Here is a 713189-nt window from a genome sequence, read left to right as displayed (position 1 = left end):
CACAGAGGTACGCGACGGGGTATCAACATATCTGGCGTTGACTTTTGGCACGCTGTTGAGTTCTCAAGGAACGGAAGCTTCCTTCGAGACCGTTTTACCGGCCCCTCCGGGCTTTCCCTTCGTTGTGTTCCGACTCTATCAGAAGATTTCCGGTCGGAATTACCACCCGTTTTCCAAGCACACACGTTTCCGTGGGCCTCGTTCGGAGCGGTTGTGCCAACGTACTGGAGCGGGCCGCCGGATGCAAATCCGGCGGCCCGCTCGTGGTGGGGATGTTGACGGTCGGTCAGACCTCGACGACCACCGGGAGGATCATCGGACGGCGTCGGTAGGTGTCCGACACCCACTTGCCGACGGACCGTCTGATGAGCTGCTGGATCTGGCGGGTCTCCATCACGCCGTCCGAGGCGGAACGCGACAGGCCCTCCTCGATCTTCGGGATGACGGCGGCGAAGGCCTCGTCCTCGATACCGGAGCCCCGGGCGTGGATGTTCGGGCCGCCGACGATCTTGCCGGTGGTGCTGTCGACCACGACGAAGACCGAGACGATGCCCTCCTCGCCGAGAATCCTGCGGTCCTTGAGCGAGGACTCGGTGATGTCCCCGACCGAGAGCCCGTCGACGTACACGTACCCCGCTTGGACCTTGCCGGCGATTTTCGCCTCGCCTCCGACGAGGTCGACAGCGACCCCGTCCTCCGCGATGACCGTCCGGTTCTTGGGGATGCCGGTCAGCTGGCCCAGTTCGGCGTTGGCCCGCAGGTGGCGCCATTCGCCGTGGATCGGCATCAGATTGCGCGGCTTGCAGATGTTGTAGAAGTACAGCAGCTCGCCGGCCGACGCGTGGCCCGAGACGTGCACCTTGGCGTTGCCCTTGTGCACGACGTTGGCTCCCCATCGGGTGAGGCCGTTGATGACGCGGTACACCGCGTTCTCGTTGCCCGGGATGAGGGAGGAGGCGAGGACGACGGTGTCGCCCTCGACGATGCGGATCTGGTGGTCCCGGTTGGCCATCCGGGAGAGCGCGGCCATCGGCTCGCCCTGGGAGCCGGTGCAGACGAGGACCACCTTTTCGTCCGGCAGGTCGTCGAGCACCTTGACGTCGACGATGAGGCCGCCGGGGACCTTGAGGTAGCCGAGGTCACGGGCGATGCCCATGTTCCTGACCATGGAGCGGCCGACGAAGGCGACCTTGCGGCCGCGTTCGTGCGCCGCGTCGAGCACCTGCTGGATGCGGTGCACGTGGCTGGCGAAGCTGGCCACGATGATGCGCTTCTCGGCCTTGGCGAAGGTCTGGCGCAGCACCTGCGAGATGTCGCGCTCGGGCGGCACGAAGCCGGGGACCTCGGCGTTGGTGGAGTCGGCGAGCAGCAGGTCGATGCCCTCCTCGCCGAGCCTCGCGAAGGTGGGCAGGTCGGTGAGGCGGCCGTCCAGCGGGAGCTGGTCCATCTTGAAGTCGCCGGTGACGACGACCATGCCCGCAGGGGTGCGGATGGCGACGGCGAGGGCGTCCGGGATGGAGTGGTTGACGGCGACGAATTCGCAGTCGAAGGGGCCGATGCGCTCCCGGTCGCCTTCCTTCACCTCGAGGGCGTAGGGGCGGATGCGGTGCTCCTGGAGCTTGGCCTCGATCAGGGCGAGGGTGAGCTTGGAGCCGATGAGCGGGATGTCGTCCTTCTCCCTGAGCAGGAAGGGGACGGCACCGATGTGGTCCTCGTGGCCGTGGGTGAGGATCACGCCGACGACGTCGTCGAGGCGGTCCCTGATGGAGCTGAAGTCGGGAAGGATGAGGTCGACGCCCGGCTGCTCCTCTTCGGGGAAGAGGACGCCGCAGTCGACGATCAGCAGCTTGCCGCCGAATTCGAGGACGGTCATGTTGCGACCGATCTCACCGAGACCGCCGAGCGGCGTGATGCGCAGGCCGCCTTCGGCCAGCGGCCGCGGCGGGCCGAGTTCTGGATGCGGATGGCTCAAAGGTTTTCTCCCTGTCGCGCACGCCGAAAGGGCCTTCCTGGGCCGTGGCGTGCGGCACTGTGTGTGATCGTCATGCGTCCGACGCGCGGTGTACCGCTGTTCGGGTTCTGTCCCGGACGGTGCGGCCGCGGTCGGTTCCTGCGTATTCAGTTGTGAAGTCTGTGTTCAGAGGTGTACCCCGCCGGCGGCGAGATCCTTCCTGAGGCGTTCCGTGGCGTCCGGGTCCAGTTCGGTGAGCGGGAGCCGGAGCGGGCCTGCGGGCAGTCCGCGCAGCGCGAGGGCGGCCTTGGTGGTCATGACGCCCTGGGCGCGGAACATGCCGGTGAAGACGGGCAGCAGCCGCTGGTGGATCTCGGCGGCCTTGGCGACGTCGCCGTCGGTGTACGCGTCCAGCATCGCACGCAGCTCGGGCGTGACGAGGTGGCCGACGACCGAGACGAAGCCCACGGCGCCGATGGAGAGCAGCGGCAGGTTGAGCATGTCGTCGCCGGAGTACCAGGCGAGGCCGCTGCGGCTGAGGGCCCAGCCGGCGGCTCCGAGGTCGCCCTTGGCGTCCTTGTTGGCGACGATCCTGGGGTGCTCCGCCAGCCGGACGATCGTCTCGGTGTCCAGCGGGACGCCGCTGCGGCCGGGGATGTCGTAGAGCATCACGGGCAGGCCGGTGGCGTCGGCGATCGCGGTGAAGTGCCGGCGGAGGCCTTCCTGCGGGGGCTTGCTGTAGTACGGAGTGACGGTGAGCAGGCCGTGTGCGCCGGCCTGCTCGGCCTGGCGGGCCAGCTCGGTGCTGTGCCGGGTGTCGTTGGTGCCCACTCCGGCGACGACGGTGGCTCGGTCGCCGACGGCCTCCAGGACGGCCCGTACGAGCTGGGCTTTCTCCGTGTCGCTCGTGGTGGGCGACTCCCCGGTGGTGCCGTTGACGACGATGCCGTCGTTGCCCGCGTCCACCAGGTGGGTGGCGAGCTGCTGGGCGCCGGCGAGGTCGAGGTCGCCGTCCGCGGTGAACGGCGTGACCATTGCGGTCAGTACCCGCCCGAAGGGGGCCTTGGGGGTGGAGGTCGGAGCCATGGGTCCCACGCTACTCGGTGTGTACGGGAGCACGCAGCCACGGGACCTGCGCAAAGGACTCCGGCGGTGTCTGCTCGGGGGTTCAGGCACCGCCGGGGTCCGTTTCTGCAGCCTAGATGAACCTCACGAATGCCTGCAATCCGAACGCTTCGGACATTTGGCTACGGCGGTCGGGGCGACCCGGAGACTACGGGGCGACACGCCCGTTGGCGTTGAACGCCGCATGGGTGAGCGGCATGAGCCCGGCCCACGCCGCTTCCATCCGCTCCCCGACCATCTCGATCTCGCGCTGCGGGAAGGACGGCACCTTGGCCATCTCGTGCTGCGTACGCAGGCCGAGGAAGTGCATCAGCGACCGCGCGTTGCACGTGGCGTACATCGACGAGAACAGGCCGACCGGCAGGGTGGCGCGGGCCACCTCGCGGGCGATCCCGTCGGCGAGCATCGCCTGGTAGGCCGCGTAGGACTGCGCGTAGGACTCCTCCATGGCCGCCACCGTCTGCTTGTGCTGCTCAGGGGTGCCGTGGACGAACTCGTACTTGCCGGGACGGCCCTGCTGCACCAGCTTGCGGTCGGGTCCCGGTACGTAGAAGACGGGCTGCAGCTCGCGGTAGCGGCCGGACTCCTCGTTGTAGGACCAGCCGACGCGGTGCCGCATGAACTCGCGGAAGACGAAGATCGGGGCGCTGACGAAGAACGTCATCGAGTTGTGCTCGAAGGGGCTGCCGTGGCGATCCCGCATCAGGTAGTTGATCAGGCCCTTGGAGCGCTCGGGGTCCTTGCTCAGCTCGTCGAGGGACTGCTCGCCCGCGGTGGAGACCCGGGCCGCCCACAGGACGTCGGAGTCCGACGCGCTGTGCTTGATCAGTTCGACGGTCACGTCGTCCCGGAACTCGACGGGGGTTGCCGGAGCGCTGGTGGGGGCCCCGTCGGGGAGATCGGTCGGCACCGGTGGTGTCCTTCCTGTGGGCGGCATTGCGGCGACCAGCCTAGGTGGTGGGTACGACAGCCGACCGCCGCCGGTCGGCCCACCCGAAGTGGCCGAGTCAGCTTTCGGCGGCTAGCCTCACCCGTCAGAGTGCACCCGCCCGTCCCACCGGAACCCGAAGAGGATCCTCCGCGTGTCCCTGCCCTACACCTCCGCGACCGCCGAAGCCGACGACCTCGGGGCGGGCCGCCCGCTGCCGCATCTCGACCAGGACCGCTGGATGCGCCCCTACGGCCCCGGCCCCTGGCGGGTCGGGACGGCGGCGCTGGCCCTGATGCTCGCGGCCTACCTGCTCTTCGCCGCGCTGATCATGGTGGCCGCGCAGAACACCCGGGGCGGTGCGCTGTGCCTGGCCGTGGCCCTGCTCGTGATCATGGCGGCGCTGCGGATGCTGCGGGTCGGCCTGTGGGTCAGCGGCCGGGGGCTGCGCCAGACGAGCTTCTTCAGCACCGTGACCGTGCCCTGGCGCAAGATCGCCGCGGTGCGCACGGCCCAGCAGCCGGTGAAGGTGCTGGGGCTGCCGCGTACCGTCCAGGGGCAGGCGCTGATCATCACCCGCAAGAGCGGCGACCCGCTGCGCCCGCAGCTCACCGACCACAACGCGGACTTCCTCGGTCGGGTCGAGGCCTTCGACCTGGCCGCCGACGCGATCGAGGGCTGGGCCGCGGAACTGCTCTGACGCCCCTGTGGGCGGGGCGTGCGGCCCCGCCACGGGTCAGCGTGGCGGCTTGCCGTCGTGCAGGGCGATGGCCCGCTGCATGGCCTTACGCGCCCTCGGCGTGTCGCGGGCGTCGAAGTAGGCGACGGCCAGCCGGAACCATGTGCGCCAGTCGTCCGGCGCCGCCTCCGTCTCGGCCTGCCGGCGTGCGAAGACCGCGTCGGCGGCGTCACGGTCGATCCGGCCGCTGGGCGTACGGGCCAGGTCGTCGACCGGCAGGCCGCCCTCGGCCTCCAGTTCGCGGCCGAGCCGCCCGGCGTTGCGGGCGAACTGCGTCGTCTGCCACAGGAACCAGGCGCCGATCAGCGGCAGCACCAGCACGGCGAGGCCGAAGGCGACCGTGACCGGGCGGCCGTCGGCGATGAGCAGCACCCCGCGGTCGCCGACCAGTACGAAGTAGAAGACCAGCGCGAGAGCCGAGACGGTGTAGCTGAGTCGGGCGCGCATGCCTCAGGCTCCCCGGCCGTCCGGCTCGGTGCCGTCCAGGAAGTGCTCCAGGCCGTACGTCAGGCCGGGTACGCCGGGGACGGTGCGGGCGGCGAGCAGGATGCCCGGCATGAAGCTGCTGTGGTGCAGCGAGTCGTGCCGGATGGTCAGCGTCTCGCCGGTGCCGCCGAACAGCACCTCCTGGTGGGCGAGCAGGCCGCGCAGCCGTACCGAGTGCACGGGCACGCCGTCGACCGCGGCGCCGCGAGCGCCCTCCAGGCCGTGGGTGGTCGGGTCGTGCTGCGGGGCGAGCCCGGCCTCGGTGCGGGCGGCGCCGATCAGCTGGGCGGTGCGGGTCGCGGTGCCGCTGGGGGCGTCGGCCTTGTTGTCGTGGTGCAGCTCGATGACCTCGGCGGAGTCGAACCAGCGGGCGGCCTGCCGGGCGAACTGCATGGTCAGAACGGCGCCGATGGAGAAGTTCGGTGCGACGAGGGCGCCCGTGCCAGGCGCGGCGGCCAGCCACTCGCGCAGCCGGTCCAGGCGCTCCTCGGTCCAGCCGGTGGTGCCGACGACGGCGTGGATGCCGTGCCCGACGCAGAATTCCAGGTTGCCCATGACCGAGTCGGGATGGGTCAGTTCCACGACGACCTGCGCGCCGGCCTCGGTCAGCGCCTCCAGCGGGTCGTCGCGGTCGATCGCGGCGACCAGGTCGAGGTCGTCGGCGCCCTCGACGGCGGCGGCCGCAGCCGAGCCGATACGGCCCTTGGCGCCGATGACGGCCACACGGAGCTTGCTCATCGTTCTGGGGTCCTCCAGGTCTGCGTACGGCGGCGCGTACGGGGCGAGCGGGGTCGGGTGCGGGGGCGCGCGGCGGCACCGGGCCGACCGCGCGCCGGCGGTCAGGCGACGGCTTCGTGCAGGCGGGCGGCCTGCTTCTGCTTGAGCGGGCCGATGACGGCGAGCGACGGGCGCTGCCCGAGGACGTCACGGGCGACCGCGCGCACCTCGTCGGGGGTGACGGCGGCGATCCGCGCCAGCAGGTCGTCGACCGAGAGCTGGTCGCCCCAGCACAGCTCGCTCTTGCCGATGCGGTTCATGAGCGCGCCGGTGTCCTCCAGGCCGAGCACGGTGGAGCCCGCGAGCTGGCCGATGGCGCGGCGCAGCTCCTCGTCGGTCAACCCGTGCTCGGCGACCTGGTGGAGCTCGTCCCGGCAGATCTTGAGCACCTCGGGCACGCGGGACGGCTGGCAGCCCGCGTACACCCCGAACAGACCGCAGTCGGCAAAGGAGGAGGTGTAGGAGTAGACCGAGTAGGCGAGCCCGCGCTTCTCCCTGACCTCCTGGAAGAGCCGCGAGCTCATGCCGCCGCCGAGGGCGGTGTTGAGCACGCTGAGCGCCCAGCGCCGGTCGTCGGTGCGGGACAGGCCCGGCATGCCGAGCACGACATGGGCCTGCTCGGTGCGCCGGTCGAGGACTTCCACGGCGCCTGCGGTGCGCAGCGTACGGCTGCCGCCGCGCGGGGCCTGCGGCACCGCGTCCGGGTCGCGCAGCGCGCCGGCCCGTTCGAAGGCGCGGCGGACCTGGCGTACGACGCTCGCGTGGTCGATGTTGCCGGCGGCTGCCACCACGAGGCGGGTGGGGTCGTAGTGCCGGCGGTAGAAGCGGGCGACCTGGTCACGGGTGAGGGCGTTGATCGTCTCGACGGTGCCCAGCACGGGGCGGCCGAGCGGGGTGTCGCCGAGCATCGCACCGCAGAACAGGTCGTGCACCTGGTCGCCAGGGTCGTCCTCGGTCATCGCGATCTCCTCGAGGACCACACCGCGCTCGGCGTCGATGTCCTCCTGGCGGATCAGCGAGCCCGTGAGCATGTCGCACACCACGTCGACGGCCAGCGGCAGGTCGGTGTCGAGCACCCTGGCGTAGTAGCAGGTGTACTCCTTGGCGGTGAACGCGTTCATCTCGCCGCCGACCGCGTCGACGGCGGCGGAGATGTCCAGCGCGCTGCGCCGTTCGGTGCCCTTGAAGAGCAGGTGCTCCAGGTAGTGCGTGGCACCGCTCAGCGCCGGGGTCTCGTCGCGGGAGCCGACGGCCGCCCAGATGCCGAAGGTGGCGGAGCGGACGGTGGGCAGCGTCTCGGTGACGACCCGCAGGCCGCCCGGCAGCACGCTGCGGCGTACGGTGCCGACGCCGTCGGTGCCGGGCAGCAGGGTCCGCGTGCGGACGGCCCGCCCCTTGGTGGAGGGGCGGGCCGTCACGGCGGTGGAGCGGGTCGTCACTGGGCCGACTCGTCCTTCGCGTCCTGGCTGTCGCCGTCCTCGCCCTCGATCACGGGGACGAGCGAGAGCTTGCCGCGCTGGTCGATCTCGGCGATCTCGACCTGCACCTTGGTGCCGACGCCGAGGACGTCCTCGACGTTCTCCACGCGCTTTCCGCCGGCGAGCTTGCGGATCTGCGAGATGTGCAGCAGACCGTCCTTGCCGGGCATGAGCGACACGAAGGCGCCGAAGGTGGTGGTCTTCACGACCGTGCCCAGGTAGCGCTCGCCGACCTCGGGCATGGTCGGGTTGGCGATCTGGTTGATCATCGTGCGGGCGGCCTCGGCCTGCGAGCCCTCCGTCGCACCGATCAGGACCGTGCCGTCGTCCTCGATGGAGATGTCGGCGCCGGTGTCCTCCTGGATCTGGTTGATCATCTTGCCCTTGGGGCCGATGACCTCGCCGATCTTGTCCACCGGGATCTTGATGCTGATGATCCGCGGCGCGTTCGGGGACATCTCGTCCGGGGAGTCGATGGCCTCCATCATCACGTCGAGGATGTGCAGCCGGGCGTCGCGGGCCTGCTTGAGGGCCGCGGCCAGGACGGACGCCGGGATGCCGTCGAGCTTGGTGTCCAGCTGGAGGGCGGTCACGAAGTCCTTGGTGCCGGCGACCTTGAAGTCCATGTCGCCGAAGGCGTCCTCGGCACCGAGGATGTCGGTCAGCGCCACGTAGTGCGTCTCGCCCTCGATCTCCTGCGAGATCAGGCCCATGGCGATACCGGCGACCGGGGCCTTGAGCGGCACACCGGCGTTCAGCAGCGACATGGTGGAGGCGCACACCGAGCCCATGGACGTCGAGCCGTTGGAGCCCAGCGCCTCGGAGACCTGCCGGATCGCGTAGGGGAATTCCTCACGCGTCGGCAGCACCGGCAGCAGGGCGCGCTCGGCGAGCGCGCCGTGGCCGATCTCGCGGCGCTTCGGCGAGCCGACGCGGCCGGTCTCGCCGACGGAGTACGGCGGGAAGTTGTAGTTGTGCATGTACCGCTTGCGCGTCTCGGGCGCGAGCGTGTCCAGCTGCTGCTCCATGCGCAGCATGTTCAGCGTGGTGACGCCCAGGATCTGGGTCTCGCCGCGCTCGAACAGGGCCGAGCCGTGCACCCGCGGGATCGCCTCGACCTCGGCGGCCAGGGTGCGGATGTCGGTGACGCCGCGGCCGTCGATGCGGACCTTGTCGCGGATGACGCGCTGGCGGACCAGCTTCTTGGTCAGCGAGCGGTAGGCCGCGGAGATCTCCTTCTCGCGGCCCTCGAACTGCGGCAGCAGCTTCTCGGCGGCCAGGCCCTTGACACGGTCCAGCTCGGCCTCGCGGGCCTGCTTGCCGGCAATGGTCAGCGCCTGCGCCAGCTCGTCGGTGACGGCGGCCTCGAGGGCGCTGAAGACGTCCTCCTCGTACTCGAGGAAGACCGGGAACTCACCGGTCGGCTTGGCGGCCTTGGCGGCCAGCTCGGACTGCGCCTTGCACAGCACCTTGATGAACGGCTTGGAGGCGTCCAGGCCGGCCGCGACGACCTCCTCGGTCGGCGCCTCCGCGCCGCCCTCCACGAGCTTGATGGTGCGCTCGGTGGCCTCGGCCTCGACCATCATGATCGCGACGTCGCCGTCGTCGAGCACCCGGCCGGCGACGACCATGTCGAAGACGGCCTCCTCCAGCTCGCTGTGCGTCGGGAAAGCCACCCACTGGCCGCGGATCAGCGCGACGCGGACGCCGCCGATCGGGCCGGAGAAGGGCAGGCCGGCCAGCTGCGTGGAGCAGGAGGCGGCGTTGATCGCGACCACGTCGTAGAGGTGGTCGGGGTTGAGCGCCATGACGGTGGCGACGATCTGGATCTCGTTGCGCAGGCCCTTGACGAAGGACGGGCGCAGCGGGCGGTCGATCAGCCGGCAGGTCAGGATGGCGTCCTCGGAGGGGCGGCCCTCGCGGCGGAAGAACGAGCCGGGGATGCGGCCGGCCGCGTACATGCGCTCCTCGACGTCCACCGTGAGGGGGAAGAAGTCGAAGTGCTCCTTGGGCTGCTTGGAGGCGCTGGTGGCCGACAGCACCATGGTGTCGTCGTCCAGATAGGCCACGGCGGAGCCGGCGGCCTGACGGGCCAGCCGGCCCGTCTCGAAGCGGATGGTGCGGGTGCCGAAGGATCCGTTGTCGATAACGGCTTCGGCGTAGTGGGTCTCGTTCTCCACTATGGGGATTCTCCTCGTCCTCGCCCGCAGGGCGTCTCCCGGCGGGCCATCGGTGGAGGGGCGTCCTGCCGGGGCCGGTCTTCGATCGAAGCCGCCGGGGGTGCAACCACCCGGAGGCCACTACCGAGGACCGGCAGCTGCGGCGGATAGGAGGACGCTCCTCCTCATACGTTGTCAACAGCAGTCAACAGCACCATTGCATCAGACGACGCACGTATCGCGCACGTCCTGTGGGCGATACGTGGCCGACCTCGTGCAAGACGGTTGCGTGACCGGTGCACCGTGCCGGTGCATATGGCAAAGGGAGCGGCCCCGTCCGACGGGAACCGCTCCCCTGCACGCGTCCTAGCGAACGCCCGCCGCACCGGCACGGATGCCGAGGCGCTCGCGGAGCTCACGGAAGCGCGTGATGTCCTTCTTGGCCAGGTACTGCAGCAGGCGGCGGCGCTGGCCGACCAGGATGAGCAGACCGCGGCGCGAGTGGTGGTCGTGCTTGTGGGTCTTGAGGTGCTCGGTCAGGTCCGAGATGCGCCGCGAGAGCAGCGCGACCTGGACCTCGGGGGAGCCGGTGTCGCCTTCCTTGGTGCCGAACTCGGCGATGATCTGCTTCTTCGTTTCGACGTCGAGCGCCATACGGACTCCTCCAGGGTTTGTCTGCCGGCGAGCGCCCCGGTCTTCTTCGCGGGGAATTCTCACGTGACTCGCACGGCTCTTGGTCACCCGGTGTCAGCACACAGGTGACCGTCACCTAGAGTACCAGCCGGTCGCCGCGCGTTTTACCGCGGGTCACCCGGTCGAACGGTGGCACAGGGTGCCCGGTCGTACATCGGTCCGTACGACGGTACGACCGGCCTGGGCGCGCAACCGTACCGGGCCTCCCCGCTCAGCCGCCACCCAGCCCGCGCACCGCGCCGTACGTCCCGAGCACCGCCAGGCACAGCGGGACCAGCGTCAGGAGCACGGCGCCCTCGACGATCTCCAGGCACCGGCCCCAGAACGGGGACACTCCCCGGGCCGGCACCGTCAGGCCGACCGTGATCAGCGCCCCGGCGCCGGCCGCAACGGCGCCGGGCAGCCACAGGACGCGCAGGCCGGGCGCGCCGCCGGCCGGTGCGGACCCGGCGACGGTCAGTGCCAGCGCTGCGACGCCGGCCGCGAGCAGCGACGCGACCTGCGCGGTGCGGCGGAAGAGCCGGGCGCGCAGCAGGGCGGCGAGCCCGGCGGCCGCGGCGAGCAGCTGGGCGGGGACGGCCCCGGAGCGGCCGAGGACGGCGGCCGCACCAACCAGGGCGGCCGCGCAGCCGCCGACCAGGCCCAGGAGGAGTTCGTGGCCGCGGCGTGCCCGGGCGGCGAGCGCCTCGTAGTCGACGGTCGGCTCGGGGTCGCGCCGGTCGGCGCGGTGCTCGGCGTCCCGGTCCGTGGAGGGTGCTGGGGCGTCGAAGCCGATCGGCAGCCGGGCCAGGCGCGCGGACCAGCCGGGCAGGAAGCCGACCAGCCCGATCGCGGCGACGGCCACGACCGAGGCTCCCTGCCTCGGAGCCGCGTCCGTGACGACGGCTCCGTACGCGGCCACGGTCCCGGCGGCGGCCAGGACGGCGGACGCGACGAACGGCGCGTCCCCGGCCGGCAGGACCGCGACGAGGACCGCCGAGGCCAGCAGTACGGTCACGCAGCCCGCCAGGAGCTGCAGCCGCCCCGCTCCGTGCCCGGCGGTCGGCGCGACGATGCCGGACCCGGCGACCAGCAGGTGCGGCAGCGCGGCGAGGCCCAGCGCCACGGCTGCGGTGCGGTCGCTGTAGATCCGGGCCCGTACGGCGGCGAATGCGGCCAGTGCGGTTCCCATCACCGCGGCCACGATGCCCGGAAGGCCGTGCATGTCGTGCCGCACCGGGTCGGCCTGCCACAGCACCCAGCAGACCGCCGCCATGAGCACGGCCCCGCCGGTCAGCCCGGCGGGGCGCATCATGCCGCCGGTCCAGCAGCGGCGGTCGTGCGCCACGGCGGTGGACAGCGCGTCGGCGACGTCGTCGTGGACGGCGGGCGGCAACGACGTGGCCATGGCGCGCACAAGGATGAATTCACCGTCCAGGACGCGCTGGGCGGACAGCGACAGGGCGGGATCGAGCGGCGCGCCGTCGCGGCGGACGAGGTGGTAGCCGGGCGGTTCCGCGGCGTCCTGCGACTGGCCGGACAGCCGCAGGATGTCGGGGCGCAGGTCCGCGACAGGCAGGTCGTCGGGAAGGGCCACGTCGGTCCTGCGGTCCGGCGCCACGATCGTGACGCGGCAGAATCCCGCGGACCGCGACTCGGGGGCGGTGGCCGGCGGGGCGTCCTCGCGTGCGCGGCTCTGCGCGGGAATGTCCGGCGCCTGCCGCATGGCAGTCGAGTGACGAAGAGTGTCCATATGATTGCCCTCCGTAGCGTCAGCGGCGGCAATGTACCAGCCGCGACGACGACTCCCTGGGGGCGGGCACATCCGTGAGTTCGGTCATCGTCAAACGCCCGGTGCGTGTGCGGCCGCCCGACGTGCCCTCCGGGGAGGTCCGCCTCGCGCCGCCGCCGGAACTCCGGCGCGGCCAGGAGCAGGGCCTGGTGGTCGTGCTGCTGCCGCTCCTGGCGATGGGCGGCTCGGCGGCGTATTTCTTCATGCCGGGATCGCAGCCGGTGATGAAGGTGATGGGCGGTCTGATGCTCGCGTCGGCGGTCGCCCTGGGTGCCGCCCAGCTCGTGCGGGCCCGGCAGGGCGCGAGCGGGCACATGGCCGACAGCCGCCGCGACTATCTCGCCTATCTGGCCCGGCAGCGCCATACCGTCCGCCGCACCGCAGACCGGCAGCGCAGCGGCAGGCTCCACACGCATCCCGATCCGGACCAGCTGTGGGCACTGGTGGCCGAAGGCCGGCGGGTGTGGGAGCGCCGGCCCGGCGACGACGACTTCGGGCAGGTGCGGATCGGGCTCGCGCCGCAGCAGCTGGCGACCCCGCTGGTCGTGCCGGACACCGCGCCGGTGGACCGGCTGGAGCCGCTGACCGCGCAGGCCCTGCGGAGTTTCTTCGCCGTGTACGGGACGGTCGAGGATCTGCCGCTCGCGGTGTCGCTGCGGGCCTTCTCCCACGTGGTGCTGACCGGCAACACGGGCGCAGTCCGCGGGCTGGCCCGGGCGGCGGTGGCGCAGTTGGCCGCGCTGCACTCGCCCGCCGACCTGGTGCTGGGTGTCACCGCGTCCTCTGCGGCGCTGCCCGCGTGGGAGTGGGTCAAGTGGCTGCCGCACGCGCAGTCGCAGGCCGCGGTGGACGGCGCCGGAGCCCGGCGCCTGGTGGCGGGCGAGGCCGGGGAGCTGGCGGAGTTGCTGCGCCCTGCGCTTGAGGACCGCCCGCGCTTCCAGCGGGACGCGGCGCCGCTGCTCGACCGGCCGCACGTGGTTGTCCTCCTCGACGGCGGCGCCGTCCCCCCGGCCGCCGCCGAGGGGCTGCTGGGCGTGACGCTCGTGGAGCTGGCGCCGGGCGGGAGCGACGAGCCGCGCGGTGATCTGTGGGTGCGCTGCACGGCCGGGGAGATGCTGCTGCGCTCGTCCGCGGGCCATGTCTACCGGGGCACACCGGACGCGCTGCGTGAGGCGGAGGCCGAGGCGCTGGCCCGCGGGCTCGCCCCGCTGCGGCCCGCGGACGGGGGCGACGGCGAACCGCTGCTGTCCGATCCGGCCTTCACCGACCTGACGGGCATCGGCGACGCGGGCTCCTTCGACGCGGCCCGCGGGTGGGCGCCGCGCGGCCGGCCGGAACGGCTGCGGGTGCCGGTCGGCGTGGGCGAGGACGGCGAGCCCGTGCACCTGGATCTGAAGGAGGCCGCTCAGGAGGGCATGGGCCCGCACGGCCTGTGCGTGGGGGCCACCGGCTCGGGCAAGTCGGAACTGCTGCGCACCCTGGTGCTGGGCCTGGCCGTCACCCACTCCCCCGAGACGTTGAACTTCGTCCTCGCCGATTTCAAGGGCGGAGCGACGTTCGCGGGTATGAGCGCGCTTCCGCACGTGTCGGCCGTCATCACCAACCTGGCGGACGACCTGGCCATGGTCGACCGCATGCGGGACGCGATCACCGGGGAATTGCAGCGTCGGCAGGAGCTGCTGAAAACCGCCGGCAATTACCCGGGCGTCCACGACTACGAGCGCGCCCGGGTCGCGGGCGCCGCCCTGCGGCCGCTGGCGAGCCTGGTGCTGGTCATCGACGAATTCAGCGAGCTTCTGGCGGCCAGGCCGGAGTTCATCGACATGTTCCTCCAGATCGGCCGCATCGGCCGGTCGCTCGGAGTGCATCTGCTGCTCGCCTCGCAGCGGCTGGAGGAGGGCCGGCTGCGCGGCCTGGACACGTACCTGTCCTACCGGATCGCGCTGCGGACGTTCTCCGTGTCGGAATCGCGCGCGGCCCTCGGTGTGCCGGACGCGTACCACCTGCCGCCGGTGCCGGGCTCGGCCTGTCTGAAGACCGGCACCGGCGACATCATCCGCTTCAAGGCCGCGTACGTGTCGGGCCCTTACCGCGGCGGCCTGCCCGCCGCCGGTTCGGCAGGGGGGCGCCGGGCCGCGCTGTTCACCGCCGCGCACGTGCCCGTGAGCGGGCCTGTCGCGCCGCCGGAAGGACAGCCGGCCGGGGCCTTGGCGGACACCGTGCTGGACGTCCTCGTCCGCCGTCTCACCGGACGCGGACCCGCGGCGCACCGGGTGTGGCTGCCGCCGCTGGGCGCGGCGCCGAGCCTGGACGGGCTGGTGCCGCTCAGCGGGTCCGAGCGGGGGGCGCTGGGCGGCGGCGGGGCGCTGCGGGCGCCGGTGGGTGTCGTGGACAAGCCGTTCGAGCAGCGGCGGGACCCGCTGGTACTGGACTTCGCCGGCGCGGCGGGCCACGGCCTGGTCGTCGGTGGTCCGCGCAGCGGAAAATCGACGCTGCTGCGGACCCTGGTGGCGTCCTTGGCGCTGACGCACACCCCGCAGGAAGTGCAGTTCTACTGCCTGGACTTCGGCGGCGGCACGCTGCGCTCCGTGGCCGGACTCGCACATGTCGGCGGTGTCGCGGGGCGGCTGGAGACGGACCATGTGCGGCGCACGGTCGCCGAGGCCGCCGGTGTGCTAGCCCGCCGGGAAGAGCTCTTCCGCAGCCGCGGCATCGACACCATGGCGTCGTACCGCGCGCTGCGGGCGGCCGGCGAGCTGCCGGGTGAGCGCTGGGGCGATGTCTTCCTGCTGGTCGACGGCTGGGGCGCCTTCCGGCAGGAGCACGAGCACCTGGAGCCGGTCGTCGCGGACATCGCCGCCCGCGGTCTCGGCTTCGGCGTGCACCTGGTGCTCACCGCGTCACGCCATCTGGAAGTCCGCGCGGCGCTGAAGGACCAGCTGCTCAACCGCCTGGAGTTCCGGCTCGGCGACGCCATGGACTCCGAGATGGACCGCAAGGCGGCTGCGAACGTCCCGCCCGGTGCGCCCGGCCGCGGCATCATCCCTGGCGGGCTGCATTTCCTGGCCGGCCTGCCGCGTATCGACGGCCGCCAGGACACGTCGGACCTCGCCGAAGGCACAGCGGCCCTCGTCACGGCGGTGAACGACGCGTGGAAGGGCGAGCCCGCCCCGGCCGTCCGGATGCTGCCGCGCCTGTTGCCCGCGGCGCAATTGCCGGGCGGTGCCGCGCTCCCCGGGCACGGGGTGGCGATCGGCGTGGACGAGACGGCGCTGGCGCCGGTCCTCGTCGACTTCGACTCCGACCCGCTCCTGGTCGTGATCGGCGACGGCGAATCCGGCAAGACGGCCGTGCTGCGGCACATCGCCCGGCAATTGAGCCGCCGCTACTCGCCGCAGGAGGCCAGGCTGGTCGTCACCGATTACCGGCGCACCCTGCTCGGTGCGCTGCCCGAGAGCCACCTGGTGGAGTACATCACCGGGCCTGCCGCCCTGGAGACGCACATGGCCGCCGTCGCCACGCTCGTCCAGCGGCGCATGCCCGGCCCTGATGTGACGCCGCGGCAATTGCGCGACCGCAACTGGTGGACCGGCCCGCGGCTCTTCGTGCTGATCGACGACTACGAACTGGTCGCCTCGGGCGGGAGCCCGCTGGCAGGCCTCGTGGACGTGCTGCCGTTCGCGCGCGACGTGGGCCTGCGCTTCGTCCTGGCCCGCGCCGCGGGCGGGGCCGGACGCGCGATGTACGAGCCGTTCGTGCAGCGGGCCAAGGAGCTGGGAGCGCAGGCGCTCGTCCTGTCCGGCGACCCCGACGAGGGTGAACTGCTGGGCGGCATCCGGCCGCGCCGGATGCCGCCCGGGCGGGCGCTCTTCGCCGGGCGGCGGGGTGGCACGCGGCTGGTCCAGCTGGCGTGGGATCCGGAGTGAGCGGCCGGCCTGTGGACAACCGGATTCGACGAATGGCGACTTACTGCTACCATTTGATTACTGAGAGTGGTTGATCGGTTCGGGCTCAGGACTCCTGCTCGGAACCGCGGTGTCGACGGGGGACGGTCATGAAGTCGGAATGGGAGTGGGCGTTCGGATCCAGCGGTGACGCGGAGCCGTGCTCCGGCAGGGTTACCGGTACGCGGTCCGGTGCGCGCGGCACTTCGGCGGCGGTGGCGGAGCGGGCGGGCCCGGACGAACAGGGATCGCGGCTGGCGGATCTGGTGGCCGCCGCCGCGCGGAGTGCCCCGGCCTGCGGGACGCCGCAGGACCCCGTGGGGAAGAGCGCGAATGGCGCGCTGGCCGCTGAACTGACTGCGCTGCACGGGGGACACGGCGATCCGGACGCGCTCGTCGATGCCTTCCGGGAGAGCGTCGTGCTGATCCCGACCGTCGAGGGCGGGTTGCGCGCGGCGACCTCGGGCGGTGTGCGCTGGCTGTTCGCGTTCTCCGGCGGGGCGGAGCTGGCGCGATTCGCCGCCGCCGCCGGAAGTGCGCGCGGCTCGGCGGGCGGAGGCGCGGCCATAGCCGCGGGCGGGGGCCGGAAAGAGGACGTGGATGTGGATGTGGACTACGTGACCGTGCACGGGTGGCGGCTGCTCGACGAGGTCGTGCCCGCGGTCGGCGCCCCGGCCGGCGTGGCGCTCGACGTGGCGGGGCGGCTGCCGATGCTCTTCCCGCCCGCCACGGGTGTGGTCCCCGACTCGGCGGCGGTGGACGCCGAGGTCCTCAGCGGGGAGATCCCGTGACCGGGGGCGGCGGCTACGAGGTCAGGGAGACGGCGCTGACACAGACTGCCTCGGGGCTCGGCGGCGTCATCCACGAACTCCAGTCGATGGGCCAGGAGGCGGCCGCCGACGTCGGCCGCGGCTTCACGCACCTGAAACTGACGGGCATGCAGGTCGGACACGACGAGCTCACATCCGCCCTGGCCGGATTCTGCGACCGATGGGAATGGGGAGTGCGCGCCCTCGTCCAGGACGCCGATCAGATCGCGGAGCGGTTGGGCCTGGCGGCCGGCACGTACTACGAGATGGACCGTTACGCGGAAAAGACCCTGAAGGTGGTCGTGGCCTCCGCCGTCGGCAATCCCGGCCTGACGGAGGAGCAGGAGGAAGCCTCGTCGTGGAGCCGGATCGGTGCGGACAATCCCGTCGAGGACCTCCTCCACCCTGACTTCAGCGCCGCGTCCGCCCGGCAGGGCCTCTCCGACATGGGGCAGACCTGGCAGGACACCGCCCGCGACATGGTCCGAAATCCCGTGTCGGAGGCCGCGGCCACACTGACGGGGACGGACGAGCGCTACAACCGTTGGCTCGCCGGAGCTCCTGAGGGCGCTCATGGCGGGGGCGACCAGCCCCAGGGCGGCGGCTGATGGGTATCGGATCGCTCATCGACGGGGCCGGCGATATCGGTGGGCGGCTGTTGAACTCCGCCGAGCGCAAGACCGGCGCCCTCATCGACGACAACGCCCGCCTGGTCGTCGGCGGACTCGACGCCCTCGGCCTGAACCGCGCCGCGGACTGGACCGGCAAGACGGGCGACCACATCGCCGACGAACTCGGCGCGCACGTAACCGAACTGGACTTGGGCAGCAGCGACGACCCCGGTGAGCTGCTGCACGGCGACCCCGCACACATCCGTGCCACGGCCGCGCACCTGCGCCGACTCCACACCGCCTTCGACACCGGCCACCGCGGCATCTCGCGACTCGGCGCCGAGGAGTGGCACGGCCGAGGAGGGGACGCCTTCCGTGCGGTCTTCACACCCCAGCCTGCCGCATGGGGCCGCGCCGCGGGCGCATGCCGGGACGCCGCCGACACCCTGGAGCGCTACGCGTGCACAGTGGACTGGGCAAAGAGGCGGGCCGCGGAAGCGGTACGGCTGTGGGAGAGCGGTGTCCAGGCCCGCAAGAAGGCCGCCGCCGCCTACGACGAGCAGATGGCGCAGTACGAGGCGGCTCGCGCGGCGGGAGGCGAGGCCCCCGCACCGGCCCCTTTCACCGACCCCGGGACGGACGCCCGGGAAGCCGCGCGCAACATGCTGGCCGCCGCCCGCGAGCAGCGCGACACCATGGCCCGGTCCACGGCGGCAGCGCTGCACTCGGCGGCCGACCTCGCTCCGAAAATGCCGAGCTTCACGCAGCGGCTGTCCGCCCGCACGGAGGACCTGCTGAGCACCCTGCCGATCCGGCTGGAGCACGTCGCCGGCGGCATGGTCCGCACGGCATGCGACGCCGTCCGTTTCACCCGCGGCCTCGACCCCTACGACCCGTACAACCTGACCCACCCGGCGCAGTACCTGACACAACTGAACGCCACGGCCGCCGGACTGCTGGACCTCGCCGTACACCCCGAGAGGCTGCCGCCCGCCGTCCTCGGCACCGGCTGGGGCCGCGACGGCGACGAGGCGGCGGGCCGACTGCTCGCCAACCTGCTCTACGCCGTGGGCACGGACGGTGCGGCGGCCGCACGCGCAAGAGCCCCGGGCTGGCGCAGGGCGGTGCCGACGCACGGCACCACACTCAAGGACATCCGCGCGAGCCTGCGCGGCGGCCCCGACGGGCTGCAACCCGTCGACCCCGCCGACCAGCGCGCCCTGGAGGCCGCGGTGCCACGCAACCGCAACGGCAGCTTCCAGCGCTACCCGGACCCGCGGGGCCCCTGGACGGCGCGGCTCAACGCCGGAGGGATGAGCGTGCCGGGACGCTCCAACAACTGTGCGGATGCGGTGCGTTCTGCGTTGGAGACGTGGTACGGCAACCCGCAGGTGGCTGCGGCTCGGACCCTAACCCGCGATGAGAACGGTGAGTTCGACCTGCAAACCTCCGAGCGGAGCGGAGTGGAAAACGGCAACGCTTGGGGTGGTACGACCATGCGCTACACCGGCCCCGGGGTAGGAGCGTACGAGAAGGTAGCGGCCGAGCTACGCGGCTCAGGACACGGATCGAGTGCGTTGGTGCACATCGAATGGCCAATGCGCGAAGACGGCGAAATTACCTCACACGTCTTCACAGCGCTCAACCACGGCGGGTTGATCTATTGGTTCGACCCGCAATCCAGCACTGTGAGCACCGAGCCGATCTACTCCAACGCGGCACACATGTACCACTATTCCCTGGACCCGCAACGCAGACCAGCTACGTTGAGTGCCCATGCTGAAGTCAATGCAAGACCATAAGAGCCTTCGGTCGGAAAGGACAACAAATTGGATGCTGCGGAGGCTCAGCGTATTGTGGCGAGTCGCTACAGATGTCGACGCCAAGATGGCAGTGTGGCACCAATGTTCGCCACGGAGTTCGACGAGGGCTTCATCGTGATGCCATCGTCCCCACCCTCGGCACCGTTGCCACCGCCCCAACTGGGCGACCCACCACGGGTGTCCTCCCCAGGTACGGCGGCCATCATCGTCGACAAGCAGACCGGCGAAATGACCGTGCTGCCCTACCACGGGGAGGAGGGAACGGCCGAGGCCTATCGGCGGCTGCGCGCCCAGCCACCGCCCCCACCGGCGCTTCCCGCGCCTCGCCCGCGCAGCCGTCCGCACCGTCGCTGGGGATTTCGTAAGTCGGGCGACTCGGATACGTCCGGCACGGCGTGATACACGACCCGCGGCAGCGTCAGCGCAAGCTTTCGCGGTCGCGGAGGGCGATCGCCGTCCCGGCGATCAGCAGCAGGCCGGCGGCCGAAACAGCAAAAAGGTACGCGGCGGTGCGCTTCTCCCGTTGCCGGGCGGGGTCGGTCAGGGTGAGGGCTGCCGGGATCGCGGCGGCGCGGCCCTGGCGTACAGCCCGAGCTGGGGTCGGTGCCTCGATCGGGTGGGCGTCGTCGGTCAGGGCGCGGGCGGGGTCCACCACACCCCAGCCGACGAGCGCGTTGTGGCCTGGGGAGGTGCGCAGCGCCGTCTGCTCGATCTGGGCGACCACTTCCTGCGCGGTCCAGGTGGGGTGCTCGGCGCGGATCAGGGCGGCGACCCCGGACACGTAAGGGGCGGCGAAACTTGTTCCGTTGTCGACGCACTGGCCGCCGCCGGGCACCGTGGAGAGCATGTCCACGCCGGGAGCGGCGACTCCGACGAATTCCCCCGCCTGGGAGAACGGAGCGCGCTCGTTGTTGCGGTCCGAGGCCCCGACCGCCAGCACACCCGGATACCCGCCGGGATACGTGGTGCGGAACGCGCCGTCTGATCCGCCGTTCCCCGCAGAGGCGACGATCACGGCGTCCGCGCGTACGGCAGCCTCGACAGCGGCCTCCAGAGCGGGGGTACCGCGCGGGGTGTCCTGTGAGATGTTGACGACCCTTGCGCCGGCGGCAACGGCCTTTCGCAGGGCGTCGGCGAGGCCGTCCACGGTGCCGGTGCCGTTCGCGCCCGTTTGCCGGACCGAAATGAGGGTCGCCTGCGGTGCGAGTCCTACGAAGCCGGTCGCCGGGGAGGGACGGGCCGCGATGATGCCTGCCACCTCCGTGCCGTGACCGACCGGGTCGGTGGTGCCACGGCCCCTCGGGTCGGTCAGGTCCACGCTGCGCGGGACATCGACGGCGGTCGCAAGCTGCGGGTTCCGGGTGTCGATCCCGGAGTCGATCACCGCCACGGTGACACCCTTGCCCTGCGTGCTCTGCCACAGTCGGCCGAGCAGCAGTCGTTGCAAGAACCACGGCGTCTGCGCGACATCGGACGCCGGGAATGTGCATCCGCCGTCGCCGTCAAGGGCCGATGCGGTGCGGGGCGCAAGTGCACCGCCGGGCGCGGCCCCGGGACAGACCGGTACGACGGTCACCAGCGTCCCCAGTGCTCCCAGCGCCGCCGCGGCCGCCCGCGCGGTGGCCCGCCGCGCCTGACAGCGCCTCTCCGCTCCCCGTCCAGGCATGGCCGTCAGCCGAAGTAGGACGCGGCCTTCCTGTCCGCGGCGTTGTAATGCCCGCCGGCCATCTGCACTTTGCCCGCGATCGATTCCAGCACGCCGTGCATGTGATGGGTACGGTGCGCCCATTCGTGCGCGACGGCGTGGAAGGCGTGCTGCGCGTCGCCCTCCCAGTACCCGGCGACCGCACGCACACGTGTCAGCAGGTTGTCCAGGTCGCTCTGCAGTTGCGTCGCCTGATGCCTGATCACGCCGGCGGCCTCGTCGAGGGAGGCGTACGTGACCTTGAGCTGGCCGGGATCGAACATGAAATTCCCCATGGAGGTGGTGCGGCGACGCGCGAGATCAGCGGCAGCGCGGTGTATATGTCACAGACCGGCGATGCCGCTGCCCGGAGCGCCGCCGTTGATGTCGATGCTCTTCATGTCCTGGAGGACACCTTCGTCGGTCGTACCGGCCGTCACGTTCGTGTCGCGCACCGCCTGCTTGATTTTTCCGAGCAGCGTCGCCAGCACGCGATGGTCGTCGTTGATGAGAGCTTGCTGGGCGTTGAAAGCATTGGCGCCGATACCGCGCCAGTGGCCTTCGAGGTTGTCGATCACGGCCTGGAGCGCCCTGACCTGGCGGTCCATCGAGCCCACCATGACGTCGAGGTCGCTCTCGAGCCTGTTCAGCGAGGCGGTCGTGACTTTCATACCGGCCGTCATGGCGCAGCCCCTCCCCCGCATACAAAATGCATGCACACGGGCACGAATAGTTACCTTGCGTGCTCACTCTACCGACGCTCCGCCGACGGCTTTCAACACGACACTCTGCGGCTTGAGTTGCAACAAAGCCGGGAAGGGTTCGGACGCGTTCAGCGGATGACCGGTGGCACGGCATCGTCCCGACCGGGCCCCCAGTCCCACTCACCGGCGAACTCGGCCGGATATCGGGGGCGGTCGGAGTCCTCGCCCTTCCCGCTCGCGGAACCCGAGATACGTGGTGCGAATTCAGCTACCGGAGTGCGGCCCACCATACCGACGGCGGGCGGCCGGAGAGCCGACCCGGGCTCTCCGACGACGCCGGACGCAGCCGGAGGCTGCCCGGGGATGCCGGACGTCGGCGGTTCACCGGCGGGGCTGCCGCCGACAATGCCGTGGTTGCGGCCTCCAGGGGCGGGAAGCGGCCGCGACCCCGGCTCGTACGAGACCTTCGGCAGCACCTGCCGGGCGACATTCCTCGGCAATTGCGCAGGCTTCCCGGGCGCCCCGGCGTCGCGGGAATGGTCGCGCGCAAGAGCACCGCTCATGAACGGAAGGGAAGCGTTCCCGGGATGGGGGACACCGACGAAGGCCCCGCCACCGTTGCCGTTCGGCTGCGGACCGGACTGCGCCTGCACCACGAGCGCCGGTGCTCCGGCCGACTGCGTACGGGTGAGGGGCATCCCTGCGCTGTCCGGCACCGCCGCCGGTGGGGAGCCGGAAGCCGCCGCAATGTCCCGCATGGCCTCTCCCCCGGTTCCTGTCTCCGGCGAACTGCGTACGGGTGCGGGCACGGCCGGGCTCGTGACCGCGTCGCCGCGAAGGACGTCGGTCCGGCGCGTCTGCGACGGGGGCACGAACGGCGACGGCATCGGCGGAAACTCCGGCGGCTCGGCCGTCCCGATGACCGTTGCCGAGAGGGAGTAGGACTGTGCCAGCTTGCGCATCTGGTCGGCCGCCTCGATGCGGGCGGTCTCCAGCTCGGTGTGGGCGCGGGCCATCTGCGTCTGGGCGTCCGGGTCGTGGCGGATGGTGGGGTCGTCCCGGAGGGTGGCGTAGGCCACCCGGGCGGCGGCAGGGACGGGTGGCATGTCGCGTTTGACCGCCCGCAGGGTGTCCGCCGCGTGGGTGAGGGCGTTGGCGGTGGCGTGCGCGTAGTCGCTCAGCCCCAGCGTGGCTCTGGCGACGTGCCTGCCCCATTCTCGGAAGGCGGCGCCGGAGGTGCCCTCCCAGTCGACGAGGGCGATGTGCCGGTCGAGGTCCGCGCCGATCCGGGCGATCACCTCGACGGCCAGGCCGAGGTGATCGCCGACGGACGCGATCGCCTCGGGGTCGGCGTGACGGATCATGGCCAGCAGTTGCTCGTGAGTGGAAGTCTCGAAGTCCGCCCGGCCGGGGGCTGTCGCGGGGGCATTCGCGGAGAAGTCCTGACGTGCGGTCATCCTGGGCCTCCCGCGCCCGCCTCGGCCCGGGCGCCGCGGGCGGAGCGGTCCGGTTCCCGGCCGTAGCCGCGGAGGATCCGGTCGTTCAGGTCCAGGAGCCTGCGCTGCGTGCCGAGGTCGACGTCCGTGAACGTCGCATGCCCGATCCGCAGCGCCAGGCTCATGGCCCCGATCTGGTCGGCCAGGGTCCGCGAGAGTCCTTCGAGGTGGTCGTGCACATGCGCGTACGCCGTCGCCAGGTCGTCGGCCTCGCCGAACCCGGTACCGAACCGAGCGGGAGCGACGCGGTGCTCGCCGATGCGCTGCGGGGCGGCTTCGGAGGCGTCCAGGTCGGCGAGCAGGCCGTCCACGCGTTTCCTGAAACCACGGAGGTTTTCCAGCGCGACGTACAGGCCGCCGCCGCTGTCGCGCGGTGCGCTCATCGGATGGTCGTTCCTCCCCTTGAGTACGGGTGGGGCCACTTGATCAACGGGGGCACCTTAGGCACGTTCGCCTGCGGCCACGTCACGACCCCTGTGGCCGCGCCGCGCTCGCGGTGTCCAACATCGGGCCTGACGGGATGAGCGCGGACCACCCGATCGGGATCGGCAGGGGGTTGACGTCCGCGTAGCCCAGCCGGGCCGCGGCCTGACCGGTCGGCTGCCGCGCGTCGGCGGCCCTGCCGGCCGCGGCGCTGTCGTTGGTGCGGGGAACGGCGTAGCGCAGGCCCGTGTCGGTGACGAGGTAGCACGTGCCGCCGCTGACGTCGCGGCCACTGACTTCCCGGTAGAGCAGGCCGCTTCCGGGTGTGACGTACGCGGAGGCGGTGCCTTCGACGATCGGCTCGGGGTATTGCCGGCCGGCCCACATCCTCAGGCGCGGCGCGGACGGCGCGGCATATCCGCCGCGAAGGACGACACACACCACCTCGCGGGGTGAATCCCCTGTCGCGGTGTTGACCTGCTGCGGGTCGCCCCGGGGCCAGTCGGAAGGCAGAAAGGCGTGCTGCGGGCCGGTGGGGAGGCTGGTCCTGACGGGATCCGTCTGTGCGTTGGCCTGGAGGAGCAGGAGCGCCGCAAAACGGGTGACCGGGGCGGCGCCGTGCATTGTGACGACGTAGTACTCCTCGCCGGCTGCCGAGGTGGCTTGCAGGACGGTGCCGACGGCGGCGTGGCCGGTGGGCGCTGCGCCGTTCCGCGCCGGGGTCCCGCGGCCCTCGACGACCGGGAAGTCGATCGGAGTTCCGGAGGGCAGCGTGGCGAGCCAGGTGTCCGTCACGGTCTGCGGCTTCGGATCCTCGCCGAAGAGGGTGCGCACGAGCAGGCTCGCGTCACCGCCGCCTGCGCCGCGTGTGGCCTTGCCCGCCTTCCCGAGCCGGAATTTGGTGCCGCCGGCATCGACGAGGTACGGCCTCCCCTGCTCGTCCTGGACGTAGAGCACCTGGTCGCCGGTCAGCTCGGAAGGGCCGCTCACGGCTGCCCTCTCGTCGCGGCCCAGGACGAAGGCGGCCTGCCGCACGCTCCGGCCGGTGCCGCCGTCAGAACGGTCGCAGACCGCCCAGACCTTCGCCTCGGCGGCTTCCGCGGGGCTGGGCAGGCGGTCCGGCGCGTAGGGGATGCCCAGCGCCGCACCGCGTTCGAGCCCGCTGTGGTCGAGCACCGACTCCCTGACCTTGATGACGTCGTAGCCGCGGGGATCGAGGAGCAGCCGTGCCGAGGCCATGTTGAGCACCGGGTGCAGGGCGGGCTTACGGGTGCCGACGTCGTTCAGCACGACGTAGCGCGTGGTGGACTCGTCGGCGACGATCACATGCTTGCCCGGCGCGTCCCAACCCGTCGGTGCCGAGGGGCTGACGAGGCCCCAGGCGCCGAAGCCCGCGAGCAGGACGGCCCCGAGGACGAGACCCGGCAGCAGGGCGTGCAGCGGCCGTGGGGCGCCTTCGTCGGAGCCCGTGGGGCCGGGTCGCAGGAAGGCCGCCACCACACGCCTGCGGGCGAACGAGTAGGCGTTGAGCTGTTCCTTGCGTGAGGCCATGGCTCGGCGCTTCCCCCGGAGGTGGTGTCCGCAGCGGCCGGATCCGCCGCGCGGGCCGCCCAGCGGGCGGGATCCCCCCCACTATGCCGGATGCGCTGATTGTCAGAGGTTGCCGCTACCGTGAGGGAAAGTCATGGTGTGCCCGGAGATGGGGTGTTGGGGAATGCGCACGAACACGACATCACGCCGGGGCGGCGAGGCAAGCGCCGCGTCTCCCGTGCGTCCGGCACCGCGCGTCCGGCGGGCCGGAGGGCCATGGCTGCGGCATCTCGTGCTGCTGGAGGTGGCGGCGGCCCTGCTGTTGTCCGGCGCGGTCGCCGGACCGGCCGCGCTGGTGCCCCTCGGTCTGACGGCGGCGATCCTGGTGGCGGCCGCGACCGTGCGGCACCAGGGTCTGCCGCTACCGGAGCGGTCGGCCGTCGCGCTGGCGATACGGCGCAGGCAACGGCGGGCGGCGAGCGCCCCGGTGGGTCTGCTCGACCCGCTGCCGGCGCCGCTCGCCGAGTGCGATCCCGCGCTGCGCGCCTACGCTTTCGCCGGTCGTGGCGGGCGAAGCGCAGGGATGGTGGGCGACGGCACGTTCCTGACGACCGTGCTGGTGGTGCGGGCGGAGGACAAGCTCTTGCGCTCCTCCCGGCCGTTGCCGCTGGGTCCGCTCTGCGACGCGCTGGAGGTGGAGGACATCAGGCTGGCGTCGGTGCAGGTCGTCCAGCATGTACGTCCGACGACCGCCGCGCACGTACCCCCTCGGCCGACATCGTCGGACACCTCTCGGCCGCCCCCGCTACACACAGCCCGCGTCACCTGGGTGGCGCTGAGGCTGGACCCGGACATGTGCCCTGCGGCGGTTCTGGCCCGCGGTGGCGGGATGGTTGGCGCCCAGCGGGCGGTACTGCGGGCGGCGGACCAGCTGGCGAGCCGCCTTGCAGGTGCGGGCTTCGACGCCGCGGTGCTGGACCGGGAGGGGCTGATCGCAGCACTCGCGGCCTCGGCATGTCTTGCGCCAGTGGACACCGCCCCCGCCGACGCGGGGCAGCGCCGGACGGTGGAGCACAGCCACGCGTGGCGTTGCGACGGCCGCCTGCACACCACGTACGGGCTGGGCGATGTGTCCGCCGCCACCCGCGCGGTCGCCGCTCTCACAGGGGTACCAGCGACGGCGTGCAATTTCGCGCTGGTGCTGGCTCGCGGCCCAGGAGGTACGCCGGTGGCAGAGGGGTATCTGCGGGTCACAGCCGATGACGAGCGCGCGCTGGCGGCGGCGTGCGGCGAGTTGGAGGCGGTGGCGCGCCGGCAAGGGGTGGAGCCGGCGCGGCTGTTCCACGAGCAGTTGCCGGGCCTGCTGGCCACGTTGCCGCTGGGAGGCACCTGTTGACGCCCGCACGGCGGGTGGGCCGGACGGTGTGGAGGCGCCGACCGGCCGGTGGGACGGGGGCGGCACTCTCCGAGGCGTGGCCGGGTTTCGGCCTGCGCGGTCCGCGGCGCACTGCTCTCGCCTCGTCCCGGTCCCTGTGGGGGACGCTGTCGCTGCCGCTCGGTGACGACGGTGTGGTGGCCGGGAGGGACGAGGCGGGCGATCCTGTGGTCCTCGGGCTTTTCCGGACCGCCCAGTTGGACGCCGTGGTGATCGGCAGCGCGTGGACGGCGCAGGTGCTGGCGCTGCGTGCGATCGACGCCGGGGCGGAGGTGGTCGTCGAGTCGGCGCGCCCGCCGGTGTGGGCGCCTCTTACCGCGCACGCCGCAGCCGGAGGGCGGTGCGCAGCGATCCACGGCGTGGGGGAAATCCCTGATCGGGAGCCGGAGTTGTCGGGGCCGGTCCTCGTCGTCCGGGATTGCGGGGCGCAGCCACCGCGGAAAGGGCCTGCGCGGGCGCCGTGGCAGGCGGTGCTAACGCTGCTGCCGTTCCTCGGACCGCACACGGCGGGGCTGCTGGCGGAGGCAGATCTCGTCGGCGTCCAGCGGGTCTCGCCTCAGGAAGCGGAAGTGCTGGCCCGCACGCTGCGGTTGGCCCCCGAGCAGGCGGCTGCGCTGCCCGGGCTCGACGACGGCGCGATGCTGTGGTGCACCGCGCGGCACCGGGTCTTCGTGCGGTGGGAGCCGACGGCCGCCGAGACAGGGCTGCTCGGCGAGGCCCGGCGTATCGACTGAACGACCGCTCCTCTCCGGCCGGAGCGGGCCAGAACGCGGAACCGTACTTCTCGCGGAACGGTCTCCTACGGTGACGGCGGACCGGCCGCCCGTAGGCGCGGCAATGTACCGCGGCGCGGGTATATACCGAGCGTGGGGAAGAGCGCGGCACAGGGCGCCGGTGAATCCTCGCAGCGTCCAACCCCGGCCGCCGGGTCGCCTGCCGGAATGAGCGAAGCCGGAACAAGACGGCCTGACGACGGACGTACCCCGGCGATTAGGCTGTCCGTCGAGAGCGGCAGGAAGCGGCGGAGGGCCTCGCCCTGCGGCGTACGGGGCGGGGAGACGCTACGGGGCAACTCCCCGACGCAGACCGGGAGGCACAGTGAACAGCGATCGGGACGACAACCGCGCGGGCGGGGCCGCCCCTGTCGACGCACCGGCCGAAGGCGACGTGACGGGCGAATACCGCTTCGATTTCACCCCGCCGGCCTGGTACATGCAGAACGGCAGCGGGAGCGCCGGCACGGAGGAGGAAGAGCCCGAAGAGGCCGAGCCTGTGGCGCCCGCTGCCCCGGTGACGCCCGGATCGCACGGCGCGACGCCGGAGTCCGGCACATCCGCGGCACAAGAGGCCCCGCAGGCGCCGGTGTGGGAACCGCTGCCGCCGCGCAGTGCGCAGCAACCTGCGTCAGACTCCACTCCGTTGGCGGGTGCGGGCTCCTGGTCGGCCACCGCCGTGCCGCTGCCGCCCGTGGTCACCGGCCCGGCGGCCGAGCGGCCGGTCTGGTCCGGCATCCCGGTCACGTCGGCCGCAGCTACTCCCGCGGCAGCGCCCTTCCCTGCGGAAGCGGAACCCGAGACGGAGCCCGAGGCGGAAGCGGAAGCAGAGGCAGCGCCCGAGCCGGTCGCGGCACAGGGGGAGGAAGCAGAGCCGGAGGAGCCGGGAGGCCGCGCGACCGTGCGGTTCTCCGCGGCGGCTCTGCGACAGGAGATCGAGGAGCGTGCAGGGGTGCGGATCGAGGACGTGGGGCAGGCGGGTCCGCTCGGACCGCCGCCTCCGATGGCAGAGCCGGAGGACGCGATGCCCGAACCGCTCGCACCCGCCCCCGCCCCCGAGCCCGAGGACGCTCGGGTGGAGGCGCCCGCGCCGTTCGCCGTTGCCGCAGCGGAGCCGGAGGACGCGCGGCCGGCCGAGCACGTGCCCGTCTGGACTCCGCTTCCCCAGCCGCCCGTGACGGATCCCGCGCCCTGGGCACCGCCCGGTCCGCAGAGTGCGATGCCGCCGTTGCCGCCGCACTTCGAGCGGGCGGAGCCGCAGCAGCCGACGCCGGAGTCCTCGCAGGCCTTCCCGGAACCCGCCGGCCCGCCGGTCTCGCCGAGCGCTCCGCCGCAGGGGCCCGCTGCCGTATATCCCCCGCCGCAGGGACCGGCCGCCGGCTACCCGCCGCCGCAGGGACCCGCCGTCTACCCTGCCCCGGGGCCCGCGGCCCCTGTCCCGTACCCGGGTCCGACCTACCCCGCCCCCGCGGCGCCCGTGCCGGCACAGCCCGAGGCGCAGAGCGGTTACGGCTTCCCCCAGCCTGCGCAGAACCTGCCCGCACCTGCACCCGCACCCGCACCCGTTCCCCAGCCCGAGCCGACCCCGGCCCCCGCCCCGGCGCCTGCTCCGGTCGAGCCGGCTCCGCAGAGTGGCTACGGTTTCCCGCAGCAGGCCGCACAGTTGCCCGCTCCTGCTCAGCCCAACCCTCAGGGCAGCTACGGATTCCCGCCCGCCTCTCAGGGCCAGGGCGTGGTGCCGACCGGGCTGCCGCAGCAGGCCACCCCTGTGGACGCGCGGGGGGCGGTACCGCCGCAGGGCGGTTACGGCTTCCCGCCGGCCCAGTACCCGGGGCAGCCGCAGGGCGCGGCGGCAGAGCCGGAAGCAGCGGGCCCGCTGCCTCCGCTGCCCGCACAGGGGGGCTACGGATTCCCGCAGCAGCCTCCCGCCCAGAATCTCCCGGCTCCTTATCCCGCGCAGCAGGGCCCCACCGCGATTCCGGGACAGATGCCCGGGCAGATTCCGGCGCAAGGACCGGTGCCGCCGCAGGGCCAGATTCCCGGTCAGCTTCCGGAGCCTGGTCCCGTAGCTGCTCCCGGGCCGGATCCGAGGCTGCAGGACCCGGCAGCAGCGCAGGCTCACGCGCCGGCGCAGTCCCAGGCGCAGCCGCCGGCTCCCGCCCCGGCCGGCCCCGTCGACCCGCGGTCCGGCGGCTGGCCGACGGTGACGCCGGATCAGCGGCAGCGCACCGCGCAGGGCGGGGCTCCGCTGGGCTACACCGCGGCCGTCGAACTGTCCTCGGACCGCCTGCTGCGCAACCAGCCCAAGCCCAGGAAGCCCGGAGCCAACGCGCAGCCGAGCCGTTTCAAGATCGGCGGCAAGAAGGAGGAGGCGGAACGGCAGCGCAAGCTGGAGCTGATCCGCACTCCGGTGCTGTCGTGCTACCGGATCGCGGTGATCAGTCTCAAGGGCGGCGTCGGGAAGACGACGACCACGACCGCGCTCGGGGCGACACTCGCCAGCGAGCGGCAGGACAAGATTCTCGCGATCGACGCGAACCCGGACGCGGGCACGCTCGGCCGCCGGGTGCGCCGGGAGACGGGCGCGACGATCCGCGACCTGGTGCAGGCGATCCCGTACCTCAACAGCTACATGGATATCCGACGGTTCACCTCGCAGGCGCCGTCCGGGCTGGAGATCATCGCCAACGACGTGGACCCGGCGGTGTCGACGGCCTTCAGCGACGAGGACTACCGGCGGGCGATCGACGTGCTGGGCCGGCAGTATCCGGTGATCCTCACCGACTCGGGCACCGGTCTGCTCTACAGCGCGATGCGCGGGGTGCTGGACCTGGCCGACCAGCTGATCATCGTGTCGACGCCGTCCGTCGACGGTGCGTCGAGCGCCAGCACGACACTGGACTGGCTCTCGGCGCACGGCTACGCCGACCTGGTGGCGCGCAGCATCACGGTGATCTCCGGGGTGCGCGAGACGGGCAAGATGATCAAGGTCGAGGACATCGTCGCGCACTTCCGGACACGCTGCCGCGGTGTGCAGGTGGTGCCGTTCGACGAGCACCTGGCGGCCGGCGCCGAAGTGGACCTCGACATGATGCGGCCCAAGACCCGGGAGGCGTACTTCCACCTCTCGGCGATGGTCGCCGAGGACTTCTCGCGGGCGCAGCAGGCGCAGGGGCTGTGGACGGCTGACGGCCAGAGCCAGCCGCCGCAGCTGGCTCCGCCGATGCCCGGGCAGTACGGGGCTGCGCCCTACCCCGGAGCCCCGGCCGGCTACCCGGCACCGGGTCAGCCGGGACAGGCAGGCCAGCCCGCGCAGCCGGGGCAGCCCGTCCCGCCGGCGCAGCCGCAGCAGCCGTACGGCCAGCCCCCGATGCCGCCCGGCCAGTTCCCGCCGGCGCAGTACGGGGCTCCGCCGCAGGCTCCGCAGGCGTACCCGCCGGCCGGACCCGCGGGACAGCCGCCCGCCGCGCCGTTCCAGCCGCAGTCGCCGCAGCCCCAGGCGCCCCAGCCGCAGCAGGGCTGGCCGGCACCGCAGCCGGGCGCCGAGCAGGGGTACGGCTACCCGCCGCCGCCTCCGCCCCAGCAGTAGTAGCAGCGGTCGCCGGCCGCCCCGCGGGAGCGGGCCGGGCGGCTCCGCGCCGGTCACGCCAAGGGCCGCTGCCGTGGGTCTCCACGGCGGCGGCCCTTGGCGTGTATGGGTTGTCCGGGTCGGGATACCTCAGCGGTCGTACACGGGGTCCCCCCGGGGATGCAGTCGTGGACGGGAAGAATCCGCCCGTGGTCCGTCGCGGACGGGGTCGGCGAGAACGGACGATAGGGACATCCTGATCGTCCGCAACGCGCACCTCACGAGGACCAGCCATGATCGAGGCCCACGCACTGACCAAACGCTACGGTGAGCGCACCGCCGTGTCCGACCTCAGCTTCACCGTCCGCCCGGGCGCCGTGACCGGTTTCCTCGGGCCGAACGGAGCGGGCAAATCGACCACGATGCGTATGATCCTGGGACTCGACGCCCCGACCTCGGGATGGGCGACGGTCAACGGCAAGCGGTACGCCGAGCACCGCGCGCCGCTGCACGAGGTCGGCGCGATGCTGGAGGCACGCGCGGTCCACACCGGGCGCACCGCCTACAACCACCTGCTGGCGCTGGCCGCGACCACCGGGATCACCCGCCGCAGGGTGGACGAGGTGGTCGACATCGTCGGTCTGCGCGACGTCGCTCGGAAGCGGGCGGGCGGATTCTCCCTGGGCATGGGCCAGCGGCTCGGCATCGCGAGCGCCCTGCTGGGCGATCCGGCGACGCTGGTCCTGGACGAGCCGGTGAACGGGCTGGATCCCGAGGGGATCCTGTGGATCCGCAATCTGCTCAAGGGCCTGGCCGCGGAGGGCCGGACGGTCCTGCTCTCCTCGCATCTGATGTCGGAGATGGCGCTGACTGCGGAGTATCTGATCGTCATCGGCCGGGGCCGGCTGATGGCCGATGTGTCGGTGGCGGAGTTCGTCACGGCAGCGGGCGGCACTGTGCGGGTGCGGACGGACGAGGCGGCGCGGCTGCGGACGCTGCTCGCGGGGCCGGACGTGTCGGTGAGTTCCACCGAGCGGGACGTCCTGGATGTCACCGGTCTGAGCAGCGACCGGATCGGCCGCATAGCGGCGGAAGCCGGGATCGCCCTGGCCGAGCTGACTCCTCGGCAGGCGTCCTTGGAGGACGCGTTCATGGAGATGACGCGGGAGGCGGTCGAATACCAGGCCGTCCCGGCACACGAGCGGGAAGGACAGCCGGCATGACGATGACGACGGGCACGGCCGTGGCGGGCGGCTTCCCGTCCCCGGCCTCGACGGCCGGCGGGCGTGGCGAGGTGACCCAGCTTCGGGTGCTGCACTCGGAGTGGATCAAGATGCGCACTCTCCGGTCCACGTTCTTCACCCTGATAGCTGCCGTGGTGGCGCTCGTCGGGCTGGGAGCGTTGTTCGCGGCGTTCACCGCGGGCCACTGGGATCACATGAGCGCGCGGGAGCGGGCGAGCTTCGAGCCCGGTCTCACCAGCCTGCGTGGGTATTTCCTGGCGCAGCTCGCGGTGGGTGTGCTGGGTGTGCTGGTGGTCAGCGGTGAGTACGCGACGGGGATGATCCGGGCGTCGCTCACGGCGGTGCCCCGCAGGCTGCCCGTCCTGTGGGCGAAGGCCGCGCTCTATGCGGCGGTCACCTGGGCGCTGATGACGGCGGGCGCGTTCGTCGCCTTCCTGGTCGGCCAGGCCCTGCTGGCCTCCCACCATGTGGGGACGTCGCTGGGCGCCCCGGGCGAGCTGCGCCAGGTGATGGGTGTCGGCCTGTATCTGACTGTCGTGGGATTGCTGGGCGTGGCGATAGGCGCGCTCATCAGGAACACGGCGGGCGGGATAGCCACGGTGTTCGGGCTGCTGCTGGTGGTGCCGGTCCTCGCCGAGGCGCTGCCCACGTCGTGGGGAGACCACATCGACCAGTGGCTGCCGAGCAACGCGGGCCAGTCCGTCCTCACCCTGCACCAGGAGGCGCATACGCTGGCGCCGTGGACGGGATTCGCGGTGTTCTGCCTGTACGCGGTGGCAGCGCTCGCAGCTGCCGCGGTGCTGCTGCGGCGGCGCGACGTATGAGGGCGGCGCCATGACGGCCGTCCCGCCCGCGTCCGGCGGCGCCGGCCCATGGAAGGCGGAGGGGCCGGACGGTGGGTCCCTCCGGGCCGTGGGGCGGCAGCGGTGGCGGCCCGAGGGGGTCGTGGAGCGCGCGAGGTCGGGGGCGGAGCGGCTGGCCCGGAAGGGGTATGCGTGGGTCGGGTCGTGGCTGCGGCTGTCGCCGGCGGCGGTGGACGCGGTGCTGGCGACGGGGCTGTTCATGGCCACGGTGGCGGCGCTGCGCCGGCCCATCGGCGACGAGCCGGCGCTGCTCGTGCCGCTGCACGCTGCGCTGGTGCTGCCGCTGGTGTGGCGGCGGCGGGCGCCGATGACGGTGTTCTGCTGCATCGCGGGGGCCGCCTTCGTCCAGTGGGCGTGCGATGTGCGGATCCCGACCGACGTCACGCTGCTGCTGGCGCTGTACGCGGTGGCCGCCTACAGCACCCGGCGCCGGACCCTGCTGGCCTTCGGCGTGCTGGAGTTCGGCGTCCTGCTGGCCACGCTGCGGTGGTCGGTGCACGACCGGGGCACGGGGACGTTCGTGTCGCTGTCGGCGATGGCGACCGCGGCGATGGTGCTCGGGCTGAACATGCGCAGTCGGCGGGACAGGTTGGCGGCGCTGGAGGACCGGGCGGTGCGGTTGGAAAGGGAGCGGGACCAGCAGGCGCAGTTGGCGGTGGCCGGGGAGCGGGCAAGGATCGCCCGGGAAATGCACGACATCGTGACGCACAACCTGTCGGTGATGGTGGCGCTCGCGGACGGTGCGTCCTTCGCGCAGCGTCAGTCGCCGGAGCGGGCGGCGGTCGCGATGCGGCAGGTGTCGGCGACCGGACGGCAGGCCATCACGGACATGCGGCGCTTTCTCGGGGTGCTGCGGGCCGACGAGCCCGACGCGCTGCGGCACCCGATGCCGGGCATCGGCCGGCTCCCGGCGCTGGTCGAGCAGGTGCGGGCGGCGGGGCTGCCGACCCGGCTGAGCGTGACGGGTGACCCGGCGCCGGTTCCGGCGGCGGCGCAGCTGACGGTCTACCGGCTCGTGCAGGAGGCCCTGACCAATACGCTCAAGCACGCGCCGGCGAAGGCCCGGGCCGATGTGCGGATCGGCTGTGCGCCGGAGGAGGTGACCGTGACGGTGACCGACGACGGCGCGGGTGCGGGACCCGTGCCCGACCTGGGGCGGCCCGCGGGGCACGGACTGCACGGGATGCGGGAACGTGCCGCGGTGTACGGCGGGCGGCTGACGGCCGGGCCGCTGCCCGGCGGTGGCTGGCAGGTGGCCGCCGTGCTCACCTTGACGACCCCGGAGGAGTTGTGACCACTGAATCAGCACCGCCGGCCGCGCGGCAGGCGGCCGATTCCCCGGCGGCCCGGCGGGCAGACCCGGCGATCCGGGTGCTGCTGGTGGACGACGAGCCGTTGCTGCGGATGGCCTTCACCATGGTGCTCGACGCGCAGGCCGACATGGCGGCGGTGGGCGAGGCGGGTGACGGGGCGCAGGCGGTGCGGCTGGCGCGGCAGTTGCGTCCGGACGTGGTGCTCATGGATGTCCGGATGCCCGGGACCGACGGTATCGAGGCGACGGCGCGGATCGTCGAGAGCTGCCCGGAGTCGAGGGTGCTGATCCTGACGACCTTCGATCTGGATGAGTACGCGTTTGCCGGGCTGCGCGCCGGGGCGTCCGGTTTCCTGCTGAAGAACGCGCTGCCCGAGGAGTTGCTCACCGCGATCCGCTCGGTGGCCGCGGGTGACGCGGTGGTGGCGCCGCGGATCACCCGGCGGCTGCTGGAGCACTTCGCGCATCAGCTCCCCGCGCCGGGCGGGGCGGAGGGACAGGAGAGCGCCGAGCGGCTGGCGCGGCTCACGGCCCGGGAGCGCGAGGTGCTGGTGGAGGTCGGCCGGGGCTTGTCCAACACCGAGATCGCGGCCTCGCTGCATCTGGCGGAGGCCACGGTGAAGACCCACTTCAGCCGGATCCTGGTCAAGCTGGAGCTGCGGGACCGCGTGCAGGCGGTGGTCTTCGCCTACGAGTCACGGCTGGTCCACCCGGCCTGAGCCGCCCGCCGGACGCGGTCAGGCGGGAAGCGGTCCTTCGTCGGCGGGGTCCTTGGCCTGTTCGGCGGCGGTGACGAGGTCGCGGGCCCGCTTCACGTCGTCGGCCATCCGCTCCAGCAGCGCATCGATGGTGTCGAACTTCTCCATGCCCCGCAGGTAGGCCAGGAAGTCGACGGCGACGTGCAGGCCGTAGAGGTCCAGGTCGACGCGGTCGATGGCGTAGGCCTCGACGGTCCGGGCGGTGCCGTTGAAGGTCGGGTTGGTGCCGACCGAGATCGCGGCGGGCATGGCCTCGTCGCCGACCCGCAGCCAGCCGGCGTAGACGCCGTCGGCGGGGATGGCGGTGTGCGGCAGCGTCTCGACGTTGGCCGTCGGATAGCCGAGGTCGCGGCCGCGCTGCGCGCCGCGTACGACAACGCCCTCGACACGGTGCGGCCGGCCCAGCACCTCGGCGGCGCCCTCGACATCGCCCGCGCCGATCAGCCGCCGGGTCAGGGAGGAGGAGAAGGGCTCGCCGCCGCCCGCCTCGCCGCGGACGAAGAGGTCGACGACCTCCAGGTCGTAGTCGTACTTCAGGCCGAGCGCGGAGAGGAACTCCACGTCGCCGGCCGCCTTGTGGCCGAAGCGGAAGTTGGGGCCCTCCACGACGTGGCGGGCGTGCAGGCCGTCCACCAGGACGGTGCGGATGAAGTCGCTCGGCGACAGCTGGGAGAATTCGCTGGTGAAGGGGAGGATCAGCAGGGCGTCCACACCGAGGGCGGCGATCAGCTCGGCGCGGTGGTGGTGGGCGGAGAGCAGCGGCGGGTGGCTGCCCGGCCGGACGACCTCGCTCGGGTGCGGGTCGAAGGTCACGACCACCGACGGAATCCGCAGCTCGCGCGCCCGCTGCACAGCGCGGCCCATGATCAGCTGATGGCCGCGGTGGACTCCGTCGTAGGAACCGATGGTGACGACGCAGCGCCCCCAGTCACCGGGAACGTCGTCCAATCCCCGCCAGCGCTGCACCTTGACGCTCCGCTTCCTCGCTGAATCACTGAGTCTCACTTTTCTGCAAGGCCAAGACTGCCATGCCGGTGCCCGCAGGCGCGCGTCCCCCCTGGGCAGGGGCCCGCGATTCGGCACACACCCGCCGGGCGGCCCGGCGCTGCGCGGCGGCGTACGGCCCGGCGGGTCACGGGGTGCGGGCGAGGCGGCGGCGGGCGCTGGGGCCGAGGAGCGGGTCCCAGATCGCCGTGTCGGTGAGCCAGGTCAGCAGGAGCCGCGCGAAGTCGGGCGTGGTGAGGGCCAGTTCGACGACGCGGCGGTCGAAGCGCGCGGCCCCCTCCGGAGTGCGCCCGAGCAGCAGGGCGACCCGGCGGACCAGGTCGTGGGTGAGGGGCGGCGGCCGGCGGCCCGCACCGGCGGCCGCCGCGGTGAGGAGCGCGTCGAGTACGTCGGGGTCGCGCTCGGTCTCCAGCGCGACGTCCAGCAGCTCCTGCCGCAGCGGCCGCGACAGATGGCTTCCCGGCGCGGCCAGGACGGCGACGAGGGCGCCGCGTACGGGGGCGGGGTGCTCGCGCAGCAGCGCCGTGGTGAACGGCAGCACGACGGACCGGACGCCGGGGCCCTGTTCGAGCCGCACGTCCAGGAAGCGGGCGGCCCCCGCCGCACCGGCCGGGCGGTACCGCAGGTGGTCCTGGACCATCGCCGCCGTCCTGCGCGCGAGCGCCGGCTCGGTCACGGCGGCCAGCTCCGCCAGGAGGTCCGCTTCCTCGCAGTCGGGCAGCGCGGACCGCAGCCGGGTCCGGAAGGCGGCGAGCACGGGCTCGGGATGGGTGGGCAGGGCCGCGGCGAGGGCGGCGGCGGGCAATCGCGGGTCGGCTGCGGCGAAGTGGTCGAGCGCGGCGGGCAGGTGGCGGCCGCGGGTGGCCGGGTCCCGGACGAGGATGCCGAGCGCCGCGCCGTGCAGCGAGGCGTCGCCGGGGCGGGACAGGATCGCGAGGGCGGCGTAGCGGAGCAGCTCCCGGTCGGCGCCGGAGCGGACGGCGAGCGCCGTACGCGGCCCGTACGCGGCGGCCGCGGCGTGGCGCACGGGGCGCGGGTCGTGCGCCCAGCGGTCCACGGCGCGGCAGACCGCCGACGGCTCGTCCTCGGCGAGCGCGGCGAGCAGCTCGTCGGCGCGGGGGTGGGCGGCGGCGACCAGGGCCTCGGTCAGGTCGTCCACGGCGAGCCCGCGGTGGGTGTGCAGCAGGGCCTGCGCCGCGGAGGCCACGGTCAGCCGCGGTCCCGGCATGCCCGGCGGCGCCTGGAGCGGGCGGTCGTCGTCGAACCAGCCGCACACGGCGGGCAGCACCGCGGCGGGCGTCCCGCACAGCAGGTCGGCCACGGCGGTCAGGAAGCGGTCGGTACGCTCCGGGCCGCCGGCGGCGCCACGGGTCCGGCCGCCGGACGGGCTACCCGGCGGCCCGTCGGCGGGGAGCAGCAGCCGCAGCAGGTCGAGGCGCTCGGCGAGCGGCAGCCGGACGCGGCGCCAGAACCATGGCCCGAAGTCGCCGAGGCCGCCCATGCCTTCCGGGGTGAAGCCGCCGCGCTCGACGGCGCGTACCGCGACGCGCGCGGCCAGGTCACGCAGTACGTCGAGGCAGACCTCGGCGTCCGGCAGCCGCAGCAGCACCTCGCGCAGCAGATGCGCCGCCCACCACAGGGCGTCCCCCTGCCGCTCGGCGGGCCCCGACACGGCCACCCGCCCCGCGGGTGCCACCTCCGCGGGCCACCCGCCGGGCGCGCCGTCCTGCCGCAGCGCCGCGGGGGGACCGGCGTACGGCTCGGCGCCGGGATGTCCGCGGCCCGCGGGCGCGCACGCCGCCGTACCGAGCCCGGCGCGGGTCGCGCGGTCGCCGGTCGGGTCGGCCGTGCCGTCGGGTGCGGCCGCGACAGGACCGCCGTGCGGCGGCCCCCATGCCCCTTCTGCCGGGCGGACTCCGGACGCCGCCGTGCCCCAGCCGGCCCAGGGCGGCGGCTCCTGCGTCCGGCTGCCGCCCCGTGCGGGGCGGGCCGGCGGGCCGCTCTCGATGTTCCGGGCCAGCCATGCGGGCACCCCGGGCGGGGCGACGTGAGGACCGGCGGGGCGGGGGGAGCGGGGGTTGGGGACGGTGTCCGCGTCGAGGTCGAGTCCGGGGGCGGGCGCGGGCGGCAGTGCGGGCTTGCGCGGCGTGCAGCGGGTGGGCGGCGGGGTGCGCCGGTCCAGCGCCTGGAGCAGGCCCGCCAGATGCCGGCCGAGCGCCTCCGGCGGCGCCGCCAGTAGCGCCTGCACCACCGGGCCGGCGCGGTGCCGCGGCACCGGCAGGGAGCGGGGCGCCGACGGCGGCGCGACCGGCGGGGCGGGCGGCACCGGCGGCAGCTGCCCGGCCCGGGCCGCGGGGCGGGACGGCAGCCGGACCGGCGCCTCGGCGGCGCCCGCGGCCGGCAGCGCGAACCAGCGGTGCACCAGGGCGTGCAGGGCCGCGTCGAGGTCCAGGTGCAGGGCCTGGAGCCAGTCGGCGGCCTCCTCGTGGGCGAAGCGGTAGCCCGCGCCCGCGGGCACGAGCAGGCCCTCGGTCAGTACGGCCGAGGCCCAGCCCGTACGCCACGGGAAGAGCTCCTCGAAGGCCTCCCGGTCCAGTTCGCCCTGGCCGGGGCCGAGGCAGCGCCGGGCCGCCTCGTGGACCTGTCCGGCGACCCGCGCGGCCAGCCGCCGCACCCCGGCGCCCCGCACCGGGGGCTCGGCCGTGGCCGCGAGCCGTACGGCGATGCGCAGGCACACCAGATCCAGGTGCGCGGCGAAGACCTCGGCGCGGGAGGGGCTGCCGCCGGCGTCCTCCGGCAGGGCTGCCCGCACCTCGGACAGCAGGCGCAGCGCCAGCGGGTGCGCGGCGTCCGCCGCGCCCAGCGCGCCCTCGGGCACGCCGTAGCGCACGCGGGCGGCCGCGGCCTGCGGGCCGTCCAGGTCGCCGAGCCGCAGGCACGGCGGCAGCGCGGGCGCGCCCGGCTCGCAGGGGGCGCCCGCCGGCCCGTACAGCAGCGCGGGCGGGAGCAGCCGGCCGGCGCGGTCCCAGAATTCCGGGCGGCAGGCGACGACCAGCCGGGCGTTCCCCGCGCGCAGCCAGCCCGCGGTGCCCGCCGCCCAGTCGGCCAGCGCGTGCGCCAGGACCGGCGGCATCTCCTCCGGCGCGTCCAGCAGGATGAGCAGCGGGCGGCCCGCCGCCCGGGCCAGCCCGGCGACGGCGTCGGGCGAGGCGTACGGCGGCTCGCCGGACGCCGCGGAGCCGACGATACGGGCGGCGGTGCGCAGCGAGCGCTCCACCGCGTCCCGCACCCCGCCGTCCGCGGGCCGCAGCTCCGCGCCGCGCAGCCACACGGTCGGGGCGGGCAGCGGGCCGCGGGCCCTGCGGGCGGCGAGCAGGGCCAGCTCCGTGCTGCGGCCGCTGCCCGGCTCGCCGACCAGGCCCAGCACCAGCGGGGCGTCGTCGCCGGGGGCGAGGAAATCCCGGAGGGCGCCGGTCACGTCGGGCCGCGCGACGGGCTCGCGCCACTCCCCCGGGCCGGTCGCCGTGCCGACCGAGGTCGCGGTGAGCTGCAGGGCGCCGGCGAGGTTGAGGTGCGGCCCGTAGCCGGGCACGGTCGCGGCGTTGCGGTCCAGCAGGTCGGCGAGGGCGGGCGGGGCGCCCGCGGGGCGCAGCGGCAGCGCGAAACCCGCCGCCCGGTGGCCTGCGTGCAGCGCCGTCGCGACGACGCCCAGCACCGCGCCGGTCGCCGCGTCGATCACCGGCGCGCCCGAGGCCTGCGGTGCGACCCGGCTCATGTCGGCGCCGTCCAGGGCGAGTTCGTAGACGTCCTCGATGAGGTGGAAGCGGTCGGTCGCGGTGTAGGTCACCGCGGCCGTGCCGATGACCGCGCCGTCCGTGCGGTGCGGCAGCCGTACCCGTATCCGCCGCTCCGGGTGGGCCGGGCCGCCCGTCGCGACCGGGAGCGGCGGCACGCCCAGGCCCTCGGTGGCCACCAGCGCGAGGCCCTGCTCGGGCAATGGGGTGATCGCGGCGGACTCCGCCAGGCAGAGGCGGCCGCCGGGGGCGTGCAGGACGAGGCGGGCGAGGCCGTCGACCGCCTCGTGGCTGGTCACCATGGTGCCGGCGCCGTCCGCGAGGAAGCCGGTGCCGCGGGGGCGCCCCGCGAGGTCGCACACCCGGATCAGCGCGGAGTCCGGTCCGCCGCCGTGTGCTGCCGCCGCTGCTGTCGCCATCCGGGCGTCACCTCCCCCGTACCCCGCGCCCAATTCGTCCCGCTTCGACGGTACGGGCCGCGGTGTCGCCGGGCGGCGATCGTGGGGGGCAACGCCACCTGTGCGCCGCGGTTTCACACCGCGCGCTCGGCCATTCGGGGGAGGGTGCGGCCTCCCCGGTCCGCCGCTGGGGGTTGCGGGGTGCCGCTTGGGGCCGCGCCGCGGCCGTCCGCCGGTGGGGGTTGCGCGCGCAGTTCCCCGCGCCCCCTTCGCACCGGGGCGCCTCGCAAGGTGTCCCCGCGCGCCTCCACCGGTGGGTGGCTTGCCGCGCAGTTCCCCGCGCCCCAGGGTGGGCATCGCCCTGCGTAGGGGCAGCGCTCCTCAGGGGCGCGGGGAGCTGCGCGCGCAACCGGCCGTCGGCGGGAGGTCGCGGCGGCGCCGCGAGGTCCGCCCCAGGGGTGATTCCCGGCCCGCCCCCGGAGGGTCAGGCGGGGAAGCCCGCGAGGATGCGGGCCTGGCCCTCGTGGGGTTCGACGAGGGCCAGCAGGCGGCCGTCGGGGGCGAACGCGGCGGTCGGGCCGGGGGGCAGTTCGGGGACGGCGATGCGGACCCCGTGGGAGAGGAGCTGCGCCTGGGCGGGGTCGACGTCCCAGCGGGGGAAGGCGGCGGCCGCGGCGTCCTCCAGCGGGAGGACGGCGAAGGATTCGGCCAGCTCGTCGAGGGTGCGCGCGCCGCTCAGGTCGTAGGGGCCGACGCGCGTGCGGCGCAGCGCCGTGAGGTGGCCGCCAACGCCGAGGCCGGCTCCCAGGTCGCGGGCCAGCGCGCGGATGTACGTACCGGACGAGCAGACCACCGTGACGTCCAGGTCGAGGACGCCCTCGTCCGGCGCGCCGGGTCGTACGTCCTGGACGGTGAACGAGTGCACGGTCACCGGCCGGGCCGCGAGTTCAAACTCCTCGCCCTCCCGCACCCGGGTGTAGGACCGCACGCCGTTGACCTTGATCGCGCTGACCTTCGACGGCACCTGCTGGATCGGCCCGGTCAGCGCGGCGACACCCGCGTCGAGGGCCTCCCGGGTGACCGCCGCGACGGCCGCGGGCGGCGCGGTCTCGGTGACCTCGCCCTCCGCGTCGTCGGTGACCGTGGCCTGGCCGAGCCGGATGGTGGCGGCGTACTCCTTCTCGGTCAGCGCGAGGTGGCCGAGCAGCCGGGTGGCCTTCTCCACGCCGACGACGAGCACGCCGGTCGCCATGGGGTCGAGCGTGCCGGCGTGGCCGACCCGGCGGGTGCCGGCGAAACGGCGCAGCCGGGAGACCACGCCGTGCGAGGTGAGCCCGCCGGGCTTGTCGACGACGACGAGCCCGGACGGGGCGGCGGGACGCGTCATGCCTGCGACGTACCGCCCTTGGAACCCTCGGAGCCCTCGGCTGAACCCTCGGAGCCCTCGGAGCCCTCGGAACCCTCGGCGCCCTCAGATCCCTCCGGCTCCTCCGGCCCGTCGGGCTCGTCCTCGTCGTCGAGATCCGCGTCGTCGAGATCCGCCTCCGCGGGCTTGCGGTACGGGTCCGCGTCCCCCGCGTACTGCGCGTCCGTGGCGGTCTTGCGGACCTCCGCGTCGGCCGCCCGCGCCTTGGCGAGCAGATCGTCGATGGTGCGCGCGTTGTCCGGCAGGGCGTCGGCCACGAAGGCCAGGGTGGGCGTGAAGCGCACCCCGGTCTGCCGTCCGACCTCGGATCGCAGCACACCCTTGGCGCTCTCCAGGGCAGCGGCGGAGGCCGCCCGCTCCTCGTCGTCGCCGTAGACCGTGTAGAAGACCGTCGCCTCCCGCAGGTCGCCGGTGACCCGGGTGTCGGTGATCGTCACATAGCCCAGCCGCGGATCCTTGATCCGCCGCTGCAGGGTCTCGGCGACCACGACCCGGATGCGGTCGGCCAGCTTGCGCGCCCGCGCGGTGTCGGTCATCGTCTTCTTCTCTCTCTGTCCTGGTTCGTCGTGCTCGGCGGCGGGGCGGCGGCACGGGAGCCGCCGCCCGGCCGTCACCGGCCGGCCGGTGTGCTCCCGGCCGCTCAGTCGTCGTCGCCGTGGATCCGCTGCCGTGCCGACAGCAGGTCCACCTCGGGACGGTCGAACATCCAGCGCTCGCACCGGTCGAGTACGTCCGTGACGTGCCCGAGGTCGCCGGACACCACCGCGAGTCCTATCTCTGCCCTGCGGTAGAGGTCCTGCTCCCCGGTCTCGGCCACGCTCACACCGAACTTCCGGTGCAGCTCGGCGACGATCGGACGGACCACCGACCGCTTCTCCTTCAGGGACCGTACGTCACCCAGGAGCAGGTCGAAACGCAACGTGCCTGCATACATGGGTACGACGGTACAGGCGACGGCCGGGGCCCATCGACGGGATTTCTCCCGCCGACCGGCCCCGGCCCCTTGACGCGTGTCAGCCGCGCGGCTTCTCGCGCATCTCGTACGTCGCGATGACGTCGTCGATCTTGATGTCGTTGTAGTTGCCGAGGTTGATACCGCCCTCGTAACCCTCACGAATCTCGGTGACGTCGTCCTTGAAGCGGCGCAGACCCTCGATGTTGAGGTTCTCCGCGATGACCTTGCCGTCGCGGAGCAGGCGGGCCTTGGTGTTGCGCCGGACCTCGCCGGAGCGGACCAGCACACCGGCGATGTTGCCGAGCTTGGAGGAGCGGAAGACCTCGCGGATCTCCGCAGTGCCGAGCTCGACCTCCTCGTACTCCGGCTTGAGCATGCCCTTGAGCGCCGCTTCGATCTCCTCGATGGCCTGGTAGATCACCGAGTAGTAGCGGACGTCGACGCCCTCGCGCTCGGCCATCTGCGCGGCACGGCCGGCCGCGCGGACGTTGAAGCCGATGACGATCGCGTCGGAGCCGGTCGCCAGGTCGATGTCCGACTCGGTGACCGCACCCACACCGCGGTGCAGCACGCGGATCTCGACCTCTTCGCCGACGTCGAGCTGGAGCAGCGAGGACTCGAGGGCCTCGACCGAACCGGACGCGTCGCCCTTGATGATGAGGTTGAGTTCCTGCACCAGACCGGCCTTGAGGGCCTCGTCCAGGTTCTCCAGGGAGAACCGCACGCCCTTGCGGGCGAAGCGGACGTTGCGCTCGCGGGCCGCACGCTTCTCGGCGATCTGCCGGGCGGTGCGGTCCTCGTCGACGACCAGGAAGTTGTCGCCGGCGCCGGGCACGTTGGTCAGACCGAGGACGAGGACCGGGGTCGACGGAGTCGCCTCGTCCACGTTCTCGCCCTTGTCGTCGAGCATGGCGCGCACCCGGCCGTAGGCGTCGCCGACGACCATCGTGTCGCCGACCCGCAGCGTGCCGCGCTGGACGAGGACGGTCGCGACAGCGCCGCGGCCCTTGTCCAGGTGGGCCTCGATCGCGATGCCCTGCGCGTCCTGCTCCGGGTTGGCCCGCAGGTCGAGCGAGGCGTCCGCGGTGAGGATCACGGCCTCCAGCAGGCTGTCGATGTTCAGACCCTGCTTGGCGGAGATGTCGACGAACATGGTGTCGCCGCCGTACTCCTCGGCCACCAGACCGAACTCGGTGAGCTGGCCGCGCACCTTGGTCGGGTCGGCGCCCTCGACGTCGATCTTGTTGACCGCGACCACGATCGGCACGTCGGCCGCCTTGGCGTGGTTCAGCGCCTCGATCGTCTGCGGCATCACACCGTCGTTGGCCGCGACCACCAGGATCGCGATGTCGGTGGACTTCGCACCACGGGCACGCATGGCGGTGAACGCCTCGTGACCCGGGGTGTCGATGAAGGTGATCGCGCGCTCTTCGCCGTTGACGTCGGTGGCCACCTGGTAGGCACCGATGTGCTGGGTGATGCCGCCGGCCTCGCCCGCGACCACGTTGGTCTTGCGGATCGCGTCGAGCAGGCGGGTCTTGCCGTGGTCGACGTGACCCATGACAGTGACCACCGGCGGGCGGGAGACGAGCATCTCCTCGCCGCCCTCGTCCTCACCGAACTCGATGGAGAACGACTCGAGCAGCTCGCGGTCCTCCTCCTCCGGGCTGACGATCTCCAGCACGTAGTTCATCTCGCCGGCCAGCAGCTCCAGGGTGGAGTCCGAGACCGACTGGGTGGCCGTGACCATCTCACCGAGGTTGAGCATCACCTGGACGAGCGACGCCGGGTTGGCGTTGATCTTCTCGGCGAAGTCGGTGAGCGAGGCACCGCGCGACAGGCGCACGGTCTGGCCGTTGCCGCGGGGCAGCAGCACGCCGCCCACGGACGGGGCCTGCATGGCCTCGTACTCCTGGCGCCGCTGGCGCTTGCTCTTACGGCCGCGCGCCGGACGTCCGCCCGGGCCGCGCCCGAACGCACCCTGTGTGCCGCCACGACCGCCGGGGCCGCCGGGACGCCCGCCGAAACCGCCGGGACGGGGACCGAAGCCACCACCGCCACCACCGGCGCCGCCGCCGGGACGGGGGCCGCCGAAGCCGCCACCGCCACCGCCGGGACGGCTGCCGGGACCGGCCGGACGGCCGGCGAACCCGCCGCCACCGCCACCGCCGGGACGACCGCCCGGACCACCGGGACGACCGCCCGGACCGCCGGGACGGCCACCGGGACCACCAGGACGGCCACCGGGGGACGGGGCCGGACGCTGCGGCATCATGCCCGGGTTCGGGCGCGGGCCGGAGCCCTGCGGGCGGGGCATGCCGCCCGGGCTCGGGCGGGCACCGCCGGCGCCCGGAGCACCCTGGCCCGGAGCCGGACGCGGAGCGCCGCCGGGACGCGGGGCGCCGCCGCCGGGCCCTGCCGGGCGCGGGGCACCGCCCTGGCCGCCGCCGGGACGCGGCGCGCCACCGGGGCGCGGCATGCCGGTGGAGCCGGACGTGAACGGGTTGTTGCCAGGACGCGGGCCCGCGGGACGCGGCGCGCCGGGACGCGGGGCACCGCCCTGGCCGGGCGCGGGGCGCCCGCCGGGACGGGCGCCGGAGTCGCGGCCCTCACGGCTGTCGCGCTGGCCGCCGTCACGCTGGCCGCCGCCCTGCGCGGGACGCGCCGGGCGCGGACCGGGGGTGGGGCCGGAACGGCTCTGCTGGGTCTGGCCCTGGTTCTGATTCTGGTTCGCCGGGGGCGCGGCGGGCGGCGCCTGGAACTCAGCGGCCGGCACGGGGGCGGCGGGACTGGGCTTCGGCGCGGCAGGGCCGGGCTTGGGCGCACCGGGGCCGGGCCGCGGGCCGGAGGACGGCGCGGAGCCGCTTCCCGGCGCGGCGGGGGCCGCGGGGGTGGAGCTGCCGGCCGGCTTGGGCGCCGGGGCAGCAGGACGGGCCGGCGCACCCGGGGTGGGGGCAGCCGGCTTGGCGGGCGCGCTCTTGCGCGGCGCCGAGGGCTTCGCAGCGGACTTGCCGGCGTTGCCGCCGCCCGGTCCCTGGAAAGCGTCGGTCAGTTTACGGACGACCGGTGCCTCGATGGTCGAGGACGCCGAACGGACGAACTCGCCGAGTTCCTGGAGCTTGGCCATGACGACCTTGCTCTCGACTCCCATCTCCTTGGCGAGTTCGTAGACCCGGACCTTAGCCACTTCGCTCCTTTTAGGTCCGGGGTGTCCACCGGACCGTCGCTACTTCATGGGCGTACTCATCGCGTACTCATCGAGTGCTCATCGCAATCTCGACCTACTTCCATCTCGCGAGGTACCTGATCGCACGGGAGGACCCGTGCCGTACTTCTTCACTGCCTTCTTACGGGGCTGCCTGCTGCTCGACAAACCGGCGCACTTCCGCGGTGTCGGGCGCGACCGGGCTTTTGAAGGCCCGGCCGAACGCCCGGCGGCGTACCGCCAGGTCAAGGCAGGCAAGGGCGGGATGCACATACGCACCCCGACCGGGCAGCGTACCGCGACGATCGGGAACGCACGCGTCCCCGATCCTCACCACACGCAGCAGTTCGCTCTTGGCCGCTCGCTGACGGCACCCGACGCACGTACGCTCCGGGCATGCTGGCGACAGCGTCCGACCAGACACTCTTTAGTCTACCTCCCCGCACGGACGTCACTCCTTCGAGTACGCCCACGTACGGCTGTTCGTTTCTGGTTCGCCCCGCGAAGCACGTGATCCGGCCGCGCAGGGGCGGGGTTTCAGCCTTCCGGACGCGCCTGCACCGGTGACTGGCCGCCGGACGGCGGCTGCTCGGTGCCCTCGGTGTCGGGGCGGATGTCGATCCGCCACCCGGTGAGCCGGGCGGCGAGCCGGGCGTTCTGGCCCTCCTTGCCGATGGCCAGTGACAGCTGGTAGTCGGGCACCGTCACCCGGGCGGAGCGGGCGCCCGCGTCCACCACCTCGACCCGGGACACCCGGGCGGGTGACAGCGCGTTCGCCACCATGTCGGCCGGGTCGTCCGACCAGTCGACGATGTCGATCTTCTCGCCGTTCAGCTCGGCCATCACCGCGCGCACCCGGGCGCCCATCGGGCCGATGCACGCGCCCTTGGCGTTGAGCCCGGAGCGCCCCGAGCGGACCGCGATCTTGGTACGGTGGCCGGCCTCGCGCGCGATGGCCTCGATGGTCACCGAACCGTCGGCGATCTCCGGCACCTCCAGCGCGAAGAGCTTCTTCACCAGGTTGGGGTGCGTGCGCGACAGCGTGACCTGCGGGCCGCGAACGCCCTTGGCCACCCGCACGACGTACGTCCGCAGCCGGGTGCCGTGCTTGTACTCCTCGCCGGGCACCTGCTCCTGCACCGGCAGCAGGGCCTCCAGCTTGCCGATGTCGACCAGGACGTTCTTGGGGTCCTTGCCCTGCTGGACGACACCGGTGACGATGTCGCCCTCCCGGCCGGCGTACTCGCCGAACGTCACGTCGTCCTCGGCGTCGCGCAGCCGCTGCAGGATCACCTGCTTGGCGGTCGACGCGGCGATCCGGCCGAAGCCCGAGGGCGTGTCGTCGAACTCGCGGGGCTCGGCGCCCTCGGCGACCTCGTCCGGCTCCTCGGTGGCCCACACCGTCACATGTCCGCTGGTGCGGTCCAGCTCCACCCGGGCGCGCCGGTGGCTGCCGGGTTCGCGGTGGTAGGCGATCAGCAGCGCCGACTCGATGGCCTCGACCAGCAGGTCGAAAGAGATCTGCCGCTCCTGCACCAGACCCCGCAGGGCCTTCATGTCGATGTCCACGGCTACGCCTCCTCGGTCGTCTCGTCGATGTCGCTGTCGGTGTCACTGCTGCTGTCGCTGCCGAAATCCGCGTCGCCGTCGTCGGCGGCGTCCTCGGGGGCGCCGTCGCGGCGGGTGAACTCGACTTCGACCCGGGCCTTCGCGATCTCGGCGAAATCCGCACGGGCGGGCTTGGGCTTGCGGCCCTTCACGCCCGGCACCTCCAGGTCGAGACCCGTCTCGTCCACCGCCATGATCCGTGCGATCAGCTCGCCGCGCTCCTTGAGCGCCAGCTTCACCAGCCGTCCGGTGTTGCGGCGGAAGTGCCGGGGTTCGGTCAGCGGCCGGTCGGTGCCCGGAGAGGTGACCTCCAGGACGTACTCCGCCTCGCCCATCACGTCCGAGGCGTCCAGCGCCTGCGACAGCGAGCGGCTGATCTCGGCCACGGCGTCGAGCTGGACGCCTTCCTCGGAATCCACCACGACCAGCAGTTGGCGACGGCGGCCGGAGGCACTCAGCGTGACCTCTTCGAGTTCGAGACCCGCTTTGTCGACAAGGGGCTCGAACAGCGCGCGCAGCCTCTCGCTCTGGGTGGTGCTCATCCGGGTGACTCCTCGGCCGCGTGTGCTGTTGTGATGGAAGGTCGCGTGTAAAGGCAAGGCTACCCGAGCCGGGGCGGCGCACCGTGCCACTTCGGCACCCGTACACTCCCCCCATGATCCCGGAGGCGGCGGCTCGGCTGAGCAGGCGGAGCGTGATGGCGGCGGCGGTCGCGGCGGTCGGCACCGGGTGCTCGGCGGACGCGACCGGCGCCGACAGCAAGGGCGGCGCGGACGCGCGGCAGCAGGCCGCGGTGCCGCCCGGCACCGCGGAGCAGGCCCGCGCGGCGCGCGACAGCGCGGATCTGCTCGGGCGGTACGACGCCGCCGCCGCGGCGCACCCCTCGCTCGCCGCCCGCCTGGCCCCGCTGCGGGCCGAGGTCGCCCGGCACGTCGAGGCCTTCGGCGGCACCCTGCCCGCCGCCGGGGCCCGGCCCTCCGCCGCCGGCGCGGCGACCACGGCCGAGGAGGCGCTCGCCACGCTGGCCGCCGCCGAGCGCACGCTGGCCGACAGCCGGGCGGCCACGGTACTGACCGTGCCGGGCGGGCTGGCCCGGCTGCTCGCGTCCGTCGCCGCCTGCGGCGCGGGCCACGCGGCGCTGCTGGGCGGCAAGCCGGGCAAGGCCGGCAAAGGCAGCGAGGACGGCAAGGGCGGCACCGGCGGGGACGGGACCGCGGGCGCCGACGGGCACGAGGGCTGAGGCGGTGGATCGGTGAACGCGGTCATCGACGCGGTGCAGGCGGCGCTGGCCGCCGAATACGCCGCGGTGTACGGCTACGGCGTCGTCGGCGGCCATCTGACCGGCTCCCGGCAGGCCGACGCGCGGCAGGGCTACGACGCCCACCGCGCCCGCCGCGACGCCCTGGTCCGCACGGTCGCCGACCTCGGCGCCTCCCCGGCGGCCGAGCCGGTCGGCTACACGCTGCCCTTCTCGGTGACCGGGCCGGAATCCGCCGCCAGGCTCGCGGCGTACGTCGAGGAGCACGTGGCGGGCGCCTACGGCGACGTGGTGCGCACCGCGCTGGGGGGCCTGCGGCAGGACGCGGCATCCGCGATGCGTGACGCGGCGGTGCGTGCCGTACGGTGGCGCGGCGGCAGCGTAGCCTTCCCGGGTCTGGCGGAACGCGGCTGACCGCGCCCGCCGGGCGGGCGACAGGCCGCACGGAGGGCAGGGCACAGCGAATGGGTTCAGCAGCGCACCAGGGGCAGGCGCCGGCGGACGGCCCGCAGCCGCCGGAGCGGCTGGTGCGTACGGTCACCGCATGGGAGGGCGAGGCGGGCCGGGCATGGCTCGCGCAGCTGCCCGGCCGGGTGGCCCGGCTGCTGGAGCGCTGGGAGCTGACCGTGGAGCGGGTCGTCGCGGCCGGCGGCCAGATCAGCATGATCGTGCTGGTGCGCACCGCGGAGGGCGACCCGGCGGTGCTCAAGGTCGGCATGGTCAACCGGGAGACCGAGCACGAGCACGCCGCGCTCGCGCACTGGGACGGGCGCGGCGCCGTACGGCTGCTGCGGGCCGACCCGGACGAGGGCGCGATGCTGCTGGAGCGGCTGCAGGCCGATGTGTCGCTGCGCTCGCTGGCCGAGGCCAAGGCGCTGCTGGAGGCCGAGGGGGTGCTCCAGCGGCTGTGGGTGCCGCCCGCCGCGGACCATCCGTTCCGCGCCGTGGCCGACATGACCGGCGAGCTGGCGGAGCTGCTGCGGACCCGGCGCGGCGAGCCCTACGCGGCCGACGCGGCGCCGCTGATCGACGAGGCGCTGGCGGCGCAGGCCGAACTCGCGGGCTCCGCCGCCGAGGTGGAGACGGTGCTGCTGCACGGCGACTACCACCAGGGCAATGTGCTGGCCGGCGAGCGGGTGCCGTGGCTGGCGATCGACCCCAAGCCGCTGGTCGGTGAGCGGGCCTTCGACCTGGCGTGGCTGGCCAGGGACCGGCTGCCGACGCTCGCCGCGCAGCCGGGTTCGCGGAGCACCGCGCGGCGCCGGATCGCGAAGCTGGCGGACGCGCTGGAGGTGGACGCGGAGCGGCTGCGCGGCTGGTCCGTCTTCCGCGCCGTCGAGGCGGGCGTGTGGTATCTGTCCGTCGGCGGGCGCGAGGACGGCGAGCTGCTGCTGGAGTTCGCGAGCTGGCTGTAGCCGTACCCGGCGGGCGGGACCTCGGGTACCGATCAGCGCAGCAGCGGCAGCGGGGCGCCCATCACGGAGTACGGACGGGCGGCGCTGGGAAAGTGCACCGGGCGGGCCAGGTCGCGGTAGCCGAGCGCGTGGTAGAGGTGCCGGGCGGGGGTGTCGGCGTCGATGGCGGACAGGATGCTGCGCGGCTCGCTCGCGGCGTCGGTGAGCGCGGTGATCAGGGCGCGGCCCAGTCCGCGGCCCTGGAAGTCCGGCAGCACGTGCAGCTCGGTGATCACGAAGGAATCGTCCAGCCAGCCGTCGTTGCCCTCGCGGCGCAGGTACGGCTGCACCACGCTGGACCACCAGTGGCCGCGGTCGTTGGGCAGCCCGTACACGAAGCCGACGATGCGCCCGCCGGGGGTGTGCGCGGTGAGGGCCCGCGCGCCCGGGTCGGCCAGGTGCCGCAGCACGATCTGCCGCCGGATGGCGACCTCTTCGGGCCCGAGCCCGAAGGCGACGGCCTGGACGGCGAGGGCCTCGTCGACATGCGCGGCGAGATCGGCCGGCTCGACCACCACGTTCTCCATGGGCCCGGAGACTACCCCGCCGCCTTCCCCGGCCCATGATCGCGCAGGCCAGCGCGCCCGGCGGCTGGACCTGGTCGCTAGAAGAGCACCGACATGAAGGAGCCGACCTCGGTGAAGCCCACCCGCTCGTAGGCGGCGCGGGCCGGGGTGTTGAAGTCGTTGACGTAGAGGCTGACGACGGGCGCCACATCGCGCAGCGCGTAGCTCAGGACGGCGGCCATGCCCGTCTCGGACAGCCGTCGGCCGCGGTGGGCCGGGGCCACCCAGACGCCCTGGATCTGGCACGTCTGGCGGGTGACGGCGCCGATCTCCGCCTTGAAGACCACCTCGCCGTCCTCGATCCGCGCGAACGCCCGCCCGTTGGAGACCAGTTCGGCGACGCGCGCCTGGTAGAGCAGCCCGCCGTCGCCGGCCAGCGGGGAGACGCCGACCTCCTCGGTGAACATCGCCACGCAGGCCGGCATGATCACGTCCATCTCGTGCTTGCCCACCCGGCGCACCAGCGGGTCCGGCGCGATGTCCGCGGGCAGCGAGCGGGTCGTCATGAGCGGCTGGTGGCGGCGCACCTCACGGGCCGGGCCCCAGTACGGCTCCAGACGGGCCCACAGGTCGGCGGTGGGTCCGGCCGGGCCGACGAGGGAGGAGCAGCGGCGGCCGGACCTGCGGGCGCGTTCGGCGAAGGCGGCGACCGCCTCGGGGGTGGCGCAGATCGGTACGAGGTTGGCGCCCGCGTAGCACAGCGAGACGAGCCGCCCGGCTTCGTACCAGCCCCACATCTCGCCGCCGAGCCGCCACGGGTCGAGCCCGGCGATGTTGACCCGGGAGGTGACGAACGCGTTGGCGACCGGGTCGCGGTGCAGCACCGCGAGGGCGGCGTCGAGATCACCCGGTTCCAGGACGCGGGCTGTCGAGTGGGTCAGCACGTGGGGGCCTCACCGTCTTCGGTCCGTGGGCCGCTGCCGCAGGTGTGGAGTGGAGTGCGCACTTTACCCGGCCCGGGTGTGCCCCGCCCCGCGCGGGCGGGAAGCGGGCGCGGGGCGGGGGCCGGGCTGCGGGCGGGCCGTGCGGCCCGGTGCTGGAGGGAGCCGGTCAGGACACGCTCACCTGGGGCTCGCCGGAGGCCACGCCGGCGTCCTTCATCTGGTCGGCGAGCTTCATGGCCTCGTCGATCAGGGTCTCCACGATCTTCGACTCGGGCACGGTCTTGATGACCTCGCCCTTGACGAAGATCTGGCCCTTGCCGTTGCCGGAGGCGACCCCGAGGTCGGCCTCGCGGGCCTCGCCGGGGCCGTTGACGACGCAGCCCATGACGGCGACGCGCAGCGGCACCTCCATGCCCTCCAGGCCGGCGGTGACCTCCTCGGCGAGCTTGTAGACGTCGACCTGGGCGCGGCCGCAGGACGGGCAGGAGACGATCTCCAGCCGGCGCTGGCGCAGGCCGAGCGACTCCAGGATCTGGATGCCGACCTTGACCTCCTCGGCGGGAGGCGCGGACAGCGAGACGCGGATGGTGTCGCCGATGCCCTCCGACAGCAGCGCGCCGAAGGCGACCGCCGACTTGATGGTGCCCTGGAAGGCCGGGCCCGCCTCGGTGACGCCGAGGTGCAGGGGGTAGTCGCACTTCTCGGCCAGCAGCCGGTAGGCGTTGACCATGACGACCGGGTCGTTGTGCTTCACGGAGATCTTGATGTCGCGGAAGCCGTGCTCCTCGAAGAGCGACGCCTCCCACAGCGCGGACTCGCACAGCGCCTCGGGGGTGGCCTTGCCGTACTTCTCCAGCAGGCGCCTGTCGAGGGAGCCGGCGTTGACACCGATGCGGATCGGCACCCCGGCGCCGCCGGCGGCCTTGGCGATCTCCCGCACCTTGTCGTCGAACTGCTTGATGTTGCCGGGGTTCACGCGGACCGCGGCGCAGCCGGCGTCGATCGCGGCGAAGACGTACTTCGGCTGGAAGTGGATGTCGGCGATCACCGGGATCTGCGACTTGCGGGCGATCGTGGACAGGGCGTCCGCGTCGTCCTGGGTCGGGCAGGCCACCCGGACGATCTGGCAGCCGGAGGCGGTCAGCTCGGCGATCTGCTGCAGCGTGGCGCCGATGTCGGAGGTCCGGGTGGTGGTCATGGACTGCACGGAGACCGGAGCGTCACCGCCCACGGCGACGCTGCCGACCTGGATCTGACGGCTCTTGCGGCGGTCGGCGAGCTTGATCGGAACATCCGGCATACCGAGCGAAATCGCTGTCATCTGCGTGGCATCCCCATGGTGTGGCACAAGTCCCGGCGTGGGCGGGCTCCGGGGTCGAGATTACGTCACCCGGTCCCCGGGGCTCACCCGGCTCGGGACATCAGGAACTGAGTTTGACGGGGTTCACCACGTCGGCGATGAGAACCAGCAGCGTGAAGCACACGAAGATGCCCGCGACGACGTAGGCGACCGGCATGAGCTTCGCCACATCGAACGGCCCCGGGTCGGGCTTGCGGAAGACCCGGGCGGTGTGCCGCCGCAGCGACTCCCACAGTGCCCCCGCCACGTGGCCGCCGTCCAGCGGCAGCAGCGGGAGCATGTTGAACAGGAACAACGACAGGTTGAAGCCCGCGACGAGGATCACCATGGTGGCGATGCGGTCGACGGCCGGTTCGTGCAGCGAGAAGACCTCGCCGCCGACGCGGGCCGCGCCCACCACGCCCATCGGCGAGTCGGCCTTGCGCGGGGCGCCCTCGAAGGTGGCGCGCCACAGGTCGGGGATGCGCTGCGGGAGCCGCAGCAGCGAGTCGACGCCCTGGTGGGCCATGTCGCCCATGTAGCTCACCGAGCCGGTGAAGCTCAGTGGCGTGATCTGGCCGGCCGGGCTGAAGCCGAGGAAGCCCGCGGTGACCGTGCCGTCCACCGGCCGGCCGTCGCTGTCGGTCTTGGCGACCACGTTGGTGGTGATCACCGGGTGCAGCGTGACGCGCTTGCCGTCGCGCTCGACCACGATGGTGGCCTTGCCCACGCCGGTGCGGATGTCCTGCGAGAGATCCGCCCAGTTCTTGACCGGCCGCCCGTTGAACTCCAGGAAGCGGTCACCGGGCTTGAGCCCGGCGAGCTTGGCGGGGGCGGTCGGGTCGGTGGATTTGCACGGGTTGTCCGGGTCGCGCTTGGCCGCGTCGGTCTGCGCGACCACGCAGTCGCTGACGGAGGAGACGACGGTGGTGTCCTTGGCCACGCCGATGCCCATGAAGACCGCCAGCGCGAGGCCGAAGGCCAGGATCAGGTTCATGAACGGCCCGGCGAACATCACGATGACGCGCTTCCACGGCTTGCGCGTGTAGAACAGCCGCGTCTCGTCGCCCGGCTGCAGCTCCTCGAAGGCCGCCGAGCGGGCGTCCTCGATCATGCTGCGCCACGGCGAGGTGGAGCGGGCGGTGATCCGCCCGTCCTCGCCGGGCGGGAACATCCCGATCATGCGGATGTAGCCGCCCAGCGGGACGGCCTTGAAGCCGTACTCCGTCTCGCCCTTCTTCCGCGACCACACGGTCGGTCCGAAGCCGACCATGTACTGCGTCACGCGGATCTTGAAGAGCTTGGCCGTGGACAGGTGCCCCAGCTCGTGCCAGGCGATGGAGACCATCAGACCGACAGCGAAGACCACTATGCCGAGGACCGTCATGAGACCGGTCATACGCGTGCTGCCTCCGTTGCCTGGGCCAGTTCCACCGCCCGGGCGCGCGCCCAGGCCTCCGCTTCGAGGACGTCCTCCACCGTCAGGGAAGTTCCCGTCCCGGGTGTGCCGTGTTCCTCCACGACCTTCGCGACGGTGTCGACGATGCCGGTGAACGGCAGCCGGCCGGCGAGGAAGGCGTCCACGCACTCCTCGTTGGCCGCGTTGAACACCGCGGGCGCGGTGCCCCCGAGACTACCCACATGGCGGGCCAGCGCGACCGACGGAAACGCCTCGTCGTCGAGGGGGAAGAACTCCCACGACATGGCCTGGGACCAGTCGAAGGCGGGTGCGGCGTCCGGCACCCGGTCAGGCCAGCCCAGGCCCAGCGAGATCGGCACCGTCATGTCCGGCGGCCCGGCCTGCGCGATCGTGGAGCCGTCGACGAACTCGACCATGGAGTGGATGTACGACTGCGGGTGCACGACGACCTCGATGCGGTCGAACGGCACGTCGTACAGCAGATGGGCCTCGATCACCTCAAGGCCCTTGTTGACGAGTGTCGCGGAGTTGACGGTGATGACCGGGCCCATGGCCCATGTGGGGTGGGCGAGCGCGTCGGCCGGGGTGACATGGGCCAGCTCCGCGCGGCTGCGGCCGCGGAAGGGGCCGCCGGAGGCGGTCACCAGCAGCTTGCGCACCTCCTCGCGGCGGCCGGCCGCCATCGCCTGGAAGAGCGCGGAGTGCTCGGAGTCGATCGGCACGATCTGGCCGGGCTTGGCCAGCGCCTTCACCAGCGGGCCGCCGACGATCAGCGACTCCTTGTTGGCCAGCACCAGCACCCGCCCGGCCTCCAGCGCGGCCAGCGTCGGGCGCAGGCCGATCGAGCCGGTGATGCCGTTGAGCACGGAGTGGCACTCCAGGCTCGCGGCCTGCGTGGCGGCCTCCGGCCCGGCGAGGATCTCCGGCAGTACGGCCCCCGCGCCGTACCGCTCGGCCAGCGCCTCGCGCAGCGGCCCGACGGCGGCCTCGTCGGCGACGGCGACGGTGCGCACGCCGAGCCGGTGCGCCTGCTCGGCGAGCAGCGCGACCCGGCTTCCGGCGGCGGAGAGCGCCGTCACACGGAAGCGGTCCGGGTTGCGCAGCACCAGGTCGATCGCCTGGGTGCCGACGGATCCGGTGGAGCCGAGGATCACGATGTCGCGGGGGCCGTCCGCCGGGTCGCCGGTGACGTGCGGGCGGTAGTGCGGGTCTGCGAGAGCGTCCGTCATGGGGCCATTGTGTCGTGCGCGGAGCACCCCGCGTCCAGCACCCCGCACTGCCTGTGGACAACTCGCGGCACCCGCAGCTCAGCGCACCGGGCGGTGGACGTCGGCGGTCTGCGACGGGCCCGGCGCCGCGTCGGCGATCCACGGCCCCTCGCGGCTGGGGTCGACGATGCCGGCCTCCAGCCAGGTGGCGGTGCCGTCGAGCACCGCGCGGGTCAGGGCGCGGTCGGGTCCGTCGGTGTTGGTCCACAGCCGGGCGAACAGCTCGTCGGTGCGGATCCGTGCCTGCCGGCAGAAGGTGTCGGCCAGCAGCCGGGCCTGCGGCCCGTGGTCGCTGCTCGCGGCCAGGTGCTGGGCGCGCACGCACGCGGCGCTGATCGCGAACAGCTCGGCGCCGATGTCGACGATCCGGGCCAGGAAGTTCTGCTTGGTCTCCATCCGGCCCTGCCACCGCGACATGGCGTAGAAGGTGCAGCGGGCCAGCTTGCGGCAGCCGCGCTCGGCGTACCGCAGATGCGTGGCCAGGCCGTCGAACTCGGCGTACGCGTTGGGCAGCTGCCCGGGTCCGGCGACGAGCTTGGGCAGCCACTTCGCGTAGAAGCCGCCCGCCTTGGCGCCGGCGCGCGCCTTGTCGCCGAGCGAGGTGTCCGGGTCGATGAGGTCGCCCGCCACCGACAGGTGGGCGTCGACGGCCTCCCGGGCGATCAGCAGGTGCATGATCTCGGTGGAGCCCTCGAAGATCCGGTTGATCCGCAGGTCGCGCAGCAGCTGCTCGGCGGGCACCGCGCGCTCCCCGCGCGCCGCGAGCGAGTCGGCGGTCTCGAAGCCGCGCCCGCCGCGGATCTGCACCAGCTCGTCGGCGATCCGGCAGGCGGCCTCCGAGCCGTAGAGCTTGGCGAGGGCGGCCTCGATCCGGATGTCGTTGCGGTCCTCGTCGGCCATCTGCGAGGACAGGTCGAGCACCGCCTCCAGCGCGAAGGTGGTCGCGGCGATGTACGCGATCTTGGAGCCGACCGCCTCGTGCCGTCCGATCGGCCTGCCCCACTGCTCGCGGGCGCCGGACCACTCCCGGGCGATCTTCAGGCACCACTTCGCGGCGCCGACGCAGCCCGCAGGCAGCGACAGCCGACCGGTGTTCAGGGTGGTCAGGGCGATCTTCAGCCCGGCGCCCTCGGGGCCGATCCGGTTCGCGGCGGGCACCCGCACCTGGTGGAAGCGCGTGACGCCGTTCTCGATACCGCGCAGCCCCATGAAGGCGTTGCGGTGCTCGACGGTGATGCCGGGCGAGTCCGCCTCCACGACGAAGGCCGAGATGCCGCCCCTGTGCCCCTCGGACGCCGGGACCCTGGCCATGACGACCAGCAGGTCGGCGACGACACCGTTGGTCGTCCACAGCTTCACGCCGTCCAGCACGTAGTCGTCCCCGTCGGGCACCGCGGCGGTGGCGAGCCTCGCGGGGTCCGAGCCGACGTCCGGCTCGGTGAGCAGGAAGGCGCTGATGTCGCTGCGGGCGCAGCGGGGCAGGAAGGCCTGCTTCTGCTCCTCGGTGCCGAACATCTTCACCGGCTGCGGTACGCCGATCGACTGGTGGGCCGACAGCAGCGCGCCCACCGCGGGGCTCGCCGAGCCCACCAGGGCCAGCGCCTTGTTGTAGTACACCTGGCCGAGGCCGAGGCCGCCGTACGCGGGGTCGATCTTCATCCCGAGGGCGCCCAGCTCCTTCAGGCCGCGGATCGTGTCGTCCGGGATGCGCGCCTCGCGGTCGATCAGGGCCCCGTCGATCGAGGTCTCGCAGAACTCCCGCAGCCGGGCCAGGAACTCCTCGCCCCTGGCCGCGGCTTCGGGCGCGGGCTGCGGATACGGATGGATCAGGTCGAGGCGGAAGCGGCCGAGGAAGAGCTCCTTGGCGAAGCTGGGCTTGTGCCAGTCCTGCTCGCGGGCGGCCTCCGCGACCTGGCGGGCCTCACGCTCGGTCACCTTGGGTGCTGTGGCGGGTGCGGACACGGGTGCGTCACCTCCGGGTAGCCGGTTACCAACCGGTGCTACCTGTCCGTACTACCCGAATTCCGGCAACCTCACCAGACGAGCCGTCAGCCCGCGCCGCCGCCGCTGCCCCAGGAAGGCGTCACAGATCCAGGCCCGTGAGCACCAGGACCCGCTCGTAGGTGTAGTCCTCCATGGCGAAGCGCACGCCCTCGCGCCCGCTGCCGGAGTCCTTCACCCCGCCGTACGGCATCTGGTCGGCGCGGTAGGAGGGCGCGTCGCCGATGACCACACCGCCGACCTCCAGCTCGCGGTGGGCGCGGAAGGCCAGCCGCAGGTCGTGCGTGAAGACCCCGGCCTGGAGGCCGAAACGGGAGTCGTTGACGGCGGCGAATGCCTCGTCGGCGCCGTTCACCCGGTGCAGTGACAGCACGGGCCCGAAGACCTCCTCGGTGGCGAGCACCGCGTCCGGCGGCAGGTCGGCCAGCACGGTGGGGGCGTAGCTCGCACCCTCCCGGGTGCCGCCGGCCAGCAGCGTCGCGCCCTTGGCCACGGCGTCGTCCACCCACTGCGCGACCCGTACGGCGGCGGCCTCGCTGACCAGCGGGCCGACGTCGGTCGCGGCGTCGGACGGGTCGCCGGTTGCCTGGGCCCGGACCCGCGCCACGACGCGCTCGGCCAGCGCGTCGTAGACGGCGGCGTCGGCGACGACCCGCTGCACCGAGATGCAGGACTGCCCGCCCTGGTAGTTCGCGAAGGTCGCGATACGGTCCGCCGCCCATTCCAGGTCGGCGTCCGAGGACCAGTCGGCAAGCACCACGGCCGCCGCGTTTCCGCCCAGCTCCAGCGTGACGTGCTTGCGCGGCACCGAGTCGGCGATGGCGTGGCCCACCGTGTCGGAGCCGGTGAAGGAGATCACCGGCAGCCTCGGGTCCTGCACCAGCGCGGGCATCCGGTCGTTGGGCACCGGCAGCACGCTCCACGCGCCCGCCGGCAGCCCGTCGGTCTCCGCGAGGATCTCGCCGAGCAGCAGCGCCGACAGCGGGGTCGCGGGCGCGGGCTTGACGATGATCGGGACGCCCGCCGCGAGCGCCGGGGCGACCTTGTGCGCCACCAGGTTCAGCGGAAAGTTGAACGGCGCGATGCCGAGCACCGGCCCGTGCCCGAAGCGCCGGGTCAGGGCGAGCCGCCCTACCCCGCCCGGGTCGGTGTCGAGCCGCTGCGCCTCGCCCGCGTTGAAGCGGCGGGCCTCCTCGGCCGCCCAGCGGAAGACCGACACCGCGCGGCCGACCTCGCCGCGGGCCCACTTCAGCGGCTTGCCGTTCTCCGCGGTGATCAGCCGGGCGGCCTCTTCGGCCCGCTCGGCCAGCCGCCGCGAGACGTGGTCCAGCGCCGCGGCCCGCACATGCGCCGGGGTCGCCTCGAAGGTGCGGTGGGCCGCTGCCGCCGCCGCGACCGCCGCCTCCACCTGCGCCTCGTCCGGCACGCTCACCCGGCCGACGCACGAGCCGTCCCACGGGCTCGTCACGTCGAAGGACTCCCGGCCGGTGGCCCGGCCGCCGGCCAGCCAGAACGCGTACGGTTCCGCCGTCGCCACGCTCGTCACGGTGGGTTCCGCCTTCCTGTCGGGGGTGTCGCTCGCCGGGCCCCACCGTAGACACCGGGGCCCACCCCGCATGTTGTCCACCGCGGAGTGCCCGGACGCCGCCACGTGACGCTCTGGCCAGCGCCTGCGCGTCCAGTACGGGACCGGCCCGGCCTCCTGCGGCGGCGAACCCCGCGGAAGCGGCCCCCGTGGGCCCGGCGCCGCGCCTATCCTGGCCGCCCGGGCTGCGGAGGGGGCGGGCACATGGCGGAGACGGTCACGATCGCGCTGGGCGACGGCACGGAGGTACGGGCGGAGGTCGTCGGCCAGGTGCCCTTCCAGAACGCCGACGAATCCGGCGCCTTCAGCGACGTCGGCATCCGGTCGCGCGCCGCGGCCGCGGGCTCCGCCGTCACGCTCACCCTCGACGGCGTGCGGGACACCGTGCGGGCGGTCGGCCGGTGGGCCGCGGAGACCGTCACCGAGGGCGGCGCGGCGGGCGACCCGGACTCCTTCGAAGTCGAGTTCGGCCTCAAGCTGGCGGTGAAGTCGGGCCAGCTGCTGGGCGTCATCGCCGAAGCCGGCGCGGAGGCGGGGCTGACGGTGAAGCTGTCCTGGGACCTGGCGGCGCGGCGGGCGGCGGCAGCGGGGAGCACTTCCGCGCCGTAGCACTGCGTGGGCGGTTCAGCCGTCCGCCTCGGCCTCGGTCTTGAGGGCGAGCCACAGCTCCATCCGCACGTCCGGGTCGTCGAGCGAGCAGCCGAGGATCTCCTCCACCCGCCGCATCCGGTAGCGCAGGGTGTGCCGGTGGACGCCCAGGTCGGCGGCGGCCGCGTCCCACTGCCCGTGGTGCGACAGCCACGCGTGCAGCGAGGCCACCAGGTCGCCGCGCGACGTCGCGTCGTGCTCCCGCAGCGGGCGCAGCAGCCCCTCGGCGAAGGCGCGTACGGCGTCGGCAGCGAGCAGCGGCACCACCGAGCCCGCCCCGACCTCGCCGTGCTCGACCAGGTTGCGGCCGCGGCGCACCGCCACGGCCAGCGCCCGCTCCGCCTGCCGGTGCGCCTCCGGGACCTCCTCGGGCGGCACTGCCGCCGACAGCCCCGCCGACAGCGCGTCCTCCGCCTCGGCGAGATCCGCCGCCGCGGCCAGCACGGTGGCGTCCTCGGCGGCGAGCAGCAGCAGCCGGGCGCCTTCGTGGCAGGTCAGCAGCGGCTCGCCCGAGCGGGCCGCGGTCGCGTCCGCCTGCTCGGCGAGCCGGGCCAGCGCCTCGATCCCGAGCCGGTCGTCCGCGGGCTCGGCGACCAGCACCCGCACCGGATGGTCGAGCAGGGCGCCGTAGAGGTCGCCCGCGGTGCTCCTGGCGTGCCCGGTCTCGCCCGCGACCAGCATCCGCAGCACCGCCGCCGCCAGCCGGGTGTGCGCCTCCTGGAGGGTGCGGGACTGCTCCAGGGACAGCGTCAGCAGCGCGACCGCGGCGTTGACCACGTAGCGCGCGGAGGTGTCGAGACGGCTCTCGGTGCCGACGGCGAGATAGCCGCGGGGGCGGCGCCCGGTGCCCAGCGACTGGATCTCCACCCGGTCCTCGCACCCCGCGGGCCCCGGCACCGCGGCGCCCGCCGGTCCCTGGATCTCCCGCATCCGCTCCACCTCGGCGCCCAGCCGGGCGGCCCGCTTCCCCGCCCACTCCGGGGCCGCGGCCAGCACCGCGCCCGACGCGTCGTAGAGCGCGGCCCAGCCGTCGAGGTGGCCGGCCAGCCGGGTGAGCAGCGCGGCGGGGCCGTCCGGGGCGAGGGCGGCGCGGGTCAGGTCCCGCTGGGCCTCGAAGCCCGCGGTCACCGCCTTGTAGCGGTCGGCGGCCAGGGCGGCCGAGACGGTCTTGCTGATCGCGATGAAGGGCGTCCTGCGCGGCACTTCCAGGAGCGGCAGGCCCGCCTGCTCCGCCGCCTCCACCAGCGCGGCCGGCACCTCGTCGTACCCGACCCCGACCCCGAAGCCGAGCCCCACGACGCGGGCGCCCGTGAGCCGCCGCACATAGCCGCGCAGCGACTCCGGATCACCGACGTCGAGCGCGAGCCCCGTCGTGAGCAGCAGCTCGCCGCCCTCCAGATACGGGCCCGGGTCGTCCAGCTCGCTGGTGTGCACCCAGCGCACCTCGGAATCCAGCCGGTCCCTGCCGGCGAGAACGGTGAGCTTCAGCGCCGAGTGCTGCGCAAGGGACGCGAGGGTGAGGGGCATACGGACCAGATACCGGCATTCGCTGGACGTTCGGCCGACCGGGAATGGCCGCCCCCCGCAATTGTGCCGCACGGCCGGGCCCGGCCCGCCACCGTCACGCCCGAAGATCCACCAGCACCGGTGGCGCGCTCTCCCCCGCCGTCGTGGTGAACGACACCACGGCGTGCCCGGCGGGCACGCTGTTCGCCAGGTCCGAGGCCGACCACCGCTCCCGCTCCACCTCCCTGACGGTCACCGACTCGGTGGTGACCGCCTCCCCGGTGAAGACCTTGCGCACGCCGCGGCTGAAGCGCCGCGCGAAGCCCCCCGACTGGTCGGGGGTCCGGGTCACGTCCCTGGTCTGGACCCAGGCCGTCCCCCACGCCTCGGCGAAGTGCTTGCCGTCCCAGGTGGTGACCCCGGACATGACCATCCGGCAGCCCATCGCCGCGACCAGTGCCGTCCGCAGGTCGTCCGGCACCTCGTCCAGCGTCCGCAGCGCCAGGACGACCCCGGCGTTCGCCGAGCGCAGCCGGGCGAAGCCGCGTACGGACCCGGCGCCGACCGCGTGGGCCGCGTCGTCGAGGACGAGGCAGGCGAAGAGCGAGCGGTCGCGCCGCGCGCCCATGGCGGCGGTGAACTGCGCCAGGACGAGCCGCACCAGGACGCGCGCGGCCTCGGTGTGCCCGTGCGCCGGCAGGTCGATACGGACCCGCACCGGGTGCTCCAGCGCCCGCATGGTGAAGGGGCGGGACCGGCCCGTCACGTCGAAGAACCCGGCGAAGGCCGGCCGGTCGAGGAGGGCGATCCGGTCGGCGAGCTGCGGCGCGATGTCGCCGCGCTGCCCTGTCTGGCGCTCCCGCGCGTCCAGTTCCCTGATCAGCCCGGGGGCGCCGGCGGCGTCCAGGGCCTGGCGCAGCGCGGCGAAGGCGTGCGGGGTGCCGTCGAGGAGTTCACGCAGCTCCGGAACGGCGGGGAAGCGGCCGAAGGCGGCGTGGAAGGGCCCGATGACCTGGCTGAGCGCGGTCGCCGCCCGCCGCACGTCCTGCTGCCTGGCGCCGGGCCCGTCCACGAGCGCCTCGGCGAGAGTGCCCGCGGCGACGTCCGGGTCGTCGCTGCCGTAGAGATCCAGGTCGTAGCGGGAGGAGGGATCGGCCAGCGCGATGACGACGTCGTACGCGTCGGCCGAGCCGAGCTCGGCCCCCGACGTACCGACCGTCACCACCGCGGCCTGGCCGGTCAGTGCCTGCAGGCACAGCGACTCGGCGACCGGCCGCACCACCAGGCGGGTCTTGCCCGCCCCCGAGGGGCCGACCACCAGGAGCCCGGTGCCCAGCAGCGCCGGGTCGAGGGCGATACCGGAGCCGCGGTGCTGGTACGGATTCCGCTCGGCGTCGGTGCCGCGGCCGATGCGCACCTGACGGGCCAGCAGGTCGTGCGGCGCGGCGCGGCGCGGCAGATCCCGCTCGCCCGAGGGGTGCGTGAACGCCTCGGCGCCCTCGCCCAGCACCGCCTCGCCGAACGCGGCCACTCCCCCAGCCCCCGCCCGCGCGACCGACCAGGCGCGGCTGATCCGGACGTAGTCCACGTCGTTCATCCGCCCGACCCGCACCTCACCGGCGAGGCGGTCGGCGAGCCCGTGCTGATGCGCGGCCCGCAGCTCGGGCCACGCCGCCGGGTCCTCGCGCGGGTCGTCCGGCGCGGCGCCCGGTTCCGGGGTGTCGATCAGTCTCCCGAGCGTCGGCTTCAGGAAGCGCCGCCACACCTCGGTCCACTGCCCCTTGCGCCCGAGCATGAGGCCCAGGAGGAAGAGCACGACGGCGTACCCCGAATACCCGAAGACCGTGTAGAAGAACGTCGTGTGGGTCCAGCTGTCGGGCAGGAAGATCCGCAGGATGCCGACCACCAGCTGGTAGGCGAGATCGCCGCCGTTGACGAAGAGCGACCAGAGGAAGGCCGCCGTGAGTGCGGTGAGGGTGGCAAGCCCGAGGAGATGGCGCGTCGACAGGCGGTTGGGATCCGGCTTCGGACGCGGTGTGTGCCCGAAGCCGTAGATACCGGGAGCGTCCACGGCGCGCGGTGTCCGCAGCCAGCGTTCCAGGGCGGAGGACGGGGGTGGCTGGGCGGGGAGAGGCGGGGGCGCGCTGGGCCGGGGGACGGGGGAAGTCGTGGGGCGCGGCGGGGCGGCGGGGCGGGGCGGCCCGTCACCGGGCCGTTCGCCGCCGCGGCGCTGCCTGCCCTCGTAATCCATGGCTTCCATGGCGCGCCTGCCCCTCGTCGCCGCCCGATGCGCACAATGTAGTCGCACCGCTACGCCGGACGAAAGGATCTTGGCCGGATGCCACCCGCCCCGCGGAGCGCGGGGCACTGGCCGTTGCGGCGAAGACTCGCCGGGGAGTGTGACCGTTCGGCGTATGCGGCGGTGGAAAGGGGGAGCCTAGCCTCGCGGGGAGGGTCCGGATGGGTCGCTGGTGAGGGAATCGAGGAGAGTGGGCGTCATGGGCGGATTGCCGCAGGAGCGCAGGCTGGTCACCGAGGTGCCGGGGCCGCGGTCGCGGGAGTTGCTGGGGCGGAAGACGGCGGCGGTCGCGGACGGGGTGGGCGTGACGCTGCCGGTGTTCGTGGCGCGGGCGGGCGGCGGTGTCGTCGAGGACGTGGACGGCAACCGCCTGATCGACTTCGGCTCCGGCATCGCCGTGACGTCGGTGGGCAACAGCGCGCCCGAGGTGGTGCGGCGGGCGTCGGAGCAGCTCGCGGACTTCACCCACACCTGCTTCATGATCACGCCCTACGAGGGCTACGTCGAGGTCGCCGAGCAGCTCAACGCGCTGACGCCGGGCGACCACGCCAAGAAGTCCGCGCTGTTCAACTCCGGTGCCGAGGCGGTGGAGAACGCGGTGAAGATCGCCCGCGCCTACACCAAGCGGCCCGCGGTCGTGGTCTTCGACCACGGCTACCACGGGCGCACCAACCTCACGATGGCGCTGACGGCGAAGAACATGCCGTACAAGGAGGGCTTCGGGCCCTTCGCGCCCGAGGTCTACCGGGTGCCGCTGGCGTACGGCTACCGCTGGCTGACCGGGCCGGAGCACGCCGCCGAGGAGGCGGCCGCGCAGGCGATCGACGTCATCACCAAGCAGATCGGCGCGGAGCACGTGGCGGCGATCGTGATCGAGCCGATCGCGGGCGAGGGCGGCTTCATCGTGCCGGCGCGCGGCTTCCTTCCGCGGATGGCGCAGTTCGCGAAGGACAACGGGATCGTCTTCGTGGCGGACGAGATCCAGACCGGCTTCTGCCGGACGGGCCAGTGGTTCGCGTGCGAGGACGAGGGCGTGGTGCCGGACCTCGTCACGACCGCGAAGGGCATCGCGGGCGGGCTGCCGCTGGCCGCGGTGACCGGGCGCGCGGAGATCATGGACGCGGCGCACTCGGGCGGCCTGGGCGGCACCTACGGCGGCAACCCGGTGGCGTGCGCGGCGGCGCTGGGCGCGATCGCGACGATGAAGGAGCTGGACCTGCCGGCGAAGGCGCGGCGGATCGGCGAGGTGATGACGCCGCGGCTGCGCGCGCTGCAGGAGAAATACCCGGCGATCGGCGAGGTGCGCGGCCGCGGTGCGATGATCGCCGTGGAGCTGGTGCGGCCGGGCACGAAGGAGCCGGACGCGGCCCTGACGGCGGCCGTGGCCAAGGCCTGCCATGCGGCCGGCCTGGTGGTGCTCACCTGCGGGACGTACGGGAACGTGCTGCGTTTCCTGCCGCCGCTGGTCATCGGGGAGGATCTGCTGGAGGAGGGCCTCGGCATCATCGAGGAGGCCTTCGCCGGAACGGTGTGAGCCGGAGTCGGAACGGTGTGAGCCGGGGTCGGAGCGGCGCGGGATCAGGGTCGGAACGGGCCGCGACCGGGGTCGGAGCAGGCCGGGGCCGACGGCCGGAACGGGACGTGAGCGGGGACGCGGGCCGGGTGCGACGCCGCCGGGTCGGCGGATCCTGGCGGGAGGGCGCAGGTCGTGAAGAAGGTGTGCGGGCCTGATGGCGGACGGGTGATCGGGCTGTCCGGCCCCTTCGGGGTGCCCTACCGTTTCTTGCGAACACCCCGCTCGAAACCGGCTCCGGTGGATCCGGCGAAAGGCGGCAACGGGTCGGCGATTCCCCATCGCCGGCACGGCAGTGCCCTCGCGCACGAAACTGCCGGGTCCGCGGACGGGCCCGGCGCACCTCGCCGATCGGTCGGCCGTTCGTCCCACACCCCCCGGGACGGGCGGCTCGGCGATCGCCCTGGCCGCCCCGGAGCTCTCCCCCCTGTTCCGGGGCGGCATTCTGCTGCCGGGAGTACCCGGAGCCCCCTGAGCACCGGGCCCGTCCGGACCGCCGCCCGCGGTCTCTACGCCCTCGCCGCGGTCTTCTGCGCCGGTGCCGCCCTCTTCGCCGTCCTTACCGCGCAAGTGTCCGGCGGCGGCCGGCTGGTGGCGCGGGATTGGGCGGTGCTCGGCTGGTTCCAGCGCGCGGCGGCGGCGCATCCGGCGCTGAACGGTCCCGCGCAGGTGCTCTCGGACGTCGGCAACGTGCAGGTGGCGGTGCCGCTGCTGCTCGCGGCCGTGGTGGTCGCGGGGGTGCGGGGGCGGCGGTCCGGGTTGCTGCTGTGGTGGCTGCCCCCGCTGGCCGCGGTGCTGGCGATGGCCCTGGTGCCGCTGGTGGTCGGGCTGGTGAAGTCGGCGGTGGCACGGCCCGCGCCGGGCAAGCTGCGGCTGGGGCCGAACGGCTACGCGGGTTTCTTCCCCTCCGGCCACACCGCGACCTCCTCGGTGGCGGTGGGCGCCGCGGCGCTGCTGGTGCTGCCGGCGGTCGGGCGGGCGGCGCTGCGCCGGGCTCTGTACGCCGCGGCGCTGCTGCCGGCGGCGGGGGTGGGTGCGGGGCTGGTGTGGCACGGCTACCACTGGCCGCTGGACGTGCTGGCGAGCTGGTGCCTGGCGGCGTCGCTGCTGTCGGCGGTGGCCGCGGCCGGGGTGGTGGCCCGGGCGGTGGCCGCGGGGGGCCGGGAGTCAGGTGTGGGTGGGGAATCCGAGGTTGATCCCGCCGTGTGAGGGGTCGGGCCAGCGCTGGGTGACGGCCTTGGCGCGGGTGAAGAAGCGCACGCCGTCCTCGCCGTAGGCGTGCGTGTCGCCGAAGAGCGAGGCTTTCCAGCCGCCGAAGGAGTAGTAGGCGACGGGCACCGGGATGGGCACGTTGATGCCGACCATGCCGACCTCGACCTCGTGCTGGAAGCGCCGGGCCGCGCCGCCGTCGCGGGTGAAGAGCGCGGTGCCGTTGCCGTACGGGTTGGCGTTGACCAGGGCGAGTCCCTCGTCGTACGAGGCGACGCGGACGACGCTGAGGACGGGGCCGAAGATCTCGTCGTCGTAGACCGGCATGCCGGGGCGGACGCGGTCGAAGAGGGTCGGGCCGAGCCAGAAGCCGCCCTCCGCGGCGTCGCGGGACAGCGGGTGCTTGCGGCCGTCGACGGCGAGTTCGGCGCCCGCGGCGACCCCGGCGTCCAGGTAGGAGGTGACGCGGTCGCGGTGGGCGCCGGTGACGAGCGGGCCCATGTGCGACCCGGGCGCGGAGCCGGGGCCGACGGTGAGGCCGGCGATGCGCTGCTTGACCCGCTCGACCAGTCCGTCGCCGACCGGGTCGACGGCGACCAGCACGGAGACGGCCATGCAGCGCTCCCCCGCGGAGCCGTACCCGGCGTTGACGGCGGCGTCCGCGGCGAGGTCGAGGTCGGCGTCGGGGAGGACGAGCATGTGGTTCTTGGCGCCGCCGAGCGCCTGGACGCGCTTGCCGTGCCGGGTGGCGGTCTCGTGGACGTGCCGGGCGACCGGGGTGGAGCCGACGAAGGAGACCGCCTTGACGTCCGGGTGCTCCAGCAGCCGGTCGACGGCCTCGCGGTCGCCGTGCACGACGTTGAGGACGCCGTCCGGCAGCCCGGCCTCGCGCCACAGTTCCGCCAGCAGGTTCGCCGCCGAGGGATCCTTCTCCGAGGGTTTGACGACGACGGTGTTGCCCGCGGCGATCGCGAGCGGGAAGAACCACAGCGGGACCATCGCGGGGAAGTTGAACGGCGAGACGACGGCGACCGGACCGAGCGGCTGGCGCAGCGAGTAGACGTCGATCCCGGTGGAGGCCTGCTCGGTGTAGCCGCCCTTGAGCAGGTGCGGGATGCCGCACGCGTATTCCACGACCTCCAGGCCGCGGGCGATCTCGCCGAGCGCGTCGGTGTGGATCTTGCCGTGCTCGGCGACGACGACGGCGGCCAGCTCCTCGCGGCGGGCGTGGAGCAGCTCGCGGAAGGCGAAGAGCACCGCGCTGCGGCGGGCGACGGAGGCGTGCCGCCAGTCGGCGAAGGCGTCGAGCGCGGCGGCCACGGCCTCGTCGACGACGTCCGCCGAGGCGAGGTCGACCCGCCCGGTGACAGCGCCGGTCGCCGGGTCGTGGACGTCGCCGTGGCGGGCGGCGGTGCCGGTCCAGGGGCGGCCGGCGATCCGGTGGGTGATGCGCTGCGGCTGTGTCACGGGCAGGCCCCTCTTGCGTCGCCGTCGTCCTCCCGCCAGTCTCGCCGCGCCGGGGGCCGCGCCTCAAGCACCACGCTGCGGGCGCGGCCGTACGGGTACGGGCCCCGGTCCGCTCAGCCGCCCGCGAGCCGCGCGGCCGCCTCGTGCATCGCGGCCTCCAGCACCTCGGGGTCGGTGAGGTGGCCGGTGCCGTCCGGCGGGACGAGCCAGCGCACCCCGCCGGTGGGGCGGCCGGGGTAGGGGACGACGATCCAGGCGCCGCTGCCGAGCCCGCGTACCCCGCCGGCCAGCCAGCGGTCGGTGGTGCCCGCGGGGACGAAGAAGCCGAGCCGCGAGTCGCCGAAGTCGGCGAGCACCGGTCCCGGCCGGCCTGCGAGGCCGGTCAGGACGTCCAGGGTGGGGTGGCCCAGCTCGCCGCGCACGATCAGTACGTCCCACAGCCGCCCGGCGGGCAGCAGGACGACCCCCAGCGGGTTGCTCTCCCATTCCCGGCGGACGGCCGCCGGGTCGTGTGCCGCCGACACCAGCCACTCGACCGCGCTCCTCGCTCCGGCGCTGCACATGCCGCTCCTCCTTCTGCCGCGTGGCGCACATCCGTCACCGGAGGAGAGCGGGCGGGGCGGCAGCTCTTACGCGGGTTCGCCTACCGACTGGTAGTGACGCGGCTCACATCCCGCCCGGACGCCCGGCGGCCGCTGGCCCTGCGCGCAGGAGGACCGCACGCGGCGCGGGAGCGGCGTTCTACGATGAGGCGGCACCGCAGCCGGTGCCCGCCACCCGCTCCCAGGAGGATCCGCATGCCCGACAGCGCCGCCGCAGGCGGGCTCGACGCCTTCATCGCCGGGCTGCCGAAGGCCGAACTGCACGTCCACCACGTGGGGTCCGCTTCCCCGCGGATCGTGGCGGAGCTGGCCGCGCGGCACCGGGACTCGGCGGTGCCGACCGATCCCGAGGCGCTCGCCGACTACTTCAGCTTCCGGGATTTCGCGCACTTCATCCAGGTCTACCTGTCGGTCGTCGACCTCATCAGGGACGCCGAGGACGTGCGGCTGCTCACCTTCGAGGTGGCGCGGGACATGGCGCGGCAGAACGTGCGCTACGCCGAGCTGACCGTGACCCCGTACAGCTCGACCCGGCGCGGCATCCCGGACCGGGAGTTCATGGCGGCGATCGAGGACGCGCGCAAGGCGGCGGAGGCGGAGCTGGGGGTGACGCTGCGCTGGTGCTTCGACATCCCGGGCGAGGCGGGGCTGGTCTCCGCCGAGGAGACCGCGCGGATGGCCGTGGACCTGCGGCCCGACGGCCTGGTGTCCTTCGGCCTCGGCGGGCCCGAGATAGGGGTGCCGCGCCCGCAGTTCAAGCCGTACTTCGACCGCGCGCGGGCCGCCGGGCTGCACAGCGTGCCGCACGCCGGGGAGACCACCGGGCCGGAGACGGTGTGGGACGCGCTGCGCGAGCTGGGCGCCGAGCGGATCGGCCACGGCACGAGCGCGGCGGGCGACCCGCGGCTGCTGGAGCACCTGGCCGAGCACCGGATCCCGCTGGAGGTCTGCCCGACCTCCAACATCGCCACCCGCGCGGTCGCCACCCTCGACGAGCACCCGATACGGCAGATGATCGAGGCGGGCGTCCTGGTCACCGTCAACAGCGACGACCCGCCCATGTTCGGCACCGACCTCAACACGGAGTACGCGGTGGCCGCCCGGCTGCTGGAGCTGGACCACCGCGGGGTGGCGGCGCTGGCGAAGAACGCCGTGGAGGCGTCCTTCCTGGAGACGCCCGGCAAGGCGCGGATCGCCGCCGAGATCGACGCGTACACCGCGGCATGGTGACGGTCGTCGCCCACCGCGGCGATCCGTACGAGCACCGCGAGAACACCCTGCCGTCGGTGCGCTCGGCGCTGCTCAAGGGCGCGGACGCGGTGGAGGTCGACGTGCGGCTGACGCGCGACGGGGTGCCGGTGCTGCTGCACGACCGGTCGCTGGACCGGCTGTGGGGCCGTCCCCGGGAGGTCGACGCGCTGACCCTCGGCCAGGTCGCGGACGCCACCGGGGGCGGCGTGCCGACGCTCGCGGCCGCGCTGGCCGAGCTGGACCGGCACGCGCGCGGCCGGATGCTGCTCGACCTGACCGGGGCGGCGCAGGTGGCGCCCACGCTGGCGGCGGTCGCGGCGGCGGGCGCGGCCGAGCGCGTCTACTACTGCGGCGAGCTCGGCGCGATGCGCGCGGTACGGGCCGCGGACCCGGCCGCCGAGATCGCGCTGACCTGGAAGACCTCGGCCCTGCCCGCGGACGCGCTGCTCGCGGAGGTGGCGCCGCGCTGGCTGAATTTGCGCTTCGGGCTGGTGAACGCCGCGACGGTGGGCTTCGCGCGCGAGCACGGCCTGCTGGTGGCGGCATGGACGGCGGACTGGCCGCCGTCGATGCGCCGGCTGCTGGCGTTCGGGGCCGACTCGATCACCACCAACCGGCTCGCGTCGCTGCAGCGGCTCGTCGCCCGCCGCGCCCGCTCCTGAGGGGGATCAGTCCAGGGACGTCATCACGTGCTTGACGCGCGTGTAGTCCTCGAAGCCGTACGCCGACAGGTCCTTGCCGTAGCCGGACTTCTTGAAGCCGCCGTGCGGCATCTCGGCGACCAGCGGGATGTGGGTGTTGATCCACACGCAGCCGAAGTCCAGCCGCCGCGACATCCGCATGGCGCGCGCGTGGTCCCGGGTCCACACCGAGGAGGCGAGCGCGTAGTCCACGCCGTTGGCCCACTCGACGGCCTGGTCCTCGTCGGCGAAGGACTGCACGGTGATGACCGGGCCGAAGACCTCGTGCTGGACGATCTCGTCGTCCTGCCGCAGGCCCGAGACGACGGTGGGCGCGAAGTAGTAGCCGACCTCGCCGACCCGGAAGCCGCCCGTCTCGACCTTGGCGTGCGCGGGCAGCCGGTCGATGAAGCCGCTGACCCGCTCCAGCTGGCCGGCGTTGTTGAGCGGCCCGTACAGGACGTCCTCGTCCGTCGGCAGGCCCGTCTTCGTCTCGGCGGCGGCCTTGGCGAGCGCGGCGGTGAACTCCTCGTGCACCGACTCGTGCACCAGTACGCGGGTGGCGGCGGTGCAGTCCTGGCCGGCGTTGAAGTAGCCGGCCACCGCGATGTCCTGGACGGCGCGCGGGATGTCGACGTCCTCGAAGACCACCACCGGTGCCTTGCCGCCCAGTTCGAGGTGGACGCGCTTGAGGTCGCGGGCGGCGGAGCCGGCCACCTCCATGCCGGCGCGGATCGAGCCGGTGATGGACGCCATCGCCGGGACGCGGTGCTCGACCATGAGCCGGCCGGTGTCGCGGTCGCCGCAGACGACGTTGAAGACGCCCTTCGGCAGGAACTCCGCCATGATCTCCGCGAGCAGCACGGTGGAGGCGGGCGTGGTGTCGGAGGGCTTGAGCACCACGGTGTTGCCCGCGGCGATGGCCGGGGCGAACTTCCACACCGCCATCATCATCGGGTAGTTCCACGGCGCGACCTGCGCGCACACCCCGATCGGCTCGCGCCGCACGAAGGACGTCATCCCCTCCATGTACTCGCCCGCGGAGCGGCCCTCCAGCATGCGGGCGGCGCCCGCGAAGAAGCGGATCTGGTCGACCATGGGCGGGATCTCCTCGCTCATGGTCAGCCCGATCGGCTTGCCGGTGTTCTCGCTCTCGGCCCCGACCAGCTCGGCGGCGCGGGCCTCGACCGCGTCGGCGATCCGCAGCAGCGCCTTCTGCCGGTCGGAGGGCGTGGTGTCGCGCCAGCCGGGGAAGGCCGCGGCCGCCGCCGCCATGGCCGCGTCGACGTCGGCGGCCCGCGACAGCGGCGCGGTGGCGTAGACGTCGCCGGTCGCCGGGTTGACCACCTGCGTGGTGCGGCCGTCCGCGGCGGCGCGGAATTCTCCGTCGATGTGGTTGCGCAGAGTGCGGAGTTCGGTCACGGCGTTTGCTCCCTGGTCGTCCGGATCGTGCTGCTGTGTCGGGTGTCCACAGGCTGAGACAGTACCCAGCCTAGCCCGAGGGCTGCGGGATCCGACATACCCGGCTCCCGGCAACGACCGAATCAGTGAATCCATGACCTCCACACTGCGTATTTCATCGGTTTCGGCTTGCCGGACCGCCGAAGTCTCCTGCACAGTGGGCCGGGTGGCCACACGTGACATGAACGGCGCGCGACCCTCCGTCGACGCGGTGTCGAAGGCGATCATCGAGCAGTTGCAGGAGGACGGCCGCCGCCCCTACGCGGCGATCGGCAAGGCCGTGGGCCTCTCCGAGGCGGCGGTCCGCCAGCGCGTGCAGAAGCTGCTGGACCAGGGCGTGATGCAGATCGTGGCGGTGACCGACCCGCTCACCATCGGCTTCCGGCGGCAGGCGATGGTCGGCATAACCGTGGACGGCGACGTGGAACCGGTCGCCGCCGCCCTGGCCGGGCTGGACGAGGTGGAGTACGTGGTGGTGACCGCGGGCTCCTTCGACCTGCTCGCCGAGATCGTCGCCGAGGACGACGACCATCTGCTGGAGCTGATCAACAAGCGGATCCGTGCGCTGCCCGGTGTGCGGTCCACCGAGAGCTTCGTCTACCTGGGGCTCCGGAAGCAGACCTACTCCTGGGGAACGCGATAGCCATGAGCGCACGCACGTCGGCCGCGGCCTACGACCACCTGTGGATGCACTTCACCCGGATGGGGGACTACGCGGACACGCCCGTTCCGGTCATCGTGCGCGGCGAGGGCGCGTACATCCACGACGACCGCGGCAGGCGCTACATCGACGGGCTCAGCGGCCTGTTCGTGGTCAACGCCGGCCACGGGCGGCGCGAGCTGGCCGAGACCGCCGCCCGGCAGGCGGCGGAGCTGGCGTACTTCCCCGTCTGGGGCTACGCGCACCCGCGGGCGGTGGAGCTCGCCGAGCGGCTGGCGCACCTCGCGCCCGGCGACCTGGACAAGGTCTTCTTCACCACCGGCGGCGGCGAGGCCGTCGAGACGGCGTGGAAGCTGGCGAAGCAGTACCACCGGCTCACCGGCAACCCGGGGAAGTACAAGGTGGTCTCGCGCGCCGTCGCCTACCACGGCACCCCGCACGGCGCGCTGTCCATCACCGGCCTGCCCGAGCTCAAGGCGCCGTTCGAACCGCTGGTGCCGGGCGCGTTCAGGGTGCCGAACACCAACATCTACCGGGCGCCCGTGCACGGCGACGACCCCGAGGCCTTCGGCCGCTGGGCCGCCGACCGGATCGAGGAGCAGATCCTCTTCGAGGGCCCCGACACGGTGGCCGCGGTCTTCCTGGAGCCGGTGCAGAACGCGGGCGGCTGCTTCCCGCCGCCGCCCGGCTACTTCGCGCGGGTGCGGGAGATCTGCGACCGCCACGGTGTGCTGCTCGTCTCCGACGAGGTGATCTGCGCCTTCGGGCGGCTCGGCACGACCTTCGGCTGCGAGCGGTACGGCTACGTGCCGGACATGATCACCTGCGCCAAGGGCATGACGTCCGGCTACTCGCCGATCGGCGCCTGCATCGTCTCCGACCGGGTGGCCGAGCCCTTCCACCGCGGCGGCGAGGCCTTCCTGCACGGCTACACGTTCGGCGGCCACCCGGTCTCCGCCGCCGTCGCCCTCGCCAACCTCGACCTGCTCGACCGCGAGGGCCTGAACCAGCGCGTACGGGACCACGAAGCCGACTTCCACGCCACCCTCGACCGGCTGCGCGACCTGCCCATCGTCGGCGACGTCCGCGGCAGCGGCTACTTCCACGGCATCGAGCTGGTCAAGGACAAGGCCACCAAGGAGACCTTCACGCCGGAGGAGACCGAGCGCGTGCTCTACGGCTTCCTGTCCCGCGAGCTGTTCGCGAACGGCCTCTACTGCCGCGCCGACGACCGCGGCGACCCGGTGATCCAGCTCGCCCCGCCGCTCATCGCCGGGCAGCGGCTCTTCGACGAGATCGAGGCGATCCTGCGGGACGTCCTGACGCGGGCCTGGGCCAAGCTCTGACGCCGGCCGCGGGCGGCCCCGGCTCTCCCGTGGGCCCGGCCCCCCGACCGGCCCCGGCTCTCCCGTGGGCCCGGCCCCCCGACCGGCCCCGGCGGCGCTCACCCGAACGGACGGATCGGCGACCTGCGCCGCCGCGCCTGCGGTCCGACCGGCCACCGGCTGCCTACGGTGCCGGGGAGTGACCGCCCACCCCGGCGCCCGCGCGGCGCACCGGCGCCGTCCGCCGCCGGGGGACGACGACCCGCGGAGGAACGGCATGGTGGCCCCGCCCGACAACGACATGCTCTTCGCCCGCTCGCTGCGCCACTCCCTCCGGGGCTCGCCGGCCCTGCTCGGCGTCACGGTCGGCGTCCGCCAGGGGGAGATCCTCGGTGTGGTCGGGCCGCGCGGCTCCGGCAAGACGACGCTGCTGCGCTGCCTGTCCGGCCAGATCGCGCCGGACGAGGGTGAGGTGTGGTTCGACGGCGGGCGCGTGCACACGCTCCCCGAGGCGGCGCGCGACCTGCTGCGCCGCGAGCGCTTCGGCTGGGTCGGCAGCGAACCCGCGCTGCTACCGGAGCTGACCGCGTGGGAGAACGCGGCGCTGCCGCTGCTGATGCGCGGCGTACGGCCGCGGGCGGCGCGCGCCGAGGCGCAGGAGTGGCTGGACCGGCTGGACATCGGCGGCGCCGCCCGCCGCCACCCCGGGGTGCTGCTCCTGCCCGAGCAGCAGCGGGTCGCGGTGGCCCGGGCGCTGGTCGGTACGCCCGCGGTGGTCTTCGCCGACGACCCGGCCGCGCCGCTGCACCACTCCGACCGCGCCCAGGTGCTGCGCACCCTGGCCAGCGCGGCCCGGTCGCACGGGATGACGGTCGTCCTGGCGGGATCCGACCCGGCTACCGCGGGCTACACCGACCGCACCGTCACACTGCGCGACGGCCGCACGGACTCCCCCGTCCACGCCCCGGACCACGGCACCCCCGACCCGGCCCCGGCGAACGCATGACCGCCGCCGGCGCGCACGGAGCGGTGTCGACCCTGCGGACCGTACGGGAGGTGGCGGCGTGCTGAGCTGGCGGGTGGTGCGGGGGGCGCGGATCGGGGCGCTCGGGCGGTGGCTGACGGTGGTGGCCGCGGCGGGCGGCACGGGACTGCTGCTGCTGTCGGCGCTCGGCTGGGCGCTGGGGCACCAGCAGCCCGGCGCGAGTGCCGGGGTGCGGCTGGTGTGGTGCGTGCTGCCCGCCGCGGCGGCCGTGCAGCTCGCGGCCGTCGCGGGGCTCGCGCAGCCGCTGCGCTGGCCCGGTACGGGGCTCGCCGGGGTGGGGCTGGGCCGGCGGGCGACGGTGCTGGTCGGCGCCGGGAGCGCCGCGCTGGCCTGCACGGCCGGCAGCGGACTCTCCCTGCTGGGCTTCCTCTACCTGCGCGGTGACCTGGGCGGCGTGCCGTACTCCGGTTCGGTCTCGCAGGTGCTGGGCGCGGGGCACCGGCTGCCCGCCGCGGGCGTGGTGACGCTGCTGGCGGTGGTGCCGCTGGGCGCCGCGGCGGCCGTCGCCGTCCGGCTGTGGCAGCCGCCGGCGCCGAAGCCGGGCGCCGGGCCCGCGGGGCTGCCGTGGGGTGTGGCGCTGACCGCGGTGGGGCTCGCGGTGCAGGTGAGCGCGCCGCGCGGGGACGCGCTGCCGCTGCCCAGCGGGCTGGGCGCGGTGTCGGCGGCGACGGTGGCGGGCTGGGTCGTCGCCTCGGCCGGGATGGTGCTGGCGGGCCCGGGTCTGGTGCACCTGTGCGGGCGGCTGCTGGCGCTGCACCGGCCGGGCGCGCTGCGGCTGCTGGCGGGGCGCGCCCTCCAGCAGGAATCCCGCCGGACCGGCCGGCCGCTGGGCCTGGTATGCGCGACGGCGACGGCGGCGCTCGCGGTGCACGACCTGCAGCACGGCTCGGGTCACCGGCTGGGCCCGCTGACGACCTTCGCGGCGGCCCTCATCGGGGTGTGCGTGCTGGCGGTCGCCGGCACCGCCCTCGCGCAGGCGGCGGGCGCGCGCGCCCGGTCGACGACGGCGCTGCGCGAGATCGGCGCGCCGCCGGCGCTGCTGCGCGGTGCGGCGGCGCTGCGCACGGGCGTGGTGCTGGCCGTCGCGGTGCCGCTGACGGCCGTGGTCGCGGCCTTCGCGACCGTTCCGGCGACGCGGTGACGGCGTGAGGGGCCCGGCGGGCTATCGTGCCGCCATGTCCGCCGAGACCGCTCCCCCGCCCGCCCGTGAGATCGAGACCCTCGAGGAGTTCGACCGGGTCGCGCTGACCGGCTCGTTCGCCGGATACCGCGTCCAGGCCGTCGATCTGACGGACCGTACCTTCGCCCTGCTGGTCGCCGACACCACGCAGGCGGTCTTCCTCGGCTGCCTGATGGAGCCGCAGGCGCTCGCGCACGTACGGGCCGGCGGGGCGCTGGTCTTCCCGCCGGTCCCGCACCTGCCCTTCGACCCCTACCGGGCCACCCTCTACAGCCCCGTCGAGCTGTACGCCGACCTGGCGGCCGCGGGCTACGAGCACACGCCGGACGCCCGCGCGTACGACTGGTACCGGCAGAGCGCGGCGGGCGGCGACATACTGGCGTCGATGCTGCGCTCGATCCACGACGACGCGGTGACCGACGCCCTCGACGAGCACCTGGCCGGGGCCCGGGTGGTGGGCGTCATGGGCGGCCACGCGATGAAGCGCGGCACGGACGCCTACGCGGGGGCCGCCCGGCTCGGCCGCGACCTGGCCCGCGCGGGCCTGACCGTGGCGACCGGCGGCGGGCCCGGCGCGATGGAGGCGGCGAACCTCGGCGCGTACGCCGCCCCGCAGGAGGACGTGATGCTCGGCAAGGCGCTGTCGGTGCTCGGCAGCGCCCCGTCCTTCCGGCCGTCGGTCGGCGAGTGGGCCGCGACCGCCTTCGAGGTGCGCGAGCGCTGGCCGGAGGGCGGCAGTTCGCTGGGCGTGCCGACGTGGTTCTACGGGCACGAGCCGCCGAACGCCTTCGCCTCGCACATTGCGAAGTTCTTCGCCAACTCCGTCCGCGAGGACACCCTGCTCGCCCGCTGCAACTCCGGCGTGGTCTTCCTGCCGGGCGCGGCGGGCACCGTGCAGGAGATCTTCGACGCGGCCACCCCCAACTACTACTCCGCGCGCGGCGAGCCGACGCCCATGGTGCTGGTCGACCGGGCGCACTGGACCACCGAGCTGCCCGCGTGGCCGCTGCTCAGCGCGCTGGCCCGCGACCACGCGATGGCCTGGCGCATCGCGCTGGTCGACTCGGTGACCGAGGTGCCGGACGCGCTGACGCGGCTCGCGGAGAAGTGAGCCGGGGCGGGGGCGGCGCGCCGCTCAGACCGCGTCGGCGGCGGCCTCCAGCTCCGAGACCACCAGCTTCTTCATGCCGAGCATGGCCTTCACGGCGGCCTGCGACCTGTTCTGATCCGGGTCGTTGATCAGCTCGTTGAGCCGGGTGGGCACGATCTGCCAGGACACTCCGTAGGGGTCCTTGAGCCAGCCGCAGGGCCCCTCCTCGCCGCCGTTCGCGGTCAGCGCGGACCACAGCCGGTCGACCTCCTCCTGCGAGTCGCAGTCGACGCTGAGCGACATCGCCTCGTTGAAGGTGAATTCCGGCCCGCCGTTGAGCGCGAGGAAGCGCTGCCCACCCAGTTCGAACTCCACGATCATCACGCTGCCCGGTGTCCCGGGGCCGGCCTCGCCGTAGTGCTGCACCTTGACCACGCGGGAGTCGTCGAAGAGCGAGGTGTAGAGCGCCACGGCCTCCTCGGCCTGGTCGTCGTACCAGAGGAACGTCGTGATCTTCTGCTGCATGGCGGGCTCCGTTCTCGTCCGGGTCCTTCGGTCCGCGGGGGGGCGCTCGTGCGCCTCCAGCAGATAGGACGGTCCGGGCCGGCGAAACTCATCGGTGCCCGTTCGGGTGCTTCTTCCGCTCCCGGGGAGGACGGGCGCGGGCAGGACGGGCGCGGGCAGGACGGGCGCGGGCCGCTCAGCCGGGCAGGACGACGACGTCCTCCGGGTCGAACACCACGCCGACGGCCGCGCCCTCGGCCGGAGCGGCGCGCAGCGCGCACTCCGCCTCCAGCTCGGGGCCGCGCTCGGGCCGCAGCGTCACGGCCACGTGCCCGCCGCGGAAGGTGCGGGCGGCCACGGTGCAGCGCAGCGCGCCCGCCGCGTCCGGGGCGACCAGGCGCACCCCGGTGGGCCGGACCAGCAGCCGGCAGGGGCCGTCCGGGGTGCCGGGCGGTACGGGCAGCCCGCCCCAGCCGGTGGCGGCCGTGCCGCCGGTCACGACGGCGCCGGTGACGGCGTCGAAGCCCAGGAAGCGGGCGACGAACTCGTCCGCCGGGTGCTGCCAGACCTCCAGCGGGGTGCCCGTCTGGGCGATCCGGCCGTCGCGCATGACGACCACGCGGTCGGCGAGCGCGAAGGCCTCGCCCTGGTCGTGGGTGACGGCCAGCACGGTGGTGCCCAGCCGTCCGAAGAGCTGCCGCAGCTCCACGACCAGCCGTTCGCGCAGCGAGCGGTCGAGCTGGCCGAGCGGCTCGTCCAGCATGAGCAGCCGCGGTTCGGGCGCCAGCGCGCGGGCGAGGGCGACCCGCTGCTGCTCGCCGCCGGACAGCTCCGCGACGCCGCGGGACTGCGCACCGGGCAGGCCGACCAGGTCGAGCAGCTCGGCGACCCGCTGCTCGCGCCGCTCGCGCGGCGCCTTGTGCATGCGCGGCCCGAAGCCGACGTTCCCGCCGACGTCCCGCTGCGGGAAGAGCTGGTGGTCCTGGAACATCAGCCCGACGCCGCGCCGGTGCGGCGGCACCCCGCGCTGGTCGGCGCCGTCCAGCAGCACCTGTCCCGAGGCCAGGTCCTGCAGCCCGGCCACGACCCGCAGCAGCGTGGACTTACCGCTGCCGCTGGGCCCCAGCACACAGACGATCTCGTGCTCGGCAACGGCCAGGTCGACCGCGTCCAGCGCGGTCCGCTGCCCGAAGCGCACGGTCGCGGCGTCCAGCCGCAGCAGGGCGCCGTCCCCCGGCGAGGGGCCTGCGGCCGACCCGGCGATGTGCCGCGGCTCGGCAGTATGCCCCGGCTCGGCAATGTGCGAGGCACCGGCGGGATGTACGGGGCCGGGGGTACGCGTCGGATCGGCGTTCTTCACAGCGGGTCACAGCTCCCCGGCGCTCGTGGGGCGGAAACGTTCCAGCACCAGCAGGCTGGCGGCGCAGACCACCATCAGCACGGTGCTCAGGGCCATCGCCTGGCCGTAGTTCATGGGCCCGGCGCGGCCCAGCAGGCGGGCGACGGCGACCGGCAGGGTGGGGTTGTCGGGACGGGCGATGAAGACGGTGGCGCCGAACTCGCCGAGCGAGACGGCGAAGGCGAAACCCGCGGCAATGGCCACGGCCCGGGAGACCAGCGGCAGTTCCACCTCGCGCCACACCCGCCAGGGCGAGGCGCCCAGCACCGCCGCGGCCTCCCGCAGCCGGGTGTCGACGGCCCGCAGCACCGGCAGCATCACCCGCACGACGAAGGGCGCGCCCACCAGCGCCTGTGCGAGCGGCACCAGCAGCCAGGAGTCCCGCAGGTCCAGCGGCGGCTTGTCCAGGGCGATGAGGAATCCGAAGCCGATGGTGACGGCGGAGGTGCCGAGCGGCAGCATCAGCAGCGCGTCGAAGCCGCGCATCAGCCGCCCCGGCCTGCGCACCAGCGCGGCCGCCGCGAGCCCGCCGATCACCAGGGCGATGATGGTGGCCAGCGCCGCGAAGCGCAGCGAATTGCCGACGGTCTGCCAGGGGGCGACGCTGAAGGTGCCGCCGTCGTCCGACCCGAGGGCGCGGTAGAAGGCCAGGCCGTAGCCGCCGGGGGTGTCGAAGGAGCGGGCGGCGAGCACGCCGAGCGGCAGCAGGATGACCACGGCGACGACCGCGAGGACGGCGCCGAGCAGGGTGCGCTCTGCCGCGCCGCTCGGCCGGTGCGCGGTACGCGCGGGGTCCACCAGCTTCAGCGCCGACTCGCGCCGCCGTACCGTCCAGCCGTGCAGGGCGAGGATGGCCAGCACCGCGGCGAATTGCAGCAGGGTCAGCACGGCCGCCGTCGGCAGGTCGAAGATCTCGGCGGTCTGCCGGTAGATCTCGACCTCCAGGGTGGAGTAGAGCGGTCCGCCGAGGATCTGGATGACGCCGAAGGAGGTGAAGGTGAAGAGGTAGACCATGAGCGCGGCAGCGGCCACCGACGGGCCGAGCGCGGGCAGCGTCACGCTGCGCCAGGCGGCGAAGCGGCCCGCGCCGAGCATCCGGGCGGCCTCCTCCTGCGCCGGGTCCAGCTGCGCCCACAGCCCGCCGACGGTGCGGACCACGACGGCGAAGTTGAAGAAGACGTGCGCGACGAGGATCGCCCACACGCCGGTGTCGAGCCGCACCCCGAGCAGCGAGTCGGTGAAGCCGCCGCGGCCGAGCAGCGCCAGGAAGGCCGAGCCCGCGACGACGGTCGGCAGCACGAAGGGCACCGTCACGACCGCGCGCAGCAGCCGCCGCCCGGGGAAGTCCAGCCGCGCGAAGACGTACGCGGCGGGCAGCCCCACCAGCAGCGTCAGCCCGGTCGAGGCGGCGGCCTGCCAGCAGGTGAACCACAGCACGTGCCGGATCCCGGGGTCGCCCAGCACGTCGCCGATCCGGCTCAGGTGCCAGGCGCCGCCCTGGTGCAGCCCGCGGCCGACGATCGCCGCCACCGGGTAGCCGAAGAAGGCCGCGAAGAAGAGCAGCGGCAGCGCCGTCAGCGCGGCGCGCACCGCCAGGGCGCGGCGCCGCGAGCCGCGGGCCCCGTCCCGCCGCGCGCCGCGCGGAGGCGCGGTCCGCAGCGTGCTCACGTCACGCTCACTTCAGGACGATCCCGTTCCACGCCTGGACCCATTCGTCGCGCTTGGCGGCGATGGTGTCGGGCGCGAGCGTGGTGGGGTGCTCGACCTTGGCGCCGTACTTGACGAAGACCGGCGGCTCGACGGCGTCGCCGCGCACCGGGTCGACGTACATCTGGAGCGGCATGTCCTGCTGGAAGGTCTTGCCGAGCATGAAGTCGATGAGGGCCTTGCCGCCCGCGGGGTTCTTCGCGCCGTGCAGCAGGCCGGCGAACTCGATCTGCCGGAAGCACGTGCCGGTCGCCACGCCGACGGGCGACTGCGCGGGCGCGGGGCTGACGCCGAGGACCTCGGCGGGCGGGCTGGAGGCGTAGGAGACCGCCAGCGGCCGGTCGCCCTTGGCCTGCTTGCCCGCGGACGAGCCGGAGAACCGGTCGTTGTACGCCTGCTCCCAGCTGTCGACGACCTCGACGCCGTTGGCCTTGAGCTGCTTCCAGTAGTCCTGCCACCCCGAATCGCCGTAGGTGGCCGCGCTGCCCAGCAGGAAGGCCAGGCCGGGCGAGGACGTCGAGACGTTCTCGGTGACCAGCAGGTTCTTGTAGGCGGGCTTGACCAGGTCGGCGAAGGTCTGCGGCGGGGCCAGGTGGTGGGACGTGAAGTAGGCCCGGTCGTAGTTGACGCAGACGTCGCCGGAGTCGATCGGCGTGACGCGGTGCTGCGCGGCGTCCAGTTGCAGGTCGGCGGCGACCTGCCCGAGGTCCTTGGCGGCGTAGGGCGTGAACAGGCCGTTGTCGAGCGCGCGGGACAGCAGGGTGTTGTCGACGCCGAAGAAGACGTCGCCGCGCGGGTGGTCCTTGGTGAGGATGGCCTGGTTGACGGCCGCGCCCGCGTCCCCGCCGCGCAGCACCTTGACGGTGTAGCCGGTCTCCTTGGTGAATTCCGCGAGGACGGACTTCGAGGCCGCGAACGAGTCGTGGCTGACGAGCGTGACGGTCTTGGAGCCGGAGCCCGCCGCCTTGTCGCCGTCGCCCGAGTCGCTGCCGCACGCGGCCAGGACGGACGCCGCCGTGCCGGCGGCGACGAGCGCGCCCACGGCACGCCGAGCAGTGGTCTTCATCTGTGCTGACTCCCTACGCCGGTATGACCCGGATCAGGTGGGAGGGTCTGCGGCCTGGGATCCTTCGCCGGATCCCTCGCCGCACTCTCAGCGCCGTCGCAGGCGCTCCCCTGTCGGAATGTTCTGTTGTACGACCGCCAACGGCCGCCGACGACCGCGTGTACGGCCGCGAGCTGCGGTGACCGCGGGCCGACGCGAGCGCCGACCGTACGATAGCAGCAGGTCAGCGCTCCGCCGCCGCCAGCTGCCCGCAGGCGCCGTCGATCTCCTGGCCACGGGTGTCGCGTACGGTCACGGGCACGCCGTGCGCCTCAAGACCGGCCACGAAGGCCCGCTCGTCCTCCGGGCGGGAGGCCGTCCACTTGGACCCGGGCGTGGGGTTGAGCGGGATCAGGTTGACGTGCACCCGGTGGTTCTTCAGCAGCTTGCCCAGCCGGTCGGCACGCCATGCCTGGTCGTTGACGTCGCGGATCAGCGCGTACTCGATCGAGATCCGGCGCCCGGAGACCTCGGCGTAGTGCCAGGCCGCGTCCAGCACCTCGCGCACCTTCCAGCGGGTGTTGACCGGCACCAGGGTGTCGCGCAGCTCGTCGTCCGGGGCGTGCAGGGAGACCGCGAGGCGGCACTTGAAGCCCTCGTCCGCGAAGCGGTGCATGGCCGGCACCAGGCCCACCGTGGAGACGGTGATACCGCGCTGCGACAGCCCCAGGCCGTCCGGCTCGGGGTCGGTCAGCCGGCGGATCGCACCGACCACGCGGTTGTAGTTGGCGAGCGGCTCGCCCATCCCCATGAAGACGACGTTCGACAGCCGGGCCGGTCCGCCCGGCACCTCCCCGTCGCGCAGCGACTTCATGCCGGCCACGATCTGGTGCACGATCTCCGCGGTCGACAGGTTGCGGTCCAGACCGGCCTGGCCGGTGGCGCAGAAGGGGCAGTTCATGCCGCAGCCGGCCTGTGACGAGATGCACATGGTGACGCGGTCCGGGTAGCGCATCAGCACCGACTCGACGAGCGTCCCGTCGAAGAGCCGCCACAGCGTCTTGCGGGTGTCGCCGTCGTCGCACGAGGCGTGCCGGACGACGGTCATGAGCTCCGGCAGCAGATCCCCGGCGAGCTTGCCGCGGGCCGCGGCCGGGATGTCCGTCCAGGCGGCGGGGTCGTCGGCGTACCGCGCGAAGTAGTGCTGCGACAGCTGCTTGGCCCGGAAGGGCTTCTCCCCGAGCGCGGCCACCGCCTCCCGTCGTTCGGCGGGCGAGAGGTCGGCGAGATGCCGCGGGGGCTTCTTGGCCCCGCGCGGCACGGCGAAAGTCAGTTCTCCGGGTGCAGGCATGATTCCTCCAGTGTCCCAGATCGCGGAGGAAGCCCGCGCCGCGCGGGCGGCGGCCCTGTGGAGAACCCTGCCGGGGACGCGGGCGGGGTCAGCCCTGGCCGACGAAGGCGACCAGCAGGAGCCAGACGATCGGGGCGGTCGGCAGCAGGCTGTCGAGGCGGTCCATGATGCCGCCGTGGCCCGGCAGCAGGGTGCCCATGTCCTTGATGTCGAGATCCCGCTTGATCATCGACTCGCCGAGGTCGCCGAGGGTGGCGCTGACCGCGGCGGCCAGGCCCAGGACCAGGCCCTGCCACCAGTGGCCGCCGTCGATGGAGAACTCCATCAGCAGCGCGCCCGCCACCATGGCGAAGCCGATCGCGCCCGCGAGCCCCGCGCGGGTCTTGCCGGGGCTGATCCGCGGGGCGAGCTTGGTGCGGCCGAAGCGCCAGCCGACCGCGTAGGCGCCCGTGTCGCTGACCACGGTGAGCACGAGGAAGGCCAGCACCCGGCGGGGGCCGTCGTCCGCGGCGAGCATCATCACCACGAAGGTGGCGAGGAAGGGCACGTAGAAGGCCACGAAGACGGCCGCCGTGACGTCCCTGAGGTAGTCGTGCGGGGGCTGGGCCATACGCCAGACCAGGATCGCCAGCGCGGTCAGCGCCATCGCGATCCAGGCCCCGTCGGCGCCCTTCAGATACCCGACGACCACCATGGCCGCGCCGCCCACCACGAGCGGCACCAGCGGCGCGTGGATGCCCTTGCGCTCGGCGAGCCGCGAGGTCAGCTCCCACACGCCGACCGCGACGGCCGCCACCACGACGCCGACGAAGACCTGCTTGACGAGGAAGAGCGAGGCCAGCACCACCACGCCGAGCCCGACGCCCACGCCTATCGCCGCCTGGAGGTTCCGCCCTGCGGACTTCTTCGCGGGGGCGGGCTGCGGGGGCGTCGGTTCGGACGCCGGCGGCGAGGGCGGCATAGCTGGAGTCTTCCTCCCGGTGCGGCTTTCCGCCGCGGAATACGCCGCCGGGGCGGTGACCACGGCCTCGGCGACGTCGGTGGCCGCGGCTGCGGTGTTCTCCGTTGCTCCCCGGTGACCGGCGCGCGGCGAAGCGCCCCAGGAAGAGTCGTTCACTGAGCTTCGCCTCGCGTCGTCGTCGGGGTGTGCGGAGGAGCGGGTGCGGGCCGGCGGGCCCTCGGGCCGCGGCCGGGCCCGGAACGGGCCGCAGGAGGCCCGTGAAGGGCCCCCGCGGGGCCCGGGGAGGGTCGTGGACGGCACAGGGGGCCGTCAGACCTCCAGCAGCTCCGCTTCCTTGTGCTTGAGCAGCTCGTCGACCTGGGCGACGTACTTCGACGTCGTGTCGTCGAGCTCCTTCTCCGCGCGGCGCACCTCGTCCTCGCCGGACTCGCCGTCCTTGACCAGCTTGTCCAGCGTCTCCTTCGCCTTGCGGCGGACGCTGCGGATGGAGATCTTGGCGTCCTCGCCCTTGCCCTTGGCGACCTTGATGAACTCGCGCCGCCGCTCCTCGGTGAGCTGCGGGAAGACCACCCGGATGATGCGGCCGTCGTTGCTCGGGTTGACGCCGAGGTCGGAGTTGCGGATCGCCTCCTCGATGTTGCGCAGGCTGCTGCTGTCGAAGGGGGTGATCACCGCCATCCGCGGCTCGGGCACCGAGAAGGACGCCAGCTGGTTGATCGGGGTGATCGCGCCGTAGTACTCGGCCACGATCTTGTTGAACATCGCCGGGTGCGCGCGGCCGGTACGGATCGCCGCGAAGTCGTCCTTGGCGACCTCGACGGCCTTCTCCATCTTCTCCTCGGCCTCGAGGAGGGTTTCTTCAATCACCATGTGCTCCTGGTTTTCAGAAGGCGGGGCCCTGCGGGCGCGGCCCCTGCGCGCGTCTGTCCTGCACGGTGTCCGACCGGCAGCGTGTTGTCCATCCCCTGATGCCCCGTGGCGGCCTGCGGCTAGCCCCTGGTGCCCTGGGTGTTGACCAGTGTGCCGATCTTCTCACCCTTGACCGCGCGGGCGATGTTGCCCTCGGCGAGCAGTTCGAAGACCAGGATCGGCAGCTTGTTGTCCTGGCACAGGGTGATGGCGGTGAGGTCGGCGACGCGCAGGTCGCGCGTGATGACCTCGCCGTATTCCAGGGCGTCGAACATGGTCGCGTCCGGGTTGAGCTTGGGGTCGGAGTCGTAGACCCCGTCGACCCCGTTCTTGCCCATGAGCAGGGCGGCCGCGTCGATCTCCAGCGCGCGCTGCGCGGCGGTGGTGTCGGTGGAGAAGTACGGCATGCCCATACCGGCGCCGAAGATCACCACACGGCCCTTTTCCAGGTGCCGCACCGCGCGCAGCGGGATGTAGGGCTCGGCGACCTGGCCCATGGTGATGGCGGTCTGCACCCGGGTCTCGACGCCTTCCTTCTCCAGGAAGTCCTGGAGCGCCAGGCAGTTCATGACCGTGCCGAGCATGCCCATGTAGTCGGAGCGCGCCCGGTCCATGCCGCGCTGCTGGAGCTCGGCGCCGCGGAAGAAGTTGCCGCCGCCGATGACGAGGGCGATCTCGTAGCCGTCCGCGACGACCGCGGCGACCTCGCGGGCGATGGCGTGCACGACGTCGGGGTCGACACCGAGCCCGCCGCCCCCGGCGAAGGCCTCGCCGGACAGCTTGAGCAGGAAACGGCGGCCCGCGCCGGGGGCGCCGGTCGGGGCCTGTGCGGGGGCTTGGTTCATGGAGATCTCCTCGTGCACGTACAAAGGAGGCCACTGCCGCGGGTCCTTGTGGGTTCCCGTGACGGCAATGGCCTCCTTGTCACCTCTGCGGCCGGCCGGCGGGCGGCCGGTCGCGTACGACCCTAGCGGGCTCCCGGGTCAGACGCCCACGCGGAAGCGCGCGAAGGCCTGCAGCGTCACGCCGGCCTCGTCGAGCACCTTCTGCACGGTCTTCTTGGCGTCCTTGGCGAAGGACTGCTCAAGGACGACGTTCTCCTTGAAGAAGCCGTTGACGCGGCCCTCGACGATACGCGGCAGGGCGGCCTCGGGCTTGCCCTCCTCGCGCGCGGTGGCCTCGGCGACACGGCGCTCGTTCTCCACCGTCTCGGCGTCGATCTCGTCACGGGTCAGGTACTTCGGCGCGAAGGCGGCGATGTGCTGGGCGACGTCCTTGGCGGTCTGCGCGTCGGCCTTGTCCAGCTCGACCAGGACGCCGACCTGCGGGGGCAGGTCCGGGCTGGTGCGGTGCAGGTAGGAGGCGACGTAGGTGCCGGTGAACTGCGCGAAGCGGTCCAGCACGATCTTCTCGCCGAGGGTCGCGTTGGCCTCGTCGACGAACGCCTGCACGGTCTGGCCGGGCTTGATCTCGGAGGCGAGCAGCGCGGTGATGTCGGCCGGCTTGGTCGCGGCGACGTGGGCGGCGATGGCGTCGGCGACGGCGACGAACTTGTCTCCCTTGGCGACGAAGTCCGTCTCGCACTTCAGCTCGACGAGGACGCCCTCGGAGTTGTCGGCGGAGATCAGGGACACCACGGCGCCGTTGGAGGCCGAGCGGCCCTCGCGCTTGGTGACACCCTTCTGGCCCTTGACGCGGAGGATCTCGACGGCCTTGTCCAGGTCGCCTTCGGCCTCGGTGAGGGCGTTCTTGCAGTCCATCATGCCCGCGGCGGTCAGCTCGCGGAGCTTCTTGACGTCAGCGGCGGTGAAGTTCGCCATGGGTCTGTGTCTCTTCCCGAATGGTCGGTGGATCTACGGGTGGACGGCGGGGGCACAGGGCCCCCGCCGTCGTCACGCGTGGGGCCGGCGGCCGTCGTCGGCCGGCCGGCCTCAGGTCAGGCCTGCTCGGCGTCGCCCTCGGCGGCCGGCGCGTCCGCGGCAGGGGCCTCGGCGGCCGGAGCCTCGGTGGCCTCGGCGGCGGGCGCCTCGGTGGCGGGCGCCTCGGTGGCGGGGGCCTCGGCCGCGTCGTCGGCCTTCTTCTCGCCCTCCAGCAGGTCGCGCTCCCACTCGGCCAGCGGCTCGGAGCCGCCCTCGGCCTTCTTGTCGCCCAGCGCGGCGCCGGAGCGGGCGATCAGGCCCTCGGCGACGGCGTCGGCGATCACGCGGGTGAGCAGCGTGACGGAGCGGATCGCGTCGTCGTTGCCCGGGATCTTGTAGTCGACCTCGTCGGGGTCGCAGTTGGTGTCGAGGATCGCGACGACCGGGATGCGGAGCTTGCGCGCCTCACCGACGGCGATGTGCTCCTTCTTGGTGTCGACGATCCAGACGGCGCTCGGCACCTTCTGCATCTCGCGGATGCCGCCGAGGGTCTTCTCCAGCTTGTCCTTCTCGCGGGAGAGGACCAGGAGCTCCTTCTTGGTCAGGCCGGACGCGGCCACGTCCTCGAAGTCGATCTCCTCGAGCTCCTTGAGGCGCTGCAGGCGCTTGTAGACGGTCGAGAAGTTGGTGAGCATGCCGCCCAGCCAGCGCTGGTTGACGTAGGGCATGCCGACGCGCGAGGCCTGCTCGGCGATGGCCTCCTGCGCCTGCTTCTTCGTACCGACGAACATGATGGAGCCGCCGTGCGCGACGGTCTCCTTGACGAACTCGTAGGCGCGGTCGATGTACGACAGCGACTGGAGCAGGTCGATGATGTAGATGCCGTTGCGCTCGGTGAAGATGAAGCGCTTCATCTTCGGGTTCCAGCGGCGGGTCTGGTGCCCGAAGTGGACGCCGCTCTCCAGCAGCTCCCGCATCGTGACGACGGCCATGGCCGTACTCCTTGAGGTGCTCGGTTACCGCGACAGCCGGACGGCCGTCGCGCCTGACGCCCCGGCGCGCCGTGCCACGAGGGACCGAGGGGCGCGGCCACCGCCCCTGAGACGGGGGATGGTGGCGGGGCGTGCGAAGTCGACCCGGTGACCCGGATCGCCAGAGAAAGTGTACGGGACCCGCGGAGCCCCAGGCGACACCCAGGTTATCCACAGGCCGCGACCATGATCATCTTTCGGCGGCCGGATGCGGGATCGTCGTGTCATGGCGTTCACGACGGTGTGGTTGACGATGGTGGCGGCGCTGCTCGCGGCTGCGGGCGGGCAACCCGAAGGGCCGTCCCCCGCGGTGCCGGGCGGCGGTCGCAGCTGGCCGGTGGCCGGGCAGGGGCCGCGCGGGCGGCCGGTGGTGCTGCGGGCGTTCGAGGCGCCCGCGACACCGTGGGGAGCCGGGCACCGCGGGGTCGACCTGCCGGCCGGGCCGGGTGCGCGGGTGCGGGCGGCGGCGCCGGGCGAGGTGGTCTTCGCCGGGCGGGTGGGGGGCCGGGGCGTGCTGGTGCTGCGGATCGGGCCGGAGCTGCGGATCACGTACGAGCCGGTGCGCGCGGCGGTCCCGGTCGGCGCGCGGGTGGCGGCGGGGCAGCCGGTGGGCACGCTGGAAGGAGCGGCCGCGCACTGCCCGGGGGCCTGCCTGCACTGGGGGCTGCTGCGGTCGGGGCCGGGCGGTGACGTCTATCTGGACCCGCTGTCGCTGCTGCCCCGCTGGATACGGCGCGGCGGGCCGTCGCGGCTGCTGCCGGTCGCCGGGATCCCGGCGCCTTCCTGAGGGGGCCGGGCGCCGTCAGCCGGTGACGCCGCGCAGGGCCATCGCGACGGCGGCGCGGGTGATCACCTCGGGGTCCTCCGCGGCGCCGATCTCGATACGGCGCACCGCCGCGTCGACGACGCCCTGGAGCAGCATCGCGGTGAGCCGGGGCTCCGCGTGGCCGAGATCGGAGAGGGCGGCGACGACCATGGCGACCAGGCCGCCGTGGGCGGCGCGGATCTTCTCCCGGGCGCCGGCGTCCAGTTCGCCCGCGGAGATCGCCACCACGGCGCGGTGCCGGCGGTCGCCGACCAGGGCGAGCTGGCTGCGGACGTACGCCTCGATACGTCCCTCGGCGGTGCCGGCGGCCTCCATCGCGGCCTCGACCTCGGCGGCCCAGACCGGGAAGTCGACGGCGCACAGCTCCTCGACCACGGCGGCGCGGGAGCGGAAGTACTCGTAGACGGACGAGCGGGCGAGTCCGGTGCGCTCGGCGAGCGCCGGGAAGGTCAGCGCCTCCGTGCCGCCCTCGGAGAGCAGGGCGCGGGCGGCGTCCAGCAGGGCCCGGCGCTGCATCGTGCGGTGTTCGGCCACCGAGGCCGCTCGAATCCTGGGCATTCCTCCACTGTAGACAGTGCGGAGGTGCCCTCAGCGGCCGACGTCGGCGAGCTTTGCCCGCAGTTGAAGCACGGACTTGGTGTGGATCTGGCTGACCCGGCTCTCGGTGACGCCCAGCACCTGGCCGATCTCGGCGAGCGTGAGGCCCTCGTAGTAGTAGAGGGTGACGACGGTCTTCTCCCGCTCGGGGAGGGTGTTGACGGCGCGGGCGAGCAGCCGGCGCAGCTCGCGGTCCTCGGCGACCTCGACCGGGTTGTCGGCCCCGGTGTCCTCCAGGGTGTCGACGAGGCTGAGCCGGTCGCCGCTCTCCGCCCCGACGTGCAGCAGCTCTTCCAGCGCCACCACGTTGGCCAGCGAGAGCGCGCTGAAGACACCGTGCAGCTCCTCCAGCCCGACGCCCATCTCCGCGGCGACCTCCGGTTCGCTGGGGGTGCGGCGGAGCTTGGCCTCCAAGGTGGCGTAGGCGCGCTCGACGGCCCGTGCCTTCTGGCGCACCGAGCGCGGGATCCAGTCCAGGGCGCGCAGCTCGTCGATCATGGCGCCGCGGATCCGGGTGATGGCGTAGGTCTCGAACTTGATCGCCCGGTCCGGGTCGAACTTCTCGATCGCGTCGATCAGCCCGAAGACCCCCGAGGACACGAAGTCGGCCTGCTCCACGTTGGCCGGCAGCCCGACGCTGACCCGGCCGGCGACGTATTTCACCAGCGGCGAGTAGTGCAGGATCAGCTGCTCGCGCAGCCGCGCGTCCCCCGTGGACTTGTAGGTCCGCCACAGCTCGTCGAGCGACGTGGGGGCGGGGGGCCGAGCGGTGGCGGGGGCAGTGGTCGCGGCCGTCGCCCGTTCGGACCCGGGGGTGTGCTGGGGCATGCGTCGTTGTGAGCCGTTCTGCCGTGACGTGGACGGGGAATCGAGCCTCCGAGAGCGTAGCGTGACCATAGTGTCGCTCATTGCTACATCATCCGTTTGGGACATGCGCAGATACGTTCCTCTGTGGCCGCACGGGCGCCGGGCCGGCTGCGGAACCCGGCACGGTTGCTCCGGAAGACCCGCACGGGCCATGATGGGCCGCCGCCGTGGCCCGAGTGCCGCTCCCTGCGATCACCCCAGGTCACAGACCCGCACTGTCACCTGATGGTGTGCCGTCGGCGTCAACCGGCGTGCCGCGTGGGGCTGTCGCCTGCGGTACGGACCAACTGCCACCTCCCGTCCAGCCGTTCGACGAAGCCGAGCGCCTGCAATTCGACGAGCCTGCTCAGCGTGTCGTCGCAGGAGGCCCCGGCCGCCTCGGCGATCTCCCGCTCGTCCGCGGCTCCCCGGCCCGGCACGGCCTCCAGCACCCGGGCCGCCGCGGCGCCGAGCAGATCGCGCGGCAGCACAGGGCCGCGCCGCGGCGGGGCGAGGTCGGCGCCGATCTCGCCGACCAGCTCGACGACGTCCGCGGCGTCCGTCACCACCGCCGCACCGTCCCGCAGCAGCTCGTGCACCCCCTCGGACATGCCGCTCGTGCACGGCCCCGGCACCCCCATGGTGATCCGCCCCATGGCCGCGGCCCGGCGCGCGGTGATGAGCGAGCCGCTGCGGTAGCGGGCCTCGACCACCACCGTCCCGCGGGTCAGGGCGGCGATCACCCGGTTGCGCAGCACGAAGCGGCTCCTGGTCGGATGGTCGCCGGGTGGCAGCTCGCCCACCAGCAGGCCCCGCTCGGCCATCCGCTCGATCAGCGAGGCGTTGCGCGGCGGATACGCCACGTCCACCCCGCAGGCCAGCACCCCGACCGTGGCACCGCCCGCGCCGAGTACCGCGCGGTGCACGGCCCCGTCCACCCCGTGGGCGGCGCCCGACACCACGACCCAGCCCGCCTCCGCAAGGCCCGCGCCGAGCCGGGCCGCCATGTGCGCCCCGTAGTCGGTGCAGGCGCGGGCGCCGACGACCGCGACCGACCGCAGCGCCCACAGCCGCAGCGACGGCCGGCCCCGCACCCACAGCCCGAAGGGCCGCTGCGGCCCCAGGTCGTCCAGCTGCCCCGGCCAGTCGCCGTCCGAGGGGCAGACGAAGCGCGCCCCCACCCGGTGGGCCGTTGCCAGGTCCGCCACCGGGTCGGCGCCCGCGGCGCGGCGGGCGTAGCGAGCCGTGCGGTCCGGGCTCGCCCCCGGCAGCGCCTGCCCGGCGCGTGCGGCACGCAGCGCCGCCTCGGCCCCTCGGTCCAGGAGCGCCCGCCCCATCACCTCGTCCCCCGGGTCGGCGATCCTGGTCAGCGCGGCCCGCGCCAGCCGCTCCCCCCATCCGGCCCCGACCCCGGCAGCGTCCGGAGCAGCTCCCGCGCCCGCGTCACCTCCCGCGTCCGGACCGGCCCGGACCCCCGCCGCGAGCCGGGCCCGCGAGGCGCCCGCGGCACCCCACGCGCCCGCCCCCTCCTCGTACGCCGCCCGCAGCGCCGCCTCGTCCGGCGTCCGGGGCGGCGGGGCCGCGGTCATCAGGGGCTCCCGACGGGCGCCAGGCCGTGACTGACGCCCGTCCGCAGATGCAGGGCCGCCCGGATGTCCTCGGCGTCGGGGCGGGCGTGGCCCGCGAGGTCGGCCAGCGTCCACGCGACCCGCAGCACCCGGTCCAGGCCCCGGGCGGTGAGCAGGCCGCGTTCCATGTCCCGCTCCGCGGCGTGCAGTGCGCCGGGCGCGACCGGCCAGCGGGTGCGCAGCTCGTGGCCCGGCACGTCGCCGTTGGCCCGCCAGGGGGTGCCGGCGAAGCGGACGGCGGCCCGCTCCCTGGCCTCCCGCACCCGGGCGGCGACCACGGCCGTGCTCTCTCCGGGCCCGCGCGCGATGAGGTCGGAGCGGCCGACCGCCTCGACGTCCACCCGCAGATCCACCCGGTCCAGCAGCGGCCCGGAGAGCCTGCCCTGGTAGCGGCGCACCGCGGTGGGCGAGCACTCGCACCCGGCGCCCAGCATCGAATACCGCCCGCACGGGCACGGATTCGCCGCCAGCACCAGCGTGAAGCGGGCCGGTAGCCGCATCACCCCGGCGGACCGGGCGACCACCACATGTCCGGACTCCAGCGGCTGCCGCAGCGCTTCGAGTGATTTCACGGTGAATTCCGGCGCTTCGTCCAGAAAGAGCACTCCCCGGTGCGCCAGCGAGACCGCTCCGGGCCGCGGAAGCCCGCTGCCCCCGCCGACCAGGGACGGCATCGTCGCGGAGTGGTGCGGCGCGCAGAACGGCGGGGTGTCCACCAGCGGGCGGCCCGCCGGGAGGATGCCGGCCACCGAGTGGACGGCCGTGACCTCCAGCGACTCCTGCCGGGTCAGCGGCGGCAGGATGCCCGGCAGCCGCTCGGCCAGCATCGTCTTGCCGGCGCCCGGCGGGCCCTTCAGATAGAGGTGGTGAGCTCCCGCCGCGGCCACCTCCAGCGCGAGCCGGGCGGCGCTCTGCCCCGCCACGTCGGCGAGGTCCAGCCCCGCCGACACGCCGCCCTCCGCCCCCGCGCGGTCGCCCCCGCCGAGGCTGGTAGCCAGCCCGGAGCCGACCCCGCCGCCCGGCACGGTCAGCCCCGCGAGCATCGGGTCGGGCCGCCCCTCGCCGGGCAGCGCACCTTCCTCCTCCTCCGGGACCGGCTCGTCGTTGAGCACCGCCACCAGCTGCCGCAGGCTGCGCACCCCCAGCACCGCGACACCCGGCACCAGCGACGCCTCCGCCACCGTCCGCTCGGGCACCACCACCTGCCGATACCCCGCGTCGGCCGCGGCGAGCACGGCGGGCAGCACCCCCCGCACCGGGCGCACCCGGCCGTCGAGTCCCAGCTCGCCGATCATCATCAGGTCGGCGATGGCGGACGGCGCGATCCGCTCGTTGGCCGCGAGCAGGGCGCAGGCCACCGCCAGATCGAAGCCGGAGCCGCCCTTGGGTACGGACGCCGGGCTCAGGCCCACGGTGAGCTTCTTCTGCGGCCAGACCTCGCCGCTGTTCACGATCGCGGCGCGTACCCGGTCCCGGCTCTCGACCAGGCTCTTGTCGGGCAGGCCGACCAGCGTGAAGGCCGCAAGACCCGGTTCGAGATCGGCCTGGACCTCGACGACCACTCCCTCGACACCGACCAGCGCGACCGAGCACGTACGGGCGAAGCCCATCACGCCACCCCCCGCACATGGTCGACCTCGGGTGCCCCGCGGTCGGGAAGGACCACGCCCACCAGATCGATCCGGACCCCGCCCGGCGGAGCCCCGCCGTGCTCGGCGGTCCAGCGCTCGGCCAGCGACCGCAGCCGGGTCAGCTTGGCGGCGGACACCGCCTCCCGCGGGTGCTGGAAGGGTCCGGCCCGCCGGGTCTTGACCTCGCAGACCACCAGGGCGTCGCCCTCGGCCGCGAGGATGTCGATCTCACCGCTGCGGCCGTGCCGCCAATTCCGCCCGATCACTCTCAGGCCCGCGGCCTCCAGCGCCCGGACCGCGACGTCCTCGCCGTACCGCCCCAGCGCACCTCGTGCGTTCATGAGTACCACCTCCGTCACCGACTGTGACAGAGGGAGGGTCCCTGGAGATGATCTTGATCTCCGGCCTGTGGATAACTCCGCCGGCGCTCCGCTCAGCTACCGAAGCCCGAGTCGTCCGACGGCAGATCCAGATCCGCCTTGTTCAGTTCCTCGATGTTCACGTCCTTGAACGTAAGCACCCGCACCTGCTTGACGAACCGGGCCGGGCGGTACATGTCCCAGACCCACGCGTCGGCCATCGAGACCTCGAAGAACACCTCACCCTGCACCGAGTGCACCTGCATCTCGTAGTCGTTGGTGAGGTAGAAGCGCCGCTCGGTCTCGATCACGTACTTGAACAGACCGACGACGTCGCGGTACTCCCTGTAGAGCTTCAGCTCCATCTCGGTCTCGTACTTTTCGAGGTCCTCGGCGCTCATCGCATGTTCCCCTTCAGCCGTACGTGCACCCCATTGTGCGTCACACGCTCCCACGACACCGCGGGACTTTCCCGCGGGGCCGAGGCGAACACCGGGGAGGTCATCTGCGCCTCAGCAGTTTGGCCAGCGGGTCGTAGGCCGCGCCGCCCAGGATGAGGACCACCCCGACGATCGCCGCGACCACCAGCATGCCCAGCGGTCCCTGCCCGGGGGAAGACCCGCCCGGGACGGAGTGGAAGGCGGAGGTGCGCGGCAGCAGGCCCATCCGTGAGGAGGGCCAGGCGATCCCGTCCACCCGGGCCTTCACATCGCTCGCCGGGACCGAGCCGCCCTCGGCGTCGGCCAGGTGCAGCCGGGAGTCCTCGGACACCGAGCGGTTGTCGCCCAGCAGGAAGAGCTGCCCGGCCGGCACCCGGGTGCGGAAGGAGTCGATCGAGGCGCGGCTCGCGCCGTCCTTGCCCGAGGGCGCGCCGCCCTGGAGGTAGGTCTCGTCGACCGGCGTGCCGTTCACCAGCAGCCGCCCCTGCGCGTCGCAGCACTGCACGGTGTCGCCGCCGATCCCGACGACCCGCTTGACCAGCGGCTGGTTGCCCCACAGCTTGTCCTGGAAGACCACCACGTCACCGCGGCGCACATCCGAGCCGGAGATCTTCTGGGCCACGACCTTGTCGCCCGGCTGGACCGTCGGCGCCATCGAGCTGGTCGGCACCGTGTAGGGGCGGTAGACCAGCCCGCCCCAGACGCAGGAGCCGATGAAGAGCACGCTGCCGACGGCTATGACGATGCCGGACACCCGGTGCCCGATCCCGCCACCGCCGCCGGACGTGCTCCGCCGTGCGGTTCCGCTTCGTGTGGTGCTGGTCACCGCACCGCTGCTGCTGCTCATGGAGCCGAACCCTACCCGGGGGTACGCCCGGCGGTCAGCAGTCTTCCCGGTCGCGGTCGGGACCGCCCGGCCCGTCCGTACCACCGTCGCCGTCGCCGGCCACCGGCCCGCCCGCGGCCGACAGCAGCCGGCGCCGGCGCCACATCACCAGCGGCAGCGCTCCCGCCACACCCGCGGCGGCGGGAGCGGCGGAACCGGCCGCCGAGATGCCCGGCTGCGAGAAGGTCGAGGGGATGGACAGCCAGTCCCAGCGGTTCACCGGCCAGGCCACCACGATCGCGCGGCCGACCACGAACTTGTCGTCGACGAAGCCGTGGCTCGGCTGGTCCATGTGGAAGCGCGAGTCCAACGAGTCCTGCCGGTGGTCGCCCATGACCCAGATGTGGTTCTTGGGCACCGTCACCTTGAAGGGCTTGTCGGGGCTGCACGGGGTGTTGCCGGGGAAGACGTACGGCTCGTCCAGTGCCTTGCCGTTGACCACCACCGGGCCGGTGCCGGTGCAGGACACGGTGTCGCCGCCGACCCCGATCACCCGCTTGATCAGGTCCTTCTCGTCGGCCGACGGCATCAGGCCGATGAAGCTCAGGCCCTTCTGCAGACCGCGCACCACCGGGTTGTGGCTGGGCTCGGGATTCTCCGGCAGCCATTGGCCCGGGTCGTGGAAGACGACGACCTGGCCGCGGCTCGGCTCCGAGCCGAACCACGGGGTGAGCTTGTCGACGAGCACCCGGTCGCCCTGCAGCAGGGTGTTGTTCATCGAGTCGGACGGGATGGAGAAGGCCTGCACCAGGAACGTCTTGATCAGCAACGCCAGTACCAGCGCGATGCCGATGAGCAGCGGCAGTTCCTTCCAGAACGACCGCGGCCTGCCCTGCGCCGCGTGCCCGGGCCTTCCGGCCTCGCCGTCGCCGCCGCCGCTGCGGCCGTCGTCGCCGTCACCGCCGTCGCCGTCCGCCGGGTCCGGGTCGGCGGGCCCCACCGGGCCGACCGGCTCGCCGGCCATCGCCGGGAAGCCCGTGCCCGCGGGCATGGCCCCGGGTACGGTTCCGGACGCGCCGCCGGGCACGTCAGCGCCCGGCGTCAGGTCCGGCCCGCCTGCCGGAGCGGACGTCGCGCCCGAGCCGTCGGCGTACGGCGGACCCGCCGCCGGAGCGGACGGGATGCCCGCGCCATCGGCGTACGAAGGCCCATCGGGGTACGTCGCGCCGTCGGCGTACGACAGCCCGTCGGCGTACGACGGCCCGGCCGCGGAGCGTCCAGGGACCGCGGCATCCGCTGCCGACGCGTCGGCCGGGGGCCCCGCGGCATCCCGCTTCTCGGGCTCGCCGGGTCCAGATCGCGCGCCGACCACCAGGTCCCCCACATCCACTCCTCACTCTGGAACGCCACCCGCCGCGCCTCCGGCGCAGCCCTGCCACACCCATAACGAGTGACAGTCCCACGGGGGTCGCGAGCTGGTCCGTTCTTGGACCGTTCTTGGCCGAGCCCACACTAGTGGTCGCGGCTGTGTCCGCCGTCGTCGCCGAACCGGGGTCCGCGACGCCCGCGAACGTCCCCGGCTCCTTGAGCCGCTGCCAGTGGCCGACGGGCCAGCCGATCACGAAAGCCCGTCCGACCACCAGACTCTCCGGGATCGTGCCGCCGCCGGGCTGGTCGGTGTGAAAACGCGAGTCGGCGGAATCCGAGCGGTGGTCGCCCATGACCCACAGCCGTCCCTCGGGCACGTGGTCGGTGAATTTCATCAATGAGGGTGGATTACCCGGGTACAGATAGGGCTCGTCGATGGGCGTGCCGTTGACGAGCAGCCGCCCCTGCGCGTCGCAGCACTGCACGGTGTCGCCGCCGACGCCGATCACCCGCTTGATCAGGTCCTGCTCGCCGCTCGCCGGCAGCAGCCCGATGAAGGTGAAGACCTGCTTGACCTGCTTGACGACCACCGGGTCGGCCTTGGGCTTCGGCTCGCCGTTGAGCCAGCCGCCCGGGTCCTTGAAGACGACCACGTCGCCGCGGTGCGGCTCGGCGCCGAACCACGGGGTGAGCTTGTCGACCAGCACCCGGTCGCCGATCTGGATGGTCTGCTCCATCGACCCCGAGGGGATGACGAACGCCTGCACCAGGAAGGTCTTCAGCACCAGCGCGATCACCAGCGCCACCAGGATCAGCAGCGGCACCTCCCGCACCAGCGAGCTGCGCCGCCTGCGGGCCACCTTGCGGGCCAGCCGCCGCCGCTCGACCCGGCTGCTGCCGGTCAGCCGCGGCCCGTCCCCGGACCCGGTGTGCTCGGCGCCCCCGGCGCCCTCGCCGGAGGCCGGCTCGGTGTCCACCACACCGCCGAAGAGCGTCCGGCGGCCCTTGCCGCGGCTACCCATGCGCGCCGGCCGGGGCGGGCACGCCGGAGAAGGCCGCGGGACGGCGCAGCCGGGTCCAGTGGCCGACCGGCCAGACGATCCAGTCGACGCGGCCGATCACCCGGCCGACCGGGACGGTACCGCCGCCGGGGTCGCCCAGGTGGTCACGCGAGTCTCGGGAGTCGTCGCGGTGGTCACCCATCACCCACAGCTTTCCGTCCGGCACCACGATGTCGAACCGTACCTGGGAGGGCGTGTTACCGGGATAAAGGTAGGTCTCGTCCAGCGGGTGGCCGTTCACCAGGAGCCGGCCCCTGGCGTCGCAGCAGGTGACCCGGTCGCCGCCGACGCCGATCACCCGCTTGACGAAGTCCGTGCCGGGCTTCTGGGTGAAGGAGCCGTCACCGTCGAACACGATCACGTCCCCCCTCCGCGGTGTGCCGCCGAAGCGGTACGCCAGCTTGTCGACCAGCACCCGGTCGCCGATCCGCAAGGTGCCCTCCATCGAGCCGCTCGGCACCTGGTAGGGCCGCGCCACGAAGGTGGTGACCAGCAGCATCGCGCCCACGCCCGCCGCCGCGAGGAGGATCGTACGCCGCCACTCCGCCCACAGGGCAAGCAGTGCGCGCGACCGGCGGCCGCCGGACACAGCGGAACGCGACCGCTCCTCCGCTTCCGCCTCGTCGGCGGCGGGGGAACGGTCGCGTTCCGGTGGTGATACGTCGGTGTCCATCGGGGCCAGAGCTTATCCGGCCGCCGCGGACGGCCCGCGACGTGCTCAGTTGTCGCGCTTCTCCTTGATCTTCGCGGCCTTGCCGCGCAGCTCGCGCAGGTAGTAGAGCTTGGCGCGGCGGACGTCACCGCGGGTCACGACCTCGATCTTCTCCACGATCGGGGTGTGCACGGGGAAGGTGCGCTCGACGCCGACCGAGAAGCTGACCTTGCGGACGGTGAAGGTCTCGCTGATGCCCGCGCCCTGGCGGCGGATGACGACGCCCTTGAACTGCTGCACACGGGAGCGGTTGCCCTCGATGACGCGCACGTGGACGTTGACGGTGTCGCCGGGGCGGAAGGCGGGGATGTCGCTGCGCAGCGACGCGCTGTTGACGTCCGCGATCAGGTTGGTCATGTCGGTGTCTGCTTCCTCGCCGATGCCACAGGTCATCGGCGGAACATAAAGTCGGATGAGGTGGTGCGCGGCCGGTGGTGGCGGGCGTCGTTCCCCCTGTGGCAGGGGCGCGCGCCGGACCGGCAGCAGCCGCTCATTCTTCCATGACGTGCGGGCTCGGCCCAAATCGCCCGTCCGGGCCCTGCTGCCAGCCCAGGATGCTCAGCATCTCCCGGTCCTTGCGGTCGAAGGCGGCGGGGTCGCAGCGCTCGATCAGGTCGGGGCGGTGGGTGACGGTGCGGCGCAGCGCCTCGTCGCGCCGCCAGCGGGCGATCCTGCCGTGGTGGCCGCTGAGCAGGACGTCGGGGATGCCGCGGCCGCGCCATTGCGGGGGCTTGGTGTAGACGGGGCCCTCCAGCAGGTCGGCCATGGCGCCGGGCGCGAAGGAGTCGTCCCTGTGCGACTGGGCGTTGCCGAGCACGCCGGGCAGCAGCCGGGCCACCGCCTCGGTCACGACGAGCACCGCGGCCTCGCCGCCTGCCAGCACGTAGTCGCCGATGGAGACCTCGTACACCGGCATCCGGGTGCGGTACTCGTCGGTGACGCGGGTGTCGATGCCCTCGTAGCGCGCGGGCGCGAAGATCAGCCAGGGGCGTGCGGAGAGTTCGCCGGCGAGCTGCTGGGTGAAGGGGCGCCCGCTCGGGGTGGGGACGACGAGGGCGGGGCGGCCGGCGCCCGCCTCGTATCCGGCGGCGAGGGTGGAGTCGAGCGCCTCGCCCCACGGCCCGGTCATCATGACCATGCCGGGGCCGCCGCCGTACGGGGTGTCGTCGACGGTGTTGTGCCGGTCGTACGCCCAGTCGCGCAGGTCGTGCACGCGCACGTCCAGCCGCCCGGCGGCGCGGGCCTTGCCGACCAGCGAGACGTTCAGCGGCTCCAGGTAGTCGGGGAAGATCGTGACGACGTCGATCCGCATGTCAGCCCTCGTCCCCCGCGGCCGGCTCGTCCGGCTGGTGCGGCTCGTCGTCGAGCAGGCCGGGCGGCGGGTCGATGACCGCGCGCTGCTCCTCCAGGTCGATCTCCGGCACGATCTCGGCGACGAAGGGCACCAGCACCTCGCTGCCGTCCGGCCGGGCCACGACCAGCAGGTCCTGGTAGGGCAGATGGCTGATCTCGCTGATCCGGCCGATCTCGCGGCCGTCGGTCGTGACGACGTCCAGGTCGATCAGCTGGTGGTCGTAGAACTCCTCCGGGTCCTCCGGCGTCTCCTCCGGGTCGACCTCGGCGATCAGCAGCGTGTTGCGCAGCGCCTCGGCGCCGCTGCGGTCGCTGACGCCCTCGAAGCGCAGCATCAGGCGGCCGCTGTGCACCCGTCCGGTGGCGATGGTCAGCGGCCCCGTGGCGGCCGGGTCGGTGGCGAGGACGGCGCCGGGCGCGAGCCTCAGCTCGGGCTCGTCCGTGCGCACCTCCACGCTCACCTCGCCCTTGATGCCGTGGGCGCGGCCGATCCTGCCGACTACCAGCTGCATGGAGCGCTTCACCTCTCGTGCGTGGGCTCAGGGGGGCGTACCCGCTCCCCCGGCGGCCGGGGCGGGTACGTCAGACGGCTCGGGCCGGGGGCGGCAGCGCCACCCCCGGCCCGAGCCGGTGTTTCGTGCGGTACGGCGGGGCGGTCAGCGCACCTGGTCGACGTCGACCAGGTCGACGCGGATGCCGCGCCCGCCGAGCGCGCCCACGACCGTGCGCAGCGCGCGGGCGGTACGGCCGTTGCGGCCGATCACCTTGCCGAGGTCGTCGGGGTGCACCCGGACCTCCAGCACATTGCCGCGGCGCAGGGTGCGCATGTCCACCTGCACATCGTCGGGGTTGTCGACGATGCCCTTCACGAGGTGCTCAAGAGCCTCCTCAAGCACGCTCAGGCCTCGGTGGACTCAGCCGCGGCCGGGGCCTCGGCGGTGTCGTCGGCCTTCTTGTCGGCCTTCTTGGCCTTCGGCGTGATCGCCTCGCCCTTGGGCTCGTCGGCGGAGTCCTTGGCCGCGGCCTCGAACAGGGCGCGCTTGTCGGCCTTGGGCTCCGCGACCAGCAGCGGCGCGGGGGCCTCGAGGCCCTTGTACTTCTGCCAGTCGCCGGTGAGCTTCAGGATGGCGAGCACCGGCTCGGTCGGCTGGGCGCCGACGGAGAGCCAGTACTGGGCGCGGTCCGAGTCGACCTCGATACGCGAGGGGTTCTGCACCGGGTGGTACAGGCCGATCTCCTCGATCGCCCGGCCGTCACGGCGGGTACGGGAGTCGGCGACGACGATGCGGTAGTGAGGCGAACGGATCTTGCCCAGACGCTTCAGCTTGATCTTGACTGCCACGGGAGTGGATTCTCCTGGTTTTTGACGTGTTTGGGCACGACGAGCTTCCACGTGGGGTTGTGGGAGTCGCGCGCCCGGCGGACGCGTCAGCCGAAGGAGAGAGGGTTCCTGCACGGCTGTCGAGTTCTCAGCTGGCCATTCTGCCACACTCAGGCGGCACCCACGACCTCGGGGATCCGGAAGGGCTGCCCGCACGCACCGCACATGATGGGGGCCTGGGCCAGTACGGACGGCACCACCCGGACGTTGCGCCCGCAGTCGCAGACGGCCTTGACCCGGACGCCGCCGCCCGACGAGCCGTGCCGCGCGGCCGGGCCGCGGAAGGAGCGCGCGGTGTCCGCGGTCGTCGCCACGGTGTGCGCCTTGAGGGCGCGCTGCAGCCGCTCGATGGTCGGCCGATATCGCTTGCGCGTCTCCGGGCGCATCACCACGAGGGAGAAGCCGCTACTGGGGTGCGGCTCGTCGGCGTGGTCGAGGCCCATCTCGTCGGCGATGGCCAGGAAACGGCGGTTGTGATAGCGGCCGGCACGCGAGGTGTCACGGATGCCGCGGGCCGCGGCGATGCCGTGCACGGCCTCGTGCAGCAGCCTCTCGAAGGAGAGTTCGGTTCCGCACGCGGACGACGACTCTCCGATCAGGGATTCGGGGGCGGCCAGATCGGGCAGCTCGGGGTGGTGCCGTTGAATGTCGGCCCAGGCGACTGCCAGCTCGGCGGCAAGGACAGGTGGTGTCGTGCTCACGCCGTGACAACGAGCCGGGTGCTCCCGGTGTTCCTATTCCGGGCCAGCCCAATTAATTTGCACTGATCGGTCAGTTCCGGTTGATGTGCGGATGATGACGGATGATGCGCATGGGATGGGCATGACGAGGGGCGGGTGCGGAGGACGGTGAGGAACCTGCGCACCCGCCCCACGGACGGACGAACCACGTATTACGTACGTGCGTTTTCGGTCAGCGGACGCTAGTAGGCGCGCGCCACGACCGCGAGGGCGCCCGGCGCGTCGTCCGCGTCCGGCACCCCGCCGTCCGCGCCGACCAGGCAGCGGACGGAAACGCCCTGCTCGGCGAGCTTGGCCTCGCCCTCGGGGCCGAGATCGGCCCACGGGATCCGGGCCCAGCCGGTCGCCGCGGCCTCGGCCGCCTCGTCGATGCCGGTGACGTCCACAGTGCGGGATTCCCGGCGCTCGCGGGATTCGCGCAGCAGCTGTGCCTGGTCCTCCTCCAGCAGCCCGGGCAGCAGCGCGGCGAGCGCGTCCAGCGCCACCGGCTCCTTGCCGCCGGGGATGCGGCGGGCGAGCATCGCGGTGCCGGCCTCCAGGTCGCGCGGGCCGATCTCGACCCGGGCGGGCACGCCCTTGAGCTCCCAGTCGACCGCGCGGCGCCCGAACGGGGTGTCGGTGCGGTCGTCCACCACGACCCGCAGCCCGGCGGCCGTCAGCTTGTCGCCGACCTCGCGCACCTTGGCCACGACCGCGTCGTCGCCCTTGATCGCCAGCACCACGACCTGCACCGGCGCCAGCCGCGGCGGCACCCGCAGCCCGTTGTCGTCGCCGTGCATCATGATCAGCCCGCCGACCATGCGGGTGCTGCTGCCCCACGAGGTCTGCCAGACGTGCTCCTGCGCGCCGTCCGCGGACAGGTACTGGGTGTGGAAGGCCTTCGCGAAGTTCTGGCCCAGCTCGTGGCTGGTGCCCATCTGCAGGGCCTTGCCGTCGCCCATCATGCCTTCGAGCGTGAGGGTGTTGATGGCGCCCGCGAAGCGCTCCTTGGCCGTCTTGCGGCCCAGGACCACGTCCATCGCCAGCACCTCGGTCATGAAGTCCGCGTAGACCTCGCGGTGGATCTTCGCGGCGTAGTCGCGCGCGTCCTCGTACGTGGCGTGCGCGGTGTGGCCCTCCTGCCAGAGGAATTCGCTCGTGCGCAGGAAGAGCCGCGGCCGCATCTCCCACCGCACCACGTTCGCCCACTGGTTGATCAGCAGCGGCAGGTCGCGGTAGCTCTGCACCCACTTGGAGAAGTACTCGTTGATGATCGTCTCGGACGTGGGGCGCACCACGACCGGCTCTTCCAGGTCCTTGCCGCCGCCGTGCGTGACGACGGCCAGCTCCGGCGCGAAGCCCTCGACGTGCTCGGCCTCGCGGGCCAGGTAGGACTGCGGGATGAAGAGCGGGAAGTAGGCGTTCTGCGCACCCGCCTGCTTGATGCGCGCGTCCATGTCCTGCTGCATCCGCTCCCACAGGCCGTAGCCGTACGGTCGAATGACCATGGTGCCGCGGACCGGGCCGTTGTCGGCCAGTTCTGCCTTGTTGATCAGGTCCTGGTACCAGCGCGGGAAGTCGTCCGCCTGGGGGGTGAGAACGGGAGCCTTTGCCATGCAGGCGATGGTACGGGGCGAGGCCGCCGGACTCCGAATCGGTTACGCCCGCGTTACGGGGCGCGAAACGGGTCGAAAACCCCTCCCCCGGCCCCTGGACGGCGCCCGCAAAGAGCAGTTCCCTGGCTCTCGGGGACGAGAACGGCACACATTCCCACGGGGGTTCATGGCGGAGCGCGGCTGATTGGGGCTTCGATGGCACCTACCCTCTATCGCGGATCCAGGCCTGCGAAGGCGCACACCGACCGGGCACGCGACTGGGCCGAGATCCAGGAGCGCATGCTCGTACCGCTCTACGACGCCGTGCACGAGCGGCTCGGCGTCGGCCCCGGCACCCGGCTGCTGGCGCTGGGCTGCGGCTCGGGGCTCGCCCTGCTGCTCGCGGCGCACCGGGGCGCCGCGGTCACCGGATACGACACCGACCCCGCGCGGCTGCGGCTGGCCCGCGAACGGCTCGGCACATTGCGGGCGCACGCGCCCACCGCCGGGCCGCCGCATACTGCCGGGCCGGCATACACCGCCGGGCCGTCGCACGTTGCCGGGCCGTCGCGTATTGCCGAGCCTCCGCACATTGCCGAGCCGTTCCGGCTGCGCCCCGGCGCCCCGGACGCCACCGCCCTGCGCGGCGCCGGGTACGGCGTGGTCACCGCCCTCGACCCGGCGGTGCCCGCGGGCGCGCTGCGGCCCGCGCTCACCGCCGTCGCCGCCACCGCACGCAAGGGCAGCGCCGTGGTGCTCGCCGGGTGGGGGCCGCCCGAGCGCTGCGCTGCCGCCGCGGTGCTCCGGGTCGCCGCCCGGCTCGCCGAACCGCGCGGCGGCAGCGGCCCGGACGGCACGGACACGGAGGCGGGCACCGAATCGGACACCGGCGCGGACACCGGTCCCCTCGGCTCCTTACCGCGGCTCAGCGGCCGGGACGACCTGGAGGACCTGGCCGCGCAGGCGGGGCTGCGCCCGGACGGCTCGGGGCGGGTGGCCTGCCCGTTCGGCTACCCGGACCAGGCCGCGGCGGTGCGCGGGCTGCTGTCGACGGGGCTGTTCGACGCGGCAGTGGCCGCGACCGACCCGCAGCAGGTGGAGAAGGAGCTGGCCGAGGCCCTGCACCCGTACCGGCGTCCGGACGGCGCCGTCGTCATGAGGAACGTCTTCCGCTATCTCGTCGCCCGTGTCTGAGGCCCGGTAATCCGGTGGCCGCCGGGCGCGGCGTCCGCGAGGGTGAGGGCATGTCCACCACCGTGCCCGACTCCCCCGCGCCGCTGCAGCCCGGCGCCCCCGTCACCGTCCGCCTGGTCAAGGCCGGCCGCGAGAAGGTCCGCTACCCCGCGACCGTCACCGCCGACGACGGTGTCCGGGTGACCGTCACCGCGCCCTGGTCGCTGCCGCACACCCGCGACTTCGGCTTCGTCGCCTTCGCGCCCGGCGACGTCTTCACCGAGCACTACTGGCGCGACCGCTGGTTCGCCGTCAAGGAGGTGCGCGGCCCGCAGGGCGGCCTCAAGGGCTGGTACTGCGACATCACCCGCCCGGTGGCCGTCGCGGGCGGCGAGCTGACCTCGGAGGACCTGGACCTCGACCTGTGGGTGTCGGCCGACGGCGGCACCGTACTGCGGCTGGACGAGGACGAGTTCGCCGCGAGCGGCCTCGCCGGCCGCGACCCGGACGCGGCGGCGCGGGCCGTCCGCGCGCTGGACGAGCTGGAGGCACTGGCCCGCCGCGAGGGCGGGCTCGCACCGCTGCTGCGCTGAGGCGCCGCGGTCCGGGACTACAGCCCCGGCCACTCCTCGACCGTCAGGGCGAAGCGCTCGTGGTCGCGCCAGGCGTCGTTGATGTAGAGCATCCGCGGCGAGCAGCCCTCGTGCCGGAAGCCGAGCCGCTTGGCCATGGCGATGGAGCGGACGTTGTCCGGCTGGACGCTGATCTCCAGCCGGTGCAGCCCGAGGCCGCCCGCCGCCTCCGCCGTGAAGCAGCGGTCGACGACCTGGAGCAGGCCCTCGGTCATCCGCCCGGTGCCGTTGTAGGGCACGTAGCTGTCGTAGCCGAGGGCCCCGTTGCGGAAGCGCGCCAGCACGATGTTGGCGACGTTGCACTTGCCGACGACGCCTCCGTCCTCGTCGTCGAGGACCAGGAACGTGCGCAGCCCGGGGCCCTGCCGCCGCAGCAGGTCCGGCAGGCCGTCCGGCTCCACCGGATTCCACGGGCTGAGGTGCTCCACCGAGCGCAGCACCGCCGCTCGGTGGGCCTCGACGTCACTGGGCCTGGGCTCTCTGATCGATACGCGCATACGTCCATCATCCCCGGCCCCGCGCCGGGCCGCCGCCGGCCCGGGAACTTCCCGGCTCAGCCCATGAACTTCTTGAACTCGTCGGGCAGTTCGAAGTCCTGGCCGCCGCCGGGCAGGCCGAACGGGCTGCCGTCCTGGCCCGCGCCCTGGTTCTGCTGCTCCTCGCGGCGGCTCGCCGCGGCGGCCTCCTCGGCCTTGCGCTTCATCGGGTTGCCGGACTGCCGGCGTCCCTTGGCCTGCTTCTGCTGCTTCTTCTGCCGCCCGGGCCCGCCGCCCATGCCGGGGATCCCGGGCATGCCCGGCATGCCGCCGCCCTGCGCCATCCGCGACATCATCTTGCGGGCCTCGAAGAAGCGCTCGACCAGGCTCTTGACCGCGCTGACCTCGACACCGGAGCCCTTGGCGATACGGGCCCGGCGCGAGCCGTTGATGATGTGCGGGTCGGCGCGCTCGCCCGGCGTCATCGACTTGATGATCGCGGCCGTGCGGTCCACGTCCTTCTCGTCGAGGTTGTTGATCTGGTCCTTGATCTGGCCCATGCCCGGCAGCATGCCGAGCAGCTTGGAGATCGAGCCCATCTTGCGTACCTGCTCCATCTGGGACAGGAAGTCGTCGAGCGTGAACTCCTTGGGGCCCTTGGCCAGCTTGGCGGCCATCTTCTCGGCCTCGGCCTGGCTGAAGGTCTGCTCGGCCTTCTCGATCAGCGACAGCACGTCGCCCATGCCCAGGATCCGGGACGCCATCCGGTCCGGGTGGAAGGCGTCGAAGTCGTCCAGCTTCTCGCCGTTCGACGCGAACATGATCTGCTTGCCGGTGACGTGCACGATCGACAGGGCCGCACCGCCGCGCGCGTCGCCGTCGAGCTTGGAGAGCACCACGCCGTCGAAGCCGACGCCGTCGCGGAAGGCCTCGGCGGTGTTGACCGCGTCCTGGCCGATCATCGCGTCGACGACGAAGAGGATCTCGTCGGGGCGGACCGCGTCGCGGATGTCCGCGGCCTGCTGCATCAGCTCCTGGTCGACGCCGAGGCGGCCGGCGGTGTCGACGATCACGATGTCGTACTGCTGCGTCTTCGCGTACGCGATGGAGTCCTGCGCGACCTTGACCGGGTCGCCGACGCCGTTGCCCGGCTCGGGTGCGAAGACCGCGACGCCCGCGCGCTCGGCGACGACGCTGAGCTGGTTCACCGCGTTCGGCCGCTGGAGGTCGCACGCGACCAGCAGCGGGGTGTGGCCCTGGCCCTTGAGCCAGCGGCCGAGCTTGCCCGCCAGGGTGGTCTTGCCCGCGCCCTGGAGGCCCGCGAGCATGATCACCGTCGGGGGCTGCTTGGCGAAGCGCAGCCGCCGGGTCTCGCCGCCGAGGATGGCGACGAGCTCCTCGTTGACGACCTTGATGACCTGCTGGGCGGGATTGAGCGCCTGGGAGACCTCGGCGCCGGTCGCGCGCTGCTTGACGCTCGCGACGAAGGCCCGCACCACGGGCAGCGCGACGTCGGCTTCCAGCAGCGCGATGCGGATCTCGCGCATCGTGGCGTCGATGTCCGCCTCGGACAGCCGGCCCTTGCCCCGGAGGTTCTTGAACGTCGCTGCGAGGCGGTCGGAGAGCGTATCGAACACGGTGGCTGCAGATCCTCGGGTCAGGGGGCGGGAGACGATCGCCTTCCAGGGTATCCGGCCCGGACGGCATCGGGCCCTCGCCCACCGGATTACGGCGGGCGAGGGCGACGCCCCGCGTGCGCGGCGGCCGCGTCAGCGCAGTGCCGCCTCCAGCTGGCGGGCGGTCTCGGCGGCGCGGTGCGGGGACAGCGCCTTGCCGTCCTTGCCGACGACGTAGAAGGCGTCCACGGCGTTCGCGCCCAGCGTGGAGATACGGGCGGAGCGCACGGTGACCCCCGTCGCGGTCAGGGCGAGCCCGATGCGGTGCAGCAGGCCGGGGGCGTCGTGGGCGCGTACCTCGATCACGGTGGCGGTCTGCGAGGTGTGGCCTGGCGCCACCGTCACCCGGGGCGGCGGCGGGGTGATGCCGCGCCGCCGCGGGTAGGCGGCCTCGCGCTCGGCGAGCCGGGCCTCGATGTCGAGGGTGCCGTCGAAGGCGCGGGCCAGGTCCGCGCGCAGCCGGGCGGCCTCCGGCAGGGCGCCGTACTCCGCCGACACCCGCCAGTTCAGCAGCGCGACCTGCCCCTCCCCCACCGGGTCGACGGCCCGCAGGTCCGCCGCCCGTACGCCGAGCCGGTGCAGCGCCAGCACGCCGGCGGCCAGGGCCAGCAGCGCGGGGCGGTCCGGCACCGCGAGCAGCAGCTCCACGCCCAGCGCCTCGTGCGGGGCCTCGCCCTCGGCCTCCGCCTCGGCGTGCGCGCGCAGCGCCAGCACGGGGCCGCCGGTGCGCGCGGCCTCGATCGCGAGCCGCTCCTCCTCGGCGGTGGACTCGCGCTCGGCGGCCTCCGGCACCGCCCCGGTGTCCAGCGCGCCCGCGACCTTGCCGACCAGTTCGGCGAGCAGCGAGGCCCGCCAGGTGCTCCAGGCCGCGGGCCCGGTGGCGAGCGCGTCGGCCTCGGTGAGCGCCGCGAGCAGCTCCAGGGTGGAGGTGTCGCGGACGGTCGCGGCGACCGCGCGGACGGTCTCCGGGTCGTCCAGGTCGCGGCGGGTCGCGGTGTCGATGAGCAGCAGATGGTGGCGGACCAGCAGCGCGAGCGTCTCGGCGTCGGCGGCGGAGAAGCCGATACGGACCGCCACGTCGCGCGCGATGACCTCGCCGGCCTCGCTGTGGTCGCCGGGCCAGCCCTTGCCGATGTCGTGCAGCAGCGCCGCGGTCAGCAGCAGGTCCGGGCGGCCGACCCGGCGGGTGAGCCCGGCGGCCTGCACCGCGGTCTCGACCAGGTGCCGGTCGACGGTGAAGCGGTGCACGGCGTTGCGCTGCGGGCGGCAGTGCACCCGCTCCCAGTCCGGCAGCAGCCGGGTGACCAGGCCCTCGGCCTCCAGCGCCTCCCACACCTGCACGGTGGACTCCCCGGCCCCCAGCAGCGTCAGCAGCTGCTCGCGGGCCTCGGCGGGCCACGGTACGGGCAGCGGGCGCGCGGAGGCGGCGAGCCGGCGTACCGCGTGCGGCGACAGCGGCAGGCCCGCCTGCGCGGCGGCCGCGGCGGCCCGCAGCGGCAGGACCGGGTCGCGGTCGGGCTTGGCGGCGAGCGCGAGCACCGCCTCGCCCTCCTGCTCCACGACGCCCTCGGCCAGCGGCACGCGCTCGGGCACGCCGGCTGCGGGGGTGGTCCGGCCGCGGCCGAGCAGCCGGCGGCGGGGGCGGGACTCCCGGGCCTTGAGCACCCGGGCGACCTCGCGCCAGGTGACGTCGGCGGCGTAGGAGATGCGCCGGGCGGCCTCGTAGACCTGGCGCAGCAGCGCGTCGGCGTCCAGCAGCCCGAGGGCGGCGGCGACCTGGTCCTGCTCCTGGAGGGCGAGCCGGTCGGTGGCGCGGCCGGTGACGAGATGGAGGGCGTCGCGGGTGTCGAGCAGCCGGGTGCGGGCCTGCTCCAGGCCGTCGCGGGGGGCGTCGGCGAGCCAGGAGGCGGCGACGGCGCGCAGGGCGGTGGCGTCCCGCAGGCCGCCGCGGGCCTCCTTGAGGTCGGGTTCCAGCAGGTAGGACAGCTCGCCCTGGCGCTCGGCGCGCTCCTGGCACAGCTCGCGCAGGGCGGGCAGGCGTTTGGGGGCCTGGTTGCGCCAGTCGGCGAGCACGGTGCTGCGCAGCGCGGAGCCGAGGGCGGGGTCGCCGGCCAGGTGGCGGGCGTCGAGCAGGCCGAGCTGCACCTTGAGGTCGTCGGCGGCGGCCTTGCGGGCCTCGTCGGGGGTGCGTACGGAATGGTCGAGGGCGAGGCCGAGGTCCCACACCGGATACCAGAGCCGGTCGGCGAAGGCGCCGACGGAGCGCTCGGAGTCGTGCAGCAGCACCAGGTCCAGGTCGCTGCGCGGGGAGAGCTCGCCGCGGCCGTAGCCGCCGACGGCGAGCAGCGCCCAGCCGGTGGCGCCGGTGGCCTCGGCGGCGGCGCCGGCGAGGCCGGCGAGCCAGCGGTCGGTGAGGGCCGCGAGCTCGGCACGGCGCGGCGGCCCGGACCGCGCCTCCTGGGTGAGGAGGCGCAGCCGGGCCGCCGCGTAACTGTCGTCCTGCGCTTCGACGCTGTCGGTCACTCGTTCTCCAGCGCTGGTTCGGGGGTCAGAGCGCGTCGGGGCCGCGCTCGCCTGTGCGTACCCGCACGGCCGTGTCGACCGGGAGGCACCACACCTTGCCGTCTCCGATTTTGCCTGTTCTGGCGGCTTTCACCACGACCTCGATGAGCTGGTCGGCGTCGGCGTCCTCCACCAGGACCTCTATGCGGATCTTCGGCACCAGGTCGACGGTGTACTCCGCGCCACGGTAGACCTCGGTGTGGCCGCGCTGCCGGCCGTAGCCGCTGGCCTCGGTGACGGTCAGGCCCTGGACGCCGAAGGCCTGGAGGGCTTCCTTGATCTCGTCGAGCCGGTGCGGCTTGACGACGGCGGTGATGAGCTTCACGCGTCCACCTTCTTGCTCGCCGCGGGCGCACCCACCGGTGACGCCGCGTGTCCTGTGCTGCCGATGCCGCTGAAGTCGTACGCGGTCTCCGCGTGCTCGGCCTGGTCGATGCCGCTGATCTCGATCTCCTCCGGCACCCGGAAGCCCATCGCGAGGTCGATGGCCTTCGCGAGGATCGCGGAGACGACCAGGGAGTAGCCGAGGACGGAGAAGACACCGATGGCCTGGACGCCGAACTGGTGCCAGCCGCCGCCGTAGAAGACGCCCTTGACGTCCTGGCCGACGCCGCCGGTGGCCAGCAGGCCGATGAGCAGCGAGCCGACGATGCCGCCGACCATGTGGACGCCGACGACGTCGAGGGAGTCGTCGTAGTTGAACTTGTACTTCAGGCCGACCGCCGCGGCGCAGACCACACCGGCGATGACGCCGACCGCGATGGCGCCGAGCGGGCTCACCGAGGCGCAGGAGGGGGTGATGGCGACCAGGCCGGCCACCGCTCCGGACGCGGCGCCCAGGGTGGTGAAGGAGCCGTGCCGCAGACGCTCGTAGATCAGCCAGCCGATCATGGCGGCGGCGGTGGCGATCTGGGTGTTGATGAAGACGGTGGACGCGACGCCGTCGGAGGTGATCTCGGAGCCCGCGTTGAAGCCGAACCAGCCGAACCAGAGCAGACCGGCACCGAGCATGACCCACGGCATGCTGTGCGGGCGCATCGGGTCACGCTTGAAGCCGACCCGCTTGCCGATCACCAGGATGACACCGAGGGCCGCCGCACCGGCGTTGATGTGGACCGCCGTACCACCGGCGAAGTCGATGACGCCCTTGGTGCCGAGCCAGCCGCCGCCCCATACCCAGTGGGCCACGGGGAAATACACCACGGTCGCCCACAGGGCGATGAAGATCGACCATGCGGTGAACTTGACGCGGTCCGCGAGCGCGCCGCTGATCAGCGCGGGGGTAATGATCGCGAACATCAGCTGGAAGGCGGCGAACGCGAATATCGGGGTCCCGGTGGCCCCCCACAGGTCATCGGGTGCGATGTCGCGCAGTCCCAGCCAGTTGGTGCCGCCGATGAAACCGCCGTGGTCGCCGTCGAAGGCGAAACTGAATCCGTAGCCGGTCCACAGCAAGGTGATGATGCCCAGGCTGATGAAGCTCATCATCAGCATGTTCAGGGCACTTTTCACTCGGACCATGCCGCCGTAGAAGAACGCCAGCCCAGGTGTCATCAGCATCACCAGCGCGGCGCTCAGCAGCAGGAACGCGGTGTTGCCGGAGTCGAGCTTGGGCGCATCTGCGGCCAGTGTGAAGATGGCTGGTGCCATCGGCGTCTCCTCGTCGTCCGAACGGCCCGAACGGGCTGTGCAGGGTGGGCCGGTTTTCGCCATGAGATTGGCTGAGCCGGGTTTCCGCCGATGCCGTACGGTGTTTCGCCGCGGTGACGAAGAAGTCGGGTGTGTTACGCCGGGGTGAACCGTCCCCCGGTTCGGTGAATTGTGTATACGGGTGGGAACTCGGGGGAGTCAGAGATCGCCGGGGAAGGCGCTCGGGCCGCACACCGGGAAGGCGTGCGGCCCGTGGGACGGCCGGCCGGCGGGCCGGTCAGGCGGTTTCGGCGACCTCGGGGAGTTCCACCGAGAGCCGGTCCGCGAGGGCGACGACCGCGGGCAGCTCGCCGAAGTCGCGCACCGCGGTGCGGGTGGTCTTGCGGATACGCGTGTTGACGCGTTCCGACCGCAGCCGCTTGGCGACGTCCATCGCCTGGTCGGTGCAGAGCGCGGCCTCCTCCGGCTGCCGCTGCAGCAGATGGACGCTCGCCAGGCCGACCAGGTTGAGCGCGTACGCCCGCTGGTGCACGCTGTCGTCGCGGAAGCCCGCCACGGCCTTCTCCATCACCGGGTGCGCGAGCGAGGCGTACGCGGGGCTGCGGCCCGCGACATAGGCCAGGTCGCGGTAGGAGTGGGCGTTCTCGGCGTGCAGCTCGGCCTCGTTGAAGAAGCTGATCCAGCTGGGGTCCTCGCCGGGGCGGGCCTCGGTGAAGGTGTCCTCCGCGGCGCGTACGGCCCGGTGGCACTTGCTGACCTGGCCCATGTTGGCGTACGCGCGGGCCTCCAGTGCGTAGAGCATCGCCTGGGTGGTGGCGGTCGCGGTGTCGCGGCTGCCGTACTGCGCGAGGTGGATCAGCTCCAGCGCGTCGTCCGGGCGGTCCAGATGGATCATCTGGCGGCTCATCGAGGACAGGATGAAGGCGCCCAGCGGCCGGTCACCGGCCTCCTTGGCCGCGTGCAGCGCCAGCACCAGGTACTTCTGGGCGGTGGGCTGCAGGCCCACGTCGTAGCTCATCCACCCGGCCAGCGCGGCGAGGTCGGCGGTGACCCGGTAGAGACGGCGGGCGACCACCTCCGGGTGCGACTCCTGGAGCAGGTCGGTGACCTCGTGCAGCTGGCCGACGACCGCCTTGCGGCGCAGCCCGCCGCCGCACTGGTTGTCCCACTCGCGGAACATGACGGTGGTCGACTCCAGCAGCTGGAGTTCCTGCTCCGACAGCCGCGACGGCCTGCTCGCGGCCGACCGTGCCGCGGCCTCGGGCGCGCCGAACCCGGCGAGCGAGGTCGGCACCAGCCAGCGCTGCATGGGCTCGACCAGCGCGGGCCCGGCCGACAGCGCGAGCGAGGCGCCGAGGAAGCCGCGGCGGCCCAGCATCAGGTCGCTGCGGGAGAACTCGCTGATCATCTCGACGGTCTGCGGGCCCGCCCACGGCAGGTCCACGTCGCCGCCGGCGGGCGGCTGGTGCGCCGGGCGCAGGCCCAGGTCCTCGACCGGGACGACACACCCGAAGCGCTCGGAGAACAGCTCCGACAGGATGCGCGGTATCGGCTCGCGCGGCTGCTCGCCGTCGAGCCAGCGGCGCACCCGGGAGGTGTCCGTACTGACATGGTGCGCGCCCAGCTCGCGCGCTCTGCGGTTCACCTGACGCGCCAGCTCGCCCTTGGACCAGCCGCTGCGTACGAACCATGAACTCAGCTGCGCGTTGGGCTGCTTGTCTGCTGCGCCGCCCACGGTCAAGCCCCCATCCTGGTCTTGCCCGACCCCGACACCCAGTGATTACCAGGGTCTGCCGAGTCCTGTCCTCCGGTTGCCGAAAGTGCCGGGGCCGGTGGCGCGGCCTCGGACCGCCCGGAATTGCCCGCGGCATAGGCACAAGGCACACGCGGACGCGTGCGGTGCAGCCGCCGGGGACTGGCCAACCGAAAGTAGTCCTACGATCACGCACCCGGGGAGCCCCCGTGGCGAAACGCCACCTTTCGCCACCCCAACGAATGAACTCCTCAGCCGCAACAGGCGATTCACTTGACACAGCGCTGGTCAGCGCGGGCCGGAACGAGCGGGCGGGCGCGTAACCATCGGCGGCGGCGATCCGTTGGAGGTGCATGGTGTTCACGATCAGCGGGATGCGGGAGTCGCGCGAATCGCGGCAGCAGCGGACCGGCGTCCGGGATCTTCCCCGGCCGCGCCCCCCGGTGCGCCCCGGCGTACGCCGTCGGTTGCACGCCGGGGTCTGCACCACAGTTGGTGACTACACGGGTCGCTGCGGATGGGCCGTCGTACCCGGCGCCCGGGTCGCCCGCGGCGGCGGGCCGTGCTCCTGCGGCGACACCGGCTGCCCCGCGCCGGGCGCGCATCCGCTGCCCTTCGCCGACGAGATCCCGGCCGGCGCGCCGGCCGCGTGCGCCGCGGAGGCGTGGGCGCGGGTGCCGGGCGCGGCGGTGCTGCTGCCGACCGGGCGGTCCTTCGACGTGATCGAGGTGGCCGCGGAGCCGGGGCGGCGGGCGCTGGTGCGGCTGGAGCGGATGGGGCTGCGGCTGGGTCCGGTGCTGGCGACCCCCGCCGGGCGGGCGCAGTTCTTCGTGGCGGCGGGCGCGGCGGCCGAACTGCCGCACCTGCTCTACCGGATGGGCTGGGACGACGCGGATCTCGACCTGCGCTGCCTGGGGCCCGGCGAGCACGTCACCGCTCCCCCGTCGGACCACGGCGGACAGGGCCCGGTGCGCTGGCTGCGCGAACCGCCCCCGGAAGGGGCGCCGCACGCGCCCGAGGCCCGGCTGCTGCTGGGCACCCTGGCGTACGTCTGCCACCGCGACCGCTCCCCGGTCTGAGCGGGGCGGTCCGGCCCGGGTACGTACCCCGGCCGGGCGCACATAGCGGAACGCGTAAGGGGCACCCGCCATAGCAGGGTGCCCCTTACGGTCGGCGTCTCGCGGCGCTCCGCGCTACTCGCCGATGAGCGCGTCCACGAAGGCCTCGGGCTCGAACGGCGCCAGGTCGTCGGCGCCCTCGCCGAGGCCGATCAGCTTGACCGGCACGCCCAGCTCGCGCTGGACCGCGATCACGATGCCGCCCTTGGCGGTGCCGTCCAGCTTGGTCAGCACGATGCCGGTGATGTCCACGACCTCGGCGAAGACCCGGGCCTGCACCAGCCCGTTCTGGCCGGTGGTGGCGTCGAGCACCAGCAGCACCTCGTCGACCGGGCCGTGCTTCTCGACCACCCGCTTGACCTTGCCCAGCTCGTCCATCAGGCCGGTCTTGGTGTGCAGCCGGCCCGCGGTGTCGATCAGGACGGTGTCGGCGCCCTCGGCGATGCCCTCCTTGACCGCGTCGAAGGCGATCGACGCCGGGTCGCCGCCCTCGGGACCGCGTACCGTACGGGCGCCGACGCGCTCGCCCCAGGTCTGGAGCTGGTCGGCGGCCGCGGCCCGGAAGGTGTCGGCGGCGCCGAGCACGACGCTGCGGCCGTCGGCGACCAGCACCCGGGCGAGCTTGCCGGTGGTGGTGGTCTTGCCGGTGCCGTTGACCCCGACGACCATCAGGACGGCCGGGGACTCCTCGTGGCTCTCGGTCTTCAGCACCCGGTCCAGGCTCGGGTCGACGAGCGTGAGCAGCTCGGTGCGCAGCAGGCCGCGCAGCTCCTCCGGCGTCCTGGTGCCGAGCACCCGCACCTGGGTGCGCAGCCGCTCGACCAGTTCCTGGGTCGGGGCGACGCCGACGTCCGCGGTGATGAGGGTGTCCTCGACCTCCTCCCAGGTGTCCTCGTCGAGGCGCTCCCGGGACAGCAGGGTCAGCAGGCCCTTGCCCAGGGTGTTCTGCGAGCGGGACAGCCGCGACCGCAGCCGGACCAGCCGCCCGGCGGTCGGTTCGGGCTGCTCCAGGGGCGGCGCCGGTTCGAGCTCGATCTCCTCGACGGTCTCCGGCGCGACGGTGGCCCCGGGCAGCGGGACCTCTTCGATGGTCCGCCGGGATTCCTCCTGCGGCGGCGCGCTCTCCTCCCCGATCTGCGGTTCCGCGGGCGGGGAGGGAGCCGTCGGCGTGCTCGGCGGCTCGCCGGGCGGCAGCTGCTGCTTCCTGCGGCGGCTGCCCACCACCAGAGCGCCGGCCCCGAGGATCACGACCAGGGCGATGACTACGACAAGGATGACGATTTCCATAACCCGACCAGTATCCACGGTCGGGATATCCCGTGGTGGCGCTCGTGGCGGCCCGGTGCGGGTGTCGGAACGGGCTCAGCCCATTTCTTCGAGGGATTTGCCCTTCGTCTCCTTCACGAAGAAGACCACGAAGGGGATGGAGAGGATCGCGAAGCACGTGTAGATCACGTAGGTGGCCGACAGGTTCCAGTCCGCCAGGGTCGGGAAGCTCGCGGTGATCGCCCAGTTGGCGATCCACTGCGCGGAGGCGGCGACACCGAGGGCCGCGGCGCGGATCTTGTTCGGGAACATCTCGCCGAGGAAGACCCACACCACCACGCCCCAGGACAGGGCGAAGAAGAGCACGAAGACGTGGGCGGAGGCCAGCGCGACCGCGCCCTGGGCGGTGGGGAGCTTGTCGCCGTGCTTGTAGGAGAAGGCCCAGGCCTCCAGGGCCAGCGCCACGGCCATGCCGGCGGAGCCGATGAGGGCCAGCGGGCGGCGGCCGACGCGGTCCACGAAGACCATCGCGATGGCCGTACCGATGATGTTCACGATCGAGGTGGTGAAGGAGTAGAAGAACGAGCCGGAGGGGTTGATGCCGACCGACTGCCACAGCGTCGAGGAGTAGTAGAAGGCGACGTTGATGCCGACCAGCTGCTGGAACATCGACAGGCCGATGCCGATCCAGACGATCGGCAGGAAGCCGAAGCGCGAGCCGAGCAGGTCGGAGAAGGTGGACTTGTGCTCGCGGCGCATCGCGGTGCGGATCTCGTCGACGCGTGAATCCAGGTCGGTCTCCTCGCCCTCGACCTCGGCGAGCACCTTGCGCGCCTGGGCGTCCTTGCCGACGGTGAGCAGGTAGCGCGGGGACTCGGGGATGGCGAAGGACAGCAGCCCGTAGACCACTGCCGGGATGACCATCACACCGAGCATGACCTGCCAGGCCTCCAGGCCGATGATCTTGCCCCGCTGGTCGCCGTCCGCGCCCTGCAGGATGGCGTAGTTGACCAGCTGCGACACCGCGATGCCGAGCACGATCGCGGCCTGCTGGAAGGACGCGAGCCGCCCGCGGATGGCGGGCGGCGAGACCTCGGCGATGTAGGCGGGGCCGATGACGGAGGCCATGCCGATCGCGAAGCCGCCGATGATCCGCCAGAAGGCCAGGTCCCACAGGGCGAAGGGCAGCGCGGAGCCGACGGCGCTGATGGTGAAGAGGACCGAGGCGATCTGCATGCAGCGGATCCGGCCGATCCGGTCGGCGATCCGGCCCGCGGTGGCGGCGCCGATGGCGCAGCCGATCAGGGCGATCGCGATGACCTGCGCCAGCGTGCCGGAGCCGATGTCGTACTTGTCGCGGATGGCCTCGACGGCGCCGTTGATGACGGAGCTGTCGTAGCCGAAGAGAAAGCCGCCCATCGCCGCGGCGGCGGTGATGAAGATGACGTGGCCCAGATGCTCCGGCGGCATGCTGCCGCCCGTTCCGGAGGCTCGCTCCGCGCTGGTGGTCACAGGATCTCCTCGCCTTCGGCGTCCGGCCCCCGGAACCGGGGACCGGAGCTTCAAGTGTTGGCGGAGCCCCCTGCGGCCACCACTGGGAGTAGGCCGTCAGGCGGTCTTCCGCTGCCCGTCTCGCAGCCGCTGGCTGATCACCTTGGACACGCCGTCGCCCTGCATGGACACGCCGTAGAGCGCGTCGGCGACCTCCATCGTCCGCTTCTGGTGCGTGATGACGATGAGCTGGGAGCTTTCCTGTAGCTCCCGCATGATCCGGATCAACCGCTGCAAGTTCGTGTCGTCCAGGGCGGCCTCGACCTCGTCCATCACGTAGAACGGGCTGGGGCGCGCCTTGAAGATCGACACCAGCATCGCCACCGCGGTCAGTGAGCGCTCACCACCCGACAGGAGCGACAGCCGCTTGACCTTCTTCCCGGGCGGTCTGGCCTCAACCTCGACACCTGTGGTGAGCATGTTGTCCGGGTCTGTCAGCAGCAGCCGGCCCTCGCCGCCGGGGAAGAGCCGGGAGAAGACGCCCTCGAACTCCCGGGCGGTGTCGTGGAAGGCGGCGGTGAAGACCTGCTCGACGCGCTCGTCGACGTCCTTGACCACCTGCAGCAGGTCGGCCCGGGTCTTGCGCAGGTCCTCCAGCTGCTCGGTGAGGAACTTGTGCCGCTCCTCCAGCGCGGCGAACTCCTCCAGCGCCAGCGGGTTGACCTTGCCCAGCTGGGTGTAGGCCTTCTCGGCGATCCGCAGCCGCTTCTCCTGCTCGGTGCGCACGTACGGGCGGGGCTGGTTGCGCGGGTCGGCCGGATCCTCCGGCAGCACCTCCCCCTCGGCGGGCGGCGAGGGCGGTACGGGCTGGTCCGGGCCGTACTCGGCGACCAGCCCGGCGGGCTCCATGCCGTGCTCCTCCAGCGCCTTGGCCTCCAGCTGCTCGATCCGCAGCCGCTTCTCCGCGCCCAGCACCTCGCCCTTGTGGACGTCGCCGGTCAGCTTGTCCAGCTCGCTCTTCAGCTCCCGCCCGCGGCGCCGCTCCTGCCCCAGTTCCGCCTCCCGCTCGGCCCTGGCCTGCTCGGCGGCGGCGCGTTCGGCCTCCGCCCTGGCCAGCGAGACCTGGACGGACTCCAGCAGGCCGCGCGCCCCGTCCCGTACGGCGGCGGCCACCGACGCCTCGTAGGCCAGCCGGCGGCGGCGCTGCTCGGCGCGGGCGCGGGTCTCGCGCTCGGCGCGGGCGGCGCGGTCCAGGCCGTCGGCGCGGCCGGCCAGTCCCTTGACCCGCTCCTCGTGGGTGCGCAGCTGGAGGCGGGCCTCCATCTCGGTCTGCCGGGCGTTGGCGCCGTCGGCGGCGAGCCGGTCGCGCCCCGAGGTGTCCGGCTCCTCCTCGCCGGGCTCCTGCTGCGCCTCGCCGAGCCGGTAGGACAGCTCCTCGAACTCCTCGCGGGCCGCCGCCAGCGACTCGCGGCTGCGGCCGACCGCGACAGCGGCCCGGTCGGCCTCCCCCGCCGCGGCCCTGGCCTGCCCGCCGAGCCGGCCCAGCTGCTGGGCGACGGAGGACTTCGCCTTCTCCGCCTCCCGGCGCCGCCGGCCCAGCTCGTCGACGGTACGGGACGCCACCGCGCGCCGGTCCTTGGCCTCGGCCTGACGCTCGGCCAGCTCGGCGCACTCCTCCGCGAGCCGCTCCAGCTCCGCGGCGGCCTCGTCCACCTGCGCCTGCACCTCCAGCAGGCTGGGGGCCTTGGCGCTGCCGCCGACCGCGGTGTGCGCCGACAGCAGGTCGCCCTCCGCGGTGACCGCGGTCAGCTCCGGGTGGGCGGTGACGACGGCCTCGGCCTCCTCCAGCGAGCCGACGACCACGACCTCCCGCAGCAGGGTGCGCACCGCGCCCGCCAGTTCGTCGCCCGCGGTCACCAGCTCCGCGGCGCGGCGGGCGCCGCCCGGCAGTTCCGCGGCGGCGGGCGGCGCGGGCTCCGGGGTGCCCGCGAGCAGCAGCGCGGCCCGTCCGGCGTCCTCCTTGCGCAGCAGCCGCAGCGCCTCCGCGGCGGCGCCGACCCCCGTGACGGCGACCGCGTCGGCGGCGGCGCCCAGGGCCGCGGCGACCGGGACCTCGTAGCCCGGCGCGACCCGCAGCAGCCCGGCGGCCGGGCCCAGCACCCCCGACAGGACGCCGCCGAGCAGCGCACCGCTGCCGTCCTTGCGGCGCAGCGCCGGCTCCAGCGCGTCCCGCCGGGCGGCGACCGCGGCGCGGCGGCGCTCGGCGGCGGTGGCGGCCTCGCGGGCGGCGGTGAAGTCCTCGTCGGCGGCGGCCTGCTCGGCGCGCGCGGCCTCGAAGCGCTCCTCCAGCTCGCTGTCGTCCGCCTCCAGGCCCTCGACCTGGGCGGCCAGCTCCTCGTACTCGGCCTGCGCGGACTCGGCGCGCTCGCGGGCCTCCTCCTGGGCCGCCGTCAGCCGCTCTATCTCCGCCTCGGCCGACACGGTGCGCGAGCGGGCGGCGTTGACCTGGCCGCCGAGCCGCGCCAGGCCCTCGCGCCGGTCCGCGATGGCCCGGGCGGCGGTACGCAGCCGGGCCTCCTCCTCGGCGAGCCGGCGCTCCAGCTCGGCGCGGTGCCCGACGGTGTCGTCGAGGGCGCGCTGGGCTGCGTCCAGCGCCTCGGTCAGCTCGGCCTCCTGCTCGCGGATGCGGGCGGCCTCGCGCTCCATGTCCTCCGGGTCGCGGCCGCGCCGCTCCTCGGCGGGCTGGCCGGTGGCGTGCCGGTGGCGCTGCTCGGCCAGGCCCACGGTGCCCCTTACCCGCTCGGTGAGCTGGGACAGCTCGTACCAGGTGGCCTGCGCCTCGTTGACGCGCGGGGTGAGGGCGCGCACCTGCTCCTCCAGCCGGGCCTCGCGCCGGGTGGCGGCGGCGAGCTCGGCCTCGACGGTGTCCCGGCGTTCCTTGAGGGCGGCCTCGTCGGCGACCTCGGCGCGCAGCGCCTGCCGCAGGGTGACCAGGTCGTCGGCGAGCAGGCGCAGCCGGGCGTCGCGCAGGTCGGCCTGGATGACGGCGGCCCGGCGGGCGACCTGGGCCTGCCGGCCGAGTGGTTTGAGCTGGCGGCGCAGTTCGCCGGTGAGGTCGGTGACGCGGGCCAGGTTGGCCTGCATGGCGTCCAGCTTGCGGAGCGCCTTCTCCTTGCGCTTGCGGTGCTTCAGGACGCCGGCGGCCTCCTCGATGAAGGCCCGGCGGCCCATCGGGTCGGCGTGCAGCACGGAGTCCAGCTGGCCCTGGCCGACGATGACGTGCATCTCGCGGCCGATGCCGGAGTCCGACAGCAGCTCCTGGATGTCCAGCAGCCGGCAGGTGTCCCCGTTGATCTGGTACTCGCTGCCGCCGTTGCGGAACATGATCCGGGTGATCGTCACCTCGGCGTACTCGATGGGGAGCACGCCGTCGGTGTTGTCGATGGTCAGCGACACCTCGGCGCGGCCGAGCGGGGGGCGCCCGGTGGTGCCGGCGAAGATGACGTCCTCCATCTTGCCGCCGCGCAGCGACTTGGCCCCCTGCTCGCCCATGACCCACGACAGCGCGTCGACCACATTGGACTTGCCCGATCCGTTGGGGCCGACCACACAGGTGATTCCGGGTTCGAAGCGCAGCGTCGTCGCCGAGGCGAAGGACTTGAAGCCGCGCAGCGTGAGGCTCTTGAGATGCACGCCCGCCGACTCTACTAGCCGCCTGCGGTTTCACCAGGGAATGTGCAGGGCACATCAGACGGTAAGAGACGGTGACCACGCGGTGACAGAGGGGGGAATGCCACGACGAAGGGACGCCGAAGCGTCCCTTAGCGATGCTGCAATGGTGCGCATACTGCTGATGCCGTAATGCTCTTGCTGCGCGGTGCGCGACGTGACAACGGCGAAGACTGACGTCGGCTCAGGCGAGGACGGGCTCCCCGTGAGTGACGTCGATGCTGAGCAGCGACTCTTCGTGCGACGCGACAGTCAGAGCGTCATTCCGGGCCTGCATCCTGACCAGCTCGGCTTCCAGGTCCTGAACGCGCTGCTGCAGCCTTCGCATCTCGGCGAGGAGTCGCGGGTCGGGGCCGCCGACGTAACCGAGAAGCGCTTTTGCCATGATGAGAGGTCCTCCACGCTGAGTGACCGACCGAGAGCGGTTTGGGTCGTGGGTGAGGGGTGAAGCCCACGCGCAGGGTGTAGGTCGTGGCTCGTCGTGAGCATTCCATGGAGCCACGTTGCGCTGGGCTTCCAGCGTCTCACCAAATAAGTGGACGGTCAACACGATCACAGCCCAGCCGCGGGGTCCGCCTCGGAAAACACGGCGCAGACACGCCGGGGGCCACCCGCCTGGAGTCGAGATCATTCTCGATGGGGGCAGCCTGACACGACATCCGGGATATGGCAACCGGTCATCCACATGGCTTCGCAAAACATCGGCCGTCCGGGTACCGCCCGTATCCGCCGGCCCGAACGCTCAGCGGATCTCGAACCCGGCGTACCCGCCGCGCGGCTGCGACCAGATCTCGGTCACCCCGTCGACCCTTCCGGGCGTGTCGCCCTCCCCCAGCCAGTCGAGCAGGCGTTGGCACTGGTCACGGGCGCCCTCGGCGACGACCTGGACCCGCCCGTCGGCGAGATTGCTCGCGTAGCCGGACAGGCCGCCGATCTCCAGTGCGGTGGCGCGTGTCCACCAGCGGAAGCCGACGCCCTGCACCCGGCCGCGCACCCAGGCGGTGAGCCGGACATTTTCGCTCATGCCCGCACGTTATCCGGTCCGCGTCCGGTCGGCGGACCACCGTTTGCGACCGCATCACGGCATCGGCGGGCGCGATTCGCTACAGTCGCCCCGCAGCAGGACTTCACTCGAACGGGTGAGGCACCGTGGAGCATGAGGAGCGCAATCGTGGGCCGACACAGCCGCCACGCGCAGCCTGCCGCGCCGCAGCAGCCCGCCGCCCCGCGCAGTCACCGCGGGCGGCGCAAGCACCACCCGCTGCGCACCGGGATGCTGACCACGTCCGCCGCCCTGGCGGTCGGCGCGGTCGTCAGCTCGTCCGGGCTGCTGTCCCAGGCCGCCGACCGGCTCGGCTACGACGACGGCGCGGGCACCGCCCAGGCCGACGCCCCCGACCGCCCCGCGCAGGACGGCAGCGACTCGCCCTCCCCGCTGAGCGCCACCGGCTCGCCGCTGCCGGGCACCACCACCCCGGCCGCCTCCGGCACGCCCTCGCCCAGCGCGACCGGCACCCGGGCCACACCCACGGCGACGCCGACCACCCGGGCGACCACCGCGAAGCCCACCCCGACCCGCACCAGCGCGGCCCCCACCACCCCGGTGCGCACGGCGCCCGCGACCACCTCGCCGGACGCGTCGCCGAGCACGGACAAGCTCGACGCGACCCGGGCCGCGATCCTGTCGCTGGTCAACCAGGAGCGCTCCACCGCCGGCTGCAAGCCGCTCACCGCCAGCGGCTCGCTGGACGGCCTCGCGCAGGCCTTCAGCGACGACATGGCCGCACGCGGCTTCTTCGACCACACCGACCCGGACGGCGACGACCCCTGGGACCGCGCCAAATCCCGCGGCATCACCAACCTGGGCGGCGAGAACATAGCCAAGGGCCAGGCCACCGCCGAGGCCGTGATGACCGCCTGGATGAACAGCCCCGGCCACCGTGCGAACATCCTGAACTGCGACTACACGACGCTCGGCGTCGGCGTCCACTTCGGCTCCGGCGGCCCCTGGTGGACCCAGGACTTCGGCTTCTGAGCGCCCCGCGGGCCCGGTGTCACGCCGCGCGCGGCGGGCGCTGGCAGTGCGGGCAGAAGTAGCTCGACCGGTTCATCCACGGGCGGCGCCGGATCGGCGTGCCGCAGCGGCGGCAGGGCCGGTCCTCCTGGCCGTAGGCGTCCAGCGAGCGGTCGAACCAGCCGGACTCGCCGTTCACGTTGACGTACATGCTGTCGAAGCTCGTGCCGCCGGCGGCCAGCGCGTCGCCCATCACCTCGCGGATGTGCTGCACCAGCTCGGCCGTACGGGGGCGGGTCAGCGTCGCGGTCGGCCGCTCGTAGTGCAGCCGGGTGCGCCAGAGGGCCTCGTCCGCGTAGATGTTGCCGACCCCGCTGATCAGGCTCTGGTCGAGCAGCGCGCGCTTGACCGTGGTGCGCTTGCGGCGCAGCGCCGCGTGGAAGGCGTCCTCGTCGAAGGCGTCGTCCAGCGGGTCGCGCGCGATGTGCGCGAGGGGCTGCGGCAGGCTCTCCGGGTCGCCGGGCACGGCCGGCTGCACCGACAGGCCGCCGAACGTGCGCTGGTCGACGAACCGCAGCTCCGTGCCGAGGTCGTCGGCGAAGGTGAAGCGGACCCGCAGATGCGTCTCGGGCGGGGCGCCCGCGGGCTTGACCAGGAACTGCCCGCTCATGCCCAGGTGGGCGAGCATGGCCGTGCCCGGCCGGAGGGGGATCCACAGGTACTTGCCCCTGCGGTGGGGCTCGCCGAGCACCGCGCCGCGCAGCCCCGCTGCGAAGTCCGCGGGCCCCGCCGCGTGCCGCCGCACGGCCCGCGGATGCAGGACGCTCACCGTCTCGACGGTTCGCCCCGCCGCCCAGCGCGCGAGCCCGCGCCGCACGACCTCGACCTCCGGCAGCTCCGGCATGAGCGTCCCTTCTGCGAAGAGCTCGGATCGGTGGGTGCGGATGCGCCGCCGGGCGAGCGTTTTGCGCTGCCGCGCCGGGCGAGCGTTTTGCGCTGCCGCGCCGGGCGAGCGTTTTGCGCTGCCGCGCCGGGCGAGCGTTTGGGGGCGCGAGGAACTGCGCGAGCAACCACCCACCGTCCGGTGGTCCGGTACGGACCGAACTGCCCCTTCGGGTCGGTGACGACCCGCGCCCCGGTGGGGGCTGAGCGCGCAGTTCCCCGCGCCCCTAAAAACGCTCGCCCTGCGCAGCAGGAGGCCCCTACGCGGTAGGGACGCCCCCCGCGGCGGGCGCGGAGGTCTTGCGGATGGAGCGCCAGGCGGCCTCGGCCGCCTGCTGCTCCGCTTCCTTCTTGCTGCGGCCGGTGCCGGTGCCGTACTCGACACCACCGACGCGGGCGGCAGCCGTGAAGGTCTTCTCGTGGTCGGGACCGGACTCGGAGACGACGTACTCGGGCACGCCGAGGCTCTCGCTCGCGGTCAGCTCCTGGAGGGAGGTCTTCCAGTCCAGGCCGGCACCGAGGTTGGAGGACTCCTCGATCAGCGGGTCGAAGAGCCGGTGGACCAGCTCGGAGGCGGCGTCGAGGCCGCGGTCGAGGTAGACGGCGCCGATGACCGCTTCCAGGGTGTCCGCGAGGATCGAGGCCTTGTCCCGCCCGCCGGTTCCCTCTTCGCCACGACCCAGGCGGATGAACGCGCCGAGGTCGAGCCCGCGGCTGACGCCCGCGAGCGCCCGCGAGTTGACCACCGCGGCCCGCAGTTTGGCCAGCTGGCCTTCCGGCAGGTCGGGGTGGGTGCGGTAGAGGGTGTCCGTGACCACCAGGCCGAGCACGGAGTCCCCGAGGAACTCCAGCCGCTCGTTGGTGGGCAGCCCGCCGTTCTCGTACGCGTACGAGCGGTGGGTGAGCGCACGCACCAGAAGGGCGGGCTCGAGTCGGTACCCGAGCCGCCCTTCCAGAAGCGTGTGGGACGAGGCTGTTTCCGTCGCGGCGTCCTTCGCGGCCTGCTGGGGCGCTGAGGCGTCTGACATAAAGCCTGTCACCTGCCGATCAGACGTCGAGAACCTGACGGCGGTTGTAGGTGCCGCAGTTGGGGCACGCGATGTGCTGCAGCTTCGGCTCGTGGCAGCGCTCGCACGCCACCAGGCTCACGGGCGCAGCCTTCCACTGCGAACGGCGGTGACGCGTGTTGCTGCGCGACATCTTCCGCTTCGGAACAGCCACGGCTACTTCTCCTGGTCGTCATCGGAGCCGTTTCCGGCACCGTTTTGCTGGATTGTCGGATCCGACGGGTCGAGCGTCAGATCCTGCAAGGCCGCCCACCGGATGTCGGTGGCCTCGTGGTGGTGGTCGGGGTCGTCCGCGAGGCGTGCTCCACAGGTGGCGCACAGCCCCGGGCAGTCGTCCCGGCACACCGGCTGCATCGGCAGTGCGAGCACCACCGCGTCGCGCAGCACCGGTTCGAGGTCGAAGAGCTCGTCCTCCAGCACCGGCATTCCGTCGTCCTCGTCGGCCTCGGCGTCGGCACCGGCTTCGCTCCTGCGAGCGGTCCTGGTGTCGGCGTCGGGGTAGGAGAACATCTCCTGGATGTCCGCGTCCAGCTCGCGCCGGACGGGCTCCAGACACCTTACGCACTCCCCCTCGGCGGTCGCGTGGGCGGTGCCGCTGACGAGCACGCCCTCCATGACCGACTCCAGGCGGAGGTCCAGTTCGATGGTCGCGCCCTCGGGCACGGCGATGACGTCGCGGATCCCGAGGTCGGCGGGGGCCGGTACCGAGCGGGCGACCTTCTTCATCGCGCCCGGACGCCTGCCCAGCTCGTGTGTGTCGAACACGAGGGGCTTGCGGTGGTCAAGGCGGGTGTTCAGGGCTCCTGCTTTCCTCGGTCACGCCTGCCCGGTCGCTGGATGCGGGTGGGCAGGCAGAAGCGCCGGCGATTCACACGGCTGGAAGTGACAGGATACTGGAACCGCCGCTCCCGCCCAAACGGGGCAGTACTCCGCCTTCCACCAGCCCTCCGTCAGCGCCCCTGCTCCAGCTCGCGCAGCCGGTCGAGATCGATCATGCCGGTGTCGAAGAAGCTGGTCTCGTCGAGCGCGGCGGGCTGCGCCTGCGGGTATCCCTGCTGCCCCTGCTGCTGGTAGGGGATCTGCGGCGGGTACTGCTGCCCGTTGCCGTAGTCGGGCTGCTGCCCGTAGTCGTAGCCCTGCTGCTGCTCCTGGCCGTAGCCCTGCTGCGGGGCGTACGGGTCGGCGTAGCCGGCCTGCTGGGCGTATTCCTGCGGGTAGCCGTCGGCCTCCTGCGGATAGCCCTGCTGGTAGGTCTCCTGCGGGTAGCCGCCGTAGCCGGGGTCCTGCGGGGCCTGGGCGGCCGGCTCCATCGGCTCCTGGGGGCGGTAGCCGTACTGGGTCAGGTCGGCCTGCTCGGCGGCGGGGGCGGCCAGGCCCGCGAGGTAGTCGGCGTCGGACTGGCGGTGCGGGCCGTCCTCCCCGCTCTCCCGGTCGGCCGCGGCGATCTGGGCGGCCAGGTCGTCGATGGGGTTGTGCCCGGTGAGCTTGAGCCGGCCGCGGCCGACGGCCTCCAGGGTCTTGCTGAGCACCGCCTCGAAGGCGCCGAGCTTGGCGTCGACGTAGTCGTCCGCGCGGCGGCGCAGCGTCTCGGGGTCGCTGCTGCGCTCGGGGGCCTCCGGGTCGTCCTCGGCGTACTCCTGCTCGTAGCCCTCGTCGTAGCCGGGCCGGCGGCCGAGCAGCTTCTCGCGGCCGCGGTCGACGGAGCCGATGGTCTTGGTGAGGACCACCTCGAAGTTGGCGAGCTTGCTGTCGACGTAGTCGTCCGCCTCGGCGCGGATCTCCTCGGCCTCGCGGCGGGCCTCGGCGAGGATGCGCTCCGCCTCGTCCCTGGACTGCCGTACGACGGCGGTCTCGGCGGTCAGCGAGCCCCGCTCGGCGTGCGCCTGCTCGATGATCCGCTGGGCCTCGCCCCTGGCCTGCTCCACCATCTGCTCGCGGTCGCCGAGCAGGTCCTGGGCCTGGGCCAGGGAGTCGGGCAGCGCTGCGGCGAGCTCGTCGAGCATGGCCAGCAGCTCGGCCCGGTTCAGCACGCAGGAGGCAGACATCGGCATCGACCGGGCGTTCGCCACGGTGGCCGCGATCTCATCGAGCTTCTTCTGGACGTCCACGTCTCGACTCTAGCGCTGCCGCAGCCGGGAGTTCAGTGCCTCCAGGACCGGACCTGGCACCAAGTGCGAGATGTCCCCGCCCCATTGGGCCACTTCCTTCACAAGAGACGACGAGAGGAAGCTGTAGGCCGGGTTGGTGGGGACGAAGAGGGTCTCGACGCCCGACAGGCCGATGTTCATCTGGGCCATCTGCAGCTCGTAGTCGAAGTCGCTGACCGCCCGCAGGCCCTTGACGATGGCCGGGATGTCGCGCTGCTTGCAGAAGTCCACCAGCAGGCCGTGGAAGGACTCCACCACCACGTTGTCGAGATCGGCGGTGACCTCCTCGATGAGCGCGATGCGCTCGTCGACCTCGAAGAGGCCCTGCTTGGACTTGTTGATCATCACGGCGATGTGCACGACGTCGTACAGCCGCGAGGCGCGGGCGATGATGTCGAGGTGGCCGTTGGTGACGGGGTCGAAGGACCCGGGACAGACTGCGCGGCGCATGGCAGGCTCCTCGCTCTGCTGACGGGCGTTACCTGTGGGTAACCGGGGCGGCGCGACCGTACCAAAGAGTGGCCTCGCCGTACCGCCGGGAGCGGAGCCCCTCGAAGCCGGCCGGCCAGCCGAATTCGCCGCCCCTGGTCCTGCGTTCCACGGTGACCAGTGTGTCGGCGGCGAGCCAGCCGCCGGAGTCGAGTGTGAGCAGGATCTCCCGCAGCTCGTCGTCCGGCACGTCGTACGGCGGGTCCAGGAAGACCACGTCGTACGGCTCGGCGGGCGGTGGTCCCGCGGCCACCTTCTCGGCGCGCCCGGCGCGCACCTCGGCGCCCGGCAGGCCGACGGTTGCGGCGTTCTCCCGGATCGCGCGCAGCGCCTGCGGGTCGGACTCGGCGAGCAGGACGTGCGCGGCGCCGCGGGAGAGCGCTTCGAGGCCGACCGCGCCCGAGCCGCCGTACAGGTCCATCACGCGGGCACCGCCGAGGGTGCCGCGCAGCGACTCCAGGGTCGAGAAGAGGGCTTCCTTGGCGCGGTCCGAGGTCGGCCGGGTGCCGGTGCCCGGCGGTACGGCCAGCCGCCGGCCGCCGGCCGCTCCGGCGATCACGCGGGTCATGAGCTGCTCACCCTCCGCACCCTATCCGGCGCCGCGGGACCGCGCGGCTCAGCCCTTGTCCAGGTAGCGCTCGCGGTCGGCGTCCAGCAGGCTGTCCAGGGCGCTGCGCAGGTCGGGGTGGCGGGCCAGCCCGGGGTCGGCGGCGACGACCGCGACGGCCTCCTGCCGGGCCTCCTCGATGATCTCCCGGTCGCCGATCACCGTGAGCATCCGCAGCGAGGAGCGGCTGCCGGACTGCGCCTGGCCCAGCACATCGCCCTCGCGGCGCTGCTGGAGGTCGATCTCGGACAGCTCGAAGCCGTCCAGCGTGGCGGCCACCGCGTCCAACCGGCCGCGCGCCGGGCTCGCCTCGTGCGCCTCCGAGACCAGCAGGCACAGCCCCGCGGCGCTGCCGCGGCCGACCCGGCCGCGCAGCTGGTGCAGCTGCGAGACGCCGAAGCGGTCGGCGTCCATGATCACCATCGCGGTCGCGTTCGGCACGTTGACACCCACCTCGATGACGGTCGTGGCCACCAGGACGTCCAGCTCGGCGGCGGCGAAGCGGCGCATCACGTCGTCCTTGACGTCCGGCGCCAGCCTGCCGTGCAGCACCCCGACGCGCAGGCCGCTCAGCGGGCCGGCCGCGAGCTGCTCCGCGACGTCCAGGACGGCCAGCGGCGGGCGCCGGTCGGCGTCGTCGGCGTCCTTGTCGGGCTTGGCGGTCTTGGCGGGCTTCTTCGCGCCCTTGCCCTTCCCCGCGGCGCCCGGCGGCTCCTCGTCGTCGCCGATCCGCGGGCACACCACGTACGCCTGGTGGCCGCCCTCGACCTCCTCGCGCACCCGCTCCCACGCCCGGCTGAGGAAGTGCGGCTTCTCCGCCGCGGGTACGACATGGGTGGCGATCGGCGAGCGGCCGGCCGGGAGCTGGTCGAGGACGGAGGTCTCCAGGTCGCCGAAGACCGTCATCGCGACCGTGCGCGGGATCGGGGTCGCCGTCATCACCAGCAAGTGCGGCGGCTCGGGGGCCTTCGCGCGCAGCGCGTCGCGCTGCTCCACGCCGAAGCGGTGCTGCTCGTCCACCACGACGAGGCCCAGGTCGTGGAATTTGACCTTGTCCTCGATCAGCGCGTGCGTGCCGACGACGAGGCCCGCCTCGCCCGTCACCAGGTCCAGCAGTGCCTGGCGGCGGGCGGCGGTACCCATCGACCCGGTCAGCAGCACCACCTTGGTGCCCAGGTCGCTGCCGCCGAGCATGCCCGCGGATTCGGCCAGCTCGCCCATCATCTCGGTGATCGACCGGTGGTGCTGCTGGGCCAGCACCTCGGTCGGCGCGAGCATGGCGGCCTGGCCGCCGGTGTCGACGACGCCGAGCATCGCGCGCAGTGCCACCAGGGTCTTGCCCGAGCCCACCTCGCCCTGGAGCAGCCGGTGCATGGGGTGGTCGGTGGCGAGGTCGGCGAAGATCTCGGCGGACACCGCCCGCTGGCCCTCGGTGAGGGTGAAGGGCAGCTTGGCGTCGAAGGCCGCGAGCAGCCCGTCGGCGCCCGGCCGGCGCGGCACCGCGGGCAGCGCGGACTCGGCGGCCCGGCGCCGGGCCAGCGCGACCTGGAGCACGAAGGCCTCGTCCCAGCGCAGCCGCTGCTTCGCGGTCTCCTCGTCGGCCTTCGTGCGCGGCCGGTGCACCTTCAGCAGCGCCTCCGGCAGGGCCACCAGGCCGCGGTCGGCGCGCAGCTGCTCGGGCAGCGGGTCGCCGACGCCCGCCCAGCCGGTGGCCTCCAGTGAGTTCAGCGCCGTCTCGACGGCCTGGGCGATCTTCCACGAGGTGATCTGCTTGCAGGCCGGGTAGAGCGGGATACGGCGGCCCGCGAAGGCGTCGGCGGCCTGCTTGCCGTCCTCGTCGGCGTCCAGCAGCTGGTAGTCGGGGTGCGCGAGCTGCCGGACGCGGTTGAAGACCGACACCTTGCCGGAGAACATCCCGCGGCGGCCGGGGATCAGGCGGTGCGCGTGGGCGTGGGCGGCCTTGCTGAAGAAGACCAGCGTGAGGGAGCCGCTGCCGTCGGTGACGACGACCTCCAGGCGCACACCGGAACCGCCGCCGTACGTCCGCTTGTCGGCCTTGGCGATTTGCGCGACCACCGTCACGTACTCGTCCACCGGCAGGTCGGCGAGCCGCGTCAGCTCACCGCGCTCGGCGTACCGCCGCGGGTAGTGGTGCAGCAGGTCACCGGTGGTGTGCAGGTCGAGGTGCTCGCCGAGCACCTTGGCGGTGCGGTCCCCGACGAGCTTGTGCAGCGGTTCGTCCAACGGATTTCCGGTCATCGCCCCCATCCTCGCGCACCCCACCGACAACCGGGGCCCCGCCGCCCGCGTACGGGCGCGGCGCTACTCCACGCCGATCAGCAGGGGGCAGGACGGCTGGCCGCCCTCGTACGTGACGGTGTCCACCGCGAGGTGGGTGTCGCGGACGTGGGCCTCCAGCCGGGGCGCGAGGCCCGCGGGGGCGGTCGCGCCGAGTACGAGGGTGACCATCTCGCCGCCGGCCGCGAGCATCCGGTCCAGTACGCGCGCGGCCGTCTCGGCGACGTCCGCACCGATCACCGCCACGTCGCCGTCGATCAGGCCCAGGACGTCGCCGGCCTGGCAGACGCCGGCCATCGTCCACGACTCGTGCTCGGCGACGGCCAGTTCTGCGTAGCGGGTGGCGCCCGCGGCGGACGTCATCGCCACCACGTCCTCGTCGAAGCGGCGGGACGGCTCGTGGACGGCGAGCGCCGCGATGCCCTGCACCGCGGAGCGGGTCGGGATGAGGGCGACGCGCACGCCGTCCGCGCGGGCCTGCGCGGCGGCCGCGCCGGCCGCGGGGCGCAGCTCGGCGCCGTTGGGCAGCAGGATGACCTCGCGGGCGCCCGTACGCCGGACCGCCGCGGAGATCTCGCCGCTGGCCGGCGCCTCCCCCGGGCCCAGCGCGACCACGACCGCGCCCGCCTGCTCGCACAGCGCCGCCATGCCCTCGCCGCGCACCAGCGCGACCACCGCGCGCTCGCGCTCGCGGTCGCCGGGTGTGCGGCGCGTCTGGGCGCCGAAGTGGGTGACGCGGATGCGGTGCGGGCGGCCCGCCTCGATACCGGCCTCGATGGCCGCGCCCACGTCGTCGACGTGCACATGGACGTTCCACAGCCCGTCGCCGCCGACGACGACGAGGGAGTCCCCGAGCCCGTCCAGCCGGGCCCGCAGCGGCGGGACCGCGGCGGCCGGCGCCTCCAGGAGGTAGATCACCTCGAAGGCCGGCCCGCCCGGCGCCGCGTCCCCCTCGGAGCAGGAGTGCACCACGGCGGGCCGGGCGGCGCCGCCCGCGGCCTCGTGGCGCCGCGGCGCCTCCCCGGTCACGGCGTCGGCCAGCGCCCCCAGCACGGCGACGAGCCCGAGCCCGCCCGCGTCCACGACCCCGGCCTCGCGCAGCACCCCGAGCTGCCCGGTCGTCGCGGCGAGCGCCTCCCGGGCCCCGCGCTGCGCGGCCCGTACGACCACGCCGAGATCGCCGGCGGCGACCCCGCCCTGCGCAAGGGCCCCGCCGGGAACGGCGGCCCCGGGGCGCGGGGCGCCGGTCGCGGACGCGGTACGGGGCTCGTCCGAACCCGGTGCGGACGCGGTACGGGGCTCATCCGGATCCTGCGCGGACGCGGTACGGGGCTCGTCCACGGCCCCCCGCACCAACCCAGTACGGGGCTCATCCCGACCCTGCGCGGACGCGGCACGGGGCTCATCCCGACCCAGCGCGGACGCAGCACCCGGCTCATCCGGACCCTGTGCGGACGCGGTACGCGGCTCGCCCACGGCCCCCCGCGCCGACCCGGCACCCGGCTCCCCGGCCGGGCGTGCGTCGGTGGGCGTCGCCGCGGCCAGCGCGGTCTGCGCCGCCGTCGCCGCGGCCGCGGCGACGGTGAGCATCGTGCCCTCCGCCGGGTGGGCCACCGCCTCGTACGCGGAGTCCGCGGCCGTCCGCAGGGCCCGGCACAGGGCGGCGGCGTCCGGCTGCGGCGCCGGGTCCGCGGCGAGCGACTCGTTCATGCCGCGCAGCAGCTGCGCCAGGATCGTGCCGGAATTGCCGCGGGCGCCGATGAGGGCGCCGTGCGACATCGCGCGGAAGGCCTCCGTCAGGGACGGACCGGCGGCCGGGCCCGTGGCGGCGTGGGCGTCGCACACGGCGTCCACGGCCTGGGCGGCGGATTCCACGGTGAGGTAGAGGTTCGTGCCGGTGTCGCCGTCGGCGACGGGGTAGACGTTGATCGCGTCGATCTCCTCGCGGGCGCGGCCCAGGGCCGCGAGGGCGAGCCGGCACCAAGTGCGCACCGTGGGTGCGTCGAGCGAGGGCGGCACGGATCCTCCTGCGAGCGCGACAAGTGCGCCCGAGCCTATCCGCCCCCCGGGCGACGGGGTCCGGCGGCGGGCCGCGCCCCCGCGCGGGCGCGCGCTCCTGAGCATCCGCACCCTGCCCCGTCACGCCCGCAGCCGCGCCCCCGCGCGGGCGCGCGCTGCGCCTGGTGACCGACGGCGACCTGACCGTCAAGCACCGCGCCCCCGCGCGAGCGCGAGCTCCCGAAAGGCGATCAATCGAGCGGCAGGCGTCTGGCCCGCACCCCCGCGCGGGCGTGCACTCCCGAGGGCGAGGGGGCGGGAAGGCACGAGGGCCGCGCCCCCGCGCGGGCACGCGCTCCCACAGGCAGGGGTGCCGACCCTCCCGCGGCGCCGGAAAGCCGGCCCACCCCCGCCGCGGACCCGGCGGCGCTGCTCGCGGCGCGCGCCTTCCCGCGGTGCGGGAGGGGTACGTGCGGAGGCCCCGCGAGCCCTCCCCCGTGGGGCGGGCGGGCAGCTCACCGCCCGGGGCATGGTAATTTCGTAGGAGCCGCGCAGGCGTTGTATGCTGCTCCGGTTGCCTGGGGTTCTCCCGGGTTTTTCCTCGTAAATGCATCTGAAGTCTTTGGAGTGTCCCGTGGCTGCCAACTGCGACGTCTGCGGCAAGGGGCCGGGCTTCGGCAACAGCATTTCCCACTCGCACCGCCGTACCCCGCGTCGTTGGAACCCCAACATCCAGCGGGTGCGCGCGGTTGTGGGGAAGACGCCGAAGCGGCTCAATGTCTGCACCTCGTGCATCAAGGCCGGCAAGGTCTCGCGCTAGCGAGTGGCCCGTTGCCGCGTGTCATACGCGGCAGTCGTACCGCAGCGGCGTGGCCTTCCGGCTTCGCGAAGCCGGCTCACCTCGTGTGAGCCGGCTTTTTGCGTGCCCTACCCTCCTCCGCCCCGCGTCCGGAACGCCGGGTTCACCGGCCCCGTGCCCGTGCCCAGCGGGTAGCCCGCGGCGATGGCGGCGGTCACGAAGGCCTTGGCCAGCGCGGCGGCCTCGGGGACGGGGCGGCCGAGGGCGAGATGGGTGGCCAGGGCGGTGGCGAGGGTGCAGCCGGTGCCGTGGGTGTGCGCGCCGGGGTGGCGCGGGGCGCGGAACCAGTGGTCGGTGCGGCCGTCGGAGAGCAGGTCGGGGGCGTCGGCGGCGGGCAGGTGGCCGCCCTTGACGAGCACCCAGCGCGGGCCGAGGGCGAGGACGGCGCGGGCGGCGGCGCGCATGCCGTCCTCGTCCGTGACGACGACGCCGGTGAGCCGCTCGACCTCGTCGAGGTTGGGCGTGACGACGGTCGCGAGCGGCAGCAGCCGGTCGCGTACGACAGCGGTCGCGTCCTCGTGCAGCAGCGCCTCGCCGTGGCTGGAGACGCCGACCGGGTCGACGACGACCGGCACCGCGACGTCCCGGAGCAGGTCGGCGACGGTGCCGGCCATCTCCGCGGAGCCGAGCATGCCGGTCTTGACGGCCTGCGCCCCGATGTCGTCCACGACCGCGCGGAATTGCGCGCGCACCGCGTCCGGCGGCAGCTCCCAGGTGCCGTGCACACCGTGCGAGTTCTGCGCGGTCACCGCGGTGACGACGGTCATGGCGTGCGCGCCGAGCGCGGTCGCGGTCCTGAGGTCGGCCTGGACGCCGGCCCCGCCGCCGGAGTCGGATCCGGCGACGGAGAGCACCCGTACGGGCGCGGGCGCGTCCACCCCCGTCACGCGTCCGGGCCGAAGTGGTCCCAGCCGCCCGCCTTCTCCCAGGGCGCGCCGTCCACGGTGACCTGCGGGGCGCGTCCGGAGGGGGCGCTGACCGAGCCGATGACGCGCCAGCGGGCGGGGAGCTTCACGTCGGGCGGGAAGGTCGCGACGATGGCGTGGTCCTCGCCGCCGGTGAGGACCCAGTGCAGCGGGTCGACGCCGACGGCCTGCCCGATGTCGGTCATCTGCGCCGGGACGTCGACGGCGGCGGAGCGCAGGTCGATGTCGGCGCCGCTGGCGACGGCGATGTGGCCGAGGTCGGCGACCAGGCCGTCGCTGACGTCGGTCATGGCGGTGGCGCCCAGCTCGGCGGCCGCCGGTCCCGCGTGGTACGGCGGCTCGGGCCGGCGGTGGGCCTCGACGAAGGCGCGGGGGGAGCGGAAGCCGCGGGAGAGGACGGCGAGTCCGGCCGCGGACCAGCCGAGCCACCCGGTGACGGCGACGACGTCGCCGGGACGGGCCCCCGAACGGGTGACGGCGGCGCGGTTGCGCAGGTCACCCAGCGCGGTGACGGCGACCGTGATGGTGTCGCCGCGGACGACGTCCCCGCCGACGACGGCGGCGCCGGCCACCTGGCACTCGTCACGGATGCCGTCCATCAGCTCCACCGGCCAGGTCGCGGGCAGTTCGACGGGCACGACGAGGCCGAGCAGCACCGCCGTCGGGACGGCGCCCATGGCGGCGATGTCCGCGAGGTTCTGCGCGGCGGCCTTGCGGCCCACGTCGTAGGCGGTGGACCAGTCGCGGCGGAAGTGCCGGCCCTCGATGAGCAGGTCGGTGGTGGCCACCACTCGGCGGTCGGGTGCGGCGACCACGGCGGCGTCGTCGCCCGGGCCGATCTTCACGGCCGGGGTCGAGGTGAGGCGTGAGGTCAGCTCCCTGATGAGCCCGAACTCCCCCAGCTCCCCCACAGTGCCCTTCATCTTTCCGTCCCCTCTGGTTCTTCCGGTCGCGTGACACGGCACGCATCGGCGTCAATCGGCGTTCTCGGCGTCAATACGGGGGTCAGGTACCGCGCGGGTCTCCCCGCCGTGCGCGACGACGCGATAACGTGGCGTCCCCCTTCCCACATGATCCTCGTAGCCGCCCTGGAGGTTCCGTGGTACAGGCCTACATCCTGATCCAGACCGAGGTCGGAAAGGCCTCGGCAGTAGCGGAGGTGATCTCCAAGATCGACGGCGTCATCCAGGCCGAAGACGTCACCGGACCCTATGACGTGATCGTCCGGGCCCAGGCGGACACGGTCGACGAGCTGGGCCGCATGGTGGTGGCCAGAGTCCAGCAAGTGGACGGCATCACCCGCACCCTCACCTGCCCCGTGGTCCATATCTAGCCCCCGATATGCTCGCCCGGTGACGCTGTTCCACCGGGTCGTCCTCATCAACGTCGCCGCCCTCGCATGCCTGTCCGCGGCGGCGGCGTACGGTTTCGCCGTCTCCGGTAACGGTGACGGTACGGTCGCCGTGCCGGTTCCTGACGCAGTCACGTCGAGCTACTGCCGCGCGCTGCACGACGTTCTGCCCCAGCGTGTCGGCGGGCTCTCCCGGCATGATCTCAAGCCGCAGTCCGATCTGACCGCCGGGTGGGGTGATCCGGCGATCGTGCTGCGCTGCGGGGTGCCGCGGCCCGCCGTGGACGACGATCCGTCGGCCGACGGCGTCGACGTGGACCAGGTGGGGTGGTCGGTCGAGCATGTCGCGGACGGCGCGCTGCGCCTGACCACGACGTACCGCAAGGCGTACGTCGAGGTGACGCTGCCGAAGGAGTACGCGGCGGACGTCGGCCCGCTCACCGACCTCGCCGGTGCGGTGAAGCGGGCCGTCCCCTCTGCGCTGTGACGTCCCCGCGGGACGGCCGCCGGTGCGGCGGCGGTTCCGCAGGGACGTTTCCGCGGTTCCGCAGGCTCAGCGCAGGCCGGTGGAGCGGCGCAGCGCGGCCTCGATGAGCCGGTCGACCAGCTCGGGGTATTCCACACCGCTCTCCTGCCACATCCGCGGATACATCGAGATGGGCGTGAAGCCCGGCATGGTGTTGATCTCGTTGATCACGAACTCGCCGTCCTCCGCCAGGAAGAAGTCGGCGCGCACCAGGCCCTCGCACGACGCGGCCTCGAACGCCGCGACCGCCAGCCGCTGCACCTGCGCGGTCTGCTCGGGGGTGAGCGGCGCGGGCACGATCCCCTCGGCGGAGTCGATGTACTTCGCCTCGAAGTCGTAGAAGGCGTGCTCGGTGACCGGCGGGATCTCGGCGGGCACCGACGCGCGCGGCCCGTCCTCGAACTCCAGCACCCCGCACTCGATCTCGCGGCCGCGCACCAGCGCCTCCACGACGACCTTCGGGTCGTGCCGGCGGGCCTCGGCGATGGCGGCGTCCAGCCCCTCGGGTCCTTCGACCTTGCTGATGCCGAAGGAGGAGCCGCCGCGGGCGGGCTTCACGAAGAGCGGCCAGCCGTGCTCGGCGGCGAAGGCCAGGACGCGGTCGCGCGCGGCGCCCCGGTCCCGCTCCCAGTCGCGCGGGCGGATCACCGTGTACGGGCCGACGGCCAGCCCGAACGAGGTGAAGATCCGCTTCATGTACTCCTTGTCCATGCCGATGGCCGAGGACAGGACGCCGGCGCCGACGTACGGCACACCGGACAGTTCCAGCAGGCCCTGGAGCGTGCCGTCCTCGCCGTACGGGCCGTGCAGCAGCGGGAAGACGACGTCGACCTCGCCGAGCGCCTTGGGCACCGCGCCCGCCTCGGTGTAGACGACCTCGCGGTTGGCCGGGTCGACGGGCAGCACGACGGCGCCCTCGTGGTCGGTGACCTGCTCCACGGTGGGCATGGTGCGGTCGGCGATGGCCATCCGGTCCGGCTCGTCGGCGGTGAGGGCCCAGCGGCCCTCACCGGTGATGCCGATCGGCAGGACGTCGTACTTGCCGCGGTCGATGGCGCGCAGCAGGCTCGCCGCGGTCACCACCGAGACGCCGTGCTCGGAGCTGCGGCCCCCGAAGACGACGGCGACACGGGGCTTGCGGGTGTATCCGCCCGAGGACGGGGCCGCGGGGGCGGCGGCGTCCGGGCTCTGGCTGTGGGGTGAAGGCAGGTTGGTCATGTCGCGTCGACCTTACCTTTCGGACTTCGCGGACCGTGACATCAATTCCCGCACGGCCACGACCGGCGGCTTTCCGTTGTGCACGATATCGACCACGGTCTCCGTGATCGGCATGTCCACGCCGTGGCGGCGCGCGAGTTCGGCCACCGACTCGCAGGATTTGACGCCCTCCGCGGTCTGCGGGGTGACCGCGATGGTCTCGGCGAGGCTCATGCCGCGGCCGAGGTTGGTGCCGAAGGTGTGGTTGCGCGACAGCGGCGAGGAGCAGGTGGCCACCAGGTCGCCCATGCCGGCGAGCCCGGCGAAGGTGAGGGCGTCGGCGCCCATCGCCAGGCCCAGCCGGGTGGTCTCGGCAAGGCCCCGGGTGATGAGCGAGGCCTTGGTGTTGTCGCCCAGCCCCATGCCGTCGGCGATGCCGACCGCGAGCCCGATGACGTTCTTGACCGCGCCGCCCAGCTCGCAGCCGACCACGTCGGTGTTGGTGTAGGGCCGGAAGTAGCCGGTGAGGCAGGTGGCCTGGATCCGCCGGGCCACGGCGTCGTCCGCGCAGGCGACGACGGACGCGGCGGGCTGCCGCTGGACGATCTCCGGCGCGAGGTTGGGGCCGGAGAGCACCGCGACGCGCTCCGGGCCCGCCTTGGCGACCTCCTCGATGACCTCGCTCATCCGCTTGGCGGTGCCGAGTTCGATGCCCTTCATCAGGCTGACCAGCACCGCGTCGGGGCGCAGCAGCGGCGCCCACTCGGCCAGGTTGCCGCGCAGCGTCTGCGAGGGCACGGTGAGGAAGACCATGTCCGCGTCCCGCGCGGCCTCGGCGGCGTCCGCGGTGGCCGTGACGGCGGCGGGCAGTTCGAGCCCGGGGTGGTAGTCGGGGTTGTGCCGCGTGGTGTTGATGGTGTCGGCGACGGACGCCCTGCGGCCCCACAGCGACACCTCGCACCCGGCGTCGGCCAGCACCATGGCGAAGGCCGTGCCCCACGAGCCGGTGCCGAAGACCGCGCAGCGTGCCGTCACTTGCCCTCCCGTGCCGCGCGCGGGTCGAACAGCCCCGCGGGGGCGGGCTCGCCGCGCACCTCGGCGAGGAGTTCGGTCACTGCGCGCATGATGACCGCGGTGACCTCGCGCAGCACCTCGGCGGTGGGCTCCTGGGAGTAGTACGCCGAGAGGTCGACGGGCGGTCCGGCGAGCACCCGCAGCGTCTTGCGCGGGAAGAGCCGGATCTTCTTGTCCTTGGCGTACGGCGGCATGGCCTCGTTGGCGCCCCACTGGGCGACCGGGACGACCGGGGCCTTGGTGATGAGCGCGACGCGGGCGATGCCGGTCTTGGCGATCATCGGCCACTGGTCGGGGTCGCGGGTGAGGGTGCCCTCGGGGTAGAAGGCGACGCATTCGCCCTTCTCGATCGCCGCGACGGCGGCCCGGAAGGCGTTGGCGGCGTCCGAGCTGTCCCGGAACACCGGGATCTGCCCGGTGCCGCGCAGCACCGACCCGACGAACTTCGGCTTGAACAGCGCGGCCTTGGCCAGGAAGCGCGGTACCCGCCCGGTGTTGTACTGGTAATGCGCGTACGACAGCGGGTCGAGATACGAGTTGTGGTTGACGGCCGTGATGAATCCGCCGTCGGCCGGAATGTGCTCCATTCCGCGCCAATCCCGCTTGAACAGCGCAATGAGCGGCGGTTTCACGATGACGGCCGCCAGGCGGTACCAGAAACCGATTCTGCGGCCAGACACCCGGACTCCTCTACGTTGCGGTGGCGCTGCCGCTCAGCATCGCGGCTACCAGAGACTAACGCCAGGGCCGCGGCGGACGCGGGGCGCCTCTGGCACTCGGTGACAATGGTGCGGTGGATGGTCCGGTGGATGTGACGCGGCGGTGGTCGCTGGTCGTGCCGCTCAAACCGCTCGCGGCGGCCAAGAGCCGGCTCGCGGGCGCTCCGGGGCCCGGGCGCCCGGTGCTCGCGCTGGCCTTCGTCCTCGACACGGTCGCGGCGGCGCTGGCCTGCCCGCGCGTGGCGGACGTCACGGTGGTCACCGACGACCCGCTGGCGGGTACGGAGGCGGCCACGCTGGGCGCGTACGTCCTGCCCGACCTCCCGGCGGCGGGGCTCAACGCGGCGCTGCGCCACGGCGCCGAGCGGGTGCGCGACCGGGTGCCCGGCGCGGCGGTCGGCGCGCTCAACGGCGATCTCCCGGCCTTGCGGCCCGCGGAGCTGGCCGATGTGCTGGCGGAGGCCGCGGGGCGGCCTGGGCGGGCTTTCCTGGCCGATGCGGCGGGTGTGGGGACAACCTTGCTGACCGCGTCGCCGGGTGTGCCGCTCTCCCCCGGCTTCGGCGGCGCCTCCCGGGCCCGCCACCTGGCGTCGGGCGCGCGGGAGATCACGCTGCCCGCGGTGCCGTCGGTACGGCAGGACGTCGACACCGGCGCCGACCTGGAGGCGGCCCGCGCGCTCGGCCTGGGGCCGCGCACCGCCGCGCTCTTCCCGGCCCGCACGGCATGAGCGGGGCCCGGCGCACCCCGTAGGCTTGCGGCCATGCAAGCCACCGCGTTCACCTTTGACCCCGGCACCCGCGAGGGCAGCGTGCTGCTGGACGACGGGACGCCGGTGCCCTTCGACGCGGCGGCCTTCGACGCGGGCGGCCTGCGGCTGCTGCGCGCGGGCCAGCGGGTGCGGATCCGCACCGAGGGCGAGGGCGCGGCGCGGCGGGTGGTCTTCGTGACGCTGCAGACGTATCCGGACCCGGGCGCGTAGTCCGGCGCGGAACGCGGGCACCGGCCGGGCGGGCCGGGAAGGGCGCCGTGGGCCGGCGCGGGACGCGGGCACCGGCCGGTATGGGCGCGTGGGCTCGGGTACGGCGCGGGCCGGGTCACCCTGGGGGTGCCCGGCCCGGTGCGGTTCTGGCGGATCCCGGGGTCGTGCGGTGCCGGCCGTGGCGGCCGCGCGGCCCGGACGGCTCCCGGGTGGCGGTGGGGGGAGCGGCCTACCTGGCGGCGGCGCGCTTGGCGGTGGTCTTGCGGGCCGCGGTCTTCTTGCCCGGGGTCTTCTTGGCGGTCGCCTTCTTCGCCGGCGCCTTCTTGGCCGCGGTCTTCTTGGCCGCCGTGGTCTTCTTGGCGGCGGTCTTCTTCGCTGCCGTGGCCTTCTTCGCCGTGGCCTTCTTCGCCGCGGTGGTCTTCTTGGCGGCGGTCTTCTTCGCCGCCGTGGCCTTCTTCGCGGCGGCCTTCTTGGTGGTGGTCCGCGCGGTGGTGGAGGCGCCGCCGGACAGGCTGCCCTTGGGGGCCTTCTTGACCGAGACCTCACCGCTGCGCGGGAGCTTCTTCGTACCGCTGACCAGGTCCTTGAAGCCCTGGCCCGCGCGGAAGCGCGGCACCGAGGTCTTCTTGACCCGGACCCGCTCCCCGGTCTGGGGATTGCGGGCGTAGCGGGCGGGTCGTTCCACCTTCTCGAACGAACCGAAGCCGGTGACCGACACCCGGTCGCCGGCCACCACCGCGCGGACGACCGCGTCGAGAACCGCGTCAACCGCGTCCGCGGCGGCCTGCCGGCCGCCCACCTTGTCGGCAATCGCCTCTACGAGCTGCGCCTTGTTCACGTCTTCCCCTTCGGAAACTTGCCCGGCGAATGAGTGCGGGCCTTTTCGCACGCTAGGGGGATATATACCGCAAATCAAATACGAAACGGGCGAATCACCCTTGTGCCGCAACACACTCAGGGGTTACGCGATCACCGATCGGGGATTCCGAGGGCGTCCAACTCCGCGGTCAGCACGTCGAGACGCCGGGCGGCGTCGGCGAGGTCGTGCTTGGCCGCGGCGGTCACCCCGAGGAGCCTGCGGGTCAACTCCCGCCTGGTCTCATCAGGGACTTCGGGATTGGCGACCCGGGTGTGCGCCTGCTTCAGCCGCGCGGCGAGAACCCCGTAGAGCTGGAGTTGGCCGTCGGGTTCCATGCGTCGATTGTGCCATCTGCGGCGAGTTGTCAGGCGTGACAGGGCCAACCGGGTGCTCCGGCGCCCGCGGACCGGTCTTTTGGACGAGCGCGCGCACCGCTGCGGGGGCGCGCGAGCACGGCAAAGCGCCCCCCGCGGGAACGCGGAGGGCGCTTGGGTGGTGCGGTGTGCCGGTGGTTCCGGCGGTGGTGCCAGTCGCTCAGACCCGGACGGTGCTGGGCTTGAAGGACGGCCGGCCCGCCTCGAAGGCGGCGATGTCCGCCTCGTTGGCCAGCGTCAGGCTGATGTCGTCCAGCCCTTCCAGCAGCCGCCAGCGCGCGTTGTCGTCCAGCTCGAACGACGCGGTCACGCCCTCGGCGCGGACCTCGCGGGCGACCAGGTCGACGGTGATCTCCGCCGTCGGGTCGGCCTCGGTCAGCTCCCACAGCGCGTCGACGGTCTCCTGCGGCAGCACGACCGTGAGCAGGCCGTTCTTGAGCGAGTTGCCGCGGAAGATGTCGGCGAAGCGGGAGGAGATCACGGTCTTGAAACCATAGTTCTGCAGCGCCCACACGGCGTGCTCGCGGGACGAGCCGGTGCCGAAGTCGGGGCCGGCCACCAGCACGGTGGCACCCTGCCGCTCGGGGCGGTTCAGGACGAACTCCGGGTCCTTGCGCCAGGCCTCGAACAGCCCGTCCTCGAAGCCGTTGCGCGTGACCTTCTTCAGCCAGTGCGCGGGAATGATCTGGTCGGTGTCGACATTGCCGCGGCGCAGCGGCACGGCCCGGCCGGTGTGGGTGGTGAAGGCTTCCATCGGGCTCAGACCTCCGTCAGTACGGGCGCGTCGGACAGGTCGGCGGGCGAGGCGAGGTGGCCCAGCACCGCCGTCGCGGCCGCGACCTGCGGGGAGACCAGGTGGGTGCGGCCGCCCTTGCCCTGCCGCCCCTCGAAGTTGCGGTTGGACGTGGACGCGCTGCGCTCGCCGGGCGCCAGTTGGTCGGGGTTCATGCCCAGGCACATCGAGCAGCCCGCGTGCCGCCACTCGGCGCCGGCCGCGGTGAAGACCTTGTCCAGGCCCTCCTCGACGGCCTGCAGCGCGACCCGTACCGAACCCGGCACGACCAGCATGCGGACGCCGTCGGCGACCTTGCGGCCCTGCACCACGGAGGCCGCGGCCCGCAGGTCCTCGATCCGGCCGTTGGTGCACGAGCCGACGAAGACGGTGTCCACGGCGACCTCGCGCAGCGGCTGCCCGGCGTTCAGGCCCATGTACTCCAGCGCCTTCTCCGCCGACAGCCGGTCGCCGGGGTCGGCGAACGAGGCCGGGTCGGGCACCGACGCGCTCAGCGGCGCGCCCTGGCCGGGGTTGGTGCCCCAGGTGACGAACGGCGAGAGGGTCGCCGCGTCGATCCGCACCTCGTGGTCGAAGACCGCGTCGTCGTCGGTGCGCAGCGTCTCCCAGTACGCGACCGCGGCGTCCCAGTCCTCGCCCTGGGGCGCGTGGACGCGGCCCTTCAGGTAGTCGAAGGTGGTCCGGTCGGGGGCGATCATGCCCGCGCGGGCGCCCGCCTCGATCGACATGTTGCAGACGGTCATCCGGGATTCCATCGACAGCTTCTCGATGGCCGAGCCGCGGTACTCGATGACGTAGCCCTGGCCGCCGCCGGTGCCGATCTGCGTGATCACGGCGAGGATCAGGTCCTTGGCCGTGACGCCCTCGGGCAGCTCGCCGTCGACGGTGACGGCCATGGTCCGGAACGGCGCCAGCGGCAGCGTCTGGGTCGCGAGCACGTGCTCGACCTGCGAGGTGCCGATGCCGAACGCCAGCGCGCCGAACGCGCCGTGCGTGGAGGTGTGGCTGTCACCGCACACCACCGTCGTGCCCGGCTGGGTCAGGCCCAGCTGCGGGCCGACCACGTGCACCACACCCTGCTCGACGTCGCCCAGCGGGTGCAGCCGCACGCCGAACTCGGCGCAGTTCTTGCGCAGCGTCTCCAGCTGCGTGCGGGAGACCGGGTCGGCGATCGGCTTGTCGATGTCGAGGGTCGGGGTGTTGTGGTCCTCGGTGGCGATGGTGAGGTCGGTGCGGCGCACCTGCCTGCCGTTCATCCGCAGCCCGTCGAACGCCTGCGGGCTGGTCACCTCGTGGAGCAGGTGGAGATCGATGAAGAGCAGATCGGGCTCGCCTTCGGCGCGGCGGACGACATGGTCGTCCCAGACTTTTTCCGCGAGTGTCCTACCCATCGCTGTCCCTCCGGCCTGGGGCGTCGTCGACCCCGGCCAACTCGGTGTGTTGTTTCTGCGCTGTCCTCCCAGCCTGACGGGTTCCGGGAGAAATTGAACTTGCGTTTCAGAGTGTGAGACGCGAGTATCGTTGCATGGACAACTCTAGCGGCGTCGGCGTTCTCGACAAGGCCGCTCTGGTGCTCAGCGCACTGGAGTCAGGACCGGCCACCCTGGCCGGCCTTGTCGGCGCCACGGGTCTCGCCCGCCCCACCGCGCACCGGCTGGCGGTCGCGCTCGAACACCATCGCATGGTGGCCCGCGACATGCAGGGCCGCTTCATCCTCGGCCCGCGGCTCTCCGAACTGGCCGCCGCGGCCGGCGAGGACCGGCTGCTCGCCACGGCGGGCCCCGTCCTCACGCACCTGCGGGACGTGACCGGCGAGAGCGCCCAGCTCTACCGGCGGCAGGGCGACATGCGCATCTGCGTCGCCGCCGCCGAGCGGCTGTCCGGACTGCGGGACACGGTGCCGGTCGGCTCCACACTGCCGATGAAGGCCGGCTCGGCCGCGCAGGTCCTGATGGCCTGGGAGGAGCCCGAGCGGCTGCACCGCGGACTGCAGGGGGCGCGCTTCACGGCCACCGCGCTGTCCGGCGTGCGGCGCAGGGGCTGGGCGCAGTCGATCGGCGAGCGGGAGCCGGGTGTGGCGTCCGTCTCGGCCCCGGTGCGCGGGCCCTCGAACCGGGTGGTGGCCGCGGTGTCGGTCTCCGGCCCGATCGAGCGGCTGACCCGGCACCCGGGCCGGATGCACGCCCAGGCCGTCGTGGACGCCGCCGCACGGCTCTCCGAGGCCCTGCGCCGCACCGGCTGACCTCTCCCCCGCCCTTCCGCCCGCCCGGTCCGCGCCGATGACGCCGTGGACCGGGGGGACGCGTGACACGGGACACATCCGTGCCCGGCCCCGGAAAACACCGGAGCCCGCCGCGACTGGCGCGACGGGCTCGGTTTCGCATGTGCTGCGGATGCGTACCCCCGACCGGATTCGAACCGGCGCTACTGCCTTGAGAGGGCAGCGTGCTAGGCCGCTACACAACGGGGGCAGGCCTGGCGATCCTGTCATCGTCCGGACCGGGAGCGACCCGATGAGAACGGAGTGAAGGATCTGTACCCCCGACCGGATTCGAACCGGCGCTACTGCCTTGAGAGGGCAGCGTGCTAGGCCGCTACACAACGGGGGCTCGCACGAAACGCGCTGGGGTACCAGGACTCGAACCTAGAACAACTGAACCAGAATCAGCCGTGTTGCCAATTACACCATACCCCACCAAAACGCAACCCCTGCGGGTCTTGTTCGGCTTGCGCTTCCGGTCCGGGCCTTTCGGCCTCTCCGGCGGCGCAGGAAGAACATTACCCGATCAGGGACACCGCACCAAAACGAGTATCGGGACGGAGCATCGCGGCCAGCTCGCCGAGCCCGGTGATGCGGGTCAGATCGGGCCGCCCGCCGCTGCCGCCGCGGTCCAGCCAGATGCCCAGCAGCCCCGCGTCCATGGCACCGCGCGCGTCGATGTCCGGCTCGTTGCCGACGTACGCGACCTCCCGCGGCGCCAGCCCCAGGGCCTCGCAGGCGGCGTGGAAGGCGGCCGCGTCCGGCTTGTGGACGCCCAGCTCGGCGGCGCACAGCAGCACCTCGAAGCGGTCGCGTACGCCCAGCGCCCGCAGCTTGCGGTCCTGGTGCTCGAAGGCGGAGTTGGACAGCACCGCGTGCCGGTAGCCGGCCGCCAGGCCGTCCAGCGCGGGCAGCGCGTCCGGGAAGAGCGCCCAGGCGGCCTCGTAGTGCCCCCGGTGCCGCTCGAACCACTCCTCCGCCTCGGCGTCGGGCAGCGGCGCGCCCAGGAAGTCCCGTACCCGGTCCCAGCGCTGCCCGTCGAAGCCGACCTCGCCGGCGGCGAACCGCTCCCAGTGCCGCACGGTCAGGTCCCGCCAACGGTCGAGGGCCTGCTCGACGTCGTCGTAACCGTCGGGCAGGCCCTCGTGTGCCAGGTGGTGCCGCATACCGGTGCGCTCGGCACCGCCGTAGTCGAAAAGCGTGTCGTCGATGTCCCACAGCACCGCGCGGATCGCCATACCGGCCAATCTAGCCGGGCCGGGCGGCGCCCGCGGGGGCTGCGCCGGTCATGCGCCGGTGGCGTGCCCCCGGATCGGCGGGGCACGCCCCCGGTCAGCCCGCGAGGCGGGCCAGGGCGCGGTCGATCCTGGTCAGCGACCGCTCGCGGCCGAGCACCTGGAGCGACTCGAAGAGCGGCAGCCCGACCGTGCGGCCGGTCACCGCGACCCGCACCGGGGCCTGGGCCTTGCCGAGCTTGAGGCCGTGCGCCTCGCCGGCGGCCAGCACGGCCTCCTTGAGCGCCTCGGGGCTCGTCCAGTCGGCGCCGGCGAGCTTCTCCCGGGCGGTGCGCAGCAGGGCGTCGGAGCCCTCCTTCATCGCCTTGGCCCAGGACGCCTCGTCGTCCGCGGGCTCGGGCAGGAAGAGGAAGTCGACGTTGGCGGTGATGTCGGACAGCACCGTCAGCCGGGTCTGCGCGTGGGGCGCGATGGCCTGCCAGGCGGCCTCGTCGAAGTCCTCCGGCGCCCAGGGCGCGTACGGGGCCCGCAGCCACGGCCGGCAGGCCTCGGCGAAGGCGGCGGGGTCCAGCAGCCGGATGTGGTCGGCGTTGATCGCCTCGGCCTTCTTCAGGTCGAAGCGGGCCGGGTTGGCGTTGACGTCCCCGATGTCGAACGCCGCGACCATCTCGTCCTTGGAGAAGACGTCGCGGTCGGCGGAGAGGGACCAGCCGAGCAGGGAGAGGTAGTTCAGCAGCCCCTCGGGCAGGAAGCCGCGCTCGCGGTAGAGGTTGAGCGAGGACTCCGGGTCGCGCTTGGACAGCTTCTTGTTGCCCTCGCCCATGACGTACGGCAGGTGCCCGAAGCTCGGGGTGTACTTCGCCAGCCCCAGCTCGGTGAGCGCCTCGTACAGCGCGATCTGCCGCGGGGTGGACGACAGCAGGTCCTCGCCGCGCAGCACGTGGGTGATGCCCATGGCGGCGTCGTCGACCGGGTTGACCAGGGTGTAGAGCGGGGCGCCGTTCGCCCGCACGATCCCGTAGTCCGGGACGTTCTCCGGGCTGAAGGACAGCTCGCCGCGCACCAGGTCGGTGAAGGTGATCACCTTGTCCGGCATCCGGAAGCGCACGACGGCCTTGCGGCCCTCGGCGGTGTAGGCGGCCACCTGCTCGGCGGTCAGCTCGCGGCAGTGCCCGTCGTAGCCGGAGGGGCGGCCGGCGGCGCGGGCGGCGTCGCGGCGGGCGTCCAGCTCCTCGGTGGAGCAGTAGCAGTCGTACGCGTGGCCGGCCTCCTTCAGCCGCCGCACGACGTCGGCGTAGAGGTCCATGCGCTGGGACTGCCGGTAGGGCGGGTGCGGGCCGCCGACCTCGGGGCCCTCGTCCCAGTCGAGGCCGAGCCAGCGCAGCGAGTCCAGCAGCGCGTTGTAGGACTCCTCGGAGTCGCGCGCGGCGTCGGTGTCCTCGATGCGCAGCACCAGGGTGCCCTGGTGGTGGCGGGCGAAGGCCCAGTTGAACAGGGCCGTGCGGACCAGCCCGACATGCGGGTTGCCGGTCGGCGAGGGGCAGAAGCGGACCCGGATGCCGGAGTCCGCGGGAGGGGGGGTGGGGGCGCTAGCCACGCGAGATCACCTTGTTGGTGAGAGTGCCGATGCCTTCGATGGTGACGGCGACCTCGTCGCCGGGGGTCAGCGGGCCGACCCCGGCGGGAGTGCCGGTGAGGATGACGTCGCCGGGCAGCAGGGTCATCGCCTCGCTGACGTTGACGACCAGGTCCTCGATGGAGTGGATCATCTGCCCGGTGCGGCCGGCCTGCCGCAGTTCGCCGTTGACCGTCGCGGTGATCGCCAGGTCGGCGGCGCCCGCGAGGTCGATGCCGGTCTCGATCCACGGGCCGAGCGGGCAGGAGGAGTCGAAGCCCTTGGCCCGCGCCCACTGCTTCTCGGTCCGCTGGGTGTCCCGCGCCGTGACGTCGTTGGCGCAGGTGTAGCCGAGGATGACGTCCTTGACCCGCTCGCGCGGCACTTCGCGGCACAGCCGGCCGATGACGACCGCCAGCTCCGCCTCGTGGTGCACCTCGTGCGAGAAGGACGGGTAGACGATGCTGTCGCCGGGCCCGATCACGGAGGTGGAGGGCTTGAAGAAGGCCCAGGGCGCGTCCGGCACCTCGTTCCCCAGCTCGGCCGCGTGGGCGGCGTAGTTGCGGCCGATCGCGACGACCTTGCTGGGGAGCACGGGCGGCAGCAGCCGTACGGAGTCGGACTGGCCCAGCGGCACCTTGGTGCCGGACAGCTCGAAGTCCGCGAAGGGGACGCCTTTGATGATGTCGACGACGAGGCCGTCCAGGCTGCCGGGACCGCCCGGGCCGGACGTCGGGTCGCCTTCGACAGCGCCGAAGGCGACATTGCCGTCGATGGAGAACCTGGCGATGCGCATGAGCGCAAGCCTATCGTCCGCGGCCGTCCCGCCGGACGGAGCGTCGCCGCAGGTCAGCCGTGGGGTGCGGGGTTCAGGCGGCGGGCGGCTTGGGCATCTCGGTGAGAACCGTGCGCCGCGGGTTGGCCGTCGTGGCCGGCAGCGCACGCTCCGCCGCGGCTGCCTCGGGAGCGACGGAGGTCACAGCGGCGGTGAGTTCCGAGGCGTCCTTCAGGTGCGCGAGAGTGGTGCGCCGCGGGTTGGCGATGCGGCGGACAATCATGGTGGTCTTCATCGGCGCTCGGGACCTCGCGGACTCGGGGACCCGCCTGGCGGGCCGCGGTTGACAGAAGTACGACTCGTGTAAACCACAACGTTAGCCGCGCCCATTCCCCGCACCCGAGGGGCCAGTCACCTGACGGGCTGTGATTTTGCTCACCAAGTGCGTACGTTTTCCGGCATCACGGACACTCCGGTCGGGTACCGGAATCCGACAAGCGGCGCCAATGACCGGAAACCGCCCGCACATCCGGCTCACAGGGGGTCACGTACCTCCTGGGTGATCTTGTCCGGGATGCCGGTAATGGCCGGAATCCACAAGATCATCGGTATACGCACGGTGGGAGCGCTGCCACGGTCGGTCACGGATTCCAACAGGTCGGCTACGGCCCTTGTTGGGGGATCCGGCACTGTGCTGGAATCTCCCGGACCGCCGCATCACATCGAGCCGGCGCGCGCAGGGGGCGTGCACGAGTGCCGAGCGGCGGTGAAGGGCCTGCACGGCCTCCTCGACAGTCAGAGCGGGGTGGCCAGGGCCCCCATGACTCGACACCGTCCCTTTCGCCTCACCGCGGGGGACGCCTGGTCCAGAGGTTGCGACGCTAGTGCAGGGACGTTTCAAGAGGGACAGCGGCGCGGCGGGCGACCCGGAGCAGCAGCCCGGCGGGACCGGCAACGGTCCTGCCCAGGCCGCGGGCGACTCCGGGACGGCCACGCCGGGCACGGCTGCGGCCGGCGGACGGACGAGCACGCCCAGCGGGATCGAGGCGGGCCGGATCACCGGCCTGAACGGCAAACCCGGCGCCCGAATAGCCATGCGCAACTGGCGCATCAGCACCCGTCTGGTGTCGCTGCTGGCCCTGCCGGTGGTCACCGCCGGCGCGCTCGGCGGCCTGCGCGTCAACACCACGCTGCAGAACATCGACCAGCTGCAGCGCCTGGACTCGCTGACCGAGATCGCCGAGAAGGCGACCGTGCTGGCCGACGCCCTGGCCGAGGAGCGCGACAGCTCCGCGGGGCCGCTCTCCACCGGCCGCACGACGGACGCGGTGACGCAGTCCCGTACCGCCACCGACCGCGCGGAGAAGGCGTACCGCACGGCGAGCGACGAGCTCGACTCGTCCGACGACCTCTACAGCGGCGTCCGCTCCAGCCTCATCGCGATCGACGCGCAGCTGGCGGGCCTGGCGTCACTGCGCGACAGCGCCTACAACTCCGAGAACTCCTCGATCGCCCAGACCGTCACCACGTACGACAGCTTCATCCAGTCCCTGCTGGGTCTGTCGGTCGACATGGCGCAGGCGACCCAGAACTCCGAGATGGTGACCAGCACCCGTGCCCTGGCGGCCTTCTCCTCCGCCAAGGAGTACGAGTCGATCCAGCGCGCGGTGGTCAGCGCGGCGCTCGCCCAGACCAAGACCGGCGACAAGCCGAGCCTGCTCCCGGGCGACTACCAGGAGATGAAGCTGGCGTCCTCGCAGGAGGACCTCAACCTCTCGCGGTTCACCACCATCTACGGCACGCCCAGCGCCCAGCTGCTCAGCCCGATCCAGGGCGACAACGAGACCATCAACAAGCACGACGCCGACGCCGTGCGCGTGGCCCGCTCCCCCGACGGCATCGCGGGTCTGACGGAGTCGTACCTGGACTGGGACGACGCCGCCAAGGCGAAGATCGACGCGATGAACCGCATCGAGCAGTCGCTGCTGGAGGAGATGCGGCAGAAGTCCCTGGAGCTCCAGGACTCCGCCAAGCAGGACGCGCTGATCTCCGGCGCGCTCATCCTGCTGGTCCTCGGCATCGCCGTGGTCGGCGCCTTCGTCGTCGCCCGCTCCATGATCCGCTCGCTGCGCCGGCTGCAGCAGACCGCCCAGGAAGTCGCCCAGAAGCGGCTGCCGGAGCTGGTCAAGCAGCTGTCCGACAGCGACCCGCAGGACGTCGACACCTCGGTCGCCTCGATCGGCATCAACAGCCGTGACGAGATCGGCCAGGTGGCCCGCGCCTTCGACGAGGTCCACAGCGAGGCCGTGCGGCTCGCCGCCGAGCAGGCCCTGCTGCGGGGCAACGTCAACGCGATGTTCACCAACCTCTCGCGCCGCAGCCAGGGCCTCATCCAGCGCCAGCTGTCGCTCATCTCCGAGCTGGAGTCGCGCGAGGCCGACCCGGACCAGCTGTCGTCGCTGTTCAAGCTGGACCACCTCGCGACCCGTATGCGCCGCAACGGTGAGAACCTGCTGGTCCTCGCCGGTGAGGAGCCGGGCCGCCGGTGGACCCGGCCGGTCCCGCTGGTCGACGTGCTGCGCGCCGCGGCCTCCGAGGTGGAGCAGTACGAGCGCATCGAGCTGACGTCGGTGCCGTCGGCCGAGGTCACCGGCCGCGTCGTCAACGACCTCGTGCACCTGCTCGCCGAGCTGCTGGAGAACGCCACGTCGTTCTCCTCGCCGCAGACCAAGGTGCGGGTCACCGGTCACGCGCTGCCCGACGGGCGGGTGCTGATCGAGATCCACGACACCGGCATCGGCCTGTCCCCGGAGGACCTGGCCGACATCAACGAGCGGCTGGCCAACCCGCCGACGGTGGACGTCTCCGTCTCCCGCCGCATGGGCCTGTTCGTGGTCGGCCGGCTGTCGCTGCGGCACGGCATCCGCATCCAGCTCCGGCCGTCCGACTCGGGCGGTACGACGGCGCTGGTCATGCTGCCGGTCGACGTCACGCAGGGCGCGGCCAAGGCGAACGCCGCGGCCGGCGGCGGGCAGCGGCCCGGCGCCGCGGCCCCGGCGGCGGGCGGCCCGGCCGCCGCGGCCGGCGCCGTGCCCTCGGGCGCCGGCGGCCCCGGCCTCACCAGCGCGTTCGGCAACTCGCCCCAGGTCGGCCGGCCCCAGCAGCGCGGGCAGGTCGCGGGCGGCGGGCAGCGCCCGGCGCTCGGCGCGGGCAACGCGCCGGCCGCCCCCGCGGGCGGCGCACCCGGCCGCGCCGGCGGCCCGCAGCAGCCCCCGGCGCCCCGCTGGGCGGCGCAGGACGGGCCGCAGGGCCAGGGCTTCGGCGACAGCCGCGGCCTGCCGGACGCGCCGCGCGGCCACGAGGACGTCGAGCCGGCGCCCGGTACCGGGGCCCGCGCGGACTTCCGGCAGGGCGGCGCGGACGACCCGTTCGGCGCCCGCCAGGACGGCGGCACCGGGCAGTTCCCGGCCCCGCAGCCGCAGGACACCGGGCCGAGCGGCTTCCGCTCCGACGTCTTCGGCGGACGCTCCGGCCCGCGCCAGGGCCCCGCGGCCACCCCGGACGACCGGCCCGGCCAGGGCCAGGGTCAGGGGCAGGGCGGTCGCCCCGGCCAGGGCGGACCGGGCGACACCGCGCAATTCCCGGCGGTCCGCGCCGAGGACGACTTCGCACCCGAGGGCTTCGGCCGCGACGGCTTCGGCCAGGACGCGCCGCGGCGCGAGGACACCGGGAACTTCCCGGTCCGGCAGCAGGGCGGCAACGACCGCGACGACCGGGACTTCCCCCGCGGCCGCACGCCGCAGGAGACGTACGGCACCGGGCAGTTCCCCGCGCAGGGCCGCCCCGGCGACACGGGCCAGTTCCCGGCGCCCGGCCGTCCGGGCGACACCGGGCAGTTCCCCGCCACCGGCCGCCCCGGCGACACCGGGCAGTTCCCCGCGCAGGGCCGCCCTGGCGACACCGGGCAGTTCCCCGCCCCGAACCGCCCCGGTCACGAGCAGGCCGACGGCACCGGGCAGTACCGGCTTCCCGGTGGGCCCGGCGCCCCCGCGGACACCGGCAGCTTCCGGGCCCCGAGCGGTCCGGGCGACACCGCGCAGTTCCCGCCCGTCCCCGCGCCGCCGCGGCCCGTGCAGTCGGGTCAGGGCAACCGCCCCGGCCAGGGCGGACCGGGCGACACCGCGCAATTCCCCGCGGTCCGCGCCGAGGACGGTTTCGTCGGCGGCACCGGGCAGTTCCCGGCCCCGCAGCCGCAGGGCCTGCCGGGCGGGCACGCGCTGCCCGCGCAGCAGCCGTACGAGGTGCCGGGCCCCGAGGGCCTCGACGGCACCGGGTCGCACCGCGGCCTGTTCCAGCCGCACCCGGGCCAGCCGCGCCAGGAGCCGCAGCCCGCGGAGCCGATGGCGCTGCCGCCGGCCCCGACGCGCGGGGACGAGCCGACGCCGATCTTCTCGGCGATCGAGTCCGACTGGTTCCGCACGGGCCAGGCCGAGCGGATGCAGCAGATCCACGTCGAGCAGAGCGCCCAGGGCCGGCAGGCCCCCGCGCCGCGCCCGGTGGGCCGCACCGCGCCGCCGCAGCGGCCCCGTACCGCCGAACGCCCGGGGGCCCCGGCCGCGTCGGGCCCGCAGGCGCGGCCCGCCACCTCGCAGCAGGCGCAGCCCGCGCCCGCGGGGCCGTCGGCGCAGCCGCTGCCGCGGGAGACGCCGAACTGGCGGACCTCGCCCAACGACGCGCTGCGCCAGCGCGCGGAGTCGGTGCGCGAGCCGTCCGCCGGCGGGGTCACCCCGTCGGGACTGCCGCGCCGGGTGCCGCGGGCCAACCTCGTGGCCGGCGGCGCCACCCAGGCGACGCCGCAGCAGGGCGGCCCGCAGGTCTCCCGCGCCCCGGACGACGTCCGCGGCCGGCTGACCAACCTCCGGCGGGGTATCCAGCAGGGCCGGCAGGCCGGTGGCGGGACCACCGACGGCCGTGGTTTCGGTACGAATCATCAGGAGCGTTAGTTGAGTGCGATGAGCCAGGCGGCACAGAACCTGAACTGGTTGATCACCAACTTCGTGGACAACACCCCCGGGGTGTCCCACACCGTGGTGGTCTCCGCCGACGGCCTGCTGCTCGCGATGTCCGACGGATTCCCGCGGGACCGCGCCGACCAGCTCGCCGCCGTCGCCTCAGGACTGACCTCGCTGACCGCCGGAGCCTCCCGCATCTTCGAGGGCGGCACCGTCAACCAGACCGTCGTCGAGATGGAACGCGGCTTCCTCTTCATCATGTCCGTCTCCGACGGCTCCTCCCTCGCCGTACTCGCCCACCCCGAGTGCGACATCGGCCTCGTCGGCTACGAAATGGCCCTGCTCGTCGACCGCGCAGGCACCGTACTCACCCCCGACCTCAGGGCAGAACTGCAAGGCAGCCTGATGCACTAGCCCGCTGCCGGCGCGGGCGCGCGGACCTCTTCTCCGCCGCCCGCGCCACCGTCCTACATCCGCCCGCACGTTCCCGTTTTTCCGCACCGCGACACGCACTGCCCGGACACGGAGGACCCTCATGACCCCGCCACCCGCCTCACCGGGCCAAGGCCCGTACGGCGCGTCACACCACGCGCCGTACGGAGTGGAAGGCGACCAGCCGCTGGTGCGGCCGTACGCCATGACCGGTGGCCGCACCAGGCCCCGCTACCAGCTGGCGATAGAGGCGCTGGTCAGCACCACCGCCGACCCGGCCCAGTACGGGGGGCTGCTGCCCGAGCACCAGCGGATCTGCCACCTGACGCGTGAGATCAAGTCGGTGGCCGAGATCTCCGCGCTGCTCGCCATTCCGCTGGGCGTGGCCCGCATCCTCGTGGCCGACCTCGCCGAGGCCGGCATGGTGGCCATCCACCAGCCGGGCAGCGGCGAAGCCGGCGGTCAGCCAGATGTGACACTGCTTGAGAGGGTGCTCAGTGGACTTCGGAAGCTCTAGAGCACAGCCGCAGCCGTCGTACGGCACGCAGCCGGCGCGGTCGACGACCTCCGCGAAGATCGTGGTGGCGGGCGGCTTCGGCGTGGGCAAGACCACGTTCGTCGGCGCCGTCTCCGAGATCAACCCGCTGCGCACCGAGGCCGTCATGACCTCCGCGTCGGCCGGCATCGACGACCTCAGCCACGTCCAGGACAAGACCACCACCACGGTCGCCATGGACTTCGGCCGCATCACGCTCGACGACGACCTGATCCTCTACCTGTTCGGCACCCCCGGACAGGACCGCTTCTGGTTCATGTGGGACGACCTCGTGCGGGGCGCGATCGGCGCCGTCGTCCTCGTCGACACCCGGCGGCTCGCCGACTGCTTCCCCGCCGTCGACTACTTCGAGAACAGCGGCCTGCCCTTCGTCATCGCCCTCAACGGCTTCGACGGACACCAGCCGTACCGTCCCGAGGAAGTCCGCGAGGCACTCCAGATCGGCCCCGAGGCACCCATCATCACCACCGACGCCCGGCACCGCGCCGAGGCCAAGAGCGCCCTGATCACGCTCGTCGAGCACGCGCTGCTGGCACGCCTCAAGTAGCACATGCCATCGGCACCTTGCCCCTGAGGGGGCCTGGCGGGCCGTCCGTGTCGTGCGACACGGACGGCCCGCCTTCATAACATTTCGAGAGACTTTCCGCCCGCGGCGACCACGGGACGCGCTCGGCCGGTGCCGCAGCGCGTACACACTTGCCGACATATGTCCGATTTTGCGGCGATCGTCGGCTCTTCCCGTACCCCTCACCCCTTCCCCGCGCTCCCGCCACACGTTTGGCTAGTGCCCCCACGACGTGCTGGAATTCGCAGAACCCGAGAGTAGGAACGGCCGTCGTTGCGCCGTCGCCGAGAGGTTGTTGGTCCAGTGAGGAACACCAGGCGAGCCGAGACGGGGACCGAGCACGGCCCGCGGGGGAATTTCACGCCGCCCCAGCGCTCCGGGAGCACTCCCGCCGACGGCGGGCCGGACGTCCCCGCGCCCCCCGACCCCGGCGGCCGCTTCAGCGTGCGCAACTGGCGGGTGGCCACCCGGCTGAACGCGATCCTCCTGATACCCGTGCTCGTCGCCCTCGTCCTCGGCGGCTTCCGCGTCAACAGCGCCGTCAGCACCTGGCACCAGGCCGACGACGCGGTGCGCACCGCCGAACTGGTCCGCGCCGCGGCGACGTACAGCGACGCACTGATGAACGAGCGGGACAACACGGTGGTTCCGCTGCTCGCCGGGAAGACCTCCGACCCGGCCGTGAAGACCGCGCGGGCCGCCACCGACACCGCCGCGCAGGCCTTCAACGACGCGGCGGGCCGGATGCCGCACGAGGCCGGGCTGGTGCGCCGGATGGCCACCTTCCGCTCGGTCGAGCCGCAGCTCGCCTCGCTGCGCAAGGCCGCGTACACCAAGAAGCTCACCGGTGTGCAGACCGAGGAGTGGTACGTCAGGATCCAGCACCCGCTGATGGAGCTGGCCAACGAGCTGGGCTACGGCACCAGCAACATCACCGCCTACGGCCGCACCCTGTACGCCGACTCGCTGTCGAAGGCGGCGGAGTCGCTGACCCGCTCGATCGGCATGCACATCCTGGTCGAGCAGGGCCCCTCCCCCGACGAGCTGGCGCTGATGAAGACGGCGCTCGGCTCGTACCAGTACCTGGAGGGCATCGCCCTGGAGGAGTACAACAGCGGCGGCACCGCGCAGGACGTGCAGCGGCTCAAGGACGCGCAGAACGCCGCGCTCCAGAAGGGCCGGGAGGCCACCGCGCGGGCCAAGGACCAGGCGGCCGCCGCCGGGCAGCCGTTCGTGGTGCCGCCGGCGCTGACCAAGATGGTCACCGAGATCGCCACCCCGGGCCGCACCACCGCGCAGCTCGCCGCCGAGGGCATCACGCCCGAGACCTACTTCGCGGCCTCCACGCTGTCCTTCGACGCCTACCGCACGGTCGAGGTGTCGCTCGCCGACCAGGCGGCCTCGGACGCGTCGACGATCGCCTCCGACGCCAAGCGGGACGCCATCGTCAACGCGGTGGCCGTGGTGCTCGCGCTGATCGCCGCCTTCGTGGTGGCCGGTCTGGTGGCGCGCACCATGAGCCGCAGCATGCGGCGGCTGCGCGGCGCGGCCTTCGAGATCGCCGAGACCCGGCTGCCGGGCATGGTCGACCAGCTGTCGCGCACCGATCCCGGCCGGGTGGACACCTCGGTCGCGCCCATCCCGATCGCCACCCGCGACGAGATCGGCGAGGTCGCCCGCGCCTTCGACCAGGTGCACCGCGAGGCCGTCCGGCTGGCCTCGGAGCAGGCGCTGCTGCGCGGCAACGTCAACGCGATCTTCACCAACCTCAGCCTGCGCAACCAGAGCCTCATCCAGCGCCAGCTGGAGCTGATCACCGACCTGGAGAACAACGAGGCGGATCCGGACCAGCTGGAGAGCCTGTTCCGGATGGACCACCTCGCGACCCGTATGCGGCGCAACGGCGAGAACCTGCTGGTCCTCGCGGGCGAGGAGCCGGCCCGGCAGTGGAACCAGGCGGTGCCGCTCGTCGACGTGCTGCGCGCGGCCGCCTCCGAGGTGGAGGCGTACGACCGCATCGAGCTGGTCGGCATCCCGGACACCGACATCCACGGCAGCGCGGTCAGCGACCTGGTGCACCTGCTCGCCGAGCTGCTGGAGAACGCGACCACGTTCTCCTCGCCGCAGACCAAGGTGCGGGTGACCGCGACCCGGCTGCCGGACGGCCGGGTGATGGTCGAGATCCACGACAAGGGCATCGGCCTGACCGCCGAGGACTTCGCGGACATCAACCACAAGCTGGCCGACCCGCCCACCGTGGACGTCGAGGTCGCCAAGCGCATGGGCCTGTTCGTGGTCGGCCGGCTGTCCGACCGGCACGGCATCCGGGTCCAGCTGCGGCCGTCCGGCGAGCAGGCGGGCACCACCTCGCTGGTGATGCTGCCCGAGCCGATCACCCACGGCGGTGGCGGCGAGGAGGAACTCGGCGGCAGCGAGAGCGACTTCACCGTGTCGCGGATCGTGCCGGAGACCTTCGGGACGGCGGGGCCGAGCGCCCGCACCGCGGCCGAACTGGGCTTCGACGACTCACGTTACGAGCCGGGCGCCCCCGGCCTCGACCCGGTGGGCCGCTCGCTGCGGCACGGCGACCGCCGGGCGCAGCTGGAGGCGGCGGTCTCCGCCGACCGCCCGGGGGACGGCGCCGAGCCGCCGGCCCCGCCGGAGCAGCGCCGGGCGGCCGCGCACGCCGCGCAGGCCCCCGAAGCACCGCAGCCGGGCCCGGAGGCCCCGTACGAGCCGCAGGGCGGCTACGCGGCCGCCCAGGGCTATCCGCAGGGCTACGACGCCGGTTACGCCCCGCAGGGCTACGAGCAGCCCCTCCAGGGCGGCTACGACGCGCAGGGCTACCCGGCGCAGCAGGAACCGGACAGCTACGGCGCGGGCGGCGGTTACGCGCCGGGTTACGGCCAGGGCTACGAGCAGCCCTACCCGCAGGGCTACGAGCAGCCGCCGGGGCAGCCGCAAGAGCAGAACGGATTCTTCGCGCAGGCGTACGACCAGCAGGGCGCGGGCGCCCCGGCGTCCTACGGTGCGGGCGACGACGGCGGCTACGGCGCGGGCGGCTACCCGCCGGCGGCGGCCGGGAACGGGCAGCAGGCCGACCCTGCAGATTACCGGCCTGCTCAGAGCGAGTGGCCGGGATCTGACGGGGGTGTAACCGAATCCGTTCCGCCGCTCCCCGAGCAGCCGTCCGACAGCGTAGGCTCCCCCTCGCTGACGGACGCCGGACTGCCGCGCCGGGACCGGAAGCCCCGTACGTCACCGCAGGACCAGCCCGCTCAGGAGCCGCCCCAGCCCCAGAACCAGCCCCGGTCGGAAGCCTCCGACTGGCGGTCGAACAACGACGAGAACTGGCAGCGGGCCGAGACGGTCCGCGAGCCGAAGGCAGGCGGGGTCACCCCCTCCGGCCTGCCACGGCGGGTACCCAAGGCCAACCTGGTCCCGGGTGCCGCAACGCAGACCCCGCAGGGCGGCCCACAGGTCTCCCGCGCACCCGAAGACGTCCGCGGCCGGTTGAGTAACCTGCGGCGTGGCGTCCAGCAAGGGCGCACTGCTGGAACTGACACGAACGGACAGGCCTCCGACCCCCACTTCGGCGGCCCACAGAACCAGGAGCGCTAAGTTGAGTCCGATGAGCCAGGCGGCACAGAACCTGAACTGGTTGATCACCAACTTCGTGGACAACACCCCCGGGGTGTCCCACACCGTGGTGGTCTCCGCCGACGGCCTGCTGCTCGCGATGTCCGACGGATTCCCGCGGGACCGCGCCGACCAGCTCGCCGCCGTCGCCTCAGGACTGACCTCGCTGACCGCCGGAGCCTCCCGCATCTTCGAGGGCGGCACCGTCAACCAGACCGTCGTCGAGATGGAACGCGGCTTCCTCTTCATCATGTCCGTCTCCGACGGCTCCTCCCTCGCCGTACTCGCCCACCCCGAGTGCGACATCGGCCTCGTCGGCTACGAAATGGCCCTGCTCGTCGACCGCGCAGGCACCGTACTCACCCCCGACCTCAGGGCAGAACTGCAAGGCAGCCTGCTCGACTGAGCGACCCACCAGCGAACGGGCGTGCGGGCCCGCGACCGTCCCGGAGGTCCGGGGCAGGCAGCGGGCGCCGCGGCCGCAAGGAGGAGGACTCGTGAGCACGTCACCCGGCGCGCAGCCGTACGGCAGCTCGCACCAGCCGCCTGCGAACCCGTACCACCCGCAGGCCCCAGCCGCGGGGCGGCGCCCGCAGACGCCGAGCGGATTCGTACGCCCGTACGCCATGACCGGCGGCCGCACCAGGCCGCGTTACCAGCTCGCCATCGAGGCGCTGGTCAGCACCACCGCCGACCCCGAGCGGCTGCGCGGGCAGCTGCCGGAACACCAGCGGATCTGCCTGCTGTGCCGTGAGGTCAAGTCGATCGCGGAGATCTCCGCGCTGCTGACCATACCGCTCGGCGTGGTCAGGATCCTGGTGGCCGACCTGGCCGAGGCCGGCCTGGTCACGATTCACCAGCCGGGCGGCGACGAGGCCGCCGGCGGACAGCCAGATGTGACACTGCTTGAGAGGGTGCTCAGTGGACTTCGGAAGCTCTAGCGGCCCGGCGCGCGCCACTACTTCCGCGAAAATCGTCGTGGCGGGCGGCTTCGGCGTGGGCAAGACCACGTTCGTCGGCGCCGTCTCCGAGATCAACCCGCTGCGCACCGAGGCCGTCATGACCTCCGCGTCGGCCGGCATCGACGACCTCAGCCACGTCCAGGACAAGACCACCACCACGGTCGCCATGGACTTCGGCCGCATCACGCTGGACCAGGACCTGATCCTCTACCTGTTCGGCACCCCCGGACAGGACCGCTTCTGGTTCATGTGGGACGACCTGGTACGCGGCGCGATCGGCGCCGTCGTCCTCGTCGACACCCGGCGCCTGGCCGACTGCTTCCCCGCCGTCGACTACTTCGAGAACAGCGGCCTGCCCTTCGTCATCGCCCTCAACGGCTTCGACGGACACCAGCCGTACAACCCCGAAGAGGTCCGCGAGGCACTGCAGATCGGCCCCGAGGCACCCATCATCACCACCGACGCCCGGCACCGCGCCGAAGCCAAGAGCGCCCTGATCACCCTTGTCGAGCACGCCCTGCTGGCACGCCTGCGCTGAAGCGCGGCCCCGGCACGCGAGAGGGCCCCGCAACCGTTCGGTTGCGGGGCCCTCTCGTGCGTCGCGACGCGGGGCGCGCTCAGCCCTGCCAGGAGTGCGGGGCGCGGAAGCCCGGGGTGCGCTCCAGCCGGCGCCAGCCGGCGGTGGAGCGGGCGGGGCGGACGGGGACGGCGTCGCCGCCGGCCGCGGCCCGGGCGAGCAGGATCGCGGTGATCGCGGCCAGCTCCTCGGGGGCGACATGGCCCTTCTCGACGCGCACGAGGGAATCGGCGGGAGTGCTCACAGTGGTCTCCATGGGTACTGGCTACCGGGGTGGTTGCGGTTGCCGGGTGGCAGGTTCGCGGGTGTGCGGCTGCGGTGCGGGCTACTGCGGCGGGTTGCCGTGCTTGCGCGAGGGTAGGTCCGCGTGCTTGGTGCGGAGCATGGCCAGCGAGCTGATCAGCACCTCGCGGGTCTCCGTCGGGTCGATGACGTCGTCCACCAGGCCGCGTTCGGCGGCGTAGTAGGGATGCATCAGCTCGGCCTTGTACTCCTTGACCATCGCGGCGCGCATGGCCTCGGGGTCGTCGGCACCGGCGATCTGCCGGCGGAAGATGACGTTGGCCGCGCCCTCGGCGCCCATCACCGCGATCTCGTTGGTCGGCCACGCGTAGGTCAGGTCGGCGCCGATGGACTGGCTGTCCATCACGATGTACGCGCCGCCGTAGGCCTTGCGCAGGATCAGCGAGATCCTCGGCACGGTGGCGTTGCAGTAGGCGTACAGCAGCTTGGCACCGTGCCTGATGATCCCACCGTGCTCCTGGGCGACGCCCGGCAGGAAGCCGGGGACGTCCAACAGGGTGATGATGGGGATGTTGAAGGCGTCGCACATCTGCACGAAGCGGGCCGACTTCTCGGACGCCTCGATGTCCAGCACCCCGGCGAGCGAGGCGGGCTGGTTGGCGACGATGCCGACCACCTGGCCGTCGAGCCGGGCCAGGGCGCAGATGATGTTGGTGGCCCAGCGCTCGTGGACCTCCAGGAAGTCGCCGTCGTCGACGATCTCCTCGATGACCTTGTGCATGTCGTACGAGCGGTTCGCGTCGGCGGGCACCAGATCGAGCAGCGCCTCGCTGCGCCGGTCGGCGGGGTCCTGGCTCTCGACGGCCGGCGGGTTCTCCCGGTTGTTCTGCGGGAGCAGCGAGAGCAGGTAGCGCACCTCCTCCAGGCAGGTCTGCTCGTCGTCGTACGCGAAGTGCGCGACGCCGGAGACCGCGGAGTGGACGTCGGCGCCGCCCAGGCCGTTCTGGGTGATCTGCTCACCGGTGACGGCCTGGACCACGTCCGGTCCGGTGATGAACATCTGCGAGGTCTCGCGGACCATGAACACGAAGTCGGTGAGCGCCGGGGAGTACGCGGCGCCGCCCGCGCACGGGCCGAGCATCACGCTGATCTGCGGGATGACGCCGGAGGCGCGGGTGTTGCGCTGGAAGATGCCGCCGTAGCCGGCGAGCGCGGAGACGCCCTCCTGGATACGGGCGCCGGCGCCGTCGTTGAGCGAGATGAGCGGGGCGCCGGCCGCGATGGCCATGTCCATGATCTTGTGGATCTTGGTGGCGTGCGCCTCGCCGAGCGCGCCGCCGAAGATCCGGAAGTCGTGCGCGTAGACGAAGACCGTCCGGCCGTGGACCGTACCCCAGCCGGTGATCACACCGTCGGTGTAGGGGCGCTTCTCCTCCAGCCCGAAGCCCGTCGCGCGGTGCCGCCGCAGCGGCTCCACCTCGCGGAAGGTGCCCTCGTCCAGCAGCAGGTCGATCCGCTCGCGGGCGGTGAGCTTGCCCTTGGCGCGCTGTGCCTCGGTCGCCTTCTCGCTCGGTCCGGCGACGACCTGGGCGCGGATGGCGAGGAGCTCGGCCACCCGTCCCCGGGTGTCGGTCACCTCTGCGGGCACCTCTTCCGATGTGGTCATGCAACGACAGTACGAGCCGACGGCCGCGAAACGGGCCATCGACTTCGTACAGTGTCCGTCGCCGCTTCATGGCGGAATCCCACAGACAGGGCTCGACGGGGGCATTCCGCCGGGAGCCGCGGGGCCCGCGGATCACGCGGGCCCCGCTCGGGCCTACCGGCCCGTACGGGTCAGCGGCCCTCGACGGCGGCGGCCAGCGCGAGCAGCCGGCGGGCCTGGTCGACATGCAGGTTCTCGATCATCCTGCCGTCCACGGTGACCACCCCGCGGCCCTGTGACGTGGCCTGATCGAAGGCCTCGACGATACGCCGGGCCCTTTCCACGTCCTCGTCGGCGGGCGCGAAGATCCGGTTGCAGGGCTCGATCTGCTTCGGGTGGATGAGGGTCTTGCCGTCGAAGCCGAACTGGCGGGCTTGGAGGGTTTCCGCTTCGAATCCGGGCAGATCCGTGACGTCGTTGTAGACACCGTCCAAGATGGCCTTGCCCTCGGCGCGGGCCGCGAGCAGCGCGAGGGAGAGTGCCCCGAGCAGCGGGGCGCGGCCCGGGACGTGCTCGGCGCGCAGCTCCTTGGCCAGGTCGTTGGTGCCCATGACCAGCACGGTCAGCCGCTCGGAGGCGGCGGCGACCGCGCGGGCGGCGAACATCGCCACCGGGGTCTCGACCATCGCCCACACCGCGGTGCGGTCCGGGGCGCCGGCCGCCTCCAGCGCGGCGGCCACGGCGCGTACGGTGCCGGGGTCGTCGACCTTGGGCACCACGACGGCGTCCGGCCCGGCCTCGGCGGCGGCCCGCAGGTCGTCGGCGTGCCACGGGGTGCCGGGCGCGTTGACCCGTACGGTGACCTCGCGGTGGCCGAAGCCGCCGGCCGCGACGGCGGCGGCGACCCGCTCGCGGGCGGCGGGCTTGGCGTCGGGGGCGACGGAGTCCTCCAGGTCGAGGATCAGCGCGTCGGCGGGCAGGGTGCGGGCCTTGTCCAGGGCGCGCTCGTTGGCGCCAGGCATGTACAGGACGGAGCGGCGGGGGCGCGGGGCCGCGGCGGGGACGGGTGCTGTCATCACAGACCGGCTTTCTCGGCGGCCGCGTAGGACGCGGCCAGCTCGGGGTCGCGCGCGGCGAGCGCGTCGGCGAGTTCGGCGACGACGCGGCACTGCTTGTAGGTGGCGTCGTCCTGCATCTTGCCGTCGATCATGACGGCGCCGGTGCCGTCGCCCATCGCGTCGATCACCCGCCGGGCCCAGGCGACGTCGGCCGGGGCGGGTGAGAAGACCCGCTTGGCGACGTCGATCTGCACCGGGTGCAGCGTCCAGGCGCCGACGCAGCCGAGCAGGAAGGCGTTGCGGAACTGGTCCTCGCACGCGGTGAGGTCCTGGATGTCGCCGAAGGGGCCGTAGTAGGGCAGGATGCCGTGCGCGGCGCAGGCGTCCACCATGCGGGCGATGGTGTAGTGCCACAGGTCCTGCTGGTAGGTGACGCGGGGGGCGTCCCCTTGCGGATCCTCGCGGACGAGGTAGCCGGGGTGGCCGCCGCCGACCCGGGTGGTCTTCATCCGGCGGCTCGCGGCCAGGTCGGCGGGGCCGAGCGAGATGCCCTGCATACGGGGGCTCGCGCCGGCGATCTCCTCGACGTTGGCGACGCCGGCGGCGGTCTCCAGGATCGCGTGCACCAGCAGCGGCCGGTCCAGGCCCGCGCGCGCCTCCAGCTGGGCGAGCAGCCGGTCCACGTAGTGGATGTCCTGGGCGCCCTCCACCTTGGGCACCATCACCACGTCGAGCCGGTCGCCGATCTCGGTGACCAGGGTGACCAGGTCGTCCAGCGCCCAGGGCGAGTCCAGGCTGTTGACGCGGGTCCACAGCTGGGTGCCGCCGAGGTCGGCCTGCCGGGCGACGGAGACCAGCCCCGCACGGGCGGCCTCCTTGCGGTCGGCGGGGACGGCGTCCTCCAGATTGCCGAGCAGGACGTCCGCCCGCGCGGCGAGGGCGGGCACCTTGGCCGCCATCTTCTCGTTGCCGGGGTCGAAGAAGTGGATCATCCGCGAGGGCCGCAGCGGCACCTCGCGCAGCGGGGCCGGCGCCCCCACGGCCAGCGGGCGGAAGAAGTCCTTCGCCGAGCGCATGCGTTCTCCCGGTGGGTCGGGTCGAGGGTTCGCCGCTCACCCTATGGCCGCCGGGCCGCGGAGGTTACCCGTCAGTATGTGTGCTGTTGGTCACCGGACGTCAGGTCCGCCGACCCCCATGGTGCGCGCTCACCCCGTCCCCACCGGGCACTGACGCGCGCGGGGCGGGCCGCCGGGCGGTGCACCCGGCGGCCCGCCCCGCCGCCGTCAGCAGCCGCAGCTGTAGTACAGGGCGTCCCAGTGGGTGCCCTCGTCGGCGTAGATGTTGCCGGAGGCGGCCTGCCACTGCGGGTAGCCGTCGCCGCGCAGGCCGATGTAGCTGAAGGCGTTGTGCACGTAGTTGGTCAGGCAGGTGTTCTTGCCGTAGTCGAGCTTGTAGCCGTTCCAGTGCGAGTAGGTGCCGCTGGCGTGGCCGGTCTCGGTGCCGCCGGTGATGTTGATGGCGCAGCCGCTCGCGTGCTTGAGGGTGACGGCGCCCTGGGCGGTGGCCTGGTTGAGCTGGTCGAAGGAGGTGCAGGTCGACACGTTGCGGTTGGAGCAGCCGCCGGACGAGGACCAGGTGATGCCGGCGGCCGAGAACATGGCCGTGGCCTGGGCGTGGGTGAGCTTGGTGGCCGCGAAGGCGTCGGTGGACGCGGCCACGCCGACGCCGGGGGCGAAGAGCGCGGTGGCGACGAGGGTGAGGGTGCTCAGCGCGGTACGGGCACGCAGTCGCATACGTTCCTCCTGCTGGTTCGGCTGGGATGGAAGTGCGTCGAAGTGGTGCGGGTGGCGCAGGAGGAGTGTGCCCGAGGTCTACGCGCGTCGCCAGACCTTTGAAGTGAACATGTCGTTACTGGGTGCCCGCCGTCGTCACCGGATGCCCGGCGGGGGATTCCCGCCGGGCACCGGGCTGCCGTACGCGGTGGTCACTCCTGCGGTTCGAGGCCCGCCCGCAGCAGCCCGTAGGCGTAGGCGTCGTCCAGCGCCTGCCAGCTCGCGGCGATGACGTTGTCCGCGACACCGACCGAGGACCACTCGGACTCGCCGTCGGTGGTGGTGATCAGCACCCGGGTCGTGGAGTCGGTGCCGCGGGTGCCTTCCAGGATGCGGACCTTGTAGTCGACGAGCGAGAAGTCGGCGAGCTTGGGGTAGATCCGCTCCAGCGCGTTCAGCAGCGCCCGGTCCAGCGCGTTGACCGGGCCGTTGCCCTCGGCGGTCGCGACGATCCGCTCCCCCTTGGCCCACAGCTTGACCGTCGCCTCGTTGGCGTGCACGCCGTCGGGGCGGTCCTCGGTGATGACCCGCCAGGACTCGGTACGGAAGAAGCGCCGCGGGCCGCCGTCGGTGTCGCGGTCCAGCTCGCCGCGCAGCAGCAGCGCGAAGGACGCGTCCGCCGCCTCGTACGTGTAGCCCTGCAGCTCGCGCTCCTTGACGCGGGCCACCACCCGGCCGACCAGCTCGCGGTCCTCGCCGAGGTCGATGCCCAGCTCGCGGCCCTTGAGCTCGATCGAGGCGCGGCCGGCCATGTCGGACACCAGCATCCGCATGGTGTTGCCGACCAGCTCGGGGTCGATGTGCTGGTAGAGGTCCGGGTCCACCTTGATCGCCGAGGCGTGCAGGCCCGCCTTGTGCGCGAAGGCCGACACCCCGACGTAGGGCTGGTGCGTGGACGGCGGCAGGTTGACGGTCTCGGCGACGGCGTGCGAGATGCTCGTCATCTTCGCGAGCGCGCCCTCGGGCAGCACCCGGCGGCCGTGCTTGAGCTCCAGCGCGGCGACGACCGGGAAGAGGTTGGCGTTGCCGACCCGCTCGCCGTAGCCGTTGACGGTGCACTGCACGTGCGAGGCGCCGGCGTCGACCGCGGCCAGCGTGTTGGCGACCGCGCAGCCGCTGTCGTCCTGCGCGTGGATGCCGAGCCGCGCGCCGGTGTCGGCGAGCACCAGGCCCGTCACGGCCTGCACCTGCGCGGGCAGCATCCCGCCGTTGGTGTCGCACAGCACCACCACGGCGGCGCCCGCCTCGTGCGCGGCCCGTACGACCGCGGTGGCGTACTCGGCGTTGGCGCGGTAGCCGTCGAAGAAGTGCTCGCAGTCCACGAACACCCGCCGGCCCTGGGCCACCAGGTACGAGACGGTGTCGGCGACCATCGCCAGGTTCTCGTCCAGCGTGGTGCGCAGCGCCAGTTCGACGTGCCGGTCGTGCGACTTGGCGACCAGTGTGATCACCGGCGCCCCCGAGTCGAGCAGCGCCTTGACCTGCGGGTCGTCCGCGGCCTTGCCGCCCGCCCTGCGGGTCGCGCCGAACGCCACGAGGGTGGCGTGTTTGAGGTCCAGTTCCTGGGCGGCGCGTGCGAAGAACTCGGTGTCCCGTGGGTTCGCCCCGGGCCAGCCGCCCTCGATGAACCCCACCCCGAAGTCGTCCAGGTGCCGGGCGATCGTCAGCTTGTCGGCGACGGTGAGGTTGATCCCCTCACGCTGGGCTCCGTCGCGCAGCGTGGTGTCGAACACGTGGAAGCTGTCGTGCGGTGCGGCAGTCATGGCTTGAGTAACTCCTGTCGGGTGGTGAGTGGGTTACCGCCCGAGGCTCCGGCCTCGGGCGGATCCAGCTCCACTTGCCCCCATCATCCCCCGTGCGTTTCCGCCTCCGGCGCGGGTGGTCCGGAAACGAAAAAACCTCTCGCGGATGCGAGAGGTCTGCACGCGGGTCTGGGACACGGTGGCGTTCCACTGGGGTCAGGGCAACGTCACTGCGGACCGGCGTGCTTGCTGCCAATAATGACGGCGAGATGCACGCGGTCAGTGTTGCACACTTCGCCGCTCCCGCCGCAGGGGTCTCACGATACGAGCGGAGCCCTACAGGGGCGCGGGGAACTGCGCGAGCAACCACCCACCGGCCGGTGGTCCGGTACGAACCGAACTGCCCCTTCGGGCCGGTGACGACGTGACGGCACGTCGTGGCTGGCCGCGCAGTTCCCCGCGCCCCTAAAAACGCTCGCCCTGCGCAGCAGGGGGCACCGTCAAGCGCTCACGCGCCGAGCGGGTGCATCCAGGCGTGGGGGTCCGGCGCCTGGCCGGTCTGGATGTCGAGGAGCGCGGCACGCAGCCGCATCGTGACCTCGCCCGGGGTGCCGTCGGCGACCAGCCAGTTCGCCCGGGTGGACTTCACGGAGCCGACCGGGGTGATGACCGCGGCCGTGCCGCAGGCGAAGACCTCCGTGAGGGTGCCGTCCTCCGTGTGGGCGCGCCAGTCGTCGACGCTGATGCGGCCCTCGGCCACCTCGTAGCCGAGGTCCGCGGCGATGCGCAGCAGCGAGTCGCGGGTGATGCCGGGGAGCAGGGAGCCGCTCAGCTCGGGGGTGACGATGCGGTTGCCGTACACGAAGTACAGGTTCATGCCGCCCATCTCCTCGATCCAGCGGCGCTCGATCGCGTCGAGCCACACGACCTGGTCGCAGCCGTGCTCGATGGCCTGGGCCTGGGCGACGAGGGAGGCCGCGTAGTTGCCGCCGGTCTTGGCGGCGCCGGTGCCGCCGGGGGCGGCGCGGACGTACTCCTCGGAGAGCCACACGGAGACGGGCTGGACACCGCCGGAGAAGTACGCGCCGGCCGGGGAGGCGATGACGACGAAGAGGTACTCGTCGGCCGGCCGCACCCCGAGGCCGACCTCGGTGGCGAACATGAAGGGCCGCAGGTAGAGCGAGGCCTCACCGGCGCTGGGGACCCAGCCGCGGTCCTGCCGGACGAGCACGTCGCAGGCCTCGATGAAGGTCTCGACCGGCAGCTCGGGCATCGCGAGGCGGCGGGCCGAGGCCTGGAAGCGCTCCGCGTTGGCCTCGGGGCGGAAGGTGGCGACGGACCCGTCGGGCTGCCGGTAGGCCTTGAGGCCCTCGAAGATGGTCTGCGCGTAGTGCAGCGTCATGTTCGCGGGCTCGATCGACAGCGGCGCGTACGGCACGAGCTGCGCGTCGTGCCAGCCGCGGCCCGCGGTCCACTTGATGGTGACCATGTGGTCGGTGAAGTGGCGTCCGAAACCGGGGTCGGCCAGGATCGCGTCGCGCTGGGCGACGGGCAGCGGGTGGGCGGACGGCTTCAGCTCGATCGTGGGCGTCGTCATGGTGTGTGTCCTTCAGGTGCGTCGTGTTCTGCTGCCGTGTCCCGCTGCCACCTGTGGCGCCCCGAGTGCTAGGACGTCCAAGTTTTAGGCCGTAACGCGGCCCCGCCTCCGATTATCGCAGTGGCGGGGCCGGGTACCTACCTCTGGTGCGCGGTCAGCCGGAAACCCGGGCGGCCAGCGCGTCGCCGATCTCGACGGTGGACCGGGCGGGCCCGCCGGTGCGCTCGGCGAGGTCGGCCTGGACCGCGGTGTCGATGCGGTCGGCCTCCGCGTCGTAGCCGAGGTGGCGCAGCAGCAGCGCCACGGACAGCACGGTCGCGGTCGGGTCGGCCTTGGACTGGCCGGCGATGTCCGGGGCCGAGCCGTGGACCGGCTCGAACATCGACGGGAATTCGCGGCCGGGGTTGATGTTGCCGCTCGCGGCGACGCCGATGCCGCCGGAGACGGCCGCGGCGAGGTCGGTGATGATGTCGCCGAAGAGGTTGTCGGTGACGATGACGTCGAACCGCTCGGGCTGGGTGACCAGGAAGATGGTCGCGGCGTCGACATGCAGGTAGTCGGTGCTGACCTCGGGGAATTCGCGGCCGACCTGCTCGAAGATCCGGGTCCACAGGTGGCCGGCGTGCACCAGCACGTTGTTCTTGTGCACCAGCGTGAGCTTCTTGCGCGGGCGGGCCTGCGCGCGGGCGTACGCGTCGCGCACCACGCGCTCGATGCCGAAGGCGGTGTTGAGGCTGACCTCGGTGGCGACCTCCTGCGGGGTGCCGACCCGGATCGCCCCGCCGTTGCCGGTGTAGGGGCCCTCGGTGCCCTCGCGGACGACGACGAAGTCGATCTGCGGGCTGCCCGCGAGGGGGGTGCCGACGCCCGGGTAGAGCTTGCTCGGGCGCAGGTTCACATGGTGGTCGAAGGCGAAGCGCAGCTTGAGCAGGAAGCCGCGCTCCAGCACGCCCGAGGGCACGGACGGGTCGCCGATGGCGCCCAGCAGGATCGCGTCGTGCTGCTTGAGCTGCTCCAGGTCCTCGTCGGTGAGGGTCTGCCCGGTGGCGTGGTAGCGCTTGGCGCCGAAGTCGAACTCCTTCGTCTCCAGCTTGGTGCCGGAGGGAAGGACGGCGGAGAGGACCTTGAGGCCCTCGGCGACCACTTCCTGGCCGATTCCGTCACCGGGGATCACTGCGAGGCTGAGGCTTCGAGACATGTCCGGCACCGTACTCCCCATCCCAGCCGGTGACATCCGATGTCCGCATGCCGGACATCGGCCGCCGACGGCCCGGTCAGGGGCGCGAGGTCGTGGCAGGGGGCGTGGGAGCGGGCGGGCTCAGTGGCTCTCGTGGCCGGTGCTGCCGCCGTTGTCACGGCGGTCCAGGCTGCGCTGGAGGGCGCGCAGGGCGTTCTGGCGGGCGGTGTCGTCCATGAGGGATCAACTCCTGGAGGAAAGCGGGGCAAGCCGGGAGAACGGGCGGAGGTACCGCGGGGACTGCCGTGGAGGGAGCAGAACGGGGCGGGGGTCCGGCCGCGGGGGTGACCCGCTCGGGAGGCCTGCTGGACGCGCGTCCGCCGCTCGCCGGATGGGCGAGACGTTCGACTTCTACAAAGCTAGGGCAGCCCGCTCGTCCTGTCGCCACAATTACTCGGACTTCCTACTATCTGAGACGGACGATCACCCGTTCGCGGACACCTGCGGTCGCGAACGGGTGATCGTCCCTCCGGGCGCCCCTGCGGCGCCGCAGGTCAGCCCATGTGCGGGTAGCGGTAGTCGGTGGGCGGCACCAGGGTCTCCTTGATGGCCCGGGTGGACGTCCAGCGCATCAGGTTCTGCGCGGCGCCCGCCTTGTCGTTGGTGCCCGACGCCCGGCCGCCGCCGAAGGGCTGCTGGCCGACGACCGCACCGGTCGACTTGTCGTTGACGTAGAAGTTGCCCGCCGCGTCCCGCAGCCGCTCCATCGTGTACGTCACCGCGGCCCGGTCCCGTGCGACGACCGACCCGGTCAGCGCGTAGTCCGCGACCGACTCCATCTGGTCCAGCATCGCCTCGTACGCGTCGTCCTCGTAGACGTGGACGCCCAGCACCGGACCGAAGTACTCCTGGGTGAAGACCTCGTTGTCCGGGTCGGTGCAGGCGAGCACGGTCGGGCGGACGAACCAGCCCACCGAGTCGTCGTACGTGCCGCCCGCGACGACCTCGACCGTCGGGTCGGCCTTGGCGCGGTCGATGGCGGCCTTGTTCTTGGCGAAGGCCCGCTCGTCGATGAGGGCGCCGACGAAGTTGGACAGGTCGGTCACGTCGCCCATCGTGATGCCGTCGACCTCGGCCGCGAAGTCCTCCTTGAAGCCGGACTCCCAGATCGAGCGCGGGATGTAGGCGCGCGAGGTCGCCGAGCACTTCTGGCCCTGGTATTCGAAGGCGCCGCGGGTCAGCGCGGTCTTGAGCACCGCCGGGTCGGCCGAGGGGTGGGCGACCAGGAAGTCCTTGCCGCCGGTCTCGCCGACGATCCGCGGGTAGGAGCGGTAGCGCCCGATGTTCTCGCCGACCGTGCGCCACAGGTGCTGGAAGGTCGGGGTGGAGCCGGTGAAGTGGATGCCGGCCAGCATCGGGTGCGGCAGCGCGGCCTCGGAGACGGCCAGGCCGTCGCCGGTCACCAGGTTGATGACGCCGTCGGGCAGGCCCGCCTCCCGCAGCACCCGCATGACCTGCACGGCCGAGTGGGTCTGGGTGGGCGAGGGCTTCCACACCACGACGTTGCCCATGAGGGCGGGCGCGGTGGGCAGGTTGCCGGCGATGGCGGTGAAGTTGAAGGGCGTGATCGCGTAGACGAAGCCCTCCAGCGGGCGGTGGTCCAGGCGGTTCCACACGCCGGGCGCGTTGGCGACCGGCTGCTCGGCGAGGATCTGCCGGGCGTAGTGGACGTTGAAGCGCCAGAAGTCGACCAGCTCGCAGGGGCTGTCGATCTCGGCCTGCTGCACGGTCTTGGACTGGCCGAGCATGGTGGAGGCCACCAGCGTCTCGCGCCACGGCCCGGACATCAGCTCGGCGGCGCGCAGGAAGACCGCGGCGCGCTCGTCGAAGGGCAGCGCCCGCCAGGCCGGGGCGGCGGCCAGCGCGGCGTCGATCGCGTCGCGCGCGTCGGCCTCGGTGGCGTTGGCGTAGGTGCCCAGCACCTGGCCGTGGTTGTGCGGCTGGACGACGTCGAAGCGCTCGCCGCCGCCCATCCGCTCGGCGCCGCCGATGGTCATCGGCAGCTCGACGGGGTGCGCGGCCAGCTCCTTGAGCTTGGCCTCCAGCCGGGCCCGCTCGGGGCTGCCGGGGGCGTAGGTGTGCACCGGCTCGTTGACCGGGGCGGGGACCTGGGTCACGGCGTCCATGGGGGATGTCTCCTCGGGGGGTCGGGCCGTCAGCGGCCGGCGGCGGGGGCGAAGGAGCGCAGGAAGAAGGCCAGGTTGGCGGGGCGCTCGGCGAGGCGGCGCATGAAGTAGCCGTACCAGTCTGCGCCGTACGGCACGTAGATCCGCATACGCTCGCCTTCGTCCGCGAGCCGCCGCTGCTCGGCGGTGCGGATGCCGTAGAGCATCTGGAATTCGTACGTTCCGGCGGTGCGGCCGTAGCGGGCGGCGAACTCCTGGGCGATGGCGATCATGCGCGGGTCGTGCGAGCCGACCATCGGGTAGCCGTCGCCGGCGAAGAGCGTGCGCAGCGCGCGCACGTAGGCCTTGTCGACGTCCCGCTTGCTCTGGAAGGCGACGTGGGCGGGCTCCTTGTAGGCGCCCTTGACGAGCCGCACCCGGGAGCCGGCGACGGCGAGCGCGCGGGCGTCCTCCTCGGTGCGGAAGAGGTACGACTGGAGGACCGCGCCGGTGCCGGGGTGCTCCTTGCGCAGCTCGGCGAGGATGGCGAGCGTGGAGTCCACGGTGGTGTGGTCCTCCATGTCGAGCGTCACCGTGGTGCCGGACTCGGAGGCCAGCTCGGCGACCGCCCGGACGTTCTCCAGCGCGATGTCGTGCCCGCCGCCGGGGAGCGCTTGGCCGAAGGCGGAGAGCTTGACCGACACCTCGGCGCGGTCGCCGAGCCGCTCGTCGCGCAGCGTCTCCAGCAGCCGCAGGTAGGCGTCGCGGGTCGCGGTGGCGGTGGCCTTGTCGGTGACGTCCTCACCGAGGTGGTCGAGGGTGACCTCGAGGCCGCTCGCGGTGAGGGCGCGGACGGTGTCGAGGGCGGGGTGCAGGGCGTCACCGGCGACGAACCGGTTCACCACCGGGCGGGTGACGGGCGCGGCGGCGACGACGCGGCGCATACGGTCGCTGCGCGAGGCGGCGAGCAACACGGGACCGAACACGAGGTCTCCTCCAGAACACGGCCGAAACGGCGGAATCGTCGGCGGACAGGCTCCGACACCGTGAATCTAGGCTTCTCCCCCGGACCGGACCATCGACACCTGTCACGCATCGCCCCGCCGTCCCTCATACAGATGTATGAGGGACAATGGCCGGGTGCGAGCTGAGTACGGGGACCACAGCGATCTCCAGGACCTGGTCGACGAGGTGTCGGCGCTGCTCGGCGCCCCCGCCACGCTGGAGGACCGGGATTTCCGGCTGATCGCCTTCGGGGTGCACGACAGCGAGGACGCCGCGGCGCTCGACCCGGTCCGCACCCGCTCCATCCTCACCCGGCACTCCACCGCGGAGGTCCGCGCCTGGTTCGAGCGGTACGGCATCGCGCGCGCCTCGGGACCGGTCCGGATCCCCGCCGCCCCCGACGCGGGCGTGGTGCGCGGGCGGCTGTGCCTGCCGGTGCGGCACTCCGGCTTCGTCTACGGCTACGTGTGGCTGCTGGACGAGGCCGAGCACTCCCCCGCGCAGCTGTCGGCCGCGATGGCGGTGGCCGGCCGGATCGGCGAGCGGCTCGCCGCGATGTCGCTGGCCGGGGCGGAGACCGGGCGGGCGCTGCGCGGGCTGCTGACCGCCGCCGGCCGCGCCGAGCGGGACACCGCCGAGGACGCGCTGCGGCTGGCCCTGGACCGCGACGCGGACGAGCCGCACGCGCTGGTGTGCGTACGCGCGCCCGCCGGGGAGTCGCCGGGTCCGCTGCCGGGGCTGCGGACCGTCCCCGCGGGCGCGGCGCTGGCCCGGGTGCCGGAGCGGGGGCGCGGCGAGCTGGTCGCGCTGCTGGTGCGGCTGCGCTCCCGGCAGGTGCTGGGCCCGGCCCGTACGGCCGCGGCCCGGCTGCTGGACGCGGTGGGCTCGCCGGGCGCAGTCGCCGGGATCGGGGCGGCGCGCGGCACCCTCGGCGAGCTGCCCGCGGCCTGGCGCGAGGCCACGTCGGCGGCGCGGGCCGCGCACGCGCAGGCCGAGCTGGGGCCGATCGCGAAGTGGTCGACACTGGGCCCCTACCGGCTGCTGACCGCGCTGCCCTCCGGGGCGCCGCCGGACCCCGCGGTCGCGCCGCTGCTCACCGACGACCACCACGAGCTGGCGTACACCGCCGAGGTCTTCCTCGACCACGCGGGCCAGGCCGGGCGCACGGCCACGGCGCTGGCCATCCACCGGCAGACGCTGTACTACCGGCTCTCCCGGATCGAGCAGCTCACCGGTCTCGACCTCGCCGACGGCGAGGCCCGGCTGCTGCTGCACATGGCCCTCAAGGCCGCCCGGCTCTGACGCCGGGAAACGCGCCGGCGCCGCCCCCTCGGCGGGAGGGGGCGGCGCCGGTGTCGCGTCGGGGGCTCAGTCGGTCAGGTTGACCGCGCGGGCCGAGGTGGCGCCGATCTCGCTCGCGATGTCGGTGAGCACGCCCGCCGGGATCGTCGAGTCGACGGTGAGGGCCACCAGCGCGTCGCCGCCGGCCGTCGAGCGGGCGACCTGCATGCCGGCGATGTTGACGCCGACCTCGCCGAGGATGCGGCCGATGGTGCCGACGACGCCGGGGCGGTCGGTGTAGCGCAGGAAGGCCATGTGGTCGGCGAGCGCGAGGTCCACGTCGTTGTCGTCGACCGCGACGATCTTCTGCAGGTGCTTGGGACCGGCCAGCGTGCCGGACACCGCGACCGCGGTGCCGTCGGCGAGCGTGCCGCGCACCGTCACCACGTTGCGGTGGTTGGGCGACTCCGAGCTGGTGGTCAGCCGCACCTCGACGCCGCGCTCCTGCGCGAACAGCGGCGCGTTGACGTAGCTCACGGTCTCGGCGACGACGTCCTCGAAGACGCCCTTGAGCGCGCTCAGTTCGAGGATCTTCACGTCGTGCTGGGTGACCTCGCCGTAGACCTCGACGTCGAGCCGGGCGGCGACCTCGCCGGCCAGCGCGGTGAAGATCCGGCCGAGCTTCTCGGCCAGCGGCAGCGCGGGCTTGACGTCCTCGGCGATGACACCGCCCTGGACGTTGACCGCGTCCGGGACCAGCTCGCCGGCGAGCGCCAGGCGCACCGACTTCGCGACGGCGATACCGGCCTTCTCCTGCGCCTCGTCGGTGGACGCGCCCAGGTGCGGGGTGGCCACGACGTTGTCGAACTGGAAGAGCGGCGAGTCGGTGCACGGCTCCTTGGCGAAGACGTCCAGGCCCGCGCCCGCGACCCGGCCCTCCTTGAGCGCCGAGGCCAGCGCCTCCTCGTCGACGATGCCGCCGCGGGCGGCGTTGACGATCCGCACCGAGGGCTTGACCTTGTGCAGCGCCTCGTCGCCGATGAGGCCCAGGGTCTCCGGCGTCTTGGGCAGGTGCACGGTGATGAAGTCGGACTGCTCCAGCAGCTCGTCCAGCGTCAGCAGCTTGACACCCATCTGGGCGGCGCGCGCGGGCTGCACGTAGGGGTCGTACGCGACGACGTTCATCCCGAAGGCCGACATGCGCTGGGCCACCAGGACGCCGATGCGGCCGAGGCCGACCACGCCGAGGGTCTTCTCGCTCAGCTCGACGCCGGTGTACTTGTTGCGCTTCCACTCGCCGTTCTTCAGCGCGGCGTTGGCCGGCGCGATGTTGCGGGCGGTGGCGACCAGCAGGCCGCAGGCCAGCTCGGCGGCGGTCACGATGTTGGAGGTCGGCGCGTTGACGACCATCACGCCGGCTTTGGTGGCGGCGGCGACGTCGACGTTGTCCAGACCGACGCCGGCCCGGGCGACGACCCGGAGTTTGCGGGCGGCGGCGATGGCCTCGGCGTCCACCTTGGTGGCGCTGCGGATCAGGATCGCGTCCACGTCGGCGATGGCGGGAAGCAGTTCGGCTCGGTCGGCACCGTTGCAGTGCCGGATCTCGAAGTCCGGCCCGAGCGCGTCCACCGTGGCCGGCGACAGCTCTTCTGCGATGAGTACGACAGGCTTCTGGCTCACGTGGTCCTCACTTGTCCTTCGTGGGCGGCCGAGTCCCGTACGACCGCTACCAGGGAGGTTTCGGGGGGCTTGCCGCGTGGAAGACGCACGACGCTGTGAGCCTGAACGCGCTTGTCAGAGCAGTGTATCGGCGGGGCGAATCCGCGCCTTCGCCGAAATGGAAGGATCACCCGGAGGGGTTGCGTCGCTTCGTACAAAGTGCGTACCAGATGGCGGTCAGCCACCGGTGCACGGTGCACACGGCACCGTGCGGACGCCACAAAGCGACGCAACCCGGGTGCGCGGCGCGGGGGCCGCGCGGGAGGCCTTACGCCTCGTCGTCCACCCAGCTCATGAGCTTGCGCAGCTTGCGGCCGGTGGTCTCCAGCAGGTGGTCACCGTCGGCCTTCTTGTACTCGTTGTACTTCGGCAGGCCGGCGTTGTACTCGGCGATCCAGTTGTTGGCGAAGGTGCCGTCCTGGATCTCGCCGAGGATCTTCTTCATCTCCGCCTTGGTGGCGTCGGTGATGATGCGCGGGCCGGTGACGTAGTCGCCCCACTCGGCGGTCTCGGAGACCGACCAGCGCATCTTCTCCAGGCCGCCCTCGTACATCAGGTCCACGATGAGCTTGAGCTCGTGCAGGCACTCGAAGTACGCGATCTCCGGCTGGTAGCCGGCCTCGACCAGGGTCTCGAAGCCCGCCTTGACCAGCGCGGAGGTGCCGCCGCACAGCACCGCCTGCTCGCCGAAGAGGTCGGTCTCGGTCTCCTCGGTGAAGGTGGTCTTGATGACGCCGGCGCGGGTGCCGCCGATGCCCTTGGCGTACGACAGCGCGAGCGCGAAGCCCTTGCCGGTCGCGTCCTGCTCGACGGCCGCGATGCACGGGACGCCGCGGCCCTCCTCGTACTGGCGGCGCACCAGGTGGCCCGGGCCCTTGGGGGCGACCATGCACACGTCGACACCGGCCGGCGGCTTGATGAAGCCGTAGCGGATGTTGAGGCCGTGGCCGAAGAAGAGGGCGTCGCCGTCCTTGAGGTTGTCCTTGATGGACTCCTCGTAGACCTTGGCCTGGATCGGGTCCGGCACCAGGATCATGATGACGTCGGCCTCGGCGGCGGCCTCGGCGACCGGCAGCACCTTCAGGCCCTGCTCCTCGGCAACCGTCTTCGACTTGGAGCCCTCGTGCAGGCCGACGCGCACGTCCACACCCGAGTCGCGCAGCGACAGCGCGTGGGCGTGGCCCTGGCTGCCGTAGCCGATGACCGCGACCTTGCGGCCCTGGATGATGGACAGGTCGGCGTCGTCGTCGTAGAACAGCTCGGCCACTTGGGGTTCTCCTTGTTTCGGGTTGTGCGGCCCACCGTACGTCGGGCGGGCGGATACGGGTTTTCGGGTCTCGCCATGCGGATCGGCGAGCGCGGGCGGGACCTACGGCGTCATGCCGAGCGGTCCAGCGCGCGGAGCGAGCGGTCGGTGATGGACCGGGCCCCGCGCCCGATGGCGATGGTGCCGGACTGGACCAGCTCCTTGATGCCGAACGGCTCCAGCATCTTGAGCATGGCCTCCAGCTTGTCGGCGGATCCGGTGGCCTCGACGGTGACCGCCTCGGGCGAGACGTCCACGGTCTTGGCGCGGAAGAGCTGGACGATCTCGACGACCTGGGAGCGCGTCTCGTTGTCGGCGCGCACCTTCACCAGGACGAGTTCGCGTGCGACCGCCGCGGCCGGGTCCAGCTCGACGATCTTCAGCACGTTGACCAGCTTGTTGAGCTGCTTGGTGACCTGCTCCAGCGGCAGTTCGTCGATGACGTTGACGACGATGGTGATCCGGGAGATGTCCGGGTGCTCGGTGGTGCCGACGGCGAGGGAGTCGATGTTGAAGCCGCGGCGGGAGAACAGCGCGGTGATCCTGGCCAGGACGCCCGGCTTGTTCTCCACCAGGACGGAGAGCGTGTGCTTGGACATATCTTCGTGCTTCCTTCTCTCGCTCTTCCGCGCGGTCAGTCGTCGAGGTCGTCGCTGAAGTCCGGGCGGACGTCCCGGGCGGCCATGATCTCGTCGTTGGAGGTGCCGGCCGCGACCATGGGCCAGACCATGGCGTCCTCGTGGACGATGAAGTCGACGACGACGGGCCGGTCGTTGATGGCGTTGGCCTCGGCGATGACCTTGTCGAGGTCGTCGGCGGACTCGCAGCGCAGGCCCACGCAGCCCATCGCGTCGGCCAGCTTCACGAAGTCCGGGACGCGGGTGCCGCGGTTGGTGATGGAGCCGACGCCCTGGGTGGAGCCGGGGACGTTCTCCGCGCCGGAGTGCAGCACGGTGTTGGAGAACCGCTCGCCGTAGAAGAGGTTCTGCCATTGGCGGACCATGCCCAGCGCGCCGTTGTTGATGACGGCGACCTTGATCGGGATGCCGTTGAGCGCGCAGGTGACCAGTTCCTGGTTGGTCATCTGGAAGCAGCCGTCGCCGTCGATCGCCCACACCGTGGCGTCCGGCCGGCCGGCCTTGGCACCCATCGCGGCGGGCACGGCGTAGCCCATGGTGCCGGCGCCGCCGGAGTTGAACCAGGTGCCCGGCTGCTCGTACTTGATGAACTGCGCGGCCCACATCTGGTGCTGGCCGACACCCGCGGCGAAGAGGGTGCCCTCCGGGGCGAGCTGCCCGATCCGCTCGATGACCTGCTGCGGGGCGAGGCTGCCGTCCGCGGGGACGTCGTAGCCGAGCGGGTAGGTGTTGCGCCAGAAGTTCAGGTGGTTCCACCACTCCGAGTAGTCGCCCTTGTGGCCGGACTCGTGCTCGGCCTGGACGGCCACGATCAGGTCGGCCAGCACCTCGCGGGCGTCGCCGACGATCGGCACGTCGGCGGTCCGGTTCTTGGAGATCTCGGCCGGGTCGATGTCGGCGTGCACGACCTTGGCGTTGGGCGCGAAGGTGTCCAGCCGGCCGGTGACGCGGTCGTCGAAGCGGGCGCCGAGCGCGACGATCAGGTCCGACTTCTGCAGCGCGGTGACCGCCGAGACGTCGCCGTGCATACCGGGCATGCCGACGTGCTGCGGGTGGCTGTCGGGGAAGGCGCCGAGCGCCATCAGGGTCGTGGTGACCGGGGCGCCGGTCAGCTCGGCGAGGATCTTCAGCTCCGCGGTCGCGTGCGCCTTGATCACGCCGCCGCCGACGTAGAGGACCGGGCGGCGGGACTCGTTGATCAGCCGGGCGGCCTCGCGGATCTGCTTGGCGTGCGGCTTGGTCACCGGGCGGTAGCCGGGCAGGTCCTGCTGCGGCGGCCAGGAGAAGGTCGTCTGGTTCTGCAGCGCGTCCTTGGCGATGTCGACCAGGACCGGGCCGGGGCGGCCGGTGGAGGCGATGTGGAAGGCCTCGGCGATGGTGTGCGGGATGTCGGCGGGGTCGGTCACCAGGAAGTTGTGCTTGGTGACCGGCATGGTGATGCCGCAGATGTCCGCTTCCTGGAAGGCGTCGGTGCCGATGGACTTCGACGCGACCTGGCCGGTGATGGCGACGATCGGCACCGAGTCCATGTGCGCGTCGGCGATCGGCGTGACCAGGTTGGTCGCGCCCGGTCCGGAGGTCGCCATGCACACCCCGACCCGGCCGGTGGCCTGCGCGTAACCGGTGGCCGCGTGCCCCGCGCCCTGCTCGTGCCGGACCAGGACGTGGCGGACCTTGGAGGAGTCCATCAGCGGGTCGTACGCCGGCAGGATCGCGCCGCCCGGGATGCCGAACACCGTGTCGACGCCTACGGCCTCGAGGGAGCGGATGAGCGCCTGCGCACCCGTCATGCGCTCGGCGGTGGCGGCGGCGGGAACCGCGGTGCGGGTCCGCGGCTGCGGATGGTGGGACCCGGTGGCCTGCTCGGTCATCTGCGTTCTCTTCTCTCGAAGATGAGGGTGGTGAAGTGGGGGCGGTGGGCTCGTCGGCCGGTCGCCGGACAACAAAAAACCCCTCGTGCCGTGAGGCAAGCGAGGGGAGCGCGCCGGTGCGAGTGCGAGGCGTAGATGCCTCGGTCAGCCGACGCGCTTTCCAAGTACGAGAATTCGGGTGCGCATGGCTTCGACCTTCCTCCGGCCCCCCGGGGGGTGTCAAGCGGGTGGGACACGCGTCTCACTATGTGATCGGCAGGAGGGGAGCTGGACGGTGCGCTGGGCGACCTGCTCACGTGCGGATTCCTGGGGTACGGGGCGGCCGCCGTCGGGGCCGCCGCGGCGGTCCGGATCACCCGGCAGAGGGTATCCGCCGCGGGTCAGCGAGCCGCGCAGCCGGTGCTCGTCCAGCAGCCCGGAGAAGGCCATGCCCTGGCCCTGGCCGCAGCCCATCTCGCGCAGCGCGTGCACCTGCTCCGGGCGGTCCACCCCGTCGGCGACGGTGCGCAGCCCCAGGTCGGCGGCCATCCGCAGCAGCCCGCGGGTGATCGTGCGCAGCCGCGGGGAGTCGGCCATGCCCTCGACGAAGAGCCGGTCGAGCTTGACGGCGTCCACCGGGAGGGTGCGCAGCGCGCCGAGGGCGGCGTGGCCGGTCCCGAAGCCGCCGAGCGCGACGCGTACGCCGGTGCGCCGCAGCTGCCGCAGCCGCCGCTCCAGCTCGTCCAGCGCCACGCCGGGGGCGCCGCCGGTCAGCTCCACGACCAGGGCGCCGGGCGGCAGCCCGTACCGCTCCAGCAGGCCCTCGACGGCGCCGGGCGGCAGGTCGCGGTGCAGCAGCCGCAGCGCGGACAGCTTGACGGTGACGGGCACCCGGTGGCCCGCGCCGTGCCGCAGCGCGGCCTGCGCGACGGCCTGCTCCAGCTGCCAGCGGCCCAGCTCCGCGGTGCGGTCGGTGTCCTCGGCGGCCTGCAGGAATTCCGCGGGGGTGAAGAGGATGCCCTGCGAGGACCGCCAGCGCGCCTGCGCCTCGACGCCCGCGATGCGGCCGCCGGACAGCTCCACGACCGGCTGGTGCAGCAGGGTGAACTCGCCGTCGTGCAGCGACCGGTGCAGCCGGGTGGCCATCTCCGTGCGGCGTACGGCGGCGGCCCGCAACTGCGGGGCGTACACCTCGACGCGGCCCTTGCCGGCCTGCTTGGCGCGGTACATCGCCAGGTCGGCGTCGCGCATCAGCTCGCCCGCGGAGCCGCCGGGCTCGCCGAAGGCGATGCCGATGCTGGCGCCGACCCGTACCTCGCCGCCGTCCACCCGGTAGGGCTCGCACAGCGCGGCGCGCAGCCGCTCGGCGATCTCGGCGGTCTGCTCCTCGTCGGCGCCGCACACCAGGACGGCGAACTCGTCGCCGCCGAGCCGGGCGGCGGTGTCGCCGGCCCGCAGGGCGCCCTGGAGGCGGCGCGCGGCCTGGGTGAGCAGGTGGTCGCCGGCCTGGTGGCCGATCGAGTCGTTGACGCCCTTGAAGCCGTCGAGGTCGACGTAGAGGACCGCGGACCGGTCGTCCCCCGGGCGGCGGCCGGCCAGCGCCTTGCCGACCCGGTCCAGGAACAGGGCGCGGTTGGGCAGGTCGGTGAGCGGGTCGTGGGAGGCGTTGTGCTGCAGCTGGGCCTGCAGGCGGACGCGCTCGGTGACGTCCCGGCTGTTGAAGATGAGGCCGCCCTGGTAGCGGGTGACGCTGGACTCCACGTTGAGCCAGCCGTCCTCGCCGCCGCCCGGGCCGCCGCGCCTTCCGGACCGGATGCGGCACTCGATGCGGGTGGCGGACTCCTCGCCCGGCGGGGCGGCGAGGAAGCGGCGCACCTCGTGCACGACCCTGCCGAGGTCGTCGGGGTGGATGTGGGCGGACAGCTCGGTGCCGACCATCTCCTCCGGATCGCGCCCGTAGACACCCGCGGAGGCGGGGCTGACGTAGCGCAGCACGCCGGTGGGCGCGGCGATCATGATGACGTCGCTCGACCCCTGGACCAGGGAGCGGAAGTGGTTCTCCTTCTGGGCCAGCTCCTGGGTGAGCGCGATGTTGTCCAGCAGCATGATGGCCTGCCGGACCACCAGGGCGAGGACCACGGTGCTGCCGGTGAGCAGCACGACCTTGTCGCACTTCTCGCCGGTGATCATGTCGTAGAGGATGCCGAGGGTGCAGACCGCCGCCGCGAGATACGGGGTGAGCGCGGCGAGCGAGCCCGTCACCCGGCGGGTGGTGACGCTCGGGCGCAGCAGCGGCAGCTCGTGGCGGCCGACCCAGGGCGCGTACGCCATGAGCATGCTGCCGGCGAACCAGCCGGCGTCCAGGATCTGGCCCGAGTGGTAGTGCTCGCGCAGCAGCGGCGAGGTGAACAGCGCGTCGCACAGCACCGTGAGGGCGAGCGCGGCCAGCGCGGTGTTGACGGCCGCGCGGTTGGCGGCGGAGCGGCGGAAGTGCAGGGCCAGGACCATGCTCACGAGCACGATGTCCAGCAGCGGGTAGGCCAGCGACAGGGCGACCTTGGCGGTGCTCGGGCCGTCGTAGGTGGCCGCGCGGGCGAGCGCCAGGCTCCAGGACAGCGTGAGCAGCGAGCCGCCGATGAGCCAGGTGTCCAGGGCCAGGCAGATCCAGCCGGCCTTCGTCACCGGCCGCTTGGCGAGCACCAGCAGGCCGATCACGGCGGGCGGCGCGAAGAGCAGGAAGCAGAAGTCGGCGGGCGACGTCTGCGGGACGGGGCGGCCGAGCACCACCTCGTACCACCCCCACACGGCATTGCCGAGGGCGGCCATCAGCGAGGACACCGCGAAGAGCACCCATGCGGCCCGGTGGCCGGGGGCGCATCTGCGGGCGTGCAGCAGCATCGAGACGGCGGCGGCCGCGGCGGCGGCCGACAGCCCGAAGTCGCCCATGAAGGCGGCCACCTGCCCGGTGCCCCAGCCGAGCACCGCGCCCGTGGTGTAGCCCGCGCACGCCAGGCCGAGCAGGAGCTGCGGCAGCAGGCCGCCGCCGGCGCGCGACGGGGATCCGGCGAGCACCGCGCCGGTGGTGGTCACCTCGCGGTCCCGTACGCCGGGGCCGGCGGGCGCGCGGGGCGCCGCCGGTGCCCGGGGCACAGCGGACGTCCGGCGCGCGGCCGGCCGGGTCGTGCGGTGCGCTGGGTGTGCCCGCCGGGGAACCGCCTCGGTCCGTCCATCGCCCGTCGCCCCCTCACTCGCTCGTCGTTCCCTCGCCGCGGTCGTCTGCTCCGCACGCGGCGCCCCGCTTCGGGACGATACACCAGAATCGTCACTCAGCGATAGGGCCTCTCTACTGAGCGTAACCACATGGGGGTGGCCGCACACCCGCCGCAGTCGGCCGGTGCCGCAGCGCGGTGGGCGGTCCGCTCAGCCGGTCACCTGGACGACGTTCGCGAGGTCCTCCCCGCTTGCGAACCTGGCCAGTTGGGCGCGGATCAAACGCTGGGCGCGGGGCAGGAACGCCGACGTGCTGCCGCCGACGTGCGGGCTGATCAGAACGCCCGGCGCGTGCCACAGCGGGTGCCCGGCGGGCAGCGGCTCGGGGTCGGTGACGTCCAGGGCCGCCGTCAGCCGCCCCGTCGCGGTCTCGGCCAGCAGCGCCCCGGTGTCGACGACCGCGCCGCGCGCGACGTTCACCAGCAGCGCGCCGTCCTTCATCGCGGCGAGGAAGTCGCGGCCCGCCAGGCCCCTGGTCTGCTCGGTCAGCGGCGTGGTGAGGACCACGACGTCGGCCTGCGGCAGCAGCGCCGGCAGGTCGGCCAGCGCGTGCACGGGCCCGCGCGCGGAGCCGCGGGCGCTGCGCGCGACCCGGGTGACCTCGACCTCGAAGGGCACCAGCCGGTCCTCGACCGCGGCTCCTATGGCGCCGTAGCCGACGATCAGCACCCGGCGGTCGGCCAGCGCCGGGTAGAAGCCGCCGTACCACTTCTCGTCGTCCTGGCCGCGGACGAAGCGCGGGATGCCGCGCAGCGAGGCCAGGACGAGCGCGAGGGTCAGCTCCGCGGTGCTCGCCTCGTGCACCCCGCGCGCGTTGCACAGGCGCACGCCCGGCGCGAAGTGGTGCAGGTGCGGCGTGATGTGGTCCACACCGGCGCTCAGGGTCTGGATGACGCGCACCGAGGTCATGTGCGGCAGCGGCAGCGCGCCGGCGTCCGCCCCCTTCATGTACGGCACGACGTAGAAGGCGGCCTCCGCGGGATCGGCGGGGAAGTCCCCGGTGCCGTCCCAGTGGACGTAGTCGAAGGTGTCGGGCAGTCCGTCGATCTCCTCGGGCGGCAGGGACAGCCACACCTGCGGCCGGGGTCCTGCCGCGGGGTCCTGGGTGATGTCGTTCATGGCCAGGAGGCTATGGCACACCCCCCGGCGGCCGGGAGCCCCGGCCGGTGGCGGCGTTCTGCGGGCGGCGCGGGCGGCCGTGTGCTTGGCTGGGGGCGGACGGGGAGAACATGATCGCGGCGGACGATGGGCGAGGGCAGACGGTGAGCACAGGGCGTCGGGGCCGGGCGCACAGGGTCGTGCGCGGGGCGGCGGTGGCAGCGGCGGCCGCGCTGCTGGCCGCGGGGTGCTCGGGAGGCGGGACACCGCCGGGCCTGCAGACGCCGTCGGCGTCGCATTCCAAAGGCGCGCCGACCGCGTCCACCGCCGCGACCACCGGCGCCTCGCCGAGCCCCTCGGCCACCCCGACCACGCCCGCCGCGGCCGCCACCGGCAGCGCGAAGGCCGAGGCGACGGTCGCCACGAAGCTCGCCGCGCCCTGGGGCGTGGCCCAGCTCGCCGACGGCACGCTGCTCGTGGGCTCGCGCGACACCGGGAAGGTCACCCTCGTCGACCCGGAGAAGGGCACGACCGCGCTGGCCGGCACCGTCCCCGGCGTCACCCACACGCAGGGCGGCGAGAACGGCCTGCTCGGACTCGCCCTCTCCCCCGACTTCGGCACCGACCACCTGGTCTACGCGTACTTCAGCACCGACTCCGACAACCGCATCGCGCGGATGCTGTACGACCCCGCGCGGTCGGCGGGCGACCAGCTCGGCGCCCCCGACACGATCCTGCGCGGCATCCCCACCGGCTCGCTCCACAACGGCGGGCGCATCGCCTTCGGCCCCGACGGCATGCTCTACGCCGGGACGGGCGAGACCGGGGACCGCGGGCTCGCCCAGGACATGTCGTCGCTGGGCGGCAAGATCCTGCGGATGACGCCCGACGGGCAGCCCGCGCCGGACAACCCCGTCTCCGGCTCCCTCGTCTACTCCCCCGGCCACCGCAACGTCCAGGGCCTCGCCTGGGATCCCGAAGGCCACCTGTGGGCCTCGGAGTTCGGCCAGGACACCTGGGACGAGCTCAACCTCATCGAGCCCGGCAAGAACTACGGGTGGCCCGTGGTCGAGGGCATCGCGCACCGCGCGGGGTACGTGGACCCCGTCGCCCAGTGGCACACGGACGAGGCCTCGCCCAGCGGCATCGCCTACGCGGCGGGCTGCATCTGGATGGCCTCGCTCAAGGGCGAGCGGCTGTGGCGCATCCCCCTCGACGGCACGAAGGCGGCTGCCGCGCCGCAGGCGTTCTTCGTCAAGACGTACGGCCGGCTGCGGACGGTGGTGGCCGTCGACGACCACACCCTGCTCGTGACGACGAGCAACACGGACGGGCGCGGGACGCCCAAGCCGGGCGACGACCGCATCCTCCGCGTCTCCGTGAGCTGAACGTTTCGCTTCGGGCTGCCACTTGCGGTGACCCGCGCGACCTTCCCCCGGCGGGTGGTTGCGCGCGCAGTTCCCCGCGCCCCTGGTTTGTCCCCTGCGCGGCATAGGCGAGCCCCTTCGGGCGCTTCCCCCGCGGGGGCTGGTCTTTCAGGGGCGCGGGGAACTGCGCGCTCAGCCCCCACCGGGGGAAAGACACCGTGCCACGCCACGTGGCAATCACCCAGGGGCGCGGGGAGCTGCGCGACCAGCCCACCGCCGGGGAAAGGTCGCGCGGGTCACCGCAAGTGGCACCCCGTAGCGGAAAACGCTCAGCCCGCGGCAGCGAAGAGGTGGAGGCGGTGGGCGAGGGCGGCGGCCTCGCCGCGGGTGGCGACGGCGAGTTTGGCCAGGATGTTCGACACGTGCACGCTCGCCGTCTTCGGCGAGATGAAGAGCTCCTCGGCGATCTGCCGGTTCGTGCGCCCGTCGGCGACGAGCCGCAGCACATCGCGCTCCCGGGCCGTCAGGCCCAGCGCTCCGGCCGGGTCGGCGGGCTCGGCCGGAGCCGCCGGGGCGGCGGGGGCGTCGAGGAGGAGCCTGGCCCGCGCGGCGAGCGCGGCCACTTCCGCGGCCAGCGGCTTCGCGCCGAGCGCGGTGGCGGCGTCGTGCGCGAGGGCCAGCAGGAGACCTGCGGCCTCGCGGGTGTCGGGCCCGCGGCCGAGCAGCGCCTCCGCGTGCCGGTAGCGCACCGCGGCAAGCTCCACGGGCCGTTCCTCCGCCGCGAACGCGGCCTCCGCGGCGGCCCACAGCTCGGGCTCGTGGCGCCCCTCCGCACGGGCCAGCTCCGCCTCGACGCGCAGCGCGTACGCCTTGTGGACGGGCGCGGGCCGCGCGGTCTCGCGGGCGGCGGCGCGGATCCGCTCCAGGACGTGCCCGCGCGCCGGGTCGCCGGTGAGCGGCCACGGCCCGTCCGCCTCGGCGGCGGCGCCGTCGGCGAGCAGCGGCCAGGCGTAGCGGGCGGTCCCGTTGGGGAATCCGGTGTCGATCGCGGCGAGCAGCCGCTGCCGCGCCTCCTCGTACCGCCCCTGGGCGGCGGCGAGTCGCAGGCCCAGGCCGCGCAGCGGGATCTGGTGCTGCGGCTGGGTGTCGTAGCGCAGTCCCTCGGTGGCGAAGGCGAGGTGTTGCTCGGCCCTGTCGGTGTCGCCGACGGCGAGCGCGAGGAAGCCCTGGAACGTCTCCACGCCCGCGCACATCACGCTGCCCTCGACGGTCTGGGCCCGGCGGGCGGCCGCGAGCTTGACCGCGGCCTCGTCGAAGCAGCCCTGCATGAGCAGGGATTCGCCCTCGTTGGCGAGCAGCCAGGAATGCGTGGCGTTGGCCACGTGGCCCGCGACGCGTTCCTGCCCCTCGCGGCTGATCCGGACCGCCTGCGAGGAGCGGCCGGCGCCCTCCAGGGCGGAGGACAGATTGCCGTAGGTGCGCGATATCAGCCGCGGCGCGCCCCAGTCGGTGATCTGCCGGCGCACCTCCTCGACGACCGCGATGCCGCCGTCGACGTCCCCGGCGTCGGACTGGAGCAGGCCGAGGGTGACGCGGGCGTGCAGTTCGGTGTCCCGAGCCCCGCTGGTCTTCGCCAGCTCGGCGGCCTGGCCGGCGATGGCGGTGCCTTCGGCGCCGGACTTGTGGACCATGATCCAGCCGGCGATCCGCACCAGCACCTCGGCGTGCGTCGCCGACGGCGGCAGCCCGCGGACGAGTTCGCGGGCCCTGGCCAGTTCCTCCCAGCCGTCGCTGCGGCCCAGACTCTCCGCGGCGTAGGCACGCTGCGCCCAGAACCACGCGGCCCGCAGCGGATCGGGGCTGCCGATGCGCTCCATCAGCCGCAGCGCCCGCTTGGCCATCGTGTACGAGCGCTCCTGCTCACCGCTGAGCCGGGCGGCCACGGTGATCTCGGCGAGCAGGTCGACGAGGTCCAGCGGCTGGTCGGTGGGGCAGTCGCAGGGGGGATACGCCTCGGTGTAGTCGGTGGGGCGCAGCTCGGCGCGTACGTCCGCGGGCGCGTCGTCCCACAGTTCGAGCGCGCGCTCCAGCAGCCGGAACTGCTCGGCGTAGGCATGCCGGTGCCGCGCCTCGACGGCGGCGCTGAGCGCCGCGGGCAGCGCGCGGCCGGTGTCGTGGGCGGCGTACCAGTAGTTGGCCAGCCGCGCGGCCCGCTCGTCGGCGGGCACCAGCGCCGGGTCGGCCTCGACGGCCTCGGCGTACCGCCGGTTGATACGGCTGCGCTCGCCGGGCAGCAGGTCGTCGCCGACCGCCTCGCGTACCAGGGAGTGGCGGAAGCGGTAGCCCTCGCCGCTGTCGGTGGGCAGCAGGATGTTCGCACCCACCGCGGCGCGCAGCACGTCCAGCAGGTCGTCCTCGCACAGCCCGGTCACGGCCGCGAGCAGCCGGTATTCGACGGTGCTGCCGCCCTCGGCGACGAACTTCGCCACCCGCTGGGCGTCCTCCGGCAGCGCCTCCACCCGGACGAGCAGCAGGTCGCGCAGCGAGTCGCTCAGGCCCGTCGCGCAGCCGAGGCCCAGGCTGCACGCCAATTCCTCGACGAAGAAGGGGTTGCCGTCCGAGCGCTCGAAGACCCGGTCGACGACCGTCTCGTCCGGCGCGTCCGGCAGGATCGCGATCAGCTGGCTGCGGACCTCCGCGCGGGTGAAGCGCGACAGCTCCAGACGCTCGACCCGGCGCAGCCGGTCGGTCTCGGCGAGGAAGGGGCGCAGCGGGTGCCGGCGGTGGATGTCGTCCGCCCGGTACGTCGCCGCGATCAGCACCCGGGAGCGCTGCAGCGAGCGGAAGAGGTACGCGAGCAGCTCGCGGGTGGAGCGGTCGGCCCAGTGCAGGTCCTCGACGACCACGACGACCGTACGGTCCTCGCCGAGGCGCTCCAGCAGGCGGACGGTGAGCTCGAACAGCCGGGCGCGGCCGTCCTCGTCGTAGGCCTCGCGCAGGGCGCCGTCCGGGCTCGCCAGCTCCGGGAGCAGCCGCGCCAGTTCGGCCTGCTGGCCGGCCGCGGCGGCGGTCAGCTCGGGCCCGAGCTGGCGGTAGAGGTCGCGCAGCGCGCCGGAAACCGGGGCGAAGGGCAGGCCCTCCGCGCCGATCTCCACGCAGGCGCCCAGCGCGGTGACCGCCCCGGCGCTGCGGGCGGCGGCCAGGAACTCCTCCGTCAGCCGCGTCTTGCCGACGCCGGCCTCGCCACCGATCAGCACGGCCTGCGACTCGCCCGTGTGCGCCACCGCCAGCGCCGAGGCGAGCCGCGTCAGCTCGGCGTCCCGGCCGATGAAAACGGGGCTGAACGACTGCGTCTGCACGCCCCCGAGCATGTCACGCCCGGGGGCGGTGCCGACACCCAATACTTTGCGCGCTTCGTCCGCCGTATCCGTTCCGGCGGACGAAGCGGAGGCCCCGGCCCCCGGCGGGGCCTCCGCGGGCGCGACCGTCATGACGCGCTGTGCGGGCGCAGGGGACGGCGGGGGGTGGGACTCTCCGCGGCCTCCCGGTCGGTTCGTACCGCCGGTCTGGCGGCGGAGCGGCGGGCCGCCGCGCGGCGCTCGGCGCGGGTCGCCCTGGCCTGCTGGGCCAGGCGCCACTGGTCGGCCTGCTGCGTGAGGTCGGCCCTGCGGGCCTGGTGCAGCTCGTACGCGAACATCATCGTCTTCTCCCTGAGAGCGGGCTTCTTCTGATGCACCAAGCCTCGTCCCTGAGGTGCCCCCCTCACATCGGGCACCTGCCCGAACCCCGACCCCGCCGGGGCCTTAGCCCACCTCCTCACCTCCTTAGGCCCGCGCCTTGTGCCGGGCCCGCGGCGTAAGGCGCCCGAGGCGTCTAAGGCACTGCGGCGGAAGACGCGTTGGTGGGTAAGGATCCGGCCGCGGCCGGATCCGCGGGCCGCCTGAAGAGCCCGCCCGGGGCGCGCGCCCGGCGGTAGGTTGAGCGGCGTGGACACCGCCTCGTACATAGGGCCGGACGACGCGCCGGACAGATACCGCCTGCGGCGGTCGATCGGCCGCGGCGGCGAAGCCGTGCTCTACCTCGCCGAGTTGGAGCTGGGCGGCGCGACGGAGCCGGTCGTCGTCAAGATGCTCGACGACCGGCAGGCCCTCGCCCCGGAGCTGTTCGCGCGGGTCAGCGCGAAGTGGCGCGAGCAGGCCGAGCTGCTGCGCTTCGTGCACCGGCCCGGCGTGGTCGGGATCCGGGAGCATTTCGAGGGGCCGTCCGCGCACCCGGCGGGCTCCCTGCCGGAGGCGGGCGGCCGGGCCCTCTACCTCGTGATGAACCATGTGCAGGGCCTCGACCTGCGCGACTGGCGCGCCGAGCGCACCTTGGAGTCCGCCGACGAGCGCCGCGCGGCGGTGCGCTGCCTGGAGCAGCTCGCCGAGGTGCTGGACTGGCTGCACAGCGGCGCGGCGACCCCGTCCGGCCGCCGGGTCGTGCACGGCGACCTCTCCCCCGGCAATGTGATGATCGACGCGCACGGCCAGGCGACCCTGGTGGACTTCGGCCTGAGCAAGCTCGCCGCCGAGCACCAGACCGCCGAAGTGTGGTTCACCCCGGGCTTCGCCGCGCCCGAGGTCTTCGACGGCATCCGCAGCCCCGCCACGGACCGCTACGCCTTCGGCGCCATCGCCTACTTCCTGCTGAGCGGCGAATCCCCGGCGACCGTGCCGGAGACGCTGCGCGCGGCGCTGCTCGCGCTCCCCGCACTGGCCGGGCTGGGCCCGGAGAAGGCCGCCCGGGTCGCGGCGATCTTCGCGGCCGACCCGGAGTCGCGGCCCGCGTCGCTCACCTCGTGGGTGCGGGAGATGCGCTCCCTGGTCGTCTCGGCCACCCGCCCCGAGCAGCCGCCCGTACCGGCGGCCGCGCCCGTACCGCCGCATCCGCCCGTACCGCTGCCGCTGTCCGGGCCGCCCGCCGCGCCGGTCCTGCCGCCGCAGCCGGCGCACGCGCCGCAGCCGGTCTTCCGCTCGCCCGTGCCCGTCCTCCCGCCCACCGTCCCGGAGCCGCCTGCCAGGCGGCGGGGGCCGCGGATCGCGCTCGCCGCGGTCCTCGCGGCGGCGCTCGTCGGGGGCGGGGCCGTACTCGGCGTCGTCCTGTCCGGCGGGGACAAGGGCGACGGCGCCACGCACTCCCCGACCACGCCCGCCGCGACCGGCGGCGGCACCGGCGGGACCACCTCGCACCAGCCGGCCGCGGGCGACGGCGGCACCGGCAAGGACACCCCGACGGACTCCCCCACCGACGCCGACGACGGCAGCGGCTCCGACGACGGCAGCGGCCCCGGCGATGGCGCCGACACCGTCTCGCTCGCCGACCTCACCCCCACCGACGCGAGCATCTTCTCCCTGGAGCGCAACGCCGCGGCCGTCGACGGCGTGCAGTACCAGGACTCGCTCACGTCGGCGTACTGCTACCGCGACGCCTCCGGCCTCGACGGCTTCGGCGAGTACAACCTCGGCAAGAAGTACACGACGCTCGACGTCGTCCTCGGCCTGGACGACAACAGCCCGAACACCGGCGACACCTTCACCGTCATCGCCGACGGCAAGCGGATCTTCCGCGACCGGGCGACGGTCGGGAAGCCGTTTCACAAGAAGTTCGACGTCTCCGGGGTGCTGCGGCTGCGCGTGGAGTGGGTCTCGGACGAGGAGGGGAACTGCCCGACCACCGTGCTGGGCGACCCGACGCTGATCCCCTGAGACACCAGCGCCGGAACGGTCTGCGGCACGGCGGGGGCGGGCGCCGGGGCGGGGCCGTCGATGCTGATGCGCGGCAGCCTGCGGTCCAGCCAGCCGGGCAGCCACCAGTTGGCGTCACCGAGGACGTGCATCAGCGCGGGCACCAGCAGCGTGCGCAGCACGAACGCGTCGAGCGCGACGGCGGAGGCCAGCCCGATGCCGAACATCGCGATCACCCGGTCGCCGCTGAGCACGAAGGCCAGGAAGACCGCGATCATGATCACCGCGGCCGAGGTGATCACCCGGCTGGTCTCGGCGAGCCCGACGCGTACCGCCCGGCAGTTGTCGCCCGTCTCGCGCCACTCCTCGTACATCCGGCTGACCAGGAAGACCTGGTAGTCCATGGACAGCCCGAACAGCACCGAGACCATGATCACCGGCAGGAAGGGCTCGATCGGGCCCGCCCTGCCCAGGCCCAGCCACTCGTCGCCCCATCCCCACTGGAAGACCGCGGTGACGACCCCGAAGGACGAGGCGACCGCGGCGACGTTCATCACCGCGGCCTTGACGGGGATGCCGACCGAGCGGAAGGCGACCAACAGCAGGACGCAGCCGAGGCCGACGACACTGCCGACGAACAGCGGGAGCTTGCCGACCACGACGTCCGCGAAGTCGTCGTAGCTCGCGGTCGGGCCGCCGACGTAGACGCGCAGCCCGCTGCCCTGCTCGGCGGCGGGCAGCACGTCGTGCCGCAGCCGGTCGACGAGCTGCGAGGTGGCGCCGTCCTGCGGGGCGCTGTCGGGGGTGACGGTGATGACGCCGGTGCCGCCGGACAGCTCGACGGGGCTGACCGCGGCGACCCCGGGGGTGCCGCGCAGCGTCTCGGGCAGGTGGTCCAGCGCTATCCGCGCCTGCGCGCCGTCCGTGGTGGCGACCAGGGTGAGCGGGCCGTTGCTGCCCGGGCCGAAACCCTCCGCGAGCAGGTCGTAGGCCTGCCGGGTGGTGGCCTTGGCCGGGCCGTTGCCCTGGTCGGAGGTCCCGAGGTGGAGGGTGAGCGCGGGCAGTGCCAGGACGGCCATGAGCACCGCGGCCGCCACGCCCAGCAGTCTCGGGTGCCGCTCGACGAAGGCCGACCAGCGCGCGGCGAAGCCCGCGGGCGACTCGGGGCGCGGGCCGTGCTCGGCGAGCGCGCGGCGCTCGCGGCGGCTGAGGGCGCGTTCCCCTATGTAGCCGAGCAGCGCGGGCAGCAGCGTGATCGACGCGGCGACGGTGAGCAGCACGGTGAGCGCGGCGGCCACCGCGACCCCGTTGAGGAAGCTCAGCCGCAGCACCAGCATGCCGAGCAGCGCGACGCACACCGTGCCGCCCGCGAAGACCACCGCGCGTCCCGTCGTGGCGACGGCCTGCTGTGCGGCCTCGGCGACGTCCAGGCCGCGTTTGAGGCCTCTGCGGTGCCTGCTGACGATGAAGAGGGCGTAGTCGATGCCGACGCCGAGCCCGATGAGCATGCCCAGCATGGGCGCGAAGTCGGCGACGGTCATGGCGTGGCCGAGCAGCACGATCGCCATGTAGGCGGTGCCGCAGCCGACCAGCGCGGTCGCGATCGGCAGCAGCATCGCGGCGAAGGAGCCGAAGGCGATCAGCAGCACCACGGCGGCGACGCCGACGCCGACGATCTCGCTGAGGTGCGCGCTCGCGCCCTCGGTGCTGCCGACGGCCTGGCCGCCCAGCTCCACCTGGAGATCGCCGTGCCGGGCGGCGGTGGTGGTGTCCACCAGGGCCTCGGCCTGGGAGCGCGGTACGGCGTCGGCGTCCGCGGCGAAGCCGACGACGGCGTAGGCGGTGCGCCCGTCGGCGCTGATCTGCGTGCCGCCGTCGGCGGCGTACGGGCTGTCGACGGAGGCGACACCGGGCAGGTGGCGGGCCTTGTCCAGCACCGCGGTCATGGTCTGCCGGACGCCGGCGTCGGTCACGGCGCCGTGGCCGGTGTGCCAGACGACGGTGTCGGTGTCGCCCGCCTGGCCGGGGAAGGCCTCCCGCAGCAGGGCGGAGGCGTGCCCGGACTCGGTGCCGGCGGCTTCGTACTCCCGGGAGTACGCCGAGCCCGCGACGCCCGCGGCGGCGGTGAGGCCGACGAGGACCGCGAGCCACAGCAGCACGGCGGTGAGGCGGCGGCGCAGACACCACCGTGCGAGTGCGGCCATGAACCAGCTGCTCCTGTGTGCTCGGACGTCGCCCCACTCTGGCAGGAGGAAATGATCCTTTGGGACTTTCGTGCCCTTCCTCACAAGCCGTAAAATCCGGATAAGGAACCGTCCCGCAAATGCCGAAGGACGGCACCCGGATGGGGTGCCGTCCTTCGTACCGTCAGATCGTCGGACCGCGAGCCGTGAGCCCTCCGTCAGCCCTGGACGCCCAGCTTCTCCAGGACCAGCTCGCGGACCCGCTTGGCGTCCGCCTGGCCCCGGGTGGCCTTCATGACCGCGCCGATGAGCGCGCCGGCCGCCGCGAGGTTGCCGCCGCGGATCTTGTCGGCGATGGCTGCGTTCGCCGCGATCGCGTCGTCCACCGCCTTGCCGAGCGCGCCCTCGTCCGAGACGACCTTCAGGCCGCGCTTGTCGACGACCTCGTCCGGACCGCCCTCGCCCGCGAGCACGCCCTCGATGACCTGGCGGGCCAGCTTGTCGTTGAGGTCGCCCGCGGCGACGAGCGCCGCGACCCGGGCCACCTGCGTCGGGGTGATCGGCACCGCGGCCAGCTCGGTGCCCGACTCGTTGGCGTGCCGCGCCAGCTCGCCCATCCACCACTTGCGGGCGGCCGCGGAGTCCGCGCCCTCCGCGATCGTGGCGAGGATCAGGTCGAGCGCCCCGGCGTTGAGCACCGACTGCATCTCGTGGTCGGCGATGCCCCACTCCTCCTGGAGCCGCTTGCGGCGCAGCCGCGGCAGCTCCGGAAGCCCGGCGCGCAGCTCCTCGACCCACTCGCGGGACGGGGCGACCGGCACCAGGTCGGGCTCGGGGAAGTAGCGGTAGTCCTCCGCCTCCTCCTTGATGCGCCCGGAGGTCGTCGAGCCGTCCTCCTCGTGGAAATGCCGGGTCTCCTGCACGATCGTGCCGCCGGAGGTGAGGACCGCGGCGTGCCGCTGGATCTCGAAGCGGGCGGCGCGCTCGACGCTGCGCAGGGAGTTGACGTTCTTGGTCTCGCTGCGGGTGCCGAACTTCTGCACGCCGCGCGGGCGCAGCGACAGGTTGACGTCGCAGCGCATCTGGCCCATCTCCATCCGGGCCTCGCTCACCCCGAGCGCCTTGATCAGCTCGCGCAGCTCGGCGACGTACGCGCGGGCCACCTCGGGGGCGCGGTCGCCCGCGCCCTCGATCGGCTTGGTGACGATCTCGATGAGCGGGATGCCGGCCCGGTTGTAGTCCAGCAGCGAGTGCGAGGCGCCGTGGATACGCCCGGTCGCACCGCCGACGTGGGTGGACTTGCCGGTGTCCTCCTCCATGTGGGCGCGTTCGATCTGCACCCGGAAGACCTCGCCGTCCTCCAGCTGGACGTCCAGGTAGCCGTCGTACGCGATGGGCTCGTCGTACTGCGACGTCTGGAAGTTCTTCGGCATGTCCGGGTAGAAGTAGTTCTTCCGGGCGAAGCGGCACCACTCGGCGATGGAGCAGTTCAGCGCGAGGCCGATCTTGATCGCCGACTCGACGCCGGTCTCGTTGACCACCGGCAGCGAGCCGGGCAGGCCCAGGCAGGTCGGGCAGACCTGCGAGTTGGGCTCGGCGCCCAGCGCGGTGGAGCAGCCGCAGAACATCTTCGTCCTGGTGCCCAGCTCGACATGGACCTCCAGGCCCATCACCGGGTCGTAGGCCGCGAGCGCGTCCTCGTAGGACAGCAGTTCCGTGACGGTCACGTGGTTTCTTCCTCCTGGCCTGTCAGTCCGTCAGCACGTCGTCGTCCGGCTGGCGCAGATCCCGGACCAGCAGGGCCACACCGGTGGCCACGGCGGCCACCCGGATCAGGCCGTCGATGAGCTGGAGGGTGTCGTTCTCGCCACGCGCGGCGCGGACCTTCTTGACGTTGCTGAAAGCAGCGAAGAGCGTGCTGCCGATGGCCAGGTACGTACCGGCCTTGCCCTTTTTCTTGGTGCCCTTGGTGCTCATAGCTGCGGTGCCTCCTCAAGCAGCGGGTGGCCCCACTTCGTCACGAAGGCGGCCTCGACAGCGGCGCCGACCCGGTAGAGCCGGTCGTCCTTGAGCGCGGGAGCGATGATCTGCAGGCCCACCGGTAGACCGTCCTCCGGCGCGAGGCCGCAGGGCAGCGACATCGCCGCGTTGCCGGCGAGGTTGACCGGGATGGTGCACAGGTCGACCAGGTACATCGCGAGCGGGTCGTCGACGCGCTCGCCCAACGGGAACGCGGTGGTCGGCGTGGTCGGCGACACCAGCACGTCGACCTGCTCGAAGGCCTTCGCGAAATCCCGCGTGATCAGCGTGCGGACCTTCTGGGCCGAGCCGTAGTACGCGTCGTAGTAGCCGGAGCTGAGCGCGTACGTGCCCAGGATGACGCGGCGCTTGACCTCGGGGCCGAAACCGGCCTCGCGGGTCAGCGCGGTGACCTCCTCGGCGGACTTCGTGCCGTCGTCGCCGACCCGCAGGCCGTAGCGCATGGCGTCGAAGCGGGCCAGGTTGCTGGAGCACTCCGACGGCGCGATCAGGTAGTACGCGGCGAGCGCGTACACGAACGACGGGCAGGAGATCTCCACGACCTCCGCGCCCAGCTCGCGCAGCACCTCGACGGACTCCTGGAAGCGCTGCACCACTCCGGGCTGGTAGCCCTCGCCGCCCAGCTCCTTGACGACGCCGACGCGCATCCCGCGCACGTCGCCGCTGCGGGCCGCCTCGACGACCGGCGGCACGGGCGCGTCGATCGACGTCGAGTCCAGCGGGTCGTGGCCACCGATCACCTCGTGCAGCAGCGCGGCGTCCAGCACGGTGCGGGCGCACGGGCCGCCCTGGTCGAGCGAGGACGAGAAGGCCACCATGCCGTAGCGGGACACCCCGCCGTAGGTGGGCTTGACGCCGACCGTGCCCGTCACGGACGCGGGCTGCCGGATGGAGCCGCCGGTGTCCGTGCCGAGCGCGAGCGGGGCCTCGTACGCCGCGAGCGCCGCGGCGCTGCCGCCGCCGGAACCGCCCGGGACACGGGTCAGGTCCCACGGGTTGCCGGTCGGGCCGTACGCGCTGTTCTCGGTGGAGGAGCCCATCGCGAACTCGTCCATGTTGGTCTTGCCCAGGATCACCACGTCGGCGGCCTTGAGCTTCCTGGTGACCGTCGAGTCGTACGGCGGGATCCAGCCCTCCAGGATCTTCGAGCCGACCGTGGTGGGCACGCCCTCGGTGGTGAAGATGTCCTTCATCGCCAGCGGCACACCGGCCAGCGGGCCCAGCGGCTCACCCGCGGCGCGCTTGGCGTCGACCGCGCGGGCCTGCGCGAGGGCGCCCTCCCGGTCGATGTGCAGGAAGGCGTGCACCTTCTCGTCCACGGCCTCGATCCGGGCCAGGTGGGCCTCGGTGACCTCGACCGCGGTCAGCTCGCCGGACGCGATCTTCGCCGCCGTCTGCGCGGCGGTCAGCCTGATGATGTCCGTCATCGTGTCAGTCCTCCCCCAGGATCTGCGGCACCTTGAAGCGCTGCTGCTCCTGCGCCGGGGCGCCCGACAGCGCCTGCTGCGGGGTGAGCGACGGCCGGACGGTGTCCGGGCGCATCACGTTCGTCAGCGGCAGCGGGTGCGAGGTCGGCGGGACGTCCTCGCCGGCCACCTCGGAGACGCGGGCGACCGCGCCGATGATGTCGTCAAGCTGTCCGGCGAAGTGGTCCAGCTCGTCGGCGGACAGCTCCATCCGTGCCAGCCGGCCGAGGTGGGCCACCTCCTCGCGCGTGATGCTCATTCGGTCCTCTGCGGGTGAGACAACGGTGTGGGCCCCAATCCTATGGGGCGCCGCCCCGCGCCCGCGAAGCCGTTCCCCCGCGGGGGGCCCGGGGGGCTCGGGCCTTCACCCCTGGGGGTGCGCCTGCCGCGCGGGACAGGCGTTTTCAGGGGCGCCCGGTGGCGCAGGCTACAGCTGCTCGACCGGCGCGACGGCCGGGACCGTCGAATGTGTGCCCGGCGCGGGCGGAAGGGCGCGGCGGGCGGCGAAGGCGGCGGGGAGAGCGCCCCGCTCGCCCCGGGCGAGGAGCCACTTCGTGGCCTCCTCGGGCGGCATCGCGGCGGCGACCAGCCACCCCTGCACGGCGTCGCACCGCAGGTCCCGCAGCCGCTCCCACGTCTCGTCGTCCTCGACGCCCTCCGCGACGACCATGAGGCCCAGCGAGTGGGCCAGGTCGACCGTGCAGCGCACGATCTCCGCGTCCTCGGCGTCGACGACCAGCCGGGCCACGAACGAGCGGTCGATCTTCAGCTCGCTGACGGGCAGCCGGCGCAGGTGGACGAGCGAGGAGTAGCCCGTGCCGAAGTCGTCGAGGGACATCTTGACGCCGTGTCCGGTGAGCCCGAGGAGGGTGTCCGCGGCGCGCTGCGGATCCTCCAGCAGGACGTGCTCGGTGATCTCCAGCTGGAGGCAGTGGGGCGGCACCTGATGCCGGGCCAGCCGGGCGGCGACCGTGCCGGCGAAGCCGGGGCTGTGGACGTCGCGCGGCGAGACGTTGACGGCGACCGGTACGTCGAGGCCCAGCTCGCGCCAGCGGGCGACCTGGGCGAGCGCGGTGTCGAGCACGTACTCGGTGAGCAGCGGCATCAGGCCGGACGTCTCGGCCATGGTGATGAACTCGTCCGGGCTGACCCGGCCGCGCTCCGGGTGCTCCCAGCGGACCAGGGCCTCCAGACCGGCGACCCGGCCGTCGAAGCGCACCTTGGGCTGGTAGTGGAGCTCGACGTCGCCGGCGTCCAGCGCCCGGCGCAGATCGCCGAGCAGGCCGAGCCGGTCGGGGGTGTTGCCGTCGCGCGTGGCCTCGTAGACCTCGACGCCGCTGCGGTCGCGTTTGGCCTGGTACATCGCCACGTCGGCGCGGCGCAGCAGCCCTTCGGCGTCGAGCGCGTGGTCCGGGAAGACGGCGACGCCCGCGCTGGCCTCCAGCACCAGGGACAGGCCGTCGAGGCTGAGCGGCGTGGCGAGGGCGGCGACCAGGGTGCGGGCGACGCGCTGGGCGCGGGTGGTGGAGTCGCAGCCCGGCAGCAGGACGGCAAACTCGTCACCGCCGAGCCTGGCCGCCTCGGCGCCGCGCGGCAGGGCGGTACGCAGCCGGTCGGCGACCTGGAGCAGCAGCCGGTCGCCGGCGCGGTGGCCGAGGGTGTCGTTGACGGAGCGGAATTTGTCCAGGTCGATGAGGATCAGCCCGACGCGGCCGCAACCGTCCGGCGGGTGCGTGCCCGTGCCGCCGGAGGCGGCAAGGAAGCCGGGCTCGGCGCGCTCGCAGTCCTCCTGCGCGTCGTCCAGCGCGCTCCAGGCGCGCTCCAGCAGCCACTGGCGGTTGGGCAGCCCGGTGAGCGGGTCGCGCAACTGCTCCTCGGCGCGGGCGTGGGCGATCCACAAGGTGGAGTCCAGCGCGATGAGCGGCACCGAGAAGAGCGGCAGCAGCGCCGGCTTGTCGCACGCGACGACCAGGATGAGCGGGGAGATGCCGAGCAGCGCGCAGCCGAGCATGCCCTGCCGCATGAGGGCGGAGCGGGCGACGGTCGGCAGTCCGTCGCCGCGCGCGGCGAAGGCGCACCACAGCAGGGCGCGGGTGGCGGCCAGATACGCCAGCGCGGCGAGCGCGACGATCGGCACGGCGGTCATCGACCAGACCTCGGGGGCCCAGGGGTGCTCGACCGAGGGGTGGGCGCCGCACAGGCTGAGCACGGCGGCTCCGGCGCCGATGCCGAGGATGTCGATGGAGCCGTACAGCGCGGCCTGGCGCCAGCGGTGCCGGCGGGCCGCGCCCACCAGGGTGACCACGGCGAGGCTGACCAGCAGGGCGGACACCCAGCCGTGCACCAGCAGCATGGCGAGCGTGAGGGCGGCGCCGGATCCGGTGCCGCCCCACCAGCGGTCGCGGCCGATGGCCACCAGATGGCCGACGATGATGCCGGTCAGGATCGCGAAGCCCCAGCCTCCGGTGCCGGCGGGGAAGAGCGCGTGGCCGTGCTTGAGCACCCGGCAGATGCCGACGGCCAGGCAGATCGCGGCGGCGGGCGGCGCCGCGGTGCGTACCAGCGAGCGGGAGAGGGACGGGGCGAGGGAGGGCAGCGCGGCGACGGGCGCACGCGGGGGCAGCGGCGCCGCTGCGGCACTCTCCGTCGGATGCATGCCCGTCCCTCTTCCAGCCCGGTGAAGCAAGCAGGTCCCACCGCCCCCTGGCCGCGGAGGAGTTCCGTTACGGCCGGCGGAACGTATCGCCGCGGCGGGGACGCGTCTCAACATTAGGCCGCCGGGCGCCGTCCCGGGCACCGATCGAACGGGGTTGCCCGAATGCGACCAGGCACATCGACGTATTCTGATATAGACCGATCGAGTGACATCTCCGGGCCATTCAGTCGGATTCGGCGGCCTCTCCGGCTGTTCCGGAACCCTCCGCGGCGCCCTCCGCCTCCCCGGTGTCCGTGCTCTCCGCGGGCTCGACGGGATTGACCGCCAGCGTGCGGGCGGCCTCGGGACCGTCCGTGAGCAGCGCGGTGAAGCCCGCCTCGTCCAGGACCGGCACTTTGAGCTGCACGGCTTTGTCGAACTTGGATCCGGGATTGTCACCGGCGACCACGAAGTCCGTTTTCTTGGACACCGAACCGGTGACTTTTGCACCTCGGCTGCCCAGGGCCTCTTTTGCGCCATCCCGGGTATATGCCGAGAGCGTTCCGGTCACGACGACGGTCACCCCTTCGAGTGGCCTCGGCCCTTCGTCCGAGCCCTCCTCGGCGAAGGTGACACCGGCCTCCCGCCACTTGCGGAGGATCTCCTGGTGCCACTCCTCGGCGAACCACTGCTTGACGGACGCGGCGATCGTGGGGCCGACCCCGTCGACCGCGGCCAGCTCCTCCTCGGCCGCGGTCATGATCCGGTCGAGGTCGCGGAACTCACGGGCCAGCGCGGCGGCGGCGACCGGACCCACGTGGCGGATGGACAGCCCGGTGATGACCCGGGCGAGCGGGCGCTCGCGGGCCGCCCGGATGTTGTCCAGCATCGCCAGGGCGTTCTTCTTCGGCTCGCCCTTCTGGTTGGCGAAGAAGGTGACGATCTTGGGCTCGCCCGTCTCCGGATCCCGCTTGGGCAGGCCGCTGTCCATGTCCAGGACGTAGGAGCGGATCGGCAGCAGGCTCTCGATGTCCAGCGAGAACAGGTCGCCCTCGTCCTTGAGCGGCGGCTCGGCGTCCAGCGGCTGGGTCAGCGCGGTCGCCGCGACGTAGCCGAGCGCCTCGATGTCCAGGCTGCGGCGGCCGGCCAGGTAGTAGACGCGCTCGCGCAACTGGGCGGGGCAGTAGCGGGCGTTGGGGCAGCGCAGGTCGATGTCGCCCTCCTTCATCGGCTGCAGCGGGGTGCCGCAGTCGGGGCACTCGGCGGGCATCACGAACTCCCGCTCCGTCCCGTCCCGCAGGTCGACCACCGGGCCGAGGATCTCGGGGATGACGTCGCCGGCCTTGCGCAGCACCACGGTGTCGCCGATCAGGACGCCTTTCTTCTTGACCACGTCCTGGTTGTGCAGCGTCGCGAACTCCACCTCGGAGCCGGCCACCGTCACCGGTTCGACGACCGCGAAGGGCGTGACCCGGCCCGTACGGCCCACCCCGACGCGGATCTCCACCAGCCTGGTGTTGACCTCCTGCGGCGGGTACTTCCAGGCGATGGCCCAGCGCGGCGCGCGCGAGGTCGAGCCGAGCCGGCCCTGCAGCGGGATCTCGTCGACCTTGACGACCACGCCGTCGATCTCGTGCTCCACGTCGAGCCGGTGGTCGCCGTAGTGGGCGATGAAGGCGCGCACCTCGTCGAGGGTGCCGACGACCTTGTTGTGCCGCGCGGTCGGCAGGCCCCATTCGCGCAGCAGCTCGTAGGCGTGCGACTGGCAGTCGATGGTGAAGCCCTCGCGGGCGCCGATGCCGTGCACGACCATCTGCAGCGGGCGGGAGGCGGTGATCCGCGGGTCCTTCTGGCGCAGCGAACCGGCCGCGGCGTTGCGCGGGTTGGCGAACGGCTTGTCACCGGCCTCGACCAGCCGTGCGTTGAGCTCCTCGAACTTCTCGCCGGGGAAGTAGACCTCGCCGCGGACCTCGACCAGCTCCGGGACGCGGTCGCCCGCGAGCCGCTCGGGGATGCCGGCGATCGTCCGGACGTTCGGCGTGATGTCCTCGCCGCTGCGGCCGTCGCCGCGGGTGGCGCCGCGGGTCAGCCGGCCGTTCTCGTACGTCAGGTTGACGGCGAGGCCGTCGACCTTGAGCTCGCACAGGAAGTGGTAGGGGCTGCGGTCGTTGTCCGGCGGGCCCAGCTCGGCGGCGACCCGGTCGGCCCAGGTCGTCAGCTCCTCGTCGGTGAACGCGTTGTCCAGCGACAGCAGCCGCTCGCGGTGCTCGACGGAGGTGAACTCCGTCTCGTACGCACCGGCGACCTTCTGCGTCGGTGAATCCGGGGTGCGCAGCGCGGGGTGCGCGTCCTCGACCGCCTCCAGCCGGCGCAGCAGCCGGTCGAACTCGGCGTCGCTGACGACGGGCGCGTCCCTGACGTAGTAGCGGAAGCGGTGCTCTTCGACCTGCTCGGCGAGGCGCGCGTGCTCCTCGCGGGCCTCCGCCGGAATCTCCGTGTCCTCCACGACCCCGTCCTTCCTCACTACTCAGGGTTGTCGACGAGCGAGCGTGCCGCCTTCGCGCAGTGCACGAGAGCGGCACGGGCGTAGGCCGGTGAGGCCCCCGCCAGACCGCAGGACGGGGTCACGGCGACGGAGGACCCCAACGCCCCCGGTGCCAGCCCCAACCTGCGCCACAACGCCCGAACACCCCTCACGCTACCGGCAGGGTCCGACAATGGGGTGTCAGTGCCCGGCACGACACCGGCCAGCAGCGCGGTGCCCGCCTCGGCGGCCTCGCCCACGGCGTCCCAGTCACGTTCGGTGAGCAGCGCGAAGTCGAAGGACACACCGGCCGCCCCGGCCGCGCGCAGCAGCCCGAAGGGGACGTCCGGGGCGCAGGAGTGGACGACCACCGGGACCCCGGCCGCCGCGACCAGCTCGCGCAGCGTCTGCTCCACGACCGCGCGGTCCACCGTGCGGTAGGTGCGGTAGCCGCTGGCGGTGCGGACCCCGCCGGCCAGCACCGCGGACAGCGAGGGCTCGTCCAGCTGCAGCACCGGCTGCGCGCCCGGCACCCGGCGGCGGACGTCCGCGAGGTGGACCGCCAGGCCCTCCGCGAGCGAGCCGGCCAGGTCGCGGCAGGCGCCCGGATCGCCCAGCGCGGCCTCGCCGTGCCGGGTCTGCACGGACGCCGCGAGCGTCCACGGGCCGACCGCCTGGAGCTTGAGCGGGCCCTCGTGGCCTTGCGTGAACTCCTCCAGGGCGTCCAGGTCCTCCCCGAGCCAGGAGCGGGCCCGCCGGGTGTCCCGGCCCGGGTGGTCGCCGAAGCGCCAGCCGCTGGGCTCCAGGCGGGCGTACAGCTCCGCGAGCAGGCCGACGCTGCGGCCGATCATGTCCGCGCCGGGGCCGCGCGCGGGCAGCTCGGGCAGGAACGGGAGGCCCTGCGGGGCCTCGGTGGCGACGCGGGCCGCCTCGCGGGCGTCGGTGCCGGGCATCGAGCCGACGCCGGTGGCGGTGGCCGGGGGGAGGTGCAGGTCGTGCGTGTCGCTGATCACGCCCGAAGGGTAGCCCGCGGGCCGCGCCTCACCGGCCCGGACGGACGGTGAGGTCGGTCAGCTCGGCGTCCCGCGGGAGGTCGAGGGCGGTCAGGACGGTGGTGGCCACCGACTCCGGGTCGATCCAGCGGGAGGGGTCGTAGGGCTTGCCCTCCTGCTGGTGGACCTTCTGCTGCATGGGTGTCGCGGTGCGGCTCGGGTAGACCGACGTGACGCGGACGCCCGCCGCGTGCTCCTCGGCGCGCAGCGCGTCGGCCAGCGCGCGCAGCCCGAACTTGCTCGCGCCGTACGCGCTCCACTCGCCGCTCACGCTCAGGCCCGAGGTGGAGTTGACGAACACGACGCTGCCGTGGGACAGCCGCAGCTGGGGCAGCAGCAGCCGGGTCAGCTCGGCGGGGCCCATGAGGTTGACGGCGAGCGTCTCCTGCCAGATCTTCGGCGTGAGGTCGCCGACGAGGCCCAGCTCGACCGTGCCGGCGATGTGCAGCAGCGAGTCGAGCCGGTCCGGCGGCGACTGGTGGCCGATCGCCCAGGAGAGCCGGGCCGGCTCGGCCAGATCCCCGACGAGGGTGCGGGCGCCCTCGTGCATCCCGGCGAGCTGCCGGGCCCTGGCGGCGTCCCTGGCCAGCAGCCAGACCTCGTCGCCGCGCTCCAGCAGCCGCCGCGCGACGGCACTGCCGATCCCGGACCCGGCCCCGGTGACCAGATGCACTCGGCTCACAGCTGCTCCTCGATGTAGGCCAGCGCGTCCGCGCCGTCCTGCGCGAAGTGGACGAGCTGGGACAGCGGCAGGGGCAGGAAGCCCTCGGCGTCCATCCTGCGCAGCTGGAGCTCCAGGCCGTCGTAGAAACCGGCGCTGTTGAGGAGGACCACCGGTTTGGCGTGCAGCCCGTGCTTCTTGAGCTCCAGGATCTCGGTCGCCTCGTCGAGCGTGCCCATGCCGCCGACCATCACGACGACCGCGTCGCTGCGGCGCAGCAGCTCGGCCTTGCGCGCGGCGAGATCCGCGGTGACGACCATCTCGTCGGCGTCCTTGCGCGCCTTGTGCTGGAGGAATTCCACCGAGACGCCCACGAGCCGCCCGCCCGCCTCCTGGACGCTGTCGGCGACGACCTTCATCAGGCCGGCCTCGGAGCCGCCCCACACCAGGGTGTGGCCGCCGGCGCCGATCAGCTTGCCGAACTCGCGGGCCGGCTCGGTGTACTGCTCGCCGAGGTCGGCGGCGGACAGGAAGACTCCGATGTTCATGCGCTCACCGCGGGCTTCTCCTCGTGGTACTCGTGATCTTCGTGACGGGCCGCGGCGCGGTCCGTCGTCGCGCGGTCCGTCGTCGCGATGGTGGCCGAGCCCACGACGCGCGTGCCGTCGTAGAGGACCACTGCCTGACCGGGTGCGACACCGCGGACCGGGGCGGCGAAGCGGACGTGCAGCTCGCCCCCGCGGGACTCCGCGGTCACCGCGACGTCCTCGCCGTGGGCGCGCAGCTGCGCGGTGTACGCCGCCGGGCCGGCCGGCGGGGTGCCGCACCAGCGCGGGCGGATCGCCGTGAGCGACATCACGTCGAGCGCCTCGGCGGGCCCGACCGTCACGGTGTTGTCGACCGGTGAGATGTCCAGCACGTAGCGCGGCTTGCCGTCGTCGGCGGGGACGCCGAGCCGCAGGCCCTTGCGCTGGCCGATGGTGAAGCCGTACGCGCCCTGGTGGGTGCCGACCCGCTCGCCGTCCTGGTCGACGATCGCGCCCTCGGCGCTGCCGAGCCGCCGGGCGAGGAAGCCCTGGGTGTCGCCGTCGGCGATGAAGCAGATGTCGTGGCTGTCGGGCTTGCGCGCGACGGCCAGGCCGCGCCGCTCGGCCTCGGCGCGGATCTCGTCCTTGGTGGTCAGGGTGTCGCCGAGCGGGAACATCGCGTGGGCGAGCTGCCGCTCGTCGAGCACACCGAGCACGTACGACTGGTCCTTGGCCGCGTCGCTCGCGCGGTGCAGCTCGCGCGTGCCGTCCGCGCGGGTGACGACCGTGGCGTAGTGGCCGGTGCAGACCGCGTCGAAGCCCAGCGCGAGCGCCTTGTCGAGCAGCGCGGCGAACTTGATCTTCTCGTTGCACCGCAGACACGGGTTCGGGGTGCGGCCGGCGGCGTACTCGCTGACGAAGTCCGCCACCACGTCCTCACGGAAGCGCTCGGCGAGATCCCAGACGTAGAAGGGGATGCCGATGACGTCGGCCGCGCGGCGCGCGTCCCGCGAATCCTCCACCGTGCAGCAGCCGCGGGCGCCCGTGCGGAAGCTCTGCGGATTCGCCGACAGGGCCAGGTGGACACCGGTCACGTCGTGCCCGGCCTCGGCGGCGCGGGCGGCGGCCACCGCGGAGTCGACACCGCCGCTCATGGCGGCGAGCACGCGCAGCCGGCGGGGCTCGGGCTGGGGGAAGTCGTTCACCTGTCCAGGGTAACGGCCCGCTCCCGGCGGGCCTCCTCGTTATCCACAGGCCTGCCGCGGCCCTGGTGCGACCCGTTCCGGATCCGGGCCGCGGAGGCGGAAGAGGCGCGCGGGTCCCGGGCGTTGCACCTCCGGAAGACCCCCGGCAGCCTGTGCGGGACCGCCCGGCGGGGCGGTGGCGCGGCGGACCGCCCCGGGGGGCTGGACAACCGGCGACTACCGATGGGTAACATCGATTCATGGCAGATGCACCGGCCCGCGCGGCCATCGGGGACAGCGAGTTCGACCGCGACACGGCAGTGGTCGCGCGGCCGGACGAGCCGGGCACGTACGACGCCGGGCTCTCCGCGGGCTGGACGATCATCAGGGCCGTCAACGGCGGCTACCTGCTGGCCGTCGTCGCCCGCGCGCTGCGCGCCGCGCTGCCGCACCCCGACCCGCTGACGATCACCGCGCACTACCTGACGGCCTCCGAGCCCGGACCCGCGGTGGTCAGGACGCAGACCGTACGGGCCGGGCGGAGCATGTCCACCGGCCAGGCCTCGCTGTACCAGCGCGACGCCGAGGGCCGCGAGGTCGAGCGGATCCGGGTGATCGCCGGCTACGGCGACCTCGCGGCGCTCCCCGACGACGTCCGCACCTCGGCCAAGCCGCCGCTGATGCCGGCGTACGGCGACTGCGTCGGCTCGCAGGACGCGCCGCCCGGCGCCGGTCCGGTCACCGGCTCCACCGCGATCCTCGACCGGCTCGACCTGCGCCTCGACCCCGCGACCGCGGGCTGGGCGCTCGGGGCGCCCTCCGGCGCCGGCGAGATGCGCGGCTGGCTGGGCCTGGCGGACGGGCGCGACCACGACGCCCTGTCGCTGCTGCTCGCCGTCGACGCCCTGCCGCCGACCGCCTTCGACCTGGGCCTGGCCGGCTGGGTGCCGACGGTCGAGCTGACCGTCCACCTGCGGGCCGTCCCGGCGCCGGGGCCGGTACGCGTGGCCATCTCCACCCGCAACCTGGCGGGCGGGCTGCTGGAGGAGGACGCCGAGGTGTGGGACTCCCAGGACCGGCTGGTGGCGCAGTCCCGCCAGCTGGCACGCGCCCTGCGCGCCTGACCGCGGCACATTGCCGGCCGGCGCGGCCCGTGTGAGATGGCACGCGCACTGTGCCCCTGACCGCGGCACATTGCCGGTCGGTACGGCCCTCGCGGGCTGGTGCGCGTCCCGCGCGCGCCTGACCCCGGCATATTGCCGTCCGGTACGGCCCTCGTGCCCGGCTCCGCGGGGCGTGCGGAGAGTGCCGGGAGGCGGGCGGCGCGCGGACCGTAGAATCGACGGACCATGGCCTACTTCGATCACGCCGCCACGACGCCCATGCTGCCGGAGGCGGTCGAGGCGCTGACCGCGCACCTCACGGTGACCGGGAACGCCTCGGCACTCCACGCCGCCGGCCGCCGGGCCCGGCGCACGGTCGAGGAATCCCGCGAGGCCCTGGCCGAGGCGCTGGGCGCCCGGCCGAGCGAGGTCGTCTTCACCGGCGGCGGCACCGAGTCGGACAACCTGGCCGTCAAGGGCCTGTTCTGGGCGCGCCGGGCGGCCGATCCGCGCCGGGTCAGGGTGCTGGCGAGCCCGGTGGAGCACCACGCCGTGCTGGACGCGGTGCACTGGCTGGCCGACCACGAGGGCGCGGTCGTGGAGTGGCTGCCGGTCGACTCCTACGGCAGGGTGCACCCGGAGGCGCTGCGTACGGCGCTGGCGGCGCACCCGGACGAGACGGCGCTGGTCACCGTCATGTGGGCGAACAACGAGGTCGGCACGATCCTCCCGGCCGCGGAGCTGGCCGCGGTGTGCGCGGAGTTCGGGGTGCCGATGCATTCCGACGCGGTGCAGGCCTTCGGGCAGGCCGACGTGGACTTCGCGGCCTCCGGCCTGGACGCCATGACCGTGACCGGGCACAAGGTGGGCGGCCCTTACGGGGTCGGCGCGCTGCTGCTGCGCCGCGACGACACCCCCGTGCCGCTGCTGCACGGCGGCGAGCAGGAGCGCAGCCGCTCGGGCACCCTCGACGTACCGGCCATCGCGGCCTTCGCGGCGGCGGGCACGCTCGCGGCGCGGCACCGCACGGAATTCACCGCGCAGGTCGGCGCGCTGCGCGACGAACTGGTGCGCGGGGTGCGGGCAGCGGTGCCGGACGCGGTGCTCAACGGCGACCCGGCCGAGGGGGGCCGGCTCGCCTCGATCGCACATTTCACCTTCCCCGGCTGCGAGGGCGACGCCCTCCTGCTGCTGCTGGACGCGCAGGGCATCGCCTGCTCCACCGGCTCGGCCTGCACCGCGGGCGTCGCCCAGCCCAGCCATGTGCTGCTCGCCATGGGCCGCCCCGCCCCGGACGCCCGCGCGACGCTGCGCTTCTCGCTCGGCCACACCACGACCGCCGGGGAGGTCGCCGAGCTGGTACGGGCGATCGGCCCGGCCGTCGAGCGCGCCAGGACCGCCGGCCAGACCTGACGGAGCCGTCCGCGGGCGGACACACCGTCCCGCCCCGACTCGCCCGACCCGCGGGCAGACGGGCGGCGCGCGCAACGCTACGGTCGGAGCATGGATGATCGGCTCCGCGCGGTCTGCGACCTGATGATGCCCACCGTCCGGGAGATGGCCGGGCTGCACGAGTACGACGGCCGCGTGCAGGACCTCTCCCCCGACGGAATACGCCGCGCCCTTTCCGCGGTCGACACGGCCCGGCGCAATACGCCACGCCTCCCCGACCCGCACGACGAGGCGCACCTGAGCGTCTTCGAGGAGGCCGTACGCGTCCAGTACGGCGAACTGGAGATACACCGGCGCGACCCCTACCCCCATCTGTCCAACCTCGAACTCGCCTGCTACGACCGGGAATACGCCCCCCGCAAGGAGCGCGCCGCGGCGCGCCGCAGGCACCTCGCGCAGTGGCCGGACGCGGTGGACGCCGCCCTGGCCTCGCTCGACCGGGTGAGCGCGCCCGTCGCCTCCGCGCTGCTCGGCTCGGCCCGCGGGCTCGCCTTCGGCCTCGACCCGGACGAGGGTGTGGAGGCCGACGCGCTGGACGCGCACGCCCGGCTGACCGCCCACCTCGAACACGCCGCCGAGCACGGCGACCCCGACCCGCGGCTCGGCGGGCCCGGTCTGGCCGCGCTGATGGGCTCCCAGGAGGGCGTGCGGGTGGACCTGGCGGCCCTGGCCGAGTCGGCGGACCGGGAGCGCGTACGGCTCGGCCAGCTGCTCGCCGACTCCTGCCGCGCGCTCGACCCGCGCCGGTCGGTCGACGACCTGATCCCCGAGCTGCTCGCCGACCACCCGGGCGCCGACGGCGTCATCCCGGCCGCCACCCGGCTCACCGAGGAGGTCATCGCCTTCACCCGCGAGCGGCAGCTCGCCCCCTACCTCGACGGCGAGTGCCTGGTGGGGCCCGCGCCGCCCTCGCGCCGCTGGGCGATGGCCATGATGACGTGGGCGGGCCCCGGCGAGCCCGAGACGCCGTCCTGGTACCACGTGACCCCGCCGGAGCCGGACTGGCCAGCGCAGGAGCGCGAGGAGTGGCTGACGGTCTTCAGCCGCACCAGTCTGCCGTCGATCACCGTGCACGAGGTCGCGCCCGGCCACTTCGCGCACGGCCGCGCCCTGCGCCGGGCGGCGGGCCCGGTCCGCCGGGTGCTGCACAGCCTGGCCTTCTGCGAGGGCTGGGCACATTACGTCGAGGAGGTCTGCCTCGACGAGGGTTTCCGGGCGCGCGACCCGCGCTTCGCGATCGGCGTCGCCCTGGAGGCACTGGTCCGGGTGACCCGGCTGACGTGCGCGATCGGGCTGCACACCGGGGCGATGGACGTGGCAGAGGCCACGCATCTGTTCGTGCGCGACGCGCATCTGGCCCCCGCGGGGGCCGCCTCGGAGGCGCGCCGCGGGACCTTCGACGCCGGATACGGGCGGTACACGTGGGGGAAGCTGGAGATCATGCGGGCCCGCGAGCGCGCGGAGCGCTCGCCGGGCTTCTCGGTGCCCGGCTTCCACGCCCAGCTGCTCGCGCTCGGCGCGCCGCCGCTGGGCCTGCTGGACGCCGGAGCGCGGGCGTAGGGGGCCTCGCGGCCCCGGCGCTCAGTAGCGCGGCGGCGGGCCCCAGGCGGGCGGGCTGCTGAAGGCGTCGCGGTCGAAGACGGGCTGGGCGTTGGCGCGCAGCCACATCGCCACCGGGTCGTGCGGGTCGGACATGGCGACCGTCGAGACCGGCAGGCCCTCCGGGACGCCGGGCACGGCCTGCTGCATCATCAGCCGTACGGCCTCCACCGCCTGCGGCGAGGAGTCGTAGACCTCGACGCCGATCGCGAGGTACGCCTCGCCGAGCGCGGGCTGCACCCACGCCTGCCGCAGCGCGCGTACCGCGGGCGTACGCTGCGCCGCCGTGGCCAGCAGCGCGTAGAACTGCGGCATCTGCACCGTCGGCTCGCCGATCCGCAGCGGGCCCGCGGGCAGCAGGTCCAGGCCCGCGGCGATCCGGCGCAGGTCGGGCCAGGGGATGCCGACGCCGCCGCCGGGGGCGTGCGGGTTGAGCCACAGGCCGCAGTGGTCCGGGAAGAGGGCGAGCGCGATGTCCCGGCCCGCGGCGACCTCGTGCTCGCGGTTCCAGCCGCTGGCGGCCAGCTCGCGCGGGGAGGTGCAGCACGGGGCGTAGCGGTGGCCGGAGACCTCCATCGCCGCGTACTGGGCGTCGGGGGTGCCGGGCGCGCCCTGCCACAGCAGCATCCAGACCTGGCCGTCGGCCAGCGACGCGAGCAGGTTCTCGTATGCGTCGTAGCGGCCCGGCGCCACCTGGAGCAGCATCTGCTCCACATGGCCGGCCGCCGCGCCGCCGTGCGCGCCCGCGATCACGTCGGACCGCCCCTTTCCCGTCTGTTCGTCTTACGCCGTCATTACGCCATCAAATCAGGTCGGCTCTGGCCGGTGGAACGCTGACCGACTCAAGCGGCACGGACTAAATGGCTCGTATACGGCTCGTATACGCCCGCACCGGGCATCTGCCGGAGTCAGTCCCGGGCGTAGAAGGGCCGGACGGTCTCCAGCATCCAGTCGGCCACCGGGTCCTGGGCCACGTCGAGCAGGATCAGATGGACCGGCCAGGGCAGCGGCGCGGCGCCCAGCGCCCGGCCGAGCGCGTCCATGGCGGCGGCGCGGTCGCTCTCCTGCCAGCCGTCCAGCTCGACGCCGACGAAGAGCGCGGGGGGCTCCTCCTCGACCGCGGCCATGGCGCGGCGGGCGCTCAGCACCACGGGGGTGACGGCGTACTCGGCGGCGGCGATGGCCAGGAAGTCGACCGGCTCCTCGTCCGGCGCGGGCTCCCACAGCCGCACCCGGGCCCCGCCGGGGACCTGCTCCCCGAACGCCCCGGGCGGCCGGGACCCGCGGCACAGCTCGGCGACCGCGGCGGGCGGCAGCGGCACCCCCACGGCCCCGCCGGGGTTGACGGCGATACCGACCATCGGGGGCAGGCCGCGGGCGAAGTCGCGGACCGGCGCGACCGTGCAGGACATGCCCTCGGCGGCGAGCCGGTACTGCTGCTCCGAGCTGAAGACGGGCACATAGGGCGCGCCGCCCAGCTCCACGGTGGGCAGGTCGAGGTCGGTGGACGCGGCCGATCCGCCGTTGGGCAGCGGCACCCACACGTGGGAGCGGCCGAGTACCTCCAGCAGCCGGGGGGTCGCGGCGGGATTGCCGAGGCTGGCCGCGAGCACCTCCTCCAGCTCGTTCGCCGGCCATATGTACGGTGCCGGATTGTCCATGTCCATCCTCGTCCGCGCTGTGTGCCGCCGTCGGCGGCACCCGTTGCCTGCCCGGAAACCCTATCGGCTGGCCGCCACGCCCGCCCGGGCATGCGATGATGGCGGCGCGTACCGTCGGCGGGAAGGGCGTGACCTGCGCCGACGGCACGAGCAGCACCCACAATTCGCATAGCGGCCGTTTGGAGGCCGCGCGGGAGAGTTCCGCCCCACCGGACGACGGCGGGGGCCGGGCGCCGAAGGAGCAAGTCCTCCCTTGAATCTCTCAGGCACAGATACCGCGCGGACGAGGCAGATCTGAAAAGCGGGCGGGCCGCGTTCACCGGTCCCGCCCCACCCAAGGTGCAAGCCGGGGCCCGCAGGGTCACGGTGAACCTCTCAGGTTCCGATGACAGATGGGGAGGCCGGGGTCAGCCCCGGCCGGCAGTCCACGACCCGTCCGCCGCTTTTGGGAGCACCTTCGATGAGCGCAGCACCGAGCCCTTCCCCCGCCGCACCGCGCCGCACCGCGCTCGACGCGGTCCACCGCGCGCTGGGCGCCACCATGACCGACTTCGCCGGCTGGGACATGCCGCTGCGGTACGGCAGCGAGCGCGAGGAGCACCAGGCGGTGCGCACCGCCGCCGGGCTCTTCGACCTCTCCCACATGGGCGAGATCACCGTGACCGGCCCGCAGGCCGGGCAGGCGCTGGACCACGCCCTGGTGGGCCACCTGTCGGCCCTCGCGGTCGGCCGGGCCCGCTACACGATGGTGTGTGCCCCGGACGGCGGCATCCTGGACGACCTGATCGTCTACCGGCTCGGCGAGGAGCGCTACCTCGTCGTGGCCAACGCCTCCAACGCCCAGACGGTGCTGGACACCCTCGCGCTGCGGGCGGCGGACTTCGACGCGACCGTGGCCGACGACCGGGAGGCGTACGCGCTGCTCGCCGTGCAGGGCCCCGAGGCGCCCGGCATCGTCGGGTCGCTGACCGACGCGGATCTGCCGGGCCTGCGCTACTACGCGGGGCTGCCGGGCACGGTCGCGGAGGTGCCGGCGCTGATCGCGCGCACCGGCTACACCGGCGAGGACGGCTTCGAGCTCTTCGTGGCGCCCGCGGACGCCGAGAAGCTGTGGGCGGCGCTGCTGGCGGCCGGGGCGGAGGCCGGGCTCGTGCCGTGCGGCCTGTCCTGCCGCGACACGCTGCGCCTGGAAGCCGGTATGCCGCTGTACGGGCACGAGCTGACGGCGAACGTGACGCCTTTCGACGCCGGGCTCGGGCGCGTCGTGAAGTTCGACAAGCCGGGCGACTTCGTCGGCCGCGAGGCGCTGCTCGCCGCGGCGGCACGCGCCGCCGAGCAGCCGCCGCGCACGCTCGTCGGGCTGGTCGCCGAGGGCCGCCGGGTGCCGCGCGCGGGCTACACCGTCACCGGCCCGGACGGCGCGGTCGTCGGCGAGGTGACCTCGGGAGCCCCGTCGCCGACGCTCGGGGCGCCCATCGCGATGGCGTACGTCGACGAGTCCGCCGCCGCGCCCGGCACGCCGGACATCGCCGTCGACATCCGGGGCAGCCGGGAGCCGTACCGGGTCGTGGCACTGCCCTTCTACCGCCGCGAGCGCTGAGCCGGCGGGTGACGAGAGTTATCCACAGGCTGCCGCGCCGCCTCCACCAGCAACCCTTCGTATCCGGGAGAATTCCGTCATGAGCATCAATCCTGAGCACCTGCGCTACAGCAAGGAGCACGAGTGGGTCTCGCCCGCCGAGGGCGGGGTGTCCACCGTGGGCATCACCTCGCACGCCGCCGACGCGCTCGGTGACGTCGTCTTCGTCCAGCTGCCCGAGGCGGGGGCGACGGTCACCGCGGGCGAGACCTGCGGTGAACTGGAGTCCACCAAGTCCGTGAGCGAGCTGTACGCCCCGGTGTCCGGCGAGGTCACCGAGGTCAACCAGGACGTGGCCGACGATCCCTCGCTGGTCAACTCCGCGCCCTTCGAGGGCGGCTGGCTGTTCAAGGTGCGGGTCGCCGACGAGGACGCGGAGCTGCTCACCGCTGCCGAGTACGACGACTTCACCGCGGCCTGAGCCGTCGCCCCCACCCCGTACCCGAGGGAAGATCCCATGTCGCTCCTGAACCAGTCACTGCACGATTTCGACCCCGAGGTCGCCGCCGAGGTCGACGCCGAGCTGCGCCGCCAGCAGTCCACCCTGGAAATGATCGCGTCGGAGAATTTCGCGCCCGTCGCGGTCCTCGAAGCCCAGGGCTCGGTGCTGACCAACAAGTACGCCGAGGGCTATCCCGGGCGCCGCTACTACGGCGGCTGCGAGCACGTCGACGTCATCGAGCAGCTGGCGATCGACCGGATCAAGGCGCTCTTCGGCGCCGAGGCCGCGAACGTCCAGCCGCACTCGGGTGCCCAGGCGAACGCCGCCGCGATGTTCGCCCTGCTCAAGCCGGGCGACACGATCCTCGGCCTGGATCTGGCGCACGGCGGGCACCTGACCCACGGCATGAAGATCAACTTCTCCGGCAAGCTCTACAAGGTCGCCGCCTACCACGTCGACGCCGAGACCGGCCGGGTCGACATGGACGAGGTGGAGCGGCTGGCCAAGGAGCACCGGCCGCAGCTGATCATCGCCGGCTGGTCGGCGTATCCGCGGCAGCTGGACTTCGCGGCCTTCCGGCGGATCGCGGACGGGGTCGGCGCGTACCTCATGGTCGACATGGCGCATTTCGCCGGGCTGGTCGCGGCGGGGCTGCACCCCTCGCCCGTCCCGCACGCGCACGTCGTGACGACCACGACGCACAAGACGCTCGGCGGTCCGCGCGGCGGCGTGATCCTGTCCACCGCCGACCTGGCCAAGAAGATCAACTCCGCGGTCTTCCCCGGCCAGCAGGGCGGCCCGCTGGAGCATGTGATCGCCGCCAAGGCGGTGGCCTTCAAGGCCGCGGCGACCGAGGAGTTCCGCGGCCGCCAGGCACGTACGCTGGAGGGTGCGGTCATCCTCGCCGAGCGGCTGGGCCGGGAGGATCTCGCGGCGGTCGGCGTCAAGGTGCTGTCCGGCGGCACGGACGTCCACCTGGTGCTGGTCGACCTGCGCGACTCCGCCCTCGACGGGCAGCAGGCCGAGGACCGGCTGCACGACGTCGGCATCACGGTCAACCGCAACGCGATCCCGAACGACCCGCGCCCGCCGATGGTCACCTCGGGGCTGCGGATCGGCACCCCGGCGCTGGCCACCCGCGGCTTCGACGCCGACGCCTTCCGGGAGGTGGCCGACATCATCGCGGCCGCCCTCCAGCCGGTCTTCGACGCCGACAGCCTGCGGGGCAGGGTGAGCGCGCTCGCCGAGCGCTTCCCGCTCTACCCCGGGCTCGGCGCCTGACCGCCCGCGGCCGCGGGGCCCACCCGCCCCGCGGCCGCGGACCCGTACCACCCGGCAGCAGCCCGCGGACAACGGCGTCCGCGGTGACCAGGGAGCACACGAATGGCCATCTCCGTATTCGACCTCTTCTCCATCGGCATAGGCCCCTCCAGTTCGCACACGGTGGGCCCGATGCGCGCTGCCCGGATGTTCGCGCAGCGGCTGAAGAACGAGGACCTGCTCACCGCGACCGCCGGCGTCCGGGCGGAGCTGTTCGGGTCGCTCGGTGCGACCGGCCACGGGCACGGCACCCCCAAGGCGGTGCTGCTGGGCCTGGCCGGCCACTCCCCGCGCACGGTCGACGTCGAGACCGCCGACGACGAGGTGGCCGCCGTGCACACCACCCGGCGGCTCGCGCTGCTCGGCGCGCACGAAGTGCCCTTCGACCCGGCGGCCGACCTGGTGCTGCACCGCCGCCGCTCGCTGCCCTACCACGCCAACGGCATGACGCTCACCGCCCGCGGGCACAGCGGTGAGGTGCTGCTCGCCAAGACGTACTACAGCGTCGGCGGCGGCTTCGTCGTCGACGAGGACGCGGTCGGCGCCGACCGCATCAAGCTCGACGACACGGTGCTGCGCCACCCCTTCCGCACCGGCGACGAACTGCTGCAGCGCTCCCGCGAGACCGGCCTGTCGATCTCCGCGCTGATGCTGGAGAACGAGAAGGCCTGGCGCACAGAGGCCGAGATCCGCACCGGCCTGCTGGAGATCTGGCACGTCATGCAGAGCTGCGTGGACCGGGGCCTGTCCCGCGAGGGCATACTCCCCGGCGGCCTGAAGGTGCGCCGCCGCGCGGCGGTCTCGGCCCGCCAGCTGCGCGCGGAGGGCGACCCGGCCGCGCACGCCACCGAGTGGCTGACCCTCTACGCGATGGCGGTCAACGAGGAGAACGCCGCGGGCGGCCGCGTCGTCACCGCCCCCACCAACGGCGCCGCCGGCATCATCCCGGCCGTCCTGCACTACTACCAGCGCTTCGTCCCCGGCGCCGACGACGACGGCATCGTCCGCTTCCTCCTCGCGGCGGGCGCCATCGGCATGCTCTTCAAGGAGAACGCCTCGATCTCCGGCGCCGAGGTCGGCTGCCAGGGCGAGGTGGGCTCCGCCTGCTCCATGGCCGCGGGCGGCCTCGCCGAGATCCTCGGCGGCACCCCGGAACAGGTCGAGAACGCCGCGGAGATCGGCATGGAGCACAACCTCGGCCTGACCTGCGACCCGATCGGCGGCCTCGTCCAGATCCCCTGCATCGAGCGCAACGGCATGGCGGCGGTCAAGGCCGTGACGGCGGCGAAGATGGCGATGCGCGGCGACGGCCGCCACCATGTGTCCCTCGACAAGGTCATCCGCACGATGAAGCAGACCGGCGCCGACATGAAAGTCAAATATAAGGAGACCGCCCGCGGCGGCCTCGCCGTCAACGTCATCGAGTGCTGAGCGCACACCGCCGTACATGACGACCGAGCACGAGTCCCGTGGCTGATCCGGCCGCGTCGGACGAGCAGCTGGCCGAGGTCTCCGGACAGACCGTCTCCGCCATCACCGACCAGGTGATGGAGGGCGTGGCCGAATGGCAGGACCGGCCGCTCGAGCGCCATCGTGCAAACGTGCACCGTCCACCTCCTGCACAGCAGTTTCCGCTACGCGGCCCGCCAGGACTGGGACAGGATCGCCAAGGCGCTCGAGCCCGTCTGCACCGCACCGAACGAGGGCGCGGCAGCCGAATGCTTCGGAGAGTTCCAGGGCTGCCGCCCCCGGCACGCAGGCCCAGCACGCCGTCGTCACCGACAGGACCACCGCGCTCGTCACCCTGGGCGTGCCCCGGGCGGACGCGCCGTCAGTCCGCCGTTTCCGCGAGGAGCCGGACCGCCTCCTCCTCGGACAGTGCGTCCAGCTCCGCCAGCAGCCGGTCCTCCAGGGCCCGCGCCACGCCCGCCACCGTGCCTTGGTCGAAGAGGGTGCGGATGGGCAGCTCGACCTCGGTCGCGGTACGGATCCGGGCGACCACCCCGACCGCGAGCAGCGAGTGGCCGCCCAGCGCGAAGAAGTCGTCCAGCGCGCCCACCGCCGGGAGGCCCAGCACCTCCGCGTAGATCCCGGCCACCAGCCGCTCGGTGTCGGTGCGCGGCGCGACGTCCTGCCCGGAGCGGACCGGCGCGGGCAGTGCCGCGCGGTCCAGTTTGCCGTTCGGCGTGAGCGGCAGCGCCGCCAACTCCACCCAGATGTCGGGCACCAGATGCGGCGGCAGGACCGCGCGCAGTTCGTCCGGCAGGGTGCCGGCGGGGCCGACGGTGTAGCCGGCCAGGGTCTCGCCGTGCACCGCGACGGCGCCGCGACCGCCGAGCCTGGCCTCGATCTCGCCCGGCTCGATACGGAAGCCGCGCAGCTTGACCTGCTCGTCGAACCGGCCGAGGAACTCCAGGTCGCCGTCCGGGCGCAGCCGGGCCCGGTCGCCGGTGCGGTACAGCCGCTCGCCGTCGACCCGCACGAACCGCTCCGCGGTCAGCTCGGGCCGCCCCAGGTAGCCGTCGGCCAGGCCCGCCCCGCCGACGCACAGCTCACCCGGTGTGCCGGGCGGCACCGGCTCGCCGTGCGGGCCGCGCAGCAGCACCCGGGTGCCGCTGAGGGGCCGTCCGATCGGCGGCGGGCCCGGCGCGGTGGGCTCGCCGGTGAGGTCGGCGGCGGTGCAGACGACGGTCGCCTCGGTCGGGCCGTACGTGTTGACAAGCCGCACCCGGTCGCCGAACCGTTCGCGCCAGCGGGCGACCGCGGCCTCGTGCACCTGCTCGCCGCCGAGGATGACCAGCCGCAGGGTGTCGGGCCACGGGACGTCGTCGATGCTCTCGACGAGGTGGTGCCAGTACGCGGTCGGCAGGTCGAGGACCGTGACACCGTCGAGGTGCTCGGGCAGCGTGACCGCGCCGTCGGGGAGCAGCTCCAGCCGGGCGCCGGAGGCGAGCGTCGGGAAGATCTCCTCGGCGTGGGTGTCGAAGCTCAGCGCCGCGAACTGCACGACCCGGTCGGTGGGCCGCAGCTCGTACGCCTCGCGCATCCAGGCGACGCGGGCCGCCAGCGCGCCGTGGCCGACCAGCACGCCCTTGGGCACGCCGGTGGAGCCCGAGGTGTAGATGACGTACGCGGCGCCGGCGGGGACCGCCGTGCCGCCGGGTACGGGGCGCGGGCCCTCGGGGGTGAGGACGGTGCGGGCGCCGCTGTCCCGCACCATGTGCGCGAGGCGCTGCTCGGGGTAGTCGGGGTCGAGCGGCAGGTAGGCACAGCCCGCACGCCAGACGGCGAGCAGCGCGGCGATCGCGTCCGGGCAGCGGCCGAACCGGACGCCGACCACCGCCCCGCCCGCCGGCAGTCCCTCCGCCAGCTCGGCCACCCGCGCGTCCAGCTCGGCGTACGTCAGCTGCTCCGCCCCGCAGCCGACGGCCACCCGGTCGGGGAACTCGCGCACCGCGCGGGCGAACAGCTCGGGAACGGCCGGCGTGGCGGCGAGCGGCGGGCCCTCCAGGGACGACGCGTCGTCGGGGCTGCCCGCGTCGAGGATCGGCAGCGCGGAGACCGGGCTGCCGGTGCTGCCGGGGAAGGCGCGCAGCAGGCGGGCGAACCGTTCGGTCAGCAGCTCCATCCGCCGCGCGCCGAACACCTCGGCGTCGTACACCAGCGACAGCCGCATCCCGGGCCCGTCGTGCCACGCCTCCAGCATCAGGTCGAACTTGGCCTGCTCGAAGCCCCCGTCGAGGTCGGTGGTGCGCAGCCCGGCGAAGTCGCCCTCGCCGTGCTCCTCGCCCTCGGTGTGCAGGATCGCCATGGTCTGGAACAGCGGGTTGCGTGCCGGGTCGCGGACCACGCGCAGCCGGGTTGCCAGCTCCTCGAAGGGGATGCCCTGGTGGGTGAAGGCATCCAGCACGTCGTCCCGGGTCCGGTCGAGGAGCTCGGCGACGGTGGGGTCGGCGGACAGGTCGCCGCGCAGCACCAGCACCTCCGTGAGGTAGCCGATGGCGGGCTCCAGCTCCAGCCGGTCCCGGCCGGCCGTCACGGTGCCGACGAGGACGTCCGTGTCGCCGGTGTGCCGGGACAGCAGCGCCTCGAACGCGGCGAGCAGCACCATGAACATCGTGGCCCGGTGCTCGCGGCCCAGCCGGGTGAGGGCGGCGGTCTCCGCCGCGTCCAGCCGGAAGGCGGTCAGGGCGCCGCGGCGCCGGGGGACCGCGCCGCGCGGGCGGTCCTGCGGGAGGGCCAGCGGGGTGGGGTCGGCCAGCCGGCGGAGCCAGTGGTCGAGCGCGCCGCCGGTGTCCTGCTGCCGCAGCCACAGCGCGATGTCGCCGAACTGCACAGGCAGCGGCGGCAGTTCGCGCCCCGAGTAGAGGGCGGCGAGTTCCCGGTGCAGCAGTTCCAGCGACCAGCCGTCGCCGAGAATGTGGTGCATCACCACGCACAGCACGTGCTCCTGCCCGCCCGTACCGACCCGGATCAGCGCGGCGTGCCACGGGGGCGCCGCGCCGAGGTCGAACGGCGTGTTGGTACGCGCCCCGACCGCGGCGAGCGCGGCCTGCTCGTCGGCGGCGGCCAGCAGCTCGACCGGCACCGGCGCCGGTGGTACCACGACCGCGGCCGCCGCCCCGTCGACCTCCGGGAAGCTGGTGCGCAGGATCTCGTGCCGCGCGGCCACCCCGTCGAGCGCGCGGTGCAGCGCGGCCTCGTCCAGCGGGCCGCGGAACCGCTTGACCATCCACATGTTGTACGAGGCGTCGTCCGGGTCCAGCCGGTGCATGAACCACAGCCGCTCCTGCGCAGGGGACAGCGGCGCACGGGTGCCGGCGGGGCGCGGCACGGGGGCGGCGGTGGCGCCGGGCGCGGCCGACTCCACCAGCCGGGCCAGCTGTTCGACGGTCGGGTTGCGGAAGATGTCGGCGACCGGCACGCGCACACCGATCCGCGCCGAGAGCCGGGCGGTGAGCATGGCGGCGCGCAGCGAGTGGCCGCCGAGGGCGAAGAAGTCGTCGTCGGCGTGCACCGCGCCGACCTCCAGGACCTCGCCGAGGAGTTCGGCGACCAGGCGCTCTGCGGGGGTGCCCGGCGGCCGGCCGCCGCCGGCCGGCTCGTCGCCGGCGGACGGCAGCGCCTTGCGGTCCACCTTGCCGTTGGGCGTGAGCGGCAGGGCGTCCAGCAGGACGTAGCGGGCGGGCACCAGGTAGCCGGGGAGCAGCCCGGCGAGGTGCGCGCGCAACCGCTCGCCCGAGGTCCCGGCGCCCGGATCCGAGCCGGCGACCCAGTACGCCACCAGGCTCTCGTCCCGCACCACGACCGCGGCCTGCCGCACCCCCGGGTACGACTCCAGGGCGGCGGCGACCTCGCCCGGCTCGATGCGGTGGCCGAGCAGCTTGACCTGGTCGTCGGAGCGCCCGAAGAACTCCAGGGTGCCGTCGGCGAGCCGGCGTACGACGTCGCCGGTGCGGTAGACGCGCTCGCCCTCCCGCTCGACGAAGCGCTCGGCGGTCAGGTCGGGGCGGCCGTGGTAGCCGTCGGCCACCCCGGCGCCGCCGATGAGGAGTTCGCCGGGGACGCCGACGGGCGCGGTGGCGCCGAGCGGATCGACGACGTGCACGGTGGTGTTGGCGAGGGGGGAGCCGATGGTGACCCGCACGGGGTTCTCCGGCACCTCCCACACGGTGGACCAGACGGTGGTCTCGGTGGGCCCGTAGACGTTCAGCAGCCGCCGGGCGCGCGCCCGCAGCTCCTGGGCCAGCTTCAGCGGCAGCGGCTCCCCGCCGGACAGCGCGGTCACCGGGGGAAGGTCACCGGTGAGCAGCACCCGCCAGCCGGACGGCGTGGCCTGGACGTGGGTGACGCCCGCGGCGCGCACCAGGGCCGCCAGCGCGTGCCCGTCCCGGGAGGCCGCGGCGTCCGCGACGACCACCCGGCCGCCGGTGACGAGCGGCAGGAACAGCTCCAGGGCGGAGATGTCGAACGACAGCGAGGTCAGCGCCAGCCACCGGTCCTCCGCCGTGGACCCCAGCACCTCCCGCATGGCGAACAGCAGGTTGGCGAGCGCCCGGTGCGGGACCACCACGCCCTTGGGGTTCCCCGTGGACCCGGAGGTGTACAGGACGTAGGCGGCGTCGTCGGGCCCCGGGCGGTGTACCGGCGACAGTGCCGCGTCGTCGTCCGGCGCGCCCGCGCCGCCCGCGCCGCCCGTGTCATCCGCGCCGTCGAGCAGCCGGTCGACGTCGGCGTCGGTCAGCGCGGGCGCCGCCCCGCTGTCCCGCACGACGTGGGCCACCCGCGCCTCGGGGTACTCCGGGTCGATCGGCACGTAGGCCGCGCCGGTCATCGCCACGCCGAGCAGCGCGACGACCGTGCGGGCGCGGCGGGAGCCGAGGACGGCGACCCGTGAGCCGCGGCCCACCCCGTCCCGCCGCAGCGCGGAGGCGAGGCGGGCCGCGCCGGCGACGAGGCCGCGGTACGTCAGCACGTCCGTGCCGCACACCACGGCGACCGCGCCGGGAGCGGCCGCGGCGCGGGCCAGCACCAGGTCGACGAGGGTCCCGGGCGGCGGCTCCGCGGCGGGGCCGTTCCAGGACCGCAGCAGGGCGCGTTCGGCGGGCGGCAGCAGGTCGAGGCGGCCGACCCGCTGCCCGGGGTCGGCCACGATCGACGTCAGCAGCTGCCGGTAGCGGTGGGCGATGCGCTCGGCGGTCCCGGCGTCGAACAGGTCGGTGCTGCGGATGAACATCGCCTGGAGCGAGCCGTCCGGCTGCTCGTACAGGTCGAGGGACAGGTCGCACCGGGCCGAGTGCCAGCCCAGCGGGTAAGGCTCGCTGGCGACCCCGGGCAGCGGGTCAGCGACGTGGTTCTGGCTGTGCAGCGAGAACAGCGCCTGGAACAGCGGCGTCCTGCTGAGGTCGCGCTCCACGTCGAGGGCCTGGACCAGGCGCTCGAACGGCACATCCGGGTGCGAGAGGGCGCCCAGCACCTCACGCCGGGTGGCGCGCAGCAGGTCGGTGAAGGCGGGGTCGGCGGACAGGTCGCAGCGGGTCACCAGCGTGGTCGTCAGGAAGCCGACGACGCGGGCGAGTTCCGGCCTGGCGCGGGTCGCGGCGGGGGTGCCCACGCAGAACTCCGGCTGCCCGGAGTGCCGGGAGAGCAGCACGTGGTAGGCGGCGAGCAGCACCATGAAGGGCGTGCAGCGGGCTCGGCGGGCCAGCTCGTGCACGCCGGCCACCAGCTCGGCCGGCAGCTCGATCCACACGTCGGCGCCGGCGGAGGTGCGCTCGGCGGGGCGCGGCCGGTCCGTCGGCAGTTCCAGGTCGGGGACGCCCGCGAGCCGTTCGACCCACCAGCCGAGGTCGGCGGGCTCCTCGTCGGCGGCGGCCAGCTCGCTGAACTGGAGCGGCGGGGGCGGCAGCGGGCGGCCCGCGTAGTGGTCGGCCACCTCGTCCCAGATGATGTTCAACGACAGGCCGTCGCCGTTGATGTGATGCATGACCAGGCACAGCACGAGGTCGTCCGGCGCCGTCCGCACCAGCGTCACCCGGAACGGCGGTTCCGCGAGGAGGTCGAACCGCCGGTCGGCGCACGCGGTGAGGATCCGGACGGCGTCCTCGGGGGTGGCCGGGTCGATCAGCTCCACGGTGACCGGGGCCGGGGCCTCGACGATCGCCCGCGGCTGCCCGTCCGACTCGGCGTACCGGGTGCGCAGCGCGTCATGACGTGCCACGACGGCGCTGAACGCCGCCTCCAGTGCGGGCAGATCGGGCTCGCTGCGCAGCCGGTAGGCGTAGACGATGTTGTTGACCGGATCGTCCGGGTCGAACTGGTGGAGGAACCACAGGCGTTGCTGGCCGACCGAGAGCGGTCCGCTCCGCACCGGCTCCGACGTGCGCTCCTGCATGGCCTCTTCCCCCGTTGCCGTGCACCAGCCGCGGGCGGCCGTCCACCTGTCCGGGCGCTCATACCAGCAGCCGCCGGTCCCCGCGGTCAAGGGCGTCAAGGCCCATTGACACCCCGATCGGACGGCTGGAAAACTGACGCCCGCTTACCGTCCCGATTGGTACATACCACTCGTCTCCGCCGTTACCGCCATGCACCCGCCGTTCCCGGACGGCATGGCGCCCCCACCGAGAGAGCGAGCACCTCCGTGACCGACGACGTGGCTGCCGGGGACCGTCCGGCGCGCCGTCGCACGCTCGCGTTCGGGCCCGCCGTCCCGCGCGACACCGCGACCGGCGCGGCGCCCCGCTCGGCCGGCATCTCCGCGACCGGCCCGCTGACCTGGGGCCAGGAGTACATGCGCACCCTCATGGAGGAGATGAGCCCGCAGAACGACCCGTTGAACGAGCGGTTCTCGCTGACGCTGCGGGCCGGCCTCACCGAGGACGAGGTCCTCGACGCGCTGGCCGACCTGCTGGACAGCTACGAGGCGCTGCGCACCACCTACACGGTCACCCCCGAAGGACCCGCGCAGCAGGTGTGGGAGAGCGGCCGGCTGGACGTCGAGGTACTCGACGCCACCGCCACCACCGCCGCCGAGACCACCTCGCGGGCCATGGACGCGCTCGGCGGCCGGGAGTTCGACATCGCCGGGGAGTGGCCGCTGCGCCTCGCGCTCGTCACGGTCGACGGCGCGCCCCGGCACATCGCCTTCGTCCTGTGCCACCTCGCCGCGGACTTCGCGGGCATCGTGTCGATCTTGTACCACCTGCAGGTGCTGGCCTCCCGGCCGCCGGACCCGGGCCACGTCCCGCCGAGCCGGTACCGGATGCTGGACGAGGCGGCCTGGGAGCGCTCGCCGGCGGGCGTCCGCGCGGGCACGCGCGCCGTCGCGCACCACGAGCGGACGTACTCCGCCATGCCGCGGACCATGCTGTTCCGCCCGGTCGCCGACGTGGAGCGGCCCCGCTACCGCTACCTCACCTTCAACTCGTGGGCCCTGGCCATGGCCCTGCCCGCGCTCGCCGCCCGGTACCGCACGAGCCCGGCCACCGTGCTGTGGGCGGGCTTCGCCGCGGTCACCGGGTTCGTCGCGGACCTGCCGCACGCCTTCCTCGCACTGACCGTCGGCAACCGCACGAAGCCCCGGCTGAGCGGCGCCGTCGGCATGTTCAACCAGGACGCCCCGGCCTGGGTCGACCTCACGGACGCCTCGATCGGCGACGTCGTCCGCCGCGCCACCCCGGTGGTCTTCCAGGCCGGCCGCTTCGGGGCCTACCCGCCGGCCGACCTGGTGGCGGCCAGGCAGCGGGTCGAGCACCGGCGCGGCATCGTGCTCGACCTGTCCTGCTCGCTCAACTTCCGGGAGACAGCCGCGCCGCTCGGCCCCGTCCACGAGATGCCCACCGCCGCCGAGCTGGCCCGGGCCGAGGCGCGCACCCGGTGGGGGTGGGTCGACGGCACCGACAACAGCACCAGCTCGTACTTCGTCTTCGCCGACAGCCGGCCCAAGCGGCTCACCCTGTCCATGACGATCGACTCCGCGCTGCTGCCCCCGGACGAGGCGGTCGGCCGGCTGCGCGCGATGGAGCGCGTGCTGTGCGCCTCCGTCACGGAGGACTTCGGCGTCGCCGACATCGGCGCGCGCACCGGCCTGGCGCCGGACGCGCGGGACGCCGACTGGTGCCTGACCGAGAGCGGCTGGGCCCACGTCCCGGGCGTGGCGGACCTGGTGCGCCGGGCCGCGGGCACCCCGCAGGCGGCCGTGCTCCCCGTCCCCTCCGCGGCGGGCACGCGGCTCGTCGCCCACCTCGACGGCGCCCGCGGCGGCCTCGACCCGTCCCGGCTGCACGAGGCGTGCCTGGCCGCACTCCCCGCCCTGCCGCAGGTACGGACGGTCCTCGCCCCTGCCGAGTACGTGGTCCACGCGGGCGCGCCGGCCCGCCTCACCGACCCGGCGGCGTGGCAGGCACTCCCCGTGCTCGGGCGGGGCACCGGCCGCACGGACGCCGCACAGCGCCCTCAGGCGGCGGTCTCCCGGGCCTCGTGACGCCGCCCCGCCGGGGTCGCGGCCGCCCGCCGTCCGTACCGGCGCTGCGGCAGAAAGCCGGTCGAACCCACGTATCGCCCCCAGGAAGCGTCGCGAGTACGGATGCCCTCACCGGCGCCGAGATGCGGGCGAGCTTCGTCAACTGCTCCAAGGGCGAGGCCGGGCGCGTCGACCTCCCCCGGGACCTGGCCCGGCCACCGCCCTTGCGACGGTCCTCCAGCTCGTCGAATCCGCCCAGGCCCGCCGGCGAGCGGTCACCGCACCGCACCTCGCCGTCCTCGTCCGGGCCGGCGCCCACTTCGAGAACGGCGTCCCCACCGAGCGGAATCGGACCACGGCGGCTCGACCGCCCCTTTCACCTGTCGCGCGCCAGGAGAGAAGGTCCAGCACATGCCCGAACCCACCGCCCCGCTCACACCGCGGCCGCGAAGGCATCGGTCGACGCCGCGCCGAAGTGGTGCGGGTGGTTCAGCAGGAGTGTGCCCGAGGTCTACGCGCGTCACCAGATCCCGGCCATCGCCCGCAACTCCGGGGCGGGGTCACCGCGCGTCAGAGTTTGGCCACAGCGCTCCGCTGGGTAGTGGTCCGTCCGGACATTCGGCTCCCCCGGCCCGCACTTCAGCATCAGCACGAGGGACCCTGTCGCCCAAGGCCAGGCACCTGCCATTACGACGGCAAGAACGACAGAGGAAATGCGCATCAGGAAGGAAAGAATTGAGCACATCTGGCAGATTGCCTGTATCGGTTCTCACCGTCACCCGACGGACAACAACCCTCCCGCGGTGCCTGTCCTCCGTCGCGAGGCAGGACTACAGCGGTCCCTTCGAGCACCTCATCGTCATCGACGACCGACCCGAGGTGCAGGAACTGCTGCGACGCACCGAGCAGCGACCGGGCACGGAGGTCGTCTACGCATCCCGGGGGCCGTCGGACGTCGACGGACCCGACCGGCTGGCGCGGCTCCGCAACCTGGCGGTGGCACGCGCACACAACCCGTTCGTCATCTTCCTGGACGACGACAATGCCTGGGAACCCGATCATTTGAGCTCCCTGAGCACGGCCATGGCCCGGCCGGGTGTCGACATCGCACACACAGAACGCATGATGTTCGTCGACGACGGCGCTCCCTACACCGTTCCCGAGTTCCCCTGGTCCCGCGACCCCCAGCAGCGCCGGGAGATCTATCAGACATACGCCGAGCTGGGCATCGTGACGCCCGGGAGCAATGTCTTCCGCGACCGGCTGCAGATGCCGTATTCCTGCGTCGATCTCGGCGAGTGGCTGCTGCCCCGGGAATTCCTGAAGGCGCACCCGTTCGAGCGGGTCTACTCACCCGAGGACTGGCAGACGATCGTGGTGGAGGACGCAAAGCTCGCCGGGGAGATCAAGGACTCAGGACTCGCGGTGGAGTCCACACACCGCCCGACGCTCCACTACTACCTCGGCGGGTACTCCAACAACTTCTCGGAAGGCGCGCCGATCTACTGGCAGCGCCCCGACGAGACCGTGTGACCGCCATCCCCGGGGAGGGACATGCCGACGCGCCGCGCCGTGACGGCCGGGCGGGCACCTGGCTCTTGGAGCGGCCCGCGTACCGGTGCACGTAGATCTCGACGACGTCGACCGCGGTGAACGTTCTCCCTGCCGTCCGGTGCGTCCGTCGGCCTCGCGGCTCGCAGGTCGAGGGACCGCGGTCAAGGTCCTTCGGCAGGACAGCACGGTGTGGGCGGACGTCCGCCACAGCCTGCCCGACACCTCCCGCGACCTCGTGCACAGCACCTTGCGGCAGCGGGGCTTCAACCTCGTCAGCCCCGACGCGCTCCCGCCGGGCCGGCGCACAAGGCCGACCTCGCCGGAGCCGAGCGACTGGCCGGGCACTTCGTCGCCGTGTCCGTGGACGAGTCACCCGGCTACGCACCACCCGTTCAGAGGTCGGAGTCGTCGTCCCCCCACTGGTCGAGGAGGGTCTCGTAGTCCTGTGCCGCGGGGGCGGGAGTCGCCGTGGACAGGGACTGCTCGGTCCAGATGATCTTTCCGCGGTTGAGATAGCGCGTACCCCAGCGGTTGGCGAACTGCGCCACCAGGAACAGGCCCCGCCCGCCTTCGTCGCTGTGCTTGGCCCGTCGCAGGTGCGGTGCGGTGCTGTTGCCGTCGGTGACTTCGCAGATCAGGGCGGCATGGCCGTAGATCAGGCGAAGCCGGGCGGGCGGGGAGCCGTAGCGGATGGCGTTGGTGACGAGCTCGCTGATGATCAGCCCCGCGGTGTAGGACAGGTTGTCCAGTCCCCAGAGTTCCAGCCGGTGAAGGGCCTCGGCGCGGATGCCGGAGACGGCGGCGGGGTCGGACGGCACGTCCCACTCGGCGATCCGCTCCGGGTCCATCAAATGGGTTCGTGTGACGAGAAGGGTGACGTCGTCGCTCGGTTGCGAGGCCGGTACCGTCTCCATGACCGCCCGGCAGATGTCCTCGGGGCTGCGGCCGGGTACGGCGAGTGCTCGGCGCAGCGTCTCCAGGCCGGTGCCGATGTCGCGGTGGCGGTCCTCGACCAGACCGTCGGTGAACAGGACGAGCCGGCTGCCCGCGGGCAGCTGGAGCTCGGTGGTCTCGAAGGGCAGGTTGCCGCCGAGGCCGAGGGGCGGCGACCCGGGGACGTCGGGGAAGGTGGCCGTGCCGTCCGGGCTTACCACGGCGGGCCCCGGGTGACCGGCACGCGCGAACGAGCACATCCCGTCGACCTGGTCGTAGACGGCGTAGAGGCAGGTGGCACCGGTGACGGCGGGCTCCGCGGGGTCGCTGCTCCCGGCCGCCTCCTCCTCGGTGTCCATCCGGGTGACGAGTTCGTCGAGGTGGGCGAGGAGTTCGTCGGGGGCGAGGTCGAGGGCGGAGAAGTTGTGCACGGCGGTGCGGAGCCTGCCCATCGTCACCGCGGCGTGCACCCCGTGCCCCACCACGTCGCCCACCACCAGTGCGCATCGGGCGCCGGAGAGCGGGATGACGTCGAACCAGTCCCCTCCTACTCCTGCCTTGGCGGGCAGGTACCGGTGGGCCACCTCCATGCCGGAGTGCTGCGGCAGCGATCGGGGCAGCAGGCTGCGCTGGAGCGTGACGGCCATGGTGTGCTCACGGGTGTAGCGCCGCGCGTTGTCCACGGCGACCGCCGCACGGGCGGCGAGTTCCTCGGCGAAGGCCAGGTCGTCGGTGTCGAAAGGCGGCTGGCCGGCCCGCCAGAAGTCGACGGTGCCGAGCACTCTGCCCCGGGCCTGGAGCGGCGCGGAGACCATCGAGCGGATGCCGAACTCCAGCACCCGGCGGGCACGCTCGGGGTCCAGAGCACGCCATTCCGCGGAGTCGGCGAGGTCGGCCAGGAGTTGCGCGCGCCCGGCGCGAATGCCGTCCGCCACCGGGCCGCCGGGCAGGAGACCGCTGACCTCTCCGGTGGGCAGCAGGGAGTGGTCGTCCCGTACGCCGGCGGTCGCGACCCGCGTCATCCCGGTGTCGGCCGGCGTCGGTTCGCCGCCCCGCAGAACGGGGTCGAGCAGCTCCACGGTGGCGAAGTCGGCGAACCGTGGCACAGCCACCTCCGCGAGTTCCTCGGCGGTGCGCACCACGCCGAGGGTGGTGCCGATCTGCACGCCGGCGTCGTAGAGGAGCTGGAGCCGGCCGTGGACGAGGTCGACCCGGGTGGACAGGTCACGGAGTTCGGTCGTGTCGCGCAGCGTCGCGACGCTGCCGGCCCGGCCTCCCGCGTCCGTGACGGGCCGCTGGCTGACGGACACCAGGCGGTCCCCGACCAGTTGCACCTCGTCGTTCGCCGGCCGGCCCGAGCCCAGCAGCTCGGCGATCCGCGGCGCCATGCCGACCTCGTGCACGAGGCGGTTGGCGACGTCCTCGTCCGCCAGGCCGAGGAGCCGCCGCGCCTCGTCGTTGACCAGCAGCAGCCGGCCGCCCTCTCCGACGATGACGACACCCTCCCGCACCGCGTGCAGAACCGCGTCGTGGTGCTCGTACATGCGCGTCATCCCGAGCGGCCCGAGACCGTGTGTCTGCGCGAGCAGCCGCCGGCTCACGAGAGCGGTGCCGCCGGCCGCGAGCGCGAGGGCCAGGGCCACCAGGCCCAGCAGGAAGGGCAACTGCCGTACAGCCATCTCGTTGACGTTGTGCAGCCTGATCCCCACGGAGACGAGCCCCACGACCCTGTGCCGCTCGTCGAACACCGCGACAGTGGTGTCGACGGCTTCCCCGAATCTCGTGCTGTCGAAGGTCTCCTGGAACGGCTTGCCGGACAGGGCCGGGGCGAACCTTCCCGACACGTGACCGCCGATCAGGGAGGGGTCGGGGTGGGACCAGCGGATGCCGTGCGGATCGAAGGCGACGATGTAGGTGACGTGGGCCTGCTTGCGTGCGGCCTCCGCACTCGGCTGGAGGAGCGCGCTGGGATCGCGGGACCGCATGGCCGCCCGGGTGCCCGGCGCGTTCGCGAACGTCTCGGAAACAGCCAGGGAGCGGTCGTAGGCCTCCCGCTTCGCCCGCTCGTGGGCGGTGTAGAGGAACGCGGCTGCCACCAGCACGGCCAGGACAGCCACCACCAGCAACTGCAGCACGAAGACCTGGCCGGCCAGGCTACGGGGACGCAGACGCGGTACCGCCCGCATTCGGCCAGGGACACGAGTCACACGCATGGACAAGTCTTAACCTGCACGATGTCGGCCATCAGCGAGTCAGGACCGGGCGTTCGGGTTGTCCTTGCGCCCCGCCTCCGTCCCGCAGCCGCGGGGCCCGCCCGGGGTTCCCGCCGGTGGGGATGACGGCCGGGGGCGTGCCGTGGCCGTCGGTGACCAGGTGGTGTTGCGCGCCGCGGGCGGGGCGCGGTCCGGCGGACCGGGTCGGAGCCCCGGGTCAGGTGGCCGGCAGGGACAGCGCCTTCCATCCCGCGTCGTCGGCCGCCAGCAGGCCGGCCAGTACGCCGGGTGCGGGCAGCGGGCCGTGGTCGGCGGCGACCCGCAGCGCCGCGCCCGCGGTGAGGTGCCCGAGCCGCAGCGCCCGTACGGCTCCCTCGCCGCGGTGCAGGGCGGCGAGGAAGCCCGCGGCGAAGGCGTCGCCCGCGCCGACCGGCTCCACGACGTCCACCGCGGGCGCGGGCACCGTGCAGGCGGTGTCCCCGTCGTAGGCGGTGGCGGCCCGCGGGCCGTCCTTGACCACCAGTGTCCGGGGCCCCGGCAGCAGCGCGCGGACGGCGGCGGGATCCGTCAGTTGCTCGCCCCACAGCGCCTGCGCCTCGTCGAGCCCGACGAAGACCACGTCGGCCCGGCCGGCGAGGTCCCGCAGCACGCCGGCGGCCTCCTGCCGGCCGCCGGGCCACAGCGCGGGCCGGTAGTTGACGTCGAAGCCGACCCGCAGCGGGCCGTCCAGCGCCTGTTCGACCAGCGCCCGGCAGGACGGGGACAGCGCCGCGGTGACGCCGGTCAGGTGCAGCAGCCACGCGCCGTCGACCGCCGGCCCCGCCAGCACCTCGGGGCCGAGCGCCGAGGCCGCGGAGCCCGCCCGGTAGTAGCGGACCGAGGTGCCCCCGGCACCGGGGTCCTTCACCAGCAGGCCCGTCGGGCGCGTCGGGTCGGTCCGCACCCCGCTGACGTCCACCCCGCAGCCGCCGACCTCGGCGAGCACCCGGGCGCCGAACGGGTCGTCACCGAGCGCCGACACCCAGCGCACCGGCACCCCGTGGTCGGCGAGGAACATCGCGGTGTTGGACTCCGCCCCCGCCACCGCGACGGCGAGCGCGCCGGCCGCGGCGAGCGGCCCCACGGGCTCGGGCACCAGCGCGACCATGGTCTCGCCGACGCACACGATCGGCCCGGCAGCGGTCATCGCCGCTCCTCCCCCGCGGTCACGGCGCCCACCGCGCCCAGGAACGCGCTGGCCCGGCCGCGCAGCGCGTCCAGGTCGCCGCCCGAGGGCGCGTCGCCCAGCAGCGGGCTGCCGACGCCGACCGCGACGGCTCCCGCCGCCAGGTACTCGCGGGCCGCCGGCGCGTCCACCCCGCCGACGGGCACGAACGGCACGTCGGGGAAAGGGGCGCGCAGCGCCCGCAGATAGCCGGGGCCGCCGGCCTGGGCGGCGGGGAAGATCTTGCAGCCCGCGGCGCCCATCCGTACCGCGGCGATCACGTCGGTCGGCGTCATCACCCCGGCGAGCACGGGCATGCCGAGCGCGACGGACGCGGTCACGCCCTCGGACAGGCCGGGGGTGACCGCGAAGGAGGCGCCGGCGCGCCGCGCGTCCCTGGCGTCCCGCTCGGTCAGTACGGTGCCGGCGCCGAGCAGCGCGTCGGGGCCGAGTTCCCTGCGGGCGGCGGCGATGGCGTCCAGCGCGCCGGCGCCGCTGAGGGAGATCTCGACGAGGACGACGCCCTCCTCCGCGAGGACGGCGACCGACCTCGCGGCGGCCTCGGGGTCGTCGCCCCTGACGATCGCGACGAGCCGGTGTGCGCGCAGGGCGGCGAGCAGGTCCACGTTCGGGCTTCCTTTCCGTGCGATGTGCGGAGTACGCGAAATTGCGTGGGTCACTTGGGGATCGGCGGCACGGGGGATACGCCCCGGCTCACCACTCGGCGAACGAGCCGTCGGCGCGCCGCCACACCGGGTTGCGCCAGGCGTGGCCCGCGCGGTCGGCCTCGCGCACCGCCCGCTCGTCGATGTCGACGCCGAGGCCGGGCAGCGCCGTGCGCACCGCGTGGCCGTCGACGAAGCGGAAGGGCTCGGTGTCCAGCAGGTACGACAGCAGGTCGGCGTCCTTGTTGTAGTGGATGCCCCTGCTCTGCTCCTGGATCAGGAAATTCGGTGTGCAGAAGGCCACTTGCAGGCTCGCGGCGAGCGCGATCGGGCCGAGCGGGCAGTGCGGGGCGAGCTGCGCGCCGAAGGTCTCGGCCAGCGCGGCGATCCTGGTCACCTCGGTGATGCCGCCCGCGTGCGAGAGGTCGGGCTGGGCGACGGCCACCCCCGCCTGGAGCGCGGGCAGGAAGTCCGCCCGCCCGTAGAGCCGTTCGCCCGTCGCGATCGGCACCGGGGTGGCGGCGGCGAGCGGGGCCAGCAGGTGGCTCTGGTCCGGCAGCACCGGCTCCTCGGCGAAGAGCGGGTGCAGCGGGGCGATCTCGTGCAGCACCCGGCGGGCGCCCGCCGGGGTGAAGCGGCCGTGGAAGTCGACGGCGACGTCGCGCTCCGGGCCGAGCGCCTCGCGGGCGGCGGCGACCCGGCGGACCACCTCGTCGGTGCCCGCGGCGCTGGGCAGCGGGTCGGTGCGGCCCGAGGCGTTCATCTTCACCGCGGTGAAGCCCGCCTCGACCTGGGCGGCGACCTGCTCGCCGATCTGCGCGGGCTCGTCGCCGCCGACCCAGGCGTAGACCCGCACCCTGTCCCGCACCGGGCCGCCGAGCAGGGCGTGCACGGGCGCGCCGTACGCCTTGCCCGCGATGTCCCACAGCGCCTGGTCGAGACCGGCCACGGCGCTGGAGAGCACCGGGCCGCCGCGGTAGAAGCCGCCCTTGGTGAGCACCTGCCAGTGGTCCTGTATCCGCAGCGGGTCCTGCCCCACCAGGTGTTCGGCCAGCACCGCGACGGCCGCGCGGACGACCTCGGCGCGGCCCTCGACGACGGGTTCGCCCCAGCCGACGAGGCCCTCGTCGGTCTCGACCCGGCAGAACAGCCAGCGCGGCGGCACCATGAACGTCTCGACGCGGGTGATCCTCACCCGGCGTCCTTCGCCGGGGAAGCGGCGGGCCCCGAGTCGGCGGGCCCGGCGCGGTGGGCCTGCTCCAGGTCGTGGCCCGCGGCTTCCAGCAGGGTGTGCACGGCGGCGCTCGCGGCCTCCCCGTCACCGGCGCGCACGGCGTCGAGGACGGCGCGGTGGCCCGGCACGGGGTCCCTGCGCAGCGACGAGTGCACGATCCGGTCGCGGTGGGCCAGGCCCGGTTCGATCAGCGCCACCATGCCCGCGATCAGCTCGTTGTGCGCGGCGGCGAGCAGGGCGCGGTGGAAGGCGAGGTCCGCCCGTACGGCCGCGGCCGGATCGCTGCCCGCCTCCCCCATCGCGGTGAGCGCGGCGTCCAGTGCGGCGAGGTCGGCGTCGTCGCGGCGCCGCGCGGCGAGCCCCGCGGCGGCGGGCTCGACGATGCCGCGCATCTCGCCGAGGTCGTGCAGCAGCGCGGTGTCCGCCCGCTGCCCGGCGGCCGCGGCGAAGCGCCAGCCCAGCACGTCGGGGTCGAGCAGATTCCACTCCGCCCTGGGCCGCACGAAGGTGCCGCGCTTCTGCCGGGCGTCCACCATGCCCTTGGCCGCGAGCACCTTCAGCGCCTCGCGCAGCACCGTCAGGCTGACGTCGAACTCCGCCTGCAGCGCGGGCAGATCGAGGGTCGCGCCCTCGGCGATCCGCCCGCCGAGCACCAGGCGCGCCAACGACTCCACCGTCTGGCCGTGCACTCCGCGGCGCGCGTACGGCGTCATGCGGGCCTGCCTCCCGGTTCGTTCGTGCGACAGACCCAGCCTGACGGCGCCTCCCGACAGCGTCAAGATTTTTTCGTAATTTATTAACTAACCCGGTCTCAGGGCGGCTTCAGCCCTTCACGGCGCCGGTGAGGCCGCCGACGATGCGCTTCTCGAAGATCGCGAAGAAGACCAGCGCGGGGAGCATCGCGAGGGAGGTGAAGGCGAGGACCTTCGCGGTGTCCGTGGAGTATTGCGAGGAGAAGGCCTGGACGCCGAGCGGGAGGGTGAAGTTGGCCTGCGAGTTGAGGATGTAGAGCGGCAGGACGTAGTTGTTCCAGCTGCCGATGAAGGCGAGGATGCCGACCGTCACCACGCCGGGCAGGGACAGCGGGATCACCATGCGGGCGAAGAAGCCGAGGCGGCTGGTGCCGTCGATCGCGGCGGCCTCCTCGATCTCGTCCGGGATGGCCCGCAGGAACGGCACCAGGATGATGACGGTGGTCGGCAGGCCGAAGGCGATCTGCGGGACGATCACGCCGAGCAGGTTGTCGACCAGGCCCAGGTCCTTGATGACGATGTACAGCGGGGTGATCGCGATGACCATGGGGAACATCAGCCCGGCCGCGAACAGCGAATACATCGCGCCCTTGAGCCTGAAGTCGTAGCGGGCGATCACGAAGCTCACCATCAGGCCGAGGACGACGATGCCGACCGTGCTGGCGAGCGCCACAACGACGGAGTTGGCGAATTCGCCCCAGAAGCGGTGGGACTTCAGGACGTCGAGGTAGTTGCGGGTGACCCAGGGGTGGGGCAGTCCGGCCGGGCTGGTGGTGATCTGGGAGTTGGTGCGGAAGCCGCCGACGACGATGTAGAGGACGGGTGCGACGCAGACGGCGATGAAGAGCAGGGCGATGAAGTAGGTGACGGGGTTGCCCCACCTCTCCGGCCGGTCCCGGTTGTCGCGGCGGCCGCCGGACGCGTCGGGGCCCGCGGGGAACCAGGACCTGGCGGTCGTCGCGCTCATCCGACGGCTCCTTCCGTGACGGCTCCGCGCAGGTCGCGGCGCAGGACGAAGCGCTGGTAGATCAGCGCCACGACCAGCGAGATCAGGAACATCACGACGGCGATGGCGCTGCCGTAGCCGTAGTTGCCCGCGTTGCGGCCCTGGGCGAGCATGTAGATCGCCATGGTCGAGGTGCCCGCGGTGCCCGACACGTACTGGCCCCAGATGATGTAGACGAGGTCGAACAGCTGCAGCGAGCCGATGATCGACAGGAAGGCCCAGATGCGGATCGTCGGGCCCAGCAGCGGCAGGGTGATGCGGCGCTGGATCTGCCAGTAGGAGGCGCCGTCGATCGCGGCGGCCTCGAAGAGCTCCTCGGGGATCGACTGGAGGCCGGCGAGCATGAGGATGACGGCGAAGCCGATGTACTTCCAGGTGATGATGGCCATCAGCGTCCAGATGGCGAGCTTCGGGTCCGACAGCCAGTCGGCCTGCAGCGCGCCGAGCCCGATGTGGGCCAGCAGGTCGTTGATCGCGCCGTCGCTCTGGGCCATCAGGCTCCAGCCGGTGCCGACGATGACCTCGGAGATGATGTAGGGGACGAAGATCAGCACCCGGATGACGGACCGGCCGCGGATCTTCTGGTTGAGCAGCAGGGCGAGGCCGATCGCCAGCGGGCCCTGGATGACGAGCGAGAGCCCCATGATCATGAAGCTGTGCTTGAGGACCTGCTGGAAGGCCGGATCGGTGAGGATCAGCCGGTAGTTGTTCAGGCCCACCCAGTCGGTGGGGGCGCCGTAGCCGTGCCAGCGGTAGAAGCCGTAGTACGCGGCGAGCGCGACCGGGAAGATCACGAACGCCAGGAACACCAGGATCGCCGGTGCGGACAGCACCGCGATCTCCAAGCGCATCTTGGCACGGCCGCGGCGGCGCGAGGCCGCCCGCGGCGGAGCCGGGGGCGCGGAAGGGCCCCCGGCTCCGGACGTGCCCTGCGACCGGCGGCCGTACGCCGCGTCAGTACCCAGGGTGTCGCTCATGGGCTGCTCGTTCAGCCCCTCTCGGCGGCGGTGTTGGTGTCCTTGACGATGTCGGCGGGGCTGCCCTTGCCCGCGAGCAGGTTGACGACGGCGGTGTTCATGGCGTTGCCGACGTTCTGGCCGTACTCGGTGTCGAGGAACTGCATGGTGTAGGCGGCCTTGTTGAAGGCCTGGAGCGCGGAGATGCTGTAGGAGTCGGTGACGACGCCCTGGGCCTGCTGGTTCACCGGGATCGCGACGAAGGCCTTGGCGTAGGCCTCCTGCTGGTCCTTGGTCACCAGGAACTGCAGGAATTCGAAGGCGGCCTTCGGCGCGTTCTTCGACAGCGAGTACACCCCGGCGCTGCCCATGATCGCGCTCGGGTCGCCCTGGCCGCCGGCCACCGCGGGGAAGGGGAACCAGCCGAGGTCGGGAAGCGGCTTCTGGTCCGGCGTCAGGCTCGCGATCACCCCGGGGTCCCAGTTGCCCATCAGCTCCATGGCCGCCTTGTGGTTGGCCAGCATGCCCGCCGACGAGCCGGCGCCCTGCTGCGCGGAGGCCGTCAGGAAGCCCTTCTGGAAGGGGTCGGCCTTCAGGAACGACGACAGGTCGTCACCGGCCTTGGTCCAGCACGGGTCGTCGAACTTCAGCGACTTCGCGGTCGAGGTCATCGTGTCCTGGCTGCACTCGCGCAGCGCGAAGTTGTAGTACCAGTGGGCCGCGGGCCAGGCGTCCTTGGCGCCGACCGCGATCGGCGCGACCTTGATCGCCTTGAGCTTCGCGACGTCCGCCTGGAGCTCTTCCATCGTCGTCGGCGGCGCGGCGATCCCGGCCTGCTGGAAGAGGTCCTTGCTGTAGTAGATGCCCTCGGGGGCGGTGTCGACCGGCATCGCGTAGAGCTTGCCGTCGACCGTCCCGGCCGCGAGCGCCGCCGCCCCGGTGTTCGCCTTGTCGGCGTCGGTGAGGGTCAGCTCCTGGAGCTGGCCCGCCTCGACCATGGCCTGCATCTTGCCGCCGCCGCGCTGCAGGAAGACGTCCGGCGCGGAGTTCGAGTTGAGGGCGGTCTGCAGCTTGCCGTCGAAGTCCTCGTTCTGGACGTACTGGATCTTGATCGTGACGTTCGGGTGCAGCGTGTGGAACGCGGCCGCGGCGCTCTTCCAGTATTCCGCGCCGGGCCCGGGAGAGGCGTTCTCCCACAGCGTCACCGTGGTCTTGGCGTCGGACGAGCCGCCGCCGTCGCTGCCGCCGCCGTCGTCACTGCCGCCCGCGCAGCCGGTCATCGCGAGCGCGAGACCCAGGCCGATCGCGACGGCCGTCGCGCCGCGCGTTTTCCTCATCATCACGGAACTCCCTGATCTTTTCGTTGCTGAAGCAAGCGGAGCGAGGGGTTACACGCGGTTGTTCCTCCCCGTGACTCGTGATCAGGGGCGAAAACTTTCGGGTTCCTTGCGATCGTTTCGCGCACAGTAGGTCAGCCATAGGGGCACGTCAATACATCGCACACAAAGAAAGAACGGCCCCCCGTGGAGGCCGCTCCGACCGGTCGGAGCGGCCTCCACGGGGGGCCGTATGACGATGTGTACGAAAACTTTCGGGTGCGAAGACTTATGTTTCGGCCGCCGTTGGACCGGGGGCGGGGCTCAGGGGACGAGCTGGGCGAGCGAGGTGGGGAGCTGGGTGCGGCGGCGGATGCCGAGCTTGCGGTAGGCGCGGGTGAGGTGCTGCTCGACGGTGCTGACGGTGATGAAGAGCTTGCGGGCGATCTGCTCGTTCGTGGAGCCCCGGGCGGCGAGGGCCGCCACGCGCCACTCCGCCGAGCTGAGGCGGCGGGCGGCGGGGCCGGAGCCGTCGGCGGGGCGGGGCTCCGTTTTCTCCCGGGCCGCGGCGGCGGCCGCCGCGGCGGCCGGGGGTTCCGGCAGCGGGGCCGCCGCGCACCGCTCGACGAGGGCGCGGGCCTTGTGGGCGTGCCGGCAGGCCTGCACCGACTGGCCCATGGACTCGTAGGCGCGGCCCAGGTCGGCGAGGGTGTAGGCAAGGTTGAGCGAGTCGCCGCAGCGGTCGAGGATGTTCGCCGCCTTCAGCAGCACCGGGGGCCGCTCGTCGGGCCGCAGGGTGGCCGCCACGGTGCGGTAGGTCAGGCTGCGGGCCCGCGCGTGGCCCAGCGGGAAGAGCGACATGCGCTCGGTGAGCAGCTCCCTGGCCTGGGCGACCCGGCCCATGTGCAGATACGCGCGGGCGGCGTTGGTGCGCCACGGCACGGCCGAGGGGCAGTCGGCCTCCCACAGCTTCATCAGGTGGCCGGCCGCCAGGAAGTCCTGGAGGGCGGCGTCGTAGCGGCCGCGCGCGAGGTGGAAGTTGCCGCGCGCGTCGAGGTAGACGACGCCGCCGAGGGTGCCGAAGGCCGCGCTGGGGACGGGGATGTCGAGGTAGCTCTCGGCCTCCGCGAGGTTGCCCATGGCCGTGGTGGTCAGGATGAGCTGGGACAGCGGGATGACGATGGCCGCGCCCCAACTCTCCCGCGGCATGAGGGTGAGCGCGGCCCGCGCCTGCCGGTTGGCGTTGGCGAGGTCGCCGAGGCGGTAGTGGATCTCGGCCCGCGCGGAGGTGAACAGCGCGTTCCAGACCAGCCCGTACGTCCCCCGCAGCGAGGCGCGCAGCGCGTCGCACCACACCGACGCCTTGTCGAGGTTGTCGGAGTAGATGAGGACCATGAGCGCGGCCAGCGACGACGCCGGGCTGACCGCCCCGGCCAGGGCCTCGCGCAGCACCAGCTCCGCGGCCGGTACAGCGCCCTCCTCCCCGGCGCTGCGCAGCACCGCGCCGAACGCGGCGGCGGCCCGGTGCTCGGCGGTGCCGGCGGGGCGGGCGGTGGGCCTGGCCTTCTCGCCGCCGGTCGCGGTGGGCGCGATGCCGGGGTAGGTGAGCGGCAGCCAGCGGCGGATCAGCTCGGCGTAGGGCAGCGCGTCCTTGCCCGCCGACGGGCAGGTGCCGTCGCCGAAGCGGGCCATGACGCGCGTAGCCTGCTCGACCTGACCGTTCCACAGCAGGCTGCGGACGACCGGCACCGCCTGCCGTACCGACAGCTCGCCCTCCTCGGCGGCGGCCACCAGCTCGGGCAGGTAGCTCTTGACGGCCGCGGGGTCGTAGCGCCACAGCAGGTCGGTGAGCCGGGCGGCGGTGTCGATGCGCTCGCGGGCGTCCACGCACTCGCGGTGGGCGCGCTCCAGGTAGCCGATGGCCTGCTCGTGCCCGCCGGCGGCGAGTGCCTGCTCGGCGGCGTCGCACAGCACCTGCCGTGCCCACGGGACCGCGTCGTCGATACGCATCAGGTGCTCGGCCGTCACCAGGGCGGGGGCGCCCTCCTGGTAGAGCAGCCGTGCGGCGCGGCCGCGCAGTTCGTGCCGCTCCTTGGGCGGCAGGCTGCCGAGCACCACCTCCCGGATGCAGGGCTGTCCGAGCAGGTCGTGGTCCAGCAGCCCGCCGACCCCCGGGGAGGCGACGACGCATTCGACGGAGCCGAGGTCCATGCCGCACAGCCGCGCGACGGCGGAGGCGGAGCGGAATTCCCCGAGCGCGGCGATGGCCTGGGCGATCTGCAGCACGACGGGTTCGGCGCGGTACAGGCAGCTCAGCACGGCGCGCCCGAAGGCGCCGCCGGCCGCGGGCTGCGGGGTGTCCGGGCCGGCGGCGCGGGCGGCGCAGTCCTCGGCGAGCGCGTGCACCAGCAGCGGGCGGCCGCCGCACAGCGCCGCGGTGTCGGCCGCGACGCGGCCCGCCGTCTCCAGGTCGCAGTATTCCTCCAGCACCGCGGCGACGCCGGTGACCGACAGCGGTTCCAGGTCCAGCTGGGTGCAGTTGGGCATCCGCAGCACCTCGGCCTGGAGGATGCGCTGGACGGTGTCGCGGCCCATGCCGGGGCAGTAGGCGAGGGCGACGGTCAGCGGCGCGCCGCCCATCCGGCGCATGAGCGCCAGCAGGTACTGGAGCGACTCGACGTCCATGAAATGCGCGTCGTCGATGCACACCACGAGGGGCGAGCTGTCGGTCAGGTACTGGAAGGCGCCGTGCAGCAGGGCCAGGATCGGCGGGGAGATCTCCTGGTGGCGGTGCGCCCCGGCCTGGCCGACGCTCTCCACCAGGGCGCGCACCTCCAGGTCGGCGCCGCTCAGGTGCGGCCGGTAGCCGCGCAGGAGCTGGTCGATGACGCCGAGCGGCTGGTAGCGCTCGAAGCTGGACGCGGTGGCCTTCAGGACGGTGGCGCCCGCGGTGTCGGCGTCACGTGCGAAGGAGTCCAGCAGTGCGGTCTTTCCCTGCGCGAGCGGGCCGCCGATGGCGACCATCTGACATCGGCCCGCCGAGCATTCGCTGTAGATCTGGGCGAGGGCCTTCTCTTCCTCGTCCCGTTCGACCAGGTTCTCCATGACAACTCACCATCTCGCATTCAGGGGGAGCGCAGATTCAGCGCGGACGAACGGTCGAGTACGGGCTCTCGGGAGCATTTCCGCTCCCCGCGGACGCTGCCGCGGACGGGGGCGCCGCGGCCGGGAGGCGACGCTCGATCACGGTGAGGAGCGGCGCGGTCATGAAGGTCGTGATCAGGGCCATGAGGACGAGGACGGTGAACAGCCGGGTGTCGATGATCCCGGCGTTCAGACCCACGTTGAGGGCGATCAGCTCGGTCAGGCCTCTGGTGTTGACGAGCGCGCCGATCATGGCGGACTGCCGGGTGTCGAGACCGCCGAGCCGCGCCATCGCGTAGCCCGCGCCGACCTTGCCGCCGATCCCGCACACCAGCATCACCGCGAGCAGGGCCAGACCGCCGCCGCCCAGGGCGCCGATGTTCATGGTCAGGCCGGTGACGACGAAGAAGAGCGGCAGGAGCAGCCCGCCGGTCTGCTCCATCGCGCGCAGCAGGCCCTTGTCCGGCGCGCCCTGCGGTTTGGGCATGATCATCCCGGCGACGAAGGCGCCGAAGATGGGGTGCAGCCCGAGGGAGGCGGTGACCCAGGCGCCCGCGGCGGCGAGTACGAGCGCGACCGGGGCCTTGTCCGACAGGGCCGAACCCGGGCGCAGCAGTGTCCAGTTGAGCAGGGGGCGGACCACCGCCACCGCCGCCGCGACGAAGCCGGCGAGCAGCAGGACGGTCCGGGGTAACGACCGGTCGCCGGCCACGTCGGTGCCGACGACGGCGGCGGCGAGAACCAGCCAGGCGACCACGTCCATGAAGCCGGCGGCCGAGGTCGCGATGTCGCCCACGGTGGTGCCGGCGATGCCGCGCTCCCGGACGATCGCCGCGAGCACCGGGAGCGCGGTGATCGAGGTCGCCACGCCGAAGAAGAGGACGAAGGAGCGGCCCTCGGTGTGCGCTCCGTGCAGGGTGCCGATCCGGTCCATGGTCAGGGCGATCGTGGTGCCGATGGCCAGCGGGACGGCGATCGCGCCGACCGCGATGAAGGTGACGGGCCTTCGGTGCCGACGCACCGACCGCAGATCGATCTCGTAGCCGACGCCGAACATGAAGATCACCACGGCGATCTGGGCGATGAGGGAGATGAAGGGCACGGCGGCATGCGTGAAGAGACGTTCTGTCAGGTTGCCCGGGAGCCGGCCGAGGACGCTCGGTCCGAGGATGACACCCGCGGTGATCTGGCCGACGACGGTGGGTTGTCCGATCCTGCGCGCGAGGGCGCCGAGCAGGCTGGACGTCCCGAGGACGAGGGCGATGTCGCCGAGGACGTCGGCGGTCAGCGCATCCGAGTTCATTACCATCCCTTGCTCGGCGGAACGACATGGGGGTGCGGGACTTTCAGATCCAGCGCGCGTCCTTGGCGATTCGCAGGGCGTCGATGCGGTTGCGTGCGTCGAGTTTCGTCACGAGTGACGAGAGGTAATTGCGCACGGTGCCCTCGGAGAGATGGAGCCGTGAGGCTATTTCCACGGTCGTGTCGCCCTGGGAGAGGCGTTCCAGGACGGAAAGCTGGCGGGAGGTGAGCGGGCAGCCCTCGTTGGCGAGTGCGGCAACTGTCAAATCCGCGTCAAAAACGCGTTCGCCCTGGTGAATCCGGTGCAGGGCCTCGAAGAACCAGCTGGGCGGTACGCGCCGCTGGAGCATGCCGTCGACCCCGCTGGAGAAGGCCTGGCGGACGATGGACCGGGTAAAGCTCTCGGCGAGCAGCAGGGTCCGGCATTCCGGCAGCGACCCTATTTTCTCGGCGACTCTTATCACGCTGCCGTCGGCGCCGTCGAATCCTATGATGGCAACGTCGGGGCGGTGCGTCTCGGCAAATTCCACCGCTTCCGAGTCACCGCCGACCGCTCCGGCGACGACAATGTCGGCACGCTTCTCCAGTAATGCGCCGAGCGCACTCCGGGACAGCAGTAATTCATCTGACAACATCACTCTGATGCTCATCGATGCTCCCCTGGAATGAGAAACGACTCGCCGGTTGTCAAGAACAGGTCCAGCCGAATTTCGGTCCGTACTTCAGTCCGGGAGCAGCCCGTCCGGCACCGTGCCGATCCGGGCGAGCCTTGAGCCGAGAGCACCCGTACCAGCGGTCCCGAAGGCTCCGGCACCCGTGACACCGGGCTCAGAGCGGGGGACCCGCCGAGGGTCTGTACCGCCTGTGCGGCCGGCGGGTCCGAAAAGGACCGCACCGGCTCCGCGGTGGCGGAGACGTACCGTACGACAGACGTCGTGGGCGATCAAGAAACGCACCGTGCTCCCCCGTTTTGAGCGACGTGTGACATTCATGGAAGATAGTCAGTCGCACAGATCCAAGTCAACAGGTTTCGGCCAAAGGTTCGGTGCACCATTGAACAATCTGGGGCCGTGCCGCGTACATGTGGCAGACATGCCCCGGACGCAGGTTCGGTTATTAACCGAAATTCCGGTATTGGCCGTTGCTGTAAATGCGACAAGAATTGCTTCTGCGGAATTTAGCGTACCCTGGCGGCGCCTGACGAGTGGGGCGCCGGGTGTCACGGACCGGCAGGTCCGCGCATCGTAGCGCTCCGCACCACCGGTGGACACAAAAAGAGCGGGCCGGGACACGTTTCCGTGTCCCGGCCCGCTTCTCGGGCAGAATCCTGTTGCCTTGCCCGCGGGTTACGGGCGGGTGCTCACCGGCTTGCCGTCCAGCGGCGCCCCGGCGTCCTTCTTTTCGGCCGGCACGTTGCCCGGCAGTGCGAGGGCGGCGAGAGCGGAGAGGAAAATACATCCGGAGATCACGAGAAATGCGACGCGATAGCCCTGGACGAGCGCGTGTGCGTGGCCGCCGCTCGCGTGCGAGGTGACGCTGGAGGCGATCGTCACGAGGATCGCGAGGCCGAGCGCGCCGCCGATCTGGCGCGAGGTGTTGAGCAGTCCGGAGGCGGCACCGGCGTTGTGCGGATCCACACCGCTGGTCCCGCTGACGGTCACCGCCAGCAGCATGATGCTGACGCCGAATCCGCCGACCATGTTGGGGAGGAGTACGTGCGAGACGTAGGCGGCGTGCGTCGGGATGGTGGCGAGCCACGCGGTACCGACGGTGGCCAGCAGGCCGCCGGCCAGCAGCATCGTGCGCGGGCCCAGCACCGGGGTGAACTGCCGGGAGACCAGCCCTCCGACGATGAAGACGACGGTGATCGGCAGCATCGCCATGCCCGTCCGCAGCGCGCTGTAGCCGATGACCTGCTGGAGGTAGAGCGACAGGAAGAACATCAGCGCGGTCAGCGTCACACCCACCGAGAACATCAGCACGTTCGCGATCCGCAGGGTACGCAGCCGGATGAGTTCCAGTGGGATGAGCGGGCGTTCGCTCCTGACCTCGATGGCGAGGAAGGCCGCCAGGAGGGCCGCCGCGGCGACGAGCGGCACCACCACCTCCACCGAGCCCCAGCCCTTGCCGGAGGCCTCGGAGAGGCCGTAGGAGAGCGCTCCGATGCCGAGTGTCACGAGCAGGGCGCCCGGCAGGTCGAGCCGGGTCTCACCGGAGCCCGCGGCGGGCAGCAGGAACATCACGCCCGCGACCGTCAGCGCGACACCGGGCGGGACGTTGACGAACAGCACCCAGCGCCAGCTGATCTCGGCGGTGAGCACGCCGCCGAGGACCACGCCGAACAGCCCCGCTACGCCGCCCATCATGCTCCACAGAGCGAGCGCCTTCTCGCGCTCGTGCTCGTCGGTGTGGCTGGCGGTGATCAGGCTCAGGCTCGCGGGGGTCAGCGCGGCGGCGCCGGTGCCCTGGGCGACGCGGGCCGCGATCAGCACGCCGCCGTCGCCGGCGAGGCCGCCGACCAGGCTGGCGACGGTGAAGACCACCGCGCCGAACAGGAACACCCGCTTGTGCCCGTAGAGGTCACCGGCCCGCGCGGCGAGGAGCAGGAAGCCGCCCAGCGTGATCAGATAACCGCTGACGATCCACTGCTGCTGACTGTTGGACAGGTCCAGTGCGGACTTCATGTCGGGCAGCGCGACGGTGACGATGGTGGAGTCGAGCACCACCATGAACAGCGCCAGGCAAGACATGGCCACGACAACACCGAGAGGAAGGTTCGGCCTGAGAACCGCGGGTGCCGTGGGTGTTACTCGGGTCTCGGGCATGAGGTCTCCTCAACGCAACCACGAGCGAACGACCGTTCACGTGAACAGCGTTTACGTGAACGATGTTCACGCTACGATACCTGCCTGGGGATGTCAATCAGAGGGAGTACTGATGCCACTGCGCAAAGCCGACGTGGTCGACGAGGCCCTGCGCTTCATCGACTCCGAGGGCCTTGACCAGCTCACGATGCGCAAACTCGGCGCAGCGCTGAACGTGCAAGGTGGCGCCCTCTACCGGCACTTCCCGAACAAGGAGGCGCTGCTCGACGCGATGGCGGACAAGATCGTCGAGGGCATCGGGGACCCGCTGCCCGACACCGCCTGGTTCGATCAGGTGCGGATCCTGGGCAACCGGCTGCGCACGGCCCTGCTCAGCCGCCGGGACGGCGCCCGGGTGATGGCCGGCACCTTCTCGCCCGGTGCGAACACCGTCATCGGCACCGACAAGGCCGTCCAGGTCCTTTCCCGGGCCGGTCTGCCGCCCGCCCAGGCGGGCTGGGTGAGCTTCGCGCTGTTCTACTACGTCCTCGGCCACGCCATAGAGGAGCAGGCCCAGCTGGGGCTGCCGCCCGACCACGACTGGCGGGAGCGCACCGGCCGGCTCGCCGTCGAGGTGTCGCCGCAGTACGCCGCGGCCCTCGACTCGCTCTCGGGCACCGACCCGGCCGAGCGGTTCGACTACGGGCTGAACGTCTTCGTCGAGGGGCTGCGCCGCCTCCAGGAGAAGGAGCGGGCCGCGCAGGAGCACGCCGCCCGCTGACCCTCCGTACGGGCCCCGCTCACCCCTCGGCGGCGGCCAGCAGCGTGCCGAGCGCGCCGATCACGTGCCCGGCCCGGACGGCGGCCGCGGGCACGGCGCCCTGCATCAGGAAGTACCCGTGCACGAGCCCCTCCCCCGGCAGGTGGGTCACGTCCACCCCGGCGGCGCTCATCCGGGCGACGAGCTCCACGGCCTCGTCCCGCAGCGGGTCGTACTCGGCGGTCGCGACCAGCGTGGGCGCCAGGCCCCGGAAGTCGGCCTCCAGCAGGTTGACGGCGGGGTCGGCGCGCAGCCGCGGGTCCTGGACGTACTGGTCGTAGTTCCAGGCCATGTCGTCGACGCCGAGCAGGTAGCCCTTGGCGCACTCACTCGCCGAGGCGTAGGTCAGGCTGGGGTCCACCGGCGGGTAGACGAGCAGGTGGGCGGCGTACGGCAGGTCGCGCTCGCGCAGGGCGACGCCGAGCGCCAGGCTCGCGCCCGCGCTGTCGCCCGCGAGGACGTGCGCCCGCCCGGGGAAGGCCGCCGCCGTCCAGCGGACGGCGGCGACGGCGTCGTGCAGCTGGGCGGGGAAGGGGAATTCCGGCGCGAGCCGGTAGTCGGCCGCGACCACCACGGCGTCCAGCGACGCGGCGAGGCCCCGGCAGACGTGGTCGTGGCTGTCGAGATCGCCCAGCACCCAGCCGCCGCCGTGCAGGTACGTGAGCACCCGCCGCCGGCCGCCGGAGGCCGGGGTGTAGACGCGCAGGGGAACCGCCGTGCCGTCCGGGCCGCCGGCCTGCCCGGCGGCCGCGGTCACGTCCTGGCCGGCGTCCTGGTCCTGGCGAGTGCGGACGGCGTTCGCCAGATACCGCTCGCGGGCCGCGGCGACGGGCAGGTCGCGATCCGGGACCGGGGGCCCGTCGAGGCTCTGCCAGGCGATCAGGTGCCGGAGCAGGCGGTCCAGGGGCATCGGGGCTCTCCTCGGTGGGCGGCGCGGCCGCCGCCGTCGGTCGGGTGTACGGGCCCCGGTCCGCGGGGGACGCACCGGGGCCCGCGTGCCGGGGCGCGGGCACGGGCCCGCGCCCCGGGGTTCGGGTCGCCCCTCAGGCCTGCGGCGCGGAGGCGAAGCGGCGGAAGCCGCGGGCGACCAGCCGGTCGAAGAAGGCGTCGTCCAGCGGCGCCGGCTCCGGCCACGAGGCCCGCAGCGTCGCGTAGGTGCGGTCGCTGCGGACCGGCGGCATCGGGTAGTCGGGTTCGAGGCCCAGCATCCGGCGGCCGATCTGGCCCATGTGCATCAGCGGGGCCACCTCGCGGTCGTCCCGGCGCTGCTGGGCCAGCTCCCACCACTTGTCGGGCGCGACCTCGTCCAGCCGGTAGCCGGCCCGCCGCAGGGCGTCGAAGGCGCCCATGAGCGAGACGAGTTCCGGCTTGATCATGTGGTAGGCGTCGCCCCCGGTCCGGCCCGGGGAGAGCCGGACGATGTGCCGGGCGACGAGGTCGACCGCCTCACCGGGCACCGCCTCGGCCCGGTCGGGCGCGTAGCCGATCGCCACGACCGCCCGCAGCACGGGCATGAGCAGGTCCGACGCCGAGGTGTCGCCGGTCACCGAGTCGCCGGTGACCAGCCCCGGGCGGTAGACGGTGCCGGCCACGCCGCGGTCGGCGGCGCGGGCCACCGCGCGCTCGGCGGCGACCTTGGAGCGCGGGTAGCCCAGCTCCCCCGCGGTCTGCATGGTCGGCGGCGTGGACTCGTCGGCCACCGGGATCCCGGCGCGGGCCGCGTCGAGGAAGACCGCGAGCGTCGAGACGTAGTGGAAGCCGACCTCGGTGCCGGAGCGCCCGGCGATCGCGGTGGCCAGTTCCAGCAGCTCCCGGGTGCCGCCGACGTTGGCGGGCGCGAGCTGCTGGTAGGGCGCGGTGAGGTGGACGGAGGCGGCGCAGTGGAAGATCTGGCCGACCTGCTCGGTCATGTCGTTCCAGACCTGCGGCAGCATGCCGAGCCGGGGCGACTCCAGGTTCGCCGGCACCGCGACGAGCCGCGCCGGGTCGTCCGTGCCGATCTCGGCCATCCGCGCACGCAGCCGCCGGTCCGCCACCGCCGCGTCGGAGGCCCGCACCAGGCAGTGGACGACGGGGTGGGGCTGTTCGAGCAGCGCCGCCGCCAGGTGACCGCCGAGCGACCCGGTGGCACCGGTCAGGATGATCGCCTTCATACCGTCCCCTGGGTGCCGATGAGGTCGGCCAGGTGCTGGGCCAGCGCCTGGGCCGAGTGGTTCTCGGCCACCGCCTTGGGGGCGATGCGTATGCCGAGGTTGGTCTCGATCCGGGTGCGCAGTTCCAGGTTGCCGAGCGAGTCCAGGCCGTAGTCGTTGAAGGGCCGGCTCGGGTCGACCGTGCCGCGCACGATGGCGGCGGCCTCCCCCGCCACGAAGCGGCGCAGCCAGCCGACCCGGTCCTCGGCGGGCAGCGCGTCGAACTCCTGGCGCACCTCCGAGGACGCCTGCTGGTCGCCCCTGTCGTCCTGGAAGGACTCGGCGAAGACGCTGCGGCCCGCGAGCGAGGTGAGCCACGGCGCTCGGGCCAGCGGGAGGTAGCCGGTGTAGGGGCGGGTGTGGCGCAGCAGGGCGTCGAAGGCGTGGACGCCCTCGTCGGGGGTGATCATGGTGGTGTCGCCCGCGTCGGCCAGGACCGCGCCGCGGCCGATCTCGCCCCACGCGCCCCAGGCGACCGTGGTCACCGGCAGCCCCTTGCCGCGCCGCCAGGCCGTGAAGCCGTCCAGCCAGCTGTTGGCGGCGGCGTACGCGCCCTGGCCCGGTGAGCCGAGCAGCGCGGCGGCCGAGGAGAAGGTGCAGAACCAGTCGAGGTCGTCCCCCGCGGTCGCCTCGTGCAGGTACCAGGCGCCGTAGGTCTTGGGCGCCCAGTCCCGGTCGAGGAGTTCGCGGGTGATGCTGGGGATCGTCGCGTCCTCCACCACGGCCGCGGCGTGCAGCACGCCGCGCAGCTCCAGCCCGGTGGCCCGGGCCGCCGCGGCCAGCCGCTCCGCGGTGCCGGGGGACGCGATGTCGCCGCGCTCGACGTGCACCTCGGTGCCCGCCTCACGCATAGCCCGGATCTCGCGCTCGGCGTCCTCGCCGGGCGCGGAGCGGGAGTTGAGCACGATCCGCCCGCAGCCGCCGGCCGACAGGTGCCGGGCCAGCCGCAGTCCGAGACCGCCGAGGCCGCCGGTGATGATGTACGCGCCGTCGCGGCGGAAGACCGGGACGTGCTCGGGGGCGAGCACGGCCGGGGCGTCCGCGGCCACGTCGGTGGTGAGGACGAGCTTGCCCAGGTGCTGGGCGGAGGCCATCTGCCGGATCGCCGTCGCGGCCTCGGCCAGCGGGAAGGCGGTCGTGGTGGGCGCGGCGAGCCTGCCGTCGGCCAGGTGCTCGGAGACCTCGCGCAGCAGGCGGCCCAGGCGGCCCGGGTCGGCGGCCGCCATGAGTTCCAGGTCGACGCTGAAGAAGGCGAGGTTGCGGCGGAAGGGCGCGAGGCCCAGCTTGGCGTCGCGGTAGATGTCCCGCTTGCCGATCTCGACGAAGCGGCCGCCGAAGGCCAGCAGGTCGAGGCTGACGCGCTGGGCGGCGCCGGTCAGGGAGTTGAGGACGACGTCCACGCCCGCGCCGCCGGTGTCCTCGCGGATGCGGTCGGCGAATTCCAGGCTGCGGGAGTCGTAGACGTGCTCGATGCCCTGGTCGCGCAGCCACGCGCGGCGCGACTCGCTGCCGGCCGTCGCGTAGATCTCCGCCCCGGCGAGCCGGGCCACCGCGATCGCCGCCTGGCCCGTGCCGCCGGTGGCCGAGTGGATGAGGATCCGCTCGCCCTCGCGCAGCCGCGCCTGGTCCCGCAGGCCGTACCAGACGGTCGCGTAGACCGCGGGGACGGCCGCGGCCTGGTCGAGGGTCAGGCTGCCGGGCACCGGGGCGGCCAGCGCCGCGTCGATCGTGGCGTGGGTGCCCCAGGCGCCTTCGACGGCGGCGCTGGTCATGACCCGGTCGCCGACCGCGAAGTCGGTGACGCCCGCGCCGACTCGTACGACGGTGCCCGCGCAGTCCACGCCGAGCGCGGGCTCCACGCCCTCGAAAGCGTGGTAGTTGCCGTGCGCGAACAGGACGTCGTGGAAGTTGACGCTCGCGGCACCGATCCCGATCTCGATCTGTCCCTCGCCCGGCGCGCGGCGCGGGACGACGGTCAGCTCCAGGGTGTCCAGGTCGCCGGGCTGGCGGATCTCCATCCGCACGCCGTCCGCCTGCGGGTTCGCGCCCGCGGTGGCCGGGTGGCGCTCGGCGGCGGCGAGCGGCGTGTGCCGCAGCCGCGCGGTGTACCAGCGGTCGGCGCGCCACGCGGTCTCGTCGTCCGCGGCGCCCGAGGTCAGTTCCGCCGCAAGGTTCTTCGCGGCCGGGCCGTCCTCCGGGTCGGCGTGGAGGTCGATCTGGGTGGCTTTCAGGTCGGGGAACTCCGCGCCGATCACCCGGAGCAGGCCTCGGATGCCGGCGTGCTCCAGGTTGACCTGGTCCCCGGGTACGACGTGCTGCGCGCTCTGGGTGATCGCGTACAGCCGGGGCGGGGTGCCGTCGGCGCCCGCGAGCTCCTGCGCGACGCCGACGACCGACTCGACCAGGTCCAGGCCACGCGCGAGGGCGTCCGGGCCCTCCTGGCCCGAGGGCCGCGGGCACAGCATGACGACGCCGTGCCAGGCCGTGCCGGCGACCGGGACCTTCCCGCCGGGCACCGGCCAGGTCCTGATCTCGCACCGGCCGCCCTGCTCGCCGAGGGCCTCGGCCAGTTCTTCGGGGGCGGGCACGGAGTCCGGCGAGGCCAGGATCAGCCAGGGCTCGGCGGCGGGTGCCCCGACGGGCTGCGGGGCATCCTGCTGCTGCCATTCGACGGTCAGCAGCCGGTCGGCCAGCACCTGGTCGGCGTTGTCCTCGTCGCCGGTCCTGGTGCCCATGACCAGGCCGTCGACGCTCAGCAGCACCGCACCATAGGTGTCGGTGAGCTGGAGGTCGGCGACCACCCGGTTGCCGTCGCTGCTGCGCAGCCGCACATGGCAGAACTTGGCTGCGGCCGTGGACCACAGCCGCAGCCGCCCGACCTCCAGCGGGAGCAGCAGGCCTCCCTCGCCGTCGCCGGACACCGCGGGCAGGGCCGCGACGGTCTGGAAGCAGGCGTCCAGCAGGGCGGGGTGGACGAGGAAGCCGTCGTTGCCGCTGCGCAGCGGTGACGGGAGGTTCACCTCGGCCAGGACCGTCTGGAAGCCGTCGTCGTCGATGCCCTGGCGGGCCGTCAGCGCTCCCTGGAAGGCGGGCCCGTACTGGATGCCGCGCTCGGCGAGGGTGCCCCGCAGTTCGTCCCCGGTCAGCTCCGCGGTGTGCTCGTCGAGGAGCAGGTCGATGTCCAGCGGTACGGGCTCGGTCCTTTCCGCCGCCGCGGGGGCCAGGGTGGCGGACGCGAGCCGGGAGCGCTCGCCGTTCTCGGAGGTGGACGCCTCCCAGCGGAACTGCCCCGGTGCCTCGGACACGGCCGAGGTGGACAGCTGTGTGGCGCCGCTGAGCAGCAGCATGCGCTCGAAGCGCAGGCCCCGCACCTCGGCGCCGGGCCCGAAGACCTCGGCGGCGGCGTTGAGCGCGGACTCGCAGTGCGCCGCGCCGGGGTAGGCCGCGACGTCGCGCACCCGGTGGTCGGCGAGCCAGGGCAGCACCCCGGTGCCGACGTCCGACTGCCAGGCGTGCCGCTCCTCGTCCTCGTCGAGGCGGACGTGGACACCCAGCAGCGGGTGGATCTTCACCGTGTGGGCGGGCCGCGACTGGCCGGTCTTGACCAGCAGGTGCTGCCGGCTCCAGGTCGGGAGCGGCGCGTCGACGAGGGCGCCGGCCGGGTGGAGGGCCGTGAAGTCGACGCCGCCGCCCGCCGCGTACACCTCGACGAGGGTGCCCAGCAGGCCGTGCGGGATGTCCTGGCCGCGGCGCATGCTCGCGACGGCGGTGGCGGGCAGGCTCGCGGAGCGGGCGCACTGGTCGACCGCCCGGGTCAGCAGCGGGTGCGGGGACAGCTCGAGGAAGACGCGGTGGCCGTCGTCCAGCGCGGCCGTCACGGCGGTGCTGAAGCGGACCGGCTGGCGGAGGTTGCCGACCCAGTAGGCGGCGTCGAAGGCCGGCCGGTCGTGCGGGTCGCCCAGCGCCGTCCCGTAGAACGGCACCGTGCCGGTGAGCGGCCGCAGGTCGGCGAGCACCTCGGCCAGTTCGGTGAGGATCGGGTCGACCTGCGGGGAGTGCGAGGCGACGTCCACGGCCACCTCGCGGGCCAGCACACCGCGCCGCTCCCACTCGGCGACCAGGTCGCGGACCTTCTTGGTGGCGCCGCCGATCACGGTGGACTCCGGCGAGGCGATGACCGACACGACGACGTCGTCCAGGCCGGCCAGTTCCTGCTCGATACGGGCCGCGGGAAGCTCGATCGAGGCCATGGCACCCGAGCCGGCCAGGCGCGCGCACAGCCGGGAGCGGCGGCAGATGACCTTGACACCGTCATCGAGGGTCAGCGCCCCGGCCACGACGGCGGCCGCGACCTCGCCGAGGGAGTGCCCGATGACCGCGCCGGGCTCGACGCCGGCCGCCCGCCAGGCGGCGGCGAGGCCGACCTGCATGGCGAAGAGCGTCGGCTGCACGTGGTCGATGCCGGTGACCGTCTCGGGGTGCGTCATCGCCCCGGTCACCGAGAAGCCCGACTCGCGCTGCACCAGCGGCTCGATCTCGGCGACCTGCGCGGCGAAGGCGGGCTCGGTCTCCAGCAGTTGCGAGCCCATGCCCGCCCACTGCGAGCCCTGGCCGGAGAACAGCCACACCGGCCCGCGCGTGTCGTCGCCGGCGACAGCCGCAGGGGGCCGCTCGGCGACCTGGCCGCCGACGCCGCGCAGGCCGGCGATCAGCTCGTCCCGGTCGCGGGCGATGACGGCCGTGCGGAAGTCGCGGTGCTCGCGACCGCGGGCGAGGGTGTGGCCGAGGTCGGTCGGCGTGACCTCGGGGTGCGCCTCCAGCCAGTCCGCAATGCGCGTAGCGGTCGGCGCGAGTTCGTCCGCGGAGGTGGCCGACAGGGGGAAGAGCAGCCGCTCCGCGCCGGGCCCGGCGGGCGTCACGGGGGCGGGGGCCGGGGCCTCCTCCAGGACGGCGTGCACGTTGGTGCCGCTCATCCCGAAGGCGGAGACCGCGGCGCGCCGGGGCCGCCGCTCGTCCGGCCACTCCTGCATCTCGCCGGGCACGAACAGCTGCGTGCTGACCTCGCTGATCTCCTTGTTGAGCTCGTTGAGGTGCAGCGTGCGCGGCACGGCGCCGTGCTGGAGCGCCAGGACCGCGGTGATGAGGCCGGCGGTGCCGGCGGCCGACTCGGTGTGGCCGATGTTGGACTTGACCGAGGTGACGGCGCAGGCGCTGTCGCGGCCGTAGACCTCGGCGAGCGCGCGGAATTCGATCGGGTCGCCGACCGGGGTGCCGGTGCCGTGCGCCTGCACCATCCCGATCGTGTCGGGGTCGACGCCCGAGTCGGCGAGGGCGGCGCGGTGCACCGCGATCTGGGCGGACTCCGAGGGCATTGTGACGGTCTCGGTGCGGCCGTCCTGGTTGGAGGCGACGCCCTTGATGACGGCGAGGATGCGGTCGCCGTCGGCCACCGCGTCCGAGGCGCGCTTGAGCAGCACCACGCCGCAGCCCTCGGAGCGGACGAATCCGTCCGCGCCCTGGTCGAAGGGCCGGCAGCGGCCGGTGGGCGAGAGCATGCCGAGACCGGACGACGAGATGGTCGCGTCCGGGATCATCATGACCATGCAGCCGCCGGCCAGCGCCATGTCGCTCTCGCCGCTGCGGATGCTCTGGACCGCCAGGTGCACCGACGCCAGGCCCGAGGAGCAGGCCGTGTCGATACTCAGGGACGGCCCGGTGAGGCCCAGCGAGAAGGAGATCCGGCCCGAACCCATGCTCGGGGCGCCGCCGGTGAAGCCGTAGGGGTGGATCTTCTCCTGCTCCTGCGCCCCGGCGGTGGCGATGGCGTAGTCGAAGTGCGCCATACCGACGAAGACGCCGGTCCGCGTGCCCGCGAGCGCGGACGGGCGGATGCCGGCGTGCTCGACCGCCTCGTAGGAGGTCTCCAGCAGGAGGCGGTGCTGCGGGTCGACCGACAGCGCCTCACGCTCACTGAGCTTGAAGAACCTCGCGTCGAAGCCCGCGATGTCGGAGAGGAAGCCGCCCCACCGCGAGACGGTCCGGCCGGGTACCCCCTTCTCCTGGTCGTAGATCTCTTCGGCGTTCCACCGGTCTGCGGGGATGTCTGTGATCGCGTCGCCACCGCGCTCGATCAGATCCCACAGTGCCTCCGGGGAATCAATTCCACCGGGGAATCGGCACCCGATACCGATAACCGCGATGTCCCTAGGATCCGACACAACGACTCCTCCTCACGGAAAGGGCCGGGTTTTGCGACCCCGCAGGATCATGTTACCCGCTTCAGGCTATTCCGGTAAACATGCAGAATTCACGTCTTCGAGTGCGATGTATAACGTCACCAATAACAGCCGTCAGCTATGCGTTCGAATAGCGACGGCCAATGTGAGTTCCGCCTCCGAGCGAACCCAGACCGGGATTCGCACGCCACGGTAGGACGCCTCCAGGGAATTTCCGGAAACGCTGAGTCCCACGCGCCAGAACAAGAGGTGTTCCCTGGTCTCCGGGCCGTACAGCACCTTGAAGGCCGCTTCCTTGGCGGCGAACAGTTCACGCGGTGTGAAATCCCCCGCGGGCGGGAGCAGCGCGGCGCGCTCCGCCGTCCGCAGCACGAACCGGGCGACCCGCGGGCCGATGACGGCGTCCTCGATGTCGACCCCGGCCCCGGCCGCACCCGGTGCCACCAGCGCGACGGCCAGCCGCCCGGTGTGCGAGATGGAGCCCGGGAAACCCGCCGGGAACCGCGGCCGGCCGTCCGTGTCGCGCGGCACGGCCGTCACCGCGGCGCCGGCCGCGGCCAGCGCCGCCGACGCCGCGCGGCGGCCGGCCGCCGACTCCTGCGCGGGGCCGTACGGCGGGCGCACCGGGCTCCAGGCGATCCGCACCCGCGCCGCCGCCCCGGGGGGAAGCGGCAGGCCGACGGGCTCCACGCACCCTCAGGACCCGACGGCCAGCACGTGGCCCGCGAGCGAGTCGATCGACCGCAGCACCTCGGGCCGGACGTCGTCGTCCCACTCGAAGCCGAAGTCGTCCTCCATTGCCACCAGCAGGCTGACCAGGGCGTTCGACGACACCCCCGCCTGGCGGAGCGACGCCGAGTCGGGGACGGCGCTCAGGAACTGCGCGTCGGTGAAGAGCCCGACGAGCAGTTTCCTGATGCGCTGCCGCACCTCCTCCGCCTGGTCAGGCATGCGCTTCCACGTCCTTGATGAACGTGTCCACCATGGCCTGGAAGGTCTCGGCGTCGTCCACGTAGGGCACGTGGCCGCAGCGCGGCATGATCTCGGCGCGGCCGTTCGGGAACTGGGCGGCGAGCTCCTTCGCGGCCGTCGGGCCGATCAGGAAGTCGTCGTCGCCGACGACGACCAGGGCCGGCACCTGGATACCGGCCAGCATCTCCGGCTTGTGCTCGTCCTTCATGGCCTGGGAGAGGCCGTTGACCAGGTCCTCCACGGTGGACAGCGCCGAGAAGGCCTCCCGGAAGGCCAGGTAGCCCGGGGAGCCGAGGAACTCGTTCATCTCGGCGCTGAAGACCTCGGGGTACATGTGCTCGTAGAGCCCGGCGACACCGCGGGTCTCCAGGGTGTGCAGCCACGCCCGCTGCACCTGCCGCTGCCGCCGCATGCCCTTGGGCCCGAAGACGGGGCCGGTCAGCACGATGCCCCGGATGCGGTCGGGGTGCTTGATCGCCATCTCGCGGGCCAGCACGGTGGAGGTGGAGACCCCGATGAGGTAGGTGGACTCGACCTCCAGCGCGTCGAGCAGGCCGACCAGGTCCTCCATGTGCTCTTCCCAGGTGGGCTCGGCGCCCCCGTGCGAGGAGGCCCCGTGGTTGGCCAGGTCGTAGCTCAGCAGGCGGTAGTCCTTCTCCAGCTCCTCGCTGAAAACCCGCCAGGACGGGCTGGTCAGGAAGAACGGGTTGACCATCGTGATCGGAATTCCCTCGCCGCGGGACTCGTAGTAGAGCTCGACCCCTTCGCGCGTGGATATCCGCGGGGTGTCCTCACGGTAGGTGAGGTCCATACGGGACAGGTTCTCGTATCCTGGCATCGGTTTATCCTTTCCCTGCTTCGAGGGCCTCGGCGCCCGGGAAGATACGGGCGAATCCGGCGACGATGTCGGCCGCCGGGAGTTCGCCGGAAATGGCGCCGCAGGAAAGTCCGCAGTACATCGCCATCTCCTCGATACGACCGCTCGTGGCGGTCGTGGGCACCGCGGCACTGAACCGCGGCACGACATAGGGCTTGCCCTCGACCACGGTGCGGCCGATGAATTTCTTCGGCTGGTCGGGATCGCGGGTGACATCGGTCGCCAGGACCCGGTGGCGGCGGCCCGGCCAGCCGATCTCGTACACGTCGGAGATGACGGTGTCGGCCTTGCCCGAGGCGATGACCGCGCTCTTGAAGACCGGGTGGGCCATCGACTCGCGGGCCACCACGAAGGCGGTGCCCAGCAGTACGCCGTCGGCGCCCGAGGCCGCCGCACGGGCGGCCTCGTCGGCCGAGCCGATACCGCCGGCCGACACCAGGCAGGCGTCGGGCAGCAGCGCCCGCAGCTCGCCGACCAGGTCGTCGCGCAGCGCGGTGCCGAGCAGGTGGCCGCCCGCCTCGGTGCCCTGCACGACGACGATCGCGCCGTGCCCGGCCGCGCGCACACCGTCCTCGACGGTGCCGACCTGGACGACGAGGGCGCGCCCGGCGGCGGTGACGCGCTCGAACACGGCGTCGTCGGGCATCCCGAACAGCGACACGTAGACGCTCCGCGGCGTCTCCTCCAGCACCTGGGCGAGCTGCAGGTCGAGGTCCTCGGGCCCGACGACCTCCGGGATGAGGTTCACGCCGACAGGGCGGTCGGTGCCCGCCACCAGCCGCTTGAGCGCGGCCGACAGCGCCTCGCCGGCCAGCTTGTAGCCGCCCAGGCAGCCCGCCCCGCCCGCCTCCGACACCGCGCAGGCGAGCTCCGGGCCCGCGACGCCGCCCATCCCGGACTGGAGCAGGCCCACCCGGATCCCGAGCGCCTCTGCCAACGTCGCGCGCATCAGTCCAGCGCCTCCACCGCGGCCAGCGCGGCGGCGGTGTCGCCGAAGGCCCGCGTCAGGGTGTGCACCCAGCGCTCCAGGCCGAAGGCCAGGCAGCTGGTGTGCGCGGTGTCCTCGCCGGCCGAGATGGTGCAGCGCTCGCCGAAGAAGTTCCGGTGGTAGTTGACCGAGCCGATCGACAGGCCATTGACGATGAACTCCTCCTTGACGGGGAAGAGCCGCTGCATCTTGGCCTTGCTGCCGTTCTTGTCGAAGAACGGGTCGGTGGCGACCTCCACGCTGACGTCCAGACCGAGCTTCGCGCACAGCGCCAGCACGGTCTCCTTGGCGCGCACCAGGTGCTCCTTGGCGCCGTCCTCGGGGCCGATGAAGACGATCTCGCGCATGGAGAAGCCCAGCAGCCGCTGGAGGCCCGCGTAGTGGTCCTCGTTGCGGAAGCAGGTGGCGACCGTGGTGCGCATGAGCCCGTCGGCCGGCAGCGTGCTGCCGGCCAGGTCGACGTAGATCGCGTAGCAGGCCGCGGACGGCAGCGCGAAGGCCGTCGGCTCCATGACCTCGGGCGGGACGCGGTCGACCGGGCGCTCGGCGTCGGCGAGGTGCTTGGCCAGCCGCTGCGGGTCCAGCCGGGTGGCGGCCAGGCCCAGGTGCGGGAAGTTGTCGAAGTAGTCGAACCTGTCCAGGTGCTCGGTCCCGATCAGGAACGGGAAGCGGAACTCCGGGGCCTGCCAGCCCTCGGCGAAGCGCTGGAAGACCCCGTCGATCGCGCGCAGCAGACGCAGCTGGCCGCCGTCGAGGACGCCGAGGCCGTTGTCGGTTGCTGTGGTCATCACGCCGCCTTCTGCTTGAAGAATCGCGCTTCTATCGCGTCGAGGGTCCGGAAGTCGTCGAGGTCGATGTCCTCGGGGTCGATCGCGTCGCCGGTCAGCTCCTCCAGCAGGAAGATGAACTCGACGAAGGCGAGCGAGTTGATGGCCCGGCTGTCGATCAGGTCGAAGTCGCCGGCCAGGTGGTCGAGCTTGGGATTGCGCCCCAGGATGAACTCCTGGACGGCCGCCATGGGTTCGCTCATGACTGGGCAGGCTCCCCGACGGTCGCGCCGGCCTTCACCAGGAAGCGCCGGGTGCGCTTGAGGATCTGCTCGTGCGCCTCCTTGCGGGCCGGGTGCTCCAGCGCGCGCCGCCGCAGCTTCAGCGCGTCCGGGATACCCGCGTCGCGGTAGGCGGCGGGGTTGTAGAGGGTGGCGATGCTGTACTGGAGGTAGCTCTCCAGGTACTCCGCGATCACCGGGACCTCTTCGGGGTCGCGCTTCTTGACCTGCTCCAGCAGGTTGGTGAAGATCATCCGGCCGAACGCGACATGCCGGCTCTCGTCCTGGTGGTGCACCCGGTTGATCTCCCGGGCGATGAACGGCAGCGACTCGTCGGTCGCCATGTGCGCGTTGTAGTAGTCGACGATCTCCTCGAAGATCAGCACGCGCGCGAAGACGATGAGCTCGCGGGCCAGCGGGGAGAGGTGCTCGACCGAGTCGGCCTGCAGGTTCGGCTGCGCGGGGTAGAGCTTGCCGCCGTAGCGCAGGCAGAACTGGGCGAAGAACCACATGTGCTCGTTCTCTTCGCCGATGAAGTGGTGCATGAACTCCGAGACGCCCGCGTAGGTGCGCTCGTGGATGCGCATGACGACTTCGCTCATCAGCTCACGGATGCCGTGGATGTTGAGGCTGAAGAAGTTGATCGTCTCGTAGCGGGTCAGCGCGACCTGCTGCTCGCGGGTCAGCTCGTCCCACATCTCGGTGCCGGCCAGCGTGGTCAGGCTCTCGCTCATCCACGGTTTGTCCGGCTCGATGGTCTCCGGCCAGTCGAAGTACGTGTACGGGTTGTAGTAGCCGGACGAGGCCAGTTGCTCCAGGCGGTCCAGGTCCAGTTCGACCGGCTCGATGTCGCGTACAGCCATGGTTCAGTCGTCTCCTCAACGCACCGATCGGATATCCGCGCGCACGTGGACCGGCGTCTTCGAGCCGCACTCGTGGTAGCCCAGGGCGGCGTTGCCGGACGCGGTGGACGGAATGACTTTGTTGTAGATGGAGCCAAGGCACAGCTCCTGGAAGTCGCCGGTGCTCGCGGACAGCCGCGCGGCCAGCTGCGACTTGGCGATGTCGATGGTCTTGAGCGTCCCGTCGTCGTCCTCGACCTCGACGCACGCGTGCGGCAGGTCCAGGGCGCCGCCGAGCACCCCGCAGAACCAGCCGCGCTTGGCCTCGGCGCGGTAGCCGGCGTCCCGGAAGCGCTCGGTGAGCAGCAGGCTCGCGGCGATGCAGCTGGTCGCGCCCAGCTCGTGCACCAGCCCGTAGTCGGACTGCATCGGCACCGGGATCATCTGCCAGCGGTAGCCGGCCGCGAGGTACTCCTGCGTCAGCTCGCGCAGCACCGGGGAGATCACCGGGGTACGCGCGCCGGTCGTGGTGACGGTCGCGGTGTACGCCGCCGAGCCCTCGCCCGGGTCCGGCTCCGTCACCTCGGCGAGCCGGCCGCCGAACCGGTCGATGTCCGGCGCCTCCAGGCGCCACGGCGCCTCGCCCGCGCAGTCCGGGCACTCCAGCGTGACCTGGAAATCCCAGGTCTTCGGCCGCAGCAGGTCGTCGACCGGCCGGCCGGCGAACCGGAAGAGCATCCGGAAGGCCAGTTCGGGCTGGGTCTTCGAGGTGTTCGAGTACATCCCGAGGTTGTAGAGGTCGCTGGTGTCGAAGTGCCGGACGCCGTCGCGCTCCTCGCACGGCAGGCCCGCGGCGACGAGCCGGTCGATCTCCGCCGGCCCGCAGCGCAGCATCTCCTGCGCCACCGATTCCGGCTGGTCCCGCACCGAGTATTCGGCGGGAATGAACTCGATCGAGTCCGCGACCCTTTCCCAGGGCGTATCCACTGCTACTGACTGGCCCGACACGGTACGTCTCCCCCGCAGAATCGGCGCGGCACGGTTGTGACCTGGCGTCCCAGATTAACCGTAATAAAAGCGTGGCGGTATATGAGAAACGCACTATCGAAGGTGCATATGGCACGCCGGACGGAGACTCAGCAGGCCACCGGCCTGCACTAGCCCACTCCGGATGCCCCATCAACCCCTATCGCACCCCTGGCCGACCCTGTAAGACTTATGCGTAGGGGTAGGGGTGGGGTATGAGGAGAGAGCATCGCACAGTAGGGTCGACCGGGACTCACTGAATCCTAAATCATTTGCTTTCGGCAGCAGCGAATTTCTTGAGAATCGGGAGCCGGCGGGCCAATGGCTGATGAAGAAAAGCTGCGTCAGTACCTCAAGAAGGCAACCGGCGACCTGCGGGTCGCGGCCCGCAAGCTGCAGGAGGCCGAGCTCAAGGACGCGGAGCCGATCGCGATCGTCGGCATGGGCTGCCGTTTCCCGCCGGGGCTGCGCTCGCCGGAAGGGCTGTGGGAATTCGTCGCGGACGAGGGGGACGGCATCTCGCCCTTCCCCGGCGACCGCGGATGGGGGCTGGGCGCAGGCCCGTCCGGAGGCCCGGACGGGGGTCCGTCCGGGGGCTCAACCGGAGGCGCGTCCGGAGACCCGTCCGGCGCCGGGCCGGGGCGCCGGGGCGGCTTCCTCGGCGGCCCGGCCGGGGCCGACCGCTTCGACGCGGGCTTCTTCGGGATCACCCCGCACGAGGCGCTGGTGACGGACCCCCAGCAGCGCCTGCTGCTGGAGACCGCGTGGGACGCCGTCGACCACGCAGGGATGGACCCCGCGGGCCTGCGCGGCACGCGCACGGGCGTCTACGCCGGGGTCTCCTACTGCCACTACGGCGCCGGCCCGCAGACGGAGCTCCCCGAGGGCGCCGCGGACCAGCAGATCATCGGCGGCGCCCCGAGCACCACGTCCGGCCGCGTCGCCTACGCCCTCGGGCTGCACGGACCGGCCCTCAGCATCGACACCGCCTGCTCGTCCTCGCTGGTCGCGATCCACCTGGCCTGCCAGGCGCTGCGCCGCGGCGACTGCGAACTCGCGCTGGCCGGCGGGGTCACCGTCATGGCGACGCCGAACGTCATCCTGGAGTTCGGCCGCCGCGGCGCGCTCGCCGCGGACGGCCGCTGCAAGCCCTTCGCCGCGGGCGCCGACGGCATGGGCTTCGGCGAGGGCGCCGGGCTGCTCGTCCTGGAGCGGCTGTCGGCGGCGCGGGCCGCCGGCCACAGCGTCCTCGCGGTGATCCGCGGCTCCGCCGTCAACCAGGACGGCGCCACCAACGGCCTGACCTCGCCCAGCCGTTCCGCCCAGGAGGCGGTCATCCGGCAGGCCCTCGACAGCGCCGGACTCGCCCCCGACCAGATCGACGCGGTGGAGGGCCACGGTACGGGCACGGCGCTGGGCGACGCGATCGAGGCGGAGGCCGTCATCGCGACGTACGGCGAGAACCGCCCGCAGGGGCGGCCGCTGCGGCTGGGCTCGGTGAAATCCAACATCGGCCACACGCAGACCGCCTCCGGCGTGGCGAGCGTCATCAAGATCGTCATGTCCATGCGCGCGGGCGTCCACGCCCGCACCCTCAACATCGACGCCCCCTCGACCTACGTCGACTGGTCCGCCGGCTCCGTCACCCTCACCACCGAGTCCTCCCCCTGGCCCGCGACCACCCGCCCGCGCCGCGCGGGCGTGTCATCCTTCGGCATCAGCGGCACGAACGCCCACCTGATCGTGGAGCAGCCGAGCGCGGCGGGGGCCGCGGGGGTGACGGCGCCGGGCGCGGCGGGCACCGCGAGCGGTACGGCTGCCGCAGGCGCTGCGAGCGGCGCCGCTGCCGCGGGCGGTACGGGCGGTACGGCGGGCGTTATCGCGCCGGGCGCGGCGGGCACCGCGAGCGGTACGGCTGCCGCAGGCACTGCGAGCGGCGCCGCTGCCGCAGGCGGCGCGGGCGGTACGGGCGGTACGGGCGGTACGGCTGCCGCCTTCGGTACGGCGGGCGTTACCAGGCCTGGTGCGGCGGGCACCGCGAGCAGTACGGCTGCCGCAGGCACTGCGAGCGGCGCCGCTGCCGCGCGCGGTACGGGCGGTACGGCGGGCGCCTTCGGTACGGCGGGCGCCGCAAGCAGTACGGCTACCGCAGGCACTGCGAGCGGTGCGGCTGCCGCGGGCAGCGCGGACGGGGCGGCGGGCGCCGTCGGTGCGGGTGCCGCAGGGCGTGCGGCGGCTGGCGAGGTGGGTGACGCGGGAGCCGCGAACGGCGCGGGCGGCGCGCGCAGCCAAAACGGTGCGGGTGCTGCAGGGCGTACGGACGACGGTGGCGCGGAGGCCGCGAACGGCGCGGGCGGTGTCGAGGACGTCTGCGTGCCCTGGGTGTTGTCGGCCAAGGACGCGGGGGCGTTGCGGGACATGGCCGGGGAGCTGGCCGGGTTTGTCGGGGGGCGGTCCGCGGGTGGGGACGTGGGGGTCGGGCGGGTGCTGGCGCGGACGCGGGCGGGGTTCGCGCACCGGGCCGTCGTCATCGGCGACGGCGCCGAGCGCCGGGCCGCGCTCGGGGCGCTGGCCCGCGGGGCGGAGGCGGCCGGGCTCGTCACCGGGACGGCCGCGGGCACGGGCGGCGCGGCGACCGCGCTCGTCCTCACCGGCGATGTGCCGGGGGCCGCACGCTCGGCCCGCGAACTCGGCGAGCGCTTCCCCGTCTTCGCCGCCGCGCACGCGGACGCGCTCGCGCAGGTGGAGCGGCACCTCGGCGCGCCGCCCGCCGCCTACCGGCAGGCTGCCGTGTTCGCCTTCCAGACGGCGCTCGTCGCACTCGTCCGCTCCTTCGGCGTGGAGCCGGAGGTCGTCGCGGGCGCGGGCGTCGGCGAGATCGCCGCGGCCTGCGCCGCCGGGGTCCTGTCCCCCGCCGACGCGGCAGCGCTCGCCGCCGCCGCGGCCCGGGCCGACGCCGACGGGGACGCGCTGCGCGGGGACGGCGACCTCTCGCCGACCGACGCGGCCGCGCTCGCCGCCGCCGCGGCACGCGCCGACGAGGACGCGGGCGCGCTGCGGACCGCGGCGGAGGGCGTCGCCTACGGCACGCCCGACCGCACGCTCGTCCTCGCGGCGGGCGGCGCGCCGGGCGACCCCGAACGCTGGGCCACCGGCGCCTTCCTGGGCGCGGGCGGCGACCTCGCGGCCCGCGCGCGGGAGCAGGGCGCGGCGGTCTGCCTGGAGCTGGACCCCGGCGCCGTCACCACCGCGGGCGAGCTGCTGGCCCGCCTCGCGGCGGCGTACACCGCCGGGGCGGCGGTGCGCTGGGAGGCGGCCTTCGACGGCGCCGCCGCATCCGGCGAGCAGGTCCGCCTGCCCGGCTACCCCTTCCGGCGCAGCCGCTACTGGCTCGCCTCGCCCGCCCTGGGCGGCCACGGCCCGGTCGAGCCCGAAGCCGAGCCCCTGCACCCGCTGCTGGGCGCCGAGGTCGACCTCGCCGACCCCGCGGAGCGGCGCTTCGCCCGTACCCTGACGGCCCGTGAGCCCTGGTACGCCGGGGAGCAGTACCGGCTGCGCGGCACCCCCGCCCTGCCGCCCGCCGCCGTCGCCGATTGGGCTCTGGCCGCCGCCCGCCACGGCGCCGGTGACGGCGTCGACCCCGCGGACGTCCGCACGATCGAGGACCTCGTCTTCGGCCCCCCGGCCCTGCTCACGGACGCCCGCCCGCTGCGCCTCCAGACGGCGGCGGAGACACACGGCGCGACCCGCCGCGTCCGCGGCTTCACCGCGGAGCGGCCGACCGGGGCGAACTCCGGCGGCGCCGGCCCTGCCCCCGGCCCGGCAGCCCCGGGCACCGCGGCCCCCGGCGACGTGCGATCCGACGCCGCCTCGCCCTCCGCGGGCTTCACCGGCACCCCGAACACCCCCGCCCCCCGACGCCCGCGCTGGACGCACCGGTTCACCGCCTGCGCCGCCGAGAAGAATCCGCCCGCCCCCTCCCGGGTCGACCCCGAAGGGCTGCGGGGGCGGATGGCGGCGCGGGATGCGGAGGAGCTGTTCGGGTGGCTGGACGGCGCCGGGATCGCGTGCGGGCCGGCGTACCGGGAGGCCGTACGGGGGTGGTGGCGGGCGGACGACGAGGCGTTGGCGCTCGTGGAGACCGGCGCGGGGGACGGGTACGTCCTGCATCCCGTCGTGTTCGAGGTCGGCCTGCTGACGGCGGCGGCGCTCGTCCCGGCCCCCGAGGGCGGACCGCTGCTGCCGGCGGGGCTGGCCCGGCTGACCTGCCACCGCGAACTGCCCGGCCGGGTGTGGTGCCACGCGCGCCGCGCCGCGGACGGCACGGTCGGCGTCGAGCTGTACGACGACGCGGGCGAGCCCCTGGTCAGCGCCGCCGGGCTGGTGTTGGCTCCCGCCGAGCTGCCCGAAAAGCCCGCGCAGGACGGCGACGAGCCGTGGGACACCGAAGGGCTCGTGCGGCTCGCCGTCGAGGACCCGCAGGGCGCCCGGCAGGCCCTCACCGACGCCCTGTTCGCCCGGGTCGGCGCGATGGTCGGCACCTTCGCCGACGACCCGGCGAGCGTACGCACCCGCTTCCCCGCCTCCCGGCTGGGCGACCTCGGCCTGGACTCGCTGCGCGCGATGCGGCTGCGCGAGCAGTTCCGCAGCGGCCTGCACGTGGACGTACCGCCCCAGAAGCTGCTCGGCGAGACCACCGTGGCGGACGTCGTGGACCTGGTCTGCCGCTCCCTCGCGGCGCGCAGCCTCGTGGTGACCGCCGACGAGGTGCCGGCGTCGGGCGAGCCGCTCGAAGAACTCATCCTCTAATCCGCCAGAAGGGCAGCCACCATGACCACGGACCTCTTCGCCGAGCTGTACCGCCGCGGGGTCAGACTGCGGCTGGCCGACGGCCGGCTGCATGTGACGGCCCCGCCCGGTGCGCTGACGGCCGAGCTGCGCGAGGAGATGAAGCTGCGGCGGGACGAGCTGGTCGAGAGCGTCGCGCGCTCCGCCGCGGCGGCGGACGGCGCGGAGGCGCTGGTGCCCCGGCCCGCGGAGCGGCACGAGCCCTTCCCGCTGACCGACATCCAGCAGGCCTACTGGGTGGGCCGGACGCCCGCGGTGGAGCTGGGCGGCAACTCGACGCACTGCTACCTGGAGTTCGACGCCGCCGATCTCGACGTGCCCAGGCTCGGGCGCAGTCTGGACCGGCTCGTGCAGCGGCACGACATGCTCCGCGCGGTCATCTCCCCGGACGGGCGGCAGCGGGTGCTGCCGGAGGTGCCGGCGTACGAGGTGCGGGCGCTGGACCTGTCGGGGCTGGACGAGGCCGCGCAGGAGGCGGGGATCGAGGAGATCCGCCAGGAGCTGGCGCACCAGGTGCTGCCCGCCGACCGGTGGCCGCTGTTCGAGGTGCGGGCCACGAAGCTGGACGAGCGCCGCTGGCGGCTGCATCTGAGCCTGGACATGCTGATCATGGACGGCTTCAGCTTCGGGATCTTCCAGCGCGACTGGTTCCGCTTCTACAGCTGTCCGGACGAGCCGCCCGCACCACTGGAGGTGACCTTCCGCGACTGCGTCCTCGCCGAGCAGCGGGCGCAGACCGAACGGCGCTTCGAGGACGACCGCGCCTACTGGCTGGACCGGCTCGACACCCTGGCGCCCGCGCCGGAGCTGCCGCTCGCGGTCCAGCCCGGGCAGCTGAGCCGCCCGCGCTTCGCCCGGCAGCACGCGCGGCTGCCGCGCGAGCGGTGGGCCGCGGTGAAGGAGACGGCCCGCGCCCGCGGCCTGACCCCGTCCGCGGTGCTCATGACCGCGTACGCCGATGTGCTGCGCCGCTGGTCGAAGCGGCCCGAACTGACCATGAACCTCACGCTGTTCAACCGCCCGCCGCTGCACCCGCAGGTGGGCGAGGTGATCGGCGACTTCACCTCGCTGGTGCTGCTGGAGACCCGGCCCGACGCCGGGGACTCCTTCGCCGGGCGGGCCAAGCGGCTGCACCTCCAGCTCATGGAGGACCTGGGCCACGCGACCTTCTCCGGTGTGCGGGTGCTGCGCGAGCGGGCCCGGCGGCTGGGCGGGCGGCCCGGGGCGGCGATGCCGGTGGTCTTCACCAGCATGGTGGGCTTCGACTCCGGGTCCGGTCCGAGCGAGACGGCCCAGGTGTTCGGCGACGTCGTGTACGGCGTGAGCCAGACGCCCCAGGTGTGGCTGGACTACCAGGTGCTGGAGGACCGCGGGGAGCTGCTGGTCAACTGGGACTACGTCGAGGGCCTCTTCCCCGACGGCATGCTGGAGGAGATGTTCGAGGCGCACCGGGCGGGCCTGGAGCGGCTGGCGGGCGGCGAGGCGGCGTGGGACGAGCGGGAGATCGTCGTCCTGCCGCGGGAGCAGGCCGAGGAGCGCCGCCGGGCCAACGACACGCAGGTCGCCATCCCGGACCGTACGCTGTGCGGCCTGGTCGAGGAGCAGGCCGCGCGGACCCCCGACGCGGTCGCGGTGATCGCGGCGGACGGCGCGCACGCGTACGCCGCACTCGTCGCGGACTCCCACCGGCTGGCGCACGTCCTCCAGGCGGCGGGTGCCGCCCGGGACACGCTGGTCGGCGTCATCGCCGAGAAGGGCTACGAGCAGGTGGCGGCGGCCCTGGGCGTCACCCGGTCGGGGGCGGCGTACCTGCCGGTCGAGCCGCGCTGGCCGGCCGCCCGGCGGGCGAAGCTGCTCGAACAGGGCGGGGTGCGGGTCGTGGTGACGACCGAGCGGCTGCGCGCGGAGCTGGAGTGGCCCGCGGGCGTCCGGCTGGTGACGCTCGCCGACGACGAGGTGCGGTCCGCGCCCGCGACGCCCCCGGCCGCCGGCCCCGACCCGGCGGACCTGGCGTACGTCATCTTCACCTCCGGCTCGACGGGCACCCCCAAGGGCGTCATGATCGACCACCGGGCGGCCGCCAACACCATCCAGGACCTGACGGAGCGCTACGCGGTCACGGCCGCCGACCGCGCGCTGGCGCTGTCCGCGCTGAGCTTCGACCTGTCGGTCTACGACATCTTCGGCATGCTCGCGGCGGGCGGCGCGGTGGTGATGCCGGAGCCGGACCGGGCGCAGGAGCCGCAGCACTGGTCGGAGCTGACGGAGCGGCACGCGGTGACGGTCTGGAACAGCGTCCCGGCCCTGATGCAGGTGTGGATCGACGCGCACGACAGCGCCGCTCCCCCGCCCGCGCACGCCCTGCGGCTGGTCATGATGAGCGGCGACTGGATCCCGGTCGCCCTCCCGGACCGTATCCGCGCCTACTACCCGGACGCGGTGCTGATGAGCCAGGGCGGCGCCACGGAGGCGTCGATCTGGTCGATCCACCACCCGATCGGCGAGGTGCCCGCGCACTGGTCGCGCATCCCGTACGGCAAGGCGCTCGGCAACCAGACGATGCACGTCTACGACCAGTGGCTGGAGCCCAGCCCGGTGTGGGCGACGGGCGAGATCCACATCGGCGGCAGCGGCGTGGCCCGCGGCTACTGGGGCGATCCGGAGCGGACGGCGGAGCGCTTCTTCACCCACCCGCGCACCGGCGAGCGGCTCTACCGCACCGGTGACCTGGGCCGCTTCCTGCCCGGCGGGGACATCGACTTCCTGGGCCGCGAGGACTCGCAGATCAAGCTCAACGGCTACCGCATCGAGCTGGGCGAGATAGCCGCGCCGCTGCGCCGCCACCCCGGGGTGCGGGACGCGCTGGTCGCGGTGGACACCAACCCCCGCACCGGCAGCCGGCAGCTCGTGGCGTATCTGGTGCCGGACGGCGGCGAGGTCGTACCGGGGCGTACGCACCCGGACGCAGGCCTGCTGCGGGCGCAACTGGCGGAGCTGCTGCCCGACTACATGGTGCCGCGGCACTACCTCGTCATCCCGCGGGTGCCGCTGAGCGCGAACGGCAAGGTGGACGCCTCGGCGCTGCCCGCCCCGCGCGAGCAGCAGCCCGCGGGCACCCACTCGGCGCCGCAGGACGACGTGGAGCGTGCGCTGCTGGGCTTCTGGCAGGAGGTCCTGGAGCGCGACGACTTCGGGACGGACGAGAACTTCTTCGAGCTCGGCGGCGACTCGCTGCACGCGATCGGCATCCTGGAGCGGGTCGCGCGGGAGTTCGGCACCACCGTGAGCCAGGACGAAGGGCTGCGCACCCTCTTCGACAACCCGACGGTCGCCCGCCTCGCGTCGGTGCTGCGCCCCGCGACCGACTGAGCCCCCGCACGCCGGAGCCGGGCCGCCCCCACGGACGGCCCGGCTCCGGCGTGCGTACGGTCAGCTCTCTCCCTGTTCGGTCGATCTTCCTGCTCACTCGCTCCGCGGACGGCCTCGTACCTCGGCCGGCCACTGCGCGAGCTCGGGCGTCAGCTCTCCTTGTTGTACAGGTGCAGGCAGATCGGCGCGCACACCGCGGTGATGACGGCGCTCGCGACGAGTGTCCAGACGACCGCGCCGGTGGTGCCGGAGCCGCCGTTCATCAGGTCGCGGGCGGCGGTGGCGACATGGCTGAGCGGGTTGACCTTGACGAAGGCCTGGAGCCAGCCGGGCATGGTGCTGGGCTTGACGAAGACGTTGCTGGCGAAGGACAGCGGCATCAGCACGGCGTTGGCGATGCTGATGACGACGGCCGGGTCGCGCAACGCGAGGGCGAGCGCGGCCCACACCAGGGACAGCGCGAGGCCGAAGACGATGACCAGGGCGACCGCGCCGAGGACGCCGAGGAAGCCGTTGTCGGGGCGGTAGCCCATCGCGACGCCCAGCACGATGACGATGACGGACGCGAAGACGTACCGCGCCCCGTCGCTGAGCAGGCCGCCGAGCACGAACGCGCCGCGCCAGATGGGCAGTCCGCGGAAGCGGTCGAAGGCGCCGCTGCGGACGTCCTGGGCGAGCCGGCCGCCGCCGTACATCGTGACGATGGCGATGCTCATGCTGAGCACGCCGGGCAGCAGGACCTTGAGGTATTCGGACGTGGAGCCGCTGATCGCACCGCCGAAGAGGTAGGTGAAGAGCACCGTGAACAGGATCGGGATGGCGGTGGAGTCCACGAGCTGCTTGGGGTCGTGCTTGAGCTTGAGCATGGCGCGGCTGCCGAAGGCGGCGGAGGCCGCGACGGGGCCGGCCCGGTGGCGGGTGCGGCCGGCGGCGAGCAGGGCGTCGACGGGGTCGGCCGCCGCTGCGGCGGGGCGCGTGGGGGCGGTGGAGCTGCTCATGCGGTCTGGTCCTCGTGGTCGGGGGTGGCCGGGGCGGTCCGGTGCCCGGTGAGGGCGAGGAACGCCTCGTCGAGGCTGGGCTGGCCGAGCGAGAGGTCGGCGACGCCCACGCCCGCGTCGGCGAGCCGGTTCATGGTGCGGCCGAGCAGGCGGCTCACGTCCTTGTCGCCCTTGCCGCCCTGCCCGGTGGCGAGCAGCACGGACAGCGCGAACGGGTCGGCGCCCAGCTCCACCGTGCCGTCGAGGGATTCGCCGAGGATCTGCCGGGCCCGGTCGCGCTGCTCCTCGTCGAGCAGCCGCAGGTGCAGGGTGCCGGAGCCGACGCGGGATTTGAGCTGGGAGCTGGTGCCCTCGGCGACGATCCGGCCGTTGTCGATGACGGCGATCTGCTCGGCGAGCTGGTCGGCCTCGTCCAGGTACTGCGTGGTGAGCAGCACGGTGGTGCCGGCCGCCGCGACCCGGCGGACCAGCTCCCAGACCTGGTTGCGGCTGCGCGGGTCGAGCCCGGTCGTCGGCTCGTCCAGGAACAGCAGGTCGGGGGTGACGATGAGGCTGGCCGCGATGTCCAGCCGGCGGCGCATACCGCCGGAGTAGCCGCTCACCGGGCGGCCGGCCGCGTCGGTCAGGTCGAAGGCGGCGAGCAGCGCGTCGGCCCGGTCCCGGCAGGCGGGGCGGGGCAGGCCCTGGAGGCGGCCCAGGAAGATCAGGTTCTCGTACCCCGTCAGGTCCTCGTCGAGCGAGGCGTACTGGCCGGTGAGGGAGACCTTGGCGCGGATCGCGTCGGCCTCGGTCAGCACGTCGTGGCCGAGCACCTTGGCGGTGCCGCCGGTCGGTTTGATCAGCGTGGCAAGGATCCGGATGGTGGTGGTCTTGCCCGCACCGTTCGGGCCCAGGAACCCGAACACCTGGCCGCGCGGGATCGTCAGGTCGATCCCGTCCAGCGCCCGCTTCTCCCCGTAGGCCTTGGCCATGCCGCGTGCCTCGACCGCCGGTTGATCCTCGCCCACGCTATTCTTTGACATGCCGTAAGAGTTGACTATCTCTCACAGCTTGTCAAGGTTATGGCGGAACGCATACCGTCAGGGAATGGTCGACTCGCAGGAAACCGCCCCGCCGCCGCGCCGCCGCCGCGCCGACGCGCAGCGCAGCATCGACGCCATCCTCAACGCGAGCCGGGTCGTGCTCGGCCAGCGCCCGGACGCGAGCATGGACGACATCGCCTCCGCGGCGGGCGTCACGCGGCAGACCGTCTACGCGCACTTCCCCTCACGGGACGCGCTGGTCACCGCCCTCCTGGAGGCGGCGGCGGCCGAATACCTCGCCGCGCTCGACGCCGCCGGGCTCGACAGCACCCCGCCCGCGGAGGCGCTGGCGCAGTTCCTGGACGCCGGCTGGCGCTTCCTGCGCCGCCACCCGATGCTGCTCAACCCCACCGCGCCGCGCACCCCGGAGCCCAACCACAACGCGCTGTCCGACGTGGTGCCGCCGCGGCTCGAACGGCTCGTCACCCGCGGCATGGAGACCGGCGCCTTCGACGTGTCGCTGCCCGCGTCCTGGCTCGCGGCCGCGATCGTCGGCCTCCAGCACGCCGCCGCCGCCGAGGTCGCCGCCGACCGCCTGCTCCCGCACGACGCGGAGGCGCTGTGCCTGGAGAGCGCGCTGCGGCTGTGCGGGAGCAAGTAGGCCGCCCGGCGGAGGGGCGTCCTCCGCCGGGGACCCGCTCCCGCGTCAGTCCCGCAGCTCCGGGAGGTCGCCGTCCGTGAGGCCGCCGTCGAGCAGGGCGAACAGCTCTTCGTCGGTGGCCGTGTCCAGGGCCAGTTCCGTATCCTCCCCCGCCGCGCCCGGCGCGGCCGCGGTGTCGTCCCAGCGGCTCAGCAGCGCCCGCAGCCGCCGGGTGATCGCGCCGCGCTGCTCCTCGTCCGGCGCGGACCGCAGCAGGGACCGCTCCAGGCTCTCGATCTCGTCGAGTACGGGCTCGGGCCCCGGCCCGGCCTGCGCGCCCTCTGCCGGGGTGAGCCGCGTCCGCAGGTGGCGGGCCAGCTCGGCCGGGGTCGGATGGTCGAAGACCAGCGTCGCCGGGAAGGTGCAACCCGTCGCCGCGGCCAGCCGGTTGCGCAGGTCGACCGCGGTGAGCGAGTCGAACCCGGCGTCCCGGAAGGCGCTGTCGGGGTCCATCGCCTCCGCGTCGCCGCCGCCCAGCGCGACGACCGCGTGCGCGCGGACGAGCTGGAGCAGGAAGGCGTGCCGCTCGGCCTCGTTCAGCGGCGCGAGCTGCCGCGCGATGTCCGTGCCGGGGTCGGCCGCCGCGGCCTTCGGCTGCACCGGCGTGCTGACCAGGCCGCGCCACAGCGCCGGAAGGGCGCCCTCGCGGGCGAGGTCCCGCAGCCTGCCGGTACGGATGCCGGTCGCGAGCAGCAGCGGCTCCGCCGAGCCGCGGGCGGCGTCGAACAGGCCCAGCGCCTGCGGGGTGGGCAGGGCCGTGTAGTAGCCGGACATCTTGGCCCGGCTGGCGGCGGTGAGGGTGGCCGTCAGGGCGCTGGTCTGCGCCCACAGGCCCCACGCGACCGACGTCGCGGGCAGGCCGAGCGAGCGCCGGTGCTGGGCGAGCGCGTCCAGGACGGTGTTCGCGGCCGCGTAGTTGCCCTGCGCGGGGGCGCCGGTGAGGCCCGCGCCGGAGGAGAAGAGGACGAAGTCGGCGAGGTCCGCGCCCGCGGTCAGCTCGTGCAGATGCAGCGCCGCGTCGGCCTTGGGCCGCAGGACGGTGCCGATCCGCTCCGGGGTGAGCGAGCCGAGGATCCCGTCGTCCAGGACGCCCGCGGTGTGCACCACCGAGGTCAGCGGGTGCGCGGGCGGTACGGCGGCGAGCGCCCGCGCCAGGTCCGCGCGGTCGCCGACGTCGCAGGCCACGATGTCGGCGGCGGCGCCGAGTCCGGCGAGGGCCGTACGCAACTCGTCGGCGCCGTGCGCGGCGGGCCCGCTGCGGCTGAGCAGCAGGAAGTGCCGGGCGCCGCGGGCGGCGAGGTGGCGGGCGACGAGGCCACCGAGGGTGCCCGTGCCGCCGGTGACCAGCACCGTGCCGTCCGGGTCGGGCTGCCGCGGCACCGTCAGCACGTTCTTGCCGACGTGCCGGGCCTGGCTCATGTGGCGGAAGGCCCCGACCGCCTGCCGCACGTCCCATGTCGTCAGCGGGGGCAGGTGCAGCGCGCCCGCCCGGAAGAGGTCCATGACCTCGGCGAGCATCGCGCCGATACGGTCCACTCCCGCGTCGTCCAGCACGAACGCCCGGTAGCCGACGCCGGGGTGGGCGGCGGCGACCTCGGCGGCGTCCCGGACGTCGGTCCTGCCCATCTCGACGAAGCGCCCGCCGGGCCGCAGCAGCCGCAGCGAGGCGTCGACGAATTCGCCGGCCAGCGAGTCCAGGACGACGTCGATGCCGCGCTCCCCCGCCTCGGCGGCGAAGCGCTCCTCGAAGTCGAGGGTGCGGCTGGAGGCGAGGTGCGCGTCGTCCAGCCCCGCGGCCCGCAGCACCGGCCACTTGGCCGGGCTCGCCGTCGCGAACACCCGCGCGCCGCGGTGCCGGGCGAGCTGCACGGCGGCCATGCCGACGCCGCCCGCCGCCGCGTGCACCAGCACCGATTCGCCGGCTTGCAGCCCGGCCAGGTCGGACAGCGCGTAGTGCGCGGTCACGAAGGCCACCGGTACGGAGGCGGCCTGCTCGAAGGACCAGTCCGCCGGGATCGGCGCGAGCAGCCGCTCGTCGGTCACCGCGACCGGCCCGAACGCGTGCGTGAGCAGCCCGAGGACGCGGTCGCCGGGCCGCAGGCCCGTCACGGCGGAGCCGACGGCGGTCACGGTGCCCGCGCCCTCGCCGCCGAGGTCGGCCTCGTCCGGGAGGAGCCCGAGCGCCACGACGACGTCGTGGAAGTTGAGCCCCGCGGCCCGTACCGCCACGCGCACCTCGCGCGGGCCCAACTCGGCGCCCGGCGGCGGGCATTCGGCGAGGGTCAGCCCCTCCAGGGTGCGGGTGCCGGTGCACTCCAGCCGCCACGCGGCCGCCCCGGCGGGCGGCACCAGGCCCTCCCCCGACGCGGCCCGCGCCAGCCGCGGCGCCAGCAAGGCGCCCGCCCGGACGGCGAGTTGCGGCTCCCCGGACGCGACGGCCGCCGCCCACAGCTCGCCGGACGCGGCCTGCTCGGTGTCGTCGTCGACCAGGACGAAGCTCTGCGGATGCTCACTCTGCGCCGACCGCACGAGCCCCCACACGGCGGCGGCCCCGAGATCCGCGACCCCGCCCCCCGCCTCCGCGCCGACGGCCCCCCGCGTCCTGACCACCAGCCGCGCCCCTCCGAGGACGTCGTCGGCGGCCATGCCCTGGAGCACCCCGAGCGCGGCGGCGCTGACCTCGCGCATGCGGTCGGCGATGCGCGCACCGGCGTCCGGGGCCACGTCGGCGCCCGCCGTAAGGCCGGGCGCGCCGGGCGTAGCGGACCATCCATCGCCCGGAAGCCCACCGCTCCTTGCGGGGAGGCCAGACGCACCGGCCGCCCCGACGCCGGGCGCGACGGGCGTCGCCGCCTCCCCGGAGCCGGGGACCGCGTCGCCGACGCCGGGCAGGGATCCGGGCGCACCGGTCGCGGCAAGCTCCCCAGCGCCCGAAGCGGCCTCGGCCCCTGCCGGGAAGCGGGACCCTGCTGCCGTACCAACCTCCCCCGCGCCCGGGACCGCGTCGCCGACGCCGGACGGGAATCCGGCCGCACCGGCCGCGGTGGCCCGCCCGGCGCCCGAAGCGGCCTCGGCCCCTACCGGGAAGCGGGACCCTGCTGCCGTACCAACCTCCCCCGCGCCCGGGACCGCGTCGCCGACGCCGGACGGGAATCCGGCCGCACCAGCCGCGGTGGCCCGCCCGGCGACCGGAGCGGCCTCGGCCCCTGCCGGGAAGCGGGACCCTGTTGCCGCAGCAACCTCCCCCGTACCCGGGACCGCGTCCCCGACGCCGGGCGGGGATCCGGGCGCGCGGGCCGCGGCAAGCTCCCCGGCGCCCGGAAGCCCGGACGTCGGGAGGTCCGGGACGCACCACACCACCGTCGCCGGGGCGGGGCCGCCCTCGGCCAGCGCCGTGCGGAGGGCGGCGAGGTCGGGGTAGGTCTCGGCCTCCTGGCCGGCGGACGTGAGGCGGCGGGTGAGGGTGGCGGCCTCGGTGTCCGGGCCGAGGACGGCCCAGCGCTGCCGGGCGGGCGGGGCGGCGGGCGCGGGGACGGGGGTCCAGTCGACGCGGAAGAGCGCGTCGCGCAGCGACCCGGTGTCGGACGCGCGCAACTGCTCGGCGGTCACGGCCCGTACGACCAGCTCGCCCACCGAGACGACGGGGCGGCCGTCGAGGTCGGCCGCGGACAGCGCGATGCGCTCCGGGCCCAGGCGGCGGACGCGGACGCGCAGGTCGGTCAGGCCCGGGGCGGCGAGGGCGACCTCGCCGAAGAGGAAGGGGAGCCACAGCCGCGCGGGCCCGCCCTCCTCGGCCATGAGGATGCCCGCCGCCTGCATCGCGGCGTCCAGCAGCGCGGGGTGGACGCCGTAGCGCCCCGCCTCGCCGCGCTGGGCGGCGCCGAGCCCGACCTCGGCGAAGACCTCGTCACCGCGCCGCCAGGCCCGCCGGATGCCGCGGAAGGCCTCCCCGTACGCGTAGCCGCGCGCCGCGTAGTCCTCGTACAGCCCCTCCGTGGGCAGCGGTTCGGCCCCCGCGGGCGGCCAGACGGCGAGGCCCGCGGCGTCCGCGGCGAGCGGCGGGCCGCTCAGCTCGCCCGCGGCGTGCGACGTCCACGCGCCGTCGAGGGAGGCGTCCTCGGGCCGCGAGTAGACGGCCACCCGGCGGCTGCCCGCGTCGTCCGCGGCCGCGGCGACGACCTGGACCTGCACCGCACCCTCCGGCGGGATCGCCATCGGGGCCTCGAGCGTCAGCTCGGTGACGCCGGAGCAGCCGGTCTCGGCGGCGGCACGCAGGGCGAGTTCGACGAAGGCCGTGCCGGGCAGCAGCACCTGGTCCTCGACGGCGTGGTCGGCGAGCCAGCCGTGGGTCTGCGGCGACAGCCGCCCGGAGAGCACGACGGCGCCGTTGTCGGCGGCGTCAATCGCGGCGCCGAGCATCGGGTGCTCGCCCGCGCGCAGCCCGGCCTTGCCGAGCGCGTCGCCCGAGGGCTGCTCCTGGTCCTGCCAGTAGCGCTGCCGCTGGAAGGCGTACGGCGGCAGGGTGACGCGGGCGGCGGCGCCGCGGTCGTGGCCGAGCAGCCGCTCCCACGCGACGGGCACGCCGCCGGTGTGGGCCTGCGCGACCGAGCCGAGGAAGTCGTCCGGGCCGCCGCGGTCGCGGTGCAGGGTGCCGAGGACGAGCGCGGCGGCGTCCGCGGCCGCGATCGTCTCCTCCAGGCCCATCGTCAGCACGGGGTGCGGGCTGGCCTCGACGAACAGCTCGTACCCGCGCTCGGTCAGGGTGCGGGTGACCTCGTCGAAGCGCACCGGCTGGCGCAGGTTGCGGTACCAGTAGTCCGCGTCGAGCCCGGTGGTGTCGAGCTGGCCGCCGGTCACCGCGGAGTAGAAGGGGATGCGCGAGGGGACGGGGGTGACGCCCGCGAGCTGCGTCAGAAGCTCGTCGCGGATGCGCTCGACGTGCGGGGAGTGCGAGGCGTAGTCGACGGGCAGCCGCCGTACGCGGACGTCGGAATCCTGGTAGGTGTCGACGAGTTCGGCGATCGCGTCGGTGTCGCCGGAGACGACGACGGAGCCCGGCCCGTTGACGACGCCGATGGCGAGGCGGCCCGCCCAGCGGGTCAGCGCGGCCTCGGCGTCGGCGCGGCCGAGGCCGAGCGAGGCCATCGCGCCCTGCCCGGACAGCGCCACGATGGCGCGGCTGCGCAGGGCGACGATCCGGGCCGCGTCCTCCAGCGACAGCGCGCCCGCGACGCAGGCGGCCGCGATCTCGCCCTGCGAGTGGCCGACGACGGCCGCGGGCGCGATCCCGGCGTGCTCCCACAGCGCGGCCAGCGACACCATGACGGCGAACAGGACCGGCTGGACGACGTCCACCCGCTCCAGGTCCGGGGCGCCGGGCGCGCCGCGCAGCACGTCGCGCACCGACCAGCCGGTGAAGGGCGCGAGCGCCGCCTCGCACGCGGCGAGCCGGTCGCGGAAGACCGGTTCGGCGTCGAGCAGCCCGAGCGCCATGCCCGCCCACTGCGAACCCTGCCCGGGAAAGACGAGCACCGCCTCGGCGGAACGGCTCCGCGCCACACCCTGCACCACCCCGGCCGCGGGCCGCCCCTCGGCGAGCGCGCCCACCCCGGCGAGTAGCGCCGCCCGGTCCGGGCCCAGCACCACGGCCCGGTGCGTGAGGGCGGCCCGCCGCACCAGCGCGGCACCTACGTCCCGCACGTCCGCCTCCGGTTGCCCGGCGACGTGGGCGGCGAGCTGGGCGGCCTGCCCGCGCAGCCCGCGCTCCCCGCGCCCGGACAGCAGCCACGCGACGACGCCCGGTTCGGCGCCCGCGCTGCCGCCGGGCTCCTCGGCGCCAGCGGCCCGGGAACGGCCCCCGCCCGTAACGGCCGCGGCTCCTCCCGCCGTCGTGGGGGCGGCAGGTGGACGGGCAACCTCGGCACCACCAGGGGCGGCGGCCCCGGAACGGGCAGAACCGGAACCGGCGTCGGCGAGACGGGCGGAATCCGCACCCGCCGACGGAGCGGCCTCACCACCAGCACCGGCGGCAGCCCCGGAACGGGCAGAACCGGCGGCACCGGCACCGGCAAGGCCGACGGACCCGGCACCGGGAAGGGCAGCGGGTCCGGCACCGGGAGGACCGGCGGGTCCGGCGCCGGGAGAGGCGGCGGATCCGGGCCGGGCGGAATCCGCACCCGCCGACCGAGCGGCCTCACCACCAGCACCGGCGGCAGCCCCGGAACGGGCAGAACCGGCGGCACCGGCATCGGCAAGGCCGACGGACCCGGCGCCGGGAAGGGCAGCGGGTCCGGCACCGGCAAGACCGGCGGTACCGGCACCGGCAAGACCGGCGGTACCGGCACCGGGAGGACCGGCGGGTCCAGCACCGGCAAGACCGGCGGGTCCAGCACCGGGAGAAGCGGCGGATCCAGGCCGGGCGGAATCCGCACCCGCCGACCGAGCGGCCTCACCACCAGCACCGGCGGCAGCCCCGGAACGGGCAAGGCCGGCGGATCCGGCACCGGGAAGGGCAGCGGGTCCGGCACCGGGAGGACCGGCGGGTCCGGCACCGGCAAGGCCGGCGGGTCCGGCGCCGGCAGGACCGGCGGCACCGGGTCCGACGCCGGGAGGGACACCGGCCCCCGCCGCGGCCGCGGCACCCGCGTCCGCCGGGCGGCCCGCGCCGGCGTCCCCTCCCCCTCCCGCGGCAGCGGGAGTCGGCTCCGGGGCCTCTTCGAGGACGAGGTGGGCGTTCGTGCCGCTCACGCCGAAGGACGAGACGCCCGCGCGGCGCGGGTGCCCGGCGTCGGGCCACGGCTGCGCCGCGACGGCCAGTTCGACGGCGCCCGCCTGCCAGTCGACGTGGCGGCTGGGCTCGTCGACGTGCAGGGTCGCGGGCACCGTGCCGTGGCGCATCGCGAGGACCATCTTCATCACGCCCGCCGCGCCCGCGGTCGCCTGCGTATGGCCGATGTTGGACTTCACCGAGCCCAGCAGCAGCGGCCTGCCGTCCGGCCGGTCCTGGCCGTACGTCGCGAGCAGCGCCTGCGCCTCGATCGGGTCGCCCAGCGTGGTGCCGGTGCCGTGCGCCTCGACGACATCGACGTCCCGCAGGGAGAGCCCCGCGGCGGCGACCGCCTGCCGGATGACCCGCTCCTGGGAGGGGCCGTTGGGCGCGGTCAGGCCGCTGGAGGCGCCGTCCTGGTTGACGGCCGAGCCGCGGATGACCGCGAGCACCTCGTGGCCCAGGCGCCGGGCCCGCGACAGGGGTTCGAGCAGCAGCAGGCCCAGGCCCTCGGCGAAGCCGAAGCCGTCCGCGGCCTCGGCGAAGGCCTTGCACCGCCCGTCCGCGGACAGCGCGCGCTGCCGGCTGAACTCGACGATGACGCGCGGGCTGGACATGACGGTCACACCGCCGGCCACGGCCGTCGTGCATTCGCCCGCGCGCAGCGCCTGGCAGGCCAGGTGCAGCGTGACCAGCGACGACGAGCACGCCGTGTCGACCGTCACCGCCGGGCCCTCCAGCCCGAAGACGTAGCTCACCCGGCCGGACAGGATGCTCGGCGTGGTGCCGGCGACGGCGTAGCCCTCCATGCCGTGCGGGTAGTCCGAGGGCCCGGCGCCGACGAAGACGCCGGTACGGCTGCCGCGCAGGGTCTGCGGATCGATCCCGGCGGCCTCGAACAGCTCCCAGGTGCCCTCCAGCAGCAGCCGCTGCCGCGGGTCCATGGCAAGGGCCTCGCGCGGCGAGATCCCGAAGAACTCCGCGTCGAATCCCGCCACTTCGGACAGGAAGCCGCCCTCGCGGACGTACGACGTGCCCAGGTGGTCCGGGTCCGGGTCGTACAGCCCGCCGAGATCCCAGCCGCGGTCGGCGGGGAAGCCGGTCACGGCGTCGCGGCCGTCGTCCAGCAGCCGCCACAGCTCGTCGGGCGAGGTGACGCCGCCGGGCAGCCGGCAGGACATGGCGACGATGGCGATCGGCTCGTGGCGTGCCGCCTCCAGCTCGTCGTTGCGCGCCCGCAGCCGCCGGGTCTCCTTGACCGATGCGCGCAGCGCCTTGGTGATCTCTTCGATGGACGCACTCATCGGGACCTCACTCTCCGGAGTTCGCGGCGCGGATCAGCTCGTCCACGTCCATGTCGTCGACCAGGTCGTCGTCGATCGGGCCGTCGTCAGCCGGGCCGTCGTCGTCCGCGGCCTCTTCCGGCAGGTCGCCGGGAGGATCGGCCGGTGCCTCGTCGGCCGGGGCGAGCATGTCGTTCAGCCGCCGGGCGAGGTCCGTGGGCGTCGGGCAGTCGAAGATGACGGTCGCGGGCAGCCGCAGGCCGGTCGCCCCGGCGAGCCGGTTGCGCAGCTCGACGGCGGTGAGCGAGTCGAAGCCCATCTCGACGAAGCCGCGGTCGACGTCCAGCGCGGACGCCGAGCCGTGGCCCAGCACCGCGGCGGACTGCTTCCTGACCAGCACCACGAGCGCCTGCCGCCGCTCGCCCGCCGTCATCCCGGCGAACTGCTCGGCGCCGCCCGGTGCGGCGGCCGGACCCGAGGCCGCGGTGCGCGCGGGCCCGGTGCGGCGCGGCGCGAGCAGCCGCATCACCGGCGGCAGCGTGCCCGCGGCGTCCTGGGCGCGCAGCGCCTCGCGGTCGATGTGCGCGGTCACCACCAGCGGCTCGGCGGCGCGGGCGCCCTGGTCGAAGAGGGCCAGGCCCTCGGCGGCGGACATGGCCCGCGCACCCGAGCGGGAGAGCCGGTCCCGGTCCTGGGCGTTCATCTGCCCGGTCAGCGCGCTGTCGTTGGCCCACAGGCCCCAGGCGAGCGAGCTGCCCGCCTGGCCGCGCGAGCGGCGGACGGCGGCGAGGGTGTCCAGGAAGACGTTCGCGGCGCCGTAGTTGGCCTGCCCGGGGTTGCCGAGGAGCCCCGCGGCGGAGGAGTACATGACGAACATGCCGAGGTCGAGGTCGGCGGTCAGCTCGTCGAGGTGGACGGCGGCGTCGACCTTGGGCCGCAGCACGGGCGCGAGCCGGTCGGGGGTGAGCGAGCCGAGGACCGTGTCGTCCAGGACGCCCGCGGTGTGCACGACGGCGGTGAGCGGGTGCCCGGCGGGCAGCCCGCCGAGCAGCGCGGCGAGCGCGTCCCGGTCGGCGATGTCGCACGCGGCCACCCGCGCCTCGGCGCCCAACGCGGCCAGCTCCGCGACCAGTTCGGCCGCGCCCGGCGCGTCCGGGCCCTGCCGGCTGGCGAGCACCAGGTGGCGCATGCCCCACGGCCCGGCGAGGTGCTTGGCGACCAGGGCGCCGAGCGTTCCGGTGCCGCCGGTGACCAGGACGGTGCCCTCGGGATCGGGCGCGGGCGGGACGGTCAGGACGAGCTTGCCGGTGTGCTTGGCCTGCGCCATGTGGCGGAAGGCGGCGGACGCGTCGCGTACGTCCCAGGTGCGGACGGGCAGCGGCGCGAGCGCGCCGTCCCGCAGCAGGGCGACGACCTCGGCGAGCGTGTCCCGTACGGTCTGCGGGCTCATGTCCGGCACGAGGTCGACCGGTGTGTAGACGACGCCGGGGAATTCCGCGGCGACCTGCGCGGGGTCGCGCCGGTCGGTCTTGCCCAGTTCGACGAAATGCCCGCCGTTCGGCAGCACCCGCATCCCCGCGCCGACGAGGTCGCCGGTCAGCGAGTTGAGGACGGTGTCCACGCCCGCGCCGCCGGTGGCGGCGAGGATCCGGTCGGCGAAGTCGGAATCCCGCGAGGAGGCGAGGTGCGCGTCGTCCAGGCCCATGAGCCGCAGCGTGTCGTGCTTGCCGGGGCTCGCGGTGGCGAAGACCTCGGCGCCCAGGTGCCGGGCGATCCGGACGGCCGCGGTGCCGACGCCGCCGGCCGCCGCGTGGATCAGGACGCGCTGCCCGGCGCGCAGCCGCGCCACCGCGGTGAGCGCGAACCAGGCGGTGAGGTAGGCGGACGGGACCGCGGCCGCCTGCTCGAAGGTCCAGCCCGCGGGCATCGGCACGACCCAGCGGTGGTCGGTGACGGCCTCGGTGGCGAAGGCGCGCGGCATCAGGCCGAGGACCCGGTCGCCCGGCTTCAGGCCGGTCACACCGGAGCCGACCGCGGCGACCGTGCCCGCGCCCTCGCCGCCGATGAACAGGCCGTCGTCCGGCGGCAGTCCGAGCGCGACGAGCAGATCGTGGAAGGCGATGCCGGCGGCGCGGACCCGTACGCGCACCTGGTCGGGCGCGAGCGCTTCCGCGGTGTCCGGGCAGGGCACGGCGGTGATGGCGTCCAGGACGCCGGCCGGGTCGGGTTCCAGCCGCCAGCGCCCGCCGAGCGGCGGGGTCAGCCGGCCCTGCGGGGTGCCCGTCGCCGCGAGCCGCGGGACGAGCGGCGCGCCGCCGCGGATCGCGAGCTGCGGCTCGTCACCGGCGAGGGCGTGCACGAGGGCGGTGGCCCATTCGTCCTCGTCGAGGTCGACGAGGACGATCCGCCCGGGGTTCTCGGCCTGCGCGGAGCGGACCAGGCCCCAGACCGGGGAGGCGGCCAGGTCGTAGATCGCGTCGTCCTCGCCCGCCGGGAGGGCCCGGCGGGTGATGACGACGAGCCGGGTGTCGGCCGTCCGCTCGCTGTCCAGCCAGGCCTGGAGGTCGCCGAGGACGGAGGCGGTGAGGTCGAGCGCCGCGCCGGGCAGCGCCGCCCCGGGTGCCTTGGCGCAGCAGAGCACCGCGATGCGGGGGGCGGCCGCGCCGCCGTCGAGGGCGCCCAGCAGGGCGGCCAGGTCCGGGTGGGCGGTGAGGTCCACCCCGGCGCCCGGCAGCGCGCCGGTCAGGCCGAAGGCGTCCTCGCCGACGAGCGCCCAGTCGCCCGCGGCGCTTTCCGCGGGGGTCGGCAGCGGCACCCAGTCGAGCCGGAAGAGCGAGCGGCCCGCGGGGTTCGCGGCGGTCGCCAGCGCCTCGGCGGACACCGGCCGGGTGACGAGGCGTTCGACGGCGAGGACGGGCTCGCCGGTCTCGTCGGCGGCGGTCAGCGCGACCGCGCCCGTACCGGCCGGGGAGATGCGGACGCGCAGGGTGCGGGCGCCGGACGCGAGGAGCCGGACGCCCGCGAGGCTGAACGGCAGCCGTACGGTGCGGCCCTGCCCGTCGCCCTGGTCGGCGTGGGGCGCCAGGACCATGGCGTGCAGGGCGGCGTCGAGCAGGGCCGGGTGCATGCCGTAGCGGCCTGCCTCGTCCTGCACGCCCGCGGGCGGCGTCACCTCGGCGTAGACCTCGTCGCCGCGCAGCCAGGCGCGGGCCAGGCCCTGGAAGGACGGGCCGTAGGTGTAGCCGGCCTCGGCCCCGGCGGCGTAGAAGGACTCCTGGTCCATCGCGACCGGTTCGGCGCCGGGCGGCGGCCAGGCCGCGAGCGGCGCCGGGTCGGGGCCTTCGGCCGCGGTGAGCAGCGCGGAGGCGTGCCGCGTCCACTCGCCGTCCTGGCCCTCGGGCCGGGAGTAGACGGCGAGCGGCCGCTGCCCGGTGCCGTCGGGGGCGCCCACCATGAGCTGGAGGCGGACGGCTTCGGTGCCGCGCAGCAGCAGCGGGGCCTCCAGGGTCAGTTCCTCGACGCGCGGGCAGCCCGCCTCGGCCCCCGCGCGCAGGGCGAGTTCGGCGAAGCCGGTGCCGGGCAGCAGGGCCACGCCGTTGACGGCGTGGTCGGCGAGCCAGGGGCGGGTGGCGGTGGAGAGCCGTCCGGTGAGGACCAGGCCGCCGCTGTCGGCGAGTTCGACGGCGGCGCCCAGCAGCGGGTGGTCCGGGGTGCCCACGCCGAGGCCGGCGGGGTCGACGGCGGCGCGCTCCTCCTCCAGCCAGAACCGCTGCCGGTCGAAGGCGTAGGTCGGCAGCGGGACGGACCGGCCGCCGGGGAGCAGCCTGCCCCAGTCCAGCTCGGCGCCGTTGGCCCAGGCCTCGGCGAGGGAGGCGGTGAAGCGGGCCATGCCGCCCTCGTCGCGGCGCAGCGAGCCGACGGTGACGGGCTCGGCGGGGTCGTCCGCGGACACCGCGGTGTCCATGACGGCGGCGGTGAGCACGGGGTGCGGGGTGACCTCGACGAACATGCTGAAGCCGTTGTCCAGCAGCGCCCTGGTGGCGCGGGCGAAGAGCACCGGCTCGCGCAGGTTGCGGAACCAGTACCCGGCGTCCAGCTCGGTGGTGTCGAGCGGTTCGCCGGTCACCGCGCTGTAGAAGGGGATGCGGGCGCGCTGCGGGGCGATGCCCCTGAGCTTGGCCAGCAGGTCCTCGCGCATCGGCTCGACCTGCGGCGAGTGGGAGGCGTAGGTGACCTCGATGCGGCGGATGCGGATGCCGCGCCGCTCGCACTCCTCGGTCAGCTCGTCGAGGTCGGCGGTCTCGCCCGCGACGACGACCTGCGAGGGGCTGTTGACGGTCGCGATGGTGAGGCGTCCCCCGGCGGGGGCGAGGAGTTCGGCCGCCAGCCGCTCGTCCGCCTGGAGCGAGGCCATGCCGGACGAGCCGGTCAGCCGGGTGATCGCCAGCGAGCGCACGGCGACGATCCGCGCGGCGTCCTCCAGCGACAGCGCCCCGGCCACGTGGGCGGCGGCGATCTCGCCCTGGGAGTGGCCGACGACGGCCGCCGGGTTCACCCCGTAGTGCTGCCACAGCCGGGCGAGAGAGACCATCACGGCGAAGAGCGCGGGCTGGACGACGTCGACCCGCTCCAGGCCCGGCGCCCCCGCGGCCTGCCGGAGCACGCCGGTGAGCGACCAGTCGGTGTAGGGGGCGAGGGCCTGCTCGCACTCGCGGATGCTGCTCGCGAACTCCGGTGAGGTGTCCAGGAGTTCGGCGGCCATACCGGCCCACTGGGAGCCCTGCCCGGGGAAGACGAACACGACACGCGGCTTGCGGCGCGCGATGCCGTGCACGAGCCCGGGGTCGGGCTCGCCGTCGGCCAGCCGGGCGAGCCCGGCGATCCGGTCGGCGGGGCCCCCTGCCGCGCCGCCCAGCACCACCGCGCGGTGCGGCAGCGCGGCGCGGCTCGCGGCCAGGCTCCAGCCGACGTCGCGGGGCAGCGGTCCGGCGGCGCCGGGCCCGGCCGCGAGGGCCTCGGCCAGCTTGCCCGCCTGCTGCCGCAGCCCGGCCGCGGAGGCCGCCGAGACGGGCCACAGCACGGGCGGGGCGGCGGGCGCGGCGACGTCCGTCCCGGATTCCGGTGCGGCGGGCGCCTGTTCGAGGATGAGGTGGACGTTGGTGCCGCTCACACCGAAGGAGGAGACGCCCGCGCGCCGCGGGTGGTCGTCGGCGGGCCACGGCTGCGCCTTGACGGTCAGCTCGACCGCGCCCGCCGTCCAGTCGACCTTGGTGCTGGGCTCGTCGACGTGCAGCGTCGCCGGGATGGTGCCGTGCCGCATGGACAGCACCATCTTCAGCACGCCGACCGCGCCGGCCGCGGCCTGCGTGTGGCCGATGTTGGACTTGCCCGAGCCGAGCAGCAGCGGCTTCCCGGCCGGGCGGTCCTGGCCGTACGTCGCGAGCAGCGCCTGCGCCTCGATCGGGTCGCCCAGCGTGGTGCCCGTGCCGTGCGCCTCGACGACGTCCACGTCCCGCAGCGTCAGACCCGCGTTGGCGACGGCCTGCCGGATGACCCGCTGCTGGGAGGGGCCGTTGGGCGCGGTCAGGCCGTTGGAGGCGCCGTCCTGGTTCATCGCGGAGCCGCGGATCACCGCGAGCACCTCGTGGCCCTGGCTGCGGGCCAGCGACAGCGGCATGACCAGCAGCAGGCCGAGGCCCTCGGAGAAGCCGGTGCCGTCGGCGGCCTCCGCGAAGGCCTTGCAGCGCCCGTCCGGGGACAGCGCGCGCTGCCGGCTGAACTCGACGAAGACCTTCGGGCTGGAGATCACCGAGACACCGCCCGCGACCGCCATCGTGCACTCGCCCGCGCGCAGCGCCTGGCAGGCCATGTGCAGCGACACCAGCGCCGACGAGCACGCGGTGTCGATGGTCACCGCCGGGCCCTCCAGCCCGAAGAAGTACGACACCCGGCCCGAGATGACGGCCGGTGTGCTGCCCGTGACGGCGTACCCCTCGGCGCTGGCGGGTGCCAGCGGCGCGCCGGTCGCGTAGTCGGTGGGCCCGGCGCCGACGAAGACGCCGGTACGGCTGCCGCGCACGCTCTGCGGGTCGATCCCGGCGTTCTCGAACAGCTCCCAGGCGCCCTCCAGCAGCAGCCGCTGCCGCGGGTCCATCGTGACGGCCTCGCGCGGCGAGATCCCGAAGAACTCCGCGTCGAAGTCGGCGGCGTCGTCCAGGAAGGCGCTCTCGCTGACGTACGAGGTGCCGAGCCGGTCCGGGTCGGCGTCGAACAGCCCGTCCAGCTCCCAGCCGCGGTCCGTGGGGAAGCCGGACACCGCGTCGCGGCCCTCGGCCAGCAGCCGCCAGTATTCGTCCGGCGTGGTCACCCCGCCCGGCAGCCGGCAGGACATGCCCACGATCGCCATCGGCTCGTCCGCCCCGAAGATGTTCTCCGACGCGACGGCCGCCTCCTGCGCGGCGGCCGCGCCGGGCGCCATCTCCAGCAGGCAGCCCGCGACGGCCGCGGCGGTCGGGTAGTCGAAGGCGACGGACGCGGGCAGCGTCAGCCCGGTCGCGGTGTTCAGCCGGGTGCGGAACTCCACCGCGGTGACGGAGTCCGAGCCCATCTCGGTGAAGGGCCGGTCGGGGTCGACGTCGGCCGCCTTGGCGAAGCCGAGCACGGCCGCGGCCTCGGTACGGACCAGGTCCAGCACCGCCCACTCGCGCTCCGACTCCGGTGTGCCGGCGAGCAGCCGGGCCAGCGCGCTGTCGCCCGCCTCCGCCGCGGCCTGCGGCGCGGCGCCCCGGACCTCCGGGAGCGCGTCGAGGAAGGGCCGGGGGCGGGCGGCGGTGTAGAGCGGGGCGAAGCGGTCCCAGTCGACGTCGGCGACGGCCACGGACGGCTCGTCCCGGTCGAGCACCTGCCGCAGCGCCGCGAGCGCCTGCGCCGGGTCCAGCAGCGGCAGGCCCTGGCGCTCGGACTGGCTGGTGAACATCTCCTGCACCTCGGAATCCCCGGCGTCGTCGCCGAAGGCGTTCCAGAAGCTCCAGGCGACCGCCGTACCGGCCTGGCCGCGGGCGCGGCGGCGGGTGGCGAGGGCGTCGAGGTAGCCGTCGGCGGCGGCGAAGGCGCCGTTCTCCGCGGCGCCCCACACGCCCGCGACGGAGGAGAACAGCACGAAGGCGTCCACCTCGGCCGCGTGCTCGCCGTCCAGCAGTTCGTCGAGCACGCGCGCGCCGGTCGCCTTGGCCCGCAGGGTGCCCGCGAGCCGCGCGAGCGACGTACCGGCGAGCGGGCCGGGCTCGGGGACGACGGCCGCGTGCAGCACGGTGCGCACCGGGCGCCCGGCGGCGCGGGCCTCCGCCAGCAGGGCGGCCGTCGCGGCCGGGTCGGCCACGTCGGCGGCGGTGAGCGTCACCGCGGCTCCGGCGCGGACGAGTTCGGCCTCCAGTTCGGCCGCGCCCGGGGCGTCGGGGCCGCGCAGGCTCGCCAGGATCACGTGCTCGGCGCCGGACGCCGCGAGCCAGCGGGCCAGCCGGCGGCCGAGCCGCCCGGTGCCGCCGGTGACGAGCACGCTGCCGCCGGGCCGCCAGGTGCGCGGGGCGGGGCGCTCGGCCACCGGGTCGCGCACCAGCCGGCGGACGAGCACGCCGCTGTCCCGTACGGCCACGTGGTCCTCGGCGCCCAGGCCGCCGCCCAGCACCGCGCACAGCGTGGCGAGGTGCTCCGCGCCGGGCGCGGCGGGCAGGTCGACCAGGCCGCCCCAGCGCTGCGGGGCCTCCAGGCCCGCGACCCGGGCCATGCCCCAGACCTGGGCCTGCTCGGGCGCGGTCAGGTCGCCGTCCCCGGCGCCCACCGCGCCCGCGGTCACGCACCACACGGGCACGTCGGCCGCGGCGTCGCCGAGCGCCTGCACGAGGGCCAGCGTCGCCGCCGTCCCGGCGGGCACGTCGGCGAAGTCGCCGTGCGGGCGGCCGTCCAGCGCGAGCAGCGACAGCACGCCCGCGGCCTGCGCGGCGTCCGCGCCGCGCAGCAGACCGGCGAACTGCTCGCGGCCGTCGCGCGCCGCGTCCAGGGCGAGCGGTACGACCTCGGCGCCGCCCGCTGCCAGGGCCGCGCCCGCGGCCTGCGCGAGCGCCTGCCCCTCCCCCTCGGCGGAGGCCAGGACCAGCCAGCGGCCGGTGGGCGGGGCGTCGGCGGGGGCCGCGGCGGGCTGCCACTCGACGCGGTAGCGCCAGGCGTCGAGTTCGCGCGCGGCGAGGTCCGGGATGTCCGTCGGCTCCGGCTCGCGCCCGGCGAAGGCGGGCCGCCAGTCGACGGGGGCGCCCAGCGCGTACGCGTCGGCGAGGGCGGCGTGGAAGCGGGCGGTGCCGCCGTCGTCGCGGCGCAGGGTGCCCAGGGCGCGCGCGCCGCCGCCCGCACGCTCGGCGGTCTCCTCGACGGCGGGGGTCAGCACCGGGTGCGGGCTGGCCTCGACGAGCAGGGTGTGCCCGTCGGCGAGCAGCGCGCCGACCGCCTCCTCGAAGCGGACGCGCTCGCGAAGGCTGTAGTACCAGTAGTCCGCGCCGAGTTCGGCGGTGTCGAGCAGCCCGCCGGTCGCGGAGGAGTAGAACGGCACGCGCGCCGGGCGGGGCGTGATGCCCGCGAGGACCACGGCGAGCCGTTCGCGGATCTGCTCCACGTGCGGCGAGTGCGAGGCGTAGTCGACGTCGACCCGGCGGAAGCGGATGCCGCCGCGTTCGCACACGTCGGCCATCTCGTCGAGCGCGTCCACGTCGCCCGCGACCACGGTGCTGGCCGGGCCGTTGACCGCGGCGACCGACAGCCGCCCGGCGAAGCGCTCCAGGATCGCGGTGACGGCGTCCTCGCCGAGCGCGACCGAGGCCATGCCGCCCTGGCCCTCCATCCGGGCCAGCTCGGCGCTGCGCAGCGCCACCACCCGCGCGGCGTCCCGCAGCGACAGCGCCCCCGCGACGTACGCGGCGGCGATCTCCCCCTGCGAGTGCCCGACGACGGCGGCGGGTTCGACCCCGTACGCCCGCCACAGCGCGGCGAGCGAGACCATCACGGCGAAGAGGGTGGGCTGCACGACGTCGACCCGGTCGAGCCCGGCGGCACCGGGCGCGTCCGCGACGACATCGGCGAGCGACCAGTCCGTGAACTCCGCAAGCGCGTCATGGCATGCGCGCATCTGCGCGGCGAACGCGGGCTCCGCGCCCATGAGTTCCCGCGCCATCCCGGCCCACTGGGCCCCCTGCCCGGGAAACACCAGCGCGACCTTCGCGGCCCCGCCCGCCCCTTGGTACAGGTGCGCACCGGCCCGCCCCTCGACGAGCGCGGCGAGCGCGTCACCGAACCCCTTGCCGTCCCCGGCCATGACGACCGCGCGGTACGCGCCGAACGCGCTGTCCGCGCCTGCGAGTTCGACACCGGCGCCGGGCACGTCGGCGTCGGCCGACGCACGGCGCCCCGGTACGGCAACACCCGGCGTCGCGCCGGGCTCGGGCGCCGCGCCGAACGCGCCGGACGCGCCCGCGAGTTCCGCACCGGCGCCGGGCACGGCAGCCTCCGCCGCAGCACCAGCGCCGGGCACGGCGGCGTCCGCCGACGCACGGGTCTCGGGCACGGCAGGGTTCGCCGCACCGGCGCCGGGCTGGTCCGTGTCCGCCGACGTACGGGCTTCGGGCTCGGTGGCGTCCGCCGGTGCACGGGTCCCGGGCACGGTGGCATGCGCCGCACCCGCCCCGGGCCGGGCGACGTCCGCCGCAGCACCGGCGCCGGACACGTCGGCGTCGGCCGATGTACGGCGCCCCGGCACGGCAACACCCGGCGTCGCGCCGGGCTCGGAAGCCGCGCCGAACGCACCGGACGCGCCCGCGAGTTCCGCACCGGCGCCGGGCACGGCGGCCTCCGGGGCCACGGCGAGGTGCGCCGCCTGTGCCAGGGCCGCGCCCACCGCTGCCGGGTCGGTTCCGGGGGTTGCCGCGGTCGCGGCGAGGGCGGCGGCGCGGGCGCGGAGGCCGGTGGCGCTGGCTGCGGACAGGACCCAGGGGATGCGGGCGGCGCCGGGGAGTTCGGCTGCGTCGCGGTACCAGTGGCGCTGGTGCTGCCAGGGGTACGCGGGGAGGCTCACCGGGGGGCGGGTGGGCTTCGCCGGTGGGGGGACGGCTCCGGCCGCGAGGAGGGACGCGGCCGTTGCCGCGAGGCGGTCCAGGGGGTCGGCGGCGTCCTCGGTCGGCGCGGCGAGGGCGGCCAGGGCCGCCGGGAGGTCGCGGGGCAGTACGTCGACGAGGACGTCCACGCCCTCCGCCGCCAGGTCCGCCGCGAGTGTCGCGGACAGCTCCGCGGGCGCGCCGCGGCGGGCGCGGGCGGCGAGGTCGCCGGGCTTGGCGGCGGGCGCCGCGCCGTCCGCGGGGATCTCGGGGACGGCGGCGGGGCGCAGCGCGGCACTCGACTCCTGCCCGGCGGCGAGCCGCAGCGCGTCGTCGAGGTCGAGCCGCCCCGCGGCCCAGGCGGCGCCGAGTTCGCCCGCGCCCTGGCCGGTCACGGCGTCCGGCGCGAGGCCGACGGAGGTCCACAGCCGGGCGGCGGCCACGTGGTGGCACAGCAGGTAGGCAGCCGCGAGCGCGGCGGGCGGCTCGCCGAACGGGTCGACCCGCGCGCCGGTCAGCGCGGCCAGCCGCTCCGCGCAGGCGCGCAGCGCGTCGGCGTACTCCGGTACGGCGGCGAGCTGTTCGCGCAGGGCCGGGGACGGCGGCTCGGCCCCGTAGAGGAAGCCGGTGGCGCGCTCCACGCCGTCCGGGACCTGGCCGCTCCGGGTGGCGGGCGTGCTGCCGCCGCGGGCGGCGACCTCCAGGGCCGCGGCCAGCGACTCGGCGTCGCGGCCGGTGACGGCGAGCCGGTGGCCCAGCCAGGAGCGGCGGTAGGCGGCGGTGAGGACGATGTCGTCCACCTCCGCCGGAGCGGCGCGCAGCCGCGCGGCGAGCCGCCCGGCCGCCTGCCGCAGCGCGGGTTCGGCCGCCGCGGTGACCATCAGGACGTACGGGGCGCGGCGCGGCGGCAGCGCGGGCGGCGCCGGGGCCGCGGGTGGCTGCTCGACGACGACGTGCGCGTTGCTGCCGGTGAAGCCGAAGGCGCTGACGCCCGCGCGCCGCGGGTGGCCGCGCTCGGGCCAGGCGCGGCGCGAGGTCACGACGGAGACCGGGAGGGTGTCCCAGTCGATGTGCGAGGAGGGCCGGTTGAGCGGCTGCGGCGGCAACTCGCCGCGGTGCACGGCGAGGACGACCTTGAGCAGGCCGGTGACGCCGGCGGCGGCCTCCAGGTGGCCGACGCTCGCCTTCGCCGCGCCGATCAGCAGGTCCTCGTCCGCGCCGCGCCCGGAGCCGAGCGCCTCGGCGAGCGCGCGCACCTCGATCGGGTCGCCCAGCGGGGTGCCGGTTCCGTGCGCCTCGACGTAGTCGACGTCGCGCGGGGCCCAGCCCGCGGCCCGCACGGCGCGCCGGATGACGGCGACCTGCGCGGAGGCGTTGGGTACGGTCATGCCGCCGCTGGCACCGTCCTGGTTGACGGCCGAGCCGCGGATCACGGCGTAGACGCGGTCGCCGTCCCGCCGGGCGGCGGACAGCGGCTTGAGGACGAGGGCGGCCGCGCCCTCGCCGCGGCCGTAGCCGTCCGCGGCCTCGTCGAAGGTCTTGCAGCGCCCGTCCGGGGCGAGCGCGCCCGCGCCCGCCATGGACACGGACACGGTGGGCGCGGCGATGACGTTGGCGCCGCCGACGACGGCGACCTCGCAGTCCCCCTCGCGCAGGCCCTGGCAGGCCAGGTGCACGGCCGTCAGCGAGGACGAGCACGCGGTGTCCACGGCGATGCTCGGGCCGTTCAGCCCGAGGAAGTACGACAGCCGGCCCACGGCGGCGGCGAAGGTCGTGCCGGTGCCGTAGAAGTGGTCGACGTCGGCCATGTCGCGGGTCAGCAGCTGCTGGTAGTCGGCGGTGTTGAGGCCGAAGTAGACGCCGACGTCCTTGCCCGCCTGCGCGGCGGGCGGGGTGCCCGCGTCCTCCATCGCCTCCCAGGAGACCTCCAGCAGCAGCCGGTGCTGCGGGTCGAGCGCCTTCGCCTCGCGCGGCGAGACGCGGAAGAACGGCGCGTCGAAGCCGGTGACGTCGTCGAGGAAGCCGCCGCGCAGCGGTACGCCGGGCGCGGCCTCGGCCCACATCGGGTCGGCGCGGCGCGCGGCGGGCAGGTCGCGTACGGCGTCGCGGCCCTCGGTGAGCATCGCCCAGAACTGCTCGGGCGAATTCGCGCCGGGCAGCCGGCACGCCATGCCGACGACGGCGACGGCGTCGTCCTCCGCCTCCGGGGCGTCGGCGGGAGCCGCCGCGCCCCGCGCGGGGCCGTCCTGCGGTGCGGCCTCGGCGAGGTACGCCGCGAGCGCCTCGACGGTCGGCTGCTCGAAGACGATCGTGGTGGGCAGCTCCACGCCGAAGTCGGCGGCGAGGCGGTCGCGCAGCTCGACGGCGGTGAGCGAGTCCAGTCCCTGGTCGAACAGCCCGCGGCGGCGCGCGGGCCGCTCCCCCTCGCCGAACCCGAGCACGGCGACGACATGCTCCTCGACCCGCCGCAGCACCCCGCCGTTCCCCCGCACCCGCCCGCCACCGGTGGCAGGGGCGTGGGCCGGGGAGACGCCGGCGGCGCCGTGGCCGTCGAGCGGGCCGCCGTTGACGGCGCCCGAACCCGCCGCGTAGGCACCGCCGTTGACAGCGCCCGAACCCCCGGCGTGACCCGCGCGGTTGGCGGCGCCCGAACCTGCAGCGTCACCGGCCCCGTTGGCGGCTCGCGAGCCGTTCGCCAGCATCCCGCCGCTCGCGGGGCCGGCGCCGTTCGCGGCACCCGAACCGCCCGCAGGACCTGAGCCGTTGGCGACGCCGGTGTCGTTCGCGTGACCGCCGCCGTTCGCGGCACCCGAACCAGCGGTGTAGCCCGCGCCGTTGGCTGCGCCCGAGCCGTCCGCCAGGACGCCACCGTGCGCGCGGCCGGCGCCGTCGGCAACGCCCGTACCGTTCGCGGCACCCGAACCACCCGCGTATCCCGCGGCGTCAGCCGCGCCCGCGGCCCCCGCCGGATGCGCCAGCATCTCGCCGATGACGCGCCCCGCGTCGTCCAGCAGGCTCAGCCGCACCTGCGCCGGGGCCGCCGCGGCCGCGGCCGCGAGGCCCTGGTCGCCGGGCTCGACGCCCGGGAGCCAGTGGTGGGCGCCGCCCCAGGACGGGGTGGGGAGGGAGCGGTAGCGGGCGGGGGTGCCCGTGAGTCGGGTCCAGTCGACCTCGACGCCGCCCACGTGGAGCCCCGCGGCGGTGCGGTGCAGGGCGAGGAGGCCGTCCTCGCCGCGGCGCAGGGTCGCGGTGACCGGGGCGCGGCGGCCGCGGTGCCGTACGGCGTCGGTGAGCTGCCGGGTCAGGGTGGGGTGCGGGCCGATCTCGACGAGGGCCCGCTCGCCCTCGGCGAGCAGCGCGTCGACCGCAGGCCACAGCAGCACGGGGTCGGTGAGGTTGCGCTCCCAGTAGGCGGCGTCGAAGGTGACGCCCGCCTCGCCGGGCAGGACGCTGGAGAGCAGCCGCACCGCGGGCGCCGCGGGGGCCAGACCGGCGAGCGCCTCCCGCAGCAGGGGGCCGCAGTCGGCGACCACCGGGCTGTGGAAGGCGTAGTCGCCGGCCAGCTTCTTACATCGGATGCCGCGTGCCTCGGCGATCGCCGCCGCCCGGTCGACCGCGTCGGCGGGCCCGCTGAGGACGACCGCCCCGGGCCCGTTGACGGCGGCGACCACGACGCCGGGCCCGGCGTCGGCGAGCAGCGCCTCGGCCGTCTCGCGGTCGGTGCGGACGGCGAGCATCGCGCCGCGGCCCGCCGTCTCCTGGAGGATCTGCCCGCGCCGGACGGCGAGCGTGACGGCCTCGCCGCGGGTGAGCGCGCCCGCGGCGTGCGCGGCGGCGATCTCCCCGACGCTGTGGCCGACCACGGCGGCGGGCCGGATCCCGGCCGAGGCGAGCCATTCCGTCACGGCCGACTGGACGGCGAGCAGCGCGGGTTGCGCGTAGTCGGTGCGGTCGAGGCGGCTGCCCTCGGTGCGCCGCAGCTCCTCGACGAGCGACCAGGGCAGGTCCTGCCGGATCAGCGCGTCGTATTCGTCGAGGACGTCGCGGACGACGGGCGAGGCCTCGTACAGGTCGGCGGCCATGCCCGCCCACTGGGCGCCCTGGCCGGAGTAGACGAAGACCGGTTCGGGGGTGTTCTCGGGGTCGGCGGTCCCGGTACGGGCGCCTTCGGCGTCGTCGTCGGCGAGGGCCGCGGCCAGTTCCGCCGGGCTCGCGGCCACCGCGGCGAAGCGGTGCCGCTCGTGGGTGCGCCGGGTGGCGGCGGAGGCGAGCAGGTCGCCGGGCGTGTCCCCCTCGGCGGCGAGCCGCGCGCGCATCCCGGCGAGCTGCCCGGCCAGGCCCTCCTCGTGGAAGGCGGAGGCGAGCAGGACGTACGGGCCGGCCGCGGGCTCGGGGGCGGCGGAGGCGGAGGCGGGGGCGACGCCCTCGGCGATGACGTGGACGTTGGTGCCGCTGAGCCCGGACGAGCTGACGCCGACCCGCAGCGGGCGGCCGGTCTCCGCGAGGTCGACGGGGCTGACGGGCACCGCCATCGCGCCGCGGTCCCACGGCACCGCGGAGGTGAGCCGGCCGGGGTCGGGCTGCGCGGGCACCTCCTGGGAGCCGATCACCCACAGGCCCTTGAGCAGGCCGGCGACGCCCGCGGCGCCGTCGGTGTGGCCGAAGACGCCCTTGTTGGAGCCGACGTAGAGCGGCCGCAGCCCGGCCTCGCGCGGGCGGCCGTAGACCTCGTGCAGCGCCATCAGCTCGACCTGGTCGCCGAGCGGGGTGCCGGTGCCGTGCGCCTCCACGTAGTCGAGGTCGGACGCGGCGAGCCCGGCGGCGCCGAGTGCGGTGTGCAGCAGCTCGGCCTGGGCGGCGCCGTTGGGGGCGGTGATGCCGAGGCTGCGGCCGTCGTGGTTGGCGGCGGAGGAGCGGATGACGGCGTAAACGCGGTCGTGGTCGGCGAGCGCGTCGGACAGCCGCTTGAGGACGACGACGCCGCAGCCCTCGGAGCGCAGGATGCCGTCGGCGTCGGCCGCGAAGGGGCGGCAGCGGCCGGTCGGCGAGATCGCGCCGATGCGGTTCATGAAGACGGTCAGCTCGGGCGACATCATGAGGTTGACGCCGCCCGCGAGCACGACGTCGGTCTCGCCGGAGCGCAGGCTCTGGCCCGCCAGGTGCACCGCGAGCAGCGAGGAGGAGCACGCGACGCTGAGCGAGGCCATCGGCCCGCGCAGGTCGAAGGTGTAGGCGAGGCGGCCCGCGGCGAAGCTGAACTCGTTGCCGCTGCCGTAGTGCGGGCCGATGCCCTGGACGCCGAGCGTCTTGCTGTGCAGCGTCGCGTAGTCGTGGGCGAAGAGGCCGAAGTACGCGCCCGTGCGGGTGCCGCGCCAGGCGTCGGCGGGGCGCCCGGAGTCGCTCATCGCCTCCCACGCCACTTCGAGCAGCAGCCGCTGCTGGGGGTCCATCGCGGCCGCCTCGCGGGGCGAGATCCCGAACCAGGCGGCGTCGAAGCGGTCGATGTCGTCGAGGAAGCCGCCCCGGTGGGTGGCGTTCTCGTCCTGGCGGGCGGCCTCCCGGCTCCAGCGGGTCGCGGGGACCTCGGTGAAGACGGGTGCCGCGGATCTCAGGGTGGCGCCGAAGGAGTCGAAGTCGTGTACCCCGCCCGGGTAGCGGCAACCGATGCCGACGACGGCGATCGGTTCGGCCTGCGGAGGGGTCGGGCTCGTCAGCGGTCGTTCAGCCATTGAAGAATTCCTTGCTCTACAATGATCATCCGCAATTCGGCATCGGGATCCCCGGGGACACCGAAGGGGGCGACCGATGGATGAGCCGCACCTCGCGGGGTCCGGCTACGTCGTCGTCTGGGTGGCGGCGGGCGATCCGCCCGGCGTTCCGGACGGTCTCCAGGAGCGCGCCGCGGTCTACCGCGGGACGCGCGCCGCCGCGCATCGCCTCGGCCGGCAGCTCGTCGCGGCGTACACGTCATGTCCGCCGGAGCAGCAGGCCTGGGAGCGCGACGCGCGGGGGCGCCCGCTGGTCGTCGGCCTCGGCGGCCTGCACGTGAGCCTCAGCCACGCGGACGGCGTGGTGGCGGCGGCGCTGGCGTGGGACGGCCCGGTCGGGGTGGACGTCGAGCGGCTGCGGCCGCTGCCGGACCGCGGCGCGCTCGCCCGTACCGCACTCGCCGGCAGCGAGCGCGCGGCCGTCGACGCCCTGCCCGAGGAGCTGCGGGACGCGCAGCTGCTCCGTTTCTGGACGCGCAAGGAGGCGGTCGCCAAGGCGCTGGGCAGCGGGCTGGCCACCCACTTGCGCGGCATCGTCACGACGGCCCATGGCGCTGTGGTGTCCCTTCCCGACGGGTGCGGTGAGCTCTCCGCGTGGTCGCTGGCCGATCTCCCCGCGCCGGGCGGTGTGCTCGCCTCGGTCGCGGTCCGGGCGCCGGGCGTACGGGCGGTGGCCCGCACGCCGGCGCTCCCCGCGGACCCGGACCGGCCCCCGGGCGGGGGCGCGGCGGGGCCGCGGGGCTGACGGGGCGCGCCGCCTACAGAGTCGGCGCGAGCACCGGGGCGCGCAGGGTGCCCAGGTAGGAGTGCCACAGGTGCGTCGGGTCGTTCTCGACGGCGAGGACCGTCTCGCGCATGACGCGCAGCACCTCGGGCTCGTCGCCGTCGTAGACGTCGCCCTGGAGCAGCCGGACGACGTCCAGCCGGTAGCGGGGGTCGGCCACGAAGGTGGTGAAGAGGATGTTCAGCCGGTAGTAGACCGAGATGAACTGGTACCAGTTGCGCACACCGCTGCGGATCTTCTTCTCGTAGCCGGCGAAGGCGGCCTTGGAGAAGTCGCCGGTCTCGTTGGCCCTGACGATGTCGGCGCAGGCCAGCCGGGCGCTGTTGAGGGCGACGCTGACGCCGCTGGAGAAGATCGGGTCGACGAACCGGGCGGCGTCGCCGAGCAGCACGAAGCGGTCGCCGGTCAGCTCGGTCATGGCGTAGCTGTAGTCGGCCTCGACCGTGAAGTCCTTGACCTGGGTGGTCTTCTGCAGCGCCTCGTGGAGGTCGGGGCGGCTCTCCAGGAAGCTCCAGAAGAACTTCTCCCGGTCCATGTTCGCCTTGGCGAACTGGGACTTCTGCGTCACGACGCCGATGCTGGTGACGGTGTCGGTGATGGGGATCTGCCAGACCCAGGTGTCGCTGATCGGCAGGAAGTGGATGTAGATGTAGTCGACCTTCTCGGGGCTGTTGGCGACCGCCGAGCGGTCCAGGCCCTCGAACCAGCCGTGGATGGCGTACTGGTCGAAGACCGGGTCGGGCTCCTTGAGGCCGAGCTGGCGGCCGAGCAGGGTCTGCCGTCCGGAGGCGTCGATCACCATCTTCGCGGTGACGTCGATCTCCTTGGGGCCGACCTTGACGTTCAGCGTGACCTGGTCGGGGTCGGAGAAGTCCACCCGCATCGCGCGGACGCCCTGGAAGACCTTGGCGCCCAGGCTCTCGGCGTGCTTGAGCAGGATGAGGTCGAACTTGCTGCGGTCGACGTGGAAGGTGTAGTCGCGGTCCACGCCGTCCTGGTCGCGCTCGCTGAACAGGATGTCGGCGGTGCCCAGTTCGTGGGTGAAGGTGGTCGTCGCGCTGCCGCTGACGTTGCGCGGCATGGAGGACGTCCACGCGGCGCCGTACTTGCGCGGGAAGCCGGCCGCCTCGATCTTCGGCATCGCGCCGGTCTCCAGCAGCACCCGGGTGGTGGCCGGGACGAGCGACTCGCCCACGTGCGGGCGGGGGAAGTTGGCGCCCTCGAAGACCGCGACCGACATCCCGGCCTTGGCGAGGTAGGAGGCGGCGCTGGAACCGGCGGGGCCGCCGCCGACGATCACGACGTCGTAGTCGGTACTCATGGGCTCTCAGACACCTTCCGTCGGGAGGGGGAGCAGGCCGGACACGAGCTTGGTGATGGCGGCGATGTCCCGGAAGTTCGCTGCGTTGATCGACGACAGCGGCACGTCCACGCGCAGCTCCTCGCGCAGGAAGTTCAGCAGGAGCGCGCTGTTCATCGAGTTGAGGACCTCCCACTCCAGGAGCGGGGTGGACTCGGTCAGCTCGCCCTTGGGGTCGCCGTCGAGAAAGGTCTCGCTGATGAAGGCCGTGATGCGCTGCTTGACCTCATCGGGTGTCATTGCGGGGTCCCTTCCGCCGGGAGGTGGTCGTCGTGCTCGGGGTCATGGGTTCTTCGCCTCCGGCCGTGCGGCGCGCGCCGCCAGCGCCGGGCGGTCGATCTTGCCGTTGCCGTTCCTGGGCAGCGGCGCCAGGATCCGCACCTCGTCCGCGACCATGTAGCGCGGCAGGTGCTGGGACAGGTGCCGGCGCAGGGCCAGGGTGCCCAGCTCGCTGCCGGGCCGCGGGGCGGCGAAGACGACCAGCCGGGTGTCGACGCCCTCGCCGGCCGCCACGGCGGCGGCCTCGGCGACATCTGGGTGGTTCTCCAGCACCGCTTCGACCTCGCCGAGTTCGACGCGGTGGCCGCGGATCTTGACCATGTGGTCGCGCCGCCCGACGTAGTCGAAGCCGCCGCCGGGCAGGACCCGGACCAGGTCGCCGGTGCGGTAGGTGCCGGCGTGCGGGGGGTGGCCCCAGTAGCCGGCCATCACCGTCGGGCCGTCCACCAGCAGCTCGCCCTCCTCGCCGACGCCGGCCGTGCCGCCGTCGGCGCGCACCGCCCACACCCGGTCGCCGCTCGCGGGGATGCCGATCGGGACGGGCCGGTCGCGGTCCAGGTCGGCCTTGGTGACCTCGTGGAAGGTGCACACGTTGGTCTCGGTGGGCCCGTAGAGGTTCATCAGCCGGGCGCCGGTCCAGGCGGCCAGCTCCCGCAGGGGGGCGATCGGGAAGGGCTCGCCCGCGAAGAGCACGGTGTGCAGCGCCTCGGGGGCGGGGCGGTCGAGCAGCCCGCCGTACCGCATCATCACCGCGAGGGCGGACGGCACGGAATACCAGACGGTGACGGCCTGGGTGTGCAGGTAGTCGACGAGCTGGGCCGGGGCGAAGGACAGCTCCGGCGGGACGAGGTGGACGGACGCCCCGGCCCGGAAGGCGACGTAGAGGTCGAGCACCGACAGGTCGAACGCGAAGGGCGCGTGGTTGGCGAACCGGTCCTCGCCGTCCGGCTGCACGACCCCGTGCGCCCAGTCGACGAACGCCAGCGCGTTGCCGTGCGTCAGGCACACGCCCTTGGGGGTGCCGGTGGAGCCCGAGGTGTAGAGGATGTACGCCAGGTCGCCGGGCTCCGTCGCGGTGTTGACGGGGGGCGCGGGGTGCAGCGGCGCGTCGAGGTCGTCGAGCGCGGTGCCCGGCTCCAGCTCGCCGGTGAGCCGCGGTATCCGGTCGCCGGTCGTCATGACGGCGCGGGCCGCGCAGTCCCGGGCGATGGTGGCGACGCGGTGCACGGGGCTGCTGCCGTCGACGGGCACGTACGCGGCGCCGAGCCGCAGCACGGCCTGCATCGCGGCCACCACCGCGGGGCTCTTGGCCGCCCACAGCACGACCCGGTCCCCGCGCCGGACGCCCAGCCGGGCCAGCCGGGCGGCCATCGCGTCGGCGGCGGCGTCGAGTTCGGCGTAGCTGAGGCCGCCGTCCGGGCCGGTCACGGCCAGGGCGCCGGGGCGGCGGGCGGCGGCGTCCACGACGAGCTGGTGGAGGGTCACAGCCCGGTCTCCCTCGCGATGAGTTCGAGCTGGATCTCGGTCGTCCCGGAGAAGATCGTGGTGGGCAGGCAGTCGCGCAGCTGCTGGTCGATCCCGGCGCCGGCCACGTAGCCGGCCGAGCCGAACAGCTGTACCGCGTCGAGGCTGTTGGCGACCGCGGCCTCGGACACGGCGGTCTTCGCCATGGCGATGGCGGTGACGTCGGTGCGGCCCGCGTCGAGCAGCCAGCAGGCGCGGTAGAGCAGCAGCCGGGCGCTCTCCAGCCGCAGCCGCATCCGGGCGACGCGGTGCGAGACGGCCTGGAAGCCGGCGATCTTCCGCCCGAACTGCCGCCGCTCGGTGGTGTGCCGTACGCACTCGGCGAGCTGGCGCTCCATCAGGCCGAGGTAGGCGGCGAACAGGCAGCCGCGCTCCCACGCCATGGAGTGCTGGAAGATCGCCCCGCCGCTGCCCTCGGCCCCCAGCAGGTAGCGGTCCGGGACCACGCAGCCCTCGAAGCGCACCCGCGCGGCGAGGCAGCCGTCGAGCCCCATCTTCGGCAGCGGCTCCCCGACGGTGATGCCGTCGAGGTCGCGCGGCACGGCGAAGGCCGAGATGCCCAGGAAGCCCGCGGCCGGGTCGGTGACCGCGTAGGTGACGAAGACGTCGGCGACGGGGGCGTTGCTGACGAAGGACTTCTCCCCGTCGAGCACGTAGCCGCCCTCGGTGCGCGTCGCGGTGGTCCGGATGCGCCCGACGTCGGAGCCGGCCTCGTCCTCGGTCATGGCGTTGCCGGCGATGACGTCGCCCGCCGCCATCCCCGCGAGCATGTCCCGGGCGCCCGCGGCCCCGAACTCCCCCACGGGCACGGCGCACGACAGCAGGTGCGCGGCGATGCCGAAGACCAGCCCGGTGTCGGGGCAGGCGGCGCCGAAGGCCTCCAGGGCCAGCGCGGTGTCCAGCGCGCCGAGGCCCGACCCGCCGTACTCCTCGGGCAGGCACAGCCCGGTCAGGCCGCTGCCGGCGATGTTCTTCCACGCCAGGCGGACCAGTTCCGGATCCGTGGTGGTCTCGTGCGCGGCCAGCCGCTTGGCGACTGCGGCGGTGACGGCGGCGCGGCGCTCGATCTGAGTCGGTGACAGCTCGAAGTCCATCGGTCAGACGTTTTCCGGTGCGTATTCAATCGCTGTCAATTCAATCCCACCTCGATTGCCGTGCCCAGAAAATGAAGGTGCCGCGACTGTGGTATTTCTGGTCCGACACACCAGGTAACGCTAGTTTCCGGTGACAGGAACCCCAACCCTTACCCGACCCTTAAAGGGGGAGGGGGGCGCTAGGGGTACGGTAGGGGTGGCCCCGGCGGAATGGGCGCCGTAGCGTCCCGCCGGGTCAGAGCGCCGCCGAGATCACGTCGAACACCCCGGCCCGGCAGTCCTCCAGGTAGAAGTGGCCGCCGGGGAAGGTGCGCAGGGCGAAGCGGCCGCTGGTGTGCTGCGCCCAGGCGTGGGCGTCGTCGACCGAGGCCTTCGGGTCGGTGTCGCCGATCAGCGCGGTGATGTCGCAGGCCAGCGGGGGTACGGGGGCGTAGCGGTAGGTCTCGACGGCGGTGTAGTCGGCGCGGACGGTCGGCAGGACCAGCTCCAGCAGCTCCGGATCCGCCAGGACGCGCGGGTCGGTGCCGCCCAGCCTGCGCATCTCCGCGACCAGCGCGGCCGTGCTCGCCCGGTGCAGCTCCTCGTGCCGGGTCCGGTGCGGTGCCCGGCGCCCGGAGACGAACAGGTGCACCGGGCCGGGCAGCCCGTCCCGGGCGATCCGGGCGGCCGTCTCGAAGGCGAGGACCGCGCCCATGCTGTGGCCGAAGAAGGCGTACGGTTCGGCCAGTTGCGGGGCCAGGGCCTCGTGGATGCGGTCGGCCAGCTCGGGGATGCTGCGCAGGTGCGGCTCGGCGCCCCGGTCCTGGCGGCCGGGGTACTGGAGGGCCAGCACCTCGACGTCGCGCAGCGAGCGCGACCAGGGGTAGAAGTAGCTGGCGGCGCCGCCCGCGTGCGGGAAGCAGAACAGCCGCACGCCGTCGGACGCCTGGCGGTAGCCGCGGACCCAGCCGCCGGTGTCGATATCTGTCACAGCAATCGCCTTTCCCGTGTGTCACGGAACAGCCGATCCTCCGGCCGTATCAGACCCTATAGGCCGCATTTAACGGCGCGGACCCCTATCCGGCCCCTATTTTCCCGGCCCCGCATTGCCCGGTCCCCGGCGCCGCTCCTACGGTCGGAATTCCACGGCACGGCAGCGGGACTCCGCAGGCGGGACGGGCGAATGGTCGGCATGGAAGAAATTACCGCGCTACTGGAACGGCAGTGGCATTTCCCCGACCGGGCGGACGACGCCGCCCTGGCCCGGCTGTGGGGACTGGCCGCCGACCGGGGCTGCTTCGGCCCGCACTCCGCGGGCGGCCTCCCGGACACCGTGGCCCTGGTCCGCGCCACCGGGGCGGCCGGGTGCCCGCTGCCGCTCATGGACGCCCTCGCCGCCGCCGAACTGCTCGGGCAGGCCTCCGCGTTCACCGGCCGCGTCGCCGCGGGCGAGGTCCGGATCCTGGTGGCCGCGGGCGGACCGCAGACCGCGGAGGTGCCCTTCGCCGAGGCCGGGACGGCCGCCACGCACGTCCTGGTGCTGCCGCCGGGTGGCGGCCTCGCGTCCGTACGGCCGGTGGACTTCGCGGTGCCGCTGCCCGGGCTGGCCTCCCCCGCCTGGGCCAGGCTGCGGCTCGGGGCGCCGGAGGCGGTCGCGGACGTCGGCGCCGAGGCCGCCGCGCGGGCGTTCTCGCTGCTGCGGCTGGCGCTCGCGGTACGGGCGACGGCCGCCGCCCGGCGTACGCACGACCGGTCCCTGGCCCATGCGAAGGTCCGCCGCCAGTTCGGCCGGGCGATCGGCGGCTTCGGGGCGGTGCAGCAGCGGGCGGCGGCCCGCGAGATCGAGCTGACCGCGGGCGAGCTGCTGCTGGCGGACGCGGTCCGGCGCCACGCGGCGGGCGCCCCCGAAGCGGCCCTGGCCACCGAGCTGGCGGTGCACCACGCGGCCTCCTGCGCACCGCGCGCCCAGGTGCACGCCCATCACACCCTCGGCGCGAACGCCTACTTCGAGGAGGACGAGGCCGCCTGGCTCTTCCGCCGGGTGCACGCCGACGTCGCCCTGCTGCCGGCCCTGCCGCCGCCGTACGGCACCGCCGCCGACATCCTGACCGGCGGGTCCGCGGCCCTGCCCGCCGTGGACGCGACCGAACCGGCGGCGCGGATGCGCGAGGAGGTCCGCGCCTTCTGCGCGGCGAACCGCACCGCGGGCGGACTGCTGACCAAGGGTGAGGACCCGGCGCTGGTGGCGGCGCTGGCCGCGCGGCAGTGGCTCGGCATGGTCTGGCCCGCCGCCGAGGGCGGGCGCGGCGCCGGGGTCAGCGAGCAGATGGCGCTGCAGAACGAGATCGCCTACCACCAGATGCCCGTCGGGGTCCCGGTGGCCGCGGTCTCGGTGGTCGGCGCGCCCCTGGTCAAGTACGGCACGCCCGAGCAGAAGGCGGAGCACCTGCCGCGTATCCGGGAGGGCGCGCTCACCTTCTGCCTGGGCTACAGCGAGCCCGAGGCCAGCTCCGACCTGGCCGCGCTCACCACCACGGCGGTACGGGACGGCGACGGCTGGGTCATCAACGGGACGAAGTCGTGGATCGGCAACGCCGAGTCGGCCGAGTACATCTGGCTCGCCGCGCGGACCGACCCGGACGCCGCGCTGCCGCTCGCCGGGATCAGCATGTTCATGGTCCCGATGGCGACCGCGGGCATCAGGACCGAGCCGCACCAGGCACTGTCGGGGCAGGTGTGCAGCACGGTGCGGTTCGAGGACGCCCGGGTGGCCGGCAGCGCCCTCGTGGGGCCGGTCAACCGCGGCTGGCAGGTCATCACGGACACGCTCGCGCACGAACGGTTGTTGCTTGCAAGTGAATTGGCCGGAATGTCACGTCGTCAGTTCGACGAGACCCTGGCGGCCGTCCGCGCCGACCCGGCGGGCACGGCGGGCCCGCCCGGATCGCACCGCCGGGAACTGCTGAGCGGGATGGCGGCCCAGGTACAGGCGGTGCAGGTGTTGCTCGCCGACGCGGCGAGAAAGGCCGAATCCGGCGCCGTGCACACCGCCCGGCTGGCGTCGGCGCTGGCGGGCGTGCTCGCGGCGGAGGCGGTGGAGCGGGTCAGCCGGGACGCGCTGGACGTGCTGGGCCCCGCAGCTGTCCTCGGTTCGCCGGACGCCCCCGGGGCGGGCGCGGTCGAGGAGGGCCTGCGGGTGTCCGTCCTGGCGTTCCTCGGCGGGGGGACGAACGATGTGCAGCGCGGTCTCGTCGCGCGCAGCCTCGGCCTGAGCTGAGCGCCGCCCCCGGACCCTCTCGCGGGCCCGCGGCCGCGTCACATCGCGTGACGCGGCCGCGGCCGCGGCTGCCGGGCGCTGCGGGCAGGGCGCCGGATCACATGCCGTAGCTGGGGGCACCCGGCAGGCCGCCGGCGCCCAGGCGCTCGAAGCGCTCCTGCACGTTGGCCGCGAACGCCTGCTGCTCGGGGCCGGAGTGCGCCTGCCCGGTGGTGTTCATGGCCACCGTCAGCACGCCGCTCACGGACGCGCCGGGCGACGTCCGCACCGGAGTGCAGAGGAAGTTGAAGTTCTGCGGCGCCGGGTCGTCGTAGGTCATGACGGACGCCTGGTTGATGATGGTGGGCGCGCCGGAGCGGAAGGCCTCGTCCATCGCGTTGAAGACGCCGACGGAGTCCAGGCCGGGCAGCACCTGACGGCCGGGGCTGAACTGCGGGACCATGCCGAAGGCGGCGCCCTGCCGGCCGTTGGCGTAGCGCAGCAGGTGCTCGGAGCCCTCGGTGAGCATGATCGGGAAGGGCGCGCCGTCGAAGACCGCGAAGAGCTCCTGCTGCTGCGCCAGCAGGCTGTCGCGCAGCTTGAACTCCGACAGCAGGGTCTCGGACAGCTCCTGCATGCCCGCGCGCAGCTTGCGGTCCCATGCGCGCGGCTTGGTGTCGGCGACGCAGACGGTGCCGAGGATCATGCCGGTGTTGTCGACCAGCGGGGTGCCCAGGTAGGAGCGCACGCCCATGTCGTTGACCAGCGGGTTGCCCTTGAATCGCGGGTAGTCGAAGACGTCTTCCAGGGCGAGCTGGGAGCCCTGCGCCACCACGTGGGGGCAGAAGCCGTAGTCGCCGGGGGCCTCCCGCGCCATGTGGCTCAGGTCGAAGACGATGCCGCCCTGGCCGGGGGCCTCGTCGTCGGCGCCGCTGGGGACGTACATCCCGCGGAACATCTGCTGTTCGTCGTTGATGAAGTTGACCATGGCCAGGGGGGACTGCGTGAAAGTGGCCGCCAACCTGGCGACGCGGTCGAAGGTGGCCTCCGCGTCGACGGTGTTCAGGCCGAGAATCTGCAGTCTCAACTTCCGCTGTTCGCCCGCGAGTCGGGCCTGATCGGAGGACAAGGGATCCATGGCACCAGATCAAATCAGAAGAGCCGCTCCGACGGATCACCCCTTCCGATATTGTCCGCATCATGTGCCCCAGTCGACTGCGTCGGGCACCCAGAGTGACCGGATCCTGACGTTCGGGTGACCATGCCCCGGAGCACCGGCCGGACGCATATGCCCAACTGGGGAGTCTGTCCAGGCACTTCCGGGTTTCAACCTTCGCCGATCACTTCTCGCCATTCCTTGAGCGACAACCGAGCAGATGCGAGGCTACGTACGACAATCATGCGGTGACCGCGCACCGACGGGGCCGGAAGGCAGTGTTCCGGACCCGCCGACGGGGGTGGACTGAGGCGGCTGTCGCCACAGGCCGTCGCGAGCCAAATGTCCGAGTTCCAGCAAGAAAGGGCACGGTGGGGTGGGGCAGGTGTGGTCCGAGTTGCGGTCCTCCCCTCGGAGACAGGGTCAGGACCTTTTCGGCCAGCCGGACATACACGATGCTCCCCCGGACTCCGCACCGAGCGCCCGGGCCTTAGTCCGCCCGGCGGACGGCGATGTCACCGCCGCCCACCGGCGGCGGTAAGGCCGCATCCAGTCGCTCCGAGGCCATAAGGCAAGGTCAACTCCGCCACCCCACACACATGGTGGCGAAGCATTGAAGGAGTTTCCCCATGATCAGGTCGGACGTGGACGCACGGTCCGTGGCGGTGATCGGTATGTCCTGCCGCCTCCCGGGCGCCACGGGGACGGACGCACTGTGGACACTGCTGCGCAACGAGGTGGACGCCACCGGCGAGACCCCTCCCGATCGCTATGACGTCGACACACTGCACTCGGCGGCCCCGCAGCCCGGGCGGATCGCGAGCCGCCGGGCCGGCTACCTCGGCGACGCCGCCGACTTCGACGCCGGCTTCTTCAACATGTCCACCACCGAGGCCGTCGAACTCGACCCGCAGCAGCGCCTGCTGCTGATGACCACGTACGAGGCCCTGGAGGACGCCGGCCAGCGCCCCGACCTCCTCGCCGGATCCAGGACCGGTGTCTTCGTCGGCAACGCCCGCGCGGACTACCTGGAGAACGCGCTGCGCCAGGGTCCCGAGGCGGCCACCGCCGCCCAGTTGCACAACTTCCGCTCGCTGCTGCCGGCCAGGCTCAGCTACGTCTTCGACTTCCGCGGGCCGAGTGTCGTGGTGGACACCGCGTGCTCCTCCGCGCTGGTGGCCGTGCACCAGGCGGTGCAGAGCCTGCGGTCCGGCGAGACGCCGCTCGCGGTCGCCGCGGCGGTCAACCTCGCGCTGCGGCCCGACGAGGGCCTGGTGATGAGTCAGGCCGGCGCCATGTCGGGGGACGGCCGCAGCAAGTTCGGTGACGCCGGGGCCGACGGCCACGCCCCCAGCGACGCCGTCGCCGTGGTCGTCCTCAAACGGCTCGGCGACGCCCTCGCCGACGGCGACCGCATCCGCGCCGTCATCAGCGGCAGCGCGGTCGGCAACGACGGCCGCACCAGCGACAGCGTCCTCAACCCCTCCCTGGAGGGCCAGCAGTCGGTGCTGCGCTGGGCCTACGAGGACGCCGGGATCGCCCCGTCGGACGTCGACTTCGTCGAGGCCCACGGCTCCGGCTCGCCCGCCCTCGACCCGCTGGAGCTGACCGCGCTCGGGCAGGTCCTCGGCGAGGGGCGGCCCGCCGACCGGCCGCTGCTGGTCGGCTCGCTCAAGACCAACATCGGGCACGCCGAGGCGGCCGGCGGTCTGGCCGGGCTCATCAAGGCGGTGCTGTGCCTGGAGCACGGCCAGGTCCCTGCGAGCCTCAACATGAGCACCCCGAACCCGCGGGTCGACTGGGCCGGCCTGCCGCTGGAGGTGCCGGTCTCGCTGCGCGAGCTGCCGGACCGCGGCCGCCCGGCTGTCGCGGGCGTCTCGGGGCAGGGCTCCTCGGCGCTCAACGCCCATGTGGTGCTGCGCCAGCCGGACCCGGCGGGCGCCCCGGCGGCCGCCGAGCCGATGCCCGGTGCGCCCTACCTTCTGGTGCTCTCCGCGCGTAGCCCCGAGGCGCTGACCGCCCTCGCCCGCGCCTGGGCGGACTACCTCGCGCCCTGGGGCGAGGGCTCCCGGCACCCGCTGCGCGACATCTGCTTCAGCGCCGCCACCCGGCGCCAGCACCTGGAGCACCGGATGGCCGTCGTCGGGTCGACCCACGAGCAGATGACGGCCGCGCTGTCCGGGCTGCCGGGCCTGGGCGGGCAGCCGCTGTCCGGGCTCGCCGAGCGCTACCGCTGGGGCGAGGAGCTGGACTGGGAGGCGGTGTTCGGCGCCCCCGGCCGCTACGTCCCGCTCCCCCACTACCCGTGGCAGACCCGGCGCTACTGGCCCGGGGAGCAGCAGGCCGCGGGCGCCGGCGACCTGGCGGCGTGGATGCTGCGCGAGCACGCCAGGACCGTCTTCGACGACGGCTCGACGCTCAACGAGATCGGCATCGACTCGCTCGCCCGGCTGCGCATCCTGGTGGAGCTGTCCAAGCGCTCCAGCCAGGAGGTCGACCCGGACGAGTTCGGCCGCCTGCGCACCGTCGGCGAGCTGCGGCAGTGGACCCGTGGGCTGGAGGCCGGCGCCAGATGACCGTCGAGCACACCGCGTACGACCGCTTCGCCCGATCCGCGGCGGAGCACGGATACGACGTCACCGCGCTGGAGGTGGGCGAGGACCGGCTGAGCTACGGCGAGCTGCGCGACCTGGCCGAGCGGCTCGCCGCGCACCTGGTCGCGCACGCCGGGGGCACCGCGCCGCGCCGGGTCGGGCTGCTGGCCGGCCGCTCGGTCACCGCCTACGCCGGGTATCTGGCCGCGCTGCGGCTGGGCGCCACCGTCGTACCGCTCAACCCCGAGCACCCGCAGGCGCGGACGGGGCAGATAGCCGTCGCCGCGGCGCTGGACGTGGTGGTGGCCGACCCGTCGGCGGACGGCACCGACCCCGGCGTCCCGGTGACCCGGATCGGCCCCGGCGAGCTGGAGGTACTGGCCAAGGAGCCGGCCCCCGACCTGCCCGCCCTGCCGGCCGGCCCCGACGACGTGGCGTACCTCATCTACACGTCGGGCTCGACGGGCGCCCCCAAGGGCGTGCCGATCCTGCACCGCAACATCGCCCGCTACCTCGACCGCTTCGCCGGGCGGTACGGGATCGGGCCCGGCAGCCGGCTGTCCCAGACCTTCGAGCTGACCTTCGACGGCTCCGTGCACGACCTGTTCGTCGCCTGGCAGGACGGCGGCACGCTCGTGGTGCCCGCGCGCGGGCAGCTGCTGTCCCCGGCGCGCACCGTCACCAACCTGCGGCTCACGCACTGGTTCTCGGTGCCCTCGCTCATCACCTTCGCCTCCCGGCTGGGCACCCTCGGCCCGAACAGCATGCCCACGCTGCGGTGGAGCATCTTCGGCGGCGAGGCGCTGCCGCTGGCGGCCGCCCGCGAGTGGAAGGCGGCGGCCCCGGCGAGCCGCATCGAGGTGCTGTACGGGCCGACCGAGCTGACCATCTCCTGCACCTCCTACGAGCTGCCCGCCGACCCCGCCGACTGGCCGCGGACCCCGAACGGCACGGCGCCGATCGGGACGATCCACCGGGATCTGGATTTCGTGCTGCTCGACGAGGACGGCTCGCCCGCCGACAGCGGCGAGCTGTGCGTACGCGGCGACCTGCGCTTCCCCGGCTACCAGGACCCCGGCAACAACGCGGGCCGCTTCCTGACCCCCGAGCAGGAGCCCTTCACCGGTGGCGAGCTGACCGCCCGGCACTGGTACCGCACCGGCGACCGGGTCGCGGTGCAGGACGGGGTGCTGGTCCACCTGGGCCGGATCGACCACCAGGTGAAGGTCCGCGGCCACCGCATCGAGCTGGGCGAGGTGGAGGCGGTGCTGCGGCGCCAGCCCGGGGTGCGCGAGGCCGTGGTGCTGGCGCTGCCCACCGAGGACGGCGAGCCGGAGCTGCACGCGGCCGTCACGGGCGCCGGGCTCGGCTCCGACGCGCTGTACGCCGGGCTCACCGGCCAGTTGCCGCCCTACATGCTGCCGCGCCGGATCACGGTGCTGGACAGCCTGCCGCTCAACACCAACGGCAAGATCGACCGCCGGGCGCTGGGCGCCGCGCTGGGGCGCACCGGCTGAGCGGCGCGGCGGCGCGGAAGCCGTCAGCAGGCCGCGGGGATCCGTCGGGGATCCGCGGCGAAGCCGCAGGTAAGTCGCAGGAAGAAGGGTCCGCCGACAGTGCCGTCGGCGGGCCGAGTCCGGGCAAGGCCATGACCCCCGTTCCGACGTCTGTGATGAGGCACCATGTTCGACGCCATCGTGGTGGGCGCGCGCTGTGCCGGCGCGCCCACCGCCATGCTGCTGGCCCGCGCCGGTTACCGGGTGCTGCTGCTCGACAAGGGGCAGACCGGCACCGACACCCTGTCCACCCATCTGCTGCACCAGCCCGGGGTCGCCGCGCTGGCCCGCTGGGGGCTGCTGGACCAGGTGCGCGCGACGGGCTGCCCGCCGCTGGAGAACGTGGTCTACGAGATCGCCGACATCCACCTGGAGGGCTGCGCGCGCGGCGTGGAGGGCCAGCGGGCCGGATACGCCCCGCGCCGCTACGTGCTGGACGCGATCCTCGCGCGGGCGGCCGTCGCGGCGGGCGTCGAACTGCGCGAGGACTGCCGGGTGACGGGCCTGCTGCGGGACGCCGCGGGGCGGGTGACCGGCGTCGAGGGGCGGTACGGCGACCTGCCGTTCACCGAGCACGCCCCGCTGGTGGTCGGCGCGGACGGCATGCGCTCGACGGTGGCCCGGCTGGTGGAGGCGCCCTTCACCGCCTCCGACCCGCTGCTCACCTGCGCCTACTACACCTACTTCGCCGATGTGCCGGCCGATCTGGAGCTGTACGAGGCGCCGGGCAGCTGGACGGCCGCGGTGCCCACCAACGACGGCCTCACGCTCGTCCTGGCGTACTTCCCGCAGCCGCGCTTCGCCGAGGTGCGCACCGACGCGATGCGCCACTACCGGGAGCACGTACGGACGACCGCGCCCGCGCTGCACGAGCGGCTGGGCGGCCGGGAGCCGGCCGAGCGGCTGCGCGGCACCGGGGACCAGCAGAACTACTTCCGGCAGGCGGCAGGGCCCGGCTGGGCGCTGGTGGGCGACGCCGGGCACCACAAGGACTCGATCACCGCGCGCGGCATCAGCGACGCCTTCCTCCAGGCCGAGGCGCTGGTCCGGCACGTGTCCGGGAAGCTCGGCGGGGATCCGGCCCAACTCGACGCGGCGCTCAAGGAGTTCGGCGTCGAGCGTGACGAAACTCTCACCCCCGGGTACGAGGCCACCCTCGCGGTCGCGCAGCTGGCGCCGCACGAGCAGCGGATGTCGCTGCTCCGGGCGGTGCAGACGGACGCCGAACTCACCTCGATCTACTTCGACATGGTCGCCGGAATCGCCTCCGCGAGCGCGCTGTACACGCCTAGACTCCTGTCACTGCTGTGACGGGTGGGGCCCCTGTGGTCGCCCATAGCGGGCGCCACGGGGCTTTGCCGCCCTGTTCGAACACCCGGGTGGGCGGTTTCGGCCATCCGGTAGTTGCCAGAGGCAGACGCTGACGCTCCGCCATGATCCTGGTAGGGTCACCGCGTTAGCCCACTTCGGTGACGGTGAGTCAAGGTGCCGCGCCGGAAAGATTCGGCATTTTTCTTGCATAACCCCCCGAAGAACACCAGCGCTCCGCTGCCGTACGAGGAATCAGATGCCAGGCTCCCGCGACCGGTTGACGCGTCACCGGTCCGCCCCGCGTAGATCGTCGCGATTCTCGTTCGCCCTGCCTCTGGTCGTACCCGCTGTCTGCCTGTGCGGACTGTGGGGCTATGTCGCGACCGGACTCGTCGACGGACACAGCCAGTTCAGCTCGGAGGCGGACAGCGCGTCCGCCGTCGCCCGACCCGCCCAGACCGTGCTCGCCCGGCTCCAGGCCGAGCGCCGCTTCACGGCGATCTGGCAGGCCGGGCACACCGACGCGGCCCGCAAGGACCTCGACGACGCGCGCAACCGTACCGACGCGGCCGTCCAGGACTACCGGCGGTCGTCACCCTCCGCGCTCGACAGCGCGACCCGCGGGCCCGCGAAGGCGCTCGACGACGCCCTGGTCTTCCTGCCCGAGCGCCGCAACTCGATCGACGGCAAGACCCTGTCGACGACCGACGCCTTCCAGTACTTCACCACCACGGTCTCCGACGGCATCAGCCTGCTGAACGCCTCGCTGCGCAGCGACGACGGGGAGTTCGCGCGCGGCGCGGCCCCCACCGCCTCGGTCGCGCAGATCGCCGAGATGCTCGCCCGCGAGGACGCGCTGCTGTCCGCCGCGGCCCCCACCGGCAAGCTGGACGCCGCCACCCGCCAGCAGTTCACCGACGCCCTTGCCGTGCAGCGCGCGCTGCGCGCCGGCATGAACGCGGGCGACCTGCCGGCCGGCACCGCCGCGAGCTGGAGCCGGATCACCGAGAGCGCCAGTTTCACCTCGCTCACCCAGATCGAGGACGCCGTCGCCGCGGCCCAGGGCTCCGCCCTGCCGGGCTCCGCCTCCGCCTGGCCCACCGCCGCGACCACCGTGTCCGGCAATCTGCAGACGCTGACCACGGACGCGCTGAGCGACCTGTCCGACGCCGCCTCGCACCGGGCCGACAACGCCCTGCTGGGCCTGCTGCTCGGCTCGCTCGCGACCCTCGCGGCGCTGGCCGGCGGCGCGTACCTGTCGCTGCGCGACCGCAGGATGCTGGCCCGCCGGCTGGCCGTGCTCCAGACGCACGCCGACGAGCTGTCCCGGCAGTGGCTGCCGCGGCTCATGGCGCGGATCGAGGCCGGCGAGCGCATCGACCCGACGGCCATGCAGCCGCCGCAGGGCCCGGCCGCGTCCGAGGAGGTGGCCAAGCTCGCCGCGTCCATCGACCGGCTGGGCCGGGTCGCCGCCGACCACATGCTGCGGCAGTCCCTCGGCCGGGAGGGCGGCGAGAAGGTCTTCGGCCAGCTCATCCGGCGTACCCAGAGCCTCATCCACCGGCTGATCTCGCTGCTGGACGACCTGGAGCGCAAGCACGAGGACTCCGACCTGCTGAAGGACATCTTCGCGGTCGACCACCTCGCGACCCGCGTCCGCCGGCACGCCGAGAGCCTGGTGATCCTGAGCGGTTCGCCGCCCAACCGGCGGATGGCCACCCCGGTCTCCATCATCGACGTGCTGCGCAGCGCCGTCGCGGAGACCGAGCAGTACACCAGGGTCCGGGTGAAGAACCTGCCCGCCGAGCGGCCGATGGCCCTCGCCGGGCGCGCGGTCGCCGACGTCACCCACCTGCTCGCCGAGCTGATCGAGAACGGCACGGCCTTCTCCCCGCCGGACACCCAGGTGTCGGTGAGCGCCACGCAGGTGGCCAAGGGCCTGGTCGTGCACATCGAGGACCACGGCCTCGGCATGCCGCAGGACGTCATCGACCACGCGAACGCGCTGCTGGCGCACCCGCCCAAGCTCGACATGCGGGCGCTCAGCGAGGACCCCCGGCTCGGCCACTTCGTGGTCGCCCGGCTCGCCGAGCGGCACAGCATCAAGGTCGAGCTGCGCGACTCGGTGTACGGCGGCACGATGGTCGTCGTGCTGCTGCCCAGCGCGCTGCTGGAGGAGCTGGACTCGCCGGTCCTGGACCAGCTCAAGTCGGCGGCGAGCAAGAGCGGCATGATGGCGATGGACGCCGGCCGGCGCGAGTCGCCCACCCCGGCGGTCGGTACGGCGGGGGCCCCGGACCCGGCCGCGGCACGCGATCTGGTGACGTCGGGCGCGCCCGACGACGGCATGCCGCTCACCCACACCCGGATCCCGGACCACAGCGGCTTCCCCGAGTACGGCGGCGCCGGTCTGCTGCCGGCCACCTCGGAATTCCCCGCGCCCGGCATCTCCGCGGGCACCCCGGCCACCGGCCCCGCGGCCACCGGCTGGGTCGCGCCCGAGGAGCACCCGGCCCACCGCCAGTCCGCGGGCCAGGAGCACCCGAGCCAGCCCTACCGCCCCGAGCCGGTGCGGCCGGAACCCCAGCCGCAGCCCCAGCCGATGCCGCAGCAGCGGCCGGACACCATCCGGGGCACCGCCGTGCGCAACGACGCGCCCGGCTACCCGGCGGGTGCGCCGCGCGGCGGCCAGCACGCCGCGCCGCCCATGGCGACCCCCGCGGGGGCGGCCTCAGCCGGGCGGGGCGCGGGCCTGAGCCCGAGCACCGGTCCCGTCCCGCCTCCGCCGGTACGGCCCGCGGGCGCGCCCGCGGCGCCGGGCGCACCCAGCGACCCGCACCGCCATCTGACGACCCCCCCGGTGCTGCCGCACCGGACCAGGGGTGCGAGCCTGGCGCAGCAACTGCGCAGGGAGGCAACCGAGATGGAGGGCGGCGGCAGCGTCGGCGGCAACGGCGCCGCGGGCGGTCAGCGCAGCGGCGACGGCCAGCCGGGCGGCATCTCCCCGGAGGCGTCGGCGCGCGCGATGATCGCGATTCAGCAGGGACTGCAGCGGGCGAGGACGCCCGAGGCGAGCGAGCCGGGCGGTGCGAACAGGCCGCCGGAGGATTCGTGGAGGTCGGGTGGCAACCAATGGGATTCGGGTGCCGGCCAATGGGAGGGAGACTTCAATGACTGAGCACGTACAGCCCGGACCTCAACTGGACTGGCTCCTCGACACGCTCGTGGACCGCGTTCCGGAAATCCGCTGCGCCATCGTGCTGTCCGGGGACGGCCTGCTCATCGGGAAGTCCAAGGACCTGCGCCGGGACGACGCGGAGCACCTGTCGGCCGTCGGCTCCGGCATGCACAGCCTGGCCCGCGGGGTGGCCCGCCACTTCCAGGGCGGCGAGGTGCAGCAGACGGTCATCCAGATGGAGCGGGCCTTCCTCTTCGTCACCGCGGCGGGCCGGGGCGCCCGGCTGGCGGCGATCGCGTCGGAGGGCGTGGACGTCGGGGTGATGGCCTTCGAGATGGGCACGCTCGTCAAGCAGGTCGGCCAGTACCTGAGCGCTGCGCCTCGGGTGCCGAGCCAGCCCGGCGGTCTCGTCCAGGATGCGTGAGCCACGGTGGCACGACGACGAGGAGACGGGACGCCATCTGCGGCCTTACGCCATCACCGGCGGCCGCACCCGGCACAGTAGGCACAACTTCTCACTGATCACGCTGGTCGCCGCGCGGTATGTGGACGAGCCGGGCCAGGGCCACCTGGAACCGGAGTCGGTTCAGATCCTGGAGCTCTGCCGCAACCGCGCGGTGGCGATAGCCGAGATCGCCGCGCACCTCGACCTGCCGGTGAGCGTGGTGAAGATCCTCTGCGGGGATCTGCTGCACGCCTCGCTCATCCTGGTCCAGGCCCCGCCCGGGCAGGAGGACCGACCCAGCGTGGAAATCATTGAAAAGGTGATGAATGCTATCCGTCGGCTCTGAACCGGTCATGCCGACCGCACTGAAGATCCTCATAGCGGGTGGCTTCGGTGCCGGCAAGACGACCCTGGTGGGCGCGGTCAGCGAGGTTCCTCCGCTGGAGACCGAGGAGCGCATGACGACGGTCAGCCTCGGTGTCGACGACCTGTCGGGCATCGAGGGCAAGGTCTCGACCACGGTCGCGATGGACTTCGGGCGCATCACCATCGCCCCCGAGCTGGTCCTCTACCTCTTCGGCACGCCCGGACAGGACCGCTTCTGGTTCATGTGGGACGACCTGGCCACCGGTGCGCTGGCGGCGGTCGTCCTGGCGGACACCCGGCGGCTGGAGGCGTCCTTCGCCGCGATCGACTTCTTCGAGTCGCGGGACATCCCCTTCGCGATCGGCGTCAACTGCTTCAACGGGCAGCGCGACTGCTCCAGCGAGCAGGTGCGCACCGCGCTGGACCTGGACCCTTCGACGCCCGTCGTGCTGTGCGACGTGCGGAACCGCTCCTCCGCCAAGGAGCTGCTGCTCGCGGTCCTGGAAGCGGCCCGCGACCAGGCCGCCGCGCGGCTCCCCGCACCGGGCGCCGGCGCCTGACCCGGCGTACCGCCGCCCCGGCCGCCGCCAGTACGGCGGCGGCCCCGTAGGCGTACGCGCAGGTGTCCGCGAAGTGCGCCAGCAGATACGCGGCCGCCCCCGCGACCGCCACGCCCAGCCACTCCCACCGCCCGTCGAGCGCCACGAGCGCGACCAGCAGCAGCGCGTACCACGCGTAGCCGGGCGTCATGAGCAGGAACGCCGTCCCGGTGACGGTGAGCGCGCCCCGCCACGGGCGCTCCGGGTCCCCGCGGCCTACGGCGTACGCGGCCACCGCCGCCGTCACCACCGCGACCGCGGGCAGCGCCCACGCGTCCGGCAGCACCAGCCGCAGCAGCGCGTAGCGGTGGCCCGCGGCCGCGTCGTCGTAGCCCTCCTCCTGCGCGTAGCCGCCCAGGTAGCCCAGCACGGAGGAGTGCGACACCGCGAGGTACGGCACGTAGAGCGCGGCCGTCACCCCCGCCGCCGTGCCCACGGTCAGCGCCGCGTCCCGCCACCGCCGCACCCCCGACAGCGCGCCGGGCAGCAGCACCGCGGGCAGCAGCTTCGCCGCGATCGCCGCGCCCAGCACGCCCGCGCCCGCGCCGCGGCGGCGCACCGCGAGGCCGAGCGCCGCGACGGACAGCGCGGCGGCGAGCACGTCGGCGTGCGCGTTGTTCACCGCCTCCACCGGCACGGCCGGGCACCACGCCCAGTACGCGGCCCACCGCGGATCGCCGCGCCGCCGCAGGACGCGCAGCAGCAGCGCCGTGGTCGCCACCGACAGGCCGGCGCCGCCGATCTGCAGCGCCTTGTAGCGCACGCCGTGCGGCGACACGGCGTGCACGCCGAGGAAGTACAGCTCCGCGGTGGGCGGATAGATCGTGTGCACCTGCGGCCGGTTGATCCGCGTGCAGCCCCCGCCGGGCAGCTTCGCGAGCCCGCGCTCCCCGCACTGCGCCGTTGCCGGTGCCGGTGCCGGGAAGAGCCAGCCGTCCCGCAGCCGGCCGAGGGCGGGGTCGGCGGGCGCGTGGTCGTACGGCGAGACGCCGGCCGCCTGCACCCGCCCGTCCCACGCGTAGCGGTAGACATCCGTACTCGTCCGCGGCGGCGCGACCAGCCCGGCGAGCGCGACGGCCACTCCCCCGAGGACCACAACCGCTTTCACATGGCGCCGCGGTACGCCCCGCAGGACGACCACGGCCCCGCAGAAGAGCCCCCAGCAGACCGCGTAGCGCCATGTCAGGAGCGTGCTCCCGGCGGCGTACCCGGTCCCCCCGGCCCGCAGCGTCCACACCAGCGCGCCGCAGAGCGCGCCGAGCGCGAGAAGGGTAAGCAGGAGCCGGCCGGCGGCGGCGCGGGGGGCACCCGGGGCGGGACCGGACCCGGGTCGGGGGCCCGGCGCGGGGGCGGGACCTGTCCTGGGGCGGGCGCCCGGCGCGGGGGCGGGACCGGGTCCGGGGTTCGCAGCGGGGACGGCGTCCGGACGCGGGGCGGAGGCGATTTGCGGGCGGGCGTCCGGCGCGGGGCCAGCGTCCGGGCGGGGGTGGTCGGCGGGGGTGGTCACCGGATCACCGTCGCACCGCGGGGGTGCGAAACGGCGAGGACGGCGGCGGGCGTCCGCGATTCGTAAGGTGTCGGCCCGGGCCGGAGGCCACCATGCGGGGTGGTCGCCGGATCACCGTCGCACCGCGCGGGCGCGGAACGGCGGGCGTCCGCGATGCGTAAGGTGCCGTCCACGGTGGCGCGTAGCGCCGCAGGCCGCAGGCGGGCGTCCGCGATTCGTAAGGTGTCCGTCCGGGCCGGAGGCCACCACGCGGGGGTTGCATGGCGGCATGAGCACGACGCCCGCAAACCCCCCGCCGCGCACGCGCAAGCGCACGCGCCCCCCGCTCCCCGCCTTCTCCGGGCGGCTGCACGACCCGCGCACCGCGACCGCGGTCGGCCGGTGGCTGGGCGGCGCGCTGCTGGTGTGCTTCGTGACCGGCCTGGTCAGCCACTTCCTCCAGCACCCGCCCGGCTGGCTGGCCGCTTCCCGACCCGCCCCGTGTGGGGCTACCGCCTCACGCAGGGCCTGCACATCGCGACCGGCGTCGCGGCGATCCCGCTGCTGCTCGCGAAGCTGTGGACGGTCTACCCGCGGCTCTTCGCGTGGCCGCCGGTGCGTTCGGTGCCGCACGCGCTGGAACGGCTCGCGGTCGCCGTGCTGGTGGCCGCGGCGATGCTGGAGGTCTTCAGCGGGCTGCTCAACATCGTCCAGTGGTATCCGTGGCCCTTCTCGTTCGTGCCCGTGCACTACGCGGTGGCGTACGTCCTAGCCGGGGCGCTGCTGCTGCACCTCGCGGCGAAGGCCCCGCAGATCGCCGCGCACTGGACCCGCCGGTCGCCCGGCACGCGCGCGCTGCCCGGCGAGGAGCGCGACGGCCCCGACCGCCGGGCGCTGCTGGCCGGTCTGGGCGTGGCGGTCGGCGCGGTGACGGTGACGACGGTCGGCCAGAGCTTCACCCCGCTGGCCCCGCTGGACCTGCTCGGCCCCCGCCACCCGGGCCACGGGCCGCAGCGCCTGCCCGTCAACAGGACCGCGGCGGCGGCGGGGGTGACGGCGGCGGACGTACGGGGCTGGCAGCTCGCCGTCACGGGCGGCAGCACCCCCCTGGAGCTGACCCTGCACGAGCTGGCCGCCCTCCCGCAGTCCGCGGCGCGGCTCCCCATCGCCTGCGTGGAGGGCTGGAGCGTGAACGCCCACTGGGAGGGCGTCCGCCTGCGCGACCTCCTGCGCCGCGCGGGCGCCCCGCCGGGCTCCGCGGTCCGCGTGACCTCCCTGGAACGCCACGGCGCCTACCGGATCATGGACATGGGCCCCGAATACGCGTGGGACCCCCTGACCCTCCTCGCCCTCCGCCTGAACGGCGCGCCACTGACCCCCGACCACGGCTACCCGGCCCGCATCATCGCCCCGAACCGCCCCGGGGTGCTCCAGACGAAGTGGGTCGCCCGCTTGGAGGTCCGGTGAACTCCCGCGAAGGCGGGCCCCGTTCGAGGGGCCCGGGAGCTGCGGCGAACTCCCGCCGGAGTAGCGGCCGTTCGGGCTCCCGCGCCAGGCGGGCCGTCGTGAGCGCGGGCAGGCGGCTCGCCGCACGGGTCCAGCGCCGCGTGCCGCGGATGTTCTGGCTGCGCGCGGCGCTGGCCGCGCCCGGCCTCTTCCTCCTCGCCGTCGGCGCCCGCCGCCTCGCCCAACTCCCCGACCCGTACCCCGTCCTGGAGTGGCTGGCCGGCGCGGTGCTGCTGCACGACGCGGCGATCGCGCCACTCGTCCTGCTGACAGGCCTGCTCGTCACACGGCTCCCCGCACGGAAGGCGGTCCGCACCGCGCTGCTCACCGGCGGCACCCTGCTGCTCCTCACCCTCCCGGCACTGCTCCGCCCCCGCCCCACGGCGAACCCGTCCGTCCTCCCGCTGCCGTACGCGCGCAACCTGCTCGTACTCCTTGCAGCGACCGCGCTCGCGGCCCTCACGGCGGCGGCCACGGCAGCCCTGCGCGCCCGGCACGCCCGCCGGTCCGCGGCCCGTACCTCCCGCCCCCGCTGACGGGCCCGCCCGGCGCCCCGGACATCACGCCCCAGGCTCGCCGAGCCCTGTCGCGGCCCAGGCGGCGGCGACCAGGGGGCGGTGGAGGTCGGTGCGCCGGACCAGGCCCTGCCTGGGGAGCACGAACGGCTCGTCGGGGTCAGGAGGTTGCGCGTCCGACCGTGGCGGGTCGGCTCGGACGAGAACGAGGAGCGCGAGGGCGGCCGCGGTCCGCCCGATCAGCGCACTTCCCGCCAGAGCGCCGAAACCAGGCAAGCCCAGCCTCGGACGGGTACCGAGAGGTCACCCAGGCCGAGTTCAATGCCGCGGCCGGCACCATCCGCGTGGAGCTCCCGCAGGAGCAGCCCGCAGAGCAGGACCGAACAACCAGCGGCGACAACGGGTGTGCCAGCTGCCCGGATCACCCCTGGTTGCAGATCGGCGAATCGCTCGGTATCTCCAGGCACACAGCGTGGGAGAGCTACGCTCCGCCGGGTGGGAATCATCCTGTGTACTACTCGGAATTCCCACCCGGCGGGCCCCACATCGGAGTCAGGTATTCCGCCGTAGCGCCTATGGCCGGGTGCCCCAACGGTCAAGTCACTGGGGCACCCGGCCTGGGCTCAGTTACTCCACGGCGATTTCGATGGCTTCCATCGGGCGGCTTTCGCCTGTGGTCCCGACCTCTATGTAGTTCCCCGTCCTCCAGCCCTGCCAGCCTGTGCCGTGAAGGTGCGCGTCAGCCCCGATCTCCGCGTCCTCCCGCCAGAGACGGATGGCCTGGATCGCGAGACTCCGGCCGGTGGTGCCGATGGTGATGTCGGGCCCGGAGGTGCACTTCTTCGTCGTCCACCCCAGCTTCTGGACGTGTGCCTGCGCACAGACCGTTCCCGTGCCGACCACGTTGATTTTCAGGGCTTCCAGGCGCAGCGACAGTCCCACGCTTCCCGCAGCTTGGCCGTCGCACGCCCAGCCCAGCCATCCCTCGTCCTGGATGTGCGCCTGGTAGCAGATGCTGGCACCCGACAGGGTCGCCGCGTTGCCGGCGGCGTTCGCGGCGGCGCTGTTGGCCGGTGCGGCGCTGGCCGAGGCGGCGCCGGTCGCCATGCCGCCCACCGCAAGGGCAGTAACGGCCATGGCTGTTGACAGACGTTTGAACTTCAAAATTCCCCCTGGTCTTGCTGATCACTGGTTGAAATCCGACTGCAATTTTGTTCCCCCACTGCCAGCCGGACTCCTCATGTTCACCTGCGCCCCTCTCCGACACAAGATGTCGTATCGGCCACGAACATGTCCAGATTTAATAGGCAGGGAAAGCGGAATTCGGCGCATCGCTGCTTCAGAAGTTTCAGAGATCCGCTGGAAGGACGCAGCCGCAGGCCCCGCCGACAACCGCCGAGCAGAACGGCTCGGCGACGCGGTGCCCGCTACCGGGACCGGAGGCATCGCCCGCGCACGTTCCTGGGCCTGCTCCACCCAGACTGACCCACCGCTCCTCGCGGGCTATCGCGTCCGGCGAGGATTCCGGCACCTCGGCACGAACACCTCCGGCCTGTCAGTACCGTGTGCGAGTCTGCTGCCTGAACGGAGATCACCACCGGTGGAGGGGAACAGCCGTGTCTGACGGCATCGGGTGGCTGCTGGAGCCGTATCTGGTCGACTGTGTGACCTTCGCGAGCGGAATACCGCCCGCCGCGCTTGCCGCGCGACTCGGTTCCGTTCCTGGCCGGGAAGCCCGCCCCGGCTCGGCGCAGGACGCGCAGGAGGCGCTGGGCCGCGGGGCGCGCTGCGTCGCCCGGGTGGGCGAGGTAGCCGGGTGGGCCTTCGCGGTGGAGTACGGCGACGCCGTCGGCGCGACCGCGGGCGGCCTTGTCGCGGTGTCACGCGGTGGCGTGGCTGCCGTCAACTTCCAGCTGACGCCGTGGAGCCCGCCCTCGCTTTTCCGTCACTACCTGGATGGCGCGTACGTCACCGGCTTCGGCGTGGGCGACGAAGCACGGCGGTACGGTACGAAACCGGGCCTGCTCGTCCCTGAACTGGAGGCGCTGGGCGTCCTACCCTCCGGGCCGCAACTGGACCAGCGCGGGATGCGGTTGACCATGCTCGCGATCGAGGACCACTTCGGCCTGCACCTGCCGCGGCGTCAGGTACTGTACGGAGAGCTGCCGATGTACCACCTGCGCGCTGGGAGGCGGGCGGCTGCCCAGTCGTAGAGGCGATCGCCCTTCGCGCCCGGGCCGACGGACAAGCGCCGCCAGGCTGCGGGCGGGGCCGGTTCGGACGTCGTCGCGGACCTGGTCTGCGTTCCAGCGAGCTCCCGCGAGCAGGTGCTGCAGCCGATGCGGGGCCGAATGGCCTGTGTACTCGGCAAGTTGCCAGCTGTTCTTGCGGCCCACCGGGGCCGAGCAGCCCGTGCACATAATCCCGCATACGCCGGGGCACACCTTCGTGCGACCTGTCCACGAAACCACAACGGCACGGCTACACTCACCGCCACCAAACCGCTGACCAGGACATAAGGTTTCCTCCACTCGCCATCTGGAACCTGCGGACCCTGATCAGGACGGCGAGGGGGCCGGCGTGGTGGAGTGACAGCGGTAGCAGGCGAGTTCAGCGGCGGTGCGGTTGCGGCGAATCAGCAGTTGGTGGCGGCCCGGTGCCGCTTCGGTGAGGTCGATGACTCCGCAGTTTCGAGTTGCCGCCGTAGACCTCGTCGCCGGTCACCCAGCAAACGTGATGTCCCGCGTCCAGGAACCGTTCGATCATTACCCGGGCCAGTTCCGGCTTGGCCACGAAGACGGTGTCCTCGCCGAGCCCGGCCGCCCGTCAGCGGTCCGGATCGCAGGTCCACGAACGAAAGATGGACAGCTCCCGGTCCGCCGCCGCGTGCCCCCGGACGCCGGCGTAGACGAGATAGACAGCGACCTGGGGAGTTCTCGATCCGCCCGGCGGTGCAGGTGTACTGGCGCTGGACCCCGCCGGTGTGCGTGCCCTTCTTCAGGTCGCCGACCTCCCTGGCCCACTCGGCGATCGTCCAGCAGTTTTTGCGCGGCAGGTCCGACATCAGGCCCAGCACCAACCGCCCAGCCCGCAAGCGGGGTTCGTACCGGGCGAACCGGCCTGCGATCCGGCCCATGGCCACCTCGAACGCCTCCCGCCAACGCGCGGGATCTGCGTTGTGACCTGCGATCTGCGCAGGTCAGCGCCCGTGTGGCGGCTCGCAGTCCCTTGGTCCCTACCACTGGTAGCAGGCCGGAAGATCCGACCGACGTGGTGGGCGGGAAACCTCTGCTCTCTCTACAGAGCGGGGGCTGAGGGAGCGAGACGGATGCAATCGGGAAGCCTCCGCCCTTCACGCGTCTTACCGGAGTCATGAACGGATAGACAGAAGGCCCCGTACCCACCCTTAGGAATGGAGTAGGTACGGGTCCTTCCGTATTGTGAAACGCGTGCGCTCATCCTAGATAGGGAGTGCTGCGATTCTCCAAGAAATGTCCCAGCCTTAGTCGCTGAGTATGGTGCATCGGAAGTTGGTCAATCTCGCCCGATGAGATGAAGCGTAGCTCTGTCGATTCGTCGGAAATTGCGAGAGACCCGCTGATTACTCGTGCCGTAAAGCACACATTGAACTGTCGACGCACTTCCCCATTAGTGTACGCGATGATATGACGCGGATCCGTGTATGTGCCGACCAGACCTGTAATCTCGACGTCCAGACCCGTTTCCTCCTTGACCTCGCGCACAGCAGCCCCAGGGAGTGAGTCTGTCATTTCCATGCCGCCTCCCGGCAGTGCCCACAGACTGTTATCCGTTCGTCGCTGGAGCAGGATACGGCCCTCGTCGTCGGTGACAACGGCAGAAGCCGCGACTACCAAGCTGTTCGGCTTCGGTGCTTCCGGATCATCGTAGTATTCGGTTCGGGCCATTCCTCAACCTTCCTGCACTGGATTTGCTGTTCTCCAGACCTGCTCAAAGCTTTCCGCGTAGCCGCCGAACATCCCACCTTCCCCTATCCCTCGAAGGTGCCACACCGGCGCAGCGTATGCGTTCATCCCCCATACGTGAGCGTTGACCAACATCTGGTCATCGGCACGATAGATGCTGTTGTAGAGAGTGGTCCCATGAGTTCGGATTTCAATCCCAGGGAAGCGCAGAAGCGGACGGTAGTGCATAAGTGCCAGGCGGCAGCGGGACTCAATCCCGTGCCCGAATTTTTCTTCCGCACCCCGTTGCTTTACATTCGGACTGTCGGCGTCGCCGAGTGCGATCCGAACCGTACATCCCTCTGCTGCTCGCTCGGCCAGCAAGTCGTTAAGTCGCGGATACGCCTCGTGGAGAAAAACGGCCGCGTACACAAGGATGCTAATTTCTTCACGCGCTTGCACGAATAGGTCAATGAATGTGGAAACCGGTAGATCGGCACGCTTGTCGTAGAGCGTGATCAGTTCAGGACTCACGGCCCTTGCTGCGCGTGGTTGCCGAAGTTTTGGCCAGAGTGTGAACACGTCCTCCCCAATCGCCTCTGCGGCGCGTGCGGCGGTGCTTAGGCGCGGGGTCCTGCCGAGGTTGACCCATCGCTCGACCGATTTTGGATCAACTTCCACCTTCGCTGCCAGGCTGGCATGGGTCCAGCCCCCCGCCGACATGGCGGCTCTCAACCGCTCGTTCTGCACTCAGTCTCCCCCGAAGCCACGGACGTTTGCAGGGACGTTCTACCCACCATGGGACGTCCCCAAATGTCCCGCGTCCGTAGTTCCTGTGTCCTCAGGTTGCCGGGACGCTCGCAAGGTGAGGACCCCCGCGACCGTGCGACCGGCCCCGGGGGGGAATGGACCACCTTATTGGGCAGGCAGCAGCGGGGCGAACGGGGAGTGAGCGCCGACATTCCCCCGGAACTACCGACGGAAGAAGATGCGCGACGAAATCCACTTCCCTCTCTTGAGGATCTGGCTAAGCGCGCAGAAGAACTGGCCGAGGAAATCAGGCGCCATCTGAGGCGACCGTGACCGCTAACCCGAGGGAAGACAAGGCTAGCCAGGAGACAACATACTGCGGCTGTTGCGCAGGACACTGCCAAATCTGGCGCCCTGGCTGCTTCGGATTTTGCGGCTGCGAGACATGCAATAACACCTTCAAAGTACTCTGCCCCGCCTGTGCGGGCGGCGTGACAGGAAAACCGTTAGGCGAAGCCATCAACCGTTAGGAGTTGCGGGATGAGAGCCACCCAAAGCGAATTGAAATTTGCGTGGCTGGAGGTGACAGGCTTGTGTAATGAGTTCTGCGATCACTGCTACGCGGACTCGTCACCGAAGGGGACGCACGGCACCATGACCCTCACCGACTGGGCGAACGTGATCGACCAACTTGCGTGCATGGGCACGCTGGACGTCCAGTTCATCGGCGGGGAACCGACGCTGTACCCGCACCTCCCGGAGTTGATCCGGCACGCGCGGAGTGCCGGTCTTTCCGTGGAAGTGTTCTCGAATATGTCCCATATCCGGGACGAACTATGGGAGACGTTCACGGACTGCGGCGTGAAACTCGCCATGTCGTACTACTCCGACAATGACGCCGACCACGACGCGGTAACCAAGCTGCGCGGCTCTCACAAGCGCACGCGAGAGAACGTGAAGAAGGCTCTCGGTCTCGGTATCCCACTCCGGGCGGGGGTAGTGGCCGTTCGGGAAGGACAGCGTGTACAGGAGGCTGTGAGCGACCTTTCCGGGCTCGGAGTCGGCACCATCGGTGGGGACCATATGCGTGCTTTCGGCCGGGCCAGCAAGGGGGCCGCGCCGACCATCGGGGATTTGTGCGGACACTGCGCACACGAGAAGTGCGCCATCGGCCCGACCGGCGACGTGTGGCCGTGCGTGCTGGGCCGGTTCCTTGCCATCGGCAACGTGATGGAATCTCCGCTTTCCGAGATATGGGGCGGGGAACGGATGGCAGGCGTTCTCGCGGACATCACTGCCGTTCACGGGGAAGGCGCTCAGGCGTGCGCTCCGCCGCAATTCCTTCCGATGTGCGGCCCGTGCGGTCCGTGCGTCCCCTCCGTGGGGCACTGCGACCCGAAAGAGGCAGGCAGCGCGGCTACGATCGGGACACCCGCGTAACACGCTGAGAGATCACCAGGAGAACGCCAATGGACGATCACGGGGATGACTTCGGCCGGTGGGGCACGGACAGCAACATCAACGCCGTGCAGCGCACCGAAGAGGAGTGGGCCAGGGTCGCGGGGTACATCCGGCACGCGGCGAACAAGGTCGGGCCGACCCTTCCCCTCTGCCTCCCTGGGGAGCCGCAGGAATGCGGTCGCACCGCTCAACAGCACGTCTTGGCTTGGTCGGCCCACCTCAAGGCCGTAGCCCACCACCTGATCGAACAGGCTGCCCCCAGCGAGGCACGCGCGGCGCACGTGGCCGGACCGCTTTACCAGCGGCGGTTGGCTGAGCTTCGCGCGAAGGATGCTCCCGTGCACGCCCAGCGCTGATCAGCACACCCGAGCGGCCCCGTCCGTGCGAGAGCGTTCGGGTCCGCGAAAACGCGCCAGCTCCGCTTCCCGCCACCTTCATCGAGCAGTGTGGCGCCCATCCTGAGGACGCCTTCCTGAGCCTGATCCAGGTCCTCGACCCCCAGGTCGAGGTGGAACTGCTGGGGCCGAGCGGGGTCCGGCCACCGCGGTGGCCGATGGTCCTCCACCCACTGGAAGGCCAGCACCAACCCACCATCGGTGTGGAGCGTCGCCCATTCGTCGCCGAGCGACCACCGAAGATCCGGCTGGTTCACCACACCACCGAGAAGCGACTGGTAGAACCGGGACAGCCCACCGACATCGGCACAGTCCAACACCACACACTGCACGAGACACGTCTCGTTCGCACCACGAGTTTCCATCGTCAGGTAGCCGCAGCACGGGCACGCGTACGGGCCGTCCTCCGGCCCGAGCACGACATCGAACCTCTGCGGGCCGGTGCCCTTGCCCTCGCTGGTCACGCTGCCAGAGATAGCAGCACCCGCTGACAATCGACACAGTCCGAGCACCGCCGGAGGTTGAAAATCAAGCCAGGGTCACGAGCGCTCAGCGCACCGCCACAGCTCAACGATTCGTCCGGACGCGCCGTTCCCGGGTGCACCTGACCAAGCCCTACCAGTGCGGTGACCGCATCTTGCGCAGGCTCTCGATCTCGGCGGACAGCACAACCATGGTGTGCAGATGCGTGTAGTACGTGGCCGCGTACTCGTCGTCGATCGCCGGAAGGACCTTCCCGAACGCCGACGTCAGCCGCGCCAGGCGTGCGTGGGCCTGTTCGCCGAGCAGGTCTTCCTGGACGCAGGCGGCGTAGGCGTAGGCGTCCGAGTCGAGCATCACCATGTCCCAGCCCTCGACGGACAGGCCGCGGAAGCCGGGCGGGAAGGGCCTGGCCATGTGCTCTGCCATCATCTGCGCAAGCGCGTCGACTTTCTCGTCAGGCATGGGGAGATCCTGCCAGGCAATCTGGCGAAGCTGCGCGGTCGTAGCGTCGGCCGCCGCCCCCGCCGGGCGGGCCGGTTCCGGGACGCCCGCCCGCTGACGGGCAGTTGCCGCCCTGCGGCCCGGGGGCCGTCCCTTCGTCGTGCGGTCCCCTCCCGGCAGGCGGGGGCGGGGGCGGGTCATGCGTGCGGCGGGTGGAGTTCGGCGAAGTGGCGGTCCGCGGTGCGCCAGGTGCGGGCCGTGGTCCAGCCCGCGGCGTCGGCGGTACGGCGCAGGGCCGCGGGGCCGAGGCGGGCCCAGGGGAAGGGGGCGCCGAGGTCGCCGCGGCCGCCGTCGAGGCGGACCTCGCAGCGTTCGTCCACCTCCACGGCGGCTGCTTCGGCGACCAGCCGGCCGCCGGGCGCGAGGAGTTCGGCGGCGCGGGCGAGCAGTGCGGCCGGGTCGCCGCCGATGCCGATGTTGCCGTCCAGCAGCAGGGCGGTGGCCCAGCGGCCCTCCCCCGGCAGCGGGTGGAAGACGGAGCGGCGGAGCGCGGCGCCACCGCGCTGCACGGTCCGGTGCACCGCCGCGGGGCTGACGTCCACCCCCAGCACGCGGTGGCCGCGCCCGGCGAGCGCGGCGACGAGCCGGCCGGGCCCGCACCCGATGTCCAGGACGGCGCCCCGGCAGCGGGCCAGCACACTCTCGTCGGCGGCGTCCGCGTCCGCGAGCCACCGCTCGACCTCCAACGGCAGCAGCCACCCGTCCCCCCGCCGCAAGAACAGCGGCCCCGCGCCCGCCCGCAAGGCCCGCTCGTACGCGTCCTCCTCCCACGCCCCGGCGACGACAACCCCGCCGCCCCGCGTTCTCACCACCCCGCCCTCCAGGCAGCGCCTTCGCCCGCCGCTCCTGCGCCGCCGCCCGGCCCGGGCCCGGCAGCCCCGCCGCCCGCGGCCCCGGCCCGCCCAGGAGGAAGCCGCGGGCCGCTCGGCGGAGCCTCCACCGCTGCCGCCGGGACACCCGAGCCGCCCGCCGCGGGCTCAACGGCGTGTCGCCACCCGCCGCCCACCGAACCGCCCGACCCGGCCCCGGCCGCCGGAGCCGCCACGGCCCCGACCCCCGCGCCGCCCGCCACGGGCTCAGCGGCTCCTCGCCACCTCCCGCCCACCGAACCGCCCGACCCGGCCCCGGCGACCTCCGCCCCGGGCTCAGCGGCTCCTCGCCACCCCCCGCCCACCGAACCGTCCGACCCGGGCCCGGCGACCTCGCCCGCCCCCGGAGGAATCCGCGGGCCGCCCCGCGGAGCCACCACGACCGCACCCCCCGCGCCGCCCGCCGGTTCCCGTTCGCCCGTCAACCGCGCGTGCAGCGCGGCGAAGTGGCCGCCCGGGCACAGGGACGCCACCGCCGCGGCGTCCGCTGCCGTGTCCACGTCGCGCAGTACCGGCAGGCGGCCGATGCGCAGGCCCGCCGCGTGGAGGCGGGCCGCCAGCACCGCGCCCGTCTCCGCGACGGACATCGGCACGCCGAGCAGCAGCGCGGGGTCGGGGGCGGCGAGGCCCAGCGCCCAGAAGCCGCCGTCCGCGGCGGGGCCGAACCACGCGTCGTACGCGCCGAAGTCCGTGCCCGTACGCAGCAGCGCGGGTGTCACCTGCGGGGTGTCCATGCCGATCAGCAGCGCGGGCCCCGCGCACGCGGCGAAGGCGGCGGCCAGCCGCGCGTCCAGGCCGCCCGCGCACTGCGGGACGACCGTGAAGCCGTCCGGCACCCACGCGCCCGGCCGCCCGTCGAGCACGAGCAGCCGCCGCCGCGCGGGCGTCGCCGCGACCGCCGCGAACGTGTCGGCGAGCGCGGCCGCCGCGAGCGCCGCGGCTTCGGCGGCCGAGAAGTCCGGCATGAGCCGCGTCTTCACCCGCCCGGGGACGGGCTCCTTGGCGATCACCACGACGTCCGTCACCGCCCGCCCCTTCCCGTTCCGCTGAGGGGCGCGTCGGGCACGCCCCCGCCGCCGCCACGCTCCTGTGCGCCGGGCAGGGCGTCCGACGCGCGCCCTGCCGCGCCGTGGCCCAGCGCAGCACCGCCGTCCCCGCGCTCCCGCGACCGGGCCAAAGCACCATCCCGCGCACCGGGCTCGGCGTCCGACGCCTGCCCTGCCGCGCCGCCCGGCACCGCGCCCCGGGGGGCCGCCTGCCCCGGCACCGACGCGCCGGGGGCGTACGGGGGCTCCGCCAGGACCGCACGCATGTCGCGTACGGCCTGCCAGGTGCCGCGCCACGTACCCGTGACCTTGGACCTGCCCTCCCGGGGGGAGGTACGGGACGTCCCGCTCGCGTACCCGCCAGCCCGCGTCGGCGGCGCGCACCACTGTCTGGAGGGGGTAGCCGCTGCGGCGGTCGGTCAGGTCGAGGCCGAGGAGCGCCTCGCGGCGGGCGGCCCGCAGCGGGCCGAGGTCGTGCAGGCGTAGGCCCGTACGGCGGTGGAGGAGGACGGACAGCGCGAGGTTGGCCGCGCGGGCGTGCACGGGCCAGGCCCCGCGTGTCGCCGGGCGGCGACGGCCGAGCACGAGGTCGGCCTCGCCGCCCGCGACCGTCCGGACGAAGCCGGTGAGCAGGCCGGGGTCGAGGCTGGCGTCGCAGTCGCAGAAGCACACGATGTCGGCGGTGGCCGCGCGCAGCCCGGCGTGGCAGGCCGCCCCGTACCCGCGCCGCGACTCCTGGACGACGACCGCGCCCAGGCGGCGGGCGATCTCCGGCGAGCCGTCACGCGAGCCGTTGTCGACGACGAGGGCGCGCCATCCGGCGGGGATACGGGCGAGGACCCAGGGCAGCGCCTCGGCCTCGTCGAGGCACGGGAGGACGACGTCCACGAGGGTCTGCGCGGCGCCGCCGCCTCGGCCCGGGGCGGCGAGGGGCACGGCAGCCCCCGCGACGGCCCCGGCGCCAGGGCCCAGCGCGACGCGCACGACACCCGGGGCGGCACCGCCAACGACGTCCCCCGCGCCAGCGGGAGCGGTAGCCCCCTCGCCAAGGCCCCCCGCTGCGGGCATGACGCCCGGGACAGCGCCGCCAACAACGCCCGGCAAGGCAGCCCCCGCCCCAGGGCCCGGCTCGACGCGCACGACGCCCGAGGGAGCGCCGCCAACAACGCCCCCCACGCCAGTGGGAGCACCAGCGTCCACGACGCCCCCCGCCCCGGGGGCGGGCACGGCACCCACGGCGGCGCCGCCCACGACACCCCCCGCACCAGCAGGAGCGGCAGCGTCCACGACAGCCCCCGCGGCAAGGCCCGGCGCGACGCGCACGACACCCGGGGCAGCGCAGCCCACGACAGCCCCCACGCCAGTGGGAGCCCCCGCGTCCGCGACACCCCCCGCCCCAGGGCCCGCCACGGCGGGCGTGACGCCAGGGACAGCGCCTCCGACAACGCTCGGCAAAGCAGCTCCCGCCCCAGGGCCCAGCGCGACGCGCACGACGCCCGAGGCAGCACAGCCCACGACAGCCCCCACGCCAGCGGGAGCACCAGCGTCCGCGACACCCCCCGCCCCGGGGGCGGGCACGGCACCCACGGCGGCGCCGCCCACAACACCCCCCGCGCCAGCGGAAACACCACCCCCCGCCCCAGCAGAAGCCCCCGCGTCCGCGACGCCCCCCGCGCCGGGGGCGGGCACGGCGGCCCGCGCCGCAGCGCCCCCACCCCGATCCGCCGGAGGCACAGCGCAGCATACAGTCGCGTCCACTCCCTGAGATCTCACACCCGCCACCGTAGGAATTCCCCGCGGACATAGCGGACACGGACTCCTTACGAAACGCGGACGCCGGGCCGCGCGGCGCCCCCGGGGGCAACCGGTCGCCGCGCCCCGGTGCGAGGCTGGACGCATGAGTACGCCAGCAGCACCCGCCCGGATCCTGGTCGTGGACGACGACCCGACCGTCGCGGAGGTCGTCACCGGCTACCTGCGCCGGGCCGGGCACACCGCCCTGCACGCCCCCGACGGGCCCACCGCGCTGGCCGAGGCCGCCGCCGGGGCGGTGGACCTCGTCGTCCTGGACCTGATGCTGCCCGGCATCGACGGCCTGGAGGTGTGCAGGCGGCTGCGGGCCGACCGCCCGCTGCCGGTGATCATGCTCACGGCGCGCGGCGACGAGGAGGACCGCATCGCGGGCCTCGAAATGGGCGCGGACGACTACGTCACGAAGCCGTTCAGCCCGCGCGAGCTGGTGCTGCGGGTGGATTCCGTGCTGCGCCGGGCCCGCTCGGGGCGGGGCGCCCCGACGGGGCCCGCGGGTGTGCTGCGCGCGGCCGGGCTCACCGTCGACACGGAGGCGCGGCGCGCCACGAAGGGGACCGCCGAGCTGACCCTCACGCTGCGCGAGTTCGACCTCTTGGCCTGGTTCCTGGCCCATCCGGGCCGCGCTCACGGCCGCGAGGAGCTGATGCGGGTGGTGTGGGGGTGGGAGTTCGGGGACCTGTCCACGGTGACCGTCCACGTCCGCCGCCTCCGCGCGAAGATCGAGGACGACCCGGCGGCCCCCCGCCTGATCCGTACGGTGTGGGGCGTCGGCTACCGCTTCGACCCCCCGCCGGGCCTGGCGCAGGAGGCGGCCCCCGCGCCGTACGCCCCCGGCCACCCCGCACCGCCCCCGGCCGACAACGCCCCCAGCCCCGCAAAAACGCCCCCGCCAGGCCCCGCGCAGGAGGCGGCCCCCGTGCCGTACGGCCCCGGCCACCCCGCGCCGCCGCCCCCGGCCGACAACGCCCCCGGCCCCGCGGAAACGCCCCCGCCGGGCCACGCGCAGGAGGCGGCCCCCGCGGCGGGCGGGGCGGTGGCGCCGTGAAGGACATCGCCCTCATCGCCCTCTTCGCGCTGGGCGGCGCCGCATGCGCCGGGCTCTCGGGCGCGGTCGCGCTCCGCCTCGTACGGCACCGCTCCGTCGCCGTCTCGCTCGCGGTCGTCGCGGTCGTGGCCGTCACGACGATGCTGGGCGGCACGCTGGCCGTGGCGCAGGCGATGTTCCTGTCGCCGCACGACCTGCGGGTCGTCACGCTCGTCGCGGCCATGGCCGCGGTCGTCTCGCTCGCGACCGCGCTGCTCATGGGGCGCTGGGTGGTCGCCCGCAGCCGGGCGCTGACGCTCGCCGCCCGCGCCTTCGGGGACGGCGGCAGCTTCGCTGCCCCACCTGTCCCGGCGACAGCCGAACTCGCCGCGCTCACCCGCGAACTGGCCGCCACCAGCGACCGCCTCGCCGCCTCGCGCGAGCGGGAGCGCGCGCTGGAGTCGTCGCGCCGCGAGCTGGTCGCGTGGATCTCGCACGACCTGCGCACCCCGCTCGCGGGGCTGCGGGCGATGGCCGAGGCGCTGGAGGACGGCATGGCGGCCGACCCCGCCCGTTACCACCGGCAGATCCGCACCGAGGTCGAACGCCTCAACGGCATGGTCGGCGACCTCTTCGAGCTGTCCCGCATCCACGCGGGAGCCCTCACGCTCACCCCGAGCCGGGTCTCGCTGCGCGACCTCGCCGCCGACGCGATGCTGGGCGCGGATCCGCTGGCGCGCGAGCGCGGGGTGCGGCTGGTGGGCGACGGCATCGCCCATGTGCCGGTGGAGGTGGACGGCAAGGAGATGACGCGGGTGCTCGCGAATCTGCTGAGCAACGCGATCCGGCACACCCCACCGGACGGCACCGTCGCGGTGTCCGTGGGCCGCCACGACGGCAGGGCGCTGCTGTCCGTGACGGACGCGTGCGGCGGCATCCCCGAGCAGGATCTGCCGCGGGTCTTCGACACGGGGTGGCGGGGCAGCCCCGCCAGGACCCCGCCCTCGGGCGCGGGCCTCGGCCTGGCGATCGTCCGCGGCATCGTCGAGGCCCACGCGGGCCGCGCCGACGTCCGCAACGTCCCCGGCGGCTGCCGCTTCGAGGTGGCCCTCCCCCTGGGCGCGTCCCTCCTCTGAAGGGGGACGCCCCGGCCCCTCGCGCGGGGGTCGCTACGCGGTGAACTCCCCGCGCCGGACAGCGGCCACGAAGGACGCCCACGCGCTCCCCGAGACCATCAGCGCGGGACCGTGCGGGTCCTTGCTGTCACGGACCGGCACACCGTGCTCGTGGCCGTCCAGGACCTCCAGGCAGCTTCCGTTCTGCGCACCGCTGTACGTGGACTTGCGCCAGCCGGACAGCGACGACGCACGCTCAATGTGGCTGTAGCTCATACCTTCTGCACTCCTCCGACTGTTGAAGCGGCAGTGCTTCGTCCAGGCACAAGGCCGTACGCCCCGGGTCGCTACGCGGTGAACTCCCCGCGCCGGACAGCGGCCACGAAGGACGCCCACGCGCTCCCCGAGACCATCAGCGCGGGACCGTGCGGGTCCTTGCTGTCACGGACCGGCACACCGTGCTCGTGGCCGTCCAGGACCTCCAGGCAATTTCCGCCCTGCGAGCCGCTGTACGTGGACTTGCGCCAGCCGGACAGCGACGACGCACACTCAATGTGCCTGTGGTGCATGCTTTCTGAACTCCTCCGCCTGCGCCCGCAGCAGGGCGACAGACTCTTGAAGCGGCAGTGCTTCGGCTAGGGCAAGATCGTACGCCCCCTGAAGCTCCGCAACCAACGCCGGACTGTCGTGGATCTTGCCCATCCGGATCCCCTCCGTGTAGGCGATCGGGGCCTGGTCCTCGAACCACATCAGCGTCAGCACGCCGTCCAGCAACGGGTGCGGGGTCGTGCCGAACGGCACGATGTGCACCCTGATGCGACCCGAGTCGGCGAGCGCGGCGACGTGGTCGAGCTGGGCGGCCATGACCGCGTATCCGCCGGTGGGGCGCCGGATGACGGCCTCGTCCAGCAGCGCCCACACCTCCGGGGTGACGGCATCCTCAAACAGCTGGGCCCGCTCAAGCCGCGTTACCACGGTCTTGTGACGCTTCTCCTCACTCTCGCGGGGGTACCCGGCTCCGATCACCGCTCGGGCGTAGTCCTCGGTCTGGAGGAGCCCCGGAATGTACGAGAGACCGAACTCCCGGATAACCGTGGCCTGCCGTTCGAATTCCCGCGCCTTCTCGTACCAGTCCGGCACCGTGCCCGCCAACTGCCCCGGGCGGAACGTGGCCAGCACGTCCCCCGTCCCCAGCGCGTTGTCGAGCGCCTTCGCGTCGTCCTCGCTCGGGTACCGCCGCCCGGTCTCGATCGCGGCAATCATCGAACGCGACATGAACCCGCGGTTCGCCAATTCCTGCTGTGTCCAGGCCTTCGCCTCGCGCTGCTCCTTCAGCCACTCACCGTACGACTTCGCCATGCGTGACACCCCCTTGTTACTCCTTTGTTGTCGCGAGCTTCCCACTTCTCTGCCGCCCGCCGCTGGCGTTTCCTGAAAGAGCATCAAATCGGGTTGACGACGGGCGGAGTGATGAGCGCAGAACAGACGGCGGCGGCAGCGGGGTCGACCGACGCGCGGAAAGCGGAGTACACGACCTACGCGCCGAAAGGGGAGCGGTGCCGCAGGTGCGGGAAGCCGCTCAAGAACCTGGAGATGTGCCGCCGGGTCTCCACCGGTGGCGCGGCGACGGGGCCGCACCCCGGCCTTTACGAGCACATCGCCGGGTGCGGCGAGTGAGCGTCCCGAACGGCCCCCTCCTGCGCATCGGCCAGCAGGTGACCGACGGGCAGAACGTCGGCACGCTGCAGGCGATCGTCGCCGACTGGGAGGACCCGACCGTCCCCGTCTGGAAACGCAGGCCCGTCACCACGGCCTTCGTCCGCGCGTCGGACGGCCTGGAGTGGACGGCCCGCCCCGCCGACCTGTCGGCCGTCCCCGATCCCCAGGAGTGCGTCAAGTGCCCCTGAAACAAAGCCAGTTCATTGAATTCGACCGTCTGAGCGAAGAGGAAATACCCACCAATATGCCCGGGACGACCGCAGGGGAACTGTGCGAGGCATCCGCCCGGTTGCCGCTCGCACTCCACGCCGAAGCACGACGGACCTACCCGGCCATTGACGGCCACCGGGTCATGGAAGATCTCGTGTGCGCCTTCGACGAACACGGCGGCGGCGAACACTGCGCCGTCGTCTACGACGATTTCCCGGACCCGGCGACAGGCACGCTCTGGACGCGCTGGCACTCCGGCGAATCCCCGACCGTCCTCTTCCTCCGCCCCGACTGCCCCACCCGCTCCCCCTCCGCCACCGCCTGCGGCCATTTCACCGCGCACCCGGGCCCGCATTCCTGGGAGACGGACACCATGGAAAAGCCACCCCGCTGAGTTCTGCCCGGCCCGGGTGAGCCCCGGCGTGGAGCTCACCCGGTGACCGGCTTCCGACTGCACGACCTGATCGTCAGCGGCGACTACACCTGCTGCGCGGCACGCCCTGGTCACCGCCCGCCGCAGCCAACACAACCCCGCAGGAACATGACACGGTCACGGCCCGCAGCGCATCACCTCTCCCCGCAGTGCACACTTCGTTAAGGTGGTGTGCATGACGGAGAGCACTTATTCGATCGTGGAAGCCCGCGCCCGCCTGGGCGCCATCGCACGCCAGGTCAGCGCCACCCGGGAGTCGGCAGCCATCACCGACCACGGGCAGACCATCGCTGTACTGGTCAGCCCTGCCGACGCCCTCGAACTGGAGGAGATGCGCGCCTTGGCCGCATACAGGGCACGCCAGGCCCGCGGGGACAGCGCCGGCGTCCCGCACGAGGAGGCGTACCGCCGCATCTTCGGCGGGGACCGGCCATGAGCTACGAGATCATCTGGGAACCTGAGGCCCTCGCACAGGCAGAGCGGTACGCCAAAGAAGATCCCGACGGCGTGCGACAGGTGTTCACCGCGGTCGATCATCTCGCAGAGGACCCCCGGCCCGAAGGCGCCTCCGGTGGCACCGACGTGCTGCGCATCCACGTCGGGATCTACCGGGTGATGTACGAGGTCAGCGACAGCCAGATCCGCATCAGCGTCATCCATCTCGGACGCCTGCGCTGAGCCTCTCCCGCCATCGGTCCGAGCCGGCCGGACCCAGGGTGAGGACGGCCAAGCCGGAGAGCGCCGTCGCCGCGGCGGTGCCCGGCCGCCGCGGCGTACCGCCGGGGTCAGTGCCGGCCGCTGCTGAAGTGACCCCCCGGGGTCACTCCACGTCCGAGGCCCCCACCGCCCCCGGCGGGGAAGCTCACCCCGCCGCCGGTTCCCGGAGCCGCGCGGTGGCGAATTCGGCGACGCCCGCCGCGAAGGGGACGCGCGGGGTCCACGCGAGGTCGCGGAAGGCGGCGGCGGAGTCCGCCGTGATGTGGCGGACGTCGCCGAGGCGGTACTCGCCGGTGGTCAGCGGGGGCGGGCCGCCCGTCGCGGAGGCGAGGGCCGCGGCGAGTTCGCCCACCGTGCGGGGGGAGCCGCTGCCGATGTTGTAGGGGGTGCACGCGCCCGCGGCCCGAGTGTCGAGGCCGGTGAGCGCCGTGACGTTCGCGGCCGCGACATCCGTGACGTGGACGAAGTCCCGCCGCTGGCCGCCGTCCTCGTAGACGCGCGGCGCTTCGCCGCGGGCCAGCGCGGAGCGGAAGAAGGACGCGACACCCGCGTAGGGCGTGTCGCGTGGCATACCCGGCCCGTAGACGTTGTGGTAACGCAGGGCCACCGCCCGCCCGCCGGTCGCGCGGGCCCAGGCCCCGGCAAGGTGCTCCTGCGCGAGCTTCGTCGCCGCGTAGACGTTGCGCGGGTCGGTGGGCGCGTCCTCCGCGACGAGGCCGGGCCGCAGCGGGGCGCCGCACCGGGGGCAGGGCGGTTCGAAGCGCCCGGCGTCGAGGTCCGCCGCCCGGCGCGGGGCGGCGCGTACGGGGCCGTGCTCGGGGCAGTCGTAGCGGCCCTCGCCGTACACGACCATCGATCCCGCGAGCAGCAGCCGCCGTACGCCCGCCTCCGCCATCGCGGCCAGCAGGACGGCGGTGCCGAGGTCGTTGCAGGAGACGTACCCGGGGGCGTCGTGGACGCCGGAGCCGAGGCCGACCATGGCTGCCTGGTGGCACACCGCGTCCACCCCGCGCAGCGCGGCCCGCACCTGCTCGGCGTCGCGCACGTCGCCGTGCCGGAATCCGGCGCCCGCCGGGATCTCGGGTGTACGGGGGTGGGCGGCGGGCAGCAGGGCGTCGAGCACGAGCGGCTCGTGGCCCTCGGCGGCGAGGGCCGTGACGATGTGGGAGCCGATGAAACCGGCTCCGCCGGTGACGAGTACGCGCATGCCCGGCACGCTAGGCGCCCCGCCCGGCGTCCGGACGGCGGGCGGGCCGCCCGTAAGCCTTCCGTCAGATCCGGCCGGGCCCGCGCGGCCCCGCCGCGAACGGGTCGGGTACGGTCGGCGGTTGTCCGGGCCGCCGGTGGACACCGCGTCCGGCCCGGTCCACCACGCCCGGCGGATGGGAGCCGTCCTGTGAGCACCACCCCTGCCGAATCCCCCGGCGCCGTGGGCGTCTTCTCGGGCGGCCGCTACCGGCTGGGCGAGGGCCCGCTGTGGGACCCGCGCAGCGGCACCCTGCACTGGGTGGACATCGTCGCGGGCGAGGTGCTGAGCCGCGGCGAGGACGCCGGGGACGCGCGGGTGACCCGGGTCGGCGCGGACGTGGGGTGCCTCGGGCTGACCGCCGACCCGCACGTGCTGGTCGCGGCCCTGCGGACGGGCTGGCATCTGCTGGACCTGCGCACCGGGCACCTGCGGCCGCTGGCCGACCCGGAGCCCGACCGCCCGTCCTGCCGCTTCAACGACGGCGCCGTGGACCCGGCGGGACGGTTCTGGTCCGGCACGCTGGACGACGACGGCGCCGCGGACGGGCGGCTGTACGTGCTGGACGTGCTGGACGGCAGCGACGCCTCGTACCGCACCGCCGACGAGGGCTACCGGTGCGCGAACGGCATCGACTGGTCACCCGACGGCCGGTGGATGTACGTCGTCGACTCCGGCCGCGACCGCGTCCACCGCTACCCCTTCGACGTCGCGACCGGCACGCTCGGCGCCCGCGAGATCCTGGCCGACACCGGCGCGCTGGACGGCGTCCCGGACGGGCTGCGGGTCGACGCGGCGGGCGACATCTGGTGCGCGTTCTGGGACGGCGCCCACGTCACGCGCTTCGCCCCGGACGGCACCGTGCGCGAGCGCGTCGACCTGCCCGTACTGCGGCCGACGAGCATCGCCTTCGGCGGCCCGGACCTGCGGACGATGTACGTCACGTCCGCCTCGCGCGGGCTGACCGCGGAGCAGCTGGCGCGGTGGCCGCTGTCGGGCGCGGTGCTGCGCCGTACCGCCGCGGTGCCGGGGCTCCCCGCACACCACTTCGGCGCTGCGTAGCCGTACGCCTACGGTGTGTTCGCGGGCGCGGCCTCTTCCGGGGACGTGCGCTGCGCGCGCATCACGACCTTGCCGGAGGTGAGGTCTATCGGGCCGCGGGCGGGGTCGCCGTTGCCCTCCTCGTCGCGGAAGAGCTCCAGGCGGTTGCGCTCGTCGTCGGTGTGCTTGCGGGACGGTGCGAAAAGGTCTTCCAGGATGTTGAACATGCTGCGAACCTCCCGGGAGCCGACCGGCAGCAGGCGCTGTCCTCCACAGGCTACGCCCGAAAGCGCGCGAGCGGCCGGGCCGCAATTCCCGCGACCCGCCCGCCCGTACGCTGTGCGACGACCCGGTTACGACGTGCTGACCACGACGTTGTCGAAGTCGGCGGTGCCCTGGTACGTACTCAGGCCCGCGGCGCCGGAGGCGTACGTGCTGTCGCTCGCGCTCACCACGGCCGCGCCGTTGACGTAGCCGGTGAGCGCGCTGCCCTGGGCGGACAGCCGCACGGTGTAGGTGGTGCCGGTGTCGACCGTGAAGGACACGCTCGCCAGGACCTTGCTCGTACCGCCCGAGACGCGGCGGATCTCGGCCTTGTTCGCGTCGCGCAGCACGAGCGCGTAGTAGTCGGAGGCGTCCTTGGCGCGGGCCAGGACGGCGACGTATTCGCCGGAGCCGTCGAAGAGGGTGGGCGTGACGGAGGCCTGCACGCTCTGCGCCGTCCAGCCGGACGAGCCCGCCAGCGCGACCGCGGTACCGGCCACGGTGGACTGGGTGAGGACGTGCGAGCCCGCCGAGCGGACGGCCCAGGTGCCGCCGGTGGTGGTCCAGCCGTTCGCGTTGCCGTCCTCGAAGTCGTCGCTGAGCAGGGTGCCGCCGGTGGGCGGGGTGGTGGGGGGAGTGGTGGGCGGCGTCGTCGGAGGCGTCGTCGGGGGCGTCGTGGGCGGGGTCGTGGGGGGCGTCGTGGGCGGGGTGGAGCCGCCGAAGGTGACCACGAGGGTGCCGTCGGAGGCGAAGGACCACTTCAGGGCGCCGTCGTAGGAGGAGCAGCGGGAGCCGTTGGTGCCGCTCCAGAACTGGTTGGAGCTGTCGGCGTCGCCCACGGTCTTGTCGTTGCTGCCGCTTCCGCTGCGGCAGGACGTGTTGCCGCGGAAGACCGAGGTGCCCGCGTCGAAGGAGAAGTTGCGCTCGGTGTTGTCGATGCTGACGTTGCCCGAGATCGTCATCGAGCCGGGGTTGCTGTTGTAGGTGAAGCCGTGGTGGCCGTTGTGGTAGGCGATGTTGTTGCGGACGACGTGGTTGACCTTGATGTCCTCGCCGCCGAGCTTGAAGCCGTTGCGGTCGCCGCTGCCCGCCTGGCCGCCGTTGGAGAGCGTGCCGTTGTCGTACGACAGGGAGTTCTCGATCGTCACCGGGCCGATCGGGCCGGTGTCGGGCTTGGTGTAGAGGTCCCAGCCGTCGTCGATGTTGTTGTGCGAGACGTCGTAGCGGAAGACGTTGCCGGTGCCGGTGGTGAGCTTGGCGGCGAAGCCGTCGGCGTCCTCGCCGTCGCTGTCGGCGTTGTCGTGCGACTCCGAGCTGACGATCAGGTTGTTCGACGGCCACTTGTCCTGCGGGGTGCTGGACGCGATCCGGCCGAGCTGGAGGCCGGTGTCGTGGTTGAAGGCCGTCACGGTGCGCTCGATGACGTTGTTGCTGCCGCCGACGTAGATGCCGTTGTCGCCCGCGCGCTGCACGGTCAGCCCGTAGACGTGCCAGTACGACGCCATGAGCGCGAGGCCGCGGTTGGCCGAGTCCTCGCTCTGCGCGGAGAAGTCCAGCACCGGGGTCTCGCCCGGGTAGGCCGACAGCTCCTTGAGCGCGCCGGAGGAGCCGTTGTTGCCGTCGGCGATGGTGACGGTCTGCGCGTAGCTGTACGTGCCGCCGCGCATGTAGATGGTCCCGCCCGCGGTGATCCGGCCGATCGCCGACGTGAGGGTGGTCGGCGCGGCCTGCGTACCGGCGGCGCTGTCCGTGCCGCCCGGGGCGACGTACAACGCGTTGGCGTTGAGCTGCGGCTGCGCTTGCGGCGCTTGTGGCTGCGCCGCTTGGGAGACGCCGGGGTGCAGCGCGAGCAGCCCGGCGGCCGCGAGGCCCGCGGCGGCGACCCCGGCCGCGGCCTTGGCACGGGGGGAAATGATGGTGCTGGTGTGTTTCACGGTGCTGATACCTCTCGTCCGAAAGGTGCGTGGGGGGTGAGCTGCCCGGTGCGTGTGCGGGCAGCTCGGATCAGCCGTGCATGAAAGCGGTTACTAACGCGGGTGCGGGGTGGGGGGCGGTGCTGGCCCCGGTGTTGCCGCACGGGCGCGGTGAGCGCCAGCCAACGTAGCAAGCGCTTGCTGCACCGTCAACGGGCTGAACGCGGTTCAGCACGCCGAACCGCGGGGGGCCTGGCGGGGCGGGGCCCGGCGGCGGGCGGCGGCGCCGAGCGCGGGCGGGCGGCCCCCGCGGCGGGGCGGCGGATCGGAACGTGAGGGCGCGGCCCCGGCGGCGCGGGCCGAACCCCCGGGCCCGCCGCGTACGGCTCCCCTACTCCCGTCGTCGGGAGGGACCAGCCGGAACCCGGCGGCCCGAAAGCACCCAGCCTGGCGAACCGCGGGAGGCGGCCGTCACCGTCCGAGCCGGCGACGGTACGGCCGCTGGGCAGCGCCCACTACCGCTTCCGCGGGGCCGGGCCCGAGCAGATGGGCGGCTGCCCGCAACCCCCCGACCACACCAGGCCGTGGCTTCCTCGTAGGAGCTGCTCGTCGTCCCGTGTGTCAGTACCTGCGGCTACGGTGTCGGCGTGACTGATCTTGAGATTGTGGCGCGTGTGCGTGTCAGCGGCGGATGTCCTGTCGAACGCTTGGTATGCCACCCGCGACTTCCTCTGGTGGCCGGCTTGGACGGGGAGCGTCCGGCGGTTCATGTGTGGAGCTGCGAGGCGGGGGTGTTGCGCGAACTCGGCTCGGTCGGTGCCGAGTCGGAGGGCTACGGTGATGACTTCGGCTGGGAGCGGATCGAGCGGACGCCCGCACTGGCCTGGCACCCCGACGACCCGCGGCTGGTGGTGGCAGGCGGCGAGTGCGGCGTGGTGCAGTGGACTCCTGCCGGGCTTTGCGCGGTGGATGCTGTTCCCCCTGCCGCCGGCTACCGCAGTCTGGCCTTCAGCCCGGACGGCCGGACGCTGTGGGCATCGCCGTCCGCGGACGACGGGTGGGGCATCTCGGACGTCGTCGACCTGGCTTCGGGGACGGTCAGTTCGGGCCCGCAGTGGGACACCGGCGTGGCCCAGCACCCCGGCGGCGGACTGGTGGTCACGCTGAGCAGCGACCAGGGCGCGACGCACGGCCTGTTCGCGCGGGTCGGTCCCGGGGCGGCGACCGGCGCGATGCGTCTGCTGGGACGTGCTCTGATCCTGGACGTCGACGGTTACGAGACGCCCCTTTTCAGCGCGGACGGACGTCATTTCGCGATCCGGGGCAACGCCTACGAGAACACACTCGAGGTGTTCGCGTTCCCCTCCCTCCAGCGCGTCCTCGCGACGACCCTGGGCCAGCCCAGCCCGGGTTACCCCTATCCGCAGGAGTGGCTCGAGCAGATGCAGGCCTGGTCGCGGCACAACCTCGCGTTCGGAGCCCGGCCGGGCGTGCTGTGGGTCGGAACACCCGCAGGAGCCCTGATCGAGGTCGACATCGAAGCCCGGCGTGCGATCGAGCACGACCTCATGGCCGGATCTGCGGTGTCCGCGCTGGCCGCCACGGCGGCAGGCGAGCTCGTCATCGCGAGCGGCGGCGAACTCACGCTCGTGTCCGTGCGGTCCGACGCCGAACAGACCCGCGCCGCGGACGGTATCGACGCGTCCACGGCCGCAGCGTCAGCGGTCGCGGAGTTCCTTGACGCCACGTCGGAAGTGCCGGACGGTGCCGACCTGGAAGACCACCTCGTCCTCACCGACGGAGACCGCACCTGGACCACGGACGATCTGGCCACGGTTCACGCGGCAACGGCAGAGGATCCCACCTGGCTCCAGCTCCGAGCGGCCATCAACAAGGCGTGTGACGCGCAGACAGATCGGGGGCGACGATGAAACAGCCAGGGATACGTCTTGGCAACGACAACGCGTGGCTGGAGCTGAAGCGTGTTGAGCAGAACGACTGGAGGGTCACGGCCGACTGGGTCTCCTGCCTGACAGCCGACTTCGACGCGTACCTCACCAGCGCTGAGGTCGTGGACTTCGCCACGCGGATGCTCGCTCGTCTGCGCGCGCCGTCAGCTGGACGCTTCTCCGAGGCGGTGACCCCCGGTCGAAACAATCCGCTGACCCTGTCACTGGAGCCCGTCGGGGACGGTTTCGCCTCCTTCGTGTGGCTCACCCCCAACGGTGACGACACCGTGTGCCACATGCGGATGGAGATCAATCCGATAGCCGCCTCCGAACTTCATGAGCTGTTCGATGCCTTCCGCACGGCGCTGACGGTATGACCCCGGAGGTGCCTACGCGGGCGTTGGCGTTGCGCCACCGAAGGAAGGCATGCAGTGCCCGAGTCTGGACGGCGTGGTTGCGGTGGTTCGAGTTCGCGATCGCGAACACTCGGTCGGAGAAGCGATTTCACAGCTCGACCTAATGAAGATCGACGTGAAAAGGGTGACGGTGATCCGTCGGACAGACGAAGATCCTCAACTCGCCCCACCGTCCGACCACCACCTCGGACTCGTCATCGCTCGCGATGGTGAACACAAGCGGCATCACCACTCCGCACGCCTCGCAGGTGATGGCCGTCGGATATGACAAGTGCCAGGTGGGCCAGCCTCCCAGCTTCCAGCCCGAGAGACGGGTGATGGTGTCCTTGCCCTCGTCGTCGGTCTCCTCGATCAACCGCTGCAAGCGCGGCTGGAGGTCGACGGGGAGTTCCTCACGGTACGGGAAGTCGACCAGCCGCTTGGTGGTGAACATGCACGGCTCCGGGAGGTAGCCGAACTCGTAGTGGCGTACCGGGTGGGGAGGGCCCACAAGGTGCTCATCCACATCGGCCACCTGTCGCCAGCGCAATTCCACGATCGGGCTGACGTCGGCCTGGTTCGCCGGCGCGTCCCCATGCTCGTTGGGGCACCACAGCACCTGCAGGAGATCCATCCCGGCCGGCCACCACGGACCCGGTACGTCCCGAGCGTAGATCTGCGCGACCGGCACCATCGCGACCGCCGGAACGCCTGACGGCTCCTCCTCGTCAGGTTCGGAGCAGACCGGCCACGGCTCATCGACAGGCCAGAGCAACGGGCCGCCGATGGAGCTGTCTCTCACCCCCGGGTGGCCACGTGCAGGATCGAGCAGGACAGCCTCCCGCCCGAAAGACGCGAGCTCGGGCAGCGCGGCCAGTATTTCCGCGTCTGATGGCCGCTCAACGAATGTCATGGCACCTTGACTCTCCAACGGGCAGGGCGACCGCAGAGTACCGCCCGCCCACAGCGCCATCTCCAGCTGGCCGGGCAATACAGGCTGCACTCACAACCCCCCGCGCGAGCAGCCAGACAGTGACCAGCACTTTCACAACGGGCCCCCGACCCGCTCACCACAAGACAGGCACCAAACCGCGTCGCGGCGGTCGATCCTCCACCCAAACTCCCCAACACGGACCTGAAGGTGTGGGATAGCGGCATGGTGAGACGCAAGAAGGAGAAGCGGCCCGACTGGGGCATTCCCAAGGGGATCGTTCTGTTGGCGACGCCGGAAGGCTGGCGCACCAGCATCCTCACCATGGAAGGCGGAATGCTCTGCGGGCGCCTGGACGTGCCGATCAACACTGAGCCACGAGATGCCCGGGTCGCCGCGGCGGTGATGGTGACGGAACTCGCGCGCGACTTCCACGACACCGACGTCAAGGTGAGCTGGGAACCGCCCCAGGAGCCCTGGTCATGGAGCGCCGAAGTCACCCTTGCTGCCGAAGACAAACCTCCTTCGCCGGACGCCGAAGGTTAAACGACAAGCTAAAGGGTGTTGCAGAACGTGGTTCGCGGGCAGGCCCGAAGCGCGCCGGACGTGCGCGTCGGCCGTGTTGCCCGGCGCCGGCCGGGCGGTCGCCACCACCAGGCGGCTGTCGGCGACGATGGCGGCCTGCACATTCGCCGAGAAGCGGTAGTTCCGCGAGGACGCCCCCACGCTGCGGTCACGTACCGGCACAAGGGTGCCGTCCACGATCCACAACCGCTCGACGCCCTCAGCTCGACGGGGCACCGGCTCCAGTGCCGGCCGCGGCCCCTCATCTGCGGCTTCCCGCTTCCGCCGGCGGGAGGGGGGCGGCGGCAGTGGTCAACTCACCGCGGGGGTCGGGGCTGTGCCCAGCCAGCCGCGGTAGGCGGTCATGTCGACGTTGCTGCCGCACACGATTGTGGCCACGTGGCGGTCGGCGAAGCGGGCGGGGGCCTCCAGGATCGCCGCGAGGCCGAGTGCGGCGGAGGGTTCGACGACGAGGCCCGCGTGGTCGAAGAGCATCCGCATTCCTGCGACGATCGACGACTCGCGGACCAGGACCGCGTCGTCGGCGACGAGGAGGAGGTCGTCCAGGACGGCCGGGACGGGGTAACGCCCGGCGACGCCGTCGGCGATGGTGGTCGCCGTGTCGGTGGTGACGACGCGGCGCTGCCGCCACGAGAGCGTCAACGCCGGTGCGCCCAGCGGCTGGACGCAGATCACCTCCGTCGCGGGTGCCAGCGCCTTCAGCACGTGCCCGACGCCGGTGGCCAGCGCCCCGCCGCCGAGCGCGAGCAGCACCGCGTCGAACGGCTCGGCCGCGGACGCGAGTTCGAGGCCGATGGTCGCCGCGCCCTCGCACGTCCCGATGTCGAGGCTGTCCTCGACGAGCCGTATGCCCTCGCCGCGCGCGATGTCCGCGGCGCGCTCGCGCGCCGACTCGTGGTCGCCGTCGACGAGTTCGAGCGTGGCGCCCAGCGCGCGGATGCGGTCGAGCTTGGCCGCGGTCGCGAAGCGGGACGCCACCACGGTGACGTCCAGCCCCCGGCGGCCCCCGGACCACGCGAGGGCCTGCCCGAGGTTCCCCGCGCTGGCGCACACCGCGGCCCGGGCCCCCTCCCCCGCGAGCCCGCTCGCGACCAGCTCCGTACCGCGGCCCTTGAAGCTGCGCACGGGGTTCGCCGTTTCGAGCTTCACGCTCACCGCGCAGCCGAGCGCGGGCGCCAGCGCGTCGCAGCGGTAGAGCGGGGTGTCGAGGAAGACGGGGTCGATGACCCGGCGGGCCGCCCGGATCCGGTCGAGGTCGAGTCGTGTCTGCTGCATGCCACGGCAGCGTACGGGTACGCGCGGGCCCCTGCCCACGACCGGCCCCCGCGCTCAGTCGCACCGCCCGCACACATGCCCGCGCCGCAGCACGGGCCGGGAGGCGAGCGGCGCCGCCGAGCGCGCCCACCGGTCGCGCGGAGCGCGGTGCGGGGCCGGACCGTACGGCGACTGCCAGGCCGGGCGCCCGGCCTGGGCGGCGCGGCGCCCGCCGCGCAGGTGCGCCCGCTCCGCGAGGGCGAGCGCGGCAGCGCAGCGCAGGCAGGCGGGTACGCCTGCCCCAAGGGTCGTGAACACAGAGATACACCGTTTCCCGTGAGAGGACCGCAGCGAAAAGCAGCGCGGCGCGCGAACGCGACGCGCGACGGATTCAGCGCTCGGGGTGTCTCACGAGGTGTACAACGGCGTGTCCTCACACAGCGTTTGGCGGTCCCCCGCGGTCTCCCGCGGTCCCCCGCACGCTAACACCGCGCGGGAGCCGCGCTCCACGGAATTGCCGGGACGCGGTGCGGCCGCCGGACGGGGGCCGTACCCGGTGGTCGGTGGGTACGGCCCCTTGTCGGACGGGCTAAGGGCGGGCTAGGGGCCGGCTACGGGTCCATCCCGAAGTTCGGGCCCAGGATGTTCTCGTGCTCCTCCAGGGAATCCGTCAGGTTGCGGGCCTGCTGCTTCCAGGTGTCCTTGGCCATGCCGACCTTGACGCCGAGCCAGCCGAACAGGCTGGAGCCCGTCGTGTGCGCCTTCTGCGTCAGGTAGATCCCCTTCTTGTTGGACGAGATCGAGAACTTGATCTGCGAGCCGGGTTTGTCGAAGTAGCCCTCGTTGGTCACGGTGAAGGTGAAGGAGGTCGGATCGTCCACGGACACCGTCACCTCACCCGGGCCGCCGGCGATCCTGCCCAGCCCGTGCAGCATCGACTCGGCGGGGTGCAGGGTGCACTTCGCTCCGTCCTCGAAGTCGTCGCAGCCGGTCACCTTGAACGGGAAGATCTCATGGGGGTGCCTCATGAAGAAGGCCATGATCCCCTTGGGGTTGCCGAGGCTGTTCGGCCCGATGTATTCCGTGGTCGTGTACGAGTAGCTCAGGCCCGACGTCTGCGCGGGGGGCGGGCTCCGGTATTCCTCGAGCTCCTTCTTGTAGCCGCCGTACACCCACTTGAGCCAGTTCTGGTACATCGCCGGTAGGCCGAGGTAGTACCCGTGGCCCGGGACCGAGCACAGGGTCTGGCAGCGCCGCTTGTCGCGGACCTCCCGCTGCTTCTTCAGGGACACGTCCGGGTTCTGGTTGATCTTGCTCGAACCGCACTCGGTGTGCACGCAGTCGCCCGCCTGCGTCGCCCACGCGCTGCAGTCGCTGCCGCAGGCGTTGCCGTGCTCGTCGCAGCCCTCGTGGCCGTTGCGGCAGGTGTAGAGGCCGGTCGGGTCGCTCTGGGTGACGGGGTCGTTGCCCGCGTAGGCGTAGCCGTTGAGCGACTGCGGGTCGGTGCTGTCGAGTTCGGGGTCGACGGAGATGAAGCGGCCGGTCGCCGGGTCGTAGTCGCGGGCCCCGAGGTGGGTCAGTCCGGTGCCCGGGTCCTTGACCCCGCCGACGAAGCCCCGGTCACCGGACCAGCCGGTCGGCGCCGTACCGCGCAGGGCGCCGAAGGGGGTGGTCCGGCGCTGCTGCAGGGCCAGGCTCGCGCTGTCGATCTGGAGCTGGCCGGTGCCCTGGCTGTCGGCGATGAGGAAGTACACCTTGTTGTCGTCGGTGCGCATCGCCTGGTTGCCGTCGCCGAGGTCGTAGTAGCGGGTCGCGTGCGCGGTGGTCGACCCCTTGGCCGCGGTGACCTCGGTGCCGCCGAGGTAGAGCGTGCTGCCGGTGTCCGTGCGGGCGATCAGCCGGTTGCCGTCGGCGTCGTAGACGTAGTCGGTGGTCTGCCCCGCGTCGGTGACCACCCGGGTGAGCCGGCCCTCGCTGTCCCAGGTCAGGGTCTGTCCTGCGCCGTCGACCGTACGGGTGCGGGTGTCGCCGACCAGGTCGTAGGTGAAGGAGTCGACCGTCGTCCCGCTCGGTCCCGTGGTCGTGACCTGGCCGAGGGTGTGCGGCCGCGGGGCGGTGGGAGCGGGGTAGGTGTAGGTGCGGACGGTGTCCGGGGCCGGGTTCGCGCCGACGCCGTGGTCCGTCTCCTTCGTGCGGTCGCCGACCTTGTCGTAGCCGAAGGACTGCCAGTACGCGGCCGGTCCGCCGAGCACCTGGGCGGACGGGGCGGCGGCGCAGCCCGCCGTGCCCTGCGCCCAGGCCTCCGTCAGCCGGCCCAGGGCGTCGTACCGGAAGCACTGGGCGTCGGTGCCGTCGCGGGAGACGTCCGTCGTCGAGGTGATGTTGCCCGCCGGGTCGTAGCCGTAGGTGGCGGACTTGTCGGTGCCGGGCACGTCCTGCCGGTTGACCCGGGAGTTGGACAGCCGCTGGGTGCCCCACTCGAAGGTGTTGGTGACCTGGACCATCTTCTGGCCGGCCGCCTGGAAGGTGTACTGCAGTACCTGCCCGGTGTAGCTGTAGACGGTGTCCGTGGTGTAGGTGGCGCCGCCGGAGCCGGACACCTTCACGGGCCGCAGCGCCTCGTCGTAGGTCGGGGTGACCGCCTCCGCGGGGAGGCTGCCCGCCGCGGGGTAGCCGACGGACTGGGTGGTGCCGTCCGCGTTGTACTGGACGTTGCTCTGGTAGGAGCCGGCCAGCGCCCCCTCCGAGGCCGGGATCGTCGTCGTGGTGCGGTGGGCCCGGTAGAGGTTGTCGTACAGGCTGTACGCCACGGTGTACGCCTGGCCGGACGCGCCGCCGACGTAGCGGGTGGCCGAGGCCGGCTGGCCCTTGAAGCCGCTGGGGTCCCACACGTGCTTGGTCAGGAGCGGCCCGTTCGCGGCGCCGTCGTGGGTCTCGGTCTCGCGGCCGAGCCCGTCGCGGACGTGGAAGATGCTCGTCCCGCGCTGGTCGGTCGTGGAGACCACCTGGTTGCGGTCGTCGTAGACCGTGGTGGTCGTGCCCTTGTCGGGGTCGACCGCACTGGTCTGGTTGCCGCGCTGGTCGTAGCCGTACGTCCAGATGGTGCCGGCCGGGTCGGTGATCTTGGCGAGCCGGTCGGCGGCGTCGTAGTCGTACACCGTTTTGTCGTACGGCCCGGTGGCCGTCGGGGCGAGGTACTGGTCCAGCTCGCGGGTGTTGCCGCGGGCGTCGGTGACCGTGGTGGTCGGCGTACCGCCCTGCGGCGGGGTGACCGTGGTGCGGTCGCCGCCGTAGGCGGTGGTGGTGGTCGCCAGGGTCGTGCCGCCGTCGCCGTTGCCCGCGACCTGCCGGCTCTGGGTGATCCGGCCCATTCCGTCGTAGGTGTTCCAGACCTGCGTCTGCACCGACAGCGCGTCGTCCAGCGTGTACAGGGCGGTGGAGGGCGCCTTGGCGGCGTAGTAGGAGGAGAAGGTCGTGGCGGCCAGGCCGCGGGAGTCGTAGAAGGTGTCGGAGACCAGCATGCCGCCCTTCGGCCCGGGCGCCTGGGCCTGCCGCACCCGCAGGAATCCGTCCATGAGGGCGTAGGCGGTCCGGGTACCGGTGCCGGCCTGGGTGGTGGTGCCCACCGCGGAGGGCTTGCCGTCGGTGACCGTGTACGAGTAGGCGTAGTCGGGTGTCTGGTTGTTGGCCTTGGAACGGTCGGGCAGCCAGACCTTGAGCTTGCGGCCCAGCGCGTCGTACGTGGTGTCGGTGCGCTTGCCGTTGGGGTCGACGACGGTGACGGGCATCCCGCGGACCGGGTCCAGGGTCGTCGTGGTGGTCTGGGCGGTGGTCGTGTCGCCCGCGGTGGCCGGCGGCGTGGTGACCGCCGTCGTCTTGGGGAAGCCGGTCGCCGGGGTGTAGGCCGTGGTGGTGACCCGGCCGTCGGTGCGGTCCGTGCGCTGGGGTTCGCCGGTCACGGTGGCGGTGACGGTGCCGGTCAGGTCGGTGGCCGAGACCTGGCGGCCGTAGCCGTCGTAGGCGGTGCCGGCTTCCAGATAGGTGGCGGTGGTGCCGTTGTGGGACTTCAGGGTCGCCACCCGGGTGGCGTCACCGGCCGTCGGCACCGCGCCGTAGGCGTGGCCGTCGTAGGCGGTGCGCAGGTCGGACAGGACGTCCTTGGTGTAGTCGGGCGTGGCCTTGCAGTTCACCGCGACCGCCTGGACCCGCGAGGGTGCGTCCAGGATCCACGCGGTGGGGTTGTCCACGTAGGTGGTCGTGGTGCAGCGGTCGTCCGCGGTGGTGGACACGTCGCCGTGGTCGTCGACGGTCAGGACGCGGCCCGCGGTGTTCTCGAAGGTACGGGCGACGTCGGTGATCCGCCACGACGCGCCGGCGCCGCCGTCCAGCGAGGTCCAGGTGCGGGTGTCGGCCGTGCCGGTCAGGTTCGCCGCGATGGTTCCCCAGCTGCGGGTGACCGAGCCGGTCTCGTGGTGCCAGGGGGTGTTGACGGTCTTGTCGAGCACCTTGCCGCCGGGTCCCGAGTAGTGCTCCGTGCGGTACTCGAACCCGGACAGCGAGTCGTGGTCGGTGATGGTGCCGCCGTTGTCGTCGGAGACGCTCACGCTGCGCTTGCCGCTGGAGGTCTTGTCGGCGTCCATGCCGCGCAGGTAGTAGTGGTCCGTCTGCGAGAGCATGCCGACCGGGTCCTGGCCGCCGGTCTCCACCCGCACATGGGCGTAGCCGCGGAAGGTGGACCAGGTCTTGTACTTCTCCTTGGTGATGCCGTCGTCGGAGTCGTAGTGCCAGGCGGGTGTGCCGAGGTAGTCGTACGTGGTGACCATGTCCGGGGAGGTCTTGGTGCGGTCGGCCTGGACGACCTTCGCGACCACGTACTTGTTGAACCACTGCCGGCTGGGGTTCTCGGCCCCCTGCGCGGTGACGTACTGCGGGAAGCACAGGGTGCCGTTGGAGTCCGGCGCCGGCAGGTGGGCGGCGTCGCAGACGGCGGTGGAGTAGGTGACGTCGGTCTGGGCGCCGGACTCGTCGTCGACGGTGGCGACGCGCTCCTTGATGAAGGGCGAGGTGTTGTCGCCGGGGATGTCCAGCCGGTTGGTCCGCTGGTCGTAGCCGAAGGTGACCGCGGGCATGCTGAGGTCCGGGGCGCCCTCGGGGGTGTCGGCCTTGCCGGTGTGCCGGATGGACGCCAGCTCCAGCTGGTAGTCGATGTCGGCCATGCCCCACTGCTGGGTCATGGTCCAGGTGTCCACCGGGGTGTAGCCGCCGGCGGCGGTGAGCACCTGCGAGGTGACTCCCGTCAGGCGCTTGCGGGTCCAGAAGGACGGCTGGAAGGCGTAGCAGTCACCGGTGGACTTGCAGTTGAGGTCCCAGGGCGTGTCGTACCAGGGGGTGGCGGCGGTCTCGATCTTCGCGGCGTCGCAGGCGCCCGCGGTGGTGGACAGGCAGCGCTCGTCGCTGGCGAACTGGAACTGGGCCAGTGCCTTGGCCGAGTAGACCGCCGTGGACTTCAGCCCGTAGTCGATGTGGTCGAGGGTGCCGCCGCGGACGTAGGTGGTCGGGTTGGACGCGGTCCTGTCGCGGCCGTAGTAGTTGGTCTCCTTGTCGTAGTAGTAGGCGATGGCGTTGCCGTGCGGGTCGACGGAGTAGTCGAGGTTCCACCGCCAGCCCTGCTGGCACCAGGAGGTGGCGAAGGTGGAGCCGTGGCAGGGCTCGTCGGCGTTGTTGCCGTAGACCGGCACGGTCCAGGCCGAGTTCGTGGTCGTCTTGCCGCTGGCCCAGCCGGGCAGCTTGTTGTAGCCGAAGTAGAACTGGGTGCCGTCGGTGGTCGTCACGCGCCAGTACTCGTCGTTGCGGGCGCCGTTGGAGCGCACGTCGGTGCTGCTGCCGTAGACCCGGTCGACCTTCGTGCCGTCGTCGCCCTTGATCCGGAAGCTGTTGGTGCCGGTGGACACCAGCTGGCCGGAGTGGCCGCCGAAGGAGATGTTCGCGTTGTCGTACGCCCAGCACAGGTCGTCGACCTTGTTGCCGGAGGAGTCCTTGACGCCTTCGTCGCCGCAGGGCTTGTAGCTGCGCTCGATGAAGCCGGGGGACAGGTCGAAGCCGTCGCCCACCCAGGACGCCTGGTTGTTGGTGTTGCTGGTGCGGCCGTCGACGGACCCGGAGTCGTAGCTCAGGCTCACGTCCGGGGCGAAGCTGCCGGGGACGTCCGGCGCGGGCATGTCGTAGGACCAGGTGAACGTGCCGGTGTTCAGCCCCACGTCCCAGGACGAGGCGGGCGACAGCGAGGTGGCGGCGTAGTCGCCGTGGTCGCTGGAGGTGTCGGAGACCGCCGCGAGCACCATCGGGGCGCTGCCGGAGGCGGATGCCAGGGACAGCGCGTCGGCGGTCAGGGTGTGGCGGGCCGCGTCGTTCGCGGTGCGGACCGGGGCCGGCGTGTTGCAGGAGGCCTGCGCCGGGGTGGTCAGGACGCAGGCCGGCAGCCGCACCAGGTGCAGCCGGGCCGCGTAGGCGCCTCCGTAGCTCTGGGCGTAGGCGCTGTCGTCGACCCTCACGCCCACGGTGCCGCCGCTGGCTCCGGCGCCCGGTGCCACGGTGAAGAGCAGGCCGTCCACGCCGGCCGCCTGCGCGGTCCGCCGGTCGAGGACGCGGACGGTCGCGGGGCCGGCCAGCGGGGCGGCCGTACCGGCTGCGGCAACGCCCGGGCTCGTGGCCGCTCCCGCGGCGGGGACGGTCAGGGTCACCGGGAGGTTCCCCGCGCGGACCGCCGTTGCCCCGGCGTGCGCGGCCGGGAGCGTGACGGTGGCGCTGCCCGGCCGGTCCCAGACGCTGTCCTGCTTCGCCACGGGGTGGTGTGCGAGGCCGTCGTCGGCCCGCTTGAGCCCCGTACTTCCCGAGTGCCCCGCCATCGGCACGCCGGGGGACGGCCGGGCCGCCGTGCCGTCCGCCCGGGCCGCCGGCACGGCCACCGCCTGCAGTACGCCGGCCAGCAGCGCTCCGCAGGCGAGCAGCGCCGCCGCGCCCCGCGGTCTTCTCGATGGCATCCGTCTGTCGGTCACGCCTGCCCCGCCCCCCTCGTCCTTCTTTGTCTTCTGCGTCACGCCGTGCGTGCGCGGGCGGCGCGCGATGCCCGCGCGCCGCCCAGGTGGTGCCGCCGGGTCAGGGCCCGGCGGTGGTGTCCAGGTCCGACCCGCCGGCCAGCGCCGCGATCTGGGTGTCGGAGGCCACGCCGCCGAAGGCCCAGACGTCGTCGATCACTCCGGGCCAGAACTCGCCCCAGGTGGTCGCGCCGGTCTTGGTGCGGCCCAGTTGCAGGCCGTAGGTCGCGTCGAACGGCAGCACGGAGGAATTCCACGACACCGATTCGGTGCACGACGCGTCGTCGGGAGTGCCGTCGTCGTCGCTGTCGGCGCACAGGGCCGCCTGCAACTGGCCGTTGACGTACAGCCGGGTCTGCCCGGCCATCAGGTCGTAGACCACCGCGAGGTGGTCCCAGGCCCCGTTGTCCTGGAAGCTGGTGTGGGACGCGGTCGACCGGACGGCGGTGGCGCTGTCGTCCTTGGCCGTCGTCAGTTGCCAGCTGCCGGCGTCGGCCGGATCGGCGGAGTCGGGTACGTAGCGCACCGCGAATCCGTTGGCGGTCTTGCCGGACGCGCTCATCACCGTCACCGGCTTGGTCGGCCGCGCCGGTGTGGACACCCACGCGCTGACGGTGAAGCTGTTGTCGGTGTGGATCGGTGTACTGGTGGTGGACGCGTAGCCGTTCGCTGTGCCGTCGAGCACCAGCGATCCGGTGCCCACCACGCTGTCGGCGCCGGTGGCGTCGATCCGCGCGCCGCTGCCGAGGGTCAGCGGGTGCCGGTCCGCCGCCGAGGCCAGATCGTCGGGGGAGACCAGCGGGCTGCCCGTGGCGGTGTCCAGCCGCCACCGGCCCTCGACCTGGAGCTGGTTGTGGAAGAGCGCCGCGGCCTCCGGCGCCGACAGGGCCCGGTCGTACATCTGGACGTCGTCGATCATGCCGGGGAAGAAGGCGCTCGGGGCGCCGTCGTAGGAACCGGCGCCGATCTGGGTCGCGCCGCCGCCGTAGAAGGGTGCGGCGAACTTGGTCGTCGCCACCCACAGGCCGTTGACGTACAGCCGCATGTCGTCGGTGTTCGCGTCGTACGAACCGAGCAGCTGCGTCCACACGCCGGCCGGCGAATGGGTGGTGTCGCCCTGGGCGGCCCGGACGATGGAGGCGGTGTCGGAGTCCGCGGTGTAGGCGTCGAACGACCAGCCGTAGGTGGCCGAGTAGTACAGCTCGAAGCCCGGTCGGTGGACGCCGACCTGGGTCGCGATGATGGCGGCCTGGGGCGGTTTGGACGCCAGCTTCGCCCATGCCACCACGGAGTAGCTGTTCCGGTTCTCGACGTGCGAGGACGTGGTGGACGCGTAGCCGCTGGTGCCGTCGAAGGACAGCGCGCCGTCCTGCGGCCCGGCGCCGCCGGCGGTGACCCCGCCGTGGAAGACGGCGGGCTCGGTGTCGGCCTGTCCGTGCAGCTGCGTGGTGGCCGTACCGTCGTCCTGCGTGGCCGGCTCGTCCAGCGGGAAGACCGCCCGGGCCTCGCGCCCGGTCCCGATGGGCGCGCCCTGGGCCAGCCGCGCCACGTCAGCGGCCACCAGGGCCTTGTCGTAGATCCTGACGTCGTCGATCGTGCCGGGGAAGTACGATCCCGGTCCCCCCGAGTAGCGCCCCGCGCCGATCTGGAGCCCGCGCCGGGCGTCCCACGCCGTCGTGTAGCTCGTGGTCCCCATCAGCGTCCCGTTGACGTACAGCGACAGCAGGTGGCTGCTCGTGCTGTAGGACCCCGCCAGGTGGTACCACTGGCCGGCCACCACTCCGCCGGCGGTGGCGGACATCGCCCGCACCGGGACGGCGGTGGCCGTGTCGTTGCTGTACTGGTTGAACACCCAGCGGTCGTAGGCCTGCGAGTAGTACAGCTCGAAGCCCGGTGCCTGGTTGCCCGGCTGGGCGGCCACGACCGCCGCGGCGGTCGGCATCCGGTCGAGTCTGACCCAGGCCGACACCGTCATGCTCTTGTCGGTGTGCACGGTGGGGATGTCGGACGCCAGGTAGGAGCCGGTCCCGTCGAAGCCGACCGCGGTGCCCGTCCTGCCCTCCACGCCCAGCGTCGGGGAGCCCACCGCGGTCAGGGTCCGGTCGCCGGCGGTGCCCGCGGCCTGCGTGGCGCCGGCCGGGTCGTCCAGCTTCCACTCCGCGCGGGCGGGCTGGCCCTCCTTGACGCGGAACTGGTACTTCTCCGGCTCGCTGCCGTTGCCGGCGGTGTCGAAGCTCTGCGCGTAGACGAAGTTGGTGCCGGCCCGCGTCGGCCGGAACGTCACCGTCTTCGCCGCGCCGCCCGAGGTGGTCAGCGTGTGGGCGCTGTCGCACACCGGATCCGCGTTGACGCCGTAGCAGTACTTGACGACGTCCGTGGAGGCCGAGTCGAGCGTGAAGCTCCCGTCCCTGCCGACACCGTCGTACGACGGGTCGTCCGGGTCGCTGTCGACGACCGCCGGGTAGTCACCCGAGGTGATCACCGGGCCGGCCGGCACGTCGGTGTCGTACACCCAGTAGCAGTTGGTCGCGGAGCCGGCGGACGACCACGGCGAGTAGCTGTAGTACGTGCCCTCGTCGTAGTCGACCGAACGGGCCTGCCAGGCGATCGTCGTGTTCTTCGGGATCGTCTTGCCGGACAGGGCCGCCGTGAGCTTGGTGGAGAAGCTGGACCCCGATTTCTTCGGCCCGATCTTGGCCGAGGTCCACTTGGTGCTCAGCCCCTTGCCGTCCTTGGCGTCCCACGCCACGGAGAACTGCACGCTCACCTGGTCGCCGTCGGGGTCGGTGACGTCGCTGGCGCTGATGGTCGGCAGGGTGCGGATGTGCACCGGCGACGACGGGCCGTGGCAGGAGCTGCCAGGGCTCATCGACAGGTGGGACATGGGGATCTGCTTGGGCGGCATGTTGTAGTGCACCCGCAGGTACGCGTCGTCCGTGAACCGCTTCCAGCTGTACTTGTCGCCCTCGCTGGTGGCCCTCAGCCCGAAGGTGGTGGTCGTGTAGTTGTGCGACGCCGCGTACTTCATGCCGGCGGTGGCGTTGAACTCCACGTCGGAGGACGCGCACTTGGAGGAGAAGCCGTGCGCCTCGTTCTTGGTGTCCAGCAGGTCCAGCCAGTTGTCGGACGAGGAATTCCACGTCGTACCCGAGGTGAACCCCTTCGTCCGCCACAGCTCGATCTTGCTCGCGTCGCACGACGCGGACCACACCTCGTGCCCGACGAAGGTGGCGCTCACGATCGTCTTGCCGGCGAACTTCGAGGTGGGGAAGGAGTAGAACAGCCGCTTGACGTCGTAGGGAGCGCAGTAGTTCCAGGCGCAGTCGCCGACGCCGGAGTCCCCGTCGCCGTTGAAGCGGTGCTGCGGGCTGGACGCCCAGTACTTGGACACCATCGTCCAGTCCCCCGCCTTGGGGGTGTACGTCTGGGGGTCGATGTACAGCGGGAAGGAGACGGCCGCGCCGGAGAGCAGGGCGGGGTCGGGTGTCAGCGTCAGCTGCGTGTCGCCCGCGTCGACCGCGACGCCGATGGGGGCGACCTTCGAGGTGTCGGTCGGGCCCTGCGCCGGGTCGCCCGCGGCGGCGGCGCCGGCGCCCTCGTCGCCGGCCGTCTCCGCCTCGGCCGCCTTGGCCGTCTTCTCCGCGGCGCCGGCGCCGGAGTCCCACATGATCGGCTGCGGCGCGGCGAAGACCTCGCCGCCGCCCGCGGTGTCGGTGGCGGTCAGGCCGCCCTCCGCGGTGCGCGAGACGTCCAGGCCGGTCGCCTGGACCCCGAACGTCAGCTTCGCCAGGGCCGGGTTCTTCGCGGCCTCGGCGGTCTTGACCACCACGAGTTCGTGGAAGCCGTCGACGTCCGCGCGGACCTGGAGGTCGACGTCCGGCAGCACGTTGCCGTACGTGGCCGTGTCCCCGCTGAGCGCCGGGGCCGGCAGCGCCGACGGCCAGGTGTACGACAGCTTCCGGCCGTCCTCGTCGAGCGTCACCAGCGGGGCGGAACCGCCCCCCGACAACGTCATGCCGACCGACGCCACCGCGGGTGCGATGCTGCCGTCCGGCTGCCTGACCAGGGTGTTGTCGAGCGCCTTCCAGCCGCCGCCGACACGCGCCCTGACCGGGCGCAGGTGCTGGTCGGTCTCCATGCCTCCGTCCGGCGTGGCGTAGGTCTCGCTGGACTCCGTCCGCAGCGAGCTGATCTCCACGTTCTCGCCGGCGTCGGCGGCCTGGGCCGCCGCCGCGCTCTGGGTGAGCGCGGTGCGGCCGCTCCGGTCGCCGCCCTTCGTCGCGGGCTGCGCCTGTGCGACGGGCCCCGCCCCCTTGGTGCCCTGCGCCGGCGCCGCCGCGGCGGCCTGCCCGGCGGTCGCGAGACCGGCGACGACCACGGCCGCGACCGCCCCCGCCAGTACCCGAACCCGACGCGCACGCGCGCGTCTACCCCCACCCGAATCCATGACCCCCCCGAGAACATGCACGCAGCCGCGATCGTCGCGGCGCGAGATATTCCGAGGACCGTAGATCATCGTGCACACGACAGGCAAGGGATTGCAGCTCCGCAACAGCCCCTCTCACAAGGGTTTATGACGCTTCGCCACATAGATCTCACCGGTTCCTGACCGTCCGTCACCAGGCGCGCGGCGCCGCCCGCCGCGGTGACCCGGGCGGGAAGCAACCCGCCTTCCGGGGCGTTCAGTCCGGTGGCACCGAGCAGCCGTGCGGATCTGTGCGGCCGGACGAGATGAGGACGCGATGAAGGCAGTGCGCTTCCACGAGTACGGCGGGATCGACGTGCTGCGCGTCGAGGACGTGGAACGCCCGGTGCCCGGCGCCGGGCAGGTGCTCGTCGAGGTGCGGGCGGCCGGAATCCAGCCCGGCGAGGTGATGATCCGCGAGGGCGCGCGGCACGGCCGCTGGCCCGCGTCCTTCCCCTCCGGGCAGGGCAGCGACCTGGCGGGCGTCGTCGTGGAGGCCGGTCCCGAGGTGCGCGGCTTCGCGGTGGGCGACGAGGTGCTGGGCTTCACCCACCGCAGGGCGAGCCACGCCGAATTCGTCGTGGTCGACGACGTCCACCTCGTCTCCCGCCCCGAGGGCCTGTCCTGGGACGTGGCCGGTTCGCTGTACGTCGCCGGTACGACCGCGTACGCGACGGTCTTCGCGGTGGACCCGGGCCCGTCCGACACCGTCGTCGTCTCGGGCGCGGCGGGCGGCGTCGGCGCGCTGGCCGTCCAACTCGCGCGCCGCCGCGGCGCCACCGTGATCGGCCTGGCGAGCGAGCGCGACCACCAGTGGCTGAAGGACCGCGGCGTCCTCCCCGTCACCTACGGCGACGGCGTGGCCGAACGCGTCCGGCAGGCGGCCGGCGGCAAGGTCGACGCCTTCATCGACACCTACGGCGACGGCTACGTGGACCTGGCGGTCGAGCTGGGCGTACACCCCGAGCGCATCAACACCATCCGCGACTGGCAGGCCGCCGCCAGAACCGGCGCCCGCACCTACGGCGAGGGCGCGGCAGCCTCCGCGGTCGTCCTCGGCGAACTCGCCCGCCTGGCCGCCCGCGGCGACCTGGACGTACCGATCGCCGCCACCTACCCCCTGGAGCAGGTACGCGACGCCTACCGCGACCTGGAGGGCCACCACGCCCCCGGCAAGATCGTCCTCCACCCCTGACGCCCGCCCGCCGGATCCTTCCGCGTCAGCGCACCCAGTCCTTCAGCGGCTCGGTGTCCAGAGTGATCCCCACGGGGTCGGGCAGCACGACCGTCCTGCCGAAGGTACGCCGGGCGATGTTGCCGTAGGCGCCGTCCTCGGGCTCGCTGTACACCAGCAGCTCGCACGACTCGCGGTCGACGAGCAGATACACCGGGATGCCGGTCTCGGCGTACGCGCGCGGCTTCTCGTCGCGGTCCCGCTTGTCGGTGTCGGTGTCGTACGACGTCACCTCGACCACCATCACCACCTGGTCGGCGGCCGCCCACTCCCCCTGCCCGGCGAAACTGCCCTTGGGCGCCAAAGCGCCGTCCGGCTTCGCGTGACCCCTGCGGTAGGTCTCCACCTTCAGGCCGCGCTCCGGGTAGAGCCACAGGTCGGGGCGCTGCTGCATGCAGTGCTCCATGACCCAGCGGACGATCTCGTCGTGGTCTCCGCCCGGCGCTGCCTTGACCCCTAGTTTTCCGTGGACGAACTCCAGCCGAACGCCCTCCCGCTCAGCAGCGGCAGCAATGCGCTCGAACTCCTCGGCGAGCATCTGGGGGCGATCCTCAGTGACGGCCGTCGCGCACCTCCATCCTCCGCGTCCGTTCCCGGGCACACCGGCATGTGTCCAGTCTAGGTACTCGACGGCCGCCAGGGCGGACCCGCGGCCGGACCGCGCGGCCCGGCGTCACTCGCCGTAGCGGGCCACGAGTGTGCGCAGGGAGGCGAAGGCGGGCTTCGGGGTGTAGTCGTCGGTCGTCAGGCCGAACTGGTGGAAGAGGCCGGGGTGGGGGGTGGACGCGTCGCGGAGGGAGAAGTGGGTGTAGCCGCTCAGGTTGAGGGGGGAGGCGTGGGTGGCGAGGGTGGTGACGACTGTTTCGAGGACTTCTGCCTGGCGGGACGGGGGGCGGGTGGGGCCGGTCGGCCAGCCGTGTTCGGTGATGTGGAGGGGGAGGTGGCCGAGGCCGGCCGGGGTCAGGACGGTGGTGCGGTGGTGGCGCAGCAGGGCCTCCACGGCTTCGGCCAGATCCGCGGCGGGGAGGGGGCGGAAGACGTCGGGGAAGAAGTCGAGGCCGACGTAGTCGAGTGCGGCGACGAAGCGGGGGCCGCCCGTGGCGGCGAGGTCGGCGGCGAAGGCGGCCGAAGGGCCGAAGAGGGGCGTGGTGTTGAAGCCGATCCGCAGATCCGTGAGGCCGCGTTCGCGGGCGTGCGACCGGGCCGCGGCGACCCCGCGGACGATGGCCTCGCGCACCGCGGGGTAGTGGCCGTCCAGCAGCGGGTTCGTAGTCACGTTCGGCTCCTCCGCGATCTGCAGCGTGGCGGTGGATTCGCCGTACTGGTCGAGGAGTTCGCGGACGAAGGCGCAGTAGCCGTCGATGTCGGCCGCGCGGGAGCGGTATTGGGCGACGAGGTCGAGGCGGCGGCCGCGTATCGCGTAACGGGCCGCGTCCGCCGGGGTGTCGGTGGGGTGCGGGGCGCCGAGGCGGGTCGTGTCGTCGAAGCTGGCGTATGCGCGGACGAGGAAGGGGCGGCCGGGGCGGCCCTGGAGGCGGTCGAGCGCCGCCGTGACGCGGGCGGGGTCGTCGGGCGGGCCGGACACCATCGCGCCGGTGTCGTCGCCGACCGCGCCGCCGGGGTAGATGCCGAAGAGCAGGGTCATGCTGACGGGTCCTCTTCTTCTACGGGGGCGGGCGCCGGGGCCGGCCACGCGAGCGCGCCGCTGCGGATGTCGTCGATGACGCCCTCGACCCACGCCGCCTCCGCCCGCGCGAGCCCGATCGCGTACTCCGCCTCGACGACGTACAGCCGGGGCACCCCCGCGGCCAGCGCGGCGGCGAGGCGGGCCTCGTCCTCGGCCGTACGCCGCCGCAGCCGCCGCCCGCGCTCGGCGAGCGCCTCCGCTGCCCCGCGCGGGCCGAGTGCGCCGACGTAGCTGACGGCGCCCAGGAAGGCGGAGAACTCCCGCTGCGGGGTGCGGATCTCGGCGTCGAGCCGCCGCACCAGCTCCGCCCGGCCGGCCGCCGTGAGCGCGTAGACCGTGCGCTCGGGGCGATTCCCCTCCCGCTGCCGCCCCTGCTCCTCGACCCATCCGGCGCCGACGAGGGCGGCGACGGTGTTGTAGAGGGTGCCGCGGGTGACCGCGGCGGCGTGGTGGGCGCTGCGTTCGCGCAGCTCGGCGAGCATCCGGTGGGGGTGCGAGGGCTGCTCCAGGAGGAGGCCGAGGACGGCGGTGACGATCGGGTTGTCGAGGGCGCGGCGTGGCATAGTCGAACTCTACCAGTCCACATAGACTATTCGGCAGCCGCGCCGATCCTTCACGCGTCCGGCAACTGCGGGCCGCCCCGCGAAAACGGGTCCGCCCGCCCCGCTCAGGTCCGGTCGCGCAGCAGCCGCGCCGCCCGTGCGTAGCGGCGGGCCTCGGACGGGACGTCGGCGGGCGCGCCGGGCGCGCGGAAGCGCTCGCTGTCCGTCACCAGGCGGAAGACGAGGGCGCGCGCGACGTAGCCGCGGAAGGCCGGGCCGTTCGCGGCGAGGGTCGCGTCCAGCAGGCCGGAGCCCGCGCCGTACCAGAGCAGGGCGTCGGCGACGACGATCGCCTCGGCGAAGGCGGGCGGGCGCCAGTAGGGCGAGAAGTCGATGACGGCGGGGGGCAGTTCGGGCGCGAAGAGGACGTTCCCGGCCAGGTCGCCGTGCACGAGTTGCGCCCGGTCGTCCGGTGGCGGCCCGGCAAGCGCGGCCAACTCCGCGTACGGGCCGTGCAGTTCGGGCAGTACGTCGGCGTCCTGCTCCCGCCAGGCCACGCGGTCGCCGACCGCCCACGGGTCGTCGCGCCCGGCGAGCAGGGCCGGGCGCGGCACCCCGGCCAGCGCCCGGCCGAAGGCCCGCCCCGCCGCGAGGATGTCGCCCCAGCGCGGCGCGGCGGGGTGCGCGGCGCCGGGCACGTACGCGCTCGCCGTCCACCCGCCGTGGCACCAGCCGCCGTCCGCGGCCCGCAGCGGCCGGGCGACCCGGAAACCGTCCTCGACGACCGAGGCCATGACCCCGGCGAGCCACTGCGCGTACCCGGTGTCCTCCCCGGCGGGCTTGAGCACGGCCTCCCCCACCCGCACGCTCTCCCCCTGCCCGCCCGGCAGCCGCACGGGCCGCCCGGACAGCCCGAAGGCAGCGATCACGTCGGGACCGGGGAGGGTCATACGGGCACCTCGTCGCCGGGTACGGGTAACGGATACGGATACGGAAAGCGGCCACCAGGCTAGCGGCCCGGCCGAGCGGCCGGGCCCTTGCGGAACGGGGTCAGGTCAGACCGAACTGCTGGGCGGCGGAGCCGTTGCAGTCCCAGATCTGGAGGCGCGTGCCGTTCGCGGTGGCGCCGCTGGGGGTGTCGAGGCAGCGGCCGGACTGCGGGTTGCGCAGCGAGCCGTCGGGCTGCTGGACCCACTTCTGGCCGCCGACGCCGTTGCAGTCCCAGAGCTGGACCTTCGTGCCGGCGGCGGTCGCGTTGCCCATGATGTCCAGGCAGCGGCCGAGCGTGCGCAGGCTGTTGTCGGCGTCGTGGGTCCAGTGCTGGTCGACCGCGGCGGGCTGGCACTGCCAGAGCTGGACCGCGGCGTGGTCGACGCCGATGTCGTCGCCGTCCACGTCGACGCAGGTGCCGCCGGGGGCGCTGATCGTGCGGCCGGAGGTGCCGTCGCTGCCGCCGCTGTAGCCGGCCGCCACGATGTTCGCCTGGACGGCGGCGTCGGCGGCGTCCGTGGAGTAGCCGGACGTCATCACGCCCTCGTAGAACGACCCCGCCGAGGCGTTGCTGTTGTCCCCGCCGGTGCCCATCACGATGGAGCCCTCCAGATGCATCGGGGTGTAGCCGCCGCTGGGCAGGGCGCCGTCCCACCAGGTGCTCAGCGCGCCGCTGCGGGCGTCGCCGCCCTTGAGGGCGAAGGCGGTCCGGCCGTTGTTCTTCAGCAGGGCGGTGACGAAGGGGGTGGCGTTGCCGCGGTTCGCGGGGTTGTTGCCGCTGCCCTGGTACAGGCCGTTCTCCAGGTCCGCCGCGACCCACGGGCCGGCGCCGGTGCAGGGCGGGTTGTGGCAGCGGGTGCCGATGTAGACGGCGTCCATGTGGCCGTTGCCGGTGTCGGAAATGGTGTGCTCGGCGTTGCCGTAGTCGAAGCAGCAGCCGCCGTTGACATGCGTGCCGCTGGTGACCATGTACATCGACTCGGGCTGGTCGCCGACCGCGACGCCGGACGCGTCGGTGTGCCGGTAGCCCGTGCCGGGGGTGATCAGCACGCCGTAGGCCTTGTGGCCGCCCGCCACCAGCGGCAGTGCCGTCGCCTGCGCGGGACGGTCCGCGGCTCCCGCGGTCCCGGCCGGTTCCACGGTCAGGTCGTTGTGGCGCGGTGACTGGTCGTAGATCCGGGTGATGGTGCAGCTCGTCGCCGCGCAGAAGGAGTCCTGGGCGGCGGCGTTCGCGTAACCGCCCGCCGCCAGCAGGCCGATGTCGCGCGTGGCGCCGTCGGAGGCCCGGGTCACCTGGTAGAGCGGGCCGTCGTAGCCGGAGTACAGCGCGCGGACGGTGCTGTGCGCGGCCACGCAGGGCGATGCCGCCGCCGCGTAGATGTCACAGGGCTGCGTGGCCGCCGCCGCCTGGGAGCCGGTGGGCAGCGCGCCGAGGCACAGCAGCAGCAGCGCGAGGACGGTGCCGGCGGCGAGCAGCAGCCGGCGGGGGGCGGGGCGCGGGCGGGCGGCCCGCGCGGACGGGCCGGGCCGGAGGCGTCGGAAGGTCATGTCGGGGTCTTCTCCTGGCGGGGTCGGTGGGCGGTGCCCCGGGGACGGGCAGCGCCGCTGGGGTGGTGCGGGCAGGGGGTGGCGGGGACGCCGGTACGTACCGGCGCAGGCCGACGGCACGCCGGAGCGGGCGCGCCGGTGGGAGGGCGGGCCGGTACGTGCCCGGCCGGGACCACGGAGCGGGTGCAGGGGAGCGCGCGGCCACCGGGGGCACGGGCGGTGCCGCCGGGGAACGCCGCGGAGGCGTACGCGGCCGGGCGCTGTCCACCGGCCGTCACGGGGGGGCGCGGTCGTACGCGTCCGCACGGCTGCCGGCGTGCGGACGCCCGTAAGGAGCGCCCAGCCGGAGAAGGTACGCACGACGGGCCCGGGTCGTCAATGGGCCCCGAGAGGGCACGGCAGGGCCGGGGGTGACCGCGCGTCAGCACGCCGCGGACGCCCGTGGCGGGGCGTCCCCGCCGCCGCTGTGCCCGTCCTGCGCGCGCCGGGCGCGCTTGTCGGGGCCGCTGACCAGGTGTAATGCTGCTCCCCCAACGCCCGGTCCGGCCGTCCGGCCACGGCGGGACGGCGCACTCCCGCCCGCGCGGGAGTCCGGGACGGCCACCGCGCCGCCGGCGCCGCACGCGCGCCGTGCCGCACGCCCGCGGACCGGCCGGGCCGGTACCGGCTGGAGCCCGTACACCGACCGCACCCGGCGCCGGACCCCGCACCGGACCGTGCGCCGAGCCCGCTGCCGGGCCCCGCAGATCAACGGAAGGAACGATTCCGATGGGCCAGACCGAGCCGCAGGGCCACGCCTCCTGCTGCACCCCCGGGCGCGCACCGCAGCCGCTCGGCAGCCCGGCCCGCCCCGTCCCCCCGGACGTGGCTCTCCTGCCGCTCACCGCGCCCGCGGCGCACTCCGCGCCCGGCGGACGTCCCACCGCGGCGCCCGGCGCCGCACCCGCCGCCGCACCCGTGGCGCTTCCGGGCGGCACCTTCCTGATGGGCACCGACGACCCCGAGGGCTTCCCCGCCGACGGCGAGGGACCGGTGCGGGAGGTCGCCCTGCGGCCCTTCCGGATCGACGCCCACGCCGTCAGCAACGACCGGTTCGCGGCTTTCGTCGCCGCCACCGGCCACGTGACGGAGACCGAACGCTACGGCTGGTCCTACGTCTTCGCCCGGTTCCTGCCCGCCGCCGCGCGCCGGGGCGCACCCCGGCCGGACGGGACGCCGTGGTGGTGCGGGGTGCAAGGGGCGTACTGGCGGGCCCCGTTCGGCCCCGGCAGCGGTCTTGAGGGGATCGGGAACCACCCGGTGGTGCACGTGTCGTGGTCCGACGCCGCCGCCTTCGCGCGGTGGGCTGGGGGACGGCTGCCGACCGAGGCGGAGTGGGAGTTCGCCGCACGCGGCGGCCTGGAGCAGGCCCGGTATCCGTGGGGCGACGAGCTGACCCCGGGCGGCGAGCACCGGTGCAACATCTGGCAGGGCACCTTCCCGACCCACGACACCGCCGAGGACGGTTACGCGGGCACCGCGCCCGTGGACGCCTTCGCGCCGAACGGCTTCGGGCTGCACAACATGGCCGGGAACGTCTGGGAGTGGTGCGCGGACCGGTGGACCACGGACCATCCGGCGGGGCGGCGCAGCAATCCGGTGGGGCCGCGTACCGGCAGCTCACGGGTCATGCGCGGTGGCTCGTACCTGTGCCACCGGTCGTACTGCAACCGCTACCGGGTCGCCGCCCGCACTTCCAACACCCCCGACTCCACGACCGGCAACCTCGGCTTCCGCTGCGCCTACGACGCGCGCGTTTCATGAACTCCCGTTGCGGGAGTGCGAACACGGCACTAAATCCGACGGGCCCGCACGGACCCCGCACCGAGCCCAACCAGCCTGCTCATCTGGGAAGTTGGGCCGGTGCGGGAGCAAGTACGGGCCGCGGCTTCTTTTTTCCGGACCGTTGACGAAAAAATCCGCGGGTCCCCATCCTGTGCGGCATGCAGCAACACGACGGCCCGCTCGCACGCCTGCGGCGCGGCCACGAGGAACTCGTGCTCGACCTGCTGCGCCGCCACGGTCCGCTCAGCCGGGCCGAACTCGGCGCGCGCTGCGGGCTGTCGAGGACCACCCTCTACGACATCGTCGGCGACCTGGCCGCGACCGGCGCCGTCGTCGCGTCGGTCCCTGACGCCGGGCAGCGGCGGCGCGGCCGGCCGGTGGAACGGCTGGCGCTCGACCCCGCGGCGGGGCAGGCCATCGGTATCGACCTCGCCCGCCGTGCGGTGCACGTCGCGGTGGTGAACGTCGCGCACGAGGTGGTCGGGACCACCAGCCGGGCGCACGCCCCCGAGCTGGACCTGGCCGGGCGAGTCGCCCTGGTGGAGGAGATGGTCGACGAGCTGTCCGGCGACTCGCTGCGGCTCGCGGCGCTGCGGGCGATCGGCGTCGGCGTGGTCGGCCCGGTGGCCTCCGCGCCCGCCGGTCCGGGCGACGCCCCCAATGCCCCTGGCGCCCCCGGCTTCCCTGGCACACCCGGCGCGGGCGGCCATCGCGACGCCCTCGCCGGGCTGCTGGCGAAACGCCTCGGTGCCCCCGTCCTGGTCGACAACAACACCCGGCTCGCCGCGCTCGCCGAGTCGGTGTGGGGCGCGGCGGCCGACGCCCGGGACGTGCTGTACGTACGGCTGTCGCACGGCGTCGGCGGCGGGCTGGTGGTCGACGGCGCCCTGCACCACGGGGTGTCCGGCCTGTCCGGCGAGTTCGGGCACATCAGTGTCGAACCGCGGGGGCGGCGCTGCCAGTGCGGCGGGACCGGCTGTCTGGAGACCGTCGCGTCGGCCGGTGCCGTGCTGGAGGCCTACCGGGCGGCCGGCGGCGTGGCGGACGACATCGCCGCCGTCACGGCCGCCGCCCTGGCGGGCGAACCCGCGGCCGTCGGCGTGGTGGCCGCGGCCGGACGCCGGGTGGGCACCGCGCTCGCCGCGGTGTGCAACGCGATCGGGCCGAGCACGGTCGTGGTCGGCGGCGAGCTCGTCGCCGCCGGGGCGGCGCTGACCGACCAGGTGCGGGCGGCGCTCGCCGAGGGGCTGATGCCCGTGGCGCGGCCCCTGCTGGACCTGCGGCCCGCCGTGCTCGGCGAGGGCGGCGCGGCGCTCGGCGGCATCGCCCTGGTCCTGCACCGGTCGCCGCTGCTGTCCCGCTACCCGAACAGAGAGGACGGAGACCAGTCATGACGGCAGGGCAGCCGCAGGACGCGCCCGCTGCCGAACGGGCCGGCCGCACACCGGGCATACCCGGGTCAGGCGCACCCGCGCCCGGCCCGCGCGAGCCCGGACCGGCGGGGAAGGGCTCCGCGTCGCAGGCCGGTCCGGCGCCGGAGTCCGCCGCCGGGCGGGCCGGGGGCACGGGCCGCCGGGTCCCGGCACCGCTGCTCAACGCCGTGTCGCTGGCGGCGGGCGTGGGGGTGTGGGCGCTGCTCGCGGCACACGGCGTCGGCGGACTGCCCGGGCCCGCGGCGGTCGCCGGGCGGGCGGTGGAGATGCTGCGCGACGGCACCCTGGAGGGCGACATGCTGGCGAGCCTGCGCCGGGTGCTGGCCGGCTTCGCGCTCGGCAGCGTCCTCGCCGTCGTCGTCGGCTTCCTGATGGGCTGGTATCCGGTGGTGCGGGCGCTCTGCGAGCCGTACGTGCAGTTCTTCCGCACGATCCCGCCGCTGGCGCTGATCCCGGTCGCGGTGGTGCTCATGGGCATCGGCGAGACACCCAAGATCTTCGTGATCTTCCTCGCCGCCTTCCTGTCCACGGTCGTGGCCACGCTCCAGGGCGTGCTGGGGGTGGACCGCACGCTCATCAACGCCGCCCGGGTGCTGGGCGCCCGCGACCTCGCGGTGTTCCTGCGCGTGGTGATCCCGGCCGCGGCGCCGTTCATCCTGGTGGGCATGCGCATCGGGCTGGGCTCGGCGTGGGCGACGGTCGTCGCCGCGGAGCTGATCGCCGCGCAGGAGGGCCTCGGCTTCCGCATGCAGCACGCCGAGACCTACTACGACCTCGACACCATCTTCGTGGGACTGGTGGCCATCGGAGTGCTCGGCCTGGTGATGGACCGGCTGCTGCTCCTGGCCGAGAACCGGCTCACCCGCTGGCAGGAGCGACGATGACCGTCCCCGGCAAGAGCAGCCCCGAGCAGTCCCCCGCCGGACCGCCCAAGATCTCCTTCCGGCAGGTCAGTTGCCGCTTCCCGGTCAAGGGCGGCGACTTCACCGCCGTGGACCGGGTCTCGCTGGATGTCCGCGAGCGGGAGTTCGTCGCGGTCGTGGGACCGTCGGGCTGCGGCAAGAGCACGCTGCTCAACATGGCCGCGGGGCTCGTCGCCCCGACGTCCGGCGAGGTCGTCGTGGACGGCAGGCGGGTGACCGGGCCCGGTCCGGACCGCGGCGTGATCTTCCAGCAGTACGCGCTCTTCCCGTGGCTCACCGTGCGCCGCAACGTCGAGTTCGGCCTGCGGGCCGCCGGTGTCGGCGGCGCCGAACGCAGGCGCCGCGCCGACGAGGCGATCGCGCTGGTCGGGCTCGGCGACTTCGCCGACGCGCTGCCGAAGACCCTCTCCGGCGGCATGAAGCAACGGTGCGCCATTGCCCGGGCCTACGCGGTCGACCCCGACGTGCTGCTGATGGACGAGCCGTTCGGCGCCCTCGACTCGCTGACCCGTGTCCAGCTCCAGGACCAGCTGCTGGACACCTGGAGCCGGCGGACCCGCACGGTCGTCTTCGTCACGCACGACGTCGAGGAGGCGGTGTACCTGGCCGGGAGGGTGGTGGTGATGGCCGCGCGGCCCGGCCGGGTGCACCGCGTCATCGAGGTGCCGCTGCCGTACCCGCGGACCGAGCGGACCCGCCTGTCACCGGAGTTCGCCGCGCTGCGCAACGAGGTGTGGAGCGCGGTCCACCACCAGCACTCCCCCGAGGAGGCGCCCGTCCGGCTGACCTGATCCCGCTGCCGCCCACCTGTCCGCCCGTCCGCCCGTCCGCCCGTCCGCTGCCGAACGCTGCCCCCGTCCACCGTCCGCGCTGCCCACGCTGCTTCGTCCCTGCTTCGCCGCTGCCGCCAACGCCCCGCCCCCGCGCCGCCGTTCCGCGTGCGCGTCCCCGGCGCGCCCCGCGCGCGTCCCCGAAAGGAAGCTCCGCCATGTCCCTCACCCGTCGCGCCCTCATCTCGTCTCTGAGCGCAACCGCCCTGTCACTCACCGCTGTCGGCTGCTCCTCCTCGAAGGACGACGCGAACGGATCGGGCGGATCCGGCGCGCAGGGTGGCACGCAGAAGATCCGCTTCGGCTACATCGCCGACTTCAACGGCGCCAGCCTGCTGGCGATCGCCGACGACCAGGGCCTGTGGAAGAAGCACGGCCTCTCCCCCAGCATCAAGGTCTTCACCAACGGGCCGATCCAGATCCAGGCCCTGGGCGCCGGCGACCTGGACTTCGGCTACATCGGTCCCGGCGCCATGTGGCTGCCGGCCGGCGGCAAGGCCAAGGTGATCGCCATCGACACCCTCACCGACGCCGACCGGGTGATCGCCCAGCCGGGCATCACCTCGATCGAGCAGCTCAGAGGCCGCAAAGTGGGCGTCCCGGAGGGCACGTCGGGCGAGATGATCCTCAACCTGGCGCTGAAGAAGGCCGGGTTGACGGAGAAGGACGTCAAGAAGGTCCCGATGGACCCCTCCACGCTGGTCGCCGCGTTCTCCTCCGGCCAGATCGACGGGGCCGGCTTCTACTACCCGCTCATCGCGACGATCAAGAAGCGGGTGCCGAAGCTCGTCGAACTCGCCGCGGACACCGACTTCCCCGACCACGCCTTCCCCACCGCCTTCGTCTCCGGCCCGAAGACCGATGCCGCGCTCAGCGCGAAGGTCGTCGGGGTGCTGGCCGAGGCCAACGACTGGCGGGCCGCGCACAAGGACAAGGCCGTCAGCCTGGCCGCGAAGATGCTCCAGGTCACCGACGAGCAGGCCGGGTCCGACGCCGCCAACGTCGAACTCCTCACCACCGCCGACCTGGTGGCGAAGACGAAGGACGGCACGGTGGACGGCTGGCTGAACGGCCTCGCCGAGTTCTTCGTCGGCACGGGCCAGCTGGCCCAGGCCCCGGCGCCGGGCACGTACTACGACGGTGCCGCGTTCGTCGCCGCCGCGCAGACCGCGGGCAAGGCGACCGCGAGGTGAACTTCCTCTTCCTGATGACCGACCAGCACCGGGTCGACACCCTGGGCTGTTACGGCAACCCGCACGTGGCGACGCCGAACCTGGACCGGCTGGCCGCCACCGGCACCCGCTTCGACCGCTTCTACACCCCCACCGCGATCTGCACCCCGGCCAGGGCCAGCCTGCTCACCGGCCAGGCCCCCTTCCGCCACCGGCTGCTGGCCAACCACGAACGCAACGTCGGCTACCTGGAGGACCTCAGGGACGACGTCTTCACCTTCCCGCAGGCGCTGGCCGAGCGCGGCTACCGGCTCGGCCTGTACGGCAAGTGGCACGGCGGCACCCACCGCAACGCCGCCTCGTACGGCTTCGAGGGACCCGACCTGGCCGGCTGGCACAACCCCGTGGACCACCCCGACTACCTGGCCTACCTCGCCGAGCGCGACCTGCCGCCGTACCGCATCAGCGACCTGGTGCGCGGGGTCAGCCCCAACGGCAACCCGGGGAACCTGCTGGCGGCCCGGCTGCACCAGCCGGTCGAGGCGACCTTCGAGCACTACCTCGCCGACCGGGCCATCGAGCAGCTGGAGCGGTACGCGGCCGGGGACAGCCCCTTCTTCCTCGCCACGCACTTCTTCGGCCCGCACCTGCCGTATCTGCTCCCGGACGCCTACTACGACCGCTACGACCCCGGCCTGGTGGAGCTGCCGCCGTCGATCGCCGAGACGTTCGAGGGCAAGCCGCCGGTGCAGCGCAACTACAGCGCCCACTGGGCCTTCGACACCCAGCCGATCGAAACGACCCGCAAACTCATCGCCGTCTACTGGGGATACGTGTCGCTGATCGACGAGCAGATCGGCCGCATCCTCGACCGGCTCGACGAACTCGGCCTCGCCGCGGACACGTCGGTGTTCTTCACCGCCGACCACGGCGAGTTCACCGGGGCCCACCGGCTGCACGACAAGGGCCCGGCCATGTACGAGGACATCTACCGGATCCCCGGCATCGTCCGGGTGCCCGGCCGGCCGCCGCAGGTGCGCGGGGAGTTCGCCACCCTCACCGACTGCACCGCCACCATCCTGGAACTGGCCGGTTGCGACACCGCGCCCGCGGCCGACAGCCGCAGCCTGCTGCCGCTGATCGAGGGCGGGAGGCCGGAGTGGCCCGGGGAGCTGCTGGCGGAATTCCACGGCCACCATTTCCCGTACCCGCAGCGGATGATCCGCGACGACCGCTACAAGCTCGTCGTCAACCCGGAGTCGGTCAACGAGCTGTACGACCTCGACGCCGACCCGCACGAACTGGTCAACCGCTACCCGCACCCCGAGATGCGGCCCGTGCGCATCCGGCTGGTCCGGCGGCTCTACCAGCTGCTGCGCGAGCGGGGGGACAACTTCTACCACTGGATGACCCCCATGTACGAGGTCGGGGAGCTGGACCACGACCCGACCCAGAGCGCGTTCGAACTCTGACCCGCGCCCCCGGGCTCCGCCGCGCCGCGCGGGCGCGGCGGAGCCGGGCGGCGGCCTTGACAGCGGCGGGCGGGCGCTGGCCTCATCTATGGGAGCGCTCCCAAAGGCGCTCACCACTCCACCGGGCCCCAACGGGCCTCCCCCCACCCGGAGTTCCCATGCCAACCACACGCAGGACGCACAGACGTCACCACCGCAGAGCGGCCCTCGCCTTCGGCGCCGTGCTCGCGATGCTCTCGCTCACCACCGCCGCGGTGCACGCCTCCGGCGCGCAGGAGCACAGCGGCGCGCAGGCCGCCGGACTGCCCTACCAGGACCCGTCGCTGCCGGTCGCGCAGCGCGTCGACGACCTGCTCGGGCGGATGTCGCTCGACGAGAAGATCGGGCAGATGACGCAGGTCGACCGCACCGCGCTGGCGGCGGCGCCGAACGACCTGGCCGCCTACCGCATCGGGTCGGTGCTCTCCGGCGGCGGCTCGGCGCCGAGCCCGAACAACGCCACCGCGTGGGCCGACATGTACGACAGCTTCCAGCGCACCGCGCTCAGCACCCCGCTGGGCATCCCGATGATCTACGGCATCGACGCGGTGCACGGCGACAACAACGTCTACGGCGCCACCCTCTTCCCGCACAACATCGGGCTCGGCGCGACGCGCGACCCGGATCTCGTGCAGCAGATCGGGCACGCAACCGCAGAGGAGGTGTCGGGGACCGGTGTCGACTGGGACTTCGCGCCGTGCCTGTGCGTGGCGCGCAACGACCGCTGGGGGCGCACGTACGAATCCTTCGGCGAGACGCCCGACCTGCCCTCGCAGATGACGTCGGAGATCACCGGCCTCCAGGGCGAGACGCTCGGCGGGCCCGCCTCCGTCCTGGCCACCGCCAAGCACTACATCGGCGACGGCGGTACGGACGGCGGGGTCAACGAGGGCAACGCGACGCTGACGGAAGCGGAGTTGCGGGCGATCCACCTGCCGCCGTTCAAGGCCGCGGTGGACCGCGGGGTCGGCTCGGTCATGGTGTCGTACAGCAGTTGGAACGGCGTGAAGGACCACGCCAACCACTACCTGATCACCGACCTGCTCAAGGGCGAACTCGGCTTCTCCGGCTTCGTGGTGTCGGACTGGGCGGGCGTCGACAAGATCGACGGCGCGCAGGGCTTCACCGCCGCCGAGGTCGCGACCGCCGTCAACGCGGGCATCGACATGGTGATGGTGCCGACGGACTACAAGGCCTTCGTCAGCGACCTGAAGAGCGATGTCTCCTCCGGCGCCGTGAGCACGGCCCGGATCGACGACGCCAACCGCCGCATCCTCACCAAGAAGTTCGAACTCGGGCTGTTCGAGCACCCGTTGACCGACCGCTCGTACACCTCCACGGTCGGCTCCGCCGACCACCGCGCGCTGGCCCGCAAGGCGGTGCGCGAATCGCAGGTGCTGCTCAAGAACGACGGCGGGGTGCTGCCGCTCGCGAAGTCCGCGAAGGTCTTCGTGGCGGGCAAGTCCGCCGACGACATCGGCAACCAGAGCGGCGGCTGGACGATCAGCTGGCAGGGCGCGAGCGGCGCGACCACCCAGGGCACGACGATCCTCCAGGGCATCAGGTCCGCGGTGGCCAACTCCTCGCAGGTGACGTACAGCAAGACCGGCGACGGGATCTCGTCGGCGTACGACGTGGCCGTGGCCGTCATCGGCGAGACCCCGTACGCCGAGGGGCAGGGCGACCGCACCGGGTCGATGGGCCTGGACCAGACGGACCTGAGCGTGCTCGCCAAGCTCAAGGCGAGCGGTGTGCCGGTCGTGACCGTGCTGGTGTCGGGCCGCCCGCTCGACATCGCCGCCCAACTCCCGGACTGGAAGGCCCTGGTGGCGGCCTGGCTGCCCGGCACCGAGGGCAACGGCGTCTCCGACGTGCTCTTCGGCGACTACGCGCCCACCGGCAAGCTGCCGATGTCGTGGATGCAGAGCGCGTCGCAGGAGCCGATCAACGACGGCGACGGCAAGACCCCGCTCTTCCCGTACGGCTACGGGCTGACGTACGGCACCACCACGCCGCCCACCAGCCCGCCCCCGACGACTCCCCCGCCGACCACTCCCCCGCCCACGACGCCCCCGCCCACCACGCCCCCGCCGACGACGCCGCCCGCGGGCAGCGGCTGCACGGCCACCTTCACGCTGACCAACTCCTGGTCCGGCGGCTTCCAGGCGGACGTCAGCGTCACGAACAACGGCGCTTCCGCGCTGGGCGGTTGGAAGGTGGCGTGGACGCAGTCCGGCGCCACGATCAGCAGCCTGTGGAACGGCACGCTCACGCAGAGCGGCAGCGCCGCGACGGTGACCAACGCGCCCTACAACGGGGCGGTGGCACCCGGCGCCTCGGTCTCCTTCGGCTTCACCGCCAACGGGACGGCGCCCTCACCGCTCCCCGTACCGACCTGCACGGCGTCATGAGCACGGCGCCGCACCGGGCGGGCACCCGCGCCCGGTGGCCTGATGTTGCCCGGTGCGGCGCGGGCAGCGGTACGGTCATGATTGCCCCCGGGCAAGGGCAGGGCGCGAGCCCCCGCTGACCACCCCTCCCGCCGGGTGCCCGGCGCCGACCCCCTCCTCCGGCGCCGGGCACCCCGCATCGGGCCCGCCGTACGGGCCGGGGCGGAAGCCACCGCACAGGCCACCGACGCATCCGCCCCGCAAGCCGCCGTACGGGCCACCGACGCAGCCACCGCAGCAGCCGCCGCACAAGCCACCGACGCAGGGACCCGGCACAACGGGCCGCCAATTTCCGGCCGTTGTGCCGGGCCCCGGCCGCGGCCGGGCTGCTCCCCCGTCGGGAGCCCCGCCGCCGTCCGTACCCCGCGGGCAGCGCTACGCCGCTGCGGCCGCGCCCGCGACCTGCTCGGCGGTCGGCTCGATCCGCGGCGAGAGCAGCGAGACGGCGAAGGTGCCTGCCGCGAAGACCGCCGCGACCAGCAGGCCGCGCTGGAAGCCCGCCACGAGCGCGTCGGACTGCGAGGCGCCGGAGGCCAGGTCGTGCGCGGTGCGGGAGTTGGCCAGCGTGGTGACGATCGCGAGTCCGATCGCGCCGCCGACCTGCTGGAAGGCGGTGAAGACGCCGGAGGCCGCGCCCGCGTCCTCGTGCCGCACCTCGGCGACCGCGGCGATCTGCGCGGGCACGGCCACCGCGATGAGGCCGAGCCCGAACAGCACCGTGCCCGGCAGGACCTGGCTCGCGTAGGCGCTGGTGGCGTCGGCCCGGGAGAGCAGCAGCAGGCCGCCGACCGCCAGCGCGCCGCCCACCGACTGCACCGGCCGGGTGCCGAACCGGGTGACGAGCTGGCTGGCCACGACCGCGGAGACGATCGCGGCACCGCCCATCGGCAGGAACTCCACCCCGGTGCGCAGCGCGCTGTCGCCGCGCACCTGCTGGAGGAAGATCGCGGTCATGAAGAACATCGACAGGAAGGCCGCGCCGTTGAGCGCGATGGCCCCGCCCGCGGTGCTCAGGCTGCGCGAGCGCAGCAGCCGCATCGGCACCAGCGGCGCGGCCGTGCGGGTCTCGACGGCGAGGAAGGCGGCGAGCAGCACCGCCCCGCCGACCAGGCAGCCGATGACCTCGGCGGAGGACCAGCCGAGCGGTTCGGCGCGCACCACGCCGTAGACGACGCCGAGCAGGCCGCCGGTGGCGAGCACCGCGCCCAGGACGTCGAAGGACCCGCCGCCGCGCTGCGCGGGGATGCGCCGGACGATCAGCGGGGTGACGGCCACCAGGGCGACCACGATGGGGACGTTGACGATGAAGACCCAGCGCCAGCTGAGCGCGTCGACGAGGAAGCCGCCGGCCACCACGCCGAGGGTGCCGCCGAGCCCGGCGAGGCCGCCCCACACGCCCATCGCGACATTGCGCTCCTTGCCGTGCGGGAAGGTCACGGTGAGGATGCCGAGCGCGGCCGGCGAGAGCAGGGCGCCGCCGAGGCCCTGGACGCTGCGGGCGGCGACGAGCAGGCCGGGCGAGCCGGCCAGGCCCCCGGCCAGCGAGGTCACGCCGAAGAGCACGAGGCCGGCGACGAAGATCCGGCGCGGGCCGAGCAGGTCGGCGGCGCGTCCGCCGAGCAGCAGGAAGCCGCCGAAGGCCAGCGTGTAGGCGCTGATGACCCATTGCAGGCCGTCGGGGGTGAAGCCGAGGTCGGTCTGGATGTGCGGGAGGGCGACGTTCACGATCGTGACGTCGAGCACCACGATGAACTGGGCGAGGGCCAGCACCGTGAGGGTGGCCCAGGGACTGCGTCGCATGGTTGCTACCTCGGAAGGAGGGATGTTTACAGCGTATGCTTACGGCACAACCATACACACCGCGCTTACGCTGTAAACAAACACCCCGGCGGAGCCGTGTGTACGCTGTCGACCGAGCGGGGGAGCTGCGAGCGAAGGGTGCGGATGCGGGCATGGCCGCACAGAAGCGTTTGAACCGCGAGGATCTGGTGACCACCGCGCTCGCCGTCGCGGACGCCGAAGGGCTCGAAGCGGTCACCATCCGCCGGGTCGCCCAGCAGCACGACGTCACACCCATGGCGCTCTACCGGCACTTCCCCGACAAGGACGGGCTGCTGCTCGCCCTCGCCGACCGGCTGCTGTCGGGCGCGGTGCTGCCCGAGCCGGACGACCGGCCCTGGTACGACCAGCTGCGCGACCTGCTCGCCGCTTTCGTCGAGGCGCTGCGCCCGCACCCGAACGCCGCGGTGCTGGCCTTCCGCGGCATGGTCACGACCGAGCCCGGACTGGCCGTCACCGAGCGGGCGCTCGCCCTCATGGCGGCGGGCGGCATGTCCGTCGAGCACAGCGCGGAGACCGCGAGCCACATCCTGGGCTCGCTCGTCGCCCTGGCCATCGTGGCGCCCGGCCCGCCGCCCGGCGCGGACCCGGAGGAGGGCGACGACGCGGTGCGCGCCAAGCGCGCGACGCTGCTCGCGCTCTCCCCGCGCCGCTACCCGTACGTCGTGGCCGCCGCCGAGCCGCTGGCGGCGTGCGCGGACACCGGGCTCTACTTCGACCGCGGCGTCGACATGATCGTGAGCGGCATCCGGGACGCCGCCGGTACGGAGACGGCCACCTCCCGCTGACCCGGAGCTGCCCCCCACGGCCCCGGAGCCGCGCCCCCCGACTCCCGGGGCGCGTGGGGCGTACGTGACGCGCGGTCACGTACGCGAGCCGGGACGTATCAACCGGTAAGCCGCAGGAGCGGCGGGCGGAACCCAGAATTCACCGGAAAACCCCTTCCCCGGCGAGTCTACGCGCGTATCTTGAGGCCCGACCGTGCGCGTACCGCCCCCTGGTGACGCGCCGTCACCAACGACCGCTCCGCACGAAGGAGATACCCCCCGGTGTCGCACCCCTCTGAGGCCACCGAGACGTCACCACGCCCGGCGGGGCAGCTGCCCGCCGGCTTCCGCAAGCGCTTCCTGCCGATCGGCATAGCAGGCGCCATGGTGCTGGCCGGGGTCGGCGTGCACGCCGCCTTCGCCGCGCCCTCGGCCGACGCCCTGATCTCCGAGGTCTACGGGGGCGGCGGCAACTCCGGCGCCACGTACACCAACGACTTCATCGAGCTGGCCAACGCCGGCGGCGCGGCCGTCGACCTGAGCGCCTACAGCGTGCAGTACCTGCCCGGCGCGCCCACCGCCTCCTCCAAGTGGCAGGCCACCCCGCTCACCGGCACGCTCGCCGGCGGCGGCCACTTCCTGGTCCAGGAGGCCGCGGGCACCGGCGGCACCACCACGCTCCCGGCGGACGTGTCCGGCGGCATCAACATGTCCGGCACCACCGGCACGGTCGCGCTGGTCTCCGGCGCCGACCCGCTGACCTGCCTGACGGCCGCCGACTGCGCCGCCGACCCGCGGGTCAAGGACCTGGTCGGCTACGGCACCGCGCTCGTCCACGAGGGCAGCGGCGCCGCGGCGGGCGCGAGCAACACCGCCTCGGTGGCCCGCGGCGCGGGCCTGACCGACACCGACGACAACGCGGCGGACTTCACCGCGGGCGACCCGACCCCGCAGGCCGCGGGCCAGGGCGGCGGCCCGACCGACCCGCCCACCACGCCGCCGACGACTCCCCCGACCACCCCGCCGCCCACGGGCGTCGAGGCGAAGATCCACGACATCCAGGGCGACACCCGCAACAGCCCGCTGGCCGGCAAGGCGGTGACCGGTGTGACCGGCATCGTCACCGGTGTGCGCGACTACGGCTCCTCGCGCGGCTTCTGGATGCAGGACCCGACGCCGGACGCCGACCCGCGCACCAGCGAGGGCATCTTCGTCTACACCGGCTCCTCCAGCCCCACCGTCACCGTCGGCGACGCCGTCACGGTGGCCGGCACGGTCTCGCAGTTCTACCCGGGCGGCGCCGACACCGGTGTGCAGGCGGTCACCGAGATCACCAAGCCCGCCGTCACCAAGGTCTCGTCCGGCAACGCGCTGCCGGCGCCGGTCGTGCTGGACGACAAGCACGTCCCCGACGCCTTCGTGCCGAGCGCGGGCGGCGGCAGCATCGAGGACCTCCCGCTGCGCCCCGCGGACTACGCGCTCGACCTGTACGCGTCGCTGGAGGGCATGAACGTCCAGATCAAGGACACCCGCGTGGTCGGCGCCACCGACCCGTACGCGGAGCTGTGGGTCACCGTCAAGCCCAAGCAGGACCCGACCAAGCGCGGCGGCACCCTCTACACCGGCTACGACCAGCCCAACTCCGGCCGCCTGATGGTGCAGTCGCTGCTCCCGACCGCGACCTCGCCCTTCCCGGTCGCGAACGTCGGCGACACGCTGCGCGGGACGACGTCGGGCCCGCTGGACTACAACCAGTACGCGGGTACGTACGCGGTCGAGGCCCGCGAGCTGGGCACGGTCAAGAGCGGCGGCATCACGCCCGAGGTCACCGGCAAGGCCGCCGCCGACCAGGCGACCGTGGCGACGTACAACGTGGAGAACCTGGCGCCGGGCAACCCGCAGTCGAAGTTCGACGCGCTCGCCCAGGGCCTGGTCCACAACCTGCGCTCGCCCGACATCGTCGCCCTGGAGGAGATCCAGGACAACAACGGGGCCACGGACGACGGCACGGTCGCCGCGGACCAGACGCTGACGAAGCTGACGGACGCGATCGTGGCGGCGGGCGGCCCGCGCTACGAGTGGCGCAGCATCGACCCGGTCAACGACAAGGACGGCGGCGAGCCCGGCGGCAACATCCGCTCGGTCTTCCTCTTCAACCCGCAGCGCGTCGGCTTCACCGACATCCCCGGCGGCGGCTCGACCACCGCGGTCGGCGTCACCGGCACCGGCTCCGCGACCGCGCTGACCGCCTCCCCGGGCCGTATCGCCCCGAACGACCAGGCGTGGAATTCCAGCCGCAAGCCGCTGGTGGGCCAGTTCACCTTCCGCGGCAAGAAGCTCTTCGTCATCGCCAACCACTTCGACAGCAAGGGCGGCGACCAGGGCATCGACTCGCGCTTCCAGCCGCCGGTGCGCAGCTCCGAGGTGCAGCGGGTGCGGCAGGCGATCCTGGAGCACGACTTCGTGCAGCAGCTGGAGACCGCCGACAAGAAGGCCGACGTCGTCGTCCTCGGCGACCTCAACGACTACCAGTTCTCGCCCGCGGTGCAGAGCCTGACCGGCAACGGCTCGGTGCTCACCGACCTGGTCAACACCCTTCCGGCCAAGGAGCGCTACTCCTACGTCTACGAGGGCAACTCCCAGGTGCTGGACCACATCCTGGTCTCGCCGAGCCTGACCAAGCGCGTCGACTACGACGTCGTGCACATCAACGCGGAGTTCGCGAACCAGACCAGCGACCACGACCCGCAGGTCATCCGGCTGCGCCCGTGAGGCAGTCGGCGTGAAAAGGGGGTGCGCGGGCTCCGGCCCGCGCACCCCCTCCGCGTTTCTCAGCGTCCGCTGCCGACCAGGCCCGCGGGCCGGCGGGCCAGGCCCGAGACGACGTTGCCGATCAGCGTGTGGCCCGTCCCGCCGGCCGTGGTCATGACCGACTCGGGGTGGAACTGCACTGCGGCCAGCGGGAGTTCGCGGTGCTCCACGGCCATCACCACGCCGTCGCCGGTGCGCGCGGTGACGCGCAGCTCGGGCGGCAGCGCCGCCTCGTCCGCGTACAGCGAGTGGTAGCGCCCGGCGGTGATGCGGGCGGGCAGCCCGGCGAAGACGGTGCCGCCGCCGTCGACCAGGGCGATCTCGGAGGGCTTGCCGTGCACGGGCACGTCCAGCGTGGCCAGGGTGCCGCCGAGGTGCTCGACGATGCCCTGGAGGCCCAGGCACACCCCGAAGACCGGCAGCCGGCGCTCCAGGGCGGCGTCCAGCAGCGCGGACATCGCGAAGTCCGCGGGCCGCCCGGGGCCGGGGGACAGCACGAGCAGGTCGGGGCGCACCTCGTCGAGCAGCGCGGCGCCGAAGCCTGCCCGGTAGGTGACGACGTCGGCGCCGGTCTGCCGCAGGTAGTCGGCGAGGGTGTGCACGAACGAGTCCTGGTGGTCGGCGAGCAGCACCCGGACCGCGGACGGCGACTGCCGGGGCCGCGGCGGTACGGCCGGGAGCGGGCCCTCGGTGTTCTCCACCGCGTCCAGCAGCGCGCGGGCCTTGAGCACGGTCTCGCGCTCCTCGGCGTCCGGGTCCGAGTCGTGCAGCAGCGTGGCGCCGGCCCGTACGGTGGCCACGCCGTCGCGGATCTGCACGGTGCGCAGGGTCAGCGCGGTCTCCAGGCCGCCGTCGAAGCCGATCCGGCCGACCGCGCCGCCGTACCAGCGGCGCGGGCTGCGCTCGTGCTCCTCGATGAAGGCGACGGCCGCGCGCTTGGGGGCGCCGGTGACGGTCACCGCCCAGGCGTGGGTGAGGAAGGCGTCCAGCGCGTCGCGGCCGGGCAGCAGTTCGCCGCGGACGTGGTCGACGGTGTGGATGAGGGTGGAGTACATCTCGATCTGCCGGCGGGCCAGCACCTCGACGGAGCCCGGCAGGCACACCCGCGCCTTGTCGTTGCGGTCCACGTCGGTGCACATGGTCAGCTCCGACTCCTCCTTGGCCGACACCAGCAGCTCCCTGACGTGCTCGGCGTCCTGGAGTGCGTCCGCGCCGCGCGCGATCGTGCCGCTGATCGGGCAGGATTCGACGGTGCGCCGCACGGGGTCGACGCGGACGAACATCTCCGGTGACGCGCCGACCAGGAATTCCGCGCCGCCGAGGTTGGCGAGCAGCCCGTACGGCGCCGGGTTGCGCTCGCGCAGCCGCCGGAAGACGGTGGAGGGCGCGGCCGCCGCGGCCCGGTGGAAGCTCTGGCCGGGGACGACCTCGAACATCTCGCCCGCGCGGAAGCGCCGCTGGGCGCCGCGCACCAGGGCCGCGTACTCGCCGGGGCGGTGGTCGCGGTAGGCGGCGGGCTCGGCCGCGGGGGCGGGGTCGGCCACCGGGGTGTCGCGGGGCAGGCCGTCGGTGGCGCTGCCGTCGTAGCCGAACTCGTAGGAGTGCTGGAACGCGGTGCCGCTGCGCCGGTCGATCTCCAGCACCCGGTCGGGCAGGTGCAGGACGAGGGTGCGGTCGCGGCGGTCGCGGTGCTGGTGCAGCGGCACCGGGTCGAAGCCGAGGATCAGGTCGTAGCCGAACGCCCCGTACAGGCCCAGCACCCGGTCGCGGGCGGCGTCGGTGGCCCCGGCGGGGAAGGCGAGCCCCGCGGTGAGGGCCCGCAGCAGGGTGAAGGCCGAGGGGCGGCGGGTGCGGTCCTCCTCGGGGAGCAGGCCGTCCGGCTCCGGCAGGGGTACGGAGAAGCGCCCGTCGTGCGGGGCGGCGGCGCCCGGGTGCGCGGCGAGGGCGGCGTGCAGGGCGGGCAGCAGGACGCGGCCGCGGTCGTTGAGGGCGGCGACCTCCAGCCGGCCGTCCCGCGCGGTGACCTCGACCGGCGGGTCGGTGTAGCCGAGGTCGTGCGGGTGGTAGCGGCCCGGCTGGTCGGAGCGGCAGGACAGCAGCAGGCCGCGCCGCCGGTCGAGGGTCGTCTCCAGCCGGCCGAGCCGCAGCTCCGCCTCGGTGCGGTCCAGCGGCCGGGTGTACCGGGCCACCTGGAGTCCGATGGGCGTGGTCCACCGGAGCGTGGCGATGGTCATCGCGCGGTCCGTTCTGCCGGTTTCCCCGGCGGGTTGCGGTGGTTCGGAGGTGGGCGCCGGGACCGCGGTGCCGGTTCCCGGCGGTACCCGCCCGGCGGGGGCGGTCAGACGCCCAGGTCGCGGCCGACGATCTCCTTCATGATCTCGTTGGTGCCGCCGTAGATGGGGTGCACGCGGTTGTCGACGAAGGCGCGGGCGACGGCGGTCTCCCGCATGAAGCCGTAGCCGCCGTGCAGTTGGACGCAGCGGTCCAGCACCCTGCGCTGCACGTCGGTGGCCCACCACTTGGCCTTGGCCGCGTCGACGGCGCCGAGGGTGCCGGCGTTGAGGGCGGCGACGGCCCGGTCCACGTAGGTGCGGGCGACGTCCAGTTCGGTGGCCATCTCGGCGAGTTCGAAGCGCACGTGCTGGAATCCGCCGATGGCCCGGCCGAAGGCCGTCCGCGCCTTGCAGTGGGCGAGGGTCTGCGCGAAGGCGGTCTCGGCGGCGGCGACCGCGTAGGCGGCGATGCTGAGCCGCTCGCGGGGCAGGTTGTCGGCCAGGTGCAGGAAGGCCCGCCCGGGGCGGCCGAGCAGGTTCGCGGCGGGCACCCGTACCTCGTCGAAGAACAGCTCGGCGGTGTCCTGCGCGCGCATGCCGATCTTCTCCAGCTTGCGGCCGCGGGTGAAGCCGGGCATGCCGCGCTCGACCACCAGCAGGCTCAGGCCCCGCGAGCCCTGGCCGGGCTGGGTGCGGGCCGCGACCACGACCAGGTCGGCGAGGACGCCGTTGGTGATGAACGTCTTGGCGCCCGACAGCACCCAGTCGTCGCCGTCGCGGCGGGCGCGGGTGCGGATCGCCTGGAGGTCGCTGCCGGCCTCGGGTTCGGTCATGGCCAGGGCGGTGATCAGCTCGCCGGAGCAGAAGCCGGGCAGCCAGCGGCGCTTCTGCTCCGCGTCGGCCAGCTCCAGCAGGTAGGGCGCGACGACGTCGTTGTGCAGGGCGAAGCCGATGCCGGTGGCGCCGACCCGCATGATCTCCTCGCTGAGCAGCACCTGGTAGCGGAAGTCGGGCACTCCCCCGCCGCCGTACTCCTCGGGCACGTCGATGCCGAGCAGCCCCAGCCGGCCCGCGGACCGCCACACCTCGCGGTCGACCTGCCCGGCCTCCTCCCAGCGGGCGTGGTGCGGGGCGATCTCCTTCGCCACGAAGGCGCGCACCATGTCCCGGAAGGCCAGGTGCTCGGGCTCCAGTTCACTGCCGCGCATCGCTCGCCCCTCTCGCCCCGGCCCTGATGATCTGCTCGACGGCCGACTCCCCGGCCCGCCGCCCGTCCTGCTCGAAGCGCACCTCCGCGACGGCCAGCCGGGTGGTGCACGTGGTCAGCACCGTCTCGATCCGCACCGCCCCCGGCACGAGCGGCGCGTGGAAGCGGGTGCTGAGCCCCGCGGTGAGGAAGCCGTAGCCGTCGGGCAGCGCGGAGAGCATCACCAGGCCCGCGAAGTGGTCGGACAGGCAGGCGATCCAGCCGCCGAACACCACGCCGGGGGTGAGGGTCAGGTCGTCGCCGAAGCGGGTCTCGCACACGATCCGGCCCGGCTCCCAGGAGGTCGCGGGCGGCAGCCGCAGGGTGCGGGCGGCCGGGGCGTCGTCCGGGGTGCCCGCGGCGATCTCGGCCAGCAGCCGCCGCCCGGCGGTGCGGGCGCCGGGCGGTGCGATGCCGCGCAGCCGGTCGGCGGCGCGTACGGCGGTGGTGCCGGGCGGGGGGCCGCCGGGCGCGGTGGTGGGCATCGGGTCTCCGCGGGGAGTCGAGGGGGATGGGGCGCGCCGCCGGTGCGGCTCGGGGGTGACCGCGACGCGGCGGCGCGACCCGGTCAGGGGGCGGCGGGCGCGTCCGCCGGGGCCTTGCCCGCGCCGGGGCCTCCCTCGGCGGAGCCGTCCTCGGCCGCCTTGCCGAGGGCGACGTGCTGCGCGATGTCGCGGCGCCGGGCGGCCAGGTCGTTGCGGGTCAGCGCCTCGACGGCGGCCTTGTCGTCCAGCTCGCGCAGCGCGACCTCGTCGACGTCCTGGAAGCCCAGCACGCCCATGCGCTTGAGGCCTTCCTGGACGCGCGGCCCGAACATGCCGATCTCCTTCAGGCCGGGCACGATCCGCATGAAGACCAGCCGGCGGAATTCCCGCTTGGCCGGGGAGCGGCGGGCGGCCTTGACCGCCTCCTCGCCGTAGCCGAGGACGTTCCAGATGTCGTCGTCCACGTAGCGGTCGCGCAGCGCCCAGCAGCCCTCGACGACGAAGTCCTCGCGCTCGCGGATCTCCGGCTCGCTGAGCTGGGTGTAGTAGTCGCGCAGCAGCAGCCGGCCGAAGGCGACGTGCCGGGCCTCGTCGCGCGCGACGTACGCGCTGAACGAGCGGGCCAGCGGGTCCATGAGGCGCTCGCGGTGCTGGCCGAAGGTGGCCAGGCCCATGTTCTCGATGAGGATGTGCGCGGCGAGCACGGCGAAGTCCCAGCGCGGCTCGGCCATCGCGTGCTCGAACATCGCGCTGATCGACGGGGACAGGCCGTAGCGCAGGCCGATCTTGGTGTGCAGGAAGCGGTTGAAGCCCTCGACGTGCCGGGCCTCGTCGACGATCTGGGTGGCCGCGTACAGCTTGGAGTCCAGCTCGTCGACGGCCACCAGGATCTTGCCGACGCCGACCAGGGCGGCCTGCTCGGCGTGCAGGAACTGCGAGTACAGCCAGCCGCAGCTGTGCCGGCGGACCACCGCCCGCTCGGACTCCGGCAGCCGCTGCCACAGGTCGGAGTGCGCGATGGAGATGAAGTCGTCGGGCAGCCCGAGCGGGTTGTCCGGGTCCACCTCGTGGTCCCAGTCCAGTTCGTCGGACATGTTCCACTGGCGCTGCTTGCCCTGGCCGTAGAGCCGGACCATGCGCTCGTTGCGGGTGTCGTAGTCCCAGGAGATGACGGCGTTGCCCTGGACCGGGACGATCCACTCGCCCGCGAGCGCGGTCAGTACCTCGGGCCTGGTGAAGTCGGGCACGGTGGTCATGCGGGGTTCTGCCTCTCGGTGGTGGGCGGTGCGGTGCCGGCTGCGGCCTCGGCTTCCGCGGACTCGCGGGCCAGCTCCCGCAGTTGCACCCGCAGCACCTTGCCCGCGGGGTTGCGCGGGACGCGCTCGATGGCGACGAAGCGGCTGGGGCGCTTGTACGCGGCGAGCTGCCCGACGCACAGGCCGAGCAGCTCGGCCTCGTCGAAGGTGCCGCCCTCGGCGGTCTGCACGAAGGCGACCGGGGTCTGCCCCCACACCGGTGAGGGCAGCGGGACGACGGCGACGTCCGCGACGTTCGGCGACTGCCGCAGGACGTGCTCGATCTCGGCGGGGTAGACGTTCTGGCCGCCGCGCAGGATCAGGTCGTTGCGCCGGTCGACGACCCACACCAGGCCGTCCGGCGCGACGCAGCCGAGGTCGCGGGTGTTGAGCCAGCCGTCGCGCACCGACTCGGCGGTGGCCTCCGGGTTCTTCCAGTAGCCCTGCATCAGCCCGTCGCCGGTGACCTGGAGTTCGCCGACGGTGCCGGGCGGCACGTCGTCGCCCGCCTCGTCGGTGATGCGCAGCGCGGTGCCGAGCATCGGGGAGCCGACGCACACCGCGCCGGGCAGCGGCGGCGCGCCCGCGGTGTCGTCCGGGCGCAGCGACAGCACGGGGCCGCCGCCCTCGGTGATCCCGAAGATGGTCTGGAGCCCGGCGCCCAGCTCCCGGGCGGCCCGCTCGGCCAGTTCGGCCGGCATCGGGGCGGCGCCGTGCAGCAGCAGCCGCAGGCTGCCGAGGTCGGTGCTGCCCAGCGCGCGGGCGTCCAGCAGCAGCCGGACCATGGAGGGCACCAGGAAGGCGTGCTCGATCCGCCAGTCGGCGAGCGCGGCCAGGCACCCTTGCGGGGTGTAGCGGTCCAGGACGCACACCTCGGCCCCGGCGGCCAGGTAGTCCAGGGCGATGACGACGCTGCCGTGGAAGAGCGGGCCCGCGTTCAGGAAGCGGGTGCCGGGCTCGGGGCGGACGTCGGCGATCCACGCCATGGCGTTGGCCTGCAGGGAGCGCTGGTCGACCACGACGCCCTTGGCCCGGCCGGTCGTCGCGGAGGTGTGCAGGATCAGCGCCGGGTCGCTCAGCGCGGTGCCGGGCGCCGGGGCGAGGGGCGGGCCGTCGGCGGCGGCGCGGCCGCGCTCCTCGACGCCGGCGATGTCGATGACCGGCAGCGCGGGGTAGGCGGCCCGCAGCCGGGCGGCGCCGGCCTCGTCGGCGACGGCCGCGGCGGGCTCCACCGAGTCGACGATGGCGGTGAGTTCGGGGTCGGTCAGCGCCGGGTTGACCGGCGCGGCGGTGAGCCCCGCGGCGGCGCAGGCGAGATAGGTCTCCAGCACCTCGACCCGGTTGCCGCTGAGCACCACGACCCGGCTGCCCTGCGGCAGGCCGCCGGCGAGCGCGGCGAGCGCCCGGACCTCGCGGTCCAGCTGCCGCCAGGTGACAGTGCGGCGGGCGTCGCGCAGCGCGACGGCGTCGGGGCGGCGGTCGAGCCCGCGGCGCACGATGTGGGCGAGCCACATGGCGTCACACCCCTTCCCGCACGGCGTCCGCCGGTGCCTGGAGCAGGTCGGCGACGGCCTGCACGGAGGTGAGGTCGGCGAGTTCCTCGTCGCCGAGCGGGCGGCCGAGCCGCTCCTCGCAGGCGAGGGCGACGCGGATCAGCTCGCCGGAGTTGACCCCGGCCTCGACCAGGTCGTCGGTGTCGGCGATCCGGTCGAGCAGGGCGGGGTGGTCGAGGTGGGCGCGGACGAGGTCGCGGGCGGCGGTCATACGGTCCTCCGGGGGCGGGCGCTGACGCCGACCATCGCCCAGTACGGGGCGGCGGCGCCGTCGAAGTACACGAGGGGTTCGGCGTCGCCGGTACGGCACGGCAGCAGCCGGTTGAAGCGGCTGCCGCGGCAGGCGGCGGCGAATTCGGGGGACTTGGGGGCGCCGCGCTCGTCGCCGACGGTCGCGACGAACGCGAACACCGGGTCCAGGCACTTGGCGACCCCGTCCTCGACGACCTCGCACCAGGCGTGGTCGCTGCCGAACAGGCCGAGCAGGTAGCCGCGCCGGGCGCGGGCCTCGTAGCCGGCGTGCCGCAGCCGGGCGGCCAGCAGCCGCGCGGCCACGATGCAGTCGGCGACACCGAGGTCCCAGGCCCGCTCGTGGTCGGCGCGCAGCGCCTCGGGCACCGTCTGGTAGGTGACGCGGCGCGAGGTGAAGCCGTCGACGACCTCCTGCCAGACCGCGGCGACCGCCGGGTCGCGCACCTCCTGGTGCGCGCCGCCCAGCCGGACCTCGGCCCGGTAGCCGGACGGTACGAGGTCGGCGCCGTCGAGGAGCGCCGGGGCGGCGGGGGCGAGGTGGAGCACGTCCACGCCGGGCGCGGCGCCGTCCGGCAGCCGTACCGTCACCTCGGGCCGGGGCCCGGTGGCGGGGGCGGCGGCGGGGCCGCCGGGGGTGTGCACGGGGTGCACACCGACCTCCCAGGTGCGCGGCTCGAACCAGGTGTCGCGGGGCGCGGAGGCGAAGCGCATCAGGAAGCGCAGGCCGATCTCCGGCACGGTCTGGCCGCTGCCGCAGAACATGCCGACGTTCATCAGGTCGTCGTAGTCGAACAGCGGGCCGCGCTCGCCGTCGTCGCGGTGCGGCAGCCCGCACGCGGCGAGCCGCGCCACCTGGGCGGGTTCGGCGCGCAGCGCCAGGGCGCCGGTGACGGCGTCCGTCTCGTAGCGGCCGATCTCCTCGGGCACCGGCCGGAAGCGGCCGATGGCGCCGGACAGCACGTCGGCCGGGGCGGTCTCCAGCGTCATGCCGCGTTGCCCTCCCGGACCAGTCCGGCGACGAAGTCGGCGAGTTCGCGGACGGAGGCGGTCTCGAAGAGGAAGTCGTCGGGGATCACGACGTCCAGCTCGTCCTCGATGTCGGTGATGGCGCGCAGCGCCTTGACCGACTCGATACCGGAGATCGCCGACAGCGGCTTGTCCGCGTCGATGGCGGACGCGTCGCCGCCGGAGTGCGCGGCCAGGGCGCGCACGACGGCGTCCAGCACCCGGGTGTCGGTGGCGCCTTGCACGGTGTCGCTGCTGCTCGCGGTCACTGGTGGGGTCCTTCCTCGGCTGCTGCCGCGGTCGCGGCAGGTACGGGGGTGGTGTCGCCGCGGGTCGCGGCGCGGGTGCGGTAGAGGTCGGCGGCGCCGGAGCGCTTGACCTTGCCCGAGCTGGTGAAGGGCAGGGTGGAGGTGGGGACGTGCACGACGTCCACCGCGCCGAGGCCGAGCTGCTCGGCGAGCCGGGTGCGGATGGCGTCGCCCACGGCCTCGGCGGCGGCCCGGTCCAGGCCGGTCTCCCAGATCACGACCATCCGCTCCTCACCGTCGCTGTCCCAGGCGAAGGCCGCGCACTGGCGGCGGCCCACGCCCGGCGTCGACTTGACGACGTCCTCGACGTCCTCGGCGTAGTAGTTCTGGCCGCGCACCACGGCCATGGCCTTCAGCCGGCCCATGACGTGGACCTCGCCGCCGGCGAGGAAGCCGATGTCGCCGGTGCGCAGCCAGCCGTCGCCGGTGAACGGCTGCCGCCCGGCGGGCAGGCCGAGGTAGCCGGAGGTGACGGGGGCGCCGCTGAGCTGGATCTCCCCGACGGTGCCGGGCGGCAGCGCGGCGCCCTCCTCGGTGGCGATCCGCACCCGGACGCTGCCGACGGGCCGGCCGCAGGAGACGACGGTGCGGGCCTCGGGGCCGTCGCCGGGTCCCGCGGTGCGCACGGTGTCGCCGATCCCGGCGGCGGAGCGGTCGACGCGCACGCTGCGGTGGGCCGAGCCGGGCGCGCCGGTGGAGACCATCAGCGTGGCCTCGGCCAGGCCGTAGTTGGGCTGGACGACGCCGGGGCGCAGGCCGTGGCCGCGGAAGGTGTCGTGGAAGGCGGTGAGGCTGTCGAGCCGCACGGGCTCGGAACCGTTGCCGCCGTAGCGCCAGCGGGACAGGTCCAGGTCGTCGGGGATGCCCTTGGCGGCCGCGGCGACGAGGTAGTCGTAGAAGAAGTTGGGCGCCGGGATGACCGTGGCGCCGGCCGCGGCGAAGGCCGACAGCCACGCCATGGGGCGCCGGACGAAGTCGCCGGGCTGCCACAGGTGCACCGGCGAGCCCTGCCGCAGCGCGGTGAGCAGGCTGAACAGGCCCATGTCGTGGAAGAGCGGCAGCCACATGCCGAGCACGTCGTCGTCGCCCCAGCCGGTGCCGGCGGCGATGATCTCCAGACCGGCGGCGGCGTTGTCGTGGCTGACCAGCACGCCCTTGGGGGCCGAGGTGCTGCCCGAGGTGTACTGGATGACGGCGGGCAGCGCGCCGCCCGCGCCGTGCGGCGGCAGCGGCGCGGCCGCGGCGGGCGGTTCCGCGATGTCGACGACGGCCACCCCGGCGGGCAGCGCGGCCGTGACGCGGGAGAGGATGCGCTGCCCCACGCTGCCGTCGACCAGCACCGCGTCCAGGTCCGCGTCCTGCGCGATCCGCCGGACGTGCGCCGCGTACGCGTCGGCGCCGCCGAAGGCCACCGGCAGGGCGAGCGGTACGGCGGCCGCGTCCAGCCGCAGCAGCGCGAGCAGCCCGCGCACCCACGGTTCACCGTTCGCCATCAGCAGCGCGGCGCGGCGCGGCGGCCGTCCCCCGCACGCGGTGAGCAGCCCGCCGGCCGTGCGCTCGGCTCGGGCGGCCAGGGCGGTGCCGGTGAAGGGCTCGTCCTGGCGGGTGGGGGTGTGCAGCAGGACGCCGTCGTCCAGGGACTCCGACAGCAGGCTCCACAGGTGCGTCATGGCCGCTCAGCCCTCCAGCCCGGCCACGTGCAGCGGCTTGACCCGGTTCGCCAGCCGCTGCCGCAGGATGCCGCGGCGGACCTTGTACGTCCCCGTGGTGGGCATCGCCTCCCACTCCCAGAAGCACACCTCCAGGTCGGGCAGGCCGATCTCCTTGGCTGCGGCGCGGAAGCGGGCGAGGTCGGGGACGGAGCCGGGGCGCGGGCAGGCGACGGCGAACACCGTGCCGCCGTCCGCGGACTTGACGAGCACCAGCTCGACCAGCTCGGGCAGCGCCTCCAGCAGGTGGTCCTCCTTCTCCAGCAGCGAGCCGACGCCCTCGACGTGCTCCACGACCCGGTCGAGCAGCTCCAGCGAGCCGTCCTCGGCCATCCGGCCGATGTCGCCCATGGGCCACCACGCGTCGTCCGCGGGCATCTCGCCGCCGCCGACGTAGCCGCGCATGCGGCCCATCGAGCGGGTCTCGACCTCGCCCGCGGTGCCGGCGGGCACCGGGTTGCCCGCGCTGTCGACGATCCGCATCTCGAAGCCGCCGCCGGCGTGCCCGACGTTGCGCGGCGAGTAGTCCGCGGCCTGCTCGCGGGTGACGATGCGCAGGCAGATCGGGCCGGTCTCGGTCTGGCCGTACGCCTGGAAGTAGTGGGCGCCGGGGCGCTCGGAGGCGTTCAGCAGCGCCTGCACGGTCCGCGGGTGCATCGCGTCGAAGGTGCTGATGAAGCGCTCGACGGGGGCGAAGGGGCGGTCCGGGTCGTCGGCGAGCGTCTCCCACTGGATGAACATGTTGGGGTGCGTCTCGACCGACGTCGGCCGGTGCTCCAGCAGCAGCTTCTTGACGTTGCGCGGGTCGGGGTCGGCGATGGACAGCGCCGCCATGCCGATCTCCATCGACGCCAGCGTGCCCGCGCAGGTGCGGGCGTGCACGAACGACAGGTGCTTGGCGTTGAGGTCGTCGCTGCTGTACTGGTCGCGGAAGATCATCACCATCGGCGCGACCATGCCGAACAGCGAACGGGTCGAGTGCGCGGACAGCTTGGGCGCGCCGGTGGTGCCCGAGGAGTGGGTGACGACGAACCACTCGTCCTCGTCGCGCGGGTCGGGGGTGTGCGCGGTGCGCTCCAGCGCCGGGACGACCCACGGCTCGGAGGTCTCGGTGAGCGACAGCACCGAGCGGGTCAGCAGCCGCACCGCGTGGCCCAGCGGGGCGAGCCGGCTCAGGCCCAGCTCGTCGACCAGCAGGTAGGGCTGCTCCAGGCGGGCGAGGCAGTCGAGCAGCTCGCCGGACTCCATCGACGCGGACAGCAGCGCGGGCAGCGCGCCGATCCGGCCGAGCGCGCACATGATGCCCTCGACCTCGATGTGGTTGCGCTGCACCACGGCCACCACGTCGCCGCGCCGGATGCCGGCGGCGTGGAAGCGGTCGGCGTAGTCCTCGACTGCCACGGCGAAGTCGCCGAAGGTGGCGACCCGGCCGTCGTAGCTCGTCCACGGGGTGTCGGAGAGGAAGGGCACGTCGGCGAACTTCTCGGCCGCGACGGCGGGCAGCATCCCCAGCGGGGCGGTGGGGCTCGGGACGGCGTCCAGCTGGAGCGCGGAGATATCGGGCATGCCACATCCTTCGTTCGGGCCATCGTGGGTGTCAGGGGCGGGCGGCCGGCACGGGCGAGTCGTGGTGCGGGCCCTCCGGCGACCCGGGACCGCGGGGGGCGTGCCGTCGCGGCGCCACGCTCCGGCAGGTTCGTCCGACACCCGTTAAGAGCACGCGGGGCGGCCGCACACTCCCTCGGATTCCGCGGCAATTTCCGGACGGCCGTGTCCGGATGCGTCCGGTGCGGCATGCGCCCCTCACCCTTTCGGGTGACTTCCGCACGTCAAGGGAGTGCGCGCGGTGCGCCCCTCCTCTCTACCCACTGGACGCTCCAGCTCAGGAAAGGAGAGCGCGCATGCCCCACGCACGCACGGAAGAGCTGCACCGGCCGCCGGACACGCCCCGCGAGCCCCGGGTCGGGCCCTGGGTCGCGGCCGGCCCGCTGGTGCGCGCGGCCCAGTCGGGGGACGCCCTGGCGCTGGGCGACCTGCTGGACCTGCTGACCCCGTACATCACCCGGCTGTGCACGCCGATCGCACTGGCCGACGCGCCCGACGCCGTCCAGGAGGCGCTCATCGCCGTCTTCCGGAACATCGGGAAGCTCAACGACCCGGTGGCGCTGTACGGGTGGGTGCGCACCATCACCGTCCGGGAGGCGGTGCGGGTGGCCCGGCGCACGGCGCGCGAGACCCCGGTCGAGCACGTCGACGGCCTGCCGGACGCGGCCGGCCCCGAACTGGCCAGCGACGTGCACGACGTGCTGCGCCGGATGACCTCGGAGCACCGGGCGGTGCTGGTGCTGCGGGAGCTGGAGGGCCTGGACGAGAAGGCCGCCAGCGAGATCCTCAACGTCTCCTGCGGGACGGTCAAGTCCCGGCTGCACCGCGCCCGCAACAGCTTCCGGAAGGCGTGGACCCGATGAGCGGCACCTGGCCCGCGGTGGACCTCGACCCGGTGCGCCGGCTGCGCGTGATGGCCGCGGGCCTGCGTGCGGCCATGTACGCCGAGGACCACGTGGACGCGCCCTTCGCCGAGGTGTGGTCGATGGCCTCGGACCTGTCCAACGAGCTGCCCCGGCTGGTGCCGACGATCCGCGAGTTCCGGGTGTCGGGCGGTACGGGCGGCACCGGGGGGCGCACCGGCGCCTGGGCGTACGGGCCGCTGGGGCACCGGGCGTACTTCGACGTGGTGCTCCAGCCGGGCTGGTGCCTGATGCAGAGCAGATGCGTGGTGGGCGCGATGGCCGCGGTGCCCGAGGGCAGCGGCACCCGCTTCGCGGTGCTGGGCGCCACCCGCAGCCGGCAGCTGCTGCCGGTGTCGCTGCTGGCGGCCCGCGGCATCGGGCCGTACCGCGGGCGGCTGATGATCGAGCGGGCCCGGCGCCGTACGCAGGCCCGCCGCGCCGCCTGAGCTGCCCGCGGCCCGCCGTGCCTGACGGCCCGCGGTACGGAGCGGCCCGCTCCGTACCGCGGGCGGCTTCCCGCGCCGCCGTCAGACGCGGGCGACCGTCAGACGCGGGCGAACAGCTCCAGCGCGGTGCGCACCACCAGCTCGGGCCGCTCCTCGTGGACGAAGTGCCCGCAGCCCGGCACGACCTCGATCCGCAGGTCGTCGGCCCGCGCGCCGGGGTCGGTCATGACGCTCGGCGGCAGCACGAAGTCCTTCTCACCGGCCAGGATCACCGTCGGGACGGCAAGGTGCAGCCTGCGGTACGTGCCGCGGACCAGTCCCCCGATGTCCCGTACCGCGTACTGCCGGTGCATCGCCTCGGCCGCCCGCGCCCGGTCCGGCTCGGCGCTGGAGCGGACGAACTCCTCCATCGCCGCCGGCTCCCAGGCGTCGCGGTCGACGACGCCCCTGCGCAGCAGGAAGCGGGTGAAGCCGGGGAAGCGGCGCAGCACCGTACGGCCGGAGAAGGGCAGCTCCAGCGGCGTGGTGTACCAGTAGCGCCACGCCTGCGGCAGCATCCGGCGGTGCAGCGGCCAGGGGTGGACGATGTTCAGCGCCAGGAAGTGGCTGAACCGCTCGGGCGCCGCGAGGCACGCCATGAAGCCCGTCCACGCCCCGAACTCATGGGCGATCAGCCGGGCCCGCGGCACCCCGAGGGCGTCCATCGCGGCCAGCACGTCGGCGACCCGGGTCGCGGTGTCGTAGCCGCGGGCCGGGGCGTCGGACCATCCGAACCCGCGCAGGTCCAGGCAGATCAGCCGGTGGTGCTCGGCGAGTTGCGGGATGATCCGGCGCCAGCCGTACCAGTGCTGCGGGAAGCCGTGCAGCAGGACGACGGGCTCTCCCGCGCCGGCCTCCGCCACGTGCAGGCGGACGCCGCCGGCCTCGACGAAGCGGTGCCGGACGCCGGGGACCTCGGGCATGTCTGACGGGTCCGGCCGCGCCGTACGCGTACCGGAGACGTCGCTGGTCATATCGACTCCTTGTTCGCGAGGGCCGCTGCTCTCCCCGTACGGCCCTCTCTCCTGCCCTGTCAGGAGCAGCCGGGCGGCCCGCGCGTTCCCTCGGGTTTTTCCCGGGGCCGCCGGGAACGTTTCGCCGGGGTGCCCGCTCCTGACTGGGCGACCGGCTCGCCGGAGCCGGGGCAACCGACCCGAAGGAGACACCCGTGAAGAGCAGGCGCGGCCTCGCCGAGGCCGCCGGGCGCTGGAGCGCCGGCCACAGGTGGGCGGCGGTGCTGCTGTGGCTCGCGGTCGTCGCCGCCGCCACGGTGCTGGGCAGCGCGGTGACGACCGCCGCCCCGACCGCCGCGGAACTCACCAACGGTGAGGCCCGGCACGCCGAGCAGATCCTCGACCGGGCGGGCTTCCACCTGCCCGCGCACGAGGTGGTGCTGGTCCAGTCCGCGAGCGCGACCGCGGACGACCCGCGGTTCACCGCGGCCGTGCGGGCCACGGTGGCGGCGCTGGACGGCACCGGCCAGGTGCAGGACGTGCTGTCGCCGCTGGACCCGGCCGGGCGGGCTGCGGTGTCCGCCGACCGGCACTCGGCGCTGGTGCAGTTCGACATGAAGGGCGACTCGCTCACCGCCAAGGACCATGTGCAGAAGGTGCTGGACGCGGTCGCGAAGGTCGCCGCGGCCCATCCGGGCACCCGCGTCGAGGAGTTCGGGGAGGCGTCCTTCACGCACGTGTCGGAGTCCAAGCTGCACACCGACTACACCAACGCCGAATACCTGTCCTTCCCCGTCACCCTGGTGATCCTGCTGGTGGCCTTCGGGGCGCTGGTCGCCGCGCTGCTGCCGGTGGTGCTGGCGCTGACCGCGGTGGTCGGCTCTGCGGGCCTGCTCGCGCTGAGCAGCCGGATGATCCACGTCGACCAGAACGGCACGTCGGTCATGTCGCTCATCGGCATCGCGGTCGGCATCGACTACTCGCTGTTCTACATCCGCCGCTTCCGCGAGGAGCGGGCCGCGGGCCGCGGCACGGAGGCGGCGGTCGCGGCCGCCGCGGCCACCTCCGGCCGCTCGGTCGTGGTGTCCGGGCTCACCGTGATCGTCTCGCTCGCCGGGCTCTTCCTGTCCGGGAACGGCATCTTCCTCGGCATGGCGTCGGCCGCGATCATCGTGGTCGCGGTCGCGGTGGTCGGCTCGGTGACGGTGCTGCCCGCCCTGCTGTCGCTGCTCGGCGACCGGATCGACAAGGGCCGGGTGCCGCTGCTGCGCCGGGTCCGCGCGGGCGCCGGGGCCGTACGCTTCCGCGACGGCTTCCTGGGCGCGGTGCTGCGCCGCCCGGCGGTGGCCCTGGTGGTGTGCGGCGGGGCGCTGGTCGCGCTGGTGCTGCCGGCGTTCTCGCTGCACAGCGCGGAGCCGGGGGTCGGCGACCTGCCCGCGGGGAGCCTGCCGATCCTGCGGACCTACGACCGTATCCAGCACGCCTTCCCCGGCTCGCCGACCCCGGCGAAGGTCGTCGTCGAGGCCGCCGACCTCACCGGCCCGCAGGCCACCGCGGCGCTGGACGCCTTCCGCGCGGCCGCCGCGGACACTCCGGGGCTGTCGGGCCCGGTGACCTTCGCCACCGCGGACGGCGGCAAGGTCGCCGTCGCGACCGTGGGCCTGGCGGGCAACGGCACCGACAGCCGCTCGGTGGCCGCGCTGCGGGTGCTGCGCGAGAAGGTCGTACCGGCCACCTTCGGGAGGATCCCGGGCGCCGAGACCGCGGTCGGCGGCACCACCGCGGCCGCGACCGACAGCGAGGCGCACCTCGCGGACGCCACCCCGTGGGTCGCCGGGTTCGTGCTGCTGTTCACCCTGGTGCTGATGCTGGTGTCCTTCCGGTCGCCGGCGATCGCGGCCCTGACGACCGTGCTCAACCTGCTGTCGGTGGGCGCGGCCTACGGTTTCGTGGTGCTGGTCTTCCAGAAGGGCTGGGGCGAGGGGCTGCTGGGCTTCACCAGCACCGGCGGCATCGCGTCCTGGGTGCCGCTGTTCATGTTCGTCTTCCTGTTCGGCCTGTCGATGGACTACCACGTCTTCGTGGTGAGCCGGATCCGCGAGGGCCACGACCGCGGGCTGTCCACCGCGGAGGCCGTCGAGCAGGGCATCAAGGGCACCGCGGGCGTCGTCACCGGCGCCGCGGTCGTGATGGTCGCGGTGGCCGGGGTGTTCGGCACGCTGCCGCAGCTGTCGATGAAGGAGTCCGGCGTCGGCATGGCCACCGCGGTCCTGGTCGACGCCACGCTGATCCGCGCCGTGCTGCTGCCCGCCGCGATGAAGCTGCTCGGCGAGGCGAACTGGTACCTGCCGCGGTGGCTGTCCTGGCTGCCCGCGCCCCGCACCCACGCCGACGCGCCCGCCCCGGCGGCGGAGCCGCGGCGCCGCGAGCCCGCGCCCGTGGACGCCTGACACCCCGGCGCCGCGCGCACGGGACGGCCGCCGGACCTCGCGGGTCCGGCGGCCGTCCTGTGGCGGTCCGGCGGGCTCAGTCCGGCGGCGTACCGCCCGGCTCGGGCAGCGCCCAGGTCAGGACGCCGCCGGGGAAGCGGTGGACCGTCACCTCGACGGCGGCGCCGGGCACCGCGTCCACCCGGGCGGTGAAGCCCGCGGGGGTGCGCAGCATCCGGATCGCGCGCAGGCCGGGCAGCGCGCCGCGGCGCCGCGCGGTGTCGTCGAGCAGCGCGCTGAAGGCCTTGTACGCGGCCTCCTTGGCCGAGAAGACGGTGGTCAGCCACTGGTCACCGGCGCCGGTCGGGGGTCGCTGCTCCGCGGGGTGCAGCACCAGATGGGCCGCGCCCGCGGGAAGCGTGCCCAGCTCCAGGTCGACGCCGAGCGCGGGGAATCCGGCCGCGGACCCCGCGAGCGCGACGGCGACACCCCCGGAGTGGCTGACGGACACAGCGGTGCCCGGCGGCGGCAGCGGGCGCCGCCCGTCGCGCAGCACCGGTCCCGGGGTGAGCCCGGCCTCCAGCAGCGCGCGGCGCACCGCCCGCCGCCCGGTGCGGAATTCCGCCGCCCGCGCCGGGGGCATACGGTCGGCCAGTCCTGTTTCGGCGTCGTGGACGGCGGGCCAGGGCCCCTCGTGGACGGATGCGAAGCCGAATCCGACACCGGGAATTCGGGGCCGCCCGCGCAGAATGTCCCGCGGCAGAGCGGAGCGGGACGCGGAGGGCCGCGCAGGCATTTCCGTGGTGCTCATGACGCGATATTCCTCCGCGAAATCACCGCGGGAGAGAATTCGTCCCGCTCAGGCCGTCAGCAGCGCCCTCCGCACCTTTCCCGGGGCGCCGCGCGGCAGTGCACCGACGATCCGCACGCCCCCGGGCGTCCTCGCCCCGCGGAACTGCCCGTTCCGGTCGGGTGACCGAGTCAGCCACATGCCTGTGCTCCCGCAGGTCGCGCGTGTCGGCGGGGACCGCCACCGGGGGTCACCGGGGAGTCCTTTCAGGGGTATAGAGGGCTGATGACGGCGTTACACTCCCCCGGAGCCGAAAAAGACCCGCGCCCCGCGCGGACCCGAACGAAGGGGGCCGTCCGCATGACCGACGTGGTGGACAGTGCCTGGCCCGCGGTCGAGCTCGACCCGGTCCGCCGGCTGAAGGTCATCGCCTCGGCGGCCCGGCGGCCCGCCGTCGCCGAGCGGCATCTGGACGCCCCGCTCGCGGACGTCTGGCGGGTCGCCGCCGACCTGGAGGGCGAGCTGCCCGGCATCGTGGGCGGCCTGCGCTCCTTCACCAGGACCGGCGCGGTCGCCGCGCCCGCGGCGGACGGTCCCGGCGGCGAGCGGTTCACCGCGCTGGCGGTCAGCTCGCTGCGCCACCGGGAGCGCTTCGACGTGGTGCTGCGGCCGGGCTGGTGCCTGATGCAGAGCCGGCTGCTCGTCGGCGGCATGGCCGCGGTCGAGGAGGACTCCGGCACCCGGTTCGCGATGATGTACGCCTTCCGCTTCCCCGGCGGCGGGCTGCTGCGCGGCTTCGGGCGGCTGGGCGCCGCGGCCCGCAGCCGGGCGATGCTGGACCGGCTGGAGCGCCGGGTCGCGGAGCTGCGCGCCGGCTGAGCCGGACGGCCCGGCCGCGGCGCGGGCGGTCAGCGCCAGGCGCTGCGGAAGGAGTTGCGGGCCCGGAAGAGCCGGGAGCGGACGGTGCCGACGGGCAGCGCCAGCACCCGGGAGACCTCCTGCTCGTCCAGCCCCTCGATATGGCGCAGCGTCAGGACGACGCGGTGCTCGGGCGACAGGCGCAGCAGCACGTCCTTGATGTCGGTGGCCAGTTCCGCGTCGGCCTCGGAGGGGACGTCCTCGGTCTCGCCGACGACGGCCCACCTGCGCTGCTTGGCGACCCGTACCGCCTCGCGGACGGCGATGGCGCGCACCCAGCCGAACAGCGCCGACGACGTCTTGAGCTGCCGGATGTTGCGGAAGACCGCCAGCAGCGCCTCCTGGGTGGCGTCCGCCCCGTCCTGGAGGGCCACCGGGCCGCAGATCCGGCCGACGTAGGGGGCGAGTATCCCCAGCAGTTCGTCCATCGCGAGCGCGTCGCCCCGCTGGGCGCCGCGCACGAGTCTCGCCAGTTCCTCCGGTTCCCTCACCACAACGTGTCCCCCGGCCACCGTCACGCACCTCCATTGCATTCGCGGGCACCCGCGGACAGGGGCCGCAAAAGCGGCGGCATGGCAATGGAGCACCTGCGGACCGGGCCTCGGCTCCGAACGTCGTCTTCGGCACGGACGGTGCTCGCGCGCCGTACGGCGCGCTCTCCGTGCAGCCGTCCGAATATGACCCCGGAGTAAGAAACCGGAAGCCGGACGGCGAAAACCGCTGGGCGGAGCAAACTGGCCCAATCACCCCCGTCTGACGTGCCTTTGCATCGCACCAGAAACCGAAGAGACTCTAACACCACAAGGGCGCATCCCAAACAGATCCCGGGGAACAGCGGAAGCGGAAAGGAGAAGCGGATTCCGGGAAATCGACGTACTCCCGCGCCTCCCGTTCCCCTCGCCCCCCGGCCGCACCTCGACTCCCGCACCCGGACGCACCATCGGAACATTGGAAGACGAGGGGGCGAACTTTCCGTTATTTGCAAGGCGGGTGGCGCACATCACCCCCACAGCGAGCGGAGATCTGTCCTTATTGGGTGATATGCCCGATATGGGTGCTTGCTTACCCCGGGGGCCGCGTGCGACAGTCGGTTCAACGGCCGATCGACCCGAGCCCGGCCGTTCCACAAGCGCCGTGGACCACACCCCCCTGCTCCGCGGCGGTCATGAAGAGGCCCTTCCTGCTGTCGTTACCCCGACGCGAAGGGCCTCTTCACGTTGGGTTCACGCCCGGTCCTGCACCCGCAGCTCGAACCAGGTGGTCTTGCCGCGCGGCTGGAGGTCGACACCCCAGCGGTCGGACAGGTGGTCGACCAGGAAGAGGCCGCGCCCGCTGATGTCCAGCTCGCGCACCGGCAGCAGGCAGGGCAGCGCCCGCGAGGGGTCGCGCACCTCGACGCGGATCCAGCCGCGCCGCCGCCGTAAGCGGATGCCGAAGAACTGCGCCCCGGTGTGCCGCACCGCGTTGCCGACCAGCTCGGAGACCAGCAGCTCGACCGTCTCGCCGTACGCCGCGAGGCCGCATCGGCGCAGGACGTCCAGCGCCATCCGGCGGGCCCTGAAGGCCGACTCGGGCCGCGAGGCCAGCAGGACCTCGGCCACCGAGGGGTCGCCCAGCAGACCCGGCGCGCCGGCCTCCCCCGCATCCCCGGCCCCGTCCGCGAGTACGGGTAAGGGACCCGCCGCGGGACCGGATTCCACCCGCTGCGGCCGCTCGGATCCACCCCTGCCCGCCATGCCTTCATGATGGCCGCCCGCACACCCCCCCGAGTGCCATCCCGGGGAATTGCCCAAGGGGAACACGGCGTTCCGGCCGCGTGTTTTGGCATATTCCAGAGGCATGAATTCCCTGGAATCGCACCATTCCACCTGCGGTGTTGCCGAAAGCAACCTTCCCGGTGATCGGTGGCGGCACGGAAATCCTTAAGGTTCGCATAAGCCTGCCTTAAGGAAAGGCCGCCACCGGCGGGCTACCGATGTTCGAGTGCCTGTACGAGAGTCGTACAGACCTCAACCGGGTAGCGCCTCAGCGGAATTGCGCTTTCCCCGGCCCCTGCTCGACGAAGCTGCGCATCCCGGTCTCCCGGTCCGCGGTCGCGAACAGGCCCGTGAACAGCGCGCGTTCCAGCGCCAGACCGCTGTCGAGGTCGGTCTCGAGACCCGCGTCCACCGCCTGCTTGGCCGCCCGCAGCGCGAGCGCCGGCCCGCGCGCCAGCCGCGCCGCCCAGGCGTGCGCGGCCTCGTACACCTCGGCGGCCGGCACCACCTTGTCGACCAGGCCCATCGCGAGCGCCTCGGCGGCGCCCACCATGCGCCCGGTGAAGATCAGGTCCTTGGCCCGGGAGGGCCCGACGAGCCGGGCGAGCCGCTGGGTGCCGCCGGCGCCCGGGATGAGGCCGAGCAGGATCTCCGGCTGCCCGAGCTTCGCGTCCTCCGCGGCGATCCGCACGTCCGCGCACAGCGCCAGCTCGCAGCCGCCGCCGAGCGCGTAGCCGGTCACGGCGGCCACCACCGGCTTGGGGATGCGGGCGACCGCGGTGAAGGCCTCCTGGAGCGGGCCGGAGCGCAGCGCCATGTCCTCGTAGGACATGTCCTGCATCTCCTTGATGTCGGCGCCCGCCGCGAAGACCTTCTCGCCGCCCCACAGCACCAGCGCCCGCACGTCCGGCCGGGCGGACGCCTCGCGGGCGATCTCCGCGAGGCGGTCCTGCACGGCGCTGTCCAGCGCGTTCATGGGCGGCCGGGCGAGCGTCACGGTGCCGACGCCGTCGTCGACTTCGAAGGTCACAGTCATGACGGCGAGACTACGGCGCCCGCCCGGCGCGGCGGCGTCAGGCCTTCCACTGCTCCCACGGCATGTTCCAGCCGTTCAGGCCGTTGTACCACTGCACGGTCTTGTCCTTGGAGTGCACGACCTCGACGACGTCGCCGATGATCGAGCTGTTGTAGAACCACGCCGCCGGGGTGTCCGGGTCGTGCGCGCCGCGCACGTCGTGCAGGCCGACGCATCCGTGGCTGGTGTTGCTGTGCCCGAAGACCGAGTTGGCGGCCCAGTAGTTGCCGTGGATGAAGGTGCCCGAGGTGGTGAGCCGCATCGCGTGCGGCACGTCCTTGATGTCGTACTCCCCGCCGAAGCCGACAGTGTCGCCGTTCATCCGGGTGGTGACGTACTTCTCGGAGATCACCATCTTGCCGTTGTACGTGGTGTGCTCGGGCGCGCCGGAGGAGATCGGGACGGTCTTGACCACCTTGTTGTCGCGGTAGACGGTCATCTGGTGCTTGGCGGCGTCCACGATGCTCACCTGGCGGCGGCCGATGGTGAAGTGCACGGACTTCTGCTGCTTGCCGTAGACGCCGGTGGCGCCCTCGACGCCCTTGAGGTCCAGGCCCAGCGTGACCTTGGTGCCGGGCGTCCAGTAGTCGGCGGGGCGGATGTACAGGTCCTGGTTGCCGTACCAGCGGGACGCGACCTCGACGGACGGGGACGCGGAGACCGTCACGCCCGCCTCGACGGCCTTCTTGTGCGTGATCGGGCGGCTGAAGTGGAGGTAGACCTCCATGCCGACGCCGACGGTCGAGCCGTCCTCGGGCGTGAAGTAGCCGACGAAGGTGTCCTTGGGGGTCACCGTGGTGAAGGTCGCGTGCTTGTCGGACTCGCGGCCCTCGGCGTCCTTGGCGGTCGCGTCGACGGAATACTGCGTCGAGGTGTCCAGATGGCCGGTGGGCGACCAGCCCAGCCCGTCGGCGCTGATCTCGCCGGGCACCTCGGCGCCCTTGTCGTCCTTGACGACGACGGTGGACAGCTTGCCGCCGCTCGCGGAGACCTTCAGCTCGCCGGTGGTGGCGACGTTGTCGGCGCCGTCCTTCGGCGCGATGGTGACGACGGCGGTCGAGGGCGCGGTGTCCGGCGAGCTTCCGGCCGCCGCCGACGAGGCCGGCTTGGACGGGCCGGACGCGGAGTCGTCACCGCCCCCGCCGCCGCCTCCGCACGCGGCCGCCGCGAGCAGCGCGGCTCCCAGCACCAGCGCGGATATCTTCCTTCTGACCCCAGGCGCCACGCCTATCGGCTTCACGTCCGTCTCTCCCCTTGCCCGCTTCCCGCACCTCAGCCCTGGACCTCCCCGGCTGGCGCAAGAAAACCACACCTCGGGGCTTCCGAGCGGCCCGGGAATGTCACCGTTGCGTCCCAGATCGCCGCGGGTCCTGCCGGGTGCGGGCGGCGGGCGCCACGCACACCTACTTGCGTGGGGCGCCGGGCCGTGACGACGGCCGCGGCTTCGGATCGGTGCTGCATCCCATCTTCCGGCAGTCCGGGTTGGCGCAGGACATCGAACTCACTCCTTGCTGTCGTGCAGGCGTACCCGCCGCGCGAACCGGGTCCGCACAGGAGTGCGGTGCCCGGAGGCGGTCGTGAAGACGGACGCACAGGAGAGCGATTCGGTTCCCGTATCGGTGAGTTCACAGCATTGCCGCAACAATTCACAGGCCCTTCACGGCAAAACGCGCGCGGGCACATGTCCGGGGGAGGTGACCTGCACAATTGCCCCGCGTACTCAGAGTGCCGAACCGGCCACCCATTGCCGCCAGTCGAGATTCCAGCCGCCCATTCCGTTGTCCGGCGCGACCGTTCCGTCATGGGAATTCACCACCCGGATCGGGTCGCCGACGAGCGAGTGGTCGTAGAACCAGCCCGCCGGGGTGCCGGAGCCGCCGCCCTTGGTGTCGTACAGCCCGATGCAGCCGTGGCTGACGTTGGTGCGGCCGAAGACGTCGGGCGCGGACCAGTAGTTGCCGTGCACGAAGGTGCCCGACCGGGTGAGCCGCATCGCGTGCGGGACGTCGGGGATGTCGTACTCGCCGCCGAAGCCGACGGTGCGGCCGTCCATCCGGGTCACCGGGAACTTCTGCGCGATCACCATGACGCCGTTGTACGTGGTGTGCCCCGGCGCCCCGGTGGAGACGTCCAGGCTGCGCACCACCCGGCCGTCGCGCCGCACGGTCATGGTGTGGGCGGCCGCGTCCACCGTGCTGCGCTGGTCGCGGCCGATCGTGAAGTGCACGTCCTTGGACTGCGTGCCGTAGACGCCGGGCGCCGCCGCCACGTCCCGCAGCCGCAGGTGCAGCGTGACGCGGGAGCCGGGCGTCCAGTACCCGGCCGGGCGCAGGTCGAGGCGCTGGTCGCCGAACCAGTGGCCGACGACCCGCACGGCGGGCTGCGCGGTGACGGTCACCGCGCGCTCGACGGCGGCCCGGTCGGCGACCGGGCGGCTGAAGGCCAGCGAGACGATCATGGCGTCGCCGACCGTGCTGCCCTCCTCCGGGCTGAAGAAGCCGATCACGGTGTGCTGCGGCACCAGCGTGGTGAAGGCGGTGTGCTTGGCGGCCTCCCGGCCCTGACCGTCCTTCGCGAGCGCGTCCACCGTGTACTGCGTGGCCAGCGCGAGCTTCCCGTCCGGCCGCCAGCTGCGCCGGTCCGCCGCGAGCCGCCCCGGCACCGGGGTGCCGTCCGCCGCCCGCACCCCGACCTCGGTGAGCGTGCCCTGCCTGACGCGTACCAGGAGCGCTCCCCGCGCGGCCACGTCCTTGGCCCCGTCCCCGGGCTCGACGCCGATGACCGCGCGCGACACCCGCGCCCCGGCCCCGGCGTCCCCCTTCCCGTCCGGCCCGCCGCCCCCGCCCGCGCCGCACCCCGCGGCGAGCACCGCACCCAGTAGCACCCCCGCACCCGCGCGCCCCGCGCGCCGCACCGCTTCTCTCACGCAACCGTCAACGACCCACCGCCGCCGGGGAAACGCGGGGCCACCCGGTCACGCCGAACGCCACCGGCCGCGCGGGGTGAGACCGGGCCGCGCGGGGGGAAGGAAGAGGGCAGGGACACGGCAGGCCGCCGGGCACGGGACGCCGGGCGACGCCACCGCCGTGCCCGAGCCGTGGGAGGACGTACGTGTCGCAGGCACGCGAATCCGGGGTGCCCGGGTGGGCGCGCGGCTTCCCGCTGCCCGCACCGCGCGGCGGTGAAGGGCGCGCCGCCGTCCCCGCGGCCCGCGGCCCCGCGGCGCCGGCCGCCGAGGTGTGGCCCGGGTCACCCGAACCGCTGGGGGCCCGCTTCCACGCCGGGCCCGACGGGCGGGCGGGCACCAACTTCGCGCTGTGGGCGGGCGGCGCCGAATCCGTCGAGGTGTGCCTCTTCGCCGCCGACGGCACCGAACGGCGCATCGCGCTGGCCGAGCTGACGCACGAGGTGTGGCACGGCTTCGTGCCCGGCGTGCTCCCCGGGCAGCGCTACGGCTTCCGGGTCGGCGGCCGCTGGGACCCGTGGACGGGGGCCCGCTGGAATCCGGCGAAGCTGCTGCTCGACCCGTACGCCCGCGCGGTGGACGGCGGCTTCCGGCTCGTCCCCGAGGTCTACGGGCACGTACGCGACTGGCCAGAGCCGGGCGCCGCCGACACCGTGCGCGACGACCGCGACTCGGCGCCCTTCGTGCCCAAGGGCGTGGTGGTCGACGAGTGGGCCGAGGCGGACGCCTGGCAGGACGACCACCGCCCCAAGACCCCGTGGTCGGACACCGTCATCTACGAGCTGCACGTACGCGGCTTCACCCGCCGCCACCCCGGCGTGCCCCCCGAACTGCGCGGCACCTACGCCGGGTTGGCGCACCCCGCGGCCCTCGCCCACCTCACCTCGCTGGGCGTGACGGCCGTCGAGCTGCTGCCCGTCCACCAGTTCGCGCACGAGGAGCACCTGGAGCGGCGGGGCCTGTCCAACTACTGGGGCTACAACTCGATCGGCTACTTCGCCCCGCACGCCGCCTACAGCGCGAGCGGCTCGGGCGGCGCGCAGGTCGGGGAGTTCAAGGCGATGGTGCGGGCGCTGCACGCGGCCGGCATCGAGGTGATCCTCGACGTCGTCTACAACCACACCGCCGAGGGCGGCCAGGGCGGGCCGACGCTGTCGCTGCGCGGCATCGACAACCGCGGCTACTACCGGCTCGGCCCCGACCCTCGCGGCTACGCCGACTACACCGGCTGCGGCAACACCCTCGCGGTGATGCAGCCGCACGTCCTGCGGCTGATCACCGACTCGCTGCGCTACTGGGTGACCGAGATGGGCGTGGACGGCTTCCGCTTCGACCTCGCGGCGGCCCTCGCCCGCTCCATGCACGACGTCGACATGCTCTCCCCCTTCCTCGCCGTCATCGCCCAGGACCCGGTGCTGCGCCGGGTCAAGCTCATCGCCGAGCCGTGGGACGTCGGCTCGGGCGGCTACCAGGTCGGCGCCTTCCCGCCGCTGTGGACGGAGTGGAACGACCGCTACCGCGACACCGTCCGGGACTTCTGGCGCGGCGCGACCGCCGACGTCCGCGACCTGGGCTACCGGCTGTCCGGCTCCAGCGACCTCTACGACTGGGGCGGCCGCCGCCCGTACGCGTCGGTCAACTTCGTGACCGCGCACGACGGTTACACGCTGCGCGACCTCGTCAGCTACCAGGAGCGGCACAACGAGGCCAACGGCGAGGACGGCCGGGACGGCTCCCCCGACAACCGCTCGTGGAACTGCGGCGCCGAGGGCGCGACGGACGACCCGGACATCCTCGCCCTGCGGCGGCGGCAGACGCGCAACCTGCTCGCGACGCTGCTGCTGTCCACCGGGGTCCCGATGCTGGTCGCGGGCGACGAGATGGGCCGCACGCAGGGCGGCAACAACAACGCCTACTGCCAGGACAACGAGACGAGCTGGGTGGACTGGTCGCTGCTCGACGACCCCGGCTGGGCGGCGCTGCGCGACCTGGCCGCGCGGCTGATCGCGCTGCGCCGCGCCCATCCCGTCCTGCGCAGCGGCGGCTTCTTCTCGGGCCTCGCGCAGGCCCCCGAAGGGCTGCGGGACGTCGCCTGGTTCGGCGCGCACGGCGGCGAACTGACCGACGAGGAGTGGCGCGCACACTCCGCCACCCTCGGCATGTACCTGTCCGGCGCGGACATCCCGCACCGCGACCCGCGCGGCGAGCCCGTCCGGGACGACAGCTTCCTCCTCGTCGTCCACGCCGGCCACCTCGCCACCTCCTTCACCCTCCCCGGCCCGCCCTGGGCCACCGCGTACGAGCCCCTGCTCGACACCGCGCTGGAGTCCCAGTCCGCGCCCCCCGACGCGCCGCCGACCCCGGCGGGCACGGCGGTGGCCATCGGCCCGCGCTCGGCGCGGCTCTACCGCGCGGCGCGGACGGGGAGTTGAGGACGGAGTCGGGCAACGGGCGCCGGAGGTGCGGTGTTTGTCCGTGCTCGCCGGGCCGCTCTGCCATAATGCCGCTCTGTCGGCGGCGCGTTCGGGGCTCAGGGGGTACGCGGCCGGTTTCCGAGACGGGAGGGCCGCTCCGCCGTGGGCGCGTTACGTGCACTGCTGATCGCCGTACCCGGCGACCTGGGCTTCACCGCCGCGGACACGGCGCGCGTCAAGGACGCACTCCTCGCCTCCGGTTACGCCGAAGCCGACGTGACGGTGCTGGACACCCCCGAACAGACCGGCCGCGCCCGCCTGTACGCGGCGCTGCGCACCTTCCTGGGCGGCCTGCGCGACGAGGACGCCGCCCTCGTCTACTACTCCGGCCACGGCGTACGCGTCGACGACGTCGACCACCTCGTCCCGTACGGCTACGACCCCGCCGCGGGCCCCGCCGAACTCGTGGCGGTGCGGCCCGACGAGCTGCTCGGCGGCCTCACCGCGCAGGCGACGCTGCTGGTGTGCCTCGACGCGTGCCGCGACGCGCTGACGTCCGACCCGGGCCAGGTCTCCCGGCCGGAGTTCACCCGGCTGCGGGAGAACGTCGTGCTGCTCTACGGCTGCCCGGCCGGCAGGCAGGCCATGGGCACCCCCGACGGCAGCTTCATGGGCCGCGCCCTCGCCGAGGCACTCAGCCCCGACACCCCGCCGCGCACGGTGGGCGAGGTCATCACGGCCGTACGGCAGCGCACCCGCGAGATCGCCGCGGACAACGGGCAGTCGGCCCGGCTCGACACGTGGTGGCTCCACGGCAGGACCGGCGCCCCGGCCGCCGCGCACGCCGAGCGGGTCGTCTGCGCGTCGGGCCCGGGTACGGGGCCCTGGGCCGAGGCGGTGCGCAACTCCACGCTGTGGGACCGCGTCGCCCCCGGCGCCACCGGCACCGGCCCGCTCGCCGACGGCCTCGGACGGCTCGTCGAGAAGGTGGCCGCGATCCGCCGCGACGCCGCCCACCCCCACAAGGCGGGCCCGGACCCCTGGGACGACCCGGACCACCCCGTCCGCGTCCTGCGCCGCCTCGACCACCTCGTCCCGCCCGCCGCCAGGGGCGGCAGCCTCAGCGCCCTGGAGGCGGTGGCCCTGCTGGCGACCCCCTTCGTCCGGGAGGCCGCGGTGGCGTGCGGCCGCCGCGCCCTGGCGCGCCTGCACCCTCCGCAGGGCCCGCGGGGCGCGACGGAGCTTGACGAGGACGGGAGTTCGGCCTCCGACCCCGGCTCCGGCTCCGGCTCCGGCGACGAGGCGCGGCGGCATCTGGCCGACGACATGGCCGACGTCCGGCGGGCCTTCGGCCAGATCGAGGCCAAGCGGCAGCGCCTGCTGGCGGCGGCCGAGGCGGCGGAGACCGCGGGAAACCAGGCGGCCGCCGCCGAGGCCCGGGACGCCGCCGTCGCCGCCGAGAGCTGGCTGCGGCACCGGCTGCTCGCCGGGTGGGACCAGCTCTGGGACCAGCTCGCCGAGCAGCTGCGCGCGCCCGGCTCGGGCAGACCCGCTCTCGCGGAACTGGACAGCCTGACCGCCGTCATGGAGCTGCTCACCGAGACCGCCGCGAAGGCCGCGGGGCTCGGCGCGCACCCCCCGGCCCACAGCCGCGACCGGCTGCGGGCCGCGCTCTTCCAGGTCGTCGCGCAGATGCGCACCCGCCCCGGCCCCGACGCGCCGAACGACGAGCTGTGGCAGACCGGACTCGCCGCCCAGCTCGGCATCTGGACGCAGCCCGCCTTCTGGCGCCCCGCGCGGCTAGCCGAACTGCTCTACGTGGCAGAACTCCTGGCCGTGGACCCGCGGTTGCTCGACGGCATCGTGGTCGACCACCTCGGGGTGCCGCACCACCGGGTGACGGCGGCGGACGTGGTCGCGCAGGTCGTCGCGTGCGACGTCCGACCGGTCGACGCCGAACACTCCGCCGACTGGGCGCTGTTCGCCGCGTGCCGCAGCGCGGCTCTGCACGTCGCGCTGGAACGCCAGGCCGACAGCGCGAGTTCGGCCGCGCGCAACATCGCCAAGGCCCAGCCGAACGAGATCCTGCTCTCCGCGCTCCCCCGGCACCTCAACACCGACGCGCTCGCACCGTCCGGCGACGGCGCGGGCACGTACGAAGCCCCGCCGCCCCGCTTCCAGCTCGCCGAGGACGGCGTCAAGCCCCTCATCATGGGCACCCAGCTCTACGGCGACCGCATGCTCGCCGTCCGCGAGCTGTACCAGAACGCCCTCGACGCCTGCCGCCGCCGCCAGGCCCGCCAGCAGTACGCCGCCCGCACGGGTGACGGCACCCGGCAGCCCGCCGAACTGGCTTCTTACACGGTGGCGTTCACCCTCGCCCGCGACCCGGCCGACGGCCGCCTCTACGTCGAATGCCACGACGACGGCATCGGCATGACGGCCGAGGAACTGCGCGACCTCTTCGCCCGCGCCGGCCGCCGCAACGAACAATCCCCGGCGCGGGTACGGGAGTTGCGGCGCTGGCGCCGGGTCGGCATCGTCCCGGAGCTGAACAGCCGCTTCGGCATCGGGGTGTTCAGCTACTTCATGCTCGCGGAGGAGATCCGCGTGACCACCCGCCCAGCGGCCAGAAGCGGCTTCGGCGCGGGTCCGCGCGGCCACCGCGTGGACGTCGTGGCCGACTCGGGCCTGATGCACATCACGCCCTGCGACGACATCGACGCGGGCACGACCGTCCGGCTGTACCTGCGGCCGGAGTTCGAGAGCGAGCCGCCGCCCTCGCTCATCCGCTTCCTGCGTGACCAGGTCTGGTGCAGCCCGGTGACCCTCACCGTCGAGCAGCAGGCGGGCGACGAGCAGGCATCGGTCCGGCAGACCGCCGGTGAACTGGCCAACGTGTCCGTCGGCCTCCTGCCCCGCCAGGACGGGCGGCGGGGTGTCTGGTGGGTCGACGGCGCAGGCAAGCGCCTCGTCGACGGCATCGTGGTGGCGGAGGACCCCGCCCCGTACGGCTACGTCATCGACCTCCGGCACCGGCACAAGCCTGTACTCAGCGCCAACCGCAACGCCCTGACGAGCTTCGACCGGGAGACCGTCCGGCGTGAACTGGCCGACGCCGCGGCCGACCTGGCCCAGTGGGAGACCCCGCCCCTGAGCTGGCTGTGGGCACTCGTCAACGACGATCCGGCCCTGGGCATGGTCGCGGTGGAGCGCCTGCTCACCGCCGACGCCGCGGTCGAGGTCCGGGGGGTGGACCCCCGGCGGTCGGGACGGCTCATGCCGTTGCGCACGGTGGGCTGCCTGCCGGTCGACAGCGAGGAGGCCCGGCGGAGACTGGCCTCCTCGTCCGACGCGGAGATCGTTCTCTTCACGCAGTGGCGGTCGGACCTGTCGAGGTCATGGCCCGCGGCGGGTGGTGGCGGGCGGCGATGGTTCCCCAAAGGCTTCCCCCGCCCCCGTGCGGTGGACGCGGTGGTCTTCCGCAACCCGGACATCGCCGAGACGATAAAGAACCTCCCCCCAGTCGTCCGGTCGGTCTCCGGGGCAATGGATCCGGAGCACTGGTCTCCAGGCCTCGCGGCACTGCGTGCCGCGGCGAACCCGGGGCTTCCCCTGCGAACCACCGTGCGCGCCTTGCGCCGTTACGCGGTCACGGGCATCGATGTTCCACCCGCAGGGGACATCCGCGCCCTCGACAAGGCGCCCAGCACACCGGAAGCCGTGGACTTGTACCGGCTCCTCCACCGGTCGGAGCACGGCACGATGCAACCGGAAGGGGCCCCGGACCCAGATCCCGGACCACTCGTCGAGAGCGCCAGCCGTTGGGGCAGAACGCTCGGCCACACGGCGGAACTGGCCGGCCGGCTCAGACTCCTGGACCCGAGGATTCCGGAGCCGCCGGATCTCGGCGAGCTGGCGGAGCACGTTCCGACGCTGTCCGAGCTGATCGTCCTGAAGGGGAGCCACGTCCCCAGCATGTCACTCCCCGCGCTGGTGACGCCGCCGATCGCCGCCTATTTCGCCGCCCTACTCGGATGCACGGCCGCGGACGTCGCGGAGACCGCCCGCCGTTACCGTCCTTTCGGCTACCGGGTGGCCGAGGGCGACTATCTGCGAGATCACCTGCATCTGGAGGATTTCGACGTCGTCAGCGCCCGCTACCACTCAGTGCTCCTGCGCATGCTTACCGGACCCGTCACCCTTCACCGGCTGATGGCCCTGGCTGCGGAGCAGACAGCCGTCGATGTCGGCACGACCCTCGCGCGCCTGCGCGTACTGGCCGACAAGGTGGGGCTGCCACTGCACCTCGACGACACGCGCCTGTCGCCGCTGCTGACGCTCAGGCCCGCCGGCTGGTTCAAGGGTCTTTTTCCTGTCGGCGACGAGCCTGTGCGGCCGTGCGGGGCCGGGACGATCCTGCGGGCGCTCGCACGAGCGGATCGGCAGGACTCCGTGGACGAGGAGGTGGCGCGGGTCGCCGCGCTCGTCACGGCAGGCCTGGCGGAGCCTGGCGCTGTGCCGGTGGTCCGCCGCTGGCTGGATCTCCCTGCGCAGAAGCGCCCCACCCTCCTCTTCCGGACCAACTGGTTCCTGAGCGACCAGGTGGGTGGAATCAAGACCTTCGACACGAGCCCCGGCCGTGAGCCGGATCCGGTCCACCTCTTCTGTGCGGCCGCGCAGAGCCAGGTCGACCTCGGCACGGCCGCCGACCTGATGCGCGCCGAGGCCGAACCGTTCAGCCTCGGCATCCCGGACGTCCCGCCCGAGTGTCGCGCCCTGCGCCCGGACTACAACATCCTCGAGGTGTTGTGCACCCGGGACGGCAACGCCTGGCGCCCCGCCGTGTCCCTGCGGGCCCTCCTCGGCTACGCCAAGGCCTCCCGCGTCGACCTCCCCACCGCAGCCGCGCGGCTGCGGGCATACGAGCCGCTCGGCGCCCCTGCCATCTCGGGTCCCGCGGTGGGCTCAGTGCCCGTATGGCCGGAAGGCGATCCCGAAGTCGAGCGGCTACTCCGCTACCCCCCGCTGCGCGTAGGCGTCCTCACCCCCCTCACCCTCGTCATCACCGCCGTCCGGCTCGACCTCGGCCTCCGCGCGACGTACCGCGCCCTCGCGCCCTACGGCCCCTACGGCCTGGACATGAGCAACTGCCCCGAGCCCGCCGACGACGCGTACGCGGCGGACTGGCGGGACGTCATCCTGCTCACCCGCAAGCTCACCGGCGCGGAGCCCGCGCTCGGCGGCGAGGTCACCGTGGACCACATCGAACTCGCCGCCGAGGAGACCGAGTTGACGCCCGCCGAGGTACGGGAACGGCTCGCGTACTTCGCGCCGCTCTTCGGGCTGACCCTCCCGGCGGAGGCCGCCGAGACTGCAGAAGCCGCCGACTCCGCTCCCGCCCCGGAGGTGACCGCGCATGCCGGACCATGAGGACACCGACTTCCACGAGCAGGAGGTGGTGCCGCCCGGCGACCTCGCCTGGCACACCGACCCCGCCGGGATCCTGGTCGCCACCGGTACGTGCCCCGTCTGCCACGCCGCGACGAGCCTGCCGCTCGTCACCGTCGTGCCCGGCACCGTGGCGAAGGGGCTGCCGTGGCGGCAGGCCGAGCCGGAGGAGCCCAGGGAGCGGACGATGGACTGCCAGTGCCCGCGGACGCACCCGCGCAACACGGACGAATTCCCCGGCTGCGGGGCCTGGTGGACGGTCCGCACACCGTCCCCGTCCGCGGGGACGCCCTGATGCCGCCGGGGAACCGCGCGGCGCGGCTGCGGGCGCAGGCGCGCGTGCAGGACATGCTCCAGTCGCAACTGGAGGTCGCCCGCGCGCAGGCCGAGGGCTGGCGCAACTTCCTCGCCACCGCGACCGCGCTGCTCGCAGCCGTGCTGGTGCTCAAGGGCCGGGAGAACGTCGCCGACCTGCCGGCGGACTTCCGGTACGCGGTCGTGGCGTGCACCGCCTGCGGCCTGCTGGCGCTGCTGGCCTCCGCGTTCGCGGTGGCGTCGGCCGCCCACGGCACGCCGGGGCAGGCGCTGGTGTACGCGGACGGTGCGGCGCTGCTGCGCTGGGAGTCGGCGGAGGTGCGGCGGATCGGGCGGCTGGTCGCCCGGGCCCGGCTGCTCGCGGTCGCGGGCGTCCTGGCGACGGCGGCCGCGGTGCTGCTGACGTGGACCGCCCCCACGTCGGACGCGGCGCCCGCCCTGGTCACCGTCCACACGCCGGACGGCGCGGTGTGCGGCGAACTGGTCGGGACCGACCGCACGGGCGTGACGGTACGGGTCCAGGGCCGCGGCCCGGACGGCAAGGACACGCTGCGCAGGCTGGAATGGGGCGCCGGGGCCCTGAGCGCGTCCCCGGCGGAGAGCTGCTGAGCGTCCGCCCGCCGCGAGACCGTACGGCCGACCCGCCCCCGCACACGTCACACCGACCCCCGCAGCAGCACGCCGACCCCGCCACCCCGCACGTCACACCCGACCACCCACCGCCCCCCACACCAGCCCGCCCGCTCCCGCCCCGCCCCGCTGACCTGCTCGACCCCCACGGCAGCGGCGCCCGCGGCCGCCCCGTCCGGAGGACGGAATTGGCTGGACTCCCGCAATGGTCCAGTCCACTATGAGCCCAGTGACGTCCTCCGCACCGCACACCCCCGCTGCCGCCGGACCAGGCGCGCGCCTGGCGCCGCAGGGTCCTGAGGGACTCGGCAACTCGCTCTGGTCGATCAACTTCCGGCTCTACTTCACCGCCCGTTCCGTCGCCATGCTCGGCGACACGATGCTTCCCGTCGCGCTGTCCGCGGGGCTGCTGTCGTACGGCTACTCGGCCGGCGACATCGGCCTGGTGATGGCCGCGACCACCGCCTGCTTCGCGGGCTTCGTGATATTCGGCGGCGTCATCGCCGACCGCTTCGACGCGCGCCGCATGATGATCGGCGCGGACCTGGCGCGGGTGTGCACGCAGTCCACCGCGGCCGTGCTCTTCCTCACCCACAGCGTGCGGCTGTGGGAGGTGGTGCTGATCGGGGTCGTCAACGGCACGTGCGCGGCGGTCTTCCAGCCCGGGGTGGCCAGCACGGTGGTGCGGGTGGCGCGGGATGTGCAGGGGGCGAACGCGGTGACCCGGGCCGCGGAGTCGGGGGCGAGCCTGGCGGGGCCCGCGCTGGCCGGTGTGCTGGTCGGCTTCACCTCGGCGGGCGCGGTCTTCGCGGTACACGCGACGACGTATCTGACCAGCGCGCTGTGCCTGCTGGCACTGCGGCTTCCGGCGGCGGGCACGCGGGCCCGCGACGGCGGCGGGAAAGCGGCGCCGGGCGCTTTCCGTGCCGATCTGGCGGAGGGCTGGCGGGAGTTCCGGGCGCGGACGTGGATGTGGTCGGTGATCCTGGTCTGGACGGTCTACACGATGTGCGTCATGGGCCCGTTCATCCCGCTGGCCGCGGGCCAGATCATCCCCGAGCACGGCGCGGGCGCGTACGGCCTGATGAACTCCGCGCTGGGGGCGGGCACCGCGGTAGGGGCGCTGACGGCGATGCGGCTGCGGGCCGACCGGCCGCTGCGCGCGGGCACCTTCGGGATCTTCGCCTTCGCCCTGATGCCCACCGCGGTGGGCCTGGACCTGCCGATGCCATGGCTGTGCTGCGGTGTGTTCGCCGCCGGGATCGGCGGCGCCTTCTGGGCGGTCAACTGGGCGACCAGCGTGCAGACGCAGGTCCCGAACGAGATCCTCAACCGCATCCACGCCTACGAGGTCGCCGGTTCGGTGGCGATGCTCCCGGTCGGCCAGGCGCTCGCGGGCCCGGCCGCCTCCGCCCTCGGCGCCCGGCACGTCCTTCAGGCGGGCGGAGTGGTGGCCGTCTGCGTCGCCGTCACGCTGCTGTGCATCCCCGCCGTACGCGGCCTGCGCCGCGCCCGCTGACCGTACGGCCCGGACGCGAGGGCCGAATCCCGCCAGCTTCCAGGACCTGCGCCGACCAGCATGATCGGCATGGACACCAACGAATTCGGCGGCAGGACCGCCCTCGTCACCGGCGGTTCGCGCGGCATCGGCGCGGCGGTCGCGCGGCGGCTCGCGCAGGGCGGCGCGGACGTCGCGATCACCTACGAGAAGGACAAGGACAGCGCGGAGGCCGTCGCGGCGGAAGTGCGCGCCCTCGGGCGGCGGGCGCTGGCGCTGCGCGCGGACAGCGGGGACGCGGCCGAGACGGAGGCCGCGGTCGACCGGGTCGCGGAGCAGTGGGGGCGGCTGGACGTCCTGGTGTGCAACGCCGGGGTGTACGTCACCGGTGCGGTGACCGACCTGGGCGCCGCGGAGTTCGACCGCGCGGTCGCGGTCAACGTCCGCGGGCCCTACCTGGCGGCGCGCGCCGCGGCCCGGCACATGCGTCCGGGCAGCCGCATCATCTCGCTGGGCAGCAACGTCGCCGAGCGCACGCCCTTCCCGGGCCTGGCCCTCTACGCCCTGACCAAGAGCGCGCTGGCCGGCATGACCAAGGGCCTGGCCCGCGACCTGGGCCCGCTCGGCATCACCGTCAACCTGCTGCACCCCGGCCCCACCGACACCGACGCCAACCCGGCGGACGGCCCCTTCGCCGACACCGTACGCGGCCTGACCGCGCTCGGCCGCTACGCCGAACCGGCGGAGATCGCCGCGGTCGTGGCCCACCTGGCGTCGGACGCGGCCTCGTACGTCACCGGCGCGACCGTGCACGCCGACGGCGGCTTCACCGTCTGAGCCGCGCGCCCCGCGACCCCCCTGTCCGGCGGAAAACCATGTGATGCGGGGCAGGGGGGACCGTAGTGTCAGGGGTGATGTCTGCCACCGGCCCTGACTCCGCGCCCGCCGTCCGCCCGCGGTCCTCGGTCCGCTCGCTGCTGCGGCTGTGGCCGTACGTGCGGCCGGTGCGGCTGCGGCTGTCGGTGTCGGCGGTCGTCGGGGTGGCCGCCTCGTGCATGTCGCTGCTGATCCCGCTGGTGCTCAAGTGGCTGGTGGACGGGCCGGTCAAGGACCGCGACCCGTCCGGGGTGTGGCTGGGCGGCGGGGTGCTGCTGGCCCTCGGCGTCGCGGAGGCGGGGCTGTTCGGGGTGCGGCGGTGGCTGGTGGCGCGGCCGCTCGCGGGCGTCGAAGCGGCGATGCGGGCGGATCTCTACCGGCGGCTCCAGCGGCTGCCGGTCGCCTTCCACGACCGCTGGGCGTCCGGGCAGCTGCTCTCCCGCGCGACGACCGACCTGCAGATCCTGCGGATGTTCCTGGCCTTCCCGCTGGTCTTCCTGTTCGTCAACGCCGCCACGCTGCTGATCGGCATCGCGGTGCTGCTCACCCAGTCCCCGCTGCTCACCCTCGTGGTGCTCGGGCCCGCGGTGCCGCTCATGGTGCTGTCCACGCGCTTCGAGCGGAAGTACGCGCTCGCCGCCCGGCGCGCCCAGGACCAGGCCGGCGACCTGGCCACCCTCGTCGAGGAGTCGGTGCTCGGCATCCGCATCATCAAGGCCTTCGGACGGCACCGCACCCAGGCGCGGGCCTACCACTCCCGGGCCCGGGAGCTGCGGACCACCGAGCTGCGCAAGGCCGACCTGCTGTCGGACCTGTGGGCGCTCATCATGACGCTGCCGGAGCTGTCCATCGGGGTGGCGCTGCTCATCGGGGTGCTCCAGGTCTCCGACGGCAAACTGTCGGCGGGCACCCTCGTCGCCTTCCTGTCCACCGCGCTCGCGCTGCGCTGGCCGGTGGACTCGATCGGCTTCCTGCTCGCCATGAGCAACGAGGCCGCGACCGCCGCGGACCGCTACTTCGAGCCCATGGACACCCCGGGGGCGGAGTCCGTCCACGAGGACACCGCGGCCGCGCCCCCCGGACGCGAGGGCGACGGCCTGCGTCTCGAAGGCGTCGCCTTCCGCTACCCGGACGCGCCCGCCGGGAGCGAGCCGCTGCTCGCGGGCGTCGACCTGCACGTCCCGGCGGGCCGGACGACGGCCCTGGTCGGCGCGACCGGCAGCGGCAAGACGACGCTGACCGCGCTCGTACCGCGGCTGCACGAGCCGACCGCCGGGCGGATCACGCTGGACGGCGCGGACACCGCGCTGCTGCCCGTCTCCCGGTTGCGCGCGCTCGTCGCGGTGGCCTTCGAGGAGCCCACCCTCTTCTCCGCGACCGTACGGGAGAACGTGGCGATGGGCGCGGGCCCCGGGGGCGCGGACGACAAGGAGGTACTGCGCGCGCTGGAGGTCGCGCAGTGCGGCTTCGTGCACGACCTGCCGCAAGGGCTGGACACGCAGGTCGGCGAGCAGGGGCTGAGCTTGTCGGGCGGCCAGCGGCAGCGGCTCGCGCTGGCCCGCGCGGTCGTGGGGCGGCCGCGGTTCCTGATCCTGGACGACCCGCTCTCCGCGCTGGACGTGCACACCGAGGCGCTGGTCGAGGCGGCGCTGCGGGAGGTGCTGCGGGAGACGACCGCGCTGGTCGTCGCGCACCGCCCGTCGACCGTCCAGCTCGCCGACCAGGTCGCGCTGCTGTCCGGCGGCCGGATCACCGCGGTCGGCACCCACGCCGAACTGCTGCGCTCCAGCGCCGAATACCGTCATCTGATGTCCGGCCTGGAATCCGGGCCGCCCGGGGAGGACGCGCCCGGGCCCGCACCCACGTCCGCGCCGGAGCCCGCCGCCCTGGAGAGGAGCGACGCCCGATGACGTCCGCCACCGAGCAGCAGCTCGGCGAGCCGGAGCGGACCGGCCCGCCCGCCCCCGCCGCCCCCGGGCAGGCGCCCCCGGAGCCCGACGCCTTCGACCGGGACGTGCTGCCCGCGCCGCGCGACGCCCAGTCGGTGCTGCTGCGTTCGCTGCTGCGCCCGCACCACCGGCGGCTGTGGCTGACCACCGTGCTGCTGCTGGTGCAGCAGGCGGCGGTGCAGGCCGGGCCGCTGCTCGTGGCGTACGCCATCGACCACGCCATCCCGCAGGTGCGCGACGGGCGGCACGGCGCGCTGGTCGCGGTCGCCGCGGCCTATCTGGGCTGCGGGCTCGCGGCCGGGCTGCTGCAGCGGGCGTTCATCCGGATCGCCGCGCTGATCAGCCAGGACGTACTGATCGAGCTGCGCGCCCGGATGTTCCGGCACGCCCAGACACTGAGCCTGGACTTCCACGAGCGCTACACCTCCGGCCGGCTCATCTCGCGCGCCACCTCCGACGTCGAGTCGATCCGCGAGCTGCTGACCGACGGTCTGGAGGAGCTCATCGGGGTGGTCCTGAGCTGCGTGTACATCTCGGTGCTGCTGATCGTGCTGGACTGGCGCCTCGGCCTGGTCACGCTCGCGTCGTACGTGCCGCTGTACGTCGCGGTGCGGATCTTCCAGCGCCGCTCGATGGTCGCGTACCGCAGGCGCTCGACGGCCGTCGCGGCGGTCATCGTCAAGTTCACCGAGACGATGAACGGCATCCGCCCGGTCAAGTCCTTCCGCCGCGAGGTGCCCAACGACACGGCTTTCGACGAGCTGAACCACCGGCACTACCGGGCCAACGGCGACGCGATCCTGGAGATGGCCCGCCTCGTCGTCGGCTCCCGGCTGATCGCCAACGCCACCGTCGCGGGCATCGTGGTGTGGGGCGCCTACCGGGTCGCCGGCGGCGGGATGGCGCTCGGCGTGCTCGCGGCCTTCACGCTCTACCTGCGGCGGCTGTACGACCCGATCGACCGGCTGGGGATGTTCCTCAACTCCTACCAGTCCGCGGCCGCGTCGCTGGAGAAGATCGCCGGGCTGCTCGCGCAGGCGCCGACCGTCCCCGAGCCGGAGCGGCCGGCGCCGCTGCCGCCGGCCGCGCACGGCCGCCCGGGGCGCGAGGTGGTCTTCGACCGGGTGCGGTTCAGCTACCGCACGGGCGGCGAGGTGCTGCCGGAGTTCAACCTGCGGCTGCCGGCGGGCCAGCTGGTCGCGGTGGTCGGCGCGACCGGCGCGGGCAAGTCGACGCTGGCCAAGCTGCTGGCCCGGTTCTACGACCCGGCGGGCGGGCAGGTGCTGCTGGACGGCACGGGGCTCGCCGACCTGTCGCTCACCGACCTGCGGCGCGCGGTGGTGATGGTGACGCAGGAGGCCTTCCTGTTCTCCGGCACGGTCGCCGAGAACATCTCCATCGGCCGGCCCGACGCGACCCGCGCAGAGGTCGAGGCGGCGGCCCGCGCGATCGGGGCGCACGACTTCATCGCGGCCCTCCCGGACGGCTACGACACCGACGTCCGCAAGCGCGGCGGCCGGATCTCCGCCGGCCAGCGCCAGCTCGTCGCCTTCGCGCGGGCCCTGCTGGCCGACCCGGGGGTGCTCATCCTGGACGAGGCGACCTCGTCCCTGGACATCCCCGGCGAGCGGGCCGTCCAGCACGCGATGCGCACGGTGCTGGCCGGCCGTACGGCGCTGGTCATCGCCCACCGGCTGTCCACGGTCGAGATCGCCGACCGCGTCCTGGTGATGAGCGCCGGCCGGATCGTCGAGGACGGCCCGCCGGCGGACCTGATCGCCGCGGACGGCCACTACGCCGGCCTCAACGCCGCCTGGCGCGACGGCCTGACCTGACCCGCGCTCCCGGGCCCGGGGGCCGTATCCCGCCACGGGCAACGTCAACCCCGCGACCGGCCCCGCGGCCCACGCCGGGAGCCGCCCCCGGGCGACAGCCGAGCCGCCCGCGCCGGAGGCGACCCTCATCCGGTGGCGGTCGCCGCCGCTCCCGGCGCGGTCGCCTGCGGGCCGGGCCCGTCGGCGGTGCGGGTCAGGGGGCCGCTGCGCAGCAGCACCGCGCCGGCGAGCGCGCCGAAGGCGAACAGCCCGGCGCACCACCAGAAGACGGTGGTGTAGCCGTGGATCGCCGCGAGCCGCAGGACGTGCGCGCTGGGCTTGCCGTGCGCGTGTGCGGCGACGTAGTCCGCGCCCGCGCCCGCCGCGATGGTGTTGAGCAGCGCCGTGCCGATCGAACCGCCGAGCTGCTGCCCGGTGTTGATACTCGCCGACGCGACCCCGGCGTCCTGCGGGCCGACCCCGAAGGTGCCGGTGGCGGCGACCATGCCGAAGATGAGGCCGCTGCCCGCGCCGATGACGAGCAGCGGGCCGAACAGCGTGCCCCAGTAGCCGGAGTGCTCGCCGACGCGGGTCAGCCAGGCCATGGCGGCCGCGTCGAGCAGCATGCCGGTGAAGACCATCGGCCGGGGGCCGACCCGCGGCAGCAGCCGGGTGTTGCCGAGGACCGCGAAGACGCCGCTGAGCAGCACCATCGGCAGCAGGGCGACACCGGAGCGGATCGCCTGGTAGCCCAGCATCACCTGCATGTAGAAGATGAGGAAGAGGAAGACGCCGAAGGTCGCGGCGCCCAGCACCAGCACGGTCAGATACGCGCCGCCGCGGTTGCGGTCCAGGACGACGCGCGGCGGCAGCAGCGGGTGGGCGGTGCGCGCCTGGAGGACGCCGAAGGCCACCAGCAGCGCGGCCCCCGCGGCCAGGAAGGCCACCGTCACGGCGCTGCCCCAGCTGTGCGAACCGGCGTGCGCGAAGCCGTAGACCAGGCAGAACATCCCGCTGGAGACGGTCAGCACGCCGGGCACGTCCAGCCGCCCGCCGGGCGCCCGCTGCTGCCTGCCGACGAGCGTGACGGCGCCGAAGGCCGCGGCGACGGCGAAGACCACGTTGACGTACATGCACCAGCGCCAGGACAGGTACGTGGTGAGCGCCCCGCCGAGCAGCAGGCCGAGGCCGCTGCCGGCGGCCGCGACCGCGCCGAAGACGCCGAATGCCCTGGCCCTTTCGCGCGGGTCCTTGAAGGTGGTGGTCAGCAGCGACAGCGCGGACGGCGCGAGCAGCGCGCCGAAGACGCCCTGGCAGGCGCGGGCGGTCACCAGCATCGGGAAGCTGACCGCGGCGCCGCCCACCGCCGAGGCGGCGGCGAAGCCGAGGAGGCCGGTCAGGAAGGTGGTCTTGCGGCCGGCCAGGTCGGCGAGGCGCCCGCAGAAGAGCAGCAGGCTGCCGAAGGACAGCGCGTACGCCGTCACGACCCACTGCCGGTCGGCGGCGCCGAAGCCGAGCGCGCGCTGCGCGGAGGGCAGCGCGAGGTTCATCACCGTCAGGTCGAGGACGACCATGAACTGCGCGATGGCGATGACGCCGAGAACCAGCCAGCGCCGCGGGTCGGCGGGCTCGCTCCCGGCCGTTTTCGGGACCGGCCCGGCCCCGGGGGTTGCGTCGTGCACTGCCACGGCCGTCTCCTTTTCGCATCAGGCACTTGTCGGACACGTCGTCAGGCCGGGTGCGCCGCCCGGAAGGGTCCGCCCGGCGCCCCGACGCCCACAGGACGTCGCTGGTCGGGGGGCTGTGACAGCGCGCGTCTGTGACGAGCGACACCGCCCGCGGCTGTCACGAACCGGCCGCGGCGGTCGTCTTGTGCGCGAGGACCGGCGCGCGGTGACCGGCCGCGCGGCACACGGGGAGGAGCCGGCAGTGGGCAAGGCGAGCGACGAGGCGGAGGCGGGGACGGGGTCGGGAACGGGGCCTGCGGAAAGCGGCAGCGCGGGCGGCGCCGGGGAGATCGTCCGCGGGGACGGGGTCGACTCGGCCACCGAGGCCTTCGTGGCCCACCGCAACCTGCTCTTCACCGTCGCCTACGAGATGCTCGGCTCGGCCGCCGACGCCGAGGACGTGCTCCAGGAGACATGGCTGCGCTGGGTCGGGGTCGACACCTCGACCGTCCGCGAGGTGCGCGCGTACCTGGTGCGGATCACCACCCGGCAGGCGCTGGACCGGCTGCGCGCGCTCGGCCGCCGCAAGGAGTCCTACGTCGGCCCGTGGCTGCCCGAACCCCTGCTCACCGCGCCGGACGCGGCCCAGGACATCGAGCTGGCCGAGAACGTCTCGATGGCGATGCTGCTGGTGCTGGAGACGCTCAACCCGACCGAGCGGGCGGTCTTCGTCCTGCGCGAGGTCTTCGACCTGGATTACGACGAGATCGCCGAGGCCGTCGAGAAGACCCCGGCGACCGTGCGGCAGATCGCGCACCGGGCCCGCGGGCACGTGGCCGCGCGCCGGCCGCGCGGCAGCGTCTCAGCGGCCGAGACGCGGGCGGTGCTGGACGCCTTCCAGGAGGCGGTGGAGAACGGCGACCTGCAACGGCTGCTGGATCTGCTCGCGCCCGGCGTGGTGGCGCTGAGCGACGGCGGCGGGGTGGTGCACGCCCTGGTCCGCCCGGTCGTCGGCGCCCCCAAGGTGGCGCGGCTGCTGGCCAACGGGTGGTACCGGCGGCAGGGCGCGCGCACCTTCGAGCCGGTCGAGGTCAACGGCAGCCCCGCGCTGCTGGTGCGGTTCGACGGGGCGCTGGACGCGGTGATGGCGGTGCGCATCGACAGCGGCCTGATTTCCGGCCTCTACAGCGTGCGCAATCCGGAGAAGCTCTCCCGGGTCGGGCAGCAGACGGCCGTCAGCCGGCACTCGTAGGCCCGGTACGGGCGCGCCCGGTCCGCCCGGAAAGTCCCCGTAGGTCGCCTGCTCGGCGCGCCGGTACGGCCGCCGAGTTCTCGGGCGTGCAACACCGCGGCAACACGCGTCCGCTATACGGATCCCGCACTCCGTTCACCGGACGTTTTTCGGCCAAGTTGGCACCATGGGACTGACATGAACAGGTAAAGAGTGCCACTCTGTGCCCCGTTCCGCAGCACATCCACAGCTCTATCCGGGCGGATCACCAACCCCTCCCGCCCGGCCTGTCACCGGCCGTCACCCGCGGCCGCCGCAGAAGGAGTGACGAGTGGCACGATCCCCCCGAACACGCCGGACGGCCGTCGCCGCCGGTGTGCTGGTCGCCGGCGCGGCCATGCTCGCCGTGACCCTCCCGGCCGGAACGGCTGCGGCGGACCCCGCCGCGCAGTCCGGCCAGGCCGCCGGCACCCACGCCCAGCCCCAGGCGGGCGCGCTGCCCGCCGCGCTGAGCCCCGCCCAGCAGGCCGCCCTGGTGTCCCACGCCCAGGCCGGCGCGGCCGCGACCGCGTCGTCCCTGCACCTCGGCGCCCAGGAGAAACTGGTCGTCAAGTCCGTGGTCCAGGACGCCGACGGCAGCACCCACACCCGCTACGAGCGCACCTACCAGGGCCTGCCCGTGCTCGGCGGCGACCTCGTGGTGCACACCAGCGCGCTCGGTGCGACCACCGGCGTCGACAAGGCCACCGGCGCGGCCATCACCGTGCCGTCCACCGCCGCGGGCATCGGCGCCGCCCAGGTGAAGGCCGACGCCCTGTCGCGTATGAAGGCCGTCCACAACGACTCCGCCGTGGTCGACTCGACCCGCAAGGTCGTGTGGGCCGCGTCCGGCACCCCCGTGCTCGCGTGGGAGACCGTGCTCGGCGGCTTCCAGGACGACGGCACGCCCAGCCAGCTGCACGTGGTCACGGACGCGAACTCCGGCAAGCAGCTCTTCCAGTACCAGGGCGTCGAGACCGGTGTCGGCAACAGCGAGTACAGCGGCAAGGTGAACATCACCACGACGCTGTCCGGCAGCACCTACCAGCTGACCGACAACACCCGCGGCGGCCACAAGACGTACAACCTCAACCACGCCACGTCCGGCACCGGCACGCTGTTCACCGACGCCGACGACACGTGGGGCGACGGGGTCGGCACCACCGCCCAGACCGCGGGCGTCGACGCGGCCTACGGCGCCCAGGAGACCTGGGACTTCTACAAGAACACCTTCGGGCGCAACGGCATCGCCGACGACGGCAGGGCCGCCTACTCCCGTACGCACTACGGCAACTCGTACGTCAACGCCTTCTGGGACGACTCCTGCTTCTGCATGACGTACGGCGACGGCAGCGGCAACGCGCACCCGCTGACCGCGCTGGACGTCGCGGGCCACGAGATGAGCCACGGCGTCACCTCCAACAGCGCGGGCCTGAACTACTCCGGCGAGTCCGGCGGCCTGAACGAGGCGACGTCCGACATCTTCGGCACCGGTGTGGAGTTCTACGCGAACAACACCAGCGACCCGGGCGACTACCTCATCGGCGAGAAGATCGACATCAACGGTGACGGCAGCCCGCTGCGCTACATGGACAAGCCCAGCAAGGACGGCGGCTCGAAGGACTACTGGTCCTCCAGCCTCGGCGGCCTGGACGTCCACTACTCCTCCGGCCCGGCCAACCACTTCTTCTACCTGCTGTCCGAGGGCAGCGGCGCCAAGGTGATCGGCGGGGTCAGCTACAACAGCCCGACCTACGACGGCCTGTCGGTGCCGGGCATCGGCCGGGACAACGCGCTCAAGCTCTGGTACAAGTCGCTGACCGAGCGCTTCACCTCCACGACCAACTACGCGGCGGCGCGCACCCAGTCGCTCCAGGCCGCGGCCGACCTGTGGGGCCAGGGCAGCGCCACGTACAACACGGTCGCCAACACCTGGGCGGCGATCGGCGTCGGCAGCCGGGTGTCCAACCCGACCGGTGTGACGGTCACCAACCCCGGTAACCAGTCCACCAAGGTGAGCACCGCGGCGAGCCTGCAGATCCAGGCCAGCTCGACGACCTCGGGCGCCCTGACCTACAGCGCGACCGGCCTGCCCCCGGGCCTGAGCATCAACGCCTCCACCGGCCTGATCTCCGGCACCACGGGCAGCAGCTCCGGCACCTACGCCGTGACGGTGACGGTCAAGGACTCGGCGAACGCCACCGGCACCGCGTCCTTCAGCTGGGCGGTCACCAGCACCAGCGGCGGCTGCACCGCGGGCCAACTGCTGACCAACCCCGGCTTCGAGAGCGGCACCAGCGGCTGGACGTCCTCCTCCGGCGTCATCGACAGCAGCACCGGCGCCCCGGCCCACTCCGGCTCCTACAAGGCCTGGTTCGACGGCTACGGCAGCACGCACACCGACACGCTCTCCCAGTCGGTCACCATCCCGGCGAGCTGCACCAGCGCCAGCCTGACGTTCTACCTGTACATCTCCTCCGACGAGGGCACGGGCACGGCGTACGACAAGTTCACCGTCGCCGCCGGCAGCACCACCGTGGCCAGCTACAGCAACGTCAACCAGGGCACCGGCTACGTCCAGCGGACGGTCAGCCTCACCCCGTACATCGGCTCGACCTTCACCCTGAAGTTCACCGGCACCGAGGACGTCACCCTGGCGACCTCCTTCCTGCTCGACGACACCGCCGTCAACGCGAGCTGACGCGGGAGCACCACCCGTTCGGCGGTACGCGCCCGGGCCGGTCCGCACAGGCCGGCCCGGGTGCGTTTTCTGTTTTTGCCGGTTTTCTCCGGTGTGGGGTGATCGGCTCCGGTCGCCTCGGTCCGTACAGTGCGGATCTGAAAGTGCCCCACATGTAGGAGATGCAATATGGCTACCGGAACCGTGAAGTGGTTCAACTCGGAAAAGGGCTTCGGCTTCATCGAGCAGGACGGCGGCGGCTCCGACGTCTTCGCCCACTACTCGAACATCCAGTCGACCGGCTTCCGCGAGCTGATCGAGGGCCAGAAGGTGTCCTTCGACGTCACGCAGGGCCAGAAGGGCCCGCAGGCCGAGAACATCAAGACCCTCCAGGCGTAAGCCCCTCCAGGTGTTCCCAGGGACGCGGACTCCCGCGCCCCTGGGGCCCGGGCCGGCGCGCCTAACGCAGGAACTCCCGCGCGCCGCGCAGTTCCGTGCGCAGGGACAGTCGGGTCGTTCGGCAGTCGAGGCGTACGTCGAGGGCTCCGGGCACGGTGCTCTCCGCCCTGAGGGCCCTCGGCAGGCGGGAGGCGTCCAGACCGTCGCGCCCGGCGATGAGGACGCCGAGTTCATGGCGACTCAGCGCATCGGCCCCCGCCAGATGGCGCACACCTGCCGCGCCGCCCGCCGCCAGCTCCAAGAGCGCGGCGGCCAGGTCCGTCACATGGACCGGGCAGCGGATGTCGTCGGTGAAGAGGGCACCCTCGCGGGCACCGGAGGCGAGATCGTGCACGAGGTGTTCGTGCCGGGAACGCCCGTGGCCGATGATCAGCGAGGTGCGGGCGACCACGGCCCGCGGATTCACCGCGAGAACCCCGGTCTCCGCTGCTGCTTTGGCCGCGCCGTACGGGGTGGTGGGATCGGGCCGAGCGGACTCGTCGTAATGGACCGCGGCGCCGGAGAACACGGCGTCGCTGGACACCTGAACCATGCGCGCCCCGCGTTCCGCGGCCAGCATCGCGAGATGGACGGGACCCGCTGCCGTGACCTCCCAGTCCGCCCCGCCGCTCGCCGCGTTGATGACGACATGCGGATCGACCTCCGCCAGGAGGGCGCCCAGGCGTCCCGTGTCCCGCAGATCAAGGGCATGCCACCCGCCCCGGGAGGTCGGCCCCCGGTCGCGTACGTCGCGGCCGTGGCCTGCCCGGCCGCTCGCGCCTGCCGGACCAGCTCGGTCCCCAGGAAGCCGCTGCCGCCGATGACCAGGATTGTCACGAACGACAACGGTAGACCGCCCTCGTCCGCCGTGCGGTAGCACAAGCCTTCTCGTCGCAAGGACGGCCTACCGGGGAAGAGCGCGCTGCTTTCCAGGGCGGCCGAGCTGGTGAACAGCCCAGTTCGCCGATCGCCAGGGCTCGGGGTCGAGAGTGGTGCGGCAGTCGACCAGCAGGGGGTTGGCCGGGCGGTCCGCCAGCGCGTGGGGGTCAGCCTGTCGGTACTCGGGCCACTCGGTGGCCAGGACGACGAGGTCGGCGCCGTCGAGGGAGGCGGCCAGGTCGGCGGTGTACTCCAGCTCCGGGTTTCGGATCATGGCCGTGGAAACGGCCTGCGGGTCGTGGACGGTGACGACGCCGCCGGCCTGCTGGAGGGCCTGGGCGAGTGCGAGAGCCGGGCTCTCCCTGACGTCATTGGTGCCAGGCTTGAACGCGGCGCCCCACACGGTGATCCGGGAGCCCTTGATAGGGCGGTCGCCCAGGGCGCGGGTGATGAGGCCGAGGGCAACGGTGGTGCGGTTCTCGTTGATCTCCTCGGCGGCCCGCAGAAGGGCCGCGGCCCGGTCGGCTCCGAGCTGCCGCGCGGATGCGGTGAAGGCGCGGACGTCCTTGGGGAGGCAGCCGCCTCCGTATCCGATGCCGGGCCGCATGCCCCCGGCGCCGATGCGGGGATCGATTCCCAGGATGTCCACGATCTGGGAGACGTCCCCGCCCGCGGCCTCGCACATGTCGGCGACTGCGTTGATGTAGCTGATCTTGAGGCCGAGGAAGGTGTTGGCGGCGCCCTTGGCCAGCTCGGCGGTCTGGGGGTCGGTGACGAAGATCGGCACGCCCGCGTCGATGATCCCGGCGTACACCGCGCGGATCGCCTTCTCGCCCTCCGCGGTGGAGACACCGGCGATGAGCCGGTCCGGGCGGAGAGTGTCTTCGACCGCGTGGCCTTCGCGCAGGAACTCGGGGTTCCAGACGACGTCAACCCGGTCGCCCGCGGGGGCCAGGCGCTGGGCGAGTTCAATGACCTTACGAGTGGTGCCGACGGTGACGGTGGACTTCCCGACGATCGTGCAGGCCCGGTCGAGGTGGGGAGCAAGTTGCCGGACCGCGCCGAATACCTGGACGGTGTCGTACGAGCGGCCGTCCGCGTCGATGGGGGTGCCGACGCCGATGAAGTGCAGTTCAGCGAAGTCGGCGGCCTCGCGGATGTCGGTGGTGAAGCGCAGGGCCCCGCTCGCGGTGTGGCGGGCGAGCAGTTCCGGCAGCCCGATCTCGTAGATGGGGCACTCGCCGGCGTTGAGTCGATCGACCTTGGCCTGGTCGACATCCACGCCCAGCACCTCGTGGCCCAGCTCGGCCATTGCGGCAGCGTGCGGGATACCGAGGTGTCCACAGCCGATCACGGAAACACGCATTGCAGGTCGTCCTTGTCCGGTCGGGGGCACACCGAAGCTGGTGTGCCCCCGACGCTATCGGTGCGCGAGTTGGCCCAAATGGCTTTGCCCGCTGGTTCGTCGGGGTGTTCGAGCGGGTTAAGCGGGTGCGTCCGGGCGCGGGAAAGGGAGGGCGCCCGAAGGTTCAGCTCACGTCCTCCAAGGCACCGTGCAAGGCGCCGCCCAGGAACTCGATGTCGTCGTCTATCGACGTCAGCGGGGGTGTCCACGTGCAGGCCGATCCGGCGGCCCGTGCTGGAGTCTTCGGTCGTGGTGGCCCAGTTGCCAGGGCTGGCCGTGCAGCCGAGGAGTTCGGTGGGCCAGCGCCCGTTGAGGGGGTCGAGGCGGGCCGCGGCTTCGAGGCGACCCTCGAGATCGTCGGGGTCGAGGTCTGGCAGCGGGCGGCGTACGAGTTCGATCCGGACGCTGGCCGGCATCGAGCCATCGGCACGATGGTGCTCGGCGTCGGCGGCGGTGAGAGTTGTCCAGTTCTCGTCCGGGACAATGGCGGCGTCGTCGTAGCCGGGCTCGCTGCCGGTCAGCCGGACCGGTGCGATGGCGCACCGACCGCGTACGTCGTCGAACGTGTCGAATGCGAGTTGCGGGCCCATGGCCATGCCTCCTCGGTCGGGTGCGGGGCTACTTGTCGTCGAGGTCTTCGCCGAAGGTGACGTCCAGTTCGGCGGCGAGGGCTTCGGCCAGCTGGAGTGTCTGGGTCTGGTCGATGACGATCTGCTTGAGTGAGGAGAGGCCGCGCAGCTGGGTGAGGGTGTTGCCTCGCAGGTCCAGGCCGCGGTACTTGCCGCCGTCGAACTCGGTCAGCCGCAGGTCGCAGTCGTCGATCAGGGCCGCGCCCAGGTCGGCGGTGTCGAAGGTGGTCTCGCGCAGCGAGCACTTGGAGAAGATCACGGGGCCGGTGGTCCGGAGGCGAGTGAGGGTGCTGTAGTCGAGCTTGCAGTTCTCGAACAACACGTTGTCGAGCGTGATGTCTTCGAGGGTGGCGCCCATGAGCTTGCAGTCGCGGAAGACGGCTCGGGAGATCTTGCTGTCGGTCCACCGCAGGGAAGACAGGTCGCAGCCGATGAACTCCACGGAGTCGACGCGGAGCTTCTCCAGGCTGGTGCGCTGGGCCTTCAGACCGGTGATCCGTCCATCGAGCAGGTGGGTGTCGGCGAGGTCGAGGTCGCGCAGATCGGCGTCGGCGTACTGGAACTCGGCTACCCGTCCGCGTCCGCCTTCGAGTGAGGTGACGTTGGAGAGGTAGAGGCCCGGCTCGTTCAGCGCGGGGAGAGTGACGCTCGTGCGGCGGATCGTGCGGGTGTCCATCAACAGCCTTTCAACGCGGTGACTCGGTCGGCGAGTGCTGCCGGTCTCGAAGAGGCCGGCAGCACCGAGCGGCTACTTCTTGTTCCAGTTGTCCCAGGTCGGACGGTTGTCGAAGGGGGCCGGGGTCTTCGCCCAGTTGTCCCACGTGGGCCGGTTGTCCCACGGTGTTCCAACGATCACCGGGGCCGGGGCGTCGTGCGTGGCCACCAACTCCACCACGACGGGGCTGTCGGATGCGGCGAGTCTGTCCAGGACGGTCATGCTGCTGTCTCCTTGGTTGCGAGCGTGGACAGGGCCGTGACCAGGGCTTGCCGGGAGACCCGGCAGTAGTTGGTCTCGGTGGACTTCAGGCTGCCGTTTTCGAAGTAGCGGTTGGCGGCCTGGGCTCCGCGGCAGAAGTCGAAGAACTGGCATTCGGTCTGGCAGCGGTCGAGGCCGGTGAGGAAGTCGCGTACGTAGCCCAGCCGGTGGGCCTCGTGGAGGATCTCGGACAGGGGCTGTTCGAGGATGTTGCCGGCCACGAAGTTTTCGTACTCGGGTGCCTCTGTGTCCGCGAATTCGGGAGAGAGCAGGACTACGTCGCCCTTCCAGGAGACCGTGGGGATCGGATCGAGGCGTCGGCGCTCCCATTCGGCCCTCTGGCCGGAACGGATCAGCTGGAGGTACTCGGCAAGGCGGTCGACTTCCCGGACTGCCGGGGAGTCGGGGTGCTCTTGGGACCAGGTGAGGGTGCGGCGCCAGAACTCCTCGGCCTCAACCGCGGTGGGCTGCTGCCGGGAGGTGTTGACCCCTTCGAGCTCCTCGATGTTGAAACCCACCGAGTGACCGCCCAGGGCGGACAGGAACTCCAGCAGCTCCTCCGGCATCGTGATGCCCAGGGCTCCGACCACCGAGATGACGGAGAACGGGATGCCGTGCTCACGCAGCTGCGTAATGCCGCGCAGGATCCGGTCGAAGGCGGGCTTGCCCCGGAGGTCGACGCGCTCGGCGTTCAAGACGGCCGGCCCATCGATGCTCACCCCGACGCGGACCCCGTACGCCTCCAGGAGTGTGCACCACGACTCGGTGAGAAGGGTCGCGTTGGTCTGCAGGTAGTGGTGAACCCGGCCCGCCCGGCGCAAGCCCTCGAACGGCGCGAGAAGGCTCTCGAACTTCTGCTGGCCGACAGCGAGCGGTTCCCCGCCGTGCCAGACGACGCCGACCGGATGGCCGCCGTCGTCGAACCGGGCCACCGCCTGCGCCAGTGCCTTGGCCACCTCCGCCGACATCTGGTGCTTCAGCTTGCGAAACGGCAGGTAGCAGTACCTGCAGTCCAGATTGCACCAAGTCGTTGGCTGAACCACCAGGGTCTGTGGGGCCGCGAACCGCTGCTGGTACCGGACACGCCACGAGGACGGGCGAGTGCGCATCGGAGTCCTCTCCACGACGGACAGGCATCGCCGACCGCGAGCAGGAGAGTCACGGGGTCGGGATGCCACCACCATCCGTCCCGTCGTGACGTGCGCCCGATGACATCGCGGTGTCATTGCCGATGACATGTCATCGGCCACGCGATGACAATGCCGAAGTGCCGTGACCTGCACAGGAATTCGGGTGTAGCGCGGTGGGATATCGTGGCGAATGTGGCTCGCTCGATCCTGATCCAAGACGGCCGGACGTCCCGGGATACCGGCTTCGTCTACATCTGCTCGGGCTACCTCGTCGAGCACGGCAAGGTGCTGCTCGTGCACCACAACCGCTTCGACAAATGGGTGCCGCCAGGCGGCCACATCGAGCCCGGTGAATCCTTCGCCGGGACCGCGGTGCGCGAGTTCAAGGAGGAGACGGGTCTGCTGGTGGAGGCGATCTCCAGCAGGCCGGAGATCCACCCCGCCGATGCCAACGCCACGCCCGAGCCCGTGCCGTTCTACGTCGACATCGAGCGGGAGGGGTTCGCCACCCCGGCGCTGGTGCAGTTCTTCTTTGTCCAGCGGCAGTCGGGCACCCGGGAACGGGCCGTTCGGGCGCAGATCGAAGAAGTGCACGGGGCCGCCTGGTTCGGCCTGGACGACCTCGACACCCTCAAGACGTTCGACCAGGTTCGTTCCCTGGCACGGTTCGCCCTGCTGAACTACCCGGTGGCGCAGGAGCGGGCCACGTCGTAGGCGGCTGCCTACCGGCCCGCGAGGCGATACCCGCTGGCCCCGTCCACCGTGCTGGCGAGCAGGAGCCGGGCCGGGGCGCCTCCGAAGGCCGCGGAGACGGCCTGGTTGAGGCGCTGAACGTACTTGGGCACCGAGGACGGGGCGACGTAGAGCGCCGCCGCGATCCGCTCGGTCGACAGCCCGGCCTCGGGCGCGTCATGCATGACCTTGACTACGTCGAACAGGCGCTCCGACAGCTCGCACGCCACGCTTCCTTCGCTGTCGCGTGCGCCGACGAGGACGGTTCGGCCCAGGCCGAGTGCTACACGAGCGGTGATCATCTCGACCGACGCCTCGCTCGCCTCCTCGGTGGCGCTGTCGGTGAGGTTCATACGGGCCAGACGCTGCGTCGCTTCCTCGTAGGCCGACACCGTGTAATACGCGGCCCGGATGGTGGCGCGCTTGCCGGAGGCACCCGGTTCGTTCCACAGCCCGGCCTCCGGGTCCCACAGGTCGTTCATCAACTTCCATGCTTTGGCGAGCCGGGGGTCGCGCGGGCTGGCGCCGGCGCGCATGGCGGCCTGGGTGCACAACGCGTACGCCATGTGTTCCCACGCGGTACCCTGCACGTCCTTGTCGTCCTCGACGAACGTCTCCCACCGGTGGTGGTTGTGCAGCAGCCACTGGCCGGCCCCGGCGACCACTTCCGACAGCCTCTTCTGCTGCATCGAGCCGTGCACCCCGCCGGTCTCCCGCGGGTTGTCCTGGTACGCGGGATCGCCGCCTGGCCCGGTTCCGGTGCAGACGGCCGACAGAGCGAGAAGGCACAGCGCGGTCTTGCTCGGGCTCGGGGCGGTGCCGATGTAGGTACGCCATCCCCATGCCCCGCTGGGGCGCCGGTGGTAGAGCAGTCCGTGCACTCCGTGGTCGATCAGGGGTGTGACGCGCTCCAGCAGGCCGGCGGTCTCCACTCCGCCGGGTAAGAGGAGTCCGGGGCCGAAGCCGTGGAGCACATCTCGGAGCTCGGCGAGCCGGTGCACCACCAGAGCGGTCTGGTGCAGCGAGGTGTCGTCGAGTCCGAGAACTTCGGGCCAGCCGTGGTCGACCCGGTGGTCCTCCAGCCAGCCGACGCACCAGGCCGCGGTCTCCGCGACGCGGTTGTGGTGAAAGAAGCACGGGTGGGACAGCAGTCCGGCCAGGCCGAAGGCGATGAACCGGGTGTGCTCGCCACGACCGCCTTTGGGCCGGGGCCGTGAGTGCTCCGGAACGGCGCCGGTGAGGAAGTCGAGCCCTTGGCGAACCGGCTGTCCGGCGATGCCGGCGGCCCGCAGAATCGGCAGGACTTCGCTGGTGTTGACGATCGACGAGACCGAGGTCAGGGTAAGGCCCCACCCGCCGTCGTACCCCTGGTTGTGCAGCAAGGTCCGGGCAGCTTCGCCCACTCTGGTCTCGAACGCCGCGAGCCCTACCTGCGTGCTCTTCATGATTCGCCTCCGCCGCCGAACCCGAACCGCGGGTCGGAACCGGTCGTACCCAACTCGCCCACGGTCAACTCGCTTTCGGAGTAGAGACGCTACGGTGCACAGTCATGAAGCCGTTCGTGTTCCAGCATGCGCACGACGTGTGGCCGGAGGGCGAGACTCGGGTCTGATGCAGACGGCACGCCGACCGCCCCTCGCGCGGGCCGTTCCGGACGCCGGTGCGGACAGCGCAGTGCGCACCGGGACAGAAAGGCCCGCGCTCGGTTCACGATCCCCGGCCGAGACCCGCGTCGTCAGCCTCCGCGGACGGAGCACTCAGCGCAGGATTCCGGCGGTCATGCCGGCGGAATCCGGGGGGAAGGCCACCAGGCCGAGTTCGGCCGGGGTGGCGAGGAGTCGGTGGGTGGGGAGGACCCGGACGGTGTAGCCGAAGGAGCCCGTGCGGTCGAGGGTCAGCGGGCCCTCGTAGACGTAGCGGCCCGCCATGTCGGGGCGCCCGGCCGGCTTGAGGGACAGGATCGTGGGCTCGGCCATCCGGTCGGCGGCGTCCACCCGGCCGGACAGCAGCTGGACGTCCACGTCGGACGGGTCCAGGCCGCCCAGCGTGACCTGGGTGCGCAGGGTGAGGGTGGAGCCCAGTTCGGGGGTGCCCTCGACGGAGTCGGTCTCCACGTGGTCCACCGCCACCTGGGACCACTGGCGGCGCAGCCGCTGCTTCCACTCGGCCAGCTCCGCCGCGGCGGGACCCTGTATGGCGCGGTGCGAGCGGGCGGCGGGCGCGTAGAGCCGGGTGACGTAGTCGCGGACCATACGCCCGGCCAGCACCTTGGGACCGAGCGTGGTGAGGGTGTGCCGGACCATCTCGACCCAGCGCTGCGGCAGCCCGCGCCCGCCCCGGTCGTAGAAGCGCGGGGCGACCTGCCGCTCCAGCAGGTCGTAGAGGGCGGCGGCCTCCAGCTGGTCGCGCCGGTCCTCGTCGGCGACGCCGTCGGCGGTGGGGATGGCCCAGCCGTTCTGGCCGTCGTACCACTCGTCCCACCAGCCGTCGAGCACCGACAGGTTGAGGCAGCCGTTGAGGGCGGCCTTCATCCCCGAGGTGCCGCACGCCTCCAGCGGGCGCAGCGGGTTGTTGAGCCAGACGTCGCAGCCGGGGTAGAGCAGCCGGGCCATGCGCATGTCGTAGTCGGGCAGGAAGACGATGCGGTGCCGCACCCGCGGGTCGTCGGTGAAGCGGACCAGCTCCTGCACCAGCCGCTTGCCGCCGTCGTCGGCGGGGTGCGCCTTGCCGGCCACGACGATCTGGATCGGCCGCTCGGGGTGCAGCAGCAGCTCCATGAGCCGGTCCTGGTCGCGCAGCATGAGCGTGAGCCGCTTGTACGACGGGACGCGCCGCGCGAAGCCGATGGTGAGGATCTCCGGGTCGAGCACCCGGTCGGTCCAGCCGAGCTCGGCCTCGCCCGCGCCGCGCTGCCGCCACGAGGCGCGCAGCCGGGCCCGTACGTCCGCGACGAGCTGCTCGCGCAGCTCGCGGCGCAACTCCCACAGGTCGGTGTCGGGAATGGCGCCCAGGGCCTCCCAGCAGTCGGTGCCGCCGGTCATGAGGGCGTCCTCGGCGCGCTGCGCGCCGATCTGCCGGGCGCCGAGCCGCAGCACCTCGGGGGCGACCCAGGTGGGGGCGTGCACCCCGTTGGTGATGGACGTGATCGGCACGTCCTCGGGGTCGAAGCCGGGCCACAGGCCGGCGAACATCTCCCGGCTGACGGCGCCGTGCAGGGTGGACACGCCGTTGGCGCGCTGGGCCAGCCGCAGGCCCATGACGGCCATGTTGAAGAGGTTGGGGTCGCCGCCGCGGTGGGTCTCCATGCCCAGTTCGAGGATGCGGCCGGTGTCGACGCCGGGCAGCTCCGCGCCGTCGCCGAGGTGGCGGGCGACCAGCTCGCGGTCGAAGCGGTCGATGCCCGCGGGGACGGGGGTGTGGGTGGTGAAGACGGTGCCGGCCCGTACCGCCTCCAGCGCGGCGTCGAAGTCCAGGCCGTCCAGTGACAGCTCGCGGATGCGCTCCAGGCCGAGGAAGCCGGCGTGGCCCTCGTTGGTGTGGAAGACCTCGGGCGCGGGGTGGCCGGTGATGCGGCAGTACGCGCGCAGGGCCCGCACCCCGCCGATGCCGAGCAGCATCTCCTGGAGCAGCCGGTGCTCGCTGCCGCCGCCGTAGAGCCGGTCGGTGACGTCGCGCTCGGCGGGCCCGTTGCCCTCGACGTCGGAGTCGAGCAGCAGCAGCGGCACCCGGCCGACCTGGGCCTTCCAGATCCGGGCGTGCAGCGCGCGGCCGCCGGGCAGCACCAGGCTTATCCGGGCGGGGGTGCCGTCGGCCTCGCGCAGCGGCGTGACCGGGAGCGAGTTGGGGTCGAGGACGGGGTAGTGCTCCTGCTGCCAGCCCTCGCGGGAGAGCGTCTGGCGGAAGTAGCCGTGCCGGTAGAGCAGGCCGACGCCGACGAGCGGGACGCCCAGGTCGCTCGCGGCCTTGAGGTGGTCGCCGGCCAGGATGCCCAGGCCGCCGGAATACTGCGGCAGGGCGGAGGTGATGCCGAACTCGGGCGAGAAGTAGGCGACGGCCGCGGGCAGGTCGGTCTGCTCCTGGTACCACCGGGGGCTGCTCAGGTAGTCGGCGAGCTCCTCGGCGGCGGCGCCCAGCCGGCGCAGGAAGCGCCGGTCGGCGGCCAGGGCCGCGAGCCGGTCCTTGCCGACGGTGCCGAGCAGCCGGACCGGGTCGCCCTGGGCGGCGCGCCAGCCGTCCGGGTCGACGGACTGGAACAGCTCCCGGGTCTCCTGGTGCCAGGACCAGCGGAGATTCTGGGCCAGATCCCCCAGCGGGCGCAGAGGTTCCGGCAGGACGGTGCGCACGGTGAATCGACGGATAGCCTTCACCCTTCGACCGTAGCCGGACGGGCGCGGGGGCCGCGGGTCTTGTCCCCATTCCGGTGGTTCAAACGCTCGAACGGCGGCGCACGGTAGTGAGCGCCACCGGGGCGCGGGCGCGGGCGCGTTCAGCCTTCTGTACCAGAGGCGGCCGGGAGATGTCGTTCCGGTTCCCACCGCACGTCGGCCGCGGTCACCGCTGGTCGCGACCGCCGCGCCCGGGGCGGCGCGGTGCCATGCTGGAAGCTTGGATCACACGGCTCGCACGTGCCTCGATTGCGGCTCCGCACCCCTGGGGGGCGTACGCGGGGGCGCGTTGGGGGGCGCACGTCAGGGTACGAAACCGGACCCGGCGGGACGCCCCGGGCGTGGCCGAACCCCGTGCCCGCCCCTCCCCCGGGGGGCGCGGACCGCAGCATTCCCGCCGTGCTCCCGAAACGCCGTCAGGGGACGCGTCACGCGCGTGGACATGGGCAGGCTCCCCGGTGCGCAGCACCCGAACGGAGCAGTCGGTGCCCGACGAGGCCACCCGGACGGCCGTGCGACCGCCACCCGGGTGATCGCCGGTGGCCGCGGCCCCGCAGGCAGGCCTACAACGCCAAGAACAGTTAAAAAGAGCGGAAGCCGTACGCGACCGCCCGGCCCCTTGGACTCCCGGCCTCCCGGCCCCGGTCCCCCCGGCCCGGCCGGTCCTCCGGACGCCCGTCGTGTGCTCGTGCCGTTGTCCATGCCCGTCCCAGCGCTGTCAGGTGAGGAAATGATCGGTCGCATTCCCGTACTCGATGTCCGTCCGCTGGTGGACTGCGGCCGGCGGCCCGCCAAGGCCGTCGTCGGCGAGACCTTCGAGGTGACGGCCACGGTGTTCCGCGAGGGGCACGACGCCGTCGCCGCCAACGTCGTCCTGCGCGACCCGGCGGGCCGCTCGGGGCCGTACACCCCGATGCGCGAGCTGGAGCCGGGCAGCGACCGGTGGGGGGCGTACGTCACACCCGGCGCCGAGGGCCGCTGGTCGTACAGCGTGGAGGCCTGGTCGGACCCGGTGGCCACCTGGCGGCACACCGCCGCGATCAAGATCCCGGCGGGTATCGACACCGACCTCGTCCTCGCCGAGGGCGCGCTGCTGTACGAGCGGGCGGCGGCCGGGGTGCCGAAGAACGACGGGCGGCAGGCCGTCCTGGCGGCCGTCGACGGGCTGCGGGACACCAAGCGCTCGGTGGCCGCCCGGCACGCCGCCGCCCTCGCCCCCGACGCCGTCGCCGTCCTGGACCGGCACCCGCTGCGCGAGCTGGTGACCGCGACCCGGCCGCAGCCGCTGCACGTGGAGCGGCAGCGGGCGCTGTTCGGTTCCTGGTACGAGTTCTTCCCGCGCTCCGAGGGCGCGGTCGTGGAGGACGGGGTGCCGGTACGGCACGGCACCTTCCGCACCGCCGCCGAGCGGCTGCCGGCCGTTGCCGCGATGGGCTTCGACGTCGTCTACCTGCCGCCGATCCACCCCATCGGCACCGCCTTCCGCAAGGGCCGCGACAACGCCCTGACGGCCGGCCCGCACGACGTCGGCTCGCCGTGGGCGATCGGCTCGCCCGAGGGCGGGCACGACGCGGTCCACCCGGAACTGGGCACCCTGGAGGACTTCGACCACTTCGTGGCCCGCGCCCGCGAGCTGCGGATGGAGGTCGCCCTCGACTTCGCCCTGCAGTGCTCGCCGGACCACCCCTGGGTCGAGAAGCACCCGGAGTGGTTCGCGCACCGCGCCGACGGCTCGATCGCGTACGCCGAGAACCCGCCGAAGAAGTACCAGGACATCTACCCGGTGGCCTTCGACGCCGACTTCCCCGGCATCGTCCGCGAGACGCTGCGGGTGCTGCGGCACTGGATGGCGCACGGGGTGCGGATCTTCCGGGTCGACAACCCGCACACCAAGCCGGTGGTCTTCTGGGAGAAGGTCATCGCCGACGTCAACCGCACCGACCCGGACGTGATCTTCCTGGCCGAGGCCTTCACCCGCCCGGCGATGATGAGCGCGCTCGGCCAGATCGGCTTCCAGCAGTCCTACACGTACTTCACCTGGCGCACCGCCAAGGACGAGCTGGAGGCCTACGCCCGCGAGCTGAGCGGTGAGAAGGCCGCCTGGATGCGGCCGAACTTCTTCGTCAACACCCCCGACATCCTGCACGCCTACCTCCAGACCGGCGGCCGCCCGGCCTTCGAGACCAGGGCGGTGCTCGCCGCGACCCTCTCCCCCAGCTGGGGTGTCTACGCGGGTTTCGAACTGTGCGAGGCGGCCTCCGCCGCGCCCGGAAGTGAGGAGTACCTGCACTCGGAGAAGTACGAACTGCGGCCGCGCGACTGGGCGGCGGCCGAGGCCCAGGGGCGCTCGCTGGCCCCGCTGATCACCACGCTCAACCGGTTGCGCCGCCGTCATCCGGCGCTCCAGCAGCTGCGGGACATCACATTCCACCCGGTGGACAACGACGCCATGATCGCCTACTCCAAGCGCCGCGGCGACGACGTCGTACTGGTGGTCGTCAACCTGGACCCGTTCCACACCCAGGAGGCGACCGTGTCGTTGAACATGCCGGAGCTCGGCCTGTCCTGGCACGACTCCGTGCCGGTGCGCGACGCGCTCACCGGCGAGACCTACCACTGGGGCAGGGACAACTATGTGCGCCTTGAGCCGGGCCGCGCGCCCGCGCACGTCCTGTCGCTGCGACCTACTCCATCGATCGGAGGGTCACTCAGTTGATCGTCAACGAACCCGTCCCTGACAAGTTCGAGGACACACCGGCCAAGGACCGTGATCCCGACTGGTTCAAACGGGCGGTGTTCTACGAAGTCCTCGTCCGCTCGTTCCAGGACAGCAACGGCGACGGTGTCGGTGACCTGAAAGGGCTCACCGCCAAACTCGACTACCTGCAATGGCTGGGGGTCGACTGCCTCTGGCTGCCGCCCTTCTTCGCCTCCCCCCTGCGCGACGGCGGCTACGACGTCGCCGACTACACCGCGGTCCTGCCCGAATTCGGCGACCTGGCCGACTTCGTCGAATTCGTGGACGCCGCCCACCAGCGCGGCATGCGCGTGATCATCGACTTCGTCATGAACCACACCAGCGACCAGCACCCGTGGTTCCAGGCGTCCCGCAACGACCCGGACGGCCCGTACGGCGACTTCTACACCTGGGCCGACGACGACAAGCAGTTCCCCGACGCCCGGGTCATCTTCGTCGACACCGAGGCGTCCAACTGGACCTTCGACCCGGTCCGCAAGCAGTACTACTGGCACCGCTTCTTCTCCCACCAGCCGGACCTCAACTACGAGAACCCGGCGGTGCAGGAGGAGATCCTGGGCGCCCTGCGCTTCTGGCTCGACCTCGGCATCGACGGCTTCCGGCTGGACGCGGTCCCCTACCTCTACCAGGAGGAGGGCACCAACTGCGAGAACCTGCCGCGCACCCACGACTTCCTCAAGAAGGTGCGCGCCGAGATCGACGCGCAGTACCCCGACACGGTGCTGCTCGCCGAGGCCAACCAGTGGCCCGAGGACGTCGTCGACTACTTCGGCGACCTCCGCAAGGGCGGCGACGAATGCCACATGGCCTTCCACTTCCCCGTCATGCCGCGGATCTTCATGGCGGTACGCCGTGAGTCCCGCTACCCGGTGTCGGAAATCCTGGCCAAGACCCCGGCCATCCCCGACACCTGCCAGTGGGGCATCTTCCTGCGCAACCACGACGAGCTGACCCTCGAAATGGTCACCGACGAGGAACGCGACTACATGTACGCGGAGTACGCCAAGGACCCGCGGATGCGGGCCAACATCGGCATCCGCCGCCGGCTCGCCCCGCTGCTCGACAACGACCGCAACCAGATCGAGCTGTTCACCGCGCTGCTGCTGTCGCTGCCCGGGTCGCCCATCCTCTACTACGGCGACGAGATCGGCATGGGCGACAACATCTGGCTCGGCGACCGCGACGCCGTACGCACCCCCATGCAGTGGACGCCGGACCGCAACGCGGGCTTCTCCTCCAGCGACCCGGGCCGGCTCTACCTGCCGACGATCATGGACCCGGTCTACGGCTACCAGGTCACCAACGTCGAGGCGCAGATGAGCTCACCCAGCTCGCTGCTGCACTGGACCCGGCGGATGATCGAGATCCGCAAGCAGAACCGCGCGTTCGGGGTCGGCTCCTACACCGAGCTGACCTCCAGCAACCCGGCCGTCCTCGCCTTCCTCCGGGAGGACGGCGACGACCTGGTGCTGTGCGTCAACAACTTCTCCCGCTTCGCCCAGCCCACCGAGCTGGACCTGCGCAGCTTCACCGGGTCCCATCCGGTGGAGCTGATCGGCGGGGTCCGCTTCCCGGCGATCGGCCGGCTGCCGTACCTGCTCACCCTCGCGGGCCACGGCTTCTACTGGTTCCGGCTGCGCCGCGACGCGTCATGACGGCGGGGGGCCGGAAGGGTCCGGCCCCCCGCACCCGAGACGCCCCCTGCGGGTGCCCCGAGTAGCGGACCTGACGCACCTTTGGCAGGATCCAGATATCCAGCCGCCGCACCCGGCGTCACCGGTTTCCCCGCACGTCCCCGTCGGCCGGGCCGCCGGACTGTTACGCGGGCGGGCCGTACGGCGGTTTCCTGTCACCCGCCCGGGGCAGGCTCCCCGTGTCGCCGGACAGCCCGAACCCGTCATCCGGGAGGCTGGCGCCCCCGCCGTTCGTCGTAGCGGCCGGGTGCGCGACTCCCCGGGGAAAGGACGTCATGTCGGACAGCTCCTGGACCCGCATTCCCTCCACCCCGCCCTCGGAAGAGCCCGCCACCACCGCGCTGGTGGGGCCCGCACCGGACACCGCCGTACCGCGCGACGGGCTCGTACGGTCACTGGAGCCGCTGCTGCGGTCGTGGCTGCCGCGGCAGCGGTGGTTCGCCGGCAAGGGGCTGGCCATCAGCGGCTTCCGGCTGGCCGCCGCCACCGAACTGGTGCCGCCCGGGGGCCCGCTCGGCCCGGTCGGGCTGCTGCACCTGCTGGTCGACGTCGAGCAGCCGGGCCGCCCCGCCGACTGCTACCAACTGCTGCTCGGCGCCCACCCGCTGCTGCCCTCCGCCCTCATCCGCAGCGCCCTCGGCCCCGCCACCGGCGGCCCGTACGACGGGCTGACCCTCTACGACGCCCCGCACGACCCGCGGCTGGCCGCCCTGCTGCTGGAACGCCTCACCCTGCCCGGCCGCACCGGGCCGCTGCGCTTCACGACCGAGCCGGACGCCGTCTTCCCGCCCGGGCTCCCGCCGCGCGTGTCCACCGCCGAGCAGTCCAACACCTCGCTGGTCTACGGCGACAGCTTCATCCTCAAGCTCTTCCGCCGCGTCTCGCCGGGCACCAACCCGGACCTGGAGCTGTCGCTGGCCCTCGCGCGGGCCGGATCGCGGCGGGTGGCCGAGCCCGTCGCGTGGTTCGAGTCGCTGCCCGCGGCCGCCGGCGCCGAGCCCGTCACGCTGGGCGTGCTCCAGCGCTACCTGCCCGGCTCCGCCGACGGCTGGGCCCTCGCGCTCGCCTCCGTCGCCGACGACGGCGACTTCCGCGCCGAGGCCGCCGCGCTCGGCCGCGCCACCGCCGAGGTGCACGCCTCGCTCGCCGCGGCGCTGCCCGTCCACGCGCTCGACGGGCCCGCGCTCGAACGCGTCGCCGCCGGCATGGCCCGGCGGCTGGACGAGACCGCCGCGGAGGTCCCGGCCGTCCGCCCGTACGCCCCCGCACTGCGCTCCGCCTTCGACGACCTCGCCCGCTTCGGCGCCGCCGCCACCCGCACCGGCCGCCCCGTCACCGCCCAGCGCATCCACGGCGACCTGCACCTCGGCCAGGCGCTGCGCGGCCCGGACGGAGCGTGGGTGCTCATCGACTTCGAGGGCGAGCCCGCCCGCCCGCTCGCCGAACGCCGCAGACCCGCGCCGCCGGTGCAGGACGTCGCCGGGATGCTGCGCTCCTTCGACTACGCCGCCCACCACAGCGGCAACGGCCCCTGGGCCGAACGCCACCGCGCCGCGTACTGCACCGGCTACGCGGCCGTGTCCGGGACCGATCCGCGGGAGCAGCCCGTCCTGATACGGGCCTTCGAGACGGACAAGGCGGTGTACGAGGCGCGGTACGAGGCGCGGCACCGTCCGGCGTGGCTGCCTATCCCGCTGTCCGCGCTCGCCCGACTCGCCTCGGCGTAGTCCCCACCCGACCTGTACGTCCGCCCGTCCGCCCGAGGAGAACCCCGTGACCCCCGACCCCACTCCCCCCGGCGGCCTCCCCGAGGCCGCGGCCCGCGGCTACGACGCCACCACCCCGCACCCCGCCGCCTCGGGAGGCGGCACCCCCCAGGGCCGCGCGTCCGCGCAGGAGGGCGCCCACCAGAGGCGCGCGCCCGCGCAGGAGGGCGCCCACCAGGGGCGCGGGGAACTGCGCGAGCAACCCACCACCGGGCGGTGGTCCGGGAACGACAGCAACAGCCCCTTTCGGCCGGTCCCTACCCGCGCCCCGGTGGGGCCCGAGCGCGCAGTTCCCCGCGCCCCTGGTGGCTCGGCCCCCGCCGTAGGGGAAGGGGCCCTCTCCGGGGAGGAGCGGGAGCGCCTCGTCACCGGATCGCACCACGACCCCCACAGCGTGCTCGGGGCGCACCCCGAAAAGGGCGGCGTCAGGGTGCGGGCCCTGAAGCCCTTCGCGAAGAAGGTCACGCTCGTCGCGGACGGCCTCCGCGTGGACCTGGAACCCGAGGCCGACGGCCTCTTCAGTACCCACCTCCCGCTAGCGGCAGCGCCTACGTACCGCCTCGCGGTCACGTACGACTCCGCCGAGGTCACCGGCGACGACCCCTACCGCTTCCTGCCCTCGCTCGGCGAGCTGGACCTGCACCTGATCGGGGAGGGCCGGCACGAGGAGCTGTGGAAGGCGCTGGGCTCCCGGGTCATGACGCACGGCGGCGTGGCGGGCACCCGCTTCGCGGTGTGGGCGCCGAACGCCCGCGGGGTGCGGCTCGCGGCGGACTTCACGTACTGGGACGGCACCTCGCTGCCGATGCGCAGCCTCGGCTCGTCCGGCGTGTGGGAGCTGTTCGTGCCGGGCGTGGGCGCGGGCACGGCGTACAAGTACGAGATCACCGGCCCGGACGGGCACCGCCGGATGAAGGCCGACCCGATGGCGCGGGCCACCGAGGTGCCGCCGGCGACCGCGTCGGTCGTGACGGAGTCGGCGTACACCTGGCGCGACGAGGAGTGGATGGCGCACCGCGCGGACGTGCCGGTGCACCGCGCGCCCTTCTCCGTCTACGAGCTGCACCTGCCGTCGTGGCGGCCGGGCCTGGGCTACCGCGAGCTCGCGGACGTGCTGCCCGCGTACGTCAAGGACCTGGGCTTCACGCATGTGGAGCTGATGCCGGTCGCGGGCCACCCCTTCAGCGGTTCGTGGGGCTACCAGGTCACCTCGTACTACGCGCCGATGCCGCGGCTCGGCTCGGCGGACGACTTCCGCTTCCTGGTGGACGCGCTGCACCGCGCCGGTATCGGCGTGATCATGGACTGGGTCCCGGCGCACTTCCCGAAGGACGACTGGGCGCTGGCCCGCTTCGACGGCGAGCCGCTGTACGAGCCGGCCGACCCGCGGCGCGCCGAGCACCCGGACTGGGGGACGCTGGAGTTCGACTTCGGCCGCACCGAGGTCCGCAACTTCCTGGTCGCCAACGCCGTGTACTGGTGCGAGGACTTCCACATCGACGGCCTGCGGGTGGACGCGGTCGCGTCGATGCTCTACCTCGACTACAGCCGCGAGGGCGGCGACTGGGTCCCCAACGCGTACGGCGGCCGGGAGAACCTGGACGCGGTGGCCTTCCTCCAGGAGATGAACGCCACCGTCTACCGCCGCTGCCCCGGCGTCGTGACGATCGCCGAGGAGTCGACGGCGTGGGACGGCGTGACGCGCGCGACGCACCACGTGGGCCACACCGGCTTCGGCGGCCTCGGCTTCGGCCTGAAGTGGAACATGGGCTGGATGCACGACTCGCTGGGCTACCTCGGGCACGAGCCGGTGCACCGCAGGTACCACCACGACGAGATGACCTTCTCGATGGTGTACGCGTACAGCGAGAACTACGTGCTGCCGATCTCGCACGACGAGGTCGTGCACGGCAAGCGCGCCCTGGTGTCCAAGGCGCCCGGCGACTGGTGGCAGCAGCGCGCCACCGAACGCGCGTACCTGGGCTTCATGTGGTCCCACCCGGGCAAGCAACTGCTGTTCATGGGCCAGGAGTTCGCGCAGGGCGGCGAGTGGTCGTACGAGAAGGGCCCGGACTGGTGGGTGCTCGACCCGGGCTACGAGGCCTCGGGCGACCACCGCGGGGTGCAGGAGCTGGTGCGCGACCTCAACGCGGTGTACGCGGCCACGCCCGCGCTGTGGCAGCGCGACACCGATCCGGGCGGCTTCGAGTGGGTCGACGGCGGCGCGGCCGAGGACAACGTCTTCGCCTTCCTGCGCTTCGACACCGCGGGCGAGCCGCTGCTGTGCGTCAGCAACTTCTCCCCCGTCGTCCGGCACGACTACCGCCTCGGCTCGCCCGCCGGGGTGTGGGCGCCGGTGCTCAACACCGACGAGCTGCGCTACGGCGGCAGCGGGGTGCTGCTGCCGGACCACGTCAAGACCGAGCCGACGCCCTACCAGGGCCGCCCGCACACGGTGGTGCTGACGCTGCCGCCGCTGGCGACGGTGTGGCTGCGGCCCGACCACGCCTGACCGGCCGCCGGAGGGAGGAGGCTCAGAAGACCGACTCGGCCTCCTCCATCCGGTCCTCCGGCACGGTCTTGAGGTAGGTGACCGCGTCGGCGAGCGGCACGGTGTCGACGCGGGTGCCGTGCAGCGCCGTCATGTGGCCGAACGCGCCCTTGTGCGCGGCCTCGACGGCGTGCCAGCCGAAGCGGGTGGCGAGCACCCGGTCGAAGGCGGTCGGCACCCCGCCGCGCTGGACGTGGCCGAGGATGACCGGGCGGGCCTCCTTGCCGAGGCGGCGCTCCAGCTCGCGGGCGAGCGTGGTGCCGATGCCCTGGAAGCGCTCGTGGCCGAACTTGTCGATCTCGCCGACGCCGTAGTCCATGGTGCCCTTGGCCGGGTGCGCGCCCTCGGCGACGCAGATCACCGCGAACTTCTTGCCGCGCTCGAAGCGCTCGGTGACCATGCCGGCCAGGTCGGCGGGGTCGAATGGCCGCTCGGGGACGCAGATGCCGTGCGCGCCGCCGGCCATGCCGGCCTCCAGCGCGATCCATCCGGCGTGCCGCCCCATCACCTCGACGACCATGACCCGCTGGTGGGACTCCGCGGTGGTCTTGAGCCGGTCGATGGCCTCGGTCGCGACGGTCACGGCGGTGTCGAAGCCGAAGGTGCGGTCGGTGCCGTTGATGTCGTTGTCGATGGTCTTGGGCACCCCGACGACCGGCATCCCGGCGTCCGACAGCATCCGGGCGGCGGTGAGCGTGCCCTCGCCGCCGATCGGGATGAGCACGTCGATGCCGTAGCGGGCGCACAGGTCGTCGGCGGACTCCGCGGCCTCGCGGAGCCGGTCGCGCTCCAGCCGGGCCGAGCCGAGCACCGTGCCGCCGCGGGCGAGGATGCCGCTGACGGAGTTGAGGTCCAGCGGCCGGGAGCGGCCTTCGAGCAGGCCGACGAAGCCGTCCTCGAAGCCGATCACCTCGTCCGTGTGCCCGGTCACCGCACGGTGCACGACCGACCGGATGACGGCGTTGAGGCCGGGGCAGTCGCCGCCGGCGGTGAGGACTCCGATACGCATGGGGCGGGTCTCTCCATCGAGGGGTGGGTCAGGGGCTGCGCGGGATCAGCGTGCTCTCGGTGATCCGGCCGGCCACGTAGTCGTTCACGTTGCGCAGCGTCGCGGCGACGATCTCCTCGACGGCGTCCACCGTGTAGTAGGCCTGGTGCGACGTGACGAGCACGTTGGAGAAGGTCAGCAGCCGGGCGAGGACGTCGTCGGTCATCACTTCGAGTGACTTGTCGTAGAAGAAGACGCCCGCCTCCTCCTCGTAGACGTCCAGGCCGACGCCGCCGAGCCGGCCCTCGCGCAGTGCCTCGACCAGCGCGGTGGAGTCGACGAGGGCGCCGCGGCTGGTGTTGATCAGCAGCGCGTCGTCCTTCATCTCGCCGAGCCGCCGGGCGTCGACCAGGTGGTGGGTGGAGGGCGCGAGCGGGACGTGCAGGGTGAGCACGTCCGCCTCCCGGAAGAGCCGGTCCAGCTCCACGTACTGCATGCCGAGCGCCTCGCACTCCGGGTTGGGCGTGAGGTCCCAGCCGAGCAGCCGCATGCCGAAGCCGCGGGCGATCGCGGTGAAGGCGGCGCCGATCCGGCCCGTTCCGACGACGCCGGCGGTGCGGCCGTGGAAGTCCCGGCCGAGCAGGCCGTCGAGCCGGAAGTCGAAGTCCCGGGTGCGGCTCGCGGAGCGCACGATGCGCCGGTCGAGGGCGAGCGCGAGGGCCCAGGCGAATTCGGCGACCGAATACGGGGAGTAGGCGGCCACCCGGGCGACGGTCATGCCGAGGCGCTCGGCGTGCGCGATGTCGATGTTGTTGTAGCCGGTGGAGCGCTGGGCGACGAATTTGGTGCCGCCGCGTACCAGACCCTCCAGGACGGCCGCGTCCAGCACCGCGTTGACGCTCGTCGAGACGGCCTCGTAGCCGGCCGCCAGCGGCAGCGTGTCGGCGGTGAGCGTGGTGTCCAGGCAGCGGATCTCGTGCCGCCCGGCGAAGGCGGCCTCCAGCAGCGGCCGCTCCTCGCGCTGCACCCCGGTGGCCAGGACGTCCATCGCACCGCCCTCCTCGCTCGCTCGTCTTCACCCTACGTGCACTGTGCGGCGATCCCCGGCAGGGCGCATCCGGGCGGTGTCGTACGGGCCGGTGCGCGCCCGCGCGGCCCTGTTAAGACACGGTAACGATGCGCCGCGCGGCCCTCGGCGGGCGTCCGCCGCGCGGGCACGTTAGCGTCGTTGCGTACGCGGGCGGATGCCCGGATGCGGGGAAGACGAAACGGAGTAATCGGGTGACGCGCAGCGTCTACGTCACGGGGGTCGGCCGTGGCGACGGCCGCCAGGTGGTCGAGCTGGGAGTGATGGAGCTGCTGACCCGGCAGGTGGACCGGGTCGGCGTCTACCGGCCGCTGGTGCACGACACGCCGGACCGCATCTTCGAGCTGCTGCGCAGCCGCTACCGGCTGGCGCAGGACCCGGCCACCGTCTTCGGGCTGGGCTACGAGGAGGCCGCCGAGCTCCAGGCCGAGCAGGGCCAGGAGGCGCTGACGGCCCGGCTGGTGGAGGGGTATCTGCGGGTCGCGGCGGACTACGACACGGTCCTGGTGCTCGGCTCGGACTTCGCGGGCACCAGCCTGCCCGCGGAGCTGGCGGTGAACGCGCGGCTGGCCAACGAGTGCGGCGCCTCGGTCATCGTGGTCATAGGGGAGCGCGCGCAGACCGCCGAGTCGGTGGCGGCCGAGGTGCGCAACGCCCATCACGCGTACACCAGCCTGGGCTGCGACGTCATCGCGATGGTCGCCAACCGGGTGGAGCCGGCCGAGGCGGACGAGACCGCGGAGCGGCTGGCGCGCTTCACGGAGGTGCCGGTCTACGTGCTCCCCGACGAGCCGGCGCTGCGGGCCCCGACGGTGGCGCAGATCGCCGAGACGCTCGGCGCGGAGGTGCTGCTCGGCGACGACGCCGGGATGGCGCGGGACGCGCTGGACTTCGTCTTCGGCGGCGCGATGCTGCCGACCTTCCTGCCGAAGCTGACGCCGGGCTGCGTCGTGGTGACCCCGGGCGACCGGGCCGACCTCATCGTGGGGGCGCTCGCAGCCCACTCGGCGGGCACCCCGCCGATCGCCGGGCTGCTGCTGACGCTGGACGAGAAGCCGGGCCCGGACATACTGAACCTCGCCGACCGGCTGGCGCCGGGCACCCCGGTGCTGGCGGTGTCCACCGGGTCCTTCACGACCGCCGCGGGCCTTTTCACCCTGGACGGCAAGCTCGGCGCGGGCACCCCGCGCAAGGCCGAGACCGCGCTCGGGCTCTTCGAGACGCATGTGGACACCGCGCAGCTGACCGACCGGCTGTCGGTGGCGCGCTCGGCGCGGGTGACGCCGATGATGTTCGAGCACGCGCTCATCGAACGGGCCCGCGCCGACAAGCGGCGGATCGTGCTGCCCGAGGGCGCCGAGGAGCGGATCCTGCGCGCCGCGGAGGTGCTGCTGCGCCGGGGCGTGTGCGACCTGACGCTGCTGGGCGAGGAGGACGCGGTCCGCAAGAAGGCGGGCGACCTCGGCATCACGCTGGACGACCCCGGGCTCCAGATCGTGGACCCGCAGACCTCGCCGCTGCGGGATCGTTTCGCCGCCCTGTACGCGAAGCTGCGCGCGCACCGCGGGGTGACGTACGAGCTGGCCTACGACGTCGTCGCGGACGTCTCCTACTTCGGCACCCTGATGGTGCAGGAGGGGCTGGCCGACGGCATGGTGTCGGGCGCGGTGCACTCGACCGCCGCGACCATCCGCCCGGCCTTCGAGATCATCAAGACCCGGCCGGGAGCCGCCATCGTCTCGTCGGTCTTCTTCATGTGCCTGGCCGACAAGGTCCTGGTCTACGGCGACTGCGCGGTCAACCCCGACCCGGACGCCGAGCAGCTCGCCGACATCGCGATCCAGGCCTCGGCGACCGCGGCCCGCTTCGGCGTGGAGCCGCGGATCGCGATGCTGTCGTACTCGACGGGCACCTCCGGCACCGGCGCGGACGTCGACAAGGTCCGCACCGCCACCGCGCTGGTGCGCGAGCACCGCCCGGAGCTGCTGGTGGAGGGCCCGATCCAGTACGACGCGGCGGTCGCCCCGTCGGTCGCGGCCACCAAGATGCCCGGCTCGGCCGTCGCCGGGCAGGCCACGGTGCTGGTCTTCCCCGACCTGAACACCGGCAACAACACCTACAAGGCCGTGCAGCGCTCGGCGGGCGCGGTCGCGGTCGGCCCGGTCCTGCAGGGCCTGCGCAAGCCCGTCAACGACCTGTCGCGCGGCGCGCTGGTCCAGGACATCGTCAACACGGTCGCGATCACCGCGATCCAGGCACAGCAGGGGGACTCCCAGTGAGCACGGCGGCAGTGAGCACGGCGGCGCGCGGCACCCGGGTCCTGGTGCTCAACTCCGGCTCGTCGTCGGTGAAGTACCAGATCGTCGACATGGCGGACGAGCAGCGGCCGGCGTCCGGCGTGGTGGAGCGGATCGGCGAGCCCGGCGGGCCCGCCGACCACGCCGAGGCGCTGCGGACGATCGCGGACGAGCTGGGCGGGCGCGGGCTCGGCCTGGACTCGCCGGAGCTGGCGGCGGTCGGCCACCGGGTGGTGCACGGCGGCACCCGCTTCACCGAGCCCACCCTGATCACCGACGAGGTGCTGGCCGGTATCGAGGAGCTGGTGCCGCTCGCGCCGCTGCACAACCCGGCGAACATCACCGGTATCAAGGTCGCCCGCGAGCTGCGCCCCGACCTGCCCCAGGTCGCGGTCTTCGACACCGCCTTCCACGCGACGCTGCCCGAGGCCGCGGCCCGCTACGCGATCGACACCGCGACGGCCGACCGCTACGGCATCCGCCGCTACGGCTTCCACGGCACCTCGCACGCCTACGTCTCCCGTGCGACCGCCGCCCTGCTCGGCCGGGATCCGGCGGACGTCAACACCATCGTGCTGCACCTGGGCAACGGCGCCTCGGCGTCCGCGGTGCGCGGCGGGGTGTGCGTGGACACCTCGATGGGGCTGACGCCGCTGGAGGGCCTGGTGATGGGCACCCGCTCCGGCGACCTGGACCCGGCGGTGGTCTTCCACCTCCAGCGGGTCGGCGGGATGGACACCGACGCGATCGACCGGCTGCTCAACAAGCGCTCCGGGCTGCTGGGCCTGTGCGGCGACAACGACATGCGGGAGATCGGCCGCCGGATGGCGGAGGGCGACAAGGCGGCCCAGCTGGCCTTCGACGTCTACGTGCACCGGCTGCGCCGCTACGTGGGGGCCTTCACCGCTGTGCTGGGGCGGGTCGACGCGATCACGTTCACCGCCGGGGTGGGCGAGAACTCGGCGGCGGTCCGCGGGGCGGCCTTGTTCGGTCTGGACAGTCTGGGTGTCACCATGGATCCGGTACGCAACGCCGTACGCGGCCACGCGGCCCGCCTGGTGTCGGCCGATTCGTCCCGGGTGGCGGTCGCGGTGGTCCCCACCGACGAGGAGCTGGAGATCGCCCGCGATACTTACGCACTGGCGGCCGCCCCGCAGGGCGGCTGACCACCTCACTGCCACGCGAAGCCCCAGGAATATTCCGGAGCGGAACAAACCGATAGGATAGCGCCCATGCGCCGAGCCAAGATCGTCTGTACCCTGGGTCCCGCCGTCGACTCCTACGACCAGTTGAAGACACTGGTGGAGGCCGGCATGAACGTGGCCCGACTCAACTTCAGCCACGGCAGCCACGCCGAGCACGAGGGCCGTTACACCCGCGTGCGCAAGGTGGCCGAGGAGACCGGCAGGGCCGTGGGCATCCTCGCGGACCTGCAGGGCCCCAAGATCCGGCTGGCCACCTTCGCCGACGGACCCGTGGAGCTGGTCGCAGGCGACGAGTTCACCATCACCACCGAGGACGTCCCCGGTGACCGCACCATCTGCGGGACCACGTACAAGGGCCTGCCCGGCGACGTCTCGCAGGGCGACCCGATCCTCATCAACGACGGCAACGTCGCGCTGCGCGTCATCGAGGTCGACGGCCCGCGGGTGCGCGCGCTCGTCGTCGAGGGCGGCGTCATCTCCGACCACAAGGGCATCAACCTGCCCGGCGCGGCGGTGAACGTCCCGGCGCTGTCCGCGAAGGACATCGAGGACCTGCGCTTCGCGCTGCGGATGGGCGTCGACATGATCGCGCTGTCCTTCGTGCGCGACGCCAAGGACGTCCGCGACGTGCACCGCGTGATGGACGAGGAGGGCCGCCGGGTCCCCGTCATCGCCAAGGTGGAGAAGCCGCAGGCGGTCAAGAACATGGAGGACGTCGTCATGGCGTTCGACGCCGTGATGGTCGCCCGCGGCGACCTCGCGGTGGAATACCCGCTGGAGCAGGTGCCGGTCGTCCAGAAGCGACTCGTCGAGCTGTGCCGGCGCAACGCCAAGCCGGTGATCGTCGCGACCCAGATGATGGAGTCGATGATCACCAACTCCCGCCCCACCCGCGCCGAGGCCTCCGACGTGGCCAACGCGATCCTGGACGGCGCGGACGCGGTCATGCTCTCCGCGGAGTCCTCGGTCGGCAAGTACCCGATCGAGACGGTCAAGACGATGGCCCGCATCGTCGAGGCCGCCGAGGAGGAGCTGCTGTGCCGCGGCCTCCAGCCGCTGGCCCCCGGCAAGAAGCCCCGCACCCAGGGCGGCGCGGTCGCCCGCGCGGCCGCCGAGCTGGCCGACTTCCTGGACGCGAAGACCCTGGTCGCCTTCACCAAGTCCGGCGACACCGCCCGCCGCCTCGCCCGCTACCGCGTGCCCGAGCCGGTCGTGGCCTTCACCACCGACCCCTCGACCCGCAACCAGCTCGCCCTGACCTGGGGCGTCGAGTCCTTCGTCGTCGAGCACGCCGAGACCACGGACGACATGGTCAAGATCGTCGACCGCGAGATGCTCAAACTCACGGACTTCACCGAGGGCGACACCGTCATCATCACCGCCGGCTCCCCTCCCGGCGTCCCCGGCACCACCAACCTCGTCCGCGTCCACCACCTGGGCGCCTGACACCCCGGTACCGCACCTCGCCACGGCCCGTACCCCGGGGGGGAACTCCCCCGGGCTGCGGGCCGCCGGTGTCGGTGGACCGCGGCAACGGTGAACGTCGTGTGTACGCCCGGCCAAGAAACTGGCGTCATCGCGTCACGGAAGCGCAAAACCGGGCCCGTCGGCCCGTTGTCCATGGTCAGGCGCCCATCACCGGGCCCTAGCACGGGAGTTCGGCCGCGAACCCGGTGGCGCTTTGCTCAGGAGAGGCTCAGGAGACGCCCGGGAGAGGCTCCGGCGATCGCCACATCAGGCACAATGACGCTCGGGTACAACGGCGTTGGACGCAAAGGGAATGTACTGCGGGGGTTTTGTGCATGTCGCGTACACAGCAAAGACCACGAGTGATGGCCGACGGGACCGCGGGGCTCGTCGCGTCCCTCCAGGAGGAGATCCTCGCGGTGTACGAGGACGGCCTCCGGCTCACCGGGTTAGCGGCGGCCGCGGGCACCGGCAGCGCGGACGAGGTGTGTGCGGACGCCCGTGACATGCTCATCGCCTCCTCCTCCTGGCGCAGCCTCCCGACGACCCTGCGGCGCGTGCTCGCGGAGCGGGACGCGGCCGAGCAGGGGCGGATATCGCAGGCGGTGGCCGACGAGCGCCGGCGGATCGCCCGGGAGCTGCACGACCGGATGGGCTACTGCCTGAGCATGACGCAGCGCCAGCTGGAGCTGTACGACATCCGCCGCTCCACCGACCCGGCCGCCGCGGAGGGCCACTGGAGCGGCGCGTGGGAGGCCCTGCGGGACTCCATGCGCCATCTACGCGCGGTGACGTGCACACTGCACAGCCGGCCCGCGCTGCACAGCCTCGACGCGGCCCTGCGCGCGTACCTGCAGAGCGCCGACACCGCCGACGTGACGGTGACCGTGCACGTCAACGGCGACGAGTCGTGGGTCCCGCCCCGGGTGGTTGACGAGAGCTTCCTGGTCCTGCGGGAGGCGGCCCGCAACGCGCTCGCCCACGCGACCCCCCGCTCGCTGCGGATCTCCGTCGACATCACCCCGTACGAGCTGTGCGGCACCGTCCTCGACAACGGCCGCGGCTTCGACACGACCGGCCCTGTACGCGGAAGCTGCGGACTGGCCTCGATGACGGAGCGGGCGGACGCGCTCGGCGGGCGGCTGCTGTGCACCAGCCTGATCGAGGTCGGCACCAGAGTCCGCCTCACCGTCCCGCTGACAGGTCATGGCGTTGAGAACATCGCCTGACGCGCGGCTGCGGCTGCTGCTGGTCGACGACCACACCCTGGTCCGCGACGGCCTGCGGGAGATCCTGGTCTCCTACGACGACCTGGTGGTGGTCGGTGGCGCCGCCACCAGCGAGGACGGGGTGGCCCAGGCCGGGCGGCTGCTCCCGGACATCGTGCTGCTCGACGTCGACCTGCGGGGTGCGGAGGTCACCGAGACGGTCCGCGCGATACGTGCCGTCTCGCCGGACTCGCGGATCATCATCCTCAGTATGTTCGACGAACCGCGGGTCGTACGGCGGGTGGTCGCCGCGGGGGTGCGCGGCTACCTGCTCAAGAGCGTGAGCCGGCACGAACTGGTCTCCGCCGTGCGGGGGGTGGGCCGCGACGCGGAGCGCATGGTGCTGTCGGTGTCGCGCGAGACGCTGGTGCAGATGCAGTCCGCCCCGTCCGGGCCCGCGCTGACCGACCGCGAGCTGGAGGTGCTGGAGCTGGTCGCCCTGGCGCTGAGCAACAGCCAGGTCGCGCACCGGCTGGACCTCACCGAGGCGACCGTCAAGCGGCATCTGCGGAACGTCTTCGCCAAGCTCGGGGCGGTCTCCAGGATCGACGCGGTGAACAGGGCGGTCGACGCGGCCCTGATCAGGCCCGCCGGCCCGCCGCGTACGCCTGTCCACGGCTGAGTCCGGCCACGGCTGACTCCCGGCCCGCCCGGGCCGCCCCCTTTCGTGGGGACGGCCCGGGCGGTACGCACCGCCGCCTACCAGCCGGTGCCCGTGAGCACCCGCTCGGGCCCGGAGAAGTCCGGGCCCGAGTAGCGGAACAGCTCGCCCGTGGCCGCCTTGGTGGCGAGGATCTCGGGGGCGCCGTCGCCGTCGAGGTCGCCTACCGCGGTGATGTTCGCCATCGAGTCCCACCCGGTGCCGACCTGCACCGCGTCAGCGCTGCGGTAGGCGGGGCCGGACAGCCGGAGCAGGTCGCCGCCGGCGTCGACCGCGAGCAGGTCGGGCACGCCGTCGCGGGTCACGTCGCCGGCTCCGGCCAGCTGGCCGTAGGTGCCCCAGCCGGTGCCGACCAGGGTCCGGGAGGGGCCGCTGTAGTCGGGGGCGGTGTACCGGTAGGCGTCACCGGTCGCCAGGGCGACCGCCACGATGTTCTGCGAGCCGTTCCCGTCCGGGTCGTCCACCGCGCTGATGCCGGCCATGCCGTTCCAGCCGGTGCCGATCTGCACCCGGGTGGCGCCGCTGAAATCGGGGCCCGAGTAGCGGAAGAGGACGCCGTCGCCCTTGACGGCGAGCAGGTCGGACACCCCGTCACCGGTGACGTCGCCGATGCCGACGATCCGGTCGAAGGTGTTCCAGCCCGTGCCGATCTGCACCCGGGTGGCGCCGCTGTAGTCGGGGCCCGAGTAGCGGTAGAGGTTGCCGGTGGCGCGGGCGATCGCGACGATGTCGCCGGCCGTGCCCTTCGCCGGGTCCCCCACCGCCGCCGCGCCCGACATGCCGGCGAACGACACGGCGCCGCGGTAGAGCTGGTGGTCGGAGACCGACGCGTCGCGGGGCAGGACGTCTCCCCGCGCGGCCCTGAAGTACCGCTCGCTGAACATCAGGTAGTCCAGCTTGTAGGCCGCGGTGCCGGTGAAGCTGGTCTCGCCCGACCGGCAGTACGTACGCGCCGCCGGATCGCACACCCGCTGGTCGAAGTGGTCCTTGTCGGTCTCGTCGGCCTCGACGAAGCGGCCGTGCCCGCCGTCCGCGACGCTGCGGCTGTAGAAGTCGCCCATCGAGGTCTTGCGGGGCGCGGCGTTGAAGTCGCCGCCGAGGATGACCGGGGTGCCGGCGTCCTCCCACGCGGCGGCCTGGGCGGCGAGCTTCGCCGACTCCGCCTGGTTGAGGGTCTCGTCCTTCCAGTACAGGTGGACCGAGCACGCCCAGGTCTCCCGGTGCTGGAGGGTGGTGCGCACGCACGGGACGAGGATCTTCTCGACCTCGCCGCCGACGGTCAGCGACAGCGTGGTCGACTGCAGGACGGGCCCCTTGACGAAGAGCGCCACGCCGTAGTCGTACTTGCTCTTGCAGGCGGTCGCGCTCTTGCCGGCCGCGATCGTCGTGGCGAACATCCCGTTGTAGCCGAGCTTCTGCACACGGCCGCGGATCGCGTCGTACTGGTTCCTGCACACCTCCTGGAGGAAGACCGCGTCGGCGTTCCAGCCCGTCGCCGACATCTGCGCGACCACCGCGTTCTCCCGGTTGGCGGCGCTGTCGCCGGAGTTGCTGTTCGGGCAGGAGCTGCCGCAGATGTTGTAGGTCGCGACGTGCACGGTCTGCGCGGTGGTGACCGGCAGGGAGTCCGCCCGCGCGGGGGCCGGCAGCGCGAGGAGCGTCATCAGCAGCAGGAGCGGGCCGAGCACGGCCCACCGGCGGGCGGTGCGGGCGGTGCGGGCGGTGCGGGCGGTGCGGGCGGTGCGGGCGGTGCGGGCGGTGCGGGCGGTGCGGGCGGTGCGGGCGCCTGAGGAGAACACGGGGCCTACCATCCCGTCCCCGCCTCGGTGCGGCTGCCGCCGTCGAGTTCCGGGCCCGCGTAGCGGTAGAGCGTCCCGGTACCGATCTTGACGGCGAGCAGGTCGGGAGTGGAGCTGCCGGTCAGGTCGCCGGGGCTCACCAGGCGCGTCATGGTGTTCCAGCCGTCGCCGACCTGGACCTTCTCCGGACCGCGGAAGTCCGGGCCGGCGTAGCGGTAGAGCTTGCCGTCCGTGCCGGTCGCGAGGATGTCCGGGTGGCCGTCACCGGTCTGGTCACCGACCGCGGCGAGCGTGTGGTAAGTGTTCCAGCCGGTGCCGATCTGCACACGCGTGGCGCCGCTGAAGTCCGGGCCGGCGTAGCGGTAGAGGACACCGGTCGACTTCTTGACGGCGATCAGGTCGGAGCTCTTTTCACCGGTCAGGGCGCCCACGGCCGTGATGTTGCTCATGGAATTCCAGCCGGTGCCGATCAGCGTCCGGGTGTCGCCGCTGAAATCGGGGCCCCAGTAGCGGTAGAGGTCGCCGGAGGGGGTCTGGGCGAGGAGGTCGTCGTGGCCGTCGCCGTTCAGGTCCCCGACGCCGGTGATGGTCTGGAAGGCGTTCCAGCCGGTGCCGATCTGGACCCGGGTGTCGCCGCTGTAGTCCGGGCCCGAGTAGCGGTAGAGGTTGCCGGTCGGCCGGCCGATCGCGACCAGGTCGGGCTTGCCGTCGCCGGTGACGTCGCCCACGGCCGCGGCCCGGGACATCGCCGAGGACACGCCCACGTCGAGGTAGTCCCGGTCGATGGCGATCGTGACGCCGCCGTGCGTCTCCGTCACCTGGCCCGCGTACTGGTGGATGCGCTGGTGCGCGGTCCAGTTGCCCGCGGGGACGGCGGACTCGGCGGTGTCGGCCACGCCGTTCCAGTGGCCGATGTACAGCACGTCGGGCTGGACGAAACTGCTGCCCGCCTTCGCGGCCAGGTCGGTGATGACGGAGGAGGAGCTGCCGTAGACGCCCGAACTCCAGCCCCTGGCGTGCAGTTCGGCATCCCACGCCGACACGTAGGCGAGCGCCTTGTCCCGGTAGACGGGGTCGTACAGCTCCAGGTCGTCGTAGATGACGCTGCCCGCGCTGAAGCCGAGCGCCTCCGCGTCCGCGATCGCGTCGTCGGCGGCGGCCTTGCCCTGGCTGGTGGGCGAGGAGAGCGAGTGCGCCTGCGGGCCGTCGTAGATCGGCATGAAGTGCCAGCCCGCGGCCGCCTGCTGCTGGACCCAGGAGGCCGTGAGGTTCGGCTGCTTGCAGGGTAGCGTCGGGCCGCCGATGTAGATGCCGACCGAGCCGTACGGCGAGGAGTCCTTCCACGTCTTCATCGCCGAGCTGCTGGGCGCCGAGCAGGCCTCGAAGCCCTTGCCGGTGAAGTCCGTGACCGAGGGCGGCAGGGCGGCTGCCGCCGCCGGGGCGGCCTGCGGGGCGAGGCGCGGGGCGGCGGTGGGCAGCCCGCTGCCGGCCAGGACCGTACGGACCAGCGCCGCGTCCGTACCGTAGGCGGCCGTGACGCGTACGCCGGGGGCGGTGACCGTGATCTCGTGGTCCGCCGCGGACTCGGTGCTGCCCGCGGCCGCGGACTGCGGCGCCGGCTCGACGAGCAGCGCCTCCGTCCTGCCGACCAGATGGGCCGGGCAGTCCTGGGCGGCGGCGGGCGTGCCCAGGTACAGCGCGTGCCGGTCGAAGCGCACGCAGGCGGCGGGCTGGTCCGCGAGGTCGACGACCTGCCAGTCGGCGGGTATCGCGAACCGGTAGCCCTCGTAGGACACGGTCCGGGTGGTGGCGGAGTCGGCGTGGGCGGGCGCGAGGCCGGCCGCGGCCAGCAGGGCGGCGGCCGCGGCGGCGACCGCGGTGAGGCGGCCCGAGCGGATGCCGGACCCGCTCTGGCGCAGGGGGTCCTGACCGCCGGTACGGAAGCCGGCGCGGCCCCGTCTCGCGCGGGTGGTGCGGGGGTGCGGGTGCACGGAAGTGACTCCTGTCATGAGGGAGTTGGGTGGGAGGGGCGCCGGGGACTACCAGCCGGTGCCGATGCCCGTACGGGCCGGGCCGCTGAAGTCGGGGCCGGTGTAGCGGTAGAGGACGCCGCTGACCATGTCCACGGCCAGCAGGTCGGGGGTGGCGCTGCCGGTGACGTTGCCGGGGCCGACGAGTTCGGCCATGACGTCCCAGCCGGTGCCGATCTGCTTCCGGTCCGTCCCCTTGTAGTCGGGGCCGAAGTAGCGGTAGAGCTTGCCGCTGCCGTCGACGGCGACAATGTCCGTGACACCGTCGCCGTTCTGGTCGCCGACGGCGGCGATGTCCGTCATCGCGTCCCAGCCCGTACCGATCTGCACCCGGGTGTCGCCGCTGAAGTCCGGGCCCGAGTAGCGGTAGAGGACGCCGGTCGAGCGCTTGACCGCGAGCAGGTCGGGCTTGCCGTCCTTGTCCACGTCGCCCACACCGGTGACGTTGGCCATCGACGTCCAGCCGGTGCCGATCTCCACGCGCGATTCACCGCGGTAGTCGGGGCCCGGGTAGAGGAAGAGCTTTCCGTCCGACCTGGTGGCTACGATGTCGGTGGCGCCGTCCTCGTTCAGGTCACCGACCGCGGTGATGCCGGTCATCGAGGACCAGCCGGTACCGACCTCCACCCGGGTGTCGCCGCTGAAGTCCGGGCCCGAGTAGCGGTAGAGGACGCCGGTGGACCGCTTGACGGCGAGCAGGTCGGGCTTGCCGTCCTTGTTCTGGTCGCCCACGCCCGTCAGGTTCGCCATCCGCGGCAGCGGGTACGGGTCCGCGGTGTCCGTCGCCAGGCCGGTGCCCGGGCTGCACGTCCAGGCGCCCGCGCCCTGGTCGGCGAGGATCTTCTCGGCGATGAGGATCTGCTGCTTCTTGGTCGCCTGGTAGGCGTGCGGCGCGTAGTCGGTGCCGCCGTAGTGCTGCCAGTTGTAGTTGCTGATCTGGAGGCCGCCGGTGTACTGGGTGCCGGTGTTGATGCTCCAGTTGCCGCTGCTCTCGCAGCGGGCGACCTTGTCCCAGGTGCTGACGGAGGCGGCTGACGCGGGAGCGGGGGCGGCGGCCGCGCCCAGGGTGAGGAGCGCGGCGGCGACCGCCGCGCGTATGACGTTTCGGGAACGGCGCACGTGTGTCACGGGGCTCTTCCGTGTGTGGGGAGTCGGGGGTGGGGAGTCGGGGGGATCCGCCGCGCGGGCGGGCAGGCCCCGGGGGTGGCCGCTCGGCGGACTGCCGAGCGGCCGGGCTGCCTGCCCCGCGCGGCGGAGTCGGCGGCCGGGCTCTACCAGCCCGTGCCGATCTTGGTGCGGTCGTCACCGACGAAGTCGGGCCCGTGGTAGAGGAACAGCTCGGAGGTGGAGAGCTTGACGGCGAGCAGGTCGGGCTTCCCGTCCTTGTCCACGTCGCCCGGGCTCACCAGGTTGTTCATGGAGTCCCAGCCGGTGCCGATCTGTACTCGGCTCGCGCCGCTGAAGTCGGGGCCCAGATAGCGGTAGAGCGTCCCGTCCTCCTTGGCGGCGACGAGGTCGGTGTACTTGTCGCCGTTGAAGTCGCCGACCGCCGCGATGTTGGCGATGGTGTTCCAGCCGGTGCCGATCTGCAGCCGGGTGGCGCCGCTGAAGTCGGGGCCCAGATAGCGGTAGAGGGCACCGCTGGACTTCTCGACCGCGAGCAGGTCCGGGTGGCCGTCGCCGTTCAGGTCGCCCACTCCGGTGAGGTTGGTCATCGACGTCCAGCCGGTGCCGATCTGCTTCCGGTCCGTGCCCTTGTAGTCGGGCCCGTTGTAGCGGTAGAGCGTCCCGTCGTTCTTGGCGGCGACGAGCTCGGTCTGCCCGTCGCCGTTCAGGTCACCGACCGCGGTGACGGAGTCGATGGAGTTCCACCCCGTGCCGATCTCCACCCGGGTGGCACCGCTGTAGTCGGGGCCCGCGTAGCGGTACAGCTTCCCGTCCGCGACCTTGGTGGCGATGATGTCGGGGACTCCGTCATCGGTCTGGTCGCCGACTGCGACGAGGTTCGTCATGCCCGGGTCGAAGTCGTCGACGACGGACTTGTTGCGCACGGGATGGAAGTCGCCGAAACCGCTGAAGTACGGGTACGGAATCTTCCGGTGGTGGACACCACTCCCGGTGAACTCGTAACCCCAGTACGAGGTCTTGGAGGAGTCGGTCCACTTCTCGAAGAGGGCGATATGGCCGTTGTCGCCGACGGCGGGGTTGTTCAGGGCGTCGCCGGCCTTGAGTTCGCTCTTGGAGATGTCCTCGGTGACGCCGTCGGGACCGAAGGTGTTTGTCGTCAGCGACCGGCTGAGCTTCCAGGTCATCGAGACATAGCCCGAGCAGTCCTTGCGGTAGCCCTGATACGTCGCGCTCCGGCTGTAGTCCAGCCCCAGGCCGACCCAGCTCGCCGCCCGCTTGATGACCTCGGTCCTGGTGATCGCGGGCGCCAGGGCCTGCGCGGACTGCGCGACCTGCTCCTCCGGCCCCTGCCCAGGGCTCCCGTAGTCACCCACCGCGGCAGCCGACCCGCTCCCGGCCACATCCGCACTCGCGCTCGCAGGCACCGCCACGCCGACGCACAGCGCCGCTCCGAGCATCGCCAGGGCGACGCGATTTCTCCGCAGGCGAAGTTGCACCTTTTCCTCCACAAGAGACAGACCGGCCCCGCGCACGTTTCACGAGGCGCCGAAAAATGGCGCACCGATTCCGCCGCACGGGTAAATGCCGGATCCAAGGACTGCTACGCGCCGCAGCCGGCGACCGCTCTCCAACGGACTGGCGCGGCGCACGTAACGTGCCATGGGAGGTCACCGGCGGACAATCGCCGATTCCCGCTTCCGTCCGTATTGCCCGGGAACAACGCACCGAAGGTCACCGGCGGATATCGAAGGGCGCCGCCCCCGGATACGACTTTCGATACCCGGACGTGCGTCCGCGGATCCGTCGGCGCCGACGCGAAGCGCCCGCCCGCCCTCGTGGAGGAGGGCGGGCGGGCGCTTCGGAGAAGGGTGGGTCAGGCGTCCTGGCCCGGGAGGACCTTCATGCCGGGGACGGTGAGGGTGCCGCCGAACTGGCCGGCCTGGATGACGGTGACGTCGGTGAAGAAGAGGACCGGGAGGGTCAGGGGGGGCGGGGCCTTCGGGGTGAAGGTGATGGGGACGACGCCGAGGAGGTTGCCGCTCAGGGACTCGGTGTACATCGTCACCGTGCCGTTGCGGAAGGTCGACGTGGAGCCCTTGGCCGCCGTCACGTGGGTCTTGGTGCCGCCGGGGCCGTCGACGATCTGGTGGAGGTCGCCGATGTCGATGCCCGTCGCGGTGAACTTCAGGACGTCCTTGACGGTGCCGCCGTAGGTCTTGACCTGCACGATGCCGTCGTACTTCAGGCCGTAGAGGGTCAGCAGCGAGCTCTTGAGGACCCAGGGGTCGTCCGGGAGCAGGGGGATGCCCTGTTCGGTCTGGGCGTCCGCGAGGGCCTTCGCGTCGTAGGTGGGGCAGGGGAAGGACTGCGGGTCGCCGGCGGTGGCCGCGGAGTCGTCGCCGGTCAGGGACTTGGCGGTCTTCGACGCGCCGTCCGTGGCGCCCTTGACCGTGTCCTTGACCGTGTCCTTGGTCTTCTGGAGCGCGCCGTCCGCCGTGGTCACGACGCCCTTGACGGTGTCCTTGACCGGATCCTCGGCGTCCTTGGCGTCCTGCGTGGTCTTCGGAGTCGCCGTGGGGGTCGCCGAGGGCTGCGTCGGGGTCGGCGTCGGGCTCGCGGTGGGCTGCGTCGCGTCGCCTATGCCGAGCAGGCCGCCGAGCAGGTCGCCGAGGCCCAGCGGATCGAGCGGGTTGACGGACTTGGTCGGGCTCGGGCTCGCGGTGGGCTGGGTCGCCGGCGCGGACGCCGCCGTGTCGGGCTTGGCGGCATCGGCGGACGGCGAGGTCTCCGGCTCGGGCGCGGAATCGTTCTTGCCCGTCGTGGCGCTCGGGCTCGTCGTCGGCTTCGGCGTCGCCTTGTCGTCCTTCTTCGCCGAACCCGCGGAGTCCTTCTTCGCCGTCCCGGACGGCGAGGGCGTCGGGGTCTCGGACTGCGTCACGCACGGGCCCGGCTTGAAGGGGCTCTTGGGCTCGTCGGCCTGCGCCAGGTGCGGGGTCAGTCCCATGCCCATGAGCACCGCGGTCGGCATCGCGGCGAGGGCCACCGCCTTGCCGGCCGGCATGTGCAGCTTCGTCAGCAGGGACTTGCGCGGGGCCGCGTGCCGCGGTCCGGACCGGGTCCGCTCGCGGCGCGCGCTCTCGGCCGGCTGAGCTTCGTCACCCAGCACGGTGCCTCCCGTTCTGCTCGGTGGTCTCTTCGTCTGCCCCCGCTCCGGCGTGCACCGGCTCGGGCGTGGTGAACGGGTCCGCGGGGAGCGCGGGGTCGGCGGGGCCGGCGAAGGGATCCGCCGCGTCGTCCACCGGCTTCGGGCCGTCGCCGGGCAGCTCTGCCTGCTCGCCCGGGTCGTCGGGCACCGGGGTGCCGGGCGCCCAGGCGACGGCCAGCGCGCCGCCGACGATGGCGAACAGGAAGCCCACGAGGGCGCCGAGGTTGGTCATCGGGATGGACACCAGGCCGAGCAGGATGCTCGCGACACCGGCGAAGATCCGCACCTCGCGCTGGAACCACATCGTCAGGCTCAGGGTGATGAGCAGCACGCCGATGATCAGCGCGCTGGCACCCGCCGTGGTGCCGACCCGGACGCCCAGCTGGCCGAAGGTCATGTTGTGGTAGGGGACGTACCCGATGGCGGCCCCACCGATGATGGTCACCACCCCCGCCCAGAACGGCCGCTCCCACCGCCAGTGCCGGAAGGCGATGCGGCCGCGGGTGAAGGCGTCGGGGGACCCTTGCGACTCGGCGCTCATGGAAAACAGCTCCCTGGAACTGGCGTTGCGTGAAGAAAGGGGTGCCGTGGGCGAGCCGCGCCCCGCGCGGCTCGCCCAGAGCGAGTCAGACCGTGCTCAGTAGCACTGGCCCCCGGAGCCCAGGTGGAGCCTGAGGCTGAGGCCCGTGAGGCGGAAGGTGCCCGCGCTGGTCGCCCACGCCGTCTGCTTGACGTCCGTCAGGTCGGCCGACTCGGCCGTCTGCGCGAACGTGGACCCGTCCGCGTTGTCACCGGCCTTGATGCCGGGACCGGGCTGGCCCTTCGCGCCCGCCGCGACACCGATGTTGATGTTGGTGAAGACCGCGTCGGCGTCGAGCTGGTCGAGGTCGATGTAGAGGTTGTGCGCCGTGACGGCGTGGTCCTTGTCCGGACCGGCCTTCAGGACGAGCGTCACGTCCACACCGATCGGCGTCGGGATGACGACCGACTGGCACAGGCCGACGATGGTGGCGTCGGTGAACGCCGAGACCGCCACCGGTGTCGGCTTGGGGTCTTCCCCCTTCTTGCCGGGCGTCACGACGTCGAGCGCGCCGTACTGCTCGAAGCCCTCGCCGTGCAGCGTCTTCGCCGTGACCTTGAACTGCTGGCCGGACACGCTGAACGACGCCGCGAGCGCGCCCTGCGCGATCGCCACGCCTATCGCCGCGGTGGCGGCCACACTCGGCACCATGACGACGGCGAACCGCCGCCATCTGGTACCGCCCCGAACGTGCGATTCCATGTTTCCTCCTTCTCGGACGTACATCTCCGGACCGGACCTTGGTCCGGGCCTGGGATGGGAGAAGTGCTACGTCCTCGGGAAGGAGAGCGCCGCGCCGGGCATGGCCGTCTGCCTCCCGGGGCCAGTCCTGCGGGAAAGCCCTGCGGAACTGCCTGGGGAGTCCGGACGGCGGTGTCCGGGACGTCGGCGATCACCCCCGAGCGACAACCACTGGCCACGCTCTCGCGCAACCTGCTGGACAGGCTCCATCCGGTTCCATCACGGCGGACGGAGACCCCCCTGTCCCGAAAGACGCGGCGGCTGCCGCGCTCTCCCGCTCGGCGGGGACCCGTGGACCCGGGCACCGGCTGGCTGCCGGGCGCTGGCTACGGACCGAGCTTGGCCGATCGTGGTCCATTCGGGGCCGCCGCACAAGGGGCTCGTTACTAGCGAGTAACGGATAAGTGTCGCGAGCCGCGCAGCAGTTCGAGGCATGCTGACGCAAGGTGACAGAAACAGGGGGGAGAAAGTCCGGCATATATGACGATCGGCCGGCAAATCAGGGTGGCGTTCTCACCCCGCGTGACGGCAACCGCCCACTGTCACGGTTTGATAAAGAGCGGTCGCCGGATCACTCATCCGCTGAGTACCGCGGCCCCGTCACAGGGCCGCGGTACGCGGGAAACACGGGCTCAGAACAGCACCCTGGCCAGCGCGGTCCGCGCGCTCACCACGCGCGGGTCGTCCGGGCCGACGACCTCGAAGAGCTCCAGCAGCCGCAGCCGTACGGCGTCGCGGTCGTCGCCCGCCGTACGGCGAACGGTGTCGACGAGCCGCCCGAAGGCGTCCTCGACATGGCCGCCCACCAGATCCAGGTCGGCGGCGGTGAGCTGGGCCTGCACATCGCCCGGCGCGTCGGCGGCGGCCTGCCGCGCGGCGCCCGCGTCCACGCCCTGGACGCGGAGGAGCAGTTCGGCCTGCGCGAGGCCGAGCTTGGCCTCGGTGTTGGCGGGCTCGTCGGCGAGCACGTTCCGGTACGCCTGCACCGCACCGCTCAGGTCACCGGCGTCCAGCGCGTCGTGCGCGGCGCCCAGCGCCAGTTCCTGCGGGGTGGCGGGGCGCGGCGGCGCGGCCTCGGCGGGCTCGGGCGCGGCGCCGGGGTCGACCTCCTCGCCGACGATGCCGAAGCGCTGCTCGGCCACCGCGACGAGCTGGTCGAGCACCTCGGTGATCTGGTCCTCCGGCGCCAGGCCCTGGAAGAGCGGCATCGCCTGCCCGGCGATCACCGCGAAGACCGCGGGCACGCCCTGCACCTGGAACTGCTGGAAGAGCAGCTGGTTGGCGTAGACGTCGGCGGTGGCCAGCACGAACCGGCCGCGGTATTCCCCGGCCAGCCGTTCCAGCACCGTGTTGAGCTGCTTGCTCTGCTCGGCCTGGTCGGCCCAGAAGCTGATGACGACCGGGACCTCGGTGGAGCGCTGCAGGACGTCGCTCTCGAAGGTCTCCTCGGTCACCTCGATGACGAGCGGGGAAGCGGGGACGGCCGCGCCGGCGGCGCCGGCCTCCTGCCGCTGCGCCCGGGCCTGCTCGGCCTTCGCCTTGGCCTCACTGGCCGCCTTCACCGCGGCGAGGTCGACCACCCCGCTCATGGACATGTTCCGTGGCTGCATGAGGCAATCCTCCCCCCTCGCGGACCCCAGTGGTGCACAGTCCCGGGATCAGGCCGGGCCACCCGCCGGTTCGCGGGGCCCCGACCACCCGGTCGTGTGGTGCCGCGCCGCCGCCCGGCGGCACGGTCGTGGTGGTACGGATCCCCATCCGTACCGGCGTAGTTGTCACCGGCGTGGTTGTCGCCACGAGCCGCGTCGTGTTTCGCTACGAGCTGTAGCGTAACTGCACCCGCGCGCACCGCGCGGCGGCGGACCCTGTGAATCAGCTCACTCGTCACGGTACTTACCGACGGGTATGGTCCGCGTATGCCTCCCACCGCCGCCGGGCCGCCACCGGCCAGACGCACCGGGCGGCCGCGGAGCGCCGGGCTCGACCGGGCGATCCTCGCGGCCACCCGCGCCGCGCTGGCCGAGGTCGGCTGGAGCCGGCTGACGCTGGGGGACGTCGCGGCGCGCGCCGGGGTGGCCAAGACGACCGTCTACCGGCGCTGGGCGGGCAAGAACGAGCTGGCCGTGGACGCGGTCGCGGCGCTCTTCGAGGAGCAGCTCGAACTGCCCGACCGCGGCAGCCTGGAGGCCGACATCCGCGGGGTGGTGCTGCGCTTCGCCGAGCTGCTGGACCGCCCGGAGACCAGGACCGCGCTGATGGCGGTGATCGGCGAGGCGGCGTACGACGACGCGCTGCGGCTGCGGATCCGCGCGGCGATCGTGGACCGGCAGAAGCACCTGGTGGTGCTGGGCCGCGAGCGCGCCCAGGCGCGCGGCGAGATCCCCGCGGACGACGGCGCCGCGGCGCCCTGGCGGGACAACCTGATCTTCGACGTGGTCGCCGGGGCCGTCGTGCACCGCGTGATGGTCTCGTCCGAGCCGGCCGACGAGGAGTGGGCGCGTCGGCTCGCCGGGCTCCTCGTCGTCGGACTCGCGGGGCTGCACACGGCCCGGGACCTCGACTGAGAGGTCCCGCACCGCCCGTACGGCGTGCGCCCCGCCCTTCCCGTACCCCCCCCGGGGCCCTCCCCCGGGCCCCCGGCCGCTCCCGATCCCCGGGCTCAGGAGAGGCTGCGCACCGGCGCCGTCTCCCCCCCGGTACGCTCGGCGGTGAAGTGGTCGAACTCCCCCGCCAGGACGCCCTTCACGAAGGCCTCCCATTTCGCGGTGGTGGTCACCGCCACCACGTCCGGCTGTTCCGTCTCCCTTATGTAGACCATCCCGTCGTCACCGACGGTCGCTTCGAGGGCCACACACGTCCTTTCCTGGAGGGCGGTCGGGTCTCGACGAATCTACCGACCACGGCCAATGTCCAGGTCAGCGCCTTGGGGGGCGGACAGAGGGACGCGTGGGGCGCTCAGAAGCGGGCGGGTTCCGCGTATGTGCCCCATTCGGCACGCAGGACGTCGCAGATCTCGCCGAGCGTCGCCTCGGCCCTGACCGCGTCCAGCATGGGCGCGATCATGTTGCCGCCGGAGCGCGCCGCGTCCAGCATCGCGTCCAGGCCGCGGCGCACCGCGGCCTCGTCGCGCGCGGTGCGGCGGCCGGCGAGCGCCCGCACCTGGTCGCGCTCGACCTCGTGGCCGACCCGCAGGATCTCCAGGTCACCGGTGACGGAGCCGGTGTGGCAGTTGACGCCGACGACCCGCTTGTCGCCCTTCTCCAGCGCGCGCTGGTACTGGAAGGCGGCCTCGGCGATCTCGCCGGTGAAGTAGCCGTCCTCGATGCCGCGCAGGATGCCGGACGTCATCGGCCCGATCGGGTGCTCGCCGCTCGGCACGGCCCGCTCGCCCAGCTCCCGGATGCGGTCGAAGACGGCCTCCGCGTCCCGCTCGATGCGGTCGGTGAGCGCCTCGACGTACCAGGAGCCGCCGAGCGGGTCGGAGACGTTGGCCACGCCCGTCTCCTCCATCAGCACCTGCTGGGTGCGCAGCGCGATCTCGGCGGCGCGCTCGCTGGGCAGCGCGAGCGTCTCGTCCAGCGCGTTGGTGTGCAGCGAGTTGGTGCCGCCGAGCACCGCGGCGAGCGCCTCCACGGCGGTGCGCACCACGTTGTTGTACGGCTGCTGGGCGGTGAGCGACACCCCGGCGGTCTGGGTGTGGAAGCGCAGCCACTGCGCCTTGTCCGAGCGCGCCCCGTACACGTCCCGCAGCCAGCGGGCCCAGATGCGGCGGGCGGCGCGGAATTTGGCGATCTCCTCGAAGAAGTCGACGTGCGCGTCGAAGAAGAAGGACAGGCCGGGCGCGAAGGTGTCGACGTCCAGGCCGCGGCTGAGGCCCAGCTCGACGTACCCGAAGCCGTCGGCGAGGGTGTAGGCCAGCTCCTGCGCGGCCGTCGCGCCCGCCTCGCGGATGTGGTAGCCGGACACCGACAGCGGCTTGTACGCCGGGATGGCCGTCGCGCAGTGCTCCATCAGGTCGCCGATGAGCCGCAGGTGCGGCTCGGGTGCGAAGAGCCACTCCTTCTGCGCGATGTACTCCTTGAAGATGTCGGTCTGGAGCGTGCCGTTGAGCACCCCCGGGTCGACGCCCTGCCGCTCGGCGGCGACCAGGTACATGCAGAAGACCGGGACGGCGGGCCCGGAGATCGTCATGGAGGTGGTGATGTCGCCCAGCGGGATGTCGCGGAAGAGCACCTCCATGTCCGCGGCGGAGTCGATCGCGACCCCGCAGTGGCCGACCTCGCCGAGCGAGCGCGCGTCGTCGGAGTCGCGGCCCATGAGCGTCGGCATGTCGAACGCGACGGAGAGCCCGCCGCCGCCGTTGGCCAGGATCTGGCGGTACCGCGCGTTGGTCTGCTCGGCGTTGCCGAACCCGGCGAACTGCCGGATCGTCCACGTCCGGCCGCGGTACCCGGTGGCGTGCAGCCCGCGGGTGAAGGGGTACTCCCCCGGCCAGCCGATGCGCTCGAAGCCCGGTACGTCGGCGCCGGGCGGCGGCCCGTACACCGGCTCGACCGGGTCACCGGAGAGCGTCGTGAAGTCGGCGTCGCGGCGCCGGCTGGAGTCGTAGCGTGCCTGCCAGCGGGTGCGGCCTGTCTCGATCTCCGAAGCGTCCATACTCCAAATTTACTAGGACGTCCTAGTAAATGTCGATGACACGCGGCTCACCAACCGGGTGAGCCGCAGATTTGTCGGACCCGTCCTAGGCCTTCGCGGGCTGGACGGGCTCCGGCTCGTCCGCCTGCGCGGGCGCGACGAGCGGGGCCAGCTCGCGCGAGACGCGGCGCTCGACGAAGAACGCGGCGGTCGGCACGGTGCCGGCCAGCAGCACCCAGGCCATGCGGCCGAGCGGCCACTTCGCCTTGGAGCACAGGTCGAAGGCGAAAACGAGGTAGACGACGTAGAGCCAGCCGTGGGCGAAGCCGATCACGGTGGTGGCGGTGCCCGCGCCGCTGATGTCGAGCCCGTACTTGCCGATGACGGCGAGCGTGAGGGCGATCAGCAGGACGCCGGTCACGTAGGCCATCACCCGGTAGCGGGTCAGCACGCTGTGTTTCATGGCAACGAGCGTAACCCGGGGCTCCGCGGCCCCGAATTTCACCCCTCCTCGAAGTCTCCGGCGTGGATCCGCAGCGGCCGCAGCAGCGCGAAGATCTCCGCGCACTCCTCCGCGTCGTAGACGCCGAGGCCGAAGTCCATCGCCATCAGGTCGCGGGTCGCGGACTCGACGATCTCGCGGCCCTTGTCGGTGATCGAGGCCAGGGTGCCGCGGCCGTCGTTGGGGTTGGGCCGCTTGTCGACCAGGCCGGAGGCCACCAGCCGGTCGACGGTGTTGGTCACCGACGTGGGGTGGACCATCAGGCGCTCGCCGATCTTGGACATCGGCAGCTCGCCCGCCTTGGAGAAGGTGAGCAGCACCAGCGCCTCGTAGCGCGCGAAGGTCAGTCCGTAGGGCTTGACGACCGCGTCGACCTGGCCCAGCAGGATCTGCTGGGCGCGCATGATCGAGGTGATCGCGCCCATCGACGGGACCCCGCCCCAGCGCTGGGTCCAGTGCTCGTCGGCACGTGCGATGGGGTCGAAGGGCAGGCTCAGGGGCTTTGACACGCGCCCGAGCCTACCCGTCGGTCACATCGTGGTCACGGCCGTCTCGGCAGTCGGGCACCGCCCGCGGTGCCTCAGGCGAGGGCGCTGAGCGCGTGCCACTGGTCCGCGGAGAGATTCCACTCGCCGTAGCCGTTGCCCTTGTCGACGACGGCCCGGGTGGAGCCGGTGGACACGACGACGTCGCCGCGCACCGCGCTGTCGAAGAACCACTTGGCGTCGGCGTCGCTCAGCCCGATGCAGCCGTGGCTCTTGTTCTGCTTGCCCATGTAGCGGTCGTTCCAGGGCGCGGCGTGCACGAAGGTGCCGGAGGTGGTGATGCGGACGGCGTTGTGCACGTCCTCGTCGTAGAAGTCGGCGGAGTCCTCGCTGGTGGCGATGTTGACCGACGCCGAGGTCATCCGGACCGTGGACTGCTTGGCCATCACCACCATCGTGCCGTTCCAGGTGGGGAAGGCGGAGCTGCCGCCGGAGATCTTGAAGTTCTTGACCGTGCGGCCGTTCTCGGTGACGCGCATCGTGTGCTTGGCGAGGTCCGCGTACGAGATGCGGGCGGTGCCGACGCTGAAGGTGTCGTGGATGTCGCGGCGCAGGAAGCGCCCGTCGCCGGTGTCGATGCCGCTGAGCCGGGCGGTCAGGGTGACCTTGGTGCCGGTGGGCCAGTACGTGTCCGGACGCCAGTCGACGCGCTGGATGCCGGTGAGCGGGTCGGTGAGCCAGCCCCAGCTGCCCTTGACCGCGGGGGTGGTGGTGATGCTCAGGGCCCGCTCGACGGCGGCCTTGTCGGCCACCGGCTTGTCGAAGGCGAGCGAGAGCGGCAGGCCGACCCCGACGACGGCGTTGTTGAGCGGGGTCGCGGTCACGCCGTTGACCTTGCCCGCGGCGGTGGTGCGGAAGTCGCTCGTGGTGGTGGCCTGCTTGCCGGCCGCGTCGGTGGCGGTGACCGTGACGGTGTACGCGGTGCCGGGCGTCATGGTGCGGTCGGACGTCCAGGTGTGGCCGTCGGCGGCGAGCTTGCCGGTCACCTCGACCGGGTCGACGCCGTCCGACGCCTTGCCCTTCGGGGTGACGGTGACGGTGCCGAGGGTGTCGCCCGCGGCGGTGACGGTCACGGGGGTGCCGGGGGCGACGCTCTTGCCGGCGGCCGGGGAGACGGTGACCTTCCCGGCGGCGGAGGCGGACGCGGTGGCGGCCGGGCCGCCGTCGCCGGGGGCGGCCCCGTCGGAGGAGGTGTCGTCGCCGCCGCACGCGGCGGCGCCGAGCGCCAGGGCGAGCAGCAGGGCGGGGGCCGCGAGGGCGCCGGAGCGGCGGGAAGCGGATATGCCGAAGGTGCGGAACACGGTGATGGGTCCTTGTCAGCAGTCGTCGGTCGAGGAGTACGCGCCTTTGTCCGGGGCGGTACCGCCGGTGCCGGAGGCGTAGGCATTGCTGGTGGGTGCGCCGCCGACGGTGAAGTGGCGGTCGCCCGGGAGGCCCTTCGTGGCGGCGACGTCGGGGGACGTGGACAGGGCCAGGTCGTCGAGCGAGTCGGCGAGGCAGCCGGCGGGTCGCGGGCCGTCCGGCTCGTCGCCCGGCTTCCACGTCAGCGGGCTCTTGGGGCTGTCCACCACCAGTACGGCGACGTATTGCCCCTCGTACTGGATCCACACCGTCATGCCGGGGAATTTCTTGGAGGAGCCCATCGCGCGGTGCGCCACGAGCCGCCCCCAGACGCTGTCGTGGACGTCGACGAGGTCCATCCCGCACTTGGCGGCGATCCGCTCCCGCAGCTGCTCCGCGGCCGCGGTCGCGGAGGGCCCGTCGGGGTAGGCCAGAAGCCGCTCGTACGCGGTCCCGGTGACCATTTCCGAGACGTACTGGCCGGTCACCTCGACGACCGCGCCGTCCGGCGAGGGCGGCTCGCACTGCGAAGGGAACTCGTCGAGGCCTGCGGCGTCCGTGGCCTTCCACTGCCATTTCACCGCGTAGGGCAGCGCGTTGGCAGGCAGCAGCCGCTCGCTCAGCGCCTCGCGGGCGGGCGTCGGGCTCGCGGACGCGGTGCCGGAGGCGGTGCCGGACGCGGCGGGCGGTGCGGTGTGCGTGCCGTCCGCCTGCTCCAGCCGCGGCAGCAGCTGCCAGCCGGTGACGCCGAGGGCCAGCGCGACGGCGGTGCCCGCGGCGGTCGCGCGGCGCCGGGCGCGGCGCTTCTCGCCGCGGGAGCGGGCGGCCTGCGGGCCGGCCAGGACGACGAGCTGTTCGGCGTCGTGCGCCAGGTCGTGCAGGCGGTCGTCGAGTTCGTCAGCCATGGAGGGGCACCTCTCGGATGGGTCGCCGGTCGTGGCGCGCACGGTCGGGGTCCGCGGGCTCGGGTTCTTCCCTGAGCTTGGCGCCGAGGGCCTTGCGGCCGCGGCTCAGCCGGGTCCGCACCGCGGCGGAGGACACCCCCGTCTCCCGCGCGATCTCGTCGACCGGCAGGTCCAGCAGATGGTGCATGACGACGGCGGTGCGCTGGTCGTCGCCGAGTGTGCGCAGGGCGTCCACCAGCGCGACCCGGTCCGGCGCGAGCGCCGGCGCGTCCGCGGGCGGGCCGTGCCGGAAGTGGGCGCGCATGCGGTTGCGCGCCTTGCGCCAGGTGCTCACGGCGAGCCGGAGCGCGACGGTCCTGACCCAGGGCGTCGGGTCCCCCTCGGCCGTCAGCGCGTCCCAGCGGGTCCACGCCCGTGCGTAGGCCTCCTGGACGGCGTCCTCCGCCTCCCCGAGGTCGCCGGTCACGGCGAACACGACGGCGACCATCTTTTTGGCCGTCGCGGTGTAGAAGTCATCGAAATCCGCGGTGCGCTCCGCGGGTTGTGCGGTCATCTGTCGTGGCCCTCCCGCATCTCTCACGCGCGAGGGCGCCGCCAGGTGACACGTGAGTTTTCCCTGCGGGGTGCCGTGCCCACCGGGTTGCCACATTCTGCCCGTGCCGGGACCGTCCGTGGGTGGTGGGCTGGTCGCGACGCCCTCTGCGAGAGGCATCCCGGTGCGTGGACGCGGGCCCGGCCAACCGCAGGGCTCAGCGCGGGCGCGTGGCCCTCAGGTGGGCCGCCACCGGGGCGAGGGCGGCGTGGTAGGCCGCGAGCCCGTCCGGCGGGATGAGGTCGATGAAGTGCTCGCGCACCGAGGCGACATGCCGCGGCGCGACCTCCCGCATGGTCTCCCAGCCCTGCTCGGTGAGCACCGCGTAGAGGCCCCGCCGGTCCGACTCGCAGTTCTCCCGCCGGACGTAGCCGGCGGCCTCCATGCGCGTGATCTGGTGCGAGAGCCTGCTCTTGCTCTGCAGCGTGGACTTGGCGAGGTCGCTCATCCGCATCCGGTGGTCGTCGGCCTCGGAGAGGTTGACGAGGATCTCGTAGTCGTTGTTGGTCAGGCCGAAGGGGTGCAGGTCGCGCTCCAGCTGGTACATGAGCAGCCGGCTGACATCGAGGTGGATGCGCCAGGCGCGCTGCTCCTCCTCGCTGAGCCAGGTCGTCGCGCTGTCCGCGGTCTCCGTCGTCATGGGCGAATTCTACCGTCCGTTGAATCGCGTACGTTCACCCGGGTAGCGGTGCCGTCACCGTACGCAGCGGCAGCCGTCAGCTCCCGGGGCGGGCCGCGCCGGGCACTCCGGGGCCGGCGCTCGCCGGGACGCCTCCGGTGTCCTGGCCGGGCAGCAGCTCCTCGGTGGACTGGAGCAGCACCTGGCCCGCGCCGCTGAACTCGAACTGGTGCTCCTCGCCCGACGCGCCGCCGATTCCGGTGAGCGCGCGGATGCCGCCGATCACGCCGCGCATGTAGGCGTGGTCGTAGTGGTGGCAGGGGCTCGGGCAGTCGGCCCAGCCGACGAGGGCCTGCGGGTCGACCCGGATCGGCGGCTCGACGAAATGCACCGCGCCGTTGGAGGCGGCGACGAACTTGCCGGTGCCGAGCAGCGTCAGGAAGCCGGGGATGATCGACTGCTTGAGGACCAGTCCGGGCTGGAAGGCCAGCAGGTTGCCGGAGCGGATGGTGAGGTTGCCGTTGTCGAGGTCGTAGGAGTTGATGTCGTACGCCCGGTCGGCGAGCAGCATCTTGCCGCGGCCCTGGGCGACGACCCACGCGGCGGCGTGCAGCGGTGAGTGGAAGTTCGCGGCGACGAGCCGGTCGAGCGGGCCGTGGCCGATGGCGTGGAAGTCGATCTGCCCGTAGTAGGCGATCATCTTCCCCTTCTGCAGGAACCACTGGCCGTCGAGGTCGACGCTGAAGGCGTACGGGTTGACGTTGTCGTTGCTGGGCAGCGTGTAGGCGTCGAAGACGACGGGGCCCTGGACGGGGTGGCTCACAGCTTCTCCTCCGAGGCCTGGACGTAGACCGTGCCCTGGCCGCTCAGTTCGAGCTGGAAGGCCTCGCCGGAGCCGCGGCCGACCATCTCGCGCCAGCCGATCGCGGTCACCAGCTTGTTCTGCAGGTCGCCGCGGTGCGCGACGTACGCCTGCGGGTCGACGTGGACGGGCCGACCGGGCGTGACGTGCAGCTCGAAGACGCCGCCGTGCGCCATGACCGCGACCGAGCCCTTGCCCTGGAGCGTCGTGGTGAACAGCCCCTGGCCGGTGGCCTGGCCCCGTATCACGCCCATGACACCGCCCTGGGAGCCCATGAACATGGTGCCCTGGACGAGGGAGCCGTCGAAGGCGAGCAGCCGGTCGGCCTCGACGTAGAGCGTCTCCCCGGTGAGGTCGACGGAGTGGATGTGGTGGCCGCCGTGGCCGAAGAGCACGGTGCCGTCCCCTTCCACCGTCATGAGCGGGGTGGCCTCGTTCGTGACGCGGCGGCCGATCATGCCCATCACACCGCCCTGCCCGCCGGTGATGCTGGGGGTGAAGCTGACGGCGCCGCGGTAGGCGAGCATCGCGCCGCGCTGGCTGAACATCCGCTGCCCGGGGACGATGCGCGCCTCGACGAGCTTGGAGTTGATCCGGGTGAAGGGCATCAGACCTGCCCCCCGATCGCGGTGCGCTCGCTGGGCTGGACGTAGACCAGGCCGTCGCCCTCGAAGTGGATGCGGAAGCTTTCCCCCGAGCCCTCGCCGACGAGGGTGCGCAACGACACGTAGCTGCGCAGTTGCTGGCGCAGCTCGCCGGTGTGGGCGACGTATGCCTGCGGGTCGACGACCAGCGGGATGCCGGGGGTGACGCGCAGCACGATCGCGGGGCCGTCGGACATGATCGCGGCCTGCCCGCTGCCCTCGACGGTGGTGGTGAACAGGCCGTTGCCCTGCGAGGCGCCGCGCAGCCCGGTGAAGGTGGTGCCGGTGCGCAGCGACGGCTCGGTGACCAGCAGGTTGCTCGCCTCGACGTGCAGCTTCTCGCCGGTCAGGCGGACGAGGTTGATCTCGGTGGCCCGGTCGGCGAAGTACACCGTGCCCTGGCCCCTGACCTCCATGACGGCCATCGCCTCGCCGGTGACGCGCCGGGTGACCAGGCCCCGCAGGCCCTCGCCGCCGCCGGTCATCTTCTTGAACGTGACCTCACCCTCGTAGGCGACCATGGCGCCCTTCTTGGCCTTGACCGCGTCGCCGGCCAGGTCGACGGCGAGGACGCGGGTGCTCTGGAGCCGGAAGACGGCCATCGCGGCTCAGCCCGTCCCGCTTGCCGTACGCGGGCGTACGGGCAGCGGCTCGGGCTCGTCACCGGCGCCGGCGGCCTCCTGGACCTCCAGCAGCGAGGCGCTGCGGCGGGCGGCCTCGAAGGCCTTGTGGCCGCCGCGCAGGCCGAACAGCCGCTTGCCGAGCAGGATGTAGAGGACGGCGAGGACGTTGAGCGCCAGGGTGCCGATCTTGAAGTAGCTGACCTTCTCCGTCAGCTCGTAGACCTCCAGCGGCAGGAAGGCGGCGGTCGCGACGACCGTCAGGTACTCCGCCCAGCGCTTGGCCCACCACAGGCCGAAGCCCTCGACGATCTCGATGAGCGCGTATCCGAGCAGCGCGGCCGCGACGACCTGCAGCGTCGACTTCTTGTAGTCGAAGAACTTCCGGATGGAGTCGACGACCGGCGAGTGGTCGAGGTCGTAGTGGAAGTGGTCGGCGACGGGCTTGAAGGCCGTGAGGTCGTCCTCGAAGAGCTTGCGGACCGCGTCCTGGGAGTTGCTGAACTTCCACACCGCCCACGCGGCGATCACGATCAGCAGCCCGCGCAGGATCCGTTCGACGGCGAGGAAGCGCAGGATGAACAGGTCGCGCAGCGCCCGGCCGCGCGGCACCAGCGGGGCCTGGTCGGCGGGGCCCGAGCCGTGCGGCTCGCCGAGCACGAAGTCGCCGCAGCGCAGGCAGCGCCACACCTCGCCGACCGCGGTGCCGGCGTGCAGCCGGCCGCGGAGCCGCAGCTCGTCCGGCGCGTAGGTGATGTGGCCCTTGCGCGCGCAGTGCCGGCGGTCCCAGTCGATACTCATCGTCCCTCGGTCCCCGTTGGGTGTTCGGTGTCGTGCACTCATCACGAACGCTGTCGTGGACAGGGACGCTACCGCCCGCCGTGCGGTTTCCTACCCCAGGGGCAGGTCGCCGACGCCGGGGGTTGATAATGGAGAGGTCTTGTGAACGCGATCACAAGATCGGCCCGCGATCGTCCCGACCGGCGGAGTGGCCCGCCCCGTACGACAGTGAGGTACCCCGTGGACCCCGTGGACCTGAAGACCGCCGGCGCGCTGCGCAGGCTGCGCCTGGTATCCGCCCCCGAGGCGGTCTCCTTCCTGCTGCTGCTCGTCTGCTCGGTGCTCAAGCGCGCCACGGACTTCAACGCGGTGCCGGTCATGGGCATGGTGCACGGCATCCTCTTCATCCTCTACGTCGTCTTCTGGGCGCTGGCGTGGCGCAGCACCCGCTGGGGCTGGAAGCGCGCGGGCTGGCTGCTCCTGCTGTCGGTGCTGCCGACCGGCGGCTTCTTCGCCGAGCGCACGCTGGCCCGCGAGTCGGAGGACGCGGTCGGCGCGGCGGTGGCCGCGCGCGGGCGCTCGGAGACCGTGGGCGCCTGAGCGCCCGGCGCCGCCGAGGCGGTCGGCGCTGGGGTGGTCGCGCCTGGGGTGGTCGCCGCCGAAGTGGTCGCCGCCGATCGGTATCTGGCCGGGCGGCGGCAAGATCCGGACATCTTCCCGTAGCACCGCGGTCACGATTGCGTCACGTGCGGAAGCTGTGCGTCTGCTGGGCGGACGCGGTGCTTCCGGCCCCCGCGGCGCCCGGACGGGCAGGTCAGAGCAGCCCGCCGGTGGCCAGCGCGATGCCCAGCGGGGTGCGCTCGTAGAGCACCTGGTGGCCGTAGCGGCGGGAGGTCAGCAGGCCCGCGTCGCGCAGCACCGCGAGGTGCGCGGACACCGACGACATGGCCATCACGTGCCGGTGCGCCAGCGCGGTGGTGGTGCTGGGGGCGTCCAGGCCGCTGAGTATCGCCGCCCGGTTGGCGCCCAGCAGCCGCACCAGGGTGTCGGACGCGGTCGGCCCGCCGGGCGCCCACAGGCCGCCGATGCCGCGCGCGGGGTAGACGACGACGGGCTGCCAGGGCGGGTCGAAGGCGCTGCCCGCCTCGGGCCAGAAGAAGACGCTGGGCACCAGCACCAGGCCGCGCCCGCCGGGCTCCGGCACGGGCCCCGCGGTGCCCGGGGTGGTGAGGGCGCCGTCCGACCAGTGCAGTCTGGGGTGCAGCCCGGTGAACAGGCGCTGCATGCCCCCGTCCGCGAGCCGCCGGGCGTGGTAGGCGACATCGGCCTCCAGCACCGCCCGCAGCCGCGGCCAGTGCGGGGCCAGCAGCGCCGCCCAGACGTGCTCGTAGAGCCCCGCGAGCTGCTGCACGGTGCCCGCGGGGTCGTTGAGCATCGCGCGGCCCCTGCGGGTGTCCGCAGCGCCCGGGGTCTGGGCGAGGGCGGCGGCGAGCTGCCGCCGGGCGGTGGCCGGCGGGGTGGCCCGCACCCGGTCCAGCTCCTCGTCGAGCGAGGCGAGCGGCAGGTCCGGGACGGGCTGGAGGAAATCCGGGCCGAAGCCCTGCTCGGGCGCGAGCAGCCACAGCGGCGCGAGGTCGAGCCCGGCCGCGGCGGCCCGCACCTGACGCAGCCACGGCAGGTGGTGGCCGTGCCGGTCGGGACGGGAGAGCGTACGCACCGCGCCCTGCGTCTCGCGCAGCGGCGAGATCGCGAAACGGCACTTGAGCAGGTCCTCAGCCGCAAATCGCATGCGAAGCGACATCATGACCCCCAAGATTCGCCTGTACGCGAAAGACTACACGTGGGGTCCGTGTGGCTCCAGGGTGATGGCATGACAACGGACAGCGAGCACCCGCCACGCGGGGTCGACCCCGCTTCGCCGGCCGGAGAAGAACGCGCGGAAACCCGCGCGGAAAACGCGGACTCCCCGCGGAACACCGCCAACACCCCCGGCGGCGACAAGGAGAACGCGGCGGAAACCGCGGCCGACGCCGTCGGCTACGGAGCTGTCTTCCAGGTCCGCGAATTCCGCCCGATCTTCGCCGCGCACGTGCTGTCCATGCTCGGCGGGGTGCTCGCCGAGGTCGCACTCGCCGTCCTCGTCTACGCCGAGACCGGCTCGGCCGTGCTGTCCGCCCTCGTCTTCGCCCTGACCTACCTGCCCTACGCGCTGAGCGGGCTGCTGCTGTCCGGCATCGCCGACCGCTACCCCGCACGCCGGGTCCTGGTCACCTGCGACGTGCTGTCCTGCGCCTGCGTCGCGGCCACCGCGATACCCGGCACGCCCATCGCCGTGCTCTTCGCGCTGCGGGTGGTCATGTCGCTCGTCGCGCCGCTGTTCACCGGCACCCGCGCCGCGAGCCTGGCCGACATCCTCCAGGGCGAGCGGTACGTGCTCGGCCGCTCGCTGGTGCGGATCGTCGCGCAGGGCTCGCAGATCGTCGGCTTCGGCGTCGGCGGCCTCCTACTGGTGTGGCTCACCCCGCGCTCCGCGCTGCTGGTGACCGCCGCGACCTTCGCCGGATCGGCGCTGCTGCTGCGGCTCGGCACCCGCGACCGCCCCGCCCGCGTCACGCGCAGCGGGCAGCTGCTGCGCGAGTCGCTGCGCTCCACCGGGCGCCTGATGGCCGACCCGCGCATCCGGGCGCTGCTGCTGATGTGGTGGATACCGCCGATGTTCTTCATCGTCGCGGAGGGCCTGGCGGCGCCCTTCGCCGAGGACGTCGGGGCGGGCTCGGTGGGCTACGGCCTCTTCCTCGCCGCGATGCCCGCGGGCACCGCGGCCAGCGAGATCCTGGCCGGCACGCTGCTGTCGCCCGCGACCCGGGACCGTATCGTCCTGCCGCTGGCCGGCATCTCGCTCGTCCCGCTGGTCTTCTTCGCGCTCGACCCGTCGCTGCCGCTGGCGCTCGTCCTGCTGCTGCTCACCGGGCTCAGCGCGGCGTACGCGCTCGGCATGGACAAGTGGTTCGTCACCGATGTGCCCGACCACACCCGCGGCCAGGCCATGACGCTGCTCGGCGCGGGCCTGATGACCCTCCAGGGCCTCGGCATCACCGTCGGCGGCGCGCTCGCCGAATGGGCCCCGCCCTACGCCGTGATCGCCGGTTCCGGCGCGGGCGGCACGGTGTGCGTGCTGCTCGTCCTGCGCGCGGTGCGGCGCACCCGCCAGGCGCCGGTGATGCTCACCGCGTGACGCGCGTCGCCCGCCGCTGACCTGCGGGGATTCCCCGTACGGTACGGGGTCGCGCCGGGTTCGCGCCGGGTTCGCGCCGGGAGCGGCGGCGGGGCTCGGCGGCGGGTCTCAGCGGCGGGTGAGGTAGGCGTGCATCGCGCGGTGCAGGGCCTTGTTGACCGCGCCCTGGAGCGGCAGTTCCCACTCCCCCACCGTCTCGACGGCCTCACCGCCGGTGCCCAGCTTCCAGCGCAGCAGGCCGTGCGCGCGCGACGCCGGGTCCAGGTCGTCCGGGATCCCGCGCATGTCGTAGACCGCGGCGCCCGCGAGCAGCGCGTCGCACAGCATCCGCCACTGCAGCGCGTTGCTCGGCCGCACCTCGCGGCGGTGGTCGGCGGAGGCGCCCGTCTGGTACCAGACGCGGACGCCGTCCGGTGAGGTCAGCAGGGTGTGCGCGGCCAGCAGCTCGCCCTCGTGGCGGGCGGTGTAGAGCCGCATGCTGCCCGGCTGCCCGGCGTTCAACTCGGCGTACTGCCGCTGGTAGTAGTCGAGGTCGCGGCCCAGGTCGAAGCCGTCGCGGCGCTCGGTGACGCGCAGCAGCGCGTGGAAGTCCGGCAGCGTCTGCGGGCCCTCCACGTCGGTGCGCACCCCGCTCTTGCCCGCCTTCTTGACGTTGCGGCGCCACTCCTGGTTCAGGCCCGTCCACAGGTCGTCCAGGCCCCGCCCGGCCAGCGGCACCTCGAAGACCAGCCGCGGCTGCGCGTCGCCGCCTTGACCGTCCTCGCCGCAGCGCCGCCAGCCCGACTCGCGCAGCCGGTCGGCGACGGCGGCGCCCAGCGGCTCGACGAGGTCCGGCAGGATGTCGCCCACCCGCCTCCCCGGCCCCGCCGCGTCCTTCAGCGTCCGCGCCGACCACCGCCGGTAGGCCAGCGGCGGCCCCATCCGTACGGCGAAGGCGCCCGCCTCCCGCAGGTGGTCCGCGAGCGGGTCCAGCCACCGCTCCAGCTGCGGGTCGGCCCAGTCCACCCCCGGGCCCTCCGGCAGGTACGCGAACAGGCGCCGCAGGCCCGGCAGCTGGCGGTAGAGCACCAGCGCGGTGCCGAGCAGCCGCCCGTCCCCGTCGAACCACCCCAGGCTCTCCGACCGCCACCCCGCCTTGACCCGCCCCCAGGCCGGCGTCTGCAGGAAGCTCGCCGTGTGGCCGCCGGGCCGCCGCAGGAACGCGCCGTGCAGGTCGGCACCGATCGTCTCCAACCGGAGCGCGTTCCCTTCCCCGGCGGGGACCTTGGCCTTCGGTACGTGCTGGTGGGTGGTCATCGTCACGACGCGGTCCTCCCCGTACGGCGGCCCGGGACCGGCCCGCTCACGACTTCCCACGCCTGCGGAGGGGTCTTTGTGACCGAGAGATTCCCGACACCCCCCGGCTCTGTCCCGGGCCCCGCCCGCCCCCCAGACTGACGTCGGACCTCGCACCCGCGCGGGTCGCACCGCGTACGGCCGGTGGCCCACACCGGACCGGGCTTCCACCTCGTGCCGGTGGCGGGGCGCACCTTTCGTCGTGGCCGGTCGCGCAGTTCCCCGCGCCCCTGATGGCTTGCCCTCAGCACGCAGGGCGGGCGTCTTGGGGGCGCGAGGAACTGCGCGAGCAACCCCCCACCGGCGGCAAGGTCGCGGGCGCCACCGCAAGTGGCACCCCGCGGCGAAAGGGGCGCGAGGAACTGCGCGACCAGCCCACCACCGGCGGCAAGGTCGCGGGCGCCACCGCAAGTGGCACCCCGGAGCGAGAGGAGGCGCGGGGAACTGCGCGCAGGACAGGAGCGTCGTCGTACGCGACAGACATCCGCAGGGGCCCGGGCGCACCGCCCGGAAGGCCGCCATCGCCCAGTGGCACGCGAGGCCCGTACCCCCCGTCCCGCGCGCGAGCGCAAAGAACAGGGGTACGGGTTGGCGCCAGCGGCAACCCGCCCCCGCACGAGGCACGCAAAGACCTCGCTCGCCCGCAGCGGCCGGGCGATGATGGCGGGCTCCCTGGTCTCCCGGGCCACCGGGTTCCTGCGGCTCGCGGTCATCACCGCGGCCGTCGGCACCGCGGCGGCGGGCGACGCCTTCAGCGTCGCCAACACCGTCCCGAACATCGTGTACGCGCTGATGATCGGCGGCGCCCTCCAGTCCGTCTTCATCCCGGAGTTGGTGCGCGCGGCGAAGGAGCACGCGGACGGCGGCCAGGCGTACACCGACCGGCTGCTCACCCTGTGCGCGGTGGGCCTGCTCGCCGTGACCGCGCTCGCGGTCCTCGCCGCGCCACTGCTGGTGTCCGCGTACGCGCCGGACTTCGACGGGGCGCAGCGCGACCTGACGGTGTCGCTCGCCCGCTACTGCCTGCCGCAGATCCTCTGCTACGGCGTCTTCACGCTGCTCGGCCAGGTGCTGGGCGCCCGCAACCGCTTCGCGGCGATGATGTGGACGCCGGTGCTCAACAACCTCGTGGTCATCGCGGTGTTCGGCCTCTACCTGGGCACCGCGCGCGGCGGCATCGACGACCGGGACGCGCTGGTGCTGGGCCTGGGCAGCACCGCGGGCATCGCGGTGCAGGCGCTGGGCCTGCTGCCGTCGCTGCGCGCGTCGGGCTTCCGCTGGCACCCGCGGTTCGACTGGCGCGGCGCGGGCCTGACGCAGCCGATGCGGGCGGCGGTGTGGACGCTGCTGCTGGTGCTGGTCAACCAGGGCGCGTACTGGGTGGTGACCCGGCTGTCGACGTCCGCGGGCGAGCACGCGCTGGCCGCGGGGCACGGTACGGGCGTGGGCTATGCCGCGTACAGCAACGCGTACAGCCTGTGGGTCGTCCCGCAGGGCATCGTGACGGTGTCGCTGGTGACCGCGCTGCTGCCGCGGATGAGCCGGGCCGCGGCGGACGGCGACCACGCGGCGATCGGCGCGGACCTGACGCGCGGGCTCAACGCGTCGGGCGTCGCGGTCGTCCCGGCGGCGCTCGCCTTCGTGACGCTCGCCCCGCAGATCACCGGCGTGGTCTTCCAGCACGGCGCGACGACGGACGCGGACGCGGGCGCGATCGGCTGGATGCTCACCGCCTTCGCGCTCGGCCTGCCCGCGTTCGCCGGCCAGTACCTGCTGGCCCGCGGCTTCTACGCGCTCGGCGACACCCGGACCCCGTTCTTCCTCAACGTCCTGATCGCGGCCGTCAACGCCTCGCTGGCGGCGGCCTCGTACGCGCTGCTGCCGGCCCGCTGGGCGGTCACCGGCATGGCGGCGGGCTACGCGGTGGCGTGCACCGCGGGGCTGCTGGCGACGTCCACGCTGCTGCGCCGCCGGCTGGGCTGGCGCCCCGGGGTGCTGGGCCACCACCTGCGGCTGCTGGGCGCGTTCCTGCCGGGGGCGTACCTGTCGCTGTGGGCGGCGCACGTGTGCACCGACCGGCTCGGTACGGGCCTGGCGGGCGACACGGCGGGCCTGCTGCTGGGCGGGGCGGCGCTGCTGGCCCCCGCGGTGGTGCTGGCCCGGCCGCTGGGGCTGGCGCTGCGGCCGCGCAGGTCCTGAACACCCGTATTCACAAAGGCGAATACTACAATCCTTGAGTAAGCTGAGCGGGTCATCCGTGCCCCGCGCGGGCGGGAGGGAGCTGACGATGGCACTGCGGCACGCTGTGCTCGCGGCACTGCTCGACAACGAGTTCAGCGGCTACCAGCTGGCCAAGGCGTTCGGCATCGGCGTCGCCAACTTCTGGCACGCGCTGCCCCAGCAGCTCTACGCGGAGCTGTCCAAGCTGGAGGCGGAGGGCCTGGTCGCGGGGCGCGAGGTCGTCCAGACCAGCCGCCCCAACAAGCGGGTCTTCACCGTCACCGCGGAGGGCCTCGCGGAGCTGGAGCGCTTCGTCGCCGCCGACTCCAAGCCGACCTTCATCCGCGACGACCTGCTGGTGATGGTCCAGACCGCGGACCACGTCGACACCGCCCACGTCATCGCCCAGCTCGACGCGCGCGCGGAGTCCTCCCTCGCCCGCATCGCCGGCTACGAGGACCTCCTGTCCCTCATCCGCGGCGACGTCCCCGAGCCCGACTTCCTCCGCGAATCCCCCACCATCGGCCCCTACCTCACCTGCCGCCGCGGCCTCGCCCTCGAACGCGAGACCCGCGCCTGGTGCCTGGAGTCCGCGGCGGTCCTGCGCGCCCGGCTCGGTCCGGCGTGAACGGGGCCGGCTACTCGCCGGTCAGACCCGCGATCAGGGTGTCCGCCGCCGTGTACGGGTCGAGGGTGCCCTCGGTGACGCGGTGGGCGAGGGCCGGGAGGTCATGGGAGGAGCCGGGGGCGCTGAGGCGGGCGCGCAGGGCGGTGACGGCGATGGTCTCGATCTCGCGGGCGGCGCGGGCGGCCCGGCGGGTGGCCAGGACGTCGTGCTCCTCCATCCACGCGCGGTGCTTGTCGAGGGCCTCGACGACCTCGTCGACTCCCTCGGCGCGGGCGGCGACGGTCTTGACGATCGGCGGGCGCCAGTCGCCGGGGGCGCGGGATTCGCCGAGGCCGAGCATGTGGTTGAGCTCGCGGGCGGTGGCGTCGGCGCCGTCGCGGTCGGCCTTGTTGACGACGTAGACGTCGCCGATCTCCAGGATGCCGGCCTTGGCGGCCTGGATGCCGTCGCCCATGCCGGGGGCGAGCAGCACCACGGAGGTGTCGGCCTGCGCGGCGATCTCGACCTCGGACTGCCCGACGCCGACGGTCTCGACGAGGATCACGTCGCAGCCGGCGGCGTCCAGCACGCGGATGGCCTGCGGGGCGGCCCAGGCCAGGCCGCCGAGGTGGCCGCGGGTGGCCATGGAGCGGATGTAGACGCCGGGGTCGGAGGCGTGCTCCGACATCCGCACCCGGTCCCCGAGCAGCGCGCCGCCGGAGAAGGGCGAGGACGGGTCGACCGCGAGCACCCCGACCCGGCGGCCCGCCTTGCGGTAGGCGGTCACCAGGGCCGAGGTGGTGGTGGACTTGCCGACGCCGGGCGAGCCGGTCAGGCCCACCACGTAGGCCCCGCCAGTGAGCGGCGCGAGCGCGGCCATCACCTCGCGCAGCTGCGGGGAGGCCCCCTCGACCAGCGAGATCAGCCGTGCGACGGCCCGCGGCCGCCCGGCCCGGGCCTGCTCGACCAGCTCCCCGACATCCACCATCGCGGCGCTCCTCCGTAACGTCAGTTCGCGGGCACGTGCAGGATCAGCGCGTCGCCCTGCCCGCCGCCCCCGCACAGGGCCGCGGCGCCGGTGCCGCCGCCGCGGCGGCCGAGCTCCAGTGCCAGGTGCAGCACGATACGGGCCCCGGACATGCCGATCGGGTGGCCGAGCGCGATGGCCCCGCCGTTCACGTTCACCTTTTCAGGTGTCACGCCCAGGTCCTTCATGGACTGTACGGCGACGGCCGCGAAGGCCTCGTTGATCTCGATGAGGTCCAGGTCGCCGACGGTCAGCCCCTCCTTGCCCAGGGCGTGCGCGATGGCGTTCGAGGGCTGGGAGTGGAGCGAGTTGTCGGGTCCGGCGACGTTGCCGTGGGCGCCGATCTCGGCGATCCAGGACAGGCCCAGCTCCTCGGCCTTGGCGCGGCTCATGACGACGACGGCCGCGGCGCCGTCGGAGATCTGCGAGGCGGTGCTCGCGGTGATCGTGCCGTCGGCGGCGAAGGAGGGGCGCAGCCGGGAGAGCGACTCGGCGGTGGTCTCCGGGCGGATGCCCTCGTCCTTGCCGAAGACGACCGGGTCGCCCTTGCGCTGCGGGATCTCCACGGGGGTGATCTCGGCGTCGAAGAGGCCGTTCTTCTGCGCGGCGGCGGCCCGCTGGTGGGAGAGCGCGCCGAAGGCGTCCTGGTCGGCGCGGGCGATGCCGAGCCGGGTGTTGTGGTGCTCGGTGGACTCGCCCATCGCGATGTTCTCGAAGGCGTCGGTGAGGCCGTCGTGGGCCATCGAGTCGAGCATCTCCAGGGCGCCGTACTTGTGGCCCGCGCGGGAGCCGGGCAGCAGGTGCGGGGCGTTGGTCATGGACTCCTGGCCGCCGGCCACCACGATGTCGAACTCGCCGGCCCTGATCAGCTGGTCGGCGAGCGCGATCGCGTCCAGCCCGGACAGGCACACCTTGTTCACGGTGAGCGCGGGCACCGACATGGGGATGCCGCCCTTGACCGCGGCCTGCCGGGCGGGGATCTGGCCGGCGCCGGCCTGGAGCACCTGCCCCATGATCACGTACTGCACCTGGTCGCCGCTCACGCCGGCCCGCTCCAGGGCGGCCTTGATCGCGATGCCGCCGAGGTCGGACCCGGAGAAGCCGCGCAGGCTGCCGAGCAGCCGGCCCATGGGCGTACGGGCACCTGCGACGATCACCGAGCGGGTGCTGCTGGTCCTGCTGGTCGTGGCTGTCATGGTGCGGGTCCCTTCCACAGAAGAGAGGTTAACGAGGGTTAGCGTCAATGTACTGACCGGTAGACCCCGCGTCACCCGGCAGAACGTGTGACAGCGCGCACGTTGTGTAATCGCGGGCCGTACGGTGCACTGGTTCCATGCTGACTCGTATCGACCACATCGGGATCGCCTGCACCGACCTCGACGCGACCGTCGAGTTCTACCGCTCCACCTACGGCTTCGAGGTCTTCCACACCGAGGTCAACGACGAGCAGGGCGTACGCGAGGCCATGCTCAGGATCAACGGTACGGACGACGGTGGCGCCTCCTACCTCCAGCTGCTGGAGCCGACCCGGGAGGACAGCGCGGTCGGCAAGTGGCTCGCCAAGAACGGCGAGGGCGTCCACCACATCGCCTTCGGCACCGCGGACGTCGACACGGACTCCGAGGCCGTCCGAGACAAGGGCGTACGGGTGCTCTACGACGAGCCGCGGCGCGGTTCCATGGACTCCAGGATCACCTTCCTGCACCCCAAGGACTGCCACGGCGTCCTCACCGAACTGGTGACCGCCGCCGGAGGCCACTCCTCCGCGGCCGGCGACCCGCCCTCCGCCGACCGCTGAACCTGTCGAGGACCACTGACCTTATCCCCGTGCTGCCCGGTAGAGTGGCCGGGCCGACCGGGGTGGGGTCTGGGTACGCTCCCGCTCCGCGCCGTTGATCTGACACCATTCCTTGTGTGGCCCCGATTCACCCGGGGCCGCGAGGAAGCTCACCCGGTTGGCGGGTGAGAACGCCAGGAGACCGATGGGACCGCGGAGTGCGGGGCAACGACAGCTACCGGGCTGACGACCACCTCTCTCAGTTCGAGGCCGAGATGGAGCGGCTGCGGACCGAGCGGGGCAAGGCGGTCGATCACGCCGACGACCTCGGCTACCAGGTCGAGGTGCTGCGTGCCAAGCTGCACGAGGCCCGCCGGATGCTGGCCTCCCGCCCCGCCTACGACAACATCGGCCACCAGGCCGACCAGCTGCTGCGCAACGCCCAGATCCAGGCGGACCAGCTGCGCGCGGACGCCGAGCGCGAGCTGCGCGAGGCCCGCGCCCAGACCCAGCGCCTCCTGCAGGAGCAGGCCGAGCACCAGGGCCGCTTCGAGGCCGAGTGGCACGCCGAGGCCATCGCCCGGCGCCGCCAGCTCGACGAGGAGCTGGCCGAGCGGCGGGCCAGCGTCGAGGGCCATGTCAACGAGAACGTCGCGTGGGCCGAGCAGCTGCGCGCCCGCAGCGAGGCGCAGGCCCGCCGGCTGCTGGACGAGACCCGCGCGGAGTCCGAGGCGGCGCTGGCCGCCGCCCGCGCCGAGGCCACCCGGGTCGCCGAGCAGACCAGGGACCGGCTCACCTCCGACGCCCAGGCCGCGCGCGCCGAGGCCGAGCAGGTGCTGCGGCGGGCGCGTACGGACGCCGAGCGGCTGCTGACCGCCGCGTCCGCGCAGGCCCAGGAGGCCACCGCCGAGGCCGAGCAGCTGCGCACCAGCAGCCGCAGCGAGTCCGACGAGGCCCGGCAGCGCGCCGCCGAGCTGTCCCGGCTCGCCGAGGAGCGGGTCCGGGAGGCCGACGAGCGGCTGCGGGCGGCGACCGCGGAGGCGGACAAGCTGCGCGAGGAGGCCGCCGCGGGCGCCGCCAAGCGGCTGGCGGCCGCCGAGGCCGAGATGGAGCAGCGCACCCGGACGGCCAAGGCCGAGATCGCCCGCATGGTGAGCGAGGCGACCAAGGAGGCCGAGACCGCCAAGGCGGACGCCGAGCAGACCGTCGCCGACGCACGCGCCGAGGCCGAGCGGATCCGTACCGAGGCGCAGGAGACCGCCCGCGCGGCGGCCGCCGAGGACGCGGCGGCGCAGCTCGCGCAGGCCGCCCGCTCGGCCGAGGAGATCCTGACCAAGGCGTCGGAGGACGCCCGCTCGACCACCAAGGGCGCGAGCGAGGAGGCCGAGCGCATCCGCAAGGAGGCGCAGGCCGAGGCGGACCGGGTCCGCGGCGAGGCGGAGTCCTCGGCGCAGGAGCTGCGCGGCGCCGCCCAGGACGACACCAAGGAGTACCGCGCCCGCACCGTCGAGCTGCAGGAGGAGGCCCGCCGGCTGCGCGGCGAGGCCGAGCAGCTGCGCGCCGAGGCGGTCGCCGAGGGCGAGCGGATCCGCGGCGAGGCGCGCCGCGAGGCCGTCGGGCAGATCGAGGAGGCCGCCAGCAAGGCCGAGGAGCTGCTGGCCAAGGCCAAGGCGGACGGCGACGAGCAGCGGCAGAGCGCGGCCGGCGAGGCCGAGCGGATGCGCACCGAGTCCGTGGAGCGGGCGTCGGCGCTGAACACCAAGGCCGAGGAGGCGCTGCGCACCGCCCGCGCCGAGGCCGACGAGCTGCGGGCCGAGGCCGAGCGGCAGGGCGCGGCGGTCCGGGAGGCCGCCGAGCAGGCCGCCGCCGAGCAGCGGGCCGAGGGCGAGACCGTCGTGGCCCGGATGCGCGAGGAGGCCGAGGCCGACCTCGTCCGGCTGCGCGCCGAGGCCGAGACCCGGGTCGGGGCCGCCGAGAAGAACCTGCGGGAGGCCAGCGCCGACGCCGACCGGCTGCGCGCGGAGGCCGCCGAGGACGCCGAGCGGGTCCGCCAGGAGACCGCCGAGCGGGTGCGCACCCTCGTCGAGCAGGCCGAGGCCGAGGCCGTACGGCTGCGGGACGAGGCGGCGGCGGACGCGGCGCAGACCCGGGCCGAGGGCGAGAACGTCGCCCTGCGGGTGCAGGCCGACGCGGCCGCGGAGGCCGAGCGCATGCGCGGCGAGGCGCAGGAGACCGCCGACCGGCTGCGGGCCGAGGCGTCCGCGGCGGCCGAGCGGCTGGGCGCCGAGGCCGCCGAGGCGCTGGCCGGGGCGCAGGAGGAGGCGGCCCGGCGGCGCCGGGCGGCCGAGGAGCACCTGTCGACCGCGCGGGCCGAGGCCGAGCAGGAGCGGGCGCGGGCCCGCGAGGAGAGCGAGGAGCTGCTCGCGGCGGCCCGCAAGCGGGTCGAGGACGCGGCGGCGGAGGCCGACCGGCTGGCGGCCGAGGCCGAGCAGCGGGCCACCGAGCTGGTCGCGGCGGCCGAGCAGACCGCCCAGCAGGTACGGGACGCGGTCGCGAACCTGCACCAGGAGGCCGAGCAGGAGATCGCCGGGCTGCGCTCGGCCGCCGAGCACGCGGCCGAGCGGATGCGCACCGAGGCGCAGGGCGAGGCGGACCGGCTGCACGCCGACGCCAACTCCGAGCGCGAGCGCGCCGCGGAGGACGCCGCGCGGCTGCGTGCGGTGGCGCAGGAGGAGTCGGAGGCGGCCAGGTCGCTGGCCGACCGTACGGTCTCGGAGGCGATCGAGGAGGCCGACCGGCTGCGCGCCGAGGCCCGCGAGGACGCCAACCGGATGCGTACCGACGCCGCCAACCAGGCCGACACGCTGGTCGGCAAGGCGCGCGAGGAGGCCGAGCGGCTCGGCGCGAAGGCCCGCGCGGGCCTGGCGGAGGCCGAGCAGACCGCGGAGGAGTCGCGGGCCGGCTCGCAGCGCATCCTGGACGAGGCCCGGGAGGCGGCCAACAAGCGCCGCAGCGAGGCCGCGGAGCAGGCGGACACCCTGGTCGGCAAGGCGCAGGCGGAGGCCCGGCGGCTCGCCGAGGCCGCCGAGGAGCAGGCGGACACCCTGGTCGCGGCCGCCCGCGCGGAGGCCGAGCGGCTGGTGGGCGAGGCGACCGCCGAGGGCAACGGCATGGTCGAGCGGGCCCGTACGGACGCCGACACGCTGCTCGGCGAGGCCCGCCGGGACGCCACGACGATCCGCGAGCGCACCGACGAGCTGCGGCAGCGGGTCGAGTCCGAGGTGGAGGCGCTGCACGACCGCTCCCGCAAGGAGGCCGCCGAGGCGATGCGGGTGGTCGGCGAGCGGGTCGACAAGCTGGTGGCCGCGGCGACCGAGCAGCTGCGGGAGGCCGAGCAGAAGGCCGCCGAGATCAAGTCGACCGCGACGTCCGAGGCCAGCAAGGTCCGGATCGCCGCGGTGAAGAAGGTCGAGGGCCTGCTCAAGGAGGCCGAGCAGAAGAAGGCGGAGACCGAGCGCGAGGCCGAGCGGGTCAGGGCCGACGCGCGCGCCGAGGCCGCGCACATCGTCGAGCAGGGCCGCCGCGAGCTGGAGACGCTGTCGCGCCGCCGCGAGGACATCAACGCGGAGATCGGCCGGGTGCAGGACGTGCTGGCCGCGCTGGAGCAGTTCGAGGCTCCGGGTGGCGCGGGCAAATCGCCGAAGAGTACGGTCTCGGCTGGAGCGTCCACCGGTCCTGCCAGGTCAGGTGGCAAGCGCAGCGACGATCAGCCACTCGATTGAGCGCACATTCTCCATGCCGAATACGCAATGGCTCGGTGACACGCCGCAAAGCCCCCTAGGATTCCCTCTATCACCTCACCGGTCTGAATCATCGACAGGAACCCCATGAGCGACACTTCCTCTCCCTTCGGCTTCGAGCTCGTGCGTCGCGGATACGACCGCGGACAGGTGGACGACCGCATCACCAAGCTCGTCGCCGACCGTGACAGCGCGCTGACCCGGATCACCGCACTGGAGAAGCGCATCGAGGAACTCCATCTGGAGACCCAGAACGCCGCGGCTCAGGTGAACGACGCCGAGCCGTCCTACGCCGGTCTCGGTGCCCGGGTCGAGAAGATCCTGCGGCTCGCCGAGGAGGAGGCCAAGGACCTCCGGGAGGAGGCCCGCCGGGCCGCCGAGCAGCACCGCGAGCTGGCCGAGTCGGCCGCCGCCCAGGTGCGCAACGACGCCGAGGCGTTCGCGTCCGACCGCAAGTCCAAGGCGGAGGACGAGGGCGCGCGGATCGTCGAGAAGGCCAAGGGCGACGCCGCCAACCTGCGCGGCGACGCGCAGAAGGACGCGCAGGCCAAGCGGGAGGAGGCCGACGCGCTGTTCGAGGAGACCCGCGCCAAGGCCGCCCAGGCCGCCGCGGACTTCGAGACCAACCTGGCCAAGCGCCGCGAGCAGTCCGAGCGCGACCTGGCGTCGCGTCAGGCGAAGGCGGAGAAGCGGCTGGCGGAGATCGAGCACCGCGCCGAGCAGCTGCGCCTGGAGGCCGAGAAGCTGCGTACCGACGCCGAGCGCCGCGCCCGCCAGACGGTGGAGACCGCGCAGCGGCAGTCCGAGGACATCGTCGCGGACGCCAACGCGAAGGCCGACCGGATCCGCAGCGAGTCCGAGCGCGAGCTGGCGGCGCTCACCAACCGCCGCGACAGCATCAACGCGCAGCTGACCAACGTGCGCGAGATGCTGGCGACGCTCACCGGTGCGGCGGTCGCCGCGGCGACCACCCCGGACGACGAGCCGATCTCCCGCAGCGTCCCGGCGCAGCAGTCCCGCTGACCGGGCCGTTATCCGGCAGGCGGGCGGCTCCCCCGTTCGCCCGGCACGCCGGAACCCCGATGGCAACCCCTATTTCGGAGCCCCCGCGCCCAAACGGTGCGGGGGCTCCGGCGTATCTTGCTAGCCTCGGGCCATGATTGAGTTGCAGGGGCTCACGAAGCGGTACGGGGACAAGACCGCAGTCGACCATCTGACCTTCACCGTGCGGCCCGGCGTGGTGACCGGCTTCCTCGGGCCCAACGGAGCGGGCAAGTCCACCACGATGCGGATGCTGCTGGGCCTGGACGCGCCGACCAGCGGCGACGTCCGGATCGACGGCAAGCACTACGCACAGCTCAGTGAACCCCTCAAGCACATCGGGGCGCTGCTGGACGCGAAGTCGATCCACGGCGGGCGCACCGCGTACAACCATCTGCTGTGCATCGCGCAGTCCAACCGCATCCCCACCCGCCGGGTGAACGAGGTGCTGGAGACGGTGGGCCTCACCGCGGTCGCCCGCAAGCGCTCCAAGGGCTTCTCCCTCGGTATGGGGCAGCGGCTGGGCATCGCGGCGGCGCTGCTGGGCGACCCGGAGATCCTGATGTTCGACGAGCCGGTCAACGGGCTCGACCCGGAGGGCATCCACTGGATCCGGAACCTGATGAAGGGGCTCGCGGCGCAGGGCCGTACGGTCTTCGTCTCCAGCCATCTGATGAGCGAGATGGCGCTGACCGCCGAGCACCTCATCGTCATCGGGCGCGGCCGGCTGCTCGCGGACACCTCGATGGCGGACTTCATCGAGCGCAACTCCCGCTCCTACGTCCGGGTGCGCACCCCGCAGCCCGAGCGCCTCAAGGACCTGCTGGCGGAGGCCGGGCACGCCACCGCGACCGGCCCGGACGGTTCCTTCGAGGTCACCGGGGCCGAGGCCGCGCAGCTCGGTGAACTGGCCGCCGAGCACCAGGTGGTGCTGCACGAACTGAGCCCGCAGCGGGCGTCGTTGGAGGAAGCTTTCATGCAGTTGACCGCCGAGTCGGTCGAATACCACGCGCACGGCGCCGTGACGCCGGGCGGATCGGTGCCGCCTGTCCAGCCCGGGCAGCCGGCCGCGGCCCCGCCGCCCCAGCAACCGGAAGGACAACCGGAAGGACAGCCGGGAGCACAGCAGGGAGCCCAGGCCGCAGGGCAGCAGTGGGGCTCCCAGTGGCGCAACTCCGACTCCGGAAAGGGACGCTGACATGGCTGCGCCTTCCGCCGTCCTGCTCTCGGAGTGGACGAAGATCCGCTCGGTCCGCTCGACGATCTGGACGCTGGTCCTCTCCTTCCTGGTGACCGTCGCCCTCGGCGCGATCATCTGCCTGGTGTTCAACAACACCTGGAATTCGCTGTCGTCGCACGACCAGGCGACCTTCGACCCGACCGCGACCGGCTTCGCCGGGATGCAGCTCGGCCAGCTCGCGCTGATCGTCTTCGGCGTGCTGGTCATCGCCAGCGAGTACAGCACCGGCATGATCCGTACCTCGCTCGCCGCGGTGCCCCAGCGCAGCGCCTTCTACACCAGCAAGGTCGCGGTCGCGGGCGGCTTGGCCCTCGTGGTGTCGATGGCCACCAGCTTCGTGGTGTTCTTCCTCGGCCAGTCGCTGCTGGGCTCGCACAAGGCGAGCATCGGCGACCCGGGCGTGCTGCGCGCGATCGTCGGCGCCGGGCTCTACTCGACGCTGCTGGTGCTGCTGTGCGTGGGCGCCGCGGCGATGCTGCGCAGCCCGATGCTGGGCCTGGGCATCCTGATGCCGTTCTTCTTCCTGGTCTCGCCGATCCTGTCGGCGGTGCCGAAGGTGAAGTCGGTCGCGCACTACTTCCCCGACCAGGCCGGCCAGCAGATCGTCCGCGTCGTGCCGAACACCGACGAGACGCTGTCCTACGGGCCGTGGGGCGGTCTCGGCATCATGGCGCTGTGGGTCCTGGCGGCCCTGATCGGCGGCTACGTCGTGCTGCGCCAGCGCGACGCCTGAGACCAGCCCCTCCCCGGGGGTCAGTACCGGGGCGCGTTACGGGACCGCTGCACCTTGCTGGTGCGGCGGTCCCGCGCGTTCCAGCACGCGCGGTGCCAGTGCCGCCGGTCGTCCAGCCCGTCGTACTCACGCCAGGCCACCACATGCCCGACGCCGGGCGGGATCTCCTGGTCGCAGCCGGGGCAGCGGTAGTGCTTGGCGGACGCCGCACCGGCGATCGGCCGCACCACCCACTCCTCCCCCTGCCACTCCACGGTGCCGGCACCACCGACCCCGGACTCCTGGCTGCGCTCCGCGGGGCGCTGGGCGCCGTGCGGGCGGTTGCGTCGCGGCGACACGGGACACCTCGCCATCTGCTGGCTACGCGGACGGCATCCAGGGTACGCGCCGGGCGCCCCACGGCCCGAAACGCGGCAGGTACACGGCCACCCGAAGGAGTGGATCCGCCGCCCCGCTGCCGAAAATCATGAAATCGCCGCCGGAAGCCGTGCCTTTGGCACGTGCCAGACGTTAGTCAGGAAGTCGGGACAGGACGGTCCCGGCGTCCATCCGGCGGGCCGCGCGAAGCGCCCCAGCAGGCCCGTGCCGCCGCCGAAGGCGAGGGAGGAGCGGCGATGCGACTGGGGACGTTCGTACTCGCGGCGCAGTTTCCCGGGCAGGGCCAGGCCGAGCCGCTGCACCGGGCGATATCGACGGCCGAGGCCGCCGAGGCGGCGGGACTCGACGCGGTGTGGCTGGCCGAGCACCACTTCGTACCGTACGGGGTGTGCCCGTCCGCCGTGACCCTCGCCGCGCTGCTGCTCGGCAGGACCCGGCGGCTGTCCGTCGGGACCGCGGTGAGCGTGCTGCCGACCGCGCACCCGGTCGCGCTCGGCGAGCAGGCCGCGCTGCTGCACCTCGCCTCCGGCGGGCGCTTCACCCTCGGCGTGGGGCGCGGCGGCCCGTGGATCGACCTGGAGGTCTTCGGCGCCGGCCGGGCCGCGTACGACAGCGGCTTCCCCGAATCCCTCGACCTGCTGCTGCGCTGGCTGCGCGAGCCCGCGGTGGCCGGAAACGGGCCGCGCTACGCCTTCCGCGAGGTGGCCGTGGTGCCGCGCGCCGACGAGCTGGAGGAGCCGCGGGGGCCGGAGGTGGTGGTGGCCTGTACGTCGCCGGGCACCGTGCGGCTGGCGGCGCAGCGCTGCCTGCCCATGCTGCTCGGCATGCACTGCGGGGACGACGACAAGGCGGCGATGGTCGCGCTGTGGCGGCGCTCGGCCCTGGAGGCGGGCCATCCGCCGGAGGCCGTCGCGGCCGCCGGGCACGTCTCCGCGGGCGTCGCGCAGATCGCCGACACCCGCGCCGACGCCGCCGAGGCGCTGCGCAAGGCCATGCCGGGCTGGCTCCAGCGGGGCCTGTCCGCGCACCGCACCGTGGACGGCGGCCCGCGGACCATGCGCGACCCGCTCGGCTACACCGACCTGCTGTGCGCCCTGCACCCGGTGGGCCCGCCGCGGCTGTGCGCCGACCGCCTCGCGGCGACCGCCGCACGCACCGGCATCACCCGCTTCGCCCTGCTCGTCGAGGGCTCGGGGGACCTCGACACCACACTGCAGAACGTGGCCCGCCTCGGCGCCGACGTCCTCCCGGAACTGGCCTGATCTCACATGCCCTCGGCCCGTTACGGAAGCACGCCGCCGCCGAGCGCGGGTCAGCAGTCGCGCAGTTCCGGGGACTGGTTCAGCACCTGCGAGCGGACCGAGGTGAAGTCGGCGTAACCGGGTCCGTCCACCGCGTCGAGCGGGAAGACCGCCACCCGGTGGCAGTTCTGGAAGGCCAGGCGCACCCCGAAGTGCCGCTGCAGCGCCCCTCGTATCGCGTCACTGGCCAGGGCGCGCAGCAATTGGCCGCGCTCCTGCTCGCTGGGCGGCGGCACAAGGTTGTCGGCGAACTCGCCGCCGTCCACCTTGAGCTGTGCCACCAGCGAGCTGACCAGCTCCCACGCGTAGGGAAGGGACGTCCTGACGCAGTCGACGAATTCCTTATCGTCGACCTCGCCTCGCTCGGCCTGTTCGAGGAGGGCCGGAGAGACGTCGAGCGACATGGGTACTCCTCTCGTGACCCCGTGAACGCACGGGGCCGTACGGACGGGAACCGGAGGTCCGGCGGCGGCATTGCCCCCACCTCGCCTCCGGGGTCCCACCGTAGGGTTCGACGGCTGCGCGCACCAGGAGGTAGCACCCACAACCGGCCAATTTTCGGCCCCGGCGCGTAGTCGGCCGAACTCGTACGGTGCGGCTCGCCCCTGTCACGTGCCAGACGCCTGCGGCGGGCCCGGAGGTGTCCGCGGGTGCCCCGCCGGGGCTCCTGCGGAGGCTCCCGCGGGGGCTCCGAATCGCGGACGCGGGGCGGTCTTTAGTAGCGTGGCCCACCATGCGCCTCGTGATCGCCCGCTGCTCCGTCGACTACGCGGGACGGCTCTCCGCCCACCTGCCGTCCGCCACCCGCCTGCTCCTCGTCAAGGCGGACGGCAGCCTGTCCGTGCACGCCGACGACCGGGCCTACAAGCCCCTCAACTGGATGTCCCCGCCCTGCACCCTCAAGGAGGGCGAGGACGGCGTCTGGACGGTCGTCAACAAGGCGGGCGAGCAACTGGTCATCACCATAGAAGAGGTGCTGCACGACTCCTCGCACGAGCTCGGCGTCGACCCCGGCCTCATCAAGGACGGCGTCGAGGCGCACCTCCAGGAGCTCCTCGCCGACCGCATCGAGATCCTCGGTGAGGGCTACACCCTCATCCGCCGCGAGTACCCCACCGCGATCGGCCCCGTCGACATCCTCTGCCGCGACGCCTCCGGCGGGACGGTCGCGGTCGAGCTCAAGCGCCGCGGCGACATCGACGGCGTCGAGCAGCTCACCCGCTACCTGGAGCTCCTGAACCGCGACCCGCACCTTGCGCCCGTGAAGGGCGTCTTCGCGGCGCAGGAGATCAAGCCGCAGGCGAGGGTCCTCGCGACCGACCGGGGCCTTGAGTGTGTCGTCCTCGACTACGACGCGATGCGCGGCATCGAGGACGACAAGCTTCGGCTCTTCTGAGCCGAACCTTGAGCTTGCCGCCCACCCCGGCGGGGGCTCCCCTTCGCGAGGGGGTGAGCGTTCGCGCTGCCGCGCGGGGTGCGCGTCTGCGCTGCCGCGCCGGGTGCGCCGGGGGCGCGGGGAGGTCGCGCATGCCGCGCCGGGCAAGCGTTTTTAGGGGCGCGGGGAACTGCGCGACCAGCCACGACGTGCCGTCACGTCGTCACCGGCCCGAAGGGGCAGTACGGTCCGTACCGGACCACCGGCCGGTGGAGGGCTGAACGCGCAGTTCCCCGCGCCCCTGACGGGGCGCACCCCGTCCGTCAGCTTTCGGGCGTCGTGGGCGTGTCCGTCGGCGAAGGCGACGTCGTAGTGGGCGTCGCACTCGGTGACGTGGTGTGGCTCGTGGACGGAGACGCCGAGGCCGAATGCGACGAACCGGTCGTCGGGGAGGACGGGGACGACGGCGGCGCCGAGGACCTGTGGGACGCCGGCGGGCTCGTCGTCCCCCGCGTAGGCGTCGAGGTCGGGGACGTCGACGGCGTCGTGGGGGTCGGGGACGTCGACGGGCTCGCCGGCGTGGTCGACGGGGAAGCCGGCGGAGACGCCGGCTGGGTGGTGTCCGGGTCGTCGGGCTGCGTGGTTTCCAGGGGCTTGACCTGGGGGTCCTGGTCGGAACCGGCGGAGCCGGACGTCGCGCCCAGCGTGACCACCGTGCCGAGGACCGCCGCGAGGAGGACTCCCGTGCCGGCGGCGACGAGGTTGCGGCGGGTGCCGACGACGGCGAGCCGCTTGGGGCCCGGCGCGGGGGCCGGCTTGATGACGGCGAGCGGCGTGGTCTCCGCGGCGGCGGGCGGCGCGTCCTCGAACGCCGCCGCGGCGGGCGGGAGTTCCAGGGAGGGCGGCGGGGTGGGCGAGACGTCCTCGACGAGCGCGAGGGTGCGGCGGCCCACGACGGACCCCTGGCGGTCCGCGAGGACACCCCGCATCCCGATGGAGGCCTCCAGCTCGGCGCGGGCGCGGTCGTACTCCCCGTTGCAGAGGGCCAGCACGCCCAGCTCGTGATGGAAGTACGCCTCTTCGGCCAGTTCGCCGGTGAGCCGCGCGGCCTCCTGGCCGAGCCGCAGGGCGCGCTCCCAGGCGCTCCAGTGCAGGGCGGCGGCGAAGGCGGGGGCCACGGTGCGGGCGAGGAGGACGGCGGCACCGGGGTTGCCGTTGTGGCGGCAGGCGGCCATCGCGGCGAGGATCGCCTCGGCCTCGGCGGCGGCGCTCGCCGGGGTGACGGAGGGGTGGCCGCTCCACCAGGCGTAGTGGAGGGCGGCGGTGTGCGCCTGGACCTCGCTCAGCTCGCCCTCGGCGGTGAAGACGGCGGCGAGCTGGCGGGTGACCCCGGCGGCGAGCCGGTAGTGCGAGGCGACGGGGACGGCGAGCCCGACGGCGGTCATCTCGCCGAGGGCGGCGTCGCCGTGGGTGTCGCCGACGAGCGCGGGCAGGTGCGAGGCGTGCGGTATCTCCCCGTCGAGGGCGACGGCGAAGGCGAGGGCCTCGCGGGCGGCCTCGCTGAGCCGGGAGGCGAGCAGGCCCGCGGGCGAGGCGCTCTCGGCGAGGGAGGGCAGCGGCACGTCGGCCGCGGGTATGCGGGCGGGCGGCGTGAGCGCGGGTATGCCGGGGGCGTCGCCGAAGCCGCTGAGGTCGGGCAGCGCGGCGCCGGGGGCGGCGGGCGTGCCGTTCTCCCACACGGAGTCGTCCCAGTCCGGCTCGGCGGGGAAGCGCAGCGCGTCGCGCTGCCGCAGCAGGGCGCCGGCCTGGACGAAGCGCAGCGGCAGGCCCTCGGACTCGAACCACAGGTCGGCGGCCCAGGCGGTCTCGTCCTCGTCGAGGGTGCGACCGGCGGCGAGCGCGAGCAGGTCGACGCACGCGGTGCGGGAAAGACCCGCGAGGTAGACCTCCTCGACGCCGGACTCGGCGGCGGGCGCGGGCGCCTCGGGCGGCGAGGAGATCAGAAAGGCGCATTCGGGCGCGGCCGCGAGCAGCTCGGCGAGCGCGGCGCCGCCGAACTCCACGTCGTCGATGACCACGACGGCACCGAACTCCCGCAGCAGGCCGGGAAGTTCGGCCCGGTCGGGGCGGTGGTCGCCGCCGGTGTAGACCGTGTCGTGCAGGTCTTGCAGGACGTCACCGACGGTGCGGTGGTAGCCCGTCAGCCACAGCACGCCCTCGGGCGCGAGGTCCGCGCAGGCCTTGGCGACCGCTTCGAGCAGCGCCGTGCACCCGGCGCCGGAGGGGCCGGTGACGCGGACGGAGCGGCCGCGGGACAGCAGCCGGATGACGCGTTCGCGCTCGTCGTCCCTTTCCAGCAGCGGCAGTTCGGGCGCGGGCGGCCCGGGCGGCGGCGCGGGGCGGGCGGCGGTGAGGTGCGCGGCGCGCTCGTCGCGGGTGCGCAGTACGGGGGTGCGGCGCTCGCCGGGCGGGCAGCGCACGACCTCGGTGCCGTCGATGGGGTTGACGGTGAGCAGGTAGTCCGCGGTGGTGACGCGCCGGACGCGGGCGCTGCCGCCGCTGGGGGTACGGGTGGCGGCCATCAGCTCCAGCGGCTCGCGGGCCGCGCGTACGGCCTTGGGCAGCAGCTCGGTGGCGTCCTCGGCGGCCGCGCCGGGGAGTTCGGGGTACGCCGGGAAGTCGGCGTACGACGGCTCCGCGGGACGCAGCCCCTCGAAGGCGCTCGGGTCGGCGCTCTCCCCGAAGGCGTCGCGGGGCGCGGGTGGCTGCTGCTGGTAGGGCACGAGCGCGCCGCGGTCACCGGCGCCGCCGCCCCTGCCGAGGCCCTTGCGTACCCCGAAGGCGTCGAAGGGCTCGTCCTGCCCCGGGCGGTCGGGCTCGACGTTGTGCTCGTCCATGTCCTCAGCGGTCCTCAGGGTCCTCGGCGGGGGCGCGCGGGGCGCGCCGGGCGGGGGGTCGTCGGACCCAAACTCTAGAGGCAGAAACGGTTTCGCTGAAGCGCAGGGCGGCTACGCCGCCTTTTGAGCGCCCGAGGGTGCGCCTACCGCGCGGGGCGAGCGCTCTAGGGGCGCGGGGAACTGCGCGGCCAGCCACGACGTGCCGTCACGTCGTCACCGGCCCGAAGGGGCAGTTCGGTCCGTACCGGACCACCGGCCGGTGGGTGGTTGCTCGCGCAGTTCCCCGCGCCCCTGGCGTACCCGGCGCGGCAACGCAAAGCGCGCCCGGCGCGGCTAGAGGCGCTCGCCCCGCGGGGCAACTGCCTCGATCGCGAGGATGCGGTGGAGTCGGGTCGCGACCAGCAGCCGCTGCATCTGCGGGGGCACGTTGCGCAGCACAAGGCGGCGGTTGGCCCGGCCGGCCCTGCGGTGGGCGCCCATGATGACGCCGAGCCCGGTCGCGTCCCACGAGTCCAGCTCGGTCAGGTCGAGTACGAGGTCGCCGCGGCCGGAGTCGACCGCGGTGTGCAGGGCCGTGCGGGCGTCCGCCGCGCTGCGGACGTCGAGGCGGCCCCCGACGACCAGCTTGGCGTGGTCGCCCCTGATGTGCATGATCACTCTCCCGGGGAGTTCGGCACCGGCAAACAGGCTGGTCCGTATGTCTTCACACAACTGACGGCCTGTCGCAAACAGAAGTTGCCCTCTGTGAGCGAACCGATACCGAATTCACTCCTGTGGGTGATCCGGGCGGATGCCGTCAGCACGGTCAGTGCGGGTAGAACCCCTGACCGCTCTTGCGGCCCAGGTCGCCGGCGTCCACCATGCGCCGCATGATCTCCGGCGGCGCGAACTTCTCGTCCTGCGACTCGGCGTAGATGTTGCCGGTGGCGTGCAGCAGGATGTCCACGCCGGTCAGGTCGGTCGTGGCGAGCGGGCCCATCGCGTGGCCGAAGCCGAGTTTGCAGGCGGTGTCGATGTCCTCGGCGGTCGCGACCCCGGATTCGTAGAGCTTGACGGCCTCGACGACGAGCGCGGAGATCAGCCGGGTGGTGACGAAGCCCGCGACGTCCCGGTTGACGACGATGCAGGTCTTGCCGACGCCCTCGGCGAACTCCCGGGCGCGGGCCAGCGTCTCGTCGCTGGTCTTGTAGCCGCGCACCAGCTCGCACAGCTGCATCATCGGCACGGGCGAGAAGAAGTGCGTGCCGACGACCCGCTCGGGGTGCGCGGTGGCGGCGGCGATCTTGGTGATGGGAATCGCGGAGGTGTTGGAGGCCAGCACCGTCTCCGGCCCGGTGACGCGGTCCAGCTCGCGGAAGATCTCCTGCTTGACCTCGATCTTCTCGAAGACCGCCTCCACCACCAGGTCGGCGCCCGCGGCCGCCTCCAGATCGGTGGTGGTGGTGATCCGCGCGAGCGCCGCCGCGGCGTCGGCCGCCTCCAGCTTGCCCTTGGCGACGAAGCGGTCGAAGGACGCCTTGATGCCGTCCGTGCCGCGGGTCAGCGCCTGCTCGGTCAGGTCCCGCAGCGTCACCTCGTAGCCGGCCTGCGCGGCCACCTGCGCGATGCCCGCGCCCATCAGTCCGGCTCCGACGACGGCGAGCTTCTTCGCCACAGCACACGCACCTTTCCCTGGGGCCTCTCGGTATTGCGTCGGACCCTAGCGCCGCCCGCGGGCGGCGCGCAGCAGGATGTCGGCCGCGTCACGGTGTGTCCTTGGTCGCACACGCCGTGACCTGCGGCACCTGCCGGGGCCGCGGCGGCACGCTCTACGCTCGGGTCATGGTCAACCTCACCCGCATCTACACCCGCACCGGCGACGACGGCACGACCGCGCTCGGCGACATGAGCCGCACCGCCAAGACCGACACCCGGATCTCCGCCTACGCCGACACCAACGAGGCGAACGCCGTCATCGGCACCGCGCTGGCCCTCGGCGCCCTCCCGGAGGACGTCGCGGCCGTCCTGGTCCGGGTGCAGAACGACCTGTTCGACGTCGGCGCGGATCTCGCCACGCCCGTCGTCCCGGATCCGAAGTACCCGCCGCTGCGGGTCGAGCAGGGGTACGTCGACCGGCTGGAGGCCGACTGCGACAGCTACCTCGCCGAGCTGGAGAAGCTGCGCAGCTTCATCCTCCCCGGCGGCACCCCGGGCGCGGCCCTGCTGCACCACGCCTGCACGGTCGTACGCCGTGCGGAGCGCTCGACGTGGGCGGCGCTGGCCGAGCACGGCGACAGCATGAACGCGCTCACCGCGACGTATCTCAACCGGCTCTCCGACCTGCTCTTCATCCTGGCCAGGACGGCGAACAAGGAGCGCGGCGACGTGCTGTGGGTGCCCGGCGAGAACCGCTGACCGCGGGGCTCAGGCGACGTTGACGCGCTGGCCGGGCGGGGCGGCCTCCAGCCAGGCCAGGAAGCCGGTCAGGGCGTCGTCGCTCATCGCCATCTCCAGCCGGGTGCCCTGGTGCTCGCACGCCAGCACCACCGCGTCCGACAGCAGCGCCAGCTCCTCGGTGCCCTGCGGCTGGCGGCGGCCCTCGACCTCGATCGCGTGCCGCTCCAGCACCTGGCGCGGGCGCGGCGCGTAGGAGAAGACCCGGAACCACTCGACGCGGTCGCCGTTGTAGCGGGCCACCCCGTAGAGCCAGCCCTTCCCGCTGGGCTCGGCGCCCCCGGGGAGGGCGAGCCGCAGGCTGCAGTCGAAGGTGCCCCCGGAGCGCTGGATCAGCCGGCGGCGCAGCCCGAAGACGAAGAGCCCGAGCAGCAGCGCGGCCACGACCGCGCCGATCACCTCCACGGAGAGGATCATGTCACCGGCCTCCTCTCCTGGGTCTGCTGGATACGTCGCCGCCCGGCCCGGTACGGGTCCGTGCGGCGTCTGCCCTTGCTGTACGGGGGCCGCGGGCCGCCCCCTGGGGGGCGGCCCGCGGCACCGTGGTCCTGCTCGTCCTGCTCCCGCGGCGGCACCGGCCTGGCCGGCCGCACCGCGGGGTGTTCACCTAGTGTGCGCCCGCCGCGGCGGCGAGCCGCACCTCCGCGCGCCGCTGGGCGGCCGCGTCGGTGTCCGCCTTGGAGCGCTCCAGCGCCCGCTCGGCGCGGGCGACGTCGATCTCCTCGGCCAGCTCGGCGACCTCGGCGAGGACGGAGAGCTTGTTGTCCGCGAAGGAGAGGAAACCGCCGTGCACCGCGGCGACCACGGTGCCGCCCTCGGTGGTCCGGATCGTCACCGGACCGGAGTGCAGCACCCCGAGCACCGGCTCGTGCGACGGCATGATGCCGATGTCGCCGGAGAGGGTACGGGCGATGACCATGGCGGCCTCGCCGGACCAGATGCTGCGGTCCGCGGCCACCACCTCGACGTGAATTTCGGCCAAGACGGCTCCTCGGGTCGGCACCCACCGGCGGGCGGGGGTGCGTAAGACAAAGAATAAGGGCTGCGTGCGGGGGGCGGAGCCGGTCCGCCCCCCGCACGGCCCCGGGTCAGCTGACGCCGAGCTTCTTGGCGTTGGCCTTGAGGTCGTCCAGGCCACCGCACATGAAGAAGGCCTGCTCCGGGAAGTGGTCGTACTCACCGTCGGCGATGGCGTTGAACGCCGCCACCGACTCGTCGAGCGACACGTCCGAACCGTCCACGCCGGTGAACTGCTTCGCCGCGTGGGTGTTCTGCGACAGGAAGCGCTCGATGCGGCGGGCACGGGAGACGGTGAGCTTGTCCTCTTCGCCCAGCTCGTCGATACCGAGGATCGAGATGATGTCCTGGAGGTCCTTGTACTTCTGCAGGATGCCCTTGACGCGCATGGCGCAGTCGTAGTGGTCCTGCGCGATGTAGCGCGGGTCCAGGATGCGGGACGTGGAGTCCAGCGGGTCCACCGCGGGGTAGATGCCCTTCTCCGAGATCGGCCGCGAGAGCACGGTCGTCGCGTCGAGGTGGGCGAAGGTGGTGGCCGGCGCCGGGTCGGTCAGGTCGTCCGCGGGGACGTAGATCGCCTGCATCGAGGTGATCGAGTGACCGCGGGTCGAGGTGATCCGCTCCTGGAGCTGGCCCATCTCGTCGGCCAGGTTCGGCTGGTAACCCACCGCGGACGGCATACGGCCGAGCAGCGTGGAGACCTCGGAACCGGCCTGGGTGAACCGGAAGATGTTGTCGATGAAGAACAGCACGTCCTGGTTCTGCACATCGCGGAAGTACTCCGCCATGGTCAGACCCGCCAGCGCGACCCGCAGCCGGGTGCCCGGCGGCTCGTCCATCTGGCCGAAGACCAGCGCGGTCTGCGGGAGGACGTTGGACTCGGCCATCTCCGCGATCAGGTCGTTGCCCTCACGGGTGCGCTCGCCGACGCCCGCGAAGACGGAAACGCCCTCGTGCAGCTTCGCCACACGCATGATCATTTCCTGGATGAGCACGGTCTTGCCGACGCCCGCGCCGCCGAACAGGCCGATCTTGCCGCCCTTGACGTACGGGGTCAGCAGGTCGACGACCTTCAGGCCGGTCTCGAACATCTCGGTCTTGGACTCGAGCTGGTCGAAGGCCGGGGCCTTGCGGTGGATCGGCCAGCGCTCGGTGACCTCGGACTCGGCCTCCGGCTCGTTGAGGATCGCGCCCAGGGTGTTGAAGACGCGGCCCTTGGTGACGTCGCCGACGGGCACCGTGATGCCGTTGCCGGTGTCGGTCACCGGGGCCTGGCGGACCAGGCCGTCGGTGGGCTGCATGGAGATGGCGCGGACCAGGCCGTCGCCCAGGTGCTGCGCGACCTCCAGGGTCAGCGTCTTGGTCGCGCCCTCCTGCGTCGGGTCGGCGACGTCGACGTGCAGCGCGTTGTAGATCTCCGGCATGGCGTCGACGGGGAACTCCACGTCGACGACCGGGCCGATGACCCGCGCCACCCGGCCGGTGGCGGTGGTTTCAACAGTCGTGGTCATGTGGTCAGTCACTCCCCGCGTTCGCGTCGGCCAGGGCGCTCGCGCCACCGACGATCTCGCTGATTTCCTGGGTGATGTCGGCCTGTCGGGCCGCGTTCGCAAGCCGCGTGAGCGACTTGATGAGGTCTTCCGCGTTGTCGGTCGCCGACTTCATCGCCCGGCGGCGGGCCGCGTGCTCGGAGGCGGCGGCCTGCAGCAGGGCGTTGTAGATGCGGCTCTCGACGTACCGCGGCAGCAGCGCGTCCAGCACGCCCTCCGCGGACGGCTCGAACTCGTACTGCGCCATCGCCTGCGGCTGCTTGTCCAGCTGGGCGGCCTCCTGGGAGACCGCCAGCGGCAGCAGCCGCCGGTCGACCGGGGTCTGCGTCATCATCGAGACGAACTCGGTGAAGACGATGTGGATCTCGTCGATCCCGCCCTCGGCCGAGTCCTTGAGCACGGACTCGATCAGCGGCGTCGCCACCGCCTTGGCGTCGGCGTACTGCGGGCTGTCCGAGAACCCGGTCCAGGACTGCGCGACCTTGCGGTCGCGGAAGCTGTAGTACGCCACGGACTTGCGGCCGACCAGGTAGTGGTCGACCTCCTTGCCCTCGGCGCGCAGCTTCTCCGTCAGCCGGTCCGCGGCCTTGATGGCGTTGGACGAGTAGCCGCCGGCCAGGCCGCGGTCGCTCGTGACGAGCAGGACCGCGGCGCGGGTCGCGTTCTCGGGTTCGGTGGTCAGCGGGTGCTTGGTGTTGGAGCCGGTCGCGACGGCCGTCACCGCACGGGTCAGTTCATCCGCGTACGGAGAGGATGCGGCCACCTGGCGCTGCGCCTTGACGATGCGCGAGGCGGCGATCATCTCCATCGCCTTGGTGATCTTCTTCGTGGCGGTGACGGACTTGATCCGGCGCTTGTAGACCCGAATCTGTGCGCCCATGCGATCAGCCCTCGACCAGCAGCGCGCCCGAGGACGTCTCGAACTGCTTCTTGAAGGCGGCGACCGCTTCGGTGAGCGCGTCGATGGTGCCGTCCTCCAGCTTGCCGGTCTCGACGATGCCCGTGAGCAGCGACTTGTGCTCGCGGTGCAGGTAGTCGAGCAGCTCGCGCTCGAAGCGGCGGATGTCCACGACGGGGACGTCGTCCAGCTTGCCGGTGGTGCCGGCCCAGATCGAGACGACCTGGTCCTCGACGGCGTACGGGCTGTACTGGCCCTGCTTGAGCAGCTCGACCATGCGCTGGCCGCGCCCGAGCTGCGCCTTGGAGGCCGCGTCCAGGTCGGAACCGAAGGCCGCGAAGGCCTCCAGCTCGCGGAACTGGGCGAGGTCCACGCGGAGCCGGCCGGCCACCGACTTCATGGCCTTGATCTGCGCGGAGCCACCGACGCGGGAGACCGAGATACCGACGTTCAGCGCGGGCCGCTGGCCGGCGTTGAAGAGGTCGGACTCCAGGAAGCACTGGCCGTCGGTGATGGAGATGACGTTGGTCGGGATGAACGCCGAGACGTCGTTGGCCTTCGTCTCGACGATCGGCAGCCCGGTCATCGAGCCGGCGCCCAGGTCGTCGGAGAGCTTCGCGCAGCGCTCCAGCAGGCGGGAGTGCAGGTAGAAGACGTCGCCGGGGTAGGCCTCGCGGCCCGGCGGGCGGCGCAGCAGCAGCGACACGGCGCGGTAGGCGTCGGCCTGCTTGCTCAGGTCGTCGAAGACGATGAGGACGTGCTTGCCCTCGTACATCCAGTGCTGGCCGATGGCCGAACCGGTGTACGGCGCCAGGTACTTGAAGCCGGCCGGGTCGGACGCGGGGGCGGCCACGATGGTCGTGTACTCCAGCGCGCCGGCCTCCTCCAGCGAGGCGCGCACGCCCGCGATGGTGGAGCCCTTCTGGCCGATGGCGACGTAGATGCAGCGGACCTGCTTGTCCGGGTCGCCGCTGCGCCAGTTGTCGCGCTGGTTGATGATGGTGTCGATGGCCAGGGCGGACTTGCCGGTCTGGCGGTCGCCGATGATCAGCTGGCGCTGGCCGCGGCCGATCGGGGTCATCGAGTCGACGGCCTTCAGGCCGGTCTGCATGGGCTCGTGCACCGACTTGCGCTGCATGACGGTGGGGGCCTGGAGTTCGAGCGCCCGGCGGCCCTCGGTCGCGATCTCGCCGAGACCGTCGATCGGGTTGCCGAGCGGGTCGACGACGCGGCCCAGGTAGCCCTCGCCGACCGCGACGGAGAGCACCTCGCCGGTGCGGTGCACCGACTGGCCCTCCTCGATGCCGTCGAACTCGCCGAGGACGATCGCGCCGATCTCGCGCTCCTCCAGGTTCAGCGCGAGGCCGAGCGTGCCGTCCTCGAACCGCAGCAGTTCGTTCGCCATCGCCGAGGGCAGGCCCTCGACCTTCGCGATGCCGTCTCCGGCAACGCTGACCGTACCGACCTCCTCGCGCGAGGCCGCGTCCGGCTGGTACGACTGGACAAAGGTCTCCAGCGCGTCCCGGATCTCCTCCGGCCGGATCGTGAGCTCCGCCATCTGGGTTCCCTGCTCTCCTTGTTGGGCCCGAAGTCTTCTTGGGGGCGTCGGCCCAACGCGGGCCGTCAGTGCTTGTCTGTGGTGCTTGTCTGCGCGTGCGCGGGCGGTGGTCAGCCTGCGGCCATCCTGCGGGACGCCTCGTCCAGGCGGTCCGCGATCGAGCCGTTGATGACCTCGTCGCCGACCCGTACCCGGACCCCGCCGAGGACCGCGGGGTCCACGTCCAGGTTCAGGTGCACGGGGCGGCCGTAGATCCTGGCCAGTGCGTCCCCGAGGCGGCGCTTCTGCACCTCGCTCAGCGGGACCGCCGAGACCACCTCGGCGACCGTCCGGCCGCGGCGGGCCGCGGCCAGCTTGGACAGGGATTCGATCCCGCCCTCCAGGCTACGTCCTCGCGGCGCGGTGACCAGCCTGGTGACCAGCCGTTCCGTGACCGGCTTCGCACGGCCGCCGAGCAGCCGGTGCAGCAGCTCGCTCTTGGCGGCGTCCGTGCCGGCCCGGCCGCCGAGGGCGGCCCGCAGCTCGGTGCTGCCGGCGGCGATCCGGCCGAAGCGGAACAGCTCGTCCTCGACGTCGTCGAGGCTGCGGTCCTGCTCCGCCGCCGTGAGGTCGGCGGTGTCGGCCAGCTCCTCCAGCGCGTCCACCAGGTCGCGGGACTGCGACCAGCGCGACCGCACCATGCCGGCGACCAGGTCGGTGCTGTCCGCGCCGAGCTTGCTGCCGAGCAGTCGCGTCGCCAGCTGGGCCTTGGCCTCGCCGGACTGCGCCGGGTCGGTCAGGGCACGGCGCAGCGTCGACTCGCGGTGCAGCAGCGAGGTCACGGCCGCCAGCTCGTCGGCCAGCCGGGTCGCGTCGACCGACGCGCTGTCGGTCAGTGCGTCCAGCCGCTCCCGTGCCGCGGCCAGCGCTTCGCGGCTCGCGCCGTTCATCGGGCCGCCTCGGCCTCTGCGGCGGAGCCGTCGAGGCTGTCGAGGAAGCGGTCGATGGTGCGGCTCTGCCGGGCGGAGTCCTCCAGGGACTCGCCGACCAGCTTGCCGGCCAGGTCGGTCGCGATCCGGCCGACCTCCTGGCGGAGGGTCACCGTGACCTGGCGGCGGTCCGCCTCGATCTGGGCGTGGCCGGCGGCGACGATGGCGTCCCGCTGCCGCTGCCCCTCCTCGCGCATCTCCGCGATGATCGTCGCGCCCTGCTCCCGCGCCTGCTCGGTGATCCGGGCCGCCTCGTGGCGGGCCTCGGCGAGCTGCGCCTTGTACTCCTCCAGCGTGCGGTTGGCCTCGGCCTGAGCCTTCTCCGCCCGCTCCAGGCCACCCTCGATGGCGTCATGCCGCTCCGCCAGGGTCTTCTGGATGTTCGGCAGCAGCTTCCTGCCAAGGAGGCCGAAGACGATGAAGAAGCAGAGCAGGCCGATAACCAGTTCCGCGGTGTCGGGGATGAGCGGGTTCTGCGCCCCCTCCTCCGCAAGGAAGGTCATCATGTCTGAACCTTTCGTCGAGTGGCTTTACGGTCCGGTGCCGGATTCAGCTCTGGAAGATGAAGGGGACGACCAGACCGAGGAGCGCGAGCACCTCGCAGAGGGCGAAGCCGAGGAACATGTTGGTGCGGATGATCGGCATGGCCTCGGGCTGGCGGGCCATGGCCTCGATGGAGTGGCCGAAGACCAGACCGATGCCCACGCCGGGGCCGATGGCGGCGAGACCGTAGGCGACCGCGCCGAGGCGGCCGGGAGTCGTGGCAGCGGCGAGGTTAACGAGGTCGGCAGACATTTCCCTGTCTTCCTTTTTGATGCGGTCCGTTGGGGGGCTTCCCAGCGGAGGTCTGTGGTGGGGTGGTGCGTGAGGCGCGAAGCGGGCGTCAGTGGCCCTCTTCGAGCGCTCCCTGGATGTAGATCGAGGCCAGCAGCGTGAAGATGTAGGCCTGCAGGAACTGGATCAGCACCTCGAAGGCCGTCATGAAGATGGCCAGTCCGAAGGATCCGCCGGAGACCGCCGTCAGCCAGGTCGGCGTCAGCAGGTACCAGCTCGCGACGCTGAACATGACGATCAGCATGTGGCCGGCGAACATGTTCGCCCACAGCCGGACCGCGAGGGTGAACGGGCGGGTGATGCAGTTCTGGATGAACTCCAGGAGCACGATCAGCGGGATCAGCGGCTTGGGCAGGCCCGAGATCCACACCAGGTTCTTGACGCCGCCCTTGAAGCCGTGCGTCTTGAACGTCAGGTACATGTACGTGATGTAGACCAGCGCCGCGAGAGCGACCGGGAACGCGAACCGCGAGGCCGGCGGGAACTGCGCGAGCGGGATGATCGACATGATGTTCATGAACCACACGAAGAAGAAGATCGACGTGAGGAACGGGACGAACTTGTCGCCCTTCTTGCCGATCACCTCGCGGGCGATGCTGCGGGCCACGAACGTGTAGCCGATCTCGCCGACCAGCTGGAGCTTGCCGGGGACCAGCTTGGGCTTGTTGAAAGCCGCCCAGAAGAACCCCACCACCAGGAGCATGCAGATGATCGCGAGCAGCATCGGCTTGGTGAAGTCGAAGCTGCCGATGCTGAAGATCGGCTTGAAGTCGAACGAGTGGAGGCCCGGAGCAGGAAACCCGCAGTCCTGCTTGATGTGACAGCCTGCCTCAGCGAGCAGCGTGTGGGCACTCACCCGTGACTCCTTCGTCGTGACGCATAAGTAACGGCAACCTTGTGTGTCAGCGCGGCTGGTGAGGCCGCTGGTCGGCACTGCGGACAAGGCGTGGCGAAGTCACCACTGTCCGCTGGGAGCCCGCATCGAAGACCGGGAACCCGTGTTCCGCGCCGCGTCCGCGGCACCGGATCCGAGTACACCGATGGGCGTGGGGGCAGCACCCTCCACGAGTGTGAGGGGCCTCCACGTCCAGATGCGTTTCCGGACGATAGCAGATGGAATTGCAGCCTCTTTACCCGGCCCTTGGCCACGCCCATGACAGCGCTCCCGGCCAGCCGCGTCATTCGGCCGGCGGAGCGGACGTGACGGACGGGACGGGATCGACGTACAGCATCCGCGAGGTGAGGCTCTGCTTGACCTGACCGCCGACCCACGAGAGCGCGGTCGCCAGCAGACTCAGGCCGAAGGCCTTGCCGTTGAAGAGCGAGGTGTCCTTGAAGGCCACGACGAAGATCCCGATCATCAGGATCTGCACGGCGTAGACGAGCATGCCGGCGGCCATCGCGATCTGCGGGCGCTCCGCGGTCATGGTCATCAGGGCCCACGAGCCGAAGGCGAAGAAGACCGCCACCACCGCGACGGCGACCAGGCCGCCCACCAGGCCCTTTTCGCCGGCGAACACGGCGCTCAGGATGGTGGCGGCAGCTCCGACGGGGGCGGCGACCAGCGCGGCTCCCCTGAGGACTCGGGCGTCATTCTGCAGCATGGTGACGGCTCCTCCGGCGGGAGTTGGGGCAAGCGGATGTCGTCGGAGACGAGCGTAGTCAGGGAGTGAGGGGGCGCCTCACGCCGGTTGACCGCGCATGCGGTCCAACGACGCCTTCCCTGCTTTCGTGAACGCTATCACAAAGTATTTGATGCGGTCTTTACCATGGACATGTGCTGCCTGTCACAAGAGTGTGGTGGCGACACGCCGTCCGATTTGGGTGACTTGCGTCTCAGTACCGCGTCTCAGCGCCGGGTCTCCGCGACCGGGTGCCGGTCGGAGCCGCCGCCGGAGTGCCGGTCGGAACCGCGGCCCGCGCGCCGGTCGGAGAGCCGGTCGCGGGCGCCGATCGCCGTCGAGCCGTGCAGCGCCGGGCGCTCCGGCGCGTGCATCTCGCGCTCCGCGGCGGCCGCGCCCGCGGCGAGCCGGCGCCGGCGGCGCCGGTAGCGCGGCGGCACGACACTCTCCGCCCAGTCCGGGGCGGCGGGCTTGAAGCGCGGCAGCAGCAGCACGACCAGGCCGACCGCGCTGAGCGCGACGATCGCCAGCACGATGCCCAGGCTGGAGTCGTTGACGGAGAAGGCGACCGCGCCGAAGGCGAACAGCGCGGACCAGAAGTACATGATGAGCACGGCCCGGCTGTGCGAGTGGCCGATCTCCAGCAGCCGGTGGTGCAGGTGGCCGCGGTCGGCGGCGAAGGGCGACTGGCCGCGCCAGGTGCGCCGCACCACGGCGAGCACCAGGTCGGCGGCCGGGATCGCGATCATCGTCAGCGGCAGCAGCAGCGGCATGTAGACCGGCACCATGAAGTGCACGACCTCGCGGGTCGACGTCCCGGCGGAGGACTTCAGCGCGTCGGGGTCGACCTGGCCGGTGATGGAGATCGCCGCGGACGCGAAGACGAGGCCGATGAGCATCGAGCCGGAGTCGCCCATGAAGATCCGCGCCGGGTGGATGTTGTGCGGCAGGAAGCCCAGGCACATCCCGATGAGCACCGCGCTGAAGAGCGTCGCGGGGGCCGCGGCCTCGATGCCGTAGCCGTACCAGAGGCGGTAGGCGTACATGAAGAACGCGACGGAGGCGATGCACACCATGCCCGCCGCGAGGCCGTCGAGGCCGTCGACGAAATTGACCGCGTTGATGGTGATGACGACCAGCGCGACCGTGAGCAGCGTGGACTGCACGGGGGTCAGCGCGACCGCGCCGAAGCCGGGCACCGGCAGCCACAGGATGGTCAGGCCCTGGAGGACCATGACGCCGGCGGCGATCATCTGCACACCGAGCTTGATGAGCGCGTCCACGCCCCACTTGTCGTCGAGCACGCCGAGCAGCCAGATCAGCCCGGCCCCGGACAGCAGCGCGCGCGGCTCGTTGGACTGCGAGAAGACGTCGCCGATGTTCGTGAGGTGGGCGGCCATGAGCAGGCCCGCGCACAGGCCGCCGAACATCGCGATGCCGCCGAGCCGCGGGGTGGGCTCGCGGTGCACGTCACGTGCCCTGATGGGCGGCATCGCGCCGGCGGCGATGGCGAACTTCCGTACCGGGCCGGTCAGCAGATACGTGACGGCGGCGGCCGTGAAGAGGGTCAGCAGATACTCGCGCACGAGCCGCCTCCGACGGTTTCGGGGGCGTAGCGGTGCTGCGCACACGTCCGGGGGTGGTACCTCACAGCGTCACACCCTAGTGGGGGCCGGGCCGGGTCGGCGAACACCTGCTGAGACTCACAGGCTGCGCGCGGGGTTGCGGCCGCCGCGGGCTGTGACCGTACGGTCGCATTCACCTGCCGTGTCCCTGCCCGTGCCGCGGCTGCGCCCTCATGTCTGCACGGTCGCGGCGACGCCGGTCAGCGCGGTCACGGTCGGCTCCAGGGCGTCGTGGATCTCCGCGCCGATGCTGCGGAAGTACGAGATGGGGGCGCCGTACGGGTCGCTGACCTCGTCGGCGTCCGGGCTCGGGGCGAGCAGCCAGCCGCGCAGCGCGGCGGCGGCCCGCACCAGCGCCCTGGCCCGCTCGGTGACGCTGCCCTCGGGGAGCGTGGCGACGTCTATGGCCCGCACCAGGCGGGTGAACTCCTTGAGCGTGAAGGTGCGCAGGCCCGCCGCGTGGCCCATGGAGATCACCTGGGAGCGGTGGTCGCGGGTCGCGGTGAGGACCAGGTCGGCGTCGATGACGTGGTCGTCGAGCAGCTCCCGGCCGGTGAAACCGGACGGGTCGGCGCCGTACTCGGCGAGTACGGCGGCGGCGTGCGCCTCCATCGGGGCGCCCTCGTGCCCCCAGGTGCCCGCGGACTCCACGAGCATCCCGGCGGCGCCGTCGCCGAGGCGGCGGACCAGGCCGAGCCGGGTCAGCCGCTCGGCCATCGGCGAGCGGCACACGTTGCCGGTGCAGACGTGCAGGATGCGGAAGACGTCCGCCCCGGCGCCCGGGAGGGCGGCCGGCGCGTACCCCGGGTGCCCGCGTATGCCGCGGGCGTCGGGCGGCGTGGTCAACGGCGCTCCTCCAGGTCGGGTACGACCTTGCGCAGCTCCTCCGCGCTGATCGCCCCGGCCCGCAGCAGCACCGGCACCCGGCCGGTGACGTCCACGATCGACGACGGGACGGCGGCCGGGGTGGGGCCGGCGTCGAGGTAGACGGCGACGGAGTCGCCGAGCATGCCCTGGGCGGCGTCGCAGTCCTGCGGCGAGGGCATGCCGGTGAGGTTGGCGCTGGAGACCGCCATCGGGCCGGTGGCGGTGAGCAGTTCGATCGCGATCGGGTGCAGCGGCATGCGCACCCCGACGGTGCCGCGGGTGTCGCCGAGGTCCCAGGCCAGCGACGGCTGGTGCTTGGTGACGATCGTCAGCGCGCCGGGCCAGAAGGCGTCGACGAGCTCCCAGGCCTGCTCGGAGAAGTCGGTGACGATGCCGTGCAGCGTGTTGGGCGAGCCGACGAGCACCGGCGAGGGCATGTTGCGGCCGCGGCCCTTGGCCTCCAGCAGGTCGCCGACCGCCTCGGCGTCGAAGGCGTCGGCGCCGATGCCGTAGACGGTGTCGGTCGGCAGCACGACGAGTTCGCCGCGCTTGACCGCCGAGATGGCTTCGCGCATGCCGGTCGCCCGGTCGGTTGCGTCCGCGCAGTCGTATCGCCGTGCCATGGGATGACCTCCGAAGATTGCTGTGCTGCCGTACGGGCCCGCGCCGCGGTGCAGGGGGCGGGGCGGCCGGTCACGGCCGCGCCTTGCGGGCAGAGGTGAAGCGCGGGCGGTTGTTGAGATCGGGGTGGTCGGCCGCGTCCGCCCAGCCCGCGTCCTCCTTGAAGATCCACGGCACCTGGCCGCCCTGGGAGTCGGCGTGCTCGATCACGACGACGCCGCCGGGGCGCAGCAGCCGGTGCGCGGTGCGCTCGATGCCGCGGATGGTGTCGAGGCCGTCCTCACCGGAGAAGAGCGCCAGCTCCGGGTCGTGGTCGCGGGCCTCGGGCGCGACGTGCTCCCATTCGGTGAGCGGGATGTAGGGGGGGTTGGAGATGACCAGGTCGACCTGGCCGTTGAGGTCGGGGAAGGCGCTCAGCGCGTCCCCGTGCCGCAGGTCGACCTTGCTGCCCGCGGTGTTCCTGCGGGCGTAGTCCAGGGCCTGCTCGGACAGTTCCACGGCGTGCACGCGCGAGCGCGGCACCTCCTGTGCGAGGGCGAGCGCGATGGCGCCCGAGCCGGTGCACAGGTCGACGATGAGGGGTTCGGCGACGTCCATGGCGCGGACCGCGTCTATCGCCCAGCCGACGACCGACTCGGTCTCCGGGCGCGGCACGAACACCCCCGGGCCGACCTGGAGTTCCAGATAGCGGAAGAAGGCGCGGCCGGTGATGTGCTGGAGCGGTTCGCGGGCCTCGCGGCGCGCGACGGCCTCCCAGTAGCGCGCGTCGAACTCGCTGTCGGCGACGCGGTGCAGCTCGCCCCGCTTGACGCCGTGGATGTACGCGGCCAGCTCCTCGGCGTCGAAGCGCGGCGAGGGCACTCCGGCGTCGGCGAGCCGCTGGGCCGCCTGCGCGACCTCGGCGAGCAGCAGGTTCACCGTGCCCGCCCCTCAGTTCGTGTCGCCGGCCGCGGCCAGCTTGGCGGCGGAGTCGGCGTCGACGCAGGCCTGCAGGATCGCGTCGAGGTCGCCGTCGAGGACCTGGTCGAGGTTGTAGGCCTTGAAGCCGACCCGGTGGTCGGAGATGCGGTTCTCCGGGAAGTTGTACGTGCGGATGCGCTCGGAGCGGTCGACGGTGCGCACCTGGCTGCGGCGGGCGTCGGACGCCTCGCGCTCGGCCTCCTCCTGGGCGGCGGCCAGCAGCCGGGAGCGCAGGATGCGCATCGCCGACTCCTTGTTCTGCAGCTGGCTCTTCTCGTTCTGGCAGGAGACGACCAGGCCCGAGGGCAGGTGGGTGATGCGCACCGCGGAGTCGGTGGTGTTGACGGACTGCCCGCCGGGCCCGGAGGAGCGGTAGACGTCGATCCGCAGGTCGTTGGGGCCGATCTCGACCTCGACGTCCTCGGCCTCCGGGGTGACCAGCACGCCCGCCGCCGAGGTGTGGATACGGCCCTGCGACTCAGTGGCCGGCACCCGCTGGACGCGGTGCACGCCGCCCTCGTACTTCAGGCGGGCCCACACGCCCTGGCCGGGCTCGTGGGACGCCTTGGCCTTCACGGCCACCTGGACGTCCTTGTAGCCGCCGAGGTCGGAGGGGTTGGAGTCGAGGATCTCGGTCTTCCAGCCGACGCGCTCGGCGTAGCGCAGGTACATCCGCAGCAGGTCGCCGGCGAACAGCGCGGACTCCTCGCCGCCCTCGCCCGCCTTGACCTCCAGGATGACGTCCTTGTCGTCGCTCGGGTCGCGCGGCACCAGCAGCAGCCGCAGCCGCTCGGTGAGCACGCCCTGCTCCTTGTCGAGCTCCTTGACCTCGGCGGCGAACTCCGGGTCGTCGGCGGCCAGCTCCCGCGCCGTCTCGATGTCCTCGCCGGTCTGCCGCCACGCGCGGTAGGTGCTGACGATGGGTGTCAGCTCCGCGTAGCGCTTGGTGAGCTTGCGGGCGTTCGCCTGGTCGGCGTGCACCGCGGGGTCGGCAAGCTGCCTTTCGAGGTCGGCGTGCTCGCCGATCAGATCCTCGACCGCCTCGAACATCATCAATCCCTGCGTGGAAGAGTCCGGAAAGGAGCCGGAAAGAGTCAGTGGGACGACAAAGCGCCGGTCCGGTCGCCCTGGCTGGGGCGACCGGAATCCGGCGCTTGCGGGTCGCTACTTCTTCTTGCCGGCCGCGGCGGCCTTGCCGAAGCGGGCCTCGAAGCGGGCCACCCGGCCACCGGTGTCGAGGATCTTCTGCTTGCCCGTGTAGAACGGGTGGCACTCGGAGCAGACCTCGGCGCGGATCTGGCCGCTGGTCTCGGTGCTCCGGGTGGTGAACGAGGCGCCGCAGGTGCAGGTCACCTGGGTCTCGACATACTCGGGGTGGATGTCGCGCTTCACTGGATGCTCCTTGGTGTCGGGAGGGCACCGGGTCGCTTGGCGGGTTTGCGTCAGCGTGAACCGGGGCCAGCGGACCAGTCTGCCAGCACTGGCCGCATCTCCCAAAACCAGGTCCGCCCCCGGATCATTCCCGGCCCTGACGATCAGGCCTTCCCGCAGGTCAGCGCTTTTCCGGGGTGGGCTGCCCGCTGTCGGGCCCGACGACCTTGCCGGCGTCGGTCCGGTCGGCGGCCGAGCCGGTCAGCGCGGACGCCGGCACGGGCTTGTCGGCGCGCAGCGCGGCCCACACCACGGCGGCCTTCGCGGGGATGGGCTCCACCCGGTTGCGATCGGTGGGCACGAAGCGTACGGGCAGCGTCACCATGTGGATCTGCCCGGAGTGCAGGCCGCGCACGCTCTGCGCCAGGCTCATGAGCTTGCCGACCGAGCCGAGGCCCGTGTCGGTCGTCACGGCGCTCGTGGCGGTGTCGGCGACCGAGAACAGCTTGGTGGGGCTGGTGAGCAGCCCCAGGCCCCGTACGCGGTCCATGAGGGCCTTCATGAAGGCCTGCTGCAGTTGGATACGGCCCAGGTCGCTGCCGTCGGCTATGCCGTGCCGGGTGCGGACCAGGCCGAGCGCCTGGTCGCCGTCCAGGGTGTGGGCGCCGGCGTCGAGGTCCAGATGGCTCTTGGGGTCGCGGATGGCCTGCGTGGTGGTGAGCGGGACCCCGCCGAGGGCGTTCACCAGGTTCTTGAAGCCGGTGAAGTCGACCTCCAGGTAGTGGTCCATCCGCAGGCCGGTGAGCTTCTCGACGGTCTTGACGGCGCAGGCCGGGCCGCCGACGGCGTAGGCGCTGTTGAACATCGCCTGCTTCGCGGCCGGGGCGGTGCCGCCCTTGGGCCGGTCGCACGCGGGGCGGTGGACGAGGGTGTCGCGCGGGATGCTGACGACGGTCGCGCGCTTGTGGCCCTTGGCCAGGTGCACGACCATCGCGGTGTCCGAGCGGGCCGAGCCGCCGTCGTGGCCGTACTCACGGTTGGCGCCGGAGCGGGAGTCCGAGCCGAGGACCAGGATGTCCATCGCGCCGTTGCCGAGCTTGACCGGCCGGTCGTCGCCGAGGGCGGAGTCGATGTCGACGCTGTGGATGTTGCCGTTGAGCCGGGTGTAGACGTACCCGGCGCCGCCGGCTCCCGCGAGCACCACGCCCGCCGCGACCCACGCGGTGATCCGCAGCCCGCGCCGCCGGCGCTTTCCCGCCCCCAGGGGCGAGGCGCCGGCCGGAGGCCTGGGGCCGCCTGTACCGGACATTCCTCCATCGTGCGCCGCACCCTCGGGGGTCGGCATCCGCAGGAATCCGGCACCACCCGCGTACCCCCAGGTCAGGGGGCACGCGGGCGATTTTTCGACGACGCTGCGCAACCGGCGGGTGACGCCGGTGGCCGGCCGTGGCCTCAGCCGAACAGGGTGTAGCCGCCCCAGCCGGGGCCGATCTTGACCCGGGTCAGGTACGGCGACGCCACCGAGCCGGTGCCGTGGTAGATGTACTCCTGCCCGCCGCCGTCGCGGGTCAGCAGGTCGGCGTGACCGTCCCCGTCGACGTCGCCGACCGCGGCGAAGGCGTCGAAGATGTTCCACCCCGTGCCGACCCTGACGCGGGTCCCCCAGACGGCGGGGGCCTTGCCGGTGCCGGGGTAGAGCCACAGGACGCCGGAGGTGTCGCGCGCGACCACGTCGGGCAGGCCGTCGCCGGTCAGGTCGCCCTTGCCGTAGACGGCGCCGGCGTAGATCTGCCAGCCGGTGCCGATGAGGGTGCGCGAGCCGAGGCGGCCCTGGCCGTTGCCCGGGTAGAACCAGGCGTTGCCGCTGGTGTCGGTGCCGACGAGGTCGGGGTCGCCGTCGCCGTCGAGGTCGCCGGGCAGGACGACCGAGGCCATGAGCGTCCAGTCGCCGCTGCCGATCATCTGCGGCTGCTGCCCGACGAGGGTGGAGTAGAGGTGGCGGTCCGTCCCGCGCGTCACCAGGTCCTGGGCGCCGTCCCCGTCGAGGTCGGCCTGCCGCAGCAGCGTGGTGGTCGAGAAGCTCCCCCACGGCTGGCGGGCGGCCAGGCCGGTGCCCTGTCCCGCGTACAGCCAGCCCGCGCCGCCGCTGTCGACGGCGATCAGGTCGGCGTGTCCGTCCCCCGTCGGGTCCGCGTCGTCCATCCGCGGCAGGATCGTCCCGGCCAGCGCGGAGACGCGGCTGAAGACGCTGTAGGAGCCCTTGGTGACGCACTCGTCGACGACCCAGGACATCACCCCGACGATCCGCCCGGCGACGACCAGCGGCCCGCCGGAGTCGCCGAAGCAGCCCGCCGTCGTCCCGGCGTCGCCGCCGGCGGACGGGGTGCCCGCGCAGACCATGACGGACGGCACGAAGGTGCTCCCGTAGGCGGCCGTGCACGCGCTGTTCGCGGTGACCGGCAGGGTGGCCTTCTTCAGCGTCTGGGCCAGGTCGGTGTCGGTCGAGGACGTCTGGCCCCAGCCGTAGAGCGTCGCGGGCGTGCCGGCCGCGTACGACGCGGTGTCGCCCGTGGCCGCGATCGGCAGCGCGGTGGCGTTCGTGGGCTGGTAGAGGGTCAGCACGCCGACGTCGTCGACCGCGGTGGCCTTGGAGAAGGACGGGTGCGACCAGGCGCGGGCCACGAAGTTCTCGGTGCCGCCGTGCAGGTCGAGGACGCCGTTCGCGTCGACCGTGGGCAGCTGGTTCGTGCCGGTGACCAGGACGGCGTAGTCGGGCAGGTCGTAGCCCTGCACGCAGTGCGCGGCCGTCAGGACCTTCCAGGCCGACACGACGCTGCCGCCGCAGAAGAACGCGTCGTCGTCGGAGGTGGTGTTCGGGGTGCCGTTGTCGTCGTCGTACCAGAGCTGGACCATCCAGGGCGCGTCACCGGCCCCGGTGGGCGTGCCGCCGATGACGTGCGGGCCGACCGCGTCGGGCGTCGCGCCCTCGGCGGCCCGCGCGGCCGGTGCGGTGGCGGATTTGGCGGATTCGGCGGTGGCGGCGGCTTCGCGGGCGCGTATCGCGCGCTTGAGCAGCGCGTCCGCGTGGGCCTTGGCCGGTGCGGCGGCCGCCGGGGGCGGGGCGGTGTCGGCGCGGGCCGGGGCGGACGCGAGCGCACCGGCGGCGAGCGCGCCGAGCGCGGCCAGGGCGGCGGGCAGCGCGCGGCGCCGCAGCCGGTGGCCGGTGCTCGTACGGGCAGGTAACATCCGCGACTCCTGTCGTCGGGCAGCGTGGTCGCGGCGCGACGGGCGCGAGGGCGGGTCGAGCCGCCGCGGGCCCGTCTGCCGCCGCCCGCCGAGCATATGACCGGCCGTCACGGCCCCGCCGCCAATTGCGCGAACGCAAAAGGCCCCGCCCGCCGGGAATCCGGCGGGCGGGGCCCGGTGCGCGACGGCCGCGGGTCAGTCGTTGTTCTGGCCCGGGGTGGTCTTCGCGATCTGCATCAGGAACTCCGCGTTGGACTTCGTCTGCTTCATCTTGTCCAGCAGCAGCTCGATCGCCTGCTGCTGGTCCAGGGCGTGCAGCACCCGGCGCAGCTTCCAGACGATGGCCAGCTCCTCGCCGCCGAGCAGGATCTCCTCCTTGCGGGTGCTGGACGCGTCGACGTCCACCGCGGGGAAGATGCGCTTGTCGGAGAGCTTGCGGTCGAGCTTGAGCTCCATGTTGCCGGTGCCCTTGAACTCCTCGAAGATCACCTCGTCCATCCGCGAGCCGGTCTCGACCAGCGCGGTGGCCAGGATGGTCAGCGAGCCGCCGTCCTCGATGTTGCGGGCGGCGCCGAAGAACCGCTTCGGCGGGTAGAGCGCGGTGGAGTCCACACCACCGGACAGGATGCGGCCCGAGGCGGGCGCGGCCAGGTTGTAGGCGCGGCCGAGCCGGGTGATCGAGTCCAGCAGCACGACGACGTCGTGGCCCAGCTCCACCAGGCGCTTGGCGCGCTCGATGGCCAGCTCGGCGACCGTGGTGTGGTCCTCGGCCGGGCGGTCGAAGGTCGAGGAGATGACCTCGCCCTTGACCGACCGCTGCATGTCGGTGACCTCTTCGGGACGCTCGTCCACCAGGACCACCATCAGGTGGCACTCGGGGCTGTTGGTGGTGATCGCGTTCGCGATGGCCTGCATGATCATGGTCTTGCCGGTCTTCGGCGGGGCCACGATCAGACCGCGCTGGCCCTTGCCGATCGGCGAGACCAGGTCGATGATCCGGGTCGTCAGCACGCCCGGGTCCGTCTCCAGGTGCAGCCGGTCCTGCGGGTAGAGCGGGGTGAGCTTGTTGAACTCCGGACGGCCGCGGCCCGAGTCGGCCGCCATGCCGTTCGCCGAGTCCAGCCGCACCAGCGCGTTGAACTTCTCGCGCCGCTCGCCGTCCTTGGGCTGCCGGACCGCACCGGTGACGTGGTCGCCCTTGCGCAGCCCGTTCTTGCGCACCTGGGCGAGCGACACGTACACGTCGTTCGGGCCCGGCAGGTAGCCGGAGGTGCGGATGAAGGCGTAGTTGTCGAGGATGTCGAGGATGCCCGCGACCGGGATCAGCACATCGTCGTCGGCGACCTGCGGCTCGCCGCCGCCGCCGAACTCCTCGCGGCGGTTGCCGCGCCCTCTGCGGTCGCGGTAGCGGCCCCGGCGACGGCCGCGGCCGTCACCGAACTCGTCGTCGTCCTGGACGTTGCCGCCCTGGCCGCCGCCCTGGCCCTGCTGCTGGCTCTGGCCGCCGCCGCCCTGGCCCTGCTGCTGCCGGCCGCCGCCCTGACCGCCGCCCTGGCCGCCGTCCTCGCGGTTGCGCTGGCGGTCCCGCTGCCGCTCCCGGCGGTCGCCGCGGCGGCGCTCCTGGCGGTCGTCGCCGCCCTGCTTGCCGTCGCCCTGCCGGGCCTCGCCCTTGGTGTCGGCGCGGCCCTCGGCGGTGTCGGCGGCCTGCTCGGCCTTCTCCGCCCGCTGGTCGGCCTTCTGCTCGCTCTTCGCGGCCTTGGCCTGCTCACCGGCCGGCTGGCCGGGGATCTCGATCTGCTGGGAGTCCTGCCGCTGCTCGCGCTGCTCGGGCGCGGCGGTGGCCGTCGTGGTCGCGGCACGGGTGCCGGCCGCGGGCGCCGCGGCGGTGTCGTCGCCGGTCTGCTCCAGACGCGCCTTGGACGTCGCGCGCCGCTTGGGCTTCTCCGCCGCGCCGTCACCGGCCGCGGGGGCGGGGGCCTGGGCGGCTCCGCCGCCGGCCTGACGCTCCTTGATGGTCTCGATCAGCTGGCTCTTGCGCATCCGCGCGGTGCCCTTGATGCCGAGCCCGGAGGCGAGCTGCTGCAGTTCGGCCAGCACCATGCCGTCCAGGCCGGTCCCGGTCCGGCGGCGGCGCGACGGGCTGGCCGTGGCAGCACCGCCCCCGGACGCGGCGGCATCGGACGAGGCGACAGTGTCATCTGCGCGCACGCCCATCAGATCGGTGGTGTCGCTCACGAAGGGTCCTTCCCTGGAGCGGACGTCGGCCTGTCTGGCTCGGCGACCGGTCGTGCTGTCCGGATCTGGGCGTTCCCGCTGTCCAGAACCGGGGCGGTGGTCCGCCTGATGGCGGCAGAAATACGTACGTGCCTTCGGCACGGAGGGAACTCGTACCGAATATCCGGAGCGTGCTCAGCATCGCCCGGGTCAGGAATCCGACTGCTCGGACCGTGCCCTATGCGGTGTGGGAGGCTCCCGGAAGAAAAGCGGTCCCACGGAAGGGACACGGTGCATCCTGCCCAGCGGGCTCCGAATGCAGGCTTGAGATTAACACTACCGGATCCAACAAACATTCCCCCTCTCACGCCCGGCAATCGTGTCACTGCCCCCCGGCGAGCGGCAGTACACACGCCCCGGCAGCGTCCAGCGACAGGCGGTGCGCCGCCCATCCCTCGCCCGCGTGCCGGGAGACCTTGTCGGCGGCCCCCTCGTCGGTGAGCGCCAGGACCGTCGGCCCCGCACCCGACACGACAGCAGGGACGCCCTCGCCCCGCAGACGGTTCACCAGCGAGAGCGTTTCCGGCATCGCCGGGGTGCGGTACTCCTGGTGCAACCGGTCCTCGGTGGCCGGCAGCAGCAGCTCGGGACGCCTGGTCAGCGCCTCGACGAGCAGTGCGGCGCGCCCGGCGTTGGCCGCCGCGTCCACATGCGGGACGGTACGCGGCAGCAGCCCGCGCGCGGTCTCCGTCAGCACCGGGTCGGCGGGCACGAAGACCACCGGGACCAGTGACTGCGCCGGGTCCATCCGGATCGCCCGCGCCGCGCCGCCCTCGCTCCAGGCCACGGTGAAACCGCCGAGCAGACACGCCGCGACGTTGTCCGGGTGCCCCTCGATCTCGGTCGCCAGCTCCAGCAGCGCGGTGTCGTCCAGCGCGGACGCGCCGCCTATCGTCACCGCCCGCGCGGCGATGATGCCCGCGCAGATCGCGGCGGAGGACGAGCCGAGGCCGCGGCCGTGCGGGATGCGGTTGGCGCACACCACCTCCAGGCCGCGCGGCTGGCCGCCGAGCAGGTCGAAAGCGGTCCGCAGCGAGCGGACGACCAGGTGTTTCTCGTCGCGCGCGAGCGTGTCGGCGCCCTCGCCGGCGATGTCGACGTGCAGCCCCGAGTCCGCGACCCGTACCACGACGTCGTCGTAGAGCCCGAGAGCCAGCCCGAAGGCGTCGAACCCGGGTCCCAGGTTCGCGCTGGTCGCGGGGACGCGCACTCGTACTGCGGCAGCGCGGAACGCGGGACCGGCCATCGTTCGACGAATCTCCTTGTGCGGTTCGCCCTCCGGGCGCGGCGTCATTGCCGGGCGGCGGGGCGGGAGTGGCGATGCGGGGTTGGCATCCGCCGGATACGGGGCACGCTGCGGTGCCGCTGGGTCCCAGCTTATCGAAGGAAGGTTCTCCTGCGACATAGGGCGCACGTACAGCGCGCGATGCGTGTCGCCTCGCCGGCGGGGCTTCTCGGGCGCCCCCTGCGCCCCATCGGGTTTCCCCGCCGCGCGGGGCGGCGCGTTTCGCCCGCGGGGCGGGCGCTTTTAGGGGCGCGGGGAACTGCGCGGCCAGCCAGAACGTGCCGTCACGTCGTCACCGGCCCTAAGGGGCAGTACGGTCCGTACCGGACCACCGGCTGGTGGGTGGTTGCGCGCGCAGTTCCCCGCGCCCCTGGCGGGGCGAGCCCCTACGCCAAGCCGAGGCTCTGCGCAGCAGCGTCCGCGTTGACGGGGACGGTCAGGGGGGCCGGGGCGCCGGCGACGGCCCAGTCCGGGTCCTTGAGGCCGTTTCCGGTGACCGTGCAGACGATGCGCTGGCCCGGATCCACCTTGCCCTCCTCCGCCGCCTTGAGCAGGCCCGCGACCGACGCCGCCGAGGCGGGCTCGACGAAGACGCCCTCCTTCGCCGCCAGCAGGCGGTACGCGGACAGGATCTGTCGGTCCGTCACCGCCTCGATCGCGCCGCCGGACTCGTCGCGCGCGGCCTCCGCGTACTGCCAGGAGGCGGGGTTGCCGATCCGGATCGCGGTCGCGATGGTCTGCGGGGAGCGCACCGGCGCGCCGTTGACGATCGGGGCCGAGCCCGCCGCCTGGAAGCCCCACATGCGCGGGGTGCGGGTGGAGACGCCGTCGGCGGCGTACTCCTTGTATCCGCGCCAGTAGGCCGTGATGTTGCCGGCGTTGCCGACCGGCAACAGGTGCAGGTCGGGGGCGTCGCCGAGCGCGTCGACGATCTCGAAGGCCGCGGTCTTCTGGCCCTCGATGCGCACCGGGTTGACGGAGTTGACGAGCGCGACCGGGTACTTCTCGCTCAGGTCCCGCGCGAGGTCGAGGCAGTCGTCGAAGTTGCCGTCGACCTGGAGGATGCGGCTGCCGTGGACGAGCGCCTGGCCCATCTTGCCGAGCGCGATCTTGCCCTGCGGCACGAGCACCGCGCACACCATGCCGGCGCGTACCGCGTAGGCGGCGGCGGAGGCGGAGGTGTTGCCGGTGGAGGCGCAGATGACGGCCTGGGCGCCGTCCTCCTTGGCCTTGGACATGGCCATGGTCATGCCGCGGTCCTTGAAGGACCCGGTCGGGTTCGCGCCCTCGACCTTGAGGTACACGTCACACCCGGTCCGCTCCGACAGCAGCTGGGCCGGGACGAGCGGGGTGCCACCCTCCAGCAGCGTGACCACCGGGGTGTCCGCGGTGACCGGGAGCCGGTCGCGGTATTCCTCGATGATGCCGCGCCACTGGTGGGTGCCGGACATTCGGGGCTGGTCGATGGTTGCGTTCATAGCGGGCTACTCCCCTTCCACACGCATGATGCTGGCGACGCCGCGTACGGTGTCGAGTTTCCGCAGGCTCTCGACCGTCGCCGACAGCGCTGCGTCCGGTGCGCGGTGGGTGACGACGACGAGCGACGCCTCGCCGCCCGCACGCCGTACGGCACCGGCCTGCTCGGCCGCGGCACCGTCGTTGGTGTCGCCGCCGCTCTGGCTCCTGCCCTGCTGCCGCACCGTGTCGATGGACACGTCGTGCTCGGCGAACACCGTGGCGACCTGTGCGAGGACGCCCGGTTTGTCCGCCACGTCAAGGCTGATGTGGTAGCGGGTGACCACATCGCCCATCGGGCTCACCGGCAGTTGCGTGTACGCGGACTCGCCGGCTCCCGTGGTCCCTGCCAGCTTGTTGCGGCAGGCGGCCACCAGGTCGCCGAGTACGGCGGAGGCGGTGGGTGCACCGCCGGCGCCGGGACCGTAGAACATCAGCTGCCCCGCTGCCTCCGCCTCGACGAAGACGGCGTTGTAGGCGCCGCGGACGGACGCCAGGGGGTGGCTGAGGGGGATCATCGCCGGGTGCACCCTGGCGGTGACGGAGCGGCCGTCGGCGGCGCGCTCGCAGATGGCCAGCAGCTTGACGGTGCAGCCCATCTTCTTCGCCGAGGCGATGTCCGCCGCGGTGACCTCGGTCAGGCCCTCGCGGTGGACGTCGTCGATGGTGACCCGGGTGTGGAAGGCGATCCCGGACAGGATCGCCGCCTTGGCCGCCGCGTCGAAGCCCTCGACGTCGGCGGTGGGGTCGGCCTCCGCGTAGCCGAGCGCGGTGGCCTCGTCCAGCGCCTCGCTGTAGCCGGCGCCGGTGCTGTCCATCTTGTCGAGGATGAAGTTCGTGGTGCCGTTGACGATGCCGAGCACCCGGTTGACCTTGTCGCCCGCGAGCGACTCGCGCAGCGGCCGGATCAGCGGGATGGCGCCCGCGACGGCGGCCTCGTAGTAGAGGTCCACGCTGTGCTCGGCGGCCTTGGCGTGCAGGCTCGCGCCGTCCGCGGCGAGCAGCGCCTTGTTGGCCGAGACGACGGAGGCGCCGTGCTCGAAGGCGGTCGTGATGAGGGTGCGGACCGGCTCGATACCGCCGATGACCTCGACGACGACGTCGATGTCGCCGCGTTTGACGAGCGCCGTGGCGTCGGTGGTGAGCAGCTCGGCGGGCACCCCGGCGCGCACCCGGTTGGGGCGGCGCACGGCGATGCCGGCCAGCTCGATCGGCGCGCCGATGCGGGCGGCGAGGTCGGCCGTCTGCGTCGTGATGATGCGCGTGACCTCGGAGCCGACCACACCGCAGCCCAGCAGCGCCACCTTCAGCGGACGCGTACGCATCATCCGACCTCGTCTCTCGTACGGTTTCCCGGGTGGTTTCCCGTGTCGTCCCCGCCTCCGTACGGTCCGGGCCCGGACCGTACGGCGTGGAGGCCACCAGTCTCACCCACCGGTAGGGAGAAGCCACGCCCCGTCCGGAATGCGAGACCGTCCGGGCGGACCGTGAGATTTGCGGTAGGGGCGGACGGGCGCACGGATTTTCGCCCCGCACGCCCGGCCCGCACCGCAGATCCTCTTCACGGGCCTTGCGTGTGCGCCTCGTTCAGCCGGCGGCCGCGCCTCGTTCAGCCGACGTCGAGACGCAGCAGGTCCTCCTCCGTCTCCCGGCGGACGATCACCCGCCCCTGCCCCTCGGCGACCGCGACGACCGGCGGCCTCAGCGCGTGGTTGTAGTTGCTGGCCATCGAGCGGCAGTACGCGCCGGTGGCCGGCACCGCCACGAGGTCGCCGGGCGTGAGGTCGGCGGGCAGGAAGGCGTCCTTGACGACGATGTCGCCGCTCTCGCAGTGCTTGCCGACGACCCGGCTGAGCATCGGCGCGGCGTCGCTGCGCCGCGAGACGAGCGCCACGCTGTACTCGGCGTCGTAGAGCGCGGTACGGATGTTGTCCGACATGCCGCCGTCGACGCTGACGTACGTGCGCAGGGCCTCCAGCGGCTTGACGGTGCCCACCTCGTACAGCGTGAAGGCGGTCGGGCCGACGATCGCCCGGCCCGGCTCGACCGACAGCCGCGGGCGCTCCAGCCCGGCCGCCTCGCACTCGCGGGTGACGATGTCGGCGAGCGCCTTGGCGATCTGGTGCGGCTCGGCCGGGTCGTCGGCGGGCGTGTAGGCGATGCCGAGGCCGCCGCCGAGGTCGATCTCCGGGAGCTGCACGCCGTGCTCGTCGCGGATCTCGGCGAGCAGCCCGACGACACGGCGGGCGGCGACCTCGAAGCCGGACATGTCGAAGATCTGCGACCCGATGTGGCTGTGCAGGCCGACGAGCTCCAGGCTCTCCAGCTTCAGCACCCGGCGCACCGCCTCCGCGGCCTGCCCGCTCGCCAGCGGGAGGCCGAACTTCTGGTCCTCGTGCGCGGTCGCGATGAATTCGTGGGTGTGCGCCTCGACGCCGACCGTGACGCGGATCTGCACCCGCTGCCGCCGCCCGTGCCGCTCGGCGGCGGCGGCGACCCGGACGATCTCCTCGAAGGAGTCCACGACGATCCGGCCGACCCCGGCGGCGACCGCCCGGTCGATCTCGGGACGGGTCTTGTTGTTGCCGTGCATCGCAATGCGGTCGGCGGGCATGCCGGCGTCGAGCGCCACGGCCAGCTCGCCGCCGGAGCACACGTCGAGGTTCAGCCCCTCCTCGTGCAGCCAGCGCACGACAGCGCGGGAGAGGAATGCCTTCCCGGCGTAGAAGACGTCCGCCTCCGTCCCGAAGGCGGCCCGCCAGGCGCGGCAGCGGGCCCGGAAGTCCGCCTCGTCGAGGATGTAGGCGGGCGTGCCGTACTCGGCGGCGAGGTCGCGGACGTCGAGGCCGCCGACCTCGACCGCGCCGTCGGCGTTACGGGTGACGGTGCGGGACCACACCTGCGGTTCGAGGTGGTTCAGGTCCGCGGGCGGGGCGGCGTAGTGCCCTTCGGGCAGCACGTCGGCGTGGCGGGGCCCGGCGGGATGTGCGGAACGGCTCACTGGTCTCTCGGTTTCCTGTGACTCAGAGGTGATGGGGTGCGCTGATGCCGAGCAGGTGCAGGCCGTCGGCGAGCACGATGCCGGTCGCGTCGGCGAGGCGGACCCGGGCAGCGTGGACGGCCGAGGGTTTCTCGTCCCCCTTCGGCAGCACGGGGCACTCGTCCTGGAAGCGCAGATAGGCGTCGGCCAGCCGCTCCAGATGCCGAGCGAGCCGATCGGGCGCGCGGCGGCGGGCGGCGGTCTCGACGACCCGCGGAAAGTCGGCGACGAGCCCGAGCAGCTCCGTCTCGGCGGGGTGCCGGTACGGGTCGTCGCTCGCTGGGCTCTCGATACGTACGCCCAGGTCGTGGGCGTTCCGCAGCACGGCGCGGGTACGGGCGTGCGCGTAGCGCACCCGAAAGAGCGGATTCGCTTCGCGCTGGGCGAGCAGGGCGCTGGGGTCGAGCCGCGGCACGTCCTCCGCGGGGGGCCGCAGAAGGGCCCACCGCAGCTCGTCGGGGCCGAGGGCTTGGCGGGGGGCGGGGGTGGCGCGGGGGGCGGCGGCCGCGTCGGGGGCGAGGGTGCCGCGGGGGGCGGTGGCTCCGGGCGCGGGCGTCGCGCCGGTGGCGATGCTCCCGCGGGCGGCGGCTCCGGGCGCGAGTGCGGGCGCCGCACCCGGCGCGGGGCCCTCACGGGAGGCAGTGGCTCCGGGCGCGGATGCGGGGGCCGCGTCGGGCTCGGTGACGCGCAGGGACTCGGGGGGGCTGCCGGGCTGGGCCCCAGCGGCGCGCAGGAGCGCGTTGACGGCTTCCGCGACGACACGGGCACGCAGGGCGGGTGGGCCCCCGCGTTCCTCCGCCGGGGCGACGGTGACGTACTGGCCGGCGAGGCCGTCGCCCCGCCCGTAGGCCGCCCCCTGCTCGCGCACCTGCCGTACGACGTCGGCGTAGGCCCGCGCGCTGAGGGTGATGTTGAGGAAGCCCGCCCCGGCGATCTCGACCTGGGCGATGCCCGGTTCGCGGGCGAGGCGGGGCGCGAGGATGGCGGCGACCTCGTAGGGGCTGCGCCCGGCGGCGCCGGCGAGCTGGAGGGCGACGTTGGTGGCGTAGTCACCGCACCCGGGCCGCGGCGGCCGCTGCACGACGACCTTCTCGGGCACGTCCACGCGCAGTTCGTCCGCCGCGACGGCACGCCGGACCGTGGTCAGCACGGTCCACGACAGCTCGGCGGGGGTCACGGAGGTAAGCGTAGGCGAGAACCCCCCACCACCGCCGACCGGTTTTCCCCCAGCTCACCTCCCCCGTTCCCCACGGCCCACCCCTCCCCCGGCGCGGACCGCCCACCGCCCGTGAGCAGCCCCCACCCCCGGGGGACGCTCACCCACCGCCGGGCGCGGCAGCGGCTTGTCCCCGCGGCTCCCCGGCCTCCCCCGTACCGCCGGGGGCGCCCGGCGACCGCCGGACCAGCCGCCGTACCGTCTCGACAAGCTCAGCAGGCTCGAAGGGCTTGGCGACGAAGGCGTCCGCCCCGCCCGGCGCCCCGACGCCTTCCGGCGCGTTGCCGCCGCTGACCATGACGATCCCGACCCCCCGCGTCCACGGATCCGCGTCCGCCCGCAACCGCGCGGCGGTCCGCACCCCGTCCAGCCGCGGCATGACGACGTCCAGCGTCACGACGTCGGGCCGCACGCTGTGCACTATCTCCAGGCACTCGGCACCATCAGCCGCGGTCACGACCTCGAAGCCCTCCAGCTCCAGGTTGACCCTGATCAACTGCCGGATCACCTTGTTGTCATCCACAACAAGCACCCGGCCGGTCGCTCCCGCCACACCCCGAAGCGTAGGCGCGCGACTCCTGATGCGTCCGCGTTTTGCCCATTTCTCCCCCTCCCACCTCTCCCCACCCCCTCCCCACCACACCCCCGCCCCCCACAAACCCGGTCCGACCCACCCCCTCCTTCCTGGTAGTGTTCTTCTCGTCGCCCCCGTAGCTCAGGGGATAGAGCAACGGCCTCCGGAGCCGTGTGCGCAGGTTCGAATCCTGCCGGGGGCACCTCGCAGTAGGTGCCAACAGACCCCGCCACCAGCCCGAACGCTGGCAGCGGGGTCTTCGCATGTACGCAGCCGGATGCGGCTCACGGCAGCCGTTTGCCAGTGATCACGTAATGACGACGTAATGATCTTGAGCCCCTTCGCAGCAGGTCAGCGCACGGATTCTCAACTCCCGTCTGCAGGATCCGACCACAGCTGCACTTGCCCCGACGGCCAGGTGTCGCCATCCCTCCGTTGAAGATCAGGTTCGCCGATCGCACTCGGCAGGCTGGCTCCATCGATCATCGACTCAAGCGTCGCTTGCACGTACCGAAGATAGGTCCGGACATCACGTATCTGCCGTTCCCTACGCGGGCGACCAATACCTCGCCAGCCGACGTCATAGGCCAGCTTCACTAACGTTCGATAACGATCACGAACCTCGTGGTCGCGGATCGAGAAAAGCTCCGTGTGCATGCCCCGGCGTACGGACTCCATAGCCGTTGAACAACGGTCGCGAGACTGCCGGCTCAAAGTCGGCTCGTTCTCGGAGACGTCGGGCAGGGAAGGCAGGTAGGCGTAGAGGTCTGCCAGCCTCTCAAGGAGCAGTCGAGCGGCGTTCCCCTCGCGCTCGCTGCGAGCCAGCTCCGCATCAGCAAGGCGCTGCTGCGCCGCGAGCGCCGCTTCCGCCGTCACCGCTTTGGTCAGCTGCCATCGCGTGACAAAGAAGGTAATGGCCCCACCGACGAGCGTTCCCAACAGCGCGCTGACTGTTTGACCGAGGAGGTCTCCTAATCCACTCATGGGGACATGTTCGAGATGTCGTCTCAACCAATCAAGACGAGTTTCACACCAGCCCGGAACATGAAGGAACCCCCGGGCCATCCCGGGGGTTCCCAACTCAAGGGACAGAGGGACTACGCCATCGGCGCTTCGGCTTCCTCCTCTCCGAGCCCCCGCAAGATTCTTTCGTTCATCTCGGCTTCCTGGCCGTCGATGCATTTCGCGTAGATCTTCAGCAGTACGTCTACCGAGTGCCCCGCACGAGCAGCCACCTCCGGTGCGGGCACGCCTGAGTTGAGCCACTGGGATACGCCGGCGTGACGCAGGTCGTAGGGCCGGGCCGCCATCACCGAGGCGACCTGGCCGGGCAGGAGAGCCAACTCCCGCGCCAGCTTCCAGATCCGGGAGTACGACGAGGCCGCCACAACGTTCCCGTATTCGCTCTGGAACAGCCGCCCGTCATCCGCCGTGCCGAACTCCTTCACGTGCTCCTGGAGCAGCCGCACGAGCGGAGGCGGGATCGGCACCACCCGCACCTCGCCCTTCTCCCGCTGCTTGAGGCCGCGCCGGTCGTGTGCCTGCCCGGAGTCCGTCCACGTCTTGCCCGCCGAGGGCCGCGTCTCGGCGAGTTCGATCCGTCCCCAGCCCGTCTCCGGCAAGGTGCAGTCCGTCAAGCGCAGGCCCAGCGCCTCACCCGGCCGCAGCGCGGCGTAGTAGAGGCAGGCGAAGAACGCTCGCAGCCGGCGCCCGCTGGCCCGGTCGAAGCGACCGACGTACGTGACCGCAGTCAGCAGCTCCCACGCCTGCCGCGGGTTGGACCACCACCCGCCGGTCAACCTCCTGCAAGGCCCGCTTGCCTCGCTTGCGCCGGACCCGTGCCAGCGGGTTCGCTGACAGCAACTCCAGCTCCACCGCGTACTCCAGCGCGTTGAAGACGACCGCCCGGCGGCGCCGGTACGTCTGCGTCGCCGCTGGCGTGCCGTCGAGCTTGCGCCCCAGCGCTTCCACCAACTCATGAACCCGGGCCAGCTCGTTCAACTCGCCGACCGGCAGCGACGCCCGCTGCATCCACCGCACGGCCGCCGCCACGTCCTCCGGACGCTCCCGCTCCCGCCGCGGCACAGGCAGCACGTACGACCGGAGCGCCTTACGAAGCGCTGCGTCCGGGGGACGGCCCCGCAGCGGATTGACGAGCACCGGCACCACCAACGCCAACGCGTCCGTCATGCTGTCGCGATGCTTGGCCGAAGCGTCCGCCCACCGGTGATCGACGTACTTCACGGCCAGGTCGAAGAACGACAGCGCCGCCATGCCGCCCCGCATCGAGTCGGGCAGGCCGGCCACCGTGTCGAACGGCTCGCCCTTCTCCACCGCACCGAGCAGCTTCGCCCGGAAGCGGTCCGCGAGCGCCTGGGTCTTGAACACCTCATGGAACGGCACCTTCTCCACCGACCAGCGGACGAGGTACGTCGGCTTCTTCGCCGACTGGTTGACGCTGATCTTCCAGACGGAGACCTTGTACGACTTCACGCCGCGCCCTCCGCCCGCTCGTCCAGCCAGGCGTTCAGCACCGACCGCCGCACCCGCAACTCATTGTTCGGCAGCCGGATGCACGCCGGGGCGAGCCCCAGCTCACGCCAGCGGTAGAAGGTGCGCCGGGAGATGCCGCCGCGTTCGGCGAGGACGTCCCGCACGGTCAGCAGCTCCCCGGTACGTTCACGCGCCATCGGAACCACCACCCGGCCGTACCGAGGCGGCAAGGAGAGCCCCCTCCGGGGAGTAGCCGCGCCCGGCGTAACGCCAGTGCCCGACCGTGACCGCGAGCCGGTCCGCCAGCCCGAGGTAAGCCCGCTGCTCCGCCGCCCGGTGATCGGCACGGGCCCGGCGTAACGCCGCCGACGTCACGGCACCGAACAGCCGCGTCGTCCCGTTGGACAAGCCCGTGGACAGACGCGCCCGGCTTTCGTCTGCGGGGCGTGTCGGGGGCCTCCTCCGTGAGCTGCGCAGGGGGCGACGCGTTCTCGGTGAAGGAGGTTCCGATCTTGGGGTGTTGGTCAGAGGTGGGTCAGGTGGGGAGGCCGACGGGGCGTTCGCCGGTGCGGCGCTGCTGGATGACGACGGCGATGACCAGGAGCGCGCCCTGGGCGACGTTCTGCCAGAAGGAGTTGATGCCCTGGACCGTGAGGCCGTTTTCGAGGCAGCCGAGCAACGCGACTGCCAGGAGGGTGCCGCCGATGCCGCCCTTGCCGCCCTTGAGGGCGCAGCCGCCCAGGGCCGCGGCGGTGATGGCTTTGAGTTCGAGTCCTTCACTGCCGGAGGTGGGCTGGCCGGAGCCGGTGCGTGCGGTGAGCAGGATGCCCGCGACGGCTGCGACGACTCCGGTCAGGGCGTAGACGGCGACGAGGTACTTGTTGATGTTGATGCCGGCGAGTCGGGCGGCGGTGTCGTTGCCGCCGATGGCGTAGATGTTGCGGCCTATGTCGGTGTATTTGAGCAGCAGGTGAACGGCGATGGCGGTGACGATCAGGATCCAGACCATGACGGGGAGACCGGCGATCTTGCCGCGGCTGAGGAAGACGAAGACGTCGTCGTTGAGGACGTAGCCCTGCGCGCGGCCGTCGGAGATCAGCTGGGCCAGGCCCTTGTAGGCGGCGAGGCCGGCGAGGGTCGCGATGGTGGGGTTGACGCGGCCGTAGACGATGATCAGGCCGTTGAGGATGCCGACGAGCAGGCCGACGCCGACGGCCGCGGCCATGCCGGCGAGGGCGTTGGAGCCGGCGCTGGTGAAGGCCATGGCGCTGATGACGGAGGCGACGCCGGCCTGGGAGCCGACGGAGATGTCCAGGCCTCCGCAGATGATGACGACGGTCTGGACGACGGCGAGCAGGCCGGTGATGGTGGCGGCTTCGGCGATCACCTGCATGTTGGACATGCTGAGGTAGTTGTCGTTGAGGACGCCGAAGAGGACCAGGACGACGGTGAGGGCGCCGATCAGGCTCAGGTTCTGCCCGTTGACGGTGCTCAGGAGTGAGCGTTGGGCGGACAGGCCGGGGTGCGGGCCGCTGCTCTTGAGGGCCGGCGGTGTGGTGGTGGTCATGCGGATGCTCCAAGGGCGCTGACGGGCGCGGCGATGTCGTCGGCCATGGCGAGGGTGAGGATGGCCTCCTCGGTGGCCTCCTGGTGGCTGAGTTCTCCGGTGATCCGCCCGTTCTGCATGACGACGATCCGGTCGGCGAGGCCGAGTACCTCGGGGAGTTCGGAGGAGATGACCAGCACGGCGACGCCTTCCTCGGCGAGGTCGGCGATGATCCGGTAGATCTCCGCCTTGGCGCCGACGTCCACGCCGCGGGTGGGCTCGTCGAGGATGAGCACTTTGGGTTTGCGGGCCAGCCAGCGGGCCAGGACGACCTTTTGCTGGTTGCCGCCGGAGAGTTTGCGCACCTCGTGCTCGATGGAGGGAGTGCGCACCCGGAGCCGGTCGGTGTAGTGCTGGGCGAGTTCACGTTCGGCCGCACGCTTGACGAAGCGGAAGCGGCGCAGTCGGTCCAGGACGGCGACGGACGTGTTGTCACGGACCGAGCGGTGCATGAACAGGGCCTGGGCCTTGCGTTCTTCGGGGGCGAGGCCGAGCCCGGCGCGGATGACCGCTCCGGGCTTGCCGGAGGGCAGCCGTTCGCCGTCGAGGGTGACGGTGCCGCTACGGATCGGAAGGTCTCCGGCCAGAGCGAGGGCCAGTTCCGAGCGCCCGGCGCCGATCAGGCCGGCCAGGCCGACGACTTCGCCCGCGTGGACCCGCAGGTCGATGTTGCGGACGTCGTCGGTGGTGACGTCCTGGACATCGAGGACCAGGCGGTCGGTGGCGACGTGGGGCCGGGTGAACATGGCACTCAGGTCGCGGCCGACCATGAGCCGGACGAGCTCGGCCTCGGTGGTGGCCGCGACGTCCAGCACGCCCGCGAGGGTGCCGTCACGCAGGACGGCGACGCGGTCGGCGAGTTGGAAGATCTCCTTCATCCGGTGCGAGACGTAGATGACCGCCACGCCGGAGTCGCGCAGCCGATCGATCAGTGCGAACAGCGCGGCGACCTCGTGCTCGGCGAGTGAGGAGGTCGGCTCGTCGAAGGCGATGACCTTCGCGTCGCCGATCAACGCCCGGAGGATCTCCACCAGTTGGCGCTGCGCCGGGGTGAGCCGGGAGCCGGGAAGGTCCGGGTCCAGCACTTTGTCGAAGCCGAAGCGCTTCAGATCCGCGGTGGTCCGCGAGCGCAGTGCGGCGCGGTCCAGGCGGCGGCCGGCCTTGCGGGGAAGGGAGCCGGCGTAGACGTTCTCGGCGACCGAGACGTGCGGGATGATCTCGGGTTCCTGCGGGATGATCCGGATCCCGGCCTTGCGGGCGTCGATCGGCGAGGCCAGCGCGAGCGGCCGGCCGTCCAGCAGCACCTGCCCCCCGGTCGGCTGGTGGTCGCCGGTGAGGACTTTGAGCAGGGTGGACTTCCCGGCTCCGTTCTCCCCCATCAGGGCGGTCACCTGGCCGGGCGGGAAGTCGAGGGTGACTCCGCCGAGGGCTGCGACGGGGCCGAAGCGCTTCACGATGTCCTGAACGGCGGCTCCGCTGCCGAGTGGGGTGGCAGGGGAAGCGGGCGGCGGTTTTTCGGCGGGAGTGGTCATCTCATGCCTCGCTGAGGTGGGCGCGTGGACGGACGGTGGGGCCCTCCGGACGACGGGGGGCGGCCGGTGCGGCATTCGCTGGGGGATGGCGCCATGCCGCACCGGCGGTCTCGGGGCGGGGCGGGTCAGCTACAGGTCGCGCCGGCGGACTTCCAGGTGGTGGCGTCGACCATGGTGGTGGGGGCGAACGCCTCGGCGGGGAAGGCCTTGCCGTTCTTGAGCTTGTCGTACATGGTCTGCACCGCGAGCGCGCCGACGTCCTTGCCGTTGATGAACAGCGCGGCCTTCATCCCCGACGGCTTGCCGCCGCTCCAGTCCTTGCAGGCCAGGTAGGCGCCCAGACCCACTCCGATCACGTTGCTCGGGCTGATGCCGGCGTTCTGCAGGGCGGTGACGCCGCCTTGTACGTTCTCGTCGTTGCAGCCCCACACCACCCAGTGCTTGACGCCCGCGTTCGCGGTGATCGTCGCGGCGATCTTGTCCTGGGCGCCGGTGGGGGTGTTGTCGGTCGGCACGTCGATGCTCTTCACCTGTGCGCCCGCGCCGGCGTCGAATGCCTTCTTGGCCGCGTTGACGCGGTCACCGCACACCGTCACATCCGGTTTCCAGGCCGAGACGATCCGGGTGTCGGCCGCCTTCCAGCCGGCCTTCCTGTACTCCTCGGCGGCGCGCTTGCCGACCTCGCCGCCCATCTGGGCGCCCGAGAAACCGATCCGCGGCACCAGGTTCGCCTTGTCACAGGACGCCGGGTCAGGGCCGTTGGCACAGATCTGGTCGTCCGAGGTCAGCAGGGGGATCTTCGCCTCGCGGGTGGTCTGTACGACCTGCGGGCCGACGGCGGGGTCGGGTACGACGATGATGACGCCGTCGGCCTTCTGAGCGACGGCCGACTGCACCTCGCTGACGGTCTTGTTCGCGTCGTTGCCGAGGTTGACCACCCTCAGGTCGACGCCGAGCTGCGCGGCCCTGGCCTTGGCGCCCGCCGCCTCTCCGATGAAGTACTCCTGGTCTCCCTGCTTCTGCAGGTACGTGATCGAGATCTTCCCGCTGACCCGGGACACGGGCGCGTCCGCCTTCACCGGGTCCTGCCCGCTGGAGCAGGCCGCCACCCCGGCGAGTACGGCCGTCGCGACGGCGGCGGATATGACCATTCTTCGGTTCCGGGCGCTGAACATTTGTTTCTCCATGGGGTGAGCGAGGTATTCGGGAACGGGAGGAGGCATGGGGGCATCGCCGGCCGTCCTGGGGCTGACGGAGCGTGCCCCGGCCGGCGGTGCCGGTGGGTTCAGGCGAAGCGGGCGGACACGCCGCCGTCGACCGACCAGTCGGCGCCGGTGACGAAGCCGGCCGCGTCGGAGAGCAGAAAGGCCACCACGGCGGCGACGTCGTCGGGTGTGCCGAGCCGGCCGAGGATGTGTTTGCCGACCGCGGCCTGGCGGACGTCCGGCTCACTCTGGGCGAAGTACTCGGCGAGCAGGTCGGTCTCGATGTATCCGGGGCTGACCGCGTTCACCCGGACGCCCTGAGGGCCGACTTCCAGGGCGAGACTCCGGGTGAGGCCCACCAGGCCGGATTTGGCGGCGGCGTAGGGGAACATCCCGGGGCAGGTGAGGGTGGCGTGCAGGGAGGCGATGTTGACGATCGAGCCGTGACGGGCGCCGAGCATGTGCGGCAGTACGGCGCGGGCGGTGAGCCAGGCCCCCTTGAGGTCGACGCCGAACACCTCGTCCCACTGGTCGGTCGTCATCGCGACGGGATCGGCGTAGGAGTTCCGCCCGGCGTTGTTGACCAGCCCGGTGAAGGGGCCGAGCCGGCCGCTCAGCTCCTGCACCGCGGCGGCGACCTGGTCCTCACGAGTGATGTCGCAAGTGGCCGCCGCAGCCGACGGGCCGAGGCGATGGGCGGTCTCGCGTACGCCGTCGGCATCGATGTCGACCAGGCCGGCGCGGGCGCCGGCCGCGACGACCGAGGCCGCGACGGCCGCGCCGATACCCCGCGCGGCACCGGTGATGAGTACGCAGTGGCCGGTCAGATCAGTCATGATCCGCTCCTGTCGTGCTGGGGCCGCAGTACGACGTCGAACTCGGCCAGGAAGCGGTCGACGCCGTCGATCTCCCGGGCGTCCAGGCTGCGGGCGGGATGGCGGCAGTGGGGGTCGTCGATCAGGCCGCGGCGGGCCGAGATGACCTTTTCGACCATGATGATCAGCTCGACTTCCTGCATCCAGTAGGCGAGGTGGGGAACCAGCTGGGCGTGCAGTTGGAGGGCGGCGGTCCGGTCGCCGTCGTGCCACAGCCGCCAGATCTGCTGGTAGATCTCGGTGAAGGAGCATCCCGGCTGTACCCCGTCGATGCCCCGGCGCAGGCCGTCGGCCAGTTGCAGCCCGGCATAGCCGATGAAGGAGCGCAGCGCGGGTGCTCCGGCTGCGAGATCCTCGGCGAAGCGGCCCGGCAGTGCCGTCTCGATCTTGACGGCCACCAGGTTCGGGTGGTCAGCGGCGAGGCGGCGCAGCGCGTCCGCGGTGAAGGATGATCCGGTCTGAGCCGGGGCGTACTGAAGGATCACCGGTGTGGGGGCGACCGCGGTCAGGACCGCCGTCGCGTGCCGGTGGACCTCCGCGGCGGGGGGGCCGAGGAAATGCGGCGGCAGGAGGTTGACTGCGTCGGCTCCGGCCTCGACGGCCGCGGTGGCGCGCTCGACGGCGAGGCGGGTGGCGTGGTCGGGGACCGACACCACCGCCGCCACGTCGGGGCGGGCCGTGGTGAGATCGAGGAGGCGGCCGGTGAGTAGGTCCCGTTCGGCGTCGCTGAGCTTGTGGAACTCGCTGGCGAAGCCGGGGAACATGACAGCGGTGACGCCGGTGTCCAGCACGTGGCGAACGAGGCGGTCGAAGCTGTCGAGGTCGAGGTCGCCCCGCGCGGTGAAGGGCACTTCGAGGACCGGCATCACGCCGCGCAGCAGGTCCGTGGCCGCGGCCGGGGTCCCGCTCATCAGAAGGGCACCTTTCCGGGCTGGTCGCCGGAGCCGCCGACCAGGAAGTCGAGGTCGACGCCCCGGTCGGCTTGCAGGACGCGCTCGACGTACAGGCTCGTCCAGCCTCGGACGCCCTGCCGGGCCGGGGCGGCCCAGGCTGCTGAGCGTTCGGCGAGTTCGGCGTCGCTGACATCCATACGGAGGCTGCGGGCCGCGACGTCGAGTTCGACGGTGTCGCCGGTCTGAACCAGGGCGAGCGGTCCTCCCACCGAGGACTCCGGTGCCACGTGCAGGATGACGGTGCCGTACGCGGTGCCGCTCATCCGCGCGTCGGAGATGCGGACCATGTCGGTGACCCCCTCGGCCAGCAGCTTGGCGGGCATGGGCAGGTTGCCGAGTTCGGGCATGCCCGGGTAGCCGCGGGGACCGAGGTTGCGGACGACGAGGACGGTGTCGGCGTCGACCGGCAGATCCGGGTCGTCGGCGGCGCGCAGATACTCCTCGATGCCGTCGAAGACCAGGGCGGGACCGCGGTGACGGAGCAGGTGCGGCGAGGCCGCGGACTGCTTGAGCACCGCGCCGCCCGGTGCCAGGTTCCCGCGCAGCACGACCGTGCCGCTGCCGGCGGCCTGGACGGGATCGTCGATCGGACGGATCACCTCGCGGTTCCACACCTGGTGGCCTTCGAGGTTCTCGCCGAGGGGCCGTCCGGTGACGGTCAGTGCCTTGCGGTCCAGCAGATCGCCGAGCTCGTTCATGAGCGCGGGCAGGCCGCCGGCGTAGGCGAAGTCCTCCATGAGGAAGCGGCCGCTGGGCATCAGGTCGGCGAGCAGCGGCACCTTCCGGGCCTCCGTGTCGATGTCGTCGAGGCTGACGGGCACGCCGGCCCGGCCGGCGATTGCCAGCAGGTGCAGCACGGCGTTCGTCGAGCCGCCGATGGCGGCGTTGACGACGATGGCATTGGTGAACGCAGCCTGGGTGAGGATGTCCGACGGGCGCAGTCCCTCACGGGCGAGTTCGACCGCGCGTGCGCCGGACTGTTCGGCGAGCTGGGCGCGGCGGGCGTCGACTGCGGGCAGCGCGGCGGCTCCGGGCAACGACAGGCCGAGCGCTTCGGTGACGCAGCCCATGGTGGAGGCGGTACCCATGGTCATGCAGTGTCCGGCCGAGCGGGCGAGGCAGCCTTCGAACTCCTCGAAGTCGGACTGCGTGATGTGGCCGGCGCGCAACTCCTCGCTCATGCGCCAGATGTCGGTGCCGGAGCCGACCGTCCTGCCTCTGAACCGTCCGGTGAGCATCGGCCCGCCGGACAGGGCGATGGCGGGCAGATCGACGCTGACCGCTCCCATCAACTGTGCCGGGAGGGTCTTGTCGCAGCCGCCGAGGAGTACCACCGCGTCCAGCGGATTGGCGCGGATGGTCTCCTCGACGTCCATGCTCATGAGGTTGCGGAACATCATCGACGTGGGCCGCATCAGGGGTTCGCCGATGGACATGGTCGGGAATTCCAGGGCCAGTCCGCCCGCGGCGGTGATCCCGCGGCGCACCGATTCGGCCAGTACCCGCAGGTGCGAGTTGCACGGTGTCAGCTCTGACCAGCTGTTGCAGATGCCCACGACCGGCTTGTCGCGCAGCTGGTCTCGGGTGAGGCCGAGTTGGCGCATGTGGTGGCGGGCTATGAATCCGGCTTTGCCGGGCTCGTCCCACCACGTCGAACTCCGCAGTCGGCTCATGCCCGGTCCCCCGGAAGGGACACGCCTGCGGGTTTTGCAACGATCTGCTCGCGCATCGTCGCCACACCTCCTCGGGTTCTGAGATCCACGCTCCTGGAGGGAGCGGCCGGCTCGGACCGGCTGCTCCGGGCGGCAGAGACGCGGCCACGGAGCCCGCCCAAGCGGATACGACAGGATGTTGGTACTTAGCAGCTATGCTGTCAAGCATCTTGACTCGTTTGTCTGCATAGCAGTGAGGTGAGCGGTCACTGATATCGTCATGGAGGAGGAGCAGACGTGCGCGACGGGATGGATGCATACGTGAAAGCCCTGGCCAGAGGGGACCGCAGCGTTCACACCGCTCGCGTCGCGGCGGTGTGCCGGGCGGCCCCGCCAGTTCCTGCCACCGCCCGTAACGCGGTGGGCGGTAAGTGTGCGGCACTCGGTACACCGGTTCGCGCACGGCGCCCGTCCGGCCGTGACAGCATGGCCGCCGTGAAAGTCGACTCCCCACAGCCCCACGATTTCGTCAGGACGCAGGCAGCCGATGAACGGGGCACTGCCGCATGACGATCGGGCGTACGACTCTGAGCGACCACGTGGTGCGGGAGATCGTCGAGGAGATCAAGCAGCGACAGCTACGCGCGGACGACGAGATCCCCGCCGAGGGCGAACTCGCCGAGCGTCACGGGGTGAACAGGCTCGTGGTGCGTGAGGCCATCCGCACACTGGTCGCCCGGGGCGTCCTTGTCTCGAGCCAGGGCAAGCGGGCCCGGGTGGCGACGCCGTCGCCCGCCGTGCTGGAGCAGATCCTCGCGTTCCGCCTCAGCCAGAACTCCATGGACCTGCCCGACCTGCTCGACACCCGCCGGGTGATCGAAGGCGAACTCGCCCGGCGCGCGGCCGCGCGGGTCGCGGCGGGGCACGGATCGGTCGAGGAAGCCGAGCGGGCTCTGCAGGTGATGCGCGACTCCGCCGGCGACCGTGACGCGTTCATCACCGGCGACCTCGCCTTCCACGAAGCAGTGGCCCAACTGGCCGACTCCGGGGTCTTCTCCTTCCTCCTCGCGGCCATGAACGGAGCCCTGTTCGACGCCCGCCGTGCCAGTTACCGCGGCCGGGAAGAGCGCGGTGCCCGGCAGGAGGCGACGATCGAGGCGCATCAGCGCATCCTCGACGCCGTCGCCGCCGGTGATGCCGAGGGTGCTACCCGGGCCATGGCCGACCACCTCGCGGAGACCAGCAACGATCTCGGGCTGCTCCCCTCCGAATGAGTGGCCGAAGCAGCGGGGGAGGTCCTGGACATCCCCCGCTGCTGGGTGGGAGCCGGCCGCGGAGCGGTAGCTCCCACCCAGGCTTCAGCCGAGCAGCCGCATACGGGTCGTGGCGCTGAAACCGGCGGACAGGGTGATGGCGGGATCGACGTAGTTGCCCCAGGACAGGTCGGGATAGTTGATCCTGGCGCTGGTGATGAGATCCACTCCGGGATCGTGGGCCGCGAAGGGATCGGAGGTCACGACTTCGAAGGCGTCGACCGCCACGTACGCGTCGCTCGCCGACGGGCTCTTCTGGCCGGTGACGCGCACGGTCACGGTGTGCCCGCCTTCGGCGAGACCGGTGCGCTCGAACACCTTCTGTGCAAAGAGCTTGCTCGCGGCGTAGAGGTCGACCCGGGTGACGGCGCCGCCGTCGACCGAGATCTCGGCGATGCCCTGGTTGCCCCCCTTGGGACTGATGACGCGGACGCCGGTGCCCCAGAAGCTCACGGTGGCGGTGTCCCCTGCCTGCTTGCTGAACGACTCGGTCCGGCCGAGGTCCCCGCCGGTCCAGGACTGGGCGGCGTCGGCGTGGGTCCACGATCCGGTGTAGGTGACTCCCCCGGAGGCGTCGTCGACGATCGGGTTGACCACGCGGAAGGCGTCGACGAGCGCGTAGGTGCCGCTCGACGCGGGGTTCTTCGTACCCGTGCACTCGACTTTGACCGTGTGCTCGCCGTAAGCCAGGGGGGCGCTGCGGAAGACCAGTTGGGCCGGAGACTTGCCGGGGCCGTACAGGTCCACGGTCGCCGCCACCGCGCCGTCGACGGAGATCTTCACGATGCCGAGGTTGTTCCCCTTGGCGGAGTAGAGCCCGACGCCGGTGCCGGTGAAGGTCAGCTGCGCCGAGGCCCCGACGGCGTTCGTGAAGGACTCCGTGCCGAGCAGGTCGCCGCCGGTGTAACCCGAGTTCGCGTCGGCGTGCGTCCACGCGCCGCTGTAGACGACCTGCGCTGACGTGTCGTCGACCACCCGGGGTTCGACGGGTGCCAGGCGCACCGAGTCGGTTCCCCCGGATTCGATCTGCACTCCGGGGCCGTTCGCTCCGGCGGTGGCCTTGGCGAGGCGCACGTTGGTCTTGGTGCTGCGGAAGTCGTTGGTCCAGTGCGCGGCGCCGTCCTTGCCGAAGAGGAAGTAGCTGTGCGTGTCCTCGGACCAGGGCCAGGTCGGCTGGACGCGGTAGCCGTCCGTGCCGGAAGCACGCGACCTGGTGGCGGTGCCGGTGGCGCGGCCGATGTGGTCGTCGGGGTACGCCGTCCACTGGCCGTCTCGCTGCCAGGTGAGGGTGTCGGTCCCGTCGGCGAGGGTGTAGCGCACGCCGACGTCGCTGACCTGACCGGTGGGCGGATTGGTGATCGTATAGGTCGTGGTGAGCAGGCCGTGGCCGTCGACGGCTATCCGGAAGGTGGCGCCCACCGACCCGAACGCCCCGGTGAGCGTGACCACCGCCTGGCCGCCGCTGGTGGTCACCGCGGCCGACGCGCCGGCCCACCTGCCGGGCACCGTACGGGAGATCACCAGGTCGGGGCCGCCCGTCAGCACGCGGGTGCCGCCTGCAGTGGCCTCGACCAGCCGCGCGGTGGACTTGTCGAACACCACCGTGAAGGGTGCGTCGACGCCGGTGAGGACGATTCTGTTCGCGGTCTCCTGGACCGTCGGCGCGGTGCCGCCGACCGGGATGAAGGCTGGTGACGTACGGGTGTTGAGCCACAGGCGGTATTCGTCGACGAGTGCCGAGCCGCGGTTGAAGGTCAGGTGGAGGACATCGCCCGCCGCCCAGGGCCCGGCCGGGATGGTCAGCGTCCCGCTCTGCCGTGCCGGGACGTTCACTCCACCGACGGTGCCCGACCTGCTGCCGATCTGCCAGGTGACGGTCAGCTCGCCGAGGTTGCTGTGGTCGAACCAGTTCTGGACCGGTACCGGGATCGCCCCGCCGGGAGTCAGCCCGGTCAGCACACCGTCGGCGATCTGCACGGGCGAGAACGCCTTCTTGGTCAGCCAGAATTCGGGCTTGCGCCGCCGGTACAGGTCGATGACACCCCACTCGCCGTAGCCGACCGGGCCGGACGGCAGGTGGAACACCTCGTCGATGGCGGCCCAGATGGATCCACCCACGACGCCCTCGGTGGTCCGGAACCGGGCGGCGAGCTTGGCGATGCTGTGCCCCCAGAAGTCGCGTACGCCGGGGTCTGTTCGCAGCGTGTCGACGTTGTAGCACGGGACGTGGGCGAACTCGCCGTATTGGATCGGCTGTTTCGCGTTGCCGTTGGCGTTGCCCAGGTTGGGGTAGTGACCGCTGTAGATGTCGGTCTCGGTGCCACCGTTGGCCTGTCCCGCGTCCTCGAAGACGGTGGGCCGGCTGGGGTCGGTCTGATGGGAGTATGCGTTCTCGGAGGCGAAGTTGACTCCCGTGCCGCTCTCGTTGCCGACCGACCACTCGATGACGCAGGCGTGGCTGCGGTCACGCTCCAGCATCTCGGCGTATTGCGTCATGTACTGGTCCGCGTACGCCGGATCGTTGACCGTGCCGCCCTGGAAGCAGACCGGCGCCTCGACCTCGACGTAGAGGCCGAGCCGGTCGGCCCACTCCAGCATCGAGGGCGTCGGTGGGTAGTGCGAGGTTCGGATGAAGTTGCAGTTGGCCTCCTTGTACAGGCGCAGGGCCTGCTCCTCCATCGCCGGGTTGGTGGAACGGCCCTGCCCCTCGGTGATGCTGTGGTGGCAGACGCCGAGCAGGTGCACGGGTTCGCCGTTGACCAGGAGTTGGTTGCCCTGGACCTTGACCTGACGGAAGCCGATCTGCCGGGACACCGTCTGGGTCTGTCCCTGCGCCTGGTAGGTGGCCCGCAGGAGGTAGAGGTTGGGGTGCTCGGCATCCCATTTGAGCGGCGCCGGCACGGCGATCGCGACCGCCGCCTGCGACGCGGTGTCGGTCAGGGTGATCGTTGACGGCGAGAGGGGGACCTGGTTCCCGCCGGGATCGGTGAGGGTCAGGCTCACCGTGCCGCTCGCGCCGGCCGGCAGCTGGGCTGCCGCGGTCACGGTGAGCGTGGCGTTGGTGTACGAGGCGTCGAACGTGGTGTCGGCGTGCAGCCGGGTGAGGCAGGAGACGGGCAGTGCCACCAGGGTCACGTCGCGCAGGATGCCGCCGATGGTGTGGTGGGCGTATTCGGACTGATCGGCGATGCTTGTCGGACGGTCGGTGACGCCGACGGTGACCGTGGCCGGCTTGCCGGGCGTGACGAGCGAGGTGATGTCGGCGTACCAGGTGGTGAATCCGCCGTCGTGGGTACGCACAAGGGTCCCGTTCACCCACAGCCGGGCGTAGCTGTACACGCCGTCGAAGCGGAGCATGATCCGCATGCCGGCGAAGTCCGCCGGGACGTCGACGGTCGCCGAGTAGGCGCACTCCACGTCGGACGGCACGGTCTGCCCCTGCAAGGCGGGCTCGCCCGGCACTTGGACCTGCTGCCAGCCCGTCGTGTCGGTGCCCGGGGTCCAGAACGACGCCGGTGGGCTGGTCGTGTAGCGCCATCCCGACGTGAGCGCGATGGTCGGTCTGTTCACCCCTGAGACCGTGTCGGGCAGGGGCGGGATGACGGGGGGCGCGGTGGCCGCACTGGCCGGACCCGCGAGGAAGATGTCGCCGACTGCGGCAAAGAAGCCCGCGGCGGCAAGGCTCTTCAGGGCGGATCGGCGTGAGAAGCCGCGGGTGTCGGTGCTGGTGGCCGATGGTTCCTGAGGGGTATGGCGGTGGAGTGACGTCACTGTCAAACCTTCCTTGGCAACTAGGCTGCTAAGCAGATATAAGTGGAAGGCTTTCGGAAGCGCAAGGCTCCGGTCGCGCCGAGGGTTCGGGCCGTCCAGGCCGCCTTCGGTGCCCCTTGCGTCCCACCGCACCCATCGCACAAGGGGCCTGTATGAAGTTGACCGAACTGCCGCACCAGACGATCGCCATCGTGCGCGGGACGGATCGCGAAGCCGCGCTACGTACGGTGATCACCCTCGCGGAGGAGGGCATCACCGCCGCCGAGGTCTCGCTTACCACGACCGACGCGCTGTGGGTGATCGAGCGCGCCCGCCGAGAACTGGGACCAGGCGCCGATATCGGTGCCGGCACCGTCCGCACCGCCGCCGACGCCGCCCGCGCCGCCGACGCGGGAGCGGGCTTCCTCGTCACCCCGGGACTCGGCGACGACCTCCGGCGAGGAATGCCCTTGGGGTTGCCCGTGCTGATCGGTGCCCTGACACCCGGTGAGATCAACTCCGCAGACGAGTGCGGAGCGCTCGCCGTCAAACTCTTCCCCGCCTCCCTCGGCGGCCCCTCCTATCTGGAAAGTCTGCGTGACCCCTTCCCCACCGTGCCCTTCGTCCCCGTCGGGGGTGTCGACGCGCAAGCGGCGCGCGCCTTCCTCGCCGCGGGCGCGGTGGCCGTCGGCGTCGGATCTCCGCTGATCGGGGACGCGGCCCGCGGCGGGGACGTGGCCGAGCTGCGCGCCCGGATCGCGCACTGGCGTACGGCACTGGCCGACGGGATCGCGGCATGACCGGCACGATGGGCCCCGCCGTCGTCACGATCGGGGAGGCCATGGCCGCACTGCGCGCCACCGGTCCGATCAAGCTCGGGCCGGCCATGGAACTGTCGGTCGCCGGCGCGGAGGCCAACGTTGCGATCGGCCTCGCCCGGCTCGGCCATCGGGTGAGCTGGGTGGGACGTGTCGGCGATGACGCGTTCGGCATGCTGGTCCTGCGCACCCTGCGCGCCGAGGGGGTCGACGTCACCCACACACGTACCGACACCGAAGGACGCGCCACCGGACTGCTGGTGCGCGAGGACAGCATCGGGGACCTCGCCAAGGTCGCCTACTACCGGGCGGGATCGGCCGGATCGGCCATCGAGGCCCAGGACGTGCTTCCCGCGCTGCGTCCAGGGATACGGATCCTCCACCTGACCGGCATCACCCCCGCCCTGAGCCCTTCGGCCGCCGATGCCGTCGCCGCCGCGGCGGCCCGCGCCCGGGAACTGGGTGCCTCGGTCTGCCTGGACGTCAACTACCGCGCCGGACTGTGGGATCCGTCGCGGGCCAGGGAGATCCTGCTGCCGCTGGCCCGCACCGCCGACGTTCTCGTCGCGTCCGCCGACGAACTGCACCTGGTGTGCGACGATCCGTCGCTGGACGAGGAGGGCGCGGTGGCCGCCCTGGTCGCGCGGGGACTGCGCGAGGTGGTGATCACCCGCGGCGGCGACGGCGCGAGTGCGACCGACGCCCAGGGCACCATCGATGTCGCCGCGCGGCACGTCCAGGTCAGGGACGTGATCGGTGCCGGTGACGCCTTCGTCGCCGGCTACCTCTCCGCGATGCTCGACGGGCTGGACCTGAGCGCGAGGCTCCAGCGGGCCTCAGCCACCGGTGCCTTCGCCGTCACCATCCGCGGCGACTGGGAGGGGCTGCCCACCCGTGCGGACCTCGCGCTCCTCGACCGGCCCGCCGGCACCACCCTGCGTTAGGAAAGCGGTCGGCAGCCAGTGCCATCGCCTCGGGCGTGTCCGGCGGATCATGGAGTCGGGTCGAGAAGCTGCACGAGCTGGGGAAATTCGGTGGACCGGCCTGGGACCGACCGTGCGACGGCCTCGACGGGACCGCCATCGGCTGGCAGGTTCTCGGCCCTGGGCAGCCGGACGTCGTGGTCGATGACTCCTCTATCTGGACCACCCCGCCGGCCATATGGGAAAAGAGGTCAGAGGTGATCTTGAGATGTGGCAGGAGGAGGACATGGCGAAGTTTTTGCCCGCGCCGGCTGGGGCGGGGCCCGGAGAGTTGATGCCAGTGGCGTCTGCCGCGACGGGCGAGGCGGTCTTCCTCCGAGTTCCGGAGGACCCCTCGTCGCTATGGCGCATCGTGGTCCATGAGTTCGACAGTCCGGCCTGGACTCTCCACGCGATGACGTTCGGCGAGTGGCCGCTGGCGTACCTCAGGGGTGAGGACGTGACGGTGTGTTCACGCAACTGGGCGCCCGACCGCCCGTTCTACGAAACGCGGTCCTGAATCAGCATGACCGCTTGGCGAGGCGGCGGCTCATGACCATGCTCATCGAGCAGCGGATCATCGCCTCCGAGGTCTCGGTGCGATTCTCGTAGTCGCGCCCGAGGCGGCGTGGGTGCATCAGCCACGCGAACATCCGCTCGACCAACCATCTCTTGGGCAGGACGGTGAACCCGACGGTACTGCTGGTGCGTTTGAACACGATCAGAGCGAGGCTCAGGACGTCGCGGGCAAAGTCGACCAGGCGTCCTGGTGTATCCGCCATCAGCCCACACGATCGTGATGCGCCGGCGCCGCTCGCGAAGTCGGGCCAGCAGCGTCCCGCCGGCCTCACGGTCGGTGACCGAGCCAGCGGTCACCACCACGGTCAGCAGTAGGCCGAGGGTGTCCACCACGATGTGCCTCTTGCGGCCGTTCACGTTCTTCCCGCCGGCGAAGCCTCGGCTCGCAGCCGGCACCGACGCGGCCGCCTTCACCGACTGCGTGTCGATGATGCCCGCAGTCGGCTCCTGATCCCGCCCGGCGGCCACGCGGACCCGGTCCCGCAGACGGTCGTGGAGTTCGGCGACCAGGCCCGTGTCCCGCCGGCGCCGGAAGAACGCGTAGACGCGGTCCCACGCGGGAAAATCCGCTGGCATCGCTCGCCAGGCGATGCCGCCCGCTACCAGGTAGCGCACCGCGTCCGCCAGCTGCCGGTGGCAATAGCCCTCGGGCTGCCCGCCTCGGCCCTCCAGCCATCCCGGGACCGGCATCTCGACCCGGATCACAGCCCACTCTACGTCGCTCATGTCGGACGGATACCTCGGTCGTCTGTCCGGACGGTCCCCGGCATTCCCGAACCGATGAGCGAGGCAATCACATGACAGGGCAGCCGAGTTGGAACCAGTGGGTGCAAGGGCGCAGAGAAGCGACAACAGGGCTTCCTGGCGTGCTCACGATCTCGACAACCCCGAGCTGCACCAGCGGCCCTGACTCCATGCTCGATACACGGCAAGATCACCCGGCTGAGCTGGTTCAGTCGAACCCACGTCCATCAAGATCGATAGATCAACAGTCACTTACGGCAGCTGTCTGGTGCCAGCTCTCTCTGCCGCCTCTGCCTGGTAGGCGGCAAGAGTGAGTCGTCCATCGCCTTCTGCTGCGGCCACATGTACGTGCAGCATGCCGTCTTCGCCGAAGCGGAGGGTGAAGAGCGGGTCGAGCGCCGTCAGGAAGTCGAAGTTCTCGCGTTCCTCCGCGGTCAGGGGCGGTTCGAGGACCGCGTCGCAGGTCCAATTGTTGCCGGTGGCGCGTGCCGTGACTCGCACGCCGAGCCGGGCCAAGCATGTGGATCGGTTGGCCCACCATTCGAGCGTCGCGGTGCCCTCGAAGTTGTCCATCGGCCAAGTATCACGGGGCGCGGGTGGCTGGCGCGTGGCAGGTGTGGCAGCCTGCGGACATGCCGATACGCGTTCACGCAGGGCGCCACTACGCCGTCCAGTTCCACTACGCCTTGCCGGACGACGCCTGGTGCGTGGAGCTGAGCGAGGCCGTGCCGGCGCCGGCTGCTTGGGCGGAGATTCCCAGCGCGGCGACGCATCTGCCTGGTGCTGCCTTCATGGTGGCGGTGATACCCGACGAGGACCCCGGCCTTGAGCCGACCGTCCACGTCCGCAGCCAGGACGGGCATGTCATCCCCTACGCGATCGTGTGCTGGTTCATGGGACAGGTCGCCGAACAGGTGGAACGCTGCCGCCGCGCGTTCGAGCAGGGGGCGTCTGAAGGGCTGGAGTGATCACGCGGTGCGCGGTGGGACTGCTTCCCTGTGCGTGGCGAGCCGCAGGCGTTCGGCCGTTTGACGTCCCGCCCCGGTCCGCTACGCGTTCGTCCAGCCGGCCGTGTTGGAGTACGACTCGTAGCTGTACCGGGTGCGGCGGTCCCATGCGTCGCCGGTGAGGCGCTCGTAGGCGGTGTCGGGGACGTGGAGCAGGGCCTCGGCCCAGACGAAGCCGTTGGCGAAGGGCAGGAAACGGGCGGGGTCCCGCAGTACGCGCTCGTACTCCTCGCGGGCGGCCGCGACGACCGCGGCGCGGGTGTAAAGGAACGCGTCGGCCGACAGGCCCTCGCCGTATTCCCCGGGGTCATGTCGGAGAGCATGTCAGCAACCGCCGGGCCTCCGTTGGCCGGTGGGGCCACCGTTACGTTGTTGCGGATTGGCTGCAGGGGCGTTCACGCGGCGTGTGATGTCAGTGGGCGCGGGCACACTGGGCGGGTGAACATTTCCGCCACCGACTGGGTGGAGCCGATGCGTGGTCCGCTCGTCGTCGTGCCTGTGTCGGCGCTGGACGCGTGGCGTGGGTGGACGGACGATCGGGTCGTCAGGGAGGACGGGGCGGGGCCGGACGACTACGACCGCGCCTGTGGGGTGAAGGGGCTGGCCGGGGTCATCGGGGTGGGAGGGGACGGGGCTCAGGCGCTGGTGCTCGGGGACGAGCCGGCGGCCAGTTGCTTCGTCGCCGAGCGGCGGGTCTTCCTCCGCTGGCTGGCGGCCGACTCCGAGGCCGGTCTGATAGCCGCCGCCGAAGCGGTGCTGACGGACCCCGGAACCCCGTGGGAGGAGTGCGGCACGTGGGTGACGGAGGGGCCCGCCGTGCTCATGAACTCCGCCGACACGGGAGTCGAGCTGAGCCGCGGGTATCCCGGGGGTGGACGGCCCGAACAGGCTCCCGTCCCCCTGCCCGCCGGGGTCTGGAGGATACGGGCCGTCCACGCCCGGGCGGACGAGCGGTCCTGGGTCGGGCTGGTGCAGGTCCTTCCCGCCGCCGGCTGAAGGGGAGTTCGGCGGCGGGCCGGACTGCCGGGATCAGAGGACGTCGGCGAGGCGGTCGACCTGCGACGGGTCGAGGCCGTAGCAGTAGAGCATCACCTCGTCGGCACCGAGGTCGGCGAAGCCGGTGATCGCCTCGCGGATCTGCGCGGGGGTGGTGAGGAGTCCGGCGGTCATGCGGTCGGGCGTGCCGGTGAAGGTGTAGTACGCGCGCATACGGGCGCGGGCGTCGTCGACCACCGGCGGCGGGCCGAGGGCGACGTTGACCTGCGCGACGAGGCGCGGGTCGCCCTCGCGGCCGTACTGCTTCCAGAAGGTGCGGACGGTGTCGAACAGGCCGCCCGCCCAGGAGGGCGGCGCGGCGGCGAGGAAGCCGTCGCCCCAGCGGGCGGCGCGTTCGAGCGCGGCGGGCCGGAAGCCGCCGAAGAGCACCTCGGGGCCGCCGGGCCGGGCGGGGGTGGGGCCGATCGGGCCGGCGCCCTCGCCGTACGGCTCGCCGGACCACAGGCGGCGCATGACGGCCATCTGCTCGTCGAGGCGCCGGCCCCGGGTGCGGATGTCGGTGCCCGTGGCCGCGTGGTCGTCGTCCCGGCCGCCGACGCCCATGCCGAGGACCAGGCGGCCGCCGGTCATCCGGTCCAGGGTGGCGGCCTGCTTGGCGAGGAGGGCGGTGTCGCGCAGCGGGGCGAGCAGCACCTCGGTCTGGACGCGGACGCGGGAGGTGGCCCCCGCGAGGACGGCGAGGGCGACGAGGGGTTCGGGGTTGTCGTAGACGATCCGGTCGAGCAGGCCGAGCGTGCTGAAGGGCCCGGCGTCGGCGCGCCGGGCCCAGGTGAGCAGGGTGGTCGGGTCGCCGACGGGCAGGCCGATACCGATGTTCATGAAGGGGTCCTCCGGAAGGAAGGGTCGACAAAGTTGGCTGCCGCCCCTCCGGCACCTCGGTGAGGTGGGACGCTCCCGCCCTGCGGCGTGCTTCCGGGGAGCGTCTCGTCGGAGTGCTCCGACTGTAGGACGCGCCGGGTGCGCGCGACAAGCCGGTACGGCGGGGCCCCGCCTCGCTGTCGGTGGTGGCCCCGCCTCACCGTCCGGACCCGGGTCCGGGGCTCAGTGGCAGGTGGTGGCGAAGGCCGCGGACGACAGCATCGCGCAGAAGGTGGAACGGCCCTGGGGGTATCGGCTCAGGAGGGAGTTGACGTACCAGCCGCTGCTCGGGGGCAGGGCGATCGGGGAGGTGGGGGACGTCTGGCCGTCGAAGCCGTAGCGCCAGTCGATGTTGATGTACGTGACGGCGCGGATGACCTGGGAGAGGTCGTAGCCGGTGCCGGTGAAGTGGGTCTGGGCGCCGTCGACGACGCCGTTGGGGAGCGGGCCGCGGTAGGTGACCAGGGTGTTCAGGCGCTGCATGAAGGCGGTGAAGTCGGCGTCGGGCTGGGTGCCGTCGGAGGCGAGCGCGTCGGACATGCGCTGCACGCCGGACTCGGCCACCAGCATGGGCTTGCCGTGCTGCTGGGCCCACCACATCATGCGCAGGATGTTGAGGTCGACGGGGTAGGCGTGCGGGATGGCGTTGACGTTGCCGTTCACGTAGTCGTCGTAGTAGCCGGAGCAGGTGCGGGCGGCGGTGTCCTCGGTGCCGTTCCAGTAGGTGGTGCCGTTCTCGCGGTAGGGCTGGCACAGGTCGTTGTTGAAGACGCTGACGCCGACCCAGTCGGTGACGTCGTCGCCCGGGTAGAGGGCGTCGAACTGGCCCCGCACGGGGTGGTAGACGAACTGCACGCGGTTGCCCGCGCCGCTCTGCGCGCGCAGGAGCTGGGCGACGTGGCGGAAGGCGTTCTTGTACGAGGTGCAGTCGGTGCCGCCCGTGCAGAAGAACGGGGTGCTCACCTCGTAGTCCACCCGGACGAGGAAGGTGGCCGCCGGGTGGGCGGCGATGAAGGAGGACAGCGCGGTGAACTGCTGGTCGTAGCCGCCCGCGGCGATGGCGGCGGTGGCCTGCTGGGCGGCGGTCTGCTTGTCGGCGTCGTTCCCGTCCCAGCCGGGCGGGTTGTCCTTCCAGCTCACGCCGACCTCGATCTGCTTGCCGCGGTCGGCGAGGAAGGAGGCGTAGGTGCTCTCGCAGGAGGAGCCGCAGGCGCCGGAGAAGCCGCCGTCGCGGACGCTGTAGTAGACCGAGCCGCCCTGCGGGTCCGCGCCGGTGGCCGAGGTCAGGTCGTTCCAGGCGCCGGTGTTGCTCTGCCCGACCAGCAGGGCGCGCGGGGCGGGAGTGGCGGCCTGGGCGGCGGGCAAGGTGGCGGTCAGGGCGGCCGCCGCGGCGAGGAGGGCGGCGGTGAGGATCGCCGCCGGGCGGCGTAGGGGACGTAGGTGGCGTAGGGAGAGGGGGCTGGGCATGGCGTCTCCTGCGTGGGGGGTCATGGAGGGGGCCGACGGCGTAGTACGCGTACCGGTGGGCACGTGCGCGTAGGCAGCGCCATGCGCGGACGCGGCGGATCCCACCGGGGCAGTGCGCGCTGCCCGTACGGCGCTGCTGCGGGGCGCGGGACCTGACCGCGCCTCATCTCGGGACACGCTCCCTTCAGGTGTGCGGTACCACCGAGGCTGGGGGATCGGAAAGTTGCGATAGTTTCTGCTCGCAGGAACGTAGGGTTCCCCACCTCTGACGTCAATGCGGCGATCGGTAACGTTGCGATCACGGTGCCCGTGACGATGGGGCGTTGTCGTGTCGGCGGGCCCCGCTCAGGTGCTGCTGAGGCCGCGTAGGCGGCAGCAATCCCCCGCCGCCGAGCGTCCGGGACATCGCCCCACCAGCGGGCCGCGTGCCGGAAACACAGCGACAGTTTCTGAATCGAAGAACACGCATCTCCGCCGGGGCGTCCCAGCTCACGGCAGGCGTCCTCGCCGCGTCGACCGCCAGGAGACCCGCGGCGGTCCCATCGCGGACTTCGCAGGCAGGGCCGGGCCTCCTCGGCGTTCCCCCGGTTACCCGGCGGACAGTCGGAGTTCTCCCGACCAGGACTCGCAGCGGACGCGGCCGGAGGCGAAGGCGACCTCCAGGGCGGTCCTGCCGGTTGCCGGGTCGGCCTCCTCGCGTACCGCCAGGATCGTCTCGCCGAGGTGCCGCGCGAACGGGGTCTCACCGCGGATCGCCGCCACCTCCACGCGGCCGGACTCGCCCATGTCGTAGCCCTCGGCCGGGGCCGACGTATCCACGATCAGGCACCAGTCCGATCCCGTCGTCACACGGGTGACCGTCTCCTCGCTGTCGATCAGCCACACGTCCAGTGGGCCGGACCGGCGCGCGGTGCCGTTCACGTGCCACGACGCGAGCACGCGCGCGAGACGCCGTTCGACCAGGTGGTCGGGGCTCGTCCCGGAACGGTGCACCGGGCATTCGTCAAGGCCTCGCGGTTCCATCCGTCGAGGGTACGAGGGCAGCCGCGCCGCTCGGGCCGGATGCCGGACGCCTCCGCGGGAGGCGGGACGTTGCCACCGTCCGGGGGCCGCGGGGATGATCGCGGGCATGATCGATACCGCTTTGCTGCTGCTCCCGCGACTGCGCGACGCCGGGATGGGGGATGTCGTCTCGGTCGAGCCGGTCACGGGTGGGCTGGCGGCGGTCGCGGGGGTGGCGCGGCGGGGGGACGGGGCGGAGGTGTTCGTCAAGGGGTTCGCGGAGGGTGAGGGCGGGGACGCCTTCGGGGCGGAGGCGGAAGGGCTCGGGGCGCTGCGGGAGGCGGGGGTCGCCACGCCGGAGGTCGTGTTCGCCGGGCGGGAGCTGCTGGTGCTGTCGGTGCTGCGGGACAGGCCGGACAGCGCGGCCTTCTGGGAGCGGTTCGCGCACGACCTCGCCCACCTGCACACGAGCACGCGGCAGTCGAGGTTCGGGTGGCACCGGGACAACTGGCTCGGGCGGCGGCGCCAGGTCAACACGTGGGAGGACGACGGGTTCGCGTTCTTCGCACAACACCGGCTGCTGCGCTGGCTGGACGAGCCGCGCGTCCGGGAGGCGCTGGACGCCGGGGACCGGGCGGCGCTGGAGCGGCTGTGCGAGCGGCTGCCCGAGCTGCTGCCGGGCGGCCCCGCGTGCCTGACGCACGGGGACCTGTGGGCGCAGAACGTCATGGCCGCGCCGGACGGGAGCCCCGCGCTGATCGACCCCGCCGTGTCGTACACCTGGGCCGAGGTCGACCTCGCCCACCTGTGGACGACCGCCCCACCGCCCGAGGCCGCGCGCTTCTTCGACCTCTACGCCGAACTCACCGGCCTGGACCGGGACTGGCGTACCCGCATGCCCGTCCTCCAGCTGCGCCAGCACCTCGCCGTCATCGCGCAGTTCGAGCCCGACTGGGGCGCCGCCGACCTCGTCCGCGCCACGCTCGCGCCCTTCAGGCGGCGGGGGTAAAAGCCGTTGCCGACGCGTCGGCCGCCTGGTGAAATGCGGGGCCACAGGGCGGAACGGGGAGGCGGGTTGGCGGTGTTCGGCTGCGCCGGTTGCGGCGCGGTGCTGACGGCGGCGGTGTCGCAGGTGGCCCTGCCGGTCCATGCGCGTGACACCCACTGGGAGGAGCTGCACCCGGCGCTCCTGGAGGCGGGGACCTACGCCGTGGACCCCGAACCGCACGGGCCGCCCTGGCGGTTGGGGGAGACGGTCGGGGCCGAGGAGGCGGCGGCCCGCGGGCTCTTCGCCCCGGTGAGGGCCGTGTCGGACGGCCCGCCCGGCACGGTCCTGCTCGCGCCCGGCGACATGCGCGGCACCGGGCTGATCGCGGAGCGGACCGAGGGCTACTGCCTGGGGATCAACAGCGGCCACGGGCCGAACCTCGCCTGCCTGGGCTGCGGCCTGCCGGTCGGCGGGCGGGACGACGACTGCGGGCACTGGCAGGTCGTCCGGCTCCTCCCGCAGGCGGTCGTCCGGCTGCCGGGCCCGCCGGAACGGCCCGTCCTGGACTGGGCGCAACTGCCGGTCGAAGGGGCGCCGTGGCAGGGGCTGAACGGCTACGAGGACATCCCGGCGGGCGCCGCGCTCGCCCATGTGGTGGCGGCGTCCGGCGGCAGGCCGGTCGGGGTGCCGCCGGGCCCGGTCGCCGAGCTGCTGGGCTGGGGCGTCGCGGCACTGCTGCCCGCCCGGGAGGGCGCGTCGCGGCCGGGAACGCACGGGCCGGGCAGCGCGGGCAGCGCCTTGCGGCCGGAAGCACGCGGGCCCAGCCGCGGGGACGGCGCCTTGCGGATGGACGTCGGCGGGCCGGGGGCGGGTGAGCCGGACGCCGAGCTGCTGCTCGTACCGATCCATCCGCAGACCGGCGAGGTGTGGCAGCCGCGCGGGGGCGCGGTGGCCCTGCCCGTCGAGGCCGCGCTCTGGGCCGCCATGGCCCTCCCGCGGGAGCGCACCCGGTTGCCGGTGGTCGGCGGCCTGCCCGTCGGGGAGGAGCGCGACGACCCGCTGCCGCCGCACCCGAGCGTGCCCTTCCGGCCGTCCCTCCAGGCCTTCCGGCACACCCTCGCGCGTATGCCCGCCGTCCGCGAGCCCTGGCTGCGGGCGCTGTACGACCGCGGGTGGTGACGAATCCGCAGGCGCGCGCCCCGCGCCTGCGGCACACTGCTCCCGTGCCCCGTGACACCTCCTCCCGCACCCGTGAGCTGCTGCTCGGGGCGCTCAACGCGGCCGTGCGGCGGCCCGGTGAGCACGGGGGGCTCGGGGTGGTGGCGCGGCTGCTGGGCGAGTTGGCGGCGAGGGAGCCGTGGGGCGGGGAGGCGGTGTGGCTTGCGGACACGAACGCGCGGCTCACGCCCTCGATGCTGCTGCGGGAGGGCTTCTCCGGGGCGGACGTGCATGTCGTCGCGTCGCAGTACGGCGAGGACGCGTACCGGCGGGGGTGGCTGCGGCTGGACCGGACGCTGACGGCGGGCGAGCACGCGGGGCTCGTCGCGGGGGTTCTCGGCTGGGCGGGGAGCGATCGCACGCTGCTGGACGTCGTCGGGGAGTTCGGGGCGCCGTCCGTCGTCTTCGGTCCCGCGGACCCGGGTCTTCCCAAGACACTCGGCTATGCCGCGCGGGAGCGTACGGAGCCCTTCGTCACCTTCCACCTCGGCGCCGCGGCGGAGGAGGCCGCGCTGCTCGCCGTCCGCGTGGACGACGGCTTCCTCGACGGGTGGGCGCTCACTCCGTGGGGGGAGAGCCGGTTCGGCTGAGCCCCGGGGGACGGGGGTCGAGGTGGCGGTGGTGGGGTGGGACGCGAGGTAGGGCGGCCAGGCCGAGGAGGGTCGCGGTCAGGCAGGCGGCGGCGCCGAGGGCGAGGGCCGCGCGGGGGCCGAGGTGTTCGGCGACGAGGCCGACGAGGGGGCCGCCGACGGGGGTGCTGCCGAGGAAGGTGACCGACCACAGGGCCATCACCCGGCCGCGGTAGGACGGGTCGGCGACCAGTTGCAGGGTGGTGTTGCCGGTGGCGAGGAAGGCCGTGCCGGACGCGCCCACACAGGCCAGCGCGGCCAGTTCGAGGGGCAGCCAGCGGATCGCGGCGGCCGCGGTGAGGGCGGCCGCGAAGCCGCCCGCGGCCACGACGAGCGGGGCCACGCCGACCCGGCCGCGGGCCGCCACCGCGAGGCCGCCCGCCACCGCTCCGGCGCCCATGACGGAAGTCATGAAGCCGTACGTACGCGCCCCGCCGTGCCCGCCCTCGCGGGCCAGCAGGGGCAGGACCACCTGGAATTCGTACGCCAGCGTGCCGATCAGCGCCATCATCGCCAGCGGCGCCCACAGCCCGGCGGTGCCGCGGACGTAGCGGAGCCCGGCGGCCAGCTGGCCGGTGGCGCGGGTGACGGCGGGGCCCGGACGGAGCCGGTCGGTGCGCATCGCGAGCAGCGCGGCGAGTACGGCGGCGTAGCTGGCGGCGTTGGCCAGGAAGCACACCCCGACGCCGACGGAGGCGATCAGGAGGCCCGCGACGGCCGGGCCCACGGCGCGGGCCGCATTGGTCATCACGCTGTTGAGGGCGACGGCGGGGCGCAGCAGCCGCGGGCCGACGATCTCGGGGACGAACGTCTGGCGGGTGGGGTTGTCGACCGCGTTGACCGTGCCCAGCGCGACGGCCAGCAGGACGACCATCCACAGCCGTACGGCGTGGGTGACGGTCAGCAGCCCGAGCGTTCCGGCGAGCAGCGCCAGCGCGGTCTGGGTGCCCAGCAGCAGGCGGCGCTTGTCGGCGCGGTCGGCGAGCAGCCCGCCGTACGGGCCGCCCAGCAGGACGGGCAGGAACTGCGCGGCCACCACCAGCCCGAGGACCGTCCCGGACCCGGTCAGCTCCACCACCAGCCAGGACTGGGCCACGGCCTGCATCCACGTCCCGACCAGGCTGACGCACTGCCCCGCCGCGTAGAGCCGGAAGTTCGGCTCCTGGAGGGCGACGAACGGGCCGCTGCCGCCGTGCCCGCTCGCCGGGGCCGTCATCGTGGCGGGGCACCTCTCGCGTCGGGAGCGCAGCCGCGGGGGCGCGGTGCGTCACCAGACGCTAACGGAGTGTCGCGAGCAGGAGAACGCTCCACGCGGGAGGCGCGGGCGCGGGGCGGCTCAGGAGTGCAGGCCCAGCTCCGTGGAGATCCGGCCGAGCGCGTCCAGGCGGCGCTGGAGGCTCGGGTGGGTGGACAGGACGCTTGCGAGCGGGGAGTCCTCGCGGAGGGCGGGGGTGAAGAAGAAGGCGTTGAAGGACCGGGCGGTGCGCAGATCCTCCGTCGGGATGCGGGCGATGTCGCCGCTGACCTTGACCAGCGCGGACGCCAGCTCCGAGGGGCGGCCGGTGAGCAGCGCGGCGGAACGGTCGGCGGCCAGCTCGCGGTAGCGGGACAGGGCCCGGGTCAGCAGGAAGCCCAGCAGATACGCGGCCGCGGACACGGCCATGACGAGGGCGAGCAGCGCGGCGGTGTTCTGGTCCTGGCGGCGGCCGCCGAACAGCTCGGAGTAGAAGGCGAACCGCACCAGCAGGCCCGCCAGCACCCCGATGAAGGACGCGATCGTGATGACGGCGACGTCCTTGTGCGCGACGTGGGACAGCTCGTGGGCCAGCACGCCCTCCAGCTCGCCCGCGTCGAGCCGCCGCAGCAGGCCTCTGGTCACGCACAGCACCGCGTGGTCGGCGTTGCGCCCGGTGGCGAACGCGTTCGGCAGGTCGGTGCCGGACACCGCGACCACGGGTTTGGGCATGTCGGCCAGCGCGCACAGCCGGTCGACGGCCCCGTGCAGCGCGGGCTCCTCCTCGGGGGTGACCGCGCGGGCGTGCATGGCGAACAGCGCGATCTTGTCGGAGAACCAGTACTGGGCGACGACCAGCGCGGCGACGATCAGCACCACGACCACGACGGACTTCAGCAGCGCGACGAGCGCGGCGACGAAGGCCACGTAGACCAGCCCGAGCAGGAGGAGGACGACCGCCATCCGCACGGACAGTTGCCGGTCGGGTGCGAAGCGGGAACGCATGACCGCTCACCTCTTCCCGCCGGTCCCCCGACCTTCTCGCGGGGACCGGTTTGGTCGGATTCGTCCTCCCTCCAGCATGCCGCTTTTCCGCCCGCCGTGCGCACGGTACGGGGCTCCCGGTCATGCGCACGGAAGCCCCCGTACCGGGTCAGGCGAGCCGGAGGAGGAGCTCGGCGAGTTCGGCGGGCATCGTGACCATGCAGTCGTGGCCGGTGGGAAGCTCCCAGACCTGGGACGGGCTGCCGTTGGGCTGCACCTCGGGGACCGGCTGCCGGGCGACGCCCTCCGGGGTGGCGCCGACGCAGTGGATGTGGGTGCGGGGGATCGCGTCCGCGGCGCGGTTGTCCCAGTGCACCGGCTGCTGGAAGGTCAGCGCCGGGGAGTCCGAGACGAAGGTGCGCAGCCACTCCTTGTCGGCCGGGTCGTTGACGCCGAACAGCCCGAAGGGGGGCGGCATCTCGGGCGGCGGCGGGATGCGCCAGCCGGTGCCGGAGGCGCGGGCGAAGTCGATCAGGCTCTGGGTCACGGGCTGCACGTCGACCGCGCGCTGGCCGTCCGCGGGCACCATCGCGTCGAGGTAGACCAGGTGCCCGATCCGCTCCGGTATCCGGTTGGCGACGGCGGACACGACCATGCCCGCGTAGCTGTGCCCGACGAGGACGACCCCGGTGAGGTCCTCGCCGGTGACGAGCCCGGCGATGTCGTCGGCGTGGGTCTCCAGGCCGACGTCCTCGCCGAGCAGGTGCGCCTTGTCGCCGTGCCCGGTCAGGGAGGGCGCGAGGACCCGGTGCCCGCCCTTCTCCAGCAGCGGCACCAGCCGCTCCCAGCACCGCCCGTCGTGCCACGAGCCGTGCACCAGGACGTACGTCGCGGGTTTCTGCGTCGTCGGGCTGCTCATGAGGACCTTCCTTCTCGGCGTGCGCACCTCCCGGGCCGGGGCCCGGCGATCGCGCGGGGCTGGCATGCTATTCAGCCGCGCCGCGGCTGTCCTCGTGCCGGAGGAGGGGCCACCCCCTGTTTCCGCCGATGCGTGCCCCCGCCAAATAGTCCGTGCCACAGGGTCGCCCCTGGGCGTAACGGGTCCTCCCCGAGCGGGAGTTGCCGACGCGCGGTGGTACGGGGCGGGCGCCGCGGTGGTACGGGGCGGGCGCCGCGGTTGACTTCGCCGTGCGCATGCCCTTCGATGCTGCTCGGCCCCGTTTCCGGGGCCGGTGAACTGATCACAGGACTTCTGCCCGGTGACGGAGTCGGTGCGGGGCGCGTGTCCCCACCCCGCGCCACCACTGGACGGTTCCAGGCGGTCGTCCACGGGTCGGTACGCACGGGCACCGGCGACCCGGGAGGCCGTCCCGCCGGGCAGCGAGAGGGAATCGCCGTGTCGACGGCGAACTACCGTGCCCTGCTGCGTACTCCCGGGGCCGCGGCGTTCTTCCTGCCCGCGCTGCTGGGACGGATCGGCGGCGCTATGACGGGACTCGGCATCGTCTGGCTCGTGCACGACCGGACCGGCTCCTTCGCCGCCGCCGGGGTGGTGAGCGGCGGCTTCGCGGTGGCGGAGGCGGTCGGGGCGCCCCAACTCGCCCGGCTCACCGACCGGTTCGGGCAGACCCGGGTGCTGCCGCCCGCGCTGCTCGGGCACGCCGCCGCGGTGGCCGCGCTCGTGGGCCTGGCCTCCGCGGACGCCCCGCGCCCGCTGCTGGCGCTGGGCGGTGCGGCGGTCGGGGCGAGTGTGCCGCAGCTCCCGGCGATGTCCGCGGCGCGCTGGGCGGCGCTGCTGCGCGGCAGCCGGGCGGCGGAGCTGCCCGCGGCCTTCGCGCTGGAGTCGGTCGGCAACGCGGTGTCCTACCTCGTGGGGCCCGCGCTGGTCAGCACCCTCGCGGCGGCCGGGCACCCGGCGGCGGGCAGCGCGCTGGCCACCGCCCTGACGGTCGGCGGCGGGCTGCTGCTCGCCGCCCGGCGCGGCAGCGCGCCCCCGCACACCGCCGACGGCGCCGCGCACGCCCGCGCGGGCCGGACGCTGCTGAGCGGCGGCCTGCTCGTCCTCCTCGGCCTCAACCTCGGCATCGGCGTCTATTTCGGCGCGATGCAGGTGTCGGTGACCGCCTTCGCCGTCGAGCACGGCGCGCCGGGGGCGGCGGCCCCGCTCTTCGCGGTCTCCAGCGGCAGCGGCCTGCTGGCCGGGTGGCTGTACGGGCTGCGCCGGTGGCGGGCCGCGCCGCCCGTACAACTGCGCGCCGTGACGGCCGTGCTGGCGCTCGGCGGACTCCTGCTGCTCGCCGCCGGCTCGCCCCTCGCGCTCGCACCCGCCGTGGTGGTGACCGGCGCCGCGGTCCCGCCGCTGCTGGCGCTCTTCTCGCTGCTGGCGGAGTCCGCGGCCGACCCGCGCGTCCTGACCCAGGCGTTCTCCTGGCTCGGGTCGGCGAGCGCGGCGGGCTCGGCGGCCGCGGCGGCGGCCGCCGGCTGGGCGGTCGACTCGGCGGGCGCCCGCGGCGGCTTCGCGCTGGCCGCGGGCGCGGGGGTGACGATGTGTGCGGTATCGCTGCGCTGGCTGGGGGCGGCGGTACGGGGCGGTCGTCCGCCGGGACCCGGTTGCGCGCGCAGCCCGCGCCCTTGAGGGGGTGCCACATGCCGTGAGCTTCCGGCGCACCCGCCGTGGGGGCTGGGCGCGCAGTTCCCCGCGCCCCCAGGTGGGGGCCACGTGCCGCGGGGCTTCGGCGCACCCGCCGTGGGGGCTGGGCGCGCAGTTCCCCGCGCCCCCAGGTGGGGGCCACGTGCCGCGGGGCTTCGGCGCACCCGCCGTGGGGGCTGGGCGCGCAGTTCCCCGCGCCCCCGGGCGGGTGCCACGTGCCGCGGGGCTTCGGCGCACCCGCCGTGGGGGCTGGGCGCGCAGTTCCCCGCGCCCCCGGGCGGGTGCCACGTGCCGCGGGGCTTCGACGCACCCGCCGCGGGGGCCGGGCGCGCAGTTCCCCGCGCCCCCAGGTGGGTGCCACATACCGCCGACCTTCGGCGCACCCGCCGCGGGGGCCGGGCGCGCAGTTCCTCGCGCCCCTGGGTGGGCGCCACCTGCCGCCGGCCCCCGGCGGACCGTCCCCTACGCCGGCGGGCGGCGTCTGCCGCGGATGCGGAGCCAGACGTCGCGGGCGTGGCGGCCCGCCGCCGTGCGGCTGCGGGCGACGAGGCGGCGGGCCTGGCCCGGGGTCTCGACCATCGCGCGGGAGCCGGCCAGCGGTTTGCCCGCCGTCTCGCGCAGGTAGAGCGTGGAGACGCAGCCGACCACGCCCGCGACCATCAGGTAGTACGCCGGGACCATCGCGTCGCCGGTCGCCTCCACCAGCGCCGAGGCGACCAGCGGGGTGGTGCCGCCGAAGAGGGAGACGGAGAGGTTGAAGGCGATCGACAGGGCCCCGTAGCGGATGCGGGTCGGGAAGAGGGCGGGCAGCGTCGCCGCCGAGGTGCCCGCGAAGGAGGCGAGCAGCAGGCCCAGGATCGCGCAGCCGGCCGCGGGGAGCAGGATGCCGCCCTGCCGGATCAGGACGAACGCGGGCGCGGAGAGGGCGATGAGCGCGATGCTGCCGGTCATGAACACCGGCCGCCGCCCCCACCGGTCGGACGTGCGGCCCACCGCGGTGATGGTCAGCACCACCAGCAGCATGGTGCCGAGCACGAGCAGCTGCGCGGTGGTGTCGCCGAAGTCGAGCGTGGACGTCATGTACGTCGGCAGGTAGGACGTCACCATGTAGTTGGTGACGTTGTAGAGCAGCACCAGCCCGATGCAGATCATGATGGCCTGCCAGTGGCCGGTGAAGATGTCCTTCAGCCGGCCGCGCCCGGACTGCCGGGCCTCGTCGACGGGGCTGCCCTCGCCCGGCACGTTCCGGGCCGCCTCCTCGACCTCCGCCTTGAAGGCCGGGGTGTCCTCCAGCTTGAGCCGCATGTAGAGGCCGGTCACACCGAGCGGCCCGGCGACCAGGAAGGGGATGCGCCAGGCCCAGTCCTGGAGGCTCTGCGAGCCGAGGGTGACGGTCAGCACGGTGACCAGGCCGGAGCCCATCGAATAGCCGATGAAGGTGCCGAAGTCGAGCCAGCTGCCGAGGAAGCCGCGCCGCCGGTCGGGCGCGTACTCGGCGATGTACGTGGTCGCGCCCGCGTACTCGCCGCCGGTGGAGAAGCCCTGCACGAGCCGGCACAGCAGCAGCAGGACCGGCGCGAGGTAGCCCACGGCCGCGTACGTCGGCAGCAGGCCGACCGCGAGGGTGCTCGCGGCCATCATGATCATGGTGATCGCCAGCACCCGCTGCCGGCCGATCCGGTCGCCGAGCGGGCCGAAGACGAGGCCGCCGAGCGGGCGTACGAGGAAGGCGGCGGCGAAGGTCGCGAAGGTCGAGATGACCTGGGTGCCGGGTGAGCTGGAGGGGAAGAAGACCTTGCCGAGGGTGTCGGCGAGGTAGGCGTAGACGCCGAAGTCGAACCACTCCATGGTGTTGCCGAGCGCGGCCGCGCCCACCGCGAGCCGCACCTTCGGCAGGTCGGCGACGGCGACGTCCTCCGGGCCCAGCGGCCGCTTCCGGCGCCGCAGCAGGGAGCGGTGAAGCCGGTCGACCCGCTCACCCGAGCGCCGCGGCCCGGCCCCCGTCCCGCCGGGCCCTCTGCGCAGGTTCACTCGCCGCCCCTCCTCAGCTCCTCCTCCACCGGTACGCGGACCGCGCACGGCGGCCGTACGGGGACGTACGGCCGCCGTGCGCGGCGGTCACGCGGTGCTTGCGGTGCTCGCGGTGCTCGCGGGCCGGGTCAGCACCAGGGCACGGTGCCGAGGTTGACGACGTAGCGGGCGGCGAGCCAGCCGGTGCGGTCGTGGAGCTTGTACCAGCGCGGGTTGCCGTCCACGGTCTGGCCGTTGACCTTGCAGGAGATGTGGACGATCGCGCCGGGCGGGTAGCTGCCCAGCGCCGCCGAGGCGGTGGTCGCGGCCGCGCGGATGGTGAGCGGCAGCTTGGACACGACCTGCCCGTCGACGTACGCGTTCCGCGCGGTGGCGGGCGCGGCCTGACCCGACGGACCGGCGGCGGCCGCGCCGGCCGGGGCGACGGCGCCGAACAGGCTCAGGGCGGCGGCCCCGGCGGTGAGGGCGAGGGTGGTCAACGGCTTCTGCGTGGCGAACGGCGGCATGACGTCCTTCCTGCTGTGGGACCCCCGCCGGGCGCACCCGGCGGCTCGCGGAACGTTTCCCCGCCCGCCGAGCCTCCTCCCCGCACCCCGCCGCCGGGCCGAGCCGTGCCGCGAAGCCCCTCCGTCGGCGCACACGCCGCAACCCGATCGGCGGTCCACCGTCACGTTGACCCGGTGTGCACACTCAGTGTATACACCGAGTGTGAACGTACCGATGACACTCCTCGGGCTCCTGGAACGGCAGTCGAGCCATGGATACGACCTCAAGCGGGATTACGACACGTACTTCAGCCCCGGCAAGCCGCTGCTGCTGGGGCAGGTGTACTCGACGCTCGGGCGGTTGGCCCGGGACGGGAAGGTGGTGGTGGGGGCCGCGGAGCCGGGGGCGGGGCCGGAACGGAAGCGGTATGTGATCACCGACCAGGGGGCCACGGAGGTCGAGACGTGGCTCACCGAGCCGGTGGAGACCGAGCAGCACCTGCAGACGGAGCTGTTCACCAAGGTCGTGCTCGCGCTGATGCTGGAGCGCGACGCGTCGGCGTACCTGGACCTCCAGCGGGCCGCGCATGTGCGGAGGATGCGCGAGCTCACCGAGATCAAGCGGAACGGGCCGCTGGTCGACAAGCTGCTCGCCGACCACGGCATGTTCCGGCTGGAGGCCGACCTGCGGTGGATCGACGTCACGCAGGCCCGGCTGTCCGCGCTCGCGCAGGAGGTGCTGGGATGAGCGGGGGCGACGGGGGCGCGGGCTTCCTGGAGGCGCGGGGCGTCGAGCTGGCCTTCGGGCGGACGCCCGCGCTGCGCGGCGCGGACCTGGCCGTGGGGCGCGGCGAGATCGTGGCGATCATGGGCCCGAGCGGCTCGGGCAAGTCGACGCTGCTGCACTGCCTGGCCGGGATCCTCGTGCCGGACGCCGGCGAGGTGCTCTTCGACGGCCGCCGGGTGGACCGGATGCGCGAGCCGCAGCGCAGCGAGCTGCGCCGCGACCGCTTCGGCTTCCTCTTCCAGTTCGGCCAGCTGGTGCCGGAGCTGACGGCGGAGGAGAACGTCGCGATGCCGCTGCTGCTGAGCGGTACGCGGCGCGGGCCCGCGCTCGCCGAGGCGCGCGGCTGGTTCGCCCGGCTCGGGCTCGACGGGCTGGAGCGGCGCCGTTCCGGGGAGCTGTCGGGCGGTCAGGCCCAGCGGGTCGCGCTGGCCCGCGCGATGGCGGGCAGCCCGGACGTGCTGTTCGCCGACGAGCCGACCGGCGCACTGGACTCGCTGACCGGCGAGCAGGTCATGGAGCTGCTGGTCGGCACCGTCCGGGAGAACGGCACCACCGCGGTCATCGTCACGCACGAGGCCCGGGTCGCCGCGTGCGCCGACCGCGAGGTCATGGTGCGCGACGGCCGCGTCACCACCCCGGCGCTCGGCGGGAGCCGCACGTGATACGCCTCGGCCTGCGGATGGCGCTCGGAACGGGACGGGACGCCCTGCTGCGGCTGGCCGTGATCGCGGCCGCGGTCGCGCTCGGCGTCGGCATGCTGCTGGCCACGCTCGCCGCGCTCAACGCCACCGGCACGCAGAACGCCCGCAACGGCTGGCTCAACACCGGCCGGGTGCCCGCCCAGGCGCAGCCCGGCGCCGACCCGCTGTGGTGGCGGATCGGCGCGGACGGCTTCCAGGGCAAGCTGGTGGGCCGGGTCGACGTGGCCGCGACCGGCCCGCACTCCCCCGTACCGCCGGGCATGCCGCGGCTGCCGGGGCCGGGCGAGTTCTACGCCTCGCCCGCGATGGCCGAGCTGCTGCGCGACACCCCGGCCGCGCAGCTCGCCGACCGCTACCCGGGCACGCTCGCCGGGATCATCGGCAAGGCGGCGCTGCCCGGCCCCGGCTCGCTCGTCATCGTGGTCGGGCACCGCCCGGACGAGCTGGCCGGGCAGCGCGACGCGACCGAGGTGACGGCCATCACCTCGTCCTCGCCGAGCAGTTGCAGCGGTCCGAGCTGCGCGGTGGGCACCAACGACAACGGCATGAAGCTGGTCCTGTCGGTCGTCGCCGCGGCCATGATCTTCCCGGTGCTGGTGCTCATCGGCACCGCCACCCGGCTGTCGGCGGCCGCACGCGAGCAGCGCTTCGCGGCGATGCGGCTGGTCGGGGCGACACCCCGGCAGATCGCGGTGGTCTCGACGGTCGAGTCGACGGTGGCGGCGGCCGCGGGCGTCGCGGTGGGCTTCGGCCTCTTCGCGGCGCTGCGGCCGCTGCTGGTGCGGGTCGACTTCACCCGCACGCCGTTCTACCTCTCCGACCTGTCGCTGTCGGCCGCCGACATCGCGGTGGTCGCGGTGGGGGTGCCGCTCGCGGCGGCGGTGTCGGCGCGGCTGGCGCTGCGCCGGGTGCGGATCTCGCCGCTCGGTGTCACCCGCCGCACCACGCCGCGCCCGCCGCGCGCCTACCGGCTGATCCCGCTGGTGGCGGGGCTGGTGGAGCTGGCGTGCTTCATCGGCCACCGGCCGGCGACCAGTACGGGGCAGGTGCGGGCCTTCCTGCCCGGCATCCTGGTCGTGCTGGGCGGGCTGGTGGTGGCCGGGCCGTGGCTGACGATGGCGGGCGCGCGGCTGATGGCCGGACGCGCCCGGCGGCCCGCCGGGCTGGTCGCGGGGCGGCGGCTGTCGGACGACCCCAAGGCGGGCTTCCGGGCGGTGAGCGGGCTGGTCCTCGCGCTGTGCGTGACGACCACCGCGGTCGGGATCATCGACGCGATCGTGCACGAACGCGGGCTGCCGGGCGTCGGGAAAACGGTACGGGACACGGTGGCGAGCGACCACCGGGACTTCGCCGACGGCCGCACCGTCGGCACCGCCGCCACCCCGCCGGACAGCGTGCTCGCGGCGCTGCGCGCGGTGCCCGGCGTCGGGGGCGTCCTCGTCGTCCACGCCGACCCGACCGGCGGCGACCGGAGGGTCCCCTTCAGCGGCGGGCTGGTGGACTGCGCCCAGCTGGCCGCGACGCCGGTGTACGGGGCCTGCCCGCCGGGCGCGCGGACGGCGTCCTTCACCACCGGGGTCGACTCGTACGGCCTCGGCGACCGGGGCCCGTGGCCGTCGAGGTGGCCCGCCGCCACGACCACGCCGGACGAGCTGCGGGCGCTGCCGGTCGTGCAGGTCGCCGTCACCACGGACGGCTCGCGGGCCGCCGTCGAGACCGCGCGCACGCTGCTGGCGCGGGCCTACCCGGCCGACGACCCGCCGTACACCGTCGCCGAGGACCGCGCCGCGAAGTCGCAGGCGCTGGACAGCTACCGGCGGCTCGCCGACGTCGTCATCGCGGTGAGCTTCCCGATCGCCGGGTGCAGCCTCGCGGTCGCGGTGGCGGGCGGGATCGGCGACCGCAAGCGGCCCTTCAGCCTGCTGCGGCTGACCGGGGTGCGGCTGCGGACGCTGCGCCAGGTCGTCCTGCTGGAGAGCACGGTGCCGCTGCTGGCGGTCGCGGTGGTGGCGATCGGCACCGGATTCCTGGCCGCGCAGCTCTTCCTGAAGGCGCAGCTGGACTACGCGCTCCAGCCGCCGGGCGCCGGGTACTACTCGATGGTCGCCGGCGGGATCGCCGCGGCGCTCGCCGTGATCGGGGCGACGCTGCCGCTGCTGAAGCGCGTCACCGGACCGGAGAACGCGCGCAACGAGTGACGGGGCCCCGCGCGGGACCCGGATCGCGCCATCCGCCGGCCGGCGGGTGGCGCGATCGCGTCCCCGCTGCGAGGGGGGGCTGCGAAGGGGCCGTACGGGCAGACCAATCGGCCGGGTGACCGACGTTGTCAGGGTGCCGTCCTGGGGCGTTGCCGCGTCTTATGGTGTAGACCAATTTCCCGCGGCGGGGCCGGAGGTGAGCCACAGGACAGGCCTGCAACCAGGCACGATACGTAAAGGTCCAGACCTGATTGGTCCAGACCCTTGCGTCAGCTGACGGTGAGTGCCACCGTACTGGGCAACCCCGCTCGGGTGTCGTGCGGAGGAACGGCCGGCCGCCGCCGGCAGGCTCCGCACCCGAAACGGCACCCGAGCGCCGTACGCGTCGACGAGGTAACAGCGACCGGTGCAGCGCACCGCGCCGCCGTGCCCCCACCGGCCCGCGGTGCCCGCCGCGGGCTGCACGCCTGCTCGTTCGCGATCGAAGGGATCGTCCACACCATGCGCGGAATCACCATGCGCGGAAAGTCCACCGGGCTCGGCATCACCGCCGGCCTCGGCACCGTCGCCCTGCTCGCCGGGCTCGCCACCTTCGCCGGTGGCGGTACGGCCTCGGCCGACCCGAACACCACCACCGCCGTCAGCTCCGGCCCGTCCAGCTGGACGCAGGCCACCGCGACCGGCCAGCCCTCGCAGTACAGCTCCTCCCTGGAGCGCTGCGCCAACGGCGTCGACCACCCGCTCAGCGGCGCCAACCCCATCCTCGGCGAGCCGCTGAACACGCAGTTCAGCAGCAACGTCGGGCTGTCGGAACAGGTCACCTTCGCCGGCAACCAGTGGTACGGCGACTGGAACTTCGTCTTCACCAACACCTCCTCGCAGACGCTCTCCACCGACTGCGCGGTGCTGGTCTTCCGGGCGCCGTCCGGCTCCGACGACCACAGCTACACCTCCACCCAGGCCTACGGGCACCCGCAGCAGGACTACCTGGAGGTGCCGCGGGGCGACGGGACGTCGTTCTACATCGCCCGGCTCGGCTTCCACGACGTCACGCTCGCGGAGCGCCAGGTCGCGCCCGGGCAGTCCTTCACGTACACCTTCGGCGGGGTCCCGTCGTCGGCGATCACCAACGACCAGATCCGCGACTCGCTGAAATTCACGGCCGATCTGGACCTCAAGGCCAACGAGTCGCTGATCGAGCACTACGGCACCGACCGCCTCACCAACTGAGGGCCCGCGGACGGCCGTTGTCAGGCCGTCTCCCTGACCCCGGGGGCGGGCGCCCGGTGCGTGTGGCGCCCGCCCCCGGCCGTATCCACGGACGGACGAAGGAGGGTGCGCGGTGGTGCGCGTACCGAAGCGATGGGTGGCCCTCGGCGTGGCCGCCGCGGCGGTCGCCACGGCGGCGGCCGTACGGTCCGGCGGGTCCGCGCACGGCGAGAACGGCGCGGACGCCGCTGCCGGGCAGCAGGCACTCGCCGTCGCCCGCCAGGAGTTCGGCCGGCTGTCCGGCGGGGATTGGGCGGGCGCCTGGCAGTTGTGGACGGCCGCCGCGCAACAGGCCGTCCCCCAGGAGGAGTTCGTCCGCGTCAACACGCAGTGCCGGCCCGCGCTGGGTGTCCCGTACGTGCTCGGCACCGGTTCCCGTACCGGCCCCGAGGCCTTCCGTGTCGAGTGGACCCACGCCGGTGCGGCGGGCAGCAGCACCCTGCAACTGGCCGCCGGGCGCTGGCACTTCGCCCCCGACCCGCAGACCCTCGCCGACTTCCGGCTCGGCGCCGACCATGTCGTGCAGCAGCGCCGCGCGAGCGGGTCGTGCCACTGAGGGCCGGGCGGGCGCCCCTGCGTAACGTGCTGCGGCGCCTGGCGGCGGGGGCCGCGCTCGCCGGCGCCGCGCTGCTCGTGCTGCTCGCGCTGCCCGGTACGGCCGGGGCGCACGCCGACCTCGTACGGTCCTCGCCCGCCGACGGGGCGGTGCTCTCCGCCGAGCCGCGGCAGGTGACGCTGGTCTTCTCGGAGGAGATCGCGCTCCGGCTCAGCTCCGTACGCGTCGTCGGTCCCGGCGGGCGCCGCGTCGACGAGGGCGCGCCGACCGCCGCCGGGCCGGGCGGCGACCGGATGAGCGTCCGGCTCGCGCCCGAGACGCGGCCCGGCACGTACGTGCTGAGCTGGCGCACCACCGCGACCGACGACGGCCACACCACCACCGGCGCCCTCACCTTCTCCGTCGGCGCCCCCTCGGCGCACTCCGCGGCCGCCCCGGCGGGCACGAACCGCCTCACCGACGCCGCCCTCGACACCGCGGTCTGGCTCGGCTTCGCGGGCCTCGCCGCGATGGTCGGCTTCACGGCGGTCCGCGCGTGCTGCCTGCCGCAGGCGTACGAGGACGCGCCGGCCGGCGCGGGCGCGGGCGGCGCCGCGCCGCCCGCGGCCGACGCCCCGCAAGTCCCCGGCAGGGCGCGGAAAACCGCGGCGGCCGTCGCCGAGGACCCCGGGCGAGCAGCACGGACCGGCGCGGACGGCACGGACGACCCGGTCGGCGCTGCCGCCGCAGGCAGCGCCGCCGGGGCCCGGGTGCCGCCCGGCCCGGACGGCCCCGGCGGCGCGGAGCCGCGTACGGGTACGGGGGCTGTCGCGGAAGACCCCGGCGCGGGCCGCGTCAGCACCGCCACCGCGCGCCATGTCGGGGTCGACGTCGTGCACGCCGCGCCCGGCGGTCCTGCGCCGGGGAACTCCTGGGCGGGGGTGCGGTGGCCGGCGGCCGTGGGGTGGGCCGCGGTGCTGGTCGGCGCCGTCGCGCAGCTCCTCGTCTACGGGCCGGCCACGCAGGGCGGGTCCCTCGCCCGCGTCGGGGACCGCTCGCTGCTGTCGGCGACGCTGAGCACCCATGTGGGGCACACGCTCGTCGCCCGGGTGATGCTGCTCGCGCTGACCGCGGTGGTCGGCGAGCAGATCCTGCGGCACCGGCGGGCGGGCGCGGCCGGTGCGGTGCCGCTGGCGCTGCTGCTCGCGCTGACGTGGAGCGAGATCAGCCACGCCCCGACCGAGCCGCTCGCGCCGCTCGCCGTGCTCGTCACCACGCTGCACGTCACGGCGATGGCTGTGTGGGCGGGCGGTGTGGCGACCCTGGCCGTGCTGCTGGTCCGCCACCGCGAACCCGAACTGGCCCGCGCCGCGCGGCGTTTCACCCGCCTCGCGCTCGCCGCGGTGGGCGCGCTGGTCGCGACCGGCACGTACCAGGCCTGGCGTCTGCTCGGCAGCTTCGGCGCCCTCACCGGCACGCACTACGGCCGCCTGCTGCTGCTGAAGACCGCCCTCGTCCTCGCCGTCCTCGCGGCGGCGGCCCTGCGCCACACCCGCGGCTCTGCGGCCGCAGCCGCCGCTGCCCACGCCGCCTCCGCCGCGAGCGACGGCACCCGCTCCGCGGTGAACAGGCCCTCCACCGCCCGCTCGCCCGCCGCACCCGGCGGGCCCACCGGCCCGGCCACGCCCGCCGTGTCCGGCGACTCCGCCGTGTCCGCCGTGTCCGCCCCCGCCCGTACCGTCCTGACCGAACTGGCGGGCCTCACCGCCGTCCTGGTCGTCACCGTCCTGCTGACCTCCACCGCCCCGGCCGCGCACACCGGCTCGCCCGGTGCCGTGGTCGCCCCGGCGGCCCGCGCGGCGCCCTGATACGAGGCCCGTCCGGCATACTGGTGACCGTGCGTGTGGTCATCATGACGGCGGGTTCGCGGGGGGACGTCGCCCCGTACACGGGGCTGGGGCACGGGCTCGCCGCGGCCGGGCACGAGGTGACGGTCGTGACGCACGAGCGGTTCGCGGGGCTCGTGGCGGACGCCGGGGTGGGCTTCCACGGGCTGCCGGTGGATCCGCGGGCCGAACTGGCGTCGCAGGCGGGGCAGGGGCTGCACGCCGCGCGGAATTCCGCGGCGAAGCTGCGGCGGGTGTTCGCGATGGCGCGCGAGCTGGTCGGGGAGATGGCCGGGGCGCTGCTCGCGGCGGCCGAGGGCGCGCACGTGCTGCTGCTGGGCGGGACGGTCGCGCCGCTCGGGCAGGTGATCGGCGAGGGGCTCGGGGTGCCCACCCTCGGGGCGTATCTGCAACCGCTGGCGCCCACCCGGGAGTTCGCACCGCCGGTGATCGGGACGGGCTCGTGGGGCGGGACGGTGAACCGTGCGGCGGCGCGGGCCGTCAACGCGGGGCTCGACACCGTCTTCCGGGACGCCGCACGGGAGTTGCGGCTGCGGCTGGGGCTGGCGCCGCGCGGCGTGGGCGCGGCCCGGCGGGCGCGGGAGCGCGCGGACTGGCCTGTCTTCCACGGCTTCAGCCGCCATGTGCTGCCCCGCCCCGCCGACTGGCGCGCCGGTCTCACCGTCACCGGCTACTGGTGGCCGCGGGGTGCGCCGGACGCCCGACTGCCGCACGAGGTCGAGGACTTCCTCGCGGCCGGGCCGCCCCCCGTCTACGTCGGGCTCGGCAGCGCCACCGTGCCGGACCCGGCGGGGCTGAGCGCGGCGGTGGTACGGGCGCTGCGCGCGGCCGGGGTGCGCGGGGTGATCCAGCGCGGCTGGAGCGGGCTGGACGCGGGGGAGGCGGCGGGCGGCGACATGCTCACCGTCGGGGAGCTCCCGCACGAGCTGCTCTTCCCGCGTACGGCCGCGGTCGTCCACCACGCGGGCGCGGGCACCACGGCGGCGGCCCTGCGCGCGGGGGTGCCCGCGGTGCCGGTGCCGGTGCAGTTCGACGCGGCCTTCTGGTCCCGCCGCCTCACCGCCCTCGGCGTCGCGCCCGTCCCCGTACCGCTGCGTACGCTCACCGCCGACACCCTCGGCTCGGCCGTCCGCCAGGCCGTGACGGACCCCTCGTACGCCGCGCGGGCCGCCGAACTCGCCCGGCGCGTAGGCGCGGAGGACGCCGTGGCCCCGGTCCGCGCGGCCCTGGCCCGGCTGGCGTAGACGCGTCGTGGCGCCCGCCGGGAACGCGGCGTTCCGGGGTCAGGCCCTGGGCGCCGCTTCCCCCGTGCGGACCGGGAAGGTGGCGTGGCCGCGCAGGACGACGCGGTCGCGGCGGGTCGGCGGGGGGTCGGCCGGGGCGAGGTGCGGGAAGCGGGAGAGCAGGAGGGGGAAGGCGACGGCGGCCTCCAGCCGGGCCAGGCCGTTGCCGATGCAGACGTGCGGGCCGGCGCCGAAGCTCAGCGGGCGGCTGACGGCGCGGGTCGGGTCGAAGCGCTCGGGGTCGGGGTAGCGGGCGGGGTCGCGGTTGGCGGCGCCGATCAGCAGCACGAGCCGGGCGCCGCGCGGCAGCGGCACGCCCGCCAGCTCCTGGCCGTCCGCGTGCACGACGCGGCTGGTGACCTGGACGGGCGACTCGTAGCGCAGCACCTCCTCGACGAAGGGCCCGACCTCGACCCGGCCGGAGCGCAGGTCCGCCGCGACGTCGGGGTGGTCGAACAGCAGCCGCAGACCGTTGCCGAGCAGGTCGGTGGTCGTCTCGAAGCCGGCGACGAGCAGCAGGGTGAGGTTGGCGAGCAGCTCGGCCTCGGACAGCCGCCCGTCACCGGCGTCGCGGGCGGCCAGCAGCGCCCCGACCAGATCCTCCGACTCCCGCGGATGCGCCCGGCGTTCGGCGACCAGCTCGCCGAAGTAGCCCGCGAGCCGGACGGCCGCGGCGTCGGCGGGGAGCAGCACCGCGGGGTCGGCGACGAACTCCAGCGCGATCGTGAGGTCGGCGGCGAGGGTACGGAAGAGGTGCCGGTCGGCCGCGGGCACGCCGAGCATCTCGCAGATGACGGTGAGCGGCAGCGGCGAGGCGAAGGCGGTCATGAAGTCGACCGGCGCGCCGTCCGCGCCCGACTCGGCGAAGGCGTCCAGGAGTTCACCGGTGACGGCGGCGACCATCGGCTCGTAGGCGGCGATGCGGCGCGGGGTGAAGACGGAGTTCATGAGCGCGCGCATACGGGTGTGCTCGGGCGGGTCGTTCTCCAGCACCGAGCGGGCCAGCAGGCCGACCGCGTCGTGCGCGTCGTGGTCCTCGTGGTCCTCGGGCGAGGACTGCGCGCCGGTGACGCCGAAGGCGGGGTTGCGCAGGGCCCGGTTGACGGCGTCGTAGCCGGCGACGAGGAAGAGGCCGTCGCCGACGTCGAGGACCGGGCCCGTCTCCAGCGCCCGGGCGTAGAGCGGGTAGGGATCCTCCAGGCCGCCGGGGGCGAGCATCTCCAGGGCGAGGGTCGCCGGGTCGGGGGTCTGCGCCTGCTGCGGGACGGCGGTCATCGGCGGTCGCTCCTCGACATCCGTACGACATACGGGACATGGGACGAAAGAACCTGCGGGGACGAGTATCCCGGGCGAGAGGTGTATCGCACAACCGTGATGGCGGACACCCACGTACGAGACACACTGTCGTCCTCAATACATTCCGACCCTCTCCGCCCCGCGCCTCGCCCGCAACCCGATGCGGGTCAAGTAAGAGTAAATTTACGAAAGTTGGTCTAGTCCTCTGCGACGCGATGACCCGCGCGAAGCCACCACTCGGCGCCGAATTGGTCCAGTCCAATTTTCGTCCAGCGCATTGCCGTACCCGCTGATCTCGGCTGTCCTGAGGGGGCCGCCCTCGCGCCCCCACATCCCGAGGAGAGCCGTGTCCACCGGACTGCGATTCCCCAGACCCCCACGTTCGCTCAGCGCTCCCCCGCCCCGCCGCCCGCTCGCGCGGCTGCGCCGCCGGCTGGCCGCCCTCGTGGCGACCACCGGGCTGGCCGTCGCCGGGCTCGCCGGCATCTCCGCGCCCGCCGCGCACGCCGCGGGCGCGGTCACCGCGGAGTTCAGCAGCACCGGCAGCGGCTCGTCCTGGACGGGCACGTACACCGTCAAGAACGGCACCTCCGCCGCGATCAGCACCTGGTCGCTGGAGTTCGACCTGCCGGCCGGCGTGAAGATCACCAGTGAGAGCTACGGCACCTCCACCGTCACCGGCCAGCACGTCGTGGCCTCCCCCGCGTACTACAACGCGAAGGTCCCGGCGGGCGGTTCGACGTACCCGTACAGCTACACCTTCACCGCCTCGGGCCCGATGTCGGCGCCGACCGGCTGCCTGATCAACGGCGACAAGTGCGACGGCAGCCCCGCCACGCCGCCGCACGCGCCCACCGGCGTGACCGTCTCCGACGCCACCGCCCACACGGTGACGCTCGGCTGGACCGCGGCCGCGACCGGCGACTTCCCCATCGCCTCCTACGACGTGCTCCAGGGCAGCGCGGTGGTGGCCTCCAGCGGCACCACCAGCGCGACCGTGCAGGGTCTGTCGCCCGCCACGTCGTACCAGTTCACGGTGCGCGCCAAGGACAGCCGCGGCAACGTGGGCGCGGTCAGCGCCCCGGTCACGGCGGCCACCTTCGACCCGTCGACCGACACCGTCCCGCCGACCGCGCCGGGCGGCCTGACGGCGGGCACGGTCACCGACAGCACCGTGGCGCTGTCGTGGGGCGCCGCGACCGACAACAACCGGGTCGCCGCGTACGACGTCTACCGGGACGGCACGCTGGTGGTGTCCACCCCGGCCGCCACCCGCACCGCGACCCTGACCGGCCTCGCGCCCTCCACCGCCTACACCTTCACCGTCCGGGCCCGCGACCTGGCCGACAACGCCTCGCCCGCGAGCAACGCGGTCGCCGTCACCACCAAGGAGGCGGTCGGCAACGGCGGCTACGCCAAGGTCGGTTACTTCGTGCAGTGGGGCATCTACGGGCGCCAGTACTTCGTCAAGAACCTCGACACCTCGGGCGCCGCGGCCAAGCTGGACGTCATCAACTACGCCTTCGGCAACGTCGATCCGACCAACCTGACGTGCCTTCAGGGCGTCACCAAGGGCACCACCGCCGACCCGGAGGACCCGAGCCAGGGCGACGGCGCCGGTGACGCGGAGGCCGACTACGGGCGGGCCTTCCCGGCCTCCCAGTCCGTCAACGGCCAGGCGGACGACGGCTGGGGCGCGCTGCGCGGCAACTTCAACCAGCTCAAGGAGCTCAAGGCGAAGTACCCGCACCTGAAGGTCGTGATGTCGCTCGGCGGCTGGACGTACTCCAAGTACTTCTCGGACGTGGCCGCGACCGACGCCTCCCGCAAGAAGTTCGTGAAGTCCTGCATCGACACCTACATCAAGGGCAATCTGCCGTCGTACGAGGGCGCGGGCGGCGCCGGTGTCGCGGCCGGCATCTTCGACGGCTTCGACATCGACTGGGAGTGGCCCGGCTCGCCCGACGGCCACCCGGGCAACCACTACTCGGCGAACGACAAGGCCAACCTGACCGCGCTGCTCGCCGAATTCCGCACCGAGCTCGACGCGCTCGGCGGCAACCACCTGCTGCTGACCGCCTTCACCCCGGCCGACCCCAACAAGATCGCGCAGGGCTGGGACCTGCCGCAGGTGTCGAAGTCGCTGGACATCGAGAACGTCCAGGGCTACGACTTCCACGGCTCGGGCAGCGACAACTCCTGGGAGCCCAACCGCACCGGCCACCAGGCCAACCTGTACGCCGACCCGACCTCGCCCGTCCCTGACGACTTCAGCGCCGACAAGGCCATCCAGACCTACCTCGACGCCGGGGTCAGCCCGCGCAAGCTCACCCTGGGCCTGCCCTTCTACGGGCGCGGCTGGCAGCAGGTGACCGACGGCGGGGTGCACGGCGTGTGGCAGGCCGCGAACGGCGCGGCGCCGGGGCAGTTCGCGGAGGAGGCCGGCACCCGCGGCTACAGCAACCTCGTCGCGGGAGTGCCGGGGCTGACCGTCTACCACGACGAGCAGGCGGTCGCCACGTACGGCTACACCGGCAGCGGCGGCCAGTGGTGGTCCTTCGACGACGCCTGGTCGATCGGCAAGAAGGCGCAGTACATCACCTCGCACCATCTGCTGGGCGCGATGATCTGGGAGATGTCGGGCGACACGTCCAACGGCTCCCTCCTCGGCGCCCTCACGACCGGCCTGGGCGGCTGACGCCCCGGCCCCGCGGGCCCGGGCGGTCGGCGCCCGGACCCGCAGCGGCCCGTCCGGCGTGATCCGCCGCCGGGCCGCACGGCCGGACGCCTCACCACTGTCCGGCCGCCGGGCGGTACGGCTCTGTGCCGTCCGGCCCGCCGCGCCGCCTTCCCGCGCGCGGCGGAACCGCGAGGCCGGCCGCCGCCGGCCCGCGACGCCCCCTCCCGGACTGTCCCCCGGGAGGGGGCGGCCCCCACACCCCTTCCGGAGGTCCTTGGCATGTCCGTATCCCCCCACGAGGCGAGACCCGCTCCCTCCCCCGCCGCGGCGCGCGCCCGGCGGGCCCGGCGCGGGGCCGCGGCCACCACGGCCGCCGCGCTCGTCGCCGCCGGGCTCGCGCTGGTCACCGTGCCCGGGCACGCCGCGGCCGCCGACCAGCAGCTGCTGGCCAACCCGGGCTTCGAGACCGGCACCCTGAACGGCTGGACGTGCAGCGGCAGTTCGGTCTCCGGCTCACCCGTGCACTCCGGCACGTCCGCGCTGACCGGCGCGGCGAGCGCGTCCGACACCGCGGAGTGCCGGCAGACGGTGGCGGTCCAGCCGGGCACCGCGTACGACCTGAGCGGCTGGGTCCAGGGCTCCTACGTCTACCTCGGCGCGACCGGCACGGGCGTCAACGCCAGCGTGTGGGCGCCGAACGCGACGAGCTGGCAGCAGCTCACGACGCACTTCACCACCGGCGCGAGCACCACCTCGGTGACCGTCTTCACGCACGGCTGGTACGGCCAGGGCTCCTACCACGCCGACGACCTGAGCCTGACGGGCCCCGGCGGCGGCCAGACGACCCCGCCGACCACCTCGCCGACGACGCCGCCGACCACGCCTCCCACCACACCCCCGACGACGCCGCCCACCACTCCCCCGACCTCCCCGGGCGGCCCCACCGGCGACGGGAAGATCACCGTCCCGACGGGCCTGGCGGCGGGCACGGTCACCGGCAACGCGGCGGTGCTGCGCTGGAACGCCTCGACCGACAGCTCGCAGAACGGCGACGTCGCGGCGTACAAGGTCTACGCGAACGGCCAGGTCGTGGCCACCTCGATGGGCACCACGGTGGCCGTCAGCTCGCTGCTGCCCAAGACCACCTACACCTTCGCGGTGCAGGCCTACGACGCCTCCGGGCACGCCTCGGCGACCCTGTCGCAGCCGGTCACGGTGACGACGGGCGCGGCCCCGGCCGCGCACGCGTTCAGCTCGGCGTACTTCGACCAGTGGGGCATCTACGAGAACGCGTACTACCCCAAGCAGATCGGCACGAGCGGCGCGGCGGCCAAACTCGACGTCGTCACCTACGCGTTCGAGAACGTCAACCCGAGCAGCCACACGTGCTTCGAGGCGATCAAGGCGTCCGACGCGGGCAACGAGGACGACCCCAACGCCGGTGACGGCGCGGGCGACGCGTACGCCGACTACCAGGCGGACGTGGCCGCGGGCGACAGCGTCGACGGCGCCGCGGACGTCTACGAGCAGCCGCTCAAGGGCAACTTCAACCAGCTGCGCGCCCTCAAGGCGAAATACCCGAACCTGCGCTTCACCGTGTCGCTCGGCGGCTGGACGTACTCCAAGTATTTCTCGGACGCGGCCGCGACCGACGCCTCCCGCAAGGCGTTCGTGTCCTCCTGCATCGACATGTTCATGAAGGGCAACCTGCCGAAGAACGTGCAGGGCGACCCGTCCGGCGGCCCGGCCTCCGGCGCGGGCATCTTCGACGGCATCGACATCGACTGGGAATACCCGGGCTCGCCCGGCGGCCACACCGGCAACCACTACTCGGCCGCCGACAAGGCCAACTTCACCTTGCTGCTCCAGGAGTTCCGCAACCAGCTGGACACCTACGGCGCGAGCGTCGGCAAGCACTTCCTGCTCACCGCGGCGCTGCCGAGCGGCCAGGACAAGATCCAGTACCTGGAGACGGACAAGATCGGCACCTACCTGGACTACGCCGACGTGATGACCTACGACATGCACGGCTCGTGGGACGCGACCGGCCCGACCAACCACCAGGACCCGCTGCACGACAGCCCCGCCGACCCGACGGCCCCGATCGCCCCGGGCAGTGCGAAGTACAACGTCGACACGGCCCTGACCGCCTACACCGCCGGCCTGCCCGCGTACGGCATCCCCGGCGGCTTCCCGGCCTCGAAGATCGTCCTCGGCATCCCCTTCTACTGGCGCGGCTGGACGGGCGTGCCCGCGGGGAGCGACTACGGCCTCTACCAGAGCGCGACCGGCCCCACCGCGGCCAAGGCGCTCAGCCAGGAGGCGGGCCTGGCCGCCTGGAAGGAGCTCAACCCGGCCGCCTCCCAGCTCCATTGGGATCCGGTGACGGAGAGCGCCTGGATCTACGACGGCACCAACTTCTGGACCGGTGACACCCCGCAGGCGATCCAGGCCCGCGCCGCGTACGCGAAATCCAAGGGCCTCGCGGGCATGTTCGCCTTCTCGCTGGAGAACGACGACCCCTCCGGCACCCTGGTCAACACGATGGCCGACAGCCTGAAGTAGGTTCTCGGCAGCGCCCCTTCGTACGGCCGTCCCCCCGCATTGGCCGCGGGGGGACGGCCTTTCCGTCCGCGGGGACGGGTCAGGGCGCCCAGGGGGAGGCCACGGCCCAGCTCACGTCGTCGGCGAAGGACGTGCTGGAATCCCACGCGTTGGAGCCGCCGTTGGCGGCGACGTAGACGGTGTAGTCGTAGTGGCGGATGTAGTGGTCGGGGTAGTTGACGGACGGGAAGGACAGGCCCTGCCCGTTCATGCCGCTCTGGGCGCAGAAGGTGGCGTCCTGCTTGAACAGGTCGCTGCCGTCGCTCGTGGCCAGTTGCAGCTTGAAGTTCTGGTGCCGCAGGTACTGGCCGGACTTGTTGGCGGACTCGAAGGACACACACGCACTGTTGGCCAGGCCCGCCCGGACGATCCAGGTCGCGTCGCCCTTGTCGGTCGCCGAACTCGACGACGTGACTCCCGCGATGACGACGTTCGCGTCGCTGTCGTCGTGCTTGAGGTAGTCGCCGGTGCAGCACGAGGTGGTGGCGCGCAGCGAGGTCCTGGCGCCGACCGTCAGGCCGCCGGTGCCGCCGGTCGAGCCCGCGGTGTAGCCGACCGAGGTGATGTTGGACTGGACGGCGTTCTCGGTGGCGTCCGAGGGGTAGCCGGACGTCATCACGCCCTCGTAGAAGGTGCCCTGGGCGCCGACGCTGTTGTCACCGCCGATGCCGAGGATGATCGCGCCCTGCTTCTTCATCGGGTTGTAGCCCGACACGTTGGGGCGCACCCCGCTGTAGAAGGTCGACAGGCTGCCGGACTGCGCGTTGCCGCCGCGGATCGCCCACTGGTTGGCGCCGCCCTTGATCAGGGCGGTGGTGAAGCGGTAGTTGACGGTCGGGTCGCCGGAGTTGAGGTGCTGGTTCACGCCGGAGAACAGGCCGTTCTCCAGGTCGGCCATGATCCAGGGGCCGTTGCCGGAGCCGTAGCCCCACACCTTGATGTTGCCGAAGTAGATGGCCTCCATGGTGCCGTTGCCGTCGTCGTGGCTGTCGGTCTCGGCGTTGCCGTAGTCGAAGCAGCAGCCGCCGTTGTAGTGGGTGCCGTCGAGGACCGCGTACATGCCCTCGGGGTTGTCGCCGGTCGCGACGCCGCTGGTGTGGTTGTCGCGGTAGCCGGTGCCGGGGGCGACGAAGACGCCGTACGCCTTGTGGCCGCCGACCGTGACAGGGGCGGCGGTGGCGCTCGCGAGGTTGTCGTAGCCGCCGGAGGCCGGGCCGTTGAAGCCGCCGGGCGGCGCCTGGGTGAGGTTGTTGCCGCGGCCGGACTGGTCGTAGATGACGGTGATCACGCAGGTGGTGCCGGAGCAGAAGGAATCCTGCGCGGCGGCGTTGGCGTAGCCGCCCGCGCTCAGCACGCCGATGTTCTGCGTGGCGTTGTCCGACGCGCGCCGGACCTGGTAGAGCGAGCCGTTGTACGAGCCGTACAGGGCCCGGGTGGTGCTGTGCGCCGCGACGCACGGGGTGCCGCCGGACTGGTAGATGTCGCAGGGCAGCGAGCCCGCCGCCTGCGAGGCCGGCGAGGTGCCGGCCAGCACGCCGGCGACCAGTGCGGCGGTCGCGCCGAAGGCGAGCGCGAGGCTGCGCAGCCGCCGGCGGACCCGGATCTTCGCGAGTACGGACACGAGGTCCTCCTCTGTGTGGGGGGTGGTGGGTGGTGCACGCCGGATGGCCACCGTCCGGCGCGGTCCTCCGGGTGCGTGCGGGCAGCCCGGAGGGCGGTCCGGCGCCGGTGGGCCCGGCGCCGGACCGGCTCTCCGCCGCGGCATGGGGGTCCGCGGCGACGCTCAGCCGCGGCGCGCCACGCTTCTGGCGCGCAGCCGGTCGGCGGTGATCGCCAGACCGAGGACGCAACCGAGCACGATGTTGGTGTAGTTGGAGTTGATCTGAAGCGTCGTCAGCCCGTTGTTGATGAGTTCGAGCAGCACCGTGCCCGCGACGATGCCGACGATCCGGCCCTGCCCGCCGACCAGGCTCACCCCGCCGATCACGGCCGCGGCGATCGCCGACAGCTCCCAGCCGACGCCCACCCCGCTCGCCGACCCGACGCCCATCCGGCCGAGCACCAGGATCCCGGCGAAGGCCGACAGCAGCGAACTGGTCACGTACATCGAGATGATCCGCCGGTCGCCGCGGATACCGGCGAGCCGCGCGGCCTCCGGGTTGCCGCCGACCGCGTAGACCTGCCGCCCGGCGTAGGTGCGTTCCAGGAAGAACCAGGCCACCAGCGCGACGACCACGAAGAGGACGAGCGGCAGCGGCACCTGGGCCACGTACGTCTGCCCGAGGTCGGAGAACAGCCCGCCGATGCCGGTGATGGAGGTGCCCGAGGTGATCGCGAGCGTGACGCCCTGCGCGACGGTGTACGTCACCAGGGTCACCACGAAGGGCGCCATCTTCAGCCGGGTCACGGCCAGGCCGTGGACGAGGCCGACCGCGCCGCAGATCAGCAGTGTCACCAGGATCGCCAGGACCGGCGGCAGGCCCGCCCGCACGTTGAACCAGGACATCAGGATCACGCTGGTGCCCAGCAGCGCGCCCACCGACAGGTCGATCCCGCCGGTGAGGATGACGAGCGACTCGCCGATCGCGATGAGCCCGTACTGCGCCAGGTCGAAGCCCATGCCCTGGAGGTTGACCGCGCCCGCGAAGGTCGACTTGTCCAGCGCCAGGGACACGAAGACCACCACGCAGGCCGCGACCACACCGACCTCGGGCGTCTCCAGCAGGCGGCGGGCGGGCGAGGGGCGTGTTCCCTCGTCCGCCTCGCCCGGGGCCTTGACCGGTACGGAGCTGGTGGTCATGCGCGTGCCTTCCCCTCGGGGACCGGGGCGGGCCGGGTCCCGGCCGCCGCGGTCATGATCACTTCCTTGCCGAACCGGTCGCGGGGCAGGTCGGCGACGATCCGGCCGTGCGCCATCACCACGATGCGGTGGCAGATCCACAGCAGCTCCTCCAGCTCGGAGGAGGCCACGAGCACCGCGAGGCCGTCCTGCGCGGCGGTGTCGATGAGGCTGTAGATCTCCGCCTTGGCGCCGACGTCCACCCCGCGCGTCGGCTCGTCGAGCAGCAGCAGCCGCGGGCCGGCCGCGAGCCAGCGGCCGAACACCGCCTTCTGCTGGTTGCCCCCCGACAGCGAGCCGACGGTCTGCTCCTGGGTGCGCAGCCGCACCCCGAGATCCCGGACGATCCCCGCCGCGTGCTGCTTGTCGGCCCTGGGGCGCAGCACCCCGCGGCGGCTGATCCGGCGCAGCGTCGCAAGCGTGACGTTCCAGCGCACGGAGTGCGCGGGCAGCAGCGCCTGCACCTTGCGGTCCTCCGGCACCAGCCCGATACCCGCCTCGACGGCGTCGGCCGGGTGCCGGGGCCGGAAGTCGGCACCCTCGAAGGCGACCGTGCCTCCGGTACGCGGCTGCGCGCCCATCACCGTGTGCAGCAGCCGGCTGCGGCCCGAGCCCATGAGCCCCGCGACACCGACGATCTCGCCCGCGTGCACGTCGAGATCGACCGGGCCGAGGCCGTCCGCGGTCAGGCCGCGCACGGCGAGCGTCGCCGCGCGCTCCACCGACGGCGGCGGGGCGAGGTCGGCGCGGGCCAGTTCGGTGCCGACCATCTCGCGGATCATCCGCTCCTCGGTGGCCTCCGCCGGGGTCAGGTCCGCGACCAGCTTTCCGCTGCGCAGCACCACGACCCGGTCGGCGACCGCGCGCACCTCGTCGAGGCGGTGCCCGATGAAGAGCACCGCTCCCCCGGCCGCCGCGTGCTGCCGGGCCAGCGCGAGCACGCGCTCGGCCTCGACCGGGCCGAGCGAGGACGTCGGCTCGTCCAGGATCAGCACGACGGGGCGGTGCCCCCACGCCTTGGCGATCTCGATCATCTGCCGCACCGGCACCGGGTAGCGGCCCACCGGCCGGTCGACGTCCACCCCGCCGACCCCGACCTCCGCGAGCAGCGCCCGCGCCTCCGCGCGGATGCCCGCGCGGTCGACGACGAGCGCGCCGAGCGGGCGGGCGGCCGCGCGCTGCGGGCGGCGGCCCAGCAGCAGATTCTCCGCCACGCTCAACTGGCCCACGAGCGGGAACTCCTGGGCGACCATGGCCACGCCCATGTCCCGCGCGTGGTCGGGGCGGCCGGGCTGGAGCGGCCGCCCCGCGATCTCGATCGCGCCGGTCGTCGGGGTGACCGTGCCGGACAGCACGCCCATCAGCGTCGACTTGCCCGCGCCGTTCTCGCCGACGACGGCGACGATCTGGCCGCGCGCGAGGTCGAGCCGCGGGATGTCCAGGACCTTCACCGGGCCGTACGTCTTGCTGACGTCCCGCAGCGAGACGGCGGCGCCGGTCCCGGTGGCGGCCGCGCCGGTCTCCGAGGGGGCCGCCGCCATCAGCCGATGCCGAGTTCGGCGAGCTTGGCCTGGTAGTCGCCGAGGTTGGCCTGCGTGACCAGGCCGACGCCGGAGCTGAGCGTCGTAGCGTCCGACTCCAGGTAGGGCTTGACGAGGGCCAGCGTCGCGTCGACGCCCAGCACCTTGAAGGCCGCGAGCAGGTACGCGCCGGTGTAGCCCTGCTGGTAGGGCTGCTGGAGGACGGTCGCCTGGATGACGCCGGACTTGATGAAATTCAGCGTCTGCGGGTCGCTGTCGTCCGAGATGACCTTGACCTTGCCGGTCTTGCCCGCGGCCTGGACGGCCTGCCCGGCGGACGGGCCGTCGTAGGAGTAGACGCCGTACAGGCCGTTGACGTTCGGGTTGGTCTGGATCGCGGTCTGCGCGTTGGTCAGGGCCTTGGCGGCGTCCATGCTGTCGCTGAGCTTCTGCACGACCTTGATGTCCGTGCCCTTGAGGGCGTCCTCGAAGCCCTGGATGCGCTCGACCGCGTTGGACGCGGTCAGCGAGCCGACCAGGACGACGACCTGGCCCTTCCCGCCGAGCGCCTGCTTCATCGCCTCGCCCGCCTTCTGGCCCGCCGTGTAGTTGGGGGTGCCGAGGTAGAGCGCGGCGCCGTCCTCCTTCGGCAGCGGCGAGTCGATGGCCAGGACCGGGATGCCGGCCTTGTTCGCCGAGCTGATCGGGGCCTTGATCGCGGTGGGGTCGATCGCGGACACGCTCAGGCCGGTGATGCCCTGGCCGCGCAGCGTCTGGATGATGCTGAGCTGCTGGTCCAGCCGGCCGTTCGCGGGAGCCTGGTAGACGCCCTTGACGCCGAGGTCCTTGACGCCCTTGTTGAAGCCGACCTTGCCGGCGTTCCAGTAGTCGACGGCGACGTTCACGACCATCGCCTCGTTCACCTTCGACAGGTCCTTGCCCGCGAGGGCCTGCTTCAGGGCGGCGTCCAGCTTGGCGAGGTTCGCGTCGTTGAAGGTGATGTCGCCCTGGATCGTCACGGCGGGCGCGTCCTTGCCCGTCCCGCCCGCCGCACCGCCGCTGCCGCCCGAGCCCGAGCCGGACGCGGCCGCGCCGCTCTTGCTGCACGCGGCCGCGCCGGCCAGCACCGCCAGCACGACGGCGGCGGCCCCGCAGCGCCGTACGACCGCGCGCCGCCGCCCGCTGCCGCCGCCTGCCGTGTGCGCCGCGCGCGCTGTGTCCGCCGTGTCCGCTGCGCTCGCCGCGCTCGCCGCGTCCGCCCCGTATGCCGTCCGACCTGCCCGACCACACCGCACTGCACCCATGACAACATCCCGTCCGGAAAGGCCTCGCAGCCCGTTTGCTGTTTGTTAGCGCTCACATCTTGATCGTGTCGTACGTGTCGTGCACCGGCCCGACCCGCCCCGTCCCAGGGGTGAGCGCGCCGCGTACTCCCACCGGCGAACCCGGTGTCGCACCGATGGAGGGGCGGTACGCCATGCCCCTCGCATCCCACGGGCACGAAAGCGCCCCACGGGACCCGTCCGCCTCCGCACCTGACGCTGCGTCCGGTGCGCGGGGGGCCCGCCACCCCTCGAATGTTAGCGTTCACTGATTTGGCGTCAAGAGAGCGTGCAGAAAGTTTTCGGGGCTGCATCTGGCGCCGCACCGGGTGCGTGCGGCGGGGCGGCAGGGGTGGTGGTGGACCCCTCCCGCCCCGCTCCGGCGTCCGGACCGCCTCACGCCGCGGCGGACTTGGCGGTACGGCGCACTCCCGCCGCCGCGACCAGTGCACCGGCTGCGGCGACGGCCGCCGCGCCGTTGAAGGCGGCGGAGTAGCCGCCGGTCAGCGCGCCCGCGTCGCCCAGGGACCGGGAGCCGTGCGCCGCCGCGAGCGCTGTCATCGCGGCGAGCCCGACGGCCGAGCCGATCTGGTAGCTGGTGTTGACGATCCCGGCCGCGAGGCCGCCCTCCTCCGGGCGGACCCCCGCCAGCGCGGTGCCCAGCGACGGGATGAAGGCGAGCGCCATGCCGAGCGCGGCCAGCAGCGAGGCGGGCAGCACGTCCACCCGGTAGGTGCCGTCCGCGCGGACGAAGGACAGCCACAGCATGCCCGCGGCGAGGGCGGCCAGCCCGGTGGCGACGAGCGGGCCCGGACCGAAGCGGGCGACCAGGCGCGGCGCGAGCACGATCATCATCACCATGACGGCTCCGGTCATCGGCAGCAGCGCCGCTCCCGAGGCGAACGCGCCCAGCCCCAGGACCTGTTGCAGGTAGAGGTTGAGGAAGAACCACATCGGGATCCAGGCCGCCGCCATGAGCAGCTGGGCGATGTTCGCCCCGGCGAGGCCGGGGCTGCGCCAGACGCCCAGCCGCATCAGCGGCTCGCGGCGCCGCGCCTGGAGGGCGACGAAGCCGCCCACGAGCAGCAGTCCCGCGGCGAGCACCAGCCAGGTGCGGGCGGCGCCCCAGCCGGTCTCGGGCGCACGGACCACCGCGTAGACCGTGGTGGCCAGCCCCGCGGTGACGGTGAGGGCGCCGGCCCAGTCCACCGATCCGCGGCGCAGGGCCGCGGCGGGCATGACGGCGGGGGTGAGGGCGAGGACGAGCGCGGCTATCGGGAGGTTGACGAGGAAGACCCAACTCCAGTCCGCGTACTGGGTGATGACGCCGCCGAGGAAGACGCCCGCGGTGCCGCCGGCCGGCGCCGCCGCGCCGTACAGCGCGAAGGCCTTGCCCAACTCGCCGGGCCGGGAGCCGAAGAGCGTCATGAGCAGCGTCAGCGCGGCGGGCGCGATCAGCGCGGCGCCGGCTCCTTGCAGGGCCCGCCCGCCGAGTTCGGTCCCGGGCTGCCCGGCGAGCCCGGCGACCAGCGAGCCCGCGGCCAGTACGCCCCATCCGGCGGCGAAGACCCTTTTGGCGCCCAGCAGGTCGGCGAGCCGCCCACCGAGCAGCAGCAGGCCGCCGAAGGCGACGACGTAGGCGTTGAAGACCCAACTCAGGTTCTCCGCTGAGAACTTCAGGTCGTCCTGCATCTTCGGCAGCGCAACGCCGATGATCGAGGTGTCCATGATCACCATGAACTGCGCCAGCGCGATGAGCGCGAGCGCCGTCCAGCGCCGCGGGTGGGGCTCCCCCGGCGGGGTCTCGTACGGGGCCTTGCGCGGGGTGCTCTGCCGGGTGTCCATCGCGTACTCCTATACCGGAGGGGGGTATCTTGGAGTCAGCAATATACCCCCCTGGGGTATTGAAAAGGCAAGCGGGTACGCGGGATCGGCGCGTCGCGCGGCACGCGGAGCCCCCGAAGGGGCGCGGGGGGACAGCAGGCGCCTGCCGCCCCGCGCCCCGGAGAGGGCAGGTGTCCGCGGGCGCCGCTACAGGCCCCGCGGGCACACGGGCTCTCCGGGGCGCGGGCGTCCCGCGGGCGCCGCTACAGGCCCCGCGCCAGCCGGAAGTACGCCTGGTTCCAGCGGATTTCCTGGGTGAAGCGGCGCAGCGAGGTGTCGGCGTCGATGAGGAGGAGTTCGGTCGCGAGGATGTCCGCGAGGTCGGCGAGCTCCTCCGGGCCGACCGCGGTGGACAGCACGGTGTGGTGCGGGCCGCCCGCGGTGAGCCAGGCCTCGGTGGAGGTGCGCAGGTCGGGTTCGGGGCGCCAGACGGCGCGGGCGACGGGGAGCGCGGGCAGCGGCTCGACGGGCGGCACGATCTCGATCGCGTTGGCGACCAGCCGGAAGCGGTCGCCCATGTCGGCCAGGCCCACGACGACCGCGGGCCCGGGGGCTGCGTCGAAGACGAGCCGTACGGGGTCCTCGCGGCCGCCGATCCCCAGCGGGTGGATCTCGCAACTCGGCTGCCGCGCCGCGATGCTGGGGCACACCTCCAGCATGTGCGCGCCGAGGATGAGCTGCTGCCCGGGCGCGAGGTGGTAGGTGTAGTCCTCCATGAAGCTCGTGCCGCCGGGGAGGCCCGCGCCCATCGCCTTGACGGTGGCCAGCAGCGTCGCCGTCTTCCAGTCGCCCTCGCCGCCGAAGCCGTAGCCGTCGGCCATGAGCCGCTGCACGGCGAGTCCCGGGAGCTGCCGCAGACCGCCCAGATCCTCGAAGTTGGTGGTGAAGGCGCCGAAGCCGCCGTCGTCGAGGAAGGCGCGCAGGCCGAGTTCGATCCGGGCGGCGTAGCGCAGCGAGGCGTGCCGGCCGCCGCCCGGGGCGAGTTCGGGGGCGAGCCGGTAGCTGTCGGCGTATTCCGCGACCAGCGCGGAGACCGCCGCGTCGCTCGCCGAATCCACCGCTGCGACAAGGTCGTTGACGCCGTAGGTGTTGACCGACACCCCGAAGCGCAGCTGCGCCTCGACCTTGTCGCCCTCGGTGACGGCGACGTCCCGCATGTTGTCGCCGAAGCGCGCGAGCCGCAGGGTGCGCAGGGTCGCGGCGCCGATCGCGGCGCGCATCCACGCGTGGACGCGCGCCCCCACCGCCGGGTCGGTGACGTGTCCCGCGACGGTCTTGCGCGCCACCCCCAGCCGGGCCTGCACATAACCGAACTCGCGGTCGCCGTGGGCGGCCTGGTTGAGGTTCATGAAGTCCATGTCGATGCTGGACCAGGGCAGTTCGACGTTGGCCTGGGTGTGCAGGTGCAGCAGCGGCCTGCGCAGCAGGTCGAGCCCGGCGATCCACATCTTCGCGGGCGAGAAGGTGTGCATCCACGCGATCAGGCCGACGCAGGCGTCGTCGGCGTTGGCCGCGCGGACCGTGCTGACGATGGCCGCGGCGTCGGTGAGGACGGGCTTCCAGACGACGCGGGCGGGCGAGCCCGGGATGGCGGCGAGCTGCGCGGCGATGGCCCGGGACTGCTCGGCGACCTGCGCGAGCGTGCCCGGCCCGTAGAGGCCCTGGCTGCCGGTGAGGAACCAGACCTCACGCGCGGCGGCGGGCGGCGGCGTGGACGGGGCGGTCATGCGGTGACTCCTCGGTCGGCGGGGCGGGTGCCCTCGGGGGCGGGTGCAGGGGTGGCGGGCTGCTGGCCGTAGACGTTCTGGTAGCGGTCGTACAGGCGGTCGACGTCGGCGGCCGGAATGGGCAGCGGGGCGCCGAGCTGGCGCGAGATGTGGACGGTGCGCGCGACGTCCTCGCACATCACGGCCGCCTTGACCGCCGCGCGGGCGTCCTTGCCGACGGTGAAGACGCCGTGGTTCTGCATCAGCACCGCGGGCGAGCGGTGCCCGCGCAGGGTCTCGACGATGCCGCGGCCGATCGAGTCGTCACCGATGAGCGCGAAGGGCCCGACGGGTATCTCGGCGCCGAACTCGTCGGCCATCGCGGTCAGGACGCACGGCACGGGCTCGCCGCGCACCGCCCACGCGCACGCGTACGTGGAGTGGGTGTGGACGACGCCGCCGACCTCCGGCATGTGCCGGTAGACGTACGCGTGCGCCGCGGTGTCCGATGACGGCGCCAACTCGCCCTCGACGACCCGCCCCTGGAGGTCGCACACGACCATGTCGTGCTCGGTGAGCGCGTCGTAGCCGACGCCGCTGGGCTTGATCACGAAGTGGTCGGAGCCGGGGACGCGCGCGGAGACGTTTCCGGCGGTCCAGACGACGAGCTGGTAGCGCACCAGCTCCTGGTGCAGTTCGCTGACCTGGCGGCGCAGCCGGGCGAGCGGCTCGCCGGAGGGGGGCGGAGGGGGGCTGCTGCTCATGGCGGAGTACCTCGTCTCTGAAGTCTCTGGTGTCTGGGCCCTGAAAGTGAGCGCTAACAACAAATAGTGATCGCTAACAATGCGCGGTGCCCGATCGCCGCCCAAGGCGTACGGCGGCGACCCGGACCGCCTCCGTACGCGGCTACGGGCCGGGGTCCGCGCCGCCTCACCGGGCGGTCCGCAGCGCGCGCAGCCGGTGCATGACCGCGCTGCCGCCGCGCCCGAAGTGGTCGTGCAGCGTGCGGTATTCGGCGTAGAGCAGGTCGTAGGCCGCGGCCCGGGCCGGGTCCGGGGTGTAGGCCTCGCGCTTGATGCGGCCCATGGCGGCCGAGGCCTCCCTGATGCCGGGGTAGGCGCCCGCCGCGACGGCCGCGTGGATCGCGGCGCCCAGCGCCGGGCCCTGGTCGGAGGCGAGCACGTTGACCGGCCGGTTCAGCACGTCGCAGTACGTCTGCATCAGGAAGGCGTTCCTCAGCAGCCCGCCCGCCGCGGTGAACTCCGCGACCGGCACTCCCGACTGCTCGAAGGTCTCGACGATCGTGCGGGTGCCGAAGGCGGTCGCCTCGATCAGCGCGCGGTAGACGTCCTCGGGCCGGGTGTCCAGCGTGAGGCCGACGATCAGCCCGGACAGGTGGTGGTCGACCAGCACCGAGCGGTTGCCGCTGTGCCAGTCCAGCGCCATCAGGCCGTGCCCGCCCACCGGTTGGGACGCCGCCTTCTCCGTCAGCAGCTCGTGCGGCGAGATGCCGCGCCGCCGCGCCTCGGCGGCGTACTCGTGCGGCAGCGTGGTGCGCACCGCCCACGCGAGGATGTCGCCCACCCCGGACTGCCCCGCCTCGTAGCCCCACAGGCCGGGCACCACGCCGCCCTCCACCGCCCCGCACATGCCCGGGACCTCGGCGAAGACCTCGGAGTTCATGATGTGGCAGGTCGAGGTGCCCATGATGGCCAGCATGTGGCCGGGCTCCAGTGCCTGGGCGGCGGCGCTGGTGACGTGCGCGTCGACGTTGCCGACCGCCACGACCGTGCCCTCGCGCAGCCCCGTCAGCTCCGCGGCGGCCGCGGTCACCGTGCCCGCGCGGCCGCCGGGCGGGGAGAGCGGGTGCTCCAGCTTGGCGGTGAAGTCCGCGAAGTCCGGGTGGAGCGAGGCGAGGAAGGCCGCGTCCGGGTAACCGCCGTCCTGGTACATGCCCTTGTAGCCCGCCGTGCACAGGTTGCGGTTCTCCGCACCGGTGAGCTGCCACACGATCCAGTCGGTGGCCTCGATCCAGCGGTCCGCGGCAGCGTAGATCTCCGGTTCCTCGCGCAGGAGTTGCAGCGCCTTGGCGTACTGCCACTCGCTGGAGATCTTGCCGCCGTAGCGGGCCAGCCACGGCTGCCGGGTCTGCTCCGCGCGCCGCACCACCAGGTCGGCCTCCGGCTGCGCCGCGTGGTGCCTCCACAGCTTGGGGTACGCGTGCGGGCGCCCCGCGAAGGCGGCCAGCTCGCTCAGCGGCGTACCGTCGGCGGTCGTCGGCAGCACCGTGCAGGACGTGAAGTCGACGGCCACGCCGATCACTTGCTCGGCCCGCACCTCGGCCGCCTCCAACGCGCGCGGCACCGCGAAGCGCAGCACGTCCCGCCAGTCCTGCGGGATCTGCAGCGCCCAGTCCGGCGGCAGCGCCGAACCGCCGTCCGGCAGCGCGGACTCGACGACGCCGTGCGTGTAGTCGTGGACGGCGCTGCCCATTTCACGGCCGTCCGCGACGGCGACGACCAGGGCACGCCCGGAGAGCGTCCCGAAGTCGATGCCGACGGTGACCGCGTCGGCGGGCGGTGTTGTGGCGGTCGTGGTAGTCGCGCCGGTCGCGCTGGTGTGCGTCATCTGCGGGTCTCCCGACGGTGGAGGGGTGCGGTCGCTGCTGCGGGTGCGCTGGAGCGTGGTGCGCCGTGCGGGGCGCCGCGGGCGCCGGTGGGGGCGGTACGCCCGCGCGGGGCGGGGGCGCGGGTTCGCGGGGCGTACGGGCGGGGCGGGGCAGTGGCGCAGGGTGCGGGACGTGCGGGTGGCGTCCGGCCTCCGCGGGGGCGGGACGCGGTGGGAGGCGGCCCGCCCGGCGGGGCGCGGGGCGTCCACCGCGGTCGCCGCCGCGGTCACAGCGACGTGCTGCTGCGCCGTACGATCAGCCGGGGCTCGATCACCACGCGCTCGACGCCGGCGTCGGCGTCCTGGCCCGCGGGGCCCGAACCGCCGCCCGCCTCAAGGCGGTTGACCAGCAGCCGGATGCTGGCCTGGCCGACCGCGGCGAAGTCCTGCCGTACGGTCGTGAGCGGCGGCGCGAAGAACTCCGCCTCCGGGATGTCGTCGAAGCCCGCGATCGCCACCTGCCCCGGCACGGACAGGCCCGCCTCGCGGAAGGCCCGCAGCACGCCCAGCGCCATCTGGTCGTTGGCCACGAAGACCGCGGTGACGTCGCCGGAGTTGCGCCGCCCCGCCCCCGCCGTCCCGGCGGCGACCCGCCCGGCCAGCTCCTGGCCCGCGCGGTAGCCGGACAGCGGCGTCCAGTCCCCCACCAGCGGCGGCGGCACCTCGGCGCCCGCCTCCTCCAGCGTCTCCCGCCACCCCTTGACGCGCGCCTCGGCCTCCAGCCAGTCCGGCGGCCCGGCCACATGCCACACGGTGCGGTGCCCGGCGTTCAGCAGATGGCCGGTGACCAGCCGCGCGCCCAGCTCCTGGTCGACCGACACGCCCGCTATCGGCAGCGAGTGCCCGCCCTCGACGGTCACGACCGGGAAGGGCAGCCGGAGTTCGGCGAGCGCGGCCACCGCCTCGCGGTGCGGCACGATCACCACGATGCCCTCCACCCCCCAGTCGCTGAGGTGGTCGATCGCCTCCTCCAGGGCCTTGGCGGTGTAGCGCCGCAGCGTGACCGCCGAGGCCATGTACCCCTCGTCCCGCGCGGCCTCCTCCAGCCCGAAGAGCGTGCTGGCGGGACCGAAGAGCGTGGGGTTGCACGCGACGACGCCGAGCGTGAGCGTGCGCCGGGTCACGAGCGCGCGGGCGGACGAATTGCGCCGGTAGCCGAGCTGCTCGATGGCCCGCAGCACGTCGGCGCGGGTGGTGTCCCGTACATTGGGGTGGTTGCTCAGCACGCGCGAGACGGTCTGGTGCGACACACCGGCGACCTTGGCGACGTCCGCCATGGTCGGCGCCCGGTGTGGCCGGCCGGTGGTCTGCGCGGTCTGCGACATGGTTCTCCGATCTGTGTGCTGCCTTGTCATTGTTAGCGCTCACAGGGGATCCGTCAAGAGATGTCCCGCTCGCGCGACGGGCGTGAGACCGGAGGACGTCCCGGCGGACACCGGAGCGGCACACAGGCCGGGGCGGCCGCGTCATGGGGGCGCGGCCGCTCCGTCAGCGGTCGGGTCGGCCGGGGGTTAGGCCGGGTCCGGGTCCGGAGTGGAGCCCGCGGCGGGATCCGGGGCGACCGTCGGGTCCGGGGCGGCCGCTTGCGCGCCCTTGCGGGCCGCGCGCCACGCCGCCCGGCGGCCTTCCTCCTCCTGCCACAGCCGACGCAGCTCGTCCGCGCGCGGGTCGGGCTTCTGCGGCCTGAGGTCGTTGCCGTCCTCGTCGATGACGCCCTCCTCGCGCAGTTGCCGCGTCTGCACCTCCACCGGCACCTCGGGGTCGTAGTCGGAGGGCCGGGGCAGCTCGGGCCCGTCGGGGCCGATACGGACGAGGCGCTCCACCCGCGTGATGCGGAAGCGGTGGCCGTCGATCGTGACGACGTTGGACCGCTTCTCGTCCAGCCGGTCGGCGGCGGCGACGTACTCCGCCTTCTGCTCCTCCGGCATACGCTGCTGGAAGGGCGCCATCACGCGCAGCCAGAAGGCGAGGGCGTCGCGGGCGCCCTGCGGGGTGGAGTAGATGTTGCCGGGCTGGTGGAATCCCCAACGCCCGTTCACCCGGACGGAGATGACGAACGCCGCAGGCAGCAGGACGCCCCCGGGGTAGCGGTGGACGGCGGCGCGGGCCTCGTCGTTCATCTCGTCGGGCGCGTCCTTGGGAACGGGCGCCATGGGCAGCAGGTCGAGCTTGAGGATGCCGTCCGACATGCCGGTGCCGGCCAGCGGATCAATGACGAAGCCCTTGGTGCGCGAGGACACCTGGTGGCCGTCGCCGACCTCCGCGGGATCCGGGTCGGTGGGCCGCGGCGGCTCGGGCCCGGCCGGGCCGGAGCGGATGAAATGCGCGGCGCGGACGATACGGAAGCGCTCGCCCATCACGGACACCTCGTTGACGACCTCGCGGTCCATCCGCAACGCCGCCGCGTACCAGCGGCGTTGGGCGTTGGCGTCGCCCTCCTCGCGCGCGTGGTGGGCCCTCCGCCGGAATTGCGAGCCGAGCGAGTCACGGGCCTGCTGCGGCCAACTGCCCCCGAACTCGCACAATTCCCACCCGCCCGTCTCCAACTCACGGGCCCAGAAATACTCCGCCATGCCCGCCCCGAGCAGATCCGGATACCGCTCCCGGGCATGCCACGCCTCCTCGTCGGCGAGCGCGGCGATCGGCCCCTCGGGCGCGGACATCCGGACCGTCAGATACGCGGGCACGCTGTCTTCGTAACCGCTCATACTCAGACTGTGCCCGACCCGGCCCCGCGCCGCCCCCCGATTCCGTTACCTGCCCCCACAAACCCCCCAACCGTGTGCGCTCCCGCCCCGCACTGCGACCTTCACTCCCCCACCGCACCCCGCAGCGCCTCGGCCCGCGGGTCGCCGTAGGGCGCGATCAGCTCCACCACACGGCCCCGGTACGCGCGTGCGTCGCCCTCCGCGACGAGCCCCGCGAGGTGGCCGAGGTCGACCGCCTCCTCCCACGCGTCCCCGAGCGCCCGATGAGCCGCGACCGCCTGCCGCAGAAAGCCCACCGCATCCTCCCCCCGCCCCGTGGCCGCGTACACCAACGCGGTCCCGCGCCACGCCAACGCCTCCCGGCCGCGGTCCCCGAGCCTGCGGTGCAGCATCGCCGAGCGCTGGAAGGAGGCGAGGGCGTCGCCGTGGGCGGAGGTGGCGCGCTGGACGTCGCCGAGGGTCAGGAGCCAGTAGGCCTCGCGGGTGTGGTCGCGCAGGCTCAGGGCGATGTCCAGGGCGTCGTCGATCGCTTTGCGGGCCGCTACGGGGTTGCCTTCCTCGAGGCGGATGGCAGCGAGCATCCGGAGGGCGTTGCCCGCTCCCCGTGGGTTGCCGAGGGCTCGGTGGGCGGCGAGGGCCTGCTCGGTGGCCGTCGCGGCCTCGGCGATACGGCCTGTGTTCAGGTAGGTGGTCGCGGCGTTGGCCACCGCGGTGGCGGCCCAGCGCGGCCGGTCCTCCGCACGGAAGAGGGGTGCCGCTGTGTCGAACGCGGATGCGGCGCGGTCCAGTTCGCGGGTCCGGAGGTGAATCAGCCCGATGAGGTTGAGGGCGTGGGCCTCGTCGAGGCGGTTTCCCGTGCTGCGGCACAGTTCCAGGGCCGTGGTGAGGCTGCGCAGGCCGTCAGCGTGGCGGTGGGCGGCCCGGCAGGCCGTGCCGAGGCTGATGAGGATGCGGATACGGGCCAGCGGGTCCGGGTCGCGCTCGGCGCTCGCCAGGCCCGTGGCTCCGAGGTTTAGCCAGTCGGTCACGGGGGCGGACGGCGGCCAGGCCTGCCAGAGGGTCTCGACCAGCTGCCAGGCCAACCGGTCGTGTCCGGCGGCAGCGGCGGCCGCCACGAGCCGTGGGTAGGTGGGCAGTTCGCGCTCGGTCCAGTCGGCGGCGGCGTCGTAGTCGGCGAACGTCAGCGGGGCCACCGGACCCACGGCAGGGGGCAGCCGCAGGTGATCTTCGCTCGGCGAGATCCAGCCCTGTGCGGCGTCGGCGGTGTGCAGGTACCAGGTGAGGAGACGGTGGAGGGCCGCGTCGCGGTCCTCGGGGGACTCCTCGCTCCGGGCCTGGTCGGTGGCGTAGGCGCGCAGCAGGTCGTGGAACTGGTAGCGGTCGGGGGCGGTCTGCTCCAGCAGGTGGGTGCCCACGAGGTCGTCGAGCAACTGCCGGGCCTTCCCCGTGTTCAGATCGGCAACAACGGCGGCGGAGTGCAATCCGAAGTCGGCTCCCGGGTGGATGCCGAGCAGCCGGAAGAGCCGGGCGGCGGGGGCAGGCAGCGCGCGGTAGGACCACGCGAAGACGGTCCGTACGGCCTCCGCCTCGTCCTCGCTGCCGGTGCTCAGCGCGTCCCACAGCGCCGACTCGTCCCGCAGGTCCGCGATCAGCTCGCCGAGCCCCATGTGCGGGTGGCTGGCCGCCCGTTCGGCCGCTATCCGGAGGGCGAGCGGCAACCGCGCGCACAGCCGTGAGAGTTCGGCGAGCTGGTCGAGGTCGTCGGCGCTGCGGTAGCCGGACGTCACCGCCTGGAGCAGGGCCACCGCTTCCGGCTCAGGAAGTGTGCCGAGCGTGATCCGCCGAGCCCCGTCCCGCACCGCCAGGCCCGACAGTCGACTCCGGCTCGTCACCAGCACCAGGCTCTCCCCGCCGCCCGGCAGCAGCGGTCGCACCTGGGCCGCCGTCGCCGCGTTGTCCAGCAGTACGAGGACGCGGCGCTCCGCGAGCAGCGACCGGAACAGCGCGGCAGCGCCGTCCACATCGCCGGGCACATCGGCCGCCGGAACGCCGAGGGCCCGCAAGAACCCGCGCAGCGCCTGCTCGGCCGTGACCGGCTCCCCAGGGTCGTAACCGCGCAGGTTCGCGAACAACTGCCCGTCCGGAAAACGCTCCTTCACCCGGTGCGCCCAGCGCAACGCCAGTGATGTCTTCCCCGCACCTGCCGTACCGGCGATCACGTGCAGCGATACGACCGTTCCTTCGGACACCAGTGCGTCCAACTCGGCGAGTTCGCTCGTGCGATTCACAAACGCATGCACATCGGCGGGCAGTTGCCGCGGAGTCGGGGTACGCCGGACGTCGGCGTCCTGGTGGAAGTGGACACCGCCCGTCACACTCCCGGCCTGGACAACGTCCCGTGACGACGTCCCGGACAAGTCGTTGTGCGACTCCGAAGACGTCCCCCCGCCAGCCGTGCTCATGCCGCCGGAGGCGGAGGAAGCGGTGCGACCACCCGCGTGAAGTACGTCAGGATGTCCTCGGCCGCCGCATAGAGCTCGCGCAGGTAGTTCTCCCACGGCTGCACGATTTCCGGGTCGGTGTAGCGGACGGCGCCCTCGGTGGCGCCCTGGTCCGAGTAGACGACCCGGAAGAGCGTACGGCCGTCGATGAGCGTCAATTCCGGTAGCGGGCCCTCTGCTTCCGATGCCGCCACGCTTGCAGCGGGCAGGACGCGAATCCGGTCACCGCATTCCGCGTTCAAGTGGAGCCAGTGCAGCTCCCACTGCATGTACGGCGCCAGCGGCTGCTCCACGATCCGCAGCCGGTGGAAGGCGTTCCCCTTCGCTTCCTCCGCCTGCGCCTCCGCACGAACGTCCTCCCGCTCACTCTCGAACAGCCGAAGGGCCTCCGCCCAGTCGCCACGCCTCAGAGCGTCTCTGCTGGGGTCGACCTCTTCGAAGTGCTGCCGCCGCTCCAGTTTCCACGAGCTGCCGTTGCGCATCGCGGCACGCCGCTCGCGGAAGTCCCGCTTGTACTCCAGCCGCGTGAGCCGCTCGCCCTGTCCGGCGGGCAGCTCGGGGACGTGCAGATCAAGCATCAGGGATGTCCGCCTTCGCCGCGCTGAGCATGGCGCCGGGAATGACGACCAGGCGTTCGTCCGCGCCGAGCGTCACGCCGTCCGGCAGACGCCCGGCGTAGCCCGAAGTGAGGTCGCGCCCGATGACGGCGATGTCGCCGTTCGACAGCTGCCAGATGTCAGGGCAGTCGTCCTTTCCCTTCGAATTGCCCGTCTCCGCTGCCGACTTGCCGAGTCGCCGGACAAATAACGCCGCCGGGTCCGCCTCCCACGCACGCGCCATGAAGACCGCCTCCTGGAACCCCAACAGTTACGGAATGTAGTAACGCATGCTACCCGCAGTGCGGACTGGAACGCGGCCCGGAACCGGCCATAGCCACCGGCGCTTCGCCCGTAGCTCCTACGTCTCGGGCCGCAGGAACGCCGTCACCGCCGCCGACTCGCGGGCCACGGCCTCGGCGATGGCGGGTGGGAGGGCGGCGAAGGGCTCGACGTTGATGAAGGGCTTGGCGGAGGTGCGGGTCCAGGTGGCGAGGGTGAGGCCGTCGGCGAGGGCGGTGGGGCGGATGATGCCGCCGCCGGGCCAGACGCGGGATTGGTGGGGGGCCGGGACGGAGGTGGCGCGGGTGCGGTGGCCGAGGAGGTAGCCGTCGTAGGCGGGGAGGAGGCGTACGTCCGGGGTGTCCGGGGTGGGGGGCTCCGGCGGGTGGGCGGCGAGCGTGGTGAGGGCGGCGTCGTACGGGGTGGTGGTGCCCTCCGCCGCAAGGGCCTGCCAGGCGCGGCGGGCGCGCGGCAGGGGGAGGCCGGACCAGGTGGCGAAGTCCTCCGGTGCGGCCGGGGCGTAGGCGGCGAGGTAGCGGCGGGCGAGCTCGGCGACGGCGTCGTCACCCTCGGGTCCCGCGGTGGGCGGGAGCCAGTCGTCGAGGGGTACGTACGTGGCCTCGCCCGCACGCTGCGGGCCGTGGCAGAGCACGCCGGTGAGGGCGGCGTGCCGGATGAGGTGGAATGGTGCCTGGCCCTCCGGCGGGATGCCGAGCGGGGCGAGGGCCTGCGTCAACTCGGGCCGGGTGAGGGGGCCTTGCGCGGCCGCCGTGCGGCCCAGCAGTTCGTCGGAGGCGGCCAGCACCTTGTCGCCGAGGCCGAGTTGGCGGTAGCGGCGGGTGGTCGCGGCGAGGATGCCGGGCGCGAGCAGCCGCAGCAGCCAGCGGGCGTCCGCGGCGGGCACGGTGTGCAGCGTCCCGCGCACGAACCAGCCCCGGAAGATGCTGCGTTCGTCCTCGTACGCCGCCCGTACCGCCTCCGCGGTGATCCCGCGCCCGCGCGCCCTGATCCCCAGCGCGGCGGCCACGGCGTCCTGCGCCTGCACGGCGAGCACCCGCCGTACGACGTCGGCCGGGCTGCCCTCCCGCACACCGCCGCCCACCGCCTGCGCGCGGGCGCGCAGCTCCCGGATCCGCCGCTGGTCCGGCTCGGACATCGCCTGCGCCTCCCCCACCACGAGCTTGGGCCGATCGCCCGACCCTATCCGCCCGGACCCTCCGCCCCCGCGCGGACCGGTCCACCGGCGGTCTCGGGGCTCAGTCCCGGGTACGCGGCCGTACCGGCGGCAGCGGGATGTCGAGTTCGGCCCGCACGGTCTTGCCGACCGGCACCCGGTCCCGTACGGACCAGCGGTCGGCCAGCGCCTCGACGAGCATCAACCCGCGCCCGGTCTCGGCGAGTTCGCGCGGCGGCGCGAGCGTGCCCGGGCCCGGGGGCCGACGCTCGGTGCGGGTGTCGGACACCTCGATCCGCAAGGTCGCGTCGCGCAGCCGCATCATCACCTCGAAGTCCCGCCCGGCCACGCACCCGTGGGTCACCGCGTTCGCCGCCAGCTCCCCCACGACGATCTCCGCCGCGTCGAACACGGCCATCGTGTGCGGGATCCCCCACGTGCTGAGCTGACAGAGCGCGAGCTGCCGCGCGAGCCGCGCACCGCGCCGGGTCGAGCTGAACTGCTGCCTGAACTCACCCTCTGCACACGGCAGTTGGGGAGCTGCGTGAGTCGTCATGGAGCCCAATGTGCCCTGCTCAGCCCGCGCATTCCCAGCACCGCACCGCGTACGCTGAGCAAGCGTACGCGCACAAACTGTGGACAGTACGCGTCACCGAGGGTGAGCATGTCCTCCAGCGGAGTGACCCTGCGGGGCCCAGTGTGCGGGAGGTGGCCTATGACGGCCAACGTGACGTCCGGCGGTACGTTCGCGGGCGGAGGTGAACCCGAGCCTTCGGACAGCCTGAAGACGTTCGGCGCCGTCGTCATGGCTTTACGCGAATTCTCCGGCCTCTCGCGGGAGGAGCTCGGGGCCCACGTGGGCCTCTCCCAGCACACGGTGGCCTCCATCGAGCAGGGCCGGCGCATGCCGGACCCGGACTTCGCGGAACGGGCCGAGCCCCACCTCGGCGGTACGGGCGCCTTGCGGAAGGCGCTGCGGCACGTGGCTCGCCAGCCGGGCTTGGCGAGTTGGTTCCGGCAGTGGGCACGGCAGGAGCAGACGGCGATCAACCTGTGCACGTACGAATGCCGCCTCATTCCGGGCCTGCTCCAGACGGAGACCTATGCCCGTGCGCTGTTCGAGGAGCGTCTGCCGCCGCTCAGCAACGAGGAGATCGAAGACCAGTGGACCGCGCGTGCGGAACGGCAGAAGCTCCTCAGAGAGCGCCCAAACACTGCCTTCAGCTTCATCCTCGACGAGCATCTGATCCTGCGGCAGACCGGCGGTCGCGAGGCGACAGCGGAGTTGATCGACCACCTCCTGGAGGTTGGCAACCGCCGAAACGTCGAGGTCCAAGTTCTACCGCTGTCCACAGGGATGCACCCTGGGGTGAGCGGCCCCATCGAGCTTCTGGAAACCCCCGACAACAGATGGCTGGCGTACGCCGAAGGGCAGGCCACCGGGCAGCTCATCACCGACCCGAAAGCGGTCAGCCTCCTCCAGCAGCGATATGCAAAACTGCGCACGCAGGCCCTCACCCCCGAGGAGTCCAGGGGCCTGCTGTTGCGACTGCGAGGAGAGCTATGACCACCAATCTCACCTGGTTCAAGAGCAGCTACAGCAGCGGCCAGGGTGACAACTGCGTCGAAGTCGCGCTCACCTGGCGCAAGTCCAGCCACAGCAGCAGCCCCGACGGTGACTGCGTCGAGGTCGCGACGTGCCCCGGGACCGTCCACGTGCGGGACTCCAAGGACAAGGAAGGCCCCCAACTCGCCTTCTCCCCCGCCGAGTGGTCCCACTTCCTGGGCTTCGCCCAGGCGCACACCGTCTGAACCAACGACCGAGGCGGGGCCACGGGGCAACACCCCCGTGGCCCCGCCTCGTAGCGTCCGAGGGACCTCACTCGGTGAAGACCTTCACCGAGTCAGGGCTCCCGCCGTTCCGGTTGATGCCGACGAAGAAGTCGCTCCCCACGTGGGTGATGTCTTCGAGCTCGTCGGTCAGGTCGTTCCCCGGGATCCCGATATCGCTCTCGACGTTTCCTCCGGACCAGTTGTACTGGTACACCCAGTTCCACCCGGTATCGGGGGTCGACGTGTTGATGGACTTGGAGTTCCAGATGTAGTTCTCGGAGCAGTCGATGCCCTGGTCGGAACGATTGTCGTGAATCGTCAGGTTGCTCTTCACGAGCGTCCATCCGCTCGTCAGCGCGCCTGAGCCGGGATGGGTCCACAGGCTGCCCAGGCGGCGGGCGGCGTATTTGCCGGCTCCGCCTGCGGCCGTCGCGCTGTAGCAGAGGCCGCTGATATTGCCGATGGGCAGATGGACTACCTCGCTCGCGCCAATAGCCCCCGACGAGCTCAGGTGAACAATCCCCACGTTCGCGCTCGGGTAGGCCGATTGACTTCCTTGGGTGGCAATCAGGGCAGGGCCGTTGCCCAGGTAGTTCGAGTTGTAGGCGAGGTCGTTGCCGTGGCCGACCGCGGGCATGGAGGTCGGCGCCCCGGCGCAGGTCCAGCTGGCACCGTCCCAGGCCGTGCCGTCGCGCAGCCACCTGGACAGGACCGGCTCCGCCCCGCCCGCCTTGGTGAAAATGATGTAGAGCTGGCCGCCCGGCCCCGTGACCATGCCTTCCATGACGGTGCGGCCCGCTCGGCACGGACTGCTGTTCGGGATGCTCAGCCGCTCTGCCCCGCTCCTGTCCGTAGCGGCGTAGGCGGACGTCGTCGAGGAACTGGCAATTCCGGTCAAGAGCGCCAGTACGGACGCGAAACCCAGTATTTTTCTCACTCGTTGTCTCCCCCTCGGCGAATAAGGGGGGAGGGTAGCATTCGTCGTTATCCCTTCATCCGGGATGGCGTAAAGCCGACGCACCGGCAAGGGGTGTGACCGTCGCTCAGCCCCGCATGCCGGGCCCATCCGGGCAGGGACCGGCGGCCCGATCCAGTTGCCGGAGACGCCCGAGGAGTCCAGGGGCCCACTTCCTGGGCTTCGCCCAGGGCCCACACCGTTGAGCCACCCAACGAGGCGGGACTGCGGGGCAACACCCCCGTGGCCCCGCCTCGGTGCGTCATGACTCACCCGGCGCCATTGCAATGTGGCACGACTTCCTGACAGCCTGAAGGAAGCTCAGCGGAAGGAAATGGGAGGTGGCCGATGTCGGGCAATGCGCACGGCAGGCGGAATTCGGGAATCCGGAATCACCGGATGACCGGACCGGTCGCCGCGTCGGCCCTCGCGTTCCTCCTGTGCGCCTGCGGCGGCGGATCGAGAGAGAGCCACCCCACTCACCCCGCGAGCCTGACCGCGACCACCCCTGCCTCCACGGTGGATCTGAGCAACAAAGCACAGGGAGAGCTGACTCCTTCTGAGCACATCGTGGTGCGTGGAGAGACAGGCGCGGAGGGCGGCCTTCCCGAAACGCGGATACACACCCCCGATGCCAACGCCTACGTCTTCGAAGCCGCTTGCGCCGGATCGGGATCGCTGCAACTCGGCGTGGTCACCAAAGAGCCGCACACCGGGCCGATCCACCATGTCATCTGCAATGGCGAGGCTTTGTCCTACCCCTTCCAGGGCGGCAACCTGATCTCGCTGAGTCTCCGGCCCGACGACGCCACCGGAATCCTGGTCTGGCAGGTCATCCCGCTCCCGCAGTGACACCGTCCGGCCGACCAGGCACAAGGAGCTGAAGGAATCCCCGATGAGGAAGGTTCGCATGGACGTCAGGAAGCGTTGGCGAGTCGCGATGGTCGCGGCATCGGCCCTCACGGTGCTCAGCGCCTGCGGTGGCGGTTCGGGCGGGAGCCACCCCGCTCACTCGGCGAGCCCTACCCCCAGTTCCCTGAACTGGCTGGCTGTTCTGCACAAACAGGTCCAGTCAAAGCTGACCTCTGGTACGGAGGTCTTTCAGGGGGGCGAGAAGGGCACCAGCGGCGGGCTTCCCGAGACCTGGATACAGACACCCGACGACAAGGAGTACGTCTTCGAAGCCGCCTGTTCCGGGAGCGCGGCCATGGAGTTCTACCCGAAGACGAAGAAGCCGCACAAAGAGCCGGAGCGGATTCTCGCCTGCAACGGAAAGGCGCTGACCTACCCCTTCAAGGGCGGCGACCTGATCACCGTCAAGCTCCTGGGGTCGAACACACCGGGGCTTCTCATCTGGCAGGTGGTCCGCCAGTCGCACTGACCGCCGCCGGGCGGCGGGGACGTTGCTCGGGCGTCATCTTGTTGACGTCGACCTCGCCGTTGTTGTCCTTGATGACCTGGATGAAGTCGTCGTTCTTTCCGTGGATGTAGACAGGTGGCGGAGGCTTCAAGGTGTTCCTCCCGTCTCGCCCGTAAGGGTCTCCCGTGTACGTTCTCGACGTTTGTCCGTCGAGGTTGAAGTTGACCGGCTTGAGGTTCGGCTGCGGAAATCCCTTTGCCACCATGGCGCTGGCCCGGTCGCCCATGGATTCCTCCCAGCTGACTTCCACCGTCGCCTTCTTCAACCCCTCGATCTGCGCCAGCAGGTCCGCCGGGGCGTCGTTCGGCTTGTATTCCATGGACTGGGCGATCCAGCCCTGGAGGGTGCTGAGTGCGAGTTCCTGGCCGCTCTCCTTTGCCGCGTCGATGGTTGCCTGAGGGCCCCCGAAGGCGAGTCCGGTAGCCGTTTCGACGAGCATCGTGCGGGAGGCGTTCATTTCCTCGACCCACTGCTGCTGCTCGTCCTTGAGCGACTCGGCGGTCTTGGAGTACGCCGTTGCGTAGAAGTCGCCCATGAGACCTTTCTCGAAGCTCATGTAGCCGACGGCACCGGGGTGCGACCGCTGGGCGTTCGAGATGTCGTTGGCGTACTTCTTCTGGCTCGAATCGAACAGGGTGCTGACGCTCGCCGCCGCATGAGGGTTTCTGATGGACTCCTGCACGAAGAGCTGCCACAGGTCGGGGGATGCCTCGATGCCGGGCCGGTGGGAATCCTGCGCCTCGCGGTACGCCTTCGGATCCCAGCCTTCCGACGAGAAGAACGCCTTCCTCGTGGGCGAGGTGACGCCGTACTGGAGGTCGTCCCAGTGCTGGGCGATCATCTCCGAGTACATCAGGGACACCTCGCTGAGCGGGTGCTCACCGTTCTTCGAATGCCGGGCGTTGTCCGAGAGGATCATCGCGGTGTTCTCGTCCGAGAGCTTCACGTTGGTGGCGTGCAGCCCCGTCGTCCCGGCCTTGACCATGGCCACGAACGCGTCCGTGCGTGCGTCGGAGGTGTTGAGGCCGCCGGTGAGGCCCGCGTCGATCAGGTCCGGGTGCTGGGCCATGAACTCGCCTGCCGCCTCGGGGTTGTTGCTCATGGCGGTGTAGAACTGGGCGAGCGGGTCGCCCGGGGACGGGCCGTCGCGCATCCACTCGTCGACGTTCTGGCCCGGGGGCGGGGAGAAGATGCGGTTGCCGAGGGCGAGCAGGAAGTCCTTGTCCGCCGGTCCCACGGACAGCATGGGCATGAGCTGGTCCGGGCGGAAGCCGTTGATCGGGTCGTGGAAGTCGTCCAGCCATGTGTTCCAGTAGGCCTCCTTCTGCTTGGCGTTCATGCCCTCCGTCGCCGTGTGGGTGAACATGCCGAACGTCGCGGAGGCCAGCCGCTGGCGTGCGGGGTCCGGCTTGCCGTCGGCGCCGGGCGCGTTCGCCACCGTCGTGATGGCGTAGAACTGATCCGGGCCGAGCTCCTTGTAGAAGGCATTGACGAAGTCGGCGTCGTGGGACTGCGCCTGGAGCTGGTCCCAGAGGTCGTCGGGGACGTCGCCGTCGCCCAGCTCGTCCTTGAAGTCGTCGGCGAGCTTCTTGCCGTCCGCCGCGGACTTGGCCGCGGCTCCCGGGGTCACCTTGGTCTCGTCGATCCAGACGATCTTCGTGCCGATGTCCGCGTACTGGTCCGCGGCGATTGCGAGGTGTTGCCGGCGCCGCAGCATCGGCATCTGGTCGTCGATCCAGGAGGCGATGCCGAGCAGCTTGGTCAGCGGCTGGGTGTCCAGGCCGTGCTGCTCGAACTGCGACTTGTACGACGTGGCGCTGGAGCGCAGCCGGTCGCGGTTTGCGTCGAGGGTCGAGATGGTGGTGGGCAGCCGCGCCGGGTCGATGCCCGAGAACTGCGCGCTGGGATTACCTCCGCCGGGCCACATGATGCTCCCCCTCGTGCGTCGAAACGGGCTTCCTGGTCGAAGAGTTCTGGCACGTCACAGATCGGCCCGCATCGATTTCGCCTGGGACTGCGTGACCTGCTGAGGGCACCGGTCGATCGCCGCCTGCACCTCCGGGACGAGCTTCGCCAGCTGGATCCCCAGGTCCTTGCGCCGCCCGGCGATCTCGGTGTGCCAGGCCGCCGCCGTGGGCCCGACCCACGCCCCCTTCGGGCCGGTGTCGGTTTCCGCGCCGTGCAAGAGCCTCGTCAGCTCGTGCATCTCGCGTTGCAGGTTGGTCTTCAGCGTCACCAGGGCTTGCCGCTGCGGGTTGTCCACCATCGGTTCGTTGCTCTGGGTCATGCCCCCCTTTCACGATCGGTCGAGCTTTTCACGGCGCCGTGACCACAGGGGGCAAAGTGATACAAGTGAGAAGTTGCGCTCCGGCTTCACGAGGGCTGCCGGTGGCAGACAACCCTCGACATCCGAGAATCTGGGGGCCGCACATGGAGGTCCGGCAACGCCGGTGGTCCGGGACGATCGCAGTCGCGGGCCTGGCCGTACTCACCGCGTGCGGCGGCGGATCGGGCGGCGGGGACGCCTCGCACTCGCCGAGCGTGCGGCCCACCGTCTCCTTTCCCACGCGGGTCCTCCGCGCGGAGGCCGGTGCCAGGCTGACGGTCTCCAAGCAGGTGGTGATGCACGGGGAGACGACGGCGAAGGGCGGGCTTCCGGAGACCGCGATCCGTACGCCCGGCGCCAGGAAGACCTACGAAGCCGCCTGTGCCGGGGAGGGGTCGCTGCAGGTCGACCGGACCGTCAAGGTCGCTCGCCGGCGGGCCGGACCGGTGGATCAAGTGGGGTGAGGAGGCGCGGAAGTTCACCTTCGCAGGGGGCTACCTGCTCTCCATGACGCCCCCAGCGCAGGCATGTTCGGCATCGTCATCCGGCAGCCGAGCTGAGTGGACTTCGGTGCGTCGCTCGCGTCGGGGCCGGGTCCTCGGGGGGCAGGGGCTTCTCCAGGAGAGTGAACGACTTCGGCTCCGCGCCCGGTTGGGGCTTGCCCGTGACCCGGCCCACCGCCCGGTAGCCCTCGGCGGTGTAGTACGCGGTCAGGCGGGTGTTGGAGGCTAGGCAGTCGAGGCGGACGAGGAGGCGGCCCGCGTCGGACACGCGGCGCTCGGCGGCGCGCAGCAGGTGGCGGCCCGTGCCCGGACGGGCGGCGGTGCGGTCGACCATCAGGCGGTGGACGTACCCGGCGACCGGGGGCTGCGGGCCCCACGCGGCCTCGTCCTCCCACCACACCTCCCAGGCGCCCACCGGGCGGCCGGCGGACTCGGCGAGCCACACCTCGCCGTGGCTCATGACGCGGCGGAAGTGGTCCTCGTCCAGCTCGCCGGGCCGCCACTGGCCGGTGACGCCGCGGGCGAGCATCCAGCGGGCGGCGTCGTCGCGCAGGCGCACGAGGGTGGCCAGGTCGGAGGTCCCGGCGGGGCGGAAGCGCAGGTCGGTCACGCCGCGATCCTCGCACGGGGGTGCGGGGGGCACTGACGGCCGCCGGCTCGCCACCCGGCCCCCGCGTTCCTCGCACGGAGGTACGGGGACGGCCCGGCCGCGGGCCCGCCCGCTCCCCGTACGGACGCGTTGGGCCGTTGGAATGAACGGCGAGCCGTTGGCTCACGGGGCACGCGGGGCGCCAACTAGCCTGGCCGGGACGGCCGTCACACGCGGCGCCGGTCCCGGCAGACAGGGCGGTTCACCGGCGGTCCGCACCTGCCCAGCCACCGCAGAGGGGTTCCTTCGCCATGCCCGAGAACAAGAAGCCTTCGCTCACGCTCGCGCTGATCGACCCCGGCGACACCGGGGAGCGCGACAAGGCGCAGAGTCGCCGGGGGGCCCGCAGCATCGCCGAATGTGTGCTGGGCCCCGACATGGACGAGGACGGCGGTGTCCACCCGTGGGAGACGTCCTCGTACTACGTCACCCTCGCCGGGCCGCTGTCCGGCACCGACAGCGACGCGCTCAAGAAGGCGGCGGCCGACGCGGACGGCGCGCTGCTGGTCGTCCCCGCGGCCATCGGCGACTTCGAGCAGGCACTGAGCACGCGGAGCGGCTACGCGCAGGTATCGCTCCAGGCGCTCTTCGACGGCGGGGTCCGCCAGCTCGTCGTGGCCTGCGACGGAATGCATTACACCGGGCCGCCGTACAGCGCGTTCCGGTTCGACGAGATCCGCAAGGAGGTCGAATCCGCGGTGAAGAAGGCCGGGTTCGCGCTCGGCAGCGGCGTCCACGTCCTTCCGGTCGACGCGAGGGGCGACAACGTCTTCGAGCGCAGTTCCAACATGCCCTGGTACAAAGGCTCGACGCTCGACGAGACGGTCGAGATGCTGAAGCCCCGCTGAGCGGACCGGTTCTACGGGGACGGCGGGGGCGGGGTCCAGACGCCGAGCCACTGCTGGGCGCCGAACTCGTGGAAGCGGGCGGACTCCGTGAAGCCGAGCTTCGACGCGACGCGCAGGGAGCGGGTGTTGGCGGTCTGGGCGGTGAGGAGGACGGGCTCGCCGGGGTGGGTCGCGGCGAACCAGGCGAGGGCCGCCGCGCACGCCTCGGTGGCGTAGCCGCGGCCCCACGCGTGGGGCAGGAACATGTAGCCGAGTTCGTGCTCGCCGCGCTCGGGGCGGATGTGGCCGGGGCGGGCGGGGTCGCGGACGTCGAGGGTGGTCATGCCGATCGCCGCGCCGTCCAGCTCGGCCACGAAGAAGCCGGTACGCCTGCCGGGCACCTCGGGCATCGTCCGCTCCAGCTCCGCGCGCGGCTGGGCCCCGCCGACGTACGTGCCGACCTCCGGGGAGGCCAGCAGCTCGACGAAGGCGGCGCGGTCGCGGGCCTCGGAGGCGCGCAGGACGAGCCGGGCGGTACGGATCGGGTCGGGCGGCCAGGCGACGGAAACGGCCTCGCCCCGGGGCGGGGGCAGGGGGTGGCTCATGACGCACACTCCTCCGGCGACGGCACGACGACGGCAACGGCAGCGGCACCGGCGGCGGGCAGGGGCGGGGGCAGGGCAGGGGCGCAGGGGCCGCGGTGGCGCACGCATCCTAGGGCGGCGGTCGTCGAAGCTGAAGGCCCGCGGCCCGCGACACCAGCCGGAATCCCGCCGGAATTCGCGCCCTGCGGCCGGAATCCCTTCCTGCCCTTGACTCCTCCCAGGCACCCGGAGACGATCTCGTTGTGCCATGAACGAGTCCGTAACGAGTCCGCGAGCGAGTCCACCTGCCCAAAGGCGGGGAATCCTTCGAGTCCGCACTTCGAGTCCGCACTTCGGGGAGGCGCAGGGCAGTGCGTTCCGACACCCCGCCCGCTGCGGTGCCCATCGCGGCGCCCACCGTGCCCGGGCGCATACCCCTCCTGGGTCACCTGCCCCAACTGGCCCTCAAGCGGGTGGCGTTCCTCCAGTCGGTGAGGTCCCACGGGGCCGTCGTCCGGATATTCCTCGGCAACCGGCCGGTTTTTGTCCTGAATTCACCGGAGGCCGTCCACGACGTCCTGCTGAAGCAGAGCAGGAAGTTCGGCAAAGGGCATCTCTTCGACGTCGCACGGCCTTTCATCGGAAACGGAATCATCACGTCCGAAGGTGATTTCCACCTCCGCCAGCGGCGCGCGCTCCAACCGGCTTTCCACCGCGACAGCATCGCCGCGTGCGTCGCCACGATGAGCGGCATCGCCGAGGAGCAGGTGGCGGCCTGGCAGCCGGGCGAGGTGATCGCCATGGACGTGGTGATGCGCCGGATGATGACGGTCATGCTGGTCGCGACGCTCTTCGGGACCGAGCGCCCGGACGGTGCGGCGGCCGTCGCCGAGTTGGGAGAGCACGTCGCCGCGCACCTGACCACGGTGATGCGCGGCGTCTTCGTGGGCACCGTGCTGCCCGCCCCGGTCGCCACGTCGCCCGTGCTGGGGCACCGCAGGTACCTGGCCGCGGCGGCGGCGCTGCGCGACCTCGCGGACACCGCCGTCCGGGAGGCCCGGCGGCACCCGGAGGACGGCGGCGGCCTGCTGTCGGTCATGTTCGCGGGCACCCCGGGCAATCCGCACGGCATGACGGACACCGAGGCCCGCGACGAGCTGCTCTCCCTGCTCATGGCCGGGGCCGAGACCACGTCGGCCTCGCTGTCCTGGGCGCTGCACGAGCTGGGCCGGCGGCCCGACATCGCCGGGCGGATCAGGGCCGAGTGCGTGGCGCTGCCCGCCGGCGCCCTGCCCGGCGCCGCGACGCTGCCCTTCACCGAGCGCTTCCTGCGGGAGGTGCTGCGGCTGCACCAGCCCAGCTGGCTGCTCATGCGGCGCGCGCTGGAGCCGGTGCGGGTGTGCGGTGTCGCGCTGCCGCGCGGGGCCGAGCTGATCTACAGCGCGCTGACGATGCACCGGGACCCGGCGTGGTATCCCGACCCGCTGCGGTTCGACCCGGACCGGTGGCTCGGGCGTACCGAGAAGGACCTCCCGCCGGGCGCGTACGTGCCGTTCGCCCTGGGCAACCGCCGGTGCATCGGCGACCACTTCGCGATGACCGAGATGCTGGTGGTCGTCCGGGCGGTCGTCTCGCGGTGGCGGCTGCGGCCGGCCGCGGGGCACCGGGTCCGGCCGGTGGTCCAGGCGCTGATCCGGCCCAATGCGCTGCCCATGCGCGTCTCGCCCTGGCCGGCCGGCTGAGCCGGCCCCGTCCTTCCGGAGGTACGCCACCGCATGGCCACGACGGCAGAGCACCTGTCCGCGGCCCCGGGGCCGCCCGCCCCCGTACCCGTACCCGCCCCCGACGCCGACGCCCCCGACCCGGCTCCTGACCCCGCCCCCGTACCCGCCCCCGACGCCCTCGACACGACCTCCGACCCCGGGCCCGTCCCCTTCCCGCACCGCATCAGCCCGGATTTCGACGCCGCCCGCGACCGTCACCTGCGCTGGCCGGAGTCTTTCGGCTTCCTGGCCTCCGCGGACGCGCGGGCCCACCATCTGAAGGGGCAGTTCCCGCTGATCGCGGCCATGTTCTACCCGAACGCGACCGGCCGCGAACTCGACCTGGGCGTTGACCAGCAGAGCTGGTATTTCCTCTTCGACGACGCGCTCGACGAGCAGTGGGGCGGCTCGCCCGAGCGGGTCCGGCACCTCGTCGGGCTCGTCGCGGAGGGCACCGGCGGCGAGGCGTCCCCGCTGCCGCTGGCGGCCGCCTTCGCCGACATGCGGCGCCGCAGCTGCCAGGGCATGCCCGAGGACTGGGTCCGGCGGTCGGCGGCGCACTGGTCCTCCTACCTCGACCACCATGTCCACGAGGCCCGCAGCCGGCAGTCCGGCACTCCCCTGCCGCTGAGCGCGTACCTGCGCGTGCGGCGCCACACCATCGGCGTGGCACCGGTCATCGACCTCGCCGAGCGGCTGTCGTCGTGCGTCCTGCCGGACCGGCTGTACGCGCTGCCGCATCTGTCGGTCATGCGCGAGATGGCCAAGACCTTCGTCATCTGCGACAACGACATCGTCTCCCTCGGCAAGGACACGGCGCTGGGCGAGCAGAACAACCTGGTGCTCTGCCTGGAACGCGACCACGGCCTGACCCGCCGGGAGGCGGTCGGCGAGGCCGTGCGCCGCCGGGCCGAGGCCCTGGAGCTTTTCACCGGCGCGCAGCGGTCGCTGCTCGGCGCCACGGCGGGCGGACGCCCGGCCCCGGCCGACGACCGCGATCTGCTCCAGCGCTACTGCACCGAGGTCTTGCAGACCACCGTCCGCGGCGCCTACGACTGGCACCACACCTCCACCCGCTATCGCGACGAGGGCCCGCCGTCCGGATCGCCGTTTCCACGCCCCACGACCGGTTCCCCCGGGACCGGCGCACCAGCTGAGGAGCAAGCACCATGACCCAGCCCCGCTCGGTGGCCTTCGTGGCCTCGGAACGCGACGGCGTCTGCCCGTTCGACCCGTCGCAGGACCTGCGCAGGATGCGCGAGACGGACGGCCTGCCGCGGATGCGCGTCGTCCACCCGGTGCTCGGCGAGGTCGAGGCCGCCGTCGTCACCCGCTACGACGACGTACGGGCCGCCTTCGCCCACCCCCGCCTGGTCACGGGCAACGGCATCGACCCGGACCAGCCGCGCACCCTCTACAACCAGCCGGGCTTCCTGCTCGCCTACAGCGGGGCGGAGCACGCCCGGCTGCGCCGGATGCTCACCGGCAGTTTCACCCTCCGCCAGGTGGAGCGGCTGCGCCCGGCGATGGAGGCGATCATCGACGAGCACCTCGACGCCATGGCCGAACGGGGGCCGGTCGCCGACCTGGTGGCGGACTTCGCCCTGCCCATCCCGTCGCTGGCCATCTGCGAACTGCTCGAAGTCCCGTACTCGACGCGGTCGATGTTCCAGCGCTGCTCCCAGGTGATCATGAGCGGGACCACCTCCGCCGACGAGGTGCTCGCCGCCTCGACGGAGCTGCACGAGGCGCTGGCGGACGTCGTCGCCCGGCACCGGGAGGCGCCCGGGGAGGGGGTGCTCGGCACGGTGGTGCGCAAGCACGGCGCCGAGCTGACCGACGAGGAGCTGATCGGCTTCGGCACCACGCTGCTGATCGGCGGGCACGAGACCACGGCGACCCAGCTCGCGCTGAGCGTGCTGGCCCTGCTGCGCAACCCCGAGCAGCTCGCCGCCCTCCGCGACGACCCCGACGTCACCGCCACGGCCGTCGAGGAGCTGCTGCGCCACCTCGCCATCCCGGCGCCGGTGCCGCGCATGGCCATGGCCGACGTCGAGATCAACGGCCAGCCGATCGCCGCGGGCGAGTACGTCCTGATGTCCGCGCTGACCGCGAACCGCGACCCCGCGTTCGTCCCCCGGGACCCCGACGCACTCGACCTGCGCCGCCGCCCGGTCACCCAGCTCTCCTTCGGCTTCGGCGTCCACCAGTGCCTCGGCCAGCAACTGGCCCGGATGGAGCTGAAGGCCGCCCTCCCCGCCCTCCTGCGCCGCTTCCCCACCCTCCGCCTCGCCGTCCCGGAGAGCGCCCTGCGCTACCGCACGGGCTCCACGGTCTTCGGCGTCGAGGAGCTGCCGGTCACCTGGTGACGGGGGCCGGGCGACGGGCGACGGCTACTGCTGCGCGGGCAGCGCCGGTTCGGGGAGGGGGCGGGTGAGGAGCCAGCCGAGGGCGGGGAGGGCGATCAGCGGGAGCAGGGCCGTACGCAGGGACGTGGCGTCGGCCAGCGCGCCCACCGCCGGGCTCAGCACGCCGCCGACGCTGACCGCCAGGCCCAGCGTCACGCCGCTCGCGGTGCCGACACGGGAGGGGAGGTAGTCCTGGCCCAGGGTCACCTGGAGGGAGAAGGGGACGTAGAGGCCCGCGGAGGCGAGGGCGACGAAGAGGTAGAGGGCCGGGCCCGGGACGAGCACGACGCCCGCGACCGCGGCGATGCTCGCGACGTACGACCAGCGCACGACCCGTACCCGCGTCCAGCGGGCGGCGAGGGCGCTGCCCAGCACCGTGCCCACCGCACCGCCGAGGTAGAGGACGAACAGGGCCGCGGCTCCGGCCGCCGTACCGCCGCCCGTGCGCTGGCGCGCGTAGAGGGAGATGAAGCTGCCGAGGACGACGAAGACGACCGACCGGCACACGATCGCGAGCGTCAGGCGGACGAAGGAGCGGCGGTCGTCGGGGCGCTCGTCGGCCTTGGCCGTACGCGTCCCGGGCCCCTCCGCGGCGGCGGACCCGCGGCGTACGGCGAGCAGCGCGAGCACCGCGCCCACCGCGGCGGGCAGCACCAGCACCGGTGTCGCGCCCAGGCCGCCCGCCCCGATCACCGGCGTGACCAGCAGCGGCGCGAGGGCGAAGCCGATGTTGCCGCCGAGCGAGAACCAGCCCATCGCGGTGTGGCTGCCGCGGCTCGCGATGCGCGCGACCCGCGCCGACTCCGGGTGGTACGCGGCGATCCCGACCCCCGCGATCGCGACGCACAGCAGCGTCAGCGGGTACGAGTTGCCGACGCCGCTGAACGCGATCCCGATCCCGCACAGCGCGGTGCTCAGCGGCAGCAGCCACGGCATGCTCCGCCGGTCGGTGAGCGCGCCGAACGCGGGCTGCACGAGCGAGGAGAGCAGCGACGCGGCGAGCACCACACCGGACGCGGCGGCGTAGGTGTAGTTGCGGTCCGCGACGAAGAAGGGGACGAGCGCGGACACGGCCCCCTGGTAGACGTCCACGCACGCGTGCCCGACGGACAGCGTCAGGATCGCCCGCCGCTGCTTCCGGTCCGCGGACGGCGGAGAGCCCGGCGGCGGAGAGCCCGGCGGCGGGGCGGGGGCGAGGGTTTCCGGGGACGGGCCGACAGGCTGTGAGGTGGTCATGACGTCGATCGTGGCCCGCGCGGCGAGGTCACCGCTTCCGGCAGAATGCCGAGTCCTGTCGAAAAACCGCCACCTCGGCGCGGGCGGCCTGCTGCGGGTCCGGGCCCGCCGCACCGCCGCGTACAGTGCCGCCCGTGCCGAAAGTCCCCCGCCCGTCCGTGACGCCGCCCGAGACGACCGTCGCGCCCGCCACCTCGATGCGGCCGCTCACCGCCGGGGAGGAGATCGACGCGCACGTGCACCGCGCGCACCAGATCCACTACGCGGGCCGCGGTGTGCTGACCGTCACCACGGACGCGGGTACGTGGATCGCGCCCGGCAACCGCGCGCTGTGGGTCCCGGCGGGGACCGCGCACTCGCACCGGGCGCACGGGCGCCTGGACCTGCACACCATCGGGCTGCCCGCGTCCGTCAACCCGCTCGGGCTGGACGCGCCCGCGGCCCTGACGGTCGGGCCGCTGCTGCGCGAGCTGATCCTCGCCTACACGCGCGAGGACGAGCCGGTCGCGGGGGCCGAGCGGCGGCGGATGCGGGCGGTCCTGCTGGACCAGTTGCGCGCCTCGCCCCAGCAGCCGATGCATCTGCCGATGCCGTCGGACCCGCGGCTGGCCGCGGTCTGCGCGCTGCTGCGGCGCGACCCGGCGGACGGCCGCCCGCTCGCCGCTTTCGGCGCCGCGGTCGGCGCCGGGGAGCGCACCCTGAGCAGGCTCTTCCGGGACGAGCTGGGCATGACCTTCCCGCAGTGGCGCACCCAACTGCGGCTCTACCACGCCCTGGTGCTGCTCAGCGAGGACGTGCCCGTCACGGCGGTCGCCGCGCGCTGCGGCTGGTCCTCGCCGAGCGCCTTCATCGACGTCTACCGGCGGGCGTTCGGCCGGACGCCGGGGAGCCGGACGCCCGGGAGCCGCCCGCGAGGGTGAGCCGCGCCCCCAAGCGGCGCCGGACCGCCGCCGGGCCCCGCCCGATCCGCCCTTCGGGCGGAATTCCGCGGAATTCACCGGTTGGGCCGCACCCGTCTCCCGCACCCTCCACCCCCGCCCTGCTCTTCTCGTAACGAACCGTCACCGTTCGTACAGGGAGTAGTCGATGAGACGTCAGTTGTGGCCGGTCAAGGGGCCGGACGGTCCCGGTACCGGCCGGGCCGGGCGGGGCCGCCCCGGTGGGGGCGTGCGGCGCCGGGCCGGGTGGGTGGCGGTCTCGGCCGCCTCGCTCGTCCTGACGGCCGGTCAGGGCCTCGCCCTGTCCGCCCCCGCCCCCGCCCTCGCGGCCACCCCCGCCGCCACCCCCGGTGCCTCCGCCGCGGTGGCCGCGCTGCCCCCGTGGGACTGCCCGGACACCTTCGCGGGCTACACCTTCGACAGCGTGCCGATCCTCAACCGGGCCCTGATCCAGATCCAGCGCGTCGATCCCGCCACCGGTGACGTGTCCGGCGCCGGGGTGACCTCGGTCCCGCTCGACGCGGTGGGCCACAACCCCCTCGACGACTACTTCTACGGCGTCGCCGCGGGCTCGGGCACCGTCTACCGGATCGGCCGGGACGGCGCCCTCGCGGCCCTCGGCGTGACGCTGCCGCTCTCCCCCGTCGCGGGCGACATCGACACCGCGGGGCACTGGTGGGTCGTGGACGCCACCGGCCGCGTCGCGGAGGTCGACCTCGCGCCCGGCTCGGGTACGTACGGCCAGGTCCTCCGGCAGGGCGTGTTCGACACCTCCGCGCTCCAGGTCCCCGGCGACTGGTCGTACATCGAGAACGGCCCGGCGGGCACCGGCCTGTACGGGCTCAGCCGCACCACCGCCGCCGGGCAGCCCGCCCACCTGGTGTTCGTCGACACCGGCAACCTGACGGACCACGACCTCGGCCCGGTGACCGGCGGCTACCCCGCCACGGCCTTCACCGCGACCTTCACCGACGGCACGTACCTCTACGCCTCGTCCGGCACCGAGGTCTTCCGGGTCGACCTGAACGCGCGCGACGCCCGGCCGGTCGCCGCGGTCAGCCCCGCCCCCGCGGACGGCGCGCAGTGCGCGCGCCTCGGCGTCCCGACCCGGCTGGCGGTCACCAAGACCGTGGACCGCCGCAACGACCCGGGCGACCAGTTCAAGATCGGCGTCTTCGACGAGGACGGCAACCTGCTGACCTCGGCGACGACCCAGGACGGCGAGGACAGCGTCACCACCCCGCCGGTCGACGTGGTGCCCGGCCGGACGTACCACCTGTTCGACCATCTGACGAACGACTACCTGCCGCCGCGCCCGGAGTTCTACCACTCCGACGCCTTCTGCACGGACGCCGAGGGCCACCCGCTGCCCCTGCAGGGCGGGCCCGGCGACTGGACCTTCCAGGCGGTGCGCACGGGCGAGATCCGCTGCGAGATCAAGAACGCCGGAGTCGGCCACACCGACCTGCAACTGGTCAAGGAGGTGGTGAACGGCCCCGGCGGCACCGTGGGCGACACCGTCCACTACCGCTTCCACGTGATCAACACCGGCACCACCACGCTCCAGCACGTCACCGTGGACGACCCGCGGCTCGGCGCGCACTTCGACTGCGGCGGCCCGGTGCCCGCGGGCGCCGCGCTCTTCTGCGGCGACTTCCTCTACGTGATCTCCCCCTCGGACGCCGCGGACGGGATCATCGTCAACACCGCCCACGCGCACGGCGAGGACGCCTTCGGCACCCCGGCCGACGCGGAGGACACCGCGGCCGTCCCGGTCTACCGCCCGACGCCGGGGCTGAGCATCACCAAGAGCGCCGAGCCCACCGACATCGACGCGGCGGGCGACCGGGTGACGTACCACTTCCAGGTGCGCAACACCGGCCAGGCCGTCCTGCACGACGTGAAGGTCACCGACCGGTATTTCACCGGCACCGGCGGCTTCCCCGCCGTCCAGTGCCCGACCGACACGCTCCTGCCGGGCGACGTGACGGACTGCACCGCCGTGTACACGGCCACGCAGGAGGACATCGACTCCGGGCAGATCACCAACAGCGCGGGCGCCACCGCCGTCAGCGAGCTGGGCGACCACGTCGAGGCGGGCCCGGCCGACGCCGAGGTGGCCACCCACCCGCGGCCGGGCGTGACGCTCACCAAGACCGCGGAGCCCGGCACGGTCGACCACGCGGGCCAGCCCGTCCGCTACACGTACACCGTCGAGAACACCGGCAACACCACGCTGCACAGCGTGGAGGTCACCGACCCCGGCTTCGACGGCCACGGCTCCCTGGAACCGCTGGACTGCGGCGACCGGGACCACACCCTGCTGCCCGGCGGCAGGGTCACCTGCACCGTCGTCTACGAGGTCACGCAGCAGGACATCGACGCGGGCGCCCTCCACAACACCGGCCAGGTCTCGGCCTACACGCCGGACGGCACCGAGCTGACGGACACCGACGCGCAGACCGTCGAGGCCGCCCGCACCGGGGGCCTGAGCCTGGTGAAGTCCGCCGAGCCGGACGCGCCCGCGGACTTCACCGCCGGGCAGGTGGTGACGTACTTCTACGAGGTCCTCAACACCGGCAACACCACGGTGGACGACATCGCGATCGACGAGACGCGGTTCACCGGCAACGGCACGAAGGGCGACGTGACGTGCCCCGAGGCGTCGCTGCCGCCGGGTGGCCGCGAGGTGTGCCGCGCGACGTACACGCTGACCGCGGAGGACATCGCGCAGGGCAGCGTCGCCAACACCGCGCACGCCACCGGCACCGGCCCCGGCGGGGCGCTCGCGTCCGGGGACAGCTCGGTCGTGCTGGAGGGACCGCCCGCCAACCCGGGCCTGGAGCTGGACAAGTCGGTCGCCCCGGCCTCCGTCGGCGCCGCCGGTCAGCAGGTGACGTACAGCTTCCACGTCACCAACACCGGCAACACCGCGCTGCACGGGCTGCACATCACCGAGGACTTCTTCGGCGGCACGGGCGGCCCGCTCGACATCAGCTGCCCGGTCGACACGCTCGCCTCCGGGAGCGGGACCACCTGCACGGCGACCTACACCGTGACGCAGGCCGACATCGACGCGGGCTCGGTGGCCAACACCGCGACCGCGGGCGCCCTCGACCCGGGCGGCGCGGACGTCGACTCCGGGCAGAGCAGCGCCGAGCTGACCACCGCCGGTACGGGCGCGCTGCACCTGGACAAGACCGCCGCGCCCACCCGGGTGTGGGCGGCCGGTGACCAGGTCGGCTACGAGTTCACCCTCACCAACACCGGCACCGCCACGCTCGTTGCCCCGGACGTCGTCGAGACGTCCTTCAGCGGCAGCGGCACCCCGCTCGCCGCGTCCTGCCCCGAGGAGCCGATCGCTCCCGGCGACAGCGTCCTGTGCACGGCCGCGTACACCGTTACCGACGCGGACGTCACGGCCGGGCGGATCACCAACACCGCCCGCGCCACGGCCGCGCGCGCCGACGACGGCACCGCCGTCACCTCGAACGAGGACAGCGCGGCGGTGACCGTGAACCGCTCCGGGCTGAGCATCGACAAGTCCGTCCGCCCGTCGGAGGCCGCCGCGGGCGACACCGTGACGTACTCCTTCAAGGTCACCAACACCGGCAACACGCCGGTGCACGACCTGGCGATCGCCGAGGACGCCTTCGGCGGCAGCACCGGACTCCCGCCCGCCACCTGCCCGGTGGACGAGCTGGCGGCCGGGGCCACCACGACCTGCACCGCCACCTACACGGTGACGGACGCGGACGCCGCCGCCGGGCACGTCGACAACACCGCGCACGCCACCGCCGTCAACGGCGCGGGCGCGCAGGTCGCCTCCGGCACCGACTCCGCCCGCCTCACCACCACGTCCGAGCCGCAGACGGGCTCGCTGAAGCTGGTGAAGAAGGCCGAGGTCGAGCACAAGGGCAACTCCGGCTACGGCGACGGCGGTTCGGGCGGCAAGGACGACACCGCCCGGCCCGGCGACGTCGTCCACTGGACGCTGACGGTCACCAACACGGGCGGCACCACGCTGCACGACGTCACGGTCGACGACCCGACCGCGGGCGAGATCAGCTGCCCGAAGTCGACGCTCGCCCCCGGCGAGTCCATGACCTGCACGGCGCCCCCGTACACGGTCACCGAGCAGGACGCGGAGAACGGCTGCGTCTCGGACACCGCCACCGCCACCGGGCTGACGCCCGACGGTACGAAGGTCACCTCCCCGAAGGCCAGCGCCTCGGTCACGGTGACGTCCTCCGGCGGCAAGGACTGGTAGCACCCACCCGCACGACCGGGCGGCCCGCTCCCCACCGGGGGGCGGGCCGCCCGCCGTTCCGGCCGGGTGGCGGGGCTCAGACCAGGTGGCGGGCCAGGAAGCGGGCCGCGTCCGCCGGTTCGTCCGCCGGGAGCGGCGCGGAGTGCGGGCCCGGGTGGGCGTGCAGGGACTTGTCCGCCGAGCCGAACGCGTCGAAGAGCGCCAGCCCCTGCGCGCGCGGCACGCGCTCGTCGTCCCACGCGAGCAGGAAGCGCACGGGTACGGTGATCCGCCCCGCCGCCTCCGCGAGCGCCCGCGCCCCGCTCAGCCCCAGCACCGCCGCCCGCACCCGCGGTTCGGCGGCGACGAAGGGCACGCCGAGCCCGCAGCCCAGCGACACCCCCCAGTAGCCCACCGGCCCCGCCCCGACGTCCGGCAGCCTCTGGAGCGCGTCCAGCACCGCCCGCCACTCCGGCACGGTGCGCCGGGCGGCCAGCGCCTGGAAGTCCGCGATCAGCGGGTACGGCTCCGCGCCCGCCGCGATCCGCTGCCCGTTCGCCGAGGCGATCGCGTCCAGCTCCTGATCGGTGGGCCGCTCCCCGTGCCCGGGCACGTCGACGGCGGCGACGGCGAAGCCGCACTCGCGGACGAAGTGCTCCGCCCGGACGGTGACGAGGGGGGCCTCCTTGTGCTGCCCGCCCCCGTGCCCGACGAGCACGAGCGGCCGGGTGCCGGGCCCCGCGCCGTCGGGGGTCCACAGGACGCCGGGGATGTCACCGAGGAGGAAATGCCTGGTCCGGACGCCGTCGGCGGCCGACGACTCCGGACGGGAAGTGAAACGCATGGCGCTCACGCCTTTCGGGATGCCTTACGCGCGGTGCGCGTACGCGGGCGCTCCCTCAGCCATGCGCGAGGAGAGGGCGGGCCCGACCTGTCGTTGTGCTGATCGGTCTCACCTCCCCTGGTCGTCGCCGGTGCACGGCGCCGCCGACCGTAGCACGGCGGGCGGCGGGCGGTCACTGGCCCGTCGTGCCGTCGGCCATCTCGCGGAGGATGTCGAGGTGGCCGTTGTGGCGGGCGGTCTCCTCGACGAGGTGCATCAGGATCCAGCGGAGGTTGACGTGGCTGCCGTCGCGGATGGGGCGCTTGGCGAGGTCGTCGAGGGAGTGGGCGGCGGCGGTCGCGCGGTGGCGGGCGGAGTCGGCGGCGTAGGCGGCGAGGACGTCGGCGAGGGGGAGGGCGAGGTCGGCGGTGAACTCGCGGTCGGGGTCCTCGTCGGTCCAGGGGCCGCGGTCCTCCCCGCCGAGGAAGATCACGTCGAACCACCAGTGCTCCACCCAGCGCAGGTGGTTGATCACACCGGAGAGCGTCATGAGCGGGGAGCCGGGCAGCGGGGCGCCGCGGCCGTGCTCGTCGCTGGCGCCCTCGCACTTCTCGCGGGCGGTGTCGCGGGTGTAGTCGAGGAAGGTGGTGAGCGTGGTGAGCTCGTCGCCGGTGGGCGGCAGGTCTGTTCTGGTCATGGGAGGGCATGATCCGCGATTCGCGGGTCCGCGTCGACCGTATTCCCTGCCCGCGGCCGCGCGTGTCGCCCATGGCACCATCGAAGCTGCGGCGCCGCGCCGCCCCGTCCCCTTCCCGAGGAAGCCGAGCCGCCGCCATGCCGCTGCAGATCAGGGCCTTCGACGCCGACCACCCTTCCGCCCTGCTCGACCTGGAGTGGCATCTGCCGCTGGAGCAGTGGTCGGACAAGTCGCTCGTCGCACTGCCGCGCGGCATCTCCCGGCACGTGGTGCGCTTCGCCCGGGCCGGGGACGAGGTCGTCGCGGTCAAGGAGGTCAGCGAGTGGGCGGCGGTCCGCGAGTACGGGCTGCTGCGCGACCTGGACCGGCTCGGCATACCCGGGGTCGACCCGATCGCGGTCGTCACCGGCCGGGAGGCCGCGGACGGCACCCCGCTGGAGCCCGCGCTCGTCACCCGGCATCTGAACGGCTCGCTGCCCTACCGCTCGATGTTCGAGACGACGATGCGGCCCAGCACCGTCAACCGGCTGCTGGACGCGCTCGCGGTGCTGCTCGTGCGGCTGCACCTGGTGGGTTTCGCCTGGGGCGACTGCTCCCTGTCCAACACCCTCTTCCGGCGGGACGCGGGCGCCTTCGCCGCCTACCTGGTGGACGCCGAGACGGGGCAGATCCAGCCGGAGCTGAGCGCCGGGCAGCGCGACTACGACATCGACCTGGCCCGCGTGAACATCGCCGGTGAACTGATGGACCTGGAGGCGGGCGGCTCGCTGCACCCGGCGGTCGACCCGGTGACCTTCGCCGAGGCCATCTGCTCGCGCTACAACGACCTGTGGCACGAGCTGACCCGGCAGTCCGTCTACCCGGCGGACAAGCGGCAGTACATCGACCGCCGGATACGCCGCCTCAACGACCTGGGCTTCGACGTCGCCGAGATGCAGATCCAGCGCTCCCCCGCGGGCGACACCATCACCTTCCTGCCCAAGGTCGTCGACGCCGGCCACCACCAGCGGCAGCTGCTGCGGCTGACCGGTATGGACACCGAGGAGAACCAGGCCCGCAGCCTGCTCAACGACCTGGAGTCCTGGATGACCACCCAGGACGACTACGCGCCCGGCGACCCTCTCGGCGCCCGGCCCGAGGTGCTGGCGCACCGCTGGGTGCGGCAGGTCTTCCGGCCCGCGGTGCGGCTCATCCCGGTGGAGCTGCGGCGCAGCCTGGACCCGGCGCAGATCTACCACGAGCTGCTGGAGCACCGCTGGTACATGTCGGAGGAGGCCGGCGAGGACGTCGGCCTGGAGGCGGCCGTCGAGTCGTACATCGCGAACATCCTGCCGCTCGTGCCCGACCCGACCGCGATCGTGCCCGAGGTGGAGTGAGCCGGCGCCGTCACGTCAGCCGCAGCGCCGCCTCCCGGACCGCGAGGGTGTCCGCGCGCACCTCGCGCAGGCCCGGCAGCGGCCAGATGCCGCGGCGCGGGGCGGGCGGGCCGCCGTCCGACCCGGCGCTCCAGGCGATGCTGCGCGTCCACGCCCGCAACTGCTCGCGGAAGCCCGTCACGGCGGGCCCGGAGCGGTGCGTGGTGCGGGTCGCGGCGCCGGTGTCCGGCTCCCAGGTGTCGATGTGCAGCGTCGCGCCCTCGTCGCGGGCGTAGGGCGAGGGCAGGCTGAGGGTGGCGACGGAGTCGGTGCCGGTGAATTCGATCGTCTCGCGGTAGCGGTGGTGCTCGGGCAGCCGCAGATGGCTGACCTCGACGAGCAGCTCGTCGTCCGGCCGCCAGCGGCAGCTCACCGCGCTGCCGCCGGCCCACTGCACGCTGTGCTCCAGCGACCCGTGCAGCGTGCGCCCGGTTCCCTCCAGCGCGGCGTGCACGATGTTGACCTGGTGGATGAGCGAGCCGCCCAGGCCCCGGGCGTAGACCTCGGCCTGGGTGCCGCTCGCGCCGGGGCCGAGGGCGCGGGCGAGCGCCTCCCGGGCCGGGGGCGGCTGCGGGCCGTAGGGCGGGGCGGGGTACGGCACGAGGTGGTCGACCAGGTGCGGGGCGTTGGGGTCGTGGATGTCGACGCTGATCCGGCGGGCGGTGGCGGCGTTGTCCCGGCAGTGCTCGACGAAGAGCTGCACGACGGGGTCGTGCCGCTTCATGTAGCCGGCGGTGACGGGCACACCGGTGCGCCGCTCGGCGGCGATCAGCTCGTCGATCTCCGCGAGGTCCAGGCTCACCGGCTTCTCGCACAGCACCGGCAGCCCCGCCTCCAGGCAGCCGGTCACCGCGTCGCGGTGCGTCCACCACGGTGAGAGCACCAGCGCGGCCTGCGCCCCGGCCCACACCGCCTCCTCGGCGCTCGTGCACACCGCGACCCGGTCGAATCCCGCCATCAGTGCCGCGCGGTGCGCCGGGTCCGGGTCGATCACGGCCGCGGGCCGGATCAGCTGCGGCAGGTCGCGCATCTCGCGCAGATGCGCGGCGTGCGCGACCTTCCCGGCCCCGATGACGACGACCGGGACCTGCGCACGGCCCGGTCCGCCCGCTCCGGCGGGCCCGCTGCGCTGTTCGTCGGCGGTCTCCGCCGGCGGCCCCTGCCGCCCCGTGTGACGCATCGTGCTCATCCTTTCGCCCGGCCGGCACTCGTTCCTACCAGGAAACGTGGCGCGACCGCGACGCCGGGGTGTCCGAACCGTGATCTCACCCCTGGCAAGGGGCCCATCCATTGCTAGAGTCGGTATAGGGTGCGGTTGCCACCTTGCAGGCAGCTGCACGTTTCGGCGCACCGCGCGACGAAAGAGGGAATCCGTGGCCAATTCGGTGAGGGGTGGTGGGCCGAATGCGGCCGACATCGGGCTCGCCCTTTATCAGACACTGCGCAGCCAGGGGGCCGTCGCGCCGGACAAGGCGGTGGCCGCGCTCGGGCTGACCGAGGCCGAGGCGGAGGCGGGCTGGCAGGAGCTCCAGGAGCTGGGGCTCATACGCCCGAGCGACGGGTCGGGCGCGCTGGACGCGGTCGAGCCGGACACCGCCCTGATCGAGCTGCTGGCCCGGCAGCGGGCGTCGTTGCGGCGCCAGCGCGACGAGCTGACCTCGATGGTCTCCGCCGCGGAGTCGCTGATGGAGCGCTACCGCCCCGCGGTGCTGCGGGAGAACGCCGAGATCGAGGTCGAGCTGCTGACCCGGGACCACCGGCGGCGCCAGTTCCTGCGGGACTTCGACGCGACGATCACCGAGACGGCCAGCTGGATGCACCCCGGCCCGCTGCCCTCCAGCGAGGTCCTGGCGAGTTCCCTCACCGCCGACAGCGAACTCATCGCGCGCGGTGTCAAAGTCCGCGCCATTTATGGCCAGAGCATTAATTCAGCACCCAGGCAACGTAAATACCTGTCGGACCTCACTGCCGCGGGAGTGGAAGTCCGGCTCGCCCCGCAGGTGCCTTTCGATCTGCTGATGGCGGATACACACAGCGCTTTGGTACTGGCGAATCAGGATGAGCCGCTGGGCCCTGCGATTGTGATCCGGGGGCCCGCGCTGGTGCGTTCGTACGTGGCGATGTACGAGGATTGCTGGCTGCGCTCGGTCCCTTACAGCGTGAACACGTCGCCCGCTCCGGAATCCGACAGCGAGCTGACCGAGCAGCACCGTACGACCATGAGACTGCTGGCCAACGGCCTGACGGACGAGCGCATCGCCCGGAAACTCGGGGTGTCACTGAGGACAGTGAGCCGTTTGGTTTCCGAGATCATGCGCTATCTTGAGGCGGACAGCCGATTCCAGGCGGGAGTCCTCGCGGCGGCTCATGGTCTGATCTGACACGCCTCCGGTGACGCGAACCGGACGGGCGCATTCACGCCATGGCGGATATACGCACATGCGTCACCTGGTTCGATGCAGGTTGCATTTGCCATCATTGGGAAAGTCATGTGTCCCTACTTCATAGTGAGCACGTCACACTCTCTGCCCACCTAAGGATTACGATGTCGCGGATCCGGCGTTCGACCCATGTCTCCGCTGTAGCAGCACTGGTGCTCGCTCTGTCGTCGGCTGCCGGCACGGCTGTTGCTGCCGACTTCTCCTCCGCACCCGCACCGGCGCCCGCCCCCATCGCCAAGACCGGCCCCGTCTCGCCCGACGGCTGGTTCCCGGGAGCGACGCCTGCCGGGTGGTTCCCCGGTTCCACCACGCTTACCACCACGGTTACGCCTGCCGGGTGGTTCCCTGGTTCCGTCACCACGGTCTCGCCCGCCGGGTGGTTCCCCGGTTCCGTCACCGCGGTCACCCCCGCGGGCTGGTTCCCGGGCCTGGCACCCGCTGGATGGTTCCCCGGCACCATCCAGGTCTGAGCACCCGTTCCGAGCACACCGCCGAGAGCGCGGACACAGCACCGCGCGGCCCGTGATGATTCGCGGACCGCGCGGTGCTTTGTGCATTTTCGTGGGGGGATGATTCCCTACGGCCGGTGGGCCTGGGTCGGGGCTCGGGTCAGGACCCGACGGAGGCCGTCGCGGCCATGAGGGCTTCGTGCGGCCTGGCGACGGCCAGGGCGCGCTGGAGCACGGTGTCGATGTCGGTCGCCGCGTCGTCGGCCGCCGGATGCACGGCGAGCCAGCCGAGGTGGCGACGGAGGAAGGCCGCGAGGGCCGGCACCGTCCGCAGGGGGAGGCGGACGGTGCGGCCCTCGACCATCAGATCGGCCCAAGAGGCCAAGGTGTCTCGAATGGCAGCGCGTGCCTCGACTGCCGGCCCGTTCAGGGGGATGCCGGGCCGGTCAGTGCCGGACAGTCTGTCGCCGGGGTCCTGCGCGCCTACGAGTGCAACCTCAAGCTCGCCGTATACCCGGGGAAGCAAGGCGAGCTGCCGATCCAAACGCTCCTGGCAAGGAACGCAGAGCGCAGGGTCCGTGTCGACACACAGGTGGCCGGTTCGGAACCCGTAGTCATGCACTCCACTGTCCCTTCTCGTTGCCGGGGCGGTGATTACAGACAACCAGCACGGCCGGTTCCGGACAATGTCCCGGAACCGGCCGGATCCTGCCATGGCGCGTTCGCGCATCTAGGCACCTTCGCCGCTGGTCAGCCGGGTGGTCGCCACCACGGCCGGTGGGTCAGCGGGGCAGGTTTGCCTCGATCGCCCCAATCACCTCGTCAGCCTCGGGAACGACGCGCGGACGGAAGCGGGCGACGGCCTCGCCCGAGCCGTTGACCAGGAACTTCTCGAAATTCCAGGTGATATCTCCCGCTTCGCCCTCGGCGTCGGCCAGCTGCGTCAGCTCGGCGTAGAGCGGGTGCCGGTTCGCACCGTTGACGTCCGCCTTGGCGAGCAGCGGGAAGCTCACGCCGTAGGTCGTGGAGCAGAAGGTCGCGATCTCCTCGGCGCTGCCGGGCTCCTGGGCGCCGAACTGGTTGCAGGGCATGCCGACGACCGTGAAGCCGCGGTCGGCGTACTGCTTCTGCAGCCGCTCCAGCGCCTCGTACTGCGGGGTGAGGCCGCACTGGGACGCGACGTTGACGAGCAGCACGACCTTGCCGGCGTGCTCGGCGAGCGTGGTCGCGGTGCCGTCGAGGGTCTGCAGCGGGATGTCGTGGAGGGTGCTCATCGGCGGGGGCTCCTTCTGCTTGCGGCCCGGGTGCGGGCACTGGACGCGCGCCCGGCGGGCACGGCGGGCTCGGCCACGGTCAGGCCGAGGGTCTGGGCGAGGGCGGGTGCGAGGTCGAGCAGCTGCGCGGGGGTGATCACCGCGCCGCGCAGCGACTCGTAGCCGTCGGCCAGGTCGATGGTCAGGGCGCCGCGCAGGTCCGCGTCCTTGAGCACGGCGCGGCCGAAGCGGGCCCGCTCGACGCGGGTGCCGGGGAAGGTCACGCCCTCCAGCCGGGCCTCGCCGAAGTCGACGTCGCGCAGCACGCAGTCCTCGAAGACGACGTCGTGCAGCGCGGTCGCCCGCAGGTTGACGGAGTCGAGCTTGCAGCGCACGAACGTGACGCGGCGCAGCACCGCGTCGTACAGCTCGACGCCTGCCAGCGAGCTGCCGAGCACGGCGGTGTCCAGCCACTGGCCGCCGGCCAGGGTGCAGCCGGTGAGGCGGCAGCCGGACAGCCAGGCGTCGTTGAACCGCGCCCCGCGCAAATCCGTGCCGGTCAGCACGCAGTCGCTGAGCGCGGCCTCCAGGAAGCGGGCCCCGGCGGCTCGCGCACCCTCGGGCGCGTGCAGGCCGTCGAGGTGGACGGTGTCGTAGTCCCCCTCGACCTCCAGCCCACCGCTGTGCGGTACGAGCGCGGAGGCGTACGGCAGCTCTGCGAGCGTCTGCGCGACGGCGGCATGGGGCTGTGCGTTCACCCCGCCACCCTACGCGGGCGGGGCGACCGTCTTTCCCCCACGCGGGGGGGCGCCTTCCCCGGCGCGGGGGGGGCGAGCGCTTCCCGCTGCGCGAGGCGCCTTCCCCGGGCGGGGGGGCGAGCGCTTTCCGCTGCGCGGGGCGCCTTCCCCGGGCGAAGGGGCGACCGTCTTTCCCCCACGCGGGGGCGCCTTCCCCGGCGCGGGGGGGGGCGAGCGCTTTCCGCTACGGGGGGCGCCTTCCCCCGGCGGGGGGGGCAACCGTCTTTCCCTCACGCGGGGAGGGCGCCTTCCCCGGCGCGGGGGCGAGCGCTTTCCGCTGCGCGGGGCGGTGAGCGTTTTTAGGGGCGCGGGGAACTGCGCGAGCAACCACCCACCGGCCGGTGGTCCGGGAACGACAGCAACTGCCCCTTCGGGCCGGTGACGACGTGACGGCACGTCGTGGCTGGCCGCGCAGTTCCCCGCGCCCCCAAACGCTCGCCCGGCGCGGCAAGCGCACCCGCCCCTGGGGCGTACCCGGCGGCGCAGGCGCAGCCTGGAGGGGGCTTGCCCCGCGCGGGGGCATATGGCGCGGCCCGGCGGGCGACATGAGCTATATGTCGGCCCCGCCTTGCTAGGTTGCCGACATGAGCGCTACCTCGGCCAAAGCCGCCCCCGCCGCGGAGCGGGTCGCGGCGCGGCCGCGCGGGCGCGGGGTGGAGCTGTCGCTGACCGTCGCGGCGGTGCTGGTGTCGGTGTACGGCTACGCGGAGGTGGGCCTCGCGACCGCGGGCGCGGTCCCGCCCGGCGCCGCCGGGTACGGCGCCGGGCTCGCGCTGCTCGCCGTCCTCGCGCATGTGGCCGTACGCGCCCGGGCCCCGTACGCCGACCCGCTGCTGCTGCCGATCGCGGTGCTGCTCAACGGGCTGGGCCTGGTGCTGATCTACCGGCTGGACCTGGAGCCGTCGCTCGGGCCGGCCGCCGCGCCCGCGCAGCTGGTGTGGTCGACGCTGGGCATCACGCTGTTCGTGCTGGTCGTGCTGGCGCTGGACGACCACCGGGTGCTGGCCCGCTACGCCTACCTGGGGGTGACGGCGGCGCTCGCGCTGATGGTCGCGCCGATCTTCTTCCCGGCCGTCAACGGCGCCAGGATCTGGATCCGGGTGGCCGGATTCTCCATCCAGCCCGGCGAGTTCGCGAAGGTGCTGCTCGCGGTGTTCTTCGCCGCCTACCTCGCGGCCAACCGCGCCGCGCTCGCGTACACCGGCCGTACCGTGCTGGGGCTGCGGCGGCTCCAACTGCCGACCGGGCGGGTGCTGGGGCCGGTGCTGGCGATCTGGCTGCTGAGCGTCGGGGTGCTGGTGCTGGAGCGCGACCTCGGCACCTCGCTGCTGTTCTTCGGGCTTTTCGTGGTGATGCTCTACGTCGCGACCGGGCGCACCGGCTGGGTCGCGGTGGGGCTGCTGCTGAGCGCGGCGGGCGCCTTCGCGGTCGGCTCCCTCGAACCGCACGTGCACGGCCGGGTCGAGGACTGGCTGCACCCCTTCGCGAGCGTCCGCGCCGGGCTCGGCCCCGGCCAGCTCGCCCAGTCCCTCTACGCCTTCGGCAACGGCGCGGTGCTGGGCACCGGGCTCGGCCAGGGGCACTCCGCGCTGATCGGCTTCGCGGCCAAGTCCGACTTCGTCCTCGCGACCGCCGGCGAGGAGCTGGGCCTCGCCGGGCTGTGCGCGCTGCTGGGCCTGTACGCGCTGCTGGTGGCGCGCGGCCTGCGGGCCGGGCTGGCGCTGCGCGACCCCTTCGGGCGGCTGCTCGCGGTCGGGCTCGCGGCGATCGTGGCGCTCCAGGTCTTCGTGATCGCCGGCGGGGTGACGGACCTGATCCCGCTCACCGGCATGGCGATGCCCTTCCTGGCGCAGGGCGGCTCGTCGGTCGTGACCAACTGGATCATCGTGGCGCTGCTGATCCGGCTCAGCGACAGCGCGCGCCGCCCGCCGCCGGGAGAGGACGCCCCGCTGTGACCCGCTGCATCCGCCGCTGCGCCCTGCTGATCCTGCTGCTCGCGCTGGCGCTGCTGGTCAACGCGGTGCGGGTGATGGTCGTCGAGTCCGGCTCCTACGCCGCCGACCCGGCCAACCGCCGGATCGCCATCGCCCGTTACGCGCACCCGCGCGGCTCCATCCTGGTGGGCACCGCACCCGTGACCGGCGCCCGCGACACCGGCGGCCAGCTGGCGTACGCCCGCACCTACCGCGACGGCCCGCTGTACGCGCCCGTCACCGGCTTCGCGTCGCAGACGTACGGCACCTCGCTGCTGGAGGGCACCGAGGACGGGCTGCTGTCCGGCACCAGCCCGCAGCTTGCCTCGGCGCCGCTGTGGAACGAGATCACCCGCAACCGGCAGCGCCCCGGCGACGTCCACACCACGATCGACGCCGCCGCCCAGAAGGCCGCCTACGCGGGGCTCGCCGGGCGGCGCGGCGCGGTGGCCGCCCTCGACCCGGCGACGGGCCGGATCCTGGCTCTGGTCACCTCGCCGTCCTACGACCCCGGGCTGCTGTCGGCCACGGGCGAGGCGGCGGCCGCGCAGTGGAAGAAGCTCAACGACGACCCGGCGCAGCCCATGCTGGACCGGGCGATCCGGCAGACCTACCCGCCCGGCTCGGCCTTCAAGGTGGTCACGGCCGCGGCGGCGCTGGAGTCCGGCGCGGTCACCGACCTCACGGCGCCGACCGACTCCCCCGACCCCTACCGGCTGCCGGGCACCGCCTGGTCGCTCACCAACGAGGGCCGCGGCTGCGCGGACGCGAGCGTGCTGGACGCCTTCCGGGTCTCCTGCAACACCGTCTTCGCCAAGCTCGGCGCCGACGTGGGGCTCGACGCGATGGTGCGGCAGGCGCAGGCCTTCGGCTTCAACGACGCGGGGCTGCGCATCCCGCCGGGCGTCGCGAAGAGCAACTTCGACACGAGGATGAGCCCGGACCAGGTCGCGCTGTCCTCGATCGGGCAGTTCGACACCACGGCCACCCCCTTGCAGATGGCGATGGTCGCGGCGGCCGTCGGCGACGGCGGCGAGCTGATGCGCCCCTACCTGGTCGACCGGGTCACCAACCACTCCGGCGCGGTGGTGGCCCGTACCGAGCCGCAGCGGCTGCACCGCGCGGTCTCGCGCTGGACGGCCGGGCAGTTGCAGCAGCTCATGGAGGCCGTCGTGACGGACGGCACGGGCACCAACGCGGCGATCCCGGGCGCGGTGGTCGGCGGCAAGACCGGCACCGCGCAGCACGGCGTGGGCAACAAGGGCACGCCGTACGCGTGGTTCATCAGCTACGCCCGGCCGCAGGGCGCGGGCCGGGCGGCCGTGGCCGTCGCCGTGGTCGTGGAGGACGCGGAGGCGGCCCGCGCGGACATCTCCGGCGGCGGCAGCGCGGCGCCGATCGCCCGCGCGGTGATGCAGGCGGTGCTGTCCGCGCCGCGGCCGTAGGCCCGCGGAGTGCTCAGCGGACCTTCGGGAAGCTGAAGGCGTAGTGCTGCTGGGCCAGCCAGGTCAGCGACTGGTCGAGGGCGGCCACGGTCTGCGAGCGGTCGCCGCCGCCGTCGTGGAAGAGGATCGTCGGGCCGTTGGGGATCTCCGACTTGACCGTCGCCACGATCGTCCCGACGCCGGGCCGGGAGAAGTCCTTGGTGTCGACGTTCCAGCCGAGCGGCCGCAGGCCGTGCTGGGCGGCGATCTGGCGGCTGGCGGGCGTGAAGGCGCCGCCGGGGGCCCGGTAGTACTGGACGGGGGCGTTGCCGGACGCCTCCTCGATCATCGCGAGCGCGTCCAGGATCTCCTTCTGCTGGTACGCGACGGGCTTGTGGTCCATCGACTCGTCGTGGGAGACGGTGTGGTCGCACAGCCGGTGGCCCTCGGCCACGACCCGGCGCACCAGGTCGGGATGGGCCTTGGCCTGCGGGCCGATCATGCAGAAGGTCGCGTGCACGTGGTGCTTCTTGAGGACCGCGAGGACCTTGGGGGTCCATACGGGGTCGGGGCCGTCGTCGATGGTGATGTTGACGGCCTTGCCGGGTATCTCGGCCGCGTGCACGATGTCGATCGGCACCGGGGCGACCGGCGGCGCGGACGTGGTCGGCTTCGACGACGGCTTGTGCGGGGCCGTGGAGTGCCCGGCCGGGCCGCCCTTGCCGCCGCCGCTGCCGCCCTTGCCGTCGCCGCCCTTGCCGTCCGCCGTGTTCTTCCCGTCCCCCGCCGACGCGGCCGCCGCGGTGCCGCTGCTGCCGCCGCCCGGCGCGACCAGCGCCGACACCACGGCGGCGAGCACGACCACCACGACCGCCACCCCGACCACCAGGGCGCGCGGTGCGCTCTTGATCCGCTCCGGCGTCAGCCGCCCGGCCGTTGTCCGCCAACCCGTCATGTTGTGTGACCGCCCGCCCACTTCGTCGTCCGACGTCCCGTTTCCGCGGTTCAGCGTCCCTCACCTGCTCCGCGAACGGATAGATGCGGTCGCCCACGGTACGGTTCCGCGACGACGACGCATCCAAGGGGTCGTTACAGGATCCGGACGTATCGTCGTATCGCCCCCTCCACCTGGGGGGAAACGATTCAGCTCGGCGGATCCTTCAGGCCCGTGCAGCCGCGCAGGTCCTCGTAGCGGTCGGTGATCGTGCGGCCCGCGGCGCCGGTCTGCGGCTCGGGCACGCCGTGGCCGTCGACCAGGGCCGGGGTGAAGACCGCCTTGGCGACCTTGCCGCCGGTGACGGTGAGTGTCGTCACGCCGGTCTGGTCGGAGTGCGGGTAGGGCGAGGAGCCGTACCAGAGGAAGTTGCCGAAGCCGTAGGCGACATAGGTCGGGCCGAGCATGCCGGAGCCGAGCATGACGTGCGCGTGCGTGCCGACGACGGCGGTCGCGCCGGCCTCGGACAGATCGGCGGCGATCGACTTCTGTTCCGGGCCCGGGCAGCTCTGCCCCTCGGTGCCCCAGTGCAGGTAGACCACGACGACGTCGGCCTGCTTGCGCGCGTCCCGTACGGCCGCCAGCAGCTTGGGACGGTCCAGCGCGGAGGCTATGCCGGGGCGGTTCGGCCCGGCGCGGAAGGCCTGGTTGGTGTAGTCCTGCACCTGGCTGGCGGCGACCACGGCCAGGCGCACCCCGTGGACCGTGGTGACGTACGGGCGGTAGGCGGCCTTGTCGTCGGGGCCGATGCCGACGACGGGTATCGGCGAGCTGCGCTGGGCCGCGAGGCTGTCGGTCAGGCCCTGCGGGCCGTAGTCGACGGCGTGGTTGTTGGCCATCGTCACGGCGTCTATGCCGGAGCGCTGGAGGGCGCCGAGCGCGTCCGGCGAGGTGCGGAAGTGGTACTTCTTCGGCTGCGGGGTGCCGCGGGTGGTGATCGCGGTCTCCAGGTTGACCATCGAGAAGTCCGCGGCCGTCAGCGCCTTCGACATCGGGCCGAGCGCGGGGTCCACGCCGAGCCGGTTCGCGGTGCGCTCGGTGAAGTGGACGTCGCCGGCGAAGGCGAGGGTGATCGTGCCGGCCGGCTCGTGCGCGGCCGCGGTGGCCGTGGCCTTCGCCGTCGCGGACGGGGCCTTCGTGGCCGTCGCCTGCGGGGTGGCGGCGGCCCCGGCGGGGCTGCCGCCGCGGCCGAGCACCGCCCAGCCGGTCGCCACCGCGGCGACGACCACGACCGACAGGCCGACAGCCGTGTTCCTGCGGCGCCGGCGGCGTGCCCTGGCCCGGCGGGCGGCGCGCCGCGATATCGGCCCTTCGTTGGTCATCGGACAAGCGTACGGTCCTACGACGACGCTTCGGCCCCCTGGGTGATGGTTTCGGTTACTTCGGTCACCCGGGCCTGCTCCTCGGCGGCGAAGCGCTCGGCGTCCATCCGCTCGGCGATCTCCTCGTCCTGCGTCATGAGCAGGTCCAGGTTGGAGTCGCCCAGCTCGAAGACGCCGAGGTCGACGTAGGCCTTCTGCAGCCGCGGGCCCCACAGGCCGATGTCCTTCACGCACGGCACGATCCGCGAGAAGAGCAGCTTGCGGAAGAGCCGCAGGAAGTCGGAGGACTCGGTCAGCTCGGCGGCCTCGGCCGCGGGGATGCCGAAGTTGCGCAGCACCTCCAGGCCGCGCAGCCGGTCGCGCATCAGGTAGCAGCCCTCGATCACGAACTCCTCGCGCTCGCGCAGTTCGGCGTCGGTGAGCTGCTTGTAGTAGTCGCGCAGCGCCATCCGCCCGAAGGCGACGTGCCGGGCCTCGTCCTGCATGACGTAGGCGAGGATCTGCTTCGGCAGCGGCTTGTCGGTGGTGTCGCGGATCATACCGAAGGCGGCCAGCGCCAGGCCCTCGATGAGCACCTGCATGCCCAGGTAGGGCATGTCCCAGCGGGAGTCGCGCAGGGTGTCGCCGAGCAGCGACTGGAGGTTGTCGTCGATCGGGTAGAGCATGCCGATCTTCTCGTGCAGGAAGCGCCCGTAGATCTCGGCGTGCCGGGCCTCGTCCATGGTCTGGGTCGCCGAGTAGAACTTCGCGTCGAGGTCCGGCGCCGACTCCACGATGCGCGCGGCGCACACCATGGCGCCCTGCTCGCCGTGCAGGAACTGGCTGAACTGCCAGGAGGCGTAGTGCTGGCGCAGCAGGGCGCGGTCGGCGTCGCCCATCGCGTCCCAGTAGCGCGAGCCGTAGAGCGACATGGCCTCGTCGGGGGTGCCCAGCGGGTCGTGCGGGTCGACCTCCAGATCCCAGTCGATCCGGCGCATCCCGTCCCACTGCTTGTCCTTGCCCTTCTGGTAGAGGGCCAGCAGCCGGTCGCGGCCGTCGTCGTACTCCCAGGTGAATCTGGCTGCGCCCTGCGCCGGCACCTCCCAGGACCACTCGGCGGGCTCGGTGGTGTAGCGGCCTTGCGTCGACATGGGGCGGCTCCAATCGCCTGTGCCGGGCGGAAAGTCGGGCCGTGCGCCGCGCGGACGTTCGTGCGCGGGGTCTTGACGGGCTTGTTGACACAGAGTCTCATAAGACCCGTACCGCTGGTAACCCTCGTGCACCGGAGGACTGTTCGGCATGGACGCCACACTGACCGACCGCGAGAGGACCGCGGAACGCCTGCTTGCGGCGTCCGCGAAGCACTCCTTCGACCCCGACACCGAACTCGACTGGGAAGCGCCCTTCGAGGAGGGCCGCTGGTTCTGGCCGCCCGAGCTGCTCTCGCTCTACGACACCCCGATGTGGCACCGGATGAGCGACGAGCAGCGGATGGAGCTGAGCCGGCACGAGGCCGCGTCGCTGTGCTCGATCGGCGTGTGGTTCGAGACGATCCTCATGCAGCTGCTGCTGCGCCACACCTACGACCTCGACCCGACCAGCGGCCACGTCCGCTACGCGCTCACTGAGATCGCCGACGAGTGCCGGCACTCCAAGATGTTCGCCCGCGCGGTGACCAAGCTGGGCACCCCGGCGTACCGGCCGAGCCGCTTCGACCAGCAGCTCGGGCGCGTCCTCAAGACCGTCTCCACGACGCCCGGTTCCTTCACCGGCACGCTGCTGGCCGAGGAGATCCTGGACTGGATGCAGCGGCTGACCTTCCCGGACGAGCGCGTCCAGACCCTCACCCGCGGCATCACCCGCATCCACGTCGTGGAGGAGGCGCGGCACATCCGCTACGCCCGCGAGGAGCTGCGGCGGCAGATGGTCACCGCCCCGCGCTGGGAGATCGAGGCCACCCGCCTCACCTCCGCCCAGGCCGCCCGCGTCATCGCCCGCTCCCTCATCAGCCCCCAGGTCTACGCCGAGGTGGGCCTCGACGTGAAGGAAGCCGTCACCGCCGCCCGCACCAGCCCCCACCGCCAGGACGTGATGCGCCAGTCCGCGAAGCGCCTGATGGACTTCTTCGACGAGATCGGCCTCATCCGCGGCCCCAGCCGCCGCATCTGGAAGGCCTCGGGGCTGACCTCCGCATGACGGGTCCCGCCGCGGTCACGCCTTGTCGAAGAGGTGGGCCGCGGCGGGGGTGAGGGTGGTCAGGCGGGTGAGGAGGGTGCCGGCCGGGCTGGTGGGGGTCTCCTGGGGGAGGGCGGAGGCGGCGGCGCGGGCGGTTTCCGGGTCGGTGGTCGCGGTGACCAGGAGGAGGCCGGTGAAGTGGTCGACCAGCCAGTCGCGCAGCTCGGTGCGGGACGGCTCGCGGCCCTCGTCGATCCACATCAGGGACACCGCCTCGACCGAGGCGATCCACGACCGCACCATCATCGCCAGCCGCGGGCCCGGCCGCGTCACGCCGAGGTGGTGCAGCACCTGCTCCGCGGCGCGGCGCCGCACGCCGTCCACGATCGCGCTCGTACGGCTCGTCTCGGCGACGCTGCCGCCGCCCAGCAGGGCGCCGTACGCGGGGGCGTGCTCCTCGACGTACGCGAGGTAGCGGTCGAGCGCGGCGGACAGCCGCTCGGTGGGCGGGCCCTCGGCGGCGACCGCGAAGCGCCCGATCAGCTCGTCGGCGGCGCCGAGCACCGCGGCCTCGTAGATCTGCTGCTTCCCGCCGGGGAAGTAGCGGTAGACCAGCGGGCGGGACACGCCCGCGGCGGCGGCGACGTCGTCGATCGAGACGTCCTCCGGCCGCCGGTGGCCGAACAGGTCGACGGCCGCGGCCAGCAACTGCGCGCGGCGGGCCTCGACGTCCATTCTCCGGTAAGCCACCGCCCCACCTTATGGCCCCGCGGCCCGGATGCACGTTCGGGCGGCGCCTTGCGCGGGGGCGGGCGGCCCCGTGGGAGGGTGGCCGGGTGAGGCATGAGGAGACGGAGTTCAGCGGGGGGCCGCTCGACGGGCGGGTCATCGAGGTCGTCGTGGGGATGACGGGGCAGCCGCCGAAGGAGTACGTCGTGCCCGTGGAGGGGCACCGGTACGTCTACCACCGCGTCCCCGGTGTCAAGGGGGAGAACCGGACGCCGTGGGTCTTCCGCTACGACCCCGAGGGCAAGCCGGCCCCGGGGCCCAAGTGGCCCTGGTCGCGGCGCGGCTGACGAGCCGGGGGATTTGGTCCGGACCATTGACACGATTGGTCTAAACCTGTTTGCTGCGCGGTAGGCCCACGGGCAACCGCACGGCACACTCCCCCGCACCGCACCCGCGAAGGAGCATCCCCCCATGCTCAGCACGCTCAGCAGGAAGAGACCCCTGGCAGCGGCGTCGGCCGCGCTCGCCGGCGCCCTGGCCGTCGGCGGCCTGGTCGCCCTCGCCCCGTCCGCGAGCGCCGGGGAGTTCCTGGCCAACGGCGGCTTCGAGTCCGGCAGCCTGACCGGCTGGACGTGCGACGCCGGCGCCTCCGCCGTCACCGGGCAGGCGCACAGCGGCTCGTACGCGCTGAAGGCGACGCCCTCCGCGTCCGCCACCGGACAGTGCAAGCAGACCGTGAGCGTCGCGCCGAACACCACGTACACGCTGACCGCGCAGGTCAACGGCTCCTACGTCTACATCGGCGTGGACGGCGGCACGAGCACCTGGACACCCGGCAGCGGCGGCGGCTACACGCAGCTGAGCGTGTCCTTCACGACCGCGGCCACGCAGACCAGCGCGAGCGTCTTCGTGCACGGCTGGTACGGCCAGCCCGCCTACCTCGCGGACGACATCTCGCTCCAGGGCCCCGGCGGCGGCACCACCACGCCGCCGACCACCCCGCCCACCACCCCGCCGACGACGCCCCCGACCACACCTCCGACCACGCCGCCCACGACACCCCCGACGACCCCGCCCACCACCCCGCCGGGCAACGGGAGCCTGCCCACGCACGCGCTGGTCGGCTATCTGCACGAGACCTTCGCCAACGGCTCGGGCTACACCCGCCTCGCGGACGTGCCCGACAGCTGGGACATCATCGACCTGGCCTTCGGCGAGACCAGCTCGCCGACCTCCGGGCAGATCCACTTCAACCGCTGCTCGGTCGCCGAATGCCCCTCGGTCGAGTCGGACGCCGACTTCAAGGCGGCGATCAAGGCCAAGCAGGCCGCGGGCAAGAAGGTGCTGCTGTCGATCGGCGGCGCCAACGGCGAGGTCCAGCTCACCACGACGGCCGCCCGCGACGCCTTTGTCTCGTCCGTCGCCGCGATCGTCGACCAGTGGGGCCTGGACGGCATCGACATCGACTTCGAGGGCCACTCGCTGTCGCTCAACACCGGCGACACCGACTTCAAGAACCCGACCACCCCGGTGATCGTCAACCTGATCTCGGCGCTGAAGACCCTCAAGGCCCGCTACGGCAGCGGCTTCGTGCTGACGATGGCGCCGGAGACCTTCTTCGTCCAGCTCGGCTACCAGTTCTACGGCTCCGGCCCGTTCGGCGGCCAGGACCCGCGGGCGGGCGCGTACCTGCCGGTGATCTACGCGATGCGGAACGACCTGACGCTGCTGCACGTCCAGGACTACAACTCCGGTCCGATCATGGGCCTGGACAACCAGTACCACACCATGGGCGGCGCGGACTTCCACATCGCCATGACGGACATGCTGCTCACCGGCTTCCCGGTGGCCGGCAACACCGCCAACATGTTCCCGGCCCTCGCGCCCTCCCAGGTGGCCATCGGCCTGCCCGCCTCGACCACCGCGGGCAACGGCTGGACCGCGCCCGCCGCGGTCGACCAGGCCCTGGACTGCCTGACCAGGAAGACCAGCTGCGGCGGCTACACCACCCACGGCCAGTGGCCCGCCCTGCGCGGCCTCATGACCTGGTCGATCAACTGGGACCGCTTCAACAACGCGGAGTTCTCCAAGAACTTCGACAGCTACTTCGGCTGACACCCGGGCCGCCCCGCGGCGGCCCCCCAGACGCGTACGGCCCGGTCCCGAGGGCGGTGACCGGGCCGTACGCCCCATCCCCCCACGCCTCCCCCGAACCCCCACCCCTCGCGGCCTGCCGCCGGGGGTGGGGGTTCGAACGTTTTACGGGGTGCCCGGTGTGTCGCTGCGGGTGCGGAACCGCGGGCGCGGGCAGGGTCGTGGAAGGACACGGGGCGATGTGAACGGACGTGAACAGTCGGGGAAGATCAGCGGAGCGGACGGGGGCCGCCGGGGAAGCGAGGGGCAAGCGATGAGGCAGTGCTGCGGAACCGGGCGACTCCCCGGGGCGGAATGACACGTTCCGGCAGCTGAAGATATGACAACCTATGACACGCTCACGAGGGACCGTCATACAGGAGGACAGGTACATGCCGGTGGCTCGCAACACCAGGTCCTGGCGGCGCTCCGCGGCCGTGTGCAGCGCGCTGCTCGCCTTGGCGGCGCTGTCGCTGCCCGCGGCGCAGTCCGCGGCCGCCCGCCCGTACGAACCGCCGCCCGCCACCACTCCCCCGGCCGTCCCCGGCACCCCGCCCACCGCCACCCTGGGCTCGCTGCCCACCCCCGGCACCACCGCCGACCCCGACTCGCTGCCGCAGCTCCTGACGCAGTTGCAGACCCTCTACCAGCAGTCGGAGGCGGCCACCGAGTCGTACAACCAGGCCAAGGCCACCGCCGACCAGCAGCGCGCCAAGGCCCGCTCGCTCGACGGGCAGCTCGCCACCGCCCGCGCCGACGTCGCCGCGGGCAAGGACCAGGTCGGCCTGCTGGCCCGGGAGCTCTACCGCACCGGCGGCTTGTCGCCGTACATGGCCATGCTGGGCGGCGAGGACCCGCAGGACTTCTTCGGCAACCTGCACCTCGCGCAGCGCACCGTCGACACCCAGCAGGCGGCCGTCGACGCCCTGGCCGCCGAGCAGGACCGGCTGGCCGGGCTCAACGCGCAGGCGCAGAAGGCCCTGGACGCCGCCCAGACCGCGCAGAACACGCAGGCGGCGAAGAAGACCGAGATCGAGACGAACCTGCGGCAGGTCGAGTCGCTGCTCGCCGGGCTCAGCGGAGTCCAGATCAGCGAGCTGGAGGCGCTGGAGGAGCAGGGCGCGGACAAGGCGCAGCAGGAGTTCATGGACTCCAAGCCGCTCGGCAAGGACGCGGCCGTACGCGCGCCCTCCGCGAAGGGCGACGCCGCCATCGCCTACGCCTTCGCGCAGCTCGGCAAGCCGTACGTGTGGGGCGCGGTGGGCCCGGACTCCTTCGACTGCTCGGGCCTGACCTCGCAGGCCTGGGGGCACGCGGGCCTGCCGATCCCGCGCACCGCCGAGGAGCAGTGGGCGAAGCTGCCGCGCGTGCCGCTGTCGCTGCTGCGGCCGGGCGACCTGGTCATCTACTTCCCGAAGGCCACCCATGTGGCCCTCTACATCGGCAACGGCCTGGTCGTGCAGGCACCGCACACCGGCAGTTACGTGAAGGTCTCCCCGATCGGCGCCAACCCCGTCCTGGGCGCCGTCCGCCCGGACATGGGCGCGCAGCCGCTCGCGCACTACAAGCCGCGCAAGGTGCCCGCCGTGAAGATCCCGGCGCCTGACAAGGCGTCACCGAAGACGGCGAAGGCGCCGAAGGCCGGCAAGGACGCACCGCCCGTGAAGGCCTCTGCCACACCGCAGAAGTGACGTGACGTCAGGCTTCCTACGGCCGGAGCTAGAGCGGCTGGTCGGCGAGGGCGTGCGTGACGAGGGAGAGCAGCGCGTCGACGACGGAGCGGCGCTCGCGCGCGTCGATGATCTGCACCGGGATGTGCGACGGCACCGCGAGCGCCTCGCGCACGTCCTCCGAGGTGTAGGCGTACGTGCCCTCGAACTGGTTGACGGCGACGGTGTACGGCAGCCCGGTGCCGTCGAAGTAGTCGAGCGCCGGGAAGCAGTCGGCCAGCCTGCGGGTGTCGGCGAGCACGATCGCGCCTATCGCGCCGCGCACCAGGTCGTCCCACATGAACCAGAAGCGCTGCTGGCCGGGGGTGCCGAAGACGTAGAGGACGAGGTCCTCCTCCAGCGTGATGCGGCCGAAGTCCATGGCGACGGTCGTGGTGACCTTGTCGGGGGTGGACCCCAGGTCGTCCAGTCCCTCGCTGGCCTGCGTCATGACCGCCTCGGTGGTCAGCGGGGTGATCTCCGACACCGCGCCCACGAAGGTGGTCTTGCCCACGCCGAAGCCGCCGGCCACCACGATCTTGGTGGAGACCGGCGCGCGGTCCTGCTCAACCGGCCAGGTGTGCAGGCCGTTCTGGCGGTCAGAGCCTGCGTAGTCCACTGAGCACCCTTTCGAGCAGCGCGCGGTCGGGGCGTACGGACCCGTGACCGGTACCGTACACGCGAATTCTTCCCTGCCCGGCGAGATCGCCGAGCATCGGGCCCCCGGCATTGCCGGCGAGTGCCGGGCGGCCGGTCAGAGCGTACGGGCGCACCCTGTGTGACCTGCGGTCGGCGCGATCGGCGCGCGCGAGGTGCGGTGTGCGGTACGGCAGCGGGGCGTGGCCCGGCTGCGGCGGCACGTGCACGAGCGGGGGCGGCCCCCAGGCGGCCGCCGCCATCAGCGCGCGCCCCCGCCGCCCGACTGGCGCAGCTCGCTGCGCAGCGCGGGCGTCAGGACATGGCCGGCGCGGCCGACGAAGAGCGCCATCTCGTAGGCGACGACGCTCAGATCGCAGTCGGCGGTGGCGTGCGCGCCGAGCAGCGAGCCGTCGCTGATCGACATCACGACCAGCACCCCGCCGGACATCGCGACGGTGGTCTGCCGGACCCGCCCGCCGTCCATGAGCTGGGCGGCGCCGACGGTGAGGGAGGCGAGCCCGGACACCACCGCGGCCAGGTCCATCCGGCCGCTGCCGGCCAGGCCCGGGTGCGCGGGCGGCGGGTCGTCCGGGCCCGGCCGCTCGCTGTCCGGCTCGGAGCCGCACAGCAGCAGGCCGTCGGAGGACACGACCGCGACGGAGCGGATGCCGTGCACCTCCTGGACCAGATTCCGCAGCAGCCAGCGGAAGTTGCGGGCCTCATGGCTGAGGGCCCCGGTCATCGTGTCGACCACGCTCAACGGGTCGCCTCCTCAACGGATCCTGCGGTGTCGTCTGTGGGCCCCTGGTGGCCCTGCTGCGGCTGCTGCGGGCCCTGGCCGGGCGCCGCGCCGCGCTCGCGTACGGCGTCGGCCTCGCGTACGGCGTCGGCGCGGCCGGCCTGCAACCCGCGCTGCAACCCGGCGAGCCTGCGCCGCAGTTGGTCCGCGTCGACCGGCGCGGGGGGCGGTACGGCCACCGGCCGCACCGCCCCGCCCGCGCCGCGCGGCACACGCTGCGGAAGCCCGTGCGGGCCGGTTATGGGCGCCGCGGGGGCCGCCGGGGGCGCGGCCTGCGCGTGCTCGGGCGAGGCCGGCTGCGGGGCGGCAGGGGCCCCCTGGGCGGGAGCAGGGCGGGCGGGGGCCATACGGGGCGGGTACGGGGGCGTCGGCTCGCCGGGAGCGGCGGTGAACGGACTGTCCGGATAGGGCACTTGGGCCGGGACGTACGGGGCCGGCGCCGGGGCCGGGGCCTGCGGGGCGTACGGCTGCGGGACGGGGGGCTGCGGGGCCGGGAAGGGGGCGTGCGGGGCCGGGAAGGGGTGGCGGCGCGGGTCGCCGCCGCCGAGGCCGTTGACCGCGGTCTCCAGCGGCACGACGGGCGCCTCGTCCGGGCCCACCGGCGGGACGATCAGGCCCGGCAGCAGCACCACGGCCCGGGTGCCGCCGGACGGCAGCGCGTGCAGCCGCACCTGGACGCCGTGCCTGCGGGCGAGCCGCGACACCACGTACAGGCCCATGCCCGCCACCGCGCCGGGCGGCGCCGGATCGGGGTCGGCGAGCAGCGCGTTGAGTTCGGCGAGGCGCTCGGCGGGCACACCGATCCCGGCGTCCTCGACCGCCACGGCGACCTCGCCGGTCTCCAGCAGCCGTCCGGACAGCAGGACTTCGGTCTCCGGCGCGGAGAACCCGGTGGCGTTGTCGAGGAGTTCGGCGACCAGATGGGCCACGTCGTCCGCCGCCCGGCCCGCGACGCGCGCGCCGGGCAGCACCTGGATGCGGACCCGCTCGTAACGCTCGATCTCCGAGATGGCGCCGCGCACCACGTCGACGAGCGGCACGGGGCTGGCGGTGGCGCCGTGGCTGTGCTCGGTGCCGCCGAGGACCAGCAGGGTCTCGCTGTTGCGGCGCATGCGCGTCGCGAGGTGGTCGAGCTGGAAGAGCGTGCCGAGCCGGTCCGGGTCCTGCTCCTGGTCCTCCATGCTCTCGATGAGCGCGAGTTGGCGCTCCACCAGGCCCAAGGTCCGCAGGGAGAGGCTGACATGGGACATGTGCGCGGCGTCCCGCGTCGCCGCCGCCGTCAACTCCCGGTTGAGGTCGGCGACATGGGTGACCATCTCGTCGTGGGCCCGGCGCAGCGCGTCCTTCTCGGCGACCGCCCCCGCCAGCGCGCCGCGGGTGCTCTGCGTGGTGCCGCGCTGCGCCGTCAGCTCGTTGCCGAGGTCGGCGGTACGGGCGCGGAGCGCCTGCGCCTCGTGCGTCAGGGCGTTGGCGCGGCGGGCCACGGCGGCGAACTCGTCCTGCCCGACGACCTGCGCGCCGCGCCCGCTCGCGGCGTCCGCGCGGGCCCACACATGCAGGGCCGCGAGCGGCCGGGTCAGGCTGCGGAAGAGCGCGACGAGCACGCCGACCAGCAGCACCAGGCACCCGGCGGCCAGCGCGATCCGCAGCTCCAGCACGGTGACCGTGCGGTTGCGGTGGGCGGCGGCCGCGGCGGCCCGGTCGGTGGCCGCGGAGGCCTCGACGCTACGGATCAGCGCGAGCCGGGCGGTGAGGTCGGCGCGGACCTTGTCGGCGCCCAACGCCCGGTCGGAGCCGGTGAGTTCTGCGGAGCCGAGCAGGGCGGTGGTGTCGGAGTCGGCCTGCGCGGCGCCCTGCCCGGTGACCGTGCTGTCGTAGCGGTCGCGCAGCGGGCGGTCGGCGGTGGCCCGGAAGTCGGCGATCCCGGCGCGCTCCTGGAGCCGGGCGGCCTGCGCCGCGGCCACCAGCTCGGGCTGCCCGCCGCCCGCGGTGAGGGCGCCCGCGAGCAGCCCGCGCTGGAGGGCGGCCGCGTCGGCGGCGCGGGTGAGGGCGGCGGCCGCGGGGCCCGCGGCCTGCCGCGCCAGGACGTCCAGCAGCGGCTGGTAGGCCGTCACGACCGCCTGGACGCCCGCCCCGCCCGCCTGCGCGGCCAGGGCGGTGCGGCGCACGCCGGGCAGCGTGCCGAGCGCGGCCCGCAGCTCCTCGTCGGGGCCCGCGGCGAGCACGTCGCGCGTCTGGCGGTCGGTGCGGGTGCCGTCCTGCGCGGGCACGGCGGTGCCCGCCTTCCCGGCGGCGACGAGGGCGGCCAGGTCGTCCCGCTCGTCCCCGAGGTCCTGCGCCAGCACGGTGGTGCGCTGGGCGAGCCGGGCGGCGCCGGCCTGGTCCTGCGCCGACGTCAGGTCGCCGACGCCGAGGGCGACCCCGGGCGCCGCGGCGGCCAGCACCGTGCCCGCGCACACCAGCAGGGCGGCGAGCATGCGCTGCCTGACCCGCCGTTCACGCAACTGACGTCGTCTACGCACTTCGGGCTCGCAATCACGTATCGCCGGCGGGGGATTCCCCAGGGAATATGCAGGGGCTGTTCCGACCCTTGCAGTCCCGCCAGGAGGGGAGCCACGCCTCCCTCCTCCGGACACCCGAACGAGTGAATCGCACGGGTGTCACAGCGGACAACCCGGCGCCCAACCCGAGTTGCCCACCAGCCCCTCCTGTTACCGGGCCGTACTGGCGCGGCGGCCCCCGTCTCTGCCAGGATGCCCCTCCCTTCGCGGGGGCGGCCTGACGCCGCGTCCGCTTCCGCTTCGCCGCCGCCCGCGCCGGAGCCGGGGCGGTTTGCCTGCCGGGCACACGGGCGGGTCGCTGCATCCTGCACGGGCCCGCCGCCCGCCCGGGGACGTACCGCCGCGGTTTGCCTTCCGGGCACGCCGGACCGCCGCCCGCGCCCTGCCGGGGGACGCGTACGCGCCTCGCGCACACTGGGGGCATGCGAATCGAGACGGCGACCGCGCCGGGGACGACCGGGGCGCCCAACGAGGATTTCGTGGCGGCCGCGATGCCCGCCGGAGGCCACGGCGGGGCGCTGGTGCTGCTGGACGGGGTCACCCCGCCGCCCGACAACGGGAACTGCGTGCACTCCGTTCCCTGGTTCACCGCACGTCTCGGCGGTCACCTGCTGGAGCTGTCCGTTTCGCGGCAGGATCTGACGCTTGCGGAGTGTCTGTCCGAGGCGATCCGCGTGACGGCGGATGCCCACCGTGGCACGTGTGACCTTTCTCACCCCCTGACGCCGCAAGCCACCGTCGTGGCGGTGCGGTGGGGGGCGGCGGAGCTGGAGCATCTCGTCCTCTCGGACTCCGTGCTGCTCCTGGAGGACACCGACGGCAAGGTGACCGCCGTCCTCGACGACCGGATCGACCGGCTGCGCGCCGCGGGCCGCCGGGTCGCTCCGCTGCGGAATCTGCCGGGCGGCTTCTGGACCGCCGCCGCGGATCCGGCTGTCGCCGGGAAGGCGGTGACTGGGCGCACGCCGCTCGCCGCGGTGCGCGCGGTGGCCGCGCTCAGCGACGGGGCCGCGCGCGCGGTCGAGGTCTTCGACCTCGACGACTGGGCGGCGACCTTCGCCCTCCTGCGCGAGCGCGGCCCCGAATCCCTCCTGGCCCGCGTCCGCGCGGCCGAATCCGCCGACCCCGACGGCTCCGCCGTCCCCCGCGGCAAGCCCTTCGACGACGCGACGGCGCTCTTGCTTGAACTCTGAGCCCCCCGCGGGGTGTGGTCCCCTTGCCGCGGGACCGTCCGCCGGTGGGGGCTGAGCGCGCAGTTCTCCCCCAGGCTCCGCCGGGGAGGCGCCCCCGGATGGGGGACTACTCAGAGGATGTCCGCCGTGGATTCGTTCAGGGCGTGCAGGAGGCGGGCGAGGTCCGCGCGGTCGGACGGGGCCCAGGCCGCGAGCTGGCGGAGGTACACCGCGCGGCGGGCGTCGCGGACGCGGGTGAAGCGGGCGCGGCCCTCGGGGGTGAGGCTCATGAGGTAGGCCCGCCCGTCCGCGGGGTCGGGCTCGCGGGCGACCAGCCCGAGCGCCTCAAGTGCCCGCAGCTGCCTGCTCATCGTCGCCTTGCCGACGCCGAAGTAGGAGGCGAGGTCGGTGGCCCGTTCGGGTTCCGCTTCCTGGAGCCGGACGAGCAGCCCGTAGGCCGCGGGTTCGAGGTCGGGGTGGACGGCGCGGGCGAGCTCGCCCGAGGCCGCGCGGGCCCGCCGGAAGAGCACCGTCAGCTCGCGTTCGAGGGCCTCCGCCGACGCGTCCGCTCCCGTCGCATCTGCCGCATTGCGCGCGTCGGTCACAGCATTCCCGCTTTCCACGCCTGAAAGTTGTCTTCACACCCGGTTTTTCCGCAGCACGTCAAGTATTTCGCAGGAGTAGACCAACGGCGGTCACAGGACCCCACCTGGAGGCACGCATGTCCCACGGAGATCTCTCCGTCGTGCACGGCAACGGCTCGGTCCGGGCCAGGCTCACCTTGTTCACCGGACTCCTCGCCTCGACGCTCGCGCTGGTCCTCGCCGCCCCCGGGACGGCCCGGGCGGCGGGTCCCGACCACATGACCCACCCGGACCTGGACTGGCTGGGCTCGCAGATCAAGATCCACGAGGGCGCCGACGCCGCGGGCGACTCCAAGGTCGTGGTCACCACCAAGGTCACCCAGACCGCGGGCATGGACGTCTCCAGTTACCAGGGCGACGTCAGCTGGTCGGGCGCCTGGTCCAAGGGCGCGAAGTTCGCGTACGTCAAGGCGACCGAGGGCACCTCGTACACCAACCCCTACTTCGCGCAGCAGTACAACGGCTCCTACGACGTCGGCATGGTCCGCGGCTCCTACCACTTCGCGCTGCCCGACGTGTCGAGCGGCGCGGCGCAGGCCGACTACTTCGTGGCGCACGGCGGCGGCTGGTCGGCGGACGGCAAGACGCTGCCCGGCGCGCTGGACCTGGAGTACAACCCGTACGGCGCCACCTGCTACGGCAAGTCCGCGAGCGGCATGGTTAGCTGGATCACGTCGTTCTCGAACGAATACCACGCCAAGACCGGCCGCTACCCGACGATCTACACGTCCACCAACTGGTGGACGACCTGCACGGGCAACAGCGGCGCCTTCGCGGCGCACAACGCGCTGTGGCTCGCCCGCTACTCCAGCTCGCTCGGCACCCTGCCGGCCGGCTGGGGCTACCAGAGCTTCTGGCAGTGGGCCGACGCCGGCACCTTCCCCGGCGACCAGAACAAGTTCAACGGCGCCCTGGACCGCCTGAAGGCCTACGCCAAGGGCTGAGCCGCGTCGCGCAGCCGTGTGGCCCTTTCCCCCGCGCGGGGGGAAAGGGCCACACGGCGTTCACGCGCTCCGACGGTCCGTCAGGCGGCCACGGGCACCCCGCGGACGTCCGTTGCGGCCGCCTCCAGGGCGAGCGCCAGCACCTGCCGGACGTCGCTGACCGGGTGGACGTCGAGGGCGTCCAGGATCTCGGCCGGCACGTCGTCCAGGTCGGGCTCGTTGCGCTTGGGGATCACCACGGTGGTGACCCCGGCGCGGTGCGCGGCCAGCAGCTTCTGCTTGACCCCGCCGATGGGCAGGACCCGGCCGGTCAGCGACACCTCGCCGGTCATGGCCACGTCCGTCCGCACCCGGCGCCCCGACAGCAGCGAGGCCAGCGCGGTCGTCATCGTCACACCGGCGCTCGGGCCGTCCTTGGGCACCGCGCCCGCGGGGACGTGCAGGTGCACCCCGCGCTCCTTCAGGTCGCCGACCGGCAGCTCCAGCTCGGCGCCGTGCGAGCGCAGGAAGGACAGCGCGATCTGCGCCGACTCCTTCATGACCTCGCCCAGCTGCCCGGTGAGCTGCAGCCCCGACCCGCCGGTCTCCGGGTCGGCGAGCGACGCCTCGATGTAGAGCACGTCACCGCCCGCGCCCGTGACGGCCAGGCCCGTCGCCACGCCCGGCACTGCGGTGCGCCGCTCCTGCGGATCCTGCGCGGACTCCGGCACGTGGTGCGGGCGCCCGATGAGGCCGCGCAGGTCGTCCGGGCCCACCTCGTACGGCAGCTCCTGCTCGCCCAGCTCGTGCCGCGCGGCGATCTTCCGCAGGATGCGGGCGACCGTGCGCTCCAGGTTCCGCACGCCGGCCTCGCGGGTGTACTCGCCGGCGAGCCTGCGCAGGCTCTCCTCCGTCAGCGCCACCTCGTCGGCCTCCAGGCCCGCGCGCTCCAGCTGCCGGGGCAGCAGGTGGTCGCGGGCGATGACGACCTTCTCGTCCTCGGTGTAGCCGTCCAGCCGCACCAGCTCCATGCGGTCGAGCAGTGGCTCGGGGATGGACTCCAGGACGTTCGCGGTGGCCAGGAAGACCACGTCGGACAGGTCCAGCTCGACTTCCAGGTAGTGGTCGCGGAAGGTGTGGTTCTGCGCCGGGTCCAGGACCTCCAGCAGCGCCGCGGCCGGGTCGCCGCGGTAGTCGGAGCCGACCTTGTCGATCTCGTCGAGCAGCACCACCGGGTTCATCGACCCGGCCTCCTTGACCGCCCGTACGATCCGGCCGGGCAGCGCCCCCACGTACGTACGGCGGTGGCCGCGGATCTCCGCCTCGTCGCGGACGCCGCCGAGCGCGACCCGGACGAACTTCCGCCCCATGGCGCGGGCGACGGATTCGCCGAGCGACGTCTTTCCGGTCCCCGGCGGACCCACCAGGGCCAGCACCGCGCCTCCGCGGCGGCCCCCGACGACGCCGAGGCCCCGGTCGGCCCGGCGCTTGCGCACCGCGAGGTATTCGGTGATGCGCTCCTTGACGTCGTCCAGCCCGGCGTGGTCGGCGTCCAGCACCGCCCGCGCGCCCGCGACGTCGTAGGTGTCCTCGGTCGTGACCTTCCACGGCAGTTCCAGGACGGTGTCCAGCCAGGTGCGGATCCAGCTGCCCTCGGGCGAGGCGTCGGAGGACCGCTCCAGCTTCTCGACCTCCTTCAGCGCCGCCTCGCGCACGCTCTCGGGCAGGTCGGCGGCCTCGACGCGGGCCCGGTAGTCGCCGGCCTCGTCGTCCGGCTCGCCGTTCAGCTCCGACAGCTCCTTGCGGACCGCCTCCAGCTGCTGGCGCAGCAGGAACTCGCGCTGCTGCTTCTCCATGCCCTCCTGGACGTCCTTGCGGATCGTCTCCGCGACGTCCTGCTCGGCCAGGTGGTCGCGCAGCCACCGCACGGCCAGCTTCAGCCGCGCCACCGGATCCACCGTCTCCAGCAGCTCCACGCGCTGCTCGGCGGTCAGGAAGGGGCTGTAGCCGGAGTTGTCGGCGAGCTGGCCCACGTCGTCGATCTGCTGGACGCGGTCCACGACCTGCCAGGCGCCGCGCTTGCGCAGCCAGCTCGTGGCCAGCGCCTTGTACTCCTTCATCAGCTCGGCCACCGTGCCCGGCGACTCGGCGGGCACCGGCTCGTCGACGACCGTGCCCTCGACCCACAGCGCGGCGCCCGGCCCGGTCGTGCCCGCGCCGATCCGCACCCGGGTGCGGCCCTTGATGACCGCGCCGGGGTCGCCGTCGGACAGCCGCCCGACCTGCTCCACGGTGCCCAGCGTCCCGACGGCGGCGTACGCCCCGTCGATCCGCGGCACGAGCAGCACCCGCGGCTTGCCCGTCGCGCCCGCCGGGTGCGCGGACTGCGCCGCCTCCACGGCGGCGCGTACCTCGGAGTCGGTGAGGTCGAGCGGCACGACCATGCCGGGCAGCACGACCTCCCCGTCCAGGGGCAGGACCGGCAGAGTCAGCGACGGCTTGGCGGGGTTGGAAGGAACAGACTCAATCGGCATGATCGCTCCTTGGGCAAGCAAGTTGAGTACATGAGGCTCAATGCGCGGGGGGCCGCCGGTGTTCCCGTCCGGGTGTTCGCTCTGGGCGATCGGCTGCGCCGGGCGAGTGACGACGCTGTGAGCTGGGAAAACGGCTTGCGGGGTGGCTTAGCGTGGTCCGCATGGACGAACAGCCCCCCGGCCGGGGAACGGGCCTCGGGCCCGACGGGACGATCCTGCGCGAGGGCTCGCTCGCGCGGGTGCAGCCGGAGTACGCGCCGCTGCTGGACGCGGTACGCGCGCGGGTCCCCGCTGCCTTCCCCGGCGGGCGGCTGCACAGCGCGTACGTCTACGGCAGCATCCCGCGCGGGACGGCCCGCACCGGGATCTCGGACCTCGACCTCGTGGTGGTCCTCCACGAGCCGCCCACCGCGGCGGACCGCGCCGCCGGGGACGCGCTCTCCCGCGCGCTCGACGACGACTTCGCCGTCGTCGACGGCGTCGGGCTGCTGCTCTTCGACGCGGAAACGCTGCTGAGCGAGCTGGAGCGGTACGACCTCGGGTTCTTCGTGGCGTGCCTGTGCACTCCGCTGCTCGGGGAGGATCTGGCGGCCTTCCTGCCGTCGTACCGGCCGGACGGGCTGCTCGCCCGGGAGACCAACGGGGATCTTGCGCTGGCGCTTCCGGGGTGGGTGGAGGCCTTCGCCGACGCCTCGTCCGACGCCGAGCGTCGCGCTCTGTGCCGGGGCGTGGCCCGGCGGGTCGTGCGGACGGGGTTCACGCTCGTGATGCCGCGGTGGGGCGGCTGGACCAGCTCCCTGCGGGAGCAGGCCGCGGCGTTCGCGGGCTACTACCCCGCGCGGGGTGAGCAGATGCGCCGGGCGGCGTCCCTGGCGCTTGCTCCGTCCGGGGCGCCGTCGGACCTCGCGTTTCTCCTCACGGACCTGGCGCCGTGGCTGGCGTCCACGTACGTGGCCGTCCACGGGGAGAAGGCGCCGCGGGCTGCGGTGTGAGGTGGGGCGCGCGACCTTCCCTGCGTGGGGGCTGATCGCGCAGTTCCTCGCGCCCCCGGTGTACCCGGCGGGGCATCGCGCACTCCGTGCGGTGGGTGGGGTCGGGGGCCGCCACGGGGCACCTCCTCGGAATGCGCGTCCGACCTCATGCCGTAGGTGGCGGGTCCTGCGTGCGCATTCCTGCGGGGGCACCCCGCACCGACCCCCTCCCGGCGTCTCGTGGGCGGCTGCCTGCCGGTGGGGGTGAGCGTGTGAGGGACTGCGGGTCGCCCCCGCCGGTGGTGCACCCCCACAGGGGAACCGCGAGCCGACGCTCCACCCGCACTCCCTCCTCGGCCCACCCCATGGGTTCGCCCCCGACGGCGAATGCGCCCCACAGGAAGACCGCAACTTTTGCTACTACCTGCACGGGTGGCTGGGGGTGGGAAACACCCCGCGCCGCCAGGCGCGGGCACCCCCGCGGCGGGAAAGCCGGCATCGCGAGGGGTAGGCGGGACTCCCGCCGTTAATAAACGTATAGCGGAGTGGGGGGCTTGCCGCAAGGCCCCCGCCTTGTCGCAGAATGCTCCGCCGTGGGTGGATTCGGCGAGGTGGACGGGACGTACGTGACGGCGGCTCAGGGGTACGACGAGGAATTGCGCGGGGAGCGCGGCTACGTCAAAGCGCTCTACGCGCGGCTGGACGCGCGGCGCGCGCGGGTCGAGGCGGAGCACGACGCGGCGCTCAAGGAGCACGGCGGGACGGCCGTGGAGCGGGACGTGGCGGTGCGCGGGCTGGCCCGCGAGGTGCGGCGGCTGGACGTCGCGGACAACGGGCTGTGCTTCGGGCGGCTGGACGCCGCGGAGGGGGCGGCCTCGTACATCGGGCGGCTCGGCCTCTTCGACGACGGGGAGGCCCATGAGCCCGTGCTGCTCGACTGGCGCGCGCCGGCGGCCCGCGCGTTCTACACGGCGACGGCGGCGAGCCCGGAGGGCATGCTGCGGCGGCGCCAGTTCCACGCCCGGGGGCGGCAGCTGACGGGGTTCACCGACGAGGCGCTGGGCGGCGCGGAGGGGGTGGGCGGCGCGGACGCGGCGCTGCTCGCGGCGGTGAACGCGCCGCGCGGGGCGGGGATGCGGGACATCGTCGCGACGATCCAGGCCGAGCAGGACCGGATCATCCGGCTGGACCACCCGGGCGTGCTGGTCATCGAGGGCGGTCCCGGCACCGGCAAGACGGTGGTGGCGCTGCACCGGGTGGCGTACCTGCTCTACACGCAGCGCGAGCGGATGGAGCGGCAGGGTGTGCTGGTGGTGGGGCCGAACCCGGCCTTCCTGGAGCACATCGGGCGGGTGCTGCCGTCGCTGGGCGAGACGGACGTGGTGTTCATGACGACCGGCGACCTGGTGCCGGGCCTGGCGGTGACCGCCGAGGAGGCGGAGCCGGGTGTCGCGGTCACCAAGGGCTCGCTGGCGGCCCTGGAGGTGCTGGCGGCGGCGGTCGCGGACCGCCAGCGGGTGCCGGAGGAGCCGCTGCCGGTGGAGCTGGGGGGCGTGACGGTGCGGCTGGACGCGGCGGTCGCGCAGTGGGCGCGGGAGGAGGCGCGGGACAGCGGGCGGCCGCACAACGAGGCCCGGGAGGTCTTCCGGGAGGTCGTGACGTGGGCGCTGTCGGAGCGCGCGGTCGGGAAGGCGACCCGTGAGTGGCTGGACCGCTCGGACCGCGCGCTGTGGGAGCGGCTGCGGGCGGACATGCTCAAGGAGCTGCGGGACGACGACGCGTTCCTGGCCGCGCTGGACGCGCTGTGGCCGGTGCTGACCCCGGAAGCGCTGCTGGCGGAGCTGTACGGGTCGGCGGAGCGGCTGCGCGCGGCGGGCGCGGACCCGGCGTGGCTGCGGGCCGCGGGTGACGCCTGGACGGTGGCGGACGTGCCGCTGCTGGACGAGCTGGTCGACCTGCTGGGGAAGGATCCGGCGGCGGAGCGGGCCGCGGCGCGGGCGGCGGAGGAGGCCCGGCGGGAGGAGGCGGAGTACGCGGCGTCCGTGCTGGAGACCATGGGCGTGGACCGCCGTGACGACCTGATGGACGACGAGGACCATCTGCTCGCGCAGGACCTGGTGCGCGCCGCGGGTCTGGCGACGCGGTTCGAGGAGGTCGACACCCGGGATCTGGCCGAGCGCGCGGCCGCGGACCGGGAGTGGACCTACCGCCATGTGGTGGTCGACGAGGCGCAGGAGCTGTCGGCGATGGAGTGGCGGGTGCTGATGCGGCGCTGCCCGCTGAAGTCCTTCACGGTGGTCGGCGACCTGGCGCAGCGGCGCTCGGCGGCGGGCGCGGTCTCGTGGGAGGCGGCGCTGGAGCCGTACGTGCCGGGGCGGTGGCTCTACCGCTCGCTGACGGTGAACTACCGCACGCCGGCCGAGATCATGGCGGTGGCGGGCGCGCTGCTGGGCGAGTTCGCGCCGGGCGTGCGGCCGCCGGAGTCGGTGCGGTCATGCGGGGTGCGGCCGTGGGCGCGGCAGGTCACGGCGGCGGAGCTGCCCGGCGCGGTCGAGGCCTTCGTGCGGGCGGAGGCGGGCCGGGAGGGCACCAGCGTGGTGATCGGCCCGCCGGACGTGCCGGGCGCGGTGCCGCCGTCGCGGACCAAGGGCCTGGAGTACGACGCGGTGCTCGTGGTCGCGCCCGAGCGGATCCTCGCGGACGGTCCGCGCGGCACGGCGGAGCTGTACGTCGCCCTGACCCGCGCCACCCAGCGGCTGGGCGTACTGCACCTGGAGCCGCTGCCCCCGGCGCTGGCGGGCCTGGAGCCGGACACACCCTAGGGTGGACGGATGCTTGAGGACGAGACGGTGACCGTGCTGGACCGACGGGACGGGGTCGCCGGGGAGCTGGCGCTGCGGCACCGCGGCGGCGCGGGGACGTACGAGATCATCGCGAACGGCTGCTTCCTGATGGACACCTCCGACGGGCGCTCCGAGCGGCTGCTGGTGGACGCCGCCCGGGAGGCGCTGGGGCCCCGGGCGGCGCCGGGCGTGCTGCTCGGCGGGCTCGGGGTCGGGTTCTCGCTGGCCAGGGCCGCGGAGGCGGACTGGGGGCGGATCGCGGTGGTGGAGCGCGAGGAGGCGGTCGTGGCATGGCACCGCGACGGGCCGCTCGGGGCGTACTCCGCGGGCGCGCTCGACGACCCGCGGGTGGTGCTGGTCCTGGACGACCTGCTCGCCCACCTGCGCGGCGGCGGGGAGCCGTACGACGCGCTGTGCCTGGACATCGACAACGGGCCGGACTGGACAGTCACGGAGAACAACGGCAGTCTCTACAGTCCCAGCGGCCTCGACGTATGCCGGAACCGGCTGACACCCGGCGGCGTCCTCGCAGTGTGGTCGGCGCAGCCGTCGGCCGCGTTCGAGGACGCGCTGCGGTCGGCAGGATTCGAACGGGTTCGCACCCTGGAGATTCCGGTGGCCCGCGGGGTGCCGGATGTCGTGCACCTGGCACACCGGGCGGCTTAGCTCAGCGCTGGTGTGATGGTCACGGCGGCGCCCCGCCCCGTACGCTGCCGGGTAGCCAGGACGATTAATGGGGCGGATTGTGGACGGCACGCAGACGACCGGCGCGCAGCGCCGGGTGCTGGTGGTCGAGGACGACCAGACGATAACGCAGGCCATCGCGGCCCGCCTGCAAGCCGAGGGCTTCCAGGTGCGCACCGCGGGCGACGGCCCGGCGGCGGTCGAGGCCGCCCGCTCCTGGCAGCCGGACCTGCTGGTGCTGGACGTGATGCTGCCCGGCTACGACGGCCACGAGGTGTGCCGCCGGGTGCAGGCGGACCGGCCGGTGCCGGTGCTGATGCTCACCGCGCGGGACGAGGAGACCGACATGCTCGTCGGCCTCGGGGTGGGCGCCGACGACTACATGACCAAGCCCTTCTCGATGCGCGAGCTGGCCGCCCGGGTGCATGTGCTGCTGCGCCGGATGGAGCGCGCGGCGACGGCCGCGCACAACCCGCGCGGCGCCGCGATCCACCTCGGCGACCTGGAGATCGACCACGCGCAGCGCCGGGTCCGGGTCGCGGGCGCGGACGTGCACCTGACCCCGACCGAGTTCGAGCTGCTGGTGTGCCTGGCCCAGCAGCCCAAGGCGGTGCTGTCGCGCGAGCAGCTGCTGGCCGAGGTGTGGGACTGGGCCGACGCGTCCGGCACCCGTACCGTCGACAGCCACGTCAAGGCGCTGCGCCGCAAGATCGGCGCGGACCGGATCCGTACCGTGCACGGCGTGGGGTACGCGCTGGAGACGCCGCCGGCGTGAGTCGCGGCGAGAGCGTGACGAGCCGCGGGAGGGCCGCGCGCGCCGGGCGGGGCGGCCTGCTGGGGCGCTGGTGGCGGCAGGCGTGGGAGGCGCTGCGGCCCTGGGACCCCTTCCGCTCGATCAAGGCCGCGCTCGCGGCGCTGGTGCTGGTGTCGGTGCTGATCACCACCGGGCTGGTGTTCCTGGCGATCCACTCGGCCACCGGGCTGCGGGTCATCACGATCTTCTCGATCATCGCCTCGCTGCTGATCACCCAGATCGTCGCCGACAACCTGACCGCGCCGCTGCGCGAGATGACCGCGGTCGCGCGTGCCATGGCGGGCGGCGACTACAGCCGCCGGGTCGCCCGGACACGCCGGGACGAGGTCGGCGAGCTGGCCGAGACGTTCAACCGGATGGCCGCCGACCTCGCCGCCGCCGACCGGCACCGCAAGGAGCTGGTGGCGAATGTCTCGCACGAGCTGCGCACGCCCATCGCGGCGCTGCGCGCGGTGCTGGAGAACGTCGTGGACGGCGTGTCGGCCGCCGACCCGGAGACGATGCGGCTGATGCTCCAGCAGACCGAGCGGCTCGGCAAGCTGGTCAGCCAGCTGCTGGACCTGTCGCGGCTGGACAGCGGCGCGGTGCGGCTGGACGCCAAGCGGTTCGAGGTGTGGCCGTACCTGTCGGCGGTGCTGAAGACCGCGAGCCTGGGCATGGGCTCGGGCGGCTCGCGCTCCCGGGCCCGTGCGGACGTGCCGCTGCACCTGGACGTCGCACCGCCGGGCCTGGTGGCGTACGCCGACGGGGAGCGGCTGCACCAGGTGGTGGCCAACCTCGTGGACAACGCCGTCAAGCACAGCCCGCCGGGCGGCCGGGTGACCGTACGGGCGCGGGCCGGGGCGGCGCCGGGGTCGCTGGAGCTGGACGTCGTGGACGAGGGCCCGGGCATCGCGGAGGCGGACCGGGTCCGCGTCTTCGAGCGCTTCCACCGCGGCTCCCAGCCGGGCGGCGACGGGGGTACGGGGCTGGGGCTCGCCATCGCGCGCTGGGCGGTCGACCTGCACGGCGGCCGGATCCAGGTGGCCGAATCGCCCCGCGGTTGCCGGATCCATGTCACCCTTCCGGGGAGAGGCACGGCAGCGCCTTGACGTGCTCGCTCCGGCGGCGCCCGCAGTTCATGCGACGTTCATCCCGGGCACAGCGGCCACATCCGGTCGGACAACCCTCAAGAGGGACCAATTTCCCGCCATGAACGCCTCCGAAACCAGATTTTCGGTGTGACGTACACGACGACTGGCCCCCGGGCCTGCGACGCAGGGCCAGGTAGGCGTAGCCTTTATTTCCGCTGTCCACCATCTTGTGAAGCGGAAGAGGGCGGTTGCCGCCGTGTCGCCACAGTCCCCCAATAGCTCTAGTGTCACGACCGACCACGAAGCGCAGGGCGAGGGCCCCGCAGGGGGTTTCGGCCCCAACGAGTGGCTGGTCGATGAGATCTACCAGCAGTACCTCCAGGACCCGAACTCGGTAGACCGAGCCTGGTGGGACTTCTTCGCCGACTACCGGCCGGACGGTTCGGCCGCTCCGGCGGCCCCCGCCGGCCAGGGCGGCGCCTCGGGCGCCGCGGCCCGTGCGAACGCCGCTCCGGCGCCCGCCGCCGTCCCCGCGGCGCCGCCGGCCCCGGCCGCCGCCGCGCCCGCGCAGCCCCCGGCTCCGGCTCCGGCCCCCGTGCAGCCCGCGGCCCCCGCCGCGCCGGCTCCGGCGCCGGCCGCCGCGAAGCCCGCCGCCGCGAAGCCCGCGAAGGCCGCCCCCGCGGCCCCGGCCGACGCCGCCGGGCCGGAGTTCCTGACGCTGCGCGGCCCCGCCGCGGCTGTGGCGAAGAACATGAGCGCGTCGCTGGAGCTGCCCACCGCCACCTCGGTGCGGGCCATCCCGGTGAAGCTGCTGTTCGACAACCGCATCGTCATCAACAACCACCTCAAGCGCGCCCGCGGCGGGAAGATCTCCTTCACGCACGTCATCGGCTACGCCATGGTGCAGGCGCTCAAGGCGATGCCGTCGATGAACCACTCCTTCGCGGAGAAGGACGGCAAGCCCACCCTGGTCAAGCCCGACCACGTCAACCTGGGCCTGGCCATCGACCTGGTCAAGCCGAACGGCGACCGCCAGCTCGTCGTCGCGGCCATCAAGAAGGCCGAGACGCTGAACTTCTTCGAGTTCTGGCAGGCCTACGAGGACATCGTCCGCCGCGCCCGCACGGGCAAGCTCACGATGGACGACTTCCAGGGCGTCACGGCCTCGCTGACCAACCCCGGCGGCCTCGGCACCGTGCACTCCGTGCCGCGCCTGATGCCCGGCCAGTCGATGATCCTCGGCGTCGGCTCGATGGACTACCCGGCGGAATTCCAGGGCACCTCGCAGGACACCCTGAACAAGCTCGGCATCTCCAAGGTCATGACGCTGACCAGCACGTACGACCACCGGGTGATCCAGGGCGCCGCCTCCGGCGAGTTCCTGCGGATCGTCAGCCAGCTGCTGCTCGGCGAGAACGACTTCTTCGACGACATCTTCGCGTCGCTGCGCATCCCGTACGAGCCGGTCCGCTGGCGCACGGACATCGACACCGCGCACGACGACGACGTCACCAAGGCCGCGCGGGTCTTCGAGCTGATCCACTCCTACCGGGTCCGCGGCCACGTCATGGCCGACACCGACCCGCTGGAGTACCGCCAGCGCAAGCACCCCGACCTCGACATCCTGGAGCACGGCCTCACGCTGTGGGACCTGGAGCGGGAGTTCGCGGTCGGCGGCTTCGCGGGCAAGTCGCTCATGAAGCTGCGCGACATCCTCGGCGTGCTGCGCGACTCGTACTGCCGCACGGTCGGCATCGAGTTCATGCACATCCAGGACCCCAAGCAGCGCAAGTGGATCCAGGACCGCATCGAGCGCCCGCACGCCAAGCCCGAGCGCGAGGAGCAGCTGCGCATCCTGCGCCGACTGAACGCCGCGGAGGCCTTCGAGACCTTCCTGCAGACGAAGTACGTCGGCCAGAAGCGCTTCTCGCTGGAGGGCGGCGAGTCCGTCATCCCGCTGCTGGACGCGGTCATCGACGCCGCCGCCGAGTCGCGGCTGGACGAGGCCGTCATCGGCATGGCGCACCGCGGCCGGCTCAACGTGCTGGCGAACATCGTCGGCAAGTCGTACGCGCAGATCTTCCGCGAGTTCGAGGGCAACCTCGACCCGAAGTCGATGCACGGCTCCGGCGACGTCAAGTACCACCTGGGCGCCAACGGCACCTTCACCGGCCTGGACGGCGAGCAGATCAAGGTCTCGCTGGCCGCGAACCCCTCCCACCTGGAGGCGGTCGACCCGGTCCTGGAGGGCATCGCCCGCGCCAAGCAGGACATCATCAACAAGGCCGGCACCGACTTCACCGTGCTGCCCATCGCGCTGCACGGCGACGCGGCCTTCGCCGGCCAGGGCGTCGTCGCCGAGACGCTCAACATGTCGCAGCTGCGCGGCTACCGCACCGGCGGCACCGTGCACGTGGTGATCAACAACCAGGTCGGCTTCACCGCCGCCCCGGAGTCGGCCCGCTCGTCGATGTACGCCACCGACGTGGCCCGCATGATCGAGGCGCCGATCTTCCACGTCAACGGCGACGACCCGGAGGCCGTGGTCCGCGTGGCGCGGCTGGCCTTCGAGTACCGCCAGGCGTTCAACAAGGACGTCGTGATCGACCTGATCTGCTACCGGCGGCGCGGTCACAACGAGTCCGACAACCCGGCCTTCACCCAGCCGCTGATGTACGACCTGATCGACAAGAAGCGCTCGGTGCGCAAGCTCTACACCGAGTCGCTCATCGGTCGCGGCGACATCACCCTGGAAGAGGCCGAGCAGGCGCTGCAGGACTACCAGGGCCAGCTGGAGAAGGTCTTCACCGAGGTCCGCGAGGCGACCGCCGCGCCGGCCGAGCAGGAGCAGTCCGGCGGCCAGTCGCAGTTCCCGGTGTCGGTGCCGACCGCGGTGTCCTCCGAGGTCGTCAAGCGCATCGCGGCCTCGCAGGTCAACATCCCCGAGCACGTCACCGTCCACCCGCGGCTGCTGCCGCAGCTCCAGCGCCGCGCGGCCATGGTCGAGGACGGCACGATCGACTGGGGCATGGGCGAGACGCTGGCGATCGGCTCGCTGCTGCTGGACGGCACCCCCGTCCGGCTCGCCGGCCAGGACTCGCGGCGCGGCACCTTCGGCCAGCGGCACGCGGTCATCATCGACCGGGAGACCGGCGAGGACTACACCCCGCTGCTCTACCTGTCCGAGGACCAGGCCCGCTACAACGTCTACGACTCGCTGCTCAGCGAGTACGCGGCGATGGGCTTCGAGTACGGCTACTCGCTGGCCCGCCCGGACGCGCTGGTGATGTGGGAGGCGCAGTTCGGCGACTTCGTCAACGGCGCGGCGACCATCGTCGACGAGTTCATCTCCTCGGCGGAGCAGAAGTGGGGCCAGACCTCCGGTGTGGTGCTGCTGCTGCCGCACGGCTACGAGGGCCAGGGCCCGGACCACTCGTCCGCCCGTATCGAGCGCTTCCTCCAGCTGTGCGCCCAGAACAACATGACGGTGGCCGTCCCGACCACCCCGGCGCAGTACTTCCACCTGCTGCGCTGGCAGGTGCACAACCCGCACCACAAGCCGCTGATCGTCTTCACCCCGAAGTCGATGCTCCGGCTGAAGGCGGCCGCGTCGAAGGCCGAGGACTTCACCACCGGCACCTTCCAGCCGGTCATCGGTGACCACTCGGTCGACGCCGAGGCCGTCCGCAAGGTCGTCTTCTGCTCCGGCAAGGTCTACTACGACCTCGTCGCGGAGCGGGCCAAGCGCGGTGCGGACGACGTGGCCTTCATCCGCATCGAGCGGCTGTACCCGCTGCCCGGTGTGGAGATCCAGGCGGCCATCGCGCCCTACACGAAGGCGCAGAAGTTCGTGTGGGCGCAGGACGAGCCGGCGAACCAGGGCGCGTGGCCCTTCATCGCGCTCAACCTGATCGACCACCTCGACCTGCTGCTCGGTGCGGCTCCCGACAACGCGGACCGGCTCCGCCGCGTCTCGCGCCCGGCGTCCTCCTCCCCGGCGGTCGGCTCCGCCAAGCGCCACCAGGCGCAGCAGGAGGAGCTGGTCAACGAGGTCTTCGAGATCTGACCCCGGCACTGCCGAAACGGCGGGTGGCCCGTACCGGTTCTCCGGTACGGGCCACCCGCCGTTTCGGGCGTCCGCGGGCGTCCTCGGCCGTCAGGTGGTGAGCGGTTCGAAGTCCCAGTAGGGGCGGGTACGGGAGCGGGCCGCCACGGTGTGCGGGTGCTGCGCGCCGAGGGTGCCGGACAGGATGGCCAGGGCCTCCTCCTCGGCCTTGTCCGCCTCGGGCCGCCGCCGCAGGTTGCGCAGGTCGGTGGCCAGCGCGATCCGGCAGGACAGCGTCAGCGGGTGGTCCTTGCCGAGCGCCGCGGTGGCGCGGTCCGCGGTCGTCCGGCTCAGCTCCGCGGCGCCCTCGGGGTCGCCGGCGAAGTTGCGGGCGGCGGTGGCGTTCAGGGCGCAGCCGAGCGTCCAGGGGTGGTCGGGGCCGACCGCGGCGGTCATCGTGACGAGCGCGGTCTCGATCTCCAGTTGGGACTGCTGGCGTTCGCCCGCCGCCCGCAGGATCAGCCCGTGGTTGCCGAGGAGTCCCGCGGTGTAGGGGTGCTCCTCGCCGAACTGGGCCCGGTGCTCGCGGAGCACGAATTCGCCCAGCTCGCGCGCCCGGTCCAGATCCCCGTGCTCGCGTTCGAAGGCCGAGTAGCTGGCGGCGACCCGCAGCGTGAGCGGACCGGTGTCGCCGAAGACCCGCTGGCAGCGCTCCAGCAGCCCCGCCATCAGCGCGGCCGCGCGCGGCCGGTCGCCGCCGCGGTAGTAGCACAGCGAGAGGTTGTGCTCGGCGCGCAGCGTCTGCGGGTTGTCGGCGCCGAGGACGGTCCGGTGGACCTCGCAGTTGCGCTCCTGGACGGACGTGGCCTGCTCGTAGCGGCCCAGCAGGCGCAGGTCCTGCGCGAAGTGGTTCTCCGACGACAGCGTCCAGTTGTGCCGGTCGCGCAGCAGCTCGCGGCGCGCCTCCATGGTCTCCTGGTCCAGCCGCAGGGCCTCGTCGTAGCGGCCCAGCAGCCGGTAGGTGAGCGCGATGTTGTTCTGCACGTTGAGGGTGCGCGCGTCGCGCACCCCGACCAGCTCGCGGTAGCCGTCGCGGGCGAACTCCAGCAGCCGCAGGGCCTCGTCGTACCGCGCGAGGCTGCGCAGGTCGGCGGACAGGTTCCCGGCGGCGCGCAGCACCAGCAGGTCGCGGTCGCCGCGCTCCTGGCGCAGCCGGTCGTACGCGTCGCGGTCGATGGCCTCGGTCGCGCGGATGTCGCCGGTGGCGCGCATCAGGTTGGTCTGGTCGTGGACCAGGTCCCACAGCTTGCGGTGGCCGGCGGGCAGCAGCCGCGGCCATTCCTCGGCGGCGACCTCGGCGATCTGCAGGCCGGTGCGGTACTCACCCGACAGGTAGAGGTAGTGCAGGCAGTTGAGCACCATGACCTGGATCTCGGGGTTGGTGCTCGCGAGCGCGCCGGACGCCTCCAGGTGCGGCACGATCTCGGCGTAGCGCGGCCACAGCCGGGAGTCGGACGGGCGGGCCGGGTCGGCGGCCGCGAGGATCTTGCGGACGACGCGGGAGTAGTCGCTCTGCTCGTCCTGCGGCATCTCCGCGCGTACGGCCTGGTGCACCAGCCGGTGCATCTGCACGATCTCGTTGGTCCCGACGCCCTCCTCGGCCGCGGTCTCCTGCGGGTCGACCTGGATGACGGACCACTGCGCGAGCTTGTCGATCGCGTTGTTCCACAGCACCGAGTCGCCGAGCAGCCCGGCGAGCTTCTCCGGTACGTCGCGGATCTGCATCTCGCGCAGCAGCCGCACCGGGATCGGGCCGGGAGCGAAGAAGACGCACAGCCGCAGCAGGTCGACGGTCTCGGGCTTGTCCTCGCGCAGCCGGTTGAGCAGTATCGAGAAGGCCGTGTAGTAGGTCATCTGGAAGTCGGCGGCGACCTTCAGGCCCGGTTCGACGTCGGCGCCGCGGCGCAGCAGCTCGATGTACTCGTCCACGGGGGTGTTGGAGTCGTTGAGCGCGCCCGCGTTCTGGTCCAGCGCGAGCGCGAGGTCGCCGAGGGCGTCGGCGAGCCGGTCGGCCTCGGCCTCGTCGAGCCGCGGCGCCCGGCGGCACACGAAGGCCACCGACTCGACCCGGTCGTAGACCGGCACCTCGATGAGCGAGCTGTTGTGCTCGCCCCACTCGCGGTTCTGCGAGGTGATGAGCACATGGCCGGGGCCGGACGGGACCAGGTCGTAGACGTCGTCGGGCTGGTCGGCGCCGTCCAGGACGACCAGCCAGCGCCCGTACGGCTCGCCTCGGCGCAGCGCGTCGCGTACCGCGCGCAGCCGCTCGCCGTACTCGCGCCCGGTGACCAGGCCGAGCGCGGGCGCGAGCCCGGCCAGCTTCTCGCGCAGCGTGGCGCGCTCGGCGGCCCGCACCCACCACACCGCGTCGTACTCGGTCTGGAAGCGGTGGACGTACTCGGTCGCGATATGCGTCTTGCCGACGCCGGACAGGCCGTAGAGGGTGACGACGGCGGCGCCGGGGGCGGCCTGCTGGAAGCTGGAGTGCAGCGCGCCGAGGACCTCCTCGCGGCCGGTGAAGCGGGTGTTGCGGCGCGGCACCCCGCCGTAGACCTCGGGCTGCTCCAGCGGGAAGCGCGGGCCGCGGATGCCGCCGAGGGTGTCGCCCGCGGTGCCCCGCACGGGGGTGATGCCGAGCCGGGCCAGCAGCCTGCGCTCCGCCTCCAGGGCGCCCAGATTCCACAGGTCGGCGGCGCCGAGGGCGGCGACGGCGCTGGGCAGCGCGGCGGAGGTGACCGACACCGCGGCGAAGCGCTCGCTGTTCGGCGGGACGACCCGGCGCAACGCGGTGTTCCACTCGTCGTGGGTGCGCGGGCCCAGGCGGAAATACCACTCCGACAGCACGATCAGCACTCGGCCCTCGGACAGCAGCAGGTCGCTCAGGGCCTCCTCGATGCTGCTCTCCGGGGTGATGTCGAGCCGCTGTGGCACGGCCCGTACGCCGTGCCGCTCCAGCCTGCTGGAGATCCAGGAGGCCCAGGCACGGTTGTAGCCGGCGAAGCTGATCGTCACCGGTCCGCGTGCGGGTGCCGCCGCGGTGCTGCGCCCTCCGGGCATTGGACCGTCTCCCTCGTGTGCTGCATGCGCCGTTCTGACGGGCCGACAGGCGGCCTGGGCCAGAAACTACACTGATTGATCCCCCGTTGACGCGACGTCATGCCGCTTCGCGGACGTTCCGGTCACTTCGGACCACCCTTCGGTCACCGCCCCGGTGGCGGCCTGGCACCGGCGGCCGGGTCCGCACCGTCAGGACGCCTTGCGGCGCCACATGACCCGGGCGGTCTCGACGTAGGAGGTGGCCCTCGCCAGATAGCCGTCCGGCGGGGTCGTCTCCTTGAGCCGGGCGTGGTGCGCGGCCATCGACGTGACCAGGGTGCGGCCCTGCGGGGTGAGCCGGCTGGAGCCGAGCAGCTGCGGCAGCGCGGCCTCCACCTGCTGGCGGCAGCGGCTGTGGTCGGCCCACGCGGCGTCCCGGACGGCGGGCGGCGCGCCGCTCAGCGCGACGCGCTGGTGGAAGTCGGCGAGGGCGAGATGGGCGTACGCGCCCTGGAAGAGCCCGTCGAACGGCCGGGGGTCGGGCCGCCAGGGGGCCCAGTAGCGGGCCTCCTCGCCCGCGGTGTGCAGGGCTGTCGCCGCGGACAGCGCCAGCAGCTTGGTGTGCTGGAGTTCGTGGACGATCGTGCCGGCCAGCTGCAGGCCGCTGTGCGGGACGCTGCTGAGCACCGCGCCGAAGGCGTCGCCCCGGGTGGCGCTGGAGCGCGCGGTGGGCGAGCCCGCCAGCGGCACCAGGCAGTCGAGCAGCAGGTCGGCCTCCAGGGCGCGGCCGCCGCCGCCCAGCCGCAGCCACGGCCGGGCGTCCTGCCAGGCGGTGCGCCAGCGGGCGTGCTGGCCCGCGTCCAGGAGGCTCGCGACGGACATGCCGTACGGGTTCGAGGTGTGCTCCTCGGCGCGGTACGGGTCGGAGTCGTCGACCGTGACGGGCCGCCCCGCCGGGCTCCACAGCGTCCTGATCGGCCGCCAGGCCGCGGCGGCCGAGCGCCACACGCCGTCCGGGCCCCGCCGTACCTCCACCCGCCCGTGCCCGGCGGGGGCGTCCCGGCCGTCCGCGGGCGCGGGGCGCAGCCACAGCCGGCTGCCCTCGCCCGTCACCCGTACGGCAGCGGGTCCGTCGCCGACGGTGCAGCTCCCCAGCGTGGGCAGCACCAGCCGGCCGCCGTGCACCGCCACGTCGGCGGTGAAGCGCAGCCCGGCGAGCGCGGCGGCGGCGACGGCGAGCGCCCCGAGGTGGGCGAGCAGGGCGGCGGGTGAGGGGCCCGGCTCCGCCGCGGCCGCTTCCGGCACGGTCAGCGCGCGCAGGGTGCGCTCGGCCCAGGCGCCGGTCAGCGGGTAGTCGACGACGCGGCGGGCGGCGGCCGGGTCGGCCTGCTCGGCGGCGGCCAGCAGCCGCCAGTCGGCCAGGACGCGGGCCGCGGCGGCGGGCGGCAGCACCGCCGGCGGGGCTTCGGCGACGGTGTCGAGCAGCGCGCGCAGCATCAGCCTCCGGCGGCGGCGCTGCCGGTCCACGAGCAGCTCCAGCGCGGCGGTGTCGCCGCCGGTGGTGCCGAGGCTGCGGAGCAGGGCATCGGGTACGTTCACCGGACTGTCTCCCGGGGGGCGTGGCCGCCGGATCCGGCGCCCGCCGCGGCGGCGAGCCGGGCGCCGATGTGGCGGATCAGGAACGCGAGGTCGGCGCAGTAGACGGAAGGGTTGCGGAAGCCCTCGCCGGCCAGGTAGCGGTGGGCGTAGTGGCCGCCTCCGCAGACGGTCACCAGCGCGCAGGCCCGGCAGGCCGGGCCGAGGGCGGCCAGGCCCGCCTGGCGGGCGGCGACGCCGGGGTGGGCGAGGACGTCGTCGAAGCTGTGCCGGAAGACGTCCGTGCCGGTGGCCGCGGCGCCCTCGTACGCGGACTTGAGCGAGTCGACCTGCTCGATGCTGCCGTCGGTCTCGACGACGACCGCGGTGAAGGGCTGGAGCCCCAGGCGTTCGATGGCGGCGGGCACCCCGAGCAGCAGCGCGACGCACTCCTCGAACAGCCGCACCCGGGTGCGGCGCCGGTCGGCCTGCCACCAGCGGTCGAAGACGGCGGTCAGCCAGCGGCCGTACGGGGCGGGGTCGCCGGGCGGCGCGGGAAGGCCCGGGGGCGGGGCGGACCAGTTGCCGTGCGGCAGCAGCAGGTCGATCGCGGGCGGTGCGAAGTCCAGCAGCGACTCGTAGACCTCGACCGGGTCGTACCGCAGGTCCACGACGCTCAGCACACCGGCGTACGCCTCGGGCGCGGTCCGGGCGAGCAGCCGCAGCCCGGCGGACGCGGCGGGCCAGCCGGGCCGCCCGGCGTGGTCAACCCGCGCGGCGTTGTGGGCCGCGCGCCCGCCGTCGAGGCTGACGCCGACGCCTATCCGCGCGGCGGCGAGGGTGCGGACGGCGTCCGCGGTCAGCAGCGTGGCGTTGGTCTGGACGACGGCGTGGACGGTCGCCGGGACCGTGCGCCGGACGAGCTCGACGTCGGCGGCCAGCCGTTCGGCGCCCGCCAGCAGCGGTTCGCCGCCGTGCAGGACGACGGCGACCTCCCGGAGCCCGTGCGCGGCGGCGTGCTCGGCGATGCGTTCCGCGGTGCGCCGCACGACGCCCTCGGTGGGCTGCCGGGGGCGGTCGCGCCAGCCGTGGTCGGGGCCGGCGTAGAGGTAGCAGTAGGTGCAGGCGAGGTTGCACCGGCTGTGCGTCTTGAGGATGAACTGCCGTATCGGTACGGGCGTCGGGCGCGGCCCGCCCGTGTCGCCGGCCCGCGGCTCTTTCCCCGTCGCCTGGTGCGCCACTCTCCGCCTCCCCGTCCCGGTCGGCCCCCCGTTGGCCCCGCGGTGATTCCCGCCGGGCCGCCCGCCGCAAACGCCCGCCTCCGCTTTTGGCCGTAAGGAAGCGACGACCGTCCTGTTAAGGGCGTTCCCGGGCGGGCCGGGTGCGCCGGAGGTGCTTCGGGGAGCGCGGTGGGGCCCAGGTGGCCGGACAGGTCCGCCGGGGCGCGGTCACCTCGCGTCAGGCGGTCGCGCGGGAGAACCCGTCGTCTCCGCTTCCCGCGTTGTCGAACCCCCACAGCGCCCCGCCGTCGGAGGCGGCGACGCGCTCGCGCAGGTCCTCCACCAGGGCGGCGAGCACGGGGTGGTCGACCGTGCGCAGGGACTCCAGGTCGAGGGCGAGGACGTCGGGGGCGGGGTCGGGGGCGTGCGGGTCGGAGTCGTGCGGGTCGGTGTGCATCGCGGCCCTCCGTCGGGGGTCGAGTCGGTGTCAGACGTCGTTGCTCAGGGCCGCGAGCCGTTCCGCGGACCGCCGGCCGGCCGCGCCGCCCTCGTCGGGCAGCCTGCGCCACCAGGCCGCCGCGGAGCGGTAGGCGTCCGTCGCGGCCCGCCTGCGGTGCGCGGCCTCGTTGACCGCTCCACGCCAATGATGCGCCTGCGCGGACAGCCGCACCATGGGCAGCGGATCGGCGGCGGCGGACGCCGCGGACGCCGCGGCCTCGGCGGCGCGCCGGTAGGCGTCGTCGGCGAGGTCGAGGCGTTCGGCCCGCCCGGTGTACCCGTGGGCCAGCCGGTGCACCTGCCCCAACTCGAAGGCGATACCGGCGATCTGGGCGGGCTCGACGGCGGGTTGCGCGGCGCGGCCGAGCACCCACTCCGCCTCCCGCAGGTCGACGAGGTCGCCCTCCGCGGTGTAGCGGAGCACGAGCGCCCGGCCGAGCATCAGCAGCCGCCACGGCAGCCGCGGATCGCTCTCCGGGGTCTCGGTGCGGCATTCGCGCAGCACCTGCACGGCGGTGTTGACGAAGGTCTCGCCGCCGGGGAGCCCGGAGCGGTCCAGCAGGACGGCGCCCCACTCGGCGACCAGGCCGCTGTATTCGGGCCGGTCGCGCGGGGTGAGCCGGCAGGCCTCGGCGAAGCGGCCCGCGGCGGCCTCCAGTTCGCCGGGCGGGCCGCCCTCGGCGTAGCGGGCGGCGCGGATCCGGCCCGCCCGGGCGTGGATCGCGGCGCGTTGCAGCCGGTCGCGGGTCAGCCCGAGCGCCCGGTCGACGTGCCGCTGCGCCTCGGGCAGCCGGCCGCCGGCCGCGAGCAGCGCGTCGACGAGCGCGAGCAGCACGCGGATGACCTGCTCGGGCGCCGGGCCCGCACCCTGCGTACCACCGGAGCCACCGGCCGAGCCGGCCGAGGCAGCGGCGCCCGCACCCTGCGTACCACCGGAGCCACCGGCCGGACCGGCCGAGGCAGCGGCGCCCGCACCCTGCGTACCGCCGGAGCCGCCCGCGCCCGCCTGCTCCAGCTCCGCCAGCGCCGCCGCGAAGGACCGTGCGGCCTGCTGCGCGCACACCTGCTCGTGCTCCCGGTCCGGCGCGGCGCCGGCCAGCCGCAGCAGCGCGCGGCCGTGGGCCATGGTCAGTTCGCTGGGGCGGGCCTCGGCGGGCGGCCAGGCGTCGGCGAACGCCTCCAGCATGCCGACGGTCTCCTCCAGCAGCGCGGTGTCGCCGCTCAGCTCCCACTGGCTCTCCAGCACCTGGACCCGCTCCAGGGTGGCGCGCAGCACCCCGCCCGCGTCCAGGCCCGGCGCGGCGCACACGGCGGTCAGCTCGCGGTCGGCGCGGCGCAGGTGCTCCAGCGCGCCGCGGACGTCGCCGACCGCGGTGCGGTCGTCGGCGGACGCGCGCAGCACCCAGGCGCGTATCTCGCGGGCGCGGACGGAGCCGGGGTGCGCGGCGGCGACCTCGGAGGCCTCCTGCGCCTCGCGCAGCAGCGCGGGGCTGCGGCGCAGCCGCCACAGCCGGATGAGCTGCTCGGCGAACTCGCTCCACAGCTCGGGGTCGGTGGCGTGCCGGCGCTCCTGCCGGGTCGCGGTGCGCAGCAGCCCCACCGCGTCGATCAGCTTCTGCACCCGGTCCTGGGCCAGGAAGGCCGCGACCAGCTTCCTGGCCTCGGCCAGCGCGGCCGCGACGCCGCCGGTACGGCCCGCGGCCGCGGGCCCGCCGGCGGGAGCGCCGCCGCCGGTGCCGTCCGGGGCGTCCGTGCCGTCCGGCGCGACGAAGCGCTCCAGCACCCGCGCGGCCACCTCGGCGAAGGGCTGGGAGCCGTCGGCTCCGGCGGTGCCGCCCTCGGCGAGCGCGGCCGCGCGCGCGGCGGCGGCCACGGTGGCGTCGGCGACCGGGTCGGCGGGCCCGTCCGTGAGCTGGTCGACGGCCATCGCGAGGAAGTTGGGACCGCCGCGGCCGAAGCGCTGCTCGACGTACGCCGAGCAGTGCTTGAGCACCAGGGCGGCCTCGTCCCTGCCGAGCGGCAGCAGCAGCTCGTCGCGTACGCCGGGCGTGAACTCGTACCACCGGTGGTCGTCGCCGTCGGTACGCGCCACCAGCCCGCTGAGCAGTACCTCGGCCAGTTCGGCGGGGCCGGACAGCGGCAGCATGGTGCGCTGGACGATCTGCATGACGGGCAGGAAGAGCGGCGCCGCCGAGAGGTAGACGGCCAGGTGCGAGGCGGCGGGCGAGGCGGAGGAGCGGAAGGTCTCGACGAGCGGGCCGGGCGCGGGCACGGCGCGGCGCGGGCGGCCGGGGCTCGCGGGCTGGTCGGAGCGCACCCAGCCGACCGCGGCGGGCACCTCCCCGGCGCCCGTCCCGGCCAGCAGCCGCGCCCACGCGCCGAGCGCCTGGGCGGTGGGCGGCAGTACGGGCACGGGCAGCGCGTCGCCCGCGGGCGGGGTGGTGAAGCCCCCGGCGCCGGCCGAGAAGCGCAGCGCGGCCGCGGGCAGCGGCCCTTCGGCGCGGTGCAGCACCCCGTAGGACACCGGCAGCCGGGTGCGGGCCCACAGCCGGGTCGGCAGCGGCTGGAGCACGGCGACGGGCCCGTACGCGGCGAGCCGGTGCAGCAGCCGGTGCGCCTGGCCGGAGCGCCACAGCGGGCCCACGCAGTCGCTGACCAGCAGGGTGATCCGGCGTCCCGTGGGGTCGCCGAGCTGCTCGGCGGAGCGCCGTTCCGCGGGCTCGGGGTCGAAGTGCCGGCTGACGGCGGGGCTGCCCTCGGGCCCGGCGTGCAGATAGCGGACCTGCACCTCGTGGAAGGCGCCGAGACGTTCGAAGACGCCGCCGAGGTCGCGCAGCATCCGCTCCCACACGTACATCGACGAGGACGCGTCCATCAGCAGTTGCATGGTCGCGTTGCCGCGCCGCACCGGGCGGAAGACGGGCAGCAGCAGGCCGCCGGCCCGGGCGGTGCGCTCGGCGGTCGCGGATTCGTCGAGCACGCTGCGCAGCGGGCGGGCCGGGGTGTGGTAGCGCTGCAACGGGCGCAGTGCGGCCTGGAGTTCGAGCAGCCGGGGCAGCGCGGGCGCCTCGGGCACGGCGACGGCGACGCCCGCCGGGCCGGCCTTGGCGCGGCCGGTGTCGCCGCCGCCCGGGTAGAGCTGCAGGACGGCGGGCGGCTCGTCCTCCGGGGGCGCGAGCCGGCTTCCTGCGCCGTCGCTGCCGTCGGCGGGCACCTGCGGCAGGTCGCCGGGGGTGCCGGCGCTGCGGCCGCCGGCCGGCGGCCGCCCGGCGGGTCCGGGCTGCGGGACGGGTTCGCGCGCGGTGGGCTGCGACCAGCGGGCCAGCCACAGGGCGTCGGCCAGCTCGTCCTCGCCCGGGGCCAGACCGGCGCCGCTCAGCCGGCCGACCAGCTCGGCGAGCGGGTCGGGCGGGCCGTCCCGGCCGGGGTCGGCGGGGCCGGGCGGCGCGGGGGTCTTGTGCTCGGCGTCCACGGGAGCCTCACCTGGGCCGGTCGAGCCGCTGGATGAGCATGTCCGCGAGCCGGGAGCGGGTGGGGGGCGCGGCATGGTGGGTGAGGTAGATCGCGTTGAGCAGCTGGTCGGTGGCCAGCAGCTCGCTGCGGGAGCGCTCCAGGAAGCGGGTGACCAGCTCCTCGCCGAGTTCGGCCGCCTCGTCGCCGAGGTGGGCGCGCACCACGGTGGACAGCCGGTGGTGGTCGGGGCGGTCCAGCTCCAGGTGGATGCAGCGGCGCAGCAGCGGCGCCGGGAAGTCCCGCTCCCCGTTGCTGGTGAGGATCACGAACGGGAAGGCGTGGCAGCGGACCCTGCCCTCGCTCACGGTGACCTTGGCGCCGTCGTCGGTCATGACGTCGACGTGCGGTTCGCGCTCGGCGAGCCGCTCCAGTTCCGGGATGCCGTACTCGCCCTCCTCCATGACGTTGAGCAGGTCGTTCGGCAGGTCGATGTCGCTCTTGTCCAGCTCGTCTATGAGCAGGACGCGCGGCTTCCTGGTCGGCAGCAGCGCGGTGCCGAGCGGGCCGAGCCGGATGTAGCTGCCGATACCGCCGGGCGGGGCCGTCCCGGAGTTGGCGGCGATCTGGGTGTCCTGGAGGCGGGCGATGGCGTCGTAGCGGTAGAGGCCGTCCTGGAGGGCGCTGCGGCTGACGATCGGCCAGTGCAGTACCCGGCCGAGGCCCAGCTCGTGCGCGACGGCGTGCGCGAGGGTGCTCTTGCCCGAGCCGGGGCTGCCGGTCACCAGCAGCGGGCGGCGCAGGTACAGCGCCGCGTTGACCATCTCCAGCTCCTCGGGGCTGGGGCGGTGCATCTCGGCCATGTGCCGGAAGGCGCCGAGGCGGCGTGCCGACGAGCTGTCCGGGCCGGGGCCGGGCGCGACGAGCGGGCCGCCGTCGAAGTCCCGCCAGGGCGGGGGGTCGGGCAGCGCGTCGATGCGGGTGTGGGGTTCGCCGGTGCCGCGGTAGATGAGCCAGTCGCCGGCCTGGCCCCCCGGCGCCGCCTCCGCCACACCTGCGGTGTCGGCCGTCTCACTCACCCCGGTACCTCGCCTCCGTCGTCACGGTGCCTCCAATAGGTCGTCCGCCCCCGGCAGGGGGCGGGTGGGATCCGTGCACAGCATCGTCAGCCCGGTCGCCCAGTAGCTCTCCGGCACCTTGCGCGCCACCTTGGCCCGCAGGTCGGCGAGCGCGGCCGGCAGCCGGCCCGCGGTGCGCGCGACCCGTACCGTGTGGGCCACCCCGCGGTGGAAGTCCGCGCACAGCATGTCCTCGCCCACCGGCTCGTGGCGCCACAGCGCGACGCCGTAGCCGCTGAGGAAGACCCGGTTGAGGGCGTCGTGCGCGGTGTCCGCGCTGCGGCACAGGACCGGCAGCGTGTCGTTCGGCCGGGCCCGCAGCGCGTCCTCGTCGGGCAGCTCGCCCGGGACACCCTCGTCGCAGTCCAGCACGTCGGGGCGGGGCCGCTGGGTGGTGAGCGCGCTCCAGCGGGCGGCCCGGCGGGCGGCCTGCCCGGCGTCCTCGGCGGGCGTGTCGGTGCGCCGGATCACGACCGGCCGGTCGGGGGTCAGCGTGCCGCCGCCGGGGCCGAACGGCCAGTCGGCGGCGGCGAGCGCGATGAAGTCGCCGGGCACCGCGAGCTGCAGCGGGGCCAGGACGCGGGCGGAGTCGCAGCGGCGGAAGGCCTCGCGCAGCGGCTGGCGCAGGGTGCCGGGCAGCGCGGCCAGCTCGGTGCGGAAGCCCTCCTCGACGACCTGCACCCGGCCCTCCGGGTGCATCACGGTGACCCGCCAGTCGAAGCGGCCCGGCGCCCAGCCGTCCGGGAAGAGCTGGAGGATCGCCTCGGGCCCGCTCCACTGCTCGGGTGTGAGGTCGACGCCCGTGCTGCCGCGGGAGCCCGCCCGCGCCCGCCGCTCCTCGCCGAGCGCGTAGCGGAAGACCCGGTCCAGGGCGGCCTCCCCGGCGTGGCCCTCGGCCCACTCCCACACCGCGGGCTCGGCGGGGTCGTCGAGCTCGCCGAGCCGGTCGGCGGTCGCGGCGAGCACCGCGTAGCGCAGCACGGCCTTCATCTCGGTGGTGCCGCGGCGCAGTTCGTAGAGCAGGCCGAGGCCGTCCCGCCAGGAGCGGGGGGCGAGGTCGACCTCGAAGGAGGTGCCGCGGGAGTCCTCGACGATCTTGCGCAGGGTCTCGGCGTCGGTGGGCGGCGGGAGCTGGGCGAGCAGGCCGAGCAGCTTGGTGCGCAGCCCCGGGGTGAGGGCCCGGCCGGCGCACGCGTCGATCTCGCGGTGGACGTCCGTCCAGGTGTCGGCGCCGCGGTTGACGGAGTTGTGCCGGTCGGCGTGGTAGAGGTCGTGCGCGGACGTCACCCGCTGGTAGAGGTCGGCGGACGGCTCCGGCCGGCTCCGGTCCGCGGCAGGGCCCCGCTCGGCGCCGGGCAGCCGCCGTAACTGCTGGACGGGGACGGCGAGCCCGCCGTCCTGGTGCGCGGTGCGCTGCGCCTTGACGACGCCGATGACCTCGCCGCGCACCAGGTCCAGGATCGGGCCGCCGGAGACGCCGTGCGGGATCTCGTCGTCGCCGAGCCGCAGCATGCTGCCGAGCTGGCCGCGGACCGTGCAGCGGCCGTCGACCGCCTCCACGTCGCCGGTCAGCTCGGTGTAGCCGAGGTACGCGACGAGGCCGGCGGGGTAGGTGCGCGGGGTGCGCTCGCTGAGGTACACGCACGGGTGGTCGACCGGGTCCAGCAGCCGCACCAGCGCCAGGTCGGGCGCCGGCCAGGAGCCGCGGCCCTCCCACACGGCGGGCTCGGCCCACTCCACGACGCCGTCGAGCATCCGGTCGCCCCAGCCGACCGTGACCTTGGCCTCCGCGGCTTCGACGGGCTCCCCGGCCACCGCCTCCTCGGGCGCGCCGCCCGCTCCCGCGGGCTCCCCCGGTGCCCGGCTCACCACATGGGCGCAGGTCAGCACCCACTGGGGCGCCACGAAGAAGCCGCTGCCGTAGAGCGGGTGCCCGGCCGCGGCCCCGTGGATGCGGACGGTGGCCCTGCGGGCGAGCGGGACGAGGTGATCGGCCGGGTCTGCGGCGTCGGACGGGTCGGAATCGGCGCTGTGCGGTGTCACCCCGTCCCCCTCACGCCGTCGCTCGCGTCCCCCTCCGGGGCTGCTCCTATCCTTGCGGTTGTACGTCCTGTCCGTCCCCGTTCTCCGCAGTTCTTCCCCGTCCTGTGACCGTCCCACCCCTGTTCTGGAGCAGATCTTGTACTTCACCGACCGCGGCATCGAGGAACTCGCCGACCGGCGCGGAGAGGAGGAGGTCACGCTGGAATGGCTGGCCGACCGCCTCCGCGAGTTCGTCGACCTCAACCCGGAGTTCGAGGTTCCGGTCGAGCGGCTCGCGACCTGGCTCGCGCGCCATGACGAGGAGGACGACGCGGACGCCTGAGCCGGCGGTTCCGGCCCCGGCCTGCGGGGGCCGGCTCCTTGACAGGCGCGGGACGCGATATATCGTGTTACTCAGAGCAGACGCGATATACCGCGTCCTGCCCCCAGCCAGGAGGCACACGATGACCGACCGCACCGTCAGCGAACCCGGCACGTTCGAGTTCGAGGGCGCCCTCGACACGCTTTGCGTCCGCATCGTCGGCGGCGCCGTCAACGTCGTGGGCACCGGCGAGGGCCCCGCCCGGATGGAGATCACCGAGCTGGTGGGACCGCCGCTGATCGTGACGCAGAAGGGCCGCACCCTGACCGTCGCGTACGAGGACCTGAACTGGAAGGGCTTCCTCAAGTGGCGCGACCGGCACGGCTGGCGGCGGCGCGCGGTGATCTCGCTCGCGGTGCCGCAGCAGACCTCGGTGGAGGTGGGCGTGGTGACCGCGGGGGCGGTGATCTCCGGCATCAGCGGCTCCACCGTGGTGCAGGGCGTCAACGGCGACACCACCCTGGTCGGCCTCACCGGCCCGGTGAAGGCGCACACCGTGGCGGGCAACGTCGAGGCGCAGTCGCTGTCCGGCGACCTGCGGGTCAACACCGTCAGCGGCGACCTCACCGTCGTCGAGGGCAGCGGCCCCGGCGTCCACGCGGACTCGGTCAGCGGCTCCATGGTGCTGGACCTCGACCCCGCGGCCGGCGCGGACGTCCACCTCACGACGGTCTCCGGCGAGATCGCCATCCGCATCCCCGGGCCCGGCGACGCCGACGTCGAGGCGAACACCACGAGCGGCAAGGTCTCCTGCGCCTTCGACGAGCTGGAGGTCAGCGGCATGTGGGGGACCAAGCGCATCACCGGCCGGGTCGGCGACGGCGGCACCCGGCTGCGCGCCACCACCGTCTCGGGGGCCATCGCCCTGCTGCGCAGGCCGCCCCTGGAGGACGCGCCCTCGTTCCGGAAGGACCACTGATCACCATGGCGCCTGTCTTCGCCCACGGCCGGCTGCGGCTGTACCTGCTCAAGCTCCTCGACGAGTCGCCGCGGCACGGCTACGAGGTCATCCGGCTGCTGGAGGAGCGCTTCCACGGCCTGTACGCCCCCTCGGCCGGCACGGTCTACCCGCGGCTGGCCAAGCTGGAGAAGGAGGGCCTGGTCACGCACTCCACCGAGGGCGGCCGCAAGGTCTACGCCCTCACCGACGAGGGCCGGGCCGAACTGGCCGCGCGGGCCGACGAGATCGCCGGCCTGGAGGCGGAGATCCGCGCGTCGGTCTCCACGCTGGCCGCCGAGATCCGCGAGGACGTCCGCGGCGCGGCGGGCGATCTGCGCCGCGAGGTGCGGGCCGCCGCCCAGCAGGCCAGGACCAAGCCGGCGGACACGGGATATCCGTACCGCGAGGCGACCAGGGAGTGGAAGGAGCAGGCCAAGCAGGCGCGCGAGGAGAGCCGCCGGGCCAGGGAGGAGGCGCGCGCGGCGCGCAGCCAGGCGAAGGCCGCGCGGGACGCGATGGACAGCGCCCGCGACGAATTCCAGCGCATCGCGCACCAGGTGCAGAGCCAGGTCCAGGAGCACACCCGCACCGGCGACTGGCAGTCCGGCCTGCGCGAGGGCCTGGCCGAACTGAGCCGCGAGCTGGGCAGGTTCGGCATCCCGGGCGCCGGTACGGGCGCGGGTACGGATACGGGTACGGACGCGGGCACCGGCGCCGGTACGGACGACGCCGACGACGCTCCCCCGTCCGACAACCCGGTGCGCGACCTGGAGCGGCTGCTCGACCGCTTCCGCGACGACGTGCGCGACACCGCCCGCGACCACGGGGTGACGGACCCGCAGCTGCGCGAGGTCCGCCGCCACCTGAAGGCGGCGGCGGCCCGTATCGCGGCGACGCTGCACGGGGGCGGGAAGCAGCCCTGAACGGCCGGGCGGGCGTCAGCGGTTGGTGAGCACGATCTTCCCGAAGACGTCGCCGCTCGCCAGCCGCTCGAAGCCCTCGCGCGCCCGGTCCATCGGCAGCACGCTGTCGACGACGGGGCGTACGCCGGTGAGCGCGCAGAAGCTGAGCAGGTCGGCCAGCTCGTCCTTGGAGCCCATGGTCGAGCCGACGACCTTCAGCTCCAGGAAGAAGATGCGGTTCAGCTCCGCGGCGGGCGGGTTGGGCCCGCTGGTGGCGCCGGAGATGACCAGCGTGCCGCCGGGGCGCAGCGACGTGACGGAGTGCGACCAGGTGGCGGCGCCCACTGTCTCGATGACGGCGTCCACCCGCTCCGGCAGCCGCGTACCGGGCTCCACGACGGCGTGCGCCCCGAGCTCCAGGGCCCGCTGCCTCTTCCCCGCGTCACGGCTCGTTGCGTAGACTCTCAAGCCTGCGGCACGCGCGAGCACGATCGCGGCCGTCGCCACCCCGCCCCCCGCTCCCTGCACGAGCACCGCGTCCCCGGGGCGCACCCCGGCGTTGGTGAAGAGCATCCGGTAGGCCGTCAGCCACGCGGTGGGCAGGCACGCCGCCTCCTCGAAGCTCAGGTCGGCGGGCTTGGGCAGCACGTTCCACGCCGGCACGCTCACCAGCTCGGCGAAGGTGCCCTGGTATTTCTCCGTCAGCAGCGAGCGCCGCTCGCGGGGTCCGACGCCGTGCCCGGTCTGCCCGATGACGGAGTGCACGACGACCTCGTTGCCGTCCTCGTCGATCCCGGCGGCGTCGCAGCCGAGGATCATCGGCAGGCTCTCCTCGCCCAGCCCCACCCCCCGCAGCGACCACAGGTCGTGGTGGTTGAGCGACGCGGCCCTGACCCGTACGGTCGTCCACCCCTGCCGCTGCTCCGGCTCGGGCCTCTCGCCCGACTCCAGCCCGGAGAGCGGCTGCTCCTTGTCGATGCGCGCGGCATACACAGCAAACATGCCCGCACGCTAACGCACGTTCACCCGGTGGCGGCAGCCGCCCCGGCCGGATCCGCCGCCGGGTAGGGGGCGGTGAGGTCGGCGGTCGTCCAGCCCGGGGACCCGGGCAGCCGGGCGGCGAAGCGGCGCAGCAGGCCGGCCGAGTCGATCCAGTAGCGGGTGCGGCCGCCCGCGGCGGCGGAGGGGGTGCCCGGACCGGTGGACGACGGGGCGCCGGGGGCCGAGGGGCCGGCGTATTCGGTGACGGGCCGTCCGCCCACCGTCGCGGCGCCGATCCTGGCCGCTCCGCTGCGGACGAGGAGCTGGGCGTTGTCGGGGCGGTCGGCGGCCAGGCCGAGGAGGAGGGCGAGGGCGGTGTCGACGGTCGAGGTGTGCGGGTCCAGGGGGCGTTCGGGGCTCCAGCCGTCCGCGGGCGGCTTCGCCGGGGCCTTGCCCGGCCAGTCGAAGTGCGCGGCGACGGTGGTGCGGTCCCAGCGCAGCAGGTGCTGCCAGTGCCGGGCCGCGCCGGGGGTCGCGTCACGGAGCAGGCCGTATCCGGTGTGGGCGCGCCAGTCCAGGCGGGCGTCGAGGACGACCCGGCTGCCGGGCAGCGGGACGGTCGCGGTGACGTGCGCGGTGCCGGCCCGGTAGTTGGTGAAGCGGGTGAGCGCGAGCGCCTCCGCCTGCTGCCCGGTCAGCGGCGCCGGCTGCGGGCGGCCGCCGGAGTGCGTACAGGCGGCGAGCGGGAGCAGGGCGGCGCCGAGCACCGCCGCGAGGGCCGTACGGGCGCGGTGGCTGCGGCTCATCGGCCGGCCTCCCGCGGGGCCCCGGCGGCGCCGGTACGGCTGCCCGCCGCCAGCAGTCCGGGGCCGGGCAGCGGCACGCTCTCCGGGTGGACGGCCCCGGGCAGGCCGGTGGCGGGCGCCGCGGGGGCGGTCGCGGCGTGCGGCATCTGGGGCTGGGCGGGCGGCGGGGCGACGTCCAGGAAGGGGATGCCGGCGGGGGCGGGGGTGAGGCGCGGGACGGCCCCGGCGGAGCGGGCGTTGCCCCGCGGGCAGGGGGCGGTCGCGGCCAGGGCGGCGGGCAGGGTGCGGTGCGCGGTGTTGCCCTGGAGGCAGTTGCCCTGGCCGGGGGCCCGCTGGGAGGCCTGGTAGGCGATGTCGACGCCGTTGCCGGTGGCGGTGTTGGCGGTGACGCGGTTGCGCAGCGGGGGGAGGTCCTCGGTGGAGGCGAGCACGATGCCGGCGCGGGAGTTGCCGGTGACCAGGTTGCGGCGGATGTCGTTGTCCGTGCCGCCCGCGATCCCGATGCCGATCCCGAAGCCGCCGTCCGCCTGCTCGGGCGTGGCCGCCTCGGTGTTGTCGGCGACCAGGTTGCCCGCGACCGTCGCCCCGCTCTGCGGCACGTAGGCCTCCAGGTACTCGGAGTCGACGGTCATCCCGACCCGGTTGCGGGTGAAGCGGTTGCCGAGCACCCACATGTCGCCGCTCGCGTTGGTGCCCTCGTAGCCCACGGCGTTGTACTCGGCGACGTTGCCGCGCACGAGGATGCGGCAGGGCTTGCACTGGCCGACGTAGAGACCGGAGTCGGCGCTGCCGGAGGCGTGGTTGTCCTCCAGGACGCCGTCGCGGGCGTTGAAGGCGTAGATGCCGTAGAGGCCGTTGGCGTGCGCGGTGACGTAGCGGACCCGGAAGCCGGTCAGCGGCGGGAAACGGGCCGGGTCGAGGCGGGTGTAGCCGTCGCTGCCGCGGGCGATGCCGTCGGCGCCGTCCGTCATCCCGGTCACCAGCACGCCGTTGAGCAGGTGGTTGCGTACGGTGAGGTTCTCGACGGAGACGCCGCGCGCGGTGACGACGACGCCGTTGTTGCGGCGGCCCTGGCCGTCGATGACGACCCGGTTGCGGTCGGTGCCGCGCAGGACCACCCGTTCGGTGCGGATCCGCACCGTCTCGTGGTAGACGCCGGGGGACACCAGGACGAGTCCGCCGGGCCGGGCGCGGTCCACCGCGGCCTGGATGGTGGGCGCCTGGGCGGGGACGCGGACGACGTCCGCGCCGCCCGCGTCCTTGGCGTCCGGGCCCGCGGGCCCGCAGCCGCCGCCCAGCGCGATCAGCGCGGCGGCGAGGGCCAGGGAGGCCAGGCGGGCGGGCGGGCGGCGGCGGCCGCGGCGGCGGAACGGGAAGGCTGGGGGCACGGCTGGTTCTCCCTCGGGCGGGGCGGCCCGGGTGCCGGCCCCCTCGGAGAGCACCTTAGAGTGTCCGGGTGACTACCGAGAGTGCTGACATGGCGGGAGCGCCGGATCCGCGACCCGCCCTGCGGCGGCGCCATCTGCTGGGCGGCGCCGCCGTGTTGGCCCCCGCCCTGCTCTCCGGGTGCACGTCCGGCCCCGCCCCGGCGGCCGCCCCTGGCCCCGGCGCCGGGGGCGCGGGCGCGGTCGCCGCGCAGGGCGCCCGGCAGGCCGGGGTCGACCGGCCCGCGCAGCCGCAACCGCACCTGGAGATGGCGGTGTATGACCTGCCCGGCGGCCGGGCGGCCGCACGGTCGGTGCTGGCGGAGCTGGGCGGACGGATCGGCGGGCTGCTCGCGGGCGCCGACCCGCTCCTCGCGGGGCTGCCGCCGGGCGATCTGACGGTGACGGCCGGGGCCGGCCCGCGGCTGGTACGGATGGCAGGCGAGCGCCTCCCGGGCGCCGAGGCGCTGCCCGTGTTCGCCCGGGAGGCCGTCGCGGAATCGGACCGCGGGGGCGACCTGATGCTCCAGATCTGCGCGACCGACCCGCAGGCGGTCGCGCTCGCGGGCCTGTCGCTGCGCGCCCTGCTCACGGCCCGCTCGGTACGCCCGCGGTGGTCGCAGTACGGCTTCCGGCCGCCCGCGGCCGCGCCGGGAGCGGTGCGCAACCTGCTGGGCTTCCTCGACGGCGTCTCCGTGCCGCGCACCCCGCAGGAGCTGGCGCGCGAGGTGTGGCTGCCGGCGCCCGGACCGGTCAGGGACGGGACGGTCGCGGTGGTCCGCCGGATGCGGCTGGACGTGCCCGGCTTCCTGGCGCTGGGCGTCCCGGCGCAGGAGCGGGCGGTCGGGCGGCGGCGGGCGTCCGGGGCGCCGCTGTCCGGCGGCGGCCCGGACGCGGCGGTGGACCTGGGGGCGAAGTCGGCGTCGGGCGCGTACCTCGTCCCGGCGATGGCGCACGTACGGCGGGCGCACCCGGCCGAGACGGGCAGCGGGCTGATGCTGCGGCGCGGCTACAGCTACGCCAACTCCCCCGCGGACCAGGGCCTGCTGTTCGTGTCCTTCCAGCGCGAGCTGCGCACCTTCACGCGGACGCAGGCGCGGCTGGACGACGGGGACGCGCTGATGGCCTTCGCCACCGCGACGGCCTCGGGGAGCTTCCTCGTCCTGCCCGGCTTCTCGGCGGCCCGCCCGCTGGGGTCCTCGCTGTTCGGCTGAGCCCGCACGCGCCCGCGGGGAGGGCCCGGCGCCCGGACCCTCCCCGCGGTGGGTTCCGGTGGATCAGGTGCCCATCCACAGCCCCGCGTCGATCGAGTGGTCGACCGTACCGGGCGGGCCGGTCGTCACGGTCGCGACAGCCGTGTTCGACTCCTCGTTGTCGTCGGTCGGCACGGCGTCGGAGTTGACGTCGTCGCCGGGCCGCCCCTCGCGGGTCCACCACAGCTCGCCCGGGTCGAGCGGGCCGTCGGGGATGGCCGACACGTCGGCGGTCGACTTGTCGAAGGTGAGCGTGTACGCGGTCTCCGGGCGCAGCCCGTCGCGCTGGTCGAAGTAGTACTCGCCCTTGGCGTCGGTGCGCTTGGTGGCGACGACCCGGCCGCTGCTGTCGCGCAGGGTCACGGTGACCCCGGGGATGCCGTGCGTCTCCTGGCTGCCCTGGGTGCCGCCGCCGTCGTCGTACCAGACCCGGTTGCCGATCTGCACCGGCGGTTCGTCGCACAGCAGCTCCAGGTCGCCCAGGCCGTTGGCCTTGCCGAAGCCGCCGTCGTCGGCGTAGACGACGCCGAAGCCCTGCTGCGAGGGGTCGTTGCCGCGGCTGCCGGTCTCCCGGTCGAACCAGCCGACGCCGCCGGCGAACAGCTCGCGGGCCGGGTCGAGCATGGTGCTGGCGATACGGCCGTTGCCGAGCGGCAGCGCGAGGGCGCCCTGCGCGGTCTCCTGGTGGTATTGCCCGGTGTAGTAGTAGTCGCCGGTGTAGAACTCGTTGCCGCTGCGGGGGCAGCCGGGGCCGCCCTCCCACACGTAGTCGCCGTCGGTGCTGCGGCAGACCTTGACGATGTCGCCGCCGGTGGCGTTGGTCTCCAGCTTGTCCGGGCGGGCGTTGGGGTTGGGGCTGTAGATCTCCAGCCCGTGCTGGTCGCCGGTGCGGTCGCGGAAGCCGAGGACGAGCGAGCCGTCCCGCTCGACCTCGATGTCGCTGAGCATCGGCTGCGGGTAGGCCCAGGCACCCGTCCCCGGGGCGATCGGGAACTGCGTGAGGTCGTCCCTCGTCCACGGGTTCCAGTTGCCGGGGACGGGGACGGTGGCCGGGTCACGGGGGAAGTTCAGCGGCTGGTCCACCAGCGGGGCGCCCAGGAAGGTGCCCGTCGCCGGGTTGAACTGCCACACCACGGCCTTGAGGTCGGACACGTTCTGGCTGGACTGCGCCGAGCACACCCCGCCCGCGTACAGCACGCCGTCGCGCCAGCCCAGGCCCATGGGCCGCCAGTCGTCCGGGTCGGCGCACGCCGAGTCCGGGATGTCGACGGGCGCGCCGAGCGGCGCGGCGGCGGTGGGCTGGGTGGCGTCGTACGTGTAGAGCTTGCGGTCCTTCATGTTGACGACGTAGAGCCGCGAGCCGTCGCCGGAGATCTCGACGTCGCCCAGCGACTCCTGGCCCACGACCGCCGCGAAGGGGGCGTCGAGGCGGTTGCCCTGGTTGTGCGGGGTGGTGCCCGCGTTCGGCACCGTGGTGAAGAGCGTGGTGGCGCCGGTGTCGCGGTCGGTGACGTAGATCGCGCCGGAGCCGCCGGGGCCGTACTCGGTGTGCCGCTTGGCATAGGCGCCGGAGAAGATCCGCCGGTCCTTCTTGCGGTAGGCCAGCCCGTACAGCGCGCCGGTCTGGGCGACGGAGGTCAGGCGGCGCGGGTTGCTCGGGTTGCCCTTGGTGTCGCCGCGCGAGTCGTACGGGAAGGTCACCAGGGTCTTCTGCCCGGGCTTGGTGGCCGCCTGCTGGCAGGGCGTCACCAGGTCGGGGTTGTCCTGGCAGTAGTCCTCGGGATTCCAGACGCCGAAGTCGAGCGTGGCGTCCTTGCCCTCGGTGAGGTCCACGAAGGCCAGGTGCGAGGACAGCCCCGGGCCCGCGAGCGCCGGGCTCAGGAAGCCCTGCCCGGTCTGCGGGTCGTACTTGTCCGGCCAGTCCAGCAGTTCCACCTTGTACTGGCCGTTGGAACGGCTCCAGCCGGTGGTGTCGATGGTCACCGTGCCGTCGCGGCCGATCGGGTACTCCCGGCAGGTACGGCTGCGGCGTTCCTCGCACAGCCGCACCAGACCGGGCCCCAGCGGGACCTGGATGTTGTCGTCGCGGTTGCCCTTGGCGGCGAAGTCGCGGAAGAGGTTGACCGTCAGCTTGCCCTCACCCGCCGCGGCGGTGGCCTGCTGGGGCGGCATCAGGGCGCCGGCCGCGCACAGCGCGGCCAGCACCCCCAGCCACGTCTTGCTCCTGAACACTTCTCTCCTGAGGTGGAAGCAGAATCGGACGGCAGATTGCCACCACAGAGAGTAAGGGAGAAACTACTCAGCGTCGCCGATTCGGGCTCGTAAAGCACCGAACAGGCGACGCCGAGTGGGCCGCGTACACCGGGCGGCCCGGAGAACCGGCCCGGGTCAGGCCTTCTTGGTCTCCCAGAAGATCTTGTCGATCTCGGCGATCAGGTCCAGGGCCTTCTGGCCCGTCGCCGGGTCGTTGGAGGCCTTGGCGGCGCTGAGGGCCTTGAGGGTGTCGTTCACCAGCTGGTGCAGCTGGGGGTACTTCTCGAAGTGCGGGGCCTTGAAGTAGTCGCTCCAGAGCACCGAGACGTGGTGCTTGGCGAGCTCCGCGCGCTGCTCCTTGATGAGGACGGCGCGGGTACGGAAGTCCGCGTCCTCGTTGCCCTGGTACTTCTCCTGGACCGCCTTGACGGACTCGGCCTCGATGCGGGCCTGGGCCGGGTCGTACACGCCGCAGGGGAGGTCGCAGTGCGCGCTTACCTTCACCTTGGGCGCGAACAGGCGAGTGAACATGGCTGTCCTTCCTCGTGATCGTCTTTCAGGTGGGACATTACTCCCTGGAGGAGTCGTTTTCTCGGGTGCCCCAGGTGGCTTAGGCCAAAAGTCTGGTGACACCCTGGGGCTGGTGGAGGAACGAGCCGGGAGGCGGTAATGCGGGAGCAGGGGGCCAGGCTGTCGTGGCAGCTGGTCGAGGTCACGGGTCCGTCGATGGCGCCCACGCTGCTGAACGGCGACTGGCTGCTGGTGCAGAAGATCAGCAGCGGTGCCGAGCTGGTACGCGAGGGTGACGTCGTGATCATGCGGCATCCGCTGCAGCAGGACCTGCTGATCGTGAAGCGGGCCGTGGAGCGGCGCGAGGGCGGCTGGTGGGTACGCGGCGACAACACCTTCGTGGAGAACGACAGCCGGGAGTTCGGCGTGGTGCCGGACGACCTGGTGACGGCGCGGGCCCGCGGGCGGTTCCGGCCGCCGCGCGAGCTTCAGCGGTCGGTCGCGGGGGTGGCCTCCTGGGCCGCGTCGTGCGTGCGGCCGCTGCGCCCCGACCGCTCGCTCTCCAGGCGCTTGCGGGCCCGGTAGGCGGCGACGTTGGCGCGGGTCGCGCAGCGGTCCGAGCAGTAGCGGCGGGACCGGTTCGTCGACGTGTCGACATAGGCGTTGCGGCAGGGCGCCGCCTCGCAGACGCCGAGCCGGTCCACGCCCAGCGTCGTGAGCTGGAAGGCCAGGCCCATGCAGGCGGTCGCCGAGTAGCCCGCGGTGGCGTTGACGGCCTGGTCGGCGAGGTGCATGTGCCAGTCGGGCCGGCCGGTCTCGTCGTCCAGGGTGTCGTGGCCGGAGATCTGCGGGCTGACCGGGAATTCCAGCATCAGCGCGTTGAGCAGGTCCACGGCCCGGACCTCGTCCCCCTCGTCGGCGGCCTCGAACACACCGCGCAGCCGGATGCGTACCGTACGCAGCCGCGCCACGTCGGCCTCCACCGCCCGGGAGGCGGCGTGGGTGCCGGGGCCGAGCAGCTCGCGTACGGCGTCGACCGAGGTGAGCGCGTCCTCGCCGCGCAGCGGCTGCTCGGTGTTGACCAGGCGCACGGCCAGGTCGGCGTAGTAGGCCAGATCCACGGTGGTCCTCTTGGTCCCTCGGTCCTCGGTCCTCGACGGTGCCGCCGGGCCGCGTAACAGCCCGGTGGGCTTCCAGGCTATTACGCCGGGCGACACGCCCGGGGCCACCCGTCCGGCGCAGGCGTACGGAGCAGGCGGCCCCCGACGGCCGCTAGAGCACCTTGGAGAGGAACGCCCTGGTCCGCTCGTGCTGCGGATCGGCCAGCACCTCGCGCGGGCGGCCGGACTCGACCACGACACCGTCGTCCATGAAGACGAGCGAGTCGCCGGCCTCGCGCGCGAAGCCCATCTCATGGGTCACGACGATCATGGTCATGCCCTCGTCGGCGAGGCCGCGCATCACGTCCAGGACGTCGCCGACCAGCTCCGGGTCGAGCGCCGAGGTGGGCTCGTCGAAGAGCATGAGCTTGGGCTCCATGGCCAGCGCCCGGGCGATGGCCACCCGCTGCTGCTGGCCGCCGGACAGCTGCGCGGGGTAGTTCGCGGCCTTGTCGGCCAGGCCGACCCGCTCCAGCAGCGCCCCGGCCCGCTCCCGGGCGGCCGCCCGGGACTCGCGCTTGACCTGGACGGGGCCCTCCATGACGTTCTCCAGCGCCGTCATGTGCGGGAAGAGGTTGAAGCGCTGGAAGACCATGCCGATGCCGCGCCGCCCGGCGGACACCTCGCGGTCGCGCAGCTCGTGGAGCCGGTCGCCGCGCTGCCGGTAGCCGACGAGGACACCGTCCACGTACAGCCGCCCGGCGTTGATCTTCTCCAGGTGGTTGATGCAGCGCAGGAAGGTGGACTTGCCGGAGCCGGAGGGGCCGATGAGGCAGCACACCTCGCCGGGGGCGACCTGGAGGTCGATGCCCTTGAGGATGTGCGCGGCGCCGAAGGACTTGTGGACGCTCTCGGCCCGCACCATCGGCTCCACCCCGGAGGCGGGGGGCGCGGACTTGTCGAGGCTGGGGGTGCTCATGGGTCAGCCCACCTTCGGTCGGCGCAGGGTGGCCATGCCGGCCAGGTTGGCCCTGACCTTCTGCCACGGGGTCAGCGGCAGCGAGCGCAGCGAGCCGCGCGCGAAGCGCCGCTCCAGGTAGAACTGGCCGACACTGAAGACGCTGGTCAGCACCAGGTACCAGACGGACGCGACGAAGAACATCTCCATGATCGCGTTGGAGCTGATACCGATGTCGGACGTGGCGCGCAGCAATTCCCCGTACTGCACGACCGACACCAGCGACGACGTCTTGAGCATGTTGATGAACTCGTTGCCGGTCGGCGGGATGATCACCCGCATGGCCTGCGGGAGCACGATCCGGGCCATCGTGCGCGGCCCGGTCATGCCCAGCGCGTGCGCGGCCTCCGTCTGGCCCTCGTCGACCGACTGGATGCCGGCCCGGACGATCTCGGCCATGTACGCGCCCTCGTTGAGGCCGAGGCCCAGCAGGGCGGCCACGAAGGGGGTCATGACGGCGACGGTGTCGTTCTTGTACAGCGGCATCAGGTTGATCGTGTGGAAGATCAACGAGAGGTTGAACCACATGAGCAGCTGCACGTAGACCGGGGTGCCGCGGAAGAACCAGATGTACAGCCACGCGACCGCGCCGGTCACCGGGTTCTTCGACAGCCGCATCACGGCGAACAGCACGCCGAGCACCAGGCCCATGGCCATCGCGCACACCGAGATCAGCACGGTGTGCCAGACGCCGGTGAGCACCGTGTGGTCGAGGAGCTTGATCCCGACCGTGTGCCAGATGATCTTGCCCTGCGAGAAGCCGTACGCCAGCGCGCCCAGCACCGCCACCACGACGACGGCGGCGACCCAGCGCCCGTAATGGCGTACCGGAACGGCCCGGATGGCCTCGTACGGCACCCCGGCGGGCGCGGGGGCGGGCGGGGGTTCCGTGGAGGGGCCGGCCGCGTCCTCGGGGACGCGGCCGGCGGACGTCCCGCTCACGTCACGAGCCGCCGTTGATCGCGACGGCCGGGATCGCGCCGGTGGAGGCGTTCCACTTGTCCAGGATCTTCTTGTACGTGCCGTCCGCGACGATCGCGTCCATGGCCGCCTTCAGGGCGTCCCGCAGCTGGGGGTCGTCCTTGCTCACCGCGATACCGAAGGGCCCGGCGTCGAAGGGGTCGCCCGCCACCTCGAAGTCGGCGCCGTTGCTGGAGGTCTGGGCGATGTAGGCGGCCACCGGGGTGTCGTTGAGGTCGGCGACCGCGCCGCCGGCCTTGACCCGGGTCTGCGCCTCGGCGTCGGTGTCGAAGGCCTGGATGGTCAGGCCCTTGGCGCCGCACGCGGTCTTCTGCTTCTTGAAGGCGTCCTCGTAGATCGTGCCGCGCTGCACGGCCACGGTCATGCCGCACAGGTCGGCGAGCGCCTTGACGCCCTTCGGGTTGCCCTTCTGCACCAGCAGCGAGGAACCGGAGTTGTAGTAGTCGACGAAGTCGACGCCGGTGCCGATCTTCTTGCCCTTGTCGTCCAGACCCTGCTGGCGGGCCTTGGTGTCGCTCATAGCGGACATCACGATGTCCGAACGGCCGGTCTGGAGCGACGTGATGAGCCCGTCGAACTTGCCGTTGGTGAACTTGAACGTCACCCCGAGCTTCTCGCCGAGCGCCGCCCCGAGATCCGGGTCGATGCCGACGATCTGGCCGTCCTTCGTCTGCTCCATCGGGGCGTACGAGGCGTCCGTGCCGACCTGGATGACCTTCGAGGACTGGTACTTCTGCGGCAGCTTGGCGAACAGCGAGTCCGGAGTCGCGCTGGTCGTGGCGCCGGCGGCGGCCGTGGAGGGGCTGCTGCCCGCCGCGGGCGAGTCGTCCTTGGTCTGGTCGCCGCACCCGGTCAGGACCAGGGCGCCGGCCACCGCGACGGCGGCGACCGCACTGAGCCGGGACAGGGCGGTGGTACGCCGGGACATGCGTGCCGTCATCGCTGCGTCCTCCTGAAGAGGTGAGTGGTGGTGCTCGGGGCTGGCACACGCCTTCGGGTGTCGCCACCGTGTGTGATCTGTGCATCTTGCCATCCGGACTGCGCCGCTCGGGGTCCCCGTTGTGTCAAAATCGCATAACGGGCGATCCCCGGGCTCCTCTCGGGCCGGCACACCACGGCAGGACCACGAGGGGGCCGTGCCCGTCAGGGCCGCACGTCCACACGGTGGTTGCGGCTCGCGGTAACAGTCATCCGGTAGAACGGATTCTCACCCCTCATCCGGGGCCGGTGCGCGTGCGGCGCACCAGGCGTCCCCAGTCCGCCGATTCGCTCACTCGTTCGCTGTGGGCAGGACGCCGGCCCACCTCTCTCCCGCGCGCGCCCGCCGTGTGCGGGAGGAGTATTTCCCTCAACCACTGACAAAGGGGTCAACACGTGGCAATCGAGACCGTCAATCCGAGGACGGACGGCGATACCGGCGGCGACGCGGAGGACATCCCGCTCGATCCGGTCTTCGCGCTGCACCGCGGCGGCAAGATGGAGATCGCCTCCACGGTGCCGGTGCGGGACGCCGCCGACCTGTCGCTCGCCTACACGCCCGGGGTGGCCGAGGTCTGCACGGCCATCGCGGAGCAGCCGGAACTGGTGCACGACTACACCTGGACGTCGCAGACGGTGGCGGTGGTCACCGACGGCACCGCGGTGCTGGGCCTGGGCGACATCGGGCCGCGCGCGTCGCTGCCGGTCATGGAGGGCAAGGCGATCCTCTTCAAGCAGTTCGGCGGGGTCGACGCGGTGCCGATCGCGCTGGACTGCACGGACGTCGACGAGATCGTGGAGACCGTGGTCCGGCTCGCCCCGTCCTTCGGCGGGGTGAATCTGGAGGACATCTCGGCGCCGCGCTGCTTCGAGATCGAACGGCGGCTCAAGGAGCGGCTGGACGTCCCGGTCTTCCACGACGACCAGCACGGCACCGCCGTCGTCACGCTCGCCGCGCTGCGCAACGCCGCGAAGCTGACGGGGCGGCGGCTCGGCGACCTGCGGGCCGTCATCTCCGGCGCCGGGGCGGCGGGCGTGGCGATCGCGCGCATCCTGCTCGAAGCGGGCGTCGGGGACGTCGCGGTGGCGGACCGCAAAGGTGTGGTCCACGCCGGCCGGGACGACCTCAACCCGGTCAAGCGGGAGCTGGCGTCGTATACGAACCGCGCGGGGCTGGCGGGCTCGCTGGAGGAGGCGCTCGCGGGCGCGGACGTCTTCATCGGCGTCTCGGGCGGCACGGTCGCCGAGCGGGCCGTGGCGAGCATGGCGCCGGGCGCCTTCGTCTTCGCGATGGCCAACCCGACGCCGGAGGTCCACCCGGACGTGGCGCGCCGGCACGCCGCCGTCGTCGCGACCGGGCGCAGCGACTTCCCCAACCAGATCAACAACGTGCTGGCCTTCCCCGGCATCTTCGCCGGCGCCCTCCAGGTGCGGGCCTCGGCCATCACCGAGGGCATGAAGCTCGCCGCCGCCGAGGCGCTGGCCGGCGTGGTCGGGGCCGAACTGAGCGCGGAGTGCGTCATCCCCTCGCCCTTCGACCCGCGGGTGGCACCCGCGGTGACGGCGGCGGTCGCGGCCGCCGCCCGCGCGGAGGGCGTCGCCCGCCGCTGAGGCACCGGTTCCCGGTATGTGACGAGCGTCACATACCGGAAGCTGTCACAGAATCCGGGACGGCGCAGTCTTAAGGCCGTCCGGAGTGACACCGGACACCCCGAGCACCCCCGCGCGCCGGCTCCCCGTACCGGCGGGCGGGGGTGCCGTACGTGGCCGGTCCGCCCTCCGTACGGGGCGGACCGGCCGCCACCGCCGGGCCGCCGGCGTCCCGCCTCCCCGCTCGACGCCGCGCCCCGGTGCAGGGGCCCGCCCACGGCCGGCGGCCTCCGCCGCTCCCCACCGCCCCCACCAGGAGCTGGCAAAAACTTTCAGGATTTACGTTCCGGGTGTTGCTCGTTTCCACTCCGGCTCGTCAGGCTGCGCACTGCACGTACCTCTCCACCGCTCACGCCACGCCCGCACCGCGAGGGAGCCTGAATGCCGCGCCACCCGCACCGCACCGCCCGCCACACCCGCGCCCTGACGCTGGCCGCCGCACTGGCGCTGCTCGGCGGGCTCACGAGCGCCGCCGCGGGCGGCGCGGCCACCGCCGGGGCGGCCGACCCGCAGACCGGCCGGCAGGCGGAGTTCACGGCGGCGGCCCGGGAGTTCGGTGTCCCGCTGCCCGTCCTGGAGGCCGTGTCGTACTACGAGACACGCTGGGAGGCGCACTCCGGCCAGCCCAACGCCGAGGCGGGCTACGGCCCGATGAACCTCACGAACCTCACCGCCGCCACCCTCGACGACGACGGCCTGAGCACCCAGTCCCCGCGCTACGCCGACCTGCTCACCGCCCCCGCCGAGCACACCGCGGGCGCCGCCGCCGCGCTGCTGCACGCGGACACCGCGGCCGTCACCGGCGACGAGGCGCAGAACATCCGCGGCGGCGCCGCGCTGCTGGCCTCCTACGCCCGCGGCTACGGCCACGGGCGGCTGCCGCGCACCACCGACGGCTGGTACGCCGCCGCGGCCCGCTACAGCCAGTCCACCGAGGACACCGTCGCGCAGGCCTTTGCCGACGGGGTGTGGTCCACGATGGCCGCCGGCGCCTCCCGCACCACGGACGACGGCCAGCTGATCACCCTCGCACCCGTCCGCCACCTGCACCCGAACCGCTCGGACGTCCGCAAGCTCGGCCTGAAAGAGGTGACGCCGCCGAAGAGCAGCACCCCCGCCGAGTGCCCGAAGTCGCTGCACTGCGACGTCATCCCCGGCGCGTACACCCTGCTCGACCCGTCCGACCTCGCCGACTACGGCAGCCACGACCTCGCCGACCGCCCGAACGGCGACCTCGACATCCGCTACATCACCCTGCACAGCACCGACGAGACCTACGACGGCACCCTCGACCTCTTCCGCGACCCGACCTACGCGGCCGGCGCGCACTACGTCGTACGGTCCGGCGACGGCCACGTCACCCAGATGATCCCCACCAAGGACATCGCCTGGGACAGCGCCAACCGCTCCTTCTACCAGCACTCCATCGGCATCGAGCAGGAGGCGTGGGCCACCCACGGCGCCACCTGGTTCAGCGAGGACCTCTACCGCTCGACCGCCTCGCTGGTGCGCTACCTCGCCGCGAAGTACGACATCCCGCTGGACCGCGCGCACATCCTCGGCCACGACAACATCCCCGGCGGCACCGAGGCGGGCATCGCCACCCAGCACTGGGACCCGGGCCCCGGCTGGGACTGGGAGCACTTCTTCGACCTGCTGGGCGCACCCATCAGGGCGACCGCCCCGGCCGGCAGCGACACCGTCGCCATCAAGCCCGGCTACGCGCACAACCTCCAGTCGACGACCTACTGCGACGACGTGCAGGGCTACAAGCAGTTCCCCGGCCCCTACCGCAGCTTCGACTGCCCGGTGGCCGCGAACGGCCAGGCCGCGTCGTTCGTACCGCTGCACACCGCGCCCAGCACCACCGCCCCGCTGGTCGCCGACCCCTATCTGCACCCGGACGGCTCGGCCGGGACGACGGCCATGAACGACTGGGGCGACAAGGCGCCCGCCGGTGAGCAGTACGTCGTCGCCGGCCGGGTGCCCGGCTGGACGGCGATCTGGTGGGGCGGCACGAAGGCGTGGCTCCAGGACTCCGCCGCGCACCCGGCGACCGTGCCGGTCAAGGCCGCGCGCATCGTGCCCAAGCCCGGACTGGCCTCGGTGCCCGTCTACACCACGGCCTACCCCGAGGCGTCCGCCTACCCCGCGGACTTCGTCGCCTTCGAGGGCGGCACCGCCCCGCGCCCGCAGCTCGCCCGCGCCAAGTACACGATCCCGGCGGGCCAGTCCTACGTCGCCGCGGGCCCCGCGGTGCGCACCGACTCCTACTTCGCCATCTACTACGACGGTTCGGCGCCGTACGACCAGCACGACTTCCTCGGGCAGACCAAGGTGTACGAGATCGTCTACAACCACCGGGTCGCCTTCGTGAACGCCGCCGACGTGGACCTCGTCCCCGCCGGCTGACGCCTCGCGGTTCCCCGCGCCGATGGGGGGCGCGGGGGACCGCGGGTGGGATCCGGCCCGCGCTCACACCGGGCGGTCGGACTCCAGGGCCTCGTGCGTCAGGTGCAGGGCGCGCGAGGACTTCTCGTACGTACGCTGCGCCACGCACACGAACAGGCAGTCGACGACGACCAGCTGGCTGATGCGCGAGGCCATCGCGCCCGGCCGGAAGGTCGTCTCGCGGCCCGCCGAGACCAGGACGTGGTCGGCGGTCCTGGCGGCCGTCGACAGCGGGTGGTTGGTGATGACCACGGTGGTCGCGCCCTCGGCGGCGGCCCGCCGCAGCGGCTCCAGGACGTCGCGGCTCTCCCCCGAGTGCGACACGGCGAGGAAGACGTCGCCGACGCCCAGCAGCACCGCGCTGGTCAGCGCCGACTGGGAGTCGGTGTGGGCGTGGCAGGCCCGGCCGATACGGGCCAGCTTCTGCTGGAGGTCCTGGGCGACGAGCCCGGAGGCGCCGACGCCCGCGATGTGCAGCTGCCCGCCGCCGCACACGGCGCGCACGGCGCCGTCCAGTGCCTCGGGGTCGAGCTGGGTCGCCGTCTCGCGGACGGCCTGGGTCTCGGTGTGGACGAGCTTGCCGATGACGGTGGCCGCCGAGTCGTCCGGGCTGATGCCCGAACTGAGCGTCGAACGCGGCTCCTGCTTGGCCGCGGACACCGCGAGCGCGAGCCGCAGCTCCGGGTAGCCGGCGAAGCCGAGGGCGCGGGCGGTTCTGACGATCGACGACTCGCTCGTGCCGGCCAGCGCGCTGAGTTCGGAGATGGTGCTGCGGGCCACCTGCGCCGGATCCTCCACGATCAGCGTGGCGATCCGGGCGGCGGCGGGGGTGAGCGAGGGCATCAGCCCCCGCACCATCGCGGTGAGAGCGTCGGCCGAGTCACTGGGCGCAGTGGCGTCGAGGGACCGGTCGGTGGGTGGTTCCTGGACTATGTGGTACACCCGACCAAGGATGCACCCGCCAAACCTGCTTCTGGGAGCCGCGGGGGCGAAATCCCGGCCCTTGGACAGCCGCTTCCGGCCGCCGCCGGACGGCCCGGCCCGCGCTACGCGTGTCACACGTGCGGGTGACACGCGGGGGACAATGTCCGGGTGGACGCCCCCGCCCCTCCCCCGCCTCCCCCGCCGGTCCCGCCGCCCTCGCCACTGGACCCGCGGCCGCCCTCGCCGCTGACCGAGGTCGCGGACGAGCGGCTGTCCCGGCGGGGCCTGCGGCTGCTGCTCAAGCGCGACGACCTGGTGCACCCGGCGCTGCCCGGCAACAAGTTCCGCAAGCTGCGGCCCAACCTCGCCGCCGCCCTGGAACAGGGCCACGACACGCTGCTCACCTTCGGCGGGGCCTACTCCAACCACCTGCGGGCGGTCGCCGCCGCCGGGCGCCTGCTGGGGCTGCGCACGGTCGGCGTGGTCCGCGGCGAGGAGCTGGCCGGCCGCGACCTCAACCCGTCGCTCGCGCGCGCCGCCGCCGACGGCATGGAGCTGGACTTCACCGACCGCGCCACCTACCGCCGCAAGGACTCCCCCGAGGTGCTGGCCGCGCTGCTGGCCCGCCACGGCCGCGCCTACGTCCTGCCGGAGGGCGGCTCCAACGCCGCCGCGGTGCGGGGCTGCGAGGAGCTGGGCCGGGAACTGCGCGGCGCCGCCGACGTGGTGGCCGTCGCGTGCGGGACGGGCGGCACGCTCGCGGGGCTGGCCGCCGGGCTGGAGGGTACGGAGGCCGTCGGATTCCCGGTGCTGCGCGGCGACTTCCTCGACGCGGAGGTGCTGCGCCTCCAGCAGGCCGCGTACGGCGGCCGCCGCGGGCACTGGCGGCTGGAACCGCGCTTCCACCACGGGGGCTTCGCCCGCAGCACCCCAGAACTGGCCGGTTTCGCCGCCGACTTCGCCGACCGGCACGGCCTCACCCCCGAACCCGTCTACGTCGCGAAGATGCTGCACGGCGTCCTGACCCTCGCGGGCGAGGGCGCCTTCCCGCCGGGGACCCGTATCGCCGCGGTGATCACCGGGTGACGTGCTCCTGCCGCGCCCCTTACGCCTCCCGCACGAGGCGACCGTAACCTTGGGGCATGATCCGCGCCGCGACGCCCGCCGATGTGCCCGTCCTGCATGCCCTGGTCCGTGAACTCGCCGCGTACGAGAAGGCGTTGGAAGAGGCCCGGGCCACCGAGGAGCAACTGCGGGAGGCCCTCTTCGGGCCCGACCCGGTGGCCCACGCGCTCGTCGCCGCGGACGACGCGAGCGGCGAGCCGGTCGGCTTCGCCCTGTGGTTCCGCAACTTCTCCACCTGGACCGGCACTCCCGGCCTCTACCTGGAGGATCTGTACGTACGGCCGCAGGCGCGCGGCGCCGGGCACGGCAAGGCGCTGCTGGCCGCACTCGCGGCGATCTGCGTGGAGCGCGGCTGGCCGCGCTTCGAGTGGGCGGTGCTCGACTGGAACGAGAAGGCGCTCGCCGTCTACCGCGCGGTCGGCGCCCGCCCGCAGGACGAGTGGACGGTGCAGCGGCTGACCGGCCCGGCCCTCGCGGCGCTGGCCGCACAGGCACCCGGCGGCCCGGCGAACCCGGCGAACCCGTATGCGAATTGAGACCCCCACCCCTGACGGACCGTCCGTACCCTTGCGCTTACCATGGGTGACAGCGCGGTATCGCGCCCGCACCCCGCGCCACCCGCGGACCGGTTCACCCATGGCGGCGACCGTCCTCCGTCCGGGCGACAGCGGGGCGCGGATCGCGATAGCGTCGCTGCGAACCAGAGCAATCACTGTGTGCCACCGTGGAGGTGAGGGTGTCCCAGAGCGCAGGCGACCCCGGGTCGAAGGACTTCGTCGAGGTCCGGCTGCCCGCGGCAGGGGCGTATCTGTCGGTGTTGCGGACGGCCACGGCCGGACTGGCGGCACGGCTGGACTTCACCCTCGACGAGATCGAGGACCTGCGGATCGCGGTGGACGAGGCGTGCGCGATCCTGCTCCAGCAGGCGGTCCCCGGCAGCGTGCTGAGCTGTGTCTTCCGGCTCGTCGGGGATTCGCTGTGGGTGACCGTCGCGGCCCCCACGACCGACGGGCGGGCACCGGAGCGCGACACCTTCGCCTGGACGGTGCTCTCCGCACTGGCCGGCGAGGTGGACTCCACCGTCGCGGACGACAAGACGGTCAGCATCAGTCTGCACAAGAAGCGCGGCGCCGTTCCAGGGCTGTCGTGACACCGGCGGGCGCGGCGGCGGCCCCGCCGCCCGCACCGCCCAGGTCAGCGTGTCCCCGGTCCAGCTGCGGGCCGGTGACGGTACAACCGTGCAGGAATCGACGGGGAAGACGGGGATATCGCGATGAGTGCTGAGCTGTCCCGGGACGAGAACCCCGGCACACCCGCGGAGCGCGACGTGCCCGCGGCGCGCGGCCGGGCCGCGCTGCCCGCCCAGGCCCCGGACCGCGCGGCCCCGGCCGGGCAGCAGCGGCGGCACACGGCGGGCGAGGGCGCCAGGCCCCACCCCGTCGATCGCGCAGACGACAACGACGTGGATGAAGACGCGGCGGAGCAGGCGACGACGATGGACCAGGAGCACGCGCACGACCCGCAGGAGCGGGAGCACGATCCGCAGGACCGGTCCGGGGCGCGGGCCCTCTTCGTCGAGCTGAGCAAGCTCCCGGAGGGCTCTCCCGAGCGGGCCGAGCTGCGCAACCAGCTCGTCCGCATGCACCTGCCGCTGGTCGAGCACCTCGCACGCCGCTTCCGCAACCGCGGCGAGCCCCTCGACGACCTCACCCAGGTCGCCACGATCGGCCTGATCAAGTCGGTGGACCGCTTCGACGTCGACCGCGGCGTGGAATTCTCCACGTACGCGACGCCCACGGTCGTCGGCGAGATCAAGCGGCACTTCCGCGACAAGGGCTGGGCCGTACGCGTCCCCCGCCGCCTCCAGGAGCTGCGCCTCGCCCTCACCACGGCGACCGGCGAACTCTCCCAGCGGCACGGCCGCGCCCCCACCGTCCACGAACTCGCCGAGCACCTCAAGATCTCCGAGGAAGAGGTCCTGGAGGGCCTGGAGTCCGCGAACGCGTACAGCACGCTCTCCCTCGACGTCCCCGACACCGACGACGAGTCCCCGGCCGTCGCCGACACCCTCGGCTCCGAGGACGAGGCCCTGGAGGGCGTCGAATACCGCGAGTCCCTCAAACCTCTGCTGGAGCAGCTGCCGCCGCGGGAGAAGACGATTCTGCTGCTGCGGTTCTTCGGCAACATGACGCAGTCGCAGATCGCGCAGGAGGTCGGCATCTCCCAGATGCACGTCTCCCGCCTCCTCGCGCGCACGCTCGCGCAACTGCGCGACAAGCTCCTCATCGACGAGTAGCTGCTGCGCAGGGCGGTGCTTGTCAGGGGCGCGGGGAACTGCGCGAGCAACCCACCACTGTGGTGCACGTCGTCACCGGCCCGAAGGGGCAGTACGGTCCGTACCGGACCACCGGCCGGTGGCGGGCTGGTCGCGCAGTTCCCCGCGCCCCTGGGGTCCTGCGCCGAGCGCGAGCTCCTACGTGTTGAGGCGGCGGATGCCGAGCGCGTCGGTGGTGGCCGGGTGGGCCAGGAGGACGAGGCCCGCGAGGGCCAGGAGGCCCAGGGCGACGCCGCCCGCCACCACCCCTCCGGAGGAGTGGAGCATGGTCCACGCCACCGGGAGCGCCAGCAGCTGCATGATGAGCGCCGGGCCGCGGCTCCAGCGGCGGGACCGGCGCAGCCCGTACGCCGCGGAGAGCGGGATCGCCGCGAAGACCAGGACGGTGAGCCCGGCCAGGACGGCGTGGTCGCTGCCGGTGAAGAACATGGTGACGCCCCACACGGCGATGACGAGCCCTTCGAGGCCCGCGATGGCGGCGGCGCCGAACAGCCGGGCGCGCCCGCCGGGCGTGGGCGCGGCCGGTACAGCCTCTGCGGCCTCTTCCGTGGCGGGCGCGGCGGCGCCCTCCGTGTCCTCCGCCACAGCGGCGGCGTCGAGCTCGGGCGAGGGGTCCTGGGGGGTCTGGCTCACACCACTCAGCGTAGCCCGCGCCGAAAAACCGTAGGTACGCTATCGACCATGCGTGCACTTCTCGTCGTCAACCCGGCAGCAACCACCACCAGCGCTCGGGTGCGCGACGTGATCAGCACCGCATTGGCCAGCGACCTGAAGCTGGAGGTCGCCACGACCGAATACCGCGGCCACGCGCGCGACCTCGCGCGCCGCGCGGTGGAGGGCGGCCAGACCGAGCTGGTGGTCTCGCTCGGCGGCGACGGCACCGTCAACGAGGTCGTGAACGGGCTGCTGCACCACGGGCCCGACCCGGACGCGCTGCCGCAGCTCGCGGTGGTGCCCGGCGGCTCCACCAACGTCTTCGCCCGCGCGCTGGGGCTGCCCAACGACGCCGTGGAGGCGACCGGCGCGCTGCTGGACGCGCTGCGTGCCGGATCGTCGCGCACGGTCGGCCTGGGGCTGGTGAGCGGCACGCCGGGGACGGAGGACGAAGGGGTGCCGGACCGCTGGTTCACCTTCTGCGCGGGCCTGGGCTTCGACGCCGGCGTGGTGGGGCGGGTGGAGCAGCAGCGGGAGCTGGGCAAGCGTTCGACGCATGCGCTGTATCTGCGGCAGGTGGCGCGGCAGTTCGTCGCCGACCCGAACCGCAGGAGCGGAACGATCACGCTGGAGCGGCCGGACGAGGAGCCGCTGCCCGGACTGTCGACGGCGATAGTCTGCAATGCCGCACCGTGGACATATCTGGGCAATCGGCCTATTTACGCATCTCCCGACGCATCTTTCGACACCGCGCTTGACCTGCTGGGCATTCGCAAGATGTCCGCATTGTCGGGAACGCGGTACGCGGCACAGTTGCTCCGCTCCACGCCGGACCGCGGCCCGCGGGGCAAGCACGCGGTCACCCTGCACGATCTGACCGACTTCACCTTGCAATCGCAGGCTCCACTGCCCTTCCAGGTGGACGGTGACCACCTGGGGCTGCGTACGAGTGCGACCTTCACAGGCGTACGCCGTGCACTGCGTGTGATTGTGTAAGTCGAAGAGCCTAAAGTCCTTTTACTCGAACGTTTAGGCTGCCCCGCACCCCATGGAAGTACGGCTGTGATCGACGCGACACCGAGGAATCAAAAAAAACTTCCTTGAAGGGGTTGTATCTCCAGCCCAGGTTTGCGAGTCTCTACATGGCGATCGGGACGGCCGACCAACCGGCCCCCTTGAGAGCCCGAATCTGAGACCTCACACCAGCGGGACTGCACCAGTGAAGACTGGGTGGCGTCCCGTTCCCTGTGAAGGGATTCGTGAAAGCGTTCACATTCACAAGCAACGAGCTTGTCACACGAGGAGTTGGAGCAGCCATGGACTGGCGTCACCGCGCCGTTTGCCGCGAGGAAGACCCTGAGCTCTTCTTCCCTATCGGCAACACCGGTCCTGCGCTGCTGCAGATCGAGGAAGCCAAGGCCGTCTGCCGCCGCTGCCCCGTCATGGAGCAGTGCCTGCAGTGGGCGCTCGAAAGTGGTCAGGACGCCGGTGTCTGGGGTGGCCTCAGCGAGGACGAGCGTCGCGCGATGAAGCGCCGCGCCGCCCGCAACCGGGCCCGCAACGCCAGCGCCTGACACGCGCACCTTCCAACCGAGCCGCAGCGCGCAGCACCTGTCCCACGCGCAGCACACAGCATCCGGAAGCCCCCCGTACCAATGGCGGTACGGGGGGCTTTCGCGTGCACGGACACCGCGGTGGAACCACCGCGGCCGGATCACCGGAAAGAGTGAACGGTCAACCGGCAAGCGGGAGTTCGAGGATGACCCGGGTGCCGCGGTCGGGCGCGGGCACCATGTCGAAGGTGCCGCCCAGTTCGCCGACGACGAGCGTACGGACGATCTGGAGGCCCAGGTTGCCGGTCTGCTGCGCGTCGAAGCCTGGCGGCAGGCCGCGGCCGTCGTCCTGGACGGTGATGGTGATCAGCTCCCGGCCGCGGGTCGCGGTGATGTCTACCGAGCCCGACTCGCCCGGCCCGAAGCCGTGTTCGAGGGCGTTCTGCAGCAGCTCGGTGAGCACCATCGACAGCGGGGTGGCCGTCCGCGCGGTCAGCACGCCGAAGCGGCCGGAGCGGCGGGCGGTCACCCGGCCCGGGGAGATCTCGGCGACCATCGCCAGCACACGGTCGGCGATCTCGTCGAACTCCACACGCTCGTCCAGGGTCTGGGACAGCGTCTCGTGCACGATGGCGATCGAGCCGACCCGGCGCACCGCCTCCTCCAGCGCCGAGCGGGCGCTCGCCGAGTCCATCCGGCGGGCCTGGAGCCGCAGCAGCGCGGCCACCGTCTGGAGATTGTTCTTCACCCGGTGGTGGATCTCCCGGATGGTCGCGTCCTTGGTCATCAACTCGCGCTCGCGCCGCCGCAGTTCGGTGACGTCGCGGAGCAGCACCAGCGAACCGGTGCGTACGCCCTTGGGTTTGAGCGGGATCGCGCGCAACTGGATGACGCCGTCACCTCCCTCGACCTCGAACTCCCGGGGCGCCCAGCCGCTGGCCATCGTGACGAGCGCTTCGTCCACCGGCCCGTCCGACTGCGGGGCCAGCTCGGCGGTGGTCTTGCCCAGGTGGTGGCCGACCAGGTCGGCGGCCAGCCCGAGCCGGTGGTAGGCGGACAGCGCGTTGGGGCTCGCGTACTGCACGGTGCCGTCGGCGTCCAGCCGGATGAGCCCGTCGCCGGCCCGCGGTGAGGCGTCCATGTCGATCTGCTCGGCCGGGAAGGGGAAGGAGCCGGCCGCGATCATCTGGGCGAGGTCGCTGGCGCTCTGCAGGTAGGTGAGCTCCAGCCGGCTCGGGGTACGGACGGTCAGCAGGTTGGTGTTGCGGGCGATCACGCCCAGCACCCGGCCGTCGCGCCGTACGGGGATGGACTCGACCCGTACGGGCACCTCCTCGCGCCACTCCGGGTCGCCCTCGCGGACGATCCGCCCCTCGTCCAGCGCGGCGTCCAGCAGCGGGCGGCGGCCGCGCGGCACGAGGTGGCCGACCATGTCGTCCTGGTACGACGTCGGGCCGGTGTTGGGCCGCATCTGCGCGACCGAGACGTACCGCGTGCCGTCCCGGGTGGGCACCCACAGCACGAGGTCCGCGAAGGACAGGTCGGACAGCAGCTGCCATTCGGACACCAGCAGATGCAGCCATTCCAGGTCGGAGGCGTCCAGTGCGGTGTGCTCGCGTACGAGGTCGTTCATGGAGGGCACGCCTGCGAGCGTACCCGCAGGCCCGGCGGGGGTGCGCCCGGCGGGTTTTGCGGGCACACTTTGTTCAGGCGCGGCACGAAATCGGTGCCGACCCATTTACAGGGGCTATTGGTCTAGTCCACAATGGGCGCCAGAACACGACGTCCGGGCTCCCCGCACAGGAGCGCGGAACGAGGCGGGGCGTTCTCTGCCCTGACTACGCCCCCGCCTCGCTGTCGGTGCCTAACGGGTCCGCGGGGACCGCACACCCCGCCGGCCACGGCCGCCGGCGCAAGCTCCGGGCTGCGGTGCGATGAGGCTGAGGGTCCTCTCTGCACCGCGGCCCGAAGTTGTCCTCCGGGCCTCCGCGCAGACCCGGCCCCTCCTTTGCCCCGCCGGGCAACCCGGCCCTCGGCCCCTGCGGGGCGGGCCTTTTCAGGGGCGCGGGGAACTGCGCGCTCAGCCACGTACGTGGCGCGGGTAGTCACCGGCCCGGAGGGGCAGTTGCTGTCGTTCCCGGACCACCGGCCGGTGGGTGGTTGCTCGCGCAGTTCCCCGCGCCCCTGGGGGTGCCCGGCGCGGCATGCGTAGGCCCTGCGCAACAGGGGGGTCAACGGGTCTCCGTTATTTTCGCGATCGCTCGCGGGGAGTCGGGGTTCTGGCCGCGGGCCATTGCGATCTCGTAGGCGAGGCGCTGGAGGGGGAGGATCTCCAGGACGGGCTGCAGGGCCTCCTGGAGGTGCTGGGTGGGGAGGGCGAAGCCTCCCGAGGCCGCGCGGGTCGCGGATTCGGGGCCGACCACGACGAGGTCGGCCCCACGGCTGCGGAGGCGGTCCAGGACGGGCTGGAGCGCCTGGCCGCCGCGGCCCTCCGTCACGATCGCGATGACCGGCGAGATGTTGTCGACCATGGCCAGCGGCCCGTGCAGCAGGTCCGCCCCGGAGTAGGAGAGGGCGGGAACGTAGCTGGTCTCCATGAGTTTGAGGGCGGCCTCCTTGGCCGTGGGGTAGCCGTAGCCGCGGCTGGTGATCACCATGCGCTCGGCGAAGCGGTAGCGGCCCGCGAGGTCGTACACCTCGTCGCCGCGGGCGAGGACGCGCTCGGCCAGCTCCGGGAGGGCCTGGGCGGCGGGGAGGCCGTCCTGGCCGCCCAGGGCGGTGACGAAGAAGTAAAGGGCCAGCAGCTCCGCCGTGTACGTCTTGGTCGCCGGGAGGGCCCGCTCCGGGCCCGCCTGGAGGTCGATGTGGAATTCGGCGACCTCGGCGAGCGGCGAGTCGGGGTTGTTGGTGAGGGCCAGGGTGATCGCCCCCGCCTCCCGGGCGGCCTGCGTCGTGGCGCTCAGGTCGGGCGACCCGCCCGACTGGCTGACGGCCACCACGAGCACGTCGGCGAGCCGCGGCCGGGCCCCGTACGCGGTGATCGTGGACATCGAGGCGAGGCCGCACGGCAGGCCCAGTTCCACCTCGACGAGGTACTTCGCGTAGAGGGCCGCGTGGTCGGAGGTGCCGCGCGCGCTGAGCAGCACGAAGCGGGGGCTGCGGGCCGCGACGGCGCGGGCGGTCGCGGTGATCTCCGGGACCGCGCGGTCGAGGATGCGCCGCAGCACCGCGGGCTGCTCGGCGATCTCCGCCGCCATGATCGCGCCGGGCCGGTCCGCGCCGCGTGCCGGGCCCGGGGGCGCCGTGCCGTCCGTCATGTCCACCCGCCTCCATCCCGCCGGGGAGCACTCCAACAGTCGACCACAGGAGGCGGCGGCCCGCGCGCGGAGATGCGGGCGCAGGTGCCCCTCGGCCTGCGGGGGGGACACCTGGTAGATTGGTCTATACCACACTCACCGCTCCAGAAACGGCAGGCCCAGCGTGGAAGTTGTCATCGTCCCGGACGCGGCGGCAGGCGGCGAAGTGATCGCGGAGACCATCGCCGCGCTCATCCGCCGCAAGTCCGACGCGCTGCTCGGGGTCGCCACCGGCTCCACCCCGCTGCCCGTCTACCAGGCGCTCGCGGCCAAGGTCCGCGGCGGCGCGGTGGATGTCTCCCGCACCCGGATCTGCCAGCTGGACGAGTACGTGGGCCTGCCGGCCGGCCACCCCGAGTCGTACCGCTCCGTGGTGCTGCGCGAGGTCGTGGAGCCGCTCGGGCTGTCCCCGGAGTCCTTCATGGGCCCGGACGGCAGCGCGGAGGACGTCCAGGGCGCGTGCGAGGCGTACGACGCGGCTCTCGCCGCCGCGGGCGGGGTCGACCTCCAGCTGCTGGGGATCGGCACGGACGGGCACATCGGCTTCAACGAGCCGTGCTCGTCGCTGGCCTCCCGCACCCGTATCAAGACGCTCACCGAGCAGACCCGGGTCGACAACGCGCGCTTCTTCGACGGCGAGATCGAGCAGGTCCCGCACCACGTCATCACGCAGGGCATCGGCACGATCCTGGAGGCCCGCCACCTCGTGCTCCTCGCCACCGGCGAGGGCAAGGCGGAGGCGGTGGCGCAGAGCGTGGAGGGCCCGGTCGCCTCGGTGGTCCCCGCGTCCGCGCTCCAGCTCCACCCGCACGCGACCGTGGTCGTCGACGAGGCGGCCGCCTCCAAGCTGAAGCTTGCGCCGTACTTCCGCGCGACCTTCGCGGCGAAGCCGCACTGGCAGGGGCTGTAGCCCCTGCCGCGCAGGGCGGTACGCCAGGGGCGCGGGGAACTGCGCGCTCAGCCCCCACCGGGGCGCGGGTCGTCACCGACCCAAAGGGTCTCTTCGGTCCGATCCGGACCACCGGCCGGTGGTGGGTTGCTCGCGCAGTTCCCCGCGCCCCTGGTGTGCCCCGCGCCGCATGGGCAGGCTCAATGCCGGACGCCGGGCTCGGCTCAAGGGTTACGGCCGGGCCCGGCGTACGGGGTGGGGGCGCGCCCCCGCGAAGGGGTCAGCGGGCGCTGACGATCGCCTCGGCGGCAGCCTCACCGCAGACGCGGGCCGCGCCGTGGGTCGCGAGATGGAGCGCTCCCGCGGGCGGGGCCTGGGGGACGCCCATCTCGACGACCACCGTGTCGGGGCGGGCGGCGACGACGCCGGCCAGCGCCTCGGACATCCACGCGTGCCGGTGGACGTCGCGGACGACGGCGACGATCCGCCGCTCCCCCGCCGCCGCCAGGACCTGCGCGGCGACCTCGGGGGCCTCGGGGGCGGGGGCCTCGGGGGCCTCCGGTGCGGCCTCCGCCTCCTCCGCGGCGCGGTACGTGCCCGTCTCCGTGCCCGGCAGCAGCCGTTCGAGCTCGGCGGCGACGCCCCACGGGGTGTCCTCGCCGACCGCGATGTTGGCCACCGGCGTGAAGGCGGCGACGTAGGGGGCGGACTCCAGCGGCGCGAAGGCGTCGGTGCGGGTGATCCGCAGGGCGCGGCGGGCGGCCTCCAGGCCGACCTCGGAGGCGGTGCCGAAGGCCTCGCCGGGGGCGGCCGCGGTGCTGCCGGGTGCGGTCCCCTCCGCTGCGCCCGGCCGCTGCGCCGCCGCCCACGCGGCGAGGTCGCGGACCCGCTCGGCCGCGTCGGCGAGCCGCTCGCGGGGCAGCTCGCCGGACTCGACGGCCGCCACGATCGCGTCGCGCAGCGCGAGTACGGTCTCCTCGTCGGCGAGGCCGCCGCCGACGCAGATCGCGTCGGCGCCGGCGACCAGCGCCAGGACGGTGCCGCGCTCGATCCCGTACGTCGCGGCGATGGCCTGCATCTCCATGCCGTCGGTGACGATGAGGCCGCCGTGGCCGAGGCCGCCGCGCTCGCGGGGCGCGCGCAGCAGGCCGGTGAGCGCGGCGGGGCTGAGGGTCGCGGGCAGCTCGGGGTCGAGGGCGGGCACGAGGATGTGCGCGCTCATCACCACCTTGCTGCCGGCGGCGAGCGCGGCGCGGAAGGGCACCAGCTCGCGGGAGTGCAGGGTCGCCACGTCGACGTCGATCCGCGGCATGTCGTGGTGCGAGTCGACCGCGGTGTCGCCGTGGCCGGGGAAGTGCTTGACGCACGCGGCCACGCCCGCGGACTGGAGGCCCTCGACGTAGGCGGCGGTGTTGCGGGCGACCAGGTCGGGGTCGGCGCCGAAGGAGCGCACGCCGATGACCGGGTTGTCCGGGTCGGAGTTGACGTCGGCGGAGGGCGCCCAGTTGAGGTTGACCCCGCATTCGGCGAGCCGGCGGCCCAGCTCGGCGGCGACCGCCCGGGTGAGCTTGACGTCGTCGACGGCGCCGAGCGCGAGGTTGCCCGGGAAGGACGAGCCGCCGCGCGCCTCCAGCCGGGTGACGTCGCCGCCCTCCTCGTCGGCCGCGACGAGCACGTCCGGCCGTACCGCGCGCAGCTGGGCGGTGAGCGCGGCCAGCTGCGCGGGCGACTCGATGTTGCGGGCGAACAGCGCGACCGCGCCGAGTCCTTCGGCGAGCTGCCGCAGCAGCCACTCGGGGGCCTCGGTGCCCTCGAAGCCCGGTTGCAGGACGGTCAGCGCGTCGCGTACGAGCGAGGGAGCGGGCGTGTCCGTACCGGTGACGGCGGCGGTCATCCCTTCACCGCCCCGGCGGTGAGGCCGGCGGCCATCTTGCGCTGCACGAGCAGGAAGAGGATCACCACGGGGATGCCCATCATGGTGGAGCCGGCCATCATCGGCGCGTACTCGGTGCCGTGCTGGGTGGTGAAGGTGCCGAGCCAGACCGTGGCCGTCTCGTGCTCCTGGCTCATCACCAGCAGGGCGTAGAGGAATTCGTTCCACGCCTGGATGAAGCCGTAGATGGAGGTCGCGACCAGGCCCGGGGCGAGCAGCGGGAAGACGACCCGGATGAAGGCGCCGGTGCGGCTGCACCCGTCGACCATCGCGGCCTCTTCGAGCTCCTTGGGGATGTTGACGATGAAGCCGCGCAGCGTCCAGACCGTGAAGGGCAGGATGAAGGTCAGGTACGTCAGCACCAGGCCGCTGAGCTTGTCGATCTGGTGGATCTGGTTGAGCAGCAGGAACACCGGGATGATCATCGCGACGAGCGGGACCATCTGCACGGTCAGGATGCCGACGATGACGGCCTTGCGGCCGCGGAAGGCGAAGCGGGAGATCGCGAGTGCCGCGAGCAGGCCGATGACCGCGCCGACCACGACGGTGGAGGCGCTGACGATGAGGCTGCGCTCGACCGGTCCCCAGAAGTCGCTGATGTCCAGCGCGCGCCGGAAGTTCTCCAGCGACACCGGGAAGGGGAAGAAGTGCGGCTTGGGGTCGATCGCGTCCTTGGCCGGCTTGAAGGCCGTGTTGATCATCCAGTAGACCGGGAAGACGATCACCACGAAGACCAGCAGGCCGACGACGTTCCAGCCGATCTTGGCCTTGCGCTTGCGGCGCTCGGCCGCGGTGGCCGTGATCACCGGGGCGGCGCTCGGCCGCGAGGTCAGGGCGCTCATTCCACCTCTCCGATCTTCAGCATCTGCCGCATGTAGACCGCGACCACACCGAGCAGCAGCAGCACGGTCAGCAGCGCGATGGCGGAGCCGGAGGCGTAGTCGTTGACGCCGAAGGCCTTTTCGTACGAGTAGGTGGTCAGCAGCTGGAACTCCGGCTCGGGGTGGCCGCCGCGCATCAGCCAGACCTGGGCGAAGACACCCATGTCCCAGATGACCGAGAGCGTGGTCATCATGACGACCAGCGGCTTGATGATCGGGAAGGTCACGTAGCGGAAGACCCCGAAGGCCGCGGCGCCGTCGAGCCGGGCCGCCTCCTCCAGCTCCTTGGGGACCTGGGTGAGACCGGCGCCCAGGGTGATCACGACGAACGGGATCGCGCCCCACACCACCTGGAGCATGATCACCGTCAGGCCCTCGGGGCCGGAGGCGAACCAGTTGTGCCCGGTGTAGTCGACGCCCGGCAGCTCGGTCAGCACCCAGTTCACGACGCCGTAGTCGCTGTCGAACATCCACTTGAAGACGGTGACCGCGACGACGACCGGCATCGCCCAGCTCGCGACGAGCGCGATGTTCACCAGGGTCCGCACCCAGCCGGACACGCGCTGCAGCAGCAGCGCGATCAGCATGCCCAGGACCATGGTCAGGATGACCGCGACACCGGCGAAGACGATGGTGCGGACGACGACGTCCCAGAACTCGCTGTCCTTGAGGATCGCCGAGTAGTTGTCGAAGCCCACCCAGGTGGCGGGTTTGAAGCCCCACAGCTGGGGCTTCTTGTAGTCCTGGAAGGACAGGATGCCCAGCTTGATCAGCGGGTAGCCCAGCACCAGCACGAGCACGAGGATGCAGGGCGCCAGCAGCAGCCAGGGGGTGAGCGCCCGGCTGACGCGGATCCGGCTACCGCGTGCGGCGCGGCGTCTCCCGGGGCCGCGCCCGGGAGGTGATGAGTGCCGCCGTGGCGGCGGCACCTTGGTGGTGGTGGTCTCGGCGGCACTCATCACGTGCTCCTCAGCGGTCCTGGTCTACGTTGTGAGGACGGTCAGTTCTTGACGTTGAGGACCTTGTCCATGGCCTCGTCAGCCGTCTTGGCCGCGTCCTGGACGGAGGCCTTGCCGGTGGCGATGTTCTGCAGCATGGTCTGCAGGGTCTGCGCCTTCTCCACGGTGCCCCAGCCGGGCGCGGTGGGCACGAACCAGCTGGAGCCGGCGGCGGTCGCGGTGACCGCGGAGGCCGGGTCGCTCTTGAGCGTCTCCAGCTGCGTGTTGTTGTTCGGCAGGTTGCCCTTGCTCATCAGGACCTTCTGGCCCGCGGTGTTCGTGAAGTCGTTGATCCACTCGGCCGCCAGGTCGGCGTTCTTCGACTTCGTCGGGATCGCCAGGTCCGAGCCGCCGAGGAAGACCGGCAGGTTCTTGCCGGACGGGCCGGGCATGACGAAGTTCTCGAGGTTGTCCTTGAGCTTGCCGCCGGTCTTGTCGAACTTCGGGTCGGCCGCGGACGGCCCCTCCCAGCCGGGGGCGAAGATCAGGTCGGACTTGCCCTGGCCGTAGACGATGTAGCGGTCCGACTCGTCCTTGGTGAGGTCGCCGTGCATGTACTTGCCCATGGCGTCCTTCCAGGCGGTGAGGCCCTGGATGGCCTGCGGGCTCTCCAGCGAGCCCTTCCACTGGCCGCCCTCGTTGGCGGCGATGGCGCCGCCGGCGTCGTAGACGAAGGACATGGCCGCGTACCAGTCACGCGAGGGCTGGTACCAGGCGTTGAACTTCGGACCCTGCTTGGACTGGATCTTGTCCAGGTCCGCGGTCAGCTCGGTCCAGTTCTTCGGGGCGGCCTTGATGCCGGACGCGGCGGCGATGTCCTTGCGCCACGTCGCGATACGGGCGGCGGCGTAGTACGGCACGCCGTAGGTCTTGCCGTCGTAGGTGACGGACTGCTTGAGGGCGTCCAGCCACTGCGCGGAGTTGTCGAACTTCGACGGGTCGACCTCGGCGAACGCGCCTTCGGCCATGTAGGGCACCATCTCGGAGTTGCCCATCTCCACGACGTCGGGCGCCTTGTCGGTGGCGAGCACGGCGTCCAGCTTGGCATTCTTGTCCGGCCAGGCGTAGTACTCGTGCTTGACCTTCAGACCCGGGTGCTTCGCGGTGAGGGCGTCGTCAGCCGTCTTGATGAGTTCCGGCCAGTTGTGCTGGGCGTCCACCGTCAGCCAGACGGTGATCGACGACGCGCTCGCCGCCTTGTCGCCCCCCGACGACGCCTTCTTGTCGTCGTCCTTCTTGTCCGATCCACATGCCGCGATACCGACGATCATGGTCGCGACGCCGATCGCCGCGATGAGCTTGCGCTTCACGCCACCCTCCTCAGGATGCCCGAAACTCCCCCCACCGCCCGAAATGCCGGACTCCGCGCAGGACGCGGAGGCCGATACTTGCTCGTGGGTCTGGGATTTGGTCGTTAATGGTTTAGACCAGTACCGGGAGCTTGGCCTAGACCTTTAGGGGTGTCAAGGGTGTATAAGAACACCCGTCGGGTCTGTTATCGGACCGACACCTGAGGGGGACCAGGACCCCGCCGCCTCTCTCCCGCGGAGCCGCGCGTGCCACCATGTGAGCCGCGATCAACGGAGGAGCCGGACCACGGCAGCACGAGCGCAGTCGGGAGCAGACGTCATGGAGAGCGACGCGGTCACCAGTGCGGAGACGACGACGGGCGGCACCGCCGGCCGTACCGCGCGGGTGCCCAAGTACTACCGGCTCAAGCGCCATCTGCTGGACATCACCCAGACCATGCCACCGGGCACCCCCGTCCCGCCCGAACGCACCCTTGCCACCGAGTTCGACACCTCCCGCACCACCGTCCGGCAGGCCCTCCAGGAGCTTGTCGTCGAGGGCCGACTGGAGCGTATCCAGGGCAAGGGCACCTTCGTGGCCAAGCCCAAGGTCTCCCAGGCGCTGCAACTGACCTCGTACACCGAGGACATGCGCGCCCAGGGCCTCGAACCCACCTCCCAGCTGCTGGACATCGGCTACATCACCGCCGACGACCGGCTCGCCGGGCTGCTGGACATGAAGGCCGGCGGGCGCGTGCTGCGCATCGAGCGGCTGCGGCTCGCCAACTCCGAGCCGATGGCCATCGAGACCACCCACCTGTCCGCCAAGCGCTTCCCCGCGCTGCGCCGCAGCCTGGCCAAGTACACCTCGCTCTACACCGCGCTGGCCGAGGTCTACGACGTCCGGCTCGCCGAGGCCGAGGAGACCATCGAGACGTCGCTGGCGACCCCGCGCGAGGCCGGGCTGCTGGGCACCGACGTGGGCCTGCCGATGCTCATGCTCTCCCGGCACTCGATCGACACCACGGGCGAGCCGGTCGAGTGGGTGCGGTCGGTCTACCGCGGCGACCGGTACAAGTTCGTGGCCCGCCTCAGCCGCCCCACCGACTGATCCGGGTACCCCTACCGGTGCTTTCCGGTCACCCGCGCGGCTGACCTGGGAACTGATCCGTGCACGGGTAGTGACTGCCGCCGCTAGCCTCCCCTAGATTTCCTGGCCATTACAGCCGCTCTAGGGGACGGGAGCACCAGCACATGTCACCAGCACCACCGGACCCACGGCCACCGGTCGTCACCCCCACCCGGGTCGTCGCCGCGCTGTGCCTGCTCGCACCGTTCGTCGCCCTGCTGTGGGTGGACTCCTACGCCCGTACGACGCCGGCCTTCATCGGCATCCCGTTCTTCTACTGGTACCAGATGGCCTGGGTGCCGGTGGCGGCCGCGCTGACCTTCACCGCGTACGTGCTCGTACGCCGCGAGGAGCGGGCGCGCAAGGGCGGTGAGGACGCGTGAAGGACGGCGTCAACGGCGTCGCGCTCGGCGTCTTCGTCTTCTTCTTCCTGGCCGTCACCGTGCTCGGCTTCTTCGCCGCGCGCTGGCGGCGCGCCGCGGACCCGCTGCACCTGGACGAATGGGGCCTGGGCGGGCGGAGTTTCGGGACCTGGGTGACCTGGTTCCTGCTCGGCGGCGACCTGTACACCGCGTACACGTTCGTCGCCGTGCCCGCCGCGATCTTCGCGGGCGGCGCCGCGGGCTTCTTCGCGGTGCCCTACACGATCATCACCTACCCGCTGGTCTTCCTCTTCCTGCCGCGGCTGTGGTCGGTCTCGCGCCGGCACGGCTACGTGACCTCCTCGGACTTCATCCGCGGGCGGTTCGGCTCCAAGAGCCTGTCGGTGGCCGTCGCGATCACCGGCATCATCGCCACGATGCCCTACATCGCGCTGCAACTGGTGGGCATCCAGGCCGTCCTGGACGTCATGGGCGTCGGCGGCAGCGACGGCACCAACTGGTTCCTCAAGGACCTGCCGCTGCTCATCGCCTTCGGCGTGCTCGCCGCGTACACGTACTCCTCGGGGCTGCGCGCGCCCGCGCTCATCGCCTTCGTCAAGGACGCGCTGATCTACATCGTCATCGTGGTCGCCATCATCTACATCCCGTACAAGCTCGGCGGCTTCGACGACATCTTCAGCAAGGCCGGTGACGCCTACGCGGTGACGAACAAGCAGGGCGTCGCCCGCGGCTCCCTGGTGACCGGCCCGAAGGCCCAATGGGCGTACGCCACGCTGGCGATGGGCTCGGCGATGGCGCTCTTCCTCTACCCGCACTCGATCACCGCCGTGCTGTCCGGCAAGAGCCGCGACACCATCCGCCGCAACACCACGATCCTGCCGCTGTACTCGCTCATGCTCGGCCTGCTGGCGCTGCTCGGCTTCATGGCCATCGCGGACGGCGTCGGCGCGGGCGACCCGAAGTACAACAACCAGCTGGCCATCCCGCAGCTCTTCGAGAACGTCTTCCCGTCGTGGTTCGCGGGCGTCGCCTTCGCCGCGATCGGCATCGGGGCGCTCGTGCCCGCCGCCATCATGTCCATCGCCGCGGCGAACCTCTTCACCCGCAACATCTACAAGGACCTCATCAAACCGGACGCCACCCCGGCGCAGGAGACCGCGGTCTCCAAGGCCGTCTCGCTCGTGGTCAAGGTCGGCGCGCTGGTCTTCGTCCTCACCATGGACAAGACGGTGGCCATCAACTTCCAGCTGCTGGGCGGCATCTGGATCCTGCAGACCGTCCCGGCCATAGTGGGCGGCCTGTTCACCCGCTGGTTCCACCGCTGGGCGCTGCTCGCCGGCTGGGCGGCGGGTATGTTCTACGGCACATGGAAGGCGTACGAGCAGTCCAGCCCGGCGCAGTCGCACTTCGGCGGGAACGCGGACATGATCCCGCTGATCGGTGAGAAGGGTTACATCGGCCTGACGGCCTTCGTCCTCAACGCGGGCGTCGCGATCGTCCTGACGGTCGTCCTGCGGGCCTTCAAGGCCCCTGCGGGCGTGGACGAGACCTCGCCGGGCGACTACACCGCGGAGTCCGCCGCGGAGCTCCCGAGCCCCGCGACGCCGCCGGACACGACGGTCACCCCGGGCCTGCCCGAGCCGGCGTAGGGGCTGCGCCCGAAGGGGCGCGGGGAACTGCGCGAGCAACCACCCACCGGCCGGTGGTCCGGTACGCACCGAACTGCCCCTTCGGGCCGGTGACGACGTGCACGTGGTCGGTGGCTGAGCGCGCAGTTCCTCGCGCCCCTGGTGTACCCGGCGACACAACATCTAGCCCCGTCCATGTGCGGCAGCACAAGATGTATGCTCAACTCCGCTGCCCGCAGGGGAAGCCGGTGCGAATCCGGCGCTGCCCCGCAACGGTGAGCTGCCGCGCGCCCAAGCGCCACGCAGCGGAGCCCGATCGCCTGCCGGCAGACGGCGTTCCGGTCCGCGAACCGTGACGCCGCTGTGTCCGGGCCTCGTGGAGTGGGCTCCGCGGACGCGGCTCGGCATGCCCGCAGGGCTGCCGCGGCCCCCTCCGTCCCTCCCCGCGCGGCCGCCGCCGCTCATGTGGGAGACCGCATCACCGTGACCATCGCGCCCGAAGCCCCCGCAGCCACCGCCACCGCCACCACCGGCGCGCCCGACAGCGCCGACCTGCTGCGTACCCTCGTGGAGCTGTGTACCGACCTTCCCGACACCGACCCCGGCAGGGTCGCCGGCGCGGCGTTGCGGGGGCGCAGCGCGGCCGCGGACACGGCGGAGCTGCGGGTGCTGGCCACCGAGGCGGCGGCCGGGCTGATCTCGGAGGACCCGGCGTACTCGCGGCTGGCGGCGCGGCTGCTGACCGTGACGGTCGCCGAGGAGGCCGCGTCGCAGGGCGCGGTGTCCTTCACGGCCTCGATCGCGGTGGGGCACCGCGAGGGCCTGGTCGCCGACCGCACCGCCGACTTCGTCACCCGGCACGCGGCCCGGCTGGACGCCCTGGTCGAGCGGGCGCTCGCCGAGGGCGCCGACGACCGCTTCGGCTACTTCGGCCTGCGCACCCTCTACACCCGCTACCTGCTGCGGCACCCGCTGACCCGCAAGGTCGTCGAGACCCCGCAGCACTTCCTGCTGCGGGTGGCCGCGGGGCTGGCCGAGGACGAGAGCGCCGCGGCGCTGGACGAAGTGGCCGCGCTCTACCGGCTGATGAGCGCGCTGGACTACCTGCCCAGCTCCCCCACGCTCTTCAACTCCGGTACGCGGCACCCGCAGATGTCCTCGTGCTACCTGCTGGACTCGCCGCTCGACGAGCTGGACTCGATCTACGACCGCTACCACCAGGTGGCCCGGCTGTCGAAGCACGCGGGCGGCATCGGACTGCCCTTCTCCCGTATCCGCGCCCGCGGTTCGCTCATCCGCGGCACCAACGGGCACTCCAACGGCATCGTGCCCTTCCTGAAGACGCTGGACGCCTCGGTCGCGGCCGTGAACCAGGGCGGCCGCCGCAAGGGCGCCGCGGCGGTCTACCTGGAGACGTGGCACGCGGACGTCGAGGAATTCCTGGAGCTGCGCGACAACACCGGTGAGGACGCCCGGCGTACGCACAACCTGAACCTGGCGCACTGGGTGCCGGACGAGTTCATGCGCCGGGTCGAGGCGGACGCGCAGTGGTCGCTGTTCTCGCCGGTGGACGTACCGCAGCTCGTCGACCTGTGGGGCGACGACTTCGACACCGCCTACCGCGCCGCCGAGGCCGCCGGGCTCGCCCAGCGCACCCTGCCCGCACGGGAGTTGTACGGCCGCATGATGCGCACCCTGGCGCAGACCGGCCAGGGCTGGATGACGTTCAAGGACGCCGCCAACCGCACCGCCAACCAGACCGCGCGCCCCGGCCGTACCGTGCACTCGTCCAACCTGTGCACGGAGATCCTGGAGGTCACCGACGACTCCGAGACGGCCGTGTGCAACCTCGGCTCGGTGAACCTCAGCGCCTTCGTCACCGCCGAGGGGGACATCGACTGGGCGCGGCTGGACGAGACCGTGCACACCGCGGTGACCTTCCTGGACCGGGTCGTCGACATCAACTACTACCCGACCGAGCAGGCGGGCCGCTCCAACTCCCGCTGGCGGCCGGTGGGTCTGGGCGTGATGGGCCTCCAGGACGTCTTCTTCAAGCTGCGGCTGCCCTTCGCCTCCCCCGAGGCCCGCGCGCTGTCCACGAAGATCGCCGAGCGCGTCATGCTCGCCGCCTACGAGGCCTCCTGCGGCCTGGCCGAGCGGCACGGGCCGCTGCCCGCGTGGGCGGAGACCCGCGCCGCGGACGGCGTGCTGCACCCGGACCACTACGGCTTCCAGACCGCGTGGCCCGAGCGCTGGGCGGCGCTGCGCGAGCGCGTCGCGGCGCACGGCATGCGCAACGCGCTGCTGCTGGCCATCGCCCCGACCGCGACCATCGCCTCGATCGCCGGCTCGTACGAATGCATCGAGCCGCAGGTGTCCAACCTCTTCAAGCGCGAGACGCTGTCCGGCGAATTCCTCCAGGTCAACTCCTACCTGGTGGCCGACCTCAAGCGGCTGGGCGTGTGGGACGAGCAGACCCGCGAGGCGCTGCGCGAGTCGGCCGGCAGCGTCCAGGGCTTCGGCTGGATCCCCGCGGAGGTGCGCGAGCTCTACCGCACCGCCTGGGAGCTGCCGCAGCGCGCCCTCATCGACATGGCCGCGGCCCGTACCCCGTACCTGGACCAGAGCCAGTCGCTGAACCTGTTCCTGGAGACGCCCACCATCGGCAAGCTCTCCTCGATGTACGCCTACGCGTGGAAGCAAGGCCTGAAGACCACGTACTACCTGCGCTCCCGCCCGGCGACCCGGATCGCCCGCGCCGCGCAGGGCTCCGCACCCGCGGCCGTACCCGCTCCCGCGTCCCCCGCCGCGACCGCCGACGCGATCGCGTGCTCCCTGGAAAACCCCGAGTCCTGCGAGGCCTGCCAGTAATGACCAGCACCACCGCGAACGTGAAGAACCTGCTCGACCCGGGCTTCGAACTCACCCTGCGTCCGATGCGCTACCCGGACTTCTACGAGCGCTACCGCGACGCGATCAAGAACACCTGGACGGTGGAGGAGGTCGACCTGCACTCCGACGTCGCCGACCTCGCCAAGCTCACCCCGGGCGAGCAGCACCTCATCGGGCGGCTGGTGGCGTTCTTCGCCACGGGCGACTCGATCGTCTCCAACAACCTGGTGCTCACCCTCTACAAGCACATCAACTCCCCCGAGGCGCGGCTCTACCTGTCCCGCCAGCTCTTCGAGGAGGCCGTGCACGTCCAGTTCTACCTGACGCTGCTGGACACCTACCTGCCCGATCCGGCCGACCGGGCGGCGGCCTTCGACGCGGTCGAGGAGATCCCGTCCATCCGCGAGAAGGCGCAGTTCTGCTTCCGCTGGATGGCGAACTTCGACGGCCAGGGCGCCGAGAAGATCGACCGCCTGGAGACGCACGAGGACCGCCGCAACTTCGTCCTCAACCTGATCTGCTTCGCGGCCTGCATCGAGGGCCTGTTCTTCTACGGGGCCTTCGCGTACGTCTACTGGTTCCGCTCCCGCGGGCTGCTGCACGGCCTGGCGACCGGCACGAACTGGGTCTTCCGCGACGAGACGATGCACATGAGCTTCGCCTTCGACGTCGTCGACACGGTGCGCAAGGAGGACCCGTCGCTCTTCGACGAGCGGATGCAGGCCGAGGTCACGGACATGCTGCGGGAGGCCGTCGAGGCGGAGCTGCAGTTCGCCCGCGACCTGTGCGGTGACGGGCTGCCGGGCATGAACACCGACTCCATGCGCGAGTACCTGGAGTGCGTCGCCGACCAGCGGCTCGCCCGCCTCGGCTTCCCGCCGCTGTACGGCTCCCGCAACCCCTTCTCCTTCATGGAGCTGCAGGGCGTGCAGGAGCTGACGAACTTCTTCGAGCGCCGGCCCTCCGCCTACCAGGTGGCGGTGGAGGGCACGGTCGCGCTCGACGAGGAGTTCTAGGACGCCCGGGAGGCGGCCCTAGTCGTTCGGCACCGTCGCGAACTTCGGGGTCGCCTCCGCCATCTGGCGCATGACGTCCTTGCGGTCGCGCTTGGACAGCCGGTCGATGTAGAGCCGCCCGTAGAGGTGGTCGGTCTCGTGCTGGAGGCACCGGGCGAAGAAGCCGGTGCCCCGCACGACGATCGGGTTGCCCTCCAGGTCCTGCCCGCGGACCACCGCGTAGTCCGGGCGCGGCGTCTCCATGTACGCGCCCGGCACCGACAGGCACCCCTCGTTGGAGTCGTCGAGGTGCCGCTTGTCGGCGGGCAGGTCTTCCAGGACGGGGTTGCACACGACGCCGACGTGCCGGGCGTCGTTGTCGTCCGGGCAGTCGTAGACGAAGACCTTCAGGTCCACGCCGATCTGGTTCGCGGCGAGCCCCACGCCCTCCGCCGCGCGCTGGCTGGCGAACATGTCGTCGACGAGCGCGAGGAGATCCGCGCCGAAGTCGGTGACGTCCCGGCACTCGCGGTGCAGCACGGGGTTGCCGACCACCGTGATCGGCCGCGCGGTGCCGCGCACCCGGTGTGCTTCCTCGCGGGCGGCGCCGTCGGTCACGTCGTCGACGAACGTCTCCCCCTCCTCCGGAGGGGCGGTGTCAGCGGTCTGCGCCATCGTTCTGCTATCGCCTTCCAGGCCGGTTCACTAGTCCGTCCAGGGTACGGGAGCGGGCCGCAGGGCCCGCCGCCGCAGGGATCAGCAGACCTCTTCGAGGTCGCGCCAGGCGCGGGTGGCCGGCGAGTCCGCGACCCAGCTGTCGAGCAGGCCGCGCACCAGCCCGGCCGGCGCGGCGATGCCGCACTCGCGCTCCTGCGACCAGTGCGACCCGCTCTCGGAGTCGCTCAGGTGGCTGAGGTGCCCGGGGTGGCCGGGCTCCCCGTGGTCGTGCGGGTCCCGGCGCGCGGATCCGTCGTCGGTGGGCATCCGGCTCTCGGAGCACGTCCGGCACAGCAGCCGTACCGACGACGACCAGTCCTCGGCGGCGTAGCCGGCCTCCGCGGCGAGCCGCTCCAGCGCGTCCCGGTCCGCCGGGGCCTCCGCTTCGAGCAGCACCAGCCACGTCGGGACGGGCGAGGGCGCCCACAGCTCGATCTCGTCGAACACCGGGTAGACCGACCCGCCGGAACCGCCCGCGGTGGCCCGCTCACCGTGCGCGACCCCCTCGTGCAGCACGACTTCGCCCCAGCGCCGCCCGGACGACGGCAGCGGGATCGACAGCACCTCCACCCGGCACGGGTCGAGCCGCCTGCCCCACACCACCTCGGCCTCGCCCTCCGGCGACAGCCGCACCGTGGCGCTGCCCAGCGGCAGCCGCGCCGACTCCTCGCCGCTGCGGGCGGCGGTGCCGGCCGGCATCCGCAGGCCGTACGCCTGCCAGGCGCGGCGCGCGAGCGGCCAGTCCTGGAGGGCGGTCGCGGCGATGCCCAGATTCCACCAGTCGGGCGCGCCCGCCGGCCGGTCCAGCAGGGCCACCGCACGCAGCCCGGCGATACGGGCCTGCGCCCAGTCGTGCCGGAACTTGTGCAGCAGCGCGAGGTTGTACCAGGACTCGGAGAGCCAGGGCTCCAGGTCGGCCGCCCGGGTCAGCAGCGCGCCCGCGTCCTCGTAGCGCCCGTCGTCGATCAGTGAGAACGCCTGGTCGGTGGCCTGCCGCCAGGTGGGCGACGGCCGGTGCCGCACTCTGCCGAAGATCTTCAACGCCGTTACCGCCTGCCCGCTCAGCCGATCACTGCCAGGACGTCGCCTTCCGCACCACGATCACGTCGTCCCCCGGAGGACGCGCACCCGCGGGGTGCGGCCCTGTCGCGTACCGCCCGTACGTCGTCGGACAAGCGGCTCCACACACCAACCTCGCACATTTCGGCCGCGCTCTCAGCGCGACGTCCGTGTGCTCCCCGCCGCCGTCCGGCAGCGGGCTCTTCCTGCCTCCTTGCCATACCCGTGGGCATCCAACCATGCCGAGGCGGACCGCTCCACCAGCACCCGGGCGAGTCGCCATCACCCGAAAGGCCTACGAGCGGTACGCGGGCCGCCCGTACACCGTGCGGGTCACGGGCGGTGGCCAGGGATGACGCGCCAGCGCCCGGGAGAGCGCGGCGACCACCGCAGGGTCGAACTGGCTGCCCGCGCACCGGCCCAGCTCCGCGAGCGCGGCACTCAGCGGGCGGGCCGCGCGGTAGCTGCGGGTGGAGGTCATGGCGTCGAGCGCGTCGGCCACCGACACGATGCGGGCCGGCCACGGGATGCGGTGCCCGGCGAGGCCGTGCGGGTAGCCGCCGCCGTCGAAGCGCTCGTGGTGGTGCAGCACCGCGACCCGCGCGACCGCGGGCACCTGGTTGCCGCACACCAGCGCGTAGCCGTGCCGGGGGTGCCGCCGTACGGTGTCCTGCTCGGTGGCCGTGAGCGGGCCGGGCTTGCGCAACAGGCGGCCGGGCACGGCGAGTTTGCCGATGTCGTGCAGGGTGCCGGCGAGCCGCAGGTCGGCGACGAGGTCCTCCGCAAGGCGCAGCTCCGCGGCGATCAGCGCGGTGGCCTGGCCGACGCGGTCGCCGTGCCCGCGGGTGTAGGGGTCCTTGAGCTGCATCGCGGCGACCAGGGTCGCGGCGCGAGGGAGAAAGCTTTCTGCTCGCCGCTGGGCCACGCCGACCCCTCCTCCGCGCCGGGTGCGCTTCCTGACCCACCCCACGCTAGGCGCGTCCCCCGTCCCCCCGCGGGGCAACGCCCCCCTGTCCCCCGAACGAGCGAAGGGCTCCCCTTGCGCAGGGGGGGCGCTTATCAGGGTGCGGCTGCGCCGCCGGGCGCGCCCGAAGGGGCGCGGTGAACTGCGCGAGCAACCCACCACCGGCCGGTGGTCCGGATCGGACCGAACTGCCCCTCCGGGCCGGTGACGACGTGACGGCACGTCGTGGCTGGTCGCGCAGTTCCCCGCGCCCCTAAAAACGCTCACCCTGCGCCGCAGGGAACGCACGCCGCCCTGCGCAAGGGCAGCCCCCTGCAGGGGGGAGCTAGGCCGTGGGCTCCGGGGTGGATTCCTCGGCGCGGATCGACTCGATCCGCATCATGACCTTCGACCGGAGGTCGGTGGGGACGTCGTCAGAGCCGCAGCAGCGTTTGACGAGCTTCTTGACGGCCTGCTCCAGGCCGTACTTCTCCAGACACGGATGGCACTCCTCGAAGTGCTGCCGAAACTTCGTGCACGCGTCCTCGGACATCTCGTTGTCGAGGTATTCGTAGAGGTGCCCCAGCACCTCCGAGCAGTCCGTCTCATGCGCGTTGCCGCAACTCATGAATCCGCGCCCTTCTCGCTTCCCGCGCCCGCCGGGACCAGTCCGCGGTCACGTGCGTAGTCCTCCAGCAGCTCGCGCAGCTGACGGCGGCCGCGGTGCAGCCTGGACATCACCGTGCCGATGGGCGTTCCCATGATGTCGGCGATCTCCTTGTACGCAAAGCCCTCGACGTCCGCGAGGTAGACCGCGATGCGGAATTCCTCCGGGATCGCCTGCAGGGCCGCCTTGACGTCGGAGTCGGGCAGGTGGTCGAGCGCCTGCGACTCCGCGGAGCGCAGGCCGGTCGACATGTGCGACTCGGCGCGCGCCAGCTGCCAGTCCTCGATGTCCTCCGAGCCGCTGCGCAGCGGCTCGCGCTGCTTCTTGCGGTAGGAGTTGATGAAGCTGTTGGTGAGGATGCGGTAGAGCCAGGCCTTGAGGTTCGTGCCCTCGCGGAACTGGTGGAAGGACGCGTACGCCTTCGCGTACGTCTCCTGCACCAGATCCTCCGCGTCGGCCGGATTGCGGGTCATCCGCAGCGCGGCCGAGTACATCTGGTCCAGGAACCCGAGGGCGTCCCGCTCGAAGCGCTGGGCGCGCTCCGCGCTGCTTTCCGCTGCTTCCTGACCGGACGCACCCGCGGTTTCCGCCGTGCTGTCGTCGGTGCCGGTGACCGGACCCACCTCCTCAGAAACGCCAGCGAGCCCCAAAGCGGACACGCTCGTCTCGGAGGATATTGCACCGGCGAGGGTCACGCCCGATCCGCCCTTGGCAACGTCCTTGCCCTCGCCACCGGTGGTCCAGTCGGCCCAGTTCACATAGGGCGCGACGGGCGCCGGCTGCGCGGCGGCCTCGGCCCGGGGCCGGCATGCGGCTGAAACCATGCGGGTGCCTCTCTCGCCACTTCACCAAAGCTGCTGCGGTGCTTTGTACGTTCTGACGCTTGCCACAACGCCGGTGCCGCTGCGCCCATTCCCGGCCACCGGCGCGGCACCGCCGGCGGCCGGGCGGGTGTCGTACGTCTCAGCCGCGGCCGCCGCGGGTGCCGGTGCGGCCGCCCGTGGGGCCGGTGGCGTGGCCGAGGCCGGCGAGCCAGTCGGCGGCGGCGCCGGTCAGTACGGCGAGTGCGGCCTCCTGGGTGAGGGAGGCGCGTTTGGCGACGGCGAAGGAGTGGTCGGCCTCGGGCACCTCCACGGGGCGGTGGCCCGGCGGGAATTCGGCCGGTGCGCCGAAGGGGTCCTTGCCGCCCTGGACGGTCAGCAGCGGCAGGACGGCGGCGGCCCCGGTCAGCTCGGCGGCGCGGGAGGAGTCGGGGCGGCCCGGCGGGTGCAGCGGGAAGGCCAGGGCGAGGACGGCGGCGGCGCCGAGCGCCTCGGCCGTGCGGCAGGCCACTCGGGCGCCCGCGCTGCGGCCACCGGCGACGACGGGCAGGCCGGGGGCGGCGAGTGCGGGCCACAGCGCGGTCCAGGCCGCGTCCAGGGCGGCGGGCGCGGGGGCGAGCCTGCGGCCGGCGACCCGCCAGGGCTGCTCGACGAGGGCGACCTCGACCCCCGCGGCGGGCAGCGCGGCGGCCAGCGCGACCAGGTCGGCGGCCCCGATGCCGCCGCCCGCCCCGTGGCCGAGGGCGAGCACGCTGCGCGGCCGGGCGGCGCCGTACCAGCTGATGCGGGCGGGCCCGGCCGGGGTGTCGACGTCCTGGACGCGGGCGGGGGCGGGGGCGGCGGGCGCGGGCTCAGGGCCGGGTGGTGCGGGGGGCATCAGAAGAGCGTCTCCTCCTCGGGCGCGGGCAGCTCGTGCAGCAGCTCGGGCCCGTTGTTCGCGACGTTGCTGACCGCGGTGCCGACCGGATAGGCGCGCAGCAGACCGGGCGGCGGTGGGGCCAGCAGGGCCTGGAGGGTGTCCGGGTCGGTGGTGCGCGGGTCGAGCCAGGCGTCCCAGCGGTCCTCGGTGATCATGAGCGGCATCCGGGGGTGGATGTCGGCGAGGGCGCGCGGGCCCTGCCCGTCGTATCCGGCCAGGTCGGTGGTCTCGGCCGCGGTCGTCATGACGGTGCAGGTCGTCCACCAGGCGCGCGGGTGGTCGTCGGGCAGGGTGCGGTCGCGCCAGAACTCGTACAGTCCGGCCATGGCGAAGACCGAGCCGTCGGCGGGCGTGACGAAATACGGCTGCTTGCGGGCGCGCTTGCGCTTGCCCTGTTCTTCGAGCTGCCGCTCGCCCGCGCCGGTGACCCACTCGTAGTAGCCGTCGGCGGGTATCAGGCAGCGCCGGGCGGCCAGGGCGCGCCGGTAGGAGGGCTTCTCGGCCGCCGTCTCGGCCCGGGCGTTGATCATCTTCACCCCGACGTCCGGGCTCTTCGCCCAGGACGGCACCAGGCCCCAGCGCAGCACGCGCAGCTGGCGTACCGGATCCGGGGAACCGGAATCCTTCACCGGGCGGTCCAGTACGACAGGGACGTCCTTGGTGGGCGCCACGTTGTAATCCGGGGCGAGAGTCTCCGTCGGCTCCCACTTCAGGACGTCGAAGATGCCCGTGAGATCTTCGGGTTTCCGGCTCGCCGCATATCGACCGCACATGAGTGACACACTGCCACGACCGCGGGCGGCGACGGGAGCCGACTCGCACGGGCGTACGAAAAAAGTGGACGAACCACCGGCTGGCGGGGAAACGGGCACCGAATGAACGTCGCGGACATCAGCGAGATGTGGGACCGGCTCACCGGGACCCAGACCGACCCGCCGCGCTGGCTCGTCGGGGCGACGGCGGCGGTGGCGCTGGCCGCGGTGCTGTCCGGCGGGGTGTGGCGGGTCGCGCGCAACGCGGTGACGATCGCGCACGAGGGCGGGCACGGCCTGGTGGCGCTGCTCATGGGGCGGCGGCTCGACGGCATACGGCTGCATTCCGACACGTCCGGGTTGACGGTCTCGCGCGGCAAGCCGCACGGACCGGGCATGGTGCTGACGGCCGCCGCCGGTTACACCGCGCCGCCGCTGCTGGGCCTGGCGGGCGCGGCCCTGCTGGCCGCCGGTCACATAACCGCACTGCTGTGGGGTGCGACGGCGCTGCTGCTGGTGATGCTGGTCATGATCCGCAACGCGTACGGGGCACTGACCGTGGTGCTGACCGGGGCGCTCTTCCTGCTGGTGTCGTGGCTGACGAAGGCCGAGGTGCAGGCGGCCTTCGCGTATCTGGTGGTGTGGTTCCTGCTCGCGGGCGGCGCCCGGCCGGTCGCGGAACTCCAGGCCAGCCGCCGCCGGGACCGCAGCGGCTCGTCGGACGCCGACCAGCTGGCGCGGCTGACCGGGACGCCCGCGGTGCTGTGGCTGTTCTTCTTCTACGTCGTGGCGGTGTGCGCGCTGGTGGGCGGCGCGCGCTGGCTGCTGATGCGCTGACCGGTGCGGCAGAACGGCTGGTGACCGGTGCGGCGGATCGGCACCGCGGCAGGGCGCGACAGATCGGCGGATGACCGGCGATGACCGTACGCGATCGCGGAATCAGGCCTTCCGGTCCTGATGGCCGCCGTATGACCTCAGGTTTCCGGGAGGTTTCGACGGATTCGCCAGCTTATCTCCCCGTACCCGAGCCACTACGCTGGGCCTCATGAGCAACAGCGCCGCGCATTCCCCCCTCTGGTGGGCCGCCCCCACCGCGCCGGGCGCCGTTGACGCGACCGTCACGGTGCCGGGATCGAAGTCGGTGACCAACCGCGCCCTGGTGCTCGCCGCGCATTCCGCCGAACCCGGATGGGTGCGCCGTCCGCTGCGCAGCCGGGACACCGTCCTGATGGCGGAGGCGCTGCGCGCCATGGGCGTCCAGATCGACGAGACCGTCAACCCCGACGGCGGCGAGGCCTGGCGGATCATCCCCGCCGGGCTGTACGGCCCGGCCACCGTCGACGTCGGCAACGCCGGGACGGTGATGCGCTTCCTGCCACCCGTCGCCGCGCTCGCCGACGGCCCCGTGCGCTTCGAGGGCGACGCCCGCGCGTACGAGCGCCCCCTGCACGGCGTGATCGACGCGCTGCGCGCCCTGGGCGCGCGGATAGACGACGAGGGCCGCGGCTCGCTCCCGCTGACGGTGTACGGGGCCGGATCGCTGACCGGCGGCGTCGTGGACGTCGACGCGTCGTCCTCGTCGCAGTTCGTCAGCGCCCTGCTGCTGTCCGGGCCGCGCTTCAACAAGGGCCTGGAGGTGCGGCACACCGGCCGTACGCTGCCCTCCGTGCCGCACATCCGGATGACGGTCGACATGCTGCGCAAGGCCGGCGCCCGGGTCGACACCCCCGAGGACGGCGGCGCCCCCAACGTCTGGCGGGTCACCGCGGGCGCCCTGCTCGGCCGCGACCTCACCGTGGAGCCCGACCTGTCCAACGCCGCCCCCTTCCTCGCCGCCGCACTCGTGACCGGCGGCAAGGTCACCGTGCCGGGCTGGCCGCGCCGCACCACCCAGCCGGGTGACGCGCTGCGGGAGATCTTCACCCGGATGGGGGGCGCGTACGAGCAGCGCGACGGCGCCCTGACCTTCCGCGGCACCGGGCGGATCCGCGGCATCACCACCGACCTCGGCGCGGTCGGCGAGCTGACCCCGGTGATCGCGGCCGTCGCGGCACTCGCCGAGGACGCGTCGGAGCTGACCGGCATCGCCCACCTGCGGCTGCACGAGACCGACCGGCTCGCGGCGCTCGCCAAGGAGCTGGGCGCGCTCGGCTGCGACGTCGACGAGACCCCCGACGGCCTGCGCATCCGCCCCCGCCCGCTGCACGGCGGCGACTTCCGCACCTACGACGACCACCGCCTGGCCACCGCCGCGGCGGTGCTGGGCCTGGCCGTGGACGGGGTGCGGGTGGAGAACGTGGCGACGACCGGCAAGACGCTCCCGGATTTCCCCGAGCTGTGGACGGCGATGCTCGGCGGCGGCGACGTGGCCGAGGGCGACGCGACCGGCGGCGCCGCGTCCGCGCAGGCCGAGAGCGCGGCGGACCCCGGCCCCCCGGCCGGCGACCGTACGACGGGGCGGGGCTGACACGGTGCGGCGCTACGGCAAGAACCCGGACGAGGACGACATCAGGGTCCGTCCCAACCGCAAGGGCAGCCGCCCGCGGACGAGCATCCGCCCGCAGCACGCGGACGCCGCCGAGGGCATGGTGCTCACCGTCGACCGCGGCCGGCTCACCGTCCTCGTCGGCGACATCGAGATCACCGCGATGAAGGCGCGCGAGCTGGGCCGCAAGTCCGCGGTGGTCGGCGACCGGGTCGCGGTCGTCGGCGACCTGTCGGGCGCCAAGGACACGCTGGCCCGGATCGTCCGGGTCGAGGAGCGCCGCTCGGTGCTGCGGCGCACCGCGGACGACGACGACCCGTACGAGCGGGTCGTCGTCGCCAACGCCGACCAGCTGGCCGTCGTCACCGCGCTCGCCGACCCCGAGCCGCGCCCGCGGATGATCGACCGCTGCCTGGTCGCCGCCTTCGACGCCGGGCTGCGGCCGCTGCTGGTGCTCACCAAGTCCGACCTCGCCCCGGCCGGGCCGCTGCTGGAGACGTACGGCGCGCTGGACCTGGACTACGTCGTGACCAGCCGCGAGACCCTGCTGACCGGCGGCGCGGACGCGGTGCGCGAGCGCCTGGCCGGGCGGGTCACCGCCTTCGTCGGGCACAGCGGCGTCGGCAAGACCACGCTGGTCAACGCGCTGGTGGAGCGGCAGCGCACGACCGGCCACGTCAACGCGGTGACCGGCCGCGGCCGGCACACCACCACCTCCGCGCTCGCGCTTCCGCTGCCCGGCGAGGGGCCCGAGGGCTCGGCCGGATGGGTGATCGACACACCCGGCGTGCGCTCCTTCGGACTGCACCACATCGACCCCTCGCGCGTCATCGGCGCCTTCCCGGACCTGGAGCCCGGCACCGCGGACTGCCCGCGCGGCTGCTCGCACGACGAGAAGGACTGCGCGCTGGACGCCTGGGTCGCCGCCGGCCACGCCGAACCGGCCCGGCTCGACTCGCTGCGCCGGCTGCTGGCCACCCGGGAGCGGCGCGAGGGCGACTGACCGGTACGGTTTGGCAGTCCGCTCCACTCGCGGCCGCGCTGTGTGATGATCAGCAGCGCGCGTGTGTGACGAGCGGCAGCAGCAGGCGTGCGCGGGCGGACGGGATGTGTGCCGCGCGCGGTGCACGAGC

Annotated in this window: 551 protein-coding genes, 4 tRNA genes, 11 pseudogenes and 3 riboswitches; of the genes and pseudogenes, 202 read left to right on the top strand and 364 right to left on the bottom strand. The window is 73.3% G+C overall.

Annotation, left to right across the window (positions count from 1 at the left end):
• Positions 1-286: 286 nt before the first annotated feature.
• The 3 genes from ACH4SL_RS15110 to thyX form a co-directional block, all read right to left on the bottom strand.
• Positions 287-1972: a ribonuclease J gene (locus ACH4SL_RS15110; RefSeq protein ID WP_398445282.1), complete on the bottom strand. Its 1686-nt coding sequence runs from the start codon at positions 1970-1972 to the stop codon at positions 287-289.
• A gap of 165 nt (positions 1973-2137) precedes the next feature.
• Entirely contained in the window at positions 2138-3037 is a 900-nt protein-coding gene (dapA, locus tag ACH4SL_RS15105; protein ID WP_398445280.1) for a 4-hydroxy-tetrahydrodipicolinate synthase, read from the bottom strand.
• Between the two features lie 187 nt (positions 3038-3224).
• On the bottom strand, positions 3225-4013 hold the full coding sequence (thyX, locus tag ACH4SL_RS15100; protein ID WP_398445278.1) for an FAD-dependent thymidylate synthase: 789 nt from the start codon (positions 4011-4013) through the stop codon (positions 3225-3227).
• A gap of 145 nt (positions 4014-4158) precedes the next feature.
• Between thyX and ACH4SL_RS15095 the strand changes: the two genes are divergently transcribed.
• Positions 4159-4704, top strand: a complete 546-nt coding sequence (locus ACH4SL_RS15095) for a hypothetical protein (RefSeq protein WP_398445276.1) — start codon at positions 4159-4161, stop codon at positions 4702-4704.
• A 36-nt stretch (positions 4705-4740) separates the two neighbouring features.
• Here the strand turns inward: ACH4SL_RS15095 and ACH4SL_RS15090 are convergent, their stop codons facing one another.
• From ACH4SL_RS15090 to eccD, 6 genes are all read right to left on the bottom strand, one after another.
• Positions 4741-5190, bottom strand: a complete 450-nt coding sequence (locus ACH4SL_RS15090) for a hypothetical protein (RefSeq protein ID WP_398445274.1) — start codon at positions 5188-5190, stop codon at positions 4741-4743.
• A gap of 3 nt (positions 5191-5193) precedes the next feature.
• Entirely contained in the window at positions 5194-5967 is a 774-nt protein-coding gene (gene dapB, locus ACH4SL_RS15085) for a 4-hydroxy-tetrahydrodipicolinate reductase (RefSeq protein WP_398445272.1), read from the bottom strand.
• Positions 5968-6068: 101 nt separating this feature from the next.
• Positions 6069-7445 carry a M16 family metallopeptidase gene (locus ACH4SL_RS15080; RefSeq protein WP_398445269.1) on the bottom strand — a complete coding sequence of 459 codons (1377 nt, stop codon included), beginning with the start codon at positions 7443-7445 and terminating at the stop codon, positions 6069-6071.
• Positions 7442-9664 (bottom strand): polyribonucleotide nucleotidyltransferase, encoded by a 2223-nt coding sequence (locus ACH4SL_RS15075; RefSeq protein ID WP_398445267.1) that lies wholly within the window; start codon positions 9662-9664, stop codon positions 7442-7444. Before ACH4SL_RS15075 ends, ACH4SL_RS15080 begins: the two co-directional genes overlap by 4 nt.
• Positions 9665-10009: 345 nt before the next feature.
• The gene (gene rpsO, locus ACH4SL_RS15070) at positions 10010-10297 is read right to left on the bottom strand and encodes a 30S ribosomal protein S15 (RefSeq protein WP_031521677.1); all 288 of its coding nucleotides are present in this window, start codon (positions 10295-10297) and stop codon (positions 10010-10012) included.
• Positions 10298-10547: 250 nt separating this feature from the next.
• Positions 10548-12068, bottom strand: a complete 1521-nt coding sequence (gene eccD, locus ACH4SL_RS15065; protein WP_398445265.1) for a type VII secretion integral membrane protein EccD — start codon at positions 12066-12068, stop codon at positions 10548-10550.
• A gap of 74 nt (positions 12069-12142) precedes the next feature.
• Between eccD and eccCa the strand changes: the two genes are divergently transcribed.
• The 5 genes from eccCa (at position 12143) to ACH4SL_RS15040 (ending at position 19693) form a co-directional block, all read left to right on the top strand.
• The gene (gene eccCa, locus ACH4SL_RS15060; protein WP_398445263.1) at positions 12143-16033 is read left to right on the top strand and encodes a type VII secretion protein EccCa; all 3891 of its coding nucleotides are present in this window, start codon (positions 12143-12145) and stop codon (positions 16031-16033) included.
• A gap of 128 nt (positions 16034-16161) precedes the next feature.
• Positions 16162-16842 carry a hypothetical protein gene (locus ACH4SL_RS15055; protein WP_398445261.1) on the top strand — a complete coding sequence of 227 codons (681 nt, stop codon included), beginning with the start codon at positions 16162-16164 and terminating at the stop codon, positions 16840-16842.
• A complete protein-coding gene (locus ACH4SL_RS15050; RefSeq protein WP_398445259.1) occupies positions 16839-17468 on the top strand; it encodes a hypothetical protein in 630 nt (209 codons plus the stop codon). Before ACH4SL_RS15055 ends, ACH4SL_RS15050 begins: the two co-directional genes overlap by 4 nt.
• A complete protein-coding gene (locus tag ACH4SL_RS15045; protein ID WP_398445257.1) occupies positions 17468-19273 on the top strand; it encodes a putative T7SS-secreted protein in 1806 nt (601 codons plus the stop codon). Before ACH4SL_RS15050 ends, ACH4SL_RS15045 begins: the two co-directional genes overlap by 1 nt.
• A gap of 102 nt (positions 19274-19375) precedes the next feature.
• Entirely contained in the window at positions 19376-19693 is a 318-nt protein-coding gene (locus ACH4SL_RS15040) for a hypothetical protein (protein ID WP_398445255.1), read from the top strand.
• Between the two features lie 19 nt (positions 19694-19712).
• Here ACH4SL_RS15040 and mycP read toward each other — a convergent pair whose 3' ends face one another.
• The 6 genes from mycP to eccB form a co-directional block, all read right to left on the bottom strand.
• A complete protein-coding gene (gene mycP / locus ACH4SL_RS15035) occupies positions 19713-20741 on the bottom strand; it encodes a type VII secretion-associated serine protease mycosin (RefSeq protein ID WP_398445253.1) in 1029 nt (342 codons plus the stop codon).
• Between the two features lie 224 nt (positions 20742-20965).
• Positions 20966-21262, bottom strand: coding sequence for a WXG100 family type VII secretion target (locus ACH4SL_RS15030; RefSeq protein ID WP_398445251.1), 297 nt, complete (start codon positions 21260-21262; stop codon positions 20966-20968).
• 60 nt (positions 21263-21322) lie between these two features.
• On the bottom strand, positions 21323-21661 hold the full coding sequence (locus ACH4SL_RS15025; RefSeq protein WP_398445249.1) for a WXG100 family type VII secretion target: 339 nt from the start codon (positions 21659-21661) through the stop codon (positions 21323-21325).
• A 149-nt stretch (positions 21662-21810) separates the two neighbouring features.
• The gene (locus tag ACH4SL_RS15020; RefSeq protein WP_398445247.1) at positions 21811-23139 is read right to left on the bottom strand and encodes a WXG100 family type VII secretion target; all 1329 of its coding nucleotides are present in this window, start codon (positions 23137-23139) and stop codon (positions 21811-21813) included.
• On the bottom strand, positions 23136-23561 hold the full coding sequence (locus ACH4SL_RS15015; RefSeq protein WP_398445245.1) for a hypothetical protein: 426 nt from the start codon (positions 23559-23561) through the stop codon (positions 23136-23138). The genes ACH4SL_RS15020 and ACH4SL_RS15015 overlap by 4 nt, the downstream gene beginning before the upstream one ends.
• Before the next feature lie 82 nt (positions 23562-23643).
• Complete coding sequence (eccB, locus tag ACH4SL_RS15010) at positions 23644-25152, bottom strand: type VII secretion protein EccB (RefSeq protein ID WP_398445243.1); 1509 nt, start codon at positions 25150-25152, stop codon at positions 23644-23646.
• Positions 25153-25315: 163 nt separating this feature from the next.
• On the opposite strand from eccB, the gene eccE reads away from it, so the two are divergent.
• The 7 genes from eccE (at position 25316) to ACH4SL_RS14975 (ending at position 35045) form a co-directional block, all read left to right on the top strand.
• Positions 25316-26527: a type VII secretion protein EccE gene (gene eccE, locus ACH4SL_RS15005; protein WP_398445240.1), complete on the top strand. Its 1212-nt coding sequence runs from the start codon at positions 25316-25318 to the stop codon at positions 26525-26527.
• Positions 26524-27300 carry a hypothetical protein gene (locus tag ACH4SL_RS15000; protein WP_398445238.1) on the top strand — a complete coding sequence of 259 codons (777 nt, stop codon included), beginning with the start codon at positions 26524-26526 and terminating at the stop codon, positions 27298-27300. Before eccE ends, ACH4SL_RS15000 begins: the two co-directional genes overlap by 4 nt.
• A gap of 364 nt (positions 27301-27664) precedes the next feature.
• Positions 27665-30928: an SCO5717 family growth-regulating ATPase gene (locus ACH4SL_RS14995; RefSeq protein WP_398445236.1), complete on the top strand. Its 3264-nt coding sequence runs from the start codon at positions 27665-27667 to the stop codon at positions 30926-30928.
• Positions 30929-31200: 272 nt separating this feature from the next.
• The gene (locus ACH4SL_RS14990; RefSeq protein ID WP_398445234.1) at positions 31201-32130 is read left to right on the top strand and encodes an ATP-binding cassette domain-containing protein; all 930 of its coding nucleotides are present in this window, start codon (positions 31201-31203) and stop codon (positions 32128-32130) included.
• Complete coding sequence (locus ACH4SL_RS14985; RefSeq protein ID WP_398445232.1) at positions 32127-32975, top strand: ABC transporter permease; 849 nt, start codon at positions 32127-32129, stop codon at positions 32973-32975. The genes ACH4SL_RS14990 and ACH4SL_RS14985 overlap by 4 nt, the downstream gene beginning before the upstream one ends.
• Before the next feature lie 121 nt (positions 32976-33096).
• Positions 33097-34308, top strand: coding sequence for a sensor histidine kinase (locus ACH4SL_RS14980; RefSeq protein ID WP_398445230.1), 1212 nt, complete (start codon positions 33097-33099; stop codon positions 34306-34308).
• A 71-nt stretch (positions 34309-34379) separates the two neighbouring features.
• Positions 34380-35045 (top strand): response regulator, encoded by a 666-nt coding sequence (locus ACH4SL_RS14975; protein WP_398445366.1) that lies wholly within the window; start codon positions 34380-34382, stop codon positions 35043-35045.
• A gap of 18 nt (positions 35046-35063) precedes the next feature.
• Here ACH4SL_RS14975 and ACH4SL_RS14970 read toward each other — a convergent pair whose 3' ends face one another.
• From ACH4SL_RS14970 to rimP, 9 genes are all read right to left on the bottom strand, one after another.
• The gene (locus ACH4SL_RS14970; protein ID WP_398445228.1) at positions 35064-36050 is read right to left on the bottom strand and encodes a bifunctional riboflavin kinase/FAD synthetase; all 987 of its coding nucleotides are present in this window, start codon (positions 36048-36050) and stop codon (positions 35064-35066) included.
• 166 nt (positions 36051-36216) lie between these two features.
• Positions 36217-40302: a trypsin-like peptidase domain-containing protein gene (locus ACH4SL_RS14965; RefSeq protein WP_398445226.1), complete on the bottom strand. Its 4086-nt coding sequence runs from the start codon at positions 40300-40302 to the stop codon at positions 36217-36219.
• 463 nt (positions 40303-40765) lie between these two features.
• Positions 40766-41668 (bottom strand): tRNA pseudouridine(55) synthase TruB, encoded by a 903-nt coding sequence (gene truB, locus ACH4SL_RS14960; RefSeq protein ID WP_398445224.1) that lies wholly within the window; start codon positions 41666-41668, stop codon positions 40766-40768.
• Positions 41665-42243: a 30S ribosome-binding factor RbfA gene (gene rbfA / locus ACH4SL_RS14955; RefSeq protein WP_398445221.1), complete on the bottom strand. Its 579-nt coding sequence runs from the start codon at positions 42241-42243 to the stop codon at positions 41665-41667. Before rbfA ends, truB begins: the two co-directional genes overlap by 4 nt.
• 104 nt (positions 42244-42347) lie before the next feature.
• Positions 42348-42641: a DUF503 domain-containing protein gene (locus tag ACH4SL_RS14950; RefSeq protein ID WP_398445219.1), complete on the bottom strand. Its 294-nt coding sequence runs from the start codon at positions 42639-42641 to the stop codon at positions 42348-42350.
• 79 nt (positions 42642-42720) lie between these two features.
• On the bottom strand, positions 42721-45849 hold the full coding sequence (gene infB / locus ACH4SL_RS14945) for a translation initiation factor IF-2 (RefSeq protein ID WP_398445217.1): 3129 nt from the start codon (positions 45847-45849) through the stop codon (positions 42721-42723).
• Positions 45850-46009: 160 nt separating this feature from the next.
• Positions 46010-46291, bottom strand: a complete 282-nt coding sequence (locus ACH4SL_RS14940) for a YlxR family protein (protein ID WP_398445215.1) — start codon at positions 46289-46291, stop codon at positions 46010-46012.
• Positions 46292-46404: 113 nt separating this feature from the next.
• Positions 46405-47436, bottom strand: a complete 1032-nt coding sequence (gene nusA, locus ACH4SL_RS14935; RefSeq protein ID WP_398445213.1) for a transcription termination factor NusA — start codon at positions 47434-47436, stop codon at positions 46405-46407.
• 2 nt (positions 47437-47438) lie between these two features.
• The gene (gene rimP, locus ACH4SL_RS14930; RefSeq protein WP_398445211.1) at positions 47439-48017 is read right to left on the bottom strand and encodes a ribosome maturation factor RimP; all 579 of its coding nucleotides are present in this window, start codon (positions 48015-48017) and stop codon (positions 47439-47441) included.
• Between the two features lie 113 nt (positions 48018-48130).
• Here rimP and ACH4SL_RS14925 point away from each other — a divergent pair, with 113 nt between their 5' ends.
• The 3 genes from ACH4SL_RS14925 to ACH4SL_RS14915 are packed head-to-tail and all read left to right on the top strand — an operon-like array spanning position 48131 to position 50148.
• Entirely contained in the window at positions 48131-48715 is a 585-nt protein-coding gene (locus ACH4SL_RS14925; RefSeq protein WP_398445209.1) for a hypothetical protein, read from the top strand.
• Positions 48716-48727: 12 nt separating this feature from the next.
• Positions 48728-49147 (top strand): ferritin-like domain-containing protein, encoded by a 420-nt coding sequence (locus ACH4SL_RS14920; RefSeq protein ID WP_398445207.1) that lies wholly within the window; start codon positions 48728-48730, stop codon positions 49145-49147.
• Between the two features lie 50 nt (positions 49148-49197).
• Complete coding sequence (locus ACH4SL_RS14915; RefSeq protein WP_398445205.1) at positions 49198-50148, top strand: aminoglycoside phosphotransferase family protein; 951 nt, start codon at positions 49198-49200, stop codon at positions 50146-50148.
• Between the two features lie 32 nt (positions 50149-50180).
• Here ACH4SL_RS14915 and ACH4SL_RS14910 read toward each other — a convergent pair whose 3' ends face one another.
• From ACH4SL_RS14910 to ACH4SL_RS14880, 7 genes are all read right to left on the bottom strand, one after another.
• Positions 50181-50714 carry a GNAT family N-acetyltransferase gene (locus tag ACH4SL_RS14910; protein WP_398445203.1) on the bottom strand — a complete coding sequence of 178 codons (534 nt, stop codon included), beginning with the start codon at positions 50712-50714 and terminating at the stop codon, positions 50181-50183.
• A gap of 77 nt (positions 50715-50791) precedes the next feature.
• On the bottom strand, positions 50792-51637 hold the full coding sequence (locus tag ACH4SL_RS14905; protein ID WP_398445201.1) for a GNAT family N-acetyltransferase: 846 nt from the start codon (positions 51635-51637) through the stop codon (positions 50792-50794).
• A 166-nt stretch (positions 51638-51803) separates the two neighbouring features.
• Positions 51804-52958, bottom strand: coding sequence for a flavodoxin-dependent (E)-4-hydroxy-3-methylbut-2-enyl-diphosphate synthase (gene ispG, locus ACH4SL_RS14900; protein ID WP_398445198.1), 1155 nt, complete (start codon positions 52956-52958; stop codon positions 51804-51806).
• Between the two features lie 100 nt (positions 52959-53058).
• The gene (locus tag ACH4SL_RS14895; RefSeq protein ID WP_398445196.1) at positions 53059-54375 is read right to left on the bottom strand and encodes a M50 family metallopeptidase; all 1317 of its coding nucleotides are present in this window, start codon (positions 54373-54375) and stop codon (positions 53059-53061) included.
• Positions 54372-55625, bottom strand: coding sequence for a 1-deoxy-D-xylulose-5-phosphate reductoisomerase (dxr, locus tag ACH4SL_RS14890; protein ID WP_398445193.1), 1254 nt, complete (start codon positions 55623-55625; stop codon positions 54372-54374). The genes ACH4SL_RS14895 and dxr overlap by 4 nt, the downstream gene beginning before the upstream one ends.
• Positions 55626-55703: 78 nt before the next feature.
• A complete protein-coding gene (locus ACH4SL_RS14885; RefSeq protein WP_398445191.1) occupies positions 55704-57626 on the bottom strand; it encodes an acyl-CoA dehydrogenase family protein in 1923 nt (640 codons plus the stop codon).
• Positions 57627-57747: 121 nt separating this feature from the next.
• A complete protein-coding gene (locus ACH4SL_RS14880; protein WP_398445189.1) occupies positions 57748-59202 on the bottom strand; it encodes an aldehyde dehydrogenase family protein in 1455 nt (484 codons plus the stop codon).
• Positions 59203-59454: 252 nt separating this feature from the next.
• On the opposite strand from ACH4SL_RS14880, the gene ACH4SL_RS14875 reads away from it, so the two are divergent.
• Positions 59455-59859: a CU044_2847 family protein gene (locus ACH4SL_RS14875; protein WP_398445186.1), complete on the top strand. Its 405-nt coding sequence runs from the start codon at positions 59455-59457 to the stop codon at positions 59857-59859.
• Positions 59860-59874: 15 nt separating this feature from the next.
• Here ACH4SL_RS14875 and ACH4SL_RS14870 read toward each other — a convergent pair whose 3' ends face one another.
• Both ACH4SL_RS14870 and ACH4SL_RS14865 read right to left on the bottom strand, forming a co-directional pair.
• Positions 59875-61425, bottom strand: a complete 1551-nt coding sequence (locus ACH4SL_RS14870; RefSeq protein ID WP_398445184.1) for a PucR family transcriptional regulator — start codon at positions 61423-61425, stop codon at positions 59875-59877.
• Between the two features lie 94 nt (positions 61426-61519).
• The gene (locus tag ACH4SL_RS14865; protein ID WP_398445364.1) at positions 61520-63655 is read right to left on the bottom strand and encodes an ATP-binding protein; all 2136 of its coding nucleotides are present in this window, start codon (positions 63653-63655) and stop codon (positions 61520-61522) included.
• A gap of 247 nt (positions 63656-63902) precedes the next feature.
• Here ACH4SL_RS14865 and gabT point away from each other — a divergent pair, with 247 nt between their 5' ends.
• The gene (gene gabT, locus ACH4SL_RS14860; RefSeq protein WP_398445182.1) at positions 63903-65237 is read left to right on the top strand and encodes a 4-aminobutyrate--2-oxoglutarate transaminase; all 1335 of its coding nucleotides are present in this window, start codon (positions 63903-63905) and stop codon (positions 65235-65237) included.
• A 609-nt stretch (positions 65238-65846) separates the two neighbouring features.
• On the top strand, positions 65847-66485 hold the full coding sequence (locus tag ACH4SL_RS14855; RefSeq protein WP_398445180.1) for a phosphatase PAP2 family protein: 639 nt from the start codon (positions 65847-65849) through the stop codon (positions 66483-66485).
• Here ACH4SL_RS14855 and ACH4SL_RS14850 read toward each other — a convergent pair.
• On the bottom strand, positions 66444-67958 hold the full coding sequence (locus ACH4SL_RS14850) for a CoA-acylating methylmalonate-semialdehyde dehydrogenase (protein ID WP_398445362.1): 1515 nt from the start codon (positions 67956-67958) through the stop codon (positions 66444-66446). The two genes, ACH4SL_RS14855 and ACH4SL_RS14850, sit on opposite strands and share 42 nt — an antisense overlap.
• Before the next feature lie 107 nt (positions 67959-68065).
• Positions 68066-68515, bottom strand: a complete 450-nt coding sequence (locus tag ACH4SL_RS14845; protein ID WP_398445178.1) for a bifunctional DNA primase/polymerase — start codon at positions 68513-68515, stop codon at positions 68066-68068.
• 234 nt (positions 68516-68749) lie between these two features.
• Here ACH4SL_RS14845 and ACH4SL_RS14840 point away from each other — a divergent pair, with 234 nt between their 5' ends.
• Together ACH4SL_RS14840 and ACH4SL_RS14835 are read left to right on the top strand one after the other, a co-directional pair.
• Complete coding sequence (locus tag ACH4SL_RS14840) at positions 68750-69784, top strand: adenosine deaminase (RefSeq protein WP_398445176.1); 1035 nt, start codon at positions 68750-68752, stop codon at positions 69782-69784.
• Positions 69778-70467 carry a glycerophosphodiester phosphodiesterase gene (locus ACH4SL_RS14835; protein ID WP_398445173.1) on the top strand — a complete coding sequence of 230 codons (690 nt, stop codon included), beginning with the start codon at positions 69778-69780 and terminating at the stop codon, positions 70465-70467. The genes ACH4SL_RS14840 and ACH4SL_RS14835 overlap by 7 nt, the downstream gene beginning before the upstream one ends.
• 6 nt (positions 70468-70473) lie before the next feature.
• Here ACH4SL_RS14835 and ACH4SL_RS14830 read toward each other — a convergent pair whose 3' ends face one another.
• Entirely contained in the window at positions 70474-71907 is a 1434-nt protein-coding gene (locus ACH4SL_RS14830) for a gamma-aminobutyraldehyde dehydrogenase (protein ID WP_398445171.1), read from the bottom strand.
• 220 nt (positions 71908-72127) lie between these two features.
• Here ACH4SL_RS14830 and ACH4SL_RS14825 point away from each other — a divergent pair, with 220 nt between their 5' ends.
• From ACH4SL_RS14825 to ACH4SL_RS14805, 5 genes are all read left to right on the top strand, one after another.
• Positions 72128-72589 (top strand): Lrp/AsnC family transcriptional regulator, encoded by a 462-nt coding sequence (locus ACH4SL_RS14825; protein WP_398445360.1) that lies wholly within the window; start codon positions 72128-72130, stop codon positions 72587-72589.
• A 2-nt stretch (positions 72590-72591) separates the two neighbouring features.
• Entirely contained in the window at positions 72592-73953 is a 1362-nt protein-coding gene (locus ACH4SL_RS14820) for an aspartate aminotransferase family protein (protein ID WP_398445169.1), read from the top strand.
• 256 nt (positions 73954-74209) lie between these two features.
• Entirely contained in the window at positions 74210-74938 is a 729-nt protein-coding gene (locus ACH4SL_RS14815; protein ID WP_398445358.1) for an ABC transporter ATP-binding protein, read from the top strand.
• 58 nt (positions 74939-74996) lie between these two features.
• Positions 74997-76118 (top strand): hypothetical protein, encoded by a 1122-nt coding sequence (locus tag ACH4SL_RS14810; RefSeq protein ID WP_398445167.1) that lies wholly within the window; start codon positions 74997-74999, stop codon positions 76116-76118.
• Between the two features lie 34 nt (positions 76119-76152).
• The gene (locus ACH4SL_RS14805) at positions 76153-77268 is read left to right on the top strand and encodes an LOG family protein (protein ID WP_398445165.1); all 1116 of its coding nucleotides are present in this window, start codon (positions 76153-76155) and stop codon (positions 77266-77268) included.
• Positions 77269-77292: 24 nt separating this feature from the next.
• On the opposite strand, the gene ACH4SL_RS14800 is transcribed toward ACH4SL_RS14805, so the two are convergent.
• The 10 genes from ACH4SL_RS14800 to rpsB all read right to left on the bottom strand — a co-directional run bounded on the left by ACH4SL_RS14800 (position 77293) and on the right by rpsB (position 87974).
• Complete coding sequence (locus ACH4SL_RS14800; RefSeq protein ID WP_398445163.1) at positions 77293-77772, bottom strand: VOC family protein; 480 nt, start codon at positions 77770-77772, stop codon at positions 77293-77295.
• Positions 77773-77947: 175 nt separating this feature from the next.
• Complete coding sequence (locus ACH4SL_RS14795; protein ID WP_398445356.1) at positions 77948-79015, bottom strand: ABC transporter ATP-binding protein; 1068 nt, start codon at positions 79013-79015, stop codon at positions 77948-77950.
• 102 nt (positions 79016-79117) lie between these two features.
• A complete protein-coding gene (locus tag ACH4SL_RS14790; protein ID WP_398445354.1) occupies positions 79118-80740 on the bottom strand; it encodes an ABC transporter permease in 1623 nt (540 codons plus the stop codon).
• Between the two features lie 85 nt (positions 80741-80825).
• Complete coding sequence (locus ACH4SL_RS14785; RefSeq protein ID WP_398445161.1) at positions 80826-81923, bottom strand: thiamine ABC transporter substrate binding subunit; 1098 nt, start codon at positions 81921-81923, stop codon at positions 80826-80828.
• A riboswitch (TPP riboswitch) is annotated at positions 81917-82045 on the bottom strand. (Overlaps the previous gene by 7 nt.)
• A gap of 101 nt (positions 82046-82146) precedes the next feature.
• Positions 82147-83253, bottom strand: coding sequence for a 23S rRNA (adenine(2503)-C(2))-methyltransferase RlmN (gene rlmN / locus ACH4SL_RS14780; protein ID WP_398445158.1), 1107 nt, complete (start codon positions 83251-83253; stop codon positions 82147-82149).
• Positions 83254-83341: 88 nt separating this feature from the next.
• Positions 83342-84370, bottom strand: a complete 1029-nt coding sequence (locus ACH4SL_RS14775) for a phosphatidate cytidylyltransferase (RefSeq protein WP_398445156.1) — start codon at positions 84368-84370, stop codon at positions 83342-83344.
• A gap of 153 nt (positions 84371-84523) precedes the next feature.
• Positions 84524-85081, bottom strand: a complete 558-nt coding sequence (gene frr / locus ACH4SL_RS14770; protein ID WP_398445352.1) for a ribosome recycling factor — start codon at positions 85079-85081, stop codon at positions 84524-84526.
• Positions 85082-85203: 122 nt separating this feature from the next.
• Positions 85204-85968, bottom strand: a complete 765-nt coding sequence (gene pyrH / locus ACH4SL_RS14765) for a UMP kinase (protein WP_398445153.1) — start codon at positions 85966-85968, stop codon at positions 85204-85206.
• 138 nt (positions 85969-86106) lie between these two features.
• On the bottom strand, positions 86107-86943 hold the full coding sequence (gene tsf / locus ACH4SL_RS14760; RefSeq protein WP_398445151.1) for a translation elongation factor Ts: 837 nt from the start codon (positions 86941-86943) through the stop codon (positions 86107-86109).
• Between the two features lie 116 nt (positions 86944-87059).
• Positions 87060-87974 carry a 30S ribosomal protein S2 gene (rpsB, locus tag ACH4SL_RS14755; RefSeq protein WP_398445148.1) on the bottom strand — a complete coding sequence of 305 codons (915 nt, stop codon included), beginning with the start codon at positions 87972-87974 and terminating at the stop codon, positions 87060-87062.
• Positions 87975-88239: 265 nt separating this feature from the next.
• Here rpsB and ACH4SL_RS14750 point away from each other — a divergent pair, with 265 nt between their 5' ends.
• On the top strand, positions 88240-88800 hold the full coding sequence (locus ACH4SL_RS14750; RefSeq protein WP_398445146.1) for a murein hydrolase activator EnvC family protein: 561 nt from the start codon (positions 88240-88242) through the stop codon (positions 88798-88800).
• Positions 88801-88815: 15 nt separating this feature from the next.
• Here the strand turns inward: ACH4SL_RS14750 and ACH4SL_RS14745 are convergent, their stop codons facing one another.
• The 17 genes from ACH4SL_RS14745 to proS all read right to left on the bottom strand — a co-directional run bounded on the left by ACH4SL_RS14745 (position 88816) and on the right by proS (position 103376).
• Positions 88816-89373, bottom strand: coding sequence for a TetR/AcrR family transcriptional regulator (locus ACH4SL_RS14745; RefSeq protein WP_398445349.1), 558 nt, complete (start codon positions 89371-89373; stop codon positions 88816-88818).
• A 54-nt stretch (positions 89374-89427) separates the two neighbouring features.
• Positions 89428-90264 (bottom strand): RNA polymerase sigma factor WhiG, encoded by an 837-nt coding sequence (whiG, locus tag ACH4SL_RS14740; RefSeq protein ID WP_031519070.1) that lies wholly within the window; start codon positions 90262-90264, stop codon positions 89428-89430.
• Between the two features lie 281 nt (positions 90265-90545).
• A complete protein-coding gene (dprA, locus tag ACH4SL_RS14735) occupies positions 90546-91871 on the bottom strand; it encodes a DNA-processing protein DprA (RefSeq protein ID WP_398445144.1) in 1326 nt (441 codons plus the stop codon).
• The gene (locus ACH4SL_RS14730) at positions 91871-93520 is read right to left on the bottom strand and encodes a YifB family Mg chelatase-like AAA ATPase (protein ID WP_398445142.1); all 1650 of its coding nucleotides are present in this window, start codon (positions 93518-93520) and stop codon (positions 91871-91873) included. The genes dprA and ACH4SL_RS14730 overlap by 1 nt, the downstream gene beginning before the upstream one ends.
• A complete protein-coding gene (locus ACH4SL_RS14725) occupies positions 93520-93882 on the bottom strand; it encodes a YraN family protein (RefSeq protein WP_398445140.1) in 363 nt (120 codons plus the stop codon). Before ACH4SL_RS14725 ends, ACH4SL_RS14730 begins: the two co-directional genes overlap by 1 nt.
• Before the next feature lie 92 nt (positions 93883-93974).
• Positions 93975-94301, bottom strand: coding sequence for a DUF2469 domain-containing protein (locus ACH4SL_RS14720; RefSeq protein WP_031519062.1), 327 nt, complete (start codon positions 94299-94301; stop codon positions 93975-93977).
• A 100-nt stretch (positions 94302-94401) separates the two neighbouring features.
• Positions 94402-95187, bottom strand: coding sequence for a signal peptidase I (lepB, locus tag ACH4SL_RS14715; RefSeq protein ID WP_398445137.1), 786 nt, complete (start codon positions 95185-95187; stop codon positions 94402-94404).
• A 34-nt stretch (positions 95188-95221) separates the two neighbouring features.
• Complete coding sequence (gene lepB / locus ACH4SL_RS14710; RefSeq protein ID WP_398445135.1) at positions 95222-96217, bottom strand: signal peptidase I; 996 nt, start codon at positions 96215-96217, stop codon at positions 95222-95224.
• A 37-nt stretch (positions 96218-96254) separates the two neighbouring features.
• Positions 96255-97556: a signal peptidase I gene (gene lepB / locus ACH4SL_RS14705; RefSeq protein WP_398445133.1), complete on the bottom strand. Its 1302-nt coding sequence runs from the start codon at positions 97554-97556 to the stop codon at positions 96255-96257.
• Positions 97549-98268 (bottom strand): signal peptidase I, encoded by a 720-nt coding sequence (lepB, locus tag ACH4SL_RS14700; RefSeq protein WP_398445131.1) that lies wholly within the window; start codon positions 98266-98268, stop codon positions 97549-97551. The genes lepB (ACH4SL_RS14705) and lepB (ACH4SL_RS14700) overlap by 8 nt, the downstream gene beginning before the upstream one ends.
• 45 nt (positions 98269-98313) lie before the next feature.
• Positions 98314-98664 carry a 50S ribosomal protein L19 gene (rplS, locus tag ACH4SL_RS14695; RefSeq protein WP_398445347.1) on the bottom strand — a complete coding sequence of 117 codons (351 nt, stop codon included), beginning with the start codon at positions 98662-98664 and terminating at the stop codon, positions 98314-98316.
• 133 nt (positions 98665-98797) lie between these two features.
• Positions 98798-99619, bottom strand: coding sequence for a tRNA (guanosine(37)-N1)-methyltransferase TrmD (trmD, locus tag ACH4SL_RS14690; RefSeq protein WP_398445129.1), 822 nt, complete (start codon positions 99617-99619; stop codon positions 98798-98800).
• Position 99620: 1 nt separating this feature from the next.
• On the bottom strand, positions 99621-100172 hold the full coding sequence (gene rimM, locus ACH4SL_RS14685) for a ribosome maturation factor RimM (protein ID WP_398445127.1): 552 nt from the start codon (positions 100170-100172) through the stop codon (positions 99621-99623).
• A 144-nt stretch (positions 100173-100316) separates the two neighbouring features.
• Positions 100317-100556: an RNA-binding protein gene (locus tag ACH4SL_RS14680; RefSeq protein ID WP_031519041.1), complete on the bottom strand. Its 240-nt coding sequence runs from the start codon at positions 100554-100556 to the stop codon at positions 100317-100319.
• Between the two features lie 2 nt (positions 100557-100558).
• On the bottom strand, positions 100559-101002 hold the full coding sequence (rpsP, locus tag ACH4SL_RS14675; RefSeq protein ID WP_205043542.1) for a 30S ribosomal protein S16: 444 nt from the start codon (positions 101000-101002) through the stop codon (positions 100559-100561).
• Positions 101003-101151: 149 nt separating this feature from the next.
• On the bottom strand, positions 101152-101742 hold the full coding sequence (locus ACH4SL_RS14670; protein WP_398186749.1) for a hypothetical protein: 591 nt from the start codon (positions 101740-101742) through the stop codon (positions 101152-101154).
• A gap of 221 nt (positions 101743-101963) precedes the next feature.
• Positions 101964-103376 carry a proline--tRNA ligase gene (gene proS / locus ACH4SL_RS14665; protein WP_398445124.1) on the bottom strand — a complete coding sequence of 471 codons (1413 nt, stop codon included), beginning with the start codon at positions 103374-103376 and terminating at the stop codon, positions 101964-101966.
• Positions 103377-103571: 195 nt separating this feature from the next.
• Here proS and ACH4SL_RS14660 point away from each other — a divergent pair, with 195 nt between their 5' ends.
• Positions 103572-104549, top strand: a complete 978-nt coding sequence (locus ACH4SL_RS14660) for an SAM-dependent methyltransferase (RefSeq protein ID WP_398445121.1) — start codon at positions 103572-103574, stop codon at positions 104547-104549.
• Positions 104550-104599: 50 nt separating this feature from the next.
• Positions 104600-105121, top strand: coding sequence for a DUF402 domain-containing protein (locus ACH4SL_RS14655; RefSeq protein WP_398445119.1), 522 nt, complete (start codon positions 104600-104602; stop codon positions 105119-105121).
• A gap of 17 nt (positions 105122-105138) precedes the next feature.
• Here ACH4SL_RS14655 and ACH4SL_RS14650 read toward each other — a convergent pair whose 3' ends face one another.
• The 6 genes from ACH4SL_RS14650 to ACH4SL_RS14625 all read right to left on the bottom strand — a co-directional run bounded on the left by ACH4SL_RS14650 (position 105139) and on the right by ACH4SL_RS14625 (position 113259).
• Entirely contained in the window at positions 105139-105657 is a 519-nt protein-coding gene (locus tag ACH4SL_RS14650) for a GNAT family N-acetyltransferase (protein ID WP_398445117.1), read from the bottom strand.
• A 56-nt stretch (positions 105658-105713) separates the two neighbouring features.
• Positions 105714-107273: a signal recognition particle protein gene (gene ffh / locus ACH4SL_RS14645; protein ID WP_398445115.1), complete on the bottom strand. Its 1560-nt coding sequence runs from the start codon at positions 107271-107273 to the stop codon at positions 105714-105716.
• A 132-nt stretch (positions 107274-107405) separates the two neighbouring features.
• Entirely contained in the window at positions 107406-109835 is a 2430-nt protein-coding gene (locus tag ACH4SL_RS14640) for a [protein-PII] uridylyltransferase (protein ID WP_398445113.1), read from the bottom strand.
• Positions 109836-109860: 25 nt separating this feature from the next.
• Positions 109861-110199, bottom strand: a complete 339-nt coding sequence (locus ACH4SL_RS14635) for a P-II family nitrogen regulator (protein WP_031519019.1) — start codon at positions 110197-110199, stop codon at positions 109861-109863.
• A complete protein-coding gene (locus tag ACH4SL_RS14630) occupies positions 110196-111524 on the bottom strand; it encodes an ammonium transporter (protein WP_398445111.1) in 1329 nt (442 codons plus the stop codon). Before ACH4SL_RS14630 ends, ACH4SL_RS14635 begins: the two co-directional genes overlap by 4 nt.
• A 277-nt stretch (positions 111525-111801) precedes the next feature.
• Complete coding sequence (locus tag ACH4SL_RS14625) at positions 111802-113259, bottom strand: hypothetical protein (protein ID WP_398445108.1); 1458 nt, start codon at positions 113257-113259, stop codon at positions 111802-111804.
• Positions 113260-113630: 371 nt separating this feature from the next.
• Between ACH4SL_RS14625 and ACH4SL_RS14620 the strand changes: the two genes are divergently transcribed.
• Positions 113631-114356 carry a bifunctional DNA primase/polymerase gene (locus tag ACH4SL_RS14620; RefSeq protein WP_398445106.1) on the top strand — a complete coding sequence of 242 codons (726 nt, stop codon included), beginning with the start codon at positions 113631-113633 and terminating at the stop codon, positions 114354-114356.
• A 114-nt stretch (positions 114357-114470) separates the two neighbouring features.
• Here the strand turns inward: ACH4SL_RS14620 and ftsY are convergent, their stop codons facing one another.
• The 5 genes from ftsY to ACH4SL_RS14595 all read right to left on the bottom strand — a co-directional run bounded on the left by ftsY (position 114471) and on the right by ACH4SL_RS14595 (position 121905).
• Positions 114471-115682 carry a signal recognition particle-docking protein FtsY gene (gene ftsY, locus ACH4SL_RS14615; RefSeq protein ID WP_398445104.1) on the bottom strand — a complete coding sequence of 404 codons (1212 nt, stop codon included), beginning with the start codon at positions 115680-115682 and terminating at the stop codon, positions 114471-114473.
• Positions 115683-115757: 75 nt separating this feature from the next.
• Positions 115758-117131 carry a sugar porter family MFS transporter gene (locus tag ACH4SL_RS14610; protein ID WP_398445345.1) on the bottom strand — a complete coding sequence of 458 codons (1374 nt, stop codon included), beginning with the start codon at positions 117129-117131 and terminating at the stop codon, positions 115758-115760.
• A gap of 138 nt (positions 117132-117269) precedes the next feature.
• Positions 117270-120845, bottom strand: coding sequence for a chromosome segregation protein SMC (gene smc, locus ACH4SL_RS14605; protein WP_398445101.1), 3576 nt, complete (start codon positions 120843-120845; stop codon positions 117270-117272).
• Positions 120846-121065: 220 nt separating this feature from the next.
• Positions 121066-121266, bottom strand: a complete 201-nt coding sequence (locus ACH4SL_RS14600) for a hypothetical protein (RefSeq protein WP_398445099.1) — start codon at positions 121264-121266, stop codon at positions 121066-121068.
• 357 nt (positions 121267-121623) lie between these two features.
• Positions 121624-121905 carry an acylphosphatase gene (locus ACH4SL_RS14595; RefSeq protein WP_398445097.1) on the bottom strand — a complete coding sequence of 94 codons (282 nt, stop codon included), beginning with the start codon at positions 121903-121905 and terminating at the stop codon, positions 121624-121626.
• 147 nt (positions 121906-122052) lie between these two features.
• Here ACH4SL_RS14595 and ACH4SL_RS14590 point away from each other — a divergent pair, with 147 nt between their 5' ends.
• On the top strand, positions 122053-122916 hold the full coding sequence (locus ACH4SL_RS14590) for a CAP domain-containing protein (protein ID WP_398445094.1): 864 nt from the start codon (positions 122053-122055) through the stop codon (positions 122914-122916).
• Positions 122917-122935: 19 nt separating this feature from the next.
• On the opposite strand, the gene mutM is transcribed toward ACH4SL_RS14590, so the two are convergent.
• From mutM to ACH4SL_RS14545, 9 genes are all read right to left on the bottom strand, one after another.
• Entirely contained in the window at positions 122936-123799 is an 864-nt protein-coding gene (mutM, locus tag ACH4SL_RS14585) for a bifunctional DNA-formamidopyrimidine glycosylase/DNA-(apurinic or apyrimidinic site) lyase (protein WP_398445092.1), read from the bottom strand.
• A 298-nt stretch (positions 123800-124097) separates the two neighbouring features.
• A complete protein-coding gene (rnc, locus tag ACH4SL_RS14580) occupies positions 124098-124865 on the bottom strand; it encodes a ribonuclease III (RefSeq protein ID WP_398445090.1) in 768 nt (255 codons plus the stop codon).
• Positions 124866-124884: 19 nt separating this feature from the next.
• The gene (gene rpmF, locus ACH4SL_RS14575; RefSeq protein WP_073500419.1) at positions 124885-125058 is read right to left on the bottom strand and encodes a 50S ribosomal protein L32; all 174 of its coding nucleotides are present in this window, start codon (positions 125056-125058) and stop codon (positions 124885-124887) included.
• A 2-nt stretch (positions 125059-125060) separates the two neighbouring features.
• Positions 125061-125669: a YceD family protein gene (locus ACH4SL_RS14570; protein ID WP_398445087.1), complete on the bottom strand. Its 609-nt coding sequence runs from the start codon at positions 125667-125669 to the stop codon at positions 125061-125063.
• Positions 125670-125854: 185 nt separating this feature from the next.
• Entirely contained in the window at positions 125855-127012 is a 1158-nt protein-coding gene (locus tag ACH4SL_RS14565; RefSeq protein ID WP_398445085.1) for a cell division initiation protein, read from the bottom strand.
• A 9-nt stretch (positions 127013-127021) separates the two neighbouring features.
• Entirely contained in the window at positions 127022-127501 is a 480-nt protein-coding gene (gene coaD / locus ACH4SL_RS14560; RefSeq protein WP_398445083.1) for a pantetheine-phosphate adenylyltransferase, read from the bottom strand.
• A gap of 28 nt (positions 127502-127529) precedes the next feature.
• Complete coding sequence (gene rsmD / locus ACH4SL_RS14555; protein WP_398445081.1) at positions 127530-128108, bottom strand: 16S rRNA (guanine(966)-N(2))-methyltransferase RsmD; 579 nt, start codon at positions 128106-128108, stop codon at positions 127530-127532.
• A 48-nt stretch (positions 128109-128156) separates the two neighbouring features.
• Positions 128157-130406, bottom strand: coding sequence for an ATP-dependent DNA helicase RecG (gene recG, locus ACH4SL_RS14550; protein WP_398445078.1), 2250 nt, complete (start codon positions 130404-130406; stop codon positions 128157-128159).
• Between the two features lie 63 nt (positions 130407-130469).
• Positions 130470-132464 carry a DAK2 domain-containing protein gene (locus ACH4SL_RS14545; RefSeq protein WP_398445076.1) on the bottom strand — a complete coding sequence of 665 codons (1995 nt, stop codon included), beginning with the start codon at positions 132462-132464 and terminating at the stop codon, positions 130470-130472.
• A 613-nt stretch (positions 132465-133077) separates the two neighbouring features.
• Here ACH4SL_RS14545 and rpmB point away from each other — a divergent pair.
• Positions 133078-133263, top strand: coding sequence for a 50S ribosomal protein L28 (gene rpmB / locus ACH4SL_RS14540; RefSeq protein ID WP_033173090.1), 186 nt, complete (start codon positions 133078-133080; stop codon positions 133261-133263).
• 107 nt (positions 133264-133370) lie between these two features.
• Here rpmB and thiD read toward each other — a convergent pair whose 3' ends face one another.
• Together thiD and ACH4SL_RS14530 are read right to left on the bottom strand one after the other, a co-directional pair.
• Positions 133371-134189, bottom strand: a complete 819-nt coding sequence (thiD, locus tag ACH4SL_RS14535; protein WP_398445074.1) for a bifunctional hydroxymethylpyrimidine kinase/phosphomethylpyrimidine kinase — start codon at positions 134187-134189, stop codon at positions 133371-133373.
• Positions 134186-135151, bottom strand: a complete 966-nt coding sequence (locus tag ACH4SL_RS14530) for a thiamine-phosphate kinase (protein ID WP_398445071.1) — start codon at positions 135149-135151, stop codon at positions 134186-134188. The genes thiD and ACH4SL_RS14530 overlap by 4 nt, the downstream gene beginning before the upstream one ends.
• Before the next feature lie 176 nt (positions 135152-135327).
• Between ACH4SL_RS14530 and ACH4SL_RS14525 the strand changes: the two genes are divergently transcribed.
• On the top strand, positions 135328-135561 hold the full coding sequence (locus tag ACH4SL_RS14525) for an Lrp/AsnC family transcriptional regulator (protein WP_205043521.1): 234 nt from the start codon (positions 135328-135330) through the stop codon (positions 135559-135561).
• Between the two features lie 19 nt (positions 135562-135580).
• Complete coding sequence (locus ACH4SL_RS14520; protein ID WP_398445069.1) at positions 135581-136066, top strand: DUF3515 domain-containing protein; 486 nt, start codon at positions 135581-135583, stop codon at positions 136064-136066.
• A gap of 66 nt (positions 136067-136132) precedes the next feature.
• Here ACH4SL_RS14520 and ACH4SL_RS14515 read toward each other — a convergent pair whose 3' ends face one another.
• Genes ACH4SL_RS14515 through ACH4SL_RS14505 form a run of 3 tightly spaced genes read right to left on the bottom strand, consistent with a single transcriptional unit; the run spans position 136133 to position 139056 of the window.
• Entirely contained in the window at positions 136133-137323 is a 1191-nt protein-coding gene (locus ACH4SL_RS14515) for a D-alanine--D-alanine ligase family protein (protein WP_398445067.1), read from the bottom strand.
• 12 nt (positions 137324-137335) lie between these two features.
• Entirely contained in the window at positions 137336-138337 is a 1002-nt protein-coding gene (locus ACH4SL_RS14510; protein WP_398445065.1) for an NAD(P)H-dependent glycerol-3-phosphate dehydrogenase, read from the bottom strand.
• Entirely contained in the window at positions 138334-139056 is a 723-nt protein-coding gene (locus ACH4SL_RS14505) for a lysophospholipid acyltransferase family protein (protein ID WP_398445063.1), read from the bottom strand. The genes ACH4SL_RS14510 and ACH4SL_RS14505 overlap by 4 nt, the downstream gene beginning before the upstream one ends.
• 113 nt (positions 139057-139169) lie before the next feature.
• Here ACH4SL_RS14505 and cofC point away from each other — a divergent pair, with 113 nt between their 5' ends.
• Both cofC and ACH4SL_RS14495 read left to right on the top strand, forming a co-directional pair.
• Positions 139170-139823 (top strand): 2-phospho-L-lactate guanylyltransferase, encoded by a 654-nt coding sequence (cofC, locus tag ACH4SL_RS14500; RefSeq protein WP_398445061.1) that lies wholly within the window; start codon positions 139170-139172, stop codon positions 139821-139823.
• A 33-nt stretch (positions 139824-139856) separates the two neighbouring features.
• Positions 139857-140075 carry a hypothetical protein gene (locus tag ACH4SL_RS14495; RefSeq protein ID WP_398186844.1) on the top strand — a complete coding sequence of 73 codons (219 nt, stop codon included), beginning with the start codon at positions 139857-139859 and terminating at the stop codon, positions 140073-140075.
• Between the two features lie 229 nt (positions 140076-140304).
• Here ACH4SL_RS14495 and ACH4SL_RS14490 read toward each other — a convergent pair whose 3' ends face one another.
• The 4 genes from ACH4SL_RS14490 to leuC all read right to left on the bottom strand — a co-directional run bounded on the left by ACH4SL_RS14490 (position 140305) and on the right by leuC (position 143492).
• On the bottom strand, positions 140305-140913 hold the full coding sequence (locus tag ACH4SL_RS14490; RefSeq protein ID WP_398445059.1) for an HU family DNA-binding protein: 609 nt from the start codon (positions 140911-140913) through the stop codon (positions 140305-140307).
• 131 nt (positions 140914-141044) lie between these two features.
• Positions 141045-141269, bottom strand: a complete 225-nt coding sequence (locus ACH4SL_RS14485) for a hypothetical protein (RefSeq protein WP_398445057.1) — start codon at positions 141267-141269, stop codon at positions 141045-141047.
• Positions 141270-141468: 199 nt separating this feature from the next.
• Complete coding sequence (gene leuD / locus ACH4SL_RS14480) at positions 141469-142062, bottom strand: 3-isopropylmalate dehydratase small subunit (protein WP_398445055.1); 594 nt, start codon at positions 142060-142062, stop codon at positions 141469-141471.
• A 5-nt stretch (positions 142063-142067) separates the two neighbouring features.
• Positions 142068-143492 (bottom strand): 3-isopropylmalate dehydratase large subunit, encoded by a 1425-nt coding sequence (gene leuC, locus ACH4SL_RS14475; protein ID WP_398445053.1) that lies wholly within the window; start codon positions 143490-143492, stop codon positions 142068-142070.
• A gap of 134 nt (positions 143493-143626) precedes the next feature.
• On the opposite strand from leuC, the gene ndgR reads away from it, so the two are divergent.
• Positions 143627-144343: an IclR family transcriptional regulator NdgR gene (ndgR, locus tag ACH4SL_RS14470; RefSeq protein ID WP_398445051.1), complete on the top strand. Its 717-nt coding sequence runs from the start codon at positions 143627-143629 to the stop codon at positions 144341-144343.
• A gap of 156 nt (positions 144344-144499) precedes the next feature.
• Here ndgR and ACH4SL_RS14465 read toward each other — a convergent pair.
• The 7 genes from ACH4SL_RS14465 to ACH4SL_RS14435 all read right to left on the bottom strand — a co-directional run bounded on the left by ACH4SL_RS14465 (position 144500) and on the right by ACH4SL_RS14435 (position 148281).
• Positions 144500-144572 (bottom strand) — tRNA-Glu (locus tag ACH4SL_RS14465).
• A 65-nt stretch (positions 144573-144637) separates the two neighbouring features.
• Positions 144638-144710: transfer RNA gene (locus tag ACH4SL_RS14460), tRNA-Glu, on the bottom strand.
• Positions 144711-144724: 14 nt separating this feature from the next.
• A tRNA-Gln gene (locus ACH4SL_RS14455) sits at positions 144725-144796 on the bottom strand.
• A gap of 83 nt (positions 144797-144879) precedes the next feature.
• Complete coding sequence (locus ACH4SL_RS14450) at positions 144880-145599, bottom strand: HAD family hydrolase (RefSeq protein ID WP_398445049.1); 720 nt, start codon at positions 145597-145599, stop codon at positions 144880-144882.
• Between the two features lie 94 nt (positions 145600-145693).
• Positions 145694-147193 carry a glutamate--tRNA ligase gene (gene gltX / locus ACH4SL_RS14445; RefSeq protein ID WP_398445047.1) on the bottom strand — a complete coding sequence of 500 codons (1500 nt, stop codon included), beginning with the start codon at positions 147191-147193 and terminating at the stop codon, positions 145694-145696.
• Positions 147186-148007 carry a fumarylacetoacetate hydrolase family protein gene (locus ACH4SL_RS14440; RefSeq protein WP_398445046.1) on the bottom strand — a complete coding sequence of 274 codons (822 nt, stop codon included), beginning with the start codon at positions 148005-148007 and terminating at the stop codon, positions 147186-147188. The genes gltX and ACH4SL_RS14440 overlap by 8 nt, the downstream gene beginning before the upstream one ends.
• Before the next feature lie 73 nt (positions 148008-148080).
• Positions 148081-148281: a hypothetical protein gene (locus ACH4SL_RS14435; protein WP_398445043.1), complete on the bottom strand. Its 201-nt coding sequence runs from the start codon at positions 148279-148281 to the stop codon at positions 148081-148083.
• Positions 148282-148870: 589 nt separating this feature from the next.
• Between ACH4SL_RS14435 and ACH4SL_RS14430 the strand changes: the two genes are divergently transcribed.
• The 8 genes from ACH4SL_RS14430 (at position 148871) to ACH4SL_RS14395 (ending at position 159690) form a co-directional block, all read left to right on the top strand.
• Entirely contained in the window at positions 148871-152989 is a 4119-nt protein-coding gene (locus ACH4SL_RS14430; RefSeq protein WP_398445041.1) for a nitrate- and nitrite sensing domain-containing protein, read from the top strand.
• 9 nt (positions 152990-152998) lie between these two features.
• Positions 152999-153412: a roadblock/LC7 domain-containing protein gene (locus ACH4SL_RS14425; RefSeq protein WP_398445038.1), complete on the top strand. Its 414-nt coding sequence runs from the start codon at positions 152999-153001 to the stop codon at positions 153410-153412.
• Between the two features lie 121 nt (positions 153413-153533).
• Positions 153534-153947 (top strand): DUF742 domain-containing protein, encoded by a 414-nt coding sequence (locus ACH4SL_RS14420; RefSeq protein WP_398445036.1) that lies wholly within the window; start codon positions 153534-153536, stop codon positions 153945-153947.
• Positions 153928-154533: a GTP-binding protein gene (locus tag ACH4SL_RS14415; RefSeq protein WP_398445034.1), complete on the top strand. Its 606-nt coding sequence runs from the start codon at positions 153928-153930 to the stop codon at positions 154531-154533. Before ACH4SL_RS14420 ends, ACH4SL_RS14415 begins: the two co-directional genes overlap by 20 nt.
• 321 nt (positions 154534-154854) lie before the next feature.
• Positions 154855-158172, top strand: a complete 3318-nt coding sequence (locus ACH4SL_RS14410) for a nitrate- and nitrite sensing domain-containing protein (RefSeq protein WP_398445032.1) — start codon at positions 154855-154857, stop codon at positions 158170-158172.
• A 10-nt stretch (positions 158173-158182) separates the two neighbouring features.
• Positions 158183-158596, top strand: a complete 414-nt coding sequence (locus tag ACH4SL_RS14405) for a roadblock/LC7 domain-containing protein (RefSeq protein WP_398186884.1) — start codon at positions 158183-158185, stop codon at positions 158594-158596.
• 91 nt (positions 158597-158687) lie between these two features.
• Positions 158688-159131, top strand: coding sequence for a DUF742 domain-containing protein (locus ACH4SL_RS14400; RefSeq protein ID WP_398445030.1), 444 nt, complete (start codon positions 158688-158690; stop codon positions 159129-159131).
• A complete protein-coding gene (locus tag ACH4SL_RS14395) occupies positions 159112-159690 on the top strand; it encodes a GTP-binding protein (protein WP_398445028.1) in 579 nt (192 codons plus the stop codon). The genes ACH4SL_RS14400 and ACH4SL_RS14395 overlap by 20 nt, the downstream gene beginning before the upstream one ends.
• Positions 159691-159769: 79 nt before the next feature.
• On the opposite strand, the gene ACH4SL_RS14390 is transcribed toward ACH4SL_RS14395, so the two are convergent.
• The 10 genes from ACH4SL_RS14390 to ACH4SL_RS14345 all read right to left on the bottom strand — a co-directional run bounded on the left by ACH4SL_RS14390 (position 159770) and on the right by ACH4SL_RS14345 (position 172174).
• Positions 159770-159985, bottom strand: coding sequence for an acyl-CoA carboxylase subunit epsilon (locus ACH4SL_RS14390; protein ID WP_398445026.1), 216 nt, complete (start codon positions 159983-159985; stop codon positions 159770-159772).
• A gap of 69 nt (positions 159986-160054) precedes the next feature.
• A complete protein-coding gene (locus tag ACH4SL_RS14385; protein WP_398445024.1) occupies positions 160055-161638 on the bottom strand; it encodes an acyl-CoA carboxylase subunit beta in 1584 nt (527 codons plus the stop codon).
• Positions 161639-161808: 170 nt separating this feature from the next.
• A complete protein-coding gene (locus tag ACH4SL_RS14380) occupies positions 161809-162693 on the bottom strand; it encodes an HpcH/HpaI aldolase/citrate lyase family protein (protein ID WP_398445022.1) in 885 nt (294 codons plus the stop codon).
• Positions 162693-163751: an HpcH/HpaI aldolase/citrate lyase family protein gene (locus ACH4SL_RS14375; RefSeq protein WP_398445020.1), complete on the bottom strand. Its 1059-nt coding sequence runs from the start codon at positions 163749-163751 to the stop codon at positions 162693-162695. Before ACH4SL_RS14375 ends, ACH4SL_RS14380 begins: the two co-directional genes overlap by 1 nt.
• Before the next feature lie 207 nt (positions 163752-163958).
• Positions 163959-164468: a hypothetical protein gene (locus tag ACH4SL_RS14370; RefSeq protein ID WP_398445017.1), complete on the bottom strand. Its 510-nt coding sequence runs from the start codon at positions 164466-164468 to the stop codon at positions 163959-163961.
• 191 nt (positions 164469-164659) lie between these two features.
• The gene (gene cimA / locus ACH4SL_RS14365) at positions 164660-166270 is read right to left on the bottom strand and encodes a citramalate synthase (RefSeq protein ID WP_398445014.1); all 1611 of its coding nucleotides are present in this window, start codon (positions 166268-166270) and stop codon (positions 164660-164662) included.
• A 487-nt stretch (positions 166271-166757) separates the two neighbouring features.
• Positions 166758-167846 (bottom strand): branched-chain amino acid aminotransferase, encoded by a 1089-nt coding sequence (locus tag ACH4SL_RS14360; RefSeq protein WP_398445012.1) that lies wholly within the window; start codon positions 167844-167846, stop codon positions 166758-166760.
• A 154-nt stretch (positions 167847-168000) separates the two neighbouring features.
• Positions 168001-169044 carry a 3-isopropylmalate dehydrogenase gene (locus tag ACH4SL_RS14355; protein ID WP_398445010.1) on the bottom strand — a complete coding sequence of 348 codons (1044 nt, stop codon included), beginning with the start codon at positions 169042-169044 and terminating at the stop codon, positions 168001-168003.
• A gap of 533 nt (positions 169045-169577) precedes the next feature.
• Positions 169578-171209 (bottom strand): L-glutamate gamma-semialdehyde dehydrogenase, encoded by a 1632-nt coding sequence (gene pruA / locus ACH4SL_RS14350; protein ID WP_398445008.1) that lies wholly within the window; start codon positions 171207-171209, stop codon positions 169578-169580.
• A 29-nt stretch (positions 171210-171238) separates the two neighbouring features.
• Complete coding sequence (locus ACH4SL_RS14345; RefSeq protein WP_398445006.1) at positions 171239-172174, bottom strand: proline dehydrogenase family protein; 936 nt, start codon at positions 172172-172174, stop codon at positions 171239-171241.
• A gap of 136 nt (positions 172175-172310) precedes the next feature.
• On the opposite strand from ACH4SL_RS14345, the gene ACH4SL_RS14340 reads away from it, so the two are divergent.
• On the top strand, positions 172311-173495 hold the full coding sequence (locus tag ACH4SL_RS14340) for a PucR family transcriptional regulator (RefSeq protein ID WP_398445004.1): 1185 nt from the start codon (positions 172311-172313) through the stop codon (positions 173493-173495).
• Positions 173496-173561: 66 nt separating this feature from the next.
• Here the strand turns inward: ACH4SL_RS14340 and serA are convergent, their stop codons facing one another.
• From serA to ACH4SL_RS14310, 6 genes are all read right to left on the bottom strand, one after another.
• Positions 173562-175154, bottom strand: coding sequence for a phosphoglycerate dehydrogenase (gene serA / locus ACH4SL_RS14335; protein WP_398445002.1), 1593 nt, complete (start codon positions 175152-175154; stop codon positions 173562-173564).
• A gap of 307 nt (positions 175155-175461) precedes the next feature.
• Positions 175462-176460: a ketol-acid reductoisomerase gene (gene ilvC / locus ACH4SL_RS14330; protein WP_398445000.1), complete on the bottom strand. Its 999-nt coding sequence runs from the start codon at positions 176458-176460 to the stop codon at positions 175462-175464.
• Positions 176461-176570: 110 nt separating this feature from the next.
• Positions 176571-177098: an acetolactate synthase small subunit gene (gene ilvN, locus ACH4SL_RS14325; protein WP_398444998.1), complete on the bottom strand. Its 528-nt coding sequence runs from the start codon at positions 177096-177098 to the stop codon at positions 176571-176573.
• A gap of 35 nt (positions 177099-177133) precedes the next feature.
• The gene (locus ACH4SL_RS14320) at positions 177134-179008 is read right to left on the bottom strand and encodes an acetolactate synthase large subunit (protein WP_398444995.1); all 1875 of its coding nucleotides are present in this window, start codon (positions 179006-179008) and stop codon (positions 177134-177136) included.
• Positions 179009-179227: 219 nt separating this feature from the next.
• A complete protein-coding gene (locus tag ACH4SL_RS14315) occupies positions 179228-182077 on the bottom strand; it encodes a putative bifunctional diguanylate cyclase/phosphodiesterase (protein WP_398444993.1) in 2850 nt (949 codons plus the stop codon).
• 330 nt (positions 182078-182407) lie between these two features.
• On the bottom strand, positions 182408-183376 hold the full coding sequence (locus tag ACH4SL_RS14310) for a 2-hydroxyacid dehydrogenase (RefSeq protein ID WP_398444991.1): 969 nt from the start codon (positions 183374-183376) through the stop codon (positions 182408-182410).
• 110 nt (positions 183377-183486) lie between these two features.
• Between ACH4SL_RS14310 and ACH4SL_RS14305 the strand changes: the two genes are divergently transcribed.
• Entirely contained in the window at positions 183487-184743 is a 1257-nt protein-coding gene (locus tag ACH4SL_RS14305; protein WP_398444989.1) for a PQQ-dependent sugar dehydrogenase, read from the top strand.
• A 308-nt stretch (positions 184744-185051) separates the two neighbouring features.
• Here ACH4SL_RS14305 and ACH4SL_RS14300 read toward each other — a convergent pair whose 3' ends face one another.
• Both ACH4SL_RS14300 and ACH4SL_RS14295 read right to left on the bottom strand, forming a co-directional pair.
• Positions 185052-188093, bottom strand: coding sequence for a BREX system ATP-binding domain-containing protein (locus ACH4SL_RS14300; protein WP_398444987.1), 3042 nt, complete (start codon positions 188091-188093; stop codon positions 185052-185054).
• Between the two features lie 116 nt (positions 188094-188209).
• Positions 188210-188461: a hypothetical protein gene (locus ACH4SL_RS14295; protein WP_398444985.1), complete on the bottom strand. Its 252-nt coding sequence runs from the start codon at positions 188459-188461 to the stop codon at positions 188210-188212.
• 247 nt (positions 188462-188708) lie between these two features.
• Between ACH4SL_RS14295 and ACH4SL_RS14290 the strand changes: the two genes are divergently transcribed.
• Complete coding sequence (locus ACH4SL_RS14290; RefSeq protein WP_398444983.1) at positions 188709-190466, top strand: protein kinase; 1758 nt, start codon at positions 188709-188711, stop codon at positions 190464-190466.
• Here the strand turns inward: ACH4SL_RS14290 and ACH4SL_RS14285 are convergent.
• From ACH4SL_RS14285 to mnmA, 11 genes are all read right to left on the bottom strand, one after another.
• Positions 190355-192649: an MMPL family transporter gene (locus tag ACH4SL_RS14285; protein ID WP_398444980.1), complete on the bottom strand. Its 2295-nt coding sequence runs from the start codon at positions 192647-192649 to the stop codon at positions 190355-190357. The genes ACH4SL_RS14290 and ACH4SL_RS14285 overlap by 112 nt on opposite strands.
• A 197-nt stretch (positions 192650-192846) precedes the next feature.
• Positions 192847-194355, bottom strand: a complete 1509-nt coding sequence (gene gatB, locus ACH4SL_RS14280) for an Asp-tRNA(Asn)/Glu-tRNA(Gln) amidotransferase subunit GatB (protein WP_398444978.1) — start codon at positions 194353-194355, stop codon at positions 192847-192849.
• 22 nt (positions 194356-194377) lie between these two features.
• On the bottom strand, positions 194378-194605 hold the full coding sequence (locus tag ACH4SL_RS14275; RefSeq protein ID WP_398444975.1) for a hypothetical protein: 228 nt from the start codon (positions 194603-194605) through the stop codon (positions 194378-194380).
• Entirely contained in the window at positions 194602-196095 is a 1494-nt protein-coding gene (gene gatA, locus ACH4SL_RS14270) for an Asp-tRNA(Asn)/Glu-tRNA(Gln) amidotransferase subunit GatA (RefSeq protein ID WP_398444973.1), read from the bottom strand. Before gatA ends, ACH4SL_RS14275 begins: the two co-directional genes overlap by 4 nt.
• 4 nt (positions 196096-196099) lie before the next feature.
• Positions 196100-196393, bottom strand: coding sequence for an Asp-tRNA(Asn)/Glu-tRNA(Gln) amidotransferase subunit GatC (gatC, locus tag ACH4SL_RS14265; protein ID WP_398444971.1), 294 nt, complete (start codon positions 196391-196393; stop codon positions 196100-196102).
• A 168-nt stretch (positions 196394-196561) separates the two neighbouring features.
• Entirely contained in the window at positions 196562-198790 is a 2229-nt protein-coding gene (locus ACH4SL_RS14260; protein ID WP_398444969.1) for a putative bifunctional diguanylate cyclase/phosphodiesterase, read from the bottom strand.
• 223 nt (positions 198791-199013) lie between these two features.
• Complete coding sequence (gene ligA / locus ACH4SL_RS14255; protein ID WP_398444967.1) at positions 199014-201275, bottom strand: NAD-dependent DNA ligase LigA; 2262 nt, start codon at positions 201273-201275, stop codon at positions 199014-199016.
• A gap of 17 nt (positions 201276-201292) precedes the next feature.
• Entirely contained in the window at positions 201293-202246 is a 954-nt protein-coding gene (locus tag ACH4SL_RS14250) for a methionine synthase (RefSeq protein ID WP_398445343.1), read from the bottom strand.
• An 88-nt stretch (positions 202247-202334) separates the two neighbouring features.
• Positions 202335-203027: an SDR family oxidoreductase gene (locus tag ACH4SL_RS14245; protein WP_398444965.1), complete on the bottom strand. Its 693-nt coding sequence runs from the start codon at positions 203025-203027 to the stop codon at positions 202335-202337.
• Entirely contained in the window at positions 203024-203554 is a 531-nt protein-coding gene (locus ACH4SL_RS14240) for a TIGR00730 family Rossman fold protein (RefSeq protein ID WP_398444963.1), read from the bottom strand. Before ACH4SL_RS14240 ends, ACH4SL_RS14245 begins: the two co-directional genes overlap by 4 nt.
• Positions 203551-204738, bottom strand: coding sequence for a tRNA 2-thiouridine(34) synthase MnmA (gene mnmA, locus ACH4SL_RS14235; protein WP_398444961.1), 1188 nt, complete (start codon positions 204736-204738; stop codon positions 203551-203553). The genes ACH4SL_RS14240 and mnmA overlap by 4 nt, the downstream gene beginning before the upstream one ends.
• 239 nt (positions 204739-204977) lie before the next feature.
• On the opposite strand from mnmA, the gene ACH4SL_RS14230 reads away from it, so the two are divergent.
• The 3 genes from ACH4SL_RS14230 (at position 204978) to ACH4SL_RS14220 (ending at position 208832) form a co-directional block, all read left to right on the top strand.
• Positions 204978-205841 (top strand): thioesterase family protein, encoded by an 864-nt coding sequence (locus tag ACH4SL_RS14230; RefSeq protein WP_398444958.1) that lies wholly within the window; start codon positions 204978-204980, stop codon positions 205839-205841.
• A gap of 225 nt (positions 205842-206066) precedes the next feature.
• On the top strand, positions 206067-207233 hold the full coding sequence (locus ACH4SL_RS14225; protein ID WP_398444956.1) for a cysteine desulfurase family protein: 1167 nt from the start codon (positions 206067-206069) through the stop codon (positions 207231-207233).
• Between the two features lie 90 nt (positions 207234-207323).
• Positions 207324-208832, top strand: a complete 1509-nt coding sequence (locus ACH4SL_RS14220; protein ID WP_398444954.1) for a DUF885 family protein — start codon at positions 207324-207326, stop codon at positions 208830-208832.
• A 21-nt stretch (positions 208833-208853) separates the two neighbouring features.
• Here the strand turns inward: ACH4SL_RS14220 and ACH4SL_RS14215 are convergent, their stop codons facing one another.
• Together ACH4SL_RS14215 and ACH4SL_RS14210 are read right to left on the bottom strand one after the other, a co-directional pair.
• Positions 208854-209576: an enhanced serine sensitivity protein SseB C-terminal domain-containing protein gene (locus ACH4SL_RS14215; protein ID WP_398445341.1), complete on the bottom strand. Its 723-nt coding sequence runs from the start codon at positions 209574-209576 to the stop codon at positions 208854-208856.
• A gap of 203 nt (positions 209577-209779) precedes the next feature.
• Positions 209780-210532 (bottom strand): enhanced serine sensitivity protein SseB, encoded by a 753-nt coding sequence (locus ACH4SL_RS14210; protein ID WP_398444952.1) that lies wholly within the window; start codon positions 210530-210532, stop codon positions 209780-209782.
• 181 nt (positions 210533-210713) lie between these two features.
• Positions 210714-210820: riboswitch (glycine riboswitch) on the top strand.
• 172 nt (positions 210821-210992) lie between these two features.
• Here ACH4SL_RS14210 and gcvT point away from each other — a divergent pair.
• The 4 genes from gcvT (at position 210993) to ACH4SL_RS14190 (ending at position 215364) form a co-directional block, all read left to right on the top strand.
• On the top strand, positions 210993-212132 hold the full coding sequence (gene gcvT / locus ACH4SL_RS14205; protein ID WP_398444950.1) for a glycine cleavage system aminomethyltransferase GcvT: 1140 nt from the start codon (positions 210993-210995) through the stop codon (positions 212130-212132).
• A gap of 79 nt (positions 212133-212211) precedes the next feature.
• Positions 212212-212592 carry a glycine cleavage system protein GcvH gene (gcvH, locus tag ACH4SL_RS14200; protein WP_398444947.1) on the top strand — a complete coding sequence of 127 codons (381 nt, stop codon included), beginning with the start codon at positions 212212-212214 and terminating at the stop codon, positions 212590-212592.
• 36 nt (positions 212593-212628) lie between these two features.
• On the top strand, positions 212629-213894 hold the full coding sequence (gene glyA, locus ACH4SL_RS14195; RefSeq protein ID WP_398444945.1) for a serine hydroxymethyltransferase: 1266 nt from the start codon (positions 212629-212631) through the stop codon (positions 213892-213894).
• 102 nt (positions 213895-213996) lie between these two features.
• Positions 213997-215364, top strand: a complete 1368-nt coding sequence (locus ACH4SL_RS14190) for an L-serine ammonia-lyase (RefSeq protein ID WP_398444942.1) — start codon at positions 213997-213999, stop codon at positions 215362-215364.
• A 400-nt stretch (positions 215365-215764) separates the two neighbouring features.
• Here ACH4SL_RS14190 and ACH4SL_RS14185 read toward each other — a convergent pair whose 3' ends face one another.
• Entirely contained in the window at positions 215765-221827 is a 6063-nt protein-coding gene (locus tag ACH4SL_RS14185) for an amino acid adenylation domain-containing protein (protein WP_398444940.1), read from the bottom strand.
• 246 nt (positions 221828-222073) lie between these two features.
• Here ACH4SL_RS14185 and ACH4SL_RS14180 point away from each other — a divergent pair, with 246 nt between their 5' ends.
• Complete coding sequence (locus tag ACH4SL_RS14180; protein ID WP_398444938.1) at positions 222074-223915, top strand: condensation domain-containing protein; 1842 nt, start codon at positions 222074-222076, stop codon at positions 223913-223915.
• 732 nt (positions 223916-224647) lie between these two features.
• Positions 224648-225427: a glycosyltransferase family 2 protein gene (locus ACH4SL_RS14175; RefSeq protein ID WP_398444936.1), complete on the top strand. Its 780-nt coding sequence runs from the start codon at positions 224648-224650 to the stop codon at positions 225425-225427.
• Between the two features lie 413 nt (positions 225428-225840).
• Here the strand turns inward: ACH4SL_RS14175 and ACH4SL_RS14170 are convergent, their stop codons facing one another.
• From ACH4SL_RS14170 to ACH4SL_RS14115, 12 genes are all read right to left on the bottom strand, one after another.
• Positions 225841-228567 (bottom strand): SpoIIE family protein phosphatase, encoded by a 2727-nt coding sequence (locus tag ACH4SL_RS14170; RefSeq protein ID WP_398444934.1) that lies wholly within the window; start codon positions 228565-228567, stop codon positions 225841-225843.
• A gap of 244 nt (positions 228568-228811) precedes the next feature.
• Complete coding sequence (locus ACH4SL_RS14165) at positions 228812-229780, bottom strand: sugar kinase (RefSeq protein WP_398444931.1); 969 nt, start codon at positions 229778-229780, stop codon at positions 228812-228814.
• The gene (locus ACH4SL_RS14160) at positions 229777-230424 is read right to left on the bottom strand and encodes a bifunctional 4-hydroxy-2-oxoglutarate aldolase/2-dehydro-3-deoxy-phosphogluconate aldolase (RefSeq protein ID WP_398444929.1); all 648 of its coding nucleotides are present in this window, start codon (positions 230422-230424) and stop codon (positions 229777-229779) included. The genes ACH4SL_RS14165 and ACH4SL_RS14160 overlap by 4 nt, the downstream gene beginning before the upstream one ends.
• Before the next feature lie 88 nt (positions 230425-230512).
• Positions 230513-231658, bottom strand: coding sequence for a galactonate dehydratase (gene dgoD, locus ACH4SL_RS14155; protein ID WP_398444927.1), 1146 nt, complete (start codon positions 231656-231658; stop codon positions 230513-230515).
• Positions 231655-232410 carry a FadR/GntR family transcriptional regulator gene (locus tag ACH4SL_RS14150; RefSeq protein ID WP_398444925.1) on the bottom strand — a complete coding sequence of 252 codons (756 nt, stop codon included), beginning with the start codon at positions 232408-232410 and terminating at the stop codon, positions 231655-231657. The genes dgoD and ACH4SL_RS14150 overlap by 4 nt, the downstream gene beginning before the upstream one ends.
• Positions 232411-232519: 109 nt before the next feature.
• The gene (locus ACH4SL_RS14145; protein ID WP_398444923.1) at positions 232520-233416 is read right to left on the bottom strand and encodes a carbohydrate ABC transporter permease; all 897 of its coding nucleotides are present in this window, start codon (positions 233414-233416) and stop codon (positions 232520-232522) included.
• A complete protein-coding gene (locus ACH4SL_RS14140; RefSeq protein ID WP_398444920.1) occupies positions 233413-234432 on the bottom strand; it encodes a carbohydrate ABC transporter permease in 1020 nt (339 codons plus the stop codon). The genes ACH4SL_RS14145 and ACH4SL_RS14140 overlap by 4 nt, the downstream gene beginning before the upstream one ends.
• Positions 234433-234443: 11 nt before the next feature.
• Complete coding sequence (locus ACH4SL_RS14135) at positions 234444-235751, bottom strand: ABC transporter substrate-binding protein (protein ID WP_398444918.1); 1308 nt, start codon at positions 235749-235751, stop codon at positions 234444-234446.
• Positions 235752-236051: 300 nt separating this feature from the next.
• Positions 236052-238832 carry an AAA family ATPase gene (locus ACH4SL_RS14130; RefSeq protein WP_398444915.1) on the bottom strand — a complete coding sequence of 927 codons (2781 nt, stop codon included), beginning with the start codon at positions 238830-238832 and terminating at the stop codon, positions 236052-236054.
• Positions 238833-238869: 37 nt separating this feature from the next.
• Positions 238870-240174, bottom strand: a complete 1305-nt coding sequence (locus ACH4SL_RS14125; RefSeq protein ID WP_398444913.1) for a cation:proton antiporter — start codon at positions 240172-240174, stop codon at positions 238870-238872.
• A 43-nt stretch (positions 240175-240217) separates the two neighbouring features.
• Positions 240218-240823, bottom strand: coding sequence for a response regulator transcription factor (locus ACH4SL_RS14120; RefSeq protein ID WP_398444911.1), 606 nt, complete (start codon positions 240821-240823; stop codon positions 240218-240220).
• A gap of 696 nt (positions 240824-241519) precedes the next feature.
• Positions 241520-242923, bottom strand: a complete 1404-nt coding sequence (locus ACH4SL_RS14115; protein WP_398444909.1) for an MFS transporter — start codon at positions 242921-242923, stop codon at positions 241520-241522.
• Between the two features lie 187 nt (positions 242924-243110).
• Here ACH4SL_RS14115 and ACH4SL_RS14110 point away from each other — a divergent pair, with 187 nt between their 5' ends.
• Positions 243111-243758 carry a TetR/AcrR family transcriptional regulator C-terminal domain-containing protein gene (locus ACH4SL_RS14110; protein ID WP_398444907.1) on the top strand — a complete coding sequence of 216 codons (648 nt, stop codon included), beginning with the start codon at positions 243111-243113 and terminating at the stop codon, positions 243756-243758.
• 19 nt (positions 243759-243777) lie between these two features.
• Here ACH4SL_RS14110 and ACH4SL_RS14105 read toward each other — a convergent pair whose 3' ends face one another.
• The 11 genes from ACH4SL_RS14105 to ACH4SL_RS14055 form a co-directional block, all read right to left on the bottom strand.
• Positions 243778-244707, bottom strand: coding sequence for an alpha/beta hydrolase (locus tag ACH4SL_RS14105; protein ID WP_398444904.1), 930 nt, complete (start codon positions 244705-244707; stop codon positions 243778-243780).
• A 133-nt stretch (positions 244708-244840) separates the two neighbouring features.
• Positions 244841-245950 carry a thioester reductase domain-containing protein gene (locus ACH4SL_RS14100; protein WP_398444902.1) on the bottom strand — a complete coding sequence of 370 codons (1110 nt, stop codon included), beginning with the start codon at positions 245948-245950 and terminating at the stop codon, positions 244841-244843.
• A complete protein-coding gene (gene pks2, locus ACH4SL_RS14095; protein WP_398444900.1) occupies positions 245947-252207 on the bottom strand; it encodes a sulfolipid-1 biosynthesis phthioceranic/hydroxyphthioceranic acid synthase in 6261 nt (2086 codons plus the stop codon). The genes ACH4SL_RS14100 and pks2 overlap by 4 nt, the downstream gene beginning before the upstream one ends.
• 132 nt (positions 252208-252339) lie before the next feature.
• A complete protein-coding gene (locus ACH4SL_RS14090; protein WP_398444898.1) occupies positions 252340-252915 on the bottom strand; it encodes a 4'-phosphopantetheinyl transferase superfamily protein in 576 nt (191 codons plus the stop codon).
• Positions 252916-252921: 6 nt separating this feature from the next.
• Entirely contained in the window at positions 252922-253176 is a 255-nt protein-coding gene (locus ACH4SL_RS14085) for a hypothetical protein (protein WP_398444896.1), read from the bottom strand.
• Positions 253169-254035, bottom strand: a complete 867-nt coding sequence (locus ACH4SL_RS14080) for an alpha/beta fold hydrolase (protein ID WP_398444893.1) — start codon at positions 254033-254035, stop codon at positions 253169-253171. The genes ACH4SL_RS14085 and ACH4SL_RS14080 overlap by 8 nt, the downstream gene beginning before the upstream one ends.
• 4 nt (positions 254036-254039) lie before the next feature.
• Complete coding sequence (locus ACH4SL_RS14075) at positions 254040-255023, bottom strand: NAD(P)H-dependent flavin oxidoreductase (RefSeq protein ID WP_398444891.1); 984 nt, start codon at positions 255021-255023, stop codon at positions 254040-254042.
• Positions 255023-255850 carry a hypothetical protein gene (locus ACH4SL_RS14070; RefSeq protein WP_398444889.1) on the bottom strand — a complete coding sequence of 276 codons (828 nt, stop codon included), beginning with the start codon at positions 255848-255850 and terminating at the stop codon, positions 255023-255025. Before ACH4SL_RS14070 ends, ACH4SL_RS14075 begins: the two co-directional genes overlap by 1 nt.
• On the bottom strand, positions 255850-256092 hold the full coding sequence (locus tag ACH4SL_RS14065) for an acyl carrier protein (protein WP_398444887.1): 243 nt from the start codon (positions 256090-256092) through the stop codon (positions 255850-255852). Before ACH4SL_RS14065 ends, ACH4SL_RS14070 begins: the two co-directional genes overlap by 1 nt.
• Entirely contained in the window at positions 256089-256973 is an 885-nt protein-coding gene (locus ACH4SL_RS14060) for a diiron oxygenase (RefSeq protein WP_398444884.1), read from the bottom strand. Before ACH4SL_RS14060 ends, ACH4SL_RS14065 begins: the two co-directional genes overlap by 4 nt.
• A 15-nt stretch (positions 256974-256988) precedes the next feature.
• Positions 256989-257939 carry a hypothetical protein gene (locus ACH4SL_RS14055; protein ID WP_398444882.1) on the bottom strand — a complete coding sequence of 317 codons (951 nt, stop codon included), beginning with the start codon at positions 257937-257939 and terminating at the stop codon, positions 256989-256991.
• Between the two features lie 360 nt (positions 257940-258299).
• Here ACH4SL_RS14055 and ACH4SL_RS14050 point away from each other — a divergent pair, with 360 nt between their 5' ends.
• Both ACH4SL_RS14050 and ACH4SL_RS14045 read left to right on the top strand, forming a co-directional pair.
• A complete protein-coding gene (locus ACH4SL_RS14050; protein WP_398444880.1) occupies positions 258300-262787 on the top strand; it encodes a beta-ketoacyl synthase N-terminal-like domain-containing protein in 4488 nt (1495 codons plus the stop codon).
• A gap of 21 nt (positions 262788-262808) precedes the next feature.
• Entirely contained in the window at positions 262809-266195 is a 3387-nt protein-coding gene (locus ACH4SL_RS14045; RefSeq protein ID WP_398444878.1) for an amino acid adenylation domain-containing protein, read from the top strand.
• A 149-nt stretch (positions 266196-266344) separates the two neighbouring features.
• On the opposite strand, the gene ACH4SL_RS14040 is transcribed toward ACH4SL_RS14045, so the two are convergent.
• Positions 266345-267193, bottom strand: coding sequence for an ABC transporter permease (locus tag ACH4SL_RS14040; protein WP_398444876.1), 849 nt, complete (start codon positions 267191-267193; stop codon positions 266345-266347).
• Positions 267190-268215 (bottom strand): ATP-binding cassette domain-containing protein, encoded by a 1026-nt coding sequence (locus tag ACH4SL_RS14035; RefSeq protein WP_398444874.1) that lies wholly within the window; start codon positions 268213-268215, stop codon positions 267190-267192. The genes ACH4SL_RS14040 and ACH4SL_RS14035 overlap by 4 nt, the downstream gene beginning before the upstream one ends.
• Before the next feature lie 64 nt (positions 268216-268279).
• Here ACH4SL_RS14035 and ACH4SL_RS14030 point away from each other — a divergent pair, with 64 nt between their 5' ends.
• Complete coding sequence (locus tag ACH4SL_RS14030) at positions 268280-268876, top strand: TetR/AcrR family transcriptional regulator (protein WP_398444871.1); 597 nt, start codon at positions 268280-268282, stop codon at positions 268874-268876.
• Positions 268877-268921: 45 nt separating this feature from the next.
• On the opposite strand, the gene ACH4SL_RS14025 is transcribed toward ACH4SL_RS14030, so the two are convergent.
• Positions 268922-276985, bottom strand: coding sequence for an SDR family NAD(P)-dependent oxidoreductase (locus tag ACH4SL_RS14025; protein ID WP_398444869.1), 8064 nt, complete (start codon positions 276983-276985; stop codon positions 268922-268924).
• Between the two features lie 7 nt (positions 276986-276992).
• Positions 276993-292826 (bottom strand): SDR family NAD(P)-dependent oxidoreductase, encoded by a 15834-nt coding sequence (locus ACH4SL_RS14020; RefSeq protein WP_398444866.1) that lies wholly within the window; start codon positions 292824-292826, stop codon positions 276993-276995.
• A gap of 76 nt (positions 292827-292902) precedes the next feature.
• Between ACH4SL_RS14020 and ACH4SL_RS14015 the strand changes: the two genes are divergently transcribed.
• Positions 292903-293610, top strand: a complete 708-nt coding sequence (locus tag ACH4SL_RS14015) for a 4'-phosphopantetheinyl transferase family protein (RefSeq protein WP_398444863.1) — start codon at positions 292903-292905, stop codon at positions 293608-293610.
• A gap of 13 nt (positions 293611-293623) precedes the next feature.
• Here ACH4SL_RS14015 and ACH4SL_RS14010 read toward each other — a convergent pair whose 3' ends face one another.
• From ACH4SL_RS14010 to ACH4SL_RS13990, 5 genes are all read right to left on the bottom strand, one after another.
• On the bottom strand, positions 293624-294970 hold the full coding sequence (locus tag ACH4SL_RS14010) for an NAD(P)/FAD-dependent oxidoreductase (protein WP_398444861.1): 1347 nt from the start codon (positions 294968-294970) through the stop codon (positions 293624-293626).
• A 6-nt stretch (positions 294971-294976) separates the two neighbouring features.
• Entirely contained in the window at positions 294977-295249 is a 273-nt protein-coding gene (locus ACH4SL_RS14005; protein ID WP_031522765.1) for an acyl carrier protein, read from the bottom strand.
• A 42-nt stretch (positions 295250-295291) separates the two neighbouring features.
• A complete protein-coding gene (locus ACH4SL_RS14000; protein WP_398444859.1) occupies positions 295292-296773 on the bottom strand; it encodes an amino acid adenylation domain-containing protein in 1482 nt (493 codons plus the stop codon).
• A complete protein-coding gene (locus ACH4SL_RS13995) occupies positions 296770-297906 on the bottom strand; it encodes an acyl-CoA dehydrogenase family protein (RefSeq protein WP_398444857.1) in 1137 nt (378 codons plus the stop codon). Before ACH4SL_RS13995 ends, ACH4SL_RS14000 begins: the two co-directional genes overlap by 4 nt.
• A gap of 235 nt (positions 297907-298141) precedes the next feature.
• On the bottom strand, positions 298142-298876 hold the full coding sequence (locus ACH4SL_RS13990) for a thioesterase II family protein (protein ID WP_398444855.1): 735 nt from the start codon (positions 298874-298876) through the stop codon (positions 298142-298144).
• 201 nt (positions 298877-299077) lie between these two features.
• Between ACH4SL_RS13990 and ACH4SL_RS13985 the strand changes: the two genes are divergently transcribed.
• Positions 299078-301162, top strand: coding sequence for an acyl-CoA dehydrogenase family protein (locus ACH4SL_RS13985; RefSeq protein ID WP_398444853.1), 2085 nt, complete (start codon positions 299078-299080; stop codon positions 301160-301162).
• A 97-nt stretch (positions 301163-301259) separates the two neighbouring features.
• On the opposite strand, the gene ACH4SL_RS13980 is transcribed toward ACH4SL_RS13985, so the two are convergent.
• Positions 301260-302228 carry a GAF domain-containing protein gene (locus ACH4SL_RS13980; protein WP_398444851.1) on the bottom strand — a complete coding sequence of 323 codons (969 nt, stop codon included), beginning with the start codon at positions 302226-302228 and terminating at the stop codon, positions 301260-301262.
• Positions 302229-302926: 698 nt separating this feature from the next.
• Here ACH4SL_RS13980 and ACH4SL_RS13975 point away from each other — a divergent pair.
• The 7 genes from ACH4SL_RS13975 to ACH4SL_RS13945 all read left to right on the top strand — a co-directional run bounded on the left by ACH4SL_RS13975 (position 302927) and on the right by ACH4SL_RS13945 (position 312307).
• The gene (locus ACH4SL_RS13975; protein ID WP_398444849.1) at positions 302927-304873 is read left to right on the top strand and encodes a beta-ketoacyl synthase N-terminal-like domain-containing protein; all 1947 of its coding nucleotides are present in this window, start codon (positions 302927-302929) and stop codon (positions 304871-304873) included.
• The gene (locus tag ACH4SL_RS13970) at positions 304870-306408 is read left to right on the top strand and encodes an amino acid adenylation domain-containing protein (RefSeq protein ID WP_398444847.1); all 1539 of its coding nucleotides are present in this window, start codon (positions 304870-304872) and stop codon (positions 306406-306408) included. The genes ACH4SL_RS13975 and ACH4SL_RS13970 overlap by 4 nt, the downstream gene beginning before the upstream one ends.
• 165 nt (positions 306409-306573) lie before the next feature.
• Complete coding sequence (locus ACH4SL_RS13965) at positions 306574-307758, top strand: FAD-dependent oxidoreductase (protein ID WP_398444845.1); 1185 nt, start codon at positions 306574-306576, stop codon at positions 307756-307758.
• Between the two features lie 256 nt (positions 307759-308014).
• Positions 308015-310936, top strand: coding sequence for a nitrate- and nitrite sensing domain-containing protein (locus ACH4SL_RS13960; RefSeq protein WP_398444843.1), 2922 nt, complete (start codon positions 308015-308017; stop codon positions 310934-310936).
• Complete coding sequence (locus tag ACH4SL_RS13955) at positions 310929-311360, top strand: roadblock/LC7 domain-containing protein (protein ID WP_031522778.1); 432 nt, start codon at positions 310929-310931, stop codon at positions 311358-311360. The genes ACH4SL_RS13960 and ACH4SL_RS13955 overlap by 8 nt, the downstream gene beginning before the upstream one ends.
• On the top strand, positions 311353-311727 hold the full coding sequence (locus ACH4SL_RS13950; protein WP_031522782.1) for a DUF742 domain-containing protein: 375 nt from the start codon (positions 311353-311355) through the stop codon (positions 311725-311727). The genes ACH4SL_RS13955 and ACH4SL_RS13950 overlap by 8 nt, the downstream gene beginning before the upstream one ends.
• A complete protein-coding gene (locus ACH4SL_RS13945; protein ID WP_398444840.1) occupies positions 311708-312307 on the top strand; it encodes a GTP-binding protein in 600 nt (199 codons plus the stop codon). Before ACH4SL_RS13950 ends, ACH4SL_RS13945 begins: the two co-directional genes overlap by 20 nt.
• Before the next feature lie 241 nt (positions 312308-312548).
• Here ACH4SL_RS13945 and ACH4SL_RS13940 read toward each other — a convergent pair.
• A pseudogene (locus ACH4SL_RS13940) lies at positions 312549-313109 on the bottom strand (glycosyltransferase 87 family protein); the annotation flags it as partial.
• Between the two features lie 1012 nt (positions 313110-314121).
• Between ACH4SL_RS13940 and ACH4SL_RS13935 the strand changes: the two are divergent.
• Positions 314122-315299, top strand: a pseudogene (locus tag ACH4SL_RS13935) (molybdopterin-dependent oxidoreductase).
• A 98-nt stretch (positions 315300-315397) separates the two neighbouring features.
• Positions 315398-315874, top strand: coding sequence for a hypothetical protein (locus ACH4SL_RS13930; RefSeq protein ID WP_398444838.1), 477 nt, complete (start codon positions 315398-315400; stop codon positions 315872-315874).
• 606 nt (positions 315875-316480) lie between these two features.
• Here ACH4SL_RS13930 and ACH4SL_RS13925 read toward each other — a convergent pair.
• The gene (locus ACH4SL_RS13925) at positions 316481-316960 is read right to left on the bottom strand and encodes a hypothetical protein (protein ID WP_398444836.1); all 480 of its coding nucleotides are present in this window, start codon (positions 316958-316960) and stop codon (positions 316481-316483) included.
• 509 nt (positions 316961-317469) lie between these two features.
• Between ACH4SL_RS13925 and ACH4SL_RS13920 the strand changes: the two genes are divergently transcribed.
• Positions 317470-318066 carry a DUF6461 domain-containing protein gene (locus tag ACH4SL_RS13920; protein ID WP_398444834.1) on the top strand — a complete coding sequence of 199 codons (597 nt, stop codon included), beginning with the start codon at positions 317470-317472 and terminating at the stop codon, positions 318064-318066.
• A gap of 291 nt (positions 318067-318357) precedes the next feature.
• Here ACH4SL_RS13920 and ACH4SL_RS13915 read toward each other — a convergent pair.
• The 3 genes and pseudogenes from ACH4SL_RS13915 to ACH4SL_RS13905 form a co-directional block, all read right to left on the bottom strand.
• Positions 318358-318989: pseudogene (locus tag ACH4SL_RS13915) on the bottom strand (transposase); the annotation flags it as partial.
• 319 nt (positions 318990-319308) lie between these two features.
• A complete protein-coding gene (locus ACH4SL_RS13910) occupies positions 319309-319779 on the bottom strand; it encodes an NUDIX domain-containing protein (RefSeq protein ID WP_398444831.1) in 471 nt (156 codons plus the stop codon).
• 3 nt (positions 319780-319782) lie between these two features.
• Entirely contained in the window at positions 319783-320526 is a 744-nt protein-coding gene (locus ACH4SL_RS13905; RefSeq protein WP_398444829.1) for a helix-turn-helix domain-containing protein, read from the bottom strand.
• Positions 320527-321066: 540 nt separating this feature from the next.
• On the opposite strand from ACH4SL_RS13905, the gene ACH4SL_RS13900 reads away from it, so the two are divergent.
• Both ACH4SL_RS13900 and ACH4SL_RS13895 read left to right on the top strand, forming a co-directional pair.
• The gene (locus ACH4SL_RS13900) at positions 321067-321966 is read left to right on the top strand and encodes a radical SAM protein (protein WP_398444827.1); all 900 of its coding nucleotides are present in this window, start codon (positions 321067-321069) and stop codon (positions 321964-321966) included.
• A 29-nt stretch (positions 321967-321995) separates the two neighbouring features.
• Positions 321996-322343 (top strand): hypothetical protein, encoded by a 348-nt coding sequence (locus ACH4SL_RS13895; RefSeq protein WP_398444824.1) that lies wholly within the window; start codon positions 321996-321998, stop codon positions 322341-322343.
• On the opposite strand, the gene ACH4SL_RS13890 is transcribed toward ACH4SL_RS13895, so the two are convergent.
• The 5 genes and pseudogenes from ACH4SL_RS13890 to ACH4SL_RS13870 form a co-directional block, all read right to left on the bottom strand.
• Entirely contained in the window at positions 322283-322747 is a 465-nt protein-coding gene (locus ACH4SL_RS13890; RefSeq protein ID WP_398445339.1) for a VOC family protein, read from the bottom strand. The two genes, ACH4SL_RS13895 and ACH4SL_RS13890, sit on opposite strands and share 61 nt — an antisense overlap.
• A 250-nt stretch (positions 322748-322997) precedes the next feature.
• Positions 322998-323327, bottom strand: coding sequence for a hypothetical protein (locus ACH4SL_RS13885; protein WP_398444822.1), 330 nt, complete (start codon positions 323325-323327; stop codon positions 322998-323000).
• 176 nt (positions 323328-323503) lie between these two features.
• A complete protein-coding gene (locus tag ACH4SL_RS13880; protein WP_398444820.1) occupies positions 323504-324178 on the bottom strand; it encodes a class I SAM-dependent methyltransferase in 675 nt (224 codons plus the stop codon).
• Complete coding sequence (locus tag ACH4SL_RS13875; RefSeq protein WP_398445337.1) at positions 324172-325200, bottom strand: DUF2064 domain-containing protein; 1029 nt, start codon at positions 325198-325200, stop codon at positions 324172-324174. Before ACH4SL_RS13875 ends, ACH4SL_RS13880 begins: the two co-directional genes overlap by 7 nt.
• A gap of 290 nt (positions 325201-325490) precedes the next feature.
• A pseudogene (locus ACH4SL_RS13870) lies at positions 325491-326169 on the bottom strand (glycosyltransferase family 2 protein); the annotation flags it as partial.
• Positions 326170-327178: 1009 nt separating this feature from the next.
• On the opposite strand from ACH4SL_RS13870, the pseudogene ACH4SL_RS13865 reads away from it, so the two are divergent.
• Positions 327179-327880 (top strand): annotated as a pseudogene (locus tag ACH4SL_RS13865) (response regulator transcription factor); the annotation flags it as partial.
• A gap of 254 nt (positions 327881-328134) precedes the next feature.
• Positions 328135-329253, top strand: a complete 1119-nt coding sequence (locus ACH4SL_RS13860; RefSeq protein WP_398444818.1) for a sensor histidine kinase — start codon at positions 328135-328137, stop codon at positions 329251-329253.
• Positions 329254-329286: 33 nt separating this feature from the next.
• Here the strand turns inward: ACH4SL_RS13860 and ACH4SL_RS13855 are convergent, their stop codons facing one another.
• The 3 genes from ACH4SL_RS13855 to ACH4SL_RS13845 form a co-directional block, all read right to left on the bottom strand.
• On the bottom strand, positions 329287-329508 hold the full coding sequence (locus ACH4SL_RS13855; protein WP_398444816.1) for a DUF397 domain-containing protein: 222 nt from the start codon (positions 329506-329508) through the stop codon (positions 329287-329289).
• A 71-nt stretch (positions 329509-329579) separates the two neighbouring features.
• The gene (locus tag ACH4SL_RS13850; protein WP_398444814.1) at positions 329580-329801 is read right to left on the bottom strand and encodes a DUF397 domain-containing protein; all 222 of its coding nucleotides are present in this window, start codon (positions 329799-329801) and stop codon (positions 329580-329582) included.
• Positions 329782-330591, bottom strand: coding sequence for a Scr1 family TA system antitoxin-like transcriptional regulator (locus tag ACH4SL_RS13845; protein ID WP_398444812.1), 810 nt, complete (start codon positions 330589-330591; stop codon positions 329782-329784). The genes ACH4SL_RS13850 and ACH4SL_RS13845 overlap by 20 nt, the downstream gene beginning before the upstream one ends.
• A gap of 111 nt (positions 330592-330702) precedes the next feature.
• Between ACH4SL_RS13845 and ACH4SL_RS13840 the strand changes: the two genes are divergently transcribed.
• From ACH4SL_RS13840 to ACH4SL_RS13820, 5 genes are all read left to right on the top strand, one after another.
• Positions 330703-330909 (top strand): hypothetical protein, encoded by a 207-nt coding sequence (locus ACH4SL_RS13840; protein ID WP_398444810.1) that lies wholly within the window; start codon positions 330703-330705, stop codon positions 330907-330909.
• Positions 330906-331139 carry a hypothetical protein gene (locus ACH4SL_RS13835; RefSeq protein WP_398444808.1) on the top strand — a complete coding sequence of 78 codons (234 nt, stop codon included), beginning with the start codon at positions 330906-330908 and terminating at the stop codon, positions 331137-331139. The genes ACH4SL_RS13840 and ACH4SL_RS13835 overlap by 4 nt, the downstream gene beginning before the upstream one ends.
• Positions 331130-331555 (top strand): hypothetical protein, encoded by a 426-nt coding sequence (locus ACH4SL_RS13830; RefSeq protein WP_398444806.1) that lies wholly within the window; start codon positions 331130-331132, stop codon positions 331553-331555. Before ACH4SL_RS13835 ends, ACH4SL_RS13830 begins: the two co-directional genes overlap by 10 nt.
• Before the next feature lie 214 nt (positions 331556-331769).
• Positions 331770-332030, top strand: a complete 261-nt coding sequence (locus tag ACH4SL_RS13825; RefSeq protein ID WP_398444804.1) for a type II toxin-antitoxin system prevent-host-death family antitoxin — start codon at positions 331770-331772, stop codon at positions 332028-332030.
• A complete protein-coding gene (locus ACH4SL_RS13820) occupies positions 332027-332272 on the top strand; it encodes a type II toxin-antitoxin system RelE/ParE family toxin (RefSeq protein ID WP_398444801.1) in 246 nt (81 codons plus the stop codon). Before ACH4SL_RS13825 ends, ACH4SL_RS13820 begins: the two co-directional genes overlap by 4 nt.
• 184 nt (positions 332273-332456) lie before the next feature.
• On the opposite strand, the gene ACH4SL_RS13815 is transcribed toward ACH4SL_RS13820, so the two are convergent.
• Complete coding sequence (locus tag ACH4SL_RS13815; protein WP_398444799.1) at positions 332457-333518, bottom strand: NAD-dependent epimerase/dehydratase family protein; 1062 nt, start codon at positions 333516-333518, stop codon at positions 332457-332459.
• A 189-nt stretch (positions 333519-333707) separates the two neighbouring features.
• Between ACH4SL_RS13815 and ACH4SL_RS13810 the strand changes: the two genes are divergently transcribed.
• On the top strand, positions 333708-334619 hold the full coding sequence (locus ACH4SL_RS13810) for an SMP-30/gluconolactonase/LRE family protein (RefSeq protein ID WP_398444797.1): 912 nt from the start codon (positions 333708-333710) through the stop codon (positions 334617-334619).
• Between the two features lie 8 nt (positions 334620-334627).
• Here the strand turns inward: ACH4SL_RS13810 and ACH4SL_RS13805 are convergent, their stop codons facing one another.
• Both ACH4SL_RS13805 and ACH4SL_RS13800 read right to left on the bottom strand, forming a co-directional pair.
• On the bottom strand, positions 334628-334825 hold the full coding sequence (locus tag ACH4SL_RS13805) for a DUF6191 domain-containing protein (protein WP_398444794.1): 198 nt from the start codon (positions 334823-334825) through the stop codon (positions 334628-334630).
• A 750-nt stretch (positions 334826-335575) separates the two neighbouring features.
• Positions 335576-336640: pseudogene (locus ACH4SL_RS13800) on the bottom strand (right-handed parallel beta-helix repeat-containing protein); the annotation flags it as partial.
• Positions 336641-337422: 782 nt separating this feature from the next.
• Here ACH4SL_RS13800 and ACH4SL_RS13795 point away from each other — a divergent pair.
• The gene (locus ACH4SL_RS13795) at positions 337423-338706 is read left to right on the top strand and encodes a hypothetical protein (protein WP_398444791.1); all 1284 of its coding nucleotides are present in this window, start codon (positions 337423-337425) and stop codon (positions 338704-338706) included.
• Positions 338703-339101: a hypothetical protein gene (locus ACH4SL_RS13790; protein ID WP_398444789.1), complete on the top strand. Its 399-nt coding sequence runs from the start codon at positions 338703-338705 to the stop codon at positions 339099-339101. Before ACH4SL_RS13795 ends, ACH4SL_RS13790 begins: the two co-directional genes overlap by 4 nt.
• A 16-nt stretch (positions 339102-339117) precedes the next feature.
• Here ACH4SL_RS13790 and ACH4SL_RS13785 read toward each other — a convergent pair.
• Both ACH4SL_RS13785 and ACH4SL_RS13780 read right to left on the bottom strand, forming a co-directional pair.
• Positions 339118-339213: pseudogene (locus tag ACH4SL_RS13785) on the bottom strand (integrase); the annotation flags it as partial.
• Between the two features lie 27 nt (positions 339214-339240).
• Entirely contained in the window at positions 339241-340032 is a 792-nt protein-coding gene (locus tag ACH4SL_RS13780) for a hypothetical protein (RefSeq protein ID WP_398444787.1), read from the bottom strand.
• A 243-nt stretch (positions 340033-340275) separates the two neighbouring features.
• Here ACH4SL_RS13780 and ACH4SL_RS13775 point away from each other — a divergent pair, with 243 nt between their 5' ends.
• Entirely contained in the window at positions 340276-340596 is a 321-nt protein-coding gene (locus tag ACH4SL_RS13775; RefSeq protein ID WP_398444785.1) for a hypothetical protein, read from the top strand.
• A 36-nt stretch (positions 340597-340632) separates the two neighbouring features.
• Here the strand turns inward: ACH4SL_RS13775 and ACH4SL_RS13770 are convergent.
• From ACH4SL_RS13770 to ACH4SL_RS13750, 5 genes and pseudogenes are all read right to left on the bottom strand, one after another.
• Positions 340633-340872, bottom strand: a pseudogene (locus ACH4SL_RS13770) (IS5/IS1182 family transposase); the annotation flags it as partial.
• A 54-nt stretch (positions 340873-340926) separates the two neighbouring features.
• Positions 340927-341910, bottom strand: a complete 984-nt coding sequence (locus tag ACH4SL_RS13765; protein ID WP_398444783.1) for a threonine/serine dehydratase — start codon at positions 341908-341910, stop codon at positions 340927-340929.
• 54 nt (positions 341911-341964) lie between these two features.
• Positions 341965-342207 carry a hypothetical protein gene (locus ACH4SL_RS13760; RefSeq protein WP_398444781.1) on the bottom strand — a complete coding sequence of 81 codons (243 nt, stop codon included), beginning with the start codon at positions 342205-342207 and terminating at the stop codon, positions 341965-341967.
• Positions 342208-342500: 293 nt separating this feature from the next.
• Entirely contained in the window at positions 342501-348929 is a 6429-nt protein-coding gene (locus ACH4SL_RS13755) for an RHS repeat-associated core domain-containing protein (protein ID WP_398444780.1), read from the bottom strand.
• A 115-nt stretch (positions 348930-349044) separates the two neighbouring features.
• Positions 349045-353361, bottom strand: coding sequence for a LamG-like jellyroll fold domain-containing protein (locus tag ACH4SL_RS13750; RefSeq protein WP_398444778.1), 4317 nt, complete (start codon positions 353359-353361; stop codon positions 349045-349047).
• Between the two features lie 364 nt (positions 353362-353725).
• Here ACH4SL_RS13750 and ACH4SL_RS13745 point away from each other — a divergent pair, with 364 nt between their 5' ends.
• The gene (locus ACH4SL_RS13745) at positions 353726-354643 is read left to right on the top strand and encodes an NADP-dependent oxidoreductase (RefSeq protein WP_398444776.1); all 918 of its coding nucleotides are present in this window, start codon (positions 353726-353728) and stop codon (positions 354641-354643) included.
• A 25-nt stretch (positions 354644-354668) separates the two neighbouring features.
• On the opposite strand, the gene ACH4SL_RS13740 is transcribed toward ACH4SL_RS13745, so the two are convergent.
• The 5 genes from ACH4SL_RS13740 to ACH4SL_RS13720 form a co-directional block, all read right to left on the bottom strand.
• Complete coding sequence (locus ACH4SL_RS13740; RefSeq protein WP_398444775.1) at positions 354669-355220, bottom strand: Uma2 family endonuclease; 552 nt, start codon at positions 355218-355220, stop codon at positions 354669-354671.
• A 135-nt stretch (positions 355221-355355) separates the two neighbouring features.
• Positions 355356-356327, bottom strand: coding sequence for a hypothetical protein (locus ACH4SL_RS13735; protein WP_398444774.1), 972 nt, complete (start codon positions 356325-356327; stop codon positions 355356-355358).
• The gene (locus tag ACH4SL_RS13730) at positions 356324-356932 is read right to left on the bottom strand and encodes a PadR family transcriptional regulator (RefSeq protein WP_398444773.1); all 609 of its coding nucleotides are present in this window, start codon (positions 356930-356932) and stop codon (positions 356324-356326) included. The genes ACH4SL_RS13735 and ACH4SL_RS13730 overlap by 4 nt, the downstream gene beginning before the upstream one ends.
• 104 nt (positions 356933-357036) lie before the next feature.
• The gene (locus ACH4SL_RS13725; protein ID WP_398444771.1) at positions 357037-357861 is read right to left on the bottom strand and encodes an aminoglycoside phosphotransferase; all 825 of its coding nucleotides are present in this window, start codon (positions 357859-357861) and stop codon (positions 357037-357039) included.
• A gap of 100 nt (positions 357862-357961) precedes the next feature.
• Positions 357962-359449 carry an arabinofuranosidase catalytic domain-containing protein gene (locus tag ACH4SL_RS13720; RefSeq protein WP_398444769.1) on the bottom strand — a complete coding sequence of 496 codons (1488 nt, stop codon included), beginning with the start codon at positions 359447-359449 and terminating at the stop codon, positions 357962-357964.
• Between the two features lie 768 nt (positions 359450-360217).
• On the opposite strand from ACH4SL_RS13720, the gene ACH4SL_RS13715 reads away from it, so the two are divergent.
• The 7 genes from ACH4SL_RS13715 to ACH4SL_RS13685 all read left to right on the top strand — a co-directional run bounded on the left by ACH4SL_RS13715 (position 360218) and on the right by ACH4SL_RS13685 (position 369553).
• Positions 360218-361252 (top strand): formylglycine-generating enzyme family protein, encoded by a 1035-nt coding sequence (locus ACH4SL_RS13715; RefSeq protein ID WP_398444766.1) that lies wholly within the window; start codon positions 360218-360220, stop codon positions 361250-361252.
• 167 nt (positions 361253-361419) lie between these two features.
• Positions 361420-362667, top strand: a complete 1248-nt coding sequence (locus ACH4SL_RS13710) for an ROK family protein (protein WP_398445335.1) — start codon at positions 361420-361422, stop codon at positions 362665-362667.
• The gene (locus tag ACH4SL_RS13705; RefSeq protein WP_398444764.1) at positions 362664-363590 is read left to right on the top strand and encodes an ABC transporter permease; all 927 of its coding nucleotides are present in this window, start codon (positions 362664-362666) and stop codon (positions 363588-363590) included. The genes ACH4SL_RS13710 and ACH4SL_RS13705 overlap by 4 nt, the downstream gene beginning before the upstream one ends.
• Positions 363587-364420: an ABC transporter ATP-binding protein gene (locus ACH4SL_RS13700; protein ID WP_398444762.1), complete on the top strand. Its 834-nt coding sequence runs from the start codon at positions 363587-363589 to the stop codon at positions 364418-364420. The genes ACH4SL_RS13705 and ACH4SL_RS13700 overlap by 4 nt, the downstream gene beginning before the upstream one ends.
• Positions 364421-364617: 197 nt before the next feature.
• Positions 364618-365652: an aliphatic sulfonate ABC transporter substrate-binding protein gene (locus ACH4SL_RS13695; RefSeq protein WP_398444759.1), complete on the top strand. Its 1035-nt coding sequence runs from the start codon at positions 364618-364620 to the stop codon at positions 365650-365652.
• The gene (locus ACH4SL_RS13690; RefSeq protein WP_398444756.1) at positions 365649-367103 is read left to right on the top strand and encodes a sulfatase-like hydrolase/transferase; all 1455 of its coding nucleotides are present in this window, start codon (positions 365649-365651) and stop codon (positions 367101-367103) included. Before ACH4SL_RS13695 ends, ACH4SL_RS13690 begins: the two co-directional genes overlap by 4 nt.
• Before the next feature lie 158 nt (positions 367104-367261).
• Positions 367262-369553, top strand: a complete 2292-nt coding sequence (locus tag ACH4SL_RS13685) for a glycoside hydrolase family 3 N-terminal domain-containing protein (protein WP_398444752.1) — start codon at positions 367262-367264, stop codon at positions 369551-369553.
• Positions 369554-369967: 414 nt separating this feature from the next.
• On the opposite strand, the gene ACH4SL_RS13680 is transcribed toward ACH4SL_RS13685, so the two are convergent.
• A complete protein-coding gene (locus ACH4SL_RS13680) occupies positions 369968-371392 on the bottom strand; it encodes an MFS transporter (protein WP_398444750.1) in 1425 nt (474 codons plus the stop codon).
• A gap of 152 nt (positions 371393-371544) precedes the next feature.
• Here ACH4SL_RS13680 and ACH4SL_RS13675 point away from each other — a divergent pair, with 152 nt between their 5' ends.
• The gene (locus ACH4SL_RS13675) at positions 371545-372219 is read left to right on the top strand and encodes a TetR/AcrR family transcriptional regulator (RefSeq protein ID WP_398444748.1); all 675 of its coding nucleotides are present in this window, start codon (positions 371545-371547) and stop codon (positions 372217-372219) included.
• A 363-nt stretch (positions 372220-372582) separates the two neighbouring features.
• Positions 372583-374970: an endonuclease/exonuclease/phosphatase family protein gene (locus ACH4SL_RS13670; protein ID WP_398445333.1), complete on the top strand. Its 2388-nt coding sequence runs from the start codon at positions 372583-372585 to the stop codon at positions 374968-374970.
• 59 nt (positions 374971-375029) lie between these two features.
• On the opposite strand, the gene ACH4SL_RS13665 is transcribed toward ACH4SL_RS13670, so the two are convergent.
• From ACH4SL_RS13665 to ACH4SL_RS13620, 10 genes are all read right to left on the bottom strand, one after another.
• Positions 375030-377243, bottom strand: a complete 2214-nt coding sequence (locus ACH4SL_RS13665) for an anthranilate synthase component I (protein WP_398444746.1) — start codon at positions 377241-377243, stop codon at positions 375030-375032.
• 104 nt (positions 377244-377347) lie between these two features.
• Positions 377348-378490 carry an acyl-CoA dehydrogenase family protein gene (locus ACH4SL_RS13660; protein ID WP_398444744.1) on the bottom strand — a complete coding sequence of 381 codons (1143 nt, stop codon included), beginning with the start codon at positions 378488-378490 and terminating at the stop codon, positions 377348-377350.
• Positions 378477-379013 carry a PaaI family thioesterase gene (locus tag ACH4SL_RS13655; protein ID WP_398444742.1) on the bottom strand — a complete coding sequence of 179 codons (537 nt, stop codon included), beginning with the start codon at positions 379011-379013 and terminating at the stop codon, positions 378477-378479. Before ACH4SL_RS13655 ends, ACH4SL_RS13660 begins: the two co-directional genes overlap by 14 nt.
• A gap of 83 nt (positions 379014-379096) precedes the next feature.
• Positions 379097-380269: a ferritin-like domain-containing protein gene (locus ACH4SL_RS13650; RefSeq protein ID WP_398444740.1), complete on the bottom strand. Its 1173-nt coding sequence runs from the start codon at positions 380267-380269 to the stop codon at positions 379097-379099.
• A complete protein-coding gene (locus ACH4SL_RS13645; RefSeq protein ID WP_398444738.1) occupies positions 380266-381822 on the bottom strand; it encodes a class I adenylate-forming enzyme family protein in 1557 nt (518 codons plus the stop codon). Before ACH4SL_RS13645 ends, ACH4SL_RS13650 begins: the two co-directional genes overlap by 4 nt.
• Before the next feature lie 4 nt (positions 381823-381826).
• A complete protein-coding gene (locus ACH4SL_RS13640) occupies positions 381827-382072 on the bottom strand; it encodes a phosphopantetheine-binding protein (protein ID WP_398444735.1) in 246 nt (81 codons plus the stop codon).
• A complete protein-coding gene (locus ACH4SL_RS13635) occupies positions 382069-383100 on the bottom strand; it encodes a transglutaminase domain-containing protein (protein ID WP_398444733.1) in 1032 nt (343 codons plus the stop codon). Before ACH4SL_RS13635 ends, ACH4SL_RS13640 begins: the two co-directional genes overlap by 4 nt.
• Complete coding sequence (locus ACH4SL_RS13630) at positions 383097-383387, bottom strand: acyl carrier protein (protein WP_398444731.1); 291 nt, start codon at positions 383385-383387, stop codon at positions 383097-383099. The genes ACH4SL_RS13635 and ACH4SL_RS13630 overlap by 4 nt, the downstream gene beginning before the upstream one ends.
• Positions 383384-385096, bottom strand: a complete 1713-nt coding sequence (locus ACH4SL_RS13625) for an AMP-binding protein (RefSeq protein ID WP_398444729.1) — start codon at positions 385094-385096, stop codon at positions 383384-383386. Before ACH4SL_RS13625 ends, ACH4SL_RS13630 begins: the two co-directional genes overlap by 4 nt.
• A 6-nt stretch (positions 385097-385102) precedes the next feature.
• Positions 385103-386701 carry a class I adenylate-forming enzyme family protein gene (locus tag ACH4SL_RS13620; RefSeq protein WP_398444726.1) on the bottom strand — a complete coding sequence of 533 codons (1599 nt, stop codon included), beginning with the start codon at positions 386699-386701 and terminating at the stop codon, positions 385103-385105.
• A gap of 335 nt (positions 386702-387036) precedes the next feature.
• On the opposite strand from ACH4SL_RS13620, the gene ACH4SL_RS13615 reads away from it, so the two are divergent.
• Positions 387037-387603, top strand: a complete 567-nt coding sequence (locus ACH4SL_RS13615; RefSeq protein ID WP_398444724.1) for an RNA polymerase sigma factor — start codon at positions 387037-387039, stop codon at positions 387601-387603.
• The gene (locus tag ACH4SL_RS13610; protein WP_398444721.1) at positions 387600-388091 is read left to right on the top strand and encodes a hypothetical protein; all 492 of its coding nucleotides are present in this window, start codon (positions 387600-387602) and stop codon (positions 388089-388091) included. Before ACH4SL_RS13615 ends, ACH4SL_RS13610 begins: the two co-directional genes overlap by 4 nt.
• Before the next feature lie 98 nt (positions 388092-388189).
• Here the strand turns inward: ACH4SL_RS13610 and ACH4SL_RS13605 are convergent, their stop codons facing one another.
• Complete coding sequence (locus ACH4SL_RS13605) at positions 388190-389104, bottom strand: alpha/beta fold hydrolase (protein ID WP_398444719.1); 915 nt, start codon at positions 389102-389104, stop codon at positions 388190-388192.
• A 194-nt stretch (positions 389105-389298) separates the two neighbouring features.
• Between ACH4SL_RS13605 and ACH4SL_RS13600 the strand changes: the two genes are divergently transcribed.
• Positions 389299-391533, top strand: coding sequence for an MMPL family transporter (locus tag ACH4SL_RS13600; protein WP_398444717.1), 2235 nt, complete (start codon positions 389299-389301; stop codon positions 391531-391533).
• 76 nt (positions 391534-391609) lie between these two features.
• Here ACH4SL_RS13600 and ACH4SL_RS13595 read toward each other — a convergent pair whose 3' ends face one another.
• Complete coding sequence (locus tag ACH4SL_RS13595; protein ID WP_398444714.1) at positions 391610-392323, bottom strand: 4'-phosphopantetheinyl transferase; 714 nt, start codon at positions 392321-392323, stop codon at positions 391610-391612.
• 339 nt (positions 392324-392662) lie between these two features.
• Between ACH4SL_RS13595 and ACH4SL_RS13590 the strand changes: the two genes are divergently transcribed.
• Entirely contained in the window at positions 392663-393181 is a 519-nt protein-coding gene (locus tag ACH4SL_RS13590; RefSeq protein ID WP_398444712.1) for a hypothetical protein, read from the top strand.
• Positions 393182-393210: 29 nt separating this feature from the next.
• On the opposite strand, the gene ACH4SL_RS13585 is transcribed toward ACH4SL_RS13590, so the two are convergent.
• From ACH4SL_RS13585 to ACH4SL_RS13565, 5 genes are all read right to left on the bottom strand, one after another.
• Positions 393211-393711, bottom strand: a complete 501-nt coding sequence (locus tag ACH4SL_RS13585; protein WP_398444710.1) for an RNA polymerase sigma factor — start codon at positions 393709-393711, stop codon at positions 393211-393213.
• 732 nt (positions 393712-394443) lie between these two features.
• Positions 394444-395061, bottom strand: coding sequence for an ATP-binding protein (locus tag ACH4SL_RS13580; RefSeq protein WP_398444708.1), 618 nt, complete (start codon positions 395059-395061; stop codon positions 394444-394446).
• Between the two features lie 184 nt (positions 395062-395245).
• The gene (locus tag ACH4SL_RS13575) at positions 395246-396013 is read right to left on the bottom strand and encodes an enoyl-CoA hydratase/isomerase family protein (protein ID WP_398444706.1); all 768 of its coding nucleotides are present in this window, start codon (positions 396011-396013) and stop codon (positions 395246-395248) included.
• Positions 396014-396050: 37 nt separating this feature from the next.
• Positions 396051-397283, bottom strand: a complete 1233-nt coding sequence (locus tag ACH4SL_RS13570) for an Ig-like domain-containing protein (RefSeq protein WP_398445331.1) — start codon at positions 397281-397283, stop codon at positions 396051-396053.
• A 489-nt stretch (positions 397284-397772) separates the two neighbouring features.
• The gene (locus tag ACH4SL_RS13565) at positions 397773-398936 is read right to left on the bottom strand and encodes an Ig-like domain-containing protein (protein ID WP_398444704.1); all 1164 of its coding nucleotides are present in this window, start codon (positions 398934-398936) and stop codon (positions 397773-397775) included.
• A gap of 251 nt (positions 398937-399187) precedes the next feature.
• Between ACH4SL_RS13565 and glgX the strand changes: the two genes are divergently transcribed.
• The 8 genes from glgX to ACH4SL_RS13525 all read left to right on the top strand — a co-directional run bounded on the left by glgX (position 399188) and on the right by ACH4SL_RS13525 (position 413985).
• Complete coding sequence (gene glgX / locus ACH4SL_RS13560; RefSeq protein ID WP_398445329.1) at positions 399188-401449, top strand: glycogen debranching protein GlgX; 2262 nt, start codon at positions 399188-399190, stop codon at positions 401447-401449.
• Between the two features lie 144 nt (positions 401450-401593).
• Entirely contained in the window at positions 401594-406864 is a 5271-nt protein-coding gene (locus ACH4SL_RS13555; protein WP_398444701.1) for a caspase family protein, read from the top strand.
• Positions 406851-407177, top strand: coding sequence for a hypothetical protein (locus ACH4SL_RS13550; protein ID WP_398444699.1), 327 nt, complete (start codon positions 406851-406853; stop codon positions 407175-407177). The genes ACH4SL_RS13555 and ACH4SL_RS13550 overlap by 14 nt, the downstream gene beginning before the upstream one ends.
• Entirely contained in the window at positions 407177-407806 is a 630-nt protein-coding gene (locus ACH4SL_RS13545) for a hypothetical protein (protein WP_398444697.1), read from the top strand. Before ACH4SL_RS13550 ends, ACH4SL_RS13545 begins: the two co-directional genes overlap by 1 nt.
• A 241-nt stretch (positions 407807-408047) precedes the next feature.
• Positions 408048-409346, top strand: coding sequence for an MFS transporter (locus ACH4SL_RS13540; protein WP_398445326.1), 1299 nt, complete (start codon positions 408048-408050; stop codon positions 409344-409346).
• Between the two features lie 69 nt (positions 409347-409415).
• Positions 409416-410162, top strand: a complete 747-nt coding sequence (locus tag ACH4SL_RS13535; protein ID WP_398444695.1) for an SDR family NAD(P)-dependent oxidoreductase — start codon at positions 409416-409418, stop codon at positions 410160-410162.
• 77 nt (positions 410163-410239) lie between these two features.
• The gene (locus ACH4SL_RS13530; protein WP_398444693.1) at positions 410240-412111 is read left to right on the top strand and encodes an ABC transporter ATP-binding protein; all 1872 of its coding nucleotides are present in this window, start codon (positions 410240-410242) and stop codon (positions 412109-412111) included.
• Positions 412108-413985 (top strand): ABC transporter ATP-binding protein, encoded by a 1878-nt coding sequence (locus tag ACH4SL_RS13525; RefSeq protein ID WP_398444691.1) that lies wholly within the window; start codon positions 412108-412110, stop codon positions 413983-413985. The genes ACH4SL_RS13530 and ACH4SL_RS13525 overlap by 4 nt, the downstream gene beginning before the upstream one ends.
• A gap of 125 nt (positions 413986-414110) precedes the next feature.
• Here the strand turns inward: ACH4SL_RS13525 and ACH4SL_RS13520 are convergent, their stop codons facing one another.
• Positions 414111-415652: an MFS transporter gene (locus tag ACH4SL_RS13520; RefSeq protein ID WP_398444689.1), complete on the bottom strand. Its 1542-nt coding sequence runs from the start codon at positions 415650-415652 to the stop codon at positions 414111-414113.
• Positions 415653-415893: 241 nt separating this feature from the next.
• Between ACH4SL_RS13520 and ACH4SL_RS13515 the strand changes: the two genes are divergently transcribed.
• The 3 genes from ACH4SL_RS13515 (at position 415894) to ACH4SL_RS13505 (ending at position 419980) form a co-directional block, all read left to right on the top strand.
• A complete protein-coding gene (locus tag ACH4SL_RS13515) occupies positions 415894-416883 on the top strand; it encodes an RNA polymerase sigma-70 factor (protein ID WP_398444688.1) in 990 nt (329 codons plus the stop codon).
• 376 nt (positions 416884-417259) lie between these two features.
• On the top strand, positions 417260-419602 hold the full coding sequence (locus ACH4SL_RS13510) for a M4 family metallopeptidase (RefSeq protein WP_398445324.1): 2343 nt from the start codon (positions 417260-417262) through the stop codon (positions 419600-419602).
• A gap of 168 nt (positions 419603-419770) precedes the next feature.
• Entirely contained in the window at positions 419771-419980 is a 210-nt protein-coding gene (locus ACH4SL_RS13505; protein WP_031518373.1) for a cold-shock protein, read from the top strand.
• Positions 419981-420041: 61 nt separating this feature from the next.
• Here ACH4SL_RS13505 and ACH4SL_RS13500 read toward each other — a convergent pair.
• From ACH4SL_RS13500 to amcB, 6 genes and pseudogenes are all read right to left on the bottom strand, one after another.
• A pseudogene (locus ACH4SL_RS13500) lies at positions 420042-420856 on the bottom strand (SDR family oxidoreductase).
• A 67-nt stretch (positions 420857-420923) separates the two neighbouring features.
• A complete protein-coding gene (locus ACH4SL_RS13495) occupies positions 420924-422264 on the bottom strand; it encodes a UDP-glucose dehydrogenase family protein (protein ID WP_398444686.1) in 1341 nt (446 codons plus the stop codon).
• Positions 422249-422893 (bottom strand): hypothetical protein, encoded by a 645-nt coding sequence (locus ACH4SL_RS13490; protein ID WP_398444684.1) that lies wholly within the window; start codon positions 422891-422893, stop codon positions 422249-422251. The genes ACH4SL_RS13495 and ACH4SL_RS13490 overlap by 16 nt, the downstream gene beginning before the upstream one ends.
• Before the next feature lie 28 nt (positions 422894-422921).
• Positions 422922-423608 carry a pentapeptide repeat-containing protein gene (locus ACH4SL_RS13485; protein ID WP_398444681.1) on the bottom strand — a complete coding sequence of 229 codons (687 nt, stop codon included), beginning with the start codon at positions 423606-423608 and terminating at the stop codon, positions 422922-422924.
• A gap of 72 nt (positions 423609-423680) precedes the next feature.
• Positions 423681-423869, bottom strand: a complete 189-nt coding sequence (gene amcA, locus ACH4SL_RS13480; RefSeq protein ID WP_398444679.1) for a multiple cyclophane-containing RiPP AmcA — start codon at positions 423867-423869, stop codon at positions 423681-423683.
• On the bottom strand, positions 423866-425017 hold the full coding sequence (gene amcB, locus ACH4SL_RS13475; protein WP_398444677.1) for a cyclophane-forming radical SAM peptide maturase AmcB: 1152 nt from the start codon (positions 425015-425017) through the stop codon (positions 423866-423868). Before amcB ends, amcA begins: the two co-directional genes overlap by 4 nt.
• Positions 425018-425230: 213 nt before the next feature.
• Between amcB and ACH4SL_RS13470 the strand changes: the two genes are divergently transcribed.
• Complete coding sequence (locus ACH4SL_RS13470) at positions 425231-425752, top strand: NUDIX hydrolase (RefSeq protein WP_398444675.1); 522 nt, start codon at positions 425231-425233, stop codon at positions 425750-425752.
• A gap of 8 nt (positions 425753-425760) precedes the next feature.
• Here ACH4SL_RS13470 and ACH4SL_RS13465 read toward each other — a convergent pair whose 3' ends face one another.
• Together ACH4SL_RS13465 and glgP are read right to left on the bottom strand one after the other, a co-directional pair.
• Positions 425761-427215 (bottom strand): hypothetical protein, encoded by a 1455-nt coding sequence (locus ACH4SL_RS13465; protein ID WP_398444673.1) that lies wholly within the window; start codon positions 427213-427215, stop codon positions 425761-425763.
• A gap of 312 nt (positions 427216-427527) precedes the next feature.
• Positions 427528-430137, bottom strand: a complete 2610-nt coding sequence (gene glgP / locus ACH4SL_RS13460) for an alpha-glucan family phosphorylase (RefSeq protein ID WP_398444671.1) — start codon at positions 430135-430137, stop codon at positions 427528-427530.
• A gap of 748 nt (positions 430138-430885) precedes the next feature.
• On the opposite strand from glgP, the gene ACH4SL_RS13455 reads away from it, so the two are divergent.
• The 4 genes from ACH4SL_RS13455 to glgB all read left to right on the top strand — a co-directional run bounded on the left by ACH4SL_RS13455 (position 430886) and on the right by glgB (position 438885).
• Positions 430886-432871: an alpha-1,4-glucan--maltose-1-phosphate maltosyltransferase gene (locus ACH4SL_RS13455; RefSeq protein ID WP_398444669.1), complete on the top strand. Its 1986-nt coding sequence runs from the start codon at positions 430886-430888 to the stop codon at positions 432869-432871.
• On the top strand, positions 432868-434568 hold the full coding sequence (treS, locus tag ACH4SL_RS13450; RefSeq protein WP_398444667.1) for a maltose alpha-D-glucosyltransferase: 1701 nt from the start codon (positions 432868-432870) through the stop codon (positions 434566-434568). The genes ACH4SL_RS13455 and treS overlap by 4 nt, the downstream gene beginning before the upstream one ends.
• Positions 434569-434882: 314 nt before the next feature.
• Positions 434883-436334, top strand: coding sequence for a maltokinase (locus ACH4SL_RS13445; RefSeq protein ID WP_398444665.1), 1452 nt, complete (start codon positions 434883-434885; stop codon positions 436332-436334).
• Between the two features lie 46 nt (positions 436335-436380).
• A complete protein-coding gene (gene glgB, locus ACH4SL_RS13440; RefSeq protein ID WP_398444663.1) occupies positions 436381-438885 on the top strand; it encodes a 1,4-alpha-glucan branching enzyme in 2505 nt (834 codons plus the stop codon).
• A 22-nt stretch (positions 438886-438907) separates the two neighbouring features.
• Here glgB and ACH4SL_RS13435 read toward each other — a convergent pair whose 3' ends face one another.
• On the bottom strand, positions 438908-439933 hold the full coding sequence (locus tag ACH4SL_RS13435; RefSeq protein WP_398444661.1) for an ATP-dependent 6-phosphofructokinase: 1026 nt from the start codon (positions 439931-439933) through the stop codon (positions 438908-438910).
• A 28-nt stretch (positions 439934-439961) separates the two neighbouring features.
• Positions 439962-440960: a 2-hydroxyacid dehydrogenase gene (locus ACH4SL_RS13430; RefSeq protein ID WP_398444659.1), complete on the bottom strand. Its 999-nt coding sequence runs from the start codon at positions 440958-440960 to the stop codon at positions 439962-439964.
• Positions 440961-441193: 233 nt separating this feature from the next.
• Between ACH4SL_RS13430 and pta the strand changes: the two genes are divergently transcribed.
• From pta to ACH4SL_RS13405, 5 genes are all read left to right on the top strand, one after another.
• On the top strand, positions 441194-443278 hold the full coding sequence (gene pta, locus ACH4SL_RS13425) for a phosphate acetyltransferase (RefSeq protein WP_398444657.1): 2085 nt from the start codon (positions 441194-441196) through the stop codon (positions 443276-443278).
• An 11-nt stretch (positions 443279-443289) separates the two neighbouring features.
• Entirely contained in the window at positions 443290-444462 is a 1173-nt protein-coding gene (locus ACH4SL_RS13420; RefSeq protein ID WP_398445322.1) for an acetate kinase, read from the top strand.
• 66 nt (positions 444463-444528) lie between these two features.
• Entirely contained in the window at positions 444529-445947 is a 1419-nt protein-coding gene (gene pyk / locus ACH4SL_RS13415) for a pyruvate kinase (RefSeq protein WP_398444655.1), read from the top strand.
• A 386-nt stretch (positions 445948-446333) separates the two neighbouring features.
• On the top strand, positions 446334-447197 hold the full coding sequence (locus ACH4SL_RS13410) for a sensor histidine kinase (protein WP_398444653.1): 864 nt from the start codon (positions 446334-446336) through the stop codon (positions 447195-447197).
• Positions 447181-447858, top strand: a complete 678-nt coding sequence (locus ACH4SL_RS13405) for a response regulator (RefSeq protein WP_398444650.1) — start codon at positions 447181-447183, stop codon at positions 447856-447858. The genes ACH4SL_RS13410 and ACH4SL_RS13405 overlap by 17 nt, the downstream gene beginning before the upstream one ends.
• 77 nt (positions 447859-447935) lie before the next feature.
• Here ACH4SL_RS13405 and ACH4SL_RS13400 read toward each other — a convergent pair whose 3' ends face one another.
• From ACH4SL_RS13400 to ACH4SL_RS13365, 8 genes are all read right to left on the bottom strand, one after another.
• The gene (locus ACH4SL_RS13400) at positions 447936-449696 is read right to left on the bottom strand and encodes an endonuclease/exonuclease/phosphatase family protein (RefSeq protein WP_398444648.1); all 1761 of its coding nucleotides are present in this window, start codon (positions 449694-449696) and stop codon (positions 447936-447938) included.
• 5 nt (positions 449697-449701) lie between these two features.
• On the bottom strand, positions 449702-451687 hold the full coding sequence (locus ACH4SL_RS13395) for a glycoside hydrolase domain-containing protein (protein ID WP_398444646.1): 1986 nt from the start codon (positions 451685-451687) through the stop codon (positions 449702-449704).
• Between the two features lie 48 nt (positions 451688-451735).
• A complete protein-coding gene (locus tag ACH4SL_RS13390; protein WP_398444644.1) occupies positions 451736-452845 on the bottom strand; it encodes a transglycosylase family protein in 1110 nt (369 codons plus the stop codon).
• Positions 452846-452997: 152 nt separating this feature from the next.
• The gene (locus ACH4SL_RS13385; protein WP_398444642.1) at positions 452998-454227 is read right to left on the bottom strand and encodes an FG-GAP repeat domain-containing protein; all 1230 of its coding nucleotides are present in this window, start codon (positions 454225-454227) and stop codon (positions 452998-453000) included.
• Between the two features lie 500 nt (positions 454228-454727).
• On the bottom strand, positions 454728-456020 hold the full coding sequence (locus ACH4SL_RS13380) for a hydrogenase expression protein HypF (protein ID WP_398444640.1): 1293 nt from the start codon (positions 456018-456020) through the stop codon (positions 454728-454730).
• A complete protein-coding gene (locus ACH4SL_RS13375) occupies positions 456010-456600 on the bottom strand; it encodes a DUF6114 domain-containing protein (protein WP_398444638.1) in 591 nt (196 codons plus the stop codon). The genes ACH4SL_RS13380 and ACH4SL_RS13375 overlap by 11 nt, the downstream gene beginning before the upstream one ends.
• 96 nt (positions 456601-456696) lie before the next feature.
• On the bottom strand, positions 456697-457341 hold the full coding sequence (locus ACH4SL_RS13370) for a DUF6230 family protein (protein WP_398444636.1): 645 nt from the start codon (positions 457339-457341) through the stop codon (positions 456697-456699).
• 671 nt (positions 457342-458012) lie between these two features.
• Entirely contained in the window at positions 458013-458990 is a 978-nt protein-coding gene (locus tag ACH4SL_RS13365; protein ID WP_398444634.1) for a co-chaperone YbbN, read from the bottom strand.
• A gap of 306 nt (positions 458991-459296) precedes the next feature.
• Here ACH4SL_RS13365 and ACH4SL_RS13360 point away from each other — a divergent pair, with 306 nt between their 5' ends.
• Positions 459297-459944, top strand: a complete 648-nt coding sequence (locus tag ACH4SL_RS13360; protein WP_398444631.1) for a TetR/AcrR family transcriptional regulator — start codon at positions 459297-459299, stop codon at positions 459942-459944.
• A gap of 95 nt (positions 459945-460039) precedes the next feature.
• On the opposite strand, the gene ACH4SL_RS13355 is transcribed toward ACH4SL_RS13360, so the two are convergent.
• The 12 genes from ACH4SL_RS13355 to ACH4SL_RS13300 form a co-directional block, all read right to left on the bottom strand.
• Entirely contained in the window at positions 460040-460231 is a 192-nt protein-coding gene (locus ACH4SL_RS13355) for a DUF397 domain-containing protein (protein ID WP_398444629.1), read from the bottom strand.
• A gap of 104 nt (positions 460232-460335) precedes the next feature.
• Positions 460336-462036, bottom strand: coding sequence for a methylmalonyl-CoA mutase (locus tag ACH4SL_RS13350; protein ID WP_398444627.1), 1701 nt, complete (start codon positions 462034-462036; stop codon positions 460336-460338).
• Positions 462037-462121: 85 nt separating this feature from the next.
• Positions 462122-462478 carry a DUF3817 domain-containing protein gene (locus ACH4SL_RS13345; protein ID WP_398444625.1) on the bottom strand — a complete coding sequence of 119 codons (357 nt, stop codon included), beginning with the start codon at positions 462476-462478 and terminating at the stop codon, positions 462122-462124.
• Between the two features lie 38 nt (positions 462479-462516).
• Positions 462517-463026: a MarR family winged helix-turn-helix transcriptional regulator gene (locus tag ACH4SL_RS13340; protein ID WP_398444623.1), complete on the bottom strand. Its 510-nt coding sequence runs from the start codon at positions 463024-463026 to the stop codon at positions 462517-462519.
• Between the two features lie 71 nt (positions 463027-463097).
• Entirely contained in the window at positions 463098-464363 is a 1266-nt protein-coding gene (locus ACH4SL_RS13335) for an Ig-like domain-containing protein (RefSeq protein WP_398444621.1), read from the bottom strand.
• Positions 464364-464378: 15 nt separating this feature from the next.
• Positions 464379-465308, bottom strand: a complete 930-nt coding sequence (locus tag ACH4SL_RS13330; protein WP_398444619.1) for a hypothetical protein — start codon at positions 465306-465308, stop codon at positions 464379-464381.
• On the bottom strand, positions 465301-465861 hold the full coding sequence (locus tag ACH4SL_RS13325) for a SigE family RNA polymerase sigma factor (RefSeq protein WP_398444617.1): 561 nt from the start codon (positions 465859-465861) through the stop codon (positions 465301-465303). The genes ACH4SL_RS13330 and ACH4SL_RS13325 overlap by 8 nt, the downstream gene beginning before the upstream one ends.
• 196 nt (positions 465862-466057) lie before the next feature.
• Positions 466058-466540 (bottom strand): MarR family winged helix-turn-helix transcriptional regulator, encoded by a 483-nt coding sequence (locus ACH4SL_RS13320; RefSeq protein WP_398444615.1) that lies wholly within the window; start codon positions 466538-466540, stop codon positions 466058-466060.
• 76 nt (positions 466541-466616) lie between these two features.
• Positions 466617-467342 carry an AIM24 family protein gene (locus tag ACH4SL_RS13315; protein ID WP_398444613.1) on the bottom strand — a complete coding sequence of 242 codons (726 nt, stop codon included), beginning with the start codon at positions 467340-467342 and terminating at the stop codon, positions 466617-466619.
• Positions 467339-467989, bottom strand: a complete 651-nt coding sequence (locus ACH4SL_RS13310) for an AIM24 family protein (protein ID WP_398444611.1) — start codon at positions 467987-467989, stop codon at positions 467339-467341. The genes ACH4SL_RS13315 and ACH4SL_RS13310 overlap by 4 nt, the downstream gene beginning before the upstream one ends.
• Positions 467989-468627 carry an AIM24 family protein gene (locus tag ACH4SL_RS13305; RefSeq protein WP_398444608.1) on the bottom strand — a complete coding sequence of 213 codons (639 nt, stop codon included), beginning with the start codon at positions 468625-468627 and terminating at the stop codon, positions 467989-467991. Before ACH4SL_RS13305 ends, ACH4SL_RS13310 begins: the two co-directional genes overlap by 1 nt.
• 6 nt (positions 468628-468633) lie before the next feature.
• Positions 468634-469446, bottom strand: coding sequence for a DUF2127 domain-containing protein (locus tag ACH4SL_RS13300; RefSeq protein ID WP_398444606.1), 813 nt, complete (start codon positions 469444-469446; stop codon positions 468634-468636).
• A gap of 228 nt (positions 469447-469674) precedes the next feature.
• Here ACH4SL_RS13300 and ACH4SL_RS13295 point away from each other — a divergent pair, with 228 nt between their 5' ends.
• Positions 469675-470025, top strand: a complete 351-nt coding sequence (locus ACH4SL_RS13295; RefSeq protein ID WP_398445320.1) for a DUF3817 domain-containing protein — start codon at positions 469675-469677, stop codon at positions 470023-470025.
• 214 nt (positions 470026-470239) lie between these two features.
• Here ACH4SL_RS13295 and ACH4SL_RS13290 read toward each other — a convergent pair whose 3' ends face one another.
• Positions 470240-471226 (bottom strand): DUF5937 family protein, encoded by a 987-nt coding sequence (locus ACH4SL_RS13290; RefSeq protein ID WP_398445318.1) that lies wholly within the window; start codon positions 471224-471226, stop codon positions 470240-470242.
• Between the two features lie 69 nt (positions 471227-471295).
• On the opposite strand from ACH4SL_RS13290, the gene ACH4SL_RS13285 reads away from it, so the two are divergent.
• The gene (locus ACH4SL_RS13285; protein WP_398444604.1) at positions 471296-472660 is read left to right on the top strand and encodes an MFS transporter; all 1365 of its coding nucleotides are present in this window, start codon (positions 471296-471298) and stop codon (positions 472658-472660) included.
• Positions 472661-472768: 108 nt separating this feature from the next.
• On the opposite strand, the gene ACH4SL_RS13280 is transcribed toward ACH4SL_RS13285, so the two are convergent.
• Positions 472769-473956, bottom strand: a complete 1188-nt coding sequence (locus tag ACH4SL_RS13280; RefSeq protein ID WP_398445316.1) for a lipid II:glycine glycyltransferase FemX — start codon at positions 473954-473956, stop codon at positions 472769-472771.
• 627 nt (positions 473957-474583) lie between these two features.
• Here ACH4SL_RS13280 and murJ point away from each other — a divergent pair.
• Entirely contained in the window at positions 474584-476194 is a 1611-nt protein-coding gene (gene murJ, locus ACH4SL_RS13275; RefSeq protein WP_398444602.1) for a murein biosynthesis integral membrane protein MurJ, read from the top strand.
• 88 nt (positions 476195-476282) lie between these two features.
• A complete protein-coding gene (locus ACH4SL_RS13270; RefSeq protein WP_398444600.1) occupies positions 476283-476843 on the top strand; it encodes a PadR family transcriptional regulator in 561 nt (186 codons plus the stop codon).
• A gap of 10 nt (positions 476844-476853) precedes the next feature.
• On the opposite strand, the gene meaB is transcribed toward ACH4SL_RS13270, so the two are convergent.
• Positions 476854-477810, bottom strand: coding sequence for a methylmalonyl Co-A mutase-associated GTPase MeaB (meaB, locus tag ACH4SL_RS13265; RefSeq protein WP_398444598.1), 957 nt, complete (start codon positions 477808-477810; stop codon positions 476854-476856).
• A 20-nt stretch (positions 477811-477830) separates the two neighbouring features.
• The gene (locus ACH4SL_RS13260; protein WP_398444595.1) at positions 477831-479045 is read right to left on the bottom strand and encodes an acetyl-CoA C-acetyltransferase; all 1215 of its coding nucleotides are present in this window, start codon (positions 479043-479045) and stop codon (positions 477831-477833) included.
• 137 nt (positions 479046-479182) lie between these two features.
• Between ACH4SL_RS13260 and mce the strand changes: the two genes are divergently transcribed.
• The 5 genes from mce to ACH4SL_RS13235 all read left to right on the top strand — a co-directional run bounded on the left by mce (position 479183) and on the right by ACH4SL_RS13235 (position 486440).
• Complete coding sequence (gene mce / locus ACH4SL_RS13255) at positions 479183-479647, top strand: methylmalonyl-CoA epimerase (protein ID WP_398444593.1); 465 nt, start codon at positions 479183-479185, stop codon at positions 479645-479647.
• A 197-nt stretch (positions 479648-479844) separates the two neighbouring features.
• Positions 479845-483408 (top strand): polarized growth protein Scy, encoded by a 3564-nt coding sequence (scy, locus tag ACH4SL_RS13250; protein ID WP_398444589.1) that lies wholly within the window; start codon positions 479845-479847, stop codon positions 483406-483408.
• A 105-nt stretch (positions 483409-483513) separates the two neighbouring features.
• Positions 483514-484449 (top strand): cellulose-binding protein, encoded by a 936-nt coding sequence (locus ACH4SL_RS13245; protein ID WP_398444587.1) that lies wholly within the window; start codon positions 483514-483516, stop codon positions 484447-484449.
• A 133-nt stretch (positions 484450-484582) separates the two neighbouring features.
• Positions 484583-485665, top strand: coding sequence for an ABC transporter ATP-binding protein (locus tag ACH4SL_RS13240; RefSeq protein ID WP_398444585.1), 1083 nt, complete (start codon positions 484583-484585; stop codon positions 485663-485665).
• A gap of 1 nt (position 485666) precedes the next feature.
• Positions 485667-486440: an ABC transporter permease gene (locus ACH4SL_RS13235; RefSeq protein WP_398444583.1), complete on the top strand. Its 774-nt coding sequence runs from the start codon at positions 485667-485669 to the stop codon at positions 486438-486440.
• Between the two features lie 20 nt (positions 486441-486460).
• Here ACH4SL_RS13235 and ACH4SL_RS13230 read toward each other — a convergent pair whose 3' ends face one another.
• The gene (locus ACH4SL_RS13230) at positions 486461-486778 is read right to left on the bottom strand and encodes an ATP/GTP-binding protein (protein WP_398444581.1); all 318 of its coding nucleotides are present in this window, start codon (positions 486776-486778) and stop codon (positions 486461-486463) included.
• A 276-nt stretch (positions 486779-487054) separates the two neighbouring features.
• On the opposite strand from ACH4SL_RS13230, the gene ACH4SL_RS13225 reads away from it, so the two are divergent.
• Positions 487055-488080 (top strand): LLM class flavin-dependent oxidoreductase, encoded by a 1026-nt coding sequence (locus ACH4SL_RS13225; RefSeq protein ID WP_398444579.1) that lies wholly within the window; start codon positions 487055-487057, stop codon positions 488078-488080.
• Between the two features lie 50 nt (positions 488081-488130).
• Here ACH4SL_RS13225 and ACH4SL_RS13220 read toward each other — a convergent pair whose 3' ends face one another.
• Positions 488131-488523, bottom strand: coding sequence for an SCO5389 family protein (locus ACH4SL_RS13220; RefSeq protein ID WP_398444576.1), 393 nt, complete (start codon positions 488521-488523; stop codon positions 488131-488133).
• Between the two features lie 329 nt (positions 488524-488852).
• Here ACH4SL_RS13220 and nucS point away from each other — a divergent pair, with 329 nt between their 5' ends.
• A complete protein-coding gene (gene nucS, locus ACH4SL_RS13215; RefSeq protein WP_398444573.1) occupies positions 488853-489515 on the top strand; it encodes an endonuclease NucS in 663 nt (220 codons plus the stop codon).
• Between the two features lie 302 nt (positions 489516-489817).
• On the opposite strand, the gene ACH4SL_RS13210 is transcribed toward nucS, so the two are convergent.
• From ACH4SL_RS13210 to ACH4SL_RS13200, 3 genes are all read right to left on the bottom strand, one after another.
• Complete coding sequence (locus ACH4SL_RS13210) at positions 489818-492391, bottom strand: ATP-binding protein (protein WP_398444571.1); 2574 nt, start codon at positions 492389-492391, stop codon at positions 489818-489820.
• A gap of 333 nt (positions 492392-492724) precedes the next feature.
• Positions 492725-493042 carry an STAS domain-containing protein gene (locus ACH4SL_RS13205; protein ID WP_398444569.1) on the bottom strand — a complete coding sequence of 106 codons (318 nt, stop codon included), beginning with the start codon at positions 493040-493042 and terminating at the stop codon, positions 492725-492727.
• Between the two features lie 154 nt (positions 493043-493196).
• Positions 493197-494045, bottom strand: coding sequence for a 3-hydroxyacyl-CoA dehydrogenase family protein (locus ACH4SL_RS13200; protein WP_398444567.1), 849 nt, complete (start codon positions 494043-494045; stop codon positions 493197-493199).
• Positions 494046-494212: 167 nt separating this feature from the next.
• Here ACH4SL_RS13200 and ACH4SL_RS13195 point away from each other — a divergent pair, with 167 nt between their 5' ends.
• A complete protein-coding gene (locus ACH4SL_RS13195) occupies positions 494213-494785 on the top strand; it encodes a cob(I)yrinic acid a,c-diamide adenosyltransferase (RefSeq protein ID WP_398444565.1) in 573 nt (190 codons plus the stop codon).
• Positions 494786-494794: 9 nt separating this feature from the next.
• On the opposite strand, the gene ACH4SL_RS13190 is transcribed toward ACH4SL_RS13195, so the two are convergent.
• The 25 genes from ACH4SL_RS13190 to ACH4SL_RS13070 form a co-directional block, all read right to left on the bottom strand.
• The gene (locus ACH4SL_RS13190) at positions 494795-495241 is read right to left on the bottom strand and encodes a DUF2550 domain-containing protein (RefSeq protein ID WP_398444563.1); all 447 of its coding nucleotides are present in this window, start codon (positions 495239-495241) and stop codon (positions 494795-494797) included.
• 190 nt (positions 495242-495431) lie between these two features.
• Positions 495432-495806 carry a F0F1 ATP synthase subunit epsilon gene (locus ACH4SL_RS13185; protein ID WP_398444561.1) on the bottom strand — a complete coding sequence of 125 codons (375 nt, stop codon included), beginning with the start codon at positions 495804-495806 and terminating at the stop codon, positions 495432-495434.
• A gap of 106 nt (positions 495807-495912) precedes the next feature.
• Positions 495913-497352: a F0F1 ATP synthase subunit beta gene (atpD, locus tag ACH4SL_RS13180; RefSeq protein WP_398186424.1), complete on the bottom strand. Its 1440-nt coding sequence runs from the start codon at positions 497350-497352 to the stop codon at positions 495913-495915.
• A gap of 4 nt (positions 497353-497356) precedes the next feature.
• Positions 497357-498271 carry a F0F1 ATP synthase subunit gamma gene (locus ACH4SL_RS13175; protein ID WP_398444559.1) on the bottom strand — a complete coding sequence of 305 codons (915 nt, stop codon included), beginning with the start codon at positions 498269-498271 and terminating at the stop codon, positions 497357-497359.
• Positions 498272-498275: 4 nt separating this feature from the next.
• Positions 498276-499847 carry a F0F1 ATP synthase subunit alpha gene (gene atpA / locus ACH4SL_RS13170; protein ID WP_398444556.1) on the bottom strand — a complete coding sequence of 524 codons (1572 nt, stop codon included), beginning with the start codon at positions 499845-499847 and terminating at the stop codon, positions 498276-498278.
• A gap of 110 nt (positions 499848-499957) precedes the next feature.
• Positions 499958-500776, bottom strand: coding sequence for a F0F1 ATP synthase subunit delta (locus ACH4SL_RS13165; RefSeq protein ID WP_398444554.1), 819 nt, complete (start codon positions 500774-500776; stop codon positions 499958-499960).
• Positions 500773-501321, bottom strand: a complete 549-nt coding sequence (locus tag ACH4SL_RS13160; protein WP_398186436.1) for a F0F1 ATP synthase subunit B — start codon at positions 501319-501321, stop codon at positions 500773-500775. Before ACH4SL_RS13160 ends, ACH4SL_RS13165 begins: the two co-directional genes overlap by 4 nt.
• Before the next feature lie 43 nt (positions 501322-501364).
• Positions 501365-501610, bottom strand: a complete 246-nt coding sequence (gene atpE, locus ACH4SL_RS13155; protein WP_398186439.1) for an ATP synthase F0 subunit C — start codon at positions 501608-501610, stop codon at positions 501365-501367.
• A gap of 88 nt (positions 501611-501698) precedes the next feature.
• On the bottom strand, positions 501699-502505 hold the full coding sequence (atpB, locus tag ACH4SL_RS13150; RefSeq protein ID WP_398444552.1) for a F0F1 ATP synthase subunit A: 807 nt from the start codon (positions 502503-502505) through the stop codon (positions 501699-501701).
• Between the two features lie 322 nt (positions 502506-502827).
• Positions 502828-503253, bottom strand: a complete 426-nt coding sequence (locus ACH4SL_RS13145) for a hypothetical protein (protein ID WP_398444550.1) — start codon at positions 503251-503253, stop codon at positions 502828-502830.
• A gap of 245 nt (positions 503254-503498) precedes the next feature.
• Positions 503499-504857, bottom strand: a complete 1359-nt coding sequence (locus ACH4SL_RS13140; RefSeq protein WP_398444547.1) for an MraY family glycosyltransferase — start codon at positions 504855-504857, stop codon at positions 503499-503501.
• A 210-nt stretch (positions 504858-505067) separates the two neighbouring features.
• Positions 505068-505742 carry a protein-tyrosine-phosphatase gene (locus tag ACH4SL_RS13135; RefSeq protein ID WP_398444545.1) on the bottom strand — a complete coding sequence of 225 codons (675 nt, stop codon included), beginning with the start codon at positions 505740-505742 and terminating at the stop codon, positions 505068-505070.
• On the bottom strand, positions 505739-506386 hold the full coding sequence (locus tag ACH4SL_RS13130; RefSeq protein WP_398444543.1) for an L-threonylcarbamoyladenylate synthase: 648 nt from the start codon (positions 506384-506386) through the stop codon (positions 505739-505741). Before ACH4SL_RS13130 ends, ACH4SL_RS13135 begins: the two co-directional genes overlap by 4 nt.
• Before the next feature lie 70 nt (positions 506387-506456).
• Complete coding sequence (prmC, locus tag ACH4SL_RS13125; RefSeq protein WP_398444541.1) at positions 506457-507302, bottom strand: peptide chain release factor N(5)-glutamine methyltransferase; 846 nt, start codon at positions 507300-507302, stop codon at positions 506457-506459.
• A gap of 12 nt (positions 507303-507314) precedes the next feature.
• A complete protein-coding gene (gene prfA, locus ACH4SL_RS13120) occupies positions 507315-508394 on the bottom strand; it encodes a peptide chain release factor 1 (protein ID WP_398445313.1) in 1080 nt (359 codons plus the stop codon).
• Between the two features lie 114 nt (positions 508395-508508).
• A complete protein-coding gene (gene rpmE, locus ACH4SL_RS13115; protein WP_031518487.1) occupies positions 508509-508736 on the bottom strand; it encodes a 50S ribosomal protein L31 in 228 nt (75 codons plus the stop codon).
• A gap of 160 nt (positions 508737-508896) precedes the next feature.
• Positions 508897-510024 carry an LCP family protein gene (locus tag ACH4SL_RS13110; RefSeq protein ID WP_398444539.1) on the bottom strand — a complete coding sequence of 376 codons (1128 nt, stop codon included), beginning with the start codon at positions 510022-510024 and terminating at the stop codon, positions 508897-508899.
• Between the two features lie 143 nt (positions 510025-510167).
• Positions 510168-511961: a trypsin-like serine protease gene (locus tag ACH4SL_RS13105; protein ID WP_398444537.1), complete on the bottom strand. Its 1794-nt coding sequence runs from the start codon at positions 511959-511961 to the stop codon at positions 510168-510170.
• Between the two features lie 195 nt (positions 511962-512156).
• Positions 512157-514196 (bottom strand): transcription termination factor Rho, encoded by a 2040-nt coding sequence (gene rho, locus ACH4SL_RS13100; protein WP_398444534.1) that lies wholly within the window; start codon positions 514194-514196, stop codon positions 512157-512159.
• Positions 514197-514557: 361 nt separating this feature from the next.
• The gene (gene thrB / locus ACH4SL_RS13095) at positions 514558-515481 is read right to left on the bottom strand and encodes a homoserine kinase (RefSeq protein ID WP_398444532.1); all 924 of its coding nucleotides are present in this window, start codon (positions 515479-515481) and stop codon (positions 514558-514560) included.
• A gap of 425 nt (positions 515482-515906) precedes the next feature.
• On the bottom strand, positions 515907-516998 hold the full coding sequence (thrC, locus tag ACH4SL_RS13090) for a threonine synthase (RefSeq protein ID WP_398444530.1): 1092 nt from the start codon (positions 516996-516998) through the stop codon (positions 515907-515909).
• Between the two features lie 6 nt (positions 516999-517004).
• Positions 517005-518363: a homoserine dehydrogenase gene (locus ACH4SL_RS13085; protein WP_398444527.1), complete on the bottom strand. Its 1359-nt coding sequence runs from the start codon at positions 518361-518363 to the stop codon at positions 517005-517007.
• A 281-nt stretch (positions 518364-518644) separates the two neighbouring features.
• Entirely contained in the window at positions 518645-520036 is a 1392-nt protein-coding gene (gene lysA, locus ACH4SL_RS13080; RefSeq protein WP_398444525.1) for a diaminopimelate decarboxylase, read from the bottom strand.
• Between the two features lie 22 nt (positions 520037-520058).
• The gene (gene nrtL / locus ACH4SL_RS13075) at positions 520059-521252 is read right to left on the bottom strand and encodes an ArgS-related anticodon-binding protein NrtL (RefSeq protein WP_398444523.1); all 1194 of its coding nucleotides are present in this window, start codon (positions 521250-521252) and stop codon (positions 520059-520061) included.
• Between the two features lie 139 nt (positions 521253-521391).
• The gene (locus ACH4SL_RS13070) at positions 521392-521844 is read right to left on the bottom strand and encodes a response regulator transcription factor (protein WP_398444520.1); all 453 of its coding nucleotides are present in this window, start codon (positions 521842-521844) and stop codon (positions 521392-521394) included.
• A gap of 151 nt (positions 521845-521995) precedes the next feature.
• Between ACH4SL_RS13070 and ACH4SL_RS13065 the strand changes: the two genes are divergently transcribed.
• Positions 521996-522067: transfer RNA gene (locus ACH4SL_RS13065), tRNA-Arg, on the top strand.
• 164 nt (positions 522068-522231) lie between these two features.
• On the opposite strand, the gene ACH4SL_RS13060 is transcribed toward ACH4SL_RS13065, so the two are convergent.
• The 9 genes and pseudogenes from ACH4SL_RS13060 to ACH4SL_RS13020 form a co-directional block, all read right to left on the bottom strand.
• On the bottom strand, positions 522232-522849 hold the full coding sequence (locus ACH4SL_RS13060; protein ID WP_398444518.1) for a hypothetical protein: 618 nt from the start codon (positions 522847-522849) through the stop codon (positions 522232-522234).
• A 113-nt stretch (positions 522850-522962) separates the two neighbouring features.
• Positions 522963-524358: pseudogene (locus ACH4SL_RS13055) on the bottom strand (tyrosine-type recombinase/integrase).
• Positions 524355-524555 (bottom strand): helix-turn-helix transcriptional regulator, encoded by a 201-nt coding sequence (locus ACH4SL_RS13050; protein ID WP_398444516.1) that lies wholly within the window; start codon positions 524553-524555, stop codon positions 524355-524357. Before ACH4SL_RS13050 ends, ACH4SL_RS13055 begins: the two are co-directional and overlap by 4 nt.
• Before the next feature lie 338 nt (positions 524556-524893).
• Positions 524894-525925 carry an ABC transporter permease gene (locus tag ACH4SL_RS13045; protein ID WP_398444514.1) on the bottom strand — a complete coding sequence of 344 codons (1032 nt, stop codon included), beginning with the start codon at positions 525923-525925 and terminating at the stop codon, positions 524894-524896.
• A complete protein-coding gene (locus ACH4SL_RS13040; protein WP_398444512.1) occupies positions 525922-527496 on the bottom strand; it encodes a sugar ABC transporter ATP-binding protein in 1575 nt (524 codons plus the stop codon). The genes ACH4SL_RS13045 and ACH4SL_RS13040 overlap by 4 nt, the downstream gene beginning before the upstream one ends.
• Positions 527497-527621: 125 nt before the next feature.
• On the bottom strand, positions 527622-528647 hold the full coding sequence (locus ACH4SL_RS13035) for a substrate-binding domain-containing protein (protein ID WP_398444510.1): 1026 nt from the start codon (positions 528645-528647) through the stop codon (positions 527622-527624).
• A 134-nt stretch (positions 528648-528781) separates the two neighbouring features.
• Positions 528782-529537 (bottom strand): SDR family NAD(P)-dependent oxidoreductase, encoded by a 756-nt coding sequence (locus tag ACH4SL_RS13030; RefSeq protein WP_398444508.1) that lies wholly within the window; start codon positions 529535-529537, stop codon positions 528782-528784.
• Positions 529534-530487 carry a dihydrodipicolinate synthase family protein gene (locus tag ACH4SL_RS13025; protein ID WP_398444506.1) on the bottom strand — a complete coding sequence of 318 codons (954 nt, stop codon included), beginning with the start codon at positions 530485-530487 and terminating at the stop codon, positions 529534-529536. Before ACH4SL_RS13025 ends, ACH4SL_RS13030 begins: the two co-directional genes overlap by 4 nt.
• Positions 530487-532202, bottom strand: coding sequence for an IlvD/Edd family dehydratase (locus ACH4SL_RS13020; RefSeq protein ID WP_398444504.1), 1716 nt, complete (start codon positions 532200-532202; stop codon positions 530487-530489). The genes ACH4SL_RS13025 and ACH4SL_RS13020 overlap by 1 nt, the downstream gene beginning before the upstream one ends.
• 545 nt (positions 532203-532747) lie before the next feature.
• Here ACH4SL_RS13020 and ACH4SL_RS13015 point away from each other — a divergent pair.
• The gene (locus ACH4SL_RS13015) at positions 532748-533455 is read left to right on the top strand and encodes a FadR/GntR family transcriptional regulator (protein WP_398444502.1); all 708 of its coding nucleotides are present in this window, start codon (positions 532748-532750) and stop codon (positions 533453-533455) included.
• Between the two features lie 84 nt (positions 533456-533539).
• Here ACH4SL_RS13015 and ACH4SL_RS13010 read toward each other — a convergent pair whose 3' ends face one another.
• On the bottom strand, positions 533540-537064 hold the full coding sequence (locus ACH4SL_RS13010; protein WP_398444500.1) for a glycoside hydrolase family 2 TIM barrel-domain containing protein: 3525 nt from the start codon (positions 537062-537064) through the stop codon (positions 533540-533542).
• 353 nt (positions 537065-537417) lie between these two features.
• Here ACH4SL_RS13010 and ACH4SL_RS13005 point away from each other — a divergent pair, with 353 nt between their 5' ends.
• Entirely contained in the window at positions 537418-538044 is a 627-nt protein-coding gene (locus ACH4SL_RS13005) for a bifunctional 4-hydroxy-2-oxoglutarate aldolase/2-dehydro-3-deoxy-phosphogluconate aldolase (protein WP_398444498.1), read from the top strand.
• Entirely contained in the window at positions 538041-539006 is a 966-nt protein-coding gene (locus ACH4SL_RS13000) for a sugar kinase (RefSeq protein WP_398444496.1), read from the top strand. Before ACH4SL_RS13005 ends, ACH4SL_RS13000 begins: the two co-directional genes overlap by 4 nt.
• 519 nt (positions 539007-539525) lie before the next feature.
• Here the strand turns inward: ACH4SL_RS13000 and ACH4SL_RS12995 are convergent.
• Positions 539526-540329: an IS5 family transposase gene (locus ACH4SL_RS12995; protein WP_398444494.1), complete on the bottom strand. Its 804-nt coding sequence runs from the start codon at positions 540327-540329 to the stop codon at positions 539526-539528.
• A 270-nt stretch (positions 540330-540599) separates the two neighbouring features.
• Positions 540600-540920, bottom strand: a complete 321-nt coding sequence (locus tag ACH4SL_RS12990; protein ID WP_398444492.1) for a hypothetical protein — start codon at positions 540918-540920, stop codon at positions 540600-540602.
• 59 nt (positions 540921-540979) lie between these two features.
• Between ACH4SL_RS12990 and ACH4SL_RS12985 the strand changes: the two genes are divergently transcribed.
• The gene (locus tag ACH4SL_RS12985) at positions 540980-541315 is read left to right on the top strand and encodes a hypothetical protein (RefSeq protein ID WP_398444490.1); all 336 of its coding nucleotides are present in this window, start codon (positions 540980-540982) and stop codon (positions 541313-541315) included.
• A gap of 81 nt (positions 541316-541396) precedes the next feature.
• Here the strand turns inward: ACH4SL_RS12985 and ACH4SL_RS12980 are convergent, their stop codons facing one another.
• Entirely contained in the window at positions 541397-541639 is a 243-nt protein-coding gene (locus ACH4SL_RS12980) for a DUF4240 domain-containing protein (protein WP_398445311.1), read from the bottom strand.
• Between the two features lie 153 nt (positions 541640-541792).
• On the opposite strand from ACH4SL_RS12980, the gene ACH4SL_RS12975 reads away from it, so the two are divergent.
• On the top strand, positions 541793-542350 hold the full coding sequence (locus tag ACH4SL_RS12975) for an Imm21 family immunity protein (RefSeq protein WP_398444488.1): 558 nt from the start codon (positions 541793-541795) through the stop codon (positions 542348-542350).
• 33 nt (positions 542351-542383) lie between these two features.
• Here the strand turns inward: ACH4SL_RS12975 and ACH4SL_RS12970 are convergent, their stop codons facing one another.
• The 3 genes from ACH4SL_RS12970 to ACH4SL_RS12960 all read right to left on the bottom strand — a co-directional run bounded on the left by ACH4SL_RS12970 (position 542384) and on the right by ACH4SL_RS12960 (position 545758).
• A complete protein-coding gene (locus ACH4SL_RS12970; RefSeq protein WP_398444486.1) occupies positions 542384-543229 on the bottom strand; it encodes an LLM class flavin-dependent oxidoreductase in 846 nt (281 codons plus the stop codon).
• 222 nt (positions 543230-543451) lie between these two features.
• Positions 543452-544735 (bottom strand): hypothetical protein, encoded by a 1284-nt coding sequence (locus ACH4SL_RS12965; RefSeq protein ID WP_398444484.1) that lies wholly within the window; start codon positions 544733-544735, stop codon positions 543452-543454.
• Between the two features lie 588 nt (positions 544736-545323).
• Positions 545324-545758, bottom strand: a complete 435-nt coding sequence (locus ACH4SL_RS12960) for a hypothetical protein (protein ID WP_398444482.1) — start codon at positions 545756-545758, stop codon at positions 545324-545326.
• Positions 545759-545864: 106 nt separating this feature from the next.
• Here ACH4SL_RS12960 and ACH4SL_RS12955 point away from each other — a divergent pair, with 106 nt between their 5' ends.
• The 3 genes from ACH4SL_RS12955 (at position 545865) to ACH4SL_RS12945 (ending at position 548533) form a co-directional block, all read left to right on the top strand.
• Positions 545865-546746, top strand: a complete 882-nt coding sequence (locus ACH4SL_RS12955) for a fructosamine kinase family protein (protein WP_398444480.1) — start codon at positions 545865-545867, stop codon at positions 546744-546746.
• A 72-nt stretch (positions 546747-546818) separates the two neighbouring features.
• Complete coding sequence (locus tag ACH4SL_RS12950) at positions 546819-547904, top strand: hypothetical protein (RefSeq protein ID WP_398445309.1); 1086 nt, start codon at positions 546819-546821, stop codon at positions 547902-547904.
• A gap of 44 nt (positions 547905-547948) precedes the next feature.
• Positions 547949-548533, top strand: coding sequence for a hypothetical protein (locus ACH4SL_RS12945; RefSeq protein WP_398444477.1), 585 nt, complete (start codon positions 547949-547951; stop codon positions 548531-548533).
• On the opposite strand, the gene ACH4SL_RS12940 is transcribed toward ACH4SL_RS12945, so the two are convergent.
• The 3 genes from ACH4SL_RS12940 to ACH4SL_RS12930 form a co-directional block, all read right to left on the bottom strand.
• Complete coding sequence (locus ACH4SL_RS12940; RefSeq protein WP_398444475.1) at positions 548502-549788, bottom strand: MFS transporter; 1287 nt, start codon at positions 549786-549788, stop codon at positions 548502-548504. The two genes, ACH4SL_RS12945 and ACH4SL_RS12940, sit on opposite strands and share 32 nt — an antisense overlap.
• 120 nt (positions 549789-549908) lie before the next feature.
• Entirely contained in the window at positions 549909-550811 is a 903-nt protein-coding gene (htpX, locus tag ACH4SL_RS12935; RefSeq protein ID WP_398444473.1) for a zinc metalloprotease HtpX, read from the bottom strand.
• Positions 550812-550959: 148 nt separating this feature from the next.
• Entirely contained in the window at positions 550960-551709 is a 750-nt protein-coding gene (locus ACH4SL_RS12930; protein ID WP_398444471.1) for an alpha/beta fold hydrolase, read from the bottom strand.
• 477 nt (positions 551710-552186) lie between these two features.
• On the opposite strand from ACH4SL_RS12930, the gene ACH4SL_RS12925 reads away from it, so the two are divergent.
• On the top strand, positions 552187-553425 hold the full coding sequence (locus ACH4SL_RS12925) for an MFS transporter (protein WP_398444469.1): 1239 nt from the start codon (positions 552187-552189) through the stop codon (positions 553423-553425).
• 477 nt (positions 553426-553902) lie between these two features.
• Here the strand turns inward: ACH4SL_RS12925 and proP are convergent, their stop codons facing one another.
• Positions 553903-555390: a glycine betaine/L-proline transporter ProP gene (proP, locus tag ACH4SL_RS12920; RefSeq protein ID WP_398445307.1), complete on the bottom strand. Its 1488-nt coding sequence runs from the start codon at positions 555388-555390 to the stop codon at positions 553903-553905.
• A 209-nt stretch (positions 555391-555599) separates the two neighbouring features.
• Positions 555600-555977, bottom strand: a complete 378-nt coding sequence (locus ACH4SL_RS12915) for an SH3 domain-containing protein (RefSeq protein WP_398444467.1) — start codon at positions 555975-555977, stop codon at positions 555600-555602.
• Positions 555978-556179: 202 nt separating this feature from the next.
• On the opposite strand from ACH4SL_RS12915, the gene ACH4SL_RS12910 reads away from it, so the two are divergent.
• From ACH4SL_RS12910 to ACH4SL_RS12880, 7 genes are all read left to right on the top strand, one after another.
• A complete protein-coding gene (locus tag ACH4SL_RS12910; protein ID WP_398444465.1) occupies positions 556180-556704 on the top strand; it encodes a PadR family transcriptional regulator in 525 nt (174 codons plus the stop codon).
• A complete protein-coding gene (locus tag ACH4SL_RS12905; protein WP_398444463.1) occupies positions 556701-557405 on the top strand; it encodes an ABC transporter ATP-binding protein in 705 nt (234 codons plus the stop codon). Before ACH4SL_RS12910 ends, ACH4SL_RS12905 begins: the two co-directional genes overlap by 4 nt.
• Positions 557402-559642 carry an FtsX-like permease family protein gene (locus ACH4SL_RS12900; protein WP_398444461.1) on the top strand — a complete coding sequence of 747 codons (2241 nt, stop codon included), beginning with the start codon at positions 557402-557404 and terminating at the stop codon, positions 559640-559642. Before ACH4SL_RS12905 ends, ACH4SL_RS12900 begins: the two co-directional genes overlap by 4 nt.
• Positions 559643-560143: 501 nt before the next feature.
• Positions 560144-560872, top strand: a complete 729-nt coding sequence (locus tag ACH4SL_RS12895) for a hypothetical protein (RefSeq protein WP_398444459.1) — start codon at positions 560144-560146, stop codon at positions 560870-560872.
• A gap of 115 nt (positions 560873-560987) precedes the next feature.
• Positions 560988-561467: a hypothetical protein gene (locus ACH4SL_RS12890; RefSeq protein WP_398444457.1), complete on the top strand. Its 480-nt coding sequence runs from the start codon at positions 560988-560990 to the stop codon at positions 561465-561467.
• 26 nt (positions 561468-561493) lie between these two features.
• Positions 561494-563314 (top strand): copper resistance protein CopC, encoded by a 1821-nt coding sequence (locus ACH4SL_RS12885; RefSeq protein WP_398444455.1) that lies wholly within the window; start codon positions 561494-561496, stop codon positions 563312-563314.
• Positions 563315-563358: 44 nt separating this feature from the next.
• A complete protein-coding gene (locus ACH4SL_RS12880; protein ID WP_398445305.1) occupies positions 563359-564597 on the top strand; it encodes a glycosyltransferase in 1239 nt (412 codons plus the stop codon).
• 39 nt (positions 564598-564636) lie between these two features.
• Here the strand turns inward: ACH4SL_RS12880 and ACH4SL_RS12875 are convergent, their stop codons facing one another.
• On the bottom strand, positions 564637-565911 hold the full coding sequence (locus ACH4SL_RS12875; RefSeq protein ID WP_398444453.1) for a cytochrome P450: 1275 nt from the start codon (positions 565909-565911) through the stop codon (positions 564637-564639).
• A gap of 442 nt (positions 565912-566353) precedes the next feature.
• Between ACH4SL_RS12875 and ACH4SL_RS12870 the strand changes: the two genes are divergently transcribed.
• Positions 566354-568630, top strand: a complete 2277-nt coding sequence (locus ACH4SL_RS12870; RefSeq protein WP_398445303.1) for a glycosyl hydrolase family 18 protein — start codon at positions 566354-566356, stop codon at positions 568628-568630.
• A 261-nt stretch (positions 568631-568891) separates the two neighbouring features.
• Positions 568892-571177 carry a glycosyl hydrolase family 18 protein gene (locus ACH4SL_RS12865; protein WP_398444451.1) on the top strand — a complete coding sequence of 762 codons (2286 nt, stop codon included), beginning with the start codon at positions 568892-568894 and terminating at the stop codon, positions 571175-571177.
• A 79-nt stretch (positions 571178-571256) separates the two neighbouring features.
• Here the strand turns inward: ACH4SL_RS12865 and ACH4SL_RS12860 are convergent, their stop codons facing one another.
• The 15 genes from ACH4SL_RS12860 to ACH4SL_RS12790 all read right to left on the bottom strand — a co-directional run bounded on the left by ACH4SL_RS12860 (position 571257) and on the right by ACH4SL_RS12790 (position 590971).
• Positions 571257-572837, bottom strand: a complete 1581-nt coding sequence (locus ACH4SL_RS12860; protein WP_398444449.1) for an alpha-L-arabinofuranosidase B — start codon at positions 572835-572837, stop codon at positions 571257-571259.
• A 162-nt stretch (positions 572838-572999) separates the two neighbouring features.
• On the bottom strand, positions 573000-574016 hold the full coding sequence (locus tag ACH4SL_RS12855; protein WP_398444447.1) for an ABC transporter permease: 1017 nt from the start codon (positions 574014-574016) through the stop codon (positions 573000-573002).
• Positions 574013-575596: a sugar ABC transporter ATP-binding protein gene (locus ACH4SL_RS12850; protein WP_398444445.1), complete on the bottom strand. Its 1584-nt coding sequence runs from the start codon at positions 575594-575596 to the stop codon at positions 574013-574015. Before ACH4SL_RS12850 ends, ACH4SL_RS12855 begins: the two co-directional genes overlap by 4 nt.
• Positions 575596-576879: a substrate-binding domain-containing protein gene (locus ACH4SL_RS12845; RefSeq protein ID WP_398444443.1), complete on the bottom strand. Its 1284-nt coding sequence runs from the start codon at positions 576877-576879 to the stop codon at positions 575596-575598. Before ACH4SL_RS12845 ends, ACH4SL_RS12850 begins: the two co-directional genes overlap by 1 nt.
• 414 nt (positions 576880-577293) lie before the next feature.
• Complete coding sequence (locus ACH4SL_RS12840) at positions 577294-578742, bottom strand: MFS transporter (RefSeq protein ID WP_398444441.1); 1449 nt, start codon at positions 578740-578742, stop codon at positions 577294-577296.
• Positions 578743-578984: 242 nt separating this feature from the next.
• Positions 578985-580508, bottom strand: coding sequence for an L-arabinose isomerase (gene araA, locus ACH4SL_RS12835; RefSeq protein WP_398444439.1), 1524 nt, complete (start codon positions 580506-580508; stop codon positions 578985-578987).
• Positions 580505-581251 (bottom strand): L-ribulose-5-phosphate 4-epimerase, encoded by a 747-nt coding sequence (locus tag ACH4SL_RS12830; RefSeq protein WP_398444437.1) that lies wholly within the window; start codon positions 581249-581251, stop codon positions 580505-580507. Before ACH4SL_RS12830 ends, araA begins: the two co-directional genes overlap by 4 nt.
• A gap of 166 nt (positions 581252-581417) precedes the next feature.
• A complete protein-coding gene (araB, locus tag ACH4SL_RS12825; RefSeq protein WP_398444435.1) occupies positions 581418-583115 on the bottom strand; it encodes a ribulokinase in 1698 nt (565 codons plus the stop codon).
• Positions 583116-583381: 266 nt separating this feature from the next.
• The gene (locus ACH4SL_RS12820; protein ID WP_398444433.1) at positions 583382-584479 is read right to left on the bottom strand and encodes a LacI family DNA-binding transcriptional regulator; all 1098 of its coding nucleotides are present in this window, start codon (positions 584477-584479) and stop codon (positions 583382-583384) included.
• A 186-nt stretch (positions 584480-584665) separates the two neighbouring features.
• A complete protein-coding gene (locus ACH4SL_RS12815) occupies positions 584666-585862 on the bottom strand; it encodes a DUF5954 family protein (RefSeq protein ID WP_398444431.1) in 1197 nt (398 codons plus the stop codon).
• 101 nt (positions 585863-585963) lie between these two features.
• Entirely contained in the window at positions 585964-588150 is a 2187-nt protein-coding gene (locus ACH4SL_RS12810) for an ATP-binding protein (RefSeq protein ID WP_398444429.1), read from the bottom strand.
• A gap of 170 nt (positions 588151-588320) precedes the next feature.
• Complete coding sequence (locus tag ACH4SL_RS12805; protein ID WP_398444426.1) at positions 588321-588941, bottom strand: DUF6879 family protein; 621 nt, start codon at positions 588939-588941, stop codon at positions 588321-588323.
• Positions 588934-589203 carry a hypothetical protein gene (locus ACH4SL_RS12800; protein WP_398444424.1) on the bottom strand — a complete coding sequence of 90 codons (270 nt, stop codon included), beginning with the start codon at positions 589201-589203 and terminating at the stop codon, positions 588934-588936. Before ACH4SL_RS12800 ends, ACH4SL_RS12805 begins: the two co-directional genes overlap by 8 nt.
• 117 nt (positions 589204-589320) lie before the next feature.
• Positions 589321-590397, bottom strand: coding sequence for a winged helix DNA-binding domain-containing protein (locus tag ACH4SL_RS12795; RefSeq protein WP_398444422.1), 1077 nt, complete (start codon positions 590395-590397; stop codon positions 589321-589323).
• Positions 590398-590497: 100 nt separating this feature from the next.
• A complete protein-coding gene (locus tag ACH4SL_RS12790) occupies positions 590498-590971 on the bottom strand; it encodes an ATP-binding protein (protein WP_398444420.1) in 474 nt (157 codons plus the stop codon).
• A gap of 159 nt (positions 590972-591130) precedes the next feature.
• Between ACH4SL_RS12790 and ACH4SL_RS12785 the strand changes: the two genes are divergently transcribed.
• Positions 591131-591982, top strand: coding sequence for a Scr1 family TA system antitoxin-like transcriptional regulator (locus tag ACH4SL_RS12785; RefSeq protein ID WP_398444418.1), 852 nt, complete (start codon positions 591131-591133; stop codon positions 591980-591982).
• The gene (locus ACH4SL_RS12780) at positions 591979-592227 is read left to right on the top strand and encodes a DUF397 domain-containing protein (protein ID WP_398444415.1); all 249 of its coding nucleotides are present in this window, start codon (positions 591979-591981) and stop codon (positions 592225-592227) included. Before ACH4SL_RS12785 ends, ACH4SL_RS12780 begins: the two co-directional genes overlap by 4 nt.
• A 67-nt stretch (positions 592228-592294) precedes the next feature.
• Here the strand turns inward: ACH4SL_RS12780 and ACH4SL_RS12775 are convergent, their stop codons facing one another.
• Positions 592295-593185, bottom strand: coding sequence for a hypothetical protein (locus tag ACH4SL_RS12775; RefSeq protein ID WP_398444413.1), 891 nt, complete (start codon positions 593183-593185; stop codon positions 592295-592297).
• A gap of 417 nt (positions 593186-593602) precedes the next feature.
• On the opposite strand from ACH4SL_RS12775, the gene ACH4SL_RS12770 reads away from it, so the two are divergent.
• Both ACH4SL_RS12770 and ACH4SL_RS12765 read left to right on the top strand, forming a co-directional pair.
• Positions 593603-594055 (top strand): hypothetical protein, encoded by a 453-nt coding sequence (locus ACH4SL_RS12770; RefSeq protein ID WP_398444411.1) that lies wholly within the window; start codon positions 593603-593605, stop codon positions 594053-594055.
• Between the two features lie 58 nt (positions 594056-594113).
• A complete protein-coding gene (locus ACH4SL_RS12765; RefSeq protein WP_398444409.1) occupies positions 594114-594584 on the top strand; it encodes a hypothetical protein in 471 nt (156 codons plus the stop codon).
• Here ACH4SL_RS12765 and ACH4SL_RS12760 read toward each other — a convergent pair.
• A complete protein-coding gene (locus ACH4SL_RS12760) occupies positions 594553-596550 on the bottom strand; it encodes a hypothetical protein (protein ID WP_398444407.1) in 1998 nt (665 codons plus the stop codon). The genes ACH4SL_RS12765 and ACH4SL_RS12760 overlap by 32 nt on opposite strands.
• A gap of 54 nt (positions 596551-596604) precedes the next feature.
• The gene (locus tag ACH4SL_RS12755; RefSeq protein ID WP_398444405.1) at positions 596605-596910 is read right to left on the bottom strand and encodes a hypothetical protein; all 306 of its coding nucleotides are present in this window, start codon (positions 596908-596910) and stop codon (positions 596605-596607) included.
• 143 nt (positions 596911-597053) lie between these two features.
• On the opposite strand from ACH4SL_RS12755, the gene ACH4SL_RS12750 reads away from it, so the two are divergent.
• The gene (locus tag ACH4SL_RS12750) at positions 597054-597413 is read left to right on the top strand and encodes a hypothetical protein (protein WP_398444403.1); all 360 of its coding nucleotides are present in this window, start codon (positions 597054-597056) and stop codon (positions 597411-597413) included.
• Between the two features lie 76 nt (positions 597414-597489).
• Here ACH4SL_RS12750 and ACH4SL_RS12745 read toward each other — a convergent pair whose 3' ends face one another.
• Positions 597490-598062, bottom strand: coding sequence for a GNAT family N-acetyltransferase (locus ACH4SL_RS12745; RefSeq protein ID WP_398444401.1), 573 nt, complete (start codon positions 598060-598062; stop codon positions 597490-597492).
• A 290-nt stretch (positions 598063-598352) separates the two neighbouring features.
• On the opposite strand from ACH4SL_RS12745, the gene ACH4SL_RS12740 reads away from it, so the two are divergent.
• A complete protein-coding gene (locus ACH4SL_RS12740; protein WP_398444399.1) occupies positions 598353-598949 on the top strand; it encodes a hypothetical protein in 597 nt (198 codons plus the stop codon).
• Between the two features lie 11 nt (positions 598950-598960).
• Here the strand turns inward: ACH4SL_RS12740 and ACH4SL_RS12735 are convergent, their stop codons facing one another.
• Positions 598961-599533 (bottom strand): GNAT family N-acetyltransferase, encoded by a 573-nt coding sequence (locus ACH4SL_RS12735; protein ID WP_398444396.1) that lies wholly within the window; start codon positions 599531-599533, stop codon positions 598961-598963.
• A gap of 350 nt (positions 599534-599883) precedes the next feature.
• Here ACH4SL_RS12735 and ACH4SL_RS12730 point away from each other — a divergent pair, with 350 nt between their 5' ends.
• From ACH4SL_RS12730 to ACH4SL_RS12720, 3 genes are read left to right on the top strand one after another with little or no spacing between them, the layout of a single operon-like run.
• The gene (locus ACH4SL_RS12730; protein ID WP_398444392.1) at positions 599884-601254 is read left to right on the top strand and encodes a cytochrome P450; all 1371 of its coding nucleotides are present in this window, start codon (positions 599884-599886) and stop codon (positions 601252-601254) included.
• Positions 601255-601287: 33 nt separating this feature from the next.
• Complete coding sequence (locus ACH4SL_RS12725) at positions 601288-602448, top strand: pentalenene synthase (protein ID WP_398444390.1); 1161 nt, start codon at positions 601288-601290, stop codon at positions 602446-602448.
• A complete protein-coding gene (locus tag ACH4SL_RS12720) occupies positions 602445-603644 on the top strand; it encodes a cytochrome P450 (protein ID WP_398444388.1) in 1200 nt (399 codons plus the stop codon). The genes ACH4SL_RS12725 and ACH4SL_RS12720 overlap by 4 nt, the downstream gene beginning before the upstream one ends.
• Positions 603645-603668: 24 nt before the next feature.
• Here ACH4SL_RS12720 and ACH4SL_RS12715 read toward each other — a convergent pair whose 3' ends face one another.
• Entirely contained in the window at positions 603669-604919 is a 1251-nt protein-coding gene (locus tag ACH4SL_RS12715; protein WP_398444386.1) for an MFS transporter, read from the bottom strand.
• 134 nt (positions 604920-605053) lie between these two features.
• Here ACH4SL_RS12715 and ACH4SL_RS12710 point away from each other — a divergent pair, with 134 nt between their 5' ends.
• Both ACH4SL_RS12710 and ACH4SL_RS12705 read left to right on the top strand, forming a co-directional pair.
• The gene (locus ACH4SL_RS12710) at positions 605054-605839 is read left to right on the top strand and encodes an AraC family transcriptional regulator (protein WP_398444383.1); all 786 of its coding nucleotides are present in this window, start codon (positions 605054-605056) and stop codon (positions 605837-605839) included.
• Positions 605840-606005: 166 nt separating this feature from the next.
• Entirely contained in the window at positions 606006-610127 is a 4122-nt protein-coding gene (locus ACH4SL_RS12705; protein WP_398444381.1) for a hypothetical protein, read from the top strand.
• 76 nt (positions 610128-610203) lie between these two features.
• On the opposite strand, the gene ACH4SL_RS12700 is transcribed toward ACH4SL_RS12705, so the two are convergent.
• A complete protein-coding gene (locus ACH4SL_RS12700) occupies positions 610204-610950 on the bottom strand; it encodes a dienelactone hydrolase family protein (protein ID WP_398444379.1) in 747 nt (248 codons plus the stop codon).
• Between the two features lie 172 nt (positions 610951-611122).
• Positions 611123-611626 (bottom strand): DinB family protein, encoded by a 504-nt coding sequence (locus ACH4SL_RS12695; RefSeq protein WP_398444377.1) that lies wholly within the window; start codon positions 611624-611626, stop codon positions 611123-611125.
• 137 nt (positions 611627-611763) lie between these two features.
• Here ACH4SL_RS12695 and ACH4SL_RS12690 point away from each other — a divergent pair, with 137 nt between their 5' ends.
• Complete coding sequence (locus ACH4SL_RS12690) at positions 611764-613002, top strand: DUF4032 domain-containing protein (protein WP_398444375.1); 1239 nt, start codon at positions 611764-611766, stop codon at positions 613000-613002.
• 10 nt (positions 613003-613012) lie between these two features.
• On the opposite strand, the gene ACH4SL_RS12685 is transcribed toward ACH4SL_RS12690, so the two are convergent.
• Positions 613013-614221: a Gfo/Idh/MocA family protein gene (locus ACH4SL_RS12685; RefSeq protein ID WP_398444373.1), complete on the bottom strand. Its 1209-nt coding sequence runs from the start codon at positions 614219-614221 to the stop codon at positions 613013-613015.
• A 193-nt stretch (positions 614222-614414) separates the two neighbouring features.
• Between ACH4SL_RS12685 and ACH4SL_RS12680 the strand changes: the two genes are divergently transcribed.
• Positions 614415-615422, top strand: coding sequence for a LuxR C-terminal-related transcriptional regulator (locus ACH4SL_RS12680; protein ID WP_398444371.1), 1008 nt, complete (start codon positions 614415-614417; stop codon positions 615420-615422).
• 669 nt (positions 615423-616091) lie between these two features.
• On the opposite strand, the gene ACH4SL_RS12675 is transcribed toward ACH4SL_RS12680, so the two are convergent.
• The 3 genes from ACH4SL_RS12675 to ACH4SL_RS12665 all read right to left on the bottom strand — a co-directional run bounded on the left by ACH4SL_RS12675 (position 616092) and on the right by ACH4SL_RS12665 (position 617942).
• Positions 616092-616316, bottom strand: a complete 225-nt coding sequence (locus ACH4SL_RS12675; protein ID WP_398444369.1) for a hypothetical protein — start codon at positions 616314-616316, stop codon at positions 616092-616094.
• Between the two features lie 397 nt (positions 616317-616713).
• Positions 616714-617205, bottom strand: coding sequence for a glutathione peroxidase (locus tag ACH4SL_RS12670; protein WP_398444367.1), 492 nt, complete (start codon positions 617203-617205; stop codon positions 616714-616716).
• Complete coding sequence (locus ACH4SL_RS12665) at positions 617202-617942, bottom strand: pentapeptide repeat-containing protein (RefSeq protein WP_398444365.1); 741 nt, start codon at positions 617940-617942, stop codon at positions 617202-617204. Before ACH4SL_RS12665 ends, ACH4SL_RS12670 begins: the two co-directional genes overlap by 4 nt.
• A 623-nt stretch (positions 617943-618565) precedes the next feature.
• Here ACH4SL_RS12665 and ACH4SL_RS12660 point away from each other — a divergent pair.
• Both ACH4SL_RS12660 and ACH4SL_RS12655 read left to right on the top strand, forming a co-directional pair.
• Positions 618566-619936 carry an FtsW/RodA/SpoVE family cell cycle protein gene (locus ACH4SL_RS12660; RefSeq protein WP_398444362.1) on the top strand — a complete coding sequence of 457 codons (1371 nt, stop codon included), beginning with the start codon at positions 618566-618568 and terminating at the stop codon, positions 619934-619936.
• Entirely contained in the window at positions 619933-621399 is a 1467-nt protein-coding gene (locus ACH4SL_RS12655) for a penicillin-binding transpeptidase domain-containing protein (protein ID WP_398444360.1), read from the top strand. The genes ACH4SL_RS12660 and ACH4SL_RS12655 overlap by 4 nt, the downstream gene beginning before the upstream one ends.
• 13 nt (positions 621400-621412) lie before the next feature.
• Here ACH4SL_RS12655 and ACH4SL_RS12650 read toward each other — a convergent pair whose 3' ends face one another.
• From ACH4SL_RS12650 to ACH4SL_RS12640, 3 genes are all read right to left on the bottom strand, one after another.
• The gene (locus tag ACH4SL_RS12650; RefSeq protein WP_398444358.1) at positions 621413-622333 is read right to left on the bottom strand and encodes a polysaccharide deacetylase family protein; all 921 of its coding nucleotides are present in this window, start codon (positions 622331-622333) and stop codon (positions 621413-621415) included.
• A gap of 188 nt (positions 622334-622521) precedes the next feature.
• Complete coding sequence (locus tag ACH4SL_RS12645; protein WP_398444356.1) at positions 622522-623694, bottom strand: CapA family protein; 1173 nt, start codon at positions 623692-623694, stop codon at positions 622522-622524.
• A gap of 17 nt (positions 623695-623711) precedes the next feature.
• Positions 623712-624824 carry a ferritin-like domain-containing protein gene (locus tag ACH4SL_RS12640; protein ID WP_398444354.1) on the bottom strand — a complete coding sequence of 371 codons (1113 nt, stop codon included), beginning with the start codon at positions 624822-624824 and terminating at the stop codon, positions 623712-623714.
• A 148-nt stretch (positions 624825-624972) separates the two neighbouring features.
• On the opposite strand from ACH4SL_RS12640, the gene ACH4SL_RS12635 reads away from it, so the two are divergent.
• Positions 624973-625869, top strand: a complete 897-nt coding sequence (locus ACH4SL_RS12635; protein ID WP_398444352.1) for a diiron oxygenase — start codon at positions 624973-624975, stop codon at positions 625867-625869.
• A gap of 15 nt (positions 625870-625884) precedes the next feature.
• Here ACH4SL_RS12635 and ACH4SL_RS12630 read toward each other — a convergent pair whose 3' ends face one another.
• The gene (locus ACH4SL_RS12630) at positions 625885-626583 is read right to left on the bottom strand and encodes a TetR/AcrR family transcriptional regulator (RefSeq protein WP_398445300.1); all 699 of its coding nucleotides are present in this window, start codon (positions 626581-626583) and stop codon (positions 625885-625887) included.
• 101 nt (positions 626584-626684) lie between these two features.
• On the opposite strand from ACH4SL_RS12630, the gene ACH4SL_RS12625 reads away from it, so the two are divergent.
• From ACH4SL_RS12625 to ACH4SL_RS12615, 3 genes are all read left to right on the top strand, one after another.
• A complete protein-coding gene (locus ACH4SL_RS12625) occupies positions 626685-626924 on the top strand; it encodes a hypothetical protein (RefSeq protein WP_398444349.1) in 240 nt (79 codons plus the stop codon).
• 124 nt (positions 626925-627048) lie between these two features.
• Positions 627049-628692, top strand: coding sequence for a chitinase (locus ACH4SL_RS12620; protein WP_398444347.1), 1644 nt, complete (start codon positions 627049-627051; stop codon positions 628690-628692).
• A 410-nt stretch (positions 628693-629102) separates the two neighbouring features.
• Entirely contained in the window at positions 629103-630401 is a 1299-nt protein-coding gene (locus ACH4SL_RS12615) for an NlpC/P60 family protein (RefSeq protein ID WP_398444345.1), read from the top strand.
• A 28-nt stretch (positions 630402-630429) separates the two neighbouring features.
• On the opposite strand, the gene ACH4SL_RS12610 is transcribed toward ACH4SL_RS12615, so the two are convergent.
• From ACH4SL_RS12610 to ACH4SL_RS12600, 3 genes are all read right to left on the bottom strand, one after another.
• Positions 630430-631038, bottom strand: coding sequence for a GTP-binding protein (locus ACH4SL_RS12610; RefSeq protein WP_398444343.1), 609 nt, complete (start codon positions 631036-631038; stop codon positions 630430-630432).
• Between the two features lie 279 nt (positions 631039-631317).
• Positions 631318-631800 (bottom strand): roadblock/LC7 domain-containing protein, encoded by a 483-nt coding sequence (locus ACH4SL_RS12605; RefSeq protein WP_398445298.1) that lies wholly within the window; start codon positions 631798-631800, stop codon positions 631318-631320.
• A gap of 14 nt (positions 631801-631814) precedes the next feature.
• Complete coding sequence (locus ACH4SL_RS12600) at positions 631815-634361, bottom strand: nitrate- and nitrite sensing domain-containing protein (RefSeq protein ID WP_398444340.1); 2547 nt, start codon at positions 634359-634361, stop codon at positions 631815-631817.
• A 479-nt stretch (positions 634362-634840) separates the two neighbouring features.
• On the opposite strand from ACH4SL_RS12600, the gene ACH4SL_RS12595 reads away from it, so the two are divergent.
• Positions 634841-635611: a hypothetical protein gene (locus tag ACH4SL_RS12595; RefSeq protein WP_398444338.1), complete on the top strand. Its 771-nt coding sequence runs from the start codon at positions 634841-634843 to the stop codon at positions 635609-635611.
• 110 nt (positions 635612-635721) lie between these two features.
• Here the strand turns inward: ACH4SL_RS12595 and ACH4SL_RS12590 are convergent, their stop codons facing one another.
• Positions 635722-636195: a MarR family winged helix-turn-helix transcriptional regulator gene (locus ACH4SL_RS12590; protein ID WP_398444336.1), complete on the bottom strand. Its 474-nt coding sequence runs from the start codon at positions 636193-636195 to the stop codon at positions 635722-635724.
• A gap of 116 nt (positions 636196-636311) precedes the next feature.
• Between ACH4SL_RS12590 and ACH4SL_RS12585 the strand changes: the two genes are divergently transcribed.
• Positions 636312-637178 carry a lysozyme gene (locus tag ACH4SL_RS12585; protein ID WP_398444333.1) on the top strand — a complete coding sequence of 289 codons (867 nt, stop codon included), beginning with the start codon at positions 636312-636314 and terminating at the stop codon, positions 637176-637178.
• An 80-nt stretch (positions 637179-637258) separates the two neighbouring features.
• Here ACH4SL_RS12585 and lon read toward each other — a convergent pair whose 3' ends face one another.
• The gene (gene lon / locus ACH4SL_RS12580; protein WP_398444331.1) at positions 637259-639691 is read right to left on the bottom strand and encodes an endopeptidase La; all 2433 of its coding nucleotides are present in this window, start codon (positions 639689-639691) and stop codon (positions 637259-637261) included.
• Positions 639692-639852: 161 nt separating this feature from the next.
• Here lon and ACH4SL_RS12575 point away from each other — a divergent pair, with 161 nt between their 5' ends.
• The 6 genes from ACH4SL_RS12575 (at position 639853) to ACH4SL_RS12550 (ending at position 650142) form a co-directional block, all read left to right on the top strand.
• Positions 639853-640683, top strand: coding sequence for a nucleotidyltransferase domain-containing protein (locus tag ACH4SL_RS12575; protein WP_398444328.1), 831 nt, complete (start codon positions 639853-639855; stop codon positions 640681-640683).
• A gap of 572 nt (positions 640684-641255) precedes the next feature.
• Positions 641256-643484, top strand: a complete 2229-nt coding sequence (gene helR / locus ACH4SL_RS12570) for an RNA polymerase recycling motor ATPase HelR (protein ID WP_398444326.1) — start codon at positions 641256-641258, stop codon at positions 643482-643484.
• 9 nt (positions 643485-643493) lie between these two features.
• On the top strand, positions 643494-644171 hold the full coding sequence (locus ACH4SL_RS12565) for a spermidine synthase (protein ID WP_398444324.1): 678 nt from the start codon (positions 643494-643496) through the stop codon (positions 644169-644171).
• Positions 644172-644238: 67 nt separating this feature from the next.
• The gene (locus ACH4SL_RS12560) at positions 644239-644964 is read left to right on the top strand and encodes a response regulator transcription factor (RefSeq protein WP_398444322.1); all 726 of its coding nucleotides are present in this window, start codon (positions 644239-644241) and stop codon (positions 644962-644964) included.
• Positions 644965-644978: 14 nt separating this feature from the next.
• Positions 644979-646094 carry an ATP-binding protein gene (locus ACH4SL_RS12555; protein WP_398445296.1) on the top strand — a complete coding sequence of 372 codons (1116 nt, stop codon included), beginning with the start codon at positions 644979-644981 and terminating at the stop codon, positions 646092-646094.
• 238 nt (positions 646095-646332) lie between these two features.
• Positions 646333-650142, top strand: a complete 3810-nt coding sequence (locus tag ACH4SL_RS12550) for a multifunctional oxoglutarate decarboxylase/oxoglutarate dehydrogenase thiamine pyrophosphate-binding subunit/dihydrolipoyllysine-residue succinyltransferase subunit (RefSeq protein WP_398444319.1) — start codon at positions 646333-646335, stop codon at positions 650140-650142.
• A gap of 90 nt (positions 650143-650232) precedes the next feature.
• Here ACH4SL_RS12550 and fxsT read toward each other — a convergent pair whose 3' ends face one another.
• The 7 genes from fxsT to ACH4SL_RS12515 form a co-directional block, all read right to left on the bottom strand.
• Positions 650233-653238, bottom strand: coding sequence for an FxSxx-COOH system tetratricopeptide repeat protein (gene fxsT / locus ACH4SL_RS12545; protein ID WP_398444317.1), 3006 nt, complete (start codon positions 653236-653238; stop codon positions 650233-650235).
• A 189-nt stretch (positions 653239-653427) separates the two neighbouring features.
• A complete protein-coding gene (locus tag ACH4SL_RS12540; protein WP_398444315.1) occupies positions 653428-654816 on the bottom strand; it encodes an aKG-HExxH-type peptide beta-hydroxylase in 1389 nt (462 codons plus the stop codon).
• Positions 654813-655961 carry an FxsB family cyclophane-forming radical SAM/SPASM peptide maturase gene (locus tag ACH4SL_RS12535; RefSeq protein ID WP_398445294.1) on the bottom strand — a complete coding sequence of 383 codons (1149 nt, stop codon included), beginning with the start codon at positions 655959-655961 and terminating at the stop codon, positions 654813-654815. Before ACH4SL_RS12535 ends, ACH4SL_RS12540 begins: the two co-directional genes overlap by 4 nt.
• Positions 655962-656250: 289 nt before the next feature.
• Positions 656251-656469 carry an FxSxx-COOH cyclophane-containing RiPP peptide gene (gene fxsA / locus ACH4SL_RS12530; RefSeq protein ID WP_398444313.1) on the bottom strand — a complete coding sequence of 73 codons (219 nt, stop codon included), beginning with the start codon at positions 656467-656469 and terminating at the stop codon, positions 656251-656253.
• Positions 656470-656499: 30 nt separating this feature from the next.
• Positions 656500-659982 (bottom strand): SAV_2336 N-terminal domain-related protein, encoded by a 3483-nt coding sequence (locus ACH4SL_RS12525; protein ID WP_398444311.1) that lies wholly within the window; start codon positions 659980-659982, stop codon positions 656500-656502.
• A gap of 7 nt (positions 659983-659989) precedes the next feature.
• The gene (locus tag ACH4SL_RS12520) at positions 659990-661039 is read right to left on the bottom strand and encodes an AAA family ATPase (RefSeq protein WP_398444309.1); all 1050 of its coding nucleotides are present in this window, start codon (positions 661037-661039) and stop codon (positions 659990-659992) included.
• 21 nt (positions 661040-661060) lie between these two features.
• Complete coding sequence (locus tag ACH4SL_RS12515; RefSeq protein WP_398444307.1) at positions 661061-663121, bottom strand: trypsin-like peptidase domain-containing protein; 2061 nt, start codon at positions 663119-663121, stop codon at positions 661061-661063.
• A gap of 136 nt (positions 663122-663257) precedes the next feature.
• On the opposite strand from ACH4SL_RS12515, the gene ACH4SL_RS12510 reads away from it, so the two are divergent.
• The 3 genes from ACH4SL_RS12510 (at position 663258) to ACH4SL_RS12500 (ending at position 665345) form a co-directional block, all read left to right on the top strand.
• Positions 663258-663443 carry a DUF6104 family protein gene (locus ACH4SL_RS12510; RefSeq protein ID WP_398444305.1) on the top strand — a complete coding sequence of 62 codons (186 nt, stop codon included), beginning with the start codon at positions 663258-663260 and terminating at the stop codon, positions 663441-663443.
• A gap of 121 nt (positions 663444-663564) precedes the next feature.
• Complete coding sequence (locus tag ACH4SL_RS12505; protein ID WP_398444303.1) at positions 663565-664401, top strand: DUF4097 family beta strand repeat-containing protein; 837 nt, start codon at positions 663565-663567, stop codon at positions 664399-664401.
• Positions 664402-664406: 5 nt separating this feature from the next.
• Positions 664407-665345: a PadR family transcriptional regulator gene (locus ACH4SL_RS12500; protein WP_398444300.1), complete on the top strand. Its 939-nt coding sequence runs from the start codon at positions 664407-664409 to the stop codon at positions 665343-665345.
• A gap of 15 nt (positions 665346-665360) precedes the next feature.
• On the opposite strand, the gene ACH4SL_RS12495 is transcribed toward ACH4SL_RS12500, so the two are convergent.
• From ACH4SL_RS12495 to ACH4SL_RS12485, 3 genes are read right to left on the bottom strand one after another with little or no spacing between them, the layout of a single operon-like run.
• A complete protein-coding gene (locus tag ACH4SL_RS12495; protein ID WP_398444298.1) occupies positions 665361-666326 on the bottom strand; it encodes a zinc-binding dehydrogenase in 966 nt (321 codons plus the stop codon).
• Between the two features lie 20 nt (positions 666327-666346).
• Entirely contained in the window at positions 666347-667111 is a 765-nt protein-coding gene (locus ACH4SL_RS12490) for a hypothetical protein (RefSeq protein ID WP_398444296.1), read from the bottom strand.
• A complete protein-coding gene (locus ACH4SL_RS12485; RefSeq protein ID WP_398444294.1) occupies positions 667108-668499 on the bottom strand; it encodes a nitrous oxide reductase family maturation protein NosD in 1392 nt (463 codons plus the stop codon). Before ACH4SL_RS12485 ends, ACH4SL_RS12490 begins: the two co-directional genes overlap by 4 nt.
• 68 nt (positions 668500-668567) lie before the next feature.
• Between ACH4SL_RS12485 and ACH4SL_RS12480 the strand changes: the two genes are divergently transcribed.
• Positions 668568-669749 carry a Dyp-type peroxidase gene (locus ACH4SL_RS12480; RefSeq protein WP_398444292.1) on the top strand — a complete coding sequence of 394 codons (1182 nt, stop codon included), beginning with the start codon at positions 668568-668570 and terminating at the stop codon, positions 669747-669749.
• Positions 669750-669812: 63 nt separating this feature from the next.
• Here the strand turns inward: ACH4SL_RS12480 and ACH4SL_RS12475 are convergent, their stop codons facing one another.
• Positions 669813-672020: an SdrD B-like domain-containing protein gene (locus ACH4SL_RS12475; protein ID WP_398444290.1), complete on the bottom strand. Its 2208-nt coding sequence runs from the start codon at positions 672018-672020 to the stop codon at positions 669813-669815.
• A 156-nt stretch (positions 672021-672176) separates the two neighbouring features.
• Positions 672177-672572, bottom strand: coding sequence for a superoxide dismutase, Ni (sodN, locus tag ACH4SL_RS12470; RefSeq protein ID WP_398444288.1), 396 nt, complete (start codon positions 672570-672572; stop codon positions 672177-672179).
• A gap of 138 nt (positions 672573-672710) precedes the next feature.
• Between sodN and sodX the strand changes: the two genes are divergently transcribed.
• Positions 672711-673136: a nickel-type superoxide dismutase maturation protease gene (gene sodX, locus ACH4SL_RS12465; RefSeq protein WP_031522404.1), complete on the top strand. Its 426-nt coding sequence runs from the start codon at positions 672711-672713 to the stop codon at positions 673134-673136.
• Here the strand turns inward: sodX and ACH4SL_RS12460 are convergent.
• From ACH4SL_RS12460 to ACH4SL_RS12445, 4 genes are all read right to left on the bottom strand, one after another.
• Positions 673040-673672: a CGNR zinc finger domain-containing protein gene (locus tag ACH4SL_RS12460; protein WP_398444287.1), complete on the bottom strand. Its 633-nt coding sequence runs from the start codon at positions 673670-673672 to the stop codon at positions 673040-673042. The two genes, sodX and ACH4SL_RS12460, sit on opposite strands and share 97 nt — an antisense overlap.
• Positions 673673-673823: 151 nt before the next feature.
• Positions 673824-674630 (bottom strand): amino acid ABC transporter ATP-binding protein, encoded by an 807-nt coding sequence (locus ACH4SL_RS12455; RefSeq protein WP_398444285.1) that lies wholly within the window; start codon positions 674628-674630, stop codon positions 673824-673826.
• A 3-nt stretch (positions 674631-674633) separates the two neighbouring features.
• Positions 674634-675527 carry an amino acid ABC transporter permease gene (locus ACH4SL_RS12450; protein ID WP_398445292.1) on the bottom strand — a complete coding sequence of 298 codons (894 nt, stop codon included), beginning with the start codon at positions 675525-675527 and terminating at the stop codon, positions 674634-674636.
• 85 nt (positions 675528-675612) lie between these two features.
• Positions 675613-676590 (bottom strand): ABC transporter substrate-binding protein, encoded by a 978-nt coding sequence (locus ACH4SL_RS12445; RefSeq protein ID WP_398444283.1) that lies wholly within the window; start codon positions 676588-676590, stop codon positions 675613-675615.
• Positions 676591-677024: 434 nt separating this feature from the next.
• Here ACH4SL_RS12445 and ACH4SL_RS12440 point away from each other — a divergent pair, with 434 nt between their 5' ends.
• Entirely contained in the window at positions 677025-678239 is a 1215-nt protein-coding gene (locus ACH4SL_RS12440) for an NADP-dependent malic enzyme (protein ID WP_398444282.1), read from the top strand.
• Between the two features lie 420 nt (positions 678240-678659).
• The gene (locus tag ACH4SL_RS12435; RefSeq protein WP_398444280.1) at positions 678660-680690 is read left to right on the top strand and encodes an N-acetylmuramoyl-L-alanine amidase; all 2031 of its coding nucleotides are present in this window, start codon (positions 678660-678662) and stop codon (positions 680688-680690) included.
• Positions 680691-680753: 63 nt separating this feature from the next.
• On the opposite strand, the gene ACH4SL_RS12430 is transcribed toward ACH4SL_RS12435, so the two are convergent.
• The gene (locus ACH4SL_RS12430; RefSeq protein ID WP_398444278.1) at positions 680754-681671 is read right to left on the bottom strand and encodes a MurR/RpiR family transcriptional regulator; all 918 of its coding nucleotides are present in this window, start codon (positions 681669-681671) and stop codon (positions 680754-680756) included.
• A 150-nt stretch (positions 681672-681821) separates the two neighbouring features.
• Between ACH4SL_RS12430 and ACH4SL_RS12425 the strand changes: the two genes are divergently transcribed.
• The 4 genes from ACH4SL_RS12425 (at position 681822) to ACH4SL_RS12410 (ending at position 685074) form a co-directional block, all read left to right on the top strand.
• Positions 681822-682739, top strand: coding sequence for a 1-aminocyclopropane-1-carboxylate deaminase/D-cysteine desulfhydrase (locus tag ACH4SL_RS12425; RefSeq protein WP_398444276.1), 918 nt, complete (start codon positions 681822-681824; stop codon positions 682737-682739).
• Positions 682740-682795: 56 nt separating this feature from the next.
• Complete coding sequence (locus ACH4SL_RS12420) at positions 682796-683314, top strand: GNAT family N-acetyltransferase (protein WP_398444274.1); 519 nt, start codon at positions 682796-682798, stop codon at positions 683312-683314.
• A 200-nt stretch (positions 683315-683514) separates the two neighbouring features.
• On the top strand, positions 683515-683928 hold the full coding sequence (locus tag ACH4SL_RS12415) for an anti-sigma regulatory factor (protein ID WP_398444272.1): 414 nt from the start codon (positions 683515-683517) through the stop codon (positions 683926-683928).
• Between the two features lie 123 nt (positions 683929-684051).
• Positions 684052-685074: an RNA polymerase sigma factor SigF gene (locus tag ACH4SL_RS12410; protein WP_398444271.1), complete on the top strand. Its 1023-nt coding sequence runs from the start codon at positions 684052-684054 to the stop codon at positions 685072-685074.
• Between the two features lie 177 nt (positions 685075-685251).
• Here the strand turns inward: ACH4SL_RS12410 and ACH4SL_RS12405 are convergent, their stop codons facing one another.
• The gene (locus ACH4SL_RS12405) at positions 685252-685746 is read right to left on the bottom strand and encodes a hypothetical protein (RefSeq protein WP_398444269.1); all 495 of its coding nucleotides are present in this window, start codon (positions 685744-685746) and stop codon (positions 685252-685254) included.
• A 48-nt stretch (positions 685747-685794) separates the two neighbouring features.
• Here ACH4SL_RS12405 and ACH4SL_RS12400 point away from each other — a divergent pair, with 48 nt between their 5' ends.
• Both ACH4SL_RS12400 and ACH4SL_RS12395 read left to right on the top strand, forming a co-directional pair.
• Positions 685795-686763 (top strand): diacylglycerol/lipid kinase family protein, encoded by a 969-nt coding sequence (locus ACH4SL_RS12400; protein WP_398444267.1) that lies wholly within the window; start codon positions 685795-685797, stop codon positions 686761-686763.
• Positions 686764-687083: 320 nt separating this feature from the next.
• The gene (locus ACH4SL_RS12395; RefSeq protein ID WP_031520293.1) at positions 687084-687341 is read left to right on the top strand and encodes a WhiB family transcriptional regulator; all 258 of its coding nucleotides are present in this window, start codon (positions 687084-687086) and stop codon (positions 687339-687341) included.
• A 160-nt stretch (positions 687342-687501) separates the two neighbouring features.
• On the opposite strand, the gene ACH4SL_RS12390 is transcribed toward ACH4SL_RS12395, so the two are convergent.
• Both ACH4SL_RS12390 and ACH4SL_RS12385 read right to left on the bottom strand, forming a co-directional pair.
• Entirely contained in the window at positions 687502-688953 is a 1452-nt protein-coding gene (locus ACH4SL_RS12390; protein WP_398445290.1) for a sensor histidine kinase, read from the bottom strand.
• 598 nt (positions 688954-689551) lie between these two features.
• On the bottom strand, positions 689552-690637 hold the full coding sequence (locus ACH4SL_RS12385; protein ID WP_398444265.1) for an SIS domain-containing protein: 1086 nt from the start codon (positions 690635-690637) through the stop codon (positions 689552-689554).
• A gap of 163 nt (positions 690638-690800) precedes the next feature.
• Here ACH4SL_RS12385 and nagB point away from each other — a divergent pair, with 163 nt between their 5' ends.
• A complete protein-coding gene (gene nagB, locus ACH4SL_RS12380) occupies positions 690801-691586 on the top strand; it encodes a glucosamine-6-phosphate deaminase (protein ID WP_398444263.1) in 786 nt (261 codons plus the stop codon).
• A gap of 259 nt (positions 691587-691845) precedes the next feature.
• On the opposite strand, the gene ACH4SL_RS12375 is transcribed toward nagB, so the two are convergent.
• The 4 genes from ACH4SL_RS12375 to ACH4SL_RS12360 are packed head-to-tail and all read right to left on the bottom strand — an operon-like array spanning position 691846 to position 696687.
• Positions 691846-693459 carry a glycoside hydrolase family 3 protein gene (locus ACH4SL_RS12375; protein WP_398444260.1) on the bottom strand — a complete coding sequence of 538 codons (1614 nt, stop codon included), beginning with the start codon at positions 693457-693459 and terminating at the stop codon, positions 691846-691848.
• Positions 693456-694340, bottom strand: coding sequence for a carbohydrate ABC transporter permease (locus ACH4SL_RS12370; RefSeq protein ID WP_398444258.1), 885 nt, complete (start codon positions 694338-694340; stop codon positions 693456-693458). The genes ACH4SL_RS12375 and ACH4SL_RS12370 overlap by 4 nt, the downstream gene beginning before the upstream one ends.
• On the bottom strand, positions 694337-695338 hold the full coding sequence (locus ACH4SL_RS12365; RefSeq protein WP_398444256.1) for a carbohydrate ABC transporter permease: 1002 nt from the start codon (positions 695336-695338) through the stop codon (positions 694337-694339). The genes ACH4SL_RS12370 and ACH4SL_RS12365 overlap by 4 nt, the downstream gene beginning before the upstream one ends.
• 41 nt (positions 695339-695379) lie before the next feature.
• Positions 695380-696687 carry an extracellular solute-binding protein gene (locus ACH4SL_RS12360; RefSeq protein ID WP_398444254.1) on the bottom strand — a complete coding sequence of 436 codons (1308 nt, stop codon included), beginning with the start codon at positions 696685-696687 and terminating at the stop codon, positions 695380-695382.
• Between the two features lie 319 nt (positions 696688-697006).
• Between ACH4SL_RS12360 and ACH4SL_RS12355 the strand changes: the two genes are divergently transcribed.
• From ACH4SL_RS12355 to ACH4SL_RS12335, 5 genes are all read left to right on the top strand, one after another.
• A complete protein-coding gene (locus tag ACH4SL_RS12355; RefSeq protein ID WP_031520277.1) occupies positions 697007-697777 on the top strand; it encodes a GntR family transcriptional regulator in 771 nt (256 codons plus the stop codon).
• Between the two features lie 143 nt (positions 697778-697920).
• Positions 697921-698178 carry a DUF3311 domain-containing protein gene (locus ACH4SL_RS12350; protein WP_398444251.1) on the top strand — a complete coding sequence of 86 codons (258 nt, stop codon included), beginning with the start codon at positions 697921-697923 and terminating at the stop codon, positions 698176-698178.
• The gene (gene mctP / locus ACH4SL_RS12345; RefSeq protein WP_398444249.1) at positions 698175-699827 is read left to right on the top strand and encodes a monocarboxylate uptake permease MctP; all 1653 of its coding nucleotides are present in this window, start codon (positions 698175-698177) and stop codon (positions 699825-699827) included. Before ACH4SL_RS12350 ends, mctP begins: the two co-directional genes overlap by 4 nt.
• A 188-nt stretch (positions 699828-700015) precedes the next feature.
• Positions 700016-700149, top strand: a riboswitch (cobalamin riboswitch).
• A 140-nt stretch (positions 700150-700289) separates the two neighbouring features.
• The gene (locus ACH4SL_RS12340) at positions 700290-702677 is read left to right on the top strand and encodes a ribonucleoside-diphosphate reductase subunit alpha (protein ID WP_398444246.1); all 2388 of its coding nucleotides are present in this window, start codon (positions 700290-700292) and stop codon (positions 702675-702677) included.
• A complete protein-coding gene (locus ACH4SL_RS12335) occupies positions 702677-703714 on the top strand; it encodes a ribonucleotide-diphosphate reductase subunit beta (protein WP_398444244.1) in 1038 nt (345 codons plus the stop codon). The genes ACH4SL_RS12340 and ACH4SL_RS12335 overlap by 1 nt, the downstream gene beginning before the upstream one ends.
• An 18-nt stretch (positions 703715-703732) precedes the next feature.
• Here ACH4SL_RS12335 and def read toward each other — a convergent pair whose 3' ends face one another.
• The 7 genes and pseudogenes from def to ACH4SL_RS12300 form a co-directional block, all read right to left on the bottom strand.
• The gene (gene def / locus ACH4SL_RS12330) at positions 703733-704368 is read right to left on the bottom strand and encodes a peptide deformylase (RefSeq protein ID WP_398444241.1); all 636 of its coding nucleotides are present in this window, start codon (positions 704366-704368) and stop codon (positions 703733-703735) included.
• An 81-nt stretch (positions 704369-704449) separates the two neighbouring features.
• On the bottom strand, positions 704450-705451 hold the full coding sequence (locus ACH4SL_RS12325) for a tetratricopeptide repeat protein (RefSeq protein WP_398444239.1): 1002 nt from the start codon (positions 705449-705451) through the stop codon (positions 704450-704452).
• A gap of 349 nt (positions 705452-705800) precedes the next feature.
• A pseudogene (locus ACH4SL_RS12320) lies at positions 705801-706349 on the bottom strand (HD-GYP domain-containing protein); the annotation flags it as partial.
• Between the two features lie 409 nt (positions 706350-706758).
• Positions 706759-707040 carry a mycothiol system anti-sigma-R factor gene (gene rsrA / locus ACH4SL_RS12315; RefSeq protein WP_398444237.1) on the bottom strand — a complete coding sequence of 94 codons (282 nt, stop codon included), beginning with the start codon at positions 707038-707040 and terminating at the stop codon, positions 706759-706761.
• On the bottom strand, positions 707037-707702 hold the full coding sequence (locus ACH4SL_RS12310) for a sigma-70 family RNA polymerase sigma factor (RefSeq protein WP_398183420.1): 666 nt from the start codon (positions 707700-707702) through the stop codon (positions 707037-707039). The genes rsrA and ACH4SL_RS12310 overlap by 4 nt, the downstream gene beginning before the upstream one ends.
• Before the next feature lie 340 nt (positions 707703-708042).
• Positions 708043-708777 carry an alpha/beta family hydrolase gene (locus tag ACH4SL_RS12305; RefSeq protein WP_398444232.1) on the bottom strand — a complete coding sequence of 245 codons (735 nt, stop codon included), beginning with the start codon at positions 708775-708777 and terminating at the stop codon, positions 708043-708045.
• Positions 708777-709592 (bottom strand): SOS response-associated peptidase, encoded by an 816-nt coding sequence (locus tag ACH4SL_RS12300; RefSeq protein WP_398444230.1) that lies wholly within the window; start codon positions 709590-709592, stop codon positions 708777-708779. Before ACH4SL_RS12300 ends, ACH4SL_RS12305 begins: the two co-directional genes overlap by 1 nt.
• Positions 709593-709694: 102 nt before the next feature.
• Here ACH4SL_RS12300 and ACH4SL_RS12295 point away from each other — a divergent pair, with 102 nt between their 5' ends.
• The 3 genes from ACH4SL_RS12295 to rsgA all read left to right on the top strand — a co-directional run bounded on the left by ACH4SL_RS12295 (position 709695) and on the right by rsgA (position 713059).
• Positions 709695-710408: a M50 family metallopeptidase gene (locus tag ACH4SL_RS12295; protein ID WP_398444228.1), complete on the top strand. Its 714-nt coding sequence runs from the start codon at positions 709695-709697 to the stop codon at positions 710406-710408.
• Between the two features lie 208 nt (positions 710409-710616).
• The gene (gene aroA, locus ACH4SL_RS12290) at positions 710617-712038 is read left to right on the top strand and encodes a 3-phosphoshikimate 1-carboxyvinyltransferase (protein ID WP_398444226.1); all 1422 of its coding nucleotides are present in this window, start codon (positions 710617-710619) and stop codon (positions 712036-712038) included.
• Positions 712039-712042: 4 nt separating this feature from the next.
• Positions 712043-713059, top strand: coding sequence for a ribosome small subunit-dependent GTPase A (gene rsgA, locus ACH4SL_RS12285; RefSeq protein WP_398444224.1), 1017 nt, complete (start codon positions 712043-712045; stop codon positions 713057-713059).
• The last annotated feature ends 130 nt before the right edge of the window (positions 713060-713189 follow it).

It is taken from the genome of Streptomyces sp. NPDC021020, assembly GCF_044333285.1.
GTDB lineage: Bacteria > Actinomycetota > Actinomycetes > Streptomycetales > Streptomycetaceae > Actinacidiphila.
The sequence above is the reverse complement of the archived record's forward strand: the minus strand, read 5'-3'. Positions and strand labels throughout refer to the sequence as shown.

Coding starts and splice junctions, on each gene's coding strand:
- dapA (WP_398445280.1), bottom strand. CDS start 3,037: ATGGCTCCGACCTCCACCCCCAAGGCCCCCTTCGGGCGGGTACTGACC.
- thyX (WP_398445278.1), bottom strand. CDS start 4,013: ATGCCGCCCACAGGAAGGACACCACCGGTGCCGACCGATCTCCCCGAC.
- ACH4SL_RS15090 (WP_398445274.1), bottom strand. CDS start 5,190: ATGCGCGCCCGACTCAGCTACACCGTCTCGGCTCTCGCGCTGGTCTTC.
- dapB (WP_398445272.1), bottom strand. CDS start 5,967: ATGAGCAAGCTCCGTGTGGCCGTCATCGGCGCCAAGGGCCGTATCGGC.
- rpsO (WP_031521677.1), bottom strand. CDS start 10,297: ATGGCGCTCGACGTCGAAACGAAGAAGCAGATCATCGCCGAGTTCGGC.
- eccD (WP_398445265.1), bottom strand. CDS start 12,068: ATGGACACTCTTCGTCACTCGACTGCCATGCGGCAGGCGCCGGACATT.
- ACH4SL_RS15055 (WP_398445261.1), top strand. CDS start 16,162: ATGAAGTCGGAATGGGAGTGGGCGTTCGGATCCAGCGGTGACGCGGAG.
- ACH4SL_RS15045 (WP_398445257.1), top strand. CDS start 17,468: ATGGGTATCGGATCGCTCATCGACGGGGCCGGCGATATCGGTGGGCGG.
- ACH4SL_RS15040 (WP_398445255.1), top strand. CDS start 19,376: ATGTTCGCCACGGAGTTCGACGAGGGCTTCATCGTGATGCCATCGTCC.
- ACH4SL_RS15030 (WP_398445251.1), bottom strand. CDS start 21,262: ATGTTCGATCCCGGCCAGCTCAAGGTCACGTACGCCTCCCTCGACGAG.
- ACH4SL_RS15025 (WP_398445249.1), bottom strand. CDS start 21,661: ATGACGGCCGGTATGAAAGTCACGACCGCCTCGCTGAACAGGCTCGAG.
- ACH4SL_RS15020 (WP_398445247.1), bottom strand. CDS start 23,139: ATGACCGCACGTCAGGACTTCTCCGCGAATGCCCCCGCGACAGCCCCC.
- ACH4SL_RS15015 (WP_398445245.1), bottom strand. CDS start 23,561: ATGAGCGCACCGCGCGACAGCGGCGGCGGCCTGTACGTCGCGCTGGAA.
- eccB (WP_398445243.1), bottom strand. CDS start 25,152: ATGGCCTCACGCAAGGAACAGCTCAACGCCTACTCGTTCGCCCGCAGG.
- eccE (WP_398445240.1), top strand. CDS start 25,316: ATGCGCACGAACACGACATCACGCCGGGGCGGCGAGGCAAGCGCCGCG.
- ACH4SL_RS14990 (WP_398445234.1), top strand. CDS start 31,201: ATGATCGAGGCCCACGCACTGACCAAACGCTACGGTGAGCGCACCGCC.
- ACH4SL_RS14985 (WP_398445232.1), top strand. CDS start 32,127: ATGACGATGACGACGGGCACGGCCGTGGCGGGCGGCTTCCCGTCCCCG.
- ACH4SL_RS14965 (WP_398445226.1), bottom strand. CDS start 40,302: ATGGCGACAGCAGCGGCGGCAGCACACGGCGGCGGACCGGACTCCGCG.
- truB (WP_398445224.1), bottom strand. CDS start 41,668: ATGACGCGTCCCGCCGCCCCGTCCGGGCTCGTCGTCGTCGACAAGCCC.
- rbfA (WP_398445221.1), bottom strand. CDS start 42,243: ATGACCGACACCGCGCGGGCGCGCAAGCTGGCCGACCGCATCCGGGTC.
- ACH4SL_RS14950 (WP_398445219.1), bottom strand. CDS start 42,641: ATGTATGCAGGCACGTTGCGTTTCGACCTGCTCCTGGGTGACGTACGG.
- rimP (WP_398445211.1), bottom strand. CDS start 48,017: ATGAGCACCACCCAGAGCGAGAGGCTGCGCGCGCTGTTCGAGCCCCTT.
- ACH4SL_RS14925 (WP_398445209.1), top strand. CDS start 48,131: ATGATCCCGGAGGCGGCGGCTCGGCTGAGCAGGCGGAGCGTGATGGCG.
- ACH4SL_RS14915 (WP_398445205.1), top strand. CDS start 49,198: ATGGGTTCAGCAGCGCACCAGGGGCAGGCGCCGGCGGACGGCCCGCAG.
- ACH4SL_RS14910 (WP_398445203.1), bottom strand. CDS start 50,714: ATGGAGAACGTGGTGGTCGAGCCGGCCGATCTCGCCGCGCATGTCGAC.
- ispG (WP_398445198.1), bottom strand. CDS start 52,958: ATGACAGCGATTTCGCTCGGTATGCCGGATGTTCCGATCAAGCTCGCC.
- ACH4SL_RS14895 (WP_398445196.1), bottom strand. CDS start 54,375: ATGACCGGTCTCATGACGGTCCTCGGCATAGTGGTCTTCGCTGTCGGT.
- dxr (WP_398445193.1), bottom strand. CDS start 55,625: ATGACGGACGCTCTCGCAGACCCGCACTACCGCCCGCACGTCACCGGC.
- ACH4SL_RS14875 (WP_398445186.1), top strand. CDS start 59,455: ATGGCGGAGACGGTCACGATCGCGCTGGGCGACGGCACGGAGGTACGG.
- ACH4SL_RS14870 (WP_398445184.1), bottom strand. CDS start 61,425: ATGCCCCTCACCCTCGCGTCCCTTGCGCAGCACTCGGCGCTGAAGCTC.
- ACH4SL_RS14865 (WP_398445364.1), bottom strand. CDS start 63,655: ATGGATTACGAGGGCAGGCAGCGCCGCGGCGGCGAACGGCCCGGTGAC.
- gabT (WP_398445182.1), top strand. CDS start 63,903: ATGGGCGGATTGCCGCAGGAGCGCAGGCTGGTCACCGAGGTGCCGGGG.
- ACH4SL_RS14845 (WP_398445178.1), bottom strand. CDS start 68,515: ATGTGCAGCGCCGGAGCGAGGAGCGCGGTCGAGTGGCTGGTGTCGGCG.
- ACH4SL_RS14840 (WP_398445176.1), top strand. CDS start 68,750: ATGCCCGACAGCGCCGCCGCAGGCGGGCTCGACGCCTTCATCGCCGGG.
- ACH4SL_RS14835 (WP_398445173.1), top strand. CDS start 69,778: ATGGTGACGGTCGTCGCCCACCGCGGCGATCCGTACGAGCACCGCGAG.
- ACH4SL_RS14825 (WP_398445360.1), top strand. CDS start 72,128: ATGAACGGCGCGCGACCCTCCGTCGACGCGGTGTCGAAGGCGATCATC.
- ACH4SL_RS14820 (WP_398445169.1), top strand. CDS start 72,592: ATGAGCGCACGCACGTCGGCCGCGGCCTACGACCACCTGTGGATGCAC.
- ACH4SL_RS14815 (WP_398445358.1), top strand. CDS start 74,210: ATGGTGGCCCCGCCCGACAACGACATGCTCTTCGCCCGCTCGCTGCGC.
- ACH4SL_RS14805 (WP_398445165.1), top strand. CDS start 76,153: ATGTCCGCCGAGACCGCTCCCCCGCCCGCCCGTGAGATCGAGACCCTC.
- ACH4SL_RS14800 (WP_398445163.1), bottom strand. CDS start 77,772: ATGCAGCAGAAGATCACGACGTTCCTCTGGTACGACGACCAGGCCGAG.
- ACH4SL_RS14785 (WP_398445161.1), bottom strand. CDS start 81,923: ATGAAGACCACTGCTCGGCGTGCCGTGGGCGCGCTCGTCGCCGCCGGC.
- rlmN (WP_398445158.1), bottom strand. CDS start 83,253: ATGCCTGCACCCGGAGAACTGACTTTCGCCGTGCCGCGCGGGGCCAAG.
- pyrH (WP_398445153.1), bottom strand. CDS start 85,968: ATGAACCAAGCCCCCGCACAGGCCCCGACCGGCGCCCCCGGCGCGGGC.
- tsf (WP_398445151.1), bottom strand. CDS start 86,943: ATGGCGAACTTCACCGCCGCTGACGTCAAGAAGCTCCGCGAGCTGACC.
- rpsB (WP_398445148.1), bottom strand. CDS start 87,974: ATGGCCGTCGTCACGATGCGGGAGCTGCTGGAGAGCGGCGTCCACTTC.
- ACH4SL_RS14750 (WP_398445146.1), top strand. CDS start 88,240: ATGGCGTTCACGACGGTGTGGTTGACGATGGTGGCGGCGCTGCTCGCG.
- whiG (WP_031519070.1), bottom strand. CDS start 90,264: ATGCCCCAGCACACCCCCGGGTCCGAACGGGCGACGGCCGCGACCACT.
- dprA (WP_398445144.1), bottom strand. CDS start 91,871: ATGACCGCGGCCCCGCCGCCCCGGACGCCGGACGAGGCGGCGCTGCGG.
- ACH4SL_RS14730 (WP_398445142.1), bottom strand. CDS start 93,520: ATGGGCTTCGCCCGTACGTGCTCGGTCGCGCTGGTCGGTGTCGAGGGA.
- ACH4SL_RS14725 (WP_398445140.1), bottom strand. CDS start 93,882: ATGAACGCACGAGGTGCGCTGGGGCGGTACGGCGAGGACGTCGCGGTC.
- ACH4SL_RS14720 (WP_031519062.1), bottom strand. CDS start 94,301: ATGAGCGCCGAGGACCTCGAAAAGTACGAGACCGAGATGGAGCTGAAG.
- lepB (WP_398445137.1), bottom strand. CDS start 95,187: ATGAGCAGCAGCAGCGGTGCGGTGACCAGCACCACACGAAGCGGAACC.
- lepB (WP_398445135.1), bottom strand. CDS start 96,217: ATGCCCGCGGGCACGGGCTTCCCGGCGATGGCCGGCGAGCCGGTCGGC.
- lepB (WP_398445133.1), bottom strand. CDS start 97,556: ATGGGTAGCCGCGGCAAGGGCCGCCGGACGCTCTTCGGCGGTGTGGTG.
- lepB (WP_398445131.1), bottom strand. CDS start 98,268: ATGGACACCGACGTATCACCACCGGAACGCGACCGTTCCCCCGCCGCC.
- rplS (WP_398445347.1), bottom strand. CDS start 98,664: ATGACCAACCTGATCGCGGACGTCAACAGCGCGTCGCTGCGCAGCGAC.
- trmD (WP_398445129.1), bottom strand. CDS start 99,619: ATGCGGATCGACGTCGTCACGATCTTCCCCGACTACCTGGAGCCGCTG.
- rimM (WP_398445127.1), bottom strand. CDS start 100,172: ATGCAGCTGGTAGTCGGCAGGATCGGCCGCGCCCACGGCATCAAGGGC.
- proS (WP_398445124.1), bottom strand. CDS start 103,376: ATGGCAAAGGCTCCCGTTCTCACCCCCCAGGCGGACGACTTCCCGCGC.
- ACH4SL_RS14660 (WP_398445121.1), top strand. CDS start 103,572: ATGGCACCTACCCTCTATCGCGGATCCAGGCCTGCGAAGGCGCACACC.
- ACH4SL_RS14655 (WP_398445119.1), top strand. CDS start 104,600: ATGTCCACCACCGTGCCCGACTCCCCCGCGCCGCTGCAGCCCGGCGCC.
- ACH4SL_RS14650 (WP_398445117.1), bottom strand. CDS start 105,657: ATGCGCGTATCGATCAGAGAGCCCAGGCCCAGTGACGTCGAGGCCCAC.
- ACH4SL_RS14630 (WP_398445111.1), bottom strand. CDS start 111,524: ATGGCACCAGCCATCTTCACACTGGCCGCAGATGCGCCCAAGCTCGAC.
- ACH4SL_RS14620 (WP_398445106.1), top strand. CDS start 113,631: ATGGTGTTCACGATCAGCGGGATGCGGGAGTCGCGCGAATCGCGGCAG.
- ftsY (WP_398445104.1), bottom strand. CDS start 115,682: ATGGAAATCGTCATCCTTGTCGTAGTCATCGCCCTGGTCGTGATCCTC.
- ACH4SL_RS14610 (WP_398445345.1), bottom strand. CDS start 117,131: ATGCCGCCGGAGCATCTGGGCCACGTCATCTTCATCACCGCCGCCGCG.
- ACH4SL_RS14600 (WP_398445099.1), bottom strand. CDS start 121,266: ATGGCAAAAGCGCTTCTCGGTTACGTCGGCGGCCCCGACCCGCGACTC.
- ACH4SL_RS14595 (WP_398445097.1), bottom strand. CDS start 121,905: ATGAGCGAAAATGTCCGGCTCACCGCCTGGGTGCGCGGCCGGGTGCAG.
- mutM (WP_398445092.1), bottom strand. CDS start 123,799: ATGCCGGAGCTGCCGGAGGTCGAGGTCGTGCGGCGCGGGCTCGCGCGC.
- rnc (WP_398445090.1), bottom strand. CDS start 124,865: ATGTCAGACGCCTCAGCGCCCCAGCAGGCCGCGAAGGACGCCGCGACG.
- coaD (WP_398445083.1), bottom strand. CDS start 127,501: ATGCGCCGCGCAGTCTGTCCCGGGTCCTTCGACCCCGTCACCAACGGC.
- rsmD (WP_398445081.1), bottom strand. CDS start 128,108: ATGACCCGCGTGATCGCCGGAGCGGCCGGCGGCCGGCGGCTGGCCGTA.
- recG (WP_398445078.1), bottom strand. CDS start 130,406: ATGACCGGAAATCCGTTGGACGAACCGCTGCACAAGCTCGTCGGGGAC.
- ACH4SL_RS14530 (WP_398445071.1), bottom strand. CDS start 135,151: ATGAAGGGCACTGTGGGGGAGCTGGGGGAGTTCGGGCTCATCAGGGAG.
- ACH4SL_RS14515 (WP_398445067.1), bottom strand. CDS start 137,323: ATGACCAACCTGCCTTCACCCCACAGCCAGAGCCCGGACGCCGCCGCC.
- ACH4SL_RS14495 (WP_398186844.1), top strand. CDS start 139,857: ATGCAAGCCACCGCGTTCACCTTTGACCCCGGCACCCGCGAGGGCAGC.
- ACH4SL_RS14485 (WP_398445057.1), bottom strand. CDS start 141,269: ATGGAACCCGACGGCCAACTCCAGCTCTACGGGGTTCTCGCCGCGCGG.
- leuD (WP_398445055.1), bottom strand. CDS start 142,062: ATGGAAGCCTTCACCACCCACACCGGCCGGGCCGTGCCGCTGCGCCGC.
- leuC (WP_398445053.1), bottom strand. CDS start 143,492: ATGGGTAGGACACTCGCGGAAAAAGTCTGGGACGACCATGTCGTCCGC.
- ndgR (WP_398445051.1), top strand. CDS start 143,627: ATGGACAACTCTAGCGGCGTCGGCGTTCTCGACAAGGCCGCTCTGGTG.
- ACH4SL_RS14450 (WP_398445049.1), bottom strand. CDS start 145,599: ATGGCGATCCGCGCGGTGCTGTGGGACATCGACGACACGCTTTTCGAC.
- ACH4SL_RS14440 (WP_398445046.1), bottom strand. CDS start 148,007: ATGCGCATCGCCAGGTTCTCCATCGACGGCAATGTCGCCTTCGGCGCT.
- ACH4SL_RS14435 (WP_398445043.1), bottom strand. CDS start 148,281: ATGAAGACCACCATGATTGTCCGCCGCATCGCCAACCCGCGGCGCACC.
- ACH4SL_RS14425 (WP_398445038.1), top strand. CDS start 152,999: ATGAGCCAGGCGGCACAGAACCTGAACTGGTTGATCACCAACTTCGTG.
- ACH4SL_RS14420 (WP_398445036.1), top strand. CDS start 153,534: ATGACCCCGCCACCCGCCTCACCGGGCCAAGGCCCGTACGGCGCGTCA.
- ACH4SL_RS14405 (WP_398186884.1), top strand. CDS start 158,183: ATGAGCCAGGCGGCACAGAACCTGAACTGGTTGATCACCAACTTCGTG.
- ACH4SL_RS14390 (WP_398445026.1), bottom strand. CDS start 159,985: ATGGAGACCACTGTGAGCACTCCCGCCGATTCCCTCGTGCGCGTCGAG.
- ACH4SL_RS14385 (WP_398445024.1), bottom strand. CDS start 161,638: ATGACCACATCGGAAGAGGTGCCCGCAGAGGTGACCGACACCCGGGGA.
- ACH4SL_RS14380 (WP_398445022.1), bottom strand. CDS start 162,693: ATGACAGCACCCGTCCCCGCCGCGGCCCCGCGCCCCCGCCGCTCCGTC.
- ACH4SL_RS14375 (WP_398445020.1), bottom strand. CDS start 163,751: ATGCGCTCGGCGAAGGACTTCTTCCGCCCGCTGGCCGTGGGGGCGCCG.
- ACH4SL_RS14370 (WP_398445017.1), bottom strand. CDS start 164,468: ATGCGACTGCGTGCCCGTACCGCGCTGAGCACCCTCACCCTCGTCGCC.
- cimA (WP_398445014.1), bottom strand. CDS start 166,270: ATGACTGCCGCACCGCACGACAGCTTCCACGTGTTCGACACCACGCTG.
- ACH4SL_RS14360 (WP_398445012.1), bottom strand. CDS start 167,846: ATGACGACGCCCACGATCGAGCTGAAGCCGTCCGCCCACCCGCTGCCC.
- ACH4SL_RS14355 (WP_398445010.1), bottom strand. CDS start 169,044: ATGTCTCGAAGCCTCAGCCTCGCAGTGATCCCCGGTGACGGAATCGGC.
- pruA (WP_398445008.1), bottom strand. CDS start 171,209: ATGGACGCCGTGACCCAGGTCCCCGCCCCGGTCAACGAGCCGGTGCAC.
- ACH4SL_RS14340 (WP_398445004.1), top strand. CDS start 172,311: ATGAGGGACAATGGCCGGGTGCGAGCTGAGTACGGGGACCACAGCGAT.
- ilvN (WP_398444998.1), bottom strand. CDS start 177,098: ATGTCCAAGCACACGCTCTCCGTCCTGGTGGAGAACAAGCCGGGCGTC.
- ACH4SL_RS14320 (WP_398444995.1), bottom strand. CDS start 179,008: ATGACCGAGCAGGCCACCGGGTCCCACCATCCGCAGCCGCGGACCCGC.
- ACH4SL_RS14310 (WP_398444991.1), bottom strand. CDS start 183,376: ATGAACGACATCACCCAGGACCCCGCGGCAGGACCCCGGCCGCAGGTG.
- ACH4SL_RS14305 (WP_398444989.1), top strand. CDS start 183,487: ATGATCGCGGCGGACGATGGGCGAGGGCAGACGGTGAGCACAGGGCGT.
- ACH4SL_RS14300 (WP_398444987.1), bottom strand. CDS start 188,093: ATGCTCGGGGGCGTGCAGACGCAGTCGTTCAGCCCCGTTTTCATCGGC.
- ACH4SL_RS14285 (WP_398444980.1), bottom strand. CDS start 192,649: ATGGCCGCACTCGCACGGTGGTGTCTGCGCCGCCGCCTCACCGCCGTG.
- ACH4SL_RS14275 (WP_398444975.1), bottom strand. CDS start 194,605: ATGAGCACCAAGGGCACCAAGAAAAAGGGCAAGGCCGGTACGTACCTG.
- gatA (WP_398444973.1), bottom strand. CDS start 196,095: ATGACGGACATCATCAGGCTGACCGCCGCGCAGACGGCGGCGAAGATC.
- gatC (WP_398444971.1), bottom strand. CDS start 196,393: ATGAGCATCACGCGCGAGGAGGTGGCCCACCTCGGCCGGCTGGCACGG.
- ACH4SL_RS14260 (WP_398444969.1), bottom strand. CDS start 198,790: ATGCATCCGACGGAGAGTGCCGCAGCGGCGCCGCTGCCCCCGCGTGCG.
- ACH4SL_RS14250 (WP_398445343.1), bottom strand. CDS start 202,246: ATGCCCGGCACCGACGCCCGCGAGGCGGCCCGCGTCGCCACCGAGGCC.
- ACH4SL_RS14240 (WP_398444963.1), bottom strand. CDS start 203,554: ATGAACATCGGAGTCTTCCTGTCCGCCGCCGACCTCGGCGAGCAGTAC.
- ACH4SL_RS14230 (WP_398444958.1), top strand. CDS start 204,978: ATGGCAGATGCACCGGCCCGCGCGGCCATCGGGGACAGCGAGTTCGAC.
- ACH4SL_RS14225 (WP_398444956.1), top strand. CDS start 206,067: ATGGCCTACTTCGATCACGCCGCCACGACGCCCATGCTGCCGGAGGCG.
- ACH4SL_RS14220 (WP_398444954.1), top strand. CDS start 207,324: ATGGATGATCGGCTCCGCGCGGTCTGCGACCTGATGATGCCCACCGTC.
- ACH4SL_RS14215 (WP_398445341.1), bottom strand. CDS start 209,576: ATGCTGCTCCAGGTGGCGCCGGGCCGCTACGACGCATACGAGAACCTG.
- ACH4SL_RS14210 (WP_398444952.1), bottom strand. CDS start 210,532: ATGGACAATCCGGCACCGTACATATGGCCGGCGAACGAGCTGGAGGAG.
- gcvT (WP_398444950.1), top strand. CDS start 210,993: ATGAGCGCAGCACCGAGCCCTTCCCCCGCCGCACCGCGCCGCACCGCG.
- gcvH (WP_398444947.1), top strand. CDS start 212,212: ATGAGCATCAATCCTGAGCACCTGCGCTACAGCAAGGAGCACGAGTGG.
- glyA (WP_398444945.1), top strand. CDS start 212,629: ATGTCGCTCCTGAACCAGTCACTGCACGATTTCGACCCCGAGGTCGCC.
- ACH4SL_RS14190 (WP_398444942.1), top strand. CDS start 213,997: ATGGCCATCTCCGTATTCGACCTCTTCTCCATCGGCATAGGCCCCTCC.
- ACH4SL_RS14185 (WP_398444940.1), bottom strand. CDS start 221,827: ATGCAGGAGCGCACGTCGGAGCCGGTGCGGAGCGGACCGCTCTCGGTC.
- ACH4SL_RS14170 (WP_398444934.1), bottom strand. CDS start 228,567: ATGCGGGCGGTACCGCGTCTGCGTCCCCGTAGCCTGGCCGGCCAGGTC.
- ACH4SL_RS14165 (WP_398444931.1), bottom strand. CDS start 229,780: ATGACCGCTGCCGGGCCGATCGTGTGCGTCGGCGAGACCATGGTCGCG.
- ACH4SL_RS14150 (WP_398444925.1), bottom strand. CDS start 232,410: ATGACGCCGTACGCGCGCCGCGGAGTGCACGGCCAGACGGTGGAGTCG.
- ACH4SL_RS14145 (WP_398444923.1), bottom strand. CDS start 233,416: ATGAGCGCGACGACCGCCAGGTCCTGGTTCCCCGCGGGCCCCGACGCG.
- ACH4SL_RS14140 (WP_398444920.1), bottom strand. CDS start 234,432: ATGAGCGACACCCTGGGTACTGACGCGGCGTACGGCCGCCGGTCGCAG.
- ACH4SL_RS14135 (WP_398444918.1), bottom strand. CDS start 235,751: ATGATGAGGAAAACGCGCGGCGCGACGGCCGTCGCGATCGGCCTGGGT.
- ACH4SL_RS14130 (WP_398444915.1), bottom strand. CDS start 238,832: ATGGAGAACCTGGTCGAACGGGACGAGGAAGAGAAGGCCCTCGCCCAG.
- ACH4SL_RS14125 (WP_398444913.1), bottom strand. CDS start 240,174: ATGAACTCGGATGCGCTGACCGCCGACGTCCTCGGCGACATCGCCCTC.
- ACH4SL_RS14120 (WP_398444911.1), bottom strand. CDS start 240,823: ATGAGCATCAGAGTGATGTTGTCAGATGAATTACTGCTGTCCCGGAGT.
- ACH4SL_RS14115 (WP_398444909.1), bottom strand. CDS start 242,923: ATGTCTTGCCTGGCGCTGTTCATGGTGGTGCTCGACTCCACCATCGTC.
- ACH4SL_RS14110 (WP_398444907.1), top strand. CDS start 243,111: ATGCCACTGCGCAAAGCCGACGTGGTCGACGAGGCCCTGCGCTTCATC.
- ACH4SL_RS14105 (WP_398444904.1), bottom strand. CDS start 244,707: ATGCCCCTGGACCGCCTGCTCCGGCACCTGATCGCCTGGCAGAGCCTC.
- ACH4SL_RS14100 (WP_398444902.1), bottom strand. CDS start 245,950: ATGAAGGCGATCATCCTGACCGGTGCCACCGGGTCGCTCGGCGGTCAC.
- ACH4SL_RS14085 (WP_398444896.1), bottom strand. CDS start 253,176: ATGCCTGACCAGGCGGAGGAGGTGCGGCAGCGCATCAGGAAACTGCTC.
- ACH4SL_RS14080 (WP_398444893.1), bottom strand. CDS start 254,035: ATGCCAGGATACGAGAACCTGTCCCGTATGGACCTCACCTACCGTGAG.
- ACH4SL_RS14075 (WP_398444891.1), bottom strand. CDS start 255,023: ATGCGCGCGACGTTGGCAGAGGCGCTCGGGATCCGGGTGGGCCTGCTC.
- ACH4SL_RS14070 (WP_398444889.1), bottom strand. CDS start 255,850: ATGACCACAGCAACCGACAACGGCCTCGGCGTCCTCGACGGCGGCCAG.
- ACH4SL_RS14065 (WP_398444887.1), bottom strand. CDS start 256,092: ATGAGCGAACCCATGGCGGCCGTCCAGGAGTTCATCCTGGGGCGCAAT.
- ACH4SL_RS14060 (WP_398444884.1), bottom strand. CDS start 256,973: ATGGCTGTACGCGACATCGAGCCGGTCGAACTGGACCTGGACCGCCTG.
- ACH4SL_RS14050 (WP_398444880.1), top strand. CDS start 258,300: ATGGCTGATGAAGAAAAGCTGCGTCAGTACCTCAAGAAGGCAACCGGC.
- ACH4SL_RS14045 (WP_398444878.1), top strand. CDS start 262,809: ATGACCACGGACCTCTTCGCCGAGCTGTACCGCCGCGGGGTCAGACTG.
- ACH4SL_RS14040 (WP_398444876.1), bottom strand. CDS start 267,193: ATGAGCAGCTCCACCGCCCCCACGCGCCCCGCCGCAGCGGCGGCCGAC.
- ACH4SL_RS14035 (WP_398444874.1), bottom strand. CDS start 268,215: ATGTCAAAGAATAGCGTGGGCGAGGATCAACCGGCGGTCGAGGCACGC.
- ACH4SL_RS14030 (WP_398444871.1), top strand. CDS start 268,280: ATGGTCGACTCGCAGGAAACCGCCCCGCCGCCGCGCCGCCGCCGCGCC.
- ACH4SL_RS14025 (WP_398444869.1), bottom strand. CDS start 276,985: ATGAGTGCGTCCATCGAAGAGATCACCAAGGCGCTGCGCGCATCGGTC.
- ACH4SL_RS14020 (WP_398444866.1), bottom strand. CDS start 292,826: ATGGCTGAACGACCGCTGACGAGCCCGACCCCTCCGCAGGCCGAACCG.
- ACH4SL_RS14015 (WP_398444863.1), top strand. CDS start 292,903: ATGGATGAGCCGCACCTCGCGGGGTCCGGCTACGTCGTCGTCTGGGTG.
- ACH4SL_RS14010 (WP_398444861.1), bottom strand. CDS start 294,970: ATGAGTACCGACTACGACGTCGTGATCGTCGGCGGCGGCCCCGCCGGT.
- ACH4SL_RS14005 (WP_031522765.1), bottom strand. CDS start 295,249: ATGACACCCGATGAGGTCAAGCAGCGCATCACGGCCTTCATCAGCGAG.
- ACH4SL_RS13995 (WP_398444857.1), bottom strand. CDS start 297,906: ATGGACTTCGAGCTGTCACCGACTCAGATCGAGCGCCGCGCCGCCGTC.
- ACH4SL_RS13985 (WP_398444853.1), top strand. CDS start 299,078: ATGGAAGAAATTACCGCGCTACTGGAACGGCAGTGGCATTTCCCCGAC.
- ACH4SL_RS13975 (WP_398444849.1), top strand. CDS start 302,927: ATGATCAGGTCGGACGTGGACGCACGGTCCGTGGCGGTGATCGGTATG.
- ACH4SL_RS13970 (WP_398444847.1), top strand. CDS start 304,870: ATGACCGTCGAGCACACCGCGTACGACCGCTTCGCCCGATCCGCGGCG.
- ACH4SL_RS13965 (WP_398444845.1), top strand. CDS start 306,574: ATGTTCGACGCCATCGTGGTGGGCGCGCGCTGTGCCGGCGCGCCCACC.
- ACH4SL_RS13960 (WP_398444843.1), top strand. CDS start 308,015: ATGCCAGGCTCCCGCGACCGGTTGACGCGTCACCGGTCCGCCCCGCGT.
- ACH4SL_RS13955 (WP_031522778.1), top strand. CDS start 310,929: ATGACTGAGCACGTACAGCCCGGACCTCAACTGGACTGGCTCCTCGAC.
- ACH4SL_RS13950 (WP_031522782.1), top strand. CDS start 311,353: ATGCGTGAGCCACGGTGGCACGACGACGAGGAGACGGGACGCCATCTG.
- ACH4SL_RS13945 (WP_398444840.1), top strand. CDS start 311,708: ATGCTATCCGTCGGCTCTGAACCGGTCATGCCGACCGCACTGAAGATC.
- ACH4SL_RS13925 (WP_398444836.1), bottom strand. CDS start 316,960: ATGGCGACCGGCGCCGCCTCGGCCAGCGCCGCACCGGCCAACAGCGCC.
- ACH4SL_RS13910 (WP_398444831.1), bottom strand. CDS start 319,779: ATGGCCCGAACCGAATACTACGATGATCCGGAAGCACCGAAGCCGAAC.
- ACH4SL_RS13900 (WP_398444827.1), top strand. CDS start 321,067: ATGAGAGCCACCCAAAGCGAATTGAAATTTGCGTGGCTGGAGGTGACA.
- ACH4SL_RS13895 (WP_398444824.1), top strand. CDS start 321,996: ATGGACGATCACGGGGATGACTTCGGCCGGTGGGGCACGGACAGCAAC.
- ACH4SL_RS13890 (WP_398445339.1), bottom strand. CDS start 322,747: ATGGAAACTCGTGGTGCGAACGAGACGTGTCTCGTGCAGTGTGTGGTG.
- ACH4SL_RS13885 (WP_398444822.1), bottom strand. CDS start 323,327: ATGCCTGACGAGAAAGTCGACGCGCTTGCGCAGATGATGGCAGAGCAC.
- ACH4SL_RS13875 (WP_398445337.1), bottom strand. CDS start 325,200: ATGCCGGACTTCTCGGCCGCCGAAGCCGCGGCGCTCGCGGCGGCCGCG.
- ACH4SL_RS13855 (WP_398444816.1), bottom strand. CDS start 329,508: ATGAGCTACAGCCACATTGAGCGTGCGTCGTCGCTGTCCGGCTGGCGC.
- ACH4SL_RS13850 (WP_398444814.1), bottom strand. CDS start 329,801: ATGCACCACAGGCACATTGAGTGTGCGTCGTCGCTGTCCGGCTGGCGC.
- ACH4SL_RS13845 (WP_398444812.1), bottom strand. CDS start 330,591: ATGGCGAAGTCGTACGGTGAGTGGCTGAAGGAGCAGCGCGAGGCGAAG.
- ACH4SL_RS13840 (WP_398444810.1), top strand. CDS start 330,703: ATGAGCGCAGAACAGACGGCGGCGGCAGCGGGGTCGACCGACGCGCGG.
- ACH4SL_RS13825 (WP_398444804.1), top strand. CDS start 331,770: ATGACGGAGAGCACTTATTCGATCGTGGAAGCCCGCGCCCGCCTGGGC.
- ACH4SL_RS13820 (WP_398444801.1), top strand. CDS start 332,027: ATGAGCTACGAGATCATCTGGGAACCTGAGGCCCTCGCACAGGCAGAG.
- ACH4SL_RS13815 (WP_398444799.1), bottom strand. CDS start 333,518: ATGCGCGTACTCGTCACCGGCGGAGCCGGTTTCATCGGCTCCCACATC.
- ACH4SL_RS13805 (WP_398444794.1), bottom strand. CDS start 334,825: ATGTTCAACATCCTGGAAGACCTTTTCGCACCGTCCCGCAAGCACACC.
- ACH4SL_RS13790 (WP_398444789.1), top strand. CDS start 338,703: ATGAAACAGCCAGGGATACGTCTTGGCAACGACAACGCGTGGCTGGAG.
- ACH4SL_RS13780 (WP_398444787.1), bottom strand. CDS start 340,032: ATGACATTCGTTGAGCGGCCATCAGACGCGGAAATACTGGCCGCGCTG.
- ACH4SL_RS13775 (WP_398444785.1), top strand. CDS start 340,276: ATGGTGAGACGCAAGAAGGAGAAGCGGCCCGACTGGGGCATTCCCAAG.
- ACH4SL_RS13765 (WP_398444783.1), bottom strand. CDS start 341,910: ATGCAGCAGACACGACTCGACCTCGACCGGATCCGGGCGGCCCGCCGG.
- ACH4SL_RS13755 (WP_398444780.1), bottom strand. CDS start 348,929: ATGCCATCGAGAAGACCGCGGGGCGCGGCGGCGCTGCTCGCCTGCGGA.
- ACH4SL_RS13745 (WP_398444776.1), top strand. CDS start 353,726: ATGAAGGCAGTGCGCTTCCACGAGTACGGCGGGATCGACGTGCTGCGC.
- ACH4SL_RS13740 (WP_398444775.1), bottom strand. CDS start 355,220: ATGCTCGCCGAGGAGTTCGAGCGCATTGCTGCCGCTGCTGAGCGGGAG.
- ACH4SL_RS13735 (WP_398444774.1), bottom strand. CDS start 356,327: ATGACCCTGCTCTTCGGCATCTACCCCGGCGGCGCGGTCGGCGACGAC.
- ACH4SL_RS13730 (WP_398444773.1), bottom strand. CDS start 356,932: ATGCCACGCCGCGCCCTCGACAACCCGATCGTCACCGCCGTCCTCGGC.
- ACH4SL_RS13725 (WP_398444771.1), bottom strand. CDS start 357,861: ATGACCCTCCCCGGTCCCGACGTGATCGCTGCCTTCGGGCTGTCCGGG.
- ACH4SL_RS13720 (WP_398444769.1), bottom strand. CDS start 359,449: ATGACCTTCCGACGCCTCCGGCCCGGCCCGTCCGCGCGGGCCGCCCGC.
- ACH4SL_RS13715 (WP_398444766.1), top strand. CDS start 360,218: ATGGGCCAGACCGAGCCGCAGGGCCACGCCTCCTGCTGCACCCCCGGG.
- ACH4SL_RS13705 (WP_398444764.1), top strand. CDS start 362,664: ATGACGGCAGGGCAGCCGCAGGACGCGCCCGCTGCCGAACGGGCCGGC.
- ACH4SL_RS13700 (WP_398444762.1), top strand. CDS start 363,587: ATGACCGTCCCCGGCAAGAGCAGCCCCGAGCAGTCCCCCGCCGGACCG.
- ACH4SL_RS13695 (WP_398444759.1), top strand. CDS start 364,618: ATGTCCCTCACCCGTCGCGCCCTCATCTCGTCTCTGAGCGCAACCGCC.
- ACH4SL_RS13685 (WP_398444752.1), top strand. CDS start 367,262: ATGCCAACCACACGCAGGACGCACAGACGTCACCACCGCAGAGCGGCC.
- ACH4SL_RS13680 (WP_398444750.1), bottom strand. CDS start 371,392: ATGCGACGCAGTCCCTGGGCCACCCTCACGGTGCTGGCCCTCGCCCAG.
- ACH4SL_RS13675 (WP_398444748.1), top strand. CDS start 371,545: ATGGCCGCACAGAAGCGTTTGAACCGCGAGGATCTGGTGACCACCGCG.
- ACH4SL_RS13670 (WP_398445333.1), top strand. CDS start 372,583: ATGGTGCTGGCCGGGGTCGGCGTGCACGCCGCCTTCGCCGCGCCCTCG.
- ACH4SL_RS13665 (WP_398444746.1), bottom strand. CDS start 377,243: ATGACCATCGCCACGCTCCGGTGGACCACGCCCATCGGACTCCAGGTG.
- ACH4SL_RS13660 (WP_398444744.1), bottom strand. CDS start 378,490: ATGCGCGGCAGTGAACTGGAGCCCGAGCACCTGGCCTTCCGGGACATG.
- ACH4SL_RS13655 (WP_398444742.1), bottom strand. CDS start 379,013: ATGCCCACCACCGCGCCCGGCGGCCCCCCGCCCGGCACCACCGCCGTA.
- ACH4SL_RS13650 (WP_398444740.1), bottom strand. CDS start 380,269: ATGACCACCGTGCCCGACTTCACCAGGCCCGAGGTACTGACCGCGCTC.
- ACH4SL_RS13645 (WP_398444738.1), bottom strand. CDS start 381,822: ATGTGGCTCGCCCACATCGTGCGCCGCGGGCTCGACCGCCGCCCCGAC.
- ACH4SL_RS13640 (WP_398444735.1), bottom strand. CDS start 382,072: ATGACCGCCGCCCGCGACCTCGTCCGCGCCCACCTCGACCACCCCGCC.
- ACH4SL_RS13635 (WP_398444733.1), bottom strand. CDS start 383,100: ATGACGCTGGAGACCGCCCCGGCCGACGTGCTGTCCGGCGCCATCGGC.
- ACH4SL_RS13625 (WP_398444729.1), bottom strand. CDS start 385,096: ATGACGCACCTGTGGAGCCTGCTGTCGGAGTCCCTGGACGACGGCGTC.
- ACH4SL_RS13620 (WP_398444726.1), bottom strand. CDS start 386,701: ATGCCCGATATCTCCGCGCTCCAGCTGGACGCCGTCCCGAGCCCCACC.
- ACH4SL_RS13615 (WP_398444724.1), top strand. CDS start 387,037: ATGCCCCACGCACGCACGGAAGAGCTGCACCGGCCGCCGGACACGCCC.
- ACH4SL_RS13610 (WP_398444721.1), top strand. CDS start 387,600: ATGAGCGGCACCTGGCCCGCGGTGGACCTCGACCCGGTGCGCCGGCTG.
- ACH4SL_RS13605 (WP_398444719.1), bottom strand. CDS start 389,104: ATGACCAGCGACGTCTCCGGTACGCGTACGGCGCGGCCGGACCCGTCA.
- ACH4SL_RS13595 (WP_398444714.1), bottom strand. CDS start 392,323: ATGAGCACCACGGAAATGCCTGCGCGGCCCTCCGCGTCCCGCTCCGCT.
- ACH4SL_RS13590 (WP_398444712.1), top strand. CDS start 392,663: ATGACCGACGTGGTGGACAGTGCCTGGCCCGCGGTCGAGCTCGACCCG.
- ACH4SL_RS13580 (WP_398444708.1), bottom strand. CDS start 395,061: ATGCCTCTGGAATATGCCAAAACACGCGGCCGGAACGCCGTGTTCCCC.
- ACH4SL_RS13575 (WP_398444706.1), bottom strand. CDS start 396,013: ATGACTGTGACCTTCGAAGTCGACGACGGCGTCGGCACCGTGACGCTC.
- ACH4SL_RS13550 (WP_398444699.1), top strand. CDS start 406,851: ATGCCGGACCATGAGGACACCGACTTCCACGAGCAGGAGGTGGTGCCG.
- ACH4SL_RS13545 (WP_398444697.1), top strand. CDS start 407,177: ATGCCGCCGGGGAACCGCGCGGCGCGGCTGCGGGCGCAGGCGCGCGTG.
- ACH4SL_RS13540 (WP_398445326.1), top strand. CDS start 408,048: ATGAGCCCAGTGACGTCCTCCGCACCGCACACCCCCGCTGCCGCCGGA.
- ACH4SL_RS13535 (WP_398444695.1), top strand. CDS start 409,416: ATGGACACCAACGAATTCGGCGGCAGGACCGCCCTCGTCACCGGCGGT.
- ACH4SL_RS13530 (WP_398444693.1), top strand. CDS start 410,240: ATGTCTGCCACCGGCCCTGACTCCGCGCCCGCCGTCCGCCCGCGGTCC.
- ACH4SL_RS13525 (WP_398444691.1), top strand. CDS start 412,108: ATGACGTCCGCCACCGAGCAGCAGCTCGGCGAGCCGGAGCGGACCGGC.
- ACH4SL_RS13510 (WP_398445324.1), top strand. CDS start 417,260: ATGCTCGCCGTGACCCTCCCGGCCGGAACGGCTGCGGCGGACCCCGCC.
- ACH4SL_RS13505 (WP_031518373.1), top strand. CDS start 419,771: ATGGCTACCGGAACCGTGAAGTGGTTCAACTCGGAAAAGGGCTTCGGC.
- ACH4SL_RS13495 (WP_398444686.1), bottom strand. CDS start 422,264: ATGCGTGTTTCCGTGATCGGCTGTGGACACCTCGGTATCCCGCACGCT.
- ACH4SL_RS13490 (WP_398444684.1), bottom strand. CDS start 422,893: ATGGGCCCGCAACTCGCATTCGACACGTTCGACGACGTACGCGGTCGG.
- ACH4SL_RS13485 (WP_398444681.1), bottom strand. CDS start 423,608: ATGGACACCCGCACGATCCGCCGCACGAGCGTCACTCTCCCCGCGCTG.
- amcA (WP_398444679.1), bottom strand. CDS start 423,869: ATGACCGTCCTGGACAGACTCGCCGCATCCGACAGCCCCGTCGTGGTG.
- amcB (WP_398444677.1), bottom strand. CDS start 425,017: ATGCGCACTCGCCCGTCCTCGTGGCGTGTCCGGTACCAGCAGCGGTTC.
- ACH4SL_RS13465 (WP_398444673.1), bottom strand. CDS start 427,215: ATGAAGAGCACGCAGGTAGGGCTCGCGGCGTTCGAGACCAGAGTGGGC.
- ACH4SL_RS13455 (WP_398444669.1), top strand. CDS start 430,886: ATGATCGGTCGCATTCCCGTACTCGATGTCCGTCCGCTGGTGGACTGC.
- ACH4SL_RS13445 (WP_398444665.1), top strand. CDS start 434,883: ATGTCGGACAGCTCCTGGACCCGCATTCCCTCCACCCCGCCCTCGGAA.
- ACH4SL_RS13435 (WP_398444661.1), bottom strand. CDS start 439,933: ATGCGTATCGGAGTCCTCACCGCCGGCGGCGACTGCCCCGGCCTCAAC.
- ACH4SL_RS13430 (WP_398444659.1), bottom strand. CDS start 440,960: ATGGACGTCCTGGCCACCGGGGTGCAGCGCGAGGAGCGGCCGCTGCTG.
- pyk (WP_398444655.1), top strand. CDS start 444,529: ATGCGCCGAGCCAAGATCGTCTGTACCCTGGGTCCCGCCGTCGACTCC.
- ACH4SL_RS13410 (WP_398444653.1), top strand. CDS start 446,334: ATGGCCGACGGGACCGCGGGGCTCGTCGCGTCCCTCCAGGAGGAGATC.
- ACH4SL_RS13375 (WP_398444638.1), bottom strand. CDS start 456,600: ATGAGCGCCGAGTCGCAAGGGTCCCCCGACGCCTTCACCCGCGGCCGC.
- ACH4SL_RS13370 (WP_398444636.1), bottom strand. CDS start 457,341: ATGGAATCGCACGTTCGGGGCGGTACCAGATGGCGGCGGTTCGCCGTC.
- ACH4SL_RS13365 (WP_398444634.1), bottom strand. CDS start 458,990: ATGCAGCCACGGAACATGTCCATGAGCGGGGTGGTCGACCTCGCCGCG.
- ACH4SL_RS13360 (WP_398444631.1), top strand. CDS start 459,297: ATGCCTCCCACCGCCGCCGGGCCGCCACCGGCCAGACGCACCGGGCGG.
- ACH4SL_RS13350 (WP_398444627.1), bottom strand. CDS start 462,036: ATGGACGCTTCGGAGATCGAGACAGGCCGCACCCGCTGGCAGGCACGC.
- ACH4SL_RS13345 (WP_398444625.1), bottom strand. CDS start 462,478: ATGAAACACAGCGTGCTGACCCGCTACCGGGTGATGGCCTACGTGACC.
- ACH4SL_RS13330 (WP_398444619.1), bottom strand. CDS start 465,308: ATGGCTGACGAACTCGACGACCGCCTGCACGACCTGGCGCACGACGCC.
- ACH4SL_RS13325 (WP_398444617.1), bottom strand. CDS start 465,861: ATGACCGCACAACCCGCGGAGCGCACCGCGGATTTCGATGACTTCTAC.
- ACH4SL_RS13320 (WP_398444615.1), bottom strand. CDS start 466,540: ATGACGACGGAGACCGCGGACAGCGCGACGACCTGGCTCAGCGAGGAG.
- ACH4SL_RS13310 (WP_398444611.1), bottom strand. CDS start 467,989: ATGCCCTTCACCCGGATCAACTCCAAGCTCGTCGAGGCGCGCATCGTC.
- ACH4SL_RS13305 (WP_398444608.1), bottom strand. CDS start 468,627: ATGGCCGTCTTCCGGCTCCAGAGCACCCGCGTCCTCGCCGTCGACCTG.
- ACH4SL_RS13300 (WP_398444606.1), bottom strand. CDS start 469,446: ATGAGTATCGACTGGGACCGCCGGCACTGCGCGCGCAAGGGCCACATC.
- ACH4SL_RS13290 (WP_398445318.1), bottom strand. CDS start 471,226: ATGTCGCTTCGCATGCGATTTGCGGCTGAGGACCTGCTCAAGTGCCGT.
- ACH4SL_RS13285 (WP_398444604.1), top strand. CDS start 471,296: ATGACAACGGACAGCGAGCACCCGCCACGCGGGGTCGACCCCGCTTCG.
- ACH4SL_RS13280 (WP_398445316.1), bottom strand. CDS start 473,956: ATGACCACCCACCAGCACGTACCGAAGGCCAAGGTCCCCGCCGGGGAA.
- ACH4SL_RS13270 (WP_398444600.1), top strand. CDS start 476,283: ATGGCACTGCGGCACGCTGTGCTCGCGGCACTGCTCGACAACGAGTTC.
- meaB (WP_398444598.1), bottom strand. CDS start 477,810: ATGGTGGATGTCGGGGAGCTGGTCGAGCAGGCCCGGGCCGGGCGGCCG.
- ACH4SL_RS13260 (WP_398444595.1), bottom strand. CDS start 479,045: ATGACAGCCACGACCAGCAGGACCAGCAGCACCCGCTCGGTGATCGTC.
- mce (WP_398444593.1), top strand. CDS start 479,183: ATGCTGACTCGTATCGACCACATCGGGATCGCCTGCACCGACCTCGAC.
- ACH4SL_RS13245 (WP_398444587.1), top strand. CDS start 483,514: ATGAGCGACACTTCCTCTCCCTTCGGCTTCGAGCTCGTGCGTCGCGGA.
- ACH4SL_RS13240 (WP_398444585.1), top strand. CDS start 484,583: ATGATTGAGTTGCAGGGGCTCACGAAGCGGTACGGGGACAAGACCGCA.
- ACH4SL_RS13235 (WP_398444583.1), top strand. CDS start 485,667: ATGGCTGCGCCTTCCGCCGTCCTGCTCTCGGAGTGGACGAAGATCCGC.
- ACH4SL_RS13225 (WP_398444579.1), top strand. CDS start 487,055: ATGCGACTGGGGACGTTCGTACTCGCGGCGCAGTTTCCCGGGCAGGGC.
- ACH4SL_RS13220 (WP_398444576.1), bottom strand. CDS start 488,523: ATGTCGCTCGACGTCTCTCCGGCCCTCCTCGAACAGGCCGAGCGAGGC.
- nucS (WP_398444573.1), top strand. CDS start 488,853: ATGCGCCTCGTGATCGCCCGCTGCTCCGTCGACTACGCGGGACGGCTC.
- ACH4SL_RS13210 (WP_398444571.1), bottom strand. CDS start 492,391: ATGGACGAGCACAACGTCGAGCCCGACCGCCCGGGGCAGGACGAGCCC.
- ACH4SL_RS13205 (WP_398444569.1), bottom strand. CDS start 493,042: ATGCACATCAGGGGCGACCACGCCAAGCTGGTCGTCGGGGGCCGCCTC.
- ACH4SL_RS13195 (WP_398444565.1), top strand. CDS start 494,213: ATGGTCAACCTCACCCGCATCTACACCCGCACCGGCGACGACGGCACG.
- ACH4SL_RS13190 (WP_398444563.1), bottom strand. CDS start 495,241: ATGATCCTCTCCGTGGAGGTGATCGGCGCGGTCGTGGCCGCGCTGCTG.
- atpD (WP_398186424.1), bottom strand. CDS start 497,352: ATGACCACGACTGTTGAAACCACCGCCACCGGCCGGGTGGCGCGGGTC.
- ACH4SL_RS13175 (WP_398444559.1), bottom strand. CDS start 498,271: ATGGGCGCACAGATTCGGGTCTACAAGCGCCGGATCAAGTCCGTCACC.
- atpA (WP_398444556.1), bottom strand. CDS start 499,847: ATGGCGGAGCTCACGATCCGGCCGGAGGAGATCCGGGACGCGCTGGAG.
- ACH4SL_RS13165 (WP_398444554.1), bottom strand. CDS start 500,776: ATGAACGGCGCGAGCCGCGAAGCGCTGGCCGCGGCACGGGAGCGGCTG.
- ACH4SL_RS13160 (WP_398186436.1), bottom strand. CDS start 501,321: ATGATGACCTTCCTTGCGGAGGAGGGGGCGCAGAACCCGCTCATCCCC.
- atpE (WP_398186439.1), bottom strand. CDS start 501,610: ATGTCTGCCGACCTCGTTAACCTCGCCGCTGCCACGACTCCCGGCCGC.
- ACH4SL_RS13145 (WP_398444550.1), bottom strand. CDS start 503,253: ATGCTGCAGAATGACGCCCGAGTCCTCAGGGGAGCCGCGCTGGTCGCC.
- ACH4SL_RS13130 (WP_398444543.1), bottom strand. CDS start 506,386: ATGGCACGGCGATACGACTGCGCGGACGCAACCGACCGGGCGACCGGC.
- prfA (WP_398445313.1), bottom strand. CDS start 508,394: ATGTTCGAGGCGGTCGAGGATCTGATCGGCGAGCACGCCGACCTCGAA.
- ACH4SL_RS13110 (WP_398444539.1), bottom strand. CDS start 510,024: ATGTCCGGTACAGGCGGCCCCAGGCCTCCGGCCGGCGCCTCGCCCCTG.
- ACH4SL_RS13105 (WP_398444537.1), bottom strand. CDS start 511,961: ATGTTACCTGCCCGTACGAGCACCGGCCACCGGCTGCGGCGCCGCGCG.
- thrB (WP_398444532.1), bottom strand. CDS start 515,481: ATGGCCGGTCCCGCGTTCCGCGCTGCCGCAGTACGAGTGCGCGTCCCC.
- thrC (WP_398444530.1), bottom strand. CDS start 516,998: ATGAACGCAACCATCGACCAGCCCCGAATGTCCGGCACCCACCAGTGG.
- ACH4SL_RS13085 (WP_398444527.1), bottom strand. CDS start 518,363: ATGATGCGTACGCGTCCGCTGAAGGTGGCGCTGCTGGGCTGCGGTGTG.
- ACH4SL_RS13060 (WP_398444518.1), bottom strand. CDS start 522,849: ATGAGTGGATTAGGAGACCTCCTCGGTCAAACAGTCAGCGCGCTGTTG.
- ACH4SL_RS13050 (WP_398444516.1), bottom strand. CDS start 524,555: ATGGCGCGTGAACGTACCGGGGAGCTGCTGACCGTGCGGGACGTCCTC.
- ACH4SL_RS13045 (WP_398444514.1), bottom strand. CDS start 525,925: ATGACCACCACCACACCGCCGGCCCTCAAGAGCAGCGGCCCGCACCCC.
- ACH4SL_RS13040 (WP_398444512.1), bottom strand. CDS start 527,496: ATGACCACTCCCGCCGAAAAACCGCCGCCCGCTTCCCCTGCCACCCCA.
- ACH4SL_RS13035 (WP_398444510.1), bottom strand. CDS start 528,647: ATGGTCATATCCGCCGCCGTCGCGACGGCCGTACTCGCCGGGGTGGCG.
- ACH4SL_RS13030 (WP_398444508.1), bottom strand. CDS start 529,537: ATGACTGATCTGACCGGCCACTGCGTACTCATCACCGGTGCCGCGCGG.
- ACH4SL_RS13025 (WP_398444506.1), bottom strand. CDS start 530,487: ATGAGCGGGACCCCGGCCGCGGCCACGGACCTGCTGCGCGGCGTGATG.
- ACH4SL_RS13020 (WP_398444504.1), bottom strand. CDS start 532,202: ATGAGCCGACTGCGGAGTTCGACGTGGTGGGACGAGCCCGGCAAAGCC.
- ACH4SL_RS13015 (WP_398444502.1), top strand. CDS start 532,748: ATGACGATCGGGCGTACGACTCTGAGCGACCACGTGGTGCGGGAGATC.
- ACH4SL_RS13005 (WP_398444498.1), top strand. CDS start 537,418: ATGAAGTTGACCGAACTGCCGCACCAGACGATCGCCATCGTGCGCGGG.
- ACH4SL_RS13000 (WP_398444496.1), top strand. CDS start 538,041: ATGACCGGCACGATGGGCCCCGCCGTCGTCACGATCGGGGAGGCCATG.
- ACH4SL_RS12995 (WP_398444494.1), bottom strand. CDS start 540,329: ATGAGCGACGTAGAGTGGGCTGTGATCCGGGTCGAGATGCCGGTCCCG.
- ACH4SL_RS12990 (WP_398444492.1), bottom strand. CDS start 540,920: ATGGACAACTTCGAGGGCACCGCGACGCTCGAATGGTGGGCCAACCGA.
- ACH4SL_RS12985 (WP_398444490.1), top strand. CDS start 540,980: ATGCCGATACGCGTTCACGCAGGGCGCCACTACGCCGTCCAGTTCCAC.
- ACH4SL_RS12970 (WP_398444486.1), bottom strand. CDS start 543,229: ATGAACATCGGTATCGGCCTGCCCGTCGGCGACCCGACCACCCTGCTC.
- ACH4SL_RS12965 (WP_398444484.1), bottom strand. CDS start 544,735: ATGCCCAGCCCCCTCTCCCTACGCCACCTACGTCCCCTACGCCGCCCG.
- ACH4SL_RS12960 (WP_398444482.1), bottom strand. CDS start 545,758: ATGGAACCGCGAGGCCTTGACGAATGCCCGGTGCACCGTTCCGGGACG.
- ACH4SL_RS12955 (WP_398444480.1), top strand. CDS start 545,865: ATGATCGATACCGCTTTGCTGCTGCTCCCGCGACTGCGCGACGCCGGG.
- ACH4SL_RS12940 (WP_398444475.1), bottom strand. CDS start 549,788: ATGACGGCCCCGGCGAGCGGGCACGGCGGCAGCGGCCCGTTCGTCGCC.
- htpX (WP_398444473.1), bottom strand. CDS start 550,811: ATGCGTTCCCGCTTCGCACCCGACCGGCAACTGTCCGTGCGGATGGCG.
- ACH4SL_RS12930 (WP_398444471.1), bottom strand. CDS start 551,709: ATGAGCAGCCCGACGACGCAGAAACCCGCGACGTACGTCCTGGTGCAC.
- ACH4SL_RS12915 (WP_398444467.1), bottom strand. CDS start 555,977: ATGCCGCCGTTCGCCACGCAGAAGCCGTTGACCACCCTCGCCCTCACC.
- ACH4SL_RS12905 (WP_398444463.1), top strand. CDS start 556,701: ATGAGCGGGGGCGACGGGGGCGCGGGCTTCCTGGAGGCGCGGGGCGTC.
- ACH4SL_RS12895 (WP_398444459.1), top strand. CDS start 560,144: ATGCGCGGAATCACCATGCGCGGAAAGTCCACCGGGCTCGGCATCACC.
- ACH4SL_RS12880 (WP_398445305.1), top strand. CDS start 563,359: ATGACGGCGGGTTCGCGGGGGGACGTCGCCCCGTACACGGGGCTGGGG.
- ACH4SL_RS12875 (WP_398444453.1), bottom strand. CDS start 565,911: ATGACCGCCGTCCCGCAGCAGGCGCAGACCCCCGACCCGGCGACCCTC.
- ACH4SL_RS12865 (WP_398444451.1), top strand. CDS start 568,892: ATGTCCGTATCCCCCCACGAGGCGAGACCCGCTCCCTCCCCCGCCGCG.
- ACH4SL_RS12855 (WP_398444447.1), bottom strand. CDS start 574,016: ATGACCACCAGCTCCGTACCGGTCAAGGCCCCGGGCGAGGCGGACGAG.
- ACH4SL_RS12850 (WP_398444445.1), bottom strand. CDS start 575,596: ATGGCGGCGGCCCCCTCGGAGACCGGCGCGGCCGCCACCGGGACCGGC.
- ACH4SL_RS12845 (WP_398444443.1), bottom strand. CDS start 576,879: ATGGGTGCAGTGCGGTGTGGTCGGGCAGGTCGGACGGCATACGGGGCG.
- ACH4SL_RS12840 (WP_398444441.1), bottom strand. CDS start 578,742: ATGGACACCCGGCAGAGCACCCCGCGCAAGGCCCCGTACGAGACCCCG.
- araA (WP_398444439.1), bottom strand. CDS start 580,508: ATGACCGCCCCGTCCACGCCGCCGCCCGCCGCCGCGCGTGAGGTCTGG.
- ACH4SL_RS12830 (WP_398444437.1), bottom strand. CDS start 581,251: ATGAGCAGCAGCCCCCCTCCGCCCCCCTCCGGCGAGCCGCTCGCCCGG.
- araB (WP_398444435.1), bottom strand. CDS start 583,115: ATGACGCACACCAGCGCGACCGGCGCGACTACCACGACCGCCACAACA.
- ACH4SL_RS12820 (WP_398444433.1), bottom strand. CDS start 584,479: ATGTCGCAGACCGCGCAGACCACCGGCCGGCCACACCGGGCGCCGACC.
- ACH4SL_RS12815 (WP_398444431.1), bottom strand. CDS start 585,862: ATGAGCGGTTACGAAGACAGCGTGCCCGCGTATCTGACGGTCCGGATG.
- ACH4SL_RS12805 (WP_398444426.1), bottom strand. CDS start 588,941: ATGCTTGATCTGCACGTCCCCGAGCTGCCCGCCGGACAGGGCGAGCGG.
- ACH4SL_RS12800 (WP_398444424.1), bottom strand. CDS start 589,203: ATGGCGCGTGCGTGGGAGGCGGACCCGGCGGCGTTATTTGTCCGGCGA.
- ACH4SL_RS12795 (WP_398444422.1), bottom strand. CDS start 590,397: ATGTCCGAGCCGGACCAGCGGCGGATCCGGGAGCTGCGCGCCCGCGCG.
- ACH4SL_RS12790 (WP_398444420.1), bottom strand. CDS start 590,971: ATGACGACTCACGCAGCTCCCCAACTGCCGTGTGCAGAGGGTGAGTTC.
- ACH4SL_RS12785 (WP_398444418.1), top strand. CDS start 591,131: ATGACGGCCAACGTGACGTCCGGCGGTACGTTCGCGGGCGGAGGTGAA.
- ACH4SL_RS12780 (WP_398444415.1), top strand. CDS start 591,979: ATGACCACCAATCTCACCTGGTTCAAGAGCAGCTACAGCAGCGGCCAG.
- ACH4SL_RS12770 (WP_398444411.1), top strand. CDS start 593,603: ATGACCGGACCGGTCGCCGCGTCGGCCCTCGCGTTCCTCCTGTGCGCC.
- ACH4SL_RS12765 (WP_398444409.1), top strand. CDS start 594,114: ATGGACGTCAGGAAGCGTTGGCGAGTCGCGATGGTCGCGGCATCGGCC.
- ACH4SL_RS12760 (WP_398444407.1), bottom strand. CDS start 596,550: ATGTGGCCCGGCGGAGGTAATCCCAGCGCGCAGTTCTCGGGCATCGAC.
- ACH4SL_RS12755 (WP_398444405.1), bottom strand. CDS start 596,910: ATGACCCAGAGCAACGAACCGATGGTGGACAACCCGCAGCGGCAAGCC.
- ACH4SL_RS12750 (WP_398444403.1), top strand. CDS start 597,054: ATGGAGGTCCGGCAACGCCGGTGGTCCGGGACGATCGCAGTCGCGGGC.
- ACH4SL_RS12740 (WP_398444399.1), top strand. CDS start 598,353: ATGCCCGAGAACAAGAAGCCTTCGCTCACGCTCGCGCTGATCGACCCC.
- ACH4SL_RS12735 (WP_398444396.1), bottom strand. CDS start 599,533: ATGAGCCACCCCCTGCCCCCGCCCCGGGGCGAGGCCGTTTCCGTCGCC.
- ACH4SL_RS12725 (WP_398444390.1), top strand. CDS start 601,288: ATGGCCACGACGGCAGAGCACCTGTCCGCGGCCCCGGGGCCGCCCGCC.
- ACH4SL_RS12720 (WP_398444388.1), top strand. CDS start 602,445: ATGACCCAGCCCCGCTCGGTGGCCTTCGTGGCCTCGGAACGCGACGGC.
- ACH4SL_RS12715 (WP_398444386.1), bottom strand. CDS start 604,919: ATGACCACCTCACAGCCTGTCGGCCCGTCCCCGGAAACCCTCGCCCCC.
- ACH4SL_RS12705 (WP_398444381.1), top strand. CDS start 606,006: ATGAGACGTCAGTTGTGGCCGGTCAAGGGGCCGGACGGTCCCGGTACC.
- ACH4SL_RS12700 (WP_398444379.1), bottom strand. CDS start 610,950: ATGCGTTTCACTTCCCGTCCGGAGTCGTCGGCCGCCGACGGCGTCCGG.
- ACH4SL_RS12695 (WP_398444377.1), bottom strand. CDS start 611,626: ATGACCAGAACAGACCTGCCGCCCACCGGCGACGAGCTCACCACGCTC.
- ACH4SL_RS12690 (WP_398444375.1), top strand. CDS start 611,764: ATGCCGCTGCAGATCAGGGCCTTCGACGCCGACCACCCTTCCGCCCTG.
- ACH4SL_RS12685 (WP_398444373.1), bottom strand. CDS start 614,221: ATGCGTCACACGGGGCGGCAGGGGCCGCCGGCGGAGACCGCCGACGAA.
- ACH4SL_RS12670 (WP_398444367.1), bottom strand. CDS start 617,205: ATGAGCACCCTCCACGACATCCCGCTGCAGACCCTCGACGGCACCGCG.
- ACH4SL_RS12660 (WP_398444362.1), top strand. CDS start 618,566: ATGAGCGCTACCTCGGCCAAAGCCGCCCCCGCCGCGGAGCGGGTCGCG.
- ACH4SL_RS12650 (WP_398444358.1), bottom strand. CDS start 622,333: ATGACGGGTTGGCGGACAACGGCCGGGCGGCTGACGCCGGAGCGGATC.
- ACH4SL_RS12645 (WP_398444356.1), bottom strand. CDS start 623,694: ATGACCAACGAAGGGCCGATATCGCGGCGCGCCGCCCGCCGGGCCAGG.
- ACH4SL_RS12640 (WP_398444354.1), bottom strand. CDS start 624,824: ATGTCGACGCAAGGCCGCTACACCACCGAGCCCGCCGAGTGGTCCTGG.
- ACH4SL_RS12635 (WP_398444352.1), top strand. CDS start 624,973: ATGGACGCCACACTGACCGACCGCGAGAGGACCGCGGAACGCCTGCTT.
- ACH4SL_RS12630 (WP_398445300.1), bottom strand. CDS start 626,583: ATGGACGTCGAGGCCCGCCGCGCGCAGTTGCTGGCCGCGGCCGTCGAC.
- ACH4SL_RS12620 (WP_398444347.1), top strand. CDS start 627,049: ATGCTCAGCACGCTCAGCAGGAAGAGACCCCTGGCAGCGGCGTCGGCC.
- ACH4SL_RS12615 (WP_398444345.1), top strand. CDS start 629,103: ATGCCGGTGGCTCGCAACACCAGGTCCTGGCGGCGCTCCGCGGCCGTG.
- ACH4SL_RS12605 (WP_398445298.1), bottom strand. CDS start 631,800: ATGACCGGGGCCCTCAGCCATGAGGCCCGCAACTTCCGCTGGCTGCTG.
- ACH4SL_RS12595 (WP_398444338.1), top strand. CDS start 634,841: ATGCGAATCGAGACGGCGACCGCGCCGGGGACGACCGGGGCGCCCAAC.
- ACH4SL_RS12585 (WP_398444333.1), top strand. CDS start 636,312: ATGTCCCACGGAGATCTCTCCGTCGTGCACGGCAACGGCTCGGTCCGG.
- lon (WP_398444331.1), bottom strand. CDS start 639,691: ATGCCGATTGAGTCTGTTCCTTCCAACCCCGCCAAGCCGTCGCTGACT.
- ACH4SL_RS12575 (WP_398444328.1), top strand. CDS start 639,853: ATGGACGAACAGCCCCCCGGCCGGGGAACGGGCCTCGGGCCCGACGGG.
- ACH4SL_RS12565 (WP_398444324.1), top strand. CDS start 643,494: ATGCTTGAGGACGAGACGGTGACCGTGCTGGACCGACGGGACGGGGTC.
- ACH4SL_RS12560 (WP_398444322.1), top strand. CDS start 644,239: ATGGGGCGGATTGTGGACGGCACGCAGACGACCGGCGCGCAGCGCCGG.
- fxsT (WP_398444317.1), bottom strand. CDS start 653,238: ATGCCCGGAGGGCGCAGCACCGCGGCGGCACCCGCACGCGGACCGGTG.
- fxsA (WP_398444313.1), bottom strand. CDS start 656,469: ATGCACACCGACCCGCACGACTCCGACCCGCACGCCCCCGACCCCGCC.
- ACH4SL_RS12505 (WP_398444303.1), top strand. CDS start 663,565: ATGACCGACCGCACCGTCAGCGAACCCGGCACGTTCGAGTTCGAGGGC.
- ACH4SL_RS12500 (WP_398444300.1), top strand. CDS start 664,407: ATGGCGCCTGTCTTCGCCCACGGCCGGCTGCGGCTGTACCTGCTCAAG.
- ACH4SL_RS12495 (WP_398444298.1), bottom strand. CDS start 666,326: ATGTTTGCTGTGTATGCCGCGCGCATCGACAAGGAGCAGCCGCTCTCC.
- ACH4SL_RS12490 (WP_398444296.1), bottom strand. CDS start 667,111: ATGAGCCGCAGCCACCGCGCCCGTACGGCCCTCGCGGCGGTGCTCGGC.
- sodN (WP_398444288.1), bottom strand. CDS start 672,572: ATGTTCACTCGCCTGTTCGCGCCCAAGGTGAAGGTAAGCGCGCACTGC.
- sodX (WP_031522404.1), top strand. CDS start 672,711: ATGCGGGAGCAGGGGGCCAGGCTGTCGTGGCAGCTGGTCGAGGTCACG.
- ACH4SL_RS12455 (WP_398444285.1), bottom strand. CDS start 674,630: ATGAGCACCCCCAGCCTCGACAAGTCCGCGCCCCCCGCCTCCGGGGTG.
- ACH4SL_RS12445 (WP_398444283.1), bottom strand. CDS start 676,590: ATGACGGCACGCATGTCCCGGCGTACCACCGCCCTGTCCCGGCTCAGT.
- ACH4SL_RS12435 (WP_398444280.1), top strand. CDS start 678,660: ATGCCGCGCCACCCGCACCGCACCGCCCGCCACACCCGCGCCCTGACG.
- ACH4SL_RS12420 (WP_398444274.1), top strand. CDS start 682,796: ATGATCCGCGCCGCGACGCCCGCCGATGTGCCCGTCCTGCATGCCCTG.
- ACH4SL_RS12410 (WP_398444271.1), top strand. CDS start 684,052: ATGAGTGCTGAGCTGTCCCGGGACGAGAACCCCGGCACACCCGCGGAG.
- ACH4SL_RS12400 (WP_398444267.1), top strand. CDS start 685,795: ATGCGTGCACTTCTCGTCGTCAACCCGGCAGCAACCACCACCAGCGCT.
- ACH4SL_RS12395 (WP_031520293.1), top strand. CDS start 687,084: ATGGACTGGCGTCACCGCGCCGTTTGCCGCGAGGAAGACCCTGAGCTC.
- ACH4SL_RS12390 (WP_398445290.1), bottom strand. CDS start 688,953: ATGAACGACCTCGTACGCGAGCACACCGCACTGGACGCCTCCGACCTG.
- ACH4SL_RS12385 (WP_398444265.1), bottom strand. CDS start 690,637: ATGACGGACGGCACGGCGCCCCCGGGCCCGGCACGCGGCGCGGACCGG.
- ACH4SL_RS12375 (WP_398444260.1), bottom strand. CDS start 693,459: ATGACCGCCGCCGTCACCGGTACGGACACGCCCGCTCCCTCGCTCGTA.
- ACH4SL_RS12370 (WP_398444258.1), bottom strand. CDS start 694,340: ATGAGCGCCCTGACCTCGCGGCCGAGCGCCGCCCCGGTGATCACGGCC.
- ACH4SL_RS12365 (WP_398444256.1), bottom strand. CDS start 695,338: ATGAGTGCCGCCGAGACCACCACCACCAAGGTGCCGCCGCCACGGCGG.
- ACH4SL_RS12355 (WP_031520277.1), top strand. CDS start 697,007: ATGGAGAGCGACGCGGTCACCAGTGCGGAGACGACGACGGGCGGCACC.
- ACH4SL_RS12350 (WP_398444251.1), top strand. CDS start 697,921: ATGTCACCAGCACCACCGGACCCACGGCCACCGGTCGTCACCCCCACC.
- ACH4SL_RS12335 (WP_398444244.1), top strand. CDS start 702,677: ATGACCAGCACCACCGCGAACGTGAAGAACCTGCTCGACCCGGGCTTC.
- def (WP_398444241.1), bottom strand. CDS start 704,368: ATGGCGCAGACCGCTGACACCGCCCCTCCGGAGGAGGGGGAGACGTTC.
- rsrA (WP_398444237.1), bottom strand. CDS start 707,040: ATGAGTTGCGGCAACGCGCATGAGACGGACTGCTCGGAGGTGCTGGGG.
- ACH4SL_RS12305 (WP_398444232.1), bottom strand. CDS start 708,777: ATGCCCCCCGCACCACCCGGCCCTGAGCCCGCGCCCGCCGCCCCCGCC.
- ACH4SL_RS12300 (WP_398444230.1), bottom strand. CDS start 709,592: ATGTGCGGTCGATATGCGGCGAGCCGGAAACCCGAAGATCTCACGGGC.
- ACH4SL_RS12295 (WP_398444228.1), top strand. CDS start 709,695: ATGAACGTCGCGGACATCAGCGAGATGTGGGACCGGCTCACCGGGACC.
- aroA (WP_398444226.1), top strand. CDS start 710,617: ATGAGCAACAGCGCCGCGCATTCCCCCCTCTGGTGGGCCGCCCCCACC.